The organism is Microbacterium koreense (assembly GCF_042677105.1).
Lineage (GTDB): Bacteria > Actinomycetota > Actinomycetes > Actinomycetales > Microbacteriaceae > Microbacterium > Microbacterium koreense.
Genome location: NZ_JBHTIM010000001.1, coordinates 115,344 through 1,025,175, shown reverse-complemented (window position 1 = coordinate 1,025,175; position 909,832 = coordinate 115,344). Strand labels below are relative to the sequence as shown.

Genomic DNA, 909,832 nt, shown 5'->3' with positions numbered 1-909,832 from the left:
GGGCTTCATCCACCGCCCCGACCGCGTCCTCAGCACCGACGTAACGCGCGAAGAGCGGGTTGCGCACTGGCACGAGCTCTATCGGGGCTCGGGCGCCGGGATGTATATGGGCAACTACCGCGACACAATGATGGAGCCAGGTCCCAACGCCGAACTTACGGAGTTCATCGCGGAGCGCATCCGCGAACGCGTAGAGGACCCCCACATCGCCGACCTCCTGACCCCGAAGGATCACGGGTTTGGCACGAAGCGAGTCGCCGGCGAATCCGGCTTCTACGAGGTGTTCAATCGCGACAATGTCGAACTCGTCGATCTGAAGACGACCCCCATCTCAGAGATCACGGCTGACGGAATCCGCTTCGACGGCGACGTCACGCGTCCCCAGATCGACGTCGACGTCATCGTCTATGCGACGGGCTTCGATGCCGTCACCGGCCCCTTCGACCGAATCGACATCGTCGGCGTGGACGGTCAGCGACTGCGCGACAAGTGGACGAGGGGTCCTGTCACGACACTCGGCGTCCAGGTGCACGGATTCCCGAACCTCTTCGTCCTCGCTGGCCCCCAGTCGGGTTCGGCGTCGGCAAACTTCCCCCGTGGCATCGAAGATGTCGTGAACTGGATGACGGGCTTCGTGACGGAGATCCAGACGAGCGGAATCATCCGCATCGAAGCTCGTGCGGATGCAGAACGGGAGTGGACCGCGCACGTCCACGAAGTCAACGCGAAGCTGCTGATGTCGAAGACGAAGTCGTGGTTCAATGGACACAACAAAAACCTCGACCGCGACGAAGAGCCCCGCGACATGGTTTACCTCGGCGGCGGTCCTCGCTACCGTCGGCGCCTCGCGGAAGAGACCGCGAACGGCTATCCGAGCTTCGATCTCGAGCGCGCGGCGGTCACGGCCTGCTAGGACCGGGAGCGTACGGGGCCGCAGCCCTGACGTTCCGCCACACGAGGACGAATACCGACAACCTCGCACCAGCTCGTCGTAGCGGCTGTCGACGAGACGCGGACCTCCCCGCGTGATCGTTAAATTCGAAGCGCCGCGGCGTCGGCGGCGAGTGCATCACGGTGCTCGGGGGCTGCCACCGAGATGAGATTGTCCCGTCGCTCGGCGGCCGTGCGGCCGCGGAGCCACGCGACGCCGTGGTCCGTGACGACGGCGTCGACGCTGTGATGTGCCGCAGTGACGAGGTCGCCGGTCCCGTGGGAGGCGACGATGGTCGACTGCCCCTTGGCGGTAGTCGAGGCGAGGGCGATGATCCGCATGCCACCCGGTGAGAGGTGGGCACCCTCCGAGAAGTCGGCGCTCCCACCCACACCTGAGATGACCCCGCCGCGCACCGTCTCGGCGACGACCTGTCCTCGCACATCGACGGCGACGGCGGAGTTGACCGAGACGAACGACCGGATGCCGGCGATCACCGCGGGATGGTGGATGCTCTGGGAGTCGCGCATCTCGATCACCGCATTGCCGTCGACCCACGACATGAGTCCCGCAGATCCCAGCAGTTCGACGGCCTGCACGGGGGGTTCTCCGCGCTCAGCGATCGCACGCACGAGGGGGATCATCGGGTCGGACACCATGCCGTGGAGGCGAATCGACCTCGAGGCACCGCTCTGCGACAGCTCCGCGGCCAGCGCGTCGCCGATCGCGCCGATCCCGAGCTGGACGGTCGCACGATCGGGGATGAGACCACCGACGAGGCGTGCGACCGTGATCGCGGACGCTGTGGGCGTCGTCGACTCGTACCGCGGCATGTCGACGGTCGAATCGACGAACCGGTCGATCTCGGACACATGCACACGGCTGTCTCCCGCTGTCCGTGGAACGTCGTCGGAGATCTCGGCGATCACAAGACCCGCGTGCCGGATCGCGTCACGCGTGAAACTTGCCGAGGGCCCGAGGCTGCAATACCCCTCCGCATCGGGGGGTCCGAGTCGGACGAAAGCGACGTCGGTGTGCGCGAGCACGACGCTCGGCACATCGACGAGTCGCAGCGGCAGGTATTCGACGAGCCCGTCCCGGAGCATCCCCCGGATCTCGCCGTGAACGTGCCAGCTGCGAATTCCGAGCGCTCCGTTCTCGACGGCTGCTCGAAGCCCTGGATCTCCGAGTGTGAGCCCCACCGTGAGCGACACGCGGGGAGCCGACGGGGCGCGATCGCCCAACGCACGCAGAAGCGCCAGGGGCGTTCCGCACGCATTGCCCGCGACGATCCGCGAACCCGCGACGAGGTCGGAGAGGGCGTCTGCGGCGGGAACGAGGTCCAGCGTCGGAGCGGTCATGTCTTCGGATGCTACCGACTTGACAGGATAAAGCAAGCGCTTGATATGCTGGCATCTCGAAACATCCGCATATTCAGAGTGGAAGACGATGGATTTCGAAGAACCGGAGCACATCCGCGACATCCGCGAGGCCGTGCGTGACATTTGCGCGGGCTTCGGCGCCGAGTACTGGCGCCGCTGCGATGAGCAGCACGAGTTCCCGTGGGACTTCTACGACGCCATGGCCCGCGCGGGCTGGGTGGGGATCTCGATCCCGGAAGAGTTCGGCGGCGGCGGCGCGGGCATCACGGAGGCCTCGGTCGTACTTGAGGAGGTCGCGGCATCCGGAGCAGCCATGAACGGCGCGAGCGCGCTCCACATCTCGATCTTCGGCATGAATCCCGTCGTCAAGCACGGTTCTGAAGCCATGAAGGAGGCTTACCTCCCCCGCGTGGCCTCCGGTGAGCTGCACGTCTCGTTCGGCGTCACCGAACCGGATGCCGGCACGGACACCCCATCGATCACGACGCGCGCCGTGCGGGACGGCGACGAGTACGTCGTCTCGGGCCAGAAAGTCTGGATCACGAAGGCGCACATCTCCGAGAAGGTGCTGCTCCTAGCACGGACGACACCCCTCAACGAGGTCGACAAGCGAACGAAGGGAATGTCCCTGTTCCTCGCCGATCTGAAAGCACCCGGCGTCGACATCGAACTCATCGACAAAATCGGCCGCAATGCCGTCGGGTCATGCGAGATCCGTTTCGACGGGCTGCGCGTCTCGGCAGACGACCTCGTCGGCGAAGAGGGCCGCGGATTCCCCTATCTTCTGGACGGCCTGAATCCCGAGCGCATCCTCATCGCCGGCGAAGCGATCGGGATCGGTCGCGCGGCACTGCGGACCGCGACGCAGTACGCGCGCGAACGGGTCGTCTTCGGCCGCCCCATAGGCAAGAACCAGGGGATCTCCTTCCCGCTCGCCGAAGCCCACATGCGCTTGAAGGCCGCGGAGCTCGCGGTGCGCGAGGCGTCATGGCGGTACGACGCCGGCTTCCCGTGCGGCGAGCACGCGAACGCGGCCAAGTTCCTCGCATCGGATGCCGCGTTCTTCGCCGCCGACTGCGCGATGCAGACCCTCGGCGGGTTCGCATACGCGAAGGAGTACGACGTGGGACGCTTCTGGGTCGAGTCTCGGCTTATGAAGAGCGCGCCCGTTCCGCAACAGATGGTGCTCAATTACATCGCCGAGCACGTCCTGTCCCTCCCGCGCTCGTACTGACATGACCGACCCGCGCCCCGCGTCGACGTCCACCGATATCCAGCGTCCGCGCAAGCCCATCGTCCTCGCCGAGGCGATCGCGGAAGGGATCGTGCAGGCGGGTATGCGGCCCGGCGATCGGCTGCCCGTCGAGGCGGCGATGGTGCTGCAATACGGTGCGGGACGCGCGTCGATCCGGGAGGCGCTGCGCATCCTCGAGGCGGAGGGGATCGTCGAGACGCGCGTCGGCGCGGGCGGCGGCGCCTTCGTGGCATCCCCTCGTCGCGAGTCGATCGCCCGTCCGCTCTCGGTTCTCATGCGGATGAGCGACATCGGTCTGCGTGAGATTCTCGATGCTCGGCTCCTCATCGAACCGGCGCTCGCGGCATCCGCAGCGGTTCACCGCACCGCTGAGCAGGCGACGCAACTGCAGGATGCCGCGGAGGCGCTCGAGCTACTCGACGAGGGCGGTGAGGAGTGGCGGCGGATGAACCGCGAGTTCCACACGGCGATCGCGGAAGCCGCAGCCAACCGCCCGCTCGCCGTGATGTGGGACGTCTTGAGCATGATCGCCGACGGGCACGACGCGGGCGTGAGGTACCCAGAGCACTCCCTCCACGACGCCGAAGCTGCGCACCGGAAGATCCTGAAGGCGATCATCTCGGGAGACGCCGAGACTGCGGAATCGGCAATGCGCGCGCACCTCGAAGCGATGGCCTCCCACGTTGCGATCGAGTACCCCCAACTCCTCGGCGAGCCCATCGCCCTCGTGCGCTCGCGCACCGGAGGCGCCGTGCGCTCGCGCGCCTGATCCGAAGAAGGAAGAGCATGACAACGCAGATGCCCGAGAGCGTGACCGTATACGAGGTCGGAGCACGCGACGGACTCCAGAACGAGGCGACCGTGATCGCGACGGCCGACAAAGTGGAGTTCATCCGCCGGCTCGCGGCATCCGGACTCACGACGATCGAAGCGACGAGCTTCGTGCACCCGACGTGGGTGCCCCAGCTCACCGACGCCGAGGACGTGCTGCGCGAAATCGACCTGCCCGGCGCGGTCTCTTACCCCGTCCTCGTCCCGAACCTGCGGGGGCTGGACCGGGCCGTCGCCGCCGGCGTCCGCCACATCGCGATCTTCGGCAGCGCGACGGAGTCCTTCGCGCAGAAGAACCTCAACCGCTCGGTCGACGAGCAGTTCGAGATGTTCGCGCCGACGGTGACGCGTGCCCTCCACGAGGGCATGGACGTCCGCGCCTACGTGTCGATGTGCTTCGGCGACCCGTGGGAGGGCGACGTTCCCGTCGGACAGGTGGTCGAGGTCGGCCGCCGCCTGTACGACCTCGGTGCGTCGCAACTGTCGATCGGAGACACCCTCGGCCTCGCGACTCCTGGCCGGGTTCACGATCTGCTCGACGCCTTCGACACCGCGGGGCTCGGTGCGGATGTGCTCGCAGTGCACTTCCACGACACCTACGGCCAGGCGCTCGCGAACTCGTACGCTGCACTCGAAGCCTGCATCCGTACGTTCGATGCGTCGGCCGGTGGGCTCGGCGGGTGCCCCTATGCCCCGGGCGCGGCGGGAAACCTCGCGACGGAAGACCTCGTGTGGATGCTCGACGGGCTCGGCATCCAAAGCGGTGTCGACGTGCGGGCTCTCGCGAAGACGAGCAGCTGGATGGCGGAGAAGCTCGGCCGCCCCTCGACCTCGAGCGTCGTCCGCGCCCTGGCGGCGCAGCCCGCTTGATCCCCCGCACACACGATACGAAGGAGTCGAAGATGACAGTCCACACGCGGCGCGGCCGATACTACGAGGAGATGATCACGGGCGACGTCTTCAGACACGAACCCGGGCGCACGATCACGGAGGCCGACAACGTCTTCTTCTGCAGCATCACGCTCAATACGCAGACGCTGCACCTCGATGCGGAGAAGTCGGCGGAGTCGGAGTTCGGCCAGCGCCTCGTCAACAGCCTCCTGACACTGTCGGTCGTCTGCAGCATCGGCGTGCCCGATCTGACGCAGAAGACCACCATCGCGAATCTGGGCTTCGGAACGATCGAGTTCCCGGCGCCCGTCTTCATCGGCGACACGCTCTATTGCGAGACAGAGATCGGCGAGAAGCGCCTGTCAGCCTCCCGACCGGGGCAGGGCATCGTGACGCTCGAGCACCGCGGTCACAACCAGAACGGCGTGCTCGTCTGCCGTGCGGTGCGGACGGCGCTCGTCCGTTGCCTCCCCGACGACGCGACGCCGCTGAGCTGACAGGCGCATAACCGGCACGACGGCACGCATCGACGCGCTCGAGAGGCGCGTGCAGGCATTCGAGGACGTCCGCGCCACCTCGATCAGCCCAACTACGTCGCGAACTGGCTACGCCTCGGGTTCACGGAAGACGACACCGCCGGCGGCGGATCGGGCCGGCTCATCGTCGCGATGGTCGCGTGGGGCGACGAGTATGCCGTCGTCTCCCGCCTCCACGAGCATCTCGATGCCGGCCGCCGACCACGTGAGTATCAGCCTGCTCGACCGTGAAGCCGGTTGGCGCGAGTATCCCCTCTCGGTCCAAGACTGGGCGCGCCCGGCCACTGCCCGCCCGCGCTGACCGCCCGGCGCGCACGTGGGGCTGGAGGCGTTCACGGGTTGCGGTGGGCGCGATCCGTCACCCGGGGCGCGGAAAGCCCACCCAATCCCGACAGGATGCGCCGCGCGGGGCGGATCGACGCCGGCAGCGCGCGGGTGACGGAGACATCCAGCAGTTCGCTGCGGGGCGCGATCCGTCACGCCGGGGCGCGGAATGTCCGCCCTGGCCCGGCGGACGCGCCCCGACCTGCGGCCAACCCAGCAGGCGCCGCGGCGTGTCGCCGGTCAGAGAGTGGCGGCGCTCCCGAGTACGAGGGTGCCCGAGCTCATGAACATGCCGCCGACGCCGGTCGCGACGCTCACGTCCACGCCGGGAACTTGGGCGGGCGCGGTGCCGCGCACCTGGCGCACCGACTCCTGAATCGCGAACATCCCATACATTCCGGTGTGCGTATACGACAGTCCGCCGCCGTTCGTGTTGAGCGGGAGGCGGCCGCCGGGAGCGGTGTTGCGTTCCTCGATGAACGCCGGCGCCTCACCCCTACCGACGAAGCCGAGGTCTTCGAGTCCGAAGATCGGCACGTGGGCGAAAGCGTCGTAGATCATGAGGTGATCCACGTCGTCATGACGGACGCCGGACTGCGCGAACGCCCGCTCGCCGCAGATGCGGATGGCGCGGGACGAGGTGAGGCTTTCGAGTCCGGAGACGACAGAGGCTTCGCTCGACTCCCCCGCGCCCAGCACGTAGACGGGTGACGGATGCAGGTCCTTCGCGCGCTCGGCGGAGGTCAGCACGAGCGCACCGCCGCCGTCGGTCACGAGGCAACAGTGCAGGAGATGCACGGGGTCGGCGATGACCGGCGACGCGAAGACGTCATCGACGGTGATGGGATCCCGCAGCTTCGCCCGCGGATTCTTGGCCGCCCACTCGCGCTGGATCACGGGCACAAGCGCGAGTTGCTCCCGTGTCATCCCATAGCGCGCCATGTACTGACGCACCCCCATCGGGAAGAGCGACGGCGCGCCGATCGGGCCGTAGGGTACCTCGAGCTGGCCCATGAGTGACTGCGGAGCGGGGGCCCACGGCACCATGCCCACGCGCGACCGCCCTGACTCGCCGTGCGTCACGAGGACCGTCTCGCACAGCCCCGCCGCGATCGCCGCCATCGCGTGACGCACGTGCAGCATGAAAGAGGAGCCCCCGACGTTGGTGCCGTCGAGATACTCCGGGACGATGCCGAGGTAGTCGGCGACGTCGTTGGGCATCTCGCCCGCGGATGCCACTCCGTCGACGTCCCCGGGTGTCAACCCGCAGTCCGCGAGCGCGTTCAGTGCGGCATCCGCGTGCAGTTCCAGCGCCGACTTGTCGGGGATGCGGCCGAGGTCCGTGCTCTCCGCCGCTCCGACGATCGCGACCGCTCCACGGAGGCTCATGCGGCCCGCTCCATGTCGAAGCAGACGACGCGACGGTCGCCTCGCTGTTCGAAGGCCACACGGACGGACGTGCCCACTTCGACCGCCTCCAAATCGGGTGCGCGAAGCGTGCCCATGAGGTGCGGGCCTTCCGCGAGCTCGACGATCGCGAGGGCGTAAGGAGGCACGAAGCCCTCGGGACCGCGGTGGTTGATGACGAAGGACAGCAGCGTACCCGTGCCCGCGGCATCCACGAGCTCTATCGCCCGGTGGCCGCACCTCGGACACGAGCTGCGCGGGTACAGGAAGAACGCGCGGCACTCGCGGCAGCGCGGCACCGTCAAGCGTCCTTCGTCGATGAGCGCGAACCACTCGCGCGTATCGGGCGTGGGCTGGGCGAGGGGCTTCATGACGACACCTTCTCGACGAGGGCGGGCAGGAGGTGCTTGCGTAGCTTGCCGTTCTCACCGCGGGGGAGCGCGTCAACGATTTCGACGCGACGCGGCACCTTGTATCGGGCGAGGCGCTCCTGGAGGAACGGCAAGAGCAGGGAAGTCGCTTCCGAGCCTGCATCGGCGAGCGGTGTTCCCGGCACCGCCTCGACGACGGCGCACACCATCTCACCCCACTCCGCGTCGGCCCGCCCGATGACACCGGCGTCGCGGACTTCGGGATGCTCGAGGAGCGCCGCCTCGACCTCGGCGGGGTAGACGTTGACGCCGCCGGATACGATGACCTCCGACATTCGCGCCAGCAGATAGAGGTAGCCGTCCTCGTCGATACGTCCGATGTCGCCGACCGTCACAAAGTCGCCGTGGCGGCCCGCGAGGGTCTTGTCGGGGTCGCCACGGTAGACGAAGGCGAGCGCCCCCATGCGCAGAAACACCGCGCCGGACTGACCGGCGGGCACGTCATTGCGTCCCGCGTCGAGGATGCGTATCTCCGCACCGGGCTGCGGGCGCCCGACGCTTCCGGGCCGCGCGAGCCATTCCATGGAGTCGATGACGGTGCCCGCGGCTTCGGTCGCTCCGTAATACTCCCAGATGACCGGGCCGAACCACGCGAGCATGTCGCGCTTAACCGACTCAGGGCAGGGTCCCGCCCCGTGCACGAGGTTGCGCATCGAGCTGACGTCGTAGCGCGCGCGGACGTCGGCGGGGAGCCGCAGCAGACGGTGCAGCTGTGTGGGCACCATGTGGGTCGTCGTCACACGATGCTCCTGGATGAGCTGAAGCACGTGCTCAGCGTCGAAGCGCTCCATGAGGACGATCGTGTGACCGAAGTGCAGCGACGTCACGGCGAGTCCGCTGACTGCGGTGTGGCTGAGCGGCGACGTCACGAGATGGACGCCGGATGCCAGGGGTTCGATGCCGAACATGCCGAGCTGCCACTGCGCACCCTCGGCGAACACGTCGTCGGGGTCGCCCTGCGCGAGAGCGCGCGCGACGCCTTTAGGTCGTCCGGTCGTCCCCGACGTGTAGCCGAGGAAAGCCCCGGGGGTGCGGGCTTCCGGCGCACCCGTCGGGAGCGTGTCGAGCACTCGAGGCAGGCTTATGAATCCCTCGGATGCCGCAAACGCGAACCGCGCGTCGGCGGGCAGCTCCGCGGCATCCGCTGCTGCGCTCACGACGTCGCTGAATCGAGCCGATGTGAAGACCGAGACCGGCTGCGCGTCGCCGATGATGTACGAGATCTCGCCCGCAGTGAGCGCGGTGTTGACCGGGACGTAGTACACCCCCGACTGCTGGCACGCGAGGGCGAGGGCGAGGGCGAGGGGCTCGTTCGCGACGACTCCCACGACACGGTCGCCGACGCGTGCACCGCGCGCACGCAGGAGATGCACGATCCCGTTGCACCACGCCAGCAGTTCGCCGCGCGACACGACGATTCCATCGGATGCTACGACGGCGGCCGCACCCGGGTCGCCCGAGGCGATGCGCCAGAAGCCGAGCCCGCTCACGATGACGGCACCTCGTCGAGGCTCGCGAGGAGCTCCTTGGCCAGCCGCCGTCGCAGCATCCGCGTCGTGCCGTAGTCGGCCGACAGGCTCATGACGCGCTTGAGCCAGATGTGCAGCTGGTACTCCCACGTGAAGCCGATTCCCCCATGGAGCTGCAGTGCGTGGAGGTTCGCGAGATGCGCGGTGTCTCCGCCGTATGCCTTCGCTGCCGCCGCACGGCGGAGAGCATCGGGTTCGGCGACACGGTCGAGCGCTGTGAGAGCGGCCGCCTCGGCGAGGTCGACCATGACGGCGACATCGGCGACCTTGTGCTTGACGCCCTGGAAGGAACCGACAGGGCGATCGAACTGCTTGCGCACGCCGATGTAGTCGACCGTGAGGTCGAGGAGGCTGCGGGATGCACCCGCGAGCATACAAGCCGCTCCCGCGACGGCGATGGCCCGGATGCGCTCAAGGTCCTCGGGCGCGACCTCCAGCACAGCCCTCGGTCCCGTCGTCGTGACCGCGGCGAGCGGCCGCAACGGGTCGAGAGACGCGACGTCGCGCACATCGAGCTCCTCCCGCGTAAACGCGTGCACGGAATCGTCGCTGCGGAGGTCGATCATCAGGTCGGCGTCGCGCGCGAAGGCGACGTGGGGGGCGTCATCCATGCGGATCGCGACGATCGCGTCTCCCCCTGCGATGCGCTCGAGCCACGCGGGCGCCTCTTGCCACGACGAGGCGCCGAGGACCGACGCCGCGATGACGGCCGTCTCGAGGAAGGGCTCCGGCACGGCATGCCGGCCGAAGGCGTGCAGGGTCGTCGAGAGGTGCGCGGGCGTCAGTGCGATCCCGCCCTGCTCCTCGGGGACGAGCGCCGAGAGGATGCCGGCCTCGGCGAGACGCGCCCAGAGGGCCGGACTATGCGCCGTTCCGTCGTCCAGGCGTGCGCGGAGATGATCCACGGTGCACGCGCGCGCAAGGAGCTCCTCGCTGAGATCGAGCAGCTCCTGCCGCTCCGCGTCGAGACTCGCTGTTGCCTGTGTCATTTCCTGGGCTCCATGGGAAGTCCGAGCACACGCTCGCTGATGATGTTCCTCTGGATCTCGTTCGTACCGCCGAAGATCATGGCGGCACGGGAGTACCAGTAGCGGTGGTGCCAGTCGGCCCAAGCCCGCGCGGCGACCTCGTCGGTGCCGGTGAGCGCCGACGGACAGCCGACGACGACGGCATCGTCCTCGAGCAGGCGCAGACCCGTGTCGAAGATGTCGTACTGCATTTGCGTCCAGAAGACCTTGTTGATGCTGGCCGTCGATGTCAGGTCGACCCCACGCTCCGCCCGCTCGGCCAGCCGGTACACGTTGGCGCGATAGACCTCGGTCTTGACGAAGACGCGTCCGAGCTCATCGAGCGCAGACGAATCATCGGCGAGGTCGCGGGCCCGCACGAGGCGCGCGAGGTTCGCGACATCCTTCGAGTACTTCGCGTGGTCGCCGAAGACGGCGCCGCGTTCGAAGCCGAGAGTCGACATCGCGACAGCCCAACCGCCATCGATCTCGCCGACGACGTTTTCGACGGGAACCCGCACGTCCGTGAAGAAGATCTCCGCGAAGCCGCGGGTTCCGTCGACCATCGTGAGCGGCCGGACCTCTACACCCGGCGAGCGCAGGTCGATACACAGGAACGTGATGCCGTCGTGCTTGCGGCGGCTCTCCTCGACGGGCGACGTGCGAACGAGGGCGAAGATCCAGTCGGAGTAGGCGCCCATCGACGTCCAGATCTTCTGCCCATTCACGACGAACTCGTCACCCTCGCGGTTGGCCCGCGTCCGCAGGGACGCGAGGTCGGAGCCGGACTCGGGTTCGCTGAAGCCCTGGCACCAGATCGTGCGGCAGCTTAGGATGTCGGGGATCCAGCGCGCGCACTGCTCAGGTGTCCCGTGTTGCATGAGCACGGGTCCGAGGAGGTAGAGCCCACCCATGTTGATGCGCTCGGGGGCGCCGGCACGGTAGTACTCCTCGCCGAACGCGATGGAGCGCAGCAGTCCTGCATCCCGCCCGCCGTACTCCGCTGGCCAGTCGATCGCGGCATAGCCGCCCTCGTAAAGCACACGCTCCCACTCCCGATGGGCGGCGAACCCCTCGGGATCGGTCCACGAGGTCAGCGGAGCAGCGGGGACGTGCGAGGCCAGCCATTCGCGCACCTCCTGGCGGAAGTCGTCGAGTGATGCGGTGTCTTCGCTCATGCGGCAAGCTCCAGGATTCGCGACGCCGTCGCCAGCGTCTCGTCGTACGATCGGGCGTCGGTGCGAAGCGAGACGTTGACTCCGTCGGCGCCGAGGCGCGCGTAGCCTTCGACGACCGCGGGAAGAGCCTCGAGGTTTCCGCTGAAGCGGAGTCCGGCGATGACGTGCTGATCGGCGAGGTCGCGGCCGCTCCCAGCGACCTTCCGGGCATACGTCGCGTGGTGCTCCGCGAACTGCGGCAGTGTCAGATTCCAGGGATACCACCCGTCGCCGACCTGCGCGGCGCGGCGGATCGCTGCGGGTGAGTGCCCACCGACGAGCATCCGTGGAGTAGCACGCACGGTTCCCGGACGCTCGGCGGCATCCTGCGACCACCTCGATCTCAGGTCGACCATCATGTCCTCGTTGCGTCGCCCGCGAGAGGCGAAGTCGGTCTCGCAGGCCTCGATCTCCTCGGACGACCAGCCCACACCGACACCGAGGTCGAATCGGTCGCCCGTCAGTTCGCCGACAGTCAGCAGCTCGCGCGAGATCATCGCCGGATTGCGCAACGGAAGAAGCAGGACAGAGCTGCCGAAGCGGATCCGCGTCGTCGCGCGGCTCACCTGCACGGCGGTCTGGAAGAGGTCGAGCAGGCCTTGATCGTCGGAGACCTCGACGCGAGGCTTGCCGTCCACCGTCGCGTTGTGCACTTCGGACCGCGTCGGGTCTGCCGCCGACGGCGCGGAGGGATACGGATACTCCGACTCGTACTGGTCGAAGAAGAGGATGTGCTCCGGCAGCCAGATGCCCGCGAATCCGAGGTCTTCCGCCGTCTGCGCGAAGCTCCGGATGAACTCCGCATCCCGCTCCGGGCTCCCGTCGAAGAGATCGACGATCCCGATCTCGAGGGGGCGTCCTTTCACCGTCATCGCCACCATGTCAGGCCACCAGGGTTCGAACGTCGTCAGGAGTCGGCACTTCATCGAAGTAGCCGACCACCTCGTCGACGCCGAGATCGGGGGCGGACCCGCGCGCGCGGTCGACCTCTGTCGCGGGGACCACCCACGTCCGGCGGACGTCTCCCGCCCGATCGGCAAGGACGTCGTCGAGCACCGAGTTGGCGCGGTCGACATCGTCAGCGGCCGGCGACCAGACGACCCAGCCGTCGGGTGCGCCGCACGACGCCACATACCGAGCGAGGTCCTCAGCTCCGGTCGCGCGCACATGGGTGGCGGGCACGCGGTCCCCCTTCGGCTTCGGCAGCGCGATCGCGCCGGTGAACGAGATAAACGGTCCGGTGTGGGTCGCCCTGCGCTCGGTCCACAATGCCCGCATGGCGCCGATCTGATCAAGCGCGTGCCCGACGTGGTCGTCGGGGTGCGAGCGAAGCGGATCCGTCAGCGCTGAGGGCACGGGCTCGAGATCGACCCCGTGCTCGGCGCGACCCTGGCTGAACCAGTCGAGCGTAGCTATCTGCTTCGCCCGGACCGGTGCGCTGTACAGAGAGGGGATATCACCGGAGACCACCACGCGCAGTCTGCGTGTCGCCGTCGCGACGACCTGCAGGCCGAGCATCGGGTCGTGGCTGCGATCCGCGGCGGCATCCCGATCTCCCAGACTCCACCACGACGCGAGCGCCGTGTCGTCCGCTGCGCGTGCCGCCCTGTCGAGGGCTTCGGCCAACTGCATGTCCTGGGTCGTTCGGAAGCTGCATGCGAGACCTGTCTCCGGTGACATCCTCGTCCTCACTCTCAGTCGTTCCACTCCTCGAGAGTGCCGTCCGCCTGCCACACGAGGTAGACACCCGGGCCGTCGAGGCTCGCCTGTCCGCCGCTGTAGGTGAGGGGGCCGTAGACCGAGTCCTGCGACGTGATCCCCTCGAGCGTCTCCGCGACCTTCTGCGGGTCCGGGTCACCTGCGGCCTTCAGCCCCTGGGCCAGGAGCCACATCGCGGTGTACCCCTGCGCGCCGTACATGTCGGGAATCTCGCCGTACTCGGCCTCATAGGCCTCGACGAACGTGACGGCCTCTTCGTTGGTGTTGAACCCGGCGTGGAACGGCGACATGAAGATCGTGCCCTCCAGGCCACCGCCCGATGTCGTGAACAGCTCTTCGCTGTCGACGCCGTAGCTCGTGAGGAACGGCTGGTCGTAGCCGCGCTCGCGCATGGACTTCGCGAGGAGCGCAGACGGCGTTCCCAGCGTCGAGCCGATGACGGCGTCGGGGTTCAGTGCTTCGATCTCGGTCGCGGCCTGCGTGTAGTTGGTGTCGGCCGCGGATGTCTCGATCGTCTTGAGGATCTCGACGCCGTTGCGTTCGAGCGCTTCCGTCCACACCTTCGCGTCGCCGACCATGCCGTCATTGTCGGCGGTCACGACGACGACGGCCGTCTTGATGTCCTCGCCCGGGACGATGGCGTCGACGAACTGGTCGTACATGCCACCCGGCTCCGACGGCAGGATGACCGACCGGTAGATGTAGGGCGGGTCGGCCAGACCCGCGAGGATCGCGGACGTCACGACGGCGGGCGTGGACTTGTCGGTGATGACGGGCGCGAGCGCGCCGGCCTCCGACGAGAGTCCGCAACACAGGATGCCGGAGGCTCCGTCGGCCGCGTACTGGTTGAACAGGGCGATCGCCTGGGCGGGGTCACCCTTGATGTCGTCGATCTTGAGGTCAATCGTGGATCCCTCGCCGAGGAAGCCGCTCTCGTTTATCTCCTTGACGGCGAGCTTCGCTCCGTCGGCGATCGGGACGCCGGCGAAGGCCGCGGGGCCGGAAAGGATCGCGGGGAAGCCGACGACGTACTCGACGGCCTCGCTGCCCTCCCCGGACGGCTGATCGTCGGAAGCGCATCCGGCGAGCGCGACCAGCGATGCTGCGGCGACCACGGCAACGAGGCCTCGCCTCCGCATTCGGCGTGTGGTGGTGAACTGGAACATCGTCGTCCCTTCTTCGGGTTGTGCTCGGTCATGTGAAGCAAGCACTTGATTTTGACATGAGCGCGAGACGGGCGCAATGCCCTTCGCTAACGATTAGGGTGCGAGAAGCTGAAGATCTTCCGCCTCCCCCCACACAAGGTGCAGTGCCGGCTCTTCGACTTCGGCCTGCCCGCCTCGATAAGTGATCCGGCCGTACACGCTCTCCTGCTCGTCGATCGACGAGAGCGCCTCACCGACCGCGGCCGGGTCTCCCGAGCCCGCATCGAGGATCGCCGTGGCGAGCAGCCACGCGGCCGTATATCCCTGTGCGGCGAACATGTCAGGGGCCGATCCGTACTCGGCCTCGTACGCCATGGAGAAGGATGAACCCAGGTCGTTGACGGGGTAGTCCGCGTGGAAAGGCGTGGGGAAGATCGTGCCAGCCATCGCGCCACCGGACGCATCGTAGGCTGCACGGCTGTCCGCACCGACATTCGAGACGATCGGCCGGTCGAAGCCCCGTTCACGGAGCGCTTTGGCGAGATTGGCCGTCGACGACCCGATCGTGCTGGCGATGACGACATCGGGATCGAGATCGATGATCTGCGTCGCCGGCCCGACGTACGACGTCTCCACTACCGGCACCTCGATGGTCCCGCGCAGCTCGACGTCGTTGCGCTCGAGGCCGTCCGCGTAGATCGACGAGTCCTGCACCATCGCGTCGTTGTCGTTGTTGACCACCATGACAGCCGATGAGTACTCCCCGCCGCCGAACACCGCGTCGAGGAACTCGTCGTACGTGCCTCCGGGTGCCGACGGCACCTCGAAGGGACGGAACAGGTGGGGCGGGTCGGCGAGGCCGTCCAGAATCGACACCGTCACGACGCCCGGGAGCGTGCTGTCGGAGAGGAGAGGCTGCAGGGCGCCCGCTTCGCCGCCGAGTGTGCAGCACAGCACTCCCGCGGCGCCCGATGCCTCCGCTTCACGATAGGCGGCGATCGCCTTCGCGGGATCGCCCGCCGTGTCGACGAACTCGACCTCGATCGTCGAACCGCCGCCGAGGAAGTCGGACTCGTTGACCTCAGCGATCGCCAGTTCGATGCCCTGCGCGACCGGAACCCCGGCGAAGGCTCCGGGACCAGACTGGACGAGAGGAGCGACGACCGAGTAGACGTTGGCGCCGTTGGCATCCTGTTCTGCGGCGCCTGGTGCACACGCGGCAAGCACGACGGCCATCGACGTTGTCGCGACGACCGAGAGGCGCCGGACAGGATTCCGTTTCAAACTCTTCATCATCATTTCCTCACTCATCGCGCGATTCTTCCGCGGTCTGCAGATCCAGACGGCCGCGATCGATCACGACCTCGCCATCATGCGTCACGACCTGGAACGCCGCCCCTTCGTCATCGCGCCACGCGCGGAGTCGCATCGGATCGCCGGGGTAGGCCGGTCGTGCGAAGCGGCCCGAGATCCGCTGGAATCGTGCGACGCTCCCTCCACAGAGCTCCGCGAGCAGCAGTCTCGTCGCGAACCCGTACGTGCACATCCCGTGGAGGATGGGCCGCTCGAACCCTCCTCGCGCCGCGAACGCCGGGTCGGAGTGCAGCGGGTTGCGATCGCCTGTGAGACGGTAGAGCAGTGCCTGATCCGGACGCGTGGCGAACGCGATGTCCGCGTCCGACGCGCGGTCCGGCGTCGCCCACGAAGTGCTCGGCCCCCGCTCCCCGCCGAATCCGCCCGCGCCGCCGAGAAACGCGCCCGTCCGCGTGCGAGCGATGATCCGCTCCGTGCTGGGCTCCCGCAACTCCGTCTCCGTCCACACCATCGCGTGCGGATCCTTGTCCCACATCTCGGTGACGGTCGTGGACACGTCGGCCTCGCCCTCCGGCGTCAACGGTGCCGCGACCTCGATGCTCTGCTCCGCGTGCACCGCCCGCGTGGGGTCGTACACGCCGATGTCGGGAAGGCCCCGGCCGAAGCCGAGCACGACGGCGAAGCTCGGGAGCACCTCCTGCGCGACCCCCGCAGTGTTCTCCGTCGTGAGCGACAGCTCGGCGAGTGTATCCGACTGGCCGGCTCCGACGGCGAGGGCGTAGAGCAGCGACTCCGTCGTGCTCCATCGAACACGCTGAGTCTCGGTCACAAGACCGACGCGAGAGGGATCGAGAGCCATGAGGTCCTCCGTCTTTTCTGGATGCCGGGGGTCAGAGGCCGCGTGACACGGCAACTAGAGAACGGTGGTGCGCGGGCGTTCCGTAAAGGTTTCGGCCGGTCACGACGCGGCGGAAGTGGTGGGACACCTCGTGCTCCCACGTGAAGCCGATGCCGCCGTGCACCTGCACGGATTCGCGCAGCACGTGGAGAGCGGCATCCCCGGCCCGCGCCTTCGCCGCCGACACGGCGAACCGCCGATCGACGGGCCGAGTGTCCGGATCGGCGGCGAGAGCGACCGCCGTGTGGACGGCACTGAGAGCCGTCTGGTGGTCGCCCCACATATCGACGAGCTTGTGCTTGATGCTCTGGAAGGACGCGACTGGCCGCCCGAACTGCTCACGGATGCGGGCGTAGTCAAGAGAAAGGCGGATAGCCCGCTCGGATGCCGCGAGCAGATCGACGCTCGTCAGGAGTGCCCCAATCAGCCAAGCGTCGCGTACCGCCTGCTCGACGCCGTCGCCACGCGCGACGATCTCGGCCTCGACGTGCGCGAGATCGACCGTCGCGAGTCCCCGGCCTGGATCGACGGCGTCCATCGCTGTCCGCGTGATGCCAGACGCCTTCGCCTCGACGCGCGCGAGGACGAGCACACCGTCGGCATCGACCGCGGGGATGAGCAGGACATCGGCATGTGTTCCGCTGTCGACGAAGGTCCTGCGGCCGTCGAGGACGGTACCCGAGGCGGACGATGTCGCGCGCACGCTCGTGTCGAGCGACGCGCCGTGCGAGTCCTCGTGGAAGGCCACGACGGTGGTGAGATCGCCTCCGGCGATCGCGGCGAGAAGCCCCGAGCCGTCATCCGGGTCGACGGACTGCGCGAGGGTGACGGCGACACCGGCGGTGGCGACGAGGGGACCCGACCACCCGCATCGCGCTGTCTCGGCGACGGCCGATGCGAGCTCGACGAGGGTTGCGCCCTGGCCGCCGTGGTCCTCGTCGACGAGAAGGCCGGCAGCGCCGACCTCGTCGACGAGGGCCGCCCAGAGGGCGGGGCGCTCCGCGCCTCCGGTGCGGCTCGTCTCCCAGGGGCTGCGCTCGTCGACGAACCGGGCGAAAACCGGCGTCAGATCCGGGCTGATGTGCGGGAACACGATTGGGTTCTCCTCTCTATCCCGAAACAAGCGCTTGCTTGTAATCGGAGAGTCGGCTTTCGCTGATGCCCTCATGGGCAGGGGACATCTCAGCTCGACCGGCGCACGCCGTCGAGGAGGATGGAGGTCTGGATATCGATGATGTCGTCGATGCTGACACGACCGCGCGGATCGTACCAGCGGATGACGGCCTGCACGGCACCCATTATGGTGCGATACACCATGCGGGAATCGAAGTCAGCGCGCAAAGCGCCGCTGTCCATTCCGTCCTGGATGGTCCGCAGCCAGATCTGCTCGATGTGGCGCTGTCGTTCGAGGATCCCCGGCATGGGACCGACGTACTGCCAGTCGTTCTGGAGGATCGTCAGGTGCTCGCGGTGAGTAACTATGCCCCGAAGCGCCTCTGCGACGAATCGCTCGACTCGATCGACAGGCCCCTCGGCCTGATCAAGAGCCCGCTCGTAAGCACGGATCTGACGGTCGAGGTACTCGATGAGAACCTCCTCGACGATCGCCTCTTTCGAGTCGAAGTAGTAGTAGAGGCTACCCGAGAGCATGTCCGCAGCGTCGGCAACATCTCGCACCGTAGCGACCGAGAAGCCGTTCTCGGCGAAGACCTTCGCTGCTGCCCGGAGGATAACCTCTTTGCGCGCGACACCCGCGGGAGAACCGGTCGAGCGGCGACGGGTCGTTGTCACGGTGCGCTTCCTATCTGTCACTTGTCCGAATTCTGACAAAGACTTTCCGAGCCACGCGCCGACACTCCGGTGGAATACCGAACGCTCACGCTGCTCCGGAGACGATCGTGACGGCACTGACGAGCTCACCCGGACTTCCCCCCTGGTTCTGGATGAGCCCGTACTTCGGCGCAACGACCTGACGGTCCCCCGCTTCGCCGCGAAACTGCAGCCACATCTCGAACATCATCCGCAGCCCGCTGGCGCCAACAGGGTGCCCGAAGCTCTTGAGACCTCCGTCCACATTGACGGGAAGCGCCCCACCACGGTCGTACCGACCATCCAGCACGTCGCTCCACGCCGTACCCCGCGCGGAGAAGCCGAGCTCCTCCATAAGCACGAGCTCCGTGGGAGTGAAGCAGTCGTGCACCTCGGCGAGCGAGATCTGGGATGCCGGGTCCGTGATGCCCGCCTGCGCGTATGCCTGGCGCGACGAGACGGCCGCCTCCGACAGGTCGGAGTAGTCGTAGTCGCTGTCGTGCCTGCCGGTGCCCGCTCCCGCGTCGAGTGCTAGAGCGTGGATATAAAGGGGGCGGTCCGTGTACTTCAGGGCGTCCTCGGCCCGCACGATGATGGCCGCCGCGGCGCCGTCGGCGACGCCGGAGCAGTCGAAGACACTGAGGTTCCCCGCGAGTGCGGGCGCCGCGGCGATCGTCTCCTTCGAAATCTCCTTGCGGAACTGCGCACGCGGATTGAGAGCACCATTGCCGTGGTTCTTCCAAGCGATGTGTGTCATCGCCTCCTTGACTCGCTCCTCAGATACGCCGTACCGCTGCGCGTACGCCGGCACGATCATCGAGTACATCGCGGGTGCGCTCAGGACGGCCGGGGTGCCGTCGTTCGGGATGCTCGGCATCTCGAGGCCCGAGTATCCGGCATCCTTGAGTTTCTCGCCGCCGACTGCCATGACGACGTCATAGGCGCCGGACGACACGGCGAAGCATGCATTGCGGATCGTCTCCGATCCTGTCGCGCACATGTTCTCGACCCGCGTGACGGGTTTGTGATGGATATTGAGCGGCCTCGTCAGCGTGAGCCCGGAGACGCCCGAGACCATCGAACCGAGCCAGAAGGCGTCGATGTCCTGCACGTCGAGCCCTCCCGCCGATGCGAGGGCTCCGTGCGTCGCCTCGACGAGCAGGTCGTCGACGTCACGATCCCAGTGCTCGCCGAAACGCGTGCACGCCATCCCCACGATGGCGACGGGATTCTTGAGCGCGTGTGCTCCCATCAGTCGTCCTCCTTATCGAACGGGCGGACCTTCCACACGTAGTTGCGTACACCATTGCCGCCGACGCCGGCCAGGCGGAACGTCGCGCGGACGCGGTCGCCGATCTCGAATGCCCGGCCCACGGCATCCGCCATTTCGAACTCGAATCGGCCGCCGCCCTCGAAGTCGACCGCGACCACCTTGGCGGGCAGCTGCACCGACTCCGACAGCCAGTCGTCAGTGAATGTCGCGACCCGGCCCGGCACATCGACCATGGAGACGGAGCGGAAGCCGTCCGTCGCAGAGCACCGCAGGCACACGCGACGGGGCGGGAGGTTGCGGTACCCGCACGACGTGCACTCACCTGCGACAAAGGCGAACTTCCACCCGGCGCTGCGCCGGGATGCGGGAGGCACGGGAGGGCGCACATCGGGTCGACGAGCCGGTTCGCGCGGGAGGAGCCCGCGCCAGTTCAGGAAGTCGCCGTACGAGACGCCGTAGCCGCCGGCGAGGGAGTCGGCGACTCCGTCGCGCTCGCGCCGCGCGTGCCGGGGAGTCGTGCGGAAGACGACGGCGTCGGCGCCGTCCGCGGCCGTCACGACGAGCACCGTCTGCTCGGGACCGGCGGCGTCGAGGACGGCACTCAATCGCAGACCAACATCGGCCGCGCCGGCGAAGCCGACCCCTGCGGAGGCGGCCGCGGCGAGCTGTTCGGGTGCGAAGCCCTTCTTCACGACGGCACCGGATCGTGCGTGCGGAACGCTGATGACGACGTGGTCGACGCGCGCTGCATCCAGACCCGCCCGATCGAGTGCCTCCTGCGCCACGCGCTGCATAAGAGGAACGTACTCCTCCGTGCCGAAACGCTCCTCCCATGTGCGCGTGCGCACGGCGCCGGGTTCGCGCCAGCGCTCGAGGAACTCGCTCGTGACGGATGCCTCGGAGACGAGCTCCGCGATGGGGTCGTCGCCGACGACGAAGGCGGCGGCCCCGTCCGATCCGGCCGTCTCGTCGCTCGAGCCGGGGAGCCCGTAGCGGATGTCGCTCAGGACGACGAGCGCGGAGCCACTGTCGAGGCCCGCGCGAAGCGCTCCGATGCCGCTACGGAGCGCTCCGCCGACGTCGTATGCGCCGACGGAGTCGGGGAGGCCGGAGGCGACGGCGACCGTGGTCGCGTTGGACTTTTCGAGGTAGGCCGGCCGACTGGTCGCGAACCACAGAGTGCCAACGGCGCTCGAGCCGCGGAGCGCGGGGCGTGCCGCGTCGACCGCCATGGTTGTAGTGTCCTCGTCAAAGGATGCGACCGGGCGTCGCCCCTTGGCCCGTGCGCCCATGACGGTCGACGCCTCGGCCAGGTCGAGCCGCGGTGCGGGCACGTAGGCGCTGTAGCTCTCAATGCCGACCACGGCACTCCCTCCGTTGGGTAAAGACGTTTAAATCAAGCACTTGCTTTGCTAGCATACGAACACCATCACGGGAACGCAACCGATGGCAGAACGGACTGCCCGAGGGAGGACCATGACGAGCGTGAGCGAGACGGAGTTCCGAAGCGAGGTGGAATCGGCGATCGCCGCCTTCGCCGCACGCCGCGTCGCCGACGACGCAGACGGCCTGCGCGACGACCGGGTTTCGGTCGTCGCCGAGCGATCCGAAGGTGAGGCGGAGGAGCTGGACGCCCTTCGGCGCTACCGCGCGCACCTCGCCGAGAGAGGCCTCGCCTGGGTCGACGGCCCCGCGGCGTACGGCGGACGCGCTCTTCCCGCGGCCTATGCCGAGATCGTGCGCGAACTCGAAGCGGGTTTCGTCCTCCCCGACGACGGGTATCTCCGCTTCAGCGTCTCCACCCTCTCCCCCACTCTCCTCGAGCACGGGACGCCCGCGCAGCAGGCTGAGTTCCTCCCGCATCTTCGCACCGCCGAGCTCATCGCGTGCCAGCTCTATAGCGAGCCGGGCGCAGGATCCGATCTGGCCGGGCTGTCGACCCGTGCCGTCCGCGACGGCGACGGCTGGCGGATCACGGGACAGAAGGTGTGGAGCTCAGGCGCACACTTCAGCGACCTCGGACTGTGCATCGCACGCACGGACCCCGAGGCACCGAAGCACGCCGGCCTCACGACCTTCCTCCTCGATATGCGGTCGGAGGGGATCGAGGTGCGTCCCATCCGTCAACTGACGGGCGGGGCGTCGTTCGACGAGGTCTTCCTCACCGACGTCTACGTGCCCGACTCTCGCCGCATCGGCGACGTGAACGCGGGCTGGAAGGTCGTCGTGACATCGCTCCTGAATGAAAGGTCCGCGATCGGGCGGGAGGTCGGCGTCGACGACGCCCTCGTCGAGCGCCTCGTCGATCTCGCGCGCACGTCGCAGGATCCCGTCGATGACCGCACCCGCGACGCCGTCGCCGACGTCGTCGTCCGGGCGTGGGCGACAAGGCTCACGACAGAGCGCCTCCTCGGCGATGGCGCACCGGGCCCCGAGCTGTCGCTCGCCAAGCTCCTCACGACGGACCTGCTCACCCAGATGAGCGACGTCGCCTCCGACATCCTGCAGGCGGGCCATGTCGCGGAGACGGGCGAATGGGGTACGTACGCGTGGTCGGAACTGACGCTCGGGCTCCCGGGCCTGCGGATCGGCGGCGGCACGGACGAGATCCTCAAGAACACGATCGGCGAGCGAGTGCTCAACCTTCCGAAGGATGCGCGATGAAGATCGATATGGGCCTCATCGGCGCGTCGGGGGCGGAGTGCGGTCCCCTCGCTGCGACGGCGGAAGCGCGCGGCTTCGATGCCGTCTGGGCGAGCGAGAGCGTGACGGATGCGTTCCTGCAGTCCCAGGCCGCGCTCTTGAGCACCTCGAGGCTGACGGTCGGAACCGCGATCGCCGTCGCGTTCGCGCGCAACCCGATGTCGGCGGCCTACGCCGCATGGGACCTGGCCGGAATGTCGGGTGGGCGGTTCGTCCTCGGATTGGGGAGCCAGATCCAGGCGCACATCGAGCGTCGCTTCTCGATGCCGTGGTCGGCGCCCGCGACCCGCATGCGCGACTACCTGCTGGCGCTCGACGCGATCTTCGCGGCATGGCGAGACGGCACGAGACTGGACTACCGCGGCCCGATCTACCAGCACACGCTCATGACGCCCGTGTTCACTCCGCACCACCACGACCATCGCATCCCCGTCATGATCGCCGCCGTCGGCGAGCGCATGACGGCGCTCGGCGCGGAGCTCTGCGACGGCCTCCTCCTCCACGGGATGACGACGACGGGATACCTCGACCAGGTGACGCTCCCCGCGGTGGAGCGTGGCCTGTCGGCATCCGGTCGGGAACGCGACGCCGTCGAGCTCTACGTGCCCCTCTTCATGGTCATGGGCGATACGCAGGAGGAGCGGGATGCCGCAGCCCGAAAGACACGCGAGCAAATCGCCTTCTACGCCTCGACGCCTGCCTACGTGAAGGTGCTCGAGAGCGTCGGGTACGAGAACCTCCAGCCGGAGCTGCAATCGCTGTCGCGCGAGGGCAGATGGGCTGACATGGCCGACCTCATCGACGACGGTCTGCTGAATGCCATCGCCCTCACGGGGCGTCCGGAGGACATGCCCGATCTCTGCCGTGAGCGCTTCGGCGGCCGGGTCGACCGGGTCTCGTCGTACTTCGGGTGGCCCGTGGACGACTCCGATCGGCTCGCCGAGATCCTCGCGCGCTTCCACGACGAGCCCGCCGCGCACCCCGAGGAGAAACGCGCATGAGCAGAGTGACACCCGAGCAGATGGTGGCAAGGGCGGAGATCGCCGACACCCTGAACGCCTATAGCCGGGGTGTGGACCGCCGCGACATCGACCTGCTGGCCGATCTCTTCACGATCGACGCCACCTTCGACTACGGCCACGGCAATGTGACTCAGGGACGGGGCAATCTGCGCGGGCTCTTCGTCGCCGCGACCGGCAAGTACACCGCCACAAGCCATCACGTCTCCACGATCAACTACCTGCGCGTGGACGCGGCGAGCGCGACGACCATCACGTACGTTTACGCGTTCCACGACAGCGGCGACGCGCACTTCCACGTGTGGGGATGCTACGAGGACGAGCTCGTCGACGACGGCGACCGGTGGCGCATCGCGGCCCGGCGGGTCAGGCCCGCCGGAGCGAAGACGACGACCTCCGAGGCCCTCCCCGACCGCTTCGAGCGCTATGCGAGGCCAGAGCCCAGGTGACGCGCGGCCTCAGAGCGGCAGTTCGTAGACGTCGAAGGCGTGCTGCGTGTCGCAGTACTCGCGTGCCTCTCGGATGAGCCCGTACGGATCGAGGCGCAGCACGAAGGCGTAGCGATTCTGATGGATGCGGTCCTTCGCGCGCGGCGCCCTTCGCTCACGCCCTCGACGCACACGGGTCCGGACGCCGCGCGTCGTCGTCGACGACGATCCGGCGCGTCGATCCGCAGGCCGTCGTGGTAGGACTCGCGGAGTCCGGGGATGCGCGCGGCGCGCTGCGATACGAGGACCTTCCCGACGACGAGCATCTCGGGGACCTCGTCGACGGCCCCTTCGGGGTCCGACCACCGGAGGTCCGCTCCGCCGTCGGCCCACCACTTGGCATACGGTGTGGACAGCGCCCGGAACGCTTCCTCATCCGCCGCCGTGATCGCCGCCGTCAGCGCTCGCCCCACGCCCGCCGCCGCATCCTGATCCTGATCCTGATCCCCGATGGTCGCCCCCCTTCCCGGTCGGCCGATCGGCGGCGTCGGGGAACGGCGGGCGGTCGAGGTCGGTGCGGCGGTCGAGATTGCGGCCCTCGAAGACGGATGCCGCATGGCGGGTGTCGAGATACTCGCGCACCTGAGCGACCCGGCTGTCGGCGACACGGATGACGAAGCACTACCGATTCCGGTACGGGCGCTCGCCCGGGAACATCCCGCCGCTGGCGACCTCGAGCACCGCCACGTCACCGCCGGCGAACCCACGGCGCCCCCCCCTGCCGGCGGGTCGGCCGTCTCACGGGCGTCCATGTCGCCGTGCAGGGGCCAGTGGCGCTCGCCGGTCTTGGCCGAATCATCCCGCCGCCCGGTCGGGCCCGTGTCGACCCACCACGTCGCGCCCGGCGCCAGCCATAATCGCGCGCCTTCCGCGTCGTTGGCGTCGAGGGCATCCATGAACCCACGAGCGATCTGAAGCGTCTCCCCGCGTGTCATCCGAGCTCTCCCTTTGCCGGCGATCGCATCGTCGCGCGGCTGTCGAGCGGATGCTTGACACGCTCGACCGTGTCACACGGCGGCCGTGAGGCAAGCATCGGGGTGCTCTCGAGCCCCGCGCGTTGCGTAGATCAAGCACTTGCTCTACAGTCGGATCACCGTCAATGATGCCGACCGAGGACACTCATGATCCCGACTTCCCGACGCCGCGAGCTGCCTGCCTCCGTGGCCTCTGCGCACCGGGCGGCACGGCGATGACCGGCCGCTTCAGCGGCCAGGTCGCGTACGTCCTCGGTGGCGGCAGCGATGGCCCCGCCCGCAGCGGCGAGAGCCTTCCGATGGGCAACGGCCGCGCGATCGCGATGCGCCTGAGTGGCGAGGGCGCCACCGTCGTCGTCGGCGACAAGATCCTCGAGCGTGCGCAAACCACCGTCGCGCACCTCGACGGACCGGGGCTCTCCGTCGAGGTCGATGCGTCGGATGCGGCATCATGCGCAGCCGCTGTCGCCGTCGCCGCAGACTTCTTCGGTCGGCTCGACATCGTCGTCTGCAACGTCGGGGTATCCGGACGCGAACCGCTCAAGGTCCAGTCGCTCGAGGACTGGACCTTCGCGAGTGACGTCAACGTGCGCTCGCACTGGCTCACGGCGCAGGCGGCACTGCCGGGAATGCTCGACAGCGGAAGCGGCACCTTCGTCTTCGTCGGCTCGACCGCCGGCATCCTCAGTAGCAGACGATCACTCTCGTACGAGGCGACGAAGGCCGCACAGCTCGCCGTCATGCGCCACGTCGCCGTGCGCTACGCCGATCGCGGCATCCGCTCCAACGCCGTCGTCCTGGGCAACATCGACTCGGCCCTCGTCCGCCGGGAGTTCGGAGAGGACGGATCGATGGCCCGCGCACAGGTCGTGCCGATGGCGCGCGAAGGCCGCCCCGAGGAGGCCGCCGCGGCGGTCGCGTTCCTCGCGAGTGACGACGCCGCCTACATCACCGGCCAGAGTCTCGTCGTCGACGGTGGTGTCAGCGCCGCCTGGCCGGTTCCCCGACCGTGACGACGACCACCCCGACGAAGGAGCTCTCGTGAACAGCGACGCAGTAATCAACGGTGTGGGGATGCACCCGTTCGGCAAACACCTCGACCTGTCGATGAAGGACATGGCGCGAGTCGCCGTCGACGCGGCCCTCACGGACGCCTCCATCGGTGTGCCGGACGTGCAGGCGGTGTTCTTCTCCAACGCGCTGGCGGGCCTCATCACGGGGCAAGAGTGCATCCGCGGCGAGGTCACGCTGTACCCGCTCGGTCTTGCCGGCATCCCGATCCACAACGTCGAGAACGCGTGTGCGTCCGGCGGCAACGCCCTCCACCTCGCGTGGATGGCGGTCGCCTCGGGCATGTACGAGACTGTGCTCGCCGTGGGCGTCGAAAAGACGAACCTCGAAGACCGACAGCGCACCTTCAGCGCGTACGCCGCTGGGATGGACGTCGAGGAGGGGTTCGCGACGGGCGACGGGGCAGGCCAGGAGCGAAGCCCCTTCGTCGATCGACAGGCGCGCCTCGCGTCGATGCTGTTCGAGGAGCGGGGCGTCACGATGGAGGGCCTCGCCCGCGTCGCCTCCCGGTCGCTCGAGGCTGCACGTCTCAATCCCTACGCGCACCGGCGCTTCGGCGGCACACCGGAGGACGTGCTGAACGCCAGGGTGGTCGTCGACCCCCTCACCGTCCTCATGAGCTCCCCCATCAGCGACGGCGCGGCAGCCGTCGTCGTCACGAGCAGACGCGAAGTCGCGCGTTCGGCGCGCGCCGTGCCGATCCTCGCGTCGCGCATGGCGACGCGCCCACCCAAGGACCAGCCGGACGCGCCCAACGCGGTGCAGGCCTCCGCCGGTCTCGCCTACGAGCAGTCGGGACTCGGACCCGAGGACATGGACCTCGCCGAAGTGCACGATGCCTCCGTCGCCTACGAGTTTATGGCGTGGACCGACACGGGTCTCTGCGCTCCCGGCGACGAGCAGCGCTGGGCGATGGAAGGTGTCACGGATGCCGGCGGATCCATGCCCGTCAACCGCTCCGGTGGTCTCGTCGGACGTGGTCATGCGCTCGGAGCGAGCGGTCTCGCGCAGGTCCACGACGTCGTGCAGCAGCTCCGGGGCGAAGCGGGCGACCTCCAGCTCGCCGATCCTCAGCGCGCGCTCGTGCAGATCGGCGGCGGCGTCGTCGACTGGCTCACGGCCGCCTCGAGCGTGCACATCCTCGGGAAGGGATGACCCGTGACCGCTGACCTCGTCATCGACGCCCACATGCACGTGTGGGATCCGTCGTGGCTGCCCGAGGGACTGCGTCTGGCATGGGCGCGGCAGGGCGCCGGACGCCGGTTCCCCGAGCGCGACCCGCAGGATCTCCTGCCACGCGTCGCGACGGGAGAGAGCGACCCGGATGCCACCATGACGATGCGGGCGTTCGATCGCGCCGGCGTCGCGGGGGGCCTCATACCCGTCGTCGACTGGACGATCGTGGGCCGCCCCGCCGGAGAGCACCTGCCGATCGGCCGCTTCAACCGGCAGTACGAGGAACTTTGCACCACGCACGAGGGACGCCTGTTCTTCGCCGCCGGGATCGATCCACGGCACGACGACGCGCGCGAACTGTTCGAGGCATCCGTCGCACACCCGCACTGCCGCGGCGTCAAGCTATACCCCGCCGCAGGGTGGGACCTGCGCGACCCCGCTCACGGCTGGCTTTTCGAGGCACTCGTCGAGCGCGAACTCCCCGCCGTCATCCACTGCAGCCCGCTCGGCGGCGACCCCCTTCAGACCGTCCGCTCGCGCCCCGCCGAAGTCGCGGCGCTGCTCGCGCAACATCCCACTCTCCGCGTCTCGTTCGCGCACGCTGGGATCGAGGCCTGGTGGGCCGAGGCCCTCGACTGCGCGACGGGATGGCAGCACGCCTACCTGGAGCTGTCGCTGTGGCAGCGCCTCGCGGCCCGCGACTACCGCGAGTTCCGCCACCGCGTGCGGCTCATGCGCGATCAGCTCGGGGCGCACCGCCTCGTCTTCGGCTCCGACATCGTCCGCGGAGTCAAACACGATCCTGAGGGCGAGGATCTCGCCCGCTGGGTGGACATGGCGCGTGGTCTCGCCGCACCCTATGAAGGCGACCCCGCCGTGCTCTCACGCGAAGAGCTCGCGCTCTTCGTCGCCGACAACGCCGTCCGGCTGTTCGATCTCAAGGAGTTCGCATGAGTGCCAATCTCGGTCAGCTCTTCGCCAACGCGGGTGAGCGATTCCACGACAACATCGCCATCGAGTCCTGCGGTGAGCAGCGGACCTTCGGCGACGTCATCGAGAGGGGATGGCGGCTCGCCCACGCGCTGCGCGACAGGGGACTACCGCCAGGGTCCCGCGTCGCAGCGCTGCTCGGCAACCGCGTCGAATCGCTTGAGGTGTACGTCGGTCTCGCGCTCGGCGGCTTCACGACCGTGCATGTCAACGATCGCCTCACGTCGGCAGAGGTCGACTACGTCCTGGTCGACTCCGGCGCGACGGCGCTCATCAACACCGATACCGCCAACGCCATCGCCGAAGGCGTCTCGTGCCACGGTCAGCTCACAGCATGGCTCACGATCCAGGGCGATCCCCCACAGGGCGCGGAGTCGTTCGACACCGCACTCGATGCGGCATCCGATACCCCTCTGCCCATCGACGCCGAACCCGAGGACATCGCCCTCATCGGCTACACGAGCGGCACGACGGGGTTCCCAAAGGGCGTGCTCGTGAGCCACCGGGCCGTCGTGAACTGCATCAAGCTCGTCCCGTTCGCGTACCGCCTGCCGCTGCAGGGCCACGCTGCCTTCCCCGGCGGCTGGTCGTTCGTCTCGGCGCTCTGGGGCGTCATCTTCCCGCACTTCTACACGGGCGGCACGGTGTCGTTCATCCCCGGCGCGACACCCGACGAGCTGGGCCGGCACATGGTCGTGCGCGGGTCGACGTTCACGCTCGGCCTCACGCCACTCATCCCCGGCCTCCTCGAGGCGATCCGCCTCCACCCCGCCGCCCTCGACACGCTGCAGTCGGTCCTGCACTCGGGCGGACCGCTTCCGCCCGAGTACGCCGAGAAACTCGTCGGGGTCATCGGAGATCGACTCGTCGAGACCTACGGAATGACGGAGGTCGTCGGGCCCATCACGATCACGAACCGCTCCGACTACCGCGCAGGCGGCCCCGAGCACATCTTCGAGTCCGTGGGGCGGCCCCTTCCCACCTCCTCCATGCGCGTCGTCGATGCAGAGGGGCGGACGCTCGTCCCCGGTGAGATCGGCGAGCTCGTCATCTCGGCGGACACGATGTTCTCGGGATACCACAACGCCCCCGAGAAGACCGCAGCGGTCCTCCGTGACGGTGAGTACTTCACGGGTGATCTCGGGTACCGCGATGAGCAGCACTATTACTACCTCACAGGGCGCGCCCAGGATCTCATCGTGAGCGGCGGAGCCAACGTGTACGCCGCCGAGGTCGAACGGGTCCTGCTCCTCATGGACGAGATCGTGGATGCCGCGGTGTTCGGCCTCCCCGACGAGCGCTGGGGTGAGGCCGTCTCGTGCGCGCTCGTGATGGCTGCGGAGTCCACCGTCACGCACGACGACATCCGCACCTTCACGCGCGGACACCTGGCGGGATACAAGAAGCCCGTGCACATCTTCGTCGTCGATCAGCTGCCGCGGAACGCCGGGATGAAGGTCATGAAGCATGTGCTCAAGGAGCAGTTCGCGTCACGCATCGAGAGCGAGCGGGTGGACGAGCGGAAGGTGGGCGCATGAAGCTCGGGATCAGCGAACTGTTCACGGGATCCGACGCGCGCGCCGGATCGTGGTCGACCGATGCCGCTCAGCTCATCGAGGAGATCGGGTTCAACTCGGTCTGGCTTCCCGAGCACGTCGTGTTCTTCCCCGAGTACCGCTCGCAGTATCCGTACGAGTCAGGCGGCGCGCAGGAGGTGAACCGGTTGCTCGGGGTCATCGACCCGCTCGTGCTCGCCTCGAGCATCGGCACCGCGACGAAGACCCTCCGGATCGGCACATACGTCTTCGTCGTGCCGCAACGGAACCCCGTCATCACGGCTCGCCAGGTCGCGAGCATCGACCAGCTGAGCGGAGGCCGGTTCGAGTTCGGAGTCGGCGTCGGTTGGGCCGAGGAGGAGTACGCGGCTCTCGACGTGCCCTTCGCTCGTCGCGGCGCCCGCATGAACGAGTACCTCGCCGCGATGCGTGCCCTTTGGGCGTCCGACGAGCTCACGGAGTTCTCGGGCGAGTTCGTCGACCTCCCGCCCCTGTACTGCTTCCCGAAGCCCGCCCAGCCCCGTCTTCCCATCATCGTCGGCGGCAACAGCGACGCGTCGCTGCGCCGCATCGTCGAGTACGGCGACGGATGGGCCGGCTACAGCCAGACGTTCGATGACATCGAAGCGTTCATCGCAAAGCTCTCGACGGCGATGGAGGCCGCGGGCCGGCAGATGTCGGAGCTCTCCCTCAAGGTCGGCCGGCGCAGCAAGGGCAAGACGGAGAAGGACTGGGAGGACGACCGCGCCTACATCGAGCAAGTGATGGCTCTCGGGATCGACGAGGTAGTCGTCTCGCCTCGGATCGGCGACGAGAACTACGAACGGGACATGCGGCGCTACGCCGAGATCATGGACCTCTGACCGCGATGGCCGCGCCTCGAGCGTCGACCGTCTCCTCGCGGAGAACGCTATCGGCGAGCGCTCTTGGAACACTGCCGCGGCGTGGATCGGGGGGTGCCTCGCGCGCGCTGAGCGCGTACCACCCCGCCGGCGTCGATCACCACGGCACGTGGGACGGCGTCGCGCGCGAACACCTCCCGGCGACGCTCGAGCGCCTTCTCTAACGCACGGCGTCGACGGAGCACCTGCCGGGGCCGTCGACGTTCGAACGGTTCGACGATGACACCTGCGCGTGGAGTCGAACATGTTCGCGCTGCACGAGGTCGCGGGCGACGCGAACGATCGAGCAGCTGCACGGCCGGCACCTCGACGTGTTTACGCGCATCGACGGCGACGGGCGCATCGGGGAACACACTTTGGTCCACGATCTGGACGTCGCGGACGTCGACGCCGCCACCGCGTACCCTCCCGGGGTCTTCACCCACGGAGGGCGAGGCACCGGCGATCCGTCAGGGCGGGGCTGACTCCGGGGGGACGGTCGGATCGCCGACGCCTCGCGATGTCGCGCCTCAGGTTCCGGCGTCGATGGCGGCCTCGGCGCTCAGCATCCCGACGAGCACCTCGAACTCCCGCTGGAAGGAGACCATCACCTGAGCGCCGGCGGGGTCGTTCAGGGTGGCCCAGTTTTCGCGCACGTCTTCGGGGGTCAACGCTGCCGAGAAGTAGCCGGGCGTCTGCGCGATGACGACACGCGCGACACGGCCGCCGCCGACGTTGTATACCTCGCCGGTCGTCTCGCACGCCTCCGCGCTCAGCCACGCGACGACGGGCGAGACGAGGCTCGGGTCGAGCCGGTCGGCGTATTCGCCGAGGAGGTTCTCGGTCATGCGCGTGCGCGCGCCGGGTTCGATCGCATTGACGTGGATGCCGTGACGGGCACCCTCGATCGCGAGCGTCTTCGTCACGCCCCAGATCGCGGCCTTCGCCGCGCCGTAGTTCGCCTGCCCGAAATTGCCGAAGATGCCGGCGGCCGAGGTCGTGTTGACGATGCGCCCGTAGCCTTGCTCCACCATGGCGGGCCACGCAGCCTTGCTCATCCAGACGGTGCCGCCGAGATGGACCGCCAGGACGGGATTCCACTCCTCTTCCGTGAGCTTCGCGAAGGACTTGTCGCGCAGGATGCCCGCGTTGTTGACGAGGATGTCCAGGCGGCCGTACATCGAGGTCGCCAGTTCGACGATGCTGGTCGCGCCCTCAAGGGAACTCACGTCGTTCGTGTCCGCGACGGCCGTTCCCCCGGCCGCGCGGATCTCCGCGACGACCTGCTCCGCGGGCGAGGCCTCATCGGAGCTCCCGTCGAGCGCACCGCCCCGATCGTTGACGACGACCGTCGCACCCCGAGAGGCCAGCGCGAGCGCGTGTGCGCGTCCGAGGCCGCGGCCCGCACCGGTGACGATCGCCACACGTCCGTCGAGACTGATTTCGCTCATGTGTTCCTGCTCCTTGTCGTGGGGTCGGTGGCGTGCGGTCAGCCGAACAGCGCCGACATTACCTCGGCGCTGGCCCTGACCTCGTCGGCGGTACCGTGCGAGACGATGCTCCCGCGCTGCATGACGTAGACTTCGTCGCTCACCTCGAGGGCGAGCTCAGCGTTCTGCTCGACGAGAAGGATCGTCGCGCCACTGTTGTGGAGCGTCTCGATCGTCTCGAAGAGGATGTCGACGATCGAGGGCGCGAGCCCCATGGAGGGCTCGTCTAGCAGGAGCACCTGCGGCTGGGTCATGAGCGCGCGGCCGAACGCGAGCATCTGCTGCTCACCGCCGCTCAGCGATGCGGCGAACTGATGCTTGCGGTCTGCGAGGCGCGGGAACAGCTCGAACACGCGGGCGAGCTCGTCCTTGCGCTCCGCCCGGGTCCCGCGACCGCTGTAGGCCGAGAGCTCGAGGTTCTCCAGCACGGTGAGCGGCGGCGCCACCCGCCGTCCTTCCGCGACGAGCGCCACGCCGGATCGCACGACACGGTGGCACGCCCAGCCCGTGATGTTGCGGCCGCCCACCGTCACCGTCCCGCCGGACGGCTTGTGGAGCCCCGCGATGGTGTTCAGGGTCGTGGTCTTGCCTGCCCCATTCGAGCCGATGAGGGCGACGAGGGTGCCTTGGGCCACCTCGATGTCGACCTCACGAACCGCCGGGATCGCGCCGTACCCGGCGGAGAGTCGCGATACGCGCAGCATCGGATCGTTTCCCAAAGTAGGCCTCCTTCACGTCTTCCTGTTCCAGGCACCAGGTCGGTGGCCCTTCCGCGAGGAGGGCACCCGAGTTCATGACGGAGACGGACTCGCAGAACTCTTCGACCAGTCGCATGTTGTGTTCGATGAGGATGAGGGTCAGCCCGGCGTCCTTCAGTTGCACGAGGAGCTGGCCGATCTGCTCGGATTCGACGTCGTTCATTCCCGCGGTCGGCTCGTCGAGGAGGAGGATCCGAGGGTCGGTGGCGAGGGCGCGTGCGATCTCGACGCGACGCTGATCGCCGTAGGACAGGGTCTCCGCGAGAGCCGAGTGCGGTGCCGTACACCCGACCATGTCGAGCAGCTCTGCCGCGCGCGCACGGACGGCCTTGCGTTCCTTGCGCTCGATAGGGCTCAGGAAGATCGCTCCCGCGATCGTCGATCGGCGCTGCATGTATGCACCTGCGATGACCGTCTCGATGACCGTGAGTCCGGGGAACAGGCGGATGTTCTGGTATGTGCGGGCGACACCTCGCCGGGCGATGTGGAAGGGTGCCATCCGCGTCACGTCCTCGCCGAACACGTCGATGCGTCCCGAATCCGCGCGGATGAATCCGCTGATCATGTTGAGGACGGTGGTCTTGCCCGCCCCGTTCGGCCCAAGGATGCCGTGCACGCGCTGGCGCGGGACCTTGATCGTGACGTCGTCGACCGCTTTGAGGCCGCCGAAGGTCTTCGTGAGGTCGACGATGTCGACCGCGAGCTCCTCGCCGCTGCCGGTCGTGTCGGTCATGCCCGCGCTCCCGCCGTGATGTCTTCGTGCGAACGGTCTGAGTCGCCATCACCCGGTGCGCCGCCATTGCGCCGGGCCGCCCATTTGGCTCGCAGGAGTCGCATGCGCCGCATGTCGACGAGTCCTCGAGGCATGTAGATGATGATGACGACGAGCAGGACGCCGGTGACGACGCGGTCGTACTCACCCATCGGACCGCGGAGGATTTCGGGGAGGATCGTGAACACGATCGCGCCGACGATCGGACCGAGCCAATAGAAGGCGCCGCCGAGGACGACCGCTGCGAGGCTCACGAACCCCAGGTGCGTGTAGAAGGTGTCGGGACCGATGTACTGCAGGAAGCTCGCCTGCATCACCCCGGCCGCGCCGCCGAGGGCGCCCGAGATGACCATGCCGACGAACTGGATCCGTCGAGGCGACACACCCAGAGTCTCGGCGACGGCGGGGTCTTCGCGCACGGCGTCCGCGGCGAGGCCGAAGCGCGAGCCGCCGAGCCTGGCCATGATGTATCCCGCGACGACGAGCGTGCCGATGAGCCAGAGCCACGTGCCGAGCTCTCCGGGGACGCGCGTACCCGTTGCGCCACCCGTCAGCTCGGGCATATTAAGGATGAGGACGCGGCCGATGAGCACCATCGCGATCGTCGCCATCGCGAGGTAGTGGCTCTCGAGTCTGATCAGCAGCGCCGCCGTGATCGCCCCGACGACAGCCCCCAGCACGATGCAGACGAGGAAGGCGACGGCGGGCGGTAGCCCGAGCGACGAGACGACGTAGGCGAAGGTGAAGGCGCTGAACGCCCCGAAGAAGACGGGCGCAAGGCTCAGGACGCCGGTCCACAGCGACGCGTAGATGGCCAGGGCGAAGAGGGCGCTGACACCGGCGAACTGCAGTGTCGTCAGCCATGCTGCGGTACTCACGAGTGGGTCTCCATAGTCAGACTCGGGGCGTCAGGCTCGGACGAACTGTCGCTCGCGGAAGATGCCCCGCGGCCAGGCGACGAGGACGAGGAGCAGGATTCCGAACGTGATGGCGTCGCGGAATCCGGACGAGATGTACTGGGCGCTCATGACCTCGAGCACCCCGATCGCCACTCCGACGATGGCGGCGCCGCGGATGTCGCCCCACCCTCCGACGACGACGGCCGCGAACCCCTTGAGCAGCAGCGCCTCGCCGAGGCTGAACGAGACATTGTTGTCCGCGAGCGCCGCGAGGACGCCGGCCAGACCTGCGATGGCACCGGCGAGGAACGCGACGGCGATGAGCGTGTTGCGGGCGTTGACGCCGACGATCGTCGCCGACCGAGTGTCGGAGGAGACAGCGCGAACGGCGGCGCCGAAGCGGGTCTTGGTCAGCAGGACGTGCACGCCGGTCACGACGATGACGAGCGCGATGATGCTGTACAGCTGGGCGGGCAGGATCACGAGCCCGCCGATCCGGAACGCCTCGGTCTGGACCGACCCCGCGGGGTAGCTCGTCGCGGACGGGCCCGCGAACGCTTCCGCCACCGTCAAGAGCACGATCCAGATGCCGATGCTCGCGATGATCGGAGCGAATGTCCCCGCCTTGCGTCTGCGCAGCGGCTCGAATGCCAGGACGTCGGCTGCCACGCCCAGGAGCCCCGCGAAAACCACACCGGCCAGGAGCGCGACCCAGAAGTTGACGCCGAACTGTGAGACGAGCCAGTACGACGACAGAGCACCCCACGTGGCGAAGGTGCCGTGGGCGACGTTCAGGATGCCCATGCGCGCCATGATCAACGAGAAGCCCACGGCGAAGATCGCGTAGATCGAACCGAGCGCGACGCCGTTCATCAATTGCTGGATCAGGAGTTGCACGAATGGCCTCTTTCCTGTGCGCTCGTCGGCTCGGATGGAATCTCAATCAAGCGCTCGCTTGACTTCAATGTCAGCGGTCCTAGCCTATTTCATTTGGTACCCGGAATGTCAACCCTCGATTCAGGGATTGTTGCGCATCGATCCGCACGAACACGGGAGACACAAAGGATGAGTCAATCGCTTGCTCGACAATCGCCGATGCGGCCCGTACGCTCCTGCGCAAGAACACCGGGTCGAAGGAGCGCCATGGATCTGCAGTTGAACGATCGAGTCGCCGTCGTCACCGGGGCCAGTGCGGGCATCGGCCGGGCGACGGCACTCGCCCTCAGTGCCGAGGGTGCCCATGTCGTCCTCATCGCCCGACGCGGCGACGCTCTCCGCAACCTCGCCTCCGAGATCGAGAGGCGCGATGGCCGCCTCCCACTCGTGGTCGACGCAGACCTCGTTGAGAGGGACTCCCCCGCCCGGATCGCCGACGCGGTGCAGCGCGCCCACGGCAGGCTGGACATCGTCGTGAACGCCGCTGGAGCCGCCGAGCAGCCGGGCCAGTCGCTCACCGAGGAGGTCTGGCAGCGGCAGTTCGACCTCAACTTCCACGCGAAGAGACGCCTCGTCGAGGAGTGCCTCCCGATGCTCGCGGCAAGCGGCCGCGGTCGCGTCGTGAATTTCGTCGGGCTCCTGGAACCCACGGTCGTCTCCGCCGCCCAGGCCGCGGTCGCCGCGTGCGCCCTCTGGTCGAAGGCGCTGTCGCGCGTCGCGGCGGCGGACGGCGTCACTATGAACTGCATCGCGCCCGGCAGAGTCGACAGCGAGCAGGTGCGCCGAGCACTCCCCGACGACGAAGCGAAGACCGAGTTCATCCGGCGCCGCATCCCAACTGGACGTCTCGGCGCGCCCCAAGAAGTGGCGGACCTGGTCGCCTTTCTCGCGTCAGATCGCGCGGCGTACGTCACAGGACAAACGATTTGCATCGACGGCGGGATGCGATGGTCGATGTGAGCCCACGGCCGCATTACGCCGCACCGCACGACTACACCTCAGGGCGTGCCGGCAACCATCGTGCTTGCAGCGACGATGCGTGACCGGGGCGCGCTGACGCGCAAGGATGGCCCCATGCCCTCTGTCGCACTGTCGGACATCTTGGCCACTGCCCGCGTCGTCGCGCTCCCCCTCGCGACCCGGTTCCGCGGCGTCGATGTGCGCGAAGCCGTCCTCTTCGAGGGACCGCAGGGGTGGAGCGAGTTCTCGCCTTTCGTCGAGTACGACGACGCAGAGGCGGCGACATGGCTGGCGGCGGCGATCGACTTCGCGTGGATGCCGCAACCCGCGCCGGTGCGTGAGGTGATTCCGGTCAACGCCACGGTTCCGGCGGTGGCCGCCGCATCCGTCGCCGACGTGTGGGCGCGCTTCGACGGGTGCCGCACCGCGAAGGTGAAGGTCGCCGAGCGTGGACAGACCCTGGCCGACGACGTTGCCCGCGTGCGCGCGGTGCGCGAGGTCATGGGCCCCGAGGGACGGATCCGCATCGACGCGAACGGGGCCTGGAACCTCGACGAGGCGGAGCACGCGATCCACGCGCTGGCCGAGTTCGACCTGGAGTATGCCGAGCAACCGTGCGCCGACGTCGGCGAACTCGCCGAACTCCGACGTCGCGTCAGGTACATGGGCATCCCGATCGCGGCGGACGAAAGTGTCCGAAAGGCCGCCGATCCCCTCGCCGTCGCGCGTGCCGGCGCGGCGGACATCCTCGTGGTCAAGGCGCAGCCGCTCGGCGGAGTGCGTACGGCGCTGAAGGTCGTCGCCGACGCGGGGCTTCCGGCGGTCGTCTCCAGCGCACTGGACACGTCGGTCGGGCTATCGATGGGCGTGGCGCTGGCGGCAGCGTTGCCCGACCTCGAGTTCGACTGCGGCCTGGGGACGGCATCGCTTCTTGCCGCCGACATCACCGACACCCCGCTGCGCGCCGAACGGGGCAGGGTACCGGTCGGACGTATCACGGTCGATCCCGCGCTCGCCGAACGTCACGCGGCGGCGGACGATCGGCGCGACTGGTGGCTCGCGCGACTCGAGCGTTGCCATCGTCTGTGGCAGGAGCGCATCGCCTGAACGGCGTCAGGCGGGGTCTATCAACGCGGTCGCGAGGCGCGCGGTGCGATCGTTGACGACCGCGCACAGTTCCGGGAATGACAGCCCCTCCATGAGCGCGTTCGCGGAGGTGTCTTCCCATTGTTGGATGATCAACTGGGCGAAATCCGGCGACGGCAGTCGCGGCGCCAGTCCGTAGACGTCGGCGATCTCGTCGATGACCGCCGCGACGCTCTCGATGATCCCCGATTGCCAGGCGAGGTAGGCCTGGGCGAGAGCGGGATCACGAAGCGCGCGGGCCCGGATCTCACCGGTGAGCAGGATGCCCATCCGCTCGTCCATCGCGACGTCGAGGATCCGCTGGACGAGGTCGGTGGCGGCGAGCTCTTCGCCCGACTGGCTCAGCTCCTGAATGCGCTCGGTGACGTGCTCGATCTTCTGCGCGGCGATGCGCTCGGTGAGCGCGAGCATCAACTCGTCTTTCGTGGCGAAGTTCGAATAGAACGCCCCGCGCGTGAACCCGGCGCGTTCGCAGATCGTTTCGACGGATGCGGCGTCCACGCCGATCTCGGCGAAGACCGAGGCCGCCGCATCCAAGAGCTTCTGACGGGTCGCCTCGCGCCGGCGCGGCGTCGCCACCGTCGTCTCGCTCATTCGACCCTCCGTCCGTCGATCTCTGCCATCTTCACACGCGATGCCCAGGCCGGAGTCCGGGCACGCGATTACGATACACTCGTGCATTCGATACAGCGCTGTATCCATCGATCCCGATATTCATCCTGATCCGGAGGCATCGCTTGTCCACCCTGCTCTACGCACTCGGGCGCTGGTCGTACCGGCACCCCTGGCGCGTCCTCGTCAGCTGGATCCTCCTCCTCGGGCTCGCCGGCGGCGGGGCTCTGGCCTTCAGCACGGGCACCGACAACTCGTTCTCGATCCCCGGAACCGAATCCCAGGCCGGCCTCGAGCAACTCGGACGCACCTTCCCCCAGGTGAGCGGGACAAGCGCTCAGATCGTCGTGGTGGCCGCCGACGGTGATCAGGTGACGGACCCGCAGTATGCGGAGGCGATCGAGGACGCCGTCGATGACCTCGCTGCGATCGACGACGTCCTCGGCGTCACCGATCCGTTCGACGAGACCGTCGCGGGTCTGGTCAACGACGACGACACCGCCGCCATCATCCGCCTCCAGTTCAACGGTCAGGTCACCGATGTGTCGGATGCCGCGAAGCAGACCCTCGGCGAGGTGTCGAGCGATCTCGCCGCCGCGCTGCCGGCCGGTTCCGAGGTGGCTCTCGGAGGCGACCTGTTCTCCGCATCCATTCCCGGTCTCACGATCACCGAGCTCGTCGGCGTCATCATCGCGCTGCTCGTGCTCATGGTGACCTTCCGCTCGTTCCTGGTCGCCGGCCTTCCGTTGGCGACCGCGCTCATCGGCGTCGGGCTGTCGATGGCGCTCATTCTGCTCGCCACCGCCTTCGCCTCGATCTCGTCGACGACCCCGTTGCTCGCGTTGATGCTCGGGCTCGCCGTCGGGATCGACTACGCCCTCTTCATCGCCGCACGACATCAAGACCAGGTGCGCGGCGGGATGGACCCCGAAGAGTCCATCGCCCGCGCGACCGGCACGGCAGGCTCCGCCGTCGTCTTCGCCGGCGTGACGGTGCTGATCGCCCTCATCGGCCTCGGGTTCGCGAACATCCCCTTCCTCACGACCATGGGCATCGCGGCATCCGTCGCCGTCGCGTTGGCCGTCGCCGTCGCCGTCACCCTCACCCCCGCCTTGCTGGGTTTCATAAAGGGACGCGTCGTCGGCCGCATGCGCTCCGCCTCGTCGAAGCGTCGCCGCCCACCTCGGGGTTTCGCCTCACGCTGGGTCACCACGGTCACCCGCCACCCCGTCGTGACGACGATCGCGGTCGTCGTGGGTCTCGGCATCGTCGCAATCCCCGCCGGGAGCCTCACCCTCGCGCTGCCGAACGCGGGCGTCCAGCCCGAGTCGTCGCAGGCCCGACAGAGCTACGACCTGGCCGCCGAGGAGTTCGGCCCGGGGTTCAACGGGCCGCTCATCATGACCGGCACGATCGTGACCTCCACCGACCCCCTCGGGCTCATGGAGGACCTCGCCGCCGAGGTCGAGGAGGTTCCGGGCGTCAAGGAGATCGCGCTGGCGACCCCGAACGAGACCGCCGACACCGGCATCATCCAGATCATCCCCGAGACCGCACCCGATGCCCCCGAGACCGCCCAACTCGTGCGCGACCTGCGCGCCCTCGCCCCCGACCTTGCCGACGAGTACGGGATCGAGCTGTCGGTCACCGGGTTCACCGCGGTCGCCATCGACATCTCAGACCGCCTCGGTGCGGCACTGCTGCCGTTCGGCCTGTTCGTCGTCGGCCTCTCGTTCATCCTGTTGATGATCGTCTTCCGCTCGATTGCCGTACCGATCACCGCGACCCTGGGATACCTCCTCTCGGTGCTCGCCGCCTTCGGTGTCGTGGCCGCCGTGTTCGAGTGGGGATGGTTCGCCGACCTGCTTCACGTCGCGCGAGTGGGTCCGGTGATCAGCTTCATGCCGATCGTGCTCATGGGCGTGCTGTTCGGCCTCGCGATGGACTATCAGGTGTTCCTGGTCTCACGCATGCGGGAGGACTACGTCCACGCCTCGCGCGCACGGGAGGGCCGGGCCGACCGGCTCACCGCCCTCGGGGCGGTGAGGTCCGGTTTCACCGCATCCGCCCGCGTGGTCACCGCGGCCGCCCTCATCATGTTCGCCGTCTTCGCGGCGTTCGTCCCCGAGGGTGACTCGTCGATCAAACCGATTGCGCTCGGACTGGCCGTCGGGATCGCCGTCGACGCCTTCCTCGTGCGGATGACCCTCATTCCCGCGCTCATGGCACTGCTCGGCGAGAAGGCCTGGTGGATGCCGCGCTGGCTTGATCGCGTCCTGCCTCACTTCGACATCGAAGGAGAGGCGGTCGAGCGCGAGATCGCCCTCGCCGACTGGCCCGAACCGCAGACGACCGCTGCCGTCGTCGGTGAGCGTGTGGCGGTACACGCTGAGGCGGGCCGGGCGGGATCGGTGACGTTGTTCGACGACGCCACGTTCCGACTCGAACCCGGTGACACGCTCATCGCTTCCGGCGATCCCCGTGCCGGTCGAGCCTTCGCGCTGACGGTGGCCGGACGTCTCTCGCCCGACGGCGGGTTGCTGCGGGTCGGCGGACATCTGCTGCCCGGACGCGCCGCGTGGGTGCGCGCACACGTCGCCGTCGCACTGCTCACCGCCGCAGACGACCCGCTCCGCGACCTGCGCCGCGCCCTCCGCGGCACGCCGTCGATCGTCGTGGTCGACGGGCTCGACACCCTCGACGCCGCCGAGCGCGATCAGGCCGCCGCGCTCCTGCGCGACGCCGCGGGCCCGGATCGCGGCGCACTCACCCTCGTGGTGACCGCCGCGTCCGACACCGCCGTGTTCGGCGTCCTCGCCGACGCGCACCGCGACGCTCCCTCCACCCTTTCGTTGCGCGCGCACGCGCACTCGACCACCGCCGAGGTGACCGCATGACCGCCACCCACATCGAACGCGCACGCTCGCGCCGTCCCGTTACCTGGCTGACCATCATCGGCGTGTTGCTGTTGCCGGTCGTGATCGGCGGCATCCTCATCTCCGCGCTCTACAACCCGATCGAGCGGCTGGACTCGATGAGCACCGCCATCGTGAACGAAGACGAGCCGGTCACGATCGACGATCAACTCGTCCCGCTCGGCCGCCAGTTGACGGCGGGCCTGGTCGACGGTTCTGCCGACCAGCCGTCGAACCTCGACTGGACCATCTCGAACTCCCGCGATGCCGCCGCAGGGCTGGCCGACGGAACGTACGCGGCGGTGGTGACGATCCCTGAGAACTTCTCGGCCGCGGCCACCTCGACCCAGCCCGGGCAGACCCCAGAACGGGCCACGATCGAGGTCACGACGCCTCCGGACAGCCTCATCGTCGACGACGCCATCACCGCGCAGATCGCCTCAGCCGCAGCGTCGGTCATGGGACAAGAACTGTCGACCGTCTACCTCGAGAACGTGTTCCTCGGGTTCACGACGCTCGGAGATCAGCTCGGCGAAGCGGCCTCGGGCGCACACGATCTCGCGGACGGCGCATCCGCCGCAGCCGACGGCGCCGACGAACTCGCCGATGGGATGCCGCAACTCGCAAGCGGCGCGACCGGCCTCGCCTCGGGCGCCTCAGACCTCGGATCGGGGCTCGGGCAGATCGCCGGCGGCATCGGCGATGCCGCCACCGGCGCGCGGGACATCGCTGCGGGGTTGGACGCCGCCGCGGCGGGTGTGCAGAACCCCGAGTTGCAGTCCGCCGCCGATGCCAGCGCCGCCAACGCCGCGACGGCGGCCGCGCAGACGCAGGCGCTCGCCCTGACGATGGGCAACCCCGACCCGAACTCCCCCGGCCTGGCCCAGACCCTTGGAGCGCTGGCGGCGCAGTGCGACGGCTCTGAAGCGTTCTGCCAGCAGCTCGCCGCGGCCGCAGGCACAGCGGGGCAAGCGGCGCAGGATGCGGGTGCCGCCGCGGTGAGCGCCGGCACGGCGAGCGGATACGCCGCCCCGACGGCCGGCGGAATCGCCACGCTGATGACCGAAACGAGCAACGGTCTTTCGGAGGCCGCGGCCGGTACCCGCTCGCTCGCCGCCGGACTCGATGCCCTCCAGAGCGGCGCGTCAGACTCTGCGGGGGGCGCGAACCAACTCTCGTCAGGGGCGTCGCAGCTCGCGGCAGGCATCGATGCCGCGGGCACGGGCGCCGCGTCGCTGGCCGAGGGCGTGCATCAGCTTGCCGACGGAACATCGGAGCTTGCGGGCGGTCTCGACACCGCGGCATCCGAGATCCCCTCGTACACCGACACCGAAGCGTCGACTCTCGCCTCCGTCGTCGCCGACCCGGTTGAAGCCGACGGCCTCGGCACCTCGATCTTCGGCGCGGCTGCGATCCCGCTCCTCGCGATGCTCGCGCTCTGGTTCGGCGGACTCGGCACCTTCGTGGCGATGCAGGCTGTGTCACATCGCGCACTGACCGCGCGCGAGGCATCGGCCACGCTCGCGGTGCGCGCCTACCTGCCCGCCGCCGGAATCGGCGCCGTGCAAGGGCTCCTGGTCGCCGGCGTCGTCCAGATCGCCGCGTCGTACGAGTGGGGGCAGTGGTGGGCTTTCGCCGGCGCCGCGGTCGTCGCAGGTGTCGCCTTCGCTGCCGTCAACCAGGCCCTCGTGGCCGTGTTCGGCGGGGCGGGGCGGTGGGTTGCGGCCCTCGTCGGCGTCCTCGGCATCGCGACCGGTGTGGTGTCGACGGTTCCGGGCGTTCTCTCGGGCATCGCCTCGATCATGCCGACGGCTCCGGCCTACAACGCGATGGTGGCCGCACTGACGTCGGCCTCCGGCTACGGCTCCGGGATCGCCGGACTGGTGATCTGGGCGCTTCTGGCCTTCGGTGCGACGGTCATCGCTGTTGCGCGGCGCCGCACGACCACGGCGCAGGCGTTGCTGCGCTCCTCCCCCGCACTGGCCTGACCGCCCTCGCAGGCGGTTCAGTCGTCGGTGACGGCGGCGCGTTCCAGGCCGTCGAGGAGGAGATCGAGACCGAACTCGAAGGAGTCCCCGAAGCGGTAGCCCGGCTTCATCGCGTGCTCGACGGTGAAGCGGACGAGATACGGATAGGCCTCGGGGGTGAAGGCCGCGGAGATCTCCGCGGCAGCCTCGTTCGACCCCTCGCCTCCCTGCACGGGCAGGTTCGCTTCCTGCACCGCGAATCCGTAGACGTAGCTGTCGAGCACCGCGTAGGCGTGCGCAGTGAGCGGGAGCGACAGTCCGCCGTCGACGAGGCACGCGAGCATCGCATTGTGATGGCGGAGTGTCGCCGGCCCCGGCGATCGGCGTGACTCGAGGAGCGGGACGGACCACGAATGCCGCGCGAGCACCGCGCGCGCCGAAAGGCATCGCCCCCGCACGGCGTCACGCCACGTAAGTGTCGGGTCAGGGAGCGCGATCTGCGTGAAGACCGCATCGACCATGCCGTCGAGGACGTCGTCTTTGCCCTGAACGTAGTGGTACAGGGTCATCGGCCCCACACCCATGTCGCTCGCGAGCGCGCGGATCGTGAGCGCCTCCAGCCCCTCGCGGTCTGCCAGCTCAATCGCCGCGGCCATGATGCGATCGCGTGTCGGCTTCTCCCGTGGCGTGCGTTTTGCCGGCATCGGCCATCCCATCTTCTTGACGATCGTACTAAGTACGCATATTATCGTGGCAATTCTCGTACTAAGTACGATCATTCGACCCGGAGAGATCATGACAACCGAAGAAGCCCCCGACACGCACACCATGCGGGCGATCGCCCAGGACTGCTACGGCTCGAGCGAGGTGTTGGCAACGACGACGCGCGCCGTCCCGACCCCCGCGCCAGGACAGGTGCTCGTGCGCGTCCGCGCCGCCGGAGTCGACCGCGGCGTGTGGCACCTGATGACGGGACGCCCCTATCTGATCCGGGTCCTCGGCTTCGGATTCCGACGCCCGAAGCGGCCGGTCGCCGGCAGCGATGTCGCCGGCACCGTCGTCGCCGTGGGGTCGGACGTGACACGCTTCGCGGTCGGCGATGAGGTGTTCGGGGTGACCAACGGCAGCTTCGCCGAGTACGTCGTCGCATCGGAGAACACGCTCGCGCCTGCACCGCGCGCCATGGATGCCGCGGAGTCGGCCGTTCTGGCCGTCTCGGGCCTGACCGCCCAGCACGCGGTCGAAGACGTCGCCGACGTGCGGCCCGGGCAACGCGTCCTCGTGCTCGGAGCCTCCGGCGGGGTCGGGTCCTACGCGGTGCAGCTTGCCGTCGCCCACGGCGCGGTCGTCACGGGTGTCGCCAGCGGCGCCAAGGCCGACCACGTGCGCGACATGGGTGCCGCACACGTCGTTGACTACCGCACCACCGACATCACGGCGTCAGGAGACCTGTTCGACGTGATCATCGACACGGGCGGCAACACGCCCCTGCGGCGGCTTCGCCGCATCCTCGCTCCCGAAGGCACACTCGTGATCGTCGGCGGAGAACACGGCGGCGCGCTCACCGGCGGCATGGGTCGTCAGATCGCGGCGTCGCTCCTGTCGCGATTCACGGCGCAGACCTTGGCGTTCTTCATCGCCCCCGCGAAGACCGAGCCGCTCGAGCGGCTCGCCGCGCGCGTCGACGCCGGCGCCGTCCGTGCACCCCTGACCCGACGGTATCCGCTCACCGACGCTCCGCGCGCGATCGACGACCTCACCGCGGGGCGGATCACGGGCAAGGCCGCGGTCGTCATCGACGAGTCAGACTGACGCGCCGCCCGATCACGCGACCGACAAGAGGCTCAGAGGCCGCTGTAGGCGTGGAGGCCGTCGAAGAACATGTTCACGACGGTGAAGTTGAAGATCACGGCGACGAAACCGATGATCGACAGCCAGGCCGAGCGGGTGCCGCGCCAGCCGCGCGTGGCGCGCGCGTGGATGTAGCCCGCGTACAGGACCCAGATGACGAAGGTCCAGACTTCCTTCGTGTCGAAGCCCCAGTACCGGCCCCAGGCATCGTTGGCCCAGATCGCCCCGGCGATGAGCGTGAAGGTCCAGAAGATGAAGCCGACGATCGCGAAGCGATACGCGAGGCTCTCGAGCGTGTCGGCGCTCGGCAGGGTGCGCAGGAACCCCGCGCTCTTGGGCTGCCCCGCCTCGGCCGCGGCGATGGCCCGACGCTCGCGGCGCGCCTGCAGCAACTGCATGATCGACAGGCCGAACGCGAGGGCGAAAAGTGCCGTGGCCAGCGACGCGACGAAGACGTGGATGACCAACCACACCGATTTGAGGGGGTCCATCAGCGGGACGACCTCGACGTAGATCTGCCCCACCATGACCGCGCCGAGCAACACGACGATGAGCCCGGTGATGAACGTGCCGAGGAATCGCAGGTCGTAGCGGATGAGCACCGCGAGATAAACGGCGACGATGAGGAGGGTCCCCGTCATCGCGAACTCGTACATGTTCGCCCACGGCACCCGCTCGGCGGCAATGCCACGCAACACCGTCGCGACCAGGTGGAACAAGAAGGCCAACACCGTCAGCGATGTGCCGATCCGCGCCCACATGAGACGCGGCCGCTGGGACGGGCGCGCCTTCAGCGCCACCTCGGCATCCGCCTCTTCGGCGCGGACGGCGTCGATCGTGCTCGCCCCGCCCGCGGCGACGAGTTCGCGCGCCCGCGCGTCCTTCACCTGCACCGCGGCATCCGACCGTCGCGCGAGATCGACGGCGTACGCGATGAAGGCAAGGGCGTAGATCGCGATGGCCGTCCAGACCATCAGAACCGAGACCGAGTCGAGCGACAGCATGACGTTCAGTCTACGTCGCCGCCAGGCCCGTCTTTCCGCGCGTCCAGCCGGGCGCGAAGGGCATCGGCGTGACGCTCGGCGACCTGGTCGACGGCCTCGGACAGCGTCGGATCCTCGCCGCGCGCGAGCCCGGCGTACTCGAGTCGCACCGTGCGACCGTCGGGGGTCGCGGTGATCCACATGCGTCGACGCGGCACGAACAGCGCCGCCAAGAGGCCGAGGGTCGCGAGCGCGGCGAACACCAACACCCACGTCGCCGCGATATCGCGGTGGATCGACAGCGACACATAGCGCTTGACCGCCCCGTCGAACCCCTCGGCACCGGCGGGCGCATCGTTCTCGAACGTGATGGTGCCGAGTCCGTCGGGCAGATCGGCTGTCTGACCCGGCTGAAGCTCGATCGCCGGAACCTCGGCGTCCTGCCCGGCGAGCTGCTCCATGTCGGTGGGGTCGAGGGTGTACACCGATCGAGGCACACCGCCGTCGATGCCGAGATCGCCCGCGTACACGTTGAGCGTGACCACCGGATAGATGAGGTCCGGGTAGCTCGACGCATACGCGCCGGAGGCGAGCTCGACCTGGGTCGGGTAGAAGAACGCGGTCATGCCGAGTTGCTCCGGCATCCCGTCGGGAACCTTGATCACACCGAGCGAGGTCATGTTGGTGTCCTGCGGCAAGAAGGGTACGGATTCCGAGAAGACGATTTCGTCATCGGCGTTTCGGATCGTGATCGTCGGGGCGTAGCCGTTTCCCATCAGGTAGATGCGGTCGTCACCCATGGTGAGCGGTTCGTTGACGCGCACTTCGCCCGAGTCGGGTTCCTCTCCGGCGTACTGCGTGGTGAGGTTGGCGACGAAGTCCCCCGCCTGACCTGCCCCCTGCTCGCCGGCGGGGATGTAGGTGACATCGAACCGGTCGAGCGTGAGCGAATACGGTGTGAGACCGTCGGCGTCGACGAAGCGACCGGGGTTGAACGAGGTGTAGTCGACGAGGGTGTTGACGAAGCTCCGCCCCTCGATGATCACCGTCTGACCGGTGTAGGTGAACCCGCCACCGACACCGACCGCGAGCAGCACTCCGACGAGCGACGCATGGAAGACCAGGTTGCCGGTCTCGCGCAGGTAACCGCGCTCGGCCGAGACCGAAAGCCGTCCGCGCGCGTCATAGCGTTCGACGCGGTATCCGGCTCTCTTCAGTTGGTCGGCGGCGAGGTCGATGGCGACGGATGCCGTGGCTTGCGCATCCCCGACCTCGAGGTCGACGGTGCGGTGATCGGCGAGCCGCCCCAGTCGCGCGGGGGTGCGCGGCGGCCGTGCGCGCAGCGCCTTCCAGTGGTGCTTCGTGCGCGGGATGACGCACCCGATGAGCGAGATGAAGAGCAGGATGTAGATCGCCGAGAACCAGGGCGACGTGTAGACGTCGAAAAGGCTCAGCCCGTCGAGGATCGGGGCGAGGTCGGGGTTCTCGTCGAAGTACTGCGTGACGCCGTTGGGATCGGCGCTGCGCTGGGGCACGAGCGACCCCGGAACAGCGGCGATCGCGAGAAGCAGCAGGAGCACCAGAGCGGTGCGCATCGAGGTGAGTTGGCGCCAGCCCCATCGCAGCCAGCCCCCGACGCCGAGGGCCGGAGAGGTCACACCGTCGCCGCCGGCATCCGCGTGATCGGACGGCCGCATGGGTCCGTCGGTATTCTCCGGCGCCGGGCTCTCAGAGGAGTGTCGGGACACTGGCGAACACCCCCTGCAATTGCGCCATCCACATGCTCCACACGCCGCTGACCATCAGCACGCCGACGGCGATGAGCACGACGCCGCCGATGATGTTGACCGTACGGATGTGGCGACGAAGGAACGAGACCGAACGGGTCGCCCAGCCGAAACCGAGGGTGATGAGAATGAACGGGATGCCGAGACCGAGCGAATAGGCGAGTCCGAGGATGGCTCCCCGACCGGCCGAGGCGGAGTCGAACGACATGTTGAGGATCACGGCCAGGGTCGGTCCGATGCACGGGGCCCATCCGATTCCGAGGGCGAGTCCGAGCAGCGGCGCTCCGACGAGCCCGAGGTTGCCGCGCACCTGGGGACGCGTCGTGCGCTGGGCCACGCCGAACCATCCGAGAAAAACCAGTCCGAGCAGGATGACGAGGACGCCGAGCACACGCGTGATGATGTCGGAGTACTCGATCAGGAACACACCCAGCGTGCCGCCGAGGATGTTGATCGCCATGAACACGACGGTGAAGCCCGCGATGAAAAGAAGGACACCGCCGAGCAGTCGACCGCGTGTCGGTGCGGGCACCTCGACCGCGACCGCACCCGCAGCCCCGGAGGACGCGGCGGCGCGCGGCGCGACCGCACCGCCGATGAACCCGAGGTAGCCCGGAACGAGCGGGAGCACACACGGCGAGACGAAGGAGATCACCCCGGCGAGCACGGCGATCGGCACCGCGAGCAGGAGAGACCCGTCGGCGACGAGGCCGGAGAGGTTCATTGTTCCGCCAGCGCGTCGCCGACGAGCGTGGAGAGAATCGACGCCGACTCGATCTGACCGATGAGGCGGGCGGCGACACGCCCCTCACGGTCGAGCACGAGCGTCACCGGCACCGCACTGAGGGGCGTCTGCCCCGCGAAGGCGAGCTTGATCGACCCATCCTCGACGGCGAGCGCACTCGGATACTCGATGCCGTAGGTGTCGGCGAAGGCCAGCGATGCCTCGGCGCCGTCGTAGAGGTTCACCCCTAGGAATTGCACACCGTCATCCAGATGGTCGGAATGGACCTCTTCGAGGATCGGAGCTTCGACACGGCAGGGAGCGCAGGCTGCGTACCAGAAGTTCACGACGGCGACATCGCCGCGGTAGTCGTCGCTGGTGACGGTCTCGCCGGTGTCGAGGATCGCCTCGAACTCGACCGGATCGGTGCGCTCGTCGACGGGGATCTCGACGATGCGCGGATCACCGGCGATGAATCCCTTGTTGTCACCCTCGCGGTACTGATCGGCGAGCGGATCACTGGTGCAGGCGGCGAGCGTGGCGGCAAGCGAGAGGGCGACGACGACGGATGCGGCACGCCTCGCGGCACCGCGCCACGTGCGGGCGCTCACACCGCCCCCACGTCGACGGCACCGGCGGTGGACGCCGGCTCCGCGTAGGAGATCTCGGTCCACTTTCCATCGACCATCGCGAACGAGGTGACGCTCGAGAGCGCACACCGACGCTGGCGGGGGTCGTGACGCAGGGACTCTCCCGCGACGGCGAGATGCGTGATCCAGATCGGAAGCTGGTGCGACACGATGACGACATCACCGCCGTCGACCTGTTCCCACGCCTCGGTCATCGCCGCGTTCATGCGCGCGACGACAAGGGCGTAGGGCTCACCCCAGCTCGGCAGCGCGGGCTTGCGCAGGTGTCTCCAGTTCCACGGGTTCACCAAAGCACGCGCCATCCGCTTGCCCTCGAACACGTTCGTCGGCTCGATCACCCGCGAGTCGATGACCGGTTCGGCGCCGAAGAGTTCGGTGAACGGTTCGGACGACTCACGGGTGCGCTGCAGCGGCGAACACACCAGGGCCCCCAGCGGGCGTCCGAGGCCGTGCACATACCTCGCGGCATCCCGCGCCATCCGACGTCCGTCGACGCTCAGTCCATAACCGGGGAGCCGGCCGTAGAGAACGCGCTGGGGGTTGTGTACCTCTCCATGGCGCACGAGATGAAGGCGGTCGGCGGGCACCCGTTCAGTCTACGGCGGCGCGGACTGTGCGCTGGCTGAGCGTCACTCGATGTCGAGGCTGGGAACCCGAGTCGTCGCCGACGTCCGCCGCTGGATGTGATGCTCGACGACGAGCAGTGCGACGACGGCTGCGGCACCGACGACGGCGAGCACGATCGGCAGCACAACGGGGTCGAACGGCGCCGCGAGGCTGCCCGCGCCCTCTTCTGAACCGATGGAGTTCTGCCACGGCCACAGGGCGCGCAGCGAGCCGAGCATGAGCCCGGCCATCGCCAACAGAGTGATGCGTCGATGCCGGTCGAGGAGCCATTTCATGACCCGGACGATGCTGACGAGGCCGATCGCCGCACCGAGGGTGAAGACGCCGAGGTAGACGAAGTCCCGCTCGTCGATGGCGCGCAGCGTCGGCGAGTACAGACCGATGGCGAGGAGGAAGAACGACCCCGACAGACCGGGGACGACCAGCGCGCACACGGCGACGACAGCGGCCAGTCCGACGACCCACAGCGGCGGATCCCAGGCCACCGCGCCGCCGGCGAATCCGATCAGCACGAAGGCGACCACTGCTGACCCGACGAAGATGAGACCGCCTCCGAAGCGCGAACCGATCGTGCGTCGTGCTTTGGGCACCAAGCGCAGCGGTACCGCGATGCTGGCGGCGACGAGCCCGAAGAACAGCCCACGCGATGCCTCGGCGTTGCTGGTGACGAGGTGCTCGATCGTGCCGGCGAGGGTCAGCACGATGCCCAGCATGCCGATGAGCACCGGCACCACCAGCCACCAGTCGACGCGGGCGATCTCGGCGCCGGCGGAGCGCAGACGGTCGGGGCCGACAATGAGACGCTTCGCCGCCGACACGACGTGCGAAGCACCGTCGATGAGCCGTTCGTACACACCCGTGATGAGCGCGACGGTTCCGCCGGAGATGCCCGGAACGAGTTCTGCCATACCGATCACCGCGCCACGGAGGATGTTCAGGATCGCGTGTCCGAGCCGGAAGCGATGGTCGGGTGGCGGAGTGTCAGAGGGCAACGGCGGTACGTCGCTGGAAGGCGGGGCGTCGTCCGGGGAGTGCGGCGGCATCCCATGACGGTACACCGGAGCCTAGACTTGCTCCTTGTGAGTGAACGCATCCTCGTCTCCCAGCTCAAGTCTCTGCCCGCCGGCCCGGTCTCGGTGTCGGGATGGGTCGAGACCGTCCGCGATCAGAAGAAGGTGCAGTTCGTCATCCTGCGTGACGAGACCGGGGCCGTGCAGTTGGTGAACCCCGCCACGCGACCAAGCGAAGACGGAAGCGAACAGGATGCCGCAGCCCTGGCCCTCACCGCAACGATCTCCGAGCTCGCCCACGGCACCTTCCTCACGGTCCACGGCGAACTGAAGCACGACGAGCGCGTCAAGCTCGGCGGTGTCGAGATCAAGATCGGCTCGCTCGACATCGCCGCTGCGGCGCTTCCCGAGACCCCGATCGCCGGGGATTCGGGCATCGACAAGCGCATGGACTGGCGCTTCATCGACCTGCGTCAGCGTCGCAACAACCTGATCTTCCGCGTGCAGACGACCCTCGAGCACGCGCTGCGGACGTATTGGATCGAGCGCGACTACATCGAGGTCCACTCCCCCAAGCTCATGGCGAGCCCGTCGGAATCCAACGCCGAACTCTTCGAAGTGCCGTACTTCGAAGAGAAAACCGCCTACCTCGCCCAGAGCCCGCAGTTCTTCAAGCAGATGGCGCAGGTCGCCGGGTTCGGCAAGATCTTCGAGATCGCCCCTGCGTTCCGCGCCGACCCTTCGTTCACCTCGCGCCACGCCACCGAGTTCACGTCGATCGACGCCGAGATCAGCTGGATCGACTCTCACGAAGACGTCGCCCGGATGCACGAAGAACTGCTGCACACCGCGTTCCAGGCGGTGAAGGACAAGCACGGCGCCGAGATCGAAGAGCTCTTCGGCATCGAGGTGCAGGTTCCGACCGTCCCGTTCCCGCGCATCCCACTCGCAGAAGCCCGCGAGATCGTCGCGAGTCGGGGATACGAGATTCCGCGTACCGACGGAGACCTCGACCCCGAGGGTGAGCGGCAGATCGCGGCATACGTCGAGGAGACCTACGGGCACCAGTTCGTGTTCATCACCGACTATCACCCCGAGATCCGCGCGTTTTACCACATGCGCAACGAGGAATCCGGTCTGACCAAGTCGTACGACCTGCTGTTCAAGGGCGTGGAGATCTCGACCGGCGCGCAGCGCGAGCACCGCGTCGACGTGCTCATCGAGCAGGCCCGCGAGAAGGGTCTCGATCCCGAGCACCTCGACTTCTACCTCGATTTCTTCCGCTACGGCGCTCCGCCGCACGGAGGATTCGGGATGGGTCTCGCGCGCGTCATGATGCTCCTGCTCGGCCAGGAGTCGATCCGCGAGGTGACCTACCTCTTCCGAGGGCCGACACGCCTCGCGCCGTGACATCGGCGCAGAGCGTTCCCGGCGGCTTTCACGGACGCCTCGTCTCTCTAGGCTGGGAACATGACGACAACGCTTGACGGGACATTCAACTTTCGGGACACCGGCGGCACGCCGCTCATTGCGGGCGGGGCGACGAACGCGGGCGTGCTCTACCGCTCCGATGCTCTGAGCGGACTCACTCCCGAAGGGCTTGAGCAGCTCGCTGCGAGCGATATCGGCGTGATCGCCGATTTCCGCACCCCGCAGGAGAAGCAGATGGCACCGGACCGCCTGCCGACCAGCCGGCCGTTCCGTGTGGTGGATCTGCCGCTCCTCGAGGGCGCCGTGAGCGGTCTTGCCCAACAGGCGATGCAGTCGATCGCGCAGAGTGGGGATGCCGCGGGCACCGCGGCAGCGCTCGATGCCGCCCTCGCGCAGATCCCCTCGCTCGGCGACCTCTACGTCAGCATGCTCGAGCACGGGGCACCCTCGTTCGCCGAGCTCGGCCGCCTCGTCGGCGCTGCGACGGTCGACCCGCCGACCGCGGTGCTCGTGCACTGCACTGCCGGAAAGGACCGGACGGGAGTCTCCACGGCGCTCATGCTGGACGCCGCCGGCGCGGAGCGTGCCGCCGTCGTCGCCGACTACGCCTCGTCGCAGGAGCACCTCGCGGGCCCGTGGGCCGAGGAGATGTACGCGATGGTGGCGAAGACCGGCATTCCCCTCACCGACTCGCTGCGCGAGCTGATCTCGGGCACACCCGCCACGGCGATCGAACAAGCCTTCGCGTGGATCGACGCGAAGGGGGGCTCGGCGGCCTACCTCCAGTCCGGGGGGCTCACCGACGCCGAACTCGCCGCCCTGCGTCGTCGCCTGACGAGCTGATCCCGCCCGCGCCGGGCCTGAGGGTGCGCTGAACGATCCGGCGTGGGTTTGCGTCGCGACGGGTCGATCTGCCTACGGTGGGGAGTCCGTCCCGAACCGAGGAGCGCCCATGTGGGAGCAGTGGCTCACCTTCATCATCACGCTCGCTGTCTGCGCCGCCGTCGCCATCGCCGTCGCGTTCGCGGTGACCTTCGCCGTGCGGATGATCGTCCGCAAGCGGGAATGGCCCGCTGAGCTGACGCGCCGTGCGCGCCGCCCGTTCCGGGCGCTCGTGCTCCTTCTGGGTGTCTGGGTGGCCGTCGCGACGACGTACCCCGAGGAGAACAGCGCTCCGGTGTTGTCCCACGTGATCGGGATGGTCGCGATCGGCATCACCGCGTGGCTGATGGTCGCGCTCGTCCTGTTCGCGACCGACATGATGCTCGGCCAATACTCGGCCGACGTGCCCGACAACCGGCACATCCGCCGCATCCGCACGCAGACACTCATCCTGCGCCGCCTCAGCATCGCCATCATCGTCGTCATCGCCGTCTCGGCGATCCTCCTCACCTTCCCCGCGGTGCGGACGATCGGAGCGAGCCTCTTGGCCTCGGCGGGCATCGCCTCGATCGTCGCCGGCCTGGCGGCGCAGTCGACACTGGCGAACATGTTCGCCGGCATCCAACTCGTCTTCAGCGATGCACTCCGCGTCGATGACGTCGTCGTCGCGGGTGGCGAGTGGGGCCGCGTGGGCGAAGTGACGCTCAGCTATGTCGTGCTCGACGTCTGGGATGAACGACGCCTTGTGCTTCCGTGCACCTACTTCACCACGCAGCCGTTCGAGAACTGGACGCGGCGCGGCAGCGGCATCCTCGGAACCGTCGAACTCGACCTCGACTGGCGTACGCCTGTCTCGCGGGTGCGCGAGCGTCTCACCGAACTCGTGGAGAGTTCCGACCTGTGGGACGGCCGGAGCGCATCGGTGCAGGTGACCGACGCCACCGGCGGTGTCGTGCGGGTACGCGTGTTGGTCAGCGCATCCGACTCGGGCAAGCTGTGGGACCTCCGCTGCCTCGTTCGCGAGGAACTCGTCAACTTCGTGCGGCGCGAGACGCCTCACGCCCTGCCGGTGCAACGTGTCGTGCTCTCGGACGGTGCCGACGCGGGTGACGACGCGGACGAGACTCCCGGCACGTCGACGGGGGCGATCGAGGGCCTGTTCAGCGGCTCGGCCGAGGCCGAAGCGCGACACCGTGAGTTCACGCAGGCGATCCCGGTGGTGCGCCCCGAAGAGGCGGATGCGGCAGACACGGGTGACGTGCCGGCCGCACGCTGACGCGTCAGCGGGCCGCGTCGAGGGCTGCGCGCAGACGCTCGGGAGCGATCCGCCAGTGCCCGACGAGAGCGCCGTCGACCAGCACGACGGGAATCTTCTCCCACCAGGTGTCGTAGAGGTCGCGATCGTCGAGGATCGACAACTCCTCGACCACGAGCTCCTCCGCTTGCGCGTCCGGAAGCTCCGCGACGACGACCTCGACGACCTCGCGGGCGACGTCGCACAGATGGCAGTCGGGCTTGCCGATGACGGTGAGCCGCGTCATCGCTCGATGTCGTAGCCGGCGGCGATCCACCCGTCGGTGCCGCCCTCGACGTTCGTCGTGTCGTAGCCACGGGCATCGAGTGCCTGCGCCACCCGAGCCGAACGACCGCCCGACTTGCAGATCAGGTCGAACGCCTCAGCCGGAAGCTCGTCGAGGCGCTCACCGAGGACGGACATCGGGATGTTCACGGCGCCCGGAACACGCGCCTGCACGAACTCATGCTCCTCGCGCACATCGATGAGCGGCACGCCGTCACGCGAGGCGAGTTGGTGGACATCGATCGACTTCATCGCTTCTCCTTCGATCTGCTTCTCCCCGGCCCGGGTCACGCGACCTGCCGACGAACGTCCTCTCTGACACGCCGAGAAGTGCTTCTGGCGCCGAGACTCGGTCGCGGCGGGCGATTCTCGCCGCCAGATCCACTTCTCGCGACCGTCGCGCCCACAGACACGAAGCGCCCGTCCCTGAGGACAGGCGCTAGGTGCGGATGCCGCTTACTTCTTGTTGCGGCGCTGGTGGCGAGTCTTACGAAGCAACTTGCGGTGCTTCTTCTTCGCCATGCGCTTGCGGCGCTTCTTGATGACAGAACCCACGGGAAACCTCACTAGATCGGGGTCTGGGCGCAGGATCGCCTGCGCCCGGGAACGGGCAGTACGGAAAAATGCCTCGGGACAGTCTAGCCGACGTCGGCGATGGGGCGCTGCAATGCCGCCGTCACCGCCGATTCGGGGACGCGGTAACTGCGCCCGAACCGCACCGCGGGCAGCTCACCCGCGTGGACGAGCCGGTAGACGGTCATCTTCGAGACACGCATCAACTCGGCGACCTCGGCGACCGTCAAGAATCGCACGTCAGGCAGCTCCGCCATCGCCAGCCTCCCATTCCCCAGTGTTGCTGTGGCCACTCTAGGGGCACGAGCACACCGGTGTAAACCCACGTGGCTCGTGTGACGAATGGGACACGCGTGACGTCACGCGCGGAGCACGCGTCCGTCGTCTTGGCCTTCAGCGCGGCCGGTGCCGGCGACCTCAGCGACCGGGGAGTCGCTTGAAGACCGAGTCGAACGCGTGCTTGGCCGACGCCGCAGCGCGGCCCACGACATCCGCCGCGTGCGCCGCGGAGTCGGGCAGGTTCGAAACCGACGCGAGTTCGAACGCGTCGTCGTCCGTGACGAACGGCATCAGCCAGTCGTCGACCTCGTCCAGCGGCTGGGGCGCCAGGCTGTAGAAGCGATGCTGGCCCTCCTCGCGCACCGAAACCAGGTGGGCCTCGCGCAGGACCTTCAGGTGCTTCGAGACCGTGGGTTGACTGACCCCGAGTTCGCTGACGATCTGCGACACACTCGTGCCGCGCTCCCCCTCGGCGGAGCGGTCGAGCAGGAGTCGCAAGATGTCGCGACGAGTGCCGTCTGCGATCACGTCGAAGATGTCCGCCATAGGGTCAGAGTAGTCCTGCACCCGGCGGAGTACCATGAGGGCCTACCGTGGGACGGTGATCGAGAGGACCCGCATGGCGGAGGCGAAGCGCACTCCGAGCGACTCCGCGCTCCGACGCATCACCCATGAGGTCTTGGAGTTCTTTCGCGATCTGACCCAGCGGTCGCCGGCGCGATTCGCGATCCTGATCTTCGTTTCGTTGATCCTCGTGTTCACGGGAATCTTCTCGCTGCCGTTCGCCGCCGCCGACGGCCGCGTCACTCCGTTCGCCGACGCGTTCTTCACCGCCGTCTCGACGATCTGTGTGACCGGCCTTGCCACGGTCGACATGGCGACGCACTGGTCGCCGTTCGGGCACGTGGTCGTGTTCCTCGGCACCCAGATCGGCGCCGTCGGCGTGCTGACGATGGCCTCGATCCTCGGCATGATCATCTCGCGGCGCCTCGGGTTGCGCGCCAAACTCATGGCCGCGAGCGACTCCAATCCGCTGCGCACCCACGGCGGCCCCGTGAACGAAGGCCAGACGATCCAACTCGGCCAGGTCGGCAGCCTCCTCGCGACGGTCGCCCTGTCGACACTCGTGATCGAGGGGGTCATCGCCGTTCTGCTCTACCCGTCGATGGTGCTCGCGGGGGTTCCCTGGTACACCGCGCTGTGGGAAGCGCCGTTCTACGCGGCGATGGCGTTCACCAATACCGGCTTCACCCCCAACCCGCAGGGCCTTGAGCCCTTCGCGCACGACTACTGGTTCCTCACGGTGCTGATGGCCGCGGTGTTCCTCGGGTCGATCGGGTTCCCTGTCATCTACACCCTGCGCAAGCACCTGTGGCACGTGCGCCGCTGGTCGCTGCACGCCAAGCTCACGATCATCACGACGGTGGCGCTGTTCTTCGCCGGTGGCGTCGTCTTCCTCATCCTCGAGTACGACAACCTGCTCACCCTCGGCAGACAAGACGCCTGGGACACCACCTTCCAAGCGCTCTTCCTCTCGGCGATGACCCGATCCGGCGGGTTCGCGATCCTCGACATCGGCGAACTCAACCAGTCGAGCCTTCTCGTCGGGTGCATGTTGATGTTCGTCGGCGGAGGCTCGGCATCCACCGCGGGAGGCATCAAGGTCACGACCCTCGCCGTCATCGCGTTGGCGGTGTGGTCCGAGGCGCGGGGGCGCACGTCGAACCAGGTGTTCGGCCGCCGCATACCGAGCGACGTGTTGCGTGTGGCCCTCTCCGTCCTGGCGTGGGGCGCAACGATCGTGGCGATCGCGACGATCGTGATCACGCAGATCACCAAGGCCGATCTCGGCGATGTGCTCTTCGACGTGATCTCAGCGTTCGGAACCGTGGGGCTGTCCACGGGACTGACCGCCGACCTGCCCGATCCCGCCGTGTACGTCATGGGCATCACGGTCATCATGGGGCGCGTTGGTACAGTGACACTCGCCGCGGCAGTGGCCGCGACATCCCGTACGCAGCTCTACTCGCTGCCGGTGGAAAGGCCGATCGTTGGTTGAGAGGATCCGAAGCGACGCCCCCGTGCTGGTGATCGGACTCGGGCGTTTCGGCGCCGCGTGTGCCGGCGAACTGGATCGCCTCGACCGCGAGGTGCTGGCGATCGACGAGAATCTCGACCTCGTCCAGAAGTGGTCGGAGCGCGTCACCCACACCGTCCAGGCAGACGCCCGGAACATCGATGCCCTCACCCAGATCGGTGCGCAGGACTTCCAGGTCGCCGTCGTCGCCGTCGGATCGTCGATCGAGGCGTCTGTGCTCATCACCGCGAACCTCGTCGACCTCAAGGTCCCCCAGATCTGGGCGAAGGCCGTCTCGCAGTCGCACGGCAAGATCCTCGCCCGCGTCGGCGCCAACCACGTGATCTACCCCGAACGCGAGGCCGGTGAGAGGGTCGCGCACCTGGTGAGCGGGCGGATGCTCGACTTCATCCGGTTCGACGATGACTTCGTGTTGGTCAAGATGTACCCGCCGAAGTTCATCCGTGGCGTGGGCCTCAACGAGTCCGGCGTGCGGACGAAGTACAACGTCACGGTCGTCGGCGTGAAGAGCCCAGGCAAGCCGTTCCGCTACGCCGAAGCCGACACCGTTGTGACGAACCACGACCTCATCATCGTTTCCGGCACCAATTCCGACATCGAGCGCTTCGCCGCCCTCGACCGCTGACCTCAGCCGGCGGCGAGCTCGCGGGCGCGGGCCAGCGCGGCATCCGTCGCACGAGTGAACACCTCGTCGAGGCGGGCGTCGTGCAGCACCGCGACAGCGCGTTCTGTGGTGCCGTTGGGGCTCGTGACCCGACGCCGCAGTTCCGCGGGGTCTTCGCCGGATGCCGCGAGCAACGCCGTCGCACCGATGAAGGTCTGCTCGACCATGCGACGTGCGTCGGCCTCGTCGAAACCCCTGCCCACGGCGACCTTGGTGAGCTCTTCGATCAGGAGGAACACGTAGGCCGGACCCGACCCAGAGATGGTCGATAGTGGGTCGATCTGCGACTCGGGCACCTCGACGACGACGCCGCAGGTCTCGAACACCCGCCGCACGACGGCTGTGTCGGCCGCGCTCACGCCGCTTCCGGCGGCGAGCCCGGTGACCCCCTGCCCGACGAGCGCCGGCGTGTTGGGCATCGATCGAAGGACCGGGATTCCGCTGCCGAGGATCGATTCGAAGGTGGCGATCGTCACACCCGCGGCAAGGCTCACGACACACGTCCCAGGCCGGAGCGATGGGCCGATCTCACGTAGCAGGTCCGGCACCATGTGGGGCTTGACGCCGATGAGGACGATGTCGGCGTCGGCTGCGGCGGCCGCGTTCGCGCCGGGGTCGTCGGCGAGCGCCAGGCTCGTGACACCCTCGAGTGATGCGAGTTCGGCGGCTTTCTCCGGCGAGCGGTTCGTGACGGTGATCCCACCACCGCCGAGTCCCGACCGGACGATGCCGCGCAGCACCGCACCCCCCATCGAACCGGCGCCGAGAATCGCGAGGGCGGGAAGCGGTGTCGTGTCGGAAGGCATGCGGCCATCCTAGGGATCGCACATCGGCTATGCGGCGTTGATCCAGCTGATCCTCTGAGTCTGTTCAGCCCGGCGGATATAGTCGTCTCGACGGAGGCCGTGTGGCCTGCGGACACCCCCGACCGGAGGATGAGACATGACCCTCTTCGACGGCATCACGGCTCGACTCGTCGAGACCCCGAGGCTCAGCGTGAACGTTCTCGAGCGCGAGGGAGACGACCCTGCCACTCCCCCCGAGCGCACGGTCGTGTTCATTCACGGAAATGTGTCGTCGTCGCTCTTCTGGCAGGAGATCATGCAAGACCTGCCCAGCGACTTGCGCGTCGTCGCGGTCGACCTGCGTGGCTTCGGCGGCACCGAGAATCTGCCGGTGGACGCCACCCGCGGGGTTCGCGACTTCAGCGACGACGTCCATGCGACGCTCGAGGCGATGGGGATCCCCACGGCGCACTTCGTCGGGTGGTCGATGGGCGGCGGGGTCGTCATGCAGTACGCGCTGGACTACCCCGCGCTCAGCCTGACGCTGCAGTCGCCGGTCTCGCCCTACGGCTTCGGGGGCACCCGCCGTGACGGATCGCGTCTCACCGAAGACGACGCCGGCACCGGTGGTGGCGGCGCGAACCCCGACTTCGTGACCCGTCTCGCCGAGCACGACACGGGCGACGAGGCACAGACTTCGCCGCGGAGCGTGTTCCGCTCCGGGTATGTCGCACCCGGCTACACCACCGAGCACGAGGATGTCTGGGTCGAATCGATGCTCACGACTTCCACGGCATCGGGCAACTATCCCGGCGACGGGGTGGCCAGCGACAACTGGCCGGGCTTCGCCGCAGGCACCACAGGCGTGCTCAACACGATGGTGCCGCGCTACTTCAACACGTCGTCGATCGTGGAGTTGGCACAGAAGCCGCCGATCCTGTGGATCCACGGCACCGCCGACGCGATCGTGTCGGACGCGTCGTTCTACGACCTCAACTACCTGGGGCAGCTGGGCGTGGTGCCCGGGTGGCCAGGCGAAGAAGTCGCGCCGGCGCAGCTGATGGTCACCCAGACGCGTGATGTGCTGGGCGCGTACGCGGATGCCGGGGGTGATGTGACGGAGCTGAGTCTCGAAGGTGTCGGGCACTCGGCACACCTGGAGCGTCCCGCGCAGGTACGGCAGGCGCTGCTCGAGCGGATCGGCTACGTCGGCCGCCCGCAAGATCCGGCTCCGCCCACCGAAGCGATCATCCTCCGCTCGGCAGACTGACCACCGCGTCGCAGAGCGACCGTCGTCGGAGCGACCATCGTCGGAGCGACCATCGTCGCATGTACCGGCTACCGCCAGTCCGCCGTCGGTCCGCGGCGGCGCCGTGGCTGGAAGACTGGCGACATGGAGTTCACGATCTTCACCGAGCCTCAGCAGGGCTTCTCGTACGACGACCAGCTCGCGTTCGCGCGTGCCGCCGAGCGGACCGGCTTCGATGCCTTCTTCCGCTCCGACCACTACATGCGGATGGGCGTGGGTGATCCTCTCCCCGGTCCAACCGATGCGTGGACGACCTTGGCGGGTCTCGCGCGCGAGACCGACCGCATCCGACTCGGCACCCTCGTCTCGTCGGCTACGCACCGACCACCGGCGATCCTCGCGATCCAAGTGGCCCAGGTCGACGCGATGTCGGGCGGACGCATCGAATTCGGTCTCGGCACCGGATGGTTCGAGGCGGAACATCGCGCCCTGGGCATCCCGTTCCCCGAGAAGAGGTTCGGCCCGTTCGAGGAGCAGCTCGCGATCATCACGGGCCTGTGGAACACCCCTGTCGGCAAGACGTTCTCGTTCGCGGGCGACCACTACACGCTCACCGATGCGCCGGCGCTTCCGAAGCCGGTTCAGGAGCGGATGCCGCTCATCATCGGCGGCCATGGTTCACGCCGCACCCCCGAACTCGCCGCGCGCTACGCGACCGAGTTCAACATCGGCTTCGCACCTGAGCCGGTCATCGAACAGAAGCTCGACGGCGCCCGGACAGCGTGCGAAAGGCTCGGTCGCGATCCGCAGACACTGAAGCTGTCGGTTGCGCTGCCGACCCTGGCAGGCCCGGATGAGGCGACGCTCGAGCGGCGTGCGGCGGCGGTCGGAAAGAGCCTCGCCGAGGCCCGCAACGGCAGCGACATCGTCGGAACCCCCGCCGAAATCGCCGAGAAAGTCGGACGCCTGCGCGCACTCGGTGTCTCGCGCATCCATTTCCAGCTGATGGACCTGCGTGATGTCGACCACGTCGCGTTCCTCGGCGAAGAGGTGCTTCCCCTGTTGAAGTGAGGTGACGTCAACGGCGGTCGTCGAAGAAGCGTCGCAGCAGAGCGGATGCCGCGGCCTCTTCGACGCCGCCGACCACCTCGGCGCGGTGGGGCAGGCGACGATCGCGCACGACGTCGTACATCGACCCGGCGGCGCCCGCCTTGTCGTCCCACGCGCCGAAGACCAGCCGTGAGACACGGGACTGCAGCATCGCCCCGGCGCACATCACGCACGGTTCGAGCGTGACGACGAGCGTATGCCCTTCGAGGTTCCACGAGCCGACGGCGGCGGCGGCGGCGCGGAGCGCGACGATCTCAGCGTGCGCCGTCGGGTCCCCCGTGGCTTCGCGGAGATTGCGCCCTTCACCGATGACGGCGCCGTGGGCATCGACCACGACCGCCCCCACGGGGACGTCGTCCCCGGCGTCCTGCGCCAGGTCGAGTGCGCGACGCATGGCGGCAAGGTCGCGCGGGTCGTAGGTCACATCCCCGAGCGTACGGCTCCCGGGGATACCCTGGGCACATGCGTTTGCACGTCGCCGACCACCCGCTCATCACCCACAAGCTCTCGGTGCTCCGCGACAAGGGCACTCCGTCTCCGGTGTTCCGTCAACTCACCGAAGAGCTCGTGACGCTTCTCGCCTACGAGGCGACACGGAACGTGCGCGTGCAGTCGGTGGAGATCGAGACTCCCGTCACGACCACGACGGGCGTCAAGATCAGCGAGCCTCGGCCGTTGGTGGTTCCGATCCTGCGGGCAGGTCTCGGAATGCTCGAGGGCATGGTGAAACTGCTGCCCACCGCCGAGGTCGGCTTTCTCGGCATGGCCCGTAATGAAGAAACGCTCGAGCCGACGACGTACGCCGAGCGCCTGCCCGACGACCTCAGCGACCGGCAGTGCTTCGTGCTCGATCCCATGCTCGCCACCGGTGGTTCGCTGGGTGCCGCGATCGATTTCCTGTTCCAGCGCGGAGCCCAGGATGTCACCGCGATCTGCATCCTCGGAGCCCCGGAGGGAATCGCGGCGATCGAGCGTCAGGTCGAGGGGCGCGACGTCACGCTCGTTCTCGGTTCACTCGATGAGCGCCTCGACGAGCGCGGCTACATTGTGCCTGGTCTGGGCGACGCGGGCGACCGTCTCTACGGCACCGTCTGACCACTCACCTCGCCGCCGCGCCCCACCAGGCGTGCGAAGGCGCTCAGGCGCGCGACGCCGTCCGGTGTGCGCGGCAGATCGTCAAGCAGGTCGGGCGATGACACCAGGTATGCGGTGTGCATCGCCCGTGAGATGGCGACGTTGAGGCGATTGCGCAGGAGCAGGAACTCGAGGCCGCGCGCGGCATCCCGTCCCGACGATGCGGCCAGTGAGACGATCGCCACCGCCGCTTCTTGTCCTTGGAAACGATCGACAGTGCCCACCGGGATCTTCGGGTATCCCGCCGCGGCCAACGCCTCTTCGACGGCGACTTGCTGGGCGTTGTAGGGGGTGACGACGATGATGTCATCCTGCGCCAGAGGTCGCTCCGCAACCGCACTGGCCGTGTCGCCGTCGTGGAAGTCGACGTCGCGCCATGCTCTGCCCAGGAGGTTCCTGACGATCGCGACGACGGCGGCGGCCTCTTCGGGCGAGTGCGTCGCGTTTCCCCGATGGCGCACGGGCACGATCTGAAGCCCCGGCGCGACGCCGTCGAGCCGGCGCAGGTCGGTGGCGGGGTGGGCGGCAAGCTCGCCTCCGTAGGAGAGCACCGACACCGGCGCGGCGAGTTCGGATCGCATCCGACGGGTTCGCGGAAGGAAGAACCCGAGCCGTGGCGGGATGACGTCGGCACCGCCCATCACCCATCCCAACGCGGAGGTGTCAACAGGCTCGGGGTGGGTCCCCTGACTCACCTGTGGAAGCTGCTGCGGGTCGCCGAGCAGGAGCACTCGCCGAGCGGCAAGCGACACCGCGATGGTGGAGGCCAAGGAGAACTGACCTGCCTCGTCGATGACGAGCAGATCGAGGCTGCGCCGTGGCACGCGGCCCTCATGCGCGAAGTCCCAGGCCGTGCCTCCGATCACGAACCCGCCGGGATTTTCGGCGGTGAACGCGGCCACGCCGTTCTTGGGGATGACGGTGAACGGTCGTTCCTGATCAGGGTCGGCGTTGCTCTTGAGCGCCTTACCCACGCGCGACGGCGGCACACCGGCGCCAACGATGCGGTCGAGCATGTTCTCGACGACCGTGTGCGACTGGGCGACGACGCCGACGCGGTAGCCATGCTCACGCACGAGCCGTTCGACGACGTGTGACCCCACGTAGGTCTTGCCTGTGCCGGGCGGACCCTGGACAGCGAGGAATCCCTCGTCCAGCGCGCCCACGGCGGCGACGATCCCGTCGACGTCTCCGGTTGCGGGCACGTCGGTCTCAGCGGCCCGCACCGAACGGGGCGCGCGTCGGAGCAGGATGTCCGTCGCAGCGTCATCCGGCAGCTCGGGATGCCGGGCGATGATCTCGTCGGCCCACGCGTCGATCGCTTTCTGCTGGTTTCCGGCCGGTGGTGGCGCAGCGGGTGTGAGAGCTATCGGCAGGGTGCTCCACGTGACGCCGTCGACGGCTGTCTCTTCGACGACGACACCGTCATCGAGCACTTCGAGCACCGTGACGGTGCGGGCATGGTGGATCCAGCGGGGTTTGATCTCGGCGGGATACGGCGGTGGCGCCTCGTACAGGGCGAACGGCGTCGTGTCGGCGTTCAGTCGGGTGCCCGGCGCGACCGCTCCTCGCAGCTCGATGATGCGCCGTTCTGCTCCCCGCCCACTCTCGCGGAAGTGCCAGTCCGTGCGGATGCGGCATCGCTCGGAGTCGATGACGACCACATCGCGCGTCTCGTCCCACAGCGACACCGGCTCACGCAGACGGAGGAAATGGGTGGCCCAGAAGGTCTTCACCTCGCGGGGGTAGTAGTCGATCGCGGCCGAGCCGAGCCGAAGGGCGACCTGCTCCGCCGAGTCGCGGGGGTGTTCCTCGGCGAGTCGGGCGAGGGTGAGCGCGCGGGGCGAAGGCTCATACACATATTCGTCGGGCTCGGGGTTGGGTGTCGGCACGAGCCGCGCTTCGCGTGCACGGTCGACGAGCCAATCGCGCAGTCTGCGGGTCGACACGCAGTCGTATTCGTTGTAGTCGGCGAGGTCGGCGAGGATCGCATCGGCCGCTTCGGGGTCGTCGGCAGCCAGCGCGCGCGCCTCGACGTAGCGCACGATCGAATCGTCGCCCTTCTGCACATCGCTCGTGCGCACGTCATCGCCCATGTAGAGCGGCTCGAGCTTCTTGATCGAGTACGACCGGGAGCCGACGCGCAACGCGCGGCGAACGATCGGGTACAGGTCGACGAACACGGCGTCGCGGAGCAGCCGATCGACGTCTGCCTCGCGCACGCCGTGCCGTGCGGCCATCGCGAGGAGGTGGGTCGGTTCGTATGGCGCGTAATGGTAGATGTGCATGCCGGGGTACTGCCGGCGGCGCAGGTCGACGATGTCGATGAACGTCTCGAGGGCCTCCTTCTCGGCGGCGAAAGAATGCGCCCACAAGGCGGTGTACTGCTCCCGCTGGTCGACCCAGCCGAAGAGGTAGTCCAGCCCCCACGACGCCGCCTGATCGGGTCCAGCGGGCTCCGTGTAGAGCGGGTCGCCTTCGAAGTCGAAGAAGATGTCTCCGTCATCGGGTCGGGGCAGGGCTCCGAGCGCCGTCGGCGCGACCACCTCATACGCGGGGACCGCGGCTGCATCGGCGGGCTGGGTGAGCTCGGTGGGGCCGGTGACACCGCCGGCGGGGCTCGTGAGCTGCAATCTCGCCTGGGTGCGCAGCATGTCGAAGACGTCTGCGTGCATGCCCTGGGGCGGGATGACGGCGGCGGCGAGGTCGTCGATGGTGACGATACCCGCAGCGCGCAAGCGGTCGCGCTGCGACGGGCGAATGCCGGCGACCAGCAGAAGATCGCGTGACGCGATCACCTCGGTGTCGCAGGTCGCGCAGCGCCCGCACGCGCTGACGCGCAGGTCGCCGCGGTCATCGCCCCATGCCAACGGCTCTCCGTCCGCGCCCGACTCGATACGGCGGTCTTCCACGAGGGCGCCGAGGCGCTCGCGGCGGAGCATGAAGACCGGAAGGAGGTCGTCGACCGCGTGCGCCGACACCGTCCCATCGCCGAGGAGAAGCTCCACACGCTCTGACCGCGCGACGCCCAATCGATCGAGTTGATCGACGTATGCCGCCAACTGCATGAGGGCGGTGACGCGCGCGCGTCGTGCGAGCTTCGTGTCCTGAACGATCCAGCGGCCCTGCTCGTCGCGCACGAGGAAGTCCGCGAACCCGACGAAGTCGGTCGTGGCGAAGGCTGCCTGATAGATGACGTCGGCGTCGGAGGCGAGCGCGGCCGCCGTGCGGGCGACGGCATCTGCGAGACCCCCGGCATCCGTCGACGACACCGCGGGGATGCGCACCACGGCGTCGGATCCGAACCGCGACACGTACTCGTCGAGCACGCGCTCTTCATGGGCGATCCCGAGCCGGGCGGCGCGCTCGAGCGTCAGATCTTCGGGTTCGGTGACGGCGATGACCCGGCCGAGCTTCGCATCGATCGCGCGCGCCCACGCGAACTCGCACTCCGCAGCGGCCTTCAGGTCACTCGCGCTCCACACGATGCGCGGCGCGATCGCGACCGCCGTGTCGGATCCGGCCTCTCCTGGGATGTACCGCATGCTCGCCCCTTTCTCCACGACCCTAACGGCGACGACCGACACTGCCGCGAGCGGATGCGGGTGCCACACTGGTCACATGAGCCTGCCGTTCGAGAACGCCTATCGACACGGTTTCGCGCGCGTCGCCGCGTGCACGATTCCGGTGTCGATCGCCGACCCCGTCGCCAACGCGGATGCGGTGCTCGCGGCCGCGCGCGAGTGCGACGCCGACAGCGTCGCGGTCGCTGTCTTTCCGGAACTGTGCCTCACCGGATACGCGATCGACGACCTCGTACTGCAAGACGCTGTCCTGGATGCGGTGGAGCGCCAGCTCGAACGCCTGGTCACGGCATCCGAAGACCTGCTGCCGATACTCGTCGTCGGCGCGCCGCTGCGCCATCGCAACCGGCTCTACAACTGCGCCGTCGTCATCCACCGCGGGACGGTGCTCGGCGTCGCCCCCAAGGCGTATCTGCCGACGTACCGCGAGTTCTACGAGCGCCGATGGTTCGCGCCGGGCGAGCCGTGGTCCGGAGAGAGCATCAGGATCGGCGATCTCGAGACGGTGATCGGCACCGACCTGTTGTTCGAGGTCGCAGACGTTCCCGGGCTGGTGATGCACGCCGAAATCTGCGAAGACCTCTGGGTGCCGATCTCACCTTCTTCGCGCGCGGCCCTCGCCGGTGCGACGCTGCTGGTGAACCTCTCGGGCAGTCCGATCACGATCGCTCGGGCGGAAGACCGCGCGATCCTGTGCCAATCGCAGTCGCTGCGATGCCTCGCGGCCTACGCCTATGCAGCCGCCGGGGCCGGCGAATCCACGAACGACGTGTCGTGGGACGGCCAGACGATGATCTACGAGGTCGGTGAGCGTCTGGCCCACACGGAGCGGTTTCCCGACGGGCCGCGGCGCAGCGTCGCGGACATCGACCTGGACCGCCTGCGTCAAGAGCGTCTGCGACAGGGCACCTTCGACGACAACCGGGGAGTGCTCGCCGACGCGGACTTCTTGCGCATCGAGACGGTCCTGGGCCCTCCGACGGGCGACATCGGGCTGCGCCGCACGGTCGACAGATTCCCGTTCGTGCCCGCCGATCCGGCCCGCCTCGCACAAGACTGCTACGAGGCCTTCAACATCCAGGTGTCGGGCCTGGAACAGCGCCTGCGGGCGATCGACGACCCGAAGCCGGTCATCGGGCTGTCCGGCGGGCTCGACTCGACGCACGCGCTCCTCGTCGTCGCTCGCGCAATGGATCGTATGGGGCGGCCGCGCAGTGACATCTTGGCGTTCACGATGCCCGGGTTCGCTACGAGCGAACACACGAAGTCGAACGCCATCGCCCTGGCCGAGAGCGTGGGGGCCACGATCGAGACGATCGACATCCGCCCCGCGGCCACTGAGTTGCTGCAGGGCATCGGGCACCCGTCGGCCCACGGCGAGCCGGTCTACGACGTCACATTCGAGAACGTGCAGGCCGGCATCCGCACCGATTTCCTCTTTCGTCTGGCCAACCAGCGCGGCGGAATCGTCATCGGCACCTCCGACATGTCCGAACTCGCGCTGGGCTGGGCGACCTATGGCGTCGGCGACCACATGAGTCACTACGCGGTCAACCCTGGCGTTCCCAAGACGCTCATCCAGCACGTCATCCGATGGGTGATCGCCGCGGGCGAAGGCGTCGATGAGCGCGAGGCCGAAGTCCTGCAGTCGGTCCTCGACACCGAGATCTCCCCCGAACTGGTCCCCGCCGGTCAGGACGGCCGCATCCAATCGACCCAAGACCGCATCGGCCCCTACGCCCTGCACGACTTCACCCTCCATCACGTGCTACGTCACGGAACGCGTCCGTCGAAGATCGCCTTCCTCGCCTATCACGCGTGGCGCGATCAGGATGCCGGAGCCTGGCCGCCGGGTTTCCCGGCGTCGGATCGCTTCGCGTACGATCTGGCGACCATCGCCCACTGGCTTCGTGTGTTCTTGCAGAGGTTCTTCGCATTCGCCCAGTTCAAGCGCACGGCCATTCCGAACGGACCGAAGGTCTCGCCGTCCGGGTCGTTGTCCCCGCGCGGCGACTGGCGGGCACCTGCCGACGGCAACGCGGCGGTCTGGATCGCCGAACTCGACGCCGCGTTGCCGAACAGCTTCTGAATCCGACCACGTCCACCCATGGTGCGAACCGCGTCCGCGGGGCATGCTGGGAGCCATGACGACACCGGAGTGGGTGCGACACGATGCCGTGAAGGCCTGGGTCGCCGAAATGGCAGAACTGTGCACGCCCGACGAGGTCGTGTGGTGCGACGGGTCGCAGAGCGAGTACGACGCCCTGTGCGAGCAGCTGGTGGAGACCGGGACGTTCATCCGGCTGAACCCCGAGAAACGCCCGAACAGCTTCTTGGCCCGCAGCGATGCGAGTGATGTGGCCCGTGTCGAAGAACGCACCTTCATCTGCGCACGAAGCGAAGAGGATGCCGGACCCACCAACAACTGGATGGACCCGCGCGAGATGATGGGCGTCCTGCGGCCGCTCTTCACCGGCAGCATGGCGGGGCGCACGATGTACGTGGTGCCGTTCAGCATGGGCCCGCTCGGCTCGCCGATCGCGCAACTGGGCGTGCAGATCACCGACTCGCCGTACGCCGTCGTGAACATGCGGATCATGACGCGCATGGGCCGCCCGGCGATGGATGTGCTCGGAGCCGACGGCGAGTTCGTCCCGTGCATGCACACCGTCGGCGCGCCGCTGGCCGAGGGTGAGCAGGATGTCGCGTGGCCTTGCAATCCCGAGAAGTACATCGTGCACTTCCCCGAAACGCGCGAGATCTGGTCGTACGGCTCGGGCTACGGCGGCAACGCCCTGCTTGGCAAGAAGTGCCTCGCACTGCGGATCGCCTCAGCCATGGCCCGTGACGAGGGCTGGCTCGCCGAACACATGCTGATCCTCGGGGTGACCGACCCCGACGGAGAGAAGACGTACGTCGCGGCGGCCTTCCCGAGCGCGTGCGGAAAAACCAACTTCGCGATGCTCGTACCGCCGCCGGCGTTCACCGACAAGGGATGGACGGTCACGACCGTCGGTGACGACATCGCGTGGATCAAGCCGGGCGATGATGGGCGTCTGCGGGCCATCAACCCCGAGGCCGGCTACTTCGGGGTCGCGCCCGGCACGTCCTACACGACCAACCCCAGCGCGATGGAATCGATCCGGTCGGACACGATCTTCACGAATGTCGCCCTCACAGACGACGGTGATGTGTGGTGGGAGGGGATGGACGGCGCACCGCCCGCCCATGCGATCGACTGGCAGGGGAACGACTGGACTCCCGAATCCGGCACGAAGGCCGCGCACCCGAACTCACGGTTCACCGCCCCGGCGGTCCTGAACCCGGCGCTCGACGAGGCCTGGGATGACCCGCGCGGCGTGCCGATCAGCGCCTTCGTTTTCGGCGGGCGCCGCGCCGGTACGATCCCGCTGGTCACACAGAGTTTCAACTGGGCGTTCGGCGTCTACATGGCCGCCACCATGGGCTCCGAGACCACTGCGGCCGCCGCAGGCGCGCAGGGGGTCGTCCGTCGCGACCCGTTCGCCATGCTCCCCTTCGCGGGGTACCACATGGGCGACTACATCAACCACTGGCTCGCGTTCGGCCGGAAGATCCGCAACCCTCCACGGATCTTCCAGGTCAATTGGTTCCGACGCGACGAGGACGGACGCTTTCTGTGGCCCGGGTTCGGCGAGAACATGCGCGTCTTGGAATGGATCGTCGCGCGCTCGCGGGGACGTGCGCTTGCGGTCGAGAGCCCCCTCGGGTGGATGCCGCGCTACGAGGACCTCACCTGGGACGGACTCGACTTCTCCGAAGAGGACTTCTTCACGTGCATGGCGATCAACCGGCGGGATTGGACCAGTGAGCTCCTCGATGTCGAAGAGCTGTTCATGAAGCTCTACACGCGCCTCCCGAAGGAGATGGAGATGATCCGCTCTCTCACGACCAGCGCGCTGTGGCGTTCGCCGAAGAACTGGGAGATGAACGGTGACCCCACCTGATCATCGCTCATCCCACCCGCTCGCCGAAGAAACCAAGGAGCTCGCATGCTCGACAGCGCACCGTGGCTGACGCTGATTCCGCCCGTCATCGCGATCATCCTCGCGATCATCACCAAGCGGGTGATGTTGAGCCTCGGAGCAGGTGTCGTCATCGCCGCCTTGCTCATCGCCGAGTTCAATCCCCTTGAGACCCTCGCCCTCGTATGGGGCGCCTTCGCCGCGGTGTTCTGGGTCGATGGCGCGGTCAACACGTGGTACGTCTACATCCTCGTCTTCACCGTGCTCCTGGGCGTCATCACCGCGTTCATCACGATGGCCGGGGGCACCCGGGCCTTCGCAGACTGGGCGATCGAGCGCATCCGCACCCGCCGGGGCGGACAACTGCTCGCCGCGATCCTCGGCATCGTCATCTTCATCGACGACTATTTCAACGCGCTCGCCGTCGGCCAGATCAGCCGTCCCGTCACCGACGGACATCGCGTGTCGCGGGCGAAACTCGCCTACATCGTCGACTCGACGTCGGCTCCCGTGGCCGTGCTGGCACCCTTCTCGAGTTGGGGTGCGTACATCATGGGTGTCATCGCGCCCATCGTCGCCGCCTCGGCACTCACGATGAGCAGCGTCGAAGCCTTCCTCGGCGCCGCAGCATCCAACTACTACGCCATCGCCGCGGTCGCGCTCGTCTGGTTGGTCATCCTGTTCCGTGCCGACATCGGGCCGATGCGACGCGAAGAGCAGCGTGCGATCGATTCCGGGCGCCCGTTCGCCGAGGGCGAGGTCGTCCCCGGCCAGCTCAGCGAAGACCTCCCCACCCACCGTCCGGGCGCGAAGCGGTCGATCGTCGTTCCGTTCATCGCCCTCGTCATCGGTGTCGTCGGAGGAATGGTCTGGACCGGGGTGAGCGGGTCGGGGTCGTGGGCGCCGAACGAGATCCTCGCAGCCGCCGATACCAGCGCCGCGCTCATGGTCGGCGGCATCCTCGGCCTGATCTCTGCGCTGTACTACTACGTCCGGTACACCAGCGAGAACCCGAAGTTCGGATGGTCGACCTTCGGACGCGGATGGGTCGGCGGTGCGCGCGCAATGGCTCCCGCCGTCGGAATCCTGCTCCTGGCCTGGATGCTCGGTGGGCTCATCGAGACGCTCGGCACCGGCGCCTTCCTCGGTGCGATCGTCGAGACCTCGCAGCTCGCACCGGCATGGTTGATCCCGATCGTGTTCGTGCTCGCCGCCGCGATGGCTTTCGCCACAGGGACATCGTGGGGCTCGTTCGGTTTGCTGCTGCCCATCGCGGGCGGAATCGTGAACGCCGTCGACGAGCCGGCGCTGCTGTTGCCGATGCTGGGTGCCGTGCTGGCAGGGGCGGTGGCCGGTGACCACAGTTCGCCTATCTCGGACACGACGATCCTGTCGTCGACCGGCGCGGGGTGCAACGTCATCACGCATGTGCGCACCCAGCTGCCCTTCGTCGGCGTCGCCGGCGGCTCCGCACTCGTCGGCTACATCGTCTTCTCTGCCACCGGCATCACGTGGCTGGGGTTGGTCGCGACGCTGGTGGTTCTCGCCGCGTCCGTCGCGGTCATCCGGCTCGTCGGTACCCCGGTGAACGAATCGACGCCGGTCGCCACAGAGCGGGAGTGATCAGGCCGGCAGCGCGCCGTAGGCGAGAGTGATGATCCATCCGTCCCGTGACAGATCATCGAGTCGGTAATACACCCGCCGGTCGGGGATCCACCCCTTGTTGAGCGGTGCGTCGAGCCGCACATGGTCTGCAGCGACCCGCGCCCCCCGACCGTCGGCGTCCCGCACGGCTTGCACGCGGGTCCAGTGTTCCAGCAGCTTCGCGGTATCGGATTCGTCGAGAAGATGTGAGTGGCGTCGCATCGTGCGCAGCTCGGCGTCGCCGGGGTGACTGTCACGCAGGTCCAGCCCGATAGGCACGGCCGGGTCCGCTACGGCGACGACCGACGCCGCGCGGAAGTTCGCATTGCGGATGCCGAGAGGCACATCCTCGCCGTCGACCTCGGCGATCAATTGGGTGTGGAACCCGAAGGTCCCCGGAGCCTCTCGCTCGACGCGCACCTCTTTCTGCTCGACGCCGAGCCTGTCGGCCACGATCTGTCGAGCGAGAGCGCGTTTGCGGTCGTGTTCGGACAGCTTGGGATCCCACCCGAGCCGTGCGGTGATGCCGGCGGGCGTGTCGAGTAGCACGGATTGCATGTCGGCGAACCTCTTCCTGCGGCGTCCTGCGGCGGGGGCCACGCCTCCATCTTGGGGTGTTCCTGCGCTCAACCGGAAGTCGCCTCGCCGCAACCGACCACGGCGGCGGATCGAAGCATCCGCCACCGTGGTCGTCATCGGTCAGTCCGACCCTGCGGAACCGGCAGACGCCGCCGAAGGCGGAGACGCCGGAGAGGCAGGAGATGCCGGAGAGGCCGGCGACGCAGGCGATGCCGGGGACACCGCCGGTGCGGGCGCGGGGACGGCGGATGGCGCACTCACGGCGGATACCGGAGACGCCGGCGACGGCGGAGTCGCCGCAGACGGTGCCGACGCGGCCGTCGGCGTGGACGCAGCCGTCGGCGCCGAGACGACGGATGCCGACGTGTCCGTCACTCGCATCTCCAGCCCTCCGCGGTCAAGCACACCGCTCTTCGACCCGACGACGGGGCCCCCCGGGACGACAGAGCCCTCGCTGGTGCGCAGGTCCATGCTGGCTGCTGTCGCAACCGCTGCCCCGCCCACCAAGGTGAGCCCGAGCGCGCCCGCGATGCCGTAGGTGAGCCATTTCTTCTCTGCCATGTTGCCTTCTCCTTTCGGGCCCGGAGGGGGATCGGACCCCGCCCGGGCAAGACCAGTCTCGGTGCCGCCGATAAGCGCTTTCGAAGCGTCGGATGAGATCGTTCTTAGGTTCTGGCAGCGCGAACGGCCGCGAGCTCGGATGCGTCGCTGACGGACACCGCGTGGGCCACATCGAGAAGTCGGTCCACGCGCGCGGCCGCACCGAGTTCGCACGCGCCGAGGGCGTGCCCGAGCAGGTGGACCGCTGCGCGCGCGCACACCGCCGCACTCCCCCACCGCGCCAGGGAACGCTGCGCGAGGTGCCACACACGATCGTCGCGGGGGTGCGGCGTGAGCAGCGCGCTCGCCACGGCATGTGCGAGGAAAGCGGCGGTGTCTTCACTCGGTTGCCCGACTCCTGCGGTGTCGACGTCGATGATGCCCGACACGGTGCGGTCGTCGCCGAGGAACAGCTGACCGAAATGGAGGTCGCCGTGAATCGTCACCGGCGGATCCTCGCCCCACGCGTCGCGCGCTCGCTCGGCGATCCGTTGTGCGCGCTCCGCCTGGAGGTGGGGGAGTTGCACGGCCAGGCGCTCCGAATACCAGTCCAGCCGCCGCGCGAGACGGGTGGTCGCTGGATTCGCGAGGTCAACACCGGCGATCCTGTGCCGCAATCCGTCGACCTCGTCGAGGAGTTCGTCGGCGTCCCACTCCGCATCGGTCGCCGCTGTTCCCCGGGCGGTTTCGCCGATGATCAGACCGTCGCCAGACCAGCCGTAGAGCCTCGGCACAGGTATCCCGGCATCCGCGAACGCGCTGTGGCACGCGACGATCGCAGCGACCCGCGCGGGTCGCACGACCTTCACCCACACGTCTTCTCGGGGCGACGGCACACGGAGGACGGCCCGCCTGCCGGGACGGTAGGCGACCATTACAGGATCCCCCGTGTCGACGATCCCCAGGCGCACGAGCAGCTCGCGTACCGCTCCCGAAAAGGCCGCGGGAGCGAGCGCCGGAAGGTGGGGATCGGCAGGGTGGAGCCACACGCGGATGTCGGGATCGTCGGGCGCGCCCAGAAGAAGCCCCGTCTCGCGCGGCACGCGCCGTCGCGACGTGTCCAGGTAGTAGGTCATGACTCCGTTGTCTGCGGCGACTTCGAAACCCGCGACCGACCCCCCGCCGAGGGGCTCGCGGCTGATCATGCGTACCGTCGTCCGATCACTGACACCCAACGCGTCGCACAACTGGTCCATCTCGTCGGTCGGTTCGCCCATCCCTCGATCCCAGCACGACGGCGCACCCCGTGGGATGAGACTCCTCTTAGGGAGCCGACTCTCCCACGGGAACGTGACCATACTGGTGGTGAGGGACAGCAAGGGACGGGGGGTCCGCGTGGGTCTGCCGACCGTCTCGGTGCGAACGCGACTGATCGCCGTGATCACCATCGTCGCGGCGTTCGGCTTGGGGGCGGTGGGAGTCGTCGTGTACGTCGAGGAACGGCAGCGCATCCTCGCGCAGGTCGACGACCTGCTTGTCGCGAACCTCGCCGCCGCGCGCTACCTCGTGGAACAGGGAGATGAGGGCGGCACGTGGGAGTCGGCGGATGCCGCGCTGGCCACTGTCGTGCAGCGAGCGGCACCCGACGACAACACAGGCGTCATCGGGCTTCGCGACGACGATGTCGCGCTCGTGCCGGGTGTCGCGCTCGACGTCGACCTGCAGTCCACGGCCGGTTTCGTCCCGCACATCGATCGAACGGTGACCGACGCGCAGCCCCGCATCGGCACCTACGCCACCGAAGAGATCACCTGGCGCTACCTCGCCGTACCGATAGCGATCGACGCCGACGCGCCACCGGCATCCACCTTCGTGATCGCCTACGACATCGATGCCGAGTTGGCCGAGATCAACAGCGCTGCGCGCGTGTTCCTCATCGCCTCCGGCGTGGTCCTCGTCGTCATCGCCGGAGTCGGCGCCGTCGTCGCAACGCGCCTGCTGAGGCCTCTGCGGCAGATGCGCGAGACCGCCGAACGGGTATCGGTGCAGTCGCTCTCCGAGCGCCTCCCGATCGTCGGCCGGGACGACGTCTCCGAACTCGCGCACACCATGAACGACATGCTCGATCGCCTTGACAGGGCTCTGAGTTCGCAACGCCAACTCCTGAGCGACGTCGGACATGAGCTCAAGACCCCCATCACGATCGTGCGGGGCAACCTCGAGGTCGTCGACAGGGACGACCCGGAAGATGTCCGCGAGACGATCGATCTCGCGGTGGACGAGCTCGATCGCATGGCCGATCTCGTCCGTGAGCTCGCCTCGACCGCCGCTCTCCACGGGCCCACTCCGATCACCGCGACACCCGTGGATGCCGCCGACCTCATGCGTCAGGTGCTACGCAAAGCGCAGTCGATCGACGGGGGGACGGTCACCGGGGACGGCTTCGCCGAGATCGTCACATCGCTCGACCCGGCGCGTGTGACACAGGCGGTTCTGCAACTCGTGCAGAACGGCGTCACCCATGGCGGGGGCCAGGTCACGCTCGGCACCCGGCTCGTCGAAGACCACCTCGACATCGTCGTGCGCGACCGTGGGCCCGGGGTGCCGGAGGAGTCGCGGGCGTTCGTCTTCGACCGCTTCCACCGCGGCGCCGAAGCGGCTTCGCGGCCGGGAAACGGGCTGGGACTCAACATCGTCCAGGTGATCGCGCGCGCGCATGGCGGCTCGGTGTCTGTCGAGGATGCCGACGGCGGCGGTGCCCGTTTTGTCATGACGTTGCCGCTCGTCATGTCGGACTCGGTGCACCCCGGCCTCGTGATCCCCCCTCGCCCGCCGCTACCTGCCGACGTCGACACGACCTCGGCGTCGACGGACAGCGAGATCGCGTCCGCGAGAGGAGCCTGACATGACATCGATTCTCATCGCGGACGACGAAGCACGGATCTCCGGGTTCATCGACAAAGGCCTGCGTGCGGCCGGCTATGCGACCCGGGTTGCGGGGACCGGTCCGGTCGCCCTCGACCTCGCACTGAGCGGTGAGTTCGATCTGCTCGTCCTCGATGTCAACATGCCCGACATGGACGGGTTCGCCGTGCTCGAGAGCCTCCGCGGATCGGGTTCGACGATGCCGGTGATCATGCTGACCGCACGAGTCGAACTGGACGATACGGTCGCCGGCCTTGAAGGTGGCGCCGATGACTACCTCGGCAAACCCTTCCGGTTCGACGAACTCGTCGCGCGGATCCGCCTGCGATTGCGACGCGACCCGTCGTCCGCACCCACCACGCTCACCCACCGCGACCTCGTTCTGGACATCCGCACGCGACGCGCGCACGTGGGCGGCGTCCAGGTCGAGTTGTCGGCGCGTGAATTCGCCCTCGCGGAAGAGTTGCTTCGCAACGCCGGTCAGGTATTGAGCCGTGAGCAGCTGCTGAGCCGCGTCTGGGGCTTCGACTTCGATCCCGGCTCGAACGTCGCTGACGTGTACGTCGGGTATCTGCGGCAGAAGCTGGGCTCGGAGCGGATCGAAACCGTGCGCGGCGTGGGCTATCGGCTCGTCTGAAACCGGTTGTCAGTCCGCGGCGACCGTGCCCTTGATGCGGCCGGTCAGATCGAGCACGGCGACCAGAAGCGCGAGGCTGAGGAAGATGCCGACCGTGATCATGCCGAAGGCGTACGCATCGTGGTACACGACGAGGTCATCGTGCGTACCGCTCTCGCGATAGATCGTCGCGTAGAACAGCGCGAGCGCGACCGCCGTTCCCACAGCGGTGCCGATTCGCTGCCCGAGTTGACCGACGGACCCGGCGACGCCCCCGCGCCGCACGGGGATCTCGGCAAGCGCCAAAGTCTGGTTCGGGGCGATGACGAGTCCGCCACCGGCGCCCCCGACGATCATGACCGCCGCCATGATGTAGGGCGTCCATGCCGGCTCAGCGAACAGCGCGGTCAGGACGAGTCCGCCGGCACTGAGGATCACGGCGGCCAGGCCCCACATGACCAGCGGCCGCCCGAAGCGTGCGACGAGGTTTCCCCCGACCCACGACGTCACAGCACTGGCGAGCGCGAACCCGATCGAGACCATCCCCGCGAAGACGGGCTCGATCCCCAGACCGATCTGCAGAAACAAGGTCGTGAGCAGGAACATCGCCGGCATCGCGGCGAAAAACACCGTCTGGAGCATCGTCCCGTTGCGGTACGACGCGATCCGGAAGAGTTCGAGCGGGACAAGCGGATTGCGTCCCCTCGCGGCGTAGTGGCGCTCCCAGGCGAGGAATGCCGAAACGAACAGCACGAACACGGCGAGCAGCCACCACCGCGCCGGATCGTCGCTCGGCGCCCCGGTGGTGAAAAGGAACGGCCACATGAGCGCGACCACCGCGACACCGAACAGCAGGAGGCCGATCGGATCGAGTTCGAGCGGCCGCTCCGACCGCGTGCGGGTGTCGGGCAGGAGCCACAACACGAGGGCGATGGCGATGAGACACAGGGGAACGTTCATCCAGAAGATCAGTCGCCACCCGTCGGTCGCTCCGCCGACGGCGATGAGCAGGCCGCCGAGAGTGGGCCCGAACGCGGTCGCAACACCGATCGTCGCTCCGAACAGGCCGAACGCACGGCCGCGCTCTTTGCCGTGGAACAGTTCCTGGGCCATCCCGAGCACTTGCGGCATCTGGATGCCCGCCGCCACCCCCTGCAGCAGGCGCGCGGCCAAGAGCACGACGGCGTTGGGCGCGAGGGCGCAGAGGATGCTGGTGACGGTGTAGAGCGAGAGACCGACGACGAACAGCATGCGTCGGGATCGCTGATCACCGAGTCGCCCCATGGGCACGAGCGTGAGTCCGAAGGTCAACACGAAGCCCGACACGACGAGCTGCAGCTGCGTCGAGTCGGCATCGAGGACAGCCCCGATCGAAGGCAGGGCAACGTTGACCTTCGTCAGGTCCATGATCGTGATCGCGGCCACCGCGACGCACACCCAGAAGGCGCGCCAGCGCGCTCCGGAGGTCAACGGGATGGTCGCAGTGCGGGGAGGAGTCATCTCCTGTCACGCTATCGCCGTTCACGACGTTCGGGTCCGAGAGAATGGAGGACATGAAGCTTCTCGTCGCGGCACTCGACTCCGAACTCACCGCCTTCCCCGCCGAGCTCGACGGGTTCGACCGCCTCGTCACAGGGCCCGGCAAATTGAAAGCCGCCTACGGTCTCACCCGAGCGCTCGACGCTGCCGACTACGACGAGGTCCTGGTCGTCGGCACCGCGGGCGCGATCGACCCCGAGCTCGACGCCGCGGTGTACGACATCAGCGCCGCGATCCAGCACGACGTCGTCGACCTCGACGGCATCGTCGGCCGCCACATTTCCCTCCCCGAGCGTGTGAGCGTCGGGCGCGAGGGCGTGACCATCGCCACCGGCGACCAGTTCGTGGACGGCGCGGACGCGGTCGATGTCGTGCGATCGCTGGGCGCGGGTCTGGTCGATATGGAGACGTATGCCTTCGTCTGGGTCGCGCAGCAGTTCGGGGTCCCGATCCGCGTCTTGCGAGCCGTGTCCGACCGCGCTCAGGACGATGCGATCACCGATTGGCGCGAGACCGTCGCTGCCTGCAGTGCGCAGCTGCGCGACGTCGTTCGAGCCGAGTACGGCGTCTGACGAGCGGGCTCAAAGCCTAGGAACGCCGCCCGGCGAAGATCCCGCGCAACACGAGGAAGACCACGAGCGCGACCACGGCGACGATGACCAGCTTGAAGACGAACGCGAGCACCGAGAACAGGATGTTCACCAGGAACCAGGCGATGATGATGGCCAGGATGACACCGAGAATCGTCCACACCGTGTTCTTTGACATACGACTAGCCTAAGGACTTGCGCGTCATCGCTCTCGCCGCCCGCGGCCCGGGGCTCGCCAGACGTACGCAACTCATACGGAGGAACACCCATGTCGAACCCCACACCTCCCCAGGACCCGAGCGAGCAGCCGCCCTCGGGTGACGCCGCCACGCCACCGGTTCCGCCGAGTCCGGACCATCAGCCCACCCAGGCCTATCCCCCGGCGTATGGCTCCGACCAGCCGACACAGGCCTACCCGCCCGGCTACGGTGCCGACCAGCAGCCGACACAGGCCTACCCGCCTGCGCCGCAGCACCCCGTACCCCCCGCATACGGGCAGCCCGCCGCCGGATACCCGCAGCAGACCTCCGCCGCTCCCGGGCAACCTGTCTACGGCGCACCGGCGCAGCCGGCACAGCCCGACACGCGCCCGAAGACCTTCGGGTGGGTGGCGCTCGGGCTCGCGATCGCAGGCATCGTGCTTGTCGGGGTGGCCTTCTTGCCCCTGCTGTGGGTATCGCTCACCCTCGCCGTGATCGGCGGGATCCTTCTCCTCGCGGCCCTCATCATGGGCATCGTCGTTTTGGCGAACAAGAAGCAGGGCGGCAAGCCACTCGGGATCATCGCGATCATCGTCTCGGTGCTCGGCGGCTTCGCATGGATCGGCGCGCTCACGTGGTCGCTCCTTTTGATCGGCCTGGCCAGCGCCGGCAGCGGTTCTGCAGAGGTCACCGACCCCACCCCGCCGGCCGTCGTCGAGACAGAGGACCCTGGCTCGGGCGGATCCACCGATGAAGAGGGTGACGTCGACGTCGTGGCCGGCGGCGAGGCGGCGTACCTCGCCGAGGTGCGCCCCGCGCTGTTCGAGCTCTTCCAGGAGGTCGGCCCGATCACGGAGGACGAGATGGAACTCGTCTTCCCTGACACCCTGCTGGTGTCGCTCGGCGAGACGATCCTGATCCTCGGTGAGGACGGCCGCCAGTCGATGATCGATTCCCTGGCGCAGAGCGCCGGAGACTCCTTCAGCGCCCAGCAGGCGGAGCGCTTCTACGAGATCATCTCGTCTGCGGCGCTGACGCACCTGGCGGAGTAGCCGGTCGAGCAACGATCGCGAGCGTCATCCGTCGACGAGCACATCCTCGTCCTGCCGGATGACGCTCGCGCCTTCGTGTGCAGACTCGACGATCAGTTGCGCGCGGATGCGGTCTTTCATGCTCTCCACGTGACTGATGACGCCGACGGTGCGGCCGCCCTCGCGAAGTTCATCGAGTGTTTCGAGTGCTGACTCGAGGGTGTCGGCATCGAGCGAGCCGAACCCTTCGTCGATGAAGAGCGTGTCGAGTCGGATGCCGCCGGCCCGAGACGTGACGACGTGAGCCAGGCCGAGCGCCAGGGCGAGGGAGGCGAGGAACGTTTCGCCTCCAGACAGTGAGTGCGGCGACCTGGCCTGCCCCGTGTAGGCGTCGAAGATCTCGATTCCAAGTCCGGAGGCGGCGTTGCGCGCCTGGCGCGCATCGGTGTGGAGCAGCGTGTACCGGCCCGACGACATCTCCGACAGGCGCAGGTTGGCGGCGGCGACGATCTCTTCCAACTCTGCGGCGAGCACGAATGTCTCGAGGTCCATCTTCATCGTGTTCGGCGCGCGCCCGGCGACGGTATCCGCCAGGCGCGTCACGACAGCGGCCTCTTCTGCCGTGTCTGCGACGGAGGCGAAAGCGTCGACGGCGCGACTGCGAAGATCTGCGAGCCCCCTCGCAGTGTTCTGCGCGTCGCGTTCCGCGGCGATTGCCGCGGTGCGGGTCTGGTCGGCGGTACGCACCGCCTGTTCGGCGGCGGCCACCTCGTCGGGGGTCGGGGCTGCCTCGTCGGCCGTCTCGAGTTCGAGGTCGAGAAGCCGCGCGCGTGCGGCGGTGAGCGCCGCAGAGTGCTCGACGACGAGACTGTCGATGCGCGTGATCTCGGCGGGGTCGAGAAGCGCCGCAGTGGCGGAGATCGCGTCGTCGAACCCGGACGATTCCAGTCGCGCGTCGAGGTCGATGCGCGCGGCCTCAAGCGCCTGCCGAGCGACATCGAGTCGGTTGCGGGCCTCACGCAACGATCGCGCGCGCTCCAGCCGCTCGGTGGTGACCGCGACTCGCTCGGCGACGGTCGTGAACTCTGCCCGCGCATCGGTGACCGTGGCGTGAAGGTCGTCGATGCGCGCACCCAGCGCTGCGAGACGCTCGCGTGTCTGCGTGTGGGCTTCGGTGAGTTCCGCCAGTTCGCGGGCAGTGACGACCTCGCGCTCGTCGACGGCGACGAGGCGCGTCTGCAGCCGGTCGTGTTCGGCGATGGCCGCCTCGGCGGTGCGTGCCCGCTCTTTGAGGCTCACGAGGGCCGTCTCGAGATCATCGGGGGATTGGCCCCCCGCGCGGCTCAACGCCGCGGCGTGCTCGTCGCGGATGACGTGAGCCGTGTCGGCGGCGTCGCGTGCGCGCTCTGCGGCCTCGTCCCGGGCACGCTCGGCCTCAGCGAGCATCTCGTCGGTGACGGGGTCATCATCAGGTGTCGCCGGATGAGGGTGTTCGGTCGAACCGCAGACGGCGCAGGGTTCACCGTCGACCAGGCCTGCGGAAAGCTCGCCGGCGTATCCCGCGAGCCGTCGTTGCAACAGGTTGGTCACCGCGACCGTGGCCTCGGCGGAGGCGCTGTTGCGGGCGGCGTAGTCGGCTTCGGCCGCGGCGAGTCGCTCGGCCAATGCCGCCGCCTCGCGCGCGGCCTGCAACCTCGCCTCGGCACTGTCGCGCGCCTCACGCGCGTCGGGCGCTGTTGCGGCCTTCTCCGCCACGATCGCGATCTGATCGGTGAGCGTCGCACGTTCGTCCGGCAGTGCCTGTCGGCGCGCACGGATCTCGACCAGCGCGGTTGAGATCCGCTCGAGGTCACGCGTCACCTCGGCATGCGACGTCGTGGCCGCCTCGAGGTCGTGCTCCGCCCGGGTCGCCGTCGCAAGCACCGCGAGGTCTCCGGTGGTTTGGGCCACGACAGCGTCCAGGTCTTCGGAGAGTCCTCCCCCGCCCGCGCTCCACACTTCGGTGGCGGTCTCCACGTGTTGTGACGCGGAGTCATGGGCGGTTTGCGCTCGTTGCCATGCGTCGATGGGCGCTCGGAGGTTCTCAGCGACGCGCGCACGGTGCAGCCGCTGCCGTTCGATGTCGATGCGCTCCTGCTCGCCTTCGATAAGGTCCAGATCGGTGCGCGCGCGAGCCAGATCCGTGTGACGTTTCGCACGCGCCACGAGTTCGCCGTGCGCCGTCGTCGCCACCTCGGACGCTGCTTCCGCGCCCGCGCGCTCCGTCGCGGCCTGCTCGACGCGGTAGTCGGCGCGTCGTTGCGCATCGGCGAGTGCTTCTTGTCGGACTGCCGGGTCATCGGCTCGCTCCGCATCGGAGGAGAGGCCGTGTTCGTCGGCGAGGTTCTCGGCGAACTCGAGCACCGTGCGCGCATGTTCACCGGCAGTGTCGAACCGTTTCTGCACCTCGCGGCGCCGCTCTTCGAGGTCAAGCTTGTACTGCTCGAACCGTTTCGTCCCGAACAGGGTGCGAAGCAAGGCCTGACGCTCATCGTTCTTGGCGAGAAGAAAGCGCGAGAACTTGTTCTGGGCAAGGAGGATGACCTGCTGGAACTGTTGCGCGGACAGCCCGACGACTTCGTCGAGGAAGATGCCGACCTCGCGGGGTTTCGCGGCCCGGCCGATCCACTCATCACCGACACGTTCTTCCAAAACGGCCCGCGTGGGTTCGAGTGTCACGCCTCCACCGCGCTTCGCAGGGCGCTCATACTCGGGTGCCCGCGCCACTCGCCACCGTCCACCGCCCGCCGAGAACTCGAGAACGACTTCGGTCGGATCGCCCAAATGGCAATGGTCGCTGCGGAGGCGGCGTTCCCCTCCCTCGTAGCGCGGGACGGATCCATACAGAGCGAAGCTCACGCCGTCGAGGATGCTCGACTTTCCGGCGCCCGTACGCCCCGAGATCAGGAACACTCCGTCGCCGTCGAAGGCATCGAAGTCGACCGTCTGCGTCTCTCGGAACGGCCCGAAGCCGGTCAGCTCGAGGCGATGGAGCTTCACGCGAGAACCTCGACGCGGGTGCGTTCCTCGAGGACGTCGCGCACGAGTTCGGCTTCGCGCTCAGTCACCCCTTCGCCGCCGCGAACGTGCGTGAGAAACGCGTCGATCAGTTCCGTATCGGTGCGCGCGGCCCGTACTCGGTCGGCGTACGTGCGAGTCGCCCGCTCGGGCGCCGTCGCCGGAGCGTGTTCGACCTTCGCGCAATGGGGGAACCGCTGCTGCAGGCGTCGCATCGGATCTCGCTGCGGCAGGTCGTCGGTGTAGACCGCGCACACCCAGTCGTCTTCGTACGCGGCGAAACGCGCGTCGTCGATCAATTCGTCGAGAGGAGCGGTGAGCGTGACGACACGGCGGGGTACCGGGAGATCAAGCCACTCCGCGGTGATGTCACCGTGAGCGTCGAGTTCGATGAGCCATGACCCTCGCGGCCGGTCGCCTTCGCCGAAGCTGTAGTGCAAGGGCGCTCCCGCGTAGCGAACGCGCTCCGAGAGAACCTGTCGACTGTGGATGTGCCCGAGCGCGGTGTAGTCGACGCCATCGAAAGTGGCGATCGGGACGACATCGAGACCGCCTTGCTGGATGTCGCGCTCAAGATGAGGGGTCGGCTCGACGCCGGCGGCGAAGCAGTGCGCGATCGCAACGGAACGCCCACCGCGCGAGGCGAGATCGTCGCGGATGAGGTCCATCGCGTGGGACAGTGCAGTCGACTGCGAGCGCGCCTGCGGCCACTCGTGCCGGAGGAGCGCGGGTTCGAGGAAAGGGATGCCGTAGAAGTGAACCGGGCCGTGGTCGTCGCTGACGGTGACCGGGCGGGCGAGTTCGTGCGGATCGGTGAGAACGTGGATGCCGTCGCGGAGCACACCCGATTGGAATCCGAGCCGGGCTGCGGAGTCGTGGTTTCCGCTCGTCACGACGACTCGCGCACCGGTGTCGGAAAGCGCACGCAAAGTGTTGCTGAGGAGGGTGTAGCACCCCGCTGCGGGAACCGCGGAGTCGAAGACGTCACCGGCAACGATGACCACGTCGACCTCGTTGTCGCGCACCTGCTCGACCATCGCGTCGAACACACCGGCGAGCGCGGCAAGCGTCGCGTGCCCGTGGAACGAGCGCCCGATGTGCCAATCGGAGGTGTGCAGGATCCGCATATCCAACACGGTAGGCGCCCCCTCCGACATCGCCGCAGAGGCTCACGGCGGTTCGACGAGCACCGAGCGACGCTCAGGGAATGTCGGCGCGCACCCGCCCGGCCAGTTCGTCGATGTCCTCTGCGGTGAGGGCCACTCCTGCCTGATCCAGACGCTGCGACAAGACCTCCACGATCCGTTCTCTCGGCTGGTCGGCGGCGTCCTGACGTGTCTGCGCGACGATTCCGGCGATCTTGTCGGCTGCGGGTGCATTGTTCTGCGCCATCGCCGGCACGTCCTGCTCCGACGCTCCGCTCATCGCCGCTTGCGCCTCGCCGACCGTGAGGGTGTCACGCCCGCCGTCCTGCCCGTGGTGGTCCGCACCTTCGGCCGCGTCGTGCGCTCCGGCCGCCGCGAGCGCTGCCTCCGCCGGGTCACCGTCCTTGCGAGGCTCACCCTGATCTTCGGAGTCGTCGCGATCAGGGTAGTTGACCCCCGGCTGTTCGTACTCATTGCCGGTCGTGCTCATGATGGTCCCTCTTCTGAGTCGGCGTGCATGTCGGGGTCGGCGCTTTGACGCACTGCCTCGCCCTCGACGGGGTCATCCGGCGCAGGGGGGCTCTCCGCGGCATCCGATCGCAGATCAGGGGATTCCTGCGCGGCGGCGTCTTGCGCAGCGGCGTCGCCGTCACTTACGCGCTCCCATCCGCCAGGGGGAAAGGCATCGATCATGCCTTCGGGAAGATCGCGGTCCATGGGATCCTTTCGACCCCTTCAGCCTCGCGGGGACCGCACACGACGTCACCCCATTGACAATCGCGGTCTCGGCGGATAGCGCTCAGCCGACGTCGGCGGAGCGCGACTTCGCCCGATCGCGCGCGACGGCTTCAGCGAGCATCTGGCCGCCGCTGGTCGTGAGAGCCCGCCGCCAGGGCAGCACGCCTTCGATCTCGATCTGGATCGACATCGACAGGATCGTCCGGATCACGACGATCAAGCCGAGGATCGCCGCATCCTCGAGAGACGGCTTGGAGGTGATCGTGCGGATCAGGTCGGCCGCGACGAGGACTTCCAGGCCCAGAAGGATGCCGGACCCGATGGTCGTCCGCAGCACTTGGAACGCCGTCGCGCCGCCGTCTCCGCGCAGGAGGGAGCGGGCTCCGAGGACGAGCGCAATGGCGAAGCCGACGATCATCGCCACGGCACCGAGCGCCTCGAACGTGACGGCGACGACCGTGAAGGCCTCCTCGATGTCCATCGGATCAGGCCGTGCGACGTGTGTGCACGATGCCGGCACGCTCGGGGTGCGCCTGGAACCAGTCCGCGACGTACCAACACATCGGGATGACGGTGCGGTCGCCCCGCGCCTCGAGTTCGGCGACTGCCTTGTCGACGATGACCGCTGCATAGCCGTTCCCACGGAAGGTCGGCACCGTGTAGGCGCGCGTCATCGACAACGTGCGCCCGTCGTCACGGTAATCGAGCGCGCTGACCAGGTCGTCACCCCGACGCAGCGTGTAGCGCGAGGCATCCGGTTCATGGGAGAAGCGAAGCTCAGTCACCTCGCCAGGCTAGCGCCGGACATCCGCACCGCGGTCGCACGGCACCCCGAAACGCCACGATCCACGCACGTCACACTTCGTCACAGTGCCCGCGAGCGCGCGCGAAGATTTGACGCACTTCGACGCACTCCGTCATAATCGGCCGCATGACTGACAACGCACGCTCTCTGTCCGCCCAGGAGGCGAACGGGACTGCCGGCATGATGATGGCCGGCCGCGTTGCTCTGTGTTGTCGAATGTGCCGCTGACTCGGTGACACCGCCGGATCGCGTCGGATCCCCGTCTGAACGGATCCCCGATCCCCGCAGCAGCCGCCCGCGCGGAAGATCCCGCGCAACGGATGCCCGCACCCGGCCCGCTCACGCGGGCCGTCTCGCCACACTCACTCGAACCCGCGGATCGGGTTCACTCCTTCGAGGACCATCATCATGTCTCAGCCCGCCCTTCTTGAACGACCGACCGCTCCTGCACGACCCGCCCGCCACCTGCGCGCCGTCCCCGACCCTGCTTCGGTGACGCCGACGGCCGAGTCCACCCGCACCGGAACCGCCCCCCGCGGGTTCGCTCTGTACGTCGGTATCGACGAGCTCAAGGCGGCCACATCCGGAGTCTCGCTCGGCGTCCTCGTCGAAGCGTTGCGCCGCACCCTTCAAGAGCTTGCTCCCGAGGCCGAGACCTATGCCACCGTTGCGCTCGCTCCCGCCGGCGCCGGCGGCCGCGACGTCGACGTCGTGCGCCGCGCCCTTCACGAGCCGGCAGCCACGGCACGTGCCAAGGAAGAACAGGCCGAGGCCGATCGTGCCCCGGGCGGCGTCGTGGTCGACATCTCGCGCAAGCGGGTGCTGATCGATGGCGACTCCGCGGCGTTCACATACACCGAGTTCGAGCTGCTCCAGTACCTCGTCCTGCGCGAGGGCAGCACCATCGCGCGGACCGAGCTGGTCTCGTCGCTGTGGTCGGGCGCCAATGGCGAGGACGTCCCCGGCGAGCGCACGATCGACGTCCACGTGCGCCGGCTGCGGGCGAAGCTCGGGCGCTACGAAGACATCGTGCGCACCGTCCGCGGCGCGGGTTACCGCTTCGATCGTCACGCCGACGTCTCGATCCGATTCGGTCACGGCACGCCGTCTCCTGACCGCTTCTGATCCGTCGCGTGTCGGCGGCGGCACATATCGTGTCGGCATGACCTCCCGCGCGACGCTCTCCCCGATGCGCGGGACGGATGCCGCTCGCTCGGCGGCGCGATCCGGATCGCGACCAGCGGTGCCCGCCACGCGGGATCCGCGACCGCGAGAGGGGCGACCGCGAGAGACGACGTATCGCCCGCGGCATCCGCTCGACCTGCGGCGTACGGTGCTCCATCAACGGCACGGTGCCGGCGACCCGACGATGCAGGCGGTGGGCGCGGTGATCTGGCGGGCGAGTCGCACGCCGGAGGGCATCGCGACGCTCGCGATGCGCCAGATGACGGATGGAGCCGTGAAGGGTGCGGCGTGGGGGCCGGGCGCCGATTGGGCTCTGACGCAACTGCCGGCGCTGTGCGGCGCGCGTGACGACCCGGCGGGATTCGACGCGTCGCGGCATCCGCTCATCGCCGAGGCTCACCGCCGGCACCCCGATGTGCGATTGAGTCGCACCGACCTCGTCTTCGAGGCGCTCGCCAGTGCCGTGTTCGAGCAGAAGGTCACGGGTATGCAGGCTTTCGGCGCTTGGCGGCGCATCGTGACCTGGCACGGCGAGCGCGCGCCCGGTCCCAGTCCGAGGCCGCTGTTCGCTCCGCCGTCGGTCGAGGAGTGGCGGCGGATCCCGTCGTGGCGCTGGCATCGCGCCGGGCTCGAACCGCCGCAGTCACGCACGGTGGTCGACGCGGCGCGGCGTGCCGATTCCCTCGTGCGCGCGGCCGAGAATGCGACGACCGGCGAGGAACGAAACCGTGTGTTCACGTCGCTGCGTGGCGTGGGCCTCTGGACGAGTGCCGAAGCGCGGATCCGCGCGTTCGGTGATCCCGACGCCGTGAGCGTCTTCGACTACCACCTGGCGCACACAGTCGGGTTCGCCTTGACGGGACGACGTGTGGACGACGACGGGATGCTCGAATTGCTCGCACCGTGGAAGGGCCAGCGGCAGCGTGTCATCCGTCTGATCGGGCTCTCGGGGGTGGTCGAGCCGCGGCGGGGGCCGAGATTGCATCCCGAGGATCACCGCTCCCGCTGAGCGATCTCGTCATGCCTCGGGCCTGGCGGAGCGGAGCGATCGCCGCGATGATGGGGCCATGATCGAGACACTCCCGGGGCTCCCGGATGGCGTCATCGGCTTTCGCGCGGTCGGAACCGTCACCGCCGACGACTACCGCACCACCGTCGACCCCGCCATCACGAAGGCAATCGCCACCGGCGAGAAGCTCAACATCGTGTTCGAGATGGGGCCGGACTACGAGCACTACTCGCTGGGTGCGATGTGGCAGGACGCCAAGCTCGATGGAACGCCCGCACGGGCATGGGGGCGGATCGCCCTGGTGACCGACCACGCGGTCGTGGGCGAGGTCATCCACGGCATCGCCTTCCTCTTTCCGTGCGATCTGAGGTTCTTCCGCGTCGCGGCCCTCGATGAGGCGGTGGCGTGGGTCTCCGGCGCCCCGACCTGACAAACGCGCACGCTCCTCGAACGATCTAGGCTGGGGCCATGGCGAATCGACGTGGTGGCTGGCAACGCGGACACACGGGCTGGGCCGCTGGCACCGTGCTCGTCTTCGCGCTCGGAATCCTGTTCGGGCTCGTGTGGGGCAACATATGGCTGGGCATCTTGCTCGCCGCGGTGGTGTCGATCGGGTGGCTGATCGCCTACGAATCGTGGCGTGGCCGCGAGGTCGGCATCGAGAACCGCGACGACGACGGCGCCCGGCTGTAGCGCGATCTGATCCGCACGCCCCGCGGCGAAGCGGTTCCGTTTTGCATCACGGGTAGGCACTTAGGCTAGGCTTACCTACATGACATTCCCCACTCGTTCACTGCTGCCGCTCGCCGGTATCGCGGCGCTCGCTCTGACCGTGACCGCCTGCGCCTCCCCGTCGTCCTCTGCCGACGATGCCGCCCCCGCGGACGCCACCGAGACCACCGTGGTCGTCGAAAACGCCAAGCCCGCCCTCATGCAGGTCGAGGAAGACGGCGAGACCTACTGGACCGAAGACACCGAGATTCCGCGCGAAGCGGTCGAGGTCGCCTACCAGCCCGAGTCGGTCGTCACCTTCGACATCGCGACGCTCGACACTCTGCACGCGATCGGCGCAGGCGACACCGTCGTCGGCATCCCCGAGGTCGCCCTGCCGGACTACCTCTCGGAGTACGCCGACCTTCCCAAGGTCGGCTCGCTGTTCGAACCCGACTTCGAAGCCGTCGCCGAGCTCGACCCCGAACTCATCGTCGTCGCCGCGCGTAGCACCGGACAGTTCGACGAGCTGTCGAACATCGCCCCCACGATCGACCTCACCGGCGCCTACGGCGGCACGTTCGATCCCGAGGGCGGCCTCGTGCGCGCGGCCCAGCTGGGTGAGATCTTCGGCGAAGAAGAGGCGGTCGCCGAGCTCAGCGCTGACATCGAAGAGCAGATTGCGACGATCCAGTCCGAAGTCGACGGCACCGCGCTCGTGCTGTCGGTGTCGGGTGGTGAGTACGGCGCCTTCGGCGAAGGCTCGCGCTTCGGCTACTTCTTCGACACTCTGGGCTTCACGCCCGCCGTCGCCGCGGCCGAGCTTCCCGGCCAAGAAGGCTCCGCCCACGGCGACACCGTCACGAACGAGTTCATCCTGACGGCGAACCCCGACTGGATCATCGCCTTCGACCGCGGAGCCGCCACCGGTCAGGGCTCGAGCGCCGAGGAGACGCTCGACAACGAGATCGTCGAGCGCACGACCGCCGCGCAGAACGACGCGATCGTGTACCTTCCCGCGAGCGAGCTCTACATCGTCATCAACGGTCTCACCGCGATCCACAACGTGCTCGGCACCGTGCACGAGGCCGTCGCCGGCTGATGACCGTCGCCGTACCCGGAGGAGGGCCGTCGTCCTGAAACGGCTCTCCCCCACCACCCTGATCGTCGTGGGGGTGGCGCTGGTCGCCACCCTCGCGACGATCTCCCTGTTCATCGGCGTCGCCGAGCTCGACGCGTTCATTCTCTTCGCGAGTCGCATCCCCCGCACAGCGGCGTTGATCCTCGCCGGCGTTGCCTTCGCCGTCGTCGGACTCATCATGCAATTGCTCACGCGTAACCGCTTCGTCGAGCCGAGCACGACCGGTTCGACGGATGCCGCGAGCTTCGTCCTGCTCATGGTGCTGCTCACAGTGCCCGGCCTGCCCCTCGGGTGGAAGGCGGTCGTGGCCTCAGTCGGCGCGTTCGCGGGTGTGCTCGGTTTTCTCGCCCTCGTCCGCCGCATCCCGTCACGCTCGAGCGTGCTGGTCCCGATCGTCGGCATCCTCTACGCCGGGGTCATCGGCGCGGTCACGACCTTCATCGCGTACCGAGGCGACATGCTGCAAGAGCTGCTCAGCTGGTCGGTCGGTGACTTCTCGGGGATCACCCGTGGCCGCTACGAAATGCTCTATCTGGCGGCCGCGGCGGCCCTCATCGCCTGGATCGCCGCCGATCGTTTCACCGTCGCGGGGCTCGGCGACGACGCCGCGCGCGGCCTGGGGCTCAACACGCGCGGTGTCATGGCGCTCGGTGTCGGCATCATCGCCATCGTCACCGGCGTCATGACCGTCGTCACGGGGGCGATCCCCTTCCTGGGACTCATCGCCCCCAACATCGTCAGCCGGCTCGTGGGCGACAACATGCGCCGTTCGGTTCCCGTCGTCGCGCTCCTCGGGGCCTCGCTCGTGCTGTTCTGCGACATCGTCGGCCGACTTGTGCGCTTCCCGTTCGAACTGCCCATCTCGGTGGTCATGGGTGTGCTGGGCGGCATCGTCTTCCTCTGGCTCCTCCTGGGCACGGCCCAGCCGTCGGATGCCGCGCGACCACGCCGCCCGCGACGTCGCACCGCTCCGGTGGGAGGCGGCATCCGATGATCACCCCCGCCCCGACCACACCGCGCGCACGACGCGGCTCGCCCTCGCTGGCGCTCGCGCTCCTCGTCACCCTCGCGGTGGTCGTCATCGCGCTCTTCTTGTTCACCGACTTGCCCGGCCGGTGGGAGTACGCACTCGATCTGCGGTCACGCACGGTCACCGGCATGGTCATCGCTGCGACCGCGATCGGTGTCGCGACGGTGTTGTTCCAGACGATCACCGCGAACCGCATCCTGACCCCGGGCATCATGGGATTCGATGCGGTCTTCATGACCATCCAGGTGGTGGTGGCGTTCGCCGTCGGCCCGGCGTTGCTCGTGTCCGCGCCACCCCTCGCCTCGTGGACGGTCGAACTGCTGCTCATGGCCGGCGCGATCGTGTTGCTCTATTGGTGGCTCTTCCTGCACCGGCGACTCGACCTGCACGTGATCGTCCTCGCCGGACTCGTGCTGGGAGTGCTCTTCCGTTCGGTCACGGCCTTTCTCCAGCGGCTGCTCGACCCTGACACGTTCGCGATCGTGCAAGACCTCGTCTTCGCGAGCTTCACATCGATCGACCGCGAACTGATCCTGCCGACCGGAGTGCTCGTCGTCGTCGCGATCGCCTCGCTGTGGCCCCTCCGCCGCTCGCTCGACGTGCTGTCGCTCGGCGAGACGACCGCCATCTCGCTGGGCGTCGACCACCGACGCACCGTGATGCATGTCGTCGTCGTGATCGCGGCCCTCGTCGCCACCTCGACGGCCCTCGTCGGACCCGTCACCTTCTTCGGCCTCATCGTCGCGAACCTCGCCTACGGCGCCGTCGGCCACCGCCATCTGCGCAGCATCCCCGCCGCGATCGCGATCGGTGTCGTCGCCCTCGTCGGCGGCCAGCTGATCCTCGACAGACTGCTCGGCTTCAGCACCGAGCTACCCGTGGTGATCGAGTTCGTCGGGGGCATCTTCTTCATCGTGCTCGTATTGACCGGAAGGGCCCGCTGACCATGATCCACATCGACTCGGTGGTCAAACGCCACGGCAGTGTGCTCGCCGTAGACGACGTCACGCTCGATCTGCGCCCCGGCCTGACGGCGATCATCGGCCCCAACGGAGCGGGAAAATCCACCCTTCTGTCGGCGGTCGGGCGCCTCATCCAGGCCACCGAAGGCACGATCACGATCGATGGCCTCGACGTCTCGACGACCCCGTCGCGTCAGATCGCCCGACGGTTGGCGATCCTGCGACAAGACAACCACCTGGCGATCCGCCTCAGCGTCGAAGACCTCGTCGCCTACGGGCGCTTCCCGCACGGCGGGTCGGGCCGCACTCCGCACGACCGCGAGCGCATCGAGCACGCGATCGACCTGCTCGATCTGCAGGGCGTGCGCGACCGGTTCCTCGACGAACTCTCGGGTGGGCAGCGTCAACGGGCGTTCGTGGCGATGGCCATGGCACAGGACACCGACCACCTGCTGCTCGACGAGCCGCTGAACAACCTCGACCCCCGCCATGCCGTCGCGCTCATGACGTTGCTGCGCCGCGAATGCGCGCGGCGTGAGATGACCATCGTCGTGGTGATGCACGACATCAACGTCGCCGCCCAGTACGCCGACGACATCGTCGCGATGCGCGACGGGCAGGTCGTCCACCACGGACCGGTCGGCGACGTCATCACCGCACCCCGGCTGGCCGCCCTTTACGACACCCCCGCACGCGTCGAGCACCTCGGCGATCGCCGCGTGGTGCTGTGGGGCTGATGATGCAAGGAGAACACATGACCACCCAGACCGCGTTCACCCTCGAACGGCGGATGCTCGACCTGCGGTTCCGCCAGGCGCGGCTGACCTCCCGGGCGTGGATCACACCCCAGTACGTGCGCCTGCGCCTGGAAGGCGAAGAGCTCCGCGGATTCGACTCCCCCGGTGCCGACGACCACCTGCGACTCTTCTTCGCGCCGGCAGACGCGTCCGCCGACGAGGTGCGCGCGGCACCGAGTCGCGAATACACGCCGCTCGAATGGGATGCGGAGGAGGGAACGCTCGACATCGAGTTCGTGCTGCACGGCGATGACGGCGTCGCCGGCCCTTGGGCCGCGTCCGCGCCGCTCGGGTCGGCGGTCGCCGTGGGCGGGCCGCGTGGCTCGATGGTGCTCGAGGGATGCCCCGACGCGTGGTTCCTTGCCGGTGATGAGACGGCGGTCCCCGCGATGCGACGCTTCGCCCGGTCCATGGACGCCGATGCGGTCGGCCGCATCCTCGTCGAAGTCCCGGATGCCGCTCACGAGATACCGATCGACGCCCCCGCCGGGGTCGAGGTGCGGCAGATCCATCGCGGCGAGGCCCCCGCCGGGTCCGCACTCGCGGCGGCGCTGAATGCGCTCGGGGCCCAGGATCGCCCGCACGGGTCGATCTTCGGGTTCGTCGCGGCCGAACAGGCGATTGTGAGGCCCGCACGTGCGCTGCTGTTGGACAGGTGGGGCTTGACGACCGACCAGATCGTCGCGAAGGGCTACTGGAAGAGCGGCGAGACCGAGTACCACGCGCCGCACTGACCTCTGCGACCCGGGTCCGGTCTGCACCCCACCCCCGTTTCCTCGGCCTCACCGCGAGACGCGGTCGTGGCACCGAGAATCGGCCGCAGCAGGCGATTCTCGCGCTCACGTCCGATTCCCGGCACGGAGCCCGACTCGGCGGGGGCGGTCAGGCCGGTGCGAGCGAAACGAGCGCGACGAGCGCCATGCCCAACACACCGGTCACCAAGACGAGCCCGACCAGGGCGGCGAGCGGGCCGGCACCTGGCATCCGTGCGTGCAGGCCGTCACGAGCCATCCGCTCACGCACGCCGCTGAGGCGCCGCCGCCCGGAGACCCAGATCGCCACGGCGATGAGAACCCCTGCGACTCCGACGAGAACCCACCACGGGTTGCCCGTCGCATCCGGCAGCATACGCAGCGCGACCAACGACCCGACTCCGACACCGAGCGCCGTGCGGCGCCACGCGAGTTCGGTGCGTTCGGGCTGGAGCCCGGGGTCGACGGGCGCGGTCATGCCAGCACGATGGCCAGGATGACGAGGACGCCGGCTGCGGTGACGGCGACGCCGAGCGTGATGCCCATGAGCGATGCGGGCAACGGTCGGTTCTCGCGCAGGGCGCGCTCGGTGCGCATCCATCCGATCCATGCGATCAGGGGAATCAGCATCCCGACGGCGACGAGAAGCAGTGATGCCGCGACGCGGAATCCCGGGTGCAGGTCGAGGCCGAGCACCTCGAGCGCCACGCCGCCGGCGAGAAATGCCAGCGCGGTGCGGATCCACGCGAGAAACGTGCGTTCATTGGCGAGGGTGAAGCGCGCGTCCGGTTCGGTGCCGCGCGAGTAGACGGATGCCGGAAAGCGGCGATCCCCGCTCACGACATGCTCCCGAGCACACTTCGGCGCGGCTGAGCGCTGTCTCGATGCGTCACGTCATCCCACCTTCTCATCCTTCACATCGTCGCAGATCCTCCGCGCCACCCGTCCCACTGCGCGAGGTTGCGAACGATCGACCTTCACGATGACGCTGAACGGTTCACCGCCGGTGTCAGCGCTGTCAGCGTCTGGCTCGTTCCCCGCGCTCGTGCGCGGGTGGGTGGTCGTCGCGCACCCCGCGATCTAGACTGACCTTCCCGAACGCACCGGGACGGGAGGGCACCGATGCGGATCGCCGTCGCCGGGGGCACAGGCATCTCCGGCCAGCACGTGGTCGCCGCCGCTCGCGCGCGCGACCACGAGGTCGTGGTGCTCGCCCGCAGCACCGGCATCGACCTGCTGTCCGGCGCCGGCGTCGAGCGCGCGCTGCGGGGCGTGGACGCGGTCATCGACATGTCGAATCCGTCATCGACGGAAACACCGGACGCGGTGAGCTTCTTCGCGGGGGTGACACACACGCTCCTCACCGCCGGGCATCGCGCGGGCGTCGCTCACCACATCGCCGTCTCGATCGTCGGCATCGACGCCGCCCCCGAGGGGTACTACGCGGGCAAGCTCACGCAGGAGCGCCTCATCGCAGAGGGTGCCGTTCCGTGGACGATTCAACGCTCGACGCAGTTTCACGAGTTCGCCGCACAGATGTTCGCGCGCGCGACGGTAGCCGGTATCCACCTCGCGCCACGCGGACGCGTGCAGCCGATCGCCGCGCACGAGCTGGCCACACACCTGGTCCGGCGGGCTGAAGAGGGTCCGCAGGGCCGCGCACGCGACCTCGCCGGGCCCCGCGAGGAATCCCTGGCCGAGATGGTGCGGTCCTATGCGCGCGCGATCGGTCATCGGATGCCGCTCCCTGCGATTTCCGTTCCCGGAGCAATCGGTCGCGCCCAGCGAAGCGGGGCGCTCCTTCCCTCAGGTGACTCGCTGCTCGGCACACAGACCTTCACCGAGTGGTTACAGGCGCTTCCTGACGCCTGACGATCACATCTCCTCGTGGTGGTTCGGGTCGCCGCCCCAGATCCGGCCCCGTTCCAGGCCCGAGATCGCGCTGAGCTCACCATCGGTGAGGGCGAACCCGAACACGTCGGCGTTCTCTCGCTGCCGAGCAGGATCCGAGGACTTGGGGATCGGCGTGGATCCGAGCTGCGTGTGCCACCGAAGCACCACCTGGGTCGGTGTCACCCCGTGTGCTTGCGCGATCTCATCGAGAATCGCCTCGGCCAGGAGTTCGGTGCGGCGGGCCAGCGGACTCCAGCTCTCGGTGCGGATGCCCTGCTCGGCGTGGAACCGTCGCAGCGCCGCCTGCGGAAAGTACGGGTGCATCTCGACCTGATTGACCGCGGGGGCCACCCCGGTCGTCTCGATGAGCTTCTCGAGCATCGGAATGGTGAAGTTCGAGACGCCGATCGAGCGGACCAGGCCGCGCTCGCGGGCTTCGATCATGCCGCGCCACGTGTCGATCCACTTGCCGACGCTCGGGTTGGGCCAGTGGATCAGTTGCAGGTCGATGCGGTCGAGGGCGAGTGCGGCGCGGGATGCGGTGATGCTCTCGATCGCCTCATCGAAGCCATGGTGGCGGCCCGGGATCTTGGAGGTCACGAGGATGTCGTCGCGCGCCACGGCGCTGCGACGAACGGCCTCGCCGACCTCAAACTCGTTCTCGTAGTTGACCGCGGTGTCGAGTAGGCGGTAGCCGTTGTCGAGAGCAGAGACGATGGAGGTGATTCCGTCTGCTCCGCGTAGCTTGTACGTGCCGAACCCGAGCTCGGGAAAGGACGCTCCGTCGTTGAGCGTGGTGCGGGGGATGGTCAGCATCCGTCCATCCTGCCTGCTCCCCGCACCTCGCGGATCGGGTTGCGGCGCGCCCGTCGGGTTGCTAGCCGACGAGGGACTCCGTCGCCGAGAGTTCCGGAGTCACGGCGCCCGCAGCGTCGAGCGCCGTCGTCAGGTCATCGGTGAGGTCGTCGACGTGCTCGAGCCCGACAGACACGCGGACGATGCCGGCGCCCGGTTTCGCCTCGCCGACGACGGGACGGTGCGTGAGGGATGCCGGGTGTTGGACGAGTGTGTCGACGCCGCCCAGCGACACCGCGTGGGTGGCGAGCTCGCAGGCTTCGGTGAATCGCGCGGCAGCCGCGTAGCCATCGACGAGGTCGATCGCGATCATCGCGCCGGGACCGTCGAGTTGGCGTCCGAGGAGCCCCTGGGGGTCCTGGCCTGGCAGGCCCGGGTATGCGACGCGTGCCACTGCGGGGTGGGTGCTGAGACGCTCGGCGAGGATCTGGGCCGACTCCTGCTGTGCGCGCATGCGGACGGCGAGCGTGCGCAGCCCGCGGTGCAAGAGGTACGCGCCCATCGGGTGGAGTGTTCCGCCGGTGAGCGCGCGCACCTGGCGCAGGCGCTCGACCCAGGCCGTCGGCCCCGCGATGACACCGCCCATCGCGTCGCCGTGGCCACCGATGTATTTCGTCGCGCTGTGCAGGACGAGGGTCGCGCCGTGCTCGACAGGCCGTTGCAACACCGGGGTGGCGAAGGTGTTGTCGACGATCACCGGCACGTCGCCGGCCGCCGCGACGACCGCCGCGATGTCGACCATCTCGAGTGTGGGGTTGGCGGGCGTCTCGATGATGACGATTCCGGTGTCGGTCTGGATGTGGCGGGCGATGTCGTCCGCGGTGGTCCAGGTGACTCGTGTGCCCAAGAGTCCGGTCTCGAGCACGTGGTCGGTGCCACCGTAGATCGGGCGCACCGCGACCACGTGGGGGGTGCCCGCGGACACGATCGAGATGAGGCACGCCGACAGCGCCGCCATCCCGCTGGCGAAGGCGACGGCCCCGTCGGTTCCCTCGAGTCCGGCGAGTGCTTCCTCGAAGCGCGCGACGCCGGGCTGCCACAGGCGCTGATAGACCGCGCTGCGTCCGGGGCCGAGGTCGTGCCCCGTGGCGAGTTCCTCATAGGACATCCCCCCGATCTCGACGTCGGGAAGCGGGTTCGTCGTGGACATGTCGATCGGCGGCACGTGGGTGCCTGCTTCGCGGAGACCGCCCGTGCCACCGTGCACGGCCTTCGTCTCCCACCGGCGTTGGTCGAGGTTCATGTCGCCATTGTCGGAGGAATCTCTGCCATCCTCAATCAGATCTGCACTATCCTCTGTGAAGGATCTGTTTGTCGCAGAACCTTCACTTTCGACTACCGAGAAGGTGGAGCGATGGCAGGAAGTATCACGCTCGACCGCATCGATCGCGCACTTCTGCGAGCACTGCGCGTGAACGCCCGCGCCTCGGGTGCGACGCTGGCCGCGTCGGTCGGCATCGCCGAGTCCACCGTCTCGCTGAGAATGCGGCGGCTGCAGGAGAACGGCGTGATCAAGGGCTTCCATGCCGAGTTCGACCCCGATCTGATCGGCGCCACCGTCCAAGCGCTGATCGCGGTACGCCTCGAGAAGCATGCGCGCGCCGAGATCGAGGTCTTCCGTCGCGCTGCGCCCGCGTTTCCCGGTGTGGTGAGGATCTTCCATATGGCCGGCGCCGACGACTTCCTCCTCCACGTCGTCGCGAAGGATGCCGGCGAGCTCCGCGAGTTCGTGCTGACTTACCTCACGGGGCATCCGGCCGTGGCGCACACGGAGACGAACCTCATCTTCGATCACGCCGACGCGGAGGGTTGGCAGCGCTTCCTCGCCGATTGACGGCACCCGCGAAGCGCATAAACCTCGTCTCGCCCGACGTCAACCCCATGGCGCATCCGCGGGCTGCCGCGTGGAATGGCCACAACGTGCCGGATTCCCCGCGCACCGGGACACGGAAGGAGATTCCCATGGGGTTGGACGACAAGATCTCGAACGCCGCTGAGGAAGCGAAGGGCAAGGCCAAGGAGGGCATCGGCAAGGCGACGGACAACGAAAAGTTGGAAGCCGAGGGCCACATGGACCAAGCCAAGGCGAATGCGAAGCAGGCCGGCGAAGACGTGAAAGACGCCTTCCGCTGACCAACACCAGCGAGCGCTCGGGGTCGTCACGGCTCCGGGCGCTCGCTGTGTGCGCCGTGCCCCGGGAATGCGAAAGCGGTTCGTGCCGTTGCCAAGGGCATGCGCGCGATCGTCTACACGAGTACCGGTGACTCTTCCGTCCTTTCGCTCGTCGAGAAGGACACCCCCACGCCCGGTCCCGGGGAGGTGCTCGTGCGGGTGACCGTGTCGGGCGTCAACCCGACGGACTGGAAAGCCCGATCGGCTGGGCGCGACATGCCATTCCCCGAGGTGACCCCCAATCAGGACGGCGCCGGTGTCGTTGAGGCGATCGGTGAGGGTGTCGAGGGGCTTCGGTCCGGTGACCGAGTCTGGGTCTTCGGCGCGGCGCACGGCCGCCCGACGGGTACCGCCCAGGACTACACCGTGGTGCCCGAGTCGCGCGCGATCCGACTGCCCGACGGTGTCGGCTTCGACGTCGCCGCGAGCTTGGGAGTACCCGCCGTCACGGCACACCGGGCTCTCACCGTGCACGAGTTCGGACCGCAGCGCCTCGCGCCCGGCGCGCTCAAGGGCCGTGTCGTGCTCGTCGCGGGCGGAACCGGCGCGGTCGGACACGCCGCGGTACAACTCGCGACGTGGGCGGGAGCGACGGTGATCGCGACGGTGAGCACCGAGGAGAAGGCGCAGCTCGCCCGGCGTGCGGGCGCGCAGCACGTGCTGCGGTACACCGCCCCCGATCTCGCCGAGCAGATCAAGACCCTTGCGCCGCGCGGAGTGGACCACGTCGTCGAGGTGTCGATCGCAAACAACGCAACCCTCGACATCGATGTGCTCGCGCACCATGGCTCGATCGCCTACTACGCCGACGACGGTGGCGAATCGTTCACCGTTCCGATCATTCCGAGCTTCGCCAAGAACGCCCGCATCCAGGGCGTCCTTCTCTACACGGTCGGCGAAACCGCCTGGGCCGTCGCCGCCGAAGACATCACCGGTGCGCTCGAAGACGGCGCGCTCCCGGTGGGCGCGGAGGCGGGGTTGCCCCTGACCTGGTTCACCCTCGAGCAGACCGCAGACGCCCACGACGCGGTCGAGCAGAGCACGACCGGCAAGGTGCTCATCGACGTCTCGGGCGACAACCGCTGACACCGCGCCCACGGTCTCGACTCAGCGGCGCGGCCTGTTCTGGCGGCGCAACTGAAACAGCTCGCCCGTGCGGACGATGCGCAGGGCCGTCACCAGTAGTACGCCACCCACGAGGTTGAGGCCCAGCACGGGCAGGAACCACAGGAACCACTGCAGGTAGGTGATGTCCGCGCCACTGAGGATCGCTCCGAAGGCGAACAGCGAGTCCAGGATCGAGTGGAACAGCTGGAAACCGGCGAGGACGAAACCGCCGGCGATGGCGGCGACGATCTTCGCGGTCGACGATGTGGTGCCCTCTTGCATCCGTGTCATGAGCGTGATGACCGCGCCACCCAAGAGCGCCAATGCGACGAACTGCCAGTCCACCGGCGCGTCGATGAAGTGTGCAGCGGTCTCGGCGAGGAGGTCGTGCCAGTCGGGGAAGGCCAAGACGACCAACGCCATCACGAGCCACCCGCCGACGATGTTGCCGACGAGCGTTCCGCCCCACAGTTTGGCAAGCTGACCGACCGTGCCTTCTCGGGCGATCAACGCGGCGATCGGCATGAGGAAGTTCTCGGTGAACAGCTCACTGTGGGCCATCAGCAGCGCGATGAGACCGACGCTGAATGCGAGCCCCGCGAGCAGCTGATCGCCTGTGGCGTAGAGCACGCCGAGATACGCGATCACTCCGATGCCGACTTCGATGCCGCCGAGGAACCCGGTCGAGATAGTCGCGTGGAAGGTGCGATGCAGGCGATCGGCTCCGTCACCGACGACTTCCTCGAACTCGATCTCGAGTTCTTCCTCGATGCTGCCGTCGACGGGTCGGTCGTCGCTGTTTCTTTCGCCGCTCATGGTCTCATCATCTCCCCTCGCGCTCGGGCACGGACGGTCGTCATCGTCAGGCTCTTCGTCACGGGTGCCGGCGACGCGGGGTCATCGCCCCCGGAGGTGATCCCACGCGCTGCTGAACCATGCCTTCGCTTGTGCGATCGGTGAGTCGGGCCGCGCCGACGGCAGTTCCTTTCCGTCACGGAGCATCGCGCCGCGCTCCTCGGTGATGCGGTCCGCCTCGCGGGAGCGTTCGATCTGTCGCGTGTCGCGAGAAGGAAGATGCAACTGCCGCTCGGCCGGGATGCCGGCCTGGAGTTGCCTGCCCCGTTCGATCTCGGCGTTGAACTCGACGCCGAGCAGGAGCGCCGCGTTGATGAGGAAGAGCCAGATCAAGAAGATGATGACTCCGGCGAAGGCGCCGAACGTCTGGTTGTACGTGGCGAAGTTCGAGACGTAGAAGCCGAACCCGAGCGAGGCGATCCCCATGACGACGATCGCGACGAGCGCGCCCAGACTCAACCATCGGAACCGTGGCAGCTTGAGATTTCCGGTGCCCTTGTAAAGCACCGCAACCAGCACGACCACCGCGGCGGCCAGGATCGGCCAACGCACGACGTTCCAGACGGCGATCGCGACGTCACCCAACCCGAACGTGCCACCCAGAGTACGCAGCAGCGGCCCCGAAATGACGACGAGGATGGCGGCGATGATGACCAGCACGAGCAGCAACACCGTCAGCGCGAGCTGGAGCGGTTTGCGCTTCCAATAGGGGCGACCCTCTTCGGTCCCGTAGATCCGGTTGACGGCGCGGCCGAATGCACTCACATACGCCGAAGCCGACCACAGCGCGACGACCACCGCGACGATGAGCGTGAAGTCGGCCGTTGCCGACTCGGTGACATCGACGAGCACCGACTCGGCGACCTCGATGACGGCCGTCGGCGCGACCTCGCTGAGAAGTGTGAGGATGCGGTCGCGCACATCGCCACGGTCGGCGACGATGCCGACGAGCGCCATGATCGCGAGCCCCGCGGGGAAAACCGCCAGCACGCCGAAGAAGGTGAGTGCCCCGGCGGTGTCGACGCACTCGTCTCGCAGGAACTCGCGCACCGTACGTCGGAGAAGATACCGCCACGTCTGGCCGCGGAGCTGGGTTGGGCTCGATGCCTTGACGGGATCGTCGGGATCGGTGACCTCGGGCATGCACGCCACGCTACCCACTCGCTGATAAGGCCGGCCCGCGCGGCACACATCGCCAGAGGTCTCCTATGCGTGTCGGTCCCCCGCTGTATCGTCGACTCAGGTTCACGAGTGGCAGCTGTCGGTACCTGGCCGGCTGCCCGGCAACCCTCCTCCATCGAGTGGGGTGCCCCAGGGGAAGAACCGGCCACGTGCGTCCGCACGCGGCAAGTCGATGGGGCGTACACCGCCCCACAGGAGGGTGCGGTGGAACGCACCCAGATCGGAGCACTCCGATGAGCGCAGCTGACATCACCTCGACCTCGCGTTTCGGCTTCGCGCGAGGATCCTCGCGAGGGTGGGGGATCCCGTTCAGAACGGGAGAATTGCGGAAAGAGGTCTACAACGGGTGGTACCGCGTCCTCGAGATGTTCCCACCCCGTCCTGCCGCCGCCCGGACGGGCACAGGCAAGTACGTCTCATCCGAGGCCGGTGAGGTGTGGGACGCGTCGTTGCGGGAGCTCATCCTGAGGCTGTCGGGCGCCGGGTTCACCGCCCAAGACCTCTACACGGTGTATCTGACCCTGGATCGGCTGAGCGAGGACGAGTGGGCTCGCGTCGACAAGAGACTGTTCGTCGGCGACGGTGTCCACACCCGCCACGGATGGAGGATCGCGCTCGTCCCAGAGAAGTGGACCGCGTGGCCGAGGCTCGTTCACGAGGACGGCCTTCTCCCCCACGAGGCGACCGACCACATCCTCGGCGGCGCACCCCACCCTTTCCCCTACTGAGCCGATGGGATCGTGGGCTCGAACCGCGCCCGCCCGTCAGCGGGAGGCGACGGCGTCGAGCACTCGCTGCGCTGCACGAGCGGTGTCGGTCCACCCCGGCAACGACGCGCCAGCGCGGGCGGCCGCCTCGGCCATGCTCACGCGGCGCCTGGCGTCGGTGAGCACCGCTCGCAGAGCGTCCGCGAAACGGTCGGGATCGTCGGGCGGAACGAGCAGTCCCGCAGCCTCGGGCACCGTGTCTGCAACGGCACCCGCGCGGCACGAGACGATCGGCACGCCGTGGGCGAGCGCCTCGTCGAAGACGAGACCATAGCCCTCGTACCGAGTCGCCAACGCGAAGACGCCCGCAGAACGGTAAAGGTCGTCGCGCTCGGCGTCTGTGACGCTGCCGGCCAGGCGAACGCGCGTGGCGAGTCCGAGTTCGGTTCGCATGGCGTCGAGCTCGGCGCCGTAGTCCGGGTCGTAGGGAGTTCCCGCGATGACCGCGTTCCACTCGAGGTCCCTCACCGACGCCAGCGAGCGGAGGAGCACATCGTGGCCTTTGCGCGGGTGCTGGATTCCGACCGAGAGGATGAGCGGCGGATCACTCGGCATCCGCCTCCCGGTCGGTTGGTCGGTACCAGGGCGGGCCACCACCACTCTGCTGGGGTCGGCACCGTAATCGTCCACCAGAATGCGTGCGGTGTGGGGGCTGGGCACGAGCACGGCCGCCGCATGACGGAGGTTCTCGCGTTCGGACCGATACAGACGGACACGTTCCGCCTGCGCCAGACCCTCTTCGTAGGCGAGGGGGTGATGCACGATACCCACGACGGGTGCACGCAATGTCGCCATCGCGACCGGATCGAGCGAGCCGAACACGAAGCCGTCCAGGATGAGCGGCGTGCCCGCGCCGACCGCGCCGAGAGCGGCGACGGCATGATCGTGATCTTCGGGGGTCGGAAAGGGAAACGACGCCCCCAACGGCAGATGCACCGTCGAGGTGCCTACCGATCGCAGCCCTTCGAGCAGGCGTTTCTCGTACAGGTACCCCCCGGTGACCGTGGCAAGGTCGCCGGGTATCGCGAACACCGCCCGCCTCATGCGAGTTGCTCCGGCGCGTAGACGCGCAAGACACGAGCCTCGACCGCCCCGACGAGCGCGTAGCCGAGAGCGGAGAGCACGGTGACGAGCACGACCGCACCGGCAAGGGTGTCGTACCCCGAGCGGGATGCCGCGAGAGCCATGAGGCTGCCGATACCGGTCCCCGTTGCCAGCCACTCGACGACCGTCACCGCCAGGACGGCCGCCGGCACGCTCATCCGTGCCGCCGCGAAGAAGGAGGGAAGCATCGCGGGGAACCGCACGCGGACCAATTCCGTCCACGACGTGGCGGCGTAGCTCGCCAGCACGTCAAGTGCTTGGCCCGGCGCGCGACGAAGACCTTCCCAGCACGCGATGAGAGTCGGGAAGAACACCATCACCGCGACGAGGGTGCTCCCCCCGATCGCACCTCGTCCGAGGATGAGGACGACGAGGGGAGCCGTCGTGACGATCGGCACGGCTCTCAGCGCGATCGCAAGCGGCATCGTCGCCGTTGCCGCGCGGGGCACCAGGGTGAGAAGCACCGCGAGGCCCAGCCCCGCGGCAAGGCCCGCCAGGTACCCCGGTACGGCAAGGGCGGCGGTCTCGACGAGCGCGCCCAGGAGCGTGTCACGCACGGCTCCGTCGTCCTCGACGCCGCTGAGGATGCGCACGACGTCAAGGGGTGTGCGCGCGAAGAACGGGCTGAGCCCCGTGGCGACGATCCCGCCCCACCACAGTGCGAGGATCAGAAGGGTGAATCCGACAACGGTGAGGACGCCGTCTCGAACGCGATGCCTGCGCAATGCGCGAGGCCGCGCGGGCGCCAGAATCAGCGGTGGGGAGTCGGAGACGACCCGCTTCGCCACCGCTCCGATCAGCACGTAGGCGACGACCGAGACGAGAGTGGCGACGGTGGCCACCGCCCAGGTGAGCTCGATGTCGAGGTCTCGGGAGGCGCGGATCGTCAACACCCCGAGTCCGCTCTCGGCACCGGTGAACTCGCCCACCATCGCGCCGAGGAACGCGGCGGGCGCAGCGATCTGAAGCCCGGCGAACAGATACGGGAGACTCGCTCGCGCGCGGACGTAGCGAAGTTCGGCCACCGAGCCCCGCCCGTAGCTTCGAACGAGGTCGAGCCACCCCGAAGGTGTCGCGCGAAGCCCGACCAGAACGGGGATCATCGTCGTGTAGTACACGGCCAGGGCAGCGAGCGTCACTTGAGGTCCCTCCCCGGGCCCGAAGAGTACGCGCAAGACCGGCCCGGTCGCCACCAGCGGAAGACAGAAGACCACCAACGCCGCGAGTGTCACGACTCGCTCGGTCTGCGGGAGGAGAACAGCGAAGGCCGCCAGCGCTACCGCGGCGAGATTCCCGATGACGAAGCCCACCAGCGCCGCACGCCCCGTCACCAGAAGCGCGCGACCCAGCAGCTCGGCGTTCGCAGCCAACGAGACGGAGACCTCGCTCGGCGCCGCCAGCACATAGGAATCGGTCATGATCCGCGCCGCGATCTCCCACACCACGATGATGACGAAGATCGCCAGTGCGGTCTCCCCGACCCGACGCGCGCGCGAGGCAGGTGCGGAGGTGCGAACGGGTGTCACGGCGTGTCGGTCCGGGATCGAGCGAGGGCGTCGGTGACGTCATCGACGAGGGCGCGGAACTCCCTGCTCCGTGCGGACGCCGCTGCGCGCGGGTGCGGAAGATCGACGACGATGTCCGCGACGACCCGGGCCGGACGGGGGCTGAGCACCACGATGCGATCGGCGATGCGAACCGCCTCGGAGATCGAGTGGGTCACGAGCACGGCCGTGGCGCCCCGCGAGCGCCACAGCGGCGGCAACTCCGTGACGAGGTCCTGGCGCGTGAGTTCGTCGACAGCACCGAAGGGCTCGTCGAGAAGAAGGAGACGAGGTTGCGTGACCAGCGCGCGCGCGATCGCCGCACGCTGGCGCATCCCACCCGACAACGCGGCCGGGCGCACGTCACCGAACCCGGCGAGCCCCACGAGCTCGATGAGTTCGTCGACGCGGGAGCCATCGAAGGGCATGTGCGCGAGCGTCAGCGCCAGAGAGATGTTGCGTCGCACCGTGCGCCAGGGCAGGAGGGAGGGGTCCTGGAACGCCACCGCGAGTTCGCCGCGAGTCGCAACCGACTCCGGGGGCTCACCGTCGATCGTCACCGTCCCCGAGGTCGCTTGCTCGAGGCCCGCGATCATCCGCAAGAGCGTGGATTTGCCGCATCCCGACGGGCCGACGAGCGCCGTGGTACGACCTGCATCGAGCGTCAGGTCGAGCGTCGACAGCGCCTCGAGCCCGGACGGGTAGACCTTCGTCGCGGCACGCACGGCGACGACGGGCGGGGTGCTCCGACCACCTTCCCCGCCGTCGGGGCGGGATTCAGCGCCCATGCACCTGCTCCAGGATCGAGCGATCCCACAGGTTCGCGTCGACCGTCTGACCGAGAAGCGCGAGCGTCTCGATGTTCGCCTCGACGGCCTCGTCCGTCCACCAGCCGAATCCGAACTCGTCCGTCACCGACGAGAACATGAGGGGCACCTGCCGCTCGGCCTGCAGTCGTTGCGTCTCAAGGTCGAGCCCGGCATCGGGGAACATGTCGACGGCGAGTTGGGCTGCGGCATCCGTGTCTTTCCGATACGCCTCCCACCCACGCACCTCGCCGGACATCAGCGCAACCAGATCATCGCGACGAGCGGCCAGACTCTCGTCTGTCGCGATGTAGGTCTGCGAGTGCAGGGCATAGCCGTGGTCGGCCATGAGCATCGTCCTACTCTCGACTCCCTGCACGGCCATCGCAACCGGAAGGTCGGTCTCCCAGCACAAGAGGCAGTCGACGTCGCCCGAGAGCAGCGGCTGCGCGGAGTACTGCGTCGGCACGATCTCGATGGCATCGATGTCGACGTCGTTCAAAGCACACAACGTCTCGAGGACAGGCGTGTTGGCGACGGCCATGCCGATGCGCATGCCCTCCATGTCGGAGGGTTCGTCGACGGGGCGTGCGGGCAACGAGGCGATCACGAACGGGTTGCTCTGCATCGCCACCCCGATGATCTTGAACGGCGCTCCCTCCGCGACCGCCGCCGCGGTGTAGTCGGCGGCCGATACGCCGACGAGCGCCGCGCCGGAGACGACCGGTGGTTCCACAGGAGCGTTCGGTCCGCCCTGGAGCAAGGAGACATCGAGGCCGCTCTCGCGCCACCACCCGCGATCGAGCGCGATGTAACTGCCGGCGAACTGTGCCGAGTGCAGCCACGACAATTGCAGGGCTGCCGCGCGCACCTCACCCGATGATCCTGCGCCGGCATCCGACCGCACACCACATGCGACGGCTGCGAGCCCCGCAGCGCCGATGATGCCCGCGCCGAACAGAGCGCGGCGGCTGAGAACAGGTGACGTGGTCATGATGACTCCTCGGGGGACGGTAGACGGGACGGGGTCGAGAGGGCAGCGCGTTGTGGGCCGGGGAACCACACGGCCACGAAACCTGGGACGGCCGCGACGAGTGCGACGATCCCGAAAGCGACGCTCGTCGCCAGGGCTTGCGCCGAGGTGAGACCTGCCAACGGGAGAAGGGCGACGGCTGCGCCCTCCCGCACGCCCCACCCACCGATCGAGATCGGCAGCACCATCGCGAGCAGCACGAGCGGAACGATTGCGCCGATGGCCACGAGCGCAAGCGGCGCACCCACGGCTGTCGCGCAACACGCGAACGCCCCCAGAATGCAGACCGTGGTTGCCACGCTGTATGCGATCTGGACCACCGCGACTCCGGGTGACGCGACGCTGCGCCGGAGGCCGTTGAGTGCGCGGGCCATCGCCGAGCCGGCGCGCCCGCGCGCGCGGCGAACCATGACGACGAGAATCACCACCCCCACCGCCGTGAGGGAAAGGAAAGCACCGATCGCCATGTCCAGCGGCCGCGGCCAGACGAGTCCCGTGGGCAGGACGATCGTGATGAGGAAGGTCAGCGCGAGAACGAGGAGCAGGGCCGCTTGACCGATCATGCGCTCGACGATGATGGCACCCGCCGCGGGCCCCAGACCGGCATCGTGGCGCGAACGCGTCGCCCGACCGGCATCGCCCAGGATCCCGCCGGGCAGGGTGGCGTTGCCGAGCTGGGCGAGGAAGTACTCGCTGACCGCGCGGCGCGGTGTGAGGTCGACCCCGAGGGGCGCGGCGGTCACGCGCCAGCGCAGCGCGGCGAACACCGTATGGGCGAGAAGGAGAATGCCGGCGAAGATGAGCCACCCGGCATCCGCTTCACGGAGATACACCAGAGCGTCCCGCCCGTCGGCGACCCGCCACAAGAGCACGAGAAGCACCGCGGTCACCACCGCCTGGGCTGTCCGAACGGCGAAGGAACGGACTCGAGGGTGACGGGTCATGTCGTCGACCGTGTACGTGCGGCGCGCGCCTGAAAGATGTCGACGGTGAACGACCACGCGACAAGGGCAAGGGTGACCCCGACGATGCTCAACGCAGCCCACGACGGAAGCGTGGGGAGCTGAAGAACGATCAGCGCGATGATCTGGAAGACGCAGATCGCCTTGCGGCTGAATCGGGCTGCCAAGGGAGCGTTGATCCACGGCAACGCAAGCGCCGCAGCGCCGAAGACGTAGCGCGGCAGGCCGAGGAGGAGGGCGAGCGGGCCTGCAGGGCCGAAGGCGGCGAGGACCGACAGCACGAGTGCGAGCGCGGAGTCGACTTCCATGTCGAAAGCAGCGCCGAACCGCGATTGCAGACCCTGCCGGCGAGCCAGGAAGCCGTCGACACCGTCGAGACACAACGCCACCGTGGCGAGCGCCATCACGACGGCGGGCGCTGCCAGGGGCGCGAGCAAGATCGCGATCAGAACAGCGACGATCCCCAGTCGCAGGAGCGTGACGGCGTTCGCAGCCCCGAGCCTCACGTGACCATGGTGCGATCGCAACAGGATGCCGCACACCACGGAGGCGAGCACGAACGCACCGACGGCGACGACGACCGACGGTGCGGGAAGTCCCAGCGCGACTCCGGAACACACGACTCCCACCGCGTACACGGCGGACAGGAGCGCGAATGTCAGAGCACGCGCGCTCGGCCGAGCGCGCCGAATCTCGGGCGCTGCGGCACGCGGGCTGGTGGCGCTCATGGCTCGCACGCTAGCACCGCCGCTGCACCGGTCCCTCCGTGAGGCAGGGGGCTTGACAGGAGCCGCCGCGTGGGTTTCAGCCGGCCGCATTCACGTGCTCAGACGGCGGAAGCCATCATCGACTGCGACCCCCGCACGCACCGCCTCGGGTCGAGACGCGACGACACCCGGGACGAGGATCACAAAAAGATAACGAGAAACCCTTCCCTTTCGTTACCTCGTCGTTATAGAGTGCAGGCACGGTAGTTGTTTTGCTGTGGCAGCTGCCGGCATGTGATTGCAGGACACTCTTGGTGCAAGGGACAAGGCCCGGTCAGAAGCCTCTCTGACCGGGCCTTACTTGCTCCCGCACGCACCCGCGTTCGCGTGCCGAGATGCCACGCGATGCGGAATCATCCGGGTGGATTTCGGCATCCCACGGCAACTCAGCGCGAATCAGCCGACGTCCGCGGTCAGACGCCACCGCCTCCGCCCCCACCGCCGCCACCGCCGGCGGAACCCCCGCCGCTCGATCCGCCGGATGAAGACGAAGAGGCCGTCGAAGCGGACAGAGTCGAGATCCCGGCCGAGAACACGGCGGCATCGAACCCGCTCGAACCCGTGTACCACCGAGGCGAGTCGGACCCGTAGATGAGGGCGATCTGGTTCGCCCACTCCTTCTCTTGCCCGAAGACGACGGCGTAGGGCAGCAGCGTCTCGTAGAGGCGCAACATCTGACGCGGGTCGCCGGTGTCGACCGGCACCCGCTCCGCGCCCTGGGGTGACTGCAGCATTCGGATGCGGTCGGCTTCGGCCCACTCGATGAAGACCTGTAGGCCCTTCAAGTGGTCGCGTACTTCCGCTCCCCGCGCCGTCAGCGGCTGGCGCGACACCAGACCGATGACGAAGATCGTGCCGAGCACCCCGAGCACGAGCACCACGATCGGCCAGAGCGGCGTCACCCCGGCTTTCAGCGCCCCGATGCCGAAGATGACAGCGGCGACCCCCGCGGTCATCGCGAGGAGCACCGGCCAGACGCGGTTGCGCACGGGGACTTTGCGGCGCATCCCCCGCGCGACCAGCTCGCGTCCCGCCGCGAGAAGGATCTTCTGCGCGGCGGCCGAGAGACGACGATCGCTGCGGCCGAACTCGAACCGGTCGCCGGGGCGTCCCTCGGGGAAGAGACCTTCCAGCAGCATCCGCCCGTCGCCGTCAGCGAGCGTCGGATCGACGAGCTCGGCCATCAACGGCGCGCGCCGACCGAACGAACGCGGCGCACCCTCGATGATCCGGATGCTGCCGACAACCGCCTGCTCGAGCACTTCGGCGGGGATCGCCTTCGAGGTCGCCCCCAGCAGAACGGCGCTTTCGAGCGCGTCGATGTCGCGCGGCGGGTCGTACTCGGCGATGATCGTCGGCCGGCCCGGCGCATCGCGCAAGCTCCGCGCACGGACGGCGATCGCAGCGACCAGCCCACCGATGCTGCCGAGTCCGGCGAGCGCTTGCCACCAGCCCCACGGCGAGGCGAGGTAAGACGGGTCGAACGGCACGAACGTGCCCTCGTCGAAAGCGACCGCGACGGTCACCGCCTGGTAGGGCTCGACGTGCACGGCGTTCGCGTCCGCGACGCCCGCCGCGGTGTCGATGGTGATGGTGCAGGGGTCGGTCGCTCCCTGTGCTCCGGCGTAGCACGCGCCCGCGCCGGTCATCGCATCCGCCAACTCAGGATCGACGTGCAGGGCGGCGGTGACCCGCGCGAACGGCTGGCGCCATTCGGCGCCGATGACGTTCCAGTAGAACTCGTTGACGCCGGTTCCGGCGTAGAAGCGCACCACGTTCTCGAGGGTGTAGGTGAAGACGTAGGTCTGCGTGCCGTGAACGAAGTCGTCTGCACGCGAGGTCATCGAGTAGTCGCCGTCATCCGAATCGGTCTCGGCCGCCCGTTCGCGACCATTCTCGTCGGTGATAGAGACGAGCTGCGGATGAAGCGGGACCCCGTCGAACGACTCCGGGATCACACGCCGCATCCCGCGGTTCTGATCCGTTTCGGGGAAGACGGCCACGAACGTCTCGACCACGGTGACGCGGCTCGTGCCGTCGTCGGCGCGCGTGAGGTCGTACCGGACATCGAGGCTGTCGAACACGAAGTCGTCGACGTCGGCGAGCACGGCATGCGGCACGTCGGCACGCGCGGTGTCGGCAGCCGGCCAGGTCAGAAACAGCGCCGCGAAGACGATGACCGCGACGAAGGCCCCCGCTCGGCGAATCGTCGACACCACCATGCCTCAAGCCTACGGGGGCGTTGCGCGCCGTAATCTTGTCGGCATGAACGATCGCCGCCTCGCCATTTCGGCCTGGGAGAGTCTGTTCCGTGCGCAGCACGAGATCTTCGAAGAGATCAGCGCGGACTTCGACGGCGATCCGCTGTCGCAGGCCGAGTACGACGTCCTGCTGACTGTGACGCGGGCCGACGACCGCACCGCGCGCCTGCGAGATGTGACCGCGAACATGCTCATCAGCCAGCCGAGCGTGTCACGGCTCGTGGACCGCATGGTCGCGCGTGGACTGCTCACGAAGTGCTCCGATCCCGACGACGGTCGCGGATCGCTCGTGACGGCGACGGATGCCGGTGCCGCCGCCTTCCGCAAGCTGGCGACCGCACACGGTGCGACGATCGCCGACCGGATGTCACCGCTCGACGACGACGAGCTCGCGCAGCTTCTTGCGCTCACCACCAAGCTCCGCGGCACCAGGGCGGAGCGGTAACCACTCACCAGCGGTTGTGCACCTCTTCAGTCCATCCGATGAGTCCGTCGAAGGGGATCGTCTCACCCTGCGCGGTGCGGAAGCTGCCACTCCAATGCCCGAAGCACTGGTCGGTGGCGCTCGCGACGATGCCGAGGTTGGTACGGGTGACCTTGTCGTAGAACGGCTGGAATCGCGCGTCCAGACCGCCGCCGGCAACGACCCAGGGGGTGCGCCAGTCGTCGAGATCATAGATCCAGGCCAGTTCGTCGTGGATCTTGTGGATGCGTCCGTCGACCATCACCGCGTTCTCCGTCGCGCCCGTTCCGAGCGTCCACCGACCGCCGACCTGAACACCCACGGTCCGCCCGTAGGAGCGCCCCGATCCGGCTCCCCAGTTCCAGCTGATGTCGTACGGCCACCTGCCGCGCCCGTGGTCGAGCACGGCCCACGATTCCCCCGCCGGTAGATCGTGAACGATTCCGTCGAGGGTGACCGTGCCGCGCGCAGGGCGTGCGACATCCTTCACCGTGTATTGGAAGCGGGTGTCGCCCCAGGGAACGACGACGGCGAGCTGCTCATGGCCCTCGGGCATCTCGGCGATCACGTCGAAGCTCGCGCCGGGAATGCTCGCCCGCAGGCGCGTGCCGTCCTCGACCTCCTCGATGTCGACGCGGAGGTCTCGCGCCCGTGCCTGCGCAGGACCGTCGCCGAGCGATCCCGGCAACAGGGTGCGGCGCGCGAACGGCACCGTCACGCTGCGGGCCCACGTCTGCTCGGTGGCGCGGTCGAACACCCACACTTCGTGCACCGCCGCATAGTCCAGCGACGACACCGTCACCGCGAGGATGTGCGAGGAGGTCGCGACGTTCCAGTACTCCCACCGCTTGTTGCGGCCCCACCCCCGCCGCCCGATACCGGACGTGTCGACGAGGGGACGTCGCGCCCACCCGACCGCCGCGTCGTTGAGACGCCCATCAGGGCGCGTGAGAGCGACGGGCGTCGTGAGCTCGCGTTCGGGTGCAGCGGAATCGGCGGCCATCGCCATCCTCGCGGGGCGTTCGGTGGGGATATCGGGTGATCCTGATCCTAGCCACCTCGTTGCCCTGTGTCTGCGCACCCGTGCATCAACACTCGATGACGTTGACGGCGAGTCCGCCCTCGCTGGTCTCCTTGTACTTGGTCGACATGTCGATGCCGGTCTGACGCATGGTTTCGACGACCGCGTCCAGCGACACGAAGTGCGATCCGTCGCCGCGCAACGCCAAGCGCGCGGCGGTCACCGCCGTGGCGGCGGCGATCGCGTTGCGTTCGATGCACGGGATCTGGACGAGACCGGCCACCGGATCGCAGGTGAGCCCGAGATGATGCTCCATCGCGATCTCGGCGGCGTTCTCGATCTGCCGATTCGTGCCGCCCATGACGGCGGTCAGTCCGGCGGCGGCCATCGCGCATGCCGACCCGACCTCAGCCTGACACCCGCCCTCGGCGCCGGAAATGGAGGCGTTCGCCTTGAACAGCGATCCCAGCGCCGTCGCGGTCAAGAGATACCGACGGATGCCCCGCCGCTTGTTCGCCTCGGCGACGGCGTGCGCGTCGAGTTCTTCGTCACCGGATTCGGCGATCTCGGGCTGCCCGCCGAACCCGAGCAGCGCGCTGCCGACCAACTCGCCGTAGGGGGTGACGGCGTTGCCCTCCCCGAGCCCCGAGTCGGCGAGAAACCGCCACCAGTGCATCGCAACGGCCGGAACGATGCCCGCCGCCCCGTTGGTCGGCGCGGTGACGACGCGTCCTCCGGCGGCGTTCTCTTCGTTGACGGCGAGCGCGAAGGCCCCGAGCCACTCGCCCGGAAGCTCCCGGTGCCCGGACGACTCGGCTTCGTCGAGTTGGTGCCGGATCGCCGCGGCGCGACGTTTGACCTTGAGGATGCCCGGCAGCACTCCGTCGTTCGCGAGGCCCGCTTCGACGCACCCCGCCATCGCGTCCCAGATGCGGTCGAGCCCCGCCGCGAGTTCTTCATCGCTGCGCAGCGCTTGCTCGTTGATGCGCGCGGCCTCGGCGATGGTGATGTTGCGCTCGTCGCAGATCGCGAGCAGCTCCTCTGCACTGGAGAAGTCGAGCGGATAGGCGGCGGCCTGCACACGCGGCGGCTCGCCCTCGCGGCGGATGAAGCCACCGCCGATCGAGTAGTACGTCTCGCGCAGCACGAGGCCGTCGTTCGTACCCGAACCCGCGGTCGGTTCCTCGGTACGCGGCGCCCCGGTCTCGCGGACCGGACCGGATGCGGCATCCCGCGACGGTCCGGCATCGTGCCGCACCCACGCTTCGAGGGTCATCGCGTTGGGGTGGGCGGCCAGGCGCACGCGCGGCTGGAACGACACATCGGCCTTCGAGAAGCGCACCTCGCGGCGACCGTCGAGCAGCAGACCGGCGCCGTCGACATGGTCGGTCCACGCGACGCGTACGGCATCCGGGTCCGCCGTTTCAGGTTCGAGGCCGCGCAGGCCCGCGACGACGGCATCCGGGGTTCCGTGGCCGATCCCCGTGGCCCCGAGCGATCCGTACAGGGCGCACGTGACTCGTTCGACCTGATCGAGCAGTCCGTGCTCCCGCAGGCGCACGACGAAGTCGAGGCCCGCTCGCATGGGACCGACCGTGTGGGAGCTCGAGGGTCCTACACCGATGGAGAACAGCTCGAACGCAGAAACGTACGCGCTCACCCGACCAGGCTAATGCTCTGGGGTCACGCGCGCTGGAAGGAGAGCACGACGACGGTGTTGCCTTCGGTGTCACGGATCTGCGCCTGCCACTCCTCGTGGCCGGCAGGGCCCATGACATCGTCTTCGTGGCGGAACACCATGCGCGGCGACTGGACGACGTCGGCGATCCCACCGACACGATCCAACGCCTCGTGCACATTGTCGACCCGGAACATCAGCAGCGCCGAGGGAGCATCCCGATCGAGGACGAGTGTCACGCCATCGAGTGAGAACACCGCGATGCCCTCGCCCGGCATCGAGGCACGCGGCGTCTGATCGAGCAAGACCGTATAGAAGTCGGTCGCGCGCGCGAGATCGTCGACATGCTGGGCGATGCGCTCGAGCTTCATGGCGATCCTCTCGTGACCACTCCCAGTGTCGCACCGATCGGGCATCCGGAAACAGAAAAGACCCCGATGCGGGGCCTTTTCGTTTACTGTCTCAACACAGTGCGCGCCCGAAGGGACTCGAACCCCTAACCTTCTGATCCGTAGTCAGATGCTCTATCCATTGAGCTACGGGCGCACGGTCTCGGCTCTCGCGAAGACCAGCGTCCAGAATACCCCACGCTCGCACCGGGCGCGAATCGGGCACACCTCGGGCGCGTCAGGCCCGCTCGTCGTCACGCGGCGGCGCCGCATCCGCGTCGTGCGCGCGTCGGTGCGCTGCCAGCCGCGGCAGGTCGATCAGCCGCAATGACTGCATGCGCGCGGCGCGCATCGTGTCGTAATCGGGGTCCAGGTCGGGCCGCATCCCCTCGACGACCAGTCGTCGTTGAAGGTTCGCCTCGACGTCACCCCACGCGGCATCACGGGCAACGGTCACCAACGCGTGCAGGCCCTCGTCGTCGTCGGCGAGCTCGCGCAACGCCTTCGCCACGCCGACGTACTGCCGGTGGCGCTTGCGCAGATTGCGGGTGTCGCGGTCGCGGTAATCGTGCGTGCCATCGGGATCGCTGTGTCGTCCCCAGGCCTTGCGCCGCTGAGCCTTGGCCAGAGACGCCGCTTCTTCCTGCTCGACCGCGAGCGCGATGAGCGTGTCGTGGGCGACCGCGGCGAAGCGATCGGCGTCATAGGGCTCGCCGTGCGCGATCGTCTCGACGAGGATGCGGTTGCGCACCGCCAGTCTCGCCGCGGCGGAGGCGATGGACACACCCTCTGCGACCGCGTCCGCGTGCTTTCCCACGACTACCTCCACAGATGAGGCTACTCGGGCCGCGGTTCGGGTGAGAATCGAATGTCTGGATCAACGGCGACAGGAGACGAACACGTGAGCAGAATGCCCCGCCTCGAGGTACGCGACAAGACCACGGTCATCACGGGGGCCGCCAGCGGCATGGGCGCCGACGTCGCCCGGCAGCTGGACGAACGCGGCGCTCGGCTCGCGCTCATCGATCGCAACGAAGAGGGGCTGATGGCGCTCGCCGCTGAACTGCGCGGCACCGGGCACACGATCCATGCCCTCGACCTGACCGACGACGCCGCGGTGGCCGCGGTCGCCGAGGAGATCACGGCATCCCACCCGCACGTTCAAGCCCTGGTGACCTGTGCGGGATCGTCGATGCTCGGCGACATCGATCAGCTCACGATGGACGAGATGCGGTGGCTCATGGACGTCAACCTGTGGGGCACGGTGAACGTCACCAAGGCGCTCCTGCCCGCGATGCGGCGGGAGCCGGCCGCTCACATCACCCACATCGCATCGATCTACGGGCTCGCCGCTCCCGCCGGGCGCATCCCGTATGCGATGAGCAAGTTCGCCGTGCGCGGCTTCACGGAAGCCCTCCGCCACGAACTCGAGCGCACGAACGTCACCGTCGGCGCCGTCTACCCCGCCGGGGTGAAGACGGGGATCATCCTGCACGGCCGCTACGCCGCGGCGCTCGACCCCGAGATCGCGCAGCGCGCGGCCACGGCCCAGGCCGCGATGTACCACACCGAGCCCGCCGATGCGGCGAACACCATCGTCGAGGCGACGGTGCGCCGCAAGCCGCGCGTCATGATCGGGCGGCAAGCGCGCATCGTCGATGTGCTCGCGCGCATCACGCCGACCGGCTACTGGGCCGCGATGCGACGTCCGCTCAAGGACGCCGTGGACACCACGACGCCCCTCCGTCGGTGACGGATCAGCTGGGCTTGGAGTAGGTCGCCTTGCCGAAGCCAAGGATGAAGTAGCCGACGAACGCGATCAGCCACAGCAGGAAGAACGACCATGCGCCACCCTTGCCGAAGCCGCGTCCGATACGGATGGCGACGACGATCCCGAAGATCCAGCCGACGATCGGGATGAGGTAGAGCAGCCCCAGCCAGGCCGAGTAGCCGGCGATCTTCACGAGGATGAAGACGTTCACGATCGGAATGATCGCAAGGATGCCGGGGTACCCGGCTTTGGAGAAGACCTTCCAAAGGGCGACCGCCACCAGGACGTACCAAGCGAAGGCGATGATGCCCACCGTGGAGTACGCCGCGGTGAGCTCAGCGCCGGAAGTGATCGTGTTCGCATCAAGCATGACCCACAGCATAGGGGTGGGACGCATCTCTCTGCCGAACGAGTAGCAACCGCGGCACCTCCTCGCAACCCCCCTGTCGGATCTGAGCATGCCGCCTATCGTCGGTCATGCCGCGGCCAACGCCCTGACCGCGTGGCTGCGGCGCATCCGCGGAAGTCGTCATCGAAGGGAGCGCGCGATGGGATTCGCAGAGGACGCCAAGCAGACGGCCGAGGCCGTCGGAGACAAGATCAAGAATGCGTGGGAGGACACCACCGACCGCGTCAGCGACAAGATCGACGAGGCGAAGGCGGATGGCGAAGTCAAGCGCGCCGAAGCCGAGCGCGAATCGGTCAAGAAGCGCAACGAGGTCAAGGAGGAGCTGCGAGACAGCTGACCTCCTCGCGGTCGCCGGCGGAAGCGGGGGAAACCGGAGAGAACTCCGGGGGCTTCTGGCACGCCGCCGTTGACCGCACCGAGCGGACCCGCCACCGCGGCCGGTCGCGGAAGCGCCTCGCCGGGGGGCACTGGGCGCCGACCCCCGCCGCGGGCGGGTTCACTCGGGTATCGCGGCGTCAGCTGATGGCCGCGATGCGCCACGACGCCGCGGTCGTACCGCCCGGCGCGACCGACTGCAACCCGGTGTCGAAGTCGTAGCGTGCGTCGTTGAATGCATCGGGAGAGCATGTCATCGGCTCGACGGCAAGCCCTCTCCGGCTCGTTGCGGGATCGGGCCCGTCGGCGGTGTACACCTGCACCCACGGGCACGCGGCATCCCACGACATCTCGACGCCACTGCCCGCCTCGTCGGTCACGCGCACGGTAGCCGAACCCTCGCGGCCGCGCGCCAGCCCGGTGAACGCATGGTCGATCTGCACGCCCCTGACCGGGCGCGGAACGCGGAAGTCGAATCGATCCGCGTCGTGGTCGACCTCTGCGACCGCGACCGGCGCCAGTCGGTCCTCGGTGACGGTGAGAACCCGGGATGCCGGCAGCTCCAGCGTCCAGTCGTCGACACGCCCGCCGCCGGCGACGAGGTACGGGTGAGGCCCCGTGCCCCACGGGGCGGGAGTGGAGGAGAGGTTCCGCGCGGTGACGGACTGCGCGAGGCCGTAATCGCTGAGAATGAACGTCGTCGTGACGGCAACCCGCCACGGGTAGCCCGCCTGCGGCGGAATGATCGCCCGCAGAGTCACGTGGCTCGCGCCGACGTCGGTGGCGTGATAGTCGAGCCAGGCGCCCAGCCCGTGCAGCGCGTGCCCACGGTCCGGTTCGGTCAGAGGAAGAACGAAGTCGCTCCCCTCGAACGAGTAGGCCCCGTCGATGACGCGATTCGGCCAGGGCACCAACGTCGCACCGCGGTACGCCGGTCGCACCTCGTCGGCGTCGAACGGAACGATGAGGTTGCGCCCCGCGTGCGTGAGCACCCGCAACGTAGCTCCTACGCTCGCGACGACTGCTTCGTAATCTCCCGCCCGCAGGACGAACTGACGCCCCGAGGTGGGCTGGCAAGCCGCACGCCAGGGCTGCTGCGCCGCGCGCCAGGCATCGGCGGCGCGCGAAACGATGACGGCGGGTGCTGCGTCGATATCGACCACCACGCCATGTTCGTCGGGTTCCAGGGGCTCGAGCGTCGTCATCTGCGATTCCAGAAGTGAGGGCGGCATGAAATGTCCGGAGCGTTCGCCGAGCCGCCGGGCCAACAGTTCGTGGGAACCGTCGAGCGCAACGAAGAAGGTACCGGGAGCCTCTTTGCGGATGGCATCACGATACGAACGCCGCAGGGCGGAGCACGCCATCACAGGCACGACGCCGGCTTGTCCGGCGTCCTCGATCGCCCTGCCGACCGCTGCGAGCCACGGCATCCGATCGGAGTCGGTGAGCGGCTCACCCGCAGACATCTTCGCGATGTTCTCGGGCGGGTGCAGATCATCGGCGTCGAGGAATCGTCCGCCGATCTCGGCCGCGAGGGCGGCGGCGATCGTCGACTTGCCGGCGCCCGAGACACCCATGACGACGATCGACATTGCGTCAGACTACCCGCGGCCGGAAGCCGCGACGCGCGAGGACAGCTGGTGGGCGTGGGCGAGCAGGGTGCGACCGAGCTCGGCCAGACGGTCGGGGCCGAATCTGAACTGCACGCCGGTGAGGCTCAGCGCCCACTGCGGATGACCTTCGCGAGTGAACACCGACGCCCCGAGGCCGTAGCTGCCCTCGACGATGAGACCGGGATTCACCGCGAAGCCCCGCTCCGCGGTCTCGCGCAGTCTCGCGCGCAGACGCGGTTCACTGTGGGCCGTCCCCCACTCTTGGCCGAGAGAAGGGTGGCGCTCGAAGTACGCGTCCACATCGTGGGACGGGAGGAAGGCCAGAATCGCGAGACCCGCCGAAGCCACCCCGAGCGGAAAGCGCACGCCCTCGGACAGCACGAATGACCGAATGGGGAAGCTTCCCTCCTCGCGCAGCAGGCATACGGTCTCGTCACCGCGGCGCACCGAGAGGAAGGCGCTCTCTTCGGTGCGGACGGCGAGCGAACGCACGATGTCGCGCGCGATGCCGGTGATGTCGTATCGCGATGCCGCTGCCTGCCCCATGAGATACAGCTCGGGTCCTGCCGTCCACCGCCCGGTCTGCTCGTCCTGGTCGACGAGGCCTTCGTGACGCAGCGCGACGAGCAGTCGGTGCGTGGTCGGGCGGGTGAGGTCGGCGCGGCGAGCGAGATCGACGACGGCGAGCCCCTCGGCGGGGCCCTGCGTCACCAGACGCAGAAGGTGCGCGGCGCGCGCGACGGACTGAGCCCCGGGAATGGTGCGGCGTTCGTCCACGATATGGACACTACGGCGCGCTCTGTCCACATGACAACCACGGCCTGGGTCGCGGGCGCGCGTGCACCACAGGATGAGTGCGTAACTCCACGAAATCGGGTACGCGTTGCGGGTGGCCGGCGGGAATTCCGGGCTTAGCTCAACCCGGGCCGCCCGAATCCGTGGAGATCGGCAGACGACGCAAAGGAGCCGCTGTGATCGACAAGACCTGGGGATCAGCCACCGAGGCGGTCGCCGACATTCCCGACGGAGCCTCGCTCGCCGTGGGCGGGTTCGGCCTCTCGGGCAATCCCATCGCCCTCATCGAGGCCCTGCTCACCCAAGGCACCGGCGATCTCAGCATCGTCAGCAACAATTGTGGCGTCGATGACTGGGGGCTCGGGGTCCTCCTGAACGCCAAGCGGATCCGCAAGATGACCTCGTCGTACGTCGGCGAGAACAAGGAGTTCGAGCGTCAGTTCCTCTCGGGCGAGCTCGAGCTGGAGCTGACGCCGCAGGGCACCCTCGCCGAGAAGCTCCGTGCCGGAGGGTCGGGCATCGCGGCGTTCTACACGCAGACCGGCGTCGGCACGCAGGTCGCCGAGGGCGGTCTCCCCCGCCGCTACGACGGCGAGGGCGGCATCGCCGTCGCCTCGCCGGTCAAGGACGTCCGCAGCTTCGACGTCTCCGGAGAGCCCCGAGACTATGTTCTCGAAGAAGCGATCGTCACGGACTACGCGCTCGTGCACGCAGCGAAGGGCGACCGTCAGGGCAACCTGATCTTCAACAAGGCTGCACGCAATTTCAACCCCCTCGCCGCGATGGCCGGGCGCATCTGCATCGCCCAGGTCGAAGAACTGGTCGAGCCAGGTGAGCTCGATCCCGACAGCATCCACCTCCCGGGCATCTACGTCCACCGCATCGTCGAGGTGGGTTCCGACATCGAGAAGCGCATCGAGCGCCGCACCGTTCGCGAAGGGAACTGACATGGCTCTCACACGCCAAGAGATGGCCGCGCGCGCCGCGCTCGAACTCACCGATGGTTCGTACGTCAACCTCGGCATCGGATTGCCGACGCTCGTGCCGAACTATGTCCCCGAGGGTGTCACCGTGGTCCTGCAGTCGGAGAACGGGATTCTGGGCGTCGGCCCCTACCCCACTGAGGACCGCGTCGATCCCGACCTGATCAACGCCGGCAAGGAGACCGTCACGACGTTGCCCGGGGCGGCGTTCTTCGATTCGGCGACGAGCTTCGGCATGATCCGCGGCGGCAAGATCGACGCCGCCATCCTCGGCGCCATGCAGGTTTCGGCATCGGGTGACCTCGCCAACTGGATGATCCCCGGCAAGATGGTCAAGGGCCCCGGTGGCGCGATGGATCTGGTCCACGGGGCGGCAAAGGTCATCGTGCTGATGGAGCACGTCGCCCGCGACGGCTCGGCGAAGATCGTGCACGACTGCTCGCTTCCTCTGACCGGCAAGGGCGTCGTCGATCGCATCATCACCGATCTCGCGGTGATCGATGTGACGGATGCCGGCCTCGTGCTGGTCGAAACGGCTCCCGGTGTCTCCGTCGACGATGTCGTCGCCGCCACCGAACCCGAACTGACCATCGCGATCGACGCCTGACCCACCCACACGAGGGAGAATCGAATCATGAACTCCGACGACGTCGTCATCGTCGCCGCCGCGCGTACTCCGCAGGGGCGACTCAAAGGTCAACTGGCATCGCTGAGCGCGCCTGAGCTCGGGTCGCGCGCGATCCGCGGGGCGCTCGACAAGGGCGGCATCCCGGCATCGGCGGTCGACGCCGTGATCGTCGGCCAGGTGCTGCCGGCAGGGTCGGGGCAGAACCCGGCGCGGCAGGCGGCCATCGGTGCGGGGATCGGTTGGGACGTCCACGCCGGGAGCGTCAACAAGGTGTGCTTGTCCGGTCTGACCGCGGTGATCGACGGTGCCCGCATGTTGCGCGTCGGCGATGCGACCGTGGTGGTCGCCGCAGGCATGGAGTCGATGACCCAGGCGCCGCACCTGCTCATGGGTTCCCGCGACGGCTGGGCGTACGGCTCGGTCGAAGTGCTCGACCACATGGCCCATGACGGGCTTACCGATGCGTTCGACCGAGAGAGCATGGGCGCGTCGACCGAGCGCCACAACGAGCGTTTCGAGATCACGCGCGAGGTGCAGGATGCGGTGGCCGCCCGTTCGCACCAGCGTGCGGCCGCGGCGCACGAACAGGGTCTCTTCGAAGCAGAGATCGTGCCCGTGGAGATCCCCCAGCGCAAGGGCGACCCGGTCGTCGTGACGAAGGACGAAGGCGTGCGCCCCGGCACGACGGAGGAAACCCTCGCCGGGCTGCGGCCGGCGTTCGCGAAGGACGGGTCGATCACGGCGGGCAACGCGTCGCAGATCTCCGACGGCGCGTCGGCGGTCGTCTTGACGACGCGTTCGCACGCGGACGAGAACGGCTGGGATGTGTTGGCGGTCGTCGGCGCGTCCGGTCAGGTCGCAGGCCCCGACAACTCGCTGCACGCGCAGCCGGCCCGTGCCATCGAGAAGGCCTTGGACAAGCAGGGCATCACCGCCGGCGACCTGGACCTGGTCGAGATCAACGAGGCCTTCGGCGCCGTCGTAGCCCGCTCGCAGGCCGAGTTGGGTCTGTCGGACGAGATCGTCAACCCGCACGGCGGCGGCATCGCGCTCGGCCACCCGATCGGCGCATCGGGCAACCGGCTGGTGGTGCACGCCGTGCACGAGCTCGTCCGCCGCGGCAGCGGCACGGCGGCCGTCGCGCTATGCGGTGGTGGCGGTCAGGGCGACGCCCTCATCCTGACGCGCTGAGCGACACCCTCCCGCGCTACCCTGACGTCGAGCGGGAGGGGGACGGATGCCGACCATCGCGGACGTCGCGCGGATCGCGTCGGCGCTTCCCGGCGTTGAAGAGCGGATGATGACGGGCGGCCTGGCGTGGTTCGTGCGCAGAAAGCTCTTCGCGTGGCAGTCGCACCCGTGGCCGAGCATCCCCGACGCGGCTCGGGCGATCATCGCCGCTGAGCCCTGCGCCGGCGTCAAGGTCGCCGATGAGATCGACGCGCTCGCGCTCATCGAGACCTGGCCCGAGGTGTTCTTCGGCCCGACGACGTGGTGGGGTGGCCCGAAGGCCACCTTCCGGCTGGCGCGCGTGGAACCCGATCACCTCGAAGAGCTCGTGACCGAGGCCTGGTACACCCAGGCCCCGAAGTACATGCGCCGCGAGTTCGACGCCCGACACCCGCCATCTGCATCGTGAAGGGTGTGCTCCGTCACGGCGCTGTGCTGATCGGGTGGGCGGATACCGCATCCACAGGTCGTCGCGCCTCCGGCGACGCGCTCCTTCGCGCGCTGACCGCCCAGCTCGGGATCGACGCGCCCCCACCCACGCGCCGCTGTCCTTCCTGCGGCGCCGGTGATCATGGGATGCCGGAGGTGCCGGGTGGACGGGTCGTCGCGAGCTTGTCGTATGCCGACGAGATCGTGGTGGCCGCGGTGGCACCGCGGGGTGACGCCGCGGCTCTGGGGGTCGACGTCGAGTCCGCGGCCCGCGCAACCGGTGACCTCACGGCGTTCTTCGCGCCCCGCCCGGCCCCCGGCATCCGGGAATGGACCCGCATAGAAGCGGTGCTGAAGGCGAGCGGTCGCGGCGTGCGGACCGACCCGCGGTCGATCGATGTGAGCGGCCCGGTCGTGCATATCGGCACCGAGGCGTTCGACCTCGCGACGGTGGTGGGACCGGACGGGTACGTCGTCAGCGTCGCTGCCGCAGCCCCGTCGGCAGGGCTGCGGTCACGGGCGCCGCGACGTCGTTGAGTGCAGAGGGCGGGAGGTTCGGCAGGGCGTGCTCGTCGAGCCAGGCCCGGAACAACGGCTCCAGCGGCACCCCCGACACTTCTTCGGCGAGGGCGATGAAGTCGCCGGTGACGGCGGTGCCGCCGCGGTGGCGATCAGTCCATGCACGCAGGAGGGCGAAGAACGCGCCGTCGCCGATGGTGAGACGCAGCGCGTGCAGCGTGAGGGCGCCGCGCTTGTAGATGCGATCGTCGAACATCAGGTCGGGTCCGGGATCGCCGGTGAGGAGGTCCTGTGGCGACGCGGCGAGGCGGGCGTGATGGCCGAGCGCCTTGGCGTGCGCCGACGGACCGCCGGAGGCTTCGGACCAGATCCATTCGGCGTAGCAAGCGAAGCCCTCGTTGAGCCAGATGTCCCGCCACCGTGCGACGCCCACGCTGTTGCCGAACCATTGGTGCGCGAGTTCGTGGGCGACGAGCCGCTCGAGCCCGCCTCGGCCGTCGATGTGGTTCGCACCGAAGATCGCCATCCCCTGGGCTTCGAGGGGAATTTCGAGGTCGTCTTCGGTGACCACGACGCTGTACTCGTCGAACGGGTACGCACCGAACAGCTGCTCGTAGATCGACATCATCTGAGCGAGGGGGGCGAAATCGGCGTGCACGCGCGCCGCGAGCGGCTTCGGGTAGAACAGTTCGGCGCGCACGTTTCCCAGACGCATCGTCTCCTGCGTGTACCGCCCGATCTGAAGGGTGACGAGGTACGTCGCCGTGGGCACGTCCCGCTCGAAGACCCACACGCGTCGGCCGCGCCGTGTCGCGCGCGAGGCCAGGTCGCCGGCGACGACGGTGTAGAGCGGGTCGGTCGCGATCTCGATCCGATAGGTCGCCTTGTCGGACGGCACGTCGTTGCAGGGGAACCACGTCGGCGCGCCGGTGGGCTGAGAGGCGACGAGCAGGCCGTCTTCGAGTTCTTCCCACCCGATCGTGCCCCAGCGCGTCCGGCGGGGGCGTGGCGCCCCGGCATAGGTGACGGTGACGGTGAACGACTCGCCGGCAGCCAGTGTCCGGCCGAGCGTGATCTTGAGTTTGCGGTCGCTCTGAGTGAACGACGCGCGAGAGTCGCCCGCGATCTTCACCTTCGTCGCTCGGACACCCACGAGATCGAAGGCGAACGTGCGCGTGCCTTCGGTGACACGCCCGCGGATCTCGGCGGTCGCCGCAAGGCGGTTGGTCCTGACCTTGTAGTCGAGCGTCAGGTCGTAGTGGTCGACCGCGATGCGCGCATCTCCGGACTGCGGCGTGTAGGGGTCGACGGTCATACGTCGCTCTCCTGATAGGCGCGGACCTTCACCGCACGCCACGGCCCGATCGGGTTTCCACTCCACCGGCTGCCGTCGGGCACGCGCTCGCCGCGCATGACGAGGGATGCCGGACCCACCGTCGCGTCGGACCCGATCGTCGCGGCGGGCAGGACCACGCTGTGCGGCCCGAGGGTTGAGCCCGGGTCGAGGGTCACGGTGTCGATGCTCATCACTCGATCATGGAACAGATGGGTCTGAACGACACAACCACGGTTGACCGTCGCACCGTCGCCGAGCGTGACGAGGTCGGGCTCGGGGAGCCAGTAGCTGTCGGTCCAGACACCGCGGCCGATGGTCGCCCCGAGACTGCGCAGCCAGACGGCGAGCGCAGGCGTGCCGGCTGCGGCGTTGGCGAACCACGGGGCGGCGACCATCTCGGTGAAGGTATCCGCGACTTCGGTACGCCACACGAAGCTCGACCACAGCGGGTGTTCACCCGGTCGGATCGTGCCGACGAACGCCCACTTCGCGCCCGTCGTCACGGCGGCGGCGATCGCGCCCGCCACGAGCAGAACTCCACCGGACACAATGATCGCGCCGAGGAGCGACCACGCAGCGACGAGCCAGGCGAGCGTCAGCATCACGGCGACACCGAGCGCACAGGTGACGATGACCGGAAGGATCCGGCACAGCTCCCACAGTGCCCGAGCGGCGCGCAGGCTCGGGCGGGGACGGTAGGTGCGTTCCTGATCGGAATCGTTGACGACACGGCGAAGCCGCACAGCAGGCGACCCCAACCACGAAGATCCTGCCTTCGCTTTCGGGGGCGCGACCGACAGGACGGCGACAAGACCGTTCTTGGGTACTCGGTGACCGGCCGCGGCCATGCCCGAGTTGCCCAGGAAGGCGCGCTTGCCGATGCGCGCACGGGCAAGCCGCATCCATCCGCCACTCAGTTCGTAGGTTCCGACCATGGTGTCATCCGCCAGGAAGGCGCCGTCGTCGATCGTCGTCATGGACGGCAGGAGGAGCACGGTGGATGCCTCGACCTGACGTCCCACTTTGGCTCCGAGCATCCGTAGCCACACCGGAGTGAACAGGCTGGAGTACAGCGGAAAGAGCATGGTACGGGCCGAGTCGAGCAGCCGTTCGGTGGTCCATGCCTGCCAGGCGACCCGACCGCGAACGGGGTGCACGCCTTCGGTGAGTCCGATCGAGAGCAGTCTGACGAAGAGCAAGACGGATGCCGCGAAGACCAGACCGACGACGAGGGTCGCGGGAACGAGCATCGCCAGCGCGCCCGGGATCGCGTCGACGACCGAGGTGGCCCCCCGCATCCCTTGCGCAAGGACCACTCCCCCGACGGCGAAGGCGACGATGGGGAGCAACCCGAGTGCGATGCTGGACCCGGCGTAGGCCCACATCCACCGCCGGCGGCGTGGGGGCGCGCTGTCGGCCAACGGTGTGGACATGCCGCCGACGCGCACGGCCGGCGACCCGGCCCACCGCTGTCGGGCGCGGACCCGCCCGAAGACGGCAGACCCCGGGGCGATCTCGGCTTCACGCCCGATCTTGGTGCCCGGCGCCAGCGTGCTGCGCGCGCCGACGGTAGCGCCGGCACCGATGCGGATCCCGCCGATGCGGACCGTCGCACCGTCGATCCAATAGCCGGTCAGGTCGACTTCTGGTTCGATCGCGGCGCCGGCCCCGATCTCGAGCATCCCGGTCACCGGTGGCAGCGTGTGCAGATCGACGCCCTTGCCGATCTTCGCGCCGAGTGCCCGCGCGTAATAGACGATCCATGGGGCGCCGGCGAGTCCGACCGGGTCGATCTGGTGCGAGACCTGTTCGGCCAGCCACAGTCGCAGGTGGACTCCGCCGCCGCGGGGGTAGTCTCCCGGACGCAGCCCCGCCAAGAGCGTGCGGGCGACGACCGCGGTGAGCGCCATGCGGCCGAACGGCGTCGCGAACACGACGAGGCCTGCCAACACGACCCACACGGGGGCCTCGGGAAGGAAGTCGAATCCGGGGAAGAGCTGCAGGATGGCACTTGCGACGAGGAGCCACACGATCCAGCGGATGCCGCTGAGGATGAACAGCGGGAACCCCGCGAGCGTCTGGACCCACTGCATCACGCGCGGCGTGGGGGTCGCACGTGTGTAGTCGGTGTTCGGGCCGTCGTCGACGGCATCCGACTCGACCGCATCCGCCATCTGTTTCAGTCGCGGAAGGTCGTAGACGTCGGCCATCGTGAACTCGGGCGCGCGGGAGCGGATGCGGGAGACCAGTTGGGCCGCCGCGAGAGATCCGCCGCCCAGCTCGAAGAAGTCGGCGTCCTCGTCGTCGGGCCGCGTTCCGAGAACGGCCGCCCATTGGTCGGCCAGCCATGCGGAAGTGCCCGAGAGCGATGAGTCTGACGCGTCTGCGGTGTCGAGCGGCCAGGGGAGGGCCGCTTTGTCGACCTTGCCCGATGTGCGCACCGGGAGGTCATCGACCGTGGCCAACAACGGAATCAGCGGCGCGGGCAGCACTCCGGCGAGCTCTCGTCGAGCGGCGGCCCTATCGAACCCCTCGGTGGGCACGACGTAGCCGACGAGGAGCGAAACGCCGCCTTCGCTCTTTTGGACCACGACCGTCGCGGCGGAAACGTCGCTGAGGCCCTGGAGCGCGGACTCGACTTCGCCGAGTTCGATGCGGCGCCCGCCGATCTTGACCTGGTCGTCTGCGCGACCCTGGAACACCAGCCCCTCGGCGTCGGCACGCACGAGGTCGCCGGAGCGGTAGGCGCGATCCCACCCGAGGGAGGGCATCGGAGCATACTTCTCGCGATCCTTGGCAGGATCGAGGTAGCGAGCGAGACCGACGCCGCCGATGATCAGCTCCCCTGTTGCGCCTTCGGCAACGGGCGCGCCGTCGGCATCGACGACGGCGAGGTTCCATCCGTCGAGCGGCAGCCCGATGCGCACCGGCCCCGCGCCGTCCATGCGCGCGGCGCAGGCGACCACGGTCGCCTCGGTCGGACCATACGTGTTCCAGACTTCGCGCTCCGGCCCGACGAGTCGCGCCGCGAGTTCGGGCGGAAGGGCCTCACCGCCGAAGATCAGAAGGCGAATGTTCTCGATGGTGTCCTGAGGCCACAGCGCGGCAAGTGTCGGGACGGTCGAGACGACAGTGATGCCGTGTCCTATCAACCACGGCCCGAGATCTTCACCCGAACGCACCAGTGCCCGTGGTGCCGGCACGAGGCAGGCACCGTGACGCCACGCGAGCCACATCTCTTCGCAGGAGGCATCGAAGGCGACCGAGAGCCCCGCGAGCACCCGATCACCGGGCCCGAGGGGTGCACTCTGAAGGAACAGCCTCGCCTCCGCATCGACGAACGCCGCGGCTGACCTCTGCGACACCGCGACACCTTTCGGCACGCCCGTCGAGCCCGAGGTGAAGATGATCCACGCGTCGTCGTCGACGGTCGGGGGGCTGACGATCGGGTTCGCGCTCGTTCGCGGATGCGGCGCCTCCCCCGCGAACAGGGGGCACGGGGTGTCGCCCTCGGCGGGGTGGTAGACCCCTCCGGCCACGACGACGCCTCGGACACCGGCTTCGCCGAACACGAGGTCGGCGCGCTCCTGCGGGTCGTCAGCATCGACCGGCACGTACGCCGCCCCGGCCGCCATGATGCCGAGGATGGCGATGTAGAGTTCGCGGCCCCCCGACGGCATCCGCACGCCCACGCGGTCGCCGCGCGTGACGCCGGCGATGTGCAGGTGCTCGGCGGTTCGCCACACGCGGGCGAGCAACTCGGCATAGCTGAGTGCACCCGCGGCATCCTCGATCGCGGACGAGTCCGGGTGACGTGCGGCGCTCTCACGGAGCACGTCGATGAGCGTCCGCGGCGCGGGGGCTTCCGCGGACCGGTCGAAGACGTCGCGCACCGGGTCAGGCCGTGAGGAGAGCGATGAGCTGAGCCTTGTTCAGCCGCGAGTAGCCCGTGTGTCCCTCGGCCTTGGCTCGGGCGCGCAGCTGCACGACAGTGAGTGTCGACAGGCCTTCGGATGCCGCGTTCCGCGCCGCCGTCGTCCGCCGCGCCGGTACCGGCTTCTTGGCGGCGGGCTTCTTGCCGGCGGGCACGATCGGCTCACTCGCGGTCGTCTCGGTGGACGCCGCCGCCGGAGCCGTCTTGTCGACGGGGACGCTCATCGCCGCGGGTTTCTCGGCGGCAGGCTTCTTCGCGTCACCCTTCGCCGAGCCCGTGTCGGCCGAGCTCTTCTTCGTGTCCGACTTCTTGCCGTTGCCCTGCGGCGCGCCGTTCTTCTTGGAACCGCCCTGCTTCGCGTCGTCTTTCTTGGAACCGTCCTTCTTCGCGTCGTCCTTCATCGTCCCGTCCTTCTTCGTCCCGTCCTTCTTCGTCCCGTCCTTGGCGGAACCGTCCTTCTTCGTCCCGTCCTTCTTGGAACCGTCCTTCTTCGCGTCGTCCTTGGCGGAGCCGGCCTTCTTCGCAGCGTCCCGCTTGGATGCGTCCTTCTTGGCCGCATCCTTCTCTGCGGGCGCCGTGAGACGCGCCTCGATCTTCGCGACAGCCTGCTCGATCGCCTCCACTGCCGCGGTCGCCTCTTTGGTGACCTTCTTCGGCTTGCGGGTGATGCGCTTCTTGGAGACGTCCGCGGCATCCTTCGCATCGTCGACGAGCGCTCGGAGCTTCTTTGCGTCCTTCTTCGCCACCGTCTTGCTCAACCGCTTGGCGTCCTTCGCCGCGTCGGCAGCAGCACCGACGGCTGCGGTTGCCTTCTTCTCTGCCTTGGTCTGCTTCGCCATGACTTCTCCCTCCAGGGCCGCGCACGGGGGCGCGGGGCGCTTAGAGTACCGCGGCCGGGGAAACGGAAAGCGAACTCGTCGCCGTGCAGCGTGCTCCGGCGCGCAGAAACGGCAGTCGACAGATGAGGCGGATGTGACCTATGCGCGCGTTTGCGACATACACCTCGGCCAAACTGTCACGAATCGACGTGTCCCCCATTTGGTGGACATGAATCGTGAGGGGTAACGTCGACTCCGCAACTGGGGCCGATCGCGATTCCTGGGGAAAGCGATCGCGTTGCGACGTTGGGGATTACCTGTACCTCTGCGGGATGTTCGCAACATTCTTGGGCAGCGCTGGGATGCTGCCAGGAGGCCCCCTCGAGCAGATCAGTTGGCGCTGATCGCTCGAGGGGGCCGATAAAGGACCGTCAGTCCGACGTCGGTCGCTGGGGGACGACCTGTTCTACGTGCTGGGGACACGCGACACCGGACCCTCTGAGACAGGTCCTGGTTTGATCCTATTGGCACACCCGCGGGCGACTTCAAGTCACACGCTCGGATTCGTCCGGTTGTCTCACCCGATCAGCGGTGAGCGACCGCGCAGAAGATGACCGCCGAGTCGGGCGGGAGGACCACCTCACCGCCGACGACCGCCACCGCAGCGTCTGTCGACAGCAGCATCTCGATGTCGGGCTCTGCAGGGAACGCAGCGGACTCGGTCGAGAGATTGGCCAGCACGCTGACCGAGCCACGCCGCATCGCGAAGGTCCGCTCTCCCGGCGCACTCCCCTGCGTGATGACCGCGTCCGCGAAGGCAGGATCGGTCAGCTCGGGCACATCACGGCGAAGCTCACCGAGCCGGCGATACAACGCGAGCAGTCGCGCGTGAGGTTCGGCATCCGTCTCGGACCAGTCGAGCTTCGACCGCCGGAACGTCTCGGGGTCCTGCGGGTCGGGCACCACCTCAGGGTCCCAGCCCATGCGTGCGAACTCGGCGATCCTGCCCTGGGCCGTCGCCTCCCCCAGCTCCTGCTCGGGATGAGACGTGAAGAACTGCCAGGGCGTGGAGGCGCCCCACTCTTCGCCCATGAACAGCATCGGAGTGCCGGGCGAGGTGAGAGTGAGCACGGCGGCGACGGCCAGGCGGCCGAAGGGCAGCGTCTGACTCAGCCGGTCACCCACCGCACGGTTGCCGATCTGGTCGTGATCCTGCGCGAAGGTGACCAGACGCCACGCGGGCACCTCATCGGGGATCGGATACCCGTGATCACGCTCCCGGAATGACGAGTACGTCCCATCGTGGAAGAAGCCGCCCGTCGACACCTTCTCGATGGCGCCCTCGGCGGCGAAGTCGGCGTAGTACCCCGAGGTCTCACCCGTCAGAGCGACGTGCACCGCATGGTGCCAGTCGTCCGACCACTGTGCAGTGAGTCCGTATCCCCCGGCTTCGCGCGGCAGGATCAGGCGCGGATCGTTCATGTCGGATTCGGCGATCAGCGTCAACGGACGTCGAAGGTGTGCTGAGAGAGCGTCGACGCGGACAGAGAGCTCTTCGAGGATGTGCGTCGATTGCTCGTCATGCAGGGCGTGCACCGCATCCAGTCTCAGACCGTCGACGTGATAGTCGCGCAACCACATCAACGCGTTGTCGACGATGTAGTCCCGCACGGCGAGCTGATCGAGATCCACGGAGTCGCCCCAGGTGTTGCGCCTGCCGTCGCGCAGGTAGGGGCCGAACTCCGGGAGGTAGTTGCCGCTCGGTCCGAGGTGGTTGTAGACGACGTCTTGCACGACGGCGAGGCCGGCACGGTGGGCGGCGTCGACGAAGCGCTGGTAGGCACGGGGTCCGCCATACGCCTCGTGGACGGCGTACCAGAGCACACCGTCGTAGCCCCAGTTCCAGACGCCGTTGACCCCGTTGACGGGCAGCAGTTCGATGTGCGTGACGCCGAGATCGACCAGGTAGGGGAACTTCTCGATCGCGGCGTCGAGGGTTCCCTCGGGGGTGAAGGTGCCGACGTGAAGCTCGTAGATGAGTCCGCCGGCGAGCTGCCGTCCCGTCCAAGCCGCGTCGGTCCATGTGAAGGCCGCGGGGTCGAACGCGGCGGATGCAGCGTGCACGCCGTCGGGTTGGCGGCGCGACCGCGGGTCGGGTCGGAGCGCATCGCCGTCGCCGAGGATGAATCCGTAGCGCTCGCCCTCCGCCAGATCGAGGTCGGCACGCCACCAGCCGGCATCGCCCGGGACGAGCTCGTGGTCTGCACCGCCGTCGATGATCCGCAGACGCACGCGGTCGGCGCGGGGCGCCCACACCTCGATCATGATTCCTCCACGAGAAGGGCGACGGGGTAGTCGCGCAGCAGATCGGCGAGAGAAAGCGGTCCACCGGCGAACGTACGACCACTGATCACGTCGACCACCGGCGTCTTGGGCCGCAGCAACACGGTGTCGCGCCATCCCCCGGCGCGGTCGAGCCCGACGGGGAGGCGTGTGGTCACGAATGACGCGCCGCCTCGGTCTGCGGCGATCATGTGACCGGATGCCGCGCCCACGGCTGTGAGCGGTCGGTATCGCTCGAAGAGCTCGGGCCGTTCGCGCCGAAGCCGGAGCGCGCGCGCCGTGACGAGCAGCTTCGCGGTTCCATCGGCGTCGACTGCAGGCACGGCACCGGCATCGATCGACGCGAGCAGGTCTGCACGGTGAGTGAAGTCGACGGGACGCCGGTTGTCGGGATCGACGAGAGACTGTTCCCACAGCTCCGACCCTTGATACACATCGGGCACCCCCGGCCCGGCAAGCTGGAGCACTTTCGCCGAGAGCCCGTTGGACCATCCGGCTGCGGCGATCTCGTCTACGAACGAATCGACGAGAGGTCGCGCCGCGCCGAAGGCCGCGTCGACGACGCGCGCCATGGCGCGTTCGAAATCGGCATCCGGGTTCCACCACCCGGTGGACTCGGCGGCTTCGCGCGCGGCCTTCTCGGCGTAGGCGTGCAGGCGCTCGGGCGAGGCGGGCCACGAGCCGATGATCGCCTGCCACAACAGGGCGTCGAACGGTCCGTGTCCCGTCGAGGCGATCCCGCGGAGGGCGCCGAGGACCGCGTCCCACCGCGGGGCTACTTCGGCGAGGACGGCGAGGCGGGCGCGCACGTCTTCGCCGCGCTTCGTGTCGTGGGTCGACAACGTCGTCATCGCGTGAGGCCACGCAGCGAGCCGCTCCGCCTGGGTCGCGTGGAAGCCCGCCACGGTCTGCGCGAAGACGGAGGGGTCGCCGCCGACCTCGGTGAGGGAGCCCAGGCGTGTGAAGCGGTAGAAGGCCGTGTCTTCGACTCCCTTGGCCATCACCGGCCCTGTGGTCTGCTGAAAGCGACGCGCGACGACGTTCGCGGGGTCGCTCAGCACGGGAACGAGCGCGGCGATCGCCGGAGCGAGGTCGGGCCGCCGCCGGGTCGCGTCGCGGGCTGCCGTGTGCAGGTGTTCGGCCCCCGCGGGCAGGTACGAGCGATAGACGGGGAAGCACGTCAGAAGTTCGGCGAGAGCGTCTTCGACATCCGGAACGGTTTCGGGCATCTCACGCACGAGCCGACGGATCTCGGACACCTGGATGGTGTCGGCGATCATCCGCTTGGTGTCGTGGATGAGGTCGGGCCACGCTCTCGCCGGTTCGAGCCCCGATCCCGACCGAAGGCGCGTGTCGATGTCATCGAGCGCGCTCTCACCGGCGGGATCGGTGAGCACCCGATCGATCTCGGCGAGCGCGTCGTACCCCGTCGTGCCGTCGGTGCACCACCAGCTGGGCAGCTCTTCGCCGTGTTCGAGGATCTTCTCGATCAGTACGTAGGCACCGTCGGTGGCGTCGGCGAGCCGATCGAAATACGCACCTGGGTCGACGAGCCCGTCGGGGTGGTCGACGCGCAGCCCGTCGACCAGGCCCTCGCGCACCCACCGGACGATCTCCCGGTGTGTCTCGTCGAAGACCGCCGAATCCTCGATGCGCACGCCGGCAAGCGTGGTCACACCGAAGAACCGGCGGTAGTTGAGGTCCGCGGCTTCGTCTTGCCAGAACCGCAGCTCGAAGTGCTGCGCGTCGAGCGTGGTTTCCACGTCAGCTCCCCCTGTGCCCGGAGCGAGGGGGAATGCGTGGTCGAAGTAACGGATGACGCCGTCGGGGGCATCGGCGGCGGGGGTGAGGTCGATCGACAATTCGTCGCGGTCGAGGATCTCCGCGAGCGGGGCACCGAGAACCGGCACCCGCACCTTTCCGTCGCCGAAGACCCAATCGATGTCGAAGAAGCGGGCGTACGCCGATCGCTGCCCGAGGCGAAGGACGTCCCACCACCACGCGTTCTCACGCGGGGCCGAGATCCCCATGTGGTTCGGGACGATGTCGACGAGGATGCCGAGCCCGGCTGCATGTGCCGTGCGTGAGAAGCGTACGAGCGCGTCAGTGCCACCCCGCGCCGGGTCGACCCGCGTCGGGTCTACGACGTCGTAGCCGTGGTCGGATCCGGTCGTCGAGACCAGCAGGGGCGAGAGGTACACCCACGAGACGCCGAGGTCACGCAGGTAGGGCACGATCGCGACGGCGTCATCGAGGGTGAACGAGGGCCGGATCTGCAGCCGGTACGTCGATTGTGGGACGTGACGCACGTCGTCACCGCCCCAGTCCTGCCCGCGGGCTGTGGACGGGCATTTCGGAGTCCGCGAGTGCGACGAGGGATGCCGCGACCGAGTGATCGATCTCCGGTTCGGGAACGTCGTGCTCGCGCAGGAGCATCAACGACTTCGCCTCGAGCACGACCGAGCCGCCGGGGTCGAGGGGTGGTCCGTCGGCGCGTGCTCCGGCCGTGTCGATCACGACGTCCCATCGCGGACTGTATTCCGCAGTCGGAATGGTGAAGTCGACGGGCTCGGTTCCCGCATTGAACAGAATGATGAAGTGTTGGTCGCTCAGCGCCTGACCGCGGCGATCACGCTCGCGGATACCGTCGCCGTTGAGAAAGACCCCGATCGCCAGTCCGAAGCCCGAATCCCAGTCTTCCGGTTGCATCACCGTCCCGTCGGGGCGCAGCCACACGATGTCGGGTATCGGCTCACCCTCTGCACGCCGCACGGGCCGCCCGTCGAAGAACCGCCGGCGGCGGAAGGTCGGATGATCCCTTCGGAGGCGGGCGACGGCAGCGGTGAACTCGATGAGCGGCTGGTCCACCGCATCCCAGTGAACCCACGTCGTCTCGTTGTCTTGCGCGTACCCGTTGTTGTTGCCGCTCTGCGTTCGTCCCAGCTCATCACCGTGCGAGAGCATCGGCACGCCCTGCGAGAGCAAGAGTGTGGCGATGAAGTTGCGCTGCTGCTGCGCGCGGAGGGTGAGCACGGCGGGATCGTCGGTCGGTCCTTCGACACCGTGATTGCTCGAACGGTTGTGTGACTCGCCGTCGTTGTTGTCCTCGCCGTTGGCGGCGTTGTGCTTTTCGTCGTACGAAACGAGGTCGCGCAGCGTGAACCCGTCGTGAGCGGTGACGAAGTTGATCGATGCCACCGGCCACCGGCCCGAATGGGCGTAGAGGTCGCTCGACCCGGTCAATCGTGAGGCGAATTCACCCAGCGCCTGCGGCTCGCCCCGCCAGAAATCGCGGACCGTGTCGCGGTACTTTCCGTTCCACTCCGTCCACTGGGGAGGGAAGTTTCCGACCTGATAGCCACCGGGTCCGACATCCCACGGCTCGGCGATGAGCTTCACCTGCGACACCACCGGGTCCTGCTGCACGAGTTCGAAGAAGGTCGACAGTCGGTCGACGTCATAGAACTCACGCGCGAGGGCCGAGGCGAGGTCGAAGCGGAATCCGTCGACGTGCATTTCGAGCACCCAGTACCGAAGCGAATCCATGATGAGCTGCAGGGCGTGCGGGTTGCCGGCGTTGAGGCTGTTTCCGGTGCCCGTGTAGTCGGTGTAGTAGCGCTGATCGTCCGCTTCGAGCCGGTAGTACGCCGAGTTGTCGATGCCGCGCATGGACAACGTCGGACCCAGGTGGTTGCCTTCGGCGGTGTGGTTGTAGACGACGTCGAGGATGACCTCGATGCCTTCGTCGTGCAGGGCCTTCACCATGCCCTTGAACTCCTGCACCTGTTGGCCTTGGGCGCCCGAAGCGGCGTAGGTGTTCTGCGGCGCGAAGAACGAGATCGTGTTGTAGCCCCAGTAGTTCGACAGACCCTTCTCTTGCAGCGTCGAATCGTTGACGAATTGGTGCACCGGCATGAGTTCCAGCGCCGTCACGCCGAGTTTCTTCAGATGTTCGATGACGGCAGGATGCGCGATACCGCTGTACGTGCCACGCTGCTCTTCGGGGATCAGGCCGTTGAGCGCCGTCAGCCCCTTGACGTGTGCTTCGTAGATGAGGGTCTCGGCATACGGCGTTTTGGGCTGCCTGTCACCCGACCAGTCGTAGAAGGGATTGATCACGACGCCCTTCATCATCTGCGCCGCCGAGTCGTCGTCGTTGCGCGAGTCGGGGTAGCCGAAGTCGTAGCTGAAGACCTCTTGCCCCCACGTGATGTGGCCGTCGACGGCTTTGGCGTAGGGGTCGAGCAGGAGCTTGTTCGGGTTGAAGCGCAGGCCGTTCACAGGGTCGTACGGGCCGTGCACCCGGTAGCCGTACCGTTGCCCGGGTTGCACGTTCGGCAGATACGCGTGCCACACGAACGCGTCGAACTCCACCAGGTCGACTCGCGACTCGATGCCGTCGGCGTCGAACAGGCACAGCTCCACGCGTTCTGCCTGCTCGCTGAACAGGGCGAAGTTGGTCCCGTTCCCGTCGTACGTCGCCCCGAGGGGGTACGGCGATCCCGGCCAGCTTTCAATTTTGCCCATAGCGCCATCGTAGGAGGCGCAGATGACGAGAAGGCTTCTGCCCAACGACTCCACGCGCTACCTTCGCGTCATGACGACCGAGAGGCGCGTGCTCGCGTGGTTGCTGGACTCCGACCCGGCCCTCCGCTGGCAGGTGGAGCGTGACCTGCTCGCGGCCCCCGAACGGCAATGGCAGGCCACACGCGCACGGGTGGCGACAGAGGGCTTCGGCGCACGGTTGCTCGCGATGCAGGACGACGACGGGCAGTGGGCGGGCGGGTCGTACTTTCCCGCCGGGTTCTTCGGCAGCGCCGAGCAGGACGCACCGGGCCAGCCGTGGGTCGCGACGACCTGGTCGCTGAAAGACCTACGCGAGTGGGGCGTCGAGGCATCCGCACTCGAGGGAACCGCCGAGAAGATCGCGACGAACAGCAGGTGGGATTACGACGACCTCCCCTATTGGGGCGGCGAGGTCGACGTGTGCATCAACTCGTTCACGGTCGCAACCGGTGCGTGGCTCGGCGCCGACGTGTCACGGCTGGTCGAGTGGTTTCCCGCTCATCGGTTGGCCGACGGCGGCTGGAACTGCGAGGCCGAGGAGGGCGATTCGGTGCGTTCGTCGTTCCACTCGACGCTCAACGCGGTGCGCGGCATGCTCGCCTACGAGCAGATCACCGGCGACACGTCGATGCGCGAGGCACGCCACGGCGGTGAGGAGTATCTGCTCGTCCGTCGGCTGATGTTCCGCGCCACGACGGGAGAGAAGGTCGGGCCGTTCGTCACCCAGTTCATGTACCCGAACCGCTGGCGTTTCAGCACCTTGGCGGCGCTCGACCATTTTCGCGACGTGTCACTGTTCGAGGGCACACCGCCCGACCCGCGCCTCGCCGATGCGGTCGAGACCGTGCGCGCTGCGCGTCAGCCCGACGGCACGTGGCTGCAGGGCGGTCGCCTCGCGGGGCGCACGTGGTTCGACATCGACGTCGATGAGGGTGAGCCGTCGCGCTGGCTCACCCTCATCGGCGCGCGAGTTCTCAGCTGGTGGGATGCGGCGCGCGTGTGACAGCCTGCGGACATCCCGCGTCCCGTCGTCGCGAGGAGATCTGCCTTCCCGAGGAGAATCTCCCCCGAAGTCCTCCTCTCAACCGCAGATCTCCTCACGAGAGCGCGCGCAGTCGCGGCTGCGGCGGCGGCACTTCTTCGCGGCGAGCGCGTGAGCGGCCACGTCAACGGATGCGTCGTCGATAGACGACCGCCGCCGCGACGTACGCGACGACGAGCATGCCGACGCACCACGCCAACGCGATCCACAACTGGTCCCCGACCGGATCGCCGCCGAGCAACGCGCGGATCGAGTCGACGATCGGCGTCACGGGCTGGTTCTCGGCGAACCAGGCCACGGGAGCGGGCATCGATTCGGTCGGGACGAACGCCGAACTCAGGAACGGGAGGAAGATGAGCGGGTAGGAGAAGGCGACAGCACCGTCCATCGTCTTCGCCGTGAGTCCCGGGATCACGGCGAGCCAGGTGAGCGCCAGCGTGAACAGCAGCAGGATGCCGGCCACGGCCAGCCACTCTCCCACCCCCGCCCCGGACCGGAATCCGAGCAGCAGCGCGACTCCGATCACGACGACGAGCGACACGACGTTCGCGACGACCGAGGTGAGCACGTGCGCCCAGAGGAGGCTCGACCGCGCGATCGGCATGGACTGGAACCGCTCGAACAGCCCTCCCTGCATGTCTTGGAAGAGGCGATACCCCGTGTACGACACCCCGGATGCGATCGTGATCAGGAGGATGCCCGGCAGCAGGTAGTCGATGTACGACCCCTCGTACGTCCCGATGTCGATCGCGCCCCCGAAGACGAAGACGAACAAGAGCAGGAACGCGATCGGCATCACGGCCGTGGTGATGATCGTGTCGGGGCTGCGGAGAACGTGGCGAAGAGACCGCCCGGTGAGCACCGAAGTGTCGGCCAGCGTGTGCGTGCTCATGCTGCGGCCTTCCCCTCGTCGCCGACAATCGCGAGGAAGACCTCTTCGAGCGTGGGCTGCTTCTCGATGTACTCGACCTTCGCCGGCGGAAGCAGGGCCTTCAGTTGTGCGAGGTTGCCGTCGGCGATGATGCGGCCGCGGTGGAGGATCGCGATCCGGTCAGCGAGACTCTCCGCCTCCTCGAGGTACTGCGTTGTCAGCAGGACGGTCGTGCCGCCCGCAGCGAGTTCCCGGGTCGCCCGCCACACCTCCCGTCGCGCCTCAGGGTCGAGACCCGTGGTCGGCTCGTCGAGGAAGATGATCGTCGGCGCGCCGACGAGACTCATCGCCAGATCCAGACGGCGACGCATTCCGCCCGAATAGGTCGATGCGGGGCGACCTCCGGCACCCGTCAGACCGAAACGCGCGAGCAGATCTTCCGCGATCAGGTCGGGCTGCTCCACATGGCGAAGGCGCGCGACGAGCGCGAGGTTCTCACGTCCCGTGAGCACGTCGTCTACCGCGGCGAACTGACCCGTGAGGCTGACCGACTGGCGGACCTCGGCGGGATGCTCCGAGACGTCGAAGCCGTTCACGACGGCTGTGCCGGCATCCGCCTTCGAAAGCGTGGTCAGAATGCGCACGAGCGTCGTCTTGCCGGCGCCGTTCGAGCCCAGCAGGGCGAAGATGCTCCCGCGCTGCACATCGAAGTCGACTCCGTCGAGGACACGCAGGTCCTTGAACGATTTCGTCACTCCCGCGACACGAACGGCCGCTGCGGTCATGATTGGTCCCTCTCCGCTTGGTCGATCGCCCCGGTCAGCCGTTGCTGTTCCTTATCGATCCAGCGTGCGAGCCCGTAGTTCTGCTTGAAGCTCTCGACGAACTCGACGGGATCGTCGCCGACGAGAGATCGCACCGGAATCTCATCCGCCTGTGCACCTTCGAACAGGTCGATGAGGTCTTCGAGCATCGGCATGAGGCTGTCGCCGTCGGCCGGCCCGGTGTAGAGGAGGTAGCGTTCGATGGCTTCGGCACTGTCGCGGTAGGGCGCATCCAGCTGCGCGACGCGCGCACGGTAGGCCCGCCACTGTTTCTTCTGCTCGAGGGATCCGGTGAAGATCTCGATCCACTTGGATGCCATGTCAGTTCCTTTCGCGGAGCTCTTCCAGTCGGTCCGAGAGGAAGCTCCACGTCCTCCAGAACTCATCGAGTTGTGTCCGCCCGAGCGCGTTGAGCGAGTAGACCTTGCGAGGAGGCCCCTTTTCAGAGGGCACCTTCTCGACGTCGACGAACGCGCGTTGTTCGATACGAACGAGGAGCGCGTAGATCGTGCCTTCGGAAATGTCCGAGAACCCTCGGTCTCGTAGCGAGGCGGTGATCTCGTAGCCGTACGCGGGGCGTCGGGCGAGGATTGCCAGGACGATGCCCTCGAGCACACCCTTGAGCATTTCGGTTGCCTGCTTGGCCATACACCCTCCGCTACTTTGTGTCACTGAGTACCGGTAGACAGTAACACTGAGTACCGGTACTCGGCAACACCAAGTACCGCGAGGGGGGTCAGCGTCGTGAACGCGGCTTCGGCGGCGGCGGCACTTCCTTCGCGGCGATGATGTCGGACACCGCGATGGTCTCGACGCCGCGCTTGCCATCGACGACGACGGTTTCGGCATCCGCACTCATGAGCGTGCCCAGGGCATCCGTCGCCTGGCCTGTCGGCAACAGATAACGCACGACCACGCGCCGACCGGGTGCGGGCAGCCGACGGGCCGGACTCACCACGCTCCCGGCGAGTAGTCCTTCAAGAAGACGCCGAAGAGGTCTTCGCCGGCCTCGCCACGGACGATCGGGTCGTACACCCGCGCGGCCCCGTCGACGAGGTCCAACGGCGCGTGGAACCCCTCCTCCGCAAGCCGAACTTTGGTCGGGTGCGGGCGCTCGTCGGTGATCCACCCGGTGTCGACACTCGTCATGAGAATGCCGTCGGACTCGAACATCTCCCGCGCGCTCGTGCGGGTGAGCATGTTGACAGCGGCCTTCGCCATGTTGGTGTGCGGATGCCCGGGGCCCTTGTACCCCCGGTTGAACACGCCCTCCATCGCACTGACATTCACGATGTAGGTGCGTTTCGCCGTGGATGCCGCGAGCGACGGCCGTAGCTTCGAGATCAACAGGAACGGCGCCGTCGTGTTGGCCAGTTGCACTTCGAGCATCTCGAGCGGATCGACCTCTTCGACCCGCTGCGTCCACGAGTTGATGTGGTCGAGGTCGGGAATGAGCCCTCCCGCGTCGATGGCGGTGCCCGCTGCGAGACGCTCGAGCGAACTCGAGCCCGCCGCCATCGCCTGCTCGGTCAGCTCGTCGGCGCGCTCGGCGGCACTGGCAAGGATGGGATGCGCGGTGACCGAACGCTCAAGAGCCTGCGGATGCTGATCGTTCGTGTGCCCGAAGGTCACGAGTTCCGGCAGCGGGCCGTCGGGTAGCGGCGCGAGCTCGGCATCGACCAGCGGTTGATACGCGCCCGGCGAGCGCCGCACAGTCTGCGTCGCGTTGTTGATGAGGATGTCGAGGGTTCCGGCTGCGGCAACGTCGTCGGCCAGGCCAAGCACTTGCGCGGGGTCTCGCAGATCGATGCCGACGACCTTGAGTCGATCGATCCACTCCGCAGCATCGGGCAGGCTGCTGAAGCGCCGCACGGCATCACGCGGGAAGCGGGTCGTGATCGTCGTGTGAGCGCCGTCACGCAAGAGCCGCAGCGCGATGTACATGCCGATCTTGGCGCGACCGCCCGTGACCAGGGCCCGTTTGCCGGTGAGGTCGGTGCGCGCCTCACGCTTGGCGTGGCTCATCGCCGCACAGGTCGGACACAGCTGGTGGTAGAACGCGTCCACGAGTGTGTACGGCTGCTTGCAGATGTAGCAGTCGCGGGCCTTCATGAACCTGCCCGCGGTGGGAGCGGTGGTCGACGTCGAGATCGGGATGCCGCGCGTCTCGTCGTCGATGCGATCGGGCGCGCCCGTCGCCGTGGCCGCGACGACGGCTCGGTCGGCCGCGGCGACGGCCGCACGGATCTCGCGACGGCGCTCGCGTTTGACGGCCTTGAACATGCGAGCGGTCGCACGGCGCACCGCGATGAAGTCGGGGTGGGATTCGTCGAGTCCCGCCATGCCGTCGAGAACGCGCAGCGTGGCCTCGAGGTCCGCCGGGTCGATGCCGCTCGGCGGCAGGTCAGACGGTGGGGGCGTATCGCGGGGCACACGAGATTCTAGCGCCGCCTGCTACCGTGCGACGGTGACGACCGATCCCCGCCGCATCCACGTCTCCGCCGCCGTCATCCGCGACGACGTCGAGCGACTGCTGCTCGTCCGAAAACGTGGCACGACGGCGTTCATGCAACCGGGCGGCAAGCCCGAACCGGGAGAGAGCCCCGCCGAGACACTCAGTCGCGAGCTGGGCGAAGAGCTGGGTCTCATCGTCGCGCCGGACGCCCTGCATCCGCTCGGTCGGTTCGAAGCGGATGCCGCGAACGAACCGGGACACCGCGTCGTGGCCGACGTGTTCGTCGCCGACATCACCGGACAATCTCCCGCCGCAGCCGCCGAGATCGAGGAGCTGCGCTGGGTCTCGGCCCTCGATGCGGAGTCGCTCGAGATCGCGCCACTGGCCCGCACGAACCTCCGCTGAACGCTCAGCGCAGAGCGCGCAGCCTGCGGGTGACCCTTCCTTCGATGAGCACCGGCACATAGGCGCGCAAACGCGCGTGATCGTAGTCAGCGAGCTCGTCGGCGAGCAACCCGATGATCTCGTCCTCACTCACGGCCGGGAACCGGTGCGCAAGTCGATCGGCGATGTACACGAGCTCCTCGTACTCGCTCCGCGGGCGCGTCACGCTCATGCCCCAAGTGTGCGCCTGCCCCGGCGATCCGTCCAGAGCTCCGCACGAGCTCCACCGCCCGCCCGCCCCACCCTTCAGCAGTCGCCGTGCATTTGCGACTGCTGAACCCACCGCGGGCGGGGAGGGTCGCCTCGATACGAGGCCCGATGTATCAGCCCAGGAACGAGACTCCGAGGGCTGCCAGCACACCGAACGCCGTACCCCACAGCAGGATGGAAATGGTCTGCCAGAGAATGACGGCATTGCGGTTCGCGCCGAACGACACCATCGCCGCCGACGTGATCTGGCTGGGCAGAATCGTCTGGCCGAGCAAGCTGACACCTGCGACGCCATAGCGGTCGAACGCCCGGCGCAACTTCTGCCGACGCCCGCTCTCTTCGGGCTCGGGTGCCTCGGCGCTTGCACGCCCCGCCATGACCTTGGTCCGCACACCGTGGGCCGACATCACGAAGGCGAGCATCGAGGCGACGTTGCCGATGACGGCCGCGGTGATCGCGACGACGGGAGGAAGCCCGGCGACGACACCGACCACCGATCCGAAGTACGACTCGACGAAGGGGATCGCAGAGATCAGCGCGACCCCCAACCCCTGGATGACCACGGGCAACCCGCTGACGAAGTCGTGGAGTGATTCGAGCATGTTGAGGTCCTCTCGTTAATGCCGCATTGGCGGCGAAGCTGACTCCATCCTTCGCGCCGCCGACGCGCTCCGGCAGTGCCGTTCGGTCACCTCTCGTCAGGCGCTCGCGCACACGCGCCTGATGACAAATGTCACTGGTCTACTGTCGGAGACATGCCCTCAGACCAGACCCGGAGCGTGCGCACGACGTGGCTCTACACGCTGGGGTCGATCGTGTTCTTCGTCGGGTTCTTCTGCGCGCTGTCGGCGCTTCTCCTTCTCGAGACCTACCTCATCGGAGAGGACCCGGTCCTCATCGCCGCAATCGCGGTGCAGGCCGTATGCGCGGTGACTGCGATCCGGTTCTGCTGGTTCCTCCGCGTCGGGCGTGGGGGCGGGTTGCCGCATCCGGGATGGACCATCGCGCTCGTCGTGCCGGCGGGGGCGGCATGGGTGATCGGCCTGTTCGCCGTGCCGATCTCGCCGGCGACGGGTGCTCCCCTCTGGATCGCCGTCTGCCTGATCGCGTGTGTCATGCCTCAGCGGTGGCGCTGGCCCATGATCATCGCGGGAGCGCTCGCGCTCGTCGGGCACCTCTTCGTCGCGGCGTCGATCGCGGGGGTATCCGTCGGCTCCTCCGTCCTCCCCGGATGGTCGAGCTGGGCGGTCATCGCCGCACTACTGCCGTTCATGCTGCTGTCGGGGCTGTGGTGGTGGGAGATCGTCGTCGAACTCGACCGTCACCGCCGCATGGCGGGAGACCTCGCGGTAGCCCAAGAGCGGCTGCGATTCGCCTCCGACCTGCATGACATCCAGGGGCACCATCTGCAGGTGATCTCTCTGAAGGCCGAGCTCGCCGAGCGACTGCTTGCCCGCGATCCCGAGGCCGCGCGCGCCAACATCCATGAGGTGCAGGTCATCGCGCGGGAAGCCCTCGAAGAGACCCGTGCGCTCGTCGCCGGATACCGTCAGGTGACGCTCGACGACGAGCTGGAGAACGCGCGCGAGGTGCTCACCGCATCCGGTGCGCAGTGCCGTCTGCGCACCGATGACCTTCCGGCGGATGCCGCAACCCGCGCGGCGCTGGCTTCGATCGTCCGCGAGGCGACGACGAACATCCTGCGGCACAGCAGCGCGAAGAACGTCGACATCGTGCTGGCCCACGGCGAGAGCGGCTGGACCTTGAGCGTCACGAACGATGGCGTTCACCCGACGGATGCGGCGACTCCGGGGAGCGGCCTCGCGGGCCTGCGTGAACGCCTCTCACCGGTCGGCGGCACGCTCGGTTGCGACGTCAGCGACACCCGATTCACGCTGCGTGCGGCGGTGCCGTCTGCGGCACCGGTGACGACCCTCAGCGGAGCGAACACATGACTCTGCGACTGCTCGTCGCCGACGACGAACATCTCATTCGCGGCGCACTCGTCGCACTTCTCGGACTCGAGCCCGACATCGAAATCGTCGCGGATGTCGACAACGGTCTCGCGGCGGTCGAGGCGGCGAAGGAGCACCGTCCCGATGTGTGTCTGCTCGACCTCGAGATGCCCGGGCTCGACGGTGTCGACGCGGCCGGACGCATTCTCGGCACCGTGTCGACCCGCGTGGTGATCGTGACCCGTCACGCACGCCCCGGTGTGTTGCGGCGCGCACTCGCGTCGAAGGTATCGGGGTTCGTCCCGAAGTCGACGCCCGCCGAAGAGCTTGCGAACGTCATCCGCGATGTCACCGCCGGCAAACGCTACGTCGACCCCGAGATCGCCGCAGCCGCCCTCAGCGCCGAACGATGCCCGCTCACCGACCGCGAACTCGACGTCGTCCGACACAGCCGCTCGACACTCAGCGTGCAGCAGATCGCGGAGCTGTTGCATCTGGCACCCGGTACGGTGCGCAACTATCTCTCCTCCGCCATGACGAAGCTCGGTGCGGTGTCCCGCCACGAGGCCGCCGAACGGGCGTGGGAACAGGGCTGGATCTAGCCTGGCGGCGGATTCGTGACGGATCACACAGCGGATTCCGGCGGGGCGGGCGGTTCCTGCGAAGCTGGAAGGATATGTGACCGACGCGCCTCGCCTCGTCTGGCGATGGCACGCCACCGATGACACGCGACGAGACAGGAGGCGAGATGACTGCCGCCGATGCCGTCGCCGACGGGCCGCCGCGCGCTGAATCCGGGGAAGCGCCCCACCGCCGCACGAAGCGTCGCCGCGCGGGCCTGAGCATTCAGTCGAAGCTGCTCATCATGATGCTCGCGGTCAGCCTCGTGTCGTCCGTGGTGATCGGCGCGATCGGGTTCGTGAGCGGCCGCGACTCGCTGCGTGAGGCCGCGATCGACCAGCTGACCACGATCCGAGAACTGCGCGTCGGCGAGATCGAGAGCGAGATGCGCAGCATCCAGCAAACGGTCGAGTTGAACTCCCGCAACCGCAGCGCCCAGATGCTCTCCGAAGAGCTCAACGCCGCGTGGGACGACCTGCAGACCCGACAGCTCACACCCGCGCAAGAGGCCGAGCTCGAGGCGTATTACGCCGACGTCTTCGTGCCTGAGCTCGAAATCCGCACGGGCGCGCCCTACAGCGACACCGCCTTCATCCCCGAATCCGCCGCAGGCCAATGGCTGCAGTACCACTACACGATCCAGTTCCCCGACTTCGCGACTGCTCTCACGATCGACAACAGCGCCGACGGCACGCCCTTCTCAGCGGCAGCGGGCGAGCACGGCGGCTACGTGTCGCGGCTCGTCGACGAAATCGGCTACGAGGATGTGCTCGTCCTCAATCTCGACGGCGACGTGGTGTTCTCGGCGTACAAGGGCGTCGACCTCGGGACCAACCTCGACGACGGCCCCTACCGCGAATCCCTGTTCGCGGATGCCTACCGCGACGTCGTTGCGTCGAACTCGGTCGAGACCGTCGCCGTCACCGATTTCGAGCGGTGGATCCCCTCGCTCGGCGAGCCGACGATGTGGGTGATGTCGCCGATCGGTGACGACGAGGACATCACCGGAGTTCTGGCCGTCCAGATCGCCGTCGACACGATCGACGCGGTGATGACAGGCGACTTCTCGTGGGCCGAACAGGGGCTGGGTGAAACCGGGGAGGTGTACCTGGCCGGTCCTGACCGGTTGATGCGCAGCACCGCGCGCGGACTCATCGAAGGCCCCGAGCAGTATTTGGCCGACATCGTCGCCAACGACACCGCACAAGCCACGGCCGACCAGATCCGCTCCGCCGGTCACACCGTCCTGCTCCAACCGGTCGAGACCGTGTCGGTGGATGCCGCACTCAGCGGCGCGACGGGCACCAGTGTGTCGGAGTCGTTCAACGGACGCGAAAGTCTCACCGCGTACACCCCGGTAGAGGTTGCCGGGCTCGATTGGGTGGCCGTGGCACACACGCGATCCACCGAGGCATTCGCCCCCGTGAGCGAGTTCACTCGCAACCTCGTCCTGTCGACCCTCGGCATCCTCTTGGCCGTCAGCGTCGCCTCGCTGCTGTTGGCGCAAGTGCTGACGCGTCCGCTGCGCTCGCTCGTCAACGCTGTGCGGCGGGTGTCGGCGGGCGAACTCGACGTGCACGTGCCTGCAGAGTCGCGTGACGAGTTCGGCGATCTCGGGGAAGCTTTCAACGACATGGCCGGAAGCCTGCGCATCAAACAGCAGCTCATCGACCGGCAGCGCACGGAGAACGAGGAGCTCCTGCGCACGCTCATGCCCGACAGCGTGGCCGAGCGCTACCGCCGCGGCGAGGAGACGATCGCCGAGGAGCATGAAGACGTCTCGGTGGTGTTCGGCGAGATCGTCGGCTTCGATGACTTCGCCGCCGGGCTCACCGTCGAAGAAGAGACCGCCGCGCTCAACGCCCTCATGCGCGGGTTCGACGAGGCCGCCGAGCGAGTGGGTGTCGAGAGCGTCCGCACGCTCCGGGGCGGGTATCTCGCGTCGTCGGGGCTCGTGGCGCCCCGTGTCGACAACGTGCGACGCAGCGTCGAGTTCGCTCGCGAGATGCGCATCGTGGTGCAGCGTTTCACCGCCCAGCAGGGCGGCGATCTGTCCCTGCGTGCCGGCGTCGCGACGGGTGCGGTCACGAGCGGGATCGTCGCCCGCACGAACCTTGCCTACGACTTGTGGGGTGAGGCGGTGAACCTCGCCTACCGTGTGCGCGAGGTGACCGGCGAACCCGGCATCTACGTCAGCGACGCCGTGCGCACCCGGCTTCACGGCTCGTACACCTTCGCCGAAGCCGGCACCGTCCACGTCGACGGCACGCCGAGCGCGGTGTGGAGGTTCGACGAGTCGTGATCGACATCGGCGTCGACGCATCGTGGGCGTGGTGGGCGGCGGCCATCGCCGTCGGCATCCCCGTCCTTCTCGTCGTGTTCACGGAAGTCCTCGGCGCGCTGACCCGCCGCAACAGCCCCGCCGCCCGACCGGTCCGCCTGTTGCGCAACTGGGTGATCCCCGTCACGGGCCTGCTCGCCCTCCTCATCTTCGCGCTCAATTCACCGGCCGAGAACGTTGCGGTCCGGGTGGTCGCGACGGTGCTCGGCTTCCTCGTCATCTTGTTGCTGCTCTCGACCTTCAACGTCGCGCTGTTCACCAACGCGCGCGCCGGGTCGTGGCGACGGCGGTTCCCGTCGATCTTCGTCGAGATCGCGCGACTGATCCTCGTCGTGGTGGGTGTCGCCCTCCTGTTCCAGTGGGTGTGGGGCGCCGACGTCGGTGGCCTGATCGCCGCGCTCGGGGTGACGTCGATCATCCTCGGCCTCGCGCTCCAGAACGCCGTGGGCGGGATCATCTCGGGGCTGCTGCTGTTGTTCGAGCAGCCGTTCAAGCTCGGCGACTGGCTCGAGCTCGAAGGTATTCTCAGCACGGTCCGGGGTCGGGTCATCGAGATGAACTGGCGGGCAGTGCACCTCGACACCGGTTCGGGTATCCAGGTCGTCCCGAGTTCTGAACTCTCGACGATGTCCTTCACGAACCGCAGTCGGCCGGCAGGCCCACACGTCGCCACGACGACCGTCATGTTCGCCTCGGGCGACGCTCCGCACGACGTCACCGCCGTGCTCGGGCATGTCGCAGCATCCGTACCGCATCGGGTCGCCGCGCAACCGGCCGACATCACGTATCGGGGCGCAGGCGAGTACCACGTCGGTATCGCGCTCATGAGTCCTGCGGTGGCCGACGAAGCGTTGTCGGCCTTTCACTCACGCCTGTGGTACGCCGCCCGACGCCGCCGTCTGTCCCTCGACGGTGAGGCAGCCGGCGAGATCGACGATGCGATGTTCGACCGCGCGGTGCGACTCGTGGGCGCCGCGCTCGAGATCGACGACGAGGGCCGCGAACTCGTGCGCGCCGACGCCCGCCTCGAACAGTACGGCGCGGGTGAGATCGTCCTCGCCCTCGACGAACTCCCCGACGAGGTGCGTTTCATCATCGACGGCGAGGTCACATTGTCGCTGGCGGATGCCGCACCCTTCACCGTCGTCGAGTCCGGCGACTTCGTCGGTCACGGGGCCCTCACCCGCGAGCCCGCGCGCGAGACCGCGCGCGCGGACGGCGTCGTGACGATACTCACCGTTCCACTCACGGCCGTCGACGAACTGTTGCGCACCCGCCCGGCGCTGGCCACCGAAATCGGCCGGGCGCTGGAGATCAAACGACGCCGCACCGACGCCGCCCTCGCCGACGGCGCGGGCGGGAGCCTCCCAGCCTGACGCCGGATCCGGGGCCGCGCCCGACGGTTCCGCGCCCGCAGACGAACAGCGCTGCGGATCAGTCCTTCGTCGGGTCCTCCGCCGCGGCGGGCGCCGCCCCCTCGGCCGGAGATGTGGCGGCGCGCTTCGGCCCGGCCGCCGCTCCCGTGCCCTCGCCCGACGCGCCCGCATCTGCAATACCGGCGCCGATGCCGCGGCCGACGGCCTGGCCCTGGATGATCGCGGCGAGGTCGAGGCCGGTCGCCGCTTCGACGCTGTCGAAGACAGAGCGCATCGCCTTGGCGGTGTCGCCACCGACGACGCCCGAGGCGCCGTCCTCCCCCGAGGCGCCGATGATCGACACGTTGCCGATCGTCGAGTAGCCCTTGGAGAACTCGGCCATGACCGACGGCAGCACGTCGAGCAGGCGCTGTGAGAGGAATGCCTCCTGGTTCGAGGCGATGGCCTGGGCCTCGGCCTCGAGAGTCTCGGCGCGCGCCTGGCCTTCGGCGCGGATCGCCGCGGCTTCGGCGTCGGCGCGCAGTCGACGCGCGGTCGCCTCGGCATCCGCCAGCGCCCGCAGCGCGCTCGCTTCACCGGCGGCCTTCGCCTCGGCTGCCGACGCTTCACCGGCGGCGCGGGCCTTGTCTGCCTCGGCCTGCTGCTCGGCGATGCGCGTGCGCGCCTCGGCCTGCTTGACCTGCTCGATCGCGGCGGCCTCGGCCGCCCGTTCGCGCGTGTAGAGATCGGCCTGCGCGCGCGTCTCGGACTCGTACCGCTGCGCGTCGGCGACGCGCTTGACGTCGGCATCCAGTTGCGCCTGCCTGTTCTCGGCCTGCTGTTGCAGCACCGCCTGTTCGGCCTGCGCGCGGGCGAGGTTCTCGGCCTGCTCCGCCTCGGCACGCGCACGACCGATGCCGGCATTGGCGTTGGCGGTGTTGGTGTCGAGCGCGGTCTGCTCGACGAGGTTCGCCTCTTGGTTGGTGATGATCTTCTGATTGATCGCACGGTCGGCGTTCGTCTCGGCGATCTCCGCGGCCTGACGCTTGGCCTGGATTTCGGGAGCGCCCAGCGACTGGATGTAGCCGACCTGGTCGGTGATCCCCTTGATCTGGAACGAGTCGAGGATGAGACCCTGCTCGGCAAGCTCGTGGGAGACGTCCGCGGCGATCTGGTCCGAGAACTTCTTGCGCTCGCGCATGAGCTCGACGACCGACAGCGTCGCGACGATGCCGCGCAGGGCACCCTCGAGCTGCTCGGTGGTGAACTGTTCGATGGCGGTGTCCTGCGACGCGAATCGCTCCGCGGCGCGGCGAACGAACAGCGGATCCGAACCGATTTTCACGATCGCCACACCGTCGACGTTGAGGGTGACGTTGTCGAGGGACTGTGCTTCGGCGTTGAGCGACACCTGCCGCGAGCGCAGCGAGATGATCTCGTGACGCTGGGTGATCGGGTTCACGAGCGACTTGCCGTTGACGATCACCGTCACCGGCGACTCGGACATCTCTGAACGGCTGGCCCCGTCGGCCGAGACGACCGTGCTCTGGACCTTCTGCTTGCGGCCTGAGATGACCAGCGCCTCGTCGGCACGAGCGACCTTGATCCAGCTCCGCGCGAACAGCAAGACGATCAGTCCCACGACGATCGCGACGACGACCGCGATTCCGATGATGATCAGGATGCCGACGGCTCCCGCAACTTCCATGCCACTCCCCCTCGGTGAACGGGCGGGCGACGGACGCCACTGCCCGAGTACACCTTGCCAGATGAGGACCCTTGTGGGTCGCTGTTCCGACCGAACGGTGGACAGCACCTGGGTATCCGCTCCGAACGGGCCGGGGCCCTCTCGGGCCGGGGTAGCGTACCGATACACCGGAGCCCGACCGGGAGCCCCTGACGATTGGCCACGACGATGAAAATCGCGAAGACCACGGCAACCGCTGCAGCACTGTCTGCACTGATCTTGCTGGCAGGATGCGCCGGCAACCCCGAGACGATGGAGACGGATGCCGCACCTGCGGCCGCCGCATCCGCGACCCCGGAGCACTCCGAAGACGAGATGGTCGACACCGAATCGGAGGAGTCGGACGCAGACGCCGCCGCGACGACGGCCGGCGCCTACCTCGACTACACCGACGGGGCGATCGAGAGCACGGCAGGGCCGAAAGCGCTGTTCTTCCACGCCACGTGGTGCCCGAACTGTCGGCAGCTCGATGAGGAGTTGGTCGCCGAAGGCGCCCCCGACGGGCTGACGATCTTCAAGGTCGACTACGACGAACGCACCGATCTGCGACAGAAGTACGGCGTGACCCTGCAGACGACGATCGTCTTCGTCGACGACGACGGCAACGAGATCTCGAGCACCGTGCTCTACGAGGACCCTTCGGTGGCGTCGCTCGTGGCAGCGATGCCCTGAGAGCACTGAGACCACCGTGGCGGGAACGCTTCTTCTCAGTCTCGCAGCCGGCATCCTCACCGTCGCCGCTCCCTGCGTCCTACCGCTCCTGCCGGTCGTCGTGGGCGGCTCGATGGTCGGTGACCAAGATGCGCGACGTGCGCGCCTTCGCCCCTATGTGATCGCCATCTCGCTCGCCGTGAGTGTCGTGGTGTTCACCCTTCTGCTGAAGGCGACGACGGCGCTGCTCGGCATCCCTCCGCAGGTGTGGCAGATCATCTCAGGCGCGATCATCATCGTTCTCGGAGTGAACCTGCTTTTTCCGCAGCTGTGGGATCGCGTCTCGGCGGCCGCTGGTCTCGGGTCCAAGAGCAACGCGATGCTCGACAAGTCGATCGCCCGCGGGAGCATCGGCGGCGACATCCTCACCGGCGCCGCGCTCGGGCCGGTGTTCTCGAGTTGCAGCCCCACCTACGCACTCATCGTCGCCACCGTGTTGCCGGTGTCGTTCGCCGAAGGTGTCGTCTACGTCATCGCTTATGCGGTGGGCCTCGGCGGGATGCTCCTGGCCATCGCGCTCCTCGGACGCACCGTCGTGCGCAAGATGGGCTGGCTCGCCGACCCCGAAGGATGGTTCCGTCGCACTATCGGCATCCTGTTCGTCCTCGTCGGGATCGCCGTGATCATCGGCTTCGACAAGCAGTTGCAGACGTGGATCCTCGACTCGGGACTGTACGACCCGATCGAGCGACTCGAGGAGATCCTCGGCACCCCGTGATCTGACCCGTCACCGACGATGCTGCGCCCGCTCTATGCTGGCGACATCCGGAAGGGGACACGATCGTGGCGAGCGACGAGCAGGTCGACGACGAGAACCTGACAGCAAGCACAGCGAGCACCGACGTGCGCGCGCAGGTCCGCCGGATCATCGCCGCCCTCTCCAACACCGTCGCGCTGCGCGGGCTCATCGCCGTCGGCGCCGGCACAGTGATCCTGCTGTTGCCGAACGCGACGACGCGATTGGTGACGGGTCTGGTGATCGCGCTCCTCGCGGCCAGCGCCCTGATGGACCTCTGGTACGCGGTGACGGGTCACCGGTGGTTCGGTCGCCGGATCAGCCGCTGGCTCGCCGCACCTCGCGGCGTCGCGGTGCTCGGGCTCGCCGCGATCATGGGTTTCCTGGCCTATGTCGGTGGGGGCGAGACGACACTCACGATCGCCGTCGGCGTCGTCGGCATCTACATCGGCCTGCGCGGTGTCATCGCGATCATCTCCGCACTGATCAGGCGGCGTGAGCGCGATCCCCTCCCGGGTCTCGCCGGTGGCGCCCTGGCGATCGTCGTCGGCGTGTTGGCCTACCTCGTGCCCGGCTCGATCGTGTCGAGCGTCATCGTCGCCGCAGCGGTCGGGGCGATCGTGCTCGGGCTCATTCTCATCGCCTGGACGCTCCGGCACACCATCGAGCGGTCACACCTCGACCCGGCGACGGCGACCCTCCCCCAGGTCTTGTGGAACTGGATCGAAGCCTCGGACGTCGGGCGCAAGACCCGCGCGGAGCAGGCATCCGGTCTGTACTTCGAGAACCCCGAGAAGCTCACGAAACTGGGCACCTGGTGGGTGATGCTCGTGCTCTCGGTGGCGATCGCCACCTTCGCCGTCTTGGCGGATTCGACCGCGGTGATCATCGGGGCCATGCTCGTCGCCCCGCTCATGACCCCGATCCTGGGTCTTGCGGGGGCGCTGGTGAACGGATGGGGCAGACGGGCGTTCCACAGCGGAGGTCTCGTTCTCGCCGGCGCGGTCGTCGCCATCGTGCTCGCGTACGGCATCACCGCCTGGGCTCCGGTGGCGATCTCGTTCTCGACGAATGCGCAGATCGTCTCGCGGGTCAACCCGAACACGATCGACATGCTGATCGCGATCGCCGCCGGTGCTGCGGGCGCGTTCGCGACGGTGAACGCCCGTGTCGCCAGCGGAATCGCGGGTGTGGCCATCGCGGTCGCGCTCGTTCCGCCGCTCGCGGTGGTCGGGGTGAGCCTCAACGGCGGCCGCTTCGACGACGCCGCCGGCGCGACGCTCCTGTTTCTCACCAACTTCGTCGCGATCGTCCTCTCCGCCGCAGCGGTCTTCGTGCTCACCGGCTTCGCCCGGCCCTTCGCGCTGCGAAACCGACCCCGGCAACTGCTGAAGACGGTCACCCCGTTTCTCGTGCTGGCCGGCATCATCCTCTTGCCCCTCATGACCGCATCCGAGGGCCAACTGCAGTCGCAGAGTCGTGAACGCGACGTACAGAACACGGTCGAGGATTGGCTGGGAGACGACACCGAGTTCATCATCACCTCGGTCTCCGTCGACGGATCGACGATCGACGTGACGATCACCGGCCCCGGCGATCCCCCGGCTCCCGCCGCATTGCACGACGCGCTGCAGGAGTCCGTCGGCGACTCTGTCACCCTCGATCTCACCGTCGCACCCGTCGTCGTCACGGTCATCCCCGCCGACGGTGACGACGACCCCAACGGCCCCTGAGCGTCAGACGCGCGGCAGCAGGCGATTCCCGTTCGGCTCGGCAGATGCCGGCGCGGCGTCGATCCGGCGCAGGGAGGCGGGACGGCGCGCGGCGCGCACGCCGTTGAGGATCACGACCACCTCGGCGACCTCGTGCACGAGCACGACGGCGGCAAGACCCAAGACGCCGAACAGCGCGAGGGGGAACAGCGCCGCGATGATCAGCAGCGCGAGTGCGATGTTCGCGGTCATGATGCGGCGACCTCGGCGTGCGTGCGCGAGCGCAAGAGGAAGCAGTCGCAGGTCGTGGCCGGTGAACGTGACGTCGGCAGACTCGACCGCCACCGCGGCGCCGCTCACCCCCATCGCGATGCCCACGGTCGCCGACGCGAGCGCGGGTGCGTCGTTGATGCCGTCGCCGACCATCGCGGTCGGTGCGTCAGACCTGAACCCATCGATCGCGTCGGCCTTGTCGGCGGGTGACTGCTCGGCACGCACCTCGTCGATTCCCGCTTCCCGAGCGATCGCGTGGGCGGTGCGGGGGTTGTCGCCGGTGAGCATGATCGTGCGGATGCCCTGAGCACCGAGCATCCGCACGGCTTCGGCGGCTTCGGGGCGCAGTTCGTCCCGGATGCCGATGAGCCCAGCGGGTGAGCCGTCGATGTCGACGGCGACGACGGTCTGGCCGCTCGCGGCCATCGCTTCTCCGTCACCCGCGAGTGCGCCCGATTCGAGCCACCGAGTGTTTCCCACTCGCACCGCGCGGCCCTCGACACGGCCGGAGACACCGAGGCCCGGCTGCTCGGACACGTGCGTCGCCGCGGGGATCGCGGTCGCCGCGGCCACGATCGCGGCCGCCAGAGGATGGCTGCTCGCCGTCTCGAGCGCCGCCGCGTACGAGACGACGTCCTCGCGGGTGACGCCGGACGCGGTCACCACCTCGACGACGACGGGTTCGTTGCGCGTGAGGGTTCCGGTCTTGTCGAACGCAACCGTGCGAATGGCGCCCATCTGCTCGAACGCAACCCCCGACGTGATCACGACACCGAAGCGTGACGCCGCGCCGATCGCACTGATGACGGTCACCGGCACGGCGATCGCGAGTGCGCACGGTGAGGCGGCGACCAGCACGACGAGCGCGCGCTCGGTCCAGGTCTGCGGGTCACCGATGATCACCCCGAACAGCGCGACGAGTGCCGCGACGATCAGGACGGCGGGCACCAGGGGACGCGCGATGCGGTCGGCGATCCGCGCGCGTTGACCCTTGCGCGCCTGAGCCCCTTCGACGAGCGCGACGATCTGTGTGAGGGAGTTGTCGCGCCCGTCGTGGGTGGCGTCGATGCGCAACGTTCCCGAACCGTTGATCGCCCCCGCCGGTACGGTATCGCCGGGCGCGACGTCGACGGGGATCGATTCGCCGGTGACGGCGGAGGTGTCGACGCTCGAGTGGCCCGAAATGACGATGCCGTCCGTCGCCACCCGTTCGCCCGCCCCGATGGTGAGAACGTCGCCGATCCGCACCTCGGCGGCGGGAATGGTCACATCTCCCGTCGATCGCGAGACACGTGCGGTCGCGGGTATCAGCGTCAGGAGGGCTCGCAGCCCCTCCCGGGCACGGTCCATCGCGCGGTCTTCGAGCGTCTCGGCGAGCGAGAAGAGGAAGGCCAGTGCCGCTGCTTCACCCACATGCCCGAGCAGGACCGCACCGACGGCGGCGATCGTCATGAGAAGCCCGACGCCCAGGCGGCCCCGCACCAGTGCGCGGATCGCGCCGGGCACGAACGTCCACGCGCCGGCGAGCAGCGAAGCTCCGAGCACCCAGACCGCGATCGCTTCCGCTCCGGTCACTTCCGCGACGGTTCCTGCAGCCAGGAAGATGCCCGAGGTGACCGACGGGATCAGCGCAGGGTCACGCCACCAGGGCGGGCGGACGCGAACCGAGTCCGCGTCGTCCGACGACGCCGGTGGCGGAGGGGCGCAGCACTCCTCGCTCACCGAGCAGCCTCGGGCAGGGCGTCGGCGGCGGGCACGCAGCATCCTTCGACCGTGCAGTGTTCTTCGGCGCACGTAGCGTCGTCGTCGAAGGCGATGACCGCGTCGACCAGAACCGTGATGGCGCGGGTCAGATGCGCATCGGCGATCTCGTACCGGGTCTGACGCCCCTCGGGCAGAGCGACGACGATCCCGCACCCACGCAGGCATGCGAGGTGATTGGAGACGTTCGTTCTCGTGAGGCTGAGAGTCTCAGCCAGCTGTGCGGGATAGCCCGGCCCAGAGAGCAGTTCGAGCAGAATGCGAGCGCGCGTGGCATCGGACATCGCCCGGCCGAGTCGTGTCATGACGTCGACGCGGGTTCCAATAGTCAGCATACGCTGACTATACAGCCCTCACTGACCTATTCCGATCGCTCGACGGCGCTCAGCAGGCGCAGCTACACCCGCCAGGCTTCTTGCGGGGGGTCGACACCTCACGGACGACCTGCGTCCACGCCGTTCCGTCGAACCAGCGCTGCATCCCCGTCCCGTGCGGGTCGTCGTACCACCCGGCCGGTTCGCGAGACTCGACCTTCATGAATGATGAACCGTTCACGTCACTTCTCCCTTTCTTCTCGCAGGAGACCAAGCCCCTGGGAATACCTACACGCGCAGCGCGGATACGCCGGCGTCAATCTGCACGATCCGGAGCGACGACCCACGCGGGGAACGGGTCGGGGAACGTCGCCCATGCCGTCGGACCCGCGTCGAGTTCCGCAGGGGTCAGCGATGCTTCACCGAGTGCGTTGCCGAGGGCTTCGATGTCGAGATCGAACCCGAAGAACGCGAGATCCTGACCCACGGCGAGCACGCCGGCCTCGGAGGCGAAGGGGGTTTCGAGCGACATCGGGTGCAGGGTGAACATCCCCCCGACATGCTCCCAATGCGCGACGGCATAGGGGCGTGTAACGAGTCGACAGAACCCGACCGACCGGACGACAGTGCCGAACTCGCCCACCTCGATGCGGTCGAGGAGCTTTCGAAGGCGGCCTGGATGAAAGGGGCGGGGCTCTTCGTACCGATAGACGCGGACGCGGCCGTCGATCATGTGAGGATCGTGGTCGCCGTTGAGCGCGCATACCCATCCAGCACGGTCCTGACCGGCTCCATACACCTCTCCCCGTTCGACGGGGATCCCGCCCACACGATGCAGCCACAGTCGCGCACGCGGGCTAAGGCTGCTGAGCAACGCCATGAGCATCGCGAGAGGCCGGGTCTCGACGTTCGCCCAGTTGACAAGGACGATCACCGACGCGTATTCGATCTGCTTCACGATCAGTTCGGCACGAGCGATCAGGATCGCGGCGACGCCGCTGTGATCATCACGGATCGAGAGGTAGTCCTCGCGCTGAAGATCATCGAGGATGTGCGATGCGTCGACGACACACACAAGAGCGCGGAGGTTCGTGCGCGCCTCCGCCTCGGTGAAAGCACCGATGGCCTCGGTGACGAGGGTCTCATCCGGGAGCTCGACGACCGCGCCGGTGGTCCAAGAGGAGAGGACGGCCGCTTCGTGGCAGGGATCCGGCGATCCTTCGAGTCGGGATGCGGGAAGCAGCTCCGCGCTCATCGAAGCCGCCAGCCGAGCCGCGAATCGGCGTCGCTCCGGACCGCACGCACCAACGACGGCGACGACGTCGACTGCTTCCATACCTGCGCCTCCACACGATGAGTATTATCTATTGATAACCGTTCTCATCAAAGGAGTCAAAGTGAAAGTGCGCGCCTCGATCAAGTCGCTCAAGAATCAGCCGGGCGCGCAGGTCGTCCGCCGCCGAGGACGCGTCTACGTCATCAACAAGCAGAATCCGCGCTTCAAGGGACGCCAGGGCTGAAACCGACCCTCGACGAAGAGGGAGCGGGTGCGCCGACGACTCGGCACACCCGCTCCCTGTCCGTCTCGAGGTCAGTGCTCGTCGTAGTGATCCTCGTGTGCGGCGTGCTTGTGTCCGTCGTGCACGTAGTCGACGTGGTCGCCGTGCTGAACAGCCTCGTGGCCGCAGTCGTCGCCGTGGGCGTGCTCTGCGGCAGTGTGCTCGGCGACAGCCTGGTGGTCGTCGTAGTGGTCGCCGTGCTGCGCATGCTTGTGCCCGTCGTGCACGTAGTCGACGTGGTCGCCGTGCTGCACGGCCTCGTGGCCGCAGTCGCCGCCGTGCGTGTGCTCGGTGAGGGTGTGGTGCGCGTGGACGTCAGTGCTCATGGAGTGCCTGACCTTTCGTTGTCGATCACCCGGAGGGTGATGGTGGTCTTCGCGACGCGGACCCTTGGGCCCGCCGTCTCCACCCCAGGACACCACACATATAAGTCCATTGCAATATTTGCATGCAGTTGAGAGTGATTGTCACTTCGTTCCGCCCGCCGTTCTGAGAATCATTTTCATCTGGCGGTAGATTGGCGCAGAGGGGATAGACAATGAGCACACAGCGGGTGACCGCGAAACGCGGCATCGTTCAGGATGCGCTTCACCGTGCCGACGGCTTCGTCTCGGCGGCGCGCGTGCACGACCTCATCACCACGGCAGGCACGCGGATCGGCCTGGCCACTGTCTACCGCCAGCTCAACGCGCTCGCCGAGACCGGCGAAGCCGACACGGTGGCGCACCCAAGCGGCCAGCTTTTTCGCGCGTGCACGGCTCCGGGAGAGCACCATCATCACCTGATCTGTGAGGACTGCGGAACCGCTGCAGATGTCGAACCGCCCGACGAGTCGTGGATCGACCAGACCGCGGCAGACCACGGTTTCGTCGTGACCCGCCACGTCATGGAGGTCTACGGCGTCTGCGCCGCCTGCCGGTGAGCGCTCAGTCTCGGTGGGGGTGTAGCACGATCTTGCCGACGTGAGCCCGCTGCTCGAGGGCGATCTGCGCCGCCGCCGCGTCACGCAGCGGATAGGTCGCCGCGATCACCGGACGCACCTCACCCGAGCGCGCCAGGTCCATCAGAGCGGCGAAGTGTGCGGGCGTGTTCATGGTCGAGCCGATGAGCCGGATGTTGCGTAGGTAGAGATCCCGCACGTCGAGCGTGATCTGATACCCGCTGAGAGCTCCGGCGACAGCCCATCTCCCGCCGTCTCGCAGGAGCGCCAATCCGTCCTCAAGGAACGAGCCCGCCACGACGTCCAGTCCGACATCGACACCGTCGGGTACGCGCTCGGCGATCCCTCCGGATGCCGTGCGGTCGATGACGACATCCGCACCGGCCGAGCGCACCGCATCCGTCTTGCCCGCACTGCTCACGGCGACGACTCGCGCGCCCCGCGCGTGCGCCAACTGCACGGCGGCGAGACCGACACCGCCGGAGGCACCCGAGATCAACGCGGTCTCACCCGCACGCAAGCCGGCGCGCTCGATCATGCCGAATGCCGTGCCGTAGGCGATCGGGAGGGCAGCGAGTTCGTCGAGCGACAGCGGCGACGACGTCATGTCGTGCACCCGTTCGACGGGCGCCGTGACGTATTGGGCGTAGGCGCCGTCGCGTTCGCTGCCCATGATGACGAACGGGAGGGCCTCCGCCGAGTCCCCGTCGTAGGTCGACGGATCGATCACGACGCTCCGCCCCACCAGAGCTGCGTCGACACCGGAGCCACAAGCGACGATGCGGCCCGCGGCGTCCGCGCCTGGGATACGAGGAAAGTCGATGGACCCACGCCATCCGGACGGTGGACCGGGAGCACCGTACGCGCCCTCGCGCGTCCAGACGTCGGTGTTGTTGAGCGCGGCCGCCTCGACGCGCACGAGCACCTCACCGGGGCCGGGGGTCGGAGTGTCGACCTCGGCGAGCTCGAGGACGTCCGGCCCACCGTGGCGCGTGAGGAGTGCCGCCTTCATTCGTGGGGGGACCTTCATGTCGGGGCTCCGTCGAGAGCACGCTGACCGGTGACCATCAGTGCGCCGAGTCGTCCGGTTCGTGCACGTGCTCCAGTGCGTCGCCGATCACGTGCGAGACATGATGGTCGGCGACCTCGTAGATGGACTCTTTGCCGCTGCGGGTCACCGAGACAAGTCCCGCGTGCCGCAGAGTGCGCAAGTGCTGTGAAACGAGGGGCTGTGACAGACCCGCGGCTTCCGCCAGAGCGCCGACCGTTCGCGGTGACTGCTCCAACAGTCGCAGCAGACGCAGGCGCGACTGGTTGCCGAGCACCTTGAACAGCTCGGCAGCGGCGGCCAGTCCGTCGTCCGTCGTCATCCGCCCAGTTCACCACATATCAGCGAACGGTTATACGTGAGGCCGCTCATTCGCTCACGCGTCGATAGCGGTGCGGCCGCCGCTATGCGAGGCGTCAGTTGTCGTTCGACGACGAGGACGACTTGTCGGGCAGATACGGCTCGATGGAGGCGGCGAGCTTCGCGGGCGTCATCGACTGCAACCACACGTGCCCGGGCCCGTGCAGGTGCGCGAGGAACATCGAGTCACCGAAGAGCTTGTTCTTGATGCCCTTGATGCTCGCGAACTCGAGTTCCATGGTGCTGTCGAAGAGGGCGAGGTGACCGGGGTGGATGAGCAGCGACTGCCCGGCCTGAAGCTCGTACTCCACGATCTCACCCGCGAGCTGCACCCATGCCGTGCCGTTGCCGGTGAGCTTCTGGAACACCACACCCGCGCCGCCGAAGATTCCGGCACCAAGCTTCTTCTGCACTCCGACCGATACCTCGACGTCGGGTGTGCTGACCATGTACGAGCCCGACTGCACCATGTACTCGTCGGCAGAGTCGATCGCGAGTTCGCGAATGGTTCCAGGAAGCTGCGCGGCGAAGGCGACGAACCCGCCGCTCGACGACGCCGTGTATTGGGTGAGGAACAACTGGCCGCCGCCGACCATCCGCTTGAGGCCGCTCATGAAGCCACCTTTGCCGCGGGATCCGAACCCGGTCGACGTCTCCATCTCGAGGCCCGGGGTCAGCCAGGCGACATCGCCGCCCTCGGCGATGATCCGCTCACCTGCCTCGAGCGTGATTTCGAGCACGGGCATGGTCGTACCGGCGATTTTCGTCTGCATGCCGCCAACCTAGCGGGCACGGCCTGTCGGCCGACAGGCCGCGGAGCCGCCGATCAGGCGACGACGAGGAATCCGAGCACCGCACTCGCGACGGTGAGGATCAGCAGAACCGTCGACGACGTCGCCGCTTCCTTTCGGCGGATGTGCACGACGATCGCACCGACCATCGCGATGGCAAGGCCGACGCTTGCCAGCGGCGTGAGCACCGGCGCGATACCGGTGAGAAGCGGAACGATCAGACCGATCGCGCCCAGGATTTCGACGGCTCCGATGAGCTTGACGACTGGCTCGCTGAAGTCTGTGGCCCACCCCATCCCCGAATCGATGAGGGTCGCTCTAGGGCGGAAGAGCTTGGTGGCGCCGGCGGCGATGAAGACGAGGGCAAGAAGTCCGTTGAGGATCCACAGCGCGATGAGCATGTCGACCTTTCGATGATTCGGCAACGCGGAGAACGCTCCAGGCTGCATTGGTTACTCTTAGTGCGTGACCACATCATCTGTTATCGATCCGTCGGATACAAAAGGCACACCGGTGTTAGCGTGCAACCTCGATGTACCTACGGGCGATGATTCCGGCGCACCCTCGGGATGCGCCGAAGCCTCGGTAGATGGCAGAGCGATCCGGGAAGTGCTCGACCGGATCGGAGACAAGTGGTCGCTTCTGATCATCGCGGAGCTCCGAACGGGCAAGCGCCGCTTCTCGTCACTTCGCGAGTCCGTGCCGGGCATCTCTCAACGGATGCTGACGCTCACGCTCCGTCATCTGGAACGCGACGGACTCGCGACCCGCACGGTGTACGCCGAAGTGCCACCGCGGGTCGAATACGAACTCACCGACGTCGGGCGCACGCTCATCGAGCCGGCCACCGCGTTGGCGCGGTGGGCGCTCGCGCATCGCCCGGCCATCGACGCCGCGCGGCGCCGCTACGACGCCGCGCTCGCGCGAGACTGACCGAGCATCCCGCCGCGTCAGAGCGCGACGGTGCGAAACCCGGCGTTGTTCATAGACGAGTCGGGGGTGTTCTGCGAACGCGCCGAATTGCGGTAGCGGTTGGAGTACGACGAATGGCGGAGGTAGCTTCCGCCTCGCAGCACGCGTACCTGTCCCGAGTCAGGGCCGGTGGGGGCGACCGCCAGCGCCTCCGTGTAGTACCGAGGCGAGTACCAGTCCTGACACCATTTTCAGACGTTGCCCACCGGCTGCCACAGGCCGTAGCCATTGGGGGCGAAGCTGCGCACCGGAGCGGTGGTGAGCCATCCGTCCTCGAGCGTGTTCGTCCGAGGAAACACGCCCTGCCAGATGTTCGCGCGCCACCCGCCGGCGTCGACCTCGTCGTCGCCCCACGGATACTTGGCCTGATCCAACCCACCGCGTGCCGCGTACTCCCACTCAGCCTCCGTGGGAAGGCGCCGCCACTCGCATTGCGGTCGCCCGACGAGTCCCCCATCACGAACGTTCCCGCCGGGATCGCCGCCTGCTCGATGAGATGTCGGCCCGGTGTCGCAGTATCGGCGTCGCTCCGAGTAGGCGCCGCCGCCCCGAGGGCGACGAACTGCTCCCGCGGGGGCGCACCGCCTCCGCACGTGCATCCGTCGTCATCGCCTGTCGTCATGGATTCCTCTTCGCCGCGCGTAACGGTCCCGCAGTTGCCAACCTCCCCCCCGTTACTTTCTTCGTGACCGCCTCAGCGAGCATGCTGGGCGGTGGCAGCCTGCCGGGCTCGGCATGATTGGTCCCCCCTGTCCTCGATGATCCGGGGGGTGTTGTCACCGAGCCTGGTTGGCGGTGGGTGATCGCTGATAGGGGCCAGGCCCGAGCACGCTCGAGGTCGTTCGTAACGTGGATGCCGAGACACACCGCCGCACGCTGTCAACGATGAGCGAACGGAGCAGCAGTGGTCACCCAGATCGACAGATACGACCAGATCGACGTCTTCATCGGTCTCGATGTCGGCAAGGGCGAACACCACGCCGTCGCTCTGGACCGGAGCGGCAGGAAGCTCTATGACCGGCCGCTCCCCAACGATGAGCGACGGCTACGCGCTGTGCTGACCGAGCTTCAGCAGCACGGCAACGTGCTGCTGATCGTGGACCAGCCAGCCACGATCGGCGCGTTGCCTGTCGCAGTTGCGCAGGCGAGCGGAGCAATAGTCGGCTACTTGCCTGGGCTGGCGATGCGCCGCATCGCCGACCTGCACCCGGGCGAGGCCAAGACCGACGCGCGGGACGCGGCGATCATCGCCGAGACGGCCCGCACGATGCCGCACACGCTCCGTTCGATCCAAGTGACGGACGAGCAAGTCGCTGAGCTCACGATGCTCTGCGGCTTCGACGATGACCTCGCCGCGCAGATCACCCAGGTCGGCAACCGCATCCGAGGACTGCTCACTCAGATCCACCCGGCGCTGGAACGCGTGATCGGGCCGCGGCTGGATCACCCCGCGATCCTCGACCTACTGCAGCGCTGGCCGTCTCCGGTCGAGCTGCGCGCGGCGGGCGAGAAACGGATCGCTGCACGAATGCTCAAGCTCGCGCCCCGCAAGGGGCACGACTGGGCGCACGAGGTCATTGAGGCGCTCGGAGAGCAGACCGTCGTGGTCACCGGCACCAACGCCGCCGCGCTGGTACTCCCACGCCTGGCGGCGCAGCTGGCGACCTTGCGGAAGCAACGTGACGACGTCGCGGCGGAGGTCGAAAGGCTGGTCGACGCTCACCCTCTTCAGCCCGTCCTGACGAGCATGCCCGGAGTCGGCGTCAGGACCGCAGCTAGACTCCTCACCGAAGTCGCCGGCAAACACTTCCCCACCGCCGGGCACCTCGCCGCCTACGCCGGCCTCGCCCCGGTCACTCGACGATCCGGCACATCGATCCGCGGCGAATACTCCTCCCGACGCGGGAACAAGGTCCTGAAGAACGCGATGTTCCTCTCCGCGTTCGCCGCGCTCCGACACCCCGAATCCCGCGCCTACTACGACCGCAAGATCAGCCAGGGCAAACGCCACAACCAGGCACTCCTCGCCCTCGCCCGACGTCGTTCAGATGTCCTGTTCGCCATGCTCCGCGACGGCACCCTCTACCAGCCGAGGGATGATCTTTCAGCCGTCGTGGAGGCGGCCCGAACAGCGAACGTTGGGGGGCCGGGGAACCAGCGAGGCTAAGACTCGTCGCTGATCACCAGTGAAGCTGTTCGGCGCCCCACTGCCATCCAAGCAATCGAGCCGAGCACCGGCACGAACAGAACAACAAGAACCCAAATCAACGCCTGCACTGACGTGAGCCGCTTGGCCGAACGCGCGAGCGAGATCAAAGCAACGATGGTGAGGGCGATGACGGCCGCGGCGACAACAGACCACGCGATGTCATACCCCGCGGGAATCAACGGATTGTGCTCGTCCATGCTCCCGAGCCTACCGACGAGGCGTCCGGCGGCGCCCCCCACATCGTCCCAGAAGGTTGACGAACGACATAGGGGCACCCCCCCCCGTGGGGAGACACGACAGCGGGGCCCGCCCTCCGGCGAGCCCCGCTTCAACCTCGTGGCGTCAGTACTTCGCCGACTGGCCGCCGTCGATAGGAATCACCGCCGCGTTGATGTAGGTCGCGTCATCCGAGAGAAGGAACGCGACGACCGACGCGATCTCGTGCGGCTCGCCGAACCGCTTCGTGGGGTTGCCCTGCACGAACTGCTGGGCCGCGCCCCGAGGATCGTCGGCGCTGAGCTGCTTCATCGATCCCTCGACCATCGGCGTCCAGATGGCCCCGGGAGCGATCGCGTTGACCCGTATGCCCATCTCGGCGTACTCGACACCCGAATTACGGGTAAGCCCGACGACACCGTGCTTGGCTGCGGCGTAGCCGGACTGGTTGCCGACGCCGCGAATGCCCCCGACACTCGCCGTGTTGACGATCGAGCCACCGTCGCCCTGCGCGTTCATGACCGCGAGCACCTTCTCCATACCGAGGAAGACGCCGCGCAGGTTGATGGCCACGACCTTGTCGAACTCGTCAGCGGTGAAGTTCTCGGTGAGGTTCTGCTTTCCCTCGATGCCGGCGTTGTTGAAGAAGCCGTCGATCCGTCCGAACACCGACACGGTCTCATCGACGTATCGCTGCACGTCGGCCTCGCTCGACACGTCCGCGGTCACGGTGATGACCTCCGCATCCGGCGCCTGTTCGCGGATCTCGGCGACGGTTGCGTCGAGGCCTTCCTGCGAGATGTCGACGAGTGCCAGCTTCGCGCCTTCGGTCGCGAGACGGACCGCGCTCGCACGTCCGAGCCCGGACCCGCCGCCCGTGATGATGATCGACTTGCCAGCGAATCGCGTGGTCATGAGTACCTCCAAAGTCTCTGGGCGGCCCGGTCGAAGCTCGCGGGCCGGGCGGCAACGCCGCCACCTCCGACGCTATTGCCGCCCTGCGTCACGCGGGCCGATGATCGCCCGCCGCGAACGACACGCGGATGCGGCTGGCCGCCGCATCCGTCGGCTGATACTCGGCTGACACGCTCGCGCTACCCGCCGGGCGTCAGGGGCGCTCGAGGCTCGCACGTCGAGATTGTCCCCGCCTGCCCGCCGGTCATGTCCTAGGCGGCGGAAGGTGCGGGATCGGATCTGGTCGTCGCGTTGTCGTCGTGAGCTCTACGACGCGGCGACCCCGCCCCGCTTCGAGAATCGACTCCATGATCTCGAGAACGTGCAGCGCCAACTCCCCCGAGACGCGATGCTCCCGGCCTTCGCGCAGCGCCTCGCCCATATCGATCAGGCCCAGACCTCGCCCTCCCTCTCGATGACCCGCGCAGTGGTCGAGGGACGCCCACTCGCCGGACTCCGCAGTGAAGATCTCGACCGCGTCGAAAAAGCGGTTCGGGTCGGGCACCGCGACGGTGCCGCTCGTTCCATAAACCTCGATGCCTGCCATCCGGGTCGCCCACACCTCGAAACTCATCGTCACCGTCGATACGACACCGGAGGCGTGCTCCAGAACAGCCGTGACGTGGGTATCGACACCGACCGGCACCGCACGCCCGGCGTGCGGCCCCGTCGCCACCATGCGTTCGCGCTCCGACCGAGAAGTATGTCCGAAGACCCGCGCGACAGGTCCGAGAATGGAGACCAAAGCGGTGAGGTAATACGGCCCCATGTCGAAAAGGGGCCCCGCGCCAGACTGGTAGTAGAACGCGGGCGACGGGTGCCAGAGCTCATGCCCGGGAGCCGCCCACACAGCCGAGGCTGCCACTGGAGTGCCGATGTCACCGCGATCGATCGCCGCTCGTGCGGACTGCACGCCGGAGCCGAGGACGGTATCGGGCGCACACCCCAACAAGACGCCGGCCGCCTCGGCGGAGCGCACAAGCTCAGCCCCGTCCGCGACGGTGAGCGCCAGCGGCTTCTCGACGAAAACGTGCTTTCCCGCCGCGATCGCCCGGGCGCAGATATCCGCGTGCGCCTCGGGAACGGTCAGGTTCAGCACCGCGTCGATGCCGTCGGCTGCGATCAGACCGTCGACGCTCAGCGCCGTCGCGCCAGTGCGTGCAGCCACCTCTTCCGCCCGCACCGCGTCGAGGTCGGCGACCGCGACGATCTCTACATCGTCCCGACTGGAGAGCGTCGCGAGGTACTGCCCACTGATCTTGCCCAGGCCGATGATGCCGACCTTCATCGACTCGCCCACAGCAATCCCCTCTCGACGATGGTTCGCACGTTGTCATCGGCGAGGACCGACGGGTCGTGCCCCGGAGTGGCGACGAACACGCGTCCTTCACCCCATGTACGTGTCCATATCGCGGGGCACGTCACTGTCCTCCCCCACGGATCGCCCGGCTTGCTCGGATGTGTCGTCGTCGCCAGCACCTCGTTGTACTCGTCCGTGAGCACCCAGTACTGCTCGGTCGTCAGCGCGAACGATTCAATCCCTTCGGTGATCGGATGCGTCGACCCGCGCTCCGTGATATCGATCGAGTGATGGACGAGATTGTCGCTTGAGACTCCCGCCCGTCGCTCCACGGGCTTCTGGGGGTGGGCGACGAACTGCCCGCCGACGAGGTGAAGGTACTCGGCGCTGTTGCGGAACGAATCGACAACGCCTCCATGCCACCCGGCGAAGCCCAATCCAGCGCGGACCGCAGCATCCAATCCGCGCATCGCGTCATCTTCGATGCTCGACATCGTGATGCACTGCAGCACGAGATCGGTCTCCGCCATGGCGCGAGGGTCCGCATACACGCGAGTGCTCTCCGACACCTCCACCCGATACCCGCGCTCTTCGAGAAACGGGATGAGCACGTCCGTCGTTTCGACGGGAAAGTGCCCTTCCCACCCTCCCCGCACAACGAGAGCCTTCTTCGCGTTCAAGGACCTCATCGTTCGCTCACCCTCCTCGATGCGGCGTGGTCGCCCGCGCTCGCCTCGGTGTCGAGGCTAATCCAGGTCGAGCCGGTACACCGCACGGGCCGTGTGTTCGCGAACCTGCGCCCATTCTGCGGCGGAGGCTCCCAGAGCACTCGCGACGAGGTCGAACCAGTCCGCCCGGACCATCCCCCGCCGGCGCGACACCGGGTAGTCGCTTCCCAGCATGCTTCGATCGGGACCGAAGAGGTCGAAAGCCGCGCGAAGCCAGGGACCCAGAGCGCCGGCAGTCGGCTCGGACACGGTTTCGGCCGGCAGGCCGGACAGTTTCAGGAAGACGTGCGGCAAGGAAGCGAGGTCGGCGAGCTGCGAGCGCCACAGCGCGAAGGTCTGGGTGTCGTCAGAGTCGAGCGGCGGCTTACCCAGGTGGTCCAGCACGATCGGAAGCCCCTCGTGGCGCGCGGCGAGACGCGTGAGCGCCGAGAGCTGTTGCCAATGGATGCACGCATCGAACGTCCAACCGCGAGCCGACACCGCTTCGAGTCCGGCGTCGAGGTCGGGAGAATCGAGGAGCTCTTCATCCGCATCCTGGAGCAGTCGGCGGATCCCGACGACGCCCGGTACCGCATCCAGCGCGGCAAGGTCTGCCGTCACGGCAGCCGTCTCAAGCGGCGCGAATGCCACGATGCCGGCCAGATCGTCCGCTCCGCGGTCTGCCACCCACCGCGCCTCTTCGAGGCCTTGTGATGCCAGACAGTCCGCCTGCACGAACACGAATCGGGTCTTCTCGCGGTCCCCCTCCCGAAGGTCAGCGGGGAGGAAGACCTTCGGCAACGTATCCGCCTCAGCCAACCAGGGATAGTCGAGGACGCCGGTGTCCCAGAGGTGAGCGTGCGTGTCGATCAACACAGTGTTGGTTCCTTCAGTCGGCGTGGAAAACCTCAGGCAGACTCTTCCACCATTCGCCCGGCGCACGATCATCGAGGGGTCGTTGCAGTGGTTCCATGATGCTCCACCACCGCTGCGTGGTCGGGTCGGCGGCTATCCCCGCCATGTCGGCGTCGTAGTCGTCGCCGACATATTCCATGTACGAGAAGAGCAGATCCCCGTGACGATAGATCGAGTAGTTGCGCACACCGTGCCGCCGGAGGGTCTCGAGCACTCCCGGCCAGACATCGGCATGGTAACGGTCGTACTCCGCCGCGTGCTCGGAGGGCAGGCCGATGACCGATGCGATGCGCCGAACGGCGCCCGTGCTCATTGCGGCCTCACCCGCAGATGCGTCACCCCGCCGTCGACATCCAGCGCAGTACCGGTGACCGAGCGAGACGCAGGGCTGGCGAGGAAGACGATCGCATCGGCGACCTCCTCGGGCGTGACCATACGACCCGTGGCCTGTCGCGCGTCAAGCGCCGCCCGCTCGGCGACCGGATCGGGGAACTTCTTCAGCATCCGCTCGACGAAGGGGGAGGAAACGGTCGCGGGGTTCACGCAATTGACGCGAATGCCCTCACGCACGTGATCGGTCGCCATTGCGAAAGTGAGCGACATGACGGCGCCTTTGGAAGCGGCGTACACGGCCCGTTGGGGCAGACCGTTCAACGCGGCGATCGAACTCACGTTCACCACCGCGGCCGCCGACGACTTCCGCAGCCATGGCAGCGCGGCCGACGTCACACGCGCCATTCCCACCACATTCAGATCGAGCACGCGCAACCACTCGGCGTCGTCGTTCTCCTCGACGGTTCCCACGGCGCTGATCCCCGCGTTGTTCACGACGATGTCAATGCCGCCGAACTCCTCGCCGACACCCTCGACCGCCGCGGTCACGGAGTCACGATCCGTGACGTCGGCGACGACGCCGAACAATCCGTCGTCGAGGTCGTCCACGGCGATGTCCAGCACGGCGACGTTCGCGCCCTGCGCCCGCAACGCGAGCGCCGTCGCGTTGCCGATGCCCGATGCCCCTCCGGTCACGACCGCGGTCAGTCCATCGAATGCACTCATGCCTGCACCATCTCCTGTCGCGAACGACCGAGTCCGTCGATCTCGAGTTCCACCACGTCACCCTCACGCAGATAGGGCTTCGGGTCGGGATGCCCCAACGCGACTCCCGCGGGTGTGCCGGTGTTGATGACATCACCGGGGCGAAGCACCATGAACTGGCTGATGTAGTAGACCAGGAACGGAATGTCGAAGATGAGATTCTTCGTCGAGCCGTCCTGCATCAAAGCGCCGTTCACCCACAACCGCAATCCCAGCGCCCCGGGCTCGGCGACTTCGGAGGCGGGAACGAACCAAGGTCCCATCGGGTTGAAGGTCTCACAGCTCTTGCCCTTGTCCCACTGGCCCGACCGTTCGAGTTGAAACTCGCGCTCCGACACATCATGTGAGACGACATACCCCGCGACATGGGCCATCGCGTCCGCAGGTGACGAGACGTATCGCGCCGTGCTACCGATGACGACGCCGAGCTCGACCTCCCAGTCGGTCTTGACCGAAGTGCGCGGAATGAGCACGTCGTCGAACGGGCCGACGACCGTCGACGGGTCTTTCATGAACAGCACAGGTTCGGCCGGATACTGCGCCCCGGTTTCATCGGCGTGGTCGCGGTAGTTGAGGCCGACGCACACGATCTTGCCCGGCCGGGCGAGGGGAGCGCCGACACGCTGGTCGCTGATGTCGATTTCGGTCAGGGAGCCGTCGGCAACCGCCTGTCGTGTGCGGGCTATGCCATCTGAATCAAGGAACGCACCGTCGATCTCGGCCTCGACCGCGAACGTTCGTCCGTCGATCTCGACGACCGCCCGCTCGGCGCCGACCTCGCCGATTCGCATGAATTTCATCTCTCTCCTCCCACCACGAGGGCGTACTCGTGAGCGGGCGACGACGCGCCCTCGGATTGCCAGTAGGTCCCCTCAGGGAATCGAAAAGTCTCGATCGTCTCGGCGTACATCTCGGCGCTGTATCCGGGTGCCGACGGCAGCCGGTAGGCCCCGTCCTCGACGATGCACGGGTCGACGAAATGCTCGTGAAGGTGATCGACGAACTCGGTGACGCGGTTCTCCAGCGTCGCCGACACCGCGACGTAGTCGAAGACCGACAGGTGCTGGACGAGCTCGCACAGCCCGACACCGCCGGCGTGCGGGCAAACGGGCACATCGAACTTCTTCGCCATGAGATAGACGGCGAGGATCTCGTTCACACTGCCGAGGCGTGCGGAGTCGAGCTGACAGAAGTCGATCGCCTCTGCTTGAAAGAGCTGTTTGAACAGCACACGGTTCATCCCGTGCTCACCCGTCGCGACACCGATCGGATGCACGGCCTTGCGGATCGCCGCATGGCCCAGCACGTCATCCGGACTCGTCGGCTCCTCGATCCACAACGGCTGGAACTGCGCGAGCTGCTGCACCCACTCGATCGCCTCCGGCACGTCCCACACCTGATTCGCATCGATCATGAGCTTCGCGTCCCAGCCGATGACCTCACGTGCGATCCGGCAACGACGGATGTCGTCCTCGAGGCTCGCGCCCACCTTGAGCTTGATGTGTTTGTAGCCGGCGTCGACAGCCTCCTGACACAGACGTCGCAGCTTGTCATCGGAGTAGCCGAGCCAGCCTGCGGACGTCGTGTAGCACGGATACCCGGCGCGTTCGAGCTCGGCGATCCGGTCTTCACGGGTCGGCTCAGCGTCCCGGAGGATCGCGATCGCCTCCTCGCGTGTCAGCGCGTCGCTGAGATACTTCAGGTCGGCGACGTCGACGAGCTGCTCGGGTGTCATGTCCGCCAGGAGCCGCCACAACGGCTTGCCCGCACGACGTGCCGCAAGATCCCATACCGCGTTCATCACGGCGGCGAGCGCGAGATGGATGACACCCTTCTCAGGTCCGAGCCATCGGAATTGAGAGTCAGCGCCGAGCTCTCGATACACGGCGCCCAGGTCGCCGATGATCTCCTCGACGTCCCGGCCGATCAGCGGCAGAGCACGCTGACGGGCCGCCTCGACGCAGAGATCGTTGCCGCGCCCGATCGTGAAGGTGAAGCCGAACCCCGACAGCGAAGGGTCGTCGGTGGACAGCACCACGTACGCGGCGGAGTAGTCGGCGTCCTTGTTCATGGCATCGGATCCATCCGCCGAAACAGAGGTCGGAAACCTCACATCGTGAACGGCGACTCCGGTGATGGTCGTCATGGGAGGACATCTCCTGTCTGAGGGGGATAGTCGGAACCGAGAAGCCCTCGGTCCTGAAGGTCGCGCCAGAGCGCGTGGGGCACGGCGGCTCGGTAGCGTTCGAGGTTGCTCGTCACATGCGCGTCTGTGCGGGCACCCATGACCACCGACACGACGGCGGGGTGGTGCAGAGGGTAGGAGATCGCAGCTTCGGGCAGAGTGACGCCGTGCTCAGCACACACCGCGGCGATCGCGCGAGCCCGGTCGATCAACGCGAGAGGAGCCTGCTCGTAATCGAACTTCGCGTCCTCGGGCACCGTCTCGGCGCTCAACAGTCCGGAGTTGTACACACCGGCGATGACCACGCCCACGCGATGCTGCAGCGCCACAGGCAACAGGTCCGAGAGAGCATCGTCGTCCAGAAGCGTGAACCTGCCGGCGCACATGACGACATCGACATCGCACTCTCGGATGAACCGCGCGAGCATCGGAGCCTGGTTCATCCCCGCTCCGACCGCGCCGATGACGCCCGCCTCACGCAGACGCACGAGCTCCGGCAAGGCCTCCGTCACGCACTGGTCACCGAACGCGTCGGGGTCATGGAGATAGACGATGTCGACATGGTCGAGCCCGAGTCGCTCGAGGCTCTCCTCGATCGACCGGCGGACGCCGGGTCCGCTGAAGTCCCACTGCCGGCGAAGCGACGCAGGTACCGCGAAGCCATGGTCGTCGGCCTGATCCGCAGTCTCGGGGCTCGGCACCAGCAGGCGACCCGCTTTCGTCGACAGCGTGAACTGCTCCCGCGGTCTCCCGCGGAGTGCGTCACCCAAGCGACGCTCCGAAAGCCCGAGGCCGTAGTGCGGGGCGGTGTCGAAGTACCGGATGCCCTCGCTCCAGGCCTCATCGACAGCGGCGCGCGCAGCCGCATCCGTGGTCTGCGTATAGAGATTGCCGATTTGCGCGGCCCCGAAGCCCACTTCCGAGAGGCGGACCCCGTTGCGAAGCGACGACGTGCGTATCGTCGTGTCAGTCGGCGAGCCCATCGGCATCCCCTTGGTCGGCGTCGTCCAGCATGCGTGCGGCTTCTTTGAGCCAGTTCTCGACACCCGCGATGTGCGCGGTCATCAACGCCCCCGCCAGCTCCGCATCACCACCGCGCACCGCAGCGATGATCGCGGAATGCTCCGCGATCGTGCGATCCACAGCACCCGTCTGCGACAACCCCCGCCACACACGCGCACGAACCGTACTGCTCGACAACGTCTCGAGGATCCCCGAGAGGTACCGGTTCCCGGCGGCCGAGGCAAGCTCCCGATGAAACACCGTGTCAAGCTCGACCAGGTCATCCACCGTCTGCGTCGCACGTGAACGTTCCACGATCGACTCCAGCGAACCGAGCAGCTCCTCCGAGGCACACCCCGCCGCCACGCGCGCCGCAGCAGCCTCCAACATCCTCCGCACACTGAACATCTCGATGAGCGTCGCATCGTCATGGATGTCCACGACGAACGAGATCCCCTCCAGCAACACCTTCGGATCGAGACTGGTCACATACGTGCCATCGCCGCGACGCACATCGAGAACACGAATCGCCTCGAGCGACTTCACCGCTTCACGCAACGAGTTCCGGGAAACCCCGAGAACCTCGCCCAGCTCCCGCTCCGGCGGCAACCGATCCCCCGGCTTCAACTCCCCCGTCTCGATCATCATCTTGACAGCGGCAATGGCGTTATCGGTTTGCGACATCGGATGCTCCAAACACTCGTGCGTCTCACCAATATGGACAGAAGATCAGGTGCAGGTGCGGGCGGTGATGCGCCCACACCTGCACCGATCGGACTCGACCGATCGTCGATCAGTCGTAGAGCACGGCCCGGATCTCGTCATCGTCGATGTTGTCCGAGGTGTACCAGTAGAACCCCGTGTCGATGGTCTCCGGCAAGGACTCACCGTTGATGGCTTCGACGGCTGCCTTCACGGTCTCGTAACCGATGCCGACCGGGTTCTGCGTGATCGCTCCGAGCATGGTGCCCGAGGTGATGGCATCGATCTGCGCCGCTCCGGAGTCGAATCCGACGATCGTGAGCGAACCGTCCTCGAGCCCGAGCTCGTCGACCGCCTGCACAACGCCGATCGCCGAGCCTTCGTTCGAGCCGTAGATGCCGGCGAGGTCGGGGTTCGCCGAGATCATCGCCTTCGCCAGGTCAGCGGACTGAGCCGGGTCGCCGCCGCCGTACTGGATGTCGACGATCTCGATGCCGGGTTCGTTCGCCTCCATGTACTCCACGAAGCCGTCACGACGCTGCTGACCGGTCAGCGACGTCTGGTCGTGCACGACCATCGCGACCTTTCCTTCGCCACCGATGGCCTCCGCCATCTGCGCGGCGGCTTCGGCGGCCGCCGCGAGGTTGTCGGTCGCGGCAGTGGTGAGCGGAATGTCGCTGTCCACACCCGAGTCGAAGGCGATGACGGGGATGTCCTGCGACTGCGCCTGATCCAGAAGCGGTCCGACCGCCTGGCTGTCCAATGCGGCGATACCGATCGCATCCGGGCTCTTGTCAAGTGCCGTCTGCAACATCTGCACCTGCTGGTCGACGTCGGCTTCGGTGTCGGGGCCTTCGAACGTCACCTCGACGTCGAACTCTGCGGCGGCCTGCTCGGCTCCCGCCTTCACGGCCTGCCAGAACTGGTGCTGGAAGCCCTTCGAGATGAGCGCGATGTACGGCTTCTCGCCTGAACCGGCGTCACCTCCTGTCGCTCCGCCGTCGCTCGACGAGTCGCCTGAGCAACCGCTCAGCGCGAGCGCTGCGACCGCGATACCCACCGCGGTGGTGATTGCGCGCTTCTTCCACATGTTTCACTCCTTCGTGTTTGTTGTTGGTGCGGGATGGGCGGTAGAGATCATGTCGACGCGCGGCGCCGAAGCATATCGAGGTAGACGGCGACCAAGATGACGATGCCGACCGCAATGGATTGCCACTCCTGGGGCACCGAGATGATGCGGAGACCGTTGGTGAGCACGGCCATGATGAGAGCACCGATCACGGTGCCGACGATCGACCCTTTGCCGCCTGCCAGAGATGTTCCGCCGATGATCACGGCCGCGATCGCCTCGAGTTCGACGCCGAGGCCACCGGTTGGCTGTGCCGAACTCAGACGGGACGCGGAGAGCACTCCGGCAAGTCCCACGAAGAGTCCAGACATCGTGTAGATGAGGATCTTCCACTTCTTGACGTTGACCCCGGACAGAGCGGTCGCGGCCTCGTTGCTGCCGATTGAGAACGCGTAGCGTCCGATCACCGTCTTCGACAAGACGAACGCGGCGATGACGATCACAGCGAGGAAGATCGCAACCCCGAGCGGGAATCGCGTGCCGGGGATGATCGGCAAGTTCATGATGTCGCCGAATCCGGGAGTGTCGTTGAAGTAGATGGGGCTTGTTCCCGAGATGACCAAGGAAAGCCCAGAGGCGATCAGCATCATTCCCAGCGTCGCGATGAACGGCGGGATACCCAGAATCGAGACATTGACACCGTTGACGAACCCGATGAGGGCTCCGAATGCCACAGCGGCGATCACGCCGAGCCAGAGCGGCCACCCCCAGTAGGTGAGGAACACTCCGGTCATCACGCCGCACAGGATCATGCCCGTACCGATCGATAGGTCGATCCCGCCCGTGATGATGACGAAGGTGGTGCCCAGCGCAAGGATGCCGACGACGGTCGCGGCCACCAGGATGCTGATGACATTGTTGACCGTCAGAAAGTGCGGACTCAAGAAAGAGAAGACCACCACGATCACGATGAGGCTCGCGAAGGCAAGCAGCTGTTGAAGCGACCCGCGAAGTCGATCGCGGAATCCGCCACCGGACTGCGTGACGAGGGTACCCGTCGGAAGCGTCGGCGTAGGGGTGGATGATGTGTCGGTCACGTGCTCACCTCGGTGCTGGTGTCGGTGGCATACTCCATGAGGATCTCCTGGGTTGCCTCTTCGTTAGAGATGACTGCGGTCAGGCGTCCTTCGCACATCACTGCGATGCGGTGGGAGACCCGAAGGACTTCGGGCAGGTCGGACGAGATGACGATGATGGCTTTGCCCTGCGCAGCCAGCCGCGTCAGCAGGGCGTAGATCTCTTCTTTGGCTCCGACGTCGATGCCGCGCGTCGGCTCGTCGAAGATCAGCACGTCGCAGTCGCGCTCAAGCCACTTCGCGATGCCGACCTTTTGCTGGTTTCCCCCAGACAGGTTTCGCACCTCCTGCGTGGTAGCCGGTGTCTTGATCCGCAGTGCGATGATGTACTCGCGTGCGACCTCGTCCATCCGCTTGACGTCGACGATCGGCCCCTTGACGAAGGACCTCAACGAGGGCAACGCGATGTTCTCTCTCACGTCGCGATCGACGAGTACGCCCAGCTTCTTTCGGTCCTCGGAGAGATAGCCGATTCCGTTCCGCGCTGCGGTCGCCGGCGACCCGATGCGTTGCACGGTCCCGTGTACCTCGACCGATCCGCCGCTGATCGGGTCGGCACCGATGATGGCGCGCGCAAGCTCGGTTCGCCCCGCTCCCATGAGCCCGGCGAAGCCGAGGATCTCGCCCGCTCGCGCCTCGAAGGAAACATCCCGAAGCAGGTGGTCGGTGCTGAGGTTCTTCACCGACAACAGCGTCGCGCCGGGGTCGGCAGGTTGAGGGCGCTGCTCGACGGAGATCGTTCGGCCGACCATCAGCGAGATGATCTCGCGATCGTTCGTCTCCGCCATGGCACGGTCTCCCGCGTTCGTGCCGTCGCGCAGCACGGTGACGGCATCGGCGATCTGAGCCAGCTCCTGCATCCGGTGGGAGATGTAGATGACGCCGGTCTGCGGGGTCACGAACCGGCGGATCAGGGTGAACAGCGTCTCGACCTCGGCCTCGTTCAGCGCCGCGGTCGGCTCGTCCATGATGAGCACTCGCGCGTTGTAGCTGAGCGCCTTCGCGATCTCGACCATCTGCTGGCGTGCGACGGACAGGTCACCGACGATCGCGTCGGGGCGAAGCCGCAGCTCGAGCCGGTCGAGCAGTTCCTGAGTCTTGCGCCGCAGCGTGCGGTCCGAGAGCACACCGAATCGCCGGGGCTCGCGCCCGATGAAGATGTTCTCAGCGACCGTGAGGTCGGGCATCAGATTCAGCTCCTGATGGATGATGCTGATCCCGAGCTCCTGCGCGTGCTTGGGCGACTCCGGCTGGAAGGGCTTGCCCTCGAGCTCGAATTCGCCGGTGTCAGGCGTGTAGATGCCGGACAGCAGCTTCATGAGCGTGGACTTGCCGGCACCGTTCTCACCGACGAGGGCGAGAACCTGCCCGTATCCCAGCTCGAGGTGGACACCGCTCAGAGCCTGGACTCCGGGGAACCCCTTGCTCGCGTCGCGAATGCTCAGCAGCGGCGTCGCGGGTGCGACGGCGGGAGCGTTCGCGCCGGTGTCGACGTCCATCAATACTCCTCTTCGAGTGACGTAGTACCAATTGCTGGGACCTTGGTAGAAACGGTATGAGATGGGATGCATGCTGTCAAGCTATTGGTGGGATGTTTAAGCTGCTTCAAGATGATGAGCGCGGTAGAACGCTGGATTCTCGCTTGAAACATGGGACTCGTGCATTCCCGGTGGCAGGGGTGTGGACGGTCAGAGGTGGGATCGCCGGACGCAGGTGTAATCAGCGGAACCTGTCCACCAGCGCCTCGAGAGGCTCGTAGTCGTGGCGCTCGACGGCTCATCTCGCGTTGCCGGATGACGGCCGACGAGTGCACGGCACCAGGCTGCCCTCCGATCGCCGATCGGAGGGCAGCCCATCGCCCACGTCAGTCGCGCTCGATCACTCGAGAGTGAACTCGACAGTGGACACGTTTCCCGCGACGTCGACCACTTTCATGACGTTGGCACCCTGCACCGCACCGAACTTGCCCGGAGCAACGAAGTTCACATCGGACCACTTGTTGTCCGCCAGGTCCTTCACCACTCCGTTGATCTCGAACCGGTCGATCTTGCCTGCGTCGAACAGTTTGAAGCTGACGAGGCCGTATGGGTCCTCGCCGACGGTGAACTGCGCGCCGCTCTTGACCTGCAGCGTCGGAGCAGTGGCATCGATCGTGAACGCGAATGATCCAGTCCTGGCGATGTTCCCGGCAAGATCCTCCGCGTTGTACTTCACGTAGTACTCGCCATCGGGAAGACGCACCGTTGCAGTGTGCGTCGCCGCGGTCGCACCGTCGGCCACGGCAGACTGCGTCGACTTCACCAACGTCGCGCCCTGATAGACGTTCGCCACGATCCGCTTCAGCCCGTGATCGTCCGTCGCGTCGACCCTGAGATCGAGCTCCGGGAACGGACCCGACTCGGAAGGAGCGACCAGAGTCGCCACCGGACGCTCCGCATCCGGCTCCGCGTCTTCCGCGGGGTGGGTGAGGAAGGCATCGACGATCATGTAGCTGCCGGTCTTCTTCGTCCCGGTGATGGTGTGCACCCCCGCAGGCAAGCCGCTGACCGACAGCACGGTCTGCTGATGCATGCGCGTGGGACTGTAGAACGACTGCGTCGTGTAGGGCTCACCATCGATAGCGATGTCCACGTCGCCGAGGTCCCCGTTGATCTGCGAGATCACGTCGATTCCGGTTCCGTGGAAGGTCAGCTCCCACGCGTCGCCGTCGTTTTGCGTGGCGTCGATGTCCCGCAGGTGCGCGCCTCGGCCTCCGCTCGTGATGTCCCGCCAAAGCCAGCTCTCGGCGGTGGCGGGCTCTGCCGTGCGGTAGATCACGCCCGATGTGTTGTTCAGAAGCTCGGGAGCGGTCGGTTTCGTCAACGAGATGGCCACATCGGTGGAGCCTCGCCGCACGTCCAGCGTGATCGGTTCGCCCGCTGGCAGCGCGTTGTAGACCTGCCAGAACGAGTTGCGATCCTCGGAGAGCTCCTCTCCATTGATGGCGCGCATCAGGTCGTCGGGCTCGAGACCCGCCGCCGCGGCCGTGCTGTCGCTCGGCACCGACACGAACCTGACGCCCTTCGAGTCGTTGATCGCATACGCGGACTGCTCGGCGCGTGTCGTGATGTTGTCGATCTGCCCGCCCCACAGCTGCTCGACGAACCTCTGCCGTTCGACCTCAATGGGGACCTCACCGCCCGAGTCCGGCAGCAGGACCGCCGGCGGGGGCAGCGGGGCACCGGGTGCACCGAAGCCCGTCATGGGGATGTTGGTATAGCCGAGTGCGACAGCGGGTGAGTCGGCGCCGACCGTGAAGTCGTACTCGCCGGCCGGATCCGAGCTCGTGAAGCCGGGAGCGGCCACACGGGAGTTGCGATCCATCCCTGCGGCGTACCACTGGGCCGACGTGTTCAGCGTGCTCCCGTCGGCCGAGAGCTGTTCGTTCACACCGGGCTTGGTTCTCATGCCGATCGGATCGCCGGCATTCCAGAACAGGTTTTCGTCGATGTCGTACGCGGCGAGCGCCGGCTCGTTGTTGGTGTTGAAGTACGGATTGTCCCCCAACGTGATGTTGTTTCGGATCACATCGCCGTTCGGCATGTAGCTCACTTGCTCGAAAGTCGATCCGTCCAGGATGAGGTTGTTGGTCACCGTGCGATCGAAGCCATCCCGCAGCTTGATGCCACCCTTGAGCAGGACGTTGTTCGTCATGATGAACTGCGACGACCCGTCATCGAGGTCGATCGCCCAATCGCCGTCGTGCCAGAACCGGTTGTGATCGATGACAATGGGTCGGATCGTGTCAAGCTTCGCCATCTCGCGCGCCTGCTCCGGAGTCAGCTCGCCGCCGGTGTTGCCCATGAAGGTCACCCCGTCCGCGAGGCTCGCGAACGCGTCCCTGCGCGCACCCGTCTCCCAGAACCGACTACGACCCCAGGCGTTGATCGACCCGTTGTCACCCGTCTCGTTGACGCAGTCGAAGATGTCATTGTCCTGGATCAGGTGACCACCCCACGTCGTGTCGGAGAAGTTGAGGCACGCGCGGGGGCTGTTCGACATCGTGTTTCCGCGAACAGTGACATCGAGCGCAATCGAGATGTTGACCGAAGAGGTCTGCTTCTCGTAACGGCCGTGATTGCTCATGGCGTTTCCCTCGATGAGCACGTCGCGCGGGTAGTCTTCGGTCTTCGGCCCGGCACCCAGGTCGGTGATGTCCGGCGTAGTGAAGTAGTTGCCCGCGTAGTCGCGCACTGACGACGGCGAACCGACCACGTGCACGTCGGTCGCGCCGTTGTTCTCGAAAACGCTCGTCACGATCTCGGTGCCCTCGTTGTAGCCGTCGAGGAAGACCGCGTTCCCGCCGAGGTCGGTGAAGGCGGAGTCGACGATGGAGACATCGCGCGTGTTTCGGATCGTCATGGCGCCCTTGCGCACGACCGACCAGTCACCCCGCGAGAGGCCCTCGAAGGTGCTGTTGAACAGGGTGCGGTGCGTCCGACCGAACTCGATGCTCTCGAACGTGATGTCGTGGAGCGGGTCCGCCGCCGATGTTCCTTCGAGGATGACGAGCTCATCGAGTTCGCCCACCTCGACCTTCGCGTTGTCGAGGTCGACACCGGGACCCGGCTTGAGATAGAGCTTGCCCGCATCCCGGTCGAGGAACCATTCGAAGGGCGCGTCGAGCTCTTCGCGCACGTTCTCCACCATTACCGCATTCGCGCTGAGAGGACGTTCCTCGTTGCAATTCTGCGGGCGGTTGTTGTCGCCGACGAAGTCGAGGAGCAGCTCGCCGTCTTCCCGACCCCCGATGGTGAACGAGACGCTTCCCCAGTCTCGGCAGTGCATGGCACGGACGTATCCGGTGGTGGGATCCGCCCACTCGGCCGAGCGCGCGTTCAGGGTCGCGAGGGTCGTCGTCCCTTCGAGACGCGGCGCGTTCTCGTCGTAGTCGGGATACCGGGCCATCACCTGCCGGACATCGTCGATGAAGAGCTCATCGAAGTCGATGCCGACGGGCACGTCGGTGACCAAGACGCTCGGGTCGTTCGCGGTAGGCGTCCATGAACCAGTCAGCACTCGGCCTCCCTTGATTCTGGTGCCCTCCTCCGAACCCACCCACCGGACGGGTGCGCCGTCGGCTCCCGAGTCGGCGTTGGTGAACAGCAGAGTTTCATCGAGGTAGTAGTCCCCCGCCGCGAGGGCGACGGTGATGGACTCCGCATCCGGGGTCACCTCACGTACCAGCTCCTGAGCCCGCGGAAGGGTTTGAACCGGTGCCGTCGGCGAAGTGCCGTCCGCGGCATCGTCGCCGTGCGGCGCGACGTAGACCGTGATCGGGTCTGCCGCGTGTGCAGGTACGGCGACGAGTGTCGAAAGTACGAGCGCCGCGAGACCGACGCCGGCTGCGATGCGCGATCCGCTGCCGCCGCGTGGGGCGCGCAACCGCGTGGACTCTATCTCTGACATGCCATGAACTCCTCTGTTCATCGGTTGGTGTGGGTGTGCTGGGTCGCGTTTCGCAGAGAATGCTGGGGTAGAGCCTCAGGCAGTCAGGTCACATGCGCCCGCTCTCGTCGTCAGATGTCGGGGTCGGCTGCTTAGTGGGCCCCGACGGGCAACCGCACGCCTGGCGGCTCCACGAGGGTGAACTCGACGAGGGTCACGTTGCCGGCGATGTCGAAGACCTTCAGCTGATTCGGGCCGAGCACGCCGCCGAAGGCTCCGGCGACGACATGGTTGAGGTCCGACCACACGTTGTCGTCGAGATCCTTGGCCGTGCCGTTGAGCTCGACACGATCGATCTTGCCCGGGTCGTGCAGTTTGAAGCTGACCTTCGCGTAGCCATCGCCATCGCCAACCGTGAACTCGCTGCCGCCCTTGATGCTGACCGTCGGCGGCGTCGAGTCGATCGTGAACGGCGCCTGCCCGGTGCGCGAGATGTTGCCGGCGAGATCCTGCGCATTGAACTTCACCGTGTAGTCACCGTCGGGCAGATCCACCGTCGCCGTGTGGGTGCCGGATGCGGCCCCATCGGGCACGGCCGACTGCGTCGACCGGACCAGGGTCGATCCCTGATAGATGTTCGCGACGATCCGCCGCAACCCGACGTCGTCGGTCGCGTCAACCCGAACGGCGAGCTGCGGGAACGGTCCCCCCGTGGATGGCGAAACAAGGAGCGCCTCTGGTCTCACCACGTCCGGCTCCTCGCCGGGCTCCTCAGGTCCGAAGATCTGCACCTCTGCGAGGTGGAGGGCGACGGAGGTTCCCGAGTTGATGCCGGTCAACTGCACGCGGACGAACCTGCCGGTGCGGTCGATGTCGAACTCGGCCGACGGCATGGGTGCGGCCTCGTGATAGAAGGCGGCCACTCCCGGTTGGGCGAGGACCTCGTCCAGCGATCCTGAGACGAACGGAGCGTCGGACACCAGTACGTAGAATTCCTTCGTGCGCTGAGCGGGAACCGGATTGGTGCGGTTCCAGATCACGATCTCGTCGATGTCACGGATCTCCCCCAGGTCGACCTCCCACCAGGGTTGATCCTCGAAGTCCGTGTGACTGTGGGAGTCCACCTCGTCGGTGTTCCCATCGATCGCGCGCTCGGGGACTCCACCGAATCGTGTCGAGGACTGCGAGGCCGTGCCGGTGTAGACAGGACGATCGTCGGTCGCGCTCTCGTCTGGAAGGAGGCGCACTGTCGTCGCTCCCTCACTTTCGCGGCCGTCTGACGAGACCGCGGTCACTCGAAGAGTCATCTGCTCGATCTGATCGAGATCATCGGCCCGGTAGGTGAACTCGGCGTCCTCGACATCCGACGCCACCAGTTCGTACTCCGGCGCACTGCCGACCGCCCGGTACAGCCGATAGGACGCCGCATCCGTCGACGCATTCCATGCCAGCTCAACCTCATCGCGCTGATCCTCGATGATCGCGAGATCTGCGGGTGCTCCGAGCGGATCGACCGCCGGGATGCCGGTGATGAGGATCGACTGACCCTCGGTCGTCTCGATCGCGACGAGGTCCTGACCGTCCGGCACCGCATCGACCGGTTCGCCGTCCACGGTCACCACCGCGTCGGCGATGTTCGGGTAGCTGAGCTTGGCAGTCCCCCCCGACTTCGCGAGCACGCTGATGCGATCCGCGTGACCGTTCGACCACGCGGCGGACACTTCGAAGTTCCCCCGTGCGAGCATCCCCTCGAAGCTGCCGTCAGCCCATTCATCGGGGATGGCCGGCAGCGGGGAGATGATGTCGTGGTGGCTCTGCAGCAGCATGTCGGCCACCCCCGCTGTCGCGCCGTAGTTGCCGTCCGCCTGGAACAGGACTCCGGTCAGCCGATGGTTGTTGAACAGGTTGTGCATGAGGTGGTTCTGCAGCAGGTCCTGGTAGTAGGAATAGGCCTGGGCGCCGTCGTGCACCTTTGCCCACAGGCTGATGCGCTTGGCCTGCGCCCAGCCGATGCCGCTCTCGCCGCCACGTCCTTCGAGAGTGACCTCTGCGGCATCCAGCCAGGCAGGAGTCAGCGTCGAGATCAGCTGTCCGGGCGACATGCCCAGAAGGTGGGAGATGTGGCGGTGTCCCGGATCACCGAGCTCGCCGTAGTACTCCTCCTGGCGGAACTCCTTGATCTGGCCCGACGTGCCCACCTGGATCGGATCGAGGAGGGGGAGTTGACTCTCGAGCGTCGAGAGCCGCGGATCGGAGCGTCCGAGTATCTCGGCCGCCTTGAGCGTGTTGAGATGGGTCTCGTAGATCATCTGCTGATCGAAGGTGGTGCCGACCGTGTTGCGAGGCAACTGCTCGGGAGATGACGAGGGGTTCGCAAGGAGCAGTCCGTCCTGCTCCTGCACGAAGCGCGACAGGAAGTTCGCCTGCCCGTAGATCGCCGGGTACACGACATCTTCGAGCAGCCCTTCGTCACGCGTGTAGTCGAAGTAGTCCCAGAACATGAGGCCGATCCAGCCGCCGGTCCCGAAGCCTGCAACGGCCGACTTGCCGGGGATGTCGTAGGGAGCGGTCCAGAACGGTCCCGACCAGCCGTTGTCACCGTCGGGGTCGAGCTCGGACGGGTTGTACAGATCGATGTACTCGGTCGCGTACGCCTGTTGACGCGGCACGAACGCCTCGAAGAAGTCGGTGTAAGACTCGAAGAGCTCGGGCATGTTCGTGGGGAACGCCGGCGAGTACGCCATCTGGAGGTTGAGGTCGTGCAGGTAGCGCGAGCCCCACGGCGGGTTTTCATAGACGTTCCAGATTCCCTGCAGGGTGGGTGGCAGAGTGCCCGCACGTGAGGACGAGATCAGCATGTACCGCCCGAACTGGAACGCGAGCTCTTCCAGGTAAGGGCTGGGCGTGCCCGAACGGTAAGCGTCGATGAGGTCGTCGGTCGGGACGGTCGGCTCTTCGCCGCCGATGTCGAAGCTCATGCGCTCGTACAGCTCGAGGTAGTCGGCCTGGTGCGCGGCGAGCAGCTCGTCGTAGGTCTTCGCGGATGCGTCGGCGAGAGACGCGGTCACCTCGTCATGCGGATGCGGGAATCCGGCGAGCTTGGCGAGCCGATCCTCGGTCAGCACGACCTGGGGATCGAACTCGTAGTTGGTACCGAGGGTGAAGAGGATCGTCGCGCTGTCGGCGTTCGAGACGGTGATCGTCCCGTTGCCGTCGTCATTGTGGGCCTCGAGCGTGCCCCCTTGCGGGATCACCTTGAACTGACCCTCGAACTCGATCCCGTACCACTCCATCGTCCCGGACATCGTGATGGTGTCGTCGACGGCGACCACCGTTCCGCTCTTTCCGCGGCCGTCTCCGGGGCTGTCGCGGTACTCACGAAGGAACGGAATGGTGGGGCGAAGCGTGAATGAGAGCTCGCCCGCTTCGGATACACCCAGACGCATGGCCAGCACCTTGTCGGGATAACTGGTGAAGTACTCCCTCGTGAACTCGCTGCCCCCGTGTACGTACCTCACCCGGGCAACCCCCTCGTCCAAGACGAGTTCCCGCATGTAGTCGGCCACGCCGGCGTGTCCGAAGTCGAGGTTGATCTCGGCGAAGCTGTTGAGCCCTCCGGGACGCTGCCCGCCACCCTCGATGGAGTCATAGAGACTGTTCTCGGTGACCTGGAGTCTCTCGGTCTCGGTCCCGCCGAACACATTGACACCCATGTAGCCGTTGCCGAGCGCCAGAGAGCGATCGGCCCAGCCCCCGTTGTCATCCGGAGCCGGTTCGTCATACCAGAGGCGGTGCTGTGGGGCACCTTCCGCCACAGCCTCCTCGGAACTCTCGGCCGATGCCGCGGGCACGGCGACGAGAGCCGTCCCGATCAGAGACAGCGCGGTGCCGACGGATACCAGAGTGCGGATGCCTGCTCGCACAGTTCCTCCTTGAGCTGTGGGAAAGGTCGGATGTTTGATCCAGATACATCCGATGTTCGGCATCATTAGAGCGTTAATCGATGCTCAAGTCAACCTATGGGTTCATCTACATCCCATGTCTGATAGAACCTATGGGCTGTTCTCGCCGTAGCATCGGGTGGTCGGCGCACGGACGATAGGAGTTATGTGCGATCGACCGATACTCTGCGTGGCTCGTGCCGCGCCACAGCTCCCTATGTGTCGTAGCATCCCCTGCTTGTTGCCAGAAGGTGCTGGGATCGAATGCCGGCACGGTCGACCCGCCTCGATCTTGCGTGCCGAGCGCACGCCTCAGGAATGGTCGCGAGTCACCTTTCGCCGACGTCCTCCCAGCTCACCGAGATCGACACACCCGTCAGGGACGCTCCGGCCTGATGCGCCGGGCTCGCCCCGCGCGGGATGAGCGCACAGCAGTCAGGGGCGGAAGATGAGGGATCGGATCGGGCTTGAAGCGGTCTGAGCGTTCAGCTCGGACACGAGCGGCGGCCGCCACCACCTCCTCGTGTGTCGGGAATCGATCGATACTCCGCGGCGCGCCGCGCACCCACACCACCTCGAAGTCACCTTCGGGAGTCCGTTCGACGTACGCGACGACCTTGAGGGGGTGATCGTCGTCGACGCTCTCATCACAGAGACGCCACGAACCTTCCGCGATCTCGTGGAGCGTGAACCCCTGCTGCCCTGCACTCATCGACGCCTCCTTCGGTCGTGATTCATGGATCACTGTGTGCCCTGAGCCGCCCATCGACGAAACCCTTGACAAAGCGCTCGATCAGCGTCCCGAGCGGCCTCGATCGGCTGTATCCGTTCGCCAGGGGTCGACATGGTCCCGCAACTCCAGATCATTAGCACTCAGCACCCGAGAGCGCAAGGGCCATCACGATCGCCTGCCTGCCGTTTACCTTCATCTCGTGCGCACCGGTCCTCGCCCGGTGCGCCCTCCCCCACCACGCGTGACCTCACACAAGGAGCGCAACCCATGGCTCTTCTCGCGTCGCACAATCCCCGCTGGACCGTCGCATGGCGCTGAACCTCATCGATCCGAAGGACTGGACCCCCAGCGTGTTCGTCGAATCACTGGACCAACCCCTATCCCTTCACCCCTTCGGCGCGCGACAGGGCGACGCCGCCTGGTACGCCCTCCAGACCGCCGGCGCGGTTCCGCTTCTCGGAACTCACGTCGGTGCGACGATCGATTGGGCGGTCGAAGCATCACGCCGGGCCCCACTGCCGGGCTTCGGCCGTACGGCCGAAGCGTGGGAGGTACTCGCATCCGCTGCCGTTGCAGACGTTTCTGCAGCTCGGGCCATGGAACCCCACCTCGACGCGCGTTCGATCATCACCCAGGCCGGCATCGACGGCTACGACGTTGACCTCGATGCGATCAACGCTGACGATGACTCCTCGTGGGGCGTCTACGCCGCAGAAGGCGCACGGCTCGAGGCACGTCCGACCGACGAAGGCTGGGTGCTCAGCGGCACCAAGAACTGGTGCTCCCTCGCGGATGATCTGAGCCACGCTCTTGTCACCGCATGGACCGGCGCAGAAACTCGGCGGCTGTTCGCGATCGATCTCAAGTGTTCCGGCGTGCACGCCCACCGAGGTCCTTGGCACGCTCGCGGGTTGAGTCGCATCGTGAGCGCGCCCGTCGACTTCGACGACGTACCGGCGACTCCCGTCGGCCCCGACGGGTGGTACCTGCAGCGGCCGGGATTCGCGTGGGGCGGCATGGGTGTGGCCGCGGTGTGGTGGGGCGCCACCGCCCCCCTCGTGCGCGCCGTCGTCGACAGGGCCGCATCCGAGGGTGCCGATCAGATCGCCGCGATGTATGCCGGTGCGGCCGACACGGCGTTCTGGTCGCTTCGCTCGGTGCTCGCCGAAGCCGCGCACGCCGTCGACGCCGGCGTCACGGGTCGCGACCTGAGGATCACGGCGGAGCGCGTCCGAGCCATCGCCGCATCGACCGTGGAAGAGGTGATCCGAATCTCCGATCACGCGCTCGGACCCGGGCCCCTGACCACCGATGAGAAGCACGCCCGTCGCGTCTCTGATCTGCGGATCTACGTTCGTCAGCACCACGCCGAACGTGACCTCGCCCGACTGGGCTCGCTCTTGGCCCGACGATGAGCGTCGTGTTCGACCACCGCGAGCCCGGTACCTCCGAGCAGACGTGGACGGAGGCAGCACCATGGCAAGACGCAGCGGCGATGCCCTTCGTCGTCGACAGGCTCCTGGTGATCGCCGCGCACCCCGACGACGAGACTCTCGCGGCATCCGGGCTCATCGCCGCGGCTCACTCGGCAGGCGTCGCCACGTCGGTGCTCATCCTCACCGATGGGCAATCCGCATCCGGGGGCGAAGCGCGCTCGCTCGCCGTCCAGCGCCGTATCGAATCGATCGAGGCCCTCGCGGAGCTCACCGACGGCGCGCCGGTACAGTTCGCGGGGCTCGTCGATGGCACGCTCCGCGAAAACCGGTCTCTCGTCCGCCGGGCCATCACCGACGCACTCAGCGAGGTGGACGCGACCGACATCGTCATCGTCGCCCCCTGGTGGGGCGACGGTCACCGCGACCATCGCATCGCCGGCGAGGTCGCGCGCGAGTTCGTGGGCCCGGGGGTGCGGGTGTTCGGTTACCCGCTCTGGCTGTGGCATTGGGGAGACCCACGGGCGATCGACACCGAGGGGTGGCACATGCTGCCACTCGACGAGCGTGCACGCGACGCCAAGCGCCGGGCGATCGATCGACACCGCTCGCAGATCACGGGCGACAAGCCGATCATCCACTCCCGCATGAGGGCGCACTTCGAGCGCCCGTTCGAGATCTTCATCGCCGCCGAGCCGGGCGCGGATCCCGATGAACCACCCGGGCCGGACTGGTTCACAGACTTCTACGCCCGGCACGACGATCCGTGGGGTTTCGAGACTCGCTGGTACGAGCACCGAAAGCGCGATGTGCTCCTGGCGACACTGCCCGACCGACGCTACCGTCGCGCGCTCGAACTCGGCTGCGCGACGGGGCTCACCACCGCGCGCCTGGCGGCACGCTGCGACGAGGTGGCCGCCGTTGATGTCGTCGAGGATGCGCTCAAGCGAGCCCGCGCCCACGTCGCCGAGCATGCCCCCGAGTCCGACGTCGAGTTCCTGCGATTGCAGACCCCGGCGCAGTGGCCCGACGGCGAGTACGACCTCATCGTGCTGTCCGAACTGGCGTACTACTGGACGCGCGATGAGTTGGCGGCCGCGCCGCGCAAGATGGATGCCGCGCTCAGCGAAGACGGCGTGGTCGTCGCCTGCCACTGGCGGCATCCCATCCGGGGTTGCGCGATGACCGGCGACGATGTGCATCGCGCTCTCGCGCGACACCCGGGGTGGGTACGCCGCATCCGGCACATCGAAGACGACTTCGTTCTGGACGTGTTCCGCAAGCGTTCCGACGGGATCGAAACATGACGACGCGTGCCACGATCAGCGCGGTCGGAGTCGTGGTTCCGGTCCACAACGAGGAAGCACTGCTCGGCGCGTGCCTGGGCGCTCTCACTCGCGCTGTCGCGGCGGTACCCGCGCACGTCGCCGTGGAGGTCGCCGTCGTCCTCGACGCCTGCGCCGACGGATCGGCCGAGATCGCCGAGAGGGCGGGGTTCCCGACCATCGCGGTGGAAGGCCGGTGCGTCGGTCGGGCCCGGCAGGTCGGCGTCGAGGCGGTGTTGCAGCAACTGACGGATCACCCACCTGAGGCCGTGTGGCTGGCTCATACGGACGCCGACAGCGTCGTGCCGGCGCACTGGCTCACCCACCAGCTCGATCTCGCGGCGGAGGGTGCGGATGCCGTCGTCGGCACCGTTCGGCCTGACTTTCGGGATCTCTCACCCGCCCAGGTGGACGCGTGGCATCGAACGCACACGCCGGGCGAGGCGAACGGGCATGTCCACGGAGCCAATCTCGGAATCCGAGCGAACGTGCTCGTGGCTGCGGGTGGTTTCGAGCCGATCGCCGTGCACGAAGACGTCGGTCTCGTCGAGCGGGCGCGACGCGGAGGCGCGCTCATCGTCCCTTCGGACCACGCGTGGGTGCGCACGAGCGGGCGTCAGGTGGGCCGTGCTCCCGGCGGCTACGCGCGGTACCTGCGCGAGGACCTTGAGCCACTCGCTCAGGGCTTGCTCACCTCCGGCTGAGTCAGCCGCTTGCGCAGGAAAACCTGCGCCGTGCCGTCGCCCTGGTCGACGCGCTCCGACTCGCGATAGCCCTCACGCTCGTACAGCCGGACATTGGCTTCGCTCAGCGAACCCGTGAAGAGCTCGGCGGTGTCGCATCCCCTCTCGAGGCCGCGTTCTTCGACGGCGGCGAGAAGCGCACTTCCGATGCCCTCGCCTTGCTGGTCCGGCGCGATCGAGATGCGACCGATCAAGAGCGTGACGGTGTCCGCAACTGCGCGCACCGCCCCGACGATCCGAGGCCCACGCAGCGCCACGCATCCGAGGTTGTCGTGGAGTTCGGCAGACAGTTCTTCGAGTGTCTGCGTCAGCGGGGGCATGTCGGGGTCGCCATAGATCAGGGCCTCTTGCACGAACGCCGCGCGCTGCAGCGTCAGCACTTCGCCCGCGTCCTCTTGACGGATGCCGCGGATGACGACCTCGTCGCCGGTCTCGGTCACAGACCTTTGCCTCCGGTCACCGGCAGGACGGCCCCGGACACGAAGCTCGCCGCATCCGAGGCCAGATACACATAGGCGCCGGCGAGTTCGGCCGGCTGCCCGGCACGCCCGAGCGGGGTGTCTTGACCGAATGTGGCGAGGCGTTCCGCATCCCAACCTGTTGCGGGAATCAACGGCGTCCAGATCGGTCCCGGAGCGACGGCGTTGACACGGATGCCGCGGGGGCCGAGATCCTCGGCGAGCGCTTTGACGAAGGCAACCTGGGCGGCCTTCGTCATGGCGTAGTCGATGAGACCCGGGGAGGGATTGAACGCTTGGATCGACGAGGTGACGATGATCGAGGCACCCGCGGCGAGGTGAGGGATCGCAGCGCGAGCGGTGAACATCATGCCGTAGAGGTTCGTTCCGAACACCCTGTCGAGCTCTTCGGTCTGCAGGGATTCCAGGCCCTCGCGGTCTTTCTGGTAAGCCGCGTTGAGAACGACGAGGTCAAGGCCACCGAACTCGGCGACGGTCTGCTCGACGATCCGTGCCGCGAACGATTCGTCGCGGATGTCTCCGGCGAGTGTCAACGCCCGCTGACCCGCCTTCTCGATGAGTGATCGCGTCGAGTCGGCGTCGTCCTGCTCTTCGGGCAGATGCACGATCGCGACATCCGCACCCTCGCGTGCGAAGGCGATCGCGACGGCTCGCCCGATGCCTGAGTCGCCCCCGGTGATCAGCGCACGCCGTCCGGCCAGTTTCCCCGAGCCGCGGTAGCTGTCCTCACCGTGATCGGGGCGCGGATCCGTGTCACGGATCAGCCCCGGCTGCTGCTGTTCCTGTGCCGGGAATCCGTCGTCGCGATAGGCGTGGCGCGGATCTTCGATGGGGTCGCTCATTCCGTCTCCTTCGCTCGGGGTGTGTGGGCCGAGAGCCACGTTAGGCATGGGCCGAGGCATGGTCACACCTCTGGCGAGACGCGCCAGAAGGTGGTATTACGAGACTTCGATCGACCGGGGTGCCCGCACATCACTTCCGCCGTGCAGGAGCACGCCCGGGCTCGACGACCGACTCGATACGGCGATCGGTGGGCTCACTCCTCCGTCGGGTCCGGAACGGATCTCTCTGCGATACGTGCGCCGACGCCCAACTGATCGAGTAACACGGTGAGCACGGCTCCGGCACGGTCGACATCCGCCACCGTCACGTGCTGGAGGACGGAGGCGCGCAGCTCAGCACGGATCTGTCGCGCCGCGTCGATCGCCGCGCGCGCCCGCGCAGTGAGCTGAACGGACTTGCGGCGCGCATCACGGGGATCCGCGACGGTTTCGACGTACCCCGACCCCGCAAGTTCTGCGACGGTCTTCGACATCGCTTGTTGCGTCACGTCGAGCGTCCTCGCCAGGTCCGAAATGGAGTGTGGTTCGACTTGGAGTCGCTGGAAGACATACCCGTGTCTGGTACTCAGGCCGACGAATCCCCGCTCGCGGAGCCGATCTCGGACGTGCGCGCCGAGGGCACCTCCCGCCAACGACACGAGGGACAACACATCGACATCACTCATAAGCACAACTATAGTTGTGCTTATGGATGATGACGCCTCCACCGCCGCGGCCATCCGCGCCTACTTCGCAACGGTCGCCGACCTTGACTCGACCGAAGCGGAACTTCGCGCGCTCCTCGACCCCGACGCCACGTTCCGCGAGTTGCCCAACGCCATCGCGCCGAACGGTCACGTGCGGGATGTCGAGGAGACGATCGCGGGGTTCCTCGCCGGCAAGTCCCGACTCTCCACGCAGGAGATCGATATCGACGAATTGCTCGTTTCGGGCGACCGCGCTGCGGTGCGATCGACGTGGCGAGGAACGATCGCCGGAACCGCGATCGTGGCGCACATGGCTGGATTCGTCACCGTGCGCGACGGAAGAATCCTGGCGCACGACACCTACGACTGCTACGAACCGTTCACTCTTTGAGGGTGAACGGCCCCTGATCCTGGCGGTCATCGCGCTGGGATCGCCGCACGTGACTGCGCGCGTGCGCGATGGCCGCGTCCAAATCGATGAACAGATGATTGGGATGACGCAGCGCGCCCACCACACCGACCGCGCGGAAGAGGTCCTCGTGTGAGCGCTGGACACCCTTGACCAGCACCGTCACACCACGGCGCTCCAACGCTTCGACGATGTCGACGAGCAAGCGTGCGCCCGTGGCGTCCACCTGACCCATCCGTGACAGCCGCAGAACCACGACCTCGACCCCGTCCAGACTCATCACTTCGTCGAAGACGCGATCGGCCGAGACGAAGATCAGCGGTCCGTCCACGCGCACGACCGCGATGCGCTCGTCTCCGTCGATCACCTCACCGGTGATCGACTCCCGCTTCACACCCGTCGAACGAGCGAGGGAGCGCAACGCGAACAGGCCCGCGAAGGCGACGCCTATCAACACCGCCACGATCAGGTCGAACGAGACCGTCACCACGGCGGTGAGCACGAAAGCTGCCGCGTCGGCACGAGTGGAGCGCAGGATCGACCGGACGGTCGCACGGTGCACCATACGCCACGCCGTCAGCATCAGTACTCCCGACAGCGCCGCCAGAGGGATCATCCCGACAGGCCCGGACGCGACCAGCACGATCAGCAGCAGCACGAGCGCGTGTGTGAGAGCGGCCAATCGGGAACGACCCCCCGAGCGCACGTTTACCGCGGTCCGGGCGATCGCACCCGTTGCCGGCATGCCGCCGAAGAGACCCGACCCGATCGACGCGATCCCCTGACCGACCAGTTCCCGGTCCGCGTCCAGTGGCCCGGTGTCCGCGAGAGAGGCCGCCACCCGCGCAGACAACAGCGACTCGATGGCCGCCAAAGCCGCCACCGTGAGCGCGGGCCAGATCAGCGCTCCCAGCAACTCGGGATTCACTGTCGGCAACATCGGCGCCGGTAGCGTGCTCGGCAGAGCCCCGATCACCGCCAACGGCGTCGGGAGCATGAGCACCAGCAGTGTCGCCACGACGATCCCGACGAGAGAGCCTGGGATCGACCGGTGGACTCGCGGAGCCAGCAACATGCACGCCACAACGACCAGCGCCGCTGCGACCGCCCACGGCACGTAGGACCAGTCCGCGGCGGCGACCGCCTCGGCCGCGGCGACGACCGCATTCGAACTGTGCTCGGAGGCACCCGCGGGTGTCGCTGTGGTCAGCGCCGGGATCTGCTGCAGAAAGATGATGACGGCGATCCCCAGGGTGAATCCTTCGATCACCGGCCACGGGATCACACTCACCGCCCGACCGAGCCGCAGCATCCCCGCGCCCAGCACGATCATCCCGGCGAGGATGGTCACCAGCGCCACCGCACCGACCCCGTGACTGGCCACGATCGGCAACAGCACGACCACCATCGCCCCGGTCGGTCCCGATACCTGCACGTTGGAACCGCCGAAGACCGCAGCGAGGATCCCCGCGACGATCGCGGTGACGAGCCCCGCCTCCGCGCTCACCCCTGAACTGACGCCGAACCCCAGCGCCAACGGCAGGGCGACGATTCCGACGGTGACTCCGGCAACCAGATCCCCGCGCCAGGTACGCGGCAGCATCCGGTAGTCGCCGGCACCCGGCAGCAGACGCCGTGCGTGACGCAGCGCCCGAAGCGCGACCCCGCGCGCAGTCATCGTGACGTCCCACCGATGTCGGGGAGGGCAGCCGCCCGCGCCAACCGGTCCTGGTCGTCGCGCAGGATCTCGTACAACAGTTGCCGTGCGACCATCAGCATGTCGGCCGTCACAGGATGCGCGAGCCGATAGAACACATTGCTGCCACGGCGCTCGGACACCACGAGCCGATGGCGTCGAAGTACTGCCAGGTGCTGCGAGAGGTGCGAGGGCTCGAGCGCTGTCTCGGCGAGCATCTGCGCGACGCTCACCTCTGCAGACTCGGACAACAGCTCCAAGATCCGGATGCGGAACGGATGCGCCAGGCCCTTGAACAGGTTCGCTTTCACCTCGTAGAGGGGACGATCTGCGTCACTTAGCGGCATGATGAAAACATCATATCGCGCGCGTCGAGTCCCGCCGGCACAGCCCCGACCGGCGTCCTGACGCGTCACCCCGGCTTCGGCAGGGGCGTCACGCTCGCTCAGTCACGGTCCGCGGTGGCCGCACGATCCGGCTGCTGCTCGGCATCCGCCGATTCGACGGGCAACAGGAGCGCGCCCACGAAGAAGCAGACGGCGCCCAGGAGCGTTCCTGAGTTCACGAGAGTGATGTTCGCGATCTCGCCGGTGAGAGGAAGATAACGCGCGCCCACCGCGGCCAGCCCGAAGGCGACGGAACCCGCGAGATTCGCGAGCGCGATCCACCACCCGATGTCGCCTCGCGGACGGCGCCAGATCCGCGGGCACACCTCGACGTACGCCAGCCCACTCGCGACGAGAAAGCACACCGACCCCCACAGATCGGGTGCCCAGATGAGGTGCCTCGACTGATCCAGATCCAGGTCGCTGCGAGTGGCCGCCAATGTGCTGACGTTGAACAAGACGGTGCCGATGAGCTGCACGGCGCTCGCCCACCAGCCGAGACTCCTCGGTCGCCACGTCAGAAGCCCCCGCACCCCGCGTCGCCGCGGCGCGCTCGGGTCGATGGAGTCCGGTGCCAGTGCACACTCGCGAAACTGGAGGAACGCCGCGGTGGTGAAGAAGACCGATCCGACGAAGAACACCCAAGCGGTGATTTCGGCATCCACGTTCGTGAAGAAGACAGGGACGGATCCCAGGGCGAACAGGAAAGCGCCGACCATGAACAGTGCGCCCATCCACCAGCTCGTCGCCGCGGCGCCTCGGAGACGCGCGCGTACCCGACGCACGCGATGCCCGTCGACGTGCAACCGGTTCAGGCCCTTCCGGTGCGCGCGGGTGCTCCAGTCGAGCGTCACCCCATCGGGGCGGGTGACCGTCGCACGCGACGCAAGGCCGAACGCCCCCGACTCGTGGCTGACGCCCCAGCCCGTGGGCACCTGCAGCCCGCTCCTCACGCGGCTTCCGCTCTCTGACACGTCTGTCACGCTAGTGCGCGGCGCTCACCGCTCGCGAACCCCGACGCGGTGGACTGCCGAGCGCGCAGCACGTTCGTGCGCGAGATCCACCCACCTACCACCGCGGCGCGGGACGGCTACGGAACGACCGCGAGGCCCGTGGCCGCAGCAGCATCCTCGAAACCGCCCGCGTCGATGACCTGCAGCGCCTCGGCTTGCATGACCGAGGCGGCTTGCGCGGAGCGGTTTCCCGAGCGGCAATAGACGACGTACTCGACGTCATCGTCCAGTTCGGCGACGGCGGCGGCGAACCCCGGGTCTTGAAGGTCGATGTTCACGGCACCCTCAAGGTGCCCTTCCGAGTACTCGGCGGTCGTTCGCACGTCGACGACGACCGTCTCGTCCGTGATGGGGATCGACGGCGATGCTCCCGTCGCGCAGCCGGCGAGCGCGGCCGTGAGAACGGCCACGGTCCCGAGAGCCGCGAACCAGCGCGGGCTATGCCGCCGCATCGCCGTGTCCCGCACACCGCTGGTCGACCGGAACTCCAGCCAATGCTTCGTCGATGTGCTGGCCACATCCAGCCCAGGTCGTCTTTCCACACTGACCGCATACCGCGGGAGCGCACATGGTCATCACCTCTTTCATTCGGATCGCATTCACTATACCTCCGGGGGTATTATCGGTGCACATGAAGGCCCCGCGAGAAACACCACGGCACTCCACGATCGGCGAGTGGGTCGACGGGATCGATGAAGCGGTGATCAACGAGCGGGCGGTACGCGCATCGGCCGGCATCCTTTTCGCCGCGGGCTTTTCTGCATGGATGTGGGGCATCGCCACCGGCGACCTCCAGCCGATGCGCCTCTTCGGCATCGCCTTCGCCATCGAAATGATGCTTCGCCTGTTCATCGGCACGAGGTTCACCCCGACGCTCGCCCTCGGCGCCCTGATCACCCGTGCGCAACGTCCCGAGTGGGTCGATGCCCGACCGAAGGTTCTTGCGTGGTCGTTGGGCTTCGGGATGGCGATGCTGGGATGCCTCAGCCTCGGCTGGCTCGGCCTTCCCGCAGTCGTCGCACAGGCGATCTGCGGCGGGTGCCTCGCCCTGCTCTTCATCGAATCCGCGTTCGGCATCTGTGTCGGATGCGCGATCGCCCACCGGATCTCACGACACAAGCCACAACGGTGCGCAGGAGACACCTGCTCCTACGTGCCGCCCCCGCGCGGTCAACGCCACTCCGTCGCGGTGGGGGGAGCGCATCCGCCTACGACTTCGTGAGTTTCTGCTCCGCCATCTTGCGCAGGACGTCGAGAAGTCCGGGGACGAACTCGCCGACGGAGTCGTTGACCTTGGACAGGGCGAGCTTGCCGGTGTGCACCTGCTCGCACAGGCGCATCCAGGCCTCGCCGGTCGCGCCGGTGAGCGCGGCGGCGACGCCTGCATTGATGACGCTCCCCGCCCCCGGGATCAGCTTGAGCAGACTGGTCGCCAGGGCCCGCCCCGCCAGCTGCACGCCGACTTGCGCGAGCGCTCCCGCCGAGAGCATCGCCTTGATCTCGAGGTCGTAGATGGTGGCGATGCGCCCCATCATTCCGAGTTGGATCGGCGCCAGAATCGCGGCATCCGCGACCGGGACGGGGACGGCGGCCGCTCCGGCCGCAGCTGTCGAAGCCGCTGTGACAACGGTGCGAGCCATGTCGCGCTTCCAGGGGAGGTTGAGTCGTTGGGCGATGCGAAAGGCATCCTTCTCGTCTTCCGGCGAAAGGGCGAGGGTTTCCGCGACGAGCTCACCGAGGCCGTGCTTCGATTCCTTCCCGTGCTTGTTGCGGGTCGAGGTCAAGATGACGCGCTGGTACGGAATGTCGATGGGCGCGCCGTTCGCGTCGACCGGATGCTGCAACCACTCGACGAACTCCTCCACCCCTTTGGGCACGGAGCGGTTGCCGGTGATCGGGTTGCGTGCGCCCCACTCGACCTTCGTCACGACGAGGATGACGGGCAGCCCCTCGGCATCGAGCTCCCGGATCATCTCGATGTCGGCGTTGGTCAGGCGGTCGTCGGTCGCCTTGACGCAGTACCAGACCACGGCGATCTGTCGGTCAGCCGAGTGGGTGGCGATCGTCTGCAGGTGCGCCTTCAGCTGCGCGCGCGGAGGGAGCGGAGAACCGATCTCGAACCCTTCGACATCCCAGATGCCGAGCGACTGATCGTGGAAGTACTCGACGCCCCGCGTGACGGGGAGGCCCTTGCCCGTCTTCGCCCAGTCACGTCCGAACACGGCATTGACGAGCGAGGACTTACCGACGCCCGACCCGCCTATGATCGCGAGGTTGAATCGTCCGTACCGCGAGCGCGCCTCCGCCGTCGCCTCGAGAAACGGTTTCTCGTCGATCTCTGGCGCACGCGAGGGCGTAGCGGATGCGGCCGGGTTCGAGTCTGCGGCATCCCCCGCCGCGCTCGTGCCGCCTTCTGGCTTGTTCGTCATTGCATTCCCACTGCTCCCTCGATGGCGCAACGATGCACTCCGGCGAATCTACCGCGCCGCGGCGAGCATGGCCGGATGAACGCCGCGCCGCGTCAGCCTGCGGGTTCGGCCATCAACGCGCCAGGCGATCCCGCAACGACCTCAGCGCCGCCGTCGTGCTGGCAGCGATCACGTCTTGCGGCGTGCCCGCGAAGTGGTGGGTACTGACGGATGTGTGATCCCTCCCGGCGACGGCGATCTGCACCTCGCCGACGGGGTGTTCGTCCACAGGCTCGGGGCCGCCGACCCCTGTCAGCGCGACACACAGGTCAGCCGCAAGTGCGCGGCGACCGGATTCGGCGAGAAGCACGGCACAACGGGGCGTGTAGGGGTCGATGTCGTCCGGAAGCCCGAGCAGCCCTCGCTTCGTGTCCAGGTGGTACGCCACGACGCAGCCGCGATACCACTCGGAGGCGTTGTCGCCGCGCCCCAGTTCGACCGAGACGGCGCCGCTCGTCAACGACTCCACCGCCCCGACCGTGTGGCCTCGTGCACCACACTCCCGCGCGATCTGCGCAACGAGGTCTTCGACGTCCATCTCTACTCAGCCTCCGGCGCCTTCGCGCGCCGACGTGGGGTCGCCTGGTCGCACGCGTGCGTCAGGCCGGATGTCGATGCGTGTCACCCCATCGTGCTCGGTGACGTCGACCCGCGGGTCGGCATCCGATTCCACCGCATCCGGCGCGGAAAGCAACTGATCGCGGCGCTTTTCCCGCTCGCTCATCGCCTCGACCGAGTCGTTGGTTTCGTCACTCATGACCACAAGCTAGACGCGTCCACGGTCTGACCGCACACCCTGGCGAAAGCGCGCGGGGGGTGCTATCGGGTTGGTCGCACAGGGCGTCGGAGGACCAGTGGCATGCACGGCGAGGCGGGTCCGCAGGCAGTTACCTCGACGCCGCTGCAGCTCGGCCTGCCGAGCTCGCCCGGTGGGTGATCACAGTGGCGAGGTGTCCGGCGGGACGGTCACTGGCCCGCGTCAGTCTCGCCGGGCGACGATCGTGTACGTGCACGGGATGAGGTTGCGCTCGGCCTCTGGCCACGCGAAGCCGTGCGGCACCTCGACCATGCGAGAGCTGAACTGCCACGGAATCGTCGTCCCTTCATCGAAGTGAAGGATCCGCAAACCCGCCCGCAGCAGCGCACCGAAGATCTCGGACAACGAGTGCGGCCACTCGTACGTGCGGGTGTTCACCAGAGTGCCCTCGCCGGCGTAGCTCGACTCCTGATCCCACTCCAACGCCCGCCCGTCTCCGAAGTAGGCGTACCGCGTCGTGAGCGTCTCAGAGAACTCGTCGAGCGCGAACAGCGCGGGGTGCCCGTCGCGAATGTAGAACGTCCCCCCGGGGCGTAGGAGCGCGACGATCTGCGTCGCCCAGCGATCCAGGTCGTGCAACCACCCGATCGTGCCGATGCTGGTGTAGACGACGTCGAACTCGCCGGTCACGGCTGCGCGAGCGTCGAGCACGTCGGACTCGATCCAGGTCGCGTCCACGCCGAGCCGCTCCGCCAACGTCTTCGCGGCGCGAAGTGCCGGCGCCGAGAAGTCGACGCCCGTCACCCGGGCGCCAGCCCGCGCGAGGGAGACCGTGTCAGTACCGATGTGACATTGGAGATGGCAGAGATCACGTCCCCGAAGACTCTGAGCAGGCAAGAACGGCAAGAGCGCAACGAGGTCGTCCGCGACGACGTCGCTCACGTACTCAGGGTCGTCGAACTTCTGAAGCTCGTACCCCTCGACATGCATGGGTACACGCTCGTTCCAGTTCCTGAGGTTGGTCTCCCGCGCTGAAGCCCAGTCGATCTCGACCCTGTTCTCGTCCACAGAGAAACCCTAGCGAGCCGCTCCTTGGCGCGCCCGCCCGCCGGCGCCGCGCGCGAGCCCATCGCCGCCATCCCGGCCCGGCCGCCCGCGATCCGTTTGTGCGGAGTACGGGTTGCTCCCGAGGAGCGCGATGCGGCTCTTTCTCCGCACAACCGTTCAAAGATTCCTAGGGCGAGTACTCAGCGCTCCCTGAGGCGAGCTCACCTTCATCCCAGCGAGACCTGCACTTGATGGTGAGAATCGCCTGCCGCAGCTGATTCTCGAGGCCAAGACAAGATTCTCGGTGCCACGAGCGGGAGCGCACGGGGTGGGGCACACAAGCACACGGCTCGACACGGCACGGCACGGCACAGCACGACCGGTCGGATGCCAGGCGCACATGGCGGCGCGGTGCCAGACGACAGCGTGCCCCCGGGCCCGGTGACCCTGTGGAATCCCCCCTGTCCAGATACCTGATATGGTTGGTATGCCCGATCGGGCCTCTCTTCTTGTTCTCGCGACGCCCTCAACGCACCAGCGCAGGTTGACGTCATATCCGCGGACCTTCTGAGTCCCTGGCTGTCGCACTCTTCGAAAGTTTTCTTGTCTTCTTCATCCGCTGCACTCGCGGCCCCTCTCTTCACGCCTGCTCGCTCCCTTGCCTGGGCGCAAGCAGATGAGCACGTCCACGTCGCCACCCTCGCCGGCGAGTACGCCGGTTTCGTCGCTGCGGTCGACGGCGTCTACGAAGCCCACGGCGCACGCGGTGAGCACCTCGGTGTTCATGCGACGTCGCCGCTCGCCCGTTCTGCCGTCGAAAGCGTCGCTGCACCTCGCACGCGATCGGCGACGACAGGCCCCACCCGTCGCGGTCTCACACGGAGGCCGCACAACCTCGTCCGCTCTCGCGGCCGACTCACGAAAAGGAAGAACACGATGGCCACTGGCACCGTGAAATGGTTCAACGCCGACAAGGGATATGGGTTCATCGCCCCCGACGACGGCTCCGCCGACCTGTTCGCGCACTACAGCGCGATCGCCGGCAACGGCTTCAAGGAGCTGAACGACGACCAGAAGGTCGAGTTCGACGCCGAGCGCGGCCCCAAGGGCATGCAGGCGGCGAACATCCGCCTCATCTGATCACGATCCCAGGTGCCGGTCTTTCCTGACCGGCACCTGGGAGTCATGACGCATTCCGCATCGCGGATATGGGACCGCGTAGCGTGAGAGACAGCGTTCGGCGACCGCCGTTGGCTTCATCGGCCAACACGGTCCCGATCGAAACACAGGTAGGACTATCTCCTCCACCGTCGAGTCCCGTCTCGGACCACTTCGACAGACGTACGCGCGAACGGAAGACTTCCCACCGATCGCTCGCGCCTACACCGACATCTCGCAGGTTGTGCGCGAGAGCGGATTGCTCCGCCGCACCCACTGGTTCTATGCCCTGGTCGCTGCAGCGCTCGCGATCGCGTTCGCCGGGTGCATCGCCGGCTTCATCCTCCTCGGCGACAGCTGGTTTCAGCTCCTGATCGCCGGCGCCCTCGGCATCCTGTTCACTCAGGTCGCGTTCCTCGCGCACGAGGCTGCTCATCGACAGATCCTCGCAAGTGGGCCGGCGAACGACACCCTGGCCCTCATCCTCGGCAACGGCGTCGTGGGAATGAGCTACTCGTGGTGGTCGACCAAGCACACCCGCCATCACTCCAACCCGAACCGGGTCGGCAAGGATCCGGACATCGACGTCGACACCATCTCGTTCTTGGATGCCGATGCCGCCCAGGCTCGAGGACTCCGGCGGGCGATCACCCGCCATCAGGGGTGGCTCTTCTTTCCCCTCCTCACCCTTGAAGGCCTGAACCTCCACGCCCTGGCCTTCCGTCATGTGGTCCGACGCGCACCGGTCAAGAACCGCGCATGGGAGATCGCACTCCTGCTCGCGCGCTTTGCCCTGGTTCTGACGCCCGTGTTCCTTTTTCTCCCGATCGGGATGGCGTTCGCGTTCCTCGGAGTCCAAATGGCGGTGTTCGGCGTGTACATGGGCGCCTCCTTCGCCCCGAATCACAAGGGGATGCCGGTGATCGCCCCCGACGCCAGGCTCGACTTCTTCAGCAAGCAGGTGCGCACATCCCGGAACATCTCGGGCGGATGGTGGGCCACCTGGCTCATGGGCGGCCTCAACTACCAGGTCGAACACCACCTGTTCCCGAACATGCCCCGCCCGCACCTCTCTCGCGCGCGCAGCATCGTCCGCGAGCATTGCCGCACGCTGGGAGTCGGCTACACCGAGACGACCCTCTGGCGTTCCTACGGCATCGTCATCGCCTACCTCAATCGCGTCGGACTCGCTGCTCGCGATCCCTTCGACTGCCCCGTGTCCGCGACGTACCGCAGAGTCTGATGGCCGCGAGGGTCGCTTCGGTCGGTCGACACGCGCACCTGGTCACGAAGCTGGACGCACGTACATGTGCCGCGCCTAGAGTCCGAGAATGAACACCACCCCAGCACGTCGAGACCACGCACCGACCGAGACGACAGCGGGCCACGGTCAGAACCGGAACGGCGCAGAGGTGACGGAGCAGAACTCCGATCGGGATAGCACCGCCCGGTCCCAGAAGCCGAGTCCGGTCGCCTCGCATCCGCCCCACTGACCCCACGCGCAGGCTTCCGCGAAGCGTCCGCGCTATCCCGTTGGCTGCCGCTCAAGCACGGTCAACGTGGGCGGGATCCGCGAGGACGATGGTCGCGCTCTGGCCGCGCCGCTTGCGGGTCCCGCGCAGAACGACGCGCTTGTCGCCCGAGATCGTCGCGAGAACGAGCTCACCGGGCGACACGGGGCCATCGGCGATTCGGACGGCGGCTCCCGCGTCGACGCGGTCGTCGATGTCTTGCCGGGTGACCCCACGGGCGAAGGCGTGCGCGGTTGCGCCGTGCGGAATCCGTGTCAGGAAGGCATTGGGGTCACGGTCGGCAAGGAGCAACACATGGCGCCTACCGAGCCGGTCGACCAGCGTGGCGGTGAGGACGGTCAGTCGCACGTCGGGCTCGCTCGCGATGAGTACCTGAGAGAGGCCCGCGTGCTCGAGGGAGTCCACGATGTCTTCGATCGAGTCCGACATCGCAATGTGGGGGACGTCCCCGGCTGCGGTGATGGCGTCGGCGTTCGCGTGTGACGTCACCAGGAGAACGGGGATGCCCTGGCCTCGGAGGGTTCGGGCCAATTCGCCGAGCCATCGGTCATCGCCGATGATCCCGACGCCGTTGGCTGCCGGCTGGGCGACCTTCAGGGCTCGCGCGAGCGGGGTGGCGCCGAACGCGTAGATCAGCCCGGTGCCGAGGATGACTCCGAAGACGACCGGGAGGAGGAAGTCGCTGTCGATGTTCGCGGCGTCGAGCGAGACCGCGAACTGGGCTGCTGTCGCGGCCGCGACGATGCCGCGGGGATCGAGTCCGGCGATCATCACGCGGTCCCGCCACCCGAGCTTCGTTCTGATCAGGGCGAGCGCGACCGATGCCGGGCGGATCACAAGGACGAGAATCACGACCACCACGAGAGTGGGCAGTGCATACGCGAGGAGCGCGTCGATCTCGACGAGCGCGCCGAGAAGGATGAACAGGGTGCCGATGATGAGCACCTCGAGGGTGTCACCGAATCCGCGGATGCGGGAGGTCGGCACCAGCCGCTGATTCGCGGCGATGAAGCCGAGCGTGACGGTGGCGAACAAGCCTGCTTCTGAGAGCAGGACGTCGGCTACGCCGAACGCGGCGGCGGCGAACATGAGCGCGACCGCGGCTTCCATACTGTCCGGGACGAGAAACCGGGACATCACGAACACGAGCAGTGCCGCAGCGACCACGCCGATGGCAATCCCGACGCCCAGCCGCGCGGACATCTCGAGAAGGGGATGCCCGCCGTCACGTCCGGACGCAAGGACGAGGTTGAGGATGACGACACCAAGGGTGGCGCCGATCGGGTCGAGGAACGTGCCCTCCCAATTCAGGATCGAGCCGGTCGGCTTGCGGGGGCGCACGACCTTCAGCAGTGGGCCGACGACGGTGGGTCCGGACACGACGATGATCGCGCCGAGCAGGAACGCGAGGTCGGTGTCGAGGCCGAGAATCCACAGGCACGTGACGGAGGCACCGACGAAGGTGACGGCGCCGCCGATGCCGACCAGTCGCAGCACGGGGCTGCGGGCATCCCGGGGCAGATCAGACAGCCTCAGTTGCAGGCCGCTTTGGAACAGCAGGAGCGCGACGAGGAACGTGACCAGCGGGAAGAGTGTGTCGCCGAACATCTCCTGCGGCTGGACCAGTCCAAAGACGTCGCCCGCGAGCAAACCCGCGGGCAACAGCAGGAGCAGCCCGGGGAACCCGGCTCGGCGGGCGACCCACTGCGCGCCGACTCCGAGCACGACGATCGTGGTCAATCCCACGAAGATGGCGTTCTCGTCCATGCGCCTCCCTGCCCACGCCCAGGTTAGGGCCGCCGCGCCCAGGACCGCCATCCGGATCCGGCGTTGATGCCGGACACAGTTAAGGCAGGGGTTCTCAGTCGCGTTGGCGGTGGTGTCTGGTTTCAGGACTTCGTGAGCGTATGTCTCGGAACATCGTGAACCATCCCGAGAGGCGGTGATCGTGGATCCTAGGTGCCGAGGGCGCCGATGATGAGGCCTGCGATAGTGCATCCGATGAGGTGGTAGCCGCCGGTGATAGCGGCGAAGAGATAGGGCTTGGGAGTGTGTGGCGTGAGCGCGTTGGTGAGAGTTGCGGCGGCAATGGCAAGACCAACGATCGCACCAATGCCCGTGCCGATCAGCGGCCCTGTGGCCGGAATAAGCACGATGACGACCGTGATCGCAACGGCCGTGACGACAGCGCCGACCAGCGGAACGATGTAGTACGAAGTCGGGAATCTGCCCTTCGAGGCGGACCGGTCATGACCGATCGATCGATCCCAGGCGGCGCCGAAGAGGGGTGTGAACCATGCGGCGCCGAGCGCGAAGTACGCCAGTGCCGCAAGAGCGACCGCCCACCACGTGACCTCTCCGAGAGTCTGATTCATGCGCGGGACGACCGCATAGCCAGCTTCTGAGTGATCTGTGGGTCCGCGGCGAGGCGCTCATACTCGGGGGTACCAACTCCGTACAGGGCCACGCGGCCCTGCGCATCGTGATGAGTGCCCCACCCGTACCGTTTGGACAGCGCGGATGCGCGCATGCACGGCTGACCTTTCGAGAAGAAGCGGGCGCGTTCGGCCTCGAGCTCACTACCCGGTATGTCGGCGCGAATTGCAACGACGCCGAAGATGATGTCATCGGATGTCAGCGTGTACGGGCGTTCCACGATCAGCCGGTACTGCAACGCGGCGACCGTCGGGGTCGTGGTGACTGGCGGCACCTTCGGGGTGTTCGTCGGACAGTCCGGTGCGACCTGGATAAACGTGTTGTAGTAGTTCGTCGTGCTCACCCGACCAGTGTGCGTGGTCCATCGGCGGCCGGTATTGGAGAATTGCGTCACATGAGCCGCTCACGCGTCCGGACGATCGCCACATCGGAGCGATCCGGTGTTCTCACGCCAGAGAACCTTTCTCGGTTCGCTGCCGCGTGGATCCGGCCCGCGCACGATGTTCGTGCAGTGGTCGACACGTACTGGACCGTGCGTTGGAACCTTGCCGCGGAGGAGTCCGTGGATCAGCGCATCATCGACTTCCCCGCCGTCACCTTCAGTATCGAGCAGGGCGACGTGCCGGCGCCGTTCGTCGTGTCCTCACCTCACCCGAAGGCGTGGAACCGCAGGATCGTCGGCCGCGGATCTGTGTTCGCTATCCGCTTGCGTCCGGCGGGACTTGCCGTGCTCTCGGACCTGAACGCCACGGTGTTGACGCCCGAGCAGTCGCTGACAACCCAGCTCGACGCGAGAGCCCACGCGTTCGTCACGGCTGTGTCGGGAACACCTGACGAGGATCGCGCCGAACGGGCGGACGCGCTCATTCGGGAGATGATCCGCGAACGACCCCCGACCCCCACACACCTACTCGCGAACGCTGCGCTGGATGCGGTGATTTCCGATCCTCAGGTGCGGCGAGGCCGGGAGATTGCGACCGCTCTGGGCACAAGCGAGCGCACGCTGCAACGAGCGCTGCAACAAACAGTCGGACGAGGACCCAACGACGTCGCTCGACGCATCAGACTCCAGGAAGTCGTCCGCCGACTCTCGGAGCCGGGGTCAGAAATCGCTCGAATAGCGACGGAGCTTGGATACGTCGACCAAGCGCACCTCACCAACGAATTCCGAGTCGCCACCAACACCACGCCCGGCCAATACCTGCGCGACCAAAGACGCTCTCCGACGCCCGCGTAGGAGAGCCGCTCAACGATGGGCGGTCTTGGACCCCATCCCCGTCTGCTCGGGACCGACTCGTGATCCTCGCGCGCGATGTAGTCGGAATGTAATCGACGCCGCTACCTGAGGAAAGCAAAACCCCCGCGATCCCAATGTTTACAAGGGATCTGCATGTTTACAAGGGATCTGCGGGGGTTTTCTGTGGCGGTGACGGTGGGATTTGAACCCACGGTAGGGGGTTACCCTACACAACTTTTCGAGAGTTGCACCTTCGGCCGCTCGGACACGTCACCGCAGAAGAGTGTACGTCACACGCGCGGATGCCGCGAATCGCCCGACTGCCCGGCCTCACGGCTGCACGGCATCCCAGGGACAAAAACCTTCCACCGGCATACGGTGGACTCCGTGCCGGACACCACCACCAACCAGCGCCTCGTGCTGTCGATCGCCGTACTGGCATCGTTCGTCGCGTTCCTCGACGGCACGGTCGTGAACGTCGCGCTCCCGGCGATCCGCAACGAGCTCGGCGGGGGCCTCTCGACGCAGCAGTGGGTGGTCGACTCCTACCTCATCACGCTCGGCGCGTTGATTCTCGTCGCGGGGTCGGTGAGCGATGCGTACGGGCGGATGCTGGTGCTCCGAATCGGACTCATCGGGTTCGGCATCGCCTCGGTCGCGATCGCAGCGGCGCCCACCGCTGAGTTCCTGATCGTCGCCCGAGCTCTGCAAGGAGCCGCGGGGGCGTTCCTCGTCCCCAGTTCGCTCGCGCTCATCACATCGACGTTCCACGGGCCGGCACAGGCGCGGGCGATCGGAACCTGGACCGCGCTCACGACCGGCGCGATGGTCGTCGGCCCCGTTGCCGGCGGCCTTTTCACCGACTACCTTTCGTGGCGCTTCGCCTTCCTCGTGAACGTGCTGCCGATCGGCGTGGCCCTCTGGTTGATGGTCCGCGCGAACGTGCGCGACATCCGCCGACCAGACGCCTCGATCGACTGGCTCGGCGCGATCATGTGCACGCTCGGGCTCGGAGCCATGGTGTTCGCGCTCATCGAGCAACCGAATCTCGGATGGTCCTCGCCTGCGACCTGGGTGCCGCTCGGCGGCGGGGCGCTGCTGTTCCTGGGGTTCCTGCTGCGCCAGCGCACCGTACGCGCCCCCATCCTGCCGCTGGATCTCTTCCGCGTCCGCAACTTCTGGACCGGAAACGTCGCGACGGTCTTCGTCTACGCCGCGCTCTCGCTCAACGGATTCGTCGTCGCGGTGTACCTGCAGCAGAGCGCCGGGCTCACCGCGACCCTCGCCGGCCTGGCGAGTCTGCCCATCACGATCCTCATGATTCTGCTCAGTTCGAGGGTCGGCGACCTTGCCGGGCATTGGGGTCCGCGCGTGTTCATGACCGTCGGCCCTGTACTGATGGGCGTCGGCTCACTCCTGCTCCTCACCGTCGCCGCCGATTTCTCGTACTGGTGGCAGGTGTTCCCGAGCATGATCGTCTTCGGCCTCGGCCTCTCGCTCACCGTCACCCCGCTGACATCGACCATCCTCGGGTCGATCGACAGCACCCGGTCGGGTATCGCATCCGCCGTCAACAACGCCGTCTCGCGCGTGGCCGGGCTCGTCGCGATCGCCCTGCTGGCGCCGATCCTCGGCGGAGAGCTCGACCTCGAGGGGTTCCACCGCGCCGCGATCGTCACCGCCATCCTGCTCGTCGCCGGCGGCGTCGTGTCGTTTCTCGGCATCCGAAACCCCGCGCGCGAGCACGCGTGACGCTCACCAGGCGCGGACTCGTGCCCAATCGCCGACGAACGTGTGCGACCGGCATCCGCCCCTGCCAGACTGTCGACCATGGCAGCCATCGAGAACTCGAAAGTCACCATCGTCGGAGCCGGCAGCGTCGGCTCAAGCGCCGCATACGCCGCGCTCATCCGTGGATCCGCGCGCCACGTCGCCCTCTATGACATCGCCACGGAGAAGGTCGAAGCCGAAGTGCTCGACCTTGCCCACGGCACCCAGTTCACCGGGTCGAGTGACATCTCAGGTGGCAGCGACCTCTCGGTGGTCGAAGGCTCGCATGTCGTCGTCATCACGGCGGGGGCGAAGCAGCGTCCGGGGCAGACCCGCATCGAACTCGCAGGTGTGAACGCCGGGATCATGAAGTCGATGATGCCTCAGCTGCTGAGCGTCGCGCCCGATGCCGTGTATGTACTCGTGACCAACCCGTGCGACGTGCTCACGGTGCTCGCGCAAGAAGAGACGGGGCTGCCACCCGAGCGGATCTTCGCCTCGGGCACCGTGCTGGACACCTCGCGGCTGCGCTGGAAGCTCGCCGAGCGCGCCGGTGTCGCCCCGACGAGCGTCCACGCGTACATCGTCGGCGAGCACGGCGATACCGAATTCCCGCTGTGGTCGAAGGCCACGATCGGCACCGTCCCGATCCTCGATTGGGTGACGCCGCGCGGCGACCGCATGACGAAGGACGAGCTCGACCAGATCGCGATCGACGTCCGCGACGCGGCGTACAAGGTCATCCAGGGCAAGGGTGCGACCAACTACGCGATCGGCATCACGAGCGCCCGCATCATCGAGGCGATCCTCAAGGACGAGCACGCGGTCATGCCCGTCTCACCGGTGCTGCACGATTTCCACGGCGTCGACGGGGTCGCCCTGTCGGTGCCGTCGATCGTGTCGGCGAAGGGGGCGGTCCCGATCCGCGAGACGTCGTTCGACCCGCACGAGCTCGATCTGTTCCACGCATCGGCATCGGCGCTGCGCGACGTCGCGTCGTCTCTGCGGGGCTGATTCTCTGCTTCACCAATCGGATGCCGCACCCGCCCGGGTGACGGCATCCGATTCTTCCGCGGTGTCCGCGCGAGAGTGTCGCAGCCCCGGCGTACGCTGACGGAATGGCGACGCGCAGATCCACCCAGACAGCGCCGTTCAAGTGCACCGAATGCGGCTGGACGACCCTCAAGTGGGCGGGCCGGTGCGGCGAATGCCAGCAGTGGGGCACGGTCGTCGAGGCCGCTGAACCGACAGGCATCACGCGTCGAGTGGCGGCGGCTGCGCCCTCGAGCGCCGCGCTGCCGATCACGCAGATCGATACGACGGATGCTCCCCGGCGCACCACGGGCGTGGGCGAGTTCGACCGAGTGTTGGGCGGCGGTCTCGTCGCCGGCGCCGCCGTGCTGCTTTCGGGCGAACCGGGGGTCGGTAAGTCCACGTTGCTGCTCGAGGTCGCCGCGCAAGCCGCCCGCGCGGGGCGACGCGTGTTGTACGCCAGCGCCGAAGAATCGACCGCGCAAGTGCGCCTGCGCGCCGAACGCACCGGAGCACTGCACGACGGGCTCTACCTCGCGAGCGAGACCGACCTCGCGACGATCCTCGGGCACGTCGACCACGTCGAACCCGACCTGCTGATCGTCGACTCGGTGCAGACGGTGTCCTCCGCGCTGTCCGACGGGGTTGCCGGGCATCCGTCCCAGGTGCGGGAGGTGGCCTCCACACTCATCCGCGTCGCGAAGGACCGCGCCCTCCCGACGATCATCGTCGGCCACGTCACGAAAGACGGAACCGTCGCCGGCCCCCGCGTGCTCGAACATCTCGTCGACGTCGTCTGTCACTTCGAGGGCGACAGGCAAACGTCGCTGCGCTTCGTGCGCGCGCTGAAGAACCGGTTCGGCCCGACCGATGAAGTCGGATGCTTCGACATGACCGGCGCCGGCATTGCCGAGGTCCCCGACCCCAGCGCGCTGTTCCTCGGCCACGGCGACCCGCAGCCCGGCACGTGCGTCGCCATCTCGCTTGAGGGCCGGCGGGCTCTTCCCGTCGAGGTGCAGGCCTTGACGATCAAGACCGGCGCACCGAACCCGCGCCGCATCGTCAACGGCGTGGACGCGGCGCGTGTCGCGATGGTGCTGGCCGTGCTCGAACGCCGCGCCGACATCGTCACGAGCGACCAAGACGTCTACGTGTCGACCGTCGGCGGCGTGCGCTTCACCGAGCCCGCTGCCGACCTCGCGATCGCGATCGCCGTTGCCGGCGCGCTGCGCAACCAGGCGACCCCCCGCACCCTGGCCGCGGTCGGCGAGCTGAGCCTCACGGGCGAGGTCCGACCCGTGACCCAGGCGGCGCAACGCCGCTCTGAGGGAGCCCGGCTGGGCTATCGCGACGTCATCGACAACCGCTCGTGCACCCTGCGCGGAGCGCTGTCCGATGTGCGGCTGCGCGTCCGCTCCTCCCCCGGCGACGACGCCCCCGGATTCTGACCGCTCCCTGACGCGCGCCCGCCGGGGTGGTCTGCCGCATCCGTCGCGCACGCGCGCGGGCACGGCCTGCCGCATCCCGGCACACCCTCCCGCCGAGCTGTCGGCGGACCGTCGCTGCGCTGCCCGCACTCCACCCCGCACCCGCGCGCGCACCCGCCGCTCGCTCTCACTCACTGCCCGCGAGAACCGCTTCTGGCGGCGAGACTCACCCGGAGCAACCGATTCTCGCCGCCAAGAGTGAGTCTCGCGGCATCGAGGCCGGGTTCGTCGGGGCGTTGTCCCGGCTTCACTGGTCGCACATGTGCGCGTCGTGGGACCGTCGGCGCACATTCGCGACCACTGAACCTCGGGTAGGGCGCACCCGACATCCGCCTCAGGTAGGGCGCACCCGACATCCGCCTCCGGCTTCGCCGGTCGCACATGTACGGGTCGCCGGACCGTCGCCGTACATTGGCGACCTGCGAACAGGTGGACGGGAAGTGGGTACGGGGCGGGAGCAACCGTCAGCACGCGCGCGGCCCGCCCGCGGCACCGGACGCGCGCGGCCCGCCAGCGGCCGCGAGGCTACGCGTCGAGCGCGGCGATGATGTCAGCCGGGGTCGCCTGCATGGGATGCGGCCCCGCTATGTCGAGGAACACCGTCGTGATCTCGTCGCCGTGGGCCCCCAGCAGCGCGCGGAGGGCGGCTGGCGACTGCAAAGCCACAGCCGGCGGCAGCGCCTCGGGCTTGTTGGTCGCGTCGCTGAACAGCAAAAGCGCGACCTCAGCGGTGTTCGGGTCTCGGTAGGTCCAGATCTCGCCGACGTCGAGCGGGTTGTCGCGCGCACCCGGCTTCATGAGCGGAACCACCGTCGGCCCGTGCCGCAACGCGAACGCCACAGCCGCCATGTCCTGCGTCTGCAAGGCATCGGCCAGTTGGGTGTTGCGGAACTCGAGCGGTTCCTTCTTCGCGCGCTTCTTGGCCATCGCTCCAGCGTAACCGCGACCCCGCGCAACGCCGGAGGGCGGGACACCGGAGACGAATCTGGCCCCCTCGGGTCGGTCCGTTCGGACCGACCCCGAGAGGGCCGACGTCGCTCACCGATTGTCGTTCGTATGACCGGCACTCGCTGGGGGACGATTCGTTGCTGGGGGACAACGTGCCGAAGCCACGACGGGAGCTAAGAAAAGAGTATGCGCAGGCGCAACAATTTGTCTGTCCCCTTTTTGGGGGACAGACGGCACTGACTGATTCATTGCGCGACAGCGCGAATGACTCGGGGGGACCTTCAGTATAGGAGGATCTGCTTCGATCCGGCAGAGGAAACGCCGCCGATCTCGACGGTGACGTGGTACGACGCACCACCACCGGGCGCTGCCGGCCGATTGGCATCATCGCACGTGCCCACCGCCGAACGTGTACGGTCCCACACAACCGGAGTCGCGCTCTCGACGGTCTGGCCTGCGGCGAGAGTCACGACCATGTCGCTGGGCTCGGTCTGGCAGTCCGTCGATCTCCACCAGGTGTCGTTGCCGCTGGTGACGGTGAAGACCTGCGTCGTCGTCCCCACGTTGAGCGTGCAGTCCTCTTCGCCGTCGTTCGTCACGCGAATCGACAGCTGCGGCTCGACTCCCGAACCGTACGAGTCCTGGTCGGACACGGCCTCGACCAGGATGTCGTTGTGCGCGCACGCCGATGCGCTCGGGGTGGCCTCGGCATCCGTCGTCTCTTCCGGCGCGGCGGTCGCCGACGCCGCGTCGTCGCCGGGCGCGGGAAGCGAGGTCGCCGCGGCCTGTGTCTGCTCCGGTTGCGCGGAGGATGCGTCGCTCGCGCTCCCCCGCCACGGCTGGGCGATCAGCAACCAGATCACCGCGATGATCGCCAGCAGGATCAGCACGAGCACGATCCGGCGACGCCGATACACGGCGGGTGAGTGCCGTCGGCGAGGGTTCGATCCGCTCATGGTCCCAGGGTAAGCGGGTCGATGCGGGTGCCTTGCAGGGCGCGCCCGCTATGCGAGGTTCTTCAGCATCCGTGTGTTGCCGAGCGTGTTCGGTTTGACGTGCGCGAGATCGAGGAACTCGGCGATGCCCTCGTCGGGGCTGCGGACGAGCTGGGAGTACACGTCGGCGTCGACGACCTGTTCCCCGATGACAGAGAATCCTCGTCGCGCGAAGAAGTCGACCTCGAACGTCAAGCAGAACAGGCGTGTCAGTCCGAGCTCGCGCGCGTTCGCTTCGAGGCGCTCGACGATCTGTCGCCCCACACCTCGGTGCAACCAGTCATCAGCGACGATGAGAGTGCGCACCTCACCGAGGTCTTCCCACATGACGTGCAACGCCCCGCATCCGATGACCCGCCCACGTTCGTCTTCGGCGACCACGAACTGCTGGAGCGCCTCATAGAGCACCACGAGGTCTTTGCCGAGCAGGATCCGTCGCTGCACGAGGGGTTCGAGCATCGACTGGATGCCGCGCACATCGCTCGCGCGCGCGGCCCGGACGGAGAAGTCGCTCATCGCACCCACATTACGCCCGGTCCGTGCCCGAAGCCGGAGCGGGACAGGCAGGGGTGGTGGGCGGGCACACCTCGGTTCCGCGTACGATGTGGAACATCCCGGGGATCGCGCATCCGCGGACGCTGGAAGTGAGGGGGTACCGCGAGCGTGAGCGTGCTGCGGGACTATGCGGCGGCGGTGTCGCAGCCGACACTGTCGTTCGAGACGACGGATGCCGCGACCCCCTACGACGAGGTGGTCGACGCCGATGGAAGTCTGCGGCCCGCCTGGCGCACGATGGCGTCGCTCGCGTTGGGATTGACTCCCGACGAGCTGCGGCGAGTCGACGGTGAGATCATGCGGTTTCTCGCCGATGAGGGTGTCACCTATGTCAACCACGGCACCGGGTCTCAGCCCTGGCAGCTCGACCCCGTTCCTCTCGTTCTGGATGCCGCGAGCTGGGCGCGTCTGGAGGTCGGACTCGCGCAACGCGCCGAGCTGCTCAACGCGGTCCTCACCGACCTGTACGGACCGCAGCGATTGCTGTCGTCCGGGACGATTCCGGCATCCGTCATCTTCGGACACTCCGGCTTCGCCCGGCCGCTCGCCCGTTCGACGAACTACGACACACAGCCACTGCTGCTGTCGGGCACCGATCTCGGTCGTGACGCCAACGGCGAGTGGCGCGTGCTCGCCGACCGCGTGCAGGCACCGTCGGGGCTCGGATACGCGCTGCAAAACCGCCGCGTCATCTCCCAGGTGCTCACCGACCTCTACCACGAGGGCGATCTGCACCGCATGGAGCCCTACTATGCCGCCCTCCGCGAAGCGCTTCTCGCCGCCGCGGGCGAGGAGGTCACCGAGCCGAATGTCGTGATCCTCACCCCCGGGCCGCACTCCGAGACTGCGTTCGACCAGGCGTTCCTTGCCAACGTGCTTGGCTTCCCGCTCGTGCAGGGCAGCGACCTCGTCGTGCGCGACGGCTGGGTGTGGATGAAGCCGGCCGGCTGGCCCAAGCGGGCGCCGTCGCAGCGGGTCGATGTGATCCTGCGCCGGGTCGACGCGGAGTGGTGTGATCCCCTCGAGCTGCGGGGCGACAGCCGCCTCGGCGTCGCCGGTCTCACCGAGGCCGCTCGACGCGGTCGGGTGACGCTCGTCAACGGGCTCGGCGCCGGCATCCTCGAGAACCCCGCGCTCCTGCCGTTCATGCCCGCCGCGTGCGAGTTGCTCCTCGGAGAGCAACTGCGCCTGCCGTCGGTGACGACCTGGTGGTGCGGCGATCCCGAGGCACGCGCATCGGTCCTCGCACGGCTACGCGATGGAGATCCGGGGCTGATGGTGCGGCAGATCGACGAGTCCCGCTCGTCGATGTCGGGCCTGTCGGCCGACCAGATCACCGACCGCGTCCTCGCCGCGCCGCACCTGTTCGTCGGGCAGGATCTGCTCCCCCTCTCACACGTGCCGGTCTGGGACGGCGGCGAGCGCGCGACCGGCCGTCCGGTCGTGATGCGGGGCTTCACGCTGCGGTACGGATCGGCGTACCGGCCGCTCGTCGGCGGTCTCGCATCCGTCCGCGAAGACCCGTTCGGGGCTCCGACGACGAAGGATGTCTGGGTGCTGAAGGACGACGAGGCAGACCCCGATCAGGGCCTCCCCGAAGTCGCGCCGATCGACGTGTCGCGCACCGTTCCGCCGCTCGTGCCGCGCGCCCTCGCCGATATGTTCTGGGCGGGACGCTACGCCGAACGCGCCGAAGATCTCTTGCGGCTCTTGCTCGCCACCCACGAACAGCTCGACAACGACGCTGGGAGCGCCGTCCGCGCCGGGCGACTCGACGAAGGCGCCCGGGCTCTGCTCACCGCGCTCGAACGCCTCGCCGGTCCGGGCGCCGGGTCTCCCGATGCCGAGTTCCGCTCGCTCCTGCTCGACCGGTCACGTGCCGGGTCGGCCGCGCACTCGATCGCGCGCCTGCGTGAATCGTTCGAAGGGGTCCGCGACCAGCTCTCCGGCGACACGTGGCGGGTGTTCGCCAACGTCGAGCGCGCCGTCCGCGCCCTCCACGCCTCACCCCGTGCGCACCGATCCGCCGAGTCCGCTGGGCGCATGCTCACGGCGCTTCTCTCGCTCTACGGCGTCACAGCCAACATGATCCGTGACGACGGTTGGCACATGATCGAAGCCGGACGGTTCCTCGAGCGCTCGTTGCAGGTCTGCCACCTGCTCACCGCCACGACGACCGAGCGGCGCACGCTCCGCGCCGATCGTGACGTGTGGGATGCGGTCCTCACGGCCGGCGAGAGCATCGTCACCCACCGGCGCCGCTACCGGCGCGCCGTCCGGCTCACCGACACCCTTGACCTCCTCCTGCTCGACCGTGGCAACCCACGCTCGGTCGCGTTCGCTCTCGCCGAGCTGCGAGAGCACCTGGCGGCGCTCCCGGCATCCACCGGGTCGACACGTGCCGAACGTCTGCTCGGCCAGCTCGAGCAGTCCCTCGACACCGTCGACCTCGATGCGCTCGTGCGGGCCGACGACGCGGAACGTCCGCACCTGGCCGCTTTCCTCGCCGAGATGACCGGCCAGCTCGAACGCCTCGGCGGCGCGGTCGCCCGTCAGTACTTCGAGAGCGGACCGCCCCCCTTGTCGCTGGCCGCGCTGTCGCTGGTCGAAACGATGGGAGCCCGCGCATGAAGTACCGCGTGACGCACCGCACGTCGTACACGTACAGCGGCCCGGTGCAAGACAGCGTCGGCTTATTCCACCTCGTCCCCCGCACCTTGCCGTGGCAACAGGTCACCTCCAGCGACGTGACGGTCACCCCGCATCCTGACGACCTCAACCGCGACGTCGACCACTTCGGCAACGCCACGACCTACTTCCACCTCACCCATCCGCATTCCTCCCTCGAGATCGCAGCGATCAGCGATGTGGAGGTTTCAGCGCCCGTCTACGACGACGAGGCGTTGCAGGCGCCGTGGGAGTGCGCGCGACCCCTCGTCGACACGACCGCGCGGGATGCGTGGGAGGCGACCGAGTATGCGTTGCCGTCGCCGCGCGCTGCGCACGTCGACGCGGCGACCGAGTACGCCGCACAATCGCTCACGCCGGGACGCCCGCTGGGCGAGGCGGTCACCGACTTGATGCGTCGCATCCACGCCGACTTCGCCTACGACGGCACAGCCACCACCGTCACCAGCACCGTCGCCGACGTCATGAGGACGCGCGCGGGGGTGTGCCAGGACTTCGCTCACCTCATGCTCGCGGGCCTGCGCGCCCACGGCGTCGCCGCGCGGTATGTCAGCGGATACCTGGCGACTCAGCCCCCACCCGGCAAGGAACGCATCGTCGGCGCAGACGCCTCACACGCCTGGGTGGCGGTGTGGGTGCCGGGCTCTGGCGAGTGGCTCGCGGTCGATCCGACCAACGACCAGTGGGCCAACGACCGCTACATCACGGTCGCCTGGGGGCGCGACTACGGCGACGTCTCACCGGTCAAGGGCATCATCGTCACCAAGGCGAAGACGTCGACTCTGAACGTCTCGGTCGACGTCGCCCCCGAGAGCGAGTTCGCTCGCACCTCGTGAAACGACGAAGAGCGGATGCCGCGGCATCCGCTCTTCGTATCGTTCAGCGCTGGGTCAGCTCGGAAGCGCCGAGTCAGGAACTCGCGGTGATGTCGGGCGTCGCGGTGATCTCGCCGGCGGCGACACCGATCGCGACCTTCTCGCCGCGCGGGCCGTGCTCGAACGTGAACTCACCGCTCTCGACGTCGACCAGCACGTGGTCACCGGCGTTCAGCTCGCCGTGCAGGATCTTCTCGCTGAGACGGTCTTCGACTTCACGCTGCATGGCACGACGCAACGGACGTGCGCCGAGCGTCGGGTCGAAGCCGATCTCGATGAGCTTGTCCTTTGCCGCATCCGTCAGTTCCACCGTCATATCACGGTCGAGCAGACGCTCGGCCAGACGCTTGGTGAACAGGCCCACGATCTGACGCAGTTCGTCCTTGGACAGCTGCGGGAAGACGATGACGTCGTCGAGACGGTTGAGGAACTCGGGCTTGAAGTTGCGCTTGAGCTCTTCGTCGACCTTGCCCTTCATCCGCTCGTAGCTGGTCGCGGCACTGCCTTCGACCTGGAACCCGACCGGTCCGCCGGCGATCGCCTGCGATCCGAGGTTCGTCGTCATGATGATGACCGTGTTCTTGAAGTCGATCACGCGCCCCTGACCGTCGGTCAGACGCCCCTCTTCGAGGATCTGCAACAAGGAGTTGAAGATGTCGGGGTGGGCCTTCTCGATCTCGTCGAACAGCACGACCGAGAACGGCTTGCGGCGCACCTTCTCGGTGAGCTGGCCGCCCTCTTCGAAGCCGACGAACCCGGGAGGGGCACCGAACAGGCGCGAGACGGTGTGCTTCTCACCGAACTCCGACATGTCGAGCGAGATCAGCGCGGCCTCGTCGTCGAACAGGAACTCGGCGAGCGCCTTGGCGAGCTCGGTCTTTCCGACACCGGTCGGGCCGGCGAAGATGAACGAGCCCGACGGGCGCTTGGGGTCCTTCAGCCCGGCGCGCTGACGACGGATCGTCTTCGACAGGGCCGCGATCGCTTCTTCTTGGCCGATGACCCGCTGGTGCAGGGCCTTCTCCATGAAGACGAGGCGGCTCGATTCCTCTTCTGTCAGCTTGAAGACCGGGATGCCGGTGGCCTGCGCGAGAACCTCGGCGATCAGACCCTCGTCGACGACCGCGTGGGTCGCGACGTCGCCCGACTTCCACTGCTTCTCCAGACGCAGACGCTCGGCCAGCAGCGACTTCTCTTCGTCGCGCAGCGCCGCCGCCTTCTCGAAGTCCTGCTCCTCGGAGGCGACTTCCTTCTGGCTGCGCACGTCGGCGATCTTCTCGTCGAACTCGCGCAACTCGGGCGGGCTCGACAGGATCGACAGGCGCAGACGGGCGCCGGCTTCGTCGATCAGGTCGATGGCCTTGTCAGGCAAGAAGCGGTCGGAGATGTACCGGTCGGCGAGGTTCGCCGCCGCGACGATCGCGCCGTCCGTGATCTGCACCTTGTGGTGCGCCTCGTAGCGGTCGCGCAGTCCCTTGAGGATGTTGATCGCGTGCGGCAGCGCCGGTTCGGCGACCTGGATCGGCTGGAAGCGGCGCTCGAGCGCGGCATCCTTCTCGAAGTGCTTGCGGTACTCGTCGAGCGTCGTCGCACCGATCGTCTGCAGTTCGCCGCGGGCGAGCAGGGGCTTGAGGATCGACGCGGCGTCGATCGCGCCCTCGGCGGCACCGGCACCGACGAGCGTGTGGATCTCGTCGATGAAGACGATGATGTCACCGCGCGTGCGGATCTCTTTCGTGACCTTCTTGAGACGCTCTTCGAAGTCGCCGCGGTAGCGGGAACCTGCGATGAGCGAACCCAGGTCGAGCGAGTAGACCTGCTTGTCCTTGAGGGTCTCGGGCACATCGTTCTTGACGATCGCCTGCGCAAGGCCCTCGACGACGGCGGTCTTTCCGACACCGGGTTCACCGATCAGCACCGGGTTGTTCTTGGAGCGACGCGAGAGGATCTGCATGACCCGCTCGATCTCCTTCTCGCGCCCGATGACCGGGTCGAGCTTGTTGTCGCGGGCAGCCTGGGTGAGGTTGCGGCCGAACTGGTCGAGCACCGCTGATCCGCCCTGCGCGCCCTGCGCCTGCTGCTCGCCGGCGCCGGCGGCGACGCCCGCGGGTTCCTTGCCCTGGTAGCCGCTCAGCAGCTGGATGACCTGCTGGCGCACCTTGTTCAGGTCAGCGCCGAGCTTGACGAGCACCTGGGCTGCGACGCCTTCACCCTCGCGGATGAGCCCCAGCAGGATGTGCTCGGTGCCGATGTAGTTGTGGCCGAGCTGCAGCGCTTCGCGAAGGCTCAGCTCGAGGACCTTCTTGGCGCGCGGCGTGAACGGGATGTGCCCCGTCGGCTGCTGCTGGCCCTGGCCGATGATGTCCTGCACCTGCTCGCGCACCGCGTCGAGCGAGATGCCGAGGGATTCGAGCGCCTTGGCGGCGACTCCCTCACCCTCGTGGATGAGTCCGAGCAGGATGTGCTCGGTACCGATGTAGTTGTGGTTGAGCATCTTCGCCTCTTCTTGGGCGAGCACAACCACGCGACGGGCACGATCCGTGAATCTCTCGAACATCTTCACACCTCCGGCTGGACGCACTTCGGGCGCCTACAGAGAGCGTAACGACGCACGGATGCCGGTATGCCCGTGTTCGCCGTCGGCATACGCCCTCGGCCGTGACGCTGACGCTACCGCGGCTCTTGCACGACATATCGTTCTTCGTTATGTTAGCGCTATTCGATAACAACGATCTTCGATAAGGAGTCGGCATGTCCTCCCCTCCCCGCACACGAACCGTTTCTCGCTGGGATGCCGTGGGTATGGCTTTCTACGCCCTGCTCGGCATCGCGCTCGTCGTTGCGACGACCGTGACCGCCGTCATCCGCATCGTGGAGGTCGTCGCCAACGACGGCGTTCGGGTCTTCGCCCAGTTCGCCGGCACCCCGGCCGATGCTCCCATCGGCCCCGACGGCACCCCCGTCGAAATCGAGCTCGACACCGCCTGGCTCGTCGCACCCGAGCTACCCGTGGCATCCGTCGGCGCGCTCGTGATCGAGCAGGTCGTGATCGTCGCGGCGGTGGCCGTCGTGGTCTTCTGCCTGCTGATGCTGATGTGGAACACGCTGCGCGGACAGGTGTTCAGCCGCGGCAACACGACGCTCGTCGCGACGGCGGGGATCGCGGGCTTCGTCGGCGTGGCCGCGGCGCCGTTCTTCGGCAACATGGGCGCGAACGGCGCCTTCGCGTGGATCTCGGATCGCACGTTCGACAACGTGATCCTCTCAGCGAGCCCCGTCCAACTCCTCGGCCTCGGCTTCATCATCTCGCTGGCAATCACGGTCTTCACCGTCGGCGACCGCCTGCAGCGCGACACGAAGGGCCTCGTGTGATGAGCCGGATCACCCCGCAGGACTCCGGCGTTCGCGGCGTCCTCGATGTCATCGTGTTCGCGTCTCTCGCCGCACTGTGCTGCGTGATCGTCGCCACAGTCAACATCGTCGATCTGGCCTCCCCCAGTGGCGTCGCCGTCTCGATGCCTGTCGTCGCGGACACCGCGAGCCTTGAGCTCGATGGCAGCGGCGCACCCGACGTGTACGTGATCACCGAGGCAACCGTGCTCGTGGCCGAGATCGCGACACCTGCGATGGCGGCGTTCGTGGCATCCATCCTCTTCACCGCTGCGACCGCTCTGACCGTGCTCTTCGCGCTGGTCCGCCTCGCGTTCGCAATCCGATCGGCGCAGTTCTTCTCGCGCGTGACGGTCCGGACGCTGAACTTCATCGGCGCGGTGTTGTTCATCGGCCCCGGCCTCGCGGCGCTCGCCGACGCCTTCGCCCGTAGCGGCGCGTATCGCGCTCTCGGCGTTCCGTACGACGGCATGCATCTCCTTGACTTCATCCCGACGCTCATCGTGTGGGTCGTAGCGCTCGCCGTGGCGATGCTGGCACAGGTCTTCGACCGCGGGCGACGGATGCAGCACGACACGAGAGGTCTCGTATGAGCCCCGCAGACGTCGAAGAGGATGGGCCCACCGGCATCCACTGCCGCCTCGACGAACTGCTGACAGAGCGCGGGATGACACTGACGCGACTGTCGGAGCTCGTCGGAGTCTCGATCGTGAACCTCTCGATCCTCAAGAACGACCGCGCCCGCGCGATCCGCTACTCGACCCTCTCGGCGATCTGCCGGGTGCTGGACTGCGAGATCGGCGAGCTGCTCGTCCGCGCCGACGGGCACTGAAGCCGCCTGCCCGGCATCTGTCAGCGTGCGGGGCTACCGGTATGTCACGGGCCGTGCCACCTCGGCGCCATCCGCTCGCGCGGAAATCACCCGTCGTTCGGCGAAACTTCTGCCGATCGCCCCGAACGACGGCAAAACTCCGAACGACGGCAAGCCCGAGGGCACGACGACAAGCCCGGACGCACGTCAGCTACGGCAGACGCCCGCCGATGCCGTGACCACCGCGGACGCCAGGCCCGCCCGGCAGGTCAGCCGGCCGGGATGACGGGGTTGTTGGCGCCGCGGATCGGAATGGTGACCGCATCCGCGGTCGGGGCCTCGAGGGTGAGCTCGACGTCTTCGACGCCCTGCAGGCCGTCAGCGAAGGCAATCTGCGGGTTGCTGGCGAGGTCCATCGTGCAGGCCTTGTCGGCGGGCAGGCCCGACAGCGACGCGGTGACGGATGCCGTGCCGGTCACTTCGGTGGCGGTGATGTACTCGGGGCACGACGACGAGCCCCACAGGAGCACGACGAAGATGCCGTTGAGGTTCGTCCAGCCCGCGCTGGGCGTGAGATCGGACGGACCCTCGGGCGAAAGCCCCTCGACACCCGACAGCGTGACGCCGCCTTCGAAGCCCGCCCCGGTGACCGAGATCTCGAGGTCTTGCTGCGGGTCCACTCCGTCGGGCACGTCGACCAGCGACACGCGGGGCGCCAGATCCATCGTGCAGGGCGTGCCCTCGTCCGGTTCGGTCAGCACGACATCGAGCTTCGTGCCGTCGAGGGTGACTTCGCCCGCCTCGGGCACACACGTCGACGACCCCTCGGTCACGATGCCGATGATGCGGCCATCGTCGAGCCAGGCGGCTTCGACGAGGGCCCGCTCCGTGCCGTCGCCCCCGGGCACTTCCTGACCGTTCGAGTCAGGGTCGACCAACGTGCCGGTCGCGCAGGCGCTCAGCGTGAGCGCGGCGACGGCGGCGAGCGCGGTGGCGGCGAGGGCACGGTACTTCATGACTGATCCTTCGTTCGGGGGTGACAGACAGATCCGCGGATGCCGCGGCATCCGTCATCTCTATCGTGTCGCACGCGCGGTGAGAATCTTGCTCGCGCGGTCACGCTCGAGTCACGAATATCCGCGAATGTGCCCAATTCCTACTGGAGCGCCGACGTCAACCGCGCGAGGTTGTCGAGCACGGTCGAGCGCAGTGGCTGCTGCGACCATTCTTCGAGGGTGAGCTCGCGGCTGAGCTCGCGATAGTTCTGCTCGACGACTCGCATCTCGCGCACGAACTCCTCGCCACGCACGAGCATGGAGATTTCGAGGTTCAGACCGAACGAGCGCATGTCCATGTTGCTGGACCCGATGATCGCGGCTTCGTCATCGATCGTCATCGACTTCGAGTGCAGGATGTACGGCTTCTGGTACATCCAGATCTTCACGCCCGCGCGCAGCAGCGCCTCGTAATAGCTGCGCTGTGCGTGGTAGACGAGCGCCTGGTCGCCTTCTTCGGATACGAACAGTTCCACCCGGACGCCACGCTGACAGGCCGTCGTGATCGCCAGCAGGAGCGACTCATCGGGCACGAAGTAGGGGCTGACGATGATGATCTCGCGCTCCGCGGCGTACAGGAGCGCCGCGAACAGCTTGAGGTTGTTCTGGAACTCGAAACCCGGACCGGACGGCACGATCTGGCAGTCCAGGTCACCCGGTCCGGCCTTCACATCGAACAGGTCGATCTCATCCGTCAAGACCTCGTTGGTCTCGCTGTACCAGTCGGACAAGAAGACCGCGTTGACGGATGCGACGACGGGCCCCTCGACGCGTGCCATGAGGTCGACCCAATGAAGCCCGCGGCGGATGTTCTTGGGCAGGTTGTAGGTCGAGTCGGTCACGTTCTGCGACCCCGTGAACGCGACGCGCCCGTCCACCACGAGGAGCTTGCGGTGATTGCGCAGATCGGGACGCTGATACTTGCCCTTCAACGGCTGCACAGGCAGCATGAGGCGCCATTGCGCGCCCATCGCGTCGAGGCGACGCATCGTCTGCTTGTAATACGGCTTGCCGCGATTGGCCCAGTGGTCCATGAGCACCCGCACGACGACGCCACGCGCCGCGACCTCTTCGAGGGCGCGGAAGAAGTTGTCGGTCGACTCGTCGGACTGCAGGATGTAGAACTCGACGTGCACGTAGTGCGTCGCCTGACGGATCTCGTCGGCCATCGCGTCGAGGCTCTGCTGATAGTCGGAGATGAGGCTCGCGGCGTTGTCGCCGGCCAGCGGCATCGCCCCGAGGTTGCGGTTGAGAGTCACCAAGGAAGTGAACCATGCGGGGGCGTTGGGACGCAGCGTGCCGAAGTCGAGGCTCTCGCTCGTCTCACGGATGTAGTCGTTGATCTGCTCCTGACGGCGCCGGCGTTTGCGAGGCAGCCGGGGGTTTCCGATGAGGAGGAACAGGAAGACCCCGACGAACGGGATGAAGTAGATCGCCAGCAACCACGCCATCGCCGCGGTGGGGCGCCGGTTTCGCGGCACGACGATGATCGCGGTGATGCGCACGACGAGGTCGACGATGAAGACGAGGATGACCCACCACGTCCAGTCGACGGTGACGTTCAGCTGCATCGGCTCTCCTGTGGCGCGTGGGGTCGTGCCCAGCGTAGTGGCAGGGATGGACAGCGGTGACGATGCGCGCACTGCCCCTGCGCCGAAGTCACGGGGATGCCGGTGAACTGGGCTCGACCGCAGGGTCTGCATCGCGCGGCGGCATGCCCATCTTGGCGCGTTCCTGGGCCTCGATGCGTGCATAGTTGCGGCGCTCGTTGCGGTCGGCGCGGATCACGCTGCGCAACACGAAGAAGAAGATCGCGCTGACGACGACGGTGGGCAACAGCGACCAGATGACCGCGACCCAATACTCGTCCATCGCTCCAGGATACGTCGTCTGCCGGCGCCGGTCGTCCCCCGGTCCTCCGTGACGTCGCCCCGTCTCGGTTCGCGACAGGCACCGCCGCGCTCGGCGTCGGCTTCCACACGACCCGCGTGCAAGAAGCTCTCCACAAGCTGCGATCTGAATCGACTTTTCTGACTACACGTCCTTCCGTCCGCCACACCCCTCTCGCGGCGACGACGCTCGGGCCATGTCATCGATCGTGAAAGCGGCGGATGCCGCACAGTTCCTCTCCCTCGTCCCGCGGATGCTCGGGTTTCGCCCGCGGCAGAGTCTGGTCGTCATCCCCTTCGACGGGTCGACGTCGCTCGGCGCGATGCGCTTCGATCTGCCCGGCGCCGACGCCGAAGTCGACCGCTTCGCGGCGACGATCATCGGCATGGTGTGCCGGTTGGAGCGCGCCGACGGCCTCGCTGCCATCGCGTTCACCGACGACCCCGCTGTCGGTACCGAACTCCCGCACGCCGACCTCTCGACGGCGATCGAGGTACGCGCCGACGCGTGCGGCTTGCGGGTCGTCGATCTGCTCACGGTCACGCCGGAAGTCTGGGGGTCGTTCTATGAGGATGCCGCACCGCGCAGCGTCGCGGATCTCGGCCACGACGACGAGGCCGGCGACCAGCAGGCCGGCGCGACGTTGCCGGAGGTCGATGAAGCCTTGACCGAGGCGACCGACTCGGCTCTCGAGGCATTCGGCGATGCCGTCCGCATCCTGTGCGGCCCCGAAGCGGCAGGTGGACTCGCGTCCGCGGTCGACTCCTGTCGCTTCGATCCCGCCTCGACGCGCGTGGACCCCCAAGCCCTCGCAGCCGTCTGCCGGCTCGACGATCTCCCCGAGTTCTTCGAGAGCGTCACCGGGTGGAATGCCGCATCCGTCACCGCCTACGACCTCGCGGCGCTCGCATGGTGCCTGCGTCGACCGGCGCTGCGAGACATCGCACTCGTCCAGTGGAGCGAGGGCATGTCGGCGGGCGACGAAGCACTGGACGGGCAGTTGCGGTGGGAAGCCGGGGAGGAGTACCCGACGCATCTTGCGATGCGGGTGTGGGGAGAGGGTGAGCGACCGGATGCGGCGCGCCTGTCCCAGGTGCTCGACGTCGTGCGCGTGTGCGCCGCCGCCACCCCGCCGTCGGCGCAACCGGGCGCATACGCGACGGCGGCCTGGCTGTCGTGGGCCCTCGGTAGGTCCACGCACGCCGATGTCTATGCGCGCCGAGCGTGCGAGATCGAACCCGAGCACGGGCTGGCGGAGATCGTGCGGTCGTTCGTCGCCGCGGGGCACCTGCCCGACTGGGCTTTCCGCCGGTGAGACAGGGTTACTTGACCAGCGGAAAGAGAATCGTCTCGCGGATGCCGAGTCCCGTGATCGCCATGAGCAGGCGGTCGATGCCCATCCCCATTCCGCCGGTCGGGGGCATGCCGTGTTCGAGGGCGCGCAGGAACTCCTCGTCGATGCGCATCGCTTCGAGGTCGCCACGGGCGGCGAGCTTCGCCTGCTCGACGAATCGCTCCCGCTGGATGACCGGGTCGACGAGCTCGGAGTATCCGGTGGCCAGTTCGAAGCCACGCACGTACAGATCCCACTTCTCGACCACACCCGCGATGGTGCGGTGCTCGCGCACGAGAGGGCTCGTATCGAGCGGGAAGTCCATCACGAAGGTCGGTCGGGTCAAACCGGGCTTGACGAAGTGCTCCCAGAGCTCTTCGACGAGCTTGCCGTGGGTTGCGTGGTCGGGAACCTCGACGTCCACCTCGCCCGCGAACGCGATCAGCTCGTCGACGGTGGCCTCGGGGGTGATCACACGCCCGGATGCGGCGCTCAACGAGTCGTACATCGAAATGCGGTCCCACTCGCCGCCCAGGTCGTACTCGGTGCCGTCGGCCCACGTGACCGTCGTCGAACCGGCTACCGCAATCGCAGCGTTCTGTACGAGCTCTTGGGTCAGGTCTGCGATGCCGTTGTAGTCGCTGTACGCCTGGTAGGCCTCGAGCATTGCGAACTCGGGGCTGTGGGTGGAGTCGGCACCTTCGTTGCGGAAGTTGCGGTTGATCTCGTACACCCGCTCGATTCCGCCGACGACGGCCCGCTTGAGGAAGAGCTCGGGCGCGATGCGCAAGTAGAGGTCGGTGTCGAAGGCGTTCGAGTGCGTGATGAACGGACGCGCGGATGCACCACCGTGCTGCACCTGCAACATGGGGGTCTCGACCTCGATGAAATCGTGCGACGAAAAGGTCGATCGAAGACTCGCGTTGACCTTCGCCCGGGCGATCACCGTCTCGCGTGCCTGGTCGCGCACGATCAGGTCGAGGAACCGGCTGCGCACGCGGCTCTCTTCACTCAGCTCGGTGTAGAGGTTCGGAAGCGGAAGGACCGCCTTGGAGGCGATGGACCACTCCGAGACCATGATCGACAGCTCACCGCGACGGCTCGAGATGACCTCCCCCGAGACGAACACGTGGTCGCCGAGGTCGACGAGATCCTTCCATGCGGCGAGCGACTCGTCGCCGACGCTCGCGAGGGACACCATCGCCTGGATGCGGTTGCCGTCTCCGGCCTGCAGGCTCGCGAAGCAGAGCTTGCCGGTGTTGCGGCTGAACACCACTCGGCCGGCGACGCCCGCGGTCACACCGGTTTCGGCGCCCGCCTCGAGGTCACCGTACTCAGCGCGCAGCGCGGTGATGGTCGTGGTGATCGGCAGGCTGACGGGGTAAGCGCCGCCCGCGGCATCCTCCCGCTCGGCGAGCAGCCGCTCCCGCTTGGCGAGACGCACGGACTTCTGCTCGAAGACGTCGTCTTCGGCGTTCTCGGCGTCGGCGGATACGGGGGTGTCGGTCATGAAAGGGCTCCTCGCGAAAGTCGCCGCCAAGTCTATCGGCGCGGCCCAGACGGATCCCCGCTACCAGGTGTTGGATGCGAGGCCTCCGACTGACCCGCCGTCAGTCGTCGAGCAGGGCGTCCGGATCCAGCGGAGGGCGGACTCCGGCGCCGGCGAGGGCGTCATCGATGGTGGCGTGGACGAGGGCCGAAAGGTACGAGCCGGGGTTCTCGACGCCGATGTCGGCAAGCAGCCCGGTCGACTGCTCCACGATCGACCGTGAGAACGCCGTCGCGGTCGCGATGGCCTCGGCATACGCGGGACGCTGTGCTTCGGAGACCACGATCGGTTCGCATCCAAGCTCGACGGCGAGGGCTTGGGCGATGGGGAGGACCGGCCCCGGCGCCGACACCGCGGCGAAGCTTCCGGCCAGACGGCGCAGATCGATGGACGTACCGGTGAACGCGATCGCGGGGTGCACCGCGAGGGGGATCGCCCCCTTCGCTGCCGCCGGGCCCAACACCTCAAGGCCCTCGGCGGGGTCGGTGTGCATGACGAGCTGGCCCGGCTGCCAGGCGCCGATGTCGGCAAGCCCGGCGACAAGACCCGCCAACTGGTCGCGCGGTACGGCGATCACGACGAGTTCGCTGCGTTCGACGATCTGCGGCGCGTCGAGCAGCGGAACACCAGGGAGAAGCGCCTCCGTGCGGGCATCGTCGGCCCCGTGCGTGATCCCCACGAGCGCGTGACCGGCACCGCCGAGGGCGAGCGCCATGATCGGTCCGACCCGCCCGGCGCCGATGACACCGACACCCAGCCGTCCGTCACGCGTCACGGTCGCTCCCCTGGTCAGAATCCGCGACGTCAGTCGTGTCTGCGGCGGAAATCGACGCGTCTACGACCTCTTCCGACGCGCCCGCGTTCGGGTGGATATGGGCGTCCGAACGCGCACCCACGGCGCGTGCCTCGGGGCTCACCACATCCGGCACCGGGCCGGCGGCGTCCGCCGAGGCAACAGCCCCCGAAACCGGGATTACCCCGTCGGGAACTTCACCGGAGGCGCCCGAATCCTGATGGGTCTCGCTCACAACCGGCATCGCGAAATCCGATCCACCGGCCCAGCGGTGTGTGCGATCCGACGCCGACGCGCCGATGACCCGGCGGGACACCTCGTCGAACGCGGCGAGCGCGTCGTCACGATCGAGGATGCCGAGGTTGCCCGACACGGTCCCGGTGATCGTATGAGGCTGTAGGTTCGCCACGCGCAGCGCACGGTCGACCGGCCCCTGCGTGATCGAGATGCTCTGCATGCGCGCCAGGGGGAAGATCCCGAGAGTGCGCCACACGACGCCGCGGCGAACGAAAAGCGCATCGTCGGTAACCTCGAACCCATTGCGACGCCACGTCAGGAGGCGCAGCAGCCGAGCGCGGCGCGGAGTCGTCGTGTACGGATCACCCTCACTCGGCCCGAGCAGTCCGTGCTCGAACACGAGTGGCCATTCTTCGCTCGGCAGGCTCGGCAGCAACAGCCGCAGAACACGTTCGACATCGTCACGCGTGCCGACGGGCAGCACCGATGCGAACTGGTCTTGGCTACTGTCCGCCATTCCGCGGCCCGACAGGCGGTTGACCGAGATCGTCCACCACCCGAACGGGCGCCAGAAGATCGACTGCGACACCTGCACGGCGTGGATGCGTCCCGGAGGGAGGATCTCGGTCACCGTCGTGAACAGCCCGAAGGTGATCCGCACCCCGCTCGAGGTCGGGGCGATCGAGTAGCGCAGTGCCCGGGTGATCGATCGGATCCAGTACGCACCGAAACCGAGGAGCGCCGGAACCATGCCGAACAGCACCCACGGCGTCCCGACGATCGATCCGACGATGATCGCGATGATCGCGATCACGAGCCCGACCGTGGAGCCGCTCAGCAACCGCGACCCGATGAGGCGGCCCGGGGGAATCGCGACGACGGACTCGGGTTCGTCCGCCGGCTCTTCCGCCCCCTCGATGAGCCCGGTGATCCCCGCGCTGACCGTCGCCGCCGCGGCCCCGGCTCGCGTTCCCGCCCGAGCGGCGGCATCCGCCCGCGCTTCGCTCAGCTGCGCGCCCGACGCGAGCCGCAGAATGTCGGCGCGAACCGTCTCGGCGTTCGCGGTCGACAGATACTCGAGTTTGACGTTCGAATCCAGGCCCGCTCCCACGACCTCGAGCTTCGCCAGGCCCACCAGACGCGCGAGCATCGGACGCGTCAGGTTCACGCCTTGCACACGATCCAACGGCGCACGGCGGTGGGTGCGGAACAGCACCCCCGAGCGCACTTCGACGTCGTCACCCGTGATGCGGAAGGTGTGGAACCGCCACGACACCCAGAACATCACGATGAGCAGCACGATGACGCCCAGCACGACCAGCCCGGCGACCAGCACGAGATTGTTCTCGAAGACGAAGTCGAGCGGATCGCCGTAGTCGTAGTCCGAGAGCGCCGGGAAGAAGATCTGAATGAAGCGATCGCGGAAATTCGCGATGATGATGCCCGCGACGACCACCAGCGCAAGTCCTCCGCGCAGCAGCGGCGAGAAGGGGTGCATGCGGTGCCATTCGCCGTCGCTGAGCGGCGAGCGCGTCATCGCCCGGGGTGTCCCGCCCTGCGACGCGGACGGGTCCGGATGCGACGTCCCGGCCGGCACAGACGGGTCCGGATGCGGCGGGCCCGCTGGCGCGGCATCGCCCGGCTCAGTGGGAGGGACCTCGGTCACAGCCCGGTCCGGCGTGTCTCGGCGACGTCGATGAGCGTGTCGCGGAGGCGTTCGGCGGCCTCCTGCGAGAGCCCCGGGATCGTCACCGCGGTCGTCGCAGCCGCGGTCACGAGCTTCAGCTGCGCGATCTTGAAGCCTCGGTCGAGAGGGCCGTGGGTGATGTCGACCAGTTGCATGCGCCCGTAAGGCACCGCGACGACGCGCTGCCACAGGATGCCGCGGCGGAACACGAGGTCGTCCTTGCGCAACTGGTAGCCGTACGACTTCGCCTGTCGCGGCGTGATGATCAGCATCCACACGATGATCACGGTCATGATGCCGCCGGGGATCCACGCCCATGCCTGGTTGAGCGCGAGGGTCAGGACGAGGGTAGCCGCGACGACGATCGCGAGGAAGATGCCGCTCGCGATCAGCTGGACGATGACGTACTGGCGCGCGAGCTGGTGCCAGGTGCCGTCACCGAGCGGCAACCGTGCCGCTGCGCGCGGCTCTTTGACGCGTTCGAAGGTGCCTGCGTCGAGGACGGGGTCGGGGCCGTGGTCCTCGGCGATGTGAGTGCTCGCGACCTCACCCGGAACCGTCCTCGCAGGCAGGGGCGACTCGGGCGCGCGTTGCTCGTATGCGACGGACGGGTCCGCCGGCGCGGCCGCGGCGTCGACGTTCGCCGGCTCTGAGCCCTTAGCGGATGCCGGGCTCGAGTCCGGGGTCGTCGCCTCCGGATTGCTGGTCATCGTCGTCCTTCCGAATGGTGCAGAGGTGTTCCGCGATGAGCGCGGCCACCACGAGAAGCCCCCCACAGACTGCCGTCATGATGACGGTCGCCATCGAGCCTACCGACGGCACGACCTGACGGGTCAGAAGGAACAGCAGCAGCCCTGCACCGAACCCGCCGAGCGCTGCGCCGACGATACTCGACGCCTTGGCGAGCACCGCGACACGCAATGCGCGAAACGGGTTGACGATCGTCCCCTTGCCGCGGGTGGCCCGTCGGATCGGGATCGCGAGGGCGAGCGAGAGACCGCCGAGAAGCACCAGGAGGATCGGCAGCGTGACGTCGGGGCGGAACGTGGCCCGACCCATGCTCGTGAGCACTTGGTCGAGCCCGAACCCGCCGACCATGCCCAGCAGGGCGGCGGCGATGAGGACGCCCGGTCCGGTGCGCGTCACGCCGTTCCCCTGAGCTCGGCGAGCAGGTCGTCGACACGACCGCGGCCGGGCAGTTCTGCGGCAGGATCGACGGCGAGCCACGGCACGAGCACGAAGTCGCGCTCGGCGGCGCGCGGGTGCGGAAGCGTCAACCGGGGGTCATCGCTGTGGAGGTCGCCGTAGGTGATGAGGTCGAGATCGAGCGTGCGATCCGCCCATCGCCGGCCGTCACGTTCACGGCCGTGGCGTTCCTCGATGGCGTGCAGATACCCGAGCAGCACCGAGGGCGCGAGACGCGTGGTGACCAGCGCGACCGCGTTGAGGTACCGGGGGGCGTCGGCATCCGGCCCTTCGGGCGTGAGTGCGACGGACTCCACGGGCGCCGACGCCCGCACCTCCTCCACGAGCGGAAGCGCGGCGAGATCGGCGATGGCGGCCGTGATGGTCGCGGCACGGTCGCCGAGGTTCGCCCCGAGCGCGACGACGGCGACGACGGATGCCGCATCCCGCCGCTCGGGAGAGCCTTCAGGCCCCTGCGCCAGCCGCCGGCTCACGCGTCACCCCGCCGGACCGTGACCGACACGTCGGAGAACGGGACGGTGATCGGTGCGGACGGTTTGTGGACGGTCACCGTCACGCCGCGCACGCGCTCGCGGGCCCGCAGGTCGTCGGCGATGCGCTCGGCGACCACCTCGATGAGGTCGGCGGGAGGTCCTTCGATGATCTCGACGATGCGCTCGGCGACCTCGCCGTAGTGCACGGTATCGGCGACGTCGTCGCTCGCAGCAGCCGGGGCGAGGTCGAGTCGCATCGTGACATCGACGATGAACTCCTGCCCTTCGCGTCGCTCGTCGTCGTAGACGCCATGGTGGCCGTAACCGCGCACCCCGGTCAGCGTGATCTCGTCCATCGGTCGCCCCTTTCTCGCGGGCCCGGCACCGCAGGCTGCGACGCGCAGGGCGTCACGGGTCGCGGTCACATCGTGCACGCGCACACCCCACACTCCTGCGCGCGCCGCCATGACGCTGGTCACCGCCGTGGCGAGGTCGCGCCGCGTCTCGGTGGCGTCCGCGCCGAGCACATCGGCGAGGAACCTCTTGCGGCTGGTCCCGACGAGCACGCGCGGCCCCAGCGCGACGAGTGTGTCGAGGCCGCGCAGGGTCTGCCAGTTCTGCTCGCCGCGCTTGCCGAACCCGATGCCCGGGTCGACGATGATGCGTTCTGGGCGGATGCCGGCCCCGACGGCCGCCGCGACGCGCTGTTGCAGTTCGCCGCGCACCTCGGCGACGACGTCGTCGTACACGGCAGGGGCATACATGTCGGCCGAGTGGCCGCGCCAGTGTCCGAGCACGACGTCGGCGTCGGTGGCTGCCACCGCCGTGAGCATGTCGGGGTCGGCGAGGCCGCCCGAGACGTCGTTGACGATCCGCGCTCCGGCGGCCACCGCAGCGACGGCGGTCTCGGCGTTCATCGTGTCGATGCTCACGAGGGCACCGTCCGCGGCGAGCGCAGCGACGACCGGCAGGGCGCGGTCGCGCTCGATGGCGGGGTCGACGCGGTCGGCACCGGGCCGCGTGGACTCTCCCCCGACGTCGACGATGTCGGCCCCGGCGGCCAGCAGGCTGCGCGCGTGGGCGGTCGCGGCATCCGCCGTCGCATAGCGACCGCCGTCGCTGAACGAATCGGGCGTCACATTGACGATGCCCATCACGAGGGTCATCGCGCGACCCCGCCGAGCAGGGCGATGATCTCGGCGCGGCCCGTAGGCTCGCTGAACTCGCCGCGCGCCGCGATCGTCACGGTCGACGCCGCCGACTGACGCTCGCCCCGCATGGTCACGCACTCGTGGACGGCGTCGAGAACGACGAGCACGCCACGCGTGTCGAGCGAGGCGTCGATCGCGTCGGCAATCTGCTCGCCGAGCCGCTCCTGCACCTGCGGGCGCGACGCGAGGATGTCGACCACGCGGGGGAGGGCGCCGAGGCCCACGACCTCCTCGCCCGGCAGATAGGCGATGTGCGCGTGGCCGCGGAAGGGCAGCAGGTGGTGTTCGCACACCGAGCGGAACCGGATGTCGCGCAGCATCACCGCACCGGACGGAAGCGTGTCGGGTGCGGGCCCGCGGGTCACCGAGATGGTGTGGGCCAGGGGCGCCGCCGCATCCATCCCCACGCCTGAGAAGAACTCGCCGTACGCGTCGGCGACCCGTTCGGGGGTCGTCCGCAGACCCGGGCGCTCGGGGTCTTCCCCGATCGCTTCGAGCAACTCACGGACCAGCGCGGCGACGCGCGGGCGATCGACGGCCACGCGAGTGAGCCTATGCCGTCGCGGGGCGTGTGTGCCCCTGCGGGCGACGCGCGGGAGCCTTCTCGGTCGCCTCGGTCTCGGCTTCGACGGATGCCGCGAGTCCCGCGTCGTCGCGACGCTTGGGCACGTCGATGGGCGGCTGCTGCGACACGGGCCGATCCTCGCTCGACAGCCACAGCGGTCGCCGCGGGAGCTTGTGCACATCCGCGAAGATCTCGCCGATCTCGAGGTGGTCGAGTGTCTCCTTCTCGAGCAACGCGAGAGCGAGCTTGTCGAGGATCGCGCGGTTCGCGTTGAGCACCTCGTACGCTTCGTTGTGTGCCTGCTCGAGCAGTTGGCGCACCTGCGCGTCGACCTGTTCTGCGACCCGCTCCGAGAAATCACGGCCGTGCCCCATGTCGCGCCCCATGAAGACCTCGCCCGAGGACTGTCCGAGCTTGACCGGACCGACATCGACCGTCATTCCGTACTCGGTGACCATCCGACGCGCGATGTTCGTGGCCTTCTCGATGTCATTCGACGCGCCCGTGGTCGGATCGTGGAAGATGATCTCTTCCGCGACGCGGCCGCCCATGGCCCAGGCAAGCTGATCCTGCAGCTCGTTGCGGGTGACCGAGTACTTGTCTTCGAGCGGCATCACCATCGTGTAGCCGAGGGCCTTTCCGCGCGGCAAGATCGTGATCTTCGTCACGGGGTCGGAGTGGTTCATCGCCGCCGCCACGAGCGCGTGCCCGCCCTCGTGGTAGGCGGTGATCAACTTCTCTTTGTCCTTCATGACGCGCGTCCGTCGCTGGGGGCCGGCGATGACGCGGTCGATCGCCTCGTCCAGTGCCCGGTTGTCGATCAGCTGGGCGTTGCTGCGCGCGGTGAGCAGGGCGGCCTCGTTGAGCACGTTGGCGAGGTCGGCACCGGTGAAACCGGGCGTCTTGCGCGCGACGACCTCGAGGTCGACGCTGTCGGCGAGGGGCTTGCCGCGCCCGTGCACGTCGAGGATCCGCTCGCGACCCTTGAGGTCGGGGGCGTCCACGCCGATCTGCCGGTCGAAACGACCGGGGCGCAGCAACGCCGGGTCGAGGATGTCGGGGCGGTTGGTCGCCGCGATGACGATGACGTTGACCTTGGGGTCGAAGCCGTCCATCTCGACCAGCATCTGGTTGAGGGTCTGCTCGCGCTCGTCGTGACCGCCGCCCATTCCGGCGCCGCGGTGGCGGCCGACGGCGTCGATCTCGTCGATGAAGATGATGGCGGGCGAATTCTCCTTGGCCTGGTTGAACAGGTCACGCACGCGGCTCGCGCCGACACCGACGAACATCTCGACGAAGTCCGATCCCGAGATCGAGTAGAACGGCACCCCGGCCTCGCCGGCGACGGCACGGGCGAGCAGGGTCTTTCCGGTTCCGGGCGGACCGTACAGCAGCACGCCCTTCGGGATGCGCGCACCCACGGCCTGGAACTTGGCGGGATCCTTCAGGAAGTCCTTGATCTCTTCGAGCTCTTCGATCGCTTCGTCCGAGCCCGCGACATCCTGGAACGTCACCTGCGGCATTTCCTTGGTGACGAGCTTCGCGCGGGACTTGCCGAACTGCATGACGCGCGATCCGCCGCCTTGCGCGCTGGACATGAGGAACCAGAAGAGCAGACCCAGCAGCAGGATCGGCAGCAGCAGCGAGAGGAACCCGTCGAAGAAGCTGGGGCGCGGCACGACGTCGTTGAACCCGTCGGAGGGGTCGGCGGCATTGATCGCGTCGACGACCTCTTCGGCGCGGGCACCGACGTAGTAGAACTGCACCTCTTCGGAACCTTCATAGGCGCTCGAGAGGGTCATATCGACGCGCTGGTCTCCGTCGGTCGTCGTGACCTCGGTGACCGTCCCGCCCTTGAGCAGTTCAAGTCCCTCTTGCGTGGAGATCTGCTTCGCCCCGCCGAGGCTCGAGATGAGCATGAAGCCCACGATGAGCAGCACGCCGATGAGCACGACGTAGACGAGGGGGTTGCGGGAGAGCTTCTTGAACATGGTGGCGGCGGGTGCCGGTCCCTTTCGTCGGACGAACCGTCGGCGCGCGGGCGCACCGGACAGTCCGAACAGGGTATCGCGGGCACCCTATGTCAGGACTGTGCATTCGCCCACGGCGTACGCCCCGCTCAAGCCGTCAGTTGTAGACGTGTGGCGCGAGTACCGCCACATCACGCAGGTTGCGGTACCGCTCGGCGTAGTCGAGTCCGTAACCCACCACGAAGTCATTCGGGATGTCGAAGCCGACGTATTTGCACGGCACCTCGACCTTCGCGGCATCCGGCTTGCGCAGCAGCGAGAAGACCTCGATCGATGCCGCGCCCCGCGATTCGAAGTTCTCAAGAAGCCAGCTGAGCGTCAGGCCTGAGTCGATGATGTCCTCGACGATCAGCACGTGCTTTCCGGCAAGTGGGGTGTCGAGGTCCTTGCGGATCTGCACGACGCCGCTCGATTTGGTCGATGCCCCGTACGACGAGACCGCCATCCAGTCCATCGGAGCGTGCATCGGCAGCGCCCGGGCGAAGTCGGCCATCACCATGATGGCGCCCTTGAGCACCCCGACGAGCAGCAGCTCTTTTCCGGCATAGTCCTCGGCCACTTGCGCCGCGATCTCATCGAGCTTCTCGCGGATCTGCTCCTCGGTGACGAGGACGTCGGTCAGGTCGTTCTGGATGTCGGCTGCCCGCATGAGGAGAGTCTATGACGGGGACTCGTTGTCACCGCGCACTGTCGTCGGACTGACGACGAGCACCCTGAGGATCTCCGCGAGGTCCGGCGCCGTCGGCACCCATGTCACCTCGATGTACCAGTCACCGCTGTCGAGCTCGTGACAGAACCCGTCTGTTATCCAGCCGTCGATCTCGCGCACGCGAGATCGGGTCCAGCCGTCTTCTTCGAGATGAGTGGCCACCGCCTCGAATGCGCGGGCCGACGCATCTGTCTCCGTCACGAGGTTGTAGTACGCCCGCGACTGCCACCACGCCGGCTGTGACGGTGAAGGTGAGCCCTCGACGGGGCCGAAGCGCGGTTCGGATTCGAGGAACGCGTCTTCGGCGATCAGGTCTTCTGGCACGACGGCGACGGTGTCGGCGAGGATGCGGTCAGCCTCGGCGTGGAACTCGTCGAGGCGGCTTTCTGCGGACATGGTGCATCCTCCGAGGGCGAGGGCGAGGACCGCGACAGCGAGCGCGGCGACGAGCCGGGACATGCGTCAGTCCACCTCGACGTAGGCGGGTTCATAGTCGCCGCGGTCGATCCCGTCGATCGTGATGGGGCGGCCACCGGCGATCATGATCTGGTCCTCGGCGTAGAGCTCTGCCTCGCGACCGGTGATCACGGCCACCATGTTGTCGAAGGCGGTCGATCCCGGTGTGTACAGCGAGCTATGACTGTCGATTGCGGCAGGCATGCCGTTGCCGGGGACGTTGTAGTCCTCGATATCGGTGCTGTTCGGGTCGGCGTCGTCGATCATTCCGGTTTCGAGCCGCGTGACCCCGTCAGCCGTGAGCGCCGACTGGCCGTGCAGGGCGTGCAGTTCGCCCTCGCGACCTTGGATGAGGCCCACGACCATGTCGTTGCGGCTCATCATCGCGTAGTGGGGCACCCCAGCAGTATGCGGGAAGTCGTCGAGATTCGAGACACCCTCGCCCATACCGGCGGCGGCGACATAGAGCACGCGGTCGGCTTTCAACCCCGCCGCCTCGGCCAGCCCGACGGTGGCGCCGCCGTAACTGTGGCCCACCACGGTCAGCGTGGCGCCCGCTGGCACGGCGACGCCGGCCGCGAAGTCACGCAGGCGTGGGGCGAGGTCGTGCGAGTACGACGTACTCATCGCTTCGGGGATCGATTGCGGGAAATGCCCGCCGGCCCACTGGAAGACGGCGGAGCGGGGACCCGCCGCTGCCTGCAGGTCGGCCGCGCGCGCATCGCCGAAGTCGGTGAGGTTCGAACCGGTACCCGGAACCGAGATCGCCACCGACTCGATTCCCGCAGGGATGTCCCCCGTCCGTGGATCGATCGGCCCGTGGTACGTCGCGATCGCCTGAGCCGATGGGTCGAAGACCACCACTCGCGCGCCGGTTTCGATGCTCGCCGCGCCCTGCTGGTCGGTCACCGTGACCTCCTGCGTCAGGAGCCCCTCGTAGTAGTCGATCATCCGCTGGTGCTCGGCTATCAGGTCGTCGTAGTGCCTGTCGACGGCGTCCCCGCTGTGGTAGGCGACCTCGAGCGCGTCATCACGCATCTCATCGAGCCGCGCCATCTCGGCCTCGTGCCCCGAGATCTCGTCGGCGATGGTGAGGTGGTTCGCCGCGATGCGATCGCCGAGCGGGATGCCGTCGAGGTTGCCGATCACCCGCGGCGATTGCTCGATGAGCGCTTCACGTCGCCTCGGGTCGAGGCTGTCCCACACCTCACGGATCAGCACCGGGTCACCGAGTGCGGCGATCTGGTGAGCGGTGAGGGCACCGGTGTCGCCCGCCCACAGCGCGGCGAGCGCTGCCGCGGCCGGCGCCGAGACGGGGTCATCACGCGTGATCTCCGCGATCAGTGGGATGCTCGCCAATCGACCGGCGGTCGCCCGGTCGAGTTCCTCACGCTCCTCGTGGAGCGCGTTGTAGACGGCGCGCGCGACACAGTAGTCGTCGATCGCCGTCTGCCAGTGGACCAGGTGGGCGTGATCGTCGAGGTACATCCACGACGGCACGACGTCGTCCCAGTCCAGCGTCCAGCCCAGAGCGAGGTCGGATGCCGCGTTCAGCGCCGCGTCCCTCCGCGCCCAGATGTCGGCGTAGTCACTGTGAGCCTGCGCGAGGGCCGCCGAAGCGCGCGTCTGCAGATCTTCGACGGCGAGGGCGTAGTCGTCCAGGATGACGGCGGCCGAGTCCGCCGCATCCGCCACCGCCGCGAAGCGGTCGGCGAGCACCGTCACCCGAGGGCGCAGCGCATCCACGCTGAGCGCCACCACCGGCGACAACGCCGGCAGACCCCGCAAGGCCGCCTCACGACGTTCACGCTCACCGGTCGCCCGAGCACGGAAGAACGCGGCAAGTCCGCGAATGGCATCGACGTCTCCCTGCCCAGGATCCGCGCCGATTCCCGGCAGCGTCACGACCGACCCCCCGCCATCTGTGTGTCGAGTTCACGCAGTTCCGCGTGCACGGTCTCGGTGTCGACGGCGAGTTGCGCCCCGACCTCGGCGAGCGCGACGATCGCGCCCCGAAACACGCCGTCGACGCCGACCAGGGCTGATTCGACGATCGCGGATCCGACGACGCCGAAGGCCGGACACACCATGTCGACCGCTGCGTCGCCCGCATCGCGAAGATGCGTCACCGCATCGGTGAAGTCGGAGTGTCGGAAGACGACGTCGGCCATGGTGGTGCCCACGGTATCGACCTGGTATGCGCGCCTGAATGGGTAGCGGTGCCCACGGCACCCTCTCTCACTCGCGTCGGGTGAACTCGATCGTTCCGGCGACCCGGCGGGCGCGGCATCCGGGAAGATCGATCGCCCCCTGTCCCGACCAGTGCGTGACGAGGCGGGCCACTGCGACCGTCTGCGTGCGCGTAAGGCTCTGATGGAACTCGCTGGCGACAACGTGTCGGATGATGCGGTGCCGTAGGGCGGCCGGGTTCGCGGCCAGCGCCGCCACCGAGACCGCGATCCCTGCTTCGGCAGGCTCGACGATGTCTTCGATCGTCTCGTCGATCATCTCGTCGAACGCCGCGGCATCCTCGCGGAGTTGCGTGGCGGTGCGCGCGAGCGCCTCGGCGATGCCGGGCCCGAGTTCGTCCTCCATTACCGGCAGGATGTGCCGGCGCACGCGGACGCGGGTGTAGCGGTCGTCGACGTTGTGCGGGTCATCCCAGGGCGTCAGGCCCTCGGCCACGCACGCGGCGCGTGTCGTTTCGCGGCGCACATCGAGGAGGGGCCTGATGAGCGCGATGCCGTCGAAGTCGCTCGTCGGCGACATTCCCTGCAGGCTCCCCGCCCCGGACCCGCGGGCGAGTCCGAGCAGAACAGTCTCGGCCTGGTCGTCGAGCGTGTGGGCCACCATCACGGCGTCGGCACCCTCCTCACGGGCGGCACCTCGCAAGGCCGTGTAGCGGGCCGAGCGCGCCGCGGCTTCGGGTCCACCCACGCTCGGGACCTCGACGCGCGCGACCCGGGCACGCAACCCCAGCCCTTCCGCCGCACGGGCTGCGGCTGCGGCGACCTCGGCGCTGCCGGATTGGAGCCCGTGGTCGATGACGACGGCGACCCCCCGCCCCGGCGCTTCGAACGCAACGGCCGCGGCCAGGGCGAGCGAGTCCGCCCCGCCCGACAGTCCGACGATGATCGTTCCCTCCGCAGGCAGATGCGCCCGCACGTTCCGTCGCACCTCGGCGACGGCGGGGTTCAGCCCCGGTCTGCGGTCATCCACGATTCCCACGGTAGTCCGCCGACGCACGGGTCAACCGGTCGTGGCGCCCCGGCTAGGCTGGTCGGCGGCATCCACCGACTTTCTAAGGAGCACCGACATGGGCGCGTACGACGCCGTCATCGAGATCCCGCGCGGCAGCCGGGTGAAGTACGAAGTCGACCACGGCACCGGCCGCGTCTTCCTCGACCGCGTGCTGTTCACCCCCATGGGCTACCCGAGCAACTACGGGTTCTTCGAGAACACCCTGGGTGAGGACGGCGACCCGCTCGACGTGCTCGTGCTGCTCGACCGCGACATCTACCCGGGTGTGCTCGCGAAGGTCCGCCCGGTCGGCGTGCTGAAGATGAGCGACGAGGCCGGCGGAGACGACAAGGTCGTGGCCGTTCTCGCCAAGGACCCGCGCTGGGCGCACATCCAGGACGTCGGCGACCTCGACGAGTGGACCAAGAACGAGATCGGCCACTTCTTCGAGCACTACAAAGATCTCGAGCCCGGCAAGTGGGTCAAGGTCGACGAATGGGCCGACGCCGCTGAGGCCGAGCGCCTGGTGAGCGAGGCGTTCGAGCGCTTCGCTGAGCACGAGGGCCAGACGAAGACGCAGGGTGAGGGCGAAGCCCCCAACTCTCTCTGAGTCTCAGACACGGAAGAGGTCGCGGCATCCGAGCGGATGCGGCGACCTCTGTCGTTTCAGTACGCGACGTCTCGGTGCGACGTCAAAGACGGATGCCGCGAGCCGCCATGAACGGCGAGGGATCGACCGTGCCGCTCGGGGTATAGACCTCGAAGTGCAGGTGGCATCCGAAAGAGTTGCCCGTCTGCCCCTCGCGGGCGATCAACTGGCCCGCGCTGACGTTCTGCCCCCAGCCGACGAGGATCTGTGATGCATGACCGTATCCCGTGCTGATGCCGTTGCCGTGATCGATGCGCACGTATTGGCCGTAGCCGCCGTACCACGTCGCGTAGGTGACCCGGCCGGCGGCGGCGGCGTAGATGCCGGCGCCGCAACCAGTGGCCATATCGACGCCGAGATGCCACCCGCTCGCGCAGTAGCCGTTGCCGCATTGGCTGTAGCGAGGGCCGTACCCGGAGGTCTTGCCTCCGGATGACGGACGCGCCCAGCCGCTGCCGCCGACGGAACCGCCGCCGCCACCGCTGTTCTGGCTCTGCTTCTCGGCCTCTTCTTTGGCCCGGCGTGCCGCCTCTTCTGCGCGTCGCCGCTCCTCTTCTTTGCGGATGCGCTCGCCTTCTTGATACTGGGCGACGGTCTTCTGGGTGGTATCCTGCAACGCCGCGAGCTGAGCCTGCAGCTCGCCCCGGTGCACCTCTTGCGTTGCGAGGGCCGCTGCGGCCGCCTCGGCGGCCTGCTGCGCGGCGATCATCTTCGATTCGGCGATCTTCTGCAGCCGGTCGCGTTCCGCCCGCTGCACCTCGGCCTGATCGGTGAGGTTCTGTGCCGCATCGCGGGCGGTGATCGCCTGGGCATACACGTCGTGGTTGCGCTCAAGCAGCTTGTCCATCGTGCCGAGCCGGTCCAGCAGCTCGTCGGCCGAGGCGGCCGAGCCCGAGAAGAAGAGTTCGAGGGCGGTGTCATCGCCTCCACTGCGGTACAGCTGAGCGGCGACCTTGCCGGCCTTCTCTGCAGCATCCTTCGCAGTGGCGGCCTGGGCATCCGCCTCGGCCTGCAGCTGTTCGGCGCGGAAGGCCGCGTCGGAGTAGTCCTGCTGCGCGACGAAGTACTCGTTCGCGGCTGCTTCAGCCGCGGCGTTCTTGGCCGCGACGTCAGCCTCGAGATCGCGGATGAGCTGCTGGATGCGGGCGATCTCGGCGTTCTTGGCGGACTCGTTCGCCTTCGCCCGCTCGACGTCTTCCCACGAGGGGTAGGTGGCGGCGAACGCCGGGGCGACGATCGGGCCTGCGAGTCCGGCCACGATGGCGGCGCCGAGTGCTCCGACCCCGAGCGCGGATCGGCGCGACAGGTGGGGCCAGAGGCGGCGTTTCTCGTCAGGCGAGGGAGCGCAATCGCACTCGGTGTGAGCCTGCTCGGCCTGCACGGCTCCCCCTCCCGTCATGAAACCGACGCTATTCACACTAGCAACATCGGTCACATCCGCAACGGTTTGCCAGGAATCCCCGCCTCGGCCGTGGCGGCCGCGGCGGGGGCCGACAGAGCGTCGCACGCTCGATTGGCGCATTGGCTGCGGATCTCGTATGCTTGAGCGTCGGTAAGCGTGAGCACCGGATCGCAGGATTCAGAGCTCATTCGGCCCCATCGTTTAGCGGCCTAGGACGCCGCCCTTTCACGGCGGTAGCACGGGTTCGAATCCCGTTGGGGTCACAAAAACCGCACACAACTCAATACGCATGGCCCTGTAGCGCAGTTGGTTAGCGTGCCGCCCTGTCACGGCGGAGGTCGCGGGTTCAAGTCCCGTCAGGGTCGCTCCGAGCGACAGCCCCTTCTCGGAGGGGCTTTCGTCTAGGACGCGGCGTCTTCGCATGCCGCGCGGCTCTGTAGCTCAGTTGGTAGAGCGCACGACTGAAAATCGTGAGGTCACGGGATCGACGCCCGTCGGAGCCACAAGGCTGATCATTACAATCGGCCCAGAAACCCTCGCCTAGCTTCTACATGGCGGGGGTTTTGCTTTGCCCCGGTGAGCGCACGACCCGTCGGCGGCGCCGCTATCAGTGGGTGCCGGCGAACTCGGCGGGCCGGCGAGAATTGGTTCTGAGCCCGAGAATCATCTGCGGCAGGCGATTCTCGCGGCGAAGACTGAGCCTCGCGGGTGGGTGAGTTGACGGGGGTCAGCCGGCGAGGGTGACATCGACCTGGAGCTCTGCGGCCAGTTTCTCGAGCGCGGCGGTGACCGCATCCAGATCGACGGATGCCGGAACGCTCGCGGTGACGGATGCCTCGAACAGGCGTCCGCCGAACATCGCCGCTTCTCGCGTCTCGGTGGTCATCCGCTCGATGCTCAGCCCGCTCTCGCGCAACACCGCGGTGATGTCGCGCACGATGCCGGCGTGGTCGTTGCCGAGCACGTCGATGGTCGCCGTCGGAGTCTCGGCATCCGCGCCGTCGTGGGATGCCTGCACCGCGATGGTGAGGAGTCCGTCGAGGACCCCGAGAGCGGCGCGCAGAGCGTCAGACCGATCGTCGGGCACCGACACCTCGACGATGCCCGCGAACGCCCCAGAGAGTTCGGCGAGTTCGCTGCGCTCCCAGTTTCCGCCGTGCTCGGCGATCACCTCCGCCAACTGCGCGACGATTCCCGCACGGTCGGCACCCACGACAGTCAAGACGAGCGTTGTCATGGCGCCAGCGTAGCGGCGGGCTGTCAGTCCATCGAGGCAAGCATCGTCCGCATCCGTCCGATCTCGATGTTCTGATCGGCCTCGACATGACGGGCGATCTGGTCGATGGCGGTCTCCTGCCCGCCGCCCGCCTCATACAGCTCGGTGACCATCGTGATCGCGCCCTGGTGGTGGATGATCATGTACTCGAGGAAGAGGCGGTCGAACTCAGCACCCCGAGCCGCCTCGAGCTCGGCGAGTTGCTCATCGGTCAAGATGCCGGGCATCGTCGCGATCGAGTGCCCCAGGTGGCCGCCGTCAGGGTCGCGTGCGGCCTCACCCCGCTGCTGCAGCCAGCTCTCCATCAGGTCCATCTCGTCGGTCTGGCTGACATCCATCCTCTCGGCGATCAACTGGAGGTCGGGATTGTCGGTGCGCTCGTCGACGTAGCCGGTCATGATCAATGCCTGCGAGTGGTGGTGGAGCATGTCACGCACGAACAACACGTCCGCTTCGACATAGGGCGCCGTGGTCAGCCCGGCGACTTCATCCGGACTCAGTGTGCGACCGTCCTCGCCTGGGGCGCCCAGTTGGATGACGGGCGCGGTCGAGGTCGGCGCGGGTTCGGCATCCGTCGTGCAAGCCGCGAGTACAGACGCGAGCACCACGAGCGTGGCAGCTGCCAACGTCTTCATCGAGGTCGACATTCAGGGGTGCCTCTCGTTCGGGGGTAGATCAATCATGCTGTGCATCCTGCTCGACGCACAGAAATCGAAACAGGAACTTAACGCAAACCGTAGACAGGATTCTCAGCAAATGGATAGATTCCAGAACATACAACTCCACATCCCCATGTATGCGAAGTGCGCCAATCCACCCGTACACGGTGGTCGAACTGCACTTCGGCCTACAACGTTCCGCAACAAATCGCTGATGAGAAGTCGAAACCGAAGGGCCCTCCCCGCATGAAAACCAGATTGTCCACCGGCGCGCGTTGGAGAACACGCGCCCTCGCCACCGTGGGTGCTGTCACCCTCGGTCTCTCCGTGGTCTCGGCCACGGCTGCCACCGCGGTCAACGATGACGCGGATCCGCGCGAAGGCCTCTCAGCCGGACTCTTCGACGCCGGTCAAGCAGCCAGCAACGTGACGCTCCTGTCGACGCAGCCCAAGACGAGTGCGTTCAACAACTACAACTCCGACCTCGCCTTCACCGGCGACTACGCCATCTCGGGCAACTACAACGGGTTCCAGATCTACGACGTCAGCGACGCGGCGGCTCCGGAACTCAAGGGAACCTACGTCTGCCCCGGCGGACAGGGCGACGTCTCGGTCTACGGCAACCTGCTCTTCATGTCGGTCGAGTCGGGACCGGGCCGCATCGACTGCGGCACGGAGAACCCGGCGACCTCCGACCCGCAGAACTTCCGCGGCGTGCGCGTCTTCGACATCACCGACATCCTCGCTCCCGTCCAGGTGGCAGCCGTGCAGACCTGTCGCGGCTCGCACACGCACACCGTCGTCGAAGATGCCGACGACGCCGACAACGTCTACGTCTACGTCTCGGGAACCGCGGGCGTGCGCACGACGTCGCCGAACGTCCCCGGCGGATGCACGAACGTGAACGGCAACACCCTCGAGTCGCAGCTCGACGCTGAGGGCAACCCGATCCTCGGCTCGCGCTTCTTGGTCGAGGTGATCAAGGTTCCGCTGGCCAACCCGGCAGCAGCCGAGGTCGTCAACAAGGCACGGTTGTTCGCGGATGCCGAAACGGGCAGCCCCGCCGGCCTCCAGGGAACGCCGCAGACGCCGCGCCACCCGTCCGGCGGGTCCTGGTCGCCCTCCCCCGTGACCGATGCCTGCCACGACATCACCGCGTATCCCGAAATCGGGCTGGCCGCGGGTGCGTGTGAGGGCAACGGCATCCTGATCGACATCAGCGATCCCGCCAACCCGCAGCGCGTCGACGAGGTCTCGGACCCCAACTTCGCGTACTGGCACTCGGCCACGTTCAACAACGACGGCACGAAGGTCGTCTTCACCGACGAGTGGGGCGGCGGAGGCGGCGCGCGTTGCCGCGACACCGACGCACCCGAGTGGGGCGCCAACGCCATCTTCGACATCGTCGACGGAAAGTTGGAATTCGCCAGCTACTACAAGATGCCTGCCGTCCAGTCGGCTACCGAGAACTGCGTCGCGCACAACGGCTCGCTGGTTCCGGTTCCCGGTCGCGACATCATGGTCCAGGCCTGGTACCAGGGTGGCTTGTCGGTGTTCGACTTCACCGACAGCGCGAACCCGGTCGAGATCGCCTACTTCGACCGCGGCCCGGTGAGCGACGCCGGACTCGTCCTGGCGGGCTACTGGTCGGCGTACTGGTACAACGGCAACATCTTCGGCAACGAGATCGGCCGCGGGTTCGACAGCCTTGGGCTGACCGCCAGTGATTACCTCTCGGAGAATGAACTCGCCGCCGCCGCCGAATGGCAGCGCGACGAATTCAACGCCCAGGCGCAGCCGACGATCGCACACGCCCCGAGCTTCGCGGTCGCCGGGTCGTACATCGACCAGCTGGGCCGGACCGGTGCCGACGTCACGACGTTGATGGCACAGTTCGAGACGGCGAAGTCGCTCGCAGCCAACCCCGCCAAGGCACGCGAGGCGATCGCCGCCCTTGAGGCGGCGGCCGCGGCGGCGGGTCCCGGCGATGTGGCTGACGCGCTTCTCGCTCTGGCCGCGACGATCCACGTCGACACCACCAAGCCGGTGACGACGCTCGTCGCGCCGACGACTGCCGGACCGTTCAACGCACTGCAGGTGCAGGTGGATGCCACCGACGAGATCGGGTTGTCCCGCGTCGTCGCGAACATCTACCAGAACGGCAAGCTGGTCAAGTCCACCCAGACCGCCGGTAACGGCGAGAAGGCCGTCAGCCACACCGCTACGGTGACGCTGCCGGAGGGCTCGTACATGGTGCGCTACAACTCGCAGGACACGGCCGGCAACATCTCGGCCACCCGCGAGCACGCCTTCACGATCGACACGACCGCCCCGAAGGCGACGGTCAAGGCGGGCGACAACTTCACGGTCGGTGCCGACGGCACGTACTCGCTCGTCAGCTTCAAGCTGCACGACGCGGGCAAGATCGACAAGATCACGCTCAACGGCGTCGTGAAGGATCTCTCCAACAACGCCTGGTCTGACGTGAACTTCGTCAAGCCCGGCACCTTCGGCGGACAGCTCGGCGAGAACACCCTCGTCGTGTACGACGTCGCCGGCAACACCCAGACGACGGTCTTCACGCTCGTCGCACCGTAATACGGCTTCGGCCGGCAACGGGGCTCCCGCGTTCGCGGGGGCCCCGTTGTGGTTGAGGCATCGGAGTAGGTTCGGGTGAATTCCCGATGACGAATCAGCGCCGTGGGGGTTTCGCGAAGCGAGCCATCCGTATAGGCTGAGACGACGCGAGTGCAGGAGTGGGATCCTGCACGGAGACTGGGAATCTCATCGCGTCGCTGGGGAAGTACGGGCAGTTGATTCTGCCTGTCGGACATTGCTTGGGGGCAATATGCCGACCGAATATTACGTAGCCGTCTCGGCGGTCGCGCGATGACGGCCGTCGACGATGCATCGGCACGCACGCAGCGCGCTTTCGCGCCGGTCTCGGCGTCGCGTTGGAAGCCTGCCGACACCGACGTCCTGGAGTTCTCGCCGGCGATAGCACAGACCGCCTCGTCGTTCGACACGCAGACCACGGTCACACCGCGCACGTCGAGTTCGATCGCGAACCGCCAATCGTGGGAACGCAGCTACCGCCGGCGGTTGCGCATCTCGGATGCCGCAATCATCGTCCTCGTCTGCACGCTCTCCTCGTTCGTCTGGTTCCAGGTACTGCACCCGTGGATCCTTCTTGCCGACCCATGGATCCTCGCACGCGTGCCCCTCGCAACCGCGTTCGTGTGGTTCATCATGTTGACACTCTTCAGCACACGCGAACCCGCGCACTTCGGTTCCGGCGCCACCGAGTACAAGCGAGTGGCCCACGCCACCGCGATGACGTTCGGCGCATTGTCGATCGCCTTCGTCGTGTTCCAATGGCCGGGAATCCGAACTCAGCTCTTCTTGGCATTCCCGATCGGGTTGCTCGGCTTGCTGCTCAATCGGTGGGTCTGGCGACGCTGGCTCGTCCGTCAGCGGGCAATGGGCCGCTTCGCGTCGCGCACTGTCGTCGTGGGAGACCGAGGCGCCGTCGAGTACGTCATTCGGACTCTCGGAACCCAGGGTGAGCACGGATACCTCGTAGTCGGTGCCGCAGTGCATGACGAGACCGCCGATGCGATGCGGATCGACCACGCGATCGTGCCTCTCCTCTCGGGACAAAGCTGGGTGGCGCAGGCGGCCAGCCTCGAAGCCGACACGATCATCGTCGCCAGTCAGCCCGGCGACGACCCCGACTACATCAAGCACCTCGCATGGCAGGTCGAGGGTACAGCCGCTGAACTGGTGCTTTCGAGCCGCATCGCGGACGTCGCCGGTCCCCGCATGTCGTTGCGCCCCGTCGAGGGCCTGCCCCTGATCCATGTGCAGATCCCGACATTCGAGGGTGGCGCCTACGTCTTCAAACGGGTGTTCGACGTCGCAGTGTCGTTCGTCGCACTTCTCCTCTTCGCGCCCGTCGCGGCGGTGATCGCTCTCGCGATAAAGCTGGATTCGCCCGGTCCCGTGTTCTTCCAGCAACACCGCATCGGGCGTGATGGTCAGTCGTTCCCCATGCTCAAGTTCCGTTCGATGCGAACCGACGCGGAAGAGATGCTGGCCGATCTCCAAGCAGCGAACGAGGGTTCGGGACTGTTGTTCAAGATGAAGGACGACCCGCGGGTGACTCGCGTCGGCAAGTTCCTCCGCAAGTACTCGCTCGACGAAGTTCCCCAGTTCTGGAATGTGCTACGCGGCGATATGAGCGTCGTCGGTCCCCGTCCGCCGCTGCCCTCGGAGGTCACGGCATACGACGGCACGGTGTTCCGTCGCCTCTACATCAACCCGGGAATCACAGGCCCATGGCAGGTCGGCGGACGTAGCGACCTCTCGTGGGAAGAGAGCGTGCGCCTCGACCTCCGGTACGTTGAGAACTGGTCGGTTTTCGATGATCTCCTCATCATGTGGAAGACGGTGAAGGTGATGATCAAACCGAGCGGCGCCTACTGACACCACCAGCACCCCTTCTCCGGCAACTCGTCGCATCGTTGACAGAACGATGGGATGCCGGCGCTGAAGCGATGGGCGCCTGACCGCCGCACAGATGAGGGATTGGGACGACATGACGGATTCGCTGCGCATCGCCCTCATCGGGACGCGAGGCATTCCCGCAGCGTACGGCGGCTTCGAGACCGCGGTCGAAGAGGTCGGACGACGTCTCGTCGCTCGCGGGCACCGGGTCGTCGTCTATGGCAGGGATGCCGGTGAGACCGGCGACTATCATCTCGGGATGCGCAGGGTCACCCTGCCTTCTGTAAAGCAGCGCGCACTCGAGACCCTCTCGCACACGGCACTGTCCACCGTGCACACGGTCACGAAGGCAATGCCGGACGTCGCCTTCGTCTTCAACGCGGCGAACTCACCCTTCGTGCCGTTGCTTCGGATGCGTGGCATCCCCACCGCGCTCCACATGGACGGCCTCGAATGGCGCCGGGCCAAGTGGGGCCCTCGGGGACGTGCTTACTATCGGTGGGCTGAATCATTCGGTGTCCGCAACGCCGATGCGCTCATCGCGGATGCGCCCGGCATCGCCGACTATTACGACCATCAGTTCGCGGTTCCCACCGAATTGATTCGTTACGGCGCACCGATCCTCCGAGAGTCACCTGAGTCCCTGCTCGACCCTCTCGGTCTCACAGCGAACGGCTTCCACCTCGTCGTCGCACGTTTCGAACCCGAAAACCACGTGCGGGAAATCGTCGAGGGCTATGTCTCCTCCTCGGCAACGAAACCGCTCGTCGTGGTCGGTTCCGCGCCCTACGCGGCCGAGTACACGAACGCCATTTCAGATGCCGCCGCACGTGACGACCGTGTTCGATTGCTCGGGGGCGTGTACGACCAAGACCGCCTCGACGCGCTTTACTTCCATGCGTTCAGCTATCTCCACGGGCACTCGGTCGGGGGAACCAACCCGTCGCTGTTGCGCGCAATGGGCGCGGGCACGGCCGTCACCGCGTTCGACGTGGGCTTCAACCGTGACGTGCTCGACGGGCGCGGGTGGTACTTCTCCGACCCGGCATCTGTCGCATCGGCGGTCGAGGCATCCGAGAATGATCCGGACAACACGACGACACTCGGCGAGTCGCTCCGCGTTCACGCTGAATCCGCTTTCTCGTGGGATGACGTCACGAACGCATACGAGGCGCTCGCCCGCGATCTCGCAGAAGGCGCGTCGATCCACGCGCGCGCTCGTCATGCTCGACGTCGATCCTCGGAGTGGAACGGATGAGCACGCGAATGGAAACCGTGCTCGTCGTCCACCCCGGAGCCGAACTCTTCGGGTCCGATCGGATGCTGCTCGAGAGCGTGCTCGGGCTTCGGGAGGCCGGCACGCGTGTCGTCGTCGCTCTTCCCTCACACGGCCCCCTGCTCGAACCGCTGCGTGCCTCGGGCGCTGAGGCCGTCATCGTTCCGATGCTCGTGCTCCGCAAGGCGCTTCTGCGGCCGAGCGGATGGCTCCGGCTGTTCCGCGACACCTTCCGTGGATTGGGATCTGCCTGGCGGCTGATCACCCATGTGCAGCCGGACGCGGTGTACGTCAGCACGATCACCGTCCCCCTGTGGCCCGCCATCGCACGAATGCGCGGGCGGCGTGTGGTCAGTCATGTCCACGAGGCCGAGGCATCCGGCAACCGCCTCGTCAATCTCGCGCTCTACCTGCCGCATCTAGCGGCGCACCGCGTGTTGGTCAACAGTGAGTTCAGCCTCGCGACGATCCGCTCGGTCCTCCCCCGCCTCGCCCGTCACGCGCAGGTGCTCTACAACGGCGTCGATGCGCCGGAACAGCCCACCCCTCCACGGGGGGCGATTGAGGGCCCGTTCCGGATTACCTACGTCGGCCGACTCTCGCCGCGCAAAGGGCCTGACATCGTTATCGATGCGGCGAGCGCGCTCGGACGCGCCGGCATCCCGACACACGTCACCCTCGTCGGATCTGCGTTCGAAGGATACGAATGGTTCGAAGAGGAGTTGCACGTCAAGGTCGACGCCGCGCACGAATCCACCGTCGTGGAATTCGCCGGCTTCCACACCGACGTGTGGCCCTTCCTTGCCGACACCGACGTGCTCATCGTCCCCTCTCGATTGGACGAGCCGTTCGGCAACACAGCCGTCGAAGGGATCCTCGCGCGCCGGCCGGTGATCGCCAGCGACACGAGTGGCCTGCGAGAAGCCGCCGGCGGATACCGCAGTGCACGGCTGGCCGCTCCCGGAGACGTCGACGCCTTCGTGCGTCGCCTCACTGAGCTCCACGCATCCTGGGAGGAGGTCTCTTCATCAACGGATGCGGATGCCGCCCTGGCGCGTGAGCGCCACGACCCGGCAGGCTACCGAGCCGGGGTGCGGGCGGCCGTCGCGTCGCCCGTGCGGTAGCGGGGACTCACTCGGTCACTGCGTGGCAGCGCCGGCGACGAAAGCCGCTGCCTCGTTGCCGAGCGCGTGCGCCGCCTCCCGCGTCTCCTCGAGCACACGCCGGTGGCGGCGCTGGCTCGCACCGTGCACATCGGGAACGTCATATGGATGCTCGGTCCGCAGACGAAGGAAGCGATAGGAGCGAGGTTCGGGAATCGGCACCAGACCTCGTCGTGCGTCGAGGTGCTCAGCGAATGCTCGCACGGAGGAGTGGCCGCTCTGGCGCTGACCGCGACCATCAGTCCCCGACTCCTTGGCGAGGTGAAGAGCCTCACGAAGTGTGAAGACGCGGCCTCGAGCCGACGGCACCAACTGTGTCACCATCGCCCGCTCGCGCAACGAAGACACCACCACCAGGTCAGCGTTGTCGATGTGGCGTGAGTTCAGAGCGCGTGACTTCGCGCCCGCTGTCGCTGGATCCCCCGCCAGGTCTGCGGCGATCTCGCAGACCACGGTCGACCTGACGACGTCGGTGCCGCGACTTTCGATGCGCCATGGAACGCCATCGTCACCGACCGCTTGCGCGAACGCCGCCGCCATCAGCGGCGAGCGGCAGACGTTCGCACGGCAGACGAACAAGACACGCTGAGGCGGCACTCTGCCAGCAGTGCCCGCGACGTTCCCCATCCGACAAGAGTAGCCCCGTCGTCAGCGGAATTGCGCCCCGAGCGACTTCTCCGCCTCGAGCAACCCACTTCGATCCGAAATCGACCGCGGCACCGCGCGCGCGGTCGCAGCCTCGCGGTCATCGACCGTCTGCGTCGGGCGCAAGCCGCCATCGAGCACGGGCACTCCCTCGAAGTAGCGGGACGCGGAGTCCCGACCGCTGGCGGCACGGTACGCATCGAACGTCGTATAGCGCTTTGTCCCGCTCGCGCCACCCGACCAGTCCGCGAAGACCCGTGGAGTCGCGCCATCGGCGCGGAAATAGATGTTCCCATCGCTTTGGCTCACCATCTGGTGACCCTGGAATTCTCGGGACCAATCGTTCACGCATACGACGCAGTCGCCTCGCGACGGCCCGAGGATGTTGTTCGCGATCACCGTGTTGCGCACGATCCACGGCACCGTGGGGTCTGGTTTCGGCTGCCGGGGATCGTGTCCGGGCGTATCGATGTCGGATGCGCGCCGACTGTCTTGGGTGATCGAGATGTTGCGCTCATTCCCGGACAGGGTGTTGTTCCAGATCGAGGCGTTTCCGGTGTCTGTGATGAAGACCCCCGCCAGACCGTTGTCGGCGAAGATGTTGTTCGCGATGACGACCTTCTCCGAGAGTTCGACGACGAGACCGTTCCCACCGTTGCCGACGACGTCATTGTCGGCGAAGACGATGTCGTAGACGGACTCGTCGAACCACGGCCCTTGCCCGGCATTGCCCACGAAGGAGCTCCGGCGCACGTCGATGTCGCGCGATCGGGTGACTTTGAGCGCACCGGAGACGGGAGCCCGATTGAACCCCTGCGCGTTGTTGCCGACCGAGCTGACGCCGTCGATGAGGAGCCTGTCCGCGGTCGACGCGCCCATTCCCAGCAGCCCGTTCCCGTCGACGGTCACGTTCTTGAGGGACACGTCGGGTGCCCATGTATAGAAGCCCGTGGTGGCGTTGTCGAGGATCGTGACCTCTGACAGGGTGATTCCTGGGACATCAGCCGTCACGGCGCCCATCTGATGGACGCTTGTGGCATAGCGCTTGACGCCGATGCCACGGATAGTGCTGTCCTCTGCGCGGATCGTCAACGCCTTCTGGAGCGTGCTCGCCTCGACCAGCTTGCCGGTCGGGTTGGATCCGATGACGAGCTGACGTGTGTTCTCATCGACGTAGAACTCACCGGCGCCCACCTGTGCGCGTGACCCGACCTGCGTCAACGGCTGTCCGTCGATCCAGATCTGGTCGGGATGGGCCGCCATCGGGCGGTCCGGGTGCAGCCATTGCCAGCCTGGGGTCGTACCGTCGGGCTTTCCCTTCGAGTACGTCGGGCTCGAGTCGAAGAACGTCGTCCATCCACTCCGTGTCCACACGGAGCCCGACTTGACCCATCCGGTGACGCGCTCGGCCCCGTCGAGCCACACAGCCTCACCTGGATACGGTTGGATCGTGATGCCGCGACGTGGTGTGACGAAGACGGACTCGTGATACGAGCCGCCGCGGATGACGACGGTCCCGTTCTCGCGAGACAATTCGACCGCGCGTTCGATCGTCGCGACCGGTCGATCACGTGTGCCTGCGGCACTGTCGGACCCGTCCGTCGCGACGTAGATCGCACCTGATGGAACTGGATACGAATGGGTACCCGGGGCCGCCGCACCGGCCTCGACCCGCTGACCCAAGTACTCGACGCCGCCGGGCTCGGGCCCGGGTTCCGGCTCGGGTTCGGGCTCGGGTTCCGGCTCGGGCGCAGGCTCCGGAGCCGGGTCGACCGGCACGCTCGTCTCATCGGAGCCGACAAGCACATTGTCGAACGCCACGGGCACCGCCGCGCCGGCTGTCGAACCATAGACCGAGAAGGCCACAGAACCGGTGGTGCTGTGGGCGGCACTGCTGTCATCGCTCGCGGTGACGCTCCACTCGGTCGGTTCGGCCGTCGCCGTCGGCCAGGCCTTCGCAGCCACGGAGGGGACGCCTTCAACATCGGAGGCGACAGTAGCGATCGTCACCGCCGCCCCTGGCGAAAAGTCGAACGGAAGAGCCGTCCGTGCGAGCACGGTGGCCTTCCACCCGTCCAACCGAACGATCTCAAGGCTCGAAGCTCCCGCGGAGTCGACGACACTCCGCGCTGCGTATGCGCCCGCGTCCGTGTGGCGCACTGCGCTCGACACGTACGCGCGTGTCCCACGCTCGGGCAACCGCATCAGGGTGACGTCGACTTCGCTACGGACGTCACGAACGGCGACATCGGGAAGCGACGCGCGCGCCGTGCGACCGGGTCCAGGGGCGGTGAGGACGGCGACGTCACCGTCGACGCTCCCCGCATCCCGCGGTTCGACGGAATAGGAAGCACCCTGATCGGTCGCGCCCCATCCAGGCGATACGCTCCGCGACATGTCGTCGCTGACGATCGAGTTCGGATCCGGAGCGGGTGCGGGAGGAGCGACATCCTCCGTCGTCGCCGCGGACGTGACCGAGAGATCATCGAACGTGACCGGAACGACCTCGCCGCGCGACGAGCTGTACACGCGCAACCCCGTCGCCCCCGGCGTCGCGATGCGCTGGTCGGAGTCATCAGTGAACTCCACCGTTGACACGAGCTCGCTCGCCGCCAGGTCGCGCGCGGACGCCGTCAACACGGCCGCTTCGCTCCCTCGCACCGACAGCCCGAGTTCGATGCGGCCGTCCGACGACGTCCAGGCGATCCGTTGTTCAGACAGAAGCGTGGCGTCGTGTCCGTCGAGGCGAATCAGTCCAAGCAGATGCGTGCCGTCTGCCTGCGAGACGAGCCGTGCACCGTAGGCGCGATCGTTGGCGTCTCTCGCGGTGATCGTCACGTATGAGGTATCCGTCCCGTCGGGCGCCTCCGGCAATGCAACGGTGATCCGAGAATCCGTGTCGTCGGCGTTCAGCTCCGAGAGCACCGCGCCACTCATGCGCCCGGGCGCGGGGCCGACCAGCTCCGCGACGTCGCCGTCGACAGTCAGAGCGCCCCCACCGATCACGGTGTATTCGCCGCCTGTCTCGGCCGCCCCCCATCCGTCGGTCAGGACGCGACTCATTGAATCCCGTGCCAGGACCTCGGGTTCGCTCATCGGGGCGGTTGCGACCACCAGCGGGGCGATGAGTGAAGCGGCGGCGGCGAGACGCACGCCGGTGCGGGCGAGAGAGGGGAAACGGGGCATGAAAGCAGAGCCATTCGTTGGACGAACCAGTACGACGGTCTGACGCGCCTCCCCAAGCGTGGCGCCGGTCGACCGACCTTGGGACGCTAACACCGCCGATACACAACCGACGAAGAGGTGAGAGCATTCTCACGGTCGCCGATCACCGACTCCGGGTCCCTCACCGACTCTCACGAACCCTGCGGTACGTACCTCGCAGGGTTCGGATCGCCAGTCGAGGGCTTTCCAGCACCAGCCGCATCAACCCGAATCCACGAAACCTCGGTACAGGTCGACCCGCCAGCCTTGCTCCCCACAGTCGCGCCGCAAGGAACCGGCGCCGCGTGGCCTGAAGTGGTTGCGCCGCCACGAGGTGCCCAGGGTCCAGAGGGCGCAGCTCGATCACCCCGGCGGCCTCTGCCGCCTGGACGAGCGCGAGCCCCCGCTCCGTCCGTGCCACAAGAGCGCTGCGGCCGTCCGATTCCGCGAACAGCGGGTATCCGCGCTCATCGGTTTGCCACGAATCCGCCGCGACGATGTCCGCGGACTCCCCGACCCCGTCGGGACAGATCTTGCATCGCCACTGCGTGGCTGGCCCGAGAACCCTGCCCCAGGATTCTTCGTAGTCGGCGCTCGCCTCGCGCCCGTCGGCGCGCACCGTGAAGCGCCCGGGCCAGCCGCGTCCGCGGTACCACATCTCATCGATATGAGATCCGTCCTCCACTCCGAGTTCACGCACGAGACGATCCGTGGCCGACTGACTCGGCGTCCCAGCACAGAAGAACGACAACAAGACGGGAAGTGCCGAGTCGTCGACGGATGCGGCGCGCACAGCGGCCACTTCGCAAGGCTTCGCCGTCATCCCGCCCGCGGCAACCGGAACGGTCTGAGCGACCGCGACCGGGGCGTATCGTGATCCGGCCGCCGCCAGGGCGTCGTCGCGGGACATGATCGTCACGGGAACGGTACGCGTCGGTTTTTCCTGGTCCGCGGCAGCGGTCGTGATCTCGCTCGCGAGACCCGATTCGACAAGCCAGCCCTGCAGCGCGGTCAGCACTCCCCCGCTACTCCCGCGATGCCGGGTGTCGCGGTCGACCGCCCACGCCTCCCAGATGCCGAAGTACGAGCCGAGGAGTGGGTGACGCCGTGCGCCACGTGGTCGTTGCGCACCAACTCGGCGCCCCGGACACGCGCGACGAAACGTGCGAACGGCGTCCGGCACCTCACGCGCTGCGCCCGTCTCGCGCGGGCGAGCGAACCCGGCGGCGTCGGTGTGCATCGTGAGCCCGGAGTCGAGCGTGACACACATGCCGCATCCAGAACACGCGTCAGCGGCGAGCACCTTCGCCACTTCGGACCGGACCGTCTTCATTCGTCACCTTCTTCGTCTTGCAGGATGCGTCGTTCGCGTTTCACCATGAGGCGGACGAAGCTCGTCAGCGTCCGCGCGTCGCGTCGGATGGGCGGGGTCAGGAGCGCCAGGCCGACGACGGCTAATCCTGCCGCGAGGCCGACACCGAGCTGAACAAGGTCGCCGTGCGGCACGACGGCCGCAGCCGCACCCCATGAAGCGGCTCCCGCCGCGGAGGCGACCACGAGCACCCGCACGGCGCCGCTGTACAGCGCGGCAACGGGGAGGGGCGTGAGGCGCGACAACCAGAAGATGGAAACGGGCCACGCGATGGCGGGGGCGAGCGCGAAACCCGCTGCGATGCCGACCAGACCGAAGAACGAACCGCCGACGATGCACACGACCTTGATGGCAGTCGACACCAAGGTGTAGCGGAAGAGTTCCCGGCTCAGTCCACGCGAGACGTACACCCAGTACCCGACGAACGAGAGCGTCGTCAGCGTGCCCGCGATCGCGAAGAAGCGCAGGATCGGAACAGCACCCTCCCATTGCGGGCCGAGCATCAGACCGACGACGGGTTCTGCCATTCCGCACACCAGCAGCAACGGGATCCCGAACGTGTACCCGAGTGCGAGTTGACCGCCGGTCACGAAGCCGTCGAACCGCTTGTGATCCTTCTGCACGCGAGAGAAGACCGGAAGTGCGACATTTGTGATCGGGGAACGAACTTGAGCAAGGGGCGTCATGACCAGCTGGTACGCGCGGTTGTAGAGCCCGAGGGGCGCCGCGCCGAACTTGGCGGCCACAAGAACCGTGTCGATCTGCGAGGACGCGTAGGTGAGCAGATTCGTCGCCACAAGGTGCGAGCCGAACCGTACGAGCCCTGCGGTGGGGTGCCGACGGGAGAAGAGGCGTGGGAGCCATCTTCCTGAACCGACGAGGACCGCGAGTAGCACGAACGCGGCGGTGAGCTGTTGCGCGGCCAGTGCCCAGTATCCGGCGCCGAGGAGGGCGGTCGCGACGGCGACGGCGAGGGCGACGAGCGCGGAAAGAATGTCGGCGACCGCCATCGCGCGAAAGCGCAGTTCGCGCATCAACTGCGCGCGATACTGTGTGGCCAATCCGTTCATGACGAAGACCACAGAGAGCACCTGCATCATGCCTCTGAGCTCGGGTTGCTGGGTCATCGCGGCAAGCGGCCACGAGAGTCCGAATACGATCGCGGCCAGGACCACGCCGAGCGCCGTGTTGATCCAGAACAGATTGTCCCGCTGTCCATGGCTGAGGTGGGGAGCCTGAACCGAAGCGGAGGTGAGCCCGAAGTCCCGAAAAATCTCACCGACTCCGATCACCACCAGCGCGATCGCCAGCAAGCCGTAATCGTAGGGCGTGAGGAGCCGCGCCAGCACGACCACCGAGAGCAGCTGCAACAGAATGCGCGCAAGTTGTGCTCCGAGCGTGAACAGCGCACCTCGTGCCGCAGAGTGAGCTAGGGAGTCCGCCACGTCCGGGACACCTTTCAGGTGAGGTCGGCGACGAGTGTGCGGAGTGTGTCGATCCGCACCGCGCCTTCCCGCTGGACGGCGGCCGCCTCCTGGGTGAGGTCGCGACGCGCGGCTTCCAGAACAGCGGTGCTCGTTGTGTCCGCGTCCCGGATGTCGACGACGGCGTCCCACCCCAGATCAGCGAGCAGCGGACGGAACTTGCGAGAGTAGGCCATGGCGACTGCGGGTGTGCCTGTCGAGAGTGCATTCAGGCACGCGTGCATGCGCGCCCCGATCACGAGGTTCGCCGATCCGATGGCCGCCCTCGCATCGTCTAGTCCCTGAGGCACGAGAACCTCGACCTCATCGCCGAACATTCCCTTGACGGCATCTACCGCGGGAACGTCGTTGTCGGGGTCTGCCGACGTCAGCACGTGCGGCAGCAGCGACACCGTACGTCCATCCTCGAGCAGCCCCCGGATGACCGTGACGATCGATTCGCGATACTGCTCGTGATCGACGTGCGGGTTTGTCGACCACAACAGACCCGACACGTTCACGATCACGTCTCGGGCAACGTCTGATGGAGGCTGTGTCACCGCGAACACCATGTCCGTCGTCAGCGCGTCGACCGGACGCCCGAGCTCATCGGCAACCGAGGCGCTGATCGGGTCCCGTGCGAAGACCAAGTCCGACCGCCGGAGGTTCCGTCGCGCCAGCGCACGTCCTCGCCGATGGCGGAACGGTCCGATCGTCTGGGGTGCCATCACGCACCGCACGCCGGCCTGGGCTGCGAACTCATGAATGAGCGACATCGTGAGATGCCGGTGCATGCCGTAGATGTCGGCGAAGCTGTCTCCCGACCGCGTGTCCCAGTACAGGTCGAACGACCGCAACCAGGCCATCATGCCGGTGCGGTTCAACACCCGCTCCTTCACAAGCGACCGCGGCGGCCACGAGATGCTGTCGGGCTTCCTGCCATAGTTCATCATCTCGATCTCAGCGTCGGGGAAAACCGACCGCAACACGTCGATCGAGCCTTTGCCGAGTGCCCTGACACCGAGATTCGGTGAGGCGTCATCCGCCCATCCGATGAGGATCCTCATGATGCACGGCCCGCGTGATGCTGGGCGACGGTCACTTGTCCGCTCCGACCGCGGATGCCGCTTTGCCGGTCTCGGTGTAGTAGCCGTCGGTGCGACGATGCGTGCGCACCTTGTTGAGCACCATCCCGACGATGCGTCCTCCGGCCGCATCGAAGCTGGCCACAGCCGCCGCGAGCGCTGACCGCCGCGTCCGGGTCGCGTCGACGACGATCAAGGCTCCGTCAACCACCGGCGAAAGCAAGTTTGCGTCGGCGACGCTCGAGATCGGCGGCGAGTCGATGATGACATAGTCGTATAGCGGCGTGACGTGGTCGAGGAATTCGTGCATCGCGTCGGACGTCAGCATGCCGGCGGGATTGGGAGGGATGATTCCTGCCGTCAGGATGTCGACGCCGGTGCCCATGCGACTCAACTTCGCATCCTCGAAGTCGGCGTCGCCGAGCAGAACCGTGGTCAATCCGATGGACTGTTCGACGCCGAAGATTTCCGCCACACGCGGGCGGCGAAGATCTGCATCGACGAGCAGAACGCGACTGCGCAGCGCTGCGAGGGTCAAGGCGAAGTTGGCCGCGAACGTCGTCTTCCCCTCGCCCTGCGACGTCGACGTGACGAGAAGGCGCCGTGTCGGGCTCGAAACGCCCGCGTACGTGAGAGCGGATCGAACCCGTCGGAACTCCTCAGATGCACTACCCAGCGGGTCCTGCGCTACGACCAGGCCGAGCCGTTCGCGCCCCCGCCGCACACGGGAGATCACGCCGAGCACCGGCGCGGGCACCGTCTCGCGCAGAGACTCGACTGTCGGCATCCGCGTGTCCAGGAGTGATCGCAACAGTGCGAAAGCGACGCCGACGATCAAACCCACCGCCGCCCCCAGAACAGTGTCGCGCGGCTTGCTCGGGGCAGATTGATAGAGAGGCACGACCGCGTCATCGATGACCGACGCGGTGATGGTGGGTGCGTCTTCGGCCGTGGTCGGCGACACCTCGCGAACGGCGGCAGCGAGACTTTCCGAAACGGCGTTGGCGACCGCTGCGGCACGCTCGGGCGACGTCGATGTGACTTCGATCGTGAGGATGACGGTGTCGTGCGGGTTGATCACCGCGATATTGCGCGCGAGTTCACGTGCGGTGATGTCGAGGTCGAGGTCGTCGATCACCGGTTCCAGGACACGTGAGGAGGTTGCCAGACGCGCAAAGGACTGCATCTGGTTCTGGGCGTATGCGGTGCCCTGATTCAGATCGGACCCACTCGACCCCTGATTGATCGAGACGAAGAGGGTCGCGCGCGCCTGATAGGTGGGCGTTGTGGCGCTCGCGACCACGAAGCCCATCAGCGCTCCGACAAGCACGGTGCCGGCGATGACGAGCCAGTGTTTCCGCAACGCCGCCCACACTGTTCCCAGCGTCCAGACCGAAGCACTGCTCGTCACGTCCATCCCCCCTGGCCTCCGGCCACGCGGAAAGCACGAAGTCTCATCTTACCTGCACCTTCTCCGTGCGCCCGCGCTCTCGGACCTCTCTCGAATTCTGGAAAGACGGATCGTCACGATGCGCCGCGCGCAGGTTGAGCGTGACTGCCAACCCGACGACGAACCAGAAGAAGACCGCGTACTGCGTGATCAGGGACACGGCGAGCAGGCCGGGGAGCTGACCGGCCACCGCGACAGCGGCGCTGTGCGTCCTCCCACGTGCGAACAGCCGCGAGACCGCCACAACCAGTACTCCAAGGAGTAAGACAGTCGGAACCCAACCGACACGCATCGCCACGACGAGGATCGCGTTGTCGATCGACTTCTCGAACACACCGAGGAACTGACCATCGATCGTGAGGCCGCCGATATCAGGGGCTGAGCCGAACAGCGGCACGACCCGGGTGATGGCCAGCAGATCGAACCGGTAGTCGGCGCTTCCGCCGGCTTCTCCGCCCGCGTCGAGAAACACGTCCGAGATGAACGGAACGACGACCGCGGCGGCCACGATCGCCGCCGCTGCGATGGCGACGCGACCACGGGCGGACAGGCCGGGGAGGACGAGCAACGAAAGCCCCACCGTGATGACGAGGGTGACCAGACCGATGCGACTGAGCGTCATTGCGACCGCGCCCGCGATGACCGCCAACATCGCGATACGTACACCCAGTCGCCATCGGGATGCGAGTACGAAAGCGGCGCTCATCGAGAGCGTCGCTCCCAAAGCGATCGAGTGACCGAACGCTCCCTCAGCCCTGACCAAACCACCCCTCGGCTGCAACGGTGACCATTGATCGTAGAGACTCGCCGAGCCGGCAGGCCAAGACTGGAAGACGTTGACACCCGTCGACGCCTCGACCAACGCAAGTAGCGCGGCGATCACCGCGACGACGGCGATGGCCTTGGTGACGAAATCGATGCTCACCCTGGCGAGCAGGACCCGTCCGACGATGTATGGCAACAACCATTCGGATGCCGCGATGAAGGTCGCGGACAGTGAGCTGATTCCGAGAGCGAATTGGGCACCGACGAGGATGGCGAACCCGGCCATGAAGGCATCGGCGATCGACAGCGGTCCACGCTGCGCGCACGCCGCGATGAGAAGCACGGTGACCAGCGTGATCGCCGACCAGAATGGGCCGACACTCACCCCGACCCAGACGGGGACGAAGAACATCGTCGCCATCCACAAGAGGAACGTGGCCCTCGGCGCGGCTCGTGCCACGACGACCGCGATGATCGCTGCGCACAACGCAACAGCCAGCGCGCCCAGGGTCGCCATTCGCACCTCCCGAGCGTCATACCTCGAGGGCTACGCCTTGGCGTAGCCCTCGAGGATTGCCCGTCGTTGTCGTGCTTCGTCAGCCGAGCGGACGAACCTCGAATGAGTCGAAGGCTACCACCGTGGGTGCCGTCGACGAGGAAGCACGGTTGGCGCGCAGGCCCATGCTGCCGTCTGCCTGAAGAGCCGCATCCGCGTCGGATGCTTGCAGATGCCATGTCTCGGGGATCGGGCTACCCACCTTCCAGATCTTCGCCTTGAGATCAGTCGTCGCAGTGCCCGACACCTCGATCTCCATGGCCAACCGCTCACCGGGCGTGTATTGAAGTCCCGAGACAGGAGTCGCCGCGAGGACGGTGCCCCCACGCTGCGCGACGAGCCACACCGATCCGTCCGTGCGCAACCAGCTGTGAACGTAGTAGGCGGTGCTCCCCACGGACCGCGCGATGAAGCCCGCGTACGTCGACCCCGTGCTCGCATCGGCACTCGCTTCGAATTCCACGCTGGCACGGTATTCGCGCAGTGCGGTTTCGTTGAGGAGCGCGAACCGCGTGCTGCCTGCGGCCAACGACAGGCGCCCCTCGCCGTCGACGACCGAGGCTGCGGCGGCGGACCCTCCGGTGATGGTCCATGCACCACCGACGTCAGCGGTGCCCCACGACGACGTCGCAGTGCGCTCGAACGTGTCTGCGAGTAGCTCGTCGCCCGGTTCGACCTGCGTCTCGACGACGACATCATGCGACTGCGCGTGTGTCGCGCCGTCATCGTCCGTCACGGTCAACGTGACCGTATACGTACCGGCGGATGCATACGCATGCGTCGCGGTTGCTCCGGCGTCGTCGGCCGAGCCGTCACCCCAGTTCCAGTTGTACGCGGCGATCGAACCGTCGACGTCCGTCGACCCTGTGCCATCGACCGAGACCGCGAGCGCGTCAACCGCGGCGGTGAACGCCGCGACCGGAGCGGAATTTCCACCGACCGGCGCAGTCACGGTGACGACCTGGGTGGCGGCGTGCGTGGCACCGTCATCATCCGTCGCCGTCAACGTGACGGTGTAATCCCCCGCGTCCGCGTACGTGTGGGTTGAGTGAACGCCCGACGTATCCGCCGTACCGTCACCCCAGTTCCAGGAGTACGAGGCGATGGTTCCGTCGCTGTCTGTGGTGGCGGACGCGTCGACCGTAACGGCCAAGCCGTCGACCGTCGATGAGAAACCGGCCACCGGTGCGACGTTTTCGGCCGGCGGTTCCGCCTCGGCGAGATCCCGCACGGTGATCGAGTCGAACGCCACCGTTCCCGCCGATGCGGAGGATGAACTCAGGACGTTCCGGACCGTGACGTACCCGCTGCGCTGCATCGCGGCGGTGCCGTCGGTCGTGCTCGCTTGCCAGCCCGAAGGCTCCGCAGATGTGGAGCTCCAGATCTTCGCACGCAGGGTCGTGGGCGACGTTCCGGCGACCTCGGCCTTCAGCGTGAACTCGTCACCCTCGGACCACGTGAGACCGTTGACCGGTGCAGCGCTGAGGAGCGTGCCCCCTCGCTGGATCACAAGCCATACGTTTCCGTTGTTGCGGTGCCATGTCTGCACGATGTACGAGTCAGATCCGACGTGGCGCGTCGTGAATCCGACGTACCCGTTGCCGTCGCTGGGAGCGAAGTCCATGCGGTACTCGAGCACGGATTCCGTGTCCGTCAGGTCGAGGTCTTGAAGTGCCATGTGGCGGGTCGCTCCGGGCGCCAGGGCCAGAAGGGCTTCGCCGCCCGAAACCGAAGCGACTGAGGATGAACCGCTCATCGTCGTCCACACGCCACCGGTGTCTGCCGATCCCCAGCCGTTGGAGACGACCCGATCGAACTGGTCGGATGCCGCATAGAGCGTGGGGCTGACGGTCACCGATGCCGTCTCCGTCGCCGAACTCCCGAAGCTGTCGGTCGCCGTCACGGTGATGTCGTAGGTTCCACCCTCGGCGTAGGTGTGGCTCGCTTGCTCACCGGTGGTATCGGGCGATCCGTCTCCCCAATTCCACGAGAAGCTGAGGTCCGCGCCATCGGACGCCGAACTCCCCGACGCGTCGACCTGCACCGTCAGCGCCGCCGCGGTGACATCGATCGCCGCGACCGGATCGGCGTGTGTGACGACGATCTCCTCTGTCGACGTGTCGGTCCCACCGCGGTCGTCCGTGACGGTGAGCGTCACGGTGTAGGTCCCCGCTGCAGCGTACGCGTGGGTCGCGAGGCTCCCCGATCCCGCTGCGGTACCGTCACCCCATTCCCACTCATACGACTCGATCGAACCGTCACCGTCATGGGATCCAGTTCCGTCGACGGTCACCGTGAGCCCGGAGGCGTCCGAGGTGAACGAAGCGGTCGGGTCGACGTTGGCGGCAAGCACCGAGACCTCGGACTGCGCCACACCGACCAGGCCCCGGGAGTCGCGCACGGTGAGGGTGACTGTGTAGGTACCCGCTTCTGCGTAGGAGTGCGTGGTCGTCGAGGTCGACTCGGTGACGGCCGGCGAACCATCTCCGAAGTCCCATGTGTACTCCTCGATGCTCGCACCCCCGTCGGCGGTCGACTCACCGGCATCGAACGACACCATGAGGTCGTCGGAAGCCGTCGTGAACGTGGCGGTCGGAGCTTCGAGGCCCGTTCCCTCCGCATAGTGCGTGGCGACCCGACCCGCCGCGAGCGCGGTGGGATAGACGGCGACCTCGTCGATGTCACCGTCGAACCAGTTCGACGATGGACTGTTCGGCCAACCGTTGAGGTTGTCGCCGCCGATGCGCCAATAGCCGGAGTACGCCTGCGCGGTCGTGACCGTCGCATCGGTCGCGACGACATCGCCGTCGACGTACAACACCATGCCTTCGGCGCTCTGCGTGGCGACGACATGGTGCCACTCGCCGTCGTTGTACGATTCGGCGCTACTGATCGTCTTCGTGGTGCCGGGGTACGTTCCGAAGTTGAGACGCCCGTCGTTGCGCATGTACACATGCCGGTCGTAACTGCCCGACGTGCCGGTCTGTGAGTTGCCGTAACCGATGAGCTTGCCACCACTCGACGTCGTCGTGCGGAACCACAGCTCGGCGCTGTAGACCTCAGGCGCTGCCTGGTTCGTCGTGCTCGAGACACGACCGTTCGACGAGCCGTTGAACTCCGAGTAGCCGGTGGCCGACCCTGTGACGCCCGCGGGGCTCTCAGCGCTTACGCCCCCGCCCACGCGTGGCGTGTTGTTTCCGGCCCAGTCCTGCGACACCTTGTCGCCGAGGGGGTAGTAGAGAGTTGCGCCGTCATCGAGGACGAGGTCGGCATAGTCCACCTCACCGGCCTCGGCGGATGCCGTCACCGTGCCACTGGTCACGGTGTTGCCGTCGCCGTCGCTGACTCGGACCCGATACGTGAACGACTCGCCGGCCGGAACGTCGGAATCCTCGAGGGTGACCGTCGGCACGTTCCACCACCCGGCGGACATGACGACCGAGTCGACCGGCGCCGCGGTTCCGTCGCGCAGCAGTTCGTACGTCAGATCGAGGTCGTCTCGGTCCCAGGTGCCACCGATGGTGATGCGGATCCGCCCCGGGACCTGTGACTGAGCGGTGGGCGACCCCCACGCCGCGGTCGACGTGCGAGGGCCGTCATTGGCGCCATTCGGCGGGTTCGTCGAGAATCGGACGATTCCTTCGAACTGCAGGTTGTTGACCGCGCGGAACTCGCCGGCGATCGAGATCACGTCGCCCGCGCCGGTGATCGACAGACCGGCCTGTCCGAGGCCCGACGTCGTGCCGACGGCGAAGTCGGGGTACCACGCGTATGCGGAGGGAGCGGGGCTGCCCTCCCAGTTCGCGTAGGTCGATCCGGTGTGAGGCTGACGGCTGAGCGTGCCCGTTGCTTCAGCGGTCATCGCGTGAACGAAGCGGTGCGTTCGCGGAGACTGTTCGGGCCAGAGGTTCATGGTGCTGCACGCGTGCGTGTGTGTGGTCGAATACACGACCTCGCCCGTGGAGTACACGCCGTAGTGGTCGCCGAGGCAGTCCGCGATCCAGCGGACATCTCCCGAGTCGGATTCCAGAGCGAAGACACCCTCGAGGTTTCCGACCGTCGCGTTGGCGTACACCCATCCCGTGCCGTACACAGCCTCGTCGTCGGCGTTGAGCGCGAAGATGCCCGCGCGCCCCGTGCTCCACCCGTTCTTGACTTCCTGCGTTCCCGTCCATGCGGAGTCGATACCACCGGTCACCTTGTCCACGGCGACCATTCCGCGCCAGGTGGAGTCGCCGCCGACGTTGGAGAAGCGACCACCGAGGATCACGTTCTGCCCCGCGGGGTCCATCACCATCGCATCAACTTGCAGGTCGGGCTGAGCCGTCCACCCCATGTCGAGCGCGCCGTTCGTCGCCGAGAATGCCGCGACGTTGTTGCGGGGCGTGCCGTTGGCCTGGGTGAACAGTCCACCCGCGTACACCGAGGTCGCATCCGCCTCGATCGCGTAGACGCCGGACCCCCCGATCGCGGGGCTGAACCCGGGAACGAGTTGACCGGTCTGGGCATCGAGTGCGGCGATGTTCCACCGAGGCTGCCCGTTCACATTGTTGAAGGAGCCGCCGATGTAGATACGGGTTCCGTCCGGTGATGCAGCGACAGCCTTGATCGTCCCGTTCACCGACGGCGCGAACGGGAGGAGGGCGCCCGTGTTGATGTCGAAGGCGAGGATGTTGGTGCGTGGCGTGAGCTGCGTACCCGGCGAAGCGAGCGCCGCACGCGCGTTCTGGAACTGTCCCACCGCATACACGGTGGTTCCGATGGTTTCCTGCGCCCAGACGTACCCGTTGTTGATCTGAACGGTGGGCAACGGATCACCGGTGACCACAGTGTCGTCACGCTGGAGCAACGGTGGCTTCGTCTCGGGAACCTCGGCGGAGGCGGCTCCCGCCGTCAGCGCGAGTCCCCCGAGAACCAAGCCGGAGACGGTGATCGTCGCGAGTGCGCCTCGCCAGACCTTCGTGAATGACATTCAATCCTCCGGGGGATCAGGAAGTGCTGCCCGTGAAGCGAGCGATGGGCTCGCCTGCGGAATAGTTGACCAGGACGACGACCTCGCGATCGCCCGCGGGGTTCAGCATGAACATGTAAGTACCGACGGCGGTTTCGCCCGGGGCCAGCGAGCCCTCGAGAGCGGTTGGGCCACCGGCCAGTGTGGGGATGCCGTACTCACCGTCTTCGGCGGCGAGTGTCACGACGGCAGAATTGACGTCTTGATCCTCGGCGGAGTTGTTCGTGACACGGATCTCGACCTCGACAGCAGGTCCGGAGACCTCGCCGGGTGTCGAAGCGGTCACCTCGGTCGCCGAAAGGGCGGAAACCTCGACAGCGACGCCGGTGCTCAGGTCCGCGCTGTCTCCGATCGTCGCCTCGGTGACAGGAAGGTCGGGAGCGGTCGTCGGACCGGAATGGTCCGGGGTCTCACTTCCTCCGGGCTGAGCAGCGGAGGAGGCCGAGGACGTCGGCGCCGATGAGGCCGACGGGGATGCGGCTATATCTGTACCGGGCGCACATGAGACCATCGCGAGCGACGCAATGCCGATCGCCGCGAGCGCCCCCAAAGCGCGTGCGTTCCAATGAACGTGTACAGACGACACGATGCCCCAATCCCCAGATGTGCCGTGACCCCCGAACTCCCCAGGACGAGGCGGCAACGTGCTGATGATATGCGATAGCGGCCACTCGACACAAGAGGTCGCCCGTGGCCGGCGTCAGGCTCTCGATTCCTCATCGAGCGCGGAGATGTCATGGAACCACTTCACTGCGGCGAGCATCAGGAACATCGCTGATGCGGCGAACACCGCCGTGTAGAGCGGGAGGAACAGCCAAGGAATCCCCCACAGAGCGAAGACAAGGCAGAGGAAGCCGTAGTCGGTCGGCAGGAGGATGATCGCTCGCAACGGCGACCAGCCCCCGCGGTCGTGGGCCGAGTCAACTCCTTTCTTGCCGCGGAGGAGATCGTTGAGGATCATGCCGAAGAAGGTGGTGGTAGCGACGACGCCGAACAACAGCGGCACGAGAAGCCATGGGGCGGGTATGTCCCAGAAGCGCGCCATGCCGACGAGCACGGCAGCGTGCAGCGACGAGACCTTGAGCGCATCGACGAAATGATCGAGCCATTCCCCGCCCAGAGATCCGCCGCCACGCAGCCGCGCCACCTGTCCGTCCGCCGAATCCCATGCGTAGCCCAGCGCAAGCAAGAGCCACACGACGATTCCGAGCCACCACGTCAACGGCGCCAGCGCGAGGAGGAGGATCCCCGTGAAGGTGAAAAGCGCGCTCACACCCGTCACCTGATTGGGCGTGAGACCCGCTTTGTAAGCGATCGCCGCGAGCACCCTGCCCACGGGTCGGTTGACGAAGATCGAGTACGCCGGGGCGCCGCGAGCTCGGCTCTTCTGGGCGCCGGCCAGACGTGCGATCAGATCACGGAGAGATTCACTCATGGGCGCTTCTGCCTTCCATCTCGTCGCCTGCGCGCCCACCAGTACCGCACGCCACTCCAGCTTCCGCGGATCGCGGGAATGAGGTTCAGACGCGGATGAACGAACTGTCGGCGGCCCCCTTGCAACAGAATTCGGTAGGACGCGTACGGCGTCAGCCATAGCCACCGTCGGGACTCGGCCGGGGAGAGCATCTTGGTCGCGTACACCAGGCGGTTCCGACAGTTGTAGAAGTAGTAGATGGGCGACTTGACCCGAACCGCTTCGGTGGCGCGGTGCGTGGCCCCCTCGTCGTGGACCGCCTGTACTGCGGGATCGGAACGCACTCGCCCTCCGGCGAGCTCGACGCGACGCGAGAGGTCGACGTCTTCCCAATAGAGGAAGTAATCGTCGTCGAAGCCGCCCACCGTTTCCCAGAGTTCGGCACTCATCATGAAGCACGCTCCGCTCACCCAGGTGCGAAGCGAATCCGCTGGGGCTTCCGGGGCGGTCCGCCGCGCCGACCGCGACTCACCGAATCGGAGGTGCAGGTGCATCTCAGCGGCGTAGATCGCACCCCCCGGTCGGACGACTTCGGGTGAGAGCTGGAGCATCGGATCCGCGCGCACCTGCTCCTGCAGACGTCGGGCCCCACCTGGCTCGAGATACGCGTCCGGATTGATGAAGAGGATCTCACGCGCGCCACGTTCGATGGCGTGCGCCGCCCCCACGTTGTTTCCACCGCCGAAGCCGTCGTTGTCGGGTTGTGCGATCAGATCCCACCCGTTGGCGTCGCACACCGCGGCGATTCGAGCTCGTTCCGTCGTGGTCGACAGGTTGTCGACCACGACGACATGGCCGACGGAGTCCCCTTCCAGCGTGCGCCGGAGGTTCCGCTCGACGATTTCGTGCGAGCCATAGTTGACCACCACGACGGCGAGATCGCGCGCTCGTGCCCCCCGCTCAGCCACGCCGTCGGCCCGATCCTGCTTCGCACGCCTTCGCATACGCGTCACGGTGTCGTCGGCCCGCGTCGGTCCATCCTCGGCGCCCGAGATCAGGGCGCGAGGAGGAGTCGCGCGCTCGTGCCGCCACGAGCGCCGCCGTCAGGTCGTCCGCGCTGATCGTGCCCGAGTAGCGCAGAACCCATTCGTGACCGACTTCGTCGGCGAGTGCGCGGTTGAACGCGTTGTCGGGGACGAGAACTGGCCGGTCGAGGGACAGCGCCGCGAGAACGCTGCCCGAGTTGTGCATCTCTGAGTAGGGCAGGACGACGAGTTCCGCCGCACTGATCGCTTTCACGAGTGCGTCGTCGGATGCGAAAGTCAGCGACAACGACACCCGAGGATCATCGGCCGCGAGAGTCACGAGGGAGTGGGACAGATCGTCGCTCGAGGGACTCCCGAGCACGTGGAGCGAGCGTTCATCCGTGTGCGTCAGGTCGCGGAAGGCACGGATGAGGGACTCGACGTTCTTGTAGCGCCGAACCTTGCCGAAGAAGAGCATCCGTCCGGGCCGAAGGTCGGAGCGCTCGAACGGTGCAAACCAATCGCGGTAGTGACCGTGCTCGATCAGGACAGACTCGGCGCCTGCGGGCACGGGGGTGAACTCGTTCAGCACGATGCGGATACGGGTGAGGCGCTGCGTCGCCTTCAGCAGCGCGCGCTCGATCGGGCTGATGCCAGCGGGCAACTCGAGGTTGTGGACGGTGGAGACGACGGGAATCCGGAACAGCGCGAGCCGCGCGAGAAACGCCCCGTAGAGCGCCCACCGCACCCACGTCGACAACAGTCGTCGGCGCTCGATCAGGGCCTCGGGCCAATGCGCATGGAACACGTCGTAGCGCCCGAGTATCGCGATCCGCCACGAGAACGGCACCGGATCGACCCCTGCCTCGACAAGCGCGTCACGCAACTGCGTGATGTAGGGGTTCGTCCGCGGACCGGGTTCTTTGAACGATTGAAGGACGCGGAGCCGGCGTGCAGAGCGCTCGCCCATGCCGTCCCCCCTCACATCCGACTTCATATACTGGCGCGATGCTTCGTTACCGCACCACGCCCCCGTCTGCGCGGCGGATCGAAAGCCGCCGCAGATGAGAATACTGGTCTGTGCCGCGTATCTCCCGTTCCCTCCGAAGGGCGGCGGTCGAGCCGACATCTGGCGACGGATCGAAGGTTTCGTCGAACTCGGCCATTCGGTCATGCTCCTTCACCAGTATGACCCCAACGGCTCCCTGGCACCGCGCGAAGGCGACTTCGCGGCGATGGACCAGGTGCTCACTGCACGGTTCTCCTACCCGATCGAACGGAGCGCGAGGCGGACGATCAGACAGCTCGTCGGGCAATTTCACACGCCGTGGCACGCTGCCAAAGCGCTCCCCGACACCCACGTGGCCGAGGATCTGCGGCGTCAGGTGCGCGACTTCGCCCCGGACGTGATCTGGTTGGACGGGCCCTGGCTCGGCGAGGTTGCCCGCGGCATCCGTCATGAACGGCCCGTTCCCCTCCTCTACCGCTCACACAACATCGAGCACCTCTATCTCCGTCGCCAAGCGCGGGCCTCCCCCCGTTGGCGCAACAAGGTGGCGTGGCATGTGATCACGCTGGGCCTGCGACGCTACGAGCTGGGCTTGATGCGGGAAAGTACGAGAGTGCTCGACATCTCGTTGGATGACCTCGCATTCTGGAGCGCACGGGGTGTCTCATCGATCGAGTGGTTGCCGCCTCTGCCCGAACTCGCCCTGACCGGCGATCCGATCACGCCCATCCCCAGCGATGTCCTCTTCGTCGGCGGCCTTCGCCTACCGAACAACGTGGCCGGCGTTCACTGGCTCGTCGATGACGTGTGGCCGCGCGTGCGCGCGCGCCTCCCGGATGCCACCGTGACGGTTGTCGGCTCCGGTCCGGATCGCGAGCTACGCACCCACCTCGAGAGCATGGACGGGGTGCGCACCGCATTCGATGTGCCCACCATCCCCCCGTACCTCTTCGGAGCACGCGTTCTGGTCAACCCCGTCCACACCGGGAGCGGCGTCCAACTGAAGATGTTGGACATGCTGATGACACGCGCGCCGATCGTGACGCGCAGTCAAGGCGTGCGTGGGCTCCCTTCCGACGTCGTCGCGCAGTGCGAGGTCCACGACTCGGCGGAGGCCTTCGCCGATGCCGTCGTGCAACGGCTCAGTGAGCCGCGCGTCGATCTCGATTCCCGAGAGGCGGTTCGACGCCACTTCACACTCGCCTCCCTTGAGGGCGCGCTGCGCGGAATCGACACGAACCTCGAAGACGGCGGCGATCGGGTGTAGGCTCGGTCTCCACGGACGTGGGGTCCGTGACTGGGGTACAGGCTGGGGAGCCTGTTCTTTCGATCTTTGGGGAGATCATGACGCGTATCGGCTATGCCGCGGGAGCATTCGACCTCTTCCACGTCGGCCATCTCAACATCTTGCGGCACGCGAAGGAAAGCTGCGACGTCCTCGTCGCCGGTGTCGTGAGCGACGAGATGCTTCTCGCGACGAAAGGCGTGACGCCGGTCATCCCCACGGCAGAACGTGCGGAGATCGTGCGAAACCTCCGGTTCGTGGATGACATCCACATCGAGACCGTCCCGAGCAAGATGGACGCGTGGCGTGAGGTGGGGTTCACTCACTTCTTCAAGGGTGACGACTGGCGCGGCACCGAGAAGGGACGCGCTCTGGAGCGCGATTTCGCCACGGTCGGCGTCGAGGTCGTGTACTTCCCGTACACGGCACACACCTCGAGCACGCGACTCCGCTCCGCACTCGACGCGCTCTCTGCGCCCGCGAGCGCTCGCGCCTGAGTTCTACAGTTCCCCGGGCTGCATCGCCTGTTCGTCGATCTTCTCCGCGACCTCGCGCGCGGCTGAACGCGGGCCCTCCTTGCGCGGCGCGTAGACGACCAGCGAGTGGAAGACGAAGCGCACGATGAACGCCACGGCAAGGGTGATCGCGGTGGCGACCACGCTGGAGATGTGCCAGCTCTCGACCATGAGGGCCATGATCGGGATTCGGACGAGCGCCTCGGCGTTGTTGAACCCGAACGACTTCGCGAAACGCACCCACATCCCCGAGGCGGCCCCCCTCATGTCGTGGAAGACGAAGCGTTCGATCAGGACGAAGTTGCCGATGATCGTCAACTCCGCCGCGACGATCGCGGCGACGATGTAGTCGATCCCGAGTGCGGTCAAGGCCCACACGATGCCGATGTTGATGACCGCGCCGAGCGCGCCGACGAGCGCGAACAGCGACATCTTTCCGAACCGCAGCGCGGTCAGCTGTCCGATGAAGTGAAACCCTTGCCGCAGCGACGCTTTGGATTCGCCGGCGTGGCGGTCGCCGAAGTCGAACGGAACCTCGGCCACCGTCAGCGGCGCACGAGCGAGCATCTCGAGCAGGATCTTGAAGCCACGCGGCTTGAGACCGTCGACGTCGAGCGCGCGACGGTCGATGAGGAAGAACCCGGTCATCGGATCGGTGACCTCGCGCAGACGGACGGGGAACATCGCCTTGGTGACGAGGGTCGACATCCTCGAAACGAAAACGCGCGTGCGGTCGGCGAAGCCGTCGGCCTTGCCGCCGCCGGCGTAGCGCGAAGCGATCACCAGATCGACGTCTCCATGACTGAAGCGTTCGACGAGTTCGGGGATCTTCTCCGGCGGATGCTGCAGATCGGCATCCATGACGACGCACAGGTCGGACTGCGACGCGGCGATCCCCTCCAGTACCGCTCCGCCGAGCCCCTGGTCGGGCTCCTCACGGTGGATGAGACGGACGGGGATGTCTGCGCGCGCGGCGACGTCCCGCACGACGTCCGGGGTGGCATCCGTGCTGTCGTCCACGAAGATCACCTCGCAGGAGACCCCGCGCATCGCCACGGTGATGCGGTCCACCAGTTCGGCGACGTTGGGCGCCTCGTTGTAGGTGGGTACGACGATCGACAGTTCGATGGCGGGTCCTCTTCTTCCAGCGCGCCCACCGCCGGGATGCCGCGACTGAGGGCGCATGTCATCTTCGCACGCGACACCCGGCCGAATCCTGGATTTTCCACCCCCGCTCCCCGATCACGGGCGACAATAGAGGCATGACTTCCGAATCGACCATCACGATGTTCGGCGCCCAGTGGTGCGGCGACTGCCGCCGGACGAAGAGCCAACTCGACGGGCTGGGCATCGAGTACACCTACGTCGACCTCGAGGCGGAGCCCGCCGCGGCCGACATCGCGCGCGACATCTCCGGCCGCACGAACATCCCCGTCGTCGTCTACCCCGACAAGACGCACCACGTCGAGCCTTCCAACGCCGACGTCGAGGCGAAACTGCGCGAGCTCGCGCTGATCTGATCCGCCGGCGCCCCTGACGCGCGGCATCCGGTCGTCGCTACGCTGAACAGGTGAGCGACGAAGTACAGCGCAACACCCGCACGATCGAGGGGTCGGTCGTCACCGATTTCGCCGACCGCATGAGCTACGGCGGATACCTCGAACTCGACACCCTGTTGAGCGCGCAACATCCGCTCAGTGATCCCGAGCATCACGACGAGTTGCTGTTCATCATCCAGCATCAGACCACCGAGCTGTGGCTGAAGCTGGTCTTGCACGAGCTCAGCGCCGCGTGCCGCCTGCTGCGTGAGGATCAGCTCGCCCCGGCACTGAAATGCATCGCACGGGTCAAGCACATCCAGAAGACCCTCACCGAGCAGTGGTCGGTGCTGGCCACACTCACGCCGACCGAATACACCCAGTTTCGCAATGTTCTGGGCAACTCCAGCGGCTTCCAGTCAGCGCAGTATCGCGCGATCGAGTTCACGCTCGGTAACAAGAACGCCGGCATGCTGCGTGTCTTCGAATCGGATGCCGCATCCCACGCCCTCGTCAAGGCGGCGCTGGACGCCCCGAGCCTGTACGACGAGTTCCTCGCGATGCTGTCGCGCTCGGGGTACGAGGTGCCGCAGGACATCTTGGACCGTGACGTCACCCAGGCCTGGACGTTCCGGGAGGATCTCGTGCCTCTCTTCGCCCGGATCTACGCCGACGCCGACGACAACTGGGCGGCGTATGAGACGTGCGAGGAGCTCGTCGACCTGGAGGACAACTTCCAGCTGTGGCGCTTTCGGCACTTGAAGACCGTGGAGCGGGTCATCGGGTTCAAGACCGGCACCGGCGGCTCGAGCGGCGTGCCGTTCCTGCAGCGTGCCCTGGAGCTGACGTTCTTTCCCGAGCTGTTTGCGGTCAGGACCGCGTTGTGACGCTCGACCCGCTCGAACTCGAGGCGCAGCTCGGCGCGACCGCTTTCGCGACCCGCCGCGGGCTGACGGGAGACACCGGGGTGGCCCTGCCGCCGCTGGTCGACCACCACGTGCATCTGCACCTGATCGATGACCGCGCGCTCGTCGATGGTGGCATCGCGGCGGTCGTCGACCTCGGCGGGGACCCGACGGCTCTCGCCCACCCCCCGCGCCGCGCCCTGCCGCGCCGCAGCTATGCGGGCGCGTTCTTGACTGCCCCGGGCGGGTACCCGAGCGGACGGTCGTGGGCTCCTGACGAGATCGTGCATGTCGTGTCATCCGCGTCACGGCACGAGGGCGAACCCGGTGGTGCCGAGACCGCGGTCGCGGAGCAAATCGGTTTCGGGGCATCCGTCATCAAGGTCGCACTCAACAGCGACGCCGGAGCCGTCTTCGATCGCGAGACGCTCGAGGCCATCGTGGATGCGGCACACGACCGCGGCGTGCCGGTCGTGGCCCACGCGCAGGGTCCGGGGATGACCCGCCTCGCGTTGCGGGCAGGTGTCGACGTGCTCGCGCACACCCCGTTCTCTGAGGAGCTGGGACCACGACTGATCGCGGCAGCCGCCGCCGGTCAACGGTGGATCTCGACGCTCGACATCCACCGCGACGACCCGGTCGCACGCGCGACCGCGCTGGCCAACCTCACGGCGTTCGCCGCCGCGGGAGGCTCGGTGCTGTACGGCACCGATCTCGGCAACGGCGATCTCCCGCTCGGCCTCAACGTCCGCGAGATCGCCGCCCTCTTCGCCGCCGGTCTCGATGGTGCCGCCGTGGTCGAGGCACTGACGGATCCATGGCCGCTTTCGACGCCGAGCACGGCGATCGCGACCTTCGTGCCCGGCGCGCCGCCGTCCGCCCCCGACGATCTCGCCGCCTGGCTGGCCACAGCCGACATCGTCCTGACCGAGGAGCTCGCCCATGACAACGACTGACTTCGACGCGGCCGCCGCGGCGCGGGACGCGGCCGATCCGCTGCACGGATACCGTGACCTGTTCGTCGGCGCCGACAGCGACCTGGTGTATTTCGACGGCAACTCGCTCGGGCGGCCACCGCGAGCGTCGGTCGAGCGGCTCGCGACGTTCGCGACCGAATCATGGGGTGGCCGACTCATCCGCGGCTGGGACGAGTCGTGGATGCAGATGCCGTTCGACGTCGGCGACCTGATCGGGCGCACCGCGATCGGCGCCGCCGCCGGCCAGACGGTCGTCGGCGACTCGACCACGGTGCTGCTCTACAAGCTCATCCGCGCTGCGTTCGACGCCCAGCAGGCGACCGACCCCGCGCGCGTCGAGATCGTCGTCGACGACGACAACTTTCCGACCGACCGCTACATGGTCGAGGGCATCGCCCGCGAACGGGGCGGACGGGTGCGTTGGGTCGAGGTAGACCGCGCGTCCGGAGTCGACGCCTCGGCGCTGTCGGCAGCGGTGGGCCCCGAGACGGCGGTCGTGGTGCTCTCGCACGTCGCGTATCGGTCCGGCTATCTGGCGGATGCGGCGGAGCTCACCCGCATCGCGCACGATGCCGGGGCGCTGATCCTCTGGGATCTCTGCCACTCGGCAGGCTCGGTGCCGGTGGCGGCGGACGCGTGGGGTTTCGACCTCGCCGTCGGCTGCACGTACAAGTACCTCAACGGCGGGCCGGGATCGCCCGCCTTCGCCTACGTCGCAGCTCGACACCACAACACGCTGACGCAGCCGATCCAGGGCTGGATGGGCAACACCGATGTCTTCGCGATGGGCCCGGAGTACCGGCCTGCCGAAGGGATGCGGCGCTTCTTGTCGGGAACGCCTCCGATCACCGCGATGTTGGCGATGCAGGACACGCTCGCGATGATCGACGAGGTCGGGATCGAGGCGGTGCGTGCCAAGTCCGTCGCCCTCACCGAGTTCGCGATCGAGATCGTCGACGATCTGCTCGCACCGTCCGGGGTGACCATCGCATCTCCGAGGGATGCCGCATTCCGTGGCGGGCATGTGACGCTTTCCCATCCGTCGATGCGCGCGGTCACGGCACGGCTGTGGGAACAGGACGTGATCCCCGACTACCGCGACCCACACGGTCTGCGCATCGGCCTGTCGCCCCTGTCAACCTCGTTCGGCGAGACCCTCCGCGGTGTGCGGGCGGTCGCGGAGGCACTACGCGCCCTCTGAGCCCACTGACCTGTGGAGACGGGCAGGACGAACGGGCACCACGCGTACACTGGCGCGATGAGCAACGAGGCTCGGCGCACCGCAGCGCCCCCGGCATCCGACCGTCCGCTCCCCCGTCGTACGGTCGCCCAGTACGCGATCGGTTCGCTGGGCACCGGCGGCTTCGGCACCCTGCCGGGACTCGTCCTGACGTACTACCTCACCGACAGCCTCGGTGTGACGGCGCTGCTCGCCGGCATCATCGTGTCGGCCTCGAAGATCTGGGACGTGATCGTCGATCCGGTGATCGGCGCCCTCACCGATCGTGACCTCGCCCGTCGGGGCACTCGGCGGCGCCTCATGCTCGTGGGCTCGTTGGCCCTCCCGGTGTTCTTCGCCCTCACCTTCGCCGTGCCTCCGGCGCTCGGACCCGCTGTCGGGGCGGTGTGGGTGCTCGTGGCGTTCCTGCTCACGGCAACCGCGTTCAGCCTGTTCCAGGTGCCCTACATCGCCCTGCCCGCAGAACTGACCGACAGTTACGATGCACGAACCACGCTCTTGACGTGGCGGGTCGTGGTCCTGACCTTCGCGATCCTGCTCTTCGGAGCCGGTGGCCCGATGCTTCGCAGCATCACCGGTGACCCGACGACGGGGTATCTGGTGATGGGCATCGTCGCCGGTGTCACGATCGGTGTCGGGATGTTGATCGCCACCGGCGCGGCTCGCCGCGCGCACGGCACGCGACCGACGATGCAAACCGCCGCGGGAGCGACCGCCACGAACGCCGCCATCGTCGCGCATGAGGTGGCCGGTGACCCCGAGCGCGGCCCGACGGTGGAACCGTCGGCTTTCGGTTCCGGAATCCGCGGGAATTTCCGCGCCGCCTTCGATGCGCTACGTCGAAGCCAACCGTTCCGCGTGCTGCTCGGCACGTTCCTGCTCCAGGCGCTCGCGACGGGCATGATGCTCGCCGGTGCGCAGTACTTCGCCACCTGGGTGCTGCGCAGCGAAGACGCCGTGACGCTGCTGTTCGTCGCGCTCATCGCCCCCGCGCTCATCGCCGCCCCCGCCTGGGGATGGCTCGCGCGGCGGCGGGGCAAGGAGGCCACCTTCGCCTGGGCGAGCATCATCTACGCCGTCGCGGCCGCCGCGATCGTCGCCGCAGCATGGGCACCCGGCGCCTGGGTGTACGCACCGGTGGCCGTCGCCGGTGTCGCCTACGCCGGGATGCAGTCGCTGCCCATGGCGATGCTCCCCGACGTCATCGCCCACGACGCTGCACGCCACGGCCCCGGTCGCGCCGGGGCGTTCGGCGGTGTGTGGACGGCGGGGGAGACCACCGGATTCGCGCTGGGGGCGACCGTGCTTTCGGTCGTCCTCGCCGTCACCGGATACGTATCGTCGACGGCGTTCGAGAGCGTCACCCAACCGGATGCCGCGGTCACGGGCATCGTCTTGAGCTTCAGCGTCGTTCCCGCAGCGCTCATCGCGATCAGCCTGCTGACCCTTGCGCGGTATCGACTACGTCGCACCGACGTCGACGTCTGACGCATCGCACCCCGCACGTAGACTGGACAACCCGCCCGAAGGAGAGCGCCGTGCCCGCAGCCCCCGCATCCACTTCCCGCACGAAGACCTCCCGAGCCAGTGCACCTTCGCTCGACGATGATGTGAGGGCGAGCCTGGATTCCGCGCTCGATGACCTCGCCGCCGGCGCGACGGTATGGTCGCACCTCACGCTGTCACAGCGTGTCGCGGTGCTCGACTCCCTGCACGCCACCGTCTCGGCGGTCGCCGACGAGTGGGCGACCACCGCGTCGGGGTCGAAGCAGCTCGAGCCCGGCCATCCCCTCAGCGGCGAAGAGTGGCTGTCGGGTCCGTATGCGACCATCGTGTCGCTCGCGGCATATCGCGAAACCCTGCAGCGATTGGTGACGGGAAAGAATCCGCTCGCCGGAATCGCGACCGAGCCCGCACCCGGTGATCGTCTGCGCGCGCAGGTGTTCCCGACCACCGCCGTGGACGGCATGCTCCTCTCGGGATACACCGGCGAGCTGTGGTTCACACCGGGGACGACGGATGCCGAGATCCGCCGCAGCGCCGGCCTCGGGCAGCTCCAGCCCGCCGTGTCGGGGGGCGTCGGCCTGGTGCTCGGCGCGGGGAACGTCACCTCGATCCCCGTGCTCGACGTCTTGTACGAGTTGCTCGCGCACAACCGCGTCGTCATCCTCAAGGTCAATCCGACACAGGACGCGCTCGTCCCGGTGTACGAACGTGCGCTTGCTCCGCTCATCGAGCCGGGATTCTTGCGGATCGTGCGCGGCGGCGGCGACGTCGGGGCGTTCCTCACGCAGGACGAGCGCGTCGCGCACGTCCACATCACCGGCGCGGCACCGACCTTCGACGCCATCGTGTGGGGGCCCTCGCGCGGCGCCCCCACCGTCAAGGCGGCGACGACCCGTCGCCGACGTGAGAACCGCCCCCTGCTCACCAAGCCCATCACGGCTGAGCTCGGCGGCGTCTCGCCGATCATCGTGGTTCCCGGCGAGTGGTCGGATGCCGATCTCGCCTACCACGCCGAGCACATCGCGACGATGCGCCTGCAGAACAGCGGGCACAACTGCATCGCCGGGCAGGTCGTGATCATCTCGCAGGACTGGTCGCAGCGCGACGACTTCCTCGACGCGCTCGAACGGGCCTTCCGCGATGCCCCCTCACGACCTGTCTGGTACCCACGCAGCGACGAGAAGCTCGCCGCCGCGGCGGCGCACTTCCCCGCCGCCGCGTGGTGCGCCGACAACACCCGCGTGCTCGTGGTCAGCGAGAGTGACGACGAGCAGCGCGCGCTGGAGACCACAGAGTACTTCGCCCCGGTACTGGGAGTGGTCGAACTCCCCGGCAACGGGCAGGAGTTCTTCGACGCCGCCGTGCGCCACAGCAACGAGAACCTGACCGGCACGCTGGGTGCGAACGTGTTGATCGACCCGATCACGCAGGCCGCACTCGGCGACGCGTTCGAGCGAGCGATCGCCGATCTGCGGTACGGCACCGTCGCGATCAACGCCTGGACCGCGTTCGGTTTCCTCACCCCGACACTCAGTTGGGGAGGGTTCCCGGGCGCCACCCTCCACGATGTCGAGAGCGGGATCGGCATCGTGCACAACGCGTTCCTCCTCGACCACATCGAGCGTTCGGTCGTTCGCGGCCCGTTCCGCCCGTTCCCGCGGTCGTTCGACCCCCGCAGCCTCGTTGCGTCACGAGGCCGGAGCTTCTCCGTCCTGCCGAAGCCACCGTGGTTCGTCACCTCGCGCACCGCCGCATCCGTAAGCGAGGGCTTCACGCGATTCCGGATCGACGGAAGCTGGGCGGGTCTGGCCGCGACTCTCGTTCAGGCGCTGCGCGCATGACCGCCTTCGCGGCCGACTACATCGTCGTGGGGGCAGGCTCCGCCGGCGCTGCCCTCGCCGCACGCCTGAGCGAAAACCCCGGCGTCTCGGTGCTGCTGCTCGAGGCGGGCCCCGTCGACCGTGCCCTCGAACTGCATGTGCCCGCGGCGTTCTCGAAGCTCTTCCGAGGACCGTACGACTGGAACTACGACACGACGCCCCAGGAGCATCTCGAGGGGAGATCGGTCTATTGGCCACGCGGAAAGACCCTTGGGGGCTCGTCGTCTCTCAACGCCATGATGTGGGTGCGCGGGTTCGCCGCCGACTATGACGAATGGGCCGAGGTCGCCGGTCCCACCTGGTCGTGGACGTCACTGCTGCCGTACTTCCGACGCGTCGAGCGCACACAGAATCCGGCCGACGATACGCAGGGCGGCGACGGCGCGCAGCCGATCGAACACCAGCGGGACCCGCGACCGCACACCCGCGCGTTCCTCGATGCCGCCCGAGAAGTCGGACACGAGGTCACCCCTGCGAACCTTCCCCGCGCCCAGGGCTTCTCGCAGACGATGGTCACCCAGCGCCGCGGTGCGCGCGCCTCGACCGCCGATGCCTACCTGCGCCCAGCGAAGCGGCGGTCGAACCTTCGGGTCTTGACAGACGCGCACGTTCGGCGGGTGACGTTCGACACGGCTGCGGAGCGCCCCCGCGCGACGGGCGTGTACGTCGACATCGACGGCATCACCCGCCACGCGACGGCTCACCGCGAGGTGATCCTGTGCGGAGGCGCCGTCAATTCGCCTCACCTACTCCTCCTGTCGGGCATCGGTGCGGCCGAGCATCTCGCCGAGCACGGCATTCCGGTGCTGGTCGACAGTCCCGGTGTCGGTGAGAACCTCCAAGATCATCTCGTTTCCGGCCTCGCACCGCAGGCGAAGGGTGGAACGCTCTACGGCGCCGAGAGCGTCGGACAGCTGTCGAGGTACGTAACCGCGCGACGAGGGATGCTCACCTCGAACGTCGCCGAGGCCCACGGCTTCGTGCGGACCTCGGTCGCCGATCGCACAGGCGCACCAGCTGATCTTCCCGACATCGAGATCATCTTCGCGCCCGTCCCGTACGTCGGCGAGGGGCTGGTACCGACACCGGACGAGGGGCTCACGGTGGGGGCCATCCTGTTGCGCCCCCGCAGCCGAGGCTCGATCCGCCTGGCGTCGTCAGACCCGCACGCGGCGCCGATCATCGACCCCGCCTACCTCTCCGACCCCGAGGGCATCGACGAAGAGACGATGCTCGCCGGGCTGGCCGAATGCGACCGTCTCATCGCCACCGACTCTCTGCGCGCGGTCACCACGGGCGGGTGGGTGCAGCCGGAGGGCGGCGAGAGCATGAACGCCGCCCAACGCGCCGAGGTGTCGCTGCACCGGCACGCACACACGCTCTACCATCCCGTGGGAACGGTGCGGATGGGAACGGATGCCGACGCCCCCGTCGACCCCGAGTTGCGCGTGCGCGGTGTCGACGGACTGAGGGTGGCCGACGCATCCGTCATGCCGATGCTGATCCGGGGACACACGAACGCCCCGGCGATCGTCATCGGCGAGCGGGCAGCAGACCTCCTCGTCGGAGCCCACGGCTGACCCGACCCCAGCTGGGAAACCAGCGCGGTAGTCTGGGCTCCCGGCACAGAGGGGGGCCACCGTGCCACGGAGTACAGCGACGGCGACGCGCGACCGCATGCTCGACGCGGGTGCGGTCGAAATCCTCGCGCGTGGGTATGCCGGCGCGACGCTGTCATCGATCGCGGCGCGCGTAGGCGTCACGAAAGGTGCGCTCACGTATCACTTTCCGTCGAAGGTCGACTTCGCCACAGCGATGCTCGACCACCTGCGAAAGGTCCACGCCGATACGCGCGAAGCCGTGCGCGCCGAGGGGTTGCGCGGTCTGCGTGGACAACTGACCCTGCAGGTGCGCATCGGCATCCGCATGACCACGGATCTCGTCTTCGCCGCCGCCCACACGTTGGTCGTGACACCGAGTACGGGCGTCACCACCATCCCCCCGGTGCTGCTCGATATGTCCGTGGCGTATGCCGCACATCTGCAGGAGGCGATCGACGACGGCGAGCTCCCCGCAACCACCGACGCGAACGCGGCCGGTGAAGACATCGTCATCGGCCAGATCGGCACGTTCGTCTTTCTCTCGCGCCAGCCCGATCGCTCTCCGCAGCCGCCCTATCGGGTGACGCGGCATCTCCTCACCGCGCTCGGCGCGCGCGAGGTCGATCGGCTCGTCGATCAGGTGCTCGCGGCGGAGTCCGCGCCGCGAGGCGATGTCAGGATGCCCCGCCCCGCGCCGTGATCTCGAAAGTCGGCGATGCGCTCTCGGGCACGGCAGTGTCGCGGTGCCGCTGCGGCGTGACCCCGTGAGCGCGGCGGAAGTGTGCGCGCATGACCCCAGCCGTCGAGAAGCCTGACAGCGTCGCCACGTCGCTCAACTGCATGCCGGGCTGATCGTTCATGATGCGCTCGGCGGTCTGCAGACGGCGTCGCGCGATCATGCCCGCGATACCGCCTTCGTCGGGGAACGCCCGGTAGAGCTGACGTCGCGAGATGTACAACTCGCGGGCGATCTCGTCGACACCGAAGCCGGCGTCGCGATGGTGACGTTCGATGCACCGCAACGCCGCTTTGCGCACGCTGCTCGAGCGGTTGCCGCGATGTGATGTGCCGACCGCGTCATCGAGCAGCGTCGATAGCAGGGCCACGAGGGCAGCGTGGGATCCCCCGTTGTCGGCGTCGGGCGCGGCTGCGGTGCCGATGAGCAACGCGCCGAGAAACGCCGTCGTGGCGTGAAGCTGCGGCGTCGCCTCGATCAGCACAGGGCCGCGCAGGGCGAGTTCGCGATGCACCGCACTGAAGCGTGGAGCGGGCACGGAGACTCCCAGGAGCGATCCGCGTTCGTCGATGTCCTCGACGAGGACGGGCTCGGCATCCGACACGACGCATGCACCGCGAGGGTCGACCACGAGCACTTGGTCTTCGCGTTGCACACGCAGTCGTCCGTCGCACGGGACGATGAGGATCACCGAGGGAGAAGAGGGGTTTCCCAAATGCCAGGATGCGGCGGATGAGAACCCTGCGGTCACTGAGATGTCGTCGAACCCGACGGACAGCAGCGCGCCGTCGAAATCACGGCCGTGCACTTCGAGCCGCCCGGGGAGGTTCGCACCGGCGAGGAACCGGATCGGATTCGCACGCTGCTGTTCGATGAGGTGCGGGGGGAGATCGCCGGATCCGGCGAGAGTCGCGAGCCACTGCCCGACGTCGTGCGACATCGACGCACCGGTGGGAACGCTCTCATCGACGCTCTCGGTGATCGTCATGCGCCTCCCCAGTTCGAAGTTCGTCCGAGTCCGCCCGTGGCCTCTAGACGCCCGTCTATCCCGGGAGTATACCGACGAGTGCCGTCAGAGTGGGAGCGTGTCGGCGTGGGGTCGGAACCCGTCGGTCGCGGCCCGCAACGCGGCGGCTATTCCCGGTTCGGATGCCGCGTGTCCCGCGTCGTCGACGATCTCCAGCCGAGCCTGCGGCCATGCACGGTGCAGATCCCATGCCGTCATGATCGGCGTGCACACGTCGTACCGGCCCTGCACGATGACGCTCGGGATGTCACTCAGCGTGTGCGCACGGTCGATCAACTGGCCCTCGTCGAACCACCCTCCGTGAACGAAGTAGTGGTTCTCGATGCGGGCGAACGCCGTCGCCGCAGCGGGCTCTGCCATGCGCGTGACCAGCGCCGGATCCGGCCTCAGCGTCACTGCGCGTGCCTCCCACGTCGACCACGCCACCGACGCAGGAACGTGCACGCCAGGGTCGGGGTCGTTCAACCTGCGGTGATAGGCGTCGATGAGTCGCGACCGTTCGAGCACGGGAATGGGCGCGACGAAGTCCTCCCACGCGTCCGGGAGGATTGCCGAAGCGCCCCCCTCGTAGAACCATTCGAGCTCGTGTCGCCGCAGAGTGAAGATCCCCCGGAGCACGAGTTCACTCACGGCTTCGGGGTGTGCCTGTGCATAGGCGAGCGCGAGGGCGCTGCCCCAGGAGCCACCGAACACCTGCCAGCGCTCGATCCCCAGGTTGCGGCGCAGGAGCTCCATATCGGCGACGAGGTGCCACGTGGTGTTGAACCGCAGGTCGGTGCCCGGGTCACTCGCGTGCGGGGTGGACTTGCCGCATCCGCGTTGGTCGAACAACACGATGCGGTAGGCATCAGGATCGAAGAACCGCCGATGCCAGGGTGAGGTTCCTCCGCCGGGCCCCCCGTGCAAGAAAACGACGGGCTTGCCCTCGGGATTGCCGGATTGCTCCCACGCGATCCGGTTTCCGTCGCCGACGAGCAGCTGACCCGACTCATACGGTTCGATCGGCGGATACAGCAGGCCGTCGAGGTGCAACGGGGCGCTCATGTCGCGCTCCCCGGCGCACCCCCGGGGAGCGGGCCGCGTCGCCCGGCACCCACGCAGATGTGGAAGATCATGCGATCACGGTACATCCCGATTCGCCCGCGCACCGGGAAATTCGCGGCACTCGGCAATAGGCTCGGCGCATGGCTGCTGCAACGACCATCACGATCACCGGGGCCGGCGGACAGATCGGCTATGCCCTGCTCTATAGGATCGCGGCAGGCGACATGCTCGGCGCCGACCGCAGCGTGCGTCTGCGTCTGCTCGAGATCCCGCAGGGAATGCGTGCCGCCGAAGGTGCGGCGCTCGAACTGCAGGACTGCGCTTTCCCGCTGCTCGACGACGTCGAGGTGACCGACGACGCCGACGTCGCGTTCGACGGCGCGAACATCGCCCTCCTCGTCGGCGCGCGCCCGCGCGGGCCGGGCATGGAACGTGCCGATCTCCTCGCCGCCAACGCGGGGATCTTCGGTCCGCAGGGCGCCGCGATCGCACGCGGTGCAGCATCCGACATCCGCGTGGTCGCCGTCGGCAACCCGGCGAACACGAACGCGCTGATCGCTGCCGCCTCAGCGACCGGTGTCCCGGCCGATCGCTTCTCGGCATTGACGCGTCTCGATCACAACCGAGCGATCGGCCAGCTGGCCGCCCGACTCGGGGCACGACCCGATGCTGTGCGCAACGTGGCGATCTGGGGCAACCATTCAGCGACGCAGTTCCCCGACATCTCCCACGCCACCGTCGACGGGATCCCCCTGATCGACGCGCTCTCAGGAACGCTGGGCGGCGAGGCCGCCGCCCATGCGTGGCTCGACGACGAATTCATCCCCCGTGTCGCCAAGCGCGGAGCGGAGATCATCGACGTCCGGGGATCATCATCCGTCGCCTCGGCCGCGAACGCCGCGATCGAGCACGTCCGGGACGAACAGCTCGGGACGGCCGGCGGATGGACCTCGGCGGCCGTCGTGTCGCACGGCGAATACGGCGTACCCGAGGGACTCGTCTGTTCGTTCCCCGTCGTCTCCGACGGCTCCGGCTACCGAATCGTCGACGACCTGCCGCTCGACGCCCGTGCACGAGAACGGTTCGGCGCGTCCGTGGCCGAACTCGTCGCCGAACGCGATGCCGTGCGCAACCTCGGACTGCTCTGAACCCATGACCGAGACGCTGGTCGTCGCGATCGCCGCGGTGGTGGCGATCGCCGTGGCGACGACCATCGCCCCGAAGATCAAGGTGGCCGGCCCGCTGATCCTCGTGGCCGTCGGCATCGGCGTGAGTCTGCTGCCGTTCGTCCCCGACATCCAGGTCGATCCTGAGATCATCCTCGTGGGTGTTCTCCCTCCGCTGCTGTACTCGGCTGCGGTGTCGCTGCCGGCGATCGAATTCCGCCGCGATCTGGGCCACATCTCGGGACTTGCGGTGCTCCTCGTCGTGATCAGTTCGGTCGCGCTCGCGTTCTTCTTCGTCGCGGTGATCCCCGGGTTGTCGTTCTTCCTCGCGCTGGCGCTCGGCGCCATCCTGAGTCCGACGGATGCGGTGGCCACCTCCATTGCGAAGCGACTCGGCATCTCACGGCGCGTGGTGACGCTCCTGGAGGGCGAGAGCCTGCTCAACGACGCGACCTCTCTGGTCATCATGCGCACCGCAGTTGCCGCCGCCCTGCTCGGAAGCGTGCCCGACGGGGGATTCATCGGCGCGTTCGTATGGGGAGTGATCGTGGCGGCCGCCATCGGCGCGCTCATCGGCTACCTCAACCTGCGTCTGCGCGCGTTCGTGCGGCATTCAGCCGCCAACACCGCCATCGGCTTCGTCGTGCCGTTCGCCGCCTTCATCCCCACCGAAGAACTCGGCGGATCGGGCCTGGTCGCGGCCGTCGTGGCCGGGATCGTCACCGGCCAGGGATCGGTGCGCTGGTTCACGCCCGAGCAGCGCATGTCGGATGCCGTCAACTGGCGCACCATCGAACTCGTCCTCGAGGGTTCGGTCTTCCTTGTGATGGGACTCGAGCTGAGCGAAATCGTCGGAGAGAACGCGGCGAGCGACGAGGGAATCTGGCACGGGCCGATGCTTGCGGTGGTCGCGTTCGTGATCGTGCTCGGCGTGCGCGCCGCATACGTCGCGCTGCTCGTGGTGTTCCAGGGCCGACGCGCGCGCGACCGTCGACACGCGCGACTGGCGCGACTTTCGGAGCACATCGACCGCCATGCCGATCGGCCGACCCATGGCTCCCCGCATCCGCGCGGCTCGCGCAGACTCGCCCGCATCCTCGCCGACCTCGCCTACTATCGCGCCGACGCGATCGGCTGGCGTCACGGCACCGTCATCGTGTGGGCGGGCATGCGCGGGGTGGTGACCCTCGCCGCTGCACAGACCCTGCCCCGTGACACACCCGAGCGCCCGTTGCTGATCTTCGTGGCCTTCCTCGTCGCCGTCGGCAGCCTCATGCTGCAAGGACTCACCCTGCCGTGGGTCGTGCGGATGCTGAAGGTCGACGACGCGGGCGAGCAGGTCACCCGCGCCGATCAACGTCGCCTGGATGCCGAATTGCGCGAGGCCGCCGCATCCGCTCTTCCCGGCGGCGACCTCACGCGCCAAGACGGATCGTACTTCCCGGACAGCCTGCTCGCGGGCGTCGGGAGCAGGCTCACCGAACCACCTGACGACGCGACCGGCCCACTCGCCCGCGACGCGCTGGAGCTACGACTCGCGCTCATCGAGGTGATGAGGAGGCGCCTCGACGAGGTCTCCACAGGCGGTGGATACAGCACCTCGGCACTCCGACACGCGCTGGCCGAGCTGGACGCCGCCGAAATGAGTCTGCGCCTCCGACTCGACGGACAATCCTGATGCACCCCAAGAGGTCCCGATGCGGGAGAATGGTCGGGACGAAGGGGCGCCCATGAGCGAGACGATCAGTGCGGATGCGGCATCCGGTCCTGTAGACGAGGCCGCGCCCACCGGCGCCCTGGCCCTCCCCCATCTCGCCGCCGACTGCCCCCGATGTTTCACCGAACTACAGGACGATCACAACTGGTGGCGCGCCCGCCCCGCAGGATCGCGACTCGTCGGTCTCGTCATCGCCCGCGATGACATGCCCCCGGTGGTCGAGCAGCGCAACGATCTCACCCGCTTCGGTGTGCCGATCGAGGGGTTCCGGCATCCATCACCGGAGACCCTCGAATCGTGGGAAGACCGCCTGACGCGCCTGTTCGGGCGCTTGGAACGCGGCGACGTGCTCGTGGTCTCGAACGTGCACGCACTCGGACGCGACATCGATGAAGAAACCCGCACCGTGGCAGAACTGCGCCGCCGAGGTGTCATGGTGAAGGTCGTCAACCACGGCGGACGCCATCTGTACGACACGGGCCGCTGAGGGCTCGCGGCTCGTTACCGGCCGACGTAGGCCGCGAGGTGTTGCGCCGTGAGCGTGTGCCCGGCGTCGACGAGATCGCTGGGCGATCCCTCGAAGACGATCGCGCCGCCCTCGTGGCCGGCACCGGGTCCGATGTCGATGATCCAGTCGGCATGGGCCATCACCGCCTGGTGGTGCTCGATGACGATGACGGAGTTTCCGGAGTCGACGAGCCGGTCGAGCAGCTCGAGCAGGGTGTCGACGTCGGCCAAGTGCAACCCGGTCGTCGGTTCATCGAGAACGTAGATCGCGCCCTTCTTGGCCATCGAGATCGCGAGCTTCAACCGTTGACGTTCCCCGCCCGACAGGGTGTTCAGCGCCTGGCCGAGCGTGATGTATCCGAGGCCCACATCGATCATCCGCGACAGCGTCGTGTGCGCCGCCCCCTTCGTGAAGAACTCCGCCGCCTCGCCGGCCGACATCGACAGCACCTCGGCGATGTTCTTGCCGTCGAGCAGGTACTCCAACACGGCGTCACTGAATCCGGTGCCGTGACACAACTCGCACAGCGTCTCGACCGACTGCGTGAACCCGAGGCTCGTGATGATCACGCCCAATCCCTTGCACGCGGGGCACGCGCCCTCGGAGTTCGCGCTGAACAGACCCGGCTTGACGCCGTTCGCCTTGGCGAAGGCGCTGCGGATCGTGTCGAGAAGCCCCGTGTAGGTGGCAGGGCTCGAGCGGCGCGACCCCTTGATGGGCGACTGGTCGACCACGACGACATCATCGAAGGCCGGCACGTTTCCGTGGATCAGTGACGACTTTCCCGACCCGGCGACACCGGTCACGACCGTCAGCACACCGAGCGGGATGTCGACGTCGACGTCGCGCAGGTTGTGCTGCGATGCCCCGCGGATCTCGAGTGCGCCGGTCGCGGAGCGCACCGCATCCTTCAGCCGCGCGCGATGGTCGAGGTGGCGACCGGTGACCGTTGCCGATGCCCGCAGGCCGGCGACATCGCCCGTGTACTGGATCTTTCCGCCGGCGCGCCCCGCACCGGGACCCAGATCGACGATGTGATCGGCGATCTCGATCACCTCGGGCTTGTGCTCGACGACGAGCACGGTGTTGCCCTTGTCGCGCAATTGCCGGAGCAGATCGTTCATGCGCTGGATGTCGTGCGGGTGAAGACCGGCGGTGGGTTCGTCGAACACGTACGTGATGTCGGTGAGTGAAGAGCCGAGGTGCCGGATCATCTTGGTGCGCTGCGCCTCACCGCCCGACAGGGTGCCCGATGCGCGGTCGAGCGAGAGGTAGCCCAGACCGATCTCGACGAACGAATCGATCGTGTGACGCAGAGCCTGCAGGAGCGGCCCCACCGAGGGGTCGTCGATCGTGCGCAACCACGCGGCGAGATCGGTGATCTGCATCGCGGCGGCCTCGGCGATGTTGACCCCGCCGATACGCGATGACCGCGCACCCTCATTGAGACGGCTTCCGCCGCATTCGGGGCACGGAAGGAACTTCACCGCGCGGTCGACGAAGGCGCGGATGTGGGGCTGCAGCGCGTCGCGGTCTTTCTGCAGGAACGACTTGGTGATCTTCGGGACGAGACCCTCGTACGTCATGTTGATACCCGCGGCCTTGACCTTCGTGGGCTCTTTGTAGAGGAAGTCGGCGCGCTCGGCCTCGGTGAAGTCCTGGATCGGCTTGTCGGCGTCGAAGAATCCCGACTCGGTGAAGATCCTCACCATCCAGCCGTCGACCGAATAGCCGGGAATCGTCAGAGCCCCCTGCGAGAGCGACTTGGTCTTGTCGAACAGCTCGTCGAGGTCGACGTCGCTGACCTCGCCCAGCCCTTCGCAGTGTGGGCACATACCGCCGGTGATCTCGAAAGAGCGCCGCTCCTTCTTGCCTTTGTCCTTGCCGACGTGGATCTCGACCGCACCGGCTCCCTTGACCGAGGGGATGTTGAACGAGAACGCCTGCGGCGACCCCACATGCGGGTCGCCGAGGCGGCTGAAGAGGATGCGGAGCATCGCATGGGCGTCCGTCGCCGTCCCCACCGTCGAGCGCGAGTTCGCCCCCATGCGCTCCTGATCGACGATGATCGCCGGGCTGATGTTCTCGAGCGCGTCGATCTCGGGCCGGTTCAGTTGCGCCATGAACTGCTGCACGAAGGTCGGATACGTCTCGTTGATGAGACGCTGCGACTCGTTCGCGATCGTGCCGAATACGAGCGATGACTTGCCCGAGCCGCTGACACCCGTGAACACCGTGAGCCGACGTTTGGGGATCTCGACGCTGACGTCCTTGAGGTTGTTCTCCCTGGCCCCCACGACCCGGATGACCTCGTGAGAATCGGCGATGTGCGGCTCTGCCATGGGACCTCCCCCGATCGATGGCGACGCTACATTGTGCACCCTCTCGCGGACACCCGTGGTCCGCAGTGTCGGCCGCGTGAGACCTCCCTCCGCGCCGGTCGCATCGATCTGCGACCCCGCGTGCGGGTACCGCACCCGGGGCGGTGAAGCAAGACGGGGTGTCGCATTCCTGCGGCGCGGGGATCAGGTCGCGCGCCAGCAGCCGATCAGGTGGTCGTCGACCATTCCCGCCGACTGCATGAGGGCGTACATCGTCGTCGGGCCGACGAACCGGAAACCACGCTTCCGCAGCGCCTTGCTCACAGCGTCCGACTCGAGCGTGGTCGCTGGAACCTCCGTCATCGAGGCCGGTCGCGGCTTCAATGGCGGCGCGAACGACCACATCAACGCGTCGAGCTCGCCGGGTTCCATCGCCTCGACGAGCGCCGCGTTCGAGATGGTCGCCAGGATCTTCGCGCGATTGCGGATGATTCCCGCATCCGCCATCAGCCGTTCGACGTCATCGTCGTCGAACGCGGCGACGACGGCAGGATCGAAACCCGCGAACACCTCACGGAACCGCGGACGCTTTCGCAGGATCGTGATCCAGCTGAGCCCGGCTTGGAACCCCTCGAGACTCATCTTCTCGAACAGGGCACGGTCGCCGTGCAGCGGCCGCCCCCACTCTTCGTCGTGATACCGCCGATACTCGGCGTCGTCGCCGACCCAGGCGCACCGCGCGATGCCGTCGGGCCCGATGCGCACGCTCGTCATGCGCCCACCCTACGAGCAGACGAGACGTCGAGTGGCCGGTCGTACGCGACGACTACTTCCGCTTCTTCTTCAGGCTCTTCTCCGACACCGGCGCCTCACCCGAAGCGCGAAGCGCGGCGTAGTACTCCCGCGCCTCGTTCTGCCGCTCAAGCTCCGCGCCCGACGCGATCGGCGCGCGCACATGCTCAGGCTCGAAGCCATACGCATCCACGAGGTCCTGAGCGTGCGGACGCAGTCGGGCAGAGAGTCGATCGATGTACCGAGACACGGAGGCCGCGCGCTGCGCGGACAGCCGTCCATTGATGAGGTACCACGCGAGATGCTTCTCGATGAGGTACATGCCGAACAGGTCACGCAACCAGATGAGCACCTGCCGCGTGCCCTCGTCGGTGACCTTCGCGACGCCGTCGGTGAAGGCCTCCCACTGCAGCAGTTCGCCGTGTGCGCGCGCTGCTTCGATCAGCTCGGACTGATTTTGATTGAACAGGTCGGCGGCCTCGTCGGCGGGCATCTTGGCGGCCGGCCGCATACGACCCGCGACATCGGCGACCATCTGCTGCACTCGGTCGGTGAGCAACTCATGCTGCTGCTCGGCGCGCAGCCCGAGTTCGACCGAACGTGCCGTCGACCCGAAATCGGTCACGGCCTGACCGAGCGCCCGCAGACCCGCACCGTGGAAGACCTTGCCCGCGGTCTGCCCGACGGCGAAACGCGCGAGGGCCGCGGCATCCTTGTCCTTGAACTGCTGGGCGAAGTCCGAGAGCAGGCGCTTGCCGACGAGCTGGAGCAGCACGTTGTTGTCTCCCTCGAACGTGGCGTACACGTCGAGGTCCTGGTGAAGTCCCACCATGCGGTTCTCGGCGAGGAATCCCGCGCCACCGCAGGCCTCGCGGGCTTCCTGAACGGTCGAGAGGGCGTTCCATGTCGATAGTGGCTTCAACGCGGCGGCAAGCGTCTCGAGGTCTTCACGAGCGTCGGGGGTGTCGCCCTTGCCGCTGAAGACATCGTCGAACTTGCGCAGCAACTCGTCATTCGAGAAGAACTGCGCGTAGTTCTGAGCCAGGAGCGGCAGGAGCCGCCGCTGGTGCTTTCCGTAGTCCAGCAGCACGACCTCATCGGTGCCTGCCCCCGAGTCGAACTGGCGACGCTGGTTGGCGTAGGTGAGGGCGATGTACAGCGCGAGGGCAGTGCCAGTGGTCGCAGCACCGTCGAGCGAGACGCGCCCCTGCACGAGGGCGCCGAGCATCGTGAAGAAGCGGCGGCCGGGGCTGTCGATCTCGCTCGTGTAGCTACCATCCGCGGCGACCTGCCCGTAGCGGTCGAGCAGGTTGAAGCGCGGCACGCGCACCTGGTCGAAGTGCAGACGCCCGTTGTCGATGCCGTTCAGGCCTCCCTTGACGCCGTCGTCCTCACCGCCGACGCCGGGCAGGAACGTGCCCTCCTCGTCGCGGATCGGCACGTAGAAGCAGTGGACGCCGTAATTCACGCCGCCGGTGATGAGCTGGGCGAAGACAGTGGCCGCCCGACCGTGCAGGGCCGCGTTGCCGAGGTAGTCCTTCCAGGCTCCCCGGAAGGGCGTGTGGATGACGAACTCCTCGGTGTCGGGGTCGTACGTCGCGGTGGTGCCGATCGCGGCGACGTCCGAACCGTGTCCGGTCTCGGTCATCGCGAACGCCCCCGGGATGCTGGCGTCGATGATGCCCGGCAGCCACTCATCGTGGTGCTTCTTCGTCCCCAGCTGGTACACCGCCGATCCGAAGAGGCCCCACTGCACGCCCGACTTGATCTGCAGGCTGGGGTCGGCGAGCACGAGTTCCATGAACCCGGCCAGGTTCGCACCGTTGTCGTCGAGACCGCCGTACTCCTTCGGGAAGGCCCGCTTGGACGCACCGTGCTGCACGAGCAGGTGCACCTGCGACATGACCCGCTCGCGGTGCTCGGCCATCGGCATCCCGTCGACGCGCCACAGGGCGGGGTCCTTGATCATCTCGCGCGCTTCGCGGCGGGTGTGCGCCCACGTGCCGAGGAGCAGGTCGGTGACCGCATCGACGTCGATGCGGGGCTCGGCCGCCTCTTCCGCCGTGTGCGGCGCGGTCGGTGCGCCGCCGGCGGGCGTGCGGGTGTGTGTGGCGGGAGTGGTGGGACGAACGATGTCGGCCATGGCGGCACCTTTCGGTGGAAGGGAGGTTCGCATCCAACCGTAGAACCCGCACAACCGATCCTCAACGGACATGGAGGATTCATACATCTCACGCGCGGGACGTCTCAGGCCGTAGTTGTACGGCGAGAACAGCCGAAGCGCGAACCTGAACGCGCGCTGAACACGCGACCCGCGCGGCGCTAGCCTCGATCCAGGAGGCGACGATGCGGATAGCGCTCATCAACACCGGCGGCACCATCAGCTGCACCGGCACACCCCTGACACCGATGGGGGCGGCACCCTTCGCGGCCGCGGCCCGGGCGACGCTCGACCCGATCTTCGCCCAGCAATTCGACGATGTCGAGATCGACTACATCACCGACCTGTCGTTCCCCGAGTCGCAGACGGGCACACTGGATTCCACGAACCTGCAGCCCAGCGACTGGTGTCTGCTCGCGGACCGGATTCTGGGTGACTACACGAGGTACGACGCGTGGATCGTGCTGCACGGCACCGACACGATGGCGTACACCGCCGGAGCGCTGCCGTTCTTGCTGTCGGCGTTCGACGCCCGCGGGGTTGCCACGGCCGTGCTCGACAAGCCCGTCGTGCTGACCGGGTCTCAGGTGCCCCTGTTCAGCGAGGATGCGACCACGGGCACGCTGAGCCTTCGGTTCAACACCGACGCGTTCCAAAACGTGTGCGCCGCCGTCGCCGCGGCGCACACGGGCATCCCTGAGGTGATGGTCGCTTTCCGCGGTGACGTCTTCCGCGGCGCGCGCGTGCTGAAGACGAACGCGACGATGGACGATGCGTTCTCGTCCCCCAACCTGCCGCCGCTCGCCCAGCTCGGGATCACGCTGATGGTCGACCCCGAAGAGCCCCTCGCGGGGCCGGTCGATCGATCCGTGAGCCTGTCGGATGCCGCGACCCTCGACCGCGCCCGAGACCGGCTCGCGCACATCACAGCCCGTATCCCGCACACGGCCGTTGCGCCGCTTGCCGCCTTTCCCGCGGCGGTCGGTGCACCCGGCTTTCTCGAGAAGCTCATCGACGCGTATGTGGACACCGGTGCGAACGGGATCGTGCTGGAGTCCTACGGCGAGGGCAACTTCCCCTCCGGAAATCCCGACGACCCGGCCACGGGCGCGATCGCCCGTGCCATCCGGGCCGCCACGGCGTCAGGGGTGCTCATCGTCAATGCGACCCAGGTGCTGGCCGGAACCGTCGATGCCACCGCTTATGCCGCAGGGTCGTGGCTGGCGGATGCCGGGGCCGTGTCGATCGGCGATATGACACCGATCGCGGCGCTGACGAAAGCTCTTGTGCTCCTGAGCGAGCGGGGGTGGACGGGGAACGACTGGCAGGAACCGACCGTGCGCCACCTCATGCGTCTGAGTCTCTTGGGCGAGTCGCGGGTGACCGATCGCCTCGACGCCCATCGCCGTCCGCAGTTGCTGCCGGGCGAGCAGATCACCTCCCTCGATGGTTCACGGGTGCTCGTCAACGACGAACTCCGCGGGCCGACGCTGCGAGACGCCAACGGCACGGTTCTGTGGACCGCGCTCACCAGCGTTGGACCGGACCGCGGCGGCCGGCTCATCGCCGACGGACGACGGGTCGTGTTCCGCGACCGTGACGGACGCGTGCTGTGGAGCGCCGGTGACGAGGACGTGTCGGGGCTGGTCGTCCAGGCCGACGCGAGCGCGAACCTGGTCCTCCTCGACCCGCGGGGACGACCAAGCGCCGTTCTCTCACCCGCGCCGGGGTGAGCGGGCTCAGCCGCTGTGATCGGTCGCCCATGCACGGTCGGGCATGATGCGGTAGGCGACAAGGCCGGAGCGCATTCCGAACTGCTCGCCCGTGTAGGCGCGTGCGAGCCGGTCGACGATCTGCATCGCGGCCTCCCCCGTGATCCGCTCGACCACGCGTCCGCGGACAGTGGCCATATCGAGCGGATGCTCGGGGTGCACGACCGACAGCGCCACACGAGGATCCCGCTGCAGGTTGCGATCCTTCAGCGACCCGTCTTCCATGAACACCACCAGGTGCTCCCCGTCGGCGCCGATCCACACGGGCACGACGTGCGGCCCACCATCGGGCATGAGCGTCGCGATGTGAACGATCGCCGCTCGATCGAAGTACGGGCGCACGGTCTCCCATGACGTCATGACCTCAGGCTAGCCCGCTAGGCGCCGGCGACGACCTCCAGCACGGCATCGCCATACGCTTCGCGCTTCTTCGCGCCGATACCGGTGACCCCGTCGAGATCGGCGAGAGATCGCGGACGCTTCTCGGCGAGCGCGCGCAACGTCGCGTCCCCGAACACGATGTACGCGGGCACACCGAGTTCTTTGGAGACACCCGCCCGCCACGCCCGCAGCGCCTCGAAGAGATCACGATCACCCTCGGCCACCTGCTCGGGCGCCGACGACTTTCGCAGGCGTGCCGGTGATCCGCCCCGGCCAAGCACGTCGCGCCGCAACGGAACGGGCTCTGCCCCGCGCAACACCGCGGCTCCGGGCTCCCCGAGCGCCAGGGTGCCGTACTCGCCACGAGCGACCAGGATGCCACGCGCCAACAGCTGTCGCACGACGCTGCGCCAGTCCTGCTCCGAGAGGTCAGCCCCGAGACCATAGGTCGACAGTGAGTCGTGTCCCTGCTGACGGATGCGGTCGGTGGATGCACCGCGGAGAATGTCGATCAGATGGCCCGCACCGAACGCCTGATTGCGCTCCCGCTGCAGCCGAACGATCGTCGAGAGGAGCTTTTGCGCGGGAATGAGCCCATCCCATGTGTCGGGCGCCTCAAGGCACGTGTCGCAGTTTCCGCACGGTTGCGACGCTTCACCGAAGTAGCCGAGCAGGTTCTGCCGCCGGCATCCGACCGTCTCACAGAGCGCGAGCATCGCGTCGAGGTGTTGACCGAGCCGCGTTTTGAAGGCGCGATCACCCGGGCTCTGGTCGATGAGCCGCCGCTGTTGCACCACATCACCCAAGCCGTAGGCCATCCAAGCGACGGAGGCCTCGCCATCACGTCCGGCGCGACCGGTCTCTTGGTAGTAGCCCTCGACCGACTTCGGCAGATCGATGTGGGCGACGAAACGCACGTCGGGTTTGTCGATGCCCATGCCGAACGCGATGGTCGCGACCATTACGACACCGTCGTCGCGTAAGAACCGTCCCTGGTTCGCCGCGCGCACCTCGGCAGGAAGCCCGGCGTGATACGGCAGTGCGTCGATGCCCTGGGCGCTGAGGAAGTCCGCCGTCTGCTCGACCGACTTGCGGCTGAGGGCGTAGACGATGCCCGCGGACCCCTCGGGCTGCGCCCGGATGAACGCCACCAACTGTCGCCGCGGGTCGACCTTCGCCTCGATGCGGTACTGGATGTTGGGGCGATCGAAACTGGCGACGAAATGCTTCGCCGACGGGAGCCGCAAGCGTTCGGTCAGCTCGCGATGGGTGTCACGGGTCGCGGTGGCGGTGAGCGCCATGCGCGGCACACCCGGGAAGCGTTCGTCGAGGTCACCCAGAGCGAGGTAGTCGGGGCGGAAGTCATGCCCCCACTGCGACACGCAGTGTGCTTCATCGATCGCGATGACGCTGAGCTTGCCCCGCTGGAGCAGCTTCGTGGTCGCAGTGCCCGAGAGCCGCTCGGGCGCCACGTAGAGCAGGTCGAGCTCACCGTCGAGGTACGCCCGCTCGACCGCCGCCCGGTCAGACGGCGACTGCGTCGAATTGAGGTAGGCCGCGCGCACGCCGTTCGCGCGGAGTGCGTCGACCTGATCGTGCATGAGCGCGATCAACGGACTGACGACGAGTCCCGTGCCCGCGCGGACGAGGGCGGGCACCTGGTATGTGACGCTTTTGCCGCCACCGGTCGGCATGAGTACGACGGCATCGCCACCGTCGATCACGTGTTCGACGATGTCGGCCTGGTCACCGCGGAATGCGTCGTAGCCGAAGACCTCCTTGAGCACCGCTCTCGGGTCGGAGCCGGTGAACTCACGGTGCGGGGCGCCGTCGAACAGGTCGTTCGCAGAGTCCGCTCCAGGCCCGTCGAATTCGGGGGGCGGTGCATCGAAGTCCGGCGGCGGCGCGTGGTCGTCGGGATCCCACACGAGGTCGGCGTACGGATCGTCGTACGAGTGGGAAGCCATCACCCCAGGGTAATCAGCCGCACCGACATCGGGGTGGGGGTCACCGCGCCGGAGTGCACCATTTCTCACCGAGGGTCGTCACGACGGTGGCGTTGCGGTTGGTCGCGATACCGAGCAGCTTCGTCGCGCCGAGCGGATCGACGACCCCGTCCTCGTACCCGGGCCGTAGAAGCGCGTGGGCGGCGCGCCCCCGCACGACCATGTCGCCGAGGTCGTTCGACGTCGCCTCGACGGCTTCTACGACAGACGCCGGGGGCTCTTCGGGCAGCAGATAGACGTAGTGCCGGGCGAGGCCTGGTCGCTCGGCGTGCAGCCGTGCGGTCTCGCGGGCGAGCTCGGCGAACTCCGAGGCCGAGAACACGATCGTGGGAACGTCGAAGCCGCGGTCTTCGAGGAACGCCCGTTCGAGCATCTGGGTGATGCGATCACGCGAGCGCATGGTGGTGTCGAACCGCACGTTGCCCGATGCGATGTACGTCTCGACCCCCGTGAAGCCGACACCCTCGACCACCCTCCGGATGTCGTCCTTGGGGAACTTGCGTTTCGCCCCGAGGTTCACCGCGCGGAGGAACGCCAGGTACGTCGTCATCCCCCGATTGTGCCCTGTCCCGCCCCCTGATCACCCTCCCGCCATAACTCCACGTACTCGGTCCCAGACGGCCCTGAACCGGCCCGCACCGCCTCAACCACCCCGGATTCGTGGAGTTGCGCCGGTCCGCCGACGCGCACAGCACGCTCCGCGACCACCGCCGCGGCGCCGCGGCGCCGCGGCGCCCACGACCGCCTCGGCCCTACAGCCGCACGACCTCGGTGACACGCACGACGGCGGTGCCTTCGTCGACCGACGCGGCCAGGTCGACCTCAGCGCGGATGCGCCAGTCGTGGTCGCCCGCCGGGTCGTCGATGGTCTGCTCCACCCGCCACATCCCCGACCCGGCCGCCGCCTCGTCGATCGTGCACAGCCGCGGCGAGCGCGCCGGCCCACCCGTGAGGATCTCGTCGTGGTCGTCGAAGTAGGCATCCAGCCGCCCCGGCCAGTCGACATCGGGGTCGAGCTCGACGAGAGCGTCGTCCTCCTGCCGCGCGGCGAGCTGCACCCGCCGGAACAGCTCGTTGCGCACGAGCACCGTGAACGCCCGCCGATTGGTGAGCACCGACGGCGGGGCGGGCGGAACCACCGGTTCGTCCGAGGCGGAGGTCGTCGGGTCGACGAGTGCTGCCCATTCGTCGACGAGCGAGGAGTCCACCTGGCGCACCAGCTCACCGAGCCACTCGACGATGTCGTCGAGTTCGGGCGTGCGGGCGTCTGCGGGCACGGTGTGGCGCAGTGCCCGATATGCGTCGGAGAGGTAGCGCAGCACGAGTCCCTCGCTGCGCGCGAGCTGATAGAACGACACCAGTTCCGAGAACGACATCGCCCGCTCGTACATGTCGCGCACGACCGACTTGGGCGAGAGGTCGAAGTCACGCACCCACGGCTGCGAGGGGGCGAAGGTCTCGAATGCCTGCGCGAGCAGCACATCGAGCGGCTTCGGGTAGGTGATCTCCTCGAGCAGCGCCATCCGCTCGTCGTATTCGATGCCGTCACGCTTCATCGCCGCGACCGCTTCGCCGCGCGCCCGGTACTCCTGCTGCGACAGGATCGCGCGGGGGTCGTCGAGCGTCGCTTCGATGACGCTGACGACGTCGAGCGCGTAGTGGCCCGATCCGGCGCGGTCGGGGGCGACGTCGTCGTCTGCGTCCGAAGCGAACCGCGCGGCGCCCGAGATGTCGTCGGGATCGAGCACGTCGATCGCGGCGAGCGCGAAGGGCGACAGGGGCTGGTTGAGTGCGAAATTGGGTTGGAGGTCCACCGTGAGTCGGGGCTGACCATCGGCGTCGACCTCGACGATCCCGGCGACGACGAGCGTGCGGAAGATCGCGATCGCTCGGCGGGCGAGTGCGTACCGGCGCGCCCGCGGCTCATGGTTGTCGAAGACCAGCGATCGCACGGCGGTGAAGACATCGCCCCCGCGGCCGATGACGTTGATGAGCATCGCGGCGGTCAGCTGCATGCGTGGGGCGAGCGGTTCGGGGGATGCGGTGACCAGCCGATCGAACGAGCCTTCACCCCAGTTGACGATCCCCTGAGGGGCCTTTTTCCGCACGATCTTCTTGCGCTTGGCGGGATCGTCCCCCGCCTTGCGCAACGCGACGGCGTTCTCGATCTCCCATTCGGGTGCCATGACGACGACGTTGCCGTAGGGGTCGTAGCCGGCTCGCCCGGCGCGTCCGGCGACCTGGTGGAACTCACGGGCGGTGAGTTGCCGCATCCGCTCACCGTCGAATTTCGCCAGCGCGGTGACGATGACGGTGCGGATCGGCACGTTGATCCCCACCCCGAGCGTGTCGGTGCCGCAGATCACCTTGAGCAACCCGCGTTGCGCGAGGGTCTCGACGAGCCGGCGGTAGCGCGGCAGCATGCCGGCGTGGTGGACGCCGATCCCCGCGCGCACAAGCCGCGAGAGGGTCTTGCCGAACCCCGTGGTGAAGCGGAAGCCGCCGATCGCCGTGGCGATCTCGTCCCGCTGTTCACATGAGGCGATCTTGGTGTTGACCAGCGCCTGGGCCCGCTCGAGTGCGGCAGCCTGCGAGAAATGCACGATGTAGATCGGTGCTTCTCGCTCGTCGAGCAGCTTCTGCACGACCTCGTGCACGGGCTCCCGCGCATACGAGAAGTGCAGCGACACGGGGCGCTCGACGCCCGTCACGAGCGCGACGGGGCGACCGGTGCGACGCTCGAGGTCTTCGGCGATCGTGGTGACGTTACCGAGCGTGGCCGACATCAACAGGAACTGTGCGCGCTCGAGGATGAGCAGCGGCACCTGCCATGCCCATCCGCGCTCGGGCTCGCCGTAGTAGTGGAACTCGTCCATGACGACCTGGTCGATGTCGGCGTCCGTGCCCTGACGCAGGGCGATGTTCGCCAGGATCTCGGCCGTGCAACACACGATGGGCGCGTCGGGATTCACCGAGGAGTCGCCCGTCACCATGCCGACGTTGTCGGCGCCGAAGATCTCGACGAGGGCGAAGAACTTCTCGCTCACGAGCGCTTTGATGGGGGCGGTGTAGTACGAGCGACCGCCGCGGGCGAGGGATGCCGCGTGCGCGGCGACGGCGACCAGGGACTTACCCGTCCCGGTCGGGGTGGACAGGATCACGTGGGCGCCCGAGACCAGTTCGATGACGGCTTCGTCCTGCGCCGGGTAGAGGTCGAGGCCGCGCCCGGCTGCCCATTCGACGAACGTGTCGTAGACGGCATCCGGCTCTGATCCGGCAACACGTTCGGACAGGTCCACCCTTCGAGTCTGCCCGACGCGCGAGCCTTCGTGGACGACGGCCCTCGCGGAACACCCGCGCGGCCGCCTACGTTGGAGTCAGCGACGAGAGGAACCGCCGGTGAGCGAACCGACCGAAGACACGAGCATCACACGCAACGACACCGAGCACCGCTACGAGATCCACGTGGGTGACGTGCTCGCGGGGTTCACGGAATTCGAGGTGAACGGACGCGGTGCCTACGTGTACCCGCACACGGTGATCGATCCCGCCTTTCGGGGTCGCGGTCTCTCCGGGGAGCTGATCGGCTACGCCATGAGGGATTCCGCCGCGCGGGGCGAGACGGTCGTGCCGGTGTGCCCCGCCGTCGTGAAGTGGCTCCGCGAGAACGAAGTACCCGGACTCGACATCGCGTGGCGTAGCGAGAGCTGATGTCATGACGCGCCTCGATGCCGACAGCGCCGTCGCGGCGGAGTCGCCCGTGGCGTGTGAGGGTCCGCGGGCGCTGCTGCTTGAGATGCGCGAGGTACCGCTGGGCGGCGTTCGGGGAATGGAGGTGCACCGCGCACTGCCGCAGCGCGACCTTCCGCTCGTGGGGGCCTGGTGTTTTCTCGACCGGTTCGGGCCGCAAGACACGCTCATGCGCGTCGAACCGCACCCGCACATCGGGTTGCAGACGGTGACGTGGCCGCTCGTCGGTGAGGTGCGCCACCGCGACTCGCTGGGCAGCGACGTGCTCGTGCAGCGTGGGGCGCTCAACATCATGACCAGCGGCGTCGGCATCGCCCACTCCGAGTACTCAGTCGGCGACGGCCCGGCGCCCCTGGACGCCCTGCAGTTGTGGGTGGCACTGCCCGAGAGCCGCCGGCACGGCGATCCCTCGTTCGAGCGACACGACGATCTGCCCATCGTGACGCTCCCTTCGGACGGTGGGCGTCCCGCGGAGGTAGCCGTCGTCGTCGGCTCCTTCGGCGACGCGACGTCGCCGGCGACGATGTACACCCCCATCGTCGGCGCCGAAATCTTCCTCCCGGCGGGCGCGCGTGTGACCGTTCCGCTCGCGCCGGAGTGGGAGTACGCCCTCGCCGGTGTCGACGGCGAGGTCGAGGTTGCAGCATCCGACGAGGGCATGACCACGCTCGACCGCAGCCATCTGCTGTACCTGGGCCGAGGTCGCGAGGAGGTGGTCGTGACGACCGCCGACGACGAGGCGACGCTCTTCCTGTTGGGCGGGGAGCCGTTCGACGACGAGATCGTCATGTGGTGGAACTTCGTCGGTCGATCGCACGATGAGATCGTTGAGGCCAGGGAGGCGTGGGAGTCCGGCTCGGCCCGCTTCGGCCATGTCGTCGGTCACGGTGACGAGCGGATCCCGGCCCCGCCGCTGCCCGCGGTGAAGCTCACCCGCAGACGCCGGCGCATCTGACGCCGCCCACCGCCGGTAGCATCGACGCGTGGCCCGATCCTCGCTCCTGTCGACGCGTGTGCTGCTCGTCTGCGCGGCGATCGGTGTCGCCACGGGTCTTCTCGGCGGCATCGCCGGATGGATCACGGTGCCTCTGCTCGCCTGGCTTCCCGTCGTCTACGGGCTCGTCCTGGGCGTGCACGTGCTTCCCGGCATCATCGCGCAGGAGACACTGCGCCTGCCGTGGGTGGCCCTGGCGACGCACGTGATCGCGGCGTTGGTCTCCAGCGCCATCGCCCCGGTGTACGCGATGCAGTTCCTGGGGACGGCGGTCCTCTTCGGCGGGATCCAGGAACTCGTGGCCGCACTGGTGCGCTACCGCACGTGGGCGGCGTGGCGGTTCTTCATCTCGGCGGTCGTGATCGGGCTCGTCGTGGCTGCGGCGGTTTTCTTCGCCGCGCATCTCGGCGCGTTCCCTGTGTGGGCGCAGATCACGTATCTCGTCGTCTCGGTGCTCGGTCCGGTGGTGTGGACGGCTGTGGGCCTGGGCATCGGCGTCGGTCTGCGTCGGGCGGGCGTCGCTCGCCGAGGCACGCCAGCTTAGGGTCGGCTAAGCTAACCAGGACTCCGCATCCGTCCTGAAAGACCCCGTGACCGCATCCGAGCGCGACAGCTCCGCCGTCCCGTCACTCGATCCGTCGAAGCGCACGGCGGTGACCGGTGGTCCCCTTGCACAGATGCGCGACGTCGCGATCAGGCACGAAGGGCAGGATGCCGCGGTCCCGGCCGGCGTCACCTTCGACATCTCGCCGGGCGAGGTCGTGCTGCTGCTCGGCCCCAGCGGATCGGGCAAGTCGACGCTCACCCTCGCGATGAACGGACTGATCCCCCACGCCGTACCCGCCACGGTGTCGGGAGCGATCGACATCGCCGGCATTTGGACGACCGACGGGACGGTCGCGGAACTCAGCACCCACGTCGCGATGGTGTTCCAAGATCCCGACGCCCAACTGGTCACCGGCACCGTTCTCGACGAGGTCGCGTTCGGGCCCGAGAACCTGCGTCTTCCGGTGGACGAGGTCCTCACCCGCTCCGAGAGCGCGCTCCGCCGGGTCGGGCTGTGGGAGCGTCGCGCGGAGAACCCCGACCGCCTCTCCGGCGGAGGGCGGCAGCGTCTCGCGATCGCCTGCGCCCTCGCGATGGGCGCCCCGCTCCTCGTTCTCGACGAGCCGACGGCCAACCTCGACCCGCGCGGCATCGAAGAGGTGTACGCCGCCCTGGCCGACCTCGTCACCGCCGGCGACCGAGCGATCCTGCTCGTCGAGCACAACCTCGACGCGGCGGCGGACTTCGTCGACCGGGTCGTCGTCCTCGATCACGACGGTACGGTCGTCGCGGATGGAACCGTCGACGAGGTGCTTCGCGCCCGCGCGGAGGAACTGCACGACATGGGGGTGTGGCTCCCGATCTCCACGCTCGCCGCACTGCGGTTGCGGCGAGCCGGATACACGCTCGATCCCCTGCCGCTGACGCCCGCGCAGCTGCACGCGGCACTCACCCGGCACGCGCCGGTCGCTACAGGCCGTGTGGCCAAGAGTTCGAACGGCCCCGCCCGCCCGGCGATCGTGCGCGTGCGTGATCTGACCGTTCGCCGTGGTCGCACCGATGTACTGCGCGGCGTCGACATCGACGTCGCGGCCGGTGAGTTCGTCGCGGTCGTCGGCGCGAACGGGGCAGGAAAGACCACGCTCCTGCAGGCGATCGCCGGCGTGGTTCCACCGCCCCGGGGCACCGTGTACGTCGACGGACTCGACGTGGGACGTACGGATGCCCGCACCCTGGCGACCCGCATCGGGTTCGTGTTCCAGAACCCCGAGCACCAGTTCATCGCGCACACGGCGTTCGACGAGATCGCCCATGGCCTTCGCCGGCAGGGGCTCTCACCCGACGAGGTCGACGCCCGCGCGCACGCGCTCCTGGATCGCTTCGGGCTGGCGCACAAGGCCGACACCCACCCCTTCTTGCTGTCGGGCGGGCAGAAGCGCCGCCTCTCCGTCGGCACGGCACTCGTCGCCGGCGCCCCCCTCCTCGCACTCGACGAACCGACGTTCGGCCAGGACCGCGCACGCGCCGACGAACTCCTCGGGCTTCTGCGCGAGCTCAACGACGAAGGGACGACGGTCCTCGTCGTCACCCACGACATGCAATTGGTGGCCGAGTACGCCGACCGCACGATCGTCGTCGGTGAAGGCGGCATCCTCCGTTCCGCACCGACCGCCGACGTCTTCGCGGATGACGAGCTCGTCACCCGGGCGGGCCTCCGCCTGCCGCCGCTGCGGCAGGCACTTCAGGGGTTGACGGCGCATCCGGAACTCGCGCGCATCGCACGCCTGGGCGATCTCCCCGACGGGCGGGAACGATGAGCGCCACGGGGCCCGTCCTGACCGTTGGACCGGCGGAGCGTCGCTTCGACCCGTACGCCGCCGGCGAGTCGGCATCCGGCATCCGATTCCTCTACGGACTCAACCCGCTCGCGAAGCTGTTCGCGCCGATTCCGGTGATCGTCCTGCTGGTGTTCGTGCGGGATGCCGCGACCCCCGCCGCGTTCCTCGTGCTCGCGTACGTCCTGCTCCTGGTCGGCGCCCGGTTCACGCTGCGCCTGGTGCTCTTCCTCGCTCTCGCGATCCCGCTGGCAGCGCTCGTCCTCGGCCTCGGGTTCTCGATGTGGACCGACGCTGCCCTGGTCGACGCGACACCGGTCGTGTGGCAGGTGGGCGGCTGGACCCTGTATCGCGGCGCGATCGAGATCGGGCTCGCGACCGGACTTCGCCTGGCCGCCATCGTCGCCCTGACCCTCGTCGCGGGACTCACCACCACCGGCCCCGACCTCGTCCGCGCCAGCGTGCAGCAACTGCGGGTGCCGTATCGCATCGGGTATACCGCCCTCGCCGCGTTCCGTTTCGTACCGCGCTTCGGCCACGAGCTCGACATCATCCGGCAAGCACACCGCGTGCGCGGAGCCCACGGCGGACGTGGACCGTTCTCGGCCCTGGCCCGCTGGTTCGGGTACATCGTGCCCCTCATGGCCGGAGCCATCCGTCACGCCGAACGTGTCGCCCTCGCCATGGACGCCCGCGCCTTCGGCGCCCACCCCGACCGCACCGAACGTCACCTCGTGCCGTGGCGCGCACGCGACACCGTGTTCGTCGCCGCCTTCTGGGCGGTCTCGGCCGTCATCCTCGTCATCCTGTTCCCCTGGGGCTTGTGACCCCCTTCAGATCCAAGGAGTGATCCGTGGCCTCTGCCAGTCGCCTCGTGAAGCCTGCCGTGCAGGAGCTCATGCACACGTCGGTCGCGCGCACCGAACGACTCTCTCCCCACTGGATGCGGGTGACCCTCTCGGGAGGGGAACTCGACCGTTTCGCTCCCCTGGGCTACGACCAGTGGTTCCGCATCTTCCTTCCCCTCGGTGGCGAGGAGGGGATGGAACGCATCCCCGCGAAGGCGAACAAGCTGTTCGGCTACCTGAAGTACCTGCGCATTCCCGACGGGGTGCGGCCCGTCATGCGCAACTACACGGTGCGGGCCTTCCGCGCCGCATCCGACGACTCGCCTGCCGAACTCGACGTGGACTTCGTCCTGCACGGTTCGGCAGCGGATGGCACCGCCGGCCCTGCCTCTGGCTGGGCGGAGACCTGTGAGCCCGGCGACAACGTCGTGCTCATCGACGAGGGGCTCGCCTTCAACCCGGCGCGTGGCACCGACCGCGTCGTCCTCGTCGCCGACGAGACCGGGTTGCCCGCGGTCGCCGCGATCTGCGCTTCGCTCCCGGCTGAGGCGACCGGACGGGCGATCGTCGAGGTCGGCGACGAGGCCGACGCGCTCGCGTTCGACCACCCGGCCGGTATCGACGTGCAGTGGGTCATCCGGGATGCGGGCGCCAAACCGGGCGCCGGCGCCCTCACCGCACTCATCGCCGCGGAGCTGCCCGCATCCCCCTTCCACGCCTACATCGTGGGCGAACAGGCGCTGCCGACGGGCGCGCGCCGCCACCTGACCACCGAACGCGGAGTCGCGAAGGACCGGGTGAGCTTCTGCGGATACTGGCGCGCCGGCGCGGCTTCGCCCACGCCCAAGGCCCAGGCCGGAGCTAACGCGTGAGCGGGCCTCGCACGCAGCGCCGGCGTGGGATGAGCGGTGTCTCGACGGCATACCTGTTGACGTGCGCGGCGATCGGGGTGGCCGCGGGGATCTTGCTCGGGGTGTCGTGGTTCGTCTCGGCGTCGCTGTTCGTGGCGCTACCGATGGTCTCTCTCGGGATCGCGGGAATCTGGCTCCTGCCCGCTGTCGTCGCGCTGCGCCTCATCCAGCGCCCAGGCGCGGGATTGCTCGTCGGCCTCATCTCGGGGCTCGTCATCGCGCCGTTCTTCACGATCGGCGCGGTCGCGACCACCCTGTGGTGGGCGTTCTTTCCCGAACTGCCGTTCCTGGTGACCCTCTACCGCAGGTGGAACACGTGGCTGCACTACGCCGGGGCGCTCGTCGTCGGCATCGTGTACCCGCTGGCCTCGGCCGCGTCGTTCAACCTCTGGACGATCCCCGTCGGCATGCAGGTGCTGTTCTTCGTGATCACGATCGCGTCGTGCCTCGCGGGAACCTGGCTCGGAATCGTCATCGCCGATCGCCTCCGCAAGGCCGGGGTGGCCCGCCTCGCCCGACGCCGGACGGCCTGACCGGTCACGGCCGGACCGCTCAAGGCGCCATCCCCGTTCACTGGTCGCACATGTACGCGCCGCACCCCGAGCGCGTGCATTCGCGTCCACTGAACACCAGCCCGGACGCCGCACCTCGGTTCACTGGCCGCACATGTACGCCCGGTGCCCCAGTGCCCGTACATTCGGGTCCACCGAACTGTGCATAGCGCCGGGACATGGACGAGTCGGCGCTGAAGGCGGGTTCCCGACGAAGGAACCGCGCCCGAGCGGCCCCCACGCCACAACGACGGATGCCGCGACCCGGCCCGAGCGGGCAGGTCGCGGCATCCGTTCATTTCGCGCGAGACTCAGTCCTGACCGCGAGGATCAGTACCTGCAGGCGATTCTCGCGTGCAAGACCGATTCTCGGAGAGGACGCCAGCGGCGCGATCGGCGGGCGTGGCGAAGTGGGCCTCAGCGCTTGCCGACGATCTGACGGCTGACGAGGTCGCGCATGATCTCGTTGGTGCCGCCGTAGATGCGGTGCACGCGCGCGTCGAGGAACGCGCGGGCGATCGGATACTCGGTGATGTATCCGTAGCCACCGTGCAGCTGAACACCGAGGTCGAGCAGTTCCCACTCGCGGTCGGTCGTCCAGAACTTGACCTTGGCCGCCTCTTCGGCGGTGAGCTTCTCGTCCTTGTAGAGCTCCATGGCGCGGTCGACGTAGGCCCACATGACGTCGACGGTCGTGGCCATGTCGGCGAGCTTGAAGCGGGTGTTCTGGAAGTCCGCGATCTGCTGACCGAACGCCTCACGCTCGAGCGTGTAGTCGCGGGTCCACACGAACGCGGCCTCGCCGGCGGCCGCCGCGGCGACGCCGATCGACAGACGCTCCAGCGGCAGGTTCATCATGAGCTGGATGAAGCCGAGGCCCTCCTTGCCGCCGATGAGGTTGGCGTCGGGCACGAACACGTCCGAGAACGACATCTCGGCGGTGTCCCAGCCGTGGAAGCCCATCTTCTCGAGCTTCTTGCTGTGCTCGAAGCCCTCCATGCCGTCCTCGAGGATCAGCAGGCTGAAGGCGTCGGGGCGGTTGCCCTCGCCGGTCTTGACGAACGTGACGACGATGTCGGCGGTCTTGCCCGACGAGATGAACGTCTTCGCACCGTTGACGATGTATCCGCCGTCGACCTTCTTCGCGGTCGTCTTGATGCCGCGTAGGTCCGATCCCGCTCCGGGCTCGGTCATCGCGAGCGCGCCGAGGATCTCGCCGGTCGCCATACCCGGGAGCCACTTCTCCTTCTGCTCCTGCGTGCCCATGTGCACGATGTAGGGAACGGCGAGGTCGTCCTGGATGCCGAAGGCACCCGCGAGCGAGCCCTGGCCGGCGCCGATCGTCTCTTCGAGCACGATCGCGCGGAAACGGTAGTCCTGCAGCATGCCCGCGCCGCCGAACTCTTCGGGTACCGACAGACCGATGAGACCGGCCTCGCCCGCGGCGAGCATCGTCGCGCGGTCGATCTCGCCGTCCTGGTCCCACTGCTTACGCTTGTCTTCGGTCGCGTAGCGCTTGAGGAATTCCTTCACGACGTCGCGGAAGGCTTCGTGGTCCTCGTCGTAGATGTTGCGCTCCATGAGGTGCGTCCTTTCGTGAATCTTCGGCGGGGCCCGCGGCCTCATCGCCGCGAGCGAGTCTAGTCATGTAGACCCCCGATTCGGGATCCCTGTGGGATCGCATCTCACGATTCGCGGTACGCAGTGCCAGGTTTTGTCGAATGCCTCCATGCGACCGGATGCGGCGACCCACAGCCGTCGAACATCGTCCTGTCGACGCGGCTCAGTGGTCGTGTTGCGGCGCGGGCGGGAGGCCGAAGAACTCCTCGAGCGTGTGCCACCCACCGTCGTGGTATTCGGCGGCGAGCTCGACACCGATGTACCGCAGGTGCCAAGGCTCCGGCAGGTATCCCGTGACATCGGTTCCGCCGTCTTCGTAGCGCACGATCCAGCCGTAACGCCAGGCGTTCTCCGCGACCCACGCGCCTTGGGGCGTCGCCGCCAGGTCGTCGATCGTTCCGCACACCTCCGAGCACGGAACGACGTCCACCGCGAGGCCAGACTGATGCTCACTGTGTCCCGGGCGCGCACTCACGACGTCAGCGCGCTCCTGACCCTTGGTGGCGACGTGGTAGTCGTACGTAGCCACCTGTGTGTCGTACGAGCGGTAGGCGCTGCCGACGGCGATGTCACCGGCGCCGGCAGCCCGCGCGTCGGCGGCCATCGCCGACAACGCCGCTGCCGCATCGGCGCGGAGCACACCACCGTCGAGGCTGCGCGTGTCCGCGGGCGCCACGAGACCCGAGGGCGCGTGGTCGATCGGCTCGAGGGGCCGATCCTTGTTGATCACGACCCATGACCGGTCGGGATCGTCGAGGCTGACGCAGGCTGCGATTCCCAGCGCCACGGCGTCGCGGAACTGCGCGGCACCGCCGGCCGCGGCGATCGCCGCACTCTCGTCACCGTCGGCGAGGGCAGTGGTGAAGTCGGAGTCGAGGCACGGGTCGACGACCGCATCCACGGCGAGCTCTCCCGCAGAGCCCGCGACCGGTTGCGGTGTCGCCGGAAGCACCGACGACAGATCGACGCGGATCTCGTCGACGCCTTCGGGCTCGACCGGCAGCTCGGCGACCACGACCACCGGATCCGGCGCCACCGCAGCGGTCACAGCAGCCGCAGATCCCGTGATGAACAAGCCCGCGACAGCCGCGATCGCGGTGATGCCGGCTCCGAAGCGCGAATGCGCGCGCGCATGACGCGCGGTCGTCCGTCGCACTGCGGGCCCGGCCAGCAGCGGAGCGACTCCGGGCCGCGACACAGCGCGAGACACCAGGGGCTCCGGCGCGCGCGGACGAAGGATCGCCGGCCCGCCTGCCGGCGGCACGACCGCCGCGGGACGGACCCCACATGTCCAGGCCATCATTTCGACCCGCTCCGCGACCTCGCGCTCCCGAGCCTCTCTCAATGCTCGACGCGTCATCGGCGGCGGTGTCGTCTCCGCCCGCTCGGTCCCGACAAGACCGCCGTCGCGCACACCGCCGTCGGCGCCCACTGGGGAGCCTTCGCCGACCTCGGGGTGCGCGAACGACCCCTCGCGCAACGCACGTGCGGCACGACGGGTCGCCGGGATTTCGGGTGGGCCGGAGGCAGCCATCCCGGCCATTGTCCCCCGACATCCTGAGACGCGCCAGGATGAATCCCCACCCCGGCGCGTCGTGTTCGAAGCATCTCTCTCTCACTCTTGACATACATACGAAGTTTTGTTCGAATCAGGATATGCGGTGGCAGGGACAACAGCTCGGCTCGACGGATGCGGCGGCGCTGCCCGGTCTCGAGCACCTCAGCGGTTTCGTCCAGTCCGTGACGACACCGGAGTTCGCCGGCACGACGTTCCATGAAGTGCTCTGCAAGTCGGCGCTCAACCGCGTGCCCGGCGCCTCGGCCATGCCGTTCGACTGGACGGTCAACCCATACCGCGGGTGCACGCATGCGTGTTCGTACTGCTTCGCGCGCGCGACGCATGAGTACCTCGAACTCGATGCGGGGCGCGATTTCGATTCGCAGATCGTGGTCAAGGTCAACGTCGCCGAAGTCCTTCGGCGGGAGCTCGCTCGCGGCACGTGGCAGCACGATCCCGTGATGCTCGGAACGAACACCGACCCCTACCAACGCGCCGAGGGCCGGTACCGCCTGATGCCCGGGATCGTCTCCGCCCTCACCGACTCGGGCACACCGTTCTCGATCCTCACCAAGGGGACGCTGCTCAGGCGCGATCTGCCGCTGCTCGCCGAGGCCTCTGCTTCCGTCGACGTGTCGATCGCGATGTCGATCGCCGTCTTCGACGATCCACTGCAGAACGCGATCGAGCCGGGAACCCCGACCGCGAGCGCGCGCCTCCAGACCGTGAGGGCCGCGACGGATGCGGGGTTCCGAGTGACGGTCTTCTTGATGCCGATCCTGCCGCACCTGACGGATTCGGTCCCGGCGATCGACGATGCCCTCCGACGAATCAAGGATGCCGGCGCCGTCCGGGTCGTCTACGGCGCCCTGCATCTGCGCCCCGGAGCCAAGCAGTGGTTCCTGCGTTGGCTCGAGCGCGACCGCCCAGATCTCGTGTCGTCGTACCGCGGCTTGTACCCCGGCGTCTCGGCGACGGCGCCGAAGGCGTATCGCTCCTGGCTCGCCAAACGGGTTCGCCCGTTGCTGCGGGCTCACGGTCTCGACGGACACGACGAGGACTCACCGCCCCACCGAAACCCGGGCCGAGCGACGGCGGCGACGGTCGTCACGACCTCACGAGGCCGGACTGCACGTTCGGCGGGGGCGGCGATGCTTTTCTGACGGACGGCTCAGACCGGAACCACCTGGCGGCCCGAGAGCTCCTCGAGCAGGTCGTCACCCGGACGAGCCTCCTCGAAGGGCGCGTCGATCTCGGCACGATCGAGCAATTCGGCCATACGCCGACGACGCTGACGCGTCACCAGCGACACGACGGTGCCCGCGCGCCCCGCCCGACCCGTGCGGCCTGAGCGGTGCAGGTAGGTCTTGAACTCGTCGGGCGGATCCGCCTGCACGACCAGATCGATGTCATCGACATGGATGCCGCGGGCCGCCACATCGGTGGCCACGAGGACGCTCACCCGACCCGATGTCAACCGCGCGAGATTGCGCGTGCGCTTGGCCTGATTGAGGTCGCCGTGAAGGGCGACGGCATGGATGCCGGCATCCTCGAACTGCTCGGCGAGCATCTCGGCATAGGCGCGGGTGCGCGTGAACACGAGCGTCTTACCCTCGCGGTCGACGAGCGAAGCGAGGATCTCGGGCTTGTCCCGGTGGTCGATGACGAGCACCCTGTGGTCGATCGTCGACGATGCCTGGTCTTCGCCGGCGACTTCGTGCACCGCCGGCTCAACGAGGAACTCGTCGACGAGCGAAGCCACCTCGCGGTCGAGCGTGGCGGAGAAGAGCAGCTTCTGCGAACCCTCGCCTGTCAGACGCAGAATGCGCTGTACGGGCTCGAGAAAGCCGAGTTCGCACATGTGGTCGGCTTCGTCGAGCACGGCGATGCGCACCTCGGAGAGATCGAGCTTGCGTTGCTCGACCAGGTCTTCGATGCGCCCCGGGGTGCCGATGATGATGTCGACGCCCTTCTTGAGCGCCCCGACCTGACGCGCCTGCGGCACGCCGCCATAGATCTGGGTGGTGAACAGTCCGACGCTGCGCGCGATCGGCTGGATGGTCCGATCGATCTGGAGCGCGAGTTCGCGCGTCGGCGCAAGGATCAGCGCCTTCGGTGAACGGCCGAACTCGCGCCGCTGCCCGGCCTGCGAACGCAGGACGGCCTCGACGAGCGGGGCGCCGAAGGCAATCGTCTTGCCCGACCCCGTGCGCCCGCGGGCGAGCACGTCGCGCCCGTCGAGGATCACGGGGATCGTCGAGGCCTGGATCGGGAACGGACGCTGGGCGCCGAGGTCGTCGAGAGTGCGCACGATGTTGTCACCGAGTCCGAGATCGGCGAACGTCGTGTCGGCGACGTCCTGCGCCTGTACCGCGTCGGCGCGAAGGCGATCATGCACGACGTCGACGCGGTCCTGCTGCGCCGGGGCGGTGCGGGCCGTCCAGTCAGAGCGGTTGGGACGGCCGGCGCGCCGGTCGTCGGTGCGCCGTTCGGGGCGCGACCCGGCCCGGTCGTCGCGGACAGGGCGGTCGTCGTATCGGCGAGTCGGGCGTTCCGAGCCGCGACGGTCGTCGTACCCACGCCCGTCGCGCGCGGGCTTCTGACGCGACCCACCATCGAATCGGCGGTCCTCTCGGGCGGGACGCTCCTGGTATCGGCCGCCGGTTCGCGTCGGGTTCTGTCGGCGGTCACCGTCGAAGCGACGATCGTCGCGCGCCGCGCGATCCGTGGGACGTCGGTCATCACGCGCAGGTCGGTCCGTGTATCGGCGGTCGCCGTCGAACCGACGATCGTCGCGGGCCGGACGGTCGCCGCGCGCGGGGCGACCCGATCGGGCGGGGCCGCGTGCGTCGTCCCGGCGTTCGGTGGCCTCGGCGCGATCGCGCCACCCGCCCCGCGGGCCGTCGTGCGAGCGAGAAGCCCCGGCGGTGGGTCGGCCGCGATCGTCCGCGAAGCGTCGCTCGTCGCGGGCGGGACGCGCGTCCCGATCGCGCGGGGCGTGGGTCCGGATGCCACGCGCCTCATCACGGCCGGCCCTTTCCTGGGCGGTCCACCGACGCTTCGCCGGTTCGTCCGTCTCGGCGCGATATCCGCGGTGCTTCGGGCTACGGCTTCCAGGCTTGTCTCCCGCACCGTATGCGGCATCCGGTCGCCGCTTTCGGTCCTGGTACGAGCTCTTTTTCTGTCCGTAGCGCGGGTCGAAGTTCTTGGGCGCTCGACCGCCGGCGGGTTTCTTGTTCTTGGGCATGGTGGTGTCCTTCTGGTTCTCGCACGAGAACAGCGACCGCACGCGCGGTCTACCCGGACTAACGTCGGCCGGGGCCATTCACAGTGATGGTGATGCGCGTCGATCGACGCTCACCATCGGCCCCATGGACTCACAACCACTCCGCTTCGCCGATCGCGAGCGACGTCCAGAGCCGACATTCCAGGCTAGCGCGGATGCGGCTGGGAATCACCTGGTCGCAGGCGGCTTGATATACCACTATTCTTATGCCACCGGCACACGCCGGAACTGGGGAGCCCTGTAAGCCACCGGCGACACTCTCCGCAAGGGTCGTCCGGGGGAGGGCGAGCAACCCTCTGCGGGTGGTTGCCGCTACCGACGGTGACCGATGACCCTCCTATCCCCCACTCCACCCCCACTGCTCTCACCGCGCATGCCCCTTCTCACCCGCGCGGCACGTACCGATGTCGTGCCCGAAGCCCCTTCCGCAACCCCCGGCGCCTCCCACCGGTTGGGCGCGCTCGCGACCCTCGCTCTCATGACGGGGGTCCTGCTCGCCGTCGTCACGACGCACGACGGAACGTGGTGGACGCTCCACTTCTCCCAGCTGGGCACGCACCAAGACTTCTCCGGTCGCACCTTCAACTCGACCGTCATCGTCTCGGGCGCGCTGCTCTCGGCATACGGTGCGGTCATCGGCGCCGACCTGAGGGCAATCGCCCTCGGCCCGCGCCGATCGACGTGGATCCGGGTGTCGATCGCGTCCGCAGGCCTGCACATGATGCTCGTCGGGCTCATTCCGATTCCGGTGAGCCCCGTCGCCCACGACCTGGCGGCGACCGGGCTTGCGCTCTCGTTCCTGTCGTTCGTCGCCTCGGGGCTGGGCTGCACATCGTTGCCGAAGGGCTATCGTCGCTTCGCCGTGGTCGGCGTCGTCGTCCTCGCCGTGGGGATGGCGGTGCTCACCGCAGGTCTCATCACCCTTGCGGCATACGAATCGATCGCCTTCTCGACGATGCTCTTCTGGCTGGTCGGGATGCCGCGTGCCCTGCGCCCCGCCCCCGCACCTGAGACCGCCTCCGAGACCCCAGAGGAATCATGGCCCCTCACGACCTCCACCCGATCACGGTTGCGATCGAACGCCGCATCGACCCGTCCGCTGCCGCGGAAGCAATGGACTGGATGCACACCGGCACGGAGCTCGCGGGTGGTTTCGACGGTTTCCTCGGCTCGGGCTGGGTACGGTCGGGTGAGGGAAGTGACCTCTGGTACATGCTCTACCGCTTCCGCGACATCACGACGCTCGAGTCGTGGGAGCAGTCGCCCGAACGGTCGTCCTGGCTCGCGGCGGGTCGCGGTTTCGCGCACGAGGTCCGTAGTGAACGCCGGACGGGAATCGAGGGCTGGTTCGACGCTCCCCGCGCGACCCACGTCGAGCCGAGCGGCAGTCGCCCCACCGATGACACCGCGACCGGTCCGGTCCAGCAGCCGGTTCCCGCTGCGCCGCCGCGCTGGAAGCAGGCGGTGACGATCTGGCTCGGGTTCTTTCCGACCAACCTTCTCGCGTCCTGGTTGCTGGGCTACGTCCCGGGCTTCGATGAGTGGCCCCTCGTGGGTCGCATCCTGCTGACCACGGTGCTCCTCACACCGTTGATGACCTACGCGATCCTGCCATTCGTGACACGGATGCTGCGCCCCTGGCTGCAGCGGCGCCGCTGAGCGGCGCCGCTGCACGCGACTCAGTCGCGCGGCTCGGGGTGGTCGTCGCTCGCGGGGTCGTCCCCTCCGCCGAGGTCCGCCGGCTCATCCGTCGCTTCCGTGGTCACAGCGTCGTCGCCGGCATCCGGTTCGTCCGCCGCCGCTTCGAGGTTCATCGCGTCGATTGACTCCGCGGCCGGCTCGTCGGCTTCACCACTTTCGCTCACCTCGTCGTGGGTGTCCGAATCCGACGCCGACGCGGTGTCACTGTCCGACGAAGTCACCGGCTCCGCATCGCTTTCCGAGACGTTCACAGGCTCCGCCGCGGTGTCACCCGTCGGCGGGGCCTCCGGGTCTGCATCCGACTCGAGGGTCGCGACGGGGGCGACGGGCAGCGCAACCGCGCCGGTCGTCGCGGCCGCCTCACGCAGGCGCCGCTCACGGCGCGTCAGGGGCGGGGCGGCGGCCGCATCGGCCTCCGATGCCGCGGCTCCGGCATCCGGGGTTCCGTTCTTCGCCGCGCGCCTGGCCTGACGGCGTTCCTTGGCACCTTCCACCAGGTTGTAGAGCGTCGGCAGCACGAGGAGCGTCAGCACCGTCGACGACACCAGACCACCGATGACGACGATTGCAAGCGGCTGCGAGATGAAACCGCCGTGACCGGTGATGCCCAGTGCCATCGGCGTGAGGGCGAAGATCGTCGCGAGGGCGGTCATGAGGATCGGCCGCAGACGACGCGCGCTTCCGGCGATCGTGGCCTCGTGGGCCGACAGACCCTTCTCGCGATACTGGTTCACGAGGTCGACGAGCACGATCGCGTTCGTCACGACGATGCCGATCAGCATGAGCACGCCGATGAGCGAGGCGACACCGAGCGGCACACCGGTGGCGATCTGCAACAGGATCGCACCGGTCGCGGCGAACGGCACCGAGACGAGCAGCAGCAGCGGCTGGCGCAGCGACTTGAACGTCGCGACCATCACGATGTAGACGATGAGGATTGCGGCGAGCAGCGCGAGTCCGAGTTGCGTGAACGCGTCCTCCTGCTGGGTGACGACACCCCCGAGTGCGGCGTCCGCGCCGGCCGGCAGGTCGGCGTCGGCGAGTGCTTCGCTCACCGCGGTCGAGGCAGCCGCGAGGTCGTCGGTCGACGGCGTGACCGTCACCGTCGCGGTACGCTGCCCGCCCTGCGTCGTGATCGCGGTCGGGCCCTGGCTTTCTTCGACCTCGGCCACCTCGGACAGCGGCAGCGGACCGGTCAGGGTTTGGATGGGCAGGTCGCGCAGCTCTTCCAACGTTGCCGGCGTCTCGGACGCCGCGAGGTATACCGTCAGGGCGGTGTCGTCGATTTCGACCGACCCGATCCCCTGCGGCTGCATCGTGTTGGACACGAGCGCACCGACGGCGACCTCCGAGAGACCGAGCGATGCCGCCTTGTCGCGGTCGACCGTGACGGCGATGTAGGGCAGCGAGTCCGAGAGGTTGCTCGTGACCTGACCGATGCCGTCACGTCCCGACAGTGCCTCGACGACCTCGTCGGTCGCTTCCTGGAGGGTCGTGGAGTCGGGAGCGGTCACATCGACCTCGATGTCGCTCGAGCCGAAGCCTCCGCCGGATGCCGACACCGTGATCTCTCCGACCCCGTCCAGGTCGGCCACCGCGTCCAGAACTTCTTCTCGCAACGCGACCTGATCAACGTCGGAATCCGTCGTGATCGAGTACGACACCCCTGTGCCGCCACCCGAGAAGGCGTCTTGCAGCGCCGAGCCGCTCGATCCGATCGACACCTGCACGGTCTCGATGCCGTCGATGTCGAGGAGGACGGCTTCGACCTGCTCAGCCGCAGCCGACTCGGATTCGAGGGATGCCGCAGCATCCAGCCGCTGGTTCATCGTGAAGGTGTTCTGCCCTGAGTCGCCCAAGAAGTTCGTCTTCATGAAGGGCGCCGCCGCGACCGTGCCGCCGAGCACCAGAACGGCGAGCAGGAGCGTCACCCACGAGTGTTTGAGGGTCCATCCGAGGATCGGCAGGTACCCCTTTTGGAGGCGGGTCGGAGGGGCGTCTTCGTGCTCGGGGTCGATCGTGTTGCCGTTCGCGTCGAGCACCGGCTTTCCGGGTCGCAGGAACCAGTAGGCCAGCACCGGCACGATCGTGAGCGCGACCAGCAGAGACGCCGACATCGCGATCGTCACCGTGAGCGCGAAGGGTCGGAACAGCTCACCGGTGATGTCTCCGACGAATGCGATCGGGAGGAACACCGCGACTGTCGTGACCGTGGACGAAGTGATCGCCGCGGCGACCTCGCGAACGGCCAACAGAATCGAGGCTCTCTTGTCGGCGTCACCGACGTAGTGCCGTTTGATGTTCTCGATCACGACGATCGAGTCGTCCACGACGCGGCCGATCGAGATCGTGAGCGCACCGAGGGTGAGGATGTTGAGCGAGTACCCGAACGCCTGGATGCCGATGAAGGTGATGAGCACGCTCGTCGGGATGGAGATCGCCGTGACGAGCGTCGAGCGCACCGACAGAAGGAAGACGAGGATGACCAGCACGGCGAAGACGAGACCGAGCATGCCCTCGACGGCGAGCGTCTCGATCGACTGCTCGATGTACGGCGCCTGATCGAAGACGACGGTGAACTCCGCGCCGCCGAGCGCGTCCTCGAGGTCTGGCAGGATCGCCTCGACGCCCCGGGAGACATCGACGGTGTTCGCCGAGGGAAGCTTCGTCACCGCGATGGTGAGGGCCGGCTCGCCGTTGACGCGCGAGATCGACGTGACCGGATCGGCGGTCTGCTCCACCGTCGCGACGTCGGCGATCGTGACGACACCGGCTTGCAGTTGCTCTGCACTGCTCGGCACGAGGGGCAGCGCGGCCAGCGCGTCGACCGAGGTGATCTGAGTGCCGGTCTGCACCGTCAGTGTCTGGTCGTTCTCGGTGACCTCGCCACCGGGGAAGAGCACGCCGTTCTGATCGAGGGCATCGCGGATCGCCTGTTGCGTGAAGCCTGCCGCTGCGAGCGCGGACTGATCGGGGGTGATGGTGACACGTTGCCCCACACCGCCGACGATCCCCGCTTCGTTCACCCCGTCGACGTCCTCGAACTCGGGAACGACGACGGATTCGAGTTGGTCCTGAATGGTCTCGGGATCGTCGTATCCGGAGATGGCGACCTGGATGACGGGAAGATCGTCCAGACTCGCCGTCAGCACATTGGGATCGACGCTCTCGGGCAACTGCGATTGGATGCGGTTGATCACCCGAGTGATGCGCTGCTCGGCCGTCGCCAGATCGGTTCCGTAGGTGAACGAAGCCTGGACGATCGACGCGTTCGTGGTGCTCGTTGCCGTGCTCGTCTCAAGACCCGGAACACCCTGGATCGCCGACTCGATCGGCACCGACACGTCGTTGTTGACGACCTCCGGCGATGCGCCGGGGTAGGACGTGACGATGATCAGGGCGGGGAACTCGATCGAGGGGATCAGTTCCTGCTTGAGGTTCGTCAGCGCGAGACCACCGAAGACGGCGGCGACGATCGTGATGAGGGCGATGAGGGCGCGATTGCGCAGGCTCAGGACGGCGAGATTGAACACAGCTGCCTTTGCGAGGTCTGAGAGAGGATGCCCGGCCACGGCACGTCGGGTCGCCCTGGCCGATACGCGGATGTATCGGGGTCCAGTATTCCACGGCCGTTGCTGGGATCCGGCCGGGTGTCATCGCTCCCGGCCGGTGAGAAGCGCGCGCACCGCGGACTCGGGCGCGCGCGAGAGGTCCATGACATCGCCGCGGCGGTATCGCGAGAACACGCGAGGGTCGATGTAGCTCGACCGGGCCACGGCCTCGGTGTTCCCGAGCGCGGTGGCGGTCGCCCGAACCGCGAAACGTTCGGCGTCGCGACGGTCTTTCTTCGACGACACCGGACCGAGCTGCGCGAGGGTGGTGGCGGCGACGATGGTGCCGTGGAGGGTACGGAAGTCCTTCGCGGTGTACATGCCCGCCGTCAACTCGCGCACATGGTCGTTGACATCGCGCGGGGTCAACGGCACACGTCGGCGCCCGTCGCGATAGGCGAGAAGGGTGCCCGTCGCGCGCCCGTCGATGAGGTTTCTCACAGCGGCCGCGAGATCCTCGTCGTCGATTTCGATCAGCGCTCGTTTGCGGGCCTTGCCGGTGAACGACAGCGTGACGACGGTCCCCGCGATCGTCGCATGCCGTCGCTGGAGTGTCGTGAGACCCCTCGACCCGTGGCGTTCGAGATAGCGCGCGGATCCGATGCGGGGTGCTCCCGTGTCCAGAAGCCGGAAGGCCGCGGCGAGCACGTGGCTTCGCTCATCCCCGCACTCGCGCAAGGTGATCGTCACCCGTCGTCGCGCATGCGGCAGGGTCGCTGCAAGCTCCAACGCCCGGGTGAACTTGCCGCGGTCGCGACGTGCTCGCCAGCCGGGATGGTAGAGGTACTGTCTGCGGCCCGCCGCATCCGTTCCGAGGGCTTGAACGTGTCCCGCCGCATCCGCGCAGATCCACACGTCCCGCCACGCGGGTGGAATCACCAACGCGGCGATACGCGCACGTTCTTCGTCCGAGACGCTGTGCCCGGTGTCGGTCTCGTAACGGAAGCCCCGCCCCGCGCGCACGCGCCGGTAGCCCGGGGTTTCGTCGGGGTGGACACGGCGGACGGAGAGGGCCACGTCGGCGTCAGTGTTCGCGCAGCAACGAGATCAACTCGGCTTTGCGCTTGTCCGAGTACCCGCGAAGACCGAGCTCTTTGGCCCGGCTCTTGAGATCGTCGACCGTCCAATCTTCGTACGCCGGCGATTCTCCTCCCTTTCGACCGACCTCCGACGCTCCGCGATCGGCGATCGCGTTGGAGATGCGCGCGGCCTTCTCTTTCGAAGCGCCGTCGTCACGCAACTCTTCGTAGAGGTCGGGGTCTTTCAGGCTGTTCGATGCTCGCTTCTTCGGCATGGGTCCTCCTCGGATGCGACGGTAGGACTCTTCGCCCGCATGTATCGAGGGCTTGACACAGGCGTCCTAGCACTGGCAGGGCTCGCCACGCAAGCCCTGTTCGCGCGACCACGTGGGTGCGACTGTGGGTCTGTGCCTCGGAGGCACGCCGGTGCGAGGACCTCGCGCCGGTGACCACGAAGGAGGAGTTCTGTGAACATCGCGCTCATCGTCATCATCGTCGTCGCGATCGTGCTTGCCATCGTCGGCGGCTTGGGCGAAGCCCTGAGCTGGCTGCTGTGGGTTGCGCTGATCGTCGGAGTGATCGCCCTTATCGCGCTGCTCTTCCGGGTGATCAGCGGCAGCCGTCGAGGCTGACCGCCAGAAGACACACCGAGAGCGGATGCCGCGGCTCAGGCCGGGCATCCGCTCTCGCGCGTGTCAGAGGCGTGCGACGTACGCGCGCAGCGCGTCGCGCACGAACTCTGCACCCTCGACGCCGCCGTAGTTCGCGGCGAATCGCGGGTCGGCGACATACATGTCGCCGAGACCCAAGACGTAGCCGGCGAGGTCGCCGTCCGCGTCGGCCGCCGGCGTGCCGGGTACCGAGCACAACCAGTCGACGTGCCGTCGCGCCAGCTCTTGCGCCTGCGGGCTTTCGGCACCGATGCCGCTGCCTGCGGCATCCGTCCAATCGCGCGACAGCGCAGCCGTTCGCTCCGCGAAGCCCGACTTATCGTCTGCGTCGAGGGCGCGCCACCACTCGTCACTCTTGCGGTAGGCGTCGGCCCCCCACCGGGTCTGCACCTCTTCCTTGTACTGAGTGTGGTCGAATCCGTCGAACACGTTCTCTGCCATCAGTCGTTCACCTTCTTTCCTTGCCGTGATGGTTGACCGGACCGAAGCGATCTGACGATCGAGTCGGTCCTTTTCCTGCTGAAGCCACGCGAGGTGGCTCTCGAGCGCGTCGATCTCGCCCTTCTGCCGCGCGAGTATGTCGGCGATCTGAGGCAGACCGAGTCCCAACTGCCGCAGCAGGAGGATCCGCTGCAGGCGCACGAGCGCCGTGTCGTCGTAGTGGCGGTAGCCGTTGTGCGCGATCCGCGACGGTGGCAGCAGACCGATCTCGTCGTAGTGGCGGAGTGTGCGGCTGGTCGTGCCGGCGATCTTCGCCAGTTGTTGGATCGACCATTCGGTGTCGTTCATGATCCCTCCTTCCGTTCGACGACAACGCTAAAGGTTGACGTCGCGTCAAGGTCAACCTTTGCGCACGAATCTGTCGCGATTCGCGATATATCGTGTTACCGTGTTCACGCGATATATCGCGATTGTCACAAGGAGGACAGCATGAGTTCGGAGAAGTGGATCGTCCACCCCGGCCAAACGCGGGTCATCGACATCGAGTCCATCACCGCCCTGAAGGTGGGCCTCGTCGGCGGTCAGATCGACGTCGTCGCACACGACGAACCCGACGCACGCATCGAAGTGCACGGCGTCACCGTCAAGGACCTGCGCATCGAGATCACCGACACCGCCGTCGAGATCGACCATCCGCAGCTGCGATGGGACAACTTCCTCGAGGTCTTCCGCAACTTCGGCGACGGCGGCCCCAAGGCTGAGATCAGCGTCGCGGTCCCCCGCTCGGTCGCGCTGACGCTCGGCGTCGTCTCGGCGAGCGCATTGATCGCCGGACTGCGTGAAGCCGTGAGCCTCAACACCGTGTCGGGCGACATCATCGTCGACGGCCTCACCGGAGACCTGACCGTCAACGCCGTCTCGGGCGACGTTCAGGTCCGCGAGCTCGAGGGAACCTTCAACGCCAACAGCGTCTCAGGCGACGTCGCCGTGACCGGAGCCGTCCGCAAGGCGACGATCGACACCGTCGCCGGCGCGACCCTCATCGACGCCCGCGGAGCGATCGAGACGATCGGAATCAACTCGGTGTCAGGCGAGGCGACGATCCGCCTCGATCACGGACTCCCCGCGAACTACGTCGTCCGCAGCGCGAGTGGGCGAGTGCTCGTCGACGGCGTCGTGCGCTCCGGACTGAGCGCCGGCCCGACGACCAACTACTCCGGCGCCGCCGGTGAACTCAGCGGGAGGTTCGTCGATGTGCGCGCGCACACCGTCTCAGGCGATGTCACCGTGCTCCGGCGCGAGGACGGCGCTTCGGATGTGACCGCGGATGCCGCGGGTGCCGACGAGGAGGAGTGGTGATGAGTCCCGTCTTCTCGCATGGCGACCTGCGCCTGTATCTGCTGAACCTGCTCGACGAGGGCCCGCGGCATGGCTACGACATCATCCAGGCGTTGTCCGACCGCACCGGCGGCACCTATACGCCGAGCGCCGGGACGGTGTACCCGCGCTTGGCGAAGCTCGAAGAAGAAGGTCTCGTGACCAAGACGGTCGACGGCCGCAAGAGCGTCTACGAGATCACTGCGGCGGGCCGCGCGGAGGTCGCTACGCGCCGAGGGGACCTCGAAGGGATCGAGGCGGGGCTCGCCGACAGCGTGCGCCTGATCGCGGATGAAGTGCGCGGCAGTGTCAAGGAGGCGATGCGCAGCCTGCGCGCCGACCTCGCCGCCGCCAGCCGCGACGAACAGGCGGGCGCGTCGGCACGACCGACGGAGTCCGACGACATCCGCGCCCGCAGCCGCGAGCAGCTCCACCGGGCCGATGCCCTCATCAATCGCTTCCGCGCGAACGTCCGCACCGAGCTGCGCACGCACGTCGCGCGAGGTGGCGACCTCTTCGCCGACGTCGTCGACGAGCTGGAACGCGCCGTCGACCAGGTGAGCAGCGACCTCGCCCGCGCCCTCCGCGGTCGCTGATTCGAGGAGATCGGGCGTCGCTCAGGCGGGCCAGATCTCCTCGTCGTCGGGCACAGGCTCGCCCAGGGGCACGACCAACAACGGTCGGTGTTGACGGTGCGCCAATCGGGCCGCGACCGAGCCGGTGAAGAACTCGCGGATCGATTCGCCGATTCCGTGCTTGCGCGTTCCGACGACGAGCAGACGCGCGTCGATCTTGTCGGCGAGATGCTTCATCGCCAGGGCGGGATCGCCGACGAGCTGATGGACACTCCACGTGAGGTCGGTCGCGCCGAGGATGTCTTCGGCGGCTTTTCGTACGCTCACGAGCGCGCTGTCGCCGGCCGACACGTCGATGTCGATCGGCGCCGAATGCACGTAGCCGTCGGGATCCTCATAGGTGACGAACCGGGTCACGTCGACGTGCACGACCGCGAGCGGGGCGCCCAGGAGTCGGGCATAGCGCGCTGCCTCTTTCAAGACACGCGGTGACTGGTCGGGAACGATGCCTGCGATCACGGCACCGCGGGCCGCTTCGCGCTCGTCGTCGGTGAGGTCGGGGGCCACTTCGGCCATGCTGAAACGTCTCCTCGCGTTGCCGTTCGGGTGCCCATCGCCGCCGGGGCGTGAGCCGTGCATGTTATTCTGAATCCTACTCTTCCCGGCTGTTGCCGGATGCCGTTGTTGCGGGTCCAAGATTCGGCCCGCCACTCAGAAATGAGGGGGTCTCGCATATGGGGCGTGGCCGTCAGAAGGCGAAGCACACAAAGATCGCCCGTGAGCTGAAGTCGTACAGCCCGAGCCTGAACGTCTCCGCATTGGAGCGCGAGCTCGGACACCAGTCCGACGACGACGCATACGTCGACAAGTGGGCCGACGAGTATGCCGACGAAGACGAGGATGAGCTAGAGCGGGCATAGAGCTGGCCGCCTCGCCACTTCGCATCCGCTCCCGCGAGCGAGCTCACGCGATTCTCGTCGATGCTTGCGCCACGTGAGTCATCAGGTCTTTGATGGGGCCGTGGACAGGCCCGCGTTTTCGCTAGGGATCGAGGAGGAGTATCTCCTCGTCGACGTGGACTCGCGCGCGCTCGCAGAGGCACCCGAAGGCTTCATCGACGCGTGCCGCAGCGATCTCTCCGAGCAGGTGAGTCCGGAGTTTCTGCAGTGCCAGGTCGAGATCGGCACCAAGATCTGCGCGAACATCGGTGAAGCCCGCGATGAACTGCGGCATCTCCGCAGCACGATCTCCCGGCATGCCGCCCGCCACGGATTGGCGCCGATCGCGGTGTCGTGCCATCCGCTGGCCGACTGGAAGCATCAATCCCACACCGACAAGGATCGCTACCACGCGCTCAATCGCGACCTGGGCGGTGTCGCCCGCCGGCTCCTGATCTGCGGGTGCCACGTTCACGTCGGCATCGAGGATGATGCCCTTCGGATCGACCTCATGCGGCAGATGTCGTACTTCTTGCCGCATCTGCTCGCGCTGTCGTCGTCGTCGCCGTTCTGGCAGGGCGAAGACACCGGCTTGCACTCGTATCGCATCTCGGTCTTCGACAATCTGCCCCGCACCGGGCTGCCGCCCGACTTCGCCAGCTGGGCGGAGTACCAGCGCACCGTCGGCGTCATCACCGACCTCGAGCTCATCGAAGACACCTCCAAGATCTGGTGGGACATCCGCCCCTCACACCAGTACCCCACGCTCGAGACGCGGATCATGGACGTCTCGCCGCGACTCGAGGACGCCCTCACCCTCGCGGCGCTCAATCAATCGCTCCTGCGAATGCTGTGGGGGCTGCGTACCCGCAATCAGCGGTGGCGCAGCTACGGGCGATTCCTGATCGGTGAGAATCGCTGGCGCGCCCAGCGCTACGGCGTCGACGAGGGGCTCATCGATTTCGGGCTGGGTGAGATCGTGGACTTCCCCCGGCTCGCCGATGAGCTCGTTCGCCTGGTCGAAGAGGATGCCGTCGCCCTGGAGTGCCTCGACGAGGTGCAGCGTGTGCGCGAGATCGCGACCGAAGGCACGTCCGCGACCCGCCAGCGTGCCGCGGCCGCCGCTGCGCGGGAGGCCGGGCTCGACCGCGACCAACAGATGCGCGCGGTCGTCGACCATCTCATCGAGGAGTTCCACCTCGACCTTTAGCGGCTACGCATGGAGGTTGCTGGCGACGTGCCATGCTCCGCGTCGGACGACCCGTTCGAGTTCGTGCGCGCGTGACGCGAAGTCGTCGGAGCCCGTCGACACCGATACCGCACCGACGGTACGGCCCGTGCGTGAGCGCACCGGCGCGGCGATACATGCGAGTTTCGGCATGTACTCGTCGACCTCGACCGCGACCTGCATAGCGCGCACCTCATCGAGCTGGTCGCGCAGCCGCTGCTCGCTGGTCACCGAGTGTCCCGTGATCACCGGCGCGCCGTGCCGATCCAGATAGCGACGCAGTTCGGCGTCGTCCTTCTCGGCGAGCATGATCTTGCCGAACGCCGTCACATGTGCTGCCTCGGCGAATCCGACATGAAGCTGCCCGATACGAGGATGTGCCGACGAGTCGGCGACGTGAGCGACGGCGATGTCGTCGCCACGGAACACCGTTAGGTATGCCGGCGCGCGCGCGGCATCGCGCATGCGGGCGAGGATGTCGCGCACTGCGGGGGTGGCGATGAGCTGGGCCCGCACCGCGCGACCGAGATCGTCGACCGCGCGGCCGAGGATGTAGCGCGCGCCCGCGGACCGCACCAGGTAGTCGTGTGCCTGCAGCGTCGCCAGCAGTCGGTACACCGTGGCCTGCGAGAGTTCCACGCGCTCCGCGAGCTCGGCCGCCGTCAGCCCATCGGGCGAGGCCCCGACGGCGTCGAGGATCTGCAACGTGCGGTCGGCCGAGCGGATGCCCGCCGCGTCGCGGGACAAGGTCATGGCGTCAGTGTAGGCCGCGGCATCCGCTCTCGGCACCGGTCCGCAAGCGATTCGACGGCGGATTCGCGCCTGATGAGAATCGTCCTTCGGCCAGAGGCGCGTGACATCCGATGCTTGTCGCATCCGACATCGGAGTCACGAAAGGAGCCTTCCATGGCCGACAAGATCCTCATCCTCACCGGCGACGCGGCGGAGACACTCGAAGTGTTCTATCCGTATCACCGTCTGCAGGAGGCCGGATACGAGGTACACATCGGAGCACCGTCGAAGAAGAAGCTCCAGTTCGTCGTGCACGACTTCGTCGATGGATTCGACACGTACACCGAGAAACCCGGCCACTGCTGGGATGCCGACATCGCCTTCGCCGACGTGGACCCCACCGACTACGTTGCAATCGTCGTACCCGGCGGGCGCGCACCCGAATACATCCGCAATGACGCCGACGCGCAGCGCATCGTGCAGGCGTTCATGGAGCGGGGCGCGCCTGTCGCGGCAACCTGCCACGGGCCGCTGCTCCTCGCCGCATCCGGAGTGCTCAACGGGCGCACATCCTCGGCCTACCCCGCACTGGCGGTCGACGTGACCACCGTGGGCGGCGTCTTCGAGGACGGCGGTGGCGTCGTCGACGGCAACCTCGTCACCGCGCGCGCCTGGCCCGACAACGGCACGTGGATGAAGGCGTTCATCGATGTACTCGAGAACGCGCGGGTGCCGGCGTAACGCGAGTCACCATGCGCCGTGGCGGCGCTCCCACTCGTCCTCGATGGTGTGCGGTCGCGCAGCGACGAACGCCGCCGGGATCGCGGCGGCGATGACCGCCCCGAGCACGAGGAGGGGCACCGTCCACTGCGCGGTCGCGTCGTGGATGAGGCCGATGCCGAACGGGAACACCGCGACGATCGCGTACCCGATGCTCTGAACGAATCCGCTGAGGGCCACCGACCCCTGGTGCGTGCGGGTGCGCAGACCCAGCAGTACGAGCGTCAGGGGGAACAGCAGCGGCGCGATTCCGAGGAGGGCGACCCAGAGCGCGGGAGCGGCGGTCGGCGCGACGAGTAGCCCGGCGACTCCGGCCAGGCCCGCGACCACCGCGACGGCGAAGAGCGCACGCGTCGCGTTGGCGCGGACGACCAGAAGCGGCACGAGAAGGGATGCGGGAAGCCCCATCCCTGCGAAGAGCGACAGCAACACGCCCGCGGTCGCCGCGCTGACGCCTGCCACATCGGTGAGGATCTGCGGAAGCCAAGCGAACGACGAGTACGCGATGGTGCCCGAGACGGCGAAGGCGACCACGAGAGCCCAGGCGAGCGGCAACCGCCAGAGACGCCCGAAGACTCGAGGGTTCGCGGTCTCGATCTCCTCGACCGGCGCGGTGCGGCTGCGCATCCACAGGACGAGCCACGGGATCATCGCGACCGCCGCGAACACCGCCCACACGCCGACGGACAGACGCCACGAGGTGTCTTCCGCGAGGGGTACGGCGATCAGCGGCGGTATGAGAGTCGAGATCGCCAGCATCGTCGAGTACAGGCTCGTCATGAGCCCGATGCGGTCGGGAAAGTACTTCTTGACGATCGGCGGGAGCAGGATGTTCCCGACGCCGACGGCGGCGAAAATCAGCGTCGTGGACAGCAACAGGGTCACGGCGTCGACCGAGAACGCCCGGGCGGTCAACCCGAGCGTCGCGGCGATCATCGCGATCATCGCGAGGCGTTCCAGACCGAGCTTGCGCTCCATCAGCGGCGTGACGATGCCGAAGACGGCGAAGCACACCGGCGGGGCGGTGCCGATCAGCCCCACGATCGCCGGGGCCACGCTGAAGTCCTCGCCGATCGCGCCGAGCACGGGCGACAGCGATGCGACCGCGCTGCGCAACGAGAACGCGACGACGAAGACGCCGATCAGTGCGACGATACGCCCGCGCCACAACGAACGGGACCGCGGGGTGGTACTCACCGATCAAGCTTAGGGCCCGAACGACGGCGTCAGCTCTCCTGGGACCCTTCGACCCACGCGAGATATTCCTCCGATACGGTGCCGGTGATGTAGCGCCCGTCGAAGCAGCTCATGTCGAGGTCGTCGAGATCCGAGCCCTCCAGGATCGCCGCCTTGAGGTCCTCGACCTCTTGGTAGACCATGTAGTCCGCACCGAGCTCCTCGGCGATCTCGGGAATCGTGCGCCCGTGCGCTACGAGCTCATGACGCGAGGGCATGTTGATGCCGTACACGTGCGGGTAGCGCACCGGAGGCGCAGCCGACGCGAACGTCACCGAGGTGGCCCCGGCATCCCGCGCCATCTGGATGATCTCCTTCGACGTCGTCCCCCGCACGATCGAGTCGTCGATGAGCAAGACGTTCTTGCCCTTGAACTCGCTCGACATCGCATTGAGCTTCTGCCGCACGCTCTTCTTGCGCACCGCTTGCCCCGGCATGATGAACGTCCGTCCGACGTAGCGGTTCTTGTAGAAGCCCTCGCGATACTCGATCCCGAGCTTGCGGGCGACCTGCATCGCTGCGGGTCGGGACGAATCGGGAATCGGCATGACGACGTCGATCGCACCCGACGGTGTGTACTTGGCGATCGTGTCGGCCAGTCGCTCGCCCATGCGCAGCCGCGCCTCATAGACCGAGATGCCGTTCATCACCGAGTCGGGTCGTGCAAGGTACACGTACTCGAACGAGCAGGGCACGAGCCGCGGGTCGGGCGCGCACTGGCGGGTATGGAGCTTTCCGTCGAGGTCGACGAAGACGGCTTCACCGGGCAGCAGATCGCGCACGATCTCGAACCCGCCGTTCTCGAGCACAAGGGATTCGCTGGTCACGATCCACTCGTACGAGCCATCCTCTGCCGGACGCGTGCCGAGGATGAGCGGACGGATGCCGAACGGGTCGCGGAACGCGAGCAGCCCATACCCCGCGATGAGCGCGATCGCCGCGTACGACCCCTCGACGCGCTCGTGGACGCGTGCCACCGCGTCGAAGATCTCGGCCGGCTCGAGCTCGACACCCGAGATCGACGACTGCAGTTCATTGGCGAGCACGTTGACGAGCAGTTCGGTGTCGCTCGTCGTGTTGAGGTGGCGCCGGTCCTTGTGGAACAGCTCTGTCGTCAGTTCACGCGTGTTGGTGAGATTGCCGTTGTGCACCAGCACGATGCCGTACGGCGCGTTGACGTAGAACGGCTGAGCCTCTTCTTCGTTCGACGCGGCGCCCTTGGTCGCGTAGCGCACGTGCCCGAGCCCGAGGTTGCCGAGCAGCGCCCGCATGTCGCGTGTGCGGAACGCCTCGCGCACCTGACCGCGCTCCTTGTGCACGTGGAAGACACCGCTCGGCTCGGCGGTGGCGATACCGGTCGAATCCTGACCGCGATGCTGAAGCAATAGGAGAGCATCGTAGATCTCCTGGTTGACGGGCCCGCGGCCCATCATCCCGACGATTCCGCACATGGGTGTTAACGGGCTCCCGCGTTGAAGGTTCCGACGAGGCGGACGGCGCCGCCGTCGACACCCTTCGCCCCCTGTTCGAAGTCGCCGTCTGGGCGACCTGCGGTGCGGACGACACCCACCGGCCACGTGTCGATCCCGTCGCGAATGAGCGCGGATGCCGCGGACTCCGCGTGGTCGGCATCGACGACGGCGACGAATCCCACGCCGAGGTTCCAGGTGCCCTCGGTGGCGGTCAGCTCGAGACCGCCCAGATCGGCAAGCACCTGGAAGACAGGCGGGGGCATCCACGTCGAACGATCGACATCCACCCACGCGTCCGCAGGAAGCACGCGCGCGAGGTTCGCCGCGATCCCACCCCCCGTGACGTGACTGAGTGCGTGGACGTGCCCCGACATCTCGGCGGCGAGGCGCAGGAGCGGCGTCGTGTACAGGCGTGTCGGCTCGAGAAGCGCTTCTCCCCATGTGGTGCCCCGGGTACCGAGGTCGGCGGCGACGTCACCGTACTGCAGACCCGCTCCGGCGACGATATGACGCACGAGCGAGTAGCCGTTCGAGTGCAACCCGCTCGAGGCGAGCGCGAGCACGACGTCGCCGTCGCGCACGCGATCGGCACCGAGCACGGCATCCGCTTCGACCACACCCGTCGCCGCACCGGCCACGTCGTAGTCGTTCGGTCCCAACAGTCCCGGATGCTCGGCGGTTTCGCCGCCGACGAGCGCCGTGCCCGTCTCGGCACATCCCGCCGCGATGCCGCGGACGACGTCGGCGATGCGCTCGGGAACGACCTTGCCGCAGGCGATGTAGTCGGTCATGAACAGCGGCTTCGCGCCGACCACGACGATGTCGTCGACCACCATGCCGACCAGGTCCAGCCCGATGGTGTCGTGCTTGTCGATCGCCTGCGCGATGGCGACCTTCGTCCCGACACCGTCGGTGCTCGTCGCCAGGAGCGGTCGGGTGTACTCACGCAGCGCACCGGCGTCGAACAGGCCCGCGAACCCGCCGAAACCGCCGAGCACTTCGGGGCCGTGCGTACGCCGCACGGCCGACTTCATGAGTTCGACAGCGAGATCGCCGGCAACGGTATCGACCCCGGCTGCGGCGTATGGATTGGTGGAGGGGGTGACCACGTCGACCAGCCTACCGGCGGCGGACGGCACTCGATGCCGCCGCGCACTCTCGAGGCGGCGCGGGAGCGGTCCTACAATGACGGCATGGCCGCAGGAGGGGCACCCGAATGGCTGATCCGCGAAGACGCGGGTCAGTCTGTTCTTCTCGCGCTCTACCTGAGACAGGTGCTCGGCATCCGCGGACCGAACGAGCTTCCGTCGCTGCGGGGCGTGCCCGCAGTGACCGCCCAACGCACCGAGGGGACGCAGAACGCCCTTGAGCGGCAGTGGCTTTCCCATTGGGAGATGACGGTCGAGCCGCAGGCGCATCCGTCACCTGTACCGCTCGATCTCGTCGACGGTTTCGGCACCCACCTGGCGCTTCCCATCGAAGGGTTCGACGAGCTACGGGCGGCGGCCCTCCCGTTCGGCGAGCAGGCCTCGGCATTCGCGGAGGCGGCGCACGAGCGGTATCGCCGCGACGCAACGGCCGCCGGCGGCAGCGCCTATCGCGCGTACGCGAGCGCGATCGCCGAGCATGAACGCACGGTGGGCCGCCGGGCGCACTCGTTCGAGTTGAACGTTCAGATCCTGCCGCTCGCCCAGCGGGGCGTGTGGTGGATCGGTGACCTCACGATCGCCGTGACCGACGGGCTGAGGGGAGACATCGCGGCATTCGACGCCGCGATCCACCCGATCATCGCCGACCTGGCGTGATCGACTCCGGCCTCACTCGCGCGTCACCCACACGGCCGACCGGGCGTGATCGACTCCGACCTTGCTGGAGCCTCACCCTCACGGCCGACCTGGCGTGAGCGCCGCCGACTCGGCCAGCGCGGCGCGAGTGGCCCCGTCAGGAGGCAAGCCAGGCGAACGCGTCACCTTCGGCGTGGAAGAACGAGGCTTCCTTCGCGTAGAACGGGGTGCTGAGGTGCGCGAGCCACTCTTCCCACTTCTTGTCTCCGACGATCGCGAGCTTGTCGATCTTGGAGTGGAGGGTGTGCCCGAAGTGCAGATCAGCTCCCCACGCGCTCACTCGCTCCCAGCGGAATCCGGTCAGGTCGAGCATGAGCCGAACCCTGCCGTGCTCTTCGACCGCCTTCTCGACGGCCGGGGTGAGGACCTCGTAGTCCTCTTTGGTGATGTCGCCGGTGACGACGAATCCGAGGACGTTGCCGCTGGACTTCTCCGAGAGCGCGATGGTCATGACTGTCCTTTCATCGGGGGAGTGTTCAGTCGTCGGTGTGGACGGTCTCGTGGTCGACCGTGACATCGTGCGCCCGCCGGGATGACCGCCGGTCGAGCACGACGGCGATGGTGCCGCCGAGGGCGAGACCGACCGCGATGCAGATGAGGGCGAGGAAGCCGAAGACCTGCAGGGGCGAGTAGACCAGTCCTGTGTTGGGGCTCTCGCCGGCGGTGCCCTGGAAGGCGAACGTGAGGATCAACGCGGCGAGGATGCCGACCCCGGCGCCGACGACGAGAAACACCGAGAACTTCGGTGCCCGCCGCATCCGAACGACCTCGATGCGGTCACTCGTACGCGGTGCGGGTTCGGGCTGCTGCCCCTGGTCGGCCATGTCGACCATTGTCCCACTCTGCGCGTCCGGGCGGGCACGGGGTGCCGGGCCGCCGTTGCCGAGGCACGGAGACGACCGGATGCCGCGGCATCCGCTCGCCGTCGTGTGTACGACCACGGGCGGGCTCACCCAGCGCCCCGTGCACGACCGCGGGGCGCCGGGGCGACGCGCCGGGGAGGGGTGACTCCCACCGGCGCGTCGCCGTACCGGCCCGCAGTTGTGCACACTGCGGGCGGATACGTCAGACCCCGTCGGGTCCGTGCGCGCTGCGGCGGCGGGCGATGACGATCCAGGTCGCCGCCGCCACCACGAGCACGAGGGCGATTCCACCGACCGCCCACGGCCACACCGGAGAAGACTCCGATGCCGCCGTCGCCTCAGGCTCCGCCGCCTCCGGCTGAGCCACCGGCTCCTCCTCGACCACCGGGGCCGTGACGCCGCAGTCCGCCTCGACCGGCACGACCGCCGAAACTGGGTCGAGTGCTTCGCCGGGTGCGTAGGTTCCGAAGGCGGCGGCACCGGCATCCGTCAGCGTCGTCGGCAACGCGTCGAGGACGAGGTTCCCGTCGACGAGCTCGAGATCCGGAACGGCGAACTCCGCGAAGCGCACGTCGTCCTGGTCGACGCTGTCGCCGCCCTGCGTCTCTCCGACGATGTCGAACACCACGTATCCGGTGTCACCGTCGAGCTCGATCCGTGCGTCCGAGAACGTGGTGTCCAGCGCTCCGGAGTGACCCGTGAACCGCACGGTGCCGCCGTAGGCGACGAGCCCCGTCTGCGTCTCGGGGTCGATGTTGCCCCGGCCGCCGGTCCAGACGAAGTCGGGGTACTCGTACACGACCTCCGTCAGTTCCCAGCCACCGGCGGCGATGCCCTCGATGTAGGTGCGGAACGACTCCTTGAACCCCCAGTTCAGGCTCGCGTCCTCGACCACACACGACCCGATCGTTGCCTGCCTGGCGAGGGTGAACCGCACGCCGCGGTCGACCGACCCCTGGAAGGTGAGCGTGTGCTCGCCGTCCGCAAGCGATGCCGGCAACGATCCCGTCCACGTCGCGACACCGGAGGCGTCGGCGGTGACCTCGTCGAGCACGACAGGGGTCGAGTAGACGACGACCAGGACGCCCTCTTCGTTCGCTTCGAATCCGGATGCCGAGACCGTGACGCGACGTCCCTCTTCCAGAGCCTCGCGGGTGTCGGAGTCGAGATCGATCCCCGTCGTCGCCGGGGGCGTGTCGGGCAGCGTCGTCGCCGGGGCCGCGGGTGTCGCGGCCGCCTGCGCGACCGTGCCCGTCGATCCCGAAGGGGCGAACCCGGCCGAGCCGACCGTGAAGGTCACCGGGTCGAGTGACGTACCGTACCCCTGGAACACCTGGCTGCGTCCCGCCGAGGTGAGCGTCGCCGGTGCAGCCGTGAACGTAACCGCGCCGCCGTTCGTCGTCCGTGCCGCGGCGCCCAGATCCAGCGTCGCGAAGTGGACCCGCGCGCCTCCACTGGTCACGTACAGCGCCGCCGACGACGGCGAGGTCGCCCGGATCTCGGGGTTGGCGACCGAGACATCGAGGATGCCGCCGTGACCGGAGAACCTCACCGCACCCCGGTAGGTCACCGAGCCCGTCCCCCGCTGTGCGTCGAAGGTCGACCCGACAGCCTGACCGAACTGGAAGACCCCGTTCGACCGCGTCGCACCTCCCGACACCGCGATGCTCCCCTTGGCGATACCGCCCGTGACGTAGTTCGAGAAGCTCGACGAGATGGCCCAGCGCATCGAGCCGCTGGCAGCAGCCGGAGGCGTCGCGGGCTCCTCGGGGTCGGTCGGGTCAGTCGGGTCGGTCGGATCAACCGGGTCGACGGGGAAGACGGTGTTCCAGTCGTCGGCGGTGATCGGGGCATCCGCCCGCGCATACATCGTCGACGCATCCGGGTTGCTGTGCTGCTTCCACACGATCACCTCATACGTCTTCGACCGATCCAGATCCTCCGGCGCCGCCGTCAAGGAGAAACTCGTCTCCCCACCCACGATCACCGGGAACGGCATCGCGAACGCCGCATACCCCCCGCCCATACCGACAGAAGACTCCGAACCCTTCTCGATCAACGCCGCATACGCACCCGAGACATCCCCCAGACCCGAACCCTCGACCTCAAGCGACACCCCACCCTCAGCACTCACACCCGACACCGACACCACCAACTCCGGCTCGGGGGTGATGGCCAGGCGAACAGCGACTTCCTGGTCGGCGTTGGACACGCCGCTGGCGCCGTAGGTGAACACGCCGTAGCTTCCATCGTCGACCAGTGTCGACGTCTCGGTCACCGTCAACGTCGTCGAGAACGATCCGTCCTCCGACAACGGGGCCCACTGGCCACGGATCGCGCCCTGGTACCGATCGGGAACCTGTTCCAAGACCCCCTCGGCGAGCGCCCACATCTGCGAGCCCACCTGGCGCGCCGACGAGGCGGCGCCCTGCGAGGGCTGCCACGTCTCGGCGAAGTGGCCGAACACCACGTACGTGCCCTGCGGCAGCGTTGCGGGAATCGGCGCCCCTCGACCGCCGACGTTCGCCGCCGGGTCGAATCCCGTACCGCTCACGACCAGCGTCTCACCGACGGTGACGCCTCCCGAAACCGGAGTCACTCCGTCTTCGCGGAAGACCTCCACGGCCGGCTCGAAGACAGGAGCGGGGAAGACGGTGTTCCAGTCGTCGGCGGTGATCGGGGCATCCGCCCGCGCATACATCGTCGACGCATCCGGGTTGCTGTGCTGCTTCCACACGATCACCTCATACGTCTTCGACCGATCCAGATCCTCCGGCGCCGCCGTCAAGGAGAAACTCGTCTCCCCATCCACGATCACCGGGAACGGCATCGCGAACGCCGCATACCCCCCGCCCATACCGACAGAAGACTCCGAACCCTTCTCGATCAACGCCGCATACGCACCCGAGACATCCCCCAGACCCGAACCCTCGACCTCAAGCGACACCCCACCCTCAGCACTCACACCCGACACCGACACCACCAACTCCGCGACCGGCTCGGTCGGTTCTTCCGGCTCGGCCGGCGCGGTGATCGTGTACGCGAGCGCTGCGGACGTCGACGCGGCGAACGCTGCGGCGTCGGTCGGCGTGAACGATGCGGTGACCGAAACGGTCGACGCGGCGGCGACGCTGGTGGTGACGGTCTCCCCGACCACGGCGCTGCCCACGGATGCCCCGTCGACGAAGTATTCGACGGTTCCCGATGCGGCCGGCTCGACGGTCGCGCCAAGGGTGAAAATCTCCCCCGCAACGCTTCCGGCGGCGGGATCGACCGTCACCGTCGTCGTCGTGGAGGTGGGATCCGGTGCGGGCGGGAAGACGGCATCCCATTGGTCTCCCGAGACCGCGACGACCCCGCGACCGTAAATCGTCGTCGCATCGGGGTTCGAGTGCTGTTGCCAGATGATCACCTCGTAGACCGTTGCGCGATCCAACGAGGCCGCCGGTGCGGTGAGCGTGAACGACGCCGCCCCGTCACTGATCGCGGGGAACGGCATGGCGAACGCGGCGTATCCGCCGCCCCCGCTGACGTTCGCTTCCGCGCCCTGCGCGATGAGAGCGGCATATGCCGACGAAGCCTCGCCCAATCCCGTCGCCGACACCTGAACGGTGAGCCCATCGGTGGTCGCCGACGTGACCGTTCCCGTGACCGAAGACCCTTCGACTGCGGTCGCCGGCGGCGCGACGAACGCGCCCGCGAGGACGAGGAAGAAGGTCAGGAGTGACGCGACGACCGCGGTGATGCGCGGGTGCGCGGGCGTCGAAGCTGCTGTGGGCTGGATGTTCACGGTTCTCCGGGACCCGACGTGGCGCGCACACGCCAAGCCGGTGCATCGATGCGATCGGGTGGACGAGCGTCAGGTCGAGATTGGCCAATGAGGTTTGCCTAACCTAAGCTCGCTCTGACCGTACGACACCCCGCGGTCGATCGTCAAGCTAGAGGTAAGGCTAACCTAATGCGACTCTCCGCTCGCATCGCAACTCTCGCGATCCTCGCCCTGACGCTCACGGCGTGCGCGCCCGCGGACGCACCTGACGCCCAGCGCGACGACCCCGCCTGCCCGGCGGCGACGAGCGCACTCGTCGAACTCGACCTTGCCCCGGACCCCCGTGCGGTCGAGGGCCCATCCACCGCCTGTCTTTCCTCGTCCGCGATCAGCCCGGTCGACGACGACACCGATCCCGATCTCCCCGTCGACGTCACCGACGCGGAGGGACGGAGCGTCGAGATCAGCGCGGTCGACCGCATCCTTCCCATCGACATTTCCGGCACGATCGCCGCGACCGTCTTCGCCCTCGGCCTCGGCGACCGCGTCGTCGGACGGGACTCCTCGACGGACTTCACCGGCACCGAAGACCTGCCGGTGGTCACGGCCAGCGGTCACACGCTCAATGCCGAAGCGATCCTCGGCCTCGCTCCCGACATCGTGCTCACCGACACGACGATCGGCCCCAAAGAAGTGCGCCAGCAGTTGCGCGATGCCGGCATCGCGGTGGTCGTCGTCTCGTCTGAGCGGCGCCTCGACACCGCCGACGATCTAGTCACCGAAATTGCGAGGGCGCTCGGTGTCCCCTCACGCGGCGCCGCGCTCGTCTCCCGCCAGGCGGCCGAACTGACCGCAGCGCTCGAGGACATCGAGGCGGCCATTCCCGTGGATGCGACGGATCGTCCTCGGATGCTGTTCCTCTATGTCCGCGGCAGCGCGAACGTCTACTACCTGTTCGGCGAAGACTCCGGCGCGGACTCGCTGATCGATGCCGTGGGCGGTGTCGACGTGGCCGAAGAGATCGGCTGGGTCGGCATGAAGCCGCTCACTGCCGAAGCGCTCATCGCCGCTCAGCCGGACGTTCTCGTGATGATGACCGACGGACTCGCCTCCGTCGGCGGTGTCGACGGACTCATCGCGACGATCCCGGCGATCGCGCAGACACCCGCGGGCGAGAACCGTCGCGTCGTCGACATGGCCGACAGCCAGATCCTGAGCTTCGGCCCACGCTCTGCCGAGATCATCCACGCCCTGGCACGGGCCGTTTACGCCCCGGCCGATTCGCCCGCTCCGGCTGACCCACCGGCCGACGGTGACTCGCCCGCTGCGAGCCCCGCGCCGTGACGAGCGAAGTCGTCGTCCCCACCCCCCGACGGCACCGGACCACGCGGTTCGTCGTCGTCCTGGCATCCCTCACCGCAGCGCTCGTGATCACCGTCATCGCCTCGCTCGGGTCGGGCCAGTACCCGCTGGCGCCGAGCGCGGTGATCGGCGTGTTGCTCGACGCGATCGGAATGCCCACCGCCTGGGCGCCGAACGATGAGACCGCCTACGGTGTCCTCCTCAACGTGCGGCTCCCCCGTATCGTCCTCGGTCTGCTCGTCGGCGCCGCGCTGGCCGTCTCAGGTGTCCTGATGCAGGCGATCTTCGGCAATCCGCTGGCCGACGCGGCCGTCGTCGGCGTCTCCTCCGGCGCTGCACTGGGAGCTGCGGCGTCATTGACCTTCGCACTCACGGTCTTCGGTGTCTGGACAACACCCATCCTCGCCTTCGCGGGAGGACTGGTTGCGGTGTTCTCGGTCTACGTGATCAGCCGTTCCGGGGGCCGCACCGAGGTCGTCACGCTCTTGCTCACGGGCATTGCAATCAACGCCATCGCCGGGGCGGGGCTCGCCTTCCTCACCTTCGCCGGCACGACGGCGACACGCGAACAGATCGTGTTCTGGCAACTGGGCAGCCTCAACGGAGCGCTCTGGCAGAACATCGTGCTCGTCGTGCCGCTCGTCGTCGTCGGTATCGCCATCGCCGTCCTCGTCTCACGTCGGCTCGATCTCTTCGCGCTCGGCGAGCGCACCGCCCGCCACCTCGGTGTGCGGGTCGAGGCGCTGCGCATCGTCGTCATCGTCACGGTCGCCTTGTTGGTGTGCGCGGCCGTTGCCTTCGCGGGCATCATCGGCTTCGTCGGGCTCGTCGTGCCGCACCTCATGCGCATGGCGATCGGGCCGGCGCACCTTCCGCTGATGGTGGCGTCAGCGCTCGGCGGGTCGCTCCTCATCGCCGTCGCCGACCTCGTCGCGCGCGCAGCCGTGCCTCTGGCGGACCTTCCGATCGGGATGCTGACCGCGCTGGTGGGCGGACCGTTCTTCCTGTGGCTGCTCGTTCGGACGCGCCGGCGCGCGGGAGGTTGGGGATGAGCGTTCGACTCGAAGCGAGGGGCATCACCGTCGTGCCGGAAGGCGCGCGGCATCCGATTCTCACGAACGCAACGGTGAGCCTTCACGGCGGGGAGGTGCATGCGTTGGTGGGACCGAACGGCGCAGGCAAGTCGACGCTCTTCGGCGTGCTCGCCGGAGACATCCGCCCGACCGAGGGCGACGTCGACCTCGACGAGGCGCCGCTGGGCGACCGCCGCGCGCGCGATCTCGCCCGGGTACGCGCCGTCCTCCTCCAGCAGAACGCCGTGAGCTTCCCCTTCACCGTCACCCAAGTGGTCGAGATGGGGAGGGCGCCCTGGGTGCGCACCGAACACGCGGCGGACGACGACGAGATCGTGCGCCGTGCGCTCACCGACACCGACGTCGCACATCTCGCGCATCGGACGCTGCCGTCGCTGTCGGGGGGTGAGCGCGCCCGGGTCGCCCTCGCGCGCGTCCTCGCCCAGAGCACCGACATCCTGCTGCTCGACGAGCCCACGGCCGCGTTGGACCTGCGCCATCAGGAGGAGGTCCTCGCGATCGCGCGTCGGCGGGCAGCCGACGGGGCCGCGGTCGCCGTCGTCCTCCACGACCTCAACGCGGCCTTGTCGACCGCCGACCGCGTGACCCTCCTCGCGGACGGTCGGACCGTCGCCACCGGCCACCCGGCCGACGTGCTGACCGCCCGCCGGATCGAGGACGTCTACGACCAGCCCGTCGACGTCTTTCCCCACCCGGTCACCGGGGTGCCCGTCGTCACTGCACGACGACCTTCGGGGTCCTGAGGTGGGCGGATGCCGCGGCATCCGCGTCGCCGTGCCATGCACAACCGCGGGGCGCCGGGGCGACACGCCGGGCGCGAGACCCTCCACACCGGCGCGCCGCGGCAGCGGTCCGCAGTTGTGCAACGGGGATCGCAGCGCCGGCCCGCAGTTGTGCCCGGCGGAGGCCGATGAAACCCGTGGCCACGACCCATGACCCATGACCCGAGGTGCCGCAGGTCCGGGATGTCGGCCCGGGTGCGCGAGGCACTTATGCGACCGGATGCCGCGGCATCCGGTCGCCGTCGTGTGTACAACCGCGGGCGTGCACAACCAGCGCCCCGTGCACAACCGCGGGGCGCCGGGGCGACACGCCGGGCGGGAGACCTCCACACCGGCGTGTCGCCGCACCGGCCCGCAGTTGTGCCCGTGAAGGGACGGGTCGGGCGTGGCTGGGGACGGGGTGGGCCAGGGCACCCAGGGCCGTGACCTACGGCCTGAGGGGCAGCAGGTCCGAGATATCGGCGCGGGTCCCCGAGGCACTGATGCGACCGGAGGCTGCGGCATCCGCCCAAGACCGTTCGCCCAGCGCGAGGGCGATCCAGGTCTGGGGGTCGGTCTCGATGACGTTCGGCGGGGTGCCGCGGGTGTGACGCGGGCCCTCGACGACCTGCACCGCGCCGAACGGAGGGACGCGCACCTCCACGCTGTGACCGGGCGCCCTCTCTGCCAGCAGTTGCAGGAGGTACCGCACGGACGTCGCCAGGTCGTTGCGCGCCGGCGCGTCGGCGGAACGCACGGCGGCGAGCGCGGCGCGGCCCGCGTCGGTCGTGATGCGGCGTGGCACACAGCTACGTTACGCCGCCCTCATCGCTCGAACGCGCTCGGTAGGCTGGGCGGGTGAGAATCCTCGTCCTCGGTTCGGGTGCCCGTGAACACGCCATCGTCCTCGCCCTTCGAGCGGAACCGACGGAGCACGAGATCTTCGTCGCCCCCGGCAACGGCGGGATCGCCGCAGATGCGGTCATCGCGACGCTCGACGCGAACGACCCCGCCGCGGTGGCTTCGTACGCCAACGAGCAGTCCATCGACCTCGTGGTGATCGGCCCCGAGGCGCCCCTCGTCGCGGGAGTGGCCGACGCGCTGCGCGAACGCGGCATACCGGTGTTCGGTCCGGGACGTGCGGCGGCGCAGCTGGAGGGCTCGAAGGGCTTCGCGAAGCGGGTGATGGATGCCGCAGGCGTCCCGACCGGCGGCGCGACCCGCGCGCGCACCCTTGCGGAGGTCGAGGCCGCGCTGGATGCGTTCGGCGCACCGCACGTCGTGAAGGCCGACGGTCTGGCCGCGGGCAAGGGCGTGATCGTCACCTCTGACCGCGCCGCCGCGCTCGCCCATGCCGAGACCTACCTGCCCAGTGGACCTGTGCTCATCGAGGAATTCCTCGAGGGGCCCGAGGTATCGCTGTTCTTCTTGAGTGACGGCGACCACGTTGCTCCGCTGAGTCCCGCGCAGGACTTCAAGCGCCTCGCCGACGGCGACGCCGGCCCCAACACCGGCGGCATGGGCGCTTACTCGCCGCTTCCGTGGCTCGCTGACCGCTTCGGCAGCGAGGAGGAATTCGTCGACCTCGTGACGCGCGAGGTGGCCGAGCCGGTCATCCGTCAACTGGATGCCGAGGGAACCCCGTTCATCGGCCTGCTCTACGCCGGACTCATCCTCACAGAGACGGGCGTGAAGGTCATCGAGTTCAACGCCCGCTTCGGGGACCCCGAGACCCAGGTCGTGCTGCCGCGCCTGACCGACCCGCTGTCGACGTTGCTGCTCGCTGCGGCCTCCGGCAACCTCGAAGACCTCGCTCGCCCGACCTTCGCCGATGATGCGGCGGTCACGGTGGTCCTCGCGAGTGAGGGTTACCCCCAATCGCCCATCACGGGGCGCCCTCTCAGCGGACTGGACGATGCCGAAGCCGTCGACGGTGTGCACATCGCCCACGCGGCGACCGCGGCGACCGCCGATGGTCTGGCCGCGACCGGCGGCCGCGTGCTCAGCGTCGTCGGGGTCGGCGACTCGATCGGCGAAGCCCGGAACCGCGCGTACGATGCCCTGCGACGGATCGGGCTCGAAGGCGGCCAGCACCGCACCGATATCGCCGCGGCAGCTGCCGCCGACGAGCGCTGATCGGCGCGACGCAACGGGTCGCCGCATCCGCGGTCGATCACCGATTCTGCGGTCACACGCCACATCGCGGCGGCGTTCCGCAGTGGATCGACCCGAGTCGTGATGTCGTCATCGCGAAGTTCTCGTCATGGCCTGATGCGATTTCCGAGCGGTGGAACCGCGTCCACGCGGAGCTGTTCCGCGACCTCGCCGCCGCAGCCGTCGAGGAGTGACCCGGCGCCGGCATCCGCGATAATGGCCGAATGACGGATGCCGACGCTCCCCTGCAGCTCGACGGCTGGCGCCATGTCTATTCGGGCAAGGTGCGTGACCTGTACGAGCCGCTCCACCCGGAGGCGGCGGGGCGCATGCTCGTGGTCGCCAGCGACCGCGTCAGCGCGTTCGATCACGTGCTCGACCCGGGGATTCCCGGCAAGGGCACACTCCTGACCGCGCTCAGCCTGTGGTGGTTCGACCAGCTCGCCGGCGCGGACGGCGGACGCAGCATCCCGAATCACCTGGCAGCCGACCACGTCCTCGGTGACGACGGTGACCCCGTCTCGCTCATCCCGGCGCACGTCGCCGACCGCGCGATGGTCGTGCGCTCCCTCGACATGCTCCCCATCGAGTGCGTCGTGCGCGGCTACCTCACCGGATCGGGGTGGGCGGAGTACACCGAACTCGGCACGGTGTGCGGCATCGCCCTTCCCGGCGGACTCTCGAACGGCGACCGTCTTCCGGCTCCGATCTTCACCCCGGCCTACAAGGCACCGCTCGGCGCGCACGACGAGAACATCACCTTCGCGCAGACGGTCGAGCTCGTCGGGCCCGAGCGCGCGGAGCAGCTCCGTGACCTATCGCTCGAAATCTACGAGCGGGCGGCGCGCCAGGCCGAGCAGAAGGGCGTGATCCTCGCCGATACCAAGTTCGAGTTCGGGATCGATGCCGAGGGCGTCCTGACGATCGCCGACGAGGTGCTCACGAGCGACTCGAGTCGGTATTGGGATGCGGCGACCTGGCAGAACGGCACGACCCCCGGCGAGCGCATGGCCAGCTTCGACAAGCAGATCGTGCGCAACTGGCTTGCCGAGAACTGGGACAAGCAGGGACAGCCCCCGGCCCTCCCCGACGTCATCGTTCAGCAGACCGCGGCGCGGTATCAGGAGTTGCTCGACCTCCTCGCCGGCTGACGCGACCACGGAGTATCCCCCTCCCGCCGGAGCCCCGCCGCGTCCGCCACTAGGGTGATGCCAGCACCATCCCCGACCGCAAGGAGCGCGAATGCCCACCTGGACCGTGCACGGCAACGGCAGAACCGTCGAACCCGGACAGGTGGTGAAACCCGACGAGCGCCTGAACTGGCCCGCGACGATCGCGATCGGGGCCCAGCATGTCATCGCGATGTTCGGCGCAACGTTCCTCGTTCCGATCCTCACCGGCTTCCCGGTCTCGACCACGTTGCTCTTCTCGGGCGTCGGCACGATCCTCTTCCTGCTCGTCACCCGCAACCGACTCCCCAGCTACCTGGGGTCGTCCTTCGCGTTCATCGCACCGGTCACCGCCGCCACGGCCTCCGCCGGCATGGGGTCGGCGCTCGCGGGTATCGTCGCGGTGGGCGTGCTGCTCGCCGCCGTCGGGTTCATCGTGCAATTCGCCGGACTCGGCTGGGTCGAGAAGCTCATGCCGCCGGTCGTCGCCGGGGCGATCGTCGCACTGATCGGGTTCAACCTCGCGCCGGTGGCGTGGGGAAGCTTCCAGCAGGCGCCGGTCACGGCGACCGTCACCCTCGTCTCCGTCGTGCTGTTCAGCGTGCTGTTCCGCGGCTTCCTCGGACGCATCTCGATCTTCCTCGGAGTGATCGTCGGCTACGTCTTCGCGCTCTTCCGTGAAGAGGTCGACTTCACCGCGGTGAACCAGCTCATCGCCGAAGGCCGCTGGATCGGCCTGCCCACCTTCCACCTCCCCGACTTCGTCTCGCCCGGAACCTGGGGCGTGATCGCGATGTTCCTGCCGGTCGTCCTCGTCCTCATCGCTGAGAACGTCGGCCATGTGCGCGGCGTCGCGACCATGACGGATGCGGCGGTCAACAAGCAGACGGGGCGCGCGCTGATCGCCGATGGCGCTGCCACCGCGCTCGCCGGCTCGTTCGGCGGTTCGGGTACGACGACCTACGGCGAGAACATCGGCGTGATGGCGGCCACCCGCGTCTACTCGACGGCCGCATACTGGGTCGCCGGCATCTTCGCGGTGCTGCTGAGTCTCTCGCCGGTCGTCGGCGAGATCTTCAACTCGATCCCCGCGGGAGTCCTCGGCGGAGTCACCACGGCGCTGTACGGGCTCATCGGCATCATCGGCATCAAGATCTGGGTCGACAACCGGGTCGATTTCTCGCGACCGGTGAACCAATACACGGGAGCGGTGGCGCTCGTCATCGCGATCGCAGGCTTCACGATGCAGTGGGGCGACTTCCAGCTCGGGGCGATCGTGATCGGTTCGGCGGCGGCACTCATCATCTACCACCTCGGCAACGCGATCGCGCGGTGGCGCAAGACCGGCGCCGACGACGGCGGCGCACTTCCCGCCGTCGGACAGCTGGGCGGCGGACCCGAAGAGTCCCCTGTCCGCTGACCGTTCCGCGCCCCGGCGTCGGTGGCGATGCCGGGGCGCGGTGTGTCAGGCAGCGGCCGCCTGCGCCAACGAGTCGTAGGCGCTCCACGCCGTCGCGCATCCGTCGCACGCGCGCACGTGCGCGACCACGACGGGGTTGTCGAGCTGATCGGGCCGGGCGGGCACGGCATCCGGAAGGCGCTTGACGAGCGCGCGGCACTCCGCACCACGCGCGTTGTCATCGATCGCCACCGCGAGGATCGCCCGCCGCAGCCGAAGCTTCGCGCGCCGCAGGAGCGAATACACACTGCCCGGATCGCGCCCGAACTCGGTGGCGACTTCGCCGGTCTTGCGACCGTCGACCGCCGTGGCGAGCAGCACCGTGCGCTGGTCGGCGGGCATCGAGCGCAGGGCGCGACGCAGAAGATCGTACTCACGGTGCCAGTCGGCACGACGGTGTGACGGCGATTGGTCGATCACGGGTTCATCGACGAGCGCGCCGACCCGCGACCGCGGCGATCGCAGCTCGTCGCGCACACGGTTGCGCATCGCCTGCGCGAGATAGGCGGTCACGTAGGTCGTCGGCCCCGTGCCGACGGTCCACTTGTCGAGCACGGTGGCGGCGGCATCCGAGAGCAGGTCCTCGTAGTCCATGATGTCCGACCCGATGGCCCGCGCGATGATGCGCAGCTTCGGCAGATTCCGAGCGAAGTACTCGGATGCCGCGGCCCGATCGCCCGCGTTCGCCAGTGCGGCGAGAACGGACTCGTCGGCATCGCTGAGTGATGCGGAATCGTCGGCTTCGACGACGCGCCCTGTATCGGGCGTGATGTACGCGATGGTGTGCATGCGGATTGATCCCCCTGATGATCCGGCACGATCCGCTGATCGAACCCCCCACGCGACGGCCCCCGCCGTCTGGCTCGAGCCCCCGCTCGTGCCGTGCGCAGAAACGATGACACCACGCGTAGGGGGATGTATGCGGATGAGTACGTCGGAATCACCCGCTCGGATCACCCGCTCTCAACGGGTCGGAGATCGGATGTGACGAGAAGGGCGGGAGAGGGACGGTCTTGGGGTTCCATCCCCCTCCCAGGGACCGCGCTCGAACTCAGGGCGGCACCGAGCAACGGCCTGAGCATCACGGAACGAGACGCTCGATAGTGAGACGTGACGTCGTGACGTATCTGACGCTGACGCGCCGAAGTCGGCCGTCAGACCGAGTCCCGCACCACCAGTTCGGTTTCGAGAATCGTCACGTGATCGGGTTCTCGGCCCGCCAGAAGATCGATGAGCATGCTCGCCATCTGCTCCCCCTGGGCGAACGACGGCTGACGCATCGTCGTGAGGCGCGGCGTGACCGAGGTCGCCACGGGTGAGTCATCGAAGCCGACGATCGCCACGTCGTCAGGAACGCGCAGTCCCGCTGCCGCCAAGACCGCCATCGCTCCCTGAGCCATGAGATCGCTTGCCGCGAAAATCGCGTCGGGGCGCACTCCACTCTCGAGGATCCGCCGCATCGCGATCGTTCCGCCGTCGGCGGTGAACCCCCCGTCTTCGGCGGCGACTTCGGCGAGACCGTGGTCCGCGAGCGCTTCACGGAACCCCTGCACTCGATCGACGCCGGCAGGCATCGTTATCGGGCCTGAGATGGTGGCGATGTGGCGTCGGCCTGACTCGATGAGGTGGATGGTCGCCTCGTACGCACCTCGGCGGTTGTCGACGTCGACGTAATAGTCCCGCTCCCGCTCCCGCACGGGCCGCCCACCGTAGACCACGGGGATGACCGCCGCGATCCGGTCGATGAACGTGTCGCTCGTGTGGTGCGAGACCACGATCGCTCCGTCCACTGCTCCGCTGCGCACGTAGCTCGTGGTCTTGTCGCCGGGGTCATCGCTGGCGATGAAGAGGTTGAGCACGTAGTCCGATCGACTCAACCGCGAGTTGATCCCAGAGACGACGGAGGCGAAGAACGGGTCACCGAAGAACCGGGTGGTGTCCTCGGGCACGATCAGCGCCATCGCGTGCGTCTGGCGGCTGGCCAGCGAGCGCGCCGCACGGTTGGGCACGTAGTTGAGCTCGGCGATCGCCCGCTGCACGGCTTCCAGGGCCGCCGGACTCACCGCCGTGGAGCCGTTCACGACGCGCGAGACGGTCGACCGCGAGACGCCTGCCGTCGCGGCGACCTCCTCGATGGTGACCGTCGTGCGGGTCGCATCCGTCGTCATGCTCGTACCTTTCCGAACGAACCGACCGGCCGCCTCAGCCTCAGAGTGTGGCGTTCGGGACGTCGATCGTCCGAGACGCGATGATACGGGAGTACTCGCGGCCGCTGTCCTTCAGCACCCGCTCCTGCGTGTCGTAGTCGACCCGCACGATGCCGAACCGCTTCTCGTATCCCCAGGCCCACTCGAAGTTGTCGAGCATCGACCAGTAGAAGTAGCCCCGCACGTCGACCCCGGCCTCAGCCGCATCGAGTACGGCCCCGAGGTGGCTTCGGAGGAAGTCGGTGCGGCCGGCATCCGGGACGCGCGTCTCGCCGTCGATCTCGGTGACGACGTCGTCGAAGGCCGCCCCATTCTCGGTGACGTAGAGCGCCGTGCCGGCCGGCTGCGCGTATTCGTTCCACACTCGCTCGAGCAGGCGCGTGAGACCGTGGGGTTGGATCTCCCAGTGCATGGCCGTGCGCCCGAGGCCGCGCTCGACGGGGTATCCGCTCCCCGCCGGGAACGGCGAGGCACCCGGCCGGTCGGTCGGGGCGTGCCCGGCCTCGGGCGGGTTCGCCGGCTCGGCGGCGCTGACGGCATCCCCGTGGTAGTAGTTCACGCCGAGCGCATCGATCGGCGTTGCGATCACATCGAGGTCACCGGGGAGAACCGCCGCCTCGAAAGCCTCGGTCGCCGCGGAATCGGTCGCCCGGAAATCCTCGACGATATCGGCGGGGTACTGGCCGCGGAAGACCGGATCGAGGAACCAGCGGTTGTGCTGTCCGTCGAGGCGTCGGGCAGCGTCGACGTCGTCCGGGTTGTCCGGGTCGGCGGGGTCTGCGACGGTGAAGTTGAGCGTGATGCCGAGATCGAGCGACTCATCGCGCGCCCGGAGCTCACGAACCGTCTGGCCGTGACCTAGAAGCAGGTGATGGGATGCCAGAAGCCCCTCACGCATGCTGTAGTGGCCCGGCGCATGCAGCCCAGCCGTATAGCTCAAGAAGGACGCACACCAGGGTTCGTTGAGGGTCGTCCACACCTTCACCCGATCCCCGAGCGCGTCGTGCATCGTGAGGGCGTACTCGGTGAACTTGTCGGCCGTCGAGCGGACCGTCCACCCGCCCTCATCCTGCAAGGCTTGGGGCAGATCCCAGTGATAGAGCGTCAGCCACGGCAGGACGTCGGCCTCGAGCAACTCGTCGACAAGACGCTCGTAGAAGTCCAGGCCCTTCGCGTTCACCACGCCACCGTCGGGTCGGACACGGGCCCATGACGTCGAGAACCGGTAGGTCTGCAACCCCATCCGCTTCATGAGCGCGACGTCGTCGGCGTAGCGGTGATAGTGATCGCACGCGACGTCACCGTTGTCGGCGTTGATCACCGCACCGGGAACCCGACAGAACGTGTCCCACACCGATGCGCGCCGGCCGTCCTCGAACGCCGCCCCTTCGATTTGGAACGCAGCGGTCGCCGCGCCGAACAAGAAATCGGACGGGAAGGTCCGTGACGGAGTCGCGGTCATCGGCGCAGAGTCCTCTCCGATAAGGATGGTCATTGGTCTATCAGCCCTTCACCGCGCCCGCCATGATTCCGCTGACCAACTGCTTGCCCGCGACGACGAACAGCAGCATGAGCGGGATCGTGGCCAGCAGCACGCCGGCGAGGACGACGGAGTAGTCGACGAAGTAGTTTGCCTGCAACAGCGACAGGGCGACCGGAAGCGTGGGGCTCTGTCGGTCGAGCACGATGAACGGCCAGAAGAACTGGTTCCACGCGGTGACGAAGGTGAACAGGAAGAGCATCGCCGCGGCGGGGCGCGCGGCGACCACGCCGATCGTCCAGAACGTGCGGATCATGGAGGCACCGTCGACACGGGCGGCCTCGATGAGTTCATCGGGCACGGTCTGGCTGAGGTACTGGGTCATCCAGAACACACCGAACGCGGTCACCAGCGCAGGGATGATGACGGCACCGATGTTGCCGGTCCAGCCGATGTCGGCGAACAGGATGTACAGCGGCACGACACCCAGCTGCATCGGCACGGCCATGGTGGCCACGACGAAGGCCAGCAGCCACTTGCCGCCGGGGAAGCGCAGTTTCGCGAACGCCCAGCCGGCAAGCGTCGAGAAGGTGACGACCGAGATCGCGATCAGCGTGGAGCTGTAGATCGAGTTCCACAACGCGACCCAGAAGTTCACTGCGGGGTCGTTCATCACCGAGAGTGCGTTGTCGACGAAGTTGCCGCCGGGCAACCACGACATGTTCGGGTCGTTGATGGTCGACGCGTCGCCGGACCCGATCAGGAAGGACCAATAGAACGGGAAGATGGCCGACACGACCACGATGCCGAGGCCCGCGTACACCCAGAATCCGGCGCGGACACCGCGGATCTTGGTCGTGCGTTCGCCGCGCTTGCGGCGCCGCTCGTTCGGGATGTTCTCCTCGACGATGGCGAGCGGCGGAGTGGCGTTGCTCACGGCTGAACTCCCTTCTTGCGACGACGAGGTTTCGTGACGCCGCGACCGCCGTCGTCGCGAACAAGGCGACGCGTGACGAGCAGATTGATGAGGCCGATCACGAGGATGATGATGAACAGAATCCACGCGAGCGCCGCCGCGCGTCCGAAGTTGAACTCGCCCCAACCGATGTTGTAGAGGTACAGGGTGATCGTCATCCACTGCTGAGCGGGGCCGCCCTGGCCGACGTTGTCGAACATGCGCGGCTCGTCGAAGATCTGCAGGCCCCCGATGGTCGAGGTGATGATGACGAAGATCAGGGTCGGGCGCAGCGATGGCATCGTGATGCTGAAGAACTGGCGGAAGGCACCGGCCCCGTCGACGGTGGCCGCCTCGTAGTAGTCGCGTGGCACGGCTTGCATGGCCGCGAGGAGGATGAGGGCGTTGTAGCCGGTCCACCGGAAGTTGACCATCGTCGCGATGGCGACGTGGCTCCAGAACGGATCCTTGTGCCACGGGATCGGCTCGATACCGATCGACGAAAGGATGTTGTTCACCAAGCCGTGGTTGTCGCCGAACATGTTGCTGAAGATCAGCGCGACGGCGACCGGAGCCATGACGTAGGGGAGCAGAACGCTCATCCGCCAGAAAGTCTTGGCCCGGATGTTGCGATCGAGCATGCCGGCAATGAACACGGCGAGGATCAGCTGCGGAATGGTCGACAGCAGGAAGATGCTGAACGTGTTGCGCAGCGCCGTCCAGAACTTCGGGTCGTTGAGGATCCAGATGTACTGCTCGAACCCGACGAACTCGCCGGAGTTTCGGACGAGGTCCCACTCCTGGAACGAGATGACCGCGGTGAACGCGATGGGGAAGAGGCCGACGATCGCGAAGAGGATGAAGAACGGCGAGATGTACAGGTAGGGCGAAACCTTCACGTCCCACTTGCTCAGCCGCTGCGAGAAGGAGAGGACGCGCGGGGCGCGTGGGGAACGCTCCTGGCTGGACCGGTCATCCGGTCCGGTGGCCGACGGGCGCGTGGTGGTCGATGTCACGAGGAGCCTCCGAGTGCGTGGGCGAGACAGGGCGGGGTGCGGACCGCCGGGCGATCCGCACCCCGATCAGTGTCAGAAGGCTTCGACCTCGGCCACCCACGTGTTCCACGAGGTGGTCTGGTCTTCGATGCCGTCGAAGACGCGGTTCACGGCGTTCTGGAGAGCGTCGTGGTACTTGAAGTAGTCCGCGTCCTTGTAGGGAGCAACGGTCACGGCCTCGGCGCGGTCGGCCAGGATCTCACCGACGGGAGCGTCGTTGAAGTACTCGTTGGTCGACGCGGCCAGTTCGCTGCTCTCGAGCGCTTCGACCTGGCTCGGGAAGGTGCCGGCGTTCGCGAACGCCTGCATCTGCTGCTCGGGAGCGGTGAGCCACGACGCGAGGTCGAGCGCGGCTTCGACGTTGGCACCGTCAGCCGGAACGGTCAGGTATGAGCCGCCCCAGTTGCCGCCACCGTTCGGGAAGACGTCGGCGATGTCCCAGCCGGTGACCTCGGGCGCGTTGCCCGAGATGACGCCGAGCATCCATCCGGGGCACAGCATCGTGGCGAACTCGCCGTTAGCCATCGAGGCGAACCAGTCGTCCGACCACTGGCCGGGGTAAGCCGAGTTGGGGATGGCGCGCTCGACGACGAGGTTGTACGCGTCGGCGATCTCGGGGTTGGTCGTCGCGATGTCCGCACCGTCGGGCTCGGTGTAGGTGTACTCCATCTGGTTGACGATGCCCTGGAGGACGGAGTTGGCGGAGTCGATCATCGGCTTGCCGGTGGCCTCGCGGTACTGGTCGGCCACATCGAGGAAGTTCTCCCAGTCACCGTCGAACAGTTCGGCGACGCCCTCGCGGTCGCTGGGCATGCCCGCGGCCTCGAACAGGTCGGCGCGGTAGCAGACGCCCTGCGGGCCGATGTCGGTGCCGAATCCGACGAGGCGCCCGTCCGCGTCGGTGGCGGCGGCTTCCTTCCAGTCGAGCCAGCGACCCTTGACGTCGTCGGGGGCCTCAGCCAGCAGGTCGGAGTACTGCATCGCCTCGGCGAACCAGTCGATCTCGACTGCTTCGACGTCGGCGAGGCCACCCTTGCCGAGCTTCTGGAAGAAGTTGGCGCGTGCGTCGCCGGACTCGGCGGCACGGTTGTGGACGACGGTGACGTTCGGGTTCTCGTCCATGTACTGCTGAAGCAGTTCATCGGTGTAGCCGAAGTCGTTGAACGTCGCGACGGTCAGCGTGATGTCGCCGTCGGGCTCGGCGGTGGCGTCGCCGCCCCCGCCTCCGGAACAGCCGGCGACGACGATTGCGGTGGCCGAGAGAGCTGCGACGGCCGCGGCGCCCTTGCGGAAGGCACGTGTGTTCACTGTCACTCCTTTGTGTGTGTCAGATGTCGGTGATGCGTGCAGAACATGGACCGGGAGGATCCGTCGATTCTGTGGGAGCGTTCCCATGGAATCGTGATCCCACCGTATGGGAACGCTCCCACGGATGCAAGGGAGCGCTCCCATGGATTGGTCACGATTGCGTCACGACCTTCGGACGCGCGGCGGGACGGCGACCTCGGTCGGGGGCTCTAGACTTGGCGGGAACCCCGCCCGCGACCTCCGGAGCCGTGCCATGCCCACCATCGTCGTCGACGTCATGCCCAAGGCCGAGCTGCTGGATCCGCAGGGAAAGGCCGTCGCCGGCGCCCTCGCCCGGCTGGACGTCGACGGATTCACCGATGTGAGAATCGGCAAGCGGTTCGAGCTCACCGTCGACGGCGAGGTCGATGAAGCGACTCTCGCCACCGCGCGCCGCATCGCCGACGAGATCCTGTCGAACTCCGTCATCGAGGACGTCGTCGGCATCGAGGTCGTGGAATGACCGCCCGTATCGGCGTCATCACCTTCCCCGGATCCCTCGACGACCGCGACGCGCAACGCGCGATCCGAGTGGCAGGCGGCGAGCCCGTTGCGCTGTGGCACGGCTCCCACGATCTCGACGGCGTCGACGCGCTCGTCCTCCCCGGCGGCTTCAGCTACGGCGACTACCTGCGCGCGGGTGCGATCGCCGCGCTGGCACCGATCATGGCTGAGGTGAAGGATGCCGCATCCGCCGGCATGCCCGTCCTCGGTATCTGCAACGGCTTCCAGATGCTCGTCGAGGCACACCTGCTGCCGGGCGGGCTCATCCGCAACGCCCATCAGCAGTTCATCCGACGCGACCAGCGTCTGCGGGTGGAGAACGCCGACACCGCCTGGACTTCGGACTTCAGCGCGGGAGATGAGATCGTCATTCCGTTGAAGAACGCCGACGGTGGCTACATCGCCTCCGAAGCCGAACTCGATCGCCTCGAGGGTGAGGGGCAGGTCGCGTTCCGCTATCTCGGCGTCAACCCCAACGGCTCGTTGCGCGACATCGCCGGAATCACGAACGCCCGCGGCAACGTCGTCGGGTTGATGCCGCATCCCGAGCACGCGGTCGAGCCGGGATTCGGTCCCGACACCGCCGCCGCGATGCGGTCAGGAGTCGACGGGTTGCCGTTCTTCACGTCGGCGATGTCGGCGGTGGTCGCCGCCGCGAGCTGACCCCCGGCCCGCGACGCGACCTCCCACCCCGGTCAAACGGTGCCGGCCGGCGGCCAGACGCCGATGATGATCGCCATCACGATGACCGTCACGAGCTCGTGCGCGATGTTGAGGACCGTGAGACCTGTCGGTCGCCCCTCGAACGCGTCGTGGGTGATGAACCGTGCAGCAGTGAAACCGGCCCACAGCGCGATCGAGGTCACCAGGGCGGCGACGAAGTAAACACCGCCGTAGAAGTGCCAGGCGATCGTCGTCGCCCCCGCGAGCACCCATGCCGTGACGAAGCTGACGAGCACCGTAACGATGATGGCGATCGTCGCAGACGCGGCCGGCCGATCCATGTCGACACCCGCGAGTTTCGCCCAGCGCGCCCCCAGCACCTTTTTCGAGTACCAGATCGAGCCGACCACCATGCTCGATGCCGTCGCGATCAGAACTGCCCAGTAGTTGATCTCAGGTACCATCTCGCTTCCCCCTTCCGCGGCTCCCGCCGCCGTGCCCCGAGCGTAGCCCCGTGGGGTGCGGCGCAACAGCAGCCTCGCGGTAGCGTGACAGGGTGAGTCAGACCCCCCACACCGTGACCGTCAGTGTTCCGACCACGCAGCTCGCCGACGACCTCGCACCTCTTCCCGACGGCGTCGACGTCGTCGTCTGGTCGCTGTCCGGCCCGCCGCCGCGCGATGCCTTCGACATCGTCGTTCCGCCGTACATGTCTATGGCGCAGTCGCTCGCGGCGCTCGCCGGAGTCGATGTCGCGCTGGTGCAGGGACAGTCGATCGGATTCGACGGCGTGGACGAGCACCTGCCTCGGGGAATGCGGTTCGCCAACGCCTCATCAGTGCACGAGGCGTCGACCGCGGAGTTGGCGCTCGCTCTCGTGCTCGCGAGCCAGCGTGACCTGCCCCGCTACGTGCGGGCCCAAGATCGACACGAATGGGCATCCGCTCCTTCGCCGAGCCTCGCCGACCGGCGGGTTCTCGTCCTCGGCTACGGCGGCGTCGGTAAGGCTGTCGCCGCGCGCCTGGCACCCTTCGAGACCCACGTCACGGTCGTCGCATCGCGCGCACGTGTCGAGGACGGTGTCGCGGTCCACGGCGTGGACGAGTTGCACAAGCTCCTCCCTGAGGCAGAGATCGTCATTCTGACGCTGCCGGGCGGGGAGGCGACGCGCCACATCGCCGACGCGGATTTTTTGGCGGCACTCCCCGACGGCGCGCTCGTCGTCAACGTCGGCCGCGGGCCCCTGATCGACACGGACGCCCTCGTCGCCGAGGTCGGGTCCGGGCGCCTGCGGGCAGCCCTCGATGTGACCGATCCCGAGCCACTTCCCGAAGACCATGCCCTGTGGGGGCTCGAGGGAGCCCTCATCGTCCCGCACGTCGGCGGCGACTCATCGGCCATGCGGCCGCGCATGGCCGCGCTGGTGAAAGCGCAGATCGAGCGGATGCAAGCGGGCGAGCCGCCGCTGAATCTCGTCATCGGCTGACCCCCGCGTCGCCCCGGCGCGGTGCTGTGGATCGACCGGCGGTCAGACGGTGAAGACGGTGCGCACGTCGGGGACGAGGGCGCGCCCGCCGAGGGCCAGAAGCTCGAGCAGCACCGCAGTACCGACGACGGACCCGCCGATGCGTGGCATCAATTCATGAGCGGCACGGAGGGTGCCGCCGGTGGCGAGCACATCGTCGACGAGCAGGACACGCGTTCCCGGCGCGATGTCGTCATGGACTTCGATGGTCGCGCTGCCGTACTCGAGCGAATAGGCGACGGAGGCCGCGGGCCGCGGTAGTTTTCCGGCCTTGCGGATGGGGACAAGTCCGACGTCGGCACGTGTGGCGACCGCGCCGGCAAGGAGGAACCCTCGTGCTTCGATTCCGGCGACGACATCGAACTCGCCCGCGAACGGGTCGATGAGCGCGTCGATCACGGTACTCAGCGCGGCCGCGTCGGCGAGGAGGGGCGTGATGTCTCGGAACTGCACCCCGGGCTCGGGATAGTCGGGGATGGTGCGGATGAGCGCTTCGGCGCGGGCGAGATCGTCGGTCACCCCCACACGATACCGACGCCCCGGCGCGCGTGTCGCCAAGGAACGAGGAAGGGACCGGCGCCGCGGCGCCGATCCCTCCCGTGCTGTTCAGGATGCCGCAGCCTGCGGCATCCGTTCACTCAGTTCGCGGCGGGGGCGAACGTGAACTGGAACGAGCTGCTGTTGCCGGCGGTGTCGAACACGGCGACGGTGTTCAGACCCGGCTGCGCCGCGTAGGCGGACGCGTTCAGGTCAGACCACTTGGCGTTGCTGAGGTCACGCACGACCCCATTGACCGTCACGTAGTCGACCTGGCCCAGACCGGGGTGGTGGAGCTTGAAGCTCGGCTCGGTGACGTACTCGCCGTCGACCATGTCGGCGCCGGGCTTGACCGTGATCGTCGGCGCGGTCGTGTCGAGGACGAATTCGAAGACCGTGCTGTTGCCGGCCGTGTCAACCAGCGTCACCACGTTCAGGCCCTGAACGGGGCTGTAGTTCTGCGCGTTCAGGTCAGACCACTTGTTGTTCGCGCGGTCCATCGTCACACCGTTGACCACGACGTAGTCGACCTGGCCTGCACCCTGGTCCATGAGCTTGAAGCTCGGGACGTTGAGGTAGGTGCCGCCGGCGACGACCGCGCCCGGCTTGACGGTGATCTGCGGTGCGAGCGAGTCGAACATGAAGGTGTACGAGCTACGGTTGCCCGCGGTGTCGACGACCTCGACGGTGTTCGAGCCCTGCGCTGCGCTGTAGTTCTGACCGTTCAGGTCGGACCAGGTGTTGTTCGTCAGGTCCTTCTTGACGCCGTTGATGAGCACGTAGTCGACCTGGCCGAGGCCCGGGTGGTGCAGCTTGAAGCTCGGCTCGTCAGAGAAGATGCCGTTGTGAGGCTGCGCGCCGTCGGTCTTCAGCGTGATGGTCGGCGGCGTCGTGTCGAGCACGAACTCGAAGACCGTGCTGTTGCCCGCGGTGTCGAAGAGCTCGAGAACGTTCAGTCCCTGGACGGGGTTGTAGTTCTGCGCGTTCAGGTCGGACCACTTGTTGTCGGTGCGGTCGAGCTTCGTGCCGTTGACGACCACGTAGTCGATCTGACCGTCACCCTGGTCGACGAGCTTGAAGCTCGGGACGTTGAGATAGGTGCCGTCGACGACCACTGCGCCGTCCTTGACCACGAACTCAGGCGCGAGCGAATCGAAGACGAACTCGAACGCGGTGCTGTTGCCCGCGGTGTCGAACACTTCGATGACGTTCGTGCCCTGCACCGCGGCGTAGTTCTGCGCGTTCAGGTCGGACCAGGTGTTGTTCGTCAGGTCCTTCTTGACACCGTTGATGAGCACGTAGTCCACCTGACCGGCACCCGAGTCCGACAGCTTGAAGCTCGGCTTGGTGTTGTAGATGCCGTTGGTGGGCTCGACGCCGGCCTTGACGGCGATGCCCGGGGCGACGGTGTCGATGTGCACCGCGCGCTGCTCGGTCACGGCGATGTTGCCGGCGAGGTCCCGCGCGTTGTAACGGATGACGTATGCGCCGTCGGGCAGGGAGACCGACGCGGTGTGCGTCGCGGTGGTGTCACCGTCGACCCCGGTCGAGGTGCTGCGCACCAGCGAACCTTCCTGGTAGATGTTCGCGGTGATGCGGTCCAGGCCCTGCTCGTCGGCTGCGTCGAGACGGATCTCGAGCGGAGCGGCGTTGGTGAGACCACCCACCGGAGCGACGAGCGTCGTGGTCGGCCGGTCACGGTCGATGCCGACCGGGAAGGTCTTGCTGGCGTGGTTGCCCGCGTCATCCCACGTCGACACCTTGAGCTGCGAGCGCACGCCCGAGGAGAGGATGTCGGTGTCGACCGTGAACGCGAACTCGTTCGTGTCGATGAACTGCTCGCCCTGGAACTTCTTCCACTTGCCATCGACGATCTGCTGGATCTCGACGTAGGTGCGGTGCGGGTTCTGCTCGACCTGCGACAGCTCGAACGTTTGGACACCACGCACGGGTCCGAACGCGCTGTCGTTGATGACGGGCTTGGTGACGTCGGCCGGCGGCAGAGCGTCTGAGCCTTCGCTCGGCTCTTCTTCGGATCCCTCATCCGACGAGTCGCCCGGCTCCTGCACGGAGGACGTGCCGGTGGACCCGGACGAGCCCGACGACCCGGACGAGCCCTCGGCGTCGCTCGAGCCCGAGGCGTCTTCCTCGGACACGGGCGCCGTGGTCTCCTGCGGCGCCGACTCCTCGGCGGCAGAGGCCACGAGGGAGGTGGTGCGGTCTTCGGCGACGGCTGCGTCACCCGGACCGCCGACGAGCGCTCCGATGGACAGCCCCAGGACCGGAACTCCGACAAGTGCTGCGGTCGCCAGACCAGCAGTGACGTGCTTCTTCGACATTGATTCCCCATTCAGTTGTCGACGCGCGAACGCACCACAGACCATCGGCGTGTGGAGCGGCTGCCATATATCCCAGATGGCTGCCTACCGCGCGTACGAAGGGTGCGCGGATCGCCCGTCGAAATCGATCTTTGCAGACGCATCCGACATTCCACGAGGATTTTTGGTGAACAATGGCTCAAGTGACACGAATCAATGGCATGCAAGCGCTTGCAGTATCCTGATCCGATGACGCCGACAGACCTCGCAGAGACGGCCCTCACCACCCGCCCGGGCGCTGAATGGTGGCGCAGCGCCGTGATCTACCAGATCTATCCCCGCTCATTCGCGGATTCCTCGGGTGACGGCATCGGCGACCTTCCCGGCATCACCGCGCGACTCGGCGATCTCGCCGACCTCGGCGTCGACGCGATCTGGCTGAGCCCCTTTCAGCGGTCGCCGCAGAAAGACGCCGGCTACGACGTCGCCGACTACTGCGACGTCGACCCTCTCTTCGGCACGCTCGCCGACTTCGACGTGATGCTCGCCGAGGCGCATCGACGCGGCATCCGCGTCATCGTCGATCTCGTTCCCAACCACTCCTCCGACCAGCATGACTGGTTCCAGCAAGCGCTCGCGGCCGCTCCGGGGAGCCCCGAACGCGCCCGCTACATGTTCCGCGACGGCCTCGGCACCGATGGCGAGCTCCCCCCGAACAACTGGGACTCCGTGTTCGGTGGGCCGGCCTGGACGCGCATCACCGATGCCGATGGCACCCCGGGGCAGTGGTACCTCCACATCTTCGACTCGTCGCAGCCGGACTTCGACTGGACGAACGAAGAAGTGCGCGCCGAGTTCCGCCGCATCCTGCGCTTCTGGCTCGACCGCGGCGTCGACGGGTTTCGCGTCGACGTCGCACACGGCATGATCAAGGCCGACGGCCTCCCCGACTACACACCCGACCCCGACGCCGGCTCGATGGGTGGAGAAGAAGCCGACGTGCCCTACTGGGGTCAGCCGGGTGTGCACGAGATCTTCCGCGACTGGCACACGCTGCTCGCCGAGTACGACGGCGACCGCGCGCTGTGCGCCGAAGCGTGGCTCCCGACGCCCGAGAAGACGGCGTTGTGGGTACGACCCGACGAGATGCACCAGGCGTTCAATTTCGAGTACCTCGAGACGCCGTGGGATGCCGCACGCCTGCGCAGCGTCGTCGATGCGTCGCTCGCCGCCTACGGCGCCGTCGGCGCGCCGAGCACGTGGGTGCTGTCGAACCACGACGTTGTGCGCCACGCGTCCCGCCTTGCACTGACCGCCGAGAACCCCCAAGGTCACGGCATCGGACCCGACTCACCCGGGCAGCCCATTCCCGAAGTGGGCCTCGCACGCGCTCGCGCAGCGACGTCGGTGATGCTGGCGTTGCCGGGGTCGGCGTACCTGTATCAGGGCGAAGAACTCGGCCTGCCCGAGGTGATCGACATCCCGGGAGATGCACGACAAGACCCGACGTGGTTCCGCACCGACGGCGAGCGCTACGGGCGCGACGGATGCCGGGTGCCGATCCCCTGGTCCGCGGATGCGCCCGCGTACGGCTTCAGCGAGACCGGCGCCTCGTGGCTGCCACAGCCGGACGTCTGGGCGGAGTTCGCGCGCGACCGTCAGCAGGGCGACCCCGCATCCACCCTGTCGCTCTACCGCACGCTGCTCTCCGAACGCCGCGAGCGGAGCCTGGCGACCGGGGACATCACGTGGCTCGACGGTTTCGGCGACGATGTCGTGGCTTTCCGCAATGGCGATGTGACCGTGGTGGCGAACCTGGGCGAGACACCCGTGACCATCCCGGATGGCACGGTGATCGCCGCAAGCGGCGATATCGTCGAGCGACAGCTGCCCGTCGACACCACGGTGTGGCTGGCGGTCGACTGACGCCACCCGGCGCCACCAGCGACGACCGACGGGAGTGACGACGTGGCCAGCATCGACGAGGTCGCCAAGCTCGCAGGGGTTTCGACGGCAACCGTCTCCCGTGCGCTCAGCGGACGCGGCCACGTCTCGGCGGCGGCCCGCGATCGCGTCGAAGTCGCGGCGAAGAGCCTCGGGTATGTGGTCTCGTCGTCGGCGTCGAGCCTGGCGTCGGGCCGCACCCGAAACGTCGGTGTGCTCGTCCCCTTCCTCGACCGGTGGTTCTTCTCGACGGTGCTCAGCGGCATCGCTTCCGCGCTCATGCGGCGGGGATTCGACATCACCCTGTACAGCCTTACCGATGACCGCGCCGAGCGCGCCGAGATCTTCGAGACATTCCTGCGGCGCCGCCGCGTCGACGGCGTCATTGCGATCTCCCTCGAACTCAGCGATGAGGAGACGCAGCGGTTGGCCGGATTCGACCTACCCGTCATCGGCATCGGCGGCCCGAATCCCGGCCTGACGACCCTCACGGTCGACGATGTCGCCGTGGCGCGCCTCGCCACCGAGCACCTGCTCTCGCTCGGCCACCGCACCATCGCGCACATCGGCGCGAGCCCCGAGTTCGACATCGATTTCCACATCCCCACGCGGCGTCGGCAGGGTTTCGAGCAGGCACTGGCGGATGCCGGCATCGCGGCGCACGCCGCCCTGTTCGAGCCCGCCGACTTCACCATCGAGGGCGGATTCCGCGCCGCCAAGCAACTGCTCGGGCGCCCGGGAGATCGCCCCACGGCGATCTTCGCCGCATCCGATGAGATGGCCATCGGTGCGCTGCTCGCCGCACGCGAACTGGGGTACCGCGTGCCCGAAGACCTCTCGGTCGTCGGCATCGACGGGCACGAGCTCAGCGAGTTCTTCCGGTTGACGACCGTCGACCAATTCCCCCGCCAGCAGGGCGAACGCGCCGCCGACGCGATTCTGGACGAACTCGAGAACCCCGGCGCCGAACACGAGCCCGGCCGACTGCCGTTCGAACTGATCGTGCGCGGTTCGACCGCGCGCGTGTGATGCGGCGTCACCTGCCGGCGTGCGTGTCCGACTCGCGAATCGGGTCGGCCGCGTCGCCCTTGGCCGCCCCGGGCTGCGCTCCGGGCGCGCCGAGATCGGCCTCGCGTCGCACGAGATCCTCGATCTCCGACCCCGTCGCGGCGTCGACCGCCTTCCAGTAGGCGAACGCTCGCTCCAGAACGTCGCCCGTGACTCCGCCGAGGAGGTGCCCGGCGACGGTCTTCACGAACTGGGCTCGCTGGTCGTCGTCCCAGACGTCGCGCACGAGGGCACCCGCCTGCGAGAAATCGTCGTCGTCGCGACGCAACGTGTACGCCTGCCGCACCATCGCGCCGTCCGCTTCCCAGCCGGGTTCGACCTCGCCGACTTCGTCGGCGTATCCGCGGCCGAACGAATTGGGCGCGTAGACCGGATCGTCCGCACGGTGCTCGTACGCCATCGGACCGTCCTGGGTGTAGGTGTTCGTCTCGACATGCGGGCGATTCACCGGCAGTTGCAGGTAGTTCGCACCGATGCGGTGGCGGTGGGTGTCGGCATACGCGAACGCCCGCCCGAGCAGCATCTTGTCGGGTGAGAATCCGACGCCCGGCACGAGCGCCGACGGCTCGAACGCCGCCTGCTCGATCTGGGCGAAGAAGTTGTCGGGGTTTCGGTCCAGGGTCATGGTGCCGACCTCGATGAGGGGGTAGTCCGCGTGCGGCCAGATCTTGGTGAGGTCGAAGGGGTTGAGCCTGTAGTCCTTCGCGTCGTCGTAGGGCATGACCTGCACCGAGAGCGTCCACGACGGGTGATCGCCCCGCTCGATCGCTTCGAAGAGGTCGCGGCGGTGGAAGTCCGCATCCTCTCCGGCGATGCGCGTCGCTTCCTCATCCGTCAGCCCCTCCACCCCCTGGTTGCTGTGGAAGTGGTACTTGACCCAGCACTTCTCGCCTGCGGCGTTCACCCACATGTACGTGTGCGACCCGTAGCCGTTCATGTGTCGATACGAGCGGGGGATGCCGCGATCGCCCATGAGGTATGTCACCTGGTGCGCCGACTCGGGGTTCAGGGACCAGAAATCCCACTGCATGTTGTTGTCGCGGAGACCGTTGCCCCCGCGACGCTTCTGCGATCGGATGAAGTGCGGGAACTTCACGGTGTCGCGGATGAAGAAGATCGGCGTGTTGTTGCCGACGAGGTCGTAGTTTCCCTCGTCCGTGTAGAATTTCAGGGCGAAGCCTCGTGGATCTCGCCACGTGTCGGGGGACCCCTGTTCACCCGCGACCGTCGAGAATCGGGCGAGCATCTGCGTCTGTGCGCCCGGCTGGAAAAGGGACGCCTTGGTGTAAGCGCTGACGTCACCGGTGGTGTGGAACACCCCGAACGCACCCGACCCCTTCGCGTGGACGTTTCGCTCTGGAACCCGCTCACGGTTGAAGTGCGCCATCTGGTTGAGGAAGTGCACGTCGTGGAGCACGATCGGGCCGTCCGGTCCGATCGTGAGGGAGTTGCGATCGCTGGGTGCGGGCGCGCCGGTGTCGGTCGTGGAGCCGAGGTCGGCTTCGGCGGTGGGGTGGTCGGCGACGGAGTGTCCATCGCGAGGCTCAGGGAGACCGGTCATGGGGGATTCCTCCTCGGAAGGATGCGGACAGGTCAACGGGATCACGACCGCTCCGGCTCGTCCACGGGCTTGACGAACGGGGCTACGGGTGGCAACGACCGGACCTGGATAGGCTCGGGCGCATGACGATCGACCTCGAGGCGCTCTACATCGACCTGCACCGGCATCCGGAACTGTCGTTCCAAGAGACACGCACCGCGGGAATCGTCACCCGGCACCTCAGTGATCTCGGCATCGAGTACGAAGAAGGCATCGGACGCACCGGCATCGCCTCGATCATCCGCAACGGCGACGGCCCGGTGATCTGGCTGCGCGCCGACATGGACGGCCTGCCCGTCGAAGAGCGGACCGGGCTCGCCTACGCCTCGACGGCGCGCGGCGTGGATCCGGCCGGCGTCGACGTGCCGGTCATGCACGCGTGCGGACACGACATGCACGTCACGGCACTGTTGGGTGCGCTGGAGAAACTCGTCGCGTCGAAAGACGAATGGTCCGGCACGATCGTCGCGGTCTTCCAGCCCGCCGAGGAGTACGGCGCCGGCGCGAAGGCGATGATCGCCGACGGTGTGCTCGACCGCTTCCCCCGCCCCGACATCGTGCTCGGCCAGCACGTCACCCCCCTCCCCGCAGGGACGATCGGCGTGCGCGGCGGCACCCAGATGGCGGCATCCGACGGGCTCAGCGTCACGATGCTCGGACGCGGGGGGCACGGCTCGCGACCACATTCGACCATCGACCCGATCGTGATGGCCGCGGCCACGGTGATGCGCCTGCAGACGATCGCCTCGCGCGAGACCGACCCGCGCGACGTCGCCGTCGTCACCGTCGGATCGATCCACGCCGGGCTCAAGAACAACATCATCCCCGCCGAAGCCAAGCTCGAGTTGAGCCTGCGCTACCCGAACGATCAGGCTCGCGAGAAAGTCCTCGAGAAGGTGGAGCGCATCGTCCGCGCAGAGGCCCAGGCATCCGGCGCCGAGCAGGAACCTGTGATCGCCATCGACCACACGCTGCCGCCCACCATCAACGACACGGAGGCGACAGCTCGCCTCACCCGCGCGTTCGACCGCGTGTTCGGCGAGGGAACGGTCGTCGATCCCGGCATGTTCACCGGAAGCGAGGATGTGTCGTGGTTCGCGCGCGAGTCCGGCGCTCCCCTCGTGTTCTGGTTCTGGGGAGGAGTCGACCCCGATACCTACGCAGCCGCACTCGAAGGAGCGACGATCGAGCGCGACATCCCCACCAATCACTCCCCGTTCTTCGCACCGGTGCCGCACCCGACCCTCGAGATCGGCGTCGACACGCTGGTCACAGCCGCGCGCGAGTTCCTCGACTGACGACGGGCCTCGCGGAAGGTCGGCACAGATCGGGCCCACCCGCCGGACGCCGAGCATGCCCTCGCCGTTACCGTGAAAGAGGGGACGTCCATCCCCGCGACGGAACGATCGAGGAGTCGGTTTGTACAGGAGCAATGGAAACTTCGAGGCCTTCGCGCGCCCGCTGAAGCCGGAAGGAGTCGACGGACGCCGCGCCTACTTCGTGGGATCAGGACTGGCAGCCCTCGCCGGCGCCGCATTCTTGATCCGTGACGCGCAGATGCCGGGCGAAGCCATCACCATCTTCGAGGAACTCGAGCTGCCTGGCGGCAGCATGGACGGCCTCCTCGACGAGCACAAGGGCTTCATCATCCGCGGGGGACGCGAGATGGAAGCGCACTTCGAGACGCTGTGGGACCTCTTCAAGTCGATCCCCTCACTCGACACCCCCGACGCCAGCGTGCTCGACGAGATGTACTGGCTGCACAAGAACGACCCGTCGACGAACCCCACGCGCGCCATTCACAACCGGGGTGAAGCGATCCCCGACATGCCCGACCTGACGCTCACGCCGAAGGCCGTCGAAGAGATCCTCAAGCTCGCGCTCACCCGCGAAGAAGACCTCAACGATAAGCGCATCGACGAGTTCTTCGGTGAGGAGTTCTTCGCGTCGCACTTCTGGCTCTATTGGGCCACGATGTTCGCGTTCGAGCCGTGGGCGAGCGCCATGGAGATGCGCCGCTACCTGCTGCGCTTCATCCACCACATCGCCACCCTCGCCGATCTCAGCTCGCTGCGGTTCACGCGATACAACCAGTACGAATCCCTGATCAAGCCGCTCGTGGCCTACCTCAAGGAGCACGGCGTCACCTTCCAGTACGGCACCCAGGTGCTCGACGTGCTGGTGACCGCACAGGGCGGCGAGAAGATCGTCACCGAGCTCGAACTGCTCGTCGGCGGTACGACCGGCCACACCGAGGGCGAGGCCGGCGGTTCGGCGGGCGAGACCGACGGCGGCACCGTCTCGCGCCTGCCGATCGAGCCCACCGACCTCGTGTTCGTCACGAACGGATCGATCACCGAGAGCTCGACGTTCGGAGACAACGACAACCCGGCGCCGATCGTCAGCGACCGCGGTGGCGCCTGGAAGCTGTGGAAGACCATGGCCGCGCGCGACCGCGCCTTCGGGCACCCCGAGAAGTTCAGCGAGAACATCCCCGACGCCAACTGGACCATCTCGGCCACCGCGACGCTCACCGACGACAAGATCTGGCCTTACATCGAAAAGCTGACCGGGCGCGACCCGCGCAGCGGCCACATCGTCACCGGCGGTCCCTGCAACATCGAAGACTCCAGCTGGATGTACGGATTCACCGTCAGCCGGCAGCCGCACTTCGCCGCGCAGGACCCGCAGAAAGAAATCGTCGTCTGGCTCTACGGCCTCTATTCCGACAAGCCCGGCGACTACATCAAGAAGACGATCCGCGAGTGCACCGGCGCTGAGCTCACGGCCGAGTGGCTGTACCACCTCGGGGTTCCTGTCGACGAGATCGACGACCTCGCCCGCAACTCGGCGCGCACCATCCCGTGCAACATGCCGTACATCACGTCGTACTTCATGCCCCGTGCGGTCGGTGACCGTCCGCTCGTCGTGCCCGAGGGCTCGAAGAACCTCGCGTTCCTCGGCAACTTCGCCGAGACCGAGCGTGACACGGTCTTCACCACCGAGTACTCGGTGCGCACCGCGATGGAAGCCGTCTACACGCTCATGAACGTCGACCGCGGTGTTCCCGAGGTGTTCGCGTCGTCGTTCGATGCGCGCATGTTGATGAACGCGCTGTACTACCTCAACGACAAGAAGCCGCTGCACGAGATCAAGCTGCCGCTCGCCGGCCGCGTGCTCGAGAAGGCGGCCCTGGCGAAGGTCAAGGGCACCTACATCGAGGAGCTCCTGCACGACGCCAAGCTCGTCTGAGTCATCCGCACGGCGGGTCGCGGCCTCGGCTGCGGCCCGCCGTCGTGATGCCGGCCGCCTGCGGTCCGCCGCGCTGCGGGGGAGCGTAGCCTGGATACATGAGCACCACGGCGACCGACTTCGACCTCGCAGCGGTGCGCGCGGACTTCCCCGTCCTTTCCCAGACCGTGCAGGATCGGCCGCTGGTCTACCTCGACTCGGCCGCGACGAGCCAGAAGCCGCAGGTCGTGCTCGACGCCGAGATCGACTTTCTGACGCGGGCCAACTCGGCAGTGCACCGCGGCGCACACACGCTCGCGGGCGAAGCGACGCTGCTCTTCGAGGACGCGCGAGAGAGCGTCGCGGGCTTCGTCGGCGCTCGCCCCGAGCAGCTTGTGTGGACCAGCGGCGCCACCGCCGCACTCAACCTCGTCGCCTATTCGATCGGCAACGCCACGCTCGGCCGCGGGGCCCCGGAGAGCGCGCGCTTCGCCCTTGCGCCGGGCGACGAGATCGTCACGACCGAGGCCGAGCATCACGCCGATCTCATCCCGTGGCAGGAGCTCGCCGCGCGCACCGGCGCGACGCTCCGGCACATCCCGATCCGCGATGACGGCACCCTCGACCTCGACGCCGCAGCGCGCGTCATCACCGATCGCACCCGCGTCGTCGCGTTCACACATGTCTCCAACGTGCTCGGCATCGTCAACCCGGTCGCCGAGCTCGTCGCGCTCGCGCGGGAGATGGGAGCACTGACGGTGCTCGACGCCTGCCAATCCGTCCCCCACCTGCCGTTCGACTTCACCGCCCTGGGCGTCGACCTCGCTGCGTTCTCAGGCCACAAGATGCTCGGGCCGTACGGGATCGGCGGCCTGCTCGGGCGCCCCGAGGTGCTCGATGCGCTGCCGCCGTTCCTGACGGGAGGATCGATGGTCACCACGGTCACGCTCGATGAGGCGGGCTTCCTTCCCGCACCCCAGAAGTTCGAGGCGGGCACCCAACCGGTGTCTCAGGCCATCGGTCTCGCCGCGGCGACGCGATATCTGTCCGCGTTGGGGATGGATGCCGTGGCCGCCCACGAGCGCCGGCTCGCCGAACGGATGCTCTCCGGCCTCCGCGGCATCGACGGGGTTCGAGTGATCGGCGATGCGTCCGGCGTCGACCGCGTCGGCATCGCCTCCTTCGAGGTCGCCGGCGTCCACGCGCACGATGTCGGGCAGTTCCTCGACGATCGCGGCGTCGCGGTTCGGGTGGGGCACCACTGCGCCAAGCCGTTGCACGCGCGATTCGGTCTGACCGCATCGGTGCGGGCATCCGCATCCGTCTTCACGACGAACGACGACGTCGATGTCTTCCTCGACGCCGTCTCAGGCGTGCGCCCGTTCTTCGGAGTGTCATCATGAGCGGCCTCGAAGCGCTGTACCAAGAGCTGTTGCTCGACCACTCGAAGCACCCACGCGGCAAAGAGTTGGCGATCGAGGAGGGACGCACGGCGGCGTCGCACCAGCACAACCCCGTCTGCGGCGACGACGTGACCGTCCGCGTGCGCCTGTCGGACGACGGCGCGTCGATCCGCGATGTCACGTGGGACGGCGCCGGATGCTCGGTGTCACAGGCATCGGCGTCCATGCTCAGCGAGCTTGCCGAGGGGATCACCGTCGCCGAGGCCACGACGTTGATCGACGGGTTTCGCGAGGCCCTGCGCTCGCGCGGTGCGATCACGCTGGACGAGGACGTCTATCTCGATGCCGCAGCCCTCTCCGGCGTCTCGCGATATGTCGCACGCGTGAAGTGCGCGATGCTCGCGTGGGTCGCGCTCGAAGACGCGATGTCCCGCGCCTGACGCGCGGCGACCTCAGCGCAGGGGCGTCAACCGAGTCCGGTGCGGCGCTCCCCCGGGTCGGCAGCACCCGCGACGGGCTTGCGCGAGAGTCCGACGGCGCCCGACGCGGGGTCGGCCGACAGCGCAGCGCTGACGGCCACGGATTCGTCGACGTCGCTGTAGCGCGGGCGCAACTGCACCGCCTCCTTGCGCTTCTGCTCGCGCTTGGCCTTGCGGGCCGCGTAAACGAGGTTCAACGCTTCGACGAGGATCGCGAAGGCCATGGGCATGTAGATGAGGGCCTTGTCGATGTGCACGCCGAAGCCTTCGGCGATGAGGAAGACACCGATCAGCAACAAGAACGCGAGAGCCAACATCTTCACCGTCGGGTGGTTGTTGACGAAGGTGAAGATGAATCGCGCGGCGAACAGCATGATGCCGAACGACAGCACCACGACCGTGATGATGACGAGAAGGTTCTCGGTCATGCCGACGGCGGTGATCACCGAGTCGAGCGAGAAGACGAGGTCGAGCAGCAGAATCTGCGCGATCACCGAGCCGAACGTGATCGCCTTGCGTCCGCCCGTGCCGTGGCCTTCTTCGACGCCCTCGAGCTTGTGATGGATCTCGGTGACCGCCTTGTAGACGAGGAAGAGCCCACCGGCGATGAGGATCAGGTCCTTCACTGAGAACCCCATCCCCCACACGGTGAAGATGTCGTCTTTGAGCGTGATGATCCAGCCCGCGAAGATCACCAGAACGACCCGCATGAGCATGGCGAGCGTCAGCCCGAGGTTGCGGGCCTTCGCCTGCTGCTCCTTGGGGAGCTTCGACGCGAGGATCGAGATGAAGATGACGTTGTCGACGCCGAGCACGATCTCGAGGACGAACAGCGTCAAGAAGACAGCGATCAGGTCGGGCGTGAAGGCGAACGAGAATTCCACGGGCCAATGCTAGGCGAGTGGGGAGCCGTCTCGGCGTGACCACCTGCGCAACTCCACGGATTCGGCTCCGGATCGACGCACTGGGCGGCGTTTCGATGCGGAGGCGACCGAATCTCCGGAGTTGCGCAGGCGGGAGGTCATCAGCCGCCGATGAGCTCGGCCTCGAGGCGGGCATAGCTGGCTTCCATGCCCTCGGCCATGCCGGTGGCAAGCACGATGTCGCGGGTCGCGGCATCCGGGTACTCGACGAGGAGGGTCATGAGCGTCGCGCCGTCCTCTTCGATGAGGGTGAGGTCGTTGAGCGTCGCGGGGTAGTCCGTACCGGTCATGTGCTCGGTCGAGACCATGCGCGCCTGCGGCACGACCTGCAGGATCTCACCGTCGAATCCGAACGGTTCACCCTCGGTGCCCTCATCAGGTGCCCATGCGAAGCGGTACGGCATGCCGGCGACCGGCTCGATCTCGCACGCGGTCATGCGCCAGCCGTCGGGTCCGAGCTGCCACTGTCGCAGGAGGTCGGGTTCGGTGTGGGCTCGCCACACGAGTTCGCGCGGCCCGTCGATCAGGCGGGTGATGCGCACATGCGTGTCGCTGAGCACCTCGACCTGGGTGCCCTTGCCTTCGGCGTAGGCGCGCAGACCCATGAGCACGCGGTCGAGTTGGTTCATCGCCAGCGTCGATCCTTCGACCGCGCCGAACTCGACGACCTGTTCGAGCGCCTCGGCGGAGGTGAAGTAGGTGACGTTGAGCAGTCGCGATCCGGATGCGGTGGGCTCGAATCGCATCTCCATGCGCATGCTCGGCATCCCTTCCGCAGGCGCGCCGGTCTCGTCGGCGAACGTATCGAGCACGGTGAATCCGCTCGGCTCGGTGATGTCGAGGAACTCCCACGACCCGTAGGACTTCTCGCCCTGCGGCGAGGTCATGTAGTAGATCGCGCGTCCGCCGACGGTGAAGTCGAATTCGACGAAGGTGGCGGGCCATCCGGGCGGGCCCCAGAACTGCTGAAGCTGCTCGGTCTGGGTGAACGCCGCCCAGAGCCGTTCGACCGGAGCGGCGAACTCAGCCTCGAGCGTCATCGTGAGTGCTTCGGGGTCGGTGCGTACATCGGTGACAGGCATCGTCACTCGCTTTCTTCTGGTGTGGTGTGTGACTGTCGGGGGTCTTGGGCAAGCAGAGCGTCGAGCCGGTCGATACGTTGCCGCCAGAGGTCTTCGTAGCGCGCAAGGAGCGCGCGGGCGCGGGCGATCATGGTCGGATCAGCCCGGATGAGTCGTTCGCGCCCGTCGGCGCGCTTGACGATGAGGTGGGCGCGTTCGAGTACGCCGATGTGCTTCTGCACCGCGGCGAACGACATGTCGTAGTCGGCCGCGAGGGTCGAGATCGAGTGTTCGCCCGCGATCGTTCGCCGGACGATGTCGCGCCGCGTCGCATCGGCGAGCGCGTGGAAGACGCGGTCGACTTCTTCATCCGACAACTCCATTTGTGCAACCATTTGGTTGTACGTTAGAGCACGGATGCCGTGTGCACAACCCTCGAGTGGTTGTCGGGAACGTGTGGGGCGACACGGGAACCGACAGCTCTCTCCTATGTCAAGGGCAGACGTGGTACTAGGAGATTCCGTGGACCTGCAGCGGGCTGATCTCGGCGAGATAGTCGAAGTCCCGGTCCCCATGGAGCACCGCAATCCCGCGCCGGATCGCGACGGCGGCAATCAGACAATCCATGAGACTGCGGATCGGATGTCCGTTCCGCCGCGATGCGACGTGCAGCTGAGCAGCCGCTCGGTAATCGAGGAGAGAATCGACCGGCGTGACGCGCAGCCCGTCGACCAGACGCCCGACGCTCTGCTCCAGCCGGGGTGTGGTCGCGCCCGCGAGTAACTCCATGACGATCGGCTCTGTGATCGTCAGGGGAACACCGCGCTCTATAAGGTCCGTCAATCGCGAGGTGACCGGATGGTCGCTGCCGCGCAGGTATTCGATCCAGGCGGACGTGTCGACGAGGATCACGCCTGAGACCACGGATCTCCCGCGCCGCGGATCTCGTCAAGGTCGCCGGCCCAGCCGGTGCCGCGCAGGTCCAGAAGTGTCTCCTTTGTGAGCGGGACGCCCACAAGGCGGCGGAGGGCGAAGTCGACGGCATCCTTCTTCGTCGCAAATCGATCCGCATGACGGGTATGGCGCCCTTGGGGTAGCTGGCGGCATGCTGTGCGGGTCCGTGTCACAGCGGACCTCGTCGCTCCGATCGAATCGGTCAGCGATCATCGGGTGGCGGCACCCGGATACGGCGAGGCTGGAGGGCGAAGGAGGAACCGTGATCGCGATACTGAACCGGGTCGTCGAGTACGTCGAGAAGAACGTCGACGCCGACATCGACCTCGCCGCGCTCGCGACGCGCCTGGGCACGACGGAGTATCACCTACGCCGGATGTTCTCATCGCTCGCCGGGATGCCGGTGTCGGAGTACATCCGGCGGCGGCGGATGACCGTCGCGGCCGCAGCGCTGCGAGGAAAAGACAGTGTGCTCGACATCGCGACCCGATACGGATACGGCTCGACCGAGGCGTTCGGTCGCGCGTTCCGTGCTGTGCACGGCGTCACTCCTGGTGACGTGCGACGCGATGGCGGTCTCCTTCGATCACAACCACAACTCAGGTTCCGCCTGACCGTCGAAGGGAACACCCCCATGGACACCCGCATCACCGACCGCCCACCATTCCGCCTGATCGGGCACGCCGCCCGCGTGCCCCTCATCCACCGCGGCCCCAACCCGCACATCCAAGCCCACATCGCCGCACTACCGGCCACCGAGCACGATCGGCTGAAGGAGCTCAGCAGCAGCGAACCCGCCGGGCTGCTGCAGGTGTCCGCCGACGTCGATCCCGACTACACGGAAGGGAGTGAGCTCACCTACCTCCACGGCGTCGCCGTCGACGGCGACACCTCCGTCCCGATCGACCTCGACGTGATCGATGTGCCGGCCGGAACGTGGGCGGTGTTCGAAGTGACCGGCGACTACCCGGCCGCACTCCAAGACACCTGGGCCGCGACCGCCACCGACTGGTTCCCCTCGAACTCCTGGAGGCTTCGTCCCGGCCCGTCGATCGTCGCCGTCCTCGATCGCGCAGCCGACTTCAGCACCGCCACCTGCGCCCTCTGGCTCCCCATCGAACCCGCCTGACCGCGAACCTCCCCGGCAGCGAATGCGATCCCTCAGCGAAAAAGTCAGCGTTCCAAGCCGGACGCGCGAGCGGGGACTTCCTCAAGGCCGAGCGCCTTCCAAGCCGCCACGCGAACTCGCTCGACCGGATCCTCAGTGAGGCGGTCGACGGCGCCGGCCGCGTCATGCAAACCGTATCGGCGGATCACTTTCAGTGACATCTCACGCACTCGCCATGAGTCGTCGCTGAGAGAGGTGAGAACAACCACTTCACGTGCCGGGTGGCCGATGTGGAGAAGCCCGCGCGCGCCCCAGACCCTCGTCCAATAGTCCGCCCATCCGACGGTGCCACCCAGCCAGGAGATGTCGGGAAACTCCGAGTCGGAATCGCCGATTGCTCCACGCAGAAGTTCCTCGCACCAGCGCACGACGTGAGCGCGACCGAACAGCTCCGCAGCACTGGACGCGAGGACCGCAGGTCTCGCGCCTCTGGGTGGCAACTGCTCCATGAGGAGCACACTATCCCGCAGCCGAATTGTTCTTCCTTGCTCTTCCGCGGTCTGCGCGTAAGGTTGGGACGGATGCGTTCCGAGCACCACTCGAAGCTGCCCGACGACGTTGCCCGCGAATGGGCGACGCTGTCCGCCGTGTCCGCGATGCCTCGGGCCTTTCGGCCGGATTCGGTCGAGGCGCTGCCACCGACGGCACAGCGCTGGCTGACGGCGTCCATCCGTCCAGGCACACCGTTGTGGAAATCAGCGACCTTTCACATGCGCGGCGAGATCCGACTGCGCGGCTTGTGGGTGCCGTTCACGGCATCGCAGGTCCTCCGACCGGACTCGGGTTTCATCTGGACGGCGCGCACCAGAATCAGGGGTATCCCGGTGCAGGGATTCGATCGCTTCGCGAACGGCGAGGGGACAATGCGGTGGCGGCTCTTGAATGTCGTGCCGGTGATGTCTGCCTCGGGAGCGGATGTCACGGCGAGTGCACGCGGCCGACTGGTGGGCGAAGGTGTCCTCCTTCCGACGGCCTTCGACGGCGCGGAGTATCGTCCGGGGGACGACCCGAACTCCGTGCACGTCCGGCGAACAGTTGGTGATTCGTCGGAGGAAGCCCAGTTCTGGATCGATGACGCCGGGCACCTCGCCAAGTTGCGCATGCTGCGTTGGGGTGACCCCGACGGCCGAGGTTTCGGGAGGTTCCCGTTCGGAATGGATGTCGTGGACTCGGCGGAGTTCGACGGCGTCCTCGTGCCGTCTCACTTCCGCGCGGGCTGGTGGTCGGGCACGGATCGATCTGCCGAGGGCGAGTTCTTTCGCGCGCGCCTCACCGACGTGACCTTCCCGCGCCCTGCCGCACGGAGCGCAGGCGTCACAGACGAAACCGCGTAGCCGTTCTCGCGCACGGGTGGCGACTATCTCGCGGTCGTCACGGTGGAGTCAAACAAGTGCCTGCCGAGGATCTCGGATGTCGCTCGACCACAGACTGGAGAAGGCAGAGGACGCGGGATGTTGCCGTCAGCGCGTGAGTGGCTTCTTCATGCGTATCTCCGTGAAACCGTGACCTTTGATCTCGTCCGTCCTCGTCTCGCCGTCCGGAACGTATCCAGCCGCCCGATACACGCGCTGCGCGCGCTCGTTCTGCGCGTGCGTCCACAGGATCGCGTGTCGGCAACCAGCGGCACGGATCGCTTCCTCGGCCAACCTGAGCAAGCGTCGACCGACGCCGCGACCACTGCTTTCGGGTCGAACGAACAACACCCACACTTCGCTCGACTCCACCTTCGTCCCGACGTATCCGACGACCCTCTCATCGGCGGCATCGACCGCGACGAGGAGCACGTCAGGCGGCTCGACGTCTGCGACGAACGCTTCCCAGAACGCCGGTTCGAACATGGGAACCATGTCACGAATGTCGGCGAAGTACGTCCACTCCCTGAGAACGGCCGCGTCGAAGACCTCGCCGATCTCCCGCGCCTCTCCGTTGCGCGCGGGACGAATCTCCACCTCGATCTGTCTCACGGGAGCCAGCGTACGCCGGGGCTCCCACCTCGCTTCAGCGACCGACTGCAACTGCCGTCTGTCGACGCCGCGACCTCGCCTCCGCACGCGTCGACGTCGAGCGGGCGCTGATCCGCGACCTGCACGTCCCGCGCGGTCACCAGCCCATGCTGCCTGGAGCACCCTTGAACGGTCCGCGAATCTCGGGCGTGATCCATCCGCCATAGAAGCGCCCGGGCTGGGGCGTCACCTCGACGCCGTCCACCGTGCACCGATCCATGAGCGCCGGGTACACCGCGACCCGGTCGCGCAGCACCTCGAAGCCCGGCATCGGGTTCGGGTAGCCCCAGGCCGCATGGGGTCGCTCTTCGCCACCGCCGCGCACATCGAAGTAGCGGGCCGATCCCTTGAACTCGCACGCCGATCCCCCGGGTCCGGGCACGAGGGCGCCGGCGACGAAGGCCGCGGCCGGCGGGTAGTACGTCGGTGGATGGCTCGTTTCGAGCACCCGTACGACGTCGCTCGTGTCGACGATCACGTCCCCACCGAGCGTGATGCTCACGCGCCGATCGACGGTCTCGACGCGCGGCGGACGCGGGTAGTCCCACACCGATTCCTGGCCCGCTGAAACGAGTTGGCGTTGCGGATGCTTCATCTCGCAAGCCTACGAAGCGCTACCCGCGCGGCGGCCGATCTCAGCAACCTCGCAGACGTGGAGCAACCACACCGCGCGCCGGGCATGCCCTCGAAACATGCCGGTAAAGAGACGTTGGCTAGGCTGACCACGCGTGCCTGGTCAGCGACATGTACGAGGAACGATGCGAATGCCAGGCAACCTGCATCACACCGGAGGAGATGGAATGACCGACACGCCAGAACCGATCCGCTCGACCGACGGCAAGGGCTGGCTGGATTTCGGCCCCCGCGACATCTGGCGGGATCGTGAGAACCCCGACATCCTCACACCGCCTCCCACCGACGGCGGCACCGTGATGAACCTCAAGTACAGCTTCTCGGACTCGCACCAACGCCTGCAGCCCGGCGGGTGGGCGCGCGAAGTCACGAATCGCGATCTGCCCTCGTCCGAGGATGTCGCCGGCGTGAACATGGCCCTCGAGCCCGGCGCGTACCGCGAGCTGCACTGGCACAAAGAAGCCGAGTGGGGCCTCATGCTGTACGGCAATGCCCGCGTGACGTCGGTCGACGAATACGGTCGCTATTTCATCGACGATGTGGGCTCGGGCGACCTCTGGAACTTCGAGGCGGGACTTCCGCACTCCATTCAGGCACTCGACCAGGGCTGCGAGTTCCTCCTCGTTTTCAGCGAACCGGACTTCTCTGAGAACAACACCTTCCTGCTCTCCGACTGGTTCATGCACACCCCTGCGGATGTCGTTGCGGCGAACTTCCGCAAGACCGAGCCGGAGATCTCGCAGTTCCCCTCCGAGGAGCTCTACATCTTCAAGGGCAACGTTCCCGGTCCGATCGCCGAGGTCGAGCGTCCGACGCCAGCAGGCAAGGTTCCTTCGCCGTTCTCCTTCCATATGAAGGACGCACCGGTCATCGAGTCCGAGGCGGGCCGCGTCCGCATCGTCGACGTGAACAACTTCCCGGCGGCCAAGACGATCTCGGCCGCTTTCGTCGAGGTCGAGCCGGGTGGGATGCGTGAACTCCACTGGCACCCGAAGGCGGCCGAATGGCAGTACTACATCCAGGGCACCGCCGAGATGACCGTTTTCCTCTCCGGTGGCGTCGCTCGCACCTTCGATTTCCACGCCGGCGACGTCGGAATCGTGCCGCTCGTCGCCGGGCACTACGTCAAGAACACCGGGACCGAGAAGCTCATCTTCGTTGAGATCTTCAAGCACCCTGAATACTCCGACATCTCGGCACGCAAGTGGCTCGCCTCCAACCCGGTGCAGATCGTCGCGGACCACCTGCTTTCGACGGATGCGTTCGTCGAGTCCCTCCCGATGGACGATGAGCCGGCGCCGGTGATCTGGTACGACCAGTCGAAGGCACAGGGGTAGACGTCTGAGGCGACGAGAGGCTGAGAGATGAGTGCATCCGCTCCGACTGCGGGATTCCAGGTCATCCAAGATCACCCGGAGAAGATCCGCTTCCCGCTGATGGAGCGGCCGTTCGTGGGGTTCCTCCTTGCGTTCATGGCGGGAACACTCAACGCCTGGACCCTCGCGAACGCCTCGACGTTCGCCACCGTCCAATCCGGGAACGTCCTGTCCAGTGGATACTGGTTGATCCAGGGAGACTGGGAGAAGTTCCAGTTCCCCTTCATCTCGGTGCTCGCCTTCGGGATCGGCTCGGCGTTGTCGGGCGTTCTCATGACGGCTTTCCTGCGATCGGGACGGACGTTCACCGTCGGCATCCTGAGCACGCAGGTCGTTCTCCTCGTCATCCTGGGTCTCGTCGCGATGGCGACGGTGGGAACGGCCGTCGTTCCCTGGGAGACCGGGCTCGATCTCGGGGCGCTTCCCGAGGAGCACGCGCAGTACATCGCGTACGGGATCAGCTTCGTGGCGGGAGCGCAGGGGAACGCATTCCACAAGAACCACGGCATGCTCTACGGCGCCGTCGCGGTGACCTTCGTGGTGCAGATGGCGTTCAATTTCCTCGCCCAGGCCGCTTTCAAGAAGGTGGGGATCAACGGAACACCGAACCTCAAGTGGGCCGGCATCTTCTTCCTGACCCTACTGGGGTTCTCCGGCGGCGGGGCGATCGGGTTCCTGGTGGATGCGACGATCGTCAACGGTGCGTCGATCTTCCTGTCGGCGGCGATCGCGCTCGCACTGGTGGTCGCCGCCCTGCGGATGAAGCGCAAGAACGTCGACCCGACGCCGGGTGGATCGTTCGCCTGAGCCGAGCGACAGCAGGAGAGATAGCCTCGAACGATGACGGAATCGACCTCCCCGGAGCAGGGTCTCGACGTCGGCCTCACCACGTGGTCCGCACCGAACCCGTTCGGTGAGCCGACCGCGTACGTGCTGGTCCACCCCCTGACCCGCAGCGACGACGGACCGCTCCTCGAGGCGATCACGGGCATGGGACTCAAGCGGCTCGACACCGACGGTGACATCCTCCCGATCGGCACCGACGTGCTGTTCGCCTCGTTGCGCGCGTTGCGGGTCGAGCTGTCCACCCCGAGTGGCGTCTGGCTCTCGCAACCCGTCACCGACGACTGGACGGCCAACGCCATCGGGCGTCGCTACGTCGTGCTCGTCGTCGGTACCGAACCGCTGCGCGACGACGCCGATGCCGAGGCGCTCACGTCATACCTCGCGGATCGCACGAGCATTTTCGCCGCGCTGGTGAAGATCCGGGTACGGGTCGAGAACCCCTGACCTCACCACGACGCTCAGGACGACCGGGCGGTGAGAACACCTTCGCCGACGGCCAGGGCTGCCGCCAGCGCTGCCATGATGTCGCGAGGCGGTGCGGTGGCCGCTGAGCCCGGATCGGGTTCGGGGAGGATGCTGCGGGCCAGCGGACGCCCGATGACCGCTGTCAGCTCTCGTGCTGTGACGAAGAAGTCGAGGCCGTTGCCGGGTCGGAATCGTCGCGCTGCGGCGACGGTGCCGTCTGTCCTGCGCACCTCGAGTTGAAAGGCGTGGATGCGCTGCTCGCCACCCTCGTACACCTCTTCGGATTCGTGGCTCCAGTGGCGCATGACGGTATGGGGCGGCTCGATTCCTCTGAGCGCCGGGATGTCCGTGGTGGTCTCGATCCGGGTGTCTCCGGGCGCGAGGGTCGCCCGGAACTCGGCGAGCGCAACATCGGGATCGGATGCGGCGCCGAGCGCGACGCGTACGTCGAGCGTCTGAGCCGTCCGGTTCGTGAGTTCCAGCGTCGATGACGTCAGACGGACGTGCACGACGTCGGACGCGCGGATCGGGGGGAGGTCGTCAGTCGCGGAGTCGGCGACGTCCTCGATGCCCGAGGTGGGTTCGACAACGGATGCCGTATCCACCGTGTCCGCGGGTGGTTCTCCGTCGTCGTCGTCGAGGTTCACGCCGAATGCGAGCTCGACGATCGATCCGATCTGCTCCGCGACCCCCTTTCCGAAGCGGGCATGTGCGCGGTCGAAGACGAGGATGACGTCGGCGTCTGGGTGGTCGACGATGAGACGGGCGGCTTCGACGGAGCCAGGAGGAACGGCTGCGACGATCGCCGCGGGGCGTGAGGTGAGGGTATGGAGGGCGCGTTCGGGGTGCGCGTGAGGGAACTCGCGCCATTCTGTGGACGCACTGCGGAGGGTGACGCGAGCCGCGATGCCGGAATGGACCGCGGATGCCCGGCTCCCCCGACCGTTGAGGTGGACGACGCGACGCCGCGCGGGCTGAGCGAACGCCGCCGCCGCATACAGTTCGTACACCGAGCGCGATTCCGCCGGCGAGATGACGACCACCGGACCGGGTCGCGGGTCGGTGGTGGACGGGATCACCACCATGCCGAGCGCAGCCGTCGCCGTGCTGGACTGGAGTGCCACCGCAGCATCGGCGAGGTCGCGTTCGACGGCGGCGCGATCGGCATCCGTCCGGCGTGCGACAGCCGCCGAAACCGCGAGTTGGTCCATGAGGGCGAGCGCGTCCGCGATGCCAGAACCCGCCGACGCGTCGCCCGTACGAGGTGGGTCGTCGAGGTCGATCCCGGCCGCGCGCAATCGGGCGACCGCAGCGGGGTCCCAGGTCGCCGGAGTCGTCGAAGCCGCGGAGATCCCCATGCCCGTACCCTATCGGCGGCCTCGACCCCGCCTGTCGTGGAGCCCGCACGGGGAAGCCCTGGTGGTCGATTTTCCGGCGCATGCGACGACGGGAATACTGGACGGGTCCCCGACGTCGCCTCTCATGAACCCGCGACAGGAGTACCGTCATGACCCTGCTCTTCTCCCCGCTGACCGTGCGATCCGTCGAGATGCGGAACCGACTGTGGGTCGCGCCACTGTGCCAGTACAGCGCGGTCGACGGGGTTGTGCAGGAGTGGCACCACGTCCATCTCGCACAGTTCGCATCGGGTGGTGCCGGGCTCGTCCTTGCAGAAGCGACGGCGGTGTCGCCGGAGGGTCGGATCTCACCCGAGGACGCCGGCATCTGGAACGACGAGCAGGTGCGCGCGTGGCAGCCCATCACCGCTGCCATCCGCGCGCGCGGTGCGGTCAGCGGCATCCAACTCGCTCACGCCGGACGCAAGGCTTCGACGTGGTCCCCGCTCATCGCCGGCACGTATGGGTCGGTGCGCGCAGCTGACGGAGGCTGGGAGACCGTCGCACCCTCCCCCATCCCCTACGAGGGCTACACGCGCCCGCGCGCGATGAGCGTCGCCGAGATCGACGGTGTCGTCGCGGACTTCGCGTCCGCTACCCAGCGAGCCCGAGAAGCGGGGTTCGAGGTGCTCGAGATCCACGCGGGCCATGGCTACCTGCTGCACCAGTTTCTCTCCCGTCTCGCCAATGAGCGCACCGACGAATACGGCGGCTCGCTGGAGAACCGCGCACGTCTGCTGCTGCGCGTCGTCGAGGCCGTCCGAGCCGCGGCCGACGACGCGCCCGTTTTCGTGCGGCTGTCGGGCACAGATTGGACCGCCGGTGGCTGGGCGATCGACGAGACCGTGCAGGTCGCCGCATGGGCGGCCGAACGTGGCGCCGACTTCTTCGACATCTCGTCCGGCGGCGCGGTCCCCGGTGAACGGATCCCGGTGAGCGCGGGCTATCAGGTGCCTCTCGCGGCGCAGGTGAAGCACGACGCGGGCGTACCGGTGAGCGCAGTCGGGCTCATCACCGACGGCGCTCAGGCGGAGCAGATTCTGCAGTCAGGCGACGCGGATGCCGTGATGGCCGGTCGTGAATGGATGCGGGACCCGCACTTCGCCCTGCGCGCGTCGGTCGAGCTCGGCGTGCACGTGCCGTACTGGCCGGCGCAGTACGCCCGCGCCCGCCGGACGCGCTGACGCAGGCAGTTCATATCGATGACCCTCAGCCCGGTGGTCCTGTCTCGCTGTCACCCCCTCGACCGGCGAGGCCGGCGCGTCATCCCAGCAGAGTCACACCGAACTCGGCGACGACGACCCGTACTTCGTCGAGATAGCGCTGCGCCTGTTCGGTGAGCGGGATCGCGGTGTGGTCGATCCATCCGATCTCGATCCGTTCGTCGACCTTGAGCGGGATCGCGACGATCTCGGGGTCGAGTTCGTCGCTGATGATGCCGGTCGAGATCGTGTACCCACCGAGCCCGATCATGAGGTTGAAGATCGTCGCGCGATCCGAGACCCGGATCTCACGCGGACTCGACATGGTGGAGAGGATCTCCTCGGCGAAGTAGAACGAGTTGTTCGCGCCCTGGTCGAACGTGAGGCGCGGCAGTCCTTCGAGGTCGTCGAGGGTCACCAGTTCGTGGGCGGCGAGCGGGTTGCTGCGCGAGATGAAGATGTGCGGCTCGGCGAGGAACAGCGGATGGAACGTCAGCCCCGAGTCCCGCAGCAGCCGGTCGATCACCTTACGGTTGAAGTCATTGCGATAGAGGATGCCGATCTCGCTGCGCAGCGTACGGACGTCTTCGATGATGTCCCACGTCCGGGTCTCGCGGAGCGAGAACTCGTACTCGGCAGCGGGCGAGGCGTTGACCATCCGTACGAACGCGTCGACAGCGAACGAATAGTGCTGCGCCGACACCCCCAACAGGCGCCGCGCCGGAGGCCGCCCAAGGTACCGCTGTTCGAGGAGCGCCACCTGTTCCACGACCTGGCGGGCGTAGCCGAGGAACTCGGTGCCGTCGACAGTCAGGGTGACCCCACGCGCGGAGCGCACGAGCAGCGCACGACCCACACGGGCCTCCAGGTCTTTCATCGCCGCCGACATGGTCGGCTGGGCGACGTAGAGCACGTCCGCGGCCCCCGAAATCGACCCCTCGGCGGCCACTTCGATGAAGTAGCGAAGTTGTTGCAGCGTCAGGCCACTCGACCCTTGCGATGCAGACCCTCTGGACATAGGCAGACTCTATATCAGCGCATAGTCAGGTCTGGTTACCCGATATCTGCGTATCGACCGCACGATGGAGGCACCTCTTCCGACGGCCGGACTCGGCCCCGCACCCACCGGATGGCCACCATGGCGAGCGCGTTCACGTTCAGCATCACCACCACCCCCTTCGACGAGCACTACATGCCGTCCGAAGGATCGCGACTCACCACGAACTTCGCGAATCTGGCGCGAGGTGAACATCGGCAGGACAATCTACGGAAGACCCTCGCGATGATCGACCGCCGGTTCAATGACCTCGCGCGGTGGGACAACCCCACCGGCGACCGCTACCGCGTGGAGCTCGACATCGTGTCGGTGCAGGTCGACGTCACCGAGTCCCCCGCGTCACGGCCGTTCCCCCTTCTCGAAGTCCTCGACACGCGGATCGTCGATAGCCGCACCGGAGCGCTCCATCACGGCATCGTCGGGAACAACTTCTCGTCGTATGTGCGCGACTTCGACTTCAGCGTCGTGCTCCCTTCTCTGAGCGACGGCACGACACCCCCGTCCATCCCCGACGACTTCGGCGCCCTCCACGGCAAGCTGTACCGACACTTCGTCTCCTCAGCTGTCTATCGCGAACGATTCGCGAAGGCGCCGGTGATCTGCATCAGCGTCTCGACGAGCAAGACCTACCACCGCAGCGACAACCGGCATCCGGTTCTCGGTGTCGAGTACCGGCAAGACGACCCGTCTCTCACGGACGCGTACTTCGCCCGTATGGGACTGAAGGTGCGCTATTTCATGCCGGAGGGCAGCGTGGCACCCCTGGCGTTCTACTTCTGTGGCGACCTACTCAATGACTATTCGAACCTCGAACTGATCAGCACGATCAGCACGATGGAGACGTTCCAGAAGATCTACCGGCCCGAGATCTACAACGCGAACTCGACCGCCTCGGCCGTCTACCGCCCGAGCCTCGAGTCGCAGGACTTCTCCCGCACGCAGATCGACTACGACCGGGCGGAGCGCAGCCGGCTGGCCGTCACACAGGGCACCTACGCCGAGGAGCATTTCATCGCACCCCACCGTGACCTCCTGCGGCGCTGGGCCTCCGACTATCCGGCGCAAGCCGCATGAGAGGCGCAGATTCGCCCGTGCACACGCTGTTGCCGACGGCGATCGTCGGCAGCCTGCCGAAGCCGTCCTGGCTCGCCGAGCCCGAGAAGCTCTGGTCTGAGTGGAAGCTCGACGGCGCCGACCTGACCGAGGGCACCCGGGACGCCCTGCGCATCGCCGTCCATGAACAGGTGCGCCGCGGGATCGACATCGTCAGCGACGGAGAGCAGACGCGTCAGCACTTCGTGACGACGTTCATCGAACACCTGAGCGGCGTCGACTTCGAGAGGCGCCAGACGGTCCGCATCCGCGATCGGTACGACGCGAGCGTGCCGAGCGTCGTGGGCGCGGTGGAGCGCCCGCGGGCGGTTTTCGTCGAGGATGCCGCGTGCCTGCGCGCCGCGACCGATCGCCCGATCAAGTGGGCGCTGCCGGGACCCATGACGATGGTGGACACGCTCTACGACGCCCACTACAAGAGCCGGGAGAGGCTCGCGTGGGAGTTCGCGGCAATCCTCAACCAGGAGGCGCGGGAGCTCGAAGCGGCCGGGGTCGACGTCATCCAGTTCGATGAACCGGCGTTCAACGTGTTCTTCGACGAGGTCAAGGACTGGGGTGTCGCGGCGCTCGAGCGCGCAACCGAGGGGCTGCACGTCGAGACCGCCGTGCACATCTGCTACGGCTACGGCATCGCGGCGAACAACGAGTGGAAGGCGACACTCGGGTCGCAGTGGCGACAGTACGAAGAGTCGTTTCCGCTGTTGCAACAGTCGACGATCGACATCATTTCACTCGAGTCGCACCACTCGCATGTGCCGCTGGACCTCATCGAACTCGTCCGCGGCAAGAAGGTCATGATCGGTGCCATCGATGTGGCGGACCCATCGATCGAGACGCCCGACGAGGTCGCCGATACCCTGCGGCGAGCGCTCCACTTCGTCGATGCCGACAAACTCATCCCGAGCACGAACTGCGGCATGGCGCCGTTCCCCCGTGACGTGGCTCTGGCCAAGCTCAGCTCCTTGACCGCGGGGGCGGCGATCGTGCGCGACGAGGTGACAGACCGTGACATCTGATCAGCGGATGTCGGCCCCGCGCGTCGACCTCGAACCCTCGGCGCCTGGTTTCTCGTCGTCCCTGTCGCCCGACGACTTCAAGGCGCTGTTCCGCGGACACCCCGGGGGTGTCGCAGTGGTCACCGCCGACGCCGGCGACGGTCCCGTCGCCTTGACCGCCACGTCGGTGGCGTCGGTGAGCGCCGAACCCCCGCTTCTGGTGTTCTCGGTATCGGCGCTGTCTTCGACATCCGAGGCGTTCTCACGCGCCGACACGGTCGTGGTGCACCTGCTCGATGCGCATGATCTCGAGGTGGCGAAGCTCGGCGCGACGCGCGGTGTCGATCGCTTCGCCGAGACCCACCGCTGGTCGCGCCTGGTGACCGGTGAGCCGGTGTTCCGTGACGTGCGCGCGTGGGTGCGCTGCGCCGTCGTCAATCGGATGGATGCCGGTACCGCATCGGTCATCGCCGCCCACGCCCTGCAGTCGCACATCGCCCGTGACGCCGAACCGGGTGCCGGCGGAGACGGCCTGGTCTACCACAACCGTGCGTGGCACCGGCTGGGCGATCACTCACGCGTCGAAGGCTGACCGGCCCCGCAGCGGCTGCGCATCGGTTCGAGGCCGCCGCGCGCGACCGGGGCGCCTCGCCTCAGTGCGAGCTGCCCACTCGCGCCTGCACGGCTTGCTTGACCGCGAGGAAATCGTCCTTCTTGCGCGCGATCCACTCGAGCACCGTGAGGCCCGCCGCCAGGACGTCCTCGGCGAGTTCGCCGGGGTCGGTGAACTTGTGGCTGGCGTTGCCGACCAGACCGCCCTCGAGCGCGAGGCGGTCCAGGAGGTCGAGCTTGAGGACCTTCGTTCCCTCGGTGAAGCTGACCTCGTCGAGGTCGACCCACACCGTGTTCGGTCGCGTCGTCGACTCGAACGCGTAGCGCTTGTTCGTCAGATCGAGCACGACCTGCCAGATCGTCTGAGACGCGTCGGGCTTGCCGGGCTCAGGGGTGCGGAACGGCTGCGCGGCGTTGCGAATGATGCTGAACATGGCCGACATGGCCTCGATCTGCGTCGTCGGCTTCACCTGACGGGCGACGTAGTAGGACGCGCGCGCGAAGCGATCGCTGGCCAGCGTCGAGCCGGGCAGATGCTCGTCGCCGCCGAGCCCTTCGACCTTCTTGACGAGTTCGAGCTGCTTGTCATACGTCGGAGAATTCGTCATCACGAGGTAGTCGCGGCTGTGGTAGACCGTCGGCTTGCCGTCGGTGTACTCGATGATCGCCGAATCGCCACTGGCATCGTTGATCGCGAGATGCAGCGTCGGGACGAGGTGGCCCGTTGGATCGAACAGCTGCGCGATCTGCACCTGCGACTCGGTCGTCCAGGCGACGGCCTCAGCGACGGTGGCGAAGTTGTCGAGGTAATACTGCAGCCACACGGCCTGGCTCAACTGCACGGCGTCCTCATCCGGCTTGCCGTAGTCGGACTCGGCAAGCCACAGGACGTGCCCCGCGAATCCCGCTTCGTTCATACCGTCGGTTGCAATCAGGTCGAACGCCGTCGCGACGATGCTGCCGTACTTCGCTTTCCAGGTGAGGGCGCCGTTCGCGCCGTCGTTGCGCTCGATGCCTCGGGGAAGCTTCCAGAGGTTGGTGAGAAGATCCATGTGGAAGTCCATGTTCCGCCCGACGATGACCGATCCGTTGGCGTCCGGCCACATCACTCGTGTGCACATGCGCAGTTCTCCTGTCTTCGCGGTCTTGACCCAGCGCCCGCTGCGCTGCTGATCGGGCGTCCCTCTTCGAGGGACGGGCGCCGACAAGACTCTTGGTCGGAACCTACGAACCGATGCTTCCGCGAGATGCCGGCTCCGGGCGACGCTCGGCGCCGGTCTTCACCCGCCTGATCACCCGGCTGTTCACCCGGGCTCGGCGCGCAACCCCTGGCGAGGAATGGTCGGCCGGCGTAGCGTGCGGGTCATGACCGAGCATCAACCTCCCGCGACCTACGACGATCTGCGCGCGGTGTATGTGAACTGCACCCTGAAGCGCAGTCCGGAACGCAGCCACACCCAGGGCCTGATCGACCGCAGTGTCGCACTCATGAGGTCGCAGGGCGTCTCGGTGTCCGAAATCCGCTTCGTCGATCACGAGGTCGCGACCGGCGTGTACCCCGACATGCGCGAACACGGGTGGCAGACCGATGCCTGGCCGACGGACATCTGGCCGCTCATCGAGGCAGCCGACATCCTCGTGATCGGCGGGCCGATCTGGTTGGGCGACAACTCGTCGATCACCCGAAAGCTCATCGAACGGCTCTACGGCATGAGCGGCCTGCTCAACGACAAGGGCCAATACGTGTACTACGGCAAGGTCGGCGGGGCGTTGCTCACCGGCAACGAAGACGGCGTCAAGCACTCCGCGATGTCGATCCTCTACAGCCTCCAGCACATCGGATACACGGTGCCGCCCGCGGCGGATGCGGGATGGCTCGGCGAAATCGGCCCCGGACCGAGCTATCTCGACCCCGGCTCGGGTGGGCCGGAGAACGACTTCACCAACCGCAACACGACCTTCATGACCTGGAACCTGCTGCATCTCGCTCGCTTACTGAAGGATGCCGGCGGGCTTCCGGCTTACGGCAACGTCAGTCCCGAGTGGAAAGAAGGCGAGCACTTCGGGTTCGACGCGAACCCCGAGTACCGGTAGTCGTTCGCGTTCCGCCGCGACCCCCGCTGCTCGCTAGGGTCGAGGCATGAAGAAGTGGCTGCTGCTCGCGGGAGCGATCCTGAGCGAAGTGACCGGCTCGTTATCGCTCAAAGCGGCCGTCGAGCAGCCGGGCTGGTACGCGTTGTGCGTCGCCGGATTCGTGACCGCGTTCGTCTTTCTCTCACTCACTCTGCGCGCCGGCATGCCGCTCGGCGTCGCCTATGGCGTGTGGGGGGCTGCAGGCGTCGCGTTGACCGCCCTGTTCGCCGCTTTGCTGTTCGGCGAACCGCTCACGCCGCTCATGCTCGGCGGCATCGTCCTCATCGTCCTCGGCGTGCTGACCATCGAGCTCGGCTCGCAGCGGGCCCACAAGAACCGAGAGGCGCACTGATGGCCTGGCTGTTCCTGATCGGCGCGATCGTCTTCGAAGTCGCCGGCACCCTGTCGTTGCGCATGGCCACGCACGGCAAGAAGATCTGGCTCGTCGCTGTCGCCATCGGCTACCTCGCCGCGTTCGCCCTGCTCGCGCTCACACTGAGCTCGGGAATGGGCATCGGGGTCGCCTACGGCATCTGGGCCGCCACCGGCGTCGCGCTCACCGCGGTCCTCAGCAAGCTCCTCTTCGACGAGCCCCTCACCTGGCTCATGGCAGCGGGCATCGCCCTGATCGTCGGTGGCGTGCTCCTGGTCGAACTCGGCGCCGTGCACTGAGCTCGTCGTCGGATGCGGGAGGCCCCGGCATCCGTCATCGGCACCCGTCGGCCCAACTAGACTTGGCCCGTCCGGCATCCCCGATCCCAGGAGTGCAGCCGCGTGACCACCCCCATCGCCGATACCGTCGAGAACGCCGCTGCGACCCCCGAGAAGGATCAGCCCTACGGCGCCCTCGGGCTCAAGGACGACGAGTACGCACAGATCCGCGAGATCCTCGGCCGCCGCCCCACCTCGGGCGAGCTGGCGATGTACTCCGTGATGTGGAGCGAGCATTGCTCGTACAAGTCGTCGAAGATCTACCTGCGTCAGTTCGGCCAGAAGGTCTCGGACGAGATGCGCGAGCGTCTCATGGTGGGAATCGGCCAGAACGCCGGCGTCGTCGACATCGGAGAGGGCTGGGCTGTGACCTTCAAGGTCGAGTCGCACAACCATCCGAGCTACATCGAGCCGTTCCAGGGTGCGGCGACGGGCGTCGGCGGAATCGTCCGTGACATCATCTCGATGGGGGCCCGCCCGGTCGCCGTCATGGACCAGTTGCGCTTCGGAGCAATCGACAACCCCGACACGGCCCGCGTCGTGCACGGTGTGGTGTCGGGCATCTCGTCCTACGGCAACTGTCTCGGCCTGCCCAACATCGGCGGCGAAACCGTCTTCGACGCGGTCTACCAGGGCAACCCGCTGGTCAACGCGCTCGCCGTCGGAGTCATGCGGCACGAAGACATCAAGCTCGCCAACGCGTCGGGCGTCGGCAACAAGGTCGTGCTGTTCGGTGCCCGCACCGGCGGCGACGGAATCGGCGGCGCGTCGATCCTCGCCTCCGACACGTTCGCCGACGGCGGCCCGACCAAGCGCCCGGCGGTGCAGGTGGGCGACCCGTTCGCCGAGAAGGTGCTCATCGAGTGCTGTCTCGAGCTGTACCGGGGCGAGCTCGTCGAGGCCATCCAAGATCTCGGCGCCGCGGGAATCTCGTGCGCGACGTCCGAACTGGCCGCCAACGGCGGCTCGGGCATGACCGTCGACCTCGAGAACGTCCTGCTCCGCGACCCGACGCTCACGCCCGAAGAGATCCTGATGAGCGAGAGCCAGGAACGCATGATGGCGATCGTCGCGCCCGAGAAGCTCGACGCCTTCCTCGCCGTCACCGGCAAGTGGGATGTCGAGACGTCGGTACTCGGCGAGGTGACCGGCGACGGTCGTCTGCAGATCTTCTGGCACGGCGAGGAGATCGTCAACGTCGACCCGTCGACGGTCGCCGTCGACGGTCCCGTGTACGAGCGTCCCGTCGTCTACCCCACATGGATCGATGCGCTCCGTGACGACTCGGCGGCAGCACTTCCCCGCTCGAGCGACCCCGAGACCCTCCGCGCCCAGTTCACGCAGCTCGTCGCGAGCCCGAATCTCGCCGATACGTCGTGGGTGACCAACCAATACGACTACTTCGTGCTCGGCAACACCGCCCTGTCTTTCCCCGACGACGCCGGCATGATCCGCGTCGACGAGGAGTCCGGCCTCGGATTCTCGATCGCCACCGACTGCAACGGCAGGTTCTGCCAGCTCGACCCCTACGAGGGGGCCAAGCTCGCTCTCGCCGAGGCATATCGCAACGTCGCCGTGACCGGCGCGGTGCCCGCAGCCGTCACCGACTGCCTCAACTTCGGCAGCCCCGAGAACCCTGAGGTCATGTGGCAGTTCTCGCGCGCCGTCGAAGGGTTGTCGGACGGATGCCTCGAACTCGGCATCCCCGTCACCGGGGGCAACGTCTCGTTCTACAACCAGACCGGCGACCAGCCGATCTACCCGACTCCCGTGGTCGGCGTGCTCGGCATCATCGACGACGTCGCACGGCGCATCCCGTCCGGCTGGCAGGACGCCGGCGAGAACATCTACCTGCTCGGCGTCACGTCGACCGAGCTGAGCGGTTCGCAGTGGGCGGGCACCGTCCACGGACACCTCGGCGGTCGACCGCCGGCCGTAGACCTCGCGCAAGAGAAGCGCCTCGCACAGTTGCTCCACGCCGCCGGGGTACAGCAGCTGGTGTCCAGCGCCCACGACCTCTCGGGCGGCGGACTCGCACAAGCACTCGCAGAGGGCGTCATGCGCTTCGGCGTCGGCGCCCGCGTATGGCTCGACGAGATCCGCGAGCGCGACGGCGTGGATGCTGCGACCGCGCTCTTCTCGGAGTCGAGCGGTCGCGTGATCGTGACCGTCCCGCGCGAGGAAGACGTCAAGTTCCGGGGGCTGTGCGAGGGCCGCGGATACCCGGTGCTGCGCATCGGTGTGACCGACGACGGCGACGCCGCGCTCGAAGTGCAGGATGTGTTCACGGTTCCCGTCGCCGAGTTGCGCGGCCTGTCGGGCCAGACGCTCCCCGCGGCCTTCGGCGACATCATCGCCGAGCCCGTCACACCGGAAGGCGTCTGACGCGAGTCGGATGCCACGCCCGACCCGACTCCCGGTTTCTCACGTCGCCCCAGCGCCCGCGGTCGTCGCCGTCGTGGAAAGGGCCCCTAGCGGGGTCGCCGGACGGAAGACCACGGCACGCTGCAGGGTGTAACTCGTGACGAAGAGCACGCCTTCGGTGATCACCTTCGCAAGGAGGAGAGGCATGCCCGCCAGGGTCAGCGCCTCCATCCACACGATGTTCGATGCGAGGAGCAGCGCCGCCAACAGCGCATAGCGTGCCACCTCTCGTAGGCGTCCGGGTCCGCGGTGTCGAAAGACGACCCGCCGGTTGACGACGAAATTCACAGAAGCACTGATCACTCGGGCAGTGACGATCGAGAACACCAGCGATCCGGTGGCGGCGGACAGAACGAGAAGGAGGACGGTGTCGAGTGCGAACGCGATGAGGGACGATGCGGCGAACAGCACGAGTGGCCACATGACGCGGACCGAGTCGACGAGCGGCCGAAAATGGCTCGACGCGTTCTGCTCCAGGTACACCGTCTCGATGGGGACCTCCCTCACGGTCACACCCCCGCCGCGGCTGCGCAGCAGCATGTTCTGCTCGTACTCGAATCGGTCGCCCGGCAACGACACAGCCCACGGAAGAAGCGCCGCCGGAATGCCGCGCAGGCCCGTCTGGGTATCTGCCGGAGCCCACCCGGCGGTCAGGCGGAAGATCGTGCGCGAGATCGAATTACCCACGCGGCTGCGAAGAGGCACCTCCCCGACGAAGTCACGGCATCCGAGGATGAGCGTTGTCGCGTCGTCACGGAGTGCCCGGGCAATTCGAAGGATGTCCTCGGGGTGATGTTGCCCGTCGGCATCGGCGGTGACGACATCGACGCCCGGTTCCCGTTGACCGATCTCGACCAAACCGGCCTTGAGGGCAACACCTTTACCGCGGTTCGTGGCGAATCGGATGACGCGGGCACCGAGTTCGGCGGCCGTCGCGAACACGTCGTCGTACTCGGGCCCGCTTCCGTCGTCGACGACCAGGACTCTGAGATCGGCATCCGCCGACTGAAGTGCGTCGATCAGCTCGGGCAGGCGTGGCCCGGGTTCCAGCGCGGGGATGAGCACGAACATGTCGATCACCCCGCGAGGTAGAGGATGTCGCTGGTGGCGCGCTCGCCACCGTTGGAAGGACTGTTGAGGAGGTCCCCGGCGAAGTACATCGTCGAGGAGCCCCCACCATCGAGGTTGTAGGCGGTGGTGACGCCGAGGTCGACGAAGATGTCGGCGAGCTCCGTGAGGGTGACGCCCTCGCTGTATCCCGGTTGCCTACCGTCGACGACGACGAAGACCACGTGGTTGTCGTCGATGACGCCGACGGCAGTCCGAGGCTGATCACCCTGGATGGAGTGATTTCCGAAGTTGGTGTCGACCTCGATGTCTTCGATCCCGTCGATGACCTCGCCGTCTTCGACGATCGCCGGTCCGAAGCTGAGTGTGTTCCAGGCGCCGGCCGCGAGGAGGTCATCGGCGGTCGTCGTGGTTTCGTCGTAGACATCAACGCTGCCATCGGTGAAGAAGACCAGCCCGGTGCGAGCCGGCTCGTCCCGATAGACAACGCCGTTCCTGATCACGATGCCGGTGTCGCGGAAGCCGTAATAGTCGCCGTTGATCGCGAAGACGGCATCATTGTCTTCTGCGATCGAGCTCGTCAGTTCGGTGATGTTCTCGCCGAACTGGTTGTGGGCGAACGCACTGCGCAACGCCGTTGCATCGGTGAGCACCACGTCGGCGACAAACGCCGTGACGGTCGATTCGACCGATCCTGTGACGACCTTCGTGATCTCCACCGTCGCCCGCCCGTCCGTGTAGGACGTTTCGGTGAGAACGGCATCCCCCGGATCTGTCGCGCCGTCGGTCTCCCCGACCGTGGTCGGAGAGTTCTCGGCTTCGTACGCGGCGACGTCGTCGATCTGAACGTGGGCGATCACATAACGGTCGGCAGCCCAGGCGGCCGCGCTGGAGAGTGTCAATACCGTCGCGACCGCCGAGGCGATGATCACGGTGCGGCGGCGGGGTCGGCGGCGGGTCGGGCGTTCCATGCTCTCAGTGATATTCACCCGTGCTGTCCGTTGCCCTGCCATCAGCTGGAGCGCTCCTATGCGATGCTGTGCGAGCTCTATGTCGAGGTGCACGACGACATATCGACCGAGCGCGGCTCGTCTAGGCTTGCTCTCATGAGCGACGAGGAAGAGTACGGCGTCTACAGCGAGACGCGGCAGCGGCGGATCAGGGTCGTGGCGTGGGTCGTCATCGTGTCGCTCATCCTCGTCGGTGGAGGGGCCACGGTCTTCGCACTGCTCTTCGGCTGATGCGATGACTGCGCCCACGTCCTTCGTCGGGTTGCCGGTTAGCATCGAGTCGTGGAGCCTCTGCTCGCGTTCCTCGTGGACTTCTGGTGGATCGCTCCGGCGACCGCCGGCGCCGGAGCGGTGGGATACAGCGCCGTGACCGCGCGATCGCGGCGTGCGCGACGGATCGAACTCGATGCCGCCCGGCACGAAGAGCTCATCGCACGCAAGGCCGTTCTCGCGGCGCGCGCCGATGTACGGGGGGCCCAAGCGGCCGTGCAGGCCGCGCAGGCGCAACATGGCCGCTTCGCTCTGGGCGCGCCTGCGGTCGTCGCGGCCAAGCAACACCTCCAGCGCGCGAAGCAGTCCCTCCGCAGTTCGCAACTCGCGGTGCGCGCCGCCCGCACGCGGGTCAAGGCGGTGCAGGCGCGACTCGCTCTCGGGACGTCGTCCGAACCTCTGCCGATCGAGACGCTCATGGCCCGCCATGACGCCGTGACCGCCGGGTGGCTCGACTACGAGACGGATGCCGCGAAAGCGCTCGTGTTCACGCAGATGAGCGACGCACGGCATCCGACGACGTTCGCGTTCCTTCAGGCGCACGCCGAAGCGGCTCGATTGCGCCCGGCATCGGTGAAGGCCAAGGTCACCCCCGAGCAGTTCGTCGCTTACCGAGATGCCGTTGCGGCAGCCGAAGGCGCTTTCGCCGAGGCGGAACGGTCGGCTCGTTCGGCAGCCGAAGCCGACGCCAAGCGCGCGCACCGTGAGGTCCGCTCTCCGTTGCCGCCGCGGCCACCCCGCGGCGAGGTACCACCCCCGGCACCCGCACCACCGCCCAGGTCCGCCGAGCTCGACGCGGGGGTCTGGCCCGTGCCGGGCCGCACGAGGGGCACCGGGTCGGGCCCGACGGCACGCTGAATCCGCTGAGTACGCTGACGGTATGGAGACGTTCGCCCAACTCTGGCAGGGCTATTGGTGGCTGGTGTTCCCCTTGGGCGCGTTCGCCGTCGCCATCGTCGGCAAAGCGGGCCGGTCGTGGGAGCGCGCGTCGAAGCGTCGGCACCAGTATCGTCTCGAGAGGATGCGGACCGAGCGCGAGCTGAGGGCGGCGGCCCCTCCGGCATCCGCCGTCACCGTCGACTCCGCCGCGGCGCAGGAGTCGCAGGCGACCCAGTTGGCGAAGCTGTTCGCCACGCATGATGCGGTGACCGCGCGGTGGCTCGACTACGAACTCGACGTCGCGAAGCTCATCGCGTATCCGGCCATGAGTGACGGACGCCAGCCCCTCACGGCGGCGTTCCTTCGCGCGCAGCGCGTGGCCGACGGATTGCGTCCGGCATCCCCGAAGGCACGCCTCACCCCCGAGCAGCTGAGCGAGTACCGCAACGCCGTCGTCGACTACGAGGTCGCCTTCGACGTGGCCGAGCGCGATGCCCGACGCGTCAAGGACTCAGCCTTCAGCGACGGCGAGCGCAAACGTCTGGACACCGCCAAGCGGTTGATGTCCGTCGCCGTCGACCAGGCGGCGACGCCCGCCGAACGACAGGTGGCCTACCGCCGGGTCCGGGAAGAACTCGACGGCCTCATCGCCCTCTCCGACGACGCGATCAATGTTCTCGAGACGAAGGTCGCGCTCGAGCTCTCGACGGGGCGCACCACGCCTGCGCCCGAGCACCATCCCGAATCGCGCGACGACGGTCCTGGACACCCCGCCGACGGAGGCGCACCACGCGGCGACACGAAGAAGCCGGTGCCTCCAGGGGATCACGCCCCCGGAAGCACCGGCTCGGTTCCGCCGCGACCCTGACGGATCACGACGGCGTCGATCACTCGACGATGATCGTGCTGAACGCCTCGGGGTTCGCTTCGATCCACGCGGTGACGGCCTCGGCCTCGCGGCCCTCGCCGTACTCGTTCACGACCATGTCCTCGAGCGAGGCGTAGTCGGCGTCGCTGAGCTGGATGCCCGCGATGAGTTCGGCGGCCTCGGCGCAACGGTCGGCGAAGCCGGCCGTGCCGAGGAAGTGCAGGGCCTCGGGCTCGCCCATGGCGCCCATCGGGTCCTCGAGGTGCTTCAGACCGTAGGCGGCGTTGGCCCAGAAGGGACGCCACGACGTGACGACGATGTCCTCCTGCGCGTCGACGGCGTTGCCGAGCTCGGTGAGCATGGCAGCGGTCGACGAGGTGATGAGCTCGTACTCGCCATCCAGACCGTACTCGGGCATCGCCGTGTCCTGAGTCTGTGCGGTCAGGCCGGCGCCGGGCTCGATGCCGACGATGCGGCCGCCGAAGCGGTCGGCGTTGCCGGCGAGTTCGTCGATCGAGGTGATGTCGACGTACTCCGGCACCGCGAGGGTGAGCGACGCGTTCTCGTAGTACGCGCCGAGGTCCTCGATGCCGTCACCGAACTGCTCCATGTAGGACGCGTGGGTGAGCTCGGGCCATGCCGACGGGTAGATGTCGACGTCGCCCTGCGAAAGGCCGGTGTACAGGGGGCCCGCCTCGGTCAGCGTCTCCATCTCGACCGTGTAGCCGAGCTTGGTGAGCTGGTTGTCCAGCAGGTACGCGGTGCTCAGGCCGTCGGTCCACGAGGGGAGGAAGCCGAGCGTGATCGTGTCGCAGGACTCCATCGAGCCGCCCGCGTCGGTGTCACCGCTGTTGTCGTCGGAACCGCCGGCGCAGCCGGCGAGGGTCAGGGTGGCAGCAGCGCCGAGCGCGAGTGCTGCGGTGAGGTGTCGCTTGTTCATGACATAGTCCTTCACGTATATCGTCGTTCGTTTCGTTTCTTCTCTTGGTGTGGAGCGGCACGAGGGCACGCTCCGTCAGCCGCTGGTCAGCGGCTTCCGGCGGGCTGAAGTGCCTCCTCGCCCGCCTGGTCTGATGCGGATGCCGGAGCATCCGAGGTGCCGCGGCGCGCTGCGCGTCGGCGGGACATGATCCCCAACAGCGACGAGCGGTGGTCGGCGGGGTTTCCGAGTGCGGCGGTCACGCGGTCGAGGTACACGGCGATGACGACGACGGCGAGACCCGCCTCGACGCCGATACCCAAACGTGCGGACGATACCGACTGCACCACGATCTTTCCGAGGCCGTCGGCGCCGACGATGCCGGCGAGCACCGCCATCGACAGCGCGAGCATGATGACCTGGTTGACACCGGCCATGATGGTCGGCATCGCGAGCGGCAATTGGATGCCGCGAAGGATCTGGCCCTTCGTAGCACCGAACGCCTGACCGGCCTCAACAGTCTCGGAGTCGACTCCGCGGATGCCGAGCTCGGTCAGACGGACACCCGGGGGCAGCGCGAAGATGACCGTCGCCACGACACCCGGCACGACGCCGATGCTGAAGAACGTGATCGCGGGGATCAGGTAGACGAATCCGGGCATCGTCTGCATGAAGTCGAGCACGGGCTTGAGGATCGCGCGGACCGTGTCGTTGCGGGCGGACCAGATTCCGAGCGGGATCGCGATGATGAGCGCGACGATGGTCGCCACGAGCACCAGCGAAAGGGTCTGCATGGTCGCGACCCAGAGGTCCATGGCCACGACGAGCAAGAAGGCGAGTGCCGTACCGAGCGCCATCTGCCATGAGCGAAGGAGCCAGCCGATGAGCGCGAAGATCGCGATGAGGATGAGCACCGGCACGGCCAAGAGCACGTCGGTCAGACCCTCGACCGACCACTTGACGACGACCGTGATGATCTCGAACAGAGCAGTCAGATTGTCGCGGAGCCAGTCGACCGCATTCTCGACCCACTCGCCGACAGGAAGCGTGAAACCGTCCATCAGCGCACCTCCTCCGTTCCGGCGGCCGGCTCTTGAGCGAGCACCGCATCGATCTCGGTGCTGGACAGCGGCAGCACGGGCAAGCTGATCTCTCCCGTCGCTCCGGGTCCGGGGCCGAGGGCAGCCAGGAGCATGACACGCGGGATGACACCCTTGAGGTGGCCTTCGTCATCGACGACGGTCAGCGGCAGAGGCGATTCGACCGACGGGACGAAGAGGTTCATGAGGATTTCGTCTTCGGCCACGGTCTGCGGAGCGCGTGAGATGACGGATGCGATCGACTTCTCACCCTTGCGGACCAGCTTGATCGCGTCGCGATCGCTGATGACGCCGAGCAGCTTCCGATCCCGTCCGACGACGTACGCGGCCGAGAGGTTCGCGTCGCGCATCTCTTTCAGCGCCGTGCGCGGGCCGGCGTTCTCGGAGACGACGGGCCGCGGACGCTCCATGACGTTCGCCGCGGTAAGCACGCGAGCACGGTCGACGTCCTGCACGAACTGCTCGACGTAGTCGTTGGCGGGGTCGGTGAGGATGTCTTCGGGCGACCCGATCTGCACGATCCGCCCGTCTCGCATGACGGCGATGCGATCACCGAGGAACATCGCCTCGTTCAGGTCGTGCGTGATGAACACGATCGTCTTCTGGAGCTTCTGCTGCAGTTCGAGCAACTGTTCCTGCATCTCGCGACGGATGAGCGGGTCGAGGGCGCTGAACGCCTCGTCCATCAGGAGCACGTCGGGGTCGGCGGCGAGCGCACGGGCGATGCCCACGCGCTGCTGCATTCCGCCCGAGAGTGCCGAGGGGAGCTTGTCGCCCCATCCTTCGAGGCCCACCAGAGCGAGGATCTCCTCGGCCTTGGCGAGGCGCTCGGTCTTGCCGACTCCGCGAAGCTCGAGGGGATAGGCCACGTTGTCTGCCACCGACCGGTGCGGCAGGAGCGCGAAGTGCTGGAACACCATCGACACCCGATCGCGCCGCAACTCGCGAAGCTTGTTCGGCGTCGTGTCGGTAACCGACTCGCCACCGATCTTCACCGACCCGGAGGTGGTGTCGTGCAGCCCGTTGAGCATACGGATGATCGTGGACTTTCCTGATCCCGAGAGGCCCATGATGACGAAGATCTCGCCGGGGGCGACGGTGAAGCTCGCGTCGATGACGGCAGCCGTACCGGCATCCTTCACCTGGTCGCGCGTCTCACCCGCTTCCAGGCGTCGAACGGCTTCCTTCGGGTTTCGGCCGAAGACTTTGTAGAGGTGTTCCGCCTGGACGGCAGGCATCGCATCTGTTGATGTGGTCACTTGGTTGGCCTCGGCCGCGGAAATCGCGGCATCGGTTACGCCCTGGTGACGATCCTGTTGGGGTGTGTCGAACACCCAGCGGCGACACACGTCGGGTCCGTCGCCTGGACCGCCGACCATACGTCCCCCGCCGCGCCGAAAGCGCAGGCAGCGGTCGCGGACTGGTCGTGCTGGGCCCCAAGGCCCGACTTCTCACGGTATCCAGTACGCACTCGACGTCGCAAATTACGAAGAAGGACTTGACAGGATCGTGATACGGCATCATGGTTAGTTAGTGAAGTAGGTAACCGACAGAGTAGGGGACATGGGATGGACGAAGGAAGAGCGCTCTTTCTCCAGATCGCCGAGAGCATCGAAGACGCGATCGTCGACGGTTCGCTGAGCGAAGAGGGCCAGGCGCCCTCGACGAACGAGCTCGCTTCTTTCCACCGGATCAACCCTGCGACCGCGGCGAAGGGGATCTCGTTGCTCGTGGACAAGGGACTGCTCTACAAGCGCCGCGGCATCGGCATGTTCGTCGCCGCCGGTGCACGCGAGCTGCTCCTGGCAGAGCGGCGCGCCGAGTTCGCCGCCCGCTACATCGACCCCTTGCTCGCTGAAGCCCGGGCCCTCGGGCTCAGCCCCGACGACCTCGCCCGACTGTTGCGCGAACGTGCCGCGCAGTCGGACACCACAACCATTACGGAAGGACCCGCACGATGACCGATGTGATCGAGGTGAAGCACCTCACCAAGCGCTACCGCGACACCCTCGCCCTCGATGACGTGAGCTTCACCGTCAAGGAGAACGCCATCTACGGACTGCTCGGACGCAACGGCGCCGGCAAGACGACCGCGATGTCGATCCTCACGGCCCAGAACTTCGCCACGTCCGGGCAGGTTCGTGTTTTCGGTGAAAACCCCTATGAGAACGCACATGTGCTGCAACGCGTGTGCTTCGTTCGTGAGAGCCAGCGCTATCCCGACGACGCAACCCCGCGACACGCCTTCAAGATGGCCCGGTTGTTCTATCCGAATTGGGACCAAGACCTGTGCGAACAGCTGATCGGCGATTTTCGCCTCCCGCTGAAGAAGACGATCAAGAAGCTCTCACGCGGCCAACTCTCCGCGGTCGGCGTGATCATCGGACTCGCAGCACGCGCAGAGATCACCTTCTTCGACGAGCCGTACCTGGGTCTGGATGCCGTTGCCCGTCAGATCTTCTACGACCGACTCATCGAGGACTACGCGAAGCACCCGCGCACCGTCATCCTCTCGAGCCACCTCATCGACGAAGTGTCGAACCTGCTGGAGCGGGTCATCGTCATCGACGAGGGTCGCATCCTGATGGACGAAGAGACGGATGCCGTGCGCGACCGCGCGGCGACGATCGTCGGCGACAGCGACGCCGTCGAGGAGTTCGTGCGCGGACGCGAGATCCTCCACCGGGAGAGCCTCGGGCGCGTGACCTCCGTCACGGTGCTCGGCACGCTCAGCCACGACGATCGCAGCCGCCTGGCCGCTGCCGACCTCGACGTCGCTCCGGTGTCACTGCAGCAACTCATCGTGCGCCTGACCCAACAGTCACGCACCGGTACGAAGGAGGCCGTCCGATGAACCGCACACTCAACGTCATCCGGATGCAATTCGTCAACAAGCAGACCTACATCTGGGTCCCGCTGATCGTCCTCGGAGCATCGTTCCTGATCAGCCTCGCGATCTTCGCGATGATCCCCTACGACGGACCGAAGGCCGGCGGTGGCTCGCAGGCCCCGCTGTGGTACTTCCTCGTGGTCGGCGTCCAGTCGCTCACGCTCACGTTCCCGTTCTCGCAGGCGATGAGCGTGACGCGGCGCGAGTACTTCTTCGGCACACTCTTGACCGCCGCAGTCACCGCGCTCATGCTGGCGATCGTGTTCGTCCTCGGCGGTCTGGTGGAACAGGCCACCGACGGCTGGGGCATCAACGGCTACTTCTTCTACCTCGACTGGCTGTGGGAAGGCGGGCCGTGGGCGGCGCTGCTGGAGTACTTCGTCATCGCGATGCTGTTCTTCGTCATCGGGTTCGGCTCGGCGATGATCTACAAGCGGTTCGGCGGCGTGTGGCTGACGGTCGTGCTCGTCGGCGCGGGGCTGCTCCTGGTCGCAGCGATCTTCTTCATCTCACGATTCAACGCCTGGGGCGATGTCTTCGTGTGGCTCCAGGACGCCGGCGCGCTGGGCCTGATCGGCATCGGCGCGATCGCAGCGGCGGTCATCTCCGGGCTGTCCTTCGTCGGCCTGCGACGGGCGACACCCTGAGCCTGCGTCACCGGTGAAGCGGGGGTCGTCGTTCTCGCCACTGCGTGTCAGCGCAGGGGGACGGGAACGTCGATCCCCCCTTCTTCTGTGCGGCGGTCGCCCATCTGCACCAGCGCCGCAGAGGGGATGAAGCCCCCCGCGAACAGCGCCTGACCCTGGGCGAACGTCGGGGAGCGTTCGAGCATGTTCTGTGGAGCGAAGCCGAAGATCTCGCCCAGCTCGTCGAGATCTCGCGGCGAGCTCATCCTCATGAGCGCAAGATTGTCGCACTGCGACAGGGCGTTGGGGTGGACCTTCGACGGGCGCTGCGTCGACAGCAGAAGCCAGAGTCCGTACTTGCGCCCCTCTGCGGCAATCTGCACGATGCGCTCCGTCAGGCGTTGCTCGACCAGGGTGACGGGATCGGGGCGGCACAGGTTGTGGGCTTCGTCGATGACGATCAACCGACCCACCCGCTCCTCTCGGGTGTCCCAGAGATGGTCGAGCACCGCGAGTGCTGCCGCCCGCGACTCCGGCTGCGTCGGGAATCCGCCGAGGTCGACCACGGCCGCATCGGGGCGTTCGTCGATGTCGTCCGTGACCGACCGCCCGCCCCATGCCCACAAATCCCAATCGGCGACGCCCAGATTCTCGAAGCGCATCGCCAAGCGATGGCGGATCGCCGCATCCGAGGTCCTCAAGTGATGCACCAGGTGGCCTTGACCGATCAACGGAAGCTCCGCGGCGATGCCCAGCATCGCGTTGAACTCCTCCGCATCGTGGATCGGATCCAGTCCGGCGACGGCAGCCTGGGAACGCAGGGGCATGTCGAGCATGCGCGCCTTGAGCGGACGCTCGCCTCCGGGCCGGAAGATGCGGATGTCGCGATCACGGAGCGCGGCCGCGTCGCCCGCGTCGGCATCGGGTCTCAGTTGATCGAGCTTGACGAAGTCCGAGTTCGGATCGAGGACCACGATCGGCAGACGGGTGTGCACCAGCACCTGCTCGAGGACCACCCCGAGGGCGTAGGTCTTTCCGGATCCACTTTGGCCGCACCAGAACGTGTGACGGTTGAATCGCTTGGCGATCAGTTCGGCGGGCGCTGATTCGGGCGATTCGAGCAGGGTTCCGATCGGGAGGACACCGGGCATGCCCTCAGATTAGGCGATCAGCGTGAGTCTGCTGCCTCAGTGTGGTGGCGAATGACCTCCGCGACGACGAAGTTGAACCATTTCTCGGCGAAGGCCGGGTCGAGATCGGCCTCTTCCGCCAGTCGACGCAATCGGGCGACTTGCTGTTCCTCGCGAGCCGGATCCGATGGCGGCATGCCGTGCTCGGCTTTGAGGTCACCCACCTGTTTCGTGCAGCGAAACCGCTCGGCGAGCATGAAAACCAGCGCGGCGTCGATGTTGTCGATGCTGCCGCGCAGGCGCAGCAACGTCTGCGTCGGGTCGTTCTCGCTCATGCCTCCGACCCTACCCGCACGCTCCGTAGCCCTAGAGTGTGTGCATGACCGCCCCCGAGGACTCCCCCACCACCGCATCCGATGCGGCGGATCCGCTGCCTCCCGCCCGTGCCGGAGTGCCCGACGCGGTTGCCGAACGCACCGGGGAGCCACCCGCATCCCGCACCTTCTGGGCGAGTCTGAACTCGCCGTTCGGCGCAGGCTTCTTCCTGACACTCGGAGGCCTGGCTGCCATCGCGCTGGGGTTGGCGTTCTCAAACCTCTCGACGATCGTCATCTACGTCGCCTTCGCGCTCTTCGTCGCCCTGGGGCTCGATCCCATCGTGCGGTGGCTGGAGACGAAGCGCGTCGAACGACCCTGGGGCATCGTGATCGTCTACTCCGGCTTCGCGGTCATCATGGCAGGCGTTCTGCTGCTGATCGTTCCGACGGTGGTGCGTCAAGTCGCGCAGTTCATCGACGACATCCCGGGCCTCATCAGCGACTTCCAGAACTCCGACCTCTTCCACACGCTGCAGGACAACTTCGGCGATCAGGTGGGCACAATCCTCGACCAGATCCAGTCGTTCATCACGAACCCGTCGAACCTTGCCTCGATCGGAGGCGGGATCGTGCAGGTGGGCGCCTCGATCGCGACCACCATCTCGGGCCTCATCATCATGCTCGTTCTGAGCCTGTACTTCCTCGCGTCGTTGCCGACGATGAAGGAGGCGTTCAACCGTCTCTTCGCCGCCCGCAACCGCGCAAAGGCCGGCTCGATGACGACGGAGATCACCGAGTCGATCGGCGGCTACCTCATGGGAATGGTGATCCTCGCGTTCTTCAACTCGATGATCGCGCTCATCCTGCATATCGTGCTCGACCTGCCGTTCCCCGCGCTCATGGCGGTGGCGGCGTTCTGCATCACCTTGATCCCCCTCGTCGGATCGGTCCTCTACTGGGCAGTCGCCTCCGGTCTCGCGCTCTTCACCGGATGGCTCCCGGCACTCATTTTCGCCGCGGCCTACCTCGTCTACATGCAGATCGAAGCATATGTGTTGACTCCACGCGTGATGAGTCGGGCGATCTCTGTTCCGGGCTCGCTCGTCGTCATCGGCGCGCTCGTCGGCGGAACGCTCTTGGGTCTGCTCGGCGCCCTCGTCGCGATCCCCGTGACCGCCTCCATCCTGCTCATCATCAAGCAGGTCCTCATCCCACGGCAGGACGCCAAGATCTGACGGTGTGTCGACGCCGCACGGTTCGGCCGAGACGGCGCCGCACCGTCGAGGTTGCTCAGCGAGGAGCCCGAGGCGCCCCCGCGCCCACAGCATCCGTCGGAACCGGGGCCAGGTAACGGGCGATCGAGTCGTCGAGCTCGTCGACCCATCTGGTGTGGTGGGTGGCAGCGATCGTTCCGGTCATCACTGACCGGTAGGTCCGATCACGGTAGCCCATGATGTCGTCCTTCTTGTCCCTCTTCCACGCCAGGAAGATCTCGATCACCTCTTCGAGATCGAACATCGGGTAGTCCGTCGCCTCGATGAGCTCGCCGGTGTACTCCACCTGGAACCGCACCTCGTCGGCGACGGTCTCGATCGCCTCGAACCGGGCGAGCCAGGTGTCGATGTCAGCTTGTCGCTCCTCAGCCGGCGGCATCTCGATCTTGCCGAGGATGAGATCACGCACGAACCAGGCCTGCGCATCGAACATGTTGAACGTGAGCCACTGATCCTGCGCACCCAGATAGAACAGGTGCGGGTTGCGCTGCCATACGACACCCTTGTAGAGCCCTGCCGGGTAGACGTTGTTCGGTGAGTCCAGTGCGAGATCGTCAGGGAGGAATGGGTACTTGTGAAGGTACCCGGTGCACATCACGACGGCGTCGAACTCGCGGCTCGTGCCGTCGGCGAAGTGGGCCGTACTGCCCTCGAAGCGCAACACCAGCGGCTTCTCTTCAAACCCGTCGGGCCACTCGTAGCCCATCGGCGCTGTGCGGTAGCTCGCGGTCACGGAGCGTGCACCCATCTTGTGGGCCTGGCTGCCGATGTCTTCGGCGGAGTAGCTGGATCCGATCACGAGGAGGTCGCGGCCCGCGAGATCCTCTGCGCCGCGGAAGTCGTGCGCGTGCATCACGCGTCCGGGGAACGTCTCGATTCCGTCGAAATCCGGCATTCGGGGGAAGGAGAAGTGCCCGACGCCGACGATGACTCGGTCGAAGGTCTCACTCGTCGTCGTGCCGCTGGGGAGGTCTTCGCTCGTGACGGTGAACTGCTCGGCCGCGTCGTCATAGTCAACCCACCGGACAACGGTGCTGAAGCGCACGTGCTGGCGCACACCCGACTTCTCGACGCGACCGGAAATGTAGTCCCACAGCACAGGGCGAGGCGGGTACGACGAAATGGGCCGCCCGAAGTGCTCGTCGAAGGTGTAGTCCGCGAACTCGAGAACCTCCTTCGGCCCGTTCGACCAGAGGTTGCGGTACATGCTCGAGTGCACCGGCTCACCGTGCTCGTCGAGGCCCGTGCGCCACGTGTAGTTCCACTGGCCACCCCAGTCGGACTGCTTCTCGAAGCACACGAACTCGGGAATCTCTTCACCCGCTCGTGATGCCGCCTCGAAGGCTCGCATCTGGGCCATTCCGCTGGGGCCTGCACCAATGATCGCTACGCGCATGTATCTCTCATCCTCGGTTCCGCATATGAATCGTCAAAGGATCAGGCTACCAAGGCACCCCGTCGGCCCCGACGGCGGTGCCCGTGCTGCCGGGATGTATCGCGGCTATCGGACGCTCCCTCGGGCCGATCCTCGCGCGGCTCAGGCGAGCGACTGAATGCAGGTGGGCGACGGCGTTTCGACGCGATGGCGGACACGCCCCGGCACACCGGTGCGTTCATCGAGCGCGAGCGAGACGACGGCGTTCGAGCGCTGGCCGGCGACCAGAAGGGTGTCCCGCTCGATACGGTGATGCCGCGGCCAGTCCACACCGGCCTCGACCAGAGCAACGGGATCCAGCGAATCGCCGGCCCCCCGCACCCGCAGCGTGGCGATCGTGTTGCTCCCGCGCACGCCGACCTGAACGAAGTCACCGACGTGTGACAGAGCGATCTCGGCGGCGGTGTCGTCGGCGAATGTCGGGCCGAGCGATGCGGCCGACACCACCCGCCAGGCTCCCGCGCCGGTATCGGTGCGCCATGCCAACACATACACCTCGCGCGACAGCTCTGTAACGACGTAGAGATGGCCGCTGGGGTGCAGGGCCATGTGGCGCGGGCCCGTCCCGCGAGGCAGAACGACCTCCTGCGCGACCCGCGGAGCGCCGCTGGACACGCGCCAGAACCGCACGAGATCCAGTCCCATGTCGGCCGATGCATACAACCCGCGCGCTACCTCGATCGTCTGGTGTGCCCGTGACGGGCGTGCTGATTCCGCCGCGTCTTCAGCGGTCTCTGGCTCCTTCGCATGTGGCACCAGATGCGCGTACTCCGCGCCGGCGGCATCGCGCAGCGCTCGGGCGGCGGCGAGGTCCAGGTCGGGAGATGACGACTCGGGGACGTCGGCGTCGGGTCCGTAGGGGTCGCGAGCCGTCGGCAGCGTTTGAGGGCGGCTCGGCACACCGGCATCATCGAGTTGCGCCCAGATGACACGGCCGTCGGCCCAGTTGCTCGCCATGAGTCCGCGACCGTCGGAGGTGACACTCACATGGCACGTCGCCTCGCCCGCGGGAAGCGGCGCTCCGAGCGCGGCGAACGTCTCCTCGCCCGTGCGCCGGAACCCCTGCACCACACCGCGCTTCTCCAGCGCGGCGTAGAAGACGTCCCCCGAGGGATGCCGCGCGATCCACGAAGGAGAGTCGGCGCCGAAGACGACGCCACGCGATGTCAGCGACCCCCCGGCGAGGTGATCGTCTGCCACCCCGGCGTGCAGCATCCCGACACCGTCGGCGAAGCCGCCCATGTCCGGCCCGTAGGCGCCGAGAAGGAACCGCATGGAGCCGGCTCAGTCCAGAAGATCGTGACGGACGATGACCGCGTCGCGTGCCGGCCCCACGCCGATCACCGAGATACGGGTCCCGCTCATCTGTTCGAGCGTGAGCACATAGTTCTGCGCCTCGATCGGCAGGTCGTCGAACGTGCGCGCACCCGAGATGTCTTGCTTCCATCCGGGGAAGTACTCGAGGATCGGCTTCGCGTGGTGGAAGTCCGACTGATTCACCGGCACCTCGTCGAAGCGCGTTCCGTCGACGTCATACGCGACGCACACCGGGATCCGGTCGAGACCGGTGAGGATGTCGAGTTTCGTCAGTACCAGGTCGGTGATGCCGTTGATCCGGGTCGCGTAGCGCGTGATGGGGGCGTCGTACCAGCCCACACGACGCGGGCGCCCCGTCGTGGTGCCGAACTCGAAGCCGCGTGAGCGCAACCAGTCGCCTTGTTCGTCGAAGAGCTCGGTGGGGAACGGCCCTGATCCGACACGGGTCGTGTAGGCCTTGACGATGCCGACGATGCGGTCGAGGCGGTTCGGGCCGACGCCGGAGCCTGTCGCCGCGCCTCCTGCGGTCGCCGACGACGACGTCACGAACGGGTAGGTCCCATGGTCGACGTCCAACATCGTGGCCTGCCCACCTTCGAACACCACGACGTCGCCTCGGTCGAGTGCGTCGTTGAGCTGCAAGGAGGTGTCGGTCACCATCGGCCGCAGGCGATCCGCGTACGACAGCAGGTCTTCGAGGATCTCGTCGCACGTGATCGCGCGGCGGTTGAAGACCTTCACCAACAGGTGGTTCTTCTGTTCGAGCGCGCCCTCGATCTTCTGGCGCAGGATGTTCTCGTCGAACAGATCCTGCGCGCGGATGCCGACGCGGTTGATCTTGTCCGCGTACGCGGGACCGATTCCCCGCCCGGTCGTGCCGATCTGACGCTTGCCGAGGAACCGCTCGGTCACCTTGTCGAGCGTGCGGTGGTACTGGGTGATGATGTGCGCGTTCGCGCTGACCCGCAGACGCGAGGTGTCGATACCGCGGGCGTTGAGCGCTTCCAGCTCGGCGAAGAGCACCTCGAGGTCGACCACGACACCGTTGCCGATCACCGCATTGACGCCCGGCGAGAGGATGCCGGAGGGCAACAGGTGCAGCGCATACTTCTCGTCGCCGATGACGACGGTGTGGCCGGCGTTGTTGCCGCCGTTGAACTTGACGACCCAGTCCGTGCGGTCACCGAGGAGGTCGGTGGCTTTGCCCTTGCCCTCGTCTCCCCACTGGACGCCGACGATCACAATGCCTGGCATGGGCTAACTCCCCCGTTGTCGGACGGTGACATCCCATCCTAGCGATGACCCTCGGGCGTGAAGCGGATCGGAAAGCGGACGGGCCCGGTATTGCCCGACACCGGAAGCCATTCCCCCGGCCCGTCGGGGGCGGCATCCGGCATCCGTCGCGCCAGAAGCGGGAGCGCCACACTCATGTCGGTGCGGGCCACGAAGTGACCGAGGCAGTGGTGCGCTCCACCGCCGAAACCACTGTGGAGCGGGCGGTCGTCGACGGTGAGGTCGATGTCGGCGGCGGCCCCCATCGTGCGGGGATCCGTCCCGACCGCGTGCGAGAGCACCTGAACGATCCCGCCGCGCGGCACGCGCAGACCGTCGAATTCGACGTCTTCGATCGCCTCGCGGGTCACCCACGTCACGGTCGGATTGACACGCATGATCTCCTCGACCGCACGCGAGCCGAGATCGGGGCGCTCGGCCAGCAGTGCCCACTGATCGGGCTGGGCGAGAAACGTCTGCAGCGCCAGGCCGAGCTGGTTGCGGGTGGTCTCCATCCCCGCGAAAGCGAGGAAGACCAGGCTCACGCTCAGCTCGCGGGCCGTCAGTGCATCGTCGGCGTCGTGCGCCTGGAGCAGCGTCGTGACGAGGTCGTCGCGAGGGTGGAGGCGCCGGTCGGCGATCACTCCGTCGACGTAACCGGCGAGTCCCTCGAGCGCCGCTTCGATGCGCGGCAGATCATGGCGCACGTTGACACCGAACGACTTGCCCAGGTCATCGGCCCAGTGCGCGACCGCCGGCCACTCGTCATCGGGAAGCCCCAGCAAGAAGCAGAGGATGCGGGAAGCATACGGCTCGGCGAACTCCGACACGAACTCGACCCGTCCACGCGAAGCGAACCGGTCGATGAGCTCGTCGGCGAGCGCCTGGAACCGCGGACGCATCCTCTCGATCGCCCTGCTGCGGAATGCCGGTCCGAGCAGCCGACGCAGCCGCAGATGGTCGTCGCCCTCGATGCTCAGGAGCGTCTCACCCCACCACTGCGCCCACGGTCCCTCGTGGATCCCGTTCTGTGCAGGCCACCGAGCATTCCCCTGCTGGAAGCGCCTGTCTTTGAGGATGCTCTGGCCCTGGGCGTACCGCAGGATCGCCCACCCGTAGGGTGTCTCGGCGTACCAGTCCTCCTCGCGGGCCGCGTGCACCGCATCCGACGTCACATCGAACGCGGGATCCGACAGGTCGAGGAATGCGGTCATGTCGCGGAGTCTACGGCGCCGCCGAATCCACCGATGCGCGCATCGCTACTGTGGTGCCATGCTGCGCTCCCCCGGGTGGTCCCTGTTCTGGTCTGTCCTGCGTCTGGTCATGGCGGTCGCCATCATCGCGGCGATCATCGCGCAACTGATCGCATCTGTGACCCGCGCCCAGGATCGGGGCGACGACGTCGGCACGGTCGTGATGAACTTCTTCAGCTTCTTCACGATCCTCTCCAACGCGGGCGCCGCCGTCGTGCTGCTGATCGCGGCGGGATGGTTCGTCTGGCGGGGTCGGCGCCGCGCGGCCCCCGTCGAACCCCGCGCACTCGCGGTGGCCCTCGTGTCGGTGTCGACGTACATGGTCATCACCGGAATCGTCTACAACCTGCTGCTGCGCGGGATCGAACTGCCCCAGGGCAGCGAACCGATCCCGTGGTCGAACGAGACCCTGCACCTCGTCGGGCCACTCTTCTTGCTGCTCGACGTCCTGATCGGTCCTGCCCGGCGACGACCGGAGTGGCGAACGATCGGGATCGTCGTGATCTTCCCGGTGGTGTGGGTCGTCTACACCCTGCTGCGCGGACCGTTCGTCGTGAACCCGGTCACCGGGGCGAACACGTGGTATCCGTACCCGTTCCTCGACCCGGCCGGCTTCGACGCGGGGTACGGCGCTGTGGCGATCTACGTCGTGGCGATCGCCGCTGCGATCGTCGGCGTCGCCGCCCTCATCGTCTGGGTGGGGCGGCGACGCGGCGCCGTCACCGAACCGGTCGGCGCCTGACGGCCAGCAACGCTCCGCCTCCTCCGAGCAGCAGCACACCCAGCGCGCCGAGTGTCGCGGCCTGGGCAAGATCGGCGCCCGTCGGTGGCATCTCGGGATCGAAGCGGTTCTCGATGACGACGGATGCCGCGGCATCCGCACCGATCGTGACGAGCGCCTGTGTCGGGTCGCCCGGGTCAGCGGGCGTCATCGTCACCGCGCTGGCACCCCCGTCGTCGCTCTCGCGCACGCTACATTCTGCGCCTACGGGAAGGTCGGTGTACTCCACCGCCGTCGTCGTCGTGAGCGTGCGCTGTGCACCACCGGGGATGGCGACGATGTCTCCGTCGAGTTCGCACAGCGCGACGATCTCGAAGTCATCATCGACGTGCGCCGAAGCCTCGGTGCCCGACACGACTTTCGACACGATCATCGAGCCGAGGTCGAACGTGTTGGTGACGGTGAACGCGAGCGCCTGATCGGTCACGCGGAAGAGTCCGGTGACTGGCTCACCCGCGCTGTCGGTGATCGTCGTCGACGTCGCACCCCCGGCATCCGTCTCATCGATCGTGCACAGTGCCCCGACGGGGAGCGGATCGTAGGTCGTGGTGAACCCGTTGTCTTCGGAGAGCAGGCGGCTCGCCCCACCGGGGATGTCGACGACTCCGCCGAGCGGCAGGAGGCACTCGAGCGTCACCTCGAACGGGCCCGTCCCATAGAGTGGAGCACCCTCGCCGTCGACGACCTTCGCCACCGTGAGCGAGCTGGCGTCGAATGTGTTCGTGACCGTGACCTCGACGGTCGTGCCGTCGCCGATCGTCACGCTCGACGGGGTGATGTCGACGGTCGTCGCACCCGACGGGAACGGCTCGGTCACGGTGCAGGTCGCTCCGGTGGCGATGTCGTCGATCGTCGCGGTCCACGGCTCATCTCCGCCGAGCAGCACGCGCCCGAGCCACACGATCGCCGGTCCGTCGCCGGTGTCGAGGCGGCAATCCACCACGAGCGCGAACGGTCCCTGTGCGAGTGCGGCCGCCTCACCCTCGACGAGCTTCTCGAGCTCCAGCGATCCGGTCGTGAAGGTGTTCTCGGCGACGACGTCCACCGCGGCGTCGGCCACGAGGTCGACGGTGATCTGCGTTCCCTCCACGCTCGTCCCCGGTGTCGCGCTCATCGTCGTCGATGCCGCATCGAGGTCGTCGGTCTCGGTGACGATGCACTCGCCGGTTCCGGGGAGCCCCCCGAGCGCCCACACCTGACCGGGGCTGATCGACTCGGTCATCGGGTTCTCAGCGTTGTATCCGTCGGCGTAGATGGTCTCGCCCCCGAAGTCGGTGCAGGTGACCGTGAAGGTGAAAGGTCCGTATTCGATCGGGTTACCCCGCTGGTCGACGGCCGCCGTATCGACGACCTTGCGGATGATCAGGCTTGCCGGGTCGAACACGTTCTCGACGTCGACGAACTCGACGGGCCCGTCGGGACCACCGACGGTCGCGGTGCCGATGTTGGTCTCGGTCTGCCCGTTCGCGCCTTCGGTGGCGGTGCACTCCGCGCCCCACGGCAGACCCGTGATCTCTTCAGGGATGCCGGGGACCAGCTCGATCGACGGAAGACCCGTCACAGGCTCGCCGTCGACGGTGCACGTGAGCTGCACCTCGAACGAATCGGGCGCGAACTCGGTCGCCTCCCCGGAGAGCGTCTTCAGAAGTCCGACCGGACCTGTGGGGTACGACACACCGACGCGTCGTCCCTCGGTGCCGGGCACCGTCACTCGTTCGGCACCGGCAACCGCCGCTCCCCCGACCGCGACGGTGTTGTATGCCGGCGGATACGAGACGTCGACGAGCGTCGTCGGCGTCGTTCGGGTGCGGAAGGTGATGTCGAGACTGTCCGCGGGTGCGAAGAGGGCATCTGGGAAGTCGACGACGAACTTCAACGACCGAACCGACGCCAGGAGCGCGTCATCAGGCGTCGACGGCAGGACCGTCCACGCGCCGGAAGCGCACTGCGTGCCGAGCGGGTTGAGATCGGCGGTGCACGGCAGGGTCGCGGTCGAGTAGTAGGTGGTCAGCGTCGCACCGGCAGGGGTCGACGCCGTCGGCTCCAGAGCGACGTCGCCGGCGAACGTCGGCGCCCACGTGCTGCCGCGCGGGACCTGAACGATCACACCGGCGTCGCCGGCCGCCGGAAGGCGATCGACCGCGACGACGCTGTCGAGCGGGAGTGTGCCGACGTTCAGCACGGTGAAGCGCCACTGCTCGGTGTCACCGGGGAGGGTGGTCACCACGCACGGGAAGCGATAGAAACCGTCACTGTCCGCCGTGCCGTCGCACGAGTATCCGTTGATGTCGCTGCGCACCGTGGGGATGCCCGTCTCGTTCACCGGTGCGTCGGCACGCACCGATTTCGCGGTTGCCAGGGCGGGAACCGACAACGGCGTGACCGTCGTCGTGTCGAGGCACCAGTCGTTGTCGGGGTCGTACGTCGTCACGCAGTCGTCCAGCGGCTCGGCCACCGACATCGTCGCGGTGTTGGTGAGCGGCGTCCCGGCCGGCGTACCCGGTCGGATCATCATCTGCAACGTGATCGTGTAGGTCTGCCCGACCTCGAGAACCGTCCCGGCAGGCATCGTGAAGACGATGCGTGTCGGATCGCTCGTGTCGACGGTGACCTCGTCGGGATCGGTCGGCAACGGATCACCACTCGGGGGCGTCGGGGCGGCTCCCGCCAGGGCGAACGACCACGGCGGAACGGTCGGGTCGCGGTCGGGATCGAAGACGAGCATCGGCTCATCCGCACCGTCGAGCGGGAGTTCGTCGGTGAACACGACCTCGGTCAGCGCGCGCTCGCCGGTGTTGGTGTACTCGAGTTCGAATGGGATGACGGCACCGGGCTCCACGTCGCCGCCAGGCGTCTTCGAGACACTGATCTCCGCTTGGAGGTGCAGGTGACGGTACTCCGCGTCCGCCTGCGCGTCCGCGGTCAATTGCTGCCCGGGCCCGACCAGGACCGAGGTCGACTCCACCTCGAGCGTGTTGTCGAAGGAGCCCGGCGTCGTCTCGCCCGGCGCGACCGGCTGGTCGGAGCGGGTCGTCGGCACGGGGCCACCGGAGCGGAGATCGGTGCGTCGCACGATGTCGAACGGAACGTTGATGACGGGGTTCGCCGGACTCAGCCATCCGATGTCCGTCGCGGCCCAGAATTGGAAGCTCAGCCCGTGGACTGTCGCAGGCATCGCCTCCATGAACGAGATCGCCGCTGTGACCGAGAGGTCTCCCAAGCGCGGCATGCACGTCCATGTACCGCCGACCGCGGCCGCTCCCGCAGCCACCGTCGCCGGCGTGAACGTCCCGCCGTCGAGATAGCAGACCTGCACGCGTGCGACGGGCGGCGGAAGCTGCCACAGCGGATCGGGGGACGAGAAGTCGAACGCGTTCCAGAACGTCGGGTCGTCGTCGGTCATGGTCAACGTCTGGGTGTGCGCGGATCCACCAGGCTGCGCCGACAGCGTCATCGTCACCGGGCTGAAGTCGTCTTCCTTCTGTTGCGACGGCACGACCGTCTTGCCGGCGGAGACGGAGAAAGTCGGCTCGGTCAACGCGATCGACGAACTCGCGTCGTCGCACGCGTAGCGCGCCCCGGTCTGGGGCGGCGGGCACGTCCCCGCCGGGTCGACGTCTGCGATGACGCCCTCGGCGGTGTTGGCGATGGGTGAGTCCGCGACGCTCACCCGTTCGGTCGTCCCCCGCCAGAAGGGCCGCAACCGGAGGTCGAACTCGATGGTTCCCGCGGCGTTCGCGGCGATCCGCCCCTCGTACACGACCTGGATACCCGAGACATCACACGGCATGAGTGCCGGCGTGAGCGCAAGAGCCTGGGTCGGGGAATAGCCCGTGGACGAACCGTCCGGGCAGAACAACGTGACCACCGCGCTGGTCGCTCCGGCCGGCATATCGACCCGCGAGAAGTTGTTCAGCGTGAACGCCTGGAACGGATCTTCGGTGCGATCGGTGACCGAGCCCGGTGCCGGGTCGGTGATCTGCAGCGTGTCGACGCGGGCCGGGGTGGTGTTGATCGTGGTCACCGCCACGCGACTGAGCGGGAACTGCGACGGCGGTACGCCGAAATCGCCCGGCACGGCGAGCGGTCCACCAGACCACGACTTGCTCGTCGTCGTCGTGAGTGGCACATCGACGATCAGGACGTCGTCCTGATCGGTCGCGCTGATGTCGGGGTCGCCGTTCTCGAAGACCCCTGTCGCCTGCACGGTGTTGCGGACGAGACCGTCGGTGGTGAGGTTGTAGAGCTCGTCGCCGAGCACCGGCGTCCCGTCCCCGCGTCGCTCGTCGCGCACCTGCCATGTGAGGGTGATCGGGCGCTCGTTGCCGGTCGAGCGGGCCACGCCCGAGCCGACAGGCGGCGCGTCGACGATGCCGGCGGATGCGGCGGCACGGTCGGGGCTCTCGATGAAGACGAGACGCACGGCGGTCGTCGTCGACTGCTCCGCGGTCGTGAGGGTCATGCCCGGGAACCCGCCGATGCAGAGCGCCGCACACGGGTCGTTCGTGGCGGTCACCCAGCCCGAGCCGTCGTAGAGCTTGACCGACTCGACAGCGTCGAACACGATGAGCGGATCGGTGGTCGAGGTGATCGGTTGCACCCGCACGAGGTCGAAGGCGTCGTAGACCGAGTCGGCGATCGCGGTCGTCTCAGGCGCGGCGATGTCGGTGATCGTCATCGACTCGATGCCCGAGTATCCCCCGGTCGACCACCGCAGGACGGAAGGGATCGTGTCACCCGACCGGGCGATGACGGACTTCACACCGCCCGAACTCGATGTCCCGAACGTCTTGTCGATGATGTCGGCGTTACCGGGGTCCGGCGGGACGACATCGATCTCCGGACATTCCGCCGGAGGAATACTGCTCGTCGCCGGGTCGACGTCGGGATTCGGACTCGTCGCATCCGTCTGCGCGCAGTTGGGCACGCTGAACGGCGTCGACAGATCGATCGGGTCGTAGCGCCCGTCGGGGCGCAGACTTGCGGTGAAGTTCGGGGCGAAGTCGGTACCCGGCGCGAACCCGCCGTCGTCGCCGGTGTACGTGTAGACGAAGCGCACACCGCCCGCGACGTCCGACACGTCGGACGGGACCTGCTGTGAATAGATCGTCGGCCCGTCGATCGGGCCCGCGAGGGTCACCCACTGGTCGGTCGTCGTGTCCCAATACTCGATCGTCAACGAAGCGTCGCCCGGTACGGGGGTCTGCGTGATCGCCGTGAGGTTGAAGGCGTTCCACCACGCGTCGGGTTCGACGGGGTCCGCGGGGTCTTGCACGATGACCACGTCGGCCCGACCGGTCGATCCGCTGGGGTCCGGGGGCACGGGACGATCCAGCAATCCGCCGTCGAGCGAGACCGTGGTCACCTGGCCGGGAACGGCGAGGATCTCATCGGGGCGGATCTGCTTCGAGACGTAGGTCTCGATCTGTTCGGCGTAGATGTAGAGATCGCCGGACGCGGTCGCGTTCCCGTCGACGCTCTCGTTCGAGCCGTGGATGCCGATCTCGTTCGGCACGGTCGCCGGAAGCCCGGTCAGGTCGGGGTCGGTTTCGACGCCGAAGTCCGCAGTGACCTCCGACCCGGGCAGGATCGTTCCGGTGAACTGCAGTTCGAACGAGGCGACCTGGTCGATCGGCTGGAGGGTCGGGTCGCCCGGGGTGGTGTTGCTCGCGAAGGGAACGGTCTCGGTCTCGCCGTCTTCGAAGGTGTAGACCACCTGGCCCGTCGTGGCGTCGTCCGGCCAGGCGACAGGTCCCACGAATCCGGTGAACTCGTAGGCGTCGGGGAACGACCCGGTCGACGGTTCACGAACCTCGAGCACCTGAATCGGAATCGTCGACGTGTTGGTGCCGGTGATCGTGACGATCGACGAGTCGCCCGCGATGACCGTGTCGGGCGTGAAGGACTTCTCCCCCGACACCGTGACGTCGTTCTGCCGCACGATGAACGTGGCGTCCGCGTCCGCCGTCTCGGTCTCTCCTCCGAGGCCGACAGTGCTCTGCACCGTGTTGACGACGCCCGTCCCGTCGGGAAGGGCTGCGCCGGCATCCGTCAGCTGCGTGTTCACGACGACGGATGCGGTGGCCCCCGGCGGGATCGCGCCGGTGAAGACGACGCGTGTGCCCTGGACGTCGTCGTTGGTCCACGGCGCCGGCACGACACCTCCCGGTGCTTCCACCCACGCGCCACCGACGAACACGTAGTAGTCGGTCTGCGTGGTGCCCGTCGGCGGGGTCACCGTGCCGAAGCCGGTGAACGCGAGCGAGTCGAACGGATTGGGTGTCGTGCCCGGCGCGGGGTCCTCGATCGTGAGGGTCTCGACGGTGGCGTTGGAGTCGTTGCCCCCCGAGAGCGTCGCCACGACGGGGGTACCGGCCGTGCCGATCGCCTGTGCGGGCGAGAGGGTCTTGTCGGCGTTCGTCGCGAGATCGAGCGGGACGATCGGTGTCACGTCGACCTGTCCATAGGCATCGACGAAGTTCGTCCCCTCGATGACCGCGTCGTTGGTCACCGTGATTCCGCTGACGTCATACGACGCATCCGCGGGCAGCAGCGCCTGGATCGTGACGACCCCGTCGGTCGAGTCGAGCAGGCCGACGGTGCCGTCACCGAGCGGGGTGTTCCACGTGACGGTCACACTGTTGCCGGTGACGACGGGTGGCTCCGCGGTGTTGATGCCGCCGCCGATACTGACGTTCTGCACCACGAAGGGCGCAGGCACGTCGTCGGTGAGGACGGCACCGCGGCAACCGAGGTCGGTGATCGCCGAGCATCCGATCGTCAGCGTGTACGTGAAGGTCTCACCGGGGGCGACAGTGGTCGCCGACGTCGTCTTGTCGAGGGTGGCGAGTGCGGTGACGTCGGCCGGGGCCGGGTCGGGAAGCGCGACCGCTGCCGAGGGAGCGAACGCTCCGATCACCACGGCGATCGCCGCGACAATCCCTGCCCACCTGCGCGGTCGTTTCATCAGATCCCCAAGACATGCCTCTACGCGTGATCTCCACCATAAGTTGCGGCACACAACCCGCACCAGGTTCGCGGGTGCCGCCGCCGGGCACCGGCGCGCGGTGGCTTATCGTTTTCGTGTGCGCACACGACTTCTCGCCCTGCCCGCCGCAGCCGCCCTCGCCTTCTCCCTCGCCGCGTGCGGAGCGACATCGGACACCGGCGCGTCGGACACAGGTTCGTCGGAACCGTCCGCAGCCGCGGTCGAGTGCGAGTACGTCGACAGCGCCGGCGGCGTGCGCGATGTCGCTTCGCCGGAGGCACCGGCATCCGGCGTCGTCGACGTCACCCTCGAGACCAACGCGGGCGACATCACGATGGCGCTCGACGGCGATCGCACCCCGTGTACGGTGGCGAGCTTCGTTTCGCTCGCAGAACAGGGGTACTACGACGACTCGCCCTGCCACCGTCTGACGACACAGGGAATCTTCGTCCTGCAGTGCGGCGACCCGTCCGGAACCGGCATGGGCGGTCCCGGATACAGCTACGCCGACGAACTCGACGGCACCGAGACCTACCCCGCCGGCACGGTCGCCATGGCCAACGCCGGACCCGACACCAATGGGTCGCAGTTCTTCTTGGTCTACGAAGACACGTCCCTCCCGCCCTCGTACACCGTGTTCGGGGAGCTGTCGCCGCAGGGTCTCGATCTCGTCGCGCAGATCGCGTCGGCGGGAGCCGAGGGTGGGGCCGCGGACGGCGCGCCCGCCCAACCGGTCACCATCACCGGCGTTTCGCTCGGCTGACCCGGCAACCGCGGCCGACGGACGCATCCGCCGTCAGTAGACTCGAGGGCATGTCGAAGGTCCTTCAGTCCCTGCCCGTCGGCGAGCGCGTCGGCATCGCCTTCTCCGGGGGTCTCGACACCTCGGTCGCCGTCGCCTGGATGCGCGACAAGGGCGCGGTGCCGTGCACCTACACCGGCGACCTCGGCCAGCCCGACGAAGACGACATCGAATCGATCCCCGGCCGAGCGCTCGAGTACGGCGCCGAGGTCTCCCGGCTCGTCGACTGCAAGACCGCGCTGGTCGAAGAGGGCTTCGTCGCCCTCGCCTGCGGGGCTTTCCACATCCGCTCGGGCGGCAAGACGTACTTCAACACCACCCCGATCGGTCGCGCCGTCACCGGCACGCTGCTCGTGCGAGCGATGAAAGAAGACGGCGTCGACATCTGGGGCGACGGATCGACCTACAAGGGCAACGACATCGAGCGCTTCTATCGGTACGGCCTGCTCGCAAATCCGGCACTGCGCATCTACAAGCCCTGGCTCGACGCCGAGTTCGTCACTGAGCTCGGCGGCCGGCAAGAGATGAGCGAGTGGCTCGTCGAGCACGGCTTCCCCTATCGCGACTCGGCAGAGAAGGCGTACTCGACCGACGCGAACATCTGGGGGGCGACGCACGAAGCCAAGACCCTCGAGCACCTCGACGTCTCACTCGAGACCGTCGAGCCCATCATGGGCGTGCGCTATTGGGATCCCTCGGTCGAGATCGCTCCCGAAGACGTCACCGTCACTTTCGACCAAGGACGCCCTGTCGCACTGAACGGCGTCGAGTACTCCGACCCGGTCGAGCTCGTCTTCGAGGCCAACCGCATCGGCGGTCGTCACGGCCTCGGCATGAGCGACCAGATCGAGAACCGCATCATCGAGGCGAAGTCGCGCGGCATCTACGAGGCACCCGGGATGGCACTGCTGTTCATCGCGTACGAGCGCCTGGTCAACGGCATCCTCAACGAAGACACACTCGCGACGTACCACGAGCAGGGCCGCCGCCTGGGCCGACTCATGTACGAGGGCCGCTGGCTCGACCCCCAGTCGCTCATGCTGCGCGAGTCGATCCAGAAGTGGGTGGGGTCCACCATCTCGGGCACCGTCGCCCTGCGACTGCGCCGCGGCGATGACTGGACGATCCTCGACACGACGTCGCCGACGCTGTCGTATGGGCCCGAGAAACTCTCCATGGAGCGCGTCGGCGACGCCGCGTTCGGCCCGACCGACCGGATCGGGCAGCTCACGATGCGCAACCTCGACATCGCCGACTCGCGTTCGCGTCTCGAGCAGTACGCAGGCCTCGGCCTCATCGGGGGCGCAACGAGCGAGCTCGTCGGCGACGTGCGCGCGGGCGGGGCGAACGAGATCACCGAGCACGCCGCCGGCTACGATGCGGCGCGCGAAGAGCTCGCCGAGGCGACGGATGCGGCATCGGAGGGTGCCGCGTTCGACTTCGGCACCGACTGAGACGGGCCGCCGTCGGTCGAAATCGTGCCAGACGGCCCTCGGGCCCTCGATGCACGCCGGGCGCGTCGTCGATAGTGGAGTCATCTCCCTGTCGCGACGCCCCGCGACTCGACGAACGGAAGGCCCATGAAGCTCACCTCTGATGCCCTCGGCGCCCTGCGCGCCGAGGCAGCCGGCTCTCTCACGCAGCGCATCGCCCAGCGTGCCGTCACCCACAACGGGTTCCTCGCCACGGCGATCAACCCGCCGGTCATCGCCCGCAACGACTTCACATTCTCGGTCGACATCGACTCCGAAGCCGTCGCCAACCAAAACCAGAGCGGCCGCTGCTGGATGTTCGCATGCCTGAACACGCTGCGCCTGCATATGGAGAAGTCGCTGAAGCTTCCGAAGGGCTCGTTCGAGCTCTCACAGAACTACACGTTCTTCTACGACAAGCTCGAGAAGGCCAACTTCTTCCACCAGCAGATCATCGACACCGCCAGCGCGCCGCTCGACGACCGCAAGGTCAGCTTCCTGTTGCAGACGCCGCAGCAAGACGGCGGCGACTGGGACCTCATCGCCGACCTGGTGAAGAAGTACGGTGTCGTTCCCCGTCAGGCGATGGGAGAGACACACGCGAGCACGACCTCGGCCCAGCTCAACACGATCCTCAACCGCAAGCTGCGGCAGGATGCACTCGAGTTGCGCGACCTCGTCGTGCGCGGCACGTCGCTCGAAAACCTCGAGTCGACGCGGATGCGGATGATCGGCGAGGTCTACCGCATCCTCTCGATCGCGCTGGGGACGCCACCCGAGAAGGTCGACTTCGAGTACCGCGACACCGACGACGTCTACCACGTGACCCGCGACCTGACGCCGCTGGAGTTCCTGTCGACCTTCATCCCGGTCGACGTCGACGACTACGTCGGAGTGATCAACGTACCGATCGAGTCGATGCCCTACGGAAAGGTGTACGGCATCGAAACCTCCGACGAGATCGCGGGCGGGCTGCCGAACCGCTACCTCAACGTCGACATGGAGACGCTCAAGCAACTGACGGTGAAGCAGCTTCAGGAGGGTGAAGCCGTCTGGTTCGGCAGCGATGTCATGCAGTCGTCCGACGTCGCCTCCGGTGTCATGTCGACCGATCTGTACAGCCTTGACGAACTGCTCGGCGTGGAGTTCGGCATGGACAAGGCCCAGCGTTACCGGACCCGCGAGAGCCTGCCGACCCACGCCATGACGATCGGTGGCGTCGATCTCGTCGACGGAACGCCGACGAAGTGGAAGGTCGAGAATTCGTGGGGCACCGACTCGCACGGCGGCAAGGTCGGTGACAACGGCTACTTCGTGATGGAAGACGGCTGGATGAGCGAGTACGTGTACGAAGTCGTCATCCGCAAGGACCTGTTGAGCGAAGAGCACCGGAAGGCGTTCGACGAGACGCCGATCATGCTGCCGTTCTGGTCGACGTTCAACCCGATCTGAGCGCAACGCGGGCGCGAAACGGGCGCCGTCGGTTGTGGATCGTCCACATCCGACGGCGTTCGTGCGTCGTCCCGGGGTACGATGCCAGACGGTGTGTCGACCCGACGATGACACCGAGACCCGCGGTCTGAGAGACCGCGTGTCTGCAGTACCCGAGTGTGAAAGGTGTTCGATGTCGAACTCCGTCGCCGACGCGATCGATTCGCCGCGCCCTGCTGTCCGCAAGCGTTCCGTCGGTCGAACCGTCGGCATCACGGTCTTCAGCGTCATCGCCGGATTGATCGTGATCGCCCTGATCGCCGCGGGGACCCTCGTGTACACGATTCAGCGGTCCTTCCCTCAGCTCGAGGGCACGGTATCGGTCGAGGGACTCAACGCCGACGTCACCGTCCAGCGTGACGAGTTCGGCATCCCCGTCATCACGGCCGGCGACCCCCTCGACCTGTTCACCGCACAAGGGTACGTCCACGCGCAGGACCGATTCTGGGAGATGGACTTCCGCCGACACGTCACGAGCGGTCGCCTTTCGGAGATGTTCGGTGAGTCACAGCTCGGCACCGACATGTTCCTGCGCACGCTCGGGTGGCGCGCGATCGCCGAGGAAGAGGTCGCCGCGCTCGACGAGACGACCCTGTCTTACTACCAGGCCTACGCCGACGGCGTGAACGCCTATCTTGCCGAGAACACCGGCGCCGACGCGTCGTTCGAGTACGCCGTTCTCGGGCTGCAGAACGGCGACTACGAGATCGAACCCTGGACCCCGGCCGACTCGGTCGCGTGGTTGAAGGCGATGGCCTGGGACCTCCGCTCCAACCTCGAGGACGAGTCGCTGCGCGCACGGATTGCGGCGGAGATGCCGGCCGACGAGGTGACCGGGCTGTTCCCCGGGTATCCGTTCGACACCAACCCGGTCATCGTTCCCGAGATCACGCCGATTCCCGAGGGCGGGTTCTCGCCCGAAGAAGAGGATGCCGAGGGCGAGACCGCGCCCGCGTCGCTGACGTGGACCGAGGTCGACGACATGATCGAAGCGGTCGGCGTGCTGCTGGGCGACCCCGGGGAAGGCATCGGCTCGAACTCGTGGGTCGTCTCAGGTGAACTCACCGAGTCGGGGATGCCCCTGCTCGCGAACGACCCCCACCTGGGCGCGGCCCTCCCGAGTGTGTGGCACCAGATCGGCCTGAAGTGCCGAACCATCTCCGACGAGTGCGGCTTCGACGTGGCCGGGTTCGGGTTCGCCGGGGTCCCGGGGGTCATCATCGGCCACAACGACCGCATCGCATGGGGGTTCACGAATCTGACCTCCGACGTCGCCGACCTCTACATCGAGCGCGTCGACGGAGACTCGTATTGGCGTGACGGCGAACTCGTCCCCCTCGAAGAGCGCACCGAGACATTCGTGGTCGCCGGCGGAGAGGACGTCGAGATCACCGTCCAGTCCACGGTGCACGGCCCGATCGTCTCCGGGCTCACTGACGCCTTCACCGAGATCGCCGAGGACCCGTTCGTCGGATCGGCCGATGGCGCGGTCGCGCCCACCGATGTGCCCGAGGGTGAATACGCGGTGAGCCTGCGCTGGACCGCGCTCGAGCCCGGAACCACCGCCGAAGCGATCTTCGCGCTCGACCTCGCTCAGGACTTCGACGAGTTCCGGCAGGCGGCATCCCTCTTCGAAGTACCGGCGCAGAACCTCATCTACGCCGACATCGACGGCAACATCGGCTACCAGACGCCCGGTCGCCTTCCGATCCGCGGCGCGGGCGACGGATGGCTGCCCCAGCCGGGCTGGGATTCGGCCTATGACTGGCAGGGGATGATCCCGTTCGAAGATCTGCCCGTCGTCTACAACCCGCCGGAGGGGTACATCGTCACCGCGAACAACGCGGTCGTCGACGACGACTACGAGTACTTCCTGACGCGCGATTGGGACTACGGGTGGCGTGGGGCCCGCATCGTCGACATGCTCGAGCGGCGCATCGCGAACGGTCCACTCACGCTCGAAGACATGCGCGCCATGCAGGCCGACAACGAGTTCTTCATCGGCAAGCGCCTGGCAGCGGCGTACCTCGACCTGTCGACGGGCGACGAGGGCACGGATGAGGCGCTGGAGCTCCTGCAGACGTGGGATGCCCAGAACGACGCCGATTCACCGGCGGCCGCGTACGCCAACGTGCTGTGGGATGAACTCGTACAGAACATCTACGTCAACGGCCGCGATGTCGAGGCCCCGACGTCGGATCAGGCGCGCCTGTTCCTGCTCGTGGATGAGCTGCTCGGCGACCCCGAGTCGGAATGGTGGCAGAACCCCGGACTGGGCGTCGCCGATCGCGACGAGATGCTGCTCCTCACGGCACACGGTGCGTATGACCGGCTCGTCGAGATCCAGGGCGATAACCCGAGCAGGTGGAACTGGGGTTCGCTGCACGCGCTGAACCTCGAGAACGAGACGTTCGGCACGTCGGGGATCGCCCCCATCGAGATGCTCTTCAACCGCGGACCGTTCCCCGTGGGCGGTGGGTCCTCCGTGGTCAACGCGACCGGGTGGAGCATCGGCGGCGACTTCGTCACCAGCACGGTTCCCTCGATGCGCATGGTGGTCGATCTGTCCGACTTCGACGCGTCGGCGTGGAACAACCTGACCGGCTCGAGCGGACACACGTTCCACCCGAACTACATCGATCAGACCGCCAACTGGCAGCAGGCGATCATCACGCCGTGGGCGTTCACCCCGGACGCGGTGACGGATGCCACGACGCACACGCTGACACTGACACCCGCCGGGTAGCGCCGCGCGCCCGTCCCGGCACTCAGCCGCCGGCGGCGGGGGGCGTGCCGCGCGACTCGGCGAGTTCGTCGACGTACAGCGACGCCTCGCCGATCGTGCCGTTCCGGTAGGCCTGTCGACCGACCATGTGCGCCGACAGCGGCGCGGTCGCCAGCTGCATGAGGATGACCGGCACGAGGAACGCGATGACGGGCCAGGCGCGCAGCGACAGCGCGATGGCGACGCAGATGAGTATCAGTCCGAGCACCTGCGGCTTGGTCGCGGCGTGAAGGCGCGTGAGCACGTCAGGGAACCGCAGCAGGCCGATCGCCGCGGTGAGGCACAGAATCGCGCCGAGGAGGATCAGCACGAGACTGGTCAGGTCGAGGATGGCGTCGAGGGTCATGACCGTTGCTGGTCCCTTCTCGCGACGAAACGGGCGATCGCGATCGAGCCGAAGACGCCGACGGCGGCGATGATCAGCAGCACCGGCAGCGTGCGTGTGTGCTGATTGATCGCCATTTCGGCGCCCAACACGCACATGACGAGGGTGAGCAGAACGTCGGACGCCACGGCGCGATCGAGGATCGACGGACCGATAACGATCCGCACCATCGTCAGCAACGACGCGATGGTGAAGACGACGTAGATGGCGATCAGTATCGGGCTCATGCCTGTCCTCCGCTCCGTGCCGCGTCGGCGCGCTGCCGGGCAAGTCGGGCGGCTCGTGCCGCGCGCACTTGTTCGACCTGGGCGCCACTGCCGACCGCCATCACGATGCGTTGCTCCCATCGCAACACCTGTTCGCGCTGCTTCTCGACCGCCTCGTCACTGTCGACGCCGATGACATGGATGTAGAGGATGCGCCGGTCGCGGTCGGTGTCGACGACCAGAGAACCCGGGATGAGGGATGCGGTGACCCCGGTGTGCGTCATGATCAGGTCATCGTCGACCACCATGGGCACACCGATGATCGCAGCGCGCGGCACACGTCGGGGATCGATGACCTGCCAGGCGACCGTCAGCGAACCGATGACGAGCCAGACGATGAATTCGACGAGGAAGGCGACGCCGTAGACCGGATTGACGCGTCCGGAGAGTTCGACCGGAGGGAGGCGGAACACACGGGTGACGACGACGGCTGCGACGAGGCCCGTGAGGAAGGCCAGCCAGGTGAACTGGCCCCACAGCAGCATCCAGAGGGCGATCAGCCACAAGAAGAACGGCAGCTGTCGCCAGGTCTGCGTGAAGAAGGCTCCTGCCCGCGAGGCCGGTTTCATTGCCTCGTCCCTTCTTGCAGCTCAGTGAGGTTCACCGGCACGCTCAATTGCTCACCCGCGCGAGCGGCGATCTCATACAAAGGCCCGGCGAACACCGTGAGGGCGACGGTGATGGCGACCATCCCCATCGTCGCAGCGGTCATGATCTTCGGGATCACCCGCCGCTCGGTTTCCACGCTCGCCGCGGGAGCGTCTCCGAGGTACCCGATGCGGGCTTCGGTCTCGGCCGAATCTTCACCGTCCTCCCGCCAGAACGAGAGGTTCCACGCGCGCATCAGGGCGTACAGCGTCAAGAGAGACGTGGCGACGCCTCCGACGATGAGCGTCATCATGAGCGGGGTTCCGACTTCGGCGGCGGCGTCGAACAGCGCGTACTTGCCGATGAAACCCGAGAACGGTGGAAGCCCCCCGAGGTTGACGGCGGGAATGAAGTACAGCAGCGCGATGATGGGGGCTGCCTTCATGAGGCCTTTGACACGCAGGATCGAGGTGCTGCCCGCGCGGCGCTCGACGAGTCCCACCGCGAGGAAGAGAGTCGTCTGCACGACGATGTGGTGCACCATGTAGTAGATGGTCGCGCCGATCGCCAGCGGGGTCGCGATCGCCAACCCGAACACCATGTACCCGACGTGACTGACGAGGGTGAAGGACAGGATGCGTTTGAGCTCGGCCTGAGCCAACGCGCCGAGGATCCCCACGATCATCGTCGCCAACGCCACGATGAGGAGCACGACGTTGATGTCGTTGTCTCGGAACAGCTGCGTCTCGGTGCGGATGAGCGCGTAGACCCCGACCTTGGTCAAGAGCCCCGCGAACACCGCGGTGACCGGTGCCGGAGCCGTCGGATAAGAGTCGGGCAACCAGAACGACAGCGGGAACACCGCCGCCTTGATGCTGAACGCGACGACCAGGAGCACGTGGAGCATGAGCTGCACGTTCTGCGGAAGCTCCGTCATCCTCTCGGACAACTGCACCATGTTGACGGTGCCGAGCGCGCCGTAGATCGCCGCGATCGCCGACAGGAAGAGGATCGACGACACCAGCGAGACGACGATGTAGACGACTCCGGTGCGGATGCGGGACTCGGTCGAGCCGAGGGTGATCAACACGAATGAGGCGACCAGCAGGATCTCGAAGCCCACGTAGAGGTTGAAGAGATCGCCGGCGATGAACGCGGTGAAGATCCCCGCCGAGAGGATGAGATACGACGGGTGGAAGATCGAGACCGGGGTCTCGTCGTCGCCGTCGGCGGCACCCTGGCCGACCGAGAAGAGCAGGACCGCGAGCAGCACGATGCTCGAGACGACGATCAGCAGCGACGCGAGGCGATCGACGTACAACACGATCCCGAACGGAATCGGCCAGTCGCCCACCGAGACGGCGAACGGCTCGTTGCTCGCGTCGACGGCGGCCAACAACACGGCCGCGATGATGCACACGAGCGACAGCGTCACGATCGAGACGATGACTTGGATGCGGCGGTGCCTGCCCGCGATGAGGGCGATCGCCGCCCCGAGCAGCGGAATCGTCACGAGGAGGGGGACGAGGGCGGTCATGCGTCCTCCCCCTTTCGGCGTTCGGGACGTTCGAGCGGGGCATCGTCGCGCAGCGCGGAGATGTCGGCGCTCCCGAGAACCGTGATCGGCGAGGTGTCGACGTCGACGAAGTCGGTCGTGGCGTCGTCGTCGGTGTCTTCGATCTCGGTTTCGTCGTCCATGACTTCTTCGGGGTCGCCTTCACCCTTGCGCACGGCGATGTCTGCTTCGTCGTCCTCGACGGTGTCCGCCTGGCCCAGCTGCCACGATCGGTAGATCAGCGCGAGGAGGAATGCCGAAACGGCGAACGTGATGACGATCGCGGTGAGGGTGAGCGCCTGCGGGAGCGGGTCGGACATCTCTTCGGCGTCGGCATCGCCGTAGAAGGCGCCCACCCCCGGTGCCCCCATGACGATCAGTAGCAGCAGATTCGCGGCATTGCCGAGAAGGAGGAAGCCGATCAGCACCCGCGTGAGGCTGCGCTCCAACATCGCGTAGACACCGCACGCGAAGAGGACCGACATGATGATCACGAGCACGAGCGAGACCGACATCAGACGCTCACCCCCCGCGACTGCGACTCATGGGCCTGGCGGTCCACCTCGGCACCGAGGCTCCGCAGCACGTCGAGGACGAGACCGATGACGACGAGATACACGCCGATGTCGAACAGTGTCGACGTCACGAACTCGATGTGTCCGAGCAGGGGGACCTCACCCTCGACGAAGCTGCTCGTGAGCGCGGGCTGCCCGAAGAACAGCGGCACGATCGCGCAGCCGACGGCGAGCGCCATGCCCACACCGAGCAGGCGGCCGGCATCCGTCGGCGCCGCGGCGCCCAGTTCGTACCGACCACCGGCGATGTAGCGCATGACCAGAGCCATGCCGGCGACGAGGCCGCCCGCGAACCCGCCGCCGGGCAGGTTGTGCCCGGCGAACAACAGGTACAGCGAAACGATGATGATCGTGTGGAACAGCACCCGCACGATCACCTCGAGGATGATCGACCGATTCTCGGGACGCACGCGCTGACCCCCGACCAGCCATGCCTGCCGTTGCCCCGACGCCCCCGCCGTACGGGGGCGGATGCCCTCATCCGTTTCGACGAGCGGGCGGCGCGCGCGACCCGACATCGCGGGCAGCGGGGCCGTCAACTGCGACAGCGTGTCGGCACGATGGGTCACGAACACGAGCGAGGCGACGCCGGTGGCCGCGAGGATCAGGACGGAGAGTTCGCCCATCGTGTCCCAGCCGCGCAGGTCGACCAGCGCGACGTTCACGACGTTGCGTCCGTGGCCGATTTCGTACGCGAGGCTCGGCCAGTACGTCGAGATGGGTTCTGCGGTGCGGGCGCCCGTCGCCACGAGCGCGACGATTCCCATCGTCGCCCCGACGGTGGCGGCCAAGACGGCGCGCGCCACCGGCGCGACCGAGGCGTTGTGCTCGCCCATGCGCGCGGGAATGCGGCGCAGCACCAGCGCGAACGCGATGAGGGTCACCGTCTCGATGAGGATCTGTGTGAGGGCGAGGTCGGGTGCGCCGCTGGAGGCGAACAACAAGGTCATGCCCAGCCCGGTGACCGAGACGAGGACCACGCCCGTGTAGCGCTTGCGGGCCCGCACGGCGATGAGCCCGGCGACGATCATGATCGGAGCGACGACCAGCTGCATCGGCGTCTGCCATCCGTCGATCTCGACGACCCAGTCCCCGCCCATCGCGAACGCCGTGCCTTCGGCGGCGACGAAGACGACGAAGATCGTGCCGACGTACACCGGCAACGAGCCGCGCTGCGTGAGGCTGGTCGTCGCCACCGACAGGCGGGCGATCGCCCGAAGCGTGAGGTTGTACACGTCGGAGGCCGTGAACGGCACGATGCGCTTCGGCATCCGTCGACGCGACGCGACGAAGACGACGGCGCCGATCGCGATCGTGCCGAGCGATATCCACAATGCCGGCTCCAGCCCGTGCCAGAGAGCGAGGTACGCCGGATACTCAGGCGGGGCCACGCCCGGCGACGCGACGGGGACGGTGTCGGCGTAGGGCGCGATCGCATGGTCGAGCACCGGCGAGGCGAAACCCGCAACGACGGTGAGCCCCGCCAGGAGGATCGGGGCCAGCACGAAGCCGACGGGCGGATGCGGCCACTCGGTCACCGGCTGCGGCGCACCCGTGGAATCCTTCTTCGTCCAGAACGCGCCCCAGAGAAAGCGCAGCCCATATGCCATCGTAAGAATGGAACCGAGCGCGACGCCGACGAGTGCGACGATGCCCCAGACCTCACCGCCGAGGGCTTCGTGCAGGAGCGCCGTGACAGCGCCTTCCTTTGCGACCCAGCCGATGGTCGGGATGATGCCGGCCATCGAAGCGATCGCGATGGTGGCGAAGGTCGCCAGCGCGGGTGCCTGGCGACCGACGCCGCTCAGCTCGTTGATGTCGCGCGTCGACAGCTGGCGGTCGATGATGCCGACCACGAGGAACAACGCCGATTTGAACATCGCGTGGCTGAGCAACAGGGCGACACCGGCGAGGGCGGCGTCGCGGGTACCGTAACCGAGTACGACGGTGAGAAAGCCGAGCTGGCTGACGGTGCCGAAGGCCAGGATGCGTTTGAGATCGGTTTCGCGCAGTGCCTGGATGCCGCCGAGCAGCATGGTGAACACCCCGAGCCCGATGACGATCGGGCGCCATGTCGGCGCGAGGGCGAAGACCGGCGCGAGTCGTGCGATGAGATAGATGCCCGCCTTCACCATGGCGGCCGCATGGAGGTAGGCGCTCACCGGCGTGGGTGCGGCCATCGCTCCGGGCAACCAGAAGTGGAACGGGAAGATCGCCGACTTGCTGAGCGCCCCGACGAGGATCAGCACCAGAGCAGCGTCGACGATTGCGCCCGTCGGCGCGGCGAGAAGGATGCCCGACAGGCTCGACGTTCCGACGTCGACGACGAGCAGGACGACACCGATGAGCATCACGAGTCCGCCGAGGGTCGTCACGAGCAGCGCCTGCAGGGCGGCACGACGGCTCGACGCGCGGCGGTTGTAGTACCCGATCAGCAGGTACGACAGCACGCTGGTCATCTCCCAGAACATCACCAGCACGACGATGTCGTCGGTGAGAACGAGACCGTACATCGCACCGGCGAAGGCGAGCAGCACTGCGGCGAACTGGCCCAGCCCGGCGCCGCTGCCGTCGAAGTACCACCGGCAATACAACAGAACGAGTGCCCCGACCCCGGTGACGACGAGGGTCATCACCCAAGACAGGGCGTCCATCCGCATCGACAGCTCGATTCCCAGCGGCGGGATCCATTCGAATGCCTCGAAGGGAATGCGGTCGTCTGACAGGGCGTCGGGCGTGAGCACGAGAGCCTGGACGAACGCGGCGGCGGGCAGAAGCGCGGCGATGTAGAACGCCCGGGCTCCGAGTCGATGGATCAGCCACGGGATGATCAGAGGAACGATCGCGAACGCGGCGAGGAGGATGAGCATCCCATGCCTCCTCATGGTCGTCGGTCGGTGTCGAGCGCAGCCGACTCTGGCGATCAGGGCGTGACGGACAGTCTACCCGGGGCGATGCACTCCCCGTGCGCCTCGCCGCGGAGGAGCGGTCGTATTCCCTTCGCGGAACTCACACGCGAGCGTGACCGAATCCGCCGCGCGACCGTCGAGCATCGCCGTCACCGCCCGCCCCGCCGCCCGGCCCTTGTCCACCGCCGGCTGGACGAGCGTCGCGAGTTCGGCCGGAGCGATCCCGTCGACCTCCACCCCGTCGAACCCGGTCACGCTGACATCCTCGGGCACCCGCAACCCCGCCTCGCGTGCGGCGTGAACGATGCCCGCCGCCAGCAGGTCGCTCTGCGCGATGATCGCGGTCGGGACGTGAGACTCATCCGCGAAAATGCTGCGACCTGCCGCGAAGCCCTCGTCGATGAAGCTTCCTCCCGCGGCATAAGTCGGCGCGTCGGGAAAGACGTCACGAGCACCGGCGAGTCGTTCGCGGGTCACATCGATGCGCACCTCCGCGTCGACGGAGATCCACCCTGCACGCGTGTCGCTCGCGAGCGGCAGCGTCACGATGACGACGTCGGTGTGGCCGAGTGCGTGCAGATGCGTGGCCGCGCGCCGCTGCGCTTCGCGGTTGTCGAGCAGGATGCGGGGCACTCCCTCACCGGCGTCGCCCTCGATGACGACCACGGGGATGCCGCGCGCCCGCACCGCTTCGAGCGACTCGCGCAAGAGCGGACTGCAGCCGATGAGGACGGCAGCGTCCATGGGGGCGGTCGTCAGCGTCGGTGCCGTCTCGGCCGGGTCGTGGTCGCGCAGCAACAGCAGTCCTGCTCCGACCTCGCCCACGCCGTCGGCCAGCCCGTCCATCGTGAGGATCTTCACCGGGTCGGAGAACACCGAGCGCAGGTGCTCCTCGAAGACCACCCCGACGATGCCGGAGCGACCGCGCCGCAGAGAGGCAGCGAGCGGGTCGGGGCCGGCGTACCCGAGCGCGTCGGCTGCGGCGCGAACCCGCGCCTGCGTCGATGCCGACACCGGTGTCTTGCCGCTGAAGACCACCGATGCCGTCGAGGGCGCGACGCCCGCTTCGCGGGCGACGTCGGCGATGGTCGGACGCCGGGTGCTCATGAGACCCGATCCTAGCTGCGTCGGCGGGGATGATCGAATCGATTCGACGCCCATCATTCCGCGCCTGTACGATGACGCGGTGGACACCGCGCTCACTCGCTCACAGCTCGTCACCTGGCGCGCTGCGATCTTCGCGATCTTTCTGTCGTGCGGGCTGGGGTTCGCGACGTGGGCATCGCGGCTTCCCGCGGTGAAGACGCTGCTCGGCGCGGACGACCTCGACATCGGCATCCTGCTGTTCGTCATGGGCGCCTCATCGATCGTCGGCCTCTCTCTCGCGAACGTCGTGGTCGCCCGATGGGGCGCTCGGCGTGGCCTGCTCGGCGGGTTCATCGTCTTCGCCACCGGCATCCTCATCGTCGGATACGGCACGGAGTTCGCGCAGTCGTTCGTCGTCACCGCCGTCGGCCTCGGGCTCATGGGCCTCGGCATGAGCGCGACCGACGTCATGATGAACGTCGAAGCCGCCGCCGTGGAGCAGGCGTTCGAGCGCACACTCATGCCGCTTTTCCACGCCTTCTTCAGCATCGGCACAGTCGTCGGTGCGGGCGTCGGCATCGGCATGGCCGCGTGGGGCATAGGCGTCGCGCCGCATCTGTGGATTGTCGGCATCCTCGTCCTCATCGTCGGCATCGTTTCGGTCCGCCTCCTCCCCCGACGCCACGACCTCCATGACGACGACGGGCCGACGCGCACGCGCCGTGAGCGGTTCCGTGAACTCGCAGTGGTCTGGCGCGACCCGCGCACCTACGCGATCGGCGCGATCATGCTGGGGATGTCGTTCGCCGAGGGAAGCGCCAGCGACTGGCTCACGATCGCCGTCGTGGACGGCCACGCCGCGAGCGAAGCGATCGGAGCGCTCGCGCTCACGGTGTTCTCGGTCGCGATGACGCTCTTCCGCGTCATCGGGGGTCCCCTCGTCGACCGCTTCGGCCGTGTATGGACCCTGCGGGTGCTCGCCGTCACCGCCGGCGCCGGTCTCGTGCTGTTCATCCTCGCGCCGAATCTTCCCCTGGCATTCGTCGGCGTCGCGCTGTGGGGTGCCGGGGCATCTCTTGGCTTCCCGCTCGGAATGTCCGCCGCCGCCGACGACCCCCGGCGCGCCGCCGCGTCCGTGTCGGCAGCCGCGACCATCGGGTACGTCGCGTTCTTGTGCGGCCCTCCGGTGCTCGGATGGATCAGCAACCAGATCGGCATCCTCAACACCCTGTGGGTCATCGTCGGACTCATCGTGATGTCGGGCCTTGCCTCAGGCGCGGCCAAGCCCATCGCGGGTTCGACCGTCGGCGCCGGGCACACCGAGGAGCGCTGACCCGCCGTTAGGCTCTTCGGGTGCGTCTCGTCATCGCCCGGTGCTCCGTCGACTACACCGGCCGCCTCACCGCCCACCTGCCGTTGGCGACCCGCCTGCTTGTGCACAAGGGCGACGGTTCGCTGCTCGTGCACTCCGACGGCGGCTCGTACAAGCCGCTCAACTGGATGAGCCCCCCGTGCCGACTGGACGTCGAGGCACCCGACGACGAATCGGCGTCGGCGGGGGTGCAGGAGTACTGGCGGGTCACGCACGCCAAGACCGGCGACGCCCTCCTCGTGCGCATCTACGAGATCCTCCACGACTCCCAGCACGACCTCGGGGTGGACCCGGGCCTGCAGAAGGACGGCGTCGAGGCCGACCTGCAGCGACTGCTCGCGGAGCAGGTCGACGTCATCGGCGACGGGCTGTCCCTCGTACGCCGGGAGTTCCCCACCGCGATCGGGCCCGTCGACCTCCTGCTCCGCGACCCTGCGGGCGGCACGATCGCCGTCGAGGTGAAACGCCGCGGCGACATCGACGGCGTGGAGCAGCTGACGCGCTACCTCGAACTGTTGGGGCGCGACCCGCACCTCGCACCCGTCACGGGCGTGTTCGCCGCGCAGGAGATCAAACCGCAGGCCCGCGTGCTCGCGGGGGACCGCGGCATCCGCTGTGTGACGCTCGACTACGAGGGCATGAAGGGCATCGAGTCCGGCGCCCCCCGCCTCTTCTGACCGGCGCCACGGCGGTCGTCCCGGGTCCGTTCGCCCGGTTTCTCGGCCCAGTCCCTCGGCCGGTCCGTCCGCCCGTTCCGTCGTCGCGGTCCGTCCGCTCGGTCCGTCCGCCCGGTCCGTCCGCCCGGCCCCTCGGACCCGTCCCTCGGCCCTGTCCCCCGTCCTGGGCTCGTCCGCCCGGTACCCGCCTCACGTCCCCCGCTTCAGTGGTCGCGAATGTACGCCAGCGGCCCAGAAACCCGTGCATGTGTGACTGGTGAAGCCAGGCGTAAGGCGGCACGAGCGGTCGAGACACGCGCCACCCCGTGCGTCCCCGCGCGTGGCCGCCCGAGGCTGCCCGAGAGCGACCCGAACGCTGCCGAGGCTCAGTGGTCGCGAACGTACACCGAGCGGCGGCGAACCCGTGCATGTGCGACCGATGAAGCCGGGGTCAAGCGCCACCCCGCGACTTTCTCCTCACTCAGTGGTCGCGAATGTACGCCGGCGACCCCGAAACCCGTACGTATCCGACGGATGAAGCCCAGGCAGCGCCCGGGGCAGGGGCCGCACCGCCCGGGACAGGGCCGCACCGCCCGGGGCAGGGCCGCACCGCCAGAGACAGGGCCCCACCGCCAGAGACAGGGCCCCAACGCCAGGGAGGGAGCCGCTGCTCCCGCGAAGCCGCCACCACTCCCTACCCCGGACCCGACCGAGGCTCGGTGGGCGCGGATGTACGCGAAGCGCCCCAGGCGCCGCACATTCGCGACGAGTGAAGCCGGGTGGGAAGCGCCGTTCCGGCGGCATGCGATGGTGTCGCCAAGGGATGCCGCGCCCCACGCATAGGCTGGTGCACATGTCGACGCGCTCACCCTGGACATGCATCCTGTGGGATGTCGACGGAACGATCATCGATGCCTCCGAGGGGATCCTGCGCCGCCTGCGCGTGACGCTCGAGCACTTCGGGCACACCGCCCCGCAGCGCGACGAGCTCGCGCACTGGATCGGTCCCCCGCAGTTCGAGTCGTTCCAGACGAACGTCGGGATGACACCCGACGAGTCCGCCGCCGCCGTCGCGTTCTACCGGAGCCTCGCGCGTGACGAGGGGTACACCGCGGGGGCCAGGCTCTTCCCCGGCGTCGCCGACCTGATCCGCGACGTCGCCGCCGCGGGCATCCCGCAGGCCACCGCCTCTTCAAAACCCGAGGTGCAAGTCGTCGAGCTCATGCGGCACTTCGGTCTCACCGACGATTTCCGCACCCTCGTCGGTGCCACCGCCGACGAACGGACACGCGCGTCGAAAGCCGCGGTCGTCGCCGAGGCCCTGCATCGCCTCACCGAAGCGGGCGTCGACGTCAGTCGCCCAGTGCTGATCGGGGACCGCCACCACGATGTCGAGGGCGCGGCCGAGCACGGCGTGCCGGTGATCTTCGTCCGCTGGGGCTTCAGCTGGCCGCATGAGGCCGACGGCGCCGCCGCGGTGGTCGACGATGCCGCCGCCCTCCGCGCCGCACTTCTCACGGAGGACGACGATGCCTGAGTGGGCGGTCGAGCTCGCCGGGGCGCTCCTTCCCTCGCTGTTCGTTTTCGGAGTTGCCGCGCTCCTGGTGGTTCTCGCCGTGTGGATCGTGCGCCGTGCGCGGCGTTCGCCGCGGGCGCGCGCCGCCGCGGGCGCCGTCCGAGATCGTGCCGGCGTGAGCCTTGTGCGCCTCGACGACGCCGTCGACGAACTCGAACTCGAGGTCGGACTCGCCGGCGCGCTCTACGGCGGGGGCGCCCCCGCGTCCCTGCGTCGGGCGCGCATGTCGGCCCAACACGTGCGAGACGAATCGTTCGCCGAATTCGCCGCGCTGGGTGAACCGGGAGTCATGCCCGCCGACATCCGCAAGGGTGCGCAGCGCATCGAGCGCCGCACGGCCGAAGCGATCGCCGCGATCGATCGAGCACGCGCCGAGCACGCGGACTGGATGCGCGCGAACGTGTCCGCGGCGCAGCACGTCACGGCTGCCCGCGCGCACCTCGATCAGTTGCGCGCGACGATGGGCGACCCCCGGGCCCTCCTGGCCGATCTGGCCGCACGCTTCGACCGCGATGAGTGGGCGGCTGCTGCCGATGCCGCCGCGGCGGCAGAGGCGGCGGTTCTCGAGAGCGAGCGACTGCTCGCTGCTGCCGAGGCGGGCGCTGACGACCCCGCGTCGTCGATCCTGGAGGACATCGCGGCGGCTGAACGCACTCTGCGCACCGCCGACGATGAAGCCCGCGTGCTCGAAGAGGTGCATCGGCTCGTGACCCAGGCGGCACAGGCTCTGCCCGGCGAGTTCGATGCCGCGCGTTCGGCGGTGCGTGCGGCCATCGCCACGAGATCTCGTCTCGAACCGGATGCGGCAGACCGCCTGGGTGCGGAGATCCGGGCGGTGGACGCCGCGCTGGACGATCTCGAGACGAATGCCGCGCGGCGCCCGACCGACACGGTGGACCGCATCGCACGACTTCGCGATCGCCTCGACATGGCGCTCGGTGATGCGTCGACGGCGCAGCAGCGCCTGCGGGGCGCGCGCACCGCCCTCCCGGGCACGCTCGCGGCTGCACGGAACGTGCTGCTGGAGGCCGAGGCATCCGTCGCTCACACACACGCCGGCGCCGATGCGCGTTCTCGCCTGGTCGCCGCGCAGTCCGAACTCGCGCTGTCGCGCCAGTCCGTCGACCCGGTCGAGGCGTTGGATGCGGCGCGCCGGGCGATGCGCCACGCCGAAGATGCGAAAGCGCTCGCGGCGTACGATTCCGCGAGCGGGTCGGCGTCATCGCTATCGTGAAGGGATGACTTCGCCCCCCGCGTCCCCCACCTTCCTCGGCGTCGTCCGCCGAATGCCCGCGACCCTCTCGCTCATCGGGGTGCTCCTCGTCGTGGGTGTCGCCTGGGGTGGTCTGTGGAGCACCTTCGAGGACACCCCGATGTTCGACGTCGTCGCGTACGGTCTTCCCGCGTTCAGCGAAGGCCGTTGGTGGACCGCGATCACCGGCACGTTCTTCGTCAACCAGCCATGGGTCTACCTCTTCACCATCGGCGGGTTCTGGGGCATGGCGTATCTGGAATTCAAGCGCGGCTCGCTGGTCGCGTTGCTGTACTTCACGGTCGGCCAGCTGTTCGCGGTCTTCGCGTCGGCCCTCCTGCTGTCGTTCCTCTCACTGGCGCCCTGGGAATGGGCCCAGACGGAAGCGGCTGCATTGGATGTCGGTGCGTCCGGCGGCACGATGGCGTGCATCGCCGCCGCGATCGGGTTGTTCGTCCCGCCGTGGCGTGTGCGCGGCTGGCTGGTGCTGATCTCGTTCGTCTTCATCGCGATGCTCTTCTGGGGCGACCTGCCCGACCTGGAACACGCCCTCGCGGTCGTGCTCGTCCTTGCCGTCGACCGGTCACTGCGCCTGCAGCGTCAGACCGTCCGGGAGCAACGCCTCGTCGCCTTCGTCGCGATCATCGTGCTCGGCATCATCCAGATCATCACGCTGTTCGTACCGACCGACGGGCCGTTCGGGGGTACCCAACCGGCCTCGGGTGGGTTCATCGACGTCGCGATCGACACCCTCGTGATCCTCGTGATCGCGAACTTCCTCCGTCTCGGTCGGCGCTGGGCATGGGTCCTCAGCGTCATCCTTGCGACGTTCAACATCCTCGTGGGGCTCCTCGTGCTGGTGGCGATCATCGTCACGACGCAAGCGCATGTCGAAAGCATCATCGATGGAGAGACCGAACTCGCACTCGCGAGCGGGTTCCTCTGGCTTCTGACGCTGATCTTCCTGATCCGGGTGCGCAGGGCCTTCCGTTCGCACCGCAAGTCGACCATCGGAACACCCCCGGCACCGACGATCGACGAAGTCAAGACGATGCTGCGATCCGACGGCGGCGGAACGCTCTCGTGGATGACGACGTGGGACGGCAACTCCTACGCCCGCACGGCGGCGGGAATCGTCACCTACCAGCGTCGCGCCGGAGTCGCCCTCGCTCTCGCCGATCCGCTCGGTCCCGCCGAGACGCGCCCTGAGAGTGTGCGGGAGTTCATTGCGGACGCCGAGGCCGCGGGGCTCATCCCCTGCTTCTTCAGCTCGTCGGAGGAGACCAAGCTTGCCGTGCCCGACGGATGGCGGAGTCTGATCGTCGCCGATGACACGATCGTCGACCTTCCCGGCCTCGCGTTCACGGGCAAGGCATGGGCTGCCGTGCGCGGGTCGCTCAATCGTGCCGGCCGCGAAGAGATGCAGTTTCGGATGACGCGACTCAAAGACGAACCGTGGGGCATTCAGCAGCAGCTGCGCGGGATCTCGGAAATGTGGGTCGGCGACAAGGGACTGCCCGAGATGGGCTTCACGCTCGGCACTCTCACCGAAGCGGAGGACCCGGAGGTGAGGGTCGCGCTCGCGATCTCACCCGAGGGCAACGTCGACGGCTTCCTGTCGTGGCTGCCGGTGTACGGAAGCGACGGCAGCGTCCACGGATGGACGCTCGACCTCATGCGACGGCGCGACGGCGGCTTCGGACCCGTGATGGAGTTCCTCATCGGGTCGTCGGCCAAGCTCTTCTCCGAGGAGGGCGCCCAGATCATGTCGCTCTCGGGCGCGCCGCTCGCGCACGACTATCCACCGGACGCGGGCGCGATTGCCGCGTTGTCGGATCGTCTCGCGGAGATGCTCGAACCCGTCTACGGGTTCCGTTCGCTGCACCGCTTCAAGGAGAAGTTCCACCCGCGGTACGAGACCATGTACCTGCTCTTCCGGGACGAAAGCGACCTGACCCGCATCGGTGCGGCCCTGACGCGTGCGTTCCTTCCGGACGCGACACTGCGCCAGTTCGCCGGCGCTGGCTTGGAACTGGTCCGGGGGGAGAAGGACTGACGAGGTGTGGCGCGGGTTCTCCCGCGCCACACCCGAATGTCACAGCGGGCGGATGTTCTCCGCCTGGAGGCCCTTGGGGCCCTGCGCGATCTCGAACTCGACGCGCTGATTCTCTTCCAGGGAGCGGTATCCCCCGGCCTGGATAGCGGTGTAGTGGGCGAAGACGTCAGCGCCGCCTTCATCGGGAGCGATGAAGCCGAAGCCCTTCTCCGAGTTGAACCACTTGACGGTGCCCTGCGTGCTCATGAATTGCCATTCCGTGCGTGCCCGCGCCACCTGCGCGAGTCGATTCTCACGGTAACCGCACTCACCGACATGCGCAGAGTCAAAGGAAAGATGGTGACACAAATGTTGCAGACGCACGCCATCCACGCCCGGGCCGAGCTGAGCTCCAAGCCCGGGCGTCGACGGATCCCCCCGGATACGCCCCGCCGAAGCGGAGCACAGTCACTCTACCGATATATCAGTCGCGGGGCGAGGGGGGAGCGCACGCAGAATCATGGGCCGACGAGTTGTCCACACCCCACTGGGCACCGGCATCCGTCCGCTCTACACTGGGTGTCCTCATGGCGACCCCCCTCAGCCCCCTGACCCCGCGCGGAATCGGCCTCGGCGACGAGGTGTACTCGACGCTGAGTCAGGCGATCCTCGACGGCACGTTCGCCCCCGGCGAGCGCCTGCGAGACGTGGATCTCGCGGAATCACTCGGCGTCTCCCGTACCCCTGTGAGAGAAGCGCTCCAGCGTCTCGAGCGGACGGGACTGGTCGAGGTGTCACCCAATCGCTACACGCGCGTTTCGATTCCCGATGACAACCTGGTCGGCGACACCGAAGAGTTCCTCGCCTACACCCTGGCCACCTGCCTTCGGCTCGTCGTCGAACGGGGCGACGACGACACCCTGCAGAAAGCGGGTGCACTGCTCGACGAGGTGATAGACGCCTCTCGTGCCGACGACCGTGCCGCCGTCATGCAAGCCAGTGCGGAATTCTTCCGCCACATCGCCGTGTCGACGGGCAACAGCGTCTTCTTGCGCGTCCTCCGTGACTCAGAGGTGGCGATTCGTCGCAATCTGATCGACTGGCAGCCCTCCATCGCGTGCCCTATCGAGCGCTCGTCACGATACGAGAAGCTGCGCGAGGCGATGCTCGGCCGTGAGGCCGAACGCGCCGAGACACTGACCCGCGAGCTCCACGGCTTCTCCTGACCCGTCGCCGTCGGTACGGTGAAGACGTGGGCCACATCGAGCTACGCGATGTCGACGACGACGACATCGACGCGATCTTCGACATGATGCGCGATCGCGAAGCAATCGCCTTGGCCGCGTTCACCGCCGAGAATCCGGACGACCGCGACGCTTTCGACGCCTGGATCGGACGGCAGCGCACAAGCGACGACGTGATCTATGACGTCGTCACCGAAGACGGTGGATTCGCGGGGAGCATCGCGGTGTTCACGGTGAACGGAGATCGCGAGGTCAGTTATTGGATCGCCCGTAACGCGTGGGGGCGGGGAGTCGCGAGCGGGGCTCTTCGCATCCTGGTCTCGCGGGAAGCGGAACGTCCCCTCTTCGCGCGCGTGGCCGCGCACAACGTCGCCTCCATCGCGGTTCTCGAGAAGAACGGATTCACCGAGGTTTCTCGCAACAGCGATTTCGCCCCGGGTCTGAGGCGCGAGGTCGAAGAGATCGTCTACACGCTCGTGCCGAGCCTGGACGGAGTGTAGGCACGACATGCGCCTCCTCTTCACCACCCTCGGCAGTCGAGGAGACGTCGAGCCGTTCCTGAACCTGGCGCGCACAGCGCGCGTCGCCGGCCACGATGTGCGGGTGGCGCGTCCGGACGATGCCGACACGGATGCCGCGGGCCTCGACTCCGTCAGCCTGGGCATCGATCTGGCAGAGCTCTCGGTGCAGGTGAGCGACGGATCGGCGCTGCGGGTGTTCCGCGAGCGCATCCGGCCCGCGATGGCGCGTGCGCTCGCGACGACCGTCGACGTGGCCTTGGACTGGGAGCCAGACGTCATCGTCGCCCACCCGAAGGTGTTGACCGTGCCGGCGGTGGCCGAGAAGCTCGACATCCCGTACGTGCAGGTCGAGTTGACGCCCACGCTCACCCCGACGCGGGAGTTTCCCGCCGCAGGGATCGCGGTGCGTTCCCTCGGCGCGGTCGGAAACCGTCTGACCTATCGAGTCGTGCATTCGGCCGGCGCCATGTTCGCCTCCGACGTGCGCTCGGCGCGCGAGCGACTCGGACTCGCGACGCGCGGGCGTGAGCGGGCGCCGTCGCGCACCCTCGCCGCGATCAGTCCGGCCCTTCTCTCACCGCCCGTCGACTGGCCGGACACCACCGTGGTCACCGGCGACTGGAAGGGCACGGATGTCGCCGCCACCCTCGACGATGATCTCGCAACCTTCGTGGCCGCCCAGGCCCCCCTCGCCTACGTCGGCTTCGGATCGATGACCGGTGGCGATGCTGTCGCCCGCGCCGACGCGATCATCGCCGGCGCCCGCCGCGCCGGATTGCGGGTCATGATCGCGACAGGGTGGGGCGGCCTCACGCCTTCACCCGCGATGCTCGGCGACGACGTCCTGGTGCGGCGGGGCGTGCCGCACTCCGCGGTCCTGCCGCGCGCCGTCGTCGCGATGCACCACGGCGGAGCCGGAACAACGCACGCCGTCACCCGCGCGGGCGTTCCGTCGGTGGTCGTCCCGTTCCTCGCCGACCAGCCGTTCTGGGCCGCGCATCTGCACCGCCGCCGCCTCGCGGGTAAGCCTCTGCACCGCCATCGTCTCACCGCCGACAACGTCGAACGGGAGCTGCGCGCCGCCCAGGCCTACACCGCCCGGGTCGAGAACGTCGCACGGGCCATGGCATCCGAGAACGGTACCGCGACCGCGCTTGCGACCCTCACGGGCCTGGCTTGACCGAAGGCGCTTCGAGCGTTCGGATGAAGGTGCTGATCGATTCGGGCAACGGCAGGTCGATTCGAAGTCGAATGCTCCCCTTTTTCGGTCCGGTGCCGTTGACCACCGCCGCTCCGCCGAGCCGGTCGAGCAGCGGCCACATCGCGTCGGCGATGTCGCCGGGCAAGTGCCCGACGCCGCGGCCGTTCGACGTGACCGCGATGCCGGTCCGAGATCTGCGCGTACGGCGCTCTGTGCGAAGGACGTACGTGCGCGGCGCTTGACTGTCGCGCTCGCGATCGTTCACGACATAGTGCGTGCGTTCCAGCGCGACGGGACGCGTCGGCAGCTGTCGGAGATCGGGGAGATCGTCGTGCCGGCGCACATGGCCGGTTGTGATGTGCAAGAGCTGTTCCCACCATGCGGGCATAAGCAACTTCCCTCCTCGAATCGGCATGCCATCACCGAGGCGGAGCACCCTCTTACTCTTTCACCCCAGGCTGTGAATGCTCCGACCGGCTCCGGGTCGGCGTTCTCATAGCGCAGACGCGCTGATGTAGCGACGTTGCTCGACGAGGGGACAGGTGAAGACATCCCTCTCACCGAGCCCCACACGGTTGATGTACCGCACGATGATCGCGTACGACGCCAGCAGTCCGGTCTGCACGTACGGCACATCGTGGCTCCGGCAGTACGCCGCCACGATCGGCGCGGCTTTGCGCAGGTGGGGGCGCGGCATCGAGGGGAACAGGTGGTGCTCGATCTGATAGTTCAGCCCGCCCATGGCCGTGTCGAGCAAACGCCCCCCACGGATGTTCCGACTCATCATCGTCTGGCGGCGCAGAAAGTCGAAGCTCGCATCGCGCGGCACGATCGGCATCCCCTTGTGGTTCGGTGCGAACGACACTCCCATGTAGAACCCGAAGAGCCCGAGCTGGACAGCGAGGAACACGAAGGCGATTCCCGGCGACAGCACCAGGAAAACGAGGAGCGGGAATCCGACCAGACGGACCAGGAGGAATCCGATCTCGAAGCCGCGCCGACTCAGTGGGCCGCGCGCGACCACGCGGCGCACCCCGGAGGCGTGGAGCGATACACCCTCCAGCAGCAGGATCGGGAAGAAGAAGAGCCCCTGGTGCGAGCGCAACCAGGACAGGACTCGCCCTCTCGGCACGGCACGTCCCGGAGCGACGACGATCACGGGCAGTTCGATATCCGGATCTGACCCCAGCTTGTTCGGATTCGCATGGTGGCGGGTGTGCTTATGCTGCCACCAGCCATAGCTCATCCCCACCAGCAAGTCGCCCAGAACGAGACTCACCCAGTCGTTCCACTTGCCGGAGGCGAAAATCTGCCGATGAGCAGAGTCGTGACCGAGGAAGGCGATCTGCGTGAACACGACCGCGAGGAACGCCGCAGTGAACAGTTGCCACCACGTATCGCCGATCCACACGAACGCAAGGAGGCCGCTCGCAAGCACGATCGGCAGGCCGATCAGCTTCGACCAGTAGTACCCGTACCGACGACGCAGCAGCCCCTGATCACGAATCGCCTTCGCCAGCGCTGTGAACTCACTCACGTTGCGGCGGCCCGGCCGATCCGCCGCACGCGGTGTGGTCGAACGGATCCCGTTCATGATGCGCTCCGCATCCCGTGGTCGCGGACGTGATCAGCGCCCGTGACCGCCCTCGTCGGTCCAATCGTCGACCTGGGCGCGATCCTCTGCGGTTGTGGATCGCTGATCCCACCCCGGGCCTCGCCGCGCGGAAGTTCGGAAAGACACCGATTCGGCGAGCGCGACCACCGAGGTCGCCCTGGCCTGCTCGCCGGCGGCTGCTTCCTGGTAGCGGATTGCCGCGGCATCCCGCTTGCTGCGGACGCCCGCGCTGATCTCCGCGAGGCGGTCGGCGATCACGGTGCCCAGACCGTCACGCAATTCCTCGAGATTGGTGTTGGCGATCTCCAGACGACGGTCCGAGATCGTCAGGTCGACGGCCGGGTATCCGGCCTGCGCGAGACGATCCCGCGTCTCGCGCTCCAAGATCCCGATGATCTCGTCGCGTTCGGGGCGGCGCGTGAATACCGCCTCCACCGTGTATCGATCCGGGGCCTCAGCGGTCATCAGCGCGGCAGGCAACGAACCCACCAGCACCGATCCCAGGCCCAGCGCCGCGGTATCTGAACCGCTCGTTCGTGTCTGTGTCTCCATAACATGACGTTACGCGCCCAACCTGTACGCCTCACAGGTTGGGCGCGCGGTCGTGGAACCAGGGGAGAACGAAAGACCCCTGCCTGGTGAACACCAGGTCAGGGGCCGATTCTCTTCTGTGCGCGAGGGGGGACTTGAACCCCCACGCCCTTGCGGGCACTGGCACCTGAAGCCAGCGCGTCTACCTATTCCGCCACTCGCGCATGACCCTGCGGAAAAGCCGGGTCAACCTCCCGAGAGTATCACGGCCGGCGGCCCCTCCTGAAAGCCGTCTTGCCCACCCTCGGCGGGGGCGTCGCGCCCTGACCGAACATGGTTTGTCACACGGGACTCGGAACCTCCAGCCAGGGCAACTAACATGTAGCCACCGTGTCCGCCTGCCCAGAGGATCTCCGTGGGACTACTTGACAGCTTCGAGAAGGGTCTCGAGCGCGCCGTCAACAGCGCCTTCGCGAAGACCTTCCGCAGCGGCATCCAGCCTGTCGAGATCGCCTCCGCCCTCCGCAGCGAGCTCGACAAGAACGCCGCCGTGGTCAGCCGCGATCGCATCCTGGCTCCGAACACTTTCGTCGTGCACCTTTCGCCGGCCGATGACGACAAGATGTCGGCGCTCGGTGACGCCCTCGGTGAAGAGCTGCACACTCTGGTGCAGAAGCACGCCAAGAAACAGGGCTACTCCTTCGCCGGGCCCGTGTCGATCACGTTCGCGCGCGACGAGAACCAAGCGACGGGAACACTCTGGGTCGACGCATCCTCGGCGCAGGGAAAGGTATCGTGGCGCGGCGTCGTCGACGTCGAGGGCAAGCGGCATCCGCTCGTGAAGTCACGCACGGTGATCGGTCGCGGAAGCGACGCGGACATCACCATCTCGGATGCCGGAACCAGCCGCAAGCACGTCGAGATCCTGTGGGACGGCGAGCGCGCGATGGTGCGCGACATGAACTCGACCAACGGCACCTCGTTGAACGGCCGCAAGGTCGCCGAAGCGGCACTCGCCCCCGACTCGACCGTCACGATCGGTCGCACCGATATCGTCTTCCGCGTGGTTCCGCAGGCCTCCGCCCCCGCAGCGCCCCGTGCGCCGCGCCCGACCGATGTCACGCGCGCCTTCGACGTGCGTGAGCAAGGACCGCTGCCGTGAGCGAACTGACTCTGCTTCTGCTGCGCATCGGCTTCTTGCTGATGCTGTGGTTCTTCGTGTTCGCCGTCGTCTATTCGCTGCGCGCCGACCTGTTCGGCGTGAAGGTGCGACGGATGCCCGAGACTCCCGCCGGTGGCACCCCGTCGACCCCGCCGGCCGCGCCGCGGGCGACGGCTCCGGTCGCTCCCGCACCGACCCCCGCCGCATCCGAGCCGGGCGGGCCGGCGACCACCGCGACCGCCACACGGATCGTGATCACCAGCGGTCCCAAGGCGGGCCTGGAGCTTCCCCTCGGCACCGAACCCCTCACGATCGGGCGATCCAGCGAATCGGGTCTCGTCGTGCGTGACGACTACACGTCGAGTCATCATGCGCGTCTCATCCTTTGGGGTGACCAGTGGATGCTGCAGGACCTCGATTCGACGAACGGCACGTGGCACGACGGCGCCCGGGTGACGACACCGGTCGCGGTGAACCTCGGCGCCCCGATCAAGGTCGGCGCCACGACCTTCGAGTTGCGGAAGTAACCCCACCCCACATGGTGTTCCAGGGCTCCAGCGCCGCGATCTCGCATACCGGCAAGGTCCGATCCAACAACCAGGATTCGGGCTATGCCGGGTCGAACCTGTTCGTCGTCGCCGACGGCATGGGCGGTCACGCCGGGGGAGACGTCGCCTCGAGCCTTGCGGTCCACCGTCTGGAGAGCATCGACCACCCCTTCACGTCGCCGCCCGAGGCCGAGAAGGCGCTGACAGAGGCGATCACCGACGCCGCGGCCGAGCTGAGCGACACCGTCAAGATCAAACCCGAGCTCGCCGGGATGGGCACGACCGTCAGCGCGCTCATGATGGTCGACGAGTACGCCGTCATCGCCCACATCGGCGATTCGCGCATCTATCTCTTCCGCGACGGGGCCCTCACCCAGATCACCACAGACCACACGTTCGTGCAGAAGCTCGTCGACTCCGGGCGCATCACCCCCGAAGAGGCGCGCTACCACCCCCGTCGGTCCGTACTCATGCGGGTACTCGGCGACATGGACGACGAGCCCGATCTCGACACGTTCATCATGCCGACACAGCCCGGCGACCGGTGGTTGCTGTGTTCGGACGGGCTCTCGGGCGTCGTCGACGACCCGCACACGTCGAAGACCCTTGCGCAAGGACTCGCGCCCGGCCGGACGGCCGACCAGTTGCTCAAGCAGGCGCTCGACGGGGGAGCGCCCGACAACGTCACCGTCGTGATCGTCGACGTCGGCGGACACCACCCCGTCTTCTCGGGCACGCCGACAGTCGTCGGCTCGGCGTCGAACCCCGACGGGGTCGATGTACCGGCGGCCCGCCCCGGTCGCACGAGCTGGCTGCACCCGAATCGTCAGGCGGCGAACGAGCCGAGCCACTTCGAGCCCGCGGCGGAGTACCTCGAAGAACTCATCGAAGAAGACCGGCGCCGCGCGAGAAATCGACGCATCGGGTGGATCGCCGGACTCGTCCTCGTGCTGGGTCTGCTCGCGGGGGGGATCTTCGCGGCATATCAGTGGACCCAGACGCTCTTCTTCGTCGGCGCCGACGAGAACACCGTCGTCATCTACCGAGGGATCCAGCAAGACATCGGGCCGATCTCGCTGTCGTCGGTGTACGAAGACACCGACATCCGACTCAGCTCACTGTCGGACTTCACCCGCGAACGCATCGAGCAGACGATCTACGCCGGCACGCTCGACGACGCGCGTCGCATCGTCGACACCATTGCCGGAACGGAGGTGAACCGATGAGCTCCTCGACCGACACCTCGGCCGTCTCGACAGATACCGCTGTGGTGCGGGCGCTGCGCAGCATCCGGATGCCGCAGACCCACCGAAACCGTGAACTCTGGCTGCTCCTGTTCGCCTTCGTGATCAACGGTGCCGCCGTCGCGCTGGTGCAGTTGGGCGCCGAAGGCGCCATCGAGTGGACGTTCCTCGTGTATTGCGGGGGACTGGCAGCCCTCGCGCTCGCCCTGCACATCGTGCTGCGCCTCGTCGCCCGCGACGCCGACCCGTTCGTGCTGCCGATCGCGACCCTTCTGACCGGGTTGGGACTGGCGATGATCTACCGCCTCGACCTGCACTGGACCCGTGGCGGGTGGGATGCCTTCTCGACCCGACAGCTCGCGTGGGCGGCGATCGCGATCATCCTCGCGATCATCGTGGTGCTCGCCCTGCGCAATTACCGCGTGCTCTTCCGCTACACCTACCTCTTCGGACTCGTGAGCATCCTGCTGCTGATCCTGCCGGTCATCCCGGGGCTCAGCGGGGGCGGCAACGCCGACGTGTGGGTCGACCTGGGCTTCTTCACCTTCCAGCCGGGCGAGATCGCCAAGCTCACCCTCGCGGTCTTCTTCGCCGGCTACCTCGTGCGCACCCGCGAAAGCCTGAGTTCGGTGGGCACGAAGTTCCTCGGGCTGACGTGGCCGCGAGCGCGCGAACTCGGTCCCCTGTTGGTGATCTGGCTCATCTCGCTCGGCATCATCGTGCTGCAACGTGACCTGGGAACGGGCTTGCTCATCTTCGGCATGTTCGTCGCGATGCTCTATGTCGCCACGGGCAAGACGAGCTGGGTGTTCATCGGTGTGGTCCTCGCCGCGGGCGGTGCGTTCCTCGCATCGCGGGTGCTCCCGTACGTCGGTGCGCGGTTCCAGAACTGGCTCGACCCGTTCAACCCCGACCTCGTCGACAACTCCAGTTACCAACTCGTCACCGGACTGTTCGGACTCGGGCAGGGCGGGCTCGTCGGCACCGGCCTCGGTCAGGGCCGCCCGTGGATGACACCGGTCGCCGAGAGCGACTACATCTTCCCGAGCCTCGGTGAGGAGCTCGGCCTGGTCGGTGTGTTCGCGATCCTGTGCCTGTACATGGTGTTCACCAGTCGCGGCATCCGCATCGGCCTGGCGGGACAGGACGACTTCGGCAAGCTGCTCGCGACGGGCCTGTCGTTCACGATCGCCCTGCAGGTGTTCATCATGGTCGGTGGCGTCACCCGGCTCATTCCGCTGACCGGCCTGACGACCCCGTTCCTCGCGGCCGGTGGTTCGTCTCTGATCTCGAACTGGATCATCGTGGCGTTGCTGTTGCGGATTTCGGATGCCGTGCGCTCTCGTCCCCGGGTGGTGATCGGATGACCAAAGAACTGCGTCGCCTGAGCATCCTGATGCTCCTGATGTTCCTCGCCCTCTTCGGGTCGACCACCTGGATCCAGGCGGTCCAGGCAGACACACTCGCGCAGAATCCCGAGAACCGTCGCGCGCTCTACGACTCCTACGAGGTGCAGCGCGGGTCGATCATCGCGAGCGGTTCGGCGATCGCTTCATCCGTCCCGTCGAATGATGTCTACACATGGCAGCGCGTCTACGTCGACGCAGACATGTGGGCACCGGTGACCGGCTACATCAACCCGGTCTTGGGGGCGCGCACCGGCCTCGAAGCGGCGATGAACCAGGATCTCAGCGGAACCGCGGGGTCGCAGTTCCTCGGGCGCATCGAACGGATCCTGTCGGGTCAGCCGCCGCGCGGGTCGAACGTCGTCCTGTCCCTCGACACCGACGTGCAGCGCGCCGCGTACGACGCACTCGGAGACCTGCAGGGTGCCGTGATCGCGATCGAGCCGTCGACCGGCCGCATCCTCGCACTGGTGACGAGCCCGAGCTTCGACACCAACCTGCTGGCGTCTCACAACACGACCGAGGTCAACGAGGTCTACGACGACCTCGTCGCCGACCCGGCTCAGCCCCTCTCGGATCGCGCGATCGCCGGCGATCTCAACCCGCCGGGGTCGACCTTCAAGCTCGTCGTCGCCTCGGCTGCGCTGTCCACCGGTGAGTACACGCCCGAATCGACCCTGCCGAATCCCGCGAGCTACACCCTGCCGCAATCCAGCAGCGTGGTGCGCAACGCATCGGGCGGCACCTGCGGCTCGGGCGATACCGTCACCATCGCGGATGCGTTGCGCCTGAGCTGCAACATCCCGTTCGCCGAGCTCGCGGTCGAACTCGGCGATGAGGTCATCCGCGCAGAGGCGGAGCGCTACGGGTTCAACACGTCGTTCGAGATGCCGTTGATCTCGACGCCCTCCAGCTATCCGCCCAACGCCGAAGACCCCGCCGCGCTCGATGACGCCCAGACGGCGCTCACCGGGTTCGGACAGGGACGCGTCACCGCGACACCCCTGCAGATGGCGATGGTGTCGGCGGGCATCGCCAACGGCGGCGTGGTGATGAACCCCCGAATGGTGGATCGGGTCATCGGTCCCGACCTCGCCGTGCAGCAGACCTACGAGGATTCCGAGTTCGGGCGGGCGCTCGAAGAGGACCTCGCCGAGGAGATGGCGGCGATGATGGTGGCCAATGTCAGTTCCGGTGTCGCGAGCGGTGCAAGAATAGACGGCGTCGAGGTCGCAGGAAAGACCGGCACCGCCGAGAACGGCCCGACACGACCGTATACCTTGTGGTTCACGGGTTTCGCTCCCGCTGACGACCCGCAGGTGGCGGTGGCGGTCGTCGTCGAAGACGGGGGCGGACAAGGGCAATCGGGCAGCGGTGGAACCATCGCAGCCCCAATCGCGAAGCAGGTCATGGAGGCGGTGCTGGGACGATGAGACCGACGCAGGGTGTGACCTTCGGCGGCCGTTACGAGCTGGATTCGCGGATCGCGATCGGCGGCATGGGCGAGGTCTGGGAGGCAACGGACCACGTCATCGGACGGACGGTCGCGATCAAGATCCTCAAAGACGAGTACATGGGCGACCCGGGCTTCCTCGAGCGTTTCCGCGCCGAAGCCCGACACGCCGCGCTCGTGAACCACGAGGGCATCGCGAGTGTCTTCGACTACGGCGAGGAGAACGGAAGCGCGTTCCTCGTCATGGAGCTCGTGCCCGGCGAGGCGCTGTCGACGATCCTCGAACGCGACGGCTCCCTCTCTACCGACAAGACCCTCGACGTCGTCGCACAGACCTCGGCGGCCCTCCAGGCCGCCCACGCCGCCGGTCTCGTGCACCGCGACATCAAGCCCGGAAACCTCCTGATCACGCCCGACGGGCGCGTGAAGATCACCGACTTCGGCATCGCGCGCATCGCGGACCAGGTGCCGCTGACCGCGACCGGTCAGGTCATGGGCACCGTGCAATACCTGTCGCCCGAGCAGGCCTCGGGGCACCCGGCGTCGCCGGCGACCGACACCTATTCGCTCGGAATCGTCGCATTCGAAAGCCTCGCCGGCAAGCGCCCCTTCACGGGCGAGTCGCAAGTGGCGATCGCGATGGCGCAGATCAACGAGCAGCCTCCGCCGCTGCCGGCCACCGTGCCGGTTCCGGTGCAGAACCTCGTCATGGCGATGATCGCCAAAAAGCCCGAGGACCGGCCCGCATCGGCGGCCGCCGTCGCACGCGCTGCCACCGCGCTGCGTCGCGGCGACGTGGCAGCGGCATCCGCGGCCGTCGCCGCAGTGGCCGCCGGCATGGCCGCAGCCGATGGCGCGACCCAGCTGCTCACGCCCGGATCGGACACGTCGGCAACGACGCAGCTCATGCCGGCAGCCGCCGGCGCGGCGGTCGTCGACGGCGACGGAGCCGAAGAAGAACCGGTCAAGAAAAAGCGCAGCCCGTGGACGTGGCCACTCATCGCGCTCATCATCCTGCTTCTGCTGGTGCTGGGCGGAACAGTGTGGGCCCTCATCGCCAACCAGGGTCCCGGGCCCGACCCGACGTCATCCTCGAGCACACGAACGCCGAGTCCGACCGAGTCGAGCCCGAGCCCCACGCCGACGACGGCGAATGTCGTGGCGAGCGACCTCGAGGGACTCGACTGCTCGGCCGCATCCGCCGTCCTCGACGAACTGGGCATGGGCGCCAACTGTGTGACCGGCGACGTCGCGCCCGATGCCGACAGCGAGGGTCTTGTCTACCGCGTCAACCCGACCGGCAACGTTCCGCTGGCCACGATCGTGGAATTGACGGTGTACGGCAGCCAGGTCGCGATGCCGCAGCCCGGCAAGCCGACGCTCCCGGGCGATGTCGAGGCCGGTTCGACGGTGCAGGTGCAGTGGTCGGCCTACGGCTGCCCCTCGGGCACCGGCAGCGTCAGTGGCTACCAGCTCACGGCGACCCAGGGGGTCTTCCCGGCCAACGGACAGTCCTCGGCGTGGTTCGGAGCGGATGCACGCAGCGCCGACCTGCAGGTCACGGGCTCGGCGGGGCAGAACCTTCTGGTCACCTACACCGTCACCTGCACAGGCGGAACCGCCGGCGAGCGGGTGTCGGGCGCCTCCGTCGAGGCCAACGCCCCGATCGTGGCGGCGCCGGAGCCCGAACCGACCGAAGAGGGTGACGGGGGCTGACCCGTCGACGCCACCCGGTATCGGGTGACGAGAAGGGTGACGCGACGACGCGACGACGCGGCGCTCGGCTAGTCTGGGCTGAGTCCACTTTCGGGGAGTGAAGTGTCTGCTGAACCACGCATCCTTTCGGGGCGCTACCGCGTCGACGAGACGATCGGGCGTGGCGGCATGGCGGTGGTGTACCGCGGCTACGACATGACGCTCGGGCGCGACGTCGCCATCAAGGTGCTCGATCGTGACCTCGCCGGGGACAACGCGTTCCGCACGCGCTTCCGCCTCGAGGCCCAGGCGGCCTCGCGCATGGCGCACCCGGCGATCGTCCGCGTGTTCGACGCGGGCGAAGACTCCGAGACACAGCCCGACGGTTCGGTCCGTCCGGTTCCCTTCATCGTGATGGAACTCGTCGAGGGTTCGCTGTTGAAGGACATCATCGCCGACGGCCCGGTTCCGGTCGACGACGCGGTTCGCTACGTCGACGGCATCCTCGAAGCACTCGAGTACTCGCACCGCGCCGGTGTCGTGCACCGCGACATCAAGCCGGGCAACGTCATGGTGACCGAGGCCGGGCAGATCAAGGTCATGGACTTCGGCATCGCCCGTGCGGTGTCCGACAGTTCGTCGACGGTCGCCGAGACGACGGCCATCCTCGGGACCGCGGCGTACTTCTCGCCCGAGCAGGCGAAGGGTGAGCCGGTCGATGCCCGCGCCGACCTGTACTCGGCAGGCGTCGTGCTGTACGAGTTGCTCGCTGGGCGCACGCCATTCCGTGGTGAGACGCCGGTGGCGGTCGCCTACCAACACGTCAGCGAGGCGCCGGTTGCGCCGTCCGAGATCAACGAATCGGTTCCCCGTGCGCTCGATGCCGTCGCTCTGCGCGCCTTGGCGAAGGATCCCTTCCAGCGATATCAGGATGCCGCGGGCTTCCGCGATGCGCTCGACGCCACCATCGACGGCAAGGACCCCTCGAAACGACAGATGGGGGCGCTGACGAGTGAGCTGTACGGCCCGAACCCCCGGCAGGCGGCCGAGACGGCGCGGTCGCTGCGCCAGCTGAGCACCGACACGACGATGAAGCGCACGCAGGCCGGCCCGCCGGTGGCGTGGATCTGGGCGGGTGTCGCGCTGATCGCCGTGCTGCTGATCGCCGTGCTGTTCTGGGTGCTCACGATCCGTCCGGGTGAGAGCGAGGTGCCTTCGATCGCCCGCATCGTTCCCGATGTGTCGGGAATGACCTATGAACGCGCCGCGCAGGCCCTCGGCGAAGAAGACCTCATCGCCATCCGCATCGACGAACCCGACGGCGACGTCGCACCCGGAAATGTCATCCGCACCGACCCGAGCTCCGGCGAGTCCGTCACCCCCGAGCAAGAGATCCGCGTCTATGTCTCGACAGGGCAGGAGATGTCGACCGTCCCGGTGCTCGAAGGTCTGGGCCAAGATGCCGCCACCACAGCGCTCGAAGACGCCGGACTGACGCTCGGCACCGTCACCCAGCGCAACGACGCCAGCCTCTCGGCGGGCATCGTGATCTCGGCCGACCAGACATCCGGCCGTGAGATTCCCACCGGAACGGCGGTGAACCTCATCGTCGCATCGGGACTCGTGACGATCCAGGACGTGACCGGGTACACCGTCGAGGGCGCGACGCGTGAGCTCGAAGACGTCGGCCTGACGGTCACGACGAAGGAAGACCCGACCTGTGTGGGCGATGCACCGCCGACGGTGCGGGCACAGTCGCTCCCGCCGGGAGATGTGCCCGTGCACTCCGCGATCGAGCTGAGTTACTGCTCCGGTTCGTGACCCGTGCGGTGCGGGTGCAGTGACGCGCCCCGGGTCGCCGCATCCGGCCATCCCAGAGGGGCGAGCCAGTTGCCGAGCATCCGATATCCGCCCTCAGTGAGCACACTTTCGGGATGGAACTGAACGCCCACCAGCGGCAACGTGCGGTGACGGAGACCCATCACGACACCGGATTCGGTACGGGCCGTGACGACGAGCTCGTCGGGCAAGGACCGGTCCTCGACCGCAAGAGAGTGGTAGCGCGTCGCGACGAACGGATCGGGCAGGCCGGCGTAGAGCGCGCTGCCGTCGTGGAAAACCTGCGAGGTCATGCCGTGCATGAGCTCGGGCGCATGGCCGACCGTCGCCCCGAACGCTTCGGCGAGCGCTTGGTGCCCGAGACACACGCCGAGCAACGGCACGCGGCACGCGGCCGCGGCGCGGACGACGTCGATCGAGGCGCCGGCGTCGGCGGGTGCCCCAGGCCCGGGCGAAATCATCACCCCGGCATAGCCGGCGATCGCCTCTTCGGGGTCACCGAGGGCATCGGCCTCGACGAGGTCGGTGCGCGCGCCGAGCTCGCCGAGATAGCCGACGAGCGTGTGGACGAAACTGTCGTGGTTGTCGACGACCAGGATGCCGCGGGTCACTCGACCGTCGCGTCTTGCGGGTTGACGAACTCGCTGATCCACGGAAAGACGTAGAACATGAGCCCGTAAAGGACGGCGGCGACGAGCACCAGGAGGATCAGGACGCGCACCCACCACGGTCCCGGGAGGATGTGCCACAGCGCGGCATACATCAGGCCACCTCGCTCAGACTGTCGGGGAGCCCCGCTTCGCGTGGCGTGAATGAATCGAAGACGCCGTATGCGACGATCCGCTCGGCGAGCGAGTACATCGGGCTGCAGCTGGTGAGCGTGATGTACTGCGAGGTCGCTTCGACGCCCTCTCGCTGAGGGACGGGCAGAAGGACGTCCACCTGGTCGGGGGTGACGTACTCGAGGGTGCGGAAGCGGTAGGTGTACCACCCGTCGGGCGTCTCGACCACGATGGGGTCGCCGATCTGCAGCTCCGCGATGCGGTTGAACGGCTTTCCCCACGTGGTGCGGTGCGCGGCGACGGCGAAGTTGCCTATCTCGCCGGGCATCGCGCTTCCGGGGTAGTGTCCGATGCCGATCGGATCGAGTGTGTTCGCCCGCGTCACTCCACCCGCCACCTCGACGGCATAGTCCTCGCCGAAGCGCGGGATGCGCATGACTCCGAACACCTCGGCATCCGCCGGTTCGGGAAGGATCACCGGATCCACGACGTCGGGAGCAGGCTCACCCTCGGGACGCTCGATGGGAGGCTCGTACTCCTGTGCCCATGAGTGGGTCAACTCGTTGCCTGTGGCGTTGCGCTGCGCGCCATAGATCATGTCGCCGACCCACAGTTGCCACACGACATAGAGAAGCGTGATGACCCCGGCGGTGACGAGCAGCTCGCCGATGACTCCTGCGACGGATGCGCGGCGCCGCTGACGTCGCCGGACACCGCGAGGAGACGTGCCCCCCGCATCCGCCGTCGTCGTCTGCGCCACGCGAGAATTCTAGGGGGAGTGTCTGTGCTCGGGCTGGCAGTTAGACTTCTCGCATGGCACGAGGTGGCAAGGAAGACGACGCGCTGGTCGAGCAGCCTGAGGGCGATGCGCCGAACCCGGTGTGGTTCAAGCCGATCATGATCGGCCTCATGCTCGTCGGACTCGTCTGGGTGCTCGTGTTCTATCTGAGCGGAAGCAACCAGCTGCCGATCCCCGGTATCGGGGCCTGGAACCTGGCTGTGGGCTTCGGTATCGCCTTCATCGGGTTCCTCATGACCACACGCTGGCGGTAGTCCATCGCGGATTGACGTCGATACAAACGCCGGGGCGAGAGCCTCGGCGTTTCGTTCGTTCGGGGGTCTCGCGACAAGAATTACACGCGTGTGATTCATCCCCATGTGTGGATGAACCTGTGGATAACTTTCAGCCGTAGAGGCCGATGGGGATGAGCAGAAGCGCCACGAGCGCGACGCCCGTCAGCACGAGCAGCAGGATCTGCAGCTTCTTCTGACCCGGCGCGCGTGTGCGGGTGAAGATGAAACCCACGAGCAGGCCGACGATCAACCCGCCGACATGCGCCTGCCACGAGATGTTGAATCCGGGGACGAACCCGATGGCGAGGTTGATGGCGAGGATCACCGCGATTCCGGCGATGTTGGCCCCGAGGTGACGACCGATGACGATCAGCGCACCGAAGAGTCCGAATATGGCGCCGGATGCTCCGACCACCGGGGTCGTGAACGACAGCAGGGTGACCGCCACGGACCCGCCGAGCGTGCTCAGGAGGTAGAGCGTGATGAAGCGACCACGCCCGAGGAGCGGTTCGAGACTTCGCCCGATCAACCACAGTGCGAGCATGTTGAGCCCGAGATGCCAGAAGCTTCCATGCACGAGCGCCGCGGTGAACAGCCGCCAGGGCTCGAACGTTCCCGTCAGGTTCGGGTAGAGCGCGGGCGCCCAGAACATCAGGCTCGCCTCGATCGTGCGGCCAAGGCCCGGGATGAGCGTGATGATGTACGCGATCGCGGTGATGCCGATGATCGCGTAGGTGGCGAGCGGACGCGAGTCGGCGACCACGACGGGTCGCCGACTCGCCCACCGACGTTCGGCCTTCCGCTGCGCGGACGAGCGAGACGACTGCTGTTCCTTCATGCACTCGGGGCACACGACACCGACGGCTGCCGGGGTCTGGCATTCGACGCAGATCGTGCGCAAGCACCGTTGACAGAGCACGAAGCTCTGCCGATCCGGATGTCGGTAGCAGAAGTTGTCGCGATTGTTCGCGAAGTCCGTCGAGGTCACTCGTGTACGAGAACGATCACGCCTGGGCGATGTCGATCGACTCGATGACGACGGGCTCGATCGGACGGTCGCCCGCTGCCGTCGGAACGGCGGCGATCGCGTCGACGACGGCGCGCGAGTCCGCCTCGACGACCTCGCCGAAAATCGTGTGCTTGCCCTGCAGCCACGGAGTCGGGTCTGTCGTGATGAAGAACTGCGAGCCGTTGGTGCCCTCGGGCTGACCGGTGATCGCGTTGCGGCGCAGACCGGCGTTGGCCATGGCGAGCTTGTACGGGGCGGTGAAGTCGAGCTCGGGGCTGATCTCGTCGTTGAACGTATAACCGGGACCGCCCACGCCCTGACCGAGCGGGTCGCCGCCCTGGATCATGAAGCCGGGGATGATGCGGTGGAAGATGACGTTCGTATAGAGCGCGCCTTCACCGGGCTTGCCTGTGGCGGGGTCGGTCCATTCGCCGGTTCCATCGGACAAGCCGATGAAGTTCTTGACGGTGCGGGGGGCGTGGTCTCCGAACAGGTTGACGACGATATCGCCGTGGTTCGTGTGGATCGTGGCGACGGCGGTGTGCTGAGGCATGCTCTACATTCTCGCAGAGTTCTCAGCAACCCTCCCTTCCACGTCCGCGGCGTCTGGCAAGATGGAGAAACCACCGACCCCGTCGAGAGGGAGAGCCCCGTGAGCCTCAGCCGAAAGCGCAAGAAGGAACTTCGCAAGCTCCAGACGCAGGCCAATTCGCTGTGGGAGTCGCAGCAGGTACTCGTCGGCGAAGCCGCGAACGTCGCGCGTGAAGCCAGCCGACAGCTCGGCAACTTCGGCCGCGAGCAGGTCGCCCCTCAGGTTCAGGCGTCGTATGAGAAGTACGCCGCTCCCTACGTCGATCGCGGCATGCAGGCCTCGAAGAACGTGCTGGAGCGCAACATCGTGCCCGCTGCCGGCGCCGTCGTTGGCTCGGCGCTGTCGGCGTGGGATGCCGCGAACGAGCAGCGCGCGCGCTTCGCATCGGGTCGTGGGCTCTCGCTCCCTGACGCCGGAAAGTACGCCAAGAAGGCGGACAAGTACTCGCAGGAGGTCGCACGTCGCTTCTCCAAGGCGATGCCCGAGCCGCAGAAGAAGGGCATGGGTGCCGGTGGCGTCATCGCGATCATCCTCGGCGCCGCCGCGGCGATCGGTGTGCTCTACGCCGCGTGGCAGACGTTGCGAGCCGACGACGAGCTCTGGGTCGCCGACGACCCGCTTCGCGCACCCGACGCGTGACATCGCACCCGACCGCGCGGGTGACCCGCGCGGCGGAAGAACGCGGGCTCAGCATCGAGATCCGTGAACGACCTGCGGCGCACAGTTTGCCGGAGGCGGCTGCATTGCTCGGCATCGCGCCGGCGGACATCGTGAAGACGCTGGTCGTGAAGCGATCGACCCCCGATGCACAGGGACGTGAGTACCTTTTGGCACTCGTTCCCGGCGACCGCGCAATCTCGTGGCCGAAGCTACGCGCCCTCGTCGGCGTGAACAAGCTGCGTCTTCCCGAACCCGAGCTTGCCCTGGCCGCGACCGGTTACGAGCGCGGGACGATCGTTCCGATCGGCGCGACCGGTGACCTTCCGCTCTACGCCGATGTACGCATCGTCGGCGGACGCATCGCCATGGGCGCGGGCGCCCACGGCTACAGCCTGTTCGTCGACGCGGACGCCCTCATCGCCGCCTACGGTGCAACGGTCGCCGATATCTCGAACGAGGCCGGCTAGCAGCATCCGGTCAGTGGCGACCGGCCATTTCGAGGCCGATGTCGACCAGGCGCACGCGATTGAGGTCGGCGACCGTGCCCAGCGGGAACCACTGCGCGCGATCGGTCGAGCCACCGACTTCGTTGCGGAGCTTTCCCCCGGTGATATGCGCGCGATAGATGATGCGCAGGGTGTGGAGTGGTTCGTCCGTCTTCACGAGTCGGCGGCCCGCAGGGATGACACGGGAATGGATGCCGAGCAACCCGTCGAGCGCGACCCGGTAACCGGTCTCTTCCCGCACCTCGCGGCGTGCCGCATCCTCGGGATCTTCGCCCGCCTCAAGTCCTCCGCCGGGGAGTGTCCATGCGGGGCGACGCCCCTCTGTCCAATGCGCGAGCAGCATCCGCTCGTCGTCGTCGATCACGATCGCGTAGGCGGCGACCCTCATGTCCATGCCCCACCCTAACGCGGGCGTCGCTGTCGGTCGGTGGTTCTCAGATGGCCACGCGGCGTCCGGAGGTCGTCACTCGGTCGAGCAGTCGCGAGCGAGGTACGGATCGTCCTTCACCGAGCGAAGTCGGCGCGGCCGCGCTGTGCGGAGTCGAGGAGGTTCCCCCGGGAGAGAGGGATTCCCGAGAGGACCGCTTCCTGCCAGGCGGCGGTGGTCGCCACCGCCGCCCAATTCGAGTGCAGGAGTGCCATGACGGTTTCATGCACCTCACGGGCTGATGCACGCCCGGCATCGTTGACCAGATCGATCGCGCCGGTGGCATCCGACAGCACTTCGATAGAGAACCCCAGCGGTTCCGCATCCGCTGCAGAACCCAGCACGCAGTTGTTCGTCATGTATCCGGTGAGCGTGACGATGTCGATGTCGTGCTCGCGCATCCAGTCGACCAGTCCAGTGTGCTCGAACACGCTCGCGTATGACTTCGTGATTCGGTGGTCGCCGTCGGTCACACGCTCGGCAACGCGCGGGTGAAGCGCGAAGGTCGGAGCATCCGGTGCGAAGACGGGTGAGCCCGCCCGTGACGCATGTTGCACGACGACGACAGCGAGATCGTGCTCGTGCGCCGTGTCGATTGCCGCCGCGATGTTGCCGATCGAGGTGTCACGGTCCGGGTGCTGGATCGGCAGTAGTCCGTCGAAGTACTCGAGTTGAGCATCGATCACGACCAGGGCGCGGCGGGGTGCAGACATGGCCACAGCCTACGGTGGGAGACCACAGCACAGCGGTCGAAACGACCGTGCGCGGATGAGATGACTGTGGAGCCTAGGAGATTCGAACTCCTGACATCCTGCTTGCAAAGCAGGCGCTCTACCAACTGAGCTAAGGCCCCGCGCGGGTGATTCCCGGGAAGGGAACCGGTGGGGCTACCAGGACTTGAACCTGGGACCTCTTCATTATCAGTGAAGCGCTCTAACCGCCTGAGCTATAGCCCCGTTATCCGGCGCTTTCGCGCCGTCAACCTCCAAGACTTTACCCGACCCGTCAGGAATTTGACGAATCGGGCGCCATCAGTTCGACGTGAACCCGACGAGCAGGCCGCCGGTCACCTTGACCGCCAGGTTGTAGATGCCGGCCATGACCGCACCGAGCACGGTCACGACGATGAGATTCAGGATCGCGACGACCGCCGAGAACGCCAGAACCTGCGGCAGGCTGACGAAGTTCGACAGCAGGATGCTGCCGTCTGAGAAGCTCGCGAAGAACTCGTCGGCGCGGTCGACCAGACCGGTCGCCGTGACCACGAAGTAGATCGCCACGAACGACACCACCGTGACGATCGCGACGGCGATCGCCGCGAGGAACGACAGCTTCACCGCCGACCAGAAGTCGATGTACACCAGGCGCAGGCGAACCTGCTTGGCGCTCGTCTTGTGGCTCGATTTCTTGGCCAGCTTGTCGGCTACCGTACTCATGCGTCTGAACCTTCTTCAGGAGTCTCGGGGGAAGCGTCTGCATCCGAAGCGGGGGTGTCGTCCGCCTCTGCGGCTTCGTCGAGGCCGCGTTCGCCGTTTCGTGCGATCGCGAGGATGCGATCGTCATTGCCGAGGCGGGCGAACACGACACCCATGGTGTCGCGACCCTTGGCGGGCACCTCGGCCACGGCAGAGCGTACCACCTTGCCGCTGGCAAGAACCACAAGGATCTCATCACCCTCCCAGGCGATCAGACCGCCCGCGAGAACCCCACGATCATCGTTCAGCTTGGCCACCTTGATGCCGAGTCCACCGCGGCTTTGCACGCGGTATTCGTCGATCCTGGTGCGCTTGGCGTACCCACCGTCGGTGACGGTGAAGACGTATCCCTCGTCGTGGGCGACCGATGCGGACAGCAGGCTGTCACCGTCTCGGAACGACATGCCCTTCACACCCGAAGTGGAGCGGCCCATGGGGCGGAGTGCGGCATCCGTCGCAGAGAACCGCAACGACATGCCGTGCCGGCTGATCAAGAGGATGTCTTCGCCCTCGTCGATGAGCAGTGCGCTCACCAGTTCGTCGGGACCGCTGTTCTCGGCCTCTTCGGGGTCGTCTTCTTCGATCGTCTCGCCGCGCAGACGGATCGCGATGATGCCACCCTGACGGTTGGTGTCGTACTCGTCGAGGCGGGTCTTCTTGATGAGACCGCGTCGGGTGGCGAGCACGAGGTAGGTCGCCACGTTGTAGTCCCGGATGTCGAGGATCTGCGCGATCTCCTCGCCCGGCTGCAGGGCCAGCAGATTGGCGACATGTTGACCCTTCGCGTCGCGGCCCGCTTCGGTGATCTCGTACGTCTTCGCCCGATAGACGCGACCTTTGTTCGTGAAGAACAACAGCCAATGGTGGGTCGTCGTGACGAAGAAGTGCTCGACCACGTCGTCGGCCCGCAACTGCGCGCCCTTCACCCCACGCCCGCCGCGGTGCTGCGAACGATAGTTGTCGCTGCGGGTGCGCTTGATGTATCCGTCGCGCGTCACCGAGACGACCATCTCCTCTTCGGGGATGAGGTCTTCCATCGACATGTCGCCGTCGAATCCGTGGAGGATCTCGGTGCGGCGGTCGTCACCGAACTTGTCGACGATGCCGGTGAGCTCTTCGTGGATGATGGTCCGCTGACGCTCGGGACGAGCGAGGATGTCCTTGTAGTCTTCGATCTGCGCTTCGAGCTGCTGCGCCTCGTCCAGGATCTTCTGGCGTTCGAGGGCCGCGAGTCGACGCAGCTGCAGATCGAGGATCGCGACGGCCTGGTCGTCGTCGATGTCGAGCAGACCCTTCAGGCCCTCGCGCGCTTCATCGGCGGTGGGCGAGCGACGGATCAGCTCGATGACCGCGTCGAGCGCGTCGAGCGCCTTGAGGTATGCGCGCAGGATGTGCATGCGGCGCTCGGCCTTGGCCAGGCGGAACTGCGTCCGCCGGACGATGACCTCGATCTGGTGCTCGATCCAGTGCGAGATGAACCCGTCGAGCGGCAGGGTGCGTGGAACGCCGTCGACGATCGCCAGCATGTTCGCGCCGAAGTTGTCCTGCAACTGCGTGTGCTTGTACAGGTTGTTGAGCACGACCTTCGCGACGGCGTCGCGCTTGAGCACGATGACGAGGCGCTGGCCCGTGCGGTCCGAGGTCTCGTCACGGATGTCGGCGATACCGGTGATCTTGCCTTCGCGAGCAAGGTCGCTGATCTTGACCGCGACGTTGTCGGGGTTCACCTGGTACGGGAGCTCCGTGATCACCAGGCACGTGCGGCCCTGGATCTCTTCGATGTTGACGACCGCACGCATCGTGATCGACCCGCGGCCCGTGCGGTATGCCTCTTTGATCCCCTTCGTTCCGAGGATCTGCGCGGCAGTCGGAAAGTCGGGGCCGGGGATGCGCTCCATGAGCGCGTCGAGCAGCTCTTCTTTCGACGCTTCCGGATTCTCGAGCGCCCAGAGTGCGCCCGACGCAACCTCACGAAGGTTGTGAGGTGGGATGTTGGTGGCCATGCCGACCGCGATACCCACCGAGCCGTTCACCAGCAGGTTCGGGAACCGTGCCGGCAGAACCGTCGGTTCCTGCGTCTGACCGTCGTAGTTCTCCTGGAAGTCGACGGTGTCTTCTTCGATGTCGCGCACCATCTCGAGCGCGAGCGGAGCCATCTTCGTCTCGGTGTACCGCGGAGCGGCGGCGCCCTGGTTTCCCGGCGAACCGAAGTTGCCCTGTCCGAGGGCGAGCGGGTAGCGCATCGACCACGGCTGGACCAGCCGCACGAGCGCCTCGTAGATGGGCGAGTCGCCGTGCGGGTGATATTGACCCATGACCTCGCCGACGACGCGCGCGCACTTCGAGAACGACTTGTCGGGGCGGAACCCGCCGTCGTACATGCCGTAGATCACACGCCGATGCACGGGCTTGAGTCCGTCACGCACATCGGGCAACGCCCGCCCGACGATGACGCTCATCGCGTAGTCGAGGTAGCTGCGCTGCATCTCGGCCTGCAGATCGACCTGGTCGATGTGGCCGTGGTTGTGCAGGGCGGCCGGGTCGGGACGCTCTTCGTCAGTCATTCGTATTCTCCACGCGTCGTGTTTCGCCGCTTCGGTGCCCGCTCATCCGACTCGTGGTCGGTGGGCGGAGTGTCGGTCGTGGGCAGATGAAGCGCGACGAATCGCCCACGACCATCGGTGTTCAGATGTCGAGGAAGCGGACGTCTTTGGCGTTTCGCTGGATGAATCCGCGGCGGGATTCGACGTCTTCGCCCATGAGGATCGAGAAGATCTCGTCGGCCGCGGCCGCATCGTCGATCGTGACCTGCTTGAGCGTGCGGGTTTCGGGGTCCATCGTGGTTTCCCACAGTTCCTTGGCGTTCATCTCACCGAGGCCCTTGTACCGCTGGATGCCGTTGTCCTTCGGGATGCGCTTTCCGTTGGTCAGCCCATCGGCCAGGAGCGCGTCCCGCTCGCGGTCGCTGAACACGTACTCGTGAGCCGAGTTCGACCATTTCAATCGGTACAGCGGCGGCTGTGCCAGATAGACATAGCCGGCCTCGATGAGCCCGCGCATGTAGCGGAACAGCATGGTGAGCAAGAGCGTCGTGATGTGCTGGCCGTCGACGTCGGCATCTGCCATCAGCACGATCTTGTGGTACCGCGACTTCTCGATATCGAACTCTTCGCCGATGCCGGTGCCGAAGGCCTGGATCATCGCCTGGACTTCTTTGTTTCCCAGCGCTCGGTCGAGGCGCGCGCGCTCGACGTTGAGGATCTTGCCCCGCAGCGCCAGGATCGCCTGGGTGTGCGGATCGCGCCCCTGGACGGCCGAGCCACCGGCCGAGTCTCCCTCGACGAGGAAGATCTCGCTGATCGAGGGGTCCTTGCTCGTGCAGTCCTTCAGCTTGTCGGGCATCGCCGCGGACTCGAAAACGCTCTTACGGCGCGCGGTTTCGCGGGCTTTGCGGGCGGCCATTCGGGCGGTCGCCGCCTCGATCGCCTTCGTGATGATCCGCTTGGCCTGGTCGGGGTTGCGGTCGAACCAGTCACCGAGCTGGTCGCCGACGACCTTCTGCACGAACGCCTTGGCTTCGGTGTTGCCGAGCTTGGTCTTCGTCTGTCCCTCGAACTGCGGTTCGGAGAGCTTGACCGAGATCACGGCGGTGAGTCCCTCACGCACGTCATCGCCCGAGAGGTTGTCGTCTTTCTCCTTGAGAAGCCCCTTGCCGCGCGCGTACTTGTTCACGAGTGTCGTGAGCGCGGCGCGGAACCCTTCTTCGTGGGTGCCGCCCTCGTGCGTGTTGATCGTGTTCGCGTAGGTGAAGACGTTCTCGGTGTAGCTCGTCGTCCACTGCATCGCCACTTCGAGAGCGATCTTGCGATCAGTGTCTTCGGACTCGAAGGCGATGACCTCGTCGTTCACGTGGTCGGCCTTGCGCACATGGTTGAGGTACTCGACGTAGTCGACGAGGCCGCGCTCGTAGAGGAAGCTGTCGTTCGGCTGCTGCAGAACGACCTCGCCGGGCTCTGTTTCCTCGTCGAAAGCCGAATCGGGCCGCTCATCGCGCAGGTCGATGCGAAGCCCCTTGTTGAGGAACGCCATCTGCTGGAATCGCGTGCGGAGCGTGTCGTAGTCGAAGTGCACGGTCTCGAAGATCGTGTCGTCCGGCCAGAACGTGATCGTGGTGCCGGTCTGCGTGCTTTCCTCCCCCCGCTCGAGCGAGGCCTGCGGCATCCCGCCGTCGCGGTAGGACTGGCGCCACACGTATCCCTGTCGGGCGACCTCGACGTCGAGCCGGGTGGACAGGGCGTTCACCACCGACGATCCGACACCGTGAAGTCCGCCCGAGACGGCGTATCCGCCGCCACCGAACTTTCCGCCCGCGTGCAGCACCGTCAGAACGACCTCGACCGTGGACTTGCCCTCGGTCTTGTGCATATCGACGGGGATGCCGCGGCCGTTGTCGACGACGCGGACCGCACCGTCGGGGAGAATCGTCACCGTGATGGTGTCGCAGTATCCGGCGAGTGCCTCATCGACGGAGTTGTCGACGATCTCATAGACCAGATGGTGCAGACCACGCGGTCCGGTCGAACCGATGTACATGCCGGGGCGCTTGCGGACTGCTTCGAGCCCCTCGAGCACCTGAATGGCATCTGCTCCGTATTCGCCCATGGTCGCCGGCGGCGTGGGAGTGGGTTCTTCGGGAACGCTCTCGGGGTTCTCAGGCGTCATAGGTCTCTCGGCGCTCCAGTCGATGTCGAGGTGCCCGGTCAGTCTACCGAGTTGCATCCGCTTTCGCGCGTTCTACGCCCGTCTGGCGCGACGAAATCATGTTCGAGACCCGATGACGTGGCTCAACCGTAGGTATCGCGCGGGCCGCGCCCTGGAATCGCTCTAGGACCCCATTTCCAAGAGGGGACGTCCGGCCCCAGAAACCGCACCGCTGTCACGCCGGCCTCCGGGAAGCGTCGAAGGATCTCCGACAGGATGTGCGATCGCATGATCTGCAGCTGTTTCGCCCACGCCGTCGAATCGGCTTGCACCGTCAGCGTCCCCTCCTGGAATGCGACCGGACGGGTGTGTTGCGCGGTGTCCTCGCCGGCGACGTCCGCCCACGCGAGAACGAGGTCCTCCCGTGCCAGTTGGGAGTCCCATCCGGCCTCGCGGGTCAGGGACGCCAGCACATCCCCGACGCCCTTCGGGTCGCGCCCGGGGGCGAAGGGCATCTCGTCGTCGTCGACGACACGACGACGCTTTCGCCGGTACGCGCGCGCCGAGGGCGGAAGTCCTCGCAGGCGCAGATACGTTGCGACGGTTTCGGGAATGGTCTCGTCGACGGGCTCAGGCATCGTCATCCTCCACGATCCGTCCCGCATCGACACGGACGAGTCGCGCGCGCAGCTCATCGGGGATGTCGGCGTCGACTGCGGCAGTGACGACCACTTGCTCGTACCCCGCGGCCAGCCCAGCCAAACGTTTCCGGCGATCGGCGTCGAGCTCGGCGAAGACATCGTCGAGGATCAGAACGGGATCTCCCAGGCGCGACTCTGCGCGCAGCAGTTCGGCGGATGCCAGGCGAAGCGCCAAAGCGACCGACCATGACTCACCGTGCGACGCGTATCCCTTCACCGGCAGGCCGCGCACGCGGAGTACGAGGTCGTCGCGATGCGGGCCCACGAGTGTCAGGCCGCGCTCGAGCTCGGCAGACCGCCGAGCCGACAGAGCCTGCCGGAACGCCGCCTCGATGTCGTCAGCCGCGTCGACGGGAGCGGCATCCGCATCCTCTTCAGGGTCGGACCCGCCGATGGAGAGCGACCAATCGGCCTCGGGCTGATGATCCGCGCCGGCGATCGCCGTGTACGCCGCGACGAGTGGATGCCGGAGGTCATCGGCGAGCGCGAGCCGAGCGCGGATCACCTCCGTGCCGAGGGCGATGAGCTTGTCGTCCCAGACATCGAGCGTTGCCAATCCGTCGCCACGCACGCCGCGCGCCCGCGCGGATTTGAGAAGTGTGGTGCGTTGTTTGAGCACCCGGTCGTAGTCGCCGAGCACCCCGGCCATGCGCGGTGCTCGCTGGACGAGCAGTTGATCGGCGAAACGTCGACGCGAGCCGGGATCGCCGCGCACGATCTGCAGATCTTCGGGGGCGAACAAGACCACCTGCGCATAGCGCGGCAACTCTGCCGGCTTCACCGCCGCGCCGTTGACCCGCGCCTTGTTGGACCCTTGCCGGTTGACCTGCGCCTCGAGCAGCACGTGCCTGTCGCCGTGGACCAGTCGCGCGCGCACGATCGCGGCATCCGCACCATGACGCACCATCGGCGCGTCATTCGATACACGATGCGACCCGAGAGTGGCGAAGAACGCGATCGCCTCCGCCAAGTTCGTCTTTCCTTGACCGTTGCGGCCGACGAAGACGTTCGGGCCCGGACCGAGCGCGACCTCGGCGACCGCATAGTTGCGGAAGTCCACGAGGCTCAGGTGCTCCACGATCACCGGACAAGCCTAATGACGGCCGACGACACATGTTCGCGGCGCGCGCCGCGCAGGGAGGTGGCTCGAGCGGTGATCGTGATCAGCGCAACAACAGGTTCGGCTGCAGCAGGTACTTGAACGAGTCCGAACCCGCCTTGTCGACCGACGTCTGCGCGGTGACCAACACCGGGCTGAGCTTGTTCGCGTTGTCGCTCGACGTGAACGTGATGCGGGTGAACTCGCTCTTGACCGCGCCGAGCGATTCGAGCAGATATTGCGGGTTCAGACCGAGGGTGACGTCGTCACCGGCGAGCGTCGCGTCAACGGACTCGGTCGCGCGCGCCTGCTCGGTACCGGAAGCATCCATCGACACGCTCTCGTTCGTGAACGTGAACCGCAACGGTGCGGACCGGTCGAGCACGAGCGACACACGCCGCACGGCCTCGACGAGTTCGGCGGTGTTGACGACGGCGTGGTGGTCGGTCGCCTCGGGGAAAAGTCGACGCACCGGCGGGAAGTTCCCCTTGATCAGAAGCGACGTCACGGTCTTGTTGCCGGCCGTGAAGGCGATGATCTCGCGGTCGCCGGATCCCGAGAACGCGATCTGGATCTCGCCACTGTGGGCGAAGGTCTTTCCGACTTCGGTGAGGGTGCGCGCGGGAACCAGCGCGGTGGTGGTCTCGTCGGATGCCGCAGACCCGCCGTCCCATGGAATCTCGCGCAGCGCGACACGGTAGCGATCGGTGGCAACGAGGTTGAGTGTGGTGCCGGTGACCTCGAGCTGCACACCCGTGAGCACCGGAGTGACATCATCGCGCGACGCCGCGAACGCCACCTGGGCGATGGCCGTTGCGAAATCCTCGGCGGGCACGAGCCCGGAATCGCCCGTGACCTCGGGGATCGCGGGGTACTCCGCTACGGGCATCGATGCGAGGGTGAAGCGTGCGGAGCCGCAGGTCAGCAGGATGCCGTCTTCTTCGTCGACCGTGATCTCGATCGGTGCGTTGGGCAGACGGCTTGCGATCTCGGAGAGCAGTCGGCCATGGACGAGGATCGTGCCCGGCTCGTCGACGGTCGCCTCGATCGTCGTGCGCGCGGATGCTTCGTAGTCGAACGCGGAGAGCGACAAGCCGCTGTCGGAGGCCTCGATGAGCACGCCGGCGAGGATCGGTTGCGGATTGCGCTGCGGAAGGAGCTTGACGACGAACGAGACGGCCTCGCTGAACACATCGCGATTGACCTGGAACTTCACGAAGGCTCCCTTGACGTCGGACTGGGAGTACTCATGCTAGTGCCCAGAGATGGATGCGCCAGATCTGGCTCTCCGAACGTGTGCCGCATCCCCAAGGTGATCGGACCGGGTTTCATTGAAGAGAGATCTGTCATGGTGTTAACCGCTGTGGAAACTGGGGATAACTTGCGCGATCCCAGTCGGGAGTGGGAAATCACATTCGTGTGAGATGTGGAACCGCTGCGGAGGAATCCGTTGTCCCGGATGCGGGGGTCATCGCGTCGTCCACAAGTTGTCGTCGTTCGTTCACAGACTCTCGACAGCGAAATCGAGTTATCCACAGGTTTTGCACACTGTGAAGAACGCATGATGAGGCCTTCGGCGCGGTTCTGTCAAGAACGCCGAAAGGAATACGCCGAACCTGGGTCAGCGACCGCCCCGACCGAGCTGCGAGGTGATCTCGGAGACCTGGTTGTAGATGGACCGGCGCTCCTTCATGAGTTCGCTGATCTTCTTGTACGCGTACATGACGGTCGTGTGGTCTCGGTTGCCGAAGAGCTGACCGATCTTCGGCAACGACAGGCTGGTGCGCTCCCGGCAGAGGTACATCGCGATCTGGCGTGCCGTCGCGATGGATTGGGAGCGACTCGACCCGTAGAGGTCGTCGACGCTGAGCTTGAAGTACTGTGCCGTCGCGCTGATGATGTCGGTCGGCGAGATGACGTTCGCGTCGTCCTGATCGACGATGTCGCGCAGCACCGTCTGTGCCAGCGACATGTCGAGGGTGGAGCGGTTGAGACTGGCGAACGCGGAGACGCGGATGAGCGCACCTTCGAGCTCTCGGATGTTGGAGGACACCACGGTGGCGATGTACTCGAGCACTTCGTCGGGAATGTGGAGGCGTTCGGACTGCGCCTTCTTGCGAAGGATCGCGATGCGCGTTTCGAGGTCGGGTGCCTGCACATCGGTGATCAGGCCCCACTCGAAACGACTGCGCATGCGGTCTTCGAAGCCGGTCAGGTGTTTCGGGGGAACGTCGCTGGTGATCACGACCTGCTTGTCATGGTCATGCAACGTGTTGAACGTGTGGAAGAACGCTTCTTGTGTCTCGGCGCGACCCTGCAAGAACTGGATGTCGTCGATCAGGAGGATGTCGACGTCGCGGTAGCGCGCTTGGAATGCGGATCCGCGGTTGTTCGCGATCGAGTTGATGAAGTCGTTGGTGAATTCCTCGCTCGAGACATACCTGACCTTGATGCCCGAATAGAGGTTGATCGCGTAGTCCCCGATGGCGTGGAGCAGGTGGGTCTTGCCCAGGCCTGAGTCGCCGTAGATGAACAGGGGGTTATAGGCCTTGGCGGGAGCTTCGGCCACGGCGACTGCCGCGGCATGGGCGAAGCGGTTCGACTGACCGATTACGAAGCTGTCGAAGGTGTACTTCGGATTGAGGCGGGTGTCGCTGCGCGCGATCCCCACCGGGGTCTCCGGCGTCTCTTCCATTGGTGAGCGCGGGATCGTCTGGATCGCGTTCGCCGGCGCCGCGGATTCCGCCGGTGTCGGAGCCGACAGATGTGCGTCGATCAGTTCGGGGTTCACCACGACGCGGAAGTTCGTCACGTCGCCGTCGGGGGCTGCGGTGGTGAGGGCTTCGAGGATCGGGGCCCGCATCCGCTTCGTGAACTGTGCGGCCGTCAGGTCGTTGGGCACATCGAGGTAGAGCGTGCCGCTCATGACGCCTTGGGGAACGGCGAGGTTCAGAAAGCCCTCGAGCTGCGGTGTGATCCGGTCGTCGGTGCCCAGAGCATCGAGCACGAGCGACCAGACCGGTACGTCGGGATGAGCGTGCGCGGACATGGACCCCCCGGGGTGTTGATGAATCCAACGGATGCCGCGGGAACTTCGCGTTCGACCTGTGGATAACTGCCGGAGCCACGCTAGTCAGGGTGTGTCTCCGGAGCAAACTCCACTGTAGGCGCGCCCCGCGTGTCACTGCCAGGGGTATCGCTGGGGTGGGGATAATGCAGCGCAGCGTGCGCCGGTTTGAGTTCTCAGGGGTCCCGACGTAACCTTAATCGGTTGACTTATGCCCTTTCGGGCAGGTCCCCCTCATCGTCGTCTTCGGCCCATACGCCACATGCTGTGTCGGAGACACCCTCATCCGGAGTGATCTCATGAGCAAGCGTACGTTCCAGCCCAACAACCGTCGTCGCGCCAAGAAGCACGGCTTCCGCGCCCGTATGCGTACCCGCGCGGGCCGCGCGATCCTGTCGGCTCGTCGTTCCAAGGGCCGCACCGAGCTGTCTGCCTGACCGCAGTCGTGCTGGCGAGGCCGAACCGTCTCACGCGTGGAGCGGAGTACAAGGCCGTCGTCCGTCGTGGTCGACGGTGTGCCGGAGCGCACACCGTCACCTATGTGACCCCGTCATCTGCGTCGACGCCACGGTTCGGATTCATCGTGAGCAAGCAGGTGGGCGGGGCTGTCGTGCGTAATACGGTGCGCCGACGGCTCAAGGCCGTGTGTGCCGCGGCGCTGCCGGATGTGCGTCCCGACGCCGACATCGTCATCCGCGCTCTTCCGAGTGCGGCGACCGCGACCTTCGGCGACCTTCGCGATGACGTGAACCGTTGCCTCGCCCGGCGGGCCGCCGCGTGAGCGTCCTGCCGGCATACGCGCTGGGAGACGCCAGGTTCGCGGCATCCGACGCTCTGCGCAGTGTCCCCCTTGCTCCCCGCAATCTCGTCGTCGGACTGCTCCACACCTACCGCGCGACCATCTCGCACGTCTACGGAGACGTGTGCAAGTACTATCCGTCATGCTCGGCCTACGCCGTCGGTGCGGTTCAGCAGCACGGCGCCGTCAAAGGTGCGGCCTTGACTGCGGCTCGGCTCGCGCGTTGCCACCCCTGGGCCGAAGGCGGCGTCGATGACGTGCCTGCACACTCGAACTTTCGGCATGCTCTGACCCCTCACGGGTTCGTTGTGCCTGCACCCACCGGAAAGGACTGATCCACGGTATGGATCTCTTGCTCTCCGCAACACCGGCGCCCGACGCCGGGGGCGGCTTCGACCTCATCGGTACGATCCTCTGGCCGCTGAAGTGGCTCGTTGAGCTCGTGCTCGTCGGCTGGCACTGGTTGTTCACGGCGATCGGGATGCCGCCGGCTGACGGCCTCACCTGGGTGCTCGCCATCGTCGGGCTCGTGCTCGTCGTGCGTTCCGCGATGATTCCTCTCTTCGTGCGGCAGATCAAGAGCCAGCGAAAGATGATGGAAATCGCTCCTGAACTGCGAAAAGTTCAGGAAAAGTACAAGGGGAAGCGCGACCAACTGTCTCGTGAGGCGATGAGCCGCGAGACGATGGCGCTGTACAAGAAGCACGGCACCACACCGGTCGCCAGTTGCCTCCCGCTCCTCGTGCAGATGCCTGTGTTCTTCGCACTGTTCAGCGTGCTCAACGACGTGCAGAAGATCGGCTCCGACCCCACGTTCAGTGGCGTGGGTCTGCTCAACAACGAGCTCACGCAGGAGTTCTACGACGCGAGCCTCTTCGGAGTCGCTTCCCTCCACGAGACGCTGATCGACGCGATCAACAGCAGCAACGTCGTGGCGATCGTCATCCTCGTCATCCTCGTCGTCCTCATGATCGCGTCGCAGTTCTTCACGCAGCTGCAGATCATCTCGAAGAACCTGTCCCCCGAGGCCAAGACCGGCCAGGCGTACCAGATGCAGAAGATCATGCTCTACGTCTTGCCGCTGGCCTTCATCTTCTCGGGTGTCTTCTTCCCGCTCGGCGTCGTCATCTATTGGTTCGTGTCGAACCTGTGGACGATGGGTCAGCAGTTCATCGTGATCCGCGAGATGCCGACGCCCGGTTCGGATGCCGCCAAGGCGCGCGAAGAGCGGCTGGCGCGGCGTGGCAAGGCCATCGACTCGAGCGGCAAGGTCGTGTCGATGGAGAAGTACGAGGCCGAACAGCAGCGTCTGCTCGAAGAAGCCGAGAAGGCGAAAGCGGCCGCTCCCAAGCGTCAGCAGCCGATCGGCAAGCAGCGCGCGAAGAAGAAGACCGGTAACCAGAAGCCCGGCGGCAACCAGAAGCCGGGCGGCAACGGAGGCTCGTCCGGGTCCTCCGGCGGCAGCTCACCGTCCGATGGCGCGAAGTAGCGGCGAGGAGAATCATGAACACCACCCCTGAAACGCGCTCAGCGGCGCCTTCGGATCGCACGCCGGCGACGGCTGAGCAGCTCGAACAAGAGACGGACGTCGCCGCCGATTTCATCGAAGGTCTGCTCGACATCGCCGACATCGACGGCGATCTCACACTCGATGTGCGAGCGGGGCGTGCATACGTCACCGTCGAAGCGCCGGATGAGGGCTCGGTCGATCTGCTCGCCGACCCCGACACCGTGCAGGCGCTTCAGGAACTCACGCGCATCGCCGTACAGAACAAGACCGGCCGTTTCTCGCGCCTCATTCTTGACATCGGCGGCTCGCGCGATGCGCGGCAACGTGAGCTCGAGGCGCTCGTCGACCGTGCGATCGCGCGGCTCGACGACGGCGCATCCCAGGCATCGCTGCCCGCGATGTCGAGCTATGAGCGCAAGCTGGTGCATGATGTCGTCGCGGAGCGGGGACTCATCTCGGAGTCCTACGGCGAGGGCGCTGACCGTCACACCGTGATCCGGCGTGGCTGACGTTTCACGTGAAACATCGCCGGTGATCGAACCGGAGCCGACGGTCGCGGCGGAGATCTTCGGAGGCCGCATCGATCTCGCGCGCCGGTTCACCGCAGCGCTGGGAGCGCACGGCGAAGAACGCGGACTCATCGGGCCACTCGAGCCCGCCCGCCTGTGGACGCGCCACATCCTCAACAGCGCCGTGGCTGCGCCGCTCTTCTCAGGACGGGTGGCTGATGTCGGTTCGGGTGCCGGTCTTCCTGGACTGGTTCTGGCGATCGCGCGACCAGACGCCGAGTTCACCCTTATCGAGCCGATGGAACGGCGCGTGACGTGGTTGCGCGAGCAGGTGACTGCTCTCGGCCTCGAGAACGTCACGGTCGTGCGGGCGCGAGCCGAAGAGTGGCGCGAGGGACCCGTGTTCGATGCGGTGACCGCGCGAGCCGTCAGCGCGCTGCGGACACTCGTTCCGCTGACCGCTCCCCTTGTTCGAGACGGTGGCGAGCTGAATCTTCTCAAGGGCGCCGGAGCTCCCGGAGAAATCGAGGCCGCGCAGAACCAGCTGCGCAAACACTCCGTCACGGACGTTCGGGTGGAGATGGTCGGGGCGGAACTGCTCGACGAGCCGACGCGTGTCGTGCGCGGAACGGTACGCGCACGCGCGTGAGCGTGTAGGGCGCCGTTCAGGAACCCCGCGCGCCCGATGTTTCACGTGAAACATGCCTGGCGCGCTCACCCGCACAATGGTTGATCTTCACTGACCCGCTGCTCGAACGGGCAGGGGAACTTCGCTCCCGCGATTGATCGCTGTGACGCAGGCTGAGAGAGGCTCTCTGGTGCGTGTCCCATGAGTTGTTGTACTGGAGCAGGCGCATTTCGGAAGGGCGACTCGACCGCGTAGGTCTGCGAGGGTGGACGTGGAGCGTGACGACGTATGGAGAGCCGATGAGTGACAAGAGCGGCTGGAGGACCCGACGGGTCCATCTGACGGTCTGGGTGAGAGCGACCCTGCTTCTTGCGCCACTGATCGCCGCGGTGTTCATCCCCGGCGAGTTCGCCGATCCCGAAGGGAACCCGTGGCCCCTGATCATCGTGTTCGTTCTCATGGTGATCTGCATGTGGCCGTTGGCGTTCGCCTCCCATTGGATCGAGAGCGACGCCGGCGGGTTGACGCTCAAATACTGGCCTCTCGTGTCGCGACGCATTGAGTACCAGGCCCTTGCGTCCGTGGACTTCCGTCAGAGCGCCTCGCCGTGGGAGTTTTCCGGTATCGGTCTCAGGATCGCCTCCGGCCGCGTCTTGGCATTCGTGAATCGCCGGGGACCCGGTATCGGCCTACGCGTCAAGGACGGACGAGGGTACTTCGTCATCCTCGCCGATGTCGTCGAGTTGACTGCGGTCCAGGACGATCTCGCGCGTGCTCGTCCCGACCTGACGCCGCGCGCAGGGTAGCCGATGAGCCGCCTGTCAGGAGGCGTGTCCAGCCGAGAAGGTCGCACATGCTGAGGCTTGAGCGGTAGGCGATGGTGGGCTTGTCGAATCGATGACACCGCCTGCTCTCGCTCGACGGGAGCAGCGGCCGGATTCGCTCCTCGTGCTCGTCCGTGAGTCCCTGTTACCGAGACCCGTCGACCTCACTCGACCAGACGGGCACGGGTCTCAGCGGAGAGACTGCAGACACACCCTCACGGCGCCGATCGCCGTTGAAGGGCACGTTTCACGTGAAACATCCGCGACGATTGTGTGTGTTGCACATGCGCGGCTTGCCGCCGTGAGATCGGGCGCGAGCGTCGATCGTCGCGGCGCCACCATCGTGGCAAGGTTTCGGGCGTGGAGGAGTTGCGCGATGTTGCACACGCGCAACAGCATGATTTGCGCGCGATCGCTCAGCGGGGCAACCGGTCATCCCGTCGGAGGATGCCGCTCTCCGCGCCTGGCGGCACGAGTGCAACGCGGGATTGTATTGCCGATGTAGTGACTCCGTACGTGCGCATGACCCCGGCACGCAGTCACCGTTCCAGCCTGTCTCCGCGTGGATTCGATCGGCATGTCACGGTGCGACCCGCGTGAAGGTGCGAGCCGCGCGGGATTCTGCGTACGAGCGACGGTGACGAGGCAGTGGAGTGTTTCACGTGAAACATCGCTGCTTTCGAGATCACCTACCTCGGGTGCGCGCCACCACACGCAGACCCGGGTAGGAGGATTCTTTCCCGTCGGTCCGCGTCGAAGGCCGGACTCACGCGGTTGGCAGATCAATGTTTCACGTGAAACATCACCGGCGCGCGCGCTCGTCGGAGGGCGGGGTTAGAGTGGGAGCAACACCGGATCGAACTGCAGGAGAACCGTTTCACGTGGAACATCCCGACGAACCGGCGGTCGCAGCATCCTTCTCCCTCAATGATTCTCCGATCGCGCGCGAGCTTGCGGACTTGACCGCCCGCCGGCGCGTCCTGGACAACACCGACGTCGAACTCACCGGGCGCACCCGTGTGATCACCGTGTCGAACCAAAAGGGCGGAGTCGGAAAGACCACGACGACCGTCAACCTTGCCGCCGCGCTTGCTGATGCGGGCGCGACGGTGCTCGTGATCGATCTCGACCCGCAAGGCAATGCATCGACAGCCCTCGGCGTTCCGCACACCGCGGACACTCCGAGCATCTACGACGTTCTGATCGATGAGTTCCCCTTGGCCGACGTCATCCAAACAAGTCCGGAATCGCCCCGCCTGCTGTGCGCGCCGAGCACCATCCACCTCGCGGGCGCCGAGATCGAGCTCGTGTCGCAGGTTGCCCGCGAACATCGACTCAAGACGGCCCTCGACGACTACTTCGACAAGGGTGAGGGTCATCTCGACTTCGTGATCATCGACTGCCCCCCGTCGTTGGGGCTGCTCACGATCAACGCCTTCACTGCAGCGGGAGAGCTTCTCATCCCCATCCAGTGCGAGTACTACGCCCTCGAGGGCCTGTCACAACTCCTGAACACGGTGCGCATGATCCAGAAGCACCTCAACCCGAACCTGCACCTGTCGACGATCATGCTGACGATGTACGACGGTCGCACGCGCCTCGCACAACAGGTCGCCGATGAGGTGCGTGAGCACTTTCCGCGCGAGGTCTTGGACAGCGTGATTCCGCGATCCGTGCGCGTGTCGGAGGCGCCGAGCTTCGGGCAGACGGTCATCGCCTACGATGGGCAATCGGCCGGCGCGATCGCGTACCGCGAAGCCGCCGTCGAACTGATCCGGCGCGATGCGTCCGGGGGAGAACAAGAGGAGTCCTGATGGCCAAGCGCACGGGTCTGGGGCGCGGCATCGGCGCGCTCATTCCGACCACTGAGTCGGCAGACGCCCGACCCGCCGACGTGTTCTTCCCACGTGCAGCAGCTGCGGCGGACGAGGCGGATGTCATGCCGGTGGAGACCGCCGCATCCGAGGCCGACGTGGATCTCGTCGCCGTTCCCGGCGCGCGCCTGATCCACGTAGACCCACATGCGATCGTCCCGAACCCCCGGCAGCCGCGCACGCATTTCGACGCCGACGATCTCGCTGAACTCGTGCACAGCGTGCGGGAGTTCGGGGTGCTTCAGCCGGTCGTCATCCGCGAGACAGAGCCGGGAACGTTCGAGCTCATCATGGGCGAGCGGCGTACCCGTGCCGCACGCGAAGCGGGGCTGTCGTCGATTCCGGCGATCGTTCGCGAGACGTCGGATGAGAATCTCCTCCGCGACGCGTTGCTCGAGAACCTCCACCGGTCCGAGCTCAACCCGCTCGAGGAGGCGTCGGCCTACCAGCAGCTTCTCGACGACTTCGGCATCACTCAAGAAGAGCTTGCCGCCCGCATCGGTCGATCCCGCCCCCAGATCAGCAATACGATCCGACTGCTCCGGCTGCCCGTTCCCGTGCAGCAGCGCGTTGCCGCCGGTGTGCTGACTGCTGGGCATGCCCGCGCCATCCTCGCCCTCGACGACGAAGCTGCCATGCAGCGACTCGCCGACAAGGTCGTGAATGAAGACCTGTCGGTGCGTGCGACCGAGGCGGCTGCGAAGGCGCCGATGAACGGGCGCACTCCGAAGCCCCAGGCTGGCGCGCGACGGGCCTACCTCGACGAGATGGCCGACAGGCTGGGAGACCGCCTGAACACGCGCGTCAAGGTCACGCTCGGTGCAAAGAAAGGCCAGATCAGCATAGATTTCGCGAGCATCCAGGATCTGAACCGCATTCTGGAGGAACTCGGCGAGACCGGATACGGATCAGCCTGACACCACACCGGATGTGCGCGACCTCAGACCTCGAGGGACACGTACGCTGGAAGGGTGAGCGACGATCGGATGCCCGGACGGCGGGCGAGCCTTGAGCTTCTGCGCGCCGAGGCCACCGACGAACTCTCCGTCCTGATATCGGAGCGGCTGCGTGCCGGCGAAGACCCCTGGGAGTTCATGGACGACCTGCCCTCCGTCGATGAACTCGTCGTCCTCACCCTTCGTGCTGAGAACATCGCGGCCAACGGTGGTGTGCGCCCGAATGCCTCCCGGCACTACCGAGTGCTTCGCCAGATCGCCCTCGACTATCCTCCGCTCACGTCCGCCGTCTGGCGACTGCTCGGCGACAGTGAGAAGCACCGACGTTGGGATGCCTCCGTAGCCTCCTGAGTTCGCCGACCCCTGACCCTGCCCGGGATCCGTCCGCCGCTCGAGTCACACGGGCGAGCCGCATCCGTTCGCGAAGACCGTCCTCACGCACGAAACCCCCGCACGACTCGCACGAGCCGGGCGGGGGTTTCGGAAAAACTGCTGATCAGCCGATGTATTTGGCGAGATCCTGCTCGAGGGCGAACTTCGGCTTCGCGCCGATGATCGTGGTCTCGATCTCGCCCTTGTTGAAGACCTTCATCGCCGGGATCGACGTGATCTGGTACTTCATCGCGAGGTCGGGGTTCTCGTCGACGTTGAGCTTCAACACCGTGATCTTTCCGGGGTTGTCGGCCGCGATCTCGTCGAGGACCGGCGAAACCATGCGGCACGGGCCACACCATTCCGCCCAGAAGTCCACGAGAACGGGTCCTTCAGCCTGGAGCACGTCCTGCTCCCACGTTGCCGACGTCGTCGCCTTGGCGGTCATGTCATCTCCTTGTGTGAGGTCACTTCTTCGGTGGAACGTCTCCGCCGCGCGGAGCATTCCGTCATGGTCAGGCGCGTACTGCGTCGGGGAGTCCCTCGATCTCAGCGCCTGCGGGGTCGGGCTGACCGGCGTCCTCGATCGATGCGAGGTAGTTCTCGAGGTCGAGGGCGGCGACGGTGCCGCTTCCGGCGGCAGTGACCGCCTGGCGATAAGTGGCATCCAGCACGTCGCCGGCGGCGAAGACACCGGGAACCGATGTGCGCGAGGAGCGTCCATCGACCCACACCGTGCCGTCCTCGGTGAGCTCCAGCGCGCCGTGCACCAGGTGGGTGCGCGGGTCGTGTCCGATGGCCACGAACAGCCCGTCGAGGGCGAGTTCCGAGGTGGAGCCGTCGACGGTGTTCTTCAGGACGACGCCGCTGACGGCATCCTCCCCGAGAACATCCACGATCTCGCTGTTCCAGACGAACTCGATCTTCTCGTTGGCGAACGCCCGGTCCTGCATGATCTTCGACGCGCGCAGCTCGTCGCGGCGGTGGATGATGTAGACCTTCGAGGCGAACTTCGTGAGGAACGTGGCCTCTTCCATTGCCGAGTCGCCACCGCCGACCACCGCGATCGTGCGCTCACGGAAGAAGAATCCGTCGCAGGTCGCGCAGTATGAGACCCCACGTCCTGAAAGCCGGGCCTCGTTCTCGACGCCGATCTTGCGGGGGGCCGAACCCGTCGCGAACACGATCGCGTGCGCCTCGTGCTCAGCGCCCGAGCCGAGCTGCACGCGCTTGACGGGACCCTCGACGTCCAACGAGACGACGTCGTCATAAAGCACCTCGGCGCCGAAACGCTCGGCCTGCTCCTGCATCTTCGCCATGAGGTCGGGTCCCATGATCCCCTCCGGGAACCCGGGGAAGTTCTCGACCTCGGTCGTGTTCATCAGCTCACCGCCGGCCTCGACCGAACTGGCCACGACGAGCGGCGCGAGGTTGGCGCGCGCCGCATAGATCGCAGCCGTATACCCGGCGGGGCCGGAACCGATGATGATGACCTTGCGCACGACATTCTCCTTCTTGGGCGGGCACGGGGGCCGGTGCAGGTGGATGCTGCGCCGCCGATGACGTCAACACATGCTAGCCGCGGTGCATTCCATCCTTCAGGCCCGGGTGAATCAGCGCTGGCCGGGAAGGAAACGCTTCACCATCGACAGGGCGGGTCCGAGTTCCGGGGCACGCAGCAGCGCGAGCACGCCGAGGTAGACCATGAGCGACGCAGTCCCGATCACTGCGGCGCCGAGCGCGCCGAACAATTCGCTCGACACCGTCCATCCTTCTTCGCCGCCCAGAAGACGGAACACCGCCCAGCCCGCGAGCCCGGCGGGAATCGCGGCGACGACGTACCGACCGAACGCGGGAAGCCACGACAGCACACGCAGGCCCCCGAGCTTGCGGCGCAGGAGGATGATCGCGAGCACCATCTGCACGATTCCTGCGAACGACTGTCCGAGGGCGATACCGGCGGCGAGGAACTCCACGGGGAGCGTCCACGACGCGATGAGCGCGGTAACGACGACCAGTGCCCCCTGCACGAGGGTGAAGAAGAACGGTGTACGGGTGTCGTTGTAGATGTAGAAGGTGCGTTGCACGATGAAGAGCACCGACAAAGGGAGCAGGCCGGCGAGATAACAGAGCAGGACGAGCGCAGCGTCGTCGGCCTCGGCTGCGCTGTTGGTGAAGATGCGGGATGCCGGGACCGCCGCGGCGGCCAGCGCCGCCGTCGCTGCGACGATGAACAGCCCGACGGTGCGCAGGCTCGTGGCGATATCGGTGCGGAGTGCTTCGTGGCGCCCCGCGGCGGCGTGTTCGCTGAGCTGGGTGAAGTACGGCGTCCCGATCGAGACGGCGATGATCGAGTACGGCAGCATGAACAGCAGCCACGCGTTCTGCGAGACGAAGACACCGGCGAACTCGCGGTTGACCTCCGACAGGATGCGGGACTGGACGAGGCCGGCCAACTGCCCGGCGATGACCATGAGGAAGGTCCAGCCCGCGAGGCGTCCGATGTGACGGAGGCCGATGCCCCGCCATTGGAAGTCGGGCCGCACGCTCAGGCCGGTCTTCTTCCAGAAGAACACGAGGATGACGGCTTGGATGGCGATGCCGAGGGTCGCGGTGCCGGCAAGCAGGGCGACCATCGTCGGCGTCCAGTTCTCGACGGCGCCGGTGAGCCCGAACAGGGCGATGAACGCGGCGAACCCGCCGATCGAGACGACGTTGTTGATGATGGGCGCCCACGTGAACGGACCGAACACGCGGCGCGCGTTGAGCGTTTCGCCCAACAGTGAGTACAGACCGTAGAAGAGGATCTGCGGCATGCACCAGTAGGCGAACGCGGTGGCAAGAGCTTGTTGATGCGGTGGGAACTCGGGCGCGTAGAGCGTCACCAGCCATGGCGCGAGCACGACGGCCAGGGCGGTGATTCCGAGGAGAACCAGCGTGCCGAGCGTGAGGATCTTCGAGACGAACGCGCTGCCGCCATCGGGATGCCGTGCCGCACGCACGATCTGAGGCACGAGGACCGCGGTGAGAAGGCCCGCCTGGATCACCGCGTAGATGTTGTTCGGCAGTTGGTTGGCGATCGCGAAGGCGTTGCCGGCTTCGGTCGTCGCGCCGATCGCCGAGACGAGCACGACGGTGCGGAGAAAGCCGGTCAGGCGCGAGACGACGGTGCCTGCACCGAGCAGGATGCTGGCGCGGCCGAGGTTCATGGGGTTTCCTCGTCGGTCGGCTTCGCAGGGTCTGGTGCGTCCTGCGTGTCGGTCGGGTTCGCGGGGTCAGGGTGGCGTCGCGCGCGGGAACGCAGCACGGTGCGGATGATGCCGAGCACCACGAGACCGCCGACGAGCACGGCCAGGACGATGAGACCCACCGTCTCCCATTCGGCGCGCACGTTCACGTCGACGGTCTGAGGCGGACCGATGTCGATGAGTGCGGGGCTGCGCAGTTGCAGGTCGATGGCGACCTCACCGTTGCCCAGACGCGCTTCGACGGGCACCTCGACGCGGGTGTTGCTCAGCGGAGTGGCGACGATGTCGGTGGCGGGCCGTACGTTCAGGCGCACATCATCGGGCGAGGCGTAGAGCACGAGGTTGACCTCATAGGGGAGGTCGTTGCGCACGGTGAAGGGCAGTCCCGCCCCCGAGGCGAGGAGGTTGATCGGTGACGTGGTCGGCAAGAGGCGCACAGAGGCGAGAGTGCCTTCGGTGGCCTCACGGTGAGCGGTCACCGCCGCGCGCGCTTCGGCGGGCATGGCATCCCAGCCCACCCCGAGCAGCTGCAGCACTTCGGCGCGCTCTTCACCGGTGAGAAGCGCAGGGTCATCGAGCACGGTGGCGAAGCCGGCGACGGCGGCCTCGTCGTCGAAGAGTGCGGATGCCTCGGCTACCCGGTCGGCGGGAGCCTCGGCGTCTGCGAGATCGACCGGCGAGGGGCGGGTGGAGGCGAGGGCGGTCAGCGACTGGACCGTTGCGCCGGGCAGCTGGGAGATCGCTCCGACCGCCGCGCTCAGGGCGATGTTCGAACGGTTCGTTGAGCGGTCGAAAGCCACGACGAGGGAGGCGTCGTCGGTGGCCGCGAGCGCGAGGTGCGCCGTTGCGGCGGTCAGCGGTGCTCCGCGCGTGGCGTACTCGCCGGGCGTTGCGGCGTCGGACAGCAGGCGTGAGATCGCGGCGTCGGCAACCAACAGGTCGGCGTCGGAGGTCGCCGCCAGCCCTGCAACGGTGGCGCCGTCCCGGCCCTGGACGGTCGCGGTCGACGGGACCAGGGTCATTCCCTCGGAGTCCGTGTGCGCGGAGATGTTCGCGAGGGTCGCCACGGCCGACGGCGTGACAGACGACGAGCTCGGCCACCATACCTCGTGCGTGGCGCCGACGTCGAGCAGTTCGTCGAGCGTCGGGACGCCCGTCGATTCGGATTCCGGTGCGGGTGTGGCGGCGGCGTCCGTTGCAGATGCCGACGGTGCCGGCGCCGGGACGAATGAGTCCTCCGAGATCAGCGAAGCGAAGGAGGTGGGGGCGAGCGGCTGCGGAGCACCGGCTTCGACCTGCACGGCCGGATCGGCGTCGCCGAACTGCAGGGCGAAACGCGGGTTGGGAAGCGCCTCGAGACTCTCGAGCCACGCGATCGCGCTCGCCGGAGCTTCGACACCGAGCACCCGGATGGCGGCCGGGATGGCGGGGTCGACGGCGAGGACCGTGTTGGTGCCCTGCACACCGAGCAGTTGTGCATCGAGCGCACCACCTTCGGCGGTGAGCTCAGCAAGTTCGTCGGCGGTCAGGAGCGCACTCGTGCGTGGTGCCGCTGTGATCGGCACGACCACCGTCACGGCGACCGCCTCGTCTGTGTCGGGGACGATCAGCGCACTCGTCGAGCGCAACGCGGAGTCGCCCGAACCCCACACGGCTCGCAGCGGGTACACCCCTGGGTCCAGCGTTGTCAGCTCCGGCGCGTCCGCCGCGACGGTCATCCCCGTCGTCTCGCTCGACCCGGCCTCGACGCTGGACATCGTGGCCGAGGCGACCGTCACCAGACCGCCGTCGTCGGCGTCGGTCTCGGAGTCGAGCCACGACGTGAGCGCCCCACGATCCGAGATCGGTGTCTCGCCCAGGGCCAGGCTCACACCTGACGCGGCGACCGCATCTGCAGACGGGTTGTCGAGGGTGACCGAGACGCTCAACACCTCACCGTCACCGAGGATGCCGTTGCCGATCGGACTCAGCGTGAGAACAGGAGAGCCGGACGCGACCGTCGGAGAGGGCGCGGCATCCTCATCGGCGCTGGCGCTCGCGGCCGGCGCGGTGACGGTGAGTGCCCACACGCCGACCGCAGCGACGACTGCGGCGAGAAGGCGTGGGGGGCGGCGCTTCCGCCGTGAGGGCACGGTCATAGTGGTGGGTATTCGCTCCTGTGCGATGTCCGGACCGCACGATCAGGTGCGATTCTACGGTCCGACCCCTGAACGTCCCATGCTCGGCGCCGCCGTTGTCGGGTATTCACGCGGTTGAATGGCTCTGTGAGCCGCCCCCTTCCTGAGCCTGATCCGACGACCGTTCACCTCCTCGCCGACGATCTGCGCGATGCGGGCTACACGTCGGATGCCCTGCGCGCGGCATGGGGTCCCCTCGCAGACGACGCGATCGTCCGCGGTCTCCGCGCACCCGCGGCGCGCCGACTCGAGCGGAACCGTGACGCGCTCGCCGCCCTGGGGCGCCTCTTTGTCCTCGGGATGCCGGTGCCCCGCGCATCCGTCGACTCGGCCCTACCGCGCGCCGGTGCCACCGGAATCGAACGGCTCGGGCTCGCGCACGGTGTTGCAGACGAGATCGTCCCCGACGTGCTCATCCGCCCCCAGTCATTCGCCGACCGTCACGGCACGGGCGAATGGTGGGTCGCGAGCGACCTCGACGAGGCCGCGCTGCAGGGCGCCCTCCCCGAAGACCACGTACTCGGCGTCGGCGGCGCCTCCCTGACCCTCGCGTCGCTTCAGGTTGCGACGCCCGCCGATCGCGCCCTCGACCTGGGCGCGGGATGCGGCATCCAAGCGCTGCGCGCCCGTCGCGACGTCGCCGAGGTCGTCGCGACGGACATTTCGGAACGGGCTCTGCGCTTGACGCGCCTCAACGCTCTGCTGAACGGTCTCGACGGGATCACGACCCGCCTCGGGAATCTCTTCGAGCCTGTCGCCGGAGAACGCTTCGACCGCATCGTGTCGAACCCGCCGTTCGTCATCACCCCTCGGGTCGAGGGGGTGCCCGCCTACGAGTATCGCGACGGCGGCCTCGTCGGCGACGATCTCGTGCGCACCGTGATCGAGCAGGTCGGCGCGTACCTCGCGCCGGGGGGCGTGGCCCAATTGCTCGGCAACTGGGAATCGCGAGGCGACATCGACGGGGTCGACCGCGTGCGCGAATGGGTCGCGGCCTCGCCCGAGCCGCTTGACGCATGGATCATCGAACGCGAGGTTCTCGATCCGCTCGCTTACGCCGAGTTGTGGATCCGCGACGGGGGAACGCTGCCCGGAAGTCCCGACTACGCACGACTGGTCGATGCGTGGCTCGAGGACTTCGATGCGCGCGGGGTCACCGAGATCGGATTCGGGTACGTCCTGCTACGGCGTCCCGCATCGGGCTCCCCGAGCCTGCAACGGTACGAACGCGCGACACAGCCCCTCGGTGACAGCGGACTCGGCGATCACCTCGCCGCGGCGCTGGTCGCCCACGACCGGTTGACCGCGCTCTCGGACGACGAACTCGCCCGCTCCGTGCTTCGCGTGGCCCCCGATGTCACCGAAGCGCGCCATCATCTTCCGGGAGATGACGCCCCCCAGGTGATCGAGCTGCGCCAGGGGGGAGGGCTTGCACGCGCCCTGTCCGTCGACCCGGGGCTCGCGGCGCTCGTGGGTGCCTGCGACGGTGACCTGCCCGCGGGGGTCCTCATCGACGCGATCGCACAGCTGCTCGAGGTCGACGCCGTCGCCCTGCGCGCCGACCTTCTGCCGCGTGTGCGCGAGCTCGTCTTCTGTGGATTCCTGACCTTCGCCTGAACCCCGGGCGTGCCTGGCCTCGCCGCCACGGTCCTCGCGAGGAGCCCGCCGAGGTCGGTATCGCCGTTCTGTTCCGGCATCGAGAGGTATCTCGCACATCTTCCCGGAGATGATCGGCAACCGGTGGGATCGATAGGCTCGACGTCATGCTCAACATGGCCGAGGGCATCGCGCGCCTCGGCGCGCTCGCCGAGTCTCCCGTCGTCGACACGCTGGCGCGCGCCTTCGACGACGCCGGTTTCGAGTTGGCGATCGTCGGCGGCCCCGTGCGCGATGCACTGCTGGATCGCCCGGTCAACGACTTCGACTTCACCACCGATGCGCGCCCCGACGACATCCTTCGGATCGTCAAGCCCATCTCGACCGCGCAGTGGGACATCGGCCGCGCATTCGGCACCATCGGCGCCAAGGTCGCCGGCGAACAGGTCGAAGTCACCACCTATCGTGCCGACAGCTACGACGGCGTGACCCGCAAACCGACCGTCGAGTTCGGCGACACCATCGACGCCGACCTCGGTCGCCGGGACTTCACCGTCAACGCGATGGCGCTGCGGGTTCCCGGCCGCACGCTCATCGACCCGACCGGCGGTGTCGAAGACCTCGTCCGTGGCACCTTGCGCACACCCGCAGACCCCGCCGTCAGCTTCGGTGACGATCCGTTGCGGATGCTGCGGGCCGCCCGGTTCTCCTCCCAACTCGGGTTCGACGTCGACCCGGCGACGGTCGATGCGATCGTCGAGTTGCGGGCGTCGCTGTCGATAGTCAGCCCTGAGAGGATCCGCTCGGAGCTCGTGCGTCTGTTGCAGACCGACGACCCGGTTCGCGGCATCCGTCTTCTGGTCGATACCGGACTCATCGAGCAGTTCCTCCCCGAGATCCCGGCGCTGCGACTCGAAGTCGACGAGCACCACCATCACAAGGACGTCTACGAGCACTCACTGACCGTGCTTCAGCAGACGATCGAGCTCGAGGCGCGCCGCCACCCGGGTGCCGCGCCCGACGTCCCCTTGCGCCTGGCCGCACTGCTGCACGACATCGGCAAGCCCGCGACGCGACGGCTCGAGAAAGGCGGCGGGGTCACCTTCCACCATCACGACGTCAAGGGCGCGCGTATGGCACGTAAGCGCATGCAGGCACTGCGGTTCGACTCCGACACCACGGCGTCGGTGACCCAGCTCATCGAACAGCACCTGCGGTTCTTCGGATACGCCGAAGGAGCGTGGACCGACTCGGCCGTGCGACGCTACGTGCGCGACGCCGGGGCGGAGCTGGAGCGTCTGCATATCCTCACGCGTGCCGACGTGACGACTCGCAACGTCCGCAAGGCGCGCCGCCTCGCCGCCGCGTACGACGACATCGAGCAGCGCATCGCCGAACTGGCGGCTCAGGAAGAACTCGACGCCATCCGTCCCGAAATCGACGGCAACCGTATCCAAGAGGTACTCGGCATCCGTCCCGGCCGCGAGGTCGGCGAGGCCTACCGCTTCTTGCTCGACCTGCGGCTCGACGAGGGTGTCATCGGTCAGGATGCCGCCGAGCAGCGCCTGCGCGAATGGTGGGCGGCTCGCTCTTCTTGAGCCGGGAGTCCCCACCGCTCCACCCGGGGCCCCTCTCCCTCCCCTCCCGCGAGAATTGCTCCTGCGCGGGAGAAACCACCGCAGCAGCTGAGTCTCGCCATCAAGAGCAAGTCTCGCGGGAGGGTCGAGATTCCCGGTGCGGGGGCGCACGACAGCCGACGTGCGCGACCCACGGAGTTCACGCAAGTCGCGTAATAATCGGCCGCCTGCGTCATCTCATGAGGTGATGGCGGCGCCGAAAGGTGCTCGCCCTGGGGACATCAACGGATCATGGGGACCGTTGTCAGCTCCGCAAGTGACGAAAGCGCGTCGATGCGCGGATCCGTCGCTTCGCGGGGCTGACCGATGCCACCTGGCCGTCGCTGGCGCGGCGAACAGGGGGTGCTTCTGCCGCGTGTGCGGTCGAGGTGACGTACCGGATGCGGTGGACCCGGCGACCATCACGATCTCGACCAAGAACGACACGAACGGGAACGACACCGCACAGGGCTGGGGCCCTGAACTGGCGAGCGGCTCGTCCCGAAGAACGGAAGAACCATGAGGAAGCACCTCGCCGCCGCCACAGTGGCGCTGCTCGCGGCTGGGGGACTGGCGCTGGCCGCCCCCGCGTCGGCAACGGAGTCGGATGATGTGACGTCGGTTTCGGGGGAACTGACGCCCACTCCGGGCGAGGCGTCGGCACCGGAAGAGACACCGGCTGAGGACGCACCGGCGGCTGAGCCCGCCCCCGCGGAGGAGACGGCACCGGAACCTCAGACGCAGGAGAACCACACGGAGGCAGCACTCCTCGCATCCCCCACACCTGCCACTTTGCCCGCCGCCCCCACGATGACGGTCGTCGGGCCCACCTGTGAGGTCCCCACGAACACGGTGACTTTCGTTGGACCCACCGACGCACGATTCGTGCTCGCGGGCGGCACCCGGCTGGAGATCGAGGTCGTAGGCGGGACCATGACCTATGAAGGTTCCCCCCTCGCGGGGGCAGGGTACGGGACCTTCACGATCACCCCGGTGGTCTACGACCGCGATGACCAGTGGCCGGACGATCAGCAGGCCACGGAGCCTGACCGCGACGGCTACGGCATCGACAAGGGTGACATCGTGTATCCCGCTTTTGAGGTCACGTTGACCGACCCGAAAACGCTCCCGTGCACCACCCCGGTTGACCCGGCGGTGAACGGCTCATCGTGGTCGGGCACGTGCGAGGTCAACACCGGTGGGTTCGCGTACGACGTGACGGTCGGCTCGGAGAACGGTGACCGGGCGTTCCGGGTCAAGGCTCTCGGTGACGGCACCGGCGGCACCGGCGAGACCTACTACCGGGCGGACGGCACGACCGGCGCACCTGGCGAGGTCGTCACGTTCGCCACGGTCGGCGCGGGCGAGTCGGCGACGCTCACCCTGGACGGACTCGCCCCCGGTGACTACCGGATCGTGTCCGACGGGAGTCGCACCATCAAGAACCAGTACACGTTCGACTTCACGATCACCGACGCGGGCGAGTGCCCGGTTGACCCGGTTGACCCGGTTGATCCAGGTGATCGCGACGAGGATGTCGTCCCCGGTAGGGACGAACCGACCGAGATCATCGAGTTGCCGCTCACGGACGGTGTCCCCACGGCCGGTGCGGCGGGCACACTGGCCACCACCGGTGGCGACGGCGACTCTGGGGCGTTGGTGGCCGCGGCCGCCTTCATGGTCGTGGCCGGAGGTGCGCTGGTGGTCGCGCGTCGCCGGAGCCAGCGGGTCTGACGCCCGACCGCACCCAGCCGGCGTCGGGCGAGCGGCGGCCGGCAACGGGCGCCGTGCCGCGGCGTGGCAGGCAACCGCGGCTGCAAGCACATGGAGTCGCGTAATAGACCGGCCCTTTCTGCGTCTCATGAAGTGACACCGGCGCAGGGGTGCGCCGGTGAGACACGAGCGCAGGGGTGCGCCGTGTCACTGGGGACATCGACGGATATTGGGGGCCGTATGTCGAACGTGGGATCGACGAATTCACATCAACGAGGGCAGACCGCGCGTCGCCGTTTGGCAAAGGTGGTCATCGCTGCGCTCGCGGTCACTGTGACCGCGGTGGGCGGTGCGGGGGCCGCGCACGCCATGGACGTGACATACCCGGGAGCGATCGACCCGGGAAGCATCACCGTGTCGACGGACAATGGCGACAACGCCTACAACACCGGCCGTGTCGACGTCGGCGCATCGTGGTCGGTGCCCGACGGCGCAGTCGGCGGAGAGACCTTCGGGATGACGCTCCCGCCCGAGTTCAAGCAGTGGACCGCATCGTTCACATTGCCCATGCGCGACAATCCGGATGTCACCGCTGCAAATTGCTCGATCAGCGACGCGGGGTCCCCGATCGTCGTCTGCACACTGACGGATGCCGTCAACGGCCTGACGAATGTCGGTGGCTCCCTCTGGGCCACGGTCTCGGTGGACCAGTCGACGACGCAGGAGACGGTGGAGTTCGTCGTGAACGACGAAGTCGTGTTGGTCGACCTTCCCGGTGAGGGCGGAATCATCGGCGTGCCGAGCATGCCGATGACTCCCTCCAAAGTCGGCTGGCAATCCACGGAGGGGCGCCTGGGCTGGCAGGTGACGTTCCCGGGAAGTGAGTTCGCGGAGTCGGAGACCGTCACCGTGTCGGATGTGCTCACCACCGACGTCGGTCAACCGCACCACAACGTCGATCAGAGGATCAGCGTCACAACCGTGTTGCCCGACAACACGCAGCACCGAAACGTCACCGGATGGTCGGGAGCATGGAACGCCGAGGGCACGTCGTTCGACGTCGTCATCCCGGGCCCGTTCGACACCTCCCGCGTGTACGTCGTCCGCTACTACACCGTGCCGACCGAGACCGTGTACGCGGGCGACCAGTTCCTCAACTCGGCGTCCGTCAACGGGATCACAATGAACCACATGACGACGTGGGTGGCCACCGGCGGTGGCGACGGCTCGGGCGCGCGCCCCGGAACCTTCAGCATCGCCAAGACCGTCGTCGGGGATGCCCACGAACTCGTGGCGCCGGAGACGATGTTCACCGTCGAGTACTCGTACGGAGACCCCGTGACGACGGGCGTCGTCGAGGTGAGTGCGGACGGCACGGCGGTCGGCAGCCCGCGACTCCCGGCCGGAACAACCGTGACGCTGCGGGAACTCGCGGCGCCCGCCGTCGACGGAGTGGAATGGAGCACCCCCGCGTACGGCGGGGACGGGGTGACGGACAACGGTGACGGCACCGCGACGATCGTGCTCGGTGCCGATGTAGACATCGCCATCTCGCTGACCAACACCGCTGACGTGACGCCGGAGGAGCCCGTCGAGCCGGAGGAGCCGGTCGAGCCGGAGGAGCCGGTCGAGCCGGAGGAACCGGTCGAGCCGGTCGAGCCGGTTGAGCCGGTTGAGCCGGTTGAGCCGGTTGAGCCGGTGATCGAACTTCCGCTGACGCCCGGCGATACCGGTGCCGGCACGGGCAGCGCGCTTGCGCGCACCGGTGAGGACACCGACTTCGCGGGGACGGCTGTCGCTGCCGCGCTCCTCTTGCTCGGCGGTGCGGCTCTGATGGTGGCTCGGCGACGGAGCCAGCGCGTCTGACAAGGTGAAGGCGGCGCGTCGGGGGTTGAGTTCTCCGCCGGCGAGCGCGGCGTGGCCCGCGCTTCGGCCCGGCGCCGTCCACAGCTCCCTGCCGTGAGACTGCTCTCCGCGAGAATTGCTCTTGGTCGCGAGACTCGGCTGCTGCCGTGGATTCTCACGCGCAAGCGCAATTCTCGCGGAAGGGAACGGCGGCCGACACGGTAGGGCGCCGCGGACAGCACTGTCAGAGCCGGCATCCGCGACCTACACTGGGTCGCACGCTCCCCGCCGCCGATCGGAGCCCCATGTCATCGCCGTGGTCGCCGCGGCGCGAGATCACTGCTGAAGACTCGCGCCTGCTCATCGAGCGTGCCCACGACGAACTCGTGGCAGGCAACGACGATCGGCTCCGCGATGTGCGTCCCCTGGTGCGCGAGTCGTGGCGCAGGTCCCTCGCCAGCATCGCAGGAGTGGAAGGGATGCCGCCCCTCGAGCTCGACCCTGACGCGATCGACGCCTACCGCCGCGAGCACCCCCTGGCGGGTGCGGTCGAGATGATCCGGGCACTGCTGCTCCCGGGAGGTGCGGATGACTCGGGCGTCATCGTCGCGATGGGCGACGCCTCGGGCCGGTTGTTGTGGGTCGAGGGCGACCGCGCGGTGCGGCGCCTCACCGGAGACATGGGCTTCGTTCCCGGCGCGGACTGGTCGGAGGGTGCCGTCGGTACCTCTGCACCCGGTACAGCACTCGCCCTCGGTCGGTCGGTGCAGATCCGCGGCGCCGAGCACTTCAATCGGCACGTGCAACCGTGGTCGTGCACCGCTGCACCGGTCCACGACCCTGAGACCCGTGGCATCCTCGGGGTGATCGACGTCACCGGCGGTGTCGAGGCCGTCACGCCCCAGGCGCAGCTGCTCGTCGATGCGACCGCCCGCGCGATCGAGGCCGAGCTCCTCGTCGCGCGGCTGCGGGCTCCGAAGCCGTCAGGACGCCGCCGCGCGACCCGTGCGGTCGAACCGACCCGCGTCACGTTGCGTGTGCTCGGCCGGGATCGCGCGCAGCTCGAGGTTGCCGGTGACGGGGCCGAAACCGTGTCCGAGCTCGGACAGCGGCATGCCGAAATCCTCCTGATGCTCGCGGTCCACCGGCAGGGGCTTTCAGCCGAACGCCTCGCCGAACTCGTCTACGGCGATCCCGACGCGGTCGTCACGCTTCGCGCCGAGATGGTGCGCTTGCGCAAGGTGTTGACGCGCGTCGCGCCGACGTTGGCTCCCGAGTCCCGGCCGTACCGTCTGCCGAACTCCACCGAGACCGATGCACACCAGGTGCTGTCGTTGCTGGATCGCGGTGCTCACCGGGTCGCGCTCGCCGCCTTCCGTGGAGATGTGTTGCCGGATTCGGTGAGCCCAGGCGTCGAGGAGTTCCGCGACACCGTCCGCATCGCCCTGCGTGAGGCCTTGATGGCTGAGGCGTCGGTTGAGGTGCTGTTGGCCTTCGCAGAGACGGACGCCGGGGCCGAAGACGTCGATCTGTTGCGGTTGTGTCTGTCGATGTTGCCGGCGCGCTCGCCGAAGCGCGCAGGGCTCGTCGCGCGGCTCGCGCGGCTCGAAGCCGACGACTGACCGCCGTCGCAGCCACAGGGTCGGTTGCGCAGCACGCAGGCCCTCCACCCCCCACCCCCGCGCAACCGAATGCAACGTTGCGCGGCCTACCGTCGACCCACGCGACGATGACCGTCGCGACAGTGTCGAAGGAGACCAACATGACCATCGTCGAAGAGGGCGTTTCGAGCGTCTATGCAGCTCCGGGCGATCGCGGATCGGTTGCCGAGTACCGGTCACGCTACGGCCACTACATCGGGGGCGAGTTCGTCGAACCCGTGAAGGGCCAGTACTTCGAGAACGTCACACCCGTCACCGGAAAGCCGTTCACCGAGGTCGGTCGGGGCACCGTGGAGGATGTGGACCGTGCCGTCGATGTCGCCTGGAAGGCGTTCGAGTCGTGGAAGCGCACGAGTCCCACCGAGCGCGCGAACATCCTGAACAAGATCGCCGACCGCATCGAGGAGAACCTCGAGCGGATCGCGGTGGCCGAAACGTGGGAGAACGGCAAGCCGGTCCGCGAGACGCTCGCCGCCGACATCCCGCTCGCCGTGGACCACTTCCGCTACTTCGCCGGTGTGCTGCGCGCGCAGGAGGGTTCGCTGAGTCAGCTCGACGAGCAGACCGTGGCGTATCACTTCAACGAGCCGCTGGGTGTCGTCGGGCAAATCATCCCGTGGAACTTCCCGATCCTCATGGCCACGTGGAAGCTCGCCCCGGCGCTCGCCGCGGGCAACTGTGTCGTGCTGAAGCCGGCCGAGCAGACGCCCGCGTCGATCCTGTTCCTGTTCGACATCATCGGCGACCTCCTGCCGGCGGGCGTCGTCAACATCGTCAACGGGTTCGGTATCGAGGCGGGGGCGCCGCTGGCGCAGCACAAGCGGATCCGCAAGGTCGCGTTCACGGGCGAGACCACGACGGGCCGATTGATCATGCAGTACGCATCGCAGAACCTCATTCCCGTCACGCTCGAACTCGGAGGCAAGTCGGCGAACGTGTTCTTCGAGGACGTCGCCCGGGCAACCGACGACGCGTACTACGACAAGGCGCTCGAAGGCTTCACGATGTTCGCGCTGAACCAAGGCGAGGTGTGCACGTGTCCTTCTCGCGCCCTCATCCAGCGGTCGATCTACGACGGCTTCATGGGCGATGCTCTCGACCGGGTCGGCAAGATCGTGCAGGGCAATCCCCTCGACCCCGAAACGATGATCGGAGCGCAGGCGTCGAACGACCAGCTCGAGAAGATCCTCAGCTACATCGACATCGGTAAGCAGGGCGGCGCGAAGTTGCTCGCCGGCGGCGAGCGTGTCGATCTCGGCGGCGAGCTGTCGGGTGGGTACTACGTCGCCCCGACGGTCTTCGAGGGCACGAACGACATGCGCATCTTCCAGGAGGAGATCTTCGGACCGGTCGTCTCGGTCACCTCGTTCGACGATTTCGACGACGCGATCTCGATCGCCAACGACACCCTCTACGGTCTCGGAGCGGGTGTGTGGAGTCGCCTCGGCGACGTCGCCTATCGCGCGGGTCGTGAGATCGAGGCGGGACGCGTGTGGACCAACACGTACCACCAGTACCCCGCGCACGCTGCGTTCGGCGGGTACAAGCAGTCGGGCATCGGACGCGAGAACCACCTGAAGATGCTCGAGCACTACCAGCAGACGAAGAACCTGCTGGTGTCTTATGCCGAGGGCCCGATGGGCTTCTTCTGATCCGTCCCCCCGCGTCGTGCCCCACTCCGGGAGCCCCCGGGCGGAGTGGGGCACGACGTCCCCGGTCGACGAGATGGGAGGCATCATGACCGAGACGACGACGTTCAGCAGGGTGGCCGTGACGGATGCCGCGGCATCCCTGCTGCGCGATCTCACCGCGCAGCACGGGCCCCTGATGTTCCATCAATCGGGCGGATGCTGCGACGGCAGTGCGCCCATGTGTTACCCGGTGGGGATGTTCTTGATCGGACCATCCGATGTGCACCTCGGAGCGCTCCAGGTCGGGCTCGACGACCCCATCGACGTGCACATCTCGGAGGCGCAGTTCGAGTATTGGAAGTACACCCACATCACCATCGACGTGGTGCCGGGCCGCGGGGCCGGGTTTTCGGTAGAAGGCCCGACCGGTAACCGCTTCATCATCCGCTCGCGCATGCTCGACGACGCCGAACTGGAGGCCTTCGGCCTGCGCTGACTCGGACGTCAGCGGGGGGCGGAAGGCGGCTCGGCCGCCGGCGCCTGTCGTCGGGAACTCAGCGGCTCACGGCGGCGATGATCCCGATGAGTTGGGGGAGCACGAAGACCAGTCCCCCGACGGCGACGATGATGATCACTGCCCAGGGGATCCCGCGTTTCAGGCGCCTTCCGGATGCCGCGACCCCGGGCGGTGGGCGCAGCATCACCGGTGTCGCGGGTACCGGGAGGCCTGCGGCGCCCAGGGGTGCCTGTTGCATGGCGGGGGTGGGGAGGCGGTCGTCGCGCCAGCGTTCCCATTGGGCGAGTTTGTCGAGGAGGGCGGCGACGAGGGAGAACAGCCATGCCCACATGGCTGGGTCGAGTGTGGTGAAGTCGCGTTTGGCGTAGAGGAAGAGCCAGTCGTCGACGATTTCGATGTCGACGGCTGCGGCGTGGTCGATGACGCGGGCCATGATGTCGGGGGTGAAGAGGTACAGCGCGTCGCGTTCGTAGCCGGTGGGGCAGTAGAGGGAGAAGTAACGGTCGAAGTCGCCCTCGAGTGAGAGTCGTTGGTCGCGGTCGAACGATGTGGGCAGGTTCGAGCCGAACAGGCCGTTGTTGCCGACGGCATCGAGCACGATGTGCGGAAGCGGCACGTCGAGCTTCACCGCCACATACCCCCACTTGTGCACGGTCGAGTTCTTGCCCGACCCCGTGGTGTACCGGTAGTTGGCGAACTCGACGAAACGGGGCTGCTGTCCGCGCACAAGATCGAGGGCGTGGCGGGTTGAACCCTGGCGGAAGATCATGCCGGGCAGACCGGGTGCGTCGAACCGGGGCACGTACGACATGTGGTTCACCTGCGCGAACTGATTCAGACGGTAGCGGCGCTCGTTCTGGCCCCCGGCGAGCCGCCGAACAAAAAAGAAGACGCCCACACCCAGACCGGCGAGGACCAGCACGAACGCGGTTCCGGGGACGACCACCGCGATCACACCGAATCCTCCGCCTTGGGCCGCGGCGGCTGCGAAGCGCGCGAACATCGACGCGCCGATGCTGACGAAGTTGAACACCACGATGCCGCCCACCACGATCGCGACGATCGCGCCGGCGGAGATCCGCCCGACTCCGCTCCGGCGCAGCCGCTGCGTGTAGGCGCGCACCGCGCGGTGATCGACGGGTTCCACCAAGGGTCGGGCGTCGAACGGCATCGTGGACCGCGGCATCCCGCTCATCGAACCTCCCCCGAAGCGATGGCCTCACGTTACCGGTCGAGGACTGAAGACCGTGGAGCTACGGCCTCGGATGAATCAGCCGCCCAGCGTCGCGAAGAAGTCGACGATATGCGGCAGCGCGAACCACGCCAGCACAACCGCGATGAACGCGATGAATCTCCAGGAGATTCCCCACTTCAGGCGTCTTCCGGATGCTGCGACCCCGGGCGGTGGGCGCAGGCTTGCGGCGACATCGGTGGCGGCATCCGTCGGTGCCTGTTGCGCCGCGGGGGTGATGGTGGGGGTGGGGAGGCGGTCGTCGCGCCAGCGTTCCCATTGGGCGAGTTTGTCGAGGAGGGCGGCGACGAGGGAGAACAGCCATGCCCACATGGCTGGGTCGAGTGTGGTGAAGTCGCGTTTGGCGTAGAGGAAGAGCCAGTCGTCGACGATTTCGATGTCGACGGCTGCGGCGTGGTCGATGACGCGGGCCATGATGTCGGGGGTGAAGAGGTAGAGCGCGTCGCGTTCGTAGCCGGTGGGGCAGTAGAGGGAGAAGTAACGGTCGAAGTCGCCTTCGAGTGAGAGTCGTTGGTCGCGGTCGAACGATGTGGGCAGGTTCGAGCCGAACAGGCCGTTGTTGCCGACGGCGTCGAGCACGATGTGCGGGAGGGGCACGTCGAGCTTGACCGCCACATACCCCCACTTGTGCTGGGTCGCGTTCTCACCCATGCCTTCGATGTATCGGTAGTTCGCGATCTCGATCGGGCGCGGCTTCTTACCGCGCACCACGTCGAGAGTGTGACGGGATGACCCGTGGCCGAAGATCATCCCCGGCAGGGGCGTGACGTTCCGTCGCGCCCGATAGGTCATGCCGTTCGCGCGAGCAAAGCGATCCAATCGGTACTGACGCACGGTGTTGCGTCTTGCAAAGTGACGAACGATGAGGACCACGGCGACGGCGCATCCTGCGGCAAAGGCGATGAAGCAGGAAACGCCGCTGACCAAGGCAAGAGTGTCCGACACGCCGAGACCGGTGAGTGCGTCGGCCAGTGCTCCGGCGAGTGTGCGCGCACCTGCAAGGAAGAGAAGGAACGCGAGGGAGCCGAAGACGATTGCGCCGACCTTCGCCGACGAAGGATGCCGGGGACCGGGTTCGTTCTGCCGTCGCTTCTTGTCTTGTTCCTTCAGTCGCCGCGCGAAGTCGCGCATCGCGCGCCGATCCACTCGGTCCACCAACGGCCCCGAATCGAACTCCACCGCGGATTGCGGTACCCCCGTCATGCTTGCTCCCCCCGAAGCGTTCCGCCCACGGTACCGGTTGCCTCCGACGGATGCCGAGTCGCCGAGTCGTCCCCGACAGCAGGAACCGCGCAACTCCACGGATTATGCCGGAGGCGTCCCACCACGCCCCGGCAATCCGCGGGCGCCGCGCCCGGCCCAACCGAAATCCGTGGAGTTGCGCAGACCCGCCCCGCGCAATGCCGGTGCAGAACGGGCAGCTGAAAGGCGGGAGGCGGAAGCCCGCCGCATCCGGTACGATAGGACGGTTGTCTGCCCACGGGCGGGCAACGTGCAACACACCCTCCTGCTTCCGGGAAACGCCCGGGAGCCGTTCTAGTCCGAAGGAGGTGGGTTAGTGACGCACTCGCACCAGTACGAGCTCATGGTGATCCTGAACCCCGAGATGGATGAGCGCCAGGTCGCTCCGAACCTCGACAAGTTCCTCAAGGTCATCACGAACGACGGTGGAACCATCGACAACGTCGACATCTGGGGCCGCCGCCGTCTCGCGTATGAGATCCAGAAGAAGACCGAAGGCATCTACGCGGTCGTGAACTTCACCGCAACGAGCGACGCCACGCAGGAGCTCGACCGTCAGCTGAAGCTGAATGAGTCGATCATGCGCACCAAGGTGCTCCGCGCCGAGGAGGCCATCGCGATGGTCGCCGCCGAGAAGGTCCGCGCCGACGAGAAGGCCGCCCGCAAGGCCGCCCGCCCGGCCAAGGCGAAGCAGGACGCGTAACCCTCATGGCCGGCGAGACGATCATCACCGTCGTGGGAAACCTCACGGCTGATCCCGAACTGCGCTACACGCAGAACGGCCTGCCCGTCGCGAACTTCACCATCGCGTCGACTCCTCGCACGTTCGACCGTCAGGCAAACGAGTGGAAGGACGGCGAAGCGCTGTTCCTCCGCGCGAGCGTCTGGCGCGAGTTCGCCGAGCACGTCGCCGGTTCGATGACGAAGGGCATGCGGGTCATCGCGCAGGGGCGCCTCAAGCAGCGCAGCTACCAGGATCGCGAAGGCAACAACCGCACCGCGATCGAGCTGGAGGTCGACGAGATCGGCCCGTCGCTGCGGTACGCGACCGCTCAGGTCACGCGTTCGTCCGGCGGCGGAGGCGGCAACTACGGCGGAGGCGGCGGACAGTCGCGTCCCGCGCAGGTTGCCGATGAGCCGTGGTCGACGCCCGGATCCTCGAACGGCGGCGCTGACGCCTGGGCCACGCCCGGGTCGTCATACGGCGACGACACCCCGTTCTGACACCCCGGTGATCGGCTTGCGGCCGACACCGACTTGACGAACTGCGGATGCCGCGGCATCCGTTCTCTGAAACCACAAAGGAAACACCATGGCTGGAAAGGCAAGCGGCGACCGCCGCAAGCCGCGGAAGGGCGCGAAGAACGCCGCTCCCGCGAAGTCGATCCGTGTCGGCGTCATCGACTACAAGGACGTCGCCACTCTTCGCAAGTTCATCTCGGAGCGCGGCAAGATCCGTGCCCGTCGTATCACCGGTGTCTCGGTGCAGGAGCAGCGTCTGATCGCCAAGGCGATCAAGAACGCGCGCGAAATGGCGCTCCTGCCTTACGCCGGCGCTGGCCGCTAAGGAGCACCCGATGGCAAAGCTGATTCTCACGAACGAGGTTGCCGGGCTCGGAAGCGCCGGTGACGTCATCGAGGTCAAGAACGGGTACGCCCGCAACTACCTCATCCCCCAGGGCTTCGCTGTGGCCTGGACGCGCGGTGGCGAGAAGCAGGTGGCGTCGATTCGCGCCGCCCGCGAGGCCCGTGCGATCCACGACCACGAAGAGGCCGTGGCGCTGAAGGACTCCCTCGAGGCGAACACGGTCAAGCTGACCGTGAAGGCCGGTGCCGAGGGGCGCCTGTTCGGTTCGGTCAAGCCGGCCGATGTCGCCGACGCGGTCAAGGCTGCGGGTCTCGGTGACCTCGACAAGCGCAAGATCCACATCACCTCGCAGATCAAGGCCGTGGGCGAGCACGAGGCGACCGTTCGCCTGCGTGACGACCTCACCGCTGTGATCACGCTGCAGGTGGTCGCCGCCAAGTAAGGCGCGATACACCGACGATCGGATGCCGTGGGCCCTTCGGGGCTCGCGGCATCCGGCGTTTACGGGGTTGTGCGCCACGATTGCTCATAGGTCACATGTATGATCTAATGAAGCAGGCCGCGATGCGCGGTCGGTCGTCAACGACGTCGGCAAGGAAAGGCTTGGCAATGGCACCACAGCACCGCAGTCATCTCACCCGGATCGGCGCCGTGGGCTTCGTGCTCGCGGGCGTGGTCACACTCTCGGCTTGCGCCGGCGGATCCGGCGAGGTCAACAGTGAATACGGCTTCGCCACCGCGGAGCAGGATCCCGAGAGCGCGATCACCGTCTGGGTGGATGCAGCCCGTGAGCCGCTCGCGCTCGCGTTCGAAGACGCGCATCCCGATGTGCCCATCTCCATCGAGACCTATGACGGAAACGCCGGCGGCACGGGGTCGTTCCAGACCAAGATCGCGCTGTTCGATCAGTCGGGTGAAGGCTGGCCCGATGTCGTCTTCTCGACCCAGACCAACGATGCATCCTGGGCCGCGAAGGAAACCAACGGTGTGCAGGCCTTCGCAGCACCGCTGAATCAGGGCTACTTCGACCAGGCGTTCCTCGACGGTTTCACTGACGGGGCGCTCGATCCGCTCACGATCGATGGGACCGTCTACGGTCTTCGCAATGATCTCGCACCCGTTTCGCTGTGGTACAACGAATCCTTGCTCACGGAGTTCGGCTACGACATCCCCACCACGTGGGAAGAGTACGAAGCGCTCGGCGAGATGCTCGCCGCCGACCACCCTGGCTACATCCTCGGCTCGGTCGGCGACTCGTTCGTCGGGACATACGTCTACTACTGGGGCGCGGAGGCGCCAATCTTCCAGTTGGACGGCGACACCTTCTCGTCGGACTTCGACGCACCGAACTCGGTGGCGATGACCGAGATGCTCGACCGAATGGTCGCCAACGGCACACTCGTTACCGACAGCATCTTCAGCGCGACTTTCGTCGAGAACTACTCCGACAAGATCGTCGCGATGCCGGGTCCGGCCTGGTACGCCGGCGCAATCTTCCAGAATCCCGACAACGTCAACGCAGACCCCGGTGAGTTCGGTGTCGCCGATCCGCTGCACTGGGCCGGCGGAGACAAGGTCACGGGCAACGTCGGTGGTGGCGTCTGGTATGCCTCCAGCCACTCCACGAACCTGGACGCGACGAAGACATTCCTCGAGTTCGTCACCTCGTCTGACAGTGCAGCAGAACTGGCGACGGGTCTCCCGGCCTACGACTTCGCCGCGACACAGTGGCTCGACGCTCAAGCCGAGAGTGGCTTTTTCGTCGGTGACTTCCAGGCCGCGATCGCGACCGCGGCGGGCTCTATCTGGAGCGGATGGGGTTTCCCGAACTTCAGCCCTGAGACGGCCTACGCCGAGGTCGTCGTTCCAGCGCTGAGCGAAGGTACCCCCATCGCCGATGTCACCGGAGAATGGCAGGAAAAGTACCTGAACGAGGCGCAGGTCAACGGGTACACCACCGCACAGTAGGGCATCGTCATCACTACGACAGCTGATCTCACGGCACTTGCCGTCGGCCCCCTCAGCCGGGGCCGGCGGCAGGGGCCGCCTCGTTCCCGGCGTCGACCAGACCGAAGCCAAGCGCGCATCGGCTACATCTTCACCAGTGGCTACACGATCCTGTTGGTCGCGTTCGGCATTCTCCCCGCGCTCTATGCGGTGTTCTTGGCGTTCACAAAAGACGGGGCTTTCGCGGGCTTCGATAATTTCGCGAAGGTCTTCTCGGACTACCGGTTCTGGCCCGCGGTGCAGCATGTCGCGCTGTACCTGGTCGTCTGGCTCGTGTCGCTGACGATTTTCGCCGTCCTACTGGCTCTGCTCGTGCACAGCCTGCGCGTACGGTGGTCGTCGTCCACGGTGCGATTCTTCTACTACATTCCGGGAGCACTGGCAGGCGCATCGAGCGTCATGTTGTGGCTGTTCCTCCTGGATCCGACTGTCAGTCCGGTGGCTGGGCTCCTGCGCGCTTTCGGGTTCGAGACTTTCGTCCAGGCCGTATCGCTGGAGAACCTGCCGATCGTCTTCACGCTGATCGCTTTCTGGGCGGGGGCGGGCGGATGGATCATCATTCTGTACGGCGCCCTCAATAACATCCCGCACGAAGTGATGGAAGCCGCTCGCATCGACGGCGCTGGCCCCATCAAGACTGCGTGGCACATCCAGATCCCGCTCATGCGCAAGTGGATCAGCTACATGTTCATCATGGCGTTGGCCGCCGGCACGCAGCTGTTCGTGGAGCCCCGTGTGTTGTCGCAGGCCTCGAAGGGTGTCGTCCCTCAGGACTACTCGCTGAACCAGTTGGCATACCTGTACGCGTTCAAACAGAACGACTTCAGCGGCTCGGCGGCCATCTCGCTGCTGCTATTGGTCGTCGCCGCCGGCTTGTCGGCGTTGTTCGTGTTCCGAGGAGGACTCTTTGAGCGCGACTGAACTGATCGTTCAGCCTGACCGTCGGCGTCGAAAGCGCCGCGGCTTCAAACTCCACGACCCCCAATCCGAACACCCCTCGCCGGCGGCATGGGTGGGACGCGTCGTCGCCTGGGCGATTATGGGGTTCTTCCTCCTCTTCTTCGTCGTGCCCATGATCTGGCTGATGCTGGCCCCGACCAAGACGCCACGGCAGCTCCTTCTGGACAATCCGTTCAGCTTCGGCGCGTTCGAGACTCTCGCGTCTAACTGGAATCAGTTGATGGCGTTCCAGAACGGAATCGTCTGGGTGTGGCTCGGGAACGCGTCCGTCTATGTGGGCGTGGCTCTGGTGATCACCCTTGTGGTGAGCATCCCCGCCGGATACGCGCTCGCGCTCGTGGAGTTCAAGTATCGGCGCGCCCTGCTGGTCATCACGCTCGTGGTCATGCTGATCCCCAATACTGCGCTGGTGCTTCCGGTCTTTCTCGAGCTGAGCGCGGTTCGGTTGGTGGGGACGCCGTGGTCGGTGATCCTGCCGTTCTCGTTCTTCCCGTTCGGGGTGTACCTCACCTATATCTACTTCTCGACGGCCGTCTCGCGTGACCTGCTCAACGCGGCTCGTATCGACGGTGCCGGGGAGTTCCGGGTCTTCTGGCAGGTCGCGATGCCCCTCGCCACACCGGTCATCGCATTGGTGGGGTTCTTCAACTTGGTGACGAACTGGAACAACTACTTCTTGCCGTTCGTGATGGTGCCCGGACGTAAGTCGCCGATCCAGGTGGGGCTGGCAGAACTGCTGTCGAATGTCCCGCTCTTCAACCCCACGTCGGCGGGGTCGGTGACGATCGACTTGCCGGTGTTGGCGATGGCGACGATCCTGTCCGTCGCGCCCGTGCTGATCATCTTCCTGTTCTCGCAGCGGTTCCTCGTGTCGGGGCTGACCGCCGGGGGCACGAAAGAATAGCCCACCTTGGCTCGCCCAGGGCGAGCGCCGAGGGTGGAACAGCCTCACATCTCACGCGGGGTGGGCAGGGCGTCGAGCTCAAGGCGGGGTAGAAGATCCCGCCGAGATCGCTTCGCCTAGCCGTGCGACGATCCGGCGGAGCACGGGGTCGAGACGCCGATCACTGCTCACCGAGATGGAGCATCATTCGTAATCCGGCGCGACGAGAACGAACATGGGGTCCGCCGGGAGTGAGCCAGTCTCCGTAGCTCTGGTGCGCGGCGATGGCAGCTTCGTCCACTTCGATGCCCGCGCCGGGCTTCGTGCCCAGGACGATGCCCCCGTCCTGGATCTCCTGATCGATCGCGACGCCGACAGGGGTGCCGAGATCCTGGATCTCAGCAGTGAGGTGGTTCGGGATGGCGACGGCGGCGCCGGCGACGGCGTAGTTCGCCGTGAGCCCGACGGGGCTGACCGGGAGATCACGGCTGTGGGCGGCGACCGCGACACGCAGAAAGTGTGTGATCCCCCAGACGGCGCCCGCCTGGACGACGTCGACAGCCTGGGCGTCGAAGAGCGGCCGGAATTGCTCGAGACCGGTGAGGTTCTCACCCGTGGCGACGGCTGCGCGAATGGACGCGCTCAGTCGCGCGTGGCCCGCCGCATCCCACCGCCGCAGGGGCTCTTCAATCCACGCTAGATCCGTCTCTCGCTCGATTCGCGAGATGTACCGCACCGCCTGCTTCAGATTCCACGACTCGTTCGCGTCGAGCATGAGGGTCGGCCGAACGGCGTTGATGTGCAACGCGTCTGCGATGATGCCGAGCCGTTCGAGGTCGGTGGTGGCATCGCGCCCACCCTTCAGCTTCCCGCTCGAGAATCCGCGATCAGCCATCCCCGCGTAGAAATCGTGGAGCTGGTCATTCGTGAGGGCGATGTCGAGCCCCGACGCATAACCAGGAACGAAGCGGTCCTTGGCTCCCAGGAGTCGCCAGAGCGGTTCATCGGCGATCTTGGCCTTGAGGTCCCACAGCGCCATGTCCAGAGCCCCAATGCCACCGAACGTGCTGCCGCCGTGGCCGGACTTGAAGACCCGCGCGAGCATCGCGTCGTAGAGCGCCGATACGGATCGGGGATCCTCGCCCTCGATCGCGGGGAACAGCCGGTCGATGTCGTGGTGTGAGCCCATCCCCACGCCTGCGATGCCTTCATCAGTGTCGAGGATCACGAGAGGGACCTCCGTCACACCGGCCTCGACATAGCCGTTGGCGTCGCCGACGGGTCGACCCCAAACGTGGACGGTCCGCAAGAGGCGGTACCCCGTGATTCTCATATCATCCTTGACTTTCGCACAGTCGGCATAAACAGCATACATCACACGTCTGGTGAATATGAGGTGGGACCTCCGATGTCCGTAGAGAGGCGGGCTAGAGTGTCGATATGAGTACGGGGCGAAGCGCCGGGGCGGTACCGCGGACGCCGATCGATCGCATCGGCGCGGCGGTCCTCCACCAGTTCGTCGAGATGATCGTCACGGGCGAGGTCGGACCCGGTGATATGCTTCCGCCCGAAGCTCAGTTGGCGCAGGAGTTCGGGGTCAGCCGCACCGTCGTCCGCGAGACGATGAAGCGGCTTCAAGAAAAAGGAATGGTCACCGTGGCGCAGGGCCGCGGTACGCATGTCAATCCGATGCTGACGTGGAACCTGTTGGATCCGCTCGTGCTGCAGACTCTCATCGGCCACGACGATACGCTCGGCATCCTCGATGAGCTGAGCGTCGTGCGCGGGGCACTCGAAGCTGCGATGGCCGCCGCGACCGCGGCCCGACGTGACGACGACGGCCTGTCGCGACTGCGCGAGAGCCTGCAGCTGATGCGTGATTCGATGGACGATTCGGCCGCGTTCCGCGAAGCAGACGTGCAGTTTCACGTCGCCGTGATGGAACTCTCGGGTAACACGCTCGCCGAGAGCCTCGCCCGCGTTCTGTTCGAACGCGCGCTGGAGAGCAACCGCTACCACGGCATCGACCCCGAGCGCGCGTTCGAGCTCACGATGCGCGAGCACGAGCTTGTTCTCGCTGCGATCGAAGCTGGCGACACCGAGGCCGCTCGCGCCGCGATGGACCACCACATCCTCGGATCGTGGGAGCGTCGTCGGCTCCCCACGAACAAGCGGGGTTGACCAGGATAGGGCGGCATTGAACGCCCTATCGCCCTGTTGTCGTTCGCAACAGCAGGGCGGTTGGCGTGATCTCCCCGCGCGTCGGCCGAGAATCCCGCGCGTGTCGCCTTGTGCATAACCGACAACCTCATTCACAACCTTCAAGGGCAACTTCAATCACACCTTTGTCCACAGGCTGTGAAAACAGAAAGCCCTGGTCAAGGCAATTTGAGAACGAGGAAATCAAGAACGCTCACGGATCTTTCCACAGGAGTTGTTCACAGGCTTCGCGGCGTTTCGCGCAAACAATCCACATAGTTATCCACAGGCACATTTGCGGGTGTCGGACCCCGTCTCTAGCGTTGGCTCCGGTTGAATCGAGGCGACGCGCGGGGGCGCAGAAAGAGGGGTCGAATGTCGATCGCGGACATCTCCGAAGATCGGCTCGGATCCTCTCGAGAGTCGGAGCGCACGCCTCCTCATGACTTCTTGGCCGAGCAGAGCACGCTCGGCGGAATGCTCTTGTCGAAGGATGCCGTCGCCGACGTCATCGAATCGCTCCGCGGCGCCGACTTCTACATCCCGAAGCACGAAGTGATCTTCGAGGCCGTGCTGTCGCTGTACTCGCACGGCGAGCCCACCGACGTCGTCGCCGTTACCGACGAACTCATCAAGACCGGCGAACTGCAGCGCGCCGGCGGCGCCGACTATCTGCACACGCTCACGTCGATCGTGCCGACCGCGGCGAACGCGGGGTACTACGCGTCGATCGTCTCGGAGCGGGCTTTGTTGCGCCGGCTCGTCGACGCGGGGACGCGCATCGTGCAGATGGGTTATTCGGGCCAGGGCGAGGCGACCGACCTCGTCAACAACGCCCAGGCCGAGATCTATTCGGTGACCGGCACCGAGACCGCCGAGGACTACGTGCCCCTGACGATCGCCGTCGACGCTGCTGTCGACGAGATCGAGGCTGCGCGTGGCCGCGAAGGACAGATGACCGGCATCCCGACCGGCTTCTCGGGACTCGACCAACTCACCAACGGGCTGCACCCGGGTCAGATGATCATCATCGCCGCGCGTCCCGCGATGGGTAAGTCGACGCTGGCGTTGGACTTCGCCCGCGCCGCGGCGATCAAGAACGACATGCCCACGATCTTCTTCTCGCTCGAAATGGGCCGGAGCGAGATCGCCATGCGTCTCATGAGCGCCGAGGGCGCGATCCCGCTGCAGGCGATGCGCAAGGGAACGCTCGACTCGCGCGACTGGACGACGATCGCCGCCACCCGCGGTCGCATCAACGACGCTCCGCTGTACATCGACGATTCGCCGAACATGACGCTCGTCGAGATCCGCGCCAAGTGTCGCCGTCTCAAGCAGCGGGTGGGCCTGAAGATGGTCGTGATCGACTACCTCCAGCTCATGACGTCGGGCAAGCGCGTCGAGTCGCGTCAGCAGGAGGTCTCGGAGTTCTCGCGTGCCCTCAAGCTGCTGGCAAAAGAGCTCGGCGTGCCAGTCATCGCCCTGTCGCAGCTGAACCGTGGCCCCGAGCAGCGCCAGGACAAGAAACCTGCTCTGTCAGACCTGCGTGAGTCGGGCTCGATCGAACAGGACGCCGACATGGTCGTGCTGCTTCACCGCGAGGCGGCCTACGAGAAGGACAGCCCCCGTGCTGGCGAGGCCGACCTCATCGTCGCCAAGCACCGCAACGGCCCGACCGACACCATCACGGTTGCCTTCCAGGGCCACTTCTCCCGGTTCGCCGACATGGCGCCGGGCGACTTTGGGTGATGACTGTAGGGACTTGTTTAGGTTGTCCATTTCGCAGATGAAATGTCCACGGTGTGTCCATCTGGACATTTCTATTGCTGGGCAGCTCTCCCTGGCGTCGAGCTCGCAGAGCCCCTCAATTCTGGCTGTCTAGGCGACTTCGCCATCCCGCGTCTTCGCGCGAAACCGGGGTTGACGCCAACCAGCGTCTGTGCTTCGAGGGTTCATGGGGTGGCAGAGTGCCGGGGGGGCTCAGCGAAGGGGCGCTAGCGCTGCACGTCCCGCGTAGGTGGTCTTCTCTGTCGCTTCGAGTTCGAGCAGTCGGTTCCACTTACTGGTGCGTTCGGATCGCATTGTGGAGCCGACCTTGATCTGTCCGGCGCGCCAACCGACTGCAAGGTCGGCGAGCCAGTGGTCCTCGGTGTCTCCTGAGCGGGCGCTGACGACGGTGGCGTAGGCGGCGCGCTGTGACGTCGCTACGGCATCGGCTGTGCGTGAGACGAGCCCGGCTTGATTGGGTTTGATCAGAACTGAGTTGGCGACTTGTTGAGAGATGCCATGGTCCACGCGGCTGGCGTTGGTGGCGAAGAGATCGTCTCCAAGAAGCTGGATGTTCTGTAGCTCGAGCGATGCGCGTCGCCAGGCGCCCCAGTCGTCGTCGCCGAGGGGATCTTCGATTGAGACGATCGGGTACTGCTGTGCCCATTGGACTAGCCGTTCGATCCACTCGTCACTGGTGAGCGTGGTGTTCTCTGACCGCAGTCTGATCTGGCCGGCGTCGACGAGCTGGGAAGCGGCGATGTCCACAGCGATCGCGACGTCGGTCCCGACGCCTAGTCCGCTGCGTTCGATGCCGCCGGTGACGAGGGCGAGTGCGGCCTCGTTCGAGTCGAGGCGTGCGCTGAGGCCGCCCTCGTCCGCCACGAGAGCCGCCCATCCTCCTTGCTCGGTGAGGAGCTCAGCCGTTGCGCTGCGTACTCGCGACACCCATTCGATGCCCTCGGTAAAGCTGGTCGACCCGACGGGGATGACGAGGATGTCCTGTATGTCGATGGCTCGGCCTGCGTGCGCGCCGCCGGACACGATGTTGACCATCGGCAGGGGGATCAGTGGAACCCCTGTTGGGTCGAGCACCCTCCACAGTGGTTCGCGGTTGGTATCGGCAACCGCTGTCAGCGTCGCAAGGGAGGCTCCGAGGGCGGCGTTCCCGCCGATCCCGGAAAGGGCTGCGTCGGAATCTAGCGCCGCGATGGCGGAGTCGACTGCGACCTGGTCCGCGGCATCCATGCCGATGAGGGTCTCGGCGATGGGGCCCCGAAGCGACGCAACGGCGCGACGTGTGCCGAACCCCGAGTATCGGTCGTCGCGGTCGCGGAGCTCGATTGCCTCGAAGTCGCCCGTGGAGGCGCCCGAGGGTGTAATGACGCGTCCGACCCCGCCGCCCTGCAGGGTAATCCGGCACCCGACAGTAGGTCGGCCACGGGAGTCGAGTGCCTCCCACGCGTCGAGCGCGGTGATGGTGGTGTTCGGCATTGAAGCTCCTGCCTTCTATTGGGGTTAGGGGATCTTCAGCGGTCGGCTGAGATCGTACTCGCCGGCCCGCGTCAGCAGCTCGACGCCGAGCGCTCGTGCGGTGAGTCGTGCTGATGCGTCGAGGTAGCGAACCTGGGAGCGCCCGACGACGCGCGCCAGCACGAGACAGCCAATCTGCTGTGAAAGGTAGGAGGCGTCAACCTGCGTCCCGGTCTGCGAGTACGCATCGAGGAACTTCGCGGCCGCCTCGTCGAACTTCGGCTTGATGTGCTCGTCTGCGCGCACGCGCTTGAGTGCCAGGTGGGTAAGGAAGAACGCGAGATCGAAGGTCGGATCTCCACGGTGCCCGACCTCGTCATCAATGATCCAGAACTGGCGCTCGCTGTGGCCATCGGGGCTGACGAGGATGTTCTTGGGGGAGAAGTCGCCGTGCACGAGGCAGTCCCGTGTTGCGAGAATGCGGGACGCGATTTCGCGGACCTGAGGTGCGTGTTCGGGGATCCGCTCGGCAACCGTGTAGTGGAACGGCTCAACGCGCAGGGCGAGGAATCCTGCAGCCCCATCATCCGGCGGGAGAGTCCAGGTGTGGTTGGTGGTTGACTGGTGGATTGTTCCCAGCGCGGTGCCGAGCGCGGAAGCGAGAGATGCGTCGACCCTGCCGGCGAGGAGCTCAGTCTTCCAGTCGGTCCAGTCGAGTGGTGCGTGCTCCATCGTCAGCGTGAGACTGTCCTCGTCCACGTCCAGAACGACGGGCGAGCGCGTGGGAACGACATCGCCGAGCATGTCGAGGACTCGTGCCTCGTTGAGGATCCGGTCGCGCGGTGCCGTCCAGTCGTCTTCGACCGCAAGCTTCTCCAACGACTGTTTCACAACGAATCGGTGCTCGCCGTCCCACGCGGAGTAGACGGCGCCGCTTACTCCTCCCGTGAGTTGCTGGATGAGCCAAGCCTCATCGGCGGCGGCAGAGAGCCCTCGTCGCCGGAGGTAATCGGGAACAGTGGTCGCAGCAAGCGTCGTCGACATGCGGGTCCAATCAAGATGGTGTCGCAACCATACCCAATCAACACCCGTCTCGTCTAGTTGCGAATGCTTGCGATATCTGTAGTATGGGCGCTACCGGAAGGAACGACGATGTATCTGGAAGAACGACGACGTGTACTGCTCGAGCGGGTGCGACAGCAGGGGCGTGTGGATGTGGCCTCTGAGGCCGCCGAGCTTGGAGTGACCACGGAGACCGTGCGCAAGGATCTTGTGCATCTAGAGCGTCAGGGGTTCGTGACCCGCACTCATGGTGGCGCGATCGCCGTGCAGCGACTTGGGTTCGAGCCGGTCAATGAGGTCCGCGAATCGGTGATGACCGACGAGAAGATCCGCATCGCGAAGGCGGCAGCGACTGAGCTTCCGGCTGAAGGCGCCGTTCTGATCGACTCGGGAACGACAACCGCGCTCCTGCCGCGGTTCATGCCGACTGACATCGCCCTTCGCGTCGTGACCAACTCGCTGCACATCATGAACTCTCTCGCCGCGTTCCCGAACATCACGCTGATGCACCTGGGCGGCGTCTTCCGCCCGGTGAGCCAGAGCACCGTGGGCCTGTGGACCACGGACGCGCTTGCCGAGCTCCGGATCGATCTCGCGTTCATCGGCGCGAATGGATTCAGCGTCGACCACGGTTACACGACGTCCGACCAGACCGAGGCGGAATGCAAGCGAGCAATGGTCAAAGCGTCCCGGCGCAGCATCGCGCTGCTGGACCACTCCAAGATCGGCGCTTCCTACTTCCACCGGTTCGCCACACCGGCGGACATCGACGGAGTCATCACTGACTCCGGGCTGGACGCGGACCTCGTCGACGACCTGCAGCAGGCGGTCGCCCACGTGGTCGTGGCCTGACAGACCCCAACCCGAAACACCACCAACAAGAAGGGCACACCAATGACCCAGTCACACACCGCGAAGTTGCGGCGTTGGCGCACCGGAGCGGCGATCAGCAGCGTTGCGGCTGCCGCTCTGGCCATCAGCGGATGCACAGCAAGCACCACCCCCAACAACGGCGAGGACGGCGTGACCACCATCACGGTGGCAACCGCGGCAGTTCCCCAGTTCGACGACATCCGCGAACTGACGAGCGAGTTCGAGGCGGCAAACCCAGACGTAAAGGTCGAGTACGTCAACCTCCCCGAGGACCAGCTGCGCGATCAGCTCACCCAGGGCGTGGCCACCGGATCGAGCCCGTTCGACGTTGTCAGCATCGGTCCGCTCGAAGTGCCGCTCTGGGCGCAGAACGGCTGGCTGGCGCCGCTGGACACATACCTCGAAGGGGACACGGAGTTCGACGAGGGCGACATCGTTCCCGCCGTTCTCAGCGGCCTGACCCTCGACGATCAGCTGTACGGCGTCCCGATCAGCGCCGAGTCATCCATGCTGATGTATCGCAAGGACCTCTTCGACGCCGCCGGCCTCGAGATGCCGGAGAAGCCCACCTGGGACGACGTCACCCAGCTCGCGGAGCAGATTCAGGATCCGTCGCAGAATCTGGCGGGTATCTGCATGCGCGGAGATGCCTCCTGGGGTGCCGCGATGGCCGCACTGAACCCGATGATCAACGCCTACGGCGGCGTCTGGTATGACGAGGATTGGACGCCGCAGCTGTCGAGCCCTGAGGCGGTCGCCGCCATCGACTCATATCTGAACCTGCAGCGCAACTACGGCGTCCCCGGCGCCTCCAGCAACGGGTTCCCGGAGTGCCTCACCGCCTTCACGCAGGGCAACGCGGCGATGTGGTTCGACGCCACCTCCGCAGGATCGTCCGTGGAGAACCCGGACACCAGCGCAGTCGTCGGGAAGGTCGGCTATGCACCGGCGCCCGTGGAGAGCTGGGATGGCAACGGCTGGTTGTGGTCGTGGAACCTCTCGATCACCTCAACCTCCGAGAAACAGGACGCGGCATGGAAGTACCTGGCGTTCTTCGGATCGAAGGACTACGTGCAGCTCGTGGGGGAGCAGCTCGGCTGGGAGCGGGCTCCGTCCGCCACTCGTGAGTCGACGTACGAGATCCCGGAGTACATGGCTGCAGCTCCGTTCGCTCAGACTTCGCTGGACATGGTTGATCTCGCCGATCCGACCTCTCACCCGAGTCCCGCGCCGTACGACGGAATCCTGTTCCTCCTGTTGCCGTCCTATCAGGACTTCGGCACCCAGGTGGCCAAGGAGGTCTCCGCGGCGATCACCAGCGGTGCCTCTGGAGCTGACGTCGCAGCCGCGGCGGACGCGATTCTCGAGCGATTCGCGGACGACAACCGCGAGTGGGCTGCCGGGGAGTGAGCTATGACGCAGTCCTCAGCTACTGAGGCGCGGAAGCGCCCGGCGCAGGCGAGCACGCCTGCGCCGGGCGCCACCGGAAGGAACAGTGTGAAGAAGCCGTCCTTCTGGGCGCGCACGAAGCTCGCGTTCCCGCTGTACCCCATGATGATCGTCGTGCTGCTGGTCAGCCAGTTGCCTTTCGTCATCACGATCTGGTACAGCCTGAACGACTGGAACCTCGTGACCAGCCGCAGCGGACCCGAATTCGTCGGACTCGAGAACTACGCGACCATCTTCACCGAACCCGAGTTCCTCCAGGCCGCCTGGAACACCATCGTCATGACGGTCGGCGGCGTTCTGGCCTCGTTCGTTCTCGGCCTGATGCTCGCGTTGCTGGTCAACCGTGAATTCCGCGGCCGTGGCATCGTCCGCACGCTGCTCATCATCCCCTTCCTGGTGCTCCCCGCGGCTACAGCGCTGCTGTGGAAGAACACGATGCTCGGCACTACCTACGGCATCGTGAACTGGGCGATCGGCCTCGTCGGGATCCCCGCCGTTGACTGGCTGGGTCAATACCCGATGCTGTCGGTCATCATCATCCTCACCTGGCAGTGGTCGCCATTCTTCATGCTCATCCTCCTCGCCGGATTGCAGAGTGAGGACCCCAGCACTATCGAGGCGGCCAAGGTCGATGGAGCTGGAGCGTTCGCTCGGTTCCGTGAGCTCACCTGGCGGCACCTGCGCCCGTACAGCGAGCTGTCCATCGTCCTCGGGACGATCTACATCATTCAGACGTTCGACATCGTCTATCTCGCGGCGCCCGGATCTGCGACGACGAACATCCCCTACTACCTCTACCAGCGGGCGTTCCGCGGCCTCGAAATCGGCCAGGCCTCCGCGATGGCGGTTGTCGTCCTCATCGCCACGCTCATCATCGCCTCCATCGGGCTGCGTGTGGCATCCAACCTCCTCAAGACAACCGAAGGGCGGGCCTCATGAGCTTCCACACCGTCACAGAGGTCATGACCGTCAAGCCCGCGCGACGCAGGCGTCGAGGCAGCCGCTTCGGCTGGATACTCAGCGCACTGACATGGCTGGTAGCGCTGCTGATCGTGTTCCCCTTCGTATGGATGGTGATCACCGCCGTCAAATCGGAAGTCGATGCGGTCACCTACCCTCCCAAGCTGTTCTTCGAGCCCACCCTGGACCAGTTCCGGATCGCATTCGAGAACAACTTCCTGCCGTTCTTCCAGAACTCCATCACCGCCAGCGTCGTTTCGGTCCTGCTCGTGATCGTGCTCGCACTCCCCGCGGCCTACTCACTCTCGATCCGCCCCATTCGCCGATGGAAGGACGTGCTGTTCTTCCTGCTGTCGACCCGAATGCTCCCGATCGCCGGCGCGATCATTCCCATCTACCTGATCGCCAATCAGCTCGGCCTGCTCGACCAGATTGTGCTGCTGGTCATCATGTACACCGCGATGAACCTGCCCCTGGCCGTGTGGCTCATCCGATCCTTCATGGTCGAGATCCCCAAGGAGGTGCTGGAAGCCGCACGAGTAGACGGGGCGAACTTCTACCAGGAGCTCTACCGGGTCGTGCTGCCGATGGTCGCACCAGGACTGGCCGCGACCGCCCTGTTGTGCTTCATCTTCTCCTGGAACGAGTTCTTCCTCGCCCGCAGCCTCACCTCGGTGCAGGCGCAGACCGTTCCGCTGTACCTGGTGGGCTTCATCAGCACGCAGGGCCTGTTCCTCGCGAAGCTGTCCGCCGCATCCCTCCTCGCTACCCTCCCAGTCGTTCTCGCAGGCCTGCTTGCACAGAAGCAGCTCGTCCGGGGGCTCTCGCTGGGTGCCATCAAATAGACCTCCCACACGGGAATCGAAAGGAAACCCCACACTCATGGAAACCTCGGAGTACCGCCTCGGCCGACTGTTCGCGAAGGACACCGGCCGCACCATGATCGTCGCGTTCGACCGCGGCCTCGGCGCGAGCGCGAAGGGTGGCGGAGAGTCCGCCGCCACCGTCGTGCAGTCCGTCGTGGACGCCGGCGCCGACGGAATCCTCCTCTCGCCGGGACTGCTGGACCGTAGCCGCGCGCAACTCGCACACCGCAACGCCCCGGCCGTGCTGGTCCGCACCGACTTCATCTTCCTCGGAGCACTTCAGCCCGAGGGAACCGCCGGGGCAGGCGAGGAGTATCGTCGGCTCATCGATGCCCGTGAGGCTGCCGCACTCGGCGCCGACGGCATTGTCATGTTCCTCATCCTCGGGAACCCCGACGACGCTGTCACGGCCGACAACTGCCGTGCGGTGGCCCGCGCCGCCCGTGAGGCCCACGAGGTAGGCCTGCCCCTCATCGTCGAGACGGTGCTGTGGGGTTCACGGGTCAAGGACCAGGCCGACGCCGAGGCGCTGATCTACGTCAACCGTCTCGCCGCTGAGCTCGGCGCCGACGCTGTGAAGACGCAGTACACGGGCGACGTAGAGTCCATGCGCGCTGTCGTCGACAACACCCCCGTTCCGCTGCTGCTGCTCGGCGGACCCAAGACGGACGACATCGACGCTCTGCGCAACAGCACCACCGACGCACTGAGCTCCGGGGCGCGCGGTCTCGTCTACGGTCGCAACGTGTGGCAGGCCACCGATCCGGCCGCTACCGCCCGTACACTGCACGACCTCGTCCACAGCGCATGACCGGCACCCGACCCAACATCGTCATCATCGGTGACGCCTACGTTCCCGCCGACACCATCAGCGCCGCCATCCGGGAACGTCTGGGCGAAGATGCCGCGATCATCGTCGCGACAGACTGGACGATTCCCGGTGGCGGACCGGCGATCCACGCGCTACAGCACCAGATCGAGCTCCACGGCCCGGACGCGGTCGAAGTTCCCGCCGAGCTCGTCGAGTTGGCATCCACCGCGGACATCCTCGTCGTGCACTTCTTCCCCGTGCCGTCGCACGTCCTCACCGACAGCGAAGGTCTTCGTGCGGTGGTCGTCGCTCGAGCAGGAACGGAGAATGTCGACGCATCGGTCGCGGCGGCGAACAACGTCTCCGTGCGCAACATCGCAGGCCGCAACGCGCCCGCTGTGGCGGAGATCACGCTGGGTCTGATCCTCGCCGAGATGCGAAACATCGCCCGCGCTGACCGCAGCATCGCTACTGGCGGTTGGCGCAAGGACTACCGCTCCCGCGCGACCGAGCTCGGTGGGCGGACCGTCGGACTGATCGGCTACGGGCAGGTCGGTCGCCGATTCGTGAAGCTGCTCTCGGGCTTCGATGTAGAAGTCATCGCCTCCGACCCATACGCCAACCCCGACCTGCTGCGCGCGGACGGGGTGACCCCCGTGAGCTTCGACGACGTGTTCGAACGCGCCGACGTGATCGCCGTGTTCGCGCGCCTCACCGAGGAGAACGCGAGGTTCATCGGTCGAGACCAGTTCGCGAAGATGAAGCCCACCGCGTATTTCGTCAACACCGCCCGCAGCCGACTGGTGGACTACGACGCGCTCCTCGCCGCGCTCGAGCAGGACCAGATCGCCGGTGCGGCACTCGATGTGTTCGACGAGGAGCCCCTCCCTGCGGACAGCAGGTGGCGGCAGTTGGACAACACCACCCTGACCGTCCACTTCGCCGGCGACACCCCAGAATCGTTCAGTCGATCCGGAGGACTCGTCGCCGAGGTCGTTGACGGGATCCTGACGGACGAAGGCAATGCTGCTCGGAATTGACAGCGGCCAGACCGCGCTCAAGGTTGTCGTCTTCGACGACGACGGCCTTGAGCTGGTCACCACCCGCAGACCGACCCAGACCATTCAACCCGAGCCGCACCACGTCGAACGTGACGCCGCCGGTGTCGTAGAGCAGCTGCTGGACGCCATCGCCGAAGCCGTTGCGTTCCTCCCCGGAGGAGGAGACTCCATCACCGGAATCGGCATCGCCGCACATGGCGACGGCATGTACTTTGTTGGTCGAGACGGCACGCCCACACGCAACGCGATCCTCGCGCTAGACACTCGCGCCGAGGGCATCCTCGACCGGTGGAAGTCCGACGGCACTCTGGCGCGCACGCGGCAATTGACCGGTCAGGAACCGTTCGCCGCATCGCTGGCGCCATTGCTGGCATGGCTCGCGATCAACGAGACCGCGATGCTCGATGACACGCAGTGGCTCCTGTACTGCAAGGACTGGCTCCGGTACGCGCTCACCGGGGAGATCGCCACCGACTTCGTGGAAGCAAACTCCTCGGTCGGAACACTCGATGGCACTGGGTACTCCTCCGCCGCGCTCGGCGAGTACTGCCTCGGTGAGTTCGAGCGACTTCTCCCCGCACCCAAGCCGGCGAGCGCAATCGCCGGAGGCATCCTGCCCGCCGTCGCCAAGCGGACTGGGCTGAAAACCGGCACCCCCGTCGCGGTCGGCACTCACGACGTGGTTGCAGCCGCGCTCGGGGCGGGCGCCACCAAGGTCGGCGACTACTCCATCCTCGCCGGCACCTACAGCGTCAACCAGTACATCGCACCGGAACGAGTGGTCAATCCGCACTGGCAGGCTCGCCCATGGATCGACGGGCGCAGCTGGGTCAACATGGCCGCCTCCCCGGCATCTGCGACAAACTTCGAATGGTTCCTCCGGAACCTGATGATCGACACACCAGACGCGATCGCGGCGGCCAACGATGAAGTTGCTGCGCTCCCGCCCGATGCCGACCTGCCGATCTACCACCCCTTCCTCTACGGCAGCCCATTCGGCGCTGCGGCCAGCGCATCATTCCTCGGACTGCGCGGCTGGCACGCCCGTGCGCACCTGGTTAGGGCGGTTTGGGAGGGGGTCGTCCATAACCACCGCACTCACATGGATTGGCTGCTCGAAAGCGCGACCCCGCGCCAGGTCGTCAGCCTCGCAGGCGGTGCCGCGCGCAGTGCGCTTTGGGCCCAGATGTTCGCAGACGGACTGAACACACGAATACAGGTCGCTCACTCGACCGAACCCGGCGCACTCGGCGCCGCGATGCTCGCCGGCATCGGAACCGGGCGATTCGCTGACGCGGTCGATGCAAGCAGCGCCTGGTCGCGAGTCGAGCGCAACTACACCCCCGGTAGGGGCGCCGCCGCCCGCTGGGATGACAGTCACGCCCGATACGCCGCGACCCTCGAACTCGCCCGGCCAATCTGGGATCTGCTGGAGGGAGAGAAGCCATGACCGAAACGATGAAAGCGGTCGTCTACACAGGGCTGGACACCTTCGAAGTGACGCAAGTTCCCCAGCCGACACCAGGTCCTGGAGAACTTCTGATCCGCGTGGAAGCGGCGGGACTGTGTCACACCGACCTCGACATTCTCGCGGGCCGTTACTCGGCCCAGTTTCCGCGGATCCCCGGTCACGAGTTCGCAGGAACTGTGGTGGACGCCGACTCCATCTACCAGGGCTGCATCGGAGCGCGCGTCGCCATCGACCCGCTCATCGCATGCCATCAATGCCGCAACTGCACCCGCGGATACCCGAACCTGTGCACCGCAGGACAGGCATACGGCGCTGAACGAGACGGCGGGTTCGCTGAATACGCCGTCGTCCGCCAAGAGAACGCGCACAACATCGGCGGCCTGAGCATGCCCGTCGCAGCCCTCGCCGAGCCCTTCGCGTGCGCCGTGAACGCGCTCGAACGCGCACGGCTCGCCCCCGGAATGAAAGCCGCGATCATCGGCGCCGGTCCGATGGGAATGATTCTCTCCATCGCACTTCGCGGATGGGACGTGCACGACGTCACCTTCGCGGACCGCATACCCGAACGGCTCGATCGTGCCCGCAGCTTCGGCGCAACTCACACCGCGATCGTGGATGAATCCATCACAGACGTGCTTCCTACAGCGGACTTCGACCTCGTGATCGACGCCACAGGAAGACCCGAGGTCGTCCAGGATGCAATCCGCCTCCTCGCCGATGGCGGCACGCTCATCCCCTTCGGAGTCTGCCCACCCGGAAGCCAGATCAACCTGGACCCGTTCGAGATCTACCGCAGGCAGCTGCGCATCATCGGATCGTTCAGCCTGAACCGCGGCATCCCCGGGGCCCTCCGGATCCTGCAGCGCAGCGACTTTCCGCTGCAGGAGCTGATCACCACGCGATTTGCGCTCGATGCGGGCGCCGAAACCCTCGCCGCCATCGGTCGCGCAGACACCATCAAGATCCAATTCGACCCAACCATCACCCCTGCTGCTCAATGAGGAAAGGCAACACCATGACCCACAACATCTACGTCAACGGAAAGTGGACCCCATCCGGCTCCACCGAACTCATCGACGTCATCAACCCCGCCACCGAGCAGGTCATCGGATCCGTCCCGGCCGGCACCGCTGACGATGTCGCAGCCGCCGCAGCCGCAGCCAAGCGCGCCTTCGACGGCTGGGCCGCCCTCACCCCGCAGGAGCGGGGTGACTGGATCGACAAGCTCGCCGACGGCCTCCACGCACGCCGAGAAGAGATCGCCCGGACGGTCTCATCCGAGATCGGAATGCCCTACTCACACTCGATCGAATGGCAGTCCGACCTCCCGATCCGCAACTTCCGCTTCTATGCCAGCTACGTTCGCGACTACGCGTACGACGCTGGCTATGTGAAGCACTCCATGGTCGTCAAGGAGCCCGTCGGCGTGGTGGGCTGCATCACACCGTGGAACTACCCGCTGCACCAGATCGCGCTCAAGGTCGCCCCAGCCCTCGCCGCCGGCTGCACTGTCGTCCTCAAGCCCAGCGAAGTCGCCCCACTCACCGCCTATCTCCTCGCCGAGGTTTGCGACGAGATCGGACTACCCGCCGGCGTCTTCAACCTCGTCTCCGGACACGGCGTCCCCGTCGGTGAAGCGATCGCCACTTCCCCTGACATCGACATGGTCTCGTTCACCGGATCCACTGCCGCAGGCGTGCGCGTCAGCGAACTCGCCGCACCGACCGTGAAGAAGGTGGCTCTCGAACTCGGCGGCAAATCGGCAAACATCATCCTCGACGACGCCAACCTGGAAGAAGCAGTAGCAGCCGGCGTCGCCAATTGCTACTTCAACGCCGGCCAGACCTGCACCGCGCTCACCCGCATGCTCGTGCCCGCCAGCGTCCTCCCGCAGGTTGAAGAGATCGCAAAGCGTGCGGCGGATGGATTCGTGTACGGCGACCCATTCGCCGACGAAACTCAGCTCGGTCCCGTTGTGAACTCGCGTCAACTGCAGCGCGTCGAGGAGCTCATTGCCAAGGGTGTGGAGGAAGGAGCCACGCTCGTCACCGGGGGTGGCACTCGCCCCACAGACAGAGGCTACTTCGTCGAGCCCACCGTTTTCTCTGGGGTCACCAGCGACATGACCATCAACAAGATCGAGATTTTCGGCCCTGTGCTCTCGATTGTTCCCTACGCCGACGAAGACGAGGCAGTGGACCTCGCCAACGAGACCGAGTTCGGCCTCGCAGGCGGCGTCTGGTCCGGCGACGAAGAGCGCGCCATCAAGGTCGCACGACGCCTTCGGACCGGGCAGGTCTCCGTCAACGGTGGAGGATTCAACAACGAGGCACCGTTCGGAGGCTACAAGAAGTCCGGCATCGGTCGCGAAGCCGGTGCGGCCGGCTTCGAGGAGTACCTCGAGGTGAAATCCATCCACCGCGCTGGCTGAATCGGCTCGCACCGCAGAGTTCGGAGCCCCCAGAATCCGCGCCGCGCCGGCCCGCAGGCACGTGCGACTATCGTGACGATCACAGCACTCGACGACAACAAGGCCGTCCTCGCCGGTGTTGCGCCTTAGCGTGCACGCAAGGACATCTCCATCCACAACACCGTCCTGGCGGAATGGGCATCTCGGTCGATAGATCCGCAGCATCGCTCACCCGAGAAGTACAACTCCGAGCGGTTTCTACAACAACTGTCGGTACCCTCTCCGAAGAAGGCCGGAGCGTATTGCCAATCGGGGTCATCTCAAGGCCGGGCGGGATGTTCGTTCGTGACCACGCGCAATGCGTCCTTTGTGAACTCCCCGGACTCGGACTATCTCGGCTGTTTCCGGTTCGCGCGGTCGAGGACCGGCAACAGGGCAGTGCGAATGGTCAGCTCATCCTTTTCTTGCGCGCCCTCTCGCATGACCGCGTCATCCCAGTGGGCGCCATTCCACCAACGCCCTCGCTGTGGGCGCCTCGCGCTCACTCCTCCTTGATGAGCATGGTGAGATTCGGGTGCGGAGCGCAAAACAGAGCAGTCCCTGACAAGGGCTCTGAGCTCGGACAGCTGCAGCTCATCACGCGCGCCCGTGGTCGAACGCAACTCGACCCGGCTTTCGAGCCGAAAGTATCGCGGGATGTCGGGGCGTGCCGATAGGTTCTGGCTACACCCGACTACTCATTGGACGTTCAAGTGACAACCGAGCTCCCGGCCGACATCGCAAGCGCACTTCCGAGCATGTCTCAACGAGAGAGATTCGTTGAGTTCGTCGACCTGATGCGAGTACTCGCAGATTGCGTGATTGCCAACGACTACACGATCTCCGACGAACTCAACTCGGCGATCCATCTGACGCCCGCGGGCGACCAAGTCTTTTCCAAGGCAGTGACCGCAAAGTCAGACAAGATTCCACCGAAGGAAGCGCGGCTTCTGTGTGCGCTTGCGATCGGCCAGGAGGATCTTTTTGTCGACCTGGAGAAGACTGATTTGGTCGCTCTCGCCGGCGCCGTTAGCAAGCAGATCAAGGACGGCGAAATCAGGTTCCCCTACGAGTTCGGCCGCAAGTCTTACGACGTGTACGCGGACATGTTCGAGGAGGGACAGGCGGTCCTCACATACAGCGAGACCCAGAGGTTCCTTGATGCGACGCCCGCGGGCGTGCAGCAGTACGGCAGGTTTGTCACCGGCCCGTACGGACTCCACCGCTCGAGGTCAACGCGCCAAGTCCACTCGGGCCGACGGATCCAGGCATTCCATTGCTCGGATGCGATGTGTGACATGGTCCACAGAGTTCACCTGAGCACCAGTGACACGGCCGCGATCAACACGCATCGGGACCGCTTCAACACGTTCCTGGGCGACGACGACAAGAAGAGTCGTGACTGGTTCGGCGCCGCGGACGAGATCCGTGACGTTCCCGCCATCCTTTTTAGCGATGCCCATGTCGGCGTCGCTGCAACGCTGATCGGGGATGGCCTTAGTACGGACGAACTCCGGGCTCTCGTCGTCCATCTTCTCGACACGACCTCGGGCGAGCTCCGAACCGACGTGGCTGGATTCCTCGGAGTAGACGCAGCAGCGGAAGCCGTCAGCGACCTGACTCACGCTCAGCTGATGCAGATCGCCCTGCTGGCACGCGAACCCTCGCTTCGTGAGGCGCTCGACGTCTTGGTCGAGTCGGGCAAGATCGCCGTACCCGTGGGCGAGGTACGTCGACCCGTGGTGAATCGGGACCGGCGGTCGGGCGCGTTCGGATTGTTGCCCGAAGTCGGCATCCATGGCCTTCGGTTTGCATCACACGACGAAGGCTTCGCAATGCTCCGGCTGAGGCACGAAGTGGGAAACCTAACCAACCTTGAGCAGGTTGAGGAAGCGGAAGAACTTGCATGGCAGATTCGCGATATCGAGGGCGAAACGCTCGCGGAGCAACTCGATACCTTCTTTAGGGTCACTGATCCGGCCGAGTGTATTGAGCGTCTGGTCATGCCTCGGAAGGCGCACGTCTCCAAGCTCGCGGAGCGGCTCGGCGTAATTCGGGGACTCGACGGAAGTGACGAGGAACTTGTCGCGCGGTTCCTCTGGAAACTCGGCTATCCATTGCACGATGAGGAAGATCCGCGGGCTGAGTTCTGGCGCCTCCACCAACGGCTGTCGGGCCTGGCAAAAGCGTCGCACACGCCCGGGTCGCGGGAGACCGAGGAGTTCCTTGGGACTGCGAGCAAATTCTTCCGTGAACTCGAGCGCTACCTCGCTGAGTCGCTCGCCTTTTCTGCATGGGCGCTAATCCACGATCACGCAAATGACCCAAACCCGTATGAGTACGGCCTTGAAGCAGACCATGCGCGTGGAATGTCTTTTGTCCAGGACGCAGCCGACGACGCCGCCGATCCCGTCATGAGCTTCGACTATCTGTCGGACAAGCTCGATCTCTATACGCTTATCCGCGGATTCGAGTTCCTGGCGAAGCATCTGGTTGCGATGGAAGCGCGATCGGATGACTATCTCCGCTCGGAGACCGACTTCCCCGCGTACGCGCGCGGAAGCGAGCTCAAACGGTTCCCATTCAGGTTCTCCGCCCCATTTCTCAACCTGACAGCCCGATCACGCGAGCGAATTGCGGAACAGCTCCGGGAGATCGCCCGATCTCTTCAGCGCGGCAAGGTGACTGACATTCGGAACGAGCATCAGCACTACCGCAAGACTGCCAGCGGTGTCGAGCAGATCGAGAGCGCCCTACGCGAAATCGAAGTAAGCCTGCGAACACTCGAGTCGGCGGGCCTTTCACTTGTGGAGTTCCGGCTTGAAGACGCGATTCACGACCGGTGGGGGCGAAGCGAGTACTACTTCGCTGCCCCCCGTGGTTCGCGCCACGTGGTAACCCGCCCTTCCGGCTATGACTGGCTCGGACTACCCGAGCTCGACCTACCGCAGTATGTCTCACCCGGCGCGGTGTTCGCCGAGCCGAACGAGGTCTTGCGCTTCCGGCGGCGGATCGACAGTCCCTACACCCAACTGTGGGCAAATTACCCGATTCGGCGACGATCGCGGAGTAGTGCGCTTAGCCAGAGCGGTGTGGAGCACGCCGGAGCAGAAGTGCGCAACACGTAGGGCGCGGCGAGATCCACGTATGACCGTCCGACGACCGCTGCTGACCTGACCCGTCGTCGTACCACCCGGGTTCAGCGTTCCCCATAGTCAGATCGTAGCCAGAGCGTGATGGCCAGGCGCGGGCGGGCACTGAACAGCCCGCAGCCGGCATCGATCACCTCGCCGTCGATGCCGGCAGCCCACTCCGCGACGAGTTGACGATCCAGGGCGTGCGTCGACGACATCGTCCCGAACCTCTGCGCGTACTCGCCTGCTCGCCTGGCGTAGGCGGCGGCGACGTCGCACGTGCCCCGATTTGCCGGGCTCACCCTGGCCCGATGCTCTCGGCGAGCATCACGATGATCCCGCTCGGACCGCGCAGATACGTCAGCTTGTAGCGGTCTTGATAGGTGGCGACGCCGCGGAGGGGATGGCAGCCGTGGCGGGCGGCGATCTCGAGTGCGGCGTCGATGTCATCGACTGAGAACGCGACGCGGTGCATCCCGATCTGATTCGGCCGCGTCGGCTCGGTGTCGATCGCGTCGGGGTGCACGTACTCGAACAGCTCGAGTTGACCGTCGCCGCCCGGTGTCTGCAGCATGGCGACTCTTACGTGGTTGCCGTCGAGTCCGACCGCGACATCCGCCCACTCACCACGCACCTCGTCGCGCCCCAGCACGGTCAGGCCGAGATCTGTGAAGAACGCGACCGCCGCATCCAGGTCTCGCACGGCGATGCCCACATTCACCAGCGAAATGTTCATGCGTCGCATTCTAGGAACCCGCGCCGACGCCGCCGCGATCCGATCGGGTAGCGTCACTCGGCATCACCGCCGACGACATCGCGACTCGCGACCTCGTCGTCGGAGGGATATCACGCGGGCGAACGCCACGTCGCCGATCACCACGCCGACGGGCGGTAGCGCAGCGGCACCTCGACGCGACCCGCCTCGCCATTGACGAGCGTGAGGGGCACAGGCCGGCTACCCGGAACGTCATAGAGACGGATGCCGTCGCCGAGCAGCACGGGCGCGAGGTGGATGTCGATCTCGTCGAGCAGGCCGCGCTCGAGAAGCTGGGTGCCGATCGAAGCCGAAAGCACCTCGACATTCTTGCCGCCTGCGGCGTCGAGCGCGATCTGCACGGCTTCGGCGACGTCGCAATCGAGGAAGGTGACACCGGGAGACGGCGCGGCATCCTCGGGATGATGCGTCAGTACAAAGGCGGGGCCTGACCAGCGACCACCGTACACCCCCTCCGCATCCGGGAACGCATCCCAGCCGTCACGGCCGCCCAGGATCGCGCCCGTCGTCTCGACGTACTCCGCGATGATGTCGCGCTCGCCGGTGTCGTCGATGCCCCGCATCCAGTCCATCGAGTGGCCGGGGCCTGCGACGAACCCGTCAAGCGACATCGTGAAGTGCCAGAGCACCTTGCCGTCCGCCGTGCGCGGAGTCATGTCTTCCATCAGTCCTCCTCATTGAGTGCGAAGTGCTTCACCTCGCGTCGGCCGGTGAGTGGTCGACGGATGGGATGATGGCGTCGTGCGAAGCCACCACGTCAGCCGCGTCGTCTCTGCGGAGCCAGAGGTCGTGTACGACTTCGCGTCCAACGTTGACAATCTCTCACAGTGGGCTGCCGGACTCTCCCGATCCGACGTCATTCGAGACGGTGACGTGCTCATCGTCGAGTCGCCGATGGGCCAGGTGAGAGTGCGCTTCGTGGACCGGAACAGCTTCGGCATCCTTGACCACGATGTGACATTGCCGTCCGGGACGGTGGTCACCAACCCCGTCCGAGTGCTTGCCCACCCCGACGGCGCCGAGATCGTCTTCACCATCCGACAGCTCGACCTCGACGATGACGAGTTCGCGCGCGACATCGCAACCGTCGCCGCGGATCTCGATCGGCTGGCAGCCATCGTGGAGAGGCGTCGACCAGGCTCCGCCCCAGGATGAATGACGGGCCACCCTGCCACCTCATCGTCGGAGGCATGTCGCGCGGGCAACTTCTCGATGCGCTCGCACGGCACGGTGTCATGCTGAACGTCCACGCCGAGACGTTGCTCGCGCATCCGGTCTTCGACGACACCACCATCGAGCGCATCCGACTTCTCGATCGTTCGGTCGATGAACTGGGCTTGACGCACGGCGCGACGATGCCCGAGGTTCTCACCGCTGCGCACGGCCAGGGGCTCGGCCCGTGTCCCGCGGTGACCGGGCCTTACCTGCGCCTCGCCTGGCTCGACCAGCGTTCCTCAACCGACTCCGTGATGTCGGCGGGGCGCTCGCCCGACGGCGCACTGACCGTGGCATCCGTCGCCCTCAGTGATGACGCGGACTTTCCGCGGGGCTTCTACCTGCGCGTCGTCGAAGGGCGGCCCTGGCTGCGCGGATTCCGCTGTGACGACGACCACGTCTTCGCGCCCGAGGCGCGGTTCGCGTTCCGTCAGCTCGACGAAGTCGCCCGGGGCCACCTCCACGCCGCGCGAAAGATCACGACGAGCAGAGCGAGCTCGAGTCCGATCGACAGGGCGTAGAAGGCAACCCACTCCCACGCCTCACCGACCGCGTTGAAGATCGTGACCGGAACATACAGCGCGGTGACGATGAGGTTCGTCATGCGACTGACCCGGGCCGGCAGCGTCGCCGAGAGCGCCACCATCAGCGCCGGCACCGCGATCAACGCCAGAAACCCGGTCAGCAGTGCCGGGCTGATCGCGAACTCGAACACCACCCCCGACAGGAGGTCGTCGACGGTGCCCGCCTTGTACAGGTGGTAGTAGTCCACATAGATGTACAGGAACATGAAGCTCGTCCAAGCGGCGGCGAGCGTCGCGCGCACCGAGAGCGGTGCGGCATCGAGCCGGGTCGGCGAGGTGGTGTGAACAGTCATGGGTCCCCCTTGGGAAGGTGATTGAAAGAGACGGATGCCGCATCCACACGATCGTCAGATCGTGATGGCGACCTTGCCTCGGGCGTGGCCGGTGGCGACGTAGCGCAGCGCGTCTGCGGCTTCGGCGAGCGGGTAGGTGCGATCGATCAGTGGCGTCACCTGACCGGACGCGAGCAGGTCTGACAGCGCGACGAGATCCTCGTGCTTCTCGACCGAGACGAAGGGCGCGAGCCGCTGACGGGTGAAGATCGACCGCATCCGGGCGGTGATGATCCGCCCGAGCGGGCCTACCCAGCGCCCGCCGCGCCCGCTGTTCGGAATGACGGTGCCGGTCGGTGTGAGCGCTCGCCGCACCGAGGCCAGTGGCTCAGCCTCGACACTGTCGAGGATGACGTCATACCGCTCGCCGTTCGCGGTGAAGTCGGTGGTCGTGTAGTCGATCACGTGGTCCGCACCGATCGAACGGACGAGCTCGATGTTTCGGCCGCTGCACACCGCCGTCACTTCGGCACCCATCGCCTTCGCGATCTGCACGGCGAACGATCCGACGCCGCCCGATGCACCCGTGATGAGCACGCGGTCGCCGGGTCGCACGCGGGCGACATCGCGCATCGCCTGCAGCGCCGTCAGACCAGACATGGGGGTGACGGCCGCCTCGACCGCCGACACGGTGGTCGGCCGGCGAACGAGGTTGCCCACCGGAACGCACGCGTACTCGGCGAGGGTGCCGGCCGTGCTCCAGCCGAACACGTCGCCTCCCGGCTTCAGGTCGGTGACATCCGCCCCGACTGCGGCGACGACGCCCGCGAGATCGCGCGCAGGGATGCCGTTTCTCGGCCGGCGCAGTCCGAACGCCAGTCGCACGAGATAGGGGTCGCCGGCCATCACGTAGAGATCGCCCGAGTGCACCGATGCCGCCTCAAGACGGACGAGCACCTCCCCGCGACGCGGCTCGGGGCGAGGAACGTCGGATGCCTGGAGCACCGACGGCGGCCCGTAGCGATGGTGCACCATCGCGCGCATACGGGTCGCGGCGGCGGGATGCGGCATCCGCTCGGTGTCTGAGTGGTCGGTCTTCACGAAAGGCTCCTCGGGTGCAAGCGGCGGGTGTCGTACGCTGTACGTCGTACACCGTACTATGACCGTACACTGTACGATCTGTCAAGTGGTCGAGTCCGAAGGGAGCACCGTGACGACGCATGCAGAGACGGGACTCAGCAAAGAGCGCCTTGTCGCCGAAGCGATCCGGATGGCCGACCGCGACGGTGTCGACCAGGTGAGCATGCGGCGCTTGGCCACCGCGCTCGGTGCCGGTGCGATGTCGCTCTACCACTACGTCGCGAACCGCGAAGAGCTGATCGACGCGATGATCGATGTCGTCTTCAGTGAGATCGACCTGCCGACCGGCGACGATTGGCAGACGGCCATGCGCCACCGGGCCGAGTCGACACGCGCGGTGCTCGCCCGGCATCCGTGGGCGACCGTGCTCATGGAGTCGCGCACGATGCCCGGACCCGCCAACCTGCGCCACCGCGAAGCCGTCACCGCCTGCCTGCGCACCGCCGGCTTCTCGGTGGTGATGGCCACCCACGCGAACTGGCTGCTCGACAGCTATGTGTACGGGTATGCGCTGCAGGTGGCGAGCCTGCCGTTCGACGGCCCCGAGCAACTCGCCGACGCCGCCGAAGACGTCTTCCTCCCCCAGCTGCCGCCCGAGGAGTTCCCCTATCTGAACGAGTCCGCCACCGAGCTCGTCGCTGCCGGATACGACCCCGCCGACGAGTTCGCCTTCGGGCTCGAGCTCGTGCTCGGCGCACTCGAGCCCCTCAGGACGACGGAGGCGACGTAGGTCGAGGCATCGTTCGCTACGATTCCGGCATGCCCTCCATCGACGACGTCTCGATCGGCGGAGACGCGATCCGCCTCGGTCAGTTCATGAAGTTCTCGGGCCTTCTCGACTCGGGCGGCGACGTGAAAGAGGCCATCATCGACGGCGAAGTTCTCGTCAACGGCGAGGTTGACCGTCGGCGGGGACGGCAGCTGGCACTCGGCGATGTGGTCACCTTCGCCGGCCAGGCTGCGCGCGTCTGCCGCTGACGCGACGAAGCCGCTCGTCAGCGAGCTCCCGCGCTGTGCGCGATGAGGGCGCGGTAGGCGGCGCTGGTCGCCACCAGGTCGGCGTGGGTTCCGTCGGCGGCGACCCGGCCGTGCTCGAGAAGCACGACCCGCGGGGCGCGGCGGATGGTCGAGACACGGTGGGCGATCACGATGGTCGTGCGGCCGGCGCGCAGGCGAGCGACGGTGTCGGCGAGGTCTGACTCGCGCACCGCGTCGAGGTGCGCCGACGCCTCGTCGAGCACCAGTACGGCGGGGTCGCGCAACAGCACCTGCGCGATCGACAGCCGCTGACGCTGGCCACCCGACAGTGTGGCGCCTCGGTCGCCGACACGCTGGTCGAGTCCGTCGTCCCACTCCCGCACGGTGTCGGCGAGCCCGGCGTCGGTGAGCGCACGCCACATCGCCTCGTCGTCGGCGTCGGGGGCAGCGAGCTGAAGGTTGCTGCGGATCGTCCCGCGGAACACGAACGGATGCTGCGACACCATCGCCACCTCGCGATGCAGCGCATCATCATCGATGTCGGCGATCGCCACCCCGTCGAGCGAGACGGTCCCGGCATCCGCCCGCCACAGCCCGGTGAGCAACCGCGCGATGGTGGTCTTGCCGGCACCCGATCCGCCGACGAGCGCGATCGTCTCGCCCGCGCCGATCTCGAGATCGAGCCCACGCAGCACGGGCCCGCCACAGTCATAGGCGAAGTCGACGCCGTCGAACCGCACGGCACCCCCGGTCGGGGCCTCCCGCTTTCCGGCGGGCGGCTGGTCGCGTGCGCCCTCGTCGAGCAGAGCGAGAATCCGTCCGGCCGCCGCCGACATCTCGCCGAGGCGCTGCACCATCGCGAACGCACCCGCGGCGGGCACCACGGCGGCCGACACCAGCACGAGGGCGACCGGGATCACGACCGGGTCGAGGGTCCCCGCCGCCGCGGCCGCCATGAGCGCCACCAAAAACCCGAGGCTCGTCGCGGCGACCACCGTGTCGGCGAGGGCGGACTCACCGGCGGCGCGCAGGGCGAACCCGCGCTTGGCCGCCTGCACCTCGGCCGTGCGTGCGAGCACCTGCGCGCGGTGGTGCTCGACGAGATCGAGCGCGGTGAGCTCCCGCCGGGCGCTCGCCCCCTCGAACGCCACCGCCTGCAGGAAACCGAGGCGGCCGCGGATGCGCAGGCCCTGCGACACCTGAAGGCGGGCGAACAGCCACGGGATCGTCAGCAGCACGGCGATGCCTGCGGGAACGATGAGTCCGATCGGACCGACCAGCACGACCAGCGCGACCGATACGAGCGCGGGCGAGACGATCGCGTTGATGCCCGCACCGAGCGTGTGCGCATAGAACCACTCGAGTGTCTCGACATCGTTCATCGCGGTGCCGGCGACCTCCCCGGTGCGTCGGGTGCCCGTCCGTGCGGGGACGATCGCCTCGATCGCGTCGTAGACGCGCATCCGCAACGCGGCGATCACTCGGTAGGCCAGCACATGGCTCAACCACGACTCGATCCACGTGAATACCGCCACGGTGATCACGGCGGCAGCAAGGCCGACGAGCAGCGAGATGACGAGCGGATGCGGGGCGCCGGACACGACGGCCGTCGCGATCGCCGTGCTGAGCCCCGCGGCGCCCGCCGTCGTCAGCTGGAAGATCGTCATCGACAGCGTGGAGCGGACGAACAGCCCCCGCTCGTCGCCGACCTCTCTCAAGAGCCGCACCACGGGGCGCACGAGCGCGGTCATGCGCGCACCTCCTCGGCCTGTGCCGCGTGCAACCGCCAGAGCGTTCCGCGCTGTGCGAGCAGGTCGTTGTATGTTCCCTGCTCGACGATGCGACCGTCGTCGACGACGACCACCGTGTCCGCGTCGCGGACGGCGGAGAGTCGATGGGCGATCACGATCAGGGTGGGGGCGGCATCCGTCGTCGTCGCCTCTCGCAGGGTCGTGAGCAGCGCGCGTTCGCGGTGGGCGTCGAGTGCCGACGACGCCTCGTCGAGCACGAGCACGGGCGATCGCCGCAGTAGCGCCCGGGCGATCGCGACGCGTTGGCGCTGACCGCCCGAGAGCAACGCCCCACCGTCGCCGACCGGAGCGTCGAGTCCGCGCGCGACGAGTTCGGATGCCTGGGCTCGCTCGAGCGCCGCGATCAGCTCGTCATCGCCGGCGCCCGGAGCGACGATGGTGAGGTTGTCGCGGAGGGTTCCGGCGAACACGACGGGGTCTTGCGACACGAGCGTGACCGGGGGGGCGTCGTCGGAGGGCATCACCGCGACGCCGCCCGCGACGGGAGTGAGCAGACCGAGGATCACGTTCGCGACGGTCGACTTGCCCGCGCCCGATGCCCCGACGATGGCGGTCGTGCGCCCGCGGGGAACCCGCAGCGACACATCGGTGAGGGCGTCACGATCGCTCCCCGGGTAACGCACCGTCACGCCGCGGAGTTCCACCGCGGCGCCGGGGTCGTCGACGATGTGCAGAACGCGACCGGGAATGGTGGCAGGGGCGTCTGTGAGGTGCGCCAAGATGCGGGAACCCGCGGTGACGCCGAGGTAGCCGGCATGCCAGTGGTTCGACAGGTCGCGGAAGGGTCGGAACACCTCGAACCCCACCAGCGTGACGGCGAACAGCGCCGCGGGGGCGAGTGCTCCCGACCAGACCCGTCCGACACCGACGGCCAGGATCAGTGCAGGCCCCGCCACCAGCAGAAACCCGGTGAGGCCCGACTCGACGAGCGAGAGGCGCAGCTGGCGCAGCGTCGCCCGCAGCAGCGACCGGCTCGCACGGTCGAGTTCGACGCGCCGACGCCCCGCCGCGCCGAGCAGTTTCAGCGTCTCCATGCCCCGCATCGCGTCGACGACATCGGCGTTGAGCGCCGAGTACGCGCCCCAATGCTCCTCGCCGCGTCCGCGCAGCGCACGATCCCACAGGCGCGGAATGAGCGGCACGACGGCGGCCGCGACGCCGGCCACGAGCCCGACCACGGGGTCGATGACGATGAGGATCACCACCGCGGCGGTCGCTGCGACGGTCGTGACGATGACCTGCGGCAGATAGCGCGTGACGTACGGTTCGAGGTTCTCGACCCCGTCGACGAGGAGGGCGTGCTGCGCGCCGAGCCGCTCGGTCGTGACGGCGAAGGGGCCGCGTGCGGCGTCGTGATCGAGGATACGCGCCCGCAACTGCCGCTTCATGCGACCCGCGACGCGATGGGCGACGAGTTCGCGCGTGGCCGTGCCGACGGGTCGCAACGCGAGCGCACCCACGAGCACGGCGAGGGGGACTGCGAGTTCGCTGAGGGATCGTCCCGCAAGGATCCCTGAGAAGACGGATGCGGTGGCCAGCGCCTGCGCGATCGCCAGCGCGCTCAGGGCGAGGCCGACGGCCGCGCCGGCCGCGATTCCGCGGCCGCGCGGGCTCACCAGGCGCAGGAGGGGGAAAGAGACCACGGCATCCTCTGCTAGCGTGCTAACGATAATCGTTCTCGATACTGTTCCCGACAGTCTGACACGACTTCCCTCCACCCATGCCCACGCTGACCACTGCGCCTTCGCCCGTCTCGCCACCGGCGTCGATTGCGCGCGCCACGCGACGGCGGCACATCGTGCTCGGCCTCGCGCTCGCGGTGCTGACCGTGGCCGTGAGCGTCGTCGCCGTGGGAATCGGACCCGTCGCGGTGCCGCCGGATGTCGTCGCCCGCGTGATCGCCGGCGAGCTCGGCCTTGGGCCCGGTCAGGCCGACCTCGGGTCGGACCACGCAATCGTGTGGATGATCCGCGTTCCCCGCGTCATCCTCGGGCTCTTCGTCGGAGCTGCGCTCGCCGTCGCCGGCGTCGTCATCCAAGCACTCGTGCGCAACCCGCTCGCCGACCCGTACCTTCTCGGCATCTCCTCAGGGGCATCGACCGGCGCGGCAGCGAGCATCCTCTTCGGCGTGGGCAGCTCCCTCGGCGCGATCGCCCTCACCGGGAGCGCGTTCATCGGAGCGCTCACCGCCATCGTGCTCGTGCTGTCCATCGCTCGCATCGGCGGACGTCTCGTCACCTCGCGGCTCGTCTTCGCCGGAATCGCCGTCGGATTCGCCCTCACGGCACTGACCAACTTCCTCGTCTTCGCCGGACAATCGCGCGACGGCGCGCGCGCGGTCATGTTCTGGATGCTGGGATCGCTCGCCCAGGCGCGCTGGGGGTCGGTGCCGCTCCTGGTGACCCTCGTCGTCGCGACCTTCGTGGTCTTCCTGCTGTGGGCGCGGCGATTCGACGCCCTGGCGATCGGCGACGACACCGCGCTTGCTCTCGGCACGAACCCCACGCAGTTCCGGGCCGCCTCCGCCCTCATCGTGGCCATCGCCGTGGCCGCCGCCGTCGCCGTGTCGGGACTCATCGGTTTCGTCGGACTCGTCGTTCCCCACATCGCCCGCCGACTCGTGGGAGGCCGGCACAGCATCCTCCTCCCGGTCTCGGCGCTTCTCGGCGCACTGCTCCTCGTCGCGGCCGACGCGCTCGCCCGCGTCGCCTTCGCCCCGCGTGAACTGCCTCTCGGCATCGTCACCGCCCTCATCGGCACCCCGCTCCTGATCGCGCTCGTGCGCCGCACACTCGCCCGCTGAGCCCTCCGACCTGCATCACCCCCAAGAAGAAAGAGAGTCCATGACCCTCCACAACCACCTCCGCCGTGCGAGCATCGGCGCGATCGGCCTGGCCGGCGTGCTCGCGCTCGCCGCGTGCAGCAGCCCCGCCGAACCCGCGGCAACCGAAACCGCAGCGATGGTCGAAGGGACCGCCTACCCCGTCACGATCGAGAACTGCGGCGAAGACCTCGTGATCGGGGCAGAGCCGGCATCCGTCCTCACGATCGGCACCTCTGCTGTCGCCTTGCTCGACGCAGCCGGTGCGTCCGACCGCATCATCGCGCGGGCGGGCGAGTTCGGGGCCGAACTGCCGGCGGGGCTCGACAACCCGCCGACCGACGCCGAGATCGTCGACCCGTCGGACCCCGCGATCGAGGCGATCGTCGGCACCGAGGCGGACGTCATCGTCGGCTACGGCCTGTTCAACGCTTCGGACGACGACCTCGCCGCGGTCGGCATCACGAACATCGTCATCGACGGCGAGTGCAGCCACGACGCCGCCCTCACCGACAAGACCGACTTCGACGCGATCTTCGCCGACGTCGAGCGGCTCGGTACCGTCTTCGGCACCAGCGAGGCTGCCGCCGCTCGCGTCGCCGAACTGCAGGCCGAAGTCGACGAGCTCAGCGCCGTCGAGCCCGCGCAGACCGACGGCGAAGCCGCCGCCGTCGTCTACTACTTCTTCGACGGCGCCACGATGTCCGCCCGCGGCGGCCAGGGCATCGCCGACGACGTGCTCAGCCGGGCAGGGTTCTCGAACGTGTACGGCGACGAGCCGTCGGTCTACCTCGAGGCGAACATCGAAACGCTGCTCGACGCCGACCCCCACACCATCGTGCTGGCGTACGGCCTCTACGGTGAGAGCTTCGATGACGCCCTGGCGCTGTTCATGGCAGAGCCCGGAGCCGAGAACCTCACCGCCGTGCAGGAGGATCGCGTGATCGGCGTGCTCGCCTCCGACCTCGCGCCCGACCCGGGCGCGGTCCGCGGACTGCGTCAGGTGCTCGAGGGCACGGGGGCGCTCGCGGGATGATCACCGCCGAGGGGGTGACCGTCCGATACGGTCGGACGGTCGCCCTCGACGCGGCCGATCTCATCGCCCACACCGGAACGACGTTCGGCTTGATCGGGCCCAACGGTTCAGGAAAATCGACGCTCTTGCGATCGATCCTCGGTGCCGTGCGCCGCGCGGGTGGCAGGGTCGAGATCGACGGGCAGCCCGTCGACGGCCTGACGGCGCGTCAACGCGCGCAGCGCCTCGCCGTCGTTGCACAAGAAGAACCCAGCGGCCTGCCGCTGACCGCGTGGGATTCCGTCCTGCTCGGACGCTCCCCGCGGTTGTCGGGGTGGAGTCGGTATCGCGCAGTGGATGAGGCGGCCGCATCCGATGCCATGACTCGGGCAGGAGTCGACCACCTTGCCCACCGGCACGTCGATGAACTCTCCGGTGGCGAGCGGCAGCGGGTGCTGATCGCCCGTGCGCTCGCTCAAGAGGCCACCCATCTGCTGCTCGACGAACCCACCAACCATCTCGATGTGCGTTACCAGCACGACATCCTCTCGCTCGTGCACGGTCTTCCGCTGACGACGATCGTGGTGCTGCACGACCTCAATCTCGCCGCCCGCTACTGCGACGAGCTCATGCTCCTGGATGCCGGAAACGTCGCCGCCCGTGGAACCCCGCACGATGTGCTCGTTCCCGAGACTCTTGAGCCGGTGTACGGCATCGACATGCGCCGCATCGACCTCGACGGCGTGCCGCAACTCGTGTTCCGGCCGCGCTGAAACGACCGAACTTCCTACCATGTGCTACATGGCGGTTCTGTCTCCCGGGGCTGCGGAAGAGCCCGCCTGCCGGGGTGCGGCGCGTGCGCCGGCAGGCGCATGGAGTCGACACGTGTGACCGCCGGGCGCGTCAGGTCGCGGGCTCGACGTCACCCGCGGCGAGTGCCACGCGCACACGCGATGTCTTGGCGCGCTCGAGCGCAGTGTCGTCACCGCGCAGAATCGCCGTGATCTCCCGCAGCCGCGCCGCGAGAGCGTAGGCGGACAGCCGCAGGGTCCATCTGCCCGCTCCGACAGGCGGAGGGTCCACGGCCTCTTCCGCACCCGCGTGGACGACGCAGAGCCGAGCGACGGCCTCCGCGTGACCATGCATGACCGAGTGGGCGGCTCTGGACACTTCACGGGCGGACGCCGTGGGTGCGCGGCGAACCAGAGTATCGATCCACGAGCGGGGCGAGATGGTGTCGTACTCGCCGCGCACGATCAGCGTGTCCGCGTCGACGTCGGCGATGCGGTCCTCCATCCGATACGCGAGCATTCGCGGAAGTGTCGCCGCGAACGACCGTAGCCCCGTGAGCACGTACGAGACGCCCGCGAGCAGCGTGACCCCGATCGGTTCGTGCAGCGCCGCGAGCAGGAACGCGCCGACAACGCGCAGCGGCGCCCGCTGCTGGGGAGCGACGACCGGGCTGATGAGCACGATGCGCGAGAGTCCGGGTCGCGACGCGGCCAGTTCGGTCACGACCTGCGTGCCCATCGAATGGCCGATGACGACCGGGTCGTCCAGATGAAGATGCTCCAACGCCGCGTCGACGAGCCGTGCGTAGTCGGCGATCGACAGCGCGCGATCGTGTGTCCGGATGCCGGCGAAACCCGGCAGGTCCAACGCGAACACGTCGCCGTGCGGCAGCAGTCTGGGCGCGAGCCGCTCGAAGATGCCCACGCCCATCCCGATTCCCGGGACCAGGACGAACGCCGGCCCCGGACCGCCCCGAAGGCACGTGACGCGCGTGTACGTGCCATCGGTGTGGACGCGCTCGACGCGGACGCGCACGGACGTCAGAGTCGGGTGGGTCGCAGTCACGCCCCATGATCGCACGGGGTGAAGCGGCGCGCGGTCAGGCGACGAACGCCGCGGGCGCGCCGACGCGTGCGGCCACGGCGAAGTCCGCGAGCAATCGGCGCAACTGTGCGGGGTCGCTCGCGGGTTCTTCAGGATGCCACTGCACGCCGACGACCCACTGATCACCGGTCATCTCGATCGCCTCGATCACTCCGTCGGGGGCGACGGCGCTGACGACGAGTCCCTCCCCCAACCGGTCGACCGCCTGGTGGTGACCCGACCGAACCTCATGGCTGCCGGCACCGAGGATGCCCGCCAGGCGCGTGCCGGCGTGGACGGTCGCCGGGTGGGTCACCATGTCCTGATTCGGCTCGCGATGGATGCCCTGTCCGAGATCCTGCACAAGCGATCCGCCCTGCATCACGTTCAGCAGCTGCGTTCCGCGGCAGATCGTGAAGAGCGGGATGCCGCGATCCATCGCCGTGCGCATCAGCGCGGCCTCGAAGGCGTCGGCTGCGGCATCCGTCGAGTCCATCCACGTGCCGTCGGGATCGGCGCGATACATCGCCGGGTCGACGTCCGCGCCGCCGAGGACGATCACGCCCGCGGCGCTCGCCGCCAGACTCCCCGGGTCGGCATCGGGCGCGGCAGAGTTCACCCAGCGGATCTCGAGCCCCGCCTCCCGGGCGAACACCGCGGCGCTGTCGGCCAGCATCCGCAATTCGTCGGCGAAGGCGCGGTCGTGGCGCGCCGTCTCGCTCGCGTACGACATCACCACGGGAATCGGCGCCCCAGACTCGACGATCGAGCCGGATGCCAGCGAAACACCGGTCACGAGCACAGCATAGGGTCTTCGACGCTCGCTGATTCGACGCGGGCGTGTCGGTTTCGTCCAAGACTCCCCCATGCCGGCGCTCCTATCGTTTGATGAGTGCGCGGTGAGACACCGCTCTTTGCTTCTACGGATGGAACGGATCAGACCATGACGAGGGAACTGGTGTGGACGGGCTTCGTGTCGGTCGATGGCGTGATGGACTCACCCGGCGGGACCAGCGAGGGCCACTCATACGGCGGGTGGGTTTTTCGCACGGAGTTCGATGAGAACGCATTCTCAATCAAGGCAGAGGAGCTGCACGACACCACAGCACTTCTCTTCGGCCGGCGTAGCTACGAAGCGTTTGCGCCATTCTGGTCGCAGTCCGAGGACCACGCCGCGTATCAGGACCTTCCGAAATACGTGCTGTCGACGACTCTCGAGACGGAGGCACTTGTCGACGGTTGGGGTCCCACGAGCATCCTGCGGTCGATCGACGACGTCGCCGCGCTGAAACAGACCGAGGGCGGCGGGATCTTCATCCACGGTAGTGGCGAGCTGGCTCGGAGTCTCGCCGATGCGGGGTTGATCGACCGCTACAACCTGCTGGTGTTTCCTCTGCTGCTCGGAGCGGGCAAGAGCATCTTCAGCCGCAGCCGCGAGGGTGAGCATCGACTCGCGCTGCGAGAATCAGCCGCCTATGACAACGGAGTGATGAAGGTCGTCTACGACGTTGTTCGTTGAGCGCGGTAGTGCGATCGCGTCTGGGGCACTCGACCGCAGATGACTGGCGGTGCGGCCTACATAGCGTCGCAAGGCGCGCGCGAGGTGCGGCTCGTCGTAGTAGCCCAAGGACTCGACCACGCTGCTCACGCGCACGCCCGCGATCAGAAGCTCGGCAGCGGCGCGTACCCGTCTGATCTGCTCGATCGCTCCGCGCGTGAGTCCCGTCGCCGCCCGGAATCGTCGCTCGACGGTTCGATCGGATATCCGCGAGCTGCGCCCACTGAGCGCAGCTGCGACGACCGGGTCCTGGACGATAACACCGTCATTGACGAGACGCGAGACCAGCGCTTCTGCGTCGTCGGCGCCCGGTGTCTCCCAGCGCCGTCCATCCAGCCGAAAACTCTTGGTCGCGGTGTCGGGAAGCTCAATGCCCGAGTCGACGAGCGCCGTCGTGGGTACCATCCGCAGCGACGTGCCGACCGCGAACTGAACGCCGACGAATTCCGAGGACAGAGGAACGGGTGCGACGCTCGTCCGACTCTCGGGGCCCGTCACGGCGGCGTAGTGCGCTCCGCCCTGCTGCCAGAACACCAGCCCCCACGTCTCGGAGGCGACCGAGGTCATGACGGACACATCCTCACTTCTGCTGGTCCAGACGGATGCGACCCAAGGTGACTCCGACGACCTCGTCTCGATGTGCAAGGTCATCGCCGCCCCCTCACGACGCCGCAGCGGGAGCCTGCAGGCGCAGGGCGTGGGTGACCCCGAAGATCGCGATGGCGACCCGGTCGCGCGATGCCATCGGCGTGCGGACGATCGGCACCACCTCGGGCTGCGTCGCCTCGATCTCGGCACCATCGTGCACCACGGTCGCGCCGTCGGCGGCGAGCACGTTCTGCAACCACTGCGTGCCCTCGCCGTACGGCAGCGAGATGAACAGCTCGTCGTTCTCGCGCACGACGCCGACCGGCGTCTCATAGACGCGGCCACTGACGCGCCCGGGCACGCGGACGATCGCCCACGACGAACCGGCGGCACCGGCATCCTTCATGGCACCGGGGTTCAGTGCATCGCGCTGGACCACCCGCGCGAACGTCAGCACACCGCGGTGGCGGGTGCGCACACCGACGACGAACACCGCCAGCGCGGCGACGACCGCGCCGAGCAGACCGAGGATCACGATTCCGAGTGCGCGAAGAACAGTCATGCACCCAGCCTTGCGGTGACCGCGACGCGTCGCAAGGCGTTTCTGAGCGGGATGCGGGGCGTCAAGCTCCGGTGGCGACGGGGCGGTCGGGGTGGTTCGACCACTGGCTCCACGAGCCGACGTAGAGCGCAGGCGTGAAGCCGGCGACGGTGAGAGCCAGCGCGGCATGCGCGGCCGAGACGCCTGATCCGCAGTACACGCCCACGGGGGCGTCCTCCTGCGCGCCGAGCGCCCGGAACCGCTCGCGCAGCTCGTCGGCGGCCCGCAGGTATCCGTCGGACGTGGAGTTCGCTGTCGTCGGAGCGTTCACCGCTCCCGGGATGTGCCCGGCTCGCGGGTCGATCGGTTCGGTCTCGCCACGGAACCGTTCGCCCGCGCGCGCGTCGAGCAACAGGCCTCGCTCAGCGTGGGCCGCGGCATCCGCCATCGTCAGCTGACGCAGTCGACCCGGCTGCACCGCCGCACCACCCGGCATCGCGGGAGCAGGGTCGCCGATCTGCATCTCGCCACCCATCGCGCGCCAGGCCGACAATCCGCCGTCGAGCACCCGGGCCGTCACGCCGGCATCCGTCAGCATCCACCAGGCGCGCGCGGCTCCGAACGACTGCCAGTCGTCGTAGACGATCACCTCATCCCCGTCGTCGATACCCCACCGGTGCACGGTCTCGGCGAAAGCCTCAGGGCTCGGCAACGGGTGACGACCGTCGGTGGGCTCGCCGTGCCGCGCGAGGTCGTCGTCGAGGCTGACGTACTGTGCCGACGGGATGTGCCCGGCGCGGTACGCCTCGTGTCCGTCGGGAGCGTCGAGGCGCCAGCGCACGTCGAGAACGACGGGGTTTTCTTCGCGAAGAAGGCGGGTGAGTTCAGGGGCCGAGACGAGCGGATGCGGCATGCTCCGACCGTACGCGACTCAGCCCGTGACGGCCTTCGCCACCAGGGCGCGCACGCGCGACTCGACGTCGGCGGTCACCTTCACCACCGCGAACGAGGTCGCCCACATGTCGCCGTCGTCGAGCTTTGCCGTCTCGTCGAAGTTGACCGTCGGGTATCGCGTGTCGAACTTCGACATCGGCTGCACGAAGATCACCACTTTGCCGTCAGTGGCGTAGGCGGGAAAACCGTAGAACGTCTTGGGGGTGAGGTGGGGTGCCTCATCGGCGACGATGCGGTGCACCATGCGGGCGACCTCGCCATCGATCCCAACGAGGGCGTCGATCGCTTCGACACACGCCTCGAGTTCCCTCGCGAGCTTCGCGGCGCCCTTGAGCCCCTTCGTCGATCGCAGTTCGTCGGCGCGCTGCTTCATCGCCGCCTTCTCTTCGTCAGAGAACCCCACGCCGTTGCTGGTCTTTCCGGTCATCTCACGCCCTCCGTGCACCTCATCGTGTGGCGCCACGATAGCGCCCGACGGCGACATCGGCGAGGGTGCGATCGGGTACCGTGGCGATCTGATCCGTCAACACGAAGGATGCCGATGCCACGAGTCGCGGTGCTCGGAAGCGCGAACATGGACCTCGTCGTGCGACAGCCGCACGCCGTGCGCCCGGGTGAGACGATCTTTGGCACGTCGTTCTCGACGGGGGCCGGCGGAAAGGGCCTGAATCAGGCGATCGCGGCGGCGCGCGCCGGGGCGGACGTCACCTTCATCGGCGCCGTCGGACGCGATGAGTTCGGCGCGCGGCTGCGTCAACGCCTCGTCGACGACGGCGTGGATGTCGCGGCCCTCCGCAGCGTCGAAGAGGCCACGGGCATCGCCGCGATCACGGTCACCGACGACGGCGAGAACTCGATCGTGGTCGTGCCCGGCGCCAACGGTTACGCCGGTTTCACCGAGGCGGATGCGGCGGCGGTCGCGGCATCCGCCTACCTCGTCGTGCAACTCGAGCGTCCCGAAGCGCTCCTGCGCGCGGCGATGCGGTTCGCCCGCGACCGTGGGGTGACGACGGTTCTCACCCCCGCGCCCGCACGCGAGGGGATCGACGACCTCGTCGCGCTCGCCGATGTGCTGGTGCCGAACGAGCACGAGGCCGCACAGCTCAGCGGCGAGTCCGACACCGACGAGGCCGCGCGCGTGCTCAGTCGCACCGGTGGCACCGTGGTGGTCACCCGCGGCGCCCGCGGCGCGATCGTGGCGCGCGCAGGTGAGATCGTCCACCGCGTGGCGGCACATTCGGCCACCGCTGTCGACACCACGGGCGCGGGCGACACGTTCACCGGCGTCCTCGTTGCGTGGTTGGCCGGCGGCGCGACATGGCCAGACGCGCTCGATGCCGCTGCCGCAGGGGCGGCGCTGGCCGTAGGCCGTGCGGGGGCTTCCGATGCGGCACCGACGAAGGCGGAGGTCGTCGCCGCGCTGGGCTGATGTCGAGCCGAGTTTCGGCATCCGCGTAATGAATCGGGCGCGACGACGTCTCGTGTGTATGCCCGTTTCGACCGACACCACCGCATCCGCCTTCTGGTCACGCGGCGCGCGCCGCGCCCGCAAAGTGCACTGGTTCGCGGATGCCGGTCGCCTGAGCGCGTGCGGAAACTACTACGCCGGCCACGGCATCGAGCAGGTCGCAGACGACGACCTGCCGTTGTCGCACCGCTGCGCCCGCTGCCTCGACCGCGCGGCGGTGGCGTAGGGGACCCTCTTGCGCATTGCGCGACGCGGGTGGACACTGAGTTCGCTCCCGTTGGGGAGCTACGCGACACCGATCTGGGGGGATCACCGATGACGACGCTCAACCCGTACCTCTCGTTCCAGGGGCAGGCCCGAGAAGCGCTCGAGTTCTACCAGTCCGTGCTGGGGGGCACGCTGGCGATCGACACCTTCGAGGCCTTCCCGGACCACGCCTCGCCCGAAGAATTGCACCTCGTGATGCACGGGCAACTCACCACCGACGACGGCATGACGCTCATGGTGTCCGATACTCCGAGCACGATGACCTACGTCGCGATGGCGGGTGTCTCGATTTCGATCAGCGGCGAGGACGAAGCGCGACTGGAACACATCTGGAACGGGTTGAGCGTCGGTGGATCGGTGACGATGCCGTTCGACACGCCGCCGTGGGGCGGCCGGTTCGGCATGCTCACCGACAAGTTCGGGGTCGATTGGATGCTGGCGCTCAACGCCGCATGACCGCGGCGGGAGGTCATCGGTGAAGCTTCTGCTCACATCGGGTGGAATCACCAACGATTCGATCCGCGCACGGCTCATCGACCTCCTGGGTCGACCGATCGAACAGTCTCGCGCCCTGTTCATCCCGACAGGTCAGTGGGGCCACCCGATGTGCGGACCGGAAACGGTGTGGAAGTCGACCGCCGGTCGATGGGACGGCCTCACCGGCCTGACCGAACTCGGCTGGGCTTCGGTGGGGGTGCTCGAGCTCACCGCGTTGCCGAGTATTCCCGAAGAGCGATGGATGCCGTGGGTGCGTGACGCCGATGTGCTTCTCGTCGACGGAGGCGAGGCCACGTTCCTGGCGCAATGGCTGCGAGAGTCCGGACTCGCGGCGATGCTTTCTTCGCTCACCGACACCGTCTGGGTGGGCGTGAGCGCCGGCAGCATGGTGTTGACCCCGCGGATCGGTGACCAGTTCGTGGAACGGGCGGGGCACGCGGACGACGAGACACTCGGGATCGTTGACTTCTCGGTCTTTCCGCACCTCGACTACCCGGGGTGGTCGAGCAACACGTCAGCGGCAGCCGAGGCCTGGGCGTCGGATATCCCGCACGAGGCATATGCGCTCGACGACCAGAGCGCGATCGTCGTCGACGGTGACGTGATCGAAGTGGTGTCGGAGGGATCTTGGCGTCGGTTCTCGCCTTCCGGCGACTGAACGCCCGGGCGACGTGATCGTGCCATCACCGACGCGGTAGCGACCTCGTCCCCTAGGCTCGCCCGTGTGAGCCAGCCCCCCACGACTCCCACTGCGCCCGCCGCCGCCACCGACGACACCACACCGCCGACACGGAAGGAGTGGCTGGCCCTCGTCGTCCTGTCGATCGGCCTCGGCATGATCGTGCTCGACGGCACGATCGTCGGCGTCGCGCTTCCCGACATCATCCGCGACATCGACCTCGACCTCACAGACGCGCAGTGGGTGAACAGCCTCTACGCGGTGCTGCTCGCCGCGTTGCTCTTGTCCACCGGACGCCTCGCCGACCGGTGGGGGCGCAAGCGTCTGTTCCTCATCGGCGTCGTCGTCTTCGTCGGTGGGAGCATCTTCGCGGCGACCGCCGGCGCTGCGGGGCCGCTCATCGGGGCGCGCGCCGTACAGGCGGTCGGTGCCGCGCTCATCATGCCGTCCACGCTGTCGACCGTGAACGCCGTGTTCCGCGGCAAGTACCGAGCCGCGGCGTTCGGCGTCTGGGGTGCGGTGATCTCGGGCGCGGCCGCGGTCGGACCTCTCGCGGGTGGCGCTCTCACCCAGTGGGGGTCGTGGCACTGGATCTTCCTCGTCAACATCCCCCTCGGCGCCATCGTGCTGGTGTGGGCGTTGCTGACCGTGCCCGAGACACGTGGTGCGAAAGGACGGCGCGGCGCCGACGTCGACGGAGCGCTCCTCAGCGCGATCGGCTTCGGCGCGCTGGTGTTCGCCGTCATCGAAGGCCCGTCGCTCGGATGGTGGGCGCCGAAGGAACCGCTCCACATCTTCGGGTGGACGTGGCCCGCGGACGCCGCGATCTCGGCGGTTCCCGTCGCCTTCGCGATCGCCGTCGTGGCCCTGGTGCTCTTCGTGTTCTGGGAACGTCACCGTGCGAAGGTGCAGCGCTCCGCGGTGCTCGACCTCGACCTGTTCAAGCTCCCGACGTTCTCGTGGGGCAACGTGACCGCGGCGATGGTCGCCGTCGGCGAGTTCGCGATCATCTTCGTGCTGCCGCTGTACCTCATCAACGCGCTCGGGCTCGATGTCATGGGCGCGGGGCTGGTGCTCGCGGGCATGGCCGTCGGCGCCTTCTTCTCCGGCGCGTCGGCACGACACCTCGCGGCGCGTTTCGGCTCACCGGGAACGGTTCTGATCGGGTTGGGATTGGAACTGCTCGGCATCGTCGTGCTCGCACTGATCGTCACCGGGTCTTCCCCGGGATGGCTCGTGACGATCCCGCTCGTGGTCTACGGGCTCGGACTGGGGCTCGCATCCGCCCAGCTCACCGGCACGGTGCTGCGGGATGTGCCCGTTGAGGTGTCGGGTCAAGGCTCGGCGACACAGAGCACGGTGCGACAGATCGGCTCCGCGTTCGGAACCGCGTTTGCGGGAGCTGCGCTCTCGGTCGCGCTCGCGCTCACGTTGCCCGCCGCGCTCGCTGATGCCGGTGTGTCGGGTGCGGAGGCCGACAAGATCGCCGCGCAGACGCGCCAGTCGGCGGGCACGACGATCGCCGAACTGCGCGGGGAAGGCTCGTCGAGCCCGCTGGGATCCGACACCGACAAGGCCGTTGACGCCTTGTCGACCGGGTTCGCGGATGGGACGCGTGCATCGCTGCTCGTGGCATCCGGCTTTCTTGCGCTCGGCTTCGTCGGCGCGGTGGTCCTGCAGCGGGTGTCACGGCGCGAGCCCGCGACCGAGGCGACCGACTGAACGAGACCCACGCGAGGATCTAGCTCACCTCGACGTCGGCCATGGCGCCGAACAGACCCATCACCTGTTCACCCATCTCGACCTGGGTGAACACCGCTCGCACGGTGCCGTCGGGTGCGATCCAGAAGTCGGTGCCTTGGCCGCCCGACCACCCATACCGCCCTGCGCGTTCCGCAGAGGTGTGAACGCCGACACCGAATCCCCACCCCATGTCGTTCCAGAAGCCGGGAAAGAAGCTGTCGGGCGTCTTGACGGCATCCGGGGTCTGATCAGACGTCATCAGCGCGAACAGGTCAGGCCGCACGAACTCGTCTCCGTCGAGCCGGCCCCCGAGCGCGAGCATTCGCGAGAACCGCCACCAGTCGCCCGCCGTCGACACCAGTTCCTCGTGGCTGACATCATGATCCGGTTCGCCGGCGTAGAAGCCGCCACCGGCAGGCTCCATCTCGATGAGCCCCGTCGCGGTGTGGCGGTACGCCGCGGGGAGGCGATGCGCCTGGTCGAGCGGAGTCCAATAGCCGGTGTCGACCATGCCGAGCGGCTCGAAAAGATCAGCGGCCAGATGCTCCTGCGCGGTGCGGCCGGTCACGCGAGAGATGAGGATGCCCAGCAGCCCGAAGGAATGGTGGTAGCGCCATCCGTCGCCGGGCGCGAACGCGAGAGGAAGCTCGGCCACGCGCGCGAGCCATTCGTCGGCGCTGATGCCGCTGGGCTGTGGTCCCGCCTCGGTTCCCCCGGCGAGCATCGCCTGCTGAAGCGGCGTGGGGGCTGTCATCATCCCGTACCCGCTCGTGTTCGTCAGCAGGTGCCTCAGCGTGATCGGCCGGGGCGAGTCGATCGTGTCGTCGAGGTCGGCATCGGGTGAGCGGAGGACGCGACGATCGGAGAGCTCAGGAATCCACTCGTCGACCGGGTCGTCCAGGCCGATATCGCCAGCAGCCACGAGCCGCAACGCGGCGACGGTCGTCACCGGTTTCGTCATCGACTGGATCCGGAAGACGGCGTCTGCCGCGATCGGAGGACCGTCGGCCGCAGCGGCGCCGACCGAGACGATCTCGGGGTCGGCGTCATCCGCGGAGGCCACGAAGGCGACCGCGCCGGGCATCGTGCCCGCGGCGACGTGTTCTTCCAGGATGCTGCGCAATGACGAGCTCATGCGAACACTGTGGCACGCGGGGGTGACAGAGCGGAGAGCTTCGCACGATCGGCCGCGGAATCGCCCCGCGCCCCGCGCGGACGGTAGGGTTTCAGCCGTGCCGCGACACGCGGCATCCCACTCGCTTCCGGCCCGTCATGACGGGTCATGTGCGCGGGCGCGTGCGACCGGACCGGCTGCACCGCCCACCTCGCCTCCCGCTTCTCGCGACCGCCCGCCTCCGAATGGACACCCATGACCGACGTCGTCAGCGTTCCCGACGCCCCTGATCGCTACCGCATCGAGCCGACCGTGATGCAGGCGCTGCGCAGCCCCCGCATCCTCACCCGTGAAGTGCTCGCCGGTCTCGTCGTCGCGATCGCGCTCATCCCCGAGGCCATCGCGTTCTCGATCATCGCGGGCGTCGACCCGCGCCTCGGCCTGTTCTCATCGTTCGTCATGGCCGTCGCCATCGCCTTCCTCGGTGGTCGCCCCGCGATGATCACCGCCGCCACCGGCGCCATCGCCCTCGTCATCGCGCCCGTCGCGCGTGAGTACGGGCTGGACTACTTCATCGCGACGGTCATCCTCGGCGGGCTCATCCAGATCGTGCTGGCGATCCTCGGCGTCGCGAAGCTGATGCGGTTCATTCCCCGCAGCGTCATGGTCGGGTTCGTCAACGCGCTCGCGATCCTCATCTTCGTCTCGCAGATCCCGCATCTCATCGGCGTGCCGTGGATGGTGTATCCGCTCGTCGTCGCGGGGCTGCTCATCATGTATCTGATGCCGCTGGTCACCCGCGTCGTGCCGGCGCCGCTGGTGGCGATCGTGTTGCTCACCGGAGCCGCGGTGGTCTTCGGCATCAGCGTGCCCACAGTCGGTGACCAGGGCGAGCTTCCGCAGAGCCTGCCCGAACTGTTCATCCCGAACGTGCCGTTCACGTGGGAGACCCTTTCGATCATCTTCCCGTTCTCGGCGGCGATGGCCATCGTCGGACTCCTGGAATCGCTCATGACGGCGAAGCTCGTCGACGACATCACCGACACCCACTCGCGCAAGACCCGTGAGGCGGCCGGCCAGGGCATCGCGAACGTGCTGTCCGGTGCGTTCGGCGGCATGGGCGGATGCGCCATGATCGGCCAGACGATGATCAACGTGAAGGCCTCGGGGGCGCGTACGCGCATCTCGACGTTCCTCGCCGGAGTGTTCCTGCTGATCCTCGTCCTCGTACTCGGAGACGTCGTGGCGGTGATCCCGATGGCAGCCCTCGTGGCGGTCATGATCGTGGTGTCGGTCGCGACGTTCGACTGGCACAGCATCCGTCCGTCGACCCTCAAGCGGATGCCCATCAGCGAGACCGTCGTGATGGTCGTCACCGTCGGCATCACCGTGTGGACCCACAACCTCGCCGTCGGTGTCGGTGTCGGTGTCGTCGTGGCGATGGTGCTGTTCGCCCGTCGCGTCGCGCACTTCGTGTCGGTCCGGCGCGAGGCCGACGAGCACGTGGCGACCTACACGGTCGACGGTGAGCTCTTCTTCGCCTCGAGCAACGACCTCACGACCCAGTTCGAGTACACCCACGACCCCGACCACGTCGTGATCGACATGTCGCGTTCGCACGTCTGGGATGCCTCGACGGTTGCTGCGCTCGATGCGATCCAGACCAAGTACGAGCACCTCGGTAAGACCGTCGTGTTCGAGGGGATGAACGATGCGACGACCGACTTCCACGGTCGGCTCAGTGGAGGCCTCGGCGGAGGTCACTGAGCCCGCGCGTCCGCGCGGCGCGACAATGGAGTGATGGCCGTTCCCCAGCTGACCGAGATGCCCGAACCGCAGTACGTGATGAGCGGTGAGGGAGTACGCCTCGCCACCTACACGTGGGGACCTGACGACGCGCCTGCGGTGCTGTGCGTCCACGGGTTCGCCTCGAGCTGCCGCGACAATTGGGTCGCGACGGGATGGGTGCGTGCCCTCACCAGAGCGGGGCTGCGGGTGCTCGGTGTCGACCAGCGCGGTCACGGGGCCAGCGATAAGCCCCACGACGCGTCGGCCTACTCGATGGGGGCTTTCGTCGACGATCTTCGCACCGTGCTGGACACGTATCTGATCGACGCGGTCCGCTACGCCGGATACTCCCTGGGCGCGCGGGTCGGGTGGCAGTTCGCCGTCGACGCGGCAGATCGGGTGGATGCGGCGGTGCTCGGCGGCATCCCCGACGGCCGTCCGCTCGCACGGCTGGATCTCGGCGAGGCTCGGCGCTTCATCGACGACGGCACCGCGGTGACCGACCCCGTGACCCGCAACTACGTCACGCTCGCCGAGCGTGTGCCTGGCAACGACCTCGCTGCGCTCATCGCCCTGGCGGAGGGCATGCGGTTCGGCGACATGAGCGACCCCGATCCGTCACGCCCGCCACAGCAACCCGTCCTGTTCGCCACCGGAACCGACGACCCGATTCTGGAACGTTCGCGCATGCTCGCAACCGCCGCCCTGCACGCGACCTTCATCGAGATCCCCGGTCGCCACCACTTCAACGCGCCCGGTTCGCGGGACTTCCGCGGCCCGGCCGTCGAGTTCTTGAGCGATGGATGGATCTCAGGCGAGCTCGATGACCCGCGCGGGTGAGGTGGCACCGCCGACCTCGATCTGACCGCCCTCGCGCAGGTGGGTGCGCATGCGCGACCCGGCGCCCTGGGCGATCACGAGGTCGCGGCCGAGGTGCGATGTCAAGCGGATCGCGGCCGAGCCGGTCGCCTCGTCCTCGGCGATCCCGAGTGCGGGGGCGAACATGCGGGCACGCAACCGACCGCCTGCCTCGTCGCTCCACGCCCACACATAGTGCTTGCCCTCGCCGAAGGCCGCGGGGTCGACGGCTTCGACGTCGGTCGGCGACGACAATTCGTGGAACTCGAACGCGGGGGTCCACTCGGCGCGGGCGGTCACGAACACCTCGTCGCCGTCGACGCGGACCTTCACCAACCCGGCCGGCACCGCGATTTCGGTGATGTCGTCACCGCTGCGGTGCAACCAGGTCGCGAGCCCGACGGTGGGATGACCTGCGAACGGCAACCCTCCGACGGGAGTGAAGATGCGGGCCGTGACGCGGCTGCCACTGACCTCGTCGATGAAGATCGTTTCGCTGAAGCCGAGGTCGGCGGCGATCTCCTGCTCGCGCTTGCGGGTTCCCGGCGATGCCCACACGATCCCGAGCGGGTTGCCGAACGCACCCTCATCATCCACGAACACGTTCACCACATCGATGAGCAGACTCACTCGCCAGAGTCTCGCAGTTCTCGCGCCGTGATGCGACACGGGGTCGTGTCGACACGCGGTGCACCGTGGCGTCAGCCGGGCCTAGAGTTCTGGCATGGCGATGTCGAGCCCCCCGCCGCGCCCTGACCGGGCCGCGCCGATGGACGCGCCGCCCCTCCCGGGTCGCGCGCCCGCGCACGCCCCGATGCCGCAGCGCCCCCGCCGCGATCGATCCGGCGTCGTCGCGGCGGTCGTCGGCGCCCTCGGCGGTGTTGTCGTCGTCGTGCTGATGTTCGCCGTCGTGCACCTCTGGGCGATGCACCGCTACGAGCAGCGCGCGGATGCGGCAGCCGCCGCCCGCGCCGAGGCCGTGTCCATCGGGCTCGAGGCCCTTGAGGCGCGGGACGCAGCCCTCCTCGCGGTGCGGGCCGGCGCGCACATCGTCGACGCCGCCGACGACGAGATCGTCAGCCCTGATGCCCGGGCCGCGGTCGAGGCGGCGACGGCCGAGCTTGCGGCATCCGTCGACGCCCTCGAAGAGGCGGCGGGCGGCACCATTCCGCAGGAACCCGACCGTCCTGTGTGGACGTGGGAGCTCGTCGTCGACGCGCCACTTCTCGAGGCCCACGCGATCGTCGCCGAGAACACCGCTGACGCGATCGAGCGCCGACACGGGGAGCTCGCGAGCGCGCGCAGCGACCTGGATGCGGCAGGCACGGCGCTCTTCGACACGATCGACGACGTCGGTGCAGCGTATGAGTCTGCGCACATCTCGGCGCAGACGTCTGCCGTGCTCGACTTCCGCGACGCGCGGGCGGCCGCGGCGGCGCAACCCATCGTCGACGACACCGCCGCCGACGCCTTCGTCGCGTACGCGGCCAGCGCCGAGGCGCTGCGGCGCTCGGACGCCGCCGAACTCGCCGAAAAGGCGGGGCCGCTGCTGGCGACACGACTCGAGATCGAGGAGTACGCCCGATCGATCGCGGGCGGGGTGGTGCTCGACTTCGACTGGGAGCAGATCGTCGCCGGCACGGGAGGTGCGCAGGGCATCGGCGGCACCGCCACCTGGAACACGGCGCGCGGAGGATTCTCGACCATCACCCTGTCGCACTCGGTCGCCGAGACGTGGCCGTCGGCGAACGCACGCGCACTCGTCACCCACGAGGTCGGACACTCGATCACGTCGAAGTGCTGGGAGAAGTTCGACTGGAAAGACCCGGCGGCGAACGAGGAATGGGCGACGGCGTGGGCGATCAGTATGGGACACACCGCACCCGGCAACGGGACGTGGGCGTACGGATATCCGTCTCAGCAGATGATCGACCTCGCTGCCACGTGCCGGTGACCGCCTCGGTGCTGTGACACACGGGTAGCGTGGAGGCGATGGCACTTTCTTCTCGCACCTCATCTCGCACCCCTCGCCCGATGCTCGACTTCGAGGTCGTGCACACCGAGCGGCTGACACCCTCACTCATGCGCATCCGGCTCGGTGGCGATGCGTTCGGCGACTTCGAGAACCGGCCCGAGACCGACAAGTACGTCAAGCTGCGGTTCACCGACACCGACGGTCTGCCCGTCACACGCACCTACACGGTGCGCTCGGTCGACACCGAAGCCCGCACGATCGACGTCGACTTCGTCATCCACGGCGATGAAGGTCTGGCAGGACCCTGGGCGGCATCGGCGCAGGTCGGCGACCGTGTGCGCCTCATCGGACCCGGGGGCGGTTACACACCGAACCCGGATGCCGCGTGGTATCTGTTCGCCGGCGATCTCTCGGCCGTCCCCGCCATCGCCGCGGGACTTGAGGCGTTGCCCTCCGACGCCGTCGGCGTGGCGTTGATCGAGATCACCGCACCCGAAGAAGTCATCGAGATCGCGGCGCCCGACGGGGTCGACGTCGACTGGATCGTGGATCCGGCGCATGACGCCGGGCGTCTCGCGGAGGCGGTGCGCGGGCTCACGTGGCGCGACGGGCACGCAGACGTCTTCGCGCACGGCGAGCGCGAATCGATGAAGGCGCTGCGGCGGGTGCTGTTCGACGAACGTGGGCTCGAGCGCGCGCAGGTGTCGCTGTCGGGATACTGGGCACGCGGTCGCAACGAAGACCGCTTTCAGGCCGAGAAGCGCGAACCGATCGGGCAGATCTTCCCCACCGCGGGCTGAGACCGCCTCGGCGACATCGCCCTCGCGGGCGCGAACTACACTGGAGCGTGATGTCGTGCGCCTTCGACGCCCCGCCACGCAGGAAATCCCAGTGACTTCAGCTTCATCTTCTCGCGCGTTTCGCGCGAACCACGTGCAGATCGCGCGTGCCGTCTTTGCGGCGATCGCCGCGATCATGGTGACCTTCTCGCCCGACCACTCAGCGGTCGTCGGCATGGCGGTCTTCAGCGGTTTCGCGATCGCGACGGGCATCGTCCACCTGCTCGCGGTCTGGCTGGTGTACCCGGCGGGTCTGCGCTGGCCGTCGCTGGCGCTCGGGGTCGTCACGCTCCTCGCCGGCATGATCGCGAGCCTCGGCCCGGTGCGCACGGTCACCGGCTTCTACGCCGTCGTCGTGACGTGGGCGCTCGTCTCGGGCCTCATCGAAGTCCTTTCCGGGTGGGCGGCGCTGCGTCGGGCGCGCCCGACGCGTCCCGCGCCGGTCAAATCGGGTCATGTCGAACCGTGGAGCGACGGCACCCCTGCCGCGACGATGCCGCGCGGTCAGGCGCGAGACGCCGTCGTCACCGGTGTGCTGGGGCTCATCCTCGGAGTGGCGACTCTGTGCGTGCCGGCGGGCTACGCCCTGAGCTACACCGTCGAGGCCGCCCAGGCGACCTTCACCCTCACGGGCATCACCATCGCGGTGGGCTTGTTCGGCGGATACGCCGCGATCGTCGCCGTCTACCTCGGGATCGCCGGATTCTCGCCGCGCCCGGCCGTGACGCCCGCAGCCTCAGAGAAGGAGCCCGTGTGAGCGAGCACCCCACCCGTCGTGACCTGATGAAGCCCCTGCAGCTGCTCGGTCTCGCGTTCGGTTCGGCCCTCTTCGCGGGCATCGTGACGCTCGTGTCGATGGGGTTCTTCCAGTCCCGGTTCGACGGTCAGTCGCAGCAGGCGCTCATCGTGGCGGCCGTCGTCGCAGGCGTCACCTTCATCGTCGTGCTCGTCGTGCTCGCACTCCTTCTGCTCGCCGTCGATCCGGCACAGGTCACGAAGACCGTCGATCGTCCCGTGCTGTTGCCCGATGAGGACGACACCGACGATGACGCGCCGGATGCCGCGGCATCCGGCAACGGTCAGGGTCGCTGACCGCACGCCTCCTCCCCGCTGGCCGACGTCGGCGCGGGCGACGCGCCGATCAGTCGATCGTGTCGACGAGCGCGCTCGCGAGCCCGGTGTAGCCGGCGGGAGTGAGGGCGAGGAGGCGTTCCTTGGCGGCATCCCCGATGTCGAGGCCCCGCACGAACTCGGCGAGCTCGGGGCCACCGACACGGCGTCCCCTGGTGAGGTCCTTCAGCAGTGCATACGGATCGCTGATCTCGGAGCGTCCCGCGGTGATCTCCGCGCGGACGACGGTCTGGATCGCCTCGGCGAGCACTTCCCAGTTCGCATCGAGATCGGCATCGAGCACGGGTTGGGCGAGCGAGATCTCGCCGAGCCCGCGACGCAGGTTGTCCAATGCGAGCAGCGAGTGGCCGAAGGCGACTCCGATGTTGCGTTGGGTGGTCGAATCGGTCAGGTCGCGCTGCATCCGCGAGGTCACCAGCGTCGAGGCAAGGGTCGAGAAGAGTCCACCCGAGATCTCGAGGTTCGCCTCGGCGTTTTCGAACCGGATCGGGTTGATCTTGTGCGGCATCGTCGACGACCCGGTCGCTCCGGCGACGGGGATCTGCGAGAAGAACCCGAGAGAGATGTAGGTCCAGACATCGGTCGCGAGGTTGTGCAGGACGCCGCCGACGTGCCGTGCGCGGTCGTAGAGCTCGACCTGCCAATCGTGCGACTCGATCTGGGTCGTGAGCACGTTGAAGCCCAGCCCGAGTCCCTCGATGAATGACCGTGAAACCTCGACCCAATCGGTGTCGGGTTCGGCGGCCAGATGCGCCGACCACGTGCCGGTCGCGCCCGAGAACTTGGCGAGATATTCACCCGCGTCGATCTGCGCCGCGACCCGCTCGAGCCGCCACGCGAACACCGCGAGCTCCTTGCCCATCGTCGACGGCGTCGCCGGCTGTCCGTGCGTGCGTGAGAGCATCGCCGCGTCGCGGTGCTCCGCCGCCAGCGTCTTCAGTTTCGCGATGACCTCGCGCAGCGCCGGCAACCACACCGACTCGACGGCACGCTTGACGGTAAGCGCGTAGGCGGTGGAGTTGATGTCCTCGCTCGTGCACGCAAAGTGGGTGAGCTCGGCGATCGCGTCGAGCCCGAGCGTGCTCAGGCGGTCGCGCACCAGGTACTCGACGGCTTTCACGTCGTGGCGGGTGACCGCTTCTTTCTCGCCGAGCCAGGCGATCTCGTCCGCTCCGAAGTCACGGTAGAGCGCGCGCAGTGCGTCCTTGTCGTCTTCACGCAACGGACTCGTACCGAAGAGCGAGCGGTCGGTCAGGGTGATCAGCCATTCGACCTCCACCTCGACGCGGGCGCGATTGAGGCCGGCCTCGGAGAGGTAATCGGAAAGTCCTGAGACGGCGGCGCGGTAGCGGCCGTCGAGCGGGCTGAGGGGCTGCGGAGGAAGAGACGTCACGGGGCTCCCGTCGGCGGGTGATCGCCGGGAGGTCAGATCGCCGGGCGAATCGCGGGTTCGAGCTGCCGGAAGAGAGCCCGGCTCGCGGTTTCGATCATACCGAGCACATCGTCGAACATCTGTGTGCTGCCGTAGTACGGGTCGGGCACATCAAGGCCATCAGCGGAATCGTCGAAGCTGAGCAGCAGCGCGATCTTGTCCGCATCCGTCTCGTCGCGGGCCCACCCGCGCAGAATCCGTTCATGACTGCGGTCGAGGGCCACCACCAGATCGTTGCGCTCGAAGTCGGCGTGCGAGAACTGGCGCGCGCGATGGGGGGAGCCGTCGTACCCGCGCCTGTCGAGGGCGGCGAGGGTGCGCGCGTCCGCGCGTTCGCCGACGTGCCAGTCGCCGGTGCCCGAACTCGTCGAGGCGATACACGCTCCGAGGCCTGCCGCATCCGCCATCGCACGGAAGACGACCTCTGCCATCGGAGAACGACAGATGTTGCCCGTACAGACGAAGACGACGCGAAAGGGCTCCCCAGCACTCGCGACCATGGCCACCATTGTGGCGTGCGACGGGGGCGGAGACCACCCGGTATCGTGCCGATTCCTCCCCAGGGCCATCGCTCGCCGCCGGAGCGCACAGCTGCCGCATGCGTGCCACGGCGCCGCGCGGCGCGGATGGAGCATCGAGGCATGACCGCGTCCGATCTGTGTGACCCCGGCGTGGCCGCGCAGCTCGATGTCATCGCCGCAGAGCTCTCCGTGCTCGCCCATCGGTTCCACGATGTCGCCGCGGTCGCCCGGACTCTCCCGGAGCTCACCGACTGGCAGTCCAACGCGGCTCGCGCGTTCCATGAGTCCGCCGGCGACTGGGCCGCCGACGTCGGTCATCTCGGCGCCATCGCCGAACATGCTCGCGCCGAAGCGGTCGCGGCCGGTCTGCGTGCCCGGTGGCGGTGCGGATGAGCGACGATCTCGACATCCGCGCGGGTGGTGCCGTCGCCGTCGACACGGCCACCTTGAGGACGGCGGCCGCCCGATTCGACGCCGTGGGCGCGGAACTCGACGAGATCCTGCGCCGGTGGGGAAGCGTCCAGAACATGCTCTTCGTGCTTCGCGGGGATGCATGGGAGGCGCTGGGCGCCGCATCGGCGGTGGCCTCGCGCGCGGCCACCACTCTCGCCGATGCGCGCGACATCGCCACCCGGCTGCGTCAGGCCGCCCTCGTCTATGAACTCGTCGACCTCGACGCGCGGTACACGGTCGCCGCCACCGCGGGAGATGAGCCGGCGATGCGGCGCATCGCCGGACGCCGGGACGACATCGTCGCGCTTCTGCCCGACGGTCTCGAACAGGCCGGGTACTTCACCTTCGAGCGCACGATCATGTGGCCGTCCGAACTCGTGCGCATCATGACCGAGTTCGGGTGGGATGCCGGGGGCATCAAGAGCGACGGAGCCGGCATCATCACCGGGGTCGCCACCGGGGTCGCGACGATCCTCGCCGCGGCCGCCGCTCGGGGGTTCGCGGTCGGGCTGATTCCGCGCGACGCGCGCCTCACGCCCCCGAACGGACCGCCCCCGGTGGTGCGTCCGCTGGGGGCCGCGCGCACCGCCGGGGCGCCGGCAGGCCTCGCCGCTGCCGCGAGCCGAATGCCCGGCGACGGTGAATCCCGCGTGCGCGTCGAGCGGTACACGATGCGTGATGGTTCGAGCCAGTACACCGTGTATGTCTCGGGGACGAAGTCAGCCGACGTCGGACGCGACGAAGTGTGGGACATGGCCTCGAACGTCGACCTCATATCGGGTCGCACGTCGGCCTCGTACGAGGCGACCGTCGCCGCATTGGAGGCCTCGGGGGCGCAGCCCGGTGATGTCGTGCACGCGTTCGGACATTCGCAGGGCGCCATGATCACCTCACGCCTGGCGCTCGAGGGCGACTTCACCGTCTCCACACTGGTGTCGTTCGGGTCGCCGGTCGAAGCCGACGTCGGGCCCGGCACGCTCAGCGTGAACCTGCGCCACACCGACGACGCGATCGCCGCGCTCGCAGGCGGCGGACACATGGCCCCGGTCGGCGCACCGGGCAGTTTCGTCGTAGAGCGATCCATGGCGGGTTCGGTGGCCGGTGACGGGGCGGCGCCGCACGCGATGACGTCCTACACGCAGACCGCGAGTCTTGTCGACGGCTCATCCGATCCGCGGGTGAGCGCGGTGCGCGAGGTCTTCGCGGCGCTCGACACCGCGGCATCCGTCGACGTCGTCGAGTACGGCGCCGAGCGGGTGCCGGCTGTCGGGATCGATCCGGTGGCGGGACTCAGTCGCGCTTCTGCTGCGGACGAAGGAGGATCCCGAAGATCCAGTTGATGATCGAGATGATGACCGCGGCGACGATGCCCCACCAGAAGCTCTCGACGCGCAGACCCCAATCCCAGAACGTCGTGATCCACCCCGTGAACCAGAGGAGGAAGGCGTTGATGATCAGGCCGATGAGGCCGAGAGTCAGGATGTAGAGGGGAAAGGCGAGCACCTTGAGCGCGGTGCCCACGATCGTGTTGACGATTGCGAAAAGGGCGGCGACGACGAGCAGGGTGAGGATGAGCTGCAGCGTCTCACCCGGAGGGAACGCGATGACCGACACCTGCAAAGCCGGGATCAGCGTGACGACCCAGATGGCGAAGGCGTTGACGACGACGCGGATGAGGAAGCGCATAGCCGGGAGTATCCCACGCGCGGGCCCCGCGCCACAGCGCACACCCTCGTAGACTCACACGCGTGACCGATGCTGCCGACATCCCGATCCGCGTCCGCCCCGAGATCGCGGTGCTGCCGCCGTACAAACAGGGGCGTCAGGCCGACGCGAACGCGTTCAAGCTCTCCAGCAACGAGAACCCGTTCGATCCGTTGCCCGGCGTCGTCGAGGCAGTGAGCGACGCCTCGTCGTTCAATCGCTATCCGGATGCCACGGCCACCCGGTTGCGCACAAGGCTGGCAGAACGCTTCGGCGTCGACCTCGCGGAAGTGCATGTCGCTTCGGGAAGCGTCGCGATCCTCGCTCAGCTCGTGCAGGCCGCCGCCGGCCCCGGCGACGAGGTCATCTACGCATGGCGGTCGTTCGAGGCCTACCCCTGGCTCGCCGTCGTCGCCGGGGCGACAGCCGTGCAGGTTCCGCTCACCGACGGCGCACGCCACGACCTGCCCGCCATGGCCGCGGCGATCACCGACCGCACACGGGCCATCATCGTGTGCAGCCCCAACAACCCGACGGGCCCCATCGTCACGCAGGCCGAGTTCGACGCGTTCGTGGCCGAGGTGCCGTCCGATGTGCTGGTCATCCTCGATGAGGCTTACGCCGAGTTCGTCACCGACCCCGACGCGGTCAACGGTGTGCGCGTCCTCGAAACCGGCGCACACCCGAATGTCGTCGTTCTCCGCACGTTCTCGAAGGCGTTCGGCCTCGCGGGGTTGCGTGTCGGGTACGCCCTGGGGCACCCGCGCCTGCTGGATGCCGCACGGAGTACCGCCATTCCGCTGTCGGTCACCCTGCAGGCCGAGGTTGCCGCCCTTGCCAGTCTCGACGCAGAGGACGAGTTGCTCGAGCGCGTGCGGGTCATCGCCGACCGTCGAGATCGTCTGGCCACGGCGTTGCGCGAGGCGGGATGGTCCGTACCGCAGGCCCAGGGCAACTTCGTCTGGCTGGCCACGGGGGAGGAGACCCTCGCGATCGCCGAGCAGTTCGACGCAGCCGGGATCATCGTCCGGCCGTTCGCCGGGGACGGGATGCGCGTTTCGGTGGGTGAAGAGGAATCTGTCGAGAAGGTCCTAGGGATCGCCGCATCCGTTGTGAAGGACCTCCCAGAAGGGCATCCGGCGCGACGGCTAGCGTAGAACGGTGACCCCTCTCGAAGACCCGGCGACCGACCTGCCGCTCGACGAAGAAGAAGGGGTCGTGCGCCTTCTCGACGCGAACGGCTCATTCTCACCGTCCGCGGCCGCGGAGCCGTATCGCGAGATCATCGCGTCGCTGACCGAAGCCGACCTCGAAGGCCTCTACCGCGACATGGCGATCATCCGCGCGTTCGACCGCCAAGCGACGAACCTGCAGCGCCAGGGACAATTGGCCCTCTGGCCGCCGAGCCAGGGCCAGGAGGCCGCGCAGGTCGGATCCGCGCGTGCCGCGCGCCCGCAGGATCACATCTTCCCGTCGTACCGCGAACACGTCGTCACCCGCATCCGCGGCGTCGACCCGCTCGACATCATCCGCCTCATGCGAGGACTCACCCACGGTGGGTGGAACCCGTTCGACCCCAAGAACGGCAACACCCACATCTACACCCTTGTGCTCGGCGCGCAGACCCTGCACGCGACGGGGTTCGGGATGGGGCTCGTCTTCGACGGGCGCTGCGGCACCGGCCGGCCCGACCATGACGAAGCGGTCATGGTCTATTACGGAGACGGCGCATCGAGCCAGGGTGACGTCCACGAGGCGATGGTGTTCGCCGCGAGCTATCAGACCCCCGAGGTCTTCTTCCTGCAGAACAACCAGTGGGCGATCTCGGTGCCCGTCTCGACGCAGTCGCCCGTTCCCCTCGTGCGCCGCGGACCGGGCTACGGCATCCCGAGCATCCAGATCGACGGCAACGATGTGCTCGCCAGCTACGCCGTCACCCGTCGCGCTCTCGATGAGGCGCGCGCAGGGCACGGACCCCGAGCGATCGAAGCGCTCACCTATCGGATGGGCGCCCACACCACCAGCGACGACCCCACCAAGTACCGCACGTCTGCGCAGGAGCAGTACTGGGGTGCGCGCGACCCGATCACACGGATGCGGACCTATCTCGAGTCCCGCGGAGCCTCGACCGCGTTCTTCGCCGAGATCGACGCCGAAGCGGACGCCGTCGCCGACGACATCCGCACCCGCACGAGCGAGCTCGGTGGCATCGACCCCGAGCTGATGTTCGCGCACGTCTACAGCGACGACCACCCGCTCATCGATGAGCAGCGCGCGTGGCGCGACGGCTATGAAGCCTCGTTCGAAGGGGACCCGTCATGACCCAGGAGACCGTTGCGGCACCCCCGGTCGTCACGTCGATGCCGATCAGCCGCGCCCTCAACGCAGGTCTGCGCGCTGCGCTGGCTGCCGATGACCGAGTGCTGTTGATGGGGGAGGACATCGGCCGCCTCGGTGGTGTCTTCAGGGTCACTGAGGGGCTGCAGGCAGAGTTCGGCGACCGACGGGTGCTCGACACCCCGTTGGCCGAGTCCGGCATCGTGGGAACCGCGATCGGGCTCGCGATGGCCGGCTTCCGCCCGGTCATCGAGATCCAGTTCGACGGATTCGTCTTTCCGGCGTTCGACCAGATCACGACGCAGTTGGCCAAGATCACCAACCGCCACGAGGGTGCGTTGCAGATGCCGGTGGTCATCCGCATCCCCTATGGCGGGCACATCGGCGCGGTCGAACACCATCAAGAAAGCCCCGAAGCGTACTTCACGCACACACCGGGCCTCCGGGTCGTATCGCCGTCGACACCCAACGACGCGTACTGGATGATCCAGGATGCGATCACGTCGCCCGACCCGGTGATCTTCCTCGAGCCCAAGGCGAAGTACTGGCAGAAGGGCGAGGTCGACACGAGCGCGCCCGCGTTGCCCCTGCACGCCTCACGCCTCGTGCGACGCGGCACCGATGTGACCCTCGTCGGACACGGCGCGATGGTGACGACACTGCTGCAGGCCGCGGCGCTCGCCGAGTCCGAGGGCACCTCGTGCGAGGTCATCGACCTGCGGTCGCTGTCGCCGGTGGACTACGGACCGATCCTCGATTCGGTGCGACGCACGGGGCGAATGGTCTACGCGCAAGAAGCCCCCGGCTTCACCTCACTCGGCTCCGAGGTCGCCGCCACCGTCATGGAGCGGGCGTTCTACGCGCTCGAAGCCCCGGTGCTGCGCGTGTCGGGATTCGACACGCCCTTCCCTCCCGCGAAGCTCGAGGGCGAGTATCTTCCTGACGCCGACCGCATCCTCGAAGCCGTCGACCGCGTCCTGGCCTACTGACCCGCACCGCGGCAAGAGAGAGGAGCTCACCATGAGCACCCAGACGTTCGTCCTGCCCGACGTGGGCGAGGGCCTCACCGAGGCCGAGATCGTCTCGTGGCGTGTCGCGCCCGGTGACACCGTCGCCGTCAACGACGTCCTCGTCGAGATCGAGACGGCGAAGTCGCTCGTCGAACTGCCCTCGCCGTTCGCCGGCGTCGTCGGCGACCTCCTCGCCGAAGAAGGGGCGACCGTCGAGGTGGGCGCGGCGATCATCACGATCGCGGATGCCGCGGCCGCCGCATCCGTCACGCTCGGTCGCAGCGAGCACGGCGCGCCGGCGCCGGCCGAACCCGACGAAGCCGGGTCGGTGCTGGTCGGCTACGGCACGGGCGGACAGGTCACCTCGCGCCGGCGCAAGCCGCCGGTGACCCCTGAGCAGCGGGTGGAGTCGTCGGTGGGCGTCGTCGCCAAGCCGCCGATCCGCAAGCTCGCCCGCGACCTGGGCGTCGACCTCAAGGACGTCACACCCAGCGGTCCGGCCGGTGAGGTCACCCGTGACGACGTCATGAGGCACGCGTCGCAGGCGTCGGTGTTCCGCAACCTCGCGACCCCCGAGTGGAGCGCCGTGCGCGAGGAGACGATCCCCGTCGCGGCGCCCCCCGCTCCTCCCGCCGATGCCCGCGAGGAGACGATCGCCGTCAAGGGTGTGCGCAAGGCCACGGCCAACGCGATGATCTCCAGCGCCACCACCGCCCCGCACGTGTCGGTGTGGGTGGACGTCGATGCGTCGCGCACGATGGAGCTCGTCAAGCGGCTCAAGGCGTCGCCCGACTTCGCCGATGTCAAGGTGTCGCCGCTGCTGATCATGGCGCGTGCGGTCATCTGGGCGGTGCGCCGCACGCCGATGGTCAACGCCGCCTGGGTCGACGGCGACGAGGGCGCGCAGATCCGTGTGCGTCACTTCGTGAACCTCGGCATTGCTGCCGCGACCCCGCGGGGACTGCTGGTGCCGAACATCAAGGACGCACAAGACCTCAACACCCGCGAACTCGCCCGTGCGCTCGAGAAGCTCACTCTGACCGCGCGGGACGGCAAGACCACGCCCGCCGACCAGTCGGGCGGCACCATCACCATCACCAACATCGGCGTCTTCGGTGTCGATGCGGGCACCCCGATCATCAACCCCGGAGAGGCGGGGATCGTCGCACTCGGCGCCATCCGTCAGAAGCCGTGGGTGGTCGACGGCGAGGTCCGTCCGCGCTGGGTGACGACGGTGTCGGGCTCGTTCGACCATCGCATCGTCGACGGCGACGGGGTGTCGCGGTTCATCGCCGACATCGCTTCGGTACTCGAGGAGCCTGCTCTCCTGCTCGACTGAGCGCCGCCCCGAAATCGGGTCGGGTGTCGGCGCGTGTCACGGGTCGGACGCTGACGTCCCGCGAATTTTGACACTCGCTCACTGATCATGATTTTGAGAACGATTATCGCTCGCGTAGATTTGGTCGCATGACCTCCCGACGCCTTCTCGTGCCCGCGGCGTTCGCTGCGGCCTCCGCCCTCACCCTCGCGGGCTGCTCGACCACCTCGTCCTCCGGCGCTGACACAGACGCGACCGACGACGGCCGCATCGTCGTCGTCGCTTCGACGAACGTCTACGGTCAGATCGTCGAGCAGATCGGCGGCGAGTACGTCGACGTCACCTCGATCGTGGCCTCGGCCTCACAGGACCCGCACTCGTTCGAGCCGAGCGCGCAAGACCAGCTCGCCGTGTCGCGCGCCGAACTGATCGTCGAGAACGGCGGTGGGTACGACTCGTTCATCGACGGCTTGATCGAGTCGAGCGGCAGTGAGGCCCACGTCATCACGGCGGCCGAGTTCTCGCACGACTGGCCCGGCGAAGATGACGACCACGACCACGGCGATGAGGATGATCACGCCGAGGACGAGGACCACGCCGAGGACGAGGACCACGACCACGGCGACGAGGACCACGCCGAGGATGAAGACCACGACCACGGCGACGAGGACCACGCCGAGGATGAAGACCACGACCACGGTGACGAAGAGCACGCCGAGGACGAGCACGACCACAGCGACCACGGTCACATCGAGGGCTTCAACGAGCACGTCTGGTACGACCCGCACACGATCGAGCACGTCGCCGAGGCGATCGCCGATGAGCTGAGCGAGATCGACCCCGACCACGCCGAGACCTTCGAAGCCGGCCTCGACGAGTTCGTCGCCGGCATCGCCGAACTCGAGGCCGAGCTCGAGACGCTCGACTCCGAGTACGGCGGCACCGAGATCTTCGTGACCGAGCCTGTTCCGCTGTACCTCACCGGCGCGGCCGGCCTCGTCAACGTCGCTCCCGAAGCCTTCACCGAGGCGGTTGAGGAAGGCAACGACGTGCCTGCCTCGACCATGCTCGACGCATCGCGTCTGCTGCAGGGCGGTGACGTGAAGGTCGTCATCGTCAACGCCCAAACCGGCGGCGCCGAGACCAACGCGGTCATCGACGAAGCCACCGAGCTCGAGATCCCGATCGTCGAGTTCGCCGAAACCCTCCCTGAGGGGGAGACTTACGTCTCGTGGATGCAGTCGAACATCGCGGCGCTCGCGTCGGCCCTGTAGGGGCGACGCCGCCGCTGGTCATCCGCGACGCGGCGCTCCGCCGCGGCGACCGCGAGCTGTGGGCCGGGCTCGACCTCACCGTCGAGCCCGGTGAGCTCGTTGCGGTCCTGGGGCCCAGCGGCACCGGCAAGACCACGCTCCTGCGCGCGATCCTCGGGCTCGACGCGCTCGCCGAGGGATCGATCGAGGTCCTCGGCCAGCGCGTTCGCGCCCGCGGCAATCGGCGGGTCGGCTATGTGCCGCAACAGCGCCCGCTTCCCCGTGAGACCTCGCTTCGGGGCCGCGATCTGCTCGCGCTCGGGGTCGACGGACACCGTTTCGGGCTACCGTTCCCGCGACGGGACGACCGTGAGCGCATCGACACCCTCGTGGATGCCGTCGGCGCGCGCGAGTTCGCCGACCGGCCGGTCGGCACATTGTCCGGCGGCGAGCAACAACGCCTGCGGGTCGGCCAAGCGCTCGCAGACGACCCGCGACTGCTGCTGTGCGACGAACCGCTCACGAGCCTCGACCTCGCCAACCAGCAGGCGATCATCGGACTCATCGACCGCCATCGGCGCGAGCGGGATGCCGCGGTGATGCTCGTCACCCACGACATCAACCCGATCCTCGACACCGTCGACCGCATCCTCTACATCGCCGGCGGCCGCTTCACGCTCGGCACCCCCTCTGAGGTGCTGCGATCCGACGTCCTCTCCGACCTCTACGGGGCGCGGGTCTACGTCCTCAGCGCCGGGGACCGCCTCGTCGTGGTCGGTGCGCCCGACGCGGATGCCGCTCACCACCACCACGACGACGAGGCCCTCGCATGAACTGGTCCGACGTCGCCGACGCGATGTTCGGCGGGATCGCCGACTACGCCGAGATCCTCGCGCTGGTCTCGAACTCCGTCATCGCCGGAGCCGTACTGGGACTCGTCGGCGGCCTGATCGGCGTGTTCGTCATGCAGCGCGACATGGCCTTCGCCGTCCACGGCATCAGCGAACTGTCGTTCGCGGGTGCCGCCGCTGCCTTGCTCATCGGGGTGGACGTCGTGACGGGATCCATCGTCGGCTCGGTGGTCGCCGCGGCGATCATCGGATGGCTGGGGGCTCGGGCGCGAGATCGCAATTCGATCATCGGTGTGCTCATGCCGTTCGGGCTGGGCCTCGGCATCCTGTTCCTGTCGCTCTACGACGGACGCAGTGCGAACCGCTTCAGCCTGCTGACGGGCCAGATCGTGTCGGTGCAGAACGGACAGTTGGGCTGGCTCATCGGCATCAGCATAGTCGTGCTCATCGGCCTCCTGCTGGTGTGGCGTCCCCTGCGATTCGACTCCCTCGATCCGCAGTCCGCCGCCGCGCGTGGCGTGCCGACGACGGCGGTGTCACTGACCTTCATGTTGCTGCTCGGGTTGATGGTGGCGGTGAGCGTCCACATCATCGGAGCGCTCTTGGTGATGGCTCTGCTCGTCACCCCGGCCGCGGCGGCCATGCGGGTGTCGTCGGGGCCGCTCGCGGTGCCGGTGTTGGCGGCGACGTTCGGGTTCGTCTCGGCGGTCGGTGGCATCCTTCTCGCGATCATGGGGCGCTTGCCGGTCAGCCCATACATCACCACGATCTCTTTCGTCATCTACCTCGTCTGCCGTGGCATCGGGGCGCGCCGTGACCGGGTGACGCGCGCCGCCTGAGTCGTTCCCGGCCGGCGCACAGAGGCCGCCGGTAGACTCCGCGGCATGGTGGTCCAGCGAAACACGTGGCAACGCGAACGCGTGCGCGAGGCGCTCTCGGAGTCCCCGGGATTCGTCAGTGCCCAGGCGCTGCACGCGACCCTGCGTGACGAGCAGACGGGCATCGGGCTTGCCACCGTGTACCGCGCCCTCGCCGGGCTTGCCGCGAGCGGTGACGCGGATTCGTTGCAGAGTCCCGAGGGTGAAGCCCTCTACCGCGCGTGCGCGTCCGAAGGCCACCACCACCACCTGATCTGTCGTTCGTGCGGACGCACCGTCGAGATCGAGGCGACGGCCGTCGAGACGTGGGCGCGACAGACCGCCGAGCAGCATGGATTCACCGAGGCCGAGCACGTCGTCGACATCTTCGGGCTGTGCGCCGAGTGCGCGCAGAGCCGAGCGGGTGAGCGTGACTCCGGCTGACGTCGCGACGCGGCACTCACGTCGCGGCACCACCCCGTCACCCTCGGCGTCGACACCGTCCTCGCAGGCGCGCGCGCTGCTCTGGCTGGGTATCGGGGTCGCCGTGATCGCGGCGCTGTTCGCCATCGATGCGCTCGCCCCGACGCTCTTCCCCGCGCCGCTGCCCACCCGGGCGCAAGACGGTCTGACCCTCGCGATCAGCGTGCTGATCGAATCGCTGCCGTTCGTCGCGCTCGGCGTCGTGCTGTCGATCGTCGTGCAGGTGTGGATTCCGCCCGGCGTCATCGAACGTTGGCTCCCCCGCCGAGCCTGGGCGCGGCGCGCGGTGCTGTCCCTTCTCGGAATGATCGTTCCGGTGTGCGAGTGCGGAAACGTTCCCTTCGCACGCGGCCTCCTGATGCGCGGGTTCAGCGTGCCCGAGACGATGACGTTCCTTATCGCGGCGCCCATCGTGAACCCGATCGTCATCATCACCACGCACGCGGCGTTCGGGTTCGACGATGGCATCCTCATCGCACGTCTCGTGGGCGGCTACCTGATCGCGAACCTCATCGGCTGGCTGTACAGCCGGCATCCGTCTCCCGACGCGCTCCTCACCGAACGCTTCCGCGACACGTGCGACCTCATCACTCACGAACCGGGAGGGCGCCTGCGCCGCACGCTCGCGCAGTTCGTCGTCGAGTTGCGCGCCGTGATGCCGGCGCTCGTGATCGGATCGGCGATCGCCGGGGCTGTCCAGGTGCTCATCCCGCGCGACGCGCTGCTGGCGATCGGTTCCAACCCGGCGCTGTCGATCGTCGCGATGATCGCCCTCGCGATGGTCGTGTCGATCTGCTCGAATGTGGACTCGTTCTTCGCCCTGTCGTTCGCCTCGACGTTCACCCCGGGCTCGCTCATCGCCTTCTTGTTGGTCGGGCCCCTCGTCGATGTGAAGATGCTCGCCCTGCTGCGCACGACCTTCACGACCCGCACGCTCGCCGGTGTCGTGGTCGTCGTGGTGCTCGCCGCCTTCGCGATCGGAGCGGGGGTGAACCTCTTTGTCTGATCACGTGACCGCTCACCGCTGGAACTCGATGGGCACGCGCTGGCTGGGAGTCGGGCTCTCGTCGATCATCGCCGTCGTGACGATCAGCCTCGCCGTCACCGGGCGGTTGTCGCTGTACATCAATCCCGAGTCGACCTGGTTCGCCGTCGGCATGAGTGTCGTGCTGCTCGTCGGCGCCGTCGCGAGCTTCGCGCTGCCGCTCGGAGCCGAGGACGATCACGGACACGACCACGGTGATTCGGATGCCGCGCACGGCCACCATCGGCGCACGCCGCTCGGACTCGTCGCCACGGTCACCGGCGGGGTCGTCGCATCCGGTGTCGTCGTCGCCACCCTGTTCCTTCCGCCCGCGACGTTGAGCGCCGAACTGGCCATGTCGCGCGACGTCGGAGCGCCGCCGCTGTTCGCCGGAGCCGACGTCGTGACCCTCGCCGCGACGGGAGACACCGCGTCGTTCGGGGTGGGTGAATGGTCGGCCGTCTTCGCCACGGCGACGAATCCCGATGTCTTCGACGGCGCCGACATCACCCTCACCGGGTTCGTCACCCCGAACGGGGACGGATTCGACCTCACCCGGCTGGTCATCACCCACTGCGTCATCGACGCCCAATCGGCGAGCATTCCGATCCCGGTGGACGGCGCCGTGCCCGAAACGGGCCAGTGGGTCACCGTCGAGGGCACTGTGCACGCCTCGCCCGACGGGCGCCTGTCCATCGACGCCGGCACCGTCGAGCTGATCGACGAACCGCAGGACCCGTATGAGTACTGAGTCGACCTCGCGCCGCAGCAGGTCGCGAGCGCGGCGGACGCGTGCGTTCCTCGCGTCGTTCGCGCTCGTGATCGGCGCCCTCGCCCTGGCCGGAGCAGTGGCGGCAACGGTGGGGGTCGTGCAAGGGCCGCGGGTGACGAGCGTCCAGGTCGATCCGGACGCAGCGGCCGCGGCATCCGGATCGCGCCTGATCATGACCACCTCGCAGTCGCTCGCCGAGATCGAGCCGTCGCAGGTGACGATCGAGCCTGCCGCGCCGTTCGCCGTCGACACGTCGGGACGCAACGTCGGCATCCGCTTCACCACCGCGCTGTGGGACGACACCGAGTACACCGTCACGGTGCGGGGTGTGGAGGGGATCGGTGGGGGCCCCACCACGACGCTCACCGAGACCTTCCGGACGCCCGCGATCGATGTGCACCTGCTGAAACGCGACACCGCCGACGGCGACGTGATCTTCCGCACCGACCTCACCGGAGAACAAGCGGTGCCCGTGTTCACGCATCCGCACATCGAGGACTACCGCGCCACCGCGACCCACCTCGTCGTATCGGTGCGCACCGAGTCCGACCTGCCCGCCCTGATCGTGACCGACCTCGACGGCGAGAACGAGCGCGAACTTCCGCTCCCCGCCGAAGACGGAACCGTCTCGGCCCTGCAGGCCGCCGACCGCGGCGAGACGATCGGCTACGTCTTCACCGAAGCGAGCCTCGGTGAAGACGGGGGAATCGAGAGCACCCTGTTCACGACGACCGCGTCCGGTGACGGCGCGGCCACGGCGATCGAGGTCACCGGCGCCGACAGCCGGGTCGCCGAGTGGCGTTTCGTCCCCGAGACCGACAGCATCCTTCTGCTCGGCTTCGACTCCACGCTGATGCTCACCGGCGCCGAAGGCGGCACGGGCACATCGCTCGGATCGGCGATCGGCATCGAAGGCGTCGCCGGCACCGACGCGATCGTCGAACGCATCGACGGGATGACCGTGGTCGATCTCGCCGACGGCAGCGAAGCACCCCTCGACGCCTCCGGCGCGAACGCGGGAGTCCTCGCGAGCGTGCTGCCCATGCCCGGCGGAGACACGCTGCGCGCGACCGTGCTCTTCGACGATGCCGGTCTGCCGGTCGGCACCACGGTCGCCGCCGTCGACCCCGACGGGCAGAGCCGGGAGGTCGCCGACGTCGCCGGCGCCGACGCCCTGCTGCAGACCTGCGTGTCACCGAGCGCGCGGTACGCCGCGCTCCTCGTCGCCCCCGATGCCGTTTCGAATCCCTACGACCAATACCTGCTGCCTCTGCCCGAACGCCTCGAGACGCGCATCGTCGATGTGTCAACCGGTCAGCCTGTCGTCGATCTCACCGGGTTCGACATCTCGTGGTGTCGCGTCCCACCGACATGACCCTGCGCCCCGCGACGCGCGCAGACCTCGCGCCGCTTCCTCTTGAGGTCGCCCCGCGGCTCCTCGGAGCGGTGCTGCGCACCGAGGTCGCGGGGACGGTCGTCGCCGTGCGGATCACCGAGGTCGAGGCGTACCACGGGCTCGGAACCGGCGACATCGCCGACCCGGGATCGCACGCCCGCAGCGGTCTCACACCCCGGAACGCCACCATGTGGGGCGAGCCGGGGCACCTCTACGTCTACCTGAGTCACGGCATCCATTCGTGTGTCAATGTCGTCTGCGGTCCCTCGGGCGTCGCCGGAGGAGTGCTTCTGCGCGCCGGCGAGGTGATCGAGGGGCGGGATGCCGCATCCGCCCGCCGCCCGGCCGCACGCGCGCCGCGGGACCTCGCCCGTGGACCGGGGCGCTTCGGCAGCGCGGTGGGGCTTCGGTATGTCGACCACGACGGGATCGACGCGGTCACCGGCGCCGTCCGCAATGGTGCCGTCGCGCGCCTCTCACTCACCCGCGAAGCAGTCACCGACGTCTCCACCGGGCCCCGGGTGGGTGTTGCCGGCATCGCCGGCACCGACGCGTTCCCCTGGCGCTTCTGGCTCGCCGGCGACCCGACGGTGTCGGCCTTTCGCTGGGGGCGCGGCGCGCGCGAGCTGCAAGAGTCGGGGCGGGATGCCGCATCCGCCCGTCAAGCCGACACGCCGTCCGTGCTAGACTGACTCTTTGTCTGCGCGCACTCCAGCACGCAGTTCGCGTTTCAACTCACCACGATCGCCTCACGGCCGGTTCATCCGGGCGGGATTCACGCGCGGGTTGGAATGCAGACAAGGGATCTTGGGTGGTGCCGTCCGGCACCACGGTATGAAGGAGACATCACTATGGCAGCAGTGTGCCAGGTGACTGGAGCAGTTCCCGGCTTCGGTCACAACATCTCGCACTCGCACCGCCGGACGAAGCGCCGCTTCGACCCGAACGTGCAGAAGAAGACGTACTTCGTTCCGTCGCTCGGCCGCAACATCAAGCTCAATGTTTCGGCCAAGGGCATGAAGGTCATCGACGCCCGTGGCATCGAGTCGGTCGTGAAGGACCTGCTCGCCAAGGGGGTGAAGCTCTGATGGCCAAGAAGGCACAGGACGTCCGTCCGATCATCAAGCTGCGTTCGACCGCCGGCACGGGTTACACCTACGTCACGCGCAAGAACCGCCGCAACAACCCTGACCGCATCGTGCTGAAGAAGTACGACCCGGTCGTCCGCAAGCACGTCGACTTCCGAGAGGAGCGCTGAGCATGGCCAAGAAGAGCAAGATCGCGCGTAACCAGCAGCGCCAGGAGGTCGTAGACCGCTACGCCGCCAAGCGCGCAGAACTGAAGAAGGCGCTCGTGTCGCCGACCTCGACCGACGAAGAGCGCGAAGCCGCGCGCGTGGGCCTGCAGAAGCTGCCCCGCAACGCGTCGCCCGTGCGTCTGCGCAGCCGCGACGTCATCGACGGCCGCCCGCGTGGCGTGCTGACGAAGTTCGGCATCTCTCGTGTCCGCTTCCGCGACATGGCCCACCGTGGGGAGCTCCCCGGCGTGACCAAGTCGAGCTGGTAAGCACCACAGCAACAGAAGGCCCGGAGTTCCTCGGAACCCCGGGCCTTCTGCCGTTTTCGCGTCACAACCGTCACACAGGTCACACCGAAGACCCCGACACGCCGCGTGAACGGTGAAAAGCGGCAGAAATCCGCGAAATTCCGCGGAATCGTGGCTATAGTCAAGGCGGTCGATCCGACCAGCCGGGGGGCACTCGCCACCCGGACCCCGTAATACAGGCGGCGATCGCCGCCTTGGAGGACAAACCCAATGGCTGACAAGTCCATCACCAAGACCGAACTCGTCGCGAGCATCGCCAGCGCGACCGGCCTGAGCCAGGCCAACGTGTCGGGCGTTCTCGACTCGCTCTTCTCCACCGTCTCGGAGTCCGTCGCCAAGGGCAGCAAGGTCTCGATCCCCGGCTGGATCTCGTTCGAGCAGGTCGCGACGTCGGCACGCACGGGCCGCAACCCGCAGACGGGCGAGGAGATCAAGATCCCCGCCGGCAAGCGCGTCAAGGTCACCGCGGGCTCGAAGCTCAAGGCCGCCGTCAAGTAAGACAGCGTTTCCTGACAAGGGGGATGCCGCAGTTGCGGCATCCCCCTTCGTCGTCCCCGTCCGCCCTCGCATCCCGCCCCGTCCGCCCTCGCTCTTCCTCTCTCGGCGAGACGTGGATCTGGCAGCGAGAATCAGCTGCAGCGGCCGATTCCCGCGGCGCAGACCACGTCTCGCGGGGTGGGGTGGGCGGATGCCGGGCGCCCGCCCGATGCGGGGCGGTCGGGCGCGGGCGGGAGCGGAGCCGCGGGAGCCTAGAGTGGAGGGGTGAATCCCCGCACGCTGCGGGCCGTCGGCCCGACGATCCTCGGCGTGTCCGCGCTTGTGACACTCGTCTGGGCTCTGGCGTACGGCGGCGGGGCCGAACCGCTCGTGATCGCAGACCCGGGTCCGATCGCGCGGTGGGGGCTTCCGATCGCGAAGCTCGTCGTGAACATCTCGGCCGCAGGCATGGTGGGTGTGCTCGTCACGGCGCTGTTCACGCTGAAGGCAGGCGACCGTCCCTTCGACGTCGCGTTGGATGCGGCATCCATCTCTGCCGCCGTCTTCACCGTGGCCGCCGGCGCGACCGGATTCCTCACCTTCGTCGACGCATTCAACCCGGCCGTCAACCTCAGCCCCGAGTTCACCGCGCAGTTGGGGCGCTTCCTCGTCGAGACCGAGGTCGGTCGCACGTGGCTGATCACGACGGTCGCCGGGGCGATCCTCACAGTGCTCACCTTCGCCGTGCGTACCTGGACGCCCACGCTGCTCGTGGCGGTCCTGTCGATCGCCGCCCTCGTGCCGATGGGCACGCAGGGCCACTCGGGTGAGGCCGCGTTCCACCACGAGGCGATGACCGCGCTCATCATCCACATCATCGGCGCGGCCGCCTGGCTCGGCGGCTTGCTCCTGATGGTCATCGTGCGCCCCCTGATGAACAGAGCCACCCTCACGGCGGCGCTCGAGCGCTACTCGAGCATCGCGCTCGCCGCGTTCTTCGTGGTCGCCGTGAGCGGGACGGTCCGCGCGGCGATCGGGTTGCTGCGGATCGATGCGCTCTTCTCGCCCTACGGGGTGATCCTGATGGTCAAGGTGGTGGCGCTCATCGCGATCGGCGGGCTCGGCGCCTGGTATCGCCTGCGTCTCATCGGCCGCCTGCGCGAAGACGGTGCATCGCGCTGGTTCTGGACTCTCATCGCCGTCGAACTGGCGCTCATGGGCATCGCCAGCGGTGCGGCGGCCGCTCTCGCGCGCACCGCGCCGCCCATCGATCCGCTGATCCCCTCGGTGCCGACCCCGGCCGAGTACCTCACCCTGGCGCCGCTGCCGCCGGAGTTCACCCCCGACCAGTGGCTCACCGCCTGGAACGTCGACCTCATCTGGGCGTTCGCGGTCGCGTTCGGCCTGTTCTTCTACTACGTCGGAGTCTGGCGGATGCACCGTCGTGGCGATCGCTGGCCGATCTTCCGCACGACGTTCTGGACCCTCGGGTTGCTGTTGCTGCTGTGGGTGACGGCGGGACCGATCAACGTGTACCAGGACTACCTGTTCAGCGTGCACATGATCGGACACATGCTCCTGAGCATGGCCATCCCGGCGCTCCTGGTGGTCGGCGCTCCCGTGACGTTGGCCGCGCGCGCCATCCACAAGCGCACCGACGGAACCCGCGGGGGCCGCGAGTGGATCCTGTGGGCAGTGCAGACGCCAGTCGCGCGCATCCTCACCAACCCCTTCGTCGCGGCGGGCAACTTCGTCGGGTCGCTGTGGATCTTCTACTTCACCGACCTGTTCCGCTGGTCTCTCTATGACCACCTCGGGCACGAGTGGATGGTCGCCCACTTCTTGATCTCGGGGTATCTGTTCGCACTGACGCTCATCGGCATCGACCCCGTGCCCTGGCGCCTGCCGTACCCGGGCAGACTCCTGCTGCTCATCGGCGTGATGGCGACGCACGCGTTCTTCGGCGTGACGATGATGATGCAGTCGGGTCTCATGGTCGCCGAGTGGTTCGGCGCGATGGGGCGCACGTGGGGACCGACCCCTCTCGAGGACCAATACATCGGCGGCGGTGTCGCCTGGTCGGTCGGCGAGATCCCGACCCTCGTGCTGGCGGTCACCGTCGCGATCCAATGGAGCCGCTCCGACGATCGCATCCAGCGGCGCCGCGACCGCCATGCCGATCGCACGGGCGACGCGGAACTCGAGGAGTACAACGCCCGACTGGCGAAGCTCGCCGAACGCGACGCCCGTGACGGCGTGCGGTGAGCGTCAGCCACCGCCGACGGCGATGCTCGCTGTGCCGTCGGGCAACATCTCGATCTGGGCCGTGAACGTGAACGGCACGTCTTCGCTGACCGGCTGGACGGAGCCGTCGAAGAGCGAGCGGATGCCGACCTCGATGTGGGCGACGGCCTCGGTGCGCGGGATCTTCCACCCCGCCCCATCGGGCTCGATGGTCACGACGGGCCGTTCGGCGATCGACCACACCGGCGGAGAGTCGATCCGTTCACGCACGTAGTAGCCGAACGGGCAAGCCGTCGGCTGGAGCACTTCTTGTGCGGCGCACTCGTCGAGGAACAGGTCGACCCGTTCCTGCACGACCGTGACGAATTCCTCGGTCGGGCTGGCTTGGAGGTCGACGGGGACGACCGTGAGCGGGCTGTCCGACAGCACGGCGACGCCGGGGGAGGTGGCGACGGCGGTGTCGACCGCGACGCTGTAGATCCCGGGGGAGAACATCAGCATCGCCACGGGCGCGAGAGGGTCCGCATCCACTCCGTCGGGTGAGACCTGGCGCTTGTCGATTTCGAACCCGTTGACCTGGAACGACATGGCCCCCCGCACGGTCAGGTCGAGGACGGCGAGCGGGCTCTGGGAGAAACGCCACGTCGGGGCGAGACCGATGGAGCCGGCACGTTCGACGGTGAACGTCGACTCACCGGTGAACGCGCCGGCGCGATAGCTCACCGATACGTGCGTCACGTCTCCGTCCGCGGACTCGTCCAAGATCTCCACCTCGGTCAGCGACGCCATCGCCGCCGGGCGCAGGAGGGCATCCGACGCCGTCATCGGCAGTCCGGCATCGGCGAGATCCATCGAATCGATCGCCACACCCGGCACGAGCATCGCCTCGGCGGCGCGCCCGTCCGACAGCATCCCGAGGTAGCGCTCGACGAACGCGCTGGGGGAGTAGAACTCTCGATAGACCGATTGCACGGTCAGGGCCACAGCGGCCACGAGCAGCACACCGACCACCGCGAGAGCGATCAGCTCCGCCGCGAGGCGTCGTCGGGTACGCCGACGCGGGGGCGGGGGCGCCGACGTCGACGAGCCGCGCCCCTCCGCATCCGTCGGCCCGTGTTCCACCGCACCAGTCTAGGAAACCGTCCACACCGCGGGCATGCGCGCGCCCACACTGGTTAGCATGGCTCGGTGACCACGCCCGCGCTTTCGACCGAACAAGAAGCGCTCTTCCGGCTCATCGAAGACACCAACGACCACGTCTTCGTCACCGGCCGCGCGGGCACCGGCAAGTCGACGCTGCTGCAGTACCTCTCCGACCACACGACGAAGCAGATCGCCGTGTGCGCACCCACCGGTGTCGCTGCGCTCAACGTCGAGGGGCAGACGATCCATTCGCTGTTCCGGCTGCCGATCGGACTCATCGGTACGTCCGACGAGAAGCAGTCCGATGCGACACGCAAGATCTTGAACGCGATCGAGACGCTCGTGATCGACGAGATCTCGATGGTCAACGCCGACCTGATGGATGCCATCGACCGCTCCCTGCGGATGGCGCGAGGCCGACGCGCCGAACCGTTCGGGGGCGTTCAGATCGTCATGTTCGGTGATCCGTACCAGCTGGCGCCCGTTCCGCCTCGCGGCGACGAACTGCGCTACGTGCAGGACCACTATCGGTCGTTCTGGTTCTTCGATGCCCACATCTGGGCCGGTGAGGACTCCGCGGACGGACTCATCGACGTCGGCAGGCACGGGGCAGATCTTCACATCCGCGAACTCGTCGACATCCACCGGCAGTCCGACGCCGACTTCAAGGCGATGCTCAACGCCGTACGCCACGGCGTCGTCACAGCCGACATCGCCCAGATCCTCAACGACAAAGGCGCGCGCACACCGCCGACCCCGACCGACGACGAAGCCCCCATCATCACGCTCGCCACGCGCAATGACATCGTCAACAACATCAACCGTCGTCATCTCGAGGCGCTGCGTGGCCGCGAACAAACTGCGGTCGCGGAGGTGAACGGCGACTTCGGACGGGGGGATGCCGGATACCCCGCCGATCCGGAGCTGCGCCTCAAGGTCGGCGCCCAGGTGATGTTCCTGCGAAACGACCGTGGAGCGTTCCCCGACCCGCCGCGATGGGTCAACGGGACGATCGGGCGGGTCACACGAATCGCGGGCGGCACGGTGCGCGTCGACGTCGACGGTGACGAGTTCGATGTCGAGCCGGCCGTGTGGGAGAAGTATCGCTACGCGTACGATCCGGCATCCCGAGCCCTCACGCGCGAAATCGTCGCCGAGTTCACGCAGTTTCCGCTGCGGTTGGCATGGGCGGTGACGATCCACAAGTCGCAGGGCAAGACGTACGACCGGGCGATCGTCGACCTCGGATCCGGGGCGTTCGCCCCCGGGCAGACGTACGTCGCGTTGTCGCGGTTGACCTCGCTCGACGGGCTCTACCTGTCACGTCCGCTACGACCCCGTGACATTCAGGTCGACCCGGACGTGCGTCGATTCATGGCCGACGTGCGTCGACAGACATCGGTTCCGCGGGTCGCGGGGTGAGTCAGGCGACGGCGCGTGCTGCCTTCGCGCGGCTGAGGTCTTCGAAGAGGTCGGTGTTGAACTGGTAGGCGACGAGCACCTCGTCGATCACGCGCTCGCGTTCGGCCTCATCCCACGGCGCGGCATCCAACTGCTCGCGGTAGACATCCTTGAAGGCGCTCGGATCGGCGATGTCGTCGAAGACATAGAACCCGATGCCGTTGGTCTCGAAGCCGAACCGGCGCGCCATCAGACGACCGATGAACTGGCCGCCCGAGAGGTCTCCGAGGTAGCGCGTGTAGTGGTGGGCGACGAAGCCGCCGGCCCACGTGGCTCCGACCTGGTTGATGCGGTCCACATAGCGCTGAGTGGTCGGAAGCGCCTCGATCCGGTCACGCCAGTCGGGCCCGACGAGGAACTCGAGGTCCGCTTCGAGGGCCGGAAGGCGCGTGAGCTTGTCGCTGATGAAGACCGATGCGACGGGGTCGTTGCGCATGAGGTCGGCGGTGCGTTCGAGCGCTTCGTAGATGAACCAATGCTGTGCGACCAGGGCGACGTAGTCTTCGCGGGTGCCGTCGCCCTTCATCAGGTCGGCCATGAAACCGGCGTGCTCACTGCCGGCGTGCGCACCTGACGAGCGCTCACGGAGGGCCGTGGAGAAGGAGACGACGTCGTTCATGCGCTCAAGTGTAGGGGGTTAGGTCGCCCTTACCCACCCTCGTATCAGGCGTGTGGCCGCGGAGTGGCGCCGAGGCGAACGCAGGCGGCGTCGTACAGCGCAACGATCTCGCGCCGCACATGTGGCCGTTCGTCGATGGGGCCACCAGGCCACTCGACCCGAAACTCGACGCAATCGCCCTTGGCGTCGCGGCTCTCCCAGTCACCACCCACCCCGTCGAATCGCACCATCGTCGAGGCCACCGGCGACTCCTGGGGACCGAAGGCGCGAGCGATCAGGAGGTTGTCATCGGCGTGATCGCCGTTCATGTGGGCGAGCACCGCGCTGTGCGCGGCGTCGTCGAAGCGGTGGATCATACGGCAAGCTTACGGACCGCCGTGACGCGACCGTGACCTGGGTGTGTTTGAATCTTCTGAGGTTTCATCGGGGGGTAGAAGTGCGCAAACTCACCCAGCGCGTCGCTGGTGTCGTCGCGGCGGCGACCGCGTTCGCGCTCGTCGTCACGGGATGCTCCGCTGACACCAGTGTCGAGATCGACACCCCGGCTCAGGCTGAGGGCTCGTTCTCGGGTGACATGCTCACCGAATTCGAAGCGGCCGTCGATCAGGCGATGCTCGCCAGCGGCGCCTCCGGCGCGATCGTCGGCGTGTGGGCACCCTGGAGCGGAAGCTGGGTCGAGGGGATCGGCACTCAAAGTCCCGAAGACTCCACTCCGGTCACGACAGACATGCAGTTCCGCATCGCCGCGCTCACGCGCCCGATGACGTGTGACGTGCTCTACGGCGTCGCCGCCGACGGGTTGGTCTCGCTCGATGACACGGTCAACACCTATGTGGCGGGCGTTCCCGATCTCGCGAACGTGACGCTCGAGCAGCTCTGTGAGAGCACGTCGGGCATCGGCTCGTACACACCCCAGCTCGCGGGCGAGTTCGCGTCGAACCCCGACCGCGTGTGGAACCCGCGCGAACTCGCGAGCTACGGTCTCGGCAAGGAGCGCACGACAGAGCCCGGAGCTGCGTACGTGAGCTCCGACGCCGGCTACCTGCTGCTCGGACTCGCGCTCGAGCGGGCGACCTCCAAGAGCGCGGCGACGCTCATTGAGGAGTACGTCACCGAGCCGCTGGATCTCGAGGCGACGTCCTTGCCCGCGGCGAGCCCGGCCGTCCCTGGACCCGGTACGGCACTTCGCGGCAACCTCGCTGTCGAGAATGAGGAAGGTGTGCTGGACTGCACCAATCCGCTCGACGTTTCCGAACTGTCGTCGAGCATCGGCTTTACCGATTCAGGCGTCGTGTCGAACATCAACGACCTCGGCCGCTATACACAGGCGCTGGCGGCCAACTCCTTGATTGCGCCGGAGTTCGCTGAGGAGCGGTTCGCCGATCCGCTGGCTCGGTCGACAAGGGGCACCTCCTGGTACACGACACGTGGGGGCGCGCTCATGGCCGGGTCTCTCGTTGGCTACCACGGATCGATCGCCGGGTATGCCACTGCTGCGTACTCCGACCCAGAGACGGGGCTCACCGTCGCCGTCGTGCTCAATAGCTCGTTGGAGGGAGAACTCCCTGCACGAAATCTGGCGTGGGAGTTGGCGGCACTGGCATCTAAGGCGCCGGCCGCCGACGGGCAAACCGCGCCTGAACTCGGGTTCCCATGGACCCCGGAACAGTTCCATGCCGGAGACGCGGATCAGGCGTCCTGCGCACCCGAGGCCTGACACCGCCGCATCCGTGCCGCGCAGACGCGTGTTTCGTGCCATCAGCGCATCATTTGCGACGTGATGGATGAGTGCGAGTGACGATTCGCGCCACCCGTCTCGCATCGCGACCGTGCACGTCGGTATTCTGCAATCAAGTAATCCCCCAGCGCCCCGCAGGGCATGGTCACACGCCCCCTTCGTGGAACCCCCAGTCCACGGAACGGTGACCGGCCGCCGGCTCCGAGACGGCCCCCAACGCCTCGGAGCCGGGACCCTGCGGGGTACACCCCATGGGTCATCTGGAGGCCGGAAATGGTCCAGACGACGTTCGACACGCTCACGCGAACCCGGCCTGCCTGGCGACCGACATCGCGGGTCGCGACGGCGATCCGCACGGCCGCGCATCCGCGCCGACTGCTCGTGGCGCTCATCCTCACGGCGACCGCAGTCGGGGTCTTGGCACTGCAGATCGCCGAAGACGATCTCCTCGCCGAGCGCACTGCGGTGCAGACGGTGAACACGACGGTCGAGTCACGCCTCGTGACGGAGCAGTCCGTGTATGCGCGCGAGCGATTGCGCGAAGCCGACCTGCGCGCGATGATCGCCGAGCAGCGCCCCCTCTTCGCGTCGACGGAGGGATTCTTGAAGTGAGGCCTGCCACGCGGCGAGGCATCGGCATCCTCACCGCCGGTTGCGTCGTCGTGCTGGGTTTCCAGCTCGCCGACCGATCCGCGCTCGCGCAGGAGTTGGATGCCGCGATCGAGGTGCAGGAACGGCTCACCCTGGCGTACGAGGCCCAGGCCGCCGATGTCGCAGCGGTCCAGGCCGATGTCCACCAGCTCAGCGCCGTCTACGCCAACAACGTCGCTCTGCTCGATGCACGCGAAGACTTCGTCGACGCCATCGCCGCGTCGCGCAGTGCGCTGGCTGGAGCGAAGGGCAAGGTCGACACGGGCGACGAGCGAGACGACATCCTCGACCTGCAAGCCGTCGTGCTGCGCGAACGTGCCGACGTCGCGGTCGTCACCGACGCCACCGCTGACGTCGAAACCGTCACGTCAGATGTCAACGAGGCCGTCGAGGAGTACGACCGCGAACAGGAGCGGATGGCAGCCGAACGGGCGGCAGCCGCCGCGGCCGCAGGGGGCGGCGGATGGTCGGGGGGATGGTCCGGCGGGTCCGGCTCGGCCTCCGCGGCGTCGTCCGGCGGAGGCACCGCGTCGACCGCCGGCGGTTATGCGCGTGTGCGGGCGGCGCTCAACGCGGTTGGAGGCGGCGGCGTTCCGCTCGAGCAGTTCGCCGGCGCCTGTGGCGGCGGATGGGCCGCTGCGTGCGCGTCATCCAGCGGCGTCATCCGCTTCACACCGGCCGTTGCGACCTGGTCGGATGGGCGACTGTACTGGGCGATGGCGCACGAGTTGGCGCACATCCATCAGTTCCGGGTATGGGGGCCGCTCATGCGATCGTCCGGCTACGCCTCGCTGTTCGGCGGCAACATCGAACACCTCGCCAACTGCATGGCGGCCGCGCGCGGCTACGGGAGCGGCAACGTCTCGTGTTCAGGAGCGCAGATCCAGTTCGCCGGCGCGATCTGGTACGGGAGCGTCCCGGCCTGACGCCCTGCCCCGCATCATTCACGATCGGCGTGCCGCCGAGGTGTTCGCGCCGCCGGGGCGTCCGATCTCGTACTCTGGCTGTGCAGCCGTGGGGATGGACGGATGCTGCGGACGTGGGCGGTGAATGCCGCCTCGACCGGCGATGGATGATCGTCGGCGTACGCGAGGGGGCGCGGGATGGCCACGCTGACGGAGATCACGGAGTCTGACCTGCAGGCATGGGCGGCTCGGTTGTCGGGTGCGGGTTCGCGTTCACATGCTTCCGGACGTCCGCCCGAGTGGATCCGGTCGTCCGTGATGCGGATGCGCGGAGTCGAGGGAATGCACCAACTCTCCAACATGGGAGTCGTCGACGCAGATGATCCCGCGGCTTTCGACGCCGCATTGCTGCGCTATCCGGTCGGCGACCTGATGGTCTTCAGCACCTTGCAGACGCCACACGTCGTGACATTCGAGCCGCATCTGCGCGACAACGTCGACATCGTGATCCTCGGTGTCGTCGGACTCGGTGGCCAAAGACTCGTCCGTTCCGGCGGGGTCGAGGTGCTGAGTGTCGGGCGGATGGGGTTCATGTCGACGCTTGCGTCGTCGTCGGTCGACCACGTCGGACTGAACGAGACGACGGGAATCGTCGTGCCGACCGCTCTGCTTTCAGGACAATCGGTCGAGCTGGAGCGCGGGGTCGGACTGATTCCCGATACGCCTCTCACTCGGGCGCTCGGCGCATCCTTCGGCAGGCTCCTGGCCGAGCTCCTTCACGGCGGTGAGATGTCTCCACGGAGGATCGCCGAGACAGAGAGTGCCCTCGTCGGCGCGTCCCGCATCCTGATCGACCAGTGCGCCGGCTCGGAATCGAACGGCGGTCACTCCGAGAGTGTCCGCACGACGGTCGCCCAACTCATCGAAACGCGGCACTCCGATCCGGACTTCGGCGTGGAGGCCATCGCAGCCGAACTCCACATCAGCAGAAGACAGCTGTATCGACACTTCGTCGATTCTTCGGCGTCCGTGGCCGAGATGCTGCTGAGCCGTCGTATCGCCACGGCCCAGGCCGAGCTCATCCAGATGCCGCCGCACGACCTCGAGTACGTCGCCCAGGTCTCTGGGTTCTCGGATGCGGCGGCATTGCGCGCCGTGTTCCGCCGAAGGCTCGGCGTGAGTCCTTCGGAGTTCCGACGTGCATCGACCGCGCAACGTGCGCGTCTCGCTCAGGCGATGCTGCTCACCGACGAACAGTCCGGCTGAGTGGTCGGCGCGGTCACACTTCGCCCGCGGCGACCGTCTCGGCGAGGGCGTGCACGCGAGGCAGGTGGTGCGTGCTGTAGACCTCTGCCGAGGCCAGGCGCGCGGCATCCGATTCCTGCTCGTCATCGTGCGAGACGACGGACGCAACGGCGAGGGCGTGCATCCACCCGCCCGCGAGGGTGCCGAGCATCATCAGGTACGGAACCCCTGCCGCGTACGCGTCGCGGGGCGAGTCGCCGAACGTGAGCACCGCTTCGGTCGCCCGTCGCGCCGCCGCGAGAGCGCGTTCGAGGCGCTCGGCGATGCGCGTCGCCGTGTCGTCACCGGCGTCGCCGAGCGCACCGATCGTCTCTTCGATGCGGCCGAACAGGTCGGTGACGGTGGCGCCGTTGTTGCGCAGCACCTTGCGACCGATGAGGTCGTTGGACTGGATCGCCGTCGTGCCCTCGTAGATCGGGGTGATGCGGATGTCGCGGTAGTGCTGGGCGATTCCCGTCTCTTCGACGTATCCCATGCCCCCGAAGACCTGAATGGCGTCGCTGGTGAGGCGGATCGCATCTTCGGTCGTCCAGCCCTTGAGGATCGGCACGAAGAACTCGGCGAGAGCGTGGTCGGGTCCGTCTTCGCGGTCGAGCAGGTCGCCCGAATAGACGCCGAGAGCACGCATGGCGAAGATCTCGCTCGACATCGACGACAGCAGACGCCGGACGTCAGGGTGTTCGGCGATCGGTGCGCCCGCGGGGCGGTCGAGCACGGCGCCCTGCGTGCGTTCGGCGGCGTATCGGGCCGCCTTCTGGTACGCGCGGTCGGCGATTCCCGTGGCCTGGTAGCCCATTCCGGCGCGGGCGGAGTTCATCATGACGAACATCCCGGCGAGGCCACCGTTGATCTCACCCACGAGGTATCCGGTCGCGTCTTCGTAGGCGAGCACGCATGTGGGGCTGGCGTGGATGCCGAGCTTGTGCTCGATCGCGACGGTCGTGACGGCGTTGCGCTCGCCGGGGGTTCCGGCGTCGTCGACGAGGTACTTGGGCACGACGAAGAGCGACAGGCCCTTCGCGCCGGCGGGGGCGTCGGGGGTGCGCGCGAGAACGAGATGCACGATGTTCTCGGCGATGTCGTGGTCGCCCCACGTGATGAAGATCTTCTGACCGCGGATGCCCCAGCTGCCGTCGTCGCGTGGGGTGGCCATCGTGCGGATCGCCCCGAGGTCGCTGCCCGCGTCGGGCTCGGTGAGGTTCATCGTGCCGGTCCACTCGCCCGACACGAGGCGGCTGAGGTACTTCTCGCGGATTTCATCGGATGCCGCGGCATCCAGTGCGTGGATCTGACCGGCCGTCAGCAGCCAGCACAGGGCGAAGGCGGCGTTCGACGCGTTCCAGAACTCGCCCAGACCCGCACGGACGGCGCCGGGGAGGCCGTCGCCTCCGGCGGACACCGGCGCTTCGGCGGTGATCCACCCCGACTCGACGAATGCGCGGTAGGCATCGGCGAAGCCCTCGGGCATCCGCACTTGGCCCTCGTCGAGGCGCGCACCGACGGTGTCGCCCACCGAGTCGAGAGGCGCGAGAACGGATGCCGCGAAGTCGCCGGCCGCCTCAAGGATCTCGGCGGCGTCATCGGCCGTGAGTTCCCCGTTCGTCGCCCGCGCCACGATGTCGGTGCCGAACGCTTCACGCAGAAGGAACACGTGGTCTTCGACGGGCGGGCGGTAATCGGATTCAACGGCCATCGTGAACTCCTGGGGTGCTTCGGGTGGTACGGAGGCTCATTCTAAATGAGACTGCGTTTCAGTGGAAGGGTGGCCCCTACGCGCCGGGCCGCCGCATCACCCAACGCCGCGCGCCACCGGAGTGGGCGCCTGTCGCCTGAGCTCGCACAAAGCCGTGGGCTTCGAACAGCCGGACGGTTCCGACATAGCCGCTGATCTGATCGACCCGATCGTCGGTATCGACGGGATACCCCTCGATGATCGTCGCACCGCTCGATCGCGCATGTTCGACCGCGCCATCGAGCAGATCGTGCATGAGCCCACGCTTGCGATAGCCCGCTCGGACGACGAAACAGACGATGGACCAAGGATCGCGCTCTTCGTCGAGGTGAGGGATCGTGCGCGAGTTCATAAGCCGTCGGTAGGTGGATTTTGGCGCCACCGAGCACCAGCCGGCGACGTCATCGTCGACATACGCCATCACCCCCGGGCCGGGCGTGGTCGAGCACTCGTCGCGCATGTGCTCGATGCGCTCCGGCGTGCCGAGCCTCGCGTCGCGGTATGCCATGCAGACGCAGCCCCCGGCGCCAGGCTTTCGCGGCACCATGAACGTGGCGAAGTCATTCCACCTGCCGGTCGCGGGGAGCACCTGAGTGGTCATGTGCTGACGCTACACCTGGCCGCCGACGCGGTCCTCGACTGTACGAGAGCCCCTGGCGTTCGCCTACCCGACACTGCGTTTCCGTGGAAGAGGTGCCGTCGCGGCACCCGGCGCGGATTCGACGGCGGGGCGCTGCGCATAGCGAACTCCTCACCGCTTCATAGCCTGGTGATGAGAACCGCGCCTACGGTTGGGGGCCATGACGAGCCTTGCCCATACCCCTCGCCGCCGGCGCATTGCTGGATTGATCGCTGTCGCCCTGGTGGGCTCGGCGGTGCTCGCCGGCTGTGCTGCCGATCAGGTCGCCGAACAAACGGCGACGCCGACGGTGGAGACATCCGCCCCGCAAGAAACGGAAGCCACGGTTGACTCCACGGCGTATGGCCCCACGACGGGGGACTGCGAAGCCACCGCGGCGACCTTCCGCGATGTCGTGTCAGCCAATCCCGACCTCCCTGATCCGTCGCTGGAAGCCGTCTGTGAGGGCGACGACATCATCGTGACGACGAACTCGATTCCCGATTACACCTACGTGGCGACCACCCCGGGTAGCCCGAGCGAGATAGTGCAGACCTACACCCTTCCCGCAACTCCGGTGGAGACAACAAGCTCGGACTACGGCGAGGTTCCGCGGCTGGGAACGATCGGAGTGACCGTCGATGGAGTGCCGATCTACGGGCCAACCGAGGGAACTGGCGGCGACGTGCTGTCGCTCGAGGGCGCCCTGTCTGTCTGCGGCAGTCACAACGGGCCGGTCGATTTCCACCTGCACCTGTTCGGCTGGGCAGATGATGTCGACTGCGTCTACTCGGCACAGGAGGTCGAGTCCGGCGACCCGGTTCTGGTGGGCTGGGCGGCTGACGGCTATCCCATCATGTCGGGGCTGGTATGCGCCGACGACGAGTGCACGGAGATGACCCAGCTCACCAGCAGTTGGGAACTCGTTGACGAGAGCGTCTTCGCAACCGACACGTGGGCCGCGCACAGCTACGTCGAAGGCTCCGGTGATCTCGACCAATGCAACGGTCGGGTCGACGACGACGGTCAGTATCGCTACTACACCACGACGACGTTCCCTTACATCATCGGGTGCTACCACGGCGAGGTATCCGCCGACGCTCTGCCCAGCGGCGGCGGACGATGACGCAGACGAGCCGGCGCGGCTTCTTGGCCGGGTGGACACTGGCCGCGATCGGTGCCGGGTTGGCGGCATGCACGCGCGCAGACGCCGAGACCGTGGAGTCATCGGTCGATGCGCCGACAGAAGCAGACATTGGTTTCTGCACCGACATGGCGTACCACCACGAGCAAGCACTGGCAATGTGCCAACGGGTGTTGGGCGCTGACACGGGCGGGTCAGTGCAGAACGCCGCCGCAGAACTGCTGCAGAACCAGGCATATGAGCGTGGCACGATGCACGCCTGGCTGGAGGCGTGGGGACAGAGCACGGCACCCCCGGTCGAAGTGATGGGGTGGATGGGAATGGCGATGCCCGCCGCGGAGATGCCGGGACTGGCCACCGAGGGCGAGATGCAACAACTGGCGACGCTCGAGGGCATCGACAAAGGGCGCGAGTTCCTTGTACTCATGCGTGCCCATCACGTCGGTGGGGTGCACATGGCGGACGCGGCGGTCGAAGCGGCATCCGTGCCGAAGGTGATCAACCTCGCCGAGAGGATGTCGGCTCAACAGACGTACGAGATCGCGATGTATGACGATCTCTTGACGACGACCTACGCGTGAGAGAACGGTCCCGTAGGGCCGACTTCCCGCGCATCACCTAACGTTGCGCACCTGAGCGGTCCTGTGCTGACGCCACCCCTGGCCACCGGCGCGGTCCTCGATTGCACGATCGACCCCAGCCGTTCGCCTACCCGGTGATGTCGCGTTGCCGCAGCGACACCATCGCTCCCGTGACGAACACGAGGGCCAGCGCCCACAGCACGGCGATGCCTCCGGAAAACCCGGTCTCGAGCGGTGATGTGGCATAGGCCCACGAATACGGCGACAGGGTCTCGACCCACGCCAGATCGTCGGACTGGTTCGCCACGGCCTGCAGCGCGTAGCCGTACACCGCGATGCCTGCACCGAGCGCGACTCCGACCACGCGCCGACCGGTGAGTGCGCCGCCTAACAGAGCGGCCGCGCCCGAGACGGCTGCCAGGCCGATGAGCGCGATGGTTCCGGCGGTGATGCCTTCACCCGACAGGGCGAGTTCGGAGGGCCCGTTGAGGAGAGCGACGACGCCGCCCGAAACGATGCCGAGAATGCCGAGACGGATGCCGATCGCCAGGGCGACCTCGAGCACGTACGGGACGCGTCCGATGCCGTGGGCCAGGTCGAGCTCGAGCCGGCCGGACTCTTCGGCGCCGCCGATTCCTGCCGCTCCCCACGAGGTCGCCGCGATCACCAGGAGCACGAAACCGATCAGTCCGAAGAACGTGCCTTGGGCATACCCCGGCCCTGAGCCGATCTGGTCGTACCCCATCGCCTCGACCATTTCGGGTGGGAGGGTTGCGATGATCTCTTCGAGCGAGCCGTTCGAACCGAATGACGGGAACAGCGGCAGGTACAACGCGAGGGCGCCGGTCAGCCCGATTGCCCAGGCGAGGATCCCACGCCAGGACTCGCGCAGGCCGCGCCGAGTGACGGGAAGGATGCTGCGCATGTCAGTTCCCTCCGTTCGGCCGGGTGGCAGCTCGGCCGCCGTCCTCGCCGTAGAGCCGCAGGACGGACTCTTCGAGATCCGGCTCTTCGATCACGAGCTCCGCGACATGGAACCGGGCGAGCAGCTTGACCAGCGGGTCGATGTCCCCCTCGATCGTCGCGTGGGCGATGACGCGGTCGTCGTGGGTACGAACGTCCACGGGGTGCGATGGTGAGAGCGGAGCGAGGTCACGGGCGACGTGCTCGGCATCCGCGTCGGTCAACACCGCGCGAACGCGACGGACCGCGCCGAGTCGGAGGTCGGCGACCGCGCCGCGCGCCACGATGCTCCCGGCGCTCAGCACGGCGACGTCATCCGCGGTCTGCTGGATCTCACTGAGAACGTGCGAGCTCAGCAGCACGGTCTGCCCGTTGTCGCGGGCTTCGCGCACGAGACTGAGGAATTCGCGCTGAACCAGCGGGTCGAGCCCGCTCGTCGGCTCATCGAGCACCAGCAAGGGGGGCTCGTGCATGAAGGCCTGGATCAGACCCACCTTCTGCTTGTTGCCCTTCGAGAGAGTGCGCACCGGGCGGGTGAGGTCGCATCCGAGCCGTTCGGCCAACGCGTCCACGCGACCCGGGGCGACGGACCCCGACACGCTGGCGTAGAAATCGAGCAGGGCGCGCCCGGTGACACGGCCCTCCATGCGCAGTTCGCCGGGCACGAAGCCGATACGGCGACGCAGCGCCGGGCCGCCGGTGCGCGGGTCTTCCCCCAGCACGCGCGCGGTGCCCGAGGTGGGGCGGATGATGTCGAGCAGCATCCGCAGGGTGGTGGTCTTGCCGGCGCCGTTCGGGCCGATCAGGCCGAAGACGGTACCGGGCGCGACCGACAGGGTCAGGTCGTGCACCGCGGTGTGGCGGCCGAACCGCTTGTGCAGCGATTCCAGTTCGATGGCAGGGGTCATCCCTGCTCCTTTCGTCACAGAGTCGGGAGGGAGAACGGATCAGGATGCCGCGTGTGGCGGGTCGGGATCCTGATTCGGGTCGTTCTCGCCCTTGTCCGAGCGCGGTCCGACGGGGTGCGCCAGCGCGGCGCGCGCGGCTTCGAGGAGCCGGTCGTCGGCGTACAGTCCGTGCGTGTAGAGCTCGAGAATCGGCATGGTGAGTCGGCGCAGCACCTCGTCGTCGAGGGCGTCGCTTCCGAGCGCCCGGCTGAGGTGGTGGCGCAAGAGCACGGGAGCCAGGCTGTACATGGTCATGGTGGCGACGGTGACGTCCATGTCGTCTTGCGGTCGGAGCATTCCCGCCGCGGCCTGTTGCTCGAGCAGGCGTCGCGTGCCGCCGAGGAACTCGTCGAACAGCGAGTCGGAGACAGGACCGGCGGTCGTCAGCATCCGTGCCATGTAGTCGACGAGCGGCATGAAGCGCTCGCGGTCGGCGAGTGAGGCGCGGATGATCTCCTGCGCGCCGGTGCCGGCGAGGTGTCCCTTGTTCGAGACGAAGACGTCGACGACGTATGCGTCGCACGCGTCGCGCAGGCCGTCCTTGGAGCCGAAGTGGTGAAGGATCAGCGCGGCACTCACATCCGCCTCTCGCGCGATGTCGCGCAGACTCGCTTCGGCGTAGCCCCGCTCGGCGAACATGGCGATGGCCACGTCGCGGATGCGCGCCCGTGTCGGGCTCTCGGCTGAACGCATGTTCAACAGACTAAACGCGCGTTCAGTCGCGGTCAAGGGGCTGTCCTTCGCCCCGCGTTCGTCGTCAGCTCTGGGATGCGGATGCCCGCTGACGAGATGACGGCAGGACACTCAACAGGACCACCGCCGCAGCGGTGACCGCGGCTGCCAGCACGGTGAACAAGATGCGCTCGAGGTCACCTTGCAGCAGTTGATCACGCTCGAACGTCAGCATGACGACTGTCACCGTGACCGCGGTGGCCGATTGCCAATACGGAGCGCCGCGCACCGTCAATACGACATTGGCGGCGAGCGCGACGAACCCCACCACGGCCGGTGCGATCGTCGTGGGGAGGACCACCGCGAGGAGCGCCGCGACGGTTCCACCGAGCAGCGTGCCGAGGACGCGCGCGCCGAGCTTCGACCACAACTTGCCGCGCGTCGGCTGCAAGATGATCGCAACGGTCAACACCGTCCACCACGCGTTCGAGTCGGGGAAGAACAGGAGGCTCGCGAGGGTGAACCCACCGGCGAGGACGGCGAGCAGGATGCTGTACGGCACGGTCGGATCCGGCAGTTCGGGCTTCGGCAGCGGGTGACTGCGCAGCGCGAACGACAGTACCCCGGCGATCCACGCGGTGGTGGCCCCGACGACCACGGCGACGAACAGTGCTGCCGCCCAGGGGCCTGCGGCATCCACGGGCGTCGATATCGGCTTGATCATCAGGAGCGCGCCCATCGTGACCACCATGGCGCCGGAGCTGGTCAGGCCGAAGCGGGGGAGCGCGCTGGTCGCCAGCGCGGTGAGCACCACCAGAACGGTACCGATCGCGGGGAGTGCGTCACCGGTGGTCGCCGCGAGCGCGGCGAGGAGGGCGACGAGCGCAGAGGATGCCGACATCCGCCACATCGCCGGCGTCCCCCGACGCACAGACCCTGCGGTGGCGATGACCGCCAGCACGGTCGGGCCCAGGGCACTCGACAGCGGCGTGGCAGCCACGGCCACGATCGGCGCGAGGACCACCACGACGAGGACGGCGAGTCGCGCGGGGCTGAGGGGGAGAGCCATGAACCGATCCTGGCAGTCCCCGGAGAACCGCGCGGCCCCGGGCAGATCCGTTTGTGCGGACCTGTGGCCGTTCCCGATCACGCGAGCCGACATCTTCTCCGCACAAACGGCGGTCAGCGACCTCTATCTTCGACTCGGGCTCGCCATCGGGGAGATCTAACTGCCTTCGCGTGATGGATCGCGTGCCCACTGGCGCTAATCGACTCTTGCGCTCTCCGACCTGCGTCCGGCGGTCGGCGTGATCGGCGCGGCATGATCGGCTGCGGGCAGGGGTGAGTTCCGGGCGTCGCATCCCGGTCGTCCACTTGGTCCTTGGTCGTGCCGCGGTCGCGGCGGTGGTCAGATGACGCGGGCGGGTGGCGGAGCGTGTGCGGCCCGGAAGAGCCGGTCGAACACCGCCTGCCAGGGCCATGCTTCGGGCAGGCGATCACCGCGAGGACGAGCCACGCTGTTCGCGGAGTGTAGTCAATTCGGTCAACCCCGATGAACCTTCTCCCGCCGTCAGAGTGTCGGTGGCCTTGTGCATCGAAATCCAGGACGATCGTGCCTGCTGGGCGCTCCTTCAGCGCACAGCCTCGGCGCCTGCCCCGGGTGGCCACGCGCGGGCAGTTGCTGCAGCGGCGACGCCCGCCGCCGGCACCACGTTGATGCTGAGTCCCGGTTGCAGCAAGATGGCCACCGCGAAAGCGATCACCGCGGCCAGACTGAAAATGCAGGCCACGCGTCCACGTATGACGAGACCGGCGAGTCCAGCCAGCAGAGCCACAGCGCAAGCAATCGCGGCCGGCCCCACGGCCATCGCCCAGTAGCCAGGCCCCGATACCGGAGCGTACTCATCGCCGACCAATCTGTCGGCTCCATACCAAGTCCAGCCGAGGATCCAACCGCTGGATATAGCGGCAAGGATGAACAACAGCACTCGCGCAGCGCGCTCGTGCCGGACAAGGCCCGCGACGAGCGAGCCGGACAGGACGACGACGAACCACATAGCGCCCAGGACTAGCGCAACCCCGAGATAGCCGATGCCGTCGCTGCACGCCCACGTGTTTGCGCCCTCCGAACCGGGGGCGCCCATCGAGCAATTGACGTGCAGTTGCTCACGGACAAGCCAAGACGTGGCCGGGCCAATCAAGATCGCAACCAAACCGCTCAGGAGCACCACCCACACGGCGGCGCTCCGAGCTGAGTTCGGCGCTCGCGTCACGGTGCGACCTGGAGTCTTATGGGTGCTCATGTGCGACTGACGCTAGCAATCTCCGCGAGCTCTGACCACGCGGCTCCCACGCAGTGGATGCTCGACTAGCCCGCATGCGGCGTCGGTTCCGACGGCATCCGCACAAAAGCCTCGCCGCGCCGTCCTGCGGACGACACGTCGAGGCGTGGAGGGGATGACGGGAATCGAACCCGCGCTATCAGCTTGGGAAGCTGAAGTTCTGCCATTGAACTACATCCCCATACGCGTGAGCGTTCGGCAAGCTTAGCAAAAGCGGCATCCACTTATGCTTGTCGCGTGCTGCTCTCGGACCGCGACATCAAGACCGAACTGGGTTCGGGCCGTATCGGCCTGCAACCGTACGACCCTGCCATGGTGCAGCCGTCGAGTGTCGATGTGCGCCTCGACCGGTACTTCCGGCTGTTCGACAACCACAAGTACCCGTTCATCGATCCGGCCGAAGATCAGCCGGAGCTGACGCACCTGATCGAGGTCGACCCGGACGAGCCGTTCATCCTGCACCCGGGCGAGTTCGTGTTGGGCTCGACCTACGAGCAGGTGACCCTGCCCGATGACGTCGCCGCGCGCCTGGAGGGAAAGTCGTCGCTCGGTCGGCTTGGGCTGCTCACCCACTCGACGGCCGGATTCATCGACCCCGGCTTCTCGGGGCATGTCACCCTCGAACTCTCCAACGTCGCGACGCTGCCGATCAAGCTGTGGCCGGGCATGAAGATCGGGCAGCTCTGCTTCTTCCGCCTGTCGTCGCCGACCGAGAACCCGTACGGAACCGGCCCCTACAGCAACCGCTATCAGGGTCAGCGTGGGCCCACCGCATCCCGGTCGTTCCAGAACTTCCACCGCACCGACGTCGGCACGACCGACGCCGGCTCCCGCGGCGCCTGACCGCATCCCGGTCGCGCTGCTGTCCGGCGCGATGGCGGGGCTTCTTGCGGGCGGATGCGGGGAAGAGGCGCGCGCCCGCGCTGCTGAGGCGGACCGCGGTCGGGCACAGGTGCGGGCCGGAGAACCCCGTGGATAGGCTGGAACATATGGCCTCGACGGAGACCGCGCCCAGCGCGACAACGCCCAGCCCACACCACAAGAGCACCATCAAGACCTGGGTCTTCTGGCCCGCCTCGGTCATCGTGCTCGCGTTCAGTGCTTTCGCTCTGTTCACCCCGGATCTCGCCGAGGCGGCGTTCGGGGCGATCCAGTCCACGATCGTCAACGCGTTCAACTGGTACTACGTGCTGATCGCCGCGTTCTTCGTCGTGTTCGCTCTCGCGATCGGGTTCAGCAAGTTCGGCGACATCCGCCTCGGCGCCGATGACGACGAGCCCGAGTTCTCGCTCGGGGCCTGGTTCTCGCTGCTCTTCGCCGCGGGCATGGGCATCGGGCTGGTGTTCTACGGCGTGAGTGAACCGCTCAGCCACTTCGTGAACCCCCGCCCGGGTCTCACCGGCACCCCCGAGGACCTCGCGCAGGACGCGCTCAGTCAGACGTACCTGCACTGGGGTGTGCAGGCATGGTCGATCTACGTGATCGTCGGGTTGGGCTTGGCATACGCGATCCACCGTCGCAAGCGCCCGATCTCGATCCGGTGGGCCTTGGAGCCGCTGCTCGGCAGGCGCGTGCGGTCGGGGTGGGGCAACGCGATCGATGTCGTCGCGCTGGTGGGGACCCTCTTCGGTGTGGCGACCTCGCTCGGACTCGGCGTGCTGCAGATCAGCGCCGGTCTCGATTCGATCGGGTTCCTCGAGCCGACCGAACCGGTGCAGGTCGGGATCATCGCGGTCATCACCGTGTTCGTTCTGATGTCGGTCCTCTCGGGTGTGACGAAGGGCATGAAATGGCTCTCGTCGACCAACCTGATCCTGGCGGGGCTGTTGGTGCTGTACCTCCTGGTGTTCGGGCAGTCCGAGTTCTTGCTGCGTGACTGGGTGCAGTCGATCGGCAACTACATCCAGAACTTCATCGGACTGTCGTTCAACGTCAGCGCGTTCCAGGGAGCGGCCGGCGAGGCCTGGCAGGCGGCATGGACGTCGTTCTACTGGGGCTGGTGGATCTCGTGGTCGCCGTTCGTCGGAATCTTCATCGCCCGTATCTCGCGGGGGCGCACCGTTCGTCAGTTCGTCATGGGCGTCATCATTGTGCCGACCCTCATCACGATCCTGTGGTTCGCCGTGCTCGGTGGGTCGGCGCTGTATCTCGAACTGACCCGGCCTGGCTCGATGACCCTGGCCGACGGGTCGGTGAACCTGAACACGGCGTTGTTCCAGTTGCTCGAGTACATCCCCGGCACCCCGGTGCTGACGATCGGCGTGATCCTGCTCATCACGATCTTCTTCATCACCTCGTCCGATTCCGGCGCGCTCGTGATGGGCATGATCGCCACCGGCGGTCAGATCAACCCGCGCAAGTGGGTGCGCGTGTTCTTCACGCTGGCCACCGCCGTTCTCGCCGTCGCTCTGCTCCTCACCGGGGGACTGCAGGCGCTGCAGACCGCCGCGATCATCATCGCGCTGCCGTTCAGCGTCGTGATGCTGCTGATGTGTTGGTCGACGGTGATCGCATTCAGCCGGGAGCGGCGCGCGTACGACCGGGCCGCGCGTGCCCAACTCGTCGACCAGATCGGCGAGTACTACGGACTCGAAGTCGAGGATCTGAGCGACGAGGGTGCGCTTCACGAACCATCTTGGATGCGGCGCGTGGCCCGTCGGTTCGGACTGCGCCACGAGGCGCCGACCGTGTCCACCCCCGTCGTGCCGCTGCCGACCGCGCCCCTCCCGCCGGTGCTCACACACGTCGACGGAGACCTGCCGTCGCGCCACGCGACCCAGCGCGCATTGGATGCCGCGAACGCCGAAGCCGGTGGGGTGCCCACCGACGACATCGACAGCATCGTCGAGCACGACCCGCGAGCGCGCGGAGACGTCGAGGACGTCCCCGATCCCCGATCCGACGACGACGGGCGCGACCCGCTCGGCTGAGCCGCTCGCGCGCCTGCCTCAGTCGATCTGTGCCTGCTTCGCCCGCACGGGCAGCATGAGCAGCAACCCGGCGAGCAGCACGAGCACGATGCCGAGGATGCCGAGACGGGTGTCGCCCGAGATCGCGACGAACATCGCGAACAGGCCGGGGGCCAGGAACGAGACGGCGCGACCGGTCGTGGCATAGAGGCCGAAGATCTCTCCCTCGCGTCCGGGCGGGGTGATCCGCGCGAGGAACGACCGACTCGCCGCCTGGATCGGGCCGACGAATGCCGTGAGGGTCAGCCCGGCGATCCAGAATCCGATTTGGGCGGTGCCGATGAAGAGCACGACGCTGCCGGCGACGATCAGGCCGACCAGCGAGATCATGATCACCGCTTTGGGCCCGAAGCGGTCATCGAAACGACCGGCCAGGATCGTGAACGTGCCCGCGACGACGTTCGCCGCCACCGCGAAGTACAGCACCTCGGTCGAAGAGAAACCGAACACCTGCGCCGCGATGATGGCGCCGAAGGTGAAGACGCCGGCGAGGCCGTCGCGGAACACCGCGCTGGCGACGAGGAACTGCAGCACCTGGCGGTTGCCACGCCACAGTTTGGTGAGGGTGCCCCACAGCACCGCGTAGGACTGGAAGAAGCCGACGTGCTCCCGCTTTTCTTGGGCGGGGATCTCGGGAACCCGGAGCAGGACGGGGATCGCGAAGGCACCGAACCACACCGCCGAGGCGACGATCGCGAGTCGGATGCTCAGACCGTTGTCGGTCGTGATGCCCAGCGGGCCGGGGCTTTCGACCAGGCCGATGAACAGCACCAGCAACAGGATCAGCAACACGATGCCGCCGACGTAGCCCATGCCCCAGCCGAAGCCCGAGACGCGCCCCATGTTCTCTTTCGTCGAGACCTGGACGAGCATCGCGTTGTAGTTGACGCCGGCGAACTCGAAGAAGATGTTGCCGATCGCGAGGAGCACGGCTCCGAGCACAAGGAACGACGGCGATCCCTGCACGAAGAACATGGCGGCCATCGCCGCGACGACGAGGAACGTGTTGACGCCGAGCCACAGTTTGCGGCGCCCTGCCCCGTCGGAACGCTGACCGAGGACGGGCGCGAGAACGGCGATGAGCACCCCGGCGACCATGAGGGCGATGCCGATGAGTGAGGCATTGTCGGCGAGCGCCTTGACCAGCGCGGGGTCTTTCGCGTTGTCGCCGGCGGCCTCGACGATCGCCTCGTCGACGAAGAGGGTCGATGCCAGGTAGGTCGAGAAGACGAACGTCGTCACGACGGCGTTGAACGCCGCGGACCCCCAGTCCCACAGCGCCCACGCGAGGACCCCTCGTCGGCGGGTGCTGCCTGATGTACCGAACGCGGCCGCGGCCGCCTCGGAGTCCGGCGCGGGCTGATCGGGAAGCGACATGTCGGTCACGCTAGGGCTCCTCGATGAACATCGGGTAGCGGACTCGCTCGGGTGAGCGGATGCCGCCGCCGCTCCGGTGCGGCTGGCCTCACGCTACCGCCTCGCCCGCGGCGCGGTAAGATCGCGCGGCGGACGGAGGACGGTATGGCGCAGGACGCGGAGGATCGAGCACACCGAGGGCCGGGAGGGTGGGCTCACTCGCGTGTCTCACACCTCGAGGAACAATCCAGTGTTCTGACCGCCTACTTCAAGGAGCGGGTGTACGCCAGCTTCACAGGGCTGGCGATCGTCTTGGTCGTGTCGTCGGACACACACGCGTCGGCGGCGTACGCGCTGCTTTCGCTGGTGCTCGGCGTGGGAGGCATCGTCGCGGCGGGTTTCGTGTCCGATGTCATCTCGCACCTGGTCGTCCATCGCGAGGTTCCGCATCGTCGGACGTTCGCTCTGCTCGCGCGCATCGCGCTGGGCGGTCTCAGCACAGTCGTCGTTCCGGGCCTCTTGCTCGTTCTCGCCTGGATCCAGGTGATCCCCGTCGACGTCGCGCTCACGCTTGCCGTCGCCGTGTATGTCTTGACGTTAGTGGTGATCGGTCTGCTCGCGATCCGCGGCGCGCGCCTGACATGGGTTCAGAGCTTCGTTGCGCTCTTGATCTTGGTTGCGCTCGGTCTTCTCGTCATCGGGCTTCAGACTCTCGCACATTCGGTGGGCGGCCACTGACCGTTCCGCGGGTGGCTTCTTCGAGGAGTTCGAGGACGTGCCGGTACTCCCGGCCGGTCGCGCGGGTCATCTACCGCACGCGCGCCGTCATCTCGTCGCAGGTGCTGCGCATCCTCGCGCGCGAGCGGCTCGTGACGGTTGCCGGTCGCTCACGGTGAACTCTCGGCAAACTTGAGTCGACTCATATCAACTTCACTTGACATGCTCTCCGCTGATCGATAGCGTTGAGTCATCTCGGCTCAACCTCAATACTTCCGGTGATTCAGAGAGCCGATCCTCGACATTTACGGAACGACAACGGGATGCGGTGTCCACCGCATCCCAGACCAAAGGAGAAACACACATGGCACGTGCTGTGGGAATCGACCTCGGAACGACGAACTCCGTCGTCAGCGTCCTCGAAGGCGGCGAGCCGAAGGTCATCGCGAACGCAGAGGGCTTCCGCACGACGCCCTCCGTCGTCGCCTACACCAAGGACGGCGAGGTGCTCGTCGGCGAGACCGCCAAGCGCCAGGCCGTCACCAACGTCGACCGCACCGTCGCTTCGGTCAAGCGCCACATGGGCACCGACTGGAGCTTCGACGTCGACGGCAAAAAGTGGACGCCGCAGGAGATCTCCGCGCGCATCCTCCAGAAGCTCAAGCGCGACGCCGAGGAGTACCTCGGCGACACCGTGACCGACGCCGTCATCACGGTTCCCGCGTACTTCAACGACGCCGAGCGTCAGGCCACCAAGGAGGCCGGCGAGATCGCGGGCCTCAACGTGCTGCGCATCATCAACGAGCCCACCGCCGCCGCGCTCGCGTACGGCCTCGACAAGGGCAAGGAAGACGAGCTCATCCTCGTCTTCGACCTCGGTGGCGGAACGTTCGACGTCTCGCTGCTCGAAGTGGGCAAGGACGACGACTTCTCGACCATCCAGGTGCGCGCCACCTCGGGTGACAACCGCCTCGGTGGAGACGACTGGGACCAGCGCCTCGTCGAGTACCTCATGAAGCAGTTCAAGGACACCACCGGCGTCGACGTCTCCAGCGACAAGATCGCGCTGCAGCGTCTCAAGGAGGCCGCGGAGCAGGCGAAGAAGGAGCTGTCGAGCTCCACGTCGACCAGCGTCAACCTGCCCTACCTGTCGCTCACCGACAGCGGTCCGGTGTCGCTCAGCGAGACGATCACCCGCGCGAAGTTCGAGGACCTCACGAAGGACCTGCTCGACCGCACCAAGAAGCCCTTCGAGGACGTCATCCGCGAAGCCGGCATCAAGGTGGCCGACATCGACCACGTCGTGCTCGTCGGTGGATCGACGCGTATGCCCGCCGTCGCCGAGCTCGTCAAGCGCGAGACCGGCAAGGACGCCAACAAGGGTGTCAACCCCGACGAGGTCGTCGCCGTGGGCGCCGCCCTCCAGGCCGGTGTCCTCAAGGGTGAGCGCAAGGATGTGCTGCTCATCGACGTGACCCCCCTCAGCCTCGGAATCGAGACCAAGGGTGGCATCATGACCAAGCTCATCGAGCGCAACACGGCCATTCCGACCAAGCGCTCCGAGACCTTCACCACCGCGGACGACAACCAGCCGTCGGTCGCGATCCAGGTCTTCCAGGGTGAGCGTGAGTTCACGCGCGACAACAAGCCGCTCGGTACCTTCGAGCTGACGGGCATCGCGCCCGCGCCGCGCGGGGTTCCGCAGGTCGAGGTGACGTTCGACATCGACGCGAACGGCATCGTCCACGTGTCGGCGAAGGACAAGGGCACCGGCAAGGAGCAGTCGATGACCATCACGGGCGGATCGTCGCTCGCGAAGGAAGACATCGAGCGCATGGTGCGTGAGGCGGAGGAGAACGCCGCCGAAGACAAGAAGCGCCGTGAAGGTGCCGAGACCCGCAACCAGGCCGAGTCGCTCGCCTACTCGATCGAGAAGCTCATCTCGGAGAACGACGACAAGCTGCCCGCTGATGTCAAGGAGTCGGTCCAGAAGGATGTCGACGACCTCAAGTCGGCCCTCGCCGGTGACGACGACGACGCGGTGAAGGCTGCGTTCGACAAGCTCAACGAGAGCCAGGGCAAGCTCGGCGAGGCGATCTACGCGCAGAACCAGGCCGCCGCGGCCGACGGTGCCGCCGAAGAGGCCTCGCAGGAGACCGGGGCCGCCGAAGAAGAAGATGTCATCGACGCCGAGGTCGTCGACGACGAAGAGGACAAGAAGTAAAGCCATGACAGACAAGGACGACTTCGAAGACAACGAGGTCCGTCCGGACGACGAGGGGTCGGAGGCGAACGTCTCCGACCCCGCGTCGCACCAGGACGACCTGACGGTCGATGACATCCTCGGCGCGGACCAGACCGACGACGCCCTCACCGGCGACGACGCGGTCGACCTCCCGCCCGAGGCGGCGGGCTACCTCGCCGACCTGAAGCGCATGACCGCCGAATACGCCAACTACCGTCGGCGCACCGAGGCACAGCGTGGCATCGAGATCGACCGGGCCAAGGGTGAGGCGGCCAAGAGCCTCCTGCCCGTGCTCGACGACCTCGACCGCGCTGAGAAGCACGGTGACCTCGAAGAGGGCACCGCGTTCGCGGCGATCGCGGAGAAGATCCGCGGCTCGGTGACGAAGCTCGGTGTGGTCGCCTATGGCGCCACGGGTGACGTGTTCGACCCGCAGCAGCACGAAGCGATCTTCCAGGTGCCGACGCCCGGTCAGACCGAAACCACGGTGCTCGAGGTCGTCGAGGTGGGGTACCGCCTCGGCGATGTCGAATTGCGGCCGGCCAAGGTCGTCGTCGCCGTACCGGCCGAGTAGGAGGGGAGGAGGCATCCATGGCAAGTCAAGATTGGTTCGACAAGGACTTCTACAAGACCCTCGGGGTCTCCAAGGACGTCTCCGACGCCGACCTGAAGAAGACCTACCGCAAGCTGGCACGCAAGTATCACCCGGACTCGAACCAGGGTGACGCGAGCGCAGAGGCGAAGTTCAAGGAGATCAGCGAAGCGTACGCGGTGCTGAGCGACCGGGACCAGCGCGAAGAGTACGACCAGATCCGAGCGATGGGATCCGGCGCCCGCTTCACGGCAGGCGGCCGGGGCGCCGGCGGCTTCGAGGACGTGTTCTCGCAGTTCGGACAGAGCCGCGGCGGCGGTCGCTACACCTCCGCCGAAGACTTCGAGGACATCTTCTCGATGTTCGGGCAGCAGGGCGGCGGTTTCGGTTCCGGACGTTTCGGGCAGTCCACCGGCGGCTTCCGCGGCTTCGGTGGACCGACCCGCGGCGCCGACGTCACCGCACGGACCACGATCGACTTCACGACCGCTGCCAAGGGCGAGACGATCACCCTGCAGGGCGAGGACGGCCGGCCGTTCAAGGTGAAGATCCCCGCGGGGGTCGTCGACGGTCAGAAGATCCGTCTGCGGGGGCGGGGACGCCCATCGCCGGACGGAGGCGAGACCGGCGACATCATCGTTCAGGTCAGCGTGCGCGCCCACCCGGTCTTCGAACGCGACGGGCTCAACCTGCGCGTCAAGGTTCCGGTGACCTTCACCGAAGCAACCCTCGGCGCGACGATCGAAGTCCCCACCCTCGGCGGTGACCCGGTCAAGCTCCGCGTCGCGCCCGGCACACCGTCGGGCCGCGTCCTGCGGGTGAAAGGGCGCGGTGTCGAAACCCAGAAGGGCACAGGAGACCTGCTCGCCGAGGTACAGGTGGCCGTTCCGGCACACCTGGATGACGCCGCCCGTGAAGCACTCGAGCGCTTCCAGTCGCTCGAGCCGAAAGAGAATCCGCGCGCCGACCTCATGGCCAAGGCCCGCGGCTAGACGATGAGAGGGGTGGAGGTGCATGACCGAAGACGAGCTCGATGAGAACGCGCCGATCTTCGCGATCGCGGTGGCGGCGGAGCTGTCGGGCATGCACCCCCAAACCCTCCGACAGTACGACCGGCTCGGTCTGGTCGTTCCCGCCCGCACACAGGGCGGGTCGCGCCGGTACTCCGTGCGCCATGTCGAACAACTGCGCGAAGTCGCACGTCTCTCGGCCGAGGGCATCGGACTCCCCGCCATCATCCGCATTCTGGACCTCGAGAGCCGGGTGCAGGAGCTTCATCTGCGCGTGCGCGACCTCGAAGACCGCGTCCGTGCCGAGGTCGAGAGGCGCCCCGGCGCGCGGGTGTTCGCGGCCGGCTCCACGGGCGCAGTCGTCACGGTTCGCCGTGGCACGCGCGTTCGCCGCTCCACCGACATCGTGCGATGGCGGCCCGAGCCACCGCCCCGTGAAGACGGAGCGGATACCGACGGATCTCGCTGAGCGCGGTGCGGTAGACGGGGTCCGTCACCGTCATGCCGCTACGCTCGCTCCGTGAGCACAACGCCCCCCACGTCGCGCTTCGACATCACCTCGCGTGATGACGCCACCGAGCGCTCGCTCGAATCACTCGCACTCGGAGCCGGAGCGGCGGGGTTCGTCGTCGTCGGACTCGTCGCCGTCGTTGTCTTCCGTTTCGGCGAAGCGCCCATCGCCGGTCCAGGGTCCGTCGGGCAGTTCAGCGCCATCGCGGCGGCTGTCGTCGCCATCCTCGTCTTCATCGCCGGTCGGTGGCTGGTTCGCCGGGGCGCCCGTGTGCGCCCGCTCGACGTCGTCGATCTGGTCGCCCTCGCCTTCGCCCACGGCATCATCGCGCTGCTGTCGTGGACGCTCGTCGCGGACATCCTCGAACAGGGCTTCCTCGGTGCGGAGGTCTACGGACTTGCCGTCATCGTGCTCGCCGCCGGAGTGGCCGCCGTCACCGGGTACATCGTCTTTCACTCGGCCGTGCACATGGACTTGCAGTTGCTCGCCGTCGTTCTCGCCGTCTTCCTCGTCGAAGGCATCATCGCGAGCATGCTTACCGCGAGCGATCCGCTGTGGTGGAAGGACAACCTCAGCGCCCTCGGCATGAACAACGATCTGTCATCGATGACGTTCAACATCACCCTGATCGTCGCGGGAATCCTCGTCACCACACTGGCTCGGGCCGCGACCGCCGGAATCCCCACGTCGAACCCCCGCGGGATCGGGCGCGTCCGCGTCAGCCTCGTCGTCGTCGGGGTGTTCCTCGGCCTCGTGGGAGTCTTCCCCGTCGATGATTTCTTCGCCCTCCACACCGGCGTCGCGTCGGGCATGGCTGTCGCGTTCGGCGTGCTCGTCCTGCGCCTGCGGGCGTGGATCCCCGGAATGCCGCGGCCATTCGTGCTGCTCGGGCTGGTGTTCGTCGCAACGATCGTCGTGCTCGCAGTGTTCTTCGCCATCGGGTACTACACGCTCACGGCGGTCGAATTGGTCGCCGGAATGCTCGTCTTCACCTGGATCGTGCTCTTCATCCGCAACGCGGCGGCTCTCGCTCAGGATGCCGTGCGCCTCCCGGAGGCCGCCGAATGACGGCGCCCCCGACGGCCGGGGGCCCCAAGGTGAACCGTCGGCGCGGCGAGACCCCCGCCACGCAACGCTGGAACGCGGTGATGTACTGGCCGCTCACCGTGGCCGCGCTGCTCTTCCTGATCACCTATACGTTCCATGTGATCGCAGACTTCCACGGCACCGAAGCGGTCGTGGCCCATACGCTCATCGCGCTGACCTGGGTGGTCTTCATCGTCGACTACCTCGTGCGCCTCGCGCTGTCGAACCCGCGGGGTGAGTGGTTTCGCACGCACCTCGCAGCGCTCGGGATCACGATCGTGCCGCCCCTGAGGCCCGTCGTGCTGCTCGATGCGTTCACCCGAATCGCGGAGTTCCGACGCACCGCCGGTTCGGGGCTGCGTGCGCGCCTGCTCATCTACGGCATCGGCAGCACCCTGCTTCTGATCTGGTACATCTCGCTGGTCGTGCTCCAGGCAGAGCGCCACGCTCCGGGCGCCACGATCGTCAGCTTCGGGGATGCGGTCTGGTGGGCGTTCTGCACCGTCACCACCGTCGGGTACGGCGACTATGTGCCGGTGACGTTGCAGGGCCGCATCGCCGCGGTGGTGCTCATGGCGGGGGGCGTCGTCCTGGTCGGCCTCATCGTCGCCACCATCTCGTCAGCCGTCGTCGAACGTGTCTCGAACGCGTCGACACCGCAGCGTCCTCCTCATCGCCGGCGCCGCCGACGTCACCCGACTGAAGCGGGGGGCAGGCCCGAGCACGACCACCCCGAGCACGACAGAGCAGACCATGAACTCGATCACCACACAGGTGATGAAACCGACGACCCCGAAGACCCTTCGCGCCCGTGACCTCCTCGACCCCAGGAACGCCCTCGCTGCGACTGCTCGTCGGGCTCGCGGCATCCGTCGTCGTGCTCGCCGGGCTCTTCTTCGCACGTGATCTCGTCGGCCCGCTCGCGCTCGCCGCGGTCATCGTGATCATCTGCCATCCGCTGCGACACCCGCTCGAACGCCGCGGCTGGCCCAGCTGGGCGGCGACCACCGCGGTGATCACACTGGCCTACGTGATCCTCGCCGTCCTGGTCGGTCTCCTCTGGTTCGCGGGCACCCGCTTCAGCGCGCTCGTCGTCGACTTCGCGTCTGACCTTCGTTCATCGGCTGACAAGACGGTGGCGTGGCTGCGCGACCTCGGTCTCGACGCCGCCGCCGCCGATGCCGCGGCATCGTTGCTCGAGCCCTCGTCGATCCTCGGGTTCGCAGCATCCCTCACCGGTACTGCACTCGGTGTGCTGACGGCGTTCTTCTTCGTGCTCGCTTACGTCATCTTCATGGCTGCGGATGCCGCACGCTACGCGCGCACACCCGCCGCGTTCGGCCACACCCTGCCGCGGTTCCAGGCCTTCCACAGCGGTGTGCGGCGCTACTACGTCGTCAACGCCACATTCGGTGCGATCGTCGCGGTGGTCGACGGACTCGCGCTGTGGGCGCTGGGAATTCCCGCCCCGGTCGTCTGGGCGATCCTCGCGTTCGTCACCAACTTCGTTCCCAACATCGGGTTCGTGCTGGGCGTGATCCCGCCGGCGGTCCTCGCTCTCGTGGTCGGAGGATGGCCACTTTTGCTCGCGGTCGTCGCGATCTACTGCGTCGTCAACGTCACCCTGCAGGTGCTGATCCAGCCCAAGTTCGTCAGCGACGCCGTCAATCTGAGCCTCACTTTGAGCTTCTTCTCGGTGATCTTCTGGACCTTCATCATCGGGCCGCTGGGCGCGATCCTGTCGATTCCGCTGACGCTCCTCGTGCGCTCGCTGGTGCTCGAAGGAGACCCGGGCACGCGACGGTTGCGCTGGCTCTCCGGAGACGACGACGCCGCGCCATAGCGACGCGACGGGGGTACCCTGAACCGTGCTCGTCAGACTGCTCGTCCGCTACCTCGCTCCCTACCGGTGGTTGCTCGCGGCGCTCCTAGTCTTCCAGTTCGCCTCCGCGATCGCCGCACTCTACTTGCCTCGACTCAATGCGGACATCATCGACAACGGCCTGGCCCGCGGCGACACGGCCTACATCTGGTCGACCGGTGCGCTCATGCTCACGATCTCGTTCGGACAGATTTCGGCATCGATCGTCGCGACGTACTTCGCCGCCCGCGCGGCGATGAGTCTCGGCCGCGACCTGCGGCGCGACATCTTCGACAAGGTGAGCGGCTTCTCAGAGCGGGAGGTGTCGACATTCGGCGCCGGGTCGCTCATCACCCGCAACACCAACGATGTCCAGCAGGTCCAGATGCTCACGATGATGGCGTCGACCATGATGGTGACCGCGCCGCTGTTGGCGATCGGCGGAATCGTGATGGCGTTGCAGCAGGACGTCGGTCTGAGCTGGTTGATCGGTGTCGCCGTTCCCCTCCTGCTGTTCATCGTCGGCCTCGTGATCAGCCGGATGGTGCCGCTCTTCCGCACCTTCCAAGCCAAACTCGACGCGATCAACCGAATCATGCGTGAGCAACTCACCGGGGTGCGCGTCGTGCGCGCGTTCGTGCGCGAAGACATCGAAGAGAAGCGTTTCGCCGTCGCCAACACCGACATCATGGTGGTCGGGCGCAAGGTCGGCTCGCTCTTCGTTCTGCTCTTTCCGATCGCGATGCTCGTGCTCAACGTCACCGTCGTGGGCGTGATCTGGTTCGGAGGAATCCAGGTCGACGCGGGTGAGGTCGAGATCGGCACCCTCTTCGCCTTCATGCAATACGTCGGTCAGATCCTCATGGGGGTCCTGATGGCGAGCTTCATGACGATCATGATCCCGCGCGCCGCCGTCTCCGCGGACCGCATCGGCGAGGTCCTCGCGAGCGAGTCGACGCTCACCCGGCCCGCCGATCCCGTGCGCACCTTCGACGAGCCGGGAACGGTGCGCTTCGATGACGTCGGGTTCAGCTTCCCCGGCGCCGAGGAGCCGGTGCTGCGCGGCATCCGCTTCGACGCCGCCCGCGGCGAGACGGTCGCGATCGTCGGATCCACCGGCGCCGGCAAGACCACGCTGATCTCGCTCATCCCACGACTGTTCGACGTCACGTCGGGGGCAGTGAAGGTCGGCGGCGTGGACGTGCGTGATGCCGACCTCGATGAACTGTGGAAGACGATCGGTCTCGTGCCACAGCGACCGTTCCTGTTCAGCGGAACCGTTGCGTCCAATCTGCGGTTCGGGCGGGAGGACGCGACCGATGACGAACTCTGGCACGCGCTCGAGATCGCCCAGGGACGCGACTTCGTCGAAGAGATGGAGGGCGGCCTTGAGGCGCGCATCGCGCAGGGTGGCACGAACGTCTCGGGCGGCCAGCGGCAGAGGCTCTCGATCGCACGGGCGATCGTGCACCGCCCCGACATCCTGGTGTTCGATGACTCGTTCTCGGCACTCGACCTCTCGACCGATGCGCGTCTGCGTCAAGCGCTCTGGCGCGAACTGCCCGAGGTGACGAAGATCGTCGTCGCGCAGCGCATCTCGACGATCACCGACGCGGACCGCATCATCGTCCTCGAAGACGGGCGGATGGTCGGTCGTGGCACCCACACCGAGCTGCTGGCGTCGAACGAGACGTATCGCGAGATCGCCGAGTCGCAGCTGGGGGTGGACGCGTGAGCACCCCCGACATGCAGACCGAAGAAGAACGGTTCGAAGAAGAAGCCGCCGAGCAGGCACGGCAGAGCGCGGGCGAGCGCGGGTCGGTCGCGCCCGGCAAGCCGGCGAATTTCGGCAAGAGCTTCGCGCGCCTGGTCGGGTTGCTCAGGCCCCACGCGGTGGCGTTCGTGTTCGTGTCGATCCTCGGCGCGATCGGAGTCGTCCTCGCGGTGATCGCCCCCCGCATCTTGGGTGAGGCGACGAACGTCATCTTCGAAGGCGTCGTCTCCTCGGCGCTCGGAGACCAGTTCCCGGTCGGTACCTCCCAAGCAGACGTGGTCGCCGCGCTCGAGGGGGCAGGTCAGACCGACCTGGCGAACATGGTGCGCGCGATGTCCGACTTCGCCGTGGGTGCGGGTGTCGACTTCGACCGCCTGCGACTCGTGATCGTCGGCGTTCTGGCGATCTATGTCGGCTCGTCGTTGCTGAACTGGGTGCAGGGCTATGTCATCAACGTGATCATGGTGCGCACCATGTGGCGTCTGCGCGAGTCGGTCGAGCAGAAGATCAATCGACTGCCGCTGTCGTATTTCGATCGCGTGCAGCGAGGCGAGCTGATCTCGCGCGTCACGAACGACATCGACAACATCACCCAGACGATGCAGCAGTCCCTTTCCAGCGTGGTCACCTCGGTGCTCACGGTGGTCGGGGTGCTCATCATGATGTTCTCGATCTCGTGGCAACTGGCACTCGTGGCGCTGGTCTCGCTGCCGCTCATGGCGATCATCTTCGGCATCATCGGCCCCAAATCGCAGAAGGCCTTCGGTGTTCAGTGGCGCAAGGTCGGCGTGCTCAACGCCCGCGTCGAAGAATCGTTCTCGGGCCACGCGCTCGTGAAGGTGTTCGGTCGTGAGCGGGACGCGCGGGAGAAGTTCGACGTCGAGAATGAGGAACTCTTCCGGGCGAGCTTCGTGGCCCAGTTCCTGTCGGGGATCATCATGCCCGGCATGATGTTCGTCGGAAACCTCGCCTACGTCGGTATCGCCGTCCTCGGAGCCGTCATGGTCGCCGGTGGGCAGCTGCGTCTCGGCGACGTGCAGGCCTTCATCCAGTACTCGCAGCAGTTCACCCAGCCGTTGTCGCAACTCGGGGGAATGGCCGCCGTCATCCAGTCGGGAACCGCGTCGGCCGAGCGCGTGTTCGATCTGCTGGATGCCGAAGAGCAGACTTCCGACGCCGTCGACGCACCCGCGCCGGCCGATGGTGACGGGGTGATCGAGTTCCGCCACGTGCAGTTCGCGTATTCGCCCGACAAGCCGCTCATCACCGACCTGTCGTTCCGCGTCGAACCGGGGCAGACGGTTGCGATCGTCGGACCGACCGGAGCCGGAAAGACGACTCTCGTCAACCTGATCATGCGGTTCTACGAGCTCGACGGCGGTGAGATTCTGCTCGACGGGCAGAGCATCGCTGATCTCCGCCGCGAGGACGTGCGCGCGCGTACCGGAATGGTGCTGCAGGATCCGTGGCTGTTCGCCGGAACGATCCGCGAGAACATCCGCTACGGCCGTGAGACGGCCACCGACGACGAGATCGTCGACGCCGCCGTGGCCACGCGCGTCGACCGGTTCGTGCACTCGCTGCCCGACGGGTACGACACCGTGCTCGACGAAGATGCGTCGAACGTCTCGGCCGGCGAGAAGCAGCTCATCACGATCGCCCGGGCATTCGTCGCCCAGCCGTCGGTGCTGATCCTCGACGAGGCCACATCGTCGGTGGACACCCGCACCGAGCTTCTCCTGCAGCAGGCGATGGCGGCGTTGCGTGAGGGGCGGACCTCGTTCGTGATCGCGCATCGATTGTCGACGATCCGGGATGCCGATCTCATCCTCGTCATGGAGCACGGCGACATCGTCGAACAGGGCACGCACGATGAGCTCATCGCCACCCAAGGTGCGTACTGGCGTCTCTACCAGTCGCAGTTCGAGCAGGCGGCGCGCGACGTCGACGAGGAAGAAGCGATCCACGAGGGGCCGGTGACAGGGACGATCACCGTCGTGTCCGATCACTCGTCCGAGTGAGCCGCGGCCTCGAGCGGGGTGCCGTGTTTCTCGGCGCTCGTAGGATTGCCGCGTGAAGGGTGCGTGGCAGTCGATACGGAAGCGAGCCGTCCTCATCGCGCTCGTCGCCGCCGGCATCGCCCTCCTGCCCGTCGCTGCGACGCTCGGAGCGACCGTCTATGGGATCGGGGTCCCAGCCTCCCTCCTGATCGCGATGCTGCAGGCCTTCGCGGTCGCCGCGGTCGTCATCCGACCGTGGGTCGCGGTGGTCACGATGATGCTCGGTGTCGTCGGTACAACCCTGTTGGTCGCGCCCACCGCAACCGCCCCGTGGCCGGTACCCGTGGCCACCATGCTCGCGGTGGCGATCACTCTCGCCGGCCTCGCCGTCGTGAAGCGGTGGACCTTCACCGCGACCGTGTGGGCAGTCGTCGTGGGGTGGACGCTCGGGGTGACGGCGCTGCGCCCGTCGCACCCGGCCGTTCCCGGTGCTGTCGCCGCCGACCTCATCGTGTTCGCGGGTGTCGCGTTGCTCTCGCTCGTCGTGGGCGTCGCCGTGGGCCGGTGGTCCGATACCCGCCGTCAGCTTGACGATCAACGTTCCGCCACGGCGCGTGAGGTCGAGCGTCGAGAGCTCGTCGAAGAGCGCGCGCGCATCGCGCGTGAACTGCACGACGTCGTCGCCCACGGCATGTCCGCGATCCAGGTGCAGGCAGCCAGTGCGCGCTATCGTCTGCCGGATCTGACCGAGGATGCGGCGCGCGAGTTCGACGACGTCGCGCACCGCGCGCGGACCGCCATGACGGACATGCGACACATCCTCGATGCGCTCCGATCCGATGAAGCGGACCGCGCGCCGCAACCCGGTGTCGCCGACCTGCCCGCGCTGCTGGCGAGCCCCGCACACGGAGGCGAGCTCGTGGTCGACGACCAATGGCGCGACGATCCGCCGCGCGATCCCCTGGTGGGTTTGACGGTCTACCGCGTCGTACAGGAGTCGCTCAGCAATGTCGCCCGGCATGCCCGGGGAGCGGCGGTGACGATCACGCTCAGTCGAGAGGCGCCCGATATCGTCGTGACCGTGCGCAATGCTCCACCGCCGGCCGGCGTGCGTGCCGGAGACGGCGGGGGACACGGCTTGCGCGGGATGCGCGAACGGGCCGCCCTCGTCGGCGGCGCACTGCGCGCGGCCCCCACGGACGATGGCGGATTCATCGTCGAGGCGCGACTGCCGGAAAGGACGGAGGGACGATGACGGGCATCTCGGTCCTCGTCGTCGACGACCAGGCGATGGTGCGGGCGGGGTTCGCGGCGATTCTGGACGCGCAACCCGATATGACCGTCGTCGGGCAGGCGGCGAACGGTGACGAGGCGGTGGTCGCCTCTCGGCGGTTGCATCCCGATGTGATCGTGATGGATGTGCGGATGCCGGTGCGCAACGGCATCGAAGCCACGCGCGAGATCCTGTCCGCCGACGCAGCCGAGCGTCCGCTCCCTCGTGTTCTGATCCTCACGACCTTCGACGCAGACGAGTACGTCCACGAAGCGCTCGCCGCCGGAGCGAGCGGTTTCCTCCTGAAAGACGCATCGCCCGACGACCTGGCGACCGCGGTGCGGGTCATCGCCGAGGGTGACGCCCTCTTGGCGCCGCGCATCACACGGCGTCTCCTCGAACGGTTCTCCGCCCAGCGGCACCCGGTGAACCGTCATGCGCTTCGGCTCGCGGGTCTGACAGATCGAGAGCGCGAAGTGCTCGTCCTCGTCGGAAGCGGCAAGTCCAACGCCGAGATCGCCGAGATGCTCTTCATCGCTGAGCAGACGGTGAAGACGCACGTCAGTCGCATCTTCACCAAGCTCGACCTGCGTGACCGTGTACACGCGGTGATCTTCGCGTACGACGCCGGCGTGGTCACCCCCGGCGACTGACCCCCTACCCGGGTAGGGGGTCGGAATGGCTCGGGCGGGGGACGCGCGCGGGCGAACCGTCGACGGACTCTGATCTCTGCGACGCACCTCGCGTTGCGGAAAGGTCCCCATGACGCTCGTCGCACCTCGTCCGCGCACCGCAGACCGCCCGCGTTCCGAGACGCGGAGAGACGGTGCCGTCGACCTCGCCCGTGCCGCGTCGCTGATCGTGGTCGTCCTCCTGCACGCGATGATGGTCGGGGTCTCGATGGTCGACGGGATGCCGGTCTTCGAGAACGCGATGCAGTCCTGGGAAGGGTTCCCTGCCGCGACCTGGGTCGTGCAGGTCATGCCCCTGTTCTTCGTCCTCGGCGGCTACTCGTCGTACATGGATTGGACACGCCGACACGCGTCGGGTCAGGGATACACGCGATACGTGCGTACGCGCGTCGGCCGTTTGATCGCACCCGCCATCGGCGCGCTGGCGGCGACGGCGATCCTGCTCGCCGGCTTGACGATCGCAGGAGTTCCCGCAGGTGTCGTCTCAGAAGCGGGCTTCCGCCTCAGTCAGCCGCTGTGGTTCCTCGGGGTGTATCTGCTCTGCACGATCCTCGTACCCGTTGCCGTCGCGGCCCATGTGCGTCGCCCGTTCCTCGCCATCGGCGTTCTCGCCGCGGGCGTTGTCACCGTGGACGTCCTCCGTGTCGCGACCGGTGTCGACGGGCTCGGATTCGTCAACCTGCTGTTCGTCTGGGTGCTGCTCCAGCAGGTCGGCTTCTTCATGGCCGAAGGGTTTCTCGGCCGGCTGTCGCCCCGACCGGCCCTGGTGTTCGGGGCGATGTCGTTCATTCTTCTCGGTGTGACCGTGGCGCTCGGGATGTACACCGGTGATCTGTTCGAGGCGCTCAACCCTCCGACGGGTGCCCTCGTGATTCTCGGGGTCGCACAGGCGTCCATCTTCCAGGCGATGCGCGCTCCCCTCAGGGCGCTCAGTGAGAACGCCGCCGTCGCTGCCGCTGCGCGCTGGATCGGCGCACGGTCCATGACGATCTACGCCTGGCACATGCTCGTACTGATCGGGCTCGCGGGCGTATCGCTGGTGATTCCCGCTGCGCTCCCCGACGTGTTGTCGGCCGATTGGTGGTCGACGCGGCCCGCGTGGCTGATCGTGAGCCTTGTCGCGGTGGGCGTCGTCGCGGCCGTGGCGGGACGCGCGGAGGCGACGAAGAGTGCGTCCACGTCGACGAGCCGCGGCGGCATCGCGACGACGGTCGTCATCGCCGCGACAGCCGCGGCCGGCATCGTGGTGATTCTGGTCGGTGGCGGTTCGTTGGCGGCGTGGGTGGTCGGACTCACGCTCGGACGGGTCGCACTCGGCGCGGTCAGCCCAGAAGCTTCGCCTTCGCAGCGGCGAACTCTGCGTCGTTGAGCACGCCGGCCTGTTGGAGGGCGGCGAGCTTCTGCAGCTCGGCGACGATGTCGACGCCACCGGCGGCCGGTGCTGCCGGTGCTGCCGGTGCTGCCGGTGCTGCCGCGACGGGCGGTGGAGCGTACTGCGCGGCAGCAGCCTGAGCGGCGGCGTCGATCTGCGCCTGCTGCTGCGCTGCCTGGTACTGCTCCTGCTCGTATTGAGCCTGCGCCTTCTTGCGCTGGTTGTTGCCGACGGCACCCGAGACGGCGCTGGCCGTTCCGGCGACGACGGCGGTGCGTGCGGCGAGACCGATGAGGCCGGGACGGCCCACTCTGCGGATCATGTGTGTTCTCTCCTCTGTGATCAGGACTCGTCGACGAGGTCCAGGACGGCGTTGACGATCGGAGCGGGGATGCGCTCGACACTCAAGACGGTGGCGCCCGATGTGGAGACGCTCTCGGCCAAGCGGCGTGCGTAGGTGAGCTCGAGTGCCACGATGGCGGCGGATGCTCCGGGCGGAACGAGCTCGGCGAGTTCGGCGATGTCCTCCTCGCCGGCGACGCCGACCTCGTGGAGGTCAAGCGGGAAATCCGCGTCCTCGACCTCGACGATCGAGACGTCGCCGTTGTCGTCTTTCGAGATGACGACGAAGTCGAGCAGGCGCATCAAGCCGCCCTCGAGCAGCTCACCGAGCGCGTCGAGCATGCGCGGGTCGGGGCCGTCGCCGTCGAACCCGACGAGATACAGCTCGACGGGTCCGTAGCGGAAGTCGGTCATGGGGTGTCCTTTCCTCGGGGGATGGGTGGTCACGTACGCGGCGGGTCAGAACCCACCGATGCCCTTGCCGATGAGCATGACGCCGATGACCAGGAGCAGTACCGCCATGATGACCGCGTTTTCGCGTGACAGCCAGAGCCGCAGTCGATCCAGTGGCTCGCGCAGCCGGTCAGCCGCGAACAGGTAGGCGACGACCGGGACGAGAACGGTCGACGCCGCGATGATCGTGTAAACGGCGATCACGACGATGAGTGGGCCTGTCGCCAACGTCGCCGCGCCGATATCGACACCTGCGGAGGCGCCCAGCAGCAGATTCTTCGGATTGACACCCGACAGCAGAAAACCGAGCCCCAGTGCGCCGGGGAAGGTGATGGTGTCGATCGCCCGCATCCATTTCGGAAGCTCCGGCACGCCGTCGCCGCGTGGTCGTCCGCGCCAGCGGCGCACCGCGAGGATCACGAGGGCGAGCCCTGCGACCAGATGGATGATCGCTCGGATCGGCGTTGCCGCATCCGAGGTGGCGTCCGGAAGGACGGCCGAGATCAGGGTGAAGATCGTGACGGCGATCACGATGCCGAGTACCCAGCCCAGGAGAAACCCGACGCCCGTGACGCGCGCCTTCGGTGACAGCAACATCAGGATGGCGGCGATGATCGGGATCGGGCTGATCGCGACGCCGAGGGCGAGGGGCAGGATGTCTCCGATGACGGATTCCACGGGGGTGAGCTCCTCGGATCGGGTCGACGCGGAAACGGCCGAACGACGAAGGGGTGATTCTGAGGCTAGCGCTCTCGCACTCTTCGGTGGGCGGCGATTCCTCCCAGAACGGATGCCGCGTGCGAAGAGCGACCGCGTGTGACATCGAGGGCGGATGCCGGGAACGTCGCTTTCGGTGTGGCGTTTACGGGTCCAGGCGCAGCACGTCGGGCCCCTCGCCCACCGCGACGTCGTCGACGAGGCGCAGCGAACGGGCGAGGTCGTCGACCGACCCGATCACCGTGCCGAACCGCTCGCGATCGGCGCACACCGCGGTGACGGTCACGAAGGCCGAGCCCGTATCCCACGTATAGGTCGCGAAGGGGGTTCTAGGCTCAGGTGGAAGTGGCATCGCCAGCTTCTCGCCCACCCCGAGGTAGGTGCCGCGGAACGTCTCGGTGTCGTCGTATTCCATCGGCATCATGGCGCGTGCCGCGCGCAGTTGCGCCGTCGCCTCCTGCACCTGCGCCATCACGACGACGAGCTCCGGGTCGGCCTTCCACACCCACACCAGCACGCGTCCGTCGGCGCGGCGCATGAGAAACGGGGCTGCTTGGCTCATGGCCCACGCGGCCACACCACTGCCGCCCCGTGTCTCGGCGCCCATAGCCCGGTTCGCCTGGCCGAGTAGCATCCGGATCGCCGCCTTGCGGTGGCGACGTCCGCGCCATCTGAGTGACCCGGTGACCGGTACCCAGAGCGTCTCGTCGGCGTCGGCGTGCAGTCGCGGCATGCGTCCAGCGTATGCCGCCGTTTCCTCAGGGCGTGCGTGAGGCGCTCAGGTACAGTGGACGGGGCGCTCGAACAGTCCGGTCGCGCGCCCTTCCGCCGCACAGACAGGCCGCTCTTCGTGACCGATTCCGCGACGCCCGACGACACCGCCGACGCCGTGACCTCTCGGCCGCTCACCATCCTCATGGGCGCCGACACCTTCCTGCCCCATGTCAACGGCGCCGCGCGCTTCGCAGAACGGCTCGCTGCGGGCCTGGTCGCCCGCGGGCACAATGTGCAGGTCATGGCGCCGAGCGCCGGGCACCGCAACCACGGTGTCTTCGTCGAGGAGATCGAGGGTGAACAGGTCACGATGCGCCGGTTGCCGTCGTGGCGCTGGCCTCCCCACGACTGGTTGACGTTCGTGTTGCCGTGGCTGTCGAAGCACTACGCACGGCGCGCCCTCGACGAGGTCAAGCCCGACATCGTCCACATCCAGTCGCACATCGTGATCGGCCGCGGGCTCGCCCGCGAAGCGCGCAAGCGCGGAATCCCGGTCGTCGCGACCAACCACGTGATGGCCGAGAATGTGCTCGACTTCACGACCCTGCCGCCGCTGCTGGACCGCATCTTCGTCAGGCTGGCGTGGAACGACGCGAAGAAGACGTTCGATCTGACGCGCGCGGTGACGACGCCGACGCGCAAGGCCGCGGACTTCCTCGAGAACACGATCGACATCGAGGGTGTCGTCCCGGTCAGCTGCGGAATCGATGCCTCGAACTACACCGCCGACCTCACGCCGCGCGACAAGAACCGTCTTGCGTTCGTCGGGCGTCTGACGACCGAGAAGCAGATCGATGTCGTCCTGCGCGCGCTGACCAAGCTCGACCCGGCGCTGGAGGTGACCCTCGACATCGTCGGCACCGGTGACCAGCGCCGCAATCTCGAGGAGCTCACGACTCGCCTCGGGCTCTCCGACCGCGTGACGTTCCACGGACGCACGACCGACGCCGAGCTGCGGGCCGTTCTCACGCGGGCGAGTGCGTTCGTCATCGCGTCGATCGCCGAGTTGCAGTCCATCGCCACGATGGAGGCCATGGCGTCCGGACTGCCGATCGTGGCGGCCGACGCCGTCGCGTTGCCTCACCTCGTCCACGACGGCGAGAACGGGTACCTCTTCCGCCCAGGCGACGTCGATGACCTGGCCGCGAAGATCACGATGGTGCTCACGCAGTCGCCGGACGAGCGTCGGCGGATGCAGGAAGCCTCGCTCGAGGGCGTGAAGATCCACGACATGCGGCGCACGCTCGACACGTTCGAGGCGCTGTACCGCGACGAACCCCTGCCGGAGTAACCGCCGTGCACGTCGTGATGTTCGGCGATCAGCACCTCGAGACACTCGGTGGCGCGCAGGTATCGATGCGGCTGCAGCGGCGGTTCCTCGAGCGCGCCGGGCACACGGTGACCGTGGTCGCACCGGCCATGCATGGTCCGCGCGCGCGTGCGACGCCGTTCGACGCGGCCTATGTTGATCTGCCGTCCGTTCCGATCACGCCAGACCGCGAGTACTCGATGACGTGGCCCGGCCAGGCGGCGGATCGACGGGTGGATGCCGCGCTCGTCGGTCGTGCACCGGTCGACGTCGTCCACGTGCAGGCCGATTTCTGGGGTGCGTTCATCGGGCATCGATTCGCGCACCGTCATGGATTGCCCGTCGTCCATACGATGCACAACCGCGTGGACGTGGGCATCGAGGCGACGGTGCCCGCGCCTTCACTGGTGCTGGCGGCCTTGGGGGCGTGGCAGCGCCACGCGCTCGGACTGGACTCCCGCAGTCGCGACGGGTGGGACTTCTTGCGCGGCTTCGCGAAGCGATCGGATGCGGTGACCGCTCCGTCGACGCACTTCGCCCACCGGCTCGAGCAGCACGGCGTCGTGCCCCGTGGAGGGGAGGGTGTCGACGTGGTGTGGAACGGCATCGACGACCTGCTCCTTGACGAGGTGCTCGCGGCGGCGCCTGCTGATCGCGCGCCCGGACCGCCGCGCCTGGTCTGGCTCGGGCGGATGAGTCCCGAGAAGCGACTCTTGCCGTTCCTCGAGGCGGTGGTCGCGTCGGGTGCGCGCGTCGACGTCGAGGTGATCGGCGGTGGCACCGAACTCGGGGCGGCGCGGAGGATCGTCGACGCCGGTGAGAGCGAGGGTGCCGGCGCATCCGTCACCTTCTCCGGGCGGCTGCCGTATGCCCAGACGCTCGCGCGTATCGCGGCGGCCGACGCGGTGGTACAGACGTCGATCGGTTTCGAAACCCAAGGGATGACGATCTTCGAGGCGGCATCGCTCGGGACCCCGTCGATCGTGAGCGATCCCGACCTGGCGCGCGAGCTCGGTTCGGGCTTCTGGGCGGTGGGCGGTGCCGTCGACACCGCGGCGGCGGAGGCGGACGCGTCGGTCGCCGCGCTCGCCGAGGCGATCCGAGTCGCCGCCGCCGACATCGCCGGTGGTCGCGCGGTCACGCCGGATCCGATGGTGCGTGAGCGTTTCCGCCAATCCTCGCGAACGGCGGCGATGGTCGAGGTCTACGACCGGGTGCGCGGGGGTCAGCCGGCGAAGACCTCGAACGCGAGTGGGTAGGCGAGCCTGATCAGGACGCCGGACAGCAGTGCGATCGCGATTCCGACGCCGATTCCCGCGGCGCTTCGTGCAGACTCGCGCCGGGTGAGCCCGAGGATGCCCAGGGCGAGTCCGGCGAGCCCGAGCACCGAGGTCATGACCGAGTCGCCGATGCTGACGGCCGATGTCAGCGCCGGGTCGTCGAGGGCGGCGGCCAGCAGGAAGACGAAGACAAGCTGCCAGACGATCGCCGCGACGCCGAAGGCGACCGAGAGGATGCCTGGGACGTTGTTCGACGGTGGGGCGGAGGAAGCAACGAGCGACGACGACGCGACGTCGGGGGCGGCCGGCGCGGGGACCGGGGCATGCACGTCGCCCGAGTGACGGTCGAAGGGGGGTGTCGACATCGCGAGCCTCTCGGTGGGTGCGGCTTGAGTATACGGACGCCGCACAGCTCGTGGTCGTCGGATCAGGGAAGACGTCTCGGATCGGTCGGAATGCGTCGATATCCGTCGTTGCCGAGTGCACGGAAGGTGGAGACGATGGCGACGACGGCGAGGCCGAAGATGGTGATGAGGAGTGCCATGGCAGAAAAGCTATGCTTGCGCGATTTCCGCCACGAGTGGCAGAATAGCCGCTGCTCGTAGGATTTCTGCCACCCGTGGAGGTTCCCGTGAAAACCGTCGCCGTGATCGTCCAGCACGGCTTCGCGCCGTTCGAGTTCGGCTTGGCCTGCGAGGCGTTCGGCCTCGATCGCGAAGCCGACGGCATCGCGAACTTCGACTTCCGGATCGTCACCCCCGAACCGGGAGCGATCCGCAGCAACATCGGGTTCTCGATCAACGTCGACGATGACCTCACCTTCGCCGAGACGGCGGACCTCGTCGTCGTCACTCCGATCCCGCGCTCGGATTGGCAGCGCGCCGACGAACGCGTGTCCGCGGTCATCCGCAACGCCGTCGCGCGCGACGCATGGGTGCTGAGCGTCTGCAGTGGATCTTTCGCGGTCGCCGCGTCCGGGGTGCTCGACGGACGCCGCGCGACGACACACTGGATGTACGCCGATACCATGGCGGCGCTCTACCCCGCCGTGCATGTGGATCCTGACGTGCTCTATGTGCAGGACGGTCGCATCATCACCAGCGCGGGGACCGCTGCGGGTCTCGACGCGTGTCTGCACCTGCTGAGACAGGAGCTGGGGGCTGAGGCGACGAATCGGATCGCCCGGCGCATGGTCGTTCCCCCGCAGCGCGACGGCGGGCAGGCGCAATTCATCGAGTCGCCGCTGCCGCGCGTGTCGTCGCTGTCACTTGCGCCCGTCGCCGATTGGATGCTCGAGAACCTCCGGCGAGATCTCACCGTCAACCAGCTCGCCGCCCGCGCCCATATGTCGCCGCGGACCTTCGCCCGCCGCTTCAAGGCCGACTACGGTGCCACGCCGGCGGCGTGGATCACCCGTCAGCGGATCATCCACGCGCAGCGGATGCTCGAGCAGACAGACCACGCACTCGACCGCATCGCCGACGAGTGCGGGTTCGGCTCAGCCGCGGTGCTGCGGCAGAACTTCGCCCGCGTGCTCGCAACGACGCCTACGGCGTATCGGGCACGTTTCGCCTGCACGCCCGAATCCGTTCGCGCGGCGCGGGCCGCGGCATCCGTGCTCGAACCGGTCGCCTGACGCGGTCGGCGCTAGCTGGTCCAGGCGTGGCGACGCGTCGCGCGCAGCTGCTGGCGGTCTTCGGGCGGAAGTGCACGGCGGGCGCGTTCGAACGCCTCGTCGGCCGCTCGGCGCAAGGTCGCAGCGTTGGGCGGCGCCGCCTTCGCGAGCGAGGCGAGCATCTTCTGAATCCGGATGCCCACCTCCAGCGACGACGCGCCGTCGCGCGCGATCGGGCGGAAGCCGTCTTCGAGAAGATCTGACAGTGAGACAGGCGTCACCCAGACGCGGGGGTACCGCAGTTCGCGGTCGGGTGTCTGGGCGAAGCTCGCGAGGAACACGCGGTGCATCGCGGAGAGGACGACGATGGCGGTTCCGGGGTCGTTCATCGCGGGCGAGAGTGCTCGACCGGCGATCTCGGACAGCGAGATCGCGCCGAGGCGGGGGTCCTGCTCGAAGGTGCGATGCGTGTCGATGGTGAAGGCGGAGGCGAGGGCTGAGATGGTCTCGTCGCCCGGTGAACCCGTGACGCGCGCGAGCGGGTGGTCGGGACGGGTGAGGGTTCCCGGCATAGACGCCACGAACACATCGACGCCCGCCCGCTCGGCGATCGACTGGATCGCGGGAACATCCACATGGGTGACATAGCCTGCGGTGCGCGCATGGACCGCCGTACGGGCACCGCGCGGGGCATCGGATGTCGCGCGGGCACCGAGGGTCGGGCGGCTCGCGTACGTCACGAGAGTCGTCTGTGCGGCATGCTCCACGCGGTCGATGATGTCGTCCATGCGACCGAAGCCCGACAGGTGCCCGATCCAGCTCAAGAGCGTGACGATGATGATGACGACGACGATGATCGTGCCGATGAACAGAAGAGTGCGCCCCTGGTCGTCGTAATACCCGGTGGACAGGGCGATGATCCCCACGAGCGAGTAGGTGAACCCGCCGATGAACGTCGATAGGACGTTCTGGGATGTCGAGTCCTGCACGAGCAGCTGTGTCGCGCGGGGTGTTGCGATCGATGCCGCCGACGAATAGGCGGTGACCATCGCGGTCAGCGAGAACGTCGTGACCGCCAGCATCGAGGTCGCGAGGATCTGCAGAATGCTGCCGACGGAGTCTTGACCGATGTCGATCGAGGGGGAGAACGGGATCCAGGGGGCGATGATGCCGCTCACGAGTGCCAGGGCGACGCCCATGAGGGTGAAGACGGCCGCCCGGAACCACACGCGTTGCGCGAGTCGTTTCAGGAAGATCCCGATGGTGTTCATCCGCGTGTCCACCCCCCCCGGTCCACGATAGCCGTGGCGTCACTCGGCCTTGACGAGCGTTGCCGGAGCGGCCGGGATCCGCTAAACTTGAGTCACATCGACTCAACTTTGAGTCTCGCAGATTTCAGGAGCACGCATGAACGCACAGCCCCAGCCGGGCCAGGAGGAGCAGCAGAGCGCCCTCGAGCAGTTCGGCATCAACCTCACCGACCGCGCACGTCAGGGAAAACTCGACCCCGTCATCGGACGCGACGGCGAGATCCGTCGGGTCAGTCAGGTGCTGACCCGACGTACCAAGAACAACCCCGTTCTGATCGGGGAACCCGGCGTCGGCAAGACCGCCGTCGTCGAAGGACTCGCGCAGCGCATCGTCGCCGGAGACGTCGCCGAAAGCCTCAAAGACAAAGAACTTATCAGCCTCGACATGTCGGCGCTGGTCGCCGGGGCGATGTACCGCGGACAGTTCGAAGAGCGACTCAAGAGCGTTCTGAAGGAGATCACCGAATCCGACGGACGTGTCATCACCTTCATCGACGAGCTGCATGTGCTCATGGGTGCCGGCGGTGGCGAAGGATCCGTCGCCGCATCCAACATGCTCAAGCCCATGCTCGCGCGCGGCGAGCTGCGCCTCATCGGCGCGACCACCCTCAACGAGTACCGCGAGTTCATCGAGAAAGATGCCGCGCTCGAGCGGCGCTTCCAGCAGGTCTATGTCGGTGAGCCCACCGTCGAGGACACGATCGCGATCCTCCGCGGTCTCAAGGAACGCTACGAAGCGCACCACAAGGTCGCCATCGCCGACGGCGCGCTGGTGGCCGCGGCATCCCTGTCGAATCGCTACATCCCGTCGCGCCAGCTTCCCGACAAGGCGATCGACCTCATCGATGAGGCCGCCTCCCGTCTGCGCATGGAGATCGACTCTGCGCCGCTGGTCATCGACGAGCTGCGTCGTCATGTCGATCGACTCAAGCTCGAAGAGATGGCCCTCAAGCGCGAGAAGGACGCCGCCTCGAAAGAACGCCTCGCGACGCTACGCGAAACGCTCGCCGACGAAGAGTCGCGCCTGCGCGACCTGCAGGCCCGCTGGGACCAGGAGCGCGCATCGCTCAACCTCGTCGGCGACCTCAAGACGCAGCTCGATGCCGCGCGCATCGAGGCCGAGCGTGCGCAGCGCGAAGGCAATCTCGAGCGCGCATCACGCCTGCTGTACGCCGAGATCCCGAATCTCGAGCGCAAGCTGATGGACGCCGAGAAAGCCGATGCCTCCGCCGAAGGCGAGGGGCGGATGGTCGGCGACCAGGTCACCGACGAAGACATCGCCAAGGTGATCGCCGCGTGGACGGGCATCCCCGTCGGGCGTCTGCTGCAGGGCGAGACCGAGAAGCTCCTTCACCTCGAAGCTGAATTGGGCAAGCGCCTGATCGGGCAGAAGGATGCCGTGAAGACCGTCTCGGATGCGGTGCGCCGCTCCCGCGCGGGCATCAGTGACCCGAACCGGCCCACGGGATCGTTCCTGTTCCTCGGCCCCACCGGGGTCGGCAAGACGGAGCTCGCCAAGGCGCTCGCCGAGTTCCTCTTCGACGACGAGCACGCCATGGTGCGCATCGACATGTCGGAGTACGGCGAGAAGCACTCCGTCTCACGCCTCGTCGGCGCCCCTCCCGGATACATCGGATACGAGCAGGGTGGCCAACTGACCGAAGCGGTGCGCCGCCGTCCCTACTCCGTCGTTCTCCTCGACGAGGTCGAGAAGGCGCATCCCGAAGTGTTCGACGTGCTGCTGCAGGTCATGGACGACGGTCGCTTGACCGACGGTCAGGGACGCACGGTGGACTTCAAGAACGTGATCCTGATCCTCACCTCGAACCTGGGGTCGCCCATCCTCATCGACCCCTCGCTGTCGACCGACCAGAAGCGCGAGCAGGTGATGACACTCGTGCGCCAGGCGTTCCGCCCCGAGTTCGTCAACCGGCTCGATGACACCGTGGTGTTCCACGCGCTCACCGAGGACGACCTCGCCCAGATCGTGGAACTGTCGGTCGATGCGCTTCAGCGCCGACTCAAGGACCGCCGACTCACCCTCGCGGTGACCCCCGACGCCCGAGCGTGGCTCGCAGAGCGCGGGTACGACCCCCTGTTCGGGGCGCGACCGCTGCGCCGACTCATCCAGTCCGAGATTCAGGACCGCCTCGCGATGGCGCTGCTCGGCGGTGCCGTGCGCGACGGTGACGTGGTCCGAGTCGACGTCGCGCTCGACGGATCCGCCCTGGCGCTCGTCAGTGAGGGTCCCTCTCCGGTGGCCGGCGACAGCGGCGAGGACGACGACGAGGTGATCGTCGCGGAGGTCGTCGAGGACTGACCCCTCACCCTCCGCCTATCCGCTCCTCCCGCCCCCGCTCGTCGGCATCCCGGCCGAGAACCCGGCTTTGGGCGTGAGAATCCACCGCCGCGGCGGATTCCCACGACGATGACCGATTCTCGCGGGAGTGCGGGGTCGGGGGCGCGGGGGAGGGTAGCGGATGTTCGGCGGGCGGCGTGAGAGCATCGAGCGTGCCCACCGTACGCGCGCTGTGGGGGTCGACCCACCCCGGACCGACGCTCGTCGTGACCGCGCTCGGGCTCGGACTCGGCATAGCCGTCGGGCTCGAGCCATGGCGGCTCGCGCTGCTCGGTGCGGCGGTGTTCGCGGGCCAGGTCTCCATCGGCCTGTCCAACGATGCCTTCGATGCGGCGCGAGATCGTGCCGTGGGTCGGGTCGACAAGCCCATCGCGCGGGGCGACGTGCCGATCGGACTCGCGTGGTCCACCGCGTTCGCCGCGCTCCTCGTCGCGCTCGTCCTGTCGGCTCCTCTCGGCTGGCGGATGCTGGCTGCCCACGCGCTCTTCTTGGGACTCGCGTGGGCCTACAACGGAGGACTCAAGTCGACGGGTGCATCGATCGTGCCCTTCCTGGTGGGGTTCGGGGTGTTTCCCTCCCTCGCCCCGCTCGCGGCGGCCGACCCGGCGCCGGCGTCGGCGTGGGCGTCGATCGCGGGGGCATCCCTCGGCGCCGCCGTGCACCTCACCAACGTCCTGCCCGATCTCGACGACGATGCACGCACCGGCGTCAGCGGGCTGCCGCACCGCCTCGGCGTGCGCGCGTCGGCCGTGACGGCAGCCATCTCGGTGCTCGGCGGCGCGCTTGCGGTGCTTCTCGGACCCGTCGGCGGTGACATCGCGGGTGTGACCCTGCTGGCGTGGGTGTTCTTCGGTGCCGTCGCCGTCGTCGCGGTCGCGACCGTGGGGCTGGCGGTCGCCCGGCGACCTTCCCGAGTCCTGTTCCGCCTGGTCATGACCTCCGCGCTCCTGTTGGCGGCGCAGCTCGTGGCGTCCGGCTCCGACCTCACGGTCTGAGTCGCGCCCGGCGTGGGTGGGGATCTCACGGCCGCGTTCGTGCGGAGATCTGCGGTCGTTCGGAGCCTTCGGGTGGCATTTCTCCGCACGACGGCAAATCTCCGCGATGAGGCGAGACGGCGCGCGGATGCCGCGGGTACCGGGCGCGCATACGGATGCTGCGACGTAGCGGGGCTGATACCCGCTGGCGGATGCTGCGGGTGTCGACCCGCGGGAGATGCCGGGGCGAGCAGGGCTCACGCGCCGGAGTCGAACCCCATGGCATAGGCGCGGGCGAAGATTCCGCCCGTCGGTGGGAGGAGCATCGCGCGCACCACCCCCCGCCGCAGGGCGTCGGCGCCACCCGGCAGGGCGCGGCCGACCGTCGTGTTGGCGGAGGCCATGACCGCCGCGACACGAGCCGAGCGCACGCGTCGCGCTTCCCACCGCCGCAGAGCATCCTCGGGCGCCTCGCCGGTCTGCACCCACCGCGCGAGAAGCGGCGCGAGCGTGACGGCATCGAGCAGACCGAGGTTCATCCCCTGGCCGCCGATGGGACTCACCTCGTGCGCAGCGTCGCCGATCGTGAAGACACGTCCGCGGCGCAGTCGCGGTGCGATGGCCCGCCGGACGCCGAAGGCGGCGGCCTCGACGACTGCGTCGGCCGCAGCTGCATCGCCGCGCAGGATCATCGCTTCGCGTAATCGGCCCGCACGCGCGGAGGGTTCGTCGTCGCCGCCGCGCTCGTCCCAGGCGACGAAGCGTCGTCGGCCCTCGGGGAGCGGGAAGGATTCGAGCACTCCGGAAGGGTCGAGGTTCACCACGGCGACGGAGTCATCGGCGGTCGCGGCAGCGACATCCGTCATGAGATACCGATCGCGATACGTGTGCACCCGCACGGCATCCGGTCGGTACACGAGGCCGCGACCCCCTCCGCCCGTTGCGACCACGACGATGGTGGCGTCGCGTTCGGTGGGTCTTCCCCCGACGCCGGCGCGGACTCGAACGCGGGCACCGCGGGGATCGACGGCGGTCACGTGAGCACCGCGCAGCGGCGACGGGGCGGCGGCGGCCAGGGCGCGTTCGGTGGATTCCTGCGGCAAGGTCGCCACGAAGGGGAACCTGGTCGAGAGCTCTCCGAAGCGGACGATTCCGAGGGTCCGCCCGCGCGAGCGCGCCTCGCCGCGGGTGACGCGCACCGCGTCGGCGAGCAGCCGTTCGGTCGTGCCCGATGGTTCGAGGGCTGCGAGCACGGGCGCATGGATGCCGATCGCACGCGATCCGGCGCCGGCCGACGGACGGCGCTCGAGCACCTCCGTGTCGACGCCGCGACGATGCAACTCGCCCGCGAGAAGCATCCCGACAGGGCCCGCGCCCACGACGATGACGTCAGGCACGGCCGGCCCCGACGGCGAGCACCCGGAAGCGTCCCGGCTCCTGTACGGTCCATTCGCCGCTGCCGAGTGCGTGCTGCAACTCGGGTGCCGTGAAGCTGCGGCGGATCGATCGCAGGCCGTCCGTCCGCAGGAACGTGCCGGGCGCGAGCGGCGAGATACCGACCGCGTACAGCGCGTACGCGGTCCGGCTGCGCGCGATGTCGGAGTGCAGCACCGGTCCGGACGAGAGCACGAGTGAGTCGACGGCAAAGGCGTCGAGCTCGTCGTCGAGATGATGCAACACGTGATTCGAGATCACGGCGTCATACGAAGCGCCGTCGGCTGCAAGGTCACCCGACGTCGCGCACACGAACGACACGTCCGGATCGGCGCGCCTCGCCGCGGCGGCGAGGGCGCGGTCGTCGGGGTCCGCACCGGTCCACTGCACCCGGAGTCCGTCGGCGCGCGCGAGCCGCGCCAGGTGCCGCACGACATCTCCTCCGCCCGAGCCAAGGTCGAGTACGCGGGCCGGTCGGCCGAGCGTACGCAGAGCCGGAGCGAGGTGTGTGCGGTAGACGCCGCCCCACCCCGAGACGAGCCGGTTCACGATCCCGAAGCGGCTGTATGTCGCCGCCAGGCGTCGGGGATCGCAGCCCGGGTCGTCCATGAGCTCGCGCACGACGGTGTCGCGTCGCCGCAGATCCCGTGGTGTGTGTGCGCTCATCGCGCCGCGGTCACGGGGACCCGATCGCGGTCGGCGGATGCGGGGGCCTCGACGACCCCTGAACTCGCCGCGTGATGCACCATGCGGGCAGCCTCGACGGTGAGGCCCGGTCCGAACGCGAGCGCGCCGATGTGCGCGGCATCCTCGAGTCCCCGTGACCACAGCGCGTCGAGGACGAACAGCACCGTGGCGCTGGACATATTGCCGTACCGCCGCAGGGTCTCCCGTGATGCGTCGAGAGCACCCGGAGGTGCGCCCAGCGCGTCCTCGACGCGATCCAGGATGCTGCGGCCTCCCGGGTGAACGGCCCACGCGTCGATTCCCGAGGCCACGATCGTGGGCAGAGCCGACCGGGCGTGCGCTCCCACCAGACGCGGCACCTGGGCGGTGAGGGTCATCTCGAAACCCGCGTCGCCGATCGTCCACTGCATCGCATCGTCGCCTTCGGGGAGCAGTTGAGTCTCGAAACCGTCCAGTTCGAGTCGCCCCGTGGCCGCATAGTCGGGATCGCCACTCACCAGAGCTGCCGCCGCGCCGTCGGCGAAGATCGACGCCGCGACGATCTGATCGGGATCGTCTGCGCAGCGCACATGCAGCGTACACAGCTCGGCCGCGACGACGAGGACCATGGCGGAGGGGTCGCTGGCCGCGATGGATGACGCGAGCCGCAGCGCCGGCATCGCCGCCGCGCACCCGATGAACCCGAGGTGCGCGCGCTGCACGCCTGCGTCGAGTCCGAGGTCTCTCACGAGCGCCACGTCGGGGCCGGGCGCGAAGAACCCCGTGCATGAGACGGTCAGCACGTGGGTGACCTTGTCGGCGGAGATCTGCGCCCGAGAGAGCGCGGCTGCCGCGGCATCTCGGAAGAGTGTGGGGGCCGTGCGGCGGTACTCGTCGTTGCGCGCCCCCGTGGACGGAGCCAGCAGCATCCCACTCTCGGCGCGGACGCGCAGTCCGTCGCGTGGGAGCCCTCCGAGTTCGGGAAGGACGGTATGGCGGAAGTCGATCGCGGAGGCGTCGAACGCCGCGCGGATCAGGCGTTGCGTGCGCCTGTCGATCTCGGGCTGGCTTGCGAACAGGTCGCGCACGGCATCCTGCGACAGGCGTGTTTCGGGGACGGCGGTGCCGATCGACAGGATGCTGGGGACCATGCTTCACGATAGGCCGGGCGGTCGGATTCGTGCGCTCCCTGGCGGAGTCCCGGGATGGCGTCTATTGTGCGCGGCCGTTGTCACGACCCGTGAAAATCCCACGATCTTCTCCGACGCCGTCGTGTCGGTTGGTGCGATCACCGTCATAACGTGAGGTCATGACGATCCCGACCGCAGACCTCTATGACAACCGCGGCGATGAGCTCGACTCGCTGTCGCTCCCGCTTCTCGACCTGGGCGGCCACATCGCATTCGACGGACCGGTGCGAACGGTCCGCTGCCACCGAGACAACGCGCTCGTGAAGCAGACCCTCGGCACTCCCGGTGACGGTGCGGTGCTGGTCATCGACGGCGGCGGCTCACGCGAGTCCGCGCTGGTCGGCGATCTGATCGCCGCGTCCGCCGTCGACAACGGCTGGGCGGGCGTCATCGTGAACGGGGTCGTGCGTGACCGGGCAGCGCTCGCCGACCTGCCGCTGGGTGTCAAGGCGCTCGGCTCGAACCCGCGCAAGAGTGCGAAGGACGGTGTCGGAGAGATCGACGTCGCCGTCACGATCGCCGGTGTCGTCTTCGCGCCGGGAGCGCACGTCTGGGCCGACGCCGACGGAGTGCTCGTGGAGCGCGTCGCCGCCTGACGCCGCCTCACGCCGGTCGTGGCCAGCCGGAGGGTCCCTCCGTGCCCGCGGAATACTCCTCGAGCGGCACATCCCCGCGACGCCACGCGGCGATGACGGGGTCGACGATGTGCCACGACTGTTCGGCGGCATCCGCGCGCACCGAGAGGGTGGCATCGCCATCCAGAATGCCCGACAGCACCTCGCCGTAGGCTCTCAGCGCGCCCTCGCCGAGGTCGGTCGAGAGCGTCGCACGACCGAGGCCGAAGGGGTTCTCGCCGCCATTGACGTTGAGGTCGAGATCCATCCGGTCGGGCCCGAGTGAGAAGCGCAGCACCGTCCCGGGTGCGTCGCCGGTCAACCCGACCGGAACGTGGTTCACCGGGCGGAAAGTCACGACGATCTCGCCGTCCTTGGAAGCGAGGGCCTTGCCGGATCGAAGGGTGAAGGGCACACCGGCCCAGCGTTCGTTGCGCACCTCACAGGTGAGCTCGGCGAGCGTTTCGGTGTCGCGGGAGGGGTCGACCCCGGATTCGTCGACATACGACGGGAGCGGCACGCCATCGACCGAACCGGCCGTATAGCGTGCTCGTCGTGATGCTGTCGCGGGGTCATCGCCCCACACATGGGTCGCGCGAAGGACGGTGCCGATCGCGTCACGCAGATCGCGCCGTTCGAGCGTCGCCGGCGGCTCCATCGCGACGATGGCGAGCACTTGCAGCAGATGGCTTTGGATCATGTCGACCAGTGCGCCGGCGTGGTCGTAGTAGCCCGCACGATCCTCGAGGCCGAGCGTCTCGTCATAGCGGATGAGGACGGACTCGATGTGCTCGGCCGACCACACCGGCATGAACAAGCGGTTGGCGAAGCGGGCGCCGAGGACATTGAGGAGAGTTGCGCGGCCGAGAAAGTGATCGATGCGGAACACCTGCTCTTCGGGTACGAGGTGCGTGACCGTGGCGTTCAGTTTGCGCGCACTGTCCTCATCGACCCCGAACGGCTTCTCGAGCGCGAGAACCGTGTCGTCGGGGAGGTCGACGTCCTTCAGCGACTCACAAGCGGCGGCGGCCACCGCGGGAGGCACGGCGAAATAGAGGGCCAGGCGCCCGGTGGGTTCGGCGATGAGCTTGGCCAGGTCGTCGGCATCGGTGATGTCGGCGCGTGTGTACGTCGTGTCGACGAGGGAGGTGAACACGTCCTCGGCGTCGGCCGCGGCGAACGCTGTGCGCACGGTCTCGCGCCACTCGTCATCGGTCCACGCGCGGCGGCCCACTCCCCTGAGGTGCACGCGGCGCTCCGGCTCGCGTGCGAGCAGCTGTCCGAGGGCGGGAAGCAGCAGCCGGGAGGTGAGATCACCGGTGGCACCGAGTATGAGAAGAGTCGTCGCCGTCGCCATGGGCCCACACTAGGGGGGATCGTCGATCACGTGGGTCGGCGCCGACCACGTCGACGCATTTGTCGCTGTGTAGGCGTGTAAAGTGCGGGACCCGGCACCCGAACCCTACGGTTGCTCCATGACTGACCCCACCCTCCCCCTGACCCTGTCGTATGACATTCGCGGTGCTGGTCCCCTGGTCGTGCTGATCCATGGCATCACCGAGCGGAAGGAAGCGTGGGACCCGGTGGATCTCACCACCGACTTCGAAGTTCTCCGTGTCGATGTGCGCGGGCACGGCGGGTCCGCGGTCCGCGGTCCGTACGATCCGCGCACGCTCGCCGCAGACGTGCACGCAACGGTCGAAGCGGTGCGTCCCGGCGTCGTGCCGCTGGTGATCGGCCACTCGATGGGCGGGATCATCGCCACCGCTTACGGCGCTCTGTTCCCCACGGCAGGCGTCATCAATGTCGACCAGCCACTGGCGCTCAGCGACATGCAGGGCCGGGTCAAGAAGATGGAACCGCTGCTCAGAAGCCCGCTCTTCCCGGTGCTCGTGGGTAGCATGTTCCGCTCGATGAGCGGTGTACTCAGTCGAGACGAGCGCAAGCGGCTGGGCAGACTTCGAACGCCGCGACGCGAGGTGGTGCTGGGGGTGTGGTCGATCATGCTGACCCAGTCACCCGAAGAGCTCGCGAGAACGGCTGACGAGATGCTCGACTTTCCCGACGACGTTCCGTATCTCGTGATCGCGGGGCTCGACCCAGGCGATGAGTATGTTCGCTGGCTGCAGGGAGAGATCCCACACGCGGAGTACGAGGTGTGGCAGAAGTCGCACTATCCGCATCTCATCGAACCCGACCGGTTCGTCGATCGCGTCAGGCAGTTCGCGGGACAGGAGCATCGCTCCGCCACCTGACAGCGACAGCGGGTTCGGGCCGCATCGTGCGGCCTCAGGCACACCGCCGCTGTCGTAGACACGTGCAGCGTTGACGTCGGCCCCCCGGGCGCGGCCGATCCCGTGATCGCGCGGATCGAACCCAGATCCGTGCGCCCTGTCACCGGTGTGGCATCGCTGACACAATCGGGAAGATGCCGGCACCCATCGAGGATTACGCACTGCTCAGCAGCTGTCGCACCGCGGCACTGGTCTCCCGCGACGGACGCATCGACTGGATGTGCGCTCCCCGCTTCGACTCACCGTCGATCTTCGCCGCTCTGCTGGGTGACGAAGACCATGGATGCTGGGGCCTGCGCCCCGCGGACCCCGGCGCGACATCGACCAGGCGTTATGACGGCGACACCTTCACCCTCATCACGCGATGGGAGACCGCCGACGGGGTCGCCGAGGTGCACGATTGCATGCCCACCGACGGTGAGCGGACGGATCTGGTGCGCCGGGTGGTCGGCATCAGAGGGACGGTCGTCTTCGATCAAGAGCTGCGCATCCGCTTCGACTACGCACGATCGATGCCGTGGGTGCGTCGCGTCGACGCGCCAGAGCCGACACTCCTCGCCGTCGCCGGTCCGGATGCTCTCGTGGTGCGAGGCGCGAGACTCACGAGCGATGATCATGCGCACATCGGAACGGTCGTCGTCGGAGAGGGGGAACGGGTCGACGTCGTCCTGACCTGGTTCCCTTCGCATCAGCAGCTGCCGCCGCGCCTCGACGTCGGGGTCGCCCTCGAGACCACCCGTGTCTGGTGGCAGGAGTGGGCGGACCGCATCGAGCACACCGGCCCACACCACGCCGAGGTCGTGCGCAGCCTGCTCGTGCTGCGGGCGCTGACCCACGAAGACACCGGCGGGGTCATCGCCGCCGCCACGACGTCGCTACCCGAGACGTTCGGTGGATCCCGCAACTGGGACTACCGCTACGTGTGGTTGCGCGACACCGCCCTCACCCTCGAGGCCCTCCTCGCACACGGATTCTTGCGGACCGCACAGCGCTGGCGCTCATGGTTGTTGCGCGCCGTGGCCGGTGACCCGGCCGACGTGCAGATCATGTACGGCATCGGCGGGGAGCGTGACCTCGCCGAGCGTGTCATGGACAGCCTGCCCGGGTACGACGGGGCTGCACCCGTGCGAGTGGGAAACGGCGCGGTGTCGCAGTTTCAGGCTGACGTCATCGGTGAGGTGCTCGTCGCGCTCGAAGCGACCCGCGCTGCGGGCGTGGAGGAGGACGCGTTCTCGTGGCCCCTGCAGCGTGCGCTCCTGACGCAGGCGATCGCGTCGATGGACCGACCAGATCGCGGCATATGGGAGATCCGTGCCCAGGACCGTATGTTCACGCACTCACGCGTGATGATCTGGGCCGCGCTGGATCGCGGCGTGCGCGCCGTGCGCGAATACGGCCTCGCCGGCGACGTCGATTCATGGGAGCGGCTGCGTGACGAGCTACGCGCCGAGATCGAAGAACACGGGTTCGATGCGGAACGCAACCACTTCGTTCAGCACTACGACACGACGGCGGTCGACGCCTCCCTCCTCCTGCTGCCGCAGGTGGGCTTCTGCGACTACGACGATCCGCGCATGCTCGGGACGGTCGCCGAGCTCGAGCGCACGCTGGTGCGGGACGGACTCGTGCTGCGCTACCTCACCGAGACCGACGTCGACGGACTCGCCGGTGACGAGCACCCATTCCTGGCATGCTCGTTCTGGCTTGTCGAGCAGTACGCGCGCAGCGGGCGCCACGACGACGCGGCCGCGCTGATGAACCGTCTCTGCTCGTTCGCCAACGACGTCGGAATGCTCGCCGAGGAGTACGACGTGCACGCCGGTCGCCACGCGGGCAACACCCCGCAGGCGCTCAGCCACCTCGCTCTCGTGCGGGCCGCCGACGCTCTGGCGGGACACTCCGGCCGCGCGGCCCTGCGGGACTGACGCGTCGACGGACTCTGCGCGTCCGACCCCTCGACTTTCGGTCCGGGCGGCGCGATCCTGAGAGCGCGACACCACCGAGGAGGATCTCATGTTCGCGACCGCCGATGTATTCAGTGGCTTCTCCGTCGACGACATCGACGCAGCCCGTTCGTTCTATCGCGACACCCTGGGGCTTGACGTCGACGACAACGAGATGGGGTTCCTGCATCTGCGTCTTGCTTCTGGCGCCGTCGTCATGATCTATCCGAAGGATGCCCACGAGCCGGCGAGTTTCACGATCCTGAACTTCGCGGTGGCCGACGTCGAGGCCGCAGTCGACGAGCTGCGATCACGAGGCGTGGAGACGAAGATCTACCCGGACGCGGACTTCCCCTCCGACGAGAAGGGGATCGTGCGCGGCGCCGGGGGAGGCCCCGACATCGCCTGGTTCCGTGATCCGGCCGGCAACGTCCTCGCGGTGATGCAGACCGCGTGACCGCCGGATGCCGTGCCCCGCTCGTCGCGCGCGGGTCACGGCATCCGCGCGCGGGTCAGCCGCGGAGGGCGTCCATGAGCTTGACGCGCGCCCCCATGCGCAACAGCGAGTTGTCGTAGATCTTCGCTCCGAGCAGGATCGCGCCGATGCAGGTCAGCAAGAGGATGACCAGGGCCACCAGCGGTTCCCACCATTCGGCGGTGCCGAGGAAGAGGCGCATCGGCATCCCCACCGGCGCTGAGAACGGGATGTAAGACATCGCCGTCAGTACCGGCGGGTTGTTCCACATCACGATGATCAGGAAGTACGGCGCCATCACCAACAGGACCAATGGCGAGGTCACCGACCCGATGTCCTCCTGCCGCGACACCAGCGCCGCCGCTGCCGCGAACAGCGCCGCGAGCAAGATGAACCCGAAAAGGAAGAAGATCGCGAACCAGACGATCGGCGCGCCGATGCCGCGCAGCAGCTCACTTTGACCCGTGACGGTCAGGCCGATGACGATGATCGCCGCGAGGATGATGATCTGCCCCATCGCCAGGACGGTGTTGCCGATGACCTTTCCGGCCAGCAGCGCGCGGGTCGGAATCGCAGAGATGAGCAACTCGACGACCCTCGTCTGCTTCTCTTCGACGACGCTCTGCGCGATCGTCGTGCCGAACAGCTGCGCCGACACGAAGAAGACCAAGCCGAAGGCGATCGCGACGATGTATCCGACGAAATTCCAGGCGCTCGACGGGTCGAGGACCTCGACATTCGGCGGCACGGACAATCCGAGCAGCAGTGTCGATGACACATCGCTCTCACCGAGGACGGTGAAGCCCGTCGGCGACGACGTATCGGCGAAGATCCCCGCATCCACATCGCCGGCCGCAACGAGCGCTTCCGCTTCGGCCCGATCGGCTACTTCGGTGACGTCGAGGCCGGCATCCGACGGAAGCAGGCTCCGGGCATCCGATGTCACGGCGACCGGCGTCCCCCCGCCACTGTTCCCCGCCGCGATGCCTGCCCAGATCACTCCGGCGAGGGCGAGCACGAACAGGAACGCGAAGGAAAGGACGAAGGCCTTGCTGCGGAGCTTCGAGCCGATCTCACGCTCGGCCACGAGCCACATGCTCTGCGCGAACCCGGGAGCGGACGGTGCGGTGGTACTCACTGGATGACCTCCTTGAAGATCTGGGCGAGGGTCGGATGCTGCGGGGCGAAGCTCGCGACATCGCCCACGGCGACGGCGCGACGCAGAATCTGCTGAGCCCGCTCTGCGGTGTCGACGTCGAAGAGGGCATACCCGCCGTCGAAGTCGAGCACCTCGACGCCCGGCTCCTCGCGCAGCCACCCGGCGTCGCCGGAGGACACCAGCTCGTAGCGACGCGTCGAATGCTGCTCACGCAGCGCGTCGCGGGCGCCGGCCGCTCGGATCGTTCCGCCCGCGATGATGACAAGGTCATCGCACAGGCGCTCGACGACGTCGAGCTGGTGGGACGAGAAAAGGATGGCGGCGCCGGCCGCCGCACGCTCCTGGAGCACACCGGCCACGATCTCGACCGCCAGAGGGTCCAGCCCCGAGAACGGCTCGTCGAGGATCAGCACCTGCGGTTCGTGCACGAGCGCCGCTGCGATCTGTGCCCGTTGCTGGTTGCCGAGCGAGAGGGTTTCGATGTTGTCGCCCAGACGCTCGCCGAGCCCGAGTTCTTCGAGCAACGCCGTTGCGCGGCCCGTCGCATCCGTCTTCGAGTACCCGTGCAGGCGCGCGAGGTACACGATCTGCTCGAGCACCTTCATCTTCGGGTACAGGCCGCGCTCTTCGGGCATGTACCCGAACGAGCGGCGGTCGGATGCCGACAGCGGCACGCCGTCGAGGGTGACCTCACCCCCGTCCTTGGACAGGACGCCGAGCACGATGCGCATCGTCGTCGTCTTCCCGGCGCCGTTGCCCCCGACGAAGCCGGTGAGGCGGCCGGGGCGCACATCGAAGGTGATGTCGTCCAGCACGCGGTGAGTGCCGTAGCTCTTGGTGATGCCGTTGAGGCTCAGCATGTGTCCCTCCTGAGGTCCATGCCTCCACGCTAGGCAGGCGCAGTCGAGGGCGGATCCCCCGCCGGGCGGGTTCCCGGCATCCCCCTCGAGGGGGATGCGTCAGGCCAGGCCGTGGCGGTGGGCGTAGACGACGGCGGCGACCCGGTCGCGGGCGCCGAGCTTCTGCAGCACATTCGATACGTGGGTCTTGACCGTCGCCTCGCCGATGTACAGCTCACGGGCGATCTCGGCGTTGCTCATCGCCTGCGCGACCAGCCGCAGCACTTCGGTCTCGCGTTCGGTGAAGGTCACGGGCAGCGGCGCCCCGCTCTGCGGTCCCGACATCCTGGCGGCGTCGGGGGTCGGGGTCCGGGTGGTGGCGGCCGAAACCCGTTCCGCCGCCGCGAACCGCGCGATCACACGGCGGGTGACCTCGGGGGCGAGCAGGGCATCGCCCGCCGCTGCGACGCGCACGGCCGCAACCAGCTCCTCGGGTCCCGCGTTCTTCAGCAGAAAGCCGCTCGCCCCCGCCTCCAGCGCCTCGAACAGGTAGTCGTCGCGGTCGAACGTCGTCACGATCACGACCGCCGCGTCGATCTCGGGGTCGTCCGCGATCCGGCGGGTCGCTTCGATGCCGTCGACGCCCGGCATCTGCACGTCCATGCAGATGACGTCCGGAAGCAATTCGGCCGCCGCAACCACCGCGTCGGCACCGTCGGCGGCCTCGCCCACGACGACGATCTCGTCCTCGGCCTCGAGGATCATACGGAATCCCGCACGCATGACCGCGTGGTCGTCGACGAGGAGCACCCGGATCGGATCGGTCACGCGGGCACCGCTTCGCGCACGGGCACGCTGACGCGCACGAGAAAACCGCCGCGAGAGCGGGGCCCGACTTCGATCGTGCCTCCGGAGGCGGCGGCACGCTCGCGCATACCGACGATTCCGAGCCCCGTGCGCGCCCCCGTCCGGGTCAGACGGCCGGTGTTCGCCACCTCGAGTTCGACGGTGTCCGCGCCATAGCGCAGACGGACGTCGGCCGCCGCGTCATCGCCACCGTGGCGGCGCGCGTTGGTGAGCGCCTCCTGCGCGATACGGAAGAGGTTCACCTGCACGAGCACGGGAAGCTCCCGTGCGTCGCCGACGATCTCCAGCGTCGTCGGGAGCCCGTTGTCCCGTGCGTGGGCGACGAGCGCGGGCAGGTCGGCCAGTTGCACGGTCGATCCGTCCACCGCGTCGCCTCCCGGGGTGCGGAGCGTTTCGAGCAGCTGACGCAGTTCACCGAGCGCAGCGCGAGCGGAGTCTTCGACGCCGGTGAGGGCGGCGCGCGCCGCATCCGGATCTTTGGCGAGCACCGTGCGGGCCGCGCCCGCTTGCACCCCCATCGCCGACACGTGATGCGCGACGACGTCGTGCAGCTCGCGTGCGATGCGGATCCGGTCGAGCGCCACCGCCTGCGCCGCGGTGACCTCGCGTTCTGCTTCGAGCTCCCGGGTGCGCTCCTTCAGGGCGGTGCGCTCCAGCGCCGACCCATACGCACGCTCACCCATGTAGTAAGCGCCGCCGAAGAACGCCGCGTTCACGAGCAACTGGATCAGCATGTAGGCGACGAACGGTGAGAACGCCCCCACGCGCGACAACCCCTCGTCGGTCGGGGCGGTCGCAGCCTGGAACATCGTGATCAACAACCACACGAACATCGCCACGATGATCGCTACTCGCACGAGGGTCGCCCGTCGCCGGTCCTCGACCCAGGCCCCGACGGTGTAGATCGTGATGAAGATCGCGACGTTGCCGACGTAAACCTCCGGGATCCGCAGGGAGACGCCGGCGATGAACGCCGCGGCGACGATCACAGCCACCACCGACGGATACCTGCGACGCAGGGCGAGCGGCGCGGTGAGCGCAACGGCGTAGGCGACGCCCCACCCCATGCTCTGCGTCTCGGTGCCGTAGAGTCCCGCCACCGAACCGAGCGCGGCGCTGAGGATGGCTCCGACGAGGAGGGCCGCTGCGAGCCACACGTCGGCGCGCAGACCCGCGGCATCCACGGGTTCTCGAGAGCGAACTGGCGGGCGAGAGTCGACCATGGCACCACGGTACGCACCCGACGTGGGCGCGGCATCCGCCCACAGGGGGAGAATGCGTCGCGCGGCGTGGGAAAGCGGGGTGCGGGGGGAGGCCTCGATAGCGTGCGGATGTGGCCGACACCCCCGAAACGCCCGCCGCGCCCGCGCGGCGCCGTCGCGACCTCGCGGAGCGCCGCCGCGATGTGCCGATCGGCGTCGTGATGGTCGGAATGTCGGCGATCGTGTGGTGGCCGGCATTCACGCTGGCAGTGTGGAAGGACATTTTCTTCGACGACGTCATGGTGCTGTGGGCGGCCTCGACGGCGGCGTTCGTGTTCGTGCTCGTCGAGCGCCGACCGATCGGCGCACGTCTCGCGCGGGCCTTCGTCCTGCTTTTTCCCACCGCGTGGCTCGTCCTCAATTTCGTGGTCGGTGAGACGGAGGACTTCATGGTGGCGCTGCTCGACCTCACCGCGATCGCCACGGTGCTGCTCGGCATCCCCTTCACCCTGTGGGTGCTGGTGAGGATCGTCTGGCCGGACTTCGCCGCCGAGACGCGCCCGGGCGCCCGGTGGCTCATCGCGAGCGTCGTGCTGGGGATCGCCGTCGCCTCCTACATCCTGGGGCTCAACCAGGAACACTTCCTGACGTGCGAGGACTTCGCGATCAGCGGCAACGCCGAACCGGCGAACTGCACGCCGGAGCCGGAGTGAACCGCCCGTCTCAGAAGATCATCGGGCGGTCGTCATCGTCGGCCCCGGCGAAGTCGAGGTCGACGACCACGGGAACGTGATCGCTGGGGGCTTCGCCTTTGCGCTCATCGCGGTGGATCGTCGCGCCCGCGACCGCGTCGGCGACCGCGTGCGAGCCGAGGATGAAGTCGATGCGCAGACCCTCGTTGCGGGGGAAACGCAGTCGCTTGTAATCCCAGTACGTGAAGCCTTCGGGGACGAGCGGGCGCACGACGTCGTGAAGCCCGGCTGCCTCCAGGCCTGCGAAGGCTTCGCGCTCCGGGGGTGAGACATGGGTCGAGAAGCCCGGCACGATCGTCGGATCACCATTGTCGGCATCCGTCGGAGCGATGTTGAAGTCACCCACCAGCGCCAGAGCAAGGTCGGGATTCGCCGCGAGCGTGTCCCGGGTGTATCCGGTCAGCGCCGCGAGGAAGTCCAGCTTGTAGTCGTAGTGCGGGTCACCGAGTGCGCGTCCATTCGGCACATACAGACTCCACACCTCGACGCCGTCGATGGTGGCACCGATCGCGCGGGCTTCCTGCGGGGCATCCGGACCCTCGTGACCCTTCGCGAACCCGGGCATCGCCGGAAAGGCACGCCGCACGTCCGTCATCGGCTCGCGACTGGCGATCGCCACGCCGTTCCACTGCGAGAAGCCGTGGGCCTCGACGTGGAAACCGGCATCTTCGAACGCCGCGAACGGAAACTGGTCGACCTTGCACTTGATCTCCTGCATCGCGAGCACATCGATGTGCTCGCGCACGGCGAAGTCGACGATCCGGTCGACGCGGGCACGGATGGAGTTGACGTTCCAGGTGGCCAGGCGCATGGGGTCCAGCCTACGGTGGGGCCGGTCCCGGCGACGGATGCGGGCACTCAGCGGATGCGGTTGCGGTCGCCGTTGTCGGTGATACTGCCGATCGATGCGGCCTCCACGTCGTTGTCGTTGCCGTCGATGCGGACCGAGCCGAGGTCCCCGTCGACATCCACCGCATTGCGGTCACCGGCGATCGAAAGGGTTCCGAGTTCGTCGGCGTCGACGTCGTTCTCCTGGCCTTCGATGTCGACGGACGCGGGGTCGATCGCGTCGACTTCGATGCGGTCACCGCGGATCTCGATGGTCTCCACGGTGACATCGTCCAGATCGACCTCGAGGTCTGTCCCCTCGATGCGCACCGTCGAGCACTCGCCGCTCACATCGGCGTCGTCCGTCGAGCCGGCGATCAGAAGCACGCCGTCGACGCAGGACCCGATGGTGTCGTCCGGAGCGTTCACCTCTCCATCCGGTTCGGCATCGGAAGTGGGCGTCGGTGCCGGGTCGACCTGGACGGTGACGCATCCGGTGAGGGTGAGCAGACCGGCGGCTGCGAGCGCCGCCATGAGCAGGCGAGGTCGGAGAGTCATGTGCCGAATCTACGAGGCGCGGCCACTCTCGCCGACCCCCTTGCGCGATTTGTAGACTCGGGGCATGACCCTCGCGTCCACGCCCGAGCTCGAAGCCGATCGGCAGTATCTCATCGCCCTCATCGAAGACGAGGCGGTGTTCCACGGCGACTTCACTCTCTCCAGTGGCAAGCAAGCGACGTATTACGTCGACATGCGAAAGCTCACGCTCGACCACCGTGCGGCACCCGCGATCGGCCGCATCATGCTCGACCTCATTCGGGAGGTCGACGACATCGTCGCGGTGGGCGGACTGACGCTGGGCGCCGACCCGATCGCCAACGCGATCATGCACGAGTCCTCGCGCACCCCGCGCCCGCTCGATGCATTCGTCGTCCGCAAGGAACCGAAGGATCACGGCCGCGGTCGCCAGGTCGAAGGGGCGGATGTCGCGGGCAAGCGCGTCGTCGTCGTCGAAGACACGTCGACGACCGGCCAGTCGGCGCTCAAGGCCGTCGAGGCGCTGCGGCGCGAGGGCGCCGAGCCGGTTGCCGTCGCGGTGATCGTCGACCGCAAGACCGGCGCACAGGCCGCCGTCGAAGCCGAGGGCCTCACGTGGCTCGCGGCGGTCGACCTCGACGACCTCGGCCTCGACCCGCAGTAGTCGACGCGCGGTCTCCGCATCCCGGTCACGGTGGCGACACCGCAGGATGCCCGACGCGGCCCGCGCGGCCGGAAGTGCGGCCCCGGCCGGCACGGCCAGTGTGGCGCCGACCGAAGCACCGCCGTCGGCCCGCACCGCCGCGGCAGTTCAGTCGTCGTTGCCGCGGTTGCGCCACCACTGCCAGATCAGGACCACCAGCGTTCCGCCGACGACGATCACCCCCGTCGCGTAGATGAGGTTCTGTTCGATTCCGGATATCACGGTCGTCGTCCTTCCGCAGCATCGGCCACCAGCTTCGCGATGCGCTTCGCGCGGGTCTCGTCGCGTCGAGCCAGGTCGACGTGCGAGATCCCGAGCTTGCGCGCCGACCGCGGAAACGCATCCCAGTGTCGCCGGGCGTCGGGCGAGGCATCGAGCGCGGCGGCGAGGTCATCGGGTTCGACTCCGGCCTCGGCGTTGTCCAGCACGGTCCATGAGCCGTTCGCGCGCGCGATTTCGACGACGCGCCGCCCGGCATCCGTCATGAGGCCCTCCGCCTCGAGCGCTTCGAGTCGCGCCTTGTTCGTCGCGGCCCACCCGCTGTACGGGCGTCGCGGCGAGAACCAGAGGCCCCCGATCACGTCGTCGAACGACCTCGTGGGCCCGTCGACCCATCCGAAACACAGCGCGTGACGAATCGCGTCCTCATAGCCGACGACGTCGAGTTCGACACCCGGCCGCGGCCGAACGAGCCAGGCCCCCGCCTTGCGGGTGTGATTGGCCTCGAGCCACGCGCGCCACGCGGCGGCGTCCTCGGCGACCACTCGTTCTCCCTCGTCGAGGGCGCCCATCACAGCCCCTCGGCGAACTCGACCTCTGCGCCGGCCTCCGGCTGCAGATCGGCCACCGAGTCGAGGACCTCGTCGGGGCGGAACGGGTACCGGTCGATCTCCGCCGGATCGCTGATCCCGGTGAGCACCAGCACCGTATGCAGGCCCGCTTCGATCCCGGCGACGATGTCGGTGTCCATCCGGTCACCGATCATCCCCGTCGTCTCCGAGTGGGCGCCGATCCGGTTGAGCGCCGAACGGAACATCATCGGATTCGGTTTGCCGACGACATACGGTTCGCGCCCGGTCGCTTTCGTGATGAGGGCGCTGATCGCGCCGGTCGCGGGGAGGATCCCTTCGCGCGACGGGCCCGTGGCATCCGGGTTCGTCGCGATGAACCGCGACCCCGCGCTCACGCAACGGATCGCCTTGGTGATCGCTTCGAACGAGTAGTTGCGTGTCTCGCCGACGACGACATAGTCGGGATCGGTCTCGGTCATGATGAAGCCCGCCTCATGCAAGGCCGTCGTCAAACCGGCCTCACCGATGACGAATGCCGATCCGCCCGGTTTCTGCGCGTGCAAGAAGTCGGCCGTCGCCAGCGCCGACGTCCAGATCGCGTGTTCGGGGACGACGAGCCCCGACGCCCGGAGTCGGGCGGACAGGTCGCGGGGCGTGAAGATCGAGTTGTTCGTGAGGACGAGGAAGGGAGTGCCCGCATCGCGCCAACCTTCGAGTAACTCTGCCGCGCCGCGGATCGGGGCGTTCTCGTGGACGAGCACGCCATCCATGTCGGTCAGCCAGCATTCGATGTCGGCCCGCGTGCGCATGCGCACAGCCTAGTGCGACCCTCCGACGCGAAGGTGCCGGTGTGCGCGCGCCGCCGATAGGGTCGAAGCGTGGCACACGGTGACTGGAGCCTTCCCGATCTGACCGGGCGCACCTTTCTCGTGACCGGGTCCAACGCCGGCCTCGGCTACTTCTCGAGCGAGCACCTCGTTCGGGCGGGAGCGACGGTCATCATGACCGGCCGCCATCCGAACCGCTTGGCCGCTGCGCGCGCGGCGGTGCGGCGACGAATTCCGGATGCTGACCCCGAGCGCGTCGAGACGTTGCTGCTCGACACCAGCAACTTCGGTTCGGTGCGTGCGGCGGCCGCGACGGTTCGGATGCGGGGACGCCTGCACGGCGTGCTCTTGAACGCGGGGATCGTGCACCCGCCCGCGCGTCGGGAGACGACTCCCGACGGCCACGAGATCGTCTTCGCGACGAATGTTCTCGGTCACTTCGCGCTCGCCGGCGAGCTGCTCCTGCCGTTGGCGGCGGGCCTCGGGCGCATGGTGTGGCTGGGCAGCATGGCGACCTCGATCTCGCCGTACCGACCTCTCGACCCCGAACTGGTGGAAGGCTATTCCGCGTGGCGCGCCTATGTGCAATCGAAGGTCGCCACCACCGCCCTCGGGCTGGAGGCCGACCGGCGATTGCGCGCCGCATCCATTCCCGTCGCGAGTGTCGTGGCGCACCCGGGCTATTCGACGAGCGGTCGGACCGCGGGCATCATCGGTGTGAACGAGCCGTCGCAGGTGACGCGCTTCGCGGACAACCTCCAGAGCCCGATCAGCCAGTCGAAGGAACGCGGCGCACTGCCCCTCGTGCATGCCCTCGCCGGCGCAGGTGTCGAAGGCGGGTCGTTCTGGGGCCCGCGGTTCGTCGCCCACGGGGCGCCGCGGCAAGCGAAACCGGCCCGGGTGACGCGTGACCCGGCGGTGGCGGAGCGGCTGTGGAACGTGTCCGAAGAAGCCACCGGCGTGTACTGGCCCCGCTCGGCCCTAAAGCGCTGAGCCCGTCGGCTCGCGCCCGGCCCCGTTCAGGCAGTGAGCCAGACAGCTGCTGCCGCCTCGGGAGGCAGGTCCACGCGCGCGCCGTCGACGACCAACGCGCCCGGATCGTGCACCACCACCTCGGCCCCGACCGAGACACCCGCTGCCTCGACCACGCGCAGCAACTGAGGATCGCGATCGCTCACGCGCAGGACGTGGCCGGTATGGCCGGCGGTCGCCTCCGAGAGCAACACGAAGGGTGCACGGTCGACGGCGCCGCTTTCATCGGGGATCGCGTCACCGTGAGGGTCGAAGCGCGGGCGCCCCAAGCGCTCGTCGATGCCTTCCAGAAGGCGGTCACTGATGGCGTGTTCGAGGATCTCGGCCTCGTCATGGACCTCATCCCACGCATACCCGAACTCGTTCACGAGCCATGTTTCGATGAGGCGGTGGCGGCGGATGATCGCCGCCGCCCGTTTCTCGCCCTCTGGGGTCAGAGAGACCGGGCCGTACGGGCGGTGGGTGACGAGCCCCTGCGCGGCGAGCTTGCGGACCATTTCGGTCACGCTCGACGGAGCGAGCCCGAGCTCTGTGGCCAGCTGAGACGGCGTGATGCGTGAATCCTGCCACTCCGTGTGGTGGTAGATCCGCTTCAGATAGTCGTCGATCACGGGAGAGCCCACGCCTCCAGGGTACCGGCGGGGCTAGTCTGGCTCGGTGAACGAGCCCGACCCCCATCCCCCGCACGGTGTCGGGCCGTGGCCCGGAGGCGAGTCGACGTGGCCTGACGATCCGCGCTACGACACCGAACTTCTCGCCCACGGCGACACCCGCAACGTCGTCGACCAGTACAGGTATTGGACGATGGAAGCCATCGTCGCCGACCTCGACACGCATCGGCACAGCTTTCATGTCGCCATCGAGAACTGGCAGCACGACATGAACATCGGATCGATCGTGCGCAGCGCCAACGCTTTCCTCGCCGCCGAGGTGCACATCATCGGCAAGCGACGCTGGAACCGGCGGGGCGCAATGGTGACCGACCGCTATCAGCACGTGCGTCACCACGAAGACGTCGCGGCGTTCGCCGCGTGGGCGGATGCGGCATCCCTCCCCATCATCGCGATCGACAACGTCGACGGGGCTGTTGCCCTGGACCGTGCGGACCTGCCGAAGGAGTGCGTCCTGCTCTTCGGGCAAGAAGGTCCCGGGCTCTCAGACGCCGCGGTGGGCGCGGCATCCGGTGTCATCGAGATCACGCAGTACGGCTCGACACGGTCGATCAACGCCAGCGCCGCCGGTGCCGTCGTCATGTACGAGTGGTGTCGCCGCTGGGCGTGACGGGCGTCATGCCCCGGCGGTGAGCCACGCGCTGCCGCGGATGCGCCAGCCGAGGGTCGCGGCTCGCGCGATCATGTAGACGCCGAAGAACGCCACGGCCAACCAGGTGAGGCCCGCGGAACCGGTCGGATGCGCGAACGCCACGGCGAGCAGCGCGGGAAAGAACGGGACCAGGTTGATCATCCCCGCGATCGCGAGATAGCGGGCGTCGCCCGCGCCGATGAGCACGCCGTCGAGCACGAACACCGCTCCGGCGAGGGGCTGGGCGACCGCCAGCACGATCAGTGCGGGCATGACGAGGGCGGCGAGTTCGGGGTCGCCGGTGAAGACGAGTCCGATCACTCCTGAAAACGCACCGATGAGCGCCCCCACGATGACTCCGAACCACACGCCCCATGCGAGCGTGCGGGCCAGCACGCGACGCACGAACCGTTCGTCGTCGGCGCCGAGCCCCCGCCCGATCAGGGCCTGCGCGGCGATGGCGAGGGCATCCAGGGCGAAAGCCGCCGTGGAGAAGATCGTGAACGCGACCTGCCACCCGGCGAGTTCGTCGGTGCCGAGCTGGGTGGCGACCGCGACGGTGGCCAGAAGTGCCATGCGCAGCGACACCGTGCGCACGAACAACCAACCACCGGCTCGGGCTGAGTCGCCGACGCCCGCGCGCCGCGGTCGGACGGATGCGGTGTGCCGCCGCGCGAGGCGACCGACGATGACGACGAACGCCGCCACCATGCCCCACTGGGCGATGACGGTGCCCGCCGCCGAGCCGGCGATCCCCCAGCCCAGCCCGTAGATCAGCCCCCAGTTCAGCAGCGCGTTGGCCCCGAATCCGAAGCCTGCGATCCACAGGGGCGTCACCGTGTCTTGCATGCCGCGCAGCAGGCCGGTTGCGGCGAACACGATGAGCATCGCCGGCAACCCCCACATCGAGAGCCCCAGATAAGCCTCGGCCTGCGCGGCAACCTCCTTCGTCGCCCCGAAGACCGTGACGAGCGTCGGCGTTGCGAACCATCCGGCGACGGCGAGGATCGCGCCCAGGCCCAGAGCGAGCCACATGCCGTCGATGCCGGCCGACACGGCCCGCGACGGGTCGCCGGCGCCGAAGCGGCGCGCGACGGCGGGCGTGGTCGAGTACGCCAAGAACACCATCAGCCCGACGATCGTCTGCAGTACCGCCGACGCGATGCCGAGTCCGGCGAGCGGCACCACCCCGAGGTGTCCTACGAGCGCGGCGTCGACGACGAGGAACAGCGGTTCGGCGACCAGCGCCCCCAGCGCCGGGACCGCCAGGCGCAGGATCTCGCGGTTGAGCGTCGGGGTGGTCACCCACCGAGCCTAGGGTCGACGACCGATCTCGTTCGCCCACTCTTCACCCACAGACACCCACGCGGGTGTCAGACTCGGCGCTTATCCTGGTTCGCATGACCGACGCCCTTCCCTCCGGTATCGCTCTCGACGAGCTCAGCGCCGACATCCGCCCGCAGGACGACCTCTTCCGCCACGTCAACGGTGCGTGGATCGACCGCACCGAGATCCCCGACGACAAGGCGCGTTGGGGCTCGTTCCACCTCATCGCCGAGCAGGCGGAGAAAGACGTCCGGGCCATCGTCGAAGAGTCCCAGAGTGCCGAGGCGGGCACCGAGGCGCGCAAGATCGGCGATCTGTACACGAGCTTCATGGACACCGAGCGCATCGCCGCGCGCGGTGCGGAACCGCTGGCCGGACAGCTTGCGCTCGTCGACGCGGTCGACTCGATCCCCGCACTCCTGCGCACGATGGGCGTGCTCGAGCGTGAGGGTGTCGCGGGTTTCGCGCACGTCTACGTCGAACCCGACCCCGGCAACCCCCAGCGGTACGTCCCGTTCCTCGTGCAGGGCGGGCTTTCGCTCCCTGACGAGAGCTACTACCGGCTCGACAGCTTCGCTGAGACGCGTGATGCATTCCGGGGGCACGTCGAGCGGATCCTCGCCTTGGCGGGCGTGGCGGATGCCGCGGCATCCGCTGATCGCATCGTCGCCCTCGAGACCGAGATCGCTTCGCATCACTGGGACAACGTCAAGAGCCGTGACGCGGTGGCCACGTACAACCTCACGGCGCGGGCGGACGTCGAGGCGATGATCGGGTTCGACCTTCAGCCGTGGCTCGACGCAGTCGCCCCCGACAACGCCGACGCGTTCGCCGAGATCAACGTCTACCAGCCCAGCTTCGTCGAGGGCCTCGGCGCTCTGATGACCGCCGACCGCCTCGAGGACTGGAAGGCGTGGCTGCGATTCGCCGTCGTGCACGCCAACGCCCCCTTCCTCACCGACGCGTTCGTCGAAGAGAACTTCTCGTTCTACGGCACCCAGCTGACCGGCGTTCCCGTCAACCGCGAACGGTGGAAGCGCGGCGTGAGTCTCGCCGAAGCGGCGATGGGCGAGGCGATCGGGCGTGTCTACGTCGAGCGGCACTTCCCGCCGCGCGCGAAGGAAGCGATGGACGAACTCGTCGCCAACCTCATCGAGGCCTACCGTCAGTCGATCACCGAACTCGAGTGGATGAGTCCCGAGACCCGCGAGCGGGCCCTCGCCAAGCTCGACACCTTCACCCCGAAGATCGGCTACCCGGTTCGGTGGAAGGACTACACCTCGCTCGAGATCGATCCCACCGACCTGGTCGGCAACGTGCGGCGCGCCAACGAACACGAGCATTCCCGTCAACTGGCGAAGATCGGCAAGCCCGTCGACCGCGACGAGTGGTTCATGACGCCGCAGACCGTCAACGCCTACTACAACCCGCTGATGAACGAGATCGTCTTCCCCGCGGCGATCCTGCAGTATCCGTTCTTCGACGCAGATCGGGATGCCGCAGCCAACTACGGGGGAATCGGCGCGGTGATCGGGCACGAGATCGGCCACGGCTTCGACGATCAGGGCAGCCGCTTCGACGGTGACGGGTCGCTGCGTGACTGGTGGACCGACGAAGACCGCGCCGCGTTCGAGGAGCGCACCGCGTCGCTCATCGCCCAGTACGACGAGCTCACGCCCACCGGCCTCCCGGGCGACCACAAGGTCAGCGGGGCGCTCACCATCGGTGAGAACATCGGTGACCTCGGCGGTCTCGGAATCGCGCTCAAGGCCTACGCACTGTCGCTCGGTGCCGAGTCGGTCGCCGAAGGTGTGCCGACGTTCGACGCCGACTCAGAGGCCGCGGACGTCGAGGCGCCCGTCATCGACGGATACACGGGCGTGCAGCGCGTGTTGCTGTCGTGGGGCCAGATCTGGCAGCAGAAGGGACGCGATGCCGAGACGATCCGATTGCTCACCATCGACCCGCACTCGCCCAATGAGTTCCGCTGCAACCAGATCGTGCGCAACGTCGACGCGTTCTACGATGCGTTCGGCGTCACCGAGTCCGACGAACTGTGGCTCGCACCGGAGCAGCGCGTCACCATCTGGTGATGCGTCCGCATCCTTCCCCCTCCCCCCAATAACGGAAGGACCCCGTGGGTACCCCTCCCGAACCCTCAGACACCGGGGCGACCTCGCCCGCCGCAGGGTCAGCCCGTCGTGACGCGCAACCGTTGCGGCGGGCGCACCGCCCCACGAGGCGACTGCCGCGCCGCGCCGCCGCCGAGCGGCGGACATTCACCTCGACGCTGAAGGCCCTCGACGATCTGGCCGGCGCGGGCGCCAAGATCTCCGTGCGGATCACCGATCTCGATCGGGGCACCGAGGTGCTTGCGGGCGACGACTTCGTGACCCTCCCCGTCGGCGGGCTCGGGATCGTTCCGTTGCTGGTGGAGGTCGCCGCCGGGTTCGAGGCGGGCACCCTCGACCCGCAGGAGTCCATCGACCGCGCCCAGGTGGACGACGTCGGCGTCGCCGGTGTGTGGCAGCACCTCACGACCCCGACATTGTCCCTTTCGGATCTCGCGGTGTTGGCTGCCGCCGCCGGCGACGCCCTGGCCGCCAACGCCTTGCTCGACCGCGTCGGCATGCCCGCCGTACGGTCCCGGATCGAACAGTTGGGATTGGAGCGATCCGCTCTTCTGGATCGGTTCCGCGACCGCCGTGGTCCCGATGACGCGCCCCATGTCGCCCTGGGCTCGTCGCGTGAGCTCGCCGATCTCTTCCGCGCCCTCGTCAATGCCGACGCGGTGTCGGCGGGGGTGAGCGCCCAGGTCGCGGAATGGCTGAGCCTCAACCACGACCTGTCGCTGGTGGCATCCGCGACGGGACTCGACCCCTTCGCCCACGATCACGACGCCCACGACCTGCTCTTCATCAACAAGACGGGGCGGGAGGACGGCGTCCGCGTCGAGGCGGGGGTCCTCGCGGGGCCGCGAGCGGGCGTCTCCTATGCGCTCATCGTGTGCTTCGACGACCTGTCGATCATGCACCGGATGCGCGCGCACGAGGCGTTCCGGACGCTCGGCCTCGATCTCATGGAATACGTGTACTGACGACGATTCTCCGCACCGCTCTTCGGTCCCGTTGCCGATACGCAGGAGCAACCGGAGGTTTCCGGCATCCGGCGGCGACGCGCCGCAGAGAAGGGCGGGTCAGAAGACGATCGTGTGATTGCCGTGACGGATGACGCGGTCTTGGGCATGCCACAGCACGGCCCGTGAAAGCACCTGTCGCTCGACATCGGCGCCGCGCCGGGCGAGTTCGGCCACGGTGTCGGCGTGCGTGACGCGGATCGTGTCCTGATCGATGATCGGGCCTTCATCGAGATCACCCGTCACATAGTGCGACGTCGCGCCGATCAGTTTCACGCCGCGTTCCTTCGCCTTCTTGTAGGGCTCGGCGCCGATGAACGCCGGCAGGAACGAGTGGTGGATGTTGATCACCGGCACGCCCAGTCGCTCCAGGAATTCGGGCGACAGGATCTGCATGTATCGGGCCAGCACGACGAAGTCGACGTTGCCGTCGAGCAATTCGAGGATCCGCTCCTCCGACGCTGATTTGTCTGGGCCCGAGACCGACGGCACGTGGAAGAACGGCACACCGAAAGAGCGCACATCCTCGGCCGACGTCGTGTGGTTCGAGATGACCATCGGCACCGTGACGGGCAGGTCGCCTCGCCGGTGGCGCCACAAGAGGTCGAGCAGGCAGTGGTCCTGTTTCGAGGCGAGGATCGCCATGCGCTTGGGCGTGGACTGATCGGTGATCGACCACTCGAGATCGAACCCGCCACCCAGGGTCGCCGCGAGGTCGGCCTCGATCTCGGGCAGCGCCCCCTCGAGGCCGGGCCGGTGGAACACGACACGCTGGAAGTACGCGCCGCCGGTCGGATCATCCGAGTACTGGTCGAAAGCGACGATGTTGCCCTGGTTGCGGGTGATGAGCGCCGACACCGCAGCGACGATCCCGGGGCGGTCCTCACCGTGGACGATCAGGCAGGCATGGTCGGTGAGCGAGGATGCGGGTACAGCGGTCATGCATCGATTCTGCCCTGTCAGGCGTATCTCGGAGGACCGGGAGTCCGGGAGATCCAGCCGCTTCAGCTGAAGATCGCCGAGCTGCCGCCGCGTCGCGGCGACCATGGTTTCGCGGGGTTCAGTCCCCGAGCACGTGGTCGGGATCGTGCAGTGCCAGTCGCGGGCGTCCGTCGGGCGCGGAGCCCGCGCGCTCCGCGGCGCCCCGGAATATGCGCGCGGCGGACGGGCCGACCCGCGTGACCGAGCTGAAGTCCAGCGTGAGGGAGCGGCCGACCATCAACTCGGGGAGCATGCTCAGCACCTGCTCGCTGTCGCTGAACTTGAAGTCGCCGCGCAGAACGGCCGTGGTGTCGCGATCATCGTCGGGTCCGGAATGCGTGATGTCGGCAATCGGTGACAGCGGGTCCGCGCGATGCTCGAGCATGTGCAAGCCGAACTCCTTGCTCAGCTGCTCGAGCATCCCCACGCCGCGCACGCTGTTGCCCCGTGCATCGAGCCGCGGGCTGAACGTGCCGACGCCGAACTGGTCGGGCTGGAGAGCGACGATCCCACCTCCCACCCCGCTCTTGGCGGGCAGTCCGACGCGCACCAGCCAGTCGCCCGACGCGTCGTACATCCCACAGCTCGTCATGACGGCGATGGTCCACCGAGCGACGTCTTCGCTCACGACGCGTTCGCGAGTGAGTGGATTGATGCCGCCACCGGCGAGCGTGGCTGCCATCATTGCCAAGTCGCGCGCGTTGACGCGCAGGGAGCACTGTCGGAAATAGGCGCGGGTGGCGACCTCTGCGCTGGACGCCAAGGTGCCGGCAGCCTGGGCGAGGTAGGCGAGAGCGCGGTTGCGGTCACCGGTGTCGAGTTCTGAGAGGTACACGTCCTCGTCGACGTCGAGCCGGCGCCCGGCGAACGCGGACAGGCCATCGCGAACGACCGCGAACTTCTCCGCGTCGTCGTCGCCGGCGATCAGTGAGGTCGTCACAATCGCACCCGCGTTGATCATCGGGTTGAGAGGGCGTCCGGACGTCTCCTCGAGACTGATCGCATTGAAGGGCTCGCCGCTGGGCTCGAGTCCGACATGCTCGGTGACAGCGGCGAGGCCGAGCGCGTCGAGCGCGAGGGCGAACGTGAAGGGCTTCGATATGGACTGGATCGTGAACTCGGCCTCGCTGTCGCCCCACGCATGGATGGTGCCGCGGACGCTCGCCAATGCGATGCCCAGTTGCTCGGGATCCTGGCGGGCGAGTTCAGGGATGTACGAGGCCACCTCGCCATCGGTGAGCGAGCGTGCGTGCGTCAGCACGGACGTGAGCGCGGTGCGCAGCGGTTGGGAGTGCGCGGGGGAAACGGGCTGTGGCGAGAGCCGCGCCGGATCCATCGCGTGGTGATCACGGGCTTCGTCGCGCGGGGCCATGCGCTCAGCCTAGGGTGTGCACGCGCGTGCGCTGGGACGCTCTCGGCGGAAAGCTCGACAGGCCGCAGGCGCGGCGGCGTGCGCCGTCAGCGCACGCCTTTCATCAGTGTGAGCACCGGCTTGACCGATGCCAGCAAAGCGACGCCCAGAGCGATGGCGATCGCCCCCAACAGCAGGAAGTACGGCACCTCGTCGTGCGGGTCGTAGAAGCCCGCCGCCCATCCGGCGATCGACGTTCCGAGCGCGACCGACAAGAAGTACAACGCCACCATCTGCGTGTGGAACCGCTCCGGAGCCAGCTTGGTCGAGACCGACAGGCCGACCGGCGAGATGAACAGCTCGGCGATCGTGAACACCAGCAGGATGCCGACGATGGCCAGCAGCGGCGTCGAGTTCGCCGGGCCGTTGGCCCACGGGAGGAACAGCAAGAAGGCGGTTCCCATGATGATCGCCCCGACCGCGAACTTGACCGGCGTCGACGGCTGCCGGGATCCGAGCCTCGTCCACACCGCGGCGAAGACACCGGACAAGATGATCACGAAGATCGGGTTGATCGAATTGACCCACGAGATGGGCATCTCCCACCCGAAGATGCTGCGGTTCAGACGTTCATCCGAATAGATCGTCAGAACCGTGAACTGCTGTTGATACAGCGACCAGAAGCCGACGTTCACGATGAACAACGGGATGAACCCGAACACACGCGAGCGCTCGGTCGCGGTGACGGCGCGCGATGCGGTGATGACGGTGAAATACGCCACGGCGGCCACGAGGGTCGCCGCGATCACGATCAGCGCGAGGTTGTCGGCGCGGATGACGCCGACGAAGACCAACCCCACGAGGGCGGCGATGCCCGCGAGCGCGATGCCGACGACGAGCGGGCGTCGGCTGCGCGGCAGGGGATTGGGAACAACCCGCGCCTCGGCGGGGAGATGCTTGCGGCCGAACGAGTACTGGATGAGGCCGGCCGCCATGCCCACGGCTGCGAGGCCGAAGCCCCAGTGGAACCCCATCGTCGACTGCAGCAGCCCCGTCAACAGCGGACCGAAGAACGCCCCCAGGTTGATGCCGAGGTAGAACAGCGAGAAACCGGCATCCCGTCGCACGTCATCGGCGGTGTAGAGCGTGCCGACGACCGAGGTCGCGTTGGCCTTCAAGCCCCCCGAGCCGAGCGCGACCAGAACCAGGCCGACTCCGAGCCCCCAGGCGTTCGGAAGGATCGCGAGCGCGACATGGCCGGCCATGATCACGATGGCGCTGTAGTAGAGCACCCGCTCCGACCCGAGCAGGCGGTCGGCGATCCACGCGCCCAGAATCGTCGACAGGTACACGGTGCCGCCGTAGGCGCCGACGATTCCGGTCGCGACCTCCCGGTCGATACCGAGGCCCCCCTCCGAAACCGAGAAGTACATGTAGATGAGCAGGATGCCCTGCATGCCGTAGAAGCTGAACCGCTCCCACATCTCGACGCCGAAGACGTGCGCGAGGGCGAACGGCTGACCGAAGAACCGTGTGTCGGGATCACCCGTGGTGCCGTGCGTGGCCGCATCGTCGGTGCCGCTCTCTGCGGCCGCGGTCACGCGCGTGGTGTCGTCGCCGGAGAGGTCTCCGGCTGCGGTCGCGCCATCCGGTGGGCCGACCGGCACCTGTTCGGGTTCGTTCTCGGAGCGGGGGGTCATCGCGCCAGGTTATCGGCACGCGTTCCTCGCGGTCACGGGGAGTGACACACTGAACCCATGAGCACGCCGATCGACATCCGCGCCCTCACCACCATCGACGACGTCTTCCGTGCGTCCGACGTGCTGGCCGAGGTGTGGGGCGGCGACAGGGCGGGAATGCCGCCCAACCTGCTGCGCGCACTCGCACACGCCGGCAACTACACCGTCGGGCTGTGGGACGGCGACACGATGATCGGCGCATCCGTCGCCTTCTTCGCCGCCCCCGCCGACCGATCGATGCACAGCCACATCACCGGTGTGCTCCCGGGACGGCAGAGTGGCGGGCTCGGGCGGCTGCTCAAGCACCACCAGCGCGAGTGGGCGCTCGCGCGAGGAGTCGGCCACATCACGTGGACCTTCGACCCGCTCGTCGCGCGCAACGCCCACTTCAACCTGCGCGTGCTCGGTGCACGGGTGACCGACTACTTCGTCGACCACTACGGGCCGATGGATGACGGGGTGAACCGCGGAGACCAAACCGATCGCATCCTCGTGTCATGGGCGCTCGCCGCACCTCCCGCCCCGACCCCCGAACCCGATGACGTGGTCGCAACCGTCGCCGTTCCGCGCGACATCGAGCAGGTGCGTCGCGAGACTCCCGTCGAAGCGGCGGCCTGGCGGACGCGTGTCCGCGACGCCCTCCTGGGCGCGTTCGACGAAGGTCTGCGCGTGGGAGGGTTCGACGGCGATCAGGGGTACCTGCTCGTGCGTGAGTGACCTCACGGCGTATCACCCGGGCACGCATCTTCCTCTTTTTCTGTGAAGTCGCGTTATGAATCGCGCATCGCCCGCTCTCATGAGTGAGCGAAGGGAGCAGGAAATGAAGGACACGACGATGCGTCAGACCATCGAAGACATCGTGCGGGCGATGACGCCCGGCGGCGCGAACGAGCGCCGTCGTTCTCCCCGCGCACCCCGGGTCCCGCGCAACCTGCGTCCTGCCCGAGCTCGCTCGACCTTCCGGCTCCCCGCCGACGTGCGGGTCTCGCGGCGCGTCGCAGCCTGACACACCGGGACCGCCGAAGCCCAGCGTCGTCGCCGGGGTCGGGCTAGCCTGGCGACATGCCCATCGCGTTGCCCGCGGCATCCGTCGCACTCGAAGGATTCGAGTTGCGTGTGCTGCATCTTCCTCTCGTCTCACCGTTCACGACCTCCTTCGGCACCGAAACGGTGCGTGAAGTGATCGTCGTGCGCGCCCTGACCTCGGATGGTGACGGGTGGGGAGAGATGGTGACGCAGCCTGTCCCGACATACTCGAGTGAGTACACGCAGGGAGCCTGGGATGCGGCGTTGCGGTTCCTGGCCCCGGCGCTGTTGGACCGTGGAACGATCGTCCCCGAGCAGATCGCGGGCGAACTGGAGCACTTCATCGGCCACCGCATGGCGAAAGCGGGACTCGAACTCGCCGTCCTCGACGCCGCGTTGCGTGCGCAGGGCCGATCATTCGGAGAGTACCTCGGCGTGACACGCGACCGCGTGCCCAGTGGGGTGAGCGTCGGCATCCAACGTGACCCCGCGGCCCTCGTCGACGCCGTCGGCGGTTACCTCGACGAGGGATACATGCGCATCAAGATCAAGATCAAGCCGGGGCGCGATGTCGAGGACACCGCGGCGGTGCGCGATGCGTTCGGTGCGATCCCGCTGCAGGTCGACGCCAATTCGGCCTTCACCCTCGCGGACGCCGCCACACTCGCCGAACTCGACCGGTTCGATCTGCTGCTCATCGAGCAGCCGCTGCAAGAAGACGACCTGGTCGATCATGCGACCCTCGCGAAGCAGCTGCGCACACCGGTGTGCCTGGACGAGTCGATCACCTCGGCCAAGGCTGCCACTGACGCGCTCGCGCTGAAGGCGGCGTCGATCATCAACATCAAGGCGGGCCGCGTCGGTGGCTACCTTGAGGGTGTCCGCATCCACGACCTCTGCCGAGATGCCGGAGTGCCGGTCTGGTGTGGCGGGATGCTCGAGACCGGGATCGGGCGCGCCGCGAACGCCGCGCTCGCGGCGCTGCCGGGCTTCACCCTGCCCGGCGACGTCTCGGCATCGTCGCGGTTCTACACGCGCGACATCGTCACCGAACCCGTGGTGCTCGAAGAGGGGCACGTCCGCGTGCCGACCGGTCACGGGCTGGGGATCGAGATCGACCTCGTCGCCCTGGACGACCTCACGGTGGCCCGCGAGACCATCCGGCGCTGACCCGGCGTCGGGCTCGGCCCCGCCCAGCCGCCCGTTTGTGCGGAGTTCCGGTCGTTTCGCGGTCATGCGAAGCGGCGCCTTTTCCGCACAAACGGACCACCTGCGTAGGGTGGGGGGATGGGCAACGACGCTCCCGAAGACCACGAATCGGCGCGCGGCATCTCTCGCCGCACGCAGTCCGACATCTACCGCGCGGGCATCAGCGGCACTCGGCCGCTCGTGCCCGTCGACACGCAGGCGCTCGAAGTTGCCGCACGCAAGGCGCTGACACCCGAAGCCTTCGCGTATATCGCCGGCGGCGCGGGTGCCGAGCGCACGATGGCTGCCAACCGTGCCGCCTTCGGGCGCTGGCAGATCTGGCCGCGCCCCCTGCGCGACGTCGGCGAACGCGACCTGTCGATCGACTTCCTCGGCACGAGGCGCCCCTCGCCGCTGCTGCTCGCACCGCTCGGGGTGATGGAGATGGTCGACGACGAGGCCGACCTCGCGGTCGGGCGTGCCGCGGCTTCGCTCGGGATGCCGTACACGCTGTCGAACCAGGCGTCGTACCCGATGGAGGACGTGCGGGACGCGGCCCCCGACGGTTCGCGGCTGTTCCAGCTGTACTGGTCGGCCGACGATGACCTCAACGCATCGTTGTTGCGCCGGGCCGAGTCATCGGGATGCGAGGCGATCGTCGTCACACTCGACACGCACCTGCTGGGCTGGCGCACGCGCGACCTCGACCTCGCCTACTTGCCGTTCACTCGAGGGCTGGGCATCGCGCAGTACACGAGCGATCCGGTGTTCCAGCAGCTCGTTCGTGCCCGTGCCCGTGCCCGTGCCCGCACCGCGACGTCGACCGACGCGCCCGCGGTCAAGTTGACGCCCAAGGCGGTCGCCGCCGGTGTGACCATCGCGCGAAAGGGTCGCGCCCTGACGGGCGCCGGAATTCGCGAGAGTCTGCGCTCACCGCTGCCGCGGGCTGCGGTCGAGACGTTTCTCGATGTCTTCTCGACCCCCGCACTCACCTGGGACGACCTCGCAAAGGCGCGGGAATGGACGAGCCTTCCGATCATCCTCAAGGGGATCGTCCACCCCGACGACGCGGCGCGCGCCGTCGATGCCGGGCTCGATGGCGTCTGGGTGTCGAACCACGGCGGTCGTCAGATCGATCAATCGGTGCCGACGCTGGATGTCCTCCCCGCAATCGCGGACCGCGTCGCCGGACGGGTGCCGATCGTGTTCGATTCCGGTGTGCGCCAAGGGTCGGATGCTGCGATCGCTCTCGCGCTGGGAGCGACGGCCGTCGCGGTCGGGCGTCCGTACGCGTATGGCCTCGGGATCGCCGGCGAAGCCGGCGTGCGCGAGGCGTTGCGCAACATTCTCGCCGAGCTCGACATCACCGTCGGGCTTTCTGGGCACACCGCGGTGCGCGACCTGGATCGCGACGCCCTGCGCGCGGTGGCCTGACCCGACCGCGACGCGGCTGCGGGGTGGGCCGCCAGTAGACTCGGGGGATGCGCCGAACGGCGCGCCCTCACCCCCGCCCGACCATTGGAGCCACCATGGCCGAACAGTCCCGCCTCGACAAAGTCATCGCCCTCGCCCGTCATCGCGGATTCGTGTTCCAGGCAGGTGAGATCTACGGCGGGTCGCGCTCGGCATGGGACTACGGTCCCCTCGGAACGGAGCTGAAGGAGAACATCCGCCGGCAGTGGTGGCAGACGTTCGTCCGCGGTCGTGGCGACATGGTGGGGCTCGACTCGTCGATCATCCTCCCCAAGCGTGTGTGGGAGGCATCGGGTCACGTCGCGACGTTCACCGACCCGCTCGTGGAGTGCCTGCAGTGCCACAAGCGCTTCCGGGCCGACAACCTGATCGAGGACTTCGAAGCCCGCAAGGGGCGTCCCGCCGAGAACGGTCTTGCCGACATCCCTTGTCCGAACTGCGGTACGAAGGGGCAGTACACCGAGCCGAAGGCGTTCTCCGGTCTGGTCAAGACCTACCTCGGCGTCGTCGACGACGAATCGGGGCTGCACTTCCTGCGTCCCGAGACCGCGCAGGGCATCTTCATCAACTTCGGCAACGTGCTCACCGCGAGTCGCAAGAAGCCGCCGTTCGGCGTCGGCCAGGTCGGCAAGGCGTTTCGCAACGAGATCACGCCGGGAAACTTCATCTTCCGCACGCGTGAGTTCGAACAGATGGAGATCGAGTTCTTCACGCCGCCGGCCGAGGCCGATGAGTGGTTCTCGCACTGGGTCGAGGCGTGCTGGAACTGGTTCGTCGACCTGGGCGTCGACCCCACCAATCTGCGACGGTTCGATGTCCCCAAGGAAGACCGTGCTCACTATTCTGCCGGCACCATCGACGTCGAATACCGCTTCGGTTTCGCCGGCAAGGAGTGGGGCGAGCTCATGGGTGTCGCCAACCGCACGGATTACGACCTCACAAGCCACTCGGAGGCGTCGGGTCAGAGTCTGAGCTTCTTCGACCAGGCGTCCGGTGAGCGTTACGTGCCGTACGTGATCGAACCCTCGTTCGGCCTCACCCGCGCGATGATGGCCTTCCTCGTCGACTCGTACCACGAAGAAGAGGCACCCAACGCGAAGGGCGGGACCGACACCCGCACGGTGTTGAAGCTCGACCCGCGTCTGGCACCCGTCAAGGTCGCGGTGCTTCCGCTTTCGCGAAACGAGAAGTTGTCGCCGCTCGCGCGCGGGCTCGCCGACGACCTCCGCGGGCACGGCTGGAACGTCGACTTCGACGACGCGGGAGCGATCGGACGCCGCTACCGCCGCCAGGACGAGATCGGCACCCCGTTCTGTGTCACGGTCGACTTCGACTCGCTCGACGACGACGCCGTCACGGTGCGCGATCGCGACACCATGGCCCAGGAGCGTGTCTCGCTCGACCGGATCGTGCCATTCCTCCGGGAGCGTCTCGCGGGCGCCTGACCCGCCGCATACACTCGCAAAAAACCGGAGGGTCCGCATAGGGATGCGGACCCTCCGGCGGCTCCGCCGAAGCGGGGCCATGCGGGGTGCGGGACGACTCTGGGGATCTGTGCCGGTCCGCACCCCGCAGCTCATCAGCGCTTTCGAGAGCGCATGGCTGATCCGAGCGTGAGGGCTCCGACGAGGAGCAGGCCGCCGCCGAGGATCGCGAACGGCAACACCGGTCCCGATCCGGTCAAGGGCAGCGCGCTGGGCCCACCCGGGTCACCGTCGGTCAGGGGCAACTCGAACGGCGGCGTCTCACTCTCGCTCGGTGTGGGAGTCGGCGTCGGTGTCGACGTGTCCGTGGGTGTCGGTGTCGGTGTCGGTGTCGGAGTGGGTGTCGACGTTTCGGTCGGCTCCGGCTCCGGCTCGTCGGCCGTGTTCGTGAAGGTGCACGTAATGGGTGCGGCAGCCGCGCTCGCGGCGGGCGCGATCGAAGCGAACGAGACGGTCGGACCGTCGACGGCGGCGCCGGCATCCGCTCCCAGACCGTCGAGGCACTGCACGCTCGTGAACGACCACGGGTCGGCGGTCGCGTCCTCGGTGATGGTGAGGTCTCGACCGACGACGTAGTCGCGCGTCCCAGATGCGACAGCCGTTCCCATCTCGGTCGGCTGGAGTGACAGGCCATCCCACATCTCGGCGTCCGTGCCACCGGGGGTGAAGGTGAAGGCGGGGATGCCGGCGTCCGGCTCCGTGCCTTCAGCGACCTTGGCGATCGTGATCGAGCGCACCTGGTCGATCTCGGCATAGAGACAGCCGTAGGTCGCGGTCCCCTCGACCGTCAAGAACTGCGGGATCGCGTCGCCCGCTTCATCGAGGGTCGCGGGACACGAACCATCGGCGGCCGGTGCGGTGAAACCCGAGACGACAAGGGTGTATCGGTTGCCATCCGACCCCGTGAATGACTGCGATCCGATGGTGTTGAGGAACTCGACCGTGTCGTTGTTGATCGGGTTGGATACCGGTGAGGCGGTGTTGGACGTCTCGTTGAGCATCCACTCGTAGTCGAGCGTCATCCCGAGGAAGTCGATCCGCATGATGCCGCGGAACCAGGAGTTCTCCAGCGTCGACACCGGATTGTTGCGGTGCACCATGCGTCCGAGGTTGAACGCGGTGTCGGTCGGTACCGAGGTGACCTGCGCCGGTTCGAATCCGAGCGCGCTCTGCCGCGTGAGGTCGAGGTCGGCTCCGCCGCAGGCGCTGCCGGTGTTGCCGTGGGCGCTGTAGACCACCGATCCGTGCTCGACCGACGCGGTGTACCCATCGGTCAGCGCGGCATCATCCGTGCCCGGACTTCCGCCGCTGTTGCCGATGACACCGTCGGCCCCTGCCGCTGCGCTGCCGTACCGGGCGCAGTCGCCGAGCGACGGGTTCGGCGCAGCCGCGCCGTCCCACCCGATGTGATCGACCATGCTCGCCCGGACCGACTGATCCGGTGGCACCGGCACATCGAGCGCGGCGGCCGGGGCGGCGCCGAGAATCCCCGCACCTGTCAACGCGGCGCCCAGCACGAGACTCGCGGTGGCCCCGGCGAGGCCGCGGCGTCGCCGCGACGCGCGGCGCGATTCCGCGGTGCGATTTCGGGCGCGCGAAAGCGCGACGTGGTCCTGCATGAAGTTCCCCCAAGAACACACCCGAAGGGGCGTTCACACGCCGGTCAGCACCCCAGATTGCATCGCGGCTTCATATAGGAGACCACACTCCGCGCATTCGATTACGCGTGTTCGGATGAATTTTCTCTCATCGAGTGGCCGCGTCGCGGACGGACTGGTCGACGGTGATAGATCCGTAGGGCGTTTGCTCGGATGCCATGTGCCGGAAGTCGTCGTCGAGAATCTGACGGAGGACGTCACCGTCGACAGCGTCGAGGTCGGCGATGTAGAGGCATCCCACGCCCGTCTTGTGGGGTCCGAGCCGCGACAGCAGATCGGCGTGCGCATCCGTCGAACGCAAGTAGATCGTGGTCGCCTGCGCTCGCGGCGAGAACCCCGAGACAGGCGCGTCGCCTTGCGTGCCGGTGGGGTAGCGGTAGTGGTACGAACCGAATCCGACGATCGTGCCCCACATCTCGGGCTCGAGACCCGTGACATCGCGCAACAGGGTGACCATGGTCTCGGCGTCACGCCGACGACGCGCCGAGCGCACTCCGGCGACGAACTCGCCGACGTCCCCTCCGGTCTTCTTCATGATCCGCTCTCCTTCTTCGCCTTGGCCGCTGCCTTCACCTCGCGCTTGTACGCGCGGACTTTGGTGAGCGACTCGGGCGAGACGATGTCGGCGACGCTGCGATACGAACCGGGGTCGCCGTACGGAGCGGATGCCTCCCGCCAGCCTGCACCCGCATACCCACACTGTTTGCCCAGCAGTGCGAGGAAGATCTTCGCCTTCTGCTCGCCGAAGCCGGGAAGTGCGCGCAACCGCTTCAGCACGGTGGCACCGTCGGGGTCGTCGGCGGTCCAGATCGCCGCGGCATCGCCGCCCCACTCCTGTTCGATCGCCTGGCAGAGGGATTGCACGCGGCCAGCCATCGAACCGGGGTAGCGGTGCACGGCGGGCGGGATGCGGAACGCCTCGACGACGCGATCGGGCTCCGCGTGGGCGAGCGTCGACGCGTCGATCGCGCCGACACGTTCGCGGATCTTCAGTGGGCCGGCGAAGGCGGTTTCCATCGCAACCTGCTGGTCCAGCAGCATCCCGATCAGCAGCGCCAGAGGATCGTCGGTGAGCAATGCGTCGGCTTCGGCATCGCCGGTGATGTGGAGTGCCATGCGTCCAGTATCGCCCTGTGAGCAGAAGCGTGGGGGCCGCGCTCAGAGCGGCCCGTCGGACGGGGTCCGGGTGTGAAGGCGTGGATGAGCCAGGTCGGTGTTGTCGAACAGCCAGTTCGCGCGCGACCGAGGATCCGATTCCTGCAGGTACAGCCGCTGGCCGTGCACATAGCGATGGTTCGACGGGGCTTCCGGGTCGGGATCATGCAGGCCGGTGAACCGCGTGTTCCCGCGTGGCACGCTGACGGTGAAGGGCACCTCGAGCCAGATGGCTTCTTCGGCGGTTCGGGCGGAGTGGGAGGATGGGGCCATGACCGACCCTGCACCGCCCGTCGAGTCGCTCGCCGGCCATGCCCGCGACACCCATGTCGTGATCGTCGGCGGGGGGATCGCCGGACTCGTCGCCGCGTGGGAGTGTGCGAAAGTAGGCCTGCAGACGACGGTGGTCGAGGCCGACGCAGAGTTCGGCGGCACGATCCGCTCGGCTGACATCGCCGGCTTCACCCTCGATGTCGGCGCGGATGGCTTCGCGACGGGTGGCGGCCAGGTCGAGGCGATCATCGACGAGTTGGGGCTGTCTGCCGAGCTCGTCGACAGTGCCGAGTTGCCTGTCTGGATCGCCGATGCGGGGGTCGTTGCGCCCGCCCCCGCCGACAGCGTGCTCGGCATCCCTGCGAATCCCTGGGACGCCTCGGTCCGCCGGATGATCGGGTGGCGCGGCGCATGGCGGGCCTATCTCGACCGGCTGCGACCCCCGCTCACGATCGGCCAGCAACGCAATCTCGATGCCCTGGTGCGCGGACGCATGGGAGACCGCGTCGTCGACCGTCTTGTCGCCCCGGTCACAGTGGGGCGCCACGGTCTGCGTCCTGATGAGGTGGATGTCGATCTCGCCGCCCCCGGACTGAACACCGCGCTGACGCGCACCGGGTCGCTCGGGGGTGCGGTCGCTCAGGTGCGGGCCGACCGTGAGGGTGCTCCCAGATACCGGTCGCTCGTCGGGGGAATGACCGGACTCGTCGAGGGTCTGCTCGAACGACTGCGCGTCCTCGGAGCCGACGTTGCGGGCGAGTCCCCGGTTTCGGCGCTGACCCGGCACGGCGACGGTCGGTGGGGCGTGACGATCGGCGACGGCGAAGTGATCGCCGATGTGGTGATCATCGCAACGCCCGAGGCTGAGGCCCGTCGTCTGCTTGCGCCGCACGTCCCGGTGGTCGAAGCCGACGGCGGCCTCGCCCCGCTCGACACGGTCACGTTGGTGGTGAACGGTTCGCTTGAGGGCCGCGAGGTGCTGCCGGTCCCGGGCGCCAGCCCGGCACGCTCGGTGACCGTTCCCTCACATCGCTGGGCGTCGCAGGCCGAGCGGGTCGGCGCGGACGCTGTGGTGGTGCGGGTGACGCTCGCCGAACCGGCGGCCGACGATGAGGCGGCGATCGCGGCGGCGAAGGATGCGGCATCCGCCCTTCTCGGGCAGTCGCTCGACGTGCGCGGTGCCCGACGCGCGACGTTCCACCCCTCACCGCCCCGCTCCGCGACAGGGCGGATGGTGCAGTCCGAGCGGGTGCGCAACGGCGTCCGCGCGGTCGGCGGTCTGTCTGTGATCGGCGGCTGGATCGCCGGAAGCGGGCTGGCGCAGATCATCCCCGATGCGCTCGACGCGGCCGAACGGGTGCGGCGCCACGCGCTCTTCGGTGCCGAGGCCGCGGAGTGAAGCGTGCGCGTCCCTGGATGTCAAGGGTGGATGCCCGAAAGGGAATACGGGTCTACGCTGGACGGGTAGGCATGCGCAACACCGACCGTGAGGAGACCCCATGAGGGGCAAGACTGGACTCGTCATCGGACTCGCCGTGGGCTACGTGCTCGGCTCGCGGGCGGGTCGTGAACGCTACGAGCAGATCAGAACCCAGTGGCTGAAGCTGTGGAACACCGAGCCCGTGCAGAAGCAGGTGGACAAGGCGAAGGATCTCGCGAAGTCCGCTGCGTTGGCGGTGCCGACCACCCTGTGGGAGTCCGCGGTGAAGGTGACGAAGGCTGCGACCACGAAGGGGACGGCGGGCGAGCGTCTCGACGCCGCACTGCAGGCGGGCAAGGACGGTGCCGCCGATGTTGCGGAGGCTGCGGAGGAGACCGCCGAGGCGGCGAAGTCCGCGGCCGACACGCGCGGGGGAGCATGACGTGACGACGCCGCGCGGATTTCGTGACCGCGCCGATGACAGCCTTCTGACGCTGCTCGGCGACATACCCGAACTCATCCGAAACCTCGTCGTCGCCGAGCTCGAGGCCGGCAAGGCATGGGTCAAGCGCACCGCGAAGGACGCGGGCATCGGTGCCGGCTGGATCGCCGGGGCGTTGTTCGTCTTGTTCTGGACGGTTCCCGCACTCGGCGCGTTCGTGATCATCGGCCTGTCGTCCTGGTGGCCGGCGTGGCTGTCGGCGCTGGTCGTGTTCGTCGCGATGCTGCTGATCGCGATCATCCTGGCGCTCCTCGGCATCGGGAGGTTCCGCCGCATCTCGAAGTCGCAGAACCCCGTGCAATCGATCGCCCAGGACGTCAAGGAGGTGCGCGATGAGCTCTGAAGCGCCCGTACCCGTGCCCCGTACCGGAGTTCCGATCGGGATCGGTGACCCCGTCGAGCAGGCCCGTGCAGAGTTGAAGGCGGCGCTGGCCGCGATCGAAGAGAAGGCGAACGTTCCTCGTCGCGTGGAACAGGCGGCTTCTGAGAAGGCCGCGGCCCTGCGTCGGGCCGCCCGCCGCAACCCGACTCTCGTGATCGTGGGCGTCGTCGCGACGGCAGCGGTGGTCGGGGGCGCCGTGTGGGGATTGGTGCGCCTTTACACGCGCTGACCTCCGCTTCTGCGGAGGCCCCGAGGTGACGCCTCATTCACGGGGTATGCTCGGGAATCAGGCAGTGCAATGGAGCGGATGCTGCCGACTGCGCGAATCCGATTCGATCGCGCGTCGGTTGCCCGACAGCCGGGCAACCGGCTGAGTCCCACGAGAGTCGATCCATGAACACAGCCGCAACACCTACGCCCGAGAAGCCCCTCGCGGGTTGGCGCGTCCTCGTGCCCCGCGGCGGCCCCTGGGGAGACGGCGTCGCGGCGACCTTGCGGAGCCAGGGTGCGGTACCGGTGATCGCCCCGCTGATCAACTTCGCTCCGTCGACGGATCAGGCGACCCTCGAGGAGGCATTGGCCGATCTGTCGGCTGGTCGGTTCGCGTGGCTGACCGTGACGAGTGCGACCACGGTCGATGTGCTCCATGCGTATCGCGCCACGATTCCGCCCGAAACCAAGGTCGCGGCGGTCGGCGAGACGACGTCGGCGGCATTGCAGGCGGTCGGGTACCGCGTCGATCTCGTTCCAGACCAGGACAACTCGGCGGCAGGGATGGCCGAACAGCTCATCGCCCTCGAAGCGGAGCCCCGCGACATCCTCACCTTGCGCAGCGAGATCGCCAAGCCTGTGCTCACCCGTAAGCTCACCGAGGCGGGCCATCGGGTACGCAGCGTCGTGGCATACCGCACCGTCGGGGTTCCGGTGACCGAGCGGATCGCCGGCGACGTCCGGTCAGGACGGATCAACGCGATTCTGGTCACGAGTGGCTCCGTCGCCGAACAGGTACGACAGCAGTTCGCCGGTATCCCCGACGCGACCGTCATCGCCGCGATCGGCCCACGAACGGCGAAGGACGCCCGGAGGGTGGGACTGCCCGTCGACGTGGTCGCAGACACCCAGACCGTCGACGGGTTGCTCGCCGCTGTCGCGCGCTTTCCCCTGCCGCACGCCGCTGACGAGTTCGCGCCGCGCACCGGGGCATTCCCGTTGCTGCCGCCCGAGAACGAGTGACGGCGACGGGTGGCGACGTCCGCACCACGTGTGGTGCTGTTGGCCGGTGGTGTCGGAGGTTCGCGCTTCGCGCTGGGGCTGCGTGACGCCCTCGAGCGCCGCGATGCACCGCAGGCGACGATCATCGCCAACACGGGGGATGACCTTTGGCTGTCGGGCGTGCGTCTGCAGCCCGACGTCGATTCGATGCTGTACGCGCTCGCCGGGGTGAACGACACCGTCCGGGGATGGGGGCGTGCCGGTGACAGTGAGCGGGTAGGCGAAGAACTCCAGGCATGGGGTGCCGGGTGGCCGTGGTTCACGCTCGGCGACCTCGACCTCGGCACGCATCTGGCGCGCACCGGATGGTTGCGCGACGGCCTCACACCCACACAGGTGATCGAGCGTCTCTCGCGCCGCTGGCCACTCGGGGTGTCGATCCTTCCGATGACCGACGATGAGGTCGACACGCACGTCGTTCTCACCGACGGCACGCGCATGCACTTCCAGGAGTGGTGGACGCGCCACCGTGCCGCCCTCCCGCCCGCGGAGTTCGTCTCGCCGGGTATCGCCTCGGCCACCCCCGCGCCGGGTGTGGCCGAGGCGATCTCGTCGGCCGATGTCGTGATGTTCGCCCCGTCGAACCCCGTCGTCTCGATCGGGCCGATCCTCGCCGTCCCCGGTGTTCGTGACGCGCTCCGAGCCACCGGTGCCCGCGTCGTGGGTATCTCGCCCATCATCGGTGGCCGCGTCGTGCGCGGGATGGCGGATGTGTGCCTCACGGCGATCGGGGTCGAGACCTCGGCGGTCGCCGTCGCCCGACACTACGGCGCGCGAGATCGTGGCGGTCTTCTCGATGCGTGGCTCGTCGCTGAGGATGACGCGGCGGGCGTCGCCGAGCTCGCGCAGTCGGGCATCGGTGCGTCTGCCGTGCCGTTGCTGATGTCGGACGCCGCCGCTTCGGCGGCGATCGCCGATGCGGCGCTCGCGGCGGCGGGCTTCTGACGATGATGGACCTGGCGTGGACGGGCTGGCTGCTGCTGGGTATCGCCGCGGTGGTGATCGGCATCTCGAAGACGGCGGTCCCGGGTGCCGGAACGATCGCCGTCGCAATCTTCGCTGCGGTGTTACCGGCACGGCAATCGACGGGCGTCATCTTGCTGCTGCTCATCGTGGCCGACATCTTCGCCGTGGTCATGTACCGGCGCCACGCGAACTGGCGGGCCCTGCTGGGCTTGGCGCCGGCGGTGATCGTCGGAGTCGTGGTGGGAACGGCGTTCCTCGCCGTCGCCGATGACTTCTGGGTGCGGCGCGTCATCGGGGTGATCCTGCTCGGGGTCGTCGCGATCACGCTGATCAGGCGACGGATGCCCCCCGGGATCGATGACGAGCGTCCGCACCGCGTCGCGGCAGCGACCTATGGCACCCTCGGGGGTTTCACGACGATGGTGGCGAACGCTGCCGGCCCGGTCATGTCGATGTACTTCCTCGCCGCCCGGTTCCCCGTGAAGGAGTTCCTCGGCACGGCCGCGTGGTTCTTCGCGATCGTGAACATCGCCAAGGTGCCGTTCTCGGTCGGTCTCGGCCTCATCACGATGCCGGGGCTCGTGATCGACGCGATCCTCGTCCCGCTCGTCGTCGGCGGGGCGCTGACAGGACGGTGGATCGCGAACCGCATCCCTCAGCGCTTCTTCGAACACCTGGTCATCGTCTTCACGATCGCGGGGGCGCTATACCTCTTGATCGCGTAGCCGTGCTCTGGCGGCCGTGTTCGGCTGAACGGACGTCGCACCGCACGTGTGCGTCGATCATCGGCCCGCGAGCAGAGCAGCCGTGCGCGGTCCGAGCCCGAGCCGCTGCGCTTCGGCGAGATGATCCGCCGTGTCGATGTCACGGCGGAGGGTCGCCGCATCCATCGCCACGGGAACGCACCCGAGATCGCGATGGCGGGCGAACGACCCGTCGCCGAACGAGGACTCCCACGTCACCCCGGGGCCAGCGGTCACGAGGGTCGAGCCGGTGCCTTCGGCATCGGGCACCACGGCGCGCGCGAGGGTCCGCGCCGCCCGGAGAGCCCGCGCGAGATCGGTCGGGTCCAGCGCGGGGAGGTCACCCAGGAGCGCCGCCCGGGGGCGATCGGGGAACGCCGTGACGCCGGTGGCGACCGCAGCATCCAAACCGCGTCGTTCGCCTTCAGGGACGAAACGAAGCCCGCGCACCTCGAGGGAGTCGAGGACGACACTGCCGTCATCGCCCACCACCACGATCTGTGCGACCTCGTCGCACGCAGCGGCCGCCGCGATCGTGTCTGCGGCAAGCGCACGCGCGAGCGCCACCCGGTCGACGCCGTCGACATTCAGGCGCGTCTTGCCGCGGGTCGGATCCTTGACCGGGATGACGAGGATCCAGCCGGATGTCACCCGCCGAACCGGGCCCGCAACCGCGGCAGGATCTCGGCGCCGTACATGCGCAGGAACTCCTCCTGGTCGTGACCGGGGTCGTGGAACACCAGGTGCCGGAAGCCCAGATCGAGGTAGCGCGAAATCGACTCGACGTGCTCGTCGGGGTCGGTCGACACGATGAAACGGGATGCGGCGCGTTCGATCGGCAGCTCGGCCGCGCGACGTTGCATCTCGATCGGGTCGTGGATTCCCATCTTCTCTTCGGGTGTCAGCGCGAGCGGCGCCCAGAACCGCGTCTTCTCGAGCGCGGTATCGCGGTCGGGGTGGTACGAGACCTTGACTTCCATCAGCGTGTCGATCGCATCTGCGGCGCGCTCGGACTTCTCCAAGCCCTCGCGCAGGGCGGGCAGGAGCTTGTCGGCGTACAGGGCCGGGTCCTTGCCGCTGGTGGTGATGAAACCGTCGGCGACGCGTCCGGCCAGCCGCGTGGCCGCGGGGCCGGCAGCGCCGATGTAGATCGGCACCTTCTGTTCGGGGCGGTCGTAGACGGTGGCGTCCGTGACCGAGTAGTACGTGCCCTCGTACGTGACACGCTCACCCGACCACAGGGCCTCCATGAGAGCAATCGACTCCTTGAGGCGTTGGAAACGCTCGGGCGGGTCGGGCCAGTCAAGACCCAGCGTCACCTCGTTGAGCGCCTCGCCGGTGCCGACACCGAGGATGACGCGGCCCGGGAACATGACGCCGAGCGTCGCGAATGCTTGCGCGATGACGGCCGGGTGATAGCGGAATGTGGGGGTCAGGACGCTCGTTCCCAGCAAGACCCGTGAGGTCTGAGCGCCCATCGCTCCGAGCAGGGGCAGTGCGGCGGGCGCGTGTCCCCCCTCGTGCATCCAGGGCTGGAAGTGGTCCGAGACGAAGACCGAGTCGAACCCCATTTCTTCGGCGAGGACGGCGTAGTCCACCAGCTGCGAGGGGCCGAACTGTTCGGCGGAGGCTTTGTATCCGAAACGGAGGGGAATGGTCATGGGGAACCTCTCGTGATGGGGGCAGGAAGGAATTCGGACCCGTCGGCGGCGGCGAGCCGCTCTCGGAAGGCGGCGACCGTGCCGGGCCACAGCAGCGTGAGCCGGCCGGAACGGTCGTCGACGTACCAGTTGCGGCATCCGCCGCGCAGCCACGGCGTCTGGGCGGCGGCCGCGTCGATCTCGGCGGTGTAGGCCGCCTCCGCGTCGGGATCGACGCGGAGGACGCCGTCGCGATGCGCGATCGTGCGGGCGGCGTAGGCGGCCTGTTCTTCGATCATCAGCACCGACGACGTGTGGCCGAGCGAGGCGTTCGGGCCGTTGAGGACGAACAGGTTCGGGAATCCGCTCACGACCGTCGATCCGAACGACGTCATGCCCGCGGACCAATGCTCGGCGAGTGTCTCCGACTCGCCGCGCACGAGTTCGGCGTACGGCTGTCGGGTCGACGAGAACCCGGTCGCCAGCACCAGTGCGTCGACTTCGGCGCGAGTGCCGTCCTCGGCGACGAGGGTTCCGGCATCCACCGAGGCGAGAGCGGACGGAACGAGGCGGACGCGATCCGACGCGAGGGCAGGATAGAACGCGTCCGACAGCAGTACCCGCTTGCACCCGAAGGCGTAGTCGGGTGTCAGTGCGTCACGCAACGCGGGGTCAGAGATCTGCGCGTGGAGGTGCGCGAGCGCCTGCGCCGTCGCGGCGGCCGCCGCATCCCGATCACCCGATCGTGACGCGAACCGCTCCTCGCCTTCGGCATCGAGTTCGGCACGCACCGCGGCGAGGGCATCGGCATCGTCGGCGAACCGGGCTCGCTCTGCTGCGGTGTACTCCCGCGCGTTGCGGGGCATGATCCAGGCGGGCGTGCGCTGGAAGAGCGTGACATCGGCGGTCGCCGCGAGCTCGGGCACGAGTTGGATCGCGGATGCCCCCGTGCCCACGACGCCCACACGCACGCCGGAAAGGTCGACGGAGTGATCCCATCGCGCGGAATGGAAGATGGGCCCCGCAAACGACTCCAAACCGGGGATCTCGGGAATCGAGGGCTCGGTCAGGCGACCGCACGCGAGCACGAGCACGTCGGCTTCGAGCACTGTGGGTGCGATGCCACCGATGTCGAGGACCCAATGGTCACCCATCCACTCCGCGCCGTCGAGGGGCGAACTCAGCCTCGGCACGATGCCCTCGGCCGCGGCAACCTGCTCGAGGTAGTCGCGGATCTCGGCGCCCGGGGCATAGACGGCCGACCACGAAGGATTCGGATGATCGGCGAAACCGTAAAGGTGGCTGGGCACATCGCAGGCGATGCCGGGGTAGGTGTTGTCACGCCATGTGCCGCCGAGGGCGGTCGCGCGTTCGAGGACGGTGACAGACTCGACGCCCGCCCGGCGCAGCGACATGGCCATGCCGATGCCGGCGAACCCGGCTCCGACGATCGCCACCTCGAGGCGCGTCATGATCCCGCCTCGCGTGCGGGTGCGGTGGTGTACGTGGTGGTGCGCAGTCGGAACGGCCGGAACAGGCGGGAGGCGATGGCCGCGGCGTCCGCGACGGGGAGTTCATGACCGTGCTCGATTCCGGCCGCTGGCTTGACGCGCCCGTCGAGCAGGGTGCCCCCGAGGTCGTCGCCCCCCGAGCGCAGCAGGGTCGCGGCGTTCTCGCGGCCGACACGGGTCCACGGGATCTGCACGTGCGCGATGCTGCCGGTGAGCAGCAGGCGCGACACGGCGACCATGGCACGGTGTTCGTCGATCGCCGCGCGCCCCGGAACGAGGGGCACGCCGCTGCGGGCGCCGGGGAGAGGGATCGGGACGAATTCGCTGAAGCCGCCTGTCGTCGACTGGATGCGCCGCAGACGCCTGAGGTGTGCGATGCGCTCGGCGGCCGTTTCGACGTGTCCGTAGAAGAGCACGCTGGTCGAGCGGAAGCCCGCGGCATGGGCCGCACTGATCCCCTCGATCCAGGCATCGATCTCGAGGTCCTCCGGGGCGACGAGGGCACGCACGCGCTCGGACAGCACCTTCACTCCGGTACCGGGAACGGTGTCGACCCCCGCATCTCGCAGTGCCGACAGCGCGCCCACGAGACCGAATCCACCACGGTCGGCGAGATCGCGGACATCCTGGGGACGATAGGCATGGATGTGCAGGTCGGGCGCCGCGTGGGCGATCGTCCGCACGATGTCGAGGTAAGCCTGCGGGTCTTCGGATGCGGACAGACGACCCTGGATGCAGACCTCGGTCGCGCCGAGGTCCACGGCGTCGCGCGCGACGGCCGCGGCGTCGTCGAGGGTGAACTCGTCGTCGGCCTGTGCGCCGGCACGGCGGAAGCCGGACGAGGTCAGGTTGCGGTTGACGACGAGTGTGACTGCTTCGCCCACGGTGTATCGCCGCACGTCGTCGGCTGTCGCCGTCACGACGTCGAGGTCCTCACCGGACGCGGTGAGCAGCGTGGCCCAGTCGACGTCGTCGAGGGCGAGCGGGTCGGATGCCGCGGACTCCGCCAACGTGCGCACGGTCGACGCCGTCGCGCGGATGCGAGGCGCGGGGCCTTCGTCGCGGGCGGTGTCGACCGTCCGGGCGCTCGCCGCGGCCAGACCCGTGGCGGGGTCGGCAAGCGCGGACACGGCCTCGGTGAGGGTGGGGGCGATCCACTCGTCCGCTGAAGCGACGTACTCGGGATGCGCGGTGAGGCGTTCGTGCAGTTCGAACCCGAGCGCGGACGTCTGCTTCGCGAGGTCGTCGATGTGCGGCCAGGGCCGTTCGGGGTTGACATGGTCGGCCGTCAGCGGCGACACCCCGCCCCAGTCGTCGGCACCCGCGCGCACCAGGAGAGACAACTCTCCGGGGTCGGAGAGGTTGGGCGGCACCTGGATGCGCATGCGCGATCCCATCACGAGGCGTGCGACGGCCACCGCGGCGACGTACTCGATCAGGTCGGCGTCGGGTGCCGAGCGCATCGCCGTCTTGGGCTTGGCCCGGAAGTTCTGCACGATGATCTCCTGCAGATGCCCGTGTCGTTCGTGGGCGTCGCGCAGCGCGAGGAGCGATTCGGCTCGATCGCGCAGCGTCTCACCGATCCCGACGAGGATGCCGGTGGTGAACGGCACCCGGGCGCGGCCGGCATCCTCGATCACCGTCAGGCGCACGTCGGGGTCTTTGTCCGGTGAGCCGTAATGCACCTGTCCCGGCTCCTCGAAGAGCCGCCGCGACGTCGTCTCGAGCATCATCCCCATCGACGGCGACACGTCGCGCAGCCGAAGGAGCTCGTCGTGCGTCATGACACCGGGGTTCGCGTGGGCGAGCAGCCCGGTCTCGCGGGTGATGAGATCAGCCATCGCCACGACGTAGTCGATCGTCGAGGCGTAGCCGCGCTCGTCCAACCACGCGCGCGCCTCGGGCCAGCGGTCTTCGGGGCGATCACCGAGGGTGAGGAGCGCCTCTTTGCACCCGAGCGCGGCCCCTTGTCGAGCGACGGCCAGCACCTGCTCGGGACTCATATAGGCCGGCTTGTGCTGTTTCAGCAGTTGGCCGGGGGTGTCCACGAAGATGCAGTAGTGACAGCGGTCGCGGCACAGGGTCGTCAGGGGAACGAAGACCTTGCGGGAGTAGGTGATGACGCCCGGGCGTCCGGACTCCATGCCGCCCGCATCGCGTAGCGACCCCGCCGCCGAGAGCAGTCGCTCAAGGTCGGCGCCGGATGCCGACAGCAGGGCCTCCGCCTCGTCGGTGCCGAGTCGCTCGCCTCGCTCAGCGGCAGCCAGCGCGGCGTCGCGCGCCGTCTGCTGCGGGGGCAGCGGGTCGAGCAGGGTCATCGATCAAGTCTTGCACCGATTCGCGGCTCATCGCGAACGAGAGCGTAGGAGCGGTCCGAATCCGCCGGGTTCGAGCAGTGATCCGGCGATGCAGGTGGTGAGGTATCGGAGCCCGGTTGCGTAGCCGCGGAGGTGCTCAAGGCGCCCGTTGATCGCCTCGTGGCTCGTTCGAGGCACCGGGTGGCCGAGGAAAGCGAGAATGCCGGCGGCTCGCTGCTTGAGCGTTCGGTCGCATCGGTGGTTCCGTTGAGTATCGCGAGGGCGCCGTTGCTGACGGACACGATGTCCCCCGCATCATCTCCTTGGCCTTGTTCTGCTCGGGGTCGCGGTAGGCGGTGACGATGCGCCGGTAGATACCCCAAGTCGCCTCGACCTCGACATGCTCCTCGGCCGCGAACACGGCCTCAATGCGTGCGGTCTGCTTCTCGGCGAGGAAGCTCGCGACGGTGTGGAGGCACGTGGGGACCCCCAGCGTGACCGCGGTACCCGAGCGTGTCCTGCCGGACCCGCTGCCGGGTCCGTCAGGACGCCGCCAGCCTCGAATTGGTCGAAAGGGTCGACTGGCGCCAGCAACTCGCTCTCCGGACATGCCGGGGCGAGTCAGGTGTGTAAATTTCAGGTTTCGACAGGGTTCCGCGAATGCGCGCTGCCAGGAGTAGTTGGTGTCAATGGTGGCCCGTCGTAGCGCGGATTCCCGCGGAGCGGGGGCGCGAAGTGCCCCACGCTGGTATGTAACACGTTCGTTTCGCGATTGCGGTTCGTCGATCGAGGTCCACGGGTGTCGTTGACGCAGGGGCCTTCGTGCCCTAACTTCAACACCCAACAGAATCCGTACCACTTGGTACATGACCGCCGACGACGGGACAGGAGGTGCCGGCATGACCGAGAAGAAGGTCTCCAAGAAGTCGAAGCACCTCGACGCCGTGATCGACCAGCTGATGTCGACCGGCATCAACGACCTCAGCCTGCGCGAACTCGCAGCCCAGATCGGCACGAGCCACCGCGTGCTCATCTATCACTTCACCTCGAAGGAGAACCTCGTCAACGAGGTGGTCCACGAGGTTCGTCGCCGCGAACGCGAGCTTTTCCGGCAGGAGGAGCCGTCGGAGACGACCGACCTCGCCACCGCCCTCATGGCGTTCTTCGACCACAACATCTCCGAGGGCATGCGCTCCTACTTCCGCCTCTTCTACGAGGTGTGGGGCATCGCGCAGTCGAAGCCCGAAGCCTACGAGCCGTTCCTCGACGGCATCGTCTCGGTCTGGGTCGATTCCCTCGCCGAGAACTTTGAACGCGCCGGGTACAGCCCGGAGTTCGCCGTCGCCCGCGCGACCCTCGTGCTGGCGACCCTGCGCGGTCTTCAACTCGATCTCTTCACCACCCAGGACGAAGCCCGCGTGCGCGCGGCGTTCTCCGGGCTGGTCGAGCTGATCGTGAACGAAGCCCGCGCATCCACCACCGTCCCCCTCGACCCGACGGGGCGCACCAGAGAGAGCAACACCCCACCTACAGAGCACCACCCGAACGGAGAGGCACCATGAGAAGGAAAGCGCTTCTTGCAATTCCCGCAGCGGCCGTCACCGCTGCGCTGATCTTCACCGGATGCAGCGACGGCGGCGGTTCCACGCCCGACTCCTCGGGCGACACCGGAGGCGGCGACCCGATCGTGATCGGGGTCGCCAGCGCCCAGACCGGATTCTTCTCCGGATTCGATGTGCCGGTGAAGAACGCGATCGATATGGCCGTCGCCGAGTACAACGCCGAGGGCGGGGTGCTCGGGCGTCAGCTCGAGGTGGTCGTCTCCGACACCAAGTCCGATGTGGAGCTGAGCGCGTCGGCGGCGATCGAGGTGCTCGACCAGGGCGCCGACGTCGTCGTGACGATGTGTGACTACAACCTCGGCGCTCCCGCCGCTCAGGAGGCGCAGGCCCAGGGCAAGATCGCGTTCTCGTGCGCCGGCAGCGCGCTGTTCGGGCCCGTCGGGATCGGACCGCTCGCCTACAGCGTCAACGAGAGCTCGACGACACAGGCATCCATCGGCGCCGAGTTCGCGTACAACTCGGGCTGGACGACGGCGTACATGCTCGGCGACACCGGCGAGGACTTCACGAGCTCCTGGTGCTCCGCGTTCAAGGAGACATTCGAGACCCTCGGTGGATCGATCGTCGGCGAGGACACGTTCGTCCAGGGCGACACGACGGTCGCGACCCAGGTGTCGAACCTCGTCTCGTCGGGGTCGGACCCGGGCGTGGTCGCGCTGTGCGGCTACCCCCCGACCGGTTCGACCGCGGTCGGCCAGCTTCGCGCCGCGGGCGTGACCGCGCCGATCGTGACCACCTCCGGGTTCGACGGACCCGGCTGGATGGAGGCCGTTCCGGGAGTCTCCGATGTCTACGCGGTGGCGAGCGCCTCGATCTACGGCGACGACCCGAACCCCGCGGTGAACGAGCTCGTCGCCGCCTACACCGAGGAGTACGGTGCGCCGGCGACGTCGTACCTGGTCTATGGTTACGCGATCGTGCAGTCGATCGTGGAGGCGATGACTCAGGCCGATTCCACCGAGGGCGAAGCCATGGCTGCGGCGCTCGACACCTTTACCGACGTCGAGACCATCCTGGGGCCGAGCACGTACACGGCTGGATGCCACGTCACGATCGAGCGTCCGATGCAGATCATCTCGTACGCGAACGACGCCGGCACCTGGGTCGAGTCGCTGACGCCCTCCCAGCCGATCCTGCCCGACGGCTGCAGCTAGCAGTCCAGCCAGGGCCGCGACGGGTCCCCGGCCGTGTCCGGGGACCCGTCCCACCCCAAGGAGATCCCGTGAGCTTCGATCCCGTCCGCATCCAGGGACCGGCAGGCGCCCTCGCCGGCTGGGTGCGCCCCGGCACCGACGATGCAGCCATCCCGATCCTGTTCCTTCACCCGATCAACATGCAGGGGAGGATCTGGTTCGATCTGGCGAACGAGCTCGGGCCCGAGCGGACCCTGTTCATGCCCGACCTCCGCGCGCACGGAGACTCGGATCCGGACGGCGACTTCGGACTGGACGAATGGCTGTCCGACATCGAGGCGTTCATCGATCAGGTCGGGCCCGCGGTCCCGGCGCATGTCGTCGGAGGGTCCTTGGGGGGCTCGCTCGCCGTGTGCCTGGCCGGGAGTCGGCCCGAAGCCGTCCTGTCCATCACCGCGATCGGCAGCTCGCTCAACTTCGAGGGCGCCGACGCACAGGCCGTGCTCGACGTCTTCGATGAATACGGCGTGCCGGGCACCTTCGAAAAGGTCTTCCCGGAGATCACGTTCGGTCCGTACGTCGACCGCGGGATCATCGACCTCGGCATCCGCCTCTCGAATCCCAACCCGGTGGAGATCGTCAAGCGTGTCTGGGAGGCGACGGTGTACTCCGACTCGACCGACCGCGCGGCGCGCATCGACGTGCCCACCCTCGTTCTCACCGGCCAGTTCGACGGGACGTGCACGCCGGAACTCGGGATGCAGATGGCCAGGGCCCTCCGCACCGAACTCGTCCTCATGCCGGACATCGGTCACATGCCCATGCTCGAGGCTCCCGCCCGAGTCGCTCACCTCGTGAGCGCCCACCTCGACCACACCGAAAGGACCCCCTCATGACTGCTCCGGTAGGTCTTCTGATCGGCAGCCACATTCCGCCCGCCGACATCCCGCGCCTGGCGGTGCTGGCCGAGGAGAAGGGCTTCGGCGAGGTGTGGCTCACCGAGGACCTCTGGTACTCCTCCGGCGTCATTACCGCCACGGCCGCGCTCGCGGCGACCGCCAGCATCCCGATCGGACTGGGGATCCAGTCCGCCGTCTCGCGCCACGTCTCCATCCAGGCGCTCGACTTCGCCACGATCGAGGCGATATTCCCGGGACGGTTCTGGCCCGGCATCGGACTCGGCCTTCCCGCGTGGCTGAACCAAATGGGTATCATGCCGAAGTCGCCGATGCGCGCCGTGCGCGAGGCGGTCGAGAACACCAAGGCGCTCCTCGCCGGAGAAACCGTCACCGTTGACGGCATCCACCAGCTCTCGGAGATCAGGCTCGCCTACCCGGCCCAGGAGGTGCCGCCGATGTACATCGGCGCGGTCGGGCCGAAGTCGATCCAGCAGACCGGCCGCATCGCGGACGGACTCGTTGCCTCGACGACGTCGGGAACCGCCTATATCGAGTGGGCGCGGAAGCTGCTGGATGCGGGCGCCGCGGAGGCGGGCGACACCCGCCACAAGCGCATCGTCACGTTCGCGCTGTTCTGCGGCGACGATGACCCCCAGGTGGCGCGGGACGCGCTGCGGCAGTCGCTCGCGTTCTACCTGACGATCATGCAGGGCACCGACCTCATCTCGGTGTACGGCATCGACGAAGAACTGGCGGAGCTGGCGACCGGTGGAGCGGAGCGGGTGGCGGCCGAGATGCCCGACGCGTGGCTGGAGGATCTCGCGATCGCCGGCACCGCCGAGCAGTGCGCCGCGAAGATTCAGGCGTTCCTCGATGCCGGCTCCGACTCGGTCATCCTCTTTCCCGCGCCTTTCGAGCGCGGCGAAGAGCTCGTTCGCTTCGCCGGCGAACGAGTGCTTCCCCTCCTTCCCCGATCATGAGCATCGCCGAGGTCGCAGCCGACAGGCTCGAGGTCGGACATCCGGCCGATCCGGTCATCGAGGCCGACGGCATCAGCGTCGCGTTCGAGGGCGTCAAGGCCCTCGAGGATGTGACGCTCGCCGTCGGCCGGAACGAGGTGTTCGGGCTCATCGGTCCGAACGGCGCGGGCAAGACGACGTTCATGAATGTGCTCTCGGGGTTCCAGCGACCCACCGCCGGTTCGGTCCGCGTCGGCGGGGGCGTCATGACGGGCGTCCGGCCCGAGAAGATCGCGAAGGCCGGTGTCGGGCGCACGTTCCAGGCGGTGCGGCCGTTCGGCCGGCTGACCGTGCAGCAGAACGTAGAACTCGGCGCCATCGGTGCCGGCGTCGCGCGTCGCGAAGTGCGGGAGCGCACGGCCGAGATGCTCGACGCGCTGTCGCTGACGCACCGTCGCGACAGCTACGCCGACGCTCTTCCCCACGGCGAGGAGCGTCGTCTCGGCATCGCGCGCGCTCTCGCGGGCGGCCCGCAGGTGCTCCTGCTCGATGAGCCGGCAGCGGGGACGAACGAGTCCGAGAGCGATGAGCTCGTCGCTTCGCTGCTCGCCGTCAAGGCGCGATTCTCGTGCTCGCTCGTGATCATCGAGCACGACATGCGGCTGATCATGGGCATCTGCGAGCGCATCCACGTGCTCGACTTCGGGCGCAGCATCGCTGAGGGCACTCCCGCGCAGGTGCGCGCGAACCCCGCCGTGCTCGAGGCCTACCTCGGCGTGAACGAGACGTCGGAGACCGGGGGGCAGGATGCTGCGGGTTGACGATCTCGTCGTGCGCTACGGCCGTTCGCCGGCGCTGCGCGGCGTGAGCTTCCGGGTCGACGAGGGGCAGGTCGTCTCGCTCGTGGGACCGAACGGGGCCGGGAAGACCACGTCGCTGAAGGCGATCGTCGGTCTTGTGGCACCCGCATCCGGGTCGATCACGGTCGACGGCGAGAGCGTTCTCGGGCGACGTCCGGAGGCGCTGCTCCGGCGGGGGCTCTCGCTCGTGCCGGAGGGGCGTCACATCTTCGGGACGCTCACGGTGGAGGAGAATCTCCGGCTCGGCGGCACCGCCCGGAAGGACAAGCGCGCGCTCCGCGCCGACGTGCGGGAGTTCATGGAGCGGTTCCCGGCGCTCGGACGCCGGCAGAACTCCCCGGCGGGAAAGCTTTCTGGCGGCGAGCAGCAGCAGCTCGCGATCGCCCGGGCGCTCATCGCGAAGCCGCGACTGCTCATGCTCGACGAGCCGTCGCTGGGGCTTGCGCCCCTCATCGTGGAGCAGATCTTCGACATCGTCGCGCAGCTGCGCGCGGAGGGAGGCACCGTGCTGCTGGTGGAGCAGAACGCCGCGAAGGCGGTCGCTCTGGCCGATGTCTCCTACGTCCTGCAGTCGGGGGAGGTCGTGATGTCCGGCACGGCGGACGAGATCCTCGCCTCCGACGACATCGTGGACAGCTACTTCGGCGGCAGGAGCGGTTCGCCTGAGACGCCGGCGCCGGACGCGTCCGGGGGGACGGGGGCGGACGCATGAACATCTCCCAGGCCATTGTCGACGGTCTCTCGCTCGGAAGCCTCTTCGCCATCTTCGCGCTCGGCATCGCGCTCATCTTCGGCATTCTCAAGATGATCAACTTCGCCCACAGCGAGCTCGTCACGATCGGCGCGTACGTGCTCATCCTCATGGCGGACGTGCCGCTCATCATGAGGCTCGTCGTGCTGGTGATCGTGACGGTCCTGATCGCCGTGCTCATGGAGCGCGTGGCGTTCCGTCCGGTCCGGGGGGCGGGACCGGTCGTCATGCTCATCACGTCGTTCGGCGTCAGCTACCTCCTGCAGAACGTGGCGATCCTCATCTTCGGGCCGGACCTGCGCTCCGGTTCAGTGTGGCCGTTCTTGAACGAGTCCTTCCAGCTCGGACCCGTGCGGATGCTGACGCTCAACCTCGTGACGATCATCCTCACCGCCGTCCTCCTGGTGGGGCTCGCGATCTTCCTTAAGCGCACCTCGGTCGGCATGCAGATGCGCGCCACCGCCGAGGACTTCACCACCGCACGCCTGGTGGGCGTCCGCGCGAACGTGGTGATCGCGGTCGCGTTTGGCATCAGCGGCCTCCTCGCCTCGATCGCCGCCGTTCTACTGACGGCGCAGACCGGGGTGGTCACGAACACGATCGGCGTGCAGGTGGTGCTGATGGCGTTCGTAGCGACGATCCTCGGCGGGATGGGGTCGCTCTCGGGTGCCGTAATCGGTGCGTATGCGCTGGGCGCGATCTCGGTCGCCCTGCAACTCGTGCTGCCCCTGGAGCTGCGGCCCTTCCGCGACGCTTTCCTGTTCGCGGCGGTGTTCCTGGTGCTCGTCTTCCGCCCGAACGGCCTGATCGTGACGCGTGCGTCGAGAGCGAGGGTCTGATGTCTCCCATCGCACAGCACACCTCTCCGATCCGCAGGCCGCTGAACTCGCTGTCAACGCCGTTCCTGCTCATCGTCGTGATGGTCGTGGCGTCGGTGCTCGCCTCTACCCTCGGCGACGCCTCGCTCCGCCGCATCGTCGTGGGTGCGCTGGTGAATATGATCGCCGTGATCGGGATCTACGTCTTCATCGGCCTCACGGGGGTGTTCTCCTTCGGGCAGCTCGCCTTCATGGCGATCGGCGCATACGCGACCGCCGTCCTCACGGTTCCGATCGCGTCGAAGAGCGCCCTCTTCGACGGCATGCCGGAGTGGCTCGTCCAGGCGCAGCTGCCGGGCATCCTGGCGGTGCTCGTCGGGGCGGTGCTCGCCGCGGCGGTCGCTCTCGTGCTCAGCATCCCGCTCGCCCGGATGAACGACATCACCGCGAGCCTCGGCACTCTGGCGATCCTCGTGGCGGTGTACGTCGTCGCCGGCAACTGGTCGGCCGTCACGAACGGATCGCGCGGGATCACCGCCATTCCGACCTCGACGACGCTCGTGGTCGCGCTGGTCGTCGGCGGTGTCGTCATCGTCGCGGTCTGGCTCTTTCAGGAGTCACCGATCGGCTTGAAGATCCGCGCGACGAGAGAGGATGCGGTCGCGGCCCGCGCGATCGGCATCAACGTCGGGGTGTCGCGCGGCATCGCGTTCGTCGCGTCCGGGTTCGTCGTCGGCATCGCCGGAGGTCTGTACGCGCAACTCCAGGGGAGCCTCTCTCCGGATGCGTTCTACCTCGGTCCGACGTTCATCCTCATCGCGATGCTCGTCGTCGGCGGGATGTCCTCCCTCACCGGCGCGGTGGTCGGCACCCTCGTCATCACGGCGCTCCGCCGCAGCCTGCAGTGGATCGAAGGGGGCATCGAGCGTCCAGGACTGACGGAGGTGGGCCTCGGGATCGCGCTGTTGGCCATCCTGGCCTTCCGCCGCCGCGGCATCACCGACGGGCGCGAGCTGTCATGGGGGTCGCTGGTCTGGTTCTTCGGCGCGGGTGGCCCGCTCCGGCGGTCGCGCCGGCACTCGGAGAAGACGACGGCGCAGTCCGTGGGCGAGCCGAGCTCCGATACCGAAAAGGTGGGTGCGTCATGACCTATTCGATCCTCGCCCTGGACCCGGAGGCGGGCCAGATCGGCGTAGCCGTGCAGTCGCATTACTTCGGCGTCGGATCCCTCGTGCCGTGGGCCCGACCCGGGGTCGGTGTCGTCGCGACCCAGTCGGTGGTGCGCGCCGAGTACGGGCGGGACCTCCTCGACGAGCTCGCGGCGGGCCGAGATCCTCAGCAGGCGCTGGACGAGCTGGTCGCGGCCGACGACGGGGAAGCCGTTCGGCAGGTCGCCGTCCTTCGGATCGACGGCGTCGGGGCCACGCACACGGGCTCTGGGTGCATCGCCAGCGCGGGACACGCGGTGGGGTCCCTTGCCCGCGGCCAGGCGAATCTCGTCGCCGGACCGGCCGTGTGGGAAGGGATGCTCGACGTCTTCGAGAACTCGGCGGGGACGCTGGCCTCGCGGATGCTCGATGCCCTCGACGCCGCTCAAGACGCCGGCGGCGACCTTCGTGGACAGCAGGCCGCCGCACTGAAAATCGTCTCGACCACGGATACGAGCGACCTCGGCGCGGACACTGTCCTCGACCTGCGCGTCGACGACCATCCCGCACCCCTCGCGGAACTGCGCAGGCTGGCGTCTGCCGCCACGGCGCTTTCCGGGCTCGTGGCGATGCTCGAGCATCCCGGTCTTCTCATTGGAGACGCTACGGCGGCCGAGGATGCGGTCGCGAACGCGGTCGGCGAGCTGGAACGCGCTCAGCGCATACTCGGCGACGCGAACCTCGAACCGACGGTGTGGCGCGGACTGATCCTGGCCCGCTTCGGCGATCGCACCGGAGCCGCGAACGCGCTCAGCGCCGCCGCATCCCACGACCCTGCCGTGACGCAGCTGCTCGCGTCGCTCGCCGGGGCGGGGATGTGGCAGTCGCCCATGGACGACCTTCTCGCCCTCACCGAACGACCCTGACCCTCGCACGAAGATCCCTCACCGAAAGGAACGAGCAATGCCCACTCTCGAAGAAGACCGCGAAGCGATCCTGAAGCTGCACAAGGACTGGTGGGAGGCGAATCACCAGCTGGTCATCCCGCTGATGCAGTCTGTGTATCCCTCGGGCGACTCCTACCTGATGTTCAATGCCAACGGCCACCCCTACTTCGGCATCGAGGAGAAGACGAACCTGTGGGAGTGGTACCAGGGGCAGATCGAGATCGTCGCGTACCCCGACATCCAGATCATGCGTCTCACCATCTCCGGCGACATGGCGTGGCTCGCGTGCGAGGGCGTCTTCCCGATGCAGGCCATCGGTGAGGCCGGAACCGGCTCGGACACCTGGCAGATGAAGGGCGAGGCGACGGAGAACCGGCTGCGCGCCACCGAGATCTACCAGCGGGACGACGGCGACGGGAACCCGGTGTGGAAGATGTGGCACTTCCACTGCTCGCCCCTGCCCGACCCCGACGAGCCCCGCCCCTCGGTCGGCGACACCGGGCGCGAGCGCGGCCTCGGCCATGGACCCGGCATCACACCGCTTCGGGTCACGAGCGAGGGCGTCCGGTCGTAGGCGACTCACTCGACGTCGGCGGCACCTGTCGGCGTCTGCGCGCACGGGGCGGGGTCGACCGCCCGCCCCGTGCGCTCCGCTGGCATCACTCAGGAAGGGGCATGCCATGACTCGTTGGGCCTGGGATCCCGCGCTCGCCGAGGTCCTCGCGCGACGCTTTCGCGGCTGGACCGACTGCAACTGCACGGCCGACATGGAATCCCTCGCCGGATTCCTCCACCCCGACTTCCTCTACGTGAGCGTGTTCGGCAAGCGCTACGACAAGGAGTCGTACATTGCGCTCGCCTCCAGCCTCACCGATGGCGCCTTCTACGAGATCCACCGGACGAGCGCCAGACGGAGGGGCGACGTCGCCGAACTCGACGGCGAGTACTTCACGCACTCGGTCACCGAAGATGGAGACGACCTCACCGCCCACACCCGTTTCACCGGGACGTGGGTGCAGGAGGGCGACGAGTGGGTCTGTCTCACCCATCACGGCACGCTGTACGAACCCGATCCCGACTACGCAGCCGCTGTCGCCGCGCGGATCGCTCTCCGGCGCGGCGGTAGGTCGCTGTGACCGGTCCTGCGGCGACCACCCCGGACGCGACGGCAGAGCCGGGGGACGGCTCCCTTCAGGAACTTCGCCGAGAGCTGCACGCGACCGCGGAGGTCGGACTCGACCTGCCCGTCACTCAGGCCATCGTTCTCCGTGAGCTCGGCGCGCTCGATCTCGACGACGTGCGCGCTGGCGCGGGCCTCACCTCCGTCACCGCGGTCCTTTGCGGCACGCGGCCGGGTCCGACAATCGTCCTGCGAGCCGATATGGACGCCCTCCCCCTGCACGAACAGAGTGGCGTGGCGTTCGCCTCCACGAACGGCGCGATGCACGCCTGCGGACACGACCTCCACATGGCCGGGACGATCGGCGCCGTCCGCCGATTGGTGCGGCGACGGGAGGATCTGGCCGGCACCGTGGTCTTCGCCTTCCAGCCCGGCGAGGAGGGTTACGGCGGCGGGAAGATCATGATCGACGAGGGCGTCCTGGATGCCGGGGGTGTCCGCGCGTCGGAGTGCTACAGCATCCACGTCTGGCCGACGGTCCCCGCGGGTCGCTTCCTCACCCGGACGGGCGCCATCATGGCGGGCCTGAACGAGCTGCGGGTCAGCATCGCCGGGGTCGGCGGACACGCATCGGCTCCCCACCTCCTGCGGGACACCGTCCCCGTCATGTCCGAGATCGTGATGGCGCTCCAAAGCTTCGTCTCCCGGCGCGTGGATGTTCACGATCCGGTCGTCCTGAGCGTCACGCGGATGAACGCGGAATCGGTCGCCATCAACGTGATCCCCGAGAGATCAACCTTCGCGGCATCGGTCCGAACGCTCTCGCCGCACTCCGTCGCGCTCCTGGCCGACGAGCTCCCCAAGCTCGTGCACGGCATCGCCGAGGCCCACGGCTGCGTCGCGGAGGTGTCGTTCTCCGAGGTTTATCCCGTCACCGTCAACACGCCGAGAGAAGTGGCCAGGGCGATCGACGTTCTCGGGCGCACGTTCGGGACGGATCGCGTGGCGGAGCTCGACCAATCTCTCATGGCGAGCGAGGACTTCGCGTTCTTCCTCCGCGAGGTGCCCGGGGCGTTCCTCCTTCTTGGTGCGCGGCCCGCGGAGGTCTCGGAAGAGGATGCCTTCTCGCCGCACTCGCCCCACGTGCTGTTCGACGACGGGGTCCTTGACGCCTATGCGGCGGCGCTGGAGGCTCTCGCGCTCGACGCGCTAAGACCGACGTAGCCATCGCGACCACGAGGAGTCTCTGCGCGACACCGCTCGTTCATCAAGACGTACCAACCGCGGATCAGCCACACCTGAACGCTTCGGGGTATTCCGATGACGCCACGCCAAGTGGCTCGCTCGTTTCCGCGCCGCGCAACGAGCTGCTTGTTGCAGGTGGAGGTACGGGCGACGGCGGCAGGTCGTCGGGGGTGCCGTGGGAGGTCTTCGCCCGAGGCGCCGTCGCAGAGCTCGTGTCTTGGCACGCACGTGGGCAGTGTCCGCACCGGTACGCACACCCTACGTGCAGTATCTCCGGCGCCACGTGTCGTCGTCGATGACGCGGCACTCGAGCGCCGCCCCGTCGGGCTCGACGAGTTGCCCGACGAGACGGAGCTCGTCGACACGGCGGAGCGTGGGGAGGTCAGTGGACGCGAACGTAGGGTGGTGCGCGTCGAGGTCGTCCGGCGGATGGGCAGTGTGAGTTTTCTTCGACGACGACCTCGACGCCTATGCGCGAACCAGCGCCCCACCCCGACAACACCGTCATCTGCGAAGAGCCCGTTGCGTGCCCCGGAGCTGTCGATCGTTGCTCCAACGTAAGCAAACCGGGCACCGCGACGCGCGCGACGCTGGCAGACTGGAGGCATGGTGACGCTGCTGCTGGACTCGACGCGGCTCGAAGTCGCGCTGTCCGGCACCGAGCGCGCACTTTCATTCCACCGGGGGAATGTCCTCATCGAGCGGTCACAGATCGCCAAGGTGCAGCTCACCGACGACGGGTGGACGTGGTTGCGTGGAGTCGCCAGCCCCGGAACCCACCTTCGCGGAGTCATCGCGATGGGAACCTGGAAGTCGTCGTCGGGTTCGGACTTCGTCATCGTCCGGCGCCGCCGACCCGGTGTCGTGATCGATCTCACGGGGCACGATCAGTTCGAGCGCATCATCCTCTCGACCCGTCATGGGCTTGCGCTCGTGCAGTCCCTGCGGCTCGAGGATGCCCCGGCGGAGGCTGCCGATGTCGTCACCATCGCCGCCGAGACGGGCGCGATTCCGCTCAGTTGATGTCGCGGCGCCAGCTCGTGATCGCGCCGAGCAGCACCAGCACCACGGCGTAGCCGACCAGAACGAGGCCTCCGCCCCACCACGGCAGCGCGTTCTCGTCGGTGAGCGCGTCGCCGAAGACGCTCGCCCCGACAAGCACGTCGCTCGCCGCGCCCGGCAGGTACTGCGTCACCGTTGAGAGCCCGTCGACGAAGGCGGCGGCGGTGCGTCCGATCGGTTCGAGAAACTGTGTGAAAACCAGCACGCCGACGATCGCGGCGACCTGGTTGCGAACGAGGGCTCCGACACCGGCCCCGATCGCCACCCAGAGGACGAAGGCGAGGAGCACGCGGCCGAGCATGGCCCATGTCTCTGGTTCGGTGAGCTCGGTGTCGAGGCCGAAGCCCGCGAGGAACCCCGCACCCGGGCCGACCGAAGCAACGATGCCGACGATGCCGTACAGCACTCCGACGACCACACCGACGGCGAGCTTCGCCCACAGCACCGTGTTGCGCCGCGGTGTGGCGAGGAATGTGGGTGACAGGGTCTTGTGGCGGAACTCCGCGGTCACCAGCAGCGTGCCGATAAGGAGGGGGAAGACGTATCCGACGGACGTCGCGGTGCTGTAGAGCGTCATCGCGAGACCGTCTTCGGTCATGCCCGGTGTTCCCGAACCGCCGAGCGAGCCCGTGGCGGCGCCGGCGAACACGAACCCCAGGACCGACGCGGTGAACGCGACGTAGAGGGCCAGGATGAGCGCCAACAGCCACCACATCGAGGTGGTGAACAACTTCGTGGACTCCGAACGGATCGCGGCGGCGAGGCTCATCGGTCGTCACCTCCTTCGGGGGCCGCGTCGCCGACCGCACCGGACTCATCCTCCGCAGACGACGGGGGCACGACGTCGATCACGCCGGTGCTCGCCACGGTGAACGCGGCGGTCGAGATCGCGGGCTGCGGATCGTTCGCGGCGTCGGTGGTCGGCTGCGGTTCGGCTTCGACGTCGGGCGCCGGCTCGGGTTCGGGCGCCGGCTCGGGTTCGGGCGTCGGCTCGGGCTCGGGCTCGGGTTCGGGTGCGGGTTCGGGTGCGGGTTCGGGTGCAGGTGCAGGTGAGACCGCACTACCCGTGGCGCTGGCGTGGACGCGGATGCCACTGACGAGTTCGAGGAAGACCTCTTCGAGCGCGGGGCCTCGCCGCTGCAGTGCGGACAAGGCGATGCCCGCGTCGGCGGCGATCCGTCCCACCGCCTCAGGACCGAGCGTTCGCAGGGTGAGCCCCGAACGCAGCACCTCGAACGATGCGTCTGCCGCGGTGAGTGCCGCGGTCAACGCCTCGCGATCGGGAGCATCGGCGACGGTGACGAACTCGGACGGGTCGGCGAGCTCGCCCAGCCCGCCCTGATAGACCAACCGGCCACGCGAGATCACCACGATGGAGTCGACCGTCTGTTGCACCTCGGTCAGCAGGTGCGACGAAATCAGCACCGTGCGCCCCTCCGCTGCGAGCTGCCGGAGGAATCCGCGCATCCACCTGATGCCTTCGGGGTCGAGACCATTCGACGGTTCGTCGAGGACGAGCACGCCCGGGTCGCCCAGCAGGGCGTACGCGAGTCCCAGCCGCTGACGCATGCCGAGGGAGAATCCGCCGACCTTGCGGCCCGCCGCATCCGCCAGTCCGACCAAGCCCAAGACTTCGTCCACGCGAGCGTCGCCGATCGCCGCTGCCCGCGCGTACACACGGAGATGGTTTGCAGCCGTGCGACCGGGGTGGAAGCTCGACGCCTCCAACACCGCACCCACGCTCTGGAGCGGATGCCGCAGATCTGCGTAGCTGCTCCCCCCGATCCGGGCGACGCCGTCCGTCGCACGGATGAGGCCCAGCAGGATCCGCAACGATGTGGTCTTGCCGGCACCGTTCGGTCCGAGGAAACCGGTGACGACGCCCGGCTCGACGCGCGCAGTGAGTCCGTCGACGGCCGTGACGGCGCCGAATCGCTTGGTCACCCCGTCGAATTCGAGCACCAGACCATCGGGCATGCGGCATCCCTTCGTCAGCGTGTGCCGGTTCCCATCATGGCCGAGGATCCTCGCTCGCGCGGGAACCCGTGGCACGGGCGCGCCCCGGTAGCCTGGCGACGTGACCGCAGCGACCGAACAACCTGCCACCGCATCCGTCGAGCCGACGGTGCTCGCGACCGCCCGCAACGGCGTCGGGCACCTCACCCTCAACCGCCCTCGGGCGCTCAACGCGCTCACCCTCGAGATGGCCCGCGCCATCTGGGCGGCGCTGGACGCGTGGGAAGACGACGTCGACGTCGAGATGGTGATCCTCGACGGTGCCGGAGACCGCGGGCTGTGCGCCGGCGGCGACGTGCGCGGTCTCGCCGAGCAGGTCGGCGGAGGTCGTGCCGAGGATGCGGGAGAGTTCTTCCGCGTGGAGTACGCGCTCGACGCACGGATCTCGGAGTATCCGAAGCCGGTCATCGCGTTCGCAGACGGCATCACGATGGGGGGCGGCATCGGACTGGCCGGCCACGCACCGATCCGCATCGTCACCGAGCGGTCGCGGCTGGCGATGCCCGAAACCCGGATCGGTTTCACCCCCGACGTCGGAGGGACCCGGTTGCTGGCGCGGGCTCCCGGTCGTATCGGGGAGTATCTCGGGTTGACGGGGGCCTCGATGGATGCCGCCGACGCCGTCTACGCCGGGTTCGCCGATCACGTCGTGCCCAGCGAGCGACTCGAGAGCGTGCGGGAGGCGTTGGAGACCCGTGCCGATCCGTCGAGCCCCACCGAGATCGTGCTGCTCTTCGATGAGACGGCACCCGAGTCGCGCCTTCACACCGACCGCGAGTGGATCGACGAGGCGTTCTCTGCAGAGACGGTCGGCGAGATCGTCGAGCGTCTGCGGGCGCGCCCGGAGCCCGCCGCGGCGGCGACCGCCGACACCCTCGAAGAGCTCTCTCCGACCGGACTCGCCGTGACACTCTCCGCGATCCGTCGCGCGCGTGAGCTTCCGTCGCTGCGCGACACACTCTCGCAGGAGTACGGCCTGGTGATGTGGTTCGCCGAGACGCAGCCCGACCTGGTCGAGGGCATTCGCGCCCAGGTGATCGACAAGGATCGCTCGCCGCGCTGGCAGCCGGCGACCCTCGCCGAACTCGACCCGGCCATCGTCGACCAGGCATTCGCCCACCGCCCGAAGACCCCGCTCTGGACATGAGCCGCGCACCCCGCAGACGGAGCTTCTCGATCGGCGTCGCGGTCGACTGGTTCTTCTTCGTCTTCGCGGGACTCGCCTCGGTGTGGCTCGCGTACCTGAGCCTCACCGAGACCTTCCGCGTGGGGTGGTGGGGCATTTTGTTCGCGATCGCCTTCTGGGTGCTCCTGGCGTACCTGGTCCTCCCGCGCCTTCACCGCATCCTCACCACCGTCTATGTGCCCGACTACTTCATCGGGCGCACCCGGACCAGCGACGGGCTGCTGGGCGACCCCGTCAACATCGCGGTGCTCGGAACCGGCGACCAGATCGAACGCGCGATGCGTGCCGCGGGATGGACGAGAGCGGACCCCGTGACCTTCGCCTCGTCGTGGCGGATCATCACCTCGACGATCACCCGCCGCAGCTACCACAATGCGCCGGTGAGCCCGCTCTTCCTCTTCGGCAGACAGCAGGACTTCGCGTACCAGCAGGAGGTCGACGGAAACCCCGCCCAGCGCCACCACGTGCGTTTTTGGCACTGTCCCGACGGATGGCTACTGCCCGGAGGGCGACGGGTCGATTGGCTCGCCGCCGGCACCTTCGACACGAGCGTCGGCCTGTCGTTGTTCACCCTGCAGGTCACGCATCGCATCGACGCCGACACCGACATCGAACGAGACCACGTCGTAGCGACCCTCACCGCATCCGACACGGAGATCACGGTCGACGTGATCGAGGATTTCGCCACCGGGTACCACTCGCGTAACGGCGGCGGCGATTCCATCCGCACCGACGGCGACCTCCCGATCGTCGATGTGCGCCGGGTCGCGACCGCGAAGGAGGTGGCGCGATGAGTGGGACCCCGGCCAAGCGGCCCGCCTTCGAACCGGCTTCGCGCCTGCTCGCCCCCACCGGATACGAACCCGACATGCCGCGGCCGTCGGCGACCGTCGCCGGCGCACTGCTGGTCGGACTCCGGGTGCTCGCCGGCATCGTCATCATCGTCGTCGTCGCGCTGAACTGGTCCCACTTCGTCAGCGAGACCGCCGGTCAACTCGGTGACGCGGGCGCCGATGGCGACGCCGTGATCGTTCTGGCGGTGATCGTCGCGCTGGGTGCGGTGGTCGTCATCATCGATGCCGTGCTGGCTTTCGGCGTCCTGCGCGGCAACAACGTCGCGCGCATCATCCTCATGGTCGTCTCGACCGGATCGATCACCGGTGTCTTCATCGGCTGGTGGGCACAAGGGCAAGAAATCACGCTGCAGGGGACCTTCGTCTCGCTCAGCCTGGATATCCTGATCCTCCTTGCCCTCTCGAGCCGCAGCGCAGCGGCCTACGCTCGCAGGAACGAAAGGCGCTGACGTGTTCGACAGTCCGCTCTCGGCGTCGGCCTACGACGTGCTCGGCGTCGCTCCCGACATCGACGACGACGGCCTGCGCAAGGCGTACCGCCTGCGATTGCGTGAGACCCATCCCGACACCGGGGGAGACGCGGCGGTGTTCGTGCAGGTGCAACGGGCCTGGGGGCTCGTCGGCGAACCCGACGCGCGCGCAGCCTACGACCGCGGTCACGGTTTCGGCGCCGCATCGACCCCGTCCTTCGCCTCTGAAGCCGCCGGGTGGCGCCCGCCGCGCGCCGCCTCCGACACCCGCCCGCGGGCGCGCTCGCACGGTCAACCGGGTGGGCGTCATCGCGAACGGTACCTCGACCTCATGCGTGAGTGGGTGGGGCGCGGCGTGACGCTCGATGACCCCTACGACCCCGCTCTCGTGCGGTCGGCTCCGCGCGACGTGCGCCGACTCCTCGCCGACGCGCTCGCCGAGGAGTCCACGGCGCGCATCGTCGCCGATCTCGGCATGGGCTACACCGTGTGGCACGACGTCAGCGCGGTCGGCCGCGGCGACGGGCCCGACGCCAAGATCGACCACATCGTGCTCGGGCCCAGTGGGCTCTACGCGATCCGGTCGGAAGACGCCGGCGGCCCCGTCAGCGTGCGCCGCGGCGAGCTCTCCGGCGACGGGGTCGTCGATGAGCCGATCGGATCGCTCGTCGCCCGAACGCGTGTCATGGCGCGCGCCGCGCGGGTGAGGTTCAGCGGCGCGATCGTCGTCCTCCCCGACGACGACGTCCTTCACCCCATCGAGGAGATCGGCAAGGTACGGGGGATGCCGGTGGCCGTCGTCGCCCGCAGCGCCTTGGCGACGGTTCTGCGGCGCGGCATCACCGGGGCCCGCTCGATGGGCGGCAACGAGGTGTTCGACGTGCGCACGCGGTTGCAGCAGACGGTGCGCTTCGTCTGAGAGCGGCTCGCCGTCGTCAGTCGTTGAGGCCGAACAGTTCGAGCGGATGCGTCAGGCGCCACCAGGGCGAGGGCTCTTCGATATCGTCGGCCAACTGCAGGGCGACCGTCGACTCATCGAGCGGCCCCACGACCGAGAGCGATCCGACGTCCGCTCCGCGTTCGCGGGCATCGCCGAGCGCGAAGTCGGTCGAGACCGTGCCGCTCCCGCCGTTCCACAACACGACCGAGGCGTCGGCATCCGTCTCGATCGCGACGTCCTCACCCCACGCGGTCGTGACGTATCCGACCGTCGTGCCCTCGGCCACCGACGGCTGGGGCTGGAGCTCGGCCTCCGTCTGCGCATAGAGGGCGCGTGAGGCCGCGAGCCGCGCGTCGTTGTCGGGTTGACCGAGCACCGACGCGTACATCCGCACGGTCGTCTCTCCGATGACGATCTCCTTCGCGGACAACAGGTTCCATGTGTCGAGCGTGCCCGTCTTGATGCCGATGACACCGGGGTCGGCGAGAAGCCCGTTGGTGTTCTCCACGAATCCTGCTCCGGGAAGGTCGACGGACGGCTTGGCCACGATCTCGGCGATCACCGGATTGGCGAGCGCGATCTCGGCCAGCGCGATGAGCGCCGACGGCGACGCGATGTTCCCCTGGTCGAGGCCGGTGGGTTCCACGACGGTGACACCGTCGATGCCGTGAGCACTGAGCCAGCCGTTGGCGGCCGATGCGTACACGGCATCCGTCGGCCACAGCGTCGTCGCGAGACGATCGGCGTAGTTGTTGGCCGACCCGATGAGCATGCCTTCGAGCATTTGGTATTGGCTCAACGAGCCGCCGACGGGAACGTCCAGTGCGGACTCTCCGCGGGCGCGATACTGCCAGTACATCGTGCTGTCCCAGCTCGAGAACCGGTACTCGGGGCCCGCCTCGCCCGGCGCGAGGGGCATCTCATCGAGGACGGCCAACGCGGTGACGACTTTCGTGATGCTCGCGATCGATTGGGCATCGACACCCGAGGCGAGGTCACCGGGGATACCGCGCACTGCGATCGACGCGGCACCGGTCTCCGGCCACGGCGGGGCCGCGGCCGCCGCCGCGACGGTCTGGACGCCGATCGCCTCGATCTCGGGTGCCACTTCGTGCAACGGCCACAGCAGCGTCGTCGCCGCGTATGCCCCGGCGACGAGCCCGACTAGCGCCGTCGGAACGAGAACACTCGGGCGGAAGGGAGAACGCCGCGGCGGGCGCTCGAGGAGATCCGGGGCGACCTGGTCGGGGTCGACGATCGGCGCCGGCGTCCGCGCGACCACCTCGGGATCGACCCACAAGAATGCGGAACGGTGGTCGGTCTGTGGCTCGATCGGGTCGTCGGCCGCACGGTCGGCTTCCGCGACGGGTTCCACCGGTGCGTCGTGGGGCATGTCGTCGTCTGCGCGAGCGCCGGTGTCGTCGACGGTCAGTGTCGCACCGGACGGCGCGGATGCCTCTTCGCGGCGCTCACGTCGCGAGCGCCGAGTGAGCGCAGGAGGTTCGTCGGGGGACACCCGCCTACGGTACCGCGCCACAATGCGTATACTCGTCGCACAACCACGGGAGTCCGGTGAGCCGGGCTGAGAGGGAGCGAATCCACGCTCCGACCGTCGAACCTGATCCGGATCATGCCGGCGCAGGGAGGAGAACACATGCACGCGTCTGCGCCCACAACAACTGCAATCGGCCACCGCTTTCGGTGGCGCATCGTCGACATCGTCGTCGCCAGCGTCATCGGTGTGGCCTCGGGGCTGATCTTCCTGCTGTGGAACATCGGATACCTCGGCCCGAAGGCGCTCATCGAACCGCTGACGCCGGGGCTCCAGGGCCTCCTCGACGGACCCTGGCTGTTCGCCGGTGTTCTCGGTGCCCTCATCATCCGCAAGCCGGGCGCCGCGATCTATACCGAGACCCTCGCCGCGGTGGTCTCGGCGCTCGTCGGCAACACGTGGGGAGGGTTCCTCACGATCGAAGCGGGACTCGTCCAGGGTCTCGGCGCCGAACTGATCTTCCTGATCTTCTTCTACCGTCGGTGGTCGTTGCCCGTTGCCGTGCTCGCCGGCATCGGTGCGGCTCTGCTCGGAGGCATCAACAATCTGATCCTCTGGTTCGCTGGAGCCGATACGACCTTCATCGTGGTCTACCTGATCTCGACGATGGTCTCGGGCGCGGTGATCGCGGGTGCGCTCTCGTGGTTGCTCGCCCGCGGGCTCGCCGCCACCGGTGCGCTGGACCGGTTCGCCTCGGGCCGCGAGGCGCGAAAGCGGGTGTAGCGGATGGCGGATGACCGCCCCCTCGCCGTGCGTGCGCGCGGCTGGGGGTGGCGGCACGCCTCCCGCCTGGCGTGGGCGGTGCGTGATGTCTCGTTCGACATCGCGCCCGGTGAGCGGGTGCTGTTGCTCGGGGCGTCGGGCTCGGGAAAGTCCACCCTTCTCCACGGTCTCGCCGGGGTGCTCGGCGGCGACGACGACGGCGAATCCGAGGGTGAACTGCTCATCGAAGGCGTTCCGTCGACCGCGGCGCGGGGCCGGGCGGGCCTGGTGCTGCAGGACCCCGATTCGCAGGTCATCCTCGCCCGCGTCGGCGATGACGTCGCGTTCGGGTGCGAGAACCTCGGCGTACCGCGAGCGGAGATCTGGTCGCGGGTGGATGCCGCGCTCGACGCCGTCGGCCTCGATGTGCCACGCGAGCGTCCCACCAAGGCGCTCTCGGGTGGGCAGAAGCAACGACTCGCGCTCGCCGGTGCGCTCGCGATGCGCCCGGGACTGGTGCTGCTCGACGAGCCGACGGCGAATCTCGATCCCGACGGCGTCGCCGAGGTGCGCTCCGCGGTCGCATCGATGCTCGAAGCCCACGACGCCACGCTCGTCGTCGTCGAGCACCGTGTGGACGTGTGGCTTCCGCTGGTGACCCGCGTCATCGTGCTCGGCGCGGGCGGGGTCATCGCCGACGGGCACCCGGACGCGGTGCTGCGCGACCGTGGCGAAGAACTCGCCGCCGACGGCGTGTGGGTCCCCGGCATCCCGCCGCGTCATCCGGCACCGCCGATGTCGCGAGAGGGTGCGCCGCTCCTCCAGGCGCGCGACCTCGCCGTCGAACGGGTGCGGAACCACCCGGTCGCGCACGCGATCGACGTGACCGTGCGCGCGGGGTCCGCGCTCGCCGTGACCGGCCCCAACGGGGCGGGCAAATCCACCCTGGGACTGACCCTCGCGGGACTCATCGCCCCGGCATCCGGCGACCTCACCGCGTCCGAGCGACTCGCCGACGGAGCGGGATCCCAACCGATCCGCTGGTCGTCGCGGCAGCTGCTCACCCGGGTCGGCACGGTGTTCCAAGACCCCGAACACCAGTTGCTCTCGCGCACGGTCGCCGACGAACTCGCGGTCGGACCGCGGGCGCTCGGTCTCGGCGAGGCCGAGATCCGGCACCGCATCGACGAGCTGCTCGAGCGGTTGCGGCTCTCGGCGCTCGCCGAAGCCAACCCGTACACGCTTTCGGGGGGCGAGAAGCGGCGACTCACCGTCGCCGCAGCCCTCGCCACCGCACCCCGCGTGCTCGTCCTCGACGAACCGACATTCGGGCAGGATGCGCGCACCTGGGCAGAGCTCGTCGCCCTGCTCGCCCGCCTGCGTGATGAGGGGTCGGCGATCATCACGATCACCCACGACCGTGAGGTCGTCCGTGCACTGTACGCGGACGAATATCGGATGCCGCGGCCCGAGGCGATGTCATGACGCTGCTCGATGCGCGGGCGCGCACCGGAACCGTCGCCCGCATCAACCCCGTCGCGAAGCTCGGCGCGAGCGCGCTCATTGCGATCCCGCTCGTCCTCACCCTCGATTGGGTCTCGGCCGCGGTCGCCCTCCTGCTCGAGTGCTTGCTTCTGCCGTTCGCCGGGCTGCGCTGGCGTGAGTTCTGGGTGCGGACGTGGCCGGTGTGGGTGGCGGCGCCGATGACCGCCGTGACGATCGCCCTTTACGGACAGACCAGTGGCACGGTCTATGTCGACTGGTTCGTCGTGCGCATCAGTGAGGGGTCGCTCGAGCTCGCCGCGGCGACCTTGCTGCGGGTTCTCGCGATCGCTCTGCCGTCGGTCGTGTTGTTCGTGACCGTCGACCCGACCGACCTCGCCGACGGACTCGCGCAGATCTGGCGCCTGCCCGCGCGGTTCGTGCTCGGAGCCCTCGCGGGTCTGCGGATGGTCGGGCTCTTCCTCGACGACTGGCGCGCACTCGAGCTCGCCCGTCGTGCGCGAGGAGTCGCCGACCGTGGCCGTGTGAGGCGGTTCCTGGGCATGGCCTTCGCGCTGCTCGTGCTGTCGATCCGTCGTGGCGCGAAGCTCGCCACCGCGATGGAGGCCCGCGGCTTCGGCGCACCCGGGCGTCGAACCTGGGCGCGCGAGTCGCGCTTCGGCGGGCGCGAGTGGGCGCTCATGGCGATCGGGCTGACGATCGCGCTCGTCGCGGTCGCGGCATCCATCGTTGCGGGCACCTGGAACTTCATCCTCGGGCCTTCCTGAGCTCGTCCGCAGCCCGGTCGTCGCGGCCTCTCGGCTCGGGTGGGCAGTGAGACTGCGTCCCGCGTATGCTGGCATTCGATGTCGCGGTGCCGCAGCGGCTCCGCACGGTTCGAAGGAGAATCCATGGACCTCACGGGTGCCTCTGCCCTCGTCACCGGTGGTGCGAGCGGCCTCGGCCTGGCCACCGCGCGACGGCTGACCGCCGCCGGCGCAACCGTCACCATCGTCGATCTCGCCAGCTCGGCCGGTGCCGAGATCGCCGCAGAACTGGAGGGACGCTTCGCCCCGGCCGATGTGACCGACCCAGAGGCGGTGGCTGCCGCCGTCGATACCGCGTCCGAGACCGGTCCTTTGCGCGTCGTGGTGAACTGCGCCGGCATCGCCCCGCCCGCCAAGGTGCTCGATCGCGACGGCGAACCGAGCCCGCTCGCCGACTTCGAGCGGATCGTGCGGGTCAACCTCATCGGCACCTACAACGTCACCGCGCAGGCATCCAAAGCCATCGCCCGCACCGACGACGTCGACGGCGCCGGTCGCGGCGTCATCGTCAACACCGCATCCGTCGCCGCGTTCGACGGGCAGATCGGTCAGCCGGCGTACTCGGCGAGCAAGGGCGGCGTGCACGCCATGACCCTGCCGCTCGCGCGCGAACTGGCCCGCTATGGCATCCGCGTCCTCACGATCGCCCCGGGCATCATGGAGACGCCGATGCTCATGGGGCTGTCGCAGGCCGCGCAGGACTCCCTCGGTCAACAAGTGCCCTACCCCTCGCGGTTGGGGCGACCCGACGAATACGCTCGACTCGTGATGTCGATCGTCGACAACGATTACCTCAACGGCGAGACCATCCGTCTCGACGGCGCGATCAGAATGGCACCCAAGTGAGCGACTCCATCCTTCTCTCGATCGATGCGGGCCTGGCCCGCGTGACCTTCAACCGTCCGACGTTCCTCAACGCGATGGACTTCGAGATGGGCACCCGCTGGCGTGACATCGCCCACCAGGTGACCGCCGACGATTCCGTCGGTGCGATCATCCTCGATGCCGCAGGCCCTGCCTTCTGCGCGGGTGGCGACGTCGTCGCCATGGCGACATCCGGGGCGACCGGAGCGGAACTATCGGCGATGGCCGACATCATCCACGACGGTATTCGCACCTTCGTCGAGTCGGACAAGCCGATCGTCACCGCCGCCCACGGTGCCGTCGCCGGGGGCGGCATCGGACTCATGCTGACCGGCGACTACGTCGTGGCCGCGGAGGGTACGAAGTTCGTGAGCAAGTACGCCAACATCGGCCTCTCACCCGACCTCGGGGTGTCCACGCTCCTCCCGGCGGCGATCGGCCGGCGTCGCGCGCTCGAGCTGCTGCTGCAGGACCGAACCCTCGACGCCGAAACCGCGCGTGAGTGGGGACTCGTCGCCGAGGTCGTCGCCGATCCGTCCGCCCGCGCCCAAGAGATCGCGCGATCCTGGCTCGACGGTGCGACGGCTGCCTACGGCCAGGCCAAGCGCCTCATCCATGCCGGCGCGCGGCGCACTCTGTCCGAGAACCTCGACGACGAGGCGGCGACGATCGGCGCGCGGTTCGAGACCGACGAGGCGAAGGCGCGCGTCGCCGCGTTCGCCGCCGCATCCCGCAAGCAGGCTGTGAGCAAGGAGCAGGCATGACCGCAGAGAAGACCGGCACGCTCGCCGGAAAGACCATCCTCATGTCGGGCGGCAGTCGGGGCATCGGGCTCGCGATCGCCCTGCGTGCAGCCCGTGACGGCGCGAACGTCGCGCTGATGGCCAAGACCGACACCCCGCATCCCAAGCTCGAAGGGACCGTGCACACCGCTGCCGAGCAGATCCAGGCGGCCGGTGGGAATGCCTTGCCGATAGTGGGTGATGTCCGCAACGACGACGACATCACCGAAGCGGTCATGAAGACGCAGGGTGAGTTCGGCGGCATCGACATCGTCGTGAATAATGCGTCGGTCATCGACCTTTCACCCTCGCTCGACCTCGCGGCGAAGAAGTACGACCTCATGCAGGACGTGAACGTCCGCGGCACGTTCATGCTGTCGCGGGCGGCCGCGCCCATGCTGAAGGATGTCGAGAATCCACACATCCTGTCGCTGTCTCCGCCGCTGAACCTCGACCCCAAGTGGCTCGGCGCCCACACGGCGTACACGATGGCGAAGTACGGGATGTCCATGGCGACCCTGGGCATGGCCGTCGAGTTCGCGAAGCACGGGATCGCCGCGAACACGCTATGGCCGGCGACGACGATCGCCACCGCGGCGGTGCAGTTCGCCCTCGGAGGCGACGCCATGATGAAGGTCAGTCGCACGCCCGAGATCTACGCCGACGCGGCGTACGAGGTCTTCCTCAAGCCCTCGCGTGAGTACACGGGGCGGTCGCTCATCGTCGAGGACGTGCTGACTGACGCCGGAGTGACCGACTTCTCGTCGTATGCCGCCGTGCCAGGGACGCCTGACGACAAGCTGTTCCCCGACATCTTCCTCTGATCGTTCGGCACCGGCGCCGCACTCAGTGGTCGGCGCCGGTGACCAGGAGGAGCCCGCCGAGGCCGATCATCATGCCGCCGCCGGTCGCCGTGAGGCGCTCGATGCGACGCGGTGAGCGCGCGAACCAGGCGCGGGCGGCGGATGCGGCGAGCACCCAGATCGAGTCGCAGGCGACGCCGATCACGGCGAAGACCGCGCCGAGCACGAGCATCTGCAGCGGCACCGACCCCGCGTCGAGATCGACGAACTGGGGCAGCACCGCAACGAAGAACGCGATCGTCTTGGGGTTGGTGATCCCCACGACGAAGCCTTGGGTCAGTTGCCGACCGCGCGATGCCGGCAGCGTGGCGGGGTCGATGGCTTCGGCCGCCGCGTTCTTGCGGTGGCGGATCGCCTGCACGCCGAGGTAGACGAGGTAGAGCGCGCCGATGATCTTCAGTGCGACGAACAGCGGCACCGAGCGGGCGATGATGCCGCCGACACCCAGGGCGACGAGGGCGACGATCGGCAGGAGCGACAGTGCGACGCCGGCGACGCTGATCAGGCCACCGGTGCGTCCGAGAACGAGGGTGCGGCCCACCGAGAACAGCACTGCGGGCCCCGGGATCACGATCAGGACGAACGCGGCGATGACGAACGCCAGCAGGTTCTCGGGAGGGATCACGGGCAGACTCTAGCGGTCCGCAGGCTCACCCGACCGGGTCGAGGAGACCGAGGTCGCGGAACGCGTTCCACACGCCGTCATCACCGACGTCGGTCGTGACGCGATCGGCGAGGTCCTTCAGTTCGGCATGGGCGTTGCCCATCGCCACGGCTGTGCCGCATACCTGGAACATCTCGACGTCGTTCCAGCTGTCGCCGATGCCGATGGCGTCGGTCGGATCGAGCCCGAGATGGTCGAGCACCCGGGTGATCGCCGACCCCTTGTCCGTGCCGCGCACGCAGATCTCTCCGTTGGACCCACCGGGCATGGGGATGCTGCCGGGCACCACGTGAAAGCTCTCGCCGAGCTCGCGTGTGACCACCTCGAGGTCGTCGGTGGCCAGGCCCACGAACACCGCTTTGCCGATCCGGTCGGCCGGCGCATCGGCCACATCCGGGTAGTTGCGGTGCGCGGGCCCGGCGAGGGCGTCTTCGGGGCCCGACTCTTCGCGGGCCGCGGACGCGCGCGCATACTGTCGGATGAGATCGCGCATCCCCTCAGTGGCGTAGACAGCGTCATCGGTCTGCAGGAAGTACTCGATCCCTCGTTCGCGGAAGACGCCGACAATGCGTTCGACGGATGCCGGCGGCATCGGCCGTGACACGATCGTGGAGCGGCCCATCTCTGCGGTGACGCCGCCGTTGGTGATGGCTCCATCGACGTCGATAGCGGCGACATCGGGGTGAAGGTCTCCGCGAGAGCGTCCCGTGCAGAGGAAGACGAGATGGCCGTTGCGCCGAGCTGTGTCGATCGCGGTGACGCTCGACTGCTCGACGTGCGCGCCGTGTTCGAGGATGGTGCCGTCGACGTCTATGAACACGATGCGCTGTGTGGATGTCACGCGTTCCATTCTGGCCGAGCAGGCGGTCCGCGGCGCACAGGCGATGTGCGGATGCCGCCGGTACCCTTGGACACCATGACGACGGAACGCGAGTCGCGGATCACACAGGTGCGGCCCCGCACCGAGGGGTGGACGCAGAAGAAGGACGACACCGGCCGTCCCCTGTTGCAGTTCGCTTCACCCAAGCGCGGCAAGCCGCCCGTGCACCTCGCCGATCTCACCCCCGAGCAGCGGGTCGAGAAAGTCGTCGAGCTGGGACTCCCCGGGTTTCGGGCGAAGCAGCTCGAGAAGCACTACTTCACCCACTGGACGCACGACCCCGCCGAGATGACCGACCTGCCGGCATCCGGTCGTGAAGAACTCGTCCGCGGACTCCTCCCGCCTCTGCTCACCGAAGTGCGGCGCCTCCAGACAGATCGTGGCGACACGATCAAGTTCCTCTGGAAGTTGCACGACGGCGCATTGGTCGAGTCGGTGCTCATGCGGTACCCGGGACGCATCACGTTGTGTGTGTCGTCACAGGCCGGATGCGGCATGAACTGCCCGTTCTGCGCGACGGGGCAGGCGGGTCTCACCCGCAACATGTCGGCGGCCGAGATCATCGAGCAGATCGTCCGCGCCAACCGGCTCATCGCCGAGGGCGGCCTGGGCAAGGCCGAACACCCGGATGAACGGGTCACGAACATCGTTTTCATGGGCATGGGGGAGCCGCTGGCCAACTACGCCCGCGTCATGCACGCCGTGCGGGTGATGACCGACCAGAAGCACGGTCTGGGGATGAGCGCCCGCGGCATCACGATCTCGACGGTCGGGCTTGCCCCGGCGATCCGCAAACTCGCCGCGGAGGACATCCCTGTCACCTTCGCCCTGTCTCTGCATGCCCCCGACGACGAGTTGCGTGATGAACTCATCCCGGTCAACTCGCGGTGGAAAGTCGATGAGGCGCTCGACGCCGCACGCGAGTACTTCGAACGCACCGGGCGTCGCGTGTCGATCGAATACGCGCTGATCAAAGACATGAACGATCACGGGTGGCGAGCCGATCTGCTCGGCGACAAGCTCAACGAGCGTGGCCGCGGCTGGGTGCACGTCAATCCGATCCCGCTGAACCCGACGCCAGGCTCGGTGTGGACGTCATCGACCCGCGCCGCGCAGAACGAGTTCGTCCGCCGGCTCGAAGCGAAGGGTATCCCGACGACCCTGCGGGACACGCGCGGCAAAGAGATCGACGGCGCCTGTGGGCAGCTCGTCGCGACAGAGGAGGACGCGGCGGTCGCCGCATCGACTCCCCTCGAGGATTGATCGGGCGGCGCTACTCGACCGAGGTGATGATCGTCGTGTGGCGCCAGATCTCGCCGTCACGCAACACGAACGTGCCGGCGACGCCGATGCGCTCGCCCGATACCGCCATCACTCCGCGATAGTTGACGCAGTCCTCACCGCGTCCGGCTTCGGAAAGTGACTCCACGGCGGGGTGCAGGGCCGCCTGCGAAGCGAATTCCGCCTCGATTTCGGCGCGGCCGTTCGCGACTCCACCCGAGTGGATCATCTGTCCGTCTTCGCTGTAGCGGGCTGCCAAGGCTGCCGAGTCGCCTTGCCGCATGAGCTCCAGCTGTTCGTCTAAGACCGAATCTATTGTCATGCTCACGCAGGCGATTCTACCGCGCCCCTCCCCGTCGCCCCGGGGGTAGCGTTTTCACATGGTCAATCATCGCTATCTGGGCAACAGTGGATTCAAGGTCTCGGAGATCACGTTCGGCAACTGGGTGACCCACGCGTCGCAGGTCGACGACGGTGCGGCGATAGCGACCGTCCACGCCGCTCTCGACGCCGGAATCACGACGTTCGACACCGCCGACACCTACGCCAACACCGCCGCCGAAGTGGTGCTCGGCAAGGCGCTCGAGGGTCAGCGTCGGGAGTCGCTCGAGATCTTCACCAAGGTGTACTTCCCGACCGGCCCGATGGGCCCGAACGACACCGGCCTCAGCCGCAAGCACATCATGGACTCGATCAACGGCTCGTTGCGCCGACTCGGAACCGACTACGTCGACCTGTACCAAGCGCACCGTTTCGACTACGAGACCCCGCTGGAGGAGACGTTCCAGGCGTTCGCCGACATCGTCCGTCAGGGGAAGGCCCTGTACATCGGAGTATCGGAGTGGACGGCCGAGCAGCTGCGAGAAGGACACGCTCTGGCGAAGAGTCTCGGCATCCAACTCATCTCGAACCAGCCGCAGTACTCGATGCTGTGGCGGGTCATCGAGGGCAAGGTCGTCCCCACCTCTGAAGAACTCGGCATCTCGCAGATCGTGTGGTCGCCGATGGCCCAAGGCGTGCTGTCGGGCAAGTATCTGCCCGGTCAGCCGGTTCCCGAAGGGTCACGTGCCACCGATGAGAAGAGCGGGGCCGGCTTCATCAAGGGCTTCATGCGCGATGAGGTGCTTGAGGCCGTGCAACGGTTGAAGCCCGTCGCCGAACAGGCAGGGCTCAGCATGCCGCAGCTGGCGATCGCGTGGGTGCTCCAGAACCCGAACGTCGCGGCCGCGCTCGTCGGTGCCTCGCGTCCCGAGCAGCTCGCCGACACCGTCAAGGCGTCGGGTGTGACTCTCGACTCCGACACGATGGCCGCCATCGACAACGCGCTCGGCTCTGCGGTGTTCGACGACGCCGAGAACACGTACAAGGTGTCGCCGAAGAGCCGCATGGCCTGACCCGCCGCTGCGCGGGGCGTCGTCGACTCCCGTTCGGCGCCCCGCATCCGCCCTACCCCGTCCGCGCCCGGCAGGGCGGGGTGGGCGTGTGGGTCAACGGCCGTTCTTGGGCGGCGTCGACACGTCGATCGGATCGTGCGACCCGAGGGACGACCATTCACTCGCCGTGCCCTTCGCGGCGTGCTCGGACGCGCGGACCGCGCGCTCGTCGGCCCACGCGTTCAGCACGTGCCCGGAGTGTCCGCGCACGTGCTCGAGCACGACATCGGGCAGCCCGGCTGCCCGTCGCGCATCGCGGGCTTCGATGAGCTTTTCGAGCAGGTCGACGTTCTTCGTCGGGGCGCCCGACGACGTCTTCCAGCCGCGGCGACGGTGACCGTCCATCCACTTCTCGTACGTGTCGATCGCGTAGCGCGAATCGGCCTGCACCACGAGCCGGGCGACGTTGCGGTGGTCGTCGATCGCCTTGAGCAGACCCATCAGCTCGCCGATGTTGTTCGTGCCGCTCGGGATCGCTCCGGCTGCCCACTGTCCGTCTTCTCCGACCCAGGCCCACCCGGTCGGTCCCGGGTTTCCCTTGCAGGCGCCATCAGTGGCCACGATGTAGCGATCGGTCACCGAGACAGGCTACCTGCCTGTGGCGGGAGGCCAGAGCCAGGGGTGTGTCGCGTCGCCGATCGGATGCCGGTCCCCGCGGCGGGCGCCCCTCGGCTGTGGCCGCCCTTTTTGTATACGTTGATCGGCTCAGTCGTGCCGTGACTCGACATTCCGGCTGACTTATGTATACAGTCGGTCGTGGAGGGAGCGACGATGCGAGCGAGTGACCGCGCCTACGCCACCCTGCTGGACGAGATCCAGTCGGGCGCGCTCGCCCCCGGCGCTGTCCTCGGTGAGGTCGACCAGTCGACCAGGCTCGGAGTCAGCCGCACCCCGCTGCGGGAAGCGATCAGCCGACTCGTGGCCGACGGCCTCGTCGCCCAGCAGTCTCCCCGCGTCACCGTCGTGACCGGTGTCGACGCCGAAGACATCGTCGAACTGTTCGAGGTCCGCCGCGCCCTCGAGGAGACCGCAGCGCGGCTGGCCGCATCCCGCGGCGATGCCGCCGTCTTCACGGAGCTCGCCGACGAGTTCGCCCGTGCGAGCCTGCGTGGGGCCGATGGACGCGACGCCTACTACTCGAGCATCGCGCGCTTCGACAGCGCGCTCGACAGCGCGGTCGCCAACGACTACCTCACCGGCGCGCTGCGCACGATCCGCACCCACCTGGTACGGGTGCGACGACTCGCGCGCGACAATCCCGCGCGGCTCGCGGCATCCGTTGACGAACACCGTCTCATCGCCTCCGCCATCGCCGCCCGCGACGCCGACCTGGCCGCGCACGCCACGCACGTCCATCTCCACAACGCACTCACGAACATCCTCGAGTCGCTCGATGGGCGGGATTCTTCCCGCGCCGCGGCTCGACCCACGACCGACCAGCAGGGAGCAGCATGACCGTCCAGCACCATCTCCGCGTCCACCGCAGCGACGAGAACCTCGAGCGTGAGGGTCAGCTCGCGTGGCACATCGCCGAGGTCGCCACCGACCCGGTCGCCGTCGATGCCGACGTCGTCGACATGATCATCAACCGGGTGATCGACAATGCCTCGGTGGCCGCGGCATCTCTCACCCGCCGCCCCGTCAGTGCCGCACGTCAGCAGGCACTCGACCACCCCGTCTCGGTCGGCGGCACCGGCGCCACCGTGTTCGGTTGCGCCCTCGAGCGTCGCAGCTCGCCGGAGTGGGCGGCCTGGGCCAACGGTGTCGCGGTGCGTGAACTCGACTACCACGACACGTTCCTCGCGGCCGACTACTCGCACCCCGGCGACAACATCCCGCCGATCCTCGCCGTCGCCCAGCACGTCGGCGCCGATGGTGGAGCTCTCGTGCGGGGCCTCGCCACCGGGTACGAGATCCAGATCGACCTTGTGCGTGCCATCTGCCTGCACAAGCACAAGATCGACCACGTCGCCCACCTCGGGCCATCGGCCGCCGCCGGGATCGGCACCCTCCTCGGCCTCGACACCGAGACGATCTTCCAGGCCGTCGGTCAGGCCCTGCACACCACCACCGCCACACGGCAGTCGCGCAAGGGCGAGATCTCGACGTGGAAGGCGCACGCCCCCGCGTTCGCCGGCAAGATGGCCGTCGAGGCGGTCGACCGGGCGATGCGCGGCGAGACCTCGCCGTCGCCGATCTACGAAGGTGAAGACGGCGTCGTCGCCTGGATGCTCGACGGCAAGGACGCCGCGTACGACGTCCCGCTACCCGCTGCGGGCGAGCCGAAGCGCGGCATCCTCGACTCGTACACGAAGGAGCACTCGGCCGAGTATCAGGCGCAGGCGTGGATCGACCTCGCCCGCAAGCTGCACGACGAGGGTGCGTTCGATCCTGCCGACGTGCAGTCGATCGTGCTGCACACCAGCCACCACACGCACTACGTCATCGGTTCGGGCGCGAACGACCCGCAGAAGTATGACCCGACCGCGTCCCGCGAGACCCTCGATCACTCCATCCCCTACATCTTCGCGGTGGCCCTGCAGGACGGCGGCTGGCACCACGTCGACTCGTACACGCCCGAGCGCGCCGGGCGCGAAGACACCGTCGCGCTGTGGCACAAGATCACCACGGCCGAGGACGCCGAGTGGACGCGTCGCTACCACTCCGAGGACCCGATCGAGAAGGCTTTCGGTGGCCGCGTCGTGGTGACCCTCGCCGACGGCACGGTCATCGAGGACGAGATCGCCGTCGCCGATGCCCACCCGCTCGGTGCCCGCCCGTTCGCCCGCCAGGACTACATCCGCAAGTTCCGGATCCTCGCCGAGCCGGTGCTCGAGCCCGCCGAAATCGAGCGGTTCCTCGACCTTGCGCAGCGCCTGCCCGAGCTCACCGCCGACGAGGTGCGTCAGTTGTCGATCGTCGCCAAGCCCGGGGTGCTCGCCTCGGCGCCCGCCCCGAAGGGCCTCTTCTGATGGGGTGCACGGGACTCATGATGTGCACAGGTGCGGATGCCGGGGTCGACACGCCGGTGAGGGATGCCACGGCCCGGCGCGTCGCCGCATCCGCCCGCAGTCGTGCACGGGCGGGGGTGCGCTGATGCTGTACTCGACCGTTCCGGCGTCGGAGAAGCGGCGACTGTTCCGGGAGCGGCTCGCCTCGGGTGAACTGCTGCGGTTCCCGGGCGCGTTCAACCCTCTGTCGGCTCGACTCATCGAGCGGAAGGGGTTCGAGGGCGTCTACATCTCGGGCGCAGTGCTGTCGGCGGACCTGGGGCTCCCCGACATCGGTCTGACGACGCTCACCGAGGTGGCCGCGCGCGGCCAGCAGATCGCCCGGATGACCGACCTCCCCGCGATCATCGACGCCGACACCGGGTTCGGTGAACCGATGAACGTCGCACGCACCATCCAGACCCTCGAGGACGCCGGGCTCGCCGGCACGCACATCGAGGATCAGATCAACCCGAAGCGCTGCGGACACCTCGACGGGAAGTCCGTCGTCGACGAGGACACGGCGGTCAAGCGCATCCGCGCCGCCGCCGACGCCCGTCGCGACGACAACTTCCTCATCATGGCGCGCACCGACATCCGGGCCGTCGACGGGATGGATGCGGCGATCGACCGGGCCAAGGCGCTCGTCGACGCGGGGGCGGACGCGATCTTCCCCGAAGCGATGCGCACGCTCGACGAGTTCGCCGCCATGCGCGCGGCCGTCGACGTGCCGATTCTGGCCAACATGACCGAGTTCGGAAAGTCGGAGCTGTTCCCGGTCGACCAGTTGCGCGACGTCGGCGTCAACATCGTGATCTGGCCGGTGTCGCTGTTGCGGATCGCGATGGGCGCAGCATCCCGTGCGCTCGACACGATCACCGACGAGGGGCACCTGACATCGAAGCTCGATGAGATGCAGCATCGCGCCGAGCTCTACGACCTGGTGAACTACGAGGAGTACAACCACTTCGACACGAGCGTCTTCAACTTCCAGATCACCCACTGACACCACAACGGCCTCGAGTTGCCGCTCGATGCCGGAACACCGACCCGGAATCCGACGAGGACCGGCAACTCGACCACGAGAGAGTGACACGCATGACGGACATCAAAAAGGGACTGGCCGGAGTCGTCGTCGACTACACGGCCGTCTCGAAGGTCAACCCCGAGACCAACTCGCTGCTGTACCGCGGATACCCCGTACAGGAGCTCGCGGCCACGCAGCCGTTCGAGGCCGTCGCCTACCTGTTGTGGAACGGCGAACTGCCCACCGACGTCGAGCTCGCGCAGCTGCGCGCCGTGGAGCGGCAGAACCGCGCCCTGCCGGCCGACGTCCGGGCGGTCATCGACCGCGTGCCGTTGGATGCCCACCCGATGGACGAGCTGCGCACCGCGGTCAGCCTGATCGGTGCGCAGGACCTCGCCGGCAGCGGCTCGGTGCTCGACGCATCGGGCAATCCCGAAGAGAACCTGGCCCGCAGCGTCCGCCTCTTCGCCGTGCTGCCGGCGATCGTCGCCTACGGCCAGCGGCGTCGCCGCGGACTCGAGCCGGTGGCGCCGCGAGACGACCTCGACTACTCGGCGAATTTCTTGTGGATGACGTTCGGCGAGGTGCCTGACGATGTGGTCGTCGACGCCTTCAACCGCTCGATGATCCTCTACGCCGAGCACTCGTTCAACGCGTCGACGTTCACCGCGCGCGTCATCACCTCGACGCTGTCTGACCTGTACTCGGCGGTGGTCGGCGCGATCGGCGCGCTGAAGGGGCCGCTGCACGGCGGTGCCAACGAGGCCGTGCTGCACATCTTCGACGAGATCGGCGACGCGGCAGCCGTGAACGGCTGGCTCGACACCGCTCTGGCGGAAAAGCGAAAGATCATGGGCTTCGGCCACCGGGTCTACAAGCGCGGTGATTCGCGCGTGCCCACGATGAAGGCGGCGCTGGACACGCTCGTCAACCACTACGACCGACCGGATGTCGCAGCGCTCTACGATGCGCTCGAGTCGGAGTTCGTCGCCCGGAAGGGCATCTACCCGAACCTCGACTACCCGTCGGGTCCGGCGTACAACCTCATCGGGTTCGATACGCTCACCTTCACGCCGCTCTTCGTGGCCGCACGCGTGACGGGATGGACGTCGCACATCCTCGAGCAGCTCGCCGCCAACGCGCTCATCCGTCCGCTGTCGGAGTACAACGGCGCCGATGAGCGGCACATCGACGGCTACGTCGCCGATGAAGCGGTGCTGGCTGCGTCCGAACGCCCGGAGGAGGCCGCGGGGTGAGCCTGTGGGCGGGTCAGGTCACGGCCGCCGACCTCAACGGGATGGCCGGGGCGAGTCTCATCGAGACTCTCGGCATCGAGATCGTGGAGGTGCGTGACGATGCCGTCGTTGCGCGGATGCCGGTGGACCACCGCACTACTCAGCCCGCGGGCGTGCTGCACGGTGGAGCCTCCGTCGCGCTCGCCGAAACCCTGGCCTCGTGGGCGGGGTACCTCGTCGTCGATCGTGATCGGTTTCACGTCGTCGGGCAGGAGATCAACGCCAACCACGTGCGTCCCGTCTCTTCGGGCTGGGTGACCGCGACCGCGACACCCGCGGCGATCGGCCGCCGCTCGCAGGTATGGGAGGTGCGGATCGTGGACGACGCCGGAAAGCTCGTGTGCATCTCGCGGTGCACGCTGGCAGTAATCGAACAGAAGAGCACATACGCGACGGCCGACGGCCGCCGCGCGGATTGAGGGGATCGAACACATGGGTCGGACGGATGCGGTGATCGTCGATGTCGTGCGTACGCCGTCGGGCCGCGGCAAGCCCGGTGGCACGTTGTCGGAGGTGCATCCCGTCGATCTCGCTGCCACGGTGCTGACGCGTCTCCTCGAGCGCAACGGGTTGGAGTCGCGACAGATCGACGACGTCTTGATGGGATGTGTCAGCCAGGTCGGCGACCAGGCGATGAACGTCGGGCGCCAGGCGGTGCTGGCGGCCGGGTTCGATGAGTCGGTTCCGGCGACGACCATCGACCGGCAGTGCGGGTCGAGCCAGCAGGCGGCGCACTTCGCGGCGCAGGGTGTGATGGCGGGCGCCTACGACATCGTGATCGCCGCGGGCGTCGAGTCGATGAGCCGGGTCCCCCTCGGCTCGAGCGCGCGCGGCGGTTCGGTCGCGGCAGGCATCACCGCGCGTTACCCCGAGGGCCTGGTGAATCAAGGTGTGTCGGCGGAACTGATCGCCCAGAGGTGGGGATTGAGCAGGGATGCGCTCGATGCGTTCGCGGCCGAATCGCACCGGCGCGCGGCTGCCGCGGCGGCGGACGGCTCCTTCTCCTCGCAGATGATTCCCGTTCAGACTCCGACGGGGCTGGCCGACCGTGACGAGACGATTCGCCCTGCGACGACGGCCGAAGGGCTCGCCGGTCTCGGCCCCGCGTTTCGCACCGACGAGCTGGCCGCACGGTTCCCCGAGGTGGAGTGGCGGGTGACGCCCGGAAATTCGTCACCGCTGACGGATGCCGCATCCGCCGCACTCATCATGAGCGCCGACCGGGCGGAGCAACTCGGATTGACGCCACGGGCGCGCTTTCACTCGTTCTCGGTCGTGGGTGATGACCCGTTGCTGATGCTCACCGGTCCGATACCCGCAACGCGCCGGGTGCTGGAGCGGTCGGGCCTGACGATTGCCGACCTGGACCTCTACGAAGTGAACGAGGCGTTCTCGTCGGTGCCGCTCGCGTGGCTGCAGGACCTCGACGCCGATCCGGCACGTCTCAATCCGTGGGGCGGTGCGATCGCCCTCGGTCACGCGGTGGGAGCCTCGGGCACCCGGCTTCTCGGCACGCTGGTCGCGGCGCTCGAGGCGACCGGCGGTCGCTACGGGCTTCAGACCATGTGCGAGGGTGGCGGCTTGGCGAACGCGACGATCATCGAGCGCCTCTGAGCCGCCTCGCCTGACCAGCGCACCGTGCGCTGATCCGACTGCGCCACCTACCGTTCACCCGCGAGACAACCTGCTCCACTTCGATGTCGGGGTCCATTCCCATCGACCCGAGGATGAGCATGACCCCCCGAATCCCCCGTCGCCGTCGCGCTGCAGCGCTGGCGCTCACCGCTGCCACGGCTCTCGCCGTCCCGTTCCTCGCGGCCCCCGCCGCGCAGGCGGGCATCGTCGACGAGCCGATCGTCCACTCCGCCGAAGATGCGCCGCTCGGCCTGTCGCCCATCGGCACGTACGAGACCGGCGTCTTCGACGAGTCCGCTGCGGAGATCGTCCAGGTTCACGGCGACCGCCTCTACGTCGTCAACGCGCTCGCCGGCGTCGTCGACGTGCTGGACATCGCCGATCCCGCGAACCCCGTGAAGCTGTTCGAGCTCGAGGCGACCGGCACCGCGAACTCCCTCGCGATCCGTGAGGACGGGCTCGGTGTCGTCGCGTTCGAGAACCCCACCAAGACCGAGCCCGGTTCGCTCGTGTTCTTCGACGCGGATGCCGCGGCCCCCGCCCTTCTCGGATCGGTCACCGTCGGGGCGCTGCCCGACAACGTCGTCATCTCGCACGACGGCGCCTACGCTGTCGTCGCCAACGAGGGCGAGCCCGACGACGACTTCGCGGTCGACCCCGAAGGTTCCGTCGGCGTTGTGACTCTGCCCGAGGACAAGGCGGCCCCCTCGCAGGATGCGGTGCGCACGGCCGACTTCCACGCGTTCGAGGCGGGCGGCACGAAGACCCTCCACCCCGACGTGCGGGTTTTCGGTCCGCAGCCCCACGGCGACGATCTGCGGGTGTCGCGCAACCTCGAGCCCGAGTACATCGCCGTCGATGGCAACACGGCGTACGCGGCGCTGCAGGAGGCCAACGCCGTCGCCGTCGTCGACCTCGTTTCGGCGACCGTCACCGACATCTGGCCGCTCGGATTCAAGGACCACTCGCTTGAGGGCTTCGGGATCGACCCGAGCGACCGGGACCCTCGCGACGCTCCCGAGTTCGACATCCGCACGTATGAGGGACTCTCGGGCATGTACATGCCGGACGGGATCGCGTCGTACGAGGCGGACGGCGCGACCTATCTCGTCACCGCCAATGAGGGCGACGCGCGGGAGTGGGGCGATTACGTCGAGCCCGCCCGTGTGAAGGACCTTGAGGACGACGGATACGGTGAGGTGTGCGCCGACAGTGCAGCCGCTGACTACCTTGAGGACGAAGACCTCGGCCGCCTCAGCGTGTCGATCGAAGAGGGCTTCAACGAGGCACTCGGTTGCTACGAAGAGCTCTACGCGTTCGGCTCGCGGTCCTTCTCGATCTGGACGACGACGGGCGAGCAGGTGTTCGACTCGGGTGAGGCATTCGAGCAGATCACCCACGCGGCCGCTCCCGACTTCTTCAACTCGAACCACTCCGAGTCGAACCTCGAGGGGCGCAGCGAAGACAAGGGACCCGAGCCCGAAAACCTCGCCGTCGGCCAGGTCGGCGACCGGACCTACGCCTTCGTCGGCTTCGAGCGCGTCGGCGGAATCGCCGTGTTCGACATCACCGAGCCCGCGGCATCCGCGTTCGTCACCTACGTCAACAACCGGGACTTCTCGGTTTCGATGGAGGACGCGATCGATGACTACGAGCCCGAGAACGCCGAACACCGCGCCACTCTGTCGCAGGCGGGAGATCTCGGCCCCGAGGGCGTCGCGTTCATTCCGGCGGCACAGTCGCCGAACGGCGCGCCGCTGCTCGCGGTCGGCAACGAGGTGTCGGGGACGACGACGATCTTCGAGATCGCAGACCTGACGCCCGACACGGTCAAGCCTCAGACGACGCTGGTGGCACCGACGACGGAGGGTCCGGCACCGAAGCTCGACATCCAGGTCGACGCCACCGATGACCGAGGCCTCAACCGGGTCGTCGCGAACATCTATCAGGACGGCGTTCTCGTGAAGTCGACTCAGACCCGTGCGGACGGTGCGACCTCGGCGACCCACACGGCGTCGGTCACGTTGCCGAGCGGTGACTACATCGTGAAGTACAACGCGCAGGATCTTGCAGGCAACGTCGCGCAGACCCGTACGTTCGCATTCACCATCGACGCGACGGCCCCGAAAGCGACGATCAAGAGCGGTGAGCGGTACACCGTGCAGACCGGTGAATCGTACGACCTCATCTCGTTCAAGCTGTTCGACGCCCAGAAGATCGACAAGGTCGAGCTGAATGGAAAGGTGAAGAACCTCACCGACAACACCTGGTCGGATGTGAACTTCATCAAGCCGGGCACGTTCGGCGCTGCGCAGGGTGAGAACACGCTGGTCGTTTTCGACGTGGCTGGAAACACCGAGACGTACACCTTCACGCTCAACTGACGTGTGACAGGAGGGCCCGGGAGAGAGCGATCTCCCGGGCCCTTCGTCGTGTGCGTGGAGTTTGTCGGTCGGCCGTGAAAATAGTAGGACGTCCATGTAAACTGAGCTGCGTGCCAGACCGGCATCACGATCAGCGCCGATCCGTCCCACGAGGTCGATCGGTTGTGACGAAGGAGACACCGATGTCGACCCCCACTCTCGTGCCAGACGCCTTGTCAGACGACGAACGCGACGCGATCCTCGGCGCGGTGCGCGAGTTCGCGCAGACCGAGCTCGCCCCCCACGCCGCCGAATGGGACGAGGCATCGCACTTTCCGCGCGACGTCGTCTCCCGTGCGGGTGAGCTCGGGCTCGGCGGCGTCTACGTCCGCGAAGATGTCGGCGGAACCGGGCTCAGCCGATCCGACGCGGTCGCGATCTTCGAGGAGCTCGCCAAGGGTGACCCGACGATCGCCGCCTACATCACGATCCACAACATGGTCGCCTGGATGATCGACACCTACGGCGACGACACCCAGCGGCATGAGTGGCTTGCCGACCTTGCGTCGATGGACAAGCTCGGCGGCTACTGCTTGACCGAACCCGGTGCCGGATCGGATGCCGCGGCCATCGCGACGAGCGCGATCCGCGACGGCGACGAGTACGTCCTCACCGGGGTGAAGCAGTTCATCTCGGGGGCCGGCGAAGCATCCGTCTACATCGTCATGGCCCGCACCGGCGAGCCGGGGGCACGGGGCATCAGCGCCTTCCTCGTCCCGGACGGCACCCCCGGGCTCTCCTTCGGCGCGAACGAGAAGAAGATGGGGTGGAAGGCGCAGCCGACCCGGCAGGTGATCCTCGACGAGGTGCGGGTTCCCGCATCCGCCCTCCTCGGTCACGAAGGACAGGGGTTCAAGATCGCGATGTCGGCGCTCAACGGCGGCCGTATCAACATCGCCGCCTGCTCGCTCGGCGGTGCGCAGTGGGCGCTGGACCGTGCGGTGCAGTACGTGCAGGAGCGTTTCACGTTCGGTGAACCGCTCGCCGACAAGCAGAGCGTCATGTTCACCCTCGCCGACATGGCCACCGAGCTACGCGCGGCGCGCGCCCTCGTGAGGGATGCCGCAGCCGCCGTCGACGCGAAGGATCCGGATGCCGCGATGCGGTGCGCGATGGCGAAACGCTACGCCACCGACGCCGGGTTCGACGTCGCCAACCGTGCGCTGCAGCTGCACGGCGGCTACGGCTACTTGCAGGATTACGGCATCGAGAAAGTGGTCCGCGATCTGCGGGTGCATCAGATCCTCGAGGGCACCAACGAGATCATGCGGGTGGTCATCGGGCGCGGGCTGTTGGCGGCACAGCAATGAGCGCCCGGGTCGCTTTCCTGGGCCTCGGCCACATGGGGCTGCCGATGGCGAAGAACCTCGCCGCGGCGGGTTACGACGTGGTCGGGTTCGACGTCTTCCCCGCAGCGAATGACGCTGCGCGGGATGCCGGGCTCGCCGTCGCCGAGTCGGCCGTGGCGGCGGTGACGGGTGCCGCGGTCGTCATCTCGATGTTCCAGTCCGGTGCCCAGGTGATCGGCGCCTACACCGGCGAGCTGCTCGATGCGGCAGCCGCCGACACGCTGTTCATCGACTGCTCGACCATCGCCGTCGACGAAGCGCGCGAGGCGCACCGCGCCGCGGAGGGCGCGGGCCACCGTAGCCTCGACGCACCCGTCTCGGGGGGAGTCGTCGGTGCCGAGGCGGGCACGCTCGCCTTCATGGTCGGCGGTTCGGAGGCAGACTTCGCCGCCGGTGCGCCGCTGTTCGAGGCGATGGGGCGACGCGTGGTTCACTGCGGCGGTGCCGGGCTCGGTCAAGCCGCCAAGGTCTGCAACAACATGATCCTCGCCGTCTCGCAGATCGCCGTCGCCGAAGCCTTCGTGCTCGGTGAGCGGCTCGGGCTCTCGCATGACGCGCTCTTCGACGTCGCCTCGAATGCGTCGGGGCAGTGCTGGGCGCTCACCACGAACTGTCCCGTCCCCGGGCCCGTGCCGACGAGCCCCGCCAACCGCGACTATCAGCCGGGGTTCGCGGGCGCGCTCATGGACAAAGATCTCGGGCTCGCCGAACAGGCCATCGACCTGACGGGTGTGGACGCGCGCATGGGGCTGCTCGCCCGCGAGATCTACCACCGGTTCGCGCAGGGAGACGGAGCACGGCAGGATTTCTCTGGGATCATCACCGAGATCCGCGCATCCGAGCGCTGAGGTGGCGGTCCGGGAAACCGTCGAAGGAGCCGTATGACCGAGTACGAAACGATCCTGGTCGAAACCCGTGGCCGGGTCGGATGGATCACCCTCAACCGTCCCGAAGCGCTCAACGCGCTCAACACGCAGGTGTGCCGCGATGTCGTCGCCGCCTCCTCCGCGTTCGATGACGACCGCGAGATCGGTGCGATCGTCCTCACAGGCTCGGATCGGGCGTTCGCCGCCGGCGCCGACATCAAGGAGATGGAGGCGAAGTCGGGGCTCGACATGATCATGGACGATCATTTCGGCGACTGGAGTGACTTCGCCGCGGTGCGGACGCCGGTGATCGCCGCGGTCGCCGGGTACGCGCTCGGCGGCGGATGCGAGCTGGCGATGATGTGCGACATAATCCTCGCTGCCGACTCGGCGAAGTTCGGACAGCCCGAGATCAATCTGGGTGTCATCCCCGGCATGGGTGGTTCGCAGCGACTGCTGCGCGCGGTGGGTTACTACAAGGCCGCCGACCTCATCCTGTCGGGGCGCATGATGGATGCCGCCGAAGCCGAGCGGTCGGGACTCGCGTCGCGCGTCGTTCCCGCGGCGGACCTTCTCGACGAGGCTGGAGCGCTCGCCGACACGATCGCCGGCAAATCGTTGCCGGCGCTGTACGGCGCGAAAGCCGTGCTCGACGCCGCCCTCGAGACACCGCTCGCCGAGGGTCTGCGGCTCGAGAAGCACGTCTTCACGTCGCTGTTCGACACCGAGGACCAGAAGGAAGGGATGGCGGCCTTCCGCGAGAAGCGCACGCCGGACTTCCGCGGGCGCTGACGATCGCACCGGCCGGACCGGACTCGCTCGTCAGAGCGGATCCGGTACCGGGCGGGGGTCGGTGAAGTCCCCGGAGGCTTTGCGAAGGCGGGCGATGATCGACACCAGGTCCGCCGTGTCTTCGTCGCTGAGGCCGGGGCTCTCGAACACCGACGTGTTGAGCGCCGCCGTGGCTCGTTCGACGAGCTCGCGCCCGGCGGGCAGGAGGACGAGCATCGCCGCGCGGCCGTCCTCGGGGTGCGGCTCGCGTTCGACCAGCCCTGCGCGCGTGAGCCGATCGACGGTGTTCGTGACGCTCGTCGGGTGTACCTGTAGGCGGGCGATCGCACTGGCCATGGGCATCCTTCCCTGGCGCGTGAACGCGAGCAGACGCAACATCTCATACCGGGCGAAGGACAGGCCGAACGGCTTCAGCGCCGCATCGATGCGGGCCAGCATGAGCTGTTGTGCACGGATGATGCTCGTAACCGCCGACATTCCGGCGGCGGCATCGGTCCAGCCGTGTGCCACCCACTGTCGTTTGGCTTCCGCGATGGGATCGACCGGAAGCGGACCGCGCTTGACCATGGCGCTCCTTCCCTGGCGTCCACGGTAGTGGCGGGTGTCGTTTGTCGTGGAATGTGCACAAGAGAACCGTTGCAGGACTGTCAATTGTGGAAATGCCCACCCGAGTCGGGGCACCGATTCCACGACGGTAAGATCGCAAGGGTCGTGAGGAGTGTTCGATGAAGATCGTCGTCCTGGTCAAGGAAGTCCCTGACACCTATGGGGACCGCAAGCTTGACCTCGAAACCGGTTTGGCCGATCGCGGAGCCTCGGAGGCGGTGCTCGACGAAATCGGCGAGCGTTCGCTCGAGGTGGCGCTGTCCTACGCGGACAAGAACGCGGGTACCGAAGTCGTCGTGCTGTCGATGGCGCCCGAGTCCTCGCAGGCCACGGTGCGCAAGGGCCTCGCGATGGGCGCTGGATCTGCCGTGCAGGTGATCGACGACGACTTGGCGGGTGCTGACCTGGGTCTCACCGCCGAAGTCCTCGCCGCTGCACTGGCGCACATCGGATACGACCTCGCGATCACCGGCAACCTGTCCACCGATGGCTCCGGCGGGGTCATCGGGGCGATGATCGCCGAGAAGCTCGACGTGCCGGCCGCGCTCAACCTCGCCTCGGTCGAGATCTCCGAAGACGGCGTCAAGGGCGTGCGCGCGACGGATGCCGGAACGGTCGAGGTCGACGCGGCCCTCCCCGCCGTCATCTCGATCACCGAGGCGCTCCCCGATGCGCGGTTCCCGAACTTCAAGGGCATCATGGCCGCGAAGAAGAAGCCGTTCGAGACGCTCTCCCTCGCCGACCTCGGCGTCGAAGCGCTGCCCGCCGATGCTGCTCGCGGCATCATGATCGGCCTCTCCGAGAAGCCCCCGCGTGAGGCGGGTACCAAGATCGTCGACGAGGGCGACGCGGGCGAGAAGCTCGCCGAGTTCCTCATCCAGAACCGGCTCGCGTAAGGGTGGCTGTCATGTCGTTCGCTCCTGATTCGATCCTCGTCCTGCTCGACACGACTCCTTCGGGCGAGCTCGCGAAATCGTCCGCCGCGCTCCTCGGAGCCGCCTCCGAGGTCGGGACGCCCGTGGCGCTCGTCGTCGGCGACGAGAAGCTCGCCTCCGCCGCCGCTGAGCTCGGTGCGTCGTCGGTACTCGTGGCATCCGGCGACAGCACGGATGCGCTGGCCGCCGCCGCTGACCTCGTGAAGCCCGACGCGATCCTCGTGTCGCACTCGATCGAGGGACGTGAAACGGCCGGCCGGTATGCCGTTCGTTCGCGCTCGGCCCTCGCCGTCGACGCCGTCGGCGTCGCGCGGGATGACGAGGGCGTCGTCGCCCACCACTCGGTCTACGGGGGCTCGTACAACGTGCAATCGGCGGCGACCTTCGGAGCGCCGGTCATCACGGTGCGTCAGGGCGCCGTGGATGCGCGGGCCGACGCCGTCGCGTCGCCCCAGGTCGAGACCCTCACGGTCGAGGCATCGGGTCGCAAGGTCGCGAACTACGGAACCCTCGAAGAAGCCGTCGCGACCTCGTCTCGCCCCGAGTTGCGCGGCGCGGCGAAGGTCGTCTCGGGAGGACGCGGGCTTGGTTCGGAAGAGAAGTTCGAGCTCGTCGAGCAGCTCGCCGACGCCCTCGGCGCGGCGATCGGCGCTTCGCGCGCCGCTGTCGACGCCGGATACGTGCCCTACTCGTACCAGGTCGGTCAGACCGGCGTCTCGGTCTCGCCGCAGTTGTACGTCGCCCTCGGGATCTCGGGCGCGATCCAGCACAAGGCCGGCATGCAGACGGCGAAGACGATCGTCGCAATCAACAAGGATGCGGACGCCCCGATCTTCGAGATCGCCGACTTCGGCGTCGTGGGCGACCTGTTCACGGTCGTGCCGCAGCTGATCTCGGCACTCGAGGCGAAGAAGGCTTAACCAGGATGGCGACGTACGGGTCGACGCTTCGCCGCGGGTTGCCGCGGCGTCCCGGTGCGGAGCCGTGGCCTCCCGCGGGCGAGGCGCCGGTAGGCGCCGCATCCGCAGCACCGCCTGCTGACGAGGCCGCACCGACTGCGCCGGCGACCGCCACTCCCGCTGCCGAGGCCGCTGCTCCGGGTGAGACGGTCACCGCTGCGGCGGCCACACCGGCGGCAAGCGCTGCGCACGCCCCGGCAGAGGCGCCTGCCGCTTCGGCCGCAGGACGCGCCGTCCGGCGGGGGCTGCCGCGCGTGAAGGGCGGGGAGCCCTGGCCGCCGGCATCCGCCACAGCCACCGCTACCGCATCCAGCGTCGCTGCTGCTTCCGAGACCGCCACAACCGTGTCGGCACCCTCGCAGGAGACCCCGGCCGCCGAGACCGCGCCGACGCCCGCCGCGGCGGCGCCGGCCACGACCCGAACGGTCACGGGCGAGGCTGCCACCGTGCGTCGGGGCCTTCCCCGCGTCGCCGGGGGCGAGCCCTGGCCCCCCGCCGACTACACCGCGATCGCCACGGTCGTCACCGACGAGGTCGTCGCGGAGCCGGTCGATGGGACCACCGAAGAGGCAGCGGTCACCGAGACGGTGGTCGACGACGTTCCCACCGCGCAGGTCGCGGCATCCGGTCACGATCTGTCGCAGCCGTTGCCGTTCACCCGCACCGTCTGGCCCGGGGCGGCAGCGCGCGCGCCGCGCCCCGAGCCGGTCGAACCGAAACGTATCGGGCCGTTCACGCGCGGACACTGGGCGGGCATCGTCGTCATCGGCGGTATCGGGCTCCTCTATGCCGTAGCCATGGCCGTCTTCGCGGTGCGGTGGCTGTTGTCGCTCGAACCGATGCAGGACTTCCTCGCGACGTATCCCGGCGAGTACCACCTGCCCGAGAGTGCGCCGGTGGGATTCCCCGCGTGGCTCGGGTGGCAGCACTTCTTCAACGTCTTCCTGATCGTGCTGATCATCCGCTCGGGGCTCATGGTGCGCACCGAGAAACGTCCCACCGCCTTCTGGGCGCCGCGCCGCAATCCCAAGGGCAAGATCAGCGTGTGGCTGTGGTTCCACCAGTCGCTCGACATCCTGTGGGTGGTCAACGGCGCGATCTTCATCGTGCTCTTGTTCGTCTCGGGGCAGTGGATGCGCATTGTGCCCACGTCGTGGGAGGTCTTCCCGAACGCCCTGTCGGCGGTCCTGCAGTACATCTCGCTCGACTGGCCGACCGAGAACGGTTGGGTCAATTACAACTCGCTCCAGCAGTTGGCATACTTCACGACCGTCTTCATCGCGGCACCGTTGGCGATCATCACCGGTGTGCGGATGTCGGGGGTCTGGCCCAAGAACGCCAAGACACTCAACCGGATCTACCCGGTCGAGTGGGCCCGCAAGGTGCACTTCCCGACGATGCTCTACTTCGTGCTGTTCATCATCGCGCACGTCGCTCTGGTGTTCGCCACGGGAGCGTTGCGAAACCTCAACCACATGTACGCCGCACAGGGGTCGGTCGATCCGAACGCGTACGCCGACAACTGGGCGGGCTTCTGGATCTTCGTGGGCTCGCTCGTGCTGATCATCGGGTCGCTCGTGGCCGCACGTCCGCTCGTGTTGGCGCCGATCGCCCGCCTGTTCGGCACCGTCAGCGGTCGCTGACGCAGCCTCGCCCGTTCGCGCGTCGGACGGGGGATAACCCGAAGAGGATCGTCCGGAACACACCCGGGTGCGACGACGCGCCGCGGCCTACCGTTGAGGCATGACATCAACACCCGTCCAGGCCGAAGACGCGGATCTCGCAGTGCCGCGTCGCGTGAGTGTGGTCCGCCCGCGGGTCGTCCTCGGAGCGATCCCGCAGCTCGCGGCGATCGGCGTGATCGGGCCGGTGGTCTTCTCCGTGCTGTTCTCGCTGTTGGGGACGAGCCTGAGCCTTGTGCCCGTGCTGCTCATCGGGGTGCTCTTCCTCGTCGGGCTGGTCTATGTCCTGTTCGGCCTCGGCTGGCTCGAAGCGGCACGTGTCGACGGGCTCTACGGGTTCGGCCTGCCCCCGCGCCGCGTGCGCACCAGCGGCCGGCCGGGGTTCGGCGGTGTCATGCGCACGATCGGTTTGCAGGCGATCGATCCGACGATGTGGCGCGGCGTCGCCAGCGCTGCGGTGTCGACGATCCTCGGGGTCATGGCCCTCGCGCTCGTGACGATCATCGGGGCCGGTCTGGCCGCGACGATCGCGCCTCTCGTGCGTGCCGACGAGACGTTCCGGATCTTCCCACTCGGCATCACCCTGCCGCTCGGGTGGGCGTTCGGCGGCGGACTCCTCGCCGTCGTCGTGGGCGCTGCGCTCCTGATCGGTGTCGCCATCCTCCACGGCGTCCTCGCCCGCGCGATTCTCGTGCCCTCTCAGGCGGCGCTGTTGACCGAGCAGGCACGCCGCTCCAACGCCCAGCGCGTCGGCGCTGTCCGCGCTGCCGACGTCGAGCGCACCCGGATCGAGCGTGACCTCCACGACGGGGTCCAGCCGCGGCTCGTCTCGGTCGGGATGACCCTCGGCATGGCCCAGCAGAAGATCGACGACGACCCCGCCGCGGCGAAGCAGCTCATCTCCGAGGCGCACACGTCGACCAAAGCGGCGATCACCGAACTGCGACAGTTGGCCCGCGGCATCCACACCTCCGTCCTCGACGATCGCGGCTTGGACGCCGCGCTCTCGGCCTTGGCTTCGCGCTCGCCGGTGCCGGTGTCGCTCGACGTACGCGTGACACGTCGATGCACGCAGGCCGCCGAGACCGCCGCCTACTTCGTCATCGCCGAGGCGCTCACCAACGCCGCCAAGCACGCTCGGGCGACCGAGTGCCGTGTGGTCGTGCGCCAGCATGACGGTGACCTGCTGTGGGCCCGCGTCGAAGACAACGGTGTCGGGGGAGCACGCGTACTGCCCGGTGGCGGGTTGGACGGACTCTCCAATCGCGTTCTGGGGGTCGGGGGAACCTTCCGCCTCGACAGTCCCGTCGGCGGACCGACCTCCGTGGAGGTGAGCATCCCATGCGCATCCTGATCTGCGAAGACTCCGCGCTCCTGCGTGAGGGCATCGCGCGGCTTCTCGAAGACGCCGGTCACACGGTGGTCGCAGCCCTCCCCGACGCGCAGGAACTCGACGCGACCGTCGACGAGGTCGCGCCCGACCTGTGCATCCTCGACGTGCGCCTCCCGCCGACCCACACCGACGAAGGCATCCGCGCGGCGTTGCAATTGCGGGCGGCGCGCCCCGATCTCGCTGTGATGGTGCTCTCGCAGTACGTTGAGGAGCGTTATGCGTCAGATCTCATCACCGGTCGCGGTGGCGCCCTCGGGTATCTGCTCAAGGACCGCGTGGCCGACGTCTCCGACTTCGTGGAGACCGTCGAAGCGATAGCCGCCGGCGCGACGGTCTTCGATCCCGAGGTGGTGGCGCAGCTGCTGGGGCGCCGCGCGCGTGATGAACGGATGCTGCGCCTCACCGAACGCGAGCGCACCGTGCTCGCCCTCATCGCCGAAGGCAAGTCGAACCAGGCGATCGCACAGACGCTCTTCATCAGTGAGGGAAGCGTCGAGAAACACATCACCGCGGTGTTCCAGAAGCTCGACCTCGAGCAGGACGAACACGGCAACCGTCGCGTGCTCGCAGCGCTCGTGCACCTCGAGTACGGCGGCCGACCGTCAGGAGATCTGTCATGACCATCACCCCTCCCGCCCCGCCGCAGATGACGCCTCCGACCCCGACGGACCCGACGAACGGTCCGAGTGCGGCCTCCCGTGTGATCGCGATCCTGGCGATCGTGTTCGGCGGACTCGTGATCGTCGGGGTCCTCACCTGGACGTTCGTCGCGTCGCTGGTCTCGGTCGAGTCGCGCACGTCGAATGCCTCGGTCGCCGTGGCAGGCGTCGACACCCTCGACATCGATCTGGCAGCCGGTTCGTTGCGCGTGGAATTCTCCGATGTCGCCGAAGCGGAACTCGAGGCCCGCTCCGCGCGCGGTGCCGACGACTGGACCTTCGAGCGCGTCGGTGACACGCTGCGGGTCGCGTCGCCCCAGTGGTGGGGCGGTTTCGGGTGGCTGTTCAGCGGACCCGGGGATGCCGTGCTGGTGCTCCCGGACGATCTCCAGGGTGCGGACGCCGCCCTGACCCTCTCGGCCGGGGACCTCCGGGTCGACGGTGATTTCGGCACACTCGATCTGGACGTCAATGCCGGCCAGGCCGATGTGCGTGGAACCGCCACCGACGCGACGGTGCAGGTCAACGCCGGCGGCGCCGATGTCGAACTCCGGGACGTGGAACGGGGCGAGTTCGGAGTCAGCGCGGGCGACCTCGTCGCCGATCTGCGCGGCAACAGCCCCGACGATCTGCGACTCTCGGTGAGCGCGGGAACGCTGACGATCAGCATTCCCGATGGCGAGTACGACGTGAGCTCCGATGTGTCGGCGGGCGACTTCGACAACCGCATCGGATCGACGCCCGGCGCCGACAGTACGGTCTCGGCGACCGTGTCAGCGGGATCGTTGACGCTCCGCGCCGATTGACGCGCCCACGACCGTGACCGCGGACATCCGATCCGACTCCGCGGTCACGGTCGTGGCGCGTTCGCCTTCCACTCGGCGAGATACTCTTCGGCGACGTGTCGGATGCCGATTCCGATCGCGCGGTAGTCGTTTTCGTCGAGGTTGGCCAATGACAGGCGTATCGACCACGGGGGTCCGTCGAATCCCGATCCGTTGAGCGCGACGATCTCGGTCTGCGCGGCGAGGCGGAAGAGGATGTCGGTGGGTTCGTAGTTCGTGCGCAGGAACGCCGCGAAACCCGCGTCGTAGTGCGCTTCGGCATACGCCATGAAGTCGAGTTCGATGTAGTACCCGGCCCGCAGAGGATCGGGGTCGAGCGTGATCCCCAAGCCGTCGAGCAGGGCGTCGAGTCGCCGGGCGATCAGAGCCTGCGCTGCAGCGCGGTAGGTGCGCTCGGTGTCGAGCAGGTCGAACAGCGCGAACAGGGCCAACTGCACCTGCTGGGGTTGTGACAGTCCCGCGGTGTGGTTGAGGGCGACATCGCGGGAGTCGGCGACGAGTCGCTGCGCGAACGTGAGCGACGCGGCATCCTCCGTCAACGATGAATAGCGCTGCTGCAGGCGTTCCTTCTCGGTGTCGGGAAGGGCGCGCAACGCATCGTCGAGCACGGTGTCACGCGTCGTCGTGATGACGCCGAGGCGCCACCCCGTCGCGCCGAAGTATTTCGAGAACGAATACACGAGGATCGTGTTGCGGGGCACGACGGCCGACAACGACCGGAATCCCTCGACGAACGTGCCGTAGACGTCGTCGGTGATCACGATGAGGCCGGGGTTGTCCTCGCGGACGACATCGGCGATTCGCTCGACTGCGGCGTCGTCGAGTCGCACGGACGGCGGGTTCGTCGGGTTGATGCACACAAGAGCTTTGATCGACGGATCCCGCAGCTTGTCGAGCTGCTGCGCGCTGAACTGCCACGAGTGCGTGCCGTCGGCGAAAGTCGCGTCCGCGGCGATCTGCACCACCTCGAGGTCGAACCCCGGCAGGGCGGCGATGTCGAGGTAGGGGGTGAACACGGGTGTCATGATCGCGACCTTGTCGCCGGGGCGCAGGAGAGCGTTGATGAAGAGCGTGTCGAAGCTGTAGCGCATCGCGGCGGTGCCGCCCTCGGTGGCGAACACGTCGAGGTCTGCCGCATCCGGGAATCCGTCGCCCATGATCGAACCGAGGTAGCGTGCGGCGATGGTCGCGCAGTGCGTGAGCATCGCGGGAGGGTCGGGGTAGTGGGCCCCGAGCACGCCGTCGACGAACTCGTAGACGACGTCGTCGACGTTCCAGCCTTGCGCCGTGATCCACGCGACCACCTGCCGGAGGAAGGCGATGCCCGGTTCGCCGTCCCTCGCGGTCAACCAGTCGTCGAGACGACCCGCGATGCCGGATGCGGGTGGCTGCGCAACGAGTTCCGCGCTCCACTGGCCGGCGGCCCGGGCATCGTGGACGGCGAAGAGTCCGAGCTGGAAGAACGCCTCGCGAGGGGCGGCGGTGAGGAAGTCGGGGTTTCCGCGCCCCGCGTTGAGCAGGGGTTTCGCGACGCGGCGCTGCTCATCGGAACCGAGCGCCAGCAGCCTCTCGCGGAGCTCGAACGGAGAGAGCGACTCGAGGCGGCGGATGCTCGCGCGGTCGGGAATAGCGGGGGAATCAGTCATGCGGACTCCTCGGACGGGGTTCGGAACGGGGCGGTCCGATCACCGCCCACACTGCACCCCGGGCCCGACGCGGTGCGATCTGCGCTGTCGGTTGTGCTGCCGTCGTCCCTGTCCTCCCGGGGGTCACCTCACCCAGGATTGCGCGACGTGGCGCCCCGGGTCACGCCGAGGCGGGTGACTCGGCACGGATCGCACCGCGCGTCGTACCGTCGGATCAGGAGACGGATGCCGCGCCCGCAGCGAACCCGTCGGAGTACGCCTCCTCGGCGCCGGTGTGGAACATGTCGCGCTCGGCGGGGCGCACGATGGCCCGCGCACCGGGCAGGTCGAGATCTCCGACCAGGTCGGCACGACCACGCACGACCGCGACGGGCAGACGGGACGCCTTGCCCTTCACCAGGTCGGCGGCCGAGGCGATCTCGTCGGCGACGCAGGGCATGGTCACACTCAGCGGGCGGCCCTCGGCATCCGTGCCGCCGCGCAGATCCTCGAACACGTGGACACCCGCCGCGCCGATCGCCTGATCGGTCTGTCCCTCGCGCCACGCGCGCCCGAGCGTGTCGGTGATGATGACGCCCACGCGCACGCCGCGGGCGAGGCGTATTCCGTCGGCGATGGCGCGCGCGGACGCGTCGGGATCTACCGGAAGCAACAACACCGTGCCGTGCGGGGTGTTGGACGCATCCACGCCGGCGGCAGCCGCGACGATACCGAGACGGTTCTCGACGATGCGGGTGCGGTGGCCGGGGCTGGTCTCGCGCGAGGCGACGACGCGCACCGTTTCGGAAGTGATCGCGTCTTCGCGGTCGTCGGCGGGGACGATACGTCCCTCGGCTTTCGACACGACCTTCGACGTCACGACGACGATGTCACCGTCGGCCAGCGACGTACCGGCGGCCGCGACGATGAGGGTGACCAGGTCGTCACCGGGGGAGACCTCGGGGATGCCCTCGAGGGCCCAGACCTGCAACACGGGTGTCAGCGCACGAAGCGGACTTCGGTCAGCGTCTCGCCGAGGAAAGGTTCGGTGTGCGAGGCGCCGTCGAGGGTGAACCCGTTGCGTGCGTAGAAGCGGTGCGCGCGGGGGTTGTCGTCGGCGACCCACAGGTAGAGCGGCTCGTCCTTCGCGACGACGGCATCGAAGAGCTTCTGACCGATGCCCGTGCCGTGATGGGCGTCGAGCAAATAAATGAAGTACAGCTCGCGGAAGGCCGGGGCGTCACGGTCACGCGCCGGGCCGGAGCCGGCGAAGCCGACGATCTCGCCGTTGACGAGCGCCGCGAACATCTTGAAGTCGGGTCCCTGTGAGGCCCAGTGGGTCCACAGTTCGGCCATGCGACGCGGCGAGATCTTCTCGAGCGCCGCCTTGCTGATCAGGTGGTCGTAGGTCTCATGCCAGCACGTGGCGTGGACGCGTCCGAGCGCTTCGGCATCCACATCGCGAACAGGACGGACGACGGTGTCGGTCGTGAGTTCGGCTTCCATGCGGCTGACTTTACGCTCGCCTTCCGCCGAGGAGAAATCGACCGACGCCACCTCCGTCCGCGGCTCGCCCGATCGCGGGGTGCTCAGAGGGCGGGCGGGTGCTGACTGTAGGAATCGTCAATCCGAAACGCAAGATCGCTGGGGCATCGCTACGATCACTGCTCGTGAACGTGATCTGGCGCACCCTCCTCACCATCTGGCGCGCGAAGCGGATGCTGCGACGCACCGGCCCCCTCGAGCCGACCACCGTCGGGAAGGTGACGGTGCGCACGTTGCCCACCGACATCGACCTGCTCGGCCACATGAACAACGGGCGGTACGGGTCGCTCTTCGACCTCGGGCGCTTCGATCTGCTCATCCGCACCGGCCTGTGGGACCTCGCGGCGAAGCACGGCTGGTACGCCGTCGTCGCAAGCGAGACCATCACTTTCCGCAAGTCTCTCAACCTCTGGCAGCGCTTCACGATCGAGTCGCGTCTGCTCGGACACGACGACAAATCGACGTACCTCATGCACCGCGCCGTCGTCGACGGTGAGTTGTACACCGAGATGATCGTTCGGGCGCGCTTCCTTCGCCGCAACGGACGCGGGGTCGTTCCGATCGAGGAGCTGTTCGAAGCCCTCCATCGCCCGGACAACCTGCCTGAACTCGAACCCTGGGTCCGCGACTGGGCCGAGGCCTCGGCTCTTCCGTCCACGCGACGCCCGGCGCCGAGCATCTGGCGCTGACCGCCCGCCACCGGCACACGGTCGGCCGAAGGAGAGCGCTGCCGCCGGATGGGCCCCGCCGGATCTAGGCTGGGCCCATGTCAGACGCTTCCGACGCGGCGCCACCAGCGCCGCGCTCCGATGTCGCCGAACGGGCGGTCGCGCTCGCCCGCCGGTGGGTGGACGAATCCGCGGCCACCGATGTGGACCCCGCCGCCGCCCGCTTGGCAGGGGTGCTGAAAGACCCCAACGGGCTCGCGTTCACCATGGGCTTCGTCGATGGAGTCATGCGGCCCGAGAGCATCACCGCGGCAGCACAAGGCCTGCAGCGCGTTGCTCCGCTCGCGCCGCAGTTCCTCCCCTGGTACCTTCGCTCCGCTGTGCAGGTCGGGGGAGCGATGGCAACCGTGCTCCCGACTCCGGTCATCCCGATCGCGCGCCGCGTCCTGCGCGACATGGTCGGACACCTCGTGGTCGATGCCCGGCCCGACAAGCTCGGCCCCGCGATCGCCCGCCTGCGCGAGGGTGGCGCGCGTCTGAACCTCAACCTGCTCGGAGAGGCGGTGCTCGGCGACGGCGAGGCTCAGCGTCGGCTCGACGGCATCCACGATCTCATCCGACGAGACGACGTCGACTACGTCTCGGTGAAGGTGTCGGCCATCGCCAGTCACATCTCGATGTGGGCCTTCGACGAGGTTGTCGACCAGGTCGTCCGACGCCTCTTGCCGCTCTACCTCAGTGCTCGTAAAGACGGTACCTTCATCAACCTCGACATGGAGGAGTACCGCGATCTCGACCTCACGATCGCGGTGTTCACGCGTCTGCTCGAAGATCCACGCCTGTCGGACCTGACCGCGGGAATCGTGCTGCAGGCGTACCTTCCCGACGCGCTCCCCGCTCTCCAGGAACTCACCGCGTGGGCGCGGCAGCGTGTCGACGCGGGCGGAGCACCGATCAAGGTGCGTCTGGTCAAGGGGGCGAACCTGCCGATGGAGCGGGTGGATGCGGCGATGCACGGATGGTCGCTGGCCACCTACGGCAGCAAACTCGACACCGACGCCAACTACGTGCGGTGTCTGGATCTCGCTCTGAGCGCGGAGAACACCGCGGCCGTGCGCCTCGGTGTCGCCGGCCACAACCTCTTCGACATCGCCTACGCATGGCTTCTCGCCCAAGAGCGGGGCGTCACCGACGCTGTCGACGTCGAGATGCTGCTCGGCATGGCCGAGGGGCAGATGCGCGCGGTCGCCGCCGAAGTCGGTCAGGTGCTCCTCTACGTGCCGGTCGTGCGGCCCGACGAGTTCGACGTCGCGATCAGCTACCTGGTGCGCCGGCTCGAGGAGAACGCGTCGAGCGAGAACTTCCTCTCGGCGGCGTTCGATCTCGCCGACGACCCGGCGATGTTCGAGCGTGAACGGGACCGATTCCTCGCGTCGCTCGAGCGCGCGGAGGATGTCGACCTGGCACTCGGGCCGAACCGTCGACAGGACCGCACCACCGACCCCGGCGAATCGACACCGGCGCTCGTGCGTGAGGGCCCCGACGACGGGGAGAGCGGACTCACCCAGGCGGTCCTCGGTATCGCGCGAGGTTCGAGCGATGAGGGCAGCCCCGCCGCCGAGGCGCAGATCTTCGGCGGCGACTCCTACGTCGAAACCGCGGTGTTCTCGCTGCGCGAGTCCGACGAACACGCCACCGGCGCACCCGGGTTCAGCAACACGCCCGACACCGATCCCGCGCTGCCGGCCAACCGTGAGTGGGCTCGCGGCATCCTCGATCGCATCGCCACCTCGACCGTCGGCGTCGACACGCTCGCTGCGGCCCGTCTCACCGCGACCGGCCACATCGACGAAACCGTCTCCCGGGTGCGGGACGCCGCCCAGGCGTGGGGTGGGCGTCCCGCGGCCGAGAGGGCAGCCGTGCTCGTTGCCGCCGGCCGCGTGCTCGAAGCGCGTCGGGCCGACCTCATCGAGGTCGCGGCATCCGAAACAGGCAAGGTCTTCGCCGAGGCCGACGTCGAAGTGAGCGAAGCCGTCGACTTCGCGAACTACTACGCCGCGAACGCGCGCGAGCTCGACCGCGTGAGCGGTGCCGTATTCGAACCGGCGCGAGTGACGGTCGTCACGCCGCCGTGGAACTTCCCGCTCGCGATTCCGGCCGGGGGCGTGTTGGCCGCGCTCGCCGCGGGATCGGGCGTCGTGTTCAAACCGGCACCGCAGGCCCGCCGCTGTGCGGCCGTGATCGCTCAGGCGCTGTGGGACGCCGGCGTCCCCCGCGAGGTTCTCGCGCTCGTCGACATCGACGAAGGAGAGGTGGGCACGCGCCTGATCTCTCACCCGGACGTCGACCGCGTGATCCTCACCGGCGCGTGGGAAACCGCCGCGCTCTTCCGCTCGTGGCGGCCCGACCTGCCGCTGCTCGCGGAGACCAGCGGCAAGAACGCGATGATCGTCATGCCGTCAGCCGACCTCGACCTGGCGGCATCCGATGTGATCAAGAGTGCGTTCGGGCACGCGGGACAGAAGTGCTCGGCGGCATCGCTGGCCATTCTCGTCGGCCCGGTCGGGCGCTCCCGCCGGTTCGCCCGGCAACTGGTCGACGCCACGCGATCGTTGCGTGTCGGGTCGCCGACCGACCCGCTGAGCGAAGTCGGCCCTGTCGTAGAGGTGCCACACGGAAAACTCGAGTGGGCGCTCACCACCCTCGACGACGGGGAACGGTGGCTGGTCGAACCCGAGCGGGTCGACGACGCGGATGCCGGAGGTTACGCCGGACGACTGTGGCGTCCCGGCATCCGAACCAACGTGGCGCCGGGTTCCCGGTTCCACCGCGAGGAGTTCTTCGGCCCGGTGCTCGGGATCATGTTCGCCAACTCGCTGGCCGACGCCATCGCGATGCAGAATGCCGTCGCCTACGGACTCACCGCCGGCCTGTACACGCAGGATCCCGGGGACCTGGAGACGTGGCTGGACCACGTCGAAGCCGGCAATCTCTACGTGAACCGCGGCATCACCGGTGCCATCGTGCAGCGTCAGCCGTTCGGAGGCTGGAAGCGCTCCTCGGTGGGACCGGGGGCGAAAGCGGGTGGACCGAACTACCTCGTCGGGCTCGGCACATGGCGGGCCTCGCGTGGCGCGGCACCGTCGACGACGCTGCATCTGCGCGGGCTCGACTCGCGGATCACCGCCCTCATCGAGGCGGCGCAGCCGTCGCTGGGGTACGAGGAGTTCGAGTGGTTGCGGCGTGGGGCGCTGGGCGACGCGATCGTCTGGGACCGTGAGTTCGGCCGAGTGAAGGACGTGTCCCGCGTCGGTGTCGAGCGCAACCTGTTCCGTTATCGGCCGGCTCCGCGCGTCGCCGTGCGGGCGACCGGCGACGCCTCGTGGCAATCGCTCCTGCGTGTGGTGGTGGCGGGAATCCGATCGGGTACTGAGTTCGATGTGTCCACGCCGGTGGGCCTGCCGGCGCCTGTGCGCCGCGTGCTCTCCGACGTCGACGTCGCGGTGTGGGTCGAATCCGACGACGAGTGGATCGCACGGATGTCGGGTGCCGATCGCGCCGATCGCGTGCGGATCGTCGGGCCCCCGGCATCCGCCGCCGCCGCGAGGGCAGACCTCGCTGCGGCGACCGACGGCGACCCCGACCTCGCCGTGTACGCCGATGAGGTGACGACCGCCGGGCGACTGGAACTGCTGCCCTTCTTGCGCGAGCAGTCGATCACGATCACCGCGCACCGCTTCGGCAACCCCGACCATTGGTCGGACGCCGTCATCTGACACGGTCCCGCCTCCCCGCACCCCCTGCCTGTCGGTCGTCCGTTTGTGCGGAGAACCGGCCGCTTCCGGCCAGCGCGATGCAACCCTTTCTCCGCACAAACTGCGTTTGAGAGCGGGCGCATTCTTGGGCAGAGCGGGGCGACGCGGGGGCGGCGCAGCGCAACGCCGGGCGGCCCGGGGAACCCCGTCGGCGCGGCGGGCGGCGGCTGCCGTCGTAACAAAATGTCACCTGGAAGATAAACAAGTTATCTATCTGGACGAAGCGGCTTTCTCGGGTGACCATGGATTTCGGGGACGGACGCACCTGACGGGTTTCGGGTCCCGCGCGAACGCGTCCTCGCTTGGGGGCAAGCAACCCCGGCCGCCGTGGCTCAGTCCAGGCGGCCGGGGGTACCCTCTGGCTCGAGAAATGCCGATGCCAGGCCTCGGATCGCCACTCCGAACAGCGTCCACTCCTGTTTCGGTCCTCCGTCGGGGCTGAACTCGTACGTCGGATGGTCCAGCCCCTGCGCGGCGCGGATCGCGAACCCTTCGCCGAGCGCGGCCATGGCCTCGGCAAAATCGGTGATCGTGAACGGATCGCGCACGCGATAGCCGAAGTGGGCGATCAGTTCGCCATAGAACGCCGCGAACGAGTCGATCGACTCACGATGCCGTTCGGCCGCGGCCTCGCGCAGTTCGGGCCAGGCTCCGGCCGCCGTCCGCAGCGCGAGGGCGGTGATGAAGGCGTGCGAGTCGCGCGATTCGGGCTCGAGGTGGAAGCGTGCGGCGTACGACACGTGATCCTGAGCGGCGAGTCGGACCACATCGTCCATTGATCCATCCCCGGCGATGGCCTCCCGGATCGCACGCGAGGCGCTGTCGGCCGGGGGTGCGAAACGCAGACGCATCATTTCGATCGCGAGGTCGCGGTGGAAGGCATCTTGGTCGGGCCAGATGCGGTACGCCGCGCCGGTCGTGAGTCCGACGGACCGCAGGACTTCCTGCAGACGGATGTGCTGGACACCCGCGGTCGCCCCCCGCTCGAGGAGCATGCGTAGGGCGGCGCCCATGATGAGGAGCCGGGTGTCGTCGGCGGATCGTCGCGGCATGTACATACTCTCGCAGGCTGTCGCGGGCCGCGCGTGAGAATTTGCCAATATGGCACTCAATCGACGAAACCGCCGGTCAGTGTGCAGAAACGATGTGCTGTCGTCGACGGGCGAGAGAGCGGATGCGGCGGACCGCCGCCCGCAGCGGCGTTCCGATCGCACGGGCGATATGGCCCGACACGGTCGTGTCGTGCGCGCCGAGTACGAGCTTGCGCTCCCATGCGTCGCGCAGACGTCCGCCCGGGCGACGGACGGCGTGGGCCGGAGGAAGCAGCCCTGCGCGGCGCCGCGTGACGAGTTCGACGATCCGGTCGCTCCAATCGTCGTCGGTCGGATCGTGCAGGTAGTTGGCGTTCAGCCATGAGGCACGCGGATGCCGGAACCGCCGCGCGATGACCTCGCCCTCGTCGCCGAAGAGGCCGCTGCCGACGAACACCGGGTTGATGAGCGCAGGCGACACTCCGAACGTGTCGAGTGCGATCACCGGGATGCCGCGCGCGAGAGCTTCAATCGCCGCAGTGGAGCTCACGGTCACCAGGCCCTCGGCGTCGTCGAGGGCACGCGCCATCGGCGCCGTCGAGACGACCAGGTTCGCCGGCACGTCGCCGAGCGCGGCGAGCAGGTCTGGGTAGGGATCGGCCTCTGTGTGGGTCTGATGCTCGCCGGTGACCCCTCGAAGCTTGACGACCACCCGGCGGGTGGGATCAGCCTGGGCGGTGTCGCGCAGCAGTCGGGCGACACGCATCCGTTCCGAACGCTCGCGGGGTACGACCGCCTGCGCCGCGAAGACGAGATCGGTTCCGCGTCCAGGGGCTCCGCGTCGGGCGAACGGGAGCGAGGCGAGCGCGAACGTCTGCGCGAAACCTTCTTCGGCGGCGAGGCGCGCGAACGCGGTGATTTCGCGGTGCGAGTGGAGCACGAAGAGGTCGCACTGCGTGCGGAACAGCACCGCCTTGCGTGTGGCGGGGATCGAGATGCCCGGCAGTCCCGTCACGATCACCGGGCGCGGTGTGAGGGAGGCGACCTGTTTCGCCAGCACGCGAACGAGAGGTCCGCGCGCGGCGAGCAGAACGGCATCGGGTGGGTCGTCGCGCAGCCGTCGGTTCAGCTCGCCGGGTGTGACCCGCTCGACCGCTGCGGGTCGCAGCCCGCTCCCCGCGAGGGCGGAGCGTTGCTGCGACGCGCTGACGGCGAGCGGGGTTTCGAGCACCCGCAGCCGGACGTCCCACTCGGGCGGTGCCGCGCCGAGCAGCGCGGCGGCCCACTTGACGTATGAGTCGGTGTCGGCGACGGCGACGATGCGCATCGGTGCGTGCCCAGCCGCCCCCGCCGACGGCCGGGTGCGCGGCTTCACGCGGGAACGCGCCGCAGCTTCAACATCGCGGCCTGCTCACCGGGGTACACCCGCTTGACCCCGTCGCCCAGCGCCGCTTCGATGATGCGGATGTCGCGGACGAGGTGCTGCAGTCCCGTCGGCTCGAGAGAAGCGGCATGGTCTGACCCCCACATGGTGCGGTCGAGGGTGATGTGCCGCTCGACAGCGACGGCTCCCATGGCCACGGCGGCGAGGGAGACCTGGAGCCCGCGCTCGTGGCCCGAATATCCGACCGGCACACCCGGGAACCGATCCCGTAGAGCGGGGATCATGCGCAGGTTCGCCTCGTCGGGCTCCATGGGATACGTCGAGGTTGCGTGCATCAGCACGAGCCTGTCGGTTCCGAGCACCTCGATGGCGCGGTCGATCTGCTCGACCGTCGACATGCCCGTCGAGAGGATGACGGGTTTTCCCGTGTCTCGCAGCGCGTGCAACAGTCCCGTGTCGGTGAGACATGCTGAGGCCACCTTGTGTGCGGCCACGCCGATGTCTTCGAGGAACGCCACGCTCGGTTCGTCCCACGGCGAGGCGAACCACTCGAGTCCCCGCAGCAATGCGTGATCGGAGACCTCGATGTACTCGTCACGTCCGAATTCGACTCGTCGCCGGTAGTCGAGGTAGCTCATCGTGCCCCAGGGCGTCTCTCGCGGGATGTCGCGCATGTGCTCGGGAGTCGACAGCTCGGGCGTGCGCTTCTGGAACTTCACGGCATCCGCCCCCGCGTCCGCGGCGACGTCGATGAGCTGCTTGGCGAGCGCGACGTCGCCGTTGTGGTTGAGTCCGATCTCGGCGATGACGTACGTGGGGCGTCCGCCTCCGACGACACGGGATCCGATCGTGACGGTCAAGGTGGTCTCCAGTCAGGAAAGGGTGAGGGATGCCGGAACGGCACGCCCGCGAAGCACGAGGTCGGCGATCTCGCGCACCGCGCCGGCACCGCCGTCGTGGTCCAGCACGACCCGGGCGGCAGCGAGAACGAGGGGGTGCGCGTTGCGCACCGCGACGGGCCACCCGACGATCTCGAGGGCGGGGAGGTCGTTGACGTCGTTGCCGACGTACGCGAGACGTGCCAGCGGGATGCCCGCGGCATCCGCCCACGAGCGCAGAGCGCTCGCTTTGTCATCGACGCCCTGGATGACGTCGACGCCGAGCTTGGCGGCGCGCGCGGCGACGACGGGATTGGTCTCGGTCGAGAGGATCGTGAGCGGAATGTCGGCGCGTCGGAGGAGCGCGACGCCGAGGCCGTCGGACCGGCTCACGCGCACAGACTCGGTGCCGTCTTGGGTGACGAGGGCGGTGTCGTCGGTGTGCACGCCGTCGAAGTCCGTCACCACCGCGTCGACGTCGGGTGCTTCGCGGTCGTCGATCATCGGCGCGAGAGCCTGTGCGATGACGAGCTCCGCCGGAGTATCGATCTCGAGTGCGGTGCGTTCCGGGACTTCGACGATGCCGATCGACCCGTAGAAGCGGTGCCCGACGGCGCGGAATGCCTGCGCCCGCATGACATAGAACGCCCCGGTCTCGAGGTAGTCCGGCTCGCGGTCCTGGCGACGCGGGCGCGTGCCGACTTCGTGGTTGAGAGCATCGGCCGAGCCGCCGCGCCCCTTCGTCCAGAGGAACCCGTAGGTGGCGACGGCGGAGAACACGGCATCGCGCCGCCGCGTGCGCACGGTGCGGATCGCCTCGCCGAGGGCCGACGAGTCGATGAAGGGCGACGTCGCTTGAAGAAAGACCAGCACGCCGACGTCGATTCCGCGCTGGGCGAGCACCTCGAGGGCGTGCAGCAGCGCACTCTCGCTCGACGCGGTGTCGCCGGCGATCTCGGCGGGCCGGTCGACCACGTCTGCGCCCCACTCTCGGGCCACGCCGGCGATCTCGGCATCGTCGGTGGAGACGACGACCCGGTCCACTTCGGGGCACCGCCGTGCGGCGAGGATCGCGCGGGCCACGAGCGGGATGCCGCCGACGCGCTGCAGGTTCTTGCGGGGGACGCCCTTGGACCCGCCTCGCGCGGGGATGACCGCGACGGTCGGCGCGCTCACGCGACTGCTCCGAGCGGACGCTGCGCGGCGGTGAACATGCGCACGTCGAGCCCCTGCGTGACCAGCGGCAGTGTCGTGGTCGTGCTCGAGGGCAGGGTGAAGACATCGACGCGCCCCTCGGCCCCGGCGAGCACCAGCTCGACGGGGAGGGTCGTTTCGTGCAGGTGCACTCCTCGGATGCGGCGGACCGCCGCGCGCTGCTCCTGCGGTTCACGACGATGCGGCAGGTAGGTCACGTCGCCCTCGGCGGCGATCGCGCGTACCCAGTCGACGAAATGGGCGAGGGTCATCCGGCCGTCGACGGGGCGCGCGCTGCCCAGGACCAGCCGGTGACCGAGCTCGGTCACCGGCGACGCGGTGGCCCGCGTCCACGCGAACCGATGCCGCGTGACGGCGAACCCGCGGTCGCCCAACGCCGACTCGCGGTGGGGTCCGAGGTCGAACGCGGTGAAGAACCCCGCGCGCCGTTCGCGCGCACGGCGCTGGATCAATTCGAACGCAAGCGGCGCGAGCCGTGTCGTCGCTCCGCGCTCGGCGACGTGGGGGCGGGAGTACGGGCGATCGCCGAGCACTGTGGCAGCGAACGCATGCGTGTGCGCACCGTCGTCGAGAAACGTCACGCGTCGTGGCCGGAGGACGGATGCCGCCAGTCGGAACTGTCCGGAGAAACCGTCGCCGACGAGCCAATGGTCGTGCTGGGCCAGGAGTCGCCACGGGATGCCCATGTACGGGTCCATCGGCCCGAAACGTGCACCGCGCCGGACGAGTTCGTCCGCGGTCTCGGACATCTGAGGGGTGAGTCGACCGGCGACGGGGACAGTGCGCCCGGATGCCTCCGCCCACTCCGCGGCGCCGACCAACTGAAGGGGCGATTCCACCCACGCCAACACGGCATCGCGATCCATGGCACCTCCCCGGTCTGCCCAATATGGGCGGCGGGCGTGTCACGCCGAAGCACAGCAGACGACGGCCAGGCGACGAGGCGGTGAACGAGCGGAGACGGGGTGAATACGGCGCCTCATGACAGAATGGAGCCCGGCGTGCCCGTGTCGCCGCCTCTCGTGCCCTTGCATCGACGCCCGTCCGGGTCGACGATGAGCGCGCGGAGGACCGCCGGGCCCCTGGACAGCGTCCGCCGCCTCTCGCAAGGAGACACCATGTCGACGCCGAACCCCGCCGCCGTCGCGGCATCGCCCACCCCCCGAATCGCCCAGCATCGCACCTACCTCATGTGTCGGCCCGAGCACTTCACGGTGAGCTACACGATCAACCCGTGGATGGAACCGGCCAACCCGACCGATACCGCGAAGGCCGTCGCCCAGTGGCAGGAGCTGCACGACACATACGTGCGGCTCGGCCACGATGTGCACCTCATCGACCCCATCGAGGGTCTTCCCGACATGGTCTACACGGCCAACGGCGGATTCGTGATCGACGGTCGCGCCTACGGCGCGAAGTTCCGGTTCGCCGAGCGGGTACCCGAAGGTCCGGCGTTCATGGAATGGTTCGCCGCCAACGGGTTCGACGTCATCGACCCCGCCGAGGTCAACGAGGGGGAGGGGGACTTCCTCCTCGTCGGAGACGCGATCCTCGCCGGGACGGGATTCCGCTCGACCGATGACAGCCACGCCGAGCTCGCACGGGTGTTCGGCAAGGAGGTCATCTCGCTCCGCCTGGTCGACCCCCGCTTCTACCACCTCGATACGGCGCTCGCCGTCCTCGACCCCGTCGAGGGGTCGAGTGGCGTGGAGCACGCGAACATCGCCTACCTCCCGCACGCGTTCGACGAGGATTCCCAGCGGATCCTGGCCGAACGGTACCCGGACGCGATCCGTGTCTCGGACGATGACGGCGCCGTGTTCGGTCTCAATTCGTCCAGCGACGGGTACAACGTCATCATCTCCCCCCGGGCGAAGGGGTTCGAGGCGCAGCTGCGCGAGCGTGGCTACAACCCGATCCTCGTCGACCTGTCCGAACTCCTGCTGGGCGGCGGCGGCATCAAGTGCTGCACGCTCGAGCTGCGCCGCTGACGAAAGGCCCCGCCATGACCTCTGTCGACCTCGACGTCGCCACCTCCGCCGCCATCGAGTCGGAAATCGCGCACGTCGCGCAGAACTACTCACCGCTTCCGGTCGTGATCTCGCGCGGTGAGGGTGCCTGGGTCACCGACGTCGAGGGCAAGCGGTATCTCGACCTGTTGTCGGCGTATTCGGCGCTCAACTTCGGCCACGGGCATCCCGCTCTCCTCGCGGTCGCCCGCGAGCAGCTCGATCGGCTGACCCTCACCAGCCGGGCTTACCACAACGACTGCCTCGGACCGTTCGCCGCAGGGTTGGCGGAGCTTGCGGGAAAAGATCTCGTCCTGCCGATGAACACCGGTGCGGAGGCGGTCGAGACGGGGATCAAGGTCGCCCGCGCCTGGGGGTATCGCGTCAAGGGGATCACTGCGGATGCCGCGGAGATCGTCGTCGCGGGCGGCAATTTTCACGGACGCACCACGACGATCGTGGGATTCAGCGACGACCCCGTCGCGCACGACGACTTCGGACCCTACGCCCCGGGTTTCGTGAGCGTGCCCTTCGGTGAGATCGATGCGATGGAGGCGGCGATCGGACCGCAGACCGCGGCCGTGCTGATCGAGCCGATCCAGGGCGAGGCAGGGGTCATCATCCCACCGGAGGGCTACCTCCGCGCGGTGCGCGAGTTGTGCACGCGCCACGGGGTGCTCTTCATCGCCGATGAGATCCAGGCGGGCCTGGCCCGCGTGGGGACGACGTTCGCGTGCCAGCGCGAGGGCGTCGTCCCCGACGTGTACCTGCTCGGCAAAGCGCTGGGCGGTGGGATCGTGCCGCTCTCGGCGGTCGTCGCCGACCGCGACGTCTTGGGCGTCCTTCGACCCGGCGAACACGGGTCGACCTTCGGCGGCAACCCGCTCGCGACGGCCATCGGTCTGCGTGTCGTCGAGATGCTGCAGAGCGGAGAGTTCCAGGAGCGCGCCCTCGCGCTCGGCGAGCACCTCGCAGACGGCCTGCGGGGCCTGATCGGGCACGGTGTCACCGACGTGCGCATCGCGGGTCTGTGGGCCGGGGTCGATATCGACCCCGCCGCGGGCACGGGGCGGCAGATCGCCGAGCGGCTACTGGCCCGTGGCGTTCTGGCCAAGGACACGCACGGGCAGACGCTGCGCATCGCCCCGCCGCTCGTGGTCCGCGCCACCGAACTGGACTGGGCGGTCGAGCAGTTGCGCGTCGTGCTCGCGGGCTGATCGGCGCCCTAGGCTTCGGTCACCCGTATCGTGCGCTCGTTCCATCCTGTTGCACCGTCGGGAACGACCGGTGCGACCGTGCTCGTCTGGGTCTGACCATCGGCGGAGATCGCCCGGCACCGCACGCGGTGATCGCCGGGTGTCGCCTGCCACGGCAGGCTCCACTGCACCCACGTGTCCGCCGAGATCGCCGTCGCCAGGTCCGCCTGCTGCCACGGACCCTCGTCGATCTGCACCTCGACACCCGAGACCCCGACGTGCTGTTGCCAGGCCATCCCGGCGATGACCGTGTCGCCGGCGATGACGGCGGTGCCCGCCCGGGGCACGTCGATGCGTGACTGGAGTTTGACCGGGCCGCGCTCGGACCACCCTCGGTCAGTCCAATAGGCGCTGGCGCGGTCGAACCGGGTGACCTCGAGCGACGTGACCCACTTCGTCGCCGACACATACCCGTAGAGCCCGGGCACGACCATCCGGACCGGAAAGCCGTGCTGGAGGGGCAGAGGTTCGCCGTTCATCCCGACGGCGAGGATCGCGTTGCGGTCGTCGGTGAGCGCCTCGATGGGGGTGGACGCCGAGAACCCGTCGCGCGAGCGAGACAGCACCATGTCGGCGTCGGCGAGTGGACGTGCCCGGGCAAGGATGTCGCGGATCGGGTAACCGAGCCAGCGGGCGTTGCCGATGAGGTCGCCGCCCACGGGGTTGGATACGCAGGCGAGGGTCGTGACGCTCTCTTCAAGGGGCAGGGCGAGAAGTTCGTCCCACGACAGGAAGAACTCCTCCTCGACCATGCCGTGCACGCGCAGGGTCCACCTCGCCGGGTCGATCTCGGGCACGATGATCGCGGTGTCGATGCGATAGAACGACGAATTGGGTGTGATCACGGGCGCGAGTCCCGGGATGTCGAGCTCGGCGGACGCCGGGATGGCGGGACCCGCGACGGCCGGGGCGGGAAGCTTCAACGCGCGACGGATCGCATCCACCGCGACACTTCCGGCCGTGCGGATGCCGCCCACGAGTGCCGTACCCACGCCCGCGACGAGTGCGACGCCCGAAAGCAAGAGGAATCTGCGCCGGTCGGGACCGGCATCCGATTCGTCAGCGGATGCCGCGGGACGCGGATGCAGCATTCGTGTCAGGAACCACAGCGTGACCGCCGCGACGGTTCCGGCGATGGCAGCGGGGATCCACGCCGTCACCGGCGAGACGGAGCGCATCATCGCAACGACGGCGCCCAGCACACCCAAGGCGGAGACGATCACGATCCCCCATGGCGGGCGACGCACCTGAAGCCAGCCGGCGATGGCCGCCACCACGAGCAGGACGATGCCGATACCGACGACGAGCGCGATCTTGTCGGCGGTGCCGAACAGTGCGATCGCGGCATCTTTCGCCCACGAGGGAGCGAGATCGATCAGGGCACCACCGATGCCGGCGACCGGGCTCGCGCTTGGGGCGATCACACGGGCGGCAAGTTCGCCGAGCCCGACGCCCAGGACGACGGATGCCACACCGGCGAACCCGGGCAGAACGGTGGATATGCGTCGGTTCTCTGAGGATGCGCCCACCCTTTCAGCGTAAGTCGCGGCCGGTCGGGCCGGCTCGGTTCACGGCGTTTTCGCCGGTTGGCCCGCGATGCCGCGCGCGCGAAGGTTACACGGATCGTGCCGCATTGGGCAGGGTTCGGCGGGGAAACACCGCGGCAACACGTGCAGGGCTAGAGTCGGCACATGGGTGATCTCTTCGACGGCTACGGGTCCACACTCACGCCGCGCAAGACGCCCTCGGGGGTGCCCGCATTCGACGAGATGTTCGCCGCGTCGGCAGACGCCGGTGGACCCGCCGAGTCGCGAGCGGCCTACCGAGAGTTGCATCAGGCGCTGGCACGGATGACGCAGGAAGAGCTGCGCGGGCGCACCGAGTCTTTGGCGAGTTCGTACCTCGCCCAGGGAGTCACGTTCGACTTCGCGGGCGAGGAGCGACCGTTCCCGCTGGACGCGGTTCCCCGGGTCATCGCATACGACGAGTGGTCGCGGGTCGAGGCGGGCGTCAAACAACGTGTCCGCGCCCTCGAAGCCTTCCTCGATGACGCTTACGGACATCAGCACTGCGTGCGCGACGAGGTCCTGCCCGCGGGCCTCATCGCGTCGAGTCAGTACTTCTACCGGCAAGCCGCCGGCATCCACTCGGCCAACGGCGTACGCATTCAGGTCTCGGGGATCGACCTCATCCGCGACGAACACGGCGAAATGCGCGTGCTCGAGGACAACGTACGCGTGCCATCCGGGGTGAGCTACGTCATCTCCAACCGACGCGTGATGGCGCAGACCCTTCCCGAGCTGTTCGTCTCGATGCGGGTGCGCCCGGTTGGCGACTACCCGAACAAGCTGCTCGCCGCCCTTCGGGCATCCGCCCCCGCCGGTATCGAAGACCCGAACGTCGTCGTGCTGACGCCGGGCGTCTACAACTCGGCGTACTACGAGCACACCCTGCTCGCGCGTCTCATGGGCGTCGAACTCGTCGAGGGGCGCGACCTGCTGTGCATGGGCGGCAAGGTCTTCATGCGCACCACTCGGGGACCCAAGCGTGTCGACGTCATCTACCGCCGGGTCGACGATGACTTCCTCGATCCGCTGCAGTTCCGGGCGGATTCGATGCTGGGCGCGCCCGGGCTGATGCTCGCAGCGCGCCTGGGGAATGTCACGATCGCGAACGCGGTCGGCAACGGTGTCGCCGACGACAAGCTGCTCTACACCTACGTGCCTGACCTGATCCGGTACTACCTCGCCGAAGAGCCGATCCTCAAGAACGTCGACACGTGGCGCCTCGAAGACCCCGGCGCGCTCGAAGAGGTGCTGGACCGTCTGCCGGAGCTCGTCGTCAAGCCCGTCGACGGATCGGGTGGCAAAGGCCTGGTCGTCGGGCCCGACGCTTCGCGCGCAGAGCTCGACGCCTTGCGCACACGCTTGATCGCCGACCCCAGAGGATGGATCGCACAGCCTGTCGTGATGCTGTCGACGATCCCGACCCTCGTGGAAGACGGGATGCGTCCGCGCCACGCGGATCTGCGCCCGTTCGCTGTGAACGACGGAGACGACATCTGGGTGCTCCCCGGAGGCCTCACGCGTGTGGCGCTTCCCGAAGGCCAGCTCGTCGTGAACTCGAGTCAGGGCGGCGGTTCGAAGGACACGTGGATCGTCGGTGGCGCCGCCCCCGGCCAGGTCGAGTACGGGCAGCGCGACAACGTCGCGGCGTTCACCGACGAGGATGCGACCACCTCGGCCATCCCGATCATCTACGACGGGCAACCTGCCCCGGCCCACTCGCCGCGCGATCCCGATGCGGAGAGCCGGTCGCAGCAGGAGCAGCAACAGCAGGCGAGCCGTGGCACGGCTGCGGACGACGAGGACGGGGGCGCATCATGCTGAGTCGCATCGCCGAGTCGCTGTTCTGGATCGGACGGTACATCGAGCGCTCGGACGGCACCGCGCGGATCCTCGACGTCCACCTGCAACTGCTGCTCGAAGACCCGTGGATCGACGAAGAGACTGCGTGCCGGTCGCTGTTGAGCGTCATGGGTTCCGCCCCGGCCGAGCGGGGTGAGGTCATCACCCGAGAGGACGTGCTCGCCCGCCTCGCCGTCGATCGCAGCAACCCGTCGAGCATCGCCTACGCGATGACCGCCGCACGCGAGAACGCGCGCCGGGCCCGCGAGATCGTGTCCACCGAACTGTGGGAGACGCTCAACACCACCGGTGCGCGGATGCCGCGGCGCCTGCAGACCGACAAGGCGCACGACTTCTTCGAGTGGGTGCGAGAGCGCGCTGTGCTTGCGGCCGGGGTGGTCGACTCATCCACGAGCCGTGATGAGTCGTGGCAGTTCTTCACCCTCGGGCGCAGCATCGAGCGCGCGGACATGACCGCTCGAATGCTCGCAACGCGATCGCTGACCGAGGCATCGGGGCCGTCGTGGACGACGATCCTGCGATCGTGCGGTGCATATGAGGCGTACCTCCGGACTTACCGCGGCATGCCCAGCGCCCGCAACGCCGCCGAGTTGCTTCTCTTGGATCGGCTCTTTCCGCGGTCGATCGTCTATTCGGTGGCCAGCGCCGAAAACTGCATGAGCGCCATCGACCCGCGGACCGACCGCGTCGGGCACTCGAACACCGTGCTGCGGGCGCTCGGGCAGATTCGCAACGATCTCGAGTACCGGCCGATCAGCGAAATCCTCGGCGAACTGCCGCGCTACATGCACCGCGTGCAGAAGGTCACTCGAGAGGCATCGGAAGCCATCCGCCAGAGGTTCTTCCCGACACAGGCCGAGCCCAGCTGGATCGGAGAGATCTCATGACCCTTCGTCAAGACCTGCGTCCGTATCGGTTGCGGATCGAGCACACGACCGGCTATTCGTATCCGGGAGATGTCAGCGCTTCGTACAACGAAGCACGGATGCTGCCGAGTTCGACCGACAGCCAGTTCGTGCTGAGCTCTCAACTCGACATCGAGCCGTCGGCATCCGTCAATCAGTACTACGACTACTTCGGCACGCGCGTCGCCGCCTTCGACGTGCTGTCGTCTCATTCGGAACTCAGCATCACCTCGCGCTCGCTCGTCGAGGTCAGGCCGCAACCGATCGAGCACGCCGACACGACGTGGGAAGAACTGCGTCGAGAAGCGCAACGTAACGTGACGGTGTCGGAGCATCTGACGCAGACACCGCGCACGAAACCGCATGATGGTGTCGTCGACCTCGCGCGGTCGGTCGCGGCACGGCATGAGCATCCGGGACATGCCGCCCACGCGATCGCCGAGGCGATCGGTGGCGAGATGGAGTACATGTTCGGGATCACCGGCGTGCACTCCACCGCCGCCGAGGCGTGGACCCAACGCAAGGGTGTCTGTCAGGACATCGCGCACATCACCATCGGGGCGCTACGCGCGGTCGGCATTCCGGCGCGATACGTCTCGGGCTACTTGCACCCGCATCCGCAACCGCTCATCGGCGACAGTGTCACCGGAGAGTCGCATGCATGGGTCGAGTGGTTCGCGGGCGACTGGCAGGGGTTCGACCCGACCAACAACATCGAGATCGGCGACCGTCACGTGCTCGTCGGCCACGGTCGTGACTACAACGACGTGCCCCCGCTGCGCGGCGTGTATGCCGGCCCGCACAAGGGTGAGCTACACGTCCAGGTGACGATCACCCGCGAGGCGTAGCCGGGATCAGCCGGGGTCATCGTCGCGGTCGAGCGCCTTGATCGTGCGACGGTGACCGGTCAGGCGCGGGGGTCGAACCGCCGTGGTGCATGGGTGCGGACCACCAGATCGCGGAGCGCCTCGAGCGATCCGGAGAGGAATCCGGCCGCGCGAGCCTGCACGAGGATGTTCCCGAGTGCGGTGGCTTCGACAGGGCCGGCGAGCACCGGCAGCCCGGCGCGGTCGGCGGTGCGCTGACACAGTAGCTCGTTGAGCGCGCCGCCGCCGACGATGTGGATCGTGCGCACGTCGACACCGCCGATCCGCCCCGCCTCGATGGCCGCATCCGCGAAAGCCTGGGCGAGGGATTCGACGATGCTACGGGCGTACTCGGCGCGCGTGCGTGGGGGCGCCATGCTGTGCTCCTCGCACCACGCGTCGATACGGCCGGGCATGTCACCCGGCGGCAGAAAGCGCGGATCGTTGACATCGAACACCGGCACAGCGGCGGTGACTTCCTCGGCAGAGTCCAGCAGCGTCGGCAGGTCGATCGCGTGACCCGACCGTTCCCATGTGCGCACCGTTTCGCTCAGCACCCACAAGCCCATGATGTTGTGGAGCAGTCGGACACGGCCGTCGACGCCGCCTTCGTTCGTGAAGTTCGCGGCGAGGGCTTCGGGTGTGAGGACGAGCCGGTCCACCTCGACGCCGACGAGACCCCACGTACCGCACGAGATATACGCTGCGGCATCGGCTTGCATCGGCACGGCCACCACGGCGGACGCGGTGTCGTGAGACCCGACGGCCGTGACCGCGACGTCTTCGGGAGCACGGATGGCGGCGGCGATGTCGGGCGACAGCGCGCCCAGAGTCTCTCCCGGCTTGATGAGCGGCGGAAGAAGCCCGTCGGGGATGCCGAGGGCCCGGGCGAGGTCGTGATCCCACGAGGCGTCGAGCACGCGCAGGAGCCCGGTCGTGGACGCGTTGGTCTGCTCGGCGCGCGCGATACCCGTCAGCCAGTAGCCGATGAGGTCCGGAACCAGCAGTGCGGTGTCCGCGAAGCGGAGCAGGTCGACCGGCTCGGCAGCGTACTGGTAGAGCGTGTTGAAGGGCAGGAACTGCAGCCCGTTGCGCTCGAACAGCTCGGCGTGCGGCATCCTTTCGTGCACAGCTGCAACGCCTCGTTCGGTGCGCGCGTCGCGGTAGTGGAACGGATTTCCGAGCAGCCGGCCGTCGCGGAGCAGTCCATAGTCGACGGCCCATGAGTCGATACCAATGCTGCGGATGGTGGGTTCGCGTCGGAACGCGTCGCGCAGGCCATCGAGGGCTGCGCCGTAGAGTCCGAGGATGTCCCAATGTAGCCCGTCACTCACCGGCACCGGAGTGTTCGGAAACCGCGCGACCGGCGTGAGCTCGAGGGTGTCGGCGCCGACTCGCCCGACGATCACCCGTCCGCTGGTGGCGCCGAGATCGACAGCCGCGACGTGGCCGGTCATCGGAGGAACGCCGCCGCGACGCCCGAGTCGACCGGGATGTGGAGGCCCGTCGTGCGTGAGAGCTCGGGGCCGGTGAGCACGTACACGGCATCCGCGACGTTCTCGGGGACGACCTCGCGCTTGAGGATCGTGCGGTTGGCGTAGAACTGACCGAGGTCCTCTTCTTTGACGCCGTAGGTCGCGGCGCGGTTAGCGCCCCACCCGGCCGCGAAGATGCCCGAGCCGCGCACGACACCGTCGGGGTTGATCCCGTTGACCCGCACGCCGTGCTCGCCGAGTTCGACGGCCAGCAGTCGCACCTGGTGGGCCTGATCGGCCTTCGTGGCCGAGTAGGCGATGTTGTTCGGGCCGGCGAACACCGAGTTCTTCGACGAGATATAGATCACGTCACCGCCCATGCCCTGCTCGACAAGGGCCTTCGCGGCAGCCTTGGAGACGAGGAACGACCCCTTGGCCATGACGTCGTGCTGCAGGTCCCAGTCCTTCTCGGTGGTTTCGAGCAACGGCTTCGAGAGCGAGAGTCCGGCGTTGTTGACGACGAGGTCGATACCTCCGAAGGCCAGCAGGGTCGCATCGATCGCCGCCTGGACACCATCGGCGTCGGCGACGTTCGCCGCCACGCCGATCGCGACGTCGGCGCCGCCGAGTTCGGCTGCCGCGGCCTGCGCCTTCTCGAGGTCGAGGTCGGCGACGACGACGCACGCACCTTCGGCGGCGAGGCGTGTCGCGATCGCCTTGCCGATTCCGGATGCGGCACCCGTGACGAACGCGATCCGTCCCTGGTGTGTCTTTGGCTTCGGCATCCGCTGGAGCTTCGCCTCTTCGAGAGCCCAGTACTCGATCCGGAACTTCTCGGCATCCGAAATCGGTGCATAGGTCGACAGCGCCTCGGCGCCGCGCATGACATTGATGGCGTTGACGTAGAACTCACCGGCGACGCGCGCCGTCTGCTTGTTGGCGCCGTACGAGAACATGCCGACGCCGGGCACCAACACGATGAGGGGGTCGGCGCCGCGGATCGCGGGGGAGCCGGCGTCGGCATGGGCGTCGTAGTAGGCCTGGTAGTCGGCACGGTATGCCTCGTGCAGTTCCTTCAGCCGGGCGATCGATTCCTCCACCGACGCATCTGCGGGCAGATCCAACAGCATCGGCTTGACCTTCGTGCGGAGGAAGTGGTCGGGGCAGCTCGTGCCGAGCTCGGCGAGGGCGGGTGCTTTCGCCGACGCCAAGAAGTCGAGGACGACCTCCGCGTCGGTGAAGTGTCCGACCATCGGTTTGTCGGTCGACGCGAGTCCGCGGATCGTCGGGGCCAGCGCCGCGGCTTTCGCGCGCCGCTCGGCCTCGGGAAGTGCTTCGAACCCGGGGCGCTCCGCGCCGAACGGCTCGGCCGCACCGTTCGCATCGATGTACGCCTGAGCGGTCTCGATGATCCAGAGCGAGTTCTGCTCACACTCCTCGGAAGTATCGCCCCAGGCGGTGATCCCGTGGCCGCCGAGGATGGTGCCCACCGCTTGTGGGTTCTCTGCCTTGATCTCGGCGATGTCCAGGCCCAGCTGGAAGCCGGGCCGACGCCACGGCACCCACACGACCTTGTCCCCGAAGATCTTCGCGGTGAGCTCTTCACCGTCTGCCGCGGTCGCGATCGCGATTCCCGCATCGGGATGGAGGTGGTCGACGTGCGCGGCATCGACGAGTCCGTGCATCGCGGTGTCGATCGACGGGGCAGCTCCGCCCTTGCCGTGCAGGCAGTAGTCGAACGCGGCGACCATCTCGTCCTCGCGGTCGATGCCGGGGTAGACATCGACGAGCGCGCGCATGCGGTCCAGGCGCAGCACGGCCAGGCCCTTCTCCTGCAAGGTGCCGAGGTCTCCGCCGGAACCCTTGACCCACATCAACTCGACGGGCTCACCGGTCACCGGATCGGTCTCGCTGCCCTTCGCCGACGTGTTGCCGCCGGCGTAGTTCGTGTTCTTGGGGTCGGCGCCGAGGCGGTTGGACCGCGCGATCAGGGCAGCAGCGGTGGGGTTCGACATGAAAACCTGCGTTCTGTGACTATATGTGACTTTGAACAAGTGCGAACATAGCACGCGAGGATGCGAGGCGAAAGAACATCATCTGAGCTCGACCATGCCTCGGTACTCATCGAGCCGTGCGTCGGTCGGATCGAGCTCGGTGATCATGACCGAGATCGCGTCGAAGGCGAATCCATGGGCGACCGACGTCCGGCCGAGTTTCGACGAGTCCACGCACAGGACGATCGATCTAGCGTGCTCGCCGAATGCGTGCTTGACCTGCACTTCACCGAGGGAGACTTCGGAGCTGCCGTGCGTGGGGTCGACTCCGGTTGCCGATGTGAAGAAGCGGGTGTACAGCAGGGATGCCGCACCCTCGCACGCGATCATTCCGACGAAGCTGCCCGTCGTCTTCTCCGCCTCGCCGCCGATGAGGATCGGATTGACGCCCGGAGTGGCGCGCACCGCTGCGAAGTTGTCATACGAGTTCGTCGCCACGGTGAGCCCGTCGCGGGGTCCGATGTCGCCGACGAGGGTTCCCGTCGTGCTGGAGGCGTCCACGGCTATCGCGCCAGAGCTGGGCACGAGTTCGGCCGACTTCGCGGCGATCACCCGCTTGGCGCGGGCGTTCACCCGTTGCCGATCGCCGAACGGTTGGGGTCCGTTCACAGCGACGGCGCCGCCACGCACGCGTCGGAGAAGTCCGTCGGCTTCGAGTTCGTCGAAGTCGCGACGCACGGTCATCGACGAGACGTCCAGTGCCGTCGCGACCTCGTCGATCTGCACGGCTCCGTCGCGGGAGAGGGACGCGAGGATCGCTGCTCGTCGCTCCGTCGCCCGAACCGTTCCGTTGGTGGCCATACGTATTCCGTCCGTCGGTGATCGATCGTGATCGATCGATCACATCACTTCACAAGAACGGTAGTCCAGTGTCCACCCGGGGGTGGTGTCAGGGCGCTCCAGAGGTGGCATTGACACCCCCGTCGCATCCTGTTAGGTTCACTGAACACAAGGTTCACTGAACCAGCGAAGGTGCCCACGCTCACAGAGCGGAGGCTCGAACTCGACGAAGAGAGCGGGAGACAATGGCGAACGGCGCATACGAGAACGTGGCATCCACGGCCTCGGCCATGGACAGAGCACTCGAGGCCGGCGGCGGTATCGTCCGCCTCGCGCCGACATGGGTGCCACGGGCGTTCTGTACGCCAGGTCGCCGCATTCGCCTGCACCCCGACGACTACTTTCCGTTCGAGCAGGGTCGCGGTGGCGTCGACGAGCGGTGGTTGTCGTCGGCCGTGCGGGCCGACAACGGGCCGAAGACCGGTCCCTACGAAGGATTGAGCCTGGTCGTCGACCCCGACGGCGACGCGCTGATTCCGTTCGATGACTTCGTCGCGCATCACCGCGGCGAACTCATCGGCCGGCGGCTGTGGGATCGCCACGGACGCTGGCCGATGTACTCGAAGTTCTTCGACAACCAGCAGGCGCTGCCGTTCCATGTGCACCACACCGACGAGAAGGCAGCGTTGGTCGACAAACCCGGCAAGCCTGAGGCGTACTACTACTCGCCCCACATGAACAATCACCTCGGCGATCAGCCGATCTCGTTCTTCGGCTTCCAGCCCGACGTCACGAAGGAGCAGGTGAAGGAGCGGCTGGAGCGTTTCACGCGCGGAGGTGATAACCGCATCACCGATCTCTCGCTCGGCTACCGCATCCAGCTCGGAACGGGATGGGACATCCCGTCAGGAGTGCTGCATGCCCCCGCCAGCATCGCGACTTACGAACCGCAGGCGGCCTGTGACGTTTTCTGCATGTGCGAGTCGTGGAGCAACAACCGCGAGGTTCCCGAGGAGCTGCTGTGGAAGGATGTGCCGACCGACAAGCACGGCGACTTGGACTTCGTCATCAGCCTGCTCGAGTGGGATCTGAACGTCGATCCGCACTTCGTGCAGAACCGCTTCATGGTGCCTTACTCGACCGACACGTCCCTGGACGCAGGCGAGCGAGCGTATCGGGAGAAGTGGATCGTCTTCCGGTCACCGCACTTCAGCGCCAAGGAGCTGACGGTGCGTCCGGGCGAGGCTGTCACGATCACCGACCAGGACGCATACGGAATGATCGTCGTCCAGGGGCATGGCACGTTCGGCGGACACGATGTCGCCGCGGCCACCCTCATCCGCTTCGGGCAGCTCAGCCAGGATGAGTTCTTCGTCGCAGAATCGGCAGCACGTCATGGTGTGCGGATCGTCAACCAGTCGGCGACGGACGACCTGGTCATCCTCAAGCACTTCGGACCGGGTAACGAGGAGCTCGGGTTGTATGCCTGACGTGTTCGGCGAGTCGGGAGAGCGTCTGCGTGAGCGAATCGGCTCGCTCGCACAGGTGATGCGCGTCGACTCTTTCATCGAAGCGGAGGGTGCCGCACAGGGTACCCGGCGTGTGCGCCTTGTGAACGGCGGTGGGCTCGAGATCGAGGTGCACCCCGACCGTGCACTCGACATCGGTCAGGTGACGGTGGACGGTGTTCCGTTCGCCTGGATGTCGCCGACGGGAATGACCGGTCCGGATGCCGCCGAGCCGGCCGGGCAGGGATGGCTGCGCACGTTCGGCGGCGGTCTCTTGGCCACGTGCGGACTGGACACGTTCGGGCCACCGGCGACGGATGCGGGAACTCATCTCGGGCAACACGGACGCATCGGCACGCAGCGAGCGACCGTTGTGTGCGCCGAAGCGACCGGAACGGGGGTCGTCGTCGAAGGCGTCGTCCGACAATCGGCCGTTTTCGGCGAGAATCTCGTGCTCCGGCGACGCATCAGCTCGGCCGCGGGATCCGACACGATCGTCATCGACGATGTCGTGACGAACGAGGCGTTCCACGACCAGCCCCACATGGTGCTGTATCACCTCAACCTCGGCTGGCCGCTGCTCGACGAAGACACGACGGTGACGATCCCCGCCGAGCGTGTGAGGCCGCGGGATTCGGACGCCGAAGCAGGCATGGCCGAGCGCGAGGTGTTCGGTGCGCCCACCCCCGACTTCCGCGAGCAGGTGTTCATCCACGAGTTCGATGGGGCATCGAATCGCGAGGTCATCGTGCACAACCCGCGCAACGGGCTCGAGTTCCGCGTCGACATCGATCCCGCTCAGCTCGGAACGGTCTTCCAATGGAAGATGAAGGGACAGGGTCACTATGCGCTCGGCATCGAGCCGGCCAACACCCCCATCATCGATGGGCGTCCCGCGGCCCGTTCCGCGGGGCGGCTGCCGCACCTCGCACCCGGTGAGAGTGCGCGGTACACGGTGACCATTCGCCTGCGCCGCGCACCCGTGGCGTCTTCGGAGGAGACAGCATGACCGACCAGCCGCCAAGCGCGCACCCGATCGCGCTCCACATGCGGGGCATCTCGAAATCGTTCCCCGGCGTCAAAGCTCTGCAGGACGTCGAGCTCGAGGTACGAACGGGCGAGGTGCACGCGATCGTCGGAGAGAACGGTGCGGGCAAGTCCACCCTCATGAAGATCCTCGCGGGCTTCTATCAGCCCGATCACGGCGAGATCGAGATCGGCGGGCACGTGGTGCGTCACTGGCATCCGCGTGAAGCGCGCGAACGCGGGATCGGAATGATCTATCAGGAACTGAACTTGGTGCCCGACCTCACCGTTGCCGAGAACATCAGCCTCGGACGGATGCCGCACCGCGGCCCGTTCGTCGACTACCGAGCCGTCACACAGAAGGCGACAGAGGTGCTGGGCGAGCTGCATGCCGACATCGATCCGGCCACCCCCTTGGGGAACCTGTCCATAAGCCAGCAGCAGCTGGTCGAGATCGCCAAGGTGATGGCAGACAAGCCGCGCATCGTCGTGTTCGACGAGCCCACATCATCGCTCGGGGACAAGGAGACGCGGGTGCTCTTCGAGGTCATCGGACGGATGCGGGCAGCGGGCATCGCGATCATCTACATCAGCCACCGCCTGCAGGAGGTCATGGAGATCGGCGACCGTGTCACGGTGCTCCGCGACGGCCGCCGCATCGAGACCCGAGACGTCGAGGGAGTGACCCCCGAACACATGGTGCGTCTCATGGTCGGACGCGACGTCAGCGAAATGTTCCCCAAGCTCGACCTCGTTCCGGGTGAACAGGTACTGACGGTGAAAAACATCTCGCGGTCGGGCGACTTCACCGACGTCTCACTCGACGTACGCGAACGCGAGATCGTGGGATTGGCGGGCCTCGTCGGATCGGGGCGCACCGAGGTTGCCCGCGCGGTCTTCGGGCTCGACCCCATCGAATCCGGGGAGATCGCGATGCGGGGCCGGAAGGTGAAGATCCGCAGCGCCCGCAAGGGCATGGCATCCGGCGTCGCGCTCGTTCCCGAGGATCGCAAGGGACAGGGCATCATCCCCATGCTCACCGTCCGTGAGAACTTCACACTGCCGGTCATTCAGCGACTCACCACCGCACTGTTGATCTTCGCGCGCAAAGAGCGGGGGATCGTGCGGAGGCTTGCCGACAGGCTCAAGGTCAACCCGCCGCAGATCGAACGCCCCCTCAGCGTCTTCAGCGGGGGCAACCAACAGAAAGTCGTCCTCGGCAAATGGCTGCTCGCCGAGCCATCCTTGCTCATCCTCGACGAACCGACGCGCGGCGTCGATGTCGGTGCGAAGGCTGACATCCACGAGATCATCGGCGAATTCGCTCAAGGCGGCGGAGCGGTGCTCATGATCAGCTCCGAACTCCCCGAGCTGCTCGCTGTGTGCGATCGCGTCTTCGTCCTCCACGAAGGACGGGTGACCGCGGAGATTGCCCGAGCCGACGCTACCGAGGAGTCGGTCATGCGCGCGGCGACAGGACAGACAGGACAGGTGGCCGCATGACTTCCTCGACGACAGTCGATTCAGGCCGCTCTGCCGCGCCGGGGGCCTTGTTCTCGCGCATCAGCATCCCGGTCGCGATCATCGTGTTGCTGATCATCGGAGCGATCATCTCCCCGTCGTTCCTTACCGTCTCCAACCTGATCAACGTCTTGAACGCCAATGCGGCGGTCGGGCTGATCGCACTCGGCATGACATTCGTCGCCGTGGCCGGCGGCCTGGCGGACCTCTCGGTGCCTGCCAACGTCGCGATGGGTGCGCTCGTGACCCTCGGTGCGCAGCCGGTAGCCGGCCCCTTCGGGGCCGCGATGCTCGGCCTCGCGGTTGCGACCGTCGGCGGCATCGTGAACGGCGTGCTGATCGGCTACCTGCGAATCAACCCCATCATTGCGACGCTCGGCACCGGATCCGTGCTTCTCGGACTGAGCCAGCAACTCATCGGCGGCGGGATCGTCTATGGCCAAGCCAATCCACTGTCCGACTTCGTCAAGAGCAGCTTTCTCGGCATCCCGTTGTTCGTCTGGATCTTCGTGATCGTCGCGGCGATCCTCACACCGCTGCTCTCTCGCACGGCGTTCGGACGATGGAACCTCGCGGTGGGCGGCAACTATCAGGCTGCCGAAGCGAGTGCCGTGCCGGTTCGTTTCACCAAGGCCATGGCCTTCGTGCTCACCGGAGCGCTCGCAGGGCTGTGTGGGGTGTTGCTGGGGCTCAGCAACGGACAGGCTCGCCCGATCATCGGCACCGGGTACGAGTTCGTCGCGATCACCGCGGTCGTGATCGGAGGAACGAGTCTGTTCGGGGGCAGCGGCAGCGTGCTGCGCACGATCGGCGGCGTGATCATCACGGCGCTGATCGGCAACCTCATCATCCTGGGCGGACTGCCCACTCAATCGACCGGACTTGTCACAGGCGCGATCGTGCTCATCGCGGTCGGTGTCGATGTCTACTTCCGACGGAAGGCAGGCCGCGAATGAACCGCTTCGACCTCCGAATCGCGGGTCGCGCAGCCGTGCAGTACCGCTTGCTCGTGCTGCTGGTCATCGTCGCGATCCTCGGCAGCATCACGATCGACGACTTCTTCACGATCGACACCTTCCAGTCGGTGCTCAACAGGGCTACCGTGGTCGGCTTTCTCGCGCTGGGCCTCACACCCGTCCTGATCGCTGGCCAGATCGACCTCTCGATCGGGTCGATCCTCTCGATGGCGGGCATCACGACGATCGGACTGCAACCGGTCATCGGTAACATCCCGGCCGCGTTGGCCGGCCTTGCGGTGGGGCTCGCGATCGGCGCGATCAACGCAGTCATCGTGGTCGTGTTCAAGATCGCATCGCTCGTCGCGACTCTGGCGACTCTCCTGATCTTCGCGAGTCTCGCGCTGTTGCTGAGCAATTCACAGCCGGTGAGTTCACCGGATCCTGTGTTCGGCATTCCCCTGACGGGCGACCTGCTCGGACTTTTCACCCCGCGATCTGCGATGTTCGTCGTGGCGGCGCTCCTCATGTTCGTGTGGTTGCGTCTCACGCCGTCGGGTCGCAACCTGTACGCCGTCGGCAGCAACGCCCCGGCTGCGACATCTGTGGGCATCCGCTCGAACGGATACATCGCCGCGACCTTCTTGATCTCCGGCTTGTTCGCCGGCGCTGCGGGGGTGTTGCAGTCGCTCAGCACGGCGACCGGATCGCCTGTGGCCGGTGCGGCGATGCTGATCCCCGCGATCACAGCCGTCGTCATCGGCGGCACGCGTCTCGAGGGCGGCCGCGGATCGTCGCTCGCCACGCTCGGCGGTGTGCTCGCGCTTGGCGGGCTGACCATGATGCTCGAGTTCAACGGAGTGCCGTCGTACACCCAGGCCATCTACACCGGGGTGCTGCTGATCATCCTGATCACGCTCGACCGTCTGGTCAGCAGTGACACCCGATTGACGTCCCGCGCGCTTCTGCGCAGGCGGGCAGTACCCACAACACCAAGGGAAAACCAGGAGGAAGCATGACCGTTCGTCGTAAGCTCACCGTCGCGTCTGCAACGGCAGTCGTTCTGCTCGCACTTGCCGGCTGCTCATCGGGAGACGGCGGAGGCGACTCCACCGCTGCTTCGGGTGGGGACAGCGGTGTCGAGGGCAAGGAGATCTGCTACATCACCGCGGCCAACTCGCACCCGTACGTCACGCCCGCCAACGAGGGCGCGCAGGCGGCGGCAGATGCGGCCGGTGTCAACCTCACGATCGTGAGCGAGGAGTTCTCGCCGCAGACGGGAGCCGAGCAGCTTGACAGCTGTGTCGCACGCGGTGTCGATGGGATCCTGCTGTGGCCGCTCGACGACAACAGCTACCTTCCGGGTCTGCTCAAGGCCGAGCAGGAGGGGATTCCGGTCGTCGCGATCGACACAACCACGGGCGACGAATCGATGGCACTCATCGAATCGTTCGTCGGCGCCGACAAGTACGACCAGGGCAAGATCAGCTTCGAACAGCTTGACAGCGCCATGGGTGGTGAGGGCGGCATCATCGTCCTCGCCGGTCAGGCCGGAAACGGCACCGAGATTGCACGCAGCGGCGGCTTCATGGATGCTCTGGAGGCGAGCGACTCGAACATCGTCGTCCTCGATGTCGTGAACGCCGACTTCGACCAGCAGAAGGCGCTGGTTGCGTCGCGCGACCTGCTCACCAAGCACGGCGACCAGATCGAGGGCGTTTACGCGCAGGACGACACGATGGCCAAGGGCTTCGCGCAGGCGCTGGAGGAGTCGGGTCTGGGCATCACGCCCTACGTCGTTGGCATCAACGGTGAGCAGGGTGCCTTCGAGGCGATCAAGGCCGGCACCCAGTACAGCACCATCATCCAGCCCCCGTTCCGTAACGGCGAGCTGGCCATCGAGACCCTTATCGCCGTGATGATGGGTGAGACCGTGCCCGACATGGTTCCGCTCGAGAACACCGTCGTCGACAGCTCGAACGTCGACGACCTCGAGCCCGCGATGTAAGCAGTTTCGAGTGCGCTGCGACGGCGGCAGGGGCACGTCACCCTGCCGCCGTCGTTGCCATCTGAGAGCGGCATATCGTCGCCGGTTCGACACGCCAGAACGAGGAAGACGAGCGAGCATGACGAAAACGAGCATCGGCGTCGCCGTTATCGGTGACGGACTCATGGCCAAAGAGCACACGATGGCGCTGCGCAATGTGCGCGCGGTGTTCGGTGCGGACGTGCCGCAGCCGCGCCTCGAGGTGATCGTGCATCCCGATGCCGACCGTGCGCGTGCGGCCGCGGAACAGTATGGCGTCGCCCGGTGGTCGACGTCGTGGCAAGACGCCGTCGCCGACCCTGCCGTCGACCTCGTCGACATCGTGACGCCGAACATCCATCACCGGGATCCGGCGCTCGCTGCCGCCTCCGCTCGAAAACACGTGTGGTGCGAGAAGCCGCTCGCGCTCACGTCGGACGACGCGCAGGCGATGACGGATGCCGCAGAGGCAGCGGGGGTGACGACGCTCGTCGGCTTCACCTACCTTCAGAACCCGGGACTCGCGCTCGCTCGTGATCTCATTCGCCGCGGTGAGCTCGGAGACCTCTTCTCGTTCACCGGGTTCTTCAGCGCCGACACCATGATCGATCCGGATGTGCCGTTCACGTGGCGTACCGACCGCGCACTCGCAGGCGGTGGTGCTCTCGGCGATCTCGGGTCGCACATGATCTCGATCGCGCGGAACGTGGTCGGCGGGGTCTCACGTGTGTCGGGTCTCTCGCGCACCGTCATAGGAGAGCGCGTCGACCGTGATGGGATGCGCCGCACCGTCGACAATGACGACCACACGCTCGCGTTGCTGGAGTTCGACAATGGTGCCATCGGCACGATGCAGTCCAGTCGCGTGCAGACGGGGCGGGCGTTCGAGGTGTCATTCGTCGTGACCGGCACGAAGGGCGCCATCCGCTTCAACCAGCAGGACAGTCACGTGCTCGAGGTTTCGCTCGAAAGCGACGGTCTCGACACCCACGGGTTCCGCACGATCGAGCTGGGCCCCGGGCATGGCCACTTCGGGCACTTGTGGCCCATGTCAGGCATTAACGTCGGGCTGCACGAGCTGAAGATCTTCGAGGCATGGGAGCTCTTGCAGGCCATCGCCGAGGGCCGCCCTGCGTCACCGGACTTTCGCGAGGCTCTCGAGATCGAACGCACGATCGAGGCGATCGAACGCTCGGCGTTGCGCGGCGGGGAGTGGCAGCTGATCTGAGCGCGGTCAGGTCGAGCGCGTGATGTCGCTCGACTCGCGGATGATGAGCTCCGGCGCGAAGTTCACGTGCTCGTGCACGTGGTCTGCGCCCTGCTCGATCTCGTCGAGGATCATGCGCACCGCGGTGCGGCCGAGGAGCTCACGCGGCTGACGCACCGAGCTCAGCGGCACCGTCGAGCGGCTGGCCCAGTCGAGGTCGTCGAAACCGACGAGGGCGATGTCGTCGGGAACGCGTACGCCGTGCAGCGCGAGTTCCTGGAGCACTCCGAGAGCGAGCATGTCGTTGGCGCAGAACACAGCGGTGGGTCGGTCATGCGCCGCGCGAAGCGCCAGGTCATGACCGGTCTGGCGACCGTCACGGATCTTCCACGACGACGCGGGGATGAGCTCCACGGTGTCGTCGGGGAGGCCGGCGTCGCGAACGGCATCGCGCAGTCCCTGGGATCGATCGGAGACCTGGCGCGATATGTCGCTGTCGCCGACGAATGCGATACGTCGATGGCCCCGCTCGATGAGGTGTTCACCGGCGAGTCGTCCCCCCGCGAGATCGTCGGTGGCCAGCCAGCAGCACGGGCGGTCGCCCGAGATGCGGTCGACATACACCAGCGGCACACCGCGCTCGATGAGTTGCTCGAGGCGCGGGTTGCGCTCGTCGACGGGCGTGATCATGATGCCGTGCACGCGCTGTTGGGCGAGCAGATCGAGATTCTGCTCTTCGCGGGTGACGTCTTCGCCGTTGTGGACGATGAGCACGCCGACACCGAGTTCTTTCGCCGCAGCTTCGGCGCCGAGTGCGACGTCGACGAAGAACGGGTTGCCCATGTCGGCCAGGGCCAGGCCCAGCGTCCGCTCGCGGCCAGGGCGGAATTGCCTCGACGCCTTGCGCGGCGTGAAGTCGAGCGCTGCGATGGCATCGAGCACCTTCTTGCGGGTTTCGGCGTTCACGTAGCTCGGGCGGTTGAGCACGTTGCTCACGGTTCCCGCCGACACTCCCGCCGCTCGCGCGACGTCGCGGATGTTCGCCACGGCAACCTCCACCAGTCTGACTCGTTCATTGAACCAAAATCAGCTTAGTGTATGCCAGTGGCGAGGCGCTTCCTACGTCGTCGGGCGCGGGATCGCGTGTGTCCGTGCTCAGGCTCCCCAGCCGGCCTGCACGCCTCCGACGCGCTCGGATTCGATGCGCTCTTGGTATCCGGATGCCGCGTACGCCGCGATCGGGTCGGCCGGGAGACCGCGCGATTCGCGCCACTGCGCGAGCGCCGGCCGGACATCCGTGTAGAACGCGTCCATGAACACGGCCTGCGCGCCCAGCACATCGTTGGCGGACTGCGCGGTAGCGAGCGCCTCGTGGTCGAGCAGCAATGCCCGCGCGGTCATCTCCTGCACGTTGAGGACAGAGCGGATCTGACCTGGGATCTTCGCCTCCACGTTGTGGCACTGATCGAGCATGAACGCGACATCCGGGTTGTTGAGCCCGCCGCCTCGGATCACCTCGACGAGGATCCGGAACAACTGGAACGGGTCGGCCGCTCCGACGATCAGGTCATCGTCCGCGTAGAAACGCGAGTTGAAATCGAACGACCCGAGCCTGCCCAGGCGCAAGAGCTGCATGACGATGAACTCGATATTGGTCCCAGGGGCGTGGTGACCGGTGTCGAGGCACACCATCGCGCGGTCGCCGAGTGTCGCGACCTGGGCGTACGACGTACCCCAGTCCGGAACATCCGTGTGGTAGAACGACGGCTCGAAGAACTTGTACTCGAGCACGAGACGCTGGTCGCCGGTCAGGCGCGCGTAGATCTGCCCGAGTGAGTCGTTCAACCTGTCCTGACGTGCGCGCATGTCGGTCTGGCCGGGGTAGTTGGATCCCTCGGCGAGCCAGATCTTCAGATCACGCGAGCCGGTCGCGTCCATCACGTCGATGCACTCGAGGTGGTGGTCGATGGCCTTGCGGCGGATGCGGTCGTCCTCGTGTGTCAGGGCGCCGAACTTGTAATCCTCGTCCTGGAACGTGTTGGAGTTGACCGTTCCGAGGGTCACGCCCAGGTCTTCCGCGTGGCGGCGCAGCGCACCGAAATCGTCGACCTTGTCCCACGGGATGTGCAGGGCGACCGACGGGGCAAGCGCGGTGAGTCGGTTGACCTCGGCGGCATCCGCGATCTTCTCGAACGGGTCCCGTGGGGTTCCCTCGGTCGTCCACACGCGGAATCGCGTGCCTGAGTTGCCGAAGGCCCACGAGGGGAGTTCGACGCCCTGTGCGGCGAGGGTCGATTGGATCTCAGGGGTGAACGTGGTCATGATGCGGCGCTTTCGTTGTCGGATGTGGGTGTTCGAATGCCGGATGCCGCGGCATCCCGCAACTGGTCTTCGAGATGGAAGACCTCGGTCAGTTGGACGAACCCCGTGTCGGGGCTCCCCTCCAGGCCCGCGAAGAACGGCGCCATCTCGGCCTGCCAGCGGGCGTTGACGTCGGTTCCGGCCATGGCCTCCTGAGCTTCCGCGAGGGTGCCGGGAGACTCGAAGTAGCCGATGAGAAGACCGTCGTCTCGAACGAACAGCGAGTAGTTGTGCCACCCCGCCGCCGAGAGCGCGGCGAGCATCTCGGGCCACACCGCGGCGTGCCGGCGTTTGTACTCGTCGAGGTGGGCCGGGTCGACCATCAGTTGAAAGCAGTATCGGTTCATCGCTCACACCACCCGGAAGTCGATACCGAGCAGGGATGCTGCGGCGCGGTAGGTCTCGGCGCGGTGGCCGGTGGACAGACTCCAGTGGTGCCCGATGCCCGTCGCCGACCACTCGTCGACCCACAGGCCGGGGTCGCGGTCGAAGTCGACGCGACTGGTGGTGTTGCCGATGGCCAGGAGTGGACCCGGAACGACGGTTCCCTCGGAGGCGACGAGCGCCAGTGAGCCGTCCTGGTCCTGACCGAGACCGAGCAAGGTCACCGGGCCGGCCTGCACATCGAACTCGACCGAGACCCCCCAACCGCGCTTGCCGTGATAGATGCCGAGGCCGCGGAGCAGCGGGTCGCGTGACGAAACGGCGAGGTGTGCCGGACCGTCGTGCCCCATCTCGACGACATCGTCTTCGAAGTTGAGCGCCTGGATCTCGCAGAACGACCCGCCCGCGCCGACGACTTGCGTCGCGAGTTGGGCAACGGTCGTGCGTAGCTCGTACTCTCCGGTCGTGGGGATGCCGCGGGCGGTGAGCAGTGATGCCCCAAGAATCATCCCCGCGCCGAGCCGCTCGTGCTGCTCTCCGTTGAGGCCGCGGTGGTAATAGGCGAGGGAGTCGAGTTCGAAGTCGTCGATCAGTCGGTCCAGGCCGACCGAGACCTTTGCACCCCATGCGAAGTCGTCCTCGACGACGCTGTCATCGAGGGTGAAGATCTGCCGGGCGAGGTCCATCCGCTCGGCGACCTCTGCGTCGGTGACCTCGTCGACGCGTACGCGGAGGTCGTCGAACTCGAGCACTTCGACGTGCGACCCGAAAGTCGTCGGCAACAGCGTGAGGTCGGTGGACACGTCCAGCATGCCGGGGTAGAGGTGACCCATGAGGCCGTGGCGCGCGTGACGCAGCGCCGCGCGGATGTGGGCGGCGTCGATCCAGCGGCCGATCCGCTCCCAGGCGGACTCCTGGCGGAGCCATCCGGAGACCGAGCGGAAGGGGATGCCGGCGCGGCGGAACACGTTGCCCACCTCGGGCACCGGGCACTGGCCGCAGTAGGCGAGCCAGGCTCCCGTATCGAACGTGGCGTGGTCCATTTTCTCGGTCGGCTGGAGGTCGATGACCAAGACGGGCGCGTCGGCCCGCTGCGCGATGGGGAGGACCATCGAGCTGGTCAGGTACGTCGTGAGGAAGAGCACGATCAGGTCGCAGTCGGACTGCCGCAGACGTTCGGCGGCGACAGCGCCCTCCTGGGCATCTGAGATGAACCCGACATCTGTGACGTCGGCATCCATCGCGGCGAATCGCTCGGACACATACCGGGACGACTCCTCCAGCTGCGGAAGCAAACCGGGAAACTGCGGCCAGTACGTACCGAGCCCGCCGGCAACGAGTCCGATACGGGGCTTGCGGCGCGGGCGCGGGGTCAGGAGTGAAGCGGCGCTGGACATGGTGACTCCTCGTGAGTGGTGCGTCGAATCGGTGCGGGGTCGATCGTCACGGCGCGACGAAACACCGCGTTGGCAGGGAGGGAGAGGAGTGCGGGGGTCGACTCAGGAGCCGACCCCCGCGCGACGATCAGAAGTCGTAGTCGTCGATGTTGTCGATGTCGAACACCGTGGGCGGGCCCACGATGACGACGCCGTCGGGACCGACGGTCTTCTCGCCGAGGTCACCGGCCTCGAACGTGTCGCCTTCGGCGCCGGTGATGCTGCCGTCGGCCAGCGCCTTGCCGGCGAAGGCGGAGACATAGCCGAGCTGTGCAGGATCCCACAGCGCGAACTCCGTCACGGTGCCGTCCTTGACGAACGGCCGCATCTCGTTCGGGAGGCCGAGACCCGTCAACGCGACTTCACCCTTGTATTCGGACGTCGACAGGTAGCGCGCGGTCGCCGCGATGCCGACCGTCGTCGGCGAGATGATCCCCTTGAGGTTCGGGTAGGCCTGCAGCAGACCCTGCGCCTCCTGGAACGACTTGGTGTCGTCGTCGTCACCGTAGACCTTGGCGACGAGTTCGATGTCGGCATAGTCGGGGTTGGAGGCGAGCTCCTCCTCCATGAACGCGATCCACTCGTTCTGGTTCGTCGCGTTGGCGGTGGCCGACAGGATCGCGATCTCGCCCGCGCCGCCGATCTGCTCTGAGATCAGCTCGAGCTGGATGAGGGCGACGTCCTTCGCGACGACCTGGCTGACGAAGAGGTCACGGCAGTTGAGGTCGGAGTCGAAACCGACGATCTTCGCGCCACCGGCGCGGGCTTCCTCGACGGCGGGGCAGACTGCATCGGGGTCGTTGGCGGCGATGACGAGGACGTTGGTCCCCGCCTGCGTCTCGGCATTGATGAACGACACCTGGCTCGATGCGCTGGCGTCGAGCGGACCGACGATCTCCCACGCACCGAATCCGGCTGCTTCGGCCCCGTCCTCGCCACCGCCGAGCACGACGTCGGTGTAGGGGTTGTTGAGTTGCTTCGGGATGAACGTGATCGACTGGTCGGCGGTCTCGCCGCCGCCCGACGACATGTCGTCGCCACCGCTGTCGCTGCCGCCTGCGCAGGCGGCGAGGGTCAATGCTGCTGTGGCGGCGATGGCAAGAGCGCCGGCGACGCGACGACCGCGTCGACGAGGGGCATTCAACTCCATTGTCTTTCCTTTCGATGCGCGCCGGTGCTAGGCGCTGGTGGTCCCCGGGGTGATGCCGCGGGGAAGTTCGTGTCGGAGCCTGCGTTCATGCGCCCACCGCGACAGGGCGGCGGAGACACTCGGGATGATCACCGAGATGATGAGCAGCAACCCGGTGACGATGATGAGGACGACTTCAGAGACGCGTCCGAGGCGCAGGGCGTAGTTGATCGTGCCGATGAGGAGCACACTCGCGACCACACCGGGGATCGACCCCTTGCCGCCGAAGATCGACACCCCGCCGAGGAGGACGGCCGCGATCACGGTCAGTTCGAGCCCGGACGCGTTGTCGGAGCGGGCGCTGGAATACCGCAGCGTCCAGTAGATGCCGACGATCGCGGCGATGAGTCCGCACGCGACGTAGAGCCAGAACTTCGAGCGGGCCACCGAGATCCCCACGAATCGTGCGGCTTCCTTCGAATAGCCCATCGCGTACAGGCCCCGCCCGAAGGGCGTGAAGTGCAAGACCGTCGCGAAGATCGCGATGACGAGGACGACTCCGATCATGACGGTGGGGATGCCCGTGGCGCCGAGCTTCGAAGTCACGAACAGGTTGAGTTCGGGCGGGAAGTTGGCCACGGCGTTGTCGCCGATGACGACGAGCGCGAGCCCCCGGAAGAGCGCGAGGGTACCGATCGTGACGGCCAGCGAGGGCAAGCCCACGACGGCGATGAGGAAACCGTTGAACGCGCCGGCGAGGATTCCGACCAGGAGGCTGATGACCAGCGCGATCCCGATGTCGAACCCGCCCGCCCACAGGACGCCGAGGACGGCGCTCGTGAGTCCGGCTGTCGAGGCGACGGACAGGTCGATTTCACCGGTGATGATGATGAGCGTCATCGGCATGGCCAGAAGCAACACCGGTACCACGTCGAGGAGAAGGAAGCCCGTCGTGACCGGGGAGGCGAAACGCGGGATCGCGAGCATCGCCAGCGCGATGGCGGCGACCAGCACGTAGATCATGATCGCGTCTCGACCCAGCAACAGTCGCGAGGCGCCCGTGCGGCCCTTCGGTTCGCCGGCGAGCGTCTTCGACGTCGACGCCGAGGTCAGATTGGTGGATGTTTCGGTGGTGCTCATCGCGTGGCCTCACTGAGTCGGAGTTTGCGAGCGGATCGCACGGCTGCGATGCGGTCGATGACGATCGCGAGAAGGATGAGGACACCCACGATCGCCTGCTGCCAGAACTTGTCGACGCGGACCGCCGTGAGTGCACTCGTGATGGTGGTCAGGAGCATGGCTCCGAGTGCAGCGCCGACGACGCTGCCCGATCCGCCGAAGATGGCGACCCCGCCCACGACCGCTGCCGCCACGACGTCCAGCTCCATACCGGTTCCGGTCGTCGCGCCGACGGAGTTGAACCGGGCGGCGTACAAGACTCCGGCGAGGCCGGCGAGCAAACCGTTCACGAGGAAGGCGAACATCACGCGTCGGTTCACCTTGATGCCGAACAGGGTCGCGGCGGCGGGGTCGGAGCCGATCGCGTAGAGGTCTCGCCCGGACCGGGCGCCGCTGAGGTAGATCGCCAAGGCAACGACCACGACGATCGCGATGAGGGTGATGATCGGGAAGCCGAGCACCGTGTCGACCGCGAGGTTACCGAACGCCGCGGGGCGGTCGTCGGCGAAGTACTGGGTGCCGCCCGCCCACCAGTTGTTTATTCCGCGGTAGACGTACAACGTGCCCAGTGTGATGACGAGGGCGGGAACCCCGGCGAGGGTCACCAACAGGCCGTTGACCGCACCGAGGAGGGCGCCGAAGAGCAGCCCCGCGGCGAACACGATCCAGATGGGGATGCCTTCGACGCCCGCGAAGAGCGATCCGGTCATGAAGGCGACGAGTCCGAGGATCGAGCCGACCGACAGATCGATGTTGCGCGTGATGATGACGAGTGTCTGGCCCGCGGCCAGAATGATCATGATCGTCGCGTTGAGCAACAGGTCTTTCGTCCCCTGGGGGGAGAGGAAGAGCGGATTCGCAAGGTAGGTCGCCGCGACCAGCACGACCAACGCGATCGTGACCGGGAGTTCACGTGCCTTGCGCAGCCCGCTCCAGAACGAGCGCCGGGTCGTGGCAGTCGCCGGTGCGCCGGCTGTCGTGGTCATGAGTCAGCTCCTGACGCTGCGTGGGCGAGGGACTGGGTGGCGGCGCGCATGACGCTCTCGGGCGTGGCATCCGACCGATCGATCGTGGCGGTGACGCGGCCTTCGCACATCACGACCACACGGTCGGCCATGCCGAGTACTTCGGGCAGCTCACTCGAAATCATGAGGATCGCCATGCCCTCGCCGGCGAGATCGGAGAGAAGGCGGTGGACTTCGGACTTCGTTCCGACGTCGATCCCGCGCGTGGGCTCGTCGATGATGAGGAGTGCGGGTTCGGTCGCCAGCCATTTGGCGAGGACGACCTTCTGTTGGTTGCCGCCGGAAAGCGTCGATACGGCGTACTCCATCGAACTCGTCTTCACCTGGAGCTTCGTCGTCCACTCTTCGGCCACGCGGCGTTCGCGGCTGCCGCTGATGAGACCGAACTTCGCCAGTGCCCGTCGCAAGGCGAGGGTGGCGTTCCGCGCGACCGAGAGGTCGAGTACGAGACCCTGCTTGCGTCGGTCTTCGGGGACGAAACCGATGCCGCTGTCGATGGCCTTCTGCGTGTTTCCCGACGGGAGGGGGCGGCCTCTGAAGTACACGGAGCCGCTGTCGTAGTCGTCGACACCGAAGACCGCTCGGGCGACTTCGGTGCGGCCTGCGCCGACGAGTCCTGCGAGTCCGACGATCTCGCCGGCACGCACCTGCAAGCTGACATCGCGGAAAACTCCCGCGCGGGTGAGGCCGTCGACGTCGAGGACGACATCACCGATCGGAGCCGGCGTCTTGGGGAACAGTTGGTCGATGTCGCGCCCGACCATCTGGTTGACGATGTCCTCGACGGTGGCATCAGCGGTGGCCACAGTGCTGACGTAGCGCCCGTCCCGCATGACCGTGATGCGGTCGGTCAACGCGAAGACCTCTTCGAACCGGTGCGAGATGAACATCAGCGCAGCCCCGCGGTCGCGAAGTGTGCGGGCGACGTCGAAGAGACGGTCGACCTCGACTCCGCTCAGTGCGGCGGTGGGCTCGTCCATGATGAGGACGCGTGCGTCCATCGAGATGGCTTTGGCGATCTCGATGATCTGCTGGTCGGCGATCGAAAGGCCTTCCGCCAGACGGTCGGGATCGATCGGGACGCCGAGTTGCGCGAACAGCGCGTCCGCGCGTTGGCGCATGACACTCTTGCTGATGAGCCCGGCGCGCCCGCGGGGCTGGCGGCCGATGAAGATGTTCTCGGCGACGGTGAGGTCGGGGAACAGCGTGGGCTCCTGGTAGATCACGGAGACACCGGCGGCCTTGCTGTCCGCGACCGAGCGGAATGCGACGGGGCGCCCGTCGATCGAGAACTGTCCGGCGTCTGGGTGGTAGAGGCCGGCGAGGATCTTCACGAGCGTGGACTTGCCCGCGCCGTTCTCGCCGACGAGCGCGTGGATTTCTCCGCCGTGCAGGCGGATCGTTCCATCGGCGAGGGCGACGACGGGGCCGAATGTCTTGACCGCGCCCGTGAGCGAGAGAACGGGCTCAGCGGCCGTATCCGGCTGCGACGAGTCCTGTGACATGGACTGCCTCTCCATTGAGTCGATCGGGTGGAACCACGGGATGAATCGTTTCAGCGCCGCGGGACGACGATAGGTGCCGGATCGAATGCTTGTCAAGGTCGGAATGCGGTCTCGCACCAATCCGTGACTGATTCGTTTCATTTGACCGAGGCGCGGGATAGAGTCATCGCACGAGGAGGTGGCTGAATGACGGTCAGCGTGCGGGATGTCGCCGAGCTTGCCGGGGTGTCGGTGGGAACGGTGTCGAACGTGCTGAATCGGCCGGAGAAAGTCTCGCCGGCCACAGTCGCCCGCGTCACGACGGCGATCGAACGCCTCGGCTTCGTGCGCAACGACGCCGCGCGCCAACTGCGCGCCGGACGTAGTCGCACCATCGGGCTCGTGGTGCTCGATGTGCGCAACCCGTTCTTCACCGAGGTCGCGCGCGGTGCGGAAGAGCGCGCGGCGGAACGGGGGCTGTCGGTTCTCCTCGCGAACAGCGACGAGAAGACCGAGCGCGAGTTGACCTACCTCGACCTGTTCGAGGAACAACGAGTGGCCGGCATCCTCGTCACGCCGGTTGCGGAGAACATGCCGCGGCTTCGGCTGTTGCGCGATCGCGGCATCCCGGTCGTGCTCGTCGACCGTGAATCGAAGGACGAGGCCTTCGCCTCCGTGGCGGTCGACGACGTCGAGGGGGGCAGGATCGCGGCAGATCACCTTCTCGATCAGGGACGCCGCCGTCTCGCCTTCGTCGGCGGCCCCGTGTCGATTCGACAGGTGTCCGATCGCCTCGAAGGCGCTCAGCGCGCTGTCGCGGAGGCCGGCGGAACCATTGAGTTCATCGGCACGGGTGCGCTCACCGTCGACGAGGGGCGCATCGCGGGGCAAGCGATCGTCGCGCGTGAACCTGCTCGGCGACCCGATGCGGTGTTCGCGGCCAACGACTTGCTCGCGCTGGGCCTCTTGCAGAGTCTCGTCATGGCCGGCGATGTCCGGGTTCCCGAAGACCTCGCGTTGATCGGCTACGACGACATCGACTTCTCCGCTGCCGCGGTCATCCCGCTCAGTTCGGTGCGGCAGCCCGCGAAGCTCATCGGCTCGACATCGGTCGACCTGCTCCTGTCGACGACGGAGTCCGATGAGGCGAAACGCCGACATGTCGTCTATACGCCCGAGTTGGTGGCACGCGCGTCCTCGGTCCTCTGACGGAAACTCTCGACGCTCTCCCAGGTGAGTCGACCCGCCGAAGGTCCCGATGGACCGACAATCGACCTATGGGTGAGGTGGACAGACTGGTCGGTGTATATCGCGCTGACGGCGGCGCGCTCGGCGAGTTGCGCTACATCGTCGGACACATGCTCGGCACCGCACACTGTTCTCTGTGCGACATCACGCACTCGTGGCGGCGCAAACCGGAGTGGGATGCGATGGTTGCGCGGCTCGGAGTGCCGTTCGATCTCGCGCATCTCAACGAGATGGACGCGTCGCTCGCCGCCGCCGTCGCGGAACACGGCGCGCCTGCGGTCTTTCGCCGCAGCGGAGATGATCTGGTGCTCCTGATGGATGCCGCAGAGCTCGACGTCCTCGGCGGGTCGGTCGCCGACTTCGAGTGCGCGCTTCGCGTCAAGCTCGACTGAGCCGATCAGCCCTTTTCCGCGGAGACTTCGGCCGGCTCGGGGCGATTGATTCGCGTAGACGGAGTCGTACGCCGGTTCGCGTGCGTGCCGGATCTCGTCTGCTTGCGCCCGGAGGTCTCGGGCAGGCGGATGGGCGTCGTGGTCGCGACCTGCTCGCTGAACTCTTCGGGTGCGACGACGACGGCGAGCGGTCGTGTCTCGTCGATCGTGAGGCGGAATCGCCGTGACTCGTGGCGGTGGAGCCGTCCTGACCAGAGCAGCCACGTCGCTCCGATCCCGAACGAAACGAACCCGGCGAGGGCCCCGAGGCCGATTGCCGTGCGGGGGCCGAATTCCGCGGCAACCCAGCCGACGATCGGCGCGCCGATCGGCACGCCTCCCATGAGGATCGCCATGTAGAGGGCCAGCACGCGGCCACGCAAGGCGGGATCCGTCGTGGTCTGCACGTACCCGTTGGCAGTGGTGAGCATCGTCACGACCGCGAATCCCGTGAACATGAGCGTTGCGGCATATGCCCAGTACGACGGCATGAAAGCAGACACCGCGGCGGCGGTCGCGAAGAGGAGAGTGCCACCGATGACGACGCGGATGCGGGCGCGGTCGCGGCGCGCGGCGAGCAGTGCGCCGGCGAGCGAACCGATGGCGAGGATCGAGCTGAGGAGCCCGTACCCGTCTGCCTCTTGTCCGAATTCCAGCGCCATCGTCGACGCGAAGATCGGGAAGTTCATGCCGAACGCACCGATGAGAAAGACCATCGCGAATGTCACGATGAGGTCGGGTCGGCCGCCGACGTAGCGGAACCCGTCGGCCAGACGTGATGCGCCGGCCGAGCGCACGCGCGGCACAAGTTCATCGGGACGGATGAGTGCGAGCGCGACGATCATGCCGACGAAGGTGACGGCGTTGATGACGAAGACCCACCCCGTTCCGACGGCGACGATCACGACGCCCGCGACGGCCGGTCCGATCATGCGCGCACCGTTGAACGATGCGGCGTTGAGAGCGACGGCATTCGACGCGATCTCTCGCGCCACGAGATCGGAGACGAATGCCTGTCGCGCGGGGTTGTCGAACGCGGCGACAAGGCCGAGGACGAGGGCGAACGCGTACATGAGCCAGAGCGTCATGAGTCCGAGCAGCAGCAGGGTGCCGATGGCGAGCCCGAGCACCAGCAGCAGACCCTGGGTGACCATGAGCAGGTGGCGTCGGTCGAACCGGTCGGCGACCCACCCGGTGACCGGAACCAGGAGCAGTGGCGGCGCGAACTGCAGCGCCATGGTGATCCCCATCGCCGCCGCGTCGTTCGGGGTGAGTTCGGTGAGCACCACCCAGCTCAGCGCGGTTGCCTGCATCCACGCCCCGATGTTCGACACGAGGGCGCCGATGAACCAGACGCGGTAGTTGAAGATCGAGAACGACCGGAACATGGCGCTCATCGGGTGGCCATCCGCTGCATGATCTCCGCGGCGCGGGCGAGCGTCTCGCGGTCGTCGTCATCGAGCTCGGCGAGGGCGGCGTCCACCCATGCATCGCGGCGGCGGGCGGTCTCGTCGATGACTGCGCGGCCCTCGTCGGTGAGGTCGATGACGACCTTGCGGCCGTCGTTCTCGTCAGCGCTTCTTTCGAGGTACCCGAGGTCCTGCAGGCAGTTGACGGTGCGGGTCATCGCGGGCGCAGAGACGCGTTCGTGGTCGGCGAGCTCGCCCAGCGTGTGGGCGCCGTGGACGAAGAGCGACGCGAGCACCGCGATCTGACCGTCACTCATCGAGTCGACCGCGCGCTGCGTACGCATGCGACGAGCGAGGCGGAACACCGCGATGCGGAGATCGGAGGCGGCCTGCGCAGATGGGGCGGAATCCGAATCAGGCATAAGTCCTTAGCATAGTTCATTATCTATGTTAAGTAAATCTCGTGCCTAGACTCGCTTCCATGCCGGAGTTCATCGACGCGCACGGCGTCGCGATCGTCTATGACGTCCATCACCCCGAGACGACCCCCCGTGCGGTCGTGCAGGTGCTCCACGGCGTCGGTGAGCACGCCGGGCGCTACGCCGCGCTGATCGACGCCCTCGTCGCCGACGGATGTGTCGTCTACGCCGACGACCACCGCGGTCACGGTCGGACGGGAATGAAGCAGTGGAACGGGGACGCGTCGAAACTCGGCCGTCTCGGCCCGGGCGGCCTCCGCGCTGCGCGCGATGCCGCCTGGCAACTCACGGGCATCATCCGCGACGAGCACCCGGGCCTTCCGCTCATTCTGCTCGGACATTCGTGGGGGTCGTTCCTCGCCCAGATGCTGCTGGATCGCCATCCCGATGCCTACGACGCCCTCGTGCTCTCCGGTTCCGCGCTGCGCTGGCCGGGATCACTCAACAGCGGCGACCTCAATTCGCCGTGGAGCGACCGAGCGGTCACCGGGATGGAGTGGCTCTCGTCCGACGAGAGCGTCGGCGAAGAGTTCGTCGCCGACCCGCTGACCACGACGACACCGCTGGCGAAGCTGTTCGGTGTGGTCGACTCGGCACGTCTCGTCGGCAGGCCGCGGCGCAATCTCGGCCACGACGTGCCGGTCCTGCTGATGGTCGGCCGTGACGATACAGTCGGTGGCCCCCGCAGCGTCCACCGACTGGCCGACGCCTACCGGTCGCGGTCGGGCCTGACCGACGTGACGACGCTCGTGTATCCCGATGCGCGCCACGAGATCTTCAACGATGTGTCACAGGCCGAGGCGCGTGCCGATCTCCTGGCCTGGATCGACGCCCGCTTTCCGGTGCGCGTCTGAGGTACCCAGGGCCCGTCTCCGGGCGCAGAGTGATCAGCCGCGTGCGCGGCGGTGCGGCGTGCGCGTGCCGCGGCGGATGTCGCCGATGGTCGCGCCGGTCGTGAACCGCTGACCTGACGCGGTGCCGGTGCGCGGCTTCTCGGGCGACGAAGCGCGGCGCGGGGCCGCATCCTTCGACTGCTGCCTATCGGCGGCGCGACCTGCACCCTGGGCGCGGGACTTCTTCGCAGACCGAGTGGCATCGCTGCGCGCGTCGCCGTCGGCGCCGCGACTCGCCGATCCGGCACCTCGGCCGCCGGCATCCACGCCCGAACCCGAGCCGCGCCGACGGCGCCGCGAACCCGTACCGGGCTGTGCGGACGGCGCCGACTTCTTCTTCTGCGCCGGAGGGCGCTGCTGGACGGGCGCTGCGGGGGTGACATGCGGTGCGCGTTCGCCGACGAGGAGCGCGACGCTCTCGTGCTCGGCGGTGACGGCTTCGAGCGGCGCTGTGACACGCGCCTTGCGGAGCAGATCCTTGACCTCGCCGCGCTGCGCATCGGTGGCGACGGTGACGACGACACCTTCTGCACCGGCGCGCGCGGTACGGCCCGAGCGATGCAGATATGCCTTGTGTTCGACCGGTGGGTCGACGTGCACGACCAGTTCGACCTCGTCGACGTGCACCCCGCGGGCGGCGACGTCGGTGGCCACGAGCACACGCACGCCGCCCTGGTCGACGGCCGCGCCGAACGCGGCGAGGTTGCGCTCGCGCGCGTTCTGACCGAGGTTGCCGTGCAGGTCGACCGCGGGGATTCCGGAGGCGGTGAGCTGCTTTGCCAGCTTCTTCGCCTGATGCTTCGTGCGGGTGAACAGGATGCGGCGTCCCTGGCCGGCGGCGAGGTGGCGCACGAGCGCCGCCTTGTCTTCGTGGGGGGTGACGAACACGCGGTGTGTCATGACACCCTGCGGCACACTCGCCTCATCGACCTCGTGGCGAACCTCGTCGCGCAGGAACCGGGCGACGAGCTTGTCGACGCCACGGTCGAGGGTGGCGCTGAACAGCATGCGCTGTCCGCCCTGCGGGGTCGCCGCGAGAATCCGGGTGACACCGGGGAGGAACCCGAGATCGGCCATGTGGTCGGCCTCGTCGAGCACCGAGATCTCAACGGCACCCAGATTCGCGATGCCCTGCTTCATGAGGTCTTCCAAACGGCCCGGGCACGCGACGACGATGTCGACGCCGCGCGCGAGCGCCTGCTCCTGCGGGCGCTGGCTCACACCGCCGAACACCGTGGTCACGGTGAGGCCCACGGCATCCGCCAACGGCTTGATGGTCGCCGCGATCTGCGTCGCCAGCTCGCGGGTGGGTGCAAGGACGAGACCCCGCGGACGGCCCGCGCGCCTCGATGACGCAGCGCTGCCGGAGAGGCGCGCGACGAGCGGGAGCGCGAAGGCGATGGTCTTGCCGCTGCCGGTGCGACCACGGCCGAGCACGTCATGTCCCGCGAGGGAGTCGGGCAGGGTGTCGCGTTGGATCGGGAACGGTTCGATCTTGCCGCTGTCGGCGAGGACGGCGGCGAGCTTCTCGGGCACGCCGAGCGAAGCAAAGGAAGACATACACATACTTTCGGGTGGAGGGCGCAGACATCACGGGGATGTGCGCACAAGAATCGGGGACGGCGACGGCGCGGAACCGCGCATCGGTTCGCCGTTCGAGAGGGTCCCGGCATCCTGGCCGGGAAGCGTATCGACGACGCTGGGCTCGATGAGCCGACTTCTAGGCTACCAGCGCCGGGGTGGTCGTCGCGCCGCGGTCCTAGGCTGGCACCATGCACGGTGAATACAAGGTGCCCGGGGGCAAGCTCGTCGTCGTCGATCTCGAAGAACGCGACGGCCGGATCGCCGACTTCCGCCTCGCGGGTGACTTCTTCCTCGAACCCGACGACGCGCTCGTCGACATCAACGCCGCCGTCGAGGGACTGCCCGTCGAAGCCGACGTCACGACGATCGCCGGCGCCATCCGTGCCGCACTGCCCGATGGAGCGCAGCTGCTCGGGTTCAGCCCCGAAGCGGTCGGCACCGCCGTGCGGCGCGCGCTCGTCACGGCACCAGGTTGGCGTGACTTCGACTGGGAGGTCGTGCACGAGCGCCCCGTATCACCGCGCATGAACCTTGCCCTCGATGAGGTCCTGACCACGCGTGTCGGCGACGGCCGCCGCCGACCGACACTGCGGGTGTGGGAGTGGAACGAATCCGCGGTCGTGATCGGATCATTCCAGTCCCTGCGCAACGAAGTAGATCCCGAGGGTGCCGCGAAACACGGATTCGATGTCGTCCGTCGCATCTCGGGAGGTGGCGCCATGCTCATGGCCGCCAACTCGATCGTGACGTACTCGCTGTACGTCCCGGCATCCCTCGTCGCGGGCCTCACCTTCGCCGACTCCTACGCCTTCCTCGATGACTGGGTGCTGCAGGCGCTGCGGTCGATGGGGATCGAGGCGACGTATCAGCCTCTCAACGACATCGCCTCGCCGCAGGGCAAGATCGGCGGAGCCGCCCAGAAGCGCCTCGCGAACGGCGGCGTCCTGCACCATGCGACGCTGAGCTACGACATGGACGGGGAGGTCATGACCGAGGTCCTGCGCATCGGTCGCGAGAAGCTCAGCGACAAGGGCACGACGTCGGCGGCCAAGCGGGTCGACCCCCTGCGGCGACAGACCGGCTTGTCTCGCGAGGCCGTGATCGAGCGCTTCATCGACACGTTCACGACGTTGTACGGCGCCGTCCCCGGCGAAATCAGCGCCGATGAGTACGCCGAGGCCGAGGCCCTCGTCGAGTCGAAGTTCGCCACCGACGCCTGGCTGACCCGGGTGCCGTGAGCGCCGGTCGCGTCGACATCCACCTCGGCGACAACCTCGAGGTGACCCGCGGGTTCGCCGACGGATCGTTCACGCTCATCTACCTCGACCCGCCGTTCAACACCGGACGCGCGCGTGCGCGCACCCTGGAGTCGGCGCGGCCTGTGCGCCCCGAGACCGAGGGTGGCATCGTGCGCCGGGGCTTCCATGGCCGCGACTACGAGCGCCTGCGCAGCGACCTGCGCACCTACGACGACCGGTTCGACGACTACTGGGGCTTCCTCGAGCCCCGGCTCACCGAGGCGTGGCGTCTTCTCGATCCGCAGGGCACGCTCTACCTCCACCTGGACTACCGCGAGGCGCACTACGCCAAGGTGCTGCTGGACGCCCTCTTCGGGCGGGACCACTTTCTCAACGAGCTCATCTGGGCGTACGACTACGGTGCGAAGTCGCGCCGTCGGTGGCCGACCAAGCACGACACGATCCTCGTGTACGTGAAAGATCCTGCGCAGTACTGGTTCGACTCGGATGCGGTGGACCGCGAACCGTACATGGCGCCGGGGCTCGTCACGCCAGAGAAGGCGCGCCGCGGCAAGCTCCCCACCGACGTCTGGTGGCACACGATCGTGCCGACGAGCGGTCGTGAGAAGACCGGGTACCCGACGCAGAAGCCCGAGGGCATCCTGCGGCGAATCGTTCAGGCATCCAGCCGTCCAGGCGATCGGGTGCTCGACTTCTTCGCCGGGTCCGGTACCACGGGCGCCGTCGCTTCTGCGCTCGGGCGCCATGCCGTGCTCGTGGACGACAATCCGGTCGCGCTCGAGGTGATGCGTGAGCGGATGCCGCATGCCCAGGTCGCAGGATCCCGCTCCCAGTGAAACCGTAGACCTTACTCAGCGAACACTCAGGTTTGCAAGACCCTGGTGTGCGCCCCCGGATCGTCCTATCCTCACTCTCATCGAGGGCGTGGTGTGGGTCTTCCCACCACCCGGCACGTTCCGCGGTCACCATGAGGAGTGTCATGACCGAGCCCCGAAACCGCCGAGTCCGGATCCTGGCCGCGGGGGCGGCCATCGCGGGTCTGATGATCGGCGCGATCGCCGCACCGGCGGGAGCAGCACCGCCACCACCGCCTGACTTCACCGCGACCGCGCTCGAACCCGATGGGCCCGACGACGTCGGCGCGAAGTCGGCATCCGGACGCCTTGCCGAGAGCGACGAGGCCTTGCTCGCACGCACCGACCGTGCGGTCATTCCGATCCTCGTCAAGGTCGACGTCGATCCGGTCGCGTCGTACACGGGCGGTGTCGACGGGTACGCGGCGACGAGCCCGGAGGTGACCGGAATCGCGATCTCGGACGGGAGCGCCGCGATCGACCGATACACCGCGTACGTCGAAGAACAGATCGCCGCCGCACAATCCGAAGCGTCCGAGCTCGTCTCGGGCGCGACGATGCTGCGGACGTACTCGACCGTGTACGGCGGGTTCGCGATGACGATTCCCGCGCACCGCGCGAAGGACGTCGCCAAGCTGGGAACGGTCGCGGCCGTGCAGGCGAACGAACTCCGTCAGGCCACCGCTCCGGCGCCCGAGGCCGAGACCGAAGGTGCCGCACCTGAAGGCGAGGCCGACCCCGAAGCGGAGCCCACCGAATCGGCGACTCCGCAGCCCACTCCGACGCAGAGCGAGAGCAGGGAGCCCGAAACCGAGACGACGCCCGAGGCCGAGACCTCAGCGCCGCCGGTCGCGCTCGATGTCGAGTTGCCGCCGACGACGCCGGCGCCGGACTCCGACGCGACCACGTTCATCGGAGCGGATGCGGTGTGGCCGAAGCTCGGCGGCCGTGACAAGGCCGGTGAGGGGATCATCGTCGGTGTCATCGACTCGGGTATCTGGCCCGAGCACCCGATGCTCCAGGACAACGGCATCAGCGCACCCGAAGGGGGACCATGGGGGTGCGAGTTCGGTGATGGATCCGTCGGTGACGCCTTCACCTGCAACGACAAGTTGATCGGCGCCTACGCCTTCCTCGACACGTACCAGAGCACGCCCAACGCCGCGGGAGCCGAAGACTTCTGTGCGGGCGCATTGTGCTCAGCACGTGATTCGGACGGCCACGGCACGCACACTGCGACCACCGCGGCGGGGAGTTACGTCGACACGACGCCCATCTACGGGGTCGACCGCGGTGCCATCAGCGGCGTCGCCCCGGGCGCCTCGATCATCGCCTATCGGGCCCTCGGCCCGGCCGGTGGATACGACGGCGACCTGCTGGCAGCCATCGGGCAGACGGTGCTCGACGGTGTCGACGTCATCAACTACTCGATCTCGGGCAGCCAGAATCCCTACGACGCGGTGGAACTCGCGTTTCTCGACGCGTTCGCCGCAGGGATCACCGTGAACTCGTCGGCCGGCAACTCGGGGCCGGGCGCGTCGACGCTCGACCACGCGAGCCCGTGGACGACGACGGTCGGGGCATCGACCTCGGACCGCGCGTTCCTGTCGGCGCTGGTGCTCGCCTCGAGCAACGGCGAAACCCTCGTCAAGCAGGGCACGACGATCACGGCCGGCGCCCCGACCTCACCGGTCGTGCGAGCACAGGATGTCCCGGGCTACACCGGCACCGAGCTCTGCCTCGAGCCGTTCGCGCCAGGCGTTCTCGCCGGGCAGATCGTGCTGTGCATGCGCGGAGAGAACGGTCGTGTCGAGAAGGGGTACCACGCGTCGCTCGGCGGAGCCGAGGGCATGATCCTCGCGAACCCCGTGCCGCAGGACCTGCAGACCGACAACCACTTCCTGCCGGCGATTCAGCTCGAGGGCCCGAACGACGACGTGGTCGCCTTCATCACCGACAACCCTGACGTCACCGCGACGTGGGCGCAGGGCGAGGCCGTCGTGGCCCCGGGTGACGTGATGGCCGCGTTCAGCTCGCGAGGCCCCGTCGGCGACTTCCTGAAGCCCGACATCACCGCTCCGGGCGTTCAGGTGCTCGCCGGCAACACGCCAGAGCCGAGTGATCCGGCCGTGTATCCAGGTGAGCTGTACCAGGCGATCGCGGGAACGTCGATGTCGGCGCCCCACGCGGCCGGTGTGTCGGCGCTGGTCAAGGCGTCGCATCCCTCATGGACGCCAGGCCAGATCAAGTCGGCCCTCATGACATCGTCGTTGCAGGATGTCGTGAACGTGGACGGTTCCGAAGCCGGGGTGTTCGACCGCGGCGCCGGCTCGATCCGCGCCGACCGCGCGATCGCTCCGGTCCTCACGATCAGCGAGTCGCTCACGGACTTCCAGGAGAGTGCGGCCGATCCCCTTCACCGGGTCGATCTCAACATCCCGAGCGTCTATGTCGACCCGCTTCCGGGCGCCATCGCCACGGAGCGCACCGTGACGAACGTCAGTGGCCGCACTCAGCTGTTCTCGGTGCGTGCGCAGAGCGAGGCCGGGGTGCGGATCACCGTCGTGCCGTCCAGTTTCGCGCTCGCACCGGGCAAGTCCCGCACGCTCAAGATCGTGCTCGACGCGCTGGAAGCAGAGGACGGATGGCACGAAGGGCAGATCACCATCACTCCACGCTCCGGGAACGCGGTCGTGATCCCGGTGGCTGCGAACGTCGCCGAGGCGGACGTGTCGTTCTCGCAGACGTGTGATCCGATGACGATCGAGCGCCGTGCGACGACGACCTGCACGGTGACCGCGGCGAACTACCTGCCGGTGCCCGTGGACGCGCGCATCGACGTCGCCGCAACGCCCCTGCTCCAGGTGCGTTCGGTCACGGCCCCCGCGAAGAAGACGTTCCTCGGCGCTCGTTGGAGTGGAACCCTGTCACCGGCCATCCCGCCCCAGATCACCGGGGTCGACCCGGCCACCGGGTATGGATACATCCCGCTCGAGGCCTACGGTATTCCGCTCACTCCACTCGGGGACGAGGCGATGGTCAGCTACAACGTGCCGTCCTTCCTGTACGGGGGTGAGGCGTACGACCGGATCAGCGTCGTATCCAACGGCTACATCGTCGTCGGAGGCGGCACGGATGCCGACATCGACTACCTGGCCCAGTCGTTCCCCGATCAGGCGGCACCGAACAACGTGATCGCACCGTTCTGGACGGACCTCGACCCGTCAGCCGGCGGCGGTGTGCGCGTCGGGACCCTCGGTGACGGGGTCAACACGTGGGTGATCATCGAGTGGGACGGCGTTCCGACGTGGAGCGGCAACGCCGTGAACACGTTCCAAGCATGGATCGGAATCTCGGGCACCGAAGACACCCGGTTCACGTATGGGACGGATGCCGTTCCCGACGCAGCGGCTCCCGGTGTGGCCGGTGCAGAGAACCGGGATGGCACCAGCGGGGTCGCTCTCGCCACGCTGCCGACCGCAGGCGACGAGTACGCGGTGACCACGTCGCCGTCGACGGCCGGCGGCACGGTCACGTTCGACTACACGCTACGCGGGCTCATCCGCGGAACGTGGTCGACGGTTGCGGTGCTGCGCTCCGACGCGCTTCGTTCGACTCCGATGGAACTCACCCGCATCACGGTGGAGTAGGCGGGGAGCAGACGAGGGGGATGCCGCGGCCATCGCGGCATCCCCCTCGTTCTCACCCCGTGGCTTACGCGTGGTGCAGATGAGGTTCGGACTCCCAAGGAAAATCGAGATCGTCGCGGCCGGCGACCAGGGCACGATAGGTCATCTCCGCAGCGTTCTCGAGGTTGAGCGCTCGCCGCAGCGCCATATCGAGGTCATCACCTACGGTCGTCGAGCCGTGGTTGCCCATGATCAGGCAATTATGGGTCCGAAGTTGTTCCGCCGCGGTGTCGGCGAGCTCGTCGGAACCGTTCGGGTAGTAGGGCGTGCGGCCGACCGATGCGACGTAGAACGCGTGATCGAGGGTGATGAGTCGCACCGGCACCCGCATGGCATCGAGCAGGATCGCGTGGGCGGGGTGCACGTGAACGACCGAACCGACGTCGGGTCGAGCGAGGTAAGCCCTCTGGTGCAGCTTCCACTCGCTCGATGGACGCGGCGCTCCGCCCACGACGTCGCCGGCAAGGGTCATCACGGTGAAGGAGTCTTCGTCGAACCGGTTGAGCCATGTGCCGGACGCGCTGACGACGAACCGATCGTCATCGAGTCGGACCGAGAGATTCCCAGCGCTCGCCAGCGCGAGGCCTGAGTCCACGATCTCTCCACCCGCGCGGATCAGCTGGCGTACGGCGTCGTGGTGTGCGGTGGGCCGCGGCGCGGAATTCGGCATCGGATCGTCCGTTCGTGCGGTGACTGGTCGGTGTCTCGGGCATCGACCCCCATCGACCGATGCGCTGTTGTCAGACAACCACACCCGAGATGCGCGACGCAAGTGAGTCAGGCGTGTCGGATGATCGAGAAGGTGTATCGACCGTCGATGAAGTAGGTGCGTGAGTACGCGACGGCGCGATCATCCTCGTCGTAGTGCACTTGATCGAGGAGGAGTGCGAGGTCATTGCGTCCGGTCGGCGCGTCCCAGGTGACGTGTTCGGATACGACCGGGTGGATCTCGGCGACCGCACGCACCGGCACGATACCGCGCGCGTCGCGCAGGTAGGCGAACACCGATCCGTCGAGCACGTCGGGCGACTCGCCCTCGGGAAACACTCCGATGGGCAGGAGATCATACGAGTACGCGACGATCTCGCCGTCGGCGAGGATCACACGACGGGTTTCCAGTGCCAGGTCGTTCGCCGTGAGGTCGAGTTTCACGGCTTCTTCGGGCAGCAGGGGCCGAACGATGCGGCTGCGATAACGCATGCTCGGCTCGCGTCCGGTGCGCCGGATCGAGTCGGTGATCGACTCGAGGCGTTCGAGTCCGGCGGTCACCGCAGGCGGCTCCGAGACGAAGGTGCCGACGCCGTGTCGGGTGTGGACGAGGCCGGCCGTCTTGAGCTCGCTCAACGCCGCGCGCACCGTAGGGCGTGAGACCTTGAACCTCTCGCCCAGCTCGGATTCCGTGGGTAGACGCTCTCCGACGCCGAACGTTCCGTCGAGGATGCTCGCGCGAATGCCCGCGACGACGGCATCGACCCGGGAAGCCTTTCGTGCCATTGCGAACCCTTCCTTCGCCCGAGAGCGGATTCTGCTCGACGGACGAGCCTTCGGACGCGCTGCGGCAGTGCGGCGGTCCGTCACAGACATCATGGCAGACGGCCCTGTTGTTAGTTGCATTTGACACAGTTGTCGGACAACCAGTACCGTCCCGAGTGACGCATCGACGGAGTGCGACGAGAGGAGACAACCACGGTGGTTCACGCGATCGATTGGATCGAGGACGACGGCGGCGCAGCCGTCCGCATCATCGATCAGACAGTTCTCCCGCAGGAGGAAGTACACCTCGACCTGCGCACAGTCGATGCCCTCGTCGACGCCATCCAACGGCTCGCGGTGCGGGGAGCGCCCGCGCTTGGAGCAGCCGGCGGCTTCGGTGTCGCCCTCGCCGAACGTCAGGGCGCTCGCGAGGACTGGTCTCCTGCAGAACTCGACGCCGCCATCGAGCGTGTCGCGCTCGCCCGCCCCACGGCGGTGAACCTCGAATGGGGAGCGCGTCGCGTCGATGCCGTCCGCCGTGCGGGTGGCGATGCCCTCGCCGAGGCCCGCACGATCGCGGCCGAAGACGAAGCGGCCAACCGCGAACTCTCACGGCACGGCGCCGACTGGCTTCTCGCCCGAACGGGGAAGTCGACACTGCGCGCGATCACCCACTGCAATACCGGTGCTCTCGCCACGACCGCATGGGGCACGGCCTACGGCGTGCTCAAGGAACTGCACCAGCGGGGTGCCCTCGAGCTGGTGTACGTCGACGAGACCCGCCCGCTCCTTCAGGGAACGCGCCTGACCAGCTGGGAGCTCGCGCAGGATGGTATTCCGCATGTCGTCCAGGTGGACGGCGCCGCAAGTAGCACGATCCTGCGGGGCCTCGTCGACTTCGCGGTCATCGGCGCCGACCGCATCGCCGCGAACGGTGACTCCGCCAACAAGATCGGCTCGGTTGCGCTGGCGCTCGCGGCTCAGCGTGCAGGAATCCCGTTCCTCGTCGCCGCGCCGATGTCGACGGTCGACGTGACGCTCGCGAGCGGTGACCTGATTGAGATCGAAGAGCGAGACGAATCTGAAGTCCTCGCCGTCGGCGGCACCGCGATGTCGGCGCCAGGCGTGCGCGGGTTCAACCCCGCCTTCGACGTGACCCCGCACGACCTCATCGGCGGAATCGTCACCGAGCGTGGCGTCGTCGAGCCCACACGGACCCAACCCGCATTCCCCTCGCACTGATCCCCCTCCAGAAAGGAACCCGCAATGAAGCGCATGACCACCCACCGATTCGGGCGGCGACTCGTCGCCACCGGCGCGATCGGCGCGATCGCCGCGCTCACGCTCGCCGCGTGCAGCCAGGGTGACCCGGTCACCCAGGAGACATCCGACTCCGGCAGTGTCACCGAGGCGACCGACGAGATGCCCGCCGACCTGGTCGGCGCCAAGATCGCCATCGTGCAGCAGGCCGGCCAGGGCGACTACTTCCAGCAGTACCTCAACGGCACGCGTCAGCAGGCCGAGGCGCTCGGCTTCGAGCTGTCGGTCTACGACGCTCAGGGGGACAACGCCACGCAGGCCACCCAGCTCGACCAGGCCATCTCGTCCGACGTCGACGCGATCATCGTCCGGCACGGATTCCCCGACACGCTCTGCCCCGGTGTGAACGATGCCATCGGCAAGGGCATCGCTGTCATCGCCTACGACGTGAACGTCTCGGAGTGCGCCGACGGAGTCATTCAGACCCAGCAGTCCGACGAAATCATGGCGCAGCTGGTGCTCGACCGCATGTATCAGGACATCGGAGACGACGTTCCCGTCGGCTACGTCAATGTCGAGGGCATCGCACCGCTCGATCGTCGCGACGCCGTCTGGCGCGAGTACGTCGCCGACAACGCGTGGGACCAGCTGTTCAAGACGGGCTCGTTCACGAGTTCGTCGGCGAGCGACAGCGCCCCGATGGTCGCCGCGGCGGCTCAGGCGAACCCCGGCATCGTCGCGGTGTACGCGCCGTACGACGAGTTCACCAAGGGCACGCTGACCGGTCTCGACCAGGTCAGCGGCACGGAGGACGTTCTGGTCTACGGCGCCGACATCTCGAACGCCGACATCGAGCTGATGCGCGCCGACGGCAGCCGGTGGGTGGCCACCGGGGCGACGGATCCCAACGCGATCGGTGCGGCGGTGCTGCGCACGCTCGCGCTGTCGATGGCCGGTGAACTGAACGAGGAGCTCGTCGAGTTCCCGCCCGTTCTCGTGACCCAGGAGATGCTGCGCGATGAGGACATCCAGAACATGGACGGTCTTCGCGCGGCAGTTCCCGAACTCAATCTGTCCGAGGTCTCCAGCGCAGCCTGGATCCCGGTCGTCAGCTTCTGACACCTCAGGATGGGGCGCCGCAGGGCGCCCCATCCACCCCTCCCCACCGCTCAGCGAGGAGCAGCGAATTCCCCATGAGTACTCCGCAACCCGAACCCGTGCTCGAACTGCGCGACCTCCGCAAGTCCTTCGGCGCCAACGCCGTCCTCAAGGGCGTGGATCTCTCGCTGCGTCCCGGGCGGATCACCGCACTGCTCGGCGCGAACGGCGCGGGCAAGTCCACACTCATCAAGGCGCTGTCAGGCGTCCACGATCCCACCGCGGGCGAGATTCTCGTCGATGGCAAGCCCGTCGAGCTGGAGAACCCGATCGCTGCATCCCGGCTCGGGGTGCGAACAGTGCACCAACGCATCGACGACGCGATCGTCCCGGGACTCAGCGTCGCCGAGAATCTGGTGTTCGAGCAGATCGCGTTGAGGGAGGCGCCACCCGTCGCTTCGCTCGGGTCGCTCCTTCCGCGCGCACGGAAGGTCGCCGCGGCCCTCTCGCTGGAGTGGGACGATGCCTTCCTCAAGCAGGATGTGTTCGAGCTGGGCATCGCCGACTGCCAGATGCTGTTGCTCGCTCGCGCGCTCGTCACCGAGCCCAAGGTCCTCATCCTCGATGAGCCGACGTCGACCCTGTCGCAGTCGGAGGCAGAGCGTCTGTTCGAGACGATCCTCAAGCTGCGCGATGACGGGGTCGCGATCCTCCATGTATCCCACCGACTCGCAGAGATCGAACAGCTCGCCGACGACATCGTCGTGTTGCGCGACGGGCGCATCACCGCGACGCAAGACCGGCCTTTCGATTTCGCCGCGGCCGTCACATCGATGCTCGGCGAAGGCATGACCGGTGACATCGCCCGGTTGGAGCACCTCGTCGGCGACCAGGTCGCGATAGAACTCACGGGTCACCAGATCTTTCCCGAGTCACCGGCGCTCTCGATGCAACTGCGTGGGGGCGAGGTGACCGGCGTGATCGGACTCATCGGCGCCGGCAAGACCGAACTCGCCGAGCACATGTTCGGTGAGACCACGACGCCCCACGGCGGTTCGATGACTCTTCGCGGGCGACCATATTCGCCGCGTCACCCGAAGCATGCGATCGCAAACGGCGTCTACCTCGTGCCCGAGGATCGCGCGGCTCAGGGGATGATGCCGGGGTGGTCGATCGCCAAGACGTTCAGCCTTCCCTTTCTCTCGCGTTTCGCTCGCGGATCCCTCCTGCAGCCGAAATCCGAAACTCAGCGTGCTGCGCAGGCCATCGATGAATTCGGCGTCGTCGCCACCGGCCCGGGGCAGAGCGTCGACGCGCTTTCGGGCGGCAATCAGCAGAAGGTGATGGTCGCGCGATGGATGCAAACCCCACCCGACGTCCTCGTCTTGGACGAGCCGTTCCGCGGAGTGGACATCGGCGCGCGTCGCGAGATCGCGCGCCGTGCGCGGGCGCAGGCGGCCGACGGAAGCTGCGTCGTCATGCTCTGCAGCGACGTGGATGAACTTCGCGAGATCGCCGACCGCGTTCTCGTCCTCGTCGAGGGGCGGATCACCCTCGACGCACGTATTGACACAGTGACCGACGAGCAGATCGTCCAAAGCATGACGGAGGTGGCTTGAGATGGCCGACACGACGACACTTCGAGCACAGCGCGACACGCGCGCCGGCGACCTCATCCGCGACGGTGTCGTGAAGTACGGCTTCATCGCCGTCACGATCATCGCCTTCGTGTTCTTCGCCATCACCCAGCCGGCGTTCGCGACCCCGGAGTCTCTGTTCTCGATGCTGAAGTTCGCATCGGTGACGGCGATCCTCGGCCTCGGCGTGATGTTCAGCATGATCGTCGGGGGGCTCGATCTGTCGATCGGATCCGTCGCGGGGCTGGCCGTGCAGCTGGTGGCGGTGACAATGGTGTTCTACAACCTCACCGGCGTCACGGCCGTCGGCGTCGCGCTCGTTGCGGGCCTCCTCGTCGGCCTGCTCAACGCCTTCCTCATCGTCGTGTGCAAGATCCCCGATCTTCTTGCGACGCTGGGTGTGATGTTCGTCATCCAGGGGGTCAAGCTGATCCCGGTGTCGGGCCAGTCGGTCTCGTCAGGCATGATCCTCCCGAACGGCGAGACCGCGCCGGGCAAGTTCGACCCGGCGTTCCTGCTCATCGACCGCGGCACGATCGGCCCCGTTCCGATCCCCGTCGTGATCATGCTCGTCCTCGTCGTGCTCTCGTGGTTCGTGCTCACGCGGACGTCGTGGGGTCGCGTGCTGTACGCCGTCGGCGCCAATCCTGAAGCGGCCCGGCTCTCGGGCATCCGAGTGGGGCTCTATCGCGGTGGCGCCTACGTCGTCTCGTCGCTCTTCGCGTCCGTTGCCGGCATCATCCTCGTGTCGCGAATCGGTCAGGGTGATGTGAACGCGGGGTCATCGAGTCTGCTCGAGGCCGTCGCCGTCGCTCTCGTCGGCACGTCGGTGCTGGGCATCGGCAAGCCGAACGCGTGGGGTACGCTCCTGGGCGCTGTCCTCGTCGCCATCGTGCTGACGGGAATGACCATGGCCGGGTTCCAGTACTACTTCCAAGACACGGCGAAGGGGCTCGTGCTGATTGTGGCGCTGTTGTTCTCGTTCACGCTGTCTCGGCGCAAGTCGCGCTACTCGCCAGCGACATGACCGTCGTTGCCACCGATCAGTCGTCTCCATCGAAAGGACGGACAATGTCGACCGAGTACGAATTCCTCACCGAAAAGAACGTCGGCACCTATATCGCCTCGCGGCCCGAACTCCAGGCGCGGATCGACGGGGCACGTCTTGCGGAGGTCCGCGAGATCGGCGACGGCAACCTGAACGTGGTCTTCCACGTGACGGATGCCGATGGCCGCTCGATGATCCTGAAGCAATCGTTGCCCTATGTGCGGATGACCGGTGAGGGGTGGCCCATGACTCCGGATCGTGCGCGTCGCGAGGCGGAATCGCTCGTCGCACACGGCGCGATCCGCGCGGACCTTGTCGTCGAGGTCATCGGATACGACCACGATCGCTACGTGCTCGCGCTCGAAGATCTCTCGGATCACCGCGTGTGGCGCGGGGCGCTGAACGACGGCGAGTATCACGACGGCGTGGCCGCGCAACTCGGCGAGTACGTCGCCGGTGTCGCCGTCGGTACATCGGTGCTGGGAATGGACCGCGGGGACGTCGCGGAGGCGATGGCTCGATCCCAGAACGCCGAGCTGTGTGTGATCACCGAGGATCTCGTGTTCACGGAGCCCGTTTTCGACATCGGGCGCAACTCCGTCCTGCCGGCGAACGAGCCGGATGCTGCAGCCCTCGCGGGTGACGCGGTGTTCGCCAGCGCGATGAGCGAAGCCAAGTGGCGGTTCATGACCCATGCCGAGGCGCTGATCCATGGAGACCTCCACACCGGGTCGGTCATGGTGCGCGGTTCCGGTGAGGCGGGTGACGCCGCTGACTCGGTCAAGGTGTTCGATTCGGAGTTCGCGTTCTACGGCCCGATCGCGTTCGACCTCGGTGCTCTGTTCGCGAACTACGCGTTCGCGGCCGCGCGCGCCCGAGCGCTGGGAGAAGACGAGCGTGCGGCGTGGGCACTGGGACTCATCGACCAGACCTGGCAAGGATTCGCCGACACGGATCTCGCCCTCAGTGAGCGCTGGCTCGAACGTGACCTCTTCAATCGCGACTTCGCTGAGCGGCGGGTGGCCGAGATCCTGCGCGAGGCAGCGCTGTTCGCGTCGGCCAAGATGGCGCGCCGTATCGTCGGTGCGGCGAAGGTGGCCGATATCGAGACGCTCGATCCCGAGTTGCGCGCGCCGGCGGCCCGTGCGGTCCTGAGCGCGGCGAGGGCGCTCGCTGCGCGATGGGACTCGGTCGCGGGCGTGCGCGATATCCGCGACACGCTCGACGCGCAGATCCTCGGGTGATCGCGCTGACGTGACACAGCGAGGGGGATGCCGCGGCCATCGCGGCATCCCCCTCGTCGCATCACGCTCTCGTCACACCAGGGCGAGCACGCTCGCATAGGCGTCGCGAGCCACATCGGGCTGGGAAGCGGGCCCGCCGAAGACGCGTGCGGTGCCCGGTTCGCCGGACCACGCCAGCCACCCGGGCGCGCGGGTGCGGACGAACGCGGTTGCCGCATCGTGCAGCGCGTTCGCGAGAGCGCGGGGCGGCTGCGGTCCGGCAAGTCGGGTCACGCCATCGGCGTCGAGCACGTCGAACCAGAACGGGACGTCGAGGCAGTGAAGCGCCCAGCCGCGGGTCGGTGAAGCCCACGCGAACCGGTACACCCAGGTCGGGGCTTCTCCGCGAGCATCGGCGACCCGAACCACCGTGACGCGAAAGACCGCGTCTGTCACGTACCGCCCCAGGACCGCCGCCGTTCCCTTCCGCCGCTGCTCGGTGTTCGCGGCGAGGTAGTCCCTGCGTCGGCGCGGGTCGGGGGCGACCACTGCCAGAGCCAGTGATGCCGGCACGAGGCCGAGCGGGTGCTTGGCCGCATCCGTCATCGTCGTGAATTCGTCGTCGGTGCTGCCGATGACGAGAGGTTTGTCGGCGCCGACGCCCGCGGCGAGCGATGTCACGGTGTCGCGGAGGAGTAGGTCTCCGTCGATGACCGGACCCCACGGCGAGCCTTGGCTGATGAGCTCCCGTGCCTTCTCCCACGGGCGTGCCGGTGGGGGGTTCGTGGCGTCATGCTGGAGCGCATGCAGGCGCTCCTCGCTGACCGCTGCGAATCCGGCTCGAGTGGGGGCGACACCGGCGAGGTTCGCCAACTTCGCCGACACGGTGCGTGCCTGCTCGGCGGGGATGTCGCCGAGCGCCGGAGAGAGTGCCCACACGGCCGAGAAGAGATGCTGCGCGGCGGGCATCGCGAGAAGGGTGAGCACCGCGCCACCGCCGGCGGATTGACCGGCGATCGTCACCCGGTCGGGGTCCCCGCCGAAAGCTCCGATGTTGCGCTGTACCCATTCGAGGGCTGCGAGCCAATCGCGCACGGCGCGGTTGCTCGGTGCGCCCTCGATGTGGCCGAACCCGTCGAATCCCAGGCGGTACGACACGGTCACCGTGACGACGCCGTCGCGGTTGAAGGATCGGCCGTCGTACCAGGGGCTCGCCGGGGACCCGCCGGTGTACCCGCCGCCGTGGATCCACACCATGACCGGAAGTCGGGCGTCGTCTGCGGGGGCAGGAGTGAAGACATTGACGTTCAGCGTGGAATCGCCCGCGACGGAGGGCTCGGGGATGAGCGTCTCGCCGGGGTCGCCGCGCTGCGCGGTGGCGCCGAACTCGACCGCGTCGCGCACCCCTTCCCACCGTTCGACCGGCACGGGGGCCGCGAACCTCAGGTCGCCGACCGGCGGCTGGGCGAAGGGGATGCCGAGAAACGCCGCCGAGTCTCCACGCCACACGCCACGTACACGGCCGGACGCGGTGTCGACGAGGGGTGGGCTGTCAGCAGACATCACGGCCTCCTTGGTGCGAGTGGGACCATCCTTTCGCACACCTGAGAATTCGCCGAAACGGTATTAGCACTCTCTGGTCGAGAGTGCTAATCTGAGTCTTGCTTGAGTCGAAGCAACTCAAGTTTCGAAGCCTCAGACACAAGGAGACACCATGGCGACGTATGACCCGTTCCGTGACCTCGACCGTCTCGCAACGAGCCTCTTCGACCAGCGCCGCGGACCGCGCCGCATGCCGATGGACCTGTACCGCGACGGCGACCACTATGTGCTCACCGCCGACCTTCCGGGGATCGACCCGGGCTCGGTCGACGTCGACGTCGACGGCCAGCTGCTCACCATCCGCGCCGAGCGCACGCTGCCGTCGGGTGACGGCGTCAAGTGGATCACGCGCGAGCGTGAGGCGGCGTCGTTCCTGCGCCAGCTCAACCTCGGCCAGGGAATCGACACCGAGCGCATCTCGGCCAGCTACACCAACGGTGTGCTGAGCGTGACGATCCCGGTGAGCGAGAAGGCGAAGCCGCGCAAGATCGACGTCACGACCGACGCCGGCTCGGTGATGCGCGCGAGCGAGAGCGAACCGCAGCCCGTCGAGCAGTAATCGACTACTGAGAAGGCCCAGTCGGAATCGAACCGGCTGGGCCTTCTTGTGCGCCTACGGTGATGCCTGTGGCCGGGCGCGGTCAGTGCGGGGCGTCAGCGCGTGGCGAGGAAGGCCAGAAGTGCTTCGTTCACTTCTGCGCCGTGCGTCCACAACAGGCCGTGCGGCGCCCCCTCGATCTCGACGTACACCGCCGAGGGCAGCAGGTCGCGAAACCGCCGGGCGGTCACATCGATCGGCAGAATGTTGTCCGCCGTGCCGTGAAGGATCAACGCGGGCACGGTGATCGCCGGGATGTCGTCGCGGAAGTCCGTCGGCCACGTCAGGGGGGCGGCGGCGATCGCGGCGTTGCCGGCCGACCCCGCCACGCGCACGCTCGCATCCACGGCCGCCTGCGAGATGCGCGAGCCGAGGGTGTCGTCGAGATTGTAGAAGTCGCCGAAGAAGCCCGAGACGAACGCATATCGGTCGTCACGGACGCTGGCTGCTATCCCGTCGAAGAACTCCTGCGGTCCCGCGCCGTCGGGATTGTCGTCGGTCTTCAGGAGGTAGGGCTCGAGCGAACCGAGAAACGCCGCCTTCGCGACGCGATCCGCGCCGTAGCGGGAGAGATAGCGCGCGATCTCTCCCGTGCCCATCGAGAAGCCGACGAGCACGGTGTCGGTGAGGTCGAGGTCTTCCATGAGCGCGTGAAGGTCGGCTGCGAACGTGTCGTAGTCGTATCCGCCGCCGGTCTTCGACGACTGTCCGAACCCGCGGCGGTCGTAGGCGATCACGCGGTAGCCGGCATCCAGCAGTGCCGCCTGCTGCTTGCCCCACGACTCCCCGTTCAGGGGAAAGCCGTGGATGAGGACGACCGGTTGTCCGCTGCCCTGGTCGGTGTAGTAGATGTCGACGTCGGCCGAGTTCTCCGTCCCGACGGTGAGGTATGCCACGTTCGCCTGACCTTTCCGCCGGGGGTGTTTCCGGCATCCTCCGACGCTACGCCGTCGCCGCGACGCAGTGAAGGGGTTGCCTCCGTCCGGCCCAGCGAGACTCGCTCTTCACGGCGAGAATCGCCCACTGTGGGCGAGTGTCGCGCTCACGATCAATTCTCGCGGCGTGGGGCGAAGGTTGCGGGCGGGCGCTGGGGTTGCGGGTGGAAGACGTCAGTCGTCGCGCGCGGCGCCCGCCGACGGTGCCACGGTGAAGCAGGTGGGTGCACGGAACCCGGATGCCGCGAACGCGGCGGTTGCGGCATCCACCACGGCGTCGACGTCGTCGCGGGCCACCAGAGCGATCGCGGCGCCGCCGAAGCCGCCGCCGGTCATGCGTGCGCCGAGGGCACCCGCAGCGAGGGAGGCCTCGACGGCGGTGTCCAACTCGGGTACCGAGATCTCGAAGTCATCACGCATCGACGCATGCGACGCGACGAGCAGCGGGCCGATCGCCCGCGGCCCCTCGCTGCGCAGCACCTGGACCGTGTCGATCACCCGCTGGTTCTCGGTCACAATGTGCCGCACTCGCCGAAAGGTCACGTTGTCGAGAAGTTCGGCGGCGCGGGGAAGATCCTCCACCCTCACATCGCGCAGAGCCGCGACACCGAGTGCAGCCGCGCCTCGCTCGCACGCAGTGCGGCGGTCGCCGTATCCGCCGCTGGCGTGCGCATGCGCGACGCCGGTGTCGATCACGACGAGCTCGAGCCCGGCATCCACGAAGCCGAGGTCGACCAGTTCGGCAGTCAGCGTCCGACAGTCGAGGAAGATCGCGGCATCCGCGCGTCCGGTCATCGACGCCATTTGATCCATGATTCCCGTTGGCGCGCCGACGGCGTCGTTCTCGGCCCGTCGGCCTGCCCGGGCGAGCGTGGAGCGGTCGAGGCCGAGCTGCCACACGTCGTTGAGTGCTGCGGCCGTGGCGCTCTCGATGGCCGCCGACGACGACAGGCCTGCGCCGATCGGTACGTTCGAGGCGAACGCCAGGTCCACCCCGCGACGGCCCTCTGCGCCGAGCGCCCACGCCACGCCGAGCGGGTAGCGCGCCCAGTCGGGTACTTCGTCGCGCTGTGCGGGAAAGAGGCTGTCGAGCGCGCGGAGTGCGACCTCGACGGTGTCGCCGGTCAGCGCGGACACGACGCGGATGCGATCATCGTCGCGTAGCCCGAGGGAGACCGCCGTGCGGTGCTGGATGGCGAAGGGGAGCACGAAGCCGTCGTTGTAGTCCGTGTGCTCACCGATGAGATTCACTCGACCCGGCGCCGACCAGGTGCCGATCGGTGTCGAGGAGAAGGCCTCCACGAAGAGGGCGCGAGCGGCGCTCGTGGCGTTCACGCGTCGACCTCCGGAACCCGCGCGAGGGCGTCCCGAAGCCGGTTCGCCTGTTCCTCCGGGGGGATGTCGGCAATCCAGGCGCCCATCGCGGCCTCCGACCCGGCGAGGTATTTGAGCTTGTCCGCCGCGCGCCGCGGGGAGGTGAGCTGCAGGTGCAGACGCACAGTGTCGCGGCCTTCTTCAACCGGCGCCTGATGCCAGGCGGCGATGTACGGGGTGGGGGTGTCGTACAGCGCATCGACACCGCGCAGCAGCCGCAGGTAGAGCGGTGCGAGCTCGTCGCGCTCGGCGTCGGTCGTCGCGGCGAAGTCGGCGACCTGACGGTGGGGCAAGAGGTGCACCTCGACGGGCCAGCGCGCGGCGAACGGGACGAAGGCCGTCCAGTGCTCGCCCTGCAGCACAACGCGCTCGGAGTGGCGCTCGAAAGCCAGGATGCGGTCGAAGAGGTCGACGCCCTCGGCGTCGATCTGGGTGAGCAGCGTGCGGGTGCGCGGCGTGACGTAGGGGTAGGCGTAGATCTGGCCGTGGGGGTGGGGGAGGGTGACGCCGATCGCCTCGCCGCGGTTCTCGAAGGGGAACACCTGTGCGACGCCGGGCACTGCCGAGAGTGCAGCTGTACGGTCGGCCCACGCCTCGATCACCGTGCGTGCGCGTGTTCGGGTCTGCGTGCCGAACGATCCCTCGTGCTCAGGGCTGAAGCAGACGACCTCGCATCGGCCGACGGAGGGGCGCTCGGCGCCGAGGCCGGCGGTGCCGAGCGGAGCGGGGTCGCCGGTGGCGGGCCCGAAGGACGGCGACTTGTTCTCGAATACCGCCACGTCGTATCGCGACGGGATCTCCGACGGGTTGGCCGAGGTCTGCGGGGCGAGGGGATCGAGTTCGGCGGGGGGAAGGAACGCGCGGTTCTGTCGCGCGGCGGCAACCGAGACCCAGTCGCCGGTGAGGACGTCGTGGCGCATGGTCGCCGTCGCGGGACGTGGTGCGGGTTCTCGGATGTCGGAACCGCGGTCGTCGGGAAGCTCAGAGCCGGGGTCGTCGAAGTAGATGAGTTCCCGACCGTCGGAGAGCCGCGTCGTGCGCTTGACGACGCCCGCGCCGAGGGTCGTCGGGGTCATCGGGGGCATGTTCACGTCAACACGCTAGGCGACAAGCAGTGATAACGTCAACATCATCCGGCGAGGGCGGAGTGGGAAGAGGCGGCGAGTGGCGCAGGAACGACGAACGTCGATGGCGGATGTCGCCGCCCGCGCCGGTGTGTCCGGTCAGACCGTTTCTCGCGTTGTCAACGCGAGTCCGCGTGTGGATCCGGCGACGCGTGCGCGCGTGGAGGCGGCGATGCGCGACCTCGGGTACCGCCCGCACCGTGCTGCGCGCGCGCTGCGCACCGGGCGAAGCCGCACGATCGGTGTGGTCGCCTCGACGCTCGCGACTGTGGGGAACTACCGCATGCTGCAGGCCGTCGCGGATGCTGCAGGCCAACGCGGATACGCCGTCACCGCCGTGACAGTGACGGGAACGGACACCCTCGCCTCCGCGTTCCGAACGCTGGTGGACCAGGGCGTCGATGGAGCCATCGTGTTGAACGAAGCCACCGCCCTCGCGCGCGGCGTCGATGCACCGACCGGCGTGCGCCTCGTCGTCGTGGACGCACCCCTTGACGCCGGGTTCGGTGTGGTCGCATCCGACCACGCGGCGGGCGCGCGGACGGCGACCGAGCATCTCCTGGCAGGCGGCCACGAGACGGTGGCGCACCTTGCAGGACCCGCCGATTCGTTCGCCGCGCAGGAGCGTGAACGCGGGTGGCGGGCGGCGCTGCTGGCCGCCGGACGCACGCCGCTCGACGTCGTGCGCGGCGATTGGAGCGCGGCATCCGGATATCGGGTCGGCATCGTCCTGGCTGACGATCCTCGCGCGCCCGCGGTGTTCGTCGCCAACGACCAGATGGCACTCGGGCTGTTGCGCGCGATCGCCGACCGTGACCGACGCGTCCCCGAGGATGTCGCCGTCGTCGGCTTCGACGATGTTCCGGATGCGGCGAACTACCGCCCGCCGCTCACCACGGTCCGCCAGGACTTCGACACGCTCGGCGAGCAGGCCGTGCATGCGCTCATCGATACGATCGGCGGCGCCGAGCCGGCGGCGGCGCTGATCCACACACGTCTGATCGTGCGCGACAGCAGCGGGGCCTGAGTCGCCGGGCAGGACCCCGTCTCAGCGCAGCGCCGGTGCCTCCAGCACGCGCCCACGGATGAGGAACAGCGCGACGACGCCGAACCCGATCACCACGACGTTGCCGAACGACGCGATCGAGAGGAACACGTCCTGGTGCGCCGTCGACGAAGAGGCGTCGATGTCGCCGTTCGCGAGGAACAGCGTGGGGTCGGTGAGGGCGTGTAGAAGGATCGCCCAGAGGATGTTGCCGGTCACCCGCATCACCAGGTACATGCAGATGCCGAAGAAGAACGCGTAGGTGACGAGGATGAGCGTGCCCCACGACAGCCCCGAGCCGATGGAATCGACGGAGTGCATGAGCGCGAAGATCGCCGCAGCGACGACGGCCGCGATGCGCTCGCTGTAGCCGCCCTTGCGGAGCAGCCCGAGGGCGGCGCCGCGGGTGACGAGCTCTTCGGTCAGACCGATGAAGAGGCCGGCGAACAGCGTGAGCGGCACGACGCCTGCGGCGTAAGCACCGTAGTCGAGGCCGATGAGGCGCAGGACGACCGGGAGGGCGACGATCGCGACGGCGATCCACATCCATCCACGCCCCTCGACGGGCTGGCGGCGAAAGAGCGGCCCGAGCCACCCGATCGATGCGAGGAACACCAGGATGATGACACTGCCGATCACCTCGGGCGCGAGCAGCAGAACAAGGACGTCGGCGACGCTGGCGAACGGACTCGAGCGGTCGAGTGAGCCGCGGAACGCGGTGCCCAGAATCCAGCTGGCGCCGAGGAACAACGCGAGGTAGACGCCGGCGACGAGGATCGCCTTCCAGAAGCCGCCGCGGTTCCAGAAGCCTTCGCGGTTCTGCCAGAAGTCGTTCGTCGTCATCGTTCCAGCCTGCCGCATCCGTCGCCGATCCCGCCCCCGCGCATCGCACACGGCACGCAATAGACTCCCGCCGTGACCCGAGTCGTCTTCGCGCCCGACAGTTTCAAGGGGTCGATCGGTGCGGCGGATGCCGCCACCGCGCTCGCCGAAGGGTGGCGCAGCGTGCGGCCCGGCGATGAGACGGTGCTTCGACCGATGGCCGATGGCGGGGAAGGGACCCTCGAGGCATTCGCGGCGGCGGTGCCCGGAGCGGTGCGTCGACCGGTCGTCGTGATCGGACCGGACGGTCGAGCCGTCGAGTCGTCCTGGCTGCTTTTGCCACCCACCGCCGATGCCCCGCGAGGGACGGCGGTGGTGGAACTCGCCTCGACGAGTGGGATCGAACTCCTCGGTGAGCGACGGCTCGGCGCCGATGCGGGGACCGAGGGATTCGGTCAGGCCATTGCCGCGGCCCTCGATGCCGGGGTGTCGCGCCTCGTTCTCGGGATCGGGTCGAGCGCGTCGACGGACGGCGGCGCCGGCGTGCTGGCCGCACTCGGGGCTCGCATCCTGGACGGCGAGGGGCGGGCTATCGCCCCGGGAGTGCGCGGGCTCGACACCGTGGCGTCCGTCGATTTGTCGTCGCTGCGCCCCCTTCCGCCCGGTGGGGTCGTCGTGCTCACCGACGTGACGAACCCCCTGCTCGGAGAGCGGGGGTCCGCGGCGGTGTTCGGAGCCCAGAAGGGGCTCACGGGCGGGGAGATCTCTGTGGCGGACGCCGCGCTCGCCCGCTTCGCGACCCTCGTCGCTGCGAAGGCACCTGCCGCGGACCCCGAAACCCCGGGCGCGGGCGCCGCAGGCGGTGCGGGGTTCGGGTTGTGCGCGTGGGGTGCGCGGATCCGTCCGGGTGCGGACGATGTCGCCGCGCTCATCGGTCTGCCCGAGGTCGTGGCCACCGCATCCGTCGTGATCACGGGCGAAGGGTCCTTCGACGCGCAGTCCGCCGCGGGCAAGGTGCCCGCTCAGGTCGCACGTCTCGCCCACGCTGTGGGTACGCGAGCGGCGTTGGTGGCGGGACGCGTCTCGCCGGACGCCGACACGAGTGCGTTCGCGGCATCCGTCTCACTGTCGGAGCTCGCCGGATCGCCGGAGGATGCGCTCGCCGACCCCGCGCGATGGTTGCGCGAGGCCGCAGCCACGCTCGCGCATCGCCGCTGACGCGGCTGCCCCTCGCCCTGGTGGGGTCGCCTTAGGCCCTGGTGGGGCCGCCCCTCGCCCGGGCCGCACCCCCGCGAGAATTGGATCCGGTGGTGAGAATCACCCACCACAGCCGAGTTTCGATGCAGAGAGCGATTCTCGGCGCGAAGGGGCGGTCAGCCCAGGCGAACGGCGGCAACGGTGGCAAGGGCGGCACGCCAGGCGCTGCCGGGCGGGCTTACCCCTCGAGCGCGGCGGAGACCACTGCGCGCGCGGCGGCCTGCACCTCGGCGAGGTGTTCGGGGCCGCGCAGCGACTCGGCGTAGAGCTTGTAGACGTCCTCGGTCCCCGACGGGCGGGCGGCGAACCAGGCGTGGTCGGTCTGCACCTTGATGCCACCGATCGGCGCGCCGTTTCCCGGAGCATGTGAGAGGGCCGCGGTCACCGTGTCGCCGGCGAGCTCGGTCACCGTGACCGACTCAGGAGAGAGTTGCGCGAGCACCTCTTTCTGCGCCGGGGTGGCCGGGGCGTCCACGCGTTGGTACGACGAGGCGCCGAACTCGGACTCGAGCTCGGCGTAGCGCTGCGAAGGGGTCTTCCCTGTGACGGCGAGGATCTCGGCGGCCAACAGACACAGCAGGATGCCGTCCTTGTCCGTCGTCCACACCGACCCGTCCTTTCGCAGGAACGAGGCGCCCGCGGACTCCTCGCCGCCGAAGGCGATCGAGCCGTCGATCAAGCCCGGAACGAACCACTTGAACCCGACGGGCACCTCGTACAGGCGCCGTCCGAGCGCGGCGGTGACCTTGTCGATGATCATCGACGACACGAGCGTCTTTCCGATCGCCGCTCCCGTCGGCCACCCGTCCCGATGCGCCGACAGGTAGTCGATCGCCACGGCCAGATAGTGGTTGGGGTTCATCAGGCCCGCGTCGGGGGTGACGATCCCGTGACGGTCGGCATCCGCGTCGTTTCCCGTGAGGATGTCGTACTCGTCGCGGCGTGCGACGAGCGAGGCCATCGCCGACGGTGAAGACGGGTCCATGCGGATCTTCTCGTCCCAGTCGAGCGTCATGAAACGCCAGGTCGGATCGACGTCGGGATTCACGACCGTGAGGTCGAGACCGTACATCTCGGCGATGAGCGTCCAATAGTCGACCGATGCGCCACCGAGCGGGTCCGCCCCGATGCGCACGCCCGCGCGCTTGATCGCGTCGATGTCGATGATGCTCGCGAGATCGCTCACGTACGCCTTGCGGAAGTCGTACTCGGCAAGGGCGTCGCCGTCGAGGTCGGCGAAGCGGACGCGCTGTACGCCGTCGAGTCCGGCCGCGATGAGGGCGTTGGCGCGGTTGGCGATCCAACTCGTCGCGCCCGTGTCGGCGGGGCCGCCGTGCGGCGGGTTGTACTTGAAGCCGCCGTCGCGCGGAGGATTGTGCGATGGCGTGACGACGATGCCATCGGCGCGGGCCGGATCGTCGTCGGCGCGGCCGGTGTTGTGGGCGAGGATCGCGTGGGACAACGCGGGTGTCGGCACCCACGAGTCGCGGCTGTCGACGCGCACGTCCACACCGTTGGCGACGAGCACTTCGACGGCGCTGCGTTCGGCCGGGAGCGACAACCCGTGGGTGTCGCGTCCGAGGAACAGCGGACCGGCGATGCCCTCGGCCGTGCGGTAATCGACGATCGCCTGGGTCGTTGCGAGGATGTGGTCTTCGTTGAAGCTCGACGTGAGCGACGAACCGCGGTGCCCGCTCGTCCCGAAAGCGACGCGCTGTGCAGGATCGGAGGGATCGGGCTTGCGGTCGTAGTAGGCGGCGATCAGTTCGTCGACGTCGATGAGGTCGGAGGCTTCGGCGGGATGTCCAGCGCGGCTCATGTTCCCAGTCTGCCCCGAACGCGCGCGGTTGTCGCGGGTTGACGCCTGGTCTCGTGTCGCGAGAACGGCGCGCACGGCAGCGCGCGGGGGGAGCGCATGGCGGGCGGGACCGCCGACGAGTGCGGGTCTAGGCTGAAGCCCGTGACTTCCGAGCTCCGCACGTACAGCTACCTCGGGCCCGCGGGGACGTTCACCGAAGCCGCGCTCGCCCAGGTTCCCGAAGCCCGCGGGCAGCGGTGGGTGCCCGTGCGCAACGTCGGTGAAGCGCTCGCCGATGTGGTCGAGGGTCGATCGGATGCCGCGGTGATCGCGATCGAGAACTCCGTCGACGGAGGGGTGTCCACGGCACAGGACGCGTTGGCGACCGTGCCGGGTCTACGGATCACCGGCGAGTTCCTCGTGCCGGTCGAGTTCGTCCTGGTCGGGCGCGAGGGTGCCACGCTCGAGGACGTGTCGTTGGTGGCCGCACACCCGGTCGCCTACGCGCAGTGCCTGCAGTGGCTCACCCGCACCGTTCCCGCCCACGCGCACCTTCCGGCGGCGAGCAATGTGGCCAGCGCCATCGGACTGCTCGACGGGACGAGCGATGCGGATGCCGCGATCTCCCCTCCCGGCATCCTCGATCATCACGACCTCACGCTGCTCGCCGCGAACATCGGCGACAACCCCGACGCGGTCACGCGGTTCGTGCTGGTGTCCCGCACCACGGCTCCGCCGCCTCCGACCGGTGCGGACAAGACCTCGCTGGTCGTCGAGTTGCCCGACGATCACCCTGGTGCGTTGCTGGAGATGCTCGAGCAATTCGCGACGCGCGGCATCAATCTGTCGCTCCTCGCCTCGCGCCCGATCGGCGATGCCCTCGGCCGCTACCGGTTCGTCATCGACGCCGACGGTCACATCCAGGACGAGCGGATGGCCGATGCCCTGCTCGGGCTGCGGCGGTTCAGTCCGCGCGTGATCTTCCTCGGGTCGTATCCGCGCGCGGACCGTTCGATCGTCCACTATCCCGAGCGGTACTCCGACGACGTCTTCGTCGAAGCGCGAGACTGGCTCCGCGGTCTGATCAGCGGCGCTCCCGAAGACTGAAGCCGCGGGCCGCGCTCACCTTCTCGGCGCCGCACTCAGTCGCCGAGGGCTGAGGTCACGAGTTCCAGCGTCTGTACCCGGCCGGGCGCGGCATCCATCGGCTCGTCATCGAACGAACCCGAGACGGGCGAGAGCATGACCTCGTCGACACCCCACCTGTCGGCGAACGTGCGCACCTCGGCGGCGACCGACTCGCCGGTGCCGACGAACCACGTCTGGCGAACACCCGACATGATCTGCTCGCCCATACTGTCGAACTCGGATGCCGCGGCCTGCGCCTGCTCGACCGTCTCGAGCGCGGTGAGCGGACGGTTCTGTCGCAGGCGCGCCATCATCCGCAGCTGCGGCAGCGCACGCTGCTCGGCTTCGTCCTGCGTGGGCGCCGCCACGGCGTTCACGGTCAGGAACGTGCGCGGTGCCGGATTCTGCGCCGTGGCCTGGAACCCGGAACGGTAGAGGTCGAGGGCGCGCTCCAGCCCGGCGCCCGAGAAATGGTTCGCGAAGACGTAGGGCATGCCGAGGGATGCCGCGAGCTGGGCGGAGTAGTCGCTCGAGCCGAGCAGCCACACCTCGGGTGTGGTCGTCGCGGCGGGTGTCGCGTGTACGTCGTAGGTTCCCCCCGACGTGAATCGCACGGTCGCGCCGTCGGGCGAGACCAACGAGACGATGTCGTTGACGTGTTCGGGGAACCGTTCGACATCGCTCGTCGTCCCCGACATACGCAGGAGTTGCGAGATGACGGGGTCGCTGCCGGGGGCACGCCCGAGACCCAGATCGATGCGCCCGGGGGCCATCGCTTCGAGCGCGGCGAACTGTTCTGCCACGACGAGGGGGGAGTGGTTGGGGAGCATGACACCGCCGGATCCCACGCGGATGCGTGAGGTGCGAGCGGCCGTCGCGGCGATCAGAACGGGTGGGGTGGTCGAGGCGACGGCGGGCATGTTGTGGTGCTCGGCGAACCAGTAGCGGCGCAGCCCGAGACGGTCGGCGTGGGCCGCCAACGAGAGAGATGCCGCGACCGCCTGCGCCGTCGTCTGCCCCGACCTCACGGGTACCAGGTCGAGGACGGAAAGAGCGGGGCGGGGCATGTCTGGCATCACGTCGTGCCAGAACGCGTCCCGGCGTCGGAACATTCCGGCGGCTCGCGCTAGGGTCGGGATCGGCGGGGACGCGCCTGGGCTTACGTGGCGAAAGGACGACACCATCGACATGGAGCGCGCGCTCGAGCGAATCGTGCAGCTGATCAGCGAGGACCGCTACGCCGAGGCGGAGGAAGACACGCGTGGGCTGTCACTGGTTTCGCTGACCGGACCGCTCGCGGGAATCGTCACGCGCCGGAACACGGACCTTTCGCGGCGGTGGAACCAGATGCGCGGGTACCCGGCACTGGTGGCTTTGGTGGCCCTCGGCCGATACCGTGTCTCCGGCGACATCCGCTCGATGGACGCCGATCTTCGAGCCGCTGCAGATTCGCTCGCGTCTCACCGCTCGCCCGACCCCGTGCGCCGCGCGCGGGACCTGGTGCTTCAGGCGTTGTGTCTCGGGCTCGCGGACCGCGGTGCCGATTCCGTGGAGATCGGTCTGCGCGCAACCGCACTCATCGACGACCTCGGTCCTCGGCTCGGAGAGGAGCAGGACCGACGGATCGCGACGGCGGCGATCGACCTCGCCGGATTGCTTCTCGTGCTCGACGAGTACGAAGCAGCGACGCGGATGTGTCGCGTGACCCGGGCGCGGACACACGACCCGTTCTCACCGATGTGGCGCATGGCCGACATCGGGTTGATGTGTGTCGCCGAGATCACCGGTTCGCGCGGCGCCGTACGCGCGCCGAGCGGTGCTGCCTCCGACCCGCAAGCAGGAGATGGGATGTGGCGCGCGATGCTCTTCGTCGCGAAGGCTTGCCTCGCTCTTGACGCGATGCATCCCGAAGAGGGGTTGATGCGCAGCCAAGAAGCGGTCGGGATGTTCCCCGACCCGTACTCGCTGGGTCCGCTGGTGTCGGTGCACGCGACGATGCTGATTGCCGCGGGACACCCGTCGTGGGCGGGCGAGTTCCTCGACACCGTCGAGCGCGTCGGATTGTCGACGACGCCGACGACCGCTGTGGGCGACACCCGACTGCTCATGCGTAGCCTCGCCGCTGCAGCGTCAGGTGACATGGCCTCCGCCCTGCGCGCCGAAGCGCGGATGGACCCCGCATCTCCTCGCCGAAATCTGGCGCAGGCGTATCGCCTGCTGTGGCAGGGCGACAACGAGGGTGTCGTCGCCGTCGGTGCACGCGTTGCGCGCGACCGGGTCACGGCACGGCATGTCGGGTTCCTCTCGGTGGTCCTCGCCGCCGCGCACCTGAGACAGGGCCGGGAGTCTCAGACGATCGCCGATATGGAGCGAGCAGGCCGGGAGATCGGCATGCAGAGTCTCGGCGGAGCGGTCTTGATGTTGCCCCGATCGGATGTCATCGCCCTTCTGCGTCTCATCGACGAACGAGGCACGGTCGTGTTGAGGCGGGCGCTGCCCCAACCCGAGCAGGCGATGCTCGCCGACCATCCGTCCCCGACGCTCACAGGCCGTGAACGCGAGGTGCTGTCGCTCGCCGCGATGGGCCTCACGAACCCGCTCATCGCCGAGCGGATGCACATCTCGGCGAACACGGTGAAGTACCACCTTGCGCGCGCCTACCGGGCCCTCGGCGTGGCCACGCGGGCACGCGCGGTCGAACGCGCCGAGGAGATCGGCGCCCTGATCGACGTGACACCGGACGCAGAGGCCGGTCGTACATCGCCGGCCTCCGGCACGCGCGGGTAGTCGGCGGGTAGGGGAGAGCGGCGCGCGGGAGCACTGACCGGGTAGTTCTCGCCGATATCCCCGTCAGTGTCGTGCGCGCGGTGCTCGAATAGGTGTGCGATGCCGAGGCGTGGGGCCTCAGTACCGACGGCGATTGGGCGCCGACGGCGGCATCCGGGGGCGATGGGGTGTCCACACCGTGGACGCGTGTCGTCCCCACGGGACGCACTTGGGGTGCGTCTGGGGAGAACAACATGTCTGTATACACGTCTGCGCGTGGTCGCCTGGCGGCGGTCGGCGCGCTGTCTCTGCTTCTCGGCGCCGGCGGTGCGCTCATCACGTCGGCACCTGCGCTGGCAGCGGGCTCGGATGCCCCGACCCCGTACACGGTCGGCACATCCGGCATCACGCTGCCTGACGGTGCGGTGTTCACCGACGGCGGGCACGTCAACGTGCGTGCCAACCAAGGCAACCGCGGCATTCACTTCGAGTCGCGCAACAACCAGCCTTCGGGTGCGTGGATCGGTGAGTCGTTCCTGCCGTGGGAGGCCTTCGGCTACGACACGGAGTCTGTGTGCGTCGAGTGGGTCCAGATCGGCGACTACGACGAGCACTACGGGGAGGGCGGCCAACCTCCGGTCGGCAACGGCTGCGAGCCGGAGGTTCCGGTGGATCCGGAGGTTCCGGTCGAGCCGGTGGATCCGGAGGTTCCGGTCGAGCCGGTGGATCCGGAGGTTCCGGAGGTTCCGGTCGAGCCGGTGGATCCGGAGGTTCCGGTCGAGCCGGTGGATCCGGAGGTTCCGGTCGAGCCGGTGGATCCGGAGGTTCCGGTCGAGCCGGTGGATCCGGAGGTTCCGGTCGAGCCGGTCGACCCGGAGGTTCCGACCGAGCCCGTGGACCCGAGCTATCCCGAGCTTCCGGCCGAGCTCCCGTTGACCGACGGAACGGCGGCCGCCACTGAGCTGCCGCAGACCGGGCAGGACACCGCCGCACTCATCGCGGCCGCCGTCGCCGGGTTCGCGGTGATCGCCGGAGGAGCCGGCCTGACCGTGGCGGCACGCCGCCGCCGCTAGGCCCCGGGAGCCGAGGCCCCCTGAACCCGGCTCCTGGAAGACCGCCGAAACCCCCCTCAAGGCGGTTCGAGACCCCGCGTCACCCCCGACGCGGGGTCTCGTCATTTGCTCGTTGGAGCCGCGCTCTTGACGTCCTCGTAGGCCATCAGCGCGGCGTTGCGCGTCTCGCGCAGGTCGACGATCGGCTCGAGGTCGGCATCACCCCGCCATTCACCGATGTAGGTGCCGTGCGGGTCGAACTTCTTCGCCTGCAGCTCGGGATTGAAGATGCGGAAGTACGGCGCTGCGTCGGCTCCTGAACCCGCGACCCACTGCCAGTTGAACGGGTTGCTGGCGGCATCCGCGTCGACCAGTGTGTCCCAGAACCACTGCTCGCCGCGTCGCCAGTCGATGAGCAGGTTCTTCACGAGGAACGATGCCGTGACCATCCGCACGCGGTTGTGCATGTGGCCGGTGTGCCAGAGTTCGCGCATTCCGGCGTCGACGAGCGGGATGCCGGTGCGTCCCCGCTGCCATGCTTTCAGGTGTGCCGGCTTCAGGCGGGGCCAGGCGAACGCGTCGAACTCGGTGCGGAGATTCTTCGTCGCCAGGTCGGGAAAGTGGAAGAGCGTGTGCCAGGCGAACTCGCGCCATCCCAGTTCGGTGAGGAAGCCGCCCGCGCCGTCGACGCCGACCGATTCGTGCCAGACGGTGTACGGGCTCACCTCGCCCCACCGCAGGTACGGGGACAGCATCGACGTCGCGCCCGCAGCGGGTTCGTCGCGGGCGCGATCGTATTCGGCGAGGTCGTCGCTCAGGAATTCGCGTAAGCGTCGCCGGGCGGCCGGCTCACCCGGCTCCCACGTGTCGCGCAGGCCACCCGCCCAATCCGGGCCCGTCGGCAGCAGACCCCAATCCTCGAGCCGATCGGATGCCGGGGGTCGCTCCGGCCCGGGGACCTCCCGCGGTTCGGGCAACGGCTCCCGCGGCGCGGGCAGGGCGCGGCACGCGCGCCAGAACGGGGTGAACACCGAGTAGTGCGAGCCGGATCCGGTGGCGACGGTCCACGGCTCGAACAAGAGTGACCCGGCGAAGGAGGCGACCTCGACACCCTCCGCACGCAGGTCGGACTTGAGCCCCGCATCGATCGCGCTCTCGGGCCCGCCGTAGCGGCGGTTCCAGAAGACTGCGCCCGCCCCCGCATCCTGGACCACCTCCCGAACCGCGTGCGCGGCCGAGCCGCGGCGCAAGACCAGGCGGCTTCCGCGCTCGAGCAGGCGCTCAGCGAGCGACGCGAGAGAGTGATGCAGCCACCATCGCGCGGCGCCTCCGAGCGGGCGGACGCCGTCGGATTCTTCGTCGAGCACGTACAACGCGATGACCGGCTCGTCGCGGTCGAGCGCTGCCCGCAGGGCCGGGTTGTCGGCGAGCCGGAGGTCGTCACGGAACCAGACGATCGAGGGGGATGCCATCCGCCCATCCTCGCCGTCGCGCTCCCCACCCCGCACCGCCTTGACAACCCCGCACTCCCCGCCCCCGAGCCGTTTGTGCGGAGTTCCGGGCGTCTCCACGTCGTCGAAGCGGCAAGATCTCCGCACAAACAGCACGCGCATGTGTTCAGATCGTCCGCACGAACGGCGGTCAGCGCCATCCGCGCGCGTGGAGGGCACGGCGGACACGTTGTGCGACGCCGGCATGGTCGCGCATGTCGGCCTTCAGAACGTGCACGACGATCCATCCCGCGGCGATGAGCTGTTCGAGCTGTCGCTTGTCGCGGTGGTACTGCTCGTCGTCTGTGCGGTGCTGTTCGCCGTCGTACTCGACCAGAACCCCATACTCCGGGTAGACCATGTCGCCGTGCCGGATGAAACGTCCCTCGAGATCGTGGAGGGGCGCGTTCACCCGCGGCTCGGGAAGGCCCGCGTCGGTCAGCAGCAGGCGAACTTGGGTCTCGCGCACCGAGTCCGTTCTCGGCCGGATCAACTCCAGCGCCTCACGCAACCGCTTGACACCGTGCCGCCCCGCGGCGCGATCGACCGCTCGTTGCAGTTGGCCGAGTGTGGCATCCGGGCGCTTGCGTCGGAGCAGATGATCGCCGATTCCGACCAGTTCGACGGTGCTCATGTTGCCGCTGAGAGCGACCCAGGTCTGCACCGGTGTCGTCACGCGCAGTCCGCTAGCCATGACGACGGCGCGTAGGTCGCGGGGCGAGAAGTGCGCGGTCACGCCGCGCGCCCTCGGACGCGCCTCGCGCGTCGCCGTCGACACATGGACCTCGAGGTCGCGCATCTGCGCGGAGCGGAGCGGGAACCCGTGCGCCTTCGCCGCGGTGAGGTGGCTGAAGGCGGCGCGCGGGTCGAGCGCCGGCGCGTATGCCGCGGCGCGCGCGAGCGCCATCGCTCGTAGGGCATCCCAGTAGTTCTCGGCACTCTCGGCATGCGTCAGATCGGCAGTCGAAAGTGAACCTGTGGGCGAGCGGATGCCGCGAAACGGCGCATCGAGGTCGCTACGGCGAAGTCGGCTCGAGGAGATACCCGCGACCTTCGCTTCGGCGACGGTGAAGTCGCGACCGCGGAACATCTCGGGCAAGGGCTTCGGGGTGCGCATCCGCTGAGGCTGGCCCACCCGAGCGGCGGATTCACGCGTCCTCACCTTCCCTGTGGATGGGGAACACTGCACCCCCGCCTGCGCAGGAGCCGCCCACGGCCGTTTGTGCGGATGAGATGCCGGATCCCGCTCGCCTGGAGCGGCGCGAACTCCGCACAACCGACTCAGGGGGTGGGTCGTGCGGGGTGGGGCGTTCGGGGGTGATTGTGCGGAGATAGGGCCGGAACGCGGTCGCCGGGAGCGGCCGGTACTCCGCACAAACGGATGGGGGTGGGGGGGTGACGACGGCGGGTCAGAGCCCGTCGACGGCGTGGCCGCGGGGCACGGCAATCCGCAGGTGACCGCGCTCGACGCGGACTCGGATCTCGACGGCTTCGCCGAACTCGTCGCCGTCGAGCTGCACGGGGTGCGCCTCGGACGACGCGACATCGATGCCGCCACCACGCGAGTAGATGATCGCGTTGTCCTTGGTCCGCAACGCCAACACGCGTCGACCCGCGCGGAAGCGTCGGAGCACGCTGTTGTCCCATGCGACGCGGCGCCAGACGAACATCCAGCCCAGTGGGCCCTTCGGTTGCACGATGACGATGTCGAGCGCGCCGTCGGTGATCGATGCGTCCGGCACCAGTTCGAGGCCCGCGGGCAGGGATCCGCAGTTGGCGAACAGCAGACTCTGCACCCGCACCGAATGGAGGCGGTGGCCGACCAGCTGGTACATGACCCGGAACGGTTTGGCGTTCGCGAGCGACCGCGCGGCGCCGTCGACGTAGGCGACCCACCCGACAGTGCGTTTGAGGTCGGGGTTGGTGTTGGCGATCATCGCCGCGTCCAAGCCCATGCCACCCATGACGACGAACGCGTGCTCGACGCGCTCCCCGTCGGCGCGACGGAGGGCCGCCCACCCGACGTCCATCGCGAGTGTGTCGCCCTGAAACGCCGCGCGCACCATCGCGCGGGGGTCGGTGAGGGGGAGGTGAAGGTTGCGGGCGAGCAGGTTTCCGGTGCCGCTGGGCACGATCGCCAGGGGCACGTCGGTGCCCGACATCGCTTCGGACACCGCACGCACCGTGCCGTCGCCGCCGGCCACGAGTACGACGGTCGCGCCGGCGTCCAGAGCTTCGCGTGTGACATCGTCTCCGAGGTCGTCGACCGTGGTTTCGTAATAGAGCGGCTCCGCCCAGCCGGCTTTCTCCGACTCGCGGCCGACGAGTTCGCGCAGGGCGTCGCCGTCGGTCTTGATCGGGTTGTACACCAGCGCGGCTTTGGGTGTCGGTCTTTCGCCGCCGCCGGCGAAGGATGCCGTGTCGCCCTCCTCATCGACGCGTCGGGCGTCGCCGCCGTGACCCGAGTGATCCGGTGCGACGTCCTCTGGCTCGTGGATGACGTCGTCGGGTGCCGCAGCCTGTTCCGGGTCGGGCGCGTCAGTACCCGCAACGGCACCCTCATCGCGGGGAGAATCAGTGTGCGGATCTTCGGCGTTCGCCATGAGTAACAGACTAGGGCCGCCAGGCCCCTGCCGACGTGGGGGGCGCGGCTAGGATTGGGGCGTGATCGATCCTGTTGTGCTCCGCGAGAATCCCGACCTGGTCAAGCGCTCGCAGGAGGCGCGTGGGTCGTCTCCCGACACCGTCGACCAGGCGCTCGAAGCCGACCGCGCTCGGCGAGCGGCGATTACGGCGTTCGAAGAACTCCGCGCGGCGCAGAACGCCCATGGCAAGAAGGTCGCCCAGGCTCCGAAAGAAGACAAGCCGGCGCTCGTCGCCGAGGCGAAGGACCTCAGCGCCCGGGTGAAGGATGCGCAGCACGCCGTCACGGCGGCGGAAGCGGCATCCGACGAGGCACTGTCGCGCATCGAGAACATCGTCATCGACGGCGTACCGGCCGGTGGTGAGGAGTCTTTCGTCACACTCCGCACCCACGGTGACGTGCCGTCGTACGACTTCGAGCCGCTGGACCACCTCGCGCTCGGGGAGAAGCTCGGCGCGATCGATATGGAACGCGGCACCAAAGTCTCGGGCAGTCGCTTCTACTTCTTGACCGGCATCGGTGCTCGGCTCGAGATCGCCCTGATGTCACTGGCGCTCGACCGCGCGCTGCAGGCCGGGTTCACCCCATTGATCCCCCCGACCCTCGTGCGCCCCGAGGTGATGCGGGGCACCGGGTTCTTGGGCGAGCACGCCGACGAGGTCTACCACCTCGACGACGACGATCTGTATCTGGTCGGCACGAGCGAGGTGCCGCTGGCCGGCTACCACATGGACGAGATCCTCGACCTGGGCCGCGGGGCCAAGCGCTACGCCGGATGGTCGACCTGCTACCGCCGTGAGGCCGGGTCGTACGGCAAGGACACCCGCGGCATCATCCGGGTGCACCAGTTCAACAAACTCGAGATGTTCGTCTACACGACCCCCGACGACGCCGAGGCCGAGCACCTGCGCCTCGTCGAATTGCAGGAACGGATGCTGCAGGATCTCGGACTCAGCTACCGGGTGATCGACGTCGCGGCGGGCGACCTCGGTTCGAGCGCCGCGCGAAAGTACGACATCGAAGCGTGGGTTCCGACCCAGGGCGCCTACCGTGAACTGACGTCCACCTCGAACTGCACGACCTATCAGGCCCGCAGGCTCGACATCCGCTTCCGCCCCGAGAGCGGCAAGACGCAGCCGGTCGCCACCCTCAACGGCACCCTCGCCACGACCCGCTGGATCGTCGCGCTCCTCGAGACCCACCAGCACGCCGACGGTTCGGTGACCGTGCCCGAGGTGTTGCGGCCCTACCTCGGAGGCCTCGAAATCATGGAGCCGACGGCGTGACGCGCGTCCCCGAGTCCGGTGAGATCGAGGCTGTGACACCGGATGCCGCGGCCGAGGTCGTCGACGAGGTCGCCGAGCATCCGCCCGCCCGCCTGCTGATCGCGCTCGACATCGACGGCACCGTGATCCTCGAGGACGAAAGCCTCAGCCCCGGAGTCGTCGACGCCGTCGCGCACGCACAGCGAGCCGGTCACGAGGTGATGATCGCCACGGGACGCAGTTGGGAGGGAACCCGCGGTGTCTTGCGTGTGCTCGGCATCGCGCCCGAGTACGTCGTCTGCTCGAACGGTGCCGTCGTCTTGCGCCGCCTGGATGCCGACGACCTCCAATACGAGCGGTTCCACATCGAGACCTTCGACCCCAGCGAGGTGCTCACGTTGCTGCGGGAGCACTTGCCCGAGGCGCGCTACCTCGTCGAACTGCCCGACGGGCACCGGCTGTACACCGACTATCTCGACGACTGGAATCTGATGGAGGCCGAGCGGGTCCCCTTCGACCAGCTGAGCCGCGGGCCGGTGTGCCGTGTCGTGGTCGTCGCGCCCGATCAGGGGTCGCACGACTTCCTCAACCTCGTCGAACGCATCGGGTTGCACCAGGTGTCGTACGCCGTCGGCTACACCGCGTGGCTCGACATCGCGCCGCAAGACGTCGACAAGGGCACCGGGCTTGAGCGGGTACGCACCGCCCTCGACATCGCGCCGACAGACGTGCTCGTCATCGGCGACGGGCGCAACGACCTCGGCATGTTCGCCTGGGCGCTGGCACACGGCGGGCGCGCCGTCGCGATGGAGCAGGGGCCGCAAGAAGTTCGCGATGCCGCGGGCGAGATCACTCTCTCGGTCGACGAAGGCGGAGTCGCCGCCATCCTTACCCAGCTCTGATCTGCGGTTTCACGGCATCTGACGAAATCAGGCGCTTCGGCGTGGTCTTTCAGATCTTGCACAGCCGCCGCTGTCAGAATCGACCAGACGGTGCCGTCGGCTAGACTCGTCGCCTGTTCGACGGATGTTGCGGCATCCGTTGGGAGGGTTGTCCGAGCGGCCGATGGACCTGGTCTTGAAAACCAGTGGGCAGCAATGTCCCGTGGGTTCGAATCCCACACCCTCCGCCACATGCGGGAAATCGCCCCTGAGAGGACCCGAATGAATCCGACGACCAAGCCTCCGAGGCGTGGCCGTCGTCCGCTCGCACGGCACGGCGCGTTGACGTCGCCGCACCCGTTCGCGCAGTTCCTCAAGATCGTCGCGGTCGTCGTCGCCGTCGTGCTCGTCTCGGGCTTCGGTGTCGCCACCTACGCCACGTATGACATCACGGCGAGCTTCGCCGATGAGGCAGTCGAACTCGAGGGGCAGTCGGCGGCTCCGCCCGACATCGGCGCCATCGAGACCGGCGTCGACATGCTCGTGGTCGGCACCGATGAGTGCGAACCCGAGTACGCGAGCTATTTCGGTGAGCGGTGCACCGGGGCGGATGCCGCGGGCCAACTCAACGACGTGAACATGCTCGTCCACATCTCGAACAACCCGCGCCGCGTGACGGTGGTGTCGTTCCCGCGCGACCTGATGGTGCCGATCCCCTCGTGCACCCGCGAGGACGGGTCGACCACGTCGGCGATGAGCAAGCAGCAGATCAACACCGCGTGGTCGTACGGCGGCTTGTCGTGCGTGGCCAAGACCGTCTCGCAGCTGAGTGGTCAGAGCATCCCGATGGCGGCGAAGGTCAGCTTCGGCAACGTGATCAACATCACCGACGCGATCGGTGGCGTGGACGTCTGCATCGGCAATGGCGGGATCCGCGATTACTACACGGGAATCGACTGGCCGGCGGGTATGCGCAACGTCCAGGGAATCGAGGCGCTGCAGTTCCTGCGCACTCGCCACGGCCTCGAGAACGGCAGCGACCTGGCGCGCATCTCGAACCAGCAGCAGTACATGTCGCGGTTGGCGCGAAAGCTCGTCAGCGAAGAGGTGCTGTCGGACTTCGGTACCCTCTACCGGCTGGCGACGACCGCCGTCGAGAACGTCACGCCGAGTGAGAGTCTCACCAACCCGCTGACGCTCGTGCAGATCGCGCTGGCCGTGAAGGATGTTCCGTTCGACCAGATCGTCTTCGTGCAGTACCCCGTGCTCGCCGACCCCGCTGACCCCGACCGCGTTGTGCCGAACTACGCCGCAGCGGAGGAACTGTGGACGGCGCTCGCCGAGAACCGGCCGATCGAGGTCACCAACGACCCGAACCGCGGTGGCGGTGTCGTCACGGTCGAGCCGACCGACGAACCGACCCCGACGACGACCCCCACTCCTGGGTCGACCGACGCTCCGACGACGGATGCGACCGTCGAGCTTCCCGACTCCATCCCCGGCACATCCGCCGCGGATGAGACATGCTCCGCAGGAAACCTGAGGGGCTGATGGCAAGCGCACCTCGGCCGGAAGGCCGCCCTCCGATCGCGCGCCACGGCGTGCTGAGCACCCGGCATCCGCTTCTCACGATCCTCGCGATCTTCGGTGTCGTCGTCGCGGTGTTGAGCGTCAGCGGCCTCGGAATCGGCGCGTTCGCGGTGTGGAACGCCGCTCAGTCCGTCAGCGACAACGCGGTGGTGCTCGACGAAGACGAGGCCATCCCGCCGTCGCTCGGTGCGATCGAGGGTGGCGTCAACGTGCTGCTGGTCGGCACCGACTCGTGCGAGGGTGCGAACGCGGCCCTGTCGGGCGCGTGCCAGGCCGGCGACACCGACGGTGAGCGCAACGACGTCACGATGCTCGTGCACATCTCGGACGAGCCGCGCCGGGTCACGGTGGTGTCGTTCCCCCGCGACATGGTCGTGCCGATCCCCGCCTGCGCCCGCGAGGACGGCGAAGGCGAGTACTCGGCGATGAGCGCGCAGATGCTCAACGTCTCGTACATGTACGGCGGGCTGGCCTGCACGGTCAAGACCGTCGAGGAACTCACGGGTGAGGACATCCAATTCGCCGCCGCGGTGCGCTGGACGGGCGTCATCAACATGTCGGACGCGATCGGCGGCGTCGACGTCTGTGTCGCCGGCGACATCAGTGATTCGCACACCGGGCTGACCCTCGCCGCCGGTGAGCACACGCTACAAGGCGTGGAAGCGTTGCAGTTCCTGCGCATCCGCCATGGCATCGGCGACGGTTCCGACCTCGGACGCATCTCGAACCAGCAGCAGTTCATGTCGTCGATGGTGCGCAAACTGCAGAGCGATGACGTGCTGGGGAATCCCGGCGCGCTCTTCTCACTGGCGACGACCGCGATCTCGCAGGTCAGCCAGGGCCAGCTCGTGCTCAGCCAGTCGCTGGCGAACCCGACTCTCATGGTGCAGATCGCGATGGCCGTGCGCGACGTGCCCTACGAGGACATCGTGTTCGTGCAGTACCCCACCGAATACGGCGCAGGAGCATCGCGTGTATTGCCGGTGACGTACGCCGCCGACGAGCTGTTCGCCGCGCTGCGAGACAACGTGCCGATCTCCCTCACCGGGGAAGCAAGCCAGGGCTACGGCGTCGAAGTCACCGGCGAGGCCGTCGCCCCGACCGCGACACCGTCGCCCACCGCGTCCGGGTCGCCTTCGGCATCTCCCTCGGTGACCGCCCCCGCCACCGAGGAGCGCGTCGAGCTGCCCTCGAGCATTGCGGGCCAGACTGCCGCGCAGGTGACCTGCACCGTCCCCGAGCAATAGCCAGGTGGCTGCGCTGGATCGTTCTGGCGCGGCCCGAGGACTTGCATCGCGCGGACGCCCCCTGCACGTTCGGATGCCGGTTCGATCGCCCGGCGCCGAGCAGTTACACTTGCGGAGTGCATTCGCGCGCCTTCGGCCGTCGAATGCCTGGAGACGTCGCATAGTCAGGCCTAGTGCACCACCCTGCTAAGGTGGAGTCCCCTCACGGGGACCGAGGGTTCAAATCCCTCCGTCTCCGCGGTTGTCCTGAGTCGCGACATCGTTTACGAACGAGTCGTGGCTCAGGACTTTTTGTTGGGTTCGGCGGGTTGACGGTGACGCTCTGTCGGTGAGTCGGGTCATCGTTGACGGGCGGTTTAGGGGCTCTTGGGCTGGTAGTCGCGGTTGGGGTCGATGGTGTGTTCGGCGATGATTTCTCCAGTGTTCGCGTTGCTGGTGACGACGTCGCAGTCGTGGATGAGTAGCAGCACGGGAGTGCCGGCGTGGGCTTTGCCGATGCCGAGGTAGCGGAGTTTCCCGGCGTAGCGGAGGGTGACTTTCCCGTCGCGGTCGACTTTGTCGGTGCGGGAGCGCCATTCGGATCGGGCCGGCCCGGTCGGGGTCGCTTTCGGCAGGGCGGTGTAGGCCTGCTCGGGGGTGCGTCGCGCTGTGGAGCGGTGCGGGCGTTGCGTGTTGTACCAGGTCCGGAATTCGGTGAGTAGGAGCTGCAGGTCGGCGATCGTTGCGGGGTGGGGGCGGGCGGTGAGCCAGCGTTTCAGGGTTTGGTGGAAGCGTTCGATCTTCCCCTGGGTCTGCGGGTGTCCGGGGCGGCCGTTCTTCTGGGTGATGCCGTGTGCGGCGAGGAGTTTCTCGAATCCGCCGTGGGCTCCTTTGAAGCGGGCCAGGCGGGTGGTGAAGACGAGCCCGTTGTCGGTCAGCGTGGATAGGGGGGGCCGTATCGGCTGATCAGGTCGGTCATCGCGGTGACGACCATCGGTCCGGTGAACGCGGCTGCGGCGCGGATGTGCAGCAGGTATCGGGAGTGGTCGTCGAGGAAGTCGAGGATCTCGACCCGGGTGCCGTCGGTGAGGTACCAGTGGGTGATGTCGGCTTGCCAGCACTCGTTCGGCAGATCGGCTTCGAAGCGGATGTAGGAACTGCGGGGCCGCTTCGACGGCGCCGGCACGACAAGTCCCTCGGCGTGCAGGATGCAGCGGATCGTCGATGTGGAGGGGGCTGGGCGTCCTTCCTGCTCGAGGTGCCATGCGATCGTCGCCGGTCCCGCGTCGGCCCCGTTCGCGGTCAGCTCCACCCGCAACGCGATGACCCGTTCGCGGATCACAGCCGGTGTCGCACCGGGGTGGGTGATCGGCGCCCGGGAACGCGCGGCGACCCCGTCGGGGCCGTCGGCGTCGTAACGGGTGACGAGGGCATGGACCCATTGGCGGGTGACACTGAACCGGGCGGCGGCTTCAGCATGACTGAGGCCCTGCTCGCGAACGGCGCGGACGATGACGAGGTTCTTCGGCTTCACGCCCCATCGTCAGGGCACGTCGTTGTCAACGATGACGCGACTCACCCGTCAACGATCACCACGACGCGGATGTCGCCTATGTCGCGACTCATCGGTCAACGATCACAACCACTATCCGCGCGATTAGGTGTCAACGATCTCGTGAACCCAGACACCACCGTCACCGCCATTTTGAGGGCTGTTCGCGGAGTTTTTCGGAGCCGCTTGAGTGGCTATTCGGGAGAGTTCAGGGGTACTCGGGGTCGTTCGACGTTACGCAGGGATTACGCAAATCTTTCCCAGGTCAGAGGTCACTCCGCCAGTGACGTCCGACTCGGGACGCGTTCTGCCCTCTGCGACCATGGCGGCTCGAGCGTTGTGCGTATGTCTTGACGCGTTTCGGGTGAATCGGCGTCATGGGAGAAAGGTTTGCGAACGGAGGATCGAGGGGCTGAATCCCTCCGTCTCCATCTCATGAATCGCGCTCCCTGATGGAGCACGGTTCATGACAGCCCACTTTCTGCTGTGATGTCTCAAGACAACGGTGACGAATGCGCATCAGGATATCGCTGGCAGTCCGTTCTTCGTGAGCACGACGTGCGTGCCTTCGAGCGAACATTCGATCGTCGATCGGTCAGCGATCACGGCTGCTCAGGTCGTGGGCCTCGGCCCCGCACATCTGCATTGGCGAGCTATGGAAGCCAGGCCGTCGGCGACAGGCTCACGCCGGGACCATGAGTCTCCGAGGCCCACCGACGGCGACGCCGTCCAGACGCTCGAAGAGCGTCCGCGCGGCGGTCCGGCCGAGCTCGCGCGGGTCTGAGGCGTACGCGCGCACGCGGACGCGCAGGAGATCCCCGAGTTCCAGCTCGTCGAACACCGCGACCAGCGGGAGCGCATCGGCGCGGACGCCTTCGTCGAGCCGTCGGGCGTACTCGCGGAGGACTCCGACACCGATCCGGTTGTTGGCCGCGATGATCGCGGTGGGTTGATGCGCGATGTCCAGGAAATCACGCGCGTGCGATGCGGCATCCTCCACGTCGTCGGTGACACCGCGCACGAGTCGCGGATCCATCCGGAGTCCGGCCGCGCCCATCGCACGACCGAGTTCCTCGTAGCGTGCTCGGTGCGCTGAGACCGTCACGATGTTTCCGATGAACGCGACTCGCTGATGGCCTTCCGCGAGAAGGTCGTCGGCGGCACGGCGCGCCATCGCGGCATCGTCCATGAGCACACGGTCTGCGTCGAGATCCGCCGCCTCGCGCGCCGCGACGACGATGGGCACCTGACCGAGCCGCCTCACCCACCGTCGCGGTGCAGGCTCGCCGGCCGGGATGACGATCAGGCCCTCGACCCGTCGGCTAAGGAAGTTCGCGATCAAGTCGCTCTCGCGTGACGCGCTCTCCCCGGTGCTGCCGAGCAGGATATACCTACCTCGCGCGTGCGCGATCTCTTCGACACCGAGCGCGAACGTGCCGTAGAAGGGGTTGCTGAGGTTGGTGATCGCCACGCCGATCAGGCCACTGTGCTGACCTGGCCGCAGTCCACGTGCGTTCTCATTGGGAAGATAGTCGAGTTGCCTCACCGCTTCGATGACGCGCTGCTGCACTTCGGGCGTGACGTTTTTGCCTCCCGCGAGCGTGCGCGACACGGTGACCGGGCTCACGCCCGCAAGCCTGGCCACATCTTTCTGCGTGGGGATCGTGGGTGGCAGCCCGGTCTCCAGCAGATCGTCACGCTCCGGCAAGCTTTCCTCCGTCGACCATCAGCGCGGTACCTGTACAGAATGCGGATCGCCGCGACGACAAGAACACAACGGCATCGGCGACCTCCGCCGGCGTGCCCATTCTCTGAAGAGGCGTGCGAAGAGCGGCGGCGTGTCGATCCTGCCGCATCTGTTCATTCGCGTCCACATACGCACCCGGAGTCTCGATGAGACCCGGGCAGACGGCGTTCACGCGCACCGTGGGCGCGTAGTCCACCGCCAGGCTGCGGGTGAAGGCGACGACGGCACCCTTCGACGCACTGTACGCGGCGAGGCCTTTACCCGATTCGAACGCGGCACCTGACGAGCAGTTCACGACGACGCCCCCGCCCGCGGCGATCATCCCGGGGAGGAACACTCGGCACGTGAGGAACATGCTGGACACGTTCGCCCGCTGGATCAACTCCCACTCGTCGAATCGCTGTGTCGTGACCTCGCCGCGTCGGATGATGCCTGCCTGATTGACGAGCACGTCGAGGGCATTCGACCGCTCGACGACCGCGGCCAGCCCTGCGACGGCATCCTCGTCCCCGAGATCTACTACGTGCGACTCGACTGCATGACCGCCGGCCCGCAGCTCACCCGAGACACGAGCGAGGGAATCGGCATCGAGGTCGACAAGGATGAGCTCGGCCCCCTCGGAGGCGAATGCCGCCGCGATCGCCTGTCCGATACCGCTCGCCGCACCCGTGACGAGCACCCGTTTGCCCTCGAATTCGCCGGGGCCCGCTCCGCGGTCGTTCACGAGATCACCTCGGCGAGGTTTCGCGTGCTCAGCCGGCCGAGCGCCTTCGGTGCCCGCACTCCTGCAGACGACAGCATCGACCACGCAAGCGCGGAGTTGCTCGACACGACGGGGAGCCCGATCTCGGCTTCGAGCGTTGCGATGCTGCCGAGGGTGAGCCAGTTCGTGCAGCTGACGAAGACCGCATCCGCGTCGCCCAGATCGAGGGCCCGCACGGCGTCGGCGCTCGCGTTCAGCGGCAGCCGACCCTTCGGGAGGTTGCCGACGATGCCGAGGCCCGACACCGCGACGGTGGCGATGCCGACGTCGTCGAAATAGGCGATCTCCTTCTCATTGACCGAATCGATGTAGGGCGTCACGAGCGCGATCGATCGGGCTTCCAGCGCTCGCAGCGACTGACTGACGGCCGTGGAAGCCGTCACGAACGGCGCCCCGGCCTGTGCGCTGAGGCGCTCGCAGAGCTCGAGGTCGGGCGACAGCCCGTCGAGAAAGCTCGCCGCCGTGCAAGCGAAGCCGATCGCCGAGGGCGCGATCCCCGCTAGTCGCTCCACCGCGGATCCCAGCTCATCCCGCATCGCGAGCACCGTCGCGACCTTCTCGCCCGGGTCTTCGGTCTCGACCTGCAGCACGCGCGTCGCGAACCAGTCCGCCTCGCCCACCGCCAGGCGGGAGATCTCGCGCTCGACGGTGGTGTTCGTCGAGGGGATGACGAGCCCCAACCGGGCGGCGACAGCGTCAGACATGGGCTATCGGGGTTCCGTGGGCGTCGAGCGCAGCGAGGTACGCATCACGCAGTCTCGCGGTCACCGGCCCCATCCATCCATCGCCGACGGGCTGCGTCTCGAAGGTGACGACAGGAGTGATCTCGGCGCCCGTGCCGCACAGGAAGACCTCGTCGGCGGCGTGGACGTCGGAGGTCGTCAGGTCCTTCTCGCGCGCGGGGATGCCAAGCTCCGCCGCGAGCTCAAGCAGCAGGTTGCGCGTGATCCCGTCGAGCGTCGATATCGCGAACGGCGTGACCAGTTCCCCCTTCCGGACCAGGAAGATGTTCGACGCACTGCACTCTGCGAGGCACCCGCGGTTGTCCAGCACGATGGCGTCGTCGGCTCCGCGGCGCACGGCGTCGAGCTTGGCGAGTACCGCGTGCAGATAGCTGAGCGACTTGATCTTGCTGTCGACCGAGTCGGGGCCGTGGCGACGATAGCGCGAGACCACGAGGTGGATGCCTTCGGTCGCCGTACCGCTGATCGCCTGCCCGAGGACGACGACCGTGGCCGGACCGGACGCGAATCGAGGATCGACGCGCGGAGGAGTGCGAAGGCCGCGGGTGATGATCGGTCGGAAGTGGAAGTCATGGTCGATGTCGTTCGCGCGCAGCCACGCGAGGATGTCGCTCTTGAGCTCGTCCTGTGACATGGGTGGCTCGATGAACGCCGCGGCGGCTGAGTCGTACAGCCTTTCGATGTGCTCATCGAGCATTAGCACACGGCCGTTGTACACCCGCATCCCCTCGAAGACGCCGTCGCCGAAATTGAAGCCGCTGTCGAACACCGAGATGCTCGCGCTCTCGACGGGCACGTGGTCGCCGTTTATATAGACGGTGGTCAGCTGGTTGGTCATCGTGATCCTTCGGGTTCTGAGGCGAGTTCGGGACGGGAGAGCTCGTCGGCCAGCCAGGGCGCGAGTCGTCCCTCGACCAGCACCTCCCGGCCGTCGAGAACGAGGGTGGGATTGTGGAGCACGCCGTCGAGGTGGACGGGAGCGTCGACGACACCGCCGAGCGACACGTTGTGGCCCATGGCGACGTGAACGGTGCCGAAGAGCTTGTCGTCTTTGTGTCCGGTGATCTCGCCACGCGGCACCGTGCCGATGCCGAGCTCGGCGATGTTGCGCGCGGCAGGGCCCTCGGTGTCGAAGATGTGACGCAGCTGCGCGGCTGACGCCCCGCCCTCGACCGTCGTCACCGCGCCGTCGACGACCTCGACCACGATCGGCACGTCGACTTCGCCGATGAAGGCGATCGAGGCGTCGTACACGATGCGCCCGGTGGCGGTGCCTTCGAGCGGCGAGATCTCGGCGTCGCCCCAGTCGGGAATCGTCGCCGTGGCGCCCGGCTCGTGAAGGATGCTGTGGCACGAGAAGCCCTCGCGCCCGGCGAGAGACATCCGCAGGTCCGTGCCGGCGACGGTCGTCAGGTGCGCGTCGGACGCTGCGTCGAGTAGCGCACCCAGCCTGTCGGTGAGCGCTTCGGTGACGCGCAGATCGTCTGCGGTCAGATCCCAGTGCGCCGGAGGGAAGAGCAGTCCCACCCGCGCTCCGTCGGCGCTCGCATCCATTCTGCCCTGCGTGTGCCAGAACTGGCACGCGTCCTCCGGGTCGAACACCACCACGAGGACGTCGCTTCCGCGCAGCTGCGCGGCGGCCTCCGGTGAGACATCCTTCTCGCCAAGGTGGCGCTCGGGCACGGGCACGAGGCGAGGTGACGCCCCGATGGATGCCGCGTACGCGGCAAGCGCGGCCGCGTCGTCGGCGTGGTGCGGGTCATGCAGGAGGGTGACCACCTCCCCGGGCTGCACAGCGAGACAGGTGTCGAGGCAGATCGAGGAGCGGGTGGTATCGAGGGACAGCACGTCAGGCCTTTCGGTATTCGGACGAGGGAGAGATGAAGCGGCCCGTCGGCGCACCGACCAGCACGCCGTCGGCGACCTGGACGCGCCCGCCGACGACGGTGTCGCGGATGCGGCAGCGCACGGGCGTCCCGTCGAACGGCGTTGAGCGGCCGCGGCTGGCGAGCGCTCGGCGATCGAGGACGTCACGGGTGGTCTCGACGACGACGAGGTCTGCTGCCGCACCGGGGCGGATCACGCCCTTGCGCGTCGTGGCGCCGAGCATGCCGCCCGGACGCGTCGCCATCGCATCGATGACCCGGGCGAGCGGCATCCGCCCGGCGAGGGCCTCCGTCAGCAGCAGGGGATACGACCATTGCACTCCGACGAGGCCGGTCGAGATCGCCAGCGGTGCTCCGATCTTGTCCTCGCTGGTGTGCGGCGCGTGGTCGGTGGCGACGACGTCAATGTCGCCCCCGACGAGGGCGCTGTGGAGCGCTGATCGATCTCCCGTCGTGCGCACGGGCGGAACCATGATCAGGTCGGCCCCGCGCTCGCCGTAGCCGGCGTCGTCCAGCAGCACGTGCTGCGGCGTGACCTCGCACGTGACGCTCTGGCCGGCCGCCCGAGCGTGAAGGATGCGCGCGAGCGCTCGCGCGCTCGACAGATGGCAGACGTGGAGATGCGCGCCGGCATCGCGCGCGAAGAGGAGAGTGCGCATCACCGCCTCCTCCTCCACGAGCGGAGCTCGCGAACGAAGGTGCGCCGCCCAGTCCTGGCTGCCCGACTCGGCGCGTCGTCCGGCCTTCACGAGGCTGTCGTTCTCGGCGTGGACGTGGGCGCGAAGCCCTACCGCTGCGACAGCCTGAAGGAGGGAGAGCAAAGTCGCATCGTCGAGGATGCCAGCCGGCGGCGCGTCACGACGCTCATACGTGAAGAGCTTGAACGCGGCGGCCCCGGCGGCGGCGAGCCCGTCGATCTCGTCCGCATTGCTCGGATCGGCCGCAGCGATGAGGCCGAAGTCGACGAAGGAGCGCCCCTCGAGAGCAGCGCGCTTGACGGCGAGCGCCCCGGCGTCGAGCACCGCAGGCGTGGTATTCGGCATGTCCAGCACGGTGGTGACTCCCCCGAGCGCCGCTGCGTGCGACCCGGACGTGAAGTCCTCCTTGTGCGGCTTGCCAGGGTCGCGGAAGTGCACGTGCAGATCGACCGCTCCCGGTAGCACGAGCGCCCCGCCCGCGTCGATCACCTCGTCGGCGGGTGTCGTCGTCCCGCTCGCTTCGAGAGCGACGATGACGCCGTCCTCGGACCGGACCCCACCGTGGAAGAAGCGGCCGTCCGCCCACACCTGGGCGTTGCGGATGACGAGCGAACTCACGCGGCGACCACGCGTCGATCGAACTCCGAGAGGGCGACGCCCGGCGTGCGGGCGAGGAAGCGCCCCCTGTGGGCGTCGTCAACGATCCGTTGCTCACGCGCGACGATCGTGCCCGCCGCCACGGTGGCCACCGGCATCCCCCACAGCTCCATCTCCTCGTAGATCGAGTAGTCGATCTCGCTGTTGAGGTCCGACGCCGCCGTGCCGAACCGGCGATCAGGGTCGAACAGCACAAGGTCTCCGTCCTTGCCGACGGCGATCGATCCCTTGCGATCTTCGAGTCCGAAGATCTTCGCTGGATTGAGGCTGCAGATCCGGGCGAGATCGGCCAGTGTCATGCGGCCCGTGCGCACGCCGAGCGTGTACATGACGGGCAGCAGAGTCTCGACGCCGGGCACGCCATTCGGGATGCGCCGGAAGTCGCTCGCGGCGTTCTCGTCCTTGAAGCGCCGCGGGTAGGGGCAGTGATCAGACCCCACAGTCGATACGCGACCGTCGATCACGCCCGCCCAGAGGGTGGCCTGGTCTTCCGTCGACTTGATCGGCGGAGACATGACATAGTGCGCTCCGTCCGCACGTGCGTAGACATCCGCCGTGAGGGCCAGGAACTGGGGACAGGTCTCGGCGATCACCGGCACGCGACGGCCGGTGTCTAGCAGCGCTGCGCGCAGCCCTTCGCCCGATGAGAGGTGCGGAATGTAGAAGGGGGACCCCGCGGCATCCGCCAATCGAACCGCCCGGGCGATCGCTTCCGCCTCGACCAACGGGGGTCGTGCGGCGCTGTGGCCAGCCGCCGTCACCACGCCATCGGCGATCAGCCGCTCCGAGAGATGGCCGATCACCTCGTCGTTCTCGCAGTGCGCCATCGAGAGCCCGCCGAGTTCGGCGACGCGGCACATGATGTCGTATAAGGTGCCGTCGTCGACGCCCAGCCCACCGCTGTGCTGAGAGGTCATGAACATCTTGAAGCTCGTGACGCCGGCATCCATCACACGAGCCATCGCCTCGAGCGTCTCGGGACGGCTGTCGCTCACGATCGCGTGGAGCGCGAAGTCGCAGGCGCTAGCCTCGCCCATCCGCTTCCACTCCTTCACGACGTCGTCGAGCGCGTCGCCGGGGAATTGGACGGCAAACTCGATGAACGTCGTCACACCCCCCGCGAGCGCTGCGCGCGACCCCGCGGCGAAGTCATCCGCCGCCCCCGGCCAGCCGACGTGCACGTGCGGATCGATCATCCCGGGCAGCACGATGAGCCCCGTCGCATCCTCGATCGTCATCCCCTCGAGCGGCTCGATGCGACCGATGGCGGCGATGACGCCATCCCTCACCAGGACATCGGCTTCGACGAGTTCGTCGCCCTGCAGCACGCGTCCGCCACGGACGAGCAGGTTGCCGGTCATCGCACACCGCCCGCCGTCGTGGCGTCGAGCTCGACTATTGATGCGTAGAGCTCGGGCCGCCGATCGCGGAAGAATCCGCGCGCTCTGCGCACGCGCTCGGCGGCGAACGGGTCGATCTCGATGACCTCGACTCCTGGCTCGGCACCCATCCGGACCACTTCGTCACCTGCGGGGTGCACGACGAGGCTCGCGCCCATGAAGACCTGCTGGGCTTCACGCCCCGTGCGATTCGTCGCGGCGACGAAGAGGCAGTTCTGGATCGCCATGGCGCCGAGTTCGGTGCGCCATGTGGCGACGGGGTCGGCGGAGCCGGGGATCCCTCGTGACGTCGACGGCACGAGGAGGAGATCTGCTCCCTGGAGAGCCAGGGCGCGCGCGGCCTCGGGGAAGTGTCGATCATGGCAGATGAGTACACCGATCTGCAGGCCCTTCCAGTCGACGAGACCGTACGGTTCGTGACCCTCCTCGAAGTAGTACTTCTCATCCACCTCGATGTTGGCTTCACCTGCCGGGACCTGCACGCGGGGGATGTGGACCTTGCGCCATCGACCGCGGATCTCGCCGTGCTCGTCGACGAAGACCGCGGTGTTGAAGTAACGCCCCGACCCGGCACGCTCGAACCACGGCACGAGCACCGCAGCGCGGCGCCGTCGTGCGAGCTCCTGGAAGACCGTCACCGTCGGACCGTCGATCGGTTCAGCGAGATCGAAGTAGGAGTCGTCGATCGGGAACGCCGGGAAGTACTGTGTGGCGACGAGTTCGTGCGGCAGCACGAGATCTGCACCCGCGTCGATGGCGCGCTCGACGAGAGCGAGCGCCGTCCGACGATTCTCGTCGCCGTCGCTCACGGCGGTGAACTGGGCCAGTCCGATGGTGATCGTGGTCATCTCTCCTCCTGGTGTGCGGTCTCGGGGGTCTCGGCAGCCAGTCGCGCGAGCGACTCCCTCAGCACGTCGGCTCCGCGCACGGCGTCCGCCCAATCGATGTGCTCATCGCGTGAATGGCTACGACCGGAGATGTTGCGGACGAAGAGCATGCCCAGGCGCGGGTGTCCCGCGAAGCTCCCCGTGTCGTGCCCGGCATGGCTCGGCACGCGGTCGGGCGCGATCCCCTGATCCGAGAGCACGTCCATCACGGTCTGGATGACCTGCTCGCTCATAGTGATCGGGGCGACGTCGCGGATCGTCACCGCTTCCACACGAACCCCGCGCTCCGCCGAGACACGGTCGAACTCCTCGCGCAAGGACGCCTGCGCGGCGTTCTGAGTGTCGGCATCCACAGAACGGATGTCGACACTGAACTCCGCCAGGCCTGGCACCACGCTGATCGAGCCGGGCTCGACCCTGATCGCACCGACGGTCACAACGAGATCGTCGCGGGGATCGGCCCGCGCGATGATCTCGGCGGCGAGCACGAGCTCCGCCGCCGCGGCCAGGGCATCCCGGCGGGCGCGCATGCGCGCGGCACCCGAGTGGTCGGCCTGGCCGTGCACGGTCACGCGCAACCGGCAGGAGCCCGTGATCGCCGATACCGCCGCGACGGAAACCCCCGCGTTCACGAGGAGCAGCCCTTGATCGATGTGGAGTTCGAGAACGGCATGGATGCGATCGAAAGGCACGTGCGCCTCGGTCACCCTGTCGGGCTCGAGACCGAGCGCCGCGAAGGCCGCGGCGAGCGTCACCCCGTCGGCATCGGCGAGTCGCGCAAGGTCTGCTGGGTCGACGCGTCCGGCGATCGCTCTACTGCCGAATCGGTAGGCGGACTGGGCGAACCGCGGCGACTCCTCGCTCGCGAAGGCGATGAGGCTGATCGAACGCGGCAGCGGATCGCGCTCGGCCAGCTGCAGGAGCGCCACCGCTCCCGCGTACACGCCCAGCGCGCCGTCCCACATTCCCCCTTCCGGCACGGAATCGAGGTGCGAGCCGGTGAGCACGGCGGGGAGATCGGGACGTGAACCTAGGAGGGTAATCCAGCGATTGCCGGCGGCGTCCGTGTGCACGACGAACCTCTTCGACGGATGGTCGCTGAACCTCCGTGACAGCAGATCGTGCGCTGCCCGCTCCTCAGAGCTGTATGCCAGGCGGCTCGTCGAGCCGTCATCGGCGCGGCCGATCGGCGAGATCTCATCGACGACTGTGCGCAGCAGCACATCCGTGCGCGCGGGGCTCGTCGTTGTGCGTGCGTTGTTCATTTCATTCCTGAGGAGGCGAGGCCCTGCACGATGTGGCGCTGGGCGAAGAGGAAGAGGACCACCAATGGGATCGTGGCGATCATGGCGCCCGCGAACGTCTCGCCCCAGTTGGGCAGCTGACCGGGGGCCGCGGACTGAGCGACCGCCACCTGGATGACCTCGTACTGACTCGAGCTGTTCACGATGAGCGGCCAGAGGAAGCTGTTCCAGCTAAAGAGGAAGACGACGAGCCCGCAGCCGACGATACTCGAGCGGACGTTCGGCAGGATGACGTGCCAGAAGACCCGCCACGGACCGGCGCCATCCAGATACGCCGCTTCGTCGAGTTCGGCGGGGATCTCCTCGAACGCCTGACGCAGCATGAATAGGGCGAAAGGGCTGGCGATCCACGGGAGGAAGACCGCCGGCAGGGAGTTGCGCAGGCCGAGATCGCCCATCCAGGAGTAGAGGGGAACGACGAGCGCCTCCATAGGCACGAGGAAGGTGAGGAGGATGAACGCGAACAGTACCCGGCTTCCGCGGAACTTGACCCGTGTGAGCCCAAAGGCCGCCAAGCAGCCGAGGGCGAGTGTCAGCGACACCTGGAGCACCGCGATGATCACCGAGTTCAGCAGCGCGGTGCCAACGTTCTTGTTCTCGATGACACTGATCCAGTTGTCGAAAGAGCCATTCGTGGGCCAGAAGGTCGCCCAGCTCAGAGGCGAGACATCCGAGAAGATGGCGTTCTGAGCTTTGAAGGACGACACGAAGATCCACAGGTACGGCAGCAGGAACGCCACCACGACGACGACGATCACGGAGACCGTCACGATCAGCCGGGCCGGACCAGGTCGGGTGCGTCGCACAGCGGGAGCGGCGGCGGTCATCAGTAGCTCCATCGGGTGCGCAGGGCGAGCGATTGGATGCCGCTGAGGACGAGCGCCACGAGCAGCAGCACGACCGCCAGCGCGGACGCGTAGCCGGGATCCTGAAGGCGGAATGCCGCGATGTAGATCGAATAGACCACCAGGCTCGTGCTTCCCTGGGGCCCCCCGCTCGTCATGAGGAAGGCGGGGGCGAACGCCTGAAGTGAGAACACGGTCATCGTGATCACGATGAAGAGGGTGCTGCGGCTCATCAGGGGCAAGATGATCGACACCGCGATGCGCACACGACCGGCGCCGTCCACACGCGCCGCCTCGACGATGTCATCGGGCACGGACTGCAGCCCGGTGAGGAAGAGCACAGCGACGAAGCCGATCTGCTGCCAGGCGGTCGCCACGATGATGCTGATGAGGGCCCACGGGATCGAGCTGAGGAATGCGACGCGAGGCAGCCCGAGGCTCTCCAACAGACCGTTCACGAGCCCGCCGTTCTGGGTGAGCATGAAGAGCCACATCGTGGAGGTCACGGCGACCGACGTCACGACCGGCAGGAAGACGATCGTGCGGACGAGAGTTCGACCGGCGAACCGTCCGTTCAGGAACAGTGCGAGCGCGAAGCCCGTGGGCAGAACGAGGAGGACGACGCCGGCCGCGAAGGCTAGTGTGACCCCGAAGGTGCCGAGGGCGTCGGCATCGGTGAGGATGCGCGCGTACTGGTCGAACCCGACGAACGTCTGGTCTTCGCGATTGATCAGCGTGTAGTCGAAGAGGCTGTTCCGCAGCAGCATCGCGATCGGGATGTACTGGAAGAGGATGAGGAACAGCAGGAAGGGGGCGACGAAGACCAGGCCGACCCGCGGCGAGTGCAGCCGACCGCCGCGACGCGGTCGGCTGAGGAAGGCGGGCCCGCGCCCGCCCGCGGGCCCGGCCGGGCGGCCAGACACACGGGGGGCGAGGGATGAGGGTGCAGTCATCGGATCAGCGGGCGAGCGCCTCGTCGACCTGAGACACGACCGCATCCAGCGTGGACTGCGCGTCTGCACCGAAGGCGATGTCCTGCAGACCCTGGCTCACGATCTGGTCGTACTCGACGAAGTGCGTCGACGGCGGGCGCGGAGCGCCCCATTCGACGATCTCCTCGTACAGCACCGAGAGCGGCTGCTCGCTCAGGTAGGAGAAGTCCGGGTCCGCTTCGGCCGTGGTGACCGATGGGAACGAGCGGTTGGAGGCCACCCATGCGAGACCCTCCTCGCCGATTCCGAGGTCGATGGCGAACTTCGCCGCTGCCTCGGGGTGTTCGGTCTTGGACGACACCGCGAGCACGACGTCACCGGTCTGCACGATCGGGGACGTGATGTACGGGACGGGCGAGATGCCCCACTCGAACGACGGCGCGTCGGCGGCGAGGTTTCCCGCCAGGTACGACGTCTGCAGGTCGAAGCACGCCTTGCCGTCGATGAACGCGTTCGGCTGACCCTCGGTCGAAGTCACCTTGGTGTCGCCCTGGTACATGGACTGGTAGAGCTCGGCGGCCGCAACGGCCTCGGAAGTGTTGAGGTACCCGTCGGCGGTGGTCCCGTCGGCCGAGATGCCCCAGTAGGTGTTGTATGCCGACGAGCCCTCGGCGGCCTCGGGGTCGCCCGCGCTGCGGATGATCGTGAGGTCTCGGTAGGTGTTGCCGGGCGTCCCGTTTCCGAAGGCGGACGGTGCGAGGCCCCAGATGTCGGCGTTCGCCGCGTCGCCCTGCTGGCAGGACTGCATCACCTCAAGCGCCTCGTCCCACGTCCATGCCTCGTCGAGGGCGGTTGGCACCTCGATGCCGGCGGCATCCGTGAGTGCCTTGTTGTAGTAGAGCCCGAGTGTCGTCTGGGCCATGCCGGTGGAGTAGACCGACCCGTCATAGGTGAGTTCGGCGATGGATGCACCGACAGCCGCATCCTCGTACCCGTCGGGCAGGTACTCGTCGAGCGGCAGGAGCAGGCCCGCGGCGGCGAAGGTCTGCGTGTTGGGCGCATCCACTTCGATGATGTCGGGGCCGCCGTCTTCGCTGGCGATCAGCTGCGTGCTCGTGGCGAGCTGGTCCCACGGCACCTCCTCGACCTCGACGGAGTAGCAGGGGTTGTTCGCTTCCCACTGCTCGATGTACTCGTTCGTGGGCGGGTTGTTCTCGGCGCGAAGCAGCGAGAGGGTGACGTTGCCGTCTGGGCATTCCGACGTGGCGCTGCCGCTGTCATCGTCCGATGAGCACGCGGCGAGCATCGCGGCGAGAGCGATGACGCTCATCGCAGCGGCGACTGCTCTGGTCTTCACTGTGTCTCCTTGATTTGGGGTGTGGATTGCTGCTGTTGTGAGGGTGGAGCCGGGTGTTGCGGTGACGCTCAGTGCTCCGCCGCGAAGGCCGCCAGAAGCATCTGGACGAATTTCTCGGGATCGGAGCCGACCGCGACACGGGCGTTGGGCGCCTGCTTTCCGCGGAAGTGTGTGTCGATGACGGTGCGACCGAGCGTGTGCCGGCCAACGGTCTCGATGGCCACGTGATAATCGCGCAGCTCGATGACGCTGGGGTCCAGCAGGTACGCGACGCAGAGGGCGTCATGCACCGGTGCCGACTGGGGGATCTCCATCGGCTGGCCCATGTCGTACGCATCGATGCGGCGCTCGATGAAGCGGGCGGATGCTTCGCCGGCCGGTGTGCCCAGTTCGCGCAGCTGCCGTGCGTGGTCGAGCGACACGAGCGCCTCGTGGGTGGCCTCGAGCGGGACGAGGGTGATGCGCTCGAACCCCGCCTGGAAGACGACGTCAGCAGCCTCGGGGTCGACCCAGATGTTGAACTCGGCCGAGGACGTGGTGTTCGAGATCTCGTGCCCGCCGCCCATGATGACGAGTTCAGGCACACGGTCGACGAAGCCCGGGTCGAGCTTGACGGCAAGCGCGAGGTTAGTGAGCGGGCCGACGGGCACCAAGGTGATGGGCTCGGTCGCCGAGCGGTAGGTCTCGATGAGGTACTCGACCGCATGCCGATCCTGCTTCTTCGACGTGGGATGCGGGATCGGGAGCTCGAGTCCATGACTGTCGGCTTCCGACATCCGGTCCTTGCGCGGGATCGGCAGGTCCTTCCGGACGATGGCTTCCTTGGCTCCTTCGAACACCGGGATGTCCGATCGCCCAATGTAGTCGAGGACGCGAAGGGTGTTGTTCGTGCAGTATTCCACCTCGATGTTGCCGTTCACGGTCGTGCAGGCGAGAAGCTCGAGACCGGGGTGCAACGCGGCCATCATGATGGCCACCGCGTCGTCGGTCCCGGTATCCACATCGAGGATGAGTTTGCGGGGTGTCATGCCGTGCGCCTCCCGGGCGATCGACGGGAACATCTGGTTCGCAAGGACGTCGATAGGTCGACTATGCCCGTCGTTGGTTTCGTAATCAATTGGGCATTGTTACAAGTTGGTTTCGAAATCATCGACCTTCCGGCGGTCGCTCGCGCAGCGCTACGCTCGGATTCTTCGGTAAAGGAGGCCACGCCGCCTCCACATGGCAGACAGGAGAAGCGGTGCGGGTATTCGTCGTCGGGAGCATCAACATCGACTCGCTGTATCGCGTGCACGTCCTTCCTGGACCCGGCGAGACGGCCATCGCCCGTGCGGCCGACGAGAACCCCGGGGGCAAGGGAGCGAACCAGGCTGTCGCGGCTGCGTCGGGCGGGGCATCAGTCGTCCTCGTCGGTGCCGCAGGATACGACTCCGACGGCACGCTCGCCTATCTGCGCGGCCGAGGCGTCGATGTGGGATCCGTGAGCGTGAGACCGGACGCGCCCACGGGTCGCGCGCTCGTCTTCGTCGACGACGCGTCCGAGAACTCCATCGTCGTGATCCCCGGCGCGAACTGCACGATGACCGACGCCGACGTCGAACACGGCCTGCGCACGCTTTCGTCCGACGACGTCGTTGTGCTGCAGAGCGAGATCAGCGAAGACGCGACGCTCGCCGCCTCTGCTGTGGGCCGTCGAGTCGGTGCCCGGGTGATCTGGAACGCGGCGCCCGTCCCGGCCGATGCCGCAGCGATACCCCCGGTCGATCTCCTCGTCGTGAACGAACACGAGCTCCGCGCAATCGCCGTGCTCATCGATGGAACGGGCGACAGCCCGCGCGACGACGCGACGTCGCTTGCGCAGTGGGTCGCGACCGAGATGCACTGCGACCTCGTCTGCACGCAAGGCGCCGAGCCGTCCATCTGGGTGACATCGGCCGAGCGCGGCTTCGTGAGCCCGCTACCGACGGAGGTCGTCGACACGACGGCAGCCGGCGACACCGTGGTCGGCTACCTCGCGGCCCTCGTCGACAGGCCTCTCGCGCACGCGCTGCGGGTCGCGACGGCAGCGGCGGCGATCACTGTGAGCCGCGCGGGGGCGTCATCCACCATCCCGCTTCTTGCAGACGTGGAGGCCTTCGCTGGCCGCGCGTCCGGTGAATCTGCCAACCCTCGCCAGTGAAAGACGATCGCCCCCGATGTGATCGTCGTAGCCGCACGTCGAGCATGCTGGGCGGCGGTAGCAAGAGCTTCTTGCAGACCGAGCCGCGCCCGGCTTGTGCCCGGCATCCGTGCTGCACGAAGACGCGAGCTCGCACGATTGTGCTTAGTCGCCGACCGGCCCATACTCGTAGTTGCGTACCGAACGTCGACTCGCGGCAGACGGCGACGACGTGAGAAAGAAATGTGAAAACTTGAGCAACTCTGAGCGCCCCTAAACTCCCTCTAGAGTGCTTTCGAACCCCGCAATTCCGCAGTGAACCACCCTGAACGACCTCGAACCACATCCCGTTCGGCGGAGCCCAACTCCCTCCGTCTCCGCCGAAAAATCACTGGTCAGCACGATTTCTCTCGGCCACGCCGCCGTCGCTTGACCGCTCCAGGTCTTGAGCCTTCGGGCACGGCCTCAGCCCGCGAACCAGCCGTCAGATCGGATGTCGGATCCCCATCGCGGCGCGTACTGGTCGGCGTAGACGCGGCCGACGAGTTGCCCGCGGCTCGTGACGCCGGCCTTCTCGAACACCGACTTCAGGTGATCTTGAACCGTGTACGGCGACAGGTGCATCGCTGCCGCGATCTGCTTTGTATCGGCCCCACGCAGCACCATCCCGGTCACGTCCTTCTCTCGCGCCGTCAGCCCGAAAGCCGCGGCCACGAGTGTGACGACTTCCTGCGGGCGCGCCTGTTCGATCGTCACGACGACATCACCCGCACGGTCGTTCGAGCCGCTCAGCGGCGACGCGCCGATCGTCAGCCATACGCCGTCGACAGTGCGCAGTCGAACGTGTGGCGCAGTGTTTTGCTCGCCGCACGCGAACCGGCGGGCGCTGGCGACGAGCGACTGCACGACGGCGAGCGGATCTCCGCCCTCGGGGATCCGCGTCATCCGCGCCAGCTCCGCCGACGCCGCCGGCGTGATTTGGGTGATCCGATCGTGGGCATCGACGATGATCACCGCCGGACCGCGGGTATCGGACGGCTCCACCCGATCGCCCGTGGCGAGAAGGCCGACTCTGATTCCACGTGTCACCAGCGGTGCGATCACGCCGAGGAACTCGACCTCGTCGGGCGAGAACGGTGCCTCATCCGATCCACGAAACAAGCACATCGACCCCCAGGCACCCGCGCGGTCGCGGAACACCACGCGAGCCTCGTCGCGGTAGTCGAACGCTGGGATCAAGAATTCGGCCAGACGCACCGAACCATCGATGTTCCCTTTGAGCGATGACAGCACCCCGACGGCGGTGACGTCTTCTGCGATCATCGTGAGCATCGCAGTCGGATCGTTCTCGCCGTATTCGATGCGCGCCCAGGTCAGGTCACCTTCGTTGCGTCCATCGAGATCACCCATCTTGCGCGTGCTCGACACGATGCCTGTCGCGGGGTCCAGCGTCGAGAAGCATCCGGCGACCGCGGGCACCACCCGGCTCATCGCCTCGGCGGCTTCGTCCATGAAGCGGTGCAACGGCAACCCGGCCCGTGACATCACATCGATGTCGCTGCGCACACGCCCCGCCTGCAGCGCCGTCGTCATGGTCCTATGATCTCGCCTCCCCCAGTCGGCGTCGAGCCCCGTGCCTGCTCCGAGTCGAGTCTGCTCCCAGCCACGCCGCCCACGGAATCCCAGGTATCTGGGGGACGCCGTATTCCTCCTTATCTGGGATGGCGTTGCCTGCGCGCCAGGCGCAGGCTGGGATCCGTCACCCTCACGAAATGGATAGGACGATGACTGCTCAGGATGTCTCTGATCGCGTAGTCGACGGCGCGGCTGATCTGTTGCGCGAAGCCCTCGGCGATCGCGTCGCACTCCCGGGCGACGCCGACTTCGACCGGCTGCGCATGCCGTGGAACGTCGCGATCGATCAACGGCCCTTCGCTGTCGCTTATCCACAGAGCGCCGAGGACGTCGTCGACATCGTGCGGGCTGCCGTGAAATGCGGATTACGCGTCGCCCCGCAGTCGACGGGACACGGTGCCGCGGCTCTTGCCGACACCGACATCGCGAATGCCGTGCTCGTGAACCTCTCGGCGATGCGTGGCGTCTCGGTCGACCCCGACGTGCGAACGGCACGCGTCCTCGGCGGGACTCAGTGGAACGACGTGATCGATGCAATCGCCCCGTATGGACTGGCCGCCATGCACGGCTCGTCGGGTGATGTCTCAGTCGCCGGCTACATCCTCGCCGGCGGGCTCTCGTTCTACGGGCGCACCCACGGGCTGGCGATTACGACCGTCCGAGCCGTCCAGCTCGTCACCGCAGACGGGTCGCTCGTCCGGGCCAGCGCAGAGGAGCACCCTGACATGTTCTGGGCGGTTCGCGGTGGAGGCGGCGCCTTCGGTGTGGTCGTCTCGCTCGAGATCGATCTGCTCCCGTACGGTGACGTCTTCGCCGGGATGCTGCTGTGGGATGCCGTGCATGCACCTGCCGTCTCGCGTGCGTGGGCCGCATGGACGCAAGATGCTCCTGAGAGCGCCACGACGTCGTTGCGTGTGATGAACTTCCCGCCGATGCCAGACCTGCCACCGTTCCTTTCGGGGCGGTCCGTCGTTGTCATCGACGGCGCGATACTCGAATCCGACGATGTCGCCGCCGAGCTTCTCGTGCCGCTGCGAGCGTTGGAGCCCGAGATGGACACGTTCGCGCGGATGCCGTCGGCCGCCCTCGTTGCGGTGCACATGGATCCACCCGACCCGACGCCGGTGGCGACCATCGGCGGCATGGTCGCCGAGCTTCCGGCTGAGGCAGTCGACGCGTTCGTCGCCGCGGGGTCAGCGCCGGGCGTCTTCATCGCCGAGCTTCGCCATTGCGGCGGGGCGATCGCCCGCGGGGCGGCGGGCGGCGGGGCGATCAGCGCTCTGGGGGGTGAGTACTGCGTTGTCGGGATCGGTGTCGTCCCCGCCCTCGAGATGGCGGCGCCTGTGGCGCGTGCGGTGCGCGGCGTCGTCGACGCGTTGCGGCCGTGGCACGCGGACTCGCTCGCACTCACATTCGTCGACGGGGGAGTCGACCGCGCGCCGGCGTGGGGGCGCTCGCGTGGTCGACTCATCGATCTGAAGTATCGGTTCGATTCCGACGACGTGTTCGCCTCCGGCCACCCGGTCGAGACTCTGGGGTGACCGGCTTCGGTTGCATCGTGCAGGAGGGCCGACCGCGCCCCGTGAGGGCCATGACGCATCCTCACCTCCGCGAACCGGGGGAGTGCCGCCCGGCGCCTGCCCCGGCATACTGGGGCGCGTCGGCCCGCGGACAGCTCGCCTGTCGGGCCGCGAGAGGAGACGCGAATGAGACTCGCCGTATGCGGTTCCGGCAAGATCGTGACGGAGTTCCTGCCCTACCTCGCACACGTTCCGGGAGTGGGCCTCGGCGCCATCGTCGGGCGTGCCGCGTCGGAGGACAAGCTTTCTCGACTCGCGGCGGAGCACGGCATCCCGCAGGTTCACCTGAGCATGGACGATTGCCTCGCCGACAACAGCATCGACACCGTCTGGGTCGCCGTGCCGAACTCGCTGCACTTCGAGTACGCCCGTGCGGCGCTCGCGGCTGGCAAGCACGTGATCTGCGAGAAGCCGTTCGTGCTGCGACAGGACCACCTCGCTGAACTGCGCGCGATGGCGGTCGAACGCGGCCTCATCCTCGTTGAGGCGATCTCGATGCAGTATCTGGCGAACTATGAGTGGATCCGCCAGAACATCGGACGGGTCGGGGACGTACGGATGATCCAGTGCGATTACTCGCAGTACTCCTCGTGCTACGACGCGTTCCGGGAGGGGACGATCCTGCCGGCGTTCGATCCGGTGCAGGGTGGCGGCGCGCTCATGGACATCGGCATCTACACGATCCACTTCGTGGTGGGGCTGATGGGCATGCCGCGGGCGGCGACCTATACAGCGAACATCGAGCGCAACGTCGACACCTCCGGCGTCCTCGTTCTCGAGTACGACGAGTGCACGGCAGTCTGCGTGTGTGCCAAGGACTCCGATGGTCCCATCCGCTCCAAGATTCAGGGCACCGATGGGTGGATCGTCGCAGAAGGCGCACCGAACGCGATTCCGCGCGTCGAAACCGGAACGCGGGGGGCCGATGTCGAGGAAGTCATCAACTTGTCGACCGAACCGCATCGCATGGTGGAGGAGTTCCGTGCGTTCGAGCGGATGATCCGCGAGCACGACACCTCGGAGAGGGATCGACGACTCGATCACAGCGAAGCGGTGCTGGCCGTGGCCACGGCCGCACTCGCCTCAGCTGGCATGTCGGATGACCGCTGACCGACATCGCTCGGCGACGTTGCGTGAGTCATCCGGATGCGATGACAGGCCACATGCTCACCGCACGGTGACCGGCGACCGCTGCCAGCCCGATGAGCGGACGGCGGCCAGTACGGTCCTCCCGGCCTGGGATGACGTGCCGCACGATTGCTGGCCGAGGCCGCGTGCGTCGCTACGCGTCAGAGTCCGGGATGATCGAGAAGTTGTCGCGGAACAGGCCGTCGGGGTCGACTCTTCCTTTGATCTCGCGCAGTCGCGCCAACGTGTTCGGGGGGAAGGCGTCGTGGATCCGGTCCGGATCGAGCGAGGTGTCGAAGCTCAGGTACGTGCCGTTCAGATAGGGCTTGAGCTTCGCCCACTCGTTGGCGAGCCGTTCTCCATGTGCTCCGCCGGCGCTGATGGCGAAGTTCGCTGAGCGATGTGCATACGCGGTCGCGTCGGCGGGAACGTCCGATACGGCACCGCCCACGCATCGGATCTGCACGAACGGGCTCGCGCCACTGTCGACGAATCGGGCGAGCGCTTCAGCGACGTCGGGAGTGATGTGATCGATCAGGCCCGAGGCGGATGCCGGTTCGCCCTGTCCGGAGTGCGGCGCAGGATCTGCGTTGGCCATGACCGCGCTGTACGGCACGAGCTGCACGGACTGGCTGGTGAGCGGCGAGATCTCAGCGAGAGGCTGCAGCTGACTGACGATGTCATCGGGCTCGTCAGAGTCCACGACCCCCATCACGTGCACACCGCGCGGAGCTGTGGGCGTACCGCGCGTGATGACGAGCTCTGTGGTGAGATCCCGTGCGGACTCCTCCATGGTGGTGCCCCAGCGCTGCAGGAAGTCCTCGAGGTCGCTGGGCTGGAAGCCGAGCTGAGCGAAACCGACGTCGCCGACTTCTTCCACCGCGAAATCGAAACTGACGACGATGCCCATGTTCGCGCCCGCGCCTCGGATCGCCCAGAAGAGGTCACTGTTCTCGCTCGTGCTCGTGTGCACCAACGATCCGTCTGCCAGCACGATGTCGGCAGCGATGACATGGTCGATGGTCAGTCCTTGCTTGCGTGCCAGCCACCCGATCCCGCCCGCAGTCGCCAAGCCGCCGACACCGACGCCGCCGTAGTCGCCCGAGCTGAGAGCCCAGCCTTCTTCTGCCAGGGCCACCGCAACGTCGAGCCATCGGGCGCCCGGACCGATGCGCACCATCCGCTGTTCCCGGTCGATGACCTCGATCTCATTGAGATGACGCAGGTCGATGACCAATCCGCCGTCGTTGGTGCTGCGACCGCTGATGCCGTGACCGCCGCTGCGGATCGCCAGCGGCAGGTGGGTGTGGCGCCTCGCGAATGCGACGCTCTCGATGACTTCGTCAACGGTCTTGGGCTGGAGGATGAGGCCCGGTGCGCCGCCGCGCATGTATGTCGACTTCACTCTGGCGTAGTTGAAGTCGCCCGGTTCGATGGACTGCACGCTGCTGGGCACCGACGTGTAGTCGATACCCCCACGCCGTTGGGCGAGCGCGGTCGCCTTCCTCGGTTCGCCGACGTCGATCCCCATCCGTGCACGTTCTGTCTCGAGCATCTCGCGCACGGCGGGCATGACCTCTTCGGCGAAGATGCGAAGCGCGGTGGGATTGTCCGTGGCGAGGATGAACGTGCTCGCGCCATCTTCGATGGCGAGGGCAGCGAGACTCTCCGCCCAACCGTCGAGACCGGTCTGCGGCACCGTGATGTTGAGCAGCCGACGGATCTCGCGAGGGTCGCGACCTGCCGCGGCCGCCGCCTTGTCGATGGTGGCATTGCCGGTGGCGAAGTCGCCCGGTTTCATGTAGCCGTATGAGGGCAGCCAGCCGTCTGCTTTGCGGCCGATCAGGCGCAGACCGCGCGGCTTGAGCGCGCCGATCCAGATCGGGATGTCGTGCGCGGGCAGGGGTCCGCGCTTTGCTCCGGCAACGCTGTGCACGGTGCCGTCGAGGCGGAGGGGGGTGCGGTTTCCGGCGTCCCAGATTCCACGCATCACATCGATGGCTTCTTCGAGGGCGGTGACGGACTCCCCGGGTGTGAGGCGCGGAACGCCCATCGAGACCACCGCATCCCAGAACGCCCCAGCTCCCAGTGCCATATCGATGCGTCCGCCTGAGAGCAGATCGAGACTGCTCGCGGCCCTCGCCGCCACAGCGGGGTTGCGCAGTGGCACATTCATGACGTTCGGTGCGATGTGGATGCTGTCGGTGCGCGCCGCGACATACGACATGAGCGTCCAGGTGTCGTGAAAAGACGCTTGGTAGGGGTGGTCTTGGAACGTCACGAGGTCGTACCCCAGAGACTCCACCAGCTGGGCGGTCTCCACGGGTGCGTGCGGGGTGACATTCGTCGGCGTCACGAATGCGCCGAACTTGAGCGGGTGTCCGTAGTCCACGAGGGCTCCAATCTCTGCGTAGGCGGGCCGAACGCGCACTGCGCTGGGGTGACGAGAATCGCCGCTCCCGCGCAGTGCACCGTCGGATCAGAACATGCCGTGGCCGTTGACCGGGCTCACTTCTGCGGCCACCGGCTGCAGGACGTCCCAGTGCTCGAGCGCAATGCCGTCAGCATCCATTTTCCAGATGTCCACACCCGCCACACCCAGGTCGGCGGGGTCATCGGTGTAGAGGTTCACGAAGTTCACGTGCGCCCACACCCAATCGCCGGAGGCGATGATGCGGTGGATGACCACGCGCGCGTGCTTGCGTTGTGCCGTCAACGCGGCGAATGCCGCGCCGAGGCCGGCGGCGCCGTCTGGCAACTGTGGGTTGTGCTGAATGTAGCCTTCGGCCACAAGCTTGTTCGCGGCTTCAACCGGGTTCTTCTCGTTGATCGCTTCGTTGTAGAAAGCGATGAGGTTGTTCTTGTTGCGTACGGCGCGGTCATCGGTGGGGTCGAAGATTTCGATCATCAGTCTCTCTTTTCGCTTGCTGGTGGTGGATCAGATCAGGCTCACGCGCATCGCGTCGAGCTGCTCGGGGGTGGAGTTGCGAATCGCGTGCGCGATTCGCGCGGCGTCGTCGCCGATGGTGGCGATGCTTGCGGCCGGCTGCTGCTCGGCGATCTCGATGACCTGCGCCGCGGCAACCTCGGAAGGCATGCCCGCTGCCTGACCGCTGGTGAATTCGGCGGCGAACTTCGCGAATTGGTCGCCATAGAGAGCACGCTGTTCAGGCGTGAATGCCTCGCTCAGCTTCGAGACCAAGGCGGCCGACTTCGCGGGGCCGCCGGTGAGCATACTGCCCGGCTGGACGATCGTGACGTCGATGCCGAAGCTGTGCAGCTCCGCGCGGTAGGCGGTCATCAGTGCCTCGGCTGCAACCTTCGACGCGGCAGACGGAGCGTTGAACGGCATCGGGAACACGGCCGAGATCGAGCTGATCTGCACGATGCGACCGCGGCTCTCGCGCAACTGTGGCAGGAACGCGTTGATCACGGTGAGCGGCGCGAACGTATTCACCTCGAACTCGCGACGGATCTCATCGAGCGGCAGCACTTCGAGGGGACCCGGAGTAAGGATGCCGGCGTTGCTGATGAGCAGGTCGACGCGGCCGGCCGACTTCTCTGCGACGCCGGCCGCCCACGCCCGCACGGCGCCCGCATCGCTGATATCGACGCGCTCGAGATGCACGCCCGGGGCCGCCGGGATCGCTGCGTCAGACAGCTCCGTTCCATAGACGGTGTGTCCCTTGGCGGCGAGACCCGCAGCGATGTCTCTGCCCAGACCGGATGCCGCGCCCGTGACGACGGCAGTCTTGCTCCTGCTCACGTTCATCTTCTTTCATGCCTATCTCGAGCTCTCGCTCGACGCAATCTACTTGACTGCTCAACTATAACAGGTGCTTGACGAGTCAACTACAATCGGAGCTATGAAAGATCGCAGAACGACGATGACCCACGACGAAAAGGCGCTGATGCAGGCGCTTGCGCGCGTCATCAACGTCTTGCCGCGCGCGCTCGATGCTGACCTGCGACGCGATCAAGATCTGCCGCTGACCGAGTACTTCGCGCTCGCGTATCTCGCTGAGAGCGAAGGACACCGGGCGCGCATGAATGAACTCGCCGCGCGACTGTGGATGACGATCAGCGGTGCGACCCGCACCGTGATGCGCCTCGAATCGCTGGGTTTCGTCGCCCGTGAACGGTCGGTGTCCGACGGGCGAGGGGCGGACGTCGTGCTTACCGAGAAGGGGTTGGAACGACTCCGTCACGCGTGGCCCAGTCATCTGCGGAGCGCGCGTCGCCGGGTACTTGATCACCTCGATGAAGACGAACTGAGGATTCTCACTCGCGCGCTCATGAGTATCGGCACCGATGTTGACGACGTGAACGTGTCCTGACCGTGCAGGCTCGGCATCCGCCCGTCTACCACCATCGCTCGTGGCGGGTGCTCGCCGTTGCGGGGAGTAGAGCCCCCGACGGCTCAGCCCTCACCGCACGGTGACCAACGACCGCTGCCAGCCCGACGATCCGTCGGGGGCGATGGGCGCGCGCTCCTCGGTCTGCAGCTCGCCGTCCTTGTTCACCGCCCGCACGGCCACGTAGTGAGTCCCCGGGGTCGCGTCCCAGTCGACGAACCACTGCACCCACGTGTCGTCGTTGAGCGGAGTGGACAGGGTCGCCGGCATCCATTCGCCGTCGTCGATGCGCACTTCGACGCGTTCGATTCCCAGGGTCTGGGCCCACGCGACACCGGCGATCGGGGTGCGCCCCGCCTCGATAGGGGTTCCCGACGTGGGGGTGTCGACGCGTGACGAGAACTTGATCGGCGCTCGGGCGCTGTATCCGCGCGGGGTCCAATACGCCTCGTCCTGTGCGAAGGTCGTGACCGTCAACTGCGTCAGCCATTTCGTCGCCGACACGTACCCGTACAGCCCGGGAACGACCATCCGCACGGGGAATCCGTGTTCGAGCGGCAGAGGCTCGCCGTTCATCCCCACAGCGAGAATCGCGTCGAGACCGTCATCGGTGAGCGATTCGAGCGGCGTGCTCGCGGTGTACCCGTCGGTGCTGCGCGACAGCACCATGTCGGCATCAGCCTGCGGTCTCGCCAGCCGCAGAATGTCGCGGACGGGAACCCCGAGCCACATGGCGTTGCCGACGAGGTCGCCGCCGACTTCGTTCGACACGCACGTGAGCGTGATGGCGTACTCGTCCAGTCCCATCGCGAGGAGGTCATCGAAGGTCAGCTCCACACGCTCATCCACCATGCCGTCGATCACGAGACGCCACGAGTTCGGGTCGATCGTCGGCACGGTGAGTGCCGTGTCGACGCGGTAGAACTCATCGTTCGGGGTGAACAACGAACTCACCCCGGGAATGTCGAGCTCGGCCCCCGTCGGAACGGTGACCGTCGAACGGGCGGCCGGCAGGGTGAGCGCCCGCCGCACCGCTTCGACCGACGAGGTCGCGATGCTCACCGCGCGGGCTGTGATGCCGACGATCACCGCGGAGGCCCCGGCGACCCCGACGAGCGTGAAGAATCCGCGACGGTCGACACCCTTCTGCTCCCCGTCGTCGTCCACTCGCCACGCGCGCAGTCGCCGGGTGAGCAGCACGAGAACGACGGATGCCGCAACCGCCCCCACGACGGGCGGCAGGAACGACAGCGGGGTCACCGCCGCGCGGGTGACGATCGCCGCGATCGACAGCGCCCCGGCGATGCCGACGATGACCACTCCGAGGGGCGGGCGGAGGAACTGCAGCATCCCCCCGATCGCCGAGGCGATGACCACGGCGAGGCCGAGACCGGCGAGGAGGGCGATCTTGTCGTACTCGCCGAACGTCTCGATGGCGAATTCCTTGAACGGCTGCGGCACGACGTCGATGACGAACGAGCCGACTGCGAGGATCGGGCTGGCGTCCCGCGCGACGAGCAGAGCGATCAGTTCGGATGTCGCGAGGAACACCGCTCCGCTGACCACGCCGGCGAGCGCGGCCAACGAGAGGTTCTTCGCATGGTCGCTGCGACGTGTCACGGGGCACTCCTGATCGTGGGGTCGGGTTCACGTGCTGTTCGGAGCCGGGCGTGAATCGGATCGGCGGGATTCGGATCGGGCCCGCGCATCCGCTCACGCATCGCGAGTTGTGAGAATGTGCAGCATCCGTCGGAGTGCATCGCGTATCCTGCTGACCACAGGGGGAGTACTCCGACACGGCCTGCTCGTCATTACGGATGCATCGCATCCCGGGCGGTCGGTCCTCGATCTCGAGGATGGGGAAGACCTTGACGCCGCTCGTCGCGCCACGTCAGGAGTCCCGTGAACATCACCCCGCTCGTCTGGATCATCACCATCGCGGTGACGATCCTCTTCTTCGTCTACGAGTTCTTCGCGCACGTGCGAAAGCCGCACGAACCGACGGTCGGTGAGTCCGCCCGGTGGTCGGCGTTCTACATCGGACTCGCGCTCCTGTTCGGTGTAGGCATCGGCGTCGTCTCGGGCTGGACCTACGGCGGGGAGTACTTCGCCGGATATCTCACGGAGAAGGCCCTGTCGATCGACAACCTGTTCGTCTTCCTCATCGTGATGACGAGCTTTGCCGTGCCGAAGATCTACCAGCAGAAGGTTCTGATGATCGGCATCGTGATCGCGCTGATCCTCCGCGGTGTGTTCATCGCCGTCGGGGCCGCGTTGATCGCCAACTTCTCGTGGATCTTCTACGTCTTTGGGGCGCTTCTGCTCTTTTTGGCGTACCGGCAGGCGTTCGGTGGAGAAGGCTCCGATTTCGCCACGGGCAGGTTCATGCGTCTCGTGCGCCGGGTGCTGCCGTTCACCGAGCAGTATCACCGCGACCGCTTCACGATCGTCGAGAGCGGTCGGCGCTACTTCACCCCGATGCTGCTCGTCGTGATCGCGATCGGATTCGTCGACCTGATCTTCGCCGTCGATTCGATCCCCGCCATCTATGGACTCACCGAAGAGGCATACATCGTCTTCACCGCGAACGCGTTCGCCCTGATGGGGTTGCGTCAGCTTTACTTCCTCGTCGGTGGACTGCTCGAACGCCTGGTCTACCTCGCCCAAGGGCTCGCCGTCATCCTCGCGTTCATCGGTGTGAAGCTCGTGCTCCACGCGATGCACGTCAACGAACTGCCCTTCATCAACGGGGGCGAACCGATGCTCTGGGCGCCCGAGATCCCCATCTGGTTCTCGCTGCTCTTCATCGCCGCCACGATCGCCGTCGCGACGGTGGCAAGCCTCATCAAGACCCGAGGCGGTGGCGCGAGCCCGTCAGGATCGGAGACTTCAGCCGTCGAAGAGAGGGCGGACGAATATCCCTGAGCTCCTGAGGCCGCAAGTCGCGTAACAAACAGCCCCGAGCCGCATCTCTTCCATGGGCGGTCATGGGGGCGCCCGGAGAAGAGGCATCACGGTGAGCGGATCTTACGAACTCGCGGAGTGGTTCGCGTCGACGACCCACCTGGTTGCGTGGGTCGCGGCGGGCGTGGCGGTCATGGCCGGAATCGTGGCGATCGGCCAGTGTGCGCTCGGAATGGCACGTGCCTCGTTTGCGATGCTCGTCGTATGGGTCATCGCCGTGTTCGCGACGGTGGTCGGCTTCGCCGCGGGAGTGTGGGCGCCGTTGCTCGTAGCGGTGATCGCCGGTGGTGTGGCCTTCGCGATCGGTGCTGCGTTGCATGAGGGGTTGTTCGGCCGTATCCGTGCCGGCGTGCGCTCGCGCGAACGGGTCGCCGCGAGCTAGACCCGGGCGAGGCTTCTGCGCGGCGCGCGTGCTGACTATCGGCGGTGGTCGATCTCATGGAGGTCGTCGAGGAACCCCGGCTTGTGGGTGTGGAGCGCGCCGAGTCCGTAGGCCGACTCGAGGTTTCTTCTCGTGAGTACCTGCTTGGGCGAGCCGGAGGCGATCACGCGGCCGTTCATGAGGAGCACATGATCGGCCGACAGCGCCTCGTCGAGATCATGGGTCGTAAGGATGACCGCACTCCCGCGGTCACGGTCGGAATGAAGAATGCGGTCGATCGTGCGCGCGGATGTGAAGTCGAGCCCGGTCAGCGGCTCGTCCAGCAACAGCACGTCATGATCTTGGGCGAGACCTTGGGCAACATAGGTGCGCTGACGTTGCCCCCCTGACAGCTCACTCAGGTGACGTTCGGCAAGGTCCGAGATTTCGAGCGCCGCCATGGCGGCTTCGACTCGTTCACGGTCGATCGCACGGCGTGGGCGCCACATGCCAAGGCTGGCATACCGGCCCATGGCCACGGTCTCGCGGACGGTGAGGGGCACGCCTCGTGGCACGTCGACGGTTTGGAAGACGTAGGCGAGACGCTTCTGCGCGGCGGTCGGGGGACCGCCGAGCACAGTGAGGCGGCCGGACTCCGGGGTGAGCGCGCCGGTGATCGCGTGCATCAGCGTCGACTTGCCGGAGCCGTTCGGGCCGATGATGGCGGTGATCGCGGCATCCGGAATGACGAAATCGGATGCCGCGACGGCGACCCGCGCTCCGTAACTCAGGGTGAGGCCCCGGGCCTCGGCGACTGCGCTCACCGACACGACTCCGCGGCCGCACGCCCGGGCGCGGCCGCGCGGCGCCGGCGGCGGGCCGGCGCGACGACGGCGAGGGTGACGAAGAAGACGATGATCGGCACGAGCGCCATCGTCGCCGACCCGGCGGTGTCGAGGTAGTAGCTCAAAACCAGTCCCGCCCAAACCGAGAGGAGTGCAATGCCGGAGGCGATCGCCATCATGATCGGTATCGTGCGCGAGATGAGCGCGGCGGTCGCCGGGGGTCCCACCAGCAGTCCGAACACGAGCAACGTGCCCACCGCTTGGTAGCTGCCGATCACTGCGGCACCGATCAGAGCGAGCATCAATGCGTGCGTTCGCCGCGGGTTCATTCCCAGCACCTCTGCCTTCCCCTCGTTGAACGCGAGGGCGAGCAGCGGACGATAGAGGGCGATGGCTGCGGCGATGACCACGAGGGCGAGGAGGAGTTGGAACAGAATCTCCGCTTCGGTGACTCCGAGTGCATCGCCGAACAGGATGGTCGTCAGGCTTCCGGAATACGAGTCGGTGCGTGAGATGAGGACGACGCCCAGACCCAGCATCCCGACGAAGAGAAGGCCGATTCCGGTGTCTTCTTTCAGTGCGGTTTGTCTGCTGACCACTTCGATGCCGGCGACCATCACCGCCGCGGCGATCACTGCGCCGATCAGCGGCGAGAAGTCGAGCAAAACCGCGAGGGCGATTCCGGGAACGATGCCGTGGACGAACGCGTCGCCGAAGAAGCTCATTCCGCGTAGCACCAGCCACGTCCCGACGGCGGCGCACATCACACCCGCGATCGCTCCGCCGAGAAGCGCGCGCTGTTGGAAACCGAGCGTGAAGGGCTCGATCAGCCAGTCCATCGGATGCCGCTAGCCGAGTGCGTCGGCAATTCGTTGCGCGTTCGTCGTCACCATGCCCGTGTACGTATCCGCGCCTGACCCCGCCTCACCGAGAGATCCGACGAACAGTTCGACGACCTCGACATCCGTGCCGGCCTCCTCGGCGACAGCGTCGACCAGATCGGTGGGGTTGGCGTTGTTCGAGAAGATCGCGGGGACGCCGGTCGTGTTGACCGTCTCGACCAGCGCGGTGAGTTCCGCGCTCGAGGGCTCGGCAAGCGTGGAGCCACTCGGAATGACCGTTCCGACCACCTCGAAGTCGTACGCGTCGGCGAAGTAGCCGAACGCATCGTGATCGGTGATCAACACACGACGTTCCGCAGGCACGGCCGAGAGGATTTCGCGGACCTGCGCGTCTGTCTCGAGGAGAGTGTCGTGCACCTCGGTGCCGCAGGCGACATACGCATCGTCGCCCGTGACCTCGCCGAGCTCGGCCCCGATCAACTCGGCAGCTTCGGCCATGCGCGCGGCATCGTGCCAGAAGTGCGGGTCCATCGAGCCGTGGTCGTGGGCGTGGGCGTGGTCGTGGTCGTGCTCATCTTCGGCGTGCTCGTCTTCGTGGTTGTGCGCGTCTTCTTCGGAGTGGTCGTGCTCGTCTTCGTGTCCGCCCGCCCCAAACTCGATCGGGTGAACTTCAGGCGCGACTCCTAGAACGGTCGCGCCGTCGGATGCGGCGCTGTCGATCGCGTCGGTCAGTCCCTCCTCCAGATCGAAGCCGTTGGTGACCACGAGGTCTGCGCTCGCCATGGACGCGATCTGCGCGGACGAAGCCGAGAAGTCGTGGGGATCGGCACCGGCGGGCATCAGGGTTTCCGCGTTGCCACCGGCGCAGGCCACGATGTCGCCGACGACGCTTCCGAGCATGGTGGTCGTGGCGACGACGAAAGCGCCGTCAGAGGAGTCGTCGCCGGGTTCGGTCGATGAACTGCACCCCGCGAGCACGAGGCCGGCGGCCAAAAGGGCGGTCACAGAACCGGCGGCACGGCGCATCGAGAATCTCCGATCAAGTAATGAGAATCATTCTCACCGAGAATAACAGATCGCTTCCGACCGCTGTTCTCGCATGCGCCTCCGGTCGTGCTCCGTCTTGGGCGCAACGTCGACCGCCCGTCGTTCGGCGAGAGCCTGGGCGCGGGTGAGCGTCGGGTGATCTTGGGGATGATGACTCCCGTCCCGGGAAGGAATGCGCGGCGACGCCGTGGTTGTGTGGCGGAGGCAACGTACCGCCGTCCGTCCGCGCCGCTCGGCAATCGGACGGATGCGCACACCGAATCGGAAAACGCGAGGGCAACGATATGCGCAACGTCTGGCGTGTGTACGTCCGTGATGTCAAACGACTGGGACGTGTGCCGTTGGCGCTGGTGATCATTTTCGGCGCATTGATCACACCCTCGTTGTACGCCTGGTTCAACATCTCGGCGTTCTGGGATCCGTTCGACAACACCCGCAACCTCAGCGTCGCGGTGGTGAACCTCGACGAAGGCGCGTCCAACGAGCTCGCCGGCGAGGTGAACGTCGGCGACCAGCTGGTCGCCCAGCTCAAGGAAAACGACGACCTCGGCTGGCACTTCCTCTCGGAAGCCGAAGCCATGGATTCGATTCGTAGTGGAGAAAGCTACGCCGCATTCGTCGTCCCGAGCACGTTCAGCGCCGATCTGCTCAGTCTGACGACAGGTGACTTCACCAAGCCGAAGTTGAAGTACTACGTCAACGAGAAACTCAACGGCGTCGCCCCTGAAATCACCGACACCGCTGCCACCACGGTGCAAACGCAGATGATCGACGCGTTCACGGAACAGGTCGCGGATGCTGTCGCGACCGCCATCAAGAGTGGTAGCGCAGCTGCAGAAGACGACCTCCGCGACGTCGAGGCCCGCATCATCGGCGACCTCGAGGACGCTTCGGAGGTCATCGCGCAGACGCGCTCACATCTGGAGACGCTGGAAGTCGAGCTCGGGCTGGCGCGTCAGGGGCTGCAATCACAGACCGGCGATATCGGCGCCATCCGCTCGGCCCTCCGTGATGTCGAGTCGGCTCTCGGTGAAGCGAGCGTTTTGGCTGAGCGCGCGCAGACCGACCTCCTGAGACTGGCGGGCGAAGCGACTACCGGTCATGTGATCGGCTCCGCCGAGGTTGCCGAAGGCGCGGCAGCGGCGCTCGCCGGAATCGCAGAGGTCACCGCTGCGGTCGACTCCCTTTCTGCCGGTGTCTCGGCGCAGGAAACGATCCTCGGCGAGGCCCAGAGCCTCGTGGCGGCTCTCGACGAGCAGCTCGCGCGGACCGTCCAGGCACTCGCGAGTCTCGACGGTGATCTTGCGACGCTCGAAACCGACATGGGCGTGGCGATCTCGGACATGCGCGCGCTCGGTGGTGCGGCTCTCTTCCAACAGATCGAGGCGCTCACAGCCCTGAATCCGCAGCAGATCGCCGAATTCATGTCGACTCCCGTCGTCGTCGATCAGCACACGATCTTTCCGACGCATACGTATGGGTCCTTGATGGCGTCGCTGTTCATCAATCTCTCGTTGTGGATCGGGGCATTCGTCCTGGTCGTGATCCTCAAGCTCGGCGTCGATGACGAGGGCGTGCCCGGTCTCACCGAACGTCAGGGCTACCTCGGCCGGTGGATGCTCTTCGCGACGATCGCGATCGCGCAGGCCATCACACTCAGCATCGGCAATCTCATGATCGGGGTGCAACACGTCAATGCCGCGGCGTTCATCCTGACACCCATCCTGATCGGGCTCAGCTACCTCAGCATCATCTACGCGCTGTCGGTGACCTTCGGCTACATCGGAAAGGGGCTCGTGGTGATCCTCGTGATCATGCAGATCCCCGGCGCGTCCGGCATCTACCCCATCCAGCTCATGCCGGAGTTCTTCCAAAGCCTCTACCCGTTCTTCCCCTTCACCTACGGCATCGACGCCATGCGCGAGGTGATCAGTGGATTCGCCGGGTTCGCCTACTGGCGCTTCATCGGCACGCTCCTGCTCTTCGTCGCGATCGCGTTCTTCCTCGGACTGGTGCTGCGGGGCAGTGTCTCGAACCTCACACGCCTCTTCACCCAACAGGTCGGCGAGACCGAATTGTTCACCAATGAAAGCGGCGCGCCCGTCGGGCCCGGGTACCGGGTGGGGCACCTGCTCCGAGCCCTCGCAGACCGCGCGAGCTACAACGAGAAGATTGCGAAGCGCGCGCTGCCGTTCGCCCGTTCGTACCGAAAGGTGCGCGCCGCCATCGTCGCGGTGGGTGTCGCCGGCATCCTCGTCCTCGCCGGGCTGGCCGTGGCGATCCCCGACGCCAAGACCACTTTCGTGGGTTGGTGGATCCTGTGGCTCGTGATCGTCTTCGCGGCGCTCATCGCGCTCGAGTACATCCGCTACAGCCTGCGGTTGTCGACTGAGGTGGGCGAGATGCCGGAAGCACAAATCCGCGAGGAACTGGCTGAACTGGAGGCGAACCGGTGAGGGGCATCTGGGAGCTGTTTCGAGACGACCTGAGGCGCGCGACCAGCAGGGTCATGGCGGTCATCGTGTTGTGCGGGCTGATCGTGATTCCGTCGGCCTTCACGTGGTTCAACGTCATCGGAAGCTGGGAGCCGTTCGACAACACCAGAAACCTGAAGGTCGCGGTGGCCAGTGTCGACGAAGGCTACACAAGCCCGCTGATCCCCCTCCACGTGAACGTCGGAAGCATCGTCGAATCGGCGCTGCGCGCCAACGACCAGCTCGACTGGGTGATCACCACACGCGACGAAGCGATCGCGGGCACGGAGTCGGGCGAGTACTACGCCGCGATCGTCCTCCCCGAGGACTTCAGCGAGCGGATGCTCACCTTCTACACCGACGGCTCGCAGCGCACGAGCATCGACTATTACACGAACGACAAGTCGAATCCGCTGGCGCCGCTCATCACGAGCGAGGGAGCGGACGATCTCACCGCGAAGATCAACGCGGAGTTCACGCAGGAGCTCAGCGACATCGCCTTGAGCCTGGTGTCCTCACTGGCGAAGTCGCTCGGTGAGGCGGACTCGCAGGCGGCCCTCGTGCGCATCGAGGCGCATATCAGTGACGTCGGCGTTCAACTGCGCGCGGCGGCGGGCACAGCCACGATGTTCACCTCGCTGATCGAAGCGAGTGTGCCTTTGGTCGAGAGCGCGTCGCACCTGATCGATGCCGTCGAATCGGACTTCTCTGGAGCCTCGGGTACGGTTCAGCAAGGTATCGGCGCCGCCCAACGTGCCGACGCCGCGATCGGACGCGCGACACAAGCGCTGGGCACGGCGTTCAGCGAGAGTAGCGCCGAACTGGGCCGATTCGCGACCGAGGTCGACCGGATCTTCTCGGGCATCGCCGTCGACTCTGCCGCAAGCGTCGAAGCGATCGACCGGATGACCGCCGACCTCGACCAACTCATCTCGAATCATCAATCGCTGCGGACGAAGCTGGTCGACGACGTCGCTCCCCACATTCCTGAGGACGAGCTCCCGGCATTCGACGCGATCATCTCGGGTCTCGACTCGGCCATCGCCCAGGAGGAGGGGCTCGCTGCGAGACTGAGCGAAACCGCGGCGAGCATCAGCAACGGGAACGCCGATGTCCAGCGCTTCCGCGCCCAGATCGACGAGCGTATCTCGGCCGCGCAATCGGCGTTCGCCAACGCCGGGGCGGTCTATCAGAACGATCTGAAGCCGGTGTTGGACCAGCTCGGCGGTGCGCTCACATCCATCGGGTCGGCGCTGAGCGGAATCGGCGGAGAGGTGTCGGGTGCGAGCGGGAACCTCGCCGGCGTCGTCACCGTCCTGGACGACGCGGCGGCGGACAATCGCGCACTCGCGGACACCCTCGCCGGAGCCGCCGACGAAGTCGACCTCGTCGTCGAGACGCTCTCATCGGCGATCGACACCGGCGACTTCAGTCAGATCAGTGCGATCATCGGCACCAACCCGTCGGTGCTTGCGGCGGCCATCGCGCAGCCCATCGGCCTCGAGCGGATCGAGGTCTATCCCGTCGTCAGTTTCGGTGCGGGGATGGCGCCGCTGTACACCGTGCTGTCACTCTGGGTCGGGGCGTTGCTCTTGGCCGTCACGCTCCGCGTCGAGCCCCCGGCGTTCGCTTCCGCCGCCGACACGAAGCTGACGCTCAATCAGCAGTTCCTGGGCCGCTACGCGATCTTCGCGCTCATGGGTCTTGCTCAGAGCACGTTGGTGTTCGCGGGGAACATCTTCATGGTGGGCCTCGAACCGGTCCATCCGATGCTGTTCATGCTCACCGGGTGGGTGACGTCCCTCGTCTTCACCTTCATCATCTATACGCTCGTCGTGTCATTCAGTGACGCCGGAAAAGCGCTGGCCGTATTCCTGCTCGTCATCCAAGTGGCGGGCGCCGGCGGCGCGTACCCGCTTGCGCTCCTGCCGGAGTGGTTCCAGAACGTGAGCCCCTTCCTGCCGGCCACCCACGCGATCGACGCCTTCCGTGCCGCCCTTGCGGGCACGTACGGTGCGGACTACTGGGTTTCGCTCGGATGGCTGGTCGCATTCGTGATTCCGATGTTGCTCCTCGGTCTGGTGCTCCGCAAGCCTCTGGTCGGCGTCAACGCCTCGATGGAGCGGATGCTCGAATCCACCAAGCTGATGTGAGCACCGGTGTCCGTTGTCTGATTGCGGTGACGGTGACGCGTCGTGGTAGTCGCCTGCGCGGTCAGCGTCGCGGTAACAGGTCCAGCGCGGCATCACGCGCGTGTACGACCGGGGCGACGTCGCCTGTTGCCTTGGCAGCGACGATCGCGCCGTCGTAGAGCATGGTGATCGTCTCGGCAGCGCGCGGATCTGCGGTGATTCCGGTGAGGTGGCCGACCACCGTGTCGTGGTGTTCGCGGACGACGGTCATGGCTGCGGTGTTCGCCGGCACCTCGACGGCTGCCTTGGCAAAGGGGCAGCCTTGAAACCTACCTGCGTCGATGTCTGCGGCGAGTGAATCGAAAACCACGGCGACCCGCTCGGGGGGTGGGGCCGACGGGTCATCGTGCGCGTCCAACGCAGCCTTCGTCGCGCTGAGCTTCTCGCGAAGGTACGCCACGACGACCTCGTCCTTACTGCGGAAGTTGTTGTAGAGCGTCGCTTTGGTCACGCCCGCCGCGGTGGCGAGAGCCTCGACGCCGGTGGTGTTGATGCCGTTGACGTAGAAGAGGTCGCGCGCGGCGGCGAGGAGTCGGTCGCGCGCAGTGCCGCGCGTGCGGGACACGTTCTCGGACATGGATTTGATTATACCGGTCGGTAAAGCTAGCCTCACGGTATACCGACCGGTTTGGCAAATAAGGAGCTGCTCACATGACTGAGAACAAGATCGCCGTCGTCATCTACGAACCCATCAGCGGGGACATGTCCCGTGTGTACCGCGGCCTGAAGATCGCCGCCGAATTCGCAACCTCCGGTGACGATGTGGCCGTGGTCTTCGACGGTTCGGGCGTCGAGTCGCTTGCCGCGCTGAGCGACTCGACGCACCCGCTGCACCCGCTGCTGGAGTCGCTGCGCGACAACGTGCGGGGTGCGTGCTCGTACTGCGCCGGATCGCACAAGGTGGCCCACGTCATCACCGGGTCGGGCTGGTCGTTGCGCGACGAGGCGGGAGGCGAAGTGAGCATCCGGGAACTCGCCCTCGAAGGGCGTCAGATCCTGAACTTCTGAGGGTGGTGCGGGCGGAGGGGGCGGCGAAGGTCGGCCCCTCCGCCACGCGTGGCGAACCGCGCGCCATGGCGGTACCCGTTGGTCCCTTGGAGGGGTGCCCCCTCTGAATGCGCACCGCGCGTGGCGATTTGCGCCAGACTGGAGCTCCCCCAAACACCACTCGAGGCGCGGACTGCCCCCGTCGTGCCGATGTGATCGTGCGAACGCGCCTCCGCATCTGCATCGCCCCTCGGGAGCGAGGAGTTCGACATGCTCACAGCCGGCCGCTTCGCGGCGACCGCAGTCTCGGCATCCGCCATAGCCGGAATGCTCATCGCCGGTCTCTCAGGGTGTCAAAGCGAGCTGGATCAGCCCGAGCGTGGAATCTATCGGCTTCCGATCTCGGCGCCGGGTGGTGAGATCGACCCGATGACAGCGGCCGATCCGTTCGCGCTGGCGATCACGGGTCTGGTCACCGAACCTCTCATCAGCCTTGATGCCGAGGGCGCGCTCCGCGGACGGGTTGCGGAGGCGTGGTTCGCGTCAGACGACGGTCTGACGTGGACGGTCGTGCTGCGTGAGGGCGTCGAGTTCAACGACGGTACGCCTTTGACGTCGCGGGACGTCGTGTTCACGTTCGACACGCTGACAGCGGATGCCACCCTTTCGCCGGGAGGTATGGCGTTCTCGGGGATCCTCGACTCAGTACACGCCGCTTCTGATCTGACCGTCGAGTTCGATCTCGTCCGGCCCTTCTCGGACTTCCCCTTGTTGCTGACAGGTGCGAACACCGGCATCGTCCCCGAGGGGTATCGAGCCGGGACATGGCTGGAGGATCCCGTCGGCGCCGGGCAGTTCGTCCTCACCGAGTACAGCCCCAGCCGCGGCGCCACCTACGAGAAGAACCAGCGGTACTGGAACGCGGACGAGATAGAGCTTGACGGGGTCGAGCTCAAGATCTACCCGGATGCGCAAGGCCAACTCCTCGCTTTCCAGGCGGATGAGATCGACCGCACCGCGCTCACGAGCGAAGCCGCGGCGGCCGTCGACCTGGCGCTCTACGACATCGTCTCGACGGGGTACAACCGTTTCGACGGCGTGTTCTTCGATGTCACCGAACCGCCGTTCGACGACGTGGAGGCGCGCCAGGCGGTAGCGTGGGCGATCGATCGCCCGGCGCTGATCGAGCGGGTCTATCTCGGCGCGGCGGATGTCGCGAACGACATGACCTTCTTTCCCGACTACAAGCCGTCGCCGTCGAACGTGGAGCAACGATTCCAGGACCTCGATCGAGTGACCCAGCTCCTCGACGGACGCACGCTCTCATTCACGATCACGACCTCCTATCAACTCCTCGGGGAGGTGCTTCAGCAACAGCTCAACGCGATCCCGGGGTTCGACGTCGCTCTCGACGTCTTGTCGAGCGAGGAATACTATGCCGACGGCGAAGCGAGTCCCTGGCTTCACGCGCCTGTCACGGCGACAAGCTGGGGGAAGCGGGCTCCGTCACAGTTCATCACGATGATGTACGGCAGTGGCGCGGAATGGAACGCATCACGCTTCGCTTCCGAGGAACTCGACGTCCTGATCGCCGAGTTCGACGAGACGACGGACGACGCCCGCAGACAGCAGCTCGCCGACGAGATCGGGCGCTTGCAGTGGGAGGAGGTTCCGGTCGTCATTCCCGCGTTCTCGGCGTCCCGTGCACTCCAGTCGAAGCGCGTCACCGGGGAACTCATCGGGCCGATCGATTTCTACACGGGGTACGATCTCGCGGGAATCGCGATCGAAGAGTAGACCGTTGCATACTCGGATCGAGCGGCGCACGCGGGATGGTCGCCTCGGGCGGATCGGTGTCGGGGCAATGGCAGCGCGCCGCACGCTCGAGTCGCTGGTCGTTTTACTGGTGGTCTCGGCTCTGACGTTTTTTCTCGTCAACGTCGTGCCGGGAAACCCGGGGCGCAACGCGCTCGGTCCGCAGGCGTCTGCGGAACAAGTGGAGTCCTGGAACGCGGCGCACGGTGTACGAGCGCCGTCGCCGGAGCTGTACCTGGACTGGCTCCAGGGCTTCGTCACCGGGCAGTGGGGCACCAGCCTCGTCTACGGAGCTCCCGTGTTCGACCTTGTCATGGAACGGTTCACGAACTCGTTCTGGCTCGGCATCCTCGCGTTCGCCATCATGGCCCCGATCGCGATCGGCGTCGGCGTTCTGCAGGCGCGCGCTCGCAGCGCACGCGTGGACCGAACCACGACCGTCGGACTCATGGTGCTCGCCGCCGTGCCTGATTTCGTCCTCGGTGCACTTCTCTTGGTCACCTTCGGAGTGGTCTTCGACGTGTTCCCCATCCAGTCTGGAGCGCTGATGTCCGGCGGAGCCGAACAGAGACTGCGGGCAATGATGCTTCCGGCGTTGACGCTGGCGCTGGGGACGGTCTCGATCGTTGCGCGCACGACGAGGGCGGGCATCATCGATGAGCGGCGGGCATATCACTACCGAGTGGCAGAGCTCTCCGGGGTTCCCGAACGCACGCTGTTGACGCGCTACGTCGCGCGCAACGCGATGCTGCCGACGGTGGCGCTGCTCGGGCTGTGCTTCGGGGTGCTGGTGGCCGGCAGCGCGGTCGTGGAGACGCTGTACGGATACCCCGGATTGGGTGAGCTCTTGGTCACCGCGACACAGAAGAAGGACACGGCCGTCTTGACTGCCGGTGTCGTCGTCACCGGGGCCGTTTCGCTGACGGCGATCGCAGTGACCGACGTCATGGTCACCGCCCTCGGCCCGTGGCGGTCGGGAAGGAGGGTGATCGTATGACGCGTGATTTGTGGTCGCCGGAATCGGTTCACACAGCTCGGCGAGGCAGTTTTGCGCACGTCCGGCGGCTTGTGCGCAGACCGAGCTTCACGGTGAGCCTGGCGGTGATCCTCGCGTGGGCCACCATTGCGCTCGTGTGGCGCTGGACCGGGATCGATCCGTATGGAGACACCGGTCTGGCATTGGCGCCACCGGGGCCCACGCACTGGTTCGGGACGGACCACATCGGTCGCGATGTGTTCGCTCGCGTCCTCGCCGGCGCCGAGTCGGTTCTCGCCGTTGCGCCTGCCGCCACGATGATCGCGGTCATCGTCGGGACCGTGCTCGGGCTGTTCGCGGGGTACCTCCGCGGCTGGGCGGACTCCGTCGCCATGCGCGCTCTCGACGTGATGTTCGTTGCGCCGGCGATCGTGGTTCTCTTGGTGGCGATCACCGCGTTCGGTCGGAGCGCCATGGTCGTGATCATCGCGGTCGGGCTGATCCTCTCGCCGATGATCGCGCGCGTCGTGCGAGCGCAGGCGCTCGCCGAATCAGGCAAGGAATACGTGCTCAGCGCCCGCCTCCAGGGCGAGGGGACGGCGCGAATCCTTACGCGTGAGGTCCTCCCCAACGTGTGGCCGCACGTTCTCGTGCAAGCCACGCTCTGTCTCGGTGTCGCGGTGTTCGTCTCGACGTCACTGTCCTTCCTCGGCTTGATGGCCGCGCCGCCGTCACCGGATTGGGGCCTCGCGGTCAGCGAGAATCGTGCATACGTGCAAGGCGCATGGTGGACGGTTGCATTCCCGTGCCTTGCCATCGTCTCCCTCGTCGTGGCGACGACGCTCGTTGCAGACGATCTCGACGAGGTCGTGAGGCGATGAGTCTGCTACGTGCCCGGGGGCTCACGCTTGTTCGCGCCGATGGTCGGAGTCTCGTCGAGGGCGTCGACCTCGATATCGACGAAGGCCAGACGTTGGCGGTCGTCGGACCCTCGGGCGCGGGGAAGAGCAGCCTCGCGTGGGCGCTGGGCCGAATGCTTCCCCGAGGGGTCCGACTACAGGCACGACTCCTCGAGGTCGACGAGGTCGACGTGCTCCGGCTCAGCCGTGGCGGGGTTCGACGGTTTCGGCGTCATGACTTCGCAGTGGTGCCACAGGATCCGCTCCGCGCTTTGAATCCGACCTCGCGTATCGCGGCCCACGTCGCAGACGTGATGCCCCCCGATGCGCCCAGGGATGCCGTCTTCGCATGCCTCGCGGAGGTCGGACTCGCCGAGCCCGAGCAGATCGCACGGCGATTTCCGCGGGAGATCTCCGGCGGTCAGGCCCAGCGGGTGCTGCTCGCCATGGCGCTCGCGCGTCGTCCGCGGTTGCTCGTGCTGGATGAACCGACGAGTGGGCTTGACGGCCGTGCGCGCATCGATGCCTTCGCTGCGGTGCGAAGGTTGCAGCAGTCGCACGGCACCGCGGTGATGTTGATCAGCCATGACCAGGATGTCGTCGCCGATCACGCCGATCGGGTGGCGAAGCTCGAGGATGGTCGAGTCGTGGAGGTCCCCAAGCCATCGGGACCCGCACGCCCACTCCGCGTTCGAGCGGAACCCGCATGCGACCGCGGCTACGCTGCTCGGCGCGATGTGAGGACTCCTCCCTCGGCCGATGCCGGCGGGGCGCTGGTCGAAGTGTCCGCTCTCAGAGTCGTCCGGGGCGGTCGCAGCGTCCTCGACGGCATCAGCCTCCGAATCGCGCCCGGTGAGATCGTCGGACTCACGGGCCCGTCAGGAAGCGGCAAGACAACTCTCGCTCGGGCGATCACCGGACTTATCGATCACGACGGAGCCGTACTCGTGCGCGCACCGGATCGTCCGCCTCCCGTGCAGATGGTGTGGCAGAGCCCGGCGAGTTCGTTGAACCCGCGGCGGACCGTTCGACAGACGCTCCGTCGTGCGGTCACGCTCTTGAACGGCGGTCGAACTGTCAGCGAGCTGCTCGAGATGGTCGGTCTGGGTGAAGACATCGCGGACGGAATGCCGCATGAACTCTCCGGGGGACAGCAGCAACGTGTCGCGCTGGCCCGAGCATTCGCGGGCAGGGCCGCCCTCGTCGTCTGCGACGAGCCGACATCATCGCTCGACTCGCACGCGCGGGATGCTGTGCTCTCCGCGATCGCCGAGCTGCGAACGAGCACCGGCACGGCGTGCTTGTTCATCTCCCACGACCAGGAAGTTCTTCGACGCGTCGCCGACCGCGTCGTCCACCTGAGGGAGGGACGGCTGGTCGATACCGTGTCGACGTGGTGATCGTGCGGAATAGTGCGGCATGCTTACTTTCGGAGCCTGATCGCCGCATCTGCGCGGTTTCCCCCGGTCGGCTTCCGCGATCCGACGACGTAGCGGTACCACAATGCGGCCCCGTCCGGGCCCGGACGACCGAGGGGCGAGCGTCGCCGATCGGCTTCGAGCAGTTGCAGACGCCGGTAGGGGAAAGGATGACACGGTGGCGGGACTCTCGGGGGGATTGAACCTGAGCGACCCTGATCGGGCGAGACGTGAGCTTGCGCTCGCGCGGGCCACGGGGGATTCTGAGGAGATCGCCCGCGCCGCCATGGTCAACATCTGGCCGCTGTTGACAACTCACACCCAAGACCTGGTGTCGGCCGTTTCGGCCCTCGACATGCGTGTACTCGAACGGTATCCGGTGTTGCGCATCGTCCACCCGATGACCGCCGTGCTCGCGCGATCGCCGCGTCCCTTTCTCCCGTTGGTGTCATCAGAGAATGCCCGTACGAAGTCTGAGGAAGAGATCGACTTCGTCGTTCTCACGCAGATCATCGCCTACCGCACGAGCGGCGACATCACCGCGGCGCTGCGATACGCAGACCGCCTGGCTGATCGAATCGACAATGTCACGCACGCATCGCGTGATCGCCTCGACGGGCCGCGTTGGTACTTCCATCATCAGATCGCTGCAACGTACCTCGCTGCGGGCGACACCGCTCGCACCCTGCGCGAGCTCGCGACCGCGCGACAACTCGCGCGCCTTTCCGGCCAACCCGGCGCGGAACGGGCGGTCCTCGGCCGCGTCGCGCTTGCGCACGCGACCCGTGGCGCATTGGGCGACGCCGACGAGGTGCTCGCTGAGATCTGCACCCAGGATCCACCCACGCCTGCGCATGCATCGTCGAGTCTGTCCACGGAGAGCGTGGCAGCCGCTCTCATCGCCGTCGATCGTATGGCTGACGACCTCGATGACCGTCTGCGCGCCTTACCCGACTATGACTCCGTCGAACTGACGTGGCCGTTGGCGTTGCTTGCACGTACGCGTGCGCATCTTGCGCGTCACCAGCCCGACGACGCCGTCGAGGCGGTGCGGGTCGCCCGCGACGCCCACCCCGTCCGCCCGGGCTCGCTCGCGCACGACGTCATCACCGCCGCATTGATCAAGTCGTACCTCGCGCTGGATGACGTCGTGCGCGCCCGGACGGTGGCGGACGATGCGCGCCGCGCGGGCGTCCTGACCCGACTTGCGACGGTGAGGCTCGCGCTCGGGGAGGGCGATACGTCTACGGCAGACCGACTGCTGCGGATGACAGCCGATCACATCGCGCTCGGGCCCTTACAGCGTGCCGAGATCACCGTTCTGTCCGGTTGGTCAGAGCTCTTGCGCGCCGGTGCTCTCGATCGACAATCCGCACTCCAGATCTCTCGGGTGGTGGAGCGTCGGGACTTCCGGCGCCTGAGCACGATCCTCCCTCAACCCCTGGTGGACGCGGTCCGCGAGAGCCTGCCGGATCCGCGGACCGCCGAATTCGACGTCGCCGTCGGAACGCATCTCCGCGCCGATGTCGCGGTACGGCCATCTCTCACGCCGAGTGAGCTTCGGGTCTTGAAGGCGCTGCCGCGTCACGCCTCCAACGCGCCTTTGGCTGCGGAGCTCCATGTGTCGCTCAATACGGTCAAGACCCAGCTGCGTTCGGTCTACCGCAAGCTCGGGTGCGCGACACGCGAGGAGGCGGTGATCCAAGGTCAGAGGCTACGCCTCTTGGACTGACGGCGCGTCCTGATGGGACGCACGGGCCGAAAGGGCCGATTCGGCGGCCCTCCTGCCCTCTGCGACCAGCCGCGGAACGTCGCGCATGCTCCACTGGGCCATCCGATCCATCTCCGGCTGAATGAGTACGACCGAGGGGTCGGAGGCCAACGCGGCGGTGTTGGAGACGGTCCGCATCATCCGCACCGTCTCCCAGCGGGCGTGGAGGCGAACGACGATGACGCGCTCGGCGCCCAGCCCACGCGCCGCCGAGAAGGGGACATTGTCGACCATTCCCCCATCGGCCAAGAGTCGTCCGCCTACGCGAACCGGGGGCAACAGGCCCGGCACGGCGATGCTGGCACGCAGTGCGCGACTCAGCGGGCCATCGGCTATCGTCACCGCGCGCCGCGTGCGAAGATCCGTTGCGACTGCGCCGAACCGGCGGGGGAGTTGCTCGATCCGTGGGTCCTCGCCGAGAAGCTGCACCAGTCCGGTCGCGATCTCGTGGGTGTCGAGCAGACCCCAGCGTGGGGACATGTTCCAGCGCGCTATCCGACGCCAGCGGAACTCGCGAGTGACGGACTCGATCTGCGCGACTCCGAGACCAGCGGCGTAGGCCGCGCCCACGAGTGCGCCTGAACTCGTACCGGTCACGATACTCGGACGGATCCCGCGCTCTTCGAGTACCTGTAGTACTCCGACGTGGGCAGCGCCGTAGGCGCCGCCGCCGCCGAGGGCGAGGCCGAGGCCAGGTGTGTCTGTCGATGGTGGAGCATCGGTGCCGCGCGGCGACGTGGGGGGAATGACGGTCACGGCGTGACAGTAGCATTGCGGACCCCCGCGCGTGCGGCGTGTCTGTGCGTGTGAGAGAAGGGCGAAAGGCGGGCGATGCCTCAGGTCAATTGGGGGGTGATATGTGGTCCGAGCCGCCCTTGAGGACGGCGTCCGGACAGTACGTTACTGGCGACGTGACGCGGAAAGACGCGCCACGGTCCGTACTCATGACCTGAAAGGCATTGAGATGTGCACCTCTCTGCAGTACACCGACGTCGCCGGAGCCCCGTACTTCGGCAGAACGCTTGAGCTCGACATCGATGAACCCTGGGTTCTCGCCTATGTGCCCGCGGGGATGCCGTTCACCAGCGAAGCACCCGAGCACGACCCGGTCACATTCACCGGGAAGCACGGCTTCATCGCGGTGACCGCGCCGGCTCGGATGCCGACGAAGGAGGAGCCGCTGACACCGAACGACCTCAAGGTCATCGAGGGGCTCAACACCGAGGGTGTGACCTTCAGTCTCCTCGCCTACCCGTCCTCCGGGTCGGCGTCCGAGGCTGCCGCCAACACGCTCGCCGCCATCCAAGCGTGGGATCTCGGCTCGTGGATCCTCAGCCAGTTCTCGAACGTCGAAGAAGTCAAGGCGGGCCTGAGCGATCAGCGGGTGTACCTCACGCGGATCGCGTTGGTCGGCAACGCCGTCTTCCCGTTCCACCTCGTCGTCCACGACAAGTCCGGCGCGTCGATCGTGATCGAGTGGCATGACGGTGTCGAGAACGTCTACGACAACCCGACGGGTGTCATGACCAACGGTCCGACTTTCCCGTGGCACCTCACGAACCTGGGCAACTGGACGCACCTGACCAACGTCGACAAGTCACACGCGAAATTCGGTTCGCTCGAGGCGCGCCAGCCGGACTCTGGAATCGCGACGGCAACGCTCCCCGGCTCGCACACTTCGGTGGACCGGTTCGTTCGGGCCGTGTTCTACACCAACTTCGTGGAGAAGGTCGACGGTCCTGACCATGCGCTTGTGACCCTTTCTCGGATCATGGACAACTTCGATCGTCCGCGCGGCGCGACCACGAGCCCGCCGGACGCTGCGGCAGGAGAGGGCGTCAAATTCCAGGGGATCGACTCCGGCTCGTCGGGCCCGCCCACGGAGTACACCGTGTGGACGAACATGGCCGACTTGAACCGCGGCAGGTTCTTCTTCCGTTCCTACGACGCCTTCAACTGGACGTCGTTCGATCTCGCAGAGGTCGCGGCGAAAGCGGACGGTCCGCGCATTCTGTTGACCCCCCGACTTGACCCGATGGGGGGAGACGCCACCGAGGCGCTCCTGGCCGGGAAGGCCGCCTGACGTCGGTTCGGGTGTGAGGGCGGTGCGCGATACGCGCACCGCCCTCACACTTTCGCGTCCTGGCGCGGGAGTATCGTCCGCTTGCCGATGAGGAGTATCGACGCGGTGACGGGGATGGCGATCAATGCGCCCAGCAACCCGAGCAGCGTCCCTCCGGCGAGCGCCCCGATGACGACAAGTGCCCCGGGGACCGAGACCGCGCGGTTCATGACTCGCGGGGTGAGGACGTACGCCTCGAGTTGCATGTAGACGAGATAGCAGACGGCGAAGATGAGGGCCGGCACCCATCCCGTGAACAAGGCGAGCGCGGAGGCGATCCCCCAATAGAGCACCGAACCGATCAACGGGATGAGGGTGATGCAGAACGCCGCCAACCCCATGAGCAAAGGCACCGGAAGTCCGAGCAAAAGGTGCAGGAGGTAGGCGACGACGGCATTCGCGCCCGCGAGGATCACCATCCCGGTGAGATAGCCGCCGACCGAATCCGCGACGTCTTGGGTCATCTCAGCCACCGCGGTGCGGTGCCGCGCCGGTGCGAGCCTGACGAAGGCGTTCTTCATCTGGGGGAGGGAAGCGAGGAAGTAGAGACTCAGCACCACGGCGATGACGGCCCCGGAGACCACGCCCGTCGCCGTCACGCCTGCCTGCACGACGCCTTGACCTATCGTTGCGGCATGTCCGGGATCGGTCACGAAGGATGTGGCCTGGTCGATCAGCGAACTGGCATCGTCGCCCATCGTGGAGTCGAGCCATCGGTAGAACTCGGTCTTCTGCACCTCCGAGACCCAGGTCGGGATCGCTCGGACGACCTCCCTGATCTGGGCGAGCACCGTCGGCAACACCGCGAGAAGACCGAGTGCACCGAGCAGGACGAACGCCGCGATCACGACCACGATGCTCCAGGCCCGGGGCAGGCCGCGTCGCTCGAGACGGCCGACGACAGGCGCAAGGCCGAGAGCGATGAACAGCCCGAACGCGATGGAGATCAGCACGCCCGAGAGCTGCACGAACGCGAGGGACAAGGTGTACGCGAGCAGACCTCCGAGTGTCACCACGAATCCGGTCACCAGCGGACGGCTCAGCGACAACGATGCTGTGCGATCGGTGAGCTGCGAGGTGCCCTCGCGCGGTTCTGAGGGCGGGCGGGGGTCAGACACGGTCGGCTCCCGTCAGCGGGTGGGCTTTCCATCCGCGAACCATGGCCACCGCGTCCTTGCTCAATCCGGCGCCCAACATCATCCCGATGGCGATCGCGAGGAGAGACCCCAGCGTCTGCAGAATCGTGTCCGTGGCTCCTGCTGACCCGGCGGCTGCCTCGCTCAGGCCGATGAATCCCATCGATCCGGGCACCAGTAGCCAATACGCGCACGTCAGCATGACGGCGGGGGGCGGCGCAGAACGCAGCTGCCCGACGAGACGAACTGCGGGCACCACGATGAGCGCGCCGACCAGCCCGGACAGTTCCGCTCCGACGAGCAGGCTCCCGAGCAGCTGGGCAGAGTACGCCACGATCAAGGCGTAGAGGATCCAGATGAGTGATCGACGCGGAGCGGTGGAGTAGAGGTAGAAGCCGATCGCGACCAGAGCGATGCCTGCCCAGGGAGCCCAGGCGCCGAGCGTGTCGGGATGCCCGTCGACAGGGGCCGATGCGCCGGCCACGCTCAGACCTGCGTATACGCCGAAGGCGAGAAGACCCAGGCGCGCGAACCCGAAGACCATGCGACTGGCACCTGCCATCACCTGTCCTGCGGTCAACTCGACGGCGGCCACGGTGAGTGTGAGACCGGGAAGGAATGACACGAACGATGGTGCGACCAGGCGTAGAACGTCGTCGTGGACGAGTGGGCTGGCCAGTTTCGCGACGAGGAGGGTCACGGTGAACGCGGTTGCGACCGGGAGGATGAGCGACAGCGTCGGAAAGCGCGCTCCGATCTTGACGATCGTTCCGACCACGAGACCGAGGACGAGGTAGATCGGTAGCGCCGATGCGGTGGGGTTCAGGACGAGGCCGAAACCCATCGTCAACAACAGATAGCCGAGGATGCCGAGGACCCATCCGAATCGGGGAGGGAGGGTCGTCGCATGCTGTATCTCATCGATCACGTGGCGCGGTCCCGGCCGATCGGCGAGGGCACGACGAACGGTGTGATCGACTTCGCCGGCCTGATCGAGGCGAAGCGTCTCCTTCACCGCGGGGAAGATCGACGTTTGCGGCGGTGTGACTCCGGCGTCCTCAACGAGGACGAGGGTCGGCAGCACGAAGACTCGGATGTGAGGGTTGTCGTACCGTGCAGCGACTCTCCGCAAGGTGTCTTCGACGTCGCTGGTGGCCTGCGCGGACGACAGGAGTGCCGCGCCGATGACTCCGAGCATCTCGGGAACGTCGCCCGGTTCGTCAGGCGGAGCAGCCGAAGGCACGGTGGGGCTTCGGAAGGCGCTCAATGCGCCTCGAACGCGATCCGACAGCGAGGTCACGGCCGAGGGCTCCGTTCCCTGCCGGTGTGCTCGGCATCGGGATCCAACAGGTTGAGCCGGGCGCCGATGCGGATGGCATCGCCGCGGTTCGAGCATCCGAGCTTGCGGTACACGGCGCGAAGTTGTGATTTGACGGTGTTCGGTGACACATGGAACGTCTGCGCGATCGAGGCTGTCGTCGTGTGTGTGGCAAGAGCCTCGAGTACGCGCAACTCGCCGCGGGTGAGGGTCGGCGTCACTTCCTGGTCACCGTGCGGAAGGTCTCCGATCGCCATCAGCGTCGACGTGCGATCCTCGCCGTTGAGCGCGTCGCTGACGGCGCGGGCCACGTTCGCCGGCACCGACGCGAATACCCGTCTGGCGTTTCCCTGACGCGCGATGCGCGACAGTTGCAGCGCGCTGGGTCGCTCGAGCGTTCCGGTGTGCGCGAGCTCCATCCAGCCTGACAGCACGAGGGCTTCTGCGCGTGCCCCGGGACTCAGAGACCTGTCGTGGAGCAGCCGGCGGAGTGCGTCGCTCGCCAGGCTCCAGCGGGAGCTTTGAATGGCAAGCCTCGCGGAAGCCAGTTGGGTGAGGTAGCCGACGCTCGCGCTGGGGTCTGCGATCCGTTGCGCATACCGCAGGTCACCGTTCGCGCAGTGTGCTTCGATCGACATCGCGGCGATGACATCGGATGCGAACGCGCCATGCTGCGGCGGGTGGGCGTCGCGAGCGAGTCGGATCGCTTCGAGAGCGTCGTCGGGGCGCTGTTGAACGATCCGGGCGCGTGCGCGCGCGAGCAACGCGAATGCCCATGCGAGTTCGATGCTGTCGTAGGGTTCGAGCTGCGAGAGACGATCGTCGAGGTCTGCGTCCATACGCTCGACGGCGACAAGGGCAGCGGCAGCGCGCTCAGTGGACAGCGCAGAACGCTGATGTCCAGGCGTGGGGCGGGGGTGCTCCTTCACCTCGTCCAATGCCGCGGCGGCGTCGTCGAGTGAGCCGCGCACCGCATACGCGAGGGCGGCGCGCCCGACGGTGAGGCGCTCGGCGTCTGGCTGCTTCGACAGTCGCGCCAGTTGCCTGGCCGTCGCAAGCGCCTGCAACGACGCAGCCGAGTCGCCGGCGGCGAGGTAGGTGGAGGCGATCTGATGGTGGAAGTACCACAACGGGCCGTCGACGCGATCGCGCGCCTCCACTCCCTCCTGTTGGATACGTTCGCTCAGGCGTCGCGCATAAATCAAGCTTGCTGCCACGTCCCCGCTGAAGCGAAAGCAGACGATCTGGGTGAGCGTGAGGATATCGAGCTCGTCCTGGGACATGCGTCGCGCATCGTCCGGGTAGACCAGCGGTTTGAAGGGCCGGTTGGTGCGCGCGAGGACGGGAGTCATGGGATGGAGGGCGCGGAGCACGGGGTATCGCTCCAGAACGTGCGCAGGGAGCGATTCGACGGCTGCGACGAGGAGTGAATAGTGGGCGCTGAACAAGGGCCAGACGTTCATCATCGCCGATTCCGCGACGGCATCTGCTCGTCCACTCGCCAGAGCGTGCTCCAGCTCCGAGCGGGCTCGCCCCTCATCCCGGAAGTTCATCGACGCGCCGCCGTCATCGCCCTCTCACCCGCAGGTCATCGGCCGCGCGTTGCGGCTTCGACGGTCGAGAGTGTCAGGAATTGCAACGCGTCCGAGGGCGCAAAGGCGGCACTGACGTTGCCGGCGAGCCCACCTTCGATGGCAAGACCGCTTCCGAGGTCGAGCAGGCGTTGGCCGGACCCCTCCGCGAAGTCGACGTCGTCGAGATCCACCCACACGATGTTCGGGCGGGTCGCGGACTCGAACACGTAGCGCCGACGTGTCAGGTCCGCGACGACCTGCCAGATGGTCTGCGAGACGTCGGGGCGTCCGGGATCGGGGAGCCGGTAGGGCTGCGCGGTGTTGCGGATGACGCTGAACATCGATGCGATCGCTTCGATCTGTGTCTGCGGTTGGGGAAGTCGTTCCACGTAGTACGTCGCGCGGGCGAATCGATCGGGTGCTGCGGTCGTGCCCGGAAGCGGTCGGTCGCCTCCCCACGCATCGATCTCGCGAAGCAGCTCCAGCTGGCGGTCATACGTCGGAGAGTTCGTCATGACCCGGTAGGCGCGATCGTGGTGGATCTGCATCCTGCCGTCGACGTATTCGAAGATCGCGGAGTCACCCGTGGCGTCGTCCAGCGCAAGATGAATCGCGGGGACCTCGCCGCTGACGGGATCGGCGAGGGGCACCACCTGCACATCAGCGGCACGTGCCCACGCGACGGCTTCGGCGACGGTCGAGAAGAGGTCCAAGAAGTACTGCAGCCAGACCGCCTGGCTCAACGCAGGCCGCGATGTCTCCAGTTCGCCGTATGTCGACTCCGCGAGCCACAGCACATGGCCGGCCAGTCCCGCCTCGTTGATGCCGTCGACGGTGATCATGTCGAACGCGGTGGCGACGACACTGCCGTGTCGCGCCGTCCACGCCATGGTGTCGCGCACGCCGTCTGTGCGTCGGATGCCCCGCGGCAGTATCCAGAGATTCGTCGCGAGGTCCCGGTGATAGTCCATGCTCCGAGCGACGATGACCGAACCGCCGGCATCGGGCCATACGACACGTGTGCACATGTGCTGTCTTCCTGTTCTATGGACAGCGACCCATGCCGCTGTCCGTATAAGTCACTTCTTGCGCGGTCGGAACCAGGGAAAGAGTGAGCCGATCACGACGCCCGCGATCAGGACCGCGAGGAACCAACCCCACGCCGGCATCGTGAACTGGAGGAACAAGAACCGAAGAGTGGCCGGCCCGACGTTGGAGAAAACGAACATCAGGGCGGCGATCGAGATCAGGATCGCGGCGATCGCGCGTCCGTTCACCGAGGACGCCGACGAAGCGTCAGCACCGTCCGAACGTTGCTGGGTTGCCATCGAGATGTTCCTTTCTGAACATGTGTCGGTGCGGGAATATGCACGCGGCGGCGTCAGCCTAGCAATGGACGCCGGCGCTGCAACCGCGCGGGTGACAGGGCCCAAACCCGGGTGAACCAGCGGGTGATGAACCGGATGAGGGCGTGGGGGAATTCCCTCGATCAACGCGATCCGGCGTACCCGCGCGGCCTAATCTCGCCATCGTGTCCACCTCTCGCACGTCACCCGGCCGGATCATCCTTCGCGATGTCCGTGTGTTCGATGGTGTCGCGGAGCGGACTCTGGACAACGCTGACGTTCTGCTCGAAGGCGGACGGGTGATCGCCGTCTCGACCTCTCCCGTCGCTCGCGATCAGTCCGACGACGTCCTTGAGATTCAGGGTCGCGGTCGCGTCCTCATGCCCGGGCTCAGCGATGCGCATGTCCACGTCATGGGCAACGCCAACGGCATGAATGACTTTCTGCAGGCCGCGACGGGGCGGCTGTACGGGAACACGATCGCTGAAGCCGGATCGATGCTTCAGCGAGGGTTCACCACGGTGCGAGACATGGGTGGCGACACCGCGCCGATCAAGGCATTGATCGACGAAGGCCGCTTTCCCGGGCCTCGGATCTTCCCGAGCCAGGCGATGATCTCGCAGACTTCCGGACATGCCGACTTCTCCTTCGTGTACGACGTTCCGGAAGAGTTCGGTGGGCGGCCATCGCGGATGGAGGACCTCCACTTCACGCGCGTCGCGGACGGTGTTCCGCGCGTCTTGACGGCCGTTCGCGAACAACTTCGTCAAGGGGCAAGCCAGATCAAGCTGACGCTCGGCGGCGGAGCAGCCTCGATGTACGACCCACTGAGCACGCTCCAGTACACGACGGATGAGATTCGTGCCGCGGTCGAGGCCGCATCCGACTACGGCACGTACGTCGCCACGCACGTCTACACCCCGGCCGGGATCGCGCGAGCACTCGATGCGGGCGTACGGTCGATCGAGCATGGGCACCTTGCCGATGAGGAGACCGTGCGGCGCATCGCGGATGCCGATGCGTGGTTGTCGATCCAGCCTTTCGCCGAGGACGATCACCACTATCCCGACCCCATCCGTGCAGCGAAGAACGCCGAGATCTGCCAGGGCACCGCCCAGGTGTACGGGTGGGCGCGTGACCATGGCGTCAATACGGCGTGGGGAACGGATCTTCTCCTCGAGCCGCAAGCGGCGGCGCGCCAGAGCGTGATGGCTGCCCGTCTCGGTGAGTTCTACAGCAACGTCGAAGCGTTGCGAATGCTGACGTCTGGCAACGCCGCGCTGTGTGAAGCGGCCGGCGAACGCAACACGTATCGCGCCGCGAAACTCGGCGTCATCGCTGAAGGCGCGTGGGCAGACGTCCTGCTCGTGGAAAAAGACCCACTCGCCGACCTCTCCGTGATCGCCGACCCGGAGACCAACTTCACGCTGATCATCAAGGGCGGTGAAGTCGTCAAGAACGCGCTCTGAGTGCGTTCGACGACGTTCCGACCATTCTCACCACTGGCTAGAACACCGCCCGACCGACCCGACCCGAAGAAGAAGAAAGATCAAGGAGCGACCGTGACCACCACAAATAACAGCAGGGCACGTCAGTCGACCAATGTCGACCCCACCCTGAGCCTGAACCCGGTGTTCGTCCGCCCTGGCGAGGCGACGGAGTTCGACAAGTTCACCCTTCCCCCGGGGCCCAGCCTGCCCGAGACGGCGTATCAGATCGTTCACGACGAAGCGATCCTCGATGGCAACTCTCGCCTCAACCTCGCGACTTTCGTTTCGACGTGGATGGACGACGAAGCGAAGAAGTTGTACGCCGAGGCGGCCGACAAGAACATGATCGACAAGGACGAGTACCCGGCCACGGCAGCGATCGAAGACCGATGCTGGCGGATTCTCGCCGACCTTTGGCATGTGCCGGACAAGAACGACACGATCGGTACCTCGACGATCGGCTCCTCCGAAGCGTGCATGCTCGGGGGTCTTGCGCTCAAGCGGCTCTGGCAGGAGAAGCGCAAAGCGGAGGGCAAGCCCTACGACAAGCCGAACCTGATCATGTCCTCTGCCGTCCAGGTCGTCTGGGAGAAGTTCTGCAACTACTGGGACATCGAACCGCGCTACGTTCCCGTGAGCCCCGACCACATCATCCTCGACGGCTACAACCTCGAGGACTACGTCGACGAGAACACGATCGGCGTGGTTGCGATCCTCGGACAGACCTTCACGGGTCTCTACGACGATGCCGTCGCCATCGCGAAGAAGCTCGACGAAATCCAGGAGAAGACCGGCCTCGACGTCAAGATGCACATCGACGGCGCATCGGGAGCGATGGTTGCGCCGTTCTGCCAGCCGGACCTCGAATGGGATTTCAAGATCGACCGCGTGAACTCGATCTCGACGTCAGGGCACAAGTACGGGCTCGTCTACCCCGGTGTCGGGTGGGTCGTCTGGCGCAACACCGCGGTGTTGCCCGAGAGCATGATCTTCCACGTGAGCTATCTCGGGGGCGACATGCCGACGCTCGCGCTGAACTTCTCGCGCCCGGGATCCCAGGTGCTCTTGCAGTACTACCAGTTCCTGCGCTTGGGATTCGAGGGATACCGCGAGGTGCAGCAGAACTCGATCGACGTCGCGACGTACCTCTCGAGCGAGATCGCCAAGATCGGTCCGTTCGAGTTGGTCAGCAAGGGCGACACGATTCCCGTGTTCGCCTGGGTGCTGAAGGAGGGCTACACCGACAAGTGGACGCTCTACGACCTGGCGGACCGTCTGCGCATGAAGGGGTGGCTCGTTCCTGCGTACCCGATGGCCGATGACATGGCGGATGTCGTGCTCCAGCGCATCGTCGTGAAGGTGGGCTTGAGCCGTGACCTCGCTTCCGCGCTGCTTGCGGACATCAAGGGTGAAGTGGCCTACCTCGACTCGCTCACGGTCGCGCTGCCCGACTCGGCGAGCTCCGGTTCGCACTTCCACCACTGATGAGGCGGTGGCGGGCGCCATCGGCGCCCGCCACCCTCCTCTGATCCATCCCGCACCAGGAGATGACCATGAGTTCACCCGCGGCGACCGCACCGACATCGCGACCTGGCTTCCTTCTCCCGACTGTCACGAAGCAGTGCTGGGGGTTCATGATCGGGGCGTCCTTCTTCGCGATCGGGTCCGCACCCGGGCTCAGCGGATTGTTGGGCGCGAACGGCGCCAACATCCTCTTCTTCATCGGGGCGTGGTTCTTCACCGGCGCGGGCCTGATCCAGCTCTTCCTGAGCGGTGCCGTGGCGGTCAAAGTTTCCTACGCACCTGGGCGCATGGTGCGCGCCGAGTGGTTGGCGGCGGCTACGCAGACCTTCGGGACGCTGATGTTCAATGTGAGCACGTCCGCTGCGTTGTACGCGAAGTCGATCTCTGCGCAGGAGCGGTTCGTGTGGAATCCGGACGCGGGTGGGTCTGTCGCCTTCCTCGTGAGCGGGGTGCTGGCGTGGATCGCGTACGCACACACAGCGAAGATCTGGGACCTTGGGCGGCGGGCGTGGTGGTCGGTGCTGCTCAACTTCATCGGCTGCGTCGCGTTCGGGATCTCAGCGGTCGGCGCGTACATCCTGCCGGACGGCGGCGTCTTGGACAGCCAGTGGGCGAACTGGGGCACGTTCATCGGTGCGATCTGCTTCTTCCTCACGTCGCTGGTGATCCTTCCCTGGTGGGATCGCAACCGCGCAGCCGGGCGTCCGGTCGCCGGTGAGGACTATGAGCCTGTCGTCCAATGAGCGTCGCTCCCCGTCCATCGCGGTTGCGTGCGGTCGCGCGTATGGATGATGAATCACTGGCCATCACGGCGGGTGCGTTGGCCTTCGGTGTGACGGCGCTCGTGGCACTCGTGGTCTTCGGGGGCAACGAGCTCCCCATCGACGGGCGCGGGTCCCTCGGTGAATTCACCGCGATCGCAGGCGCTGTCGCGGCGGCGATCGCGTTCGCCGCCTCACGCGTGATCCCACGCCGCAAGGTCGACGGCTCGAACGTGCAGGGGCCGATTCGTTGGTTCGACCTGATAGCCCTGTCGCTTGCACATGGCGTGATCGCGCTCTTGGGCTGGATCGGCGCCGCGACGATCATGGATCACAGTTTCGTGGGTGCCACCGTCTTCGCCTCGCCCGCGGTGATACTCGCGGCGGCGGGGGCTGCGTTGAGTGCCTATCTGGCGTTCGTGAGCGGTGCGAACCTCTCGTCGGGTCAACTCTCCATCGTGCTGGCGGTCTTCCTCGTGGTCGGTGTCACCGCGGCGATGTTGAGTTCGAACGACCCGCAGTGGTGGCAGATGAATCTCTCCGCCTTGGGAATCACGCATGACCTGTCGTCCCTGACCTTCAATCTGACGCTCGTGATCTCAGGGGTGATCGTGACGACGATCGCCCGCGTCGGTACGGCTGCCCTCCCGACCTCGACGAGCGCCGAGAGGCGTCATCGACTGCTGGTCAGGGTGTTCTTCATCCTCCTCGGGGTGTTGTTGGCCTGTGTCGGGATCTTTCCCGTCGATCGGTTCTTCCTTCTCCACAACACGGTGGCCACAGGAATGTCCGTCGCGTTCGCCGTGCTCGTCATCGCTCTGCCGTGGTTGGTGCCCGCGATGCCGCGCGTATTCCTCGCGCTCGGATTCGTCTACATCGCGGTGATCATCGCGCTCGCGCTCATGTTCTTCTGGGGGGTCTACAACCTGACCGCGGTCGAACTGGTGTCGGCCGTTCTCATCTTCAGCTGGATCATCCTCTTCCTTCGGAACGTCCACGCGATCGCGCGCACGACGGATCAGCCTGTTGGGGCGCAGTGATGCTGGTCGTGCTCGCCGACCTGCTCACGTTGGGTGTCGCGGTGGCGATCAGTCCGCTCGCGATCGTGACCGTCACCCTGATGGCGACCGCCGGTAAAGGGCGCACCAACGGCACGGCTTTCATCCTCGGCTGCTATCTCTTCGCGGTGGTCTTCGTGGGCGGGCTCGTGGTGCTCGGCCGAGCCAGTGGCACGGACGACCCCGATTCCGGCCCGCACGTCGCCGTCGACATCGTCGAGATCATCCTCGGCGGAGCGTTGCTGGTCCTCGCGGTGATCCAATGGCGAAGGCGGGGCCGCCACACGACTCCGGCGTGGATGACGCGGCTTGACGGGCTGACGATCGGAAAAGCCTTCCTGGTCGGGGTGCTCATTTCGGGGCCGCTGTCGCCGAAAGACCTTCCCCTTCTCGTTGCCGCGGGCGGGCGGATCTCGCAGGCCCCTCTTCCGGTGGCGGAGGTCGTCGCGGTCGTCTTGGTGTTCGCGCTGATCGGGGTCTTGGCCGTGGCGGTTCCGTGGCTCGTCAGTGTCCTTGCACCTGCCCAGGTCGAGGCGCGGCTGACAGGTATGCGTGTGTGGCTCATCGCGAATCACTCCGTGATCATGATGGTGTTGTTCACGATCCTCGGCGTGAAGCTCATCGCTTCCGGTGTCATGGACTTGGCGGGTTGAACGATGCCGACGGATCTGCTGCTCGTCCTGATCGCCGGTGTGATCGCGATCGTCTTCGCGAACTCGATCGCGAGCAAGACCGGTGTGGCCGGCCCTCTCGTGCTCGTGGTCGTCGGGGTGATCGTGAGCCTCGTTCCCGCCGTGCCCGCGATCACCATCCCGCCTGAACTGATTCTGGCCGGCGTGCTTCCTCCGCTGCTCTTCTCGGCTGCGGTATCGGCGCCCGCCATCGAGTTCCGGCGTGACATCACGGCGATCGGGGGTCTCTCGGTCCTGCTCGTCGTGGTGAGCGCGCTCGTGCTGGGTGTGTTCTTCTGGTGGGCGATTCCGGGGCTCGGATTTCCGCTTGCTGTCGCGCTCGGAGCGATTCTCAGTCCGACCGATGCGGTCGCCACATCGATCGTCAAGCGACTCGGTGTGCCGCGACGGGTCGTGACCGTTCTCGAGGGAGAGTCGCTGCTCAACGACGCGTCTGCTCTGGTGCTCCTTCGCACGGCCATCGTCGCCGCCGCATCCGGGTTCTCGTTCCTCGCAACGCTGGGAGAGTTCTTCTGGGCGGTCCTGTCTGCCGTCGTCGTGGGGGTCGTCGTCGGCTTCCTCGCGCTCCGGCTTCGTCACTGGACGACCAGTGCGACCGCGAACACCGCGCTGGGGCTGACGGTTCCCTACCTGGCCTATCTGCCGACGGAGGCACTGGGCGGGTCCGGACTGGTCGCCGCCGTGGCAGCGGGCGTGGTGTGCGGGCAGGGGGCGGTCAGGTGGCTCACGCCTGAGCAACGACTCTCCGACGCGTCGACATGGCGGACGATCGAGTTCGTGCTCGAGGGCGCGGTGTTCCTGATGATGGGGCTGGAGTTGTACGGCATCGTCCAGGGCAACGTGGCGGCAGATGGCGGCGTCGCCAAGGCGCTCGGCATCGCCGCTCTCGCCTTCGTCGTGATCGTCCTCGTCCGGGCGGCGTACGTCGTGCCGATGCTCAGTCTGCATACGCGTCACGTCGCCCGCGCTCGGCGGCGACGAGTGCGGGCCGAGCAAGAGGCGGCTTCGGTGCGACAGGAACGCCGCGCGGGGCGCGCGCGAGTCGACCTCGACTATTTCGACGCGTCGCCTTTGACGTGGAAGCACAACACGATCATCGTTTGGGCAGGGATGCGGGGCGCGGTCACGCTCGCCGCCGCGCAGACCCTGCCTCAGGCCACGCCGGAGCGCGATCTGCTCGTATTCATCGCGTTCTTGGTCGCGGCAGGGAGTCTGCTGCTGCAAGGCCTCACCCTTCCCGTGCTCGCAAAAGCCCTCGGGCTGCGCAGAGAAGCTGCCGCGGGGCCCCCGCGAGCGGAAATCCGCATGCTCGACGGCGACTTGCGGGCGACTGCCCGCGCACGACTGAGCTCGGGCGGTATCGCGCGAGCGGATGGGTCACCGTTCCCCGAGGGATCCCATGTGCGTGTCCTCTCACGACTGGGAATGGATGCCGATCTTCAGGGCGATGGGTCCATAGAGTTCGAGCTGCAGCTCGCCGTCATCGGCGTCATGCGTGAACGCCTTCACGAGCTCGGACGATCGGGTCGCTACAGCACGGCCGCCCTGCGGTACGTGCTGGATGAGCTCGATGCATCCGAGATCAGCGCGAGACTCCACCTCGAAAGCGAGGAGTGACGTGGGCCCTGCGTCCGTGCCTCTCGCAGGCATCGCCCTTGCTCTGTTGTCCGCGGCATCGCTGGCCGTCGGCAACCTCCTCCAGGCCCGCGGCGTACGGATCATGGAGCAGAAGGCGGCGACCGGAGCCGGCGGGTCGAAGGCCTCACACCTCGTCAGAAACCGATGGTGGCTGATCGGCGGAGTGCTGCTCGGCACGGCGATCCTGCTTCAGCTCGGAAGCCTCACGTTCGCTCCGCTGATCGTCGTGCAACCGATCGGCGTCGCCGCCCTCGTCTTCACGGTGGTGTTGTCGGCCGTCTTCGCTCGCCGAGCGCCGTCTGCGGCCGTGGTGCGCGCCATCGCCGTGTGCGTCATCGGCGTCGCCGCTTTCGTGACGGTCGCTGCGCTCGTGAGTTCGCAACACCCGATCACCGACACGCAGCTCATCGCCGTGCTCTCGGTGCTGACCGGCGTTCTCATCGTCGCCGGCGGCGTGTGGGGCCTGGGCCGGAGTCGACCCGTTCCACCGATCGCCTGGGTGCTGCTTGGTGGAGTGCTTTCGGCGTTCGTCGCAACGCTCGGTAAGACCGTGATCTTGCGTGTGCAGTCGGCGCTGCGACACGAAGACTTCCGCGTCGACACGACGAACCTCCTCACGATCGGGTGCTTGTTCGGCATCGCGATCGCCGGAGGTCTGTCGATCTACTTCGTCCAACTGGCGCACGCCGCGAACCGGCCGGAGGTCGTCGTTGCCGGGCTTACCGTCGTCGACCCCGCGGTAGCGGTGGTTCTCGGTATCACCATCCTCGGCGAGGCAAGCGGTGCCCCGTTGTGGGCGGTCTTCGCGTTCGCCGGGGCCGGTACGGTCGCGATCGCGGGCGTCTTCATGCTTTCGCGTGCCGACAGTGACCGGCCGCCGGTGACCGCGATGTCGTCGCACGTGGAGGGCGGCCGTCCACCGAACGTCGGCGCTGGGGAGAACTCGCCAGGGTGACGCCGGTGGTATGAAGCGGGTGATGCGGAGGGCTAATCTCGCAGCTCTTCACCGCCCGCGACGTCGCCCAGTGCGACCGTGGGGCATGTCGACGTCGGTGTATACGTCGTCTTGGCAGGGCGGGAGGCTGAGCAGGTGAGTCGCTGGGCATCACAATTGAACCAGGAGCCATCAGAGGCGTGCGCGGCATTGCGCGCAGCGGTCGAGGTCGAGTCGGTCGAAACGTTGCAGGGCGTGGTTGCACGTCATCTCTGGACGTTGCGGGACCAGTGCTTCGAGGAGCTCACCGACGCGATCCAACGCGTCCCGGGTCGCGAGCTCGACGACGCGCCGCTGCTGAAGCTCCTTCATCCCATGACGCCTGTGATCGCTGCGTCGAGCGCCCCGTTCGACACGAACACGCTGGCGTCGGTCGATGCGCCGAGTGCCGTCGCTCGTGACACCCTCGTGGCACTCCAAACGATTGCCGCCCAGTGGAGTGGTGACATGCGCGCATCCGCGACACACGCGGAGGAGCTGCGCCGACGGATCTACGAGGAGTCTGTGCCGGAACGAGCGCAACGCGGGAGCAACCTGTGGTTCCTGCACTACTGCCTGGCGTCTACGCTCGTGCTGACCGGAGACACGGCGGCCGGCGCGCGGGAGCTGGCGACCTCGCGGGTCGTCGCTCGGAAATCCGGCTCGACACAAGGCGAGCGCAGCTCGCTCGCGCGGCTTGCGCTCGTGGATGTGCTGCGTGGGAGTGTGCGCGAGGCTGGTGCGGCTCTGCGTGCAGCACGTGAGCTGGCGCCGTATGAAGGTGCGTACACCCTCGAAGGTGCGGGGACGGAGGCGGTCGCCGAAGTGCTCATCGCACTCGAGCGAGGGGAGGCCGTCGATCTGAGGCAGCTGGACGCTGTGGAGCCGACGGCGTTCACGTGGCCGTTCTTCACACTTGCCCGGGCGCGCTGCGCGCTCTTGGGCGGGCAGCCTGCGCAAGCGGTCGAAGCGGTCCGCGCCACGGTCGCGGCCCATCGCGTCCAAGACGGCACCCTGGCTGCGGACATCCTGGCCGCCATCTACATCGATGCGTTCCTCGGGCTGGGGAACGAGCGAGCTGCCGCCCGCGCAGGGCTCGTGGTCCGTGAGCCCGGTCCCACCGCGAAGACGGCACACGCGCGGTTGGCACTGGCTCGAGGGGATGTCGACGCGGCAGCGCGGTTGATCGAGGAGCTCTCGGGAGAGGCATGGGCTTGCCCGGCGCGCGAGCACGAGATCACGTGTCTGCTCGCGTGGGAGTCAGCCGCGCGCGGCGCGGTGGGGGCGGGCGTCGCCCGGCGGTTCGCCGCATTGGCCGATACGCCGACGGCGCGCCGCATCCTCGCGTCGACTCCGGCGTGGGTGGTGCAGGCCGTTGCGCAGGCGCTACCGGCACTGGCGCGGGACGACTTCGAGGCGCGGATCACCGGTCTCGTGTTCGCGGAAATCGGAAGGTCGACGGTCCATCTCACGGCGAGCGAGCAACGCGTGTTCGATGCCCTCTCACAGCACGAACGTGTCGCGGATCTCGCGTCGGCGTTGTTCCTCTCGCCCAACACCATCAAGACGCATCTCAGCTCCCTGTATCGAAAGCTTGGCGTTTCGTCTCGCCGCGAGGCGATCGCAGCGAGGCGCACGCTCGTGCGAGAAGAGATCGGCGCCGACCTGGCGGAGCCGCGCCGAGCCGGTTGAGCGCCCGCGGAACAGCGAGAGTCGGTCAGATTCGGAACCGATGACTCTCCTGGGCGACACGCGCACGACGCTGTGCCGTGCGCGCACGATCACTGCGGATGCCTGGTCTGCGGCATCCGCGCTTCTCTACGCTCGCGTCATCGAACGATGTCGTTCAGCCGACGAACGCGCGGCCGGCCACCTGCCGCGAAGGAGAGGACCCCATGACCATGACGGCTCCGACCACCGAGGGACGCCCGATCCCCGACGCCGCCACTCGCGAGATCATCGGATACGCGCCAGAGCACACCGTCGACGACCTCAATGCAGCCATCGACCGCGCCCGCGCCGCACAGCCCGCGTGGGCCGAGCTCGGTCACGAGGAACGCAGCCGTGTCCTTCATGCCATCGCCGATGACATCGACGCACACGCGGAAGAGCTCGCCACCCTGCTCTCCCGTGAGCAGGGCAAGCCGATGAACGGCCCGAACGCGCGGTTCGAGGTCGGGGCCTGCGTGACGTGGCTTCGCGCCGCGGCCGACACCCCCATCGAGCCCGAGGTCGTGTTCGAACACGAGGGATCGCGCGCCGAGGTGCACTATGACCCACTGGGTGTCGTGGGCGCGATCGGGCCGTGGAACTGGCCCATGATGATCAGCGTCTGGCAGATCGCGCCGTCGCTACGTATGGGCAACACGGTCGTCGCCAAGCCGAGCGAGTACACCCCGCTGTCCGTCCTCGCCCTCATCGACGTCTTCAACCGTCACCTGCCCGACGGGGTGCTGACGGGCGTTTCGGGCGGGCGCGAGGTGGGCGCCGCGATCGCCGCGCACACCGGGCTCGACAAGATCATGTTCACCGGGTCGACCGCGACCGGGCGCAAGATCGTCGAGTCTTCGGCCCACAACCTCGCTCGGCTGACGCTGGAACTCGGTGGCAACGATGCGGGCATCATTCTGCCGGGCACCGACATCGCCGCCATCGCAGAGGGTCTGTTCTGGGGGATCTTCCTCAATACCGGTCAGACATGTGCTTCGCTCAAGCGCCTCTACGTGCACGAATCGCAGTATGAAGAGGTCGTTCAGGCGCTCGCCGATCTCGCACGGGCGATGCCGATGGGCAATGGGCTCGACGAAGCCAACGTGCTCGGGCCGCTGCAGAACGAGAAGCAGTTCGACATCGTCTCGAACCTCGTCGAGGATGCCCGCCAGCGTGGCGCCCGCATCGTGACGGGCGGGCGGGCCGCGACCGAACTCGGACCTCTGTTCTACGAGACGACGATCGTCGCCGACATCAGCGACGGTGCCCCTCTCGTCGACGAAGAGCAGTTCGGACCGGTCGTGCCGATCATCCGCTACTCGACCGTCGACGAGGCCGTGAAGCTCGCCAACGCCTCATCACAGGGCCTCGGCGCCTCGGTGTGGGGGAAGGACCCCGACGAGGCCGCGCAGGTCGCGACCGGCGTGCAGGCGGGCACCGTCTGGATCAACCAGCACGGCGCGATCAACCCGCACGTGCCGTTCGGGGGCATCAAGGCCTCGGGCTACGGACAGGAATTCGGCGTCGCCGGCCTCAAGGCGGTCGCCGCACCCAAGGTCATCCAGCGCTGACACTCGCGCAGGTCACCCGCCCCGTCGCGGGTGGCCTGCGCGTGCTCGTGTCGACAGCGGCGTCAGGCTGCGCGGCGCACACGAGGCAAGGACCACACTCGCAGGCGCGACCAGCGCAGTATCACCCCGCGTCGACGCGCGACTGGCAGGGGACGCATGCGGCGGCGTGGGGGACTGCCTCCAGACGTGCTGGTGGGATCTCGGTGCCGCAGCGGATACACACGCCGTATGTACCGGCGTCGAGCCGGTTGAGCGCGGCGGTGATGGCGGAGACGGTCTGTCGGTTGGTCGTGACGGTCTGATAGGCGACCGGATCGATCGTGGGAAGCGCGTGCGGTGCGAGATCGGCGATGACGTCGAGGTGTGCTTGCAGCCGGGCCTCGAGATCGCGGCGTGCGCCCTCGAGATCCAGTGCCGGACGGACGTCGTCTGAGAGGGGAATGGCCATATCTGCTCCTATAAACAAGAAGCGCGCCGCAGATGCGACGCGCTGGGTGACCGGAACGGTTTCTTCGGAATGAAGAGGGATCTACGGTGCCGCAGCGCGCGCGACGGTTCGACCGCCGGCGACGACGAACAAGGGCGGCAGCACCTCGTGTCGGGCGCCCGCGATGTCCGCAGCGCACGTGATGAGCAAGGCGTCGGCGGGACGCGTTACGACGTGCGGGCGGGAGATCATGGCCCTCACCATAGCCCGTGCCGCAGAAAAGGCAAGCGTGGCACGCAATCCGAGCGTGGGGGCCGATCGACGCGACCCCCACGCTCCGGAAATCACCCCTTGACCGAGCCGGCCATCAAACCGCCGACGAAGTACTTTCCGAGAAGGATGTAAACGACCAGCGGCGGGAGAGAGGCCAGGAGTGCTCCCGCCATGGAGATGCCGTAGTCCTGCAACAGCGCGCCGTTGGCCAGGTTGTTGAGGGCCAGCGTCACAGGACCGTTCTGGCTCGACGAGAAGAACACCGCGAACAAGAAGTCGTTCCACGCGTTGGTGAACTGCCAGATGAGTACCACGACGAAGCTCGGCAACGAGATGGGGAGGATGATCGACCAGTAGGTGCGCAGCATCCCTGCGCCGTCCACGCGACCTGCTTCGATCAGCTCGGTCGGCACCGTCTGGTAGTAGTTGCGGAAGATCAACGTCGTGATCGGGATGCCGTAGATGATGTGCAGAAGGATCAGTGACGGCACTCCGCTGGGTACCCCGGCGCCCAGCATCAGCTCGAGCAGCGGGATCATCACTGCCTGGTAGGGGATGAACATGCCGAAGAGAATGAGCGTGAAGACGAGATTCGCGCCGCGGAAGCGCCAGAGCGAGAGCACATAGCCGTTCAGCGATCCGAGGAACGCCGAAATGATCGCCGAGGGGATCACGATCATGAAGGATCGCCCGATCGAGGGAGCGAGCGCGTTCCATGCGCCGATCCAGTTGTCGAGGATCCAGACTTCGGGAAGGTTCCACGCGCGCGCCGGCGAGGCATCGCCGGCGCCCTTGAAGCTGGTCACGAACAAGACGTAGACGGGGGTGAGCACGACCAGCACGAACAGGATCATCACAAGGAAACGGATGGTCCGCGCCGGGCGGAAACGGCTCTTGACTCGCGCGCGTGAGCGGTCCTCCGCGCGTGCGCTCTCAGATTCAGCCTGAGGTGCCGTGAGCGAGGTCGTCATCGCTTCTCCTGACGGTTCGTCCAGATGAGATAGGGGATCACGATCGCTGCGACGATGACGAGGAGGATCGTGCCCACGGCGGCCGCGTTGGCGTAGTCGAAGCTCGACTTGAACACGTACATGTCCACGGCCGGCACCTTGGTCTGGTAATTGGAGGGCTTGGAGATCGACATGATCAGGTCGAACGACTTCAGCGACATGTGCCCGATGATGATCAGCGCCGACAGCGCCACAGGGGACAGCTGCGGGAACAGCACCATGCGGTAGAGCTGCCACTCCGACGCCCCGTCCATCCGCGCTGCCTCACGAAGCTCCTCCGGGATGCCGCGGAAGCCGGCGAGGAACAGCGCCATCACGTAACCGCTCAGCTGCCAGATCGCCGGAAGCGCGATGGCCGCGATTCCCCATGTGACGTCGTTCCACCAGGGGTTCTGGAGGAAATCGAGTCCGATCATCTGAAACAGCCGGTTCAAGCCGCTGGCATTCTCGCCTTCGTTGGAGTTCAGCAGCCAGCGCCAGACCACACCGGAGGCGATGAACGAAACCGCCATCGGAAAGAGGTAGATCGCGCGGAAGAAACCCTCCCCGCGGCTGGGTCGGTCCATCAGCCAGGCCCACCCGAAACCGATGATCATGGTTCCGGCGAGGAACACCACCGTGAAGATCGCCAGATTGATCAGCGAGTGCTGGAAGTCGCTGCTCCCGAGCAGAGCGAAGTAGTTCTCGAACCACGTGACCGTCGTCGGCTCCTGACCGGTCGCCTGCGCGGCGGTGTGATTGTCGGTGATCGAGGTCTGGAAGTTGGCGGCGAGCAATCCGTAGACGAACACGCCGAGCAGGATCAGCGACGGTGCCAGGAGGAGGAGTGGCGGTCCTGCCGCCTTGAGACGTTTGAGCATCGGAGTCTTTCCCGGAAGTCAGCGCGGGCTGCCCGAGCACCGGTGCCCGGGCAGCCCGCGATGGATCAGCCGTTGACGGCCGCGGCGAGCTCGGCCTGGAACGTGGCGAGGTCAGATGCACCCGTGGTGAACTTGCTCGTCGCGTCCGAAACCTTGTTGAGCGTCGCAACCGGCGTGGCCGCACCATGTGCGAGCGAGGAAACGATCACGTCGCTTCCCCACGCCTCGATGGCCGACTGCTGGTACGGGCTGAAGTCGCTCGTGTCCGCGTCGGTGCGGGCCGGGATCGAGCCCTTCGCCTTGTTGAAGGCGGCTTGACCCTCGGCCGAACCGACCGTTTCAAGCCACGCCTTTGCTCCGTCCTCGTTCGGTGCGCCCACGGGCAGCGTGAACGAGTCTGCGAGGAAGTCGAAGACACCAGCCGTGCCCGGTACCGGGAAGTAGATGTAGTCGGTCGGCGAGCTCAGCCCGGCTTCGGCGAAGGCTGCCTCCGCCCAGTCCCCCATGACGTTGAACGCGGCCTGGCCATCGATGACCTGCTGCGTGGCGTCAGGCCAGTCCAGGCCGTCACGGTCGCTGTTGGTGTAGCTCATCAGCAGCTCGAACTCCTCGAGTGCCGTCGTCACCGACGAACCCTCCCAATCGGTCGAGCCATCCCAGAGGCCGTTGTACTCCTCGGCGCCGAGCGAAGAGAGCAAGACGGTCTCGAGCAGGTGAACTTGCGTCCACGTGGTGGCGATCGACAAGGGGGTCTTGCCGGTCTCTTGGACCGCGTCGAGCGCTACGATCCAGTCGTCGATGCTGTCGTACTCGGCTTCGGGGTCCAGGCCTGCTTCTTCGAGCACGGCGGGGTTGGCCCACACGACGTTCGCGCGGTGGATGTTCGAGGGCACCGAGTAGATCGCGCCGTCCACGGTGATTCGATCGATGAGGTCGGCGGGGAACGCATCTGTGAGACCGAACTCGTCGTACAGGTCCGAGACGTCCTGGATCTGCGCGGCGTCGATATAGTCCTGCAGCTCGGCGCCGGCGTGGGCCTGGAAGGTGTCGGGCGCGTCGCCAGCCTGCAGGCGCGACTGGAGGAGGTCCTTGGCCGCCGATCCGGCGCCACCGGCGACGGCGCCGTTGACGAATTCGAGATCAGGGTGCTGGGAATCGAAGACGCTCACCAGAGCGTCGAGTCCGGCCTTTTCGGAACCGGCCGCCCACCAGGTGAAGACCTCCACCTCGGGTCCGCTGCTTCCTCCGCCGTCGTTGCTCTCGTCGGTGGATCCACCAGAGCACGATGCCAAGCCGAGGGTGAGGGCAGCCGCGCCGGCGCCCAACGCCAAGAGTGTCCGCTTGCTACGAATGTTCATACCGTCTTCCTTGCCGATGTGATGCACGGTTCGCCGCGCCTGAGCGCGTCCGTGCGCTGCTGAACTCATCTAAGGTGGCTTCACGTCTTGAAGTCAAGACTTGAACTCAAGAAGGCGCAGAACGTGATCTTTGCGTGACTTTCGAAATTCAACCGTCGGCACCCGATAATCTCGACACCGTGCAGGACATCCATGCGGCGAAGGGGTCGCAGCAGTCACTTCGCGAGGCGAACCGCGCCCGCGTCGTGCGCGCTGTCCAGCAACATGGCTCGTTGACGCAGGTCGAACTCGCGGGCATCACGGGGCTCTCGCCGTCGTCCGTGTCCAACATCGTGACCGAACTCGCCGACGCGGGGGTGCTCGACACCACCCCTTCGATCCGCTCCGGCCGACGCGCGCGGATGGTCACCCTCGCTCGGTCGATCGGGGTCGTGGCCGGGATCGACGTCTCCGCCCGCGCCCTGCGCATCGCGTTGTCGGACACCGCGATGCGGGTGCTCGCCGAGGAGGTCCTGCCGCTCGCGCCGGATCATCGCGCGGACCTCAGCCTCCAGCGTGCCGCGAGCCTTCTCAACGAACTCGTGGAATCGGTCGATGCCGCCGGCGACGAACTCCTTGCCGTCGGTGTCGGGGTGCCTGCTCCGGTGGACGTTGCGGCCGGCACGATCTCGTCGTCGTCCCTGCTCCGTGGATGGGACGGCGCCCCCGTCGCAGACCTGCTGACCGCGCGGGTGCGCGTACCTGTCGTCGTCGACAACGACGCGAATCTCGGTGCCCTGGCCGAAGCGCGCTACGGCGCGGCGGTAGGGGCGGACCCGGTCGTCTTCGTGCGTGTCTCGCACACGATCGGGGCGGGGATCGTGCTCAGCGGGCGCGTCCTCCACGGGCGCCGTGGAACGGCTGGTGAGCTGGGCCACGTCATCGTCGATGAACAAGGTGCGGTCTGCCGATGCGGAAACCGCGGGTGTCTTGAGACGGTCGCCGGGTCAGCGGCAATGCTCCACCTTCTCCAGGCCAGCCACGGACACCTCACGCTCGAAGACGCCGTCACGCGGGCGATCGATGGGGATGCCGGATGCCGGCGCGCCATCGCGGACACCGGCCGCGCCCTCGGTGCCGCTGTGGCGAACATGTGCAACGTCCTCGATCCGGAGATCGTCGTGGTCGGCGGTGAGGTGGCGCGCGCCGACCACCTCCTCCTCGATCCACTGCGGGATGCCGTCGACCGACACACGATGCGGTCGCCCGCCGGATCGCCGGCCGTGGTCGCGGCGGAGTTCGGCGAGCAGGCGGGCCTTCGCGGCGCTTTGGCGGCCGCCCTGGACCGGGCGCGCGAACTCGGTGCGTTGGGGGTGGCCTCATGATCCGACGCGTGCTGCGTACGATCGCCGCCGCGATCGTGGTGTCGGTCGCGCTCGCCGCGTGTGCGCCCGCGGAGCCGTCGGCACCGGCGGGAGTGATCGGGCTCCTGCTCCCCGAAGCGGGGGTCGCGCGCTACGAGACATCCGACCGGCCTGCGTTCGAAGCCGTCGTCGAGAAGCGATGCCCCGAGTGTGACCTGCTCTATGCCAATGCCGGGTCCAGCGCCGCACGTCAGCAGGAGCAGGCCGAGGCGATGCTGGCGCGCGGAGCGGAGGTTCTGGTCCTCGACGCGGTGGATACCGTCGCCGCCGAGAGCATCGTCGCCTCCGCCACCCGGCACGGCGCTGACGTCATCGCCTACGACCGGTTCATCGACTCGCCCGACGTCGCGGCGTACGTGTCCTTCGACTCCGAACTGATCGGTCGGCTGCAGACAGACGCGGTATTGGCCGCTCTCGATGCCGGCGTCGGCCGGCCTCCCGGTCTCCTCCTCGTCCATGGATCCGCGACGGACCCGAATGCCGCCGACCTCCGTGCCGGCGTCCACAGGGCGCTTGCCGATGCCGACGTCGAGATACTGGGCGAATTCGACGCGCCGGCGTGGAGCGCGACCGCTGCGCAAGAGTGGGTATCCGGTCAGCTGACCCAATACCCGGGAAGGGTCGCCGGAGTCGTCGCAGCGAACGATGCGCTCGCCGGTGGTGCGATCGCCGCGCTCAAGGCGGCCGGGGTCGACGAGCCCGTTCCGGTGTCGGGGCAGGACGGTGAACTGTCGGCCATTCAGCGCATCGTCGCGGGTGACCAACTCATGACGGTCGCGAAGGCCACGGATGACCAAGCCCGCACCGCGGCGGAGTTGGCCGTTCGTTTCTTGCGGGGAGAAACGCCGGCAGCGCCCGGGACGACGCAGGGGATACCGAGCTTCCTGCTCGCGCCGACGGTCGTCTGGCAGGACGACATCTCGCGTGTCATCGTCCGCGGTCGTGTGCACTCGGTTGCCGAGATCTGTGCGCCGGCCTATGTGGACGCGTGCGTGGGCGTCGGCCTCATCGAAGGGGAAGCAGAATGACGACGGTGGTGACATTCGCGGGCGTATCGAAGAGCTTCGGTGCGGCTCAAGCGTTGATCGATGTCGACCTTCAGATCAACGCGGGGGAGGTCCTCGCCCTCGTCGGCGACAACGGCGCCGGAAAGTCGACCCTCATGGGGATCGCGTCCGGTGCGATGGCCCCCACCAGTGGTGTCGTGCGCGTGGACGGGGCGCCACAACGGTTCTCCTCTCCGGCCGATGCGCGTCGCCAGGGAATCGTCGCCTCACCCCAGGGAATCGCGCTCTGCGACAATCTCGACGTCGTCAAGAATCTCTACCTCGGCCACGAGGAAACCAACTTCGGCATCCTCGACGAACCCGAGATGGAACGCGGAGCAAGGCAGGCGTTGGAGAGTCTGGCGGCGCGCATTCCCGATGTCCGTGTGCCGGTGCACGCGCTCTCGGGTGGACAACGTCGTAGCGTCGCCATCGCCCGAAGCCTCTTGGGGAATCCACGGGTACTCCTTCTGGACGAGCCGACGAACGCTCTCGGCGTCCGTCAGACCGCTCAGATCCTCACCCTGATCGGCCGGCTCCGGGCACGCGGGCTGGCCGTGGTGTTGGCGAGCCACTCCATCACGGACGTCCTGGCCGTGGCAGACCGCATCGTGGCGCTGCGGCTGGGCAGGATCGTCGCGGAGTACGACGCCGCACAGACCAACGCGGAGGAGCTGCTCGCGGCGATCACCGGAGCGACCGCGCCGGCGGCGGGCGTGACGGAGTGGGGAGGCGGTGGGTGATGTTCAGAGATCTCTGGAGGCGCGTCCGCGACCGCGAGCGGACCCTCATCCCGCTCATCGTCGCATTGGCGGTCATCTGGTTGATATTGGGTGCCGTGTCGCCGACTTTCTGGACGGCTGAGAACCTGGTGAACCTGTCATTGCAGTCGGTGTCCACGGGAGTCATCGCGCTGGGCGTCGTGCTGGTGTTGCTGATCGGACAGATCGATCTGTCGGTCGGGGCGGTGAGCGGACTCGCTGCAGCGATCGTCGCCGTGAGCGCCATGTCGCTGGGCTGGCATCTCGCGGTCTCCGTCGTCGTCGCCCTCGCCGTGGGCGCGGCCATCGGAGCCGTCTACGGGGTGTTGATCGCGCGGGTCGGCCTGCCGGGATTCGTGCTCACGCTGGCCGGGCTCCTTGTGGCCACCGGTGTGCAGTGGCAGATCCTCGGGCCGGTGGGTTCGGTCAACCTGCCCTACGATTCCTGGCTCGTCGTGTTCACCCAGACCGCGTTCGTGCCCACCTGGCTGGCGTGGGTGTTCGTCGCGGTCGCCGTCGCAACGACGCTCGTCGTGCGGATCGTCGCGCGGAGGCGGCGCATCGCCCGCGACCTCGTCCCCGAGTCGATCGCCGCCATCGCCGGTCGCACCCTGCTCGTGGCGCTCGTGCTTGCGCTGCCCGTGGCCTACCTCTCGCAGGAGCGCGGCGTGGGCTGGAGCCTTGTCCTCTTCATCGTCCTTGTCTGGACTGTCGACATTGCACTGCGCCGTACGCGTTGGGGCCGCGGGATCCGTGCGATCGGTGGCAACAGGGCGGCTGCGCGGCTGGCGGGGATTCCCGTCCGGCGGATCGTCGTGACGGCGTTCATCATTTGTTCCACACTCGCCGCGCTCGGCGGGGTTCTTGCTGCGGGGCGCCTGGCCGCGGCGAATCAAAGCACGGGCGGTGGTGAACTCTTCCTCATCGCCATCGCCGCGGCCGTCGTCGGCGGGACCAGCCTGTACGGCGGACACGGCAGTGCCTGGTCTGCGCTCGTGGGAATCCTGGTGATTCAGTCGATCGCCAACGGGCTGACCCTGATGGACCTGGATGCGTCGGTACGCAGCATCGTGACCGGCGCGGTCTTGGTGCTGGCTGTCGTGATCGACACGATCCTGAGACGCCCACGCAACCCGTTCGCCGGCGAAGTGGTGTGACGTCGTCGACGGAGGTCGAGTCTGCGACGTGAAGGGTCTCGCTACTCTTGCCACAGAAACGGCATGCGTGTGGGCGGTCAGTCTGCGCCACGTCGGCCGGTGACCGCGTCGAGGTCTTCGAAGATCGGGAACGTGCGGGAGGATCGCACGCCGGGAAAGGCCTGGATCTCTTCGAGCACGATACGGCGCAGATCGCGGTTGTCCCGCGCGCGCACCAGGACGAGCACGTCGAAGTCGCCGCCGACGAGGGCGACGTGCTCCACCTCGGGCATCGCGAGGAGGCCCGATCGTATGTGTTGCCAGTCCGACTGGTCGACCGACAGTGCGACGTACGCGGACGCGTGGAAACCCTCGCGTACGGGGTCGGTGCGCAGGCCGTAGCCGACGATCACTCCGTCGTCGGTCAACCGCCGCAACCGGGCGTAGGCGTTCGCGCGCGAAATGCTCACGCGCTGTGCGAGCGCGTTGACCGAGGTGCGGGCATCTTGTCGGAGCACATCGAGGATCGCGCGGTCGATCGTGTCGAGACCCATGGTGCTCCCGGTGGTCGAAGCGTGTGTCGAAGGTGAGAGACATATTGTCACGATGAGTGGTCATTCAACAGATCACGTCTCAGAATGCGTGGAAACAGTATCGAAACGTCGCCGAATCGCGCACAGTTGAGAGAGTTCCGTCCACCGACGAAGGCTTTCAGCAATGACGCTCGAATCCGACCTGTTGCCACACCCCGATCCCGTGCAGCTGATCGACCCGGCCGGCCGCGCCGTGACCGCCGACGGGTATGCGCTACCTCCCGTCGAGGCTCTGCGTGACGGATACGCGGCGCTCGTGCGCGGGCGGCGCATCAACGAGCAGTGCAATGCTCTCGTGCGTCAGGGGCGTCTGGCCGTCTACCCGTCGTCGCACGGGCAAGAAGCATGTCAGGTCGCCGCAGCTCTCGTCCTGGGCGAGAGCGACTGGGTGTTTCCGACCTACCGCGACTCGGTCACCGTCATCAGCCGCGGGGTCAGCCCCGCCGACGCACTCGTCCTCTTGAAGGGTGACTGGCACTCCGGGTACGACCCGCACGAAAACCACGTCGCCCCGCAGGCGACCCCCTTGGCGACTCAGCTGCTCCATGCCGTCGGGTTCGCGCACGCGGCGAAACTCCGCGGTGAGGACACCGTCGTGCTGGCGATGTGCGGCGATGGAGCGACGAGCGAGGGAGACTTCCACGAAGCGATGAACTTCGCCGCGGTCTTCGGACTCGCCGTCATCTTCTTCGTGCAGAACAACGAGTTCGCCATCTCGGTTCCGCTCTCACGGCAGACCGCCGCGCCGTCGCTCGCGCACAAGGCGATCGGGTATGGAATGCCCGGGCGCCGCGTCGACGGCAACGACCTCGCCGCGGTGCTCGCGGTGCTCGGTGAAGCCGTCGAGCGTGCGCGTGCCGGCGGCGGGCCCTCGCTCGTCGAGGCCCACACCTACCGCATGCAGGCGCACACCAACGCCGACGACGACACGCGCTACCGAGAGCGTGACGAAGTGCAGGCGTGGGTCGCACGCGATCCGCTCACGCGGATGCGGGACTACCTGGCAGGTGTCGGTGCGCTCGACTCCGAGACCGAAGAGGCGTTCGCCGCGGACGCCGAAGAAGTTGCCTCCGCTCTGCGCGCCGCGATGAACACGGATGCCACACCCGACCCGCGTGATCTGTTCGCGCACGTCTATTCCGAGCCGACCTCGCAGCTCGTCCGACAGCGAGACCTCGTGCTGTCGGAGATCGCCCGTGAGGAGGCATGAGATGACCCTCGTCGACGACACCCCCACCGCCACCGAACCTCGGGTGGTCACGCTCACGATGGCCGCCGCGCTGAACCGCGCCCTGGCAGACGAACTCGCTTCCGACCCGTCGGTGCTGGTCTTCGGTGAAGACGTCGGAGCGCTCGGTGGGGTGTTCCGCATCACCGATGGGCTCACCGCGCGCTTCGGCGAAGAGCGCTGCTTCGACACGCCTTTGGCCGAATCCGGCATCGTGGGCACCGCCGTCGGCATGGCGATGAACGGCATGCGACCGGTCGTCGAGATGCAGTTCGACGGGTTCGCCTACCCGGCGTTCGAGCAGATCGTGAGCCACGTCGCCAAGCTCTCGAACCGCACGCACGGGGCGATACGGATGCCGATGGTCATCCGCATCCCCTTCGGCGGCGGGATCGGCGGGGTCGAACACCACTGCGACTCATCCGAGGCCTACTATGCCCACACCCCGGGACTCACCGTCGTGACGCCCTCCACACCGCAGGACGCCTACAGTCTGCTGCGCGCCGCGATCCGGCATCCCGACCCTGTGGTGTTCCTCGAACCGAAGAAGATGTACTGGTCGAAGGGCGAGGTCGATCTGGACCGCACGACCGAGATCGGCCGAGCCCGCATCGCCCGAGAGGGCACGGACGCGACGATCATCACGTACGGGTCGTCGGTCGCGGTGGCCCTGGACGCCGCTGCGGTCGCCGAGGCCGAGGGGCGGAGTATCCAGGTGGTCGATGTCGTGAGCCTCGCGCCGTGCGATGACGAGACGATCATGGCGGCGGTGCGCTCGACCGGCCGCGCCGTCGTCGTCGCGGAAGCACCCGGGTACGTCTCGGTGGCCTCCGAGCTGTCGGCACGCATCGGCGAACAGTGCTTCGAATACCTCGAAGCTCCCGTGCGACGCGTGACGGGCCTTGACGTGCCCTACGCCCCGCCGAAGCTCGAGCACTATTACCTGCCCGACGTCGACCGTATCCTCGACGCGGTCGACACGCTCAACTGGGAGGACGACTGATGTCGGCGATCTTCCGTCTGCCCGACCTCGGTGAAGGGCTCACCGAGGCGGAACTCGTCCAGTGGCTGGTCGCCGTCGGCGACACCATCCGCATCGACCAGGCGGTCGCCGAAGTCGAGACCGCCAAGAGCGTCGTCGAGTTGCCGTCGCCATTCGCGGGAACCGTCCGCGCACTCCACGGCACGAGCGGCGACATGCTCGTCGTCGGCGAGCCCGTCATCGAGATCGACGACGGGTCCGAGGCCCCCGCGCCCGACGAACCGGATCCCGCAGCCACCGGCGACGACGTTGAACTCGAGGCGCATCGTGCCGAGGAACAGGCCGGCTCGGGCAACGTGCTCATCGGCTACGGCACGTCGCAGTCGCGCGGCGCGGCGCGCCGCCGCCCGCGCGCCGCGAAGACAGGGGCGGCGCTGGCCCCCGCCTCGCCGAACGAGCCCGCGTCCGCGCCCGCGCCAGGGTCGAGCGTGATCGCCGCCTCCCCGCCCCCCGCGCCGAGCTCCCGTGTGCGGGTGCGTTCGCCGCAGTTGCGCCGCGTCGCACGCGACCTGGGGGTCGATCTGTCGACGGTCGTTCCCACGGGCGCCGGCGACACGGTGACCCGCGCCGACATCCTCCGCGCGGCCGGCGGTCCCGCGGGCGGTGCGTCCGTCGCCGCCTCGTCGACGACAGCGGCCCCCGCGGCAACGGCATCCGTCGATCCCGTCGAGATTGGACGGGAACGGCTCGGGATGCTCCGGCGCACCGTGTCGGCCACACTCACGCGCAGTCGCACCGAGATCCCCGAAGCCACCGTGTGGGTCGACGTCGACGCGACACGTCTGTGGGAGCTACGTCCGGAGTTGGCACCGGCGGGGGAGCGACCGCCGTCACTCACGGCCCTCCTCGCCCGGTACACGCTGCTCGCGCTCGCCGAGTATCCGCTCCTCGCGTCGCGGCTGAGTGATGACGGCACCGAGATCATCCGGTACGCGGGCGTCAACCTCGGCATCGCCGCCGACACCGAGCGGGGACTCTTGGTTCCCGTCGTGCCCCGTGCCGACGAACTGTCCATCGCCGAGCTGGACGTGCGCCTCCGTGACCTCGCGGCCGACGCGCGCGGCGGCAGCCTGCCGCCCGAGAAGCTGCGCGGTTCGACGTTCACGCTCAACAACTACGGCTCGCTCGGCGTCGACGGGTCCGCCGCGATCATCAACCACCCCGAGGTCGCGATCCTCGGGGTCGGACGCATGATCGAACGCCCCTGGGTCGTCGACGGTGTCATGATGCCCCGTCGCATCGTCACGCTCTCGCTCGTGTTCGACCACCGCATCTGCGACGGCGGATACGCCGCCGGGTTCCTTCGTCACATCGTCGGCGCGATCGAGAACCCGCTCTCGCACTACTCCCGCCTGTGAGTTCGCGTCCGGCCGGAAAGGCTCGGCGGGCGCGTGCTCAGGCGCGGCCGGTGAAGACGGGGCGACGCTTCTCCTTGAACGCAGCGAACCCCTCACGGTAGTCCGGCGTCTCGCACAGAGCCGCCTGCGCCCGGTTCTCTTCGGCCATCGATGCCCACAGCCCCAGCCGCTCGTCACGCAGCGCAGCGACGAGGCGCTTGGATGCCGCGAACGCCTGCGTGGCACCCTGAGCGGCCGTACGGGCTGCCGAGCGCGCGGCATCCGTCACCTCGTCTGCGGGGAAGACGCGCGAGAAGAGCCCCGCGGCGACCGCTTCGTCTCCGGACATCAGACGCCCGGTGACGATGAGGTCCATCGTGCGGTGTGCGCCGAGGCGCTCGACGAACAGCGCATGACCGCCCGAGTCGAGCGTCGCGCCGAGATTCGCGAAGGGTGAGCCGATCTTTGCCGAATCGGCGACGTAGACGATGTCACTCGCGATGAGAAGTCCCAGGCCGACGCCCAGACACGCGCCGTGCGCCACGGCGAACGTCGGCACTGGAACCGCCGCCATCCGCTGCAAGAGCGGCTCGACGAGCCCGCCGAGGTATCCGATCACATCGTCGTCGCGCGGGTCGACGCCCGAGATGTCACGACCTGCGCAGAAGGCGCGACCCTCACCGCGTAGCAGCACGGCCCGAACGTCGCCGGTCGCGGCGAGGCGTTCGACTTCGCCGAAGGCATCGGAGAGTCCGGCCAGCGCGTCTTCGTCGAGCGCGTTCAGCTTGTCGGGCGCGTCGAGCACGATCTCGGCGACAGCGCCCTCCACGGTGAAAGTGATCGCCATGGGATCTCCTGATCTCTTGTCTGCGGCCGGTCAGCCGTCGTAGTCGACGACGACACGCTCGCTCGTGGGGTGCGACTGGCAGGTGAGCACGTAGCCCGCGTCGATCTCGTCCGGCTCGAGCGCGTAGTTCTCGGTCATGCGTACCTCGCCGTCGATGACGCGGGCACGGCAGGTGCCGCACACACCGCCCGCGCAGGCGAACGGGGTGTCGGGGCGCACACGCAGGGCAGCGTTGAGGATCGACTCGTTCGCCGACACCGGCGATTCGACCGTCGACGACTGCCCGTCGAGGGTGAACTCGACCGCGTAGGTCTTCTCACCCTTTTCGATCACGACCGGCCGTGCACTGCGCGGCTCGGCTTTGTCGGCATCCGTCGTGAACAACTCGTAGCGCACGTGCGCAGGATCCACGCCCCGAGCCGCGAGGGTGTCGCGAGCCAACTGCACCAGTTCGAACGGGCCGCACAGGAACCACTCGTCGACGCCCTCGGGGCGCAGCAGCACGTCGAGCATTTCGCCGAGCTTGTCGGCATCGATGCGGCCCGACAGCAGGGGCGCCGTGCGCTGCTCGCGCGAGAGGACGTGATGCACGGCCAGGCGCGACAGGTAGCGGTCCTTCAGCTCGGCGAGTTCTTCGAGGAACATCACGTCGAGGGTCGACCGGTTGGTGTAGACGAGTTCAAACGTCGAGTCCGCCGAGCGGTCGAGGACCGTGTGCGCGAGTGCCATCAGGGGGGTGATCCCGCTTCCTGCGGCGATGCCGACGATGCGACGGCCGTCGAGGTCGTCCAGTGTCGAGGTGAACGTGCCCTGCGGGCTCATGACGTCGAGGACGTCCCCGGCCTTCAGCTCGGTGTTCGCCCAGGTTGAGAAAACGCCGCCGATGTCGCGTTTGATCGCGACCGAGATCGAACCGGGCTCGCCGGTGGCTCCGCGATGGGGAGGGCGGCAGAGCGAATAGCTACGTCGCCGCTCGTGGCCCTCCAATTCGGCGCGCAGCGCGACATACTGCCCCGGCAGGTAGTCGTACTCGTCGACGAGGTCCGCCGGTACGGTGAACGTCACCTCGACCGAATCCGACGTGAGGGGGCGCACCTCCGCGACCTCGAGTGCGTGAAAGCGAGCGCGGCGACGCGGCACACCGGCGGGCGTGGTGCCGCCGACGGTCGAGGCGAGGAAGGCCTCGGCGACGGATTCGTCCGAGTCGGGCAGAGGGGTCGTCGTCGACCCCAGATTGACGGCAGCCATCACAACACCTTGAAGTAGTCGAACGGTTCGAGGCAGTCGAGGCACTCGTAGAGCGCCTTGCACGAGGTGGATCCGAAGCGGGCCAGCTCGCGGGTGCGCAGCGAATCGCAGCGAGGGCACTTCACCGTGAGTGCGACGCGAACGGGACCGCCGGCACGGACGGCGGCGCTCCCGGTCGGGGCCTGGATGCCGTACTCGCGCAGCTTCTCTTTGCCGCTCTCGCTCATCCAGTCGGTGGTCCACGCCGGAGCGAGGACGAGATCGACGGTCACGTCGGTGTAGCCGGCGTGGGTGAGGGCGAGGAGCACGTCATCCCGCATGGCGTCCATCGCGGGGCACCCGCTGTAGGTGGGCGTCAAGGCGACGCGCACCGACCCGTCGTCGTCGACCTCGACGGCTCGCAAGACACCGAGGTCTTCGATCGTCAGCACCGGGATCTCAGGATCGGTGACGGTCGCCGCGACATCCCACGCGGTGCGTGCGCGCTCGTCGTCGGGGCGAGGGCGTGCGACGGATGCCTCAGCCATGGCGATCACCACGAGGCTCCGGGATGCTGGCGGGCGAGCACCTGCATCTCGGCCAACAGCGGACCGAGATGTTCGGTGTGACCACCGGTGCGCCCGCGGCCGGACGCGATGAACGCGGTACGGCCCGTCGGGCGCTCCAGGTCAGCTGCGGTGAAGACCTCGTCGATGGCGGCGTCGAACCGATCACGTAGATGCGACGGCAGAACGGCGACACCGTCGGCGGCGAGGCGCTCGGTGAGTTCGTCGTCTTCGAAGAGTTCGTCGACGTACGGCCACGTGTCGATGATCGCCGTGACCATGCGGCGGCGGGACTCGTCGGTGCCTCCGGCCAGGCGCAGCGTCCACTGCACCGCGTGGTCGCGGTGGTAGTCGACCTCTTTGAGCGACTTGGCGGCGATGGCCGCGAGCGTCGGATCGGTCGACGCCGACAGGTCTCGGTAGAGCTCGATCAGGTAGCACGACACGAACAACTGTCGGGCGATGGTGTGGGCGAAGTCCCCGTTCGGCTGCTCGAACAGCCACGCGTTGCGCCACTCGGGTTCATCGCGCCAGAAGGCCAAATCGTCTTCGGAGCGACCGGTCGCCGACCCCGCGTAGTGCAGCAGCGAACGCGCGTGACCGAGAAGATCGAGCCCGATGTTGCCGAGGGCGACATCTTCTTCGAGTTCGGGCGCACGCGAAATCCACATGCCGAGGTGCTGGGCGAGGATGAGCGCGTCATCACCCAGGCGCAGGGCGTACTCCGCGACATCCGGTGTCGCGACTTCGCCGACGCCGGTGATCCCCGCGCCGGCGAGCTCTTCGGCGAGTTCGACGTCGTCGACCGTCACCTGGCCGTGCACCTCATCGTGCGTCGGTGCGCTCACAGGTGTTTCACCCCTTCGCTCTTTGTGTAGTACACCGCGTGGCGGTAGTTCTTGCCCGACGGGCTCTCGAAGAACGCGCCCTTCGCGTCAGGGTCGCTCGTGGTGACGGCGGCCGCGGGGACCACCCAGATCGACACGCCTTCGTTGCGGCGGGTGTAGACGTCGCGGGCGTTGCGTACCGCCATGTCGGCGTCGGGGGCGTGCAACGACCCGACGTGCACGTGGCTGAGGCCACGATTCGCGCGGACGAACACCTCCCACAGGGGCCACGACTCGGTCGCGTCTTCACCGGGGGTCGCCATCACGCCACCGCCTTCTCGGCCGCGACAGCCTGCTTGCGGGCGTACTCGGCCGCAGCTTCACGCACCCAGGCGCCGTCTTCGTGCGCTTCGCGCCGGCGGCGCAGACGCTCGGCGTTGGCGGGGCCGCGACCGGCGAGCACCTCGTTGAACTCGGTCCAGTCGATCTCGCTCATCTCATAGGTGCCGGACTCTTCGTCGTAGCGCAGGTTCGGGTCGGGCAGCGTGACACCCAGCACCTCGGCCTGCGGGACGAGCATCCCCACGAAACGCTGACGCAGGTCGTCGTTCGAGAACCGCTTGATGTTCCACGCCATCGACTGCGCCGAGTTGGGGGAGTTGTCGTCGGGGGGCCCGAACATCATGAGGCTCGGCCAGTACCAGCGGTCCACTGCATCCTGCGCCATCTGACGCTGCGCGTCGGTTCCCTGCATGAGCTCGAGCAGGATCTCGAAGCCCTGACGCTGGTGGAACGACTCCTCCTTGCAGATGCGCACCATCGCGCGACCGTAGGGGCCGTACGAGGCACGGCACAGCGGAACCTGGTTGCAGATCGCCGCACCGTCGACGAGCCACCCGATCGCGCCCATGTCGGCCCACGTGGGAGTGGTGTAGTTGAAGATCGACGAATAGCGGGCCCTGCCCTCGATGAGCTGCTGCATCATCTCGTCGCGTGTGATGCCGAGCGTCTGCGCGGCGGAGTAAAGATAGAGGCCGTGACCGGCTTCGTCCTGCACCTTGGCCATCAGGATCGCCTTGCGCTTGAGGCTCGGCGCCCGCGTGATCCAGTTCGACTCGGGCTGCATGCCGATGATCTCGGAGTGCGCGTGCTGACTGATCTGGCGGATCAGCGTGCGACGGTACGCCTCCGGCATCCAATCGCGCGGCTCGATACGCGAATCGGCGGCGATGAGTTCGTCGAACTGGGCGCGTTCTGCCTCGGGCTCGACCACGCTCATGTCTGCGGGTGCGGTCATCATCGACTCCTGTGTGTTGGCGGACCGGGCCGGTGGCACTCGATACCCCTCGGCATCCGGTATTACTAACCGAACGTTCAGGTAGTATATGCTGAGTCGCACGCCGGGGCAACGTCCCCTGACGAACTCGATGAGGAGTCGCACATGACGGATGCCGCACCGCCGCAGTCAGTCCCCTCCCGCGCGATGATGGCCAACGACCGCGCCTCCGCTGCGCTGGGGATGACCGTCGAACGAGACGAGCCCGGCCACGCGGTCGTCTCGATGACCGTGCGCGACGATATGACCAACGGGTTCCACATCACCCACGGCGGTCTCGTCTTCGCGCTCGCCGACACGGCGTTCGCGATCGCCTGCAACGAAGACGCTTCCGTCACCGTTGCGGCGGGCGCCGACATCACCTTTCTGAAGTCCACGGTCGCCGGTCAAACCCTGACCGCCACCGCCGTCCGCCGCGTGCGCGCCGGACGCACCGGCCTCTACGACGTCACCGTCGTCGATGAGACCGGCGATGCCGTCGCGGAGTTCCGCGGCCGGTCCTTCACCACCAACCGCACCCACTGACCCACCCGCCACCGAGGAGATCACCGTGTCGACGCCGACCCTCCCGCCCGCACCCCACGCCGCCGCGAGCGGCAACGAACACCTCGACCTCGAGGAGCAGCTCTCGCGCGAGGAGATCGAGTCGCTCCAGCTCGAGCGACTGCAGTGGACCGTGCGGCACGCTTACGAGAACGTGCCGCTGTACACGCGCAAGTTCGACGAGGCGGGCGTCCACCCCGATGACATCCGCACCCTCGCCGACATCGCCAAGATTCCCTTCACCACGAAAGAGGACCTGCGCGAGACCTATCCGTTCGGAATGTTCGCCGTACCGATGGCCGAGGTCGCCCGCATCCACGCCTCGAGCGGCACCACCGGCCGCCCGACCGTCGTCGGCTACACCCGCGGCGACCTCGACCGCTGGGCGTCCCTCATCGCCCGGTCGCTCCGCGCCAGCGGCGTGCGGCCCGGCATGAAGGTGCACAACGCGTACGGCTACGGCCTGTTCACCGGCGGTCTCGGCGCCCACGCCGGCATCGAAGCGCTCGGAGCCACCGTCATCCCGATGTCGGGTGGCCAGACCGCGCGGCAGGTGCAGTTGATCATGGACTTCGAGCCCGACGTGATCCTGTGCACACCGAGCTATCTGCTCACGATCGCCGACGCCATGGTCGAGCAGGGCATCGACCCGCGCTCCACATCGCTGAAGATCGCCGTGCTCGGCGCCGAGCCGTGGACGAACGAGATGCGCCGCGAACTCGAAGAGCGCCTCGACATCGACGCGCTCGACATCTACGGACTTAGCGAGGTGATGGGGCCGGGTGTGGGCAACGAGTGCGTCGAGACCAAGGATGGCCCGCACATCTGGGAAGACCACTTTCTGCCCGAGATCATCGACGGCGAGACGGGCCAGGTGCTGCCGGACGGCGAGAAGGGCGAGCTCGTCTTCACCTCTCTCACGAAGGAGGCCTTCCCGGTGTTGCGTTACCGCACGCGCGACCTCAGCCGCCTGCTGCCGGGAACCGCGCGCCCCGGAATGCGCCGCATCGAGAAGATCACCGGCCGCAACGACGACATGATCATCCTGCGCGGGGTGAACCTCTTTCCCACCCAGATCGAAGAGATCGTGCTCGGCATCGAGAACCTCACGCCGCACTTCGTGCTCGAGCTCACCAAGCAGGGCCGGATGGATGCGCTCACGGTGCGTATCGAGCGGCACCCCGACCTCGCCCTCGAGGTGTGTGAAGCCGCCGGTGCGGTGCTGCGCAAGCGCATCAAGGTGCTGATCGGCACGTCCGTCGAGGTGCGCGTCGAGGAGCCGGGTGCGCTGCCGCGGAGCGAAGGCAAGTACAAGCGCCTCTACGACCTGCGGCGATCGGCCACATGAGTGGAAGGTGCACCCGCCGAGCGCCTGTGGATGGATGCCTAGCGGCCCATTGCTGCCGCAGTATTCTCAGTGCTCACCGCATGCATCTGTGTTTCCAGGATGCGACTGCGACGAATGTTGTCCCGAAGCCTTGACGACCTGGATGGCGAGTAGTGAGACCTTCGGCATGGCGCCGGGGGGCGATTCGCCAGATGCAGGAGTAGATCTGCTGCCGAGCGGACTGAGCGCATCCTGCGTCTTTGTCAGCGCTGATCACTCCCGGTCAGCCGTGGTTCTCATTGCGCCGAGTGAAGAGGCCGGCGCAGACTACGTCGACCAGATTCGCGAGCACCTTCTCGCGACACCTGGGCTCACGCAGGCCACTGATTCCGATGGCGCGTTCGCTTTCACTACGGAGGAAGAAGGCAGGTGGATCTGTCCAACTGCGGCCCGGACAGTTTCTCGCGGATCTCGGCGACGACACGGCGGGCGACGCCGTTGTGATCGTTGCCGAATCCGACATGTAAAGCCTGCGGCGGTGGAAAGATAGGGGCGATGTCTGAGAACGGAACGCTCCGCAGAGGCCGCCCCGGCTATGACCGTCAGGGGATCCTCGACGTCGCCGTCGCCGCCTTCAACCAGTACGGCTACGACGCGACGTCGATGGGAGTGCTGGCGGAGCGGCTCGGACTGTCGAAGTCGGCGATCTACCACCACTTCGCATCGAAGGACGAGATGCTCGACCACGCCCTCGACGATGCGCTGAGCGGTCTCGAGAGGGTCGTCGATGAGACGGATGCCGCGGGCGGACGCGCCGCCGACAGGCTCGACCGCGTGCTGCGCGGCGCCGTCCACGTGCTCGTGGCACAGCTGCCCGAAGTGACCCTGCTGCTGCGGGTGCGCGGCAACACCGATGTGGAACGCCGCGCCCTCGAGCGGCGTCGCGCGTTCGACAAGCGTGTTACCGCGCTGGTCGAAGAGGCGCAACACGAGGGATCACTGCGCACCGACATCGACGCGCGCGTGGTCTCCCGTCTGGCGTTCGGCATGATCAACTCGATCGTGGAGTGGTACCGGCCGGGTGGGCGCGAGAATGCCGACCGGCTGGCCGACGACGTGATCGCGATCGCGCTCGACGGCCTGCGGATGCCGACCTCGAACCGCATCGAAGACTTCTCCGTGTGATCCCGCCCGGCAGGCCGGGCGGGCGGCCGCCGCCGCCGTCGACCAAGCCTGCCGGCGCCTCCGACTCCCCACCATCCGCGCCGTGCTCGACGAAGCAACAACTGCGGCGGAGCGTGAGCAGCTCACCTACCAAGGGTTCCTCGCAGAACTCCTCCTCGCCGAATGCGATGACCGGGACCGGCGTTCCACGATCCGACGCGTTAATGGGGCTGGCTTCCCCCGCCAGAAATGGCTCGGCGACTTCGAATACGAACAGAACCCCAACGTGAACCCCGCCACCATCCATACCCTCGCCACCGCGACTGGATCCGCCGCGGCGACCCGCTCTGCCTCATCGGCGATTCCGGCACCGGCAAGTGTCACCTCCTCATCGGCCTGGGCACCGCGGCGGCGGAGAACGGGTTCAGGGTGAAGTTCACCCTCGCCACCAAACTCGTCAACGAACTCGTCGAAGCCGCCGACGAGAAACAACTCGCCCGCACCATCGCCCGCTACGGACGCGTCGACCTGCTCTGCATCGACGAACTCGGATACATGGAACTCGACCGCCGCGGCGCCGAACTCCTCTTCCAAGTCCTCACCGAACGCGAAGAAAAGGCCTCCGTCGCGATCGCCTCCAACGAATCCTTCTCCGGGTGGACCAAGACCTTCACCGACCCAAGGCTCTGCGCCGCGATCGTCGACAGGCTCACCTCCCACGGCACCATCATCGAAACCGGCACCACCAGCTACCGCCTCGGGCACACCCGGGTGCAGACAATCGCGGAGGGAGTCCAGGGGCCTACTCGTCCTCGGGTGTAACCGGGTCATCGAATGCGACGGGAAAGGCTTCGACGAGATCCGAAGCGACAACTCTTTGGACCATCGATTGTGAACCGCTGATGAAGAGGCTCCGGCCATAGATGTCGTTCCCGACCGCCCAGTCCAGTTCGGGGTGCCACCACCGCATCGGAACTCGGTCGAGCAGCAGCAAGCCCGAAGCAGTGGTCTCCCACACCATCGAATCCCGGCTGGGGGGAAACCGCATTGGTACGCCACCTTCGGGATAGACAACACCTGCATATCCCGTCCACTGCGCAACGTTGACGCGGCTGGAACCATCCACCCCCATCGCGACGAGAAGATTCGCCACCATCTCAGGGTCGGGACTTCCCATGCTTGGCGATGCTCCACCCCCCCAGTCCTCGCCGACGCCGAGGTCCCGCCACTGGAACGAACTGCGGTTCTGAAACTCCACAGGCGCTACATCACGCCACCTCATTGGCTGGCCGCTGGAAGAGCGCGCGGGATTGAGCACCCGCGCTGCCGCGTCGTGAGACGCGCTCACGAACGAGGCGACCAGCCCACCGTGAGGAGCGAGCGAATCCCGAACTCGAGTGACCGTTGACAAATCAAGAAGCATCAATACGGACCCCCCATGAGCCGTTGAGGTGGACGAGGCCATCGCTGTCTTCGCGTTTGGCGACGTAAAGCAGCTGCACGACCGCGATCTTCGCCGTGGTACCCAAATTGACCGTCACTTCAAGCGCATGGTCGTCGCGACATCACCCTTGGCAGGGGGCTCGGTGCTGAGCGTCGCCTCACTTGAGCCGCCTTCGATCGTTGTGAGCGCGTCAGGATCACTTGGTCCGTACCGGAGATCAGAAAAGCCCTCATCCTGGTCCTTCTCGGCCGCTGTCGCCGGTGGGACAGCAGCGATGCTGAGGGTTATCCCGATCGCTACCGCTGCTGCGGCTGAAGTACAGGCTCTAAGCAGACCATGACGCATTCTCGCCTCCGTTGGCTCGTGGGGTTGTCCCCGTCCTTCACCGAAGCTAATCCGCCCCACGAGAATGCACTATCCCCCAAATGGGAGGGCTGGTCCACCTGCCAGTCAGACTGCCCCGAGGTGACGTCCCGATGACGTCGAGATCTCGCTATGGCAGGAAGATAGGGGGTCCAGATCAACCCGTCATGTGGGTCCGATTCGGCTTGACAAGGCCAATGAGGGATGAGCCTTCCGGCTCAGGCCACCAGTTGGCCACTGAAACTGGAACCCATTCCGTGGGGCAGGTCAAGATGCCACCTGCCTGTGCAGCAGTCCCGCTTCGGGCACGACGCTACCGCTGCTCGTCCCGTCCAAATCGCCTCGCCACTAGGCGAATGACGGCAGCAACGAGCGGTTCGTCATCGTGATCCAGTCCGTCGATAAAACGAATGCCACCTCTGGCATCAGCAACAGCCCGGATGTCAAAAGTCGCAAGAACATCGCATGCTCGTTTGGCATAGTCCTGGACAGAAAGTTCGCGCGACGTACGAACAGGAATACCCTCGGTGAGGTCGCTCACGGCTGCTCCTCAGAAAGCGGGGTTTCCCCGATCCTCGAAATCCCTCCGGTCGTACATCCGTCACTCTGAGTGAGAATGTTGCCGGCACTCTCGATCGTCCAACTCACTGACCGTGATGAATACCTGTAGTAGTGGATAAGGCTCGTTGGGGATGTATATACCAGCGCGCCACTCTGACGGAACTTCATCGTCGCTGGATTCTGAAGGTCGGCACGCACGTACACAACTTGCCCAACAGGGCAGGTCTTGGAGCCGCTCGCAGTTTCCGTTGCGGCGTGTGCCGGGAGCGTTCCGGTCAACGCTAGGAGAGTAGCAACCGTTCCTGCGGTGAGTACGTGTATGAGACGCCGTTGCATTGCTCTCCTTCAGCCCTGCTGTGACGGTAGTGCCGAAGTCTTCCACTCTCGGGACATGCTGGCAAGAAGAGAAGGAGGTGGGAACCCAGCCGGTCGCGCAGCTCGCCAGAGGCGATCAACGACCGGCTCGAGCACCTCCGCGGATCCGCGCTCGGCTTCCGCAACCTCACCCACTACATCGCGCGTCCGCTGCTCGAAGCCGGCGGCTTCAGACCCGCGCTACACCCTCGATCGTGAAGAGCCCTCAATAGGTCCGCGAGGTCCGTGCCAGCGCGAAGGAGCGCGGCGGAGCGCGCCGCGGTGCTCTGCAGCCTGTCCTGGAGGGCCTCGCGTGCATCGCCGGTGTCACCGAGTTCTCGCAGCGATGTCATGACGGCACGGACGGCCGGGATGCGATATCCGCCGGCGCGGAGGGCTGTGACGATCCGGGCGTCGCTGACTGCCGTGGGCGGGTATCGACGCGCGCCGAGGGGTTGGTCCCGATCTGGGGTGATGAGCCCCTGACGCTCCCAGAAGCGGAGAGTGGACGAGCGCACCCCGAGGGCAGCGGAGAGTTCGGTGATGCTCATCGTGTCGGTCGGCGCCGAGGGCGCGTCGTGGGCTCCTTCCTCCATGATCGCTTCCAAGGCGCTGAGCGCGGCGATGGTGTCGCTGCGGGCGCGGGCGAGGTCGACGTGCAGCGCGACGATGTGGGCGATGGCTTCGTCGAACGGCAGATGACGTATCTCACGCATCGTCGCGCGGGCGACCACGGGACCAACTGCGATCGCCAGCTGACGGGTACGAGCGCAGCGCGATGGCGTGGGTGCCGGTGAACTGTCGGTATCCGTTGGGCTGCCGCAGCGCGGGCGGTATCACGCCAAGGTGCTCGAGGTCTCTCACCTGCTGGACTGAGTAGCCGGAGGCGTCGGCGAGATGACTCGTCGAGTAGCGCGCTACATCGTTGACGTGAGCATCCATCAGGCACCAACCCTCCACAAGCACTTCACGTTCACACTCGAACCATGACTATGGAAGAGATTCTGGCCGAACTCCGCACCTACGACGGTCTACTCGAGCTCGCTCCCCTGCCCGAGAGCACGCATCCGGAGGTCTCGTGGGGCGACCACTTCTTCTACTACGCCCCGGACGGGCTCGTGCCCCGCAACCGCCAGCCCTACGCAACGATCGTGATCAAGGACTACCCCGACGACGCCAAGTCTCGCCTCGACGACGATGATCGCTGGCGGCTCAACATTCACGTCGGACCAGCAGTGTTCACCGAGCTGTTGGGATACCCACCCGAGCAGAGCGACGGTAGCGACACGGACTACAGCACCACCGACGCGTTCCTCCCGCACCCCCTCTATGGCGCATACGGGTGGGTGTGCATCGTGAACCCCGGGAGCGCAACCATCTCCCGCGCGCTTGCGGCGCTCCGCATCGCGCACCAAGATGACCGGCGGCGAGTCGAACGCCGGCAGGGCCGGACTGACGTGTCGCGAGCCGAATGAGCATCAAGGTTCACCAGAATGCGCCCCCAACGATTGAGGGTCGGCAGCGGCTTGTCGAGCGTTGCCGCAGGCGTCCGATTGCGCACGTCGCGCGGAGATGGGCATCTCCCGCGCGACCGCATCGAAGCGGGTCAATCGGTACCAAACGCTCGGTGCGATCGGTCTCCTCGACCGCTCCTCGACACCGCTCCGCCGGCCTGGCGGACAGCCGCCCGCATCGGGTTGGGGTCGCCTCCCCACTGATGGCCGGTGCGAGACGCGACTATCCCCCGACCGTCTCTGATCCCGCCCCGCGCGCCGGGCGGAATCAGACACGGCCCATGTCAGGCGAGCTGGGCTTCGCGGGTCTTCGCCACGAGCGTCAGCACGTCGTAGGTCGCGACGAGTTCGTCGTCCTGGTTCTTCAGGACCGCGTCCCAGCGCACCTCGCCGTACTCGTCGGTCTCGCGCGGCGAGATCTGCTTCGCCGTCAGTTCGACGCGGATCGCGTCGCCGGGCGAGACCGGCGTGACGAACCGCAGGTTCTCGAGGCCGTAGTTGGCGAGCACCGGGCCGGGTGCGGCATCCACGAACAGACCGGCCGCCCACGACACGAGCAGGTAGCCGTGCGCGACACGTCCCGGGAAGAACGGGTTGGCGGCTGCGGCTTCTTCGTCCATGTGCGCGTAGAACGTGTCACCGGTGAAGTTCGCGAACGTCTCGATGTCTTCCAGAGACACCGTGCGCGATGCCGACACGATCTGGTCGCCGATCCGCAGCTCGGCGAGCGACTTGCGGAAGGGGTGCTCGCCTTCGGCGCGCGCGCCGGCGCCCGCGTGCCACACGCCCGTGAGCGCCGTGAGCATCTCGGGCGACCCCTGCACCGCGGTGCGCTGCATGTGATGCAGCACGGCGCGGATACCGCCGAGCTCTTCGCCGCCGCCGGCGCGACCGGGGCCGCCGTGCACGAGGTTCGGGAGCGGTGAACCGTGGCCGGTCGAGGTGCGGGCGTCATCACGGTCGAGGAACAGCATCCGTCCGTTGTAGGCGGCGATGCCGGTCGCCAGTGCCACGGCGACCTCCGGGTCGTGCGTGGCGACACTGGTGACGAGCGATCCGCCACCGCGCGAGACGAGGTCGGCGGCCTCGGCGACGGCGGAGTAGCCCACGATCGAGGCGACGGGTCCGAAGGCCTCCACCTCGTGGAGGGCGGCGGCATCCGCATCCGCGAAGCGCAACAGTACGGGCGAGACGAAGGCGCCCTCGTCGGTCGCGGCGGTCGATCCGTCGGCAAGGCGCACTTCGGGGGCGTCGGTCGAACCGACGACCACCTCGCCGCCGGCCTCTTGCAGCCGGCGCACCTGTCGGAGCACCTCATCGCGCTGATCGAGCGAGGCGAGAGGACCCATCGTGACGCCCTCCGCGCGCGGGTCGCCGAGCACGACGCGCTCTTCGATGCGGGTGCGCACGGCATCGATGACGGCATCGACGGATGCCGTGGGCACGATCGCACGTCGGATCGCGGTGCACTTCTGGCCCGCCTTGGTCGTCATCTCGGCGACGAGCTGCTTGACGTACGCGTCGAACTCGGGGGTGCCGGCGACGGCATCGGTTCCGAGCACACTCGCGTTGATCGAGTCGGTCTCGCTCGTGAAGCGGACGCCGCCGGTCTGCACGGCATCGTGCGAGCGCAGGCGCTCCGCCGTCGACGCCGAGCCGGTGAAGGCGACGAGATCGCCCAGGCGCAGGTTGTCGAACAGGGTGGGGACACTGCCCGAGACGAGCTGGAGCGAGCCGGCCGGCAGCAGGCCCGATTCGACGAGGATCCGCACGAACGCCTCGCTGAGGTATCCGGTCGGCGTCGCCGGCTTGACGACGGTCGGCACTCCCGCGAGGAAGGCGGGAGCGAACTTCTCAAGCGAACCCCACACGGGAAAGTTGAAGGCGTTGATCTGCACGGCGACACCGGGCAGGCGGGTATAGATATGCCGGCCGAGGAACGAGCCGTCCTTCGAGAGCTGCTCGACGTCGCCGTCGACGAACACCTTCGCGTTCGGCATCTCGCGGCGGCCCTTGCCCGAGTAGGCGAAGAGCACGCCGATGCCGCCGTCGATGTCGACCCACGAATCGGCCTTGGTCGCGCCGGTGCGACTGGACAGGGCGTACAGCTCGTCCTTGCGCTCGGTGAGGGCCAGCGCCATCTGCTTGAGCAGCACCGCGCGCTGGTGGAAGGTGAGGTCGCCGAGCGATGCCTGTCCGGTCGTGCGGGCGTATTCCAGTGCGGCCGCCAGATCGAGGCCCTCGGTCGACACCCGCGTGACGACCTCGCCGGTCGACGCGTCGCGCACATCGACGGCAGTGGCATCGTCGCCGGGCGTCCACCATGCATCGCGGATATAGCTGGGCAGGATTTCGGTCATGTCATCTCCTCGTTCAGGGGTCGACGCACGCGTCATTGCGCGTCCCAGGTGTAGAAGCCGCGGCCGGACTTTCGCCCGAGGTCGCCGTCGGCGACCATGCGACGCAGCAGAGCAGGGGGTTCGAATCGTTCACCGAGGGTCGAAGCGAGATACTCGGCGATACCGAGGCGCACATCGAGGCCGACGAGGTCGGTGAGCTTCAGAGGCCCGATCGGATGCTTGTAGCCGAGCGTCATCGCCGCGTCGATGTCTTCGGCGCTCGCGACTCCGGATTCGAGCATGCGGATCGCCTCGAGGCCCAGTGTGAGACCCAGCCGAGATGAGGCGAAGCCGGGGGCATCGGCGACGACGATCGGAGTCTTGTCGATGGCGGTGACCCACCCGCGGGCATCGTCGATGAGGTCGGGCGCGGTCTGTGCGCCGCGGACGATCTCGACGAGCGTGGATGCGGGTACGGGGTTGAAGAAGTGCATGCCCAGCAGATGCTGCGGACGCTCGAGCACCGCGGCGAGTTCATCGATCGAGATCGACGAGGTATTGGTGGCGAGGGCGGCATCGGCCGCCATCGCGGCTTCGGCGCGCGTGAGCGCGTCGATTTTGAGGCCGACGTCTTCGGGAACGGCCTCGACCACGAGGCCGCACGCGGCGAACGCCGCGACGTCGGTACCGGTGGTCAGTCGCGCCGCATACGAGGCCTGGTCGTCCGACGCTGTGCCGCGCGCGATCGAGGCGGCGACGGCATCCATCACACGAGCGGATGCCGCGGCCGCAGAGGCGTCATCACGCTCGACGACGGTGACGTGCGAGCCGGCGAGCAGGAACGCGTGGGCGATACCGGCGCCCATGCGGCCACCGCCGAGCACGCCCACGGCTGCGGGTGCAGAAGGGGTCATCGGGACTTCCTCTCGAGGAACTCGGTCATGCGCCGGAACTTCTCGGGGCTCTCGAACAGCTCCGCCTGTTCGGTGAGATCGGCGTCGGGGTGCGACGCACGCGGCATCCGGAACACACGTTTGGTCGCCATCGTGGCGGCCGGGTCGTTGCGCGCGATGCGGTCGGCGATGCGGTGGGCGGCGGGGAGCAGGTCGTCGGGTTCGTGCAGGCTCGAGACGAGGCCGATGGCGAGAGCTTCATCGGCGTCGACGGTGCGCCCGGTGAGCAGCAACTCCGCCGCGCGGGCGTCGCCGACGATCTCTTTCAGGCGCCAACTCGCTCCGGCGGCGGCGAGGATGCCGAGCCCGGTCTCGGGGTTGCCCATCTTCACCGTGGCGGTTCCGATGCGGATGTCGGCGGCATAGGCGAGTTCGGCCCCGCCGCCCAGCGCGTAGCCGTCGAGCGCCGCGATGACGGGCATCGGAAGCTCGGCGATGCGGATGAAGGCGTGGGCGTTGATGCCGCGCAACGCGTCGGCTGCCCGCCGCTCCCGCAGCTGTGCGATGTCGGCGCCCGATGCGAACACACCGTCGGCTCCGGTGAGAATGAGGATGCGCGGTTCGGCCTCGAGCTCGGCGCACAACTCGTGCAGCGCGTCGATCGTGGCCTGATCGATGGCGTTGCGGCGGGCGGGGCGATCGAGGGTCGCGACCACGCGGTCGTCGCCGCGCTCGATGCGCAGGGGTGCGGGTTCGGTCATGCCATCCGCTCCACGATGACGGCGGAGCCCTGACCGACACCGACGCACATCGTCGCGAGCCCGTAACGGGAGTCTTCCCGTTCCATGCGTCCGAGGAGCGTCACGACCAGCCTCGCGCCGGAGGATCCCAGCGGGTGCCCGAGGGCGATGGCCCCTCCGTCGACGTTGACGCGGTCGGAGTCGAGACCGAGGCGCCGCATCGAGGCGAGGGACTGTGTGGCGAATGCCTCGTTCAGTTCGATCGAACCGAGGTCGTCGACGCTGAGGCCCGAGCGACGCAACGCCTTCTCCGTGGCGGGAACGGGCCCGAGGCCCATGATCTCGGGGGCGAGCCCCGCGCTCGCGCCGACGACGATCCGCGCCCGCGGGGTGAGTCCGTACCGTTCGACGGCCTCGGCGCTGGCGACGAGGATCGCCGAGGCGCCGTCGTTGAGCGAGCTGGAGTTTCCTGCCGTCACGACCGACCCGCCCGCCACGACGGGGCGCAGACCCGCGAGGGCTTCGAGGGTGGTTTCGGGGCGGGGCCCTTCGTCGACGGTGACCTCACCGCGGGCGGTGGGCACGCCGACGATCTCGGCCTCGAACCGGCCAGCGGCGATCGCTGCGGCGGCGCGCTGTTGCGACCGCAGCGCGAACGCGTCGGCCTCTTCGCGGGTGATCCCGTCGACGCGCGCGACTTCTTCGGCGGTCTCGGGCATCGAGAAGGTGGCCTTGTCGCGGGCGAGCAGCGTCGGGTTGGGGAAGCGCCACCCGATCGAGGTGTCGTACGCCTCGCCGGGCTTCGCCCACGCCTTGGCCGGCTTGGCCTGCACCCAAGGTGCGCGGGTCATGGATTCGACGCCACCGGCGACGATCAGGTCGGCATCTCCTGCGCGCACGGCCTGTGCGGCCATGGTGATCGCCGACATGCCCGAGGCGCACAGGCGGTTGACGGTGATGCCGGGAACCGAGTCGGGGAGTCCTGCCAGCAGGACCGACATCCGGGCGACGTTGCGGTTGTCTTCGCCGGCCTGATTGGCGGCGCCGAGGATCACCTCGTCGATGTCAGCGAGTGCTCCGGCGGCGGTGAGTCCCGTACGGGCGGCGAGCTCGCCGACGACGATCGAGGCGAGATCATCGGGGCGGACCGAGGCGAGGGCGCCACCGTAGCGGCCGACGGGCGTTCGGACGCCTCCGACGAGATAGGCCTCGGGCATGCGTGCTCCTGACGTCGCTGTCGAGTGGGGGGCGCCGGTCAATACTGACCGATCGTTCGGAAAGTAAGTATGCCATGCCGACGCACCTCCCGCCACCGATCACAGACGGCGGGTGGACGCGAAGATGCCCCGGACACGCGGGGTGGCCGGGGCATCCGCACTGCAGGTCAGTCGAGCAGGTTCCGACCCTTGGTCTCTTTGACCAGCGAGACGCCGATCAGTGAGATCACCGAAGCGATCGCGATGTAGAGTCCGATCGTCCACGAGGCGCCTGTGGCGCTGAACAGCGCTTCGGCGATCATGGGGGCGAACGCGCCACCGAGGATCGCGCCGAGCGCGTAGCCGATCGACACTCCCGAGTAGCGCACGCTCGCCGGGAACATCTCGGCGTACAGCGCTGCCTGCGGGCCGTACGAGAGGCCGAGGCCGAGAGTCATGACGAACAGGGCCACGAAGTACCAGACGATGTTGGCGCTGTCGATGAGGAACCACATCGGGATCGCCCAGACGGCCAACAGGATGTAACCGATCTGGAAGGTGCGCACGCGTCCCCATCGATCCGAGATCGCGCCGCCGAACAGGGTGAAGGCGAGCCAGCCGAACGACGAGAGTGTCGTGGCCAGGAGCACGGTCGGGCGGTCCATGCCGAGACGGGTGACTGCGTACGTCGCGAAGAAGGCGATCAAGAGGTACCCGGCGGCGTTGTTCGCGATGAAGATCACGGCCGTGAGGATGACGTTCTTGGAGTTGTGGCGGAAGAGTTCACCGAGAGGAGCCGACGACTCCTTGCGGCGCCGCATGAGCTCCTCGAATACCGGGCTCTCCTCCACCGCGCGGCGGATCAGGTAGCCGACGACGATAAGAACGATCGACAGCAGGAACGGGATGCGCCACCCCCACTCGAGGAATGCCTCAGCCGACATCGACGAGGTCAGCACCCACAGCGTGAAGGTCGCGAGGATCATGCCGATCGGCACGCCGATCTGCGGGAACGCGCCGAAGAAGCCGCGCTTGGCGTTGGGGGCGTGTTCGACGGCCATGAGGGCCGCGCCGCCCCACTCGCCACCTGCCGAGAATCCCTGCAGGATGCGCAGGAAGATCAGCAGAATCGGGGCGGCGACGCCGATTGCGGCGTACGTCGGGAGAACACCGATGAGTGCGGTCGCGAGCCCCATCGTGATGAGCGTGAAGACCAGCATCTTCTTGCGGCCGATCCTGTCGCCGAGGTGACCGGCGACGACCGCGCCGAGCGGGCGGAACAAGAACGAGATTCCGATCGTCGCGAACGACAGGATCTGCGCGAGTGCGGGGCTCTGCTCGGCGAGCGGTGCGAGGAAGAGCGGGGCCAGCACGAGGCCGGCGGCCTGGGCGTAGATGAAGAAGTCGTACCACTCGATCGAGGTGCCGACGAGAGTGCCGGCGAGTACCTTGCGTTCTTCGGTGGACATCCGCTGAGGCTTTGCGGCATCGGTGACGTCAGTCGTCATTCGAACTCCGTTGTTCTGAGAGGTGGTGCGCGAGGATTACTGACCGATTGGTCGGTCAGGAATGAAAGCGTACCCCAGCCTCGGTCCGAACGGAACCCAGGACCGCGATCAGATTCTTATCGGGAACGTCGCCATGATCGTGATCCCGACGACCGCGACCACGATGGCCATCGACAGCAAGGCCCGACCCGCCCAGACCGGAAGGTCACGTTGTGACATCGCGGTGAGGAACAGCACCAAGGCGAACAACACCGTCAGCAGCGTGTAGTTGTCGCCGTTCTGGTTGTTCTCCAACGCCTCGGCGAACTTCGCGTCCGCGCGCTCACCGAGCTCGGCGGCCTCGACCGTTCCCGGGGGCTGGTACTCCGGCATCACGAACGGGCCGAGCGCGGTGCGTCCCCCGGCATCCCACGCGTCGAACGCGATCGCGAACTCCGGCGAGAACCGCGCTTCGATGAACTCGCGCAGCTGGGTGTCGTCGTCCTCGGCTGCGAGCACCCACTGCGTCCAGATCGTCAGGTCGTACTGACGCGCGTCGCGGGCTTCTCCGTCGGCGGCGACCGCTTGCACGCGTGCGCTCGATGCCTGGCTGAACGCGATCGACATCTCGCCGCCCCATTTCGAGGCTTCGAAGCCACACCACGCGGTCAGGACCGCGGTGATCGACAGCACGAAGACCGCCGCCATGTCGAAGATGCGCTGGCGGCGCTCCTCGCGATCGTTGTGGACCACAGTGTTCTCCGGGGGAATGGGGGACGGATCAGACAGGATCAGCATGACCCCCGCGCGCCCCCGCGACAAGCACATTCGAGAGTGATTCGCCCCGCGCGGCCGGGTAGAGGTGTCAGGGTGGTCGTATGCCCTCGGACGCGGTCGATGCGACGGTGGTCGGCTCGGGCCCCAACGGGCTCGCCGCCGCCGTCACCCTCGCCCGCGCCGGTCTGCGAGTCGTCGTCTACGAATCGGCTGCCCAGCCCGGGGGCGGGGCGTCGACGAGCGCCCTCACGCTGCCGGGGTTCGTTCACGACGTCTGCTCCGCGGTGCACCCCCTCGCGTTCGAGTCCCGTTTCTTCCGCGCGTTCGGGCTGGCCGAGCGCGTACCGTTCGTCACGCCCGACGCCTCTTTCGCCCACCCGCTCGACGGGGGGCGCGCCGGAATCGCGTACCGAGACCTCGACCGGACCGCTGCATCGCTCGGCCGCGACGGTCGCGCCTACACCGCGCTCCTGAGGCCCCTCATCGATCGGGCGCGCCGCGTCGCCGAGTTCACCGGGGCGCCGCTCGTGCGCGTTCCCGACGACCCCGCGACCGCGGCGATCCTGGCCGCACGGGCAGCCGAGCAAGGCACGCCGCTGTGGAACATCCGCTTTCGCGGCGACGTCGCACCGGCGCTTCTCGCCGGCGCCGCCGCGCACGCCATCCTGCCGGTGCGGAGCCTCGCCGCCGCGGGCGCAGGTCTGGCGCTCACCACCTACGCGCACGCGCGCGGGTGGCCGATCCCGATCGGCGGCAGCGGGGCGATCTCCGGTGCCCTCGTCGACGACCTCACCCGCCACGGCGGAGAGATCGTGACGGGGTATCGCGTGACCGACCTCGCGGAGCTGCCCGCATCCCGCGTCGTGCTCTTCGACGTCACGCCTCACGCTTTCGCGTCGATCGCCGGTGACCGGCTGCCCGAGCGTTATCGACGCACGCTCGGCCGCTTTCGCTACGGCAACGGAGTCGCCAAGGTCGACTTCGCGTTGTCTGCACCCGTGCCATGGGCCCAGGCGGCCGTGGGAAAGGCGGCCGCAGTGCACGTCGGCGGCTCCCGCGACGAGATCGCCGCGGGGGAGCGTGACATCGCCCGAGGGCGGATGCCGCGCTCTCCGTACGTGCTCGCCTCGCAACCGTCGGTGTGGGACCCGTCGCGGGTGCCCGCCGGGCGGCACACTCTGTGGACGTACACGCATGTTCCCGCCGGATCGGACGTGGACCGTCGCGAGGCCGTCATCGCCCAGATCGAGCGGTTCGCACCCGGGTTCCGCGACACGATCCTGGCCGTCTCATCGCGCACCGCTACCGAGATCGCCCGCCACAACGCCACCATGCCCTTCGGTGACATCGCGGCGGGCATCCCCGACCTGCGCGGACTCGCCCGGCGGCCGGTCATGGGTCCGGCCCCGTGGCGTACCCCGGCGGACGGTCTGTATCTCTGTTCGGCGTCGACGGCGCCCGGGCCCGGTGTGCATGGCTTGGCGGGGTGGTATGCCGCGCTCTGCGCGCTGCGCGACCGGTTCGGCGCCACGCGGGCCCCCGACCTGTCGCCCGATATCGGTGAGCGCGCCTCGGGTCCGTCGGTGGCAGGATGGCGATGATGTCCGAGGGTGTCGACGAGGAGCTGCGGGTTCTGCGAGAGCGCGCCTACGGGCCGAAGGCCGACATCCACGACGACCCGAGCGCGCTTGCGCGCCTTCACGAACTCGAGATCACGGACGCCTCGACGAAGTCTGCGCCGCGCACGCACGGAGACGACGTGCAGGACCTCGCCGCATCCGATCGTGCGGCGGAGGAGCCGTCTGAACCGGAACACGTCGACTCTGTCGTGCAAGAAGCGGCGCCGGCGGAAGAGGTGGTGCCGGCAACCGCGCCGCGCGACGGCTTGCGGCTGTGGCGCTGGACGCTGTCGCGCCGGCGGGTGATGTGGCTCTGGGCCGGCTCGCTCGTCGTGGCACTTGTCGCCGGCGCGGCGATCTGGTCGGCGGTCATGCAGCCGCGGGGGCATGTCGCGACGCTGGAGGAGGACTCGACCACTCCGTGGCTCGAGGACTACTTCGGCGCGCGCCCGGACGGCGCCCGCATGACCGAGGAGTTCCACGGGATCGTCGCCGTCGTCATGCCCGACGGCTGGATGGCGGGCGCGGAGACCCCGTGCATGTACCTGGCGCTGAGTGACCGGGGTCGTGACAGCCAGTCGAACGTCGTTCTCGATGCCGCCTGCACCGCGGGGTCATTCCCCGCGACGGTCGCGGTACTCGTGAGTGAGGGGATGCCGCAGGACCTGCTGGACCATTACGACGTCGGCACGGCGCTGGCGTTCGTTCTGACCGGCGATGCGGTCGAGGTCTACGCCGACGGTGGAGCGGGCTAGGACGGCACCTCGACCGGGCCCGTGCCGAAGTGCTCGGCGACGAGCACGATGCCGCCCGACGAGTGGGCGGAGTTGGCGAGTTCTTCGAGCCATTCTCGACTCAGCTCGGGGGCGTCGGCCTCGTCGAACGTGAACCGCAGGGGGATCGACGGGTGCAGCCAGATCGTGGAGCGTCCGCCATCGTCGTCGGGGTGCTTCCATGACACGGTGAAGCTCTCACCGCGGCGCAGCTTCGTGGCGATGACGACCTTCAGATGCGCCAGCGCGCGATCTTCGATGTCGATCGGCGTCGCTTCACCGCCGTAATAGATTTTGCCCACGCGCCCAGAGTAGACGCAGATGATCGGCCGGGGGTACCAAAGCGGGCCACCGCGGTCAACCCGTTCGTCGGTGAGGCATCTCGTGCGACGCTGGACGAACCAGAGCGACTCGGAGACGCCGCGACGTCGGGGGGTAACGATGAAGGATGTGGTCATCCACGGAACGCGGCTACTCACGACCGACGAAGTCGCCGACTCGCTCCTGGACTATGCGCGGGTGCTGAACGAGTTCCATCGCGCCGACACGGTGCGGTTCCCGGCGGTGGTCGACGGATCTCCGCGGGATACCGCGCTCGCCCTCGGCGCCCACGCGCCACTCGTCGTGATCGACGCGCCCGAAGCCCTTCCCGTCCGCCTGCGCGGCGCCGGTGAAGCGGCGATGGACATCCGACGCCGCACGGCGATTCTCGACGATACCGGGAGCGTCATCGCCCAGTAGGCTCGCGGCATGGGCAGGTTCATCTACGACACGATGGCGAACTCGGTCGAACTCGAGGACCGCACGCTGGCGCACCTGCGCATCGTCATCATGAACAAGCTCCGCCGGTCGGAGCCGTTCATGTTCGACGTCGAACTCGGTGACGGCACCGGGCGGCGCAGCTTCTGGATCCACCCCGCCGTCCCGATCCAGTTGCAGTTCCACGGTACGCGGCACCCCCGCATCAATCGTGCGTGGATCGACGAACTCATGCTTGCCGCCTCCGGCCCGAACGGGCTCACCGTCGTCCCCGAGCCACCCGAGCCTGTCGTCCCGCCGGCCGAGCAGTGACCCCGCGCGAAGTGCACCGTCGAGGAGGACGAATGCCGAACGCCCCGCAGCGCATGCACGAACTTTCGGAGGAGACACGCGCCACCGTCGACGACGTGCTCGACTATGCCCGTCGGCGTGCCCTGTATGAGGACGTCCCGCTCGACAAACCGCTGACGCCCCGCGATCTCTCGCGTCTCGCCCCCCGCACCATCACCGCCGACGGCATCGGATCGCGGCGGGCCATTGCCCTGTGGGAGAACGTGCTCGCGCCCGCGTGTGTGACCACCGACCACCCGGGGTATCTGTCCTTCATTCCGTCGGCGCCGAGCAAGGCGGCGATCGCCTTCGATCTCGTCGTCTCGGCGTCGGCGATCTACGGCGGGTCGTGGATCGAAGGTTCGGGAGCGGTTTTCGCCGAGAACGAGGTGCTGCATTGGCTCGCCCGAGAGTTCGGGCTGCCCGAGGGAGCCGGCGGCGTCTTCATGCAAGGCGGCACGATCGGCAACCTGTCGGCGCTCGTGACGGCGAGGGATGCGGCACGCCGCCGGCAGCGCGAAGCCGGACGCACCGCTCCTGATCGTTGGGTCGTCGTGTGCAGCGCCGAGGCGCACTCGTCGATCGCGTCTGCGGCGGCGGTGATGGACGTCGACGTCGCCGTCGCGCGCCCCGGTGGGGACGGCCGACTGCGCGGAGACGCCGTCGAAGCGGTGTTGGACGCCCACGGCGATGCCGTGTTCGCCGTCGTCGCGACCGCCGGCACGACGAACTTCGGCATCGTCGACGACATCGCCTCGATCGCCGACGTGACCGAGACGCGGGACGTGTGGTTGCACGTCGACGGTGCGTACGGGTTGGCGGCGATGCTCGTCGAGCACATGCGTCCGGTGTTCGCGGGCGTCGAGCGGGCGGACTCGCTCATCGTCGACCCGCACAAGTGGCTGTTCGCACCGTTCGACGCGTGCGCGCTGCTGTATCGCCGCCCCGCCCTCGCGCTCGCCGCCCACACGCAGCGCGCCGAGTACCTCGACACGATCACCGACAGCGCGGACTGGAACCCGTCAGACCTCGGCATCCAACTCACGCGACGCGCGCGCGGGTTGCCGCTGTGGTTCTCGTTGGCGACCTACGGCACCGAGGAGTACCGCTCCGCGATCGCGGCGGGCATTGACCTCGCACGGCGCATCGCCGACGAGATCACGGCGCGTGACGGGTTCACCCTCGTGCGCGACCCGCAGCTCTCCGTGGTGGTCTTCCGTCGCGACGGTTGGACGCTGGAGGACTACCGGGCGTGGTCCGACCGGCTGCTGGAAGACCAGCGCGGATTCGTCGTCCCGTCTTCTCACGACGGTGAGCCGGTGTTGCGTTTCGCGATCATCAGTCCGATGACGACGTTCGAGACGCTCACCGGCATCCTCGACACCCTCAGGTGAGCCGCGGGGTGAGCGGGGGAGGTGTCCGCCGTTCACCGGTCGACTCGAAGGCGGATGCCAGGCGCAACAGGCTCGTGTCGTCGTAGGCCCGACCGGCGAAGGTGAGCCCGACGGGCATCCCGATGTCGGTCATCGTCCCCATCGGCACCGTCACTGTGGGGATGCCGAGATGGCGGATCGTCAGATTGCCATTGGCCACCCACACGCCGTTGCGCCATCCGAGGTCGGCAGAAGCCGCGTTCACATCCATGTCGGCGAGCCCGACATCGGCGACGGCGGGGAAGACGATCGCATCCAGCCCGAGCTCGTCCATCCACTGTTCGAGGTCGAGGCGGCGGGTCTCTTCGAGACCGCGGAGGCCGTCGGCAAGCTCGGGCATGTCATCGGGCCCCGCGCCCGGGTGTGCGCGCACCCACGCCGGATACTCGGCGATGTCGTCGTCGAACCCCGTGTATCGATCGGGCAGCGCTCCCGCGGGGTGCGGGAAGATCTCCGCCCCGTTGATCCGTGCAAGGGTCGCGAGGGCGGGGTCGCCGTTTGCGGAGAGGAAGTCCTCCCACCCCCAGGCCGAGAGGTCGACGATCTCGCGCCGCAGGTAGTCGGGCGACACCAGCCCGCGGGTCGCGATCGACGGTGCGCCGGGACGGTCGGCCTCGTAGTTCGACACCACGGGAAAATCGACCTCGATCACTTCGGTGCCCGCGGACTCGAGGTCGTGCCGCGCCGCCCTCCACAGGTCGATGACGGCCGCGCGCGTGCGGATGCGCGTGCCCGTCGGGCCGCCGATGCCGGGTCCGTCCGGCGCGGCGTCGGCGTTGATGTACATGCGCGGCACACCGATCCGTACGCCGTCGAGTGCGGAGCGCGTCGCGGCGATCGCGACGTACGATTCCGGGCGGATGCGGGAGGCCGGCGGGATCTTCACCCACCGCTGCGTCCGCCAGAAGTCCCCGCGCGGCTCGGGATCGTCGGCGACGATGACATCGAGCACCTCGAGCAGGTCGGCCATCGTGCGGGTGTGCGGCACCACGACGTCCATCGTCGGAACCAGCGGCCAGTTGCCGCGCACCGAGATCACCCCGCGCGACGGTGTGTATGCGCACAGGGCGTTGTTCGAGGCGGGCCCTCGTCCGCTCGACCAGGTCTCTTCTCCCAGCCCGAATGCGGCCAGCGAGGCCGCCGTGGCCGAACCCGACCCGTTCGACGATCCCGAGGCGAACGGCGCCGTGAGGTACGCGCCGTTGTACGGGCTGGCCGCGCGCCCGTAGAGACCCCGTTGCATGCCACCGTTGGCCATCGGCGGCATGTTGGTGAGCCCCAGGCAGATGGCGCCACCCGCGCGCAGGCGTTCGATCGTGAAGGCGTCGCGCTGGGCTGTGAGGTCGGCGAACGCGGGGCTCCCCGCAGCCGCGGTGAGCCCGTGCACGAGATAGCTGTCTTTCGCGGTGTACGGGATTCCGTCGAGCGGACCGAGGGTTTCGCCGCGTGCGCGGCGGTCATCGGATGCCGAGGCCTCGGCGAGCGCCTCGGGATTTCGGACCACCACGGCGTTGAGACCCGTGGGTCCGTCGTAGGCCGCGATGCGGGCCAGATATGCCTCGGCGATCTCGACCGCGGTCACCGTCTCGGACGCGAGGGCAGCGCGGAGGTCCGCGATCGACGCCTCGACGACGTCGATCATCGCGGCACCTCGGGTTGCTGCTGGGTGATGCAGTGGATGCCGCCACCCCGCGCGAAGATCTCGCGGGCATCGACGGTCACCACCTGCCTGCCCGGGTAGACGTCCTCGAGGATGCCGCGGGCGCGGGCGTCGGCATCCGGCTCGCCGAAACCGCACGCGACGACTCCGTCGTTCACGACGAGATGGTTCACATAGCTCCAGTCGACGAAACCCTCGTCGTCGCGCAGCGTCGCCGGTGCCGGCAGGTCGATCACCTCGAGCGGGCGGCCCGCGGCATCCGTCTCGTTCTCCAACTGGGCGCGCAGCGCCCGCGTGACATCGTGATCGGGATGCGACGCGTCGGGCTGGTGATGAAGCAGCACACGCCCCGGTGCGACGAAGGTCGCGACGATGTCGACGTGACCGTTGGTGCCGAAGTCGTCGTAATCTCGGGTGAGCCCCCGCGGCAGCCAAATGGTCTTGCTCGTACCGAGGGTCCGTGCGAATTCGGCGTCGACCCGCGCACGATCGGCGAAGGGGTTGCGTCGTGGATCGAGTTGCACCGTGTCAGTGGCGAACACGGTGCCCTCGCCGTCGACGTGGATTCCCCCGCCTTCGTTGACGAGCACGGAACTGACCAGCTCGGCGCCGACCAGGCCGCTCACGGTTCGGGCTATCTCGGCCGACAGGCGCCACTGCGACCACTCGGGTGCCCCCCAGCCGTTGAAGATCCAATCGACGGCGCCGAGGACACCGGGCAGGTCGTCGTCGACGACGAACGTCGGTCCGAAGTCGCGCATCCAGAACTCATCGAGGGGAGCCTCGACGATCTCGACGGTGTCGCCCAGCATGCGGCGTGCGCGGTCGAGCTCACTCGGGTCGACCACCATCGAGACGGGTTCGAACTGTGCCACGGCCAGGGCGACGTCACTCCACGCGGCGTAGCAAGCCTCGGCGGCAGCCGGTGTCTCGCCCAGGGTCAGGCCCTCGCGGGGAAACGCCATCCACGTGCGCTCGTGCCGGGCCGTCTCCGGTGGCATCCTCCAACCCATGCTCGCCCCCTCTCGCGTGGACATCCCCGTCGACACGCCTCGCTGAGAGGTTAGCGACAATCACGCCGCAGGTCTTGTGTGACGATGTGTGACGGCGCCGGCGCGCGGGTGCCCTCGCCGTCGCCTATGGTGGAGGCGTGCTGACCTGTCGCTGTCGTCGCTGAGCGTTCCCACGCTCGCCTTCGTCGACCCCGTCAGCCCGCGCCCCGCGCGCCCCACCGAGGACCAACCCGTGCGCTACGTCCGCCACGTCGCCGATCTCGTCGGCAACACCCCTCTCGTCGAACTGACCCGCGTCACCGCCGGCATCGCCGCGACCGTCCTGGCCAAGGTCGAATACTTCAACCCCGGCGGCTCGGCGAAGGACCGTATCGCCCGCAGCATCGTCGACGCGGCCGAACGCGACGGGTTGCTCGGCCCCGGAGGCACGATCGTCGAACCCACCAGCGGAAACACCGGGGTCGGCCTGGCGCTGGTGGCCCTCGAGCGCGGCTATCGGATGGTCTTCGTCGTGCCCGACAAGTTCGACGGCGAGAAGGTCGACGTTCTGCGGGCGTACGGCGCCGAGGTAGTCCTCACCGACACGAACGTGCCGCCCGATGATCCGCGTTCGTACTACAGCGTCTCGGATCGCCTCGTGCGAGAGATCCCCGGCGCGTTCAAACCGAACCAGTTCGCCAACCCGAACGGGCCTCGTGCCCACTACACGTCGACCGGCCCCGAGATCTGGCGCGACACCGACGGGCGGGTCACGCACCTCGTCGCCGGCGTCGGCACGGGCGGTACCATCACCGGCACCGGTCGCTACTTGCGGGAGGTCTCCCACGACACCGTGCGTGTCGTCGGCGTCGATCCGGTCGGATCGATCTACTCGGGCGGGCCCGTCCACGGGTACCGCGTCGAAGGCGTCGGCGAGGACTTCTGGCCCGAGAGTTTCGACCCAGCCGTGGTGCACTCCTACGAGACGGTGTCGGATGCGGAGTCCTTCGCGATGACCCGCCGGTTGGCCCGCGAAGAGGGCCTGCTCGTCGGCGGATCCAGCGGCATGGCCGTCGTCGGTGCGCTGCGCGTGGCCCGCGACCTCCCCGCTGACGCGATCGTCGTGGTCGTGCTCCCCGACCACGGGCGTGGTTACCTCAGCAAGATCTTCGACGATGACTGGATGCGGCGGAACGGTTTCACCGCATCCGAAAACACCCCCAGGAAGGGACCCCACTCATGAGCGGCTTCGACACCCGTGCCGTCCACGCCGGACAGGCTTTCGACCCGACGACCGGGGCGGTGATCCCGCCCGTGCACTTCTCGTCGACCTACGCGCAGGACGGCATCGGGGGCCTGCGCGGAGGGTACGAGTACGGTCGCAGTGCGAACCCGACCCGGTCGGCGCTTGAGGAACAGCTCGCCGCGCTCGAAGGCGGTAGCCACGCGCTGTCGTTCGCGTCGGGGCTCGCGGCAGAGGATGCGCTGCTGCGAGCGGCTCTGCGCCCTGGCGATGACGTGCTGCTCGGCGACGACGTCTACGGCGGCACCTACCGACTGATCTCTCGCGTGCTCGGCGCGTGGGGTGTCGGTGTGCGGGTCGTTGACATGCGCGACCTCGACGCGGTGGCGACGGCATTGGCAGAGCGCCCGGCACGCATCCTGTGGGTCGAGACGCCGAGCAATCCGCTGCTCAAGATCAGCGACATCGGTGAGCTCGCGCGGATCGGTCATGACGCGGGCGCGTTGGTCGTCGTCGACAACACGTTCGCTTCACCCGCGCTGCAGCAGCCGCTCGCGCTGGGCGCCGATGTCGTCGTGCACTCGACGACGAAGTATCTGGGTGGACACTCCGATGTCGTCGGCGGTGCACTCGTGCTCGATGACGACGCGCTGGCCGAGCAGGTGCGCTTCGTGCAGTTCGCGGCCGGTGCCGTGTCGGGACCGATGGACGCGTGGCTCACGACGCGAGGCATCAAGACGCTGGGCGTGAGGATGCAGCGTCACAGTGACAACGCCGCCGCGATCGCCGACTTCCTCGTCGGCCATGACCGGGTCACCGCCGTCCACTATCCGGGGCTCGCAACGCACCCCGGGCACGAGATCGCCGCGCGGCAGATGCGCCGGTTCGGGGGGATCGTCTCGCTCGAGCTCGCGGATGCCGCATCCGCTCGTCGCTTCGCCGAGTCCACGCGACTGTTCACGCTCGCCGAATCGCTGGGCGGCGTCGAATCGCTCGTGAACTATCCCGATGCGATGACCCACGCTTCGGTGCGAGGAACCGAGCTCGCGGTTCCCGCGACTCTCGTACGCCTCTCGGTCGGCATCGAAGACGCCGACGACCTGATCGCCGACCTCGACGAGGCGCTGACCGTTCTCTGATCTTCGCCTACGCGGCGGGAAGCACCAACGACAGGACGAAGACCCAGACACACACCACGGCGAGCATGCCGAGGCTGTACTTGATCGACGCCCGGAGGATCTCGCTCTCGCGGCCGGTGAGTCCGACGGCGCCCGCCGCGATGGCGATCGACTGCGGCGAGACGACCTTCGCCACCGTGCCGCCTGCGGTGTTCGCCGCGACGAGCAGGGTCGGGTCCACCCCGATGCGCTCGGCGGTGATCGTCTGCAGGTGCGCGAAGAGGGTGTTGTTGTTGACGACCGAACCGGTGATGAAGACACCGAACCACCCGATGATCGGTGCGAACAGCGGGAAGATCACCCCGACGGCGGCGAGAGCGTTTCCGATCGACGCCGAACCACCCGAGAAATTGGCGATGTTCGCGACGATGAGGATGAGGGCGATCAGCACGATCGGACGCCAGAGCTCGCGCACCGTCGCTGCGAACTGTGCACCGAGATCGCGGACGTGCAGCTGCGGCGTCGTGAAGAAGGTGATGAGCACGGCGATCAGAATCGCCGTACCGGTCGCATTCACCGGCGTGAACGCCCAGGTGGTGGCGACCGGGGTGTCAGAGCCATCGGGAGTGACGACGCCCGTGACGCCGGGGATCGGAAACGCGAACACCAACCATGACAAAGGGCCGTCGGGGGCGAACAGCCCCTTGAACCACGGGATGCTCCACACGAAGATCACGCCCGTGAGGATGTAGAACGGGCTCCACGCCACGACCACGTCGCCGAATTCGTAGGACTCCTTCGCCGGTGCTTCGCCGCCGTCCTCGCGGTAGATCCGCTTCGGCTGCCACACGCGCCCGATCATGAAGATCGCGACCATGCCCAGAAGGCCCGGCAGGATGTCGGCGAGCTCCGGCCCGAGGAAGATCAGGATCGATGCCTGCGTGATGCTGTACACCGCGCTCATCGCGAGGGTTGCGGGCCAGGTCTCGCGGATGCCGCGCCAGCCGTCGAGGATCATCACCAGCAGGAACGGCACGGCGAAGGTGAGCAGCTGCAGGACGAGCACCATGTCGAACGTGAGGTCCATGAGCTCGACCTCGCCGACCTGCGCACCGACGATCACCGGGATGCCGATCGCGCCGTACGCGCCTGCGGCGACGTTGGCGACGAGGGAGAGCATGGCCGCCTTGATCGGCCCGAATCCCAACTGCACGAGCAGGGCCGCACAGATCGCGATCGGGACGCCGAAACCGGCGGCTCCCTCGAGGAATGCGCCGAAGCAGAAGCTGATCAGCAGCACCTGGATCCGTTGATCCGGGGAGATCCCCGAGATGCTGGCGCGGATGATGTCGAACCGGCCGCTGGCGACGGCGAGCTTGTAGAGCCAGACGGCCATGACGATGATGTACGCGATCGGCCAGATCGCGGTGAGGGCGCCGAGCAGGCCGGCACCGGCGATCGAACCCACCGGCATCCCGAACGGCCACAGGGCGATGACGACCTGCAGGACGACCGCGATGAGACCTGCCGTGATGCCCTTCAGCTTGAAGACGACCAGGCACAACAAGAAGGCGAGGATCGGCACGAGCGCGAGAAGCGCCGACAGCCACAACTGACCGGTCGGATCGATCGTCTGGTTCCACATGATGCGCTCCCGGCAGGTCGGCCTGCGCGCCAGACTAGCGAGAGTCACGTCCCGAGGGCGACGCAGCTCGGCAACGGATCCGTGCCCAATCCGGCACTACCCGCCGGCGGAGGACGTGAGCGCCGCGATGACGGCAGATGCCGGAACGGAGTGCGAGTCGCGCATCGATCGGCAGCTCGGCGGCGCAGGCGGGGGAAGCGGCGTCGCTACGCTGGGCGCGTGGACCCCGTGATCGCAACCTTCGCCATCCTCGTGCTGGCCGTCGTGGCGTTCATGAGCAACCGTGTGCCGCTGGGCATCGTCGCGATCGGCGTGGCGCTCGCGCTGTACTTCACCGGCGTATTGACCCTGCCGCAGGCGCTCGCGGGCTTCGGGGACCCGACGGTGCTGTTCATCGCGGCGCTGTTCGTCGTCAGCGAGGGCCTCGACTCGACGGGGGTCACGGCGTGGGCCGGGCAGATGGTCATCGGACGCGCGGGGACGAAGCGGTCGCGGTTGGTGCTCGTGATCGGTGTGCTCGTCGCGGTGCTGACGGCGTTCATCAGCATCAACGGTGCCGTCGCCGCGCTGCTGCCGTTGGTGGTGGTCGTCGCCGCGCGCGCCGGCATTCCCACCTCGCAGCTGTTGATGCCGTTGGCTTTCGCCGCGCATGCCGGTTCACTGCTGCTGCTGACGGGAACACCGGTGAACATCATCGTGTCGCAGATCGCGGCCGAGAACGGCGGACGGGCGTTCGGGTATGCCGAGTTCGCGCTCGTCGGCCTCCCGCTGCTCGCCGGCACCCTCGTCATCCTCGGTCTGTTCGGTCATCGACTGCTTCCCGCACGCAACGGCGCCCAGATGCCGACCGACCTCGTCCGTCACGCCCACCTCTTACGCTCGCAATACTCGTTGAGTCTCGACACCGCTGCGCTTCTGGGACCGGTGAACGGCGTGACCGAGGTCGTCGTGCCGCCGCGCTCGCCGCTGATCGGCGCGAACCTCTGCACGGGGATGGCGACACCCAGCGGCGACCTGGTGCTGCTGGCCGCACGGCGCGGGTCTGAGATCCTCAAGGGTCAGGACATCATCGTGCAGGTCGGTGACGCGCTGCTCTTGCAGGGCACCTGGGACGACCTGGCCCGCCACACCGATCGGCCGGGGGCGAACGTCATCGCGGTCGACTCGCCGGCGCTCATGCGACGGTCGGTCCCGCTCGGCTCGCGGGCACCGCGCGCGCTGATCATCCTCGGGGCGATGGTGGTGCTCTTGGCGACGGGGGTCGTGCCCGCCGCCGTCGCCGCGCTGCTCGCCGCCTGCGCGCTGGTGCTGACACGCACCGTGACGGTCACCCAGGCCTACCAGTCGATCTCGTGGACGACGATCGTGCTCATCGCGGGGATGATTCCGTTGTCCACCGCGTTCATCGAGACCGGTGCGGCCGACCTCGTGGCCGGCTGGCTGCTCGACATCGTCGGTGGAGCGGGGCCTCACGTCGCGCTGCTCGCGCTGTGCGTGTTGACGGTGCTCCTCGGACAACTGATCAGCAACACCGCGACCGTGCTGATCGTCGCGCCCATCGCGGTGTCGGTGGCATCCACCCTCGACCTGTCGGTGATGCCTTTCATGATGGCGCTCACCGTCGCGGGTGCCGCAGCCTTCTTCACGCCCATCGCGACTCCCGCGAACCTGATGGTGATGGAGCCGGGTGGCTATCGGTTCGGCGACTATTGGAAGCTCGGTCTGCCGCTCGCGCTGTTGTTCATCGCGATCGCGACGTTCTACGTGCCGCTGATCTGGCCGTTCTGAGCGCCGGGTTCAGCAGCCGACCGTCGCGCTTCTGTCTGCGGCTCAAGGGTCAGTCGCGAGGGGTGAGGAGGTCGACGAGCAGAGCATGCGCTTCGGTCTGCGGTGCCGAAGCGTCGAGCAGATGCTGGGTCTGAAGACCGTCGGACGCGGCGATGATGAGCGTCGCGACCGCGGCGGGATCGAGGTCGGCGCGCACACGGCCCGCGCGCTGGTCGCGGCGGACGTGCGCTGTCACGTTCCGGCGCACGCGAGTGAAGCGCTCCGTGGCGAATGCGGTGGCTTCGGGATGCCCGGGCTCGAGCGCCGACGCGACGAGCGACGAGTACAGCTGCACGAGGCCGGGGACGGCGTGGTTGCGGTACGCCGAGGCGGCCATCGACTCCGCGGCCGTGATGTCACCCGTGTCGGACTCGCGCTCGTTCACCTGACGCTCCGCCTCGCGGTAGACCTCGACCAGCAGGTCCTCACGCGAGGCGAAGTAGTGGGTCAGGGCGGCGTGCGAGACGCCGATCTCGCGGGCGATCGCGCGCAGGCTCGTCCCCTCGGCGCCGCGTTGGGCGAACACCTCGATGGCCCGGTCGAGGATCTCCCGGCGCCGGGCCACACCCTTGGCGTAGGGGCCGCGAGTCCGCGGGGGCGCGGCGGCAGAGGTGTCCGCGTCGTCGGCGGGCGGCGGTGAGGTCACCTCGGCATCCTATCCGCACAGAAACCTCCACATGGAGGTATTCTGCTAGTCTCGCGACGACCACTCATCGAGGAGCACTCATGACCCCACGCACATCCGTCCAACTCTTCACCGTGAAGGACGCGCTCGACGCCGACCTCGACGGCACCCTCGCCGAGATCGCCCGCCGCGGATTCACGGCGGTCGAGCCGTATGACTTCGTCCGCCGCGCCGACACCCTCGCCGACTCACTGCGCGCGGCCGATCTCGCCGCGCCGACCGGGCACGCCTTCCTCGCCTCGACGACGTTCGTGAACCCCGACGGCAGCGACACCGAGACGCCCGTGCCCACGCCGGAGCAGGTCTTCGATGCGGCCGAAGCGCTCGGCATGACGACGGTCATCGACCCGTACACGCATCCGAATCGCTGGGAGACCCGCGAGCAGATCGAAGAGACCGCTCGGCGCCTCAACGCCGCCGCAGAGGTTGCCGCAGGGCGCGGGTTGCGCGTCGGATATCACAACCACGCCCACGAGTTGGAGGCGTCGTTCGACGGGGTGACCGGACTCGAGGTGCTCGCCGAGGCCCTTGACCCGCGCGTCGTGCTCGAGGTCGACCTGTACTGGGCGGCGCGTGCGGGCGTCGACCCGGTCGCGTTGCTCACGCGACTCGGAGATCGCGTCGTCGCGGTCCACGTGAAGGACGGCACGCTCGATCCCGACGCCGTCGCGGCGTACCCGCCCGCCGACCAGGTGCCAGCCGGTGCCGGCGTGGTGCCCTTGGATGCGGCGCTCGACGCGGCATCCGCTCTCGAATACGCGATCGTCGAGTTCGATGCCTTCTCAGGAGACCTGTTCGCGGCCATCGAGCAGAGCCGCGTCTTCCTCGACGAGCGGACGGCGCTCTGATGCCGCGCCCCATCGGCGTCGGTCTCATCGGCGCGGGGAACATCAGCGACCAGTACCTGACGAATCTCACGCGCTTCCCCGACGTGCACGTGCGCGCGATCGGCGATCTCGACGGCGACCGCGCCCGCGCGCAGGCGCAGGCATACGCTGTCGGTGTCGCCGGCGACCCTCAGGTCGTCCTCGACGACCCCGACATCGACATCGTGGTGAACCTCACCGTCCCCGCCGCCCACGTCGAAGTGTCCGAGGCGATCATCGCCGCCGGCAAACACGTGTGGACGGAGAAACCCATCGGAATCGATCGTGACAGCTCGCGGCGCCTGCTGGACAAAGCGGATGCCGCAGGCCTGCGCGTGGGGGTCGCACCCGACACGGTGCTCGGGCCGGGCGTGCAGACAGCGAAGAGAGTCATCGCCCGCGGCGACATCGGTACGCCGCTGTTCGCCCAGACCACGTTCCAGTGGCAGGGACCGGAGATCTTCCACCCCAACCCCGCCTTTCTCTACGCCCGGGGTGGGGGGCCCTTGCTGGACATGGGGCCCTACTACGTCTCGACCCTCGTGCACGTCTTCGGACCCGTCGCCTCCGTCGGCGCGCTCGGGATGCGGGGCGCCGAGACCCGGACCGTGCAGGTGGGACCCCTCACGGGCACGCACTTCCCCGTGGAGATCCCCTCGACCGTGTCGGTGCTGATGCAGTTCGAGCAGGGCGGTCAGGCACAGAGCCTCTACAGCACCGACTCGCCTCTGCGGCGGCAGGGCATCGTCGAGATCGCGGGCACCGAGGGCACGCTCGTCATCCCCGACCCCAACACCTTCGGGGGCGACATCACGATCACCCGTCCGCTCACCGAGATGGTGGTGCCGCCGGCGCCGGTCGTGCAGGAGGTCATCGACATCGAGCAGGAAGGCATCATGACCGGCCGAGGGCTCGGCGTGCTCGACATGGCTCGCGCAATCCGTGACGGTCGACCTCATGTGGCCAACGGCGAAATCGGGTATCACGTCCTCGACACCCTCCTCTCGATCGAAGAGGCGGTCGTGGCGCCTGCGTTCGTGCCCGTCGACAGCACGGTGTCGGCGGTCGGCGAGATTCCCGCTGACTTCGATCCCTTCGCCGCAACGCTCTGACGCTCTCCCCGAGGGCGTGCCCGAGCCCCCGCTAAGGGGCCGGCGCGCGACTGTCAACCGCAGGTGCCCACGCGGGGGACTCGATAGCGTGGCGGAGTGCCCCGATGGATCGACAGCGCGACCGTGTCGGTCGTCATCCCGGTGAAAGACGACGCGGTCGAACTGCAGCGATGTCTGGCGGCGCTCGACGTGCAGACGCGTCGGCCCGACGAGATCATCGTCGTCGACAACGGGTCCTCCGACGCGTCGCCCGACGTCGCGCGCACGGCCCGCGCGACGGTCGTGCGCTGCGATCGCCCCGGCATCCCCGCGGCCGCCGCCCGGGGGTACGACCGGGCGCGCGGTGACGTGGTCCTGCGTCTCGATGCGGACTGCGTGCCGGACGCGGGGTGGGTCGAAGGTGTCGTCGCGGCTTTCGCGGCCCGGCCCGATGTCCATGTCTTCACCGCCGGAGCGCGGTTCTCGGATGGTCCTCCGCTGCTGCGGGTGCCTCTGGCAGCGGGATACCTGGTGGCGTACGCGGCGGTCTCGGCGTCGGCGCTGGGCCATCTCCCTCTGTTCGGGTCCAATCTCGCGTTCCATCGCTCGGCATGGCAGGACGTGCGCGCGGCGGTGCATCGCCGTGATGCCGCCGTCCACGACGATCTCGACCTCGCCTTCCACCTCGGCGAGCTGCACCGGATTCGGCTCCTACCGCGAGCGCACATGACGATGTCGATGCGCCCGTTCTCGTCCCTGCGCGGATTCGCTTCACGGATCGGTCGAGGCTTTCGCACGGTGGTGATCCATTGGCCGGCCGATTTTCCGCCGGTGCGATGGGTGAGGCTCGTGTTGCGCCGGGTCCTCGCCCGCGGGGGCGTTCCCACTCGGCGGGCGGTGCGCCGGTGACATCCCTTCTCGGGCCGCTCCTACCGCCGGACGTGCACGTCATGTCGTTCAACGTGCGCCGACGGCTGCCGCCGTGGATCACGCCGCGCGCCGAGCGGTGGAGCGCGAGAGGGCCGCGGGTCGCCGAGCTGCTGCGCGAGGAACAACCCACCATCCTCGGGGCGCAGGAGGTGATGCCCGACCAGGCGACGGTACTGGCCGCGGCGCTGGGTCCCGACTACCGCCGGATCGGCTACGGGCGGCAGGCGGATGGCCGCGGGGAGGGATGCCCGATCTTCTACGACGCCGATCGCCTCGACCTGCTCGGCTGGTCGCAGCGGGCGCTCTCTTCCACCCCCGCCGAGGCCGGATCGAAGTCGTGGGGCAACCTGGTGCCCCGCGTCGTCGTGGCTGCCCGCTTCGCCGACCGTGCGACGAGCCGGCGTCTGCTGTTCGTCAACACGCACCTCGACCCCCTCTCTCCTCGGTCGCGGCGGTGTAGTGCGCACGCCGTGCGTCGCCTGGTCGCGCAGGAGGACATCCCGGCCGTCGTCACAGCAGACTTCAACGCGACGGCGAGCGCACCGGCCCTGCGCGAGTTGCGCCGCGACGGTGTGCTCCGCGATGCCTGGGCGATCGCCGCGGAGCGATACACGCCTGAGTGGAATACCTTCGTCGGCCGCGCGGCCCCCCGCCGAACACATGGCCGCATCGACGGCATCCTCGTTTCCTCCGCGGTCGAGGTGCGCCGAGTCGCGGTGAACGTCGCCGCGTACGGCGGTGGTCGCCCGTCGGACCACGCACCGGTGCAGGCATTCCTGCGGATCTCGCGAGACGATGAGGGCACATGATCGAGAACTTCCTGCGTCCGCCGCACGGTGTCGTCGACTACCTCGCCGACGCCGTGCGACTGGTCGGACTGCTCAGCGTCGTCGCCGCCGCGATCGTCGGAACGGCCACGGACGCCGGCATCCTCGCGTTCTCGCTTCCGGCCCTCGTGGCGCCCCGTTTCATCGGCGTGCGGGCATGGTTCGACGCGATCTTCGGGATCGCAGTGCTCGTGGCCGCCTGGAGCAACGTGCTGGACCTTTACACGACGATCGCCGGCTGGGACGTCGTCGTGCACGTCGTCTGCACGGGCCTGATCGCGGTGACGATGTACCTGGCGCTCGCGCAACTGGGCATCGTCGAACATCCTGGAGATGGCACCGTGCGGCTGCGCGTCGCCCTCGTTCTCACCACCGCCTTCGGGCTGGCGGCGAGCGCCCTGTGGGAGATGGTGGAGTGGGCCGGTCACGCGTTCATCACCGACGAGATCTTCGTGACCTACCCCGACACGATCGGCGACATGATCGCGGGCGCCGCGGGCAGCGTTGCCGGTGGCGTGCTGCTCGCGGCGGTGCCGCTGCTGCGCCCAGGTGCCGTCAGAGTCGGGTCCACGCCTCGGTGAGCACCGAGCGCAGAATCTGCTCGATCTCGGTGAATTCCGCCGGGCCGATCGTCAGTGGCGGCGCGAGCTGGATGACCGGGTCGCCTCGGTCGTCGGCGCGGCAGTACAAGCCGGCGTCGAAGAGCGCCTTGGAGAGGAACCCGCGCAACAGTCGCTCGGACTCGTCGTCGTTGAAGGTCTCTTTCGTGGCCTTGTCCTTGACGAGTTCGATCCCGAAGAAGTAACCGTCGCCGCGCACGTCGCCGACGATCGGCAGATCGGTGAGCTTTTCGAGCGTCGAGCGGAAGATCGGCGAGTTCTCCTGGACACGGGCGAGGAGACCCTCTTCTTCGAAGATCGCGATGTTCTCGAGGGCGACGGCAGCCGAGACCGGGTGGCCGCCGAACGTGTAGCCGTGGTAGAACGCGCGGTCGCCGTGGGCGAACGGCTCGTAGATCTTGTCGCTGATGACCGTGCCGCCCAGCGGCGAGTATCCGCTGGTGACAGCCTTGGCGAAGGTGATCATGTCGGGCTGGTAGCCGTACGCGTCGCAGGCGAACATGTGGCCGATGCGCCCGAAGGCGCAGATGACCTCGTCCGACACGAGGAGTACGTCGTACTTGTCGCAGATTTCGCGCACCCGCTGGAAGTATCCGGGAGGTGGCGGGAAGCACCCGCCCGAGTTCTGCACCGGCTCGAGGAAGACGGCGGCCACGGTGTCGGGGCCTTCGAACTGGATCATCTCCTCGATCCGGTCCGCAGCCCAGACGCCGAACTCTTCAAGACTTCCTGTGGGCGCCCCCATGTCGGCGGCGCGGTAGAAGTTCGTATTCGGCACGCGGAACCCGCCGGGGGTGAGCGGCTCGAACATCTCCTTCATCGCGGGGATGCCGGTGATCGCCAGCGCGCCCTGGGGTGTGCCGTGGTAGGCGACCGACCGTGACAGCACCTTGTGCTTGGTGGGCTTGCCCTGCAGTTTCCAGTAGTACTTCGCGAGCTTGAAGGCGGTCTCGACTGCCTCGCCGCCGCCGGTGGAGAAGAAGACCTTGTTCAAGTCGCCCGGGGCGTAGTCGGCGATGCGGTCGGCGAGTTCGATCGCGGCAGGATGGGCGTAGGACCAGATTGGGAAGAACGCGAGTTGCTCGGCCTGTTTCGCCGCCGTTTCGGCCAGGCGGCGGCGTCCGTGCCCGGCGGCGACGACGAAGAGACCCGCGAGTCCGTCGATGTATTCCTTGCCGCGCGAGTCCCAGATGCGGTGACCCTCACCCTTGACGATGATCGGGACGCCCGGGCCCTCGGTCATGACCGATTGCCGCGCGAAGTGCATCCACAGGTGGTCGCGAGCCTTCTCCTGAAGTTCGCTCTCGCTGAATCCGCGCATCGGATCGGTGTTGGTCATGGACATGGATCCTCCCGTCGATGTTCCGACGATACTCCGCGGCGACTCGGGTGCCGTCGGACGATCCGCCGCGACTTGCGTGCGGGCCGGATGGTTCGACCGTTGCGGCCGAAACCAGCGTGGCGAGGGTGTAGACGAGAACGAGCGAGACGTATAGGTTGTGAGGCGCAACAATTTATCTCGACGGTGAGGAAACTATGACTACCCCTACTCGTGATGACCGGTTCTCGTTCGGGCTGTGGACGGTCGGATATGACGGCACCGACCCGTTCGGGGGGCCCACCCGGGCGCCGCTCGACGTCGTACACGTCGTCGAGAAGCTCGCCGAACTCGGTGCCTATGGCCTCACGTTCCACGACGACGACCTGTTCGCGTTCGGATCGAGCGACGCGGACCGCGACCGCCAGATCGAGCGGCTCAAGGGCGCACTCGCCGAGACCGGCATGGTCGTCCCGATGGTCACGACGAACCTGTTCTCGGCGCCTGTCTTCAAAGACGGCGGATTCACCGCGAACGATCGTGACGTGCGGCGGTACGCCCTGCGCAAGGTCTTCCGTCAGCTCGACCTCGGAGCCGAGCTCGGTGCGAAGACGTTCGTCATGTGGGGCGGCCGCGAGGGCGCCGAGTACGACTCGGCGAAAGACATCCGCCAGGCGCTCGAGCGCTACCGCGAGGCCGTGGACCTGCTCGGTCAGTACGTGGTCGACAAGGGGTACGACATCCGCTTCGCCATCGAACCGAAGCCGAACGAGCCGCGCGGCGACATCCTGCTGCCGACGGTCGGTCACGCGTTGGCGTTCATCTCGTCACTCGAGCGTCCCGAGATGGTCGGTCTCAACCCCGAGGTCGGGCACGAGCAGATGGCGGGGCTCAACTTCGCCGCGGGTATCGCCCAGGCGCTGTACCACGACAAGCTTTTCCACATCGACCTGAACGGTCAGCGTGGCATCAAGTACGACCAGGATCTCGTGTTCGGGCACGGCGACCTGCACAACGCCTTCGCGTTGGTGGATCTGCTCGAGAACGGCGGTGTCGACGGCGGTCCCACCTACAACGGCCCCCGGCACTTCGACTACAAGCCATCGCGCACCGAGGACGAGGTGGGTGTCTGGGAGTCTGCCGCGGCGAACATGCGCACCTACCTCCTGCTCAAGGAGCGTGCCGCTGCCTTCCGCGCAGACCCCGAGGTACAGGAGGCGCTGGCGGCCGCGAAGGTCGATGAGCTGGCCGTGCCGACGCTGTCGCCGGGTGAGACCTACACCGACTTCCTCGCCGACCGGTCGGCGTACGAGGACTTCGACGCCGATGCATCCTTCAACGGCAAGGGTGGCGGGTTCGTGCGTCTGCAGCAACTCGCCACGGAACACCTTCTCGGCGCCCGCTGACCGCAGGCGGGCATCGGCATCGACGCCGCTCCCGCGAATGGAAGGATACGAAGCATGCCGCTGGTGATGGGCGTCGACTCGTCGACGCAGTCGTGCAAGGTCGTGATCGTCGATGCCGAGTCGGGCGCCATCGTGCGCGAGGGGAGAGCCACCCACCCGGCGGGTACCGCTGTCGACCCCGAGGCCTGGTGGCACGCGTTGCAGCACGCGATCGCGGACGCCGGGGGACTCGACGACGTGGTCGCCTGGTCCATCGGCGGGCAGCAACACGGCATGGTCGCCCTCGATGCGGACGGCCGTGTCGTGCGCGACGCCCTGCTGTGGAACGACACGAGATCGGCGGATGCCGCGGCCGCCCTGATCGGCGAGTACGGCGCTGCCGCGCTCGCCGAGCGCACCGGCCTCGTGCCGGTCGCATCGTTCACCATCTCGAAGGTGCGCTGGTTGCGCGACAACGAGCCGGACGTCGCGGCTCGGGTCGACGCCGTCGCACTTCCGCATGACTGGCTGACGTGGCGCCTGCGCGGCTTCGGGCCCGACAAGCCCGTGCTGGACGAGCTGATCACGGACCGCTCGGATGCCTCGGGGACCGGCTACTGGAACCCGGCGACCGGCGACTACGACCGTGAACTGTTCGCCGCCGCGCTCGGTCACGATGCCGTCCTCCCGCGCGTGCTCGGCCCGCGCGAATCCGTGTCAGATGCCGCCGGCCGCCGCGTCGCTGCCGGATGCGGGGACAACGCCGGCGCGGCTCTGGGCGTCGGGGCCACCCTCGGCGACGCCGTGGTGTCGATCGGCACCAGCGGAACGGTCTTCGCGGTGAGTCGCACCAGAACGATCGATCCGTCGGGCACCGTCGCCGGCTTCGCCGACGCCGCGGGGAACTTCCTCCCGCTTGTCGCGACGCTCAACGCCGCCCGCGTGCTCGACGCGATCGGCGATTTGCTCGCGGTCGACCATGTCGAACTGTCGCGTCTCGCCCTGACGGCGGCGCCTGCCGCCGACGGTCTCACGCTCGTTCCCTACTTCGAAGGGGAACGCACTCCGAATCTCCCCGACGCCACCGCATCGCTGACCGGCATGACGTTGGCGTCGACGACGCGGGAGAATCTTGCGCGCGCCGCAGTCGAGGGCATGCTCTCGGGCCTGCGGGCGGGGTTGGACGCCGTGCGCGGCGTAGGCGTGTCGGTCGAGCGCGTGTTGCTGATCGGCGGGGGTGCGCAGTCCGAGGCGGTCAGAATCATCGCGCCCGACGTCTTCGGTGTGCCCGTCGAGGTGCCGGCGACCGGGGAGTACGTCGCCCTCGGCGCCGCCCGACAGGCGGCATCCGTCCTGTGAGCCGATCGCGCGACCAGCCCCTCCGGCGTGCCGGCGGGCTGGGCCGCTCGTGCCGGTGGTGAGCTGTTCGGCGCACTCGCGCGAGCGTGTCACGGGGAGGGGCGTGCGGTGTGGACGGCGGCGCGGCACAATGACGGCATGGCCGGCGACCTCGACGCGATCGCGGCGGAGCTCTACGTCCTGCCGCCGGACCGCTTCACCGCGGAGCGCAACGCCCGCGCACGCGGGGGCGATGCCGCCGCGATCCGCGCACTGCGAAAGCCGACGGTATCCGCATGGGCGGTGAACCTCCTCGTGCAGCGCGGTGAACTCGCCGAGGCGGTGCAGTTGTCCGCGGCGATGCGCGAAGCACAGGACGATCTCGACGCCGCGGAACTGTCGCGCCTCGGACGGCAGCGCCGCGCGCTCGTCGCCGCGCTGGCCGGTCACGCCGCCGAGCTGGCTGACGAAGCGGGAGCGGGCATCAGCCCCGCGGCGCGGGAGCAGATCGAACGGACGATCAACGCCGCCGTAACCGATGCGGCCGCTGCGGCCGCTGTGTTGAGCGGCAGGCTCGTCAAGCCGCTCGACGGCGGAGATCTGGACGCGAGTGTGCTCGCCGCATCGGTGGGCGGGTCGGTTCCGGGCATCGTCGCGCCGGTGCGTCGCGACGATCTCGCCGAACGACGCGTCCGCAAGGCCGCCGAGCGCGCGGCTCGCGAGGCGGATCAGCGCGCCGCCGCCGCTGCCCGCGACCTCGCGCGGGCCGAAGCACGACGCGAGCGCAGTCGCGAGCGCGTCGATCACCTGCGAGAGCGCGTCGACGAGCTTCACGCCGAGCTCGAACGCTTCGAGGCGGACGCCCGCAAGGCCGAAGCAGAGCTGGATGAGCGCACGGTCGAGGCCGAAGCCGCCTCCCGGGCCGCCGCCGATGCCTCCCAGGCGGCTCAGAAGGCACGCCGAGCGCTCGACTGAGGCGTGTCTGCGCTCACCCGGCGTCGACCGGGAGACCTGCGGCACGACGGGCGCGACGGGAAGCCTGCGGGGTGTAGCGCGGGAGGAACCGCGCGATGAGGATGCCGGAGGGTACGGCCATCGCCGCCCCGAGCACGAGGCCACCGGCAAGCAGTGATGCGGCCGAAGCCACCGCCAGCAGAATCGGCGCCGCGGTCAGACCGCCATCGATGAGTACGCGCCACACACCGAAGAACTCCGCCTGGTCTTCGTGGACGACGTCGGTGGCCATCGTGAGGAACAGTCCGCTGCCGATGCCGATCAGTACGCCGAGAGCACCCGCGCATACGGTGACGTCGACGGTGGCATGTGTGAAGACGAGCACGACCGTGAGCGCGGCGGAACCCGTCAGCGTGATCGTCAGAGGGGTGAGGCGCCCGAAGCGTCGGGCGAGGAACGCGCTGACGGGGGTTCCGGCCAGCACGCCCCCGGCGAAGATCGCATAGACGAGCGAGGTGGTCGCAGGGTCGAACCCGAGGTGTTCGGTCCACAACGGAAGCCCCATCTGGGGCACCCCTCGCAGTACGCACCCGAAGAAGACCCCGAGCCCGACGGTGGAGAGGACAGCCCGGTTGCGTGCGAGCACCGTCCGCGTCGCCACGCGCTCGCCGGTCGAGGCTTCGGCCTGCCGCAGGAGCGGAGACAGGACGATCGCGACGGCCGCGAGGACCGTGGCCGCGGCGCAGAACCACATCACGACCCAGATGGAACTGGCTCCGATGATCGCCGATCCGATGAGGGGACCGGCGATGCCGCCGACACTCACGACTGCACTGAGAGCGGCCATCGTCGAGGCGTGTCGGTTCGCCGGAACGAGTGCGTTGAGGGCGGTCTGGGTGGCCACGAGGAGGGACGCGCTCGAGAGCCCGACGACGGCGATCGCCACAGCGAGAAGCCAGATCGACAGGTGGAGCGCGGCGACGGCGTAGGCGACCACCGCGATCGCACACGCGGCGAGCATCGTGCGCCGCAGGCCGATGCGGGCGAGCAGGGTGCCGCCGGGGATGTCGAACGCGGCGCGTGCGGCCGGAAGGAGGGCAGACATGACGCCGGCGATCGCGAGCGTCGCTCCCAGCGTCACCGCGGCGTGCGGGATGATCGGGATGAGCGCCCCGACCCCGATCTGAGCAAGCAGCATCGGCAGGTACACGCCACCCACGAGGGCAGCGAGGGTCGGTGCAGGGCGCGAGGGCACGGACTTCTCCAGAGGGCGATGACGAGGGTCCGTCCACTCTCCCATCCGTGCGGGTCAGGCGAGAGGCCGATTCATGCCAAGCCTTGATGCGTCGGTTCCGTGCCGAGTCGGCGGGTTCGTCTCGTCCGGGGTTTCGACACACGCCAGGCTGGGTGTGGGATTGCCACTCCGTGGCAGCGAACGCACGCAGGGAGTCACATGGATTCACACATCGTCGGGTTCGTCGCCGTCTTCGGCGCGATGTTCGCCATCGCGAACCCCTTCTCGGGCATTCCGTTCTTCTTGGGGTACACATCCCCCCTCTCGGGCGTGGTTGAGAAACTGCTCGCCGCGCTCATCACGGTGGCGACGGTCTGGGTCGGCGGGGTCATCGTCCTGTTCGCCGGCAACGCCGTGCTCGGGTTCTTCGGTATCGACATCGCCGGGCTCCGCGTAGGCGGGGGCTTCGTGATCCTGCTCTCGGGGCTGGCGATGATGAACACGCACGTCGATGACACCAAGAAGTCGGGCCGGAGCCTCTGGCGTGTCGTGCACGACCTCGTGCGCCGAGGCCACTCGGCCGCGCATGCGGCGGCATCCGTGCACGCCTCCTCTCCGGATGCGGCGGCATCCCTCGCGACGAACGCCGCGTCGGCCCCGAGCGGCGCGGTCGGTGAGGCCGTCACCCGCTCGGTCACGGGAACGGATGCGGCGCCGGTGACCGAGAAGCAGCAGTCCGCGGGGCGACGGGCCGCGTTCTTGACGCTGATGTTCCCCTTCGCCATCCCGATGATCCTCGGGCCCGGATTCATGTCCACGATCCTCATCGCGGCCGCCGACAACCCGGCGATGACGGTGTTCCTCGCGCTCACGGCGAACGTCGCGATCACGTTCGTCGTCTTCGCGCTC

At 67.6% G+C, this 909,832-nt stretch carries 840 protein-coding genes, 11 tRNA genes, 6 pseudogenes and 2 riboswitches (2 of these 859 only partly in view); of the genes and pseudogenes, 437 read left to right on the top strand and 420 right to left on the bottom strand.

The features are described from left to right. On the top strand, positions 1–913 hold the 3' portion of the coding sequence (locus ACFQZV_RS04720; RefSeq protein WP_378753245.1) for a flavin-containing monooxygenase. It extends 758 nt beyond the left edge of the window; 913 of the gene's 1,671 nt are visible here — the last part of the coding sequence; its start codon lies off the left edge, out of view; the stop codon is at positions 911–913. A gap of 119 nt (positions 914–1,032) precedes the next feature. Here ACFQZV_RS04720 and ACFQZV_RS04715 read toward each other — a convergent pair whose 3' ends face one another. Beyond that, a complete protein-coding gene (locus ACFQZV_RS04715) occupies positions 1,033–2,292 on the bottom strand; it encodes an acetyl-CoA hydrolase/transferase family protein (RefSeq protein ID WP_378753247.1) in 1,260 nt (419 codons plus the stop codon). An 88-nt stretch (positions 2,293–2,380) separates the two neighbouring features. Between ACFQZV_RS04715 and ACFQZV_RS04710 the strand changes: the two genes are divergently transcribed. The 4 genes from ACFQZV_RS04710 to ACFQZV_RS04695 are packed head-to-tail and all read left to right on the top strand — an operon-like array spanning position 2,381 to position 5,787. Beyond that, entirely contained in the window at positions 2,381–3,547 is a 1,167-nt protein-coding gene (locus tag ACFQZV_RS04710) for an acyl-CoA dehydrogenase family protein (RefSeq protein WP_378753249.1), read from the top strand. 1 nt (position 3,548) lies between these two features. Then, positions 3,549–4,337 carry a FadR/GntR family transcriptional regulator gene (locus ACFQZV_RS04705; RefSeq protein ID WP_378753251.1) on the top strand — a complete coding sequence of 263 codons (789 nt, stop codon included), beginning with the start codon at positions 3,549–3,551 and terminating at the stop codon, positions 4,335–4,337. A gap of 17 nt (positions 4,338–4,354) precedes the next feature. Further along, complete coding sequence (locus ACFQZV_RS04700; RefSeq protein ID WP_378753253.1) at positions 4,355–5,269, top strand: hydroxymethylglutaryl-CoA lyase; 915 nt, start codon at positions 4,355–4,357, stop codon at positions 5,267–5,269. Between the two features lie 32 nt (positions 5,270–5,301). Further along, positions 5,302–5,787, top strand: coding sequence for a MaoC family dehydratase (locus tag ACFQZV_RS04695; protein WP_378753255.1), 486 nt, complete (start codon positions 5,302–5,304; stop codon positions 5,785–5,787). Positions 5,788–6,390: 603 nt separating this feature from the next. On the opposite strand, the gene ACFQZV_RS04690 is transcribed toward ACFQZV_RS04695, so the two are convergent. From ACFQZV_RS04690 to ACFQZV_RS04625, 14 genes are all read right to left on the bottom strand, one after another. Beyond that, complete coding sequence (locus tag ACFQZV_RS04690; RefSeq protein ID WP_378753257.1) at positions 6,391–7,539, bottom strand: thiolase C-terminal domain-containing protein; 1,149 nt, start codon at positions 7,537–7,539, stop codon at positions 6,391–6,393. Next, positions 7,536–7,928: a Zn-ribbon domain-containing OB-fold protein gene (locus ACFQZV_RS04685; RefSeq protein ID WP_378753259.1), complete on the bottom strand. Its 393-nt coding sequence runs from the start codon at positions 7,926–7,928 to the stop codon at positions 7,536–7,538. The genes ACFQZV_RS04690 and ACFQZV_RS04685 overlap by 4 nt, the downstream gene beginning before the upstream one ends. Continuing rightward, complete coding sequence (locus ACFQZV_RS04680; RefSeq protein WP_378753261.1) at positions 7,925–9,478, bottom strand: AMP-binding protein; 1,554 nt, start codon at positions 9,476–9,478, stop codon at positions 7,925–7,927. Before ACFQZV_RS04680 ends, ACFQZV_RS04685 begins: the two co-directional genes overlap by 4 nt. Further along, positions 9,475–10,506, bottom strand: coding sequence for an acyl-CoA dehydrogenase family protein (locus ACFQZV_RS04675; protein ID WP_378753263.1), 1,032 nt, complete (start codon positions 10,504–10,506; stop codon positions 9,475–9,477). The genes ACFQZV_RS04680 and ACFQZV_RS04675 overlap by 4 nt, the downstream gene beginning before the upstream one ends. Beyond that, positions 10,503–11,702: an acyl-CoA dehydrogenase family protein gene (locus ACFQZV_RS04670; protein ID WP_378753265.1), complete on the bottom strand. Its 1,200-nt coding sequence runs from the start codon at positions 11,700–11,702 to the stop codon at positions 10,503–10,505. Before ACFQZV_RS04670 ends, ACFQZV_RS04675 begins: the two co-directional genes overlap by 4 nt. Continuing rightward, positions 11,699–12,667, bottom strand: a complete 969-nt coding sequence (locus ACFQZV_RS04665; RefSeq protein ID WP_378753267.1) for an LLM class flavin-dependent oxidoreductase — start codon at positions 12,665–12,667, stop codon at positions 11,699–11,701. The genes ACFQZV_RS04670 and ACFQZV_RS04665 overlap by 4 nt, the downstream gene beginning before the upstream one ends. Beyond that, positions 12,624–13,421, bottom strand: a complete 798-nt coding sequence (locus ACFQZV_RS04660; RefSeq protein WP_378753269.1) for an LLM class flavin-dependent oxidoreductase — start codon at positions 13,419–13,421, stop codon at positions 12,624–12,626. The genes ACFQZV_RS04665 and ACFQZV_RS04660 overlap by 44 nt, the downstream gene beginning before the upstream one ends. A gap of 14 nt (positions 13,422–13,435) precedes the next feature. Further along, positions 13,436–14,626 (bottom strand): ABC transporter substrate-binding protein, encoded by a 1,191-nt coding sequence (locus ACFQZV_RS04655; protein ID WP_378753271.1) that lies wholly within the window; start codon positions 14,624–14,626, stop codon positions 13,436–13,438. Between the two features lie 93 nt (positions 14,627–14,719). Then, positions 14,720–15,916, bottom strand: a complete 1,197-nt coding sequence (locus ACFQZV_RS04650; RefSeq protein ID WP_378783270.1) for an ABC transporter substrate-binding protein — start codon at positions 15,914–15,916, stop codon at positions 14,720–14,722. Then, on the bottom strand, positions 15,909–16,778 hold the full coding sequence (locus ACFQZV_RS04645) for a MaoC family dehydratase (protein ID WP_378753275.1): 870 nt from the start codon (positions 16,776–16,778) through the stop codon (positions 15,909–15,911). Before ACFQZV_RS04645 ends, ACFQZV_RS04650 begins: the two co-directional genes overlap by 8 nt. A 31-nt stretch (positions 16,779–16,809) precedes the next feature. Continuing rightward, positions 16,810–17,910, bottom strand: coding sequence for an acyl-CoA dehydrogenase family protein (locus ACFQZV_RS04640; protein ID WP_378753277.1), 1,101 nt, complete (start codon positions 17,908–17,910; stop codon positions 16,810–16,812). A gap of 89 nt (positions 17,911–17,999) precedes the next feature. Beyond that, positions 18,000–18,608 (bottom strand): TetR/AcrR family transcriptional regulator, encoded by a 609-nt coding sequence (locus ACFQZV_RS04635; RefSeq protein ID WP_378753279.1) that lies wholly within the window; start codon positions 18,606–18,608, stop codon positions 18,000–18,002. A gap of 85 nt (positions 18,609–18,693) precedes the next feature. Continuing rightward, positions 18,694–19,878, bottom strand: a complete 1,185-nt coding sequence (locus ACFQZV_RS04630; protein ID WP_378753281.1) for an acetyl-CoA acetyltransferase — start codon at positions 19,876–19,878, stop codon at positions 18,694–18,696. After that, the gene (locus ACFQZV_RS04625) at positions 19,878–21,263 is read right to left on the bottom strand and encodes a hypothetical protein (protein WP_378753283.1); all 1,386 of its coding nucleotides are present in this window, start codon (positions 21,261–21,263) and stop codon (positions 19,878–19,880) included. The genes ACFQZV_RS04630 and ACFQZV_RS04625 overlap by 1 nt, the downstream gene beginning before the upstream one ends. Positions 21,264–21,375: 112 nt before the next feature. Here ACFQZV_RS04625 and ACFQZV_RS04620 point away from each other — a divergent pair, with 112 nt between their 5' ends. From ACFQZV_RS04620 to ACFQZV_RS04585, 8 genes are all read left to right on the top strand, one after another. Further along, a complete protein-coding gene (locus ACFQZV_RS04620) occupies positions 21,376–22,563 on the top strand; it encodes an acyl-CoA dehydrogenase family protein (protein ID WP_378753285.1) in 1,188 nt (395 codons plus the stop codon). After that, positions 22,560–23,603, top strand: a complete 1,044-nt coding sequence (locus ACFQZV_RS04615) for a TIGR03617 family F420-dependent LLM class oxidoreductase (RefSeq protein WP_378753287.1) — start codon at positions 22,560–22,562, stop codon at positions 23,601–23,603. The genes ACFQZV_RS04620 and ACFQZV_RS04615 overlap by 4 nt, the downstream gene beginning before the upstream one ends. Then, positions 23,600–24,070 carry a nuclear transport factor 2 family protein gene (locus ACFQZV_RS04610; protein ID WP_378753289.1) on the top strand — a complete coding sequence of 157 codons (471 nt, stop codon included), beginning with the start codon at positions 23,600–23,602 and terminating at the stop codon, positions 24,068–24,070. Before ACFQZV_RS04615 ends, ACFQZV_RS04610 begins: the two co-directional genes overlap by 4 nt. Positions 24,071–25,298: 1,228 nt before the next feature. Then, positions 25,299–26,096, top strand: coding sequence for an SDR family NAD(P)-dependent oxidoreductase (locus ACFQZV_RS04605; protein WP_378753291.1), 798 nt, complete (start codon positions 25,299–25,301; stop codon positions 26,094–26,096). 28 nt (positions 26,097–26,124) lie between these two features. After that, positions 26,125–27,309 (top strand): thiolase family protein, encoded by a 1,185-nt coding sequence (locus ACFQZV_RS04600; RefSeq protein WP_378753293.1) that lies wholly within the window; start codon positions 26,125–26,127, stop codon positions 27,307–27,309. Between the two features lie 3 nt (positions 27,310–27,312). Beyond that, on the top strand, positions 27,313–28,284 hold the full coding sequence (locus ACFQZV_RS04595) for an amidohydrolase family protein (protein ID WP_378753295.1): 972 nt from the start codon (positions 27,313–27,315) through the stop codon (positions 28,282–28,284). Further along, on the top strand, positions 28,281–29,858 hold the full coding sequence (locus tag ACFQZV_RS04590) for a class I adenylate-forming enzyme family protein (RefSeq protein WP_378753297.1): 1,578 nt from the start codon (positions 28,281–28,283) through the stop codon (positions 29,856–29,858). Before ACFQZV_RS04595 ends, ACFQZV_RS04590 begins: the two co-directional genes overlap by 4 nt. Then, entirely contained in the window at positions 29,855–30,739 is an 885-nt protein-coding gene (locus tag ACFQZV_RS04585) for an LLM class F420-dependent oxidoreductase (protein WP_378753299.1), read from the top strand. Before ACFQZV_RS04590 ends, ACFQZV_RS04585 begins: the two co-directional genes overlap by 4 nt. Positions 30,740–31,287: 548 nt before the next feature. On the opposite strand, the gene ACFQZV_RS04580 is transcribed toward ACFQZV_RS04585, so the two are convergent. From ACFQZV_RS04580 to ACFQZV_RS04560, 5 genes are read right to left on the bottom strand one after another with little or no spacing between them, the layout of a single operon-like run. Continuing rightward, positions 31,288–32,208: an SDR family NAD(P)-dependent oxidoreductase gene (locus ACFQZV_RS04580; protein ID WP_378753301.1), complete on the bottom strand. Its 921-nt coding sequence runs from the start codon at positions 32,206–32,208 to the stop codon at positions 31,288–31,290. A 38-nt stretch (positions 32,209–32,246) separates the two neighbouring features. Next, positions 32,247–32,951, bottom strand: a complete 705-nt coding sequence (locus ACFQZV_RS04575; RefSeq protein ID WP_378753303.1) for an ABC transporter ATP-binding protein — start codon at positions 32,949–32,951, stop codon at positions 32,247–32,249. Then, complete coding sequence (locus ACFQZV_RS04570) at positions 32,896–33,738, bottom strand: ABC transporter ATP-binding protein (protein ID WP_378753305.1); 843 nt, start codon at positions 33,736–33,738, stop codon at positions 32,896–32,898. The genes ACFQZV_RS04575 and ACFQZV_RS04570 overlap by 56 nt, the downstream gene beginning before the upstream one ends. Continuing rightward, the gene (locus ACFQZV_RS04565; RefSeq protein ID WP_378753307.1) at positions 33,735–34,655 is read right to left on the bottom strand and encodes a branched-chain amino acid ABC transporter permease; all 921 of its coding nucleotides are present in this window, start codon (positions 34,653–34,655) and stop codon (positions 33,735–33,737) included. Before ACFQZV_RS04565 ends, ACFQZV_RS04570 begins: the two co-directional genes overlap by 4 nt. A gap of 30 nt (positions 34,656–34,685) precedes the next feature. Beyond that, positions 34,686–35,573, bottom strand: a complete 888-nt coding sequence (locus ACFQZV_RS04560; RefSeq protein ID WP_378753309.1) for a branched-chain amino acid ABC transporter permease — start codon at positions 35,571–35,573, stop codon at positions 34,686–34,688. A gap of 246 nt (positions 35,574–35,819) precedes the next feature. Between ACFQZV_RS04560 and ACFQZV_RS04555 the strand changes: the two genes are divergently transcribed. Together ACFQZV_RS04555 and ACFQZV_RS04550 are read left to right on the top strand one after the other, a co-directional pair. Continuing rightward, entirely contained in the window at positions 35,820–36,572 is a 753-nt protein-coding gene (locus ACFQZV_RS04555; RefSeq protein ID WP_378753311.1) for an SDR family NAD(P)-dependent oxidoreductase, read from the top strand. A 114-nt stretch (positions 36,573–36,686) separates the two neighbouring features. Continuing rightward, complete coding sequence (locus ACFQZV_RS04550) at positions 36,687–37,679, top strand: o-succinylbenzoate synthase (protein WP_378753313.1); 993 nt, start codon at positions 36,687–36,689, stop codon at positions 37,677–37,679. A gap of 6 nt (positions 37,680–37,685) precedes the next feature. Here ACFQZV_RS04550 and ACFQZV_RS04545 read toward each other — a convergent pair whose 3' ends face one another. After that, positions 37,686–38,312, bottom strand: a complete 627-nt coding sequence (locus ACFQZV_RS04545; protein ID WP_378753315.1) for a TetR/AcrR family transcriptional regulator — start codon at positions 38,310–38,312, stop codon at positions 37,686–37,688. A 143-nt stretch (positions 38,313–38,455) separates the two neighbouring features. Between ACFQZV_RS04545 and ACFQZV_RS04540 the strand changes: the two genes are divergently transcribed. Both ACFQZV_RS04540 and ACFQZV_RS04535 read left to right on the top strand, forming a co-directional pair. Continuing rightward, a complete protein-coding gene (locus ACFQZV_RS04540) occupies positions 38,456–41,227 on the top strand; it encodes an MMPL family transporter (RefSeq protein ID WP_378783267.1) in 2,772 nt (923 codons plus the stop codon). Beyond that, complete coding sequence (locus ACFQZV_RS04535) at positions 41,224–43,233, top strand: YhgE/Pip domain-containing protein (protein ID WP_378783265.1); 2,010 nt, start codon at positions 41,224–41,226, stop codon at positions 43,231–43,233. Before ACFQZV_RS04540 ends, ACFQZV_RS04535 begins: the two co-directional genes overlap by 4 nt. Before the next feature lie 17 nt (positions 43,234–43,250). Here ACFQZV_RS04535 and ACFQZV_RS04530 read toward each other — a convergent pair whose 3' ends face one another. Beyond that, positions 43,251–43,868, bottom strand: a complete 618-nt coding sequence (locus ACFQZV_RS04530; protein ID WP_378783263.1) for a TetR/AcrR family transcriptional regulator C-terminal domain-containing protein — start codon at positions 43,866–43,868, stop codon at positions 43,251–43,253. A 139-nt stretch (positions 43,869–44,007) separates the two neighbouring features. On the opposite strand from ACFQZV_RS04530, the gene ACFQZV_RS04525 reads away from it, so the two are divergent. Then, positions 44,008–45,024: an NAD(P)-dependent alcohol dehydrogenase gene (locus ACFQZV_RS04525; protein WP_378750442.1), complete on the top strand. Its 1,017-nt coding sequence runs from the start codon at positions 44,008–44,010 to the stop codon at positions 45,022–45,024. A 32-nt stretch (positions 45,025–45,056) separates the two neighbouring features. Here the strand turns inward: ACFQZV_RS04525 and ccsB are convergent, their stop codons facing one another. From ccsB to ACFQZV_RS04495, 6 genes are read right to left on the bottom strand one after another with little or no spacing between them, the layout of a single operon-like run. Then, positions 45,057–46,067 carry a c-type cytochrome biogenesis protein CcsB gene (gene ccsB, locus ACFQZV_RS04520; protein WP_378750444.1) on the bottom strand — a complete coding sequence of 337 codons (1,011 nt, stop codon included), beginning with the start codon at positions 46,065–46,067 and terminating at the stop codon, positions 45,057–45,059. A gap of 5 nt (positions 46,068–46,072) precedes the next feature. Further along, positions 46,073–47,743 carry a cytochrome c biogenesis protein ResB gene (resB, locus tag ACFQZV_RS04515; RefSeq protein WP_378750446.1) on the bottom strand — a complete coding sequence of 557 codons (1,671 nt, stop codon included), beginning with the start codon at positions 47,741–47,743 and terminating at the stop codon, positions 46,073–46,075. Between the two features lie 31 nt (positions 47,744–47,774). Beyond that, on the bottom strand, positions 47,775–48,557 hold the full coding sequence (locus tag ACFQZV_RS04510; protein ID WP_378750448.1) for a cytochrome c biogenesis CcdA family protein: 783 nt from the start codon (positions 48,555–48,557) through the stop codon (positions 47,775–47,777). Beyond that, complete coding sequence (locus tag ACFQZV_RS04505; protein ID WP_378750450.1) at positions 48,554–49,168, bottom strand: TlpA family protein disulfide reductase; 615 nt, start codon at positions 49,166–49,168, stop codon at positions 48,554–48,556. Before ACFQZV_RS04505 ends, ACFQZV_RS04510 begins: the two co-directional genes overlap by 4 nt. Then, complete coding sequence (locus ACFQZV_RS04500; protein WP_378750452.1) at positions 49,165–49,794, bottom strand: histidine phosphatase family protein; 630 nt, start codon at positions 49,792–49,794, stop codon at positions 49,165–49,167. Before ACFQZV_RS04500 ends, ACFQZV_RS04505 begins: the two co-directional genes overlap by 4 nt. Before the next feature lie 42 nt (positions 49,795–49,836). Further along, complete coding sequence (locus ACFQZV_RS04495; RefSeq protein ID WP_378750454.1) at positions 49,837–50,877, bottom strand: DUF368 domain-containing protein; 1,041 nt, start codon at positions 50,875–50,877, stop codon at positions 49,837–49,839. Between the two features lie 36 nt (positions 50,878–50,913). Here ACFQZV_RS04495 and aspS point away from each other — a divergent pair, with 36 nt between their 5' ends. The 3 genes from aspS (at position 50,914) to ACFQZV_RS04480 (ending at position 54,433) form a co-directional block, all read left to right on the top strand. Next, positions 50,914–52,254 (top strand): aspartate--tRNA(Asn) ligase, encoded by a 1,341-nt coding sequence (gene aspS / locus ACFQZV_RS04490; RefSeq protein ID WP_378750456.1) that lies wholly within the window; start codon positions 50,914–50,916, stop codon positions 52,252–52,254. Positions 52,255–52,314: 60 nt separating this feature from the next. Then, positions 52,315–53,118, top strand: a complete 804-nt coding sequence (locus tag ACFQZV_RS04485) for a tyrosine-protein phosphatase (protein WP_378750458.1) — start codon at positions 52,315–52,317, stop codon at positions 53,116–53,118. A gap of 109 nt (positions 53,119–53,227) precedes the next feature. Continuing rightward, positions 53,228–54,433, top strand: a complete 1,206-nt coding sequence (locus ACFQZV_RS04480; RefSeq protein WP_378750460.1) for a mechanosensitive ion channel family protein — start codon at positions 53,228–53,230, stop codon at positions 54,431–54,433. Between the two features lie 4 nt (positions 54,434–54,437). Here the strand turns inward: ACFQZV_RS04480 and ACFQZV_RS04475 are convergent, their stop codons facing one another. The 5 genes from ACFQZV_RS04475 to ACFQZV_RS04455 all read right to left on the bottom strand — a co-directional run bounded on the left by ACFQZV_RS04475 (position 54,438) and on the right by ACFQZV_RS04455 (position 56,134). Beyond that, positions 54,438–54,698, bottom strand: coding sequence for a glutaredoxin family protein (locus ACFQZV_RS04475; protein ID WP_378750462.1), 261 nt, complete (start codon positions 54,696–54,698; stop codon positions 54,438–54,440). Beyond that, a complete protein-coding gene (locus ACFQZV_RS04470; RefSeq protein ID WP_378750464.1) occupies positions 54,695–54,988 on the bottom strand; it encodes a rhodanese-like domain-containing protein in 294 nt (97 codons plus the stop codon). The genes ACFQZV_RS04475 and ACFQZV_RS04470 overlap by 4 nt, the downstream gene beginning before the upstream one ends. Positions 54,989–55,192: 204 nt before the next feature. Continuing rightward, positions 55,193–55,291, bottom strand: a complete 99-nt coding sequence (locus tag ACFQZV_RS04465; RefSeq protein WP_003792170.1) for a 30S ribosomal protein bS22 — start codon at positions 55,289–55,291, stop codon at positions 55,193–55,195. An 83-nt stretch (positions 55,292–55,374) separates the two neighbouring features. After that, entirely contained in the window at positions 55,375–55,566 is a 192-nt protein-coding gene (locus ACFQZV_RS04460) for a helix-turn-helix domain-containing protein (RefSeq protein WP_179519823.1), read from the bottom strand. A gap of 160 nt (positions 55,567–55,726) precedes the next feature. After that, on the bottom strand, positions 55,727–56,134 hold the full coding sequence (locus tag ACFQZV_RS04455) for an ArsR/SmtB family transcription factor (protein WP_378750466.1): 408 nt from the start codon (positions 56,132–56,134) through the stop codon (positions 55,727–55,729). A gap of 73 nt (positions 56,135–56,207) precedes the next feature. On the opposite strand from ACFQZV_RS04455, the gene ACFQZV_RS04450 reads away from it, so the two are divergent. Beyond that, on the top strand, positions 56,208–57,647 hold the full coding sequence (locus tag ACFQZV_RS04450; RefSeq protein WP_378750875.1) for a TrkH family potassium uptake protein: 1,440 nt from the start codon (positions 56,208–56,210) through the stop codon (positions 57,645–57,647). After that, the gene (locus ACFQZV_RS04445; protein WP_378750468.1) at positions 57,640–58,311 is read left to right on the top strand and encodes a potassium channel family protein; all 672 of its coding nucleotides are present in this window, start codon (positions 57,640–57,642) and stop codon (positions 58,309–58,311) included. The genes ACFQZV_RS04450 and ACFQZV_RS04445 overlap by 8 nt, the downstream gene beginning before the upstream one ends. A gap of 2 nt (positions 58,312–58,313) precedes the next feature. Here ACFQZV_RS04445 and proC read toward each other — a convergent pair whose 3' ends face one another. Then, on the bottom strand, positions 58,314–59,156 hold the full coding sequence (proC, locus tag ACFQZV_RS04440; protein ID WP_378750470.1) for a pyrroline-5-carboxylate reductase: 843 nt from the start codon (positions 59,154–59,156) through the stop codon (positions 58,314–58,316). A gap of 136 nt (positions 59,157–59,292) precedes the next feature. Here proC and ACFQZV_RS04435 point away from each other — a divergent pair, with 136 nt between their 5' ends. Both ACFQZV_RS04435 and ACFQZV_RS04430 read left to right on the top strand, forming a co-directional pair. Beyond that, the gene (locus ACFQZV_RS04435) at positions 59,293–60,405 is read left to right on the top strand and encodes an alpha/beta fold hydrolase (RefSeq protein WP_378750472.1); all 1,113 of its coding nucleotides are present in this window, start codon (positions 59,293–59,295) and stop codon (positions 60,403–60,405) included. A gap of 123 nt (positions 60,406–60,528) precedes the next feature. Next, positions 60,529–61,455: an LLM class F420-dependent oxidoreductase gene (locus ACFQZV_RS04430; protein ID WP_378750474.1), complete on the top strand. Its 927-nt coding sequence runs from the start codon at positions 60,529–60,531 to the stop codon at positions 61,453–61,455. Positions 61,456–61,462: 7 nt separating this feature from the next. On the opposite strand, the gene ACFQZV_RS04425 is transcribed toward ACFQZV_RS04430, so the two are convergent. After that, the gene (locus tag ACFQZV_RS04425) at positions 61,463–61,888 is read right to left on the bottom strand and encodes a nucleoside deaminase (protein WP_378750877.1); all 426 of its coding nucleotides are present in this window, start codon (positions 61,886–61,888) and stop codon (positions 61,463–61,465) included. A gap of 68 nt (positions 61,889–61,956) precedes the next feature. Between ACFQZV_RS04425 and upp the strand changes: the two genes are divergently transcribed. After that, complete coding sequence (gene upp / locus ACFQZV_RS04420) at positions 61,957–62,589, top strand: uracil phosphoribosyltransferase (protein ID WP_378750476.1); 633 nt, start codon at positions 61,957–61,959, stop codon at positions 62,587–62,589. Here upp and ACFQZV_RS04415 read toward each other — a convergent pair. Next, positions 62,574–66,173, bottom strand: coding sequence for a TM0106 family RecB-like putative nuclease (locus ACFQZV_RS04415; RefSeq protein ID WP_378750478.1), 3,600 nt, complete (start codon positions 66,171–66,173; stop codon positions 62,574–62,576). The two genes, upp and ACFQZV_RS04415, sit on opposite strands and share 16 nt — an antisense overlap. Positions 66,174–66,249: 76 nt before the next feature. Here ACFQZV_RS04415 and ACFQZV_RS04410 point away from each other — a divergent pair, with 76 nt between their 5' ends. The 3 genes from ACFQZV_RS04410 to ACFQZV_RS04400 are packed head-to-tail and all read left to right on the top strand — an operon-like array spanning position 66,250 to position 71,839. Further along, entirely contained in the window at positions 66,250–68,301 is a 2,052-nt protein-coding gene (locus ACFQZV_RS04410; RefSeq protein WP_378750480.1) for an NAD(+) synthase, read from the top strand. 55 nt (positions 68,302–68,356) lie between these two features. Next, positions 68,357–70,198, top strand: coding sequence for a phosphoenolpyruvate carboxykinase (GTP) (locus tag ACFQZV_RS04405; protein ID WP_378750482.1), 1,842 nt, complete (start codon positions 68,357–68,359; stop codon positions 70,196–70,198). 45 nt (positions 70,199–70,243) lie between these two features. Further along, the gene (locus tag ACFQZV_RS04400) at positions 70,244–71,839 is read left to right on the top strand and encodes a Na+/H+ antiporter NhaC family protein (protein ID WP_378750484.1); all 1,596 of its coding nucleotides are present in this window, start codon (positions 70,244–70,246) and stop codon (positions 71,837–71,839) included. Here ACFQZV_RS04400 and ACFQZV_RS04395 read toward each other — a convergent pair whose 3' ends face one another. After that, the gene (locus tag ACFQZV_RS04395; RefSeq protein WP_378750486.1) at positions 71,840–72,418 is read right to left on the bottom strand and encodes a hypothetical protein; all 579 of its coding nucleotides are present in this window, start codon (positions 72,416–72,418) and stop codon (positions 71,840–71,842) included. On the opposite strand from ACFQZV_RS04395, the gene ACFQZV_RS04390 reads away from it, so the two are divergent. Further along, positions 72,417–72,977 carry a hypothetical protein gene (locus ACFQZV_RS04390; protein WP_378750487.1) on the top strand — a complete coding sequence of 187 codons (561 nt, stop codon included), beginning with the start codon at positions 72,417–72,419 and terminating at the stop codon, positions 72,975–72,977. The two genes, ACFQZV_RS04395 and ACFQZV_RS04390, sit on opposite strands and share 2 nt — an antisense overlap. Positions 72,978–73,104: 127 nt before the next feature. Here the strand turns inward: ACFQZV_RS04390 and ACFQZV_RS04385 are convergent, their stop codons facing one another. After that, positions 73,105–74,256 carry a phosphotransferase family protein gene (locus tag ACFQZV_RS04385; protein WP_378750489.1) on the bottom strand — a complete coding sequence of 384 codons (1,152 nt, stop codon included), beginning with the start codon at positions 74,254–74,256 and terminating at the stop codon, positions 73,105–73,107. An 88-nt stretch (positions 74,257–74,344) separates the two neighbouring features. Here ACFQZV_RS04385 and ACFQZV_RS04380 point away from each other — a divergent pair, with 88 nt between their 5' ends. Both ACFQZV_RS04380 and ACFQZV_RS04375 read left to right on the top strand, forming a co-directional pair. Next, on the top strand, positions 74,345–75,883 hold the full coding sequence (locus tag ACFQZV_RS04380) for a sensor histidine kinase (RefSeq protein WP_378750491.1): 1,539 nt from the start codon (positions 74,345–74,347) through the stop codon (positions 75,881–75,883). Between the two features lies 1 nt (position 75,884). Beyond that, on the top strand, positions 75,885–76,541 hold the full coding sequence (locus ACFQZV_RS04375) for a response regulator transcription factor (protein ID WP_378750493.1): 657 nt from the start codon (positions 75,885–75,887) through the stop codon (positions 76,539–76,541). A 9-nt stretch (positions 76,542–76,550) separates the two neighbouring features. Here the strand turns inward: ACFQZV_RS04375 and ACFQZV_RS04370 are convergent, their stop codons facing one another. Continuing rightward, a complete protein-coding gene (locus ACFQZV_RS04370; protein WP_378750495.1) occupies positions 76,551–78,020 on the bottom strand; it encodes an MFS transporter in 1,470 nt (489 codons plus the stop codon). Positions 78,021–78,073: 53 nt separating this feature from the next. On the opposite strand from ACFQZV_RS04370, the gene ACFQZV_RS04365 reads away from it, so the two are divergent. Beyond that, positions 78,074–78,631: a phosphorylase family protein gene (locus tag ACFQZV_RS04365; RefSeq protein ID WP_378750497.1), complete on the top strand. Its 558-nt coding sequence runs from the start codon at positions 78,074–78,076 to the stop codon at positions 78,629–78,631. 16 nt (positions 78,632–78,647) lie between these two features. Here ACFQZV_RS04365 and ACFQZV_RS04360 read toward each other — a convergent pair whose 3' ends face one another. Next, positions 78,648–78,827: a hypothetical protein gene (locus ACFQZV_RS04360; RefSeq protein WP_378750499.1), complete on the bottom strand. Its 180-nt coding sequence runs from the start codon at positions 78,825–78,827 to the stop codon at positions 78,648–78,650. A 90-nt stretch (positions 78,828–78,917) separates the two neighbouring features. Between ACFQZV_RS04360 and ACFQZV_RS04355 the strand changes: the two genes are divergently transcribed. Then, positions 78,918–79,901 (top strand): hypothetical protein, encoded by a 984-nt coding sequence (locus tag ACFQZV_RS04355; RefSeq protein ID WP_378750501.1) that lies wholly within the window; start codon positions 78,918–78,920, stop codon positions 79,899–79,901. Positions 79,902–79,925: 24 nt separating this feature from the next. On the opposite strand, the gene ACFQZV_RS04350 is transcribed toward ACFQZV_RS04355, so the two are convergent. From ACFQZV_RS04350 to ACFQZV_RS04325, 6 genes are all read right to left on the bottom strand, one after another. Further along, positions 79,926–82,919: an AAA family ATPase gene (locus ACFQZV_RS04350; RefSeq protein ID WP_378750503.1), complete on the bottom strand. Its 2,994-nt coding sequence runs from the start codon at positions 82,917–82,919 to the stop codon at positions 79,926–79,928. After that, positions 82,916–84,064, bottom strand: a complete 1,149-nt coding sequence (locus ACFQZV_RS04345; RefSeq protein WP_378750504.1) for an exonuclease SbcCD subunit D — start codon at positions 84,062–84,064, stop codon at positions 82,916–82,918. Before ACFQZV_RS04345 ends, ACFQZV_RS04350 begins: the two co-directional genes overlap by 4 nt. A gap of 73 nt (positions 84,065–84,137) precedes the next feature. Further along, positions 84,138–84,572 carry a hypothetical protein gene (locus tag ACFQZV_RS04340; RefSeq protein ID WP_378750506.1) on the bottom strand — a complete coding sequence of 145 codons (435 nt, stop codon included), beginning with the start codon at positions 84,570–84,572 and terminating at the stop codon, positions 84,138–84,140. Then, complete coding sequence (locus ACFQZV_RS04335) at positions 84,569–84,799, bottom strand: hypothetical protein (protein WP_378750508.1); 231 nt, start codon at positions 84,797–84,799, stop codon at positions 84,569–84,571. The genes ACFQZV_RS04340 and ACFQZV_RS04335 overlap by 4 nt, the downstream gene beginning before the upstream one ends. 82 nt (positions 84,800–84,881) lie before the next feature. After that, on the bottom strand, positions 84,882–85,301 hold the full coding sequence (locus tag ACFQZV_RS04330) for a DUF1622 domain-containing protein (RefSeq protein WP_378750510.1): 420 nt from the start codon (positions 85,299–85,301) through the stop codon (positions 84,882–84,884). Between the two features lie 4 nt (positions 85,302–85,305). Further along, a complete protein-coding gene (locus ACFQZV_RS04325) occupies positions 85,306–85,605 on the bottom strand; it encodes a GNAT family N-acetyltransferase (RefSeq protein ID WP_378750512.1) in 300 nt (99 codons plus the stop codon). Positions 85,606–86,033: 428 nt separating this feature from the next. On the opposite strand from ACFQZV_RS04325, the gene ACFQZV_RS04320 reads away from it, so the two are divergent. From ACFQZV_RS04320 to ACFQZV_RS04280, 9 genes are all read left to right on the top strand, one after another. Next, complete coding sequence (locus ACFQZV_RS04320) at positions 86,034–86,750, top strand: winged helix-turn-helix domain-containing protein (RefSeq protein WP_378750513.1); 717 nt, start codon at positions 86,034–86,036, stop codon at positions 86,748–86,750. Between the two features lie 37 nt (positions 86,751–86,787). Then, positions 86,788–87,819 (top strand): DNA-3-methyladenine glycosylase family protein, encoded by a 1,032-nt coding sequence (locus tag ACFQZV_RS04315; RefSeq protein WP_378750515.1) that lies wholly within the window; start codon positions 86,788–86,790, stop codon positions 87,817–87,819. Between the two features lie 58 nt (positions 87,820–87,877). Continuing rightward, entirely contained in the window at positions 87,878–88,249 is a 372-nt protein-coding gene (locus ACFQZV_RS04310) for a SpoIIAA family protein (protein WP_378750517.1), read from the top strand. 38 nt (positions 88,250–88,287) lie between these two features. Then, positions 88,288–88,512, top strand: a complete 225-nt coding sequence (locus tag ACFQZV_RS04305) for a hypothetical protein (protein ID WP_378750519.1) — start codon at positions 88,288–88,290, stop codon at positions 88,510–88,512. Positions 88,513–88,591: 79 nt separating this feature from the next. Next, positions 88,592–89,632, top strand: a complete 1,041-nt coding sequence (locus ACFQZV_RS04300; protein ID WP_378750521.1) for a siderophore ABC transporter substrate-binding protein — start codon at positions 88,592–88,594, stop codon at positions 89,630–89,632. Positions 89,633–89,699: 67 nt separating this feature from the next. Then, entirely contained in the window at positions 89,700–90,665 is a 966-nt protein-coding gene (locus ACFQZV_RS04295) for an ABC transporter permease (protein WP_378750523.1), read from the top strand. Then, positions 90,662–91,645 carry an iron chelate uptake ABC transporter family permease subunit gene (locus ACFQZV_RS04290; RefSeq protein WP_378750525.1) on the top strand — a complete coding sequence of 328 codons (984 nt, stop codon included), beginning with the start codon at positions 90,662–90,664 and terminating at the stop codon, positions 91,643–91,645. Before ACFQZV_RS04295 ends, ACFQZV_RS04290 begins: the two co-directional genes overlap by 4 nt. A gap of 2 nt (positions 91,646–91,647) precedes the next feature. Further along, on the top strand, positions 91,648–92,400 hold the full coding sequence (locus tag ACFQZV_RS04285) for an iron ABC transporter ATP-binding protein (protein ID WP_378750527.1): 753 nt from the start codon (positions 91,648–91,650) through the stop codon (positions 92,398–92,400). A 17-nt stretch (positions 92,401–92,417) separates the two neighbouring features. Further along, positions 92,418–93,194, top strand: coding sequence for a siderophore-interacting protein (locus ACFQZV_RS04280; RefSeq protein ID WP_378750529.1), 777 nt, complete (start codon positions 92,418–92,420; stop codon positions 93,192–93,194). A gap of 148 nt (positions 93,195–93,342) precedes the next feature. On the opposite strand, the gene ACFQZV_RS04275 is transcribed toward ACFQZV_RS04280, so the two are convergent. Further along, entirely contained in the window at positions 93,343–93,690 is a 348-nt protein-coding gene (locus tag ACFQZV_RS04275; protein ID WP_378750531.1) for a DUF202 domain-containing protein, read from the bottom strand. Then, positions 93,687–94,052 carry a YidH family protein gene (locus tag ACFQZV_RS04270; RefSeq protein ID WP_378750532.1) on the bottom strand — a complete coding sequence of 122 codons (366 nt, stop codon included), beginning with the start codon at positions 94,050–94,052 and terminating at the stop codon, positions 93,687–93,689. Before ACFQZV_RS04270 ends, ACFQZV_RS04275 begins: the two co-directional genes overlap by 4 nt. 282 nt (positions 94,053–94,334) lie before the next feature. Between ACFQZV_RS04270 and ACFQZV_RS04265 the strand changes: the two genes are divergently transcribed. Further along, a complete protein-coding gene (locus tag ACFQZV_RS04265) occupies positions 94,335–95,084 on the top strand; it encodes an SDR family oxidoreductase (RefSeq protein ID WP_378750534.1) in 750 nt (249 codons plus the stop codon). 3 nt (positions 95,085–95,087) lie between these two features. Here the strand turns inward: ACFQZV_RS04265 and ACFQZV_RS04260 are convergent, their stop codons facing one another. Together ACFQZV_RS04260 and ACFQZV_RS04255 are read right to left on the bottom strand one after the other, a co-directional pair. After that, on the bottom strand, positions 95,088–95,921 hold the full coding sequence (locus ACFQZV_RS04260; protein ID WP_378750536.1) for an aldo/keto reductase: 834 nt from the start codon (positions 95,919–95,921) through the stop codon (positions 95,088–95,090). A 61-nt stretch (positions 95,922–95,982) separates the two neighbouring features. Then, complete coding sequence (locus tag ACFQZV_RS04255; protein WP_378750538.1) at positions 95,983–97,203, bottom strand: trans-sulfuration enzyme family protein; 1,221 nt, start codon at positions 97,201–97,203, stop codon at positions 95,983–95,985. A gap of 111 nt (positions 97,204–97,314) precedes the next feature. On the opposite strand from ACFQZV_RS04255, the gene ACFQZV_RS04250 reads away from it, so the two are divergent. The 3 genes from ACFQZV_RS04250 (at position 97,315) to ACFQZV_RS04240 (ending at position 99,218) form a co-directional block, all read left to right on the top strand. After that, complete coding sequence (locus tag ACFQZV_RS04250; protein WP_378750540.1) at positions 97,315–97,794, top strand: Lrp/AsnC family transcriptional regulator; 480 nt, start codon at positions 97,315–97,317, stop codon at positions 97,792–97,794. 128 nt (positions 97,795–97,922) lie between these two features. Continuing rightward, positions 97,923–98,093 carry a CsbD family protein gene (locus tag ACFQZV_RS04245; RefSeq protein ID WP_378750542.1) on the top strand — a complete coding sequence of 57 codons (171 nt, stop codon included), beginning with the start codon at positions 97,923–97,925 and terminating at the stop codon, positions 98,091–98,093. A 99-nt stretch (positions 98,094–98,192) separates the two neighbouring features. After that, positions 98,193–99,218 (top strand): NADPH:quinone reductase, encoded by a 1,026-nt coding sequence (locus ACFQZV_RS04240; protein ID WP_378750544.1) that lies wholly within the window; start codon positions 98,193–98,195, stop codon positions 99,216–99,218. A gap of 21 nt (positions 99,219–99,239) precedes the next feature. On the opposite strand, the gene ACFQZV_RS04235 is transcribed toward ACFQZV_RS04240, so the two are convergent. Further along, on the bottom strand, positions 99,240–100,055 hold the full coding sequence (locus ACFQZV_RS04235) for a formate/nitrite transporter family protein (protein ID WP_378750546.1): 816 nt from the start codon (positions 100,053–100,055) through the stop codon (positions 99,240–99,242). An 81-nt stretch (positions 100,056–100,136) separates the two neighbouring features. After that, on the bottom strand, positions 100,137–101,237 hold the full coding sequence (locus tag ACFQZV_RS04230; protein ID WP_378750548.1) for a YihY/virulence factor BrkB family protein: 1,101 nt from the start codon (positions 101,235–101,237) through the stop codon (positions 100,137–100,139). A 100-nt stretch (positions 101,238–101,337) separates the two neighbouring features. Beyond that, a riboswitch (SAM riboswitch) is annotated at positions 101,338–101,453 on the top strand. A 56-nt stretch (positions 101,454–101,509) separates the two neighbouring features. On the opposite strand from ACFQZV_RS04230, the gene ACFQZV_RS04225 reads away from it, so the two are divergent. Continuing rightward, entirely contained in the window at positions 101,510–102,004 is a 495-nt protein-coding gene (locus ACFQZV_RS04225) for a hypothetical protein (RefSeq protein ID WP_378750550.1), read from the top strand. 36 nt (positions 102,005–102,040) lie between these two features. Here the strand turns inward: ACFQZV_RS04225 and ACFQZV_RS04220 are convergent, their stop codons facing one another. From ACFQZV_RS04220 to ACFQZV_RS04190, 7 genes are all read right to left on the bottom strand, one after another. Next, a complete protein-coding gene (locus tag ACFQZV_RS04220) occupies positions 102,041–103,087 on the bottom strand; it encodes a glycosyltransferase family 4 protein (RefSeq protein ID WP_378750552.1) in 1,047 nt (348 codons plus the stop codon). Next, positions 103,084–104,673, bottom strand: a complete 1,590-nt coding sequence (locus ACFQZV_RS04215; RefSeq protein ID WP_378750554.1) for an ABC transporter permease — start codon at positions 104,671–104,673, stop codon at positions 103,084–103,086. Before ACFQZV_RS04215 ends, ACFQZV_RS04220 begins: the two co-directional genes overlap by 4 nt. Further along, the gene (locus tag ACFQZV_RS04210) at positions 104,670–105,479 is read right to left on the bottom strand and encodes an ABC transporter ATP-binding protein (RefSeq protein ID WP_378750556.1); all 810 of its coding nucleotides are present in this window, start codon (positions 105,477–105,479) and stop codon (positions 104,670–104,672) included. The genes ACFQZV_RS04215 and ACFQZV_RS04210 overlap by 4 nt, the downstream gene beginning before the upstream one ends. Next, positions 105,469–106,491, bottom strand: coding sequence for an ABC transporter substrate-binding protein (locus tag ACFQZV_RS04205; protein ID WP_378750558.1), 1,023 nt, complete (start codon positions 106,489–106,491; stop codon positions 105,469–105,471). Before ACFQZV_RS04205 ends, ACFQZV_RS04210 begins: the two co-directional genes overlap by 11 nt. Continuing rightward, positions 106,488–107,474 carry a lysylphosphatidylglycerol synthase transmembrane domain-containing protein gene (locus tag ACFQZV_RS04200; RefSeq protein ID WP_378750560.1) on the bottom strand — a complete coding sequence of 329 codons (987 nt, stop codon included), beginning with the start codon at positions 107,472–107,474 and terminating at the stop codon, positions 106,488–106,490. Before ACFQZV_RS04200 ends, ACFQZV_RS04205 begins: the two co-directional genes overlap by 4 nt. After that, positions 107,471–108,220, bottom strand: a complete 750-nt coding sequence (locus ACFQZV_RS04195) for a CDP-alcohol phosphatidyltransferase family protein (RefSeq protein ID WP_378750561.1) — start codon at positions 108,218–108,220, stop codon at positions 107,471–107,473. Before ACFQZV_RS04195 ends, ACFQZV_RS04200 begins: the two co-directional genes overlap by 4 nt. 452 nt (positions 108,221–108,672) lie before the next feature. Further along, the gene (locus ACFQZV_RS04190) at positions 108,673–110,481 is read right to left on the bottom strand and encodes a DUF2207 domain-containing protein (RefSeq protein ID WP_378750563.1); all 1,809 of its coding nucleotides are present in this window, start codon (positions 110,479–110,481) and stop codon (positions 108,673–108,675) included. A 43-nt stretch (positions 110,482–110,524) separates the two neighbouring features. Between ACFQZV_RS04190 and ACFQZV_RS04185 the strand changes: the two genes are divergently transcribed. Beyond that, entirely contained in the window at positions 110,525–110,965 is a 441-nt protein-coding gene (locus tag ACFQZV_RS04185; protein WP_378750565.1) for a MarR family winged helix-turn-helix transcriptional regulator, read from the top strand. 4 nt (positions 110,966–110,969) lie between these two features. On the opposite strand, the gene ACFQZV_RS04180 is transcribed toward ACFQZV_RS04185, so the two are convergent. From ACFQZV_RS04180 to ACFQZV_RS04160, 5 genes are all read right to left on the bottom strand, one after another. Beyond that, a complete protein-coding gene (locus ACFQZV_RS04180; RefSeq protein ID WP_378750566.1) occupies positions 110,970–111,986 on the bottom strand; it encodes a DUF2804 domain-containing protein in 1,017 nt (338 codons plus the stop codon). A gap of 85 nt (positions 111,987–112,071) precedes the next feature. Then, on the bottom strand, positions 112,072–113,664 hold the full coding sequence (locus ACFQZV_RS04175; protein ID WP_378750568.1) for an L-serine ammonia-lyase, iron-sulfur-dependent, subunit alpha: 1,593 nt from the start codon (positions 113,662–113,664) through the stop codon (positions 112,072–112,074). A 23-nt stretch (positions 113,665–113,687) separates the two neighbouring features. Continuing rightward, a complete protein-coding gene (locus ACFQZV_RS04170; protein WP_378750570.1) occupies positions 113,688–114,053 on the bottom strand; it encodes a VOC family protein in 366 nt (121 codons plus the stop codon). Positions 114,054–114,155: 102 nt separating this feature from the next. After that, a tRNA-Arg gene (locus ACFQZV_RS04165) sits at positions 114,156–114,228 on the bottom strand. A gap of 81 nt (positions 114,229–114,309) precedes the next feature. Continuing rightward, entirely contained in the window at positions 114,310–114,888 is a 579-nt protein-coding gene (locus ACFQZV_RS04160; protein ID WP_378750572.1) for an asparagine synthase, read from the bottom strand. A gap of 93 nt (positions 114,889–114,981) precedes the next feature. Here ACFQZV_RS04160 and ACFQZV_RS04155 point away from each other — a divergent pair, with 93 nt between their 5' ends. Further along, a complete protein-coding gene (locus tag ACFQZV_RS04155; RefSeq protein WP_378750879.1) occupies positions 114,982–115,824 on the top strand; it encodes an SDR family NAD(P)-dependent oxidoreductase in 843 nt (280 codons plus the stop codon). 4 nt (positions 115,825–115,828) lie between these two features. Here the strand turns inward: ACFQZV_RS04155 and ACFQZV_RS04150 are convergent, their stop codons facing one another. Beyond that, the gene (locus ACFQZV_RS04150) at positions 115,829–116,212 is read right to left on the bottom strand and encodes a DUF5684 domain-containing protein (protein WP_378750574.1); all 384 of its coding nucleotides are present in this window, start codon (positions 116,210–116,212) and stop codon (positions 115,829–115,831) included. 88 nt (positions 116,213–116,300) lie between these two features. Here ACFQZV_RS04150 and ACFQZV_RS04145 point away from each other — a divergent pair, with 88 nt between their 5' ends. Then, positions 116,301–116,588: a hypothetical protein gene (locus tag ACFQZV_RS04145; RefSeq protein WP_378750576.1), complete on the top strand. Its 288-nt coding sequence runs from the start codon at positions 116,301–116,303 to the stop codon at positions 116,586–116,588. 178 nt (positions 116,589–116,766) lie between these two features. Here ACFQZV_RS04145 and ACFQZV_RS04140 read toward each other — a convergent pair whose 3' ends face one another. The 3 genes and pseudogenes from ACFQZV_RS04140 to ACFQZV_RS04130 all read right to left on the bottom strand — a co-directional run bounded on the left by ACFQZV_RS04140 (position 116,767) and on the right by ACFQZV_RS04130 (position 119,016). Then, positions 116,767–117,672 (bottom strand): aldose 1-epimerase family protein, encoded by a 906-nt coding sequence (locus ACFQZV_RS04140; RefSeq protein ID WP_378750881.1) that lies wholly within the window; start codon positions 117,670–117,672, stop codon positions 116,767–116,769. Positions 117,673–117,747: 75 nt separating this feature from the next. Continuing rightward, a pseudogene (locus tag ACFQZV_RS04135) lies at positions 117,748–118,203 on the bottom strand (gluconokinase); the annotation flags it as partial. A 24-nt stretch (positions 118,204–118,227) separates the two neighbouring features. Next, positions 118,228–119,016, bottom strand: coding sequence for an IclR family transcriptional regulator (locus ACFQZV_RS04130; RefSeq protein WP_378750578.1), 789 nt, complete (start codon positions 119,014–119,016; stop codon positions 118,228–118,230). A 194-nt stretch (positions 119,017–119,210) separates the two neighbouring features. Here ACFQZV_RS04130 and ACFQZV_RS04125 point away from each other — a divergent pair, with 194 nt between their 5' ends. The 5 genes from ACFQZV_RS04125 to ACFQZV_RS04105 are packed head-to-tail and all read left to right on the top strand — an operon-like array spanning position 119,211 to position 122,841. Beyond that, entirely contained in the window at positions 119,211–119,981 is a 771-nt protein-coding gene (locus tag ACFQZV_RS04125) for a CoA transferase subunit A (RefSeq protein ID WP_378750580.1), read from the top strand. Position 119,982: 1 nt separating this feature from the next. After that, entirely contained in the window at positions 119,983–120,624 is a 642-nt protein-coding gene (locus ACFQZV_RS04120) for a CoA transferase subunit B (RefSeq protein WP_378750582.1), read from the top strand. A gap of 27 nt (positions 120,625–120,651) precedes the next feature. Beyond that, positions 120,652–121,836 carry an acetyl-CoA C-acetyltransferase gene (locus ACFQZV_RS04115; protein WP_378750584.1) on the top strand — a complete coding sequence of 395 codons (1,185 nt, stop codon included), beginning with the start codon at positions 120,652–120,654 and terminating at the stop codon, positions 121,834–121,836. A gap of 46 nt (positions 121,837–121,882) precedes the next feature. Next, positions 121,883–122,284, top strand: a complete 402-nt coding sequence (locus ACFQZV_RS04110; protein ID WP_378750586.1) for an MmcQ/YjbR family DNA-binding protein — start codon at positions 121,883–121,885, stop codon at positions 122,282–122,284. Then, on the top strand, positions 122,281–122,841 hold the full coding sequence (locus ACFQZV_RS04105) for a 4'-phosphopantetheinyl transferase family protein (RefSeq protein ID WP_378750588.1): 561 nt from the start codon (positions 122,281–122,283) through the stop codon (positions 122,839–122,841). Before ACFQZV_RS04110 ends, ACFQZV_RS04105 begins: the two co-directional genes overlap by 4 nt. Here ACFQZV_RS04105 and ACFQZV_RS04100 read toward each other — a convergent pair. From ACFQZV_RS04100 to glgX, 6 genes are all read right to left on the bottom strand, one after another. Continuing rightward, on the bottom strand, positions 122,780–124,138 hold the full coding sequence (locus ACFQZV_RS04100; protein WP_378750590.1) for a M1 family metallopeptidase: 1,359 nt from the start codon (positions 124,136–124,138) through the stop codon (positions 122,780–122,782). The genes ACFQZV_RS04105 and ACFQZV_RS04100 overlap by 62 nt on opposite strands. Then, positions 124,135–128,052: a Pls/PosA family non-ribosomal peptide synthetase gene (locus ACFQZV_RS04095; protein ID WP_378750592.1), complete on the bottom strand. Its 3,918-nt coding sequence runs from the start codon at positions 128,050–128,052 to the stop codon at positions 124,135–124,137. The genes ACFQZV_RS04100 and ACFQZV_RS04095 overlap by 4 nt, the downstream gene beginning before the upstream one ends. A 4-nt stretch (positions 128,053–128,056) precedes the next feature. Then, the gene (locus tag ACFQZV_RS04090) at positions 128,057–128,932 is read right to left on the bottom strand and encodes a hypothetical protein (protein ID WP_378750594.1); all 876 of its coding nucleotides are present in this window, start codon (positions 128,930–128,932) and stop codon (positions 128,057–128,059) included. Between the two features lie 564 nt (positions 128,933–129,496). Then, a complete protein-coding gene (gene treZ / locus ACFQZV_RS04085) occupies positions 129,497–131,236 on the bottom strand; it encodes a malto-oligosyltrehalose trehalohydrolase (protein ID WP_378750596.1) in 1,740 nt (579 codons plus the stop codon). Continuing rightward, positions 131,233–133,563: a malto-oligosyltrehalose synthase gene (gene treY, locus ACFQZV_RS04080; protein WP_378750598.1), complete on the bottom strand. Its 2,331-nt coding sequence runs from the start codon at positions 133,561–133,563 to the stop codon at positions 131,233–131,235. The genes treZ and treY overlap by 4 nt, the downstream gene beginning before the upstream one ends. Positions 133,564–133,567: 4 nt before the next feature. Continuing rightward, entirely contained in the window at positions 133,568–135,772 is a 2,205-nt protein-coding gene (gene glgX / locus ACFQZV_RS04075) for a glycogen debranching protein GlgX (protein ID WP_378750883.1), read from the bottom strand. 79 nt (positions 135,773–135,851) lie between these two features. On the opposite strand from glgX, the gene ACFQZV_RS04070 reads away from it, so the two are divergent. Beyond that, positions 135,852–136,823, top strand: a complete 972-nt coding sequence (locus tag ACFQZV_RS04070) for a squalene cyclase (RefSeq protein ID WP_378750885.1) — start codon at positions 135,852–135,854, stop codon at positions 136,821–136,823. Between the two features lie 163 nt (positions 136,824–136,986). Here the strand turns inward: ACFQZV_RS04070 and ACFQZV_RS04065 are convergent, their stop codons facing one another. From ACFQZV_RS04065 to ACFQZV_RS04040, 6 genes are all read right to left on the bottom strand, one after another. Further along, entirely contained in the window at positions 136,987–137,754 is a 768-nt protein-coding gene (locus ACFQZV_RS04065) for an ABC transporter permease (RefSeq protein ID WP_378750600.1), read from the bottom strand. Next, on the bottom strand, positions 137,751–138,518 hold the full coding sequence (locus ACFQZV_RS04060) for an ABC transporter ATP-binding protein (RefSeq protein ID WP_378750602.1): 768 nt from the start codon (positions 138,516–138,518) through the stop codon (positions 137,751–137,753). Before ACFQZV_RS04060 ends, ACFQZV_RS04065 begins: the two co-directional genes overlap by 4 nt. Further along, complete coding sequence (locus tag ACFQZV_RS04055) at positions 138,515–138,877, bottom strand: DUF1048 domain-containing protein (protein WP_378750604.1); 363 nt, start codon at positions 138,875–138,877, stop codon at positions 138,515–138,517. The genes ACFQZV_RS04060 and ACFQZV_RS04055 overlap by 4 nt, the downstream gene beginning before the upstream one ends. 1 nt (position 138,878) lies before the next feature. Further along, positions 138,879–139,205 carry a PadR family transcriptional regulator gene (locus ACFQZV_RS04050; RefSeq protein WP_378750606.1) on the bottom strand — a complete coding sequence of 109 codons (327 nt, stop codon included), beginning with the start codon at positions 139,203–139,205 and terminating at the stop codon, positions 138,879–138,881. Positions 139,206–139,293: 88 nt separating this feature from the next. After that, a complete protein-coding gene (locus ACFQZV_RS04045; protein ID WP_449288945.1) occupies positions 139,294–139,512 on the bottom strand; it encodes a putative acetyltransferase in 219 nt (72 codons plus the stop codon). Next, entirely contained in the window at positions 139,509–140,990 is a 1,482-nt protein-coding gene (locus ACFQZV_RS04040) for an SDR family NAD(P)-dependent oxidoreductase (RefSeq protein WP_378750610.1), read from the bottom strand. The genes ACFQZV_RS04045 and ACFQZV_RS04040 overlap by 4 nt, the downstream gene beginning before the upstream one ends. A 34-nt stretch (positions 140,991–141,024) precedes the next feature. Between ACFQZV_RS04040 and ACFQZV_RS04035 the strand changes: the two genes are divergently transcribed. Further along, positions 141,025–141,417: an NUDIX hydrolase gene (locus ACFQZV_RS04035; RefSeq protein WP_378750612.1), complete on the top strand. Its 393-nt coding sequence runs from the start codon at positions 141,025–141,027 to the stop codon at positions 141,415–141,417. 4 nt (positions 141,418–141,421) lie between these two features. On the opposite strand, the gene ACFQZV_RS04030 is transcribed toward ACFQZV_RS04035, so the two are convergent. Both ACFQZV_RS04030 and ACFQZV_RS04025 read right to left on the bottom strand, forming a co-directional pair. Beyond that, the gene (locus tag ACFQZV_RS04030) at positions 141,422–141,628 is read right to left on the bottom strand and encodes a three-helix bundle dimerization domain-containing protein (RefSeq protein WP_378750614.1); all 207 of its coding nucleotides are present in this window, start codon (positions 141,626–141,628) and stop codon (positions 141,422–141,424) included. Positions 141,629–141,779: 151 nt separating this feature from the next. Beyond that, positions 141,780–142,268: a hypothetical protein gene (locus ACFQZV_RS04025; RefSeq protein ID WP_378750616.1), complete on the bottom strand. Its 489-nt coding sequence runs from the start codon at positions 142,266–142,268 to the stop codon at positions 141,780–141,782. A 153-nt stretch (positions 142,269–142,421) separates the two neighbouring features. Between ACFQZV_RS04025 and ACFQZV_RS04020 the strand changes: the two genes are divergently transcribed. From ACFQZV_RS04020 to ACFQZV_RS04005, 4 genes are all read left to right on the top strand, one after another. Next, a complete protein-coding gene (locus tag ACFQZV_RS04020; protein ID WP_378750618.1) occupies positions 142,422–143,621 on the top strand; it encodes a sensor histidine kinase in 1,200 nt (399 codons plus the stop codon). Next, positions 143,618–144,223, top strand: coding sequence for a response regulator transcription factor (locus ACFQZV_RS04015; protein ID WP_378750620.1), 606 nt, complete (start codon positions 143,618–143,620; stop codon positions 144,221–144,223). Before ACFQZV_RS04020 ends, ACFQZV_RS04015 begins: the two co-directional genes overlap by 4 nt. 146 nt (positions 144,224–144,369) lie before the next feature. Next, positions 144,370–146,544, top strand: coding sequence for an adenylate/guanylate cyclase domain-containing protein (locus ACFQZV_RS04010; RefSeq protein ID WP_378750622.1), 2,175 nt, complete (start codon positions 144,370–144,372; stop codon positions 146,542–146,544). After that, positions 146,541–147,959: a mechanosensitive ion channel domain-containing protein gene (locus tag ACFQZV_RS04005; RefSeq protein WP_378750624.1), complete on the top strand. Its 1,419-nt coding sequence runs from the start codon at positions 146,541–146,543 to the stop codon at positions 147,957–147,959. The genes ACFQZV_RS04010 and ACFQZV_RS04005 overlap by 4 nt, the downstream gene beginning before the upstream one ends. Positions 147,960–148,017: 58 nt before the next feature. Here ACFQZV_RS04005 and ACFQZV_RS04000 read toward each other — a convergent pair whose 3' ends face one another. Beyond that, positions 148,018–149,646, bottom strand: coding sequence for an SPFH domain-containing protein (locus ACFQZV_RS04000; protein ID WP_378750626.1), 1,629 nt, complete (start codon positions 149,644–149,646; stop codon positions 148,018–148,020). Positions 149,647–149,853: 207 nt separating this feature from the next. Between ACFQZV_RS04000 and ACFQZV_RS03995 the strand changes: the two genes are divergently transcribed. From ACFQZV_RS03995 to ACFQZV_RS03985, 3 genes are all read left to right on the top strand, one after another. Beyond that, positions 149,854–150,357 (top strand): thioredoxin family protein, encoded by a 504-nt coding sequence (locus ACFQZV_RS03995; RefSeq protein ID WP_378750628.1) that lies wholly within the window; start codon positions 149,854–149,856, stop codon positions 150,355–150,357. Positions 150,358–150,373: 16 nt separating this feature from the next. Beyond that, positions 150,374–151,114 (top strand): cytochrome c biogenesis CcdA family protein, encoded by a 741-nt coding sequence (locus ACFQZV_RS03990; protein ID WP_378750630.1) that lies wholly within the window; start codon positions 150,374–150,376, stop codon positions 151,112–151,114. Positions 151,115–151,179: 65 nt separating this feature from the next. Beyond that, positions 151,180–152,865, top strand: coding sequence for a DUF389 domain-containing protein (locus ACFQZV_RS03985; protein WP_378750632.1), 1,686 nt, complete (start codon positions 151,180–151,182; stop codon positions 152,863–152,865). A gap of 3 nt (positions 152,866–152,868) precedes the next feature. Here the strand turns inward: ACFQZV_RS03985 and ACFQZV_RS03980 are convergent, their stop codons facing one another. From ACFQZV_RS03980 to ACFQZV_RS03965, 4 genes are all read right to left on the bottom strand, one after another. Then, positions 152,869–154,839 (bottom strand): heavy metal translocating P-type ATPase, encoded by a 1,971-nt coding sequence (locus tag ACFQZV_RS03980; protein WP_378750634.1) that lies wholly within the window; start codon positions 154,837–154,839, stop codon positions 152,869–152,871. Beyond that, positions 154,836–155,213, bottom strand: a complete 378-nt coding sequence (gene cmtR, locus ACFQZV_RS03975) for a Cd(II)/Pb(II)-sensing metalloregulatory transcriptional regulator CmtR (protein WP_378750636.1) — start codon at positions 155,211–155,213, stop codon at positions 154,836–154,838. The genes ACFQZV_RS03980 and cmtR overlap by 4 nt, the downstream gene beginning before the upstream one ends. A 49-nt stretch (positions 155,214–155,262) precedes the next feature. Then, entirely contained in the window at positions 155,263–155,433 is a 171-nt protein-coding gene (locus ACFQZV_RS03970) for a DUF2510 domain-containing protein (protein ID WP_378750638.1), read from the bottom strand. Between the two features lie 75 nt (positions 155,434–155,508). Continuing rightward, a complete protein-coding gene (locus ACFQZV_RS03965; protein WP_378750640.1) occupies positions 155,509–156,528 on the bottom strand; it encodes a GTP-binding protein in 1,020 nt (339 codons plus the stop codon). Positions 156,529–156,589: 61 nt separating this feature from the next. Between ACFQZV_RS03965 and ykgO the strand changes: the two genes are divergently transcribed. After that, positions 156,590–156,712, top strand: a complete 123-nt coding sequence (gene ykgO, locus ACFQZV_RS03960; protein ID WP_105567245.1) for a type B 50S ribosomal protein L36 — start codon at positions 156,590–156,592, stop codon at positions 156,710–156,712. Between the two features lie 71 nt (positions 156,713–156,783). Here the strand turns inward: ykgO and ACFQZV_RS03955 are convergent, their stop codons facing one another. After that, positions 156,784–157,077: a hypothetical protein gene (locus ACFQZV_RS03955; protein WP_378750643.1), complete on the bottom strand. Its 294-nt coding sequence runs from the start codon at positions 157,075–157,077 to the stop codon at positions 156,784–156,786. A gap of 212 nt (positions 157,078–157,289) precedes the next feature. On the opposite strand from ACFQZV_RS03955, the gene ACFQZV_RS03950 reads away from it, so the two are divergent. Continuing rightward, the gene (locus ACFQZV_RS03950) at positions 157,290–157,673 is read left to right on the top strand and encodes a Fur family transcriptional regulator (protein ID WP_378750645.1); all 384 of its coding nucleotides are present in this window, start codon (positions 157,290–157,292) and stop codon (positions 157,671–157,673) included. A 4-nt stretch (positions 157,674–157,677) separates the two neighbouring features. Here the strand turns inward: ACFQZV_RS03950 and ACFQZV_RS03945 are convergent, their stop codons facing one another. The 4 genes from ACFQZV_RS03945 to ACFQZV_RS03930 form a co-directional block, all read right to left on the bottom strand. Then, the gene (locus ACFQZV_RS03945) at positions 157,678–158,721 is read right to left on the bottom strand and encodes a zinc-binding dehydrogenase (protein ID WP_378750647.1); all 1,044 of its coding nucleotides are present in this window, start codon (positions 158,719–158,721) and stop codon (positions 157,678–157,680) included. A gap of 37 nt (positions 158,722–158,758) precedes the next feature. Next, entirely contained in the window at positions 158,759–159,061 is a 303-nt protein-coding gene (locus ACFQZV_RS03940) for an ArsR/SmtB family transcription factor (RefSeq protein ID WP_378750649.1), read from the bottom strand. Positions 159,062–159,155: 94 nt separating this feature from the next. Next, positions 159,156–159,872, bottom strand: a complete 717-nt coding sequence (locus ACFQZV_RS03935; RefSeq protein WP_378750651.1) for a TIGR00266 family protein — start codon at positions 159,870–159,872, stop codon at positions 159,156–159,158. Between the two features lie 53 nt (positions 159,873–159,925). Further along, positions 159,926–160,339 carry a DoxX family protein gene (locus ACFQZV_RS03930; protein ID WP_378750653.1) on the bottom strand — a complete coding sequence of 138 codons (414 nt, stop codon included), beginning with the start codon at positions 160,337–160,339 and terminating at the stop codon, positions 159,926–159,928. A gap of 160 nt (positions 160,340–160,499) precedes the next feature. Here ACFQZV_RS03930 and ACFQZV_RS03925 point away from each other — a divergent pair, with 160 nt between their 5' ends. Beyond that, the gene (locus ACFQZV_RS03925) at positions 160,500–160,823 is read left to right on the top strand and encodes a winged helix-turn-helix transcriptional regulator (protein ID WP_378750655.1); all 324 of its coding nucleotides are present in this window, start codon (positions 160,500–160,502) and stop codon (positions 160,821–160,823) included. Positions 160,824–160,840: 17 nt separating this feature from the next. Here ACFQZV_RS03925 and ACFQZV_RS03920 read toward each other — a convergent pair. Continuing rightward, positions 160,841–161,293 (bottom strand): annotated as a pseudogene (locus tag ACFQZV_RS03920) (formylglycine-generating enzyme family protein); the annotation flags it as partial. Positions 161,294–161,778: 485 nt separating this feature from the next. Between ACFQZV_RS03920 and ACFQZV_RS03915 the strand changes: the two are divergent. Continuing rightward, positions 161,779–163,029, top strand: a complete 1,251-nt coding sequence (locus ACFQZV_RS03915; RefSeq protein WP_378750887.1) for an IS110 family transposase — start codon at positions 161,779–161,781, stop codon at positions 163,027–163,029. On the opposite strand, the gene ACFQZV_RS03910 is transcribed toward ACFQZV_RS03915, so the two are convergent. The 17 genes from ACFQZV_RS03910 to ACFQZV_RS03830 form a co-directional block, all read right to left on the bottom strand. After that, complete coding sequence (locus tag ACFQZV_RS03910; protein WP_378750657.1) at positions 163,026–163,268, bottom strand: PLDc N-terminal domain-containing protein; 243 nt, start codon at positions 163,266–163,268, stop codon at positions 163,026–163,028. The genes ACFQZV_RS03915 and ACFQZV_RS03910 overlap by 4 nt on opposite strands. Before the next feature lie 145 nt (positions 163,269–163,413). Further along, positions 163,414–164,202, bottom strand: coding sequence for a glucose 1-dehydrogenase (locus ACFQZV_RS03905; RefSeq protein WP_378750659.1), 789 nt, complete (start codon positions 164,200–164,202; stop codon positions 163,414–163,416). Positions 164,203–164,446: 244 nt separating this feature from the next. Beyond that, positions 164,447–165,541 (bottom strand): Gfo/Idh/MocA family protein, encoded by a 1,095-nt coding sequence (locus tag ACFQZV_RS03900; protein ID WP_378750661.1) that lies wholly within the window; start codon positions 165,539–165,541, stop codon positions 164,447–164,449. Further along, positions 165,526–166,230, bottom strand: a complete 705-nt coding sequence (locus ACFQZV_RS03895; RefSeq protein ID WP_378750663.1) for a ThuA domain-containing protein — start codon at positions 166,228–166,230, stop codon at positions 165,526–165,528. The genes ACFQZV_RS03900 and ACFQZV_RS03895 overlap by 16 nt, the downstream gene beginning before the upstream one ends. Before the next feature lie 57 nt (positions 166,231–166,287). After that, positions 166,288–167,121 (bottom strand): amidohydrolase family protein, encoded by an 834-nt coding sequence (locus tag ACFQZV_RS03890; protein ID WP_378783259.1) that lies wholly within the window; start codon positions 167,119–167,121, stop codon positions 166,288–166,290. A gap of 16 nt (positions 167,122–167,137) precedes the next feature. Further along, entirely contained in the window at positions 167,138–167,476 is a 339-nt protein-coding gene (locus ACFQZV_RS03885; protein ID WP_378750667.1) for an L-rhamnose mutarotase, read from the bottom strand. After that, positions 167,473–168,222 carry an SDR family NAD(P)-dependent oxidoreductase gene (locus ACFQZV_RS03880; protein WP_378750669.1) on the bottom strand — a complete coding sequence of 250 codons (750 nt, stop codon included), beginning with the start codon at positions 168,220–168,222 and terminating at the stop codon, positions 167,473–167,475. The genes ACFQZV_RS03885 and ACFQZV_RS03880 overlap by 4 nt, the downstream gene beginning before the upstream one ends. Further along, on the bottom strand, positions 168,219–169,061 hold the full coding sequence (locus tag ACFQZV_RS03875) for a fumarylacetoacetate hydrolase family protein (RefSeq protein ID WP_378750671.1): 843 nt from the start codon (positions 169,059–169,061) through the stop codon (positions 168,219–168,221). The genes ACFQZV_RS03880 and ACFQZV_RS03875 overlap by 4 nt, the downstream gene beginning before the upstream one ends. Further along, the gene (locus tag ACFQZV_RS03870; RefSeq protein ID WP_378750673.1) at positions 169,058–170,407 is read right to left on the bottom strand and encodes an L-fuconate dehydratase; all 1,350 of its coding nucleotides are present in this window, start codon (positions 170,405–170,407) and stop codon (positions 169,058–169,060) included. The genes ACFQZV_RS03875 and ACFQZV_RS03870 overlap by 4 nt, the downstream gene beginning before the upstream one ends. Then, on the bottom strand, positions 170,404–171,429 hold the full coding sequence (locus tag ACFQZV_RS03865) for an aldo/keto reductase (RefSeq protein ID WP_378750675.1): 1,026 nt from the start codon (positions 171,427–171,429) through the stop codon (positions 170,404–170,406). Before ACFQZV_RS03865 ends, ACFQZV_RS03870 begins: the two co-directional genes overlap by 4 nt. Further along, the gene (locus ACFQZV_RS03860; protein WP_378750677.1) at positions 171,413–172,132 is read right to left on the bottom strand and encodes a FadR/GntR family transcriptional regulator; all 720 of its coding nucleotides are present in this window, start codon (positions 172,130–172,132) and stop codon (positions 171,413–171,415) included. The genes ACFQZV_RS03865 and ACFQZV_RS03860 overlap by 17 nt, the downstream gene beginning before the upstream one ends. A 109-nt stretch (positions 172,133–172,241) precedes the next feature. Further along, entirely contained in the window at positions 172,242–173,240 is a 999-nt protein-coding gene (locus ACFQZV_RS03855; RefSeq protein ID WP_378750679.1) for an ABC transporter substrate-binding protein, read from the bottom strand. 47 nt (positions 173,241–173,287) lie between these two features. Further along, positions 173,288–174,316, bottom strand: a complete 1,029-nt coding sequence (locus tag ACFQZV_RS03850; RefSeq protein ID WP_378750681.1) for an ABC transporter permease — start codon at positions 174,314–174,316, stop codon at positions 173,288–173,290. Continuing rightward, positions 174,313–175,926 carry a sugar ABC transporter ATP-binding protein gene (locus ACFQZV_RS03845; protein ID WP_378783257.1) on the bottom strand — a complete coding sequence of 538 codons (1,614 nt, stop codon included), beginning with the start codon at positions 175,924–175,926 and terminating at the stop codon, positions 174,313–174,315. Before ACFQZV_RS03845 ends, ACFQZV_RS03850 begins: the two co-directional genes overlap by 4 nt. Positions 175,927–176,233: 307 nt before the next feature. Further along, the gene (locus tag ACFQZV_RS03840; RefSeq protein WP_378750685.1) at positions 176,234–179,803 is read right to left on the bottom strand and encodes a PDZ domain-containing protein; all 3,570 of its coding nucleotides are present in this window, start codon (positions 179,801–179,803) and stop codon (positions 176,234–176,236) included. Between the two features lie 131 nt (positions 179,804–179,934). Next, positions 179,935–183,705: a glycosyl hydrolase family 95 catalytic domain-containing protein gene (locus ACFQZV_RS03835; RefSeq protein ID WP_378750687.1), complete on the bottom strand. Its 3,771-nt coding sequence runs from the start codon at positions 183,703–183,705 to the stop codon at positions 179,935–179,937. Between the two features lie 394 nt (positions 183,706–184,099). Next, positions 184,100–184,435 carry a hypothetical protein gene (locus ACFQZV_RS03830; protein ID WP_378750689.1) on the bottom strand — a complete coding sequence of 112 codons (336 nt, stop codon included), beginning with the start codon at positions 184,433–184,435 and terminating at the stop codon, positions 184,100–184,102. A gap of 329 nt (positions 184,436–184,764) precedes the next feature. Between ACFQZV_RS03830 and ACFQZV_RS03825 the strand changes: the two genes are divergently transcribed. From ACFQZV_RS03825 to ACFQZV_RS03815, 3 genes are read left to right on the top strand one after another with little or no spacing between them, the layout of a single operon-like run. Beyond that, positions 184,765–185,871, top strand: coding sequence for an acyl-CoA dehydrogenase (locus ACFQZV_RS03825; protein WP_378750691.1), 1,107 nt, complete (start codon positions 184,765–184,767; stop codon positions 185,869–185,871). A 5-nt stretch (positions 185,872–185,876) separates the two neighbouring features. Next, complete coding sequence (locus tag ACFQZV_RS03820) at positions 185,877–187,196, top strand: PIG-L family deacetylase (RefSeq protein ID WP_378750693.1); 1,320 nt, start codon at positions 185,877–185,879, stop codon at positions 187,194–187,196. After that, positions 187,193–187,918 (top strand): glycosyltransferase, encoded by a 726-nt coding sequence (locus ACFQZV_RS03815; protein WP_378750695.1) that lies wholly within the window; start codon positions 187,193–187,195, stop codon positions 187,916–187,918. The genes ACFQZV_RS03820 and ACFQZV_RS03815 overlap by 4 nt, the downstream gene beginning before the upstream one ends. Here the strand turns inward: ACFQZV_RS03815 and ACFQZV_RS03810 are convergent. From ACFQZV_RS03810 to ACFQZV_RS03800, 3 genes are all read right to left on the bottom strand, one after another. After that, the gene (locus ACFQZV_RS03810; RefSeq protein WP_378750697.1) at positions 187,894–188,397 is read right to left on the bottom strand and encodes a GNAT family N-acetyltransferase; all 504 of its coding nucleotides are present in this window, start codon (positions 188,395–188,397) and stop codon (positions 187,894–187,896) included. The two genes, ACFQZV_RS03815 and ACFQZV_RS03810, sit on opposite strands and share 25 nt — an antisense overlap. After that, on the bottom strand, positions 188,394–189,278 hold the full coding sequence (locus ACFQZV_RS03805) for an SDR family oxidoreductase (protein WP_378750699.1): 885 nt from the start codon (positions 189,276–189,278) through the stop codon (positions 188,394–188,396). The genes ACFQZV_RS03810 and ACFQZV_RS03805 overlap by 4 nt, the downstream gene beginning before the upstream one ends. A gap of 194 nt (positions 189,279–189,472) precedes the next feature. Further along, positions 189,473–189,943 (bottom strand): MarR family winged helix-turn-helix transcriptional regulator, encoded by a 471-nt coding sequence (locus ACFQZV_RS03800; RefSeq protein ID WP_378750701.1) that lies wholly within the window; start codon positions 189,941–189,943, stop codon positions 189,473–189,475. A 22-nt stretch (positions 189,944–189,965) separates the two neighbouring features. Between ACFQZV_RS03800 and ACFQZV_RS03795 the strand changes: the two genes are divergently transcribed. Further along, positions 189,966–190,355, top strand: a complete 390-nt coding sequence (locus ACFQZV_RS03795) for a nuclear transport factor 2 family protein (RefSeq protein WP_378750703.1) — start codon at positions 189,966–189,968, stop codon at positions 190,353–190,355. Here ACFQZV_RS03795 and ACFQZV_RS03790 read toward each other — a convergent pair. The 4 genes from ACFQZV_RS03790 to ACFQZV_RS03775 form a co-directional block, all read right to left on the bottom strand. Then, a complete protein-coding gene (locus tag ACFQZV_RS03790; RefSeq protein ID WP_378750705.1) occupies positions 190,345–192,051 on the bottom strand; it encodes a SulP family inorganic anion transporter in 1,707 nt (568 codons plus the stop codon). The genes ACFQZV_RS03795 and ACFQZV_RS03790 overlap by 11 nt on opposite strands. Further along, positions 192,048–192,416, bottom strand: a complete 369-nt coding sequence (locus tag ACFQZV_RS03785) for an ArsR/SmtB family transcription factor (RefSeq protein WP_378750708.1) — start codon at positions 192,414–192,416, stop codon at positions 192,048–192,050. Before ACFQZV_RS03785 ends, ACFQZV_RS03790 begins: the two co-directional genes overlap by 4 nt. Positions 192,417–192,514: 98 nt before the next feature. Next, positions 192,515–193,429, bottom strand: a complete 915-nt coding sequence (locus ACFQZV_RS03780) for a hypothetical protein (protein WP_378750710.1) — start codon at positions 193,427–193,429, stop codon at positions 192,515–192,517. Between the two features lie 116 nt (positions 193,430–193,545). Beyond that, a complete protein-coding gene (locus ACFQZV_RS03775) occupies positions 193,546–193,986 on the bottom strand; it encodes a rhodanese-like domain-containing protein (RefSeq protein WP_378783255.1) in 441 nt (146 codons plus the stop codon). A gap of 113 nt (positions 193,987–194,099) precedes the next feature. On the opposite strand from ACFQZV_RS03775, the gene ACFQZV_RS03770 reads away from it, so the two are divergent. Beyond that, positions 194,100–194,690: a DUF4395 domain-containing protein gene (locus ACFQZV_RS03770; protein WP_378750714.1), complete on the top strand. Its 591-nt coding sequence runs from the start codon at positions 194,100–194,102 to the stop codon at positions 194,688–194,690. Here ACFQZV_RS03770 and ACFQZV_RS03765 read toward each other — a convergent pair. The 5 genes from ACFQZV_RS03765 to ACFQZV_RS03745 all read right to left on the bottom strand — a co-directional run bounded on the left by ACFQZV_RS03765 (position 194,677) and on the right by ACFQZV_RS03745 (position 198,526). Beyond that, the gene (locus ACFQZV_RS03765; protein ID WP_378750716.1) at positions 194,677–195,897 is read right to left on the bottom strand and encodes a GTPase family protein; all 1,221 of its coding nucleotides are present in this window, start codon (positions 195,895–195,897) and stop codon (positions 194,677–194,679) included. The two genes, ACFQZV_RS03770 and ACFQZV_RS03765, sit on opposite strands and share 14 nt — an antisense overlap. A gap of 112 nt (positions 195,898–196,009) precedes the next feature. Continuing rightward, positions 196,010–196,474 (bottom strand): CinA family protein, encoded by a 465-nt coding sequence (locus ACFQZV_RS03760; protein WP_378750718.1) that lies wholly within the window; start codon positions 196,472–196,474, stop codon positions 196,010–196,012. A gap of 6 nt (positions 196,475–196,480) precedes the next feature. Further along, positions 196,481–196,693, bottom strand: a complete 213-nt coding sequence (locus ACFQZV_RS03755) for a hypothetical protein (protein WP_378750720.1) — start codon at positions 196,691–196,693, stop codon at positions 196,481–196,483. A 222-nt stretch (positions 196,694–196,915) separates the two neighbouring features. Then, positions 196,916–197,761, bottom strand: coding sequence for a class I SAM-dependent methyltransferase (locus ACFQZV_RS03750; RefSeq protein ID WP_378750722.1), 846 nt, complete (start codon positions 197,759–197,761; stop codon positions 196,916–196,918). Positions 197,762–198,352: 591 nt separating this feature from the next. Further along, positions 198,353–198,526: a hypothetical protein gene (locus ACFQZV_RS03745; protein ID WP_378750725.1), complete on the bottom strand. Its 174-nt coding sequence runs from the start codon at positions 198,524–198,526 to the stop codon at positions 198,353–198,355. A gap of 150 nt (positions 198,527–198,676) precedes the next feature. On the opposite strand from ACFQZV_RS03745, the gene ACFQZV_RS03740 reads away from it, so the two are divergent. Both ACFQZV_RS03740 and ACFQZV_RS03735 read left to right on the top strand, forming a co-directional pair. Next, positions 198,677–198,880 carry a cold-shock protein gene (locus ACFQZV_RS03740; RefSeq protein ID WP_378750727.1) on the top strand — a complete coding sequence of 68 codons (204 nt, stop codon included), beginning with the start codon at positions 198,677–198,679 and terminating at the stop codon, positions 198,878–198,880. A 157-nt stretch (positions 198,881–199,037) separates the two neighbouring features. After that, positions 199,038–200,141, top strand: coding sequence for a fatty acid desaturase family protein (locus ACFQZV_RS03735; RefSeq protein WP_378750889.1), 1,104 nt, complete (start codon positions 199,038–199,040; stop codon positions 200,139–200,141). 301 nt (positions 200,142–200,442) lie between these two features. On the opposite strand, the gene ACFQZV_RS03730 is transcribed toward ACFQZV_RS03735, so the two are convergent. The 3 genes from ACFQZV_RS03730 to ACFQZV_RS03720 all read right to left on the bottom strand — a co-directional run bounded on the left by ACFQZV_RS03730 (position 200,443) and on the right by ACFQZV_RS03720 (position 203,209). After that, complete coding sequence (locus ACFQZV_RS03730) at positions 200,443–202,197, bottom strand: cation:proton antiporter (RefSeq protein WP_378750730.1); 1,755 nt, start codon at positions 202,195–202,197, stop codon at positions 200,443–200,445. Between the two features lie 188 nt (positions 202,198–202,385). After that, positions 202,386–202,805, bottom strand: a complete 420-nt coding sequence (locus ACFQZV_RS03725; protein ID WP_378750732.1) for a DUF1761 domain-containing protein — start codon at positions 202,803–202,805, stop codon at positions 202,386–202,388. Further along, positions 202,802–203,209, bottom strand: a complete 408-nt coding sequence (locus tag ACFQZV_RS03720; RefSeq protein ID WP_378750734.1) for a DUF6157 family protein — start codon at positions 203,207–203,209, stop codon at positions 202,802–202,804. Before ACFQZV_RS03720 ends, ACFQZV_RS03725 begins: the two co-directional genes overlap by 4 nt. A gap of 51 nt (positions 203,210–203,260) precedes the next feature. Here ACFQZV_RS03720 and ACFQZV_RS03715 point away from each other — a divergent pair, with 51 nt between their 5' ends. Continuing rightward, positions 203,261–204,103, top strand: a complete 843-nt coding sequence (locus tag ACFQZV_RS03715; RefSeq protein ID WP_378750736.1) for a helix-turn-helix domain-containing protein — start codon at positions 203,261–203,263, stop codon at positions 204,101–204,103. 184 nt (positions 204,104–204,287) lie between these two features. Here ACFQZV_RS03715 and ACFQZV_RS03710 read toward each other — a convergent pair. Next, a tRNA-Ser gene (locus ACFQZV_RS03710) sits at positions 204,288–204,378 on the bottom strand. Between the two features lie 112 nt (positions 204,379–204,490). Here ACFQZV_RS03710 and ACFQZV_RS03705 point away from each other — a divergent pair. From ACFQZV_RS03705 to radA, 3 genes are all read left to right on the top strand, one after another. After that, positions 204,491–205,855 (top strand): MFS transporter, encoded by a 1,365-nt coding sequence (locus ACFQZV_RS03705; RefSeq protein ID WP_378750738.1) that lies wholly within the window; start codon positions 204,491–204,493, stop codon positions 205,853–205,855. 78 nt (positions 205,856–205,933) lie between these two features. Continuing rightward, on the top strand, positions 205,934–206,887 hold the full coding sequence (locus ACFQZV_RS03700) for an L-lactate dehydrogenase (RefSeq protein WP_378750740.1): 954 nt from the start codon (positions 205,934–205,936) through the stop codon (positions 206,885–206,887). Positions 206,888–206,991: 104 nt separating this feature from the next. Beyond that, positions 206,992–208,353, top strand: coding sequence for a DNA repair protein RadA (radA, locus tag ACFQZV_RS03695; RefSeq protein WP_378750742.1), 1,362 nt, complete (start codon positions 206,992–206,994; stop codon positions 208,351–208,353). 564 nt (positions 208,354–208,917) lie between these two features. On the opposite strand, the gene ACFQZV_RS03690 is transcribed toward radA, so the two are convergent. The 3 genes from ACFQZV_RS03690 to ACFQZV_RS03680 all read right to left on the bottom strand — a co-directional run bounded on the left by ACFQZV_RS03690 (position 208,918) and on the right by ACFQZV_RS03680 (position 210,851). Continuing rightward, positions 208,918–209,319: a dehydrogenase gene (locus tag ACFQZV_RS03690; RefSeq protein WP_378750744.1), complete on the bottom strand. Its 402-nt coding sequence runs from the start codon at positions 209,317–209,319 to the stop codon at positions 208,918–208,920. Positions 209,320–209,621: 302 nt separating this feature from the next. Continuing rightward, positions 209,622–210,296 (bottom strand): hypothetical protein, encoded by a 675-nt coding sequence (locus ACFQZV_RS03685; RefSeq protein ID WP_378750746.1) that lies wholly within the window; start codon positions 210,294–210,296, stop codon positions 209,622–209,624. 48 nt (positions 210,297–210,344) lie between these two features. Next, positions 210,345–210,851, bottom strand: coding sequence for an amino-acid N-acetyltransferase (locus ACFQZV_RS03680; protein WP_378750748.1), 507 nt, complete (start codon positions 210,849–210,851; stop codon positions 210,345–210,347). 147 nt (positions 210,852–210,998) lie between these two features. Here ACFQZV_RS03680 and ACFQZV_RS03675 point away from each other — a divergent pair, with 147 nt between their 5' ends. Continuing rightward, positions 210,999–213,521 (top strand): circularly permuted type 2 ATP-grasp protein, encoded by a 2,523-nt coding sequence (locus ACFQZV_RS03675; RefSeq protein ID WP_378750750.1) that lies wholly within the window; start codon positions 210,999–211,001, stop codon positions 213,519–213,521. After that, entirely contained in the window at positions 213,518–214,414 is an 897-nt protein-coding gene (locus ACFQZV_RS03670; RefSeq protein ID WP_378750752.1) for a transglutaminase family protein, read from the top strand. Before ACFQZV_RS03675 ends, ACFQZV_RS03670 begins: the two co-directional genes overlap by 4 nt. A gap of 73 nt (positions 214,415–214,487) precedes the next feature. On the opposite strand, the gene ACFQZV_RS03665 is transcribed toward ACFQZV_RS03670, so the two are convergent. Beyond that, the gene (locus tag ACFQZV_RS03665) at positions 214,488–217,010 is read right to left on the bottom strand and encodes an ATP-dependent Clp protease ATP-binding subunit (protein ID WP_378750754.1); all 2,523 of its coding nucleotides are present in this window, start codon (positions 217,008–217,010) and stop codon (positions 214,488–214,490) included. A gap of 194 nt (positions 217,011–217,204) precedes the next feature. On the opposite strand from ACFQZV_RS03665, the gene ACFQZV_RS03660 reads away from it, so the two are divergent. From ACFQZV_RS03660 to ACFQZV_RS03650, 3 genes are read left to right on the top strand one after another with little or no spacing between them, the layout of a single operon-like run. Beyond that, positions 217,205–217,825, top strand: a complete 621-nt coding sequence (locus ACFQZV_RS03660) for a hypothetical protein (protein WP_378750756.1) — start codon at positions 217,205–217,207, stop codon at positions 217,823–217,825. After that, complete coding sequence (locus ACFQZV_RS03655; RefSeq protein WP_378750758.1) at positions 217,825–218,436, top strand: DUF2975 domain-containing protein; 612 nt, start codon at positions 217,825–217,827, stop codon at positions 218,434–218,436. The genes ACFQZV_RS03660 and ACFQZV_RS03655 overlap by 1 nt, the downstream gene beginning before the upstream one ends. Further along, positions 218,433–218,675, top strand: coding sequence for a helix-turn-helix domain-containing protein (locus tag ACFQZV_RS03650; protein WP_378750760.1), 243 nt, complete (start codon positions 218,433–218,435; stop codon positions 218,673–218,675). Before ACFQZV_RS03655 ends, ACFQZV_RS03650 begins: the two co-directional genes overlap by 4 nt. Positions 218,676–218,923: 248 nt before the next feature. Here ACFQZV_RS03650 and ACFQZV_RS03645 read toward each other — a convergent pair whose 3' ends face one another. The 3 genes from ACFQZV_RS03645 to ACFQZV_RS03635 all read right to left on the bottom strand — a co-directional run bounded on the left by ACFQZV_RS03645 (position 218,924) and on the right by ACFQZV_RS03635 (position 221,581). Continuing rightward, entirely contained in the window at positions 218,924–219,670 is a 747-nt protein-coding gene (locus tag ACFQZV_RS03645; protein WP_378750761.1) for a hypothetical protein, read from the bottom strand. Positions 219,671–219,810: 140 nt separating this feature from the next. Further along, positions 219,811–221,280, bottom strand: coding sequence for a cardiolipin synthase (gene cls / locus ACFQZV_RS03640; protein WP_378750762.1), 1,470 nt, complete (start codon positions 221,278–221,280; stop codon positions 219,811–219,813). 88 nt (positions 221,281–221,368) lie between these two features. Then, on the bottom strand, positions 221,369–221,581 hold the full coding sequence (locus ACFQZV_RS03635; RefSeq protein ID WP_378750763.1) for a hypothetical protein: 213 nt from the start codon (positions 221,579–221,581) through the stop codon (positions 221,369–221,371). 214 nt (positions 221,582–221,795) lie between these two features. On the opposite strand from ACFQZV_RS03635, the gene ACFQZV_RS03630 reads away from it, so the two are divergent. Beyond that, complete coding sequence (locus ACFQZV_RS03630) at positions 221,796–222,914, top strand: DUF4192 family protein (RefSeq protein ID WP_378750764.1); 1,119 nt, start codon at positions 221,796–221,798, stop codon at positions 222,912–222,914. 7 nt (positions 222,915–222,921) lie between these two features. Here the strand turns inward: ACFQZV_RS03630 and lysS are convergent, their stop codons facing one another. The 14 genes from lysS to tilS form a co-directional block, all read right to left on the bottom strand. After that, entirely contained in the window at positions 222,922–224,442 is a 1,521-nt protein-coding gene (gene lysS, locus ACFQZV_RS03625) for a lysine--tRNA ligase (protein WP_378750765.1), read from the bottom strand. 100 nt (positions 224,443–224,542) lie between these two features. Then, complete coding sequence (locus tag ACFQZV_RS03620) at positions 224,543–225,256, bottom strand: DUF2520 domain-containing protein (protein WP_378750766.1); 714 nt, start codon at positions 225,254–225,256, stop codon at positions 224,543–224,545. Next, positions 225,246–227,048, bottom strand: a complete 1,803-nt coding sequence (locus ACFQZV_RS03615) for a PH domain-containing protein (protein ID WP_378750767.1) — start codon at positions 227,046–227,048, stop codon at positions 225,246–225,248. Before ACFQZV_RS03615 ends, ACFQZV_RS03620 begins: the two co-directional genes overlap by 11 nt. Positions 227,049–227,173: 125 nt before the next feature. Next, on the bottom strand, positions 227,174–227,728 hold the full coding sequence (locus ACFQZV_RS03610) for a PH domain-containing protein (RefSeq protein ID WP_449288947.1): 555 nt from the start codon (positions 227,726–227,728) through the stop codon (positions 227,174–227,176). Positions 227,729–227,855: 127 nt separating this feature from the next. After that, positions 227,856–228,344, bottom strand: coding sequence for a DUF3180 family protein (locus ACFQZV_RS03605; RefSeq protein WP_378750769.1), 489 nt, complete (start codon positions 228,342–228,344; stop codon positions 227,856–227,858). Further along, complete coding sequence (folK, locus tag ACFQZV_RS03600; RefSeq protein ID WP_378750770.1) at positions 228,341–228,877, bottom strand: 2-amino-4-hydroxy-6-hydroxymethyldihydropteridine diphosphokinase; 537 nt, start codon at positions 228,875–228,877, stop codon at positions 228,341–228,343. The genes ACFQZV_RS03605 and folK overlap by 4 nt, the downstream gene beginning before the upstream one ends. Further along, positions 228,874–230,043 (bottom strand): dihydropteroate synthase, encoded by a 1,170-nt coding sequence (gene folP / locus ACFQZV_RS03595; protein WP_378750772.1) that lies wholly within the window; start codon positions 230,041–230,043, stop codon positions 228,874–228,876. The genes folK and folP overlap by 4 nt, the downstream gene beginning before the upstream one ends. Then, the gene (folE, locus tag ACFQZV_RS03590) at positions 230,040–230,630 is read right to left on the bottom strand and encodes a GTP cyclohydrolase I (RefSeq protein WP_378750774.1); all 591 of its coding nucleotides are present in this window, start codon (positions 230,628–230,630) and stop codon (positions 230,040–230,042) included. Before folE ends, folP begins: the two co-directional genes overlap by 4 nt. A 10-nt stretch (positions 230,631–230,640) precedes the next feature. Then, the gene (gene ftsH, locus ACFQZV_RS03585; protein ID WP_378750776.1) at positions 230,641–232,644 is read right to left on the bottom strand and encodes an ATP-dependent zinc metalloprotease FtsH; all 2,004 of its coding nucleotides are present in this window, start codon (positions 232,642–232,644) and stop codon (positions 230,641–230,643) included. A gap of 136 nt (positions 232,645–232,780) precedes the next feature. Continuing rightward, positions 232,781–233,332 (bottom strand): hypoxanthine phosphoribosyltransferase, encoded by a 552-nt coding sequence (gene hpt / locus ACFQZV_RS03580; RefSeq protein WP_378750778.1) that lies wholly within the window; start codon positions 233,330–233,332, stop codon positions 232,781–232,783. Between the two features lie 9 nt (positions 233,333–233,341). Next, entirely contained in the window at positions 233,342–233,851 is a 510-nt protein-coding gene (locus ACFQZV_RS03575) for a hypothetical protein (protein WP_378750780.1), read from the bottom strand. Positions 233,852–233,854: 3 nt separating this feature from the next. Beyond that, positions 233,855–235,753, bottom strand: coding sequence for an alpha/beta hydrolase (locus tag ACFQZV_RS03570; protein WP_378750782.1), 1,899 nt, complete (start codon positions 235,751–235,753; stop codon positions 233,855–233,857). After that, positions 235,750–236,019 (bottom strand): hypothetical protein, encoded by a 270-nt coding sequence (locus tag ACFQZV_RS03565; protein ID WP_378783253.1) that lies wholly within the window; start codon positions 236,017–236,019, stop codon positions 235,750–235,752. Before ACFQZV_RS03565 ends, ACFQZV_RS03570 begins: the two co-directional genes overlap by 4 nt. Positions 236,020–236,086: 67 nt before the next feature. Beyond that, the gene (tilS, locus tag ACFQZV_RS03560; RefSeq protein ID WP_378750786.1) at positions 236,087–237,067 is read right to left on the bottom strand and encodes a tRNA lysidine(34) synthetase TilS; all 981 of its coding nucleotides are present in this window, start codon (positions 237,065–237,067) and stop codon (positions 236,087–236,089) included. Positions 237,068–237,164: 97 nt separating this feature from the next. Here tilS and ppa point away from each other — a divergent pair, with 97 nt between their 5' ends. After that, complete coding sequence (gene ppa / locus ACFQZV_RS03555; protein WP_378750788.1) at positions 237,165–237,698, top strand: inorganic diphosphatase; 534 nt, start codon at positions 237,165–237,167, stop codon at positions 237,696–237,698. Between the two features lie 82 nt (positions 237,699–237,780). Here the strand turns inward: ppa and ACFQZV_RS03550 are convergent, their stop codons facing one another. Then, positions 237,781–239,136, bottom strand: coding sequence for a M23 family metallopeptidase (locus tag ACFQZV_RS03550; RefSeq protein WP_378750790.1), 1,356 nt, complete (start codon positions 239,134–239,136; stop codon positions 237,781–237,783). A 193-nt stretch (positions 239,137–239,329) separates the two neighbouring features. Here ACFQZV_RS03550 and ACFQZV_RS03545 point away from each other — a divergent pair. From ACFQZV_RS03545 to ACFQZV_RS03535, 3 genes are all read left to right on the top strand, one after another. Then, positions 239,330–239,402 (top strand) — tRNA-Glu (locus ACFQZV_RS03545). 28 nt (positions 239,403–239,430) lie between these two features. Next, positions 239,431–239,504, top strand: a tRNA-Asp gene (locus ACFQZV_RS03540). 65 nt (positions 239,505–239,569) lie between these two features. After that, positions 239,570–239,642: transfer RNA gene (locus ACFQZV_RS03535), tRNA-Phe, on the top strand. 224 nt (positions 239,643–239,866) lie between these two features. Here ACFQZV_RS03535 and ACFQZV_RS03530 read toward each other — a convergent pair. Then, positions 239,867–240,376: a glycine cleavage system protein R gene (locus ACFQZV_RS03530; protein ID WP_378750792.1), complete on the bottom strand. Its 510-nt coding sequence runs from the start codon at positions 240,374–240,376 to the stop codon at positions 239,867–239,869. A gap of 23 nt (positions 240,377–240,399) precedes the next feature. After that, on the bottom strand, positions 240,400–241,062 hold the full coding sequence (locus tag ACFQZV_RS03525; protein WP_378750794.1) for a DUF305 domain-containing protein: 663 nt from the start codon (positions 241,060–241,062) through the stop codon (positions 240,400–240,402). A 312-nt stretch (positions 241,063–241,374) separates the two neighbouring features. Here ACFQZV_RS03525 and ACFQZV_RS03520 point away from each other — a divergent pair, with 312 nt between their 5' ends. From ACFQZV_RS03520 to ACFQZV_RS03505, 4 genes are all read left to right on the top strand, one after another. Continuing rightward, positions 241,375–243,672, top strand: a complete 2,298-nt coding sequence (locus tag ACFQZV_RS03520; protein WP_378750796.1) for an LVIVD repeat-containing protein — start codon at positions 241,375–241,377, stop codon at positions 243,670–243,672. A gap of 291 nt (positions 243,673–243,963) precedes the next feature. Beyond that, positions 243,964–245,559 (top strand): sugar transferase, encoded by a 1,596-nt coding sequence (locus tag ACFQZV_RS03515; protein WP_378750798.1) that lies wholly within the window; start codon positions 243,964–243,966, stop codon positions 245,557–245,559. A 112-nt stretch (positions 245,560–245,671) separates the two neighbouring features. After that, complete coding sequence (locus tag ACFQZV_RS03510) at positions 245,672–246,838, top strand: DUF1972 domain-containing protein (RefSeq protein ID WP_378750800.1); 1,167 nt, start codon at positions 245,672–245,674, stop codon at positions 246,836–246,838. Further along, positions 246,835–247,980: a glycosyltransferase gene (locus ACFQZV_RS03505; RefSeq protein ID WP_378750802.1), complete on the top strand. Its 1,146-nt coding sequence runs from the start codon at positions 246,835–246,837 to the stop codon at positions 247,978–247,980. Before ACFQZV_RS03510 ends, ACFQZV_RS03505 begins: the two co-directional genes overlap by 4 nt. A gap of 15 nt (positions 247,981–247,995) precedes the next feature. On the opposite strand, the gene ACFQZV_RS03500 is transcribed toward ACFQZV_RS03505, so the two are convergent. The 12 genes from ACFQZV_RS03500 to ACFQZV_RS03445 all read right to left on the bottom strand — a co-directional run bounded on the left by ACFQZV_RS03500 (position 247,996) and on the right by ACFQZV_RS03445 (position 266,979). Next, entirely contained in the window at positions 247,996–248,646 is a 651-nt protein-coding gene (locus tag ACFQZV_RS03500) for an arsenate reductase/protein-tyrosine-phosphatase family protein (RefSeq protein WP_378750804.1), read from the bottom strand. A gap of 21 nt (positions 248,647–248,667) precedes the next feature. Further along, complete coding sequence (locus ACFQZV_RS03495; RefSeq protein ID WP_378750806.1) at positions 248,668–251,850, bottom strand: right-handed parallel beta-helix repeat-containing protein; 3,183 nt, start codon at positions 251,848–251,850, stop codon at positions 248,668–248,670. A 160-nt stretch (positions 251,851–252,010) separates the two neighbouring features. Continuing rightward, on the bottom strand, positions 252,011–253,201 hold the full coding sequence (locus ACFQZV_RS03490) for a Coenzyme F420 hydrogenase/dehydrogenase, beta subunit C-terminal domain (protein WP_378750808.1): 1,191 nt from the start codon (positions 253,199–253,201) through the stop codon (positions 252,011–252,013). Continuing rightward, positions 253,198–254,685: a lipopolysaccharide biosynthesis protein gene (locus tag ACFQZV_RS03485; protein ID WP_378750810.1), complete on the bottom strand. Its 1,488-nt coding sequence runs from the start codon at positions 254,683–254,685 to the stop codon at positions 253,198–253,200. Before ACFQZV_RS03485 ends, ACFQZV_RS03490 begins: the two co-directional genes overlap by 4 nt. Positions 254,686–254,699: 14 nt before the next feature. Next, entirely contained in the window at positions 254,700–255,770 is a 1,071-nt protein-coding gene (locus ACFQZV_RS03480) for a polysaccharide pyruvyl transferase family protein (RefSeq protein ID WP_378750812.1), read from the bottom strand. A gap of 31 nt (positions 255,771–255,801) precedes the next feature. Then, a complete protein-coding gene (locus tag ACFQZV_RS03475) occupies positions 255,802–257,199 on the bottom strand; it encodes a polysaccharide biosynthesis tyrosine autokinase (RefSeq protein ID WP_378750814.1) in 1,398 nt (465 codons plus the stop codon). Positions 257,200–257,242: 43 nt separating this feature from the next. Beyond that, entirely contained in the window at positions 257,243–258,526 is a 1,284-nt protein-coding gene (locus tag ACFQZV_RS03470) for a hypothetical protein (RefSeq protein ID WP_378750816.1), read from the bottom strand. Between the two features lie 73 nt (positions 258,527–258,599). Continuing rightward, positions 258,600–263,531 carry a PKD domain-containing protein gene (locus ACFQZV_RS03465; protein ID WP_378750818.1) on the bottom strand — a complete coding sequence of 1,644 codons (4,932 nt, stop codon included), beginning with the start codon at positions 263,529–263,531 and terminating at the stop codon, positions 258,600–258,602. Positions 263,532–263,547: 16 nt separating this feature from the next. After that, the gene (locus ACFQZV_RS03460) at positions 263,548–264,156 is read right to left on the bottom strand and encodes a hypothetical protein (RefSeq protein ID WP_378783251.1); all 609 of its coding nucleotides are present in this window, start codon (positions 264,154–264,156) and stop codon (positions 263,548–263,550) included. 114 nt (positions 264,157–264,270) lie between these two features. Further along, positions 264,271–265,005 carry a CDP-alcohol phosphatidyltransferase family protein gene (locus ACFQZV_RS03455; protein WP_378750822.1) on the bottom strand — a complete coding sequence of 245 codons (735 nt, stop codon included), beginning with the start codon at positions 265,003–265,005 and terminating at the stop codon, positions 264,271–264,273. Further along, positions 265,002–265,952 (bottom strand): glycosyltransferase family 2 protein, encoded by a 951-nt coding sequence (locus ACFQZV_RS03450; protein ID WP_378750824.1) that lies wholly within the window; start codon positions 265,950–265,952, stop codon positions 265,002–265,004. Before ACFQZV_RS03450 ends, ACFQZV_RS03455 begins: the two co-directional genes overlap by 4 nt. Continuing rightward, positions 265,945–266,979 carry a glycosyltransferase gene (locus ACFQZV_RS03445; RefSeq protein WP_378750826.1) on the bottom strand — a complete coding sequence of 345 codons (1,035 nt, stop codon included), beginning with the start codon at positions 266,977–266,979 and terminating at the stop codon, positions 265,945–265,947. Before ACFQZV_RS03445 ends, ACFQZV_RS03450 begins: the two co-directional genes overlap by 8 nt. A gap of 94 nt (positions 266,980–267,073) precedes the next feature. Between ACFQZV_RS03445 and ACFQZV_RS03440 the strand changes: the two genes are divergently transcribed. Both ACFQZV_RS03440 and ACFQZV_RS03435 read left to right on the top strand, forming a co-directional pair. Then, positions 267,074–268,285: a glycosyltransferase gene (locus ACFQZV_RS03440; protein WP_378750828.1), complete on the top strand. Its 1,212-nt coding sequence runs from the start codon at positions 267,074–267,076 to the stop codon at positions 268,283–268,285. Between the two features lie 77 nt (positions 268,286–268,362). Continuing rightward, positions 268,363–268,800 carry an adenylyltransferase/cytidyltransferase family protein gene (locus ACFQZV_RS03435; protein ID WP_378750830.1) on the top strand — a complete coding sequence of 146 codons (438 nt, stop codon included), beginning with the start codon at positions 268,363–268,365 and terminating at the stop codon, positions 268,798–268,800. 3 nt (positions 268,801–268,803) lie between these two features. Here ACFQZV_RS03435 and ACFQZV_RS03430 read toward each other — a convergent pair whose 3' ends face one another. Beyond that, a complete protein-coding gene (locus tag ACFQZV_RS03430) occupies positions 268,804–269,946 on the bottom strand; it encodes a glycosyltransferase (RefSeq protein WP_378750891.1) in 1,143 nt (380 codons plus the stop codon). Between the two features lie 134 nt (positions 269,947–270,080). On the opposite strand from ACFQZV_RS03430, the gene ACFQZV_RS03425 reads away from it, so the two are divergent. From ACFQZV_RS03425 to ACFQZV_RS03390, 8 genes are all read left to right on the top strand, one after another. Beyond that, the gene (locus ACFQZV_RS03425) at positions 270,081–270,338 is read left to right on the top strand and encodes a glutaredoxin domain-containing protein (protein ID WP_378750832.1); all 258 of its coding nucleotides are present in this window, start codon (positions 270,081–270,083) and stop codon (positions 270,336–270,338) included. A gap of 50 nt (positions 270,339–270,388) precedes the next feature. Further along, complete coding sequence (gene kynA / locus ACFQZV_RS03420) at positions 270,389–271,243, top strand: tryptophan 2,3-dioxygenase (protein WP_378750834.1); 855 nt, start codon at positions 270,389–270,391, stop codon at positions 271,241–271,243. Next, complete coding sequence (locus ACFQZV_RS03415) at positions 271,240–272,217, top strand: amidohydrolase family protein (protein WP_378750836.1); 978 nt, start codon at positions 271,240–271,242, stop codon at positions 272,215–272,217. Before kynA ends, ACFQZV_RS03415 begins: the two co-directional genes overlap by 4 nt. Beyond that, positions 272,204–273,439: a kynureninase gene (locus ACFQZV_RS03410; protein WP_378750838.1), complete on the top strand. Its 1,236-nt coding sequence runs from the start codon at positions 272,204–272,206 to the stop codon at positions 273,437–273,439. The genes ACFQZV_RS03415 and ACFQZV_RS03410 overlap by 14 nt, the downstream gene beginning before the upstream one ends. 57 nt (positions 273,440–273,496) lie before the next feature. Beyond that, complete coding sequence (locus ACFQZV_RS03405; RefSeq protein WP_378750840.1) at positions 273,497–274,966, top strand: MFS transporter; 1,470 nt, start codon at positions 273,497–273,499, stop codon at positions 274,964–274,966. A gap of 50 nt (positions 274,967–275,016) precedes the next feature. Then, positions 275,017–276,825: an aldehyde dehydrogenase family protein gene (locus ACFQZV_RS03400; RefSeq protein ID WP_378750842.1), complete on the top strand. Its 1,809-nt coding sequence runs from the start codon at positions 275,017–275,019 to the stop codon at positions 276,823–276,825. Further along, positions 276,822–278,444 (top strand): GMC family oxidoreductase, encoded by a 1,623-nt coding sequence (locus ACFQZV_RS03395; RefSeq protein WP_378750844.1) that lies wholly within the window; start codon positions 276,822–276,824, stop codon positions 278,442–278,444. The genes ACFQZV_RS03400 and ACFQZV_RS03395 overlap by 4 nt, the downstream gene beginning before the upstream one ends. Before the next feature lie 61 nt (positions 278,445–278,505). Further along, entirely contained in the window at positions 278,506–279,165 is a 660-nt protein-coding gene (locus tag ACFQZV_RS03390) for a TetR family transcriptional regulator (protein WP_378750846.1), read from the top strand. On the opposite strand, the gene ACFQZV_RS03385 is transcribed toward ACFQZV_RS03390, so the two are convergent. Beyond that, on the bottom strand, positions 279,140–280,189 hold the full coding sequence (locus ACFQZV_RS03385) for an AraC family transcriptional regulator (RefSeq protein ID WP_378750848.1): 1,050 nt from the start codon (positions 280,187–280,189) through the stop codon (positions 279,140–279,142). The two genes, ACFQZV_RS03390 and ACFQZV_RS03385, sit on opposite strands and share 26 nt — an antisense overlap. Positions 280,190–280,273: 84 nt before the next feature. Beyond that, on the bottom strand, positions 280,274–281,272 hold the full coding sequence (gene pip / locus ACFQZV_RS03380; protein WP_378750850.1) for a prolyl aminopeptidase: 999 nt from the start codon (positions 281,270–281,272) through the stop codon (positions 280,274–280,276). Between the two features lie 140 nt (positions 281,273–281,412). On the opposite strand from pip, the gene ACFQZV_RS03375 reads away from it, so the two are divergent. From ACFQZV_RS03375 to ACFQZV_RS03365, 3 genes are read left to right on the top strand one after another with little or no spacing between them, the layout of a single operon-like run. Continuing rightward, complete coding sequence (locus ACFQZV_RS03375; protein WP_378750852.1) at positions 281,413–282,420, top strand: malate dehydrogenase; 1,008 nt, start codon at positions 281,413–281,415, stop codon at positions 282,418–282,420. A 4-nt stretch (positions 282,421–282,424) separates the two neighbouring features. Continuing rightward, a complete protein-coding gene (locus ACFQZV_RS03370) occupies positions 282,425–284,116 on the top strand; it encodes a cation:proton antiporter (protein ID WP_378750854.1) in 1,692 nt (563 codons plus the stop codon). A gap of 52 nt (positions 284,117–284,168) precedes the next feature. Then, the gene (locus ACFQZV_RS03365) at positions 284,169–284,642 is read left to right on the top strand and encodes a recombinase family protein (protein ID WP_378750857.1); all 474 of its coding nucleotides are present in this window, start codon (positions 284,169–284,171) and stop codon (positions 284,640–284,642) included. 14 nt (positions 284,643–284,656) lie between these two features. Here the strand turns inward: ACFQZV_RS03365 and ACFQZV_RS03360 are convergent, their stop codons facing one another. The 3 genes from ACFQZV_RS03360 to ACFQZV_RS03350 all read right to left on the bottom strand — a co-directional run bounded on the left by ACFQZV_RS03360 (position 284,657) and on the right by ACFQZV_RS03350 (position 289,919). After that, positions 284,657–287,005, bottom strand: coding sequence for an ATP-binding cassette domain-containing protein (locus ACFQZV_RS03360; RefSeq protein ID WP_378750859.1), 2,349 nt, complete (start codon positions 287,003–287,005; stop codon positions 284,657–284,659). 183 nt (positions 287,006–287,188) lie between these two features. Next, entirely contained in the window at positions 287,189–287,758 is a 570-nt protein-coding gene (locus tag ACFQZV_RS03355; RefSeq protein WP_378750861.1) for a DNA-3-methyladenine glycosylase I, read from the bottom strand. Positions 287,759–287,810: 52 nt separating this feature from the next. After that, positions 287,811–289,919 (bottom strand): acyl-CoA dehydrogenase family protein, encoded by a 2,109-nt coding sequence (locus ACFQZV_RS03350; RefSeq protein ID WP_378750863.1) that lies wholly within the window; start codon positions 289,917–289,919, stop codon positions 287,811–287,813. Between the two features lie 203 nt (positions 289,920–290,122). Here ACFQZV_RS03350 and ACFQZV_RS03345 point away from each other — a divergent pair, with 203 nt between their 5' ends. Further along, positions 290,123–291,670 (top strand): asparaginase domain-containing protein, encoded by a 1,548-nt coding sequence (locus tag ACFQZV_RS03345; protein ID WP_378750865.1) that lies wholly within the window; start codon positions 290,123–290,125, stop codon positions 291,668–291,670. Between the two features lie 6 nt (positions 291,671–291,676). Here ACFQZV_RS03345 and ACFQZV_RS03340 read toward each other — a convergent pair whose 3' ends face one another. The 4 genes from ACFQZV_RS03340 to ACFQZV_RS03325 all read right to left on the bottom strand — a co-directional run bounded on the left by ACFQZV_RS03340 (position 291,677) and on the right by ACFQZV_RS03325 (position 297,395). Then, complete coding sequence (locus tag ACFQZV_RS03340) at positions 291,677–292,069, bottom strand: TIGR03618 family F420-dependent PPOX class oxidoreductase (protein WP_378750867.1); 393 nt, start codon at positions 292,067–292,069, stop codon at positions 291,677–291,679. Positions 292,070–292,086: 17 nt separating this feature from the next. Further along, positions 292,087–294,057, bottom strand: coding sequence for a DNA helicase RecQ (gene recQ / locus ACFQZV_RS03335; RefSeq protein WP_378750869.1), 1,971 nt, complete (start codon positions 294,055–294,057; stop codon positions 292,087–292,089). A gap of 40 nt (positions 294,058–294,097) precedes the next feature. Beyond that, positions 294,098–294,646: a DUF1697 domain-containing protein gene (locus ACFQZV_RS03330; protein ID WP_378750871.1), complete on the bottom strand. Its 549-nt coding sequence runs from the start codon at positions 294,644–294,646 to the stop codon at positions 294,098–294,100. A 202-nt stretch (positions 294,647–294,848) separates the two neighbouring features. Continuing rightward, on the bottom strand, positions 294,849–297,395 hold the full coding sequence (locus ACFQZV_RS03325; RefSeq protein WP_378754162.1) for a DEAD/DEAH box helicase: 2,547 nt from the start codon (positions 297,393–297,395) through the stop codon (positions 294,849–294,851). A 100-nt stretch (positions 297,396–297,495) separates the two neighbouring features. Between ACFQZV_RS03325 and ACFQZV_RS03320 the strand changes: the two genes are divergently transcribed. The 7 genes from ACFQZV_RS03320 to ACFQZV_RS03290 all read left to right on the top strand — a co-directional run bounded on the left by ACFQZV_RS03320 (position 297,496) and on the right by ACFQZV_RS03290 (position 303,513). Beyond that, on the top strand, positions 297,496–297,807 hold the full coding sequence (locus ACFQZV_RS03320; protein WP_378754164.1) for a GNAT family N-acetyltransferase: 312 nt from the start codon (positions 297,496–297,498) through the stop codon (positions 297,805–297,807). A 4-nt stretch (positions 297,808–297,811) separates the two neighbouring features. Further along, positions 297,812–298,801, top strand: coding sequence for a pirin family protein (locus ACFQZV_RS03315; protein WP_378754166.1), 990 nt, complete (start codon positions 297,812–297,814; stop codon positions 298,799–298,801). A gap of 28 nt (positions 298,802–298,829) precedes the next feature. Next, positions 298,830–299,384, top strand: a complete 555-nt coding sequence (locus ACFQZV_RS03310; RefSeq protein WP_378754168.1) for an ECF transporter S component — start codon at positions 298,830–298,832, stop codon at positions 299,382–299,384. A 133-nt stretch (positions 299,385–299,517) separates the two neighbouring features. Continuing rightward, positions 299,518–301,203: an ABC transporter ATP-binding protein gene (locus ACFQZV_RS03305; RefSeq protein ID WP_378754182.1), complete on the top strand. Its 1,686-nt coding sequence runs from the start codon at positions 299,518–299,520 to the stop codon at positions 301,201–301,203. Further along, positions 301,200–302,048 carry an energy-coupling factor transporter transmembrane component T family protein gene (locus ACFQZV_RS03300; RefSeq protein ID WP_378754170.1) on the top strand — a complete coding sequence of 283 codons (849 nt, stop codon included), beginning with the start codon at positions 301,200–301,202 and terminating at the stop codon, positions 302,046–302,048. The genes ACFQZV_RS03305 and ACFQZV_RS03300 overlap by 4 nt, the downstream gene beginning before the upstream one ends. Before the next feature lie 26 nt (positions 302,049–302,074). Then, positions 302,075–302,941, top strand: coding sequence for a siderophore-interacting protein (locus ACFQZV_RS03295; RefSeq protein ID WP_378754172.1), 867 nt, complete (start codon positions 302,075–302,077; stop codon positions 302,939–302,941). After that, the gene (locus tag ACFQZV_RS03290) at positions 302,938–303,513 is read left to right on the top strand and encodes an ECF transporter S component (protein WP_378754174.1); all 576 of its coding nucleotides are present in this window, start codon (positions 302,938–302,940) and stop codon (positions 303,511–303,513) included. Before ACFQZV_RS03295 ends, ACFQZV_RS03290 begins: the two co-directional genes overlap by 4 nt. A gap of 435 nt (positions 303,514–303,948) precedes the next feature. Here ACFQZV_RS03290 and ACFQZV_RS03285 read toward each other — a convergent pair whose 3' ends face one another. Further along, the gene (locus tag ACFQZV_RS03285) at positions 303,949–305,112 is read right to left on the bottom strand and encodes an acyl-CoA dehydrogenase family protein (protein WP_378783249.1); all 1,164 of its coding nucleotides are present in this window, start codon (positions 305,110–305,112) and stop codon (positions 303,949–303,951) included. 202 nt (positions 305,113–305,314) lie between these two features. Next, the gene (locus tag ACFQZV_RS03280; RefSeq protein ID WP_378754176.1) at positions 305,315–306,685 is read right to left on the bottom strand and encodes a M15 family metallopeptidase; all 1,371 of its coding nucleotides are present in this window, start codon (positions 306,683–306,685) and stop codon (positions 305,315–305,317) included. A 122-nt stretch (positions 306,686–306,807) separates the two neighbouring features. On the opposite strand from ACFQZV_RS03280, the gene ACFQZV_RS03275 reads away from it, so the two are divergent. Then, positions 306,808–307,872, top strand: coding sequence for an Rv2578c family radical SAM protein (locus ACFQZV_RS03275; protein ID WP_378754178.1), 1,065 nt, complete (start codon positions 306,808–306,810; stop codon positions 307,870–307,872). Between the two features lie 8 nt (positions 307,873–307,880). Here ACFQZV_RS03275 and ACFQZV_RS03270 read toward each other — a convergent pair whose 3' ends face one another. Then, a complete protein-coding gene (locus tag ACFQZV_RS03270) occupies positions 307,881–309,956 on the bottom strand; it encodes a DEAD/DEAH box helicase (RefSeq protein ID WP_378783247.1) in 2,076 nt (691 codons plus the stop codon). Between the two features lie 1,077 nt (positions 309,957–311,033). Here ACFQZV_RS03270 and ACFQZV_RS03265 point away from each other — a divergent pair. Next, positions 311,034–311,654: an antibiotic biosynthesis monooxygenase gene (locus tag ACFQZV_RS03265; RefSeq protein WP_378754036.1), complete on the top strand. Its 621-nt coding sequence runs from the start codon at positions 311,034–311,036 to the stop codon at positions 311,652–311,654. Positions 311,655–311,674: 20 nt separating this feature from the next. Here the strand turns inward: ACFQZV_RS03265 and ACFQZV_RS03260 are convergent, their stop codons facing one another. The 3 genes from ACFQZV_RS03260 to ACFQZV_RS03250 all read right to left on the bottom strand — a co-directional run bounded on the left by ACFQZV_RS03260 (position 311,675) and on the right by ACFQZV_RS03250 (position 316,601). Beyond that, a complete protein-coding gene (locus ACFQZV_RS03260) occupies positions 311,675–315,229 on the bottom strand; it encodes an efflux RND transporter permease subunit (protein ID WP_378754040.1) in 3,555 nt (1,184 codons plus the stop codon). 120 nt (positions 315,230–315,349) lie between these two features. Then, positions 315,350–316,324 (bottom strand): DNA topoisomerase IB, encoded by a 975-nt coding sequence (locus tag ACFQZV_RS03255; protein ID WP_378754034.1) that lies wholly within the window; start codon positions 316,322–316,324, stop codon positions 315,350–315,352. Positions 316,325–316,331: 7 nt separating this feature from the next. Beyond that, entirely contained in the window at positions 316,332–316,601 is a 270-nt protein-coding gene (locus tag ACFQZV_RS03250; RefSeq protein ID WP_378754032.1) for a DUF7218 family protein, read from the bottom strand. Positions 316,602–316,793: 192 nt separating this feature from the next. Here ACFQZV_RS03250 and ACFQZV_RS03245 point away from each other — a divergent pair, with 192 nt between their 5' ends. Then, positions 316,794–316,958: a hypothetical protein gene (locus tag ACFQZV_RS03245; RefSeq protein ID WP_378754030.1), complete on the top strand. Its 165-nt coding sequence runs from the start codon at positions 316,794–316,796 to the stop codon at positions 316,956–316,958. Positions 316,959–317,021: 63 nt separating this feature from the next. Here the strand turns inward: ACFQZV_RS03245 and ACFQZV_RS03240 are convergent, their stop codons facing one another. Next, positions 317,022–317,786, bottom strand: coding sequence for a MerR family transcriptional regulator (locus tag ACFQZV_RS03240; protein ID WP_378754028.1), 765 nt, complete (start codon positions 317,784–317,786; stop codon positions 317,022–317,024). A gap of 141 nt (positions 317,787–317,927) precedes the next feature. Between ACFQZV_RS03240 and ACFQZV_RS03235 the strand changes: the two genes are divergently transcribed. Both ACFQZV_RS03235 and ACFQZV_RS03230 read left to right on the top strand, forming a co-directional pair. Next, a complete protein-coding gene (locus tag ACFQZV_RS03235; protein WP_378754026.1) occupies positions 317,928–318,797 on the top strand; it encodes a DUF4097 family beta strand repeat-containing protein in 870 nt (289 codons plus the stop codon). Beyond that, a complete protein-coding gene (locus ACFQZV_RS03230) occupies positions 318,797–319,411 on the top strand; it encodes a PadR family transcriptional regulator (protein WP_378754024.1) in 615 nt (204 codons plus the stop codon). Before ACFQZV_RS03235 ends, ACFQZV_RS03230 begins: the two co-directional genes overlap by 1 nt. Positions 319,412–319,432: 21 nt before the next feature. Here the strand turns inward: ACFQZV_RS03230 and ACFQZV_RS03225 are convergent, their stop codons facing one another. Beyond that, positions 319,433–319,966, bottom strand: coding sequence for a universal stress protein (locus tag ACFQZV_RS03225; protein ID WP_378754022.1), 534 nt, complete (start codon positions 319,964–319,966; stop codon positions 319,433–319,435). Between the two features lie 158 nt (positions 319,967–320,124). On the opposite strand from ACFQZV_RS03225, the gene ACFQZV_RS03220 reads away from it, so the two are divergent. Continuing rightward, a complete protein-coding gene (locus tag ACFQZV_RS03220) occupies positions 320,125–320,310 on the top strand; it encodes a DUF3073 domain-containing protein (protein ID WP_378754020.1) in 186 nt (61 codons plus the stop codon). A 100-nt stretch (positions 320,311–320,410) separates the two neighbouring features. Next, positions 320,411–321,538, top strand: a complete 1,128-nt coding sequence (locus ACFQZV_RS03215; protein WP_378754018.1) for a carboxylate-amine ligase — start codon at positions 320,411–320,413, stop codon at positions 321,536–321,538. Between the two features lie 3 nt (positions 321,539–321,541). Here ACFQZV_RS03215 and ACFQZV_RS03210 read toward each other — a convergent pair whose 3' ends face one another. Then, positions 321,542–322,309 (bottom strand): IclR family transcriptional regulator, encoded by a 768-nt coding sequence (locus ACFQZV_RS03210; RefSeq protein WP_378754016.1) that lies wholly within the window; start codon positions 322,307–322,309, stop codon positions 321,542–321,544. Between the two features lie 153 nt (positions 322,310–322,462). Here ACFQZV_RS03210 and ACFQZV_RS03205 point away from each other — a divergent pair, with 153 nt between their 5' ends. After that, positions 322,463–323,029: a DJ-1/PfpI family protein gene (locus tag ACFQZV_RS03205; protein ID WP_378754014.1), complete on the top strand. Its 567-nt coding sequence runs from the start codon at positions 322,463–322,465 to the stop codon at positions 323,027–323,029. Between the two features lie 6 nt (positions 323,030–323,035). Here ACFQZV_RS03205 and ACFQZV_RS03200 read toward each other — a convergent pair whose 3' ends face one another. Genes ACFQZV_RS03200 through purM form a run of 3 tightly spaced genes read right to left on the bottom strand, consistent with a single transcriptional unit; the run spans position 323,036 to position 326,894 of the window. Continuing rightward, positions 323,036–324,265, bottom strand: a complete 1,230-nt coding sequence (locus ACFQZV_RS03200) for an MFS transporter (RefSeq protein ID WP_378754012.1) — start codon at positions 324,263–324,265, stop codon at positions 323,036–323,038. A 29-nt stretch (positions 324,266–324,294) separates the two neighbouring features. Beyond that, on the bottom strand, positions 324,295–325,755 hold the full coding sequence (gene purF, locus ACFQZV_RS03195; protein WP_378754010.1) for an amidophosphoribosyltransferase: 1,461 nt from the start codon (positions 325,753–325,755) through the stop codon (positions 324,295–324,297). 5 nt (positions 325,756–325,760) lie between these two features. After that, on the bottom strand, positions 325,761–326,894 hold the full coding sequence (gene purM, locus ACFQZV_RS03190; protein ID WP_378754038.1) for a phosphoribosylformylglycinamidine cyclo-ligase: 1,134 nt from the start codon (positions 326,892–326,894) through the stop codon (positions 325,761–325,763). A 75-nt stretch (positions 326,895–326,969) separates the two neighbouring features. Between purM and ACFQZV_RS03185 the strand changes: the two genes are divergently transcribed. Next, entirely contained in the window at positions 326,970–327,581 is a 612-nt protein-coding gene (locus ACFQZV_RS03185) for a zinc-binding alcohol dehydrogenase (RefSeq protein ID WP_378754008.1), read from the top strand. A gap of 136 nt (positions 327,582–327,717) precedes the next feature. Here the strand turns inward: ACFQZV_RS03185 and ACFQZV_RS03180 are convergent, their stop codons facing one another. The 3 genes from ACFQZV_RS03180 to ACFQZV_RS03170 form a co-directional block, all read right to left on the bottom strand. Beyond that, on the bottom strand, positions 327,718–328,071 hold the full coding sequence (locus tag ACFQZV_RS03180) for a SpoIIAA family protein (protein WP_378754006.1): 354 nt from the start codon (positions 328,069–328,071) through the stop codon (positions 327,718–327,720). 25 nt (positions 328,072–328,096) lie between these two features. Next, complete coding sequence (locus ACFQZV_RS03175; RefSeq protein WP_378754004.1) at positions 328,097–328,444, bottom strand: potassium transporter Trk; 348 nt, start codon at positions 328,442–328,444, stop codon at positions 328,097–328,099. A gap of 241 nt (positions 328,445–328,685) precedes the next feature. After that, positions 328,686–332,273 (bottom strand): HtaA domain-containing protein, encoded by a 3,588-nt coding sequence (locus tag ACFQZV_RS03170; protein ID WP_378752636.1) that lies wholly within the window; start codon positions 332,271–332,273, stop codon positions 328,686–328,688. A 168-nt stretch (positions 332,274–332,441) separates the two neighbouring features. On the opposite strand from ACFQZV_RS03170, the gene ACFQZV_RS03165 reads away from it, so the two are divergent. From ACFQZV_RS03165 to ACFQZV_RS03155, 3 genes are read left to right on the top strand one after another with little or no spacing between them, the layout of a single operon-like run. Continuing rightward, the gene (locus ACFQZV_RS03165) at positions 332,442–333,596 is read left to right on the top strand and encodes a heme/hemin ABC transporter substrate-binding protein (RefSeq protein ID WP_378752634.1); all 1,155 of its coding nucleotides are present in this window, start codon (positions 332,442–332,444) and stop codon (positions 333,594–333,596) included. Then, positions 333,593–334,666, top strand: a complete 1,074-nt coding sequence (locus tag ACFQZV_RS03160) for a FecCD family ABC transporter permease (RefSeq protein WP_378752632.1) — start codon at positions 333,593–333,595, stop codon at positions 334,664–334,666. Before ACFQZV_RS03165 ends, ACFQZV_RS03160 begins: the two co-directional genes overlap by 4 nt. Beyond that, positions 334,663–335,451 carry a heme ABC transporter ATP-binding protein gene (locus tag ACFQZV_RS03155; protein ID WP_378752630.1) on the top strand — a complete coding sequence of 263 codons (789 nt, stop codon included), beginning with the start codon at positions 334,663–334,665 and terminating at the stop codon, positions 335,449–335,451. The genes ACFQZV_RS03160 and ACFQZV_RS03155 overlap by 4 nt, the downstream gene beginning before the upstream one ends. A gap of 466 nt (positions 335,452–335,917) precedes the next feature. Here the strand turns inward: ACFQZV_RS03155 and ACFQZV_RS03150 are convergent, their stop codons facing one another. After that, the gene (locus ACFQZV_RS03150) at positions 335,918–336,274 is read right to left on the bottom strand and encodes a sterol carrier family protein (RefSeq protein ID WP_378752628.1); all 357 of its coding nucleotides are present in this window, start codon (positions 336,272–336,274) and stop codon (positions 335,918–335,920) included. A 53-nt stretch (positions 336,275–336,327) separates the two neighbouring features. Between ACFQZV_RS03150 and purD the strand changes: the two genes are divergently transcribed. The 3 genes from purD to ACFQZV_RS03135 all read left to right on the top strand — a co-directional run bounded on the left by purD (position 336,328) and on the right by ACFQZV_RS03135 (position 340,212). Beyond that, a complete protein-coding gene (purD, locus tag ACFQZV_RS03145) occupies positions 336,328–337,605 on the top strand; it encodes a phosphoribosylamine--glycine ligase (protein WP_378752626.1) in 1,278 nt (425 codons plus the stop codon). Positions 337,606–337,847: 242 nt separating this feature from the next. Further along, positions 337,848–338,774, top strand: a complete 927-nt coding sequence (locus tag ACFQZV_RS03140; RefSeq protein WP_378752624.1) for a phosphoribosylaminoimidazolesuccinocarboxamide synthase — start codon at positions 337,848–337,850, stop codon at positions 338,772–338,774. 91 nt (positions 338,775–338,865) lie between these two features. Then, a complete protein-coding gene (locus ACFQZV_RS03135; protein ID WP_378752622.1) occupies positions 338,866–340,212 on the top strand; it encodes a uracil-xanthine permease family protein in 1,347 nt (448 codons plus the stop codon). Between the two features lie 45 nt (positions 340,213–340,257). Here the strand turns inward: ACFQZV_RS03135 and ACFQZV_RS03130 are convergent, their stop codons facing one another. The 6 genes from ACFQZV_RS03130 to ACFQZV_RS03105 form a co-directional block, all read right to left on the bottom strand. After that, entirely contained in the window at positions 340,258–341,040 is a 783-nt protein-coding gene (locus tag ACFQZV_RS03130; protein WP_378752620.1) for an RNA polymerase sigma factor, read from the bottom strand. Positions 341,041–341,405: 365 nt separating this feature from the next. After that, positions 341,406–342,419, bottom strand: a complete 1,014-nt coding sequence (locus ACFQZV_RS03125) for a LacI family DNA-binding transcriptional regulator (protein ID WP_378752618.1) — start codon at positions 342,417–342,419, stop codon at positions 341,406–341,408. Positions 342,420–342,459: 40 nt separating this feature from the next. Further along, positions 342,460–343,920, bottom strand: coding sequence for a GH1 family beta-glucosidase (locus tag ACFQZV_RS03120; protein ID WP_378752616.1), 1,461 nt, complete (start codon positions 343,918–343,920; stop codon positions 342,460–342,462). A gap of 40 nt (positions 343,921–343,960) precedes the next feature. Beyond that, entirely contained in the window at positions 343,961–344,875 is a 915-nt protein-coding gene (locus ACFQZV_RS03115; RefSeq protein ID WP_378752614.1) for a carbohydrate ABC transporter permease, read from the bottom strand. Next, complete coding sequence (locus tag ACFQZV_RS03110; protein WP_378752612.1) at positions 344,872–345,909, bottom strand: carbohydrate ABC transporter permease; 1,038 nt, start codon at positions 345,907–345,909, stop codon at positions 344,872–344,874. Before ACFQZV_RS03110 ends, ACFQZV_RS03115 begins: the two co-directional genes overlap by 4 nt. A gap of 72 nt (positions 345,910–345,981) precedes the next feature. Further along, entirely contained in the window at positions 345,982–347,256 is a 1,275-nt protein-coding gene (locus ACFQZV_RS03105) for an ABC transporter substrate-binding protein (protein WP_378752610.1), read from the bottom strand. 253 nt (positions 347,257–347,509) lie between these two features. Here ACFQZV_RS03105 and purS point away from each other — a divergent pair, with 253 nt between their 5' ends. Together purS and purQ are read left to right on the top strand one after the other, a co-directional pair. Continuing rightward, positions 347,510–347,758, top strand: coding sequence for a phosphoribosylformylglycinamidine synthase subunit PurS (gene purS / locus ACFQZV_RS03100; protein WP_378752608.1), 249 nt, complete (start codon positions 347,510–347,512; stop codon positions 347,756–347,758). Next, complete coding sequence (purQ, locus tag ACFQZV_RS03095) at positions 347,755–348,462, top strand: phosphoribosylformylglycinamidine synthase subunit PurQ (protein ID WP_378752606.1); 708 nt, start codon at positions 347,755–347,757, stop codon at positions 348,460–348,462. The genes purS and purQ overlap by 4 nt, the downstream gene beginning before the upstream one ends. Before the next feature lie 32 nt (positions 348,463–348,494). Here the strand turns inward: purQ and ACFQZV_RS03090 are convergent, their stop codons facing one another. Next, entirely contained in the window at positions 348,495–348,926 is a 432-nt protein-coding gene (locus tag ACFQZV_RS03090) for a DUF1761 domain-containing protein (protein ID WP_378752604.1), read from the bottom strand. A 92-nt stretch (positions 348,927–349,018) separates the two neighbouring features. On the opposite strand from ACFQZV_RS03090, the gene ACFQZV_RS03085 reads away from it, so the two are divergent. Further along, on the top strand, positions 349,019–349,948 hold the full coding sequence (locus tag ACFQZV_RS03085) for a 2-hydroxyacid dehydrogenase (RefSeq protein WP_378752602.1): 930 nt from the start codon (positions 349,019–349,021) through the stop codon (positions 349,946–349,948). A 42-nt stretch (positions 349,949–349,990) separates the two neighbouring features. On the opposite strand, the gene ACFQZV_RS03080 is transcribed toward ACFQZV_RS03085, so the two are convergent. Together ACFQZV_RS03080 and ACFQZV_RS03075 are read right to left on the bottom strand one after the other, a co-directional pair. Beyond that, entirely contained in the window at positions 349,991–350,512 is a 522-nt protein-coding gene (locus ACFQZV_RS03080; protein WP_378752645.1) for an adenine phosphoribosyltransferase, read from the bottom strand. A 113-nt stretch (positions 350,513–350,625) separates the two neighbouring features. Then, entirely contained in the window at positions 350,626–352,863 is a 2,238-nt protein-coding gene (locus ACFQZV_RS03075; RefSeq protein WP_378752600.1) for an Ig-like domain repeat protein, read from the bottom strand. Between the two features lie 228 nt (positions 352,864–353,091). Here ACFQZV_RS03075 and ACFQZV_RS03070 point away from each other — a divergent pair, with 228 nt between their 5' ends. Together ACFQZV_RS03070 and ACFQZV_RS03065 are read left to right on the top strand one after the other, a co-directional pair. After that, entirely contained in the window at positions 353,092–354,768 is a 1,677-nt protein-coding gene (locus ACFQZV_RS03070; protein WP_378752598.1) for a glycoside hydrolase family 13 protein, read from the top strand. 42 nt (positions 354,769–354,810) lie between these two features. Then, positions 354,811–355,815 (top strand): LacI family DNA-binding transcriptional regulator, encoded by a 1,005-nt coding sequence (locus ACFQZV_RS03065; RefSeq protein WP_378752596.1) that lies wholly within the window; start codon positions 354,811–354,813, stop codon positions 355,813–355,815. A 7-nt stretch (positions 355,816–355,822) separates the two neighbouring features. On the opposite strand, the gene ACFQZV_RS03060 is transcribed toward ACFQZV_RS03065, so the two are convergent. Beyond that, the gene (locus ACFQZV_RS03060; RefSeq protein WP_378752594.1) at positions 355,823–357,415 is read right to left on the bottom strand and encodes a catalase; all 1,593 of its coding nucleotides are present in this window, start codon (positions 357,413–357,415) and stop codon (positions 355,823–355,825) included. A gap of 122 nt (positions 357,416–357,537) precedes the next feature. Here ACFQZV_RS03060 and ACFQZV_RS03055 point away from each other — a divergent pair, with 122 nt between their 5' ends. The 4 genes from ACFQZV_RS03055 (at position 357,538) to sufU (ending at position 362,528) form a co-directional block, all read left to right on the top strand. Beyond that, the gene (locus tag ACFQZV_RS03055; protein WP_378752592.1) at positions 357,538–358,752 is read left to right on the top strand and encodes an amidohydrolase; all 1,215 of its coding nucleotides are present in this window, start codon (positions 357,538–357,540) and stop codon (positions 358,750–358,752) included. 121 nt (positions 358,753–358,873) lie between these two features. Then, positions 358,874–360,706, top strand: coding sequence for an oleate hydratase (locus tag ACFQZV_RS03050; protein ID WP_378752591.1), 1,833 nt, complete (start codon positions 358,874–358,876; stop codon positions 360,704–360,706). Positions 360,707–360,804: 98 nt separating this feature from the next. After that, complete coding sequence (locus tag ACFQZV_RS03045) at positions 360,805–362,088, top strand: aminotransferase class V-fold PLP-dependent enzyme (protein WP_378752589.1); 1,284 nt, start codon at positions 360,805–360,807, stop codon at positions 362,086–362,088. Then, positions 362,085–362,528, top strand: a complete 444-nt coding sequence (gene sufU, locus ACFQZV_RS03040; protein ID WP_378752587.1) for a Fe-S cluster assembly sulfur transfer protein SufU — start codon at positions 362,085–362,087, stop codon at positions 362,526–362,528. Before ACFQZV_RS03045 ends, sufU begins: the two co-directional genes overlap by 4 nt. A gap of 26 nt (positions 362,529–362,554) precedes the next feature. Here sufU and ACFQZV_RS03035 read toward each other — a convergent pair whose 3' ends face one another. The 4 genes from ACFQZV_RS03035 to vapC form a co-directional block, all read right to left on the bottom strand. Next, entirely contained in the window at positions 362,555–363,451 is an 897-nt protein-coding gene (locus tag ACFQZV_RS03035) for a TerC family protein (RefSeq protein ID WP_378752585.1), read from the bottom strand. A 140-nt stretch (positions 363,452–363,591) separates the two neighbouring features. Beyond that, positions 363,592–364,572 (bottom strand): SRPBCC family protein, encoded by a 981-nt coding sequence (locus ACFQZV_RS03030; RefSeq protein WP_378752583.1) that lies wholly within the window; start codon positions 364,570–364,572, stop codon positions 363,592–363,594. A gap of 2 nt (positions 364,573–364,574) precedes the next feature. Further along, on the bottom strand, positions 364,575–364,946 hold the full coding sequence (locus tag ACFQZV_RS03025; RefSeq protein WP_378752581.1) for an ArsR/SmtB family transcription factor: 372 nt from the start codon (positions 364,944–364,946) through the stop codon (positions 364,575–364,577). A 115-nt stretch (positions 364,947–365,061) separates the two neighbouring features. Further along, entirely contained in the window at positions 365,062–365,463 is a 402-nt protein-coding gene (vapC, locus tag ACFQZV_RS03020) for a type II toxin-antitoxin system VapC family toxin (RefSeq protein ID WP_378752579.1), read from the bottom strand. 304 nt (positions 365,464–365,767) lie between these two features. On the opposite strand from vapC, the gene ACFQZV_RS03015 reads away from it, so the two are divergent. Further along, positions 365,768–366,634: an AraC family transcriptional regulator gene (locus tag ACFQZV_RS03015; protein ID WP_378752577.1), complete on the top strand. Its 867-nt coding sequence runs from the start codon at positions 365,768–365,770 to the stop codon at positions 366,632–366,634. A 44-nt stretch (positions 366,635–366,678) separates the two neighbouring features. On the opposite strand, the gene ACFQZV_RS03010 is transcribed toward ACFQZV_RS03015, so the two are convergent. Continuing rightward, complete coding sequence (locus tag ACFQZV_RS03010) at positions 366,679–367,122, bottom strand: HEAT repeat domain-containing protein (protein WP_378752575.1); 444 nt, start codon at positions 367,120–367,122, stop codon at positions 366,679–366,681. Positions 367,123–367,194: 72 nt separating this feature from the next. On the opposite strand from ACFQZV_RS03010, the gene ACFQZV_RS03005 reads away from it, so the two are divergent. Continuing rightward, the gene (locus ACFQZV_RS03005; RefSeq protein ID WP_378752573.1) at positions 367,195–368,007 is read left to right on the top strand and encodes a DUF6544 family protein; all 813 of its coding nucleotides are present in this window, start codon (positions 367,195–367,197) and stop codon (positions 368,005–368,007) included. 126 nt (positions 368,008–368,133) lie between these two features. Here ACFQZV_RS03005 and ACFQZV_RS03000 read toward each other — a convergent pair whose 3' ends face one another. Together ACFQZV_RS03000 and ACFQZV_RS02995 are read right to left on the bottom strand one after the other, a co-directional pair. Continuing rightward, entirely contained in the window at positions 368,134–368,637 is a 504-nt protein-coding gene (locus ACFQZV_RS03000; RefSeq protein ID WP_378752571.1) for a GNAT family N-acetyltransferase, read from the bottom strand. A gap of 136 nt (positions 368,638–368,773) precedes the next feature. Beyond that, positions 368,774–369,271, bottom strand: a complete 498-nt coding sequence (locus ACFQZV_RS02995) for a DUF427 domain-containing protein (RefSeq protein WP_378752569.1) — start codon at positions 369,269–369,271, stop codon at positions 368,774–368,776. 205 nt (positions 369,272–369,476) lie between these two features. Here ACFQZV_RS02995 and ACFQZV_RS02990 point away from each other — a divergent pair, with 205 nt between their 5' ends. Genes ACFQZV_RS02990 through ACFQZV_RS02980 form a run of 3 tightly spaced genes read left to right on the top strand, consistent with a single transcriptional unit; the run spans position 369,477 to position 371,975 of the window. Beyond that, the gene (locus tag ACFQZV_RS02990; protein ID WP_378752567.1) at positions 369,477–370,646 is read left to right on the top strand and encodes a cupin domain-containing protein; all 1,170 of its coding nucleotides are present in this window, start codon (positions 369,477–369,479) and stop codon (positions 370,644–370,646) included. Positions 370,647–370,673: 27 nt separating this feature from the next. Beyond that, complete coding sequence (locus tag ACFQZV_RS02985) at positions 370,674–371,492, top strand: DUF1275 family protein (RefSeq protein WP_378752565.1); 819 nt, start codon at positions 370,674–370,676, stop codon at positions 371,490–371,492. A gap of 33 nt (positions 371,493–371,525) precedes the next feature. Beyond that, on the top strand, positions 371,526–371,975 hold the full coding sequence (locus tag ACFQZV_RS02980) for a hypothetical protein (protein ID WP_378752563.1): 450 nt from the start codon (positions 371,526–371,528) through the stop codon (positions 371,973–371,975). 14 nt (positions 371,976–371,989) lie between these two features. Here the strand turns inward: ACFQZV_RS02980 and ACFQZV_RS02975 are convergent, their stop codons facing one another. Then, entirely contained in the window at positions 371,990–373,354 is a 1,365-nt protein-coding gene (locus tag ACFQZV_RS02975) for a hypothetical protein (RefSeq protein WP_378752561.1), read from the bottom strand. A gap of 149 nt (positions 373,355–373,503) precedes the next feature. Between ACFQZV_RS02975 and ACFQZV_RS02970 the strand changes: the two genes are divergently transcribed. Then, positions 373,504–374,577, top strand: coding sequence for an NADH:flavin oxidoreductase/NADH oxidase (locus ACFQZV_RS02970; RefSeq protein WP_378752559.1), 1,074 nt, complete (start codon positions 373,504–373,506; stop codon positions 374,575–374,577). 79 nt (positions 374,578–374,656) lie between these two features. On the opposite strand, the gene ACFQZV_RS02965 is transcribed toward ACFQZV_RS02970, so the two are convergent. Beyond that, positions 374,657–375,613: a LysR family transcriptional regulator gene (locus ACFQZV_RS02965; protein WP_378752557.1), complete on the bottom strand. Its 957-nt coding sequence runs from the start codon at positions 375,611–375,613 to the stop codon at positions 374,657–374,659. Between the two features lie 120 nt (positions 375,614–375,733). Here ACFQZV_RS02965 and ACFQZV_RS02960 point away from each other — a divergent pair, with 120 nt between their 5' ends. The 3 genes from ACFQZV_RS02960 to ACFQZV_RS02950 are packed head-to-tail and all read left to right on the top strand — an operon-like array spanning position 375,734 to position 378,352. Beyond that, positions 375,734–376,726 carry a putative oxygenase MesX gene (locus tag ACFQZV_RS02960; protein ID WP_378752555.1) on the top strand — a complete coding sequence of 331 codons (993 nt, stop codon included), beginning with the start codon at positions 375,734–375,736 and terminating at the stop codon, positions 376,724–376,726. Between the two features lie 17 nt (positions 376,727–376,743). Continuing rightward, positions 376,744–377,781 (top strand): methionine synthase, encoded by a 1,038-nt coding sequence (locus ACFQZV_RS02955; protein ID WP_378752553.1) that lies wholly within the window; start codon positions 376,744–376,746, stop codon positions 377,779–377,781. A 7-nt stretch (positions 377,782–377,788) separates the two neighbouring features. Continuing rightward, positions 377,789–378,352, top strand: a complete 564-nt coding sequence (locus ACFQZV_RS02950; RefSeq protein WP_378752643.1) for a flavin reductase family protein — start codon at positions 377,789–377,791, stop codon at positions 378,350–378,352. A gap of 61 nt (positions 378,353–378,413) precedes the next feature. Here ACFQZV_RS02950 and ACFQZV_RS02945 read toward each other — a convergent pair whose 3' ends face one another. Then, a complete protein-coding gene (locus ACFQZV_RS02945; RefSeq protein WP_378752551.1) occupies positions 378,414–379,493 on the bottom strand; it encodes a linear amide C-N hydrolase in 1,080 nt (359 codons plus the stop codon). Between the two features lie 244 nt (positions 379,494–379,737). Here ACFQZV_RS02945 and ACFQZV_RS02940 point away from each other — a divergent pair, with 244 nt between their 5' ends. From ACFQZV_RS02940 to purL, 4 genes are all read left to right on the top strand, one after another. Then, entirely contained in the window at positions 379,738–380,466 is a 729-nt protein-coding gene (locus ACFQZV_RS02940; RefSeq protein ID WP_378752549.1) for a flavodoxin family protein, read from the top strand. Positions 380,467–380,512: 46 nt separating this feature from the next. Continuing rightward, positions 380,513–380,857: a DMT family transporter gene (locus tag ACFQZV_RS02935; RefSeq protein ID WP_378752547.1), complete on the top strand. Its 345-nt coding sequence runs from the start codon at positions 380,513–380,515 to the stop codon at positions 380,855–380,857. Next, positions 380,857–381,177: a DMT family transporter gene (locus ACFQZV_RS02930; RefSeq protein WP_378752545.1), complete on the top strand. Its 321-nt coding sequence runs from the start codon at positions 380,857–380,859 to the stop codon at positions 381,175–381,177. Before ACFQZV_RS02935 ends, ACFQZV_RS02930 begins: the two co-directional genes overlap by 1 nt. 102 nt (positions 381,178–381,279) lie before the next feature. After that, entirely contained in the window at positions 381,280–383,601 is a 2,322-nt protein-coding gene (gene purL / locus ACFQZV_RS02925; RefSeq protein ID WP_378752543.1) for a phosphoribosylformylglycinamidine synthase subunit PurL, read from the top strand. A gap of 39 nt (positions 383,602–383,640) precedes the next feature. On the opposite strand, the gene ACFQZV_RS02920 is transcribed toward purL, so the two are convergent. Both ACFQZV_RS02920 and ACFQZV_RS02915 read right to left on the bottom strand, forming a co-directional pair. After that, complete coding sequence (locus ACFQZV_RS02920) at positions 383,641–384,711, bottom strand: GtrA family protein (RefSeq protein ID WP_378752641.1); 1,071 nt, start codon at positions 384,709–384,711, stop codon at positions 383,641–383,643. 5 nt (positions 384,712–384,716) lie between these two features. Then, positions 384,717–385,679 carry a phosphodiester glycosidase family protein gene (locus tag ACFQZV_RS02915; RefSeq protein ID WP_378752541.1) on the bottom strand — a complete coding sequence of 321 codons (963 nt, stop codon included), beginning with the start codon at positions 385,677–385,679 and terminating at the stop codon, positions 384,717–384,719. A 135-nt stretch (positions 385,680–385,814) separates the two neighbouring features. Between ACFQZV_RS02915 and ACFQZV_RS02910 the strand changes: the two genes are divergently transcribed. Genes ACFQZV_RS02910 through ACFQZV_RS02900 form a run of 3 tightly spaced genes read left to right on the top strand, consistent with a single transcriptional unit; the run spans position 385,815 to position 387,735 of the window. Next, a complete protein-coding gene (locus tag ACFQZV_RS02910; RefSeq protein WP_378752539.1) occupies positions 385,815–385,949 on the top strand; it encodes a hypothetical protein in 135 nt (44 codons plus the stop codon). A 51-nt stretch (positions 385,950–386,000) separates the two neighbouring features. Further along, complete coding sequence (locus ACFQZV_RS02905) at positions 386,001–386,846, top strand: hypothetical protein (RefSeq protein ID WP_378752537.1); 846 nt, start codon at positions 386,001–386,003, stop codon at positions 386,844–386,846. 22 nt (positions 386,847–386,868) lie between these two features. Beyond that, the gene (locus tag ACFQZV_RS02900) at positions 386,869–387,735 is read left to right on the top strand and encodes a hypothetical protein (protein ID WP_378752535.1); all 867 of its coding nucleotides are present in this window, start codon (positions 386,869–386,871) and stop codon (positions 387,733–387,735) included. A gap of 19 nt (positions 387,736–387,754) precedes the next feature. On the opposite strand, the gene ACFQZV_RS02895 is transcribed toward ACFQZV_RS02900, so the two are convergent. From ACFQZV_RS02895 to ACFQZV_RS02885, 3 genes are all read right to left on the bottom strand, one after another. Next, a complete protein-coding gene (locus ACFQZV_RS02895) occupies positions 387,755–388,675 on the bottom strand; it encodes a glycine betaine ABC transporter substrate-binding protein (RefSeq protein WP_378752533.1) in 921 nt (306 codons plus the stop codon). Between the two features lie 86 nt (positions 388,676–388,761). Further along, entirely contained in the window at positions 388,762–389,715 is a 954-nt protein-coding gene (locus ACFQZV_RS02890; RefSeq protein ID WP_378752531.1) for an ABC transporter permease, read from the bottom strand. Then, a complete protein-coding gene (locus tag ACFQZV_RS02885) occupies positions 389,715–390,992 on the bottom strand; it encodes a quaternary amine ABC transporter ATP-binding protein (protein ID WP_378752639.1) in 1,278 nt (425 codons plus the stop codon). The genes ACFQZV_RS02890 and ACFQZV_RS02885 overlap by 1 nt, the downstream gene beginning before the upstream one ends. A gap of 330 nt (positions 390,993–391,322) precedes the next feature. Here ACFQZV_RS02885 and ACFQZV_RS02880 point away from each other — a divergent pair, with 330 nt between their 5' ends. From ACFQZV_RS02880 to ACFQZV_RS02870, 3 genes are read left to right on the top strand one after another with little or no spacing between them, the layout of a single operon-like run. Beyond that, a complete protein-coding gene (locus ACFQZV_RS02880; RefSeq protein ID WP_378752529.1) occupies positions 391,323–391,715 on the top strand; it encodes a GntR family transcriptional regulator in 393 nt (130 codons plus the stop codon). Then, entirely contained in the window at positions 391,712–392,608 is an 897-nt protein-coding gene (locus ACFQZV_RS02875) for an ABC transporter ATP-binding protein (RefSeq protein WP_378752527.1), read from the top strand. The genes ACFQZV_RS02880 and ACFQZV_RS02875 overlap by 4 nt, the downstream gene beginning before the upstream one ends. After that, positions 392,605–393,291 carry a hypothetical protein gene (locus tag ACFQZV_RS02870; RefSeq protein WP_378752525.1) on the top strand — a complete coding sequence of 229 codons (687 nt, stop codon included), beginning with the start codon at positions 392,605–392,607 and terminating at the stop codon, positions 393,289–393,291. Before ACFQZV_RS02875 ends, ACFQZV_RS02870 begins: the two co-directional genes overlap by 4 nt. Before the next feature lie 47 nt (positions 393,292–393,338). Here ACFQZV_RS02870 and ACFQZV_RS02865 read toward each other — a convergent pair whose 3' ends face one another. Further along, positions 393,339–394,421 carry an ATP-binding protein gene (locus tag ACFQZV_RS02865; protein WP_378752523.1) on the bottom strand — a complete coding sequence of 361 codons (1,083 nt, stop codon included), beginning with the start codon at positions 394,419–394,421 and terminating at the stop codon, positions 393,339–393,341. Positions 394,422–394,438: 17 nt separating this feature from the next. Next, a complete protein-coding gene (locus tag ACFQZV_RS02860) occupies positions 394,439–394,735 on the bottom strand; it encodes a chorismate mutase (protein ID WP_378752521.1) in 297 nt (98 codons plus the stop codon). Positions 394,736–394,779: 44 nt separating this feature from the next. Here ACFQZV_RS02860 and ACFQZV_RS02855 point away from each other — a divergent pair, with 44 nt between their 5' ends. Continuing rightward, entirely contained in the window at positions 394,780–395,952 is a 1,173-nt protein-coding gene (locus ACFQZV_RS02855) for an AI-2E family transporter (protein ID WP_378752519.1), read from the top strand. Positions 395,953–396,007: 55 nt separating this feature from the next. On the opposite strand, the gene ACFQZV_RS02850 is transcribed toward ACFQZV_RS02855, so the two are convergent. The 4 genes from ACFQZV_RS02850 to ACFQZV_RS02835 all read right to left on the bottom strand — a co-directional run bounded on the left by ACFQZV_RS02850 (position 396,008) and on the right by ACFQZV_RS02835 (position 401,229). Further along, positions 396,008–397,387: a flavin-containing monooxygenase gene (locus ACFQZV_RS02850; protein ID WP_378752517.1), complete on the bottom strand. Its 1,380-nt coding sequence runs from the start codon at positions 397,385–397,387 to the stop codon at positions 396,008–396,010. Between the two features lie 141 nt (positions 397,388–397,528). Continuing rightward, positions 397,529–398,701, bottom strand: a complete 1,173-nt coding sequence (locus tag ACFQZV_RS02845; protein WP_378752515.1) for a lactonase family protein — start codon at positions 398,699–398,701, stop codon at positions 397,529–397,531. A 9-nt stretch (positions 398,702–398,710) separates the two neighbouring features. Further along, positions 398,711–399,997: an adenylosuccinate synthase gene (locus ACFQZV_RS02840; RefSeq protein ID WP_378752513.1), complete on the bottom strand. Its 1,287-nt coding sequence runs from the start codon at positions 399,995–399,997 to the stop codon at positions 398,711–398,713. A 38-nt stretch (positions 399,998–400,035) separates the two neighbouring features. Beyond that, positions 400,036–401,229 carry a cytochrome P450 gene (locus ACFQZV_RS02835; protein ID WP_378752511.1) on the bottom strand — a complete coding sequence of 398 codons (1,194 nt, stop codon included), beginning with the start codon at positions 401,227–401,229 and terminating at the stop codon, positions 400,036–400,038. A 58-nt stretch (positions 401,230–401,287) separates the two neighbouring features. On the opposite strand from ACFQZV_RS02835, the gene ACFQZV_RS02830 reads away from it, so the two are divergent. Then, positions 401,288–402,010, top strand: a complete 723-nt coding sequence (locus ACFQZV_RS02830; RefSeq protein ID WP_378752509.1) for a Pr6Pr family membrane protein — start codon at positions 401,288–401,290, stop codon at positions 402,008–402,010. Here ACFQZV_RS02830 and ACFQZV_RS02825 read toward each other — a convergent pair. Continuing rightward, entirely contained in the window at positions 401,988–409,016 is a 7,029-nt protein-coding gene (locus ACFQZV_RS02825; protein ID WP_378752507.1) for a DUF5979 domain-containing protein, read from the bottom strand. The two genes, ACFQZV_RS02830 and ACFQZV_RS02825, sit on opposite strands and share 23 nt — an antisense overlap. A 118-nt stretch (positions 409,017–409,134) precedes the next feature. Between ACFQZV_RS02825 and ACFQZV_RS02820 the strand changes: the two genes are divergently transcribed. The 4 genes from ACFQZV_RS02820 (at position 409,135) to ACFQZV_RS02805 (ending at position 415,548) form a co-directional block, all read left to right on the top strand. Beyond that, a complete protein-coding gene (locus ACFQZV_RS02820) occupies positions 409,135–409,800 on the top strand; it encodes a peptidylprolyl isomerase (RefSeq protein ID WP_378752505.1) in 666 nt (221 codons plus the stop codon). Between the two features lie 50 nt (positions 409,801–409,850). Continuing rightward, positions 409,851–411,293 (top strand): argininosuccinate synthase, encoded by a 1,443-nt coding sequence (gene argG, locus ACFQZV_RS02815; RefSeq protein ID WP_378752503.1) that lies wholly within the window; start codon positions 409,851–409,853, stop codon positions 411,291–411,293. Between the two features lie 126 nt (positions 411,294–411,419). Then, positions 411,420–412,763: a C1 family peptidase gene (locus ACFQZV_RS02810; RefSeq protein ID WP_378752501.1), complete on the top strand. Its 1,344-nt coding sequence runs from the start codon at positions 411,420–411,422 to the stop codon at positions 412,761–412,763. A 172-nt stretch (positions 412,764–412,935) separates the two neighbouring features. Further along, positions 412,936–415,548 carry a penicillin acylase family protein gene (locus ACFQZV_RS02805; protein ID WP_378752499.1) on the top strand — a complete coding sequence of 871 codons (2,613 nt, stop codon included), beginning with the start codon at positions 412,936–412,938 and terminating at the stop codon, positions 415,546–415,548. Between the two features lie 22 nt (positions 415,549–415,570). Here the strand turns inward: ACFQZV_RS02805 and mnhG are convergent, their stop codons facing one another. From mnhG to ACFQZV_RS02770, 7 genes are all read right to left on the bottom strand, one after another. Next, entirely contained in the window at positions 415,571–415,933 is a 363-nt protein-coding gene (gene mnhG / locus ACFQZV_RS02800) for a monovalent cation/H(+) antiporter subunit G (protein ID WP_378752497.1), read from the bottom strand. Beyond that, positions 415,930–416,199 (bottom strand): monovalent cation/H+ antiporter complex subunit F, encoded by a 270-nt coding sequence (locus ACFQZV_RS02795; RefSeq protein WP_378752495.1) that lies wholly within the window; start codon positions 416,197–416,199, stop codon positions 415,930–415,932. Before ACFQZV_RS02795 ends, mnhG begins: the two co-directional genes overlap by 4 nt. Continuing rightward, positions 416,196–416,807 (bottom strand): Na+/H+ antiporter subunit E, encoded by a 612-nt coding sequence (locus tag ACFQZV_RS02790; protein WP_378752493.1) that lies wholly within the window; start codon positions 416,805–416,807, stop codon positions 416,196–416,198. Before ACFQZV_RS02790 ends, ACFQZV_RS02795 begins: the two co-directional genes overlap by 4 nt. Further along, positions 416,804–418,363, bottom strand: a complete 1,560-nt coding sequence (locus tag ACFQZV_RS02785; protein WP_378752491.1) for a Na+/H+ antiporter subunit D — start codon at positions 418,361–418,363, stop codon at positions 416,804–416,806. Before ACFQZV_RS02785 ends, ACFQZV_RS02790 begins: the two co-directional genes overlap by 4 nt. Next, the gene (locus ACFQZV_RS02780) at positions 418,360–418,896 is read right to left on the bottom strand and encodes a Na(+)/H(+) antiporter subunit C (RefSeq protein ID WP_378752489.1); all 537 of its coding nucleotides are present in this window, start codon (positions 418,894–418,896) and stop codon (positions 418,360–418,362) included. Before ACFQZV_RS02780 ends, ACFQZV_RS02785 begins: the two co-directional genes overlap by 4 nt. Then, on the bottom strand, positions 418,896–421,826 hold the full coding sequence (locus ACFQZV_RS02775; protein WP_378752487.1) for a Na+/H+ antiporter subunit A: 2,931 nt from the start codon (positions 421,824–421,826) through the stop codon (positions 418,896–418,898). The genes ACFQZV_RS02780 and ACFQZV_RS02775 overlap by 1 nt, the downstream gene beginning before the upstream one ends. 72 nt (positions 421,827–421,898) lie before the next feature. After that, on the bottom strand, positions 421,899–422,972 hold the full coding sequence (locus ACFQZV_RS02770; RefSeq protein ID WP_378752485.1) for a LacI family DNA-binding transcriptional regulator: 1,074 nt from the start codon (positions 422,970–422,972) through the stop codon (positions 421,899–421,901). Between the two features lie 79 nt (positions 422,973–423,051). Here ACFQZV_RS02770 and ACFQZV_RS02765 point away from each other — a divergent pair, with 79 nt between their 5' ends. From ACFQZV_RS02765 to ACFQZV_RS02745, 5 genes are all read left to right on the top strand, one after another. After that, positions 423,052–424,284, top strand: a complete 1,233-nt coding sequence (locus ACFQZV_RS02765; RefSeq protein ID WP_378752483.1) for an MFS transporter — start codon at positions 423,052–423,054, stop codon at positions 424,282–424,284. A gap of 20 nt (positions 424,285–424,304) precedes the next feature. Then, a complete protein-coding gene (gene nucS / locus ACFQZV_RS02760; RefSeq protein ID WP_378752481.1) occupies positions 424,305–425,000 on the top strand; it encodes an endonuclease NucS in 696 nt (231 codons plus the stop codon). A gap of 832 nt (positions 425,001–425,832) precedes the next feature. After that, positions 425,833–426,516 (top strand): HAD hydrolase-like protein, encoded by a 684-nt coding sequence (locus tag ACFQZV_RS02755; RefSeq protein WP_378752479.1) that lies wholly within the window; start codon positions 425,833–425,835, stop codon positions 426,514–426,516. Continuing rightward, positions 426,509–427,789: a hypothetical protein gene (locus ACFQZV_RS02750; RefSeq protein WP_378752477.1), complete on the top strand. Its 1,281-nt coding sequence runs from the start codon at positions 426,509–426,511 to the stop codon at positions 427,787–427,789. Before ACFQZV_RS02755 ends, ACFQZV_RS02750 begins: the two co-directional genes overlap by 8 nt. A gap of 4 nt (positions 427,790–427,793) precedes the next feature. Continuing rightward, on the top strand, positions 427,794–429,863 hold the full coding sequence (locus ACFQZV_RS02745; protein ID WP_378752475.1) for a bifunctional lysylphosphatidylglycerol flippase/synthetase MprF: 2,070 nt from the start codon (positions 427,794–427,796) through the stop codon (positions 429,861–429,863). Positions 429,864–429,902: 39 nt separating this feature from the next. Here ACFQZV_RS02745 and ACFQZV_RS02740 read toward each other — a convergent pair whose 3' ends face one another. Next, positions 429,903–430,109: a cold-shock protein gene (locus ACFQZV_RS02740; RefSeq protein ID WP_344093262.1), complete on the bottom strand. Its 207-nt coding sequence runs from the start codon at positions 430,107–430,109 to the stop codon at positions 429,903–429,905. A 320-nt stretch (positions 430,110–430,429) separates the two neighbouring features. Between ACFQZV_RS02740 and ACFQZV_RS02735 the strand changes: the two genes are divergently transcribed. From ACFQZV_RS02735 to ACFQZV_RS02725, 3 genes are read left to right on the top strand one after another with little or no spacing between them, the layout of a single operon-like run. Continuing rightward, entirely contained in the window at positions 430,430–431,068 is a 639-nt protein-coding gene (locus tag ACFQZV_RS02735) for a GntR family transcriptional regulator (protein ID WP_378752473.1), read from the top strand. A gap of 26 nt (positions 431,069–431,094) precedes the next feature. Then, on the top strand, positions 431,095–431,586 hold the full coding sequence (locus ACFQZV_RS02730) for a GNAT family N-acetyltransferase (protein WP_378752471.1): 492 nt from the start codon (positions 431,095–431,097) through the stop codon (positions 431,584–431,586). A 7-nt stretch (positions 431,587–431,593) separates the two neighbouring features. Continuing rightward, complete coding sequence (locus tag ACFQZV_RS02725; RefSeq protein WP_378752469.1) at positions 431,594–432,787, top strand: glycosyltransferase; 1,194 nt, start codon at positions 431,594–431,596, stop codon at positions 432,785–432,787. Here ACFQZV_RS02725 and ACFQZV_RS02720 read toward each other — a convergent pair. From ACFQZV_RS02720 to ACFQZV_RS02705, 4 genes are all read right to left on the bottom strand, one after another. After that, the gene (locus ACFQZV_RS02720) at positions 432,771–433,196 is read right to left on the bottom strand and encodes a hypothetical protein (RefSeq protein ID WP_378752467.1); all 426 of its coding nucleotides are present in this window, start codon (positions 433,194–433,196) and stop codon (positions 432,771–432,773) included. The genes ACFQZV_RS02725 and ACFQZV_RS02720 overlap by 17 nt on opposite strands. Before the next feature lie 105 nt (positions 433,197–433,301). Next, positions 433,302–434,402, bottom strand: coding sequence for a fatty acid desaturase family protein (locus ACFQZV_RS02715; RefSeq protein WP_378752465.1), 1,101 nt, complete (start codon positions 434,400–434,402; stop codon positions 433,302–433,304). Between the two features lie 33 nt (positions 434,403–434,435). Next, the gene (locus ACFQZV_RS02710; protein ID WP_378752463.1) at positions 434,436–434,975 is read right to left on the bottom strand and encodes a hypothetical protein; all 540 of its coding nucleotides are present in this window, start codon (positions 434,973–434,975) and stop codon (positions 434,436–434,438) included. A 119-nt stretch (positions 434,976–435,094) separates the two neighbouring features. Next, a tRNA-Leu gene (locus tag ACFQZV_RS02705) sits at positions 435,095–435,178 on the bottom strand. A gap of 191 nt (positions 435,179–435,369) precedes the next feature. Between ACFQZV_RS02705 and ACFQZV_RS02700 the strand changes: the two genes are divergently transcribed. The 7 genes from ACFQZV_RS02700 (at position 435,370) to pknB (ending at position 444,283) form a co-directional block, all read left to right on the top strand. Next, entirely contained in the window at positions 435,370–436,116 is a 747-nt protein-coding gene (locus ACFQZV_RS02700; RefSeq protein WP_378752461.1) for an FhaA domain-containing protein, read from the top strand. Further along, positions 436,113–436,643 (top strand): FHA domain-containing protein FhaB/FipA, encoded by a 531-nt coding sequence (locus ACFQZV_RS02695; protein ID WP_378752459.1) that lies wholly within the window; start codon positions 436,113–436,115, stop codon positions 436,641–436,643. The genes ACFQZV_RS02700 and ACFQZV_RS02695 overlap by 4 nt, the downstream gene beginning before the upstream one ends. An 11-nt stretch (positions 436,644–436,654) precedes the next feature. Then, a complete protein-coding gene (locus ACFQZV_RS02690) occupies positions 436,655–437,890 on the top strand; it encodes a PP2C family protein-serine/threonine phosphatase (RefSeq protein ID WP_378752458.1) in 1,236 nt (411 codons plus the stop codon). Next, entirely contained in the window at positions 437,887–439,275 is a 1,389-nt protein-coding gene (locus ACFQZV_RS02685) for an FtsW/RodA/SpoVE family cell cycle protein (RefSeq protein ID WP_378752456.1), read from the top strand. Before ACFQZV_RS02690 ends, ACFQZV_RS02685 begins: the two co-directional genes overlap by 4 nt. Continuing rightward, the gene (locus ACFQZV_RS02680; protein WP_378752454.1) at positions 439,272–440,747 is read left to right on the top strand and encodes a peptidoglycan D,D-transpeptidase FtsI family protein; all 1,476 of its coding nucleotides are present in this window, start codon (positions 439,272–439,274) and stop codon (positions 440,745–440,747) included. The genes ACFQZV_RS02685 and ACFQZV_RS02680 overlap by 4 nt, the downstream gene beginning before the upstream one ends. Next, a complete protein-coding gene (locus ACFQZV_RS02675; RefSeq protein WP_378783243.1) occupies positions 440,744–442,483 on the top strand; it encodes a serine/threonine-protein kinase in 1,740 nt (579 codons plus the stop codon). The genes ACFQZV_RS02680 and ACFQZV_RS02675 overlap by 4 nt, the downstream gene beginning before the upstream one ends. Positions 442,484–442,585: 102 nt before the next feature. Then, positions 442,586–444,283, top strand: coding sequence for a Stk1 family PASTA domain-containing Ser/Thr kinase (pknB, locus tag ACFQZV_RS02670; protein WP_378753020.1), 1,698 nt, complete (start codon positions 442,586–442,588; stop codon positions 444,281–444,283). On the opposite strand, the gene ACFQZV_RS02665 is transcribed toward pknB, so the two are convergent. Genes ACFQZV_RS02665 through ACFQZV_RS02655 form a run of 3 tightly spaced genes read right to left on the bottom strand, consistent with a single transcriptional unit; the run spans position 444,265 to position 445,843 of the window. Further along, entirely contained in the window at positions 444,265–444,912 is a 648-nt protein-coding gene (locus ACFQZV_RS02665; RefSeq protein WP_378753018.1) for an anthranilate synthase component II, read from the bottom strand. The two genes, pknB and ACFQZV_RS02665, sit on opposite strands and share 19 nt — an antisense overlap. Next, the gene (locus tag ACFQZV_RS02660; RefSeq protein WP_378753016.1) at positions 444,909–445,064 is read right to left on the bottom strand and encodes a hypothetical protein; all 156 of its coding nucleotides are present in this window, start codon (positions 445,062–445,064) and stop codon (positions 444,909–444,911) included. Before ACFQZV_RS02660 ends, ACFQZV_RS02665 begins: the two co-directional genes overlap by 4 nt. Continuing rightward, positions 445,064–445,843 carry a class E sortase gene (locus ACFQZV_RS02655; RefSeq protein ID WP_378753014.1) on the bottom strand — a complete coding sequence of 260 codons (780 nt, stop codon included), beginning with the start codon at positions 445,841–445,843 and terminating at the stop codon, positions 445,064–445,066. Before ACFQZV_RS02655 ends, ACFQZV_RS02660 begins: the two co-directional genes overlap by 1 nt. 53 nt (positions 445,844–445,896) lie before the next feature. Between ACFQZV_RS02655 and ACFQZV_RS02650 the strand changes: the two genes are divergently transcribed. Next, positions 445,897–446,136, top strand: coding sequence for a cell division protein CrgA (locus ACFQZV_RS02650; RefSeq protein WP_378753012.1), 240 nt, complete (start codon positions 445,897–445,899; stop codon positions 446,134–446,136). Positions 446,137–446,266: 130 nt separating this feature from the next. On the opposite strand, the gene ACFQZV_RS02645 is transcribed toward ACFQZV_RS02650, so the two are convergent. Both ACFQZV_RS02645 and ACFQZV_RS02640 read right to left on the bottom strand, forming a co-directional pair. Then, entirely contained in the window at positions 446,267–447,145 is an 879-nt protein-coding gene (locus ACFQZV_RS02645; RefSeq protein WP_378753009.1) for a rhomboid family intramembrane serine protease, read from the bottom strand. Between the two features lie 16 nt (positions 447,146–447,161). Continuing rightward, the gene (locus tag ACFQZV_RS02640; protein ID WP_378753007.1) at positions 447,162–447,719 is read right to left on the bottom strand and encodes a peptidylprolyl isomerase; all 558 of its coding nucleotides are present in this window, start codon (positions 447,717–447,719) and stop codon (positions 447,162–447,164) included. A gap of 99 nt (positions 447,720–447,818) precedes the next feature. Between ACFQZV_RS02640 and ACFQZV_RS02635 the strand changes: the two genes are divergently transcribed. Together ACFQZV_RS02635 and ACFQZV_RS02630 are read left to right on the top strand one after the other, a co-directional pair. Continuing rightward, positions 447,819–448,397, top strand: coding sequence for a DNA helicase (locus ACFQZV_RS02635; protein ID WP_378753005.1), 579 nt, complete (start codon positions 447,819–447,821; stop codon positions 448,395–448,397). Beyond that, the gene (locus ACFQZV_RS02630) at positions 448,394–448,885 is read left to right on the top strand and encodes an aminoacyl-tRNA deacylase (RefSeq protein WP_378753003.1); all 492 of its coding nucleotides are present in this window, start codon (positions 448,394–448,396) and stop codon (positions 448,883–448,885) included. The genes ACFQZV_RS02635 and ACFQZV_RS02630 overlap by 4 nt, the downstream gene beginning before the upstream one ends. A 10-nt stretch (positions 448,886–448,895) precedes the next feature. Here the strand turns inward: ACFQZV_RS02630 and ACFQZV_RS02625 are convergent, their stop codons facing one another. The 11 genes from ACFQZV_RS02625 to dnaA form a co-directional block, all read right to left on the bottom strand. Beyond that, positions 448,896–449,318, bottom strand: coding sequence for an NUDIX hydrolase (locus tag ACFQZV_RS02625; RefSeq protein WP_378753001.1), 423 nt, complete (start codon positions 449,316–449,318; stop codon positions 448,896–448,898). Positions 449,319–449,428: 110 nt separating this feature from the next. Next, a complete protein-coding gene (locus tag ACFQZV_RS02620) occupies positions 449,429–450,064 on the bottom strand; it encodes an isochorismatase family protein (RefSeq protein ID WP_378752999.1) in 636 nt (211 codons plus the stop codon). Between the two features lie 67 nt (positions 450,065–450,131). Continuing rightward, a tRNA-Ala gene (locus ACFQZV_RS02615) sits at positions 450,132–450,204 on the bottom strand. Positions 450,205–450,233: 29 nt separating this feature from the next. Next, positions 450,234–450,307 (bottom strand) — tRNA-Ile (locus ACFQZV_RS02610). Positions 450,308–450,382: 75 nt separating this feature from the next. Then, positions 450,383–450,787, bottom strand: coding sequence for a DUF3566 domain-containing protein (locus tag ACFQZV_RS02605; RefSeq protein WP_378752997.1), 405 nt, complete (start codon positions 450,785–450,787; stop codon positions 450,383–450,385). Continuing rightward, positions 450,784–453,390 (bottom strand): DNA gyrase subunit A, encoded by a 2,607-nt coding sequence (gene gyrA / locus ACFQZV_RS02600; protein ID WP_378752995.1) that lies wholly within the window; start codon positions 453,388–453,390, stop codon positions 450,784–450,786. The genes ACFQZV_RS02605 and gyrA overlap by 4 nt, the downstream gene beginning before the upstream one ends. A gap of 121 nt (positions 453,391–453,511) precedes the next feature. Next, positions 453,512–455,548 carry a DNA topoisomerase (ATP-hydrolyzing) subunit B gene (gene gyrB, locus ACFQZV_RS02595; protein ID WP_378753030.1) on the bottom strand — a complete coding sequence of 679 codons (2,037 nt, stop codon included), beginning with the start codon at positions 455,546–455,548 and terminating at the stop codon, positions 453,512–453,514. Between the two features lie 122 nt (positions 455,549–455,670). Further along, positions 455,671–456,165 carry a DUF721 domain-containing protein gene (locus ACFQZV_RS02590; protein WP_378752993.1) on the bottom strand — a complete coding sequence of 165 codons (495 nt, stop codon included), beginning with the start codon at positions 456,163–456,165 and terminating at the stop codon, positions 455,671–455,673. Next, entirely contained in the window at positions 456,158–457,312 is a 1,155-nt protein-coding gene (gene recF / locus ACFQZV_RS02585) for a DNA replication/repair protein RecF (RefSeq protein WP_378752991.1), read from the bottom strand. The genes ACFQZV_RS02590 and recF overlap by 8 nt, the downstream gene beginning before the upstream one ends. Positions 457,313–457,391: 79 nt before the next feature. Beyond that, the gene (gene dnaN / locus ACFQZV_RS02580; RefSeq protein WP_378752989.1) at positions 457,392–458,543 is read right to left on the bottom strand and encodes a DNA polymerase III subunit beta; all 1,152 of its coding nucleotides are present in this window, start codon (positions 458,541–458,543) and stop codon (positions 457,392–457,394) included. Between the two features lie 405 nt (positions 458,544–458,948). Then, on the bottom strand, positions 458,949–460,376 hold the full coding sequence (dnaA, locus tag ACFQZV_RS02575) for a chromosomal replication initiator protein DnaA (RefSeq protein ID WP_378752987.1): 1,428 nt from the start codon (positions 460,374–460,376) through the stop codon (positions 458,949–458,951). A gap of 317 nt (positions 460,377–460,693) precedes the next feature. Here dnaA and rpmH point away from each other — a divergent pair, with 317 nt between their 5' ends. The 10 genes from rpmH to ACFQZV_RS02525 all read left to right on the top strand — a co-directional run bounded on the left by rpmH (position 460,694) and on the right by ACFQZV_RS02525 (position 467,845). Then, positions 460,694–460,831: a 50S ribosomal protein L34 gene (gene rpmH / locus ACFQZV_RS02570; RefSeq protein WP_064002918.1), complete on the top strand. Its 138-nt coding sequence runs from the start codon at positions 460,694–460,696 to the stop codon at positions 460,829–460,831. Between the two features lie 8 nt (positions 460,832–460,839). Continuing rightward, complete coding sequence (gene rnpA / locus ACFQZV_RS02565) at positions 460,840–461,175, top strand: ribonuclease P protein component (protein ID WP_378752985.1); 336 nt, start codon at positions 460,840–460,842, stop codon at positions 461,173–461,175. Next, positions 461,172–461,528, top strand: a complete 357-nt coding sequence (gene yidD / locus ACFQZV_RS02560) for a membrane protein insertion efficiency factor YidD (RefSeq protein WP_378752983.1) — start codon at positions 461,172–461,174, stop codon at positions 461,526–461,528. The genes rnpA and yidD overlap by 4 nt, the downstream gene beginning before the upstream one ends. A gap of 8 nt (positions 461,529–461,536) precedes the next feature. Then, positions 461,537–462,682 (top strand): membrane protein insertase YidC, encoded by a 1,146-nt coding sequence (gene yidC, locus ACFQZV_RS02555; protein WP_378752981.1) that lies wholly within the window; start codon positions 461,537–461,539, stop codon positions 462,680–462,682. A 14-nt stretch (positions 462,683–462,696) separates the two neighbouring features. Further along, entirely contained in the window at positions 462,697–463,212 is a 516-nt protein-coding gene (locus ACFQZV_RS02550) for a Jag family protein (RefSeq protein ID WP_378752979.1), read from the top strand. Next, positions 463,205–463,861 carry a 16S rRNA (guanine(527)-N(7))-methyltransferase RsmG gene (rsmG, locus tag ACFQZV_RS02545; protein WP_378752977.1) on the top strand — a complete coding sequence of 219 codons (657 nt, stop codon included), beginning with the start codon at positions 463,205–463,207 and terminating at the stop codon, positions 463,859–463,861. The genes ACFQZV_RS02550 and rsmG overlap by 8 nt, the downstream gene beginning before the upstream one ends. A gap of 278 nt (positions 463,862–464,139) precedes the next feature. Then, the gene (locus ACFQZV_RS02540) at positions 464,140–464,646 is read left to right on the top strand and encodes a hypothetical protein (RefSeq protein WP_378752975.1); all 507 of its coding nucleotides are present in this window, start codon (positions 464,140–464,142) and stop codon (positions 464,644–464,646) included. Between the two features lie 899 nt (positions 464,647–465,545). After that, complete coding sequence (locus ACFQZV_RS02535; RefSeq protein ID WP_378752973.1) at positions 465,546–466,478, top strand: ParA family protein; 933 nt, start codon at positions 465,546–465,548, stop codon at positions 466,476–466,478. Next, the gene (locus tag ACFQZV_RS02530; protein WP_378752971.1) at positions 466,478–467,455 is read left to right on the top strand and encodes a ParB/RepB/Spo0J family partition protein; all 978 of its coding nucleotides are present in this window, start codon (positions 466,478–466,480) and stop codon (positions 467,453–467,455) included. Before ACFQZV_RS02535 ends, ACFQZV_RS02530 begins: the two co-directional genes overlap by 1 nt. A 69-nt stretch (positions 467,456–467,524) precedes the next feature. Beyond that, positions 467,525–467,845: a tryptophan synthase subunit alpha gene (locus ACFQZV_RS02525; RefSeq protein ID WP_378753028.1), complete on the top strand. Its 321-nt coding sequence runs from the start codon at positions 467,525–467,527 to the stop codon at positions 467,843–467,845. Between the two features lie 145 nt (positions 467,846–467,990). Here ACFQZV_RS02525 and trxA read toward each other — a convergent pair whose 3' ends face one another. The 4 genes from trxA to ACFQZV_RS02505 form a co-directional block, all read right to left on the bottom strand. Then, a complete protein-coding gene (trxA, locus tag ACFQZV_RS02520; RefSeq protein WP_378752969.1) occupies positions 467,991–468,314 on the bottom strand; it encodes a thioredoxin in 324 nt (107 codons plus the stop codon). A gap of 67 nt (positions 468,315–468,381) precedes the next feature. After that, positions 468,382–469,368, bottom strand: a complete 987-nt coding sequence (gene trxB, locus ACFQZV_RS02515; protein WP_378752967.1) for a thioredoxin-disulfide reductase — start codon at positions 469,366–469,368, stop codon at positions 468,382–468,384. Between the two features lie 111 nt (positions 469,369–469,479). After that, a complete protein-coding gene (gene murJ, locus ACFQZV_RS02510) occupies positions 469,480–471,075 on the bottom strand; it encodes a murein biosynthesis integral membrane protein MurJ (RefSeq protein WP_378752965.1) in 1,596 nt (531 codons plus the stop codon). After that, positions 471,072–473,252, bottom strand: a complete 2,181-nt coding sequence (locus ACFQZV_RS02505; protein WP_378752963.1) for a DUF6049 family protein — start codon at positions 473,250–473,252, stop codon at positions 471,072–471,074. Before ACFQZV_RS02505 ends, murJ begins: the two co-directional genes overlap by 4 nt. A gap of 126 nt (positions 473,253–473,378) precedes the next feature. Between ACFQZV_RS02505 and ACFQZV_RS02500 the strand changes: the two genes are divergently transcribed. The 7 genes from ACFQZV_RS02500 to ACFQZV_RS02470 all read left to right on the top strand — a co-directional run bounded on the left by ACFQZV_RS02500 (position 473,379) and on the right by ACFQZV_RS02470 (position 483,849). Continuing rightward, positions 473,379–474,908 carry a DUF7059 domain-containing protein gene (locus ACFQZV_RS02500; RefSeq protein WP_378752961.1) on the top strand — a complete coding sequence of 510 codons (1,530 nt, stop codon included), beginning with the start codon at positions 473,379–473,381 and terminating at the stop codon, positions 474,906–474,908. Positions 474,909–475,054: 146 nt separating this feature from the next. Then, complete coding sequence (locus ACFQZV_RS02495; RefSeq protein WP_378752959.1) at positions 475,055–476,485, top strand: CCA tRNA nucleotidyltransferase; 1,431 nt, start codon at positions 475,055–475,057, stop codon at positions 476,483–476,485. A 537-nt stretch (positions 476,486–477,022) separates the two neighbouring features. Beyond that, entirely contained in the window at positions 477,023–478,237 is a 1,215-nt protein-coding gene (locus ACFQZV_RS02490; RefSeq protein ID WP_378752957.1) for a hypothetical protein, read from the top strand. 285 nt (positions 478,238–478,522) lie between these two features. Further along, positions 478,523–480,082, top strand: coding sequence for a DUF5979 domain-containing protein (locus ACFQZV_RS02485; protein ID WP_378753026.1), 1,560 nt, complete (start codon positions 478,523–478,525; stop codon positions 480,080–480,082). A 284-nt stretch (positions 480,083–480,366) separates the two neighbouring features. Continuing rightward, a complete protein-coding gene (locus ACFQZV_RS02480) occupies positions 480,367–481,683 on the top strand; it encodes a transcriptional regulator (RefSeq protein ID WP_378752955.1) in 1,317 nt (438 codons plus the stop codon). Between the two features lie 140 nt (positions 481,684–481,823). Further along, positions 481,824–483,374 (top strand): acetaldehyde dehydrogenase ExaC, encoded by a 1,551-nt coding sequence (gene exaC / locus ACFQZV_RS02475; RefSeq protein WP_378753024.1) that lies wholly within the window; start codon positions 481,824–481,826, stop codon positions 483,372–483,374. Positions 483,375–483,459: 85 nt separating this feature from the next. Further along, positions 483,460–483,849, top strand: a complete 390-nt coding sequence (locus ACFQZV_RS02470) for a DUF779 domain-containing protein (RefSeq protein ID WP_378752953.1) — start codon at positions 483,460–483,462, stop codon at positions 483,847–483,849. A 58-nt stretch (positions 483,850–483,907) separates the two neighbouring features. Here the strand turns inward: ACFQZV_RS02470 and ACFQZV_RS02465 are convergent, their stop codons facing one another. Both ACFQZV_RS02465 and ACFQZV_RS02460 read right to left on the bottom strand, forming a co-directional pair. Then, complete coding sequence (locus tag ACFQZV_RS02465; protein ID WP_378752951.1) at positions 483,908–485,056, bottom strand: hypothetical protein; 1,149 nt, start codon at positions 485,054–485,056, stop codon at positions 483,908–483,910. Between the two features lie 84 nt (positions 485,057–485,140). Beyond that, positions 485,141–486,325 (bottom strand): hypothetical protein, encoded by a 1,185-nt coding sequence (locus tag ACFQZV_RS02460; protein WP_378752949.1) that lies wholly within the window; start codon positions 486,323–486,325, stop codon positions 485,141–485,143. Between the two features lie 382 nt (positions 486,326–486,707). On the opposite strand from ACFQZV_RS02460, the gene rpsF reads away from it, so the two are divergent. The 7 genes from rpsF (at position 486,708) to ACFQZV_RS02425 (ending at position 491,823) form a co-directional block, all read left to right on the top strand. After that, positions 486,708–487,067, top strand: coding sequence for a 30S ribosomal protein S6 (rpsF, locus tag ACFQZV_RS02455; protein ID WP_378753022.1), 360 nt, complete (start codon positions 486,708–486,710; stop codon positions 487,065–487,067). 5 nt (positions 487,068–487,072) lie between these two features. Next, positions 487,073–487,588, top strand: a complete 516-nt coding sequence (locus ACFQZV_RS02450) for a single-stranded DNA-binding protein (protein WP_378752947.1) — start codon at positions 487,073–487,075, stop codon at positions 487,586–487,588. A gap of 88 nt (positions 487,589–487,676) precedes the next feature. Then, complete coding sequence (rpsR, locus tag ACFQZV_RS02445) at positions 487,677–487,931, top strand: 30S ribosomal protein S18 (protein WP_378752945.1); 255 nt, start codon at positions 487,677–487,679, stop codon at positions 487,929–487,931. A gap of 10 nt (positions 487,932–487,941) precedes the next feature. Further along, positions 487,942–488,394: a 50S ribosomal protein L9 gene (gene rplI / locus ACFQZV_RS02440; RefSeq protein ID WP_378752943.1), complete on the top strand. Its 453-nt coding sequence runs from the start codon at positions 487,942–487,944 to the stop codon at positions 488,392–488,394. A 167-nt stretch (positions 488,395–488,561) separates the two neighbouring features. Further along, positions 488,562–489,920: an ABC transporter substrate-binding protein gene (locus ACFQZV_RS02435; protein ID WP_378752941.1), complete on the top strand. Its 1,359-nt coding sequence runs from the start codon at positions 488,562–488,564 to the stop codon at positions 489,918–489,920. 153 nt (positions 489,921–490,073) lie between these two features. Further along, positions 490,074–490,880 carry a carbohydrate ABC transporter permease gene (locus ACFQZV_RS02430; RefSeq protein ID WP_378752939.1) on the top strand — a complete coding sequence of 269 codons (807 nt, stop codon included), beginning with the start codon at positions 490,074–490,076 and terminating at the stop codon, positions 490,878–490,880. Continuing rightward, positions 490,867–491,823, top strand: a complete 957-nt coding sequence (locus tag ACFQZV_RS02425; RefSeq protein WP_378752937.1) for a carbohydrate ABC transporter permease — start codon at positions 490,867–490,869, stop codon at positions 491,821–491,823. The genes ACFQZV_RS02430 and ACFQZV_RS02425 overlap by 14 nt, the downstream gene beginning before the upstream one ends. Before the next feature lie 160 nt (positions 491,824–491,983). On the opposite strand, the gene ACFQZV_RS02420 is transcribed toward ACFQZV_RS02425, so the two are convergent. After that, positions 491,984–493,135 (bottom strand): mandelate racemase/muconate lactonizing enzyme family protein, encoded by a 1,152-nt coding sequence (locus tag ACFQZV_RS02420; protein WP_378752935.1) that lies wholly within the window; start codon positions 493,133–493,135, stop codon positions 491,984–491,986. A gap of 107 nt (positions 493,136–493,242) precedes the next feature. Here ACFQZV_RS02420 and ACFQZV_RS02415 point away from each other — a divergent pair, with 107 nt between their 5' ends. Further along, entirely contained in the window at positions 493,243–493,983 is a 741-nt protein-coding gene (locus ACFQZV_RS02415) for a FadR/GntR family transcriptional regulator (protein ID WP_378752933.1), read from the top strand. A gap of 393 nt (positions 493,984–494,376) precedes the next feature. After that, entirely contained in the window at positions 494,377–495,750 is a 1,374-nt protein-coding gene (dnaB, locus tag ACFQZV_RS02410; RefSeq protein WP_378752931.1) for a replicative DNA helicase, read from the top strand. Between the two features lie 231 nt (positions 495,751–495,981). Here the strand turns inward: dnaB and eno are convergent, their stop codons facing one another. Then, positions 495,982–497,262 carry a phosphopyruvate hydratase gene (eno, locus tag ACFQZV_RS02405; protein ID WP_378752929.1) on the bottom strand — a complete coding sequence of 427 codons (1,281 nt, stop codon included), beginning with the start codon at positions 497,260–497,262 and terminating at the stop codon, positions 495,982–495,984. Between the two features lie 24 nt (positions 497,263–497,286). Further along, complete coding sequence (locus tag ACFQZV_RS02400) at positions 497,287–498,285, bottom strand: phosphotransferase family protein (RefSeq protein ID WP_378752927.1); 999 nt, start codon at positions 498,283–498,285, stop codon at positions 497,287–497,289. A gap of 108 nt (positions 498,286–498,393) precedes the next feature. On the opposite strand from ACFQZV_RS02400, the gene ACFQZV_RS02395 reads away from it, so the two are divergent. From ACFQZV_RS02395 to ACFQZV_RS02350, 10 genes are all read left to right on the top strand, one after another. After that, positions 498,394–499,155, top strand: coding sequence for a DeoR/GlpR family DNA-binding transcription regulator (locus ACFQZV_RS02395; protein WP_378752925.1), 762 nt, complete (start codon positions 498,394–498,396; stop codon positions 499,153–499,155). Between the two features lie 42 nt (positions 499,156–499,197). Continuing rightward, positions 499,198–500,586 (top strand): ABC transporter substrate-binding protein, encoded by a 1,389-nt coding sequence (locus ACFQZV_RS02390; protein WP_378752923.1) that lies wholly within the window; start codon positions 499,198–499,200, stop codon positions 500,584–500,586. Between the two features lie 87 nt (positions 500,587–500,673). Then, positions 500,674–501,564 (top strand): carbohydrate ABC transporter permease, encoded by an 891-nt coding sequence (locus ACFQZV_RS02385; protein WP_378752921.1) that lies wholly within the window; start codon positions 500,674–500,676, stop codon positions 501,562–501,564. Beyond that, positions 501,561–502,430 (top strand): carbohydrate ABC transporter permease, encoded by an 870-nt coding sequence (locus ACFQZV_RS02380; protein WP_378752919.1) that lies wholly within the window; start codon positions 501,561–501,563, stop codon positions 502,428–502,430. Before ACFQZV_RS02385 ends, ACFQZV_RS02380 begins: the two co-directional genes overlap by 4 nt. Positions 502,431–502,467: 37 nt before the next feature. After that, positions 502,468–503,262, top strand: coding sequence for a class I fructose-bisphosphate aldolase (locus ACFQZV_RS02375; RefSeq protein WP_378752917.1), 795 nt, complete (start codon positions 502,468–502,470; stop codon positions 503,260–503,262). After that, positions 503,259–504,302, top strand: coding sequence for an NAD(P)-dependent oxidoreductase (locus tag ACFQZV_RS02370; protein WP_378752915.1), 1,044 nt, complete (start codon positions 503,259–503,261; stop codon positions 504,300–504,302). Before ACFQZV_RS02375 ends, ACFQZV_RS02370 begins: the two co-directional genes overlap by 4 nt. Then, on the top strand, positions 504,286–505,773 hold the full coding sequence (locus tag ACFQZV_RS02365) for an FGGY-family carbohydrate kinase (protein ID WP_378752913.1): 1,488 nt from the start codon (positions 504,286–504,288) through the stop codon (positions 505,771–505,773). The genes ACFQZV_RS02370 and ACFQZV_RS02365 overlap by 17 nt, the downstream gene beginning before the upstream one ends. Further along, complete coding sequence (locus ACFQZV_RS02360; RefSeq protein WP_378752911.1) at positions 505,770–506,795, top strand: alcohol dehydrogenase catalytic domain-containing protein; 1,026 nt, start codon at positions 505,770–505,772, stop codon at positions 506,793–506,795. The genes ACFQZV_RS02365 and ACFQZV_RS02360 overlap by 4 nt, the downstream gene beginning before the upstream one ends. Before the next feature lie 14 nt (positions 506,796–506,809). Beyond that, positions 506,810–508,225: an aldehyde dehydrogenase family protein gene (locus tag ACFQZV_RS02355; protein ID WP_378752909.1), complete on the top strand. Its 1,416-nt coding sequence runs from the start codon at positions 506,810–506,812 to the stop codon at positions 508,223–508,225. A gap of 731 nt (positions 508,226–508,956) precedes the next feature. Then, positions 508,957–511,371, top strand: a complete 2,415-nt coding sequence (locus ACFQZV_RS02350; RefSeq protein ID WP_378752907.1) for a hypothetical protein — start codon at positions 508,957–508,959, stop codon at positions 511,369–511,371. Between the two features lie 71 nt (positions 511,372–511,442). On the opposite strand, the gene ACFQZV_RS02345 is transcribed toward ACFQZV_RS02350, so the two are convergent. The 3 genes from ACFQZV_RS02345 to ACFQZV_RS02335 all read right to left on the bottom strand — a co-directional run bounded on the left by ACFQZV_RS02345 (position 511,443) and on the right by ACFQZV_RS02335 (position 512,817). Next, the gene (locus ACFQZV_RS02345) at positions 511,443–511,595 is read right to left on the bottom strand and encodes a hypothetical protein (RefSeq protein ID WP_378752905.1); all 153 of its coding nucleotides are present in this window, start codon (positions 511,593–511,595) and stop codon (positions 511,443–511,445) included. A gap of 80 nt (positions 511,596–511,675) precedes the next feature. Then, positions 511,676–512,113: a VOC family protein gene (locus tag ACFQZV_RS02340; RefSeq protein WP_378752903.1), complete on the bottom strand. Its 438-nt coding sequence runs from the start codon at positions 512,111–512,113 to the stop codon at positions 511,676–511,678. A 137-nt stretch (positions 512,114–512,250) separates the two neighbouring features. Then, positions 512,251–512,817, bottom strand: a complete 567-nt coding sequence (locus ACFQZV_RS02335; RefSeq protein WP_378752901.1) for a dihydrofolate reductase family protein — start codon at positions 512,815–512,817, stop codon at positions 512,251–512,253. A gap of 76 nt (positions 512,818–512,893) precedes the next feature. On the opposite strand from ACFQZV_RS02335, the gene ACFQZV_RS02330 reads away from it, so the two are divergent. Together ACFQZV_RS02330 and ACFQZV_RS02325 are read left to right on the top strand one after the other, a co-directional pair. Next, positions 512,894–513,307 (top strand): SRPBCC family protein, encoded by a 414-nt coding sequence (locus ACFQZV_RS02330; RefSeq protein ID WP_378752899.1) that lies wholly within the window; start codon positions 512,894–512,896, stop codon positions 513,305–513,307. Positions 513,308–513,342: 35 nt separating this feature from the next. Beyond that, on the top strand, positions 513,343–513,888 hold the full coding sequence (locus ACFQZV_RS02325; RefSeq protein ID WP_378752897.1) for a hypothetical protein: 546 nt from the start codon (positions 513,343–513,345) through the stop codon (positions 513,886–513,888). Here the strand turns inward: ACFQZV_RS02325 and ACFQZV_RS02320 are convergent. Next, on the bottom strand, positions 513,798–514,244 hold the full coding sequence (locus ACFQZV_RS02320; protein ID WP_378752895.1) for a DUF6326 family protein: 447 nt from the start codon (positions 514,242–514,244) through the stop codon (positions 513,798–513,800). The genes ACFQZV_RS02325 and ACFQZV_RS02320 overlap by 91 nt on opposite strands. A gap of 54 nt (positions 514,245–514,298) precedes the next feature. Next, positions 514,299–515,324, bottom strand: coding sequence for an NAD(P)-dependent alcohol dehydrogenase (locus ACFQZV_RS02315; protein WP_378752893.1), 1,026 nt, complete (start codon positions 515,322–515,324; stop codon positions 514,299–514,301). Between the two features lie 85 nt (positions 515,325–515,409). On the opposite strand from ACFQZV_RS02315, the gene ACFQZV_RS02310 reads away from it, so the two are divergent. Together ACFQZV_RS02310 and ACFQZV_RS02305 are read left to right on the top strand one after the other, a co-directional pair. Then, a complete protein-coding gene (locus tag ACFQZV_RS02310) occupies positions 515,410–516,093 on the top strand; it encodes a TetR/AcrR family transcriptional regulator (RefSeq protein WP_378752891.1) in 684 nt (227 codons plus the stop codon). 29 nt (positions 516,094–516,122) lie between these two features. Then, on the top strand, positions 516,123–516,341 hold the full coding sequence (locus tag ACFQZV_RS02305; RefSeq protein ID WP_378752889.1) for an RNA-binding S4 domain-containing protein: 219 nt from the start codon (positions 516,123–516,125) through the stop codon (positions 516,339–516,341). A gap of 17 nt (positions 516,342–516,358) precedes the next feature. Here ACFQZV_RS02305 and ACFQZV_RS02300 read toward each other — a convergent pair whose 3' ends face one another. Beyond that, positions 516,359–518,092: an ABC transporter ATP-binding protein gene (locus tag ACFQZV_RS02300; protein ID WP_378752886.1), complete on the bottom strand. Its 1,734-nt coding sequence runs from the start codon at positions 518,090–518,092 to the stop codon at positions 516,359–516,361. Further along, entirely contained in the window at positions 518,089–519,795 is a 1,707-nt protein-coding gene (locus ACFQZV_RS02295; protein WP_378752884.1) for an ABC transporter ATP-binding protein/permease, read from the bottom strand. The genes ACFQZV_RS02300 and ACFQZV_RS02295 overlap by 4 nt, the downstream gene beginning before the upstream one ends. Before the next feature lie 77 nt (positions 519,796–519,872). Between ACFQZV_RS02295 and ACFQZV_RS02290 the strand changes: the two genes are divergently transcribed. The 3 genes from ACFQZV_RS02290 to ACFQZV_RS02280 are packed head-to-tail and all read left to right on the top strand — an operon-like array spanning position 519,873 to position 522,761. Then, positions 519,873–520,955 (top strand): FecCD family ABC transporter permease, encoded by a 1,083-nt coding sequence (locus ACFQZV_RS02290; protein ID WP_378752882.1) that lies wholly within the window; start codon positions 519,873–519,875, stop codon positions 520,953–520,955. Positions 520,956–520,995: 40 nt separating this feature from the next. Continuing rightward, the gene (locus ACFQZV_RS02285) at positions 520,996–522,009 is read left to right on the top strand and encodes an ABC transporter substrate-binding protein (RefSeq protein WP_378752880.1); all 1,014 of its coding nucleotides are present in this window, start codon (positions 520,996–520,998) and stop codon (positions 522,007–522,009) included. Beyond that, on the top strand, positions 522,006–522,761 hold the full coding sequence (locus ACFQZV_RS02280) for an ABC transporter ATP-binding protein (protein WP_378752878.1): 756 nt from the start codon (positions 522,006–522,008) through the stop codon (positions 522,759–522,761). The genes ACFQZV_RS02285 and ACFQZV_RS02280 overlap by 4 nt, the downstream gene beginning before the upstream one ends. Before the next feature lie 130 nt (positions 522,762–522,891). On the opposite strand, the gene ACFQZV_RS02275 is transcribed toward ACFQZV_RS02280, so the two are convergent. Together ACFQZV_RS02275 and ACFQZV_RS02270 are read right to left on the bottom strand one after the other, a co-directional pair. Further along, positions 522,892–523,845 (bottom strand): alpha/beta fold hydrolase, encoded by a 954-nt coding sequence (locus tag ACFQZV_RS02275; RefSeq protein WP_378752876.1) that lies wholly within the window; start codon positions 523,843–523,845, stop codon positions 522,892–522,894. A 34-nt stretch (positions 523,846–523,879) separates the two neighbouring features. Then, positions 523,880–524,659: a gamma-glutamyl-gamma-aminobutyrate hydrolase family protein gene (locus ACFQZV_RS02270; RefSeq protein WP_378752874.1), complete on the bottom strand. Its 780-nt coding sequence runs from the start codon at positions 524,657–524,659 to the stop codon at positions 523,880–523,882. A 147-nt stretch (positions 524,660–524,806) separates the two neighbouring features. On the opposite strand from ACFQZV_RS02270, the gene ACFQZV_RS02265 reads away from it, so the two are divergent. Next, positions 524,807–525,382 carry a dihydrofolate reductase family protein gene (locus tag ACFQZV_RS02265; RefSeq protein WP_378752872.1) on the top strand — a complete coding sequence of 192 codons (576 nt, stop codon included), beginning with the start codon at positions 524,807–524,809 and terminating at the stop codon, positions 525,380–525,382. On the opposite strand, the gene ACFQZV_RS02260 is transcribed toward ACFQZV_RS02265, so the two are convergent. The 4 genes from ACFQZV_RS02260 to ACFQZV_RS02245 all read right to left on the bottom strand — a co-directional run bounded on the left by ACFQZV_RS02260 (position 525,329) and on the right by ACFQZV_RS02245 (position 527,931). After that, positions 525,329–526,072 carry a helix-turn-helix domain-containing protein gene (locus ACFQZV_RS02260; RefSeq protein WP_378752870.1) on the bottom strand — a complete coding sequence of 248 codons (744 nt, stop codon included), beginning with the start codon at positions 526,070–526,072 and terminating at the stop codon, positions 525,329–525,331. The genes ACFQZV_RS02265 and ACFQZV_RS02260 overlap by 54 nt on opposite strands. 10 nt (positions 526,073–526,082) lie before the next feature. Further along, a complete protein-coding gene (locus ACFQZV_RS02255) occupies positions 526,083–526,571 on the bottom strand; it encodes a hypothetical protein (protein ID WP_378752868.1) in 489 nt (162 codons plus the stop codon). A 61-nt stretch (positions 526,572–526,632) separates the two neighbouring features. Beyond that, the gene (locus ACFQZV_RS02250; RefSeq protein WP_378752866.1) at positions 526,633–527,463 is read right to left on the bottom strand and encodes a sulfurtransferase; all 831 of its coding nucleotides are present in this window, start codon (positions 527,461–527,463) and stop codon (positions 526,633–526,635) included. 18 nt (positions 527,464–527,481) lie between these two features. Then, positions 527,482–527,931, bottom strand: coding sequence for a hypothetical protein (locus ACFQZV_RS02245; RefSeq protein ID WP_378752864.1), 450 nt, complete (start codon positions 527,929–527,931; stop codon positions 527,482–527,484). A 114-nt stretch (positions 527,932–528,045) separates the two neighbouring features. On the opposite strand from ACFQZV_RS02245, the gene ACFQZV_RS02240 reads away from it, so the two are divergent. The 5 genes from ACFQZV_RS02240 (at position 528,046) to ACFQZV_RS02220 (ending at position 532,138) form a co-directional block, all read left to right on the top strand. Continuing rightward, positions 528,046–528,933 (top strand): ribokinase, encoded by an 888-nt coding sequence (locus ACFQZV_RS02240; protein ID WP_378752862.1) that lies wholly within the window; start codon positions 528,046–528,048, stop codon positions 528,931–528,933. A 58-nt stretch (positions 528,934–528,991) separates the two neighbouring features. Further along, positions 528,992–529,198: a hypothetical protein gene (locus tag ACFQZV_RS02235; RefSeq protein WP_378752860.1), complete on the top strand. Its 207-nt coding sequence runs from the start codon at positions 528,992–528,994 to the stop codon at positions 529,196–529,198. 89 nt (positions 529,199–529,287) lie between these two features. After that, on the top strand, positions 529,288–529,695 hold the full coding sequence (locus ACFQZV_RS02230) for a VOC family protein (RefSeq protein WP_378752858.1): 408 nt from the start codon (positions 529,288–529,290) through the stop codon (positions 529,693–529,695). Between the two features lie 19 nt (positions 529,696–529,714). Further along, complete coding sequence (locus ACFQZV_RS02225; RefSeq protein ID WP_378752856.1) at positions 529,715–530,395, top strand: Type 1 glutamine amidotransferase-like domain-containing protein; 681 nt, start codon at positions 529,715–529,717, stop codon at positions 530,393–530,395. Positions 530,396–530,461: 66 nt separating this feature from the next. Beyond that, the gene (locus tag ACFQZV_RS02220) at positions 530,462–532,138 is read left to right on the top strand and encodes an MFS transporter (protein WP_378752854.1); all 1,677 of its coding nucleotides are present in this window, start codon (positions 530,462–530,464) and stop codon (positions 532,136–532,138) included. A 19-nt stretch (positions 532,139–532,157) separates the two neighbouring features. Here ACFQZV_RS02220 and ACFQZV_RS02215 read toward each other — a convergent pair whose 3' ends face one another. Beyond that, positions 532,158–533,294: a serine hydrolase domain-containing protein gene (locus ACFQZV_RS02215; RefSeq protein ID WP_378752852.1), complete on the bottom strand. Its 1,137-nt coding sequence runs from the start codon at positions 533,292–533,294 to the stop codon at positions 532,158–532,160. A 234-nt stretch (positions 533,295–533,528) separates the two neighbouring features. Here ACFQZV_RS02215 and ACFQZV_RS02210 point away from each other — a divergent pair, with 234 nt between their 5' ends. Further along, complete coding sequence (locus ACFQZV_RS02210; RefSeq protein WP_378752850.1) at positions 533,529–535,040, top strand: SulP family inorganic anion transporter; 1,512 nt, start codon at positions 533,529–533,531, stop codon at positions 535,038–535,040. 33 nt (positions 535,041–535,073) lie between these two features. Further along, entirely contained in the window at positions 535,074–535,901 is an 828-nt protein-coding gene (locus ACFQZV_RS02205; protein WP_378752848.1) for an alpha/beta fold hydrolase, read from the top strand. On the opposite strand, the gene ACFQZV_RS02200 is transcribed toward ACFQZV_RS02205, so the two are convergent. Beyond that, a complete protein-coding gene (locus tag ACFQZV_RS02200; RefSeq protein WP_378752846.1) occupies positions 535,872–536,549 on the bottom strand; it encodes a PhzF family phenazine biosynthesis protein in 678 nt (225 codons plus the stop codon). The genes ACFQZV_RS02205 and ACFQZV_RS02200 overlap by 30 nt on opposite strands. 94 nt (positions 536,550–536,643) lie before the next feature. Here ACFQZV_RS02200 and ACFQZV_RS02195 point away from each other — a divergent pair, with 94 nt between their 5' ends. The 4 genes from ACFQZV_RS02195 to ACFQZV_RS02180 all read left to right on the top strand — a co-directional run bounded on the left by ACFQZV_RS02195 (position 536,644) and on the right by ACFQZV_RS02180 (position 539,825). After that, positions 536,644–537,873: a hypothetical protein gene (locus ACFQZV_RS02195; protein ID WP_378783239.1), complete on the top strand. Its 1,230-nt coding sequence runs from the start codon at positions 536,644–536,646 to the stop codon at positions 537,871–537,873. 38 nt (positions 537,874–537,911) lie between these two features. Continuing rightward, positions 537,912–538,694 carry a siderophore-interacting protein gene (locus ACFQZV_RS02190; RefSeq protein WP_378754207.1) on the top strand — a complete coding sequence of 261 codons (783 nt, stop codon included), beginning with the start codon at positions 537,912–537,914 and terminating at the stop codon, positions 538,692–538,694. 91 nt (positions 538,695–538,785) lie between these two features. Beyond that, complete coding sequence (locus tag ACFQZV_RS02185) at positions 538,786–539,490, top strand: acyl-CoA synthetase (protein WP_378754209.1); 705 nt, start codon at positions 538,786–538,788, stop codon at positions 539,488–539,490. Continuing rightward, on the top strand, positions 539,487–539,825 hold the full coding sequence (locus ACFQZV_RS02180) for an amino acid transporter (protein WP_378754211.1): 339 nt from the start codon (positions 539,487–539,489) through the stop codon (positions 539,823–539,825). Before ACFQZV_RS02185 ends, ACFQZV_RS02180 begins: the two co-directional genes overlap by 4 nt. 49 nt (positions 539,826–539,874) lie before the next feature. Here ACFQZV_RS02180 and purB read toward each other — a convergent pair whose 3' ends face one another. Both purB and ACFQZV_RS02170 read right to left on the bottom strand, forming a co-directional pair. Beyond that, the gene (purB, locus tag ACFQZV_RS02175) at positions 539,875–541,257 is read right to left on the bottom strand and encodes an adenylosuccinate lyase (RefSeq protein ID WP_378754212.1); all 1,383 of its coding nucleotides are present in this window, start codon (positions 541,255–541,257) and stop codon (positions 539,875–539,877) included. 32 nt (positions 541,258–541,289) lie between these two features. Beyond that, the gene (locus ACFQZV_RS02170; protein ID WP_378754214.1) at positions 541,290–541,796 is read right to left on the bottom strand and encodes a low molecular weight protein-tyrosine-phosphatase; all 507 of its coding nucleotides are present in this window, start codon (positions 541,794–541,796) and stop codon (positions 541,290–541,292) included. Positions 541,797–541,937: 141 nt separating this feature from the next. Between ACFQZV_RS02170 and ACFQZV_RS02165 the strand changes: the two genes are divergently transcribed. Further along, complete coding sequence (locus ACFQZV_RS02165; protein ID WP_378754216.1) at positions 541,938–542,210, top strand: hypothetical protein; 273 nt, start codon at positions 541,938–541,940, stop codon at positions 542,208–542,210. Next, entirely contained in the window at positions 542,207–543,610 is a 1,404-nt protein-coding gene (locus ACFQZV_RS02160) for a hypothetical protein (RefSeq protein ID WP_378783236.1), read from the top strand. Before ACFQZV_RS02165 ends, ACFQZV_RS02160 begins: the two co-directional genes overlap by 4 nt. Here ACFQZV_RS02160 and ACFQZV_RS02155 read toward each other — a convergent pair. Continuing rightward, the gene (locus tag ACFQZV_RS02155; RefSeq protein WP_378751804.1) at positions 543,561–543,956 is read right to left on the bottom strand and encodes a phage holin family protein; all 396 of its coding nucleotides are present in this window, start codon (positions 543,954–543,956) and stop codon (positions 543,561–543,563) included. The two genes, ACFQZV_RS02160 and ACFQZV_RS02155, sit on opposite strands and share 50 nt — an antisense overlap. 62 nt (positions 543,957–544,018) lie before the next feature. Between ACFQZV_RS02155 and ACFQZV_RS02150 the strand changes: the two genes are divergently transcribed. The 17 genes from ACFQZV_RS02150 to ACFQZV_RS02070 all read left to right on the top strand — a co-directional run bounded on the left by ACFQZV_RS02150 (position 544,019) and on the right by ACFQZV_RS02070 (position 559,622). Next, positions 544,019–545,131 (top strand): histidinol-phosphate transaminase, encoded by a 1,113-nt coding sequence (locus tag ACFQZV_RS02150; protein ID WP_378751803.1) that lies wholly within the window; start codon positions 544,019–544,021, stop codon positions 545,129–545,131. A gap of 4 nt (positions 545,132–545,135) precedes the next feature. Next, positions 545,136–546,296: a thiamine pyrophosphate-dependent enzyme gene (locus ACFQZV_RS02145; protein WP_378751802.1), complete on the top strand. Its 1,161-nt coding sequence runs from the start codon at positions 545,136–545,138 to the stop codon at positions 546,294–546,296. Beyond that, positions 546,293–547,300 carry an alpha-ketoacid dehydrogenase subunit beta gene (locus tag ACFQZV_RS02140; RefSeq protein ID WP_378751801.1) on the top strand — a complete coding sequence of 336 codons (1,008 nt, stop codon included), beginning with the start codon at positions 546,293–546,295 and terminating at the stop codon, positions 547,298–547,300. The genes ACFQZV_RS02145 and ACFQZV_RS02140 overlap by 4 nt, the downstream gene beginning before the upstream one ends. A 31-nt stretch (positions 547,301–547,331) precedes the next feature. Further along, on the top strand, positions 547,332–548,660 hold the full coding sequence (locus ACFQZV_RS02135) for a dihydrolipoamide acetyltransferase family protein (RefSeq protein ID WP_378751800.1): 1,329 nt from the start codon (positions 547,332–547,334) through the stop codon (positions 548,658–548,660). Positions 548,661–548,788: 128 nt separating this feature from the next. Continuing rightward, positions 548,789–549,913, top strand: a complete 1,125-nt coding sequence (locus ACFQZV_RS02130; protein WP_378751798.1) for a metal ABC transporter solute-binding protein, Zn/Mn family — start codon at positions 548,789–548,791, stop codon at positions 549,911–549,913. Next, entirely contained in the window at positions 549,871–550,725 is an 855-nt protein-coding gene (locus ACFQZV_RS02125; protein ID WP_378751796.1) for a metal ABC transporter ATP-binding protein, read from the top strand. Before ACFQZV_RS02130 ends, ACFQZV_RS02125 begins: the two co-directional genes overlap by 43 nt. Then, positions 550,722–551,582 (top strand): metal ABC transporter permease, encoded by an 861-nt coding sequence (locus ACFQZV_RS02120; RefSeq protein WP_378751794.1) that lies wholly within the window; start codon positions 550,722–550,724, stop codon positions 551,580–551,582. Before ACFQZV_RS02125 ends, ACFQZV_RS02120 begins: the two co-directional genes overlap by 4 nt. Before the next feature lie 48 nt (positions 551,583–551,630). Continuing rightward, positions 551,631–552,044, top strand: a complete 414-nt coding sequence (locus ACFQZV_RS02115) for a Fur family transcriptional regulator (protein WP_378751815.1) — start codon at positions 551,631–551,633, stop codon at positions 552,042–552,044. Next, positions 552,031–553,089: a permease gene (locus ACFQZV_RS02110; RefSeq protein WP_378751792.1), complete on the top strand. Its 1,059-nt coding sequence runs from the start codon at positions 552,031–552,033 to the stop codon at positions 553,087–553,089. The genes ACFQZV_RS02115 and ACFQZV_RS02110 overlap by 14 nt, the downstream gene beginning before the upstream one ends. A 28-nt stretch (positions 553,090–553,117) precedes the next feature. After that, entirely contained in the window at positions 553,118–553,858 is a 741-nt protein-coding gene (locus tag ACFQZV_RS02105) for a TIGR03943 family putative permease subunit (protein ID WP_378751813.1), read from the top strand. Continuing rightward, positions 553,848–555,254: a hypothetical protein gene (locus ACFQZV_RS02100; protein ID WP_378751790.1), complete on the top strand. Its 1,407-nt coding sequence runs from the start codon at positions 553,848–553,850 to the stop codon at positions 555,252–555,254. The genes ACFQZV_RS02105 and ACFQZV_RS02100 overlap by 11 nt, the downstream gene beginning before the upstream one ends. After that, complete coding sequence (locus ACFQZV_RS02095; RefSeq protein WP_378751811.1) at positions 555,251–555,967, top strand: DNA-3-methyladenine glycosylase; 717 nt, start codon at positions 555,251–555,253, stop codon at positions 555,965–555,967. Before ACFQZV_RS02100 ends, ACFQZV_RS02095 begins: the two co-directional genes overlap by 4 nt. Before the next feature lie 159 nt (positions 555,968–556,126). Beyond that, on the top strand, positions 556,127–556,363 hold the full coding sequence (gene rpmB / locus ACFQZV_RS02090; RefSeq protein WP_168913235.1) for a 50S ribosomal protein L28: 237 nt from the start codon (positions 556,127–556,129) through the stop codon (positions 556,361–556,363). Further along, positions 556,363–556,533, top strand: coding sequence for a 50S ribosomal protein L33 (gene rpmG / locus ACFQZV_RS02085; protein ID WP_013584775.1), 171 nt, complete (start codon positions 556,363–556,365; stop codon positions 556,531–556,533). Before rpmB ends, rpmG begins: the two co-directional genes overlap by 1 nt. 2 nt (positions 556,534–556,535) lie before the next feature. Then, positions 556,536–556,841 (top strand): 30S ribosomal protein S14, encoded by a 306-nt coding sequence (gene rpsN, locus ACFQZV_RS02080; RefSeq protein ID WP_378751788.1) that lies wholly within the window; start codon positions 556,536–556,538, stop codon positions 556,839–556,841. Positions 556,842–557,090: 249 nt separating this feature from the next. Next, the gene (locus ACFQZV_RS02075) at positions 557,091–557,378 is read left to right on the top strand and encodes an HU family DNA-binding protein (protein ID WP_378751786.1); all 288 of its coding nucleotides are present in this window, start codon (positions 557,091–557,093) and stop codon (positions 557,376–557,378) included. Between the two features lie 264 nt (positions 557,379–557,642). Beyond that, positions 557,643–559,622, top strand: coding sequence for a cytochrome c oxidase assembly protein (locus tag ACFQZV_RS02070; RefSeq protein WP_378751784.1), 1,980 nt, complete (start codon positions 557,643–557,645; stop codon positions 559,620–559,622). 3 nt (positions 559,623–559,625) lie between these two features. Here the strand turns inward: ACFQZV_RS02070 and ACFQZV_RS02065 are convergent, their stop codons facing one another. Beyond that, positions 559,626–560,723 (bottom strand): hypothetical protein, encoded by a 1,098-nt coding sequence (locus ACFQZV_RS02065; protein ID WP_378751782.1) that lies wholly within the window; start codon positions 560,721–560,723, stop codon positions 559,626–559,628. A gap of 66 nt (positions 560,724–560,789) precedes the next feature. Here ACFQZV_RS02065 and ACFQZV_RS02060 point away from each other — a divergent pair, with 66 nt between their 5' ends. Further along, positions 560,790–562,166, top strand: coding sequence for an ATP-dependent DNA helicase (locus tag ACFQZV_RS02060; RefSeq protein ID WP_378751780.1), 1,377 nt, complete (start codon positions 560,790–560,792; stop codon positions 562,164–562,166). A 1-nt stretch (position 562,167) separates the two neighbouring features. Here ACFQZV_RS02060 and ACFQZV_RS02055 read toward each other — a convergent pair whose 3' ends face one another. Then, complete coding sequence (locus ACFQZV_RS02055) at positions 562,168–562,824, bottom strand: biliverdin-producing heme oxygenase (protein WP_378751778.1); 657 nt, start codon at positions 562,822–562,824, stop codon at positions 562,168–562,170. Between the two features lie 44 nt (positions 562,825–562,868). Beyond that, positions 562,869–563,180 carry a DUF2470 domain-containing protein gene (locus ACFQZV_RS02050; protein WP_378751776.1) on the bottom strand — a complete coding sequence of 104 codons (312 nt, stop codon included), beginning with the start codon at positions 563,178–563,180 and terminating at the stop codon, positions 562,869–562,871. 80 nt (positions 563,181–563,260) lie between these two features. On the opposite strand from ACFQZV_RS02050, the gene ACFQZV_RS02045 reads away from it, so the two are divergent. The 4 genes from ACFQZV_RS02045 (at position 563,261) to ACFQZV_RS02030 (ending at position 567,384) form a co-directional block, all read left to right on the top strand. Further along, positions 563,261–564,541 carry a serine hydrolase domain-containing protein gene (locus ACFQZV_RS02045; protein ID WP_378751774.1) on the top strand — a complete coding sequence of 427 codons (1,281 nt, stop codon included), beginning with the start codon at positions 563,261–563,263 and terminating at the stop codon, positions 564,539–564,541. Positions 564,542–564,835: 294 nt separating this feature from the next. Continuing rightward, positions 564,836–565,174 carry a hypothetical protein gene (locus tag ACFQZV_RS02040; protein ID WP_378751772.1) on the top strand — a complete coding sequence of 113 codons (339 nt, stop codon included), beginning with the start codon at positions 564,836–564,838 and terminating at the stop codon, positions 565,172–565,174. After that, complete coding sequence (locus ACFQZV_RS02035) at positions 565,171–566,139, top strand: hypothetical protein (RefSeq protein WP_378751771.1); 969 nt, start codon at positions 565,171–565,173, stop codon at positions 566,137–566,139. Before ACFQZV_RS02040 ends, ACFQZV_RS02035 begins: the two co-directional genes overlap by 4 nt. A 177-nt stretch (positions 566,140–566,316) precedes the next feature. Continuing rightward, positions 566,317–567,384, top strand: a complete 1,068-nt coding sequence (locus tag ACFQZV_RS02030; RefSeq protein ID WP_378751769.1) for an AraC family transcriptional regulator — start codon at positions 566,317–566,319, stop codon at positions 567,382–567,384. A 13-nt stretch (positions 567,385–567,397) separates the two neighbouring features. On the opposite strand, the gene ACFQZV_RS02025 is transcribed toward ACFQZV_RS02030, so the two are convergent. Then, the gene (locus ACFQZV_RS02025) at positions 567,398–569,116 is read right to left on the bottom strand and encodes an acyl-CoA dehydrogenase (RefSeq protein WP_378751767.1); all 1,719 of its coding nucleotides are present in this window, start codon (positions 569,114–569,116) and stop codon (positions 567,398–567,400) included. A 76-nt stretch (positions 569,117–569,192) separates the two neighbouring features. Then, positions 569,193–569,756, bottom strand: a complete 564-nt coding sequence (locus ACFQZV_RS02020; RefSeq protein WP_378751765.1) for a GNAT family N-acetyltransferase — start codon at positions 569,754–569,756, stop codon at positions 569,193–569,195. Between the two features lie 199 nt (positions 569,757–569,955). On the opposite strand from ACFQZV_RS02020, the gene ACFQZV_RS02015 reads away from it, so the two are divergent. Both ACFQZV_RS02015 and ACFQZV_RS02010 read left to right on the top strand, forming a co-directional pair. Beyond that, positions 569,956–570,900, top strand: a complete 945-nt coding sequence (locus ACFQZV_RS02015; RefSeq protein WP_378751763.1) for a YHYH protein — start codon at positions 569,956–569,958, stop codon at positions 570,898–570,900. Continuing rightward, complete coding sequence (locus ACFQZV_RS02010; protein WP_378751761.1) at positions 570,897–571,499, top strand: DUF305 domain-containing protein; 603 nt, start codon at positions 570,897–570,899, stop codon at positions 571,497–571,499. The genes ACFQZV_RS02015 and ACFQZV_RS02010 overlap by 4 nt, the downstream gene beginning before the upstream one ends. 127 nt (positions 571,500–571,626) lie before the next feature. Here the strand turns inward: ACFQZV_RS02010 and ACFQZV_RS02005 are convergent, their stop codons facing one another. The 6 genes from ACFQZV_RS02005 to ACFQZV_RS01980 form a co-directional block, all read right to left on the bottom strand. Then, positions 571,627–572,424, bottom strand: coding sequence for an ABC transporter permease subunit (locus ACFQZV_RS02005; RefSeq protein WP_378751759.1), 798 nt, complete (start codon positions 572,422–572,424; stop codon positions 571,627–571,629). Between the two features lies 1 nt (position 572,425). Continuing rightward, the gene (locus ACFQZV_RS02000; RefSeq protein ID WP_378751757.1) at positions 572,426–573,370 is read right to left on the bottom strand and encodes an ABC transporter ATP-binding protein; all 945 of its coding nucleotides are present in this window, start codon (positions 573,368–573,370) and stop codon (positions 572,426–572,428) included. 39 nt (positions 573,371–573,409) lie between these two features. Further along, positions 573,410–574,102: a TetR/AcrR family transcriptional regulator gene (locus ACFQZV_RS01995; protein WP_378751755.1), complete on the bottom strand. Its 693-nt coding sequence runs from the start codon at positions 574,100–574,102 to the stop codon at positions 573,410–573,412. Positions 574,103–574,166: 64 nt separating this feature from the next. Then, entirely contained in the window at positions 574,167–575,150 is a 984-nt protein-coding gene (locus ACFQZV_RS01990) for an FUSC family protein (protein ID WP_378751753.1), read from the bottom strand. Positions 575,151–575,712: 562 nt separating this feature from the next. Further along, complete coding sequence (locus ACFQZV_RS01985) at positions 575,713–576,318, bottom strand: hypothetical protein (RefSeq protein WP_378751751.1); 606 nt, start codon at positions 576,316–576,318, stop codon at positions 575,713–575,715. Between the two features lie 212 nt (positions 576,319–576,530). Beyond that, positions 576,531–576,604 (bottom strand) — tRNA-Gly (locus tag ACFQZV_RS01980). A 56-nt stretch (positions 576,605–576,660) separates the two neighbouring features. On the opposite strand from ACFQZV_RS01980, the gene dcd reads away from it, so the two are divergent. Together dcd and ACFQZV_RS01970 are read left to right on the top strand one after the other, a co-directional pair. Next, the gene (gene dcd, locus ACFQZV_RS01975) at positions 576,661–577,266 is read left to right on the top strand and encodes a dCTP deaminase (RefSeq protein WP_378751749.1); all 606 of its coding nucleotides are present in this window, start codon (positions 576,661–576,663) and stop codon (positions 577,264–577,266) included. Positions 577,267–577,412: 146 nt separating this feature from the next. After that, entirely contained in the window at positions 577,413–579,353 is a 1,941-nt protein-coding gene (locus ACFQZV_RS01970) for a BCCT family transporter (protein ID WP_378751747.1), read from the top strand. A gap of 18 nt (positions 579,354–579,371) precedes the next feature. Here the strand turns inward: ACFQZV_RS01970 and ACFQZV_RS01965 are convergent, their stop codons facing one another. Then, positions 579,372–580,769: an MFS transporter gene (locus ACFQZV_RS01965; RefSeq protein ID WP_378751809.1), complete on the bottom strand. Its 1,398-nt coding sequence runs from the start codon at positions 580,767–580,769 to the stop codon at positions 579,372–579,374. A 144-nt stretch (positions 580,770–580,913) separates the two neighbouring features. Here ACFQZV_RS01965 and ACFQZV_RS01960 point away from each other — a divergent pair, with 144 nt between their 5' ends. The 13 genes from ACFQZV_RS01960 to ACFQZV_RS01900 all read left to right on the top strand — a co-directional run bounded on the left by ACFQZV_RS01960 (position 580,914) and on the right by ACFQZV_RS01900 (position 595,878). Continuing rightward, positions 580,914–581,486, top strand: coding sequence for a hypothetical protein (locus tag ACFQZV_RS01960; protein ID WP_378751745.1), 573 nt, complete (start codon positions 580,914–580,916; stop codon positions 581,484–581,486). Positions 581,487–581,829: 343 nt separating this feature from the next. Next, positions 581,830–583,689, top strand: a complete 1,860-nt coding sequence (dnaK, locus tag ACFQZV_RS01955; RefSeq protein ID WP_378751743.1) for a molecular chaperone DnaK — start codon at positions 581,830–581,832, stop codon at positions 583,687–583,689. Positions 583,690–583,693: 4 nt separating this feature from the next. Beyond that, a complete protein-coding gene (locus tag ACFQZV_RS01950; protein ID WP_378751741.1) occupies positions 583,694–584,284 on the top strand; it encodes a nucleotide exchange factor GrpE in 591 nt (196 codons plus the stop codon). 17 nt (positions 584,285–584,301) lie between these two features. Continuing rightward, entirely contained in the window at positions 584,302–585,294 is a 993-nt protein-coding gene (locus ACFQZV_RS01945) for a DnaJ C-terminal domain-containing protein (protein ID WP_378751739.1), read from the top strand. 22 nt (positions 585,295–585,316) lie between these two features. Continuing rightward, complete coding sequence (locus tag ACFQZV_RS01940) at positions 585,317–585,781, top strand: heat shock protein transcriptional repressor HspR (protein ID WP_378751737.1); 465 nt, start codon at positions 585,317–585,319, stop codon at positions 585,779–585,781. A gap of 51 nt (positions 585,782–585,832) precedes the next feature. Then, positions 585,833–586,891, top strand: coding sequence for a hypothetical protein (locus tag ACFQZV_RS01935; RefSeq protein ID WP_378751735.1), 1,059 nt, complete (start codon positions 585,833–585,835; stop codon positions 586,889–586,891). Beyond that, positions 586,888–587,724, top strand: a complete 837-nt coding sequence (locus ACFQZV_RS01930) for a potassium channel family protein (RefSeq protein WP_378751733.1) — start codon at positions 586,888–586,890, stop codon at positions 587,722–587,724. Before ACFQZV_RS01935 ends, ACFQZV_RS01930 begins: the two co-directional genes overlap by 4 nt. Further along, on the top strand, positions 587,721–588,752 hold the full coding sequence (locus ACFQZV_RS01925) for an AI-2E family transporter (RefSeq protein ID WP_378751731.1): 1,032 nt from the start codon (positions 587,721–587,723) through the stop codon (positions 588,750–588,752). The genes ACFQZV_RS01930 and ACFQZV_RS01925 overlap by 4 nt, the downstream gene beginning before the upstream one ends. A 25-nt stretch (positions 588,753–588,777) precedes the next feature. Further along, a complete protein-coding gene (locus ACFQZV_RS01920; protein WP_378751729.1) occupies positions 588,778–590,505 on the top strand; it encodes an ABC transporter ATP-binding protein in 1,728 nt (575 codons plus the stop codon). An 11-nt stretch (positions 590,506–590,516) separates the two neighbouring features. Next, positions 590,517–592,565, top strand: coding sequence for an ABC transporter ATP-binding protein (locus ACFQZV_RS01915; protein WP_378751807.1), 2,049 nt, complete (start codon positions 590,517–590,519; stop codon positions 592,563–592,565). Between the two features lie 52 nt (positions 592,566–592,617). Then, positions 592,618–593,799, top strand: a complete 1,182-nt coding sequence (locus ACFQZV_RS01910) for a sensor histidine kinase (RefSeq protein WP_378751727.1) — start codon at positions 592,618–592,620, stop codon at positions 593,797–593,799. Continuing rightward, entirely contained in the window at positions 593,796–594,470 is a 675-nt protein-coding gene (locus ACFQZV_RS01905) for a response regulator (protein ID WP_378751725.1), read from the top strand. Before ACFQZV_RS01910 ends, ACFQZV_RS01905 begins: the two co-directional genes overlap by 4 nt. Positions 594,471–594,579: 109 nt before the next feature. Then, on the top strand, positions 594,580–595,878 hold the full coding sequence (locus ACFQZV_RS01900) for an acyltransferase family protein (protein ID WP_378751723.1): 1,299 nt from the start codon (positions 594,580–594,582) through the stop codon (positions 595,876–595,878). Here ACFQZV_RS01900 and ACFQZV_RS01895 read toward each other — a convergent pair. The 4 genes from ACFQZV_RS01895 to ACFQZV_RS01880 all read right to left on the bottom strand — a co-directional run bounded on the left by ACFQZV_RS01895 (position 595,832) and on the right by ACFQZV_RS01880 (position 598,126). After that, positions 595,832–596,203: an SHOCT domain-containing protein gene (locus ACFQZV_RS01895; RefSeq protein ID WP_378751721.1), complete on the bottom strand. Its 372-nt coding sequence runs from the start codon at positions 596,201–596,203 to the stop codon at positions 595,832–595,834. The genes ACFQZV_RS01900 and ACFQZV_RS01895 overlap by 47 nt on opposite strands. 20 nt (positions 596,204–596,223) lie before the next feature. Beyond that, positions 596,224–596,637, bottom strand: coding sequence for a DUF6325 family protein (locus ACFQZV_RS01890; RefSeq protein ID WP_378751719.1), 414 nt, complete (start codon positions 596,635–596,637; stop codon positions 596,224–596,226). A 45-nt stretch (positions 596,638–596,682) separates the two neighbouring features. Beyond that, entirely contained in the window at positions 596,683–597,354 is a 672-nt protein-coding gene (locus tag ACFQZV_RS01885) for a GAP family protein (protein ID WP_378751717.1), read from the bottom strand. Positions 597,355–597,538: 184 nt separating this feature from the next. Beyond that, positions 597,539–598,126, bottom strand: a complete 588-nt coding sequence (locus ACFQZV_RS01880; RefSeq protein WP_378751715.1) for a hypothetical protein — start codon at positions 598,124–598,126, stop codon at positions 597,539–597,541. 117 nt (positions 598,127–598,243) lie between these two features. Between ACFQZV_RS01880 and ACFQZV_RS01875 the strand changes: the two genes are divergently transcribed. Both ACFQZV_RS01875 and ACFQZV_RS01870 read left to right on the top strand, forming a co-directional pair. Further along, positions 598,244–599,458: a glycosyltransferase gene (locus ACFQZV_RS01875; protein WP_378751713.1), complete on the top strand. Its 1,215-nt coding sequence runs from the start codon at positions 598,244–598,246 to the stop codon at positions 599,456–599,458. 5 nt (positions 599,459–599,463) lie between these two features. Next, positions 599,464–600,735 carry a glycosyltransferase gene (locus ACFQZV_RS01870; protein WP_378751711.1) on the top strand — a complete coding sequence of 424 codons (1,272 nt, stop codon included), beginning with the start codon at positions 599,464–599,466 and terminating at the stop codon, positions 600,733–600,735. Here ACFQZV_RS01870 and ACFQZV_RS01865 read toward each other — a convergent pair. Then, complete coding sequence (locus ACFQZV_RS01865; protein WP_378751709.1) at positions 600,702–601,121, bottom strand: hypothetical protein; 420 nt, start codon at positions 601,119–601,121, stop codon at positions 600,702–600,704. The genes ACFQZV_RS01870 and ACFQZV_RS01865 overlap by 34 nt on opposite strands. 266 nt (positions 601,122–601,387) lie before the next feature. Between ACFQZV_RS01865 and ACFQZV_RS01860 the strand changes: the two genes are divergently transcribed. Then, entirely contained in the window at positions 601,388–602,392 is a 1,005-nt protein-coding gene (locus ACFQZV_RS01860; RefSeq protein WP_378751806.1) for a GlxA family transcriptional regulator, read from the top strand. A gap of 11 nt (positions 602,393–602,403) precedes the next feature. Here ACFQZV_RS01860 and ACFQZV_RS01855 read toward each other — a convergent pair whose 3' ends face one another. Further along, positions 602,404–603,642, bottom strand: coding sequence for a DUF2254 domain-containing protein (locus tag ACFQZV_RS01855; RefSeq protein WP_378751707.1), 1,239 nt, complete (start codon positions 603,640–603,642; stop codon positions 602,404–602,406). A gap of 136 nt (positions 603,643–603,778) precedes the next feature. Between ACFQZV_RS01855 and ACFQZV_RS01850 the strand changes: the two genes are divergently transcribed. Together ACFQZV_RS01850 and ACFQZV_RS01845 are read left to right on the top strand one after the other, a co-directional pair. Next, complete coding sequence (locus tag ACFQZV_RS01850) at positions 603,779–606,001, top strand: ATP-dependent Clp protease ATP-binding subunit (protein WP_378751705.1); 2,223 nt, start codon at positions 603,779–603,781, stop codon at positions 605,999–606,001. A gap of 191 nt (positions 606,002–606,192) precedes the next feature. Then, positions 606,193–607,035, top strand: coding sequence for a UbiA family prenyltransferase (locus ACFQZV_RS01845; RefSeq protein ID WP_378751703.1), 843 nt, complete (start codon positions 606,193–606,195; stop codon positions 607,033–607,035). Between the two features lie 236 nt (positions 607,036–607,271). On the opposite strand, the gene ACFQZV_RS01840 is transcribed toward ACFQZV_RS01845, so the two are convergent. The 3 genes from ACFQZV_RS01840 to ACFQZV_RS01830 are packed head-to-tail and all read right to left on the bottom strand — an operon-like array spanning position 607,272 to position 610,265. Next, complete coding sequence (locus ACFQZV_RS01840) at positions 607,272–608,411, bottom strand: FAD-dependent oxidoreductase (protein WP_378751701.1); 1,140 nt, start codon at positions 608,409–608,411, stop codon at positions 607,272–607,274. Beyond that, positions 608,404–609,114 (bottom strand): methyltransferase domain-containing protein, encoded by a 711-nt coding sequence (locus tag ACFQZV_RS01835; RefSeq protein ID WP_378751699.1) that lies wholly within the window; start codon positions 609,112–609,114, stop codon positions 608,404–608,406. Before ACFQZV_RS01835 ends, ACFQZV_RS01840 begins: the two co-directional genes overlap by 8 nt. Continuing rightward, positions 609,111–610,265 (bottom strand): type III polyketide synthase, encoded by a 1,155-nt coding sequence (locus ACFQZV_RS01830; RefSeq protein WP_378751697.1) that lies wholly within the window; start codon positions 610,263–610,265, stop codon positions 609,111–609,113. Before ACFQZV_RS01830 ends, ACFQZV_RS01835 begins: the two co-directional genes overlap by 4 nt. Positions 610,266–610,423: 158 nt before the next feature. On the opposite strand from ACFQZV_RS01830, the gene rraA reads away from it, so the two are divergent. Further along, positions 610,424–610,900, top strand: a complete 477-nt coding sequence (gene rraA / locus ACFQZV_RS01825) for a ribonuclease E activity regulator RraA (RefSeq protein ID WP_378751695.1) — start codon at positions 610,424–610,426, stop codon at positions 610,898–610,900. A 7-nt stretch (positions 610,901–610,907) separates the two neighbouring features. On the opposite strand, the gene ACFQZV_RS01820 is transcribed toward rraA, so the two are convergent. Further along, positions 610,908–612,275, bottom strand: a complete 1,368-nt coding sequence (locus tag ACFQZV_RS01820) for a glucose-6-phosphate dehydrogenase (RefSeq protein ID WP_378751693.1) — start codon at positions 612,273–612,275, stop codon at positions 610,908–610,910. Between the two features lie 118 nt (positions 612,276–612,393). Here ACFQZV_RS01820 and ACFQZV_RS01815 point away from each other — a divergent pair, with 118 nt between their 5' ends. The 3 genes from ACFQZV_RS01815 (at position 612,394) to ACFQZV_RS01805 (ending at position 615,612) form a co-directional block, all read left to right on the top strand. Then, positions 612,394–613,173 (top strand): alpha/beta fold hydrolase, encoded by a 780-nt coding sequence (locus tag ACFQZV_RS01815; RefSeq protein ID WP_378751691.1) that lies wholly within the window; start codon positions 612,394–612,396, stop codon positions 613,171–613,173. 173 nt (positions 613,174–613,346) lie between these two features. Further along, positions 613,347–615,137, top strand: coding sequence for a glycoside hydrolase family 15 protein (locus tag ACFQZV_RS01810; protein ID WP_378751689.1), 1,791 nt, complete (start codon positions 613,347–613,349; stop codon positions 615,135–615,137). 88 nt (positions 615,138–615,225) lie between these two features. Then, on the top strand, positions 615,226–615,612 hold the full coding sequence (locus ACFQZV_RS01805; RefSeq protein ID WP_378751687.1) for a VOC family protein: 387 nt from the start codon (positions 615,226–615,228) through the stop codon (positions 615,610–615,612). A 55-nt stretch (positions 615,613–615,667) separates the two neighbouring features. Here the strand turns inward: ACFQZV_RS01805 and ACFQZV_RS01800 are convergent, their stop codons facing one another. From ACFQZV_RS01800 to ACFQZV_RS01785, 4 genes are all read right to left on the bottom strand, one after another. After that, positions 615,668–616,726, bottom strand: a complete 1,059-nt coding sequence (locus ACFQZV_RS01800) for an ABC transporter permease (protein ID WP_378751805.1) — start codon at positions 616,724–616,726, stop codon at positions 615,668–615,670. A gap of 38 nt (positions 616,727–616,764) precedes the next feature. Beyond that, complete coding sequence (locus ACFQZV_RS01795) at positions 616,765–617,649, bottom strand: ABC transporter ATP-binding protein (protein WP_378751685.1); 885 nt, start codon at positions 617,647–617,649, stop codon at positions 616,765–616,767. 99 nt (positions 617,650–617,748) lie between these two features. Next, a complete protein-coding gene (locus tag ACFQZV_RS01790) occupies positions 617,749–618,456 on the bottom strand; it encodes a response regulator (RefSeq protein WP_378751683.1) in 708 nt (235 codons plus the stop codon). Continuing rightward, positions 618,453–619,718 carry a sensor histidine kinase gene (locus tag ACFQZV_RS01785; protein WP_378751681.1) on the bottom strand — a complete coding sequence of 422 codons (1,266 nt, stop codon included), beginning with the start codon at positions 619,716–619,718 and terminating at the stop codon, positions 618,453–618,455. Before ACFQZV_RS01785 ends, ACFQZV_RS01790 begins: the two co-directional genes overlap by 4 nt. A 110-nt stretch (positions 619,719–619,828) precedes the next feature. Here ACFQZV_RS01785 and ACFQZV_RS01780 point away from each other — a divergent pair, with 110 nt between their 5' ends. Beyond that, positions 619,829–620,410 (top strand): hypothetical protein, encoded by a 582-nt coding sequence (locus ACFQZV_RS01780; protein ID WP_378751679.1) that lies wholly within the window; start codon positions 619,829–619,831, stop codon positions 620,408–620,410. Positions 620,411–620,420: 10 nt separating this feature from the next. Here ACFQZV_RS01780 and ACFQZV_RS01775 read toward each other — a convergent pair whose 3' ends face one another. After that, a complete protein-coding gene (locus tag ACFQZV_RS01775) occupies positions 620,421–621,260 on the bottom strand; it encodes an exodeoxyribonuclease III (RefSeq protein ID WP_378751677.1) in 840 nt (279 codons plus the stop codon). A gap of 47 nt (positions 621,261–621,307) precedes the next feature. Then, positions 621,308–621,835: a DUF3060 domain-containing protein gene (locus ACFQZV_RS01770; protein ID WP_378751676.1), complete on the bottom strand. Its 528-nt coding sequence runs from the start codon at positions 621,833–621,835 to the stop codon at positions 621,308–621,310. Between the two features lie 64 nt (positions 621,836–621,899). Here ACFQZV_RS01770 and pyrE point away from each other — a divergent pair, with 64 nt between their 5' ends. Continuing rightward, positions 621,900–622,478 carry an orotate phosphoribosyltransferase gene (gene pyrE, locus ACFQZV_RS01765; protein ID WP_378751674.1) on the top strand — a complete coding sequence of 193 codons (579 nt, stop codon included), beginning with the start codon at positions 621,900–621,902 and terminating at the stop codon, positions 622,476–622,478. Between the two features lie 257 nt (positions 622,479–622,735). Here pyrE and ACFQZV_RS01760 read toward each other — a convergent pair whose 3' ends face one another. Next, positions 622,736–623,308, bottom strand: a complete 573-nt coding sequence (locus tag ACFQZV_RS01760) for a YdeI/OmpD-associated family protein (RefSeq protein ID WP_378751672.1) — start codon at positions 623,306–623,308, stop codon at positions 622,736–622,738. Beyond that, on the bottom strand, positions 623,308–624,117 hold the full coding sequence (locus tag ACFQZV_RS01755; RefSeq protein ID WP_378751670.1) for an HAD-IIA family hydrolase: 810 nt from the start codon (positions 624,115–624,117) through the stop codon (positions 623,308–623,310). Before ACFQZV_RS01755 ends, ACFQZV_RS01760 begins: the two co-directional genes overlap by 1 nt. A 69-nt stretch (positions 624,118–624,186) precedes the next feature. Between ACFQZV_RS01755 and ACFQZV_RS01750 the strand changes: the two genes are divergently transcribed. Then, entirely contained in the window at positions 624,187–625,128 is a 942-nt protein-coding gene (locus ACFQZV_RS01750) for an SDR family NAD(P)-dependent oxidoreductase (RefSeq protein WP_378751668.1), read from the top strand. A gap of 26 nt (positions 625,129–625,154) precedes the next feature. Here ACFQZV_RS01750 and ACFQZV_RS01745 read toward each other — a convergent pair whose 3' ends face one another. Continuing rightward, positions 625,155–625,790, bottom strand: coding sequence for a metal-dependent transcriptional regulator (locus ACFQZV_RS01745; protein WP_378751666.1), 636 nt, complete (start codon positions 625,788–625,790; stop codon positions 625,155–625,157). Between the two features lie 34 nt (positions 625,791–625,824). Here ACFQZV_RS01745 and ACFQZV_RS01740 point away from each other — a divergent pair, with 34 nt between their 5' ends. After that, positions 625,825–626,448: a TrmH family RNA methyltransferase gene (locus ACFQZV_RS01740; RefSeq protein WP_378751664.1), complete on the top strand. Its 624-nt coding sequence runs from the start codon at positions 625,825–625,827 to the stop codon at positions 626,446–626,448. 6 nt (positions 626,449–626,454) lie between these two features. Here ACFQZV_RS01740 and ACFQZV_RS01735 read toward each other — a convergent pair whose 3' ends face one another. After that, a complete protein-coding gene (locus ACFQZV_RS01735; RefSeq protein WP_378751662.1) occupies positions 626,455–627,774 on the bottom strand; it encodes an MATE family efflux transporter in 1,320 nt (439 codons plus the stop codon). A gap of 95 nt (positions 627,775–627,869) precedes the next feature. Here ACFQZV_RS01735 and ACFQZV_RS01730 point away from each other — a divergent pair, with 95 nt between their 5' ends. Both ACFQZV_RS01730 and ACFQZV_RS01725 read left to right on the top strand, forming a co-directional pair. Then, entirely contained in the window at positions 627,870–629,888 is a 2,019-nt protein-coding gene (locus ACFQZV_RS01730; RefSeq protein WP_378751661.1) for a M13 family metallopeptidase, read from the top strand. 44 nt (positions 629,889–629,932) lie between these two features. Next, complete coding sequence (locus ACFQZV_RS01725; protein WP_378751659.1) at positions 629,933–630,892, top strand: serine hydrolase; 960 nt, start codon at positions 629,933–629,935, stop codon at positions 630,890–630,892. Positions 630,893–630,991: 99 nt separating this feature from the next. Here the strand turns inward: ACFQZV_RS01725 and purU are convergent, their stop codons facing one another. From purU to ACFQZV_RS01710, 3 genes are all read right to left on the bottom strand, one after another. Beyond that, positions 630,992–631,873 carry a formyltetrahydrofolate deformylase gene (gene purU, locus ACFQZV_RS01720; RefSeq protein ID WP_378751657.1) on the bottom strand — a complete coding sequence of 294 codons (882 nt, stop codon included), beginning with the start codon at positions 631,871–631,873 and terminating at the stop codon, positions 630,992–630,994. A 118-nt stretch (positions 631,874–631,991) separates the two neighbouring features. After that, on the bottom strand, positions 631,992–633,284 hold the full coding sequence (gene glsA / locus ACFQZV_RS01715) for a glutaminase A (protein ID WP_378751655.1): 1,293 nt from the start codon (positions 633,282–633,284) through the stop codon (positions 631,992–631,994). 86 nt (positions 633,285–633,370) lie between these two features. Continuing rightward, positions 633,371–634,963, bottom strand: coding sequence for a peptide MFS transporter (locus ACFQZV_RS01710; RefSeq protein WP_378751654.1), 1,593 nt, complete (start codon positions 634,961–634,963; stop codon positions 633,371–633,373). Between the two features lie 57 nt (positions 634,964–635,020). On the opposite strand from ACFQZV_RS01710, the gene ACFQZV_RS01705 reads away from it, so the two are divergent. The 5 genes from ACFQZV_RS01705 (at position 635,021) to ACFQZV_RS01685 (ending at position 640,134) form a co-directional block, all read left to right on the top strand. Continuing rightward, positions 635,021–635,719 (top strand): GNAT family N-acetyltransferase, encoded by a 699-nt coding sequence (locus tag ACFQZV_RS01705; RefSeq protein WP_378751652.1) that lies wholly within the window; start codon positions 635,021–635,023, stop codon positions 635,717–635,719. Positions 635,720–635,822: 103 nt separating this feature from the next. Further along, complete coding sequence (locus ACFQZV_RS01700; protein ID WP_378751650.1) at positions 635,823–636,008, top strand: hypothetical protein; 186 nt, start codon at positions 635,823–635,825, stop codon at positions 636,006–636,008. Positions 636,009–636,064: 56 nt separating this feature from the next. Next, positions 636,065–637,198 (top strand): o-succinylbenzoate synthase, encoded by a 1,134-nt coding sequence (menC, locus tag ACFQZV_RS01695; protein ID WP_378751648.1) that lies wholly within the window; start codon positions 636,065–636,067, stop codon positions 637,196–637,198. Positions 637,199–637,315: 117 nt separating this feature from the next. Next, positions 637,316–638,650 (top strand): alpha-hydroxy-acid oxidizing protein, encoded by a 1,335-nt coding sequence (locus ACFQZV_RS01690; RefSeq protein WP_378751646.1) that lies wholly within the window; start codon positions 637,316–637,318, stop codon positions 638,648–638,650. 95 nt (positions 638,651–638,745) lie between these two features. Continuing rightward, positions 638,746–640,134, top strand: a complete 1,389-nt coding sequence (locus tag ACFQZV_RS01685; RefSeq protein WP_378751644.1) for a glycine--tRNA ligase — start codon at positions 638,746–638,748, stop codon at positions 640,132–640,134. A 134-nt stretch (positions 640,135–640,268) separates the two neighbouring features. On the opposite strand, the gene ACFQZV_RS01680 is transcribed toward ACFQZV_RS01685, so the two are convergent. From ACFQZV_RS01680 to ACFQZV_RS01665, 4 genes are all read right to left on the bottom strand, one after another. Beyond that, the gene (locus ACFQZV_RS01680) at positions 640,269–641,792 is read right to left on the bottom strand and encodes a choice-of-anchor K domain-containing protein (RefSeq protein ID WP_378751643.1); all 1,524 of its coding nucleotides are present in this window, start codon (positions 641,790–641,792) and stop codon (positions 640,269–640,271) included. 127 nt (positions 641,793–641,919) lie between these two features. Beyond that, complete coding sequence (locus tag ACFQZV_RS01675) at positions 641,920–642,366, bottom strand: DUF1801 domain-containing protein (RefSeq protein WP_378751641.1); 447 nt, start codon at positions 642,364–642,366, stop codon at positions 641,920–641,922. Continuing rightward, positions 642,363–642,947: an HhH-GPD-type base excision DNA repair protein gene (locus ACFQZV_RS01670; RefSeq protein WP_378751639.1), complete on the bottom strand. Its 585-nt coding sequence runs from the start codon at positions 642,945–642,947 to the stop codon at positions 642,363–642,365. Before ACFQZV_RS01670 ends, ACFQZV_RS01675 begins: the two co-directional genes overlap by 4 nt. Positions 642,948–642,989: 42 nt before the next feature. Continuing rightward, positions 642,990–643,259 (bottom strand): hypothetical protein, encoded by a 270-nt coding sequence (locus ACFQZV_RS01665; RefSeq protein WP_378751637.1) that lies wholly within the window; start codon positions 643,257–643,259, stop codon positions 642,990–642,992. On the opposite strand from ACFQZV_RS01665, the gene ACFQZV_RS01660 reads away from it, so the two are divergent. The 7 genes from ACFQZV_RS01660 to ACFQZV_RS01630 all read left to right on the top strand — a co-directional run bounded on the left by ACFQZV_RS01660 (position 643,258) and on the right by ACFQZV_RS01630 (position 648,526). Beyond that, the gene (locus ACFQZV_RS01660; RefSeq protein ID WP_378751635.1) at positions 643,258–644,658 is read left to right on the top strand and encodes a protoporphyrinogen/coproporphyrinogen oxidase; all 1,401 of its coding nucleotides are present in this window, start codon (positions 643,258–643,260) and stop codon (positions 644,656–644,658) included. The two genes, ACFQZV_RS01665 and ACFQZV_RS01660, sit on opposite strands and share 2 nt — an antisense overlap. 100 nt (positions 644,659–644,758) lie before the next feature. Continuing rightward, positions 644,759–645,121 carry a hypothetical protein gene (locus tag ACFQZV_RS01655; protein WP_378751633.1) on the top strand — a complete coding sequence of 121 codons (363 nt, stop codon included), beginning with the start codon at positions 644,759–644,761 and terminating at the stop codon, positions 645,119–645,121. 1 nt (position 645,122) lies between these two features. Further along, complete coding sequence (locus ACFQZV_RS01650; RefSeq protein WP_378751632.1) at positions 645,123–645,524, top strand: phage holin family protein; 402 nt, start codon at positions 645,123–645,125, stop codon at positions 645,522–645,524. After that, positions 645,514–645,792, top strand: coding sequence for a hypothetical protein (locus ACFQZV_RS01645; protein ID WP_378751630.1), 279 nt, complete (start codon positions 645,514–645,516; stop codon positions 645,790–645,792). The genes ACFQZV_RS01650 and ACFQZV_RS01645 overlap by 11 nt, the downstream gene beginning before the upstream one ends. 164 nt (positions 645,793–645,956) lie before the next feature. After that, on the top strand, positions 645,957–646,796 hold the full coding sequence (locus tag ACFQZV_RS01640; protein WP_378751628.1) for a uroporphyrinogen-III synthase: 840 nt from the start codon (positions 645,957–645,959) through the stop codon (positions 646,794–646,796). 9 nt (positions 646,797–646,805) lie between these two features. Then, positions 646,806–647,780, top strand: a complete 975-nt coding sequence (gene cofD, locus ACFQZV_RS01635) for a 2-phospho-L-lactate transferase (RefSeq protein ID WP_378751626.1) — start codon at positions 646,806–646,808, stop codon at positions 647,778–647,780. 2 nt (positions 647,781–647,782) lie between these two features. After that, a complete protein-coding gene (locus ACFQZV_RS01630; protein ID WP_378751624.1) occupies positions 647,783–648,526 on the top strand; it encodes a sulfite exporter TauE/SafE family protein in 744 nt (247 codons plus the stop codon). Between the two features lie 57 nt (positions 648,527–648,583). On the opposite strand, the gene cofC is transcribed toward ACFQZV_RS01630, so the two are convergent. From cofC to ACFQZV_RS01605, 5 genes and pseudogenes are all read right to left on the bottom strand, one after another. Next, positions 648,584–649,195, bottom strand: a complete 612-nt coding sequence (cofC, locus tag ACFQZV_RS01625) for a 2-phospho-L-lactate guanylyltransferase (protein ID WP_378751622.1) — start codon at positions 649,193–649,195, stop codon at positions 648,584–648,586. Next, positions 649,192–650,205 (bottom strand): glucose-6-phosphate dehydrogenase (coenzyme-F420), encoded by a 1,014-nt coding sequence (gene fgd / locus ACFQZV_RS01620; protein ID WP_378751620.1) that lies wholly within the window; start codon positions 650,203–650,205, stop codon positions 649,192–649,194. The genes cofC and fgd overlap by 4 nt, the downstream gene beginning before the upstream one ends. Next, complete coding sequence (locus ACFQZV_RS01615) at positions 650,202–651,656, bottom strand: flavin-containing monooxygenase (protein WP_378751618.1); 1,455 nt, start codon at positions 651,654–651,656, stop codon at positions 650,202–650,204. Before ACFQZV_RS01615 ends, fgd begins: the two co-directional genes overlap by 4 nt. Continuing rightward, entirely contained in the window at positions 651,653–654,013 is a 2,361-nt protein-coding gene (cofG, locus tag ACFQZV_RS01610) for a 7,8-didemethyl-8-hydroxy-5-deazariboflavin synthase CofG (RefSeq protein ID WP_378751616.1), read from the bottom strand. The genes ACFQZV_RS01615 and cofG overlap by 4 nt, the downstream gene beginning before the upstream one ends. Before the next feature lie 27 nt (positions 654,014–654,040). Beyond that, a pseudogene (locus tag ACFQZV_RS01605) lies at positions 654,041–654,534 on the bottom strand (transposase); the annotation flags it as partial. A gap of 324 nt (positions 654,535–654,858) precedes the next feature. Between ACFQZV_RS01605 and ACFQZV_RS01600 the strand changes: the two are divergent. The 13 genes from ACFQZV_RS01600 to ACFQZV_RS01540 all read left to right on the top strand — a co-directional run bounded on the left by ACFQZV_RS01600 (position 654,859) and on the right by ACFQZV_RS01540 (position 666,517). Then, positions 654,859–655,554, top strand: coding sequence for a TetR/AcrR family transcriptional regulator (locus ACFQZV_RS01600; RefSeq protein WP_378751614.1), 696 nt, complete (start codon positions 654,859–654,861; stop codon positions 655,552–655,554). Then, complete coding sequence (locus tag ACFQZV_RS01595; protein ID WP_378751612.1) at positions 655,551–656,768, top strand: ABC transporter substrate-binding protein; 1,218 nt, start codon at positions 655,551–655,553, stop codon at positions 656,766–656,768. Before ACFQZV_RS01600 ends, ACFQZV_RS01595 begins: the two co-directional genes overlap by 4 nt. Before the next feature lie 68 nt (positions 656,769–656,836). Next, complete coding sequence (locus ACFQZV_RS01590) at positions 656,837–657,643, top strand: alpha/beta fold hydrolase (RefSeq protein WP_378751611.1); 807 nt, start codon at positions 656,837–656,839, stop codon at positions 657,641–657,643. After that, entirely contained in the window at positions 657,640–658,626 is a 987-nt protein-coding gene (locus ACFQZV_RS01585; protein ID WP_378751609.1) for an LLM class flavin-dependent oxidoreductase, read from the top strand. Before ACFQZV_RS01590 ends, ACFQZV_RS01585 begins: the two co-directional genes overlap by 4 nt. Then, positions 658,623–659,426: an ABC transporter ATP-binding protein gene (locus ACFQZV_RS01580; RefSeq protein ID WP_378751607.1), complete on the top strand. Its 804-nt coding sequence runs from the start codon at positions 658,623–658,625 to the stop codon at positions 659,424–659,426. The genes ACFQZV_RS01585 and ACFQZV_RS01580 overlap by 4 nt, the downstream gene beginning before the upstream one ends. Next, complete coding sequence (locus tag ACFQZV_RS01575) at positions 659,413–660,177, top strand: ABC transporter ATP-binding protein (RefSeq protein ID WP_378751605.1); 765 nt, start codon at positions 659,413–659,415, stop codon at positions 660,175–660,177. The genes ACFQZV_RS01580 and ACFQZV_RS01575 overlap by 14 nt, the downstream gene beginning before the upstream one ends. Next, positions 660,174–661,055, top strand: coding sequence for a branched-chain amino acid ABC transporter permease (locus tag ACFQZV_RS01570; protein ID WP_378751603.1), 882 nt, complete (start codon positions 660,174–660,176; stop codon positions 661,053–661,055). Before ACFQZV_RS01575 ends, ACFQZV_RS01570 begins: the two co-directional genes overlap by 4 nt. Continuing rightward, positions 661,055–662,182 (top strand): branched-chain amino acid ABC transporter permease, encoded by a 1,128-nt coding sequence (locus ACFQZV_RS01565; RefSeq protein WP_378751601.1) that lies wholly within the window; start codon positions 661,055–661,057, stop codon positions 662,180–662,182. The genes ACFQZV_RS01570 and ACFQZV_RS01565 overlap by 1 nt, the downstream gene beginning before the upstream one ends. After that, on the top strand, positions 662,179–663,108 hold the full coding sequence (locus ACFQZV_RS01560; protein ID WP_378751599.1) for a DUF1028 domain-containing protein: 930 nt from the start codon (positions 662,179–662,181) through the stop codon (positions 663,106–663,108). Before ACFQZV_RS01565 ends, ACFQZV_RS01560 begins: the two co-directional genes overlap by 4 nt. Positions 663,109–663,145: 37 nt before the next feature. Further along, positions 663,146–663,703 (top strand): YybH family protein, encoded by a 558-nt coding sequence (locus ACFQZV_RS01555; protein ID WP_378751597.1) that lies wholly within the window; start codon positions 663,146–663,148, stop codon positions 663,701–663,703. A gap of 106 nt (positions 663,704–663,809) precedes the next feature. Beyond that, positions 663,810–664,265, top strand: a complete 456-nt coding sequence (locus ACFQZV_RS01550) for a nuclear transport factor 2 family protein (RefSeq protein ID WP_378751595.1) — start codon at positions 663,810–663,812, stop codon at positions 664,263–664,265. Continuing rightward, positions 664,262–665,473: a M20 metallopeptidase family protein gene (locus ACFQZV_RS01545; protein WP_378751593.1), complete on the top strand. Its 1,212-nt coding sequence runs from the start codon at positions 664,262–664,264 to the stop codon at positions 665,471–665,473. Before ACFQZV_RS01550 ends, ACFQZV_RS01545 begins: the two co-directional genes overlap by 4 nt. 627 nt (positions 665,474–666,100) lie before the next feature. Continuing rightward, entirely contained in the window at positions 666,101–666,517 is a 417-nt protein-coding gene (locus ACFQZV_RS01540; protein ID WP_378751592.1) for a hypothetical protein, read from the top strand. Here the strand turns inward: ACFQZV_RS01540 and ACFQZV_RS01535 are convergent. Then, a complete protein-coding gene (locus tag ACFQZV_RS01535; RefSeq protein WP_378751590.1) occupies positions 666,510–667,325 on the bottom strand; it encodes an ABC transporter permease in 816 nt (271 codons plus the stop codon). The genes ACFQZV_RS01540 and ACFQZV_RS01535 overlap by 8 nt on opposite strands. Next, positions 667,322–668,533, bottom strand: coding sequence for an ABC transporter ATP-binding protein (locus tag ACFQZV_RS01530; RefSeq protein WP_378751588.1), 1,212 nt, complete (start codon positions 668,531–668,533; stop codon positions 667,322–667,324). The genes ACFQZV_RS01535 and ACFQZV_RS01530 overlap by 4 nt, the downstream gene beginning before the upstream one ends. A gap of 100 nt (positions 668,534–668,633) precedes the next feature. On the opposite strand from ACFQZV_RS01530, the gene ACFQZV_RS01525 reads away from it, so the two are divergent. The 4 genes from ACFQZV_RS01525 to ACFQZV_RS01510 are packed head-to-tail and all read left to right on the top strand — an operon-like array spanning position 668,634 to position 672,001. Beyond that, a complete protein-coding gene (locus tag ACFQZV_RS01525) occupies positions 668,634–669,719 on the top strand; it encodes an enoyl-CoA hydratase/isomerase family protein (protein ID WP_378751586.1) in 1,086 nt (361 codons plus the stop codon). Next, a complete protein-coding gene (locus ACFQZV_RS01520; protein WP_378751584.1) occupies positions 669,716–670,552 on the top strand; it encodes an LssY C-terminal domain-containing protein in 837 nt (278 codons plus the stop codon). Before ACFQZV_RS01525 ends, ACFQZV_RS01520 begins: the two co-directional genes overlap by 4 nt. Further along, on the top strand, positions 670,549–671,061 hold the full coding sequence (locus ACFQZV_RS01515; protein ID WP_378751582.1) for a hypothetical protein: 513 nt from the start codon (positions 670,549–670,551) through the stop codon (positions 671,059–671,061). The genes ACFQZV_RS01520 and ACFQZV_RS01515 overlap by 4 nt, the downstream gene beginning before the upstream one ends. Position 671,062: 1 nt before the next feature. Next, on the top strand, positions 671,063–672,001 hold the full coding sequence (locus tag ACFQZV_RS01510; protein WP_378751580.1) for a DnaJ domain-containing protein: 939 nt from the start codon (positions 671,063–671,065) through the stop codon (positions 671,999–672,001). Between the two features lie 16 nt (positions 672,002–672,017). Here ACFQZV_RS01510 and ACFQZV_RS01505 read toward each other — a convergent pair whose 3' ends face one another. Further along, complete coding sequence (locus ACFQZV_RS01505) at positions 672,018–673,538, bottom strand: D-alanyl-D-alanine carboxypeptidase family protein (protein ID WP_378751578.1); 1,521 nt, start codon at positions 673,536–673,538, stop codon at positions 672,018–672,020. 35 nt (positions 673,539–673,573) lie between these two features. Next, positions 673,574–673,684: riboswitch (TPP riboswitch) on the top strand. On the opposite strand from ACFQZV_RS01505, the gene ACFQZV_RS01500 reads away from it, so the two are divergent. The 6 genes from ACFQZV_RS01500 to ACFQZV_RS01475 all read left to right on the top strand — a co-directional run bounded on the left by ACFQZV_RS01500 (position 673,677) and on the right by ACFQZV_RS01475 (position 679,055). Then, on the top strand, positions 673,677–674,297 hold the full coding sequence (locus tag ACFQZV_RS01500) for an ECF transporter S component (RefSeq protein WP_378751576.1): 621 nt from the start codon (positions 673,677–673,679) through the stop codon (positions 674,295–674,297). It overlaps the preceding riboswitch by 8 nt. 3 nt (positions 674,298–674,300) lie before the next feature. Further along, positions 674,301–675,761: an ABC transporter ATP-binding protein gene (locus ACFQZV_RS01495; RefSeq protein ID WP_378751574.1), complete on the top strand. Its 1,461-nt coding sequence runs from the start codon at positions 674,301–674,303 to the stop codon at positions 675,759–675,761. Next, on the top strand, positions 675,758–676,546 hold the full coding sequence (locus ACFQZV_RS01490) for an energy-coupling factor transporter transmembrane component T family protein (RefSeq protein WP_378751572.1): 789 nt from the start codon (positions 675,758–675,760) through the stop codon (positions 676,544–676,546). Before ACFQZV_RS01495 ends, ACFQZV_RS01490 begins: the two co-directional genes overlap by 4 nt. Before the next feature lie 123 nt (positions 676,547–676,669). Beyond that, on the top strand, positions 676,670–677,431 hold the full coding sequence (locus ACFQZV_RS01485; RefSeq protein WP_378751570.1) for an SDR family NAD(P)-dependent oxidoreductase: 762 nt from the start codon (positions 676,670–676,672) through the stop codon (positions 677,429–677,431). Further along, positions 677,428–678,213, top strand: a complete 786-nt coding sequence (locus ACFQZV_RS01480; protein WP_378751568.1) for an enoyl-CoA hydratase/isomerase family protein — start codon at positions 677,428–677,430, stop codon at positions 678,211–678,213. Before ACFQZV_RS01485 ends, ACFQZV_RS01480 begins: the two co-directional genes overlap by 4 nt. Then, on the top strand, positions 678,210–679,055 hold the full coding sequence (locus ACFQZV_RS01475; RefSeq protein WP_378751566.1) for an SDR family oxidoreductase: 846 nt from the start codon (positions 678,210–678,212) through the stop codon (positions 679,053–679,055). The genes ACFQZV_RS01480 and ACFQZV_RS01475 overlap by 4 nt, the downstream gene beginning before the upstream one ends. Positions 679,056–679,077: 22 nt before the next feature. Here ACFQZV_RS01475 and ACFQZV_RS01470 read toward each other — a convergent pair whose 3' ends face one another. Both ACFQZV_RS01470 and ACFQZV_RS01465 read right to left on the bottom strand, forming a co-directional pair. Further along, complete coding sequence (locus ACFQZV_RS01470; RefSeq protein ID WP_378751564.1) at positions 679,078–679,719, bottom strand: LysE family translocator; 642 nt, start codon at positions 679,717–679,719, stop codon at positions 679,078–679,080. Positions 679,720–679,744: 25 nt separating this feature from the next. Next, positions 679,745–680,599, bottom strand: coding sequence for a Cof-type HAD-IIB family hydrolase (locus ACFQZV_RS01465; protein WP_378751562.1), 855 nt, complete (start codon positions 680,597–680,599; stop codon positions 679,745–679,747). A 75-nt stretch (positions 680,600–680,674) separates the two neighbouring features. Here ACFQZV_RS01465 and rlmN point away from each other — a divergent pair, with 75 nt between their 5' ends. Continuing rightward, positions 680,675–681,901 carry a 23S rRNA (adenine(2503)-C(2))-methyltransferase RlmN gene (rlmN, locus tag ACFQZV_RS01460; RefSeq protein ID WP_378751560.1) on the top strand — a complete coding sequence of 409 codons (1,227 nt, stop codon included), beginning with the start codon at positions 680,675–680,677 and terminating at the stop codon, positions 681,899–681,901. Positions 681,902–681,911: 10 nt separating this feature from the next. Here the strand turns inward: rlmN and ACFQZV_RS01455 are convergent, their stop codons facing one another. Next, positions 681,912–682,247, bottom strand: coding sequence for a hypothetical protein (locus tag ACFQZV_RS01455; RefSeq protein ID WP_378751558.1), 336 nt, complete (start codon positions 682,245–682,247; stop codon positions 681,912–681,914). Positions 682,248–682,299: 52 nt separating this feature from the next. On the opposite strand from ACFQZV_RS01455, the gene ACFQZV_RS01450 reads away from it, so the two are divergent. Further along, positions 682,300–683,313 (top strand): aldo/keto reductase family protein, encoded by a 1,014-nt coding sequence (locus tag ACFQZV_RS01450; RefSeq protein ID WP_378751556.1) that lies wholly within the window; start codon positions 682,300–682,302, stop codon positions 683,311–683,313. 93 nt (positions 683,314–683,406) lie between these two features. Here the strand turns inward: ACFQZV_RS01450 and ACFQZV_RS01445 are convergent, their stop codons facing one another. After that, the gene (locus ACFQZV_RS01445) at positions 683,407–683,931 is read right to left on the bottom strand and encodes a ribonuclease H family protein (protein WP_378751554.1); all 525 of its coding nucleotides are present in this window, start codon (positions 683,929–683,931) and stop codon (positions 683,407–683,409) included. 192 nt (positions 683,932–684,123) lie between these two features. Here ACFQZV_RS01445 and ACFQZV_RS01440 point away from each other — a divergent pair, with 192 nt between their 5' ends. The 10 genes from ACFQZV_RS01440 to ACFQZV_RS01395 all read left to right on the top strand — a co-directional run bounded on the left by ACFQZV_RS01440 (position 684,124) and on the right by ACFQZV_RS01395 (position 695,729). Then, entirely contained in the window at positions 684,124–684,807 is a 684-nt protein-coding gene (locus ACFQZV_RS01440) for a GntR family transcriptional regulator (protein WP_378751552.1), read from the top strand. After that, positions 684,804–686,324: an MmgE/PrpD family protein gene (locus ACFQZV_RS01435; protein WP_378751550.1), complete on the top strand. Its 1,521-nt coding sequence runs from the start codon at positions 684,804–684,806 to the stop codon at positions 686,322–686,324. Before ACFQZV_RS01440 ends, ACFQZV_RS01435 begins: the two co-directional genes overlap by 4 nt. 124 nt (positions 686,325–686,448) lie before the next feature. Next, positions 686,449–687,348: a methylisocitrate lyase gene (gene prpB, locus ACFQZV_RS01430; protein ID WP_378751548.1), complete on the top strand. Its 900-nt coding sequence runs from the start codon at positions 686,449–686,451 to the stop codon at positions 687,346–687,348. Between the two features lie 92 nt (positions 687,349–687,440). After that, positions 687,441–688,625 (top strand): bifunctional 2-methylcitrate synthase/citrate synthase, encoded by a 1,185-nt coding sequence (locus tag ACFQZV_RS01425; protein ID WP_378751546.1) that lies wholly within the window; start codon positions 687,441–687,443, stop codon positions 688,623–688,625. Further along, the gene (locus ACFQZV_RS01420) at positions 688,622–689,083 is read left to right on the top strand and encodes a hotdog fold thioesterase (RefSeq protein ID WP_378751544.1); all 462 of its coding nucleotides are present in this window, start codon (positions 688,622–688,624) and stop codon (positions 689,081–689,083) included. The genes ACFQZV_RS01425 and ACFQZV_RS01420 overlap by 4 nt, the downstream gene beginning before the upstream one ends. Before the next feature lie 13 nt (positions 689,084–689,096). Further along, complete coding sequence (locus ACFQZV_RS01415; protein ID WP_378751543.1) at positions 689,097–690,278, top strand: thiolase family protein; 1,182 nt, start codon at positions 689,097–689,099, stop codon at positions 690,276–690,278. A gap of 119 nt (positions 690,279–690,397) precedes the next feature. Continuing rightward, on the top strand, positions 690,398–692,683 hold the full coding sequence (locus ACFQZV_RS01410; RefSeq protein WP_378751541.1) for a choice-of-anchor I family protein: 2,286 nt from the start codon (positions 690,398–690,400) through the stop codon (positions 692,681–692,683). 182 nt (positions 692,684–692,865) lie between these two features. Beyond that, complete coding sequence (locus tag ACFQZV_RS01405; protein WP_378751539.1) at positions 692,866–694,032, top strand: acyl-CoA dehydrogenase family protein; 1,167 nt, start codon at positions 692,866–692,868, stop codon at positions 694,030–694,032. Beyond that, complete coding sequence (gene mmsB, locus ACFQZV_RS01400; protein WP_378751537.1) at positions 694,029–694,919, top strand: 3-hydroxyisobutyrate dehydrogenase; 891 nt, start codon at positions 694,029–694,031, stop codon at positions 694,917–694,919. Before ACFQZV_RS01405 ends, mmsB begins: the two co-directional genes overlap by 4 nt. A 33-nt stretch (positions 694,920–694,952) precedes the next feature. Then, on the top strand, positions 694,953–695,729 hold the full coding sequence (locus ACFQZV_RS01395) for an enoyl-CoA hydratase-related protein (RefSeq protein ID WP_378751535.1): 777 nt from the start codon (positions 694,953–694,955) through the stop codon (positions 695,727–695,729). Between the two features lie 30 nt (positions 695,730–695,759). On the opposite strand, the gene ACFQZV_RS01390 is transcribed toward ACFQZV_RS01395, so the two are convergent. Beyond that, a complete protein-coding gene (locus tag ACFQZV_RS01390) occupies positions 695,760–696,296 on the bottom strand; it encodes a MarR family winged helix-turn-helix transcriptional regulator (RefSeq protein ID WP_378751533.1) in 537 nt (178 codons plus the stop codon). A gap of 158 nt (positions 696,297–696,454) precedes the next feature. On the opposite strand from ACFQZV_RS01390, the gene ACFQZV_RS01385 reads away from it, so the two are divergent. From ACFQZV_RS01385 to ACFQZV_RS01360, 6 genes are all read left to right on the top strand, one after another. Continuing rightward, on the top strand, positions 696,455–697,231 hold the full coding sequence (locus ACFQZV_RS01385; RefSeq protein ID WP_378751531.1) for an electron transfer flavoprotein subunit beta/FixA family protein: 777 nt from the start codon (positions 696,455–696,457) through the stop codon (positions 697,229–697,231). Between the two features lie 11 nt (positions 697,232–697,242). After that, on the top strand, positions 697,243–698,190 hold the full coding sequence (locus ACFQZV_RS01380) for an electron transfer flavoprotein subunit alpha/FixB family protein (protein WP_378751530.1): 948 nt from the start codon (positions 697,243–697,245) through the stop codon (positions 698,188–698,190). Positions 698,191–698,195: 5 nt separating this feature from the next. Next, positions 698,196–699,872 carry a cytochrome b/b6 domain-containing protein gene (locus ACFQZV_RS01375; RefSeq protein ID WP_378783233.1) on the top strand — a complete coding sequence of 559 codons (1,677 nt, stop codon included), beginning with the start codon at positions 698,196–698,198 and terminating at the stop codon, positions 699,870–699,872. Positions 699,873–699,972: 100 nt separating this feature from the next. Further along, positions 699,973–701,265, top strand: coding sequence for a sensor histidine kinase (locus tag ACFQZV_RS01370; protein ID WP_378751515.1), 1,293 nt, complete (start codon positions 699,973–699,975; stop codon positions 701,263–701,265). Next, positions 701,253–701,924: a LuxR C-terminal-related transcriptional regulator gene (locus ACFQZV_RS01365; RefSeq protein WP_378751513.1), complete on the top strand. Its 672-nt coding sequence runs from the start codon at positions 701,253–701,255 to the stop codon at positions 701,922–701,924. The genes ACFQZV_RS01370 and ACFQZV_RS01365 overlap by 13 nt, the downstream gene beginning before the upstream one ends. After that, positions 701,921–702,769 carry an Hsp20/alpha crystallin family protein gene (locus tag ACFQZV_RS01360; protein ID WP_378751511.1) on the top strand — a complete coding sequence of 283 codons (849 nt, stop codon included), beginning with the start codon at positions 701,921–701,923 and terminating at the stop codon, positions 702,767–702,769. Before ACFQZV_RS01365 ends, ACFQZV_RS01360 begins: the two co-directional genes overlap by 4 nt. A 44-nt stretch (positions 702,770–702,813) precedes the next feature. Here ACFQZV_RS01360 and ACFQZV_RS01355 read toward each other — a convergent pair whose 3' ends face one another. The 3 genes from ACFQZV_RS01355 to ACFQZV_RS01345 form a co-directional block, all read right to left on the bottom strand. Next, positions 702,814–704,454 carry a bifunctional aspartate transaminase/aspartate 4-decarboxylase gene (locus ACFQZV_RS01355; RefSeq protein WP_378751509.1) on the bottom strand — a complete coding sequence of 547 codons (1,641 nt, stop codon included), beginning with the start codon at positions 704,452–704,454 and terminating at the stop codon, positions 702,814–702,816. 214 nt (positions 704,455–704,668) lie between these two features. Continuing rightward, a complete protein-coding gene (locus ACFQZV_RS01350) occupies positions 704,669–705,427 on the bottom strand; it encodes a coenzyme F420-0:L-glutamate ligase (RefSeq protein WP_378751507.1) in 759 nt (252 codons plus the stop codon). 5 nt (positions 705,428–705,432) lie between these two features. Next, positions 705,433–705,939, bottom strand: coding sequence for a GNAT family N-acetyltransferase (locus ACFQZV_RS01345; RefSeq protein WP_378751505.1), 507 nt, complete (start codon positions 705,937–705,939; stop codon positions 705,433–705,435). Between the two features lie 164 nt (positions 705,940–706,103). On the opposite strand from ACFQZV_RS01345, the gene ACFQZV_RS01340 reads away from it, so the two are divergent. Both ACFQZV_RS01340 and ACFQZV_RS01335 read left to right on the top strand, forming a co-directional pair. After that, positions 706,104–706,667, top strand: a complete 564-nt coding sequence (locus ACFQZV_RS01340; RefSeq protein ID WP_378751503.1) for a thioesterase family protein — start codon at positions 706,104–706,106, stop codon at positions 706,665–706,667. Between the two features lie 77 nt (positions 706,668–706,744). After that, the gene (locus ACFQZV_RS01335) at positions 706,745–710,422 is read left to right on the top strand and encodes a proline dehydrogenase family protein (RefSeq protein WP_378751501.1); all 3,678 of its coding nucleotides are present in this window, start codon (positions 706,745–706,747) and stop codon (positions 710,420–710,422) included. A gap of 371 nt (positions 710,423–710,793) precedes the next feature. Here ACFQZV_RS01335 and ACFQZV_RS01330 read toward each other — a convergent pair whose 3' ends face one another. The 5 genes from ACFQZV_RS01330 to ACFQZV_RS01310 form a co-directional block, all read right to left on the bottom strand. Continuing rightward, positions 710,794–711,513 (bottom strand): hypothetical protein, encoded by a 720-nt coding sequence (locus ACFQZV_RS01330; RefSeq protein ID WP_378751499.1) that lies wholly within the window; start codon positions 711,511–711,513, stop codon positions 710,794–710,796. A gap of 76 nt (positions 711,514–711,589) precedes the next feature. After that, positions 711,590–712,819 carry a DUF6716 putative glycosyltransferase gene (locus ACFQZV_RS01325; RefSeq protein WP_378751497.1) on the bottom strand — a complete coding sequence of 410 codons (1,230 nt, stop codon included), beginning with the start codon at positions 712,817–712,819 and terminating at the stop codon, positions 711,590–711,592. A gap of 44 nt (positions 712,820–712,863) precedes the next feature. Next, on the bottom strand, positions 712,864–713,736 hold the full coding sequence (locus ACFQZV_RS01320) for an N-acetylneuraminate synthase family protein (RefSeq protein ID WP_378751495.1): 873 nt from the start codon (positions 713,734–713,736) through the stop codon (positions 712,864–712,866). Between the two features lie 12 nt (positions 713,737–713,748). Continuing rightward, the gene (locus tag ACFQZV_RS01315; RefSeq protein ID WP_378751493.1) at positions 713,749–714,930 is read right to left on the bottom strand and encodes a cytidylyltransferase domain-containing protein; all 1,182 of its coding nucleotides are present in this window, start codon (positions 714,928–714,930) and stop codon (positions 713,749–713,751) included. Continuing rightward, a complete protein-coding gene (locus ACFQZV_RS01310) occupies positions 714,927–715,835 on the bottom strand; it encodes a hypothetical protein (protein ID WP_378751491.1) in 909 nt (302 codons plus the stop codon). The genes ACFQZV_RS01315 and ACFQZV_RS01310 overlap by 4 nt, the downstream gene beginning before the upstream one ends. Positions 715,836–716,087: 252 nt before the next feature. On the opposite strand from ACFQZV_RS01310, the gene ddaH reads away from it, so the two are divergent. Together ddaH and rocD are read left to right on the top strand one after the other, a co-directional pair. Beyond that, a complete protein-coding gene (ddaH, locus tag ACFQZV_RS01305) occupies positions 716,088–716,960 on the top strand; it encodes a dimethylargininase (protein ID WP_378751489.1) in 873 nt (290 codons plus the stop codon). Positions 716,961–716,974: 14 nt separating this feature from the next. Continuing rightward, positions 716,975–718,195 carry an ornithine--oxo-acid transaminase gene (rocD, locus tag ACFQZV_RS01300; RefSeq protein WP_378751488.1) on the top strand — a complete coding sequence of 407 codons (1,221 nt, stop codon included), beginning with the start codon at positions 716,975–716,977 and terminating at the stop codon, positions 718,193–718,195. 8 nt (positions 718,196–718,203) lie between these two features. On the opposite strand, the gene ACFQZV_RS01295 is transcribed toward rocD, so the two are convergent. After that, positions 718,204–719,763 (bottom strand): molybdopterin-dependent oxidoreductase, encoded by a 1,560-nt coding sequence (locus ACFQZV_RS01295; protein ID WP_378751486.1) that lies wholly within the window; start codon positions 719,761–719,763, stop codon positions 718,204–718,206. Positions 719,764–719,925: 162 nt separating this feature from the next. Here ACFQZV_RS01295 and ACFQZV_RS01290 point away from each other — a divergent pair, with 162 nt between their 5' ends. From ACFQZV_RS01290 to ACFQZV_RS01280, 3 genes are read left to right on the top strand one after another with little or no spacing between them, the layout of a single operon-like run. Continuing rightward, positions 719,926–721,623 carry a circularly permuted type 2 ATP-grasp protein gene (locus ACFQZV_RS01290; RefSeq protein WP_378751484.1) on the top strand — a complete coding sequence of 566 codons (1,698 nt, stop codon included), beginning with the start codon at positions 719,926–719,928 and terminating at the stop codon, positions 721,621–721,623. Continuing rightward, positions 721,617–722,549, top strand: coding sequence for an alpha-E domain-containing protein (locus ACFQZV_RS01285; RefSeq protein WP_378751482.1), 933 nt, complete (start codon positions 721,617–721,619; stop codon positions 722,547–722,549). The genes ACFQZV_RS01290 and ACFQZV_RS01285 overlap by 7 nt, the downstream gene beginning before the upstream one ends. Beyond that, positions 722,546–723,415 carry a transglutaminase family protein gene (locus ACFQZV_RS01280; protein ID WP_378751480.1) on the top strand — a complete coding sequence of 290 codons (870 nt, stop codon included), beginning with the start codon at positions 722,546–722,548 and terminating at the stop codon, positions 723,413–723,415. Before ACFQZV_RS01285 ends, ACFQZV_RS01280 begins: the two co-directional genes overlap by 4 nt. Positions 723,416–723,474: 59 nt before the next feature. On the opposite strand, the gene ACFQZV_RS01275 is transcribed toward ACFQZV_RS01280, so the two are convergent. The 3 genes from ACFQZV_RS01275 to ACFQZV_RS01265 form a co-directional block, all read right to left on the bottom strand. Next, positions 723,475–724,890 carry a rhamnulokinase gene (locus tag ACFQZV_RS01275; RefSeq protein ID WP_378751478.1) on the bottom strand — a complete coding sequence of 472 codons (1,416 nt, stop codon included), beginning with the start codon at positions 724,888–724,890 and terminating at the stop codon, positions 723,475–723,477. Then, positions 724,887–726,923: a bifunctional aldolase/short-chain dehydrogenase gene (locus tag ACFQZV_RS01270; RefSeq protein ID WP_378751476.1), complete on the bottom strand. Its 2,037-nt coding sequence runs from the start codon at positions 726,921–726,923 to the stop codon at positions 724,887–724,889. The genes ACFQZV_RS01275 and ACFQZV_RS01270 overlap by 4 nt, the downstream gene beginning before the upstream one ends. Positions 726,924–727,001: 78 nt before the next feature. Further along, a complete protein-coding gene (locus tag ACFQZV_RS01265) occupies positions 727,002–727,763 on the bottom strand; it encodes a DeoR/GlpR family DNA-binding transcription regulator (RefSeq protein ID WP_378751475.1) in 762 nt (253 codons plus the stop codon). Positions 727,764–727,987: 224 nt separating this feature from the next. On the opposite strand from ACFQZV_RS01265, the gene ACFQZV_RS01260 reads away from it, so the two are divergent. The 7 genes from ACFQZV_RS01260 (at position 727,988) to ACFQZV_RS01230 (ending at position 736,007) form a co-directional block, all read left to right on the top strand. After that, positions 727,988–729,232, top strand: a complete 1,245-nt coding sequence (locus ACFQZV_RS01260; protein WP_378751473.1) for a hypothetical protein — start codon at positions 727,988–727,990, stop codon at positions 729,230–729,232. Continuing rightward, positions 729,225–730,259 carry an aldose 1-epimerase family protein gene (locus ACFQZV_RS01255; RefSeq protein ID WP_378751471.1) on the top strand — a complete coding sequence of 345 codons (1,035 nt, stop codon included), beginning with the start codon at positions 729,225–729,227 and terminating at the stop codon, positions 730,257–730,259. The genes ACFQZV_RS01260 and ACFQZV_RS01255 overlap by 8 nt, the downstream gene beginning before the upstream one ends. Next, positions 730,256–731,779: a sugar ABC transporter ATP-binding protein gene (locus tag ACFQZV_RS01250; RefSeq protein ID WP_378751469.1), complete on the top strand. Its 1,524-nt coding sequence runs from the start codon at positions 730,256–730,258 to the stop codon at positions 731,777–731,779. The genes ACFQZV_RS01255 and ACFQZV_RS01250 overlap by 4 nt, the downstream gene beginning before the upstream one ends. Next, complete coding sequence (locus ACFQZV_RS01245) at positions 731,776–732,753, top strand: ABC transporter permease (protein WP_378751467.1); 978 nt, start codon at positions 731,776–731,778, stop codon at positions 732,751–732,753. The genes ACFQZV_RS01250 and ACFQZV_RS01245 overlap by 4 nt, the downstream gene beginning before the upstream one ends. Next, the gene (locus tag ACFQZV_RS01240; protein WP_378751465.1) at positions 732,750–733,772 is read left to right on the top strand and encodes an ABC transporter permease; all 1,023 of its coding nucleotides are present in this window, start codon (positions 732,750–732,752) and stop codon (positions 733,770–733,772) included. Before ACFQZV_RS01245 ends, ACFQZV_RS01240 begins: the two co-directional genes overlap by 4 nt. After that, entirely contained in the window at positions 733,769–734,761 is a 993-nt protein-coding gene (locus ACFQZV_RS01235) for a sugar ABC transporter substrate-binding protein (RefSeq protein WP_378751463.1), read from the top strand. The genes ACFQZV_RS01240 and ACFQZV_RS01235 overlap by 4 nt, the downstream gene beginning before the upstream one ends. Positions 734,762–734,879: 118 nt before the next feature. Beyond that, positions 734,880–736,007 carry a Gfo/Idh/MocA family protein gene (locus ACFQZV_RS01230; protein ID WP_378751461.1) on the top strand — a complete coding sequence of 376 codons (1,128 nt, stop codon included), beginning with the start codon at positions 734,880–734,882 and terminating at the stop codon, positions 736,005–736,007. A 6-nt stretch (positions 736,008–736,013) separates the two neighbouring features. Here the strand turns inward: ACFQZV_RS01230 and ACFQZV_RS01225 are convergent, their stop codons facing one another. The 8 genes from ACFQZV_RS01225 to ACFQZV_RS01190 form a co-directional block, all read right to left on the bottom strand. Continuing rightward, positions 736,014–737,033, bottom strand: a complete 1,020-nt coding sequence (locus ACFQZV_RS01225; RefSeq protein WP_378751460.1) for a LacI family DNA-binding transcriptional regulator — start codon at positions 737,031–737,033, stop codon at positions 736,014–736,016. Positions 737,034–737,141: 108 nt separating this feature from the next. Further along, positions 737,142–738,308 (bottom strand): L-rhamnose isomerase, encoded by a 1,167-nt coding sequence (gene rhaI, locus ACFQZV_RS01220; RefSeq protein ID WP_378751458.1) that lies wholly within the window; start codon positions 738,306–738,308, stop codon positions 737,142–737,144. Further along, positions 738,305–738,694 carry an L-rhamnose mutarotase gene (locus tag ACFQZV_RS01215; RefSeq protein WP_378751456.1) on the bottom strand — a complete coding sequence of 130 codons (390 nt, stop codon included), beginning with the start codon at positions 738,692–738,694 and terminating at the stop codon, positions 738,305–738,307. The genes rhaI and ACFQZV_RS01215 overlap by 4 nt, the downstream gene beginning before the upstream one ends. A gap of 3 nt (positions 738,695–738,697) precedes the next feature. Further along, entirely contained in the window at positions 738,698–740,128 is a 1,431-nt protein-coding gene (locus ACFQZV_RS01210; RefSeq protein WP_378751454.1) for an arabinose isomerase, read from the bottom strand. A gap of 127 nt (positions 740,129–740,255) precedes the next feature. Continuing rightward, a complete protein-coding gene (locus tag ACFQZV_RS01205) occupies positions 740,256–741,317 on the bottom strand; it encodes a rhamnose ABC transporter substrate-binding protein (protein WP_378751452.1) in 1,062 nt (353 codons plus the stop codon). A 27-nt stretch (positions 741,318–741,344) separates the two neighbouring features. After that, positions 741,345–742,436 carry an ABC transporter permease gene (locus ACFQZV_RS01200; protein ID WP_378751450.1) on the bottom strand — a complete coding sequence of 364 codons (1,092 nt, stop codon included), beginning with the start codon at positions 742,434–742,436 and terminating at the stop codon, positions 741,345–741,347. Beyond that, entirely contained in the window at positions 742,433–743,461 is a 1,029-nt protein-coding gene (locus tag ACFQZV_RS01195) for an ABC transporter permease (RefSeq protein ID WP_378751448.1), read from the bottom strand. Before ACFQZV_RS01195 ends, ACFQZV_RS01200 begins: the two co-directional genes overlap by 4 nt. Beyond that, entirely contained in the window at positions 743,458–745,005 is a 1,548-nt protein-coding gene (locus ACFQZV_RS01190; protein ID WP_378751446.1) for a sugar ABC transporter ATP-binding protein, read from the bottom strand. Before ACFQZV_RS01190 ends, ACFQZV_RS01195 begins: the two co-directional genes overlap by 4 nt. A 186-nt stretch (positions 745,006–745,191) precedes the next feature. On the opposite strand from ACFQZV_RS01190, the gene ACFQZV_RS01185 reads away from it, so the two are divergent. Together ACFQZV_RS01185 and ACFQZV_RS01180 are read left to right on the top strand one after the other, a co-directional pair. Then, positions 745,192–746,193: a LacI family DNA-binding transcriptional regulator gene (locus ACFQZV_RS01185; protein ID WP_378751444.1), complete on the top strand. Its 1,002-nt coding sequence runs from the start codon at positions 745,192–745,194 to the stop codon at positions 746,191–746,193. 68 nt (positions 746,194–746,261) lie between these two features. Next, the gene (locus ACFQZV_RS01180) at positions 746,262–746,624 is read left to right on the top strand and encodes a hypothetical protein (RefSeq protein WP_378751442.1); all 363 of its coding nucleotides are present in this window, start codon (positions 746,262–746,264) and stop codon (positions 746,622–746,624) included. A gap of 5 nt (positions 746,625–746,629) precedes the next feature. On the opposite strand, the gene ACFQZV_RS01175 is transcribed toward ACFQZV_RS01180, so the two are convergent. Both ACFQZV_RS01175 and ACFQZV_RS01170 read right to left on the bottom strand, forming a co-directional pair. Beyond that, positions 746,630–748,051: an MFS transporter gene (locus ACFQZV_RS01175; RefSeq protein WP_378751526.1), complete on the bottom strand. Its 1,422-nt coding sequence runs from the start codon at positions 748,049–748,051 to the stop codon at positions 746,630–746,632. Between the two features lie 5 nt (positions 748,052–748,056). After that, positions 748,057–748,494, bottom strand: coding sequence for a MarR family winged helix-turn-helix transcriptional regulator (locus ACFQZV_RS01170; RefSeq protein WP_378751440.1), 438 nt, complete (start codon positions 748,492–748,494; stop codon positions 748,057–748,059). A gap of 59 nt (positions 748,495–748,553) precedes the next feature. On the opposite strand from ACFQZV_RS01170, the gene ACFQZV_RS01165 reads away from it, so the two are divergent. Then, a complete protein-coding gene (locus ACFQZV_RS01165; protein ID WP_378751438.1) occupies positions 748,554–749,405 on the top strand; it encodes an alpha/beta fold hydrolase in 852 nt (283 codons plus the stop codon). Between the two features lie 33 nt (positions 749,406–749,438). On the opposite strand, the gene ACFQZV_RS01160 is transcribed toward ACFQZV_RS01165, so the two are convergent. Then, positions 749,439–751,010: a DEAD/DEAH box helicase gene (locus ACFQZV_RS01160; RefSeq protein WP_378751436.1), complete on the bottom strand. Its 1,572-nt coding sequence runs from the start codon at positions 751,008–751,010 to the stop codon at positions 749,439–749,441. 206 nt (positions 751,011–751,216) lie between these two features. Here ACFQZV_RS01160 and ACFQZV_RS01155 point away from each other — a divergent pair, with 206 nt between their 5' ends. The 3 genes from ACFQZV_RS01155 (at position 751,217) to ACFQZV_RS01145 (ending at position 756,791) form a co-directional block, all read left to right on the top strand. Continuing rightward, positions 751,217–752,266 (top strand): lipoate--protein ligase family protein, encoded by a 1,050-nt coding sequence (locus tag ACFQZV_RS01155; protein WP_378751435.1) that lies wholly within the window; start codon positions 751,217–751,219, stop codon positions 752,264–752,266. Continuing rightward, positions 752,263–753,123, top strand: coding sequence for a DNA-methyltransferase (locus ACFQZV_RS01150; RefSeq protein WP_378751433.1), 861 nt, complete (start codon positions 752,263–752,265; stop codon positions 753,121–753,123). Before ACFQZV_RS01155 ends, ACFQZV_RS01150 begins: the two co-directional genes overlap by 4 nt. A 143-nt stretch (positions 753,124–753,266) precedes the next feature. Next, a complete protein-coding gene (locus ACFQZV_RS01145) occupies positions 753,267–756,791 on the top strand; it encodes a S8 family serine peptidase (RefSeq protein ID WP_378751431.1) in 3,525 nt (1,174 codons plus the stop codon). Between the two features lie 64 nt (positions 756,792–756,855). Here ACFQZV_RS01145 and ACFQZV_RS01140 read toward each other — a convergent pair whose 3' ends face one another. Then, positions 756,856–757,500: a class II aldolase/adducin family protein gene (locus ACFQZV_RS01140; protein ID WP_378751429.1), complete on the bottom strand. Its 645-nt coding sequence runs from the start codon at positions 757,498–757,500 to the stop codon at positions 756,856–756,858. A gap of 107 nt (positions 757,501–757,607) precedes the next feature. Beyond that, positions 757,608–758,324 (bottom strand): GntR family transcriptional regulator, encoded by a 717-nt coding sequence (locus ACFQZV_RS01135; RefSeq protein WP_378751427.1) that lies wholly within the window; start codon positions 758,322–758,324, stop codon positions 757,608–757,610. Between the two features lie 195 nt (positions 758,325–758,519). Here ACFQZV_RS01135 and mtnA point away from each other — a divergent pair, with 195 nt between their 5' ends. The 5 genes from mtnA (at position 758,520) to mtnK (ending at position 764,590) form a co-directional block, all read left to right on the top strand. Beyond that, complete coding sequence (mtnA, locus tag ACFQZV_RS01130; protein WP_378751425.1) at positions 758,520–759,545, top strand: S-methyl-5-thioribose-1-phosphate isomerase; 1,026 nt, start codon at positions 758,520–758,522, stop codon at positions 759,543–759,545. Between the two features lie 24 nt (positions 759,546–759,569). Beyond that, the gene (locus ACFQZV_RS01125; RefSeq protein ID WP_378751423.1) at positions 759,570–760,682 is read left to right on the top strand and encodes a substrate-binding domain-containing protein; all 1,113 of its coding nucleotides are present in this window, start codon (positions 759,570–759,572) and stop codon (positions 760,680–760,682) included. Between the two features lie 74 nt (positions 760,683–760,756). Beyond that, entirely contained in the window at positions 760,757–762,280 is a 1,524-nt protein-coding gene (locus ACFQZV_RS01120; RefSeq protein ID WP_378751421.1) for a sugar ABC transporter ATP-binding protein, read from the top strand. Position 762,281: 1 nt separating this feature from the next. Next, entirely contained in the window at positions 762,282–763,325 is a 1,044-nt protein-coding gene (locus ACFQZV_RS01115; RefSeq protein ID WP_378751419.1) for an ABC transporter permease, read from the top strand. 44 nt (positions 763,326–763,369) lie between these two features. After that, entirely contained in the window at positions 763,370–764,590 is a 1,221-nt protein-coding gene (mtnK, locus tag ACFQZV_RS01110; protein WP_378751417.1) for an S-methyl-5-thioribose kinase, read from the top strand. 72 nt (positions 764,591–764,662) lie between these two features. On the opposite strand, the gene ACFQZV_RS01105 is transcribed toward mtnK, so the two are convergent. Continuing rightward, entirely contained in the window at positions 764,663–766,132 is a 1,470-nt protein-coding gene (locus ACFQZV_RS01105; RefSeq protein ID WP_378751416.1) for a carboxylesterase/lipase family protein, read from the bottom strand. Positions 766,133–766,283: 151 nt separating this feature from the next. Here ACFQZV_RS01105 and ACFQZV_RS01100 point away from each other — a divergent pair, with 151 nt between their 5' ends. Beyond that, positions 766,284–766,730, top strand: a complete 447-nt coding sequence (locus tag ACFQZV_RS01100) for an Hsp20/alpha crystallin family protein (protein WP_378751415.1) — start codon at positions 766,284–766,286, stop codon at positions 766,728–766,730. Positions 766,731–766,825: 95 nt separating this feature from the next. Here the strand turns inward: ACFQZV_RS01100 and ACFQZV_RS01095 are convergent, their stop codons facing one another. The 3 genes from ACFQZV_RS01095 to galT form a co-directional block, all read right to left on the bottom strand. After that, positions 766,826–767,665, bottom strand: a complete 840-nt coding sequence (locus ACFQZV_RS01095; protein ID WP_378751413.1) for an alpha/beta fold hydrolase — start codon at positions 767,663–767,665, stop codon at positions 766,826–766,828. 213 nt (positions 767,666–767,878) lie between these two features. Beyond that, entirely contained in the window at positions 767,879–769,039 is a 1,161-nt protein-coding gene (gene galK, locus ACFQZV_RS01090; protein ID WP_378751411.1) for a galactokinase, read from the bottom strand. Continuing rightward, complete coding sequence (gene galT, locus ACFQZV_RS01085) at positions 769,036–770,163, bottom strand: galactose-1-phosphate uridylyltransferase (RefSeq protein ID WP_378751525.1); 1,128 nt, start codon at positions 770,161–770,163, stop codon at positions 769,036–769,038. The genes galK and galT overlap by 4 nt, the downstream gene beginning before the upstream one ends. 103 nt (positions 770,164–770,266) lie before the next feature. Here galT and ACFQZV_RS01080 point away from each other — a divergent pair, with 103 nt between their 5' ends. Beyond that, the gene (locus ACFQZV_RS01080; protein ID WP_378751409.1) at positions 770,267–771,229 is read left to right on the top strand and encodes a LacI family DNA-binding transcriptional regulator; all 963 of its coding nucleotides are present in this window, start codon (positions 770,267–770,269) and stop codon (positions 771,227–771,229) included. Between the two features lie 21 nt (positions 771,230–771,250). On the opposite strand, the gene ACFQZV_RS01075 is transcribed toward ACFQZV_RS01080, so the two are convergent. Further along, the gene (locus ACFQZV_RS01075; protein WP_378751407.1) at positions 771,251–772,090 is read right to left on the bottom strand and encodes a CPBP family glutamic-type intramembrane protease; all 840 of its coding nucleotides are present in this window, start codon (positions 772,088–772,090) and stop codon (positions 771,251–771,253) included. A gap of 72 nt (positions 772,091–772,162) precedes the next feature. On the opposite strand from ACFQZV_RS01075, the gene ACFQZV_RS01070 reads away from it, so the two are divergent. Beyond that, positions 772,163–773,287, top strand: coding sequence for a glycerate kinase (locus ACFQZV_RS01070; protein WP_378751405.1), 1,125 nt, complete (start codon positions 772,163–772,165; stop codon positions 773,285–773,287). A 217-nt stretch (positions 773,288–773,504) separates the two neighbouring features. On the opposite strand, the gene pgm is transcribed toward ACFQZV_RS01070, so the two are convergent. Beyond that, positions 773,505–775,145: a phosphoglucomutase (alpha-D-glucose-1,6-bisphosphate-dependent) gene (gene pgm, locus ACFQZV_RS01065; protein ID WP_378751403.1), complete on the bottom strand. Its 1,641-nt coding sequence runs from the start codon at positions 775,143–775,145 to the stop codon at positions 773,505–773,507. A gap of 96 nt (positions 775,146–775,241) precedes the next feature. Here pgm and pheA point away from each other — a divergent pair, with 96 nt between their 5' ends. After that, positions 775,242–776,231: a prephenate dehydratase gene (pheA, locus tag ACFQZV_RS01060; RefSeq protein WP_378751401.1), complete on the top strand. Its 990-nt coding sequence runs from the start codon at positions 775,242–775,244 to the stop codon at positions 776,229–776,231. A gap of 35 nt (positions 776,232–776,266) precedes the next feature. Here pheA and ACFQZV_RS01055 read toward each other — a convergent pair whose 3' ends face one another. After that, complete coding sequence (locus ACFQZV_RS01055) at positions 776,267–777,319, bottom strand: LLM class flavin-dependent oxidoreductase (RefSeq protein ID WP_378751399.1); 1,053 nt, start codon at positions 777,317–777,319, stop codon at positions 776,267–776,269. 121 nt (positions 777,320–777,440) lie between these two features. Here ACFQZV_RS01055 and ACFQZV_RS01050 point away from each other — a divergent pair, with 121 nt between their 5' ends. Both ACFQZV_RS01050 and ACFQZV_RS01045 read left to right on the top strand, forming a co-directional pair. Beyond that, positions 777,441–779,039, top strand: a complete 1,599-nt coding sequence (locus tag ACFQZV_RS01050) for a helix-turn-helix transcriptional regulator (protein WP_378751397.1) — start codon at positions 777,441–777,443, stop codon at positions 779,037–779,039. Positions 779,040–779,272: 233 nt separating this feature from the next. Then, positions 779,273–780,091: an LPXTG cell wall anchor domain-containing protein gene (locus tag ACFQZV_RS01045; RefSeq protein ID WP_378783231.1), complete on the top strand. Its 819-nt coding sequence runs from the start codon at positions 779,273–779,275 to the stop codon at positions 780,089–780,091. A 101-nt stretch (positions 780,092–780,192) separates the two neighbouring features. Here ACFQZV_RS01045 and ACFQZV_RS01040 read toward each other — a convergent pair whose 3' ends face one another. The 3 genes from ACFQZV_RS01040 to ACFQZV_RS01030 all read right to left on the bottom strand — a co-directional run bounded on the left by ACFQZV_RS01040 (position 780,193) and on the right by ACFQZV_RS01030 (position 784,163). Continuing rightward, on the bottom strand, positions 780,193–781,542 hold the full coding sequence (locus ACFQZV_RS01040) for a cryptochrome/photolyase family protein (protein ID WP_378751393.1): 1,350 nt from the start codon (positions 781,540–781,542) through the stop codon (positions 780,193–780,195). Positions 781,543–781,711: 169 nt separating this feature from the next. Further along, positions 781,712–782,677, bottom strand: a complete 966-nt coding sequence (locus ACFQZV_RS01035; RefSeq protein WP_378751391.1) for a hypothetical protein — start codon at positions 782,675–782,677, stop codon at positions 781,712–781,714. A gap of 292 nt (positions 782,678–782,969) precedes the next feature. Further along, positions 782,970–784,163 carry a diacylglycerol/lipid kinase family protein gene (locus ACFQZV_RS01030; RefSeq protein ID WP_378751389.1) on the bottom strand — a complete coding sequence of 398 codons (1,194 nt, stop codon included), beginning with the start codon at positions 784,161–784,163 and terminating at the stop codon, positions 782,970–782,972. Between the two features lie 61 nt (positions 784,164–784,224). Here ACFQZV_RS01030 and serS point away from each other — a divergent pair, with 61 nt between their 5' ends. The 6 genes from serS (at position 784,225) to ACFQZV_RS01000 (ending at position 789,425) form a co-directional block, all read left to right on the top strand. Next, the gene (gene serS / locus ACFQZV_RS01025) at positions 784,225–785,490 is read left to right on the top strand and encodes a serine--tRNA ligase (protein ID WP_378751387.1); all 1,266 of its coding nucleotides are present in this window, start codon (positions 784,225–784,227) and stop codon (positions 785,488–785,490) included. After that, a complete protein-coding gene (locus ACFQZV_RS01020; RefSeq protein WP_378751386.1) occupies positions 785,487–786,371 on the top strand; it encodes an HAD hydrolase family protein in 885 nt (294 codons plus the stop codon). The genes serS and ACFQZV_RS01020 overlap by 4 nt, the downstream gene beginning before the upstream one ends. Positions 786,372–786,513: 142 nt before the next feature. After that, positions 786,514–786,601, top strand: a tRNA-Ser gene (locus ACFQZV_RS01015). Positions 786,602–786,632: 31 nt separating this feature from the next. Then, a complete protein-coding gene (locus tag ACFQZV_RS01010; RefSeq protein ID WP_378751384.1) occupies positions 786,633–787,901 on the top strand; it encodes an LCP family protein in 1,269 nt (422 codons plus the stop codon). Beyond that, positions 787,901–789,187, top strand: coding sequence for an LCP family protein (locus ACFQZV_RS01005; RefSeq protein ID WP_378751382.1), 1,287 nt, complete (start codon positions 787,901–787,903; stop codon positions 789,185–789,187). The genes ACFQZV_RS01010 and ACFQZV_RS01005 overlap by 1 nt, the downstream gene beginning before the upstream one ends. Before the next feature lie 149 nt (positions 789,188–789,336). Beyond that, a tRNA-Ser gene (locus ACFQZV_RS01000) sits at positions 789,337–789,425 on the top strand. 124 nt (positions 789,426–789,549) lie between these two features. On the opposite strand, the pseudogene ACFQZV_RS00995 reads toward ACFQZV_RS01000, so the two are convergent. From ACFQZV_RS00995 to ACFQZV_RS00930, 14 genes and pseudogenes are all read right to left on the bottom strand, one after another. Continuing rightward, positions 789,550–790,700: pseudogene (locus tag ACFQZV_RS00995) on the bottom strand (IS481 family transposase); the annotation flags it as partial. Between the two features lie 700 nt (positions 790,701–791,400). Continuing rightward, positions 791,401–792,363, bottom strand: coding sequence for a LacI family DNA-binding transcriptional regulator (locus ACFQZV_RS00990; protein ID WP_378751523.1), 963 nt, complete (start codon positions 792,361–792,363; stop codon positions 791,401–791,403). Positions 792,364–792,412: 49 nt separating this feature from the next. Continuing rightward, entirely contained in the window at positions 792,413–793,189 is a 777-nt protein-coding gene (locus ACFQZV_RS00985; RefSeq protein ID WP_378751380.1) for an SDR family NAD(P)-dependent oxidoreductase, read from the bottom strand. Further along, positions 793,186–793,932 carry a maleate cis-trans isomerase family protein gene (locus ACFQZV_RS00980; RefSeq protein WP_378751378.1) on the bottom strand — a complete coding sequence of 249 codons (747 nt, stop codon included), beginning with the start codon at positions 793,930–793,932 and terminating at the stop codon, positions 793,186–793,188. The genes ACFQZV_RS00985 and ACFQZV_RS00980 overlap by 4 nt, the downstream gene beginning before the upstream one ends. Next, complete coding sequence (locus tag ACFQZV_RS00975) at positions 793,925–794,809, bottom strand: aminotransferase class IV (protein WP_378751376.1); 885 nt, start codon at positions 794,807–794,809, stop codon at positions 793,925–793,927. The genes ACFQZV_RS00980 and ACFQZV_RS00975 overlap by 8 nt, the downstream gene beginning before the upstream one ends. Continuing rightward, complete coding sequence (locus tag ACFQZV_RS00970) at positions 794,806–795,819, bottom strand: aminopeptidase (RefSeq protein WP_378751374.1); 1,014 nt, start codon at positions 795,817–795,819, stop codon at positions 794,806–794,808. The genes ACFQZV_RS00975 and ACFQZV_RS00970 overlap by 4 nt, the downstream gene beginning before the upstream one ends. A gap of 1 nt (position 795,820) precedes the next feature. Further along, positions 795,821–797,173 (bottom strand): dihydroorotase, encoded by a 1,353-nt coding sequence (locus ACFQZV_RS00965; protein WP_378751372.1) that lies wholly within the window; start codon positions 797,171–797,173, stop codon positions 795,821–795,823. Beyond that, a complete protein-coding gene (hydA, locus tag ACFQZV_RS00960) occupies positions 797,170–798,573 on the bottom strand; it encodes a dihydropyrimidinase (protein ID WP_378751370.1) in 1,404 nt (467 codons plus the stop codon). The genes ACFQZV_RS00965 and hydA overlap by 4 nt, the downstream gene beginning before the upstream one ends. Then, positions 798,570–799,460: a carbon-nitrogen hydrolase family protein gene (locus ACFQZV_RS00955; RefSeq protein ID WP_378751368.1), complete on the bottom strand. Its 891-nt coding sequence runs from the start codon at positions 799,458–799,460 to the stop codon at positions 798,570–798,572. The genes hydA and ACFQZV_RS00955 overlap by 4 nt, the downstream gene beginning before the upstream one ends. Then, a complete protein-coding gene (locus ACFQZV_RS00950) occupies positions 799,457–800,764 on the bottom strand; it encodes a hydantoinase/carbamoylase family amidase (protein ID WP_378751366.1) in 1,308 nt (435 codons plus the stop codon). Before ACFQZV_RS00950 ends, ACFQZV_RS00955 begins: the two co-directional genes overlap by 4 nt. After that, entirely contained in the window at positions 800,761–801,630 is an 870-nt protein-coding gene (locus ACFQZV_RS00945) for a carbohydrate ABC transporter permease (RefSeq protein WP_378751364.1), read from the bottom strand. Before ACFQZV_RS00945 ends, ACFQZV_RS00950 begins: the two co-directional genes overlap by 4 nt. Further along, on the bottom strand, positions 801,630–802,601 hold the full coding sequence (locus ACFQZV_RS00940; RefSeq protein WP_378751362.1) for a carbohydrate ABC transporter permease: 972 nt from the start codon (positions 802,599–802,601) through the stop codon (positions 801,630–801,632). The genes ACFQZV_RS00945 and ACFQZV_RS00940 overlap by 1 nt, the downstream gene beginning before the upstream one ends. Positions 802,602–802,605: 4 nt before the next feature. Continuing rightward, positions 802,606–803,937, bottom strand: a complete 1,332-nt coding sequence (locus tag ACFQZV_RS00935; protein WP_378751359.1) for an ABC transporter substrate-binding protein — start codon at positions 803,935–803,937, stop codon at positions 802,606–802,608. Positions 803,938–804,005: 68 nt separating this feature from the next. Beyond that, positions 804,006–804,965 carry a nucleoside hydrolase gene (locus ACFQZV_RS00930; RefSeq protein ID WP_378751357.1) on the bottom strand — a complete coding sequence of 320 codons (960 nt, stop codon included), beginning with the start codon at positions 804,963–804,965 and terminating at the stop codon, positions 804,006–804,008. A 212-nt stretch (positions 804,966–805,177) separates the two neighbouring features. Here ACFQZV_RS00930 and ACFQZV_RS00925 point away from each other — a divergent pair, with 212 nt between their 5' ends. Further along, entirely contained in the window at positions 805,178–806,116 is a 939-nt protein-coding gene (locus tag ACFQZV_RS00925) for a PfkB family carbohydrate kinase (protein ID WP_378751355.1), read from the top strand. Between the two features lie 444 nt (positions 806,117–806,560). Here the strand turns inward: ACFQZV_RS00925 and ACFQZV_RS00920 are convergent, their stop codons facing one another. Beyond that, positions 806,561–807,688: a helix-turn-helix transcriptional regulator gene (locus tag ACFQZV_RS00920; RefSeq protein WP_378751354.1), complete on the bottom strand. Its 1,128-nt coding sequence runs from the start codon at positions 807,686–807,688 to the stop codon at positions 806,561–806,563. Positions 807,689–807,879: 191 nt separating this feature from the next. Between ACFQZV_RS00920 and ACFQZV_RS00915 the strand changes: the two genes are divergently transcribed. After that, positions 807,880–809,271: an FAD-binding oxidoreductase gene (locus ACFQZV_RS00915; RefSeq protein WP_378751352.1), complete on the top strand. Its 1,392-nt coding sequence runs from the start codon at positions 807,880–807,882 to the stop codon at positions 809,269–809,271. 165 nt (positions 809,272–809,436) lie between these two features. Continuing rightward, positions 809,437–810,420: a Gfo/Idh/MocA family protein gene (locus ACFQZV_RS00910; protein ID WP_378751350.1), complete on the top strand. Its 984-nt coding sequence runs from the start codon at positions 809,437–809,439 to the stop codon at positions 810,418–810,420. A gap of 172 nt (positions 810,421–810,592) precedes the next feature. On the opposite strand, the gene ACFQZV_RS00905 is transcribed toward ACFQZV_RS00910, so the two are convergent. From ACFQZV_RS00905 to ACFQZV_RS00895, 3 genes are all read right to left on the bottom strand, one after another. After that, positions 810,593–812,830 (bottom strand): LLM class flavin-dependent oxidoreductase, encoded by a 2,238-nt coding sequence (locus ACFQZV_RS00905; RefSeq protein ID WP_378751348.1) that lies wholly within the window; start codon positions 812,828–812,830, stop codon positions 810,593–810,595. Between the two features lie 87 nt (positions 812,831–812,917). Beyond that, positions 812,918–813,346: a nuclear transport factor 2 family protein gene (locus tag ACFQZV_RS00900; protein WP_378751346.1), complete on the bottom strand. Its 429-nt coding sequence runs from the start codon at positions 813,344–813,346 to the stop codon at positions 812,918–812,920. A gap of 30 nt (positions 813,347–813,376) precedes the next feature. Next, the gene (locus ACFQZV_RS00895; protein WP_378751344.1) at positions 813,377–814,210 is read right to left on the bottom strand and encodes an SDR family NAD(P)-dependent oxidoreductase; all 834 of its coding nucleotides are present in this window, start codon (positions 814,208–814,210) and stop codon (positions 813,377–813,379) included. Between the two features lie 94 nt (positions 814,211–814,304). On the opposite strand from ACFQZV_RS00895, the gene ACFQZV_RS00890 reads away from it, so the two are divergent. Next, the gene (locus tag ACFQZV_RS00890; protein WP_378751342.1) at positions 814,305–814,775 is read left to right on the top strand and encodes a MarR family winged helix-turn-helix transcriptional regulator; all 471 of its coding nucleotides are present in this window, start codon (positions 814,305–814,307) and stop codon (positions 814,773–814,775) included. A gap of 90 nt (positions 814,776–814,865) precedes the next feature. Here ACFQZV_RS00890 and ACFQZV_RS00885 read toward each other — a convergent pair whose 3' ends face one another. Continuing rightward, positions 814,866–816,413, bottom strand: a complete 1,548-nt coding sequence (locus ACFQZV_RS00885) for a molybdopterin-dependent oxidoreductase (RefSeq protein ID WP_378751340.1) — start codon at positions 816,411–816,413, stop codon at positions 814,866–814,868. Between the two features lie 282 nt (positions 816,414–816,695). Here ACFQZV_RS00885 and ACFQZV_RS00880 point away from each other — a divergent pair, with 282 nt between their 5' ends. Both ACFQZV_RS00880 and ACFQZV_RS00875 read left to right on the top strand, forming a co-directional pair. After that, positions 816,696–817,718, top strand: a complete 1,023-nt coding sequence (locus tag ACFQZV_RS00880) for a TerC family protein (RefSeq protein WP_378751338.1) — start codon at positions 816,696–816,698, stop codon at positions 817,716–817,718. Between the two features lie 91 nt (positions 817,719–817,809). After that, positions 817,810–818,139: a hypothetical protein gene (locus ACFQZV_RS00875; RefSeq protein WP_378751336.1), complete on the top strand. Its 330-nt coding sequence runs from the start codon at positions 817,810–817,812 to the stop codon at positions 818,137–818,139. 35 nt (positions 818,140–818,174) lie between these two features. Here the strand turns inward: ACFQZV_RS00875 and ACFQZV_RS00870 are convergent, their stop codons facing one another. The 3 genes from ACFQZV_RS00870 to ACFQZV_RS00860 are packed head-to-tail and all read right to left on the bottom strand — an operon-like array spanning position 818,175 to position 820,831. Continuing rightward, positions 818,175–818,942, bottom strand: coding sequence for a metal ABC transporter ATP-binding protein (locus tag ACFQZV_RS00870; RefSeq protein ID WP_378751334.1), 768 nt, complete (start codon positions 818,940–818,942; stop codon positions 818,175–818,177). Further along, positions 818,939–819,802: a metal ABC transporter permease gene (locus ACFQZV_RS00865; RefSeq protein ID WP_378751332.1), complete on the bottom strand. Its 864-nt coding sequence runs from the start codon at positions 819,800–819,802 to the stop codon at positions 818,939–818,941. The genes ACFQZV_RS00870 and ACFQZV_RS00865 overlap by 4 nt, the downstream gene beginning before the upstream one ends. A gap of 9 nt (positions 819,803–819,811) precedes the next feature. Next, positions 819,812–820,831, bottom strand: a complete 1,020-nt coding sequence (locus ACFQZV_RS00860; protein WP_378751330.1) for a metal ABC transporter substrate-binding protein — start codon at positions 820,829–820,831, stop codon at positions 819,812–819,814. A 305-nt stretch (positions 820,832–821,136) separates the two neighbouring features. On the opposite strand from ACFQZV_RS00860, the gene ACFQZV_RS00855 reads away from it, so the two are divergent. Further along, the gene (locus ACFQZV_RS00855; protein ID WP_378751328.1) at positions 821,137–823,308 is read left to right on the top strand and encodes a YhgE/Pip family protein; all 2,172 of its coding nucleotides are present in this window, start codon (positions 821,137–821,139) and stop codon (positions 823,306–823,308) included. Further along, positions 823,305–825,479: a YhgE/Pip domain-containing protein gene (locus ACFQZV_RS00850; protein WP_378751326.1), complete on the top strand. Its 2,175-nt coding sequence runs from the start codon at positions 823,305–823,307 to the stop codon at positions 825,477–825,479. The genes ACFQZV_RS00855 and ACFQZV_RS00850 overlap by 4 nt, the downstream gene beginning before the upstream one ends. 61 nt (positions 825,480–825,540) lie before the next feature. Here ACFQZV_RS00850 and ACFQZV_RS00845 read toward each other — a convergent pair whose 3' ends face one another. Then, complete coding sequence (locus ACFQZV_RS00845; RefSeq protein ID WP_378751324.1) at positions 825,541–826,095, bottom strand: TetR/AcrR family transcriptional regulator; 555 nt, start codon at positions 826,093–826,095, stop codon at positions 825,541–825,543. 74 nt (positions 826,096–826,169) lie between these two features. On the opposite strand from ACFQZV_RS00845, the gene ACFQZV_RS00840 reads away from it, so the two are divergent. From ACFQZV_RS00840 to ACFQZV_RS00815, 6 genes are all read left to right on the top strand, one after another. Beyond that, complete coding sequence (locus ACFQZV_RS00840; protein WP_378751322.1) at positions 826,170–826,526, top strand: DsrE family protein; 357 nt, start codon at positions 826,170–826,172, stop codon at positions 826,524–826,526. Positions 826,527–826,775: 249 nt separating this feature from the next. Beyond that, a complete protein-coding gene (locus tag ACFQZV_RS00835; RefSeq protein WP_378751320.1) occupies positions 826,776–828,302 on the top strand; it encodes an ABC transporter substrate-binding protein in 1,527 nt (508 codons plus the stop codon). A gap of 4 nt (positions 828,303–828,306) precedes the next feature. Further along, positions 828,307–829,317 (top strand): ABC transporter permease, encoded by a 1,011-nt coding sequence (locus tag ACFQZV_RS00830; protein WP_378783228.1) that lies wholly within the window; start codon positions 828,307–828,309, stop codon positions 829,315–829,317. 92 nt (positions 829,318–829,409) lie between these two features. Beyond that, complete coding sequence (locus tag ACFQZV_RS00825; protein ID WP_378751317.1) at positions 829,410–830,177, top strand: ABC transporter permease; 768 nt, start codon at positions 829,410–829,412, stop codon at positions 830,175–830,177. After that, complete coding sequence (locus ACFQZV_RS00820) at positions 830,174–831,595, top strand: ABC transporter ATP-binding protein (protein WP_378751315.1); 1,422 nt, start codon at positions 830,174–830,176, stop codon at positions 831,593–831,595. Before ACFQZV_RS00825 ends, ACFQZV_RS00820 begins: the two co-directional genes overlap by 4 nt. 196 nt (positions 831,596–831,791) lie before the next feature. Beyond that, complete coding sequence (locus ACFQZV_RS00815; RefSeq protein WP_378751313.1) at positions 831,792–833,345, top strand: helix-turn-helix transcriptional regulator; 1,554 nt, start codon at positions 831,792–831,794, stop codon at positions 833,343–833,345. Here ACFQZV_RS00815 and ACFQZV_RS00810 read toward each other — a convergent pair. Continuing rightward, positions 833,328–834,140 carry a patatin-like phospholipase family protein gene (locus tag ACFQZV_RS00810; RefSeq protein WP_378751311.1) on the bottom strand — a complete coding sequence of 271 codons (813 nt, stop codon included), beginning with the start codon at positions 834,138–834,140 and terminating at the stop codon, positions 833,328–833,330. The two genes, ACFQZV_RS00815 and ACFQZV_RS00810, sit on opposite strands and share 18 nt — an antisense overlap. 208 nt (positions 834,141–834,348) lie before the next feature. Between ACFQZV_RS00810 and ACFQZV_RS00805 the strand changes: the two genes are divergently transcribed. Beyond that, positions 834,349–835,467 (top strand): linear amide C-N hydrolase, encoded by a 1,119-nt coding sequence (locus ACFQZV_RS00805; RefSeq protein ID WP_378751309.1) that lies wholly within the window; start codon positions 834,349–834,351, stop codon positions 835,465–835,467. A gap of 44 nt (positions 835,468–835,511) precedes the next feature. On the opposite strand, the gene ACFQZV_RS00800 is transcribed toward ACFQZV_RS00805, so the two are convergent. From ACFQZV_RS00800 to ACFQZV_RS00780, 5 genes are read right to left on the bottom strand one after another with little or no spacing between them, the layout of a single operon-like run. Next, on the bottom strand, positions 835,512–836,624 hold the full coding sequence (locus tag ACFQZV_RS00800) for an AI-2E family transporter (protein WP_378751307.1): 1,113 nt from the start codon (positions 836,622–836,624) through the stop codon (positions 835,512–835,514). Then, a complete protein-coding gene (locus ACFQZV_RS00795; RefSeq protein ID WP_378751305.1) occupies positions 836,617–837,942 on the bottom strand; it encodes a threonine/serine exporter family protein in 1,326 nt (441 codons plus the stop codon). The genes ACFQZV_RS00800 and ACFQZV_RS00795 overlap by 8 nt, the downstream gene beginning before the upstream one ends. After that, entirely contained in the window at positions 837,939–839,513 is a 1,575-nt protein-coding gene (locus tag ACFQZV_RS00790; RefSeq protein WP_378751303.1) for a helix-turn-helix transcriptional regulator, read from the bottom strand. Before ACFQZV_RS00790 ends, ACFQZV_RS00795 begins: the two co-directional genes overlap by 4 nt. A 35-nt stretch (positions 839,514–839,548) precedes the next feature. Further along, on the bottom strand, positions 839,549–840,562 hold the full coding sequence (locus tag ACFQZV_RS00785) for a linear amide C-N hydrolase (RefSeq protein ID WP_378751301.1): 1,014 nt from the start codon (positions 840,560–840,562) through the stop codon (positions 839,549–839,551). 51 nt (positions 840,563–840,613) lie between these two features. After that, positions 840,614–840,862, bottom strand: coding sequence for a LapA family protein (locus ACFQZV_RS00780; protein ID WP_378751299.1), 249 nt, complete (start codon positions 840,860–840,862; stop codon positions 840,614–840,616). A 203-nt stretch (positions 840,863–841,065) separates the two neighbouring features. Here ACFQZV_RS00780 and ACFQZV_RS00775 point away from each other — a divergent pair, with 203 nt between their 5' ends. The 9 genes from ACFQZV_RS00775 to ACFQZV_RS00735 all read left to right on the top strand — a co-directional run bounded on the left by ACFQZV_RS00775 (position 841,066) and on the right by ACFQZV_RS00735 (position 852,297). After that, the gene (locus ACFQZV_RS00775; RefSeq protein WP_378751297.1) at positions 841,066–842,349 is read left to right on the top strand and encodes a metal-dependent hydrolase family protein; all 1,284 of its coding nucleotides are present in this window, start codon (positions 841,066–841,068) and stop codon (positions 842,347–842,349) included. A gap of 93 nt (positions 842,350–842,442) precedes the next feature. Further along, positions 842,443–843,855 carry a glutamate decarboxylase gene (locus ACFQZV_RS00770; RefSeq protein WP_378751295.1) on the top strand — a complete coding sequence of 471 codons (1,413 nt, stop codon included), beginning with the start codon at positions 842,443–842,445 and terminating at the stop codon, positions 843,853–843,855. 68 nt (positions 843,856–843,923) lie between these two features. Next, the gene (locus ACFQZV_RS00765; protein ID WP_378751293.1) at positions 843,924–844,637 is read left to right on the top strand and encodes a hypothetical protein; all 714 of its coding nucleotides are present in this window, start codon (positions 843,924–843,926) and stop codon (positions 844,635–844,637) included. Positions 844,638–844,678: 41 nt separating this feature from the next. After that, a complete protein-coding gene (locus ACFQZV_RS00760) occupies positions 844,679–845,695 on the top strand; it encodes a DUF998 domain-containing protein (protein WP_378751291.1) in 1,017 nt (338 codons plus the stop codon). Then, positions 845,695–846,366, top strand: a complete 672-nt coding sequence (locus tag ACFQZV_RS00755) for a GAP family protein (protein WP_378751289.1) — start codon at positions 845,695–845,697, stop codon at positions 846,364–846,366. The genes ACFQZV_RS00760 and ACFQZV_RS00755 overlap by 1 nt, the downstream gene beginning before the upstream one ends. A gap of 3 nt (positions 846,367–846,369) precedes the next feature. Continuing rightward, a complete protein-coding gene (locus tag ACFQZV_RS00750; protein WP_378751287.1) occupies positions 846,370–848,022 on the top strand; it encodes a cation:proton antiporter in 1,653 nt (550 codons plus the stop codon). 1 nt (position 848,023) lies between these two features. Then, the gene (locus ACFQZV_RS00745; RefSeq protein WP_378751285.1) at positions 848,024–848,998 is read left to right on the top strand and encodes a multidrug DMT transporter permease; all 975 of its coding nucleotides are present in this window, start codon (positions 848,024–848,026) and stop codon (positions 848,996–848,998) included. A 78-nt stretch (positions 848,999–849,076) separates the two neighbouring features. Further along, entirely contained in the window at positions 849,077–850,708 is a 1,632-nt protein-coding gene (locus ACFQZV_RS00740) for a LuxR C-terminal-related transcriptional regulator (RefSeq protein ID WP_378751283.1), read from the top strand. A 203-nt stretch (positions 850,709–850,911) separates the two neighbouring features. Next, positions 850,912–852,297 carry an aldehyde dehydrogenase family protein gene (locus ACFQZV_RS00735; protein WP_378751281.1) on the top strand — a complete coding sequence of 462 codons (1,386 nt, stop codon included), beginning with the start codon at positions 850,912–850,914 and terminating at the stop codon, positions 852,295–852,297. Positions 852,298–852,418: 121 nt separating this feature from the next. On the opposite strand, the gene ACFQZV_RS00730 is transcribed toward ACFQZV_RS00735, so the two are convergent. From ACFQZV_RS00730 to ACFQZV_RS00710, 5 genes are all read right to left on the bottom strand, one after another. Beyond that, positions 852,419–852,745, bottom strand: a complete 327-nt coding sequence (locus tag ACFQZV_RS00730; RefSeq protein WP_378751279.1) for a TraR/DksA family transcriptional regulator — start codon at positions 852,743–852,745, stop codon at positions 852,419–852,421. Positions 852,746–852,826: 81 nt separating this feature from the next. Next, complete coding sequence (locus ACFQZV_RS00725; protein WP_378751277.1) at positions 852,827–852,976, bottom strand: hypothetical protein; 150 nt, start codon at positions 852,974–852,976, stop codon at positions 852,827–852,829. Positions 852,977–853,068: 92 nt separating this feature from the next. Then, positions 853,069–853,851 carry a carbohydrate ABC transporter permease gene (locus ACFQZV_RS00720; protein WP_378751521.1) on the bottom strand — a complete coding sequence of 261 codons (783 nt, stop codon included), beginning with the start codon at positions 853,849–853,851 and terminating at the stop codon, positions 853,069–853,071. A gap of 113 nt (positions 853,852–853,964) precedes the next feature. Further along, positions 853,965–854,867: a carbohydrate ABC transporter permease gene (locus ACFQZV_RS00715; protein ID WP_378751275.1), complete on the bottom strand. Its 903-nt coding sequence runs from the start codon at positions 854,865–854,867 to the stop codon at positions 853,965–853,967. Positions 854,868–854,932: 65 nt separating this feature from the next. After that, positions 854,933–856,219: an ABC transporter substrate-binding protein gene (locus ACFQZV_RS00710; protein WP_378751519.1), complete on the bottom strand. Its 1,287-nt coding sequence runs from the start codon at positions 856,217–856,219 to the stop codon at positions 854,933–854,935. Positions 856,220–856,359: 140 nt separating this feature from the next. Between ACFQZV_RS00710 and ACFQZV_RS00705 the strand changes: the two genes are divergently transcribed. From ACFQZV_RS00705 to ACFQZV_RS00690, 4 genes are read left to right on the top strand one after another with little or no spacing between them, the layout of a single operon-like run. Beyond that, positions 856,360–857,589, top strand: coding sequence for an ROK family transcriptional regulator (locus ACFQZV_RS00705; protein WP_378751273.1), 1,230 nt, complete (start codon positions 856,360–856,362; stop codon positions 857,587–857,589). A gap of 8 nt (positions 857,590–857,597) precedes the next feature. Further along, entirely contained in the window at positions 857,598–858,656 is a 1,059-nt protein-coding gene (locus ACFQZV_RS00700; RefSeq protein WP_378751271.1) for a substrate-binding domain-containing protein, read from the top strand. Continuing rightward, positions 858,653–859,417 (top strand): ATP-binding cassette domain-containing protein, encoded by a 765-nt coding sequence (locus ACFQZV_RS00695; RefSeq protein ID WP_378751269.1) that lies wholly within the window; start codon positions 858,653–858,655, stop codon positions 859,415–859,417. The genes ACFQZV_RS00700 and ACFQZV_RS00695 overlap by 4 nt, the downstream gene beginning before the upstream one ends. Further along, complete coding sequence (locus ACFQZV_RS00690) at positions 859,417–860,592, top strand: sugar ABC transporter permease (protein WP_378751267.1); 1,176 nt, start codon at positions 859,417–859,419, stop codon at positions 860,590–860,592. Before ACFQZV_RS00695 ends, ACFQZV_RS00690 begins: the two co-directional genes overlap by 1 nt. Positions 860,593–860,669: 77 nt before the next feature. Here ACFQZV_RS00690 and ACFQZV_RS00685 read toward each other — a convergent pair whose 3' ends face one another. Beyond that, positions 860,670–861,125 (bottom strand): Lrp/AsnC family transcriptional regulator, encoded by a 456-nt coding sequence (locus ACFQZV_RS00685; RefSeq protein WP_378751265.1) that lies wholly within the window; start codon positions 861,123–861,125, stop codon positions 860,670–860,672. A 163-nt stretch (positions 861,126–861,288) separates the two neighbouring features. Between ACFQZV_RS00685 and pdhA the strand changes: the two genes are divergently transcribed. The 3 genes from pdhA to ACFQZV_RS00670 are packed head-to-tail and all read left to right on the top strand — an operon-like array spanning position 861,289 to position 864,792. Then, complete coding sequence (gene pdhA, locus ACFQZV_RS00680) at positions 861,289–862,374, top strand: pyruvate dehydrogenase (acetyl-transferring) E1 component subunit alpha (RefSeq protein WP_378751263.1); 1,086 nt, start codon at positions 861,289–861,291, stop codon at positions 862,372–862,374. A gap of 1 nt (position 862,375) precedes the next feature. After that, positions 862,376–863,395, top strand: coding sequence for an alpha-ketoacid dehydrogenase subunit beta (locus ACFQZV_RS00675; RefSeq protein ID WP_378751261.1), 1,020 nt, complete (start codon positions 862,376–862,378; stop codon positions 863,393–863,395). Beyond that, entirely contained in the window at positions 863,395–864,792 is a 1,398-nt protein-coding gene (locus ACFQZV_RS00670) for a dihydrolipoamide acetyltransferase family protein (RefSeq protein ID WP_378783226.1), read from the top strand. Before ACFQZV_RS00675 ends, ACFQZV_RS00670 begins: the two co-directional genes overlap by 1 nt. A gap of 37 nt (positions 864,793–864,829) precedes the next feature. On the opposite strand, the gene ACFQZV_RS00665 is transcribed toward ACFQZV_RS00670, so the two are convergent. The 6 genes from ACFQZV_RS00665 to paaA are packed head-to-tail and all read right to left on the bottom strand — an operon-like array spanning position 864,830 to position 869,538. After that, on the bottom strand, positions 864,830–865,618 hold the full coding sequence (locus ACFQZV_RS00665) for an enoyl-CoA hydratase/isomerase family protein (protein WP_378753998.1): 789 nt from the start codon (positions 865,616–865,618) through the stop codon (positions 864,830–864,832). A gap of 30 nt (positions 865,619–865,648) precedes the next feature. Continuing rightward, positions 865,649–866,866: a 1,2-phenylacetyl-CoA epoxidase subunit PaaE gene (gene paaE, locus ACFQZV_RS00660; RefSeq protein ID WP_378753996.1), complete on the bottom strand. Its 1,218-nt coding sequence runs from the start codon at positions 866,864–866,866 to the stop codon at positions 865,649–865,651. Next, a complete protein-coding gene (paaD, locus tag ACFQZV_RS00655) occupies positions 866,866–867,393 on the bottom strand; it encodes a 1,2-phenylacetyl-CoA epoxidase subunit PaaD (protein ID WP_378753994.1) in 528 nt (175 codons plus the stop codon). The genes paaE and paaD overlap by 1 nt, the downstream gene beginning before the upstream one ends. Positions 867,394–867,398: 5 nt before the next feature. Then, a complete protein-coding gene (gene paaC / locus ACFQZV_RS00650) occupies positions 867,399–868,259 on the bottom strand; it encodes a 1,2-phenylacetyl-CoA epoxidase subunit PaaC (protein WP_378753992.1) in 861 nt (286 codons plus the stop codon). Then, entirely contained in the window at positions 868,256–868,561 is a 306-nt protein-coding gene (paaB, locus tag ACFQZV_RS00645; RefSeq protein WP_378753990.1) for a 1,2-phenylacetyl-CoA epoxidase subunit PaaB, read from the bottom strand. Before paaB ends, paaC begins: the two co-directional genes overlap by 4 nt. Next, on the bottom strand, positions 868,561–869,538 hold the full coding sequence (gene paaA / locus ACFQZV_RS00640; RefSeq protein ID WP_378753988.1) for a 1,2-phenylacetyl-CoA epoxidase subunit PaaA: 978 nt from the start codon (positions 869,536–869,538) through the stop codon (positions 868,561–868,563). Before paaA ends, paaB begins: the two co-directional genes overlap by 1 nt. Positions 869,539–869,679: 141 nt before the next feature. Between paaA and paaI the strand changes: the two genes are divergently transcribed. The 4 genes and pseudogenes from paaI to istB form a co-directional block, all read left to right on the top strand. Further along, the gene (paaI, locus tag ACFQZV_RS00635; RefSeq protein WP_378753986.1) at positions 869,680–870,099 is read left to right on the top strand and encodes a hydroxyphenylacetyl-CoA thioesterase PaaI; all 420 of its coding nucleotides are present in this window, start codon (positions 869,680–869,682) and stop codon (positions 870,097–870,099) included. A 19-nt stretch (positions 870,100–870,118) separates the two neighbouring features. Next, positions 870,119–871,465 carry a phenylacetate--CoA ligase PaaK gene (gene paaK / locus ACFQZV_RS00630; protein WP_378754002.1) on the top strand — a complete coding sequence of 449 codons (1,347 nt, stop codon included), beginning with the start codon at positions 870,119–870,121 and terminating at the stop codon, positions 871,463–871,465. Between the two features lie 534 nt (positions 871,466–871,999). After that, positions 872,000–872,629, top strand: coding sequence for a TetR/AcrR family transcriptional regulator (locus ACFQZV_RS00625; protein WP_378753984.1), 630 nt, complete (start codon positions 872,000–872,002; stop codon positions 872,627–872,629). A gap of 19 nt (positions 872,630–872,648) precedes the next feature. Continuing rightward, positions 872,649–873,430, top strand: a pseudogene (gene istB / locus ACFQZV_RS00620) (IS21-like element helper ATPase IstB); the annotation flags it as partial. Here istB and ACFQZV_RS00615 read toward each other — a convergent pair. The 4 genes from ACFQZV_RS00615 to ACFQZV_RS00600 all read right to left on the bottom strand — a co-directional run bounded on the left by ACFQZV_RS00615 (position 873,411) and on the right by ACFQZV_RS00600 (position 876,272). After that, on the bottom strand, positions 873,411–873,785 hold the full coding sequence (locus ACFQZV_RS00615) for a hypothetical protein (protein ID WP_378753982.1): 375 nt from the start codon (positions 873,783–873,785) through the stop codon (positions 873,411–873,413). The pseudogene istB and the gene ACFQZV_RS00615 sit on opposite strands and share 20 nt — an antisense overlap. Before the next feature lie 943 nt (positions 873,786–874,728). Further along, a complete protein-coding gene (locus ACFQZV_RS00610; RefSeq protein ID WP_378753981.1) occupies positions 874,729–874,956 on the bottom strand; it encodes a hypothetical protein in 228 nt (75 codons plus the stop codon). Positions 874,957–875,485: 529 nt separating this feature from the next. Then, positions 875,486–876,046: a MerR family transcriptional regulator gene (locus ACFQZV_RS00605; protein ID WP_378753979.1), complete on the bottom strand. Its 561-nt coding sequence runs from the start codon at positions 876,044–876,046 to the stop codon at positions 875,486–875,488. Further along, positions 876,039–876,272, bottom strand: coding sequence for a hypothetical protein (locus ACFQZV_RS00600; RefSeq protein ID WP_378753977.1), 234 nt, complete (start codon positions 876,270–876,272; stop codon positions 876,039–876,041). Before ACFQZV_RS00600 ends, ACFQZV_RS00605 begins: the two co-directional genes overlap by 8 nt. A gap of 44 nt (positions 876,273–876,316) precedes the next feature. On the opposite strand from ACFQZV_RS00600, the gene ACFQZV_RS00595 reads away from it, so the two are divergent. Next, on the top strand, positions 876,317–876,805 hold the full coding sequence (locus tag ACFQZV_RS00595; protein WP_378753975.1) for a DUF6194 family protein: 489 nt from the start codon (positions 876,317–876,319) through the stop codon (positions 876,803–876,805). Beyond that, a pseudogene (locus tag ACFQZV_RS00590) lies at positions 876,802–877,004 on the top strand (helix-turn-helix domain-containing protein); the annotation flags it as partial. The gene ACFQZV_RS00595 and the pseudogene ACFQZV_RS00590, both read left to right, overlap by 4 nt. A gap of 124 nt (positions 877,005–877,128) precedes the next feature. Here ACFQZV_RS00590 and paaZ read toward each other — a convergent pair. From paaZ to ACFQZV_RS00560, 6 genes are all read right to left on the bottom strand, one after another. Continuing rightward, complete coding sequence (gene paaZ, locus ACFQZV_RS00585) at positions 877,129–879,204, bottom strand: phenylacetic acid degradation bifunctional protein PaaZ (protein WP_378753973.1); 2,076 nt, start codon at positions 879,202–879,204, stop codon at positions 877,129–877,131. A gap of 32 nt (positions 879,205–879,236) precedes the next feature. Further along, on the bottom strand, positions 879,237–880,097 hold the full coding sequence (locus tag ACFQZV_RS00580) for a 3-hydroxyacyl-CoA dehydrogenase family protein (protein WP_378753971.1): 861 nt from the start codon (positions 880,095–880,097) through the stop codon (positions 879,237–879,239). Then, positions 880,094–880,837, bottom strand: a complete 744-nt coding sequence (locus ACFQZV_RS00575) for an enoyl-CoA hydratase/isomerase family protein (RefSeq protein ID WP_378753969.1) — start codon at positions 880,835–880,837, stop codon at positions 880,094–880,096. Before ACFQZV_RS00575 ends, ACFQZV_RS00580 begins: the two co-directional genes overlap by 4 nt. Continuing rightward, positions 880,834–882,033 carry a thiolase family protein gene (locus ACFQZV_RS00570; RefSeq protein WP_378753967.1) on the bottom strand — a complete coding sequence of 400 codons (1,200 nt, stop codon included), beginning with the start codon at positions 882,031–882,033 and terminating at the stop codon, positions 880,834–880,836. The genes ACFQZV_RS00575 and ACFQZV_RS00570 overlap by 4 nt, the downstream gene beginning before the upstream one ends. Before the next feature lie 167 nt (positions 882,034–882,200). Then, entirely contained in the window at positions 882,201–883,520 is a 1,320-nt protein-coding gene (locus tag ACFQZV_RS00565) for an MFS transporter (RefSeq protein WP_378753965.1), read from the bottom strand. A gap of 108 nt (positions 883,521–883,628) precedes the next feature. Beyond that, entirely contained in the window at positions 883,629–884,252 is a 624-nt protein-coding gene (locus ACFQZV_RS00560; RefSeq protein ID WP_378753963.1) for a hypothetical protein, read from the bottom strand. A gap of 125 nt (positions 884,253–884,377) precedes the next feature. On the opposite strand from ACFQZV_RS00560, the gene ACFQZV_RS00555 reads away from it, so the two are divergent. Together ACFQZV_RS00555 and ACFQZV_RS00550 are read left to right on the top strand one after the other, a co-directional pair. After that, positions 884,378–885,877: a phytoene desaturase family protein gene (locus tag ACFQZV_RS00555; RefSeq protein WP_378783224.1), complete on the top strand. Its 1,500-nt coding sequence runs from the start codon at positions 884,378–884,380 to the stop codon at positions 885,875–885,877. Then, positions 885,877–886,650, top strand: coding sequence for a hypothetical protein (locus ACFQZV_RS00550; RefSeq protein WP_378753888.1), 774 nt, complete (start codon positions 885,877–885,879; stop codon positions 886,648–886,650). The genes ACFQZV_RS00555 and ACFQZV_RS00550 overlap by 1 nt, the downstream gene beginning before the upstream one ends. On the opposite strand, the gene ACFQZV_RS00545 is transcribed toward ACFQZV_RS00550, so the two are convergent. Beyond that, the gene (locus ACFQZV_RS00545; RefSeq protein ID WP_378753890.1) at positions 886,647–886,970 is read right to left on the bottom strand and encodes a DUF7882 family protein; all 324 of its coding nucleotides are present in this window, start codon (positions 886,968–886,970) and stop codon (positions 886,647–886,649) included. The genes ACFQZV_RS00550 and ACFQZV_RS00545 overlap by 4 nt on opposite strands. A 139-nt stretch (positions 886,971–887,109) precedes the next feature. Here ACFQZV_RS00545 and ACFQZV_RS00540 point away from each other — a divergent pair, with 139 nt between their 5' ends. The 3 genes from ACFQZV_RS00540 to ACFQZV_RS00530 are packed head-to-tail and all read left to right on the top strand — an operon-like array spanning position 887,110 to position 889,151. Next, positions 887,110–887,409: a hypothetical protein gene (locus ACFQZV_RS00540; RefSeq protein WP_378753892.1), complete on the top strand. Its 300-nt coding sequence runs from the start codon at positions 887,110–887,112 to the stop codon at positions 887,407–887,409. A gap of 9 nt (positions 887,410–887,418) precedes the next feature. Next, on the top strand, positions 887,419–887,739 hold the full coding sequence (locus ACFQZV_RS00535) for a DUF7882 family protein (RefSeq protein ID WP_378753894.1): 321 nt from the start codon (positions 887,419–887,421) through the stop codon (positions 887,737–887,739). A 32-nt stretch (positions 887,740–887,771) separates the two neighbouring features. Beyond that, on the top strand, positions 887,772–889,151 hold the full coding sequence (locus ACFQZV_RS00530) for a pyridoxal phosphate-dependent decarboxylase family protein (RefSeq protein WP_378753896.1): 1,380 nt from the start codon (positions 887,772–887,774) through the stop codon (positions 889,149–889,151). Here ACFQZV_RS00530 and ACFQZV_RS00525 read toward each other — a convergent pair. Together ACFQZV_RS00525 and ACFQZV_RS00520 are read right to left on the bottom strand one after the other, a co-directional pair. Continuing rightward, complete coding sequence (locus tag ACFQZV_RS00525; protein WP_378753898.1) at positions 889,144–890,832, bottom strand: amidase; 1,689 nt, start codon at positions 890,830–890,832, stop codon at positions 889,144–889,146. The two genes, ACFQZV_RS00530 and ACFQZV_RS00525, sit on opposite strands and share 8 nt — an antisense overlap. Beyond that, the gene (locus tag ACFQZV_RS00520) at positions 890,829–891,863 is read right to left on the bottom strand and encodes an agmatine deiminase family protein (protein WP_378753900.1); all 1,035 of its coding nucleotides are present in this window, start codon (positions 891,861–891,863) and stop codon (positions 890,829–890,831) included. The genes ACFQZV_RS00525 and ACFQZV_RS00520 overlap by 4 nt, the downstream gene beginning before the upstream one ends. 232 nt (positions 891,864–892,095) lie before the next feature. Between ACFQZV_RS00520 and ACFQZV_RS00515 the strand changes: the two genes are divergently transcribed. Together ACFQZV_RS00515 and ACFQZV_RS00510 are read left to right on the top strand one after the other, a co-directional pair. Continuing rightward, positions 892,096–893,085 (top strand): PLP-dependent cysteine synthase family protein, encoded by a 990-nt coding sequence (locus ACFQZV_RS00515; protein WP_378753902.1) that lies wholly within the window; start codon positions 892,096–892,098, stop codon positions 893,083–893,085. Further along, on the top strand, positions 893,082–894,224 hold the full coding sequence (locus ACFQZV_RS00510) for a cystathionine gamma-synthase (protein WP_378753903.1): 1,143 nt from the start codon (positions 893,082–893,084) through the stop codon (positions 894,222–894,224). Before ACFQZV_RS00515 ends, ACFQZV_RS00510 begins: the two co-directional genes overlap by 4 nt. A gap of 7 nt (positions 894,225–894,231) precedes the next feature. On the opposite strand, the gene ACFQZV_RS00505 is transcribed toward ACFQZV_RS00510, so the two are convergent. Next, positions 894,232–895,848 carry an L-lactate permease gene (locus ACFQZV_RS00505; RefSeq protein ID WP_378753905.1) on the bottom strand — a complete coding sequence of 539 codons (1,617 nt, stop codon included), beginning with the start codon at positions 895,846–895,848 and terminating at the stop codon, positions 894,232–894,234. 219 nt (positions 895,849–896,067) lie between these two features. Between ACFQZV_RS00505 and ACFQZV_RS00500 the strand changes: the two genes are divergently transcribed. Beyond that, the gene (locus ACFQZV_RS00500; protein WP_378753907.1) at positions 896,068–897,636 is read left to right on the top strand and encodes an SLC13 family permease; all 1,569 of its coding nucleotides are present in this window, start codon (positions 896,068–896,070) and stop codon (positions 897,634–897,636) included. Between the two features lie 49 nt (positions 897,637–897,685). On the opposite strand, the gene ACFQZV_RS00495 is transcribed toward ACFQZV_RS00500, so the two are convergent. Beyond that, entirely contained in the window at positions 897,686–898,321 is a 636-nt protein-coding gene (locus ACFQZV_RS00495; protein WP_378753911.1) for a TetR/AcrR family transcriptional regulator, read from the bottom strand. Positions 898,322–898,401: 80 nt separating this feature from the next. On the opposite strand from ACFQZV_RS00495, the gene ACFQZV_RS00490 reads away from it, so the two are divergent. From ACFQZV_RS00490 to ACFQZV_RS00470, 5 genes are all read left to right on the top strand, one after another. After that, entirely contained in the window at positions 898,402–899,208 is an 807-nt protein-coding gene (locus ACFQZV_RS00490) for a sugar phosphate isomerase/epimerase family protein (protein ID WP_378753913.1), read from the top strand. Next, complete coding sequence (locus tag ACFQZV_RS00485; RefSeq protein ID WP_378753915.1) at positions 899,208–900,338, top strand: Gfo/Idh/MocA family protein; 1,131 nt, start codon at positions 899,208–899,210, stop codon at positions 900,336–900,338. The genes ACFQZV_RS00490 and ACFQZV_RS00485 overlap by 1 nt, the downstream gene beginning before the upstream one ends. A gap of 96 nt (positions 900,339–900,434) precedes the next feature. Next, positions 900,435–901,226 (top strand): glycosyltransferase, encoded by a 792-nt coding sequence (locus ACFQZV_RS00480; RefSeq protein ID WP_378753917.1) that lies wholly within the window; start codon positions 900,435–900,437, stop codon positions 901,224–901,226. Then, positions 901,223–902,056 carry an endonuclease/exonuclease/phosphatase family protein gene (locus tag ACFQZV_RS00475; protein ID WP_378753919.1) on the top strand — a complete coding sequence of 278 codons (834 nt, stop codon included), beginning with the start codon at positions 901,223–901,225 and terminating at the stop codon, positions 902,054–902,056. The genes ACFQZV_RS00480 and ACFQZV_RS00475 overlap by 4 nt, the downstream gene beginning before the upstream one ends. Next, positions 902,053–902,655 carry a hypothetical protein gene (locus ACFQZV_RS00470; RefSeq protein WP_378753921.1) on the top strand — a complete coding sequence of 201 codons (603 nt, stop codon included), beginning with the start codon at positions 902,053–902,055 and terminating at the stop codon, positions 902,653–902,655. Before ACFQZV_RS00475 ends, ACFQZV_RS00470 begins: the two co-directional genes overlap by 4 nt. Here the strand turns inward: ACFQZV_RS00470 and ACFQZV_RS00465 are convergent. Further along, positions 902,630–904,039, bottom strand: coding sequence for an aspartate aminotransferase family protein (locus tag ACFQZV_RS00465; protein WP_378753923.1), 1,410 nt, complete (start codon positions 904,037–904,039; stop codon positions 902,630–902,632). The two genes, ACFQZV_RS00470 and ACFQZV_RS00465, sit on opposite strands and share 26 nt — an antisense overlap. 191 nt (positions 904,040–904,230) lie before the next feature. Here ACFQZV_RS00465 and xylA point away from each other — a divergent pair, with 191 nt between their 5' ends. From xylA to ACFQZV_RS00450, 3 genes are all read left to right on the top strand, one after another. After that, positions 904,231–905,418 (top strand): xylose isomerase, encoded by a 1,188-nt coding sequence (gene xylA / locus ACFQZV_RS00460; protein ID WP_378753925.1) that lies wholly within the window; start codon positions 904,231–904,233, stop codon positions 905,416–905,418. A 54-nt stretch (positions 905,419–905,472) separates the two neighbouring features. Further along, on the top strand, positions 905,473–906,756 hold the full coding sequence (gene xylB, locus ACFQZV_RS00455; protein ID WP_378753927.1) for a xylulokinase: 1,284 nt from the start codon (positions 905,473–905,475) through the stop codon (positions 906,754–906,756). 138 nt (positions 906,757–906,894) lie between these two features. Next, complete coding sequence (locus tag ACFQZV_RS00450) at positions 906,895–907,710, top strand: transposase (RefSeq protein WP_378783221.1); 816 nt, start codon at positions 906,895–906,897, stop codon at positions 907,708–907,710. A 13-nt stretch (positions 907,711–907,723) separates the two neighbouring features. Here ACFQZV_RS00450 and ACFQZV_RS00445 read toward each other — a convergent pair whose 3' ends face one another. Next, on the bottom strand, positions 907,724–908,944 hold the full coding sequence (locus tag ACFQZV_RS00445; RefSeq protein WP_378753675.1) for an MFS transporter: 1,221 nt from the start codon (positions 908,942–908,944) through the stop codon (positions 907,724–907,726). 198 nt (positions 908,945–909,142) lie between these two features. Here ACFQZV_RS00445 and ACFQZV_RS00440 point away from each other — a divergent pair, with 198 nt between their 5' ends. Continuing rightward, a protein-coding gene (locus tag ACFQZV_RS00440; protein ID WP_378753673.1) for a MarC family protein crosses the window boundary here: on the top strand, positions 909,143–909,832 show its 5' portion. Its footprint extends 153 nt past the window's final position; the window shows 690 of its 843 coding nt (coding positions 1–690); the start codon lies at positions 909,143–909,145; its stop codon lies off the right edge, out of view.

What these genes read in the sequence shown, in the direction of transcription:
- ACFQZV_RS01895 (WP_378751721.1), bottom strand. Translation starts at nt 596,203, where the DNA reads ATGATCCGCAGAGTGGGCCGTCCCGGCCTCATCGGTCTCGCCGCACGC.
- ACFQZV_RS03270 (WP_378783247.1), bottom strand. Translation starts at nt 309,956, where the DNA reads ATGCCCAAGAACAAGAAACCCGCCGGCGGTCGAGCGCCCAAGAACTTC.
- ACFQZV_RS01250 (WP_378751469.1), top strand. Translation starts at nt 730,256, where the DNA reads ATGACCGACCAGCCGCCAAGCGCGCACCCGATCGCGCTCCACATGCGG.
- ACFQZV_RS04115 (WP_378750584.1), top strand. Translation starts at nt 120,652, where the DNA reads ATGAACTCCGACGACGTCGTCATCGTCGCCGCCGCGCGTACTCCGCAG.
- glsA (WP_378751655.1), bottom strand. Translation starts at nt 633,284, where the DNA reads ATGGCCCCGCGCGACGAAGCCCGTGATCACCACGCGATGGATCCGGCG.
- ACFQZV_RS02120 (WP_378751794.1), top strand. Translation starts at nt 550,722, where the DNA reads ATGAACTGGTCCGACGTCGCCGACGCGATGTTCGGCGGGATCGCCGAC.
- ACFQZV_RS03350 (WP_378750863.1), bottom strand. Translation starts at nt 289,919, where the DNA reads ATGGCCGACATCGTTCGTCCCACCACTCCCGCCACACACACCCGCACG.
- ACFQZV_RS04305 (WP_378750519.1), top strand. Translation starts at nt 88,288, where the DNA reads ATGGCGAATCGACGTGGTGGCTGGCAACGCGGACACACGGGCTGGGCC.
- ACFQZV_RS00550 (WP_378753888.1), top strand. Translation starts at nt 885,877, where the DNA reads ATGTCCGAGGGTGTCGACGAGGAGCTGCGGGTTCTGCGAGAGCGCGCC.
- ACFQZV_RS02300 (WP_378752886.1), bottom strand. Translation starts at nt 518,092, where the DNA reads ATGACCGCGCTCGTGCGCCCCGTGGTGCGGCTCTTGAGAGAGGTCGGC.
- ACFQZV_RS03175 (WP_378754004.1), bottom strand. Translation starts at nt 328,444, where the DNA reads ATGGCCGACCAGGGGCAGCAGCCCGAACCCGCACCGCGTACGAGTGAC.
- ACFQZV_RS02195 (WP_378783239.1), top strand. Translation starts at nt 536,644, where the DNA reads ATGGCGATGTCGAGCCCCCCGCCGCGCCCTGACCGGGCCGCGCCGATG.
- ACFQZV_RS02000 (WP_378751757.1), bottom strand. Translation starts at nt 573,370, where the DNA reads ATGACCCCTGCCATCGAACTGGAATCGCTGCACAAGCGGTTCGGCCGC.
- ACFQZV_RS03230 (WP_378754024.1), top strand. Translation starts at nt 318,797, where the DNA reads ATGAGTCCCGTCTTCTCGCATGGCGACCTGCGCCTGTATCTGCTGAAC.
- ACFQZV_RS00785 (WP_378751301.1), bottom strand. Translation starts at nt 840,562, where the DNA reads ATGTGCACACGTGTCGTATGGCCCGATGCCGGCGGTTCGGTCATCGTC.
- ACFQZV_RS01660 (WP_378751635.1), top strand. Translation starts at nt 643,258, where the DNA reads ATGACCGACCCTGCACCGCCCGTCGAGTCGCTCGCCGGCCATGCCCGC.
- mmsB (WP_378751537.1), top strand. Translation starts at nt 694,029, where the DNA reads ATGAGCGCCCGGGTCGCTTTCCTGGGCCTCGGCCACATGGGGCTGCCG.
- gyrB (WP_378753030.1), bottom strand. Translation starts at nt 455,548, where the DNA reads ATGACGCCTGAGAACCCCGAGAGCGTTCCCGAAGAACCCACTCCCACG.
- ACFQZV_RS04615 (WP_378753287.1), top strand. Translation starts at nt 22,560, where the DNA reads ATGAAGATCGATATGGGCCTCATCGGCGCGTCGGGGGCGGAGTGCGGT.
- ACFQZV_RS03650 (WP_378750760.1), top strand. Translation starts at nt 218,433, where the DNA reads ATGAGCCCCGCAGACGTCGAAGAGGATGGGCCCACCGGCATCCACTGC.
- dnaK (WP_378751743.1), top strand. Translation starts at nt 581,830, where the DNA reads ATGGCACGTGCTGTGGGAATCGACCTCGGAACGACGAACTCCGTCGTC.
- ACFQZV_RS00605 (WP_378753979.1), bottom strand. Translation starts at nt 876,046, where the DNA reads ATGCGTGAGATACGTCATCTGCCGTTCGACGAAGCCATCGCCCACATC.
- ACFQZV_RS01700 (WP_378751650.1), top strand. Translation starts at nt 635,823, where the DNA reads ATGAAGGACACGACGATGCGTCAGACCATCGAAGACATCGTGCGGGCG.
- ACFQZV_RS04485 (WP_378750458.1), top strand. Translation starts at nt 52,315, where the DNA reads ATGACGACAACGCTTGACGGGACATTCAACTTTCGGGACACCGGCGGC.
- ACFQZV_RS04225 (WP_378750550.1), top strand. Translation starts at nt 101,510, where the DNA reads ATGAGCGCAGCTGACATCACCTCGACCTCGCGTTTCGGCTTCGCGCGA.
- ACFQZV_RS02935 (WP_378752547.1), top strand. Translation starts at nt 380,513, where the DNA reads ATGAAGAAGTGGCTGCTGCTCGCGGGAGCGATCCTGAGCGAAGTGACC.
- ACFQZV_RS03405 (WP_378750840.1), top strand. Translation starts at nt 273,497, where the DNA reads ATGAGCAACGAGGCTCGGCGCACCGCAGCGCCCCCGGCATCCGACCGT.
- ACFQZV_RS03330 (WP_378750871.1), bottom strand. Translation starts at nt 294,646, where the DNA reads ATGACGACGTACCTGGCGTTCCTCCGCGCGGTGAACCTCGGGGCGAAA.
- ACFQZV_RS01345 (WP_378751505.1), bottom strand. Translation starts at nt 705,939, where the DNA reads ATGGAAGCCGAACTCACGACCGACACCGTCGTCCGTCCTGTTCGCGAT.
- ACFQZV_RS01830 (WP_378751697.1), bottom strand. Translation starts at nt 610,265, where the DNA reads ATGGTCCCCAGCATCCTGTCGATCGGCACCGCCGTCCCCGAAACACGC.
- sufU (WP_378752587.1), top strand. Translation starts at nt 362,085, where the DNA reads ATGAGCGGCCTCGAAGCGCTGTACCAAGAGCTGTTGCTCGACCACTCG.
- ACFQZV_RS01010 (WP_378751384.1), top strand. Translation starts at nt 786,633, where the DNA reads ATGAATCCGACGACCAAGCCTCCGAGGCGTGGCCGTCGTCCGCTCGCA.
- ACFQZV_RS02775 (WP_378752487.1), bottom strand. Translation starts at nt 421,826, where the DNA reads ATGCTCATCCTCCTCGCCGCGTTCGCGATCGTTCCTCTGATCATCCCG.
- ACFQZV_RS04100 (WP_378750590.1), bottom strand. Translation starts at nt 124,138, where the DNA reads ATGACCGTCGACCCCTACACGCCGCAGTCCGGAGATGCGCGCATCGCG.
- folP (WP_378750772.1), bottom strand. Translation starts at nt 230,043, where the DNA reads ATGACCCTCGTGATGGGCATCGTCAATGTGACGCCCGATTCGTTCAGC.
- ACFQZV_RS03815 (WP_378750695.1), top strand. Translation starts at nt 187,193, where the DNA reads ATGACGACGCGTGCCACGATCAGCGCGGTCGGAGTCGTGGTTCCGGTC.
- hydA (WP_378751370.1), bottom strand. Translation starts at nt 798,573, where the DNA reads ATGACCGGCAACCTGCTCGTCCGTGGCGGACGCGTGCTGCAGGGCGAC.
- ACFQZV_RS02435 (WP_378752941.1), top strand. Translation starts at nt 488,562, where the DNA reads ATGGCACCACAGCACCGCAGTCATCTCACCCGGATCGGCGCCGTGGGC.
- ACFQZV_RS03755 (WP_378750720.1), bottom strand. Translation starts at nt 196,693, where the DNA reads ATGAGTGACGAAACCAACGACTCGGTCGAGGCGATGAGCGAGCGGGAA.
- ACFQZV_RS00750 (WP_378751287.1), top strand. Translation starts at nt 846,370, where the DNA reads ATGCCGACGGATCTGCTGCTCGTCCTGATCGCCGGTGTGATCGCGATC.
- ACFQZV_RS02675 (WP_378783243.1), top strand. Translation starts at nt 440,744, where the DNA reads ATGAGACCGACGCAGGGTGTGACCTTCGGCGGCCGTTACGAGCTGGAT.
- ACFQZV_RS04470 (WP_378750464.1), bottom strand. Translation starts at nt 54,988, where the DNA reads ATGAAGTCGATCGATGTCCACCAACTCGCCTCGCGTGACGGCGTGCCG.
- ACFQZV_RS04275 (WP_378750531.1), bottom strand. Translation starts at nt 93,690, where the DNA reads ATGACCGCGCCCGTCGACCCCGGGCTCCAGCCCGAACGCACCGAACTC.
- ACFQZV_RS00805 (WP_378751309.1), top strand. Translation starts at nt 834,349, where the DNA reads ATGTGCACCTCTCTGCAGTACACCGACGTCGCCGGAGCCCCGTACTTC.
- ACFQZV_RS04430 (WP_378750474.1), top strand. Translation starts at nt 60,529, where the DNA reads ATGGAGTTCACGATCTTCACCGAGCCTCAGCAGGGCTTCTCGTACGAC.
- ACFQZV_RS00465 (WP_378753923.1), bottom strand. Translation starts at nt 904,039, where the DNA reads ATGTCCATGACCAACACCGATCCGATGCGCGGATTCAGCGAGAGCGAA.
- ACFQZV_RS01775 (WP_378751677.1), bottom strand. Translation starts at nt 621,260, where the DNA reads ATGCGCCTGGCCACCTGGAACGTCAACTCCATCCGTGCCCGCGTCGAC.
- ACFQZV_RS03785 (WP_378750708.1), bottom strand. Translation starts at nt 192,416, where the DNA reads ATGCCGCTAAGTGACGCAGATCGTCCCCTCTACGAGGTGAAAGCGAAC.
- ACFQZV_RS04010 (WP_378750622.1), top strand. Translation starts at nt 144,370, where the DNA reads ATGACTGCCGCCGATGCCGTCGCCGACGGGCCGCCGCGCGCTGAATCC.
- ACFQZV_RS03995 (WP_378750628.1), top strand. Translation starts at nt 149,854, where the DNA reads ATGAAAATCGCGAAGACCACGGCAACCGCTGCAGCACTGTCTGCACTG.
- ACFQZV_RS02170 (WP_378754214.1), bottom strand. Translation starts at nt 541,796, where the DNA reads ATGGTCGCGAGTGCTGGGGAGCCCTTTCGCGTCGTCTTCGTCTGTACG.
- ACFQZV_RS02460 (WP_378752949.1), bottom strand. Translation starts at nt 486,325, where the DNA reads ATGACGGGGGTACCGCAATCCGCGGTGGAGTTCGATTCGGGGCCGTTG.
- ACFQZV_RS02465 (WP_378752951.1), bottom strand. Translation starts at nt 485,056, where the DNA reads ATGCCGCGGTCCACGATGCCGTTCGACGCCCGACCCTTGGTGGAACCC.
- ACFQZV_RS02075 (WP_378751786.1), top strand. Translation starts at nt 557,091, where the DNA reads ATGGCTGACAAGTCCATCACCAAGACCGAACTCGTCGCGAGCATCGCC.
- ACFQZV_RS03575 (WP_378750780.1), bottom strand. Translation starts at nt 233,851, where the DNA reads ATGTCCCGGCTCGTCGCCGCGCTCGCTGTCGCGGTCCTCGCCCTCGCC.
- ACFQZV_RS03905 (WP_378750659.1), bottom strand. Translation starts at nt 164,202, where the DNA reads ATGACCACGCGATTCGCTGGCAAGTCGATCATCATCACGGGCGGCGGG.
- ACFQZV_RS03465 (WP_378750818.1), bottom strand. Translation starts at nt 263,531, where the DNA reads ATGTCATTCACGAAGGTCTGGCGAGGCGCACTCGCGACGATCACCGTC.
- ACFQZV_RS03945 (WP_378750647.1), bottom strand. Translation starts at nt 158,721, where the DNA reads ATGAAGGTCCCCCCACGAATGAAGGCGGCACTCCTCACGCGCCACGGT.
- ACFQZV_RS02395 (WP_378752925.1), top strand. Translation starts at nt 498,394, where the DNA reads ATGTATCTGGAAGAACGACGACGTGTACTGCTCGAGCGGGTGCGACAG.
- ACFQZV_RS03005 (WP_378752573.1), top strand. Translation starts at nt 367,195, where the DNA reads ATGCGTTCCGAGCACCACTCGAAGCTGCCCGACGACGTTGCCCGCGAA.
- pheA (WP_378751401.1), top strand. Translation starts at nt 775,242, where the DNA reads ATGGCGGGCGGGACCGCCGACGAGTGCGGGTCTAGGCTGAAGCCCGTG.
- ACFQZV_RS03795 (WP_378750703.1), top strand. Translation starts at nt 189,966, where the DNA reads ATGGATGATGACGCCTCCACCGCCGCGGCCATCCGCGCCTACTTCGCA.
- ACFQZV_RS04195 (WP_378750561.1), bottom strand. Translation starts at nt 108,220, where the DNA reads ATGAGCGCCACCAGCCCGCGTGCCGCAGCGCCCGAGATTCGGCGCGCT.
- ACFQZV_RS03495 (WP_378750806.1), bottom strand. Translation starts at nt 251,850, where the DNA reads ATGCCCCGTTTCCCCTCTCTCGCCCGCACCGGCGTGCGTCTCGCCGCC.
- ACFQZV_RS00540 (WP_378753892.1), top strand. Translation starts at nt 887,110, where the DNA reads ATGAAGGATGTGGTCATCCACGGAACGCGGCTACTCACGACCGACGAA.
- ACFQZV_RS03515 (WP_378750798.1), top strand. Translation starts at nt 243,964, where the DNA reads ATGACGGCCGTCGACGATGCATCGGCACGCACGCAGCGCGCTTTCGCG.
- ACFQZV_RS01550 (WP_378751595.1), top strand. Translation starts at nt 663,810, where the DNA reads ATGACTCGTTGGGCCTGGGATCCCGCGCTCGCCGAGGTCCTCGCGCGA.
- ACFQZV_RS00945 (WP_378751364.1), bottom strand. Translation starts at nt 801,630, where the DNA reads ATGACCGCCGCCGCTCCCGCTGTGCGACGCACCCGACCTGGTCCGGCC.
- ACFQZV_RS01260 (WP_378751473.1), top strand. Translation starts at nt 727,988, where the DNA reads ATGGCGAACGGCGCATACGAGAACGTGGCATCCACGGCCTCGGCCATG.
- ACFQZV_RS02155 (WP_378751804.1), bottom strand. Translation starts at nt 543,956, where the DNA reads ATGCGCTTCCTCATCCGCGTCGTCGTCAACGCCTTCGCCATCTGGGTC.
- ACFQZV_RS03800 (WP_378750701.1), bottom strand. Translation starts at nt 189,943, where the DNA reads ATGAGTGATGTCGATGTGTTGTCCCTCGTGTCGTTGGCGGGAGGTGCC.
- ACFQZV_RS01245 (WP_378751467.1), top strand. Translation starts at nt 731,776, where the DNA reads ATGACTTCCTCGACGACAGTCGATTCAGGCCGCTCTGCCGCGCCGGGG.
- ACFQZV_RS02995 (WP_378752569.1), bottom strand. Translation starts at nt 369,271, where the DNA reads ATGAAGCATCCGCAACGCCAACTCGTTTCAGCGGGCCAGGAATCGGTG.
- ACFQZV_RS04690 (WP_378753257.1), bottom strand. Translation starts at nt 7,539, where the DNA reads ATGAGCCTCCGTGGAGCGGTCGCGATCGTCGGAGCGGCGGAGAGCACG.
- ACFQZV_RS02690 (WP_378752458.1), top strand. Translation starts at nt 436,655, where the DNA reads ATGGTGTTCCAGGGCTCCAGCGCCGCGATCTCGCATACCGGCAAGGTC.
- ACFQZV_RS04300 (WP_378750521.1), top strand. Translation starts at nt 88,592, where the DNA reads ATGACATTCCCCACTCGTTCACTGCTGCCGCTCGCCGGTATCGCGGCG.
- ACFQZV_RS01805 (WP_378751687.1), top strand. Translation starts at nt 615,226, where the DNA reads ATGTTCGCGACCGCCGATGTATTCAGTGGCTTCTCCGTCGACGACATC.
- ACFQZV_RS00565 (WP_378753965.1), bottom strand. Translation starts at nt 883,520, where the DNA reads ATGACGACTGACGTCACCGATGCCGCAAAGCCTCAGCGGATGTCCACC.
- ACFQZV_RS04290 (WP_378750525.1), top strand. Translation starts at nt 90,662, where the DNA reads ATGATCACCCCCGCCCCGACCACACCGCGCGCACGACGCGGCTCGCCC.
- ACFQZV_RS00690 (WP_378751267.1), top strand. Translation starts at nt 859,417, where the DNA reads ATGTTCAGAGATCTCTGGAGGCGCGTCCGCGACCGCGAGCGGACCCTC.
- ACFQZV_RS02685 (WP_378752456.1), top strand. Translation starts at nt 437,887, where the DNA reads ATGAGCTCCTCGACCGACACCTCGGCCGTCTCGACAGATACCGCTGTG.
- ACFQZV_RS04190 (WP_378750563.1), bottom strand. Translation starts at nt 110,481, where the DNA reads ATGGTGGTGTCGACGATTCGCCGAGCGGGGGCCTTCGTCGCGGTCATC.
- ACFQZV_RS00755 (WP_378751289.1), top strand. Translation starts at nt 845,695, where the DNA reads ATGCTGGTCGTGCTCGCCGACCTGCTCACGTTGGGTGTCGCGGTGGCG.
- ACFQZV_RS02340 (WP_378752903.1), bottom strand. Translation starts at nt 512,113, where the DNA reads ATGAACATTTCGCTGGTGAATGTGGGCATCGCCGTGCGAGACCTGGAT.
- ACFQZV_RS02845 (WP_378752515.1), bottom strand. Translation starts at nt 398,701, where the DNA reads ATGCGGTTCCTTCTCGGCGCCTACGGGCCGGACATGGGCGGCTTCGCC.
- ACFQZV_RS00510 (WP_378753903.1), top strand. Translation starts at nt 893,082, where the DNA reads ATGAGCGGCTTCGACACCCGTGCCGTCCACGCCGGACAGGCTTTCGAC.
- hpt (WP_378750778.1), bottom strand. Translation starts at nt 233,332, where the DNA reads ATGCGGGCAGCCGACATCCAGAACGACCTGACCGACGTCCTCGTCACC.
- ACFQZV_RS01915 (WP_378751807.1), top strand. Translation starts at nt 590,517, where the DNA reads ATGCAGACCGAAGAAGAACGGTTCGAAGAAGAAGCCGCCGAGCAGGCA.
- ACFQZV_RS01795 (WP_378751685.1), bottom strand. Translation starts at nt 617,649, where the DNA reads ATGCTGAGCCTCAACGGCATCACCAAGAGCTACGGCACTCACCGCGTG.
- rocD (WP_378751488.1), top strand. Translation starts at nt 716,975, where the DNA reads ATGACCTCTGTCGACCTCGACGTCGCCACCTCCGCCGCCATCGAGTCG.
- ACFQZV_RS01180 (WP_378751442.1), top strand. Translation starts at nt 746,262, where the DNA reads ATGGGTGAGGTGGACAGACTGGTCGGTGTATATCGCGCTGACGGCGGC.
- ACFQZV_RS02830 (WP_378752509.1), top strand. Translation starts at nt 401,288, where the DNA reads ATGCTGCGCTCCCCCGGGTGGTCCCTGTTCTGGTCTGTCCTGCGTCTG.
- ACFQZV_RS03770 (WP_378750714.1), top strand. Translation starts at nt 194,100, where the DNA reads ATGAAGGCCCCGCGAGAAACACCACGGCACTCCACGATCGGCGAGTGG.
- ACFQZV_RS01100 (WP_378751415.1), top strand. Translation starts at nt 766,284, where the DNA reads ATGGCGACGTATGACCCGTTCCGTGACCTCGACCGTCTCGCAACGAGC.
- paaE (WP_378753996.1), bottom strand. Translation starts at nt 866,866, where the DNA reads ATGGCTGCCGTCAATCTGGGGTCGACGACGACCCCTCTGCCCGACTCG.
- ACFQZV_RS03235 (WP_378754026.1), top strand. Translation starts at nt 317,928, where the DNA reads ATGAGTTCGGAGAAGTGGATCGTCCACCCCGGCCAAACGCGGGTCATC.
- ACFQZV_RS01425 (WP_378751546.1), top strand. Translation starts at nt 687,441, where the DNA reads ATGACGGACATCAAAAAGGGACTGGCCGGAGTCGTCGTCGACTACACG.
- ACFQZV_RS04650 (WP_378783270.1), bottom strand. Translation starts at nt 15,916, where the DNA reads ATGAGTGAGGAAATGATGATGAAGAGTTTGAAACGGAATCCTGTCCGG.
- ACFQZV_RS02945 (WP_378752551.1), bottom strand. Translation starts at nt 379,493, where the DNA reads ATGTGCACACGAGTGATGTGGCCGGACGCCAACGGATCGGTCATCGTC.
- ACFQZV_RS02360 (WP_378752911.1), top strand. Translation starts at nt 505,770, where the DNA reads ATGACCGAAACGATGAAAGCGGTCGTCTACACAGGGCTGGACACCTTC.
- ACFQZV_RS00555 (WP_378783224.1), top strand. Translation starts at nt 884,378, where the DNA reads ATGCCCTCGGACGCGGTCGATGCGACGGTGGTCGGCTCGGGCCCCAAC.
- ftsH (WP_378750776.1), bottom strand. Translation starts at nt 232,644, where the DNA reads ATGTTCAAGAAGCTCTCCCGCAACCCCCTCGTCTACGTCGTGCTCATC.
- purQ (WP_378752606.1), top strand. Translation starts at nt 347,755, where the DNA reads ATGACCGCCCGTATCGGCGTCATCACCTTCCCCGGATCCCTCGACGAC.
- paaB (WP_378753990.1), bottom strand. Translation starts at nt 868,561, where the DNA reads ATGGCGACCCCCGGTGAAGACGCGACCGAGTCGTGGCCCCTGTGGGAG.
- ACFQZV_RS01565 (WP_378751601.1), top strand. Translation starts at nt 661,055, where the DNA reads ATGTCTCCCATCGCACAGCACACCTCTCCGATCCGCAGGCCGCTGAAC.
- ACFQZV_RS01785 (WP_378751681.1), bottom strand. Translation starts at nt 619,718, where the DNA reads ATGGTCGACTCTCGCCCGCCAGTTCGCTCTCGAGAACCCGTGGATGCC.
- ACFQZV_RS03525 (WP_378750794.1), bottom strand. Translation starts at nt 241,062, where the DNA reads ATGTCGACCTCGATGAAGACGTTGGCAGCTGCCACGCTCGTGGTGCTC.
- ACFQZV_RS03355 (WP_378750861.1), bottom strand. Translation starts at nt 287,758, where the DNA reads ATGACGAGCGTGCGCATCGGGCCCGACGGCATCGCGCGGTGCGCCTGG.
- ACFQZV_RS02805 (WP_378752499.1), top strand. Translation starts at nt 412,936, where the DNA reads ATGTCGAACTCCGTCGCCGACGCGATCGATTCGCCGCGCCCTGCTGTC.
- menC (WP_378751648.1), top strand. Translation starts at nt 636,065, where the DNA reads ATGCCCATCGCGTTGCCCGCGGCATCCGTCGCACTCGAAGGATTCGAG.
- ACFQZV_RS03935 (WP_378750651.1), bottom strand. Translation starts at nt 159,872, where the DNA reads ATGCAGACGAAAATCGCCGGTACGACCATGCCCGTGCTCGAAATCACG.
- ACFQZV_RS02505 (WP_378752963.1), bottom strand. Translation starts at nt 473,252, where the DNA reads ATGACCGTGCCCTCACGGCGGAAGCGCCGCCCCCCACGCCTTCTCGCC.
- ACFQZV_RS01055 (WP_378751399.1), bottom strand. Translation starts at nt 777,319, where the DNA reads ATGCCCCGCCCCGCTCTTTCCGTCCTCGACCTGGTACCCGTGAGGTCG.
- ACFQZV_RS02875 (WP_378752527.1), top strand. Translation starts at nt 391,712, where the DNA reads ATGACCGATGTGATCGAGGTGAAGCACCTCACCAAGCGCTACCGCGAC.
- ACFQZV_RS03130 (WP_378752620.1), bottom strand. Translation starts at nt 341,040, where the DNA reads ATGCACACCATCGCGTACATCACGCCCGATACAGGGCGCGTCGTCGAA.
- ACFQZV_RS00835 (WP_378751320.1), top strand. Translation starts at nt 826,776, where the DNA reads ATGCTCACAGCCGGCCGCTTCGCGGCGACCGCAGTCTCGGCATCCGCC.
- ACFQZV_RS01835 (WP_378751699.1), bottom strand. Translation starts at nt 609,114, where the DNA reads ATGAGCGCACACACACCACGGGATCTGCGGCGACGCGACACCGTCGTG.
- ACFQZV_RS04345 (WP_378750504.1), bottom strand. Translation starts at nt 84,064, where the DNA reads ATGCGGATCCTGCACACCTCCGATTGGCACATCGGGCGCTCGTTCCAC.
- ACFQZV_RS02900 (WP_378752535.1), top strand. Translation starts at nt 386,869, where the DNA reads ATGGAGACGTTCGCCCAACTCTGGCAGGGCTATTGGTGGCTGGTGTTC.
- ACFQZV_RS00720 (WP_378751521.1), bottom strand. Translation starts at nt 853,851, where the DNA reads ATGATCCTGTTCGTGCTGGTCGTGCTCACCCCCGTCTACGTCTTGTTC.
- ACFQZV_RS04450 (WP_378750875.1), top strand. Translation starts at nt 56,208, where the DNA reads ATGGCGGAGGCGAAGCGCACTCCGAGCGACTCCGCGCTCCGACGCATC.
- xylB (WP_378753927.1), top strand. Translation starts at nt 905,473, where the DNA reads ATGCCGCTGGTGATGGGCGTCGACTCGTCGACGCAGTCGTGCAAGGTC.
- ACFQZV_RS03500 (WP_378750804.1), bottom strand. Translation starts at nt 248,646, where the DNA reads ATGGGGAACGTCGCGGGCACTGCTGGCAGAGTGCCGCCTCAGCGTGTC.
- ACFQZV_RS02450 (WP_378752947.1), top strand. Translation starts at nt 487,073, where the DNA reads ATGGCCGGCGAGACGATCATCACCGTCGTGGGAAACCTCACGGCTGAT.
- ACFQZV_RS01665 (WP_378751637.1), bottom strand. Translation starts at nt 643,259, where the DNA reads ATGGCCCCATCCTCCCACTCCGCCCGAACCGCCGAAGAAGCCATCTGG.
- exaC (WP_378753024.1), top strand. Translation starts at nt 481,824, where the DNA reads ATGACCATCGTCGAAGAGGGCGTTTCGAGCGTCTATGCAGCTCCGGGC.
- ACFQZV_RS01255 (WP_378751471.1), top strand. Translation starts at nt 729,225, where the DNA reads ATGCCTGACGTGTTCGGCGAGTCGGGAGAGCGTCTGCGTGAGCGAATC.
- rpmB (WP_168913235.1), top strand. Translation starts at nt 556,127, where the DNA reads ATGGCAGCAGTGTGCCAGGTGACTGGAGCAGTTCCCGGCTTCGGTCAC.
- ACFQZV_RS04155 (WP_378750879.1), top strand. Translation starts at nt 114,982, where the DNA reads ATGCCCCGCCTCGAGGTACGCGACAAGACCACGGTCATCACGGGGGCC.
- ACFQZV_RS02010 (WP_378751761.1), top strand. Translation starts at nt 570,897, where the DNA reads ATGACGCAGACGAGCCGGCGCGGCTTCTTGGCCGGGTGGACACTGGCC.
- ACFQZV_RS04550 (WP_378753313.1), top strand. Translation starts at nt 36,687, where the DNA reads ATGCCCTCTGTCGCACTGTCGGACATCTTGGCCACTGCCCGCGTCGTC.
- ACFQZV_RS04620 (WP_378753285.1), top strand. Translation starts at nt 21,376, where the DNA reads ATGACGAGCGTGAGCGAGACGGAGTTCCGAAGCGAGGTGGAATCGGCG.
- ACFQZV_RS02870 (WP_378752525.1), top strand. Translation starts at nt 392,605, where the DNA reads ATGAACCGCACACTCAACGTCATCCGGATGCAATTCGTCAACAAGCAG.
- ACFQZV_RS03180 (WP_378754006.1), bottom strand. Translation starts at nt 328,071, where the DNA reads ATGACCATCGCGCTCTCGGAGAAGTCCAGCGGCAACGTCCTCGGATTC.
- ACFQZV_RS04555 (WP_378753311.1), top strand. Translation starts at nt 35,820, where the DNA reads ATGGATCTGCAGTTGAACGATCGAGTCGCCGTCGTCACCGGGGCCAGT.
- prpB (WP_378751548.1), top strand. Translation starts at nt 686,449, where the DNA reads ATGCTGTACTCGACCGTTCCGGCGTCGGAGAAGCGGCGACTGTTCCGG.
- ACFQZV_RS03315 (WP_378754166.1), top strand. Translation starts at nt 297,812, where the DNA reads ATGACGCGCCTCGATGCCGACAGCGCCGTCGCGGCGGAGTCGCCCGTG.
- ACFQZV_RS00615 (WP_378753982.1), bottom strand. Translation starts at nt 873,785, where the DNA reads ATGGGAAGTCCCGACCCTGAGATGGTGGCGAATCTTCTCGTCGCGATG.
- ACFQZV_RS04665 (WP_378753267.1), bottom strand. Translation starts at nt 12,667, where the DNA reads ATGAAGTGCCGACTCCTGACGACGTTCGAACCCTGGTGGCCTGACATG.
- ACFQZV_RS04200 (WP_378750560.1), bottom strand. Translation starts at nt 107,474, where the DNA reads ATGACCCGTCACCCTCGAGTCCGTTCCTTCGCCGTTCGGACAGCCCAG.
- rpsR (WP_378752945.1), top strand. Translation starts at nt 487,677, where the DNA reads ATGGCTGGAAAGGCAAGCGGCGACCGCCGCAAGCCGCGGAAGGGCGCG.
- ACFQZV_RS02205 (WP_378752848.1), top strand. Translation starts at nt 535,074, where the DNA reads ATGGCCGTTCCCCAGCTGACCGAGATGCCCGAACCGCAGTACGTGATG.
- ACFQZV_RS01855 (WP_378751707.1), bottom strand. Translation starts at nt 603,642, where the DNA reads ATGAACACCATCGGGATCTTCCTGAAACGACTCGCGCAACGCGTGTGG.
- ACFQZV_RS02895 (WP_378752533.1), bottom strand. Translation starts at nt 388,675, where the DNA reads ATGAACAAGCGACACCTCACCGCAGCACTCGCGCTCGGCGCTGCTGCC.
- ACFQZV_RS04545 (WP_378753315.1), bottom strand. Translation starts at nt 38,312, where the DNA reads ATGAGCGAGACGACGGTGGCGACGCCGCGCCGGCGCGAGGCGACCCGT.
- treZ (WP_378750596.1), bottom strand. Translation starts at nt 131,236, where the DNA reads ATGATCGAGGTGTGGGCGCCCCGCGCCGACCGCGTGCGTCTGCGGATC.
- ACFQZV_RS02365 (WP_378752913.1), top strand. Translation starts at nt 504,286, where the DNA reads ATGCTGCTCGGAATTGACAGCGGCCAGACCGCGCTCAAGGTTGTCGTC.
- ACFQZV_RS04240 (WP_378750544.1), top strand. Translation starts at nt 98,193, where the DNA reads ATGCGCGCGATCGTCTACACGAGTACCGGTGACTCTTCCGTCCTTTCG.
- ACFQZV_RS00915 (WP_378751352.1), top strand. Translation starts at nt 807,880, where the DNA reads ATGACTGCTCAGGATGTCTCTGATCGCGTAGTCGACGGCGCGGCTGAT.
- ACFQZV_RS01880 (WP_378751715.1), bottom strand. Translation starts at nt 598,126, where the DNA reads ATGCCGCGACTGCACGCCGACGCCGACGAGACGCTCTGGGTACCGGTC.
- ACFQZV_RS03265 (WP_378754036.1), top strand. Translation starts at nt 311,034, where the DNA reads ATGGCCCCTCACGACCTCCACCCGATCACGGTTGCGATCGAACGCCGC.
- ACFQZV_RS04365 (WP_378750497.1), top strand. Translation starts at nt 78,074, where the DNA reads ATGAAGCTTCTCGTCGCGGCACTCGACTCCGAACTCACCGCCTTCCCC.
- ACFQZV_RS04065 (WP_378750600.1), bottom strand. Translation starts at nt 137,754, where the DNA reads ATGAGCACGCACACGCTGGCCGACACTTCGGTGCTCACCGGGCGGTCT.
- ACFQZV_RS04120 (WP_378750582.1), top strand. Translation starts at nt 119,983, where the DNA reads ATGGCTCTCACACGCCAAGAGATGGCCGCGCGCGCCGCGCTCGAACTC.
- ACFQZV_RS01965 (WP_378751809.1), bottom strand. Translation starts at nt 580,769, where the DNA reads ATGTCGCTTCCCGATCAGCCCGCGCCGGACTCCGAGGCGGCCGCGGCC.
- cls (WP_378750762.1), bottom strand. Translation starts at nt 221,280, where the DNA reads ATGCAGCTGAACGTCACCGTCGACTGGACGTGGTGGGTCATCCTCGTC.
- ACFQZV_RS04145 (WP_378750576.1), top strand. Translation starts at nt 116,301, where the DNA reads ATGCCGCCTATCGTCGGTCATGCCGCGGCCAACGCCCTGACCGCGTGG.
- ACFQZV_RS00975 (WP_378751376.1), bottom strand. Translation starts at nt 794,809, where the DNA reads ATGACCAACCAGCTGACCACCGTCTATATAAACGGCGACCACGTGCCC.
- rlmN (WP_378751560.1), top strand. Translation starts at nt 680,675, where the DNA reads ATGACGACGGAACGCGAGTCGCGGATCACACAGGTGCGGCCCCGCACC.
- ACFQZV_RS02470 (WP_378752953.1), top strand. Translation starts at nt 483,460, where the DNA reads ATGACCGAGACGACGACGTTCAGCAGGGTGGCCGTGACGGATGCCGCG.
- ACFQZV_RS01490 (WP_378751572.1), top strand. Translation starts at nt 675,758, where the DNA reads ATGACGCTGCTCGATGCGCGGGCGCGCACCGGAACCGTCGCCCGCATC.
- ACFQZV_RS02840 (WP_378752513.1), bottom strand. Translation starts at nt 399,997, where the DNA reads ATGCCAGGCATTGTGATCGTCGGCGTCCAGTGGGGAGACGAGGGCAAG.
- ACFQZV_RS00765 (WP_378751293.1), top strand. Translation starts at nt 843,924, where the DNA reads ATGAGTTCACCCGCGGCGACCGCACCGACATCGCGACCTGGCTTCCTT.
- ACFQZV_RS04220 (WP_378750552.1), bottom strand. Translation starts at nt 103,087, where the DNA reads ATGAGGCGGGCGGTGTTCGCGATACCCGGCGACCTTGCCACGGTCACC.
- ACFQZV_RS00790 (WP_378751303.1), bottom strand. Translation starts at nt 839,513, where the DNA reads ATGAACTTCCGGGATGAGGGGCGAGCCCGCTCGGAGCTGGAGCACGCT.
- ACFQZV_RS02990 (WP_378752567.1), top strand. Translation starts at nt 369,477, where the DNA reads ATGACCGACACGCCAGAACCGATCCGCTCGACCGACGGCAAGGGCTGG.
- ACFQZV_RS03510 (WP_378750800.1), top strand. Translation starts at nt 245,672, where the DNA reads ATGACGGATTCGCTGCGCATCGCCCTCATCGGGACGCGAGGCATTCCC.
- radA (WP_378750742.1), top strand. Translation starts at nt 206,992, where the DNA reads ATGGCGACGCGCAGATCCACCCAGACAGCGCCGTTCAAGTGCACCGAA.
- gyrA (WP_378752995.1), bottom strand. Translation starts at nt 453,390, where the DNA reads ATGACTGACGAAGAGCGTCCCGACCCGGCCGCCCTGCACAACCACGGC.
- ACFQZV_RS04535 (WP_378783265.1), top strand. Translation starts at nt 41,224, where the DNA reads ATGACCGCCACCCACATCGAACGCGCACGCTCGCGCCGTCCCGTTACC.
- ACFQZV_RS03395 (WP_378750844.1), top strand. Translation starts at nt 276,822, where the DNA reads ATGACCGCCTTCGCGGCCGACTACATCGTCGTGGGGGCAGGCTCCGCC.
- rpmH (WP_064002918.1), top strand. Translation starts at nt 460,694, where the DNA reads ATGAGCAAGCGTACGTTCCAGCCCAACAACCGTCGTCGCGCCAAGAAG.
- ACFQZV_RS01670 (WP_378751639.1), bottom strand. Translation starts at nt 642,947, where the DNA reads ATGGCACTCCACATCACCGGCGATGCCGAAGCCGACGCATTGCTCACC.
- ACFQZV_RS00675 (WP_378751261.1), top strand. Translation starts at nt 862,376, where the DNA reads ATGACCCTCGTCGACGACACCCCCACCGCCACCGAACCTCGGGTGGTC.
- ACFQZV_RS01600 (WP_378751614.1), top strand. Translation starts at nt 654,859, where the DNA reads ATGACCGCCGACGACGGGACAGGAGGTGCCGGCATGACCGAGAAGAAG.
- ACFQZV_RS03250 (WP_378754032.1), bottom strand. Translation starts at nt 316,601, where the DNA reads ATGCCGAAGAAGCGAGCATCGAACAGCCTGAAAGACCCCGACCTCTAC.
- ACFQZV_RS02240 (WP_378752862.1), top strand. Translation starts at nt 528,046, where the DNA reads ATGCCACGAGTCGCGGTGCTCGGAAGCGCGAACATGGACCTCGTCGTG.
- ACFQZV_RS04415 (WP_378750478.1), bottom strand. Translation starts at nt 66,173, where the DNA reads ATGCGGTACATCCCAGGAGAGGCCGGATCCGACACGGCGGTCGCGATC.
- ACFQZV_RS00505 (WP_378753905.1), bottom strand. Translation starts at nt 895,848, where the DNA reads ATGTGGAACCAGACGATCGATCCGACCGGTCAGTTGTGGCTGTCGGCG.
- ACFQZV_RS03955 (WP_378750643.1), bottom strand. Translation starts at nt 157,077, where the DNA reads ATGAGCACTGACGTCCACGCGCACCACACCCTCACCGAGCACACGCAC.
- ACFQZV_RS02100 (WP_378751790.1), top strand. Translation starts at nt 553,848, where the DNA reads ATGAGTACTGAGTCGACCTCGCGCCGCAGCAGGTCGCGAGCGCGGCGG.
- cmtR (WP_378750636.1), bottom strand. Translation starts at nt 155,213, where the DNA reads ATGCTGACTATTGGAACCCGCGTCGACGTCATGACACGACTCGGCCGG.
- ACFQZV_RS03385 (WP_378750848.1), bottom strand. Translation starts at nt 280,189, where the DNA reads ATGACGATCACCGAGAGCGTCGATGAGAGCGTTCCCACCGGTGCGTCG.
- rhaI (WP_378751458.1), bottom strand. Translation starts at nt 738,308, where the DNA reads ATGACCACGTTCACCCCTGAGATCCAATCGACCCTCGCCGCACAGGGC.
- ACFQZV_RS03360 (WP_378750859.1), bottom strand. Translation starts at nt 287,005, where the DNA reads ATGGCAGAGCCGCACATCGCCGATTCTCACGAGGTCATCCGGGTCGTG.
- ACFQZV_RS02005 (WP_378751759.1), bottom strand. Translation starts at nt 572,424, where the DNA reads ATGCGCAGCATCCTTCCCGTCACTCGGCGCGGCCTGCGCGAGTCCTGG.
- ACFQZV_RS04025 (WP_378750616.1), bottom strand. Translation starts at nt 142,268, where the DNA reads ATGCTCGAATCACTCCACGACTTCGTCAGCGGGTTGCCCGTGGTCATC.
- ACFQZV_RS02390 (WP_378752923.1), top strand. Translation starts at nt 499,198, where the DNA reads ATGACCCAGTCACACACCGCGAAGTTGCGGCGTTGGCGCACCGGAGCG.
- ACFQZV_RS03910 (WP_378750657.1), bottom strand. Translation starts at nt 163,268, where the DNA reads ATGGACGAGCACAATCCGTTGATTCCCGCGGGGTATGACATCGCGTGG.
- ACFQZV_RS01310 (WP_378751491.1), bottom strand. Translation starts at nt 715,835, where the DNA reads ATGGATCGCGATGCCGTGTTGGCGTGGGTGGAATCGCCCCTTCAGTTG.
- purU (WP_378751657.1), bottom strand. Translation starts at nt 631,873, where the DNA reads ATGACCGCTGTACCCGCATCCTCGCTCACCGACCATGCCTGCCTGATC.
- ACFQZV_RS02055 (WP_378751778.1), bottom strand. Translation starts at nt 562,824, where the DNA reads ATGAACGACGTCGTCTCCTTCTCCACGGCCCTCCGTGAGCGCTCGTCA.
- ACFQZV_RS01230 (WP_378751461.1), top strand. Translation starts at nt 734,880, where the DNA reads ATGACGAAAACGAGCATCGGCGTCGCCGTTATCGGTGACGGACTCATG.
- ACFQZV_RS01075 (WP_378751407.1), bottom strand. Translation starts at nt 772,090, where the DNA reads ATGACGACGAACGACTTCTGGCAGAACCGCGAAGGCTTCTGGAACCGC.
- ACFQZV_RS01205 (WP_378751452.1), bottom strand. Translation starts at nt 741,317, where the DNA reads ATGGAGTTGAATGCCCCTCGTCGACGCGGTCGTCGCGTCGCCGGCGCT.
- ACFQZV_RS04675 (WP_378753263.1), bottom strand. Translation starts at nt 10,506, where the DNA reads ATGACACAGGCAACAGCGAGTCTCGACGCGGAGCGGCAGGAGCTGCTC.
- ACFQZV_RS00685 (WP_378751265.1), bottom strand. Translation starts at nt 861,125, where the DNA reads ATGGGTCTCGACACGATCGACCGCGCGATCCTCGATGTGCTCCGACAA.
- ACFQZV_RS00735 (WP_378751281.1), top strand. Translation starts at nt 850,912, where the DNA reads ATGACCATGACGGCTCCGACCACCGAGGGACGCCCGATCCCCGACGCC.
- ACFQZV_RS03440 (WP_378750828.1), top strand. Translation starts at nt 267,074, where the DNA reads ATGAGAATACTGGTCTGTGCCGCGTATCTCCCGTTCCCTCCGAAGGGC.
- ACFQZV_RS03075 (WP_378752600.1), bottom strand. Translation starts at nt 352,863, where the DNA reads ATGTCGAAGAAGCACGTCACTGCTGGTCTGGCGACCGCAGCACTTGTC.
- ACFQZV_RS01515 (WP_378751582.1), top strand. Translation starts at nt 670,549, where the DNA reads ATGAGTGGGACCCCGGCCAAGCGGCCCGCCTTCGAACCGGCTTCGCGC.
- ACFQZV_RS02495 (WP_378752959.1), top strand. Translation starts at nt 475,055, where the DNA reads ATGCTCAACATGGCCGAGGGCATCGCGCGCCTCGGCGCGCTCGCCGAG.
- ACFQZV_RS03870 (WP_378750673.1), bottom strand. Translation starts at nt 170,407, where the DNA reads ATGACGACCATCACCGGAGTCGCCGTTCACGATGTGAGGTTTCCGACC.
- ACFQZV_RS02785 (WP_378752491.1), bottom strand. Translation starts at nt 418,363, where the DNA reads ATGACCGCCCTCGTCCCCCTCCTCGTGACGATTCCGCTGCTCGGGGCG.
- ACFQZV_RS04185 (WP_378750565.1), top strand. Translation starts at nt 110,525, where the DNA reads ATGAACGATCGCCGCCTCGCCATTTCGGCCTGGGAGAGTCTGTTCCGT.
- ACFQZV_RS04330 (WP_378750510.1), bottom strand. Translation starts at nt 85,301, where the DNA reads ATGGACATCGAGGAGGCCTTCACGGTCGTCGCCGTCACGTTCGAGGCG.
- ACFQZV_RS02370 (WP_378752915.1), top strand. Translation starts at nt 503,259, where the DNA reads ATGACCGGCACCCGACCCAACATCGTCATCATCGGTGACGCCTACGTT.
- ACFQZV_RS01995 (WP_378751755.1), bottom strand. Translation starts at nt 574,102, where the DNA reads ATGCGTTCAGCCGAGAGCCCGACACGGGCGCGCATCCGCGACGTGGCC.
- ACFQZV_RS03715 (WP_378750736.1), top strand. Translation starts at nt 203,261, where the DNA reads ATGAGCCGCTCACGCGTCCGGACGATCGCCACATCGGAGCGATCCGGT.
- ACFQZV_RS04050 (WP_378750606.1), bottom strand. Translation starts at nt 139,205, where the DNA reads ATGGCCAAGCAGGCAACCGAAATGCTCAAGGGTGTGCTCGAGGGCATC.
- ACFQZV_RS00470 (WP_378753921.1), top strand. Translation starts at nt 902,053, where the DNA reads ATGATCGAGAACTTCCTGCGTCCGCCGCACGGTGTCGTCGACTACCTC.
- mtnK (WP_378751417.1), top strand. Translation starts at nt 763,370, where the DNA reads ATGTCGACCGAGTACGAATTCCTCACCGAAAAGAACGTCGGCACCTAT.
- ACFQZV_RS04245 (WP_378750542.1), top strand. Translation starts at nt 97,923, where the DNA reads ATGGGGTTGGACGACAAGATCTCGAACGCCGCTGAGGAAGCGAAGGGC.
- ACFQZV_RS00760 (WP_378751291.1), top strand. Translation starts at nt 844,679, where the DNA reads ATGGATGATGAATCACTGGCCATCACGGCGGGTGCGTTGGCCTTCGGT.
- ACFQZV_RS01030 (WP_378751389.1), bottom strand. Translation starts at nt 784,163, where the DNA reads ATGGCGAACGCCGAAGATCCGCACACTGATTCTCCCCGCGATGAGGGT.
- ACFQZV_RS01900 (WP_378751723.1), top strand. Translation starts at nt 594,580, where the DNA reads ATGACGCTCGTCGCACCTCGTCCGCGCACCGCAGACCGCCCGCGTTCC.
- ACFQZV_RS04310 (WP_378750517.1), top strand. Translation starts at nt 87,878, where the DNA reads ATGATCGAGACACTCCCGGGGCTCCCGGATGGCGTCATCGGCTTTCGC.
- ACFQZV_RS02790 (WP_378752493.1), bottom strand. Translation starts at nt 416,807, where the DNA reads ATGAAACCGGCCTCGCGGGCAGGAGCCTTCTTCACGCAGACCTGGCGA.
- ACFQZV_RS01405 (WP_378751539.1), top strand. Translation starts at nt 692,866, where the DNA reads ATGTCGACCCCCACTCTCGTGCCAGACGCCTTGTCAGACGACGAACGC.
- ACFQZV_RS01120 (WP_378751421.1), top strand. Translation starts at nt 760,757, where the DNA reads ATGAGTACTCCGCAACCCGAACCCGTGCTCGAACTGCGCGACCTCCGC.
- ACFQZV_RS03410 (WP_378750838.1), top strand. Translation starts at nt 272,204, where the DNA reads ATGACAACGACTGACTTCGACGCGGCCGCCGCGGCGCGGGACGCGGCC.
- ACFQZV_RS01005 (WP_378751382.1), top strand. Translation starts at nt 787,901, where the DNA reads ATGGCAAGCGCACCTCGGCCGGAAGGCCGCCCTCCGATCGCGCGCCAC.
- ACFQZV_RS04400 (WP_378750484.1), top strand. Translation starts at nt 70,244, where the DNA reads ATGCTCGACAGCGCACCGTGGCTGACGCTGATTCCGCCCGTCATCGCG.
- ACFQZV_RS01285 (WP_378751482.1), top strand. Translation starts at nt 721,617, where the DNA reads ATGCTGAGTCGCATCGCCGAGTCGCTGTTCTGGATCGGACGGTACATC.
- ACFQZV_RS03855 (WP_378750679.1), bottom strand. Translation starts at nt 173,240, where the DNA reads ATGTGGAAGAAGCGCGCAATCACCACCGCGGTGGGTATCGCGGTCGCA.
- ACFQZV_RS00595 (WP_378753975.1), top strand. Translation starts at nt 876,317, where the DNA reads ATGACTATGGAAGAGATTCTGGCCGAACTCCGCACCTACGACGGTCTA.
- ACFQZV_RS04375 (WP_378750493.1), top strand. Translation starts at nt 75,885, where the DNA reads ATGACATCGATTCTCATCGCGGACGACGAAGCACGGATCTCCGGGTTC.
- ACFQZV_RS02135 (WP_378751800.1), top strand. Translation starts at nt 547,332, where the DNA reads ATGAGCACCCAGACGTTCGTCCTGCCCGACGTGGGCGAGGGCCTCACC.
- ACFQZV_RS04150 (WP_378750574.1), bottom strand. Translation starts at nt 116,212, where the DNA reads ATGCTTGATGCGAACACGATCACTTCCGGCGCTGAGCTCACCGCGGCG.
- ACFQZV_RS02345 (WP_378752905.1), bottom strand. Translation starts at nt 511,595, where the DNA reads ATGTCGTCGACGCACGCCCTGGATCGTCAACTCGTCGCGGAGTGGGCT.
- ACFQZV_RS04315 (WP_378750515.1), top strand. Translation starts at nt 86,788, where the DNA reads ATGACCTCCCGCGCGACGCTCTCCCCGATGCGCGGGACGGATGCCGCT.
- ACFQZV_RS02190 (WP_378754207.1), top strand. Translation starts at nt 537,912, where the DNA reads ATGGCACTTTCTTCTCGCACCTCATCTCGCACCCCTCGCCCGATGCTC.
- ACFQZV_RS01560 (WP_378751599.1), top strand. Translation starts at nt 662,179, where the DNA reads ATGACCTATTCGATCCTCGCCCTGGACCCGGAGGCGGGCCAGATCGGC.
- purS (WP_378752608.1), top strand. Translation starts at nt 347,510, where the DNA reads ATGCCCACCATCGTCGTCGACGTCATGCCCAAGGCCGAGCTGCTGGAT.
- ACFQZV_RS00855 (WP_378751328.1), top strand. Translation starts at nt 821,137, where the DNA reads ATGCGCAACGTCTGGCGTGTGTACGTCCGTGATGTCAAACGACTGGGA.
- ACFQZV_RS02975 (WP_378752561.1), bottom strand. Translation starts at nt 373,354, where the DNA reads ATGGGGATCTCCGCGGCTTCGACGACTCCGGCGACCTGGGACCCCGCT.
- ACFQZV_RS01365 (WP_378751513.1), top strand. Translation starts at nt 701,253, where the DNA reads ATGCGCATCCTGATCTGCGAAGACTCCGCGCTCCTGCGTGAGGGCATC.
- ACFQZV_RS04385 (WP_378750489.1), bottom strand. Translation starts at nt 74,256, where the DNA reads ATGGGCGAACCGACCGACGAGATGGACCAGTTGTGCGACGCGTTGGGT.
- ACFQZV_RS04495 (WP_378750454.1), bottom strand. Translation starts at nt 50,877, where the DNA reads ATGCCGCCGCACTCCCCGGACGACGCCCCGCCTTCCAGCGACGTACCG.
- ACFQZV_RS03665 (WP_378750754.1), bottom strand. Translation starts at nt 217,010, where the DNA reads ATGTTCGAGAGATTCACGGATCGTGCCCGTCGCGTGGTTGTGCTCGCC.
- ACFQZV_RS04320 (WP_378750513.1), top strand. Translation starts at nt 86,034, where the DNA reads ATGTCTCAGCCCGCCCTTCTTGAACGACCGACCGCTCCTGCACGACCC.
- ACFQZV_RS01185 (WP_378751444.1), top strand. Translation starts at nt 745,192, where the DNA reads ATGACGGTCAGCGTGCGGGATGTCGCCGAGCTTGCCGGGGTGTCGGTG.
- ACFQZV_RS01710 (WP_378751654.1), bottom strand. Translation starts at nt 634,963, where the DNA reads ATGACCCCCCGCTCCGAGAACGAACCCGAACAGGTGCCGGTCGGCCCA.
- ACFQZV_RS02880 (WP_378752529.1), top strand. Translation starts at nt 391,323, where the DNA reads ATGGACGAAGGAAGAGCGCTCTTTCTCCAGATCGCCGAGAGCATCGAA.
- ACFQZV_RS04235 (WP_378750546.1), bottom strand. Translation starts at nt 100,055, where the DNA reads ATGAGCGGCGAAAGAAACAGCGACGACCGACCCGTCGACGGCAGCATC.
- ACFQZV_RS04705 (WP_378753251.1), top strand. Translation starts at nt 3,549, where the DNA reads ATGACCGACCCGCGCCCCGCGTCGACGTCCACCGATATCCAGCGTCCG.
- ACFQZV_RS01540 (WP_378751592.1), top strand. Translation starts at nt 666,101, where the DNA reads ATGGTGACGCTGCTGCTGGACTCGACGCGGCTCGAAGTCGCGCTGTCC.
- ACFQZV_RS02260 (WP_378752870.1), bottom strand. Translation starts at nt 526,072, where the DNA reads ATGACCTTGCACATCGAGACGAGGTCGTCGGAGTCACCTTGGGTCGCA.
- ACFQZV_RS01680 (WP_378751643.1), bottom strand. Translation starts at nt 641,792, where the DNA reads ATGCAGGACCACGTCGCGCTTTCGCGCGCCCGAAATCGCACCGCGGAA.
- ACFQZV_RS04355 (WP_378750501.1), top strand. Translation starts at nt 78,918, where the DNA reads ATGTCGAACCCCACACCTCCCCAGGACCCGAGCGAGCAGCCGCCCTCG.
- ACFQZV_RS03865 (WP_378750675.1), bottom strand. Translation starts at nt 171,429, where the DNA reads ATGGGCTCGCCGACTGACACGACGATACGCACGTCGTCGCTTCGCAAC.
- ACFQZV_RS03690 (WP_378750744.1), bottom strand. Translation starts at nt 209,319, where the DNA reads ATGGCCAAGAAGCGCGCGAAGAAGGAACCGCTCGAGTTCCGCAACACC.
- ACFQZV_RS03765 (WP_378750716.1), bottom strand. Translation starts at nt 195,897, where the DNA reads ATGACGAACAAGCCAGAAGGCGGCACGAGCGCGGCGGGGGATGCCGCA.
- ACFQZV_RS00950 (WP_378751366.1), bottom strand. Translation starts at nt 800,764, where the DNA reads ATGAACAACGCACGCACAACGACGAGCCCCGCGCGCACGGATGTGCTG.
- ACFQZV_RS01440 (WP_378751552.1), top strand. Translation starts at nt 684,124, where the DNA reads ATGCGAGCGAGTGACCGCGCCTACGCCACCCTGCTGGACGAGATCCAG.
- ACFQZV_RS03655 (WP_378750758.1), top strand. Translation starts at nt 217,825, where the DNA reads ATGAGCCGGATCACCCCGCAGGACTCCGGCGTTCGCGGCGTCCTCGAT.
- ACFQZV_RS03340 (WP_378750867.1), bottom strand. Translation starts at nt 292,069, where the DNA reads ATGACGTCATGGGAGACCGTGCGCCCGTACTTCGATCGAGCGGCGATC.
- ACFQZV_RS00625 (WP_378753984.1), top strand. Translation starts at nt 872,000, where the DNA reads ATGTCTGAGAACGGAACGCTCCGCAGAGGCCGCCCCGGCTATGACCGT.
- ACFQZV_RS03225 (WP_378754022.1), bottom strand. Translation starts at nt 319,966, where the DNA reads ATGGCCGAAGTGGCCCCCGACCTCACCGACGACGAGCGCGAAGCGGCC.
- ACFQZV_RS01770 (WP_378751676.1), bottom strand. Translation starts at nt 621,835, where the DNA reads ATGACTCTCCGACCTCGCCTGCTCATGGCGGCGCTCGCAGCCGCCGGT.
- ACFQZV_RS02015 (WP_378751763.1), top strand. Translation starts at nt 569,956, where the DNA reads ATGACGAGCCTTGCCCATACCCCTCGCCGCCGGCGCATTGCTGGATTG.
- ACFQZV_RS02305 (WP_378752889.1), top strand. Translation starts at nt 516,123, where the DNA reads ATGCCCTCCATCGACGACGTCTCGATCGGCGGAGACGCGATCCGCCTC.
- ACFQZV_RS00670 (WP_378783226.1), top strand. Translation starts at nt 863,395, where the DNA reads ATGTCGGCGATCTTCCGTCTGCCCGACCTCGGTGAAGGGCTCACCGAG.
- ACFQZV_RS03480 (WP_378750812.1), bottom strand. Translation starts at nt 255,770, where the DNA reads ATGAGGATCCTCATCGGATGGGCGGATGACGCCTCACCGAATCTCGGT.
- ACFQZV_RS02930 (WP_378752545.1), top strand. Translation starts at nt 380,857, where the DNA reads ATGGCCTGGCTGTTCCTGATCGGCGCGATCGTCTTCGAAGTCGCCGGC.
- ACFQZV_RS04435 (WP_378750472.1), top strand. Translation starts at nt 59,293, where the DNA reads ATGACCCTCTTCGACGGCATCACGGCTCGACTCGTCGAGACCCCGAGG.
- ACFQZV_RS01105 (WP_378751416.1), bottom strand. Translation starts at nt 766,132, where the DNA reads ATGTCTGCTGACAGCCCACCCCTCGTCGACACCGCGTCCGGCCGTGTA.
- ACFQZV_RS04285 (WP_378750527.1), top strand. Translation starts at nt 91,648, where the DNA reads ATGATCCACATCGACTCGGTGGTCAAACGCCACGGCAGTGTGCTCGCC.
- ACFQZV_RS02745 (WP_378752475.1), top strand. Translation starts at nt 427,794, where the DNA reads ATGACTTCGCCCCCCGCGTCCCCCACCTTCCTCGGCGTCGTCCGCCGA.
- ACFQZV_RS01850 (WP_378751705.1), top strand. Translation starts at nt 603,779, where the DNA reads ATGAACGCACAGCCCCAGCCGGGCCAGGAGGAGCAGCAGAGCGCCCTC.
- ACFQZV_RS03805 (WP_378750699.1), bottom strand. Translation starts at nt 189,278, where the DNA reads ATGAGCGACCCCATCGAAGATCCGCGCCACGCCTATCGCGACGACGGA.
- ACFQZV_RS02660 (WP_378753016.1), bottom strand. Translation starts at nt 445,064, where the DNA reads ATGTATGCCGCGCTGTGGCACATCCTCCCGGGACCGTGGTGGGTGCGC.
- ACFQZV_RS02590 (WP_378752993.1), bottom strand. Translation starts at nt 456,165, where the DNA reads ATGCCTGAGCCCGTCGACGAGACCATTCCCGAAACCGTCGCAACGTAT.
- cofG (WP_378751616.1), bottom strand. Translation starts at nt 654,013, where the DNA reads ATGACCCTGCTCGACCCGCTGCCCCCGCAGCAGACGGCGCGCGACGCC.
- ACFQZV_RS04015 (WP_378750620.1), top strand. Translation starts at nt 143,618, where the DNA reads ATGACTCTGCGACTGCTCGTCGCCGACGACGAACATCTCATTCGCGGC.
- ACFQZV_RS04255 (WP_378750538.1), bottom strand. Translation starts at nt 97,203, where the DNA reads ATGAACCTCGACCAACGCCGGTGGGAGACGAAGGCCGTGCACGGTGGC.
- ACFQZV_RS01280 (WP_378751480.1), top strand. Translation starts at nt 722,546, where the DNA reads ATGACCCTTCGTCAAGACCTGCGTCCGTATCGGTTGCGGATCGAGCAC.
- ACFQZV_RS02130 (WP_378751798.1), top strand. Translation starts at nt 548,789, where the DNA reads ATGACCTCCCGACGCCTTCTCGTGCCCGCGGCGTTCGCTGCGGCCTCC.
- ACFQZV_RS03630 (WP_378750764.1), top strand. Translation starts at nt 221,796, where the DNA reads ATGTCATCGATCGTGAAAGCGGCGGATGCCGCACAGTTCCTCTCCCTC.
- yidC (WP_378752981.1), top strand. Translation starts at nt 461,537, where the DNA reads ATGGATCTCTTGCTCTCCGCAACACCGGCGCCCGACGCCGGGGGCGGC.
- ACFQZV_RS00820 (WP_378751315.1), top strand. Translation starts at nt 830,174, where the DNA reads ATGAGTCTGCTACGTGCCCGGGGGCTCACGCTTGTTCGCGCCGATGGT.
- ACFQZV_RS04630 (WP_378753281.1), bottom strand. Translation starts at nt 19,878, where the DNA reads ATGGGAGCACACGCGCTCAAGAATCCCGTCGCCATCGTGGGGATGGCG.
- ACFQZV_RS02280 (WP_378752878.1), top strand. Translation starts at nt 522,006, where the DNA reads ATGATCACCGCCGAGGGGGTGACCGTCCGATACGGTCGGACGGTCGCC.
- ACFQZV_RS01160 (WP_378751436.1), bottom strand. Translation starts at nt 751,010, where the DNA reads ATGTGTATGTCTTCCTTTGCTTCGCTCGGCGTGCCCGAGAAGCTCGCC.
- ACFQZV_RS01585 (WP_378751609.1), top strand. Translation starts at nt 657,640, where the DNA reads ATGACTGCTCCGGTAGGTCTTCTGATCGGCAGCCACATTCCGCCCGCC.
- ACFQZV_RS03010 (WP_378752575.1), bottom strand. Translation starts at nt 367,122, where the DNA reads ATGGAGCAGTTGCCACCCAGAGGCGCGAGACCTGCGGTCCTCGCGTCC.
- ACFQZV_RS01330 (WP_378751499.1), bottom strand. Translation starts at nt 711,513, where the DNA reads ATGCCGCGACGATCCGCCGACGACACCCGGCTCCTCATCATGGGCGCC.
- ACFQZV_RS00570 (WP_378753967.1), bottom strand. Translation starts at nt 882,033, where the DNA reads ATGCCCGAGGCCTATCTCGTCGGAGGCGTCCGAACGCCCGTCGGCCGC.
- ACFQZV_RS01410 (WP_378751541.1), top strand. Translation starts at nt 690,398, where the DNA reads ATGACCCCCCGAATCCCCCGTCGCCGTCGCGCTGCAGCGCTGGCGCTC.
- ACFQZV_RS04710 (WP_378753249.1), top strand. Translation starts at nt 2,381, where the DNA reads ATGGATTTCGAAGAACCGGAGCACATCCGCGACATCCGCGAGGCCGTG.
- ACFQZV_RS03365 (WP_378750857.1), top strand. Translation starts at nt 284,169, where the DNA reads ATGAGCGAGACGATCAGTGCGGATGCGGCATCCGGTCCTGTAGACGAG.
- ACFQZV_RS04030 (WP_378750614.1), bottom strand. Translation starts at nt 141,628, where the DNA reads ATGAGCGTGACGCGCCCGCGGAGCGAGTACGAGGAGCTCGTGTACATC.
- rplI (WP_378752943.1), top strand. Translation starts at nt 487,942, where the DNA reads ATGGCAAAGCTGATTCTCACGAACGAGGTTGCCGGGCTCGGAAGCGCC.
- ACFQZV_RS01435 (WP_378751550.1), top strand. Translation starts at nt 684,804, where the DNA reads ATGACCGTCCAGCACCATCTCCGCGTCCACCGCAGCGACGAGAACCTC.
- ACFQZV_RS02625 (WP_378753001.1), bottom strand. Translation starts at nt 449,318, where the DNA reads ATGGACATGAGGGTCGCCGCCTACGCGATCGTGATCGACGACGACGAG.
- ACFQZV_RS01415 (WP_378751543.1), top strand. Translation starts at nt 689,097, where the DNA reads ATGGGTCGGACGGATGCGGTGATCGTCGATGTCGTGCGTACGCCGTCG.
- ACFQZV_RS02215 (WP_378752852.1), bottom strand. Translation starts at nt 533,294, where the DNA reads ATGAGCTCGTCATTGCGCAGCATCCTGGAAGAACACGTCGCCGCGGGC.
- ACFQZV_RS01960 (WP_378751745.1), top strand. Translation starts at nt 580,914, where the DNA reads ATGGCGCAGGACGCGGAGGATCGAGCACACCGAGGGCCGGGAGGGTGG.
- ACFQZV_RS02530 (WP_378752971.1), top strand. Translation starts at nt 466,478, where the DNA reads ATGGCCAAGCGCACGGGTCTGGGGCGCGGCATCGGCGCGCTCATTCCG.
- ACFQZV_RS03285 (WP_378783249.1), bottom strand. Translation starts at nt 305,112, where the DNA reads ATGGAGCGCAACATCTACGACGAGGACCACGAAGCCTTCCGCGACGTC.
- ACFQZV_RS03165 (WP_378752634.1), top strand. Translation starts at nt 332,442, where the DNA reads ATGCGACTCTCCGCTCGCATCGCAACTCTCGCGATCCTCGCCCTGACG.
- ACFQZV_RS03300 (WP_378754170.1), top strand. Translation starts at nt 301,200, where the DNA reads ATGAGCGCCACGGGGCCCGTCCTGACCGTTGGACCGGCGGAGCGTCGC.
- ACFQZV_RS04265 (WP_378750534.1), top strand. Translation starts at nt 94,335, where the DNA reads ATGCGGATCGCCGTCGCCGGGGGCACAGGCATCTCCGGCCAGCACGTG.
- ACFQZV_RS02605 (WP_378752997.1), bottom strand. Translation starts at nt 450,787, where the DNA reads ATGAGTACGGTAGCCGACAAGCTGGCCAAGAAATCGAGCCACAAGACG.
- ACFQZV_RS03730 (WP_378750730.1), bottom strand. Translation starts at nt 202,197, where the DNA reads ATGGACGAGAACGCCATCTTCGTGGGATTGACCACGATCGTCGTGCTC.
- ACFQZV_RS01940 (WP_378751737.1), top strand. Translation starts at nt 585,317, where the DNA reads ATGACCGAAGACGAGCTCGATGAGAACGCGCCGATCTTCGCGATCGCG.
- galT (WP_378751525.1), bottom strand. Translation starts at nt 770,163, where the DNA reads ATGCCCCCGATGACCCCGACGACCCTCGGCGCGGGCGTCGTCAAGCGC.
- pgm (WP_378751403.1), bottom strand. Translation starts at nt 775,145, where the DNA reads ATGAGCCGCGCTGGACATCCCGCCGAAGCCTCCGACCTCATCGACGTC.
- ACFQZV_RS01145 (WP_378751431.1), top strand. Translation starts at nt 753,267, where the DNA reads ATGACCGAGCCCCGAAACCGCCGAGTCCGGATCCTGGCCGCGGGGGCG.
- ACFQZV_RS02480 (WP_378752955.1), top strand. Translation starts at nt 480,367, where the DNA reads ATGTCATCGCCGTGGTCGCCGCGGCGCGAGATCACTGCTGAAGACTCG.
- ACFQZV_RS03275 (WP_378754178.1), top strand. Translation starts at nt 306,808, where the DNA reads ATGCGGTGGCAGGGACAACAGCTCGGCTCGACGGATGCGGCGGCGCTG.
- ACFQZV_RS02335 (WP_378752901.1), bottom strand. Translation starts at nt 512,817, where the DNA reads ATGGAAGACATGACTCCGCGCACGGCGGACGGCAAGGTGCTCTGGCAC.
- ACFQZV_RS02885 (WP_378752639.1), bottom strand. Translation starts at nt 390,992, where the DNA reads ATGCCTGCCGTCCAGGCGGAACACCTCTACAAAGTCTTCGGCCGAAAC.
- ACFQZV_RS02620 (WP_378752999.1), bottom strand. Translation starts at nt 450,064, where the DNA reads ATGTCTGCACCCCGCCGCGCCCTGGTCGTGATCGATGCTCAACTCGAG.
- ACFQZV_RS01335 (WP_378751501.1), top strand. Translation starts at nt 706,745, where the DNA reads ATGTCAGACGCTTCCGACGCGGCGCCACCAGCGCCGCGCTCCGATGTC.
- ACFQZV_RS02420 (WP_378752935.1), bottom strand. Translation starts at nt 493,135, where the DNA reads ATGAGAATCACGGGGTACCGCCTCTTGCGGACCGTCCACGTTTGGGGT.
- ACFQZV_RS01080 (WP_378751409.1), top strand. Translation starts at nt 770,267, where the DNA reads ATGGCGGATGTCGCCGCCCGCGCCGGTGTGTCCGGTCAGACCGTTTCT.
- ACFQZV_RS01360 (WP_378751511.1), top strand. Translation starts at nt 701,921, where the DNA reads ATGACCATCACCCCTCCCGCCCCGCCGCAGATGACGCCTCCGACCCCG.
- eno (WP_378752929.1), bottom strand. Translation starts at nt 497,262, where the DNA reads ATGCCGAACACCACCATCACCGCGCTCGACGCGTGGGAGGCACTCGAC.
- ACFQZV_RS01800 (WP_378751805.1), bottom strand. Translation starts at nt 616,726, where the DNA reads ATGTGGCTCGTGGCCGAGCGTGAGATCGGCTCGAAGCTCCGCAGCAAG.
- xylA (WP_378753925.1), top strand. Translation starts at nt 904,231, where the DNA reads ATGACTACCCCTACTCGTGATGACCGGTTCTCGTTCGGGCTGTGGACG.
- ACFQZV_RS01115 (WP_378751419.1), top strand. Translation starts at nt 762,282, where the DNA reads ATGGCCGACACGACGACACTTCGAGCACAGCGCGACACGCGCGCCGGC.
- ACFQZV_RS01155 (WP_378751435.1), top strand. Translation starts at nt 751,217, where the DNA reads ATGCACGGTGAATACAAGGTGCCCGGGGGCAAGCTCGTCGTCGTCGAT.
- ACFQZV_RS01235 (WP_378751463.1), top strand. Translation starts at nt 733,769, where the DNA reads ATGACCGTTCGTCGTAAGCTCACCGTCGCGTCTGCAACGGCAGTCGTT.
- ACFQZV_RS02265 (WP_378752872.1), top strand. Translation starts at nt 524,807, where the DNA reads ATGACGAGGGAACTGGTGTGGACGGGCTTCGTGTCGGTCGATGGCGTG.
- rpmG (WP_013584775.1), top strand. Translation starts at nt 556,363, where the DNA reads ATGGCCAAGAAGGCACAGGACGTCCGTCCGATCATCAAGCTGCGTTCG.
- ACFQZV_RS02490 (WP_378752957.1), top strand. Translation starts at nt 477,023, where the DNA reads ATGAGGAAGCACCTCGCCGCCGCCACAGTGGCGCTGCTCGCGGCTGGG.
- ACFQZV_RS00840 (WP_378751322.1), top strand. Translation starts at nt 826,170, where the DNA reads ATGACTGAGAACAAGATCGCCGTCGTCATCTACGAACCCATCAGCGGG.
- rpsN (WP_378751788.1), top strand. Translation starts at nt 556,536, where the DNA reads ATGGCCAAGAAGAGCAAGATCGCGCGTAACCAGCAGCGCCAGGAGGTC.
- ACFQZV_RS00980 (WP_378751378.1), bottom strand. Translation starts at nt 793,932, where the DNA reads ATGTCTGACGCTGTCGCCGCCCGGTTGGGGCTCGTCATCCCCTCGACG.
- ACFQZV_RS03965 (WP_378750640.1), bottom strand. Translation starts at nt 156,528, where the DNA reads ATGGAAGCAGTCGACGTCGTCGCCGTCGTTGGTGCGTGCGGTCCGGAG.
- ACFQZV_RS04605 (WP_378753291.1), top strand. Translation starts at nt 25,299, where the DNA reads ATGACCGGCCGCTTCAGCGGCCAGGTCGCGTACGTCCTCGGTGGCGGC.
- ACFQZV_RS02250 (WP_378752866.1), bottom strand. Translation starts at nt 527,463, where the DNA reads ATGCCGCATCCGCTCGTCTCGGCCCCTGAACTCACCCGCCTTCTTCGC.
- rpsF (WP_378753022.1), top strand. Translation starts at nt 486,708, where the DNA reads ATGGTGATCCTGAACCCCGAGATGGATGAGCGCCAGGTCGCTCCGAAC.
- ACFQZV_RS00865 (WP_378751332.1), bottom strand. Translation starts at nt 819,802, where the DNA reads ATGGACTGGCTGATCGAGCCCTTCACGCTCGGTTTCCAACAGCGCGCG.
- ACFQZV_RS03505 (WP_378750802.1), top strand. Translation starts at nt 246,835, where the DNA reads ATGAGCACGCGAATGGAAACCGTGCTCGTCGTCCACCCCGGAGCCGAA.
- rraA (WP_378751695.1), top strand. Translation starts at nt 610,424, where the DNA reads ATGACGATCCCGACCGCAGACCTCTATGACAACCGCGGCGATGAGCTC.
- ACFQZV_RS03660 (WP_378750756.1), top strand. Translation starts at nt 217,205, where the DNA reads ATGTCCTCCCCTCCCCGCACACGAACCGTTTCTCGCTGGGATGCCGTG.
- pip (WP_378750850.1), bottom strand. Translation starts at nt 281,272, where the DNA reads ATGAGCGCCCCGTTGCACCTCGACGGCCTGCTGTATCCGCCGATCGAA.
- ACFQZV_RS04335 (WP_378750508.1), bottom strand. Translation starts at nt 84,799, where the DNA reads ATGGACCGCGATCTTCCCGAAGGCATGATCGATGCCTTTCCCCCTGGC.
- ACFQZV_RS02290 (WP_378752882.1), top strand. Translation starts at nt 519,873, where the DNA reads ATGCCCACGCTGACCACTGCGCCTTCGCCCGTCTCGCCACCGGCGTCG.
- ACFQZV_RS03155 (WP_378752630.1), top strand. Translation starts at nt 334,663, where the DNA reads ATGAGCGTTCGACTCGAAGCGAGGGGCATCACCGTCGTGCCGGAAGGC.
- ACFQZV_RS03425 (WP_378750832.1), top strand. Translation starts at nt 270,081, where the DNA reads ATGACTTCCGAATCGACCATCACGATGTTCGGCGCCCAGTGGTGCGGC.
- ACFQZV_RS01990 (WP_378751753.1), bottom strand. Translation starts at nt 575,150, where the DNA reads ATGGCTCTCCCCCTCAGCCCCGCGCGACTCGCCGTCCTCGTCGTGGTG.
- ACFQZV_RS01950 (WP_378751741.1), top strand. Translation starts at nt 583,694, where the DNA reads ATGACAGACAAGGACGACTTCGAAGACAACGAGGTCCGTCCGGACGAC.
- ACFQZV_RS02715 (WP_378752465.1), bottom strand. Translation starts at nt 434,402, where the DNA reads ATGAACGGGATCCGTTCGACCACACCGCGTGCGGCGGATCGGCCGGGC.
- ACFQZV_RS03875 (WP_378750671.1), bottom strand. Translation starts at nt 169,061, where the DNA reads ATGAAATTCATGCGAATCGGCGAGGTCGGCGCCGAGCGGGCGGTCGTC.
- ACFQZV_RS02710 (WP_378752463.1), bottom strand. Translation starts at nt 434,975, where the DNA reads ATGGAGACACAGACACGAACGAGCGGTTCAGATACCGCGGCGCTGGGC.
- ACFQZV_RS04260 (WP_378750536.1), bottom strand. Translation starts at nt 95,921, where the DNA reads ATGCTGACCATCCCCCGCACCACGCTCAACGACGGAGCGTCCTTTCCC.
- dnaA (WP_378752987.1), bottom strand. Translation starts at nt 460,376, where the DNA reads ATGTCCGCGCACGCTCATCCCGACGTACCGGTCTGGTCGCTCGTGCTC.
- ACFQZV_RS02285 (WP_378752880.1), top strand. Translation starts at nt 520,996, where the DNA reads ATGACCCTCCACAACCACCTCCGCCGTGCGAGCATCGGCGCGATCGGC.
- ddaH (WP_378751489.1), top strand. Translation starts at nt 716,088, where the DNA reads ATGTCGACGCCGAACCCCGCCGCCGTCGCGGCATCGCCCACCCCCCGA.
- ACFQZV_RS01190 (WP_378751446.1), bottom strand. Translation starts at nt 745,005, where the DNA reads ATGTCACAGGACTCGTCGCAGCCGGATACGGCCGCTGAGCCCGTTCTC.
- ACFQZV_RS00900 (WP_378751346.1), bottom strand. Translation starts at nt 813,346, where the DNA reads ATGATCGAAATCTTCGACCCCACCGATGACCGCGCCGTACGCAACAAG.
- ACFQZV_RS02855 (WP_378752519.1), top strand. Translation starts at nt 394,780, where the DNA reads ATGACCGCCCCCGAGGACTCCCCCACCACCGCATCCGATGCGGCGGAT.
- ACFQZV_RS00955 (WP_378751368.1), bottom strand. Translation starts at nt 799,460, where the DNA reads ATGACCACGATCACCATCGGACTGGCCCAGTTCACCGCCGTGAGCGAC.
- ACFQZV_RS04570 (WP_378753305.1), bottom strand. Translation starts at nt 33,738, where the DNA reads ATGACCGACACGACCGGCAGCGGCGAGGAGCTCGCGGTCGACATCGTC.
- ACFQZV_RS01810 (WP_378751689.1), top strand. Translation starts at nt 613,347, where the DNA reads ATGCCGGCACCCATCGAGGATTACGCACTGCTCAGCAGCTGTCGCACC.
- ACFQZV_RS02680 (WP_378752454.1), top strand. Translation starts at nt 439,272, where the DNA reads ATGACCAAAGAACTGCGTCGCCTGAGCATCCTGATGCTCCTGATGTTC.
- ACFQZV_RS03435 (WP_378750830.1), top strand. Translation starts at nt 268,363, where the DNA reads ATGACGCGTATCGGCTATGCCGCGGGAGCATTCGACCTCTTCCACGTC.
- ACFQZV_RS00450 (WP_378783221.1), top strand. Translation starts at nt 906,895, where the DNA reads ATGGCCGGCGACCTCGACGCGATCGCGGCGGAGCTCTACGTCCTGCCG.
- ACFQZV_RS02235 (WP_378752860.1), top strand. Translation starts at nt 528,992, where the DNA reads ATGCCCGTTTCGACCGACACCACCGCATCCGCCTTCTGGTCACGCGGC.
- ACFQZV_RS02740 (WP_344093262.1), bottom strand. Translation starts at nt 430,109, where the DNA reads ATGAGCACGCAGGGCACCGTCAAGTGGTTCAACTCGGAGAAGGGCTTC.
- ACFQZV_RS01165 (WP_378751438.1), top strand. Translation starts at nt 748,554, where the DNA reads ATGCCGGAGTTCATCGACGCGCACGGCGTCGCGATCGTCTATGACGTC.
- ACFQZV_RS03550 (WP_378750790.1), bottom strand. Translation starts at nt 239,136, where the DNA reads ATGACGGGAGGGGGAGCCGTGCAGGCCGAGCAGGCTCACACCGAGTGC.
- ACFQZV_RS02960 (WP_378752555.1), top strand. Translation starts at nt 375,734, where the DNA reads ATGGCGAGCGCGTTCACGTTCAGCATCACCACCACCCCCTTCGACGAG.
- ACFQZV_RS00860 (WP_378751330.1), bottom strand. Translation starts at nt 820,831, where the DNA reads ATGCGCCGTGCCGCCGGTTCTGTGACCGCCCTTTTGGCCGCCGGCCTC.
- ACFQZV_RS02735 (WP_378752473.1), top strand. Translation starts at nt 430,430, where the DNA reads ATGGCGACCCCCCTCAGCCCCCTGACCCCGCGCGGAATCGGCCTCGGC.
- ACFQZV_RS03700 (WP_378750740.1), top strand. Translation starts at nt 205,934, where the DNA reads ATGGCAGCCATCGAGAACTCGAAAGTCACCATCGTCGGAGCCGGCAGC.
- recQ (WP_378750869.1), bottom strand. Translation starts at nt 294,057, where the DNA reads ATGGCTTCCCACTCGTACGACGATCCGTACGCCGACCTCGTGTGGGAT.
- ACFQZV_RS04000 (WP_378750626.1), bottom strand. Translation starts at nt 149,646, where the DNA reads ATGGAAGTTGCGGGAGCCGTCGGCATCCTGATCATCATCGGAATCGCG.
- ACFQZV_RS03185 (WP_378754008.1), top strand. Translation starts at nt 326,970, where the DNA reads ATGGCCGCAGGAGGGGCACCCGAATGGCTGATCCGCGAAGACGCGGGT.
- ACFQZV_RS01385 (WP_378751531.1), top strand. Translation starts at nt 696,455, where the DNA reads ATGAAGATCGTCGTCCTGGTCAAGGAAGTCCCTGACACCTATGGGGAC.
- ACFQZV_RS03680 (WP_378750748.1), bottom strand. Translation starts at nt 210,851, where the DNA reads ATGAGCGACTTCTCCGTCCGGGCCGCGCGCGCGAGCGATGTGCGCGGC.
- proC (WP_378750470.1), bottom strand. Translation starts at nt 59,156, where the DNA reads ATGCCTTCCGACACGACACCGCTTCCCGCCCTCGCGATTCTCGGCGCC.
- ACFQZV_RS04230 (WP_378750548.1), bottom strand. Translation starts at nt 101,237, where the DNA reads ATGCCCGAGGTCACCGATCCCGACGATCCCGTCAAGGCATCGAGCCCA.
- ACFQZV_RS02095 (WP_378751811.1), top strand. Translation starts at nt 555,251, where the DNA reads ATGACCCTGCGCCCCGCGACGCGCGCAGACCTCGCGCCGCTTCCTCTT.
- paaZ (WP_378753973.1), bottom strand. Translation starts at nt 879,204, where the DNA reads ATGACCGAAATCCTGCCCAGCTATATCCGCGATGCATGGTGGACGCCC.
- ACFQZV_RS04425 (WP_378750877.1), bottom strand. Translation starts at nt 61,888, where the DNA reads ATGCGTCGCGCACTCGACCTGGCGCAGGACGCCGGGGACGACGTCCCC.
- ACFQZV_RS04660 (WP_378753269.1), bottom strand. Translation starts at nt 13,421, where the DNA reads ATGTCACCGGAGACAGGTCTCGCATGCAGCTTCCGAACGACCCAGGAC.
- ACFQZV_RS03055 (WP_378752592.1), top strand. Translation starts at nt 357,538, where the DNA reads ATGACGATCGACCTCGAGGCGCTCTACATCGACCTGCACCGGCATCCG.
- ACFQZV_RS02970 (WP_378752559.1), top strand. Translation starts at nt 373,504, where the DNA reads ATGACCCTGCTCTTCTCCCCGCTGACCGTGCGATCCGTCGAGATGCGG.
- ACFQZV_RS04205 (WP_378750558.1), bottom strand. Translation starts at nt 106,491, where the DNA reads ATGACCACGTCACCTGTTCTCAGCCGCCGCGCTCTGTTCGGCGCGGGC.
- ACFQZV_RS02865 (WP_378752523.1), bottom strand. Translation starts at nt 394,421, where the DNA reads ATGCCCGGTGTCCTCCCGATCGGAACCCTGCTCGAATCGCCCGAATCA.
- ACFQZV_RS01395 (WP_378751535.1), top strand. Translation starts at nt 694,953, where the DNA reads ATGACCGAGTACGAAACGATCCTGGTCGAAACCCGTGGCCGGGTCGGA.
- ACFQZV_RS01640 (WP_378751628.1), top strand. Translation starts at nt 645,957, where the DNA reads ATGAACACAGCCGCAACACCTACGCCCGAGAAGCCCCTCGCGGGTTGG.
- ACFQZV_RS02825 (WP_378752507.1), bottom strand. Translation starts at nt 409,016, where the DNA reads ATGAAACGACCGCGCAGGTGGGCAGGGATTGTCGCGGCGATCGCCGTG.
- ACFQZV_RS03030 (WP_378752583.1), bottom strand. Translation starts at nt 364,572, where the DNA reads ATGCCTGTCACCGATGTACGCACCGACCCCGAAGCACTCACGATGACG.
- ACFQZV_RS03760 (WP_378750718.1), bottom strand. Translation starts at nt 196,474, where the DNA reads ATGGACGTCGAAGACCTCGTTGCGCAGATCGCGCGGGAGTGTGGTGCA.
- ACFQZV_RS01140 (WP_378751429.1), bottom strand. Translation starts at nt 757,500, where the DNA reads ATGCCGAATTCCGCGCCGCGGCCCACCGCACACCACGACGCCGTACGC.
- ACFQZV_RS01675 (WP_378751641.1), bottom strand. Translation starts at nt 642,366, where the DNA reads ATGAAGAAGACCGGAGGGGACGTCGGCGAGTTCGTCGCCGGAGTGCGC.
- ACFQZV_RS03880 (WP_378750669.1), bottom strand. Translation starts at nt 168,222, where the DNA reads ATGAGTGCATTCGATGGACTGACCGCGGTCGTGACCGGAGGGGCATCG.
- ACFQZV_RS02860 (WP_378752521.1), bottom strand. Translation starts at nt 394,735, where the DNA reads ATGAGCGAGAACGACCCGACGCAGACGTTGCTGCGCCTGCGCGGCAGC.
- ACFQZV_RS01170 (WP_378751440.1), bottom strand. Translation starts at nt 748,494, where the DNA reads ATGCCTGATTCGGATTCCGCCCCATCTGCGCAGGCCGCCTCCGATCTC.
- ACFQZV_RS03490 (WP_378750808.1), bottom strand. Translation starts at nt 253,201, where the DNA reads ATGAAGACGGTCCGGTCCGAAGTGGCGAAGGTGCTCGCCGCTGACGCG.
- ACFQZV_RS00845 (WP_378751324.1), bottom strand. Translation starts at nt 826,095, where the DNA reads ATGTCCGAGAACGTGTCCCGCACGCGCGGCACTGCGCGCGACCGACTC.
- ACFQZV_RS03895 (WP_378750663.1), bottom strand. Translation starts at nt 166,230, where the DNA reads ATGAGGTCCTTGAACGCGAAGAAGGCTCTCGTTGTGCGGGGAGGGTGG.
- ACFQZV_RS01655 (WP_378751633.1), top strand. Translation starts at nt 644,759, where the DNA reads ATGAGGGGCAAGACTGGACTCGTCATCGGACTCGCCGTGGGCTACGTG.
- ACFQZV_RS02835 (WP_378752511.1), bottom strand. Translation starts at nt 401,229, where the DNA reads ATGACCGCATTCCTCGACCTGTCGGATCCCGCGTTCGATGTGACGTCG.
- ACFQZV_RS02105 (WP_378751813.1), top strand. Translation starts at nt 553,118, where the DNA reads ATGGGCACGCGCTGGCTGGGAGTCGGGCTCTCGTCGATCATCGCCGTC.
- ACFQZV_RS01760 (WP_378751672.1), bottom strand. Translation starts at nt 623,308, where the DNA reads ATGGGCGCCCTCGACGAGGGAGAACGAGTGGTCGCCGAGGACGCCGCC.
- ACFQZV_RS04525 (WP_378750442.1), top strand. Translation starts at nt 44,008, where the DNA reads ATGACAACCGAAGAAGCCCCCGACACGCACACCATGCGGGCGATCGCC.
- ACFQZV_RS04070 (WP_378750885.1), top strand. Translation starts at nt 135,852, where the DNA reads ATGACGACCGAGAGGCGCGTGCTCGCGTGGTTGCTGGACTCCGACCCG.
- ACFQZV_RS02210 (WP_378752850.1), top strand. Translation starts at nt 533,529, where the DNA reads ATGACCGACGTCGTCAGCGTTCCCGACGCCCCTGATCGCTACCGCATC.
- ACFQZV_RS04455 (WP_378750466.1), bottom strand. Translation starts at nt 56,134, where the DNA reads ATGGCGGACATCTTCGACGTGATCGCAGACGGCACTCGTCGCGACATC.
- ACFQZV_RS00695 (WP_378751269.1), top strand. Translation starts at nt 858,653, where the DNA reads ATGACGACGGTGGTGACATTCGCGGGCGTATCGAAGAGCTTCGGTGCG.
- dnaB (WP_378752931.1), top strand. Translation starts at nt 494,377, where the DNA reads ATGTCGATCGCGGACATCTCCGAAGATCGGCTCGGATCCTCTCGAGAG.
- ACFQZV_RS03120 (WP_378752616.1), bottom strand. Translation starts at nt 343,920, where the DNA reads ATGACCGCGACTCCGTCACGGACCTTCCCGTCCGATTTCTTGTTCGGC.
- ACFQZV_RS01050 (WP_378751397.1), top strand. Translation starts at nt 777,441, where the DNA reads ATGGAGCGCGCGCTCGAGCGAATCGTGCAGCTGATCAGCGAGGACCGC.
- ACFQZV_RS04370 (WP_378750495.1), bottom strand. Translation starts at nt 78,020, where the DNA reads ATGACTCCTCCCCGCACTGCGACCATCCCGTTGACCTCCGGAGCGCGC.
- ACFQZV_RS01175 (WP_378751526.1), bottom strand. Translation starts at nt 748,051, where the DNA reads ATGTTCCGGTCGTTCTCGATCTTCAACTACCGCGTCTGGTTCATCGGC.
- ACFQZV_RS04090 (WP_378750594.1), bottom strand. Translation starts at nt 128,932, where the DNA reads ATGGCGAAGCAGACCAAGGCAGAGAAGAAGGCAACCGCAGCCGTCGGT.
- ACFQZV_RS01705 (WP_378751652.1), top strand. Translation starts at nt 635,021, where the DNA reads ATGAGCACGCCGATCGACATCCGCGCCCTCACCACCATCGACGACGTC.
- ACFQZV_RS00575 (WP_378753969.1), bottom strand. Translation starts at nt 880,837, where the DNA reads ATGACCGAACCCGCACCCCTGCGCATCGAGCGCGGCGACGACCGCGTG.
- ACFQZV_RS01290 (WP_378751484.1), top strand. Translation starts at nt 719,926, where the DNA reads ATGGGTGATCTCTTCGACGGCTACGGGTCCACACTCACGCCGCGCAAG.
- ACFQZV_RS01240 (WP_378751465.1), top strand. Translation starts at nt 732,750, where the DNA reads ATGAACCGCTTCGACCTCCGAATCGCGGGTCGCGCAGCCGTGCAGTAC.
- ACFQZV_RS04180 (WP_378750566.1), bottom strand. Translation starts at nt 111,986, where the DNA reads ATGGCCGCCGATTCCGCTGCACCCGAACGCGAGCTCACGACGCCCGTC.
- ACFQZV_RS04340 (WP_378750506.1), bottom strand. Translation starts at nt 84,572, where the DNA reads ATGAGCACGACCGGCAATGAGTACGAACAGCCGGGGGTCAACTACCCT.
- ACFQZV_RS01200 (WP_378751450.1), bottom strand. Translation starts at nt 742,436, where the DNA reads ATGAGCACCACCGAAACATCCACCAATCTGACCTCGGCGTCGACGTCG.
- ACFQZV_RS00910 (WP_378751350.1), top strand. Translation starts at nt 809,437, where the DNA reads ATGAGACTCGCCGTATGCGGTTCCGGCAAGATCGTGACGGAGTTCCTG.
- ACFQZV_RS03140 (WP_378752624.1), top strand. Translation starts at nt 337,848, where the DNA reads ATGACGGATGCCGACGCTCCCCTGCAGCTCGACGGCTGGCGCCATGTC.
- ACFQZV_RS02640 (WP_378753007.1), bottom strand. Translation starts at nt 447,719, where the DNA reads ATGCCTCAGCACACCGCCGTCGCCACGATCCACACGAACCACGGCGAT.
- argG (WP_378752503.1), top strand. Translation starts at nt 409,851, where the DNA reads ATGTCGAAGGTCCTTCAGTCCCTGCCCGTCGGCGAGCGCGTCGGCATC.
- ACFQZV_RS02415 (WP_378752933.1), top strand. Translation starts at nt 493,243, where the DNA reads ATGAGTACGGGGCGAAGCGCCGGGGCGGTACCGCGGACGCCGATCGAT.
- ACFQZV_RS03930 (WP_378750653.1), bottom strand. Translation starts at nt 160,339, where the DNA reads ATGCAGCCTGGAGCGTTCTCCGCGTTGCCGAATCATCGAAAGGTCGAC.
- ACFQZV_RS02780 (WP_378752489.1), bottom strand. Translation starts at nt 418,896, where the DNA reads ATGTCGGTCTCGCTCGTGCTCGTGATCATCATGTCGGTCCTCTTCGCG.
- ACFQZV_RS01815 (WP_378751691.1), top strand. Translation starts at nt 612,394, where the DNA reads ATGACTGACCCCACCCTCCCCCTGACCCTGTCGTATGACATTCGCGGT.
- ACFQZV_RS00535 (WP_378753894.1), top strand. Translation starts at nt 887,419, where the DNA reads ATGGGCAGGTTCATCTACGACACGATGGCGAACTCGGTCGAACTCGAG.
- ACFQZV_RS02255 (WP_378752868.1), bottom strand. Translation starts at nt 526,571, where the DNA reads ATGACTGTTCTTCGCGCACTCGGAATCGTGATCCTCGGTCTGCTCGGC.
- ACFQZV_RS01135 (WP_378751427.1), bottom strand. Translation starts at nt 758,324, where the DNA reads ATGGCACGAAAGGCTTCCCGGGTCGATGCCGTCGTCGCGGGCATTCGC.
- ACFQZV_RS04685 (WP_378753259.1), bottom strand. Translation starts at nt 7,928, where the DNA reads ATGAAGCCCCTCGCCCAGCCCACGCCCGATACGCGCGAGTGGTTCGCG.
- ACFQZV_RS00725 (WP_378751277.1), bottom strand. Translation starts at nt 852,976, where the DNA reads ATGATCTCCCGCCCGCACGTCGTAACGCGTCCCGCCGACGCCTTGCTC.
- ACFQZV_RS02720 (WP_378752467.1), bottom strand. Translation starts at nt 433,196, where the DNA reads ATGCCCGCATGGTGGGAACAGCTCTTGCACATCACAACCGGCCATGTG.
- ACFQZV_RS03305 (WP_378754182.1), top strand. Translation starts at nt 299,518, where the DNA reads ATGCGCGACGTCGCGATCAGGCACGAAGGGCAGGATGCCGCGGTCCCG.
- ACFQZV_RS04055 (WP_378750604.1), bottom strand. Translation starts at nt 138,877, where the DNA reads ATGGCATCCAAGTGGATCGAGATCTTCACCGGATCCCTCGAGCAGAAG.
- ACFQZV_RS03825 (WP_378750691.1), top strand. Translation starts at nt 184,765, where the DNA reads ATGGCGCTGAACCTCATCGATCCGAAGGACTGGACCCCCAGCGTGTTC.
- ACFQZV_RS01195 (WP_378751448.1), bottom strand. Translation starts at nt 743,461, where the DNA reads ATGACCACGACAGCCGGCGCACCGGCGACTGCCACGACCCGGCGCTCG.
- ACFQZV_RS04700 (WP_378753253.1), top strand. Translation starts at nt 4,355, where the DNA reads ATGACAACGCAGATGCCCGAGAGCGTGACCGTATACGAGGTCGGAGCA.
- ACFQZV_RS04110 (WP_378750586.1), top strand. Translation starts at nt 121,883, where the DNA reads ATGCCGACCATCGCGGACGTCGCGCGGATCGCGTCGGCGCTTCCCGGC.
- ACFQZV_RS02950 (WP_378752643.1), top strand. Translation starts at nt 377,789, where the DNA reads ATGTCGGCCCCGCGCGTCGACCTCGAACCCTCGGCGCCTGGTTTCTCG.
- ACFQZV_RS02750 (WP_378752477.1), top strand. Translation starts at nt 426,509, where the DNA reads ATGCCTGAGTGGGCGGTCGAGCTCGCCGGGGCGCTCCTTCCCTCGCTG.
- ACFQZV_RS02985 (WP_378752565.1), top strand. Translation starts at nt 370,674, where the DNA reads ATGAGTGCATCCGCTCCGACTGCGGGATTCCAGGTCATCCAAGATCAC.
- ACFQZV_RS00520 (WP_378753900.1), bottom strand. Translation starts at nt 891,863, where the DNA reads ATGGGTTGGAGGATGCCACCGGAGACGGCCCGGCACGAGCGCACGTGG.
- pyrE (WP_378751674.1), top strand. Translation starts at nt 621,900, where the DNA reads ATGACCCTCGCGTCCACGCCCGAGCTCGAAGCCGATCGGCAGTATCTC.
- ACFQZV_RS04395 (WP_378750486.1), bottom strand. Translation starts at nt 72,418, where the DNA reads ATGCAATCCGTGCTACTCGACACGCCCGCCGGCATCACCGCACGGCTC.
- ACFQZV_RS01755 (WP_378751670.1), bottom strand. Translation starts at nt 624,117, where the DNA reads ATGCGCACGCGGGCCGACATCGAATGCTGGCTGACCGACATGGATGGC.
- ACFQZV_RS03090 (WP_378752604.1), bottom strand. Translation starts at nt 348,926, where the DNA reads ATGGTACCTGAGATCAACTACTGGGCAGTTCTGATCGCGACGGCATCG.
- ACFQZV_RS00525 (WP_378753898.1), bottom strand. Translation starts at nt 890,832, where the DNA reads ATGATCGACGTCGTCGAGGCGTCGATCGCGGACCTCCGCGCTGCCCTC.
- ACFQZV_RS04280 (WP_378750529.1), top strand. Translation starts at nt 92,418, where the DNA reads ATGACCACCCAGACCGCGTTCACCCTCGAACGGCGGATGCTCGACCTG.
- ACFQZV_RS02030 (WP_378751769.1), top strand. Translation starts at nt 566,317, where the DNA reads ATGGCCACGCTGACGGAGATCACGGAGTCTGACCTGCAGGCATGGGCG.
- ACFQZV_RS02325 (WP_378752897.1), top strand. Translation starts at nt 513,343, where the DNA reads ATGTCGCGCGGGCAACTTCTCGATGCGCTCGCACGGCACGGTGTCATG.
- ACFQZV_RS02910 (WP_378752539.1), top strand. Translation starts at nt 385,815, where the DNA reads ATGAGCGACGAGGAAGAGTACGGCGTCTACAGCGAGACGCGGCAGCGG.
- ACFQZV_RS02770 (WP_378752485.1), bottom strand. Translation starts at nt 422,972, where the DNA reads ATGAGCACCCGGCGTCCGACCATCGCCGACGTCGCCCGCGAAGCGGGC.
- ACFQZV_RS04645 (WP_378753275.1), bottom strand. Translation starts at nt 16,778, where the DNA reads ATGGCTCTCGATCCCTCTCGCGTCGGTCTTGTGACCGAGACTCAGCGT.
- ACFQZV_RS01595 (WP_378751612.1), top strand. Translation starts at nt 655,551, where the DNA reads ATGAGAAGGAAAGCGCTTCTTGCAATTCCCGCAGCGGCCGTCACCGCT.
- paaI (WP_378753986.1), top strand. Translation starts at nt 869,680, where the DNA reads ATGACGGATGCCGCACCGCCGCAGTCAGTCCCCTCCCGCGCGATGATG.
- ACFQZV_RS02050 (WP_378751776.1), bottom strand. Translation starts at nt 563,180, where the DNA reads ATGATCCACCGCTTCGACGACGCCGCGCACAGCGCGGTGCTCGCCCAC.
- ACFQZV_RS04410 (WP_378750480.1), top strand. Translation starts at nt 66,250, where the DNA reads ATGAGCCTGCCGTTCGAGAACGCCTATCGACACGGTTTCGCGCGCGTC.
- ACFQZV_RS04210 (WP_378750556.1), bottom strand. Translation starts at nt 105,479, where the DNA reads ATGGGCGCTGAATCCCGCCCCGACGGCGGGGAAGGTGGTCGGAGCACC.
- ACFQZV_RS03445 (WP_378750826.1), bottom strand. Translation starts at nt 266,979, where the DNA reads ATGGGCGAGCGCTCTGCACGCCGGCTCCGCGTCCTTCAATCGTTCAAA.
- ACFQZV_RS03645 (WP_378750761.1), bottom strand. Translation starts at nt 219,670, where the DNA reads ATGAAGTACCGTGCCCTCGCCGCCACCGCGCTCGCCGCCGTCGCCGCG.
- ACFQZV_RS00580 (WP_378753971.1), bottom strand. Translation starts at nt 880,097, where the DNA reads ATGACCCCTTCTGCACCCGCAGCCGTGGGCGTGCTCGGCGGTGGCCGC.
- ACFQZV_RS01370 (WP_378751515.1), top strand. Translation starts at nt 699,973, where the DNA reads ATGACATCAACACCCGTCCAGGCCGAAGACGCGGATCTCGCAGTGCCG.
- ACFQZV_RS04715 (WP_378753247.1), bottom strand. Translation starts at nt 2,292, where the DNA reads ATGACCGCTCCGACGCTGGACCTCGTTCCCGCCGCAGACGCCCTCTCC.
- ACFQZV_RS01970 (WP_378751747.1), top strand. Translation starts at nt 577,413, where the DNA reads ATGGCCTCGACGGAGACCGCGCCCAGCGCGACAACGCCCAGCCCACAC.
- ACFQZV_RS02245 (WP_378752864.1), bottom strand. Translation starts at nt 527,931, where the DNA reads ATGACCGGAAAGACCAGCAACGGCGTGGGGTTCTCTGACGAAGAGAAG.
- ACFQZV_RS02525 (WP_378753028.1), top strand. Translation starts at nt 467,525, where the DNA reads ATGCCCGGACGGCGGGCGAGCCTTGAGCTTCTGCGCGCCGAGGCCACC.
- ACFQZV_RS04390 (WP_378750487.1), top strand. Translation starts at nt 72,417, where the DNA reads ATGTCGGCGAACCTCTTCCTGCGGCGTCCTGCGGCGGGGGCCACGCCT.
- ACFQZV_RS01390 (WP_378751533.1), bottom strand. Translation starts at nt 696,296, where the DNA reads ATGGTCAAGCGCGGTCCGCTTCCGGTCGATCCCATCGCGGAAGCCAAA.
- ACFQZV_RS03845 (WP_378783257.1), bottom strand. Translation starts at nt 175,926, where the DNA reads ATGCATCCCATCTCATACCGTTTCTACCAAGGTCCCAGCAATTGGTAC.
- ACFQZV_RS03530 (WP_378750792.1), bottom strand. Translation starts at nt 240,376, where the DNA reads ATGACAACGCTCGTCTTGACTGTCGTGGGTGCCGACCGTGCGGGAATC.
- ACFQZV_RS00490 (WP_378753913.1), top strand. Translation starts at nt 898,402, where the DNA reads ATGACCCCACGCACATCCGTCCAACTCTTCACCGTGAAGGACGCGCTC.
- ACFQZV_RS03375 (WP_378750852.1), top strand. Translation starts at nt 281,413, where the DNA reads ATGGCTGCTGCAACGACCATCACGATCACCGGGGCCGGCGGACAGATC.
- ACFQZV_RS03565 (WP_378783253.1), bottom strand. Translation starts at nt 236,019, where the DNA reads ATGGCCGACGTCGTCTTCCGACACTCCGACTTCACCGATGCGGTGACG.
- ACFQZV_RS01575 (WP_378751605.1), top strand. Translation starts at nt 659,413, where the DNA reads ATGCTGCGGGTTGACGATCTCGTCGTGCGCTACGGCCGTTCGCCGGCG.
- ACFQZV_RS04475 (WP_378750462.1), bottom strand. Translation starts at nt 54,698, where the DNA reads ATGACGCGGCTCACCGTCATCGGCAAGCCCGACTGCCATCTGTGCGAC.
- ACFQZV_RS04405 (WP_378750482.1), top strand. Translation starts at nt 68,357, where the DNA reads ATGACGACACCGGAGTGGGTGCGACACGATGCCGTGAAGGCCTGGGTC.
- ACFQZV_RS03135 (WP_378752622.1), top strand. Translation starts at nt 338,866, where the DNA reads ATGCCCACCTGGACCGTGCACGGCAACGGCAGAACCGTCGAACCCGGA.
- ACFQZV_RS03670 (WP_378750752.1), top strand. Translation starts at nt 213,518, where the DNA reads ATGAAGTACCGCGTGACGCACCGCACGTCGTACACGTACAGCGGCCCG.
- ACFQZV_RS02850 (WP_378752517.1), bottom strand. Translation starts at nt 397,387, where the DNA reads ATGCGCGTAGCGATCATTGGTGCAGGCCCCAGCGGAATGGCCCAGATG.
- murJ (WP_378752965.1), bottom strand. Translation starts at nt 471,075, where the DNA reads ATGAACCTCGGCCGCGCCAGCATCCTGCTCGGTGCAGGCACCGTCGTC.
- ACFQZV_RS02725 (WP_378752469.1), top strand. Translation starts at nt 431,594, where the DNA reads ATGCGCCTCCTCTTCACCACCCTCGGCAGTCGAGGAGACGTCGAGCCG.
- ACFQZV_RS04585 (WP_378753299.1), top strand. Translation starts at nt 29,855, where the DNA reads ATGAAGCTCGGGATCAGCGAACTGTTCACGGGATCCGACGCGCGCGCC.
- ACFQZV_RS01325 (WP_378751497.1), bottom strand. Translation starts at nt 712,819, where the DNA reads ATGCGCATCGTCGCCGTCGCCGACACCGACTCATACGTCAAGTGGGCC.
- ACFQZV_RS00600 (WP_378753977.1), bottom strand. Translation starts at nt 876,272, where the DNA reads ATGGATGCTCACGTCAACGATGTAGCGCGCTACTCGACGAGTCATCTC.
- ACFQZV_RS00730 (WP_378751279.1), bottom strand. Translation starts at nt 852,745, where the DNA reads ATGGCCATTCCCCTCTCAGACGACGTCCGTCCGGCACTGGATCTCGAG.
- ACFQZV_RS02140 (WP_378751801.1), top strand. Translation starts at nt 546,293, where the DNA reads ATGACCCAGGAGACCGTTGCGGCACCCCCGGTCGTCACGTCGATGCCG.
- ACFQZV_RS02915 (WP_378752541.1), bottom strand. Translation starts at nt 385,679, where the DNA reads ATGGAACGCCCGACCCGCCGCCGACCCCGCCGCCGCACCGTGATCATC.
- ACFQZV_RS03045 (WP_378752589.1), top strand. Translation starts at nt 360,805, where the DNA reads ATGAGCACCACGGCGACCGACTTCGACCTCGCAGCGGTGCGCGCGGAC.
- ACFQZV_RS03025 (WP_378752581.1), bottom strand. Translation starts at nt 364,946, where the DNA reads ATGGTTGCACAAATGGAGTTGTCGGATGAAGAAGTCGACCGCGTCTTC.
- ACFQZV_RS04510 (WP_378750448.1), bottom strand. Translation starts at nt 48,557, where the DNA reads ATGAACCTCTCCGGCCTCGTCGCCGACGGGTCTCTCCTGCTCGCGGTG.
- ACFQZV_RS04460 (WP_179519823.1), bottom strand. Translation starts at nt 55,566, where the DNA reads ATGGCGGAGCTGCCTGACGTGCGATTCTTGACGGTCGCCGAGGTCGCC.
- ACFQZV_RS01645 (WP_378751630.1), top strand. Translation starts at nt 645,514, where the DNA reads ATGAGCTCTGAAGCGCCCGTACCCGTGCCCCGTACCGGAGTTCCGATC.
- upp (WP_378750476.1), top strand. Translation starts at nt 61,957, where the DNA reads ATGCGTTTGCACGTCGCCGACCACCCGCTCATCACCCACAAGCTCTCG.
- ACFQZV_RS00485 (WP_378753915.1), top strand. Translation starts at nt 899,208, where the DNA reads ATGCCGCGCCCCATCGGCGTCGGTCTCATCGGCGCGGGGAACATCAGC.
- ACFQZV_RS02650 (WP_378753012.1), top strand. Translation starts at nt 445,897, where the DNA reads ATGGCACGAGGTGGCAAGGAAGACGACGCGCTGGTCGAGCAGCCTGAG.
- ACFQZV_RS01570 (WP_378751603.1), top strand. Translation starts at nt 660,174, where the DNA reads ATGAACATCTCCCAGGCCATTGTCGACGGTCTCTCGCTCGGAAGCCTC.
- ACFQZV_RS03685 (WP_378750746.1), bottom strand. Translation starts at nt 210,296, where the DNA reads ATGAGCGGATCGAACCCTCGCCGACGGCACTCACCCGCCGTGTATCGG.
- ACFQZV_RS00530 (WP_378753896.1), top strand. Translation starts at nt 887,772, where the DNA reads ATGCCGAACGCCCCGCAGCGCATGCACGAACTTTCGGAGGAGACACGC.
- ccsB (WP_378750444.1), bottom strand. Translation starts at nt 46,067, where the DNA reads ATGCTGTCGCTCGACTCGGTCTCGGTTCTGATGGTCTGGACGGCCATC.
- ACFQZV_RS01730 (WP_378751661.1), top strand. Translation starts at nt 627,870, where the DNA reads ATGACCGACGCCCTTCCCTCCGGTATCGCTCTCGACGAGCTCAGCGCC.
- ACFQZV_RS04170 (WP_378750570.1), bottom strand. Translation starts at nt 114,053, where the DNA reads ATGAAGCTCGAGCGCATCGCCCAGCATGTCGACGATCTCGCGCGCGCG.
- ACFQZV_RS01040 (WP_378751393.1), bottom strand. Translation starts at nt 781,542, where the DNA reads ATGGCATCCCCCTCGATCGTCTGGTTCCGTGACGACCTCCGGCTCGCC.
- ACFQZV_RS04655 (WP_378753271.1), bottom strand. Translation starts at nt 14,626, where the DNA reads ATGTTCCAGTTCACCACCACACGCCGAATGCGGAGGCGAGGCCTCGTT.
- resB (WP_378750446.1), bottom strand. Translation starts at nt 47,743, where the DNA reads ATGCGGCCGTCCGATCACGCGGATGCCGGCGGCGACGGTGTGACCTCT.
- ACFQZV_RS00930 (WP_378751357.1), bottom strand. Translation starts at nt 804,965, where the DNA reads ATGACACCCCGCAAACTCATCCTCGATGTGGATACCGGGACCGACGAC.
- ACFQZV_RS01890 (WP_378751719.1), bottom strand. Translation starts at nt 596,637, where the DNA reads ATGACCGACTTCCGCTACGGACCCGTCGAGCTGTATCTCGTCGGGTTC.
- ACFQZV_RS03345 (WP_378750865.1), top strand. Translation starts at nt 290,123, where the DNA reads ATGCGGATAGCGCTCATCAACACCGGCGGCACCATCAGCTGCACCGGC.
- ACFQZV_RS03280 (WP_378754176.1), bottom strand. Translation starts at nt 306,685, where the DNA reads ATGGCTGCCTCCGGCCCACCCGAAATCCCGGCGACCCGTCGTGCCGCA.
- ACFQZV_RS00940 (WP_378751362.1), bottom strand. Translation starts at nt 802,601, where the DNA reads ATGACTGCACCCTCATCCCTCGCCCCCCGTGTGTCTGGCCGCCCGGCC.
- ACFQZV_RS04590 (WP_378753297.1), top strand. Translation starts at nt 28,281, where the DNA reads ATGAGTGCCAATCTCGGTCAGCTCTTCGCCAACGCGGGTGAGCGATTC.
- ACFQZV_RS03060 (WP_378752594.1), bottom strand. Translation starts at nt 357,415, where the DNA reads ATGACCGGTCTCCCTGAGCCTCGCGATGGACACTCCGTCGCCGACCAC.
- ACFQZV_RS04575 (WP_378753303.1), bottom strand. Translation starts at nt 32,951, where the DNA reads ATGCTGCGCGTATCGCGACTCTCCGCCGGGTACGGCGCGATCCCGGCG.
- ACFQZV_RS01475 (WP_378751566.1), top strand. Translation starts at nt 678,210, where the DNA reads ATGACCGCAGAGAAGACCGGCACGCTCGCCGGAAAGACCATCCTCATG.
- ACFQZV_RS04670 (WP_378753265.1), bottom strand. Translation starts at nt 11,702, where the DNA reads ATGAGCGAAGACACCGCATCACTCGACGACTTCCGCCAGGAGGTGCGC.
- ACFQZV_RS01630 (WP_378751624.1), top strand. Translation starts at nt 647,783, where the DNA reads ATGATGGACCTGGCGTGGACGGGCTGGCTGCTGCTGGGTATCGCCGCG.
- ACFQZV_RS02540 (WP_378752975.1), top strand. Translation starts at nt 464,140, where the DNA reads ATGAGTGACAAGAGCGGCTGGAGGACCCGACGGGTCCATCTGACGGTC.
- ACFQZV_RS03205 (WP_378754014.1), top strand. Translation starts at nt 322,463, where the DNA reads ATGGCCGACAAGATCCTCATCCTCACCGGCGACGCGGCGGAGACACTC.
- ACFQZV_RS01125 (WP_378751423.1), top strand. Translation starts at nt 759,570, where the DNA reads ATGAAGCGCATGACCACCCACCGATTCGGGCGGCGACTCGTCGCCACC.
- ACFQZV_RS03860 (WP_378750677.1), bottom strand. Translation starts at nt 172,132, where the DNA reads ATGTCGCAAACCGATAACGCCATTGCCGCTGTCAAGATGATGATCGAG.
- ACFQZV_RS04530 (WP_378783263.1), bottom strand. Translation starts at nt 43,868, where the DNA reads ATGGCCGCGGCGATTGAGCTGGCAGACCGCGAGGGGCTGGAGGCGCTC.
- ACFQZV_RS03840 (WP_378750685.1), bottom strand. Translation starts at nt 179,803, where the DNA reads ATGTCAGAGATAGAGTCCACGCGGTTGCGCGCCCCACGCGGCGGCAGC.
- trxA (WP_378752969.1), bottom strand. Translation starts at nt 468,314, where the DNA reads ATGACCGCCAAGGCGACGACGTCGGCAACGTGGGAGCAGGACGTGCTC.
- ACFQZV_RS03210 (WP_378754016.1), bottom strand. Translation starts at nt 322,309, where the DNA reads ATGACCTTGTCCCGCGACGCGGCGGGCATCCGCTCGGCCGACCGCACG.
- ACFQZV_RS03125 (WP_378752618.1), bottom strand. Translation starts at nt 342,419, where the DNA reads ATGACGACGGATGCGACCCGCACGACGGTCACCATCGAGGAGGTCGCC.
- ACFQZV_RS01865 (WP_378751709.1), bottom strand. Translation starts at nt 601,121, where the DNA reads ATGTCGACACCCCCCTTCGACCGTCACTCGGGCGACGTGCATGCCCCG.
- ACFQZV_RS03790 (WP_378750705.1), bottom strand. Translation starts at nt 192,051, where the DNA reads ATGACTGCGCGCGGGGTCGCGCTTCGGGCGCTGCGTCACGCACGGCGT.
- ACFQZV_RS01265 (WP_378751475.1), bottom strand. Translation starts at nt 727,763, where the DNA reads ATGGCCACCAACGGAACGGTTCGGGCGACGGAGCGACGAGCAGCGATC.
- ACFQZV_RS02550 (WP_378752979.1), top strand. Translation starts at nt 462,697, where the DNA reads ATGAACACCACCCCTGAAACGCGCTCAGCGGCGCCTTCGGATCGCACG.
- ACFQZV_RS01820 (WP_378751693.1), bottom strand. Translation starts at nt 612,275, where the DNA reads ATGGCGACGGCGACGACTCTTCTCATACTCGGTGCCACCGGTGATCTC.
- ACFQZV_RS01045 (WP_378783231.1), top strand. Translation starts at nt 779,273, where the DNA reads ATGTCTGTATACACGTCTGCGCGTGGTCGCCTGGCGGCGGTCGGCGCG.
- ACFQZV_RS04060 (WP_378750602.1), bottom strand. Translation starts at nt 138,518, where the DNA reads ATGACCGCAGCGGCCGTTCGTGTCGCGGGAGTGACGAAATCGTTCAAG.
- ACFQZV_RS01215 (WP_378751456.1), bottom strand. Translation starts at nt 738,694, where the DNA reads ATGAACCGATACTGCTTTCAACTGATGGTCGACCCGGCCCACCTCGAC.
- ACFQZV_RS00890 (WP_378751342.1), top strand. Translation starts at nt 814,305, where the DNA reads ATGAAAGATCGCAGAACGACGATGACCCACGACGAAAAGGCGCTGATG.
- ACFQZV_RS01275 (WP_378751478.1), bottom strand. Translation starts at nt 724,890, where the DNA reads ATGACCGGCCACGTCGCGGCTGTCGATCTCGGCGCCACCAGCGGACGG.
- ACFQZV_RS01615 (WP_378751618.1), bottom strand. Translation starts at nt 651,656, where the DNA reads ATGACGCGCCTCGAGGTGGCGATCGTCGGAGCCGGGTTCGCCGGCATC.
- ACFQZV_RS01450 (WP_378751556.1), top strand. Translation starts at nt 682,300, where the DNA reads ATGGTCAATCATCGCTATCTGGGCAACAGTGGATTCAAGGTCTCGGAG.
- ACFQZV_RS01535 (WP_378751590.1), bottom strand. Translation starts at nt 667,325, where the DNA reads ATGAGCCTCGCCGCCGCGATCCGTTCGGAGTCCACGAAGTTGTTCACC.
- ACFQZV_RS01690 (WP_378751646.1), top strand. Translation starts at nt 637,316, where the DNA reads ATGGGCAACGACGCTCCCGAAGACCACGAATCGGCGCGCGGCATCTCT.
- ACFQZV_RS01685 (WP_378751644.1), top strand. Translation starts at nt 638,746, where the DNA reads ATGGCCGAACAGTCCCGCCTCGACAAAGTCATCGCCCTCGCCCGTCAT.
- ACFQZV_RS03740 (WP_378750727.1), top strand. Translation starts at nt 198,677, where the DNA reads ATGGCCACTGGCACCGTGAAATGGTTCAACGCCGACAAGGGATATGGG.
- ACFQZV_RS02165 (WP_378754216.1), top strand. Translation starts at nt 541,938, where the DNA reads ATGACCGCGTCCGATCTGTGTGACCCCGGCGTGGCCGCGCAGCTCGAT.
- ACFQZV_RS02400 (WP_378752927.1), bottom strand. Translation starts at nt 498,285, where the DNA reads ATGTCGACGACGCTTGCTGCGACCACTGTTCCCGATTACCTCCGGCGA.
- ACFQZV_RS02810 (WP_378752501.1), top strand. Translation starts at nt 411,420, where the DNA reads ATGAAGCTCACCTCTGATGCCCTCGGCGCCCTGCGCGCCGAGGCAGCC.
- ACFQZV_RS01035 (WP_378751391.1), bottom strand. Translation starts at nt 782,677, where the DNA reads ATGCGCACCCCGAAGCCCTTGCCCGAGATGTTCCGCGGTCGCGACTTC.
- ACFQZV_RS00780 (WP_378751299.1), bottom strand. Translation starts at nt 840,862, where the DNA reads ATGGCAACCCAGCAACGTTCGGACGGTGCTGACGCTTCGTCGGCGTCC.
- ACFQZV_RS01495 (WP_378751574.1), top strand. Translation starts at nt 674,301, where the DNA reads ATGGCGGATGACCGCCCCCTCGCCGTGCGTGCGCGCGGCTGGGGGTGG.
- ACFQZV_RS01485 (WP_378751570.1), top strand. Translation starts at nt 676,670, where the DNA reads ATGGACCTCACGGGTGCCTCTGCCCTCGTCACCGGTGGTGCGAGCGGC.
- ACFQZV_RS01375 (WP_378783233.1), top strand. Translation starts at nt 698,196, where the DNA reads ATGGCGACGTACGGGTCGACGCTTCGCCGCGGGTTGCCGCGGCGTCCC.
- ACFQZV_RS01355 (WP_378751509.1), bottom strand. Translation starts at nt 704,454, where the DNA reads ATGACTGATTCCCCCGCTATTCCCGACCGCGCGAGCATCCGCCGCCTC.
- ACFQZV_RS04695 (WP_378753255.1), top strand. Translation starts at nt 5,302, where the DNA reads ATGACAGTCCACACGCGGCGCGGCCGATACTACGAGGAGATGATCACG.
- ACFQZV_RS02920 (WP_378752641.1), bottom strand. Translation starts at nt 384,711, where the DNA reads ATGTTCGTGCTCATCCCCGCGCTGGAACCCGGGCCACGCCTGCCCGAG.
- purF (WP_378754010.1), bottom strand. Translation starts at nt 325,755, where the DNA reads ATGTGCGGAATCGTCGGGATGATGGGCCGCGGGCCCGTCAACCAGGAG.
- ACFQZV_RS01500 (WP_378751576.1), top strand. Translation starts at nt 673,677, where the DNA reads ATGCACGCGTCTGCGCCCACAACAACTGCAATCGGCCACCGCTTTCGG.
- ACFQZV_RS03220 (WP_378754020.1), top strand. Translation starts at nt 320,125, where the DNA reads ATGGGGCGTGGCCGTCAGAAGGCGAAGCACACAAAGATCGCCCGTGAG.
- ACFQZV_RS01580 (WP_378751607.1), top strand. Translation starts at nt 658,623, where the DNA reads ATGAGCATCGCCGAGGTCGCAGCCGACAGGCTCGAGGTCGGACATCCG.
- ACFQZV_RS04020 (WP_378750618.1), top strand. Translation starts at nt 142,422, where the DNA reads ATGCCCTCAGACCAGACCCGGAGCGTGCGCACGACGTGGCTCTACACG.
- mnhG (WP_378752497.1), bottom strand. Translation starts at nt 415,933, where the DNA reads ATGACCCTCGACGCCATCCTCGACCTGACCAGTCTCGTGCTGATCCTC.
- ACFQZV_RS03240 (WP_378754028.1), bottom strand. Translation starts at nt 317,786, where the DNA reads ATGAACGACACCGAATGGTCGATCCAACAACTGGCGAAGATCGCCGGC.
- ACFQZV_RS04580 (WP_378753301.1), bottom strand. Translation starts at nt 32,208, where the DNA reads ATGAGCGAAATCAGTCTCGACGGACGTGTGGCGATCGTCACCGGTGCG.
- ACFQZV_RS02980 (WP_378752563.1), top strand. Translation starts at nt 371,526, where the DNA reads ATGACGGAATCGACCTCCCCGGAGCAGGGTCTCGACGTCGGCCTCACC.
- ACFQZV_RS03950 (WP_378750645.1), top strand. Translation starts at nt 157,290, where the DNA reads ATGAGCACACAGCGGGTGACCGCGAAACGCGGCATCGTTCAGGATGCG.
- ppa (WP_378750788.1), top strand. Translation starts at nt 237,165, where the DNA reads ATGGGCGCGTACGACGCCGTCATCGAGATCCCGCGCGGCAGCCGGGTG.
- ACFQZV_RS01380 (WP_378751530.1), top strand. Translation starts at nt 697,243, where the DNA reads ATGTCGTTCGCTCCTGATTCGATCCTCGTCCTGCTCGACACGACTCCT.
- ACFQZV_RS03745 (WP_378750725.1), bottom strand. Translation starts at nt 198,526, where the DNA reads ATGAACACCGAGGTGCTCACCGCGTGCGCCGTGGGCTTCGTAGACGCC.
- paaD (WP_378753994.1), bottom strand. Translation starts at nt 867,393, where the DNA reads ATGGCTGAGGCATCCGTCGCACGCCCTCGCCCCGACGACGAGCGCGCA.
- ACFQZV_RS01270 (WP_378751476.1), bottom strand. Translation starts at nt 726,923, where the DNA reads ATGTCGAACCCCACCGCTGCTGCCCTGATCGCGCGGTCCAACCGCCTC.
- ACFQZV_RS02040 (WP_378751772.1), top strand. Translation starts at nt 564,836, where the DNA reads ATGGTCCAGACGACGTTCGACACGCTCACGCGAACCCGGCCTGCCTGG.
- ACFQZV_RS03725 (WP_378750732.1), bottom strand. Translation starts at nt 202,805, where the DNA reads ATGAATCAGACTCTCGGAGAGGTCACGTGGTGGGCGGTCGCTCTTGCG.
- ACFQZV_RS00920 (WP_378751354.1), bottom strand. Translation starts at nt 807,688, where the DNA reads ATGACGACGGCGCTGCAGGCGGGGCGTGTGCGCAGCGACATCGATGTG.
- ACFQZV_RS00715 (WP_378751275.1), bottom strand. Translation starts at nt 854,867, where the DNA reads ATGCTCAAACGTCTCAAGGCGGCAGGACCGCCACTCCTCCTCCTGGCA.
- ACFQZV_RS02965 (WP_378752557.1), bottom strand. Translation starts at nt 375,613, where the DNA reads ATGTCCAGAGGGTCTGCATCGCAAGGGTCGAGTGGCCTGACGCTGCAA.
- ACFQZV_RS01555 (WP_378751597.1), top strand. Translation starts at nt 663,146, where the DNA reads ATGCCCACTCTCGAAGAAGACCGCGAAGCGATCCTGAAGCTGCACAAG.
- lysS (WP_378750765.1), bottom strand. Translation starts at nt 224,442, where the DNA reads ATGACCGACACCCCCGTATCCGCCGACGCCGAGAACGCCGAAGACGAC.
- ACFQZV_RS01945 (WP_378751739.1), top strand. Translation starts at nt 584,302, where the DNA reads ATGGCAAGTCAAGATTGGTTCGACAAGGACTTCTACAAGACCCTCGGG.
- ACFQZV_RS01530 (WP_378751588.1), bottom strand. Translation starts at nt 668,533, where the DNA reads ATGCCCGATGGTCTGGTGCTCGAATTCGACGGGGTGACCAAGCGATTC.
- ACFQZV_RS02380 (WP_378752919.1), top strand. Translation starts at nt 501,561, where the DNA reads ATGAGCTTCCACACCGTCACAGAGGTCATGACCGTCAAGCCCGCGCGA.
- ACFQZV_RS01905 (WP_378751725.1), top strand. Translation starts at nt 593,796, where the DNA reads ATGACGGGCATCTCGGTCCTCGTCGTCGACGACCAGGCGATGGTGCGG.
- ACFQZV_RS02890 (WP_378752531.1), bottom strand. Translation starts at nt 389,715, where the DNA reads ATGGACGGTTTCACGCTTCCTGTCGGCGAGTGGGTCGAGAATGCGGTC.
- ACFQZV_RS04480 (WP_378750460.1), top strand. Translation starts at nt 53,228, where the DNA reads ATGTGGGAGCAGTGGCTCACCTTCATCATCACGCTCGCTGTCTGCGCC.
- ACFQZV_RS02160 (WP_378783236.1), top strand. Translation starts at nt 542,207, where the DNA reads ATGAGCGACGATCTCGACATCCGCGCGGGTGGTGCCGTCGCCGTCGAC.
- ACFQZV_RS04360 (WP_378750499.1), bottom strand. Translation starts at nt 78,827, where the DNA reads ATGTCAAAGAACACGGTGTGGACGATTCTCGGTGTCATCCTGGCCATC.
- ACFQZV_RS03830 (WP_378750689.1), bottom strand. Translation starts at nt 184,435, where the DNA reads ATGAGTGCAGGGCAGCAGGGGTTCACGCTCCACGAGATCGCGGAAGGT.
- fgd (WP_378751620.1), bottom strand. Translation starts at nt 650,205, where the DNA reads ATGACCATTCCCCTCCGTTTCGGATACAAAGCCTCCGCCGAACAGTTC.
- paaA (WP_378753988.1), bottom strand. Translation starts at nt 869,538, where the DNA reads ATGATGACCGCACCCGCAGACATGAGCGTGGTCGAGCCCGAGGCAGAA.
- ACFQZV_RS02355 (WP_378752909.1), top strand. Translation starts at nt 506,810, where the DNA reads ATGACCCACAACATCTACGTCAACGGAAAGTGGACCCCATCCGGCTCC.
- ACFQZV_RS00895 (WP_378751344.1), bottom strand. Translation starts at nt 814,210, where the DNA reads ATGAACGTGAGCAGGAGCAAGACTGCCGTCGTCACGGGCGCGGCATCC.
- ACFQZV_RS01930 (WP_378751733.1), top strand. Translation starts at nt 586,888, where the DNA reads ATGACGGCGCCCCCGACGGCCGGGGGCCCCAAGGTGAACCGTCGGCGC.
- ACFQZV_RS02025 (WP_378751767.1), bottom strand. Translation starts at nt 569,116, where the DNA reads ATGGCCGTTGAATCCGATTACCGCCCGCCCGTCGAAGACCACGTGTTC.
- ACFQZV_RS03615 (WP_378750767.1), bottom strand. Translation starts at nt 227,048, where the DNA reads ATGACGCGCTCGCCGCTCAGCGACGGCGAATGGCACCGCATGCACCCC.
- ACFQZV_RS04610 (WP_378753289.1), top strand. Translation starts at nt 23,600, where the DNA reads ATGAGCAGAGTGACACCCGAGCAGATGGTGGCAAGGGCGGAGATCGCC.
- ACFQZV_RS02795 (WP_378752495.1), bottom strand. Translation starts at nt 416,199, where the DNA reads ATGAGCCCGATACTGATCGCCATCTACGTCGTCTTCACCATCGCGTCG.
- ACFQZV_RS03885 (WP_378750667.1), bottom strand. Translation starts at nt 167,476, where the DNA reads ATGAGCACGGGCGCCGTTCGGCGCATCGCATCGGTCATCGGCCTGCCC.
- ACFQZV_RS02020 (WP_378751765.1), bottom strand. Translation starts at nt 569,756, where the DNA reads ATGACCACTCAGGTGCTCCCCGCGACCGGCAGGTGGAATGACTTCGCC.
- ACFQZV_RS03370 (WP_378750854.1), top strand. Translation starts at nt 282,425, where the DNA reads ATGACCGAGACGCTGGTCGTCGCGATCGCCGCGGTGGTGGCGATCGCC.
- pdhA (WP_378751263.1), top strand. Translation starts at nt 861,289, where the DNA reads ATGACGCTCGAATCCGACCTGTTGCCACACCCCGATCCCGTGCAGCTG.
- ACFQZV_RS03940 (WP_378750649.1), bottom strand. Translation starts at nt 159,061, where the DNA reads ATGACGACGGACGACGGACTGGCCGCCGCTGCCGAGCTGTTCAAGGTG.
- ACFQZV_RS02940 (WP_378752549.1), top strand. Translation starts at nt 379,738, where the DNA reads ATGACCGAGCATCAACCTCCCGCGACCTACGACGATCTGCGCGCGGTG.
- ACFQZV_RS03070 (WP_378752598.1), top strand. Translation starts at nt 353,092, where the DNA reads ATGACGCCGACAGACCTCGCAGAGACGGCCCTCACCACCCGCCCGGGC.
- ACFQZV_RS00665 (WP_378753998.1), bottom strand. Translation starts at nt 865,618, where the DNA reads ATGGCGATCACTTTCACCGTGGAGGGCGCTGTCGCCGAGATCGTGCTC.
- ACFQZV_RS03635 (WP_378750763.1), bottom strand. Translation starts at nt 221,581, where the DNA reads ATGGACGAGTATTGGGTCGCGGTCATCTGGTCGCTGTTGCCCACCGTC.
- ACFQZV_RS02375 (WP_378752917.1), top strand. Translation starts at nt 502,468, where the DNA reads ATGGAAACCTCGGAGTACCGCCTCGGCCGACTGTTCGCGAAGGACACC.
- ACFQZV_RS02755 (WP_378752479.1), top strand. Translation starts at nt 425,833, where the DNA reads ATGTCGACGCGCTCACCCTGGACATGCATCCTGTGGGATGTCGACGGA.
- ACFQZV_RS03455 (WP_378750822.1), bottom strand. Translation starts at nt 265,005, where the DNA reads ATGAGTGAATCTCTCCGTGATCTGATCGCACGTCTGGCCGGCGCCCAG.
- ACFQZV_RS02230 (WP_378752858.1), top strand. Translation starts at nt 529,288, where the DNA reads ATGACGACGCTCAACCCGTACCTCTCGTTCCAGGGGCAGGCCCGAGAA.
- ACFQZV_RS01520 (WP_378751584.1), top strand. Translation starts at nt 669,716, where the DNA reads ATGAGCCGCGCACCCCGCAGACGGAGCTTCTCGATCGGCGTCGCGGTC.
- ACFQZV_RS01210 (WP_378751454.1), bottom strand. Translation starts at nt 740,128, where the DNA reads ATGTCCAGCGCCGCTTCACTCCTGACCCCGCGCCCGCGCCGCAAGCCC.
- ACFQZV_RS04250 (WP_378750540.1), top strand. Translation starts at nt 97,315, where the DNA reads ATGGCAGGAAGTATCACGCTCGACCGCATCGATCGCGCACTTCTGCGA.
- ACFQZV_RS02320 (WP_378752895.1), bottom strand. Translation starts at nt 514,244, where the DNA reads ATGACTGTTCACACCACCTCGCCGACCCGGCTCGATGCCGCACCGCTC.